Genomic DNA, 922,746 nt, shown 5'->3' on the forward strand with positions numbered 1-922,746 from the left:
TTGCCGAGCATATTCTCAAATAAATGCGGGTTATCGCTGAGTAGCGAAATGGGAAATGCATTGCCCAGCAGGCTGCGGAAATAGGCCACCCGGTTGGCGGTTTGCGCGGCGGCCTGATTGCGCATGGAACGGGCCATATCGCCGTACAGATACAATCCCACGCTGCTTATCACCAGGGCGGCCAACACGGCGAACAGCAGGGCCGAACGGGCGGTAAGGGAGAGAGAAGGGAAACGCGGCATCATCATCAACGTACTTCGCAGACATAACCGATACCGCGCACGGTATGGATAAGTTTAACCTCGAAAGGGCGATCCATTTTGGCGCGCAGGCGCTTGACCGCCACATCCACCACATTGGTATCGCTGTCAAAATTCATGTCCCAGACCTGGGAGGCGATAAGGGTCCGCGACAGCACTTCCCCCTGGCGCCGCACCAGCAGCGACAACAGGGCGAACTCTTTGTTGGTCAGGATAATCGCGGTATCCAGACGGGTGACTTTGCGCCGCAGCATATCGATATGCAAGTCCGCCAGATGAAAATCGTTCTCCTCGCGAATGACGCCGCGGCGCAGCAGGGTGCGGATGCGCAGCACCAATTCGGTGAACGAAAAGGGCTTGATCAGATAATCGTCCGCCCCGAGCTCCAGGCCGTGAATCCGATCCTGCACCTGATCCCGGGCGGTAAGAAACAGCACCGGAACATCGCTTTTTTTACGGATTATGTCCATAAGCTGCCAGCCGTCCAATCCCGGCAGCATCACATCCAGTATGATGACATCGTAAATGTTCTCCAGGGCCAGAAACAGGCCGTCCGGACCGGTGCGGGCCAGATCGACGCTATAGCCGGCTTCTCCCAGGCCTTTTCGCAAATATTCCCCAGTACTGAGATCATCTTCTACTATCAGTATACGCATCCAGATATGTCCTCCCGGCCACATTCCCAGTTTAACAGTTTGTTTGACGCCGGTTGATGACAATATTGTCATCGAACGGTCATCCGGCGGACCGGGTTGGTTTGCCAAGCTGACAGGGAAACAGGCCTCCGGGGCGAGAGGTACCGGATGCACAGATGACCGGCGCGGCATCGGCCGGACCGAATATTCAAAGGAGAATCACATGGCCAAACTCAGATTATTGACAGGACTACTGGCGGGAGCATTGACCTTAGGCAGCGTAGCGGTACAGGCGGCGGATGCGCCGGCCAAGCCCATGATGGCGATTCGCGGCACCATCACGCAAATCAGCGGCGATCAACTGCAGATAACCGATCGCCGGGGTCAGGAGCACACAGCCACCCTGAATGACAAAACCACCGTATCGGCGGTATCGCAAGGTAAGATAAGCGATATCAAACCCAACAGCTTTATCGGCACCGCCGCGGCGCCGCAGCCGGACGGTACGCTTAAAGCGCTGGAAGTGCATGTGTTCGACCCGTCGCTGCGGGGATCCGGTGAAGGCTTCCGGCCATGGCAGGGGGCCGACGGTAAAACCGGCACCATGACCAACGGCACCGTCGGCACCCTGGTGAATGCCAACGGCCACACCATGACGGTAAAATACCAGAACGGCGAGAAAAAGGTTATTGTGCCGGATGATGTGCCAGTTGTGACGTTGTCACCAGGTAATCGTTCGCAGCTGGTCCAGGGCGCGCACGTTATTTTGTGGCCGGCGCCGGGCAGCGCCACGCCAGTGGTGGCGGCCCGTATCGTTGCCGGCGTCAACGGCACCATACCGCCGATGTAACAGTGAAACGGCCGGGCGGCGGTGCTTTGCGCCGGTCTCCGGCCGGTTGTGCCGGGCTTAAGGAGAGTGCCTGTGAAAAGTGTTCCCACAGCGGTGAAAATCCCTATGCACCGGTTGCCGGTGCGTATTACCCATTGGCTGAACGTGCTGATTATGTGCGGCATGTTTATGAGCGGATGGGGTATTTATAACGCCTCGCCGATATTCCCCTTTACCTTTCCCGCCGCGCTGACCCTGGGAGGCTGGCTCGGCGGCTCCATTGCCTGGCATCTGGCGGTGATGTGGGCCCTGGCGGCCAACGGACTGCTCTACCTGTCATGGGGCTTGGCCAGCGGCCACTTCCGCCGGGATTTCCTGCCGGTGACGCCTGCCTCGCTGTGGCGGGATCTGCGGGCGGCCCTCATGTTCCGGCTTATCCACCGGCCCGGCGAATATAATGCCGTGCAAAAAGCATTTTATCTGTTTGTCCTGCTGTGCGGCCTGGTGCTGGTGCTGTCGGGACTGTCCATTTGGAAACCGGTGCAGCTGAGTTGGCTGGTGGCGGTGTTCGGCGGCTTCGACCGGGCGCGCTATGTCCATTTTTTCGCCATGAGCGCCATCGGCGTTTTTGTGGTGGTCCATCTGGCCATGGTGCTGATGGTGCCCAGCACTTTTTTGCCGATGATTACCGGTTACCTGCGCCGTAAACCACGGAAAACACGCAATGAATAACCCTAAAAAGAGCGGGCTGGTATTGGAGCCGGCCCAAAAGAAAGAGCTGTACCGATTGCAGCGCCGTTTGCTGCTGCGCTCCGGCCTGACCCTGGGGGCGCTGACGATGCTTACCGGCTGCAATATGCAGGACGGCGATGATGTGGATAAGGTGCTATGGGCCATGTCGCGCTGGAATGACCGGGTGCAGGCCTGGCTGTTCAGCGACCGGCGGCCGGCGCAAACCTATCGCCCCGACCAGATAACCACGCCTTTTCGCTTTAATGCTTTTTATCCCGAAGATAACGTGCCGGAGGTGGATATCGCCACCTGGCAATTGGACGTCTCCGGCCTGGTAACGGATAAGCGTCCCTGGACCATGCAAAAATTGCGGGCATTGCCGCAGCAAAGCCAGATTACCCGCCTGATTTGCATTGAAGGCTGGAGCGCTATCGGTCAATGGAGCGGTGTGCCGCTGCGCACCTTTTTACAGCATGTGGGGGCGGATATGCGGGCCGGTTTTGTCGGCTTCCGCTGTGCCGATCGTTATTACTCCAGCATCGACATGGCCACCGCGCTACATCCCCAAACCACGCTGGCGCTGGATTTTGTCGGCAAAGAGCTGCCGGATGAGTTTGGCTATCCGCTGCGATTACGCGTGCCCACCAAACTGGGTTTCAAAAATGCCAAGCATATCGTGGCGATTTCTGTCAGCAATAGCAATCCCGGCGGCTACTGGGAGGACCAGGGGTATAACTGGTTCAGCGGGATATGACAGACATTATCGCCGGCGCCGGGCGGGATGCCGCGCCGCCCGGCCCGTCAGGCTTCGCAAATCCGGTTCCTGCCCAGCCGCTTGGCCTCATACAGCGCCGCATCCACCCTGACCACCAGTTTGGACGGCGTATCTACATCGCTGATGGGCAATCCGACATAAATGCCGATGCTTGCGCTGATACTGCCCACCGGGCTGCCCCGATGCTGGATTTCAAGTTGCCCGATCTTGTCCTGAATCCGTCTGGCCACCGCCAGGACGCCGGTTTTGTCGGTTTCCGGCAGCAGGACGATAAATTCCTCGCCGCCGTAGCGGGCCGCCAGATCGCGCTGGCGCAGGGCAGCGCGCGCAGGGTATTGCCAATGAGCCGCAGGCACTCGTCCCCGGCCACATGGCCGTAAATATCGTTATATTGCTTGAAAAAATCGATATCCAGCAAAATCAGCCCCAGCGGCCGGCGAAGTTCTATAGCACGGTTGAATTCATTTTTGAATACCAAATCGAAGTGGCGCCGGTTATACAAGCCGGTCAGCCCGTCGGAGCGCGCCAGCTTTTCCAGGGACCGGTTTAATTTACGCAGCTCCTGCTGCGCATGGATCAACTCCAGTTCAATCCGCATTCTGGCCCGTACCTGCCGCATTAGCAGCAGGCAGACAAGGGAAATCATCAGGACAAAAATCAGCGTCATGACGGCATGGCTGATGGCATCATGCCGCCAGTCGGCCAACGCCTGATCCATGGATACCCCGCTGGTGATAATGACCGGAAACTGTTTGAGATGCTCATAGCTGTAAACCATGGACTGCGGGTCGTTCGCCAGGGCGCTGTTGACGGTGCCGGATTGATTTTGAAGGATATTATCTTTATACAGCGGCGAATCGGCGATGGTGGTGCCGATGACTTTTTCATTGTAAGGATGGCGGTATAGCACGGTGCCGTTATTGAGCAGCATCATTAACGTGGAGTCGTCGCTGATAACGAATTTGGTATAGAAATTCCGGAAATGGCTGATCATCACGCTTTCAAGCAGCACGCCGGCGAAGCTGCCATCGGGATTATCAAGGCGGCGGGAGAGGGGTAATATCAGCTCTTGGGTCATGCGGCTGCGGATTACCTGGCCGATATGTATGGTCAAATCCGGATGATCGCGGTGATATCTAAAATAATCCCGGTCGGAAAAATCATTCACCGACGGTAATTTATCCGCCGCCGTCACCAGCATACGGCCCCGGGCGTCATAGAGGGAAATGGCGTCTATTTGCTGCAAACCTTGGGTTTTTTCCTTGAAAAGCCGATGCAGAACGGGCCATTTGTCCGGGTCCATGCCCTGTTGATGGATTATTTCCGCCAGTTCTTCCAGGATTGCCTCGGCCTGGACAAAGGTATCGCTGGCATGCTGGGTCAGCGCCTGGGTGAGATTGGCGGTATTGGTCTGGGAACGCGCCAGCGCCTGATGATAGGTGCGCCATAGATGCAAGCTGTTCAATACGATAAGCGCCAGGATAAGCAACACGGCGGAAGCGCCGAGCTGGAACAACAGGGTAAATCGCTGGTGACCGTAGACTGCGCTGTTACGGACTCTTTGCCGGGGGGAGCCGAAGGGTCTTGTTTTTCTCATGGGGTATCCACAGCATCTCGGGTCAGGCAGAAGGGCTGCCGCTAATGACATAATTTGACATGTTCATTAAGAGTATTTATGCATTGTCACACTTAGTCAAAGATTCAGCGGGATTTAATAGCGCAGGTCACTCTTTGGCACATGTAAAGAAGGGTGAATATATCAAACTGACGAGTATTGAACGTTTATCCAAACGCCGAAAGCGGGGTAAAACCGATTCCCCCACCGGTATCAGCACCGGATCTGTCGCCGATTTAGGCGTATTGTCCATATTGGATATTATTTCTCTTGTGATGATGATTTCATACAAGTCCTGATTATTTTTTCGCCGATAAGAGAAAAATTTTGTGCGATGTAAATTAAAGGTTTGCCCGTTATGAGCAAAAGTGCCGTTCAGGACGTAAAACCCTTCGCGGCGATTGGTAAAAAACATTTTAGCTTCGGCCGTGTAGCTAAAGCGGCCTTGTGGGGTATTGGCCCTGAACACCATCATGCCTGAACATTGAAACCCCGCGAAAGGATGACGATAATGATACAGATAAAACAGGCCGGAAAAAATTGTGACCAGACAACAGGCCGCCAGAATTCTTTTCATTGTGCGTCCCAGTTATAAAAGTAAAAATTAAGGCAGCTTGCTATATTTCCCTGGGCATCCCGCTCACATTTAGCCATGAAATTACGCTGATTAATGCCGCTTCTTATTGTGGTATTAGTCACAATGTTATGGGAAAACAGGATGAAATGATGCGCTGTGCATTTCTCGATATTGCCCCTCATCACCTGCCGCAACTGTTCGAGCATGGACTCTTTATCCCGGGCCGGCACCGGCCGGAGGGTATAGATATCGCAAGAATCCACCTTATCCAGTAAAAACAGCGGCTGCCTATCCTGCCGGTTGAAATAGACATAGGCCATCAACAGGGTGGCGGCAAAGGCGATACCCAAGACGCCGTTGATAAAGATTTCTTTAGTTGACGAGGATTTTTCGGCGGTGAAAGCGTCGTCCGGCTGCCCGTCTTCTCTATCCTGAGGTTGGGGCAAAGAAGCGGCGGGCGGCTGAGGTGGGTTTTCCTCCTGGGTTATCAGCAAGCGATCGTTAAGCTTCAGCCCGCGTTTGGGTAAGGTCACTATGGCCGTCGCATCCAAATGCAGGGATATGAGCGCTTTTCTCAGCAGGCTGATTTGCTGATTCAAATTGCCGTTTGAGGGCTGCATTCCGTATTTTACCCAGACGCTGTCAAATAACCATTCACGGGTTACCGTATTCCCTTCGCCGTGGGCGGCTATTAACGCTTCCAATACCCGGCCGGCGGTATTGGATAATTTAATTACAGAGGCATTATTATTTAATAAGCCTAATTGATATCCCGCGGTGTCAAATAAAACTGAATGATTAATTAAATACTTCATAACACGCTCCATAATGGACCGCTAAGCCGAACAATACATAGACCTGATTTGAAGACTATATACCCGTCATACTTTACGTTGCTAGGGTATATTGAGAGGCGGCGCCGAAAGTCATCAGTAATAAAATATGTTAATTAAGTAGCGATCCAAGGCGATGGATAAAACGCGTCGGTTTATTTATCGACGATTATAATCGGCGTCGCGGAAAGAAAGAGTTATGTCGCGCCGAAAATCAACAAAAACCGTACGCCATTACAAAAAGCGCTACTGATCGGACTTGTTCAGCGCACACATGTACGCTAGGATAGCATTCCTCAAGTGACTACAATGATTATAGTTACTGAGGATTGCGTGTTAAACCCGCTGATAACCATCAGGAAAGTATGCAAAGAACCCATTTTGACCATATGGCTTGTCCCATAGCACAATCCCTGGAACGGATAGGCGAGTGGTGGAGCATGTTGATCGTGCGGGATGCCTTTCGCGGTTTGACCAAATTCGATGAATTCCAGCATAGCCTGGGGATATCCCCCACCATGCTGACCCGGCGGCTCAATACGCTGGTGCGAAACGATATTATGTTTAAGCAACCCTACCAGACGCGGCCGGTCCGCCATGAATATCTTCTGACCGAACGCGGATTGGCGCTGTTTCCGGTGCTGATTTCACTGCTGGACTGGGGTAACCGCTTGTTAGACGACGATCGGATCGCTATCGTGCCGGTGCATCGCCACAGCGGCAAAGCGGTCACGCCGCAAGTGATTGACAGGCAGAGCGGCGAGCGGCTCACCTATCATAATGTCAATATTATCACCACCGCGCGTTGCGCCGGAACGGGCAACAAGCCGCAGCGTGACGCGCATCGGGAAATTTCCGCTCCTTACCAACATCAACAACCCTATAACAGGACAGGCAATGAATAAGCGTCGAGTAGTGATCACCGGCATGGGTGCCGTATCGCCGTTAGGCTGTGGCGTAGAAACCATCTGGTCGAGGTTGCTGGCCGGGCAATCGGGGATCGGGCCTTTGCCGGAAGAAATGGTCGCGCTGCTGCCGGTGAAAATAGGCGGCCAGGTGCCGACGTCGGAACAGGATCCCGAAGCGGGTTTGTATCCGGATCGGTACGTTCCGCCGAAAGATCAGAAAAAAATGGACCGGTTTATCCTCTTCGCCATGGCGGCGGCGGATGAAGCTCTCCGTCAGGCCGGCTGGACGGCCGATACCGATGAACGTCAGGAGCGTACCGCCACCATTATCGCCACCGGTATCGGCGGATTCCCCGCCATCGCCAATGCGGTGCGCACCTCGGATAACCGCGGGCCAGGGCGGCTCTCTCCCTTTACCGTTCCGTCGTTTCTGGCCAATCTGGCCGCCGGACATGTTTCCATCAAGCACCATTTCCGCGGACCTATCGGCGCGCCGGTCACCGCCTGCGCGGCCGGTGTGCAGGCTATCGGCGACGCGGTTCGCCTGATTGCCAACGATGAGGCGGATATCGCCCTGTGCGGCGGGGCCGAAGCGGCCATCGATACCGTAAGCCTGGGTGGATTCGCCGCCGCCAGGGCGGTCTCCACTCACTTTAACGACGCTCCGGCCGCCGCTTCCCGTCCTTTTGACCGGGATCGCGACGGTTTTGTCATGGGCGAAGGGGCGGGTCTGCTGGTGGTGGAAGCCCTTGACCATGCCCTGGCCCGTGGCGCCACGCCTCTGGCGGAAATAGTGGGTTATGGCACCACCGCGGACGCCTATCATATGACCTCCGGCGCGGAAGACGGCGACGGCGCTTACCGGGCAATGAAAATCGCCCTCAAGCAGGCCGGCGTCTCGCCCCAGCAGGTGAGGCATTTAAATGCCCATGCCACCTCGACCCCGGTGGGGGATTTGGGCGAAATCAACGCCATAAAACATCTGTTCGGTTTGGGTTCGGCACTGGCCGTCACCGCCACCAAATCGGCAACCGGCCATTTGCTCGGCGCCGCCGGCGGCCTTGAGGCCATTTTTACCGTTCTGGCCTTGCGCGATCAAATCGTTCCGGCCACCCTTAACCTGGAGAATCCGGACCCGGCCACCGAAGGTTTGCATCTGGTGCGCAAAGAGGCGGAGCCTTATGAAATGACCTACGCCTTATCCAATGGCTTCGGTTTTGGCGGCGTCAACGCCAGCATCCTGCTGAAAAAATGGTCGTGATATCAGCTTTTCCCAGGGCGCTCCTGGCTTGGCGGCGATAATACCGCCCGCAACCAAGCGTAATCCGAATTGATGTAAATCAGGGGCGGGGGGGATGGCTGTTGTACCCCCCCCCCTATTGTTTTATATTTAGGCCTATATCGTTTAAAAAACCACCCCCCTCTTATGAACACGCCCCGTTTCGCCCGACAATTCTGTCTGCACATCCTGTTGTGTTTTTCGTTTCTTGCCGCCAGTTTCAGCGCCGTGGCGGATCGTGTCCTTACCGATCAGCTCGGACGCCAGGTGACCCTGCCCGATCGGGTGACGCGAGTGGTGGTGCTACAGCATCAAACCCTGAATCTGCTGGTGCAGTTGCACGCCGCCGATGATGTGGTGGGAATATTGTCCAGCTGGAAAAAACAGCTGGGCCCGGACTTCGTGCGTTTTGCTCCAAGGCTGGCCTCTTTGCCTATGCCGGGGGATTTGACGCAGGTGAATATCGAAAGTCTGCTGGCGGAACATCCGCAGGTGGTCTTCGTCGCCAACTATGCGCCGCCGGAAATGATCAAGCAGATTGAATCCGCCGGCATCCCGGTGGTGGCCGTCTCGCTGCGCAAGGATCGTCCCGGCGAACAGGACAAGCTGAATCCCGCCATGGCGGACGTAGAGCAGGCCTATAACGAGGGCCTGAAAGAGGGCATCCGTCTGGTGGCTGCGGTGGTTAACCGGCAGCCGCAGGGGGAGGCGATGATTGACTATGCCTTCCGCGCCCGCGAGGAAGTAGCCGGCCGGCTCAAGGATGTGCCCGCCGATAAGCGGGTGCGGGTGTATATGGCGAATCCGGATCTCACCACCTATGGCTCGGGAAAATACACCGGCCTGATGATGCAGCATGCCGGCGCGCTGAACGTGGCGGCGGCTACGGTAAAGGGTTTCAAACAGGTTTCCATGGAACAGGTATTGGCCTGGAACCCCCAGGTGATTTTTGTGCAGGATCGCTATCCGGAAGTGGTACGGCAAATCAACCGCGATCCGGCCTGGCAGTCTGTAGACGCCGTGAAACAGCACCGGGTATTCCTGATGCCGGAATATGCCAAGGCCTGGGGCTATCCCATGCCGGAAGCGTTGGCCATCGGTGAGCTGTGGATGGCCAAGCAGCTCTATCCGCAACGGTTCGCCGATGTGGATATGAACCGCCGGGCCGACGACTATTATCAGCGCTTTTACCGCATCCGCTGGTCGCCGCGCCAGGTGGACGATGCCGCCCGCTAACGGCCATGGCGCGGGGGTACAACCGGTACTGGCGGCCCTCACGCTCGTCATCGCCTTTCTCTCGCTGGGCATGGGGCAATACGCGCTTTCTCCGCTGCAGGTTCTAAGTGAACTGGCGTCGCCGTTTCATCACCATCAGGTGGCCGGCCAGATCATCTGGATGGTGCGCATGCCGCGTATCCTGACCGCCTGCCTGGCGGGCGGGGCGCTGGCGCTCTGCGGGGCCGCCCTGCAGGGCATTTTCCATAATCCGCTGGTGGATCCGCATATTATCGGCGTCAGCGCCGGCGCCGCGTTCGGCGGGACGCTGGCCATCCTGTTCGGACTGACGCCGCTGGCGTTGCTGGGGTCGGCGTTTGTATTCGGTTTATTGGCGCTGGGATCGGTATATGTGATTGCCGCCACCCTGGGGCGGGATAATCTGCTGATGCTGATTCTGGCGGGGATTATCCTGAGCGGTTTTTTTTCGGCATTGGTCAGTCTGCTGCAATACCTGGCCGACACGGAAGAAAAACTGCCCAGCATCGTGTTCTGGCTGCTGGGGAGCTTCGCCACCGCCGATTGGCATAAGGTGCTGATGCTGGCGGTACCGGTGCTGCCGGCGGGTTTACTGCTGCACCGCCTGCGCTGGCGGGTTAATATTCTGTCCCTGGGGGACAGGGATGCCGCTTCTTTGGGCATGTCTGTTGCCAATCTCCGCCGCGGGGTGCTATTGCTGTGCGCGGTGCTGGTAGCGGCGCAGGTATCGGTGAGCGGCAGCATCGGCTGGATCGGCCTGGTGATTCCCCATCTGGCCCGCCTGCTGGCGGGGGCGGATCATCGCCGTTTGTTGCCTACCGCTTTCTGGCTGGGGGCCGGCTTTATGATCCTGGTGGACGATGCGGCGCGAACCCTGAGCCAGGCTGAAATCCCCCTGGGCATCATCACCGCCCTTATCGGCGCGCCGCTGTTTGCCTGCCTGCTGGTACGGGATAATCGCCGGAGGCATCAATGAGGGAGATTACCCTTGCTACCCGGCAACTGCTGTACGGCCATGGCGAGGCGCTGTGTGATCCGCTTGATTTCGCCTGCGCCGCCGGTGAGGTTTGCGCGGTGCTGGGGGCGAATGGCCGGGGAAAAACCTCTTTGTTACAGACCCTTATCGGCACGCTGCCGGCCCTGGGCGGAACGGTGCATTGCACCGGCGGCATCGGCTTTGTGCCGCAGGAGTTCACCTCGGCCTTCGCCTACCGGGTATTTGATATCGTGCTGATGGGGCGGGCGGCCCAGGTGGGGTTGTTGAGAATGCCGGACCGGCGGGACGATAGCATCGTCCGTGAGGCGCTGGAAGCCCTCCATATCGCTCCCCTGGCCGATCGGCCGTTTCACTCCCTTTCCGGCGGCCAGCGGCAACTGGTGCTGATGGCCCGGGCGCTGGCGACCCAAGGCCGCCTGCTGGTGCTGGATGAACCCGCTTCGGCCCTGGATCTTTTCAATCAGCAGGCGGTGCTGCAACTGATTCGCCGCCTCGCCAGGGAGCAGGGGATAAGCGTTCTGTTCACCACCCATGACCCGTCCCATGCCGCCCTGGCGGCGGATAACACCCTGCTGCTGCTGCCGCAAAGGCAATGGCTGTTCGGCGCCACCGGCGAGGTGCTTGGCGAGGAGAATCTGCAGCAAGCCTACGGCGTGACGGTAAAACAGATCAACGTTACCCACCAGGGCCGGGATTATTCCCTTCTGGCGCCGTTGTTTGATGTGCCCAAGCGGTAGCGGCGTTAACCTCGGGATTCAACTCTGGGATAACAGGCATAAAACCCGCCGCCAGCAGCTGCTTTTGTCCCGCCGGAGAAAGGATATATGCCGCCAGCGGTTCGGCGGCGGCGGTGCCCACCCCCAGGGAATAAAGCGCCCGCACGTTGAATTGCGCCGGGATCTCCACCACCCGCAGCAACGGATCTTGCCCAAGCAGCCGGGCGTAGTGGGCGTAACCGATAAAGATATCCGCTTTGCCTTGATGAATCAGCCAGCCGGCGGCAATGGCGCCTGCCGGCAGCGGGGGAGAATCGGCGCCGCCCACCAGTTGCCTGGCCCGCGCTTTAAGCACCCCGGCGCAGGGCGGCAGCAGCGGGGCGATATTATCGAACAGTTGCCAGGTATAATCTCCCGACGGATCGCAGCCGGGGGTGGACATGCCGATAATCAGAATGGGATTGCCCAGCAGCGCCAGCCAGTCCGCCCCCAGTGTCGCCGGCGTATTGCGCACCGTCAGACACAGCCGGTTGGCGATAAAGGGCTGCACCCGCAATATCCGGCCCGCCGCCAGCAGCCGCGGCGGATGGGGGGTATTGGGGGAAGGGAAGAGATCGCAGGGCGCTCCCGCCTCGATGCGCTGGCGCAGCAGGCCGGCGGGGCCGTATTCCGCCTGTACCCGCTGCCCGGTTAAACGGGTATATTCCGCCAGTAAAGGCGTTAGCGCCGTGCGCAGACTGCCGGCGGCCAAAACGGTTAAACAGGTCAAGACGCGCTCCGGTAACGTTCCTCAAGGGTTAACAAAATATTATCAAATCCGCGCATGCAAGAAAGGTTTCCGGTGACGATCCGCTATCGGAAACGGGTAATTTCTTATAGCCGGACACATTCTTATTCAGACTATGCCTTGCTTCAAAGTTTGACTTTAAGCACAGTTTATACTGTCCGGGCGCAACATCGTTACATTCCTGTACAAGTTCTGCTAAGCCACAAGGAATCCTACAATGGATGAACAACTCAAACAGAGTGCTTTAGATTTTCATCAATTCCCACAACCAGGGAAAATACGGATTACCCCGACTAAACCGTTGGCTACCCAACGCGATCTGGCGCTGGCCTATTCACCGGGCGTTGCCGCCCCTTGCCTTGAAATCGCCGCCGATCCCCTTGCCTCCTATAAATACACCGCCCGGGGCAACCTGGTAGCGGTGATTTCCAACGGCACCGCGGTGCTGGGACTGGGCAACATCGGCGCGCTGGCCGGCAAACCGGTGATGGAAGGCAAAGGCGTCCTGTTTAAAAAATTTTCCGGCATTGATGTGTTCGATATCGAGGTTGATGAATCAGAACCCGATAAACTCATCGATATCATTGCCGCGCTGGAGCCCACCTTCGGCGGTATAAACCTTGAAGATATCAAGGCGCCCGAATGTTTCTACATCGAGAAGAAACTTCGTGAACGCATGAAAATCCCGGTATTCCACGACGATCAGCACGGTACGGCCATTATCTGTACCGCCGCGGTGATGAACGGTTTACGGGTGGTGGAAAAATCCATCAGCGACGTGCGCCTGGTGGTTTCCGGCGCCGGCGCCGCCTCCATCGCCTGTCTCAACCTGCTGGTGGCGCTGGGCCTGAAGCTGCACAATATCATCGTCTGCGATTCCCGCGGCGTGATCTATAAGGGCCGGGAAACGGACATGGCGGAAACCAAAGCCGCCTATGCCATCGAAGACAACGGCATGCGCACCCTGGCGGACGCCATTCACGGCGCCGATATTTTCCTCGGCTGTTCCGGTCCCGGCGTGTTGACCCAGGACATGGTGAAAACCATGGGCACCAAACCCCTGATCCTGGCGCTGGCCAATCCGGAACCGGAAATATTGCCGCCGCTGGCCAAAGCGGTGCGGCCTGATGCCATTATCTGTACCGGCCGCTCCGACTATCCCAACCAGGTCAATAACGTCCTGTGCTTCCCGTTTATCTTCCGCGGCGCGCTGGATGTGGGCGCCACCACCATTAACGAAGAGATGAAGCTCGCCTGCGTGCACGCCATTGCCGACCTGGCGATGGCCGAACAAAGCGACGTGGTGGCCTCGGCCTATGCCGATCAGGATTTGACCTTCGGCCCGGATTACCTTATTCCCACTCCCTTCGATCCCCGGCTGATTATAAAAATCGCCCCGGCGGTAGCGAGGGCGGCGATGGATTCCGGCGTAGCCACCCGGCCCATTGAAGATTTCGATGCCTATGTGGAGAAACTCACGGAGTTTGTCTACAAAACCAACCTGTTTATGCGGCCTATCTTCTCCCAGGCGCGCAAACAGCCGAAACGGGTCGTGATGGCCGAGGGCGAAGACGAACGCGTCCTGCATGCCACGCAGGAACTGGTCACCCTGGGACTGGCCACACCTATTCTTATCGGCCGTCCGAGCGTTATCGAGATGCGGCTGAAAAAACTGGGGCTGCATATTACCGCCGGTAAAGATTTCACCGTGGTCAATAACGAGTCCGATCCGCGCTTCAAAGAGTACTGGGGCGAATATTACCAGATCATGAAACGGCGGGGCGTTTCTCCTGAACAGGCGCAGCGCGCGTTAATCGGCAACCCGTCCCTTATCGCCGCCATCATGGTGAAACGCGGCGAAGCGGATGCCATGATTTGCGGTACCGTCGGCAGCTATCATGAACATTACAACGTGGTGGAATCGGTGTTCGGCTTCCGCGAGGGCGTCCACGTCGCCGCGGCGATGAACGCCTTGCTGCTGCCCAGCGGCAATACTTTCCTCACCGATACCTATGTGAATGACGATCCGACGCCGGAGCAGCTGGCGGAAATCACCCTGATGGCGGCGGAAACGGTGCGGCGTTTCGGTATTGAACCCAAGGTCGCGCTGTTATCCCATTCCAGCTTCGGCAGCTCCAATGCCCCCGCGGCATGCAAGATGCGTAAAACCCTTGAGCTGGTGCGGGAAAGAGCGCCGGAGCTGGAAATAGACGGGGAAATGCACGGCGACGCGGCGCTGGTGGAAAGCATTCGCCATGAGCTGATGCCCGACAGTCCGCTGAAAGGCTCGGCGAATCTCCTCATCATGCCGAATATGGAAGCCGCGCGCATCAGCTACAATCTGCTGCGCGTCTCCTCCTCGGAAGGCGTGACGGTGGGGCCGGTCCTGATGGGCGTGTCAAAACCGGTGCATATCCTTACGCCGGTGGCTTCGGGGCGGCGCATTGTGAATATGGTGGCGCTGGCGGTGGTGGAAGCCCAGACCGAGCTGCTGTAAACCGGCGTCGCCACCGGCGGTCCGGGCGCGTTACCTGCCCGGACCGTCCGGTGCCCGCGCGGGACTCGCGGGTAAAGGCGCTCTGATGAGTTTGTCCTATCTCAAATGCTGCAGTGATAAGCCATCACTGCAGCGCACTTTAATGACAATCCCAATGACCCCGCCGCCGACGCCGGTTTTAGCGCCGCTTTAAACCCTGTTATGACTGGCATCGTTATTTCCAAAACATAGACAAACGCTAATATAAATAAATGGGTCGCAATAGCATGACCTTGATTATCGAATCCAGGCCGAATAGCCAAGCCATATTACTATATATTGAAATTAAATTATTAAAATGACTAAACTATTATGGCAATGGTTTTAAAATAAAAGCGCAGCGTTGCTTATATTATAATATATTCTTACGCATTGTTTTTAAAAGTTTATTAACGTTGAGACGTGACGGCATCTTGCTCTTTCATATATTGCGCACCAGATCGCAAATATGGAATATGGCTAAAGCCGCATATAAAACAATGTGACATAATTCTTCAGACAATAGCGTATTTATTTCCCAGCCGGCCCACCGTCCCGATATAGATATCCTTAAGGATCAACCATGAGCTTAAATAGAAATAGCCACTCTAGCGGGTTGTCCGCCGTTTCGGCATATTGCGGCAATAGAATAAAAGGCCCTTGGTTAATCCTGCTGGGGATACTCTGTTTCTTTTCATATATCGCCTTGGCGGATGAAGGCGATTTCATCATGCCCGGGGAAGCCACGCCGCCGCCGGTCAATCACGAGGTGACCTTATTTCAGAATGTCCGCATCTTTGACGGTAAGAATACCGACCTTTCCGACCCTTCAAACGTGCTGGTGAAGGATGGCGTCATCGCGCGCATCTCCACCGACCCCATTGACGCGGACGGCGCCGACAATGCCCGGGTTATTGCCGGCGACGGACGCGTGCTGATGCCGGGCCTTATCGATGCGCACTGGCATGCGTTCATGGCGGCGACGCCGCAGATGATGCTGATGACCGCCAGTCCGGACTACCTGCAGCTGCGGGCGGCGCGGGAGGCGAGCGATACCTTGATGCGCGGGTTTACCACGGTGCGCGATCTCGGCGGCCCGGTATTCGGCCTCAAGCGCGCCATTGATGAAGGGATGATTGACGGCCCGCGCATCTACCCGTCCGGAGCCTTTATTTCACAAACGTCCGGCCATGGCGACTTTCGGTTCGCGTTTGAATTGCCGCGCCAGCCGGGCGGCCCGCTGAGTTTTTCAGAGCGTGAAGGCATCGCCGCCATTGCCGACAGCGCGGACGAAGTGCGCCTGCGGGCCAGGGAGCAACTGCGGCAGGGCGCCAGCCAGATCAAGCTGATGGGCGGCGGGGGCGTGGCCTCGCAGTATAATCCCCTTGAATCGGTACAATTCTCCGTGCCGGAAATCCGTGCGGCGGTGGAAGCCGCCAACGGCTGGGGCACCTATGTGACGGTACACGCCTATACGCCGGCGGCTATTCGCCAGGCGGTGGAAGCCGGCGCCAAATGCATCGAGCACGGTCAGTTGATGGACGACGCCACCGCCAAAATGCTGGCGGATAAAGGCATCTGGCTGAGCACCCAGCCGTTGCTCGATGACGAGGACGCCTCACCGCTGCCAACCGCCCTGTCCCGGCAAAAGGCCCAGCAGGTCTTTGCCGGCACTGACAACGCCTATATGCTGGCCATCAAATACCATATCAAGACGGCTTTCGGCACCGATTCGCTGTTCGACCCGCGGGTGGCCGGCCGCCAAGGGGCGATACTGGCTAAATTGGTACGCTGGTATACCCCGGCGGGGGTATTGAAGATGGCCACCGGCGACAACGGCGAACTCATGGCATTATCGGGAAATATCAACCCCTATCCCGGCCGGCTCGGCACGGTGGAGCAAGGCTCGCTGGCGGACCTGCTGCTGGTGGACGGCAATCCTCTGGATAATATCAAGCTTATCGAGGACCCCGGCAAAAACTTTGTCGTCATTATGAAGAACGGCCATATCTATAAAGATACGTTGCCGAAATAACAATGCAGGGTTCACCCGCCGGCGTCGCAGCGACAAATCTGCCGGAAGCAGATTTGAACGCCGCTGGCAGCGGTCCCGAAGGGGCGAGGCTCATGGATGAGCCGAGTATTACCAACGCACCGGCAACTTGAAGTATGGCGGGTATATTCATTCGCGGAAATCCCCATGCCCCAGCAGGCGGGAAATATGCTTATAGAGATGCAGCACCGAATAATCCCGCCGGGGGCTGACCCACACCGATGAATTGGTGGCCACGATGCCCAGGATCCCCGGCAGATTCTGCAAATCCAGCACCTTGGCGATGGCGCGGGCATAACCGGCAATGGTCAAAATCAACACGAAATGGGTGTTATGCTCCACGCCCAGCACCATGGAAGACAAAGGATTCTCGATGGCCGGCCTGGCCTGGTGGCGCTGGTCGAGGGTATACACCTTGATGCCCTTGGCGTTGCGTACCTTGGTTACCCCAGGCTTTTCAGTAAACGCGATACGCTGGATTGCCCGATACGGGTGTAGCCGGCCCGGATCATCTCACGGCGGATTTCATCTTGGGACGCGTAATTATTACTGCTGATCAATTGATGGCAGAGGTCAAGTTTTCGCTGTTCTTTCGCAGCTGAATCGGTGGATTTTTTTATCATGGATAGCCAGCCTGCACTGGAGGTTGAATGAGAAATCCATTGTTTAATCAATCTGCTGGGTAAGCAAATCAGCGAACCGATTTGCCTACCGGCTTAACATTTACGTCACGGTTCGGCGCGTCAGGAAACCAGCTGGATTTGCCCCTGGGCAATCATGACCAGGGTGAGGATCGCCAACAGCACCAGCAGCACCGCAATGACGATTTCAAACGGTTTAAACAGCAGCGGCGCGCCAAGGCTGCTTTTATGCCAGGCATACACCGCGATGCCCGGTACGAACAGCAGCGAGGAAAGCATCATTTGACCACCGGCGGCATAACACAGCCAGATGCCGTAAAGCGTACCGATCAAGGCCAGGATGATATCGCCGCCGCGGGATTCCCCGTCCTGGTAGCTCTCTCCCCGCCAGGCCAGCTTCAGTCCATAAGCGGCGCTGAATACATAAGGCGGCAGGATGGCGGCGGTGGCGATGGAAAACAGGGCCTGATAGCCGGCGCTGTAAAACAGGGTCAGCAGCAAAAACAGCTGGATCAGTCCGTTGGTGACCCACAATGCCGTTTCCGGCGAGTTATGGACGCCGGTTTTGCCGAAGAACCGCGGGAACATACCGTCTTTGGCGGCGACGTAGGGCAGTTCAGCGGCAAACAGCGTCCAGGCCAGCAGGGCGCCAGCCACCGACAAAATGACCCCCGCGGCGACAAACTTCGCCCCCCAGGCGCCGACAATATGCTCCAGCACGCCGGCCATGGACGGATTTTTCAGTTGTCCCAGCGCGGCCTGTTCCAGCACCCCCATCGACAGCAGGCTCACCAGCAGATAAATGGCCAGGCAACCCAATAGCCCCAATACCGTTGCCTTGCCGATATCGTTACGCCGCGCCGCGCGGGTGGACACCACGGTGGCCCCTTCGATGCCGATAAATACCCAGGTGGTCACCAGCATGGTGCTTTTCACCTGTTCGAACAGCGCCGGGTGCTGATTGTCCACCTGGATAAGCCGACCCCAGAAATCGCTGCTGAACACATCGAGGCGGAAGGCCACTACCGCTGCGCAGATAAAGACCATCAGCACCAGGACTTTCACCACCGTCAGGATAGTATTGATCAGCGCGGCTTCCTGTACGCCTTTCAGCACCAGGGTATGCACCAGCCACAACATAGCCGAGGCGCCCAGAATGGATTGCCAGTTATTGCCCAGCCCGAACACCGGGAAAAAGAAGCTTAGCGCGCTGAACATCAATACCGCATAGGAGACATTGCCGAGCCAGGCGGAAAACCAGTATCCCCACGCGGCTTGAAATCCGATGAAATCGCCGAAACCGGCGCGGGCGTAGCTGTATATACCGCCCTCCAGATCGGGCCGGCGGCGGTTCAGTAATTGAAAAATAAGCGCCAGGCAAATCATGCCCACCGCCGTAACGCCCCAGCCGATAAGCAGGGCGCCGGTGGAGGCGGAGTAGGCCATATTCTGCGGCAGGCTGAATACCCCGCCGCCGATCATGGAGCCGATAACCAGCGCCACCAGCGCGCTCAGGCCGAGCTTTTTCTCAGATATATTTTCAGCTGCGCTCAGGCCGTGTTTGTTATCAGAAGTATGTTCAGACATATAAACCTCCCGGGACGCCCAAGGTGGCCACCATCACCGCCTTGATGGTGTGCATGCGATTTTCCGCCTCATCGAACACAATGGAATGGCGTGATTCGAACACTTCATCGGAAACTTCCAGCCCTTTGAGCCCGTAGGTCTGCTCAATTTCGCGGCCGATAACCGTCTGCTCGTCATGGAAGGCCGGCAGGCAGTGCATAAATTTCACCTGCGGATTGCCGGTAGCGGCTACAACCGCCATATTCACCTGATAAGGCGTCATCAATGCCACCCGTTCGGCCCAGGTGTTTTTGGGTTCGCCCATGGAAACCCAAACGTCGGTATAGAGAAAATCCACCCCGGCCACGCCCTCGTCGATATGTTCGGTCAGCGTGATGGCCGCACCGGTATCCTTGGCGACGGCGCGGCACTGCGCCACCAGCGCTTCCCGCGGCTGGAAGCTTTTTGGCGATACCAGGCGGATATCCATGCCCATCTTCGCCGCGCCCACCATCAGGGAATTGCCCATGTTGTTGCGGGCATCGCCCAAATAGGCGAATTTGATCTGGTTCAGCGCCTTGCCGCCGGCGTGCTCCTGCATGGTCATCAGGTCCGCCAGGATTTGCGTCGGATGGAACTCATCCGTCAGCCCGTTCCACACCGGTACGCCGGCGTAACGCGCCAGCTCTTCCACAATCTGCTGTCCGTAGCCGCGGTATTCTATGGCGTCATACATCTTTCCCAGGACCCGTGCGGTGTCTTTCATCGATTCCTTGATGCCGATTTGCGAACCGGTGGGCCCGAGGTAGGTGACCTGCGCGCCCTGATCGAAGGCCGCCACTTCAAAGGCGCAGCGGGTACGGGTGGAGGTCTTTTCGAAAATCAGCGCAATGTTTTTGCCCTGGAGATGCCGTGGTTCGTCGCCGGCGTATTTGGCTTTTTTCAGGTTCGCCGCCAGGGTGAGCAGATACCGGATCTCCTCCGGGCTGTAGTCCAGCAGTTTGAGAAAATGCCGATGATATAAATTGACGCACATATTTTTCTTCCTTAAATAAATATCAGGCGGCGCAGCGGCCGCCGGTGGGGATTAATGCAAGGTAATCAGCGTGCCGGTTTCGCCGCGCATAATGGCGACGCCCTGTTCCATGGCGCCGATGCCGGCCGTGCCGCCGGTAGCGGTGACAAACTCGCAAACCGCCTGGATCTTCGGCCCCATGGAGCCCGCGGCAAAATGCATGGCCGACAGCTCCAGGGGCGTGCTGTGGCGCAGCGCGGTCTGGCGTGGCGTGCCCCAGTCGCGGTAAACGGCGTCGGCGTCGGTGAGGATCAGCAGCGCGTCGGCGTTGATCTGGCGCGCCAGCAGCGCCGCCGACAGATCTTTATCAATCACCGCTTCGATGCCCCGCATGCCTTCAGCGCCACGTACCACCGGAATGCCGCCGCCGCCGTTGCATATCACCAGATGCCCCTTGGCCGTCAGGGCGTGAATCGCCTCGCGCTCGATAATCTGTACCGGCCGGGGCGAGGGCACCACGCGGCGCAGGGCATTGCCGTCCGCTTTCATGGCCCAGCCGCGCGCAGCCTGCAGCGCGGCGGCCTGCGAAGCGGTATAAACCGGGCCGATGAACTTGCTGGGATTGAGGAAGGCGGCATCTTGCGGGTCTACCTCCACCTGGGTCAGCAGGGCGCTGATGGGCATATCCGGCAGGGCGTTTTTCAGCGCTTGCAGCAGCATGTAGCCGATCATGCCCTGGGACTCGGCGCCCAGTATGTCCAAAGGGTAGGGCGTCACCTCGGTAAAGGCGCTGTTTTGCAGCGCCAGCAGTCCCACCTGGGGACCGTTGCCGTGAACCAGGATCACCTGCCACTCCCCGGTCAGGGCGGCGAGGGTTTCGGCGGCGGCGGCCACGTTGCGTCGCTGAGTTTGTGCTTCCAGCGGCTCGCCGCGTCTCAACAAGGCATTGCCCCCCAGCGCCACCACCAGGGTCGGTTTAGTCATATTCATCTGTTTTGTCCTTAGGCGATCAAAGTCCGTCACGCTGCAGCGGGCAGCTCATGCAGCGGGCTCCGCCCCGGCCGCGGCCCAGCTCGTCGCCGGGAATAGTCAGCACGGTAATGCCGGCTTTGTCATATTTCTCGTTGGTATAGGTGTTGCGTTCATAACCGATGACCACGCCGGGCCGCACCGTCAATACGTTGTTGGCATCGTTCCACTGCTCGCGCTCCGCTTCGAACGCATCGCCACCGGTAGTGATAAGCTCGATAGGGTCCACCTGCAGTACCTGTTCCAAGGACCGTAAAAATAGCGGCTCTTCGGTCATCTTCAATCCGCCCCGGCCGTCGGGGTAAGGTTCCAATAGCCCTGTTCGGCCTTGATGACTTCGGGATAAACCGAGAATTTATTCATATCCAGGTGAGTCATAACCGTATCCAGGTGCATACATGAGCGGTGTTTGGGTAATTGCAGCGCCATAACCCGGTCGGCCTGATGATGTTTAAATAAGGAACGGGCCAGCAGTTCGACGCCCTGTGGCGTGGTACGTTCGGATAAACCGATTAATACCGCTCCCCGGCCAATGACCAATACATCACCGCCTTCAAGAGTGGCATTATCATAATTAATCCTTTCGTCATCGAAATATCTATAAAAGGATTGCCGGGCAAATAAAGGATGCCAGCGATAAATGGCACGCAAATTATTACTTTCCCGTCTCCTGGCCTCTTTAGCCATAGGGTTGATTGAGACGCCGTTATATATCCAGCAGGATGTGTCTCGAGTAAATAAATGATTCGGTAATGGCTTGATAATAAAATCAGTCGGGCTATGGCTATTTACCACCATATTGGTAAAGCCGGTGGGCACCTCCTGGTAGCTCAATCCGCCGGTAAGAATCCGCGCCAGTTCCCGGTCGGGCAGGGTACGCAGCCAATGCTGTATTTCCAGGGCAAACGACGGTCCCAGGCGGAAATCCGACACCTGAGTGGTCAATAGCCACTCCTTGGCTTCGTCGATAGCCAGCGTTTGAGCCAGCATATCGGTTAATAGTAATACCTCCACGTCTTCCTTTCGCAGGATGTCGGAAAAATATCATGCTCTTTTCCCGCGCGCTCAACAGACAGGACATCGTCAAATAATAATTCCTGGCAGTTGGATGGGGTTAAATGTTTCAGGCTTAAATTTGGTCGGTGCAGCAGAACACGACGGAGTCGTCCTATTTCAGAACCCACATAATGACTTTGCATGGTTAGTACCGCCTCTCACAGAATTAACAGGAGCAAAAGAGCGTAGGGTATCCCGCTCTCAAATAATCAATATTTGAAAGGGAAATAATTAAGCACCGCCTTCTTCATTGCGATGGCGGCCATATTAACCAGGCGGCTTAATTCGAAAGTGATCCGGATCACGCTTAATTTATTATTTGCCGTGCTGTGTTAGTTAGTTGATGGCAATCATTATTTAGGTATTTGGTATTATTCATGAACTGAATTTTTATGTGGTTTTATTGACTGGAGTTCCTTCCTCGCTGGATTTGATATCCATGACAGTCATGGCTGGTTTTATAATACATTGAATGTTATGTATTTATTTGTCTTTCACACAGGGACATTAACATTTTATGCGTAGCGGTGGTTTTATATTTTACCGGGGCAATGTCAGGCTGGAAAACTATGCTGAATGGGGAGATTTTTACCGCGATGATGAATTGTGAACCGAAGCGCAGTTAAATTAATATCCATGCATTAACAAGACATTAGGCGAACCTAAAGGTAACTATAGTTACTGTTTTGGCGTTTTGGGTGCATAAAAATCCAGCCAAGATCGTAACGCTCCGGCAATAACCGGAATAATTAATCACGGGCCGGCAAAGGGTGGCTATAAAGGGGTGTGGCGGCGGTATAGCCGGCGCGGATGGCCGATTTTGCCGTAGCGAATTTCAACGCTGAGGAAATCAATTTCCACGCAGTATTCCAGATAGCGGCGGGCGGTGGTTTTGCTCAGCCCGGTCTGGCTGACGATATCGTCAACGGAGTGCAGGCTGTCTTGCCCGGCGATAAAAATTTGCCGGATCAGATTGAGGGTATTTTCTTCGATACCCTTGCTGCCGGTATCCTGGCTGAATGTTTTGGATTGCAGCTGATAAAGGATATCGACGTTTTGCTGGTCCACCACTTTGAAGGCCCGCTGGGTCCGGGCAAACTGAATAAACCGTTCCAGCGAATGGCTCAGCCGCTTCCAGGAGATGGGTTTAAGAATATAGTCGAACGCACCGCAGCGGATAGCCTGGCTACAGGTATTCATATCGCTGGCGGCGGTAATGAAAATCACCGAACATTCCAGTCCGCGCATAAGTTCGCTGTCGATTAATGAGATCCCCTCACCGTCCGGCAGGTAATTATCCAGCAGGATCAGCCGGGGCCGCTTTTGACGGAGCTGTTCCCGCGCGTCCTTCAAGGTGCGCGCAACGCCCACCAGACGAAGCTGTGCATGGCCGTCGATAAAATCAGCGTGCATTTGCGCCAGTTGGTTTTCATCTTCCACCACCAGCACGTCAAAAATTTCAGGCTGTATCATCAGATTCATCCGGATTAATGAGGTCGGGTAACATTGCACGACTTTCCATCGGAATAAAAATGGAAAAAACCGTACCATAAGGTTGATTGGCGGACACCTCAATGGTTCCGCCGCAATGATTCACATAATTTGCCACCAGGTGCAGGCCAAGCCCATGATCGCCGCTGGGTTTGGTGGTGATGCCCACGTCGAAAATCCGTTCCCGCATCGCCTGGGGGATACCGATGCCCTGATCGGCTATTTCGATCACCACATCACGGGCGCTACCGACAATATAGGCCTCTATGGGATAGCGCTCCCCCTTGCGCAACAGGGTTGCCTCAATGGCGTTATCCAGCAGGTTGCCGATAATCGACATCAGCTCGGTTTCGCGCAGGCCGGATGGCAGCTGCGCCAGGCCGCAGGCCGGATCAAATAACAACTCCACGTTTTTCTCACGCGCCCCGGCATACTTGCCCAGCAATAAGCCGCACAATGCCGGCGAGCAAAAACGCGCCGAGACGAAATCAAGTATTTCCTGGGCGCTTTCCGATTGCGCTTCAATATACCGTATTGCTTCATCATAGCGTTTCATATGCAATAACCCGGCGAGGGCGGCGGTCCAGTTCAACTGCTCATGACGCAAAATACGTAAATTATCCGCATAGCGCTTCACCTGGCTTAATTGAACATTGAGACTGTTTATTTCATGCTGATCGCGAAAACTGATTACCCAGCCCTGCAACTTGTCCTCCAGCAAAATCCGCACGCGGCTGGCGATGACCGTAACCTGATTGAAAAGGCAGATTTCGTCATGGGTATCGCTGGCCAGCATGGTTTTTTCATGCAGGAAAGGGATGGGTTTAATCACCGATGACAGGCGTTTGCCGCGCAGTTCTCTTGAGGACGCATGCAGGGAGAGTATCGATTTGGCCGCTTGATTGATCTCGGCAACGCGGTATTCTTTATCGATGGCAATCACGCCTTCAAAATGGATTCCAACAGCGCTTTTGCTGGCGGACCAATAGGCCTATTTCTCTTGGCTCCAGTGAAAACATCTGTTTCTTCATCGTATTGGCAAACCACCAGGAAAACACAAATAATGCCACCAGCAACATTAACGCCATCACGAGAATATTAATTAATTTCCCGGTGCTGAGCATATCGATACGAGTTTTCAAATAGCCGATAGAAACAATGCCAATAATATGATGTTGCCCATCGAATATGGGCGCCTTACTGCGCAAGGAGATACCTAAACCGCCGCGCCGCACGGAAATGCTGTCTTTACCTTGCAATACCTCTGTATTGTCTCCACCGATCATCGATTTGCCAATGCTGCCGGGATAACCCGAATGATATAAATGCATACCGTGCTCATCGCCGATAACGATATAACTGGCATCGCTGCGCTTTGCCAATTTACCCACCAGGGCGGCAATGGCGTCGGTATCCTTGATTTCAACCGCATCAATCAGCGTGGGGATCATGGCGATTTCCCGCGATTGGACCTGAGCGCGAGCGCCGAGTTCAGCATAAAGCTGCTTATCCAAGTCGTAGTAATAATATATGCCTATCAGCAATAGCAATAATGAAAAGAAAAGGATCAGACTGATAAATAACTTAATATGGAAAGAAACTTTTATACACATAATAAATCATAGCCATTAGGCAAACGCGGTAATCTTATCATGATTAAAATCAGGTGTAAGGGCGCCAAATCTAAAGTGTGATCTCAACCACAACCGTTGGGGATATTACCGCTAAATGTCGACCGAGTGTTAAAAACTCAGTCTACATATCTCCCACCTTTCATTAACAAGCTATTTTTTGAGGAATAAAACCATTAAAACCATAAAACCATTGAAATCATATAACCCATAAAAATTCTATTAAGATAAATTGCGCCACTGCCATGACCATGAAATAATAAAATCCATTAAAATCTTTAAGACCTTTAAAATAGCGGTTTAAATTTGAATTCAATCACATAAATAACGTCAGCCGTTTTTAGTATTCCAGCACTTATTTTACTTACCTAAATAATTCGAGCTGCAGGAAAACCAACGCATCTGCAGCTTTGAGTATGGCGGGTATAAGGGGGGTGATTATGAGCACGACAGAAGACAGTTATATTGCTACAGCTGAACCGGCAACGGTGAAAGAAATTTCTGTCAAGGAAAAATGGTGGCATATCCTTGATAGCTGGAAAATCGGTATTATTCCACTGCCGCTATTTTTATTGGCCGGCATACTCATCGGTATTGATTGCCTGAGCGGGAAATTACCCAACGATATCGTGGTGATGGTAGCGACCCTGGCGTTTTTTGGCTTCGCCTGTGGTGAAATCGGCAAGCGCCTGCCGGTGGTGGGTAAAATGGGCGCGGCGGCTATTTGCGCCACATTTATTCCTTCAGCAATGGTGCATTACGGTTTGTTACCCGAGGTGGTGGTGACGGCCACCACCAGTTTTTATAAATCGACGAACATTCTATATCTCTATATCTGCTGCATTATCGTCGGCAGCATCATGAGCATGGACCGGCGCACCCTGATTCAAGGTTTTTTGCGCATCTTTTTCCCGATGCTGTGCGGCGAGGCGGCCGGCATGCTGGTGGGTATGGCCGTTGGACTGGCCCTTGGCCTGCCGCCGTTTCAGATCTTCTTCTTTCTTATTTTGCCGATTATGGCCGGCGGCGTGGGCGAGGGCGCCATACCGCTCTCCATCGGTTACGCCGCATTGCTGCATATGGAACAGGGCGTGGTGCTGGGACGGATATTGCCGGTGGTGATGCTCGGCGGATTAACCGCCATTATCATTGCCGGCTGCCTGAACCGGCTGGGTAAGCGCTATCCCCATTTGACCGGGGAAGGCAAGCTGATGCCGGCCAATCAGTCGGGCCAGGACCAGCCGGCCGCCGCCCTTACCGGCACGTTTAGCGGTAAAACCGATGTGACCGCGATTGCCGCCGGGGCGCTGCTGGCGGTGCTGCTCTATATGCTGGGCATGCTGGGGTATAAATTGATCGGCCTGCCGGCCCCGGTGGGCATGCTGTTTATCGCGGTGTTGATCAAACTGGCCCACGGCGTTTCTCCCCGCATGCTGGAAGGCTCCCAGGTGGTGTATAAATTTTTCCAGACCTCGGTGACCTACCCGATTCTGTTTGCCGTCGGCGTCGCCATTACCCCCTGGCAGGAGCTGGTGAATGCATTCACCCTCTCCAATTTGCTGGTGATCGTCAGCACCGTCTGCACCCTGGTGGGTACCGGCTATCTGGTGGGCAAAAAAATCGGTATGCATCCCATCGACGTGGCCATCGTGTCCTGTTGCCAAAGCGGCCAGGGCGGCACCGGCGACGTGGCTATCCTCACCGCCGGCAACCGGATGGAGCTTATGCCGTTTGCCCAAATCGCGACCCGCATCGGCGGGGCGATAAACGTCTCGGTCGCCTTGCTGGTATTGGGCAAGTTCTTACTTTGATATCCGGCCACGCTGCGACCCGGCTGCGCATGCCGGACGAGGATGATTTACCGGCTAATACCGGCCGGGCCATCGGGTTGAGAAGAATGTTAATTCAGGAAAATGTATGAAACTCGCAAGTTATGTTTATCAGCGCGGCAAGAGCTACGGCATCGTGGCCGCAGACGGCCTGATTGACTTAGGCCGCCGTCTTGGCCCGCGCTATCCGGATCTTAAAACCCTGCTGGCCGGCAATGCCTTATCCGAGGCGCAGGATCTGTGCCATCAGCCGCCGGATATAGCGGTTGACCAGGTAACATTCCTGCCGGTAATTGAAAATCCGGGCAAAATCTTATGCGTCGGCATGAACTATGCCGAAAAGCGTAAAGAGTTCAATGAGGTGAACCCGGCGCCGACGCTTTTTATTCGCTTCGCCGATTCCCAAACCGGTCACGGTATGCCGATTGTCAAACCTGGCCTTTCGGCGGAATTTGATTACGAAGGCGAACTGGCGGTGATTATCGGCCGGGAGGGGGAGGGTATTCCCGCTTCGCAGGCGTTGTCACATGTCGCCGGGTATAGCTGCTATATGGATGGTTCGGCGCGGGACTGGCAACATAATTGGTTCACGGCGGGCAAGAATTGGCGGCAAACCGGCGCGTTCGGCCCTTTTCTCCCCCCTTCCGATGAAATCCCCAATCCCCATGACCTGAACATCCGTACCTGGTTAAACGGCCGTCTGGTACAAAACGACAATACCGGCAGCATGATTCACGGTATTGCCGCGCTGATTGAATACATCAGTACCTTCACCCGGCTGCACGCCGGCGACGTGATTATCACCGGTTCGCCGGGGGGCGTCGGCAAGAAGCGTACCCCGCCGCTGTTCATGAAAAGCGGCGATTGCATCGAAGTGGAAATCGAAAAAATCGGCCATTTGAGAAATCTGATTGTGGATGCGGTTGATTATTCCATGCCCGGGTCGTCTCATGCCGCCGCGTAGTTTAAAAACCGCCGGGCTCATCGCCGAGGCCCGGGATTCGAGCCATAGGGTAAGCGCTATGTATGATTTGGACGCGTTGGAATTTGCCGTGCTGCCGATCCGATGCACCGTTAACGGCCTGAACGAAGGGCGCGCCCTGCCGGAACGCGGCGGGTTGGACGAGGTGCGCGCCCTGCTGGACACCAGCGGCCTGGGCATGGATGAGGATATCGATTGTTTCGTGGTGGCACATGATGGCCGGCAGTTGGCGGGGTGCGCCGGTATTGCCGGCAATACCATCAAATGCGTCGCGGTGGCGGCGGATTACCGCGGGGATAACTTGAGCGCCCGCCTGGTGGGAGAGGTGGAAAATCTGGCGATACGGCAAGGGCATTTTCACCTGTTTCTTTATACCCGTCCGTCCAATATCGCCCTGTTCAAGGGCTGCGGCTTTTATCCCCTGGCGCAATGGGACCAGGTGGCGGTTCTGATGGAAAACACGCCGGTGGGCATTACGCGCTATTGCCGCGCGCTGGCCCTGCAGCGCCATCCCGGCGCCCGAATCGGCGGGATCGTCATGAATGCCAATCCCTTCACCCTGGGGCACGCCTACCTGGCGGAGCAGGCCGCCGCTGTTTGCGACTGGGTGCATATCTTCGTGGTGCGGGAAGATGTGTCGCTCTTTTCCTATGCCGAGCGTCTTGAAATGGTGCGTCAAGGCGTGGCGCATCTCAGCCATGTCACGGTGCATCCCGGCTCGGATTATCTCATTTCGCGGGCGACGTTCCCCGGCTATTTTTTACGGGATACGCAGCTTATAGGCCAGACCTACAGCGCCATCGATCTGCTGATTTTTCGCCGTTATATCGCGCCGGCCCTCGGTATTACCCATCGTTTTGTCGGCACCGAGCCCTATTGTCCGGTGACTGAACAATACAATCGCGATATGCGGGTGTGGTTGGAAGAGCCCGTGCGTTCAGCTTCACCGCCGGTGTCGGTGGTGGAGATTCCCCGCAAATGCCAATCCTCCGGCTGGGCGATTTCAGCCTCGGAAGTGCGGGCCTTGCTAAAGGATCGGCAGATGTCGCACATCCGGGAAATCGTGCCGCCCTGTACGTTTGCCTTTTTAACGTCACATCACCGGTCGGAATGTGCGTAACCGAATTTTTTTTGTCAGGACAGTCATTATGAAGATAGTTAAAGAATCCTTGGCTGGTACGTTTGAATCCAGCGATCTGCTGGTGAAAATCGCCCCGGCCGACGGCGAGTTGAACATTGTCGTGAACAGCGAGGTGATAAAACAGTTCGGCATACAAATCCGCCAGGTCATTGATCAAACGCTGGCTGCCATGGGCGTTACGGAAGGGTTGATCATTATCGACGATAAAGGGGCGCTGGATTGCGTAATCCGCGCCCGCATTCAGACCGCGGTATTACGGGCCGCCGGCGCGGAAGATATTATATGGGACAGCATGTCATGAAAAAGCTTCGCCGCAGTATGTTGTTTATTCCCGGCGCCAATGCCGCCATGTTGTCCACCGCGTTTATCTACCGTCCCGATTCGATCATGTTCGATTTGGAAGATGCCGTTTCGCTGCGGGAAAAAGACAGCGCCCGGATCTTGGTGTTCCATGCGCTGCAGCACCCCATGTACCGGGACATTGAAACCGTGGTGCGCATCAACCCGCTCAATACGCCGTTCGGCCTGAAGGATCTGGAGGCGGTGGTTCGGGCCGGGGCGGATGTGGTGCGGTTGCCGAAAACCGACAGCCCGGAGGATATACATGAGCTGGAAACCCATATTGAACGCATCGAGCGGACCTGCGGCCGGGAAGTGGGTTCCACCCGAACCATGGCGGCCATTGAATCGGCCATCGGCGTGATTAACGCAGTGGCCATAGCCCGCTGTTCTCCACGGCTTATCGGCATTGCCCTGGCGGCCTTTGATTATGTCATGGATATGCAAACCGAACGGGGCGACGGCACCGAACTTTTCTACGCCCGCTGCGCGGTGCTGCACGCGGCCCGCGCCGCCGGCATCGACGCTTTCGATGTGGTCTATGCCGATATCAACGACGAGGCCGGTTTCCTGCGGGAAGTGGAGCTGGTACGCAAAATGGGTTTCAACGGTAAATCATTGATTAACCCGCGCCAGATTGAACTGCTGCATAACGCCTATGCGCCGACCCAGGAAGCGGTGGACTACGCCCGCCGGGTGATTGCCGCCGCCGAGGACGGAGAGCGTAAAGGCCTGGGGGTTATATCGTTGAACGGGAAAATGATTGACGGCCCGATTATCAACCATGCCCAGGTGGTACTGGACCGTGCCAGGGCTTCCGGCGTGCGCCGGTAGCGGTTTAGGCGAATAAATACAGGAATACCTAATGAGTGATTTTTTAGACAATCTACAGACGCAATATCGGCATCTCGGGCAACTGGCGCAGTTCAGCCATGCGTGCAGTACCACGCCCTGGCTGGCGGATAATCTGGCCAAACACCAGCGCAAGCTTTGCGACAGCCTGGAACAGGCCATTGAACGCAGCGGCCTGCGTGACGGTATGACCATCTCGTTCCATCATGCCTTTCGGGAAGGGGATATGGTCATTAATCGGGTGGTGGAAACCCTTGCCCGCTTAGGGTTTAAAAACCTGACGCTGGCGTCCAGTTCGCTGATGACCTGCAATGATGCCTTGATAGAACCCATCCGGGCGGGCGTTATTAGCCGCATCTATACGTCGGGCATGCGCGGCAAGCTGGCGGACGCTATTTCCCATGGCCTGATGGAAGAACCGGTACAAATCCATTCCCATGGCGGAAGAGTAAAACTGCTGCAGGATGGCGAGCTCAAGATCGACGTGGCGTTTCTCGGCGTGCCGTGCAGCGATGAGTTCGGTAATGCCAACGGCAGCCACGGTCAATCCTGCTGCGGTTCCCTGGGCTATGCCATGGTGGATGCGCGTTTTGCCCGCAAGGTGGTATTGCTCACCGAAGCCTTGCTGCCTTTTCCCAATCTGCCCGCCAGTCTGGTTCAGGATCAGGTTGACTATATCGTCAAGGTGGATCAGGTAGGGGACCCGGCTAAAATCAGCGTGGGCGCGGCGCGGGTCACCAGTAATCCACGGGAGCTGATGATCGCCCGCAGCGCCGCCGAGGTCATTGAGCATTCCGGCTATTTTGTCGACGGGTTCTCCCTGCAAACCGGCTCGGGGGCGTCAAGCACCGCCTGTACCCGTTTTATGGCGGAAAAGATGGAGCGGCGCCATATCAAGGCCCGCTTTGCGCTGGGGGGTATCACCGGCAGCATTGTCGATCTGCATGAGAAAGGCCTGATCGATATCCTGCTCGATACCCAGTCCTTTGACAGTCAGTCGGCGGAGTCGCTGCAACATAACCCGCGCCATATCGAAATTTCCACCAATGTCTATGCCAACCCCGCCGCCAAGGCGGCCTGCTGCGATCAATTGGATATCGTCATCCTCAGCGCGCTGGAAATCGACGTGAATTTCAACGTTAACGTTATTACCGGCTCCGACGGCGTGATGCGCGGCGCTTCGGGTGGTCATTGCGATGTGGCTGCCGCGGCCAATCTGACCATTGTGGTGGCGCCCCTGACGCGCAGCCGTATCCCTACCGTGGTCCGCCAGGTGACGACGCGGGTAACGCCTGGTGAAAGCGTCGACGTTCTGGTGACCGATCAAGGCATCGCCGTCAATCCGGCGCGGCCGGAGGTGCGCCGGCGGCTGGAAGAAGCCGGTCTCGAAGTGCTGGATATCGAACAGCTCTATCAGCGGGCGGTGGCGCTGACCGGTGAACCCAGGCCCATCGAGTTTACTTCGCGGATTGTCGGTGTGGTGCGCTACCGCGATGGCAGCGTGATTGATGTGGTACGCCAGGTAAAAGAGGATGACTAGGTGACTCTGACCGGAGATATCGCCGCGGACGTTACGCTGGATCAACTGCTGGCGGCGAAGGAGCGCCGCGCGGCGCGGCAACGGGAGTGGATCGGCCGTTATGGCCGGCCGCTGATTTCGCTGACGCTGGTAACGCCGGGGCCGGTGAAGGATTCGGCCCCTTATCGGCAATTGATGGCGGAAGCCATCAACGTTTGCGAGGGGATGTTGACGGGCCGCGGCTGGCCGGTGGCGGCGCGACAGGCCTTTTGGCTGTCCACCGGACCGGAAGCGTTTTGGGCGGTGGGGCATGGGGCCGGGGAAATAAAAGCCGCCACGGTGGCGCTGGAGCAGCAGCATCCCCTCGGCCGTCTCTGGGATATGGATGTTATTTCGGTCCACGACGGTATTATCGGCCGCAATTTTCTTAGTCAGGCCGGACGCCGCTGTCTTGTCTGCGACCAACCCGCCCATGCCTGCGGGCGGTCCCGCCGGCATCCGTTGCCTCAGTTGACGGCTAGAATAAAGGATCTGCTGGAGGCGTATTTTGTCCGCGATGAAAGCTGAAGCGCTGCGAAGCGACGCCGGCCCGATAAGCGGTAATCCGCCCATTCCGCTCCATTATCCCGTTGCCGATGCCGAACTTATGGCGGTGGCGCGGTTGGCCGCCGCCGCGCTGCGGGAGGAGGTGTATTTGACGCCCAAACCGGGACTGGTGGATAACTGCAATAACGGTGCGCACCAGGATATGGATTTACCGCTGTTCCTGCGCAGCATCGCGGCCATAGTCCCCTGGTTCAGCCGCTTTACCGCCCTTGGCTATCGTTATGCCGCGCTTCCGGCCGGGGAGGTGCTGGCCCGTATACGTCCGCTGGGGCTGGCCTGCGAGCAGGGGATGTTTGCCGCTACCGGCGGCGTCAATACCCACAAAGGCGGGGTTTTCTCCCTCGGGTTATTATGCACCGCCGCCGGACGGCTGAAAGGGCGCTTACAGCCGTTAACCCGCGGGGGATTGTGCGACGAAGTGGCGGCAATATGCGCCCGTATGGTGATGACAGAGCTGGCGGATCGCCGGCGGGCGGCTACGGCGGGGAGCAGCTGTTTCAGCGCTACGGCATGACCGGTGCGCGCGGGGAAGCGGCGAGCGGATTCGCCACCGTGCGCCGGTATGTTTTACCCGACTGGGATCGCCTCAAGGCCGACGGCGCCGGCGAGCCCATGATTATGCTGCACTGTCTGCTACTGCTCATGGCTTATAATCCCGATACCAACCTGGTCTCGCGCGGCGGCCTGCCGGGCCTGCATTTTGTGCAGCGCTACGCCCGGCGCTTATTGCTTTGCGGCTGGGATATCGCCGAGCTACGGCAAATGGATGCCGCGCTGACAGCGCTTTATCTCAGCCCCGGCGGCAGCGCTGATTTGCTGGCGGTGGCTTATGTCCTGGCGCACCTGCCCTATGAACGGACATGGACCGGCGCGCCTCGGTGGAATTTCCCTCGACGGGGTCTCGTCGCCATATTCCGACGACCCTTCGGCGCGCTGACCGTTCTGCTGGTGCCGGGCATTCAGGATAGCGGGCCGGAACATTGGCAAAGCTGCTGGCGGCAACGGCATCCGCACTGGCTGCGCATCACGCAGCGCAACTGGCAGGATCCGGATCTGGACGGCTGGGTGGCGGCGATCCGGCGCGAGCTGGGGAGCAGCGCTCGCACTTACTGTTGATAGGCCATAGCTTTGGCGCGCTGTCATCATGGTATTTCGCCAGCCAATTCCCCGGCGTGGTGGCCGGCGTAGTGCTGGTGGCGCCTGCCGAACCGGTGCGTTTCGAGCTTGAAGAGCGTATCCTTGCCACCCCGTTACCGGTGCCAAGCCTGCTGTTCGCCAGCCATAACGACCCGCTGCTGGCGTTCAGCCGCGCCCGCTACTGGGCACAGGCCTGGGGTAGTGAGCTGGTGGATGTCGGCGAGGGGGGGCATATCAACGCACAATCGGGTTTCGGCGCCTGGCCCCACGGTTTGCAGCGCATCGGCCAGTTCGCCCGCGAACTGAATCCCGGCCCTGCCCGCGGGCTGTTTTAAAATCTGCTTACAATCCGCCTTGCGCAAATCGGCCATACCGGTATCAATTAATCTTAGGGTTCGCCGCGGGTATGCCATAATCAATGCAGTTTGGGTTATGCGCTGCGCAAGTAACGGAGAAAAATAATGAGTAAAAGCAACGATCATCAGCCGGATCATGATTCGGAACATCCCTACTCGGGCAAAGAGTACGATCAGACCCTGCATTTACTGCAAATCGAGCTAGTCAAGCTGCAGCGGGAAATTATTGCCTCCAACGATCAGATCCTGGTGATTTTTGAAGGGCGCGACGCGGCGGGCAAGGATGGTATCATCAAGACCATTTCCCAGCATCTGAGCCCGCGGGAATTTCGCATTGTCGCCCTGGGCAAGCCGTCAGAGCGGGATCGCGCCGAATGGTACTTCCAGCGTTACGTGGCGGAATTGCCGGCGGCGCAGGAGATGGTGCTGTTTAACCGCAGCTGGTACAACCGCGCCGGCGTTGAGAGGGTGATGGGTTTTTGCAGCGATAAAGAGTACGAACTGTTCATGAATACGGTGACGGATTTTGAACAGCTGCTGGTGGATTCAGGCATTAAAATCATTAAATATTACCTTGATATCAGCAAGCACGAGCAAAAAGAGCGTTTGGAGGCCCGGCTGACCGATCCTCTTAAGCAATGGAAAATCAGCCCCATCGACGAGCAGGCCACCAAACAGTGGAAGCAGTACAGCAATGCACGCAATGAAATGCTGATTCGCTCCCACACCCCCAATACACCGTGGGTCATCGTGCATACCGACGACAAGCATGAAGCAAGGATCAACATTCTGCGCGACCTGCTGGGACGGCTGAATTATAAGGGAAAGGACAAAAAACTGGCCCTGCCGGATCCCGAAGTGGTCTTCGCCTTTGATACCGTCTGCATTGAAAACGGCCGCCTGGCGCCGTAGATCTCTTCATGAATCACCAAGATTTTGTTAGGAAATCTGACGCTCAGGTGCATACTGAGCGCTTTTCCGCGAGGCGTCACGGGTAACGGACGCTTACCGCCTTCCATTCGGATCCTGTAGTTGAATCTATGAGCACAGAACATAAACAGCCGTTGTCTGTGGCAACACTTGCGGCTATCGGCGTGGTGTACGGCGATATCGGCACCAGTCCCCTCTATACCCTGCGAGAATGCTTTTCCGGCAACTATGGTTTCGATGTTCGTCCGGACCAGGTATTCGGCTTCCTTTCCCTGATTTTCTGGCTGCTGATCCTGATTGTTTCGCTGAAATACCTGGTTTATGTCATGCGGGCCGATCATGCCGGCGAGGGCGGCATCATGACGCTGATGTCCCTGGCCGGCCGCAATACCCCGGCGCGTACGGCGACGCTGATTATGGTGCTGGGGCTGATAGGCAGCGGCTTTTTTTATGGCGATGTGGTAATTACTCCGGCCATTTCTGTAATCTCCGCCATTGAGGGGCTGGTGATTGTCGCACCGTCCTATTCCGGCTATATCGTCCCGGCCTCCATTGCCGTCATTACCCTGCTGTTCATGATCCAAAAGCACGGCACCAGCCGCGTCGGCAAGTTTTTCGCGCCGGTGATGCTGGCATGGTTCCTGACCCTGGCGCTGCTGGGCGTACGCAGTATTATGATCTACCCGGCGGTCCTGCAGGCGATAAACCCGGCATGGGCGCTGCATTTTTTCGTTGAATACAAAAAATTGTCCTTCTTTGCCCTCGGAGCGGTGGTGCTGGCCATTACCGGCGTGGAAGCGCTGTATGCCGATATGGGGCATTTCGGCAAACGCCCCATCCAGCTGGCCTGGTTCGTGGTGGTGCTGCCGTCGCTGGTGCTTAACTATTTCGGCCAGGGCGCGTTGCTGTTGCAAGACCCGTCGTCCATCATCAATCCCTTCTTTTTATTGGCCCCCGGCTGGGCGTTGATCCCGTTGCTGATCCTGTCGGCCCTGGCGACGATTATCGCTTCCCAGGCGGTTATTTCCGGCGTCTTTTCCCTGACCCGCCAGGCGGTGCGCCTGGGATATCTGCCGCCGATGCGCATAATCCATACCTCGGCTGAGGAATCCGGGCAAATTTATGTCCCCACCATCAACTGGATGTTGTATGTGGCCGTGGTGCTGGTCATTGCCTTTGCCAAACACTCCAGCAACCTGGCGGCGGCTTACGGTATCGCCGTCACCGGCACCATGCTGTTAACCAGCCTGCTGGTGACCTGGGTGGCGGTAAATACCTGGCGCTGGAACCGGGTCCTGGTAGGGCTGATACTGGCGGCGCTGCTGGTCATAGACGTGCCGATGTTCGCCTCCAATGCCCTTAAACTGTTCTCCGGCGGCTGGTTGCCGCTGCTGCTGGGGCTGGTGATGTTTATCGTCATGACCACCTGGAATACCGAACGTTTCAGTCTGGCGCGCAAGCTGCACTCCCACGGCAACTCCCTGGAGGCGATGATAGCCTCCCTGGAGAAAAATCCGCCGGTGCGCGTCCAGGGTACGGCGGTATTTATGTCCCATATCACCAATGTCATCCCCTTTGCCCTGCTGCATAACCTCAAACATAACAAGATGCTGCATGAGCGGGTGATCCTGCTGACGGTGCGCACGGAGCATGCTCCCTACGTCCATAACGTCCGCCGCGTGGTCATTGAGCAGCTATCCCCCACGTTCTGGCGGGTAGTAGCCCGCTACGGCTGGCTTGAAGCGCCGAATATGCTGGAAATATTCCACCGCTGCGGCCTGGAAGGCTTACCCTGCCAGATCATGGAAACCTCGTTTTTCATGTCGCACGAAGCGTTGATCCTGACCAAGCGGTCCTGGCTCCGGTTCCTGCGGGGCAAGCTGTTTATCACGTTGAGCCGCAATGCCCTGCGGGTGGCGGATGAATATGAAATTCCTCCCAACCGGGTTATCGAGCTGGGCACGCAGGTGGAAATCTAGCGGCTGACTTTCTCCATGGGCGGCATGCAAGGCGCCGTCCGGCGTGTTATTGTCATAAAGTATCCGTTGCCCCGGCCGCGTCTGGCGGAGCGTGATTCATCAGCATATTCAAGAGGATAATTCATGACAGATTCCGTTTACGACATTCCCGTTAAAAATCGACGGCACCGCCGCCAGCCTGGCGGACTATCGCGGCAAAGCGCTGCTGGTGGTTAACGTCGCCTCCAAATGCGGCCTGACCCCGCAATACGAAGCATTGGAAAAGCTTTATCAGGACCGGCATTCCCAGGGGCTGGAAGTGCTGGGTTTTCCCGCCAATAACTTCAAGGGCCAGGAACCGGGCAGCGATGCGGAGATCAAGGATTTTTGCACGCTGACCTACGATGTGCATTTCCCGCTGTTTTCGAAAATTTCGGTGCTGGGGGAGGACCGGCATCCGCTGTACGGGAAATTAACGGCGGCGCAGCCGGACGCCATAGGAGAGGGGCCGTTCCGCGAACGGCTGAAAGGCTACGGCGTCGATCCCGTCAATCGCCAGGATGTATTATGGAATTTTGAAAAATTCCTGATTAACCGGCAGGGCGAGGTGGTGGCGCGTTTTGCGCCGGATGTGACCGCCGACGATCCACGGTTGCTGTCGGCCATTGATAAAGCTCTGGCGTAACGCCTGCAGCCCGCCGGCGTCCGGCGGATCTATTCAGCTGCCGGGCGTCCGGCGCAGCCTGTTTGGCGGCAGTGGAAATAGCCGGCTGCCGGGCGCTTGGTCCAAAGGCATTCGCCGGCCGCGGAAAGCTTTATGGCGCGAAGTCCGGTATGCTAAAATCAGCAGGATCTTTCCCCCGTACGTCCGTTGAACAAGGCTTCATAGATGATTACCATGCAGGATGTTGCAAGAAAAGCGGGCGTTTCCAAGTCCACGGTATCCCGTGTCCTGGCGGGTAATAACTATGTCAAGGAGAGCACCCGCCAGCGGGTGTTTAATGCCATCGAAGAGTCCGGCTACCGTCCCAATCTTGTGGCGCGCAGCCTGGCCACGCAAAATTCCCAAAGCATCGGCCTGATTGTCACCAACTCCATATTCAACGGCCCCTATTTTAGCGAGCTGTTATATCAAACCGCCAAGATGACCGAAAACTATGGCCGGCAGCTGATTCTGGTGGACGGTAAATACAGCGCGGAAAGCGAGCTGGAATCCATACAGTTTTTGCTGGATCGCCGCTGCGATGCGGTGATTATCTACCCGCGTTTTCTGGGGGAGAAAGAGCTGATGGCGATTATTCGCCAGCACGAGATTCCTTTTATCGTCATCAACCGCAACCTGCCGCTGGCGCGGCAGCACTGCGTGTTCGCCACCCATCAGGCCGATGCCCGCCAGGCGGTGGGTTATCTCATAGAGCAGGGGCATCGTGACATTGCCTTTATCAGCGGCGCGCAGGGATCTCCCACCGCCGGCGCCCGTGAACAGGGGTATCGGCAGGCGCTGAGGGAAAAGGGCATTTCATTGAATGAGGCGCTGATGGCGCCGGGACACTGGTCGCTCGGCAGCGGTTATGAAGCCTGCGCCGAACTCCTGCGGCGCCCGGCGGGTTTCAGCGCGCTGGTGTGCTGTAACGACGATATGGCCATCGGCGCCGCCAAGGCGCTGCGGGAACATGGCAAAACCATTCCCGGCGACATCTCCCTGGTGAGTTTCGATGACATTCCCGTGGCATCCTATTTCAATCCTCCCCTGACCACCGTCCATGTGCCGGTGGCGGAGATGATCAAAAGCGCGCTCGATCAGGTGGTTCACGTACTGGACGGCAAGCCGGTGTCGCCGCTAAAACCCTTCAGCGGCGAGCTGGTGATTCGCGATTCGGTGGTGCCCGGCCCTTTCGCCGCCACTTCGCGCCAGAAAAAAACGCCGGTGGGACACCTTTAGCTCCGGCGCATTGCTAATAGCTAATACTCAATATCGGTATCCAGACGCTCCCCGTTGGTAGTAATGACGCGCTGATACCAGTAAAAACTCTTTTTCGGATAGCGGGCCAAATCCTTCAGGTCGTGCTCATCCCGATTGACATAAATAAATCCGTAGCGTTTGCTGATGCCCTGATGGGTACTGACCAGGTCAATGGCTGACCAGGGGCAGTAGCCAAACAGCTCGACGCCGTCGGTAATCGCCAGCTGCAGCTGCCGGATATGGGCGCTGAGGTAGCGAATACGGTAATCGTCATGAATTTTATTATCCTGCGCCAGCCGGTCAAACGCGCCCAGGCCGTTTTCGGTAATGATTAACGGCAGCCGGTAGCGCTCGTATATTTCCCGGCAGGTCACCCGGAAACCCACCGGGTCGATATACCAGCCGAATTCATTGTGTTCCAGGTTGGGATTATCGGCGCCTATATACACCGATTTATCGATGCCGGGCAGTTGCTGATCCTCCACTTCACGGCGCTCCTGCCCGCCGGCGCCGCGGTCTTGTCCGTCGGCAACCGTGGTGGAGGCATAATAATTAAACGCGATAAAGTCGGGACGGCCCCGCTGCAATAGCGCCATTTCCTCTTCGGTTATCTGCGGCAGGTAGCCCTTTTCCCGCATAAAACTCCAGGCCACCGCGTTATACCGCCCAAAACAGGCCAAATCCAGATAGAGCCAGTTGCGAATAGACGAGAAATTGTTGGCGGCAATCACATCTTCCGGCCGGGAACTGGCGGGGTAGACGCAGGAAATGTTCGGCGCCGGGCCGATTTTGGCCTCGGGCAGCATCTCATGGCAGGCAATCATTGCCCTGGCCTGCGCCAGCATCATATGGTGGTTTTGCTGATAGAGGGTTTTTTGCGGATTGGCGGTGCCCGGCGGCAGCGTGCCGATGACATCGCCTTTTAGGATCATCATATTCTGTTCATTGATGGTCAGCCAATACTTGACCTGGCCGCCGTAGAGTTCAAAGGCGGTACGGGCGAACCGCTCAAAGGCGTCGACGGTGCGTGGGTTCGACCAGCCGCCTTGCTGTTGCAACGCCCAGGGTAAATCGAAATGGTACAGCGTCACCAGCGGTTCAATGCCGTGGCGGCGGATCTCATCAATCAGGCGGCGGTAGAATGCCACGCCCTGGAAATTCAATTCGCCTTCGCCGGTGGGAAACAGGCGGCTCCAGGCGATGGAAAACCGGTAGGTTTTGAGACCCATTTCAGCAAACAGGGCGATATCGCCGGCAAAATGATGATAGTGATCGCTGGTGACGGTGAAGTCGCTGAGTTCCGGTGGAAACGAGGCCCGGTCGATGACCGACGGGCCTTTGCCTTCTTCGTTCCAGGCGCCTTCCACCTGATAGGCCGACGTGGAGGCGCCCCAAAGAAATCCCTGTGGGAATGGCGCCGGTGTCTGGTAATGCATAATAATTCCCTCTGATTTTCGATACGGTGAGCCCCGGGCTGATTAAACCCGTTTATTTAAAACCGCTTACTCAATTCCGCTTAAACGGAGCGCCCGAGATCATGGCTTTTGCCCGCAGGCTTCGCCCGGATGCTTTAGGGTGTCGATTTCGCGATACAGGACGATGATTTCTTCAACCAATTCCCGGCACAGCATGGCGTTCATCAGATGATCCTGGGCATGTACCATGATAAGGTTCACCGGAATTTTCCCCACGCCCTCGTCGGCGCCTATTAATTGCGTCTGGATACGGTGCGCCTGGCGGGCGGCGTCGGAGGCGGCGGCCAATAGGGCATCGACCTTCAGCCACTCCCGGTTGCGGGCGGCGCGCAGCGCCTCCATCGATTCGGAACGCGCCTCGCCGGCAAAGATAATCAAAGCCATGATCGTACTTTCCATATCCATCGCCACCGTCTCGCTCATGGTTATGCCTCCTGGGCCTGGGTCTGCGGCAACGGATCTTCCTGCGCCAGCAGCTGCCGTTCGTAGATTTTGAAGAAGGGGTAATAAATCAGCGTGGATACGGCCACCAGGACAACCACCAGGAACGCGGCGCGGATATCCCAGCCGGTGGACCAGGCGGCGCCGATGGGGGCAGGAGTGGTCCAGGGCACCACGGAAATCACCCGGCCCACCATATCGGTACGGGTGGCGATATAGGCCAGAGTACCGTTAACCAGCGGCGCGGTAATAAACGGAATGAAGAGGGTGGGATTCATCACCACCGGAGAGCCGAAAATCACCGGTTCGTTAATGTTGAAAATACAGGGCACCATGCTGAGCTTGCCGATGGAGCGCAAATGGGCGGAACGGCTGCGTAAATACAGCCCCACCAGCCCCATGGTGGAACCCGATCCGCCAATCACGATGAAAAACAGCCAGAACGGTTCGATAAAAATATGGGTTAAGGGTTGTCCGGCGGTGAGTTCCTGCTGGTTGATGCCCAGATTGGTCAGCCAGAAAGCCTGCAACACGCCGCCGACGATGACCGCGCCGTGAATGCCGGCGAACCACAGCAGATGGCAGATCAATACGGAGAGCAAAATGGCCGGCAGGGTATCGGCAGCGGAAACAATCGGCTGGAACAGCGCCATAATGGCCTGGGGCAGCAGCATGCCGAATTGCCATTGGATCAGCAGGCTTAACGGGTAAAGGGTAAAGAATATCGCCAGTACGGGAATCAATAAATCAAAGGACTGTTTTATTTTCGGCGGTACCTGTTCCGGCAGATGGATACCGATATGCCGTACTTCCAGAAAATGTATCAGCTCGGTGGTATAGATTCCCACCAATATCGCGGTGAAAATCCCGGTCCCCCCAAGCGATGATACCGGCAGCATTTTATCCGCGGTTTGCGGAGCCGCCACTACCAGGAATGACATTAATGACAGCAGGGCGGCCATAAAACCGTTCATTTTATAGCTGGTGGCCAGATTATAAGAGATCGCCGCGGCGATAAACACCGACATAATACCCATGGTCATGTTATAGGGCATCAGAATAACGTTTTCATACTGCTGCGCCATCCGCAGCCACCATTGGGCGAAGGACCAAGTGCTGGTGGGGGAGAAGGGCGGATGGGCAAATACCAGCATAAAGGAACCGACAATCAGAAACGGCATTGCGGAAATAAATCCGTCCCGGATGGCCATGACATGCCGTTGACTGGATAATCTCCCTGCTATCGGACTAATGGTATTTTCAATGACGCCGAATACCGATTCGCTAATTCCGGACATATTCATCTCCTAGGCATTAAGCAGCGCCAGAGTATCGTTTAATATTTTTTCGCCGTTCATCATGCCGTAATCCATGCTGTTAATGACGGCTATGGGTTTATGCTGCTCATCGGCGATTATTTTAAAATCTTTCAATTTATATTTGATTTGCGGTCCCAGCAGGCAACAATCGTAATGGGGGAACTCCGCGGCGAACTCTTCCAGACCCACCGCATTGATTTCCACCTCTATTCCTTTTATTTCGGCGGCTTTTTGCATTTTCCTCACCACCATGCTGGTGGACATCCCGGCGGCACAGCATAAGAGTATTTTTTTCATAAGACGAGCCTTGTGATTATTGGTCTGGCAGCAGTATGACGCGAGAAAAAGAATCTCTGCAACCGGTTTCAGAAACCGGTTGCAGTTTTGTGATGGAGGTCAATTCTTGTTTCAGGATAAGTTTTTAGCGGATTTCTGATTAATGGAAATCAAGTCTGTAAGCTGGGTTAAAGAATTCAGGATGAAAGGTGTTCATGATACGGCCAAGCCAATTCATCATCCAACATAGATCTGACTATTTGCCGAGAGGTCAACCGTGTCTCGAACCATTATGCTAATTCCAACCGGTACCCATGTGGGGCTGACCAGCGTCAGTCTCGGCGTGATCCGGGCCATCGAGCGCAAGGGCGTGCGCCTGAGCGTATATAAGCCCATTGCCCAGCAGCGCGACGGCGCGAGTTTGCCGGACCAGACCACCGCCATCATTCGGGCCAATTCAGGGATCCCCGCCGCGCAGCCGCTGGCGATGGACTATGTGGAAACCCTGTTAAGCACCAATCGCCGCGATGTGCTGATGGAGGAGATTGTCGCCCGCTATCATGAAACCCGGCAGGACGCCGAAGTGGTCCTGATTGAGGGGCTGATGCTGACCCGTCGCCATCAGTTCGCCAATGGTCTGAACTACGACATCGCCCGGGCGTTGAACGCTGACATGGTTTTTGTCACCACCCTGGGGGCCGATTCACCGGCGCAGCTGAAGGCGCGGCTGGAGTTGGCCTGCGCCGGGTTCGGCGGCTGCCAAAACAAGAATATCGCCGGGGTTATCATCAATAAATGGCACGCCCCGGTGGATGAACAGGGCCGTACGCGCCCAGACCTGTCCGAACTGTTCGACGCCGCCAACCAACATGATGACGCCGCCGCGGATACCCGCCCCCGGTTTGCCGACAGTCCGCTAAAGGTCTTGGCCTGTATCCCCTGGAACTATGATCTGATAGCCACCCGCGCCGTGGATATGGCCGGGCATCTTCATGCCCACATCGTGAATGCCGGCGATCTGCAGACGCGCCGGGTGCAGTCCGTGACTTTCTGCGCCCGCGGTTTGGCAAATATGGCGCAGCACTTTCGCGCCGGCGCGCTGCTGGTCACCTGCGCGGACCGCCCCGAAGTGCTGGTGGCGGCCTGCCTGGCCGCCATGAACGGGGTGGCCATCGGCGCGGTCCTGCTCACCGGCGGCTATCCCATTCCCCCGGCCATTGCCACGCTGTGCGAGCGGGCGTTTCAGACCGGTTTGCCGGTGATGATGGTCAATACCAATACCTGGCAGACGTCCCTGAGTTTGCAAAGCTTTAATCTGGAAGTGCCGGCGGACGATCGTTTACGGGTGGAGAAAGTACAGGACTACATGGCCGGCTACATCGATAGCGGGTGGATTGATTCACTGAGCGCTGCCTCGGAGCATTCCCGCCGCCTCTCGCCGCCGGCATTCCGTTATGCCCTGACCGAACGGGCACGGCGGGCCGGCAAGCGCATCGTGTTGCCGGAGGGGGGTGAGCCGCGCACCATCCGGGCCGCCGCCATCTGTGCCGACCGGGGCATTGCCCATTGTGTCCTACTGGGCAATCCCGACGACATTCGCCGGGCGGCCGCGGCCCCGGGCGTGATTTTGGGTGACAATGTGGCGCTGCAGGATCCGGCGCCGCTGCGCGAGCGCTACCTGGGGGGCTGATGGAGCTGCGTAAAAGCAAAGGCATGACCGAAGTGGTGGCGCGGGAGCAATTGGAAGACAACGTGATGCTCGGTACCCTGATGCTGGAGGCTGGGGATGTGGACGGATTGGTTTCCGGCGCGGTACATACCACCGCCAATACCCTTCGTCCGGCGTTGCAGCTGATTAAACCGGCCCCGGGCAGTTCGCTGGTTTCATCGGTATTTTTCATGCTGTTGCCGGAGCAGGTGCTGGTATACGGCGACTGCGCCATCAATCCCGATCCGGATGCCGAACAGCTTTCGGAAATCGCCATTCAGTCCGCCGACTCGGCCGCCGCCTTCGGCATCGAGCCGCGGGTAGCGATGATGTCCTACTCCACCGGCACCTCGGGCACCGGCAGCGATGTGGATAAAGTGCGGGAAGCCACCGCGCTGGCGCGGCGCAAACGCCCGGATCTGGTGATTGACGGCCCGCTGCAATACGATGCCGCCATTATGGCCGACGTGGCGCGCACCAAGGCGCCGGACTCGCCGGTGGCCGGCCGGGCCACGGTCTTTATTTTTCCGGATCTGAATACCGGCAATACCACCTACAAGGCGGTACAGCGTTCCGCCGACCTGGTTTCCATCGGTCCGATGCTGCAAGGCCTGCGCAAACCGGTCAATGACCTGTCCCGCGGTGCCCTGGTGGACGATATTGTTTATACGATAGCCCTTACCGCCATCCAGGCCACGCAATAATCGCCGCCAAAAGAGGCGGCGTTTCATCCCGATGCCGGGCAACAATCCCCGGCATCGGGACGCAAATTAATGGCAATAATGATCATTGCATTGATATGCCTTCACCTCCTTTAGTAAACAAATCCCGCATATGAAAATATTCTGTGAAATATTATTTCCTGGCTATACTTTTAGGGTCAGACTGAATATGTGCTCATCCGGTTATATCGTGAACATTATTTAGTACGATATCACGGGAACAGTTCAAAAAAAATTTACAGGAGCTACACACATGGGCATCGGAACAATTGTACTTATCGTATTAATTTTACTTCTCATCGGCGCGCTGCCCAGCTGGCCGCATAGCCGTAGTTGGGGTTATTTTCCCAGCGGTATTCTTGGCGTTGTTGTGGTTATTCTGATTGTTTTGGTTCTGATGGGAAGGATCTGACCCGAAACAAGCTTAATGATGTAATACATAGAGATCTTTAGTGGAAATATACCCCAATCGGGTTTCATAATATCCACCGATATAGGGTTTCACCAGCCTGGCAGCCACATGGTAAAAAATGGGGATGCCGGGTGCGTCTTTTGCTAAAATATCTTCAGCTTCCTGATAATACTCCATTGCTTTTGAAACAGAGCTTGCGTCGGCCGCCTTTGTCAAGGCGCGATCGAAATCCGCGTTGCTGTATTTGGCATAATTGCCGCTATCCTGAGATCGGTAATTATTCAGAAACGTCGCAGGATTGCTGTAGTCGGCGTACCAACCTGTCCTCGACACTTCAAAATTACCGCTGCGCACGCTGCTGAACAGGGTTTTCCACTCCTGATTGCTTAACGTCGCCTCGACGCCCAGATTTTTCTTCCACATGGAGCTTGCCGCGATGGCGAGCCGCCGGTGGGTCTCGGAGGTATTATACAGTAGAGTGAATTTAAGCGGTCGCGTCTCGCCGAAGCCGGCCTGCGCCAAGAGTTTCTTTCCTTCGGCGATGCGCCGCTCCCGGGGCCAATGGGCATAGGCCGGCGGCGCCGGTTTAAAACCGCCGATGTCGGGCGCGCTGAACATATAGGCCGGCGTTTGCCCTTGCCCCATGATGTCAGCGGCGATAATCTCCCTGTCGAGTCCGAGATTCAGAGCCAGACGAACCCGTACGTCGTCAAAGGGCGGTTTGCCGGTGTTGATATCATAAAAATAGGTGCCGAATTGCGGCGAAATGCGTACCTCATCGCCCAATTTTTTTTTCAGCGCGGCAAACTGGATTTCCGGTACGGTTTTAACAATATCGATTTCATCGCTTCTATAGCGGTTCAGCGCGGAATTTTCCGACACGAGGGACAAGAAGGTCACCTTGTCGATTATCGTATGTTCGTTATCCCAATAGCGGCCGTTGCGAACGCCCACGACCTTTTCATTCACCACCCATTCCTGCAGGGTAAAAGGTCCGCTGCCGGCAAATTTCCCCGGCTGGGTCCAGGTATCGCCCCACCGATGAATAAGTTCGCTGTTCACCGGCGCCAATGCCTGATGGGCCAGCATGTCCATAAAATAAGACAGCGGCTGGTCCAGCCGGATCTCAAGCGTAAGGTCGTCCAATGCCTTGATGCCCAGGGCTTCAGGCGGTTTTTTGCCCGCGACGATATCCGCCGCATTCGCTACCTGCATATTGGCGAGATAGCTGGCATAGGGGGAGGCGGTATCAGGTGAGACCAGGCGCCGCCAGCTCGATACCACATCACGGGCGGTGAGGGCGTCGCCGTTGGACCAGGTGAGATGGGGCCGCAAATGGAATATCCACAGGGTAGGCTGTTTTTGCTCCCAGCTTGCCGCCAGCCGGGGCTCGACGGTGCCGTCATCGTTAACCGCCACCAGCCGTTCGAAAAAATCGTTGATAATGGCGAATTCGTTGTCGCTTTCCGCCTTGTGCGGGTCGAGTGACGCCGGTTCGGCGATATTTTGCCGCACGATTTCCTGCCGGGCGGCCAATTCAGCCCCAGGCGGCACAGCGGCGGCGAAGGCGGGGGCTGCGGGCAGCAGCGCCAGGCCGATGCAAAGGGACAAGACATATTGCCCGCCGGAAAACAAAGAACACGCAGTCATAAGAAGCTCTCCTCGATGAAGGTGGAATAGACGTTTTTGATGTTGTTACCCAGTCTACCCACCTGCTTGTCAACCGGGTGTAAATCCCCTGTGTCGGCTATGATTGACTCATGCGCCGCCGGCGCTTTTGTAAAAAACCATCTGCTGTTTTCGACGCTATAGGAGGAAATCTATGGGGCGTATTATCATATTTATGCTATTGGTGTTGTTTGCCGGACCGTTATGGGCCCAGCCCAACCCGGTGGTGCATACCGGTACCCTGATGGGAAGGGACGGTAAAAGTCTGGGTAAGATAACCGTTACCGAGGCGCCAAAAGGGGTGATCTTGCGTATCGAGGCGACGGGCATATCCCCCGGCTGGCACGGCGTGCATTTCCATGAAAAGGGATCGTGCAGCGCCAAGGATAAATTCAACGACGCCGGTTCCCATGTGCACAGCGAGATGCCCGTGGTGCACGGCATCCTGAACGGCAACGCCAACGACGCGGGGGATTTGCCCAATGTGTTTGTCGGCGCCGACGGCAAGCTGACCGTGGAACTCTATTCCACGCTGGTGGCGGTGAGTCCCGGCAACGGACGTCCCGCCTTGCTGGATCAGGACGGTTCTTCCTTGATTATCCACGGCAAACCCGATGATTACGAAAGCCAGCCCATCGGCGGCGCCGGCGAACGTATCGCCTGCGCGGTGATCCAGTAAATCCGCCGCCGGTTGTTACCGGCGGCGTCACCCGTCATCGTTGGTAAGCATCCGGCTGCCGGGGCTGAAGAATTTCTGCGGGATAAAGCGGTCAAAACCTTTCTCTTTGCAAAATGCCTGGAATTGGCTGAGGTTATGCACATCGGCTTTTTGATAAATCTGTTGTAATTTATTCTCTATGGTCCGGTGCGAACGGTTGAGTCGTTTGGCGATATTTTTACTGGGCATGGATTGCAGGGCGAAAAAAATCACGTCCAGTTCTCCTTCAGTAAACAGATTTTCCGGCGGGTAGAAGCGAAAGAATCCCGGCTGCTCGCCGTTGAGATGCTTTAGCAGAGAGAAGTTTTCAAATTGCCGGGCATGAAATATTGTGCCGACACATTGGGCCGTGGAATTGTCAAACAAAGGAAATTTATCAAAATAATAAGGCTTTAATATTTGCTCAGGACCATAGCAATGAATTTCCAGCGAACACAGCCGGTCTTGAACCGCCAGGGTATTACGATCGTGCTCTTTGAAAACCAGGCAAATCTCGCAATGGAGCACGGCAGTTCATCATCATAATATCCTTCAATACTCATTGATGCAGGATTAATATTGATCAGCTCATAATAAGCTTTATTTGCATAAACATACTGCGAATAGATATTTTTAACGCCCCAGGGTTCCCTCGATGTCTCCCATAAAAGAAGAAGCTGCTGCGATATATCGATGGAATACTTTTGAAAGGCTTCAAAGGCTTGACTGATATTGCGATCCATTTATCTATCATCCAATATATTATTATCTGAAATATCAATTGACCTTGCCATCAGTCAATCGGTGAAAAACAGACGTAAACGGCCAATAAAATATTTGAAAAATAATTAAATATTAAATGAATGATGTTTATTTTATTATATTATAGTTGACGATAATGCCTTTTGCGTATTTCATCAGTGTGCGTTTCCTTTTTTTAACAAAAAACTGGCGGTACCACAAATTTTTATGCTTTAATTTGTCTTCTTTTATCAGAATGTTATTTGAACGAAAGAATAATATCATTTTTTATTATTTTTTTTCGTTCCGAGCACGTCTTGATTATTCATGGCGTCCCGGAGCAATACCCGCGGGCGGCTATTTTGAGATCAACCCTATTACCAGTCGGGATCTGTTATGCGCCTATTGGATAAACACGCGATTGAACATATCAGTATCGGCGCCTCGCTTATGGCGAGCGGCGGCGGCGGCGATCCATACATCGGCAAAATCATGGCGCTGAAGGCCATAGAGGAACACGGCCCGCTGGCATTGGTTTCCGTCGGGGAGCTGTCGCCGGATGATTTGCTGCTGTCCACCGGCATGATAGGGTCGCCCACGATCATGATGGAAAAAGTGCCGAACGGTAATGAATCCGTCGCCGCCTGCCGGCTGATGGAAAGGCGGCTGGGCAGGAAAATCGCCGCTATCTATCCCATCGAGGCCGGCGGAATCAACTCCCTGCTGCCGCTGGCCACCGCTTCGCGCCTGGGCCTGCCGGTGGTGGATCTGGACGCCATGGGACGGGCCTTCCCCGAGTTCCAGATGACGACATTTCATCTCGAGGGCGTGGGGGCGTCGCCTTTTGTCGTGGTCAACGAAAAATACGATTCCTGCGTGGTGGAAGCCGACGACAATCATATGGCGGAGAAGTTTGCCCGTGCGGTTTCGGTGAAGATGGGAGGCGCGGCCATTTTTGCCGCTTATCCCGTTTCCCCGGCGCAGGCGGCGAGATCGGGCATTACGGGATCCCTGAGCTTTATGCAGAACGTCGGCCGGATGGTGGAGCAGGCACGCCGCGATAAATCCGGCATGGTATCCATGCTGACGAAGGCGCTGGGGGGCTATGTCTTGTTCCGCGGTAAGGCCGTCAACGTGGATCAGCGCAGTGAAGGAGGCTTTACCCTGGGGGTGGCGGCGTTCGCCGGCGTGGATGACCAAAAGGGCAGGCAGTTCGAGGTTTATTTTCAAAACGAATATCTGCTGGCCCGATGCGGGGCCGCTCCGGTTTGCATGACCCCCGACCTGATTATCCTGTTGGATGAGGATACCGGCCTGCCGATCCTGAGCGAACGATTACGCTACGGCGTGCGGGTGGCGGCATTGGGCGTCCCGGCCAACGAAAGATGGCGCACGCCGCGCGGCATCGAAGTGGCAGGCCCCCGCTATTTCAATTACGACACTGATTTTATCGCGGTTGAAACCTTGGCCGCCGGAAACGGGGAACATGACCATGACCATGACATATAGAATCGGAATCGACGTCGGCGGAACCAACACCGATGCCGCCTTGCTTAACCGGCATAGCATCGTTGTCGCCCGTACCAAGCGGCCCACCACGGCGGATATCATGTCGGGAATCGACGATGCCATAACCGCCTTGCTCGGCGAGGCCGATATCGATAAGTCCGCCATCAGGCGGGCCATGCTCGGTACGACCCACTGCACCAACGCCATTGTTGAACGCAAGGGCCTGAACCCGCTGGCTCATTTCCGGCTGGGGGCGCCGGCTACCCTTGCCATACCGCCGTTAAGCGATATTCCCGACGATTTGCGCCGCCTGTTGTCAGACCGGCTGTTTATCGTGGGCGGCGGTTACGAATATAACGGCGACCCGCTGGCGCACCTTGACGAAGCGCTGATTCGCAGATACCTGCGGGAAGTGAAAGGGCAGGTGGATTCGATTTCCGTCTGCGGCGTCTTTGCGCCGGTGTCGGACGTCCAGGAACGGCGGGTGGCGGTGCTGGCGCGGGAAGAGCTGGGGCCGGAGATTGCTCTTTCCCTGTCAGGAGAAATCGGATCCATCGGTTTACTGGAGCGTGAAAACGCCTGTATTTTAAATGCCGCGCTGCATGGTGCCGTCCGCGATATCACCGAGGGGTTTCGATATGGCGCTGCGCCGGCACGACATCCACGCGGAGATTTATTTCGGGCAGAACGACGGCACCCTGATGACGCTGCGGCAGGCGCGGGCCTTCCCCATACATACCGTCGCCTCCGGTCCCACCAACAGCATCCGCGGGGCATCGTACCTGGCGGACGTGCGTGATGCCCTGGTGGTGGATGTCGGCGGTACCACCACCGATATCGGCATATTGTCGAAAGGGTTCCCGCGGGAATCGAGCCATGCCGCGGAAATAGGCGGAGTGCGAACCAACTTTCGCATGCCGGACATTATTTCCATCGGGCTGGGGGGCGGTTCCATTGTCACGGTGGGCGCCGGCAACAGCATCCGTATCGGCCCTGAAAGCGTGGGATATGAATTAACACGGCGCGCCTTGATTTTCGGCGGCGACACCATAACCGTCACCGATATTTCGGTGGCGAAGGGTCTGATGCATCTGGGAGATAGCCGGCGGATCCGGCATTTATCCGCCGAACTGGTGGAGCGGGCTTATACGCGCTATGTCGGCATGGTGGAGGATGCGATAGACCGGCTGAAAACCCAAGACGATCCCATACCGGTGATTCTGGTGGGGGGCGGGGCCGGGTTGCTGCCCACCCGATTGCGGGGCGCCTCGAAGGTTATCAGGCCGGTGAATGCCGATGTGGCCAATGCCGCCGGGGTGGCCCTCGCCCAGGTCAGCGGCAGCGTCGATACCATTGTGTCCCTGAGACACCGGGATCGGGAGAGCTGGCTGGCGGATGCCGCCCTCATGGCGCGGGCAGCGGCCATCACGGCGGGAGCGATCCCGGGCACCGTCGAAATCATCGATCTTGATACCTTGCCCCTGGCCTATATGCCCGGCAATGCCGTGCGCATACGCGCTAAAGCGGTGGGGAGCCTGAAGTTCTGAAACGACGGAGCCGGGGGGTATTCGTTACTCTATACCCGGATATCTTCGCTTCTTAACATGGAAGAACCTTAACCTGTAATGATGCGCATGTAGTGTGCGGGAGAAGTAGCATGTGTAATTCCGGTTCCTGCTTTTACCAATTCCTGTTCAAAAGCAATCTCGAGTTCAGCCGAAAGTGTGACGGCAGTACGGTGATTTACGGCACCCTGAATTTAACCTCCAGCGGTATTACCCATATACCCCCAAAGCTTGTCGTCATAAATTCAATTATCATAAGATATTCCCAGCTGGAAAGTTTACCCAGCGAGCTGCGGGTCATTGAAGATCTGGACTTGAAAAACTCGCCCATCAAAACATTGCCCGAGGATTTACAAGTGGGCGGCAATGTATTTCTGGAAAATTCCCAAATAAGCGAATTACCGGATAACCTGAGCGTCGAAGGCGGTTTGGATCTGGAAAACACGCCCATTGCTACCTTGCCAAAAAACCTTTTTGTCGGTGATTACCTCAATATCCAGGGGACTAACATCACTGCCTTGCCGGAGGATTTGTATGTCGGCCGGAATCTGCTGCTGGATGCCGATAAAATTGCCCATAACGCCGCTTTTGCACAAATTCTGGCGCAAGGGGTAATCTGGCCGCGCCAAGATTGGGGAGGGGGTAAGCGCGTCACCGCCCGGACTGAGGCCGGGCACAGCGCGGTCTACTGAACAGGCACGGGCAAAGGCGTTCCATCACACCTTGGCGCGCCATCGTTTATGCCGGCAATCGGCGGCGCGTAATGACGCATAAAGCTCTGCCCGTGCAGCTAAATAACTGCGCCTAATAGTAGATCACCGAAGGGAACTCAATCCGGTTTGAGCGATCTGATCAATCGCCAAACATCACAAATCACCAACCGGACTGAGTTATGCCGATCATAGCACCCATACCCAGAAATGAACGACGCCAGATGCAAAAAATTGTCCAGAAAACGGCAGATAAGAATCATGCCAGACGCCTTATCGCCATGTTGATGTTGCACCGGGGTGAATCGCTGACTTGCGTTGCTAAAACCCTATGTGCCGCCCGTTCTTCCGTCGGACGCTGGATTAATTGGTTCACGTTATTTGGTATTGAAGGCCTGAAAAGTCTGCCACCGGGCCGTCAAAAAAAATGGCCTGTCGACGCCATGCTGCGAATGCTCAATTTGCTTGTTCAGCGCTCCCCGCAAGATTTTGGCTATCTGCGCTCACGCTGGAGTACCGAGATGTTAACGATTGAAATTAATAAGTTATTTAACTCTACGTTGCATCCTGGCTCACTTCGCCGTTGGTTGCCAGGAGCCGGCATTGTCTGGCGCAGAGCAGCTCCGACCTTGCATATTCGGGATCCTCACAGGGAAGAAAAGCTGGCTGCAATTGATGAGGCATTGGCAAAGAACAGTGCTGAACATCCCGTGTTTTACGAGGATGAAGTTGATATCGATCTCAACCAAAAATCGGCGCGGACTGGCAGAAAAAGGTCAGCAGAAACGCATCCCTACGCCGGGTAAAATGAAAACATTACCTTGCAGGTGCGCTGCATGCTGGAACGGGCAGAGTGGATTACGTGAGTGGAACACGTAAAACTCAGGCTTGTTCATCGATATGCTATGCCAGCTGAAAAGCACGTATCGCAGCGCCAAAACGATCACCCTTATTGTCGATAATTACATCATTCACAAAAGTAAAAGACATTGAAGTGGTTGAAGAAGAATCCAAAATTTATTCTTATTTATCAGCCGATTTACTCGCCATGGGTGAACAAAATAGAGCTCTTATGGTTAGCATTACACGAAACGGTGACCCGCAATCATCACTGTAAAACAATGTGGGAGTTACTAAAAATGTCAGACAATTTATGAAAACCGCATCACCTTTCCCAGGCAACAAACCTGGACTAACAAAAGTGGAGCGGTAATAGGCGCAGTTATTTAGTCACTCCTCGTCAAAAGCCATCAGCTCCCGGGCGACTGACGCAGGTTGCTCTTCCGCAAGAAAGTGGCCGCAGGACACGATCGTGCCGCCACGCACGTTATCGACAAATGCCTTGAGCGCAGCAGCCATGTCCGCAATAGAACCTTGGTCTGAACCAAGGCCCAGCACCGGCATATTCAGTTTTCCCCGTGCGCTGAGTTCCCGGTTTTGCTGCGCGGACAAATCTACCGCGCGGTAATAGGCGAGACCGGCGCGCAAACCGCCGTCCTTCCTGAAAACGCGCAAATACTCTTCCACGTCACTGTCCGAAAAAGTATCGGGATTAGCGGTCTTTCTGCGCAGGAACCAATTTAGATACTCGCGCTCTTTGCCCGTAATCAACGTCTCCGGCAGGTCGGGCACCGCATGAAACGCGAAGTGCCAGGTGCGCCACGCACGCTGCGGCGCGGTCGGCAGAGCATCCGGCAGGGTTATCCCCGGAATGCCCGCATCAAGCAGTACCAGACGTCTCACTTCGTTGCCAAAAAGTGCCGAATACGAATATGCCACCCACGCGCCTACGTCGTGGCCCGCCATGAAATAGCCGCTGACGCCGAGTTGCTGCAATAAGCCATGAACCGAAAGAGCCAGGCTTTTCGTGTCGTAGCCGGTCAACGGACGGTCGGAATCCCCTTGTCCGGGCAGGTCCAGCGCTATTATCCGATAGCGCCCGGCGAGCAGCGGCATGACCTTGCGCCATGCGTACCAGCTCTGTGGAAAGCCGGCGAGAAGGACAACCGTGTCGCCGTCTGCGCGTCCTCCCGATACGTAATGCAGCCTCACACCGTCGACGGCGGCGAATCGATGCGTGAAACCGTGCAGTCCGGCGGCCGGGCGGGAAGCCGGTTCGGCCTCAATCATTCGAACCGTTGAGGGAGAAACCGGGTTGGATTGCGGCTGTGTCATAAATGCTCCTGGAGAAAGTGATAAATAAGATTTCATGCTGCCGGTATTTGGAAATGATCAATTCCAAATTGGTTAAATTTTTAACTGAGCAGGCGCATGGCCTGTTCGGCCGCCGCCAGCATTTCAGAACGGGCGCGCCCGGCCTTGCCGATCACACGAAACCCCTGCAGCATGCTCAGCAACAGACATGCGGTGGCCTCCGTATCGATTCCCGCGGGAATGGAGCCATCGGACTGGCCGAGCCGGATCAGGCCGCACAGTATTGACTCCACGCGATGCAAGGCGCTTGTCACGAGGTCAGCCATCGCTGAATCAAAGGTAGCGAGCTCGATGGCGCTGGCCGCAACCAGACAGCCGCGCCGGCCTTCTTCGCCGTGTGAGGTCTCGGCGTAGAAGATGAGCATGGCTCTTAGCTTGTCGAATCCCGTGGTCTCGGTTTCCAGGCGCTTTTCCAACTGCGCATGGCGCGTGCTGGTATAGCGGTGAAATGCACGGAGAAAAAGCTCGCGCTTGTCGCCGAAAGCTTTATAAATGCTGCCGGCCGACAGCTGCATCGCCGCACTGATATCGGTGATGGAGGCTGAGCTGAAACCGCGTTCGCGGAACAACGGCACTACCGCATCTATGGCTGCGTCAATGTCGAATTCTCGCGGCCGGCCCGCGCTGCGCGGGGACTTTGGTGATATAGGCGATGTAGGCATGGCAGTATAATAGGAAACGATCGTTTCCTAGTCAAGGGGCATCGTCGCCGGCCGCTCGATAAGCTGAGGGGTTTATGCCGACAGGGGCGATAGACTCCACGTCCAGCTTTTGATACGCCTGCTCCAGCAGGGCGATATCCTGCGGGCGCGCGCTGGCGTGCATGTTGCGCACCGTCGGCACATCAAGAGCTATCGGCCGGCATAAGGTATAATCCCTGACCCGCAGTTCCGGCGGGATAGAGGTAAAGATAGCCGTCGACGGTACGTCAAACCCCGCCGCCGCATGTACCGCCGCCGAATCCGACGAGAGGACGAAGCGGGCATGCTTTATCCAGGACAGGAACTGTGGGGTATCGGTTGCATATCCGGCTATATCAACATAATGGGCAGAGTCCAGCGGACCGAAGCCCAGCACCGGGCAGGCGAAGCGCCGCCATAGGCGCTCCACAAAGGATTTATGCATCATCACCGGGATACTGCGCAGCGGAGTACTGGCGCCGGGGCAAAACAAGACATACTCATTTTCCCGCCAGGGGGCGGGCGGCAGCGGCAGACAGAGGCGCTGCAGCCAGCGGTTAGCCTTGAGGCCCGTCGGCACGGCGGCGGGATCAACCCCCAATGAGCGGAGAAAAAAGTCAATCATCGGCATGGCGGCAAAGGCCGGCCGGAAAAGATGATTGCCCAAATCGATACGGGGCTCTGGACCGCACACTTCCGTCAGCGTCCGGGGCAGCCAGCGCATTTCCCCAATGATGCCGGCCGCCATGTGATAGAGCGACTCCACATAGGCCGGCGCCCGGCCAGGCCGGTAAAGCACCGCATGCAGGGCTGGATTGAAAAAGCGCAGCGCCTCGACGGCGGTGAGGCCGATAATGGAATCACCGAGGGCCACCCCCATGCCGTTGACGATATGCACGGCGGACAGGCGCGCATAATCAAGAGTAAACGCCGCGGCCGCGGCATTAAAAAAGCCGGCCTGGGAATATAAGCTGCGATAGCAGCCGATCTCCCGCTGCTGCTCGATATCGTAAGAGGCCACCACGTGCCCGTCGCCGGTTAACAGGCTGCCGGGATGAAACAGCGCGTCATCGCCGCTTATGATGTCCGTGGCAATACCCTCCCTGGGTTTAACCCCATGGGTAACAGCTTCAGCGTAAACATCTGCCGCCGTCCAGGCCGAGGGTCTGGCCGGTGACATAACGGCTTTTAAACAGATAATTCACCAGATCCACAATTTCCATTTCTCCCGGTTCAATCTTCATCAGGGTTTTATTCAGCACATGCCGGCGATATTCCTCATCGTCCTGCTCATTAAACAGAATCAGGGCCGGGGCGATGGCGTTGACTTTGACATCGGGGGCCAATTTGCGGGCAAAGGACCGGGTCATATTGTCCAGGGCGGCCTTGCTGGCCGCATAGGCGATATGTTTTTTGCTGCCTTTTTCAACGGCGAAGTCGGTGATATGAATGATATCCGCCGCCGCATGCCCCTGGTCCCGCAGGCAGGGTTCGAGGGCCAGGTTTAGCAGATAGGGGGTATAAACGTGAATTTGCAGCATCGCGGCCATGGTGTCTTCCGGCGGCGTTTCCGCGCTTTCCGCCACCCATGCGCTGGCATTATGGATAATCGCCCGCAGCTTGCCGCTATAGGCCTTGACCTGTTCCGCGAAGGCGTAAATACCGCGGTTATCCGAAAAATCAGCCTGTATACAGTGGGCGCCCAGGGATGCCAGCGTATCGAGTGCCGGGTAGTACTGGCGGTAACTGACGATGACCGGAATTCCCTGTCGCAGCAGGGATTCCGCCAACGCCAAACCGATACGGCGCGCACCGCCGGTAATCAGTAACGGCGCGGGGGGGGGTATCTTTGGCAAACACGTCTCCTGAATTCATTGGCTTATACCCGCCATACTTCAGGTTGCAGGTGCTTCGCCTGTCCTGCAACCCGAATTACCGTGGGTATGGTGTCATGGAATTCCGACATTATATCGACAAAAATTTCCCGCGCTCCACTACTCTTTAATCCAGGTCTATAACTCAGGCGGTCAGGCTTTCCCTCACCCTGCTTTTACGGCTGACCAGGGTGCGCAATGCGACATAAAACACCGGGGTCAGGAACAAACCGAACAGGGTGACCCCCAGCATGCCGGCGAATACCGTAATGCCGGTGACGCCGCGCACTTCCGCGCCGGCGCCATGGCCCAGAATCAGCGGCACGGTACCGGCAATGAAGGCGATGGAGGTCATGACAATCGGCCGCAGCCGCAGGCGGCAGGCTTCCAGTGCCGCCTCGACAATGCTTCGGCCCTGCATTTCCAGTTCGCGGGCGAACTCCACAATCAAAATAGCGTTTTTACAGGCCAGACCCATCAATACCACCAGCCCCACCTGGACAAAGACATTATTGTCGCCGCCGGTGAGCCAGACGCCGAACAGCGCGGAGAGCATGGTCATGGGCACAATCAGGATCACCGCCAGCGGCAGCGTCCAGCTCTCATAAAGGGCCGCCAGCACCAGGAACGCCAGCAACACCGCCACCGGGAAGACGATAAGCGCCGTATTGCCCTGGGTGGACTGCTGGTAGCTCAAATCGGTCCATTCGATATTCATGCCGAAGGGCAGCACATGGCTTGCTATCGCGCTTACTTTTTCCATTGCCTGGGCGGAGGAGAGAATACGCGGATTGGCGTCGCCGATAAGGTCCGCCGCCGGGTAACCGTTATAGCGGATCACCGGATCCGGTCCGTATGTGGTGCCCAGGGTCACCATGCTGCCGATGGGCACCATTTCCCCTTTATTGTTGCGGGTGCGCAGATTGGCGATATCGCCGGTACTCTGGCGGAACGGGGCGTCCGCCTAGGCGAAGACCTGCCAGGTGCGCCCGAATCGGTTAAAGTCATTGATATAGGTGGAACCCAGATAGGTTTGCAGCGTAGCGAACAGTTCGGTGAGCGGCACTCCCTGCGCCTTGGCTTTATCCCGGTCGACGCGGGCGTCCAGCTGCGGCACATTGGCCTGATAGGCGCTGATGGGGAATTGCATCCCCGGCGTCTGGGCAATGGTGCCGGACATGGCGTTAACCGCGTTTTGCAGCGCGCCGTAGCCCAGGCCGGCGCGGTCCTGGATATACAGTGAATATCCGGAGCCCTGGCCCAGGCCCAGAATGGGCGGCGGCATGATGGAAAACGCAAAGCCTTCCTGAATCTGGCTGATTTTGGCGTTGATCTCGGCGTTGATCTCAAGGGCGGTGCGATGCCGTTCGCTCAGGGGTTTCAGGGCGAAAAATACCGTGCCGGTATTGGGTGTATTGGTGAATTGCAGAGCGTTAAGACCCGGAAACGATACCGCGTCGCTGACGCCTTCGGTATTCATGCCCATGGCGCTGATTTTGCGAATGACCGCATCGGTACGGGCCAGGGACGATCCTTCAGGCATTTTCACGCCGGCGATGAGGTAGAGTTTATCCTGGGTAGGGATAAATCCGCCCGGCACCGCTTTAAACATCACCCCCGCGCCCACCAGCAACAGGATATAGACCGCGAATACCGCCCCGCGCCGGTTGAGGGTGCGGGCGACGGCGCGCTGATAGCGATGGGAGCCGGAAGCGAAAAAGCGGTTAAAGGGCCGGAACAGCCAGCCGAGCAAATGGTCTATCAGGCGCGTCGGCATGTCTTTCGGCGCGTCGTGGGACTTCAGCAGCAGGGCCGCCAGGGCCGGCGACAGCGTCAGGGAATTGATGGCCGAAATCACCGTGGAAATGGCGATGGTCACCGCGAACTGCTTGTAGAACTGGCCGGTCACGCCGGACAGAAACGCCATGGGGACAAACACCGCGCACAGCACCAGCGCGATGGCGACAATAGGGCCGGACACCTCGCGCATGGCCTGGTGGGCGGCTTCCACCGGGCTGCGTCCCTCGGAGATATTGCGCTCGACGTTCTCCACCACCACGATGGCGTCATCCACCACGATGCCTATGGCCAGCACCAAGCCGAACAGGCTGAGCGTATTAAGGGAAAAGCCCAGCAAATAGAGGATGGAAAAGGTGCCGATGACGGATATGGGCACCGCCAGCAGCGGGATAATCGACGCGCGCCAGGTCTGCAGGAACAGGATGACCACCAATACCACCAGTATCACCGCCTCAAACAGGGTCTGGATCACGGCGTGAATGGAGTCGCGCACGAAAATGGTCGGGTCGTAAGGGGCTTTCCAGGTCATGCCCTGGGGAAAGCGGGTGGCCAGTTCGGCCATTTTTGCCCGTACCGCGTTGGACAGGTCGATGGCGTTGGCGCCGGGGGACTGAAAGATGCCGATGCCGACCGCTTCCTGGTTGTTTAACTGGGAACGCAAGGCATAGCTGCCGGCGCCCATTTCAATGCGGGCCACATCCCGCAGCCGTACCACCTCGCCGTCATCGCCGCTTTTGAGAATGATATTGCCGAACTCTTCCTCGTTTTCCAGCCGGCCCCGGGCATTGATGGATAATAAGAAGTCGCTGGTGGTGGGCATGGGCTCAGCCCCCAGCTGACCGGCGGAAACCTGCACATTCTGTTCGCGGATAGCGGCCACCACGTCCGAGGCGGTCAGTCCGCGCGACGCTACTTTTTGCGGATCGAGCCACACGCGCATGGCGTACTCGCCGGCGCCGAACACCTGGATTTGACCGACGCCGGGCAGGCGGGCCAGTTCGTCCTTGACGTTGAGGGTGGCGTAATTGCGCAAATATAATGAATCATATTTGCCCGACGGGGAGGTCAGATGTACCACCAGGGTCATGGTGGGGGATTGTTTCTGGGTGGTGACGCCCTGGCGAACCACATCGTCGGGCAGCCGGGCCTGAGCCTGCGCCACCCGGTTTTGCACCTGCACCTGGGCCTGATCCGGGTCCGTACCGGGGCGGAAGGTCACGGTGGTCACCAGGACGCCGTCCGAACCGGCGACGGATTTCATGTACATCATGTTTTCCACGCCGTTGATCGCTTCTTCCAGCGGCGTCGCCACCGTTTCGGCGATTTCCTTTGGATTGGCGCCAGGATATTGCGCCCGCACCTGCACGCTGGGAGGCACCACCTCAGGATATTCGCTGATAGGCAACAGCGGGATGGCAATAATGCCGGTGACAAAAATAATGATAGATAAAACGGCGGCAAAATTGGCCGATCGATGAAAAACCGGGAAAAGTCCATGGCAGCGGGTTCCTTGACGGGCCTAGTTAAGCACGGTGGCGGCTGGAGCCGAGGTCATCGGCACGTTTTGGCGTTAACCGGCATGCCGGGCATGAATATTTTTTGCACGCCGTCGATGACCACCCTATCGCCGGGCGCCAGTCCTTCCTGTACCACCAGCATGCCGTCAAATTCGCGGCCGGGGGTGATATCGCGCCGTTGCGCTTTGCCCGTGCTGTCCAGCACGTACACGAACTTGCGGTCCTGGTCGGTTACCACGGCTTTGTCGTCAATCAGCATGGCATTGAAACGTTGACTTGCGGGCAATTGCACGCGGGCGAACAGGCCGGGGGTAAAGCGCCGATCGCGATTGTCCAGCAATGCGCGCATGCGAATGGTGCCGGTGCTGGGGGCTAGCTGATTATCGAGAAAATCGATTTTGCCGGTGTGGGGATAGCCCTCTTCACCCACCAGGGCGATGTGCACTTCCTGCGGGCGATTGCCGCCGTTGGCCCGGGCCAGCCCCTGATAGCGCAGGAAGGTGCTTTCATCCACATCAAAATAGACATACACCGTATCCAGGGAGACCAGGGTCGTGAGCACGCTGGCGCTGTCGCCGGCGGTGACCAGGTTGCCGGCGGTAATCTGCGCGCTGCCTGCGCGGCCGTCGATGGGGGCGGTAACGCGGGTGAAATCCATATTCAACTGGGCGGTATCCACCGCGGCCTGGGCCGACAGCACATTGGCCTGGGCCTGTTCGGCGGCGGAGCGGCGTTGTTCGCCCTGTTCCGCCGAGACGGCGCTGGTGCTCAGCAGTTTTTCCGTGCGTCCCGATTCGCTGCGGGCCAGCTTCGCCTGGGTAACGGCGCCGGCAAGTTCCGCCTTGGCCTGTTGCAGGGCGGCGCGGTAGGTGCGGTCGTCGATGGTGAAGAGCACATCGCCCTTATGGACTTCCTGGCCTTCCTTGAAATTCACCCGGTCGATATAGCCGGATACCCTGGGCCGCAGCTGTACGCTTTGCACCGCTTCGACGCGGCCGTTAAAGGTATCCAGCGGCTCTATTTGCTTGAGCAAAACCGGGGCGACGCTGACGGAGGGCGGCGGCGGGGCGGTCTGCACCGCGCTGCCGGCATCACAGCCGGCCAGTTGCAGCGCCAGCAGCACAGCGGGTAAAACCAGGCTGTACCTGGCATGTTCCAAGGGGTAGCGAAAAACGTTAATGTCTGTCATGGAGGAAGCCCTGATGTTAAGAAGATGCGCTGAATCCAACGGCATCCTCGATGATTTAATTGCAACTATTATAAATACACTTAAAGCGCAAATTGTAGGAAGGCAGTTAATAAAATGCAAGTGTTATTGTTGCTTTTTAAGGCGCTAAAAAGAGGGTCTATAACGAGCCGCTCCGGGCATGGCGGGCTGCTTCGGATCTATTATGTCCAGTACGTTATAGTAAAGTGATGAAATCGTTTTGCCCGAAAGGGCGGTATCTGCCCATCGATGAGGGGGGGATTAATCCGCCGGGGGAAGATTCGCCGATGCCGGCGCGGCGCCGCCGTCCTGCGCCGAAAGGCGGCGATCCTTTTCGTGCAGTTCCCGCAGGGCATCGGCGACGGTACGCCGTGCCAGTACCTCAAGGCAGGCCTGCTCGGCTTCGCCGGCCAGTGTGTCGAAAAACCAGCCGGTATTGGCCGACACCAGGCAACACTGCGGTACGTCGGGACGCTTGCCCCACAGCGGCTTGTCGTCCATGACGGACAGATAAATATCCTGCAGGGAGATTTGGTCCGCCGGCCGGCCGAGATGGATGGAACCCTGGCGGCCGTGGGTGGACATAATGATTCCGTCCCGGGTCAGCGGCACCATCAGTTTACGGACAAAACTCGGGTTCGCCTGTAAACCGGTGGCAAGAATGGCGCTGGTGGCCCTGGTTCCGTTCTGCTGAGCGTCGGCAACGCTCAACACCATTTGCAGAGCGGTGGGAAAGCGTAGATCAATCATGTATTCATTCTCGCGCTGTCCGGAGAATTAGCTTTATTAAAATCCATTTTTAATAGTTACATATCTGCGACGGAGAATCCAGTCCCGGTTTATTATACCGCAGGAGAATATCGGTTGCCGAGGATATTGCCGGCCCAAACCGGCCGCTCGGCTACGGCCGACGATCAGAATCCCACCGCTTGCCCATCCCGACGGGTGTCGCTGGCGGCCACGTAGCCGTGATCGCTGTCGGTTGACAGCCGCCAGATAAACTGGCCAGAGCCGAAATCCATATAGGGATCGTTGACAGTATGGAGCTGGTGCCCCTGCTGCTGCAACTGCGCCATCACCGCCGGGTCAAAGGTGGATTCCAGATCCAGGGTAAAATCACGGTTGACCTTCCAGCGGGGCGCATCGCAGGCCGCCTGAGGCTGCTGATGAAAATCCAGCATCCGCACCAGCGTCTGCACATGGCCCTGCGGCTGCATGTCGCCGCCCATCACGCCGAAACTCATCTGCGCCCGGCCGTCCTTGGTGAGGAACGCCGGGATAATGGTATGGAAAGGCCGCTTGCCCGGCGCCACCACGTTTGCCGAACGCGGGTCGCTGGAAAATCCCGCGCCGCGGTTCTGCAGGCTGACGCCATACTCCGGCACCACCACCCCGGATCCGAAGCCCATATAGTTGGATTGGATAAACGACACCATCATGCCGCTCTCGTCGGCGGTGCTGAGATAGACCGTTCCGCCGGCGGCGGGCCTGCCCGGCTGGGGCAGGGCGGCCTTGCGCGGATCTATCATGGCCGCGCGTTGGTCCAGATACGCATCCGCCAGCATATCGGCGGGAGTGATTTCCATGGCGGCCGGATCCGCCACGTAGCGGTAAACATCGGCAAAGGCCAGCTTCATGGCCTCGATTTGCAGGTGCTGAACCTGGGCGCTGTCCAGCGGCAGTGACGACAGATCGAACCGCTCCAGAATCCCAAGGGCTATCAAGGCGGCGATGCCCTGGCCGTTAGGGGGGATTTCATGCACTTCGTAGCCGCGATAGGTCCGGCTGATGGGGGTGACCCACTCGGGACGGTAAGCCGCCAGATCTTCCAGGGTCATGCCGCCGCCGGTGCCCTTGGCCCAGGCTACGATATTTTCGGCGATTTCTCCTTCATAAAAAGCGCGGCCGCCCTGGTCCGCCAGCAGCCGCAAGCTGCGGGCGGCGCCGGGAAAGACAAATTTTTCCCCGATGGACGGCGCCCGTCCGGCGGGCATAAAGGTTTGCGCATAACCGGGCTGCGCCGCCAGTATCGGCACCGCCGCCTGCCATTTGCGGGCGACTATCGGCGCGATGGTGACGCCGCGCTCCGCCGCTTCGATAGCGGTTTGCATCAGCTGTCCAAAGGAGAGCCGGCCGAAGCGCCGGTGCAATGCCTCCCAGCCCGCCACGGCCCCCGGCACCGTCACCGCGTCCCAGCCCCGTTCCGGCCGCCGCGCCAGCCCATGGTCGTCTTCGCCGTAGCGCTGGCGGAAATAGTCCAGGTTCCAGGCGGCGGGGGCGGGCCCGGAGGCGTTTAGCCCGTGCAGCTGCGTCCCGTCCCACACCAGCGCGAAGGCATCGCTGCCCAATCCGTTGGAGATGGGTTCCACCACCGTTAAGGTGGCGGCGGCGGCAATGGCGGCGTCCACGGCGTTACCGCCCTCCAGCAGGGCGCGATTGCCGGCCTGGGCGGCAATGGGATGGGAGGTCGCCACCACGTTGCGGGCGAATAACGGCGCACGGGTGGTGAGATAGGGGTTATGCCAATCAAAACTCATGGGATGCTCCGTTATTGTTGGTTAATGCGCCGCTCGGCTTCCCGTTGCAATGCCCGGCGATCCACTTTATTGGAACCGGCGAGGGGAAAGCTGTCCACCAGCCAGATATGCCGCGGGTGGAGGTAGGCGGCGCCGTGGCGCAAGGTAAACTGTTTCAGTTCCTCCGTCGTCGCGCTATGTCCCGGCCGCAAAATCACCCAGGCCGTGGGTTTGGTTCCCTTGATGTCGTCCGGCACCGGCACCACGCAGGCCTGCTGTACCGACGGGTGCCGCTCGATGATTTGCTCCACTTCGCCGGGGTAGATGTTTTCCCCGCCGCTGACGAACATATCGTCCACGCGGCCGACAAAGGTATAAAACCCGTTTTCGTCACGGCTGAAAACATCGCCGGTAATATAAAAACCGTCATCGGTAAACGGCGGTTTGATATCGGGACGCTGGTGATATCCCTGCATCAGGCCGGGGCTTTTCATTTCCAGTACGCCGGTGTTATCCGTCAGATTGCCCTCGCCGTCCCGCAGGCGGACCTGAACCTCTGGATGGGGATAGCCTGAGGATTGCAGTGGAGTGGGGATACCCTGGGGATGAGGACCGAACACCACCGGACCGCCCTCGGTGGTGCCGAAGGCATTGATGATGCGGGCGGAGGGCAGCAGTTGCCCGATTTGCGCATAAAGGGTGGCGTTCACCGGGGCCGATCCCATGCGCACCACCCGGACGCTGGACAGGTCGCTGTGCTGCAGCAGGGCTTTTTCCCGTAGCATCATGGCGATCATCGGCGGTACCGCGGTCAGCCAGGTACAGCGATAGCGGGTAATGGCATCGATATAGGCCGCGGCGCTGAACTGGGGCAGCAGCACGGTGGTCACATGGCTGGCCAGGGTCAGCAGCACCAGCGCCAGGGCGTTCATATGGTACAGCGGCGCGGCAATCAGCACCCGCTCGCCGGTGAGTTCCCGGTTGGCCAGCCGGCTGCGCACCACCCACAGATGGCTGGCATGGGTCAGCCGCACCCCTTTGGGCATGCCGGTGGAGCCGGAGGTATAGAGCAGCAGCGCCAGATCTTCCGGTCCGGGGTTAAAGAGGGGCAGCGCGCCGGGGTCTTCAAACGCCTTCAGACCGTCAGCCTGTGAAGAGCGGAATACCACGCGAGGAATGGCGTAGCCGGTGGCGGCCAGGTGATCCGGGTCCCCCATTAGCAGACGCGCGCCGCTGTCGCGTAAAATATTCTCCTGGGTTTCTACCGGGAATTTGAAGTTGACGGGTACCGCCACCAGCCCGGCGCGCAAAATGCCCAGCAGGCTGGCGACATAATCAATGGAGTTGCGGCCGAGAATGGCGATGCGATCGCCGGGGGAAAACCCGCGGGCCAGCAGGGCGCGGCCAATGCCGTCCGCCCGTGCGTCCAGTGCGCCGAAGGTCAGCCGTTCATCGCCGCCGCCGTCCAGCGGAGCGATAAAAGCCAGTTGGCCGCCGTCCAGGGCGGGATCGATCAATGCGCCCAGATTGGTGGTCTTGGGCAGGATTAGCTCTGTCATGGCAAGAACTCGAGTAAGGTCATTAAATCGGGCAGGGCTACCTGCAGCCGTTCTCCCTCCCGGCGCACGGGCATGCCCATGGCCGCCGCATCACGGGCGATGCGCTCGCCGTCGCCGCCGCGCATTCTTATGGCGGCGAACAGGCTGTCCCGCCCGGCGGGCGGCTGGATTAATCCGCCGCAGCGGCGGGCGGATTCGTCGCGATGCATGATAGTCAGCCGGAATCGTTCATCTGTATCGCCCAGCCGGCGGAAATGCTGTTTTTGCTGTTCCGGCTCGTCGGCCACCAGGGTCAGTTCGTCGATGGCGCTGACCCCGTTTTGGTGCGATAGCCATTCGGGGCGCCAGACCCACTCCGGGGTATGGTGTTGACAGAAATAGACCCGTCCGGCGGGGAATTCCCCGGCGGCGAGGCGAACGGTGGTGAAGCGGGCCACTCCCCGTGCGTCTTTGCTCACTACCTCGCGGGAGAAAGATTGCACCGGCTGCAAGGAAAACTCCGCCTGGCTCAGATGCCGGGCGGTGTGGGCGGCGTCGGGGCTTGCGAACACCAATCCGTCGATTCCGGGCGGGCTTTCCAGCAGTTCACGGCGAATTTTGTCTCCCTGGGTCGGCAGGCCCACCAGTTCCAGATAATGTCCGGGGAACATTATCAGGTAATTTAGCGAACCCAGGGAGTGGACGCCGCGGGGCGTGAGGGTGAACCCCAGTCCGCGGAAGATGTCCGCCGTCTTTTCAACGGCGAAGTGGCTGTTTATCACCAGGTGATCAAGGGAGAGGTTCATGTGGTTTCCTCAGGCGGTGGCGGTGGAGTAGAGTCCCCGTCCGCTGGCCACCAGCGCGCCTTCGCTGTCGTAAATCCGGGCTTCGGCGCTGGAGAATTGTTTGCCTATTTTGATGACCTGGCCGACGGCGGTTAAATTTCCCCGTGCCGGGCGATGATAGTCCACCCGTAAATCCAGGGTGGGTACGCCTTTGCCGGTATAGGCCACCAGTGACCAGTCGGCGGTGAGATCCACCAGCGCGGCGAGAATGCCGCCGTGGATGTAACCGCCGGCTACGTTCACTATCCACTCGTCGCGAAAGCGGGCCTGGATCTTGATTTCCCCTTTACCCACAGACAGGACTTCGAGGCCCAGCCATTGGTGGTAGGGGCCTTTTAACAGCCGGGCCTGTACGTCGGCGGCGTCGGGAATCTGAATCTCTGCCATATCTTACTCCTCAAGAATGTTGAAATTTGAAGGCGGTGGGCGGGTGCGTTGTCACGTCCGGTGATAGCGGGCCTACCATGCCATGGGGCGCTCCAGCGGGCGGTAAAACCACGCCCGCGTCGACCCCATCGGCAAGGTCTCCCTTTAACAGGCTCGCTGTCACGTTCGGTGATAGCGGGCCTACCGCGCCATGGGGCGCTCCGGCGGGCGGTAAAACCACGCCGCTTCGACCCCATCGACACGGTCTCCCTTTAACAGGCTCGCTGTCACGTCCGGTGATAGCGGGCCTACCATGCCATGGGGCGCTCCGGCGGGCGGTAAAACCACGCCCGCTTCGACCCCATCGACACGGTCTCCCTTTAACAGGCTCGCTGTCACGTTCGGTGATAGCGGGCCTACCGCGCCATGGGGCGCTCCGGCGGGCGGTAAAACCACGCCGCTTCGACCCCATCGACACGGTCTCCCTTTAACAGGCTCGCTGTCACGTTCGGTGATAGCGGGCCTACCGCGCCATGGGGCGCTCCGGCGGGCGGTAAAACCACGCCGCTTCGACCCCATCGACACGGTCTCCCTTTAACAGGCTCGCTGTCACGTCCGGTGATAGCGGGCCTACCATGCCATGGGCGCCCCCAGCGGGCGGCACACCCCCGCCCGCGTCGCCCCCGTCGCTCCCGTCCCCCGTGAACAGGCTCGCTGGCACGTTCGGTGTTGGCGGGCCTACCGCGCCATGGGGCGCTCCGGCGGGCGGTAAAACTACGCCCGCTTCGACCCCATCGGCACGGTCTCCCTTTAACAAGCTCGCTGTCACGTTCGGTGATAGCGGGCCTACCACGCCATGGGGCGCTCCGGCGGGCGGTAAAACTACGCCCGCGTCGACCCCATCGGCACGGTCTCCCTTTAACAGGCTCGCTGTCACGTCCGGTGATAGCGGGCCTACCATGCCATGGGGCGCTCCAGCGGGCGGTAAAACCACGCCCGCTTCGACCCCATCGGCACGGTCTCCCTTTAACATGTTCGTTGTTACGTTCAGTGTTAGCGGGCCTTCCGCGCCACGGGAGTCCGTGGATCCGGTAATTTGTTACGGTGTCACTATGACCTTGCCCAGCACTTCGCGGTCGCGGATCAGCCGCAGCCCTTCCGCCGCCTGTTCCAGCGGCAATACCCGGTCGATCAGCGGGTCGATGGAGCCGTCGGCAATCATGTCCAGCAGGGCGGAAAGGTCTTCTTGGTAAAAGCTGTTTGAGCCCTTGACGGTGAGTTCAAAACTCCAGATATAGCGCAGGTCTTCTTTCGGGTCGTAGCCGGCGGTGGCGCCGCACACCAGCAGCAGGCCGCCCCGCTTCAGGCATTTTAGCGAGGGGCGCCAGGTTTCGCCGCCGGTGAAGTTGATCACCACGTCTACGCCGCCTTCATAGCTGCGGCGCTGCGGTTTGCCGTAATGTTCGATGGCCCATTTGGAGAAATCCGTTTCGCGGTAATTCACCACATGATCCGCCCCCAGCGCTTTCAATGCCTGGGCCTTTTCTTCGCTGCCGGCGCAGGCGATCACTTCGGCGCCCAGATGTTTGGCCAGGATGGCGCGGGCGGTGCCCACGCCGCCGCTGGCGCCGAGTATCAGTACCCGATCGCCTTTCTTCACGGTGTTATGGGTGACCAGCATGCGATGGGCGGTCCCGTAAGCCACCGGCAGGGCCGCGGCCTGGGGAAAGTCTACTCCCGCCGGCAAGCGGATAAGCTGCTTGGCGTCCACCGCCGCATATTCCGCCATGCCGCCGTCGGTCATTTCACCCATGAGGCCCACGCCGGGCTTCAGCGGATTCACCAGCACGCGATCGCCGATTTTCCAGTCGCTTACATCCGGCGCCACCTCGGTGACGGTACCGGCCAAATCGAGGCCGATAACCACCGGCAGGGGCACCTTGATGCCCGGCATGCCGCGCACGGTGAAAACGTCATGGTAGTTGAAGGAAGATGCTCCCACCCGCACCACCACGTGACCGGCGGCGGCCGATGGGCGGGGTTTATCATCAATCACCCGCAGCTCGTCGAGATCGCCGTGCTGGGTCAGGACTAGGGCTTTCATGGTATCGCTCACAACTCACTCCTATTTGATGGATTTGGCGGCCAGGTAGGGACGATTATCGAACAGGTCGTCTTTTAACTCGCCTTTGATGGCGCCGCTTTGCAGAAATACGCTGTGCTGCCGTTTCAGTGTGTCGATATCGGCCGGTTCAAAGGTGAGACGATTCATGCTGTCCCAGCGGCCCATATAAACACGGGCGTCTTTTTCCGGCAGGTTGGCCTGTTTTTGCAAAATGGCCGCCGCCGCGTCGGGATTGGCGTGGCCCCAGGCCAACGTATCTTTAAGGGCGGCAATCACCCGGGCCACGGCGTCGGGATGTTTGTTCAGATAGTCGCCGCGCACCGCGCCGACGCCGATGTAGGGCACCGCGTCGGTGTGGGTGAGTTTTTTCCATTCGTCGGCGAAGCTGCCGATGGGGGTCACCTTAAGCTCGTCGAGCTGATCGATGGTTAACGAGCGCAGGGCGGCGGCATCGATCTGCTTTTGCGCCAGGAACTGGGCCAGACGGGACTCATTGCCGCCGATCAGGGAAAAACCGTCCGGTTTGATGCCGTAGTTTTCCTGCAATATCGTGGCGGCGATAACCGCCACCGACGAGCCCGCCGGCGACATGCCGACTTTTTTACCCGCCAGCTGCTTGAGGCTGGTGATGGGGGAGCCGGCCGGCACGACAAACTGTACGTCCGCCGGCTGGGTGGCGGCGAAAATCTTGATGGGCACCCCTTCGGCGGCGGTGCTGAACACGCCCGCCAGGGGCGCGCCGAAGGCCAGGTCGATGGAGCCGGAGGCCAAGGCTTTAATTGGCGCGTTAACGTCGGGGAAATGCACAAATTCAGCGTCGATGCCACGTTTGGCCAGGAAATTCTGGCTTTCCAGCACCGCGCCGTAACCCAGGCTGACGCCGCTGGTCCAGTAACCGATGCGTATTTTATCCGCGGCCTGGGAACCTGCCGCCAACAGCAAACCGGCGGCGAGGGCGGCGGCCAATAATACTTTCTTCATGATAATCAATCCCGTGTGCGCTGTTTCCAGCGGAAAAGGTAACGTTCAAGGGGTTTTAGCAGGCCCCCTTCCAGCAGCAGCATCAACGCCACCAGCAGCAGGGTCCAGGCAAATACCTGATCGGTTTGCACCAGGTCCCCGGCCTGGCGCAGGCGATAGCCGATGCCGTCGGAGGACCCCAAGGTTTCCGCCACCAGCGAGACCCTCCAGCCGAAGCCGAAGGCCAGCCGGGCGCCGGAAAAGAAATAGGGCATGATGGTGGGCAGATAAATCTTCCACAGGGTTTGCAGGCGGCCCATGCGAAAACTGCGCGCCAGCTCCACGTAGTGGGCATCCACGGTTTGCGCACCTTGCCAGACATTGGTGAGGATAAGCGGCATGGCGGTCATGAACACCACGAAAATCGTGGTGGCGTCGGAGATGCCGAACCAGATGATGGCAAAGATGGCCCAAATCGCCGAAGAGACGGTATTGAATACCGCCAGCAGCGGCTCGAAAAACTGCGCTAGGGCGCGATTGGCCCCTAGGGCCAGGCCCAGCAGGGTGCCCACCAGGGTGGCCAGTAAAAAACCGGACAGGACCCGGGAAAAGGTGATGCCGATATCGTGGAACAGCCGGTGTCCTTGCCACAGCGCCACCAGCGCCTGCCAGGTCTTGTCCGGGCCGGGCAAGACGAATGACGGCATGCGCCGGGAGGCCAGCCACCAGACGGCGGCGAAAATGGCAATCAGCCCCAGCCGCTGGACCACCAGGGTTAATAGAGGGGAATTCGATTTCATCCTATACCTCAAGCCTTAGCAACCGAGCCTGTTCGGCCACCTCGGGACTGGTGGGCACGCGGGGGTGCGGCAGGGCGATGCGATGGATATGATGAATATGGCCGGGATTGGGCCGCAGGATCACCACCCGGTCAGCCAGCACCACTGCCTCTTCCACATCGTGGGTCACCATAACCACGGTCATGCCGGTCAGCCGCTGGATCCTCAGCAGTTCGTTATGCATGACGCTGCGGGTTTGCGGATCGAGTTTGGAAAAAGGCTCGTCCATCAACAAAATCTCCGGTTCCGCCACCAGGCTGCGCGCCAGCGCCACCCGGCTGCGCATACCCCCTGACAGCTGGTGCGGCCAGGAATGTTCAAAGTCTTGCAGGTTAACCAGGCGCAGCACCTCCTCGACCCTCTTTTGCCGCTCGCTGCGATCGTAGTTGCCGTTTTCCAGCCCGAAATGGATATTTTTGCCCACCGTGCGCCAGGGCAATAAGCGGTCCTCCTGAAACAGGTAGCCGACGGTCTGCCAGCGGTTGAACTGCGCCGCGGGCCGGTCCTGGATAAGGAGCTGGCCCTCGTCCGGCGGCAACAGGCCGGAGAGGATGTTCAGCAGCGTGCTTTTGCCGCAGCCTGAGGCCCCCAGCAGGGCGATGATTTCTCCCGGACGCACCTGGAAGGAGATATTTTCCAATACCCGCAGGGGCCCGAAGCTTTTACCGATGCCCTCGACGCGAATAACCTCCGCCCCGGCTTCCTGTGGTTCCCGTAACGAGACGCTCATTGGAACAGGCTCCTGTCGAGGATGGGCAGCAGCGCACCCTCTTTGCTCAGGGTGGCGTAGACTTTTTCCAGCGTCATGGCCTGGAAGGTTTCGATATGGCGCCGGGCAATCAGCTCCACCCGCCGGGCATCCCCTTCTTCGAACGCCGCAATCATGGCGTTATGATCGTGTTTGATCTCCGGCTTGACCTTTTGCACGTTGAACCCCAGCGCCACCAGCCGGGACATTTCGTCCATCAGGCTGGACAGCGTACGGATAAGGTGATTGTTGCCGGAGGCTTCGACGATGGCCAAATGAAACCGCTTGTTGGCGTTCATAAAGACCGTGATCTGCTCAGGCAGCGGCGCCTTTAGCTCAACGCGACAGGCGGCTTCCAGCTCCTTGAGCAGGCTGATATCCACCCGGCCTACCGCCAGCCGGGCGGCCAGGGGTTCGAGCTGGGCCCGCAGAGTAAAGATCTCCTCCACGTCCTGCACGGTAATGGGGGCGATGCGATAGCCTTTACGCGGGCGGGATTCCACCAGATGCTCATGACACAAGCGCGCCAGCGCCACCCGACAGCTGCTTTTGCCAATCAGGTACATTTCCATTAATCCCGCCTCGGTAATCAGCGAACCCGGTAATAACCGGCAGCGCAGAATATCGTGGCGAATATGCTGATAAGCGCTATCCCCTAAGGACAGCTCTTTTCCTGCCGAAGCAGCGGGCGTCTTGAAATCTACTGACATCTGACCATCTCTTCATTATTTTGTGAGCAGCTCACAGAATATCTCTGAGGTGCTTAACATTGAGGGAGTCTAAAAGGTAAATTATCACCAGCGCCAATAACAAATATGTATTTGCTTAGCTGTAAAAAGACTTTACTGAGCAGCTCAGAGAATTAACCTTGCACTGATAAAGGTTATTATCCGCCGCAGTGAGCTGCTCACGGAATTAACTTTTTAAGTAAAGAGAATTTATGAACTGATGGCTTTTAGAGGGAGTCGGAACGGAGGCTCCCCATATCTCCGGCATAACGACAGCGCTGGCGATTTTAGCGTTAGCCGATTTGGCGATAGGTTTTCCACCATAGCTGGTGCAATTCATTATAGGGGTTATTGTCGTCCTTGCCGTTATTATCCTGCCAGGGTTTGGATAAAATATAATGAAGATTTTTTACCTCGAATATATTCCATAGGGAAGCATGCTGTACGGAAAGCGTTTTTAACGCATTATAAATATAAGGCAACGGCAGCCAGCGGCCGGTAAAATACTCATTTAACAGATCCTGCTCGGGAAATTGATAAGCGGCGAGATCGCTAATGGCGGCAACCTTGTTTTCCAGCTCGGTGGCGGTAGAGTCGTTCGGCGTCAGCAGCATGAATCCGGAATTGAAATAGGGACTAAATCGCCGTGGCAGCGGCGCGCCGTTGTGTTCCGGCAGGTAGCTGTAATAACAGTTGGCCGGTACCCAGTCCCGAGGATAGGTGGCGATGCGATGCGGGTTGCAGCGGCAGGCGTGGCAGGCGGCGATATGTCCGTCAGGCAGCGGAAAATCAAAGACTTCGTCGATGTTTTTCATCGCCAACATATCCGCATCCACAAAGGCCAGCCGCCCGAATTCCGTTATCCGCCAGGCCGCCAATTTTGTCCAGACTTCTGAAAACCGGGGATTGGCGTAATTTCCCGGCACCCCGGCACGGGGGGCGACGGGCTTCACCTGACGCACCAGACAGCCTTCATCCGTTAATAACCGGCGGCTGTGTTCATCGATATTTTCCGTTACCATCACCACCAGGGGATAACGGGTGCGGGTATTTTCCAGGGATTTACGCAGGGTTCTGACGCCCGGCAGATAGGACGGCTGAGTGAATAGTGTTATCCAAGCGGGCATATTTTTCCTCCCGTCAGAGGGCGGCTGTTTAATAGGAAAGTGGACTTATAGCTAAATCGTTAATGAAAAGTTCGGCGATAAAAGCATTGGCGAATTTCCCTCGATCCAGGGCGGATTTTACCCGGCGAAAATGGTCCCATTGCGGATATAGCTCCCGCCAGCGATAGAGATCTTTATCGTAATATTTCCCCCAGTGGGGTCGTCCTCCTTCCTGCGCCAGCAGTTTTTCCGCTTCGTTAATAAAGCGCGCGCCGTCCGGCGATAGCGAACCGTCTTCGGCGTAATACACCACAAAGCCGAAAAAACAGGTGGCTTCGCCATAGGCCGGACTCAGCCAGGCGGCGGAAGGGCCGGTACATCTGAGGATAATGGGGTAATGCATATGGGGGTTGGTGTCTTTATGCCATTGCTTTATCTTATTGATGACCCGGCCGGCACGATGCAGGGGAATACCGATTTCGATATTGATCTGCGGCGTGGCGATGCCCCGGCAAAAAAGCTGGTGGATATCGCCGGTGACATCGGAAAAATCCTTGAAGCGGGTGACGGTTTGGTAGGGTTTGCCTTCTTTCTCTTTTATTTTGGTGTCGTCCTGCATATGGCGCAGGGTACGGTCCACCGTGGCATTCAGGCTGCTGTCGCGGCTGGGGCGAATCACCGGCTGCCGTTTGTTGAGCCGATAGCGCGCTTCTTCATCGGCGGTGGCGTTACGGGCGCACCAGACATGCACCTGATTTTCAGCGGGAAACCACCAGGCTTTATTGAAAGGAAATTGTTCATTCCATTCGTACAGTTTGCTGTGCAGATGCTCAGCGCTGCTGGCGCTTTTCTGGCAGGTATAGAGACGCGCCGCACAGGTGCGCAGGGTAATTTCGGTGATAACTCCCAGGGCGCCGAGGGCCAACTGAACGGCGCCAAAGCGGGGATCATCGGCGGTGAACTCAATGATTTCGCCGTCGCCGCGAATCAGGCGAACCCGCACGACTTCGTCCGCCAGCGAGCTTTGTTCCAATCCTTGGCCGTGGGTGCCGGTGGCGATGGCTCCGGCCAGGGTTTGCAGCGCAATCACCCCCGGCGAGCAGGGCAACATCCGGTCCATTTCCGTCAGCGTCCGGTAAACCTCGTGCAGCGGCGTGGCGGCGCCGAAGGTCGCGGTCTGTGCCGTGGAAGCCATTAATCCGGACAGGGCCGAAGGATCGATAAGCGTATCCCCCGGTCCCTGGATACGCAGCAGTTCGCCGGGAGAAAGCCGGCTGCCCATGACCTTGATTTTCCCCGTGCAGGCGGCGACGATCTTTTGCAGCTGCGCTTCATTTTCCGGACGCTGTACCGCCGTCCGGGCGCCCACCGGATAGTTCCGGGCCCAGTTCCATACCTGCGGATCGCTGTCCGCCATCTGGGGATGTCTTCGAGGATAAAGTTCCGGTTCTTGTGCCATCACACCTGCTCCGTGAGTGAATCCAAAGGGTAATCCGCGCATCGGTCATTATTTCTTATGCCGTTCAATAGTAGCGTAGACCATGTGGCGGCTTTGCAGGTAAAACCGATACTAACCCGGAGGAATTTCTGTACCGATAGCAAGAATAGCGATAACTGTAGTAACATCAGGGCTATGCTTCTCGGTGCGTGTTTGAAAAGAACAGCAAAAACATATCATTAAACCGCGCTGTTCCACAGGTGCTTAGCCGGACGGAAATCCCATGCGTGCAGACTCCTCCACAGCCATTCATTTTCTTCTCGCTTCGCGCCGGTGCGAAGTCAATAACCTGCGCCATCTGCTGAAAAACGGTGAGCTGGTGGGCAAGGTAAGCCAGCTTATCCATACGCTGCAGTGCGAACGCGGGGCATCCAACCTCTATCTTTGCTCCACGGGCCCCGCTTTTGCCGATGAGCTCGCCCGGCGGGTGGAGGAGGCGGATGTCGCCCAGACGCCGGTGCTGGATTCCCTGGCCCGGCTGGAAAAAACCACGGCGGCCCTGCCGCAGTCGTCACGCCTGTTCAGCGGGGTGGCAAGCGTGGTTTACGCCCTCGCCATGCTGCCGGCGCTGCGCCGGCAAATTCGCGATCGCGCCCTGCCGCAGCCGGCGATGACGGCTTTCTATAACGATATCATCCGCCATTTGCTGGCGCTGGTGTCGGAGGTGACGGATACCGCCGCCGAACCGGCCGTGGCGCGCGCGCTGATTGCCATGATCAGCTTTATGCGGGGCAAGGAGTTTGCCGGGCAGGAGCGGGCGGCGGGCGCCGCCGCCTTCACCGCGGGACATTTTGACGATGGCGTCCGGCAGCAGCTGGTGGGTCTTATCCACAGCCAGGAGCAGTGTTTCGAAAGATTCGTCGATTTCGCCGATGAAGAGAGCGCACAGCGCTGGTTGAACCAGAAGGCGGACAGCGGATTTGAACGTCTGCGGCGGATAGCCTGCACCCGCACCGAGGCGGGATCGGCGCCGCAGGAAGAGGGCCTGAGCTGGTATACCCTGGCGAGCCGGCGCCTGGACGGCATGAAGCAAATAGAGGACGGATTGGCGCGGACGCTGATGGCGCGGTGCCAGGGAAGTATTGACGCCGCCGAGCGGGCATGCGATGACCAGCAGGCGGATATTGAGACCCTGATGAGCCGCCGGGGGGAACCGGCGCCGGACTATGCGGTGTTTGTCGCCGGCAGCGAGGGCGGCGGCCTGGCCGAGGGCTGGCTCGGCGGCGATGGCATGCGCCCGCAACTGGGGCGTTCGCTGCTGGGTCTGATCCAGCAGCAGGATCGGCGTTTGCAGTCCCTGGACCAGGAGTTGTCCGCCCTGCGCGTTACCCTCGGGGAGCGCAAGCAAATTGAACGGGCGAAGGGTTTATTGATGCAGCACAGGGGATTGAGCGAGGAAGAGGCCTATACTGCCTTGCGCAGGTTGGCGATGAGCCAGAACAAGAAACTCATCGACATTGCCGCCGCGATGCTGACCATCGCCGATGTTCTGGCGAATCATCCCTAAGGGGGCGGAGAAGTTAAACGCCCGGGGCTGATAACGGGGGATTTCCTTCCGGGGAAATGTCACCGGACGGCGGGCGGCAAAGCGGCAAAACACACATTCAGTTCCGCGGGCCAATGAGGGTTCGCGGGACGCAAAAGGGCAAAGGCGTCCATGGTTATGCGATTAGTCGTATAGCTGTGGACGCCTTTTTTGTTTTCGGGGGCGGCTGAGGGCTGCAAGGACTGATGTCATGAGTAAACCGGTATTAATCGTTATTGGCCACGGCATGGTGGGTCATCATTTCCTGGAACGGCTGGTGGAGCAAGACCTGCACAAGCGCTACAGGATTGTGGTCTTCGGCGAAGAGCGCTACCCGGCCTACGATCGGGTTCATCTGTCGGAGTATTTTGCCGGGCGCAGCGCGGAGTCCCTGTCCCTGGCGGAACCGGGATTTTTTGTCGACAACGGCATCGAACTGCGCAGCGCGCAGGAAATCACCCGCATCCATCGGGGGCGCCGCTGCGTCGTGGATGCACAGGGCAGGGAAATCCCCTACGACAAGCTGGTTATCGCTACCGGATCCTATGCTTTTGTACCGCCCATCACCGGCAGCGAGCGTGAAGGTTGCCTGGTTTACCGTACTCTGGACGATCTGGACGCCATTGCCGTCCGGGCTCGCCGTTCGGAAATCGGGGTGGTGATTGGCGGCGGCCTGCTGGGGCTGGAGGCCGCCAATGCCCTGCGGCAACTGGGGCTTGAGACCCATGTGGTTGAATTTGCGCCCAGGCTGATGGCGGTGCAGCTGGATGACGGCGGCGCGGGCATGCTGCGGCGGAAAATCGAAGCGCTGGGGGTCCTGGTGCATACCGGCAAGGACACGCGGGAAATCACGGTGGGCAACCACGGCCGGCTGCGGCTCTGCTTTGCCGGCGGCGACACGTTGGATACCGACCTGGTGCTGTTCTCCGCCGGCATTCGCCCACGGGATCAGTTGGCCAGGGAGTGCGGCCTGCAAATCGGTCCGCGCGGCGGCATTGTTATCAACGACCAGACCTGCACCTCCGATCCGGATATCTTCGCCATCGGCGAATGTGCGGTCTGGCAGGGGCGGAACTTCGGCCTGGTGGCGCCGGGCTACCAGATGGCGCGCACCGCCGCCGCGGTGCTGGCACAGCAGGACGCGGTTTTCCGGGGCGCGGATATGAGCACCAAGCTAAAGCTGCTGGGGGTGGAAGTGGCCTCGGTGGGGGATTCCCTGGCCGTTACGCCCGGCAGCCAATCCTACCAATGGACCGACGGTCCCAATGAAATCTACAAAAAGATCGTGGTTTCCGCCGACGGCAAGCATTTGCTGGGGGCGGTGCTGGTGGGGACAGCAGTGACTACAACACTTTGCTGCAAATGGCGCTCAATGACATGGCGCTGCCGCCCCATCCGGAAAGCCTGATCCTGCCCGCCGGCGACGGCCAGGCCGCCAAGGCCCTCGGCGTGGCGGCCTTGCCCGACCAGGCGCAGGTTTGTTCCTGCCATAACGTCAGCAAAGGCGATATCTGCGCAGCCGTAAAAGACGGCTGCATTGATCTCAACGCCGTCAAGGCCCGCACCAAAGCCGGCACCGGCTGCGGCGGCTGCGTCCCCCTGGTGAAACAGATCATGGAATACCAGCTTACACAGCTGGGGGTGGAAGTAAAAAAAGACGTCTGCGAACACTTCGCCTATTCGCGGCAGGAGCTCTACCATCTGGTGCGGGTCAATAACATCCGAACCTTCGATGAGCTTATCAGCCGTTATGGCCGGGGCATCGGCTGTGAAATCTGCAAGCCGCTGGCAGGATCAATCCTGGCGTCCTGCTGGAACGACTACCTGTTGCAGCCCGACCATTTGCCGCTGCAGGACACCAACGATCGTTTCTTCGCCAACATCCAAAAAGACGGCACCTATTCGGTGGTTCCCCGCATACCGGCGGGAGAAATCACCCCCCAGGGCCTTATCGCCATCGGCCAGGTGGCGCAGCGCTATCACCTCTACCTTAAAATCACCGGCGCGGAACGGGTGGCCATGTTCGGCGCCCGCCAGGAACAGCTTCCCGCCATCTGGCGTGAACTGGTGGATACCGGCTTCGAAACCGGCCATGCCTACGGAAAATCCCTGCGCACGGTAAAATCCTGCGTCGGATCCACCTGGTGCCGGTTCGGCGTGCAGGATTCCACCGCACTGGCGATCCGTCTGGAGAACCGCTACAAGGGACTGCGCTCGCCGCACAAATTCAAAATGGGCGTCTCCGGCTGTACCCGCGAATGCGCCGAAGCGCAGGGCAAGGATATCGGCGTTATCGCCACCGATAAAGGCTGGAATCTGTACGTCTGCGGCAACGGCGGCATGAAACCCCGCCATGGGGATCTGTTCGCCAGCGTCCTGGACGCCGACCAACTGATACGCACCATCGACCGGGTATTGATGTTTTATATCCGGACCGCCGGCCGGCTGCAACGCACCAGCACCTGGCTGGACAACCTGGAGGGCGGGGTGGATTACCTTAAAGAGGTTATCCTGCAGGACAGCCTGCAGCTGGTGGACGAACTGGACCGGGAAATGCAGCAGGTAGCGGATAGCTATCAGTGCGAATGGCGTACCACTGTGGAAAGTCAGGATCGGTTGCCGCTGTTCCGCGCATTCCTTAACAGCGATAGCTCCGACGAAGCGGTGGTCATGGTGCCCGAACGGGGACAAATCCGCCCGGCCCGCATTGAAGAGAAGCCCGCTGCGGATACCGCGCCGGTCATACCGGCAACGTCTGTGGCCGGCGTCGAACAATGGCAGCAGGTGGGCGAACTGGCGGATATCCCAGCTAACGCCGGCATTGCCGTACGGGTAGCCCAGCGGCAGATTGCCCTGTTTTACCTGCCGCGCAATCCGCAGCAGGTCTACGCCCTCGACAACCTCGAGCCGGGGAGCGGCGCCAACGTCTTGTCCCGGGGCATTATCGGCGATATCGCCGGGGAACCGGTAGTCATCTCTCCGCTGTATAAAAAACGCTTTCGCCTGCGTGACGGCGTCAGCCCCGACGATAGCGGCCTGCGGGTAAACGCCTGGCCGGTGAAAGTGGAACAGGGCCGAATCTGGGTGGGAAGCCAGCCCCTGGCCGCGGCGGACATCCCGGACGAGGAGATTGCCTGCTAACGGCGGCGGGCTGTACATCCGGCCCGCTTTGATGTCCTGAATAATTCGGGGGAAAGATCGCTTGCAGGTTCGCGCCCACACCACCTTTTGTTAGCGAACCCCGCCACCGCGTTGCCTCACGGGATACTATGACGGCGTGGCGGGATCGACGCTGCAAGATTGGCAGAGTGCAGGATGAGTCGCCTGTTTGGTTATTTTTTAGCCATTCTTGAACATAATTGACTTACCTGCAAGCTTGCCCAACCTTTATTTGCCGTAGAAATTGGATGGGAAGGGTAATGGGGTACCGTAGTGTTATCCTCAAAATTCACGTTGTCCATAAAATCGAAATGCAATGATTTCTTAAACTTTATGCTAAGAGGATTCCCGATCAAATTTAATTCCTGCACCTGAATGAGTAACTTCCGGGGTAATTTTTCAATTTTATTATAGCTCAGATCGATTTTAAGCATCTGATCAGGGTAGGGAAGAGGCAATCCGGTTAACTTATTGTGGCTGGCATTAAGAATTTTCACAAATAAAGGTAATATTGGCAGGCAGCTCAGGCCGAGATGAGATAAATCCAGCTCTTCATGCCGATGGTTATAACCATCCATTATTCTGTCAAAAGCGACTTGTCGGTTTCTTTTTTCTTCACCCCAGGCTTCTCTCGCCCAACCTGCCCATTCACCGTGATAATTAGGAACCCAGTCCCAGTTTCTTATCCTGGCATTACCATCTGAAAAATCTTGTTTGGGACAACAGGTGAAATATTCCACTAGTCGCATAATTAATACTCTCCTCACTTATTTAAGGATCTAAACACAACAGTTTATCAGCGCTAAGGTAGACAATCGTATTTTTTGTTATATTTAAGAAGAAATATAATTCCAGATTATCTTTTTACGATAATTCTGTAGTCATCTTTTTAATTATTTCATAGGTAAGACGCGGAGAGAATGAAAGGCATGCTTACCCACTCACGGATATATTACATTATCATGAAAATTAAATTTTATTTTTTTATCGTAGGTTAAAAATAATTTAATACCCTTGTCTGTCATATCATTCGGTTTAACGTAATATGGCCTAATAAAATAATGATCACCCTCTCATTATGGCATATTCTTTTCTAAAATGATTTTCAGAAATAAGGTCTTGTCCATTGCCAATTATGTATTCATTTTTTAAAATCATATAATTCTTTTGTTATTGGATCGCGAAAGCTGATACCAGTGATCAGGGCTTCTTCGAGCTCTGACCCACCGCCGGCAATGGTTATCTCTGCTGTCTTATCTGCCGTCTTTGTTACTGAAGTTCCTTTAATTGCTGTAGCTTCACCCACTGGCCTAAACTTGGCAGGATGTGTATTATAATAAATATGTAATAATTCATGGTAAAGAGCAATGGCGGGATCTCGATTACGCCAGGGCTCCGCCTTGAGGGTTGTGCCGTCGCCGATGATAAAGTTTCCAGGATCAAACGCGATGGCGCCGCCAGCACTGTTTTGGCGTAAAATATACCGTCCTTGACACGCTCTATGGCGCTCATGGTCGGGGATGAATGGTGAAGGCTTTTCTCGCAAAGCCAGTAATATTTTTGTCCCAGCGGGGTCTGTTTGATGCCGTTCAATACATTTGTGACCAAAGAAATAAAAATTCATTGCCCGAGATGGCGATTTTGTCGCGGTTCTTGTCCCCTGCAGGACGAGATTATAGTGTAGAGTTTTGGATTCTCACCATAAAGCGGCATGGGTGTGGTGGATAATTCATCCAAGGCAGACGCGAATTTTCTAAAAATACTTTTGACTCCGATGGGTGAAGATAATTGATGATTTTTACAAAATACCGATGTTTCCACAAACAATTCATGAATATCATCCACATCAGCCTTCGTATTGGTTTTCAACGGCAGGCTGATATTCTCTACCCATGCCTCTTGCATGGCTGTTATCTTTACCGTTGCAAGATTAACCTTTTCATCCCTGAACACACATTTCTTTATAAAATCAATGGCGAGCTGCTTTAACTGGCGTATCGAACCCGCTTCGTATTGCCTGTGTTCCTGGAAAGCTTTATTTATATGGTGAGCGCTTTTCAATATCCGATTGTTCGCTATATCCTGTTTGGCCTTATCAAGTAATTTTTTATCTTAATCTTCTGTTTAAGAAACGTGTTTTGCTGGCCATATTTTACCAGCTCTTGAGGTTGAACGCTTAGCTGTCTAAAGAGCCCATCCTTATAGTGCAAGGACAATACATGCAGGCGATCCTGGGATCTGATTTCGTAACAATTGATATAGTCTTTCGACGGTGAAACGCCTACAAACCTCTCCTTGATGCGCAAATAACTTTTTGGTCTTTAGTCCACTGTAAGCCCCGCTCATCCGGAGCGGATAACATGTGTTCCGTGCAATGAGGGTCAATCATGTCGGATCTGATAGCATCCAACAAGGACGGATCGATTTCTTCCGCGGTAGGCGTTTGCAATCGCCAGCCATCGTCATTGAACGACAGGGCATACTGAATGTCCGGTTTGCTTTCGTCGATCATGGCATACTTTATTCCATGCGCCTTGGTGCTCGTCAGTTTGACGGCGGCCTTTTCGCCGTATATCTCGATATAATGCCGGTAAACCGGTTGCGAAAAGGCGGCGTCTTTGGTCACCAATTCATAAATAGGCGCCTGTCCATAATAGTCAGAATCAACGTACGGCTTTAGTACCCCTTCTTCGTTGGCGGCGAGCTTGATTTTGCATTGGTCAATGATATTTTCTATCGAGCGCGCCGGCGCGTCAGGCCACGCACGGGCGCTCAAACCGGCGCCGGCCTCCGTGAATCGGACGGCCTCTTGGGCATGGCCTGCCGCCGCTCGTGCGACGGGCAGGGGAACGATCACCGCCTCACCACGCGCAGGGCTGTTAAGCGGCGATTGTTCCCTCGCGCCGGCAACAGTTTGTTTGCGGCCGGCTAACGGCACGTGGCTCTCAGGCACCTTTTCCCCAGGTTTGGCTAACGGTGCTTGTCTCTCAGGCAATATCTCGCCGGGAAGCGGGGGAAGGCGCGCCACCGGCTTGGCGGGGTGAGCCGTTTTTATTACCAAAGGTGGCCGCTTATCACTGCCGAGGGACGGTTGCAGCGTCTTAGGCGGGACATTCCCCGGCGACATAACGGGTGCGTCGATACGATTATGACGCATGATTGTCAAGAGGTCGGCGATATCGTTATTGACGGAGAGGGCAGATTTATTAGCTGATGCCGTACGATGAATATCGCGCTCTATAAACGGAGACAAGGCGGCAAAATCATCGTAGCGCGAAGCGCTTTTGACGCCGACATTTTTTACAATGGCGGCGGCACTACCGCCCGCCAACACGATGCCGCCGCCCGCGGCCTTGGCTCCTGCGCGTACCAGCGCGGTGCCTCCAGTGGCCGCGGCGCCCGTTTCTGCGAGCACCGCGCTCCCGCCGGCCGCGGCGCCTGTCCCTGCGAGCACCGCGCTCCCGCCGGCCGCGGCGTCTGTCCCTGCGAACACCGCGCTCCCGCCGGCCGCGGCGCCCGTTTCTGCGAGCACCGCGCTCCCGCCGGCCGCGGCGACTGTTCCTGCGAGCACCGCGCTCCCGCCGGCCGCGGCGCCTGTCCCTGCGAGTACTGCGCTCCCGCCGATCACGGCAAGAATTGGCCTAGGTGCTATGAACTCTTCAGGTAGCGGCCTCTCAGCCACCTTACCGCCGGGATCTTGCCATTGCCCGCTAACCGGCGATTCCAAGGATGCAGGCGCGGGGTGCTCATCAACAGCGGACAGCTGGACGGTATCCTGCTTCGCGGCCCGGCCCGAAGAATCGAGCCCCGGACTCAAGTCTTGCCGTCCTGGCCGCTGTTCAATCGTGGATTCGTCCTGCGCGATAGCGGCGGGGATCTTTTCCGTACCCTCGCTAACCTGTGGCTGGTACCCCGCCGCCTCCGCCCGGGGTTGGGGGAGGGCTTCACCATGGGTGCGTCCGGCGGCAACAGGGCCGGCACCGATAGAGGCTTCTTATAGACGGGCCGGGCGAATAAGAGCGGGGCCGGATAATGGGGATATTCCTCGTGCGGCACGGTAAAAAACTGGAATGAAATCCCATTGTGGTTTTTTTTATTTATAGGCTGTTGGGGTTTTACTTCCGGCGGTAAAAGGGACGGCGCCGCCTGACGATTTTTATAGATTGGCACCGCAAAAAAACGAGTGCCTTTATAAGCTGAATATTCGTTATCAGGCAAATACATTAAATTGAACGAAACCTCAGTATTATTTCTCTTCGACAAATTCGGCTGGGGATCGATATTTCCGTGCTGATGGTTGGAAGACGTCCCGGCGGTGATATCGGCCGGAGGATAGGCTAAAGCAGGATTATCTGCCCCACGGCCGCTGACACGGCCGGCCCGCGAATTATCCACAGCCGGCGGGGCCAGCGCTTGCGTCGCATAAAGCCCGACCATCGCTGCCTGGGTCACGCTTTGAATACGCATTTTCGCCGCAGGCGAATTTTCATAAGGAGGAATGGTTGGGTTATTTATCTCTTGCGCCAGTTGATAAAGCGCCCGGCCCCCGGCTCGGTATTCTTCTTCCGGTGCCCTGTCCTCCGCCTGGGGGAGGTTGCGTGCCCGGGCGATTGGCAACATGAACAAGGACAACACCGGTGAATAAATAAATACATCTATCATTAATTCTTGAATATATAAATTGAGCTTTGTCACAGTGACGGACCCCGGTAAAATTTAATCTATATTGATATTGTAAATTGAATGGAGTAATTCGCTTTGTCGATACGTATTTAATTGCTTATAATTAATGTGGCTTTATATAGGGCTTTATAACGGACTAATAAAAATCAGCAGGATCAGGCAAGACAATAACAGAACATTTTCCTTCCCGGAAGGGAAAACTATTCTTATATTAATCCCATTTAGGGAAGCCAGACCGTTAAACGCGGTATGATTCCGCGAGTGCTTTATTCTGATTTTGCCACGAATCAGCTAAAGCATTCTGTTCTGCAATGCCCACACCGCCGCCTCGACCCGGGACTTGAGACTCATTTTCTTCAGCAGATGCTTCACATGGACTTTCACCGTGCTTTCGGTAATATCAAGCTTGCGGGCAATCAGCTTGTTCGATAGTCCATGGGCCAGCAGCTTAAGGATATCCCGCTCCCGCGGGGTCAATGACTGGATATCCCGCTCCGCGCCGGGGCGGTTTTCACGTAGTCCCGCCGCCAGCACCGGCATCAGCGCCGCGCTCAGCACCATCTTTCCCGCCGCGGCCTGCCGCAGCGACTCCAGCAAATCCTCCGGCTCCATGTCCTTAAGCAAATAACCGTCGGCGCCGCGTTTTATGGCGGTGATCACATCGTCTTCGTGGTCGGACACGCTAAACACCACGATCCGCCCGGAAAGGGGAATGCGGCGCATTTTATCCAGCGTATCCAGCCCGTTCAGCCCCGGCATATTTAAATCCAGCAGAATCAAATCCGGATCCCACTCCGCCGCCAGCCGTACGCCTTCTTCACCATTGGTGGCTTCCGCCACGACTTTCAGACTGCCGTCCAGACTGATTAACTGCTTGACCCCGCTGCGCAGCATCGGATGATCGTCGATCAGTAAAATGGTGGCGGGATCTTGCGTGCTCATGCCGGGCTCCTGTATTCCCGCTCCGGGGACGATGTCTGCGGATAAATCACCACCCGGACTTCGGTGCCGCCGGCGGCGCGCCGTAGCACCCGGCAGTGTCCGGGCAGTCCGGCGGCGCGATCCCGCATGATCATCAGACCGTAATGATGGGGCCGCTGCTGTACGTCCGGCAGGCCGCGGCCGTTATCGCAAATGCTCAGCACAATCTCATCGCCCTCTTTGGCCGCCGTCACGCTGACCCGGCTGGCCCGTGCGTGTTTAAGCACGTTATTCAGCGCTTCGCGGCTGATATGAATCAAATGAATCACCTGGTGCGGCGTAAAGGTGCCGGCGGGTAATTGATAATCGAAATCTATTTGGAACCCCAGCTTGGCCGAAAATTCATCTACCGCCGTCTTCAGCGCCGCACGCAGGCCCGGCTCGGTCATACTCAGACGGAACGTGGTCAGCAGTTCCCGCAGCTGCCGGTAGGCGGTATTCATTTCCTCGCGCATCTGCTGCATCAGCAGCTTGTTTTCCGGCGCGCTGTCCTGGCTTTGCATTTGCAGGCAGCCGATTTGCAATTTCAGACAGGACAAAGACTGGGCAATACTGTCATGCAATTCCGCGGCGATGGCGGTCCGTTCCGCCATCAGCAGCATCTGCTGGCGATGCTCGGCCTGCCGCTCCAGCGCCAGGGTACTGGTTAATTGTTCAATCAGCGTGGCCATCAGACGCTGCTGGGCATCGTTCAACGGACGCTCCGCCGGATTGCGCGCCAGCACCAGGCCATAGTTGCCCAATTTATCCCGCAGGCTCCAGCTCAGCGGCTGCAAATCCTCATCGTTCGCCGGGCCGGCGGAATAGCGGATATGCGTCACCGGCGTGGGGCCTTCTTCGGAGAGTCCGGCGGCCAGGGAAGCGTCGTCGAACTGAGCCTCGCCGTTGCTTTCGTAGAGCCTGATCTGGATTTCCCGCAGCGGCGTGAAGGACTGCAACTCCTCCAGCACCGGCAACAGACGCTGGCTTAGCGGCTGGTTATTGTGCAATTGACGGCTGGTGCGATAGAGATAATCCAGCACCCGGTTTTTTTGCTGTAAATCGTCGGTTTTCTGCGCTACCCGTTGCTCAAGTTCAGCATACATTTGCGATAGGGAGTGTGACATAGTGTTCAATGTCAGACCAAGCAGGTCCATTTCATGATGGCCCCGGCTGCCGGAACCGGCGGGCAGCGGATAACGCTGGCTAAAATCCCCGGCGGCCACGGCGTTGGCCTGGCGCAGCAGCCGACGCCAGGGCTGCAGCAGGCGGCGGCGCAAATAGAGTATCGTCCCCAGCAGCACCAGCAGGGAAAGGGCTATCTCCGTTTTTTGCACCTGCGCCACCAGCGTCAGCCGGCGTTCGGTTTTCCGGTCGATGGCGGAAACCAGCCCATCGATCTGGCGGACAAACTCCGCCACTTCGGCGGCGGCCTCCTCGGGACGGCGAGCCTGCTGCAGCCGAGGTTTCAGCCGCGTCCGCCAAAAATCGCGCAGGGCGGCATATTGACTCGTCAGCCGTTCCCGCCGTACCGGCTGCTGCAAGTCATCGCTTGACTGATCCTGTTCCAATTCCGCCATCAGCGGGGCGCTGTCGCTCCCCAGGGCACCCGCGACAGCAAACGGTAGCTTTGCATCCGCAACGAGCCGGCCTTGTTAATGGCATGAGCGTTGCCCTGCATGCCGTGGGCCATCCACAGCGAGAGGCCCATACCGCCGATACCGAGCACGCTCAGCGTCAGCATAAGCAGCGTCACCTGGCGAACAATGGAAAGCGGAGCGGAAACCTGTTTCATAAGCGGGTGTTCCTTATTCAGCGACGCACATTGTTTCCCATTGTTGGAAATTACCCTATACCCCTTATGGAGTCCCCCAAAATTGCCGGTAGTGGAAAAACAATACCCCAGTTCTGCATGTGGTTTTTACCATGCTAAAATATAGACGATTTTTAGGGTAATACCACATACTTACTAAGGAAAGGAGGCCCCACAGGGGGTTTTTAATGGAACCCCGCCGGCTTGATTTGCATCAATTCCCGCCGGTGAAAGGTTGCCTAGGGTAGCGAGAAATAACACGACTCTTCTTACCCTGAGCGAGGCTTTTCATGAATCCTCTTACCCGACCCGTCAGCGCACCACGGGGCGCCGTTATCGAACAGTGGCAGCCGGAGCAGCCTGAATTCTGGCGTACTTACGGACAGCCCGTCGCCCGTCGCAATCTCTGGATTTCCATTTATTGCCTGCTGCTGGCGTTCTGCGTCTGGATGCTGTTCAGCGCGGTGGCGGTCAACCTGAACAAGGTTGGTTTCCATTTTACCACCGACCAGCTGTTTTTGCTTACCGCGCTGCCCGCGGTGTCGGGCGCCATCCTGCGGGTGCCGTACTCTTTTATGGTGCCGCTGATGGGCGGGCGCCGCTGGACCGCCATCAGCACCCTGTTCATGGTGATTCCCTGCCTGTGGCTTGGCGCCGCGGTGCAGGATCCCCGTACGCCGTTCGGCGTCTTCGTCGCTATCGCCCTGCTGTGCGGCTTCGCCGGCGCCAACTTCGCCTCGAGCATGGCCAATATCAGCTTTTTCTTCCCGAAGGCCAGACAGGGCAGCGCGCTGGGGCTCAACGGCGGCATGGGTAATCTGGGCGTCAGCGTCATGCAGCTGGTGGCCCCGCTGGCCATCTCCTTCTCGATGTTTTCTTTTTTCGGCGGCGCCGGCCAACTGCAGGCGGACGGCAGCCGGTTATGGCTGGAAAACGCGGCTTGGATCTGGGTGCCGCTGCTGCTTATCGCCACCGTTTTGGCCTGGTTCGGCATGAACGATCTCGCCACCGCCCGTGCGTCCCTCAGCCGTCAGCTCTTGGTGCTTAAACGCGGGCATATGTGGGTTCTCAGCCTGCTTTACCTGGCGACCTTCGGTTCCTTTATCGGCTTTTCGGCCGGGTTCGCCATGTTGGCGAAAACGCAGTTCCCCGCCATGCAAATCCTGCATTACGCCTTTTTCGGCCCGTTTGTCGGCGCGCTGGCGCGTTCCGCCGGCGGCGCCTTGTCGGACCGGCTCGGCGGTATCCGGGTAACGCTCGTGAATTTCATCCTGATGGCGGTATTTGTCGCGCTGCTGTTCCTTACGCTGCCCAGCCACGGTCAGGGCGGCTCTTTCGCCGCGTTTCTCGGCGTGTTCCTTTTGCTGTTCCTTACCGCCGGACTGGGCAGCGGTTCCACTTTCCAAATGATCACGGTGATCCTGCGGCGGCTGGCGGTATCGCGGGTACTGGCCCAGGGCGGCAGCAATGAGGAAGCGCAGCGGGAAGCCGCCACCGAATCCGCCGCCGCGCTGGGGTTTATTTCCGCCATCGGCGCGGCGGGGGGCTTTTTCATCCCCCAGGCGTTCGGCATGTCCCTGGCGCTCACCGGCTCGCCGGCCGGGGCAATGAAGCTGTTTCTGGTGTTTTACGTGGTATGCGTCTTGATCACCTGGTTTGTCTACGGCCGCAATATCAATAACGGCCTGGCCACCAGAAAACCGCGTTGATCGTAGTTCCAGACAGCTGACAGATATGCTCGGAATCAATAAGGAGGGACAGGATGCCGGAAGAGTAAACCGTCCGCGCCATGGACCAATACGCCGGGAGCGTATTGGAACAACGCCGTCAGGCGTTGGCCCGCAGGGCGGCTACCAAGGAAGGTAGCCGTAATCGCGCGGATCGAGCCTCCATGGATGGATTCACGGCAGGACTTACCGTATTGATACGATCCGGCATCCTGTCCCGACCGGGCACTATGTCATTGAGCTCAAACTGCATGGGCAGCCTTTCATCATCAACCTGGAGACACCCGGATGAGCAAATTTCTCGACAGGTTCCGCTATTTCAGCCAGTTGGACAAGCCCTTCGCCGACGGCCACGGCCAGACGCTGAATACCAACCGCGATTGGGAAGACGGCTACCGCAGCCGCTGGCAGCACGACAAAATCGTGCGGTCCACCCATGGCGTGAACTGTACCGGCTCATGCAGCTGGAAAATCTATGTCAAAAACGGTCTGGTGACCTGGGAAACCCAACAAACCGATTACCCCCGCACCCGGCCGGATATGCCGAACCACGAACCGCGGGGGTGCCCGCGCGGCGCCAGCTACTCCTGGTATCTTTACAGCGCCAACCGGCTGAAATATCCCCAGATGCGCAAGCTGCTGCTCTCTTTATGGCGCGAGGCCCGTGGGGCGCATGAAGATCCGGTGGATGCCTGGGCGGCCATCATGGACAACCCCGCCGCCGTCCGGCGCTACAAACAGGCGCGCGGACGCGGCGGATTTGTCCGCACCACCTGGGAGGAAGCCAATGAGCTGATTGCCGCCGCCAATGTCTATACCGCGAAAACCTACGGCCCGGATCGCATCATCGGCTTTTCCCCCATCCCGGCGATGTCGATGGTGTCCTACGCCGCCGGCACCCGTTATCTGTCCCTTATCGGCGGCGTTTGCCTGAGTTTTTATGATTGGTATTGCGATTTGCCCCCCGCCTCGCCCATGACCTGGGGCGAACAGACCGATGTGCCGGAAGCGGCGGACTGGTACAACTCCTCCTATATCATCGCCTGGGGCTCCAACGTACCCCAGACCCGGACGCCGGACGCCCACTTTTTCACCGAGGTCCGCTACAAGGGCACCAAAACCGTCGCCGTGACGCCCGACTATTCCGAGGTGGCCAAGCTGTGCGACCTGTGGCTGCATCCCAAGCAGGGCACGGACAGCGCGCTGGCATTGGCGCTGGGCCATGTGATTCTGCAGGAGTTTTATATCAACCGGCAGAGCGCATATTTCCTGGATTATGTCCGCCGTTACACCGATATGCCCATGCTGGTGCTGCTGGAGCAGCGGGACGGCTATTATGCCGCCGGCCGGTTGCTGCGGGCCGCCGATCTGGTTGAAGGCCTGGGGCAGAGCAATAACCCGCAGTGGAAAACCGTGGCCATTGATGCCGGCGGCGGCGAACTGACGGTGCCGCTGGGTTCCATCGGTTTCCGCTGGGGCGAAAAGGGCAAATGGAATCTGCAGCAGCTGGACGGCGATGGCCGGGAAACCACGCTGCAACTGAGCCTGCTGGACCGCCATGACCGGGTGGTGGAGGTGGGGTTTCCCTACTTCGGCGGTACCGAACGGGAACATTTCAATTCGGTGCCGCTGGATAATATCCTGCGGCACCGTTTACCGGTGAAATCCCTCACTCTGGCGGATGGCAGCGAAGCGCTGGTCACCAGCGTCTACGACCTGACCCTGGCCAATTACGGCATTGATCGCGGATTGGGGGATGAAAACTGTGCCGGCGGTTACGATGACATCAAGGCCTACAGCCCGGCCTGGGGCGAAAAGGTCAGCGGCGTTTCCCGGGCGAATATCATCCGCGTGGCGCGGGAATTCGCCGATAATGCCGATAAAACCCATGGGCGCTCCATGATTATCCTCGGCGCCGGCATTAACCACTGGTACCACATGGATATGAGCTACCGGGGCCTGATCAACATGCTGGTTTTCTGCGGCTGTATCGGGCAAAGCGGCGGCGGCTGGGCGCACTATGTCGGCCAGGAAAAGCTGCGGCCGCAAACCGGCTGGCTGCCGCTGGCCTTCGGCCTGGACTGGCAGCGCCCGCCCCGGCAAATGAACAGCACCTCGTTTTTCTACAACCACTCCAGCCAGTGGCGTTATGAGACCCTGTCGCCCCAGGAACTGCTGTCCCCCCTGGCGGATAAGTCCCGCTTCACCGGCAGCCTGATCGATTTCAACATCCGCGCCGAACGCATGGGCTGGCTGCCTTCCGCGCCGCAGCTCAATACCAATCCGCTCTCCATTGCCCACAGCGCCAAAGCCGCCGGACTCACGCCGCAGGAGTACAGCGTGAAGGGGCTGCAGGATGGCTCGCTGCGCTTTGCCGCCGAGCAGCCGGATGACCCGCAAAACTTTCCCCGCAACCTGTTTGTCTGGCGCTCCAATTTGCTCGGATCCTCCGGCAAAGGCCATGAGTACATGCTGAAATACCTGCTGGGCACCGAGCACGGCATCCAGGGCCAGGATCTCGGCCGGCAGGGGGGCGTGATGCCGGAAGAGGCGGAGTGGCGGGAGCAGGGGGGCGAAGGCAAGCTCGATTTGGTGGTGACGCTGGATTTCCGCATGTCCAGCACCTGCCTTTATTCCGATATCGTGCTGCCCACTGCCACCTGGTATGAAAAGGACGATTTGAATACCTCCGATATGCATCCCTTTATCCACCCCTTTTCGGCCGCGGTGGACCCGGCCTGGGAATCAAAAAGCGATTGGGAAATCTATAAAGGCATCGCCAAGGCGTTTTCACAGGTTTGCCGGGGGCATCTGGGGGTGGAAACGGATGTGGTGACCCTGCCCATCCAGCACGATTCCAATGCCGAACTGGCGCAGCCCTATGGCGTGACGGACTGGAAAAAGGGCGAATGCCCGCTGATTCCGGGTAAAACCGCGCCTCATCTCATGGTGGTGGAACGAGACTACCCTAATACCTATGAACGCTTCACCTCTCTGGGTCCGCTGATGGATAAGCTCGGCAACGGCGGCAAAGGCATCAACTGGGATACCCTGACGGAAGTGGATTTCCTGCGCAAGCTGAACCGCGCCAAGCTCGACGGCGCCGCCGCCGGCCGTCCCAATATCGATACCGCCGTTGATGCCGCGGAAGTGATTCTGTCGCTGGCGCCGGAAACCAACGGCCAGGTGGCGGTAAAGGCCTGGACGTCGCTAGGGGTCGCCACCGGCCTTGACCACCGCCATCTGGCCCTCAATAAAAAAGACGAAAAAATCCGTTTCCGAGATTTGCAGGCGCAGCCGCGTAAAATCATCTCCAGCCCCATCTGGTCCGGACTGGAGGATGAACATGTCTCCTACACCGCCGGCTATACCAATGTGCATGAACTCATTCCCTGGCGCACCTTGTCGGGCCGGCAGCAGCTCTATCAGGACCATGAGTGGATGCGCGCGTTTGGCGAAAGCCTGCCGGTCTATCGCCCCCCCATCGATACCCGCGCCGCCGTGTCGCAGCTGAATCTTAAACCCAACGGCAATCCGGAGAAGGCGCTGAACTTTTTGACGCCGCATCAGAAATGGGGCATTCACTCCACCTACAGCGACAACCTGCTGATGCTGACCCTCTCCAGGGGGGGACCGATCCTCTGGTTAAGCGAGGATGACGCGCGGGAACTGGGCATTGCCGATAACGACTGGGTGGAAGCGTTCAACGCCAACGGCGCCCTCAGCGCCAGGGCGGTGGTGAGCCAACGCATTCCCGCCGGCATGATCATGATGTATCACGCCCAGGAGCGGATCATGAATCTCCCCGGTTCGGAAATCACCGGCCAGCGCGGCGGTATACATAATTCCGTGACCCGGGTCTGCCCGAAACCCACACATATGATCGGCGGTTATGCCCAGTTGGCCTACGGCTTCAACTATTACGGCACCGTCGGCTCCAATCGCGATGAATATGTGGTGATCCGCAGAATGGACCGTATCGACTGGCTGGACGGCGAAGGCAATGACGACGCCCAGGGCAACGCGGCGGCGGGAACCTCACACTATACGGCGAGGGTAAAATGAACATTCGCTCCCAAGTAGGCATGGTGCTCAATCTTGATAAATGCATCGGCTGCCACACCTGTTCGGTGACCTGTAAAAATGTCTGGACCAGCCGGGAAGGCATGGAATACGCCTGGTTCAACAACGTCGAGAGCAAGCCTGGCATCGGTTATCCCAATGCCTGGGAAGACCAGGAAAAGTGGCAGGGGGGCTGGATCCGCACCATCAAGGGCCGGCTGCAGACGCGCATGGGCAGCCGCGTCGGGCTGCTGTCGAATATCTTCGCCAACCCCCATATGCCGGAAATCGATGACTATTACGAGCCGTTCGATTACGACTACCAAAACCTGCATACCGCGCCGGCGGGTAAACACCAGCCGGTGGCGCGTCCCCGATCGCTGCTGTCCGGCCGGCGAATGAAAAAGATTGTCGGCAGCGCGAACTGGGAAGATATCCTCGGCGGCGAGTTTGAACAGCGCGCCCGGGACCGCAACTTCGATAATATGCAAAAAGCCATGTACGGCGAGTATGAAAACCCCTTTATGATGTATTTGCCCCGCCTGTGCGAGCACTGCCTTAATCCGGCCTGCGTGGCGACCTGCCCGAGCGGCGCTATTTACAAGCGCGGCGAAGACGGCATCGTGCTTATCGATCAGGACAAATGCCGCGGCTGGCGCATGTGCCTTACCGGCTGCCCCTACAAAAAGATTTACTTCAACTGGAAAAGCGGCAAGTCGGAGAAATGCATTTTCTGCTATCCGCGTATCGAAGCGGGGCAGCCCACCGTCTGCTCAGAAACCTGCGTCGGGCGCATCCGCTATCTGGGGGTTCTGCTCTATGACGCCGACCGCATCGAACAGGCGGCGCTGGCGGAAGATGAGCAGCATCTCTACCAAAGCCAGCTGGATATTTTTCTCGATCCCAACGATCCGCAGGTTATCGCCCAGGCGCTGCGGGACGGCATACCCCAAGGGGTAATCGACGCGGCCCAACAGTCCCCGGTCTATAAGCTGGCGGTGGACTGGAAGCTGGCGCTGCCGCTGCATCCGGAATACCGCACGCTGCCGATGGTCTGGTATGTCCCGCCGCTGTCCCCCATCCAGTCCGCCGCCGACGGCGGAAATTTGCCCCTGAGCGGCGTGCTGCCGGATGTGGAAAGCCTGCGCATACCGGTGCAGTACCTGGCCAATATGCTCACTGCCGGCGATACCGCGCCGGTGCTGCTGGCGTTGAAACGTCTGTTGGCCATGCGTCATTACAAACGCGCCGAAACCGTGGAGGGGATATCGGATATCAGCGCCTTGGACGAGGTGGGACTCACCGAGGCGCAGGCCCGGGAAATGTACCGCTACCTGGCCATCGCCAACTATGAGGATCGTTTCGTGGTGCCCTCCAGCCATCGGGAGCTGGCGCGGGAAGCCTTCCCGGAGACCAGGGGCTGTGGTTTCAGCTTTGGCGACGGCTGCCGCGGCAGCGACAGCCGTTTCAATCTGTTCGATACCCGCCGTATCGACGCCATCGATATCAGCGGTAACACCGCCCGTGGGGGTTCCCATGATTAGCCTGAAGATTATCGGCATGTTGCTGGATTATCCGCAGCAGGATGTCCGGGATAACCGGGCAGAGCTTAACTCGGCGGTCCGGGCCGCCGCTGAGCTTACCGCCGCCCAAAGCGCGCCGCTGACGGATTTTATCCGGCAGTACTGCGACGGAACGCTGCTGGACGCCCAGGAAGCCTATTGCGGACTGTTCGACAGAGGCCGCGCCATGTCGCTGCTGCTGTTCGAACATGTCCACGGCGAATCACGCGATCGCGGCCAGGCGATGGTGGATTTACTGCAGCAGTATCGCGATGCCGGTCTGCGGCTAGACAGCCGCGAGCTGCCGGACTTTTTGCCGCTGTATCTGGAATACCTCTCCCTGTGCCCGCCGGATGACGCCCAGGAAGGGCTGCGGGATATCGCGCCCATCCTGGCTCTGCTGGGGGCGCGGCTGCGGCAGCGCGAGAGCCGCTATGCCGAACTGTTCGATCTCCTGCTGAGCCTGTGCGACAGCGAACTGCGCAGCACGACCCTGCGGGAACAGATCGCCGGCGAAGCGCGGGACGACACCCCGGCGGCGCTGGACGCGGTGTGGGAAGAGGAGCAGGTCACGTTCCTGGGCGGGGAGGGCTGTGACACGGCGGAGCAGACCCGGCACCAACGTCGTTTTGCCGGCGCGGTGGCGCCGCAATATCTGGATATCGGACAAGCCCCGGCGCGGCCGGCCGCCGACAGCAAAGGACAATAATCATGGCATTTCTCAATGCATTCTTTTTCGATATCTATCCCTATATCGCCGGCGCGGTATTCCTCATCGGCAGCTGGATTCGCTATGACTACGGGCAATATAGCTGGCGGGCCGGATCGAGCCAGATACTGGACAAAAAGGGGATGCGCCTGGCGTCCAACCTGTTTCATATCGGTATCCTCGGCATCTTCTTCGGCCATTTGTTCGGCCTGCTGACGCCCCACTGGGTCTATGAGCTCTTTTTGTCCGTGGCGCTGAAACAAAAGCTGGCCATGGGGGCCGGGGGGATTTGCGGGCTGCTGACCCTGGCGGGGGGCGGGCTGCTGTTAAAACGCCGATTGTTGAATCCGCGCGTGCGGGCCAATTCCAGCTTTGGGGATATCATGATCCTCACCCTGCTGGTGGTACAGGTCTGCCTCGGCCTGCTGACCATTCCGTTTTCCGCCCGGCACCCGGACGGCAGCGAAATGATGAAGCTGGTGGGCTGGGCCCAGGCGGTGGTGACTTTCCATACCGGCGCCTCGGCGCACCTTGCCGGCGTCGCGTTTATCTATCGCCTGCATCTGGTGCTGGGCATGACGCTATTTCTCATGTTTCCGTTCTGCCGGCTGGTGCATATCTGGAGCGCGCCGGTGGAGTACCTGACCCGGCGTTACCAACTGGTGCGCAACCGGCACTAAGAAAAGCGTGTTTCGTTGAGGATGCCTACAATGACAGGAAAGCGGATTTTGCGAGAGAAGCTCACCCTTTACAAAATGATTGCGCTCTATGCGCGCCGCAGCCCGGAAGCCTTGCCCGATCCCTTTCATTATCAGGCACTGTATGAATACGCCGCTAAACGCCTCGATTGCTGTGTCTTCGGCGAAGAAAAACCGGCCTGTAAACACTGTCCCGTTCACTGCTATCCCTTCGCCAAGCGGGAAGAAATAAAGCAAATCATGCGCTGGGCCGGTCCCCGGATGTTATGGCGTCATCCGCTATTGGCCTTGCGACATTTGCTGGATGGCAAACGTCCTGTTCCGCCATTGCCGGAAAAATACCGGAGTAAAAAATGACCATATCATGCAAACGGGTCTACGATCGCGTTGAAAAAGACGATGGTTATCGGGTGCTGGTCGATCGCATGTGGCCGCGGGGATTAAAAAAAACCGACCTGGCCTATGACGAATGGTGCCGGGATGTGGCGCCGTCCAGCGACTTAAGAACAGCCTTTCATAGCTCATCGTTAAATTTTGATGAATTTGGCAAAGCCTACCGCCGGGAGCTTGGGGCGAACATCCCGGCCTGGAAGGCGTTACTCGATCGCGCCGGGCAAGGGAACGTCACGCTGCTGTATGCCTCCCGCGACAGGGAGCGTAACCATGCGCGGGTGCTGCCGGCGTTTCTTATTGAGCATTATAAGAAAGAAAATGAATAAAATTTAATGACTCGTGCGTACTATGATCTCCCCTTGATATAATGCTAGAGAGTTTGCGCGAGTGCCGGGGCTTAGCGCTGAAAGAGAGACTTAAATAAGGGGTTACCCCCCTAGTTCATTGCCGTCATTTTTTTGTCGAGAGTTTAACGGTCGCTTCGCTTGGCCAACTTAGGTTCATCACAACACATTGTTCCGTGTGGTGAGGTGGCTTTGGCGGGTTTTCCTCAAATTTCACATGGGTCATCGTCGGGTAATGCAATGTCTTCCTAAATTTTTTGTTCAGAGGATTCCCAGTAAGAATTAACTCTTCCGCCTCATAAAGTAAATCTGAAGGGACTTGTTCAATATCATTGTTACTAAGGTCAACCTGAATGAGCTTTGTTGGATATGGATAAGGTAAGCCGGTTAACTTATTGTGGCTGGCATTGAGGATGTTCACCTGGCGGGGTAATATCGGCAAGCAGCGCAATCCGAGATGGGATAAATCAAGTTCTTCCTGCCGATGTAGGTAACATTCTTTTAATCTGTGCCAGGCTATTTGCCTATTTTCCTTTTCTTCAAACCAAGCTTCTTTGGCCCAACATTCCCAATTCCCTTGATAAGCGGGAGCCCAATCACCATTTCTTAACTGAGCGTTACCATCTGAAAAATCTTGCTTCGGGAAACAGGTAAAATATTCCGCGATTCACATAATTAATATTTCTCCTAAATTATTATAGGGATCAATGGGACTGCGTACCAACGCGACTATAGACAATTGGCTCCGGATGTCATACTGATTAAAAACAGGTATCACCGCTTTTAAGTTGTTTTCATAATCATTTGTTTAAAATGTGTTGTTAACCATCAACAAAAATAGGCGCTTCTCCCACCATTGATTGTCTTGCATTATCTTAAAAATCAAGGTCCATTTTTTAGTTGTAGGTTAAACGGAACTTAATTTGTTTGGGTGTCAGCTTGTCCGGTTTAACGTAATAAGGCCGTCTAAAATAGATATCATGGCCCCTTATGAGGGCATTGGTTTTCTAAATTGATTTTCGGAAATAATTTCCTGTCCATTTTCTTTTATATAATCATCTTTTATAAAATCATATTTTTTGAGTCTCAGGATGTTTATAGCTGACGCCGGTGATCATTGCCTCTTCGAGTTCGGTCCAACCGCCGTAAATAAATTCGGCTGTGTCTGCACCTACCGGTTTAAACTCGGCAGGATAGTGATTATAATAAATATGCAATAATTCATGGTAAAGGCCAATGGCGGGATCACGATAACGCCAAAGCTCCGTCTTTATTGTTGACCCGTCGCCAACATAAAATTTCCGGGGTCGAACGCGATGGCCCCGCCGGCGCTGTTTTGGCGTAAAACCGACCGTCAGCATAACGGTCTATGGCACTCATGGTCGGGGGTTGAATGGTGAAGGCTTTCTCATGCAAGGCCCGCAGAATTTTTTGCCCCATCGGGACCTGCTTGATGTCGTTTAATACTTTCGTGACTGATGCAATAAACAAATCATTGCCCTGGATGGCGATTTTTGTCGTTATCCTCGTTTTATCCAAAACTAAATTATACTGTCCGGTTCTAAATAACTGCGCCTATTACCGCTCCACTTTTGTTAGTCCAGGTTTGTTGCCTGGGAAAGGTGATGCGGTTTTCATAAATTGTCTGACATTTTTTAGTAACTCCCACATTGTTTTACAGTGATGATTGCGGGTCACCGTTTCGTGTAATGCTAACCATAAGAGCTCTATTTTGTTCACCCATGGCGAGTAAATCGGCTGATAAATAAGAATAAATTTTGGATTCTTCTTCAACCACTTCAATGTCTTTTTACTTTTGTGAATGATGTAATTATCGACAATAAGGGTGATCGTTTTGGCGCTGCGATACGTGCTTCTCAGCTGGCATAGCATATCGATGAACAAGCCTGAGTTTTTACGTGTTCCACTCACGTAATCCACTCTGCCCGTTCCAGCATGCAGCGCACCTGCAAGGTAATGTTTTTCATTTTTACCCGGCGTAGGGATGCGTTTCTGCTGACCTTTTTTCTGCCAGTCCGCGCCGATTTTTGGGTTGAGATCGATATCAACTTCATCCTCGTAAAACACGGGATGTTCAGCACTGTTCTTTGCCAATGCCTCATCAATTGCAGCCAGCTTTTCTTCCCTGTGAGGATCCCGAATATGCAAGGTCGGAGCCGCTCTGCGCCAGACAATGCCGGCTCCTGGCAACCAACGGCGAAGTGAGCCAGGATGCAACGTAGAGTTAAATAACTTATTAATTTCAATCGTTAACATCTCGGTACTCCAGCGTGAGCGCAGATAGCCAAAATCTTGCGGGGAGCGCTGAACAAGCAAATTGAGCATTCGCAGCATGGCGTCGACAGGCCATTTTTTTTGACGGCCCGGTGGCAGACTTTTCAGACCTTCAATACCAAATAACGTGAACCAATTAATCCAGCGTCCGACGGAAGAACGGGCGGCACATAGGGTTTTAGCAACGCAAGTCAGCGATTCACCCCGGTGCAACATCAACATGGCAATAAGGCGTCTGGCATGATTCTTATCTGCCGTTTTCTGGACAATTTTTTGCATCTGGCGTCGTTCATTTCTGGGTATGGGTGCTATGATCGGCATAACTCAGTCCGGTTGGTGATTTGTGATGTTTGGCGATTGATCAGATCGCTCAAACCGGATTGAGTTCCCTTCGGTGATCTACTATTAGGCGCAGTTATTTAGGGTTAGCCCTATAAAGCGCCATGGGGGTGGTCGATAATTCATTTAATGCTAACGCGAAATTTTCTAAAATCTGTTTTGACCCCGGTTTTTGAAGATTGCGCGCCCCAATAATAGGCAACAGGTACAAGGACAATACCGGAGAATAAATACGTCAGTTATAATTTCTTTGATGGATGATATGATTTTTCCATGAGCTGGTATCCTGGTGAATTTAATTTTTTGAATAAAAAAGTTAAATTAAATAAATATTATTTATTGGTTATTTTTATTTATTTTTTATCTTATGTGTAATGCTAAAACGGGTTATTTAATTTAGTATTTACAAAAAATAATAACAGGCCATCTTCCTGCTGGAAAGGAAATTTAATCTTAGCCTCCCATGAATGAAGATCACTATTATTCTACATGGTTGAAACTGACTCGCATGTGAATTAGCACAATCATTTTGCCAAACGGCAATAAAAATGTCCGCTGTCAAGCCTTTTTGATGTTGGGCGCAATGCAAAAACCTATATAAAGTAAGAGATTAGTGTGTTTACTGGGGACTTCAACTCACTGTAAATTTGTCGGATGGGGCCACATAGGAGCCTTGCGGTTGCGGGTCTTGGCGTGCCAGAGCGGGCAACACGAATGAAGGCATCGGCCGCTTACTCCGTAATCATATGCGAGCAATACAAAGGGCTAATTCCCAAAATGCGAACGCGCAGTTCGGAGACTGCGCGTTCAAGGATGCTTTGACACTGTGACTTTGCCTATGGAGGTGTTACTTCTCGCTGGAGCGGCTTCTGCGACGCTGGCTTTGCCGCGTCCTTTTCTTGAATCCCCGGTCTCCAGCCATGAACGCTTCCAGCATGTGCGGAATCAACGTCACCGCGTCCACTGTCTCACCGTAGGCCTGGGCATGCAACGCCGCATAGAGGTCGAGGTCAGCCTTCGAGCTGGCCAGGCATGTGAAGGTCAGCTTGCTGCTGGTACTGGATGGCAGCGGCCCGAGTCTCAGCTTCTTTGTCGGCGTGCTCATCGCAATCCCCCACGCACTGCTTCAAACAGCTGGGCGAGCGCGTCGTGGCCAGGAGCTTCAAGCATCAGGTGGTCCGGTGCTCGATGACCGACTGTGAGTGATGGAGCAATCGCCAAGTAAAACGGAGCTCGTGTGTTGAAAATCGCAATAGTGTATTAATATTGTTAAATCTAGCCAATCACATTTGGATCGGTCGTCACCCGCCATGCCTTTCTATCGTCCCGAGGAAAACTACCACGATGTCGCCAAGGGTGTTGATTTCGAGACCCAGAATGTGCCCCGCGCCATCGTCGCCGTCGGCGGCACCATGGTCACCCAGGGCATGGAGTTGCCCATTCACGCGCATCGGAAGGCGGAGCTTATTCTGACCTTGCGAGGCATCGTCAGGTGCGAAGCCGAGCAAGGCGTCTGGATCGTGCCACCGCGCTGTGCGGTGTGGATTCCTGACGATGTTCCCCACAGCGTGACCTTCGCCGGAAATGTCGAGGTCTATGTTCTGTTCGTCGAGCCGGATGCGGCGCCGGCACTGCCTCGACAATGCAGCACGCTGTCGATCTCACCGCTGCTGGAACGTCTGCTGCTGCACGCCACCCAGATGCCGGTCCTGTACGACATTGACGGTGCCGATGGCAGGATCGCCACGGTACTGCTCGACCAACTGTCTGTGGCACCCGTCGAAAAGTTGAACTTCCCGATGCCGGTCGATGCCAAGTTGCGCAAGATCGCCACCGCGATGATGGCCGACCCTGGCGACCGCGCGACGATAGACGACTGGGGGCGGCGCATGGCCGTCGCCCCACGGACCTTGACCCGGGCCCTGACACGCGAGACCGGCATGAGCTTCGGCCGCTGGCGCCAGCAGCTTCACATCCTCATTGCGCTACAGCGTCTCGACCAAGGGGCATCGGTTCTGACCGTGGCGCTCGATCTCGGCTACGCGGATGCCAGCGCCTTCGTCACCATGTTCCGCAAGGCCCTGGGCAAGCCGCCCGCCCGGTATTTAGCGGAGCGCCGCACCGCTGCGTGATCTCTGTTCGCCTGCGGACAAATACCCTCGTGGGCTATGACCAAAAATCGCAATAAATTGTCCTATTTGCGGAATGTAGTCATGCCGCAGATTTCGTATCCTGACTCTGACATTGAAACCGAAGTGCGCCGTCGGCCACTGGTTGCACTCATAAAGAGTCGGAAAAATGAAAATCGAAAAGAAGATACTGATCTGTGGCGGCGGCATTGCCGGCCCCGCATGCGCCTATTGGTTGCACAAGTACGGCTACTCCGTCGTCATCGTCGAAAAGGCAAAATCCTTCAGGGATGGTGGTCAGAATGTTGACATCAAGGGAGCGGGGCAGCAGGTCATCAAAATGATGGGGCTTGCCGAAGAGATCGAAGCCAAAAACACACTGGAGCAAGGCCAGAAATATCTGGATGCCGCCGGCAAGGTGGTCGCGACGTTTCCGAAGGGCGCGCTTGGAACCCTGACCGCAGATTTTGAGATTCTGCGAGGCGATTTCGCCCGCGTCCTCTTCGATGCAACGAAAGACGATTGCGACTATCGCATGGGGAGATTCGTCACCCATCTCGAAAACAATGGCGCGGGCATGTCGGTCACATTCGATAACGGCGAGACCGAGGATTTCGAGTTGGTGATCTGCGCCGAGGGCATCAGCTCCTCAACCCGGAGCATGGTCTTGGCAGAGCAAACCCATTTGCGCTACCTGGGTGCCTACATGGCGTTCTTCAAGATTCCACGACGCCCCGAAGATGACAACTGGGCCTATACGGTCAACGGCATCGGGGGGACGTTTATCACCCTGAGACCGGGGAACGAGAAAGAGACCACCGTCCTGATCACCTTCCTCAGAAAGGACCACGACATCGAAGGGGAAAAACCTGCGGCCCGACGAGAATTGCTGCTCCAGGCGTTGAAAGGTCGAGGCACCGTCGCCGATCGCATCAGCGCGGACCTGGACACGGTCAAAGACTTCTATTTCGGACCGATGAGCCAGGTTCAAGCCTCGACCTGGTCGAACGGCCGGTTCGTTTTGCTGGGAGACGCCGCGCACTGTCCGACGGCGTTCACCGGGGAAGGTACGGCATTGGCTTTAGTTGGCTCTTATGTACTCGCTGGCGAAATTAAGCGGAGCGTAGATTACGCTGAGGCTTTCCATGCGTATGAAAAGCTTTTGCGACCCTATGTTGAAGCGTCGCAGAAGCGGATAAGTCCTCGCTTCATCCGGCTGGTCCATGTGAACACGCGGCTCGGGATATCCCTCATTCGTCTTGCTCAAAGATTCTTCGCGAGCAAGATCGTACAAAATCTGCTTAAGCCGAGCGCCACTAAGCGCGAAAAAGATGTCGCGGAAGACTTCGTATTTCCGAGTTATTCTTGATCGTCACCATGTTCCGCAAGGTTCAGCGCATCGTCGAATTCGGTTCCTCAATGGGGATTTCAGCCACCTTCGCGCATGGCGATGGTCCCGGCAGCCGATGGGTAAGCGGCCTGCGCGAAGGTAATACCTGCCAGTTCTTTGGTCCGCGCCGCTCGCTCGATCTATCCGGCCTTGAATCGCCGGTGGTCCTGTTCGGCGATGAAACCTCGTTCGGCCTAGCAGCGACACTCCGCGATGGCCGGCGAGCTGACGCTGAAATCCGTGTGTTCGAGGTCTCGAATGTCGGCGAGATGCGCTGCGCGTCGCGCATAGTCGCCAGCTCCTGCGCGATCATCGTGTCCGGCTTCTTGGACAAAGCCGTGCGTTCGTACAGCATCGAGTCGATGCGCTCGCGCAGTGTCCGAACGCTCCAGCGTTCGACGCCGGCCATCTGCGCGTAGTAGTCCCGCTGCATCGGCTCCTTGAGCGCCAGCAGCAGGACGAAATGCGACCAGCTCAATTGTCGCGACAATTGGTTCGTCTGGGAACGTGGCGGCGAACTTGACCATCCGACGCAGGTTCTTCTCTCCGAAACCCCGCCCGTAGTCACGGGCAAGTTGCTCGGCCAGCGTCGGCAGAATTTCCTCGCCGTACCCGGCCCGCTGCCCGGCCAGCACTTCCGTATGGATGCGCTGACTGATGCGCCAGAACAGCAAGGTCAGCTCGGCATTGACCGCCGAGGCGGCGCGCTGGTGCGACGCCTCGATCAGTACCCGGATGTCGCCCAGCAGCGCCACCGGCGCTGCTGGCGCTGCTGGCGACGCGACATACGCCTTGCGCCGGGTCATGCCGCCACCGCCTTAGCTCGTTGCATCCCGGTGATCGTCTTGCGACGATTCGCCACCAGTTCGGCCGCGTCTCGCACCGGCTTGTCCTCGGTGTGGACGTAGCGCATGAACATCACGACGGTCTTGTGCACCGTTAGCGCCATGCCGACCTTGACCGGGATACCTGAATTGGCAATGTCAGTCGCCGAACGGTGGCGGATGCCGTGCGTGCCCACGTGCATCGCGCCAGCCGCTTTGAGCGCGCGGCTCCAGCCGCCGTAGTACTCGCCCGTGGTCAGATGCTTGCCAGCGTGGCTCGGAGAAGGCAGCACGTAGCGGCTGCCCTCCTGCCGGGGTGCCGTCGAGAGTAGTTGATAGGCTTCCTCGCTCATGGGCTTGGACATGCCGCCGGTCTTGCTGTCAGGCCAGACGACGCGCCGGTTCTGCAAGTCAACCCAGTTTCATTCCAGCGCGATGATTTCCGAGCGCCGGCCAGCAAACTCGAATTGCAGACGGATGCCCAAAGGGATGACGTAGTTCTCCAGCCCCTCCGACTCGATCTTGTCGAGCCGCCGGAACAAGTCGCCCATCTCTTCGTCGCTGATGAGGTGGGTGGATTTGCCGGCAGGGAACATCGGGACATGACGGCACGGGTTGGTGCCGTCGGGCCGATAGCCCCATACCTCGGCCATGTTGAACATCTTGCGCAAGACGCTGAAGACCTTGTTCGCCTCGGTCTGCTTGTACGAGAGCTTTTCCATCAGGCCCGCGATGTCAGGCCGCTTCACGTCCTGAACCTTCTTGCGGCCCAGCAGCGGGATGATGTTGCGATTGATGACGGCCTGATAGCCGGCCTGGGTGCTGAGCTTGTTGCGCTTCTTGGAGTAGTCCTCCATGAACTTCGTGCATAGCTCCTTGACCGTGGGGGCCTGGCGCGCCTCCGCTTTCTCTGCGGCGGGATCGCCGCCCCTGCGGACCTGGGCCAGCCATTCCTGCGCCAGCGACCGCGCCCGTTCGACGGTTAGCTCCCCGTACAGCCCTAGCGAGGGCTTGCGGCGCTCGCCGGCGTTCGTCCGGTACTGGAGCATGAACACCTTGCGACCCGCCGGAGTAATCTTGCACAGGAAGCCGGGCACCAGCGTGTCCCGGATTTCGACGGCCTCTGCCTGGGGTTGCGCCGCATCGACAGCGGACTTAATGAGTTTGATCTTAGCCATGATGACTCCTTGGAAAGACCCGGATTCCAAGGGCCGGATAGGAGTCTGGCGGTCGGAAGTCAGGTCAGGTTTCGGAAAGCACCGGCATATGTTGAACTCGCCTAATCTATTGATAAAAATGCTGTATCTGGCTGGGGCGTAGTCCAGCGAATTTCGGTGCTGGAGTCATCGTGAAATAAAAAAAGGGGGGCACCGACAATCGCCATTCCCCCCGCCGCCAGGCTCTATCGCCAATGCGATCTGGACTTGTCCTTATTGGTGCGATGAGACGAAAATGCACTGGCTTAGTGCGGTGAAGGCCCGCTTATCGTGCAGGGTACCGTCCGGGTTACATGGATTTTTCACCGCCGATCTGTCAGCGAAAAAATTAAATTCAGTCAAATTTGAATCAAATGAATCACCCCATTTAACCTCCTGGCTCATTATTTCTCCTGATGTTACTCCTGGTCGTCCGCCCTTCGGCCGCGTCGCTAATGAATCAATTGAATCATAATGAATCATTATTGGCATATCCGTTGCAATTATGATTGGGACGAATCAAAAAACGGATAACCCTATGGATCAGCTTGCTCTGTGTCAGGCCATTAAAGCGCAATACGAATCCTTGCCGAAACAGGTGCGGCAGGCGGCCAGTTTTGTCCTTGATCATCCGCAGGAAGTGGCGGTGATGTCCATGCGCGAGCAGGCCCGTCTGGCGGGTATCCCTCCGTCCACCATGACCCGGCTGGCGAAACGCATCGGTTTGTCGGGTTATGACGATATCCGGGACATTTTTATCAACGCCGTGCGTACCAAAGGTCATGAATATGGTTCTCGGGTGCCGGCGCTGGTGGAAATGAAACAAAAGGTGGGAGAAAGCTCCCTGCTGCTGGATCTGGCCAACACCACCACCGGCCATATCCAGCAGCTGTGCCGGCCCGATAACCTGGCGGCCATCGTGCGGGCCGCCAAAACGCTGTCGTCGGCGCGGGATATCTACTGTCTGGGGCTGCGATCATCGTTCCCGGTGGCGTTTCATTTCTGCCATGTGGCCGCCTATTTCCAGCATAACGTCCATTTGGTGGAAGGGGCGGGGGAGAGCGGCATCATGTCCCTGATGAGCAATATGGGTCCCAGGGACGCTCTGCTGGTGTGCAGCCTGTCGCCTTATGCGCGCCGCTCCGTGGCCCTGACCCGCTATCTGTCCCAGCAGAAAGTCAAAATCGTCGCCATCAGCGACAACGCCAGCTCGCCGGTGGCGCGGCTGGCCGGCGAGACGATCCTGGTGAAAAAACAGACCACCTCCTTTTTCGATACGCTGACACCGGCTTTCCTGGTGAGCGAACTGCTGGTGGCCCTGATGGCCGCCACCGCGAAGGTGGATGTGCGCGCCTCGGTGAGCGATACCGAGGAAAAATTATGGGCTATGGGCGAGTGGTGGAGCACCGAGTGATACCTCCTTGACCGGCCCAACCCCCAGCGTGATGAAATTTTTATAGGAAAACAACATGAGTGAATACAAACCGGAACTGACCACCGCGCCAAAGCACGGCCACAAGAGCCTGCTGTACTCCGAGGTCGTCAGTGATTTAAACAGCCTCGACTCGGTGGATATCGCGGTTCTGGGCATACCTTACGGTTCGCCTTATTCCATTGACGACGTCACCTGCGATCAGACCAATGCCCCCACCGCGGTGCGCCAGGCCTCCGATCGCGCGGTGCGCAGCATAGAACGCTACGATTTTGATATCGGCGGCCCGCTGATGGACAACCAGCCGATCCGCATGGTGGATTGCGGCGATATCGTCGGCGATGCGCGCGCATTGGGCGGGCATTATGCCGCCGCCGAAGCGGTGATACGCAAAATCCTCTCCCTCGGCGGTTTGCCTCTGGTGATCGGCGGCGACCACGGCGTGCCGATTCCGGTGCTGCGGGCCATGGACAGCATGGGTCCCATTACCCTGATTCAAATCGATGCCCATCTGGATTGGCGGCAGGAAGTCAACGGCGTGACCGACGGCCTGTCCAGCCCTATCCGCCGGGCGTCGGAAATGGAACATATCGGCGAGATTTTCCAAATCGGCCTGCGGGCCAATGGTTCGGCCCGCCAGGAGGAAGTGGACGCCGCGCTGGCTTACGGTTCGCACCTGATTACCGCCGATGAACTGCATGATGTCGGGGCCGAGGCCATTTTAAGCCGCATCCCCGACGGCGGTAACTACTACCTGACCCTGGATGCCGACGGCATCGATCCCACCATTATGCCCGCCGTCGCCGGCCCGGCGCTGGGGGGCGTCACCTATTCCGAGGCGCGTAAAATCATTCAGGGCCTGGTGAAAAAAGGCCGGGTGGTCGGCATGGATATCGTCGAAATCACCCCGAAAAAAGATCTTAACGGCATTACCGCTATCACCGCCTGCCGGTTTTTTGTCAACCTGATCGGTACCGCGGTTCGGGCCGGATACTTTAAAAAATAGCGCGGCGCGTCCTGCGCCGGGACAGGCCGGGACAGCTGCGGAAACAGTGTTATGCCTTGCGCCGGTCCGGCAAGGGGGTCTTCAGGCCGCCCTGCCTTCCACACCCTATCTTAACCTTTGACTATTCAGGATTTGCATAATGAAAAGACGTTTTGCGATATCAATACTGGTGGGCACGCTGGCCGCTTTTTCCATGATGACGGCCAACGCCGCCAATCTGCTCGATACCATCGTCAGCCAGAAAACCCTGCGGGTGGCGGTGCCGGTGGATTATCCGCCCTATGGTTATGTGGGCGGCGACATGGTGCCGCAGGGGCTGGATATCGATGTGGCCAACCTGTTAGGCGAGAAGCTCGGGGCAAAGGTGACCCTGGTGCCGGTGACCGCGCCGAACCGGGTGCCCTATCTGCAAACCGGTAAAGCGGACATGACCATTTCGTCGCTGGGCAAAACCGCCGAACGCGCCAAGGTCATTGATTACAGTATCGCCTACGCGCCGTTTTTTGATGCGGTCTTCGGCGGCGCCAAGACTCCCGCCAAGAGCTATGCCGAACTGGCGGGTAAAACCGTTTCCGTGACCCGCGGATCGATGCAGGACGAAGAGCTGACCCGTCTGGCGCCCAATGCCGAGGTGAAGCGGTTCGAGGATAACAACAGCACCATCTCGGCGTTTCTCTCCGGCCAAACCCAGCTGACGGCCATCGGTACCACGGTAGCCGCCGCCATGCAGCAAAAACACCCGGGGCTGGATTTGCAGCTGAAAGTGATTTTGTCCAATTCCCCCTGCTATGTGGGTATGCCCAAAGGCCAGCCGGAACTGGTGAATAAAGTCAACGAGATCCTGCGCGCCGCCAAGGCGGACGGGACACTGGACAAGATTTCCCAGAAATGGCTGGGCGCGCCGGCCGGCGACCTGCCGGAATAAATGACAGGACCTGATGAGATGACGACGACAAGCGGTACCCTAACCCTGGCGCACTGGCTGACGGCGCTGACGCCCGCGGATGTGCCGGGCGCGGTAGGCTGGGTGGCCACCCGCTGCCTGATGGATACGCTGGGGGTCATGCTGGCGGGTTCGGCCACCGCCGTCGCCGGGCGGGCTCGCCGGGTCATCGCGGTGAATGCCGCCGCGGGCAGCGCCGCGGTGGCGGGGACTCTCTGCTGGTGAGCGCGCCGGCGGCGCTTTTGCCAACGGCGTGGCCGCCCACGCCCTGGATTTTGACGATAACTGCTACGCCGGGTTTGTTCATGGTTCGGCGGTGATCGTGCCTGCGGCGTTAGCCGTCGCGCAGACACGCCGCGCCGGCGGCCCGGCAATGCTCACCGCCCTGGCGGCGGGAGCGGAATGCCAGTATCGGGTCGGTATGGCGTTGGGCCGCCCCCTTTACGATCGCGGCTGGTGGACCACCGGCGTGCCGGGGGGGATTGGCGCCTGCGCCGCGGCCGCAAAACTCATGGCGCTGGACGCTGAAACCACCGCCCGCGCCCTGGGGCTGGCCATTGCCGGCACCGGCGGCATGAAAAGCGTGTTCGGCAGCGATGCCAAGCCGCTGCTGGCGGGCCGGGCCGCCGAGGCCGGCGTGACGGCGGCGCTGCTGGCGGAGCAGGGCGCGGGGGGGCCCCTCGATGTCCTGGAGAATGCCTACGGCCTGGCGGCGCTGTGTAACGACGGGCGGCTTGACGGCGGCTGGCTCACTCCGCCGGGGGACGACTGGTGTTTGTTATCGCCGGGTGTGGACGTCAAGCGCATCCCGGTATGCCTGTCGTCCCATGCGGCGGTGGACGGGGTGCTGAAGCTGGCGGCGGACCACGGCATAGCATGGCCGCAGTTAGCCGGCATCGTCTGTGATGTGCCGCCGGTGGTGGCGGCCAATCTTATTTATTCCCATCCCCGCAGCGGACAGCAGGGGCAGTTCAGTTTGCCTTTTGCCGTGGCGGCTTCCCTGCTGTACGGCGAACTGACACTCGAGCATCTGGACGATGCGCTGATGGCGGATAAGACGCTGTCGGCCTTAATGGAACGGGTAAGCATGATAACCGGCCCGCGCTGGGACGATCCCGCCCTGCTCACCGTCGCGCCGGAAGGGGCCGAGGTTACGCTCAGACTGCATGACGGCAAGACCTTCAGCTGTTTTATTCCCAAGGCCACCGGCAGCGCCGATTACCCATTGAGCGATAAGGCGCTGGAAAACAAATTCCTGCGCTGTGCGGGCAGGGTTATGGAACCGGCGGCGGCAAATCGGCTGGCCGGGACGCTGTGGGGGCTGCCGGCATTAGACGATGTGACTGCCCTTTCGGGAATGATACAAATACCCAAGGAGCCCGGGCGATGATATTTGATTTTTCCTCGGTACTGCAGCAGTGGCCGCTGCTGCTCAAGGGCACCCTGATCACCCTGGCGATGACGCTGGTGTCCACGGTGCTCGGCCTGATTCTCGGCATCGCCTGCGGCTGGGCGAGGGCCCACGGCAGTGCCTGGCTGCGCCATCTGACGGGATGTTACATCGAGCTGGTGCGAAATACGCCTTATATCGTGCAGCTCTTTTTATCTACTTCGGCTTGCCGGCGCTGGGCCTGCATTTATCCGCCATCACCGCCAGCATTTTGTCGCTGATCCTCAACCTGGCGGCCTATGCGGGGAGATCACCCGCGCCGGTATCGACGCCACGCCCCGCAGTCAGGTGGAAGCGGCGCAGAGTCTGGCGATGAACCGTTGGCAGATATTCTCCCGGGTGGTGCTGCCGCCGTCGCTGTCCAGGGTCTGGCCGGCACTGATAAGCCAGGTGATTATCATTATGCTCGGGTCAGCGGTATGCAGCCAGATTTCCACCGAGGAGCTGTCGTTCAGCGCCAATCTCATCGCCAGCCGCTCATTCCGCAATTTTGAATCATTTATTATCGCGGCGGTGATTTATCTGGCGATGGCGGTGTTTGTACGCCAGTTCCTCGGCTGGATAGGGCCGCGGTTTATTTTCGGACCGGCAGCGAGGAAACGGCCATGAGCGATTTCACCCTATGGGATATTTTTCGCAATCTGCTGCTGGCGCTGCGCTGGACCGTGGGATTGTCCGCCATTGCATTTGTGGGCGGCGGTATCGTCGGCGCCCTCTTGCTGATTATGCGCCTGTCGCACCGAAGATGGCTGCAATGGCTGGTGATCCTGTCTGTAAATCTGTTCCAGGGCACGCCGCTGCTGATGCCGTTGTTTCTCACCTATTTCGGCCTGGCGCTGTCCGGCATCAATACCACACCGCTGTTTGCCGCCAGCATTTGCCTGACGCTCTATGCCAGCGCGTACCTGACGGATATCTGGCGCGGCAGCGTGGAGAGCATACCCCGCCAGCAGTGGGAAGCCTCCGCCAGTCTCGCGCTCTCTTTCGGCGAGCAGCTGCGCTATGTCATTTTGCCCCAGTCGTTCCGGCTGGCCCTGGCGCCCACGGTGGGTTTCCTGGTGCAGGCCATCAAAGCCACCGCCCTGGCGTCGGTTATCGGCTTCGTGGAGCTGACGCGCTCGGGGCAAATCATTTCCAATGCCACGTTTTCACCTTTCCTGGTCTACGGCAGCGTGGCGCTGCTCTATTTTGTGCTGTGCTTCCCCCTCTCCTGGTGGAGCCGGCATTTGGAAAAACAGTTAACCCGTGGAGCCAACCGGCATGAGTGAACTTTCGACGGATAAACCTTTCGCGGTGGTGGATATCCAGGGCCTGCACAAGCGCTTTGGCGATAACGAAGTGCTCAAGGGCATTGATTTGCAGATTAAACGCCAGGAGGTGGTATGCATCCTGGGCAAAAGCGGCTCGGGGAAAAGCACGCTGCTGCGCTGCATTAACGGCCTGGAAAGTTTTGAAGAAGGGACGCTGACCGTGGACGGGCAGGCCATCAAACAGCATGACCCGGCCGCCATGCGTGATTTGCGCCAGAACGTCGGCATGATTTTTCAAAGCTTTAATCTTTTCCCGCATCTGACGGTGGGCAGAAATATCATGCTGGCCCCGTCGCTGGTGAAAAAAATGCCGAAGGAAGTGGCGGAGCGCGCGGCCCGGACGTTATTGAAACGCGTCGGACTGGAGGAAAAATTCGACACCTGGCCGGATAATCTCTCAGGGGGCCAGCAGCAGCGCGTGGCTATCGCCCGGGCCCTGGCCATGACGCCGGAGGTGCTGCTGTGCGATGAAATCACCTCCGCCCTGGACCCGGAACTGGTGGGGGAGGTCCTGCAGGTTATCGAGGCCCTGGCGACGGAGGGCATGACCATCATCGTGGTGACCCATGAGATGAATTTCGCCCGCAAGGTCAGCGACCGCATCGTATTTATGCACCAGGGCAAAGTCCATGAAACGGGCACGCCGGAGGAGATTTTCGACAACCCGCAAACCCCGGAGCTGAAGCAATTTCTGGCCTGATGGCCCCATTGCCGACAAACGTACTCGGAGTCAATAAGGCGGGACAGGATGTACGATCCAGCATTCTGTCCCAAGCGGGCACTGTGCCAACACTCCCGCCATCCAGGCTGCAACTTCTGCCGGGACAAGGCCGGCAATAAGATTCCGCCGCGGCGCGCGCCCCGGCGATAAACCGTACTAACATGATATTTGGAGAAATAAACATGGTCCATACCCGTATTCGCCCGTTCAATACCAAACAAACCTATCCGGAACAGAAGCTGGATAACGATTTATGCCAGGCCGTGGTGGCGGGAATATGATTTTCCTGCGCGGCCAGATAGGCCAGGACCTCGATACCCGCGAATCGGTGGGCATCGGCGACGTGGCGGCGCAAACCGAACAGGCGATGTACAACATCAATATGCTGCTGGAAGAAGCGGGCAGCAAGCTGGAAGACATCTGCAAAATCACCGTGTATCTCACCGATGTACGCTATCGTGAAACGGTATACAACATCATGGGACGTTGGTTAAAGGGCGTTTTTCCGGTCTCCACCGGGTTGATGATTAGCCACCTGGCCCGCCCGGAGTGGTGGGTGGAAATCGACGTGATCGCCGTTAAACCTTAAGGAGCATGCCAATGGGCACCGCGATTGATCTGTTATCGGCGCTGGTGGCTTTCCCGACGCTGAGCCGCCGGTCGAATCTTGAGCTAATTGATTTCGTAGAATCCTACCTGGCGGATTACGGTATCGGCGCCCGCAGAGTCTACAGCGAAGACGGCAGCCGGGCCAACCTTTACGCTACCATCGGACCCGCAGATCGGGGCGGCATCTGCCTGTCGGGACATTCAGACGTGGTGCCTGCGGACGGCCAGCCGTGGAGCAGCGATCCCTTTACGCTGCTGCGGCGCGGCGATCGGCTGTACGGCCGGGGCAGCGCCGATATGAAAGGTTATCTGGCGTGCGTATTGGCCATGGTGCCCCGTTTTATCGAGGCCACCCGCGCCGCCGACGCTCGTCCGGTGCATATCGCCATCAGCTATGATGAAGAGATCGGCTGCGTCGGGGTGCGGGGGCTGCTGGATGAGCTGGCCCTGGACGGGGCCCGTCCCACCGGCTGCATTATCGGCGAACCGACCCTGATGCGGGTAGCCACCGCCCATAAAGGTAAAAGCGCCTGGTTTTGCCGGGTGCAGGGGCAGGCGGCCCACTCCTCGCAAAATCATCTTGGCGTGAATGCCATCGAATATGCGGCGGAACTGGTGCTGTTTTTACGCAGCCAAGGCCGCGGCTGGCGGCAGGGAATCCAGGACAGCCGCTACGATCCCCCCTGGTCGACGGTGCAGGTGGGCACCATAAGCGGCGGCAGCGCGGTGAATATCGTGCCGGATAACTGTGAATTCGAGTTTGAAATCCGCCCGCTGCCCGGTACCCCTCATCACCTGATGGCACAGGAGTTGGGGGATTATGCCAAACGACTGCTGCCGGAAATGCGCGCGGTGTCGGCGGCGGCGGATATTCTGCTGGAGCGGCGGGCGGAGTATCCCGGATTGCTGGACGACGGCTCCCTTGATGTACTTAAGCACCGTTGCGCCGGCGTGCTGGGACAGGAAGTCTTTGATTCGCTAAGCTTCGGCACAGAGGCCGGACTGTTCCAGCAGGCGGGCATTCCCACCGTGGTGTGCGGCCCCGGCTCCATCAACCAGGCTCATAAAGCGGATGAGTATGTGGATATCGCGCAGTTGGAGCAGTGCCAGCGGTTTTTGGGGAAAATCGTTGCTTGTTGAGCAGGGATAAGAGAAGTAAATCGCCGCTTTCCTCTATCATTAAGTCGGACCCGTATCTTAATAGGGGACTGACTTTTCGTGACGGCATAAGGCTAATCATATAAATGATAGGATTAAAAACTGCAATTTTTTATAAGAAAAATGGGGCAAAATATTAACATGTTTATCTTATGAATTCTTATAAATATTGACGTTTTATTCAGCCAGGAAAATAAAGTGAAAATGATTTCTTTTACCGCCAGCGCTCTCGCTAGGGAGCAGACGATGCAATCACCAGAATGCCATAATTCTGAGTGGCCGTCATGGTTATTAGGATTACTGCAAGTTGCTAATACATCATTAAATAGACAAAACCAAGTCAGCCACGATAATGGCTTTTTTAATCCGCCATACGAGTCAATGCTCTCTCGCTGTTTGGCTGGTGCGGGGGCAGCCAACCCTGAAACTCAGTATTTTCCCGTGGCAATCTTTGGTACGTCTGACGAAGCAAATAAACTGTGGGACTTATGTGAAACCGTACTCCAAATGAAAAGGATAGCTTGTGTTAGTGATTATAATAAGGCAGTCGGTATAGAATATTCAGGCTGCTTTCAAAATGACCAGGACGATTACGAAGAAACAGCGTTTATGTTTTTTCTGAAAAATATTCTTATAGTTAATGAATTTGGTAAAGATCCTAAAATTACCGGCCAGGTTCCATTCGTCCATGCTGCAAAAGTCGGTTCTTCATCTTTTGATATTGACAAGGAACATGTACTTTGGAAAAGGTACCTCTATGATAACAAGCAAAAACTTGATCCTTTGCTGCGCGTCCAAAAATTATTGGCAATAAATCCCACCGAAAAACACGCAGACCTTCTCAAACAATTTATTGTTAAAAACACATTTTCAGACGCCGACGTTGAAAAGCTTGCTGACAATTTGCTCGCCTTGATCAATCGCTTCAATTGCACAACCAGCAGCGAGATTAAACATGCTTTGAGTGATTATAAAGAGTCGAAGGGTGAACCTTTTTTGAGTGGGCCCGATTATGTAGACCTTGCTAACTTCTATCAGAATCATTTTTTCAGAAATACCAGCAAACTGGGCCTGGCGTTTTTTGCCGGCCGTGGATATGATATTAATTTTGCGTGGAATGTGGGTGATAATACCTTGGTTGATCTGAAGGTAGTTCAGGATAAGCCTTGGAAAAGAGGGGAGCGTCGATTAGATGAAGAGCCAGAATGGATTACTGCATCGGAGATGCGTTCCGTCTTGAAAAATATAAACGGCCTTTTCAACGATAAAGTTTTCAAAACTGGGTTTTTCAAAAATTCGATGATGATTTCCAAATCCTTGACATCCAATGCGTGGCAAGGTTTTTTTTATGATGACAAAGTGAGTAATCAAAAGCGTCCGCCATCAGAGGTTGAAAACTAAGGAAATAAAAAGAATCTGAAAACAATATACCTATCAGCCAATGGATCCCGGCCCTGTTGGATTGCGCGGTTAAATGCCTTCCTTGACAAGGGTGCCGTCCATGATTGCTTGGAGAGGATGTAAACATTCAAAATTAAACTACCACTTCGCATTCTGATATCAGAATCTGGCGGCAATATGCTTTGCTTGATTTAAAAATAGATGTAAAACTAGGCAGAGCTGATACAGAAACTGCATAACAACATGACATGTTTATTGTTGGGTAAAACCGGTTGTCTGCATCTGCTTATGCTTTACATGAAGCATGTTTAAAAACACCAGTAAACTGGTTTTGTGTTTTGGGTCAGCGGAAAAAATTCGAAGCACGGTGAGCGGCGTTAAAATTTTATGAATTTTTTAGTATCAATGTATTACTCGATATCATATTGTGATTTTACCTTTTAAGGGGACAACGTTAATTTGTGCAGATAAAAACTAATCGCAATGCATGTACATAATGTTATTGATTAATCTGGTTCAATATAGCTAAAAAAACTAAAGGGAATTAAATGAATACATATCCTATAAGCATCCACGGTCCCACTGTCGACCGGTCAACGGGATCATTGGAAAGCAATTGGCCCGGAGGGGGCATCTCTTCCAAGTTTGCTAAGCGTTTCCAACACGCCCTTAGACGTATTAGCAAGTAAAGAAAGACATACCGATCAAGGTCTTGTCAGTATACCGTCGGCTAAGTCGGTGCTCTCAAGCCTGGCCATAGGCCGGAAGAATGTTACTGTAAAACAGCAAAATTGTCCCGTGGTAACGTACGGTATTTGTGACGAAATACGAGTTTTAGACAAAATTTCAAAAGACCTGTTGAAGATCAATTGGTCGACGGCTGTCTGTCAATATAACGAAGCAATAGGTTTGCATTATGAGTTGTCCGATCAAAACTGCACTGACTATAGCAGCGAAGCATTTTTAATCTATTTCTGAATAATCTCATGAAGATAGAGGAATATGGCACAAACTCCGCCATTATCGGCCTGCCTTCGCTCGCTGACATACCCTTGCGGATAGGTCAACTTTTGTTGATAGTTACGAACTTGATCTCTGGAAAAATATTTATTTGAACACAAAGAAAAACTTGATCCGGTACTTCGCTTAAAAGACTCATGACAATGAATGCTACCATAGAACGCGAAGTAATCTTGAATCAGTTCATTATGAAAAATACTATGGCAAACATAGATAACGAAAAACTGGCTTGTGTTTTAAGGATTTCATTGATCGCTTCAATTGCACAACTCACTTAGAAATAAAGCATGCATTAAACGATTATAAAAAGTTGAATGGCGTGTCTTTTTTCAGAGTCTGATTATGTGGGGCTTGCTGAATTGTTTGGGAATCATTTTGCCAGAAATACCAGCAAGCTGGGTCTGGGATTTTTGCCCTTCGTGGCTTTGATATTAATTTTTCATGGAATGTGAACAAGGATACCTTGGTTGATCTTAATGTTATTCAGGATAAGCCTTGGAAACGAGGGAGCGTAGTTTTGATGGGGACAAGAATGGATTACAGCATCGGAAATACGTTGCGTCCTGCGAAATACAAGCGGTATTTTCAACGGTAAAGTTTTCAAGACCGGGGTTTTCAAAGATGCGATTATAATTTCCAAGTCCCTGACATCTAATGCGTGGCAAGGTTTTTTATTATGACAGCGTGATCAAATGAGCCCGCCAACTTGATTCCTTAATAAAGGCGCGCTCGTGCCGATATTTACCGGCTGCGGTTACTCTCATCCATTACCGGCGTTGATGCATAAACGTATCATGACAGATCGGACAGCTTTTGCGCCGAGACGATCAGTTCCCGTAGCAGCATTTGCCGCCGCGGCTCATCCGTGTCGCGGCTCACCATAAAACAAAAGGCCGCAATGGCATGGCCGCCACGCGAGAGGACCGGCGCCGCCATGCAGCAGGTAAAGCTGTCCGATAACCCTTCGGTCATGGAATAACCCAGCTGCGCGGCGCGCCGCACATCCTCAAGAAACTGCCCGCTGTCGATGGTGCGTCCGTCCGCCAGGATAAAATCCTCCTCCGGGATCAGATCGAGAATGTCCCGGGCCGAGAGGTGTCCCAGCAGCAACCGTCCTGAGGCGGTCCAGGGGATAGGCACCTTGACGCCGATATCCGAGGTGATTTTAAACGGGCGGGAGCTGCTCTCCGACAGCACCACCGTATATTTATTGCCTTCCAGTATGCAGAGCTGAACGGTTTCACCCAAACGGTTGATAAGCTCCAGCATCAACTGATGGGCGCGGCGCAGCAAATCGTTTTGCATGGCATAGTCCGCACCGTAATAGTGCATTTCCCGACCGAAAAACACACTGCCGTCCGGCAGGGTTTCCAGCCAGTCCGCTTCCGTCAGCAGGCTCACCAGCTCGTAAATACTTGACCGAGGCGCATCGGTGGATGCGATCAGTTCCCGCATGGTCATGGGTTTTCTGGCGATATGCAACTGCCGGAATAATTCAATGATCCGGTCTACTCCCCTGGCCCGAGGCGGGTTGGCTGAGGGCATGGCTGTTCTCCGTGGTATCGCCGGCCGGCGTAAAAGTGATGATGTCGGGACCTAAAGGTCAAGGGTTGCACACCGAACCGGCCGCTGGCTAATGCGTGGGGTTATCATACACGGAATTATCAATATCCACAGCGTCGGTTCATTTTTGCTTAATGATATTCCATGCACTTTTTTGGGGCCCTGTTATTTTGCATGAATCATAAGGCTTATTCCAGCTGGTGAAACGGTACTGAAAAGAGTAAACGGATTAACGTGTAGACGCAGCGGGAAATAACGGCTTAATCGTGACAGTTCTGAATACGGGCATATAAATTTTGATTGGTTATTGCAAATTTAATTCTTTTATGACAGTCTGAAATTGTCCGGTATCCCGTAAATAAATCTGGTATATCGGACAATATGCAATAACAATTACTTAAAATAATTTGAACAAACAGGGCGGACAAAACCAGGTTTTGTGGCGCGGGAGACATTTTTATGGCGATAAAACGATACGGTACCGAAGGCGGCGTGGGTACCGGTGGGCAGAAACTACCCTTTGCCCGTGCGGTTGAGGCGGACGGCTGGCTGTACATCTCCGGCCAGACGCCGATGACCGACGGCGAGATAGTGGAAGGCAGTATTATTGAACAAACCCGACTGGCATTTGATAACTGCCTGCGCATTGCCCAAGAGGCGGGTTATGAAGCCGGCGACGTGGTGCATGTTACCGCCGTGCTGACCGATGCCCGTTATTTCGGATCATTTAATAAAGTCTTCGCCGAATATTTCTCGGCATTTCCTCCGGCGCGTATTTGCAGCGTTCAGGATTTGGTGGTGGATTGTAAGGTGGAAGTAGATATGAAATGTTACCGAGCCGATAAGAAATAAAGATTTGTGCCGGCGAGTTCGTTTTAATCCAGCAATATCTGAAAACAGATAATAATCAATTATTCGGGGGAATAAAAAATGAATTGTCTTAATTATAAGACGCATGCAGCCTGTCTTATTACCGCCGCCGCCGGCATGCTGTCCGTTATCGGCTGCACGCCGACCGATAACGGCAAGGCGAAAGACGCCGCGCCGGCCTCCACACTGCAAACCGTACTGCAGCGGGGCACGCTGCGGGTGGGGGACTGCTTGTCCTTTGCGCCGTTCGGCTTTAACAATAAAGACGGCCAGCCGGATGGCTACGATGTGGATTTGGCCAAGGCGCTGGCCAAGGAGATGGGGGTGAAGCTTGAAGTGGTGGACACCACCAGCGCCAACCGTATTCCCAATTTGCAGACCAACAAAGTGGACGTGGTATTCTGTAATTTCACCCGCAATCTGGAACGGGCCAAGGAAATCGGCTTTACCGCGCCTTATGTGGTGGCCAGCGAAGCGATGCTGGTGCGTAAGAACAGCGGTATCCAGTCCGCCAAGGATATGGGCGGCAAAACCATCGCCACGGTTAAGGGCTCTACTAACGGTGATGAAGTCCGCTCCATGGGCATCCCGGTGAAGATCCAGGAGTATGACAGCTCCCAGGCCGCCATACTTGCCGTCAAGCAGGGACAGGCCGACGCCATGATTGAGGATAACAACTTCCTGGCGTACCAGGCCAAGCTCGATCCTACCCTGGTGGTCACCAACGAGGCGCTGGTACCGCTGGAATATAACGCCTTCGGCGTAAAAGCCGGCGATCAGCAGTGGATCAATTATCTCAATGAATTCCTGTTTGAAATCAACGCGTCCAAACAGAACGCCGCGCTTTATCAAAAATGGTTCGGTACGGCGCCCCGTTATCCGCTGAATCCTCAGTATTGATGACCGGCGAGGGGATTATCCGCCGACGGAGGCAGACATGAGCTATCAATGGTTAACCCTCATCAGCTATTTTGATGTGTTTCTCACCGCCGCATGGGTGACGCTGCAGGTGACGGTGCTGGCATTTATCCTGGCGATGGCGTTGGGTTTGCTGACTGCTCTGGCCCGATCCTGCCGTTTTTCCGTTCTGCGGTTTATTGCCGCCGCCTACGTTGAAATCATCCGCAACACGCCGGTGCTGCTGCAGATATTTATCGTGTTTTTCGGCCTGCCGTCCCTGGGATTGACCATGGGCGCCTGGACCGCCGGCATTATCGCTCTTGGCGTGAATGTGGGCGCGTACCTGGCGGAAGTCTTCCGCGCCGGCATTCAGTCGGTGCCCCGAGGCCAGCAGGAAGCGGCCATGATCCTCGGCATCGGACGGCGGGATATCTTTCTTCAGGTGGTATTGCCGCAGGCGGCGCGGGCGGTCTATCCGGCTATTATCAACAATCTGATCCAACTGCTGCTGGGCACATCGCTGCTCTCGGCCATTGCCCTGCCGGAACTCACCGGTACGGCAACGGTGATTAACGCCCGGACGCTGCTGTATATCCAGACCTTCACCGTGACGCTGGCGGCTTATTTGATTCTGAGCAATGCCCTGGTGTGGATTGGCGGTTTTTTGGGACGGCATCTTTTCACCCCGCCGGTAACCGCCATAAAAAAATCCGGTCCGTGGTTTTGCCGGAATAAAGTCCAAAGCGGGGGGACGGCATGGACGAGGTATTAATCACCCGCGCGCCGCTGCTGCTCAAGGGGCTGGGAGTGACGCTGCTGCTGTCGGCGGCCTCCATTATCGGCGGCACCCTGCTGGGACTGCTGGCGGCCGTGCTGCGCAGCAGCCGCAACGCGCCGGCTATCGTCGTCGCCCGGCTGTATACCGAGCTGTTTCGCGGATCGCCGGTGCTGATTACGCTGATGTTCATCTATTTCGGCGTAGCCTATTTTGGCTATGACATCAATATCTTCGCCGCCGGCGTCATCGGCCTGAGCGTTTATCAGGGCGCCTATATCGGTGAAGTGTTTCGCGCCGGTATCGAGGCGGTGCCGAAAGGGCAGTGGGAAGTGGCGCAGATCCTCGGCATGAATAAGCGGCACACCTTTTTGTCGGTCATCCTGCCGCAAACCCGGCGAATCGTCCTGCCCCCGCTTATCGGCCAATATCTGTCGCTGATAAAAGATACCTCCATTATCAGCATGATCGGCATGTCCGAACTGCTGCGTCAGGGGCAATCCATCGTCGATCGCGTCGGCCAGCCGGTGGCGGTGTACGGCCTGGTGGCCGCCCTTTATTTCATTATCTGTTTTCCCATCTCCCGCTGGGTGCAGCATCAGGAAAGCAACAGGAGTCTCTTATCATGACGGCTATTGTCAGCCCCAAACCCGCCATCGCCTTAAGCGGCGTATCGAAATCCTTCGGCAGCACCCAGGTGCTCAAGGGCATTGATCTGGCGGTGAGCCCCGGCGAGGTGCTGGTACTTATCGGCGCCTCCGGCTCCGGGAAAAGCACCGTGCTGCGCATTATGAGCGGCCTGGAAATCGCCGACGCCGGCGAAATCTGGGTCAACGACGTGCCGCTGCATGACAGCCGCCGGGCCAAGGAGATTCGCGGACATGTGGGCATGGTCTTCCAGCAGTTCAATCTGTTTCCCCATAAAACCGCCCTGGGCAATGTCACATTGGCCCTGATCAAGGCGCGCAAAATGTCGAAAGCCGACGCCGAGCGCACCGCCATGGCGGCCTTGAACCGGGTGGGCCTGGCGGACCGGGCCGGCCATTACCCTTCGCAGCTGTCGGGAGGACAGCAGCAGCGGGTGGCTATCGCCCGCGCCCTGGCGGTGGAGCCGAAGATCATGTTTTTCGACGAAGCCACCTCGGCGCTGGATCCCGAACTGGTGGGGGAGGTGACCGAAGTCATGCGCGAACTGGCCCGGGAAGGCATGACCATGGTGGTGGTCACCCATGAAATGGGCTTTGCCCGTAAAACCGCCGACCGGGTGGTGTTTATGGATAAAGGGGTAATTGCCGAGCAGGGGGCGCCGGAGCAGATTTTTGTCCATCCGCAAAATGCCCGCACCCAGCAGTTTTTAAGCCGGGTGCTTGAACACTGAGACAACCGATAGCCATCAGGACCGCCAAGCGGTCCGATATCAAGGGAAATCCATTATGTCCGATGCCACAGATTTTTATACCGCCGACGGCAGCTTGAATCCAATGACGCCGGGACCGCTGTACAAATCCGCCGGGGGAGACGGCCGCTCGGTATTGGCCGCCGGCACCCCGCTGTTTGCGGACGACGCGGTCTTTTCTCCTGTCATGATCCTCAAGCAGGCCGCCTACGAACAGAATATCGCCGCCATGGCCGACTATTGCCGCCAGCAGGGAGTGCTCCATGCGCCCCACGGCAAAACCTCCCTGGCGCCGGAACTACTGCGGGGGGCGATACGCCAGGGGGCCTGGGGACTGAGCGCCGCCACCCCCGCCCAGGTGCGCGCCTTTCGCTCCTTCGGCATCAAAAACGTCTTTCTGGCCAATGAACTGGTGGATCCGGCGGGCATCCGCTGGATAGGCCGCTATCAGCACGACCACCCGGAACAGCGGTTTATCTGTTATGTGGATTCCCTGGCCGGGGTAAGGATACTGGAACAGGCCCTGGCGGATATTGATGTCCGCCTGACGGTATTGCTGGAAGTGTCGGTGGCCGGCGGCCGTACCGGTTGCCGCTCCCTGGCGGAGGCGCTGGATATCGCACGTTTGGTGCGGGACAGCCATAAGCTGCAGCTTATCGGCCTGGCGGGTTATGAAGGCGCGATAGCCGGCGATCGCAGCGCCGAATCCCTCGCCAAGGTACGGGACTATTGCCGCTGGATGATGACCGTGGCCGGCGCCGTGGACGGCGAGGGGCTGTTTGAGGCGGAGCACATATTACTGAGCGCCGGGGGCGGAACCTTTTTTGATATCGTGGTGGAAATGTTCAAGGCGGTGTCCCTGTCCCGTCCCGCCCTGGTAATGATCCGCTCAGGGGCCTATATGGCCCATGACGACGGTCTTTATGCCCGCATCGCCCCGTTTGCCCAGCAAGGTTCGGCGTTTCATCTCCGGCCGGCGCTGGAAATCTGGGGCCGGGTGCTGTCGCGTCCGGAACCGGAGCTGGCCATCCTGGATTTCGGCCGCCGTGATGTGCCGTTCGACCAGGATTTGCCGATGCCCCACAGCTTCCGGGAGGCTAACGGCGGTGAGGTTCGGGACGCCCGCGGGGCATCGGTGACGGCGGTCAACGATCAGCATGCCTATTTGCGCGTGGCGGCGGACGACCCCCTGCAGGTGGGTGACTGGGTGGGCTGCGGTATTTCCCATCCCTGCACCGCCTTTGACAAATGGCGCTACCTGCCGCTGGTGGATGATAACTACGTCTGCGTCGGACAGGTGACTACCTGCTTTTAATGACTTTTTATCTGCGCTGGTCGTCGGTGATAGCCCATCATCGAAGGCTTAAGCGCAGGAAAACGTATGTTGCAAAAAAGCTGTAATCCTGTCCTAACCTGGAATGTCTGATACCGCACTTTGCGGGAATATTTCATAAATTCAACGAGTGATTTGTATCTAAAACAATCACTGTTCGTTAACAAACCAAATTTGCAAGTTCCAATGCTTGAACTCCTTTAAAGTAAGAATTAATGGATGCGTGATATCAACTACCCATTCTCTGATCTACTTTAATGATTGTCATTCTGTCCGTTAATGCCTTTGAATTGACTTAACATTTGCTTAAACGAATAAATTAAGGAAGAATAAAGAATGATGAATTCCAGCCCTCATTTCGTAATGGGTTCAACGTTTTGTCCGGTATCTACTGAAGAAAACCTTGATGATAAAGGGTTGGCGATGATTGCTAAAACCATCAATGTAAGCAATACCCCTTCAGCGATGCCGCAGCCGACTTATTCTCAGAGCGCCAAAGATAATGTTAAGCCAAAGTACACCCTATCTTATTTTCATGCCGCATACTCTGGGAAAAATAATTTTACTTTAAAACATAAATATCATCCTGTGGCTGTATTTGGCTTAAGGAAAAACAAGATGATCTTAAGTTTCTTTTGGAAGAAGGTTTAGGATTAAAAAGTAACAACAATTAATATACTGAATATGCGTATAGGACTAAATGAACCGCCCCGACACTGGGAAAAACTTAGTTATCCCACAAAAGAACTTTTTGATCGTGCTATTAAAAATATTTCAAAAATCAGTGTCCGCGCGCCATTGCAAACTTCAGAAAAATCCCACAGAGGGTTAATGTTTCGTTGGAGCAATCACTTATATGCTAACAAGGAAAAGCTTGATCCCATCATCCGAATCAGAACTCTTCTTATGCAAACTGCGGCTAATGACAATAAAGATAATCTGGAACAATTTATTCTTAAAAACACTGAAGCAGATTGTAATATAGAGGAGCTGTGCAAACATCTTAAATACCTTATCCTTAAGCTTGGTTGTAAAAACAGTGCTGAGTTGGAACAGGCCTTGGCGTCTTACAAAACAGAAAAAGGGGTATCACTACTGTCATCGGAAAACTACAAGGATTTATATCATCTCTATAACTTTCATTTTTTTAGAAATACCAGCAAGCTGGGTTTGGAGTTTTTTGCCGAGGAGCGCTTTGATATTGCGTACGCATGGAATACGGAGGAAAACGCTGAAATTAACCTCGACGAGGCAAACTATAAACCGTGGAAAAATGGAAAGAGACGTGACGACATACATTTAAATCGACCCGTGCATGAATGGATTACATATTCAGAAATTCGATCAATTCTACGTGAAAAAAATCCCGTATTTTCTTCCAATAAACCCTTTAAGTTTTTCTTTGCGTTCGATCATCGCATGAAGAGATTTAATGTTGAAATGGCGTCGTCGTTACGTTCTGATCATTGGGTTAAGCTCTAACAAGTTGTAAAGGTACATTCATAGCGAGGTGCCCCGCCATCGGCTGCGTCAGCTATCCTTATTGTTCAGGAAACATCTTATGACGGGGGGATTTCATGGCAAAGCTGACCAGCGATTTTTTTGTTGAGCGCCTGCGGGCCTGGGGCGTGACCCGGATATTCGGCTACCCCGGCGACGGTATTAACGGCGTGCTCGGCGCGCTGCAGCGGGCTGAAAAGCGAGGGCAGGGCATCGAGTTTATCCAGGTGCGCCATGAAGAGATGGCGGCTTTTATGGCCAGCGCCCATGCCAAGTTTACCGGCCGGCTCGGGGTATGTCTGTCCACCGGCGGCCCCGGCGCCACCCATCTGCTCACCGGCCTGTACGATGCCAAAATGGATCATGTGCCGGTTCTGGCCATTGCCGGCCAGGCGGAGGCCACCGCCCGCGGTTCCAATTATCAGCAGGAGCTTAATCTCGATCGGATATTCGCCGATGTGGGCAGTTTTGTCCAGGAGGCCGCTTCTCCCGCCCAACTGCGCCATCTGACGGATCGCGGCGTGCGCATCGCCGTGGCCCAGAACGGCGTCACGGTGCTGGTGTTGCCCAAGGACGTGCAGGATGAACCTTGGCAGGAGCCGCAGCAGGCTCATGGTTTTACCCGCTCGGGTCCCGGATATCAGCGGCCGAAAGTGGTGCCTTACGAACAGGATCTGCAGCGGGCGGCTGATGTGTTGAACGCCGGTAAAAAAGTGGCGATTTTGATTGGCGCCGGCGCGCGCGGGGCGGCGGTGGAAGTGGTGCAGGCCGCCAACCTCCTGGGAGCCGGCGTGGCCAAGGCTTTGCTGGGCAAAGATGTGCTGCCGGACGATGCGCCTTTCGTCACCGGCTCCATCGGCCTGCTGGGCACCGAACCCTCGTCGGATATGATGAAGGAGTGCGACACGCTGCTGATGATCGGCACCGGTTTCCCCTGGGCGGAATTCCTGCCGGCGGACGGACAGGCGCGGGCGGTGCAGATTGATATCGATCCGTCGATGCTGGGACTGCGTTATCCGGTGGAGGTGAATCTGCACGGGGATGCGGGCGAAACGCTGCGGGCGCTGCTGCCGCTGCTGCGCCATAAAGACGATCGTCGCTGGCAGGAAAACATCGCGTTGGGCGTCAAAGCCTGGTGGCTGAAGCTGGAAGATCGGGCCATGGCAGAGGCGCATCCCGTCAATCCGCAGCGGGTGGTGTGGGAAATGTCCCCGCTGTTGCCCGAAAACGCCATCGTCACCTCCGACTCCGGCTCCTGCGCCAACTGGTTCGCCCGGGATTACCGGGTGAAACAGGGCCAGCGGGCGTCGCTGTCGGGAGGGCTGGCCTGCATGGGGGCGGCGGTGCCTTACGCCATCGCCGCCAAATTCGCCCATCCTTCGTCGCCGGTGGTGGCGCTGGTGGGGGACGGCGCCATGCAAATGAATAACATGGCCGAACTTATCACCATCAAGAAATATTGGCAGCGCTGGCAGGATCCGCGGCTGATTGTCTGCGTGTTCAACAACGAGGATTTAAATCAGGTCACCTGGTAACAGCGGGTGATAGAGGGCAATCCCCGCTACCCGGCCACCCAATCGGTGCCGGACGTGGGCTATGCCCGCTTTGCGGAATCACTCGGCCTGAAGGGCATCTTCGTCGACGATCCCGCCAGACTGCATGGCGCCTGGGTGGAAGCCCTGTCCGCCGACCGGCCGGTGGTGCTGGAGGTCAAAACCGATCCCGAGGTGGCGCCCCTGCCGCCGCACATTACCCTGGAGCAGGCAAAAGCCTTTATGTCTTCCATGGCGAAAGGTGATCGCGGCGCCGGGAAGGTGATAGCCGATACCGCCCATCAGATTTTGCACGGGATAATGCCGGTCAAGTCTTAATGGTGCATAAATATTTGTAGCGCACCATTAAAACTCTTTATTTCCCTTATGGGACGTATTCCCTATGCTGGATCCATACGCACCGCAACCCAGCAATAGAGGATCGATGATGTCAGCACCCAAGCGTACCTTTGTTCGCCATGCGCTCCCGGCGCTTTTATTGACAGTCTGCGCCGCCGGCCTGTGGCATCCGTCGCCGGCGCAGGCCGCCGAAACCCTGCGCCTGGCCCATGCCTCCAGCAGCGACAGCCTGATCAACCAGGCGATGGTGCGCTTTGCCGCCGAGGTGAAAGAGAAAACCAATGACCGGCTGGAAATCCAGATCTTCCCGGACGGCCAACTGGGGGATGAAGGCGCCATTGCCGATTCAGCCGGCTCCGGCGCCATCGCCATGGGGCTGGGCGGGGTGGTGGACGCCATCGATCCGCGCCTGAACGCGGTGTCGCTGCCCTTTCTCTTCAAGGATGCCGACGCGGTGCATCATTTCCTGGACAGCGCGGCGGGCAAAAAATTCCTCTCAATGGGTGAGGACCGCGGCTATGTGATGCTCTCCGCCCTGGACTCCGGCTTTCGCCAGTTCGCCAACAGCAAGAAAGCCATTGTCGAACCCGCCGACCTCGCCGGTTTGAAAATCCGCACGCCCCCCAATCCGGTGATCCTCTCCACCATCAAGCAGTTGGGCGGGTTGCCCCAATCCATTCCCTTCGGCGAGGTGTACACCTCTTTGCAATCCGGCGTAGTGGACGGTATTGAGCCCGAACTGCGGGATTTCAGCGATCAGCGCTGGTACGAAGTGGTTAAGCACGTCTCCATGGCCAACTATATCTGGTCGGCGAATTTCTGGTATATGAATAAAACCGCCTACGACGGCCTGGCGGCGGCCGACCGCCAGGCGCTGCAACAGTCCGTGGCCGATACCACCGCCTGGTACCGTGACCAGTTGTCCCAGGTCTACGCCAAGCTCACCGAGCAGTTGAAAAGCAAACAGGTGGTGTTTAACGATGTCGACCGGGCGGCGTTCCTGGCCAAGTCCGGTCCGGTGTACGACCAGTTCTCCAAGACCTGGGGCGCGGACTTTATCAAACAGCTGCGCGCCGACGCCGCGGCCGAGTAACGCATCATGACGACGCTCCATTATGCCCGGTCCAGCGGACCGGCCTGGCTCCGGCAGTTGCTGATGTGGGCGGGCTGCCTGCTTTTTTTGCTGACCCTCGGCTCGACGCTGCTGGGTATCGTCGCCCGCTATTTCGGCTGGAACGGCGTAGAGTGGACCTTCGAGACCGCCGAGATAAGCTTTATCTGGGTCACTTTTATCGGCGCGACGCTGGCGGAACTGCGCGGGGAAAACGTGCGTTTCACCAGCCTGGTGACGCTCCTTCCCGTTGCGGTTCAACGCGCGCTGGATCTGTTCGCCACGCTGGTGCTGCTGGGATTGAGCGGCTGGCTGCTGCAAAGCGCCATTCGCGTATTGGACGGCTCGGGCCGGGTGCCGACGCCGGTCATGCGCCTGCCCAGCGGTATTATCACCTTATCGCTGGTGAGTTTCTCCGCCATGCTGATGTTCGTTTCCCTTTGGCGCATCTGGCACTTTTTCCGTAAGGGAGCGGCTGAATGACCGTTATTATCCTTATCGCGGCGTTCTTGATTTTATTATGCGCCGGCGTCCCCATCGCCTGGTCCATCGCCGGCGGCAGCCTGGCCGCCCTGGCGCTGGGGGATTTCCCCATGCCGCCTACCTGGCTGGCGCAGCAGACCATCCGCGGCGCCGACACCGCGTCGCTGATTGCCATTCCGCTGTTTTTGTTCGCCGGCGAACTGATGAACCGCGGCGGGCTGACCCATCGCATTATGCGGGTGGCGGAGCATCTGTTTGGTCATTTCCGCGGCGGGCTGGGGTTGGTGAACGTGGCCACCGCCTTTGTCTACGGCGGGCTTACCGGCTCCGCCACCGCCGACACCAGCACGGTGGCCAAGGTAATGATCCCCATCATGGAGAAGATGGGGTATCCGCGCGACTTTGCCGCGGCGGTCACCGCCGCCTCAGGTACCCTGGGTATCGTGGTGCCACCCAGCGTCATCCTGCTGCTGTATGGGGTCCTCACCAATACCTCCATCGGCGGCCTGTTCGTGGCGGGTATCGTGCCCGGCTGCCTGCTGGCGCTGGTGTTTATGTTTACCGCCTGGGTCATCGGCGTGCGTGAAAACTTTCCCCGGCTGGAAGGCCGCATCGATTTTCCGCAGTTTTGGCGCGATCTGTGGCGGGCCTTGCCGGCCATGTGCATGCCGGTCTTCGTGCTCGGCGCCATCGTCGTCGGATTTGTGACCGCCACCGAAGCGGCCGGATTATCGGTGGTTTATGCGCTGCTGGCGGGCGGGGTATTTTACCGCGAGCTTTCCTGGCGCGATATTATCCCGGCCATCGTCGAATCGGTGGCCATCACCGGTTCGGTGATGATTATCATGGCGGTGGCGGTTCCCTTCGGCTGGCTGTTGACGGTGACCCAGGTGCCCCATATGGCGGCCGCATGGATCACCTCATTGCACTGTGGTCCGCTGGTGACCGTGCTGCTGGTGATTTTGCTGCTGAAAGTGGTGGGCTTCTGGCTTGACCTGGGGCCGGCCATGATCATCCTGGCGCCGATCCTGGTGCCTATCGCCAAACAGGCCGGTCTGGCGCCGTACCAGATCGGGCTGATTTTCACCCTGACCCTGGGCTGGGGGCTGTTTACGCCGCCGGTGGGCAGCAATATCTTCGTGGTGTGCAACGTGGCGAAAATCGATATCGGCCCGGTATCCCGCCGGCTGATCCCTTTCTGGATAGCCACCGCTTTCGCCATCGCGCTGCTGGTGCTGTTTCCTTCCTTAACCGAGTGGTTGCCCGCATTGCTGGGTTACTGACGCGCTATTTGATACGAGAACCGACATGACACATTTAGTGGGTGGAATATCCAGCGCCGGTCGCGCTTTGCCTGAAATCGACGGCCGACCGCTATTGATTGAAAAAGCCGCTGGTCCCTGGCTCTGGGCTCGCGACGGTCAACGTTATATCGACACCGCCCTGGGCTTCGGCGCCACGCTGCTGGGGCATAACCCGCCGGAAGTCCTGGACGCCCTGCGGCAAACCCAGGAAAAGATGCTGATGCCCGCTTATTCCCATGGGCTGGAGGAAGAGGCGGCGACGCTGTTAAGCTCGTTTACCGAAGAATTGGACCAGGTTATTTTCGTCAATTCCGGCAGCGAGGCGGTTCATCTGGCCGCCCGCGCCGCCCGCGCCGCCACCGGCCGCCATAAGGTGGTGAAATTCGCCGCCGGTTATGACGGCTGGTTCGACAGCGTGGCGTTCGGCAACGCCGGCACGCCGGACGCGGCGATGTCGCAGCCGGCGCGTCCCGAAAAAGAGGGCATGCTGCTGCTGCGCTACAATGATTTCACCGATGTGGATCGGTTATTCGCCGACCACGGCGATATCGCCGCGCTGATTGTGGAGCCGGTCATGGCCAATGCCGGCTGCATCGAACCGGCGCCCGGCTATTTGCAGTATCTGGCCGACAGCGCCCATCGCCACGGCGCCCTGGTGATTCTGGATGAAGTGCTGATGGGGTTTCGTCTGCATGCGGGGCTGACCGGACATTTGTTGGGTATTGACGCCGATTTCGCCACCGTGGGCAAAGCCATCGGCAGCGGCACGGTAGTGGCGGCGCTGTTGGGAAAATCGGCTTATATGTCGGTATTTGAACGCGGACTGGCGACGCGGGCCGGCACTTACAGCGGCAATCCGCCGGTGTGCGCGGCGGTGATAGCCACCCTGACAACGCTTAAAAACCGGGATTACCGGCAACTGCTGCGTCAGGGGGATGGGCTGCGCCAAAAAATCATCGACGGCTGCCGGGCCCGAGGCACGGCGCTATGCTCCACCGGCTACGGTTCGGTGTTCACGTTCTGGCGTTCAAATGTGCCGCCGCTGGATTACCGGCAAGCGGCGGCAACGGCGGACAAAGCCTGGAGCCTCAAGCTGCATTTCGCCCTGCGCCGCCGCGGTATTTTGGTGATGCCCTTTGCCTTCGGCCGCTTTTACCTTTCATTCAGCCACGATGAAGCGGTGCTGGAAACCCTGGCCGCCGCCTGCATTGAGTCGATTTCTGAATTATCTGAATAGGTCGCCGCATCACTGTCCCTATCGCGGCGAATACCGGGCAGCCTGGATGGACCGCGGCGTGAAGCCCGCTTTGCGGCGATCACCTGACAATCTGAATAGGCCGCGGTATCTCCGCCGCGGGCTGGGAGATAAGCTCGCGGATAAACTGCGCCAGCCGCCGGGTGCCCACATGGGCATCGGCGGGCAGCAGCAGCGCCAGATCTAGGGGGTTCAGCGCCGGCAGGCGGTCATTTTGTCCTAAGATGCGCCAGTCCGGTGAAATCACCGAGGCCGGCAACACCGTCAGCGCCGCCCCCACGCGCACCGCGGTTTCCACTCCGGTCAGGTGGGAAGAGGTGCAAACGATGCGCCAGCGCAGCCCGGCCTGGTCCAACGCCGCCAGCACCTGCGGCCGCGACCGGCAGCCATCGGGGAACAGCACAATCGGCAGCACCGATTGCCGCTCCGGATAGCAATGTGGGGCCGTGCACCAGAGCTGGGCTTCATGGCGCAGGAACTCCCCTGTTCCTGGCCCGGCTGGCGGGTGACTATCGCCAGATCCAGATGGCCTTCCTCCAGGGATTTTTGCAGCTTGAAGGAGAAGTCGCTGACGATTTCCACCTGAAGCTGCGGATTGCGCTGGGAGAAGTTCTCAATCAGCGCCGCGCCCACGGTGCCCAGGTAATCATCGGGCATGCCGATACGGATGCGCGTCCTGGCGTCATAACAGCCCAGGGCGGACAGCGCCTCCTCTTCCAGCATCCGCATCTGGCGGGCGTACCCGATGAGTTTTTCACCGGCGGGCGTGAGGGTGATGCCCTGGCGGGAACGCTCCAGCAGCCGCTGGCCGAGATGTTTCTCCAGCCGGCTGAGCATGATACTCACCGCCGCCTGGGTTTTTCCCAATTGCTCGGCGGCGGCGGTAAAACTGCCGTGATCGTACACGGCGACAAAGGCGGCAAGGGTATCATTATCGAGATGGCGCATAGTGCTTTCCGGTGGAGAAACAGGCAGTGGAGCAATGCAAGATTTATTCCAAATTCCTCCAGGTAACTCGCCATCCATTCCGGCATGGATGGCGGTGCTCACACCGGTGCCGCAAGCGTTTCATGGGCTCTGCGCGCAAAGGCCTCTCCGCCGGCGTCGAACAGGTGCGCATGGCGCGCCGGGATAAACAGGCCCACCTCATCGTCCAGGCTAAGCTGCCGCTGCTCGCCGTGGCGCACCACCAGCGTCTCGAAGCCCGGCACGGCGATATAATAATAGGCCGCTTCCCCCAGATGCTCGATATGCTGGATCCTGCCAGACAACTGCGCCTCCCGCGGAGGGCATAGCTGCAGATGCTCAGGGCGTATGCCGACTTTCACCTCATCCCGCGCGGCGGCGGCGGGGGCGGCCACATGCACCCTAACCACCTGCGTTCCCGCCAGCATAACCTGCACGCCTTCCCCGTCGCTGCCGATAAACCGGGCGGGCAGGAAATTCATCTTCGGCGAACCGATAAACCCCGCCACGAATTCATTCACCGGATGATGGTAAAGCGTCAGCGGATGTCCCACCTGGGCAATGGAACCCTTGTTCAGCATCGCCGCGCCGCTGTTAAGCAGTACTATCTTATCCGCCAGCGTCATGGCTTCCACCTGATCGTGGGTCACATAAATCATGCTGTTGCCTAACTGATGGTGCAGCTTGGCTATTTCCACCCGGGTGGCTACCCGCAGCGAGGCATCCAGGTTCGACAGCGGCTCGTCGAACAAAAACACCTCGGGATCCCGCACGATGGCTCGGCCGATAGCCACCCGCTGGCGCTGGCCGCCGGACAGCGCTTTGGGCAGCCGCGCCAATAACGGCTCCAATTGCAGAATCTTAGCGGCGTTCAGCACCCGGCGCTGGATTTCTCCTTTGTTTACCTTGGCCAGCTTCAGGTTAAAGGCCATATTGTCGAAAATGGTCATGTGGGGATAAAGCGCATAGCTTTGAAACACCATGGCCACCCCGCGTTCCGAGGGCGGCAGTTTGTTCACCAGCCGATCGCCGATATAGATTTCCCCCTCGGTAATGGTTTCCAGGCCGGCAATCATACGCAGCAACGTGGATTTGCCGCAGCCGGAAGGGCCGATAAAGACATAAAATTCCCCATGCTTGATTTCAAGGGAGACGTTATTAATCACCGGCGTGTCGTGAAAGCGCTTATTGACATTATTCAGGCGTATGGTGGACATGGTCCGGTTCTCCTCGTTTTATTTCACGCCGCCCATGGTTAAGCCGCGGACCAGATGTTTTTGTACCAGCAGACCCAACACCAGCATCGGCAGCATCACCAGCGTGCCGGCGGCGGTAAGCGGCCCCCATTCCGTGCCCTGGAAGGTCAGGAATGAGGTTATCGCCACCGGCAGCGTCTGGGTGGCATCGCCGGACAGGGTGAGCACAATCTGAAACTCGTTCCAGATGAAAAACAGCGTCAGCACGCCGGAGGCCGCCAGGCCGGTGCGGGCCAGGGGCAGCATGACGCGCAGGAACACCGTCCACTCCGAGGCGCCATCCACCAGCGCCGCTTCCCGCAGCTCCGGCGGAATATCCTCGAAAAAAGTGGTGATCATCAGAATGGTGAAGGGCACGTTCGCCACGGTATAGACAACGATCAATACCCAGTAGCTGTCGGTGAGCCCCAGGGTGGTAATCAGGTAATAAACCGGGATCACCAGCATGATCACCGGCGCGAAGCGCAGGCTCATGACGAACTGTTTAGCCCGTCCCTTGCGCTCGATAAAAAACACTAATCCGTAGGCAAACAGCGCGCCGGTAAACAGGCACAGCAGGGTGGCGCTCAGGGAAATCAGCACGCTGTTGCCGAAGGCGCGGATAAAATCGCCGTTGCCCAGCACCTCGCGGTAGTTATCGAGGATCGGGTGGAACCACAGCTTCGGCGGCATGGCGAAGGCATCGATGCCGTTTTTCAGCGACATGGTCACCAGCCAATAAATCGGCAGCAGGAAAAACAGCAGAATCACCGCCAGCACCAGGTAAAACAGCGTGCGGCGCCCCAGATACTTTATCCGTTCAAACATCTTTCATTATCCGTTTACTGGCCAGGGAGAGGACTGCTATCACCAGCAGCGTATTGATGATGGCAATCACCACCGCCTCGCTGATGCGGAAGTCCTGAAAACCGGTGAGATAGGCGAACATATTGGTGGTTTCCGTCGCCAGCGCCGGCCCGCCGCGGGTCATGACATAAATCAGATCAAAGGACTTGAAGGCGTCTATCATGCGCAGAAACAGGGCTATCAAGATGATGGGCTTGATCATGGGCAGCTTGATAAACGCCAGCAGCCGCCAGCCGTGGGCGCCGTCCAGTTCGGCGGCCTCCAGCGGCTCCTGGGGCAGGGCGTCCAGGCCGGCGGATACCAGCAGTATGATAAACGGCGTCCACTGCCAGACGTCCGCCAGGATGAGAGAAGCCATGGCGATGTCAGGATCCCCCAGCCAATCCACCGGCGCTATCCCCAATAGGCCGAGCAGATAGTTGAACAGCCCGGCACCGGGATCGTAAAAAATGCGCCAGATAAGTCCGCCGACGATGGGCGTGACAATCATCGGCAGCAGCAACAGCGCCCGCACCAGACGGCGGCCGAAAAAATCGCCGCTGATAAACAGCGCCACGGCGCAGCCCAGCACCAGTTCGATAAGCGTCGAACCGGCCACATATACCAGGGTATGCCACAAGGAGTACCACAGCCGCGGCTGTTGCAGCACATCGATGAAGTTGGCCAGGCCGCTGAAAACAAAAGGCGGCGCCGACATCAGGTCAATATTGTACACCGCCAGGTAAATGGAATATCCCAGGGTATAAAACGAGACCAGCAATAGCGCGATGAGCAGCGGCCAGGTAAACGCCAGGCGCGTGAGTTTGGCTCTCATGGCTTAGCGCGACAAGGCTTTGTCATTGTTGCTGTTGGCCTGCTGCAGCGCGCTTTCCACCGATTGCGTGCCCGCCAGCGCCTGCGACAGCGCAATGCCGGTATTATTGATAATCTGCGTGGACTGCGGCACCGCCGGCAGATAATTGGCATTGCCGTTTTTCAGCGCCGCCAGCATACCGTCCTTAAAGGCGCCGTAGCGCTTGGCGAACGCCGCGCTGTTGATGGCGCTAAGGGAACTCACGCCAGCATTGGGGTTGAGCTCGACGGATTTCATCTGCGTCTCTTTGTCGGTGGCCCAACTGATAAACTTCCAGGCCGCATCCTGATGTTTGCTTGCGCTGGCCAGATAGAGCCCGTGCACCTGCAGCGCGCCGCTGTTGCCCGGATGATCCCCCGGCTGGGCCGGAACCGGGGCGTAACCCACTTTACCCACCACGCTGGATTCCTTCGGATCTTCGTTAAAGCCGCCGTTTACCGTGGAGTCGATGGTCATGGCCGCTTTGCCCTGCTGGAACACCAGCCGGTTTTCCTGCCAGCCGAAATTCGCCGCGCCGATAGGCCCATAGTTCTTCAACAGGCTGACATAGGCCTTGGTGGCTTCAATGGCCTGGGGCGAGGCGATGGCGGATTTCCCGCCGTCAATCCACTGCCCGCCGTAGCCCCACAGGAACGCCGCCCAGGCAAAGGTGTTCTGGATGCCCTGCGCGCCGCGCAGGGTGATGCCGGCAATCTTGCCGCCGCTCTTCTCTTTGATGGTTTTGGCCGCCGCCGCCAGATCGTCAAAGGTTTTCGGCACCGGGATGCCGTATTGATTGAACAGGTCCTTGCGGTACATCAGGAAGGTGCTTTCGCCATACACTGGCAGCCCGTAAAAGTGATTTTGGTAACGCAGGGTATCGGCATAGCCTTTGACAAAATCATTGGCGTCGTAAAAGGCGGTATCCCCTGACATCCACTTGTCCAGCGGCAGGATATAGCCGGCGGAGGCGTAACCCACGGCATGGACCCAGTCGTCCATCACCACGTCGTAACGGCCGCTTTTGGAGGAAAACGCCAGCAGCGCCTTGGAAGTCAGGTCGCTGTAGGGCACGATTTCCGCCTGCACCTTGATGCCGGTCTGTTTTTCAAACTCCGGCAACAGGGCCTTGATAGAGTCGCTGGTGCTGTGCCCTTCCAGCAGGACGCGGAGGGTTTCCTGGGCGCCGGCGTGACCGGAGAAGAACAACAGGGTGCTGACGGCCGCGCCGAGGCGAAGGATCTTCATGCTCATGATATGACCTTTTCTGGTAGTAGGATTTCAGACGTGAACAATTTCGCCGCTGCGGGCGGAGTCCATAATGGCAAGAGTGATACGCAACGCCTCGCCGGCCTCTTCGCCGGTGGCCACGCTGGTGCCGCCGCTGCGCAGATCGCTGATGAACGCCATCAGTTCTTCCCGCAGATCCCCCTTGATTTCCCCCTGGCTCAGCGGCCAGTGCTGTGTATCGATATAGCGATTCATCTCTTCGCTGGCGTAATAGAGGCCGGATTCGCCGCACTCCACCTCGAACAGGCCGCCGGTGGTCAGGATCGACATCTTGGCGTCCAGCAGGGTGCGCGAACCCGCCGGCAGGGCCCATGAACTTTCCAGGTTCACCACGGCGCCGTCGGCAAAACGGATAATGGCGAACACCGCGTCTTCCGTGCCCAAATGACCCAAACGTTTATTGGTGGTCTGCGCATACACCGTCACCGGGCGGGTATGCTTGAGCAGCCACAGCACCATATCCACATCGTGCACCGTGACATGCAGCGGCAGCGGCAGGCTGCCGCCATAGCGGGCCGGTCCCTCGATGGCCGGGCTATTGCGCCGCGCCGCGATATGGCTGATTTCCCCCGCCTCGCCGGAGGCGATAATCTCCCGGGCGCGGGAATAACGGGGATCGAAGCGCAGCAAAAAACCGATGCCCAGCCTGACTCCGGCGTCGCGGGCGGCGTCGACGATCGCCCGGCCGTCCTCAAGCGTGGCGGCGATGGGTTTTTCCAGGAAAATATGCTTGCCGGCTTTAGCCGCCGCCAGGGCCGGCGCCAGATGAAAGTCATCCTTGGTGCAGATGCTCACCATATCCAGGTCCGGCAGCGCCAGCATTTCCTGGTAATCGCTAAAGCATTGCACCGCCGGGATCCACTGTTTCAACGCTTCGCAGCGGGCCACATCCGGGTCGGCGATGCCGATAACCTCCACGCCGTACAACTGCTGATATACCCGGGCATGCATGGCACCCATAAATCCGGCACCAATCACGCCGACCTTGATAATGCGGTCTTTCATTCTGCATTCCTTCTTTTCATGGTTTCAGGAGTCCCTCGGGATGATGCCAAAAAGGGGGGGCCGGTAGGGTGATGATGATACAAATATCATGCCAGTATAATACCAGATGAATAATACTATTTAATTACATATATTTGTACTCATTCATGGCATTTTATTCGAGATAGAAGCTGGTAATTAGAGCGATAATGGCAGATTTTTAAGCACTATTTCAGTGCGCATTGTCACAAAACATGCGCAATTGTGGTGCCTTTGTTTTATTTTAAAATACCAGTTTACATATCTGGTATTAATATGCTTATCTGATCATCCACGCTGAACTAGCAAGAAGGACTGGGTAGGTTATGAACCTGAGCGGGCTCGAACATCAACTGGTTGTCTCCTGCCAACCCGTTTCCCTGGGGCCGATGGACCACCCGGATATCGTGGTGGCGATGGCGAAAAGCGCCGAACTGGCCGGCGCCGGGGCGGTGCGCATTGAGGGCATTAACAACATACGGCAGGTGGCGAGGAATTTGCATATTCCCATTATCGGCATCGTTAAGCGGGATCTGCCGGATTCACCGGTGCGCATTTCCCCTTTTCTGCAGGATATAATCGATCTGGCCGCCGCGGGGGCAAGTATCGTGGCTTTTGATGCCACCCATCGGGTTCGGCCGGTGCCGGTGGAGGCGCTCTACCGGCGGGCAAGGGAGTTGAAATTGACTATCATGGCGGACTGCGCCACCCTGGCGGAGGGTATCGCCGCGGCGGAGCTGGGCTGCGATCTTATCGGCACCACGCTGTCCGGTTATACCGAGGAAACCGCCGGGCAGCCCATGCACCGGCCGGATCTGGAATTGATTGCAGCCCTGGCGGCCCGCGGCTACCGGGTCATGGCGGAAGGCCGTATCCGTGAACCGGCGCAGGCGGCGGCGGCCTTGGAAGCCGGCGCTTTTGCCGTCACCGTCGGCTCGGCCATCACCCGGGTGGAACATATTACCGAATGGTATCTCAGCGCGCTGGCGGGCGCGATAACACGGAGCAAGGGCGCATGATTCTGGCCTTGGATATCGGCGGCAGCAAAATCTCCGCTGCACGCATAGAAGACGGCGGCATTGTCGAGCGGCATCAGGTGCCGATGCGTTATAACGAAGCGGCGTTTTTGGCAGCCGTCCGGGAAGTGGCCGATTTCGGCCGTCCGCCGGAGATGGTGGCGGTGGCGGCCACCGGCTTTTTGCATGACGGCAAGGTATTTTCAGTGAATATCAATACCATTCCCTTTTGGAAAGGTTTTCCGCTGGAAGCCGTGCTGCGCCGCCAATTCGCTTGTCCGGTGGTGATGCTTAACGATGCCCAGGCGGCCGCCTGGGGCGAATATCTGCCGCGGCGGGACAGGGTAAACAATCTGCTGTTTATCACCCTCTCAACCGGGGTCGGCGGCGGCGTGATCTGCGACGGACAGCTGCGCACCGGCCCCCACGGGCTGGCGGGACATATCGGCCATGCCTCCGTCAGCATCCCGCCGCTGGACGCGCCGGTCCCCCCTTGCGGCTGCGGCCGCCCGGATTGCCTGGAGCACGTGGCCTCCGGCACCGCCCTGGCGCGTCAGGCACTGGCATTGCTGGGGGAACCCATGGACAGTCGCGAACTGTTCAGCCGCATCCCCCAGGATGAACGCGCGGCGGCCATTGTGGATAATGCCGCCCGGGCGGTGGCCCAGGCCATCGCCAACTGCCTGATGCTGATGGATATCGAAGAAGCGGTGATCGGCGGAAGCGTCGGGCTGGCGGCGGACATGATCGAACGTATCCGGCGGGAACTCGATGGGCTGCCGGCGCTGTTCCGCCTGCCGGTAAGCCGCGCCATCGCCGGCGCCGATGCCGGTTTGCTGGGAGCGGCCGATTGGGCGATGCGGGCGGCGAGCTGAAGACAGGATTTACGTTTACACCGGCTTTGCTCCCCGCCTAAGCCTTACTGCTTATTGTTTCCTTCCCGCTGCAATTCCACCAAAAAATCATAGCTGTCGCCGCGATACCAGGTATGGGTGTATTCAATGGGCCGCCCGTCCTCAAGATAGCAGTGGCGCTCCACGTGCAGCGCCGGGCTGTGGGGCGGCAAATCCAGCAGTTGGCTGTAGGCCTTCGATAGCGGCTCGGCGCGGATGCGCTGCAGCGCCCGGGTCGGCATGGTGCCTCCCTGCTGAAACACCCGATACAACGAATCCCCCATGGCCCCGAGTGACGGGATAAACGCCTGAGGCACCACGGCGATTTCCACCGCCATCGGCCTGTCGTCCACGGTGCGCAAACGTTTCAGCCGGTAAACCAGCGCGCCGGGGCTGAGATTCAGCGCGATGGTCTCCGACGGCGTGGCCTGGATCAACTCCTTCTCCAGCCAGCGGGTGCCGGGCTGGTAACCGCGGGACAGCATATCCTCGCTGAAGCTGGTAAGGGATGAGAGGGGTTTTTCCACCCGGCCGGCCACGGTACTGCGCGCGCCGCGGCGCTGGACTATCACCTGCGCCTGCGCCAGCTCGCTCAGCGCCCGCCGCACGGTGACCCTTGACAGGCCAAGCCCTTCGGAGAGCTCCCGTTCGCTGGGAATGGCATAGCCGGCTTTAATCACGCCGCTGTCCACCATTTCCCGAAAACCCTGCTCAAGGCGCTGATACAAAGGCCCCGCGCCGGGATTGGCGGCATCGCAATGTTTTTTCAGCATATCCATCAATTTCAGGTTCATAGGTAGGCTACTGGGTTTGCCGGCCGGGGAAGATACCCTCATTTTAATAGATTATGCCGGCAAAAATCTGTATTTGTTGACAAAGATTTGCTGCGGGACATAGGCCGGCAGCAATTTAACCCCGGTCAGGTCAAGTTGAAGCTCGTGCTTATCGCAACCTCGCTGTTATTGATAGGTAACGTTACCAAGGAGAAACGCCGGCATTAAGAAATCAATGATTTTAGGTTGTCTAACAGCAATATTAATGAAGTGGTATTAAGTAAATTGTCATCAAACGGAATACGTTTCGTTTAACTTACCGATATGGTAATAACCTGTTTTTCTCCCGTAAGATATTAGCATGACATTCTAAAAAACATGCACCTCTTAACAATAGCCCTCGATGGGGAACGTTACTGTATTCACGATGAACAAAGGTATGTGTTTGTCAGATTACGCGTGGATGTCGCGGGTTTGAATGACCATTAAATTCAAGGAGGATTATGGCAAGAGCACTGGTATGCCTGGGGGACAAAACCAGCTTTGGGAAAGTGGTGTCCGCAACCGCCACATGGCATGAAGGAAATAAGCCCATCGCGCAAAGCGGGGATAAGGCTTCGTGCAGCAAGTGCAACGGAAACTTTCAGATAATCGCCTCGGCGGTTGACTGGGGTGAGAAACAGCCCTATGCCGCTACCGGCGACCGGGTGGCCTGCGATTGCTCAGACCACTATGTGTTTGGATCCGCCACACAATACACCAGCACCGGTACGCATTCTGCGCTAACCCTTACTACGCAGGCATTGTCAGTACAGACTGAGACAAGCGACTCACGGCATCACGTTCGCTACCATTGTGCCAATCTCAATGGCCAAGCGCTGAGCTGCCGCCGGTATCTTCTTATCTTCCTGACGGGGATGAAGAAGCAGGCATAACCGATAACCAGGGGCATACAGAGTGGCACTTCGCCGATACAACCGAGAATATCTGCCTGCGTATTTTAAAGGATTAAATGATGCCAGTGTATATGATTAACACTAAAATAAGCTCCAATGTCCCACCAAGCTATTTATTGTACGATTTATGTATTTACCGAATGGATTCGAAACGCAATAAACATTCAATCATTGATGTGAAACAGCAGGCGCTACAAAGCAATTACGAGACGCAAAGACATCCCACCAAGGACATTAATGATGCGCTTTCCGTCCTCTATATCATGGAAGTCGTTCTATTCCGGAAAACCCTTCTGAAAACGATTCGTGATTCCGAGACGCCATTCAGCCGATTGTATACGCTACAGGAATTGACCACAGGAAAAGCATTCTCTGCTATTGATTCTGAAAACCCTTGCTATTTTGAAACCACCGGTCAAACCCGTCCGGTCAGTGAAGGAGAAAACACCAAGATTGTTAGAATCTTCGTTCCGGAAAGGCCGTTTATTGCGAAGGAATATCCTCTAGGCAGCCCGTTTGATCCATTCGAAAAGAAGAAAATTGAAGGGCAGATTTTTCTCGATTTCATCACATGGATTATCCTGATCAGGGGAAACCAGTTTATGCGGTCCCGCGGCATTTTTATTGCCTGCAAATGGACCGACCGGATATCTATGCGCAGGCGGCGCGGGAGCTATGGCGCTACGGCAGGACAAAAATAGGTGAATTGTATATAACACCCAGTGAAGGCTGCCGGCATCCTAAAGGTTCTTTTACGATAGCAGGGTTCTTCACGGGTTTCCGGGCTGGACTGGATGATGCTGGCTGGGCTAAGGGACTCGGGAAATGCCATGATGCGTTATGATAATGTCGATGATAAAGTGGCCGGCATTACCTTGTGGGGCAAGCTGACGGAATGGTTCGAAAAGGCCGGATATGAAAAAGTGTTTGGCAATGTGGGATTTTCGCACATCAATCAGCAGGGTGTGGAAATATTAAATGAATATGCCGGTAAAGGATATAGGGTCGTTACATTAATATCTGATGGAATGTTGGCAACATATCCTTCAATTTTGCCGATAAAAACCATTGGGTTGTGTGGAGTGACCAAGTGAGGGTAACAGGTGGATTACCTGTGGTACGTAATACCGATAGCAATGACAAGGTTGATTTAAGGGTGTTTTCATGGGGAGATGCAGGTGTGAAGCTAAAAATAATTATACCATTAGGGATTATTGTGAAAGGACTTTCGGAGGATTGGTTTTAAACCGATATCATAAAGATGAAATACAGATTTGTTGCTATATCGATAATTTTTTGTGACGGCATGTACTTCTACCAAGGTGAGTTTCAAACCTGCAGAAGATTATTTGCCAAATGCGCAACTTAATCAATATTATTCCGGTGTAATATTAGCAAATTTTAATAGTAATGGTGAGCTATTGCCTTTTCTAAGAGAAATTCGAGTGTAAAGATAACTCCAGTAGATTCCGGTCTATATTCTGAACCGGATTTTGAAAACTGCTCTAATGCTGATAAATCCAATAAATGTGGATATCATGATTATATTTTAATCAAAGGGATGCCACGCAAACGTGGAGAGGTACAAGTAGAGGTTACAGTACGTACACCACCAAATATGTATACAAAAGCTGGATATTTTAATAAATATTATTCCATAAAAATAGAATGATAAGACAAACATTCATTTTATACGCTTCAATAAGTGATTTTTATGCATGGACAGGTGGGGTATATAACGCCTAGTGAGGGCTGTCGGCATCCTAAAGGTTCTTTTACAATAATATCGGTTCGTGTTGACGGGGCCACGTCAGGAACTATGTACCCTGGGAAAATGTTTGATAAAACCTATTTTATTAAGGTAATAAATAATGAATGACTATGAGCGAGTCCGTTTATAAAAGGAAGTTATCGAATAATCCTGATGGTATTTTTATAAGAAACCTGTTCAGACTTCCAGAGAGTGCAATCTCAAGTCTTGCGAAAAAAAGCAACCCATGTGATCTGCTTGCCGGAGTGCATGGTTAAGTTAATAATTATGGATTTGATATGTAATATTCTTATAAATACAATGAATTCAACTTAGTGCCTCGTTTACCTATGAGAAATTTATCAGCGAACTTGCTAACAAGATAGACACAAGCAACCGTGGAAAAAATTGAAAATAGCCTTATCAGCCAGGTATCAAAATGAAAAATGCAAAACAGAGACAGCCAGAAAATCGCACTGCCCAAGAGCCCACCTAGTATATCCAGGACATTGCCTAATGCCTTTCTACCGATGAAATTCACTCGCTTTAGTATCAACTATTTTCAGGAGTCTGTTAACACCTGTCATCCCCTACCTTCACTTCACAGCTCAGGCATCAACGTAATTTATCAATAAAGCCGGCAGGCTTCATGACCTGCCGGTGAAACAAGGTTTAATGCAATATATTGCTTTCAGGAGTATCATCAATACAACTATGCACAATCAATTCCATGGCTTCGATTCCCCACTCCGTTAGCTGTGGCGGTTCAGTAAGGAAATCAGGGTCAACCATGTCACGTAAAAATTCGTAGGCATATTCAGGACCCTGTTCCAATCCGTATTCAATGATATGATCCGCTTCGACTTGCCAAGCAATTTTAATTTCGAGGGCATCCAATGCCAAGGTTTGTTTAACACCATTGGACAAGCAGAAGTTTTGATAAGCCAGTGCGGCAACGCGGCGATAGAGGGCGATGCGAAGTTCAGTGGTAAGAATGGCGGTATTCATAGGACGATTTCCTTAGAGTAAAAATCTTACTGCCACCGGAGCTGCAAATCTCTTGGGTGGCAGCCCAGACAGGGTTTGCAGTACCGGCCTCTAAGGATACCGGCCAACCCGAAGGTCGCCTTGCCTGGACTACCATTGTTGCCATGGACAATAACAAATTTGTATCAGCAATAACAGATAGACCAAAGCCTCGACATAAAAAATCACGCTGGGCGCGTGAAGTGTCGCCTTAAAGATTCTCGGGCTGCAAATCCCGGCTGACGATTTATCGGCAGCAAAAGAATTATATTAAATTACGGATAAAAAAAGAAGTTATCCAGAAGGAGAATTGATTTCGTTTAAAAAATGTTTATTGCATAAACAAATTACTCATTAAATTAATATTGCTCAAAGTATGTAAAATATTTTCTTATTGGACTAACTGTAATCATCCTGTTTGAACATGTTCTTAAGTCTATCCATCACTTTTAGGCGCTTCGGTTGAATAATCGGCTTGCCGGTCGAGAAAGTACTATAATTTAATAGATTACGCCGGAAAAAATCTGTTTTTTTGACAATAAGTTGCAGCAGTGCGCATGGAAAGTGTGAACACATCCGCCGGATGACAATTTTGTCATCCGGCGGTCATGGAGCGGGGCGGGTTGATTTGGCAAGCTGATGTCATATCATGAAAAGGAGATCATATGATTTTAATAATCCTGGCCTATCTGGGCGGCGTGTTGACCATCGCCAGCCCTTGTATACTACCGGTTCTGCCGTTTGTTTTCGCCCGGTCGGATCAATCCTTTGTGCGCTCCGGACTGCCGCTGCTGGCGGGCATGGCGCTCACCTTTAGCCTGGTGGCCACCCTGGCGGCGGTGGGAGGCGGATGGGTGGCGTCGGCCAATCAATATGGCCGCTGGCTTGCGCTGGCCCTGATGGCGCTGTTCAGCGTGACGCTGCTGATGCCGCACCTGGCGGATCGGGTAATGCAGCCCCTGGTGTCGGCGGGCAACCGCATGAACGACCGCCTTTCTTCCGGCAATAAACAGGCGCCCATCGGCGTATCCCTGCTGCTGGGCGTGGCCACCGGTTTGCTGTGGGCGCCCTGCGCCGGCCCGATTCTCGGTCTGTTGCTCACCGGCGCCGCCCTGCAGGGGGCCAGCATCGGCACCACGCTGTTATTGCTGGCCTATGCCGCCGGCGCGGCCACCTCATTGACCCTGGCGCTGCTGATCGGCGGCAAGGTGTTCAGCATGATGAAGCGTTCGCTCGGGGCCGGCGAATGGATCCGGCGCGGCATCGGCGGCGCCATGCTGGTGGGAGTGGTGGCTATTGCCTTTGGCCTGGATACCGGAGTACTGGCGCAGATTTCAACCGCCTCCACCGGCGGTATCGAACAAAAGCTGCTGGACCGCTTCACGCCGAGCGACAATCATGGCGCTGCCCCGGCACTGGCACAAACGTCGGCGGCCGGCGCCACGCCGCAAACCGTGGCGGATATCTCGCCTATGCTTACCGATGACGGCCCCATGCCGTCCCTGGACGGCGCGGTGCAGTGGCTGAATTCTCCGCCGCTCACCGCCGCGCAGCTGCGTGGCAAAGTGGTGGTGGTGGATTTCTGGACCTACTCTTGCATCAATTGCCTGCGCGCTTTGCCTTATGTAAAAGCCTGGGCCGCCAAGTATCACGATCAGGGACTGGTGGTGATCGGCGTCCATGCGCCGGAATTTGCCTTCGAACGGGATATCAATAACGTGACGCGGCAGGCCAATAAGTTGGGAGTGACTTACCCTATCGCCATTGACAATAACTACCGCATTTGGCGCGCGTTCAATAACCAGTATTGGCCGGCCCATTATTTTATCGACGCCAAAGGCGAAATTCGCTATGAGCATTTCGGCGAAGGGGAATATGCGCAGTCGGAACAGGTGATTCAGCAGCTGTTGCGGGAGGCGGGGGCGCGTAACGTCACTACCGCCATCAGCCAGGTGCAGGGGCAGGGGGTGGAGCAGGCCGCCGGCGGTCTGCAGGACGTATCGCCCGAGACTTATCTGGGCTATATGCGGGCGGAGAATTTCGCCTCGGGACAGGCAGTCAACGATGCGCCGGCGGATTACAGCCTGCCCGGGACGCTGTCCTTGAACGATTGGGGGCTCGGTGGGCGCTGGACGGTGGGCCCGGAAAGCGTGACGCTGAACGGCGACGGCGGACATATCGTCTACCGCTTCCACGGCCGGGATCTGCATTTGGTGCTGGGCCCGACCAAAGACGGCAAACCGGTACGCTTTCACGTTACGCTGGACGGCAAGGCGCCGGCGGGCGCCCACGGTACCGATGTGTCCCCTGAGGGGGATGGCGCGGTTACCGAGCAGCGCCTGTATCAATTAATTCGCCAGCAGAACAGCACGGGCGAGCATACCTTCGACATTGAGTTTCTGGATGCCGGTGTTTCAGCTTACGCCTTTACCTTTGGTTAACGGCCGTGGGGACTATCATGACTAAACGCTTTTTCTTTCTCGCTTTCCGGGGCCGCCGCGGTGTTTTGGCGGCGGCAGTTGCCATTACCGCGCTGCTGTGGCAGTGCATGGCCTGGTCGTCGGGCGGCGCTGAAGACGCGGTAAAGATACCGCCCCCGGCCCGCGATGAGGCCGCCGCCACGGTGCATGCGGAGACCGCCGTGCTGGCGGGGGGCTGCTTTTGGGGCATGCAGGGGGTATTCCAGCATGTTAATGGCGTGACCGGCGTGGTGGCGGGCTATACCGGCGGATCGGCGCAAAATGCCAACTATAACGCCGTCAGCGGCGGCGACACTGGCCATGCGGAATCGGTGGAGGTGGTGTTCGATCCGACCAAGGTGTCCTACGGCACCCTGCTGCAGATCTATTTTTCCGTGGCCCACAACCCGACGGAGCTTAACCGGCAGGGGCCGGACAGCGGCACGCAGTACCGCTCGGCGATTTTTCCGCGCTCCGCCGCGCAGCAGCAGGTGGCGCAGGCGTATATCGCCCAGCTGAATGCCGCCCATGTGTTTGCCGCGCCGCTGGCGACCCGCCTCGAAAAAGGGGATTTTTACCCGGCCGAGGCCTATCACCAGAATTACCTGACCAATAATCCCGAGGCGCCGTATATCGTGATTAACGATTTGCCGAAGGTAGCGGCGCTCAAGCAGATTTTCCCGGCCCTGTATCGCGATGATCCTGTGCTGGTAAAAGTGCAGGAATCCTCTTATCGGCTGCCGCCGATATAAAGAGTGTCGCGCCTGGTTCCGGTCTTCCTTTGACAGGGTCGTTGCACCATCGGCGATGGCGGGCCTACCCTGGCATGGGGCGCTTCGCGGCCGACGATGGCCGCTCCGGCCCCATTGCCACGGTCTCCCGCTATTTGGTTGTTGCAGACGTATTCGACGGCTGAAAATTCACTCGAGGCTGGTAAGGAGGGGCAGGATGATAGAAGAGTAAACCATCCGCGCCAGGACGGCGCGGATCGAGCCTACATGGATGTATTTACGGCGTATTTACGATCTATCATCCTGACCCGACCGGACACGTCTTTAATCAGGCGTATTGCCTGTAATGGCATCCCTGGTATATTCGCCGTTCACCAGCCGCAGCAGGTTCAGCGGGTTGGCATCCTGCAGCGGCGGCGGCAAGAGTTCCGCCGGCCAGTTTTGCAGGCATACCGGCCGCTGAAAACGGCTGATGGCCAGGGTGCCGACGGAAGTGCCGCGGGCGTCGGAGGTGGCGGGCCAGGGGCCGCCGTGCACCATGGCGTCGCTCACTTCAACTCCGGTGGGGTAGCCGTTGAACAATACCCGTCCGGCCTTGTGCAGCAGGCGCCGGCACAGCGGGCTGGTCAGCGGTAAATCCGCCGGCTCCGCCAGGATCGTGGCGGTGAGCTGTCCCTGCAAATGATCAAGGACCACCAGCAGTTCCTCAAGATTAGCGACCGCCGCCACCACCGCCAGCGGACCGAAGACCTCCTCCTGCAATACCGGGTCTATCGCGGACAGCAGCAGATCTTTATCTCCCTGATAGAGACGGGACGCCGCCTGGTTATCCGCCGATTTGCCTTCTGCCAGCCGCCGCAGCGCCGGATGCCGGTCCCAGCGCGCCACGCCCTGCCGGTAATTTTCCAGGATGCCCGCATGCAGCATAAACTGCGGCGGGGCGGCATTGACCCACCGGGTCAATTGGCCGATAAACCGGTCAAAATCCTCTCCGGCCACGCCGATAATCAGACCCGGCTTGGTGCAGAACTGGCCCGCCCCCAGGGTAAAAGAGCCCACCAGGTCCTTGGCAATCTGTTCGCCCCGTGCCTTTAAGGCGTTGGGCAGCAGCAGCAGCGGGTTGACGCTGGACATCTCGGCAAACACCGGGATGGGCTGCGGCCTCCGGGCCGCCAGATCAAACAGCGCCCGTCCGCCTTTCAGGGAGCCGGTAAAGCCCACCGCCTGAATTTCCGGCGCCTGCACCAGTTCGGCGCCGATAAAGTCGCCATAAATCATGTTAAACACCCCGCCGGCAGGTTTTGCGCCAGCCGGGCCCGCTCAATGGCCAGGGCAATGCCTTCGGCGGTGGCCGGATGGCCGCTGTGGGCCTTGAACACTACCGTGCAGCCGGCCGCCAGGGCCGAGGCGGTATCGCCGCCGGCGGTGGAGAACGCCAGCGGAAATTGCTGGCGCCGAATACCGCCGCCGGGCCGAGGGGCAGTTGATACTGGCGCAGATCCGGCCGGGGCAGCGGCTTGCGGCCCGGCAGCGCCGTATCGATACGAACATTTTCCGTATCCCCGCGGGCCAGCAATCGGGCAAACAGGCGCAGCTGACCGCTGGTGCGGGCTTTTTCTCCCTGCAGACGGGGCAGGGGCAGAGCAGTTTCCAGATGTGCCAGCTGCAGGAAGCTGTCATCCAGGGCATCGATTTCGTCGGCGATGGCATTTAAAAACCGTGCGCGCTGGGCGCTGTCGGTCTGGCTGTAGGCCGGGAAGGCGGCAGCCGCGGCCTGCGCTGATAAGCGGGCTTCCTCGGGGGTGGCCTGTGCATAGTCATGGCCGGTGGGTTCGCCGGTGGCGGCGCACAGGCTGTGAATGATATCCCGGCCCGCGGCCACCCGTTCACCGGCGATAAACTGTCCGCCGGCGGCGGCGGTGTGTGAAACAGACATGGTGCTCCTCCCGATGGCAGGCGCGCATGAGGATGCCTGCCCTGTTGACGCATAGGGTTACCTTGACGGTTATTACCGGCGGCGGCTTGAGGATTTTCGACGTGCCTGCCGGCGAAATCGGCATAGCGGACGGCGTAGCACGGCATAATCGGCTTTCGCTAACGCGTGCGGCCGGATAAAGGTTTTATACCCGCAGGCTGGCGCGAAAATCGCTGGGGGTGGTGCCGGTCATGGCCTTGAACTGGCGGCTGAAGGCGCTGTGATCGGTATAACCGCACTGCAGGGCGATATCGGTGATGGGCAGGGCGCCGCTTAACAGCTCGGTGGCCTTCTCCAGCCGGATCTTGTGGATTATCTGGCGCGGGGTGAGCTGAAAAATACGTTTGCAGTAGCGTTCGATTTGCGCCACGGACAGGCCGGTAATCCGGGTCAGCTCTTCCATGGCCACCGGGCGATGGAAATTAAGCCGGATATGGTTCTCCATGGCGAGCAGGCTCTGGTAAGACGGGTGATTGGCGCGGGTCTCCTGGAGATCGTGGGAGATGCCCGCCATGCCGATTAGCCTGCCCTGGCGATCGTAGAGAGCCAGTTTTTGCGTCAGGCACCAGCCGGTTTTGCGGCCGCTGTAGAAATGCAGCTCCAGTTGATCCTCGATAGGCACGCCGGTGCGCATCACCTGGAAATCCTGCTCGATATAACCCACGCCCAGCCTGGAGGGAAATACCTGTGCCGAGGTTTTCCCCAGCAGCGCGTCGACGTTCTTGAATCCGCAGCGGGTCGCCAGGGTCTGGTTGGCCATCAGATAGCGCGCTTCGCCGTCCTTGATAAAAAATACCACGCCGGAAATGGCGTCCAGCAACGGCAGCAGCAGCGCGACGGCGTCCAGCAGGCTGTCCATGTCTTCGGGCCGACGCTGCGTCAGACCGGCACGGAGCGATGAAAACGTCCGGCGCGCGGACTGCGCATCGGCCGGGTTATCGCTGTCCTCGCCGCCGGCGGGTAGCCGTGAGGACGGAATATCAACTGGCGCTGACCACATAAGGACCGTCTCTTATCGCTGGATCAACAGGAAACTGGTGCAACAGGAATGAGGTAAGCATGCCTGTGCCGCCGGGTGGAGTAAAGCGTCCGGGCGATAGGATTTGATTATATAGGGTAAAATTCAAGTTGCCGGAAGGCTGCTACGTGAAGTATGGCGTGTATAAACCAGCGGCGGGGCTATGCCGTTTTCTCCATATGTGCTGTGGAAAGGCATCAAGCGCCGGCGGGGGCAATGGGTCCACTCTGCTTTAACACTCGCAAGAACCACCGGGGGCAGCTGTGACATTATCTTCTCGTTATACCGCGGCACGCGCCATCGATTCCCATACCGCCGGCGAACCGACCCGCCTTATCATCGAGGGATTTCCCGATCTAGGTCAGGGTAGCATGGCGGAACGCAAAGCGCGTCTGGCCGGGGAGTTCGACCCATGGCGAAAAGCCGTTATTCTCGAGCCGCGCGGCAACGATGTGCTGGTGGGGGCGCTGCTGTGTACCCCCTGTTCGTCCCGGGCCGCCGCCGGCGTGATCTTTTTCAATAACAGCGGCTACCTGGGTATGTGCGGCCACGGCACTATCGGTCTGGTGGCTTCGCTGGCCTATCTGGGACGGATTTCCGTGGGCGAGCACCTGATTGAAACGCCGGTGGGGATGTGCGGGCCACCCTGCACGACGACGGCAGCGTGACGGTGGAGAATGTGCCCGCCCGCCGTGCCGGACGGCAGGTGGCGCTGGAAGTACCGGGTTATGGCCGGGTCTGCGGCGATATCGCCTGGGGCGGCAACTGGTTTTCCTGATAAGCGGACACGGGCTGGCGGTGGATACCGGCAATCTGGAGGCGCTGACCGCTTACGGCTGGGCGGTGCGCCAGGCGCTGGAGCAGCATAATATTACTGGCGATGACGGCGGGCTTATCGATCATATCGAGCTTTTTTCCGACGATGCCCATGCGGACAGCCGCAGCTTCGTGCTCTGTCCGGGCAAGGCGTATGACCGTTCCCCTTGCGGCACCGGCACCAGCGCCAAGCTGGCCTGTCTGGCGGCGGACGGCAAATTGCAGCCCGGCGAGCAATGGCGGCAGGCCAGCGTTATCGGCAGTGAGTTTACCGCTTCGTACCGGCGTCTTGATGAGAATCAGATTATACCCTCCATTCGCGGCTCGGCGTTTGTCTGCGGCGACAACACCCTGCTGCTGGATAACCGGGACCCCTTTGTCTGGGGTATCGGCTGATGGGGCAAAGCCAGGAGGCCGATGCCATCGTTATCGGCGCGGGCATTATCGGCGCCGCCTGCGCCCGTCGCCTGGCGGCGGACGGCATGGACGTACTGCTGGTGGATAACCAGGGGAGCGGCGCCACCCAGGCGGGCATGGGGCATCTGGTGTGCATTGACGATAATCCGGCGGAACTGCGGCTTAGCAGCTACAGCCTTGGGCTGTGGCGGGAACTGGTGTCCGACTTGCCGGATGACTGTGCCTGGCGGGGATGCGGCACCCTGTGGCTGGCGGAAACCGACGAAGAAATGGACGTGGCGGCGGAAAAACAGCGGCGGCTGTCGCACTGCGGCGTTCACAGCGAAATGCTGACTCCGTCCCAGGTGGCGCAAATGGAACCCGCCCTGCGCTCCGGCCTGGCGGGGGGATTGCGGGTGGCGGGGGATGGCATTTTGTATGCCCGGCCGCCGGCCGCTGGCTGGCATCACATCCGGGCATCACCCGGTTGGCGGGGGAAGCGGCGGCCATTGAGGGAGACGTGGTGATATTGGCAAGCGGAGAGCGTCTAACGGCGCCGGCCATCGTCGTCGCCAACGGCCTGGGCGCCGATGCGCTGCTGGGCAGCCGTTTTCTGCGGGCTAAAAAAGGCCATTTGGCCATTACCGATCGCTATACCCCCATGGTGCGGCATCAACTGGTGGAACTGGGCTACGGCGCCAGCGCCCACGCCGCCAGCGGCACCTCGGTGGCGTTCAATCTGCAGCCCCGTCCTACCGGACAGCTGTTTATCGGTTCGTCGCGCCAGTTTGACTCTCTCGATCCGGCCGTGGACGGCGAGGTGCTGGCCGCCATGCTGGCGCGGGCGCGGTCATGGATGCCGGCGCTGGCGGAAATGAACATTATCCGTTGCTGGACCGGGTTTCGCGCCGCCGCCGCCGACGGCTTGCCGCTGCTGGGTCCTCACCCTGATTATCCCGGCCTGTGGCTGGCGCTGGGACATGAGGGGCTGGGGGTGACCACCGCCCTGGGCAGCGCCGCCATTATCGCCGCGCAAATCCGCCGACAGCGTCCGGAAATCGACGATACGCCCTATCTGCCGTCCCGGCTGTTCTCTGCGGATTTCACTCATCATCCGGTAGAGGAGGCGCAGTGACGCTGCTGATAACCATTTTGGTGGACGGGCAGGCTTTCACCGTGCCCGACGGGATAACCGTGGCGGCCGCCCTGGCCTATACCGATAAGCAGACCACCCGACGCTCGGTGTCCGGGCAGTGGCGAACGCCGTTTTGCGGCATGGGTATCTGCCAGGAGTGCCGGGTGACCATCAACGGGCTGCGCCGCCCGGCGTGCCAAACGATTTGCCGGGAAAACATGCATATCGAGAGGATTCAATAACCATGCCTGACCTGGATTTACGCCTGTCGAGAGGATTCAATGACCATGCCTGATCTGGATTTATATCTGTCGAGAGGTTTCAATCGGCTTGACCGGGATTTCAACTGTGAGCTGCTTATCGTCGGGGCCGGTCCGGCCGGCATGGCGGCGGCCTGCGCCGCGGCGAAAAGCGGCATAAGCATCATGATTCTGGATGACAATCCCTCTCCCGGCGGTCAAATCTGGCGCGATGGCCCGGCGGTAAGCCTGCCGGAGGAGGCCCGGCATTACCGGCGACAGCTTGAGCAACTGCCTAACGTCTCCTTGCTCTGCGGCGCCAAGCTTATCGCTACGGTGGGGGACAAAAAGTGGCTGTATGAGCAGGAAACCGCCAGCGGCATTATCCGCTATGAGCGGCTGATTCTTTGCAGCGGGGCGCGGGAACTGCTGCTGCCGTTCCCCGGCTGGACCCTGGCGGGGGTCAGCGGCGCGGGGGCGCTCCAAGCCTTTATCAAGAGCGGGCTGCCGGTGAAAGACCAAAGAATCGCCCTGGCAGGCAGCGGACCTTTGCTGCTGGCGGCGGCGCAGGCGGTCAAAAAAGCCGGCGGCCAGGTGGTTTTACTGGCGGAGCAGGCGCCTGCGTCGCGCCTGGCGCGGCTTTTTCTGAGCCTATGGCGCTGGCCGGACAAGCTGCAGCAGTCTTTTTCGCTGACCGATCCTCATTATCGGTTCAACAGCCATGTGCTGGCGGCGGAAGGCGAGGGCAAGGTAGAACGGGTGATTGTCCGCCAGGGACGGCGGCGCATCATCGTAGCGTGCGACCGGCTGGCTTGCGGTTTCGGCCTGCTGTCCAATATTGAACCGGCTCTGGTGCTGGGATGTGCCATTGACGGGCAGGCGATACGGGTAGATGAGTGGCAGCAAACCAGCCGGGCGGATATCTATGCCGCCGGCGAGTGCGCTGGGGTCGGCGGCAGCGAACTGGCGCTGGTGACCGGAAGCATCGCCGGCTATGCCGCCAGCGGCAATCGGGAAGCAGCCGCCAGGCTATGGCGGGAGCGCCGTCGCTGGCGGCGATTCGCCAATGCGATGGAGCGCGCCTTCCGTCTGGACAAAAGATTAAAGCAATTGCCGCGGCCGGACACCCTGGTGTGCCGCTGCGAAGATGTCGCCCTGCAGCAGATTTCCGGCGCGGCGGACTGGCGGCAGGCCAAAATCCACAGCCGTTGCGGCATGGGCGCCTGCCAGGGAAAAGTGTGCGGCGCCGCGACGCGCTTTTTGCTGGACTGGCCGCTGGCGACGCCCCGTGTGCCGCTGGCGCCCGCCAGGTTGAGCACCCTTATCAAGGCGTGGAGAGCGGAGGGAAAAGAGACCTGACCGGATATCGATAAGGAAATTGATATTCCCGGTGGTCATGACTTTCGACGTAAATCTTCAAAAGTGGCGGTTGAGTTTTGGTTAGCTAAACTATCCTCATTGTTTTTATGTGCATTGCCCTCTTGCTAACTTATGGTTACCATTAAATAGAAATGACCTTTTTTTGAAAGTCACCAGGCCAATTTTCATGCAAAATATGAATTGTTATTTTTAATTGAGATAAAATTATTATGCCGATTAATAATTATTTAATGAATTTAATTGATATGTCATTTAAAAACCCAGCTTCGGTTTATCAATGTGGACTGAACGAAATAGGAGTAACTTCAGGGGACACGGGCTCTCTGTGGAAAATAGTCCGCTGTCTCGTTCATCTACTATAGAAAAATCAATTCATTCAAAAGCTTAAAAATTTATCGTCGGAAACTCCTTGTTTACATAAAATTTTAATAAAGAACCCTTTTGAGGTTAAAATATCAGTCCATTTAAAAGAAGCAATGCCCTCTGTCTACGAAAAATTATTAGCTTCCGAAGGTTCAATAAATTTTGGTGATGATATTACCGGTTTTATGACAAGGAATATCATGTCATACGATTTTATTGTGGTGAATCCTATCACGTGGTTAATCTTTGGTTAAATCAAGATAATGTTGTCAGCAAAATCAGTGACACTCATGGCTGGCTGTCAATGTTGGGAAGCAAGGGGTGCTATCACCTGGATTTTTGGAAAAGTTGGGATTTCTTCTGATGATATCAAACAAGCAAGTCAAGAGCTGATTAAGTTAGAGCAAGAGCATAACTTAACTTTCCAAAGTTACCTGCAATGTGCATTGACTAATAGCTCTCTGATAGCACCAGGAAATCTTAAGGGTCTTATTCTAAATAAAGACTATGTTCTTTTGCAGCATTCCGCATCTGGTGGCTTGAAAAATATACTCAAAGAAGGGATTAGATCATTGGAGGGCATGTACTCTCAAGAAAATGCTTCCGATGAGGTAAAAACGTTATGAATTGAGGAAAGAGATATGCAGTAAGGGAATATCGAACGATCCTGGATTGATCTATTTTAGGCCAGTGAGTCAAAAAGGCCTATATTCAATGATGGTATAGTTATTGCGATAAAACCACAAAATGCTTTTGTTTATGAACAAGAGAATCGAGCCGATGGCACTTATAGTTCTTACATTAATTCAAAATACCTATAATAGATTATATAAACTTAGAGAACAGCGAAGGTCCAAATTATTCTGGTCATCATGTAAATACTTATATCCCAGAAGTGTGCATACGTGTAAACCATATCAAACCCGAATTTTTCTCACGCTTATAAATGATTCATCACATCAATGATTTTCAATCGGGCTGAAGCAGCGCGTACGTGATGCGCTGCTTCTTTGAATTTAAATAGCATGTTATCGGTTTGCCATGGCGATAACCGATAGGTCCTAAAGGGGCCTTTTCACGGAACTGCGACAGTAGACGAATACAGGGTCAATCAGAAACATGGAGTTTTTATCCCTTGACTTGTTCCGGGCCCGGAAGCATGTCAGGATACCGTTTCGTATACCATATCGCTTATTCCGTTTACTGAGGTCATGATGTCCCTTTCCTTGCTGAATCCACCGAATCTGGGTGCTGCGCCCTCGGCGTCGGAGGTGATCACCAAACATTTGCGTGAGGCGATTATCGCCGGCCATTTCGCCGACGATGAGCCGATCCGGCAGGATGATATCGCCCGTCTGTTCAACGTCAGCAAGATCCCGGTGCGCGAAGCGCTGAAGCGGCTGGAAGCCGAAGGGCTGGTGCAATTCTTCCGCCACCGCGGCGCGATGGTGGTACGTATCTCCGAGCAGGAGCTGGCGCAAATCTTTGAAGTGCGCATCCTGCTGGAAGTCCAGGCCATACGGCTGGCGCTGCCTAATCTCACCGCCGATCATCTGGCCCGGGCGCAGGCCATCTGCGATCAGTTTATCGCTGACGACGACGTGGGCCGCTGGGCGGAGCTGAACTGGGCTTTTCACTACTGTCTGTATGAAGCGGCGCAGCGCCCGTTTCTGGTGAACCTTATCCGTTCCATCCATGACAAGATTGAGCGTTTTTTGCGTATGCAGATGAGCCTGTCCCCGGACGGCAAGATGCGGGCCGACCGTGAACACCGGGCGATCCTCGCCGCCTGCGGGCAGGGAAACGAGGAACAGGTGACGCAGCTTATTGAACAGCACATCATCGGCGTGTGCCAGACGCTGCTCACCTATTTGCCCAAACCCCATGACCGCCGGTCCTAAAACGCGTAAAACCTCAGCGCAGCCGCTCAAACGACGCGGCGCCTTAAGCCGCTAAAGCCTGGTAGCGGCATGGACCTGCTGCGGAGCCGGCCAAACTCTTGTTGTCTTGATGGTCGCATATGCTCTTTCCATTGTTCCTCAGGGCGCCGGTTTGCACCATTAAAGCGCGCCAGCATGGCGCATGTCGCCTTTCCCATCCTGTCCCATTGACTGCCGCAGTTCCTCTCCAATCCGCCATAAATTTATTATTAACAATAGGTTAATAGATATCACCATTTTTTTTAACTGTGACCGCTATCGCGGCATGCTGATTGCATAATAGATATCGTATACGAAATTATGGCAGTCGCGTTTTCTCCCACTCCTTCCCAACCGTTAAGAGGTAGCCATGAAACGTCAGTCTCTCGCCGCAATCATTGCCAGCCTGATCTGTGCCTTTACCATTGCCCAGGCCCAGGCCGATAAACTCGATGACATCATCAACTCCGGTAAGCTGCGCTGCGCCGTTACCCTGGATTTCCCGCCCATGGGATCCCGGGACGCCGGTAATAATCCGGTGGGCTTTGATGTGGACTACTGTAACGATTTGGCGAAAACACTGGGCGTTACCGCCGAAGTAGTTGAAACGCCGTTCCCCGATCGTATCCCGGCGCTGATGTCCAATTGGGCCGACGTTATCGTCGCGTCCACATCCGATACGCTGGAGCGCGCCAAAACCATCGCCATGAGCATTCCCTATTTCGCCTTCCAGCAGGTGGTGCTGACCCGCGACGGCACCGGCATCAATACCTATAACGATATGAAAGGGCATCCGGTGGGCAATACCGCCGGCACCTTTGAGGGACTGGCGCTGGAAGCGGATGTGAAAAAATGGGGCGGCGGCAGCTTTAGAGCCTACCAGACCGAGAACGACACCATTCTGGCGCTGAGCCAGGGGCATATCGACGGTACGGTGGTCACCTTACCGTGGCCGCCGCGTCTATCAAAACCGGCAAATACAAAGGGCTGAAAGTGGTGGGCAATGCCCCTATGTCATTGATTACGTCTCCTGGGCGTGGCCCGCAATGAACTGGGCCTGCTGCATTACCTCAACCTGTTCGTTAACCATCAGGTGCGCTCCGGCCGCTATCAGGAACTGTATGCCAAATGGGTGGGCGGCACAGCGCCTAATCTGACCGTTCCCGGCGTCTATTACTGATCCGCGAGGCAGGCATGATAACAACGATGACGGCACGGGGGCGCTTTCTGATTACCGGCAGCGCCCGGGGCGAAGTGTTATTCAGCCATACCGGCCTGAGCTTCTGGGGCGGCGTTGACGGCGCCAGCGGCGACATCATCGATCATCATCATCCGCTCCACGGCCGCTCCCTGGCGGGCAAAGCGCTGGCGATACCCAGCGGACGCGGGTCCTGCACCGGCAGCAGCGTGCTGCTGGAGCTTATCCTCAACGGCCACGGGCCGGCGGCGCTGCTGCTGTCGCAAGCGGATGATATCCTGGCGCTGGGGGTACTGGTGGCGCGCCAGCTGTTTGCCCGCGACCTGCCGGTTATCGCCCTTGATCAGGACACCTTCGGGAAACTAGCGGAGTGCCTGCGGGTGGACATCGGCGATGACCGGCTGCGGGCCTTCTGCCAGGACGGGCTGTGTTGCCTGGATGTTCCGCTGACCCGGCCCGAGACCGGACTGTTCGTCTTAAGCGGCGAAGATTGCGCCATGCTGGCGGGAGACCAGGGCGAATCGGTGCGGCAGGCTATGGAAATCGTGGTGTATATGGCGCGGCTGCAGCAGGCGGCGGGACTGATTTCCGTGAGCCAGGTGCATATCGACGGCTGTATCTATACCGGCAGCGCCAGCCTGGCCTTTGCCCGGCAATGGCTGGACTGGGGCGCCAGAGTGCGGGTGCCCACCACCCTTAACGCGGTGTCGGTGGATTGCCGCCGCTGGCGGGAGCTGGACATCGATCCTGCGGAAGGGGAGCCGGCAAGCCAACTGGCGCAAGCCTATCTGCAATTGGGGGCGACGGGCAGCTTTACCTGCGCCCCCTATCTGCTCTCCAGCGCGCCAAGGGCCGGCGAACATATCGCCTGGTCAGAGTCCAACGCCGTGGCCTTTGCCAACAGCGTGCTGGCGGCGCGAACCCAGAAATACCCTGATTTTCTCGATTTGTGCATCGCCCTTACCGGCCGGGCGCCTCTCTGGGGTCCGCATCTTGACGCGTCGCGCCGCGCCGAGGTGCAAATCGACGTTCCGCTGCCCGCGGAGGCGGACGATTCCCTCTATCCGCTGCTGGGGCATATGGCAGGGGAGCTGTCCCCCAACCATATCCCGGTGATCTGCGGCCTGGAACACAGCGGGATGAGCCGGGATGATTTGAAAGCCTTCAGCGCCGCCTTCGCCACCACCTCGGCGGCGCCGATGTTTCACATCGCCGGCGTTACACCCGAAGCAACCGTTCCGGCGGACGCGCTTGGCGGCCGGCCCCCCCTGCGGCATTACCGCTTGACCATGGCGGACCTGTTGTCGGCCTGGCAGGCGCTCAATACCGCTATTGATAGTGGGGTACAGCTGGTGGCCTTGGGCAATCCCCATCTGTCCCTGACGGAATATGCCCGGCTGGCGCAGCTGTGCCGGGACGGGGAACGGCACCCGGATGTGGCGCTGGTGCTCACCAGCGGCCGGGAGGTGCATCGCCAGGCCGAACAGGCCGGCTATGTGGCGACCCTTGAGGCCTTCGGCGCCCGATGCATCAACGATACCTGCTGGTGCATGCTGCGCCGTCCGGTGGTGCCGGCGCATGCCGACACGTTAATGACCAACTCCGGCAAATATGCCCACTACGCCCCGGGGCTGGTGGATTGCCGCGTTCATTTTGCCTCGCTGGCGGACTGTATCGCGGCGGCCCGCCAAGGCTACGCCGAAATTTCGCCGCCCCGCTGGCTGATGCCGCCCGCCGACGCTTTGGGCCACAGGGCCGACGACAGGGTCCACGGCGCAGCCAACGGTACGGCCAAGGTTTCAACCGATGGCGCGATCACGGGTACAACGATCACGGGTACAACGGGAGGCTCGCAAACGGATGCTTAATTACAGTTTTCACTGGAATGCCGCGTTCCGCGCCTTGCCGGAGATGCTGGCGGGCAGTTGGATCACCTTTTACACCGCCGTGCTGTCCATGGTGCTGGGGGTGATCATCGCCCTGCTGCTGACCATGATGCGCGTCGGTCCCTGGCGTATTCTGCGGATGTTTGCCGAGGCCTGGGTGTCGCTGGCCCGCAATACCCCCGCGCTGTTCCAGGTTTACATTCTGTACTTCGGCCTCGGCGCCTTTGGTTTTTATGTGAGTTCCTGGATTGCGCTGCTGCTGGGTATTACGTTCAACAACGCCGGTTATCTGGCGGAAAACTTTCGCGGCGGCCTGCGGGCGGTACCGGAAACCCAGATGCGGGCCGCGCGTTCCCTCGGCATGACGTCTTTCCAGGCCTGGCGGCTGATTGTGATGCCGCAGTTATTGCGGGTGGTGTTCTACCCGATGACCAACCAGATGGTGTGGGCGGTGCTGATGACTTCCCTGGGGGTAGTGGTGGGGCTGGACAACGATCTCACCGGCGTAACCCAGGCCTGGAACGTCAAGACCTACCGGACGTTTGAGTTTTTCGCCATTGCCGCCGCGCTCTACTACCTGATTGCCAAAGCCGTGATGCTGGTGGGCCGGCTGATGGCCTGGAGACTGTTCCGTTACTGAGGGCAACATTATGTTTAGCACCAGCCTTACCGGTACCGATTTGCTCTACCTGCTGCAAGGGGCGGGGGTAACCCTGGAACTGACGCTGTGCGCCATGCTGGCGGGCACCGTGGTCGGCGTGGTTATCGGCATTCTCTATACCCTGCTGCCCCGGCTCTCCATCCCGTTGGCCTGGTTTATGGATATTTTCCGCAGCGTGCCGCTACTGATCCAGTTCGTGCTGTTCAACGCCTTCAAAAGCATTATCGGCCTTAACTGGAGCGCCTTTGCCGTCGCCTGCGTGGTGCTGGGCATCTATACAGCCTCCTTTTGCGGGGAAATCGTCCGCGGCAGCGTGTTATCGGTACCGGATAATCTGCAACGGGCCGGGCGCTCCCTGGGTATGAGCCGGGGCCAGTCCCTGCGCCATATCGTGCTGCCGCTGGCGCTGCGGGTGGCTTTTCCCAGCTGGCTGAGCCTGTCGTTATCCGTGATGAAGGACACTGCGCTGGTGATGTGGATCGGCATCATCGAATTGCTGCGGGCCTCGCAAAACATTATTACCCGCATTCAGGAACCGCTGCTGGTGCTGTGCATCGCCGGGGCCATGTATTACCTGATGAGCCTGGTTATCGCGCGTATCGGCGTCCGGCTGGAAAAGAGGTGGCAGGAAAATGATTGAAATAAAAGAATTGCACAAGTCCTACGGCAACCTTGAAGTGGTGAAGGGTGTTGACCTGACGGTGAACAAAGGCGAAGTGCTGTCGATTATCGGCGGTTCCGGCTCGGGAAAATCCACCCTGCTGATGTGCATTAACGGTCTCGAACCCATTCAAAAAGGCCGGATACTGGTGGACGGCGTTGAGGTTCACGACCGCCGCACCGATTTGAACAAGCTCCGCTGCAAGATAGGTATCGTATTTCAGCAGTGGAACGCCTTTCCCCACTTGACGGTGCTGGAGAACGTTATGCTGGCGCCGCGAAAGGTGCTGGGAAAAAGCAAACAGGAAGCGGAAGAGATGGCGGTGCGCCAACTGACGCACGTCGGCCTGGCGAACAAGCTGTCGGTTTATCCCAGCCGCCTTTCCGGCGGACAGCAGCAGCGCATGGCTATTGCCCGGGCGCTGGCGATGTCGCCGGATTATATGCTGTTCGACGAGGCCACATCCGCTCTCGATCCCCAACTGGTGGGGGAAGTCCTGGATACCATGCGGCTTCTGGCGGAAGAAGGCATGACCATGATCCTGGTAACCCATGAAATTCGCTTCGCCCGCGACGTCTCCGACCGGGTGGCGTTTTTCCATTACGGACGGGTCCATGAAATCGGCACGCCGGATCAGGTTATAGGCCAGCCTCAGCGTCCTGAAACGGCGGAATTTCTAAAATCGGTGAGATAGGGGAGTCTATGCGTTCAGCCAAAATCATTCATGTCGTCAGCTGTCATGCGGAAGGGGAAGTGGGGGATGTGATCGTCGGCGGCGTGGCGCCGCCGCCGGGGGAGACCCTTTGGCAGCAGTCCCGCTGGATAGCCCGTGACGAAACCCTGCGCAATTTCGTCCTGAACGAGCCGCGCGGCGGGGTCTTCCGCCATGTCAACCTGCTGGTGCCGCCGAAAGATCCCAGGGCGCAGATGGCCTGGATTATTATGGAACCGGCGGATACGCCGCCCATGTCCGGATCGAATTCCCTGTGTGTCGCCACCGTATTGCTCGACAGCGGCATCCTGGAGATGCATGAACCGGAAACCCGGCTGGTGCTGGAAGCACCCGGCGGTTTAATCGAGGTGCTGGCACACTGCCGCAACGGCAAGACCGAATCGGTAGAGGTGCGCAACGTGCCTTCTTTTGCGGACAAACTGGATGCCGCGCTGGAGGTTCCCGGCATCGGCACCTTGCAGGTGGATACCGCTTACGGCGGCGACAGCTTTGTGATTGTCGACGCCCAAAAGCTGGGATTCGCCCTGACCGCCGATGAAGCCGCCGATCTGGTGGCCACTGGCATAAAGATTACCCGTGCCGCTAATGAACAGCTGGGGTTTGTCCATCCGCTTAATCCGGACTGGGATCATATCTCCTTTTGCCAGTTAGCCTCGGCGGTTAAGCGCGATCAACAGGGGCTGAGCGCCACCAACGCGGTGGTGATTCGTCCGGGTAAAATCGACCGCTCCCCCTGCGGCACCGGCTGCTCGGCGCGCATGGCGGTCCTGCACGCCAAGGGCATGCTGCAGGTGAATGAGCCGTTTGTCAGCCATTCCATTATCGGTTCCACGTTTCACTGCCGCATTGACGGCCTGACCGACGTGGCCGGCAGAGTGGCCATTCTGCCACGCATTGCCGGCCGGGCGTGGATTACCGGCACCCACCAACTGCTGTTGGATCCGGCTGACCCCTGGCCGCAGGGCTATCGCCTGTCCGACACCTGGCCGGTGGGAATCACGAATTCTTAAAGGACACAGCGGATGCTATCCGTTGAGTGTTTAACATTTATACCCGATAGATTTCGAGTCGCAGCCAACACCGCTGCGGCTCGAAAGATAAAGGGTATAGTATACGAAATACCATTTGATTGAGAGGTGATATAGCATGGCGCAACAGGTTAGCTGGAGTGGGGTATTCCCTGCCGTTACCACCCAATTCAACGAAGATTTTTCCGTGAATCTGGAGGCCACCCATCAGGTGATCAATGGGCTTATCCGAGACGGGGTGTCCGGCCTGGTGATTTGCGGCACGGTGGGTGAGAACACGTCGCTGAGCATGGCGGAGAAGGTCAGCATCGTGGAAATGGCCAAAGACGCCGCCAAGGGACGGGTACCGGTGATTTCCGGCATCGCCGAGTTTACCAGCGCCAACGCCCTGACGATGGCCAAAGAGGTGCAGCGTATCGGCGCGGACGGCATTATGCTGATGCCGGCGCTGGTTTACTCGTCCAAGCCCTTTGAAACCGCGGCCCATTACCGCACCGTGGCCAGCGGTATTGATTTGCCGGTGATGGTGTATAACAATCCGCCGGTGTATAAAAACGACGTGACGCCGGATATTCTGATTTCCCTGGCGGATTGCGACAACATCGTTTGTTTTAAAGATTCCTCCGGCGATACCCGCCGTTTTATCGACGTGCGCAATGAGGTGGGGGATCGGTTTATCCTATTCGCCGGGCTGGACGATGTCGTGCTGGAGAGCATCGCCGTCGGGGCGGTGGGCTGGGTATCGGGGATGTCCAATGCGTTCCCGAAAGAGGGTGAAACCCTGTTCCGGCTGGCGAAAGCCGGGCGCTTTGCCGAAGCGATACCGTTATATGAGTGGTTTATGCCGCTGCTGCATTTGGATGCCCGGCCTGATTTGGTGCAGTGCATCAAGCTGTGCGAAGCCATCATGCAGCGGGGTTCGGCCCTGACCCGCCCGCCGCGGTTGGCGTTGCAGGATGAGGAGCAGCGATATATCGAAAAAATCATGCAGCACGCTCTGGCCCATCGCCCGCAGTTGCCGGATGTCGGTTTATAAGCAAACCGTCCGGGCCGGGTCTGGGCAACTCTGTCCGGGCCCTTTAAAACGCGCCGCGGCGTGATACTCTGCTCGGGCCCACCGGGTCTCTCTGTCGTGATTGGCTGCGGATTCACATGACCCCGGCGCCACTGTTGCAGTTGCGGGATAACGCCGGGGCCTTCTTTTAGTCCAGCAGCGCCAGCAAATCCCGATAAAGCGCATCCGGCAGGGTGATTCCTTGTGCCAGACTGCGCTGCCGGGCTTCATAGCGCCGCTGAGAAGGCAGGCGGCCGTTTTGCGCCATGGCGGCGAACAGCGGTTCGGCGCGGGCCAGGTGTTCCTCTGCCTGGGCGCCGAGAAAACGCCTGGGGTCGAGGATGATAATCAGCTCGCCGTGATAGGGCAGCGCGCCGGCGCCATTGTCCCAGGCACGGGATTCGGCGCTGGTGAAATCGCCGATCAGGGGGCCGGCAATCAGTTCGATCATGGCGGACAGCGCCGATCCTTTATGGCCGCCGAAGGTTAGCATGGCGCCGGCCAGGATGGCGGCGGCATCGGTGGTGGGTTGGCCCTTATCGTCAATGCCCCAGCCGGGGGGAACCGGTTTTCCTTCCCGACGGTGCAGCTCGATTTCACCCCGGGCGATGGCGCTGGTGGCGAAATCGAACACGAACGGCAACTGTCCGGTTCGGGGCCAGCCGAAAGCGAAAGGGTTGGTGCCGAACAGGGGTTTGCTGCCGCCCGCCGGCGCCACCCAGGCGTGGCTGGGGGTGCAGGCCAGCGCCACCATGCCGGCGGCGGTGATTTCCTCGATTTCCACCCAGAGGGCGGAAAAATGTACGCAGTGATTGATGGCAAAGGCCGCTAAGCCGTTTTGCCGGGCTTTTTCCAGCGCCGGAGACAGGCCGCGGCGAAAAGCCAGCGGGGAGAAGCCGCCTTTGGCATCCACCTTCAGCAGCGCGGGGGCGATGTCGTGGGTTTCCGGCTGTGCGTCCGCCACCGCTTTGCCGGCCTTGAGCGTGGCGATGCAGCCCAGCAGGCGGTATAAGCCATGGGAAGCGCATTCGTCCCGTTGGCCGGCCGCCATGGTGTCGGCGATGGCGTCCGCGTGGTCTTCACTGAAGCCATGATGGCGCAAGATAGTGTGCGCCAGGGCGCGTGCGTCGTCTAATGAGAGCTGTGCCATGAAAGTCCTCGATTTCCGGTCTGTTGAACGACTTTCCCATGATTGACCCCGCCATGCTTGTGAGTATTCATCATCAAGATTGTCGATTCCGGCATAATCGACGCTGATTACCAGAGGCGCGGTTTCCCTTTAACACGCTCGCTGCACGTCCGGTGATCGCGGGCCTACCGTGCCATGAGGCGCTCCGGCGGGCGGGAAAACCACGCCCGCTTCGACCTTATTGGCGCGGTCTCCCTTTTACACGAACAGTTGCACGCTTCAGTGGTTGCGGGTCTCCCGCGCCCGCGTGTGGGCCTACACCATCCTGGCCAGTACCGATGCGCCAACCAGTCCGCCCTGGGTGAGGAATTTGCCGGGCGTCACCAGGGGCCGGTCGTAACGATGCAGTACCCCAGCGCGTGCCTGTTTGTCCAGTGCGGCAATCAGCGGTGCGGAGGAGGCCAGGCCGCCGCCGGCGACGATTTTCGACGGTCCGAGAATATTCACCAGCAGCGCCAGCGGTTCGGCCACCAACTGAAGCCAGGCGTTCACCGTCAGCGTGCTGTCCGGCTGTTGATTAAGCCAGCCATCGACGATCTCCATGCTGGAGCGGTCCCGCTGGTGGAAATGGCGGTGCAGCCGCTCCATGCCGCGGGCGCCGCCGAGGGTGTCGAGACAGCCGATTTGTCCGCAGGGGCAAGACAGACGGGGAATGGGATAGGTTTTTCCGTTAAGCGCCAGCTCAGTGCGGGTAATGGCGCCGTGGCCCCATTCACCGGTGACGCCGCCGTGGCCGCGCACCAGTTGGCCGTTAATCACCAGTCCGCCGCCGACGCCGGTGCCGAGGATTATCCCCGCCACTACCGTACAACCTTGTGCTTCACCGGCATGGGCTTCGGCCAGGACAAAACAGTCCGCATCGTTGGCGGCGCTGACCGGACGGTTTAAGGCCGCGCTGAGTGCCGCCGCCAGTGGCCGGCCGGTAAATGCCGGGATGTTTACCGACAGCAGTTCGCCGGTTTGCGATGAAATCAATCCGGCGGTGGACAGCGCCAGCGGGGTGTGCGGCGGTAAACCCGCGCCATAGTGTGTTATCAGGGATTGCATGGTCGTGACCACATCGGCCCATGATGCGGTGGGGTGGGTACTTTTGTGGTTTCCTCGACGTCGCCGACGCGGCGGGAGACGCCGAATTTGATAAAGGAACCGCCGATATCGGCGCAAAACCGCTGAATCCTCGGCGATGATGGCAGATGAGCTCATAAGCCTGTTTCCGGTAAGTCCTGGACCGTTTCTAAATAATCCGCCATCGGCCAAAGAAGCGTTGTTGCCGTGGGAGGGATCGGAGAAAAGCAACCGTATGCTGACCTGATTAGCTGCCACGCATTATGTCACACCATTGATATTGCCTACTACCCTCATTAATCCAGAAGCATTTATCTTATCTACTTAGATCAATGTCGCTGATAATTAGATAAAGAGCAGCCGCGTTGCATTAGATTGCGAAACTCCCCGAAATTTTTTTACGTGCCCGCCATGGTACGAACGGTATTTATATTCGGTATATAGGGGCGGCGCTACATTGCGTTGATGAACACGTTCCCCACACCTCATGATTCTTTATTCAGAAAATTTTTCAGCGATGCCAGCGTCGTCGAGGATTTTCTGCAAATACATTTGCCGTCGGCGCTGCGGGAAATGTGCGACCTCGGCACGCTGGCGGTCACCTCCGGCTCCTTTGTCGAGGATGACATGCGCGCCCAGTACTCGGATATGCTTTACATGTTGCAGACCTCGGAAGGAGTAGGATATGTCTACTGCCTCATCGAGCATCAGTCCAGCGCGGACGAGATGATGGCATTTCGCCTGCTGCGCTACAGCATAGCGGCCATGCACCGCCATCTTGAGCAGGGCCACAAAAAACTGCCGTTGGTCATACCCTTGCTGTTTTATCACGGACGCCAAAGCCCCTATCCGCACAGCCTTCGCTGGCTGGACTGTTTCCACAATCCGGCATTGGCGCAGGCGCTGTACGTTGAGGCATTTCCCCTGGTGGATGTCACGGTGATTCCTGACGATGAAATCAAAACCCATCGGAAGGTTGCCTTGCTGGAGTATGTGCAAAAGCATATCCGGGCAAGGGATATCAACACCCGATATGTGGATATCGTCTTTTTGATCAAGCTGGCGCAGCCCAGTAAAGATCAGGTTAAATCGCTGCTTAACTATCTGGCGAAAGAGGCAGATCCCCTTGACTTGAATGCCTTTATACGTATTCTTATCGAAAATACACCACGTTACAGGGAAGAAATGATGACTGTTGCAGAACAACTAAAACAGATTGGACGCGAGATTGGACTGCAACAAGGGCTACGATTAGGACATAATGAAGGTCGCATTGAAGGACGTACTGAAGGTCGTATTGAAGGACGTAACGAACAGGCAAGAAAAATTGCTCTTAACATGCTGGCTTTAGGTATGGATCGCGTTACGATTGAGCGCGTTACTGGTTTTAGCAGGCAAGATCTTGCTGACCTGGCGGATTCTGATTTACCTGCCGGTCACTGAGCCGGGGTCTTGGCTAAGACGGTCAACATGTTCAACGTGGGGGCGATTGAGATGCGCCCGGTTTATGCGTTAACTCAGGTACGATCGGCATTGGGTGTTAGTCTATTTCGATTTGTTTAACCTGCAGTTGGTCGCCGCTTTCCACCCGCAGGGCATGGCTGCCGCACTGGGGGCAACCGCTGTCATAACCTTGGACGGATACCCGCGTGCCGCACTGCCAACACCAGGCTTGTGCCGGGGCATAGCTCACGTGCAGCCGGCAACCTTCCGCCTGGCTATGGCGGCAGGCGGAGTCAAAGCAAAAACGCAATGCCTCTTCTTCAATACAGGAAAGGGCGCCGATTTCCAGCCATACGCCGGTTATCCGGTTGCCGCCATGACGCCGTGCTTGATCTTCAATCAGCTCCAGCGCGCTCAGGCAAAGAGATATCTCATGCATTGCGCTGTCCCAAAACGTGGGTGAATAAGCCGCGCAGGCGCGCATCGGCCGGGACGTCGGCATTCTTTACCGGCAGCGCCAGCACCATGCGCACGCACTGCTGTGCCAGCATGACGGCCGGTTCGGCGGCCAGAGCCGCCGGCAGCGGAGACATCAGCGAACAGCTGAGATATTGACCGCCACCGTCGCTTTCGCCCAGCGAATCACCGTCGCTTTCGCCCAGCGAACTACCGTTGATGTCGCCCAGCGAATCACCGTCGCTTTCGCCCAGCGAACTACCGTTGATGTCGCCCAGCGAATCACCGTCGCTTTCGCCCAGCGAATCACCGTCGCTTTCGCTCAGCGAACTACCGTTGATGTCGCCCAGCGAATCACCGTCGCTTTCGCTCAGCGAACTACCGTCGATGTCGCCCAGCGGTTGACCGTCGATTTCTCCCAGGGTAAAGGTGATATTGCCGCAGGGCAGGGCCAATGCCAGACGCGAGCCCTCCGGACGGCGGGGCCATAGCTGTCCTGGCCCGGGGAGCACCAGGAGGCTCAGCATCCAGGGTGTCAGCAGGGCGCCGATCCATTGCCGTTCATACCGTTGAAACCCGCAGGCGCGGATAGGGATTTGCGGGCGATAAAACGGCAGGGTGCGCATTTCACCCGCGGCAATGCGGCTGAACAGGCGCTCCAGCAGCGGCTGCGGATTTTGCTCAAACCCAGGAATATATTCAAGCATGCCGTTTGTTCCTCGATCTCGCGTTATGTTCGGACATACCGGTTCTCCTTCAATCATGATGGGGCCAAGCACGCCGGTTTACTCTCGTTATCATCACTCATTCCGTTGTCCCGGCTCCGCTTTATGACAGCCGTAATGGGGTAATAATGTCCGCCGGCCGTTTCACCGCCCTGGCGGCATATTATCGCCGGCCGGTCCGTTGGCGGTTCGCTGACCGGCGTCGCGGGGTACCGCGTTCACCCCCGCCTGGGCCAGCAGCGCCAGGACATGGTTCAGCGCCGGTTCAATGGCGGCGCTTACCGTCGGCGTCAGGCCGATGCCCGGCGCCAGCGACTCGGGTTCTATGCCTACCAGCGTAAGCCGGCGCGGGAACTCATCCGTCAGGCGCAAAGCCGTCAAGACATCTGACAACCCCAGTTGATGGGGAGAAATTTTGCGGCTGAACAGCGCAGGCACTTCCGCGTCCCGTAGTACCGTCACGCTGCCCGGCGGGGCGCCGGTCAGTACCGCGTCGGCGACAATCAGGCTATCGCGGCCGGACATGATCTCCATCAGCGCCATGCCGGAGGTGCCGCCGTCCAGTATCTCCACCGGCGGCGACAGGATAAAACGCCGCTCCAGCGCCTCCACGACCCGTACGCCTACGCCTTCGTCCCCCAGCAGCAGATTGCCGATACCCAGAATCAGGATATTCATCACGCCGTCCGCACGGCGGTGACTTCCGCTCCGGTCGCATCCACGATATGCACCGCGCAGGCCATGCAGGGATCGAAAGAGTGTATGGTGCGCACCACTTCCAGCGGTTTGGCCGGGTCCGCCACCGGGGTTCCAATCAGCGAGCGCTCGTAAGGGCCGGGCTCGTCCTGGTTGCTGCGCGGGCTGGCGTTCCAGGTAGAAGGGACCACCGCCTGGTAGTTGGCGATTTTACCATCCTTGATCACCACCCAGTGGGAAAGCATGCCGCGCGGCGCTTCCACAAAACCCACCCCGCGAATCTCGCCGCTTTGGGGAATATCATGCTGGATAAAGGTCTCATGGTCGCCGTTGCCGATATTGGTCACCAGCGCCTGCCATTGCTGCGCCAGGGTTTCCCTCAGCACGCAGCAGTGCACGGCGCGGCCGACGATGCGGCCGGCTGTGGACGGTAATTGCTCGGGACCCAGCTCCAGGCCGCTGAGCCGCCGGAAGTCGGCGCCGATAAACGCCAGGTGCCTCTCGGTGGGTTCATGGCCGGCCGCCAGGCTGCACATCAGCCATGCCAGGGGACCCATTTCCACGGTTTTGCCATAAAAAGTGGGCGCCTTGACCCAGGAGTATTTGCCGTCGTCCTGCCAGCCGGTATAGTGGGGCCGGGTTAACCCCTCCCACGGCGCCAGCGGCTGGTCGTCCTGATACCAGGCATGCCGGGCGCTCTCCTCAATGCCTTTCATCAAATAAGGATCCCGGTGGCTGGCGATCGGGCGGAACGCGCCGTTCTCCAGGTAGCCCCCCGGCAGCAGGAATGTCTCCCCGCCGCCGTCAACCGGCAGTTCCGGGGCGCACAGGTAGTTGTCGGCGCCCTTGCCCAGGCTCAGCCACTGCGGATAATGGGCCAGGATCACCGCCGTATCCACCCGGTACACCTGCTCGATAAAGTCCCCCAGCCGGTCGATAAAGGTCTTGAGGTACATCAGGCGTTCCATGTTCAGCACGTTCGGCGCATCCAGGTTGATGGGATTGGCCACGCCGCCCACTGCCAGGTTCTGGATATGCGGCGTTTTACCTCCCAGCATCGCGACGATGCGGGTGGCGTCGCGCTGGCACTCCAATGCCTGCAGATAGTGCGCCACCGCGATGAGGTTCACCTCCGGCGGCAGCGCCATGGCCGGGTGGCCGCCGTAGCCGTTGGCGAAAATGCCCAGTTGGCCGCTGGCCGCCAAATCACGGATTTTCCCCTGTACGCGGGCGAACTCCGCCGCGCTGTTCAGCGGCCAGTCCGACAGCCCCCGCAACAGGTCTTCTGCTTTTTGCGGGTCGGCCTTCAAGGCTGAAACGATATCCACCCAGTCCAGGGCCGACAGTTGATAGAAATGCACGATATGATCGTGCAGGGTATGGGCCGCCAGAATGATATTGCGGATGTATTGCGCATTCGCCGGCACCGCCATGCCGAGGGTGTTTTCCACCGCCCGTACCGAGGCGATGGCATGTATGGTGGTGCAGACGCCGCAGATGCGCTGCACGATTATCCAGGCATCGCGGGGGTCCTTGCCCTGAAGGATTTGCTCCATGCCGCGCCACATGGTGCCGGAAGACCAGGCCTTAACCACCTTGCCTTGTTCGATTTCGCAGTCGATGCGCAAATGCCCTTCGATGCGGGTGACGGGATCAATGGTGATGCGCTGACTCATTATCAACCTCTGTCTGGTGATGATTATGTACCACAATATGGGCCGGCAGCACCGGCAATAGCCGAATCAATAAAATGTAGGCACACACCTCCATGGCCAGGAATCCGACGCTTATCAGGATTTCGCTGGCGGTGGGGAAATAGTGGTAACCGTTGCCGGGATCGAACGCCAGCAGCGAGTAGTCCATACGCCATAGCACCGCGCCGAGGATCATGCACAGCGCGCCGGTGAACAGCAGCCGCGCGTCGTGGCGGCTGACTTTAAGGTTAAAAATGATCAGAGGCAGCAACATCAACAGGATCTCGCACCAAAAGGAGAGGGCGTAGCGATCCAGATGCCAGAGATAGGCGGTTTTATGCCGGAACAGCAGTTCGCCGAACCTCAGCGCAATGAACAGGATAAGGAAAATATTGATAATCCGCGTCAGCCGGTAAAACAGCGAGGTCTCGCTGCCGCCGGCGCCCCGCAGGCCGGCCTGCACCAGGGAGCCTTCGAACACCACCATGGAAAAGCCCATGATAAAGGCGGTGAGCAGGGAGAACAGCGGCAGCATTTCATAGCTTTGCCACAGCGGATGCACCTTGTTGCCGGCGACGATCATCAGCGACCCCATGGAGGATTGGTGCATCATGGGCAGCAGCGCTCCCAGGCCGATGATAAAAAACATGATGCTGTTCAGCCGCTTGAGAGACACATGCCAGCCCAGGCGTTCCAGCGTCGCCGGCGCGAATTCCAGCGTCATGACGCCGATATAGACAGTCATGCAGACGGCGGTTTCAAACAGCACCGAGGAGGTGTTGAACTGCCCCGGCAACAGGATATAGGGCAGGTTCCAGTAACGGCCGAGATCGATGGTGATGGACAGCCCCCCCAAGGCGTAACCGAACAGGCTGGCCAGCAGCGCGGGCCGTACCAGGGGATGATACTCGCCGCGGTTAAAGACATAGACCGTCCAGGCCAGCGCCCAACCGCCGCAGGCCAGGCCGGTACCCACCAGCAGATCGAAGGCAATCCACAGGCCCCAGGGATAACCGCCGTTCAAATCGCTCACCGCGCCGATTCCCATGATCAGGCGTTTGACGATCATCAGGCCGCATAGCGCTACAAAGGGCGCCAGCAGCAGCACCGGCCAGGTCAGCAGCCGGCCTCCCAGCGGTTTTGCCTCATGCGTCGTTTTGATGGTCATTCTCCTTGTCCGGCGGGTCTTTTTTCATGTTGCGGTGTACCAGGGTGGTGATCCCCGCCAGCAGCGCCAGCGGGATCACCATGCCCTGATACAGGGTATGCTGCAGATGCTCGGAGCGTTCGCCGGTGGACAGGGGCGCCAGGGGCGGCAGATCCAGTCCGGCGAAGGGCACGCCCGCCAGCACCAGCACCTGGGTTCCGCCGCCCTCTGTCTCGCCGTAAATATGTGGGTTATAGCGGGCCGCCTGCCGTTCATAGGTATCATTGTCCGATAGCCGCTGCCGGGGATAGCGGTAGGTATCGCCGGCTTTCATTCCCAGGCGCCGTTTCGCTTCCGCCAGTAAATCCCGTCGCGTGCCGAAAATTACCGCGCCGGTGGGGCACACCTCCACGCAGCCGGGCAATTCGCCGCGATCCAGCCGCCCCAGGCCTGGCTGGTTGCACAGCTCACATTTATGGATCTTGCCCACCGGACTGTCGTAATCATATTTGGGCACGTCGAACGGACAGGCCACCATGCAATAACGGCAGCCGATGCACACCGACGGGTCATAATGCACCACGCCGGTGACCGGATGTTTTTGCAGCGCGGTGACCGGACACACGGAAACACAGTTCGGATCAACGCAATGCATACACTGTTTTTTGATGTAGGCGTAGCCGTTTTCCGTCTGGTCTTTGTGTTGGCCGCTGCCGCTGCTCCACACCTGAATAATATTGTTGGTGTAGGGACTGAGCTTATCGTTATTCGACCAGTTGGCCTCGCCGCCGGCATAGGGTCCGCCGTGGGGACGCCCATCGCTGTGATTTACCTGCTGGCACTTGCTGACGCAGGCCTGGCACCCGATACACAGAGTTGAATCGTACAGCATGCCCAAGGCGCTTGGGATCGGCGCTTTGTTTTGCGCCGCTCCCTGGCCGGTTGCCGGGATGGCGGCCATCAGGACTCCCCCTGAGGCCAGTTTGAAGAAGTGACGTCTGTTCACGGCTTATTTCCCCCGCGGCGTACGGTCGTCATCTTCGCGATGCTGTTTCTGCTGTCGCCCCAGCTCCCGCACCGTCATCAGGCTGACTCCCGCCACCACTCCCACCACGCCGCCAATCAGTCCCATGGCGGTGAGGGAAATCTTTCCACCTTCGGTTTTGTGTACCGCGGGTTTATCCACCCGCGGGGTGGGATTGGCGACGTCGGCCAATTGGGAAATGCCCTTGGTGAAGCCTACCCCCTTCTCGTTGCAGCCGTAGCAGGGATGGCCGATGCCCACCGGCCAAATTCCTCCCCCCACATCGCAAAATTGCAGGGTGGAACAGTTGCCGTAGGTTTCCGGTCCTTTGCAGCCGAGATGGTAGAGACACCAGCCCTGCCGGTGGCCCTCGTCGCCGAACCGCCGGGCAAAGCGGCCGGCGTCGAAATGCGGGCGGCGTTCGCAGTTTTCATGGATCAGCCGGCTGTAGGCGAAGGCGGGCCGATTCAGGCTATCCAGAGCCGGAGGACGCTGCCAGGTAATGATATGGGCCACCGTCGCCAGGAAATTATGGGGATTGGGCGGACAACCCGGGATATTGATCACCGTTTTGCCGGGCAGGGCCTCCTGCAGGCTGGCGGCGCCGGTGGGATTGTCCCCTGAGGAGGGCACGCCGCCCCAGGCGGAGCAGGAGCCGATGGCGATAATCGCCGCCGCGTTTTGTGCCGCGGCGCGGATGTGTTCCACCACCGGTTTACCGGCCACCATGCAGTAAATCCCGCCGTCCTTGAGGGGGATGGAGCCGTCCACCACCAGAATATATTTTCCCCGATATTGCGCCATGGTCTGCTGTTTATTCTGCTCGGCCTGTTCGCCGAAGGCGGAGGAAAGCACCTCGTGATAATCCATCGAGATAACGTTCAACAGCAGATTTTCCAGGGTCGGGTGTGTGGCGGCCAGCAGCGCTTCCGTACAGCCGGTACACTCCTGGGCGCCGATCCAGATAACCGGCGGCCGGTGGGGGGAACTTACCGAGAGCGCCATTTCGGCGGCGGCCTTGGTGCTGAGCCCCATGGTGGCGGCCAGAGCCCCACAGAGTTTCATAAAATCACGGCGGTTGATACTCTTCTGGGAAAGCAGCTGATTTTCCCCGGCCATGTTTATCATCCTTATTGTTCTAGTTTTTCCGCGCCTGTGGCGATGGCTTTATGAGCGAGCTGCCAATTTAATACCCGGGAATCCTTCACACGTTAATCTGCATCAAATAAAATGAGGTTTTCCTATATTAATTTCATTTAATCTAGTGGGTGACAAAGGAAATGATTTTTGTTGAGTGATAAAAGCAATTTTAAAATATTTTCTGAGTGCTAAATCGTGCCAGCTAATTTTTAATGCCATTTATCAAAGAGAACCTCGACTGAGGGCATAGCTCTGTCGGAAAAGCCGCTTAAGAGGCTTATTAACTTAAAAACAACATGATACTATTAATATGAGAGTTTTATCATCTGCAACTCAAATTATTTAGGATAAGGCGCCTGGGAATAGCCTATCGCGCTTCATTAATGCATGGCCTTTGAATGAACAAAAGACCGGGGAATGGCATTTTATCGCTCATCGTTCAGCGGAAAGGGTGGGTGGATTTCTTAATTGAATAAGTCCAGACGATGGGCAGACCCTAAATTAAAGCTATTTGATCTCTATAATACGGAATAATTTACATTAGTGATAATTTACCTGCGGACGGCTACACCCTAGTCGTTTATGACCGTTTTCGCCAAAATGTTACAGCATGTTCCTGCCAGGGGCTCAATGACATATTTCGGTTTTTTCGTCCATGACAATGGCTTACCATAACACACACTTCAACTTGCCTGGTCTATGGATACCCGATGCGTTACCTGGCTGCATTAGTGCCTTTGTTCGCTTTACTCTCCGCCTGTAGCAGTAAACCGGTGCCACCCGCCCAAGCGCCGCTGAGCACCGCTTCGCCGGGCGGTTTTCTACTCCAGCCTGATCACAGCGGCCTGCTGGCAAACGGCGATTTCGCCGCCGACCCGGCGGTGGACCGCTTTGTGGATAAAATGGTGGCCGAACACGGCTTCGAAAGGCAACAGCTCCATGACGTTTTGGCTCAGACCAAACGATTGGATTATGTCCTTCGGCTGATGGATCAGCAGGCGCCGTCAGGGCCGCCGTCAACCATCCCCAACGGCGCCTGGCTTCGCTACCGCGGCAAGTTCATTACCCCCGACAACGTGCAAAACGGGGTGGCTTTCTGGAATCAATATGAAGATGCACTGCAGCGGGCCTATCAGGTTTACGGCGTACCGCCGGAGATCATTGTCGGCATCATCGGCGTGGAAACCCGCTGGGGCAGGGTGATGGGCAAGACCCGCACCATTGATGCCCTGGCCACGCTGGCTTTCGCCTATCCGCGGCGCGCCGACTATTTTGCCGGTGAACTTGAAACCTTCCTGCTGATGGCGCGCAGCGAAGGGGATGATCCGCTCTCCCTGCGCGGTTCCTATGCCGGCGCCATGGGCTACGGCCAGTTTATGCCGTCATCCTTCAAGAGTTATGCGGTGGATTTCGACGGCGACGGCCATATCAACCTGTGGGACCCGGTGGATGCCATCGGCAGCGTTGCCAATTACTTCCAGGCGCACGGCTGGACGCGCGGCGGCACGGTGGCGATACCGGCCGTCGGCCAGGCCCCGGGATATGGTCAGGGTTACGATACCCGCTACTCTGTCTCCACCCTTGCTGCGGCCGGACTCAGTCCGCAGGGTTCGCTGCAGAATTATCAGGAGGCCAGCCTGCTGCGGCTGGATCTCGGCAACCGCTATCAATATTGGTACGGCCTGCCGAATTTCTATGCCATTACCCGCTATAACCACAGCACCCATTACGCCATGGCGGTATGGCAACTGGGCGAGGCGGTAAACCAGGCGCGCCAGGGCAATATGCTGGCGTCGAACTAATCGCCTTAGCGGACAAACCGGGGCGGATTGCCCTGGTTTTTATCGCTTGGGACAGGATGATGTAGAGAAGTTTTACAAGGACGCGCCGGGGAAAAGTTGAAAGTGATATTAAAGGATATATGCTGGAAGGATATTATTGTTAATGCAGTGACTCTCCGTTTAAATTAAAATTCACAGAGATGCTTAAAATTATAGCTTAATAAGTAAAGTATGCAGCGAGCAGCCGGTTATTTAGGATATATCCTAAATCCTCTTATTTTATTATTCACAAATAAAGGGCAAAAAAAGACCCTGCCTTTTAAAGCATAAGCCCTATCACCAGATGAACAGGGCTACGGCCTTGCGGCCTTAGCCCCACTATTCAATTATTTCTTTCTTTTATCAGAGGCTTGAGTTGCTTCTGCTGCTGCTTTTCGTTAGCGGCCGGTTTTGGTTCTTCTGCTGATCGTTACCCTTAGCAGAACCTGATTTAGCATTTTGTCATTCTTGGACATTCTATATACCTTGCATAGTAAGGTCGTTCCGACATTGGAACTTTCCTCTGGGCATATCATGTGCCTTTGAAAAATTATTTCAAGCGCTATGAGAGGGAGAAATGAAATTATTTTATTGTGGAAAAATTCGGCGGTCACTATTAAATTGCCGGTTTTGCCAATAAGACGGTAATGTTATAAAACCTGTGGAATTTTTAATGATGGTAATAATTTTAAGCTAACAGTGAATTGGACGGATCCTGAAAACAATCGAAGTCAACCGTATTATTGTGCTTAAAACACAGCAAGTTGAAAAACTCTTTCTATACTTTAGCCGTATTGATGCGTTTTCAACGCCGTAGAGACACGGCGTCTGGGTGGCTTTCCTCGGTCCTGGCGACATTGAGAAGCGTAAATGAAGTTTTAACTCTCATCATTGAATGACTCCATTGAAGACAAAGACGGCTTTTTTATTAACCCCGATGTTTCTGTTACAGCCTGTAACCCTCTGTTTTGCGCAATCCGCCCCGCTTGCCGCCGGGCCCGGCGACAAAGCATCGCAATCCACTACCATCATGGTTATCCAGCGGCCCGGCGGGCTGTCGGAACTCTACACACCGGCGTCGGTCAGCGTGGTGAACGGCGAGGACCTGCGCGGCGACCGGCCAAGGGTGAACCTGTCGGAAGGCTTGGGCAGCGTGCCGGGCCTGCAAATTCAGAACCGGCAAAACTATGCGCAGGATCTCCAGCTGTCGGTGCGCGGTTTCGGCAGCCGATCCACGTACGGCGTGAGCGGTGTGCGCATCTATGTTGACGGCATCCCGGCCACCATGCCTGACGGACAGGGGCAGACGTCGAATATTGATCTTAATTCGGTGGATAAAATCGAGGTGCTGCGCGGTCCCTATTCCGCGTTGTACGGCAATGCCTCCGGCGGCGTGGTGAACGTGGAGAGCCAGTCCGGATCCCAGCCTGATACCCTTGAGGCCGGCACCTATTACGGCAGCTACGGCACCTGGCGCAATAGCGTCAAGGCTACCGGAGCCACCGGCGACGGCACCCGTGCCGGTGACGTGAATTACGCGGTATCCGCCTCGCGTTTTACCACCCAGGGTTACCGCGACCACAGCGGAGCGCAGAAAAACCTGGGCAACGCCAAGCTCGGAGTCCGTTTGGATGACGCCAGCACGCTGACGCTGATGTTCAATAGCCTGTCCGTGGATGCCAACGATCCGGGCGGACTGACGGAAGACGAGTGGCATGACAATCCCCGGCAGTCGCCGCGGGGGGAGCAGTACGATACCCGCAAATCCATCGTTCAGACCCAGGCCGGCCTGCGTTATCAGCGCCAGATAAGCGATAACGATGAACTCTCGGTGATGGCTTATCACGGTGAGCGGCATACCACCCAGTATCAATCCATCCCCATGGCGACGCAGCTCAGTCCCACCCAGTCCGGCGGCGTGATCGTGCTTGAACGGAAATACCAGGGCATCGATACCCGCTGGAAACATGAAGGCAGCATGGGGCCGGTACCGGTGACCTTCACCGGCGGACTGGATTATGAAACCATGACCGAACGGCGCCAGGGCTTTGAAAATTTTATTGAGCAGGACGGCGCCCCGGATTACGGCGAGAAGGGCGACCAGCGGCGGAACGAGAAAAACCGCATGTGGAACCTGGACCCCTATCTGCAGACCACCTGGAAACTCGCCCCGCGCTGGACGCTGGATGCCGGGCTGCGCTACAGCACGGTGAATTTTGATTCCCATGATTACTACATCACCGCGGGCAACGGCAATGACAGCGGCAGCGCCCGTTATCACAAGCTTTTGCCCATGGGCTCGCTGAATTATGCCCTCAGTCCCGGTTGGAATCTTTACTTCTCCGCCGGCCGCGGCTTTGAAACGCCTACTATCGACGAACTCTCCTATCGGCCCGACAGCCTGCCGGGACTCAATACCGGCCTGAAGCCCACCACCAGCGACACCTTCGAGCGGGGCACTAAAAAACGCATCGGCAACGGGCTGGTGACCGCCGCCCTGTTTCAGACCAATACCGACAATGAACTGGTGGTGGCACAGAGCCTCGGCGGGCGTACCAGCTATACCAACGCCGGAAAAACCCGCCGTCGCGGCGTCGAGCTGTCGCTGGATCAGCAGTTCGCGCTCAACTGGCAGCTTAAAATGGCCTGGACCCTGCTGGATGCCACCTACCGTAACGACACCTGCGGTTCGGGCCAGTGCAGCGCGGATGAGGTGGTTCCCGCGGGCAACCGACTGCCGGGGATCGCCCGCAACATGGGCTACGCCTCGCTGCAGTGGCTACCGGAACAGGGCTGGCATGCCGGCGCCGAGATTCGCTATATGAGCGATATCCAGGCCAACGATGCCAATACCGCGCAGGCGCCGGCCTATACCGTAACCAGTCTGGATACCGGTTATCGTTTTATCTGGGACCGGTGGTCGCTAGACCTGTTCAGCCGGGTGGATAACCTGTTCGACCGGCGTTATGTGGGCTCGGTCATCGTCAATGAAGGCAACGGCCGCTATTTTGAACCGTCGCCCGGCCGCAACTGGGGCGGCGGACTGAATCTGGCCTACCGTTTTGAGTAACGCAGGACCCGGCGGACCGGGATAAAGTCTGAAAACCGCCCTGTTATTCACGGCGGCCGGGGCCAATCGGCAGTGCCCAAAGGAATAATTAGCTATCAAATGAGTTTTTTTGGCAATTTGTCTTACGCTTAACATCGATGAAGTTAAATCTTAGTAAGGTTACTATTATGGAAGAGAAGGGATGGGGTTCACGGCTGCTGATTATCATAACGGTATTGTTTGCCGCGCTCAGCGGCCTGTATCTGTTGATTGGCGGCATTTGGCTGCTCACACTGCACGGCTCTGGGTATTATATTATCGCCGGCCTGGTGATGCTGCTCACCGCCTGGCTTCTGTACCGGCGCCGGACGTCGGCCCTGCTGCTCTATGCGGTTTTCCTGCTCGGCACCACGTTTTGGGGCCTGTGGGAAGTCGGTTCTGATTTCTGGGCGCTGACGCCGCGTCTGGATGTGGTCTTTTTCTTCGGCCTGTGGTTAACGCTACCCTTTATTTATCACGCGCTGGTGGTGAGAGGCGGCGGAGCGCGGGTCGCCCTGTTGGCTTCGCTGCTGGTGACCGTGGTGGTGCTGGTGTATTCGGTTTTCAACGATCCCCAGGAGATCAACGGTACCCTGAGCGCCGATCAGACCGCCGCCGCCGCGAAAGCGGCTTCTGCTATTCCTGACGGCGACTGGCCGGCGTACGGTCGTACCCAGGAAGGGACGCGCTACTCCCCGCTGACGCAAATCAATGACAAAAACGTCGGCCAGCTAAAGGAAGCCTGGACATTCCGCACCGGTGATTTGAAAACCGCCAGCGATCCGCTGGAGTTCACCAGCGAGGTTACGCCGATCAAGATCCGCGATACGCTCTATCTGTGTACGTCGCACCAGAAGCTGTTCGCACTGGACGCGGCCACCGGCAAAGAAAAATGGACTTTCGATCCCAAACTCAAGAGCGATCCTTCCTTCCAGCATGTGACCTGCCGCGGCGTGTCTTATCATGAAACCCCGGCAGCGGCGCAGTCTAACGCCCAGGCCGCGGCTCCGGCCCTGTGTTCCCGGCGTATCCTGCTGCCGGTGAACGACGGCAATCTGTATGCCCTGGATGCACAGACCGGCGCGCTTTGCCCCGGTTTCGGCGATAACGGCAAATTGAACCTGCAAAATAATATGCCGAACGCCAAGGCCGGCGCCTATGAACCTACCTCGCCGCCCGTGGTGACTGATAAAGTCATCGTGGTGGCCGGTGCGGTCACGGATAACTACTCCACCCGTGAGCCCTCCGGCGTCATACGCGGTTTTGACGTGGACAGCGGCAAGCTGTTGTGGGCATTCGACCCCGGCAGCAAGGACCCCAATCTGCTGCCGGAAGGGCCGCAGCTGTATACGGCGAATTCTCCCAACTCCTGGGCTCCGGCCGCCTATGACGCGCAGCTGGATTTGGTCTATTTGCCCATCGGCGTGGAAACCCCCGACATCTGGGGCGGCAACCGCACCCCGGATATGGAACGGTACGCCAGCGGCATGCTGGCGCTGAACGCCACCACCGGCAAACTGGCCTGGTTCTATCAGACAGTCCACCACGATCTGTGGGACATGGACGTGCCGGCGCAGCCGACCCTGGCGGACATTAACGATGAGAACGGCAACAAAGTCCCGGTGATTTATGTGCCGGCGAAAACCGGCAATATTTTCGTCCTCGATCGCCGCAACGGCCAACTGGTGGTTCCCGCGCCGGAAACGGCGGTACCGCAAGGGGCGGCTAAAGGCGATCACGTCGCGTCCACCCAGCCGTACTCCGATCTGACTTTCCGGCCCAAACAGAACATGACCGACAAGGATATGTGGGGCGCCACCATGTACGATCAACTGGTGTGCCGCGTGATATTCCACCGTCTGCGTTACGAGGGACCGTTTACGCCGCCCTCCGAGCAGGGCACCCTGGTCTTCCCGGGCAATCTGGGCATGTTCGAATGGGGTGGTATTTCGGTTGATACCGACCGGCAGGTGGCGGTGATGAATCCCATGGCGCTGCCGTTTGTCTCCAAGCTTATCCCGCGCGGGCCGGGCAATCCCATTGAACCCGACGCCAATGCCAAGGGAAGCGGCACCGAAACCGGCGTGCAGCCGCAATACGGTATTCCTTACGGCGTGACGCTGAACCCGTTCCTGTCGCCCCTGGGTTTACCCTGCAAGCAGCCGGCCTGGGGTTATATGGCGGCTCTTGACCTGAAGACCAACGAGGTTGTGTGGAAAAAACGCATCGGTACGGTACGGGACAGCTCGCCGCTGCCGCTGCCGTTCAAGATGGGTATGCCGATGCTGGGGGGACCGATTTCCACCGCCGGCAACGTGGCCTTTATCGCGGCCACCGCCGATAATTATCTGCGCGCCTACAATGTCGCCAATGGGGATATGCTGTGGCAACAACGCCTGCCGGCGGGCGGCCAGGCGACGCCCATGACCTATGAAGCAAACGGTAAGCAATATGTGGTGATTTCAGCCGGCGGCCACGGCTCTTTCGGCACCAAGCTGGGGGATTATATTATCGCCTACGCCCTGCCGGACGCTAAATAACCCTGATGAAAAGTACACCCCCGTATAAAAACGGGGGTGTTTCTGCTGCAAAAAAATGGACGGGATGGAAGGATTCGAACCCCCGTTCGTGGAATCAAGATCCACTGCCTTAACCCCTCGGCTACATCCCGCCGCTTCGGCATTGCGGTAAATGACAGGCCGTCATCGTCCGTTGAGACCCCGTATCCTGCATTGCCCATAGCATGCCAAACAGCAAAACCGATGGTAATAGGATAACGCTTGTCTTCGGTTTTTGCAGCGGCATTCTGCCAGAGCGTGATCCGCCTCCTGCGAAGGGAGGCGGATCACGCTCTGCATCCCTCCGGATAATTCCATCCGCAACGCCTGGCGGGCAATCATCGTCCATTGAAGCGAGTATCCAAACGTTGGCCAATGGAAATCATGGGGGGCGACATCAGGGGCGGCAACCCAGGCCCCGGTTACGGGGGAAATGCTTCCGATTCCGGTGAAGGATTAATAATAGCCCAGCAGCTTCCACCAGAACAACCCGACGATAAAGGTCAAAACGACATTGAACGTGACGATGCAAAAGTTGATTTTATAAAAGCGCGGCCGTTCGAAGTAACCTTGGGCGAAATAAATGGGGCCGGGTCCGCCGCCATATTCGGTATTACCCCACATCAGATTACTGAAAATGCCGAAACAGATGGCCACCATCATCGGCGGCGCGCCGGCGGCAATGGCCGTTGCGGCAAAAGGCGCGTACAGCGCGGCAACATGTCCGGTGGCGGTGGCGAATAAATAATGCACATAGATGTAAATGACGCCCAAAATGACAAAGGTGCCCATAGCGCCCAAGCCATGGATGACACTGCCCAGATGAGCCGTTATCCATTTGATGAAACCCAGATCCGATAACCCCGTAGCCAGGCTGATGATCACGCCGAACCAGATTACCGTATCCCAGGCGGCGTAGTCTTTCAGCAGGTCCTTCCAGTCAACCGCGCGGGTGGCGAACAGATAGGCCGCCAGCCCAAGACCTATCGTGGTCGCCGACAGGCCGGTCAACAGGCTGGTGCCCCAACCGACAAGCGCCAGAATAAATCCGAACGCCACTTTTTTCTCCGCCAGCACCATCGGGCCTAATTCGGCAAGGGCGCGGCGGCCCATCTGTTTTGCCTCCGGGGTGCGTTTCAGTTCCGGATTCAGCATTTTGTACACCAGCAGCGGCATCAGGCAGAAACAGACCATGGCGGGCACTACCGCGGCGATAAACCAGCCTCCCCAGGTGATATTGATACCCAGGGATGTTTTCGCCAGGCTGCCGGCCAGTGGATTTGCCGCCATGCCGGTGAGAAAAATGGCCCCGGTGATCGGCGTAAACTGAAAGCAGACCATGGTAAGAAAATCGCCGATTTTTTTACCGGTCGCACCGGGCGCCGATCCCAGTACGCTATTAATGGAACGGGCGATTGGAAATATGATGCCGCCTGAACGCGCGGTCACCGAAGGCATGGCGGGGGACATGATAAGATCGGAAATGCCCAGGGAATAGGCGATGCCCAGACTGCTGCCGCCGAACAGCGACAGCATCTTATAAGCAATCCGCTTGCCCAAGCCCGAGGTAACAAACCCCAACGACAGGATATAGGCGCAAAAAATCAGCCATACGGTGCCGTTGGCGAAGCCTGACAACGCCTGTGCTTCCGTTAGCGTTCCGGTAAAGATCGCCACGCAGACGGCAACCATCATCACCGCACCGGACGGTAGCGGCTGGGTCAGGATAGCGGCAATGGTGGCGGCAAAAATGGCCAGCATGTGCCATGCCTTCGGTGTCAGCCCCATAGGAATGGGGAGCAACCATATAACCACGCCAATTAAAATAGGAATCGTAACAGCAATAAGCGATTTCTTTTTAGATGATTCATATGACATATTATCTCCTTATTCATGCACACGAATGTCTATATCAGGAATGTCGCTTGGCGGAACTCTCCAATACCCGATCGACCATTTGTGCGGCCATGCCCAGGTAATTGGCGGGGTTGGTCAGCTGTTCAATAAGATTGGGATCAAGACGGTTTGAAACGGCGGGCATGGCATTAAGTACATCGGCGAGGCGGCCGCCTTTTTCATTCACGACGCGGCAGGCGTCATAAACGATATCGTGGGCGTCCTGACGACCGATAAAAGGCGCCAAACCCATCATCACCGCTTCCGCCACGATAAGCCCGTTGGTCATATCGAGGTTTTTCGCCATGGCTTTTTCATCCACGATAAGGCCGCCGAGCATGAATTTAGCCTGATGTAACGCACCCGCCGCGAGAATGAAGCTATCCGGAATGGCGATCCATTCCGCATGCCAGGGTCCGGTTGCCCGTTCCAAATCCTGAACCATGGCGTCAAGCATCAAGCCCGCCTGCTGGCGAACGCCTTTGGCACAGGCCAACATCAATTCACTTGAGATGGGATTACGTTTCTGCGGCATGGTGCTGCTGGCGCCGCGGCCTGTGACAAAAGGTTCATACAGCTCGCCAAACTCATTGGCCGCCAGCAGCATGACGTCAAAGGCTATTTTTCCCAATGAGCCGGTGATGATACCCAGCAGGTTCACCGCCTCCGCAAAGCCGTCCCGCGCCACGTGCCAAGTGGAGACCGGTATGCCAAGGCCAAGCTCTTCCATCATGGCTTTTTGCACCGCCAGTCCTTTATCGCCCAAGGAGGCCAGGGTGCCCGCCGCACCGGCGAATTCCCCCACCAGCACGCGGGGACGGGCCTGCGCCAGGCGTTCCCCATGGCGATCGAACATATCGAGCCAAATGGCGGCTTTGTATCCGAAGGTTATCGGCAGCGCCTGCTGTAAATGCGTGCGGCCCGCCATCGGCGTATCGCGATAGCGTTTCGCCAGTCCGGCAAGGATTTTGCGTAACGCTCCGATATCCGATGCAATCAAATCAAACGCATCGCGCAGCTGTAAAACAACGGCGGTATCCATAATGTCCTGCGTCGTGGCGCCCCAATGCACATAACCGCCATGCTTTTCGGCCTGTTTGGCAATCTGATGTACCAAGGGCAAAATGGGATAACCGACGATTTCCGTTTCATTGCGTAATAGATCAAAATCAAGGGTATCCGCGTTGCACTCAGCCGCGATTTCGTCCGCGGCCTCCTGGGAATCACCCACACTGCGCTTCGGCCTTCGCCAGGGCGATTTCCACTTCAACATATTTGCGAATCAGCTCGCGATCGTCGAAAATGGCCCGCATTTCGGGGGTACCGAAAGAATCGCGAAAAAGAATAGAATCAATAACATTCGATGCCATAATGTTTCCTATATAAAATGATTAGAGCAGCGAGAAGGGAATCAAGGGTGATCTTAACCCAAAGATCCCGTATCGGGTTTATTGTGACCGCTATCGCCGCATGTTATGTTTAACAAACAGTTAATATCATTATAAGTACGTACATGTTTAAATGTACGTACTTATAAAAAGTACGTATACGTTAAGATGTACGGACATTTGATGAAAGTGTTTTGTGATTATTGTTTGACCAGGATCAATAACAATGAAGACAAGTGACCTATGAAAGAATCTCTCTATCAGCGTGTCGCCCGGGAACTGGTACAGAATATTGCTTCCGGCAAGTATTTACCGGGTTCGCTACTGCCGTCCGAACTGGAGCTATGCGAACAATTCAACGTCAGCCGGCACACCATACGGGAGGCTCTGCGCGAGCTGACGGCGCTTGAATTGGTGTCGCGCCGGAAAGGCGTCGGCACGCTGGTTGTGCCGAAGGGCGATGAAAACGGCCATAGCCATTCATTGGCGTCTTTGGAAGATTTATTGACGCTGGCGAAAACCAATCTGCGCGTCGTCAAAAAAATAGATGAAATCGTCGCCGATGACGAGCTGGCGCAGACCATTGGCTGCCGGCCAGGTTCGCGCTGGCTGCATATTGCCAGTATCCGCGAAGACAGTAAGAAGAAAGACGCGCCGATTTGCTGGACCGACAGCTACGCCAGCCCCGATTATGCCAAAGTGCGCCAACTGGTCCGCAGCGATCCGTTTTCATTGATCAGCGACCTGATTGAAAAGCACTACGGCATCAAAAGCGAAGAAGTCAGGCAGACCATTACCGCTATCGGCGTACTGCCGAAAATGGCGAAAGCCCTGGGCGTCGAGCCTGGTTCACCGGCCATGAGGATCGTCCGCCGCTATATCGATATTTCAGGTAATACCTTTGAAACCACGGTGTCTGTCCATCCGGCGGAAAGATATACCTGTTCGATTGTGCTGAAACGGCAAAAAAAATGACGGGGCGGTTTGACGGGACGCGGCGTGCCATAGCGGATCGGTTGAAGCCGTGAGGCGACCGGGTGATGGATCGGGTATTCCTTTGTTACATTCAGCCCCTGAGTCGGGGCCGAATGTTGATAACGCAGGTTAATCCGGACTTAAGGTTTTTTTCGTGAAGAACTGCGTCCGGTCATTAAAATCTTTGCTTTCCGGCAGGATCTGCCCCCCGTCAACCACAATCGTGGTGCCGGTGATATAAGACGCTCCGGAAGAAGCCAGGAAGACCGCGGCGGCGGCCACGTCTTCCGGACTGCCTAAACGTCCCAGGGGAATGGATTCTTCCATATTGCTGATAAAACTTTGGCTACGGCCCGCGGTTAACCCTTCGGTGATGATATTGCCTGGTTCGATACCGTTCACCGTAATGCCGTAGGGCGCGAATTCCAGCGCGGCGGAGCGAATCAGGCCATTGATGCCCGCCTTGCTCGCCCCATAGGCCCCCACGCCCGGATTGGCCACCCGCGGCCCGGTGATGGACGAGGTGAAAATCATGCGGCCGCCTCCCTGCGCCCGCATAACCGGCAGGCAGGCCTGCATGGCCAGGAAGGTCCCGGTCAGATTTACCGTCAAGACATGCTGCCACTGCTCGAGGGATAGCTCTTCCAGCAGACAGGAGGGATAAATGCCGGCGTTTTGCAGCAGAATATCCACCTTGCCAAAGCGGCGGACCGCCAAGGCCGCCAACTGGTCCATATCGTTTTTGCTGGCGACGTCGGCATACTGGAATACCGCTTTGTCTTCGCCCAGTTCACGGGCCAACTGCCGGCCGCGCTCACTGTCGATATCCCCCAACACAACACAACAGCCCTCGCGGGAAAAACTGCGGGCCATCGCCAGGCCAATTCCCTTGGCCGCTCCCACAATAATGGCTACGCGATCTGCTAAATCACTTTCCATTAAGAATCCACCTTAATAACAAATTTACGCTGTCCATTTTAATCGCTCGATATTGATAAATTCATCGATTAAAACCTGCGGCTGGTTTAACAAACTCGCTGTAACTGACGTGAGGCATCAAGACTTGCAACTGGTCTGGTAAAAATATTGACGCACCGCCGGATCATTGATGTTTTTCTGCGTGGCAATCACAAAAGGCAACAGGTTATCATGGGGCACCTGCGCTTTATTGATTTGCTTACGGGCAAGTTCCGCGGCTAATTTCACGGACTGATATCCCATCTGGTAGGGCTGTTGAATAATCAGCGCATCGTAAATGCCGTCTTTCAAATCACGGATCTCCTGCGGATCCCCATCAAAGGAAATGAGTTTAACCGTACCGCGTTTACCCGCTTCCATAATGGCCGAGGAGGCGCCGGTGGCGGCGGCGGAATGGGTCACATAGACCCCTTTGAGATCGGGATTGGCCTGCAGGGCCGCCGCCACTTGCTGCGCCGCTTTGGTGGAACTGGTTTCGGGATAGATAACCGGCAGGAGTTTTGCCTGCGGATACTCTTTCTTGAAGGTATCTGTAAAACCCTTCACCCGCGCATCGATATCCGGTAATCCGGGACGCATCCCCACCGCCAAAAATGTTCCGCTGACGCCCGCCACTTCCGCCATGGCCTTGGCCGCGGCGACCCCGCCCAGATAGTGGTTGGACTGGATGCTTTGCGTCTCCACCGGCTTATTCAGCGGCGCATCCACCGTAATGACCGGCGTGCCTTGCTTTTCCAGCTCCGCAACCTGGGTAATCAGGGCGTTGCCGTCGGTGGGGGCCAGGACAACCGCCGCCGGGTGCAGCTGTAAGGCCGCATCGATAAAGGGCTGTTGCAGCGCAATATCCCAATCCGGCGGGCCGTTCCAGCTCAGCGCCACGTTAAATTCCTTGGCGGCCTTTTGCGCGCCGCACTGCATGGTTGAATAAAAAGGTATCCCCACCTGACCGGGCAGGAAGGCAATATTCACCGGTTTTTCCGCCAGCGCGGACCCTGAAGCCAATAAGGCGGCAATACATATTCCCAGGCGTAAATTCATGGCACTTTCCTTTACATGTTGAGAGGGGGTTTAAACGCTGCGTTGACGGTTACGCTGATCGATATACACGGCCACAATCACAATCAGTCCAACAACGATGAGTTGGTAAAAGGAATCCAGTCCCATAATGACCAGTCCGGTACTGAGTACTACCGGTATCAGGGTACCGATAACGGTGCCCGACATTGAGGCGATGCCGCCGAACAGGCTGGTGCCGCCGATGACCGCCGCCGCCACCGCCTGCAGATTATCGGTTTGATGGCCGCCGATATTGGTGGTGGCGAAGCGGGAGATATCCAGTACGGCGGCAACGCCGCATAACAATCCCATCAGGCCAAAGAGATACAGAGAATGGGAATTGATATCTATCCCCGCGCGCCTGGCAGCGTTAGGGGAAGAGCCCAGCGCCAGCGTATGGGTGCCGAACCGGGTTTTGGATAAGATGTACCAGAGCAGGCAAACGATAATCAGCGACACCGCCACCGGCAGGGGAATCACGCCGAAAATCTTGTTGGTGGCAAATGAAATCTGCAATACGCGCGGAATGTCGGGAACATTGGCGCCGTGCGTGATAACCAGGGCGATACCCAGACCCACGGTGGTGGTGGCGAGCGTCACCAGAAACGAGCTGATTTTCAGCCGCGTCACCACCAGACCGTTAATCAGCCCGAACAGGGTTCCGGTCAGCAGCGCAACGGCCACGCCGGCGATGATGGCCACCGTCAAATTGGGATAATCCCCCATGGCGACTTGATCGGGGCTACCGGCAAGTCCGGTAATGGTTTTTGCCGCCAGGATCGAAGACAACACCACGTTGGCCCCCACCGACAGGTCAAATTCCCGTGAACCCAGCAAGAAGGTCATACCGGCGGCAAGCAGCACCAACTGGGAGGCATTGAGGGCAATGGTAAAAAAATTGCTGACGCTGAAAAAAGCATGATTGGGGGAAATCAGCGAAAAGATAAATACCAGGCCCAGCAATATCAACAGCATCCAGAACGCGGTATGTTCACATAACCTGGAGAACCAGGTGGAACGGTCGGTACTGGCCAATGGGGACAGATTTTCTTCATGGGTCGGTGCGCTCATTGTGTTACCTCTTTTGCGCCAAGCATGACATCCACCACATCGCGCACGGTGACGTCGCAGGGGAGCAGATTCGCAATGGCCCTGCCTTGGCGCATGACGATAATGCGATCGGCGATTTCCAGCACCTGCGGTAAATCATGGAAATCAACAGCACCGCCAGATTGCGCTTGGCCGCCGCACGAATGGCCCGATAAACCATTTCCCGCTGCAATGTGCCCAGTGCCGCCGTGGGTTCATCCAGCATGATTGCGTGACGCGCCCACTTGATGGCCCGGGCAATGGCCACCCCTTGACGCTGGCCGCCGGAAAGACTTTTGGTGGTGGTACGGTAGGTTTTCAACGTCACCCCCAGCTCGCGCAGGGTTTCCGCGGTACTGGCCTGCATGGCGGCCCGGTCCAGCATGCCGAGCGTGCCGCGCCAGCCGGCTGCCGGCAGCTCGCGGCCCAGATAGACGTTCTCCCCCACCGACAAATCAGGGGCGAGGGCCAAATCCTGATAGACCGTTTCGATACCATATCGTTGGGCGTCCTGGGTCAAACGCAGCCGCACTTCCTTGCCGTTAACGCAGAGCTGGCCGCCGTCAGGAATATGCTCCCCGCATAGCACTTTCATAAAAGTGGATTTCCCCGCCCCGTTATCTCCGACGATGGCGGTAATTTCACCGCGGAACAGCGAAACCGATACTCCACGCAAGACATTGAGAGAACCGAAATTCTTCACAATATCGATGGCCTGCAGCGCCGCCTCGTGATGAAGAAGCGTTGGCGGAGGTGAGGCTCCCGCAGTACCGGACTGCGTCGGTAACGACCCTGATTGTGAAAACGTCATATTCAAGTTCCTACTCAGAAAGTAAGCAGTGAGTAAAAAAATCCCTGTTTAGGGTGTTGAGTAATCGATTACGTTAATCGATTACGTTATAATTAGGGGCGGGTCATAAAAGTGTCAAGAATTATTTGAAAATGCCCGGCTATTTACTTTTCGCATCGCTTGTGCGATGCAGTAGGGATCGAGGAAAAGGGGGATGGTGTGAAAGGGCGGAAGAAACCAACAATGCAGGATGTCGCTTTCGAAGCGGGCGTTTCATCGGCGACGGTCTCACGGGTGCTGGCCGGCTTGAAAGCCGGTACCTCGGAGGCCACCGCGCTACATGTGCTGCAGACCGCCAGACAACTGGGTTATGTCGTCAATTCAGTGGCCGCCAGTTTGCGCAAGGAAAAAACCTATTCCGTCGGCCTGATTTTAGCGGATATCGCCAACCCCTTTTTTGCCGGACTGGCCCGTGGAGTGGAAGACATTCTGCGGCCGGAGGGATTTAGCATATTGCTGGCCAATACCGACAACAAGGTAGAGGAAGAGACGCGGCTGCTCAGGCTGATGATGGAAAAACAGGTGGACGCCGTGATCATGTCCAGTTCAGCCAGTACCAACGATCATATTTTAAGCGCCATGGCACATGGTCTGAAAGTTATCCTGGTTGACAGCGAGATTAAAGACACGGCGGTGGATACCATTGTGGTGGATAACCGGCAAGGGGCGCAAAACGCCATCGATTATCTTATCCGGCAGGGTCATGAAAATATCGCCATCGTCACGGGCTCCCTGCAGGCCTCGTTTGACCAGGAACGGCTGGCTGGTTATTACGACGCGTTCAGCGCCCAGGGTCTTACCGTGCCGGAGCATCTGATTTTTTCCAGTGATTCCACCTATGAGGGCTGGCGCCGGGCGGTGAAATCCCTATTGCAAAATAACCGGGATATCAGCGCGTTTTTTATTACCAATAATCTGATGACCATGGGCACCATCACCGAACTGGTTGAACAGGGATTTATCATTCCCGATGATTTTTCCCTGGTGGGTTTCGATGATATGGAATGGTATTCGATTTTCAAACCGGCGATTACCGCCATCAGGCAGCCCATTTACCAATTAGGCCGAATAGCGGCGGAGCGTTTATTGAAAACCTTGTCCGCCGATATTCCGCCTTCCCCTGAACGGATTGTGCTTAATACGGAATTATTACTGCGCAATAGCGTTGCGTCCCGGCCTGTTCATCCCGATATCTCACTGCAGGAGAAAAAGTAATGCCTGGTTTCCCCTTGATAGACGCCCACGTGCATTTTTACGACCAGCGGCAGTTGGACTATCCTTGGCTGAACGATGTGCCGCAGATTCAGGGACGGTACATGCCGGATGATTATTCCCTGGCCTGCGGCGGCGTCGAGGTCGAAAAAATGATTTTCATCGAGGTGGATGTCGCCCAGCATCAAAAGCTGGATGAAGTCCGGTTCGTGGAGCAACTGAGGGGGGAGGATCCCCGCATCGCCGCCATTGTCGCTTGCGCCGCGCTGGAAAAAGGGGCCGCGGTGGAAGAGGAGCTTGAGCGGCTGGCTGAAATCGGGGCGGTGCGCGGCATCCGCCGGCTGCTCCAGTATCATGAGGAACCGGACTACTGCCTGCGGCCCAATTTTATCGAAGGGGTACAGCGGCTGGCAAAGTTCGATTTCAGCTTTGATATCTGCATCCGCCATCACCAGTTGGCCAGCGCCACCGAACTGGTGCGCCGCTGCCCGAACGTCAGGTTCGTGCTCGATCATATCGCCAAACCGGATATCGCCGCCGGGCTCTATACGCCCTGGGATAAACAAATAGCGGCCATCGCCGAATTACCCAACGTGGTGTGCAAAATCACCGGCGTCACCACCGAAGCCGATCGCAGGAACTGGACCCTGGCGCAAATCCGGCCCTATATCGAGCACGTTATCGAACAATTCGGTTTTTCGCGGATACTGTTCGCCAGCGATTGGCCGGTGCTTAATCTTGGCGCCGACTATCCCCGCTGGGTGGCGGTGATGGATGAGATTTTGACCGGATGTTCAGACCAGGAACGGCGGCGGTTTTATCGCGAAAATGCCGCATCCGCCTATAAGCTGAGTTGAAAAAGGCTTATTTCAATAAAGCATAGTTTGAATCAAAAGAGTGGACGAAGCGTCGCTTTTTTAAAATAACCTTCGCCGGTGCGGCTTATTTTTCGCTGCGATAAGCCGCACGCAGCGCCATTAAAATTTTGCCCAGCCGGTTTTCTCCCTGGCCCTGATATTCTCCCCAAAAGCGGGCTACCTCGCCGTCAATGGGGGAACACTCCGCTAATTTACGATCCCCGGTGGCTAATAAACACTGCTTTAAATCCTCCGCGCCGTCGAATTTAGCCCTAACGATGGAGGACATCACCTCGACACAAATGTTTGCCCAGTCCGGCACCGTTTCTTCTTCGGACAGGGCATCGCCGGCCACCGCCGCCAGCTCAGGCGTTGGCGCCTGTTTTAGCCAGTTTTTCATCCGAGGGGACAGCGCTTTTTCGACCTGGAAAGCATGCTCCGGTGTGTCATATTCCGTGCCGGCAAACACCAGCGGGCGAGGGTGCAGGTTGCTGAGAAAGCAAAATTCTCCCCGCCGCGGATCGTAAAAATAAATGGTGTCCATATATTTCGTTTACCTGAAAAAAAGGTTTTTGGGCGTCTCAGTTATAAAAACAATATCTTCATCCGTCAAGCCCAGCCCAGGTTAAAATAAAATGGCAAAAACCTTGAAATACGTTCAGCATCCGTGTTAATAATTTAACGTAATCGATTACTCAACTTTTCATCGGTGGTTAAATGTTTGCACTTTCTGATATCCAAGCCGCGGCGGAACGCATTGCGCCTTTCATTCGCCGCACGCCGCTGATTAAAGCCGAGGCCCTGTTTGAAAATATCACCGAAGCCGAGCTTTGGCTTAAATTGGAATGCCTGCAGCCAACGGGATCATTCAAAGTGCGCGGCGCCACCAACCGGCTGTTGGTCACGCCGGAATCGCAGTTAACCCATGGAATCGTGACCGCGTCGGGGGGCAATCATGGATTGGCGGTGGCACGGGCGGCGGCGATGGCGAAGGTGCCGGCCAATATCTTCGTTCCCGCCACCACCGGCCGGGAAAAGCTGGACAAACTGGCGGCTTGGGGCGCGATTGTGCATGTCGTGGGCAACCTCTGGGACGAGGCCAATGTCAATGCGCTGGCCTACGCCAAGGAGCATCAGTGCGCCTATTTTCATCCTTTCGCCGATCCGGCGGTGATTGCCGGTCAGGGTACCCTGGGCCTTGAAATTCTGGAACAGCTGCCGGAGCTGGATGTGATTTTGGTGGCGATAGGCGGCGGCGGGTTGATATCCGGCATCTCGGCGGCGTTGAAAAGCCTGAAACCCTCGGTGCGTATTATCGGTATTGAACCGGAGGGTTCGCCCACCCTCTATGCCAGCCTGCAGGCGGGTGATGTCGTCAGCTTACCGGCGGTGACCACAAAAGTGGCCACCATGGCCTGCGGCCGTACCGATGCGCGAGTGTTTGAACAGGTCCGCCAAGCGGTAGATGAGGTAGTGCTGGTCTCCGATGAGGAGATGCTGGCGGCTGCGCGCTGGTTATGGTTTGAGTTCGGCCTGGCGGCGGATCTCAGCGGCGCTGCGGCGGCGGCGGCGCTGCGTTCAGGCAGGGTTCGTCTCGCCGCCGGCGCCAAGGCCTGCGCCCTGGTGTGCGGCGCGGGCAAAGACGCGCTGGTTTAGCCGGTAACGGCCCGGTTGTGGCACCGGCCGCCGGCGGCCAAAAAGGTCCGGAAACGCTCCACTCCCAGCTCGAGCCTATCCAGCGAGCTGGCAAAGCACCAGCGAATACAGCCTTCGCCGGCGGGACCGAAAGCGCTGCCCGGCGCCAGCCCCAAACCGGCCTCGGCCACCAGCGCCTTACACAGCGCGAGGCTGTCCTTGAGACCTTCCACCCGGAAAAACAGGTACATGGCGCCTTCCGGCAGGGGCGTTTCGATCCCCGGCAGTTCCCGCAGTTTACCATACAGAAAATCCCGTGACGCCTGGAAGCGCGCCACTGTATCACGCAGTGCGCTTTCCCCCTGGTTGACCGCCACTACCCCCGCCTTCTGAATAAATCCCGGTGCGCAACTGCTGTTATATTCAATCAATTTCCCCAGTTCATGAATCAGCGCGTCCGGGGCCACTATCCATCCCAGCCGCCAGCCGGTCATCATCCAGCTTTTGGAGAAGCTGTTAATGACCACCAGCCGGTCTTCGGCATCGGCGATGTCCAGAAAAGAGGGCGCGCACCGGTCCGGCAAACCGTTAAACAGAATGCGGCCGTATACCTCGTCGGACACTATCCAAATGCCGTATTTCCGGCAATGCGCAAGCACGATTTTTTGCTGGGAGGCGGGCATCACCCAGCCGCTGGGATTATTCGGCGAGTTGATCACCAGCGCTCGACAGTCCGGCGTCAGAGCCGTCAGCAGGATATCGGTATCAAGGTGCCAGCGGGAAATGCCGTCCGCGTCATGGCATAGCGCCAGCGGCACTTCTTCCACCCGCGCGCCGAGAATTTTCGGGATCTCCACCAGGTTCGGCCATACCGGCGTCACCACCACTACCCGATCACCGGGATTATACAGCGACTGTGCCGCCAGCATCAGCGCTGAAACGCCGGAAGAGGTGACGGCTATTCGGCTGTCGGCCACCGGCCGGTGCCAGGAGGAAAGGTAGCGCGACAGCGCTTCCCGCAGCGCCGGCTCACCCAGATTCGGGGTATAGAAGGTATCTCCCGCCGCCAGGGACGCCTGTGCGGCGGCGCAGATAAAGTCCGGCGTCGGGCGGTCCGGCTCGCCGAACCAGAACGGCAGAATATCGCTTCTGCCGATACCGGCATTGGCCACCTCGCGAATGGAGGAGAAGCGCAAATCCCGTACGCTGTCCCTGGCCTGCGGAGCGCTGCGGGCATCACGGGACGGCAGAATGTCTTTTTGCCTGGACATAAATTTGCCTTGTACATGGGAAAACAGCGGAGAGTGATCGGTGTCACGGGTTAAAGCAGATTATCAATGATTAGCTTAAAAATCACTATGACAGTAAGCTTCAGCGCCCCTTTTGAACTCGATGACCTGTACATCAATTATGAGCAGTAGATCACAGATTTACCGTTGGGAGGCAAGATAGCATTAGGGTAATCGATTACCAAAACTCATCATCATGAAAAAACCTACGGCAATACGCGACGTGGCCCTGGCGGCGGGGGTCTCTACCGCCACCATATCCCGTTATATGAACGGCAAATTCCATAAGATGGGCGCCGATACCCGGCTGAGAATTGAAAAGACCATTAAATCAATGGGCTATATGCCGAACGATGTGGCGCGCAGCCTGAGAAGCACCAAAAGCAATACTATCGCGGTCATCCTGTCGGATATCCTCAATCCGTATTCCATTGCGATTTTGCAGGGTATTGAAGAAACCTGCGCCGAGTTTGGCTATACCATTTTTGTTTGTAATTCCAATGAGTCGTCCGCGAAAGAAAAGGAATTTATAGAAATGATGATGGCGAAACGGGTTGATGGATTCGTCATCAATACCAGCGGCGGCAATGATGAACTGATTGCCGGTCTCGCGCACGAAATGCCGGTTGTTCTGGTGGGACGAAAGATAAGCACAGGAATGATAAATTCCGTTGCGGTGAATAATGTCCAAGGGGTTTCCCTGGCCGTCGGGCATTTATTGGCGCGGGGCTGTTCCGCCCTGGCGCTGCTGAGCCCGCGGATTGACCATGTCAGCCCCAGAATTGAACGCGTGGAGGCCTTTCGCGCCCTGGCATCGCAGGAAGAGATGCAGGGTATAGCCAGCGGGATTCATATTATCGATAAGATCGCCGTTGAACCCGTTACGGAGTTGCTTGGCAACCTTATTCGCCAAAACCGGTCCCCGGCAAGAATGGGCCTTATTGCCGCCAACGGCATGCTGTCCCTGGCGGTACTGAAGGCCGCAAAATCCCTGGATTATGAAATTCCGCGGGATTTTCTCTTTATAGGTTTCGATGATACCGAATGGGCTTCGGTGGCTAATCCCAGCCTGACGGTCATCGCGCAGCCGACCTATGAAATCGGCGCCACCGCGGCGAAGCGGCTGCTGGCCGGTTTAGGGCAAGACGCGGAGCATTCCCAAGGGGAATCCCTCGAGCTTCCCGTTAAATTGATAATGCGAAATTCGACGTTGATTTAATCCCTTTTTTTTCTATGTTTTGGTAATCGATTACCCGCAATGCAGGAGAAATCTATATGCGTATCAAAGAGATTAAAACGCACGTTATCGTGCAGAAATTGGAAACCCAGTTCGGCATGTCTCAATGGCTATGGGATACGCGCGGCAGTTGCCTGGTGGAAATCATCACCGACGACGGTGTGATCGGCTGGGGGGAGTGTTTCGGTCCGGCGAAGGCCAATGCCGCATTGATCCATGAGCTGTATGCGCCGCTGGTAATCGGCCAGGATCCGTTGCTGCGGGCCTCTATTTGGGAAGATTTATATAATCACACCCGGGAATTCGGCCGCAAAGGCATTGCGATTTCCGCCATATCCGGCATCGATATCGCCTTATGGGATATCTTCGGCAAGGTGATGGGGCAGCCTATCGCGAGATTGCTGGGGGGGAATACCGCGGTCCCCATCAAGGCCTACGCATCTTCTTTTTATTATGCCGCCGGCGATCGCGACACGTTGGAAAAAGACGCCGAGGCCTCTGTGGCCCAGGGCTTTGAGGCGTTCAAAATGAAGGTAGGGGGCATGACCCTACAACAGGATGCGGCGAGAGTCGCCAAAGTGCGCAGCCTTATCGGCCCAGGCGCTGGTCTGGCGGTGGACGCCAACCGTGCCTACACCGTCCGTGAGGCCATCCGATTCGGCAAAATGATTGAAGAATACGATATTTCATGGTTTGAAGAGCCGGTGCTGCCGGACGATTTCCAGGGCTATCGGGAAGTCAGGACCGCGCTGGACATGCGCATCGCCGGCGGCGAGTCGGAATTTGCCCGCTTTGGCTTCCGGCCCTTTTTGCAGCAGGGCTGCGTGGATATTGTCCAACCGGATGTCGCTGCCTGCGGCGGTCTGGGGGAGGCGCTGAATATCGCCATGATGGCGACGGCCTTTGGCGTCGACTGTTTTCCCCATCTCTGGGGGTCGGCGATTTCTCTGGCGGCGACGCTGCACCTGATTTCCGCCATCCCGGTGGCGGTACCTTCCCTGGTGAGGGAACGTCCGCTGCTTGAGCTCGATCGGGCGCCGAATATCATTCGTGAACAATTATCCGATTTGGTGATTGGCCCGTTGTTCCCGGTGCCGGATAAACCCGGGCTGGGAATTGATATCGATACGGATCTCATACGGCATTTAGAAATGAAATAAGGCTGATGCCGCTTACCCTACTGCGGTACAAACCCTACAAAGAATGGAATATGACATGAGTAATTCAAAATGGTACCGTATCGGCGTGACGCTGATGATAGGTTTATTTATCGCCTATCTTGATCGATCGAATCTCTCCATCGGACTGCCGGGCATGGAGCGGGATCTGGGCTTTTCCGGTGCGGGCACCAAAAGCCTGGCATTGACCGGCTTTCTTATCGGTTACGCCCTATCCAACTTTTTCGGCGGGTTTCTTACCTATAAGCTCAATCCCAAAACAACGATTATCAGCATGGTATTAATCTGGTCGCTGGCCCAGGTATTTACCGCCTGGGTCACCACGCCGACCCTGCTGATTATCTATCGGATTATTTTGGGCATAGCTGAAGGTATTTATTGGCCACAGCAGTTTCGTTTTGCCCGAGCCTGGTTTACCAAAGATGAAATTACCCGAGGCACCAATCTCATTCAATTCTATGGCCAATTTCTGGCACTGGCCATCGGCTTTCTGGTCCTCACGCCCATTTACGATCTCTTGGGCTGGCAATGGCTATTTTATATCACCGGCGGCCTGGGTATTTTATCGTGGTGCCTTTATTTTGATTTTTCTTAAAACGTCTCCGGACGGCGCCGGCAATACCGCCACGGAGGAAGTGCGGCCCGCGGAAAAGCTCACCTTTGCGTCTTTAGGCGGTTATCCTTTCCTGTTGCTGGTATTTAGCTATTTTGCCAACGGCATGCTTTTTGGGTATTACGCTGTTTATCCCCATGCTGGTGACGTCGCTGGGGTTCACCGGATTATGGCAGGGATTCGCCAGTTCTTTGCCTTATATGCTGGCGATTATATTGGCTATCCCGATGTCCTATATCAGCGATCGCAGCCAGAAGCGGGGCCTCATAGCGGCATCGGGCCTGGTGGTGGCCGGGGTGTTGCTGGGGCTGCTGCCGATCATCGCTAATCCGGTGATGAAAATGGCGTTAATCACCTTGGCCATCGGCTATTTTACCAGCAGCTATACCACCAACATCTGGTCTATCATCACCTCCAGCGTCAAGCCGGCGGCGGTGGGACCGGCGGCCGGCGTGGTGAACGGTATCGGCGCGGGCGGCGGCGGCACGGTAGCAGGTTTCGTCGTGGCCTATCTGTTTAAAGGCACCGGCTCATATCTGCCGGGATTCAGCATCATCGGCGCCATGGCGATATTGGGCGGGGTGGCGGTCTATGCTTACAGCCGAATCATCGCACGCCAAAGCCGCTGACAAACGGCAATAAGCCCGGTTACCTCCGGGCCGCATTTAGACACGCAGTGCCGGTCATGATTGGCCGGCCGAAAGGCCAGCCGTCATGGCGTAATATATCGGATTGACGGCGTTAAAACCCGATTCACCTAGCAGCTTTCATATAAATAACCCGTTCTCCGGGCATGGTGAGATGGAATTTACTGCCGGGATAGCGTTGCAGCATATAATCGACAAAATGAGCGGGATTATCCGTATTATTGGGAAACATATCGTAATGTATCGGCAATAAATAGTCGCTGCCGACACTGTTATATAAATCCGCCGCCTCTCGAAAAGTCATATTGGGTACGATGCCTCGTTTGAGCCTTGAATAATCACCGCCGTTTATCGGCAAGGCCATCACGTCTGGTTTAAGCTGAATCAGCTCTTTTTCCAGCTCAGCGGTCACCAAGGTATCGCCGCTGTGATAAAACGAGAGACCGTCGGTTTCGATAAAATAGCCGATGAAACGATGGTGGCCTTGAGCGTTTTTTTCATATTCGCTGTGGGCGGAGGCAAGAGGCGTTATGGAGAAATCGCCGATATGCAGCGTTTCATGGGTGACCGCCGGGGAAATAGCCTGCCGTAAAGAGGCGTATTTTGCAGCCACATCCCCCGCGTCGACGGAAGGGATATAAATCGGTAGGCCAGGCCGATTATTTGCCGCCCGGCATAAGGTTTCCATGTCCATGTGATCGTCATGGAAATGCGTGACCAATAGGGCGTCCGCCTCCTGGATATCTTCCGGCTCAAGCACCGGGGGGAACTGTCGAATGAATTCCGTGCCGGGATGGTTTTTTTCAATGGCGCTGCTGAGATAGGGATCAATGACTATCACATCGCCATGATGATTTTTAATGACCATGCCTGACTGGCCAAGGCTCCACAAGGCAAGGGTATTTTCGGGGAGATGAGTCCGTTCTATTTCTTGTTTGATTATTAAGCGGTCTCTTATGTTAAATGCCATGATAACCTCTGTCTTATTGGCTATGGGCCGCCATTGCCATTTCCGCGCCGTTTTCCTGGCGCACGTATAAACCAGCGGATGATTTATGGCGGCGCCTCAATTTAACATTGTAGTACAATGAAAATCACACTTTAGACAAATTATCTCCCCTGATGCTTTCTCATAAACTGCAACACACTTATCTGCCGCGCCGCTGCCTGACAAGCGTATGCTATGCCCCCATCGGAGGATAGCGGCAACATGAGCAAGAAAATCTTTTTACCGCTGGCGGTAGCGCTGGCGCTGGCGCTGGCGGGATGCGCGGGGCATCAGCGGGAAGCGGACAACGGGGTCAATGCCGACAGCACTACCCGGTATCGGATTGAACGGCTTATGGCCGGTCAAGGGACAAACGCCGCCGCAATGGATGAAGGGGAGGCGATCAAGGCCATTTCCGCCGAGTTCCTGGGCACGCCCTACACCGCCGGCACCCTTGTCGGGTCGGATACCGTGCCGGAGCGGCTGGTCATCAATTTTAACGGCGTAGATTGTTTTACCTATCTCGATTATGTCTATGCCCTCAGCAAATCCGCCGACGCGGCGCAGTTTAGCGAGCATCTGCGGCAGACCCGCTATGTCGACGGCGACGTCAGCTACGGGCACCGGAAACAGTTTTTCACCGATTGGGCCCATTTGACGCCCCTGAACGCCACGGATGTGACCCGCGAGGTCAGTCCCAATGCGGTTACCGTCACCAAACATCTCAATCAAGCCGCCGGCGGGGGCAAATATTTCCCGTCCCTTGACGTGACGACGCGGGATATTGCCTATATACCGGCCAGGGCGGTAAATGCCGCCGTCATCCGTCGCCTGAAAAACGGGGATTTTATCGGCATCTATACGCCTAAAGCCGGCATGGACGTCACCCATACCGGAATTTTTGTCATGACCGATGGCGGTCCTATGCTGCGCAACGCTTCTTCGCGCGCGGCCAACAGAAAAGTGGTGGATTCGCCTTTCCTGGCCTACGTCAAAAGAACGCCGGGTATTGTGGTGCTCAGGGGAATTTAGGCTAAGAGACCGTGCCCGGCGCGGTACCCTGGGGCCGGGCATTCATCAGCCTGAGGTTGATAAAATCAGGCAAACATCCCGCAATAAGATGCATTCCATAATCCGCGGCTTCCTCCTATACCTTAATAACTTGCCCTGCCAATAGCGGAATAGAGGGTTTCGCGGGGTATCAGCGGCATGGGTGCGCTTGGGAGGCAATAACGTGACGTCGCCGGGAATCCTCATTGCCGCCGCGGGCTTGGGAAGCCGATATCTCGCCGCCGGCGGGCAGGGCCTTAAACTCGATCAGCCGGTAAGCGACGGCATTTCCGTCTTTCAGCAGACGCTGAAAAATGCCTGTGATTCAGGGTTGCCGGTGCATGTCGTGACCCGCTCTTCCTCTGCGTCCATCCAGGCCCATTGCCGCTTTTCAGGCGTCCCCTATATCTGCCGGGATACCCGCTGCCTCGGCGAGACCATCGCGGAAGGCGTCAGGCATAACGCCGGCTGGGACGGCTGGCTCATCCAGTTGGCCGATATGCCCTTCGTGCCGGTGGGAATATACCGGCTGGTGGCGGATGCGCTGGAACAGCATGTTTCCGCCCGGCCTTTTTACCAGCGGCTGCCGGGGCATCCGGTGGGGTTTGCCCGACAGGCGAAAGCGGACCTGCTGCGGTTGCGTTATGCCGAAGGCGCTTCATCTGTGCTCATGCGCTATCCGCCTTATAAAATCCCCGTGATGGACCGGGGAGTGATTCAAGACATCGATTTGCCGTTGCCACCTATCCGGAATAATGACTGATGCAGAATCTGGACCAACAGGTTATCGCCCAATCCCTGGACTGGGTGGCCGGGGAGCCGGTCTGGCTGTGCACCGTACTCTCCACCTATGGTTCATCGCCGCGGGCGCCGGGGGCGATGATGGTGATCAATGCCGCCGGATTGTACTGCGGTTCGCTGTCCGGCGGCTGTGTGGAAGAGGATTTTATCAGCCGTATCCGGGCCGGGGAATTCAGGCAAGGCAGCCAAATCGTGCGCTACGGCGACGGTGGCCTACCCCCCCATCGGGCGCTGCCCTGCGGCGGCAAACTGGATATTCTTATCGAGATGCTGCCGGCCGGGCCGGGGAGCGCCGGTTATCTCTCCCGCCTGGGACAGGCGCTCTCAGGCTATCTCTCCCTGCGCAAAGAAGTCATTTTGCCCCATGCCTGCCGTTATCTGGAGGCGTGCGCCTACAGCGGCGCCACCCTGGCCGGCTATGAGGGGAATCGGGTCAGTTTGACCGTTGCCGCCGCTCCCCGGCTGATTATTGCCGGTTTATCCACGGTAGCCCTGTACTGCGCCGAATTTTCCATTGCCCTGGGTTTCGAGACCATCGTCTGTGACAACCGGCCCGACGCCCTGCAAAATTTTGCCCCGCAGCTGCATAAGGACGTTATCGTCAAAGGGACGTTCCCGGCCCGGTATCTTGAACAAGCGGGGTGTCACGGCAATACCGCCGTCGTGGCGCTGACCCACGATCCCCGCGTTGACGATTTAACCATGATGGAGGCGGTGAATACCGACTCTTTTTACCTGGGGGTGATGGGTTCCGTGCGCAACAGCCGGCAGCGTTTGCAGCGCCTGGAAACTATCGGCGGACTCAGCACCGCTCAATTGGCGCGTATCCATGCGCCGGTGGGCATGGATCTTGGCAGCAAAACGCCGGCTGAAATCGCGCTGGCGGTCATGGCGGATATCGTACGCCACAAAAACCGGCATTAACGGGGGCAATCTTGGCCCCGGTGGCATCGGCCTGCCGTTAAATCAGTTTATCCATGGTGATGGGCAAATCCCGGACCCGTTTGCCGGTGGCATGATAGACGGCATTGCCGATGGCCGCCGCCACGCCGACGATACCCAATTCGCCCACCGCCTTGCCCCCCAGCGCCGTGGCCCGGTAATCGGGCTCTCCTACATCAATGGTAATGATGTCCGGCACGTCGGCGTTAATCGCCACCAGGTAATCCGCCAGGTTGTTATTGATGACCCGGCCATGGCGCGGATCGATAACGCCTTCCTCAAGCAGGGCCTGCCCCAATCCCATTACCATGCCGCCAATCCACTGGCTGCGCGCCAGCTTCGGGTTGTAGAGCCGGCCGCTGTCCATCGCCGCCACCATGCGTTTGACCCGGACGGTGCCGAAATCCTCATCCACCCGCACCTCCACAAACTGCGCGCTCCAGCTGTGGGCGGAGACGCCGGGGACGACGGAATGCGTCGATTGTCCCAGCGAGCTGACGATAGCCTCGCGCTCTTGCGCCGACGTTCCCTCTTTAAAGGTATCCGCCATCACCTCCATGCTGTCCATATGGGCCGACCGCAGTAATTCCCCCAGGGCAATCCCCCGTCCTGGGCGCATGGCCGGACGGACCTCGCCGTCCGCCACCGTCAGGTGGTTTTTGTCCATTTGATGCAGCGGCGAGGCCGGCTGCTCCACCGCCAGGGTAATTAACCGTTCACGCATCATATTGGCGGCTTTGCTTACCGCGCCCATCAGATTGCCCGCCAGCTGTGAGCCGCCCGCCACTCCCGCCAGGGGTAGCTGCGTATCCCCAAGCTGTACGATGATGGTCTCGGACGGCATCTGCAGCACCTCCGCCGCCGCCTGGGCCAGTATGGTATAGGTGCCGGTACCGATATCCGCGCCGGCGCTTTGCACAATCAGCTGCCCGTCCTGGCGCAGGATAAGCTTCGCCTCCGCCGGTATACGGTTCACCGGATAGGTGCCAGACGCCATCCCCCAGCCGATAAGCTCATGTCCGTCACGCATGGATCGCGGGGCAGGGGTGCGTTTTTCCCAGCCGAAGGCTTTTGCTCCCGCCAGCCAGGCGTCGCGCAGATGATGGGTGCTCCAGGGAAGATTCGACTTGAAGTCGTGATCGGGCCAGTTGCGCAACCGCAGTTCCAGCGGATCGATACTCAGGGCATAGGCCATTTCGTCCATCGCCGTCTCCAGGCCGAAGGCGCTGGGATTCTCCCCCGGCGCGCGCATCCAGCCTGGCGTCACGGTATTCAGTGGCACGACCCGGTGGCGGGAATGGACATTGGGTATGGCGTACATCAGCGCGGTGACCCTGTTGCAGGCCTCGATGTGCACATCGTGCAGCGAGGTTTCATTGAAGCTGTCGTGGATGACAGACAGGATTTTACCGTCCCGGGTCGCGCCCATTTCCAGGGTTTGCGACGTGGCCGGCCGTCCGCCCAGACCGGTAAATACCTGCGGCCGGGTGAGGGAGACCTTGATGGGTCGCTTAAGCTCGCGGGCCGCCGCGCAGGCGAGGGCAACGTGGGTATAGGGCACCGGTTTGGAGCCGAAACCGCCCCCCACATAGGGCGAAATGATATGGACATCAGCCTTGTCCATACCCATCCACTGGGCGATTTCGGTTTTGCCCCGGCCACCCACTGGCTGGGTTCCCACACGGTGAGGCGCTCTCCCTGCCACTGTACCACGCAGGCATGGGGTTCCATGGGCATATTGTATTCACGGGGAGTGGTATAGGTGCCGCGGATGCGTACCGCCGCGCTGTCCATGGCCTGCCGGGCATTGCCCACATCGATATTCAGCGGGTCGAGATTCTTCGGTGCGGCGCGGGCATCGTCGGCAAACACAATGGCCGGGGTCTCCTCATAGTCGATCTCCACCAGCGACGCCGCATAGGTGGCCTGCTCAAAGGTCTGCGCCACCACGATGCCGATATTTTGTCCGTTGTGGATGATGATATCATCCTGAATGGGCGTGTAGGTGGATTGGGCCGCGCCGCCTTTGGCAATGGGCGTCGGCTTGTTGATTTTCAATCCGCTTTGGTGGGTGTAAACCGCCAGCACACCCGTGGACCGCCGCGCATTATCCGCATTCATGCGGGTAATGCGCCCGCTGGCGATAGTGGACTGAATCACCACCCCGTACACGACGTCCTCGGGCTGGTGCTCAACGGCATAGGTGGCCTCGCCGCATATCTTAAGCCGGCCGTCGCCCCGGGAACGGGCAACGCCAACGCCTTGGTACTTTTGTTCGGCGGCGCTGTCGGTTGCCGAAGCCTGCTCCGCCCCCTGTGCGCTGCCAAGCCGCAGGCCTATGCCGCCGGCGGCGGATATTACCGCGGTGGCCTTCAGCAGATGACGGCGCATGGGGTTTGTGGGCTGTTGGCTCATGACTTTTCTCCCGTGCTGGGCTGGCCTGCGGTTAACAGGGCGCGGGTAATGACGCGCGGGGCCAGGACGATTTTAAAACGGTTATGTTCCAGCGGCCGGGCATCGGCGGTAATCAGCGCCGCCGCCCGTCTTATTTCATCTTCATTAAAGGGTTTGCCCCGTAATGCCGCCTCCACGGCGTGCGCGCGCCAGGGTTTGGTGGCGACGCCTCCCATGGCGATATGGATATCGCGAATCACCGTTCCGTCCAGATCCAGACCCACCGCCGCGCTGGCGGCGGCAAATTCGTAGGAGGTGCGATCGCGCACTTTCAGATAATGGGAGCGCCGCAGCGCCGGCACGATGGGCACTTCAACGGCGATAATCATCTCGTCGGCGGCGATATCGTGCTCTTTATCCGGCGTATTGCCCGGCAGCAGATAAAAACTGTCGATGGGAATGCGCCGTTCCTGCCCCGCGGCATTGCGCAAAATCACCCGTGCGTCAAACGCCGTCAGCGCCACGGCAAGATCGCCGGGGTAGAGAGCGACACAGCTCTCGCTCACCCCCAGGACAGCATAATTGCGGTTGATGCCGTGCAGCGCCGAACAGCCGGATCCGGGGCGGCGTTTATTACAGGCGCTGAAGGCGCCGGGGTCACGGAAATAGACGCAGCGGGTGCGTTGGCGCAAATTGCCGCCGATGGTAGCCATGTTGCGTATCTGCGGCGAGGCCGCCTGCCACAGGCTCTCATAAATCACCGGCGCCTGGCTGCGGCAGCGGGCATCGGCCGCCACCTCGCTCATATGCGCCAGTGCGCCGATGCGCAGGGTATCGGCGCTGAAGGTAATGTCATTCAGTCCGGAAAGATGTTTGATATCAATGAGATTTTCCGGGGCTTCCACACCGCACTTCATCAGATCGAGCTGCGTGGTGCCGCCGGCGATGAATCGGCTGTTGACGCCGCCCGCCTGTGCGATGGCATCATCAATATTCAGCGCCCGATGATAATTGAATTCATTCATACCGACTCCCGCTTGATGTCCTCTGCCGCCTCTTTAACGGCATCGACGATATGGGGATATGCCCCGCAGCGGCAAATATTGCCGCTCATGTATTCGCGGATTTCCCCATCGGAACCGGTGTGGCCCTCTTTGATGCAGGCAATGGCCGACATGATTTGTCCGGGGGTGCAGTATCCGCACTGGAAGGCATCGTGTTTCAAAAAGCTGGCCTGAACCGGATGCAGCGTGCCGTCGCTCTTGGCCACGCCTTCGATGGTGGTGACCCGCCGGTTATGCGCCTGCGCCGCCAGGGTAAGGCAGCTTAATACCCGCTCCCCGTCAAGATGCACCGTACAGGCTCCGCATTGCCCTTGATCGCAGCCTTTCTTGGTGCCCGTCAGCGCCAGATGCTCTCTCAGTACGTCAAGCAGCGTCACGCGGGGATCCAGCGTGACGTCAAAATCTCTATTATTTACATTGAGATGCAACGGGATGTTTTTAGCCATGATGGTCTTCCAGTCAGGATAAACTTGAATGATTGCCGCAATGCTTAAAACGAAGGGAAACAACGGATGGTGACAAGTAACGCCGTGCTGAGATCCTAAGTGTATATGCAGAATTCACCGGCCGGGTTGCCTGTTCTTGCAATTGTCTTGCCTGATTTTTGTTTTTTTGCTTCCCCGGCGCGGCAGGCCTCGCCCCACGCCGGGCCCACAGCCTGTCCGTGCCGCGGGTGTGAAATGCGCTTCGTATCAACTATAATGACTTATCAAAAGGGAAAAATATATTAAGGAAATATGAATGAAAATAATGATGTGTTAGCTCGGTATACCCGGATGACGGGTATATTCATTTAATCTGAAAGTGAGTGCAGACATGTCGGAATTAATGAGCGTCATTGATAAACGAAATAAAAAAATGATAGGCATTATTAATCGGCTGATTTCCGGGGACGGCGTATTCACCACCCGAATGCCTGAAATTAATTTTATACGCTCCTCAAAGCATATTCCGCGCAGCGCGGTAATGTATGAGCCATCCATTGTTATCATTCTGCAGGGAAAAAAGATCGGCACCATGGGTGAACGGCTTTTTATTTATGACAAAATGAATATCTTACCCTAACCATTCCAATGCCGTTTGAATGCGAGACGATAGGCTCGCCGGATGAGCCGCTGATTGGCATCCATATCAAGGTGACCCCACGCTCATTACGGAAATATTATTACAGATGGATAATCCTTCCTTAAGCGGCGAGGATATCGAATTCATTTCAACCCAATCCCTAACCATGCATCAGTCAGGCATACTGGTAAGATTGGTGGAAAGCCTTGAACATAATGAACCGGCCAGAATACTGTCGCAAAATATCCTGCGGGAGTTTCTGTATAACATTCTAATGGAAAAAGCGGCGATAATCTCAAATTTTGGCCCTGAATAAAGGAAGGCATGGCCAGATAGCCAAGGTATTAAGCCAGATGCACGCCCATTACGCGAATAATTTCGATATGGCCGACCTGGCTAAAGAGAGCGGAATGAGCGTGTCGGCTTTTCATTCCCATTTCAAGGCCATTACCCATTCCACGCCGCTGCAATATCTTAAGGAGATCCGCCTGCATAAAGCGCGCCTGATGATGCTGCATGATAATATGACCGCCTCCCGGGCCGCCAGCATCGTCGGTTACAGCAGCAATTCCCAGTTCAGCCGGGAATTCAAACGGCTGTTTGGCGATGCGCCCACCATCGATTCCGCCAAAACGAAAAGAATCTGGCTCAAGGAGAAAAGCGGATGAATGCAGGCTGACCGGAACAGGGCGGCACCGGGTTAACATCCGGTTTTATTTGAGCATGTCCGCAAGTTCATCCGCGCCTTTGTCAATGCCCACCTTCGCGGCGCTCAGTGAACCGACGCTGGCGCCGACGTTGAGGGCATTGGGATACTGTTTGGCGACATAGGCGTTAAGCAGGCGGCGGGTTGAAGCATCCGAAATTTCCACGGCGTAGTTCACGGAGCCGTTCATCAACCCCTCCTTGCCGCGGATGGACTGAACGATGTTATAGGGGCCGCCGGCCAAATCGAACTTGGTAAAGGTACCGATCACCGGCGTGGTGGTCTTGGCGCCGGTCAGCGTCAGTTTTACCCGCAGGGTATCCAAAGAGGGGATGGTGACTTCCCTGAAACGGGCCCGCAGTTTTTCACTGAACTGATTTTGCATGTAGTGGACCAGCGCTTGCCGGTCTGACTGGTCCATATCGCCAAACTGGTTGTCCGGACCCTGATAGAGGGCAACGGGTTCAATAATGATGCTGGTGTATTTTTTCCAGTCCACCGGCTCCGCGTAACGGTAGGGAATGCGATCCGATGCCTCATCGGTGTTGGGTCTTAACCGGGAAGATGAGTCAAGATTTTGATAGCGGGCGGGGGGCGTTGATGAACACGCCGCCAAGGCGATGAACAGAATAAGAAGCGCGGGTCGAGATTTCCTGAAGGTTGTTTGCATTTGAACGGCCCTATTATGAAAGAAGACAATGATGGATATTTTTTATTAATGAACCAAACTGTACGGTTTAGTTTTGCATTGATATGGATTTGTTTGACAAGAAAGTGTGCGCTTGAGTTTATTAGTGTCGCAAGAGAAACCAAGAGGGTTCAACCACGGGCCCGCCGCGAGTCCATTGTTGAGGCTGCCGCCCGGCTCTTTCAGGAAATGGGCTATGAACGCGCGTCGATGAATGAATTGTCCAAACGCCTGGGCGGCTCCAAAGCCACCCTGTACAGCTATTTTTCGTCCAAAGAGGAGCTGTTCACTGCCGTTATCCATGCCTACGCCACTCAGCACCTGACCGAGGCGGCGGAAGAGTTGACGGCTTACGACGATAAGACGGAAACGCTGGAAGACAAATTGATGCGTTTCGGAAAGCGGATGTTGAAGGTATTGGTAAACGACAACAGTGCGTTATCCGTTTATCGCATGGTAGTGGGAGAGGCTGGGCATTCCGATATCGGGACGCTGTTTTATGAGTCCGGTCCCAGGGCAAGCATTGAAAAATTATCGGCATTGCTGGCCGGCGCCATGGATCGTGAGGAGCTGCGGGTGGGCGATCCCTACATCCGGGCATTGCAGTTTCTGGCGCTGTTGACCGCCGAGACCGAAGTCCGCATCTATCAGCGTCAGTCCCAGCCGGTCAGCCTTGCCAGAATCCATGAGATGACCCGCTGCGCGGTGAATCTATTTCTGTATGGCGCAGCACCGCCGGCGCGCCCGGCGTCGGCAAACCTGAAATAACCCAGAGCGATAATCAGCCGCTGGCGTGTTAAGGAGAATAACCGGCATCATGGCGATGCCGCGATTATTCCTCAAAGGTGTTGAAATACCTTTGCGGCGTTTCCCCCAGGGTTCGCCTGAACATGGCGATAAAGGCGCTGCCGTTGAAATAGCCCAGCCGCTGGGCTATCTCCTCGATGGTGCGGCCCTGCGCCATCAGACTGATGGACTCCATGATTTTGAGCTGTTGCCGCCATTGGGAAAACGTCAGGCCGGTATCATGGCGAAATAGCCGGGACAGCGTGCGCGGCGTAGCGCCGACCCCGGCGCTTAGCTGGTCCAGCGTATCCTCGTTACCCAGGTCCGCCGTTAATATCCGGGTAACGGCGCACAAACGGCGCTCGCGGGGAAAGGGGAGGAAACCCGCCGTGGCCGGCGCGGCGGCGCTGAGTTCATGAAACAGCAGCGGCAGCATCAGCCGGTGGCGCTGATAATTGATTTCCCCCGGTTCGTCGGGGGGCGTCAGCGCCTCAATGAGATAGTGCACCATCTTCGAGATGAGAATGACGCAATAATCGTCCACCTGCTTGTGGCCGGGATTTTCCGGTAAATAGAGATTGTGGGTTACGGCATCGCCCAGCGCATGGATCTGGTGCGGCAATTCCGAGGGGATCCACAGCCCCCGATAGGGAGGCAGCGTCCATATGCCGGTGGCGGTGTGAATTTTGATCGAGCCCCGGCTGGCGTAAGTGAGCTGGGCCGTTTTATGGGAATGCCATACTTCGGATTGCAAATGCGCGTAGCGATAGGATATAAACGAAACGCACTCCCCGGCGGAGGCCGCGGGGACGGACAGGCGAACAGCGGGTAACCCCGCCTCTGCAAGGCTCGCGTTGTTCTTCATGATCGGGGATATTTATCCTTAACGGTATTTTGCTGCTGATTCATCACATCCTCTCCGGTACCGGCCGGCGGCGGGGTTGTTTCACACCGCCGCCCCGGCGCCGGAAAGCCCCTTCAAGAGCGCTCCTGGAATAATCCGCTGAATAATGCCTGAAATTTTTGTCCGGCGGCGCAGGTTTTAGGACAACTTTCGTCCTGAAAAAAGGGTGGCGCCGGAACACACCTTACAACGGACAACCTTCACCTTTCAATAAGAAGAAAAATCATTATCATTCGCCTTCAAGTCTAGGCTGTGACAACGGGCCGCAGAGTCTGTACGCCGGTGAGCATTCTTTTCTTAAACAGGCAGGAATCAGGCAGGGTTGAAGGCATGAGTAAGTTAACATCAAGGCAATCCGGGGTGTTCCGGCCCCGGCGGCAATGGACGGTAGGATTTAAATTAAGCGCACTGGCCCTGGTGCTGGCCGGCGCACCGGCATTCGGCGCCGACCAGACCGGCGGCGACGGCAATACAACCAGCGTGATGGTCGTGACCGGTAAACCTGACGGTACGTCAATACCGGTGGCGAAATCGGCGACAGGCGCCACCAAGACCGATACTCCCCTCCTTGAAATCCCGCAATCCGTCTCGGTGGTGAACAAGGAACAGATGACGGCGCAAAACGCCCAGACCGTCGCCCAGGCGCTGCGTTATACCGCGGGGGTGCGATCCGAAATCCGCGGGGATTCCACCGCCGGCGCGCCTTACCTGTTTAGCCGGGGCTTTTATCTGGAACAATTCCTCGATGGTTCGAGAATGCCCAGCGACACCAGTTTCGGCTATGCCATTGCCAATTTTGATCCCTACGGGCTGGAACGTATCGAAATCCTGCACGGACCGGCTTCCGTTCTTTACGGACAGGTGAATCCCGGCGGCGTGGCGAATCTGGTGAGCAAGCGTCCCACCGCAACGCCGGTACATGAGGTTTTTACCACCATCGGCAGCCACAATCGCTACCAGGCCGGTTTTGATCTGGGGGGAAAACTCACCGATGACGGCAGGCTGCTTTATCGGCTCACCGGCACGGGACTGGACAGCGATACCCAGGTGAAGGATCCCCGTCAAAAACGGCTGTATATCGCCCCCGCCGTGACCTGGCGGCCCAATGACGATACGTCTCTGACGATACTGGCCAAATACCAGCGCGATCCCGACGTCGGCTATTATAATTTCGTCCCGGCGGCGGGCAGTCTGTTCAACGCCGCCGACGGCAAGATATCACCCCATACCAATATGGGCGCGCCGGGCTTCGATAATCACTCCAGAACGCAATATTCGGTAGGCTACGAATTTGAACACCGCCTGAATAATGTTTTCACCCTGCGGCAGAATACCCACTACAGCTATGTCAAAGATGATTTGGATAACGTATTCAGCAACGGCTTTGCGGCGGGATCCGACGATACGGTGAATCGCTATGCGTTTTTCAATGATGAGCATGCCAAGGTTTTCACCATCGACAATCAGGTATTGGCGGATTTCGATACCGGTCCGGTATCCCATACCCTGCTTACCGGCGTGGATTTCCAGCGCATTTTATACCGGGAAACCGTAGGGTTGGGGGCCGCGCCGACGCTGAATGTCTTCTCGCCGGATTATGGCGATATCGCCGCCCCGGCCACGTCATCGGACGATTTTATCCGGCAAAAACAGCTCGGGGCCTATAGCCAGGATCGGATGAGCTTCGGCAACTGGCGCTACCTGTTGGGCGGGCGTGAAGATTGGGCGGACGCCGACGATGTCAATCCCGTCGCCGCCTCCTCCACCCCGCAGTCTTCCCGTGCCTTCACCTGGCGCACCGGACTGGTTTACCTGTTTGACAACGGTATTGCGCCTTATGCCAGTTTCGCCAAGTCCTTTACTCCTCAGGTGGGCGAGCTTTATGGCGGCGGTATGGCGAAACCCACCACCGCCAATCAGTATGAAGTGGGGGTCAAATACCAGCCGGCGGGCTCCGAGAGTTTTACCACGGCTTCGCTTTTTGATCTTACCGAGGAAAATGTCCTGACCGCTGACGCCGAACATACGGGTTTTTCCACCCAGGCCGGCAAGGTGAGATCCAAAGGACTGGAGCTGGAGGAACATGCCCGACTCACCGACAACCTGCAGCTGATAGCGTCTTACACCTATCTTCATGCCGTGACGGTCGACTCCAACGATTCTGCCACCACCCTCGACGGCGATAGCACGCCGCTGGCCGGGAAACGAATATGGGGCATGCCGCGCAATACGGTATCCACCTGGCTGGATTACAGCTTCCATAACGGTATTCTGCAGGGCTTCGGCACCAGCGCCGGGGTACGCTACCTCAGCGCGAGCTATGACACCTCGAACACCATCCGCGTGCCCTCGGTGACCCTGTTCGACGCAGGCGTGCACTATGACACGGGACAACACTGGCTGTTATCGCTGAACGCCATGAATCTGTTCGACCGCCATTACGTCGCTTCCTGCTATAGCGCCAATACCTGTACCTACGGCGACGGCGCGGAAGTGCTGGCCACGGCCCGCTACCGGTGGTAAGGGCGATGCTCCCCCGCGGCGGCGCGCGCCGCCTGCAGCCGTCGGCGGGCTGAGACCATGCTGCGGCGCGGATTCATCAAGACGCTGGCCCTGTGGCTGCTGACGCTGCCGGCCATTCCACGGCGGGCCTGGGGCGGGGTGCAGGCGGCGGGCGACGTCACGTCGCCGGCGCCTCGGTTGGCGGTATTGGACTGGGGCCTGGCGGAAACGGTGCTGGCGCTGGGCATAACGCCGGTGGGCGTGGCTGAGATCGATGGCTACCGCGATAACGTGGTAATCCCCGCCATACCCGCAGGAGTAGCGGATGTGGGGCTGCGCCTCGCGCCCTCCCTCGAGTGGCTGCAACAGCTCGCGCCGGACTTCATCTTGATCAATTCAAGCCAGGAGGCGCAGCGGGCCATGCTGGAGCGCATCTGCCTGGTGCGCGCCTTTGCGGTTTATACCGACCAGGGCGCGCCATTGTCCCATGCGCAGCGGATTACCCTTGAACTGGGACGATTATGCCGGCGGGAAGCGGCGGCCGGCGAACTGATTGCCCAGACCCGCCAAACCCTTGCCCGCGCCGGCGCCGAGCTGGATTCGTCTCGACGGCGCCTGGCGTCGGAGCCCATTTACCTGATTCGATTTTTCGATGCTCTGCATATCGGCATTTACGGCGAGCGCAGCCTTTTTCAGGACGTCATGGATGCGCTGGGCGTCAAGAACGCCTGGCGCGGCCCGACGGACTATTGGGGCATCGGCGTCGCCGGACTGGAGGCCTTGGCGGCGCGGCAGGAAGCGGCCATTGTCTATTTCACCCCGTTGCCGGCGCCGGTGGCGGCGGGTTTGCAAGGCAACCGGCTTTGGCAGGCGCTGCCGGCGGTAAAACAGCGGCGGGGTTATGGGGTGGCGCCGGTTTTGGGGTTTGGCATGCTGCCTTCCGCCGACCGTTTCGCCCGGGGGCTGGGGGCGGCGCTAAAAGCGCAGGGAATGATAACAGCCCGGGTGCCGTGGGAGAAACCGCGAAATGAGCGGCGTTTTCCGTGCCGGTACCCTCCGGATATCCAGGCCGTGGCCGCTGTTGCTGATGGTTTTGGCCTTCGCCGCCGGCGCGGTTCTCAGCCTGGAAAACCTGTCGTTGATTCTACCTGTTTCGCGCTGGTGGCAGACCTTTCTTTCAACGCCGGGGCAGGATATCAGACATATCATGGTTTTTGACGGCTGGCTGCCGCGGCTGGCTATCAGCGTCTTGTGCGGCGCGGTGCTGGGATTGGCGGGCACGCTTTTCCAGCAGGTGCTGAAAAACCCGCTGGCGGAACCCATGACCCTTGGGGTGAGCGCAGGGGCGCAGCTGGCGCTCACCCTGTTTACCCTGTGGGCGCCGGCGGTCATGCTCTATCATCCGCAATGGGCGGCCCTGGGCGGCGCCCTGGCGGCGGCTTTTATCGTTCTGGCGCTATCCCGGCCACGGCAGTATGAACCCTCGGCGGTATCGGTGGCGGGACTGGTGGTCACCCTGTTTTGCGGCTCCGTCATCATGGCCCTGCAACTGCTGTATACGCCCTACCTACACAGCCTGTTTATCTGGGGCGGCGGATCGCTGCTGCAGCAGGATTGGCGCAATGTCGCCGTGCTGGGCCTGCAGTTTCTGGCCGGAATGTGCTTCGCCTTTCTGCTGTTGCGGCCGCTGACGGTATTGGCGCTGGGGGACGGCCACTCCGGCAGCCTGGGACTGGGATCGGGAACCATAAGGATCGCCGGCTTTACCCTGGCGGTGGCGCTCAGCGCCGGCGTGGTGAGCGCGGTGGGCGTTATCGGCTTCGTCGGGCTGTCCGCGCCGGCCCTTGCCCGGCTGGCGGGCGCGCGGCGGCTCAGGCAGCGCCTGATTGCCGCGCCGCTGTGCGGCGCGCTGGTGCTCTGGCTGACCGACCAGACGGTGCAGCGGTTTTCAGCCATGACGGGAGATATTCCCACCGGCGCCGCCACCGCCTTGTTCGGCGCCCCTCTTATGCTGCTGTTGCTGGCGCGTTTGCAGCCGGCGGCGTCCGGCGTGGAACCCCCTTATGTCGGCGCCTCTCTTCAGCGGCCTGGGGATCCGGGTATTTATCGCCGCTTTGCGGCGCTGGTGTTATTGCTGGCGCTGGCGATGGCGCTCTCCCTTGATTTTGGCCGCACGCCGGGCGGATGGCATTTCACCGCCTTGCACGCGCTGCCGCAGGTGTCCCTCTGGCGCGTACCGCGCGCGGTGGCCGCCATGGCCTCAGGCACGATGCTGGCCGTGGCGGGGGTCTTAATCCAGCGGCTGACGGGCAACGCGCTGGCCAGTCCGGAATTGCTGGGGGTCAGCGCGGGAGCGGCCCTCGGACTGGTGGCCCTGTTGCTGTATCAAGGGGACGCATTGCCTATCCTGCGCCTGTCGGTCTCCACCCTCGGCGCCCTGGCGGCGCTGCTGGCCATTCTCTCTTTCGCGCGACGGACGCGGTTCTCACCCCAGCGCATCCTGCTGGCGGGCATTGCCGTCAGCGCGTTGCTGCAGGCCGTTGTCGCGGTGGTGGTGGCGGGGGGGGGAGATCGCGCCGCCGCGCTTATCGCCTGGCTTGCCGGTTCCACCTATTCCATCGGCCCCGCCGAGGCGCGGAATGCGCTGCTGCTCTGCCTGCTGCTGTGCCTGGCGACGCCGTGCTGCCATCGCTGGCTGACCATTTTACCCCTTGGCGAAATGACATCCACCGCGCTGGGCGTAGCGACGCCCAAGGCCAGATTGGCGGTGTTGGGATTGATTGCCCTGCTGACGGCGGCGGCGACGCTGGTTGTCGGCCCCGTGTCGTTTATCGGCCTCACCGCGCCGCATTTTGCCCGGCTGATGGGAGCGCGGCGGCCGACACACCAACTGCTGCTGGCGCCGCCGCTGGGGGCTCTGATGCTGGTGGCGGCCGACTGGCTGGGACGCACCCTGCTGGTGCCCAGGGAACTGCCGGCGGGCCTGGTGGCGACGCTGCTGGGCGCGCCCTATTTGATGTGGCTATTGATGCGGCGGCGCTGACGGGGAACGGGCTCACCCGGCTGCAGCTTGGCATGCGGGGCGTCATTAAGAGATTGCCTTGGCTGAAATCGTCACATTACCGAGAATCTACCAGGAGCTGAAAATGAAGGAAGCCGATACCGGCGCTCCGCCATCAAATATGATGGCGGAGGTATTACGATTGCTTAAACCCTTCTGGCCGGTGGTGGCCACGGCGACCCTGCTGGGCATTGTGGGCGGGCTGACCGCCACCGGCCTGTTGGGACGCATTAACCAGACGCTGCAGCGGGGCGAACTGACGCCGGGCTTCTGGCTGGACTTCGCCGGACTGCTGTCCGTCAGCGTGGCGGGCACCTCCGTCGCCGGCGTCCTGAACAGCCTGGTTGGCCAGAAAATCATTGCCTCGCTGCGCAAGGACATTTCGTCGCGCATCCTGCGCGCGCCGCTGGATGCCATCGAGCGTTACCGCTCCCACCGGCTGTTGGCCACGCTGAATAATGACATCGATACCGTCAGCGCCTTCACCTTTAATTTCTCGACCTATGCCATTGCGCTGGCGATGGCGCTGGGAGGACTGGTCTATCTGTTATGGCTGTCCCGGACGCTGTTTGTTTTCTCCGTGGCCTTTCTTGCCGCCGGGATGCTGTTGACCGCGTTTTCGCGCCACGGATGGATGAAGGATTATGAAGGGGTGCGGGATGCCCAGGATGATTTGCAAAAGCAGTACCGCGCCATCATCGAAGGCGCAAAAGAGCTACGCATCAACCAGGACCGCCGGGCGCGGGTATTCGGCATCAAGCTTGGCGGCGCCGTGGACACCATCGCCCGGCTGAAAAGCCATGCCATGGGCCGGTACTGGCTGATGAGCGGCGCCAGTACCGCCTTGCTGTTTATCTTTATCGGCATCATGCTGACCGCGCGCCGGCAATTGGGAATTGATTCCGCCGATGTCAGCGCCGCGGTCATCGTCCTGTTGTTTATAAAAGGCCCGATGGAGCAGTTGGCCGGCGCTCTGCCGGTCATGGGGCAGGCCTTCGTCTCGATGAAAAAACTGGCGGCGCTGTCCGCGGCATTCAGTAATCCCGAGCCGGATATCTCCCTGGCGCCGCAGGCGGTGGGGGAGCCTGTGTTATCGATGAACAGCCTTGCTCTCGAACAGGTGGGTTATACCTTCTTGCCGGACGGCGGGACGGGTTTCTCCCTCGGACCGGTGAGCCTGGATATCCGCGCCGGCGAGATTCTGTTTATCGTCGGTAAAAACGGCTCCGGCAAGACCACCCTCATTAAGCTTCTGCTGGGGCTGTACGCCCCGGACCGGGGTCGGATCCTGTATAACGGACAGCCGGTAACCGCGGCCGGCCGGGATGCGTATCGCCGGCTGTTTACCACCGTGTTCGCCGATTATTATCTTTTTGACGAAATCCTGGTGGACCCCGTTCGGGCACGGGAGAGCCAGCGTTATCTGGAACGATTGGATCTTGCCCGCAAGGTCCGGATTCAAAACGGGCGTTTTTCCACCACGGATCTCTCCACCGGCCAGCGCAAGCGGCTGGCCCTGCTGCAGGCCTATCTCGAGGATCGCCCGGTTATCGTGTTCGATGAATGGGCGGCGGACCAGGATCCGGTGTTTCGGCAGGTGTTTTACACTGAACTGCTGCCCGATCTCAAACGGAGGGGAAAAACGCTTATCGTCATTTCTCATGACGATCGGTATTTCTCTGCCGCTGACCGGATTATTTATATGGCAGACGGCAGAATAGCAAAATAACCCCCGCGCAATCAGCCTTAAAAATACGTACTGCAAAAGCATATCCGGGAACTGGATATCAATACCAGGCTGCCAAAAATTGTCTCGTTGATGAAATTGGAGCCACCCGGTAAAGGACAGGTGAAATCGCTGCTGCGTTATCTGGCCCAAGAGGGGAATGCCCTTGACGATAACGTCTTTTTCAGTATTCTGACAAAAAATACGCCATGTTACAGGGAGGAACTGATGACTATTGCAGATCAATTGGAACAGAAGGGACGCAGAGAGCGGGACAAAGAAATCGCCCGTAACTTGCTGGCTATGGGTGTGGATCGCGCTACGGTGGAACGTGCCACCGGCTTAAGTCATACCGAACTCTGCCTACTTACAAATCTCGAAGCATAAAAATGAGTCAACTGTGGCGCTGCCCTTGGCTGACATGAATATCTTTTAAGCCGACTGACCCGGGGGTAGCGGGCTTAGCCGGCTTTGATGCGCGCGGGTAATTGTCTTAATCGACGTATTTAAGCCCGGCCTGTTGCAGCATTTCCCGCATCTGATACATATCCAGGCCTAGCTCCCCTTTGGCGAAGCGCTCCCGCTTTCCCTGTTCGTTATCTTCGCGTTTTTGCGCCGCATCGGCGGTCTGGGCGGCGATTTCCCTCGGCACCACCACCACGCCGTCGTCGTCGGCCACTACCACATCGCCGGGGTTCACCAGCGCGCCGGCGCAGATAACCGGCACGTTAACCGATCCCAGGGTCGCCCTGGCGGTGCCCTTGGCGCTGATGGCGCGGGAAAATACCGGAAAGCCCATTTCACGCAATGCGGCCACATCGCGGACACCGGCTTCGCTCACCAGTCCGCCGGCGCCATGGGCGCGGTAAGAGGTGGCCAGCAGCTCGCCGAACATGCCGTCTCCATTCTCCACCGTACAGGCCACCACCACGATATCCCCTTGCCGGATCTGTTCCGCCGCCACGTGCAGCATCAGATTATCGCCGGGCTGGGCCAGCACCGTTACCGCGTTGCCGCATAAGCGGGCACCGGCATAAGCGGGGCGGATATGGGATCGCATCAGCCCGGTCCGCCCCATGGCCTCGTGCAGGGTGGCCACGCCAAAATGACTTAGCCGTTCAACTACCGCAGGATCCGTACGTTCAATAGTGCGTTTAACGATGCCCAAGGCATTCACACGGGTTTGCATAGTCTTTCCTTATCGGCCCTGGGCCGACAGTAATGAGTCCAGCCGGGGATAGACCCGGCGCGCATTGCTTTCGAAGATGAGTTTTTTTTCAGCGTCGGTGAGCGCCGCCGAGTCGATATAGCGCCGGGTGTCGTCAAAGGCAAAACCGGTAAGGGGATCGATGCCCCGCACCGCGCCGATCATTTCCGAGGCGAACAGTACATTTTCCACCGGGATCACCCGGGTCAACAAATCGATGCCAGGCTGATGATAGACGCAGGTGTCGAAGAAAATATTCTTCAGCAGCTTGCTGTGGATATCATCGATGTGCATGGCCTGCGCCAGCCCGCGAAAGCGGCCCCAGTGGTAGGGCACCGCGCCGCCGCCGTGGGGAATGATAAAGCGCAGCGTGGGAAAATCCGTGAACAGATCCGAGGTCAGGCACTGCATGAACGCCGTGGTATCGGCGTTCAGATAATGCGCGCCGGTGGTGTGAAACGCCGGGTTGCAGCTGGTGCTGACGTGGATCATGGCCGGCACGTCATATTCCACCATTTTTTCATAAATCGGGTACCAGTAGCGATCGGACAAGGGCGGCGCCGTCCAATGGCCGCCGGAGGGATCCGGGCTGAGATTCACCGCCACGAAACCGTAATCCCTGATGCAGCGCTCCATTTCCTTAAGGCAGGTGCGGGTATCGGCGCCGGGGGACTGCGGCAGCATGGCGGCGCCGGCGAAATGCACCGGATAAAGCTGCGTGACACGGTAACATAATTCGTTACAGACCGAGGCCCAGGCGGCGCTGGTGGCGGCATTGCCGATATGATGGGCCATAAAGCTGGCCCGAGGCGAAAAAATGGTCAAATCAATACCCCGTTCACGCATTTTGAGCAGTTGGTTGCTCTCGATGGTATTGATGATTTCGTCGTCGGAAATCCGTACATCCGCGGTATCGATGGTGATGGCCGGGTCGGTGAGGGCGGCAATTTGCCGTTTGCGCCATGTCTCCAGTCCCTCCGGCGCGGTGGTATAGTGTCCGTGGATATCGATAATCATTGAATACGTTCCATAGCAGTAGGTTTATCACTCTCCATCACGATATTGCTCAGGTCGCGTCCGCGGGTTTCCGGCAGCAGCATGGCGGCGATCACGACAATCACATAAGATGCGCAGGCGCAGATACCCATGGCCGGCCCAAGATCCATCTTGATGCTCAGCAGCCCCACCAGGGTAGGCATGACCGCACCCAGCGCGCGGCCGGCGTTGCCGCATAAACCCTGGGCCGAACCGCGGACGCGGGTGGGGAAAAGCTCGGCGATGAACGCGCCGGTGCCGGCCGCGGTACCCGATTGCAGGGTCCCCAGCACGAATCCCAGCAGCAGGGTGATGGTGAGATTGATGGGCGCCATGGTATACACGCCCACCGCGATGGCCTGCAGACAGGCGATGATAATAAAGGTTTTGCGCCGCCCAAGGGCGTCGGCCATCCAGCCGTTCAGGAAGGCGCCGGCGAATGACCCGAGAATATTAATGGCCAGATAACCGCCGACGTTGTTGATGGACAGATGTAAAACCAGCTTCAAATAGGCCGGCAGCCAGGTGATCATGACGTAATTACCGCCATAGATCCCGAAGGTCAAGAGGATGGCTTTGAAGGTCGTTCCGCGGAAAGAGGGGGCGAATACCTCCCAGATATTTCGGGATTGGCCTTTTTCGGCGGCCTGCTCTTTTTTGTAAATCGGCGCTTCTTCGATATTGCGCCGAATCCACAGTACCAGCAGCGCGGGAAGAATGCCCAGAGCAAACAGGATGCGCCAAACGATAGCCGCGGGAAAGTAGTCAAACAGCAGCGTGGCGAGGATCACGGTGATACCGTAGCCGAGGGCCCATCCCGCCTGCAACGCCCCCACCACCCGGCCCCGTACCTGCGGGTTGATGGTTTCGCTTATCAACACCGCCCCCACCGCCCATTCGCCGCCGAACCCTAGTCCTTGCAGGCTGCGCGTCAGCAGCAACTGCCAGAACGAGTCGGTAAAGGCCGAAAGGAAGGTGAACAGTGAAAACCAGGCGATGGTTACCTGCAGTATTCTGACCCGGCCGTAGCGATCGGACAGAATGCCGGCAACCCACCCCCCCAGCGCCGCCATGATCAACACGGTGGTGCCCAGTATGCCGGCCTGGCCTTTGGTCATGCCCCATAAGGCAATGAGCGTCGGGATGGACAGGGCATACATCTGCGTGTCCATGGCATCAAGCCCCCAGCCGCTGAAGCAGGCCCAGAAGGTGCGTTTTTCCACTTTATTAAGGGATGTGAACCATTGAAACATCATTATTCCCGCCTTATTGCCTCAAGAGCCGTGCCAGAGTCAGGCATCGCTTCACCGCTATCGAGGGCAATTTTCCAAGGTTATGTCGTTTTACTTAACAACGGCGTGGATACCGCTTCGCTCTGTATCGAACTCCCACCGCCTAAGCACGTTTCAACAAGGGATATTTATCGCGGCCAGCATGGGCGAGCCGTCGCCCCCTAGCCGTTCGGTGGCACGGGCCGCGATATCAAGCAGCGCCGGGCGATATTGCGTCATCAGCGCCATATCCAAACGGCTCACCGGCGCGACAATGCCTACCGCGCCGATGAGCTTTTGATCCGAACCGAACACCGGGGCCGATATGCCGGAGGTCTCTTCATCCCTTTCCCCCACCGAGGCGTAGGTATAAACGTTGCGAACACGGTCGTAGAGTTCGCCGGGTTCGCCGGAAAACGCCAGCAGCACGCGCCCGCCGGCCCCGCGATCCAATGCCTGTATGTCGCCTTGCTGGACATTGACCCGCACGGAAAACTGAGAATTGATGCGGAACAGGCACAGGCGATGATCTCCTTCGCGGATGTGAAAAGAGACGGTTTCACCGAGCTGTTCATTTAATTCGCGCATCAGGGGCAGCAGGACATCGCTGAGATTGAGGTTGGCGAGGTAGTGGGTGCCCAGGGAGAAGGTGGCCGATCCCAGGCTGAAGCGGCCGTCTTCGAGGCGGATCATCAAGCGATGATGGCAGAGTGCGGCGGTGAGCCTGAGGACCGTACTTTTGTACAGGCCGGTGCGTTTGGAGAGTTCGGTGAGGGTTAACGAGCTGTCCTGCTTTTAAAGGCAAAAAGCAGCGCTACGGCCCGATCGATTACGTCTACGCCGCTGGGGTTACGCCTATGAGCTGCGGGGTATTTTCCGCTTTTTCGGCCATTGTGAGACTCCATTTGTTCTGTCTGGTAGAACTCAATATCATCTGATAGAACAATTATAGTGGAGCTCACGGAACATTCTGTGGTTCGCTTCACAAGAAGAGGTATTGGCACGGTCTCCCTTTAGCAGGTTCGTTGCACGATGGGAGATAGCGGGCCGGCCTGTCGAGGCTCAGCGCTGTAAGAAGATCTGCGGTCTTTGGTTTTCCTGATTGAGCTGTACGCTGACATCGGCTTGATACCAGCGGCGTAGCTGCGGTTCCGTCAACACGTCTTGGGGAGTGCCGGCGGCAACCAGGCGGCCTTCGTGCAGCAGCAGGATCCGGTCGGACCATAGCGAGGCCAGATTCAAGTCGTGCAGTACGCAGCACACCGCCAGCCTGCCGTCCTCGGTCAGACGTTTGAGCAAACGCAGTACATGCTGCTGGTGATAGAGATCCAGCGCGGAGGTGGGTTCATCCAGAAACAGCCAGCCGCGCGGGCCGTCTTGTTGCCAAAGCTGCGCCAAAGCCCGCGCCAGCCGGACCCGTTGCTGCTCGCCGCCGGAGAGTTGGCGAAATTCCCTTTGCGCCAGCGGCCGGCAGCCGGTGAGGGCCATTACGTCGTCAATAATATCGGCATCGGCGGCGGCGGACCAGGGCGCACGGCCCATGGACACCACCTCGGCGACGGTGAAAGGAAATGTGAGGGCGCCTTGCTGGCGCATAACCGCCCGCCGGCGGGCCAGCTGCGCCGAAGGCCACTGGTGGAGCGGGGTGTTATTGAGCAGGCAGGTGCCTTCGCTGGGGGGAATATAACCGGTCAAGACCCGCAGCAGGGGGGATTTTCCCGCGCCGTTGGGGCCAATCAGCGCGACGAATTCGCCGGGGGCCAGCGTCAGCGACACCTGGCTTAACAGCGTGCGCCGGGCGATATGATAGCCGACCCCCTCGGCCTTGAGCAGAGGACGGTCTGTGTCGCAACCGCCAGATATGTCAATGGCTGGGAGGCTATCGGCGCGGCCAAGGGCTGGCCTGTCCGTGGAAAGGGTCGGCGACTTAGGCATGGCGAAGGGGTTTTTCCTTGAGGATCAGCCAAAAAAACCAGGGGCTGCCGAGCAGGCTGGTGAGCAAACCCACCGGCATTTCCGCCGGCAGTACCAGCGTGCGCGCGGCGGTGTCCGCCGCCAGCAAGAGCAGGGCGCCGGCCAGAGCCGACCCCGGCAATAGCCAGCGATGATCGGCGCCAAGCCACATCCTGACGAGATGGGGAACCACCAGTCCGACAAAACCGATAATGCCGCTCACCGCCACGGCGGCGCCCACCAGCAGCGCGCTGGACAGCAGCAGCAGGCGCTGGGTGCGCCGCACGTCGACGCCGAGATAATGGGCTTCTTCTTCTCCCAGTTGCAAAAGATTCAGGCGGCGGGCCTGTTTTGGATAACCAGCATGGCGGGCGCCAGCAGCGTGGCCAGGACAGCCAGTGAGGTCCATTGTCCCTGGCCGAGGCTGCCCATGCCCCATAGGGATAACTGCCGCAGTTGCCGATCGCTGCTGAGCCAGGAGAGGACGCCGGTGGCCGAGCCGCACAGCGCATTGATGGCGATACCCGCCAGCAGGAAACGTGACAGCGGCGCGCCGCCGGCGCGGCTGAGGGAAAATATCACCAGCGTGACGAGCAGGCTGCCGCAGAAGGCGGCGGGGGTTGAAGAATACAAGGCCCCCAGCGGCGGCAGGGAGAGGGCAATACCACCGAGCAGGCCACCGCCAGCGCCGCGCCGCTGCTAATGCCCAATAAACCGGGATCCGCCAGGGGATTGCGGAACAATCCCTGCATCACGCCGCCGGCCATCGCCAGCGCCGCCCCGATCAGCACCGCCAGCAGTACGCGCGGTAAACGGATGTTCAGCCAGATGTGCCACGCGGCATCGTTAAACGAAGTGCGCCACAATAACGGCAGGGAGATGGGTACCGCCCCCAGATTTGCCGCCGCCGCCATCAGCAAAATCAGCATAAACAGCAGCAGCAACAGACGGCGGAGCGTCATCGTATGGCTTCCGCGCTGCGGCGAAGCCGGGCGATGGCGGCCGGCGTTGACGGGCCGAAGCCCAGCAGCGCCATGTCATCCACCGCCAGCAGCCGATGCTGTTTACCGGCGGGGGTCATCGCCAGTCCGGGCAATTGCCAGAGCTGCGCCTCGCCGCCGAGGGCGTCGATGCCGTCGCGGCTTATGACCACCAGATCCGGCGCGCTGGCGATAACCCCTTCCTGGGACAGGGTTTGATAATGAACAAATCCCTGCATGGCGTTTTGCAGACCGGCGGCGTGAATGGCCGCATCGGCCGCGGTCTGTTGGCCGGCCGCCATGGCCGTCATCCCGCTGTGGCTGAGAATAAACAGCACTTTCACCGGCAGCGGCGACGCAGGAATGGCGGCCAGTTGCCCCTGCACCTGTTGTTGCAGCGCCTTGCCCTGCTCAGGACGGTTCAACGCATCGGCCACCACCGCAATCTTGTGGGCAATGGCCGAGGCAAAAGCGTCTCCCGGCACTGTGACCACTTTCACGCCGTTGTCCGCCAATTGTTCCAGCACCAGGGAGGGCTTGGCCTGCTCGCTCACCAGCACCAGCGTCGGCCGCATGGCCAGGATCCCTTCGGCGTTCAGCTGCCGCAAATAGCCGATATCGGGTAAAGTCTTCACCTTTTCCGGCTGCAGGCTGGTGCTGTCCCGCGCCACGACTTCGTCGCCGGCGCCGAGATCAAACACGATTTCGGTGACATCGCCGCCGATGGTGACGATACGCGGCGCCGCCAGCAGGGAGCAGGGCAACGCCAGTAGGACCAGCAGCCAGCCTTTCATGCCGCCGCTCCCCGGGCGGTCAATAACCCGATTTGCGACCGCCACCGCGTTTGCTCCGGCTGTCCTTCGCTGCGCTGGCCGAAAAGCTGTGCTATCTGCGTGCCGTCGGCGGCAAACAGTTCCCGGCTGGGGACCACGCCGCCGCCGGGGGGGTTGCGGGGGACCCAGCTTTCCGCGATCCGGTCTTCCATCAGGGGCAGGGGAAACTCGGTGTTAAAGACGTTGATCCAGTTCTGCCAGGGGGTCACTTTCTCTATCACGCCGGTAAAGATCTGCACGCAGCCCCGGTTGCCGACAAAAATCATGATTTCGTTGCCGTCCTGCCGCGCCGCCTCAAGAATTTCCCTCAGCGCCTGGTTGTCCACCCGGCAGGCCAGATCTTCGGATACGGCGCGGAACGCCTGCTGGCGCGTCAGGTTATGCCGCTTGAGCAGGTTGAAAAACTGATGGACGTCGGTCATCTCCCGCCACTCCCGCTCCAGCTGCGGCGGGGCCTCGGCCTGTTCATTGGCGGCGGCCGGGGGAGCGAGGACCAGCGGCGGGTTGTCCGCCGAGGAGAACCGGCCGATGCATCGATCCCAGTCCGCCATCCGGGGCTGCGCGGTGGCATAGACTTTCAGCACCGCGTCGCCGTGACCATCGTAAAACTGAATGCTTTGACGCTCACCCCGCGCCGTTTGCTCGTTGACAAAAAATGCGCTGGCCCACTGCGCGGGAAACAGTCGCAGATCCAACCCCCGCGGATTGAGCACCAGCCCGCCGTGCTCACCTATCCGCCAGTGCTGATAACGGCCAATCTGTTCATGTACCGCGTACTCATTGCGGGTAATGGACTTGGTCTCATCCACGGCCTCCAGGGCCGCCAGCATCGCGGGCACATCAAGGCGAAGCCGTCTGGCTTCGGCGCCGACGCGGGCATGGGTCAGCTCGGCCTCGCTGATATTCATCAACCGCGCCACATCGCGGGCGTATTTATGCGGATGCAGCGCTTTGAGTTGCAGATAGGTCTGATAGCGATGGTTCATGACAACGTCCTTTATTCATAGGGACCGTCGCAACGGACGGTAAATGGCTCAATGAATATCATTAACCGGCAGCCTCTGAGGGCAACCCGGCAGTAAAAAGGCAAATGTTATGGGAATGTTTCAAGATAATAATTTTAATGATAATGATTACAATTATCATTGTCAATCTCGGCCATCGTAAGAAATCAGTGGGGATATCGACAGGAGAGTGTAGTGATAACGCTAAAAACCGTAACATGCGCTTTAGCTAAGCTCTTAGATTATCAGTCTATTCTTGTCATGGAGCGCGCAAGGCTCCGTCGCGGCGTGAAAAGTATCTCAGATCAATAAAGGGCTTTTAGCGCCCGGTTAAAGGAGAATCCTCTTGCAATCAGAGACATTAATAATAATGATTATCATTCAATTTTCATAAAATATGATCGGATAACAAGATGTCGATGGATTTAACCCCTTTCTTTGCCCGAGAAGGCCAACAGCCGTTCGATAACCGGGTGATGGCGATGCCCTGGCGCAATCAACGCCCTCTGGACGGCGACAGTATCAGCCAGGGATGGCGGCAATTACAGCAACGCACGCTGCCGGCGCGTAAGCGTCTGCTTTATATCCATATTCCGTTCTGTGCCACCCATTGCTCGTTTTGCGGGTTTTATCAAAACCCGTTGAAATCGGACAGTACCGCCGTCTATACCGAGTGTTTACTGAGTGAACTGCAGCTGGAAGCGGACAGCCCGTTGCACCAATCCGCACCCATCCACGGGGTCTATCTGGGGGGCGGTACGCCCACCGCGCTCACCGCCGCCGAGTTGAACAGGGTGATTCGCCGCATTCGCCACAGTCTGCCCCTGGCGCCGGATTGCGAAATTACCGTCGAAGGCCGTGTCCTCAATGTTGATGATGAACGCCTGGATGCCTGTCTGGATGCGGGCGTCAACCGATTCTCCATCGGCATCCAGACATTCGACACCCGCATCCGCCGCCGGATGGGGCGCATCTCCGATGGCGAGACGGCCATCGCGTTCCTTGAACGGCTGTGCCGGCGCGATCGGGCGGCGGTGGTGTGCGATCTTCTGTTCGGGCTGCCGGGGCAAACATTGTCGGGCTGGCGGGATGACCTGAAGATTATCAGTGAATTACCCTTGGATGGCGTGGATTTGTATGCCCTAAATGTACTGGCCGGCACGCCGCTGTATAAAGCGGTGGAAAATGGACGGACCACCCTGCCGGATGTGACGGAGCGATTGGCCTTTTACCGTGCCGGCGCCGATGTGCTGGCCGGGCAGGCGTGGCATCAGCTAAGCAACAGCCACTGGGCGAAGACCAGTCGTGAACGTAATTTGTACAACCTGCTGATCAAGCAGGGCGCGGATTATCTGGCGTTGGGCAGCGGCGCCGGCGGCAGCCTGGACGGACAGGCCTATATGCTGGAACGTAATCTGGAACGCTACTATCAGCGGGTCCGGCTAGGAGAAAAACCCATCGCCATGATGACGGCTCCCCATGCGCCTGAACCCTGGCAGCACCAGCTTCAGGGCGGCATCGAAACCGGCCGGGTGGCGCTATCCGCTTTGACCGACCACAGCGATGCCTTGCGCCCGCTGCTGAGCCAGTGGCAGCGGGCGGGGCTTATCGTGGACGACTCTTCCTGTATGCGCCTGACGGTGGACGGCCGTTTTTGGGCCAATAATCTATTACAGGCATTGCGGCTGCTGATACCGCGGCTGGCAGCCGAAGCGGATAGGTAGGCCTCTGCCAGCGATAGGGCACCAGCGCCAGATACATCACAAATGATGTCTGAATGTAACCATTGTTGCTTTATCGATAAGTAACGGCAAGAGAACGGTAAGCGTAAAAAAATCGTCTTTGAGATTGATATTGAAAATCATTATCATTACTATCTTTCATCTCAGACACGTCATTTATAAAATAGATCTTGCCGGCCATCACCGGACGTAGAGAAATATTGCCATTATCCTTTTAATAATTGTGGCAATAACAAAATAACCTTTATCTTGATAAGAGATTTTAATTTTTTGGGAATGGTAATTTTAATACTGATAGCAATGGCTGAGCACCCTATAATCACTATAGATTGTGAGAGAATTATATGCTTCCGCCAAGTAAAAAGGATGCGCGTCAATTTCAATAAATTCTTTCTGACGAGCGTATTAACCGGTGCCATTGTAAGTGTATTATCAACGGAAAGTTATGCCGACAATAATGACGCCCTTATTCTTAATACACAGGACGCTACGGCCAAAGAGAACAATAAACCGGCCGCGCCGGAACAATCGGCTATTAAACAGCAAAATCATGAAACGCTTACCGTCACCGCGCCGCGTATCAAAAATAAGGCCGGGTCCCAGACAACCCTGAGCGCCGCCGAGCTGCAAAAAAACGGCGGTACTGATTTCGGCACTATCATGCGCTATCAGCCGCTTATCAGCGCCACGGGGGCGAGCGGCGGATCCGGCGCCGGAAAAAGCGGCTTCGATCGCGGCGGTTACACCGGCTATAATATCCGCGGGCTTGAGAGCAACCGTGTCGGCATCGATGTGGACGGTATTCCGCAGCCGGATGCAACCAGTCGCGGTTACGTCGGCCGCGCAGGATTAAATACGTTCGGTATCGGCCGCGATTATATCGACCCCTATATGTATGGCAATGTGGATATTCAGTCCGGCGCGACCTCCATTGATAACCCCAATATTTATATTGGCGGGGCCGTCTCTTTTAACCCAAAGTCTGCTGATTATTATCTTTCCCCCACCAGGCAAACCTATTTTGGCTACCAGAGCGATTATGATTCTTCCAATCGCAGCTGGCATAACGGCATTACCGCCGCCGGCGGCGACGAAACGTTACGCGGGATCTTTGTTTACAGCCGCCGGGATGGTCAGCAGACCCGCAATAACAGCGGTACCGTGGATGCCTATCCGGCCAACTGGCATTCCGATGCCTTTATGACGTCCGGTATCTGGCAGCCCAACGATCAGCATAAACTGACCGGGACTTTCGATTATTATAATAAGACCAACCACACCCATTATGATGGCTGGAATTCAGCGGGAAGCGCCATTATCGGCACCACGGATCAGACCAGCCAGACCCGCCGCTACGGCGTCAGCCTGAAAGACGACTGGACGCCGTTTAACGACATTATCGACAGCATGTCTTCGAAGCTCTATTACCAGCATACTGAGGCCCATGACTGGACTTATATGCCTGAAAGCACCACCAGCATGGAAACGGTCTTATCCAATTACGATACGGATACCGTAGGTTTTAATAATGCGCTGGCCAAAACCCTGGGGCGTCATGACCTGAGCGCCGGGGTGAACGCCAGCCTGACAACCACGAAACGGCCCTTCACCCAGGTGCCCGCCCAGAGTGTTTATAACATCATTATGCAACCCCAGGCGGACAGCAAAACCACTGCGCTGGGGGCCTTTGCCCAAGATCAAATCAACTTTGATCTTGGCGGTAAGCATTTTGCCATTATTCCCGGCGTACGGGTGGCTCATCAGTCCACCAAACCGCAGAATCTTTCCAGCCTGGCCAGCGGCAGCACGGCCTTGGACGAGTCTGAACTGGCGTCGCTGTATGGCAAGAGTAATTCTGACACTCAGGTATTGCCGTCACTGGTTTTTCAATATGATCTTACGCCGCGCCTGATGACCTATTTGCAGTATAAACGAGGCGCACAGTTCCCGAATCCCAGCCAGCTGTACAGTTCCTGGAATCTGGGGTCGAGTTATGCCGGCACGTCACAATATGCCCTGATCGGGAATCCCGACCTGAAAACCGAAACCAGCAACAACCTGGAGTGGGGAGTAAAGGAGAGGTGGCTGACGGGGTGACGATGCATACCTCCGTTTTCTACAATACCTATAAAATTTCATCGCCTATAACCGCTACACCCGTTCCGGCAATCCGGAAGCCTTTACCAACGTTCCGTCGAATATCTACATCACCTATGAGGCTGAAAACCGTGATAAGGCATACATCTACGGTGGGGAAACCAGCGTCAAGGTCAATTTCGGCACCTGGTTCGAAGAGGTTAATGGTTTGAGCGCAACCCTAGCCTTTGGCTATAACGAAGGTAAATCCAAATCCAGCTATCTCGGCGATAAATATGTGGATATCGACAGCGTAGCGCCGATGAAGGCTATCGTCGGGGTAGCCTGGGATGATCCGGCGAAACGCTACGGTACCGCGCTGACCGCTACCTTTGTGCACGGTAAACGCGCTACCGATACCAACCGGGAAACCTACAGCAACAGCGGTACGGCCATCACCGATGCCACCACTGAATATATGAACGTGCCGGGCTATGGCCTGCTGGACTGGACCGGGTATTGGCAAGTGGCGAAGAACGTGAAGCTGAGCGGCGGCGTATACAATATTACCGACCGCAAATACTGGGATTACCTCAGCAGCAGGGATCTTACCGAAAGCAGCAATCAGGATGCCTATGATAAAGCGCTTGCGGTGATGCCGGGCCGGAGTTTCCAGGTGGGGATGAATATCGATTTCTGATTTGCCCCGGTCTCCCATTGACAGGCCCGCTGTACGTCGGAGGTAGCGGGCCTACCGTGGCATGGGGCGCTTCGCGGCCGACTATGGCCGCTCCGGCCCCATTGCCGCGGTTTCCCTTTAACACGCGTTACGCCGGAACTGGGTTTTTCAAGCGATATAGGTTGCCCACAAAAAGGAGAACGGCATGATAAGAAACAGCCCTGGCAGCATATTGGCCACCGGGAACAGCTTGATACCGCATATCCGCAGGCCGGTGGCCAGCATGATAAGGCCGCCGGCGGCGGAAAAATCCAACATCATATCAGGGGTGGTCATGGGCAGGATAAATGCGGCCAGCGTAGCCAGCGCGAGCTGGATAGCCAACTGCGGGATGGCGATGACCACTACCGCATAGCCCAATATCGTCGCGAAAATGGCCGAGGTGAACAGATCCAATACGGTCTTGATGTACAGGATAGAGGGATCGCCGGTCATGCCTTCATGCATGGCGCCGAAGATACCGGTTCCGCTGGCGCAGAACAGCACCACGATGGCCACGAATTTATCCATGAATTCCTGATGGGTCAAACCCTGGGCCGGCGGCAGGAATTTATCCACAATGCCACGTGTATAACCCGCCGCTTTGCCGATGCCTTTTTCCACGAAGAACAGCTCTCCCAGCATGGCGCCGATAACCATGGCCAGCACCACCGCGGGCATATATTTCACTTTGACGATCAGCATGATGCCCAGGCCCATGGAGCACAGGCCGAAGGTCAGCGGCAAGGCCGAACGGATGCGCTCGGGCAAACGCGTGCCGAGAAAAGCGCCCACCAGGCCGCCGATCACCACCGCCGTCCCGTTAACATAGGGTCCAATTAACATTTATATTCCTTAAAATGAATCATCCGCCGGTTCGTCGTGCGGTGTTTTTATGGTGTCGCCATCGCCCCAGCGAGGCAGATTCTTGATTTCGATCCCCAGCAAATCGAGGGCGCGTCCGACGCTGTGGGTAATGATATCGTCCGGGGTTTGCGGCCGGTGATAAAGCGCCGGTACGGGAGGGAATATAATCCCGCCCATTTCCGTGACTTGCTGCATATTCCGCAAATGCCCCAGATTCAGCGGGGTTTCCCGCGCCATCAACACCAGACGGCGTCTCTCCTTCAACACAACGTCGGCGGCGCGGGTCAGCAGATTGTCCGTCAGGCAGTGGGCTATGGCGGCTAAAGTGCGCATGGAACAGGGCGCAACCAGCATACCGAGGGTGTGGAAGGAGCCGCTGGCGATAGAGACGCCGAGATCCTCGATGGGGTGAACCTTATCCGCCAGTGAAATAACTTCGTCCATCCGATAATCGGTTTCCAGTCGGCAAGTCTTCTCCGCCCCCCGGGAGACCACCAGATGGACCTCCAGATCCAGACCCTTCAGCAGTTCCAGGGCTTTGACGCCATACTGGAAACCGGAAGCGCCGCTGATGCCGATGATAATGCGCCGTGAAATCATGCTATCCCTTACTCAAAATCCGGCAGGAAGCGTTTAACATCCACTTCTTTAAAGCGCGAACGTTCAAACTGCGACTTCATGCTGAAGGGAACCGTGCAGTCAAAAATGGTCTTGCAGGACATGCCTTCCTGCAAAATGCTGGGGCTGTAGGCCGGGACCTGCGACGGATCGAGGGGGTGGCAGCGTACGCCGGGAATAAAGACCGTGTCCACATCGCCTTGATAGCGGGTCTGCATGGCCCACATCACGTCGTCGCTGTCAAAAATGGCCACATCTTCATCCCCAGGATCACATGCTTCAATTCCGGGAAGGCGGCAAAGGCCAGCAGGCCGGCCTGGCGCTGGCGCCCTTCGTCCACCGCGGCGGATTTTTTGAACTGCATGACGGCCAGCAGTTTGCCGCCGCCCGCGGAGTGCGCGAAGACGTTAAGCAATTTGCCCGGCATGGCGCGGTTAACCAAATCGAGGATACTGGCTTCCGTGGGGATACCCGCCATATTCACGTGTTCTTCCCCAGGGCCGATGGTGGTGCGCCAGATGGGGTGCAGGCGATGGGTGACCGCTTTCACCTTGATAACCGGCAGGGCCGCTTTCGCGCCGCCGGTGTAGCCGGGAAATTCAGGCATCGCTTTGCCGGTATCGGTGTTTTGGTCTTCACGAAGCCGCACGTTCGGCAATAATTCGCCTTCAATAACAATCTCGGCATGGGCAATGCAGCGTTCATTGATGGTTTTGCACTGGACCATTTCCACCGCGCGGCCGCGGAGCGAGCCCGCGATGCTCAGTTCATTAAAACCCAGCGGCGTTGTCGGCGGCTCGAAGCAGGCGGCGATTTCAATAGCGGGGTCCACGCCGATACTGATGGAAATCGCCAGCGGTTTCCCCGCGGCTTCCGCTTTTTGCCGGAAGGCATCGATATGGCGGCCGGGCGTCAGCCACATGGAAAGTTCGTCGCGGCTTTGCACGCAAAGACGGTGGATGGTGATATCCGATTCGCCGGTGTCGGGGTCGGAGGCGTAACACAGGCCCATGGTGACATAGGGACCGGCATCCTCTTCCGTATTGGTGGGCGCCGGCAGCAGCGTGCGCAAATCGAAACCGGCGTCCGTGGCTAAATGCACCACTTCCTGGCACGGGGCGCCCTTGGCATCGATAGTGACGGGCGCAATAGGCGTATGGACCGAATCGCGCAATAAAAAGCCGAGCTTATCGGGCGCGCAGCCTAAAAATTGCCCCACGCGCTTGCGGGAGCCCACCAGGCCGATGGCGACGCTGATATCGTCAAAGCCCTTGATCTTGTTGAATACCATGGCCGGCCCGTTTTTGCGGGTCGGACGCATACAGGTGCCGCCGGCGCCCACATAACGATAGACCCCCGACAGCTCGGCGTTGGGATCGACTTCCACATCGGTGGTGACCAGTTCATTGGGCAGGGTTTTCAAAAGCGCAAGGGCGGAACGCAGATCGTGCACCGGATTAACATCGGCATGATTTTTTTGAGTAGACATATATGTTCCCTACAGAGTATATGGAATTTTGTAGGGAAAATACGCCTATTATAAAAAATCGGCGAATACCATTTTGATACTATATCTCATACCAAAACGGTTTTTTTCTTTGACTAAAAAATGATATGCGTCACTATTCTGAGGCAGGCTTAATTTTAACCTGAACAAGGAGGGTTTTATGGATCTTAAAAGGTTGAAATATTTTTGCGTTGTCTTTGAGCAGGGGACCATCAGTCAGGCGGCCCGTATTTTGAATATGGCGCAACCGCCGCTGAGTAAACGTATACAGGAATTGGAAGAAGAACTCAATGTTCCGTTATTTTTGCGTAACGGCAGAAGGCTTGAGCCTACCGAGTCAGGCTATCATCTTTATAAAAATGCCTGCGCCATTTTACGCGACGTGGAGGATACCAAACGGGAAATCATCCTGATCAAAACCGGGAGAGCCGGCTACTGCGTATTGGTCTTACCCACTTATTCCAGTCCTATTTCAAGCCACTAATCCTGAAATTGCACCGGCTTAATCCAAATGTAGAAATCAGCGTTTCTGTTTCCGATTCCAGTAATCTGGAATCATTGCTGCAAAATGGCCTGGTTGATATTGCCCTGATTCAAAAGCCTTCTCACAGCGAGGGATATGATTGTATTTCTTTTGCCCCCATAAACCTGGTGGCGGTAATCAATAAAAAGCTCTCGGCGGAATTTCCCGCCAATCCCATACCGTTTTTATCCCTGGGGAAATTCCCGCTGGTGTTATTGCGCCGATCCAGGGATGCGGGAACCTACGAATTAATTACCGATCATTTTCGCAAGGGGGGCGTTAATCCAAAAATTATTATGAATATTTCCCAGCCCGGCGTCATCCTTGACTGGCTGCAATCCGGCCTTGAAGCCGCGGCGTTGCTCCCGGCCTCTGAAGTGGATCCCGCAAAGCTCGATAATTGCCATGTTGTTGATATTCTCTCGGCGCCACAGATTTTTCCCGGCGGTGGTAAAATGTCGGTGGCATCCTATATGAAAGAGCTGATGGATATCGTGCAGACAGGCTATCCTTTTCCGGATGTCGATACGGGAAATTAGGCAATTGGTTTTAAACGGAGCCAATCTTTACCGGAAACCCTTGGCAACGTAGTTGCTTGTCATAAAAGTGTATCAGACAGCCGCCGCAGCGCTGTTCCCAATCCCCAGGCGGAAGGCAACAGGCTCTCGCCATTGCTGGGCCGAGGGAAATCATCCGCGATCATCCGCCAAAAGGCCGGCGTTTCATCAAACTGGTGCTCCAACAGCTCGATGGTCTGCCCGGCGGCGCAGGCCGCAAGGCTGGCGGCATGGCAAATCGGCCCGCTGGGATTGTGCGGCGCGCAGCCGATGCCGTATGAGGCGGCCAGGGCCGCCACCTCCAGCACGCCGCTGATGCCCCGCGCATATTTGACGTCCGGCATCACCACGTCATAGGCGCCGCCAGCCAGCCAGGGCATGAACAGCGCCGGGCCGGTAAGCTCCTCCAGGCCGGCAAGCCGCATGCCCAGCACGTTGGCCTGGCCGCGCAGCCTTTTCAGGGCGGGAATGTTTTCCGGCGTTTCCGGCAACGGGCACTCAAACCAGCTCACCCCCAGGGCCGATAGCTCTTTCATCACCGCCGCGGCGGAGCGCGCATCGAATCGCCAGTGGCAGTCAACATACAAATCAGCGGCGGCGCCGATGCCCGATCGGGCGGCGGCCACCCGTACCAGTCCCTGATCCAGTAATGCCTTCCCCAGGGGGGAGGAGCCGTTTTCCGGCGTCAGGCCGTCAAACGGCGCGATTTTTATGCGGTTAAAACCGGCGGCGACGGCCTTTTGCCCAGCAAGCCTAAATCCCGTATCTGAACGGTCGGTAATGCTGCGGTTAACGTTGGCGTAAAGGGGAATGCGCCCGCGATGCGCTGCGCCCGCCAGCGCCCAGGAGGGACAGCCGCGCCGTTTGCCGCGAATATCCCACATCGCCTGGTCAAGAGCGCTGTGGATTGCCGCCTGCGGCAGCGTGCCGGCGTCTGCGGACAGGTACTTTTTCAAGCCGTTCCAATCCTGTCCCAGCAGCCGCTCCCCGGCGAGGGCGTGAAAGGCGTCGAGGGCCGCCGGATTGCGCACCCAGCTGGCTTCCCCCCATCCCGTCACCCCGTCGGACATATGCAGTTTGATAAACGACCAGGTGGTTTTTTCCGTCACCGGACAGTGCAGCAGTTCCAGCGCCTCAATGCGGTCATTATTGCGGCCATTATCGTGAAACATCGTCATGCTGCTCCCCGGCAGGTTGTGGGTGGGAGGAAAGGGCGGCTTTACGCATTCTGTTAAGCAACACCAGCTTGGCCCGCGCGGTATGGGCGGCGGTCACCGCCGCCGCCGATTCGCTGTCGCCGGCGGTGAAGGCCGCCAGCAACAGGCGGTGGTCCGCCACCACGCCGGCAAAACGATCGGATTCATAGCCGTAGCGGCGCCACAGCGCGCTTATCAGCCGCCAGTGCCGCTCCAGAATAAGATTGGCATCGCGGTTATCGGCGATGTGATGGATGGCGGCATGAAATTCCCGGTTTGCCAGCAAAGCCAGGGGGGCATCTCCCTGGGCCACCGCGTCCTCATGCCGCGCCCGCAGGGTTTCCAGATGGGATAAATCCTGCGCCGTCATGCGTTCGGCGGCGCGGCGGGCCAGATAGCTTTCAATGACAATGCGGATATCCAGCATTTGGCCGACAAAAATCTCATCCACCGCCACCACCCGTGCGCCCTTGTTCGGCTGGGCGACAATCAGTCCTTCGCTCTCCAGCCGGTGCAGCGCCGCGCGTATGGGCATATGGGAAACACCGAAACGCGTCGCCAGAGCATCGATACGCAGGGGCGCGCCGGCATCGAATTCCTGACGATTGATAATGGCGTCCCGGAGCCGGTCGGTGATCTCGGTTTCGCCGGCTTTACTTTCTATATCTAATTTCCGCATAACCATATTTGATCAAAATATATGACTTGTGGGCTTATTTTCTTTTATATATCGCCACTATTCAATAGTATTCGAACTAACAGATAGAATATTTGATCAAATATCGTGATTGACGTTCATAACACCATAAAGCGCCATGAGGGAATGTATGAGAGTGAAGCCGTTCAGCCGCTGGGCCCTAGCCGTTGTGTTTATCCTGCCGTTGCTGATAAGTCTGGGGCCGGGGAGTCTGAAGGTCTGCGCCGCCCAGCGCGATACGCTGGTCATCGGGCAAAGCGCCGATATCACGTCGTTTGATCCCACCGAACTGCGCATGGGCACCTTTGTCCTGAACCGCCTGCTCTATAATACGCTCATCGCGCTGGATGCCGACGGTAAGCCCCACGCCGAACTGGCCCAATCCTGGACGCGTTCGGACGACGGCAAGACCATGACCTTCACGCTTCGCAAAGGCGTCACCTTCCATAACGGCAAGCCGCTGACCGCCCAGGATGTGGCCTTCAGCCTGAACTATGCCAAAGATCCCGCCAACGGCGCCAATATCCTGCCTCTGGCGAAGATGATTAAAAGCATCGACACCCCGGCTGAGGATACGGTTATCCTGCATTTTGACGGCGCATCCGATGCGGTATTCGATTTGCTGGATTTGGCCTTTATCATCGACGGCAGCCAGCCTAAAAAGGTCAAAACCGGCGGCAACGGCACCGGCCCGTTCAAGCTCGCCGGCTACGAGCCGGGGCAGGACGCGGTTTTCGTCCGCAACGATGGGTATTGGGGCGGTAAGCCGGCGCTTAAAAAGGTCATCATCAAAATCATCCCTGACCAGCAGTCCGGCGTGATGCAAATGAGCGCCGGCGCGGTGGATTTTCTCCCCTCCATCGATCGCGAGGCCGCGGGCCAACTCGCCGGGGCGGGCTTTGCCACCGGCGCCGCCACCGCCGAAGGGCGGGTGCTGGATCTCACCTTTAATACCAAGGTCCCGCCCCTGGATAAACCCGACGTGCGGCAGGCCATTGGCCTGGCGCTGGATCGCGTGCGTATCGCCCATGATATCGCCGGTCCCTCCTCGCTGGTGAAATGCCTGCCCTGGCCGCGGTACAGCCAGCGGGAAGCCGCCGGCCATGAGAAGGATTGCGCCTACGATCCGGCCCGGGCCAAAGCCCTGATTGCCCGGGCGGGCGCCGCCGGCGCCGAGATTACCATTATGTCCCGCAGCCAGTCGGAGCCGCAAATCGGCGCCATGGCGCAGGTGGTGCAAGGGGCGCTGCAGGATATCGGCCTGAAGGCCACTATCGTTGAGATGTCCGAGGCCGCCTATATTTCCCGTTTCCGTAAAGGCGATTTCCAACTGGCGGCCCATGTCTATGGCCGTGCCGGTCGCGGCCCGTCCACCATCCTGCTGTCGGCGGTAATCTTCCGCACCAGTGATAACCCGGCGCAAATTTCCTCGCAACAGTACAGCGACGACATCGCCCTGGTCACCAGCCGGCCGTCCGGGCCGGATACCGACCAGGCATGGCAGCGCATCGACAGCTTTATGCTCAAGGAGAACTGGGTGCTGCCGGTGGCGACGCTGCCGGTGTTATGGGCCTCCGCCAAGGGTCTCGCCGGCCTGCGATTCAACCTTGACGGCATGCCCATCCTGACGGAAGCGAAACTTGATAAATAACGTCCCTTAACCCGGAGGGCGCTTTGATGACAGCCTATCTGATCAACCGAATCCTCCAGTGGATTCCGGTATTGCTGATTTCAAGCATTATCGTGTTTGCGGTAGTGCGCGCCATGCCGGGAGACCCGGCGGATATCATAGCCGGACCGGACGCCACCCAGGCGGACGTGCAGCGCATCCGGGCGGAATACGGCCTGGACCGTTCACTGCCGGTACAGTATATGGCCTGGCTCAGGCATATGGGCCGGGGCGATTTCGGCGTGTCCTACATTTATCACCGGGATAACAGCGAGCTGATCTTCAGCCGCCTGCCGTTTTCGCTGCTGATCGCCGCCACGTCGCTGTTGACCGCCCTGATCGTCGGCGTGCCTTTCGGTCTGGCCGCCGGCCTTGGCGAGGGTAAAATCATCGATTGGGGAGCGTCGCTCTTTTCCTCCCTGGCGGTGGCGACCCCCGGCTTCTGGCTCGGCATGCTGGGAATCATGCTGTTCGCGGTGAAGCTCGGCTGGCTGCCGCCCGGCGGGCTGACCAGCACCGATGAGTCGGTCTTTGGTTTTTTGTGCTCGCTGGTGCTGCCCACCTTGACTCTGGGGCTGCACGGCGCGGCGGTGCTGATGCGCTCCACTCGCAATGCGGTCATAGAGACCTTGGGGGAGAGCTACATCCGTACCGCCCGCGCCAAGGGACTGCGTCACCGGACCCTTGTCTACCACCATGTTTTGCGTAATTCCATGCTGCCTATCGTGACCATGACCGGCGTACTGCTTGGCCGCATGCTCGGCGGCGCCGTGGTGATAGAATCGGTATTCGCCTGGCCGGGCATCGGCCGGCTGCTGGTGCAGTCCATTATCAACCGCGATTACGGCATGGTGCAGGGAATATTGATTATCCTGGTGCTGTTTTTCCTGGCGCTGAACCTGGTGGTGGATCTGCTGTACGGCGCCATCGATCCGCGCATCCGCCTGACAGGGAGCCATCGCTGATGAGTGTGGCATCCCTGGAGCGCGACGACATCCGTGCGCCGCGCCGTCGCTTCAGGCTGATAAAGGCCGTGATGGCAAGGCCGTCCGGCCTGTTCGGTTTCACCGTGGTGGCGTTGATTACCCTGGCGGCGGTGCTGGCGCCCTGGCTGGCCCCCTGCGATCCCGCTACCCAGTTCGCCGGGCTGCGGCTGGCGGCGGCCGGTACGGCCGGCCATCCCCTGGGTACTGACGAACTGTCTCGTGATCTGCTTAGCCGCGTGCTGTTCGGCGCGCGCATTTCACTGCTGGTGGGGTTTGTCAGCGTCGCCGCCGGCGCCGGCCTCGGCATTATCGTCGGACTGATTTCCGGCATGGGGGGACGGTTTGTGGATACCCTGCTGATGCGCGCCTGCGATATTCTGCTCGCCTATCCCGGCATCCTGCTGGGGGTGATTGCCGTGGCCATCCTGGGCCCCGGGCTGATACAGATATGCATCGCGGTAGCTTTTGTCAATCTTCCTCTGTTTGCCCGTCTGATGCGCGCCTCGGTCCTGCGGGAACGGGAACTCGACTATGTCAAGGCGGCCGTGGCGCAGGGTACCGGCCTGTGGCGCATCATGCTGCGCCACGTCATGCCCAACGGTATCGGCGTGGTGATTTCGCAGCTGGCCTCGGCGGCCGGCCACGGGGTGTTGCTGGAGGCGTCTCTCTCTTTTATCGGCCTGGGCATCAGGCCGCCGTCCGCCTCCTGGGGCACCATGCTCAGCGGCAGCCGGGATTATCTCACCGTTGCGCCGCTCTATGCCGTGGTGCCGGGTTTGCTGTTAATGCTACTGGTGCTGGGCCTGAACCTGCTTGGGGACGCCATGCAAAAATCGCTGGATTCGGCGGGGGATGAATAATGATGCCTGATCATGATATTTCACCGCCGCTGCTGGAGGGGAAAGGGCTCAACGTGATGATCGCCGTCAAAGGCGGCGGGCGGCGGGCCGTCACCGATGTGTCTTTCACCGTGGCGCGCGGGGAAACCCTGTGTATCGTGGGCGAATCGGGATCCGGCAAGACCCTGACGGCGCTGTCGCTGATGTCGCTGCTGCCGCCCCGGATTTCCGTGGCCGGCGGCGGGATAATGTACAATGGCCGCGACCTGCTGACCCTGGACGCCGAGAGCCGCGAGCGGCTTAACGGCGACGAAATCGCCATGGTTTTCCAGGATCCCATGTCATCCCTCAATCCGGTGCTGACCGTCGGCCGGCAGATTGCCGAAAGCATTTCCCGCCACCAGCCGTCTTTGACCCGCGCCCAGCGTGAGAACCGGGCGGAACAGGCGCTGGCGCTGGCGGGCATCAGCCGGGGCGCGGACATTATGCGACGCCATCCCCACCAGCTGTCGGGAGGCCTGTGCCAGCGGGTATTGATAGCCATCGCGCTGGCGAATCATCCTCGGCTTATCATTGCCGACGAACCCACCACCGCACTGGATGTCACCGTGCAGGCCCAGGTGATGAGCAGCATGCGCGACGCCTGTGAGCAAACCGGCGCGGCGCTGCTGCTCATTACCCATGATATGAAGCTGGTGGCGCGATATGCCCATCGGGTGGCGGTCATGTATGCCGGACGCATTGTGGAGCAGGGCGACGTTCAGGACGTCTTCCGCTCGCCGCGGCATCCTTATACCCGCGCCTTGCTCGGCAGTATTCCCGGTCTGGATACCGACGTCCACCGGGAGCTTGAGGCCATTGCCGGCGAACCGCCGGATTTTGCCAGGCTGCCCTCGGGGTGCGCCTTCCGCCCGCGCTGCACGCTGTGCCGTAACCGTACCCCCTGCGCCACCGAGGTGCCGCTACCGCGGGCGGATCGGCAGGCGTCAGGGCACGTGAGCGCCTGCCATTTCGCCGATGAGCTCTCCTTGCCGGCCGGCGCGGGGAGGATATCCGTATGCCGATGATCGCCGGTCCGATGCGGCGCGGGCATCAGCATGCCGCCCATCACCAGGGCGGCGCGGGGGAGGAATCAGCATGACGGTAAACGCGGAACCCGCCAAGGAGATAAGCGCCTCGACGCCGCTGCTGCGGGTGGAGGGACTCGGGAAATGCTACCCCGGCGCCACCGGCTGGTTAGGCCGCTCCGGCGGCGGCGTCAATGCGGTGGATGGGGTGAGCTTTACGCTGGGCGCCGGCGAAACATTAGGGCTGGTGGGGGAGTCGGGCTGCGGAAAATCCACCCTCAGCCTGATGCTGATGGGGCTCGCGTCGCCTTCCGCCGGGCGGATATGGTTCGATGGCGAGGATATTACCGCCCTGAAGCGTCGCCGCCATCCCCGGCTGTGCCGCGATTTGCAGATCGTGTTCCAAAACCCCATGGCCTCCCTTAACCGGCGCATGACGGTATTTGATATTATCGCCGAGCCGCTGATTGTGCATCGGGTCCATAACGGGGCCGGGCGGCAAGAGCGCATTCATGAGCTGATGGGCCTGGTAGGGCTTAATCCGGGCCTGGCTCACCGTTATCCGTCGGAGCTGTCCGGCGGCCAGCGCCAGCGCGTCGGCATTGCGCGTGCGCTGGCCCTTAGCCCGCGCCTGCTTATCCTGGACGAGCCTGTATCGGCCCTGGATGTGTCGATACAGGCGCAGATCCTCAATTTATTGCGCAGGCTGCAGCGGGAATACGGGCTGGCTTATCTGTTTATTTCCCATGATTTGCGCGTCGTGCGTTATATGGCGCCGCGCATTGCCGTGATGTACCGAGGGCGCCTGGTGGAAACCGGCAGCCGGGAGCAGATTTTTACCGCCCCGGCGCATCCCTACACGCAAACGCTGCTCGCGGCCCTGCCCGAAAGGGATAGCGGCGTAGCGGCGGGGGAGGCATCTAAAACCCCGCGTTGATAGTCATGTACGGCAATATCATCCCGGCGGCAGTGGCCGATAGTCACCGCATTGCCGGCTTTAACAAATCACCGCCGGCCCCGATGTTTTCTATTCCCGCTTCCGCCACGTTATCTGGCGGCCCGTCGCCCGCCCAAACCGAAGCTTCCGCCACGTCACCTGTCGGCCCGTCGCCCGCACGGGCCGATCGGCCTTCGCCAGTGTATTTCTGCGAGAGACTAGCCTGAAAGTACCCCATGTCGTAAGATGCTCACAGTGAGATGCTCATTATAAATTAAAGACCTGGCAATTTTTTATTATAAAGGCTAACGAGAACCAATATGATTGAGCGTGTCCATACGTTCTTGACCAAAAGTGAACTGGCATACCAAACGCTGCTGAGTGCCATTCAATCAGGTGAACTGAAGCCAGGACAGAAAGTCACCTTGAATGAGCTTGCGGCTCGCCTGGGAATGAGTTTGACGCCGGTACGGGATGCCTTCACCCTGCTTGCGGAGCAGGGGCTTATCGAACGCACGCCCCACCATGCGGCGGTGATCGCCAAAAAAAAGCCCAGCCGCTCTGAAGAGGTTTCGCTGCTGCGGGCCATCCTCGAGCCGGAAGCCGTCAGGCTGGCCGCCATGTATGCGAACCCGGCCCAGATCGATGAAATCGCCGAGGCCTACCAAGCGTCCCTCGACGCGGCAAAAAATCAGAATGCCCGGGAATTAAGCAAATATAACGAACTCTTCCATCTGAAAATCGCCGAAGCCAGCGGTTCATCCTTTCTCATTGAGTTCATTTCGTCGTTATGGAAAGCCCTGCCCGCGCAGGGGATGAAACTCTATGACAACGCTCCCGCCATTCTTAAATCCCATGCGGATATCCTGACGGCGATCCGGGACGGCAAGCCCGATGAAGCCTCCGCGCTGATGGCGGGGCATGTAGGGCACGCCGCCGATCGGGCGCGGGAATATTTCGACCGCCTGCGCCAAAGCGATTCTGAACCGGAAAAAGATGCCTGACCAGACTGCTGACAAACGTGCTGTCCCACCGGGCACGTTGTCAACCAACGCCGATGGGGTTTTTATTCCGCCGTTTGAGTGAACATCGGCGGCGTGGCAAACCGGTGGTGGACCTGCTCCACTATATCCGCCAGGGCGATACAGGCCCTGTCAGCGCCGAATCGGCCGATAATCTGCGCGCCGATGGGTAGCCCGGACGGGGAAAGGGCAATGGGGAGGGTGGTGGCGGGAAGATAGGCCGCCGATGAGAGGCCCAGCCAGAAATAATCATTGGCCGAAGGCTGCCGCCGTCCGTTGACCTCCAGGTAGCGCGCCTCTTTGGGAACGTTGTCGAACAGGGTAAATGCCGTCGTGGAGGCCGCTGGACAAAGCAGAAAATCAAAACGCGCGAAATAGGCGCGCCACGCCTCGATAAGACCATAACGCCGCTGCTGATACCCCAGCCAATCCCGGTGCGTAAGCACATTGCCGCGCAGGGACAACGCCCGATAGCTTTTATCATCGGCGGCCAGCTGCGCCGCCGCGGCCCGGTTGGCGGCAAACTCCTTGTCGTTTTGCCGTGCGCTGGTGGCGCCGCGTAATAAATGAACATAGACCTCGTAGCATTCACCGCTGGTAAAATCGGGGCGGGCCAAGGGCTCCACCTCGACGCCGGCGCGTCGCAGCGACTCTGCCGCCTCCAGTATCGCGGCGCTGATTTCATTGTCCACCGGAAAGCGGCTGTCATTCGCCCACACGCCGACGCGGAAATGTTTCCCCATCCGGGGAGCCGGGCTGTCCAACTCTACCCGCCAGGCCGGCCAGGCTTGCGTATCGGGTTGCGCCAGCAGGCCCAATGCCAGATCCAGATCGGCGGCGCTGCGGCTTAACGGTCCGTAGACGGTGATATCCGCCGGCGCGGATTTGCCGGGCTGTCCATGACCGCGCCCGGGCACCAGACCATAGCTGGGCTTATGGCCGTAGACGCCGCAATAATGCGCCGGCATACGTATTGACCCGCCGATATCGCTGCCGATCTCCAGGGCGGAAAACCCGGACGCCAGCGCGGCCGCCGAACCGCCTGACGAACCGCCGGGTGTGCGCGCCAAATCCCAGGGATTGCGGGTGGTGCCATAGTCCGGATGGATGGTTTGCCAATCCCCCAAATGCGGCGGAACGTTGGTTTTTCCCACCAGTATCGCGCCGGCCGCTTTCAGGCGGCTGACCGCAAGCGCATCTTCTCCGGCAATATTGTCCCGCAGCGATACCAGCCCGAAAGTGGAGGGCAACCCTTTGACATCCCATGATTCCTTAACGGTTAAAGGCACGCCGTGCAGAGGGCCCCATACTTCGCCGCCGGCCAGGGCCTTATCCGCGGAATGCGCACGGGCCAATGCCTGTTCCGCCAGCAGGATGACCACGGCGTTCACCACCCCGTTATGTTTTTCTATCTGCTCCAGACAGGCCGTGACCAGTTCAAGGGAAGTGATTTCTCCCTCCCTGATGCGTTTTGCCAGCAGGGTGGCGGGGGCAAAAACGTCGACGGGTTTCTTAAGCATGAAATTAACTTTCCTTATAAGAAATTTGTATGTTGATGCGGCCTATTCAGAGTTGTTTAACTATGCACTTTCTGAGCAAAATACAAAATATATTTTATAAAACTTTCGAGGCGGTTTGGGATGGGTGTTTTGACGAAATGCAGAGGCCACATTGTAACGTTTTTCCTGATGTTTTCACTATCATTCGCCGTATCCGCCCAAACGGCGGTCAGGCTGGCCGCCGCCCAGAACTCCCTGGGTTCGCTGCCGCTGGTCATTGCCCAGCAGAAGGGCTTCTTTGCCGATGAAAACATCGCCATCGAAACCATTTCCTTCAAAGGGGGCGCCCCGGCGGTCCAGGCCCTGGCCGGCGGCAGCGTGGAAGCCTGTATTTGCGCCGCCGATCATGCGGTGCGGCTGTCCAGCCGTCATCTGGGCGGGCGTGTATTAGTGGCGCTAACGGAACATCACGGTTATGGTTTGGTGGCCCTTGCCTCATCGCCGGTCAACACGCTAGACGATCTCCGCGGCAAATACGTGGGCATCACCTCGCCGGGCAGCCTGACGGATAATACCCTGCGCTACTTCATTGCTGAAAAGGGCCTGAACGCCGATCAGGACTATAAACTGGTGGGCATCGGCACCGGCGGAGCCATGCGCGCGGCCCTGGAAACCGGCTCCGTGGCCGCCGGCATGTTAACCACCCCCGATGTGCAGGCGGCCCTGGCGGATAACCAGCGTTTTAAACTGGTGCAGGATTTTCGCAATCTGCAATACCCGGCCCTTGACCTGGTGGTCATCGACCGCTGGCTGAACAAAAATCCCGATATCGCCCATAAGCTTATCAAGGCCGTGGTCAGGGCCGAACGGCTCATCCAGACCGATCCCGCAGCGGTGCAGGCGGGTATTGATCAAATGTACCCCAATCTCAGCCCCGATCTGCGCAAGGTCCTGGTCGCCGAGGCACCCAAGCTGCTGTCTACCGACGGCACGATGTCTGCGGCCGGTTATGGATTGATGGTGAAAATGCTCAAGGTAACCGACCCGACGCTGGTTGCCCCTGATTACAACAGTATCGTTGTGCACTAACTCATTAATGACCATGGCGAAAAATAACGTGACGAATCTTATTTTGCAGACCGCCAAGAGAAAGAAACGGCTGGCTTCCCATCTGGCCGGTCCGCTTTCCCGCGCGTCCTCGCGGGTCTTTATCCAGCAGTTTGCCTTTATCTGCGTACTGCTGCTGTTATGGGAAGCGGCGGGGACCTGGCTTATCGATCCCTTCTGGAGCAGCCGGCCCAGCGATATCTGCCGCCGTCTTTGGCAGATGGCGGGCAACGGCGATTTACTGCGCCATGTGGACGCAACGGTGTCCGAAGCCGGCCTGGGGCTGATACTCGGCGCGGTGGTGGGCATTTCACTTGGGCTGGCGATGTCGCGTTTTACCCGCACCGCACGGGTGGTGGAACCGCTGTTTATGGGACTGTACAGCCTGCCGCGCGTGGCGCTGGCGCCGCTGTTCGTGCTCTGGTTCGGCATTGGCCTCTCGGCCAAGGTCATGATGGCGTTTTCCATGGTGCTGTTCGTGTTTATGCTGAATGTCCTGGAGGGTATTCGTTCGCTGGAGAGCGATCATATCGATCTGTTGAGAACCATGCGCGCCAGTCGCGCCTATATCCTGCGCAGGGTACTGCTGCCCGCCATCGTTCCGTGGATTGCGGCGGCGATGCGTATCGCCGTCGGTCTGGCCATGGTGGGCGCCGTGGTGGGGGAACTTATCGGATCCAACCGCGGCGTGGGATGGTATATCGAAAACGCGGCGGGACAGCTGGATTCCACCGGGGTGTTCACCGGCATCATCATTTTATTGATATTGGCCATGGTGGCGAATCTGATCGTGACGCGGATTTTCCATCGTTTAACGGAATGGCGGCAATGAGCGAATCAACCGAGTCAAAGATAACCATTAACCATCTGTCGGTGCGGTTTGCCGGCGCGGCCGGGCAAATTACCGCCGTTGACGATGTATCGCTGAATATCGCCGCCGGCGAGTTTGTCGCCATCGTCGGTCCGTCCGGCTGTGGAAAATCCACTCTGCTGCGCGTTATCGCCGGATTGATGAAGGCGGCACAAGGCAGCGTCGCCATCGATGGCCGGACGGTGACGGAACCCCCTCCAGGACTCGGCTTTATGTTCCAGCGGGACACCCTGCTGCCCTGGGCGACGGTGGCGGAAAATATCGCGGTGGGCTGCGAGCTGTCCGGACTTGACCGCAAACTGCACGGGCAGCGCATCGCCGAACTTATCGATCTTATCAAGCTCAATGGATTCGCGTCCCATTACCCGAAAGCCCTTTCCGGCGGCATGCGGCAGCGCGTCTCTCTGGCGCGGTTAATGGCCTATGAACCCGACGTGTATCTCATGGATGAACCGTTCGGCGCCCTGGATTACCAAACCAAAATTTCCATGGGCCGCGAACTGTTGCGCATATGGGAAACCCGGCGCCGCAGCATCGTGTTTGTAACCCATGATATTGAAGAAGCGGTGTCGCTGGCTGACCGGGTGATTGTGATGAGCCCCCGGCCTGGGCGGATTACCGCTGAATATCCGGTAGATCTGCCGCGCCCCAGAGATCCCCGGCTGCTGCGCGGCGATGCGCACTTCGCCGCCCTGTGCGGCGCTATCTGGGCCGATCTCGAAGAGACGGAAGGCACCTGATAGCGCCGTCAGGCACCGGTCTGTAACGGTTATTGGCTTTACGAATAAGGATTTGAAGCATGAAAATCAGTATCGGCGCCCATCCTTCCAATTTGACGTTGACCGCGCTGACGCATTATCAACCGTTACAGCAGCCCCTTAGGGATGCCGGGCTGTCGCCAGAATTTTATTGGTATCCCGAAGGGCGCATGATGCATGCGCTGGCGGTGGCGGGGAAAGTGAACGTCATCGGCACCGGCACCACCCGCGCCATCACCGCGCAGGCGGATGGTGTCGATCTGGCCTATATCGGCGCCTCCAAACCCCGGCTGAGCTGGTCCTCCATCGTAGTGCCGGCGCGGTCGGACATAGTGGCCGCAGGGGACCTCGACGGCAAGCGCATCGGGTTTATCGAGGGCTCCTTCCAGACCTATTTTCTGCTGGCGGCCCTGGATCGGGTGGGTCTGAATTATACTTCCATTCACGGGATAAATTTGAAGCCCGGTGAATCATTAGCGGCATTGCGGGCCGGGCGAATCGATGCCTGGGTGGCGATGGATCCTTATCTGAGCGATGCCCTGGAAGGCGGCGAAATCCGAAAAATCCAGGATTGCGGCGATCTGATTGCCAACCGTTCGGTGTTCTGGGTCCTGTCCGAGGTGGTCGCCGCGGGACCAAAGGTGATCCAAACGCTGTTTAACACCCTGGTGGCGACGGATGCCTGGATTGGCGGCCACCTCGGGCAGGCGGGGGAACTATTCTCCAGGGGTATCGCCAATGGCTTATACGCCGCCAGCTGGACGCAGGGTTTGAAAAGCCGGGATTGGGGCATCTTGCCTCCCGACCGGCAGTTTTTTACCGAACAGCAGGCCGAGGCCGATTTATTGTTTAAACACGGACTGTTAAAACAGCCTGTGGATATTTCGCAATCAATGCTTCCGTTTCAACTGGATGGGTTGGCGACGCATACCAGGGGATACAGTAATGGGCGAACGTAAAACCGCAGAGTTTTTTTGGCGAATTCCCACCCAGGGCGACGGTCGATCGGTCTCTTCCTCGTCCTGGAATCGCGGGGATTGGCAGCCGGCCGCGCCTGGTGTGATAGCGCCGGGAGCGCCTGACGGCCGGCCGGATGGCTACGGTTATATTGATTATATGGCCCAGGTGGCCAAAGCCTGTGAACTGGCGGGATTTGACGGCGTGCTGGTGCCTACCGCCTTTGTCAGCGAAGAACCCCTGATGATCGCCGCCGCGCTGGCGCGGGAAACCCGCACGCTGCGATTTATAACGGCCTTTCAGCCGGCATTCATCACTCCGGCCTACGCGGCCAAAATGGGCGCCACCCTCCAGCGCATCAGCCACGATCGGCTGGAATGGAACATTATTACCGGCGGCAGCGCCCCTGCCCAGCGTGCTTACGGCGATAGCTTACCCCATGATGACCGATACGCCCGCACCCTGGAGTGGCTGGACGTGGCGGCGGGTTACTGGCGGGGCGCCCCTTTTAACCATAAGGGGGCGCTATATGATATCCACGACGGCGGTTTGGCGGCGCCTTTGGTCTATACCCGCAAGCCCGGTATCTATTTTTCCGGCTCGTCCGACGTGGCGTTGAGCGTGGCCGCCAAACATGCGGATCATTACCTGATGTGGCTTGAGCCCCTGGCGGACATGCAGGCCGTCATGCTCAGGCTGAACCGGATGGCTGAATGCCATGGTCGCCGGCCGGGCTATGGACTGCGCGTCGATATATTCGCCCGTGAAACCGAAGCGCAGGCGTGGGATGAAGCCCGCCGTTTATGGGAGACGGTTGAGGTAAATCAGTCCCGGCAGGCAAAATCCATGACCAGCTCCGGCGGTGAAGACTCCGTCGGCGCGCGGCGGCAGGCGGCGATACGCGAGAATGCATCCGGTCGTTTTGAAGACCATTGCATCGGACCGAATCTATGGTCGGGGCTGGGCCTTTTCCGCCCCGGCCCCACCATCGGTATTTTCGGCAGCTATGATCAGGTAGCGGATCGCCTGCTGGAGTATATCGAAGCGGGGTTCGGCACATTTATCCTGGCCGCCAATCCCCATCTGGAGGAGGCGCTGCGTTTTGGCGAGCACGTTCTGCCCCGGGTGCGAGGCCGGCTGTCGGCGTTGGCATAGCCCTTGAAATAACAGATTGTCCGTCGGCATACGATCGACACGGACCATGCTCTATTAACTTTTGCCAGGTGGAGAAAATATTATGCGATAGCTAACGCTTTGCCGGTTAATTCAATAATGAGTTATACCCTAAATAATTCGAGTTGCAGGAAAGCCAACGTATCTGCAATTTGAAGTATGACGGGTATAGATGAATATTGTTCTCTTAAGAACAATAGGAAAGCTTTTGTTTATTGAACCCCGGAGATTAACCGAATTACAAAATACATTTTATGCAGAATAAGATGGGCATCGTATCGTTCATCGGCCTCACCGTACCTGCTTATTATGGCAATGCTCAAATCATTCCATAACGGCAAATTTATTATCAGAGGTTCCAGTGAGCATCCCAGACTAATACATTTATTTCGTCCTGGATATGGCTTTCACTGGTAATGATTGTTTTTTTTAAATTTTGCAGAGGGAACAATGAAAAAATTGGCACCTTTCGCTGCGGTCGTGATCACAGCGATGCCCCTGGTGAGTCATGCCGCCGTGAGTAATATAAAGTCATCCTGTTCGTATGGCGACGGCGGAGTGGATAATGTCGCGGATTTTTTACAATGCGGCACGGTGAGCGGCAGCTTACGCACCCTGTATTATTCTTCGCACAATACCTTATTCGTCACGGGAAAAAGTCAGGATACGGTAAGTTATGGCGGCAACGTAAAATATGAAACCGCGCCCCTGTATGGCTTTCGCGCCGCCCTGGGCGGGGTTTTCCTGCGGGGTATCGACCATCCGGACCCGTCGCGCACCGTCGGCGCCCTTGCCAACAATCAAACCAATTTCGGCGAAGCGTATCTCAGCTGGCAGCATGAGAATTTCAAGATCACCGCCGGCGACCAGAGAATCAATCTTCCTTTTGCCTCTGATTATGATTTCCGCGTGACGCCTATTCTGTTCCGCGGAATCGATACCAATTATGGTGATAAAATTAATTTCCTGCACGCAACCAAAGTCTGGCGCTACAAACCCTGGGCCACGGATCAGTTTATCGCCACCACCCCTTATCCCAACGTGACTGAACCCACCAACGGCATGTGGGCGGTGGGGGCGGGACGTGGCGTGGAGCTGGGAGCGGAGAAACTCCAGGGCCAGGTTTGGTATGAAAGCTATGATGATTATACCAATATTTTCTACAGCGAAGGCCATTTACGATTCCCCGCCATGCCCCATGCGCCGGAAATCGGGGCGCAGTTTATCCGGGGGACCAGCGAGGGCCGGGCCCTTGCCGGCAAAGTCGACAATACTTCCTATGGTTTGCAATTTGGCCTGGCGATAATTCCCAGACTGGAGTGGAAACTTAATTACGATCACATCGCCGCCAGCCCTAACTCCTGGAAGAATGGCGCACTGGTGGCGCCTTATGCCCATTCCGCTTCCTCGGGGTCCTATTTTGCCCAGCCCTTTTTTACCAGCACCGAGGATTTAGGCAGCGGTAACGCCTATTCCACCAACCTCAGCTATAGAGCCAGCGAAGAGCTGCTGGTGGGGACGCGTTATTCCTTTATGGATCTCAAACCCTCGGCCAAGGCCGCCAGCATCAATCAGTCAGAATATTTGGTGTATTTCACCTGGAAATTAACACGGCTTTTAAAAGGCCTCAGTCTGACCGATTCCGCCGGTGTTCAGACATCCTCCAGCTATGATAAGAATTTTTGGCAGAACCGGCTGGCGGTGCAATACGATTTTTAATGCATTTAACCTAGAGAATTACTTATGGCATATGCTCCGCGCCGGTGTATTGGCAAGAAGAAGATGCCGGGACGTTTAAATAAATGACCTATTCAGGAGTGGATTTATGAGTGAATTATTCCGGAATTTTTTGGATGAATTAAGGGCCGCGGATGAATTGGTGGATATCAGGCAACCGGTGGACATCCGCCATATCAGCACCCTGGTGGATCAAAGCGACAAGGCTTTGCTGTTTCACGATGTTATCGGCTATGACATGCCGCTGCTGTCCGGCATTATCCGTACCCGGCAGCGGACTATCATGGGCATGGGCTGTACCGAGTATTCGCAAATCGAGAAAAAGCTGCAGCGGGGAATAGACAACCCCATCCCGCCGAAATATGTAGAGACGTCCCCCACCAAAGAAGTCATCTTGACCGGTGAGGATATCGATCTGTTTCGCATACCCATTCCCCTGTCGTCTATTTATGACGGAGGGCCGATGATTACCGCCGGCATCGTAATGGCGAAAGATCCGGAATACGGCATTAATTCCGGCATATACCGATTCATGGTGAAAGAAAAGGGCCTGACCGGCATCGATTTGGTGACGCCGAATAATATGCGCTTATTCGCCCAGCGGGCCCTGGAGCGGGGAGAACCTTTGCCCATTTCCATTTCCATCGGCAATCATCCCATCGAAATCATGGGGGCCGGTTATCGCGCCCCCATCGGCGTCGACGAAATGGCCATTGCCGGCGGAATCCTGGGCGCGCCGGTGGAATTGGCCATGTGCGAAACGGTGGACCTGCCGTATCTTGCCGATTCCGAACTGGTGATCGAAGCGGAAATCCTGCCGGTGGGCTGGACCGAACCCGAAGGCCGCTTTGGCGAGTTTACCGCGCTCATGGGCGGCCTGCATTGGAATCCCAACGTGCGAATCAAGGCCATCATGCACCGGCGCGACGCCATGTACTACGCGCTGCACATGCCCTGGGAGAATACCTGGCTTGCGGCCCCCACCCGCTACCAGGCCATTCGCCGCGCCTTGCTTACCGCCGGCGTGCAGGTCAAGGATATCAATATGACACTGGGGGGACGGGCCTTCTGGCATGCGGTGGTCTCCATCAAAAAACAGGCGGGAGAGGGCAAGAATGCGCTGCTTGCGGCGCTTTCGGTCATGGATATCAAACACGTGGTGGTGGTGGACGATGACATCGACGTCTTCAACGGTGAAGAAGTGGAATGGGCCATTGCCACCCGGGTGCAGGGCGACAGGGATGTGATGATAATTCCCGGGGCGCGCGCCAAACCCCTCGATCCCAGCCTGCAAATTACCGCGCCGGGGCAGGTGCCCACCGGGGCGAAGGTCGGTATCGACGCCACCATTCCTGAAGGGATCCCCCATGAACGCTACCAACGCATCTCTTATGCTTATGCCGACACGGCAAAGATAGACGATTACCTGGCGGGAAAACAGGACCCCGCGGTGGCGACGGATCCGGCCAAGGTGAAAGAAGCCGCGGCGGCCATTCATGCCCTTATTGAAAAAACCCCCTTGTATTACCAGGAGGTGGCGGGCCGGTTCTCTCAGTACAGCTTTGTCACCATTGCCCGCGCCCTGGGGGTCATGCACGAATCCAAACAGCTGTGGAAAACCGGCGAAGGCAAGTTATGCATTCGCGGATCCAAATTTGATGCGGTACAGCGGACGCGTTGACGCGGAAGATCACCCCTCGTTAGGGGCTATGGGTATGGGGCATGTTTACGCCGCCGCCCCATGCTCGGGCACCTATGTACGCTGCCGGACCGCAATGCCGCTTTGCCGGGGCCGGCGCTTGGCGCAACTTTGCCGGGCCGGGCGCCGGCATGCGCCCGGAGAGTTCGCCGATTGCTCAATTCTTGCGGGAGTGGTTTCCACCGGCATTTTTATCCGCATGTCCTAATGCGCGTTCAGGGAAACAGCGGTCACGTAAACGCTGTTTCAACTGCGCCGCGTCGGGAAAACCGCCGTCGGTTTTCCTGTCCCACAGCACTTCCCCCTCCACCGTGATTTCATAGATGCCCCCCGTGCCGGGAACGAGCGTGACGGAGGCAAGATCGGTATTGAAGGTTTGCAATAATTCCTGCGCCATCCATGCGGCGCGCAACAGCCAATTGCATTGTGAACAGTAGCGAATGGTGACGGCCGGAAGCGTTGTCATAGGCGGACTCGAGCAGGGAGATGTATGTTTATGGTCTGGTAAAGCGCGAACCTTGTCAAGAATCGGAACGGGCAGTCCTGTCTAAAAAAGTAGCAAAAAAGGATTGTTTCGTCGTAAGAATGGTACATAGGAATTTTCCTAGCTCATTATTATACTAACGCATAAAGGAAATATTATTTTCGGCTGGATGGCTGAAAACCGTTATTTTATTATCATTGGAAATAAATTAATAACATTATTTTTACAAACTATCGGTTAATGGGAGGTTATGATGAAGTAACATCGCGGTGTCTTTTAATGACAATTCCAATTCGAATGTTCATATAAATAAGATGCGCTAAAGGGGTGGCACTATGTGAAAACAGGCCGGCCATAAAGCGCGGTGTAAAATATCAGGTAGCGTGGTCTTTATAAAATGAATTTAATTATTTCGTATCTATTTCTTAACATGTTGATGGTTTATAGTTTTATCGGCATATAAAATTCATAAATAGCCGGACATTGCCAAAACCGTTCATTCACATAGAAGAACGCACTATCGCCATGGCAAGTTATTAACATCGGTTATGCCGCCGCATTCGGTTGGGAATAACGCCGGCAATCCTGTTTCATCCATTCATCAAGGAGGAAGGATCAGCAAAGCGGCCTGATGGAATTATCGTATATCAAAGAGAAAAAGCACTGTCTGATTCTATCAACTTGTTGATATAAAAGACTTAAATTATGGCGGTCATTTCAAATATGACGGCTGGCGGAGACTATTATGCGCTGAACAGGCCGGTTATCAAGCCATTGTTCTGCTGTTGAAATAATAACATGAGCGGAATCCAGGCGTACTTGTAAATAAATAAGTACTTCTGCGATATCTATTTCCTGAATAACACATTGGGAAATAAGGCATAGAGGTAATAGCTGCTGTCACGCTATTCATTAATATCCGTGAAACTTCAAGTGTCAGGTGCGTTGGCTTTCCTGCAACTCGAATTATTTAGGGTAAAACATTTATTTTACAAGTAGGCAAAAATGAAAAAGTTGATGTTAATATCGACGCTGGCTCTCTGTGGCTGCAGCGGGGTGGGCCATTATAATGTGGATAAAACCGCAAGCGCCAAGGCGGATTTTCATTTCATTGGTATTCCGGTATTGGCGGGGGCGGTGGGCTCCAGTTTTCCCCTTACGGAGCATTACAGCCTGACCGCCGGGCATGTTGCCAAGATAATGATGGTGAAAGTGAAAGCCTATAATCCATTATGCGATGTTGCCATTATCTATCATAATAATAAAGGCGCTGTATTACCCAAGGTGGAATCCGCCATAAAGGGGGAGCATGTAAATCTTTATGGATATAACGCCTATACGGCGTTACCCACCTCATCATCGGGCACATTAAAGGAATTCGGCTGGTGGGATAAACCCAACACCAGCTGCCTGGTGGGGCTCACCGACGCCGGCGGCATACAGGGCATGAGCGGCGGGCCGGTTTACGGTGTGGATGGCGCCGTTATCGGCGTATTTACCGCAACCCACCCGAAAAGGGACCAAAGCATTTTTGTTCCCTATCAGAATATCGCGGGCTGGATTAACCAGGAGTTGCAGGGAGAGGATTTAGCGCAAATCAGGCAAGCGGAAAACCTGCGCCTGGTTAAGCGCACGGCCGCTTCCTTGCCGCTGGCGCGGGCCGACCTCCCGGTACGCTAAGGCGTGGATAAGGCATAACGCGCCCGCAACCAGGCCGGGGAGCAAGACGAAACGGCGCTACTCCTGTTTGCTGTGCTGCTCACGGTAGGCCAGGGGCTTATGCCCAGATTACGCTGGAATACGCGCCGGAAAACGTCCGCGCTGGTAAAGCCGCATTTCATCGCGATCTTGTCCAGGTTCATCGAGGTCATCTGCAGAAATCGCTGCGCCGCTTCCAGGCGGATATTTTCAATGTATTTTGCCGGCGTGGTGTTCAGCTCATGTTTGAAAATCCGTATCAGCGTGCTGCGGCTCATGGCCAACCGGTCCGCCAGTACATCCACCGACAGTTCCTGGGAGAGATGTTCATGAATCCAGGGCTGAAGCGCTTTAATGCTCCGCTGGCCGGAGTACTGGGCCAGCAGCGAATAACTCAGCTGGGCCTGATCGGCGGGGCGCCGTAAAAAAAGCACCAGTTCCTTGGTCCCCTCTCCCGCCAATGCCTCGCCGTGATCGTCGGCAATCAGGTTCAGAGCCAGATCGATCCCGGCGGACATTCCGGCGGAGGAGTAGATTTTCCCGTCCTTGACCCATATCGGCCGTTCTTCCACATGTACGCCCGGATGGAGTTTGCTGAACTCCTCCATCACGCGCCAATGGGTGGCCACGCGTTTGCCTTCCAGCATGCCCGTTTGCGCCAGCGCGAAAATGCCTGACGATACGGTACAGATGCGGCGAACCCGGCTTGCCTGGGTGCGCATCCACTCAATGGCCATCGCCGGATACAAACCGAAAGAAGCGATATTGGTCGTCACGATCAGCGTATCGATATTGGGAGTGCGCCATTTTTATCCGCCAGCACGGATTGTCCCAGTACGCTGATACCCGATTCGCTTTTGATCTCCTTATCCGGGCCAGGGAGACCAGTTCCACCTGATAAGGATAATATTTATCCGCAAGGGTGTTGGCGATTCGAAATGCCTCCGTCGGGCCGGCGATATTTAACAAATCGACAGGAGGTATACCAAGAATGACTATATTTTTAGTTAACGGACGATTCGGCATCATTAATCCTCTTTCGCCATTAAATAAAACAGCAATAAATTATATTAACTTTTGACACAAATTGTCGGGAACTTGGAATTTTACTGTGCCTGGAATTAAATACAGTCATCATTCGCGGCTATAACTTCATATAAATTATCCTTGAAAAGATAGTAATGTAAAGTTGTGTACCTGTGCAAGGTTATGAAATAATTAGATACATTTTAATATTAAAGGATTAATGGCTGTATTTATTTACAGAATCATTGTACAAGCAAGAATGTCATTGCTGGTATTTTTATACAATATTTTCCTTCAGGAACCATTTTTATGATCAGTGGACATGGCTTGATAAGCATGAATTTAACCTGTTGAAATTAAATATCATTTATCGAAATGCTGCGTGGATTTACATCCTGACTAGGATTTTACTGAAAAACATTTTTACCTGTCCTGTGGTTAACGATTGATATAAGCTATGAAATCGAGAACGTTAACGTTTTTACGCGGTAATGTGCTTAAGTAATATATCATCACGCAAACCTGTTAAATCTGAAATACATTGACATATTTAGAAATTAGCGCGACGTGAGTAAAACCCTCCACCGGCGGGGCGCCCACATCCTCGTTATTATGCCCTTATCCGCCGCAATAAGGGACATAGTGCAGATAAACAGAGATTGTCAGTTATTGTATGGGTAACCGCTCGTTAGAACTGGTATTGCACGCCGGCGGAGGCAGTATAATGCCTGTTTTTCATACCGGCAGAGTTATTCCCGCTATAGTTTTTTCCACGCTACTGGTACTTGTCTTTGTAAGATATCCAATTTTTGTTCATATTTATTAAAACTCAGTTCAACAAATATCTTTGCGTTAGGGGTAACGTAGTATCCCGCATCCACGGCAGCGGAGTAATAGTGGGAGTTGTTCGCCTTATGGCGGAATGTGGCTTGCCGCAAATAGTGTTCATCATTATCCTTGGCCGAAACCCAGGGCTGAATTTCAGCAACGCGTTGAATTCCGCCTTTTGATAACGATACATGCCGGCCATGCCGAGGTAGGGCATGGCGAATTTCTGTCGGTAGCCGATGGTGCGCCCGCCCGGGGAAATTCGCCAACGTCATTTCCATTGTTATAGTTATAATTCCCGCCAAAACTTGTCCAACTGAATCGCGTCTGCTGGTAGCCAAGCACTGTCCCCAGACGATACTCCGGTGTGTTAAGCATCCACCCTTTGACATTCACATCGAATTCATTGGCATGCTTGAGCCGGGTATTCGGATGCGTGGACCAGTCTGTCCAGTGGGACTGACCAGGATTTTCCAGTCGTAGTCATCCATTCCTGCCCCGCTGGAAGCCAGGGTGGTCCATCCCTGACGTTCAGCGTCAGAGAATCAGAGGCATCCCAGGCAATATCCCTCTGAAGATGGCGGCGTTTTTGATTTGCCAGATTAATTCACTGATTTTACGGCCATCATAGGAATTATAAGAATACTCATTCGATTCCCCGCTCAGCCAGCCCATGGCTGCGCTGGCTTTTATGCTGTCAGCATCGAAGCGAACCTTGTGCGCCAATGCGGATGGAACGGTGGCCAGAACAGCAATCATGACTGCAACGTTTTTTTTAAGCATTAAAATTATTTCCGTAAACTAATTGATAAGAGGTTAACTAATATGCATGTGGTAAATAGTTTCAGATAAGAACCAGCCTCATAAAAAGAACACGCAAAATGCAAATAAAAAGGTGGTAAGTAATTAATCATAAAAAAACTCAAAAAATCTTAAACGAAACAAAAAAATATCATCAATTGATAACTAATTAATGAGGTGAGCATATAATTAGGAATGAAATATTCAATCTAGGTTGGGTGGCGGGATGGTAGGTACTATTATTATCGATTCATTTCGATGTAAATGATTATCAGCAACCCGGCATGCTCGAGCGGAACCCGAGCATGGCTTATTTGTTTATATAATAATTTGGTTAAGTTTTAGTATATCAATCTTTACATTATTACTCATTTTTGAAGTATCCAGATTATTTAGGATTTGCATTATTTCAATGAATATATCTTTATGTTCGCTTAGCTCCTCACCATTTATCGTCGCTAAGGCTGCTATAAGCTCGCCGCCATAATTCTCACCTACCAGTGGATCTTCCTTCATTAAGGCAAGAGCTCTTGGCATCAGCTGATCAATGCAAATTTTCTGACGGATAGCACGGCAAATATCGTCCACGGTTAAAGCATCAATTGGCACATCCAGGACGCTCTCGTATCCTCTCTGGAGGGGAGGATTTTCTTCCTTTTTGCTGGGATTCAAGCTGGTCCCTCCCGTAATCTTAAAAAGGTCGATTGGCGTGCATACTAAATCGCAGGAATATTGCTTGCTGTAATAAGTGCCAAATTAATATGGTTTAAAAACGATTACCGAATTTTTGAAAATTTCGTGGGTTTCATTGTCCGGCGGCGCCGGTATATCCGCATCCTGAATGGCTTTAACAGCCGCTGCACAAAGCGGTTTATAACCTTCAGTCTTGAAGTCGCCATGCGTGGCGCCTTTTTTGGATATATTAAAGCTTACGGTACATTGCTTTCCGTTAAACTCTTTCTCAAGATGGAATTTTATTTGAACGGCTGATTTGATGTCGTTGGCATATTGCATTTTCTTGTCATCCAACGGCGCAAAAACTTGAGAGGGTAGAGGGCTTGGCAAGGGGGTTGCGTGAGTGCTGAACGCAGAGGAAAATACCAAGCTTAGCAGGCAATAAGGGAATACTCTTCGCATTATGTAAATCCAGTTATGAGTGGAGTGGTGATTGTCTTCATCAGTTAATAAGTTTTTTTGTATCAAGGGTGCACGAAAAATTCAACGATTATATTGATATCGTTTAACAACGGATGACAAAGGATGATATTACGGCAGTACGTTTAATTTACGATGGGAAATGCGGTTGATATGCGCTGTTTAAATGCTTATTCAACGATACGTATTGTTTAGCTTATCTGCCGCCGAGACAATATAGCAGATAAGCAGCCGATGGCAGGTATTGCCCACCGGCCGCCGTCTCTCCTCAGTTCAGCCTGACCTTGGAAAAATCGCTGCCGTTGAGGCTGACGCTATAGCCGCTGACGTTACTGCGGGTGGCATAAAAGGTTTTGCCGTTGGCCAGGGGTATCCAGGGGGCCTGCCGATGGAACACCTGCTGGGCCTGTTTATATAGGGCGGCGCGCTGGGCCGGGTCGCTGATGATTCTGGCCTGCTGAATGAGCGAGTCATACTGTTTATCGCACCAGAACGCGGCATTGGAACCGCTTTTGACGCTGTCGCAGCCCAGCAGGGTATTGGCGAAATTATCCGGATCGCCGTTATCCGACATCCAGCCGAACAGCGCGGTGGCGTGTTCGCCTTTGCGAATGCCGGCCAGGTATTCGCCCCATTCATAGCTCACGATTTTCGCCGTGACGCCGACTTTGGCCCAATCGCTCTGGATCATCTCCGCAATGCGGCGTGAGTTCGGGTTATAGGGGCGCTGTACCGGCATTGACCATAAATCGGTGGTAAAGCCTTGTTCAAAACCCGCCTGTTTCAGCAATGCCTTGGCCTTGGCCGGATCATAAGGGTAGTCCGCCAGATCTTTATCAAAGCCGAGCATATTGGGGGGAATGGGGGATTTCGCCACCGATCCGGAGCCGAGGAATACCGCATCGACGATGGCTTTTTTATCCACCGCATAATTCAACGCCTGACGCACCAGGGCATTGTCGAACGGTTTTTTGACGGTATTAAACGCCAGGTAACCCACATTCATGCCGTCCACGCTGTGAAGGGCCAGCGCTTTGTTATTTTTGATCTCGTCAAAATTAACCGGACTCGGCGCGGGAATAATCTGGCACTCATTTTTTTCAAGCTTGGCCAGGCGCGTGCTGACGTTGGGGGTAATCGAAAAGATAAGTCGCTTGGTGGGCACCTCTCCCTGCCAATAATGGGGATTGGCCTGATAGCGGATAATGGAGTCCACTTTATATTCCTGCAGGTTATAGGGGCCGGTGCCGATGGGATCGGTATCCACCCGTTCCGGCGTGCCGGCTTTTAACATCGCGTCGGCGTATTCCGCGGAGAGAATGGAGGCAAAATCCATGCCCCAATCCGCCAGGAAGGTGGCATCAGGTTTTGTCAGGGTAAACCGGACGTGATAGTCATCGATTTTTTTCACGTCCTGAATAAGCGAACCGAGGCCGACGTCATTGAAGTACTCATAGGTGGCCTGGGACACCTTATGGTAGGGGTGATTAGCGTCTTTCTGCCGCAAAACGGAGAAAATCACATCGTCGGCATTAAAATCACGGCTGGGAGTGAAATATTTATTGCTGTTGAATTTGACGCCCTGGCGCAGGGTAAAGGTATAGGTTTTGCCGTCCGGACTGATTTCCCACGCGGTGGCAAGGGAGGGTATCGGCAGATTATCGCTTTCCCGGAAGGCCACCAGCCGGTTATAGAGCACCTGGGAACTGGCGACAAATGAGGGGCCGGAGCTGGCGATTTGCGGGTTAAACGATTCCGGCGAGGCTTCGGAGCAGTAGACCAGAACGCTGTTGTCGGCGGCCAGGGCCGCGCCGGCCGGCAGCAGGGCGGCCATAAGCACTACGAGAGAGGTTTTCCTGAAATCCATTTTTCTTGCCTTATAAGATGATAATAATCCGATTTTAAACAGTCCATTATAAGCGGCCATAGCGGAAACTGAAAAATCTTATGCTTATTAGAGGCTTCTCGCTGGTTATAAGCGCTGCCTCTTAAGGCATGGGCGCCGGTAAAATCCTCCGCCGGCGCCGCCTTCAGTGGTTGCTTAAAATATTTCTAAGATATATCTTTAAAACGTCAATCTCCTGAGGTTTTCTCACCTGAAATTTTCATCGGGAAGGGTGATGGATAATTTATCTGATAAAAGAATCCTGGTCCGCGCCGTCGCGCTGGATGCTCGCGATCGCACTGCCCTGGCGGCGTTTTTCCATCAGTGGGGTCCGTTTGAGCATGGGATGTCCATGGCGGGGGATGTCATGGGCGGCGGCATCATGCGCGGCTGATGCCGCTGGTATACCTCCTCTGCGCAGACGTCTGCATCACTATGTATGTGTCGAAGAATAAAAAGAAATTGGAGAAAATATGGAGAATAACCCCATGAACAATGTAAATAATAAACGGCCGGTGAGAGTAAAAATGAATTGAAATTCAGGAAATCATTGTCAAACGCTGTGAGGACCTGTTCGGCTGCTTCTAACGCATTATTTTTACCGGAGAAGAGCTCGGCGGGGTTCGTTTCACGGGGGGTTGACGATCATATCAAGGTTTTTTTCCCGTCGGCGCCGGGGAAGTCCGTCACACCGCCTCGCATCACCGAGGAGGGCATAGTATGGCCGGAGGGAGCACGGCCCATTGGCCGCGATTATACGCCGCTGTCTTTCAACGCGGAAAAAAATGAACTGACGCTGGATTTTTATTTGCATGACGGCGGCGTGGCAAGCGAGTGGGCCGCCAAGGCGAAGCCGGGGGATATGCTCGCCATGGGGGGCCCGCGGGGATCGCTTTTGATACCGACGGATTATGCCAGGCAACTCTATCTCTGCGATGAAACGGGCTTGCCGGCCATCAAGCGGCGCTGCGGGGAGCTTAACGCCGCCGGCACGGCCGGGAACGCGGTGATTTTGGCGAGTGCCCGGGATGCCCGATGCCGGGAGTATCTCGCCGACCATAATGATATGCATATCCAGTGGGTTATTGCCGGAGCCCCGGGCCGCCGGCCGGACAATGACGCTGTGCTGGCAAGCGTGAAAGCATTGCCCCTTTCCGGTAAGGATTGCTTCATTTGGGCCACCGGCGAAGGCGGGCTGGTGAAAGCCATCGGGGATTTTTTCACCGTACAATGCGGCGTTGAGCCGGATTTTGTCAGGGCTGTCGCCTATTGGCATGATAAATAATGTGCTGTACGGCGTGCTATAAAGCGATATATTTGAAAAATCCTATAATGAACCCCCTACGATGATTTCGATGAAAAAAACGCCGCCCTACAGGCAGCAGGAACCGTTAGATAGCGATAAACAGCGCCCCGCGGCGATAGGGGGAAAAGAACATTGTCTCGGGGGACGCAAGCATCGCCGCGAACGCATGTTCGACAGCGCGGACATCAGGTTGTTGATCATGCATTTTTTAGCGCAGGGGCCCGCCCATGGCTATGAATTGATCAAAGCGATACAGGAGTTGTCCAAAGGCGAATACACGCCGAGCGCCAGCATCGTTTATCCCAACCTGACCTTTTTGGAGGAGCAGGGGATGGCGTCCCCAGTCTATGACGGGGCGGGGAAGAAACAGTACCGGCTGACGGAGGAGGGCCAATCGCTGCTCGATGTCCAGCGTGGCAACCTGAACGGGATTATCGACCGTTTATATTCCATGGCGATACTCTCCAATAATCGAAGCATTCCTGAAATGCAAAGAGCGATTAATAATATCCGGACGGCTTTGAATCTGCGCCTCGCCAAAGGGAAAATATCCCAACAGGCGCTTTATAACATTATCGATGCGCTGGATAACGCCGCCAAAGAAATCGAACGGAGCTAAAAGATATTCATCCAATACCCTTCAAAGGACGATTCCATGCCTATTCTTAGCCCCCTCTATTGCGGCAGGCTGTTATTTGCCGCTCTGCTGATATTTTCCGCCCAGGCGCTCGCGGCGCCAGGGGCCGGGCGGGGCGAATTCCCGGGCATTGGGCTAATGCCGCGAAACGCCGAGTCGGGTAAACCGGCCGTATTGGCGGTGGTTAAACCGGCCATCGCCTGTTCCGCACTGATGCAGGTGGATTTAGCTGTTATCGGCGGCCAAGGCAGCCGGGTGGTGTCGGCGAAAGAGGTGTCTGCCGGCGGCACGGCATTTTGCGCCGTGGAAGGGGTGCTGGCGCCGGAAATCAACTTTACGCTTATGCTGCCCACGGCCAGTTGGAACCAGCGCTATATGCAGCTGGGCTGCGGAGGATTATGCGGCCAGGTCAATCTTCAGGTGGGAGCGGCGGCCGGCTGCGCCGTGCTGAATGCCGGCGGGTTTGCCCTGGCCGCCACCGATATGGGGCATCCCTTGTCGGAGCAGGATTTCGGCAACGATCCGCAAAAGCGCCGGGATTTCGCCTATCGTTCGGTGCACCTGACCGCGCTGGCGTCCAAGGCGCTGGTGGCGGCGTTTTATCAGCGCCCCGCGGCCAGGTCCTATTTTAACGGCTGCTCTGACGGCGGTCGCGAAGCCTTGATGGAGGCGCAGCGGTACCCGAAGGATTTCGACGGGATTATCGCCGGCGCGGCGGCGATGAATTTCCAGGCGCAGAATGCCCTTTATCACAGTTGGCAGGCCGTCAGCAATACCGGCCCGGATGGCAAGGCCATCATCACCGCGGCCGAGCTTCCGTTGATTCATCGGGCGGTATTGGCGCAGTGTGATGGGATTGACGGACAGAAAGACGGCCTGATCTCCGATCCCCAGGCCTGCCATTTCAATATGCGCGTATTAAAATGCAATGGGGTGAAGGCGGGCAGCGGCGGGCAATGTCTGACGGATATCCAGCTTACCGCGCTGCGTCGCCTATACGACGGGCCGCGAGACGCCGACACCGGTAAAAAAATGACCGTCGGCGGGCCGCAGTATGGCTCGGAACTGGCCTGGGCCGGCGTCTTTGTGCCGAAAACCGCCGATGGTCCGATTTTCAGCCGGCTTATCGCACTGTCCTCCTTGAGGCATCTGAATTTTACCACCAACCCGCCGGGGACCTTCAGTCTGAAAGACCTGAAGTTCAACGGGGCAACGTTCCAGGCGTTGCAGAAACTTCATCCGCTTTATGATGCCACCAATCCCGATCTGAGCGCGTTTGCGGCGGCGGGAGGCAAACTGATTATTTGGCATGGCTGGGCGGACCCGCATATTTCCCCGCTGAATTCCATCGCCTACCACAATGCCCTGGCGCAATACATGGGCACGGCCAGGCGGGACAGATTCGAGCGGTTATATCTGCTGCCGGGCGTTTATCATTGCGCCGGCGGGGAGGGGCCAAGCCTGGTTGATTTTCTGACGCCGCTGATGGCCTGGGTGGAAAAAGGCGTCCCGCCGGACGGTGTCGCCACCTGGCAGGCGCCGGATACCGAAAAAAGCGGTTTTGGCCAGCCGGTTGCGAACGAAAACCCGACGCCGCCGGTTCTGAGAACGCAGACCATCCCTGGGAAGGCGGCGTCACGGCCGGTGTTCCCGTATCCCTATTATGCGGCGTACGGCCTCGCTAAGGGCGAACGGGCCGAAACGCCGGCCTATAGTCCCAGGCCGCTGCTGGAGACCCATGCCTATTATCAATGGCTCGGCGAAGGCTTCTATCGGCCCTATAAATTCTTGGACTGATATTGTGCCCGGCCGGGGCGGCGCGTAGGTGCGTCCCCGGCCCGCTAGATGCCGTTGCCGGGGCTTTGCAGGATAACATCATACTGCCGGCGGCTGACGGGACTGAAGCCCTTGATAAGCACGGCGCGGCAAACCTCGCGGTGTTCCGGCGCGCTCACCAGCCCCAGCAGCGCCGTCCGTAAGGCCGCCAGCGTCGCGGGGGAGGTGTGCCGTTGCGTAATCAAGGGCAGGCCGGGAGCCAGCGGGGTGCGTCCGATGGTTTTCAGGCCGCGGATGCGTTCGGGACGATGGCGTTGCAGCAGGGCATAGGTGACGCAGTCGACGGCGGCGATATCCGCCTCTTCCCGCTGCAGGGCTATCAGGGATTGTTCATGGCCGCCGCTGAAAATGATCTGGCTGAAAAAATGACCTCCCGCGGCCATCGGCGCCGTCATGGCCCGTAATGCATGGTAACCGGAATAGGAGTCGGCGCTGTTGCAGACCGCCCGCCGCTGCCTGAAATCCCGGAGCTCAGCCCCTGTCTCCCGCTGACGGACGAGCAGGAAGCTACGGTAGCCGATGCCTTCACAGCCAGGGGCATCATAATGGAAACAGCCCACCGGCTGGACGTCCGGCAGCATGGTCATGAACGGATAGCCGCAGGTCTGGCTGAGCAGCAACTGGGGATCTTGCCAATGGGCCGCCAGATCCTCCGGCCAGCTAAGGGCGAGACCGGCGGCGGCTACGCCCTGTCCGGCCAGCAGCCGGCGCAGGCGTTGCCACTGGGCGTCGACGTCGGCCCGGTTAATGGCATACATGGGAAGGGAGACGCTATCAGCCGGGGCCATCAGGTTTTTTTTCACCGGTGAACGACGCCGGATGAACATTGACATCCACAGGTCTTAACAGGAAACGGCTTAACCATTCGAAATACCCTCGCACGACAAATCCCCGGTTTTGCAGCTGGTAGCTGTGCCGATAGGTCAGATAAATATAGCGCAGAGCATACCAGGGGACACCCGGCAAATCATGGTGTACCGAATGATAGTTCAAATTCAGAAACAGCAGGCGCCAGGGCAGGGCGGCTTCATTGATCACCGAGCGCTCCTTGGGATCGTCCGCCGCCTGATGTTCCATAAAGGAGCGGATTTTGGTCAAGCCCAGGGCCGGGTAGCTGACCGCCAGCAGAAAATAGAGTACCGGGAAGCCGCAATAGCGCATCCAGGCGATAACCAGCATCAACAACACGCCGTGCGCCAGCCACATCCCCATGGCCCGGCGGTCGCGGCGGTGAAATGCGGCAATCAGGCAAACCATGGCCTGGGCGATATCCAGCGCCGGCCCCAGCAGCACCCGGCCCGGCAGTGTATTGTGCAGCCGTATCAGGCCCCGCTGCCGGCGGCTCAATCGTTCCCAGCGCTCTGCTGAGAAATAATAGGTTTCCGGATCTTCGCCGGGCAGCGTCAGCTCTTCTTCCCGATGGTGCCGCAGATGCAAGTCGCGGTATAGGCCGTAGGGATACCAGATGGCCAACGGCAGCAGTCCCAGCAGCTGATTGACGCGGGGATTGCGGGTGGGGTGGCCGTGGATCAGTTCATGCTGCAACGACATATACCAGGCGGTGAACCAGGTAAGGACAAGAGTGGCGGGAACCCATCCAAGGATTCGCCAATAGGCCAGGGCGGCGAACCAGCCGCTGTAAATGGTCACAATCAGGATCCAGGTGGGCAGTTCGCTGCGCCACAGCCATGATTGGGATAATCCGTGAATAAAATCCCGCTGCTGTCCGTGCAGGTAGGACGCACCCTTTTTAACCGTTGCCATCAGCCTTATTCCAATGAATAACTACCCATTGGAAAATAAAATGGAATGCACGGCACTAAATAACAACGTATTTAAACGGTAATAGATGAACGGGAAATAGCTATAGGGTAACGGCGGTGATGTAGCCATTATGTTACACAGTTTTTATATATAGTATGCTGAAATTGTTATTTAAAAAATGTCGGTGTCCCGTGTTCTAATTTTTTACCCGCATTGAATGCCGGCTTGTATGAGAAAACATCACCCGCCTGAACTTTCAATGGCCGAATTAACGCTATCGCGCTTTTTTTTAGGAAAAACCATGACATTGACCACCTCATTATCCCTCGCCGGAAGGGTAAGCTTCGCTTTATTGCTCAGCGCCGCATTTTCCCTATCCGCATCGGCCCAAAGCCTGCTGGATAAGGCAAAGAGCCAGGAACCGCTGGTGGCCGGCATCGCCAATGAACAGCCTTACGGCTATATCGGGCCCGACGGGAAAGCCACCGGCGCCAATATCGAGGTGCTGCGGGCGGTGCTCAAGCCTCTGGGCATCACCAAAATCGATACGCCCATCGTGGACTTCGGCGCGCTGGTGCCGGGTCTGGCGGCCAAACGGTTTGATGTCATCGGCGCCGGGCTTTTTATCAATCACTCGCGCTGCCAGGTCATTGGCTTCTCCAATCCGGTCACCCGCTCCGGCGGGGCCTTTATCGTCAAAAAAGGCAATCCGCTTAATCTGCACAGCTTAAAAGATGTGGCGGCCAATAAACGGGCTCGTCTGGGAACCCAAAACGGCACCAACCAGATTCAGGAAGCCAAAGACAGCGGCATAGACGCCGGCAGCGGAGTGGTATTCGATAAAGATACCGAGGCGCTGGCGGCATTAAAGGCAAATCGTATTGATGCCGTGTATTTTCCGGATGCGGAAATCATCAGCCTGCTGAAAAAAGAGCCGGATCCGTCGGTGGAACGCGCTTTGCCTTTCCAACAGATTCCCGATGCCCAGGGCAATCCGAGCTATAACTACCATGCGTTCGGTTTGCCCCGTAACGACCCGGAGTTTATCAGCGCGTTTAATGTCCAGCTGGCGAAGCTGCGCGCCTCCGGTGATCTATTAAAAATATTGCAAAAATATGGTTATACCGCCAATGAACTGCCGCCGGAAAATATCCAGGCCAGCCAGATTTGTGCAACCCATAGCTGATTCATTGCGACAGGCATTATCATGATTAAACACACCAACGGGCAGCGGGGCAATTTGCAATGGGGATTTTTGTCGTTCAGCCATCCGCTGCTTACCGAGCTGCAACTGCCCTGGTTTGATATTACCGCTGCCGAACCCGGACCAAAGCTTGCCATTATCGCCGGCATGCATCCGAACGAAGTTGCGGCGATGGAGGCCGCCCTGCGGTTAAAAGAGTATTTTGCCGCCAATCTGCGGCGGGGCTCGGTGGCTATACTGCCGATATTAAATATGCCCGGGCTGTATAGCCATGCGGAATTTGTTTGTCCGGTGGATGATAAAAATATCAATTTCCTTTCCCCCGGCAATCCCCAGGGCAGTTTTAGCGAAGCGCTCATCGACGCGGTGCTGAACGTCTGGGCAAAAGATGCCGCGGTGTTTATTGACCTGCACGGCGGCGACCTGCGCGAGGAGGTCGCCAAGTTCGTGATGTGCCAGCTCATCGGCGACGGGGATTTTGACGGCCGCACCCGGGCACTGGCGCATCAGTTCGACGCGGACGCCATCGTCGAATTCGACGTGGATCAGCGCAATAATCGCGGCCGGGCCACCAATGAGCTGCCATGGCTGGGGCGCCACGCCGTAATGGCCGAAGGCGGCGCCAACGGCATTCTGGACGAGGAAAATACGCTGTTTCACTTTACCGGCGTGGCCAATATCGCCCGCTACCTCGGCCTTACCGCCGACGCCTTTGCGCCGCGTGTCCGCCGTAATCGGGTGGTGAGCAATTTTTACAAAGTGGAGGCCCCCCGCAGCGGCCGTCTCTACCTGGACGTGGCGGTAGGCCAAACCGTCAGCCGCGGGCAGCGCCTCGGCATCGTTCACGATCTTTTCGGTGATTGGCTGGCGGATATTATCGCCCCGTTTTCCGGGCTTATCCTGATGATTGTGAACCATAATATCACCTCGGAAGGGGAGTGGCTTATCAGCCTGGCCCCGGCCGGGGAATGCGCTTGCGGGTCATAAAGGCGGGCCGGTGAGGCTTATGGATACCGAACAGCTGGAGTTTATCGCGCGGCAGCTGCTGAAAGGCATCGGCGTTACGCTGCAAATCACCTTGTTGGCCGCGCTGCTGGCGCTGGCGCTGGCGTTTATCGTCGCCTTGCTGCGGCTGTCGCCGTTTCGCCCGCTCAGCGTCGGCGCCCGGGTCTATATCGAGTTTTTCCGCGGGACCTCGGCGCTGGTGCAGCTGTTTTATCTGTTTTTTATTTTGCCGCTGTTGGGGATTACCTTAAGCCCCATGACCACCGCCGTTATCGGACTGGGACTTAACTTTTCCTCTTTCGGCGCCGAGATCGTTCGCTCGGCGCTGGTTAACGTCGGCCAGGGCCAGCGCGACGCGCTGCGGGCCCTTGATTTTCCGGCCGCCGCCGGGCTGCGGCGTATTATTTTGCCGCAGGCGCTGCCCTTTATGCTGCCGCCGCTGGGTAGCCTGCTGGTGGAATTGCTGAAATCCACTTCTCTGGTGTCGATGATAACCCTGAGCGATTTGACCTTCTCCGGTTCAACGCTGATTACCAGCCTGGGCCACCAAACGCTGATATGGAGCTTTGTGCTGGTGTGTTATTTCTTTTTGTCATGGCCGCTTGTCTGGCTGGTGCGTCGATATGAGCGCCGCCATACCCGCCATCGCGGGTCACGGGGGGCTCGATGACCTTTGATTTGGCCTTCGCCTGGTCGATTTTGCCTGATTTGCTGGCCGGTCTGGGGGTGACGCTGGAAGTCGTGGTAGCGGGATTTTGCGGCGCGGTAGCTATTGGGGGCGCCATGGCGCTGCTGCGGCAATGCTCCGTCGGCGCCCTGCGCGTCCTGAGTAAAGCCTATATTGCGTTTTTTCGCCAGACGCCGTTACTGGTCCAGCTCTACTTCCTGTTTTTCGCCCTGCCGCTAAGCGGCCTCACCCTGCCGGCCATCGCAACGGGGGTGCTGGGGCTGGGGTTGTACTACGGCGCCTATATCGCCGAGGCGTTTCGCGGGGCCATTAACGACGTGCCCGCCGGCCAATGGGAGGCGGCGCGGGCGCTGGACTTCGGGCCGCTGGCGCTCTGGCGGCGCATTATTTTGCCCCAGGCCATGAAGCCGATGGTGCCGGTGCTGGGCAACTACCTGATCGGCATGTTCAAAGAAACGCCGCTGCTGGCGGTGATAACCATTCCCGAGCTTTTCCAGGCGGCAAAACAGATAGCCGGCGTGACCTATCGCTACAACGAGCCTTATACCCTGATGGCGTTGCTGTTCCTGGCTATCAGTTTACCCACTTCATTTATATTCAACTATCTCGAAAAAAAGAACCGCCATGGCTGATTGGAAAAAAAGCACGTACCAGGTTGAATCCCTGCAGTCGTCCCTGACGACGCCGCTGATTTCCCTGGCGCAGGTGGTCAAGGATTATGGTGATACCAGGGTGCTGGATCACCTCAACCTTGCCATACCCGAAGGACAGAAAGTGGCGCTCATCGGCCCCAGCGGATCCGGCAAATCCACCGTTCTTCGGCTGATCAAAGGGTTGGAAACGGTGTCGAACGGTACGGTGACCATGGATGGCGCGGCGGTAGGGAGCGGCCGCCGTCAGCATCGCTGGTTCTCGCGGGGACCGGTTCGCCATCAGGTGGGTATGGTATTCCAGCATTTTAATTTATTCCCCCATTTGACCGTAGAGCAAAATATCATGGAAGCGCCGTTAAGGGTGCTTAAGCTTGACGTGGCGCAAGCACGGGAGCGGGCGCATTATTATCTGCAGATAGTGGGATTGGCGCATAAAGCGCCGGCCTGGCCCGCCACCCTGTCCGGCGGCCAGCAGCAGCGCGTGGCCATTGCCCGGGCGCTGGCGATGCAGCCCCGCGTAATGCTGTTTGATGAAGTGACCTCGGCGCTGGATCCGGAATCGGTGGGGGAGGTACTCAAGGTGATCCGGGATGTCGCCCATGGGCAAAACATGACCATGCTGCTGGTGACCCATGAGATGTCCTTTGCCCGGGACGTGGCCGATCGGGTACTGTTTATGGAAAAAGGGAAAATCATCGATGACGGCACGCCGGAACAGGTGCTGGTAAACCCCCTCAATCCGCGAACCCGGCAGTTCCTCAATATCCTGACCGAGCGCTAGCCGCCGGGCCGATAACGCAGCGCGTCGACAAACAGGGCAAAGGCGGTGGTATGCTGTTTGCGGCTCGGATAATAGAGATAATAGCCGGGGAAGGGTTCGCACCACTCCTGCAGCACACGCACCAGGCGGCCTTGGCTGATGTCATCCGCCACCGAATCATCAGGTATAAAAGCCAGGCCGAAACCATTTACCGCGGCGTCTATCCGCTGTTTGAGGGTATTGAAGGTGAGTTGCCCCTCCACGCGGACTTTTATCTGCTGGCCGTTTTTTTCAAACTCCCAGGCATACAATCCGCCCATGGTGGGCAGCCGCATATTGATGCAGGCGTGATGCTGCAGATCCTGCGGCGTGCCGGGGACGCCGCAGCGGGCAAAATAGGCCGGCGCCCCCACCACGGCCATGCTCATATCCGGCGCGATGCGCACCGCAATCATATCCTTCGCCACCTGTTCACCCAGGCGAATCCCGGCGTCAAAACGGCCGCTGACGATATCGGTCAAGGCATTATCCACCGTGATTTCCACATGGATATCCGGATATCGGGCGAGGAACGATTTCAGCACCGGCCAGAGAACGTAATCCACCGCGTGTTCGCCGGCGGTCAGGCGAATATTACCCGCGGGTCGTTCACGCATTTCGCTTAGTGCTTCCAGCTCGCCTTCTATTTCGGCAAAGCGCGGCTCCAGGCTGGCAATCAGCTTTTCGCCGGCTTCCGTGGGGGCGACGCTGCGGGTGGTGCGGGTGAGCAGCCGGAGCGCCAGCCGCTCTTCCAGCCCGCGGATAGCATGGCTTAAGGCGGATTGCGACACGCCGAGCTTGGCCGCCGCTTTGGTAAGGCTGCGCTCCCGCGCCACGGCAAGAAAGGAAATCAAATCGTTAAAATTTTCTTTTAGCATTTCATTAGGGATGTTTTTAGCATTGACCGGGCATAGATTAGCACTAATCAACGGTAATACGGCGCTATTTATGAATTGATCTCATAGACTTATGCACATTATCCACTCTAATATTTATGACCGTTCTTTGCTACCTTTCACATCAAGCGTTATATCCGGCGATCGGTATCCCGACGCGCTGGAAAAACTCACCGGACCGTAAATCGGAGCAAATATAATATGAAGATAACACCCAGCGGTTCCCAGCCGTCCAAAGCCGGCCCTGAAAGTTATTTTACCGGCAGGGTCCGCATCGATGCGCCTTTCCAGGCAACGGCGCCGGCCCGTGTGGGTGGCGCCACCGTGACGTTCGAACCCGGCGCCCGTACCGCCTGGCATACCCATCCCCTGGGCCAGACGCTTATCATCATCCAGGGCCGTGGCTGGCTGCAGGAATGGGGCGGCGAAATCAAAGAGATGAATCAAGGGGATATCGTCTGGATCCCTGACGGGGTGAAACATTGGCACGGCGCGACGCCTGACACCGCCATGACGCATCTCGCCATAGCGGAATCGCTGAACGGCAGTCCGGTTGAATGGCTGGAAAAAGTCAGCGACGAACAGTATCGGAAATAATTTCGGAGGAATTATGGCACAAGGTATTGAAAATAAAGTGGTGGTTATCGCCGGGGCCAGCAGCGGCCTGGGTGAGGCGCTGGCGCGCCGTTTGGCCAAGGACGGGGCAAAACTCATGCTGGGCGCCCGCCGCCTGGACCGGCTGGAAACGCTGGCCGGGGAGCTATCCCTGGATAAAGAGGCGGTGCTCAGAACCGATGTGACCCGGCCGGAACAGGTGCAGGCCCTGGTGGACAAAGCCGTGGCGCTGTATGGCCGCGTTGATGTGATGGTCAACAACGCCGGACTGATGCCGCATTCGCTGCTGGAACGCCGTAAAATCGACGACTGGAACCAGATGATTGACGTTAATCTCAAAGGGGTACTGTACGGCATTGCCGCGGCGCTGCCGTATATGAAAGAACAGAAGGGCGGGCATATCATTAACACCTCTTCCGTGGCGGGCCATAAGGTACGGCCGGGCAGCGCCGTGTATGCCGCCACCAAAACCGCGGTGCGGGTAATTTCCGAAGGGCTCCGGCAGGAAGTGAAACCCTACAATATCCGTACGACGATTATTTCGCCCGGGGCGGTAACCAGCGAACTGGCGGACAGTATTACCGAGGCCGACGTGGCGGCGAATATCAAGCAATTCTATGCTGAAACCGCCATCTCCGCCGACTCGTTCGCCGCCGTGGTGGCCTTTGCCATCAGTCAGCCGGAGGAGGTGGATATCAATGAAATCCTGTTCCGCCCCACGAAACAAGATCTCTGATTAGCCGGATGCCGGCGCCCGGTTACGGGGCGCCTTTCAGCCTAATGACGCATAGATCACCTGGAACGGCTGGTGGTCTAGCGCCGGCATCATTTCCGGCCGATGGCGACAGTCAGTGACGATATCCGTCAGCGAGGGCAAAGGGCAAACGCGAAACAGCGACCATGAGCCGTATTTGCTGCTGTCGGCCAACAGCACCCGGCGTTGGGCATTGGCCAGCAGATCCTGCTTGAGGCCGGCTTTCTCTTCGGTCGGCGTGGTAATGCCTTTCTCCAGGCTCCAGGAGTTACAGCTGACAAAGGCAAGTTGCGGATTAATGCTGCGCAATAGCTTGCGGCCATGTTCACCGATGCAGGATTGACTGCTGTCGTCGATGCGTCCGCCGATTATGGTAACCTCGATTTGCTTAAAGCCGCTGAGAAACAGCGCGATATGCAAATCGGTGGTAATCACCCGTAGCGGCAAATGGCTTAATTGGCGGGCCAGCTCGTACATGGTGGTGCCGGCATCCAGCACCACGGTATCACCGGCGGTGACGAAGCCGGCGGCCTCAAAGGCAATGGCCTGCTTCTCCGCCAGATTGCGCTGATTTTTTTCGTAGGTGGTGGGCTGGGAGGGAATGAACCGGTTAAGGGTTACGCCGCCGTGCATGCGGCAAATGACGCCTTCCCGATCCAGTTTGATGAGATCCCGGCGCACGGTGGCGGGCGATGCGCTCAGCACCGTCACCAATTGATCCACTGTCACCAGATTATGGTTTTTCAGGTAACCCAAAATCTGGTCAAGGCGAGGTTGTGCCGTCATCGCGTCCGTCCGCTTATGCCAATTGCATTGCCAGCGCGATTGCAACAGCCATGCTCTTAGCTTTGGCTTGTCCGCGCCAGGCGATATCAAACGCGGTGCCATGATCCGCGGAAGTCCGGATAAACGGTAGGCCGGCAGTGATATTCACCCCATCGTAGAAGCCCAGCAGCTTTAAGGGGATATGACCTTGGTCGTGATACATCGCGACGACCATATCATATTGTCCCTCATAGGATTGCAGGAAAACCGTATCCGGCGGACAGGGGCCGTAAACATTGATGCCTTTTGCCGTCATCGCCGCAATGGCCGGGCCGACAATGGCTATCTCCTCATCACCGAACAGACCGTGTTCTCCCGCATGGGGATTGACGCCGGCCACCGCGATGCGGGGGGCGTCGAAACCGACGCGTTTGAGAAAGGTATCCGCCATGGCGATAACGGTTTCTACCCGCGCCCGGCTCAGGGTATCCAGGAATTTGCGCAGGGCGATATGCGTGCTGACATGAATCACCTTCAGCTTTTCGGTATAGAGCACCATGGCGTAATCCCGGCTGTGGGTTAATGTCGCCAGCAATTCAGTATGCCCTGGATAAATATGGCCGGCGCTGTGCAATGCTTCCTTATTTAACGGCGCCGTGGCCATGGCATGAACCTTTCCCGCCATGGCCAGTTCGGTCGCCCGCTTTATGCAGCGGTAGGCCAGATCCCCCGCGGCCGATTGCACCTTGCCCGGCTGCAACGCCAGAGGGTCGGCCAGCGGTTCATCGATAACGTTCAATATGCCGGGAGCGAAATGCGCATCGGCGGCGTTTTTAATAATCCGCAGCTCCGCCGCCGGCGTGATATTCAGAGATAAAACCCGCCGGAGCGTACCGGCGCAGCCCACCACCACCGCCGGCGCACCGGATAAGGGGCCGTCGATGAGTGATTTGATGATGATTTCCGGACCGATGCCCGCCGGGTCGCCCATGGTGACTGCAATAATTTTAATCACTCCGCTTCTCCTGATTGAAACACAATATGATTATATTGAATCATAGTTGATTATATGTGAGCACGATCAAAAAAGACCAACGTTAAATATTCTATAAAATAGGGGCGGCGGGCATGAGCTGTGATGTTAAATGATGAAATATAATCACCGACGTTCCCTGAGCGGGGAATGAAGACACAAGGCAAGGTCAATGAATATAAACAGCACCCTTATCAGTGGTTATCAGGCGCTTAACGACCTGGGTTACCTGTTGCAGGATAAGCGAGCGGCATTACTGGTAACGGATAAAAACATCGCCGTTATTCCCGCCGTACAAAGCGTGATTGAGCAGGTGTGCGGCAAGGTCGCCAGCCTTAAGATGATTGATAATGTCCCCCCGGAGCCCAGGGCGCAGGATGTGGAGGCTATCGTCGCCGCGCTGGGGGGAAAGTCGTTTGATCTGGTGATAGGTATCGGCGGCGGCAGCGTGCTGGACGTGGCGAAACTGCTTTCAGTGCTGTGTATCGGGGGCGCGCCGGATTTAACCGCCCTGCTGGCGGGAGAAAAGCCGCAAAAGCGCATCACCTCGCTGCTTATCCCCACCACGGCCGGAACCGGCTCGGAAGCTACGCCCAATGCCATTTTAGCCATCCCAGAACGGGAAACCAAAGTCGGGATCATTTCGCCGGTGATGCTGCCGGACTATGTGGCATTGGTGCCGGAGTTGACCGTCAGCATGCCGGCGTCTATCGCCTCGTCAACCGGTATCGACGCGCTCTGTCATCTGATTGAATGTTTTACGTCCGTGGCGGCCAACCCGGTCAGCGACAACTATGCCCTGATGGGGCTGAAAAAACTGTTCGCGAATCTGGAAATCGCCGTGGCCCGGCCGGATAACCTGGCCGCCCGATTGGAAATGCTGTGGGCGTCTTATTACGGCGGCGCCGCCATTACCCATGCCGGGACGCATCTGGTTCATGCCATGTCTTATCCCCTGGGAGGCAAATACCATATCCCCCACGGGGTGGCGAACGCCATTTTGCTGGCCCCCTGTATGCGCTTTATCCGTCCGGCGGCGGTGGCCAAATTTGCGCAGGCCTATGATTTAGTGCCTGATGCCATCACCTCTCTAAGCGACGAAGAAAAATCCCACGCGCTGGTGGAGTATTTTTCCGCCTTGGTGCAGCGCCTAAAGCTGCCGGCGAGTCTCGAGGCGCTGGGGATCGGCGGGGAGCATTTGCCTTATCTGGTGGAGGCGGCGCTGGATGTGCAGCGGCTCATGAAAAACGTTCCGACGCAAGTAGGCGCCGACGATGTCCGCCGCCTCTATTTGACGCTGTTCCAAACACAGGATTGTTGATTAATTACGAGGGTATTATGAGCAAAAAAATCAGCGGCGTACTGACGGCTATCGTCACCACCTTCGACAAAACGGCGATTTCAGCCCGAGCGCCATGCGTTTGCAGGTTCAGCGCCAGTTGGGTTACGGCAACGGCATATTCTGCGGGGGCACCAACGGCGAGTTTTTTGTGCTGAACGAGAAGGAAAAGCTGGCATTAATTGAGACCTGCACCGATGAGGTGGCGGGCAAGGCGGCGGTGGTTGGGCATATCGGCGAGATATCCACCCGCGAAACCATCCGGCTCGGTAAGCAGGCGGCGGGTTTGGGCGTCGATGCGGTTTCCGTGATCACGCCCTATTTTGTGCCGCTAAAACAGGAGGAACTGGCGTGGCATTACCGGGCCATCGCCGATGCCTTGCCGGTGCCGATCTTTCTCTACAATATTCCGGCGCGCACCGGCAATACGCTGCAACCGGAAACCGTCCGGCAATTGGCGTCCCATCCAAATATTATCGGCATCAAAGACAGTGCCGGCAGCTATGAAAGCCTGAGCGGCTTTCTCAACGCCGTGAAGGATCTCGAGGGTTTCAGCGTGCTTAACGGTCCCGACTCGCTCATTCATCAGGGCTTTGTCGATGGCTGCTCCGCCTGCATCTCCGGTTTGGCCAACGTCGCGCCAAAAGAGATTAACGCTATATGGTCCCGTTTCCATGCCGGCGATGTGGAAGGCTCCCGTGCGGCGCAGGAACAGGTGACCTGACTGCGAACCGATCTGTATAACGTGGCGTTTTCTCCGGCGGCGGTGAAAAAAGCGGTGTCGCTGATGGGTTATGACGTAGGGGAAAGCCGTTATCCCATCCGGTTCAGCGCGGCGGATGAGGAAAAAATCCTCCAGATCATCAATAAATATACCAAGTGATTTTTGCTGCGTGCGTTTATACGCGCCGCGGAATCACGACCGTGGGCCGGTGGGATAATAACGGAATCTCAACATGAAAATACTCTGTACTTCGCCCTCTTTTGCTAAATATGATGATAGTCCGGTCATGGCGCTTAAACAGCATGGCCTGGAAATAGTAATGTTGCCGGCGGATATCAGTCTGTCCGAACTGCGTCCGCATCTAGCCGATACCCTGGCGATGATTGTGGCGTTTACCGAGGTGACTCCGGCACTGCTGGAGATGGCGCCGCAGCTCAAGATTGTCTGCAAGCATGGCGTCGGCGTGGACAATATTGACCTGAAGGCCACCGCTGAACGGGGTATTTATGTCACCAATGTTCCCGATGCCAATAAGCATGCGGTCGCCGATTTTGCTTTTTCCTTGATCCTGGCCGGCGCCCGCCAGCTGACGCAATCCGTTATCCAGACGCGGGAAGGCCGCTGGCCGCGGATCTTTGCCACCGATGTCTATGGCAAAACGCTAGGCATTGTGGGACTGGGGAATATAGGCAAACAGGTGGTCTTGCGCGCCGCCGGATTTAACATGCGCGTGCTGGCCTATGATTTTTATCAGGACGAAGCCTTTGCCCGCGACCATAACGTTGAGTTTGTTACGTTGGATTCACTGGTGCGACAGAGCGATTTCATTACGCTTCATACGCCGTTGACCACCGAGACCCGCAACCTGTTCGATGAAGCGCGGCTGAAACGTATGAAAAAAAGCGCCTTCCTGATTAATGTTTCCCGTGGCGGCGTGGTGGACGAAAACGCGCTGTATGATGCGTTGGTTGATCACGTCATCGCCGGTGCCGCGGCGGATGTGTTTGAACAGGAACCGTTAAAGACCCATCCATTATTTAGCTTAGATAATTTTATACCAACATCACATATCGCGGGGTATACCGACGGCGCCATCAGCGCCATCGGTGCCCGTTGTGTGGAACAGATTATTCAGTGCGTGGTACACCAGCAAAGACCTGTAAATATCATGAATTCACTTTGATGGTATTTAATAATGGGGAGAATGGCTATTTTCTCCCCGGGTATAGTACTCGATATGGTGCTCATTTATTCAAATAAGCGCCACTCTATATTGGGCCAATCATCATGAACGATGCCGCAACGAAATCTCGTATCCGCTGGTGGGTCGCCGGCTTAATGTGGCTTGCCATTGCCATTAATTATGTTGACCGCACGGTGCTCTCCGCTTCCGCGCCGCAATTGATTAAAGAGCTCAGTTTAAATCCTGAGACCATGGGCCTGGTGATGGCCGCATTTTTTTGGTCTTATTCGTTATTGCAAATTCCCGGCGGTTGGTTTGCCGATCGTTTCGGCCAGAAAAAAGGGCTGGGATTGGCGCTGGGCTGGTGGTCCGTCGCCACCGCGGCCATGGGACTGGCCACAGGATTCAAATCCCTGCTGGCGCTGCGATTGGCCTTGGGAGTGGGCGAGGCCGCCGCTTATCCGAGCAATGCCGGCATCACCGCCCGCTGGTTCCCGGACAAGGAGCGCGCCACGGTGTCAGGCCTGTTCGACAGCGCCTCGAAGTTCGGCAGCGCCGTGGCCATGCCGCTCATCGTTTGGCTTATCTATATGTTTGACTGGCGCATGACGTTCGTGATAACCGGTGCGGTCGGCCTGGTATGGCTGATTGCCTGGTATATTATCTATGCCGAAAACCCGGAAGACCATAAACATATCAGTTCGCAGGAAGTCCGCTATATTCGCGACGGGCAGTTACAAAAACACGGCGATAAATCGGTCCTGCCGATAAAATGGTATAAGCTGCTGCGTTATCGCAATATCTGGGCGATGTGCATCGGGTTTTTCACCATTAACTATACCTCCTATTTTTTCATTACCTGGCTGCCGACCTATTTGGTAAAAGACAAAGGAATGGACTTTATCAATATGGGGATGGTGGCCGCGCTGCCGCTGCTGTGCGGCATGATCATGGAGGTGGCGGCGGGCTGGGCCTCGGATGTCGTCGCCCACAAAAAAATCCTCTCCCTCACCGCCACCCGCAAGCTGTTTCTGACCATCGGTCTGCTGCTGGCGCTGTGTATCGGTTTCGCCCCGTTTACCCAATCCGTGTTCATGACCGTATTGCTGCTGTGCGTGGCAAAATCGGGCACGACCATTGCGGCGTCGCAAGTGTGGGCCCTGCCGGGGGACGTGGCGCCGAAAAACAGCGTCTCTATGGTGGCCGGTTTGCAAAACACCGTCTCGAATTTCGGCGGGGCCATCGGACCGGTTGTTACCGGCTTTATTGTGGCGACAACCGGCTCCTTTACCTATGCTTTGGTGTTTTCCGCCGCGCTGGTGGTGGTGGGGATTCTGAATTACCTGTTTTTGCTCGGTAGGGTTGAACCCATCGAGCCTGAAATTTCCGGTCCCGCGCCGCAAGCGTCCGTGGACCATATTTAAATATTCAGTTGGTTGTCGTTAGTTTTAATAATCGCATTATCCAAAGGTAATGCGATTATCGATTTACTCTGCGTCCTACATAATGATTTTCCGCAGGAGACGATAATGTCGCTTAATCCGGAACCACAAAAGTATATGACAGGCCACAATGCAGTGGAGAATATAAAATCGGCTAAAGGCAAGATGCGATTTATTATATTGACCGTGTTGTCAGTGGGTATTGCCATTAATTATATCGACCGTGCCACGATGAGCGTTGCCATTCCCTTTATGTCAACGGAATTGCATTTATCCAGCACCGACAGCGGATTTTTATTATCGGCGTTCTTTTGGAGCTACGTCTTGTTCCAACTGCCGGGGGGCTGGCTGGTGGACAGGTTCGGTCCACGTATCACCTTTGCCTTCAGTAGCCTCTGTTGGGGGCTGGCCACCGCGGCCTGCGGACTGGCGAACGGTATCACCGCGTTACTGGGCTTTCGGTTTGTGCTCGGCGCGGTGGAAGCGCCCAGCTATCCCGCCAGCTCATCAACGGTCACCCGCTGGTTCCCGCGCCAGGAGCGCAGCTTTGCCGCGGCCACTTTTAATAACGGCAGCAAGATAGGCGGCACCCTGGCCATTCCCATCGTCTCTTTCCTGATTGCCCTGGTGGGTTGGCGCATGACGTTTGTCATCTCCGGCCTGGCGGCGGTGATTTGGGCCGCGGCATGGTATGTCTGGTATCGTGATCCCCGCCAGCATCCCACCGTGTCGCAGGAAGAAGTGGAATTTATCGAGGCCAATCAGGAGCATATAACCGGCGAGGCCATGAGTATTGCGCAACTGCTGGCGCAGCGCACGGTGCAGGCCATGATGGCGGGCTTTTTTTGCGTGAATTTCGTCTCCTATTTTTTCTTCACCTGGTTTCCCACCTATCTGGTGGAAACCTTTCATCTGTGTGCGCCGGGCATGGCGCGTAGCGCCTTGACGGGCGCTGTCCCTGGACCGTGGTGGTCAAGGGGCGACTTGGAGGTGAAAGTCCTTTGCACACCCGGCAAGGGGAAGTGCTAGCCGAACGGCAAGGGTGCCCACCGCGAGGCGGGATCTGAAGGAAGCCGAAGGCAAAATGCTGGCCTGACGAACAGGAAGCGACTTAGGCGTGACAGCGGGGTAAGGCGGCACATATCGTCAAAGCCCGATACTTGCACGGAACGCTGTTACGTAGAGTCGACAGGTATAAGCATGAAGGTCGCGCGAATTACCCCGGGAGGTCTGTACGTCTGCCTTGGTGCTACCGGGCGTCGAGAGGCGACGGGATGAATGTACAGAAGTCAGCCGAGGCCATAGTAGCGGTGCAAAACCGGTATCGTGAAGGGCCGAACATTTACAACCGTGATTAGGACAGGTTATCTCGATGGGTATTGATGAGGCACAAGCGCAGGACACTGCGGCCCGGACAGGAGGAAGCGAACAGTATTCGCAAGGGCCTGACACGGGTGCTGAAATACCCACGGCGAAAGCTGAGCAAACGAAAGCGGAACAACCGTTGTCAATCGAGGCGGTGATAACACGCGGCAACCTGATGCTGGCCTATCAGCGGGTTCTTGAGAATAAAGGCGCAGCAGGGGTCGATAATCTGGGCGTCGGCGAACTTAAAGACTGGCTGAAATGGCACTGGCCGACGGTGAAAGCGGCCCTGCTGGACGGAAGCTACCTGCCGCAGGCGATACGCCGGGTCGAACTGCCCAAGCCTAACGGCGGAGTCAGGGTCCTGGGTATCCCCACGGTGGTGGACCGGCTTATCCAGCAGGCCATCCAGCAACACCTTACCCCCTATTATGAACCTGAGTTCTCCGAATCCAGCTACGGCTTCAGACCGGGCCGCAATGCGTGGCAGGCGGTGCGACAAGCACAAGCCTACGTGCAAGGCGGCCGGCGCTGGGTGGTGGACATGGATCTGGAGAAGTTCTTTGACCGGTTAACCACGACATCATGATGTCGAGGCTAAGCCGCAAAATCAAAGACGTCAGACTGCTCAGGCTCATCAGGCGTTATCTGGAAGCGGACATGGTCAGCGGCAAAGTGGTGACAAAACGGCGGGAAGGGATGCCGCAAGGCAGCCCGTTATCGCCGTTGCTCTCCAACCTGCTGCTGACCGACCTTGACCGTGAACTGGAGCGCAGGGCCACCGGTTCTGCCGTTATGCGGATGACTGTAATATCTACGTGAGCAGCCGCAAGGCGGGAGAACAGGCGATGAACTCGATAAGCCGGTATCTGGAAAAGCACCTGCGGTTGACGGTGAACCGAGATAAAAGCGCGGTGGCCAGGCCCTGGGAGCGCAAGTTCCTGGGATATAGCCTGACGTGGCACAAGCAGGCAAAACTGAAGATAGCGGCGAGCAGCGTGTCCAGGCTGAAGGAGAAAATCCGCAGCCTGACGACGGGAAACAGTTCAAAAGCGCTGAAAGCGGTTATCGACGGGCTTGCTCCGGTGCTGCGAGGTTGGATAAGTTACTTCCGGCTGACCGAAGTCAAAGGGATACTGGAAGAACTGGACGGCTGGGTCCGCCGTAAGCTGCGTTGTCTGCTGTGGCGGCATTGGAAAAGGCCATACAAACGGGCAAGGATGCTGATGAAAGGCGGCCTGAGCGAAGAAAGGGCGTGGATATCGGCGACGAACCAGCGCGGACCCTGGTGGAACGCGGGGGCAAGTCATATGAACCAAGCGCTGCCGAAGAAACTCTTCGATCGTGCAGGTCAGTTATCGCTGCTGGAGTTGCACAGGCAGTTCCAGTGTTGTAAATGAACCGCCGTATACGGAACCGTACGTACGGTGGTGTGAGAGGACGGCGGGAGTAATCCCGCCTCCTACTCGATCCCTGATGAAATTCGGCCTGCTCGGCATGCTGCCGGGCATCGCGGCGATTGTTGGCGGATGGTGCGGCGGCCTGTTGTCCGACAGTCTGGTGCGGCGGGGCTATTCTCTGCCCATCGCCCGTAAAATCCCGCTGGTGGGGGGGATGCTGGGCAGTTCGGTCATCGGTATAGCGGCTTATTCTCCCCCGGTTACCCTGCCCTGGCCGCGTTGTGTTTCGCCAATTTTGCCGCGACTTTCGCTTCCGCCGCATTATGGGCGCTGCCCTCCGACGTAACGCCCAACCGCGCCAACGTGGCGACCATCGGCGGTATCCAGAATATGGCCGCGAATCTGGCGGGGATTATTTCGCCGATTTTTATCGGCGTGGTGATGCAATTTACCCATTCCTTTGTTATTCCTTTGGTTCTTGCCGGCGTTGTGGGTTTGGCGGGCGCGGTGGTCTACGGTATCTGGTTGCCGGAAGTGCAGCCAATGGCGCTGAAAATCAATTCCGGGAGGAGAAGAGCATGAACCGGCAGACCCGCTGGAAACAGCGTCCAGACGATGCAACATGGGGTGATTTCGGTCCTGACGATCAGCTGGGCCGGCTTAATTTACTGACGCCGGAAAAAGTGCTGGAAGGGGTGGCGGAGGTCAAGTCCGGCCGCACCTTCTGCCTGAGTTTGCCGCTGGATCTGCCCGGCGGAACCGTGATGAATCCCAGACGGCCGCCGCCGCGCATCCAGGCGACCCGGCGGGGGGATTATCCCAATATGACCTATCCCCTATCGCGGGACAATGCCCGCCTGACCGATGTCATTTGCGACGACATGGTTACCCTGGCTTTGCAGTATTCAACCCAGTGGGACAGTTTGGCGCATATGGGGCAATGGTTCGATGTGGCCGGTAACGGGGTGCCGGAAATGGTGTTTTATAACGGCTATCGCGCCGGAGTGGACATCGTGGGGGAACAGGATTACCGCCCCGGCGCAGGCTGCCAGCACGGCAGCCACCTCGGCGCAACGGCGCTGGGCATTGAGCATATGGCGCAGCACGGCATACAGGGCCGGGCGGTCATGGTGGATATTAAAAAACATTTCGGTATCGAGCGGCTGGCCTTCGGCTATGAGCATCTGCTGCATATTTTACGGGCGGACAATATCATCGTTCGTCCGGGGGATATGGTCTGTTTCAGAACCGGCATGGATGAAGCCATCATCGCCATGGCGGGGCGCCCGACGGCGATTACCTCGGCCGGCATTTCGCCGGTCTGGACGGCAGCGACGGACGGCTGCGCCGTTGGATTGTGGACAACGGTATCGTGGCGCTGATTGCGGATAATCCGGCGGTGGAGATTCTGCCGGCCCATCCCATGAACGAGCATGTTTATCCCTCTCATCCCCTGCATGAGCTTTGCCTGTTTCGGCTCGGCACCTATCTGGGCGAACTGTGGCATCTGAGCGAGTTGGCCGATGGGCTGGCGGCGGAGCGGCGGCACGCTTTCCTGCTTACCGCGCCGCCGCTCCGATTACCCGGTGCCGTGGGGTCCCCGGTAACGCCGGTGGCGACAATATAGTGAAAATACCGGGCGGCAAGCGCGCATGCGACGAGCCGCCCCATAACGTATCACGCCCGATAATGCTGTATACCTAGCGCGACTCTTCTTTCCTCCGACCCCGCCTTGCCCATGTGGCTCCTTGCAGTGGTAATTATTATTTACATTAATAATGCTAATGCGTATGATTCTCGTTTTCTTTTCTGTCTTATTTAATCTTTTTAAGTGACAATGTAACATTAAGTTATTTCAGGCTAAACAACCTATAAATCAATAAGACCCATGAGTATGTGAGCAAAAATATAACCGGTTTCATGGAGAATAGTGATGTTGCTGTTTGTTTCGAAGAGTAAGGCTAGCGAAGCGATGGGAAGGTTTAATCATTCAGGTTCGAGATATTTATTGCCCGTTGCCGCCGCCCTGATCTCTTCTTGGTATCACATGGCCGCCGCGGACGAGCCGGGCGGGGCGAAAAACGCCGATGACACCCTGGTGGTCACCGGCAGGCCAAGCGGCAATACCAGCGGCGGCCAGCAAGATTACAGCGTGCCGGTGACCACCGCCGGCACCAAAATGCTGCTGGCGCCGCGGGATATTCCCCAGTCAGTGAGCATCATCACCCAGCAGCGCATGCAGGATCAGGATCTGCAAACCCTTAATGATGTGCTGAGCAATACCATCGGTATCTCACCGGAAATCATCGATTCCGATCGCGTCAGCTATTATTCCCGCGGTTTTCCCATCACCCGATATTTGTTTGACGGTATTCCCACTACCGTTGATCAGCTGTGGAACTTCGGCGATGCGGGTTCGGATACCGCCATCTATGACCGTATAGAAGTGGTGCGGGGCGCCACCGGCCTGCTCACCGGGTCGGGGGATCCCTCCGCCTCCGTCAATATGGTGCGTAAACATGCCGACAGCCGCGAATTCCAGGGTTCCGTCACCGGCAGCTACGGCAGCTGGGACAAACAACGAATGGTGCTGGACCTTTCCGGCCCGCTCTCGGCGTCCGGCAACGTGCGCGGCCGGGTTATCGCCGGCTATCAGGATAATGACAGCTTCCTTGACCGCTACCATTACCGTAAAAAGTTTCTTTACGGCGTGGTGGACGCCGATCTGACCGATGCCACCACCTTATCCCTGGGTTACGATTTCCAGGAAAACCATGCGTCGGACCCCACCTGGGGAGGCTTGCCCACCTGGTATAGCGACGGCAGCCGTACGCACTTCCATCGCAGCTTTAACCCGGCGCCGGACTGGAGCTATAACAACCAGCTGTCGAGAAAGGTATTTGCCAATCTTGCCCATCATTTTGACAATGGCTGGGAGGCGCGCGTTAACGGCACCCATGCTGAAACCGATTTTGATTCCAAGCTGATGTATGCCGCCGGTTTTCCCGACAAGGAGAGCGGTACCGGGGTGACGGCCTACGGTGGATGGAATACCGGCGTACGCAAGGTGGATTCCGTCGATACCTATGCCAGCGGACCCTTTGACCTGTTTGGCCGCCGGCACAAGCTGATCGTCGGCGCCAGCTACAGCAGGCAAAATAACCGCTACTACAACTCCCAGGCCACCCTGAGCGAGTCCGATATCGGTGATTACAACAATTGGAACGGCGACGTGGCGGACCCGGTCTGGAGCCCCTGGGTGGATTATTCCAGTGATACGATACGGCAAAAATCGTTCTATACCGCCGCTCGCTTCTCCCTGGCGGATCCCCTGGCCCTGATTGTGGGCGCCCGTTACACCGATTGGCGCGCCGAGGGCACCACCGCCGATGCCGATAAAAGCGACGTCACGCCTTATGCCGGCCTGATTTATGATATTAACGACACCTGGTCCGCTTATGCCAGCTACACCTCCATCTTCCAGCCGCAGACCTACAGGGACCTGAATAAAAACTATCTGGACCCTACGGTGGGGAAAAACTATGAAACCGGCCTGAAAGGCGACTGGAATGACGGTCGCCTGACGGCGTCTGCCGCGGTGTTCCGCACGGAACAGAACCATGTGGCGGTGGATGAAAATACCTATATCCCGGGTACTACCGAAGAGGCCTATCGCGCGGTTAACAATACCGTCAGCAAAGGGGTTGAATTTGAGGTGAACGGCGCGGTAACCGACCGTCTGCAACTGACGTTCGGCGGTTCCCGCTATGTCGCCAAAGACGGTGACGGTAATGCCGTCAACTCTTTCCTGCCCCGCACGTCGCTGAAATTCTTTACCCGCTATCAGCTGCCGGTATTGCCGGATCTCACCGTGGGCGGCGGCGTGAACTGGCAGAATCATACCTGGCAAAGTGACTACGGCCCGTTGGGGATGACGCGGGTGGAGCAGGGCAGCTATGCGCTGGTTAACCTGTTCGGGCGCTACCAGGTCAGCCGCCAGCTTTCGGTACAGGCCAATATCAACAACCTGTTTGATAAGGAGTATTACGACTATCTCGCTTCTTACGCCGTCTACGGCACGCCTCGCAGCGTCTCGGTGACGCTGAACTATACCTTCTGACGGCGCGGGATAATGTCCGGATGGGAGGCCTTTGGCTAAAACGTGACAACGTCACTTGGTGTAGCGCACTATACTCGTTCAGTGGCGTGGCAGAAGGCATCATATCCGGACAAAGGCAACCTTGATGCCCGCCGCGTTGACATCCCAAAGGTTAATTGCTCTGGTCATCGGCGGTATCAACCAAATATTGCACTGCCTTTAAGACATTATATCTTACATTTATTTTAAATATTCCCTGAATTGCCGACTAATCTTAATCGGTAAATTTATTGATTCCCCTCATCCTTTTATCAGCCGCGGCGGCTCCTGCCGGCGGCTGGTTCCACATGGCTTTAATTAAGAAGAATGAATAATGGCGATAACGGTAGGTAGTCGTAAAGTGGGCCTGGTTCCGGTAACCCTGATGGTTTCCGGCAATATCATGGGGTCCGGGGTGTTCCTGTTGCCGGCGAATCTCGCCGCCACGGGGGGGATAGCCATTTATGGCTGGATAGTCACCATCATCGGCGCGCTGGCGCTGTCCATAGTGTATGCGAAAATGTCTTCCATCGATGACAGCGCCGGCGGCTCTTATGCCTACGCCAGGCGCGCCTTCGGCCCCTTTATCGGCTATCAGACCAATCTGCTGTATTGGCTGGCCTGCTGGATCGGGAATATCGCCATGGTGGTCATCGGCGTCGGTTACCTCAGCTACTTCTTCCCTGTCCTTAAAGAGCCGATGGTGCTGACAATAACCTGCATCGCCGTATTATGGCTGTTTGTCATCCTGAACATCATCGGGCCGAAAATGATCACCCGCGTGCAGGGCGTCGCCACCGTATTGGCGTTGATCCCCATTCTGGCCATCGCCATCTTCGGCTGGTTCTGGTTCAAGGGCGATACCTATATGGCGGCCTGGAACGTCAGCGGCAAGGGGACCTTCGGCGCCATCCAAAGCACCCTGAGCATCACGCTGTGGTCATTCATCGGCGTGGAAAGCGCATCGGTGGCGGCGGCGGTAGTGGAAAACCCTAAGCGCAACGTCCCGATTGCCACCATCGGCGGCGTGTTGATTGCCGCCGTTTGCTACGTCCTCTCCACCACCGCCATCATGGGCATGATTCCGAACGCCGCGCTCAGGCTGTCCACTTCGCCGTTCGGCGACGCCGCCCGCATGGCGCTGGGTAATACCGCCGGCGCCATCGTGACCGCCTGCGCCGCCATCGGCTGCCTGGGCTCGCTGGGGGGCTGGACGTTACTGGCCAGCCAAACCGCCAAGGCCGCGGCGGATGACGGCCTGTTTCCCGCCATTTTCGGCAAGGTCAATAAAAACGGCGTGCCGGCCGCCGGGCTGCTGATACTTGGGGTACTGATGACGCTGTTTCAAATCACCACCATCTCCCCGAACGCCACCGCGCAGTTCGCTCTGGTCTCTTCCGTTTCAGTGATCTTTACCCTGGTGCCCTATCTTTATACCTGCGCCGCATTGCTGCTGGTGGGACACGGGCATTTGGGCAGCCAGCTGAAAATGTACAGCGCCATTACCCTGATCGCGTTTGTGTACTGCATCTGGGCCGTGGTGGGCTCGGGAGCGCAAGAGGTCATGTGGTCATTCGTCGCCCTGATGGTGATTACCGCCATGTACACCCTCAACTATAACCGCCGCCATCAAAACCCTTTCCCTGGATCAACCGCTTAAACAGGATTAACCCGGTTTCGGATAAAGGATTCTCATGTTGATTAAAACGAAAAGGAACCGGATATGATTGAGTTAACCCGCCAAAAAAAACGTAAGGTCCTGGTGGTGGACAGTAATCTCCCCGACGGCGGCACCGCCAACGGACGCGCCGTCAATGAGCTGGTGGTGGCGCTGGAAGATAATAATCTGCAGGCGATCCGCGCCGCCACCTTCGAGGACGGCGAGGCCACCATCGGCTCGGATGCCTCCATTTGCTGCGTATTTGTCGATTGGACCTCCGGCGGCAATGACGACGCGTCCCATAGCCAGGCGTCGGCTTTATTGACCGCCATACGCGCGCGCAATAAAAACCTGCCGGTGATGCTGATGGCCGAACACTCCTGCATTGATACCCTTACCCTTGAAACCATGCAAATGGTGAACGAGTTTGTCTGGATGCATGAGGATACCGCGGAATTTATCGCCGCCCGCGCCGTATCGCTTATCAGGAAATACTACGATCAGCTGCTGCCGCCGTTTACCCGCGCGCTGTTCGATTACACCCGCAACTCGCCGGAGTATTCCTGGGCCGCTCCGGGACACCAGGGCGGCGTCGCTTTTACCAAAACCGCGGTGGGACGTGAGTTCCTCGATTTTTTCGGCGAGAACCTCTTTCGTACCGATACCGGCATCGAGCGCGGTTCCCTGGGCTCCCTGCTGGATCACAGCGGCCCCATCAAAGACTCCGAAGCCTATGCGGCGAGGATTTTCGGTGCGCACCGCAGTTACTCCGTGCTTAACGGCACCTCCGGCTCCAATCGCGCGGTGATGGCGGCGGCTATCGGCGACCGTCAAATCGCGCTGTGCGATCGCAACTGCCATAAATCCATTGAGCAGGGCCTGGTAATGACCGGGGCGCTACCGGTCTTTTTTATCCCGACCCGTAATCGCTACGGCATTATCGGCCCGATTCCGAAAACGCAGCTCACCGCCAGGGCCATCAAGGATAAAATAGCCCGGCATCCCCTTAAGGCGCTGGCCGAGAGCCTAAAGCCCACCTACGCGGTGATCACCAACTGTACCTACGACGGTATGTGCTACAACGCCGCCCAGGCTCAGACGCTGCTGGCGAAAAGCGTTGATCAGATTCATTTTGATGAAGCCTGGTATGCCTACGCCCGGTTTAACCCCCTTTACCGCGACCGGTTCGCCATGCGCGGCGATCCGGCGGCCCACGACCCGGATGGCCCGACGGTTTTCGCTACCCAGTCCACCCATAAGCTGCTGGCGGCCCTGTCGCAGGCGTCTTATATCCATATCCGCAATGGCAAAATCCCGGTGGAGCACTCGCGTTTTAACGAATCCTATATGCTGCAGGCCACCACCTCGCCGCTTTACGCCATTATTGCCGCCAATGAAGTGGGTGCCGCGATGATGGACGGCCCGCAGGGGGAATCGCTGACCCAGGAAGTGATCAACGAGGCGGTGGATTTCCGGCTCGCCTTGGCCAAAGCCCACGCCGAACTACAGGGGAAAGGGGAATGGTTCTTTTCCCCCTGGAACGCGCCGGAGGTAACAGACCGCGTTACCGGCAAAAAAATTCCGTTTATGAACGCCTCAAAACGGCAGTTGACCACCGACCCGGATTGCTGGGTATTAAAACCCGGCGAAGCCTGGCATGGTTTTGGGCAGATCGACGATGGCTGGTGCATGCTGGATCCCATCAAGGCCGGCATTCTGTCGCCGGGCATGGGGGATAACGGCGAGATGCTTGACAACGGCATCCCCGCGGCGATGGTCACCGCTTTTCTCGGGCAAAACGGTATTGTCCCCTCCCGCACCACGGATTTTATGGTGCTTTGCCTGTTCTCGGTGGGCGTAACCAAAGGCAAATGGGGGACCTTGATCAACGTCCTGCTGGAATTTAAACAGCACTATGATAACAACAGTCCGCTGACGCTGTGCCTGCCGGACCTGGCCGCCGCCAACGCCGCGCGCTATGCGGGCCGGGGACTGAAGGATCTCTGCGACGAGATGTTTGCTTACATGAAAACCAGCCAGATGGATAAATTGCAGTCCGCGGCCTTCGGCAAACTGCCGGTGCCGGTAAAGCTGCCACGGGCGGCGTTCCAGGATCATATGGCCGGGCGCTGTGAACATCTGACGCTGGATAAACTGGCCGGACGGGTCTCGGCGGTAGGCGTAATTCCTTATCCGCCGGGCATCCCGATAGTGATGCCCGGCGAAAGTTTCGGCGCAGAGGATGAGCCGTGGCTAGGTTACATCCACAGCATCGCCGACTGGGGTAAAAAATTCCCTGGTTTCGAAAAAGAGCTGGAGGGGGCGCAGTATGACGACGGCGAATACCGCATCTGGGTATTGAAAGACGAAATCATCCGGTGAATACCCGACGAAAACTGTAGGTTATGATCACATCAATCGTCACAAAACCATACTATTTTACAAGATAAGCCTCTGGCTTCTGGTGATTATGGAGTGCCGCAGTACTAACGAATTGATAAAGCGACCCTTGCCGGCGATATCGCGGCCGGGGTGTTCTTTCCCATCAACGATAGGGCATATTCATGGATCATATTGTGTATGTTGTTGACGACGATAATTCGGTAAGACATTCCATTGTCAGGTTGCTACAGTCGGAAGGCTTCCATGTAGCTGATTTTGCTTCAGTGCAGGCGTTTCTTAAGCAGCATTTCAGTCATATTCCCTGTTGCGTTATTGTTGATATGAACGTGCCGGTGTCGGATGGGTTTGACGTGATGGAGGCGCTGGGAAAAACCGGCCGGGCGTTTCCGGTGATTTTTATCACCGGCTATGGCACCATCCCGTTGTCGGTAAAAGCGATGAAGGCCGGCGCCTATGAGTTTTTAACCAAGCCCATCGATCCCGGGCAATTGCTGAGCGCGGTCCGGGAGGGCTGCTGACGGCCGAGAAAAACCTCTCCTTTTACCATGAGCTATCAAGCCTTGCCGAGCGCCATCAAACCCTGACGCCCCGGGAACGCGAAGTGCTTGGCTTGGCCATAGGCGGATTGCTTAATAAGCAGATAGCCACGGCGCTGGGGGTCAGTGAAATCACCGCCAAGGTGCATAAACGGCGGGTGATGGAGAAAATGCAAACCCGATGCCTGGCTGATTTGGTCAGGGCGGCGGAGCGCCTGCATATCGTCAAGTCCCAGAGCCGCTAACGGCGGCGCCTGGACGGGCGTCCCCCCGGCGTTGCCGCCGGGGCGAACCCGCCATGCCGTTGCTCAAACCTGTAGGTGATTTTCGAGGAACAAGACCCATGAACACCCAAGAGATGTCCGATCCCCGCGCCGCCCTCAAAAAATTGTCCGGCGCGCTGCGCAAATTGCACAAGACGCTGGTTGATCTGGAAACCGGGCGCTTTGGCCCGGTGGGCAGTCCCTTTGAGCATCTGCAACTGCTCACCGGCCACCCGCAGTTCGCCTGGCTGAGGCGGATTTCGGAGATCGTAGTGGAATTGGATGAACGGCTGGATGACAAGGAGGATATCGATACGGCGGCTATCGTTGCCTATAAAACCGTGGTCGAGCGCCTGTTGTCGCCGCCGGAAAGCGACGATGATTTTTATCGCAAATATGTGAAGGCTCTGCAGGAATCAACCGAGGCGGCAATTTCCCACGGCGAACTGCGTCAGGTGCTGTCCTTGCTTGCCGCTCCGTCGGATCCGGCATCCGGCCGCCAGGCCTAGGGGATTCGTCTGATGGCGCACAACCGGTAATGGCTCATTGAACCGGTATTCAGCCGTCCCCGCTGGCATCCTTTCCCATGGCGCGCATGCGCTGCCAATTGCCCGGCGGCGTACCTATAACGGATTTGAATACCCGGGAAAAATGGCTTTGATCGGTAAAGCCGCACTCCAGGGCGATTTGCGTCAGGCTTTGCTCATGGCGGCCAAGCAGTTCCTGGGCCTTTTGAATGCGCATCTTTTGCAGCCAGGCATAGGCTGAGTTGCCGGTGCTGTTTTTGAAATAGCGGGCAAAGTGCGCCCGCGATAGCCGGCACTCTTGGGCTATCTGCTCCAGAGATACCCCTTTGGCCATATTCAGCAGCATATACTCTTTCGCCCGTTGCTCCTGCCACGGCGCCAATCGGCCTTTTCGCCGGCTCCATTCCGGCGGCGCGTTGCCGTAAGCCGCCGTGAGGTGCGCCAGCAGCGCCAGGGAAAGATGCTCAATAAGAAAATCCGATGCGCCGTCGGGCATATCCATCAAGGGTATCAGCGCCTGCGCCAGGTGGAACATCACCGGGTCGGTGGTGCCGGGCGGACAATCGAAGCGGGCAACGCGTTTTTGCCCGCTGTCATAGGTGAATTCGTCCAGGGCCTGGCGGGGGATAACCAAACGGACATTATCAAAAGGGCTCAGATGCTGGCAGCGCCAGTCCTCGGTAAGATCGGTAATGGCAACCGCCTGTTTCACATGGCCGCCGGTATGGATAAGCCGGCCATCGTGCCACAGCTTGTGCAGCCTGAAATCCGCAAGCTGGACAATCACCGCAAAAGCCTCGCCGCAAGGTATGGTAATAACAGGCGCATTTTCAAGGGGCAGGGTGTCCGCGTGCCGGCTGGCATAAAAGCGAACGGAGCCGGCGTGAAGCGACATGCGGTTGGATAAGATCATGGAAGTTCCAATCCTTACCTGCAGGCAGGCCAAGAAAATATATACCGTAACATTAGGCATCATTTTGTTAACAGTAAACTATAAATTTCCTGACAAATCTGCACAGGGTTGCAAAAACCGGCGTGAAGGGCGGTTTACCCGCATTTGGGGCGGGAGGGCAGGCGGGCGAATCAGAATTTGACTATCAATATACCCGTCATCGAATTATTTAGGGTATAACTCATCCGGCGGCGGTTTTTCTCCTCCCGCCGGCGGCGTGCCGCTGATCTTCGGCACGCACTCATGGCGAAACCACGCCAGGGTCAGCGGTTGCCGGTTAATCAGCCGCTTGCAAACCGGGACAAGCTGCTCACCCACCAGCATGCCCAGCAGCCCCAGCAGCGCAGGCACCGGCGGCGCGGGTGAATGCACCTGCAATAAAGAATAAATGATACCGGCCAATATGCCGGTTACCAGGGAAACCAGGTAGGGTTTCATCACTTTCCTCATATTACCGCTGCGGCTGCGCGCCGACAGAGTGGCTGCCGGGCGGGGCCGCCGCCGCGTGCCGCGCCACCTGGCTGATAAGCTGCTCCCCTGCCAGCATGCCCAGCAGACCGATAAGGGCGATGGCGGGCGGCGCGGGGGAACGCACCTTGAGCAGGGCGTAAACCAGGCCTATGAGTACGCCTGTGCCCATGGAAATAAGATAGACTTTCATGGTCGTTTCCCTTAGCGTCGTCCGCGTAAGCCGGAACGTAAGACCTCTGAGGCCGGCCAGTACCCTTGTCGCCCGGACGCAATATCGCTCCGCCACCGGAGGGATATGCCGCCTGGCCGGCAGACTACTGCGCGGCTTAAGGGTAAGTTATCTGGCCGGTACCGGCGCCAGCGTACGGTGTTCGCCGTGGATGCGTTCAGGGGCGTTATGGACCATGGTATAGGCATAGTCCACTCCCATGCCGTAGGCGCCGGAATGCTCCTTGACGATGGACATTACGGCGTCGTAGGTCTCTTTGCGCGCCCAATCCCGCTGCCACTCCAGCATGACCTGCTGCCAGGTCACCGGAATCACGCCGGCCTGGATCATCCGCTGCATGGCATAATCATGTGCTTCCTTTGATGTTCCCCCCGAGGCATCGGCCACCATATAGATTTCATATTGTCCTTCGGCCATGGCGCATAAAGCGAAACTGTTATTGCACACTTCGGTCCATAAACCGGAAACCACCACCTTTTTCTTACCGTTGGCCGCCAGGGCATCGCGTACTTTCTGATCGTCCCAGGAATTCATGGAAGAACGCTCGAGAATGTCATGGGTGGGAAAGACGTCCAGCAGTTCGGGGTAGGTATGGCCGGAAAAACTCAATGTTTCCACCGTGGTGATGGTGGTGGGAATGCCGAATGTCTTGGCGGCTTTCGCCAATGCCACCACGTTGTTCTTTAACGCCTGCCGATCCATGGACTGCACGCCGAACGCCATTTGCGGCTGTTGGTCGATGAAGATCATTTGACAGTTCGTGGGGTCAGTACATCAAGTTTAGAGTCAATCATAATGATATCCATTGAGGTTTGAGTAATGGAATCGCCGGAGTATCCGCGGCGCGTCGATAAAGCCGATAGCGGCCAGGACGGCTTTTCGCTATTAAACGGCATGGTAGGGCGTCTGGGCGGGAGAGACTATTATCTCTATGTATAACCCAGGCGGCGCCATTATCTCTTTGTATAACTAGACGCTGCTCCGGCATGCCGACCATAATCCGGTCATTGCCCATGCCGCGCGGGCCCTCACTGCTTCGGAGGTTTTATGGTTTCGCCTGATAAAGCTGAGTTAATCCTTACCAACGGGAAATTTCATACCCTCGATCGGCAAAAGCCCCTGGCCGATGCGGTCGCCGTCAGCAACGGTAAATTTCTGGCAGTGGGGACCCGCGCCGAGGTGATGCGCCACGGCGGCGATCAAACCAAGGTGATTGACCTGGGCGGACGGACGGTTATCCCCGGTTTAAACGATTCCCACCTGCATCTTATCCGCGGCGGACTGAACTATAACCTCGAATTGCGCTGGGAAGGGGTGCCGTCGCTGTCCGATGCTCTGGCCATGCTGAAAAAGCAGGCGGATCGCACGCCACAGCCGCAATGGGTAAGGGTGGTGGGAGGCTGGACCGAATTCCAGTTTGCGGAACGGCGCATGCCGACCCTGGATGAACTGAACGCGGCGGCGCCGGATACGCCGGTGTTTGTGCTGCATCTTTACGATCGCGCCTTGCTTAACCGGGCGGCGCTGCGGGTGGTGGGCTATACCAAGGACACTCCCAATCCCCCCGGCGGCGAAATCCAGCGCGACCAGGCGGGCAACCCCACCGGTATGCTGATTGCCAGGCCCAATGCCATGATTCTTTACGCTACCCTGGCCAAAGGGCCGGTCCTGCCGTTGGAATACCAGGTGAATTCTACCCGGCAGTTCATGCGCGAGCTTAACCGTCTGGGCCTCACCAGCGTTATCGACGCCGGCGGCGGCTTTCAGAACTATCCCGATGATTACAAAGTGGTGGATCAATTGGCGAAGGAGGGACAACTGACCCTGCGCATCGCCTATAACCTGTTTACCCAGCGCAAGGGCGGCGAGCTGGAGGATTTCACGCGCTGGACCGATATGGTGACGCCCGGACAGGGGGATGATTTTTACCGGCAGAACGGCGCCGGGGAGATGCTGGTGTTTTCCGCCGCCGATTTTGAGGACTTCCTCGAACCCCGGCCCGATCTGCCCCCCGCCATGGAGAACGAGCTGGAGGCGGTGGTCAGGCATCTGGTGAGCCAGCGCTGGCCGTTCCGGCTGCATGCCACCTATAACGAATCCATCAGCCGGATGCTGGACGTTTTCGAAAAGGTGAACAAGGATATTCCGTTTGACGGCCTGCACTGGTTTTTCGATCATGCCGAGACTATTACCGCCAAAAATATCGAGCGGGTGCGGGCCTTGGGAGGCGGTATCGCCATCCAGCATCGGATGGCGTTCCAGGGAGAATATTTTGCCGAGCGCTACGGCGCGGAAGCTGCCGCCCAGACGCCGCCGGTGGCGCGCATGCTGGAGATGGGCATTCCGGTGGGGGCCGGTACCGATGCCACCCGGGTGGCCAGCTATAATCCCTGGACCGCGCTGTACTGGCTGGTCTCCGGCCGTACGGTGGGCGGCATGAAGCTGTTCGACAGCCTGAACCGGCTGTCCCGCGATACCGCGTTGGAGTTATATACCGCGGGCAGCGCCTGGTTTTCCACCGAACAGGGCAAAAAAGGACATATCGAGGCCGGCCAACTGGCGGATCTGGCGGTGCTGACGGCGGATTTTTTCGCTATTCCGGAAGAGGATATCAAAGCCATTGAATCGCTGATGACCGTGGTGGGCGGCAAGGTGGTCTATGCCGCCGGTGAATTATCTTCCCATGGCCCGGCGGCGATCCCGGTATTGCCGGAGTGGTCTCCCGTTACTCTGGTGCCGGGGCATTATCGGCAGCTCCCCGCCGCCGGCGCCTGCCTGTTGCCCCATAGCTGCATCGGCGCCTGCGGCGTTCATGGCCACGCCCATGACAGTGCCCGGCGTTCGGCGGTACCGGTATCGGATCACTCCGGGTTCTGGGGCGCGCTGGGCTGCAGCTGCTTTGCGTTTTAACAGCATGAAAATCTTAGCGACGGCGGCTCCGGCTCCGCCCATCGATCTGGGTTTGCTGTTCCTGCGGCTCGCCGGCTGCTTCATGCTGCTGTATGTGCATGGCATACCCAAGGTGCTGCATTTTAATGAACAGCTGGCGCACATCGAAGATCCGTTTGGCCTGGGGCCTTATATGAACCTGCTGCCGGCCATTTTCGCCGAGGTGGTGTGCCCGATTTTCATCATATTGGGGGTGGCCGCGCGGCTGGCCTGCCTGCCCATTATCGCGGTGCTGCTGGTGGCCATGCTGGCGGTCCATCCCGAATGGACGGTGGAACAGGGGCAGTTCGGCTGGCTGCTGCTGATCATTTTCATCACGCTGGCGCTGTGCGGTCCGGGACGGTGGCGCATCCGGTCGGGCTACAGAGAGGAAATCCATGACAGACGCCCAGGATAGCGGGTCCGGCGCCACCCCCGCCACGCCGGCCACCGGTGGTTTTTCCCCCTGGAGTCCGCTGCGGCAGCCGGTCTTTCGTATGCTGTGGATTGCCACTGTGGTGTCCAATATCGGTTCATGGATGAGCGATGTGGGCACCAGCTGGATGATGCTGCTGCTGAATTCCGACCCGCTGTGGGTGGCGATGGTGCAGGCCGCCGGCAGTCTGCCGATGTTTCTGTTCGCATTGCCTTCCGGGGTCATGGCCGATATCGTCGACCGCCGCCGCTATCTGCTGTTCTCGCAGCTTTGGGTGTTTATCGCCGCCGCCGGCCTGGGCCTGCTGGCGCTCACCGGCCATGTGACGCCCATCGGCCTGCTGGCGGCGGCATTTTTGCTCAGCACCGGGGCGGCCATGAGTTCGCCGCCGTTTCAGGCCATTGTGCCGGATTTGGTAATAAAAACCGAGCTGCCGGCGGCCATTGCCCTCAACTCCCTGGGGATCAATATCAGCCGCGCCATCGGACCGGCCCTGGGGGGGCTGATATTGTCCTTTGCCGGGCCGGGGGTGGTATTTTTGCTCAATGCGCTGTCGGTGTTGGGGGTGGGTTTTGTCCTCTATCGCTGGAAGGCCGAACCCACCATCCAGCGGCTGCCTCCCGAGCATTTTTTTTCCGCCGTGCGGGTGGGGCTGCGCTATGTACATTCCGCGCCGGTTTTGAGGAACGTACTGGTGCGCGCCCTGGCGTTTTTCCTGTTCGGCAGCGCCGGCTGGGCCCTGCTGCCGCTGGTGGCGCGGCGCGAACTGGGGCTGGGGCCGGGGGGCTACGGCATTCTGCTGGCGTCCATCGGCATCGGCGCGGTGTGCGGCGCCATACTGCTGCCGGGTCTGCGGAAAAAACTCTCCCCGGACCGCCTGACGGTGACGGCCAGCCTGCTGTTTGCCCTGACCATGCTGGCCCTGGCTTTTATCCGATATTTCTGGGTTTTAACCGCTATTGAGTTTTTTACCGGCTTCGCCTGGATTACTATCCTATCAACCCTCAACGTCGGCGCGCAGCGCAGCGCGGCCCGCTGGGTCAAGGCTCGCGCCCTGGCGGTTTATCTTACCGTGTTCTTCGGTTCCATGACGCTGGGCAGCGCCATTTGGGGACAGCTGGCGTCTAAAACCGGTATCCGGACCGCCCTCTGCGCGGCGGCGGTCGGCATGATCCTCGCCTCCGCCGCCGCACTGCGCTGGCGCTTGGATAAAGATCCCGATTTGAACCTGGACGCCAGTGAACATCCCCTGGCCCCGGCGCCGGACATCCGGCAGGAAAGGGGGCCGGTGATGGTCAGCATCGAATATGAGATAGACCCGGCCCAGGCAAGGGCGTTTATGCTGGCCGTCCAGGAAATGCGCCGGGTGCGGCGGCGCGGGGGCGCTATGACCTGGGCGGTTTACGAAGATGTCCAACTGCCGGGCACCTTCGTGGAAGTGTTCGTGGTGGGCTCCTGGCTTGAGCATCTGCGGCAGCATGAACGCCATACCGTGAACGACCGGCTTATCCAAAGCCGGGTGCAGGCCTTTCACCGCGGGAGCGTTCCGCCGGTGGTACGCCACATGGTGGCCCCCGGTTAACCGGGGCGGGCCTGACGCGAAAGTCTTTATCCAAACTGGTTACCAATGCCAGACATAGTGACATGTCATCATTTCAATTACTCACCTGTGGAGAAAATCATGAGTACTATCACTACCAATGACGGCACCAGCATTGCTTATAAAGATTGGGGCAGCGGCCAGCCCATTGTATTCTCCCACGGCTGGCCCCTGGCGGGTGATGCCTGGGAGGCGCAGATGCTCTTTTTCGGCCAGAAAGGCTTTCGGGTGATAGCCCACGATCGCCGGGGGCACGGTGCCTCCGATCAACCCTGGCAGGGCAACAATATGGATCAGTATGCCGACGATCTGGCTGAGCTGATTGATGAGCTTGATTTGCAGGATGTGATCCTGGTGGGGCACTCCACCGGCGGCGGAGAAGTGGCCCACTATATCGGCCGTCACGGCACATCCCGCGTCGCCCGCGTCGTGCTGGTGGGCGCCGTTCCGCCGCTGATGCTGAAGACGCCGGAGAATCCGGAAGGCACGCCGCTGGAGGTCTTTGACGGCATCCGTAAGGGCACGGCTCTGGATCGCTCGCAGTTCTTTCTCGATCTGGCCCTGCCGTTTTATGGCTTCAACCGCGAGGGCGTTAAATTGAATCAAGGCTTGCAGGAGTCGTTCTGGCGTATGGGCATGCAGGGGGGGATTAAAGGGGAGTACGATTGCGTGCATGAGTTTTCCGAGGTGGATTACACCGCCGACCTGCTGAAAATCGATAAACCCACGCTGATTATTCACGGTGATGACGATCAAATCGTACCTATTGCCGCGGCGGGCCTGAAGAGCGCCAAACTGGTCAAAGGCGCCCAGCTGAAAGTTTACCCCGGCGGCTGTCACGGTTTGGCGCAGCTGCATGCCGAACAATTCAACGCGGATCTGCTGGCGTTTATCAAAGGCTAGTGCGCCGCCGTGCATCTTCTCCTTTGAGGGCGTTGTTAAAAAGTAACGTGCTACCGTGCCCGCGCCGGTGATAAAACCGGGGCGGTGCATTCCGGAGCCAAGGGCGTTCGGCTCCGCTTTCAAATCCTCCCGCGGCATAAAGGCGCATTTGCCGTTGAATAATGCTTTTTAAGGCGGCGAAAAGCCCTGGTTTGCCCCGCGGCGCTGGATTATGCTGAGGTTTTAGCGCACACGGGAGATAACATGACCGTCAGCCTGATGATCGCCAACCGGCAAACCTGGTTCGGCACCGGCAGTATCAACCAACTGGTTCCCCTATTGCAGTCCGATGCGCGGCCCACGCTGCTGTTCAGCTGCCGATCCTTCCTCGGGGGCGCGGTTTATGCGGGCTTGGCGGATACGCTGGTGCCGCTGCTGGCCAGTACCGAGATAGTGAGTCATGAGGCGTCGCCGCAGGATATTGACCGCTGGGTGGCCCGCTGGCGCGGCAAGGTGCTGCGGGTGGTGGCTATCGGCGGCGGCAGCGTGCTGGATGCCGCCAAGGCGTTTGCCGCCCTGGCGGAGCATCCGCTGCCGGCCTTGCGCTATATGGAAAAGGTCGGGGACAGCAAGGTGAGCGGCGCGACCCTGCCGCTTATCGCCATTCCCACCACCGCCGGTACCGGCAGCGAAGTGACGCAGAATGCCGTTATCACCGACACTCTGGTCCATAAGGTGAAGGCGTCGCTGCGCCACAACAACTTTGTGCCGCAGGCGGCGATCCTGGATCCGCAACTGCTGGCGGGGACGCCGGACCGGGTGCTGGCCTATTGCGCCATTGATGCCTTTACTCACCTTTTTGAATCCTACCTGTCCAAAACCGCCGGCAGCCTGTCTCGCGAGATGTCCCTCACCGGTATCCGCCTCTTTCTGCAGGCGTGGCCGGCATTAAACCGCAGTGATGCCGCCCGTGAAGCCATTATGCAGGCATCCTATCTGGGGGGACTGACGCTGAGCATGGCGGGACTGGGGGTTATACACGGCATCGCCGGCGAGGTCGGCGCGCTGCGCGGCTATCATCATGGCCAGGTGTGCGGCCGGCTGCTGTTGCCGTTTCTGGATCTGCTGGCGGCAAGCGAACAGCCGCAACAGCGGGCGCTGATGGCGGAACTGGCCATGCGTCTGTTTCCCGATGAACAGGGCAGTCCGGAACGCTATTTGCGGGCATTCATTACCCGCAACGCCGTTGCCCCGTTTTGGCGGGAGGATTTGCCCCTGAGCCCCCAGGAGCTGGCGGTGAGCCTGGAAAAATCCAACAGCAAGAATTCACTGCTTGAGTATTCATCGGCGCAGCGCCGGGAAATGATAGAAGGGGCCTTTCGCATCGAGGAGTGAAGTGAGGTTTCTTGCCGGCATCCCGTTCCGATCGCGTCCTTTAACACGTTTGTTGTACGATCGGTGATAGCGGGCCTAGCGTGCCATGAGGCGCTCGGTCGGGCGGGAAAACCACGCCCGATTCGACCTCATTGGCGCGCTCTCCCTTTAACACGTTTGTTGCACGATCGGTGATTGCGGGCCTAGCGTGCCATGAGGCGCTCGGTCGGGCGGACAACAACGCCCGATTCGACCTCATTGGCGCGCTCTCCCTTTAACACGTTTGTTGCACGATCGGTGATGGCGGGCCTAGCGTGCCATGAGGCGCTCGGTCGGGCGGGAAAACTACGCCCGATTCGACCTCATTGGCACGCTCTCCCTTTAACACGTTTGTTGCACGATCGGTGATGGCGGGCCTAGCGTGCCATGAGGCGCTCGGTCGGGCGGGAAAACCACGCCCGATTCGACCTCATTGGCGCGCTCTCCCTTTAACACGTTTGTTGTACGATCGGTGATTGCGGGCCTGGCGTGCCATGAGGCGCTCGGTCGGGCGGGAAAACCACGCCCGATTCGACCTCATTGGCGCGCTCTCCCTTTAACACGTTTGTTGTACGATCGGTGATAGCGGGCCTGGCGTGCCATGAGGCGCTCGGTCGGGCGGGAAAACCACGCCCGATTCGACCTCATTGGCGCGCTCTCCCTTTAACACGTTTGTTGCACGATCGGTGATGGCGGGCCTAGCGTGCCATGAGGCGCTCGGTCGGGCGGGAAAACCACGCCCGATTCGACCTCATTGGCGCGCTCTCCCTTTAACACGTTTGTTGCACGATCGGTGATGGCGGGCCTAGCGTGCCATGAGGCGCTCGGTCGGGCGGGAAAACCACGCCCGATTCGACCTCATTGGCGCGCTCTCCCTTTAACACGTTTGTTGCACGATCGGTGATGGCGGGCCTAGCGTGCCATGAGGCGCTCGGTCGGGCGGGAAAACCACGCCCGATTCGACCTCATTGGCGCGCTCTCCCTTTAACACGTTTGTTGCACGATCGGTGATGGCGGGCCTGGCGTGCCATGAGGCGCTCGGTCGGGCGGGAAAACCACGCCCGATTCGACCTCATTGGCGCGCTCTCCCTTTAACACGCACTTACTTTGACATGCTCGGTTCCCCTCAGGATAAACTATGGCCCATTCATTGAATGGGCCATATGCCTCAGTCCTTCTGTTCCTCATGCTCTTCCCACGAGCGGGCGCGCGCCACGGCCTTTTGCCAGCCGCGGTAGCGCACATTGCGCTCCACGGTTTCAATGCCGGGATGGAATTCCCGCTCGATAACCGATTTGCTCCTCACCTCGTCCAGATCGTTCCAGAAGCCCACCGCCAGTCCGGCCAGGTAGGCCGCCCCCAGCGCGGTCACTTCCCGCACCGCAGGCCGCTCCACCCGGGTGCCCAGGATATCCGACTGGAATTGCATCAGGAAGTTATTGGCCACCGCGCCGCCGTCCACCCGCAGCGACTTCAGCCGGGCGCCGGAATCCCCCTGCATGGCATCCAGCAAATCCCGGGTCTGGAACGCGATGGACTCAAGCGTCGCGCGGATAATATGGTTGGCGTTGACGCCGCGGGTGATGCCGAAGATGGCCCCGCGCGCATAGGGGTCCCAGTAGGGGGCCCCCAGGCCGGTAAAGGCCGGCACCACGTAGACGCCGTTGGTGTCTTTTACCTTGCAGGCAAAATAATCGCTGTCGGCGGCGTCGCTGATAAGCTTCATTTCATCGCGCAGCCACTGGATGGCCGCGCCGGCGACGAACACCGCCCCTTCCAGCGCATAGTTCACCTCGCCGCGCGGGCCGCAGGCGATGGTGGTCAGCAGGCCGTGTTTCGACCGTACCGCTTCGGTGCCGGTATTCATCAGCAGGAAGCAGCCGGTGCCGTAGGTATTCTTGGCCATGCCCTTCTCGACGCACAGCTGGCCGTACAGCGCGGCCTGTTGGTCGCCGGCGATGCCGGCGATGGGAATACGGATTCCCCCTTTACCGCCGATATTGGTCTGGCCGTAGACCTCCGAAGAGGAGCGCACCGTCGGCAGCATGGAGCGTGGGATATCCAGCACATCCAGCATTTTTTCATCCCAGTCAAGAGCATGGATATTGAACAGCATGGTGCGGGAAGCGTTGGTATAGTCGGTCACATGCACCCGGCCCTGGGTCATGCGCCAAATCAGCCAGGTATCAATGGTGCCGAACAGCAGCTCGCCGCGCCTGGCCCGTTCCCTGGCGCCCTCGACGTTATCCAGGATCCATTTGACCTTGGTGCCGGAGAAATAGGGGTCGATAACCAGCCCGGTGGTTTCACGGACATACTCTTCCAGCCCGTCGTTTTTCAGTTTTTCGCAGATATCGGCGGTGCGGCGGCATTGCCAGACAATGGCGTTGTACACCGGTTTCCCGGTTTCTTTGTCCCATACCACCGCGGTTTCACGCTGGTTGGTGATGCCGATGCCGGCAATCTGGTCGGAGCTGATATCGGCCTTGGCCAGGACCTCCACCAGGGTTGAACTTTGCGACGCCCAGATTTCCATCGGGTCATGCTCCACCCAGCCGGGCTTGGGATAGATTTGAGCGAATTCGCGCTGCGAAACGCTGACGATATTAGCCTCGTGGTCGAGAACAATCGCCCGGGAACTGGTGGTGCCCTGGTCGAGGGCTACAATGTATTTTTTTTCAGATGGCATGATGTTTACCTGCAAAAGTTATCGTTCTTATAAGGGATATTACGCTTTATGCTCGCTGCCGGCGCGGTGCGTCTCTTCCAGTCCGTCTTCGTTTACGGCGCAAGGCAGATAGGGGCCGATAAGCGCACGGTAGCCGAACGCCCCCAGGCAGGCGCCCACCACCGGCGCAATCAGCGGAACCAGGAAGTAGGGAATATCGCGTCCGCCGGTAAAGGCCACTTTGCCCCAGCCGGCCAGATAGGCAAATACCTTGGGTCCGAAATCACGGGCCGGATTGAGGGCGAAGCCGGTCAGCGGTCCCATGGATGCGCCAAGCAGCGCAATGAGCAGGCCGATGAGCAGCGGCGCCAGCGGGCCGCGGGGGATGCCGTTGCCGTCATCGGTCAGCGCCAGGATCAGGCACAGCAGAATGGCGGCGATAACCGTTTCCACAAAGAATGCCTGTATCACGGTGATGTGCGCATTGGGATAGGTGGAAAAAATGCCGGCGAGCTGCAGGCTTTCCACGCTTCCCCGCACCATATGGTTGGCCTGTTCGAAATCAAAAAACAGGTTGTAATAAAGGAAATAGACCACCGCCGCGCCGATAAAGGCACCGAGCATTTGCGCGATAATGTAGGGCAGCAATTTACGGCCTTCGAAATTGCCGAATAGACACAGGGCGATGGAAACCGCCGGATTCAGGTGGGCGCCGGACACCGCGGCGGTGAGATATACCGCCATGGCGACGCCGATGCCCCAGATGATGCTGATTTCCCATTGTCCGAAGCTGGCTCCCGCCACTTTAAGCGCGGCGACGCAGCCGACGCCGAAGAAGATTAACAGAGCTGTCCCAAGAAATTCAGCTATGCACTGGCCTTTTAGCGTGGGCGTTTTTAATTGGCTCATAGACTTTTCCTGCTGGCATATAGGTGGATCAAGGCAGAGTAGGTTCTGCATACCAAAACAGTTGTAACCTAAAGGCATAAGTAGGTATGGAGCGAGTTTATCGTTAACGAGCAAAAACGAGAAATATCGAAATCTAAATGTGTGCAATGCGTCATGAAATGATCGAAAACGACTAATTTTGAGAGATTTCCGCTCATGAGCGAAAATTTTATTTTCGAAACATGAGGCTACGAACCGCGCCCGGCAGGGAGCGGATAAGGAAATGGCCGCGCAAGGAACGCCGGCCTATCTACGGCGGCGCCTTGCGCCTTAAGATAAGGTATTAAACCACAAATCCATCGCCCGGCTTTCCGGGGACAGTCCTTTCGTCACTGAGACGGTTATGACTCCAGCGCCTGCGCCAGCAGGGTGATGGGATGTTCGCAGCGCTTGCCGGTGGACATCTCAATCTGCCATTTGCAGGTCTCGCAGTCCGTCACCACCAGGTCAACGCCGCTCTCTTCAATCTGGCGAAACAGCGGGGCGCCGATGGACTGGGAGCTGGCGTAATTTTCCGACTTGAACCCGTATGTCCCCGCAATGCCGCAGCATTGTGAGTCCAACACCGTCAGCTCCAGACCCGGAATGCGGCGCAACAGTTCAATCGTATAGGCGCCCCAGCCCATTTTTTCCATATGGCAGGGGGTGTGGTACGCCACCCGCAAAGGTGTATGTTTCAGGGGCAGGGTTTTGCCCCCGTCCAGCAGGCGGTAGAGATAACGGGTCGCCAGCTCCACTCGTTCCCGCACCGCCGAGGTATCCACATCCAGCAGATGGGGATATTCATCGCGCAGGGCATAAATACAGCTCGATGAGGTGCCCACCACCGCTATGCCCTGCGTCAGCACCGACTCCCGCAGCGATTCATTATTAACTCTGGCCTGTTTTTGCGCCTGTTGGATAAAGCCGTTGGCAATCAGCGGCACACCGCAGCATTTCTCGCGCTTTAGCAACTGCACGCCGGTACCCACGGCGTTGAAGACCCGGATCAGGTCCTTGCCCAGCTGCGGATGGTTATAATTAACGAAACAGCCGTGAAAAAACGCCACCTGATCCTGATACCGCCGCTGGCTTGCGGCCTGTTGGCGATACCAGCGGCGAAAGGTGCCGAAGGAGTATTTCGGCAGCGTACGGCGATGATCTATCTTCAAGGCGCTGTCCAGCAGACGGCGGACCGGCGCCAGGCCGGTGGCGATATTCACCACGGGAGCAAACGGCGTCGACAGTCGGCCCATGATATCGGTATGGCTGAGGAGAGCATCGCGCAGGCTGGGCTTGTGCTGAGAATAGCTCGCCTTCGCCCGCTGGATAATATCGCCGATGCGCACCTCTGACGGACAGGCCACCTCACAGCGTTTGCAGTTGGTGCAGTAAATCAGCGCCTCGTCGAACAACGCCGGGTCCTTCAACCGCAGCCGTTCTCCGTCCGGCCCGGCCTGCTTAGGCCCCGGATATAATGGATTCACCTTGGCCACCGGGCAGTAGGTGGTGCAGACCGTACATTTGATACAGCTTTCGAAGCTTAAGTCTTTTGGCAGGTTCATGCTGTTTCCTTAAGCGACAGGGCAATCCGCTGTGCGGCGTGCAGGGCGCTGATAAGGGAAACGCCAGCGCCGCAGCCCTGCTGCAACGGATCGTACCCCCCCAGCACCGCCCCGACGGCATAGAGATTTTCCACCGGCTCATTATTGAGCAGCGCGCGCAGGCGGTGGTCGGTTTTCACGCCGAACTGCAGATAGGGTTGGGGCTCGAAAAAACCCGCCCGGCCCCATTCGCCGCGATCGGCGTGACCCCAGACATCGGCGCCGAACACCGGTTCGTAAATCCGGTCGCGGTCGGCCATCAGTCCGTTGCTGAAAAAGCTGCCGCCGGCCAGCACCACCTGCTGCGCCCGCAGCATAATATCCGTATGGCTGCGGGTATAGACCCCCGCGATACGCCGTCCGTCAAACTCAGCCTTCAGTACGCGGTCTCCCGGCATAAAAACGCCGCCGAGCCGGCAAAAGCGCTGGCGCAGCGCCTGAAATATACGCAGCCCCAGCAGCGAGGGCGGCAGGGTCGGCAATAAACGCACCGGCCGGCCTACCGCGGCGCGCAGCTGCTCAAGGGGGCCGGGGCCGTCCAAACCGATACAGGCCGGCAGAATGATGCACTGGGCATCCCCCGCCAGGCGATTAAGCTCTTCCGCCAGGGCCTGGGTATTTTTCGCGATATCCAGCACCCGGGCAATATTCACCGCGCGGAACTCGCTGGGATTATTACGCAGCGGATCCAGCGCCGGCAGATGGACATAAGCCGCGTCGGCTTCTATGCCCTGTTCCGTCGCCAGTGAACCGGCCACCAGATGCGGCTCGAAATCCAGGAATCCTTCGATGCCCGCCACCAATACCTTTTCCCAGGGCAATGTTTGCCCGAGTTCGGTGACCGGGATATCCTCCGGGCTGAGCCAGGTTGCGCGCCGGGTGCCCAGGGGAGTTATGCGATAATGGTTCTGCGCCCCGCGGCCGAACAGGGGGATGCCGCATCGGGCCAGCAGCGCCTGGGATTCACGGGCCAGGGCCGCCACGGTGTCGGCCCCAAGGATACTGTAGGGATGGTGGGGCGCCTGCCGGGCCAATTCACCCAGCGCCTCCAGGGGAGCGGTTACCGGGGTGCCGTCCGGCAGGCGGGACAATAAATCCAGCGATCCGGAAGAAAAAAACAGCGCCCCCTGGCCGGCGCTGACCACGCCACAGCGTTTGCCCTGTTCCGCCAGGCGGATAGCGCAGCTTAAACCGGCCAGGCCGCCGCCAATCACCACGACATCAAATTCCATGTTCCGCCTCCGGTTTGTCATTGTCTTCACGGCCGTCAAGACCGCACAGTCCCTGGTAGACCCAACTGGTAAATTCGCTTTCCCGCAGCGCGTTTCCCCAGGCGATGGGCCGGATGCCTTTCCATCGTTCGTCAAGAAACTGCGAGAGCTGCCGGATGGACTGCTGCGGCGTGGCGACGTTAAATCGCGTCAACAGCCCGGCGGCGCGGCAGGCGCAGAGTTCGCCCTGGCAGGTGCCCATGCCCACCCGCGTCCGCCGCCTGAGGTCGGTAAGATTGTTGACCGTCAGGGAATCCACCGCATAGCGCACCTCGCCGGCGGTGACCGCCTCGCATTCGCAGACCAGGCTATTATCCAGCCGATTGCCCCAGGGCACCCGGCTGACTCGGTCGCCGTGACGATAGCGCGCCGACCCGGCAATGCTGGCGGGCAGCGGCAGCATGCCGACGGCGGTCTCCTTCGCCGGGGCGTGAGAACCGGGCAAAACCTCCCGTGCGGTGGTGCAGGATGCGTTGACGCCCAATTTTTCGCACACCTTGTCGGTGGCCCATTCCGCCATCAGGCGATAGGTCATCAGTTTGCCGCCGGTGATGGTGATGAATCCTTCCATACCGTCGCGGCTGGCGTGGTCGAGCAAAACAATGCCGCGGCTGACGTTGCGTCCGGAGGGATCGTCGTCGCTGGCCACCAGGGGCCGTACTCCGGCGTAGGCGCGCAGCAGGCGGGTAGCGGCCAGGGCCGGGGCCAGCAGCGCCCCTTCGCGAATCAGCAGATCCACTTCCTGCGCCGTGACCTGCAACCGGTCGATGTCGGCATAATCCACGTGGGTGGAGGTGGTGCCGATAAGGGAGATGGTGTCTCCCGGCACCAGGATATCGGCATCCGCCGGAGCGCGGCAGCGGTTAATCACCATATTGTTGATGCGGTGGCCCAATATCAACAGCGCGCCTTTGGCCGGGAACATCCGGATGCGCAGGTCGGCATATTCGGCGATCTTCTGGCCCCAAATCCCGGCGGCGTTGACCACCACCTGGCCACGGATCTCATGACGCAGGCCGGTCTGGTGGTCGAAAACGCGCACACCGCTGACGCGGTCGCCCTGGCGGATAAGACCGGTCACTTCGTGATAGGTTAAAAAGCATGCGCCCTGTTCGCGGGCGTCGAGCATATTGGCGACGGTGAGCCGAAACGGATCGACGGTGCCGTCCGGCACGCGTACTGCGCCGGTAAGGGAGGGATTGACCGAAGGTTCCAGCCGCAGGGCCTCGGCGGGATCGATGGCTCGCGCGTCAATGCCGGCATCGTTGCAGGAGCGGATAAAACGCTGCTGATACGCCAGGGAATCCTGCGGCAAGGTGATAAAAAGCCCGTCGGTGGGCTCGATGCAGTGCCGGGCGATATGCTTGAGAATGCGATTTTCCGCGATGCATTCCCGTGCGGACTCGCCGTCGGTCACCGCATAGCGCGCGCCGCTGTGCAGCAGGCCATGGTTATGCCCGGTGGCTCCGCTGGCGATGTCGTACCGCTCAAGCAGCAGGCAGCGCAGCCCCCGGCGGGCGCAATCCCGCGCAATGCCCGCCCCGGTGGCGCCGCCGCCGATGATGATGACATCCGTATCCGCGTAAGGAGAACGGCCTTTTATTACCTTGTCCGTAACGACGTCCATAACCTAACCCTGTATCTGGCGGAACCTTAGGAGGACAGTAAGGCACAGATAAATGTAAAAATGTTTGATTAAGAGCAAAAACGAACATTAAACGAAAATAAAAGGCGCGATAAAATCCATTTATGTGATTGCCGTCATACCTTATACGTGACTTCAGAAATGATTGAAAATCCAGTACAGCCCCGCTGAAAGCAGGATTGAGGCCGGCAGCGTCAGGACCCAGGCCATCAGCAGGTTGCGCAGCGTGGACATTTGCAGGCCGGATTTATTGGCCGCCATGGTGCCGGCGACGCCGGAAGAGAGCACATGGGTAGTGGAGACCGGCAGGCCGAACACATCCGCCGCGCCGATGGTTACCATCGCCACGACCTCGGCGCTGGCGCCTTGGGCATAGGTAAGATGTGTTTTGCCGATTTTCTCGCCCACGGTGACCACGATGCGCCGCCAGCCCACCATGGTACCCAGGCCCAGAGCGATGGCCACCACCACTTTGACCCAGAGCGGGATAAAGCGGGTCGCGCTGTCAAGCCCGCTTTTCAGCGCATCCAGATTATGCAGCGTGCCGGCCGGCAGCGTAAGGGACTTCTCCGCCTTCACGCGCTTGATGGTCTCGGAGGCCAGATACATATCATTGCGGGTATTGGAGACCGAGCGCGCCGGGATTTTGTCCATCGAACCGTACCGGCTGAGCTCATTGCCGATGGTGCCGATCAGCTGCGCCAGGGCGGGTATCACCTCCGGCGTCAGCTTGCTGGTGTCGACATAACCCGTCAGTACCGTACGGGCGGGCGTATTGCCGGTGGCGGGAAACTGCTGCAGCAAATCGTTTTTGACGGTAGTCGCCAGGGCGGCCACCTGCGGGGCTTGCTCCGGCGGCAGGGCACGGTTCAGAGCATAGGCGATAGGCATGGTGCCCACCAGGATCAGCATGATAAGCCCCATGCCTTTCTGTCCGTCGTTGGAACCGTGGGCGAAAGAAACCCCGGTGCAGGTCAGGATAAGCAGGCTGCGGATCCACAGCGGCGGCGGACTGTCGCCCTTGGGGGCGGCGTAGAGCTGGCGGTTTTTGATAAAGACCTTCATCACCAGCAACAGCAGCGCCGAGAAGACAAAACCCACCACCGGCGACAACAGCAGGGAATAGCCGATGCTGATTGCCTGGCCCCAGTCGACGCCGCTGGCGCCGGTGCGGCCGTGAATCAGCGCGTTGGCGACGCCGACGCCGATAATGGACCCGATAAGCGTATGGGACGAAGACGCCGGCAGACCGAGCCACCAGGTGCCGAGATTCCATATAATGGCGGAAAACAGCAGAGCATAGACCATGGCGAAGCCATTGCCGGTGCCGGCCTGCAGAATAAGCTCTACCGGCAGCAGGGAAATAATGCCGAACGCCACGATGCCGCTGGAGAGCACGACCCCGAGGAAATTAAAGAAGCCGGACCATACCACCGCCACCATCGGCGACAGTGAATGGGTATAGATGACGGTAGCCACCGCGTTGGCGGTATCGTGGAACCCGTTGACAAATTCGAAGCCAAGGGCAATCAGCAGGGCCAGACCCAATAACAGGAAGGGAACATAGCTGGTATATTCCTCGCCGGCGTTGGTCACGTCGTTAAAAAGATTCACTCCGGCGAACGCGATGCCGAGTACCAGAAGCAAAACAAAAAAAAGAACAGATGTCCGGCTGTTCTTTTTATATATTTTCGGCAACCCCGGCGCGGCTTGCGCGCCCTGCCGAATGGCGCTGTTTTCGCTCATAGAAGACCTTTATCCAGTTATACCCGTCATCTTCCAAGCCGCTGGTTCGTTAGCGCTTTCCTGCAGCTCAAACTATTCAGGGTATAGATGCCATATAAGATGCCTTGAAAAAATATCGTCATAGACCCGTGGCGTGCCTGTTAATTATTCGCAATCAATGTGACTTATTTATGAAGTAAAGGTTAAAGGTTTGGCATCTTGTGAGAGAGGGGGGCTTTCGACGGAGCGATGCCGGATTTCACCGCCAGGTCGGCCCGGATGTGGGCATTGACGCGAACGGTAAAGAAAAACGACGGCAAGATTTCTTAAAACGTGATCGATATTGTACTACAATGAAAAAATATGGTGCTACAATAATCACCGGTTTGCGGCTAAACGGCTCAAAATTGTGCGGCGGTTCAGCGTCATAAAGCCATAAAATGATAAAGTGACGTTATTTTTCACCTCTTGGAATTTTTATGGACCGTCAGACATTAAGCAAAACCGATCGCATTATTCATGAAATGGGCCAGCAGATCGTCAGCGGCAAGTATATACCCGGTACCGGATTACCGTCTGAAGCGGAGCTTTGCGAGGAGTTCCAAACCTCGCGCAACATTATCCGCGAAGTGCTGCGCGCGCTGATGGCCAAGAATCTGATAGAAATCATTCGCTACCGCGGCGCTTTTGTCAGCGTGCGCAACAAGTGGAACTATCTGGATACCGATGTTCTGCAATGGGTGCTGGCCATGGATTACGATCCCAGGCTGATAGCCTCGCTGACGGAAGTACGCCATTTGGTGGAGCCCACCATCGCAAGATGGGCGGCGGAGCGGGCAACGTCCAGCGAGCTGGCGGTTATCGAGACGGCGCTGAACGACATGATTGCCAACAGCCACGATCGCGACGCGTTCAACGAAGCGGACATCCGCTATCACCAGGCGGTGCTAAGCGCGGTGCATAATCCGGTATTGCAGCAACTGGGAGTAGCCATCAGCTCGCTGCAGCGCGCGGTGTTTGAACGCACCTATATGGCGGATGAAAGCAATATGCCCAGGACGCTGAAAGAACATCAGAATCTCTACGACGCCATCAGGCATCAGGACAGCGTGGCGGCGGAACAAGCGGCGGTTACCATGATCGCCAGCTCGACCCAGAGATTGAAGGACATTACATGAGCAGTTGAAGGAAATGACATGAGCAAAAGTTATATCGCTATTGATTGGGGATCAACGAATTTACGCGCCTGGCTCTATCTTGACGGCGTACTGGCGGATACCCGGCAGTCGGAAGCCGGCGTGACCAGGCTGAACGGCCGTACGCCGCAGCAGGTATTTCAAGAGGTGACGGCGCCGTGGCGCCGGCACGGGGTGCCGGTGATCATGGCCGGTATGGTAGGCAGCAACGCCGGCTGGATTTCGGTACCTTATTTACCCTGTCCCACGGACCTCGCCTCACTGGCGGGCCGCCTCACCCGCGTTGAACAGGCGGCCCCGCAGTCGGCCTGGATTATTCCCGGCATCAGTATTGTCAGCGATAGCAACTGCAATGTCATGCGCGGAGAAGAGACCCAACTGCTGGGGGCCTACCGCACCCAGCCTTCGTCCCTGTACCTGATGCCCGGCACCCACTCCAAATGGGTACGCCTGGAAAACGGCGTTATCAACGATTTTCGCACAGTGATGACCGGCGAATTGCACCACCTTCTCATCAAGCAGTCGCTCATCGGCGTCGGGTTATCTGAACAGCAGCCGAATCCGGCGGTTTTCCGGCAGGGGATGGAGCAGGGCTTTAACCAAAGCAATATCCTGCGCTGCCTGTTTGAAATCCGCGCCGCCCACGTGCTGGGCCAACTGGATAAAAGCGCGGTGAGCGAATGGCTCTCCGGACTGCTCATCGGCAATGAAGTGGCGCAAATGCGGCGGGACTGGGGTATCGCCAAAGGCGAAACGGTGACGGTTATCGGCAATCCGCAGCTTGCCGCCCGCTATCAGCAGGCATTGGAGTATGCCGATCTTCATCACAGGTTGCTGGACGGCGACGAGACCTTTCAAGCTGGAATAAGGAGCATATTAAATGAGCTGGACCAATAGATTACCCTTGATTGCCATTTTGCGCGGCATCACTCCGGAGGAAGTGCTGGAGCACGTTGAGGTATTGCTGGATGCGGGTTTTGAGGCGGTGGAAATCCCGCTGAATTCCCCGGACTGGCAAGAAAGCATAGGCAAGACGGTAAAAGCCTACGGCCAGCGGGCATTAATCGGCGCCGGCACGGTGCTTAAACCGGGGCAGGTGGATATCCTGGCGGCATTGGGCTGCAAGCTGCTGGTGACGCCTAATATCAATGCTGAAATTATTCACCGGGCCGTAGGCTACGGCATGGAAGTCTGCCCCGGCTGCGCCACCGCCACGGAGGCGTTCACCGCGCTGGACGCAGGCGCCCAGGCGTTGAAAATATTCCCCTCGGTAGCGTTCGGGCCGGATTATATCAAGGCCCTCAAGGCGGTATTGCCTCCGGATGTTCCGGTATTCGCCGTAGGCGGCGTATCGCCGGAAAATCTCCATCTCTATCTCAAGGCCGGCTGCATCGGCGCCGGTTTGGGCAGCGATTTGTACCGCGCCGGCCAGCCGGTCAGCCGAACCGCCCAGCAGGCAAAAGCCTTTGTCCGCGCCTATAAAGAGGCGCTGGCGCAACACTAACGGGCAACGAACGTGTTAAAGGGAGAGCGCGCCAATGAGGTCGAATCGGGCGTGGTTTTCCCGCCCGACCGAGCGCCTCATGGCACGCTAGGCCCGCAATCACCGATCGTGCAACAAACGTGTTAAAGGGAGAGCGCGCCAATGAGGTCGAATCGGGCGTGGTTTTCCCGCCCGACCGAGCGCCTCATGGCACGCTAGGCCCGCAATCACCGATCGTGCAACAAACGTGTTAAAGGGAGAGCGCGCCAATGAGGTCGAATCGGGCGTGGTTTTCCCGCCCGACCGAGCGCCTCATGGCACGCTAGGCCCGCAATCACCGATCGTGCAACAAACGTGTTAAAGGGAGAGCGCGCCAATGAGGTCGAATCGGGCGTGGTTTTCCCGCCCGACCGAGCGCCTCATGGCACGCTAGGCCCGCCATCACCGGACGTGCAACGAGCAATCCCCGTCTCCTCAGCCACACACTGATTATTTCGAATAGCAGCGTTCACCCGCCGGTGGATTCCTCAAAGTGTGATCCAGATTGTAGTACAATATTAAATCTTGATGCTACAATCCAAAACATAATAGTGCGACAGCAAACGCATGCCGTTATTGACCAAGAAGGACGTGAAAATGAAAGTGACAAAGCTGACCACCTACCGTCTACCGCCGCGCTGGATGTTTCTCAAAGTGGAAACCGACGAAGGGATCACCGGCTGGGGCGAGCCGGTGATCGAAGGCCGCGCGCGCACGGTGGAAGCAGCGGTACATGAACTTTCCGAATACGTAATCGGCCAGGATCCCGCGCGCATCAATGATATCTGGTCAACCCTCTATCGCGGCGGTTTTTATCGTGGCGGCCCAATCCTGATGAGCGCCATCGCCGGTATCGATCAGGCGCTGTGGGATATCAAAGGCAAAGCGCTGGGGGTACCGGTGTACCAACTGCCGGGCGGGCTGGGGCGGGATAAGATCAAAGCATACAGCTGGGTAGGGGGAGACCGCCCCGCCGATGTTATCGCCGGCATGAAAAAACTCACCGAGATCGGCTTTGATACCTTTAAGCTCAACGGCTGCGAAGAGATGGGCCTCATCGATAATTCACGCAAAATCGACGCCGCGGTAGCGGTGGCGGCCCAGGTGCGTGAAGCCATGGGCAACGCCATCGAGTTCGGGCTGGATTTCCACGGCCGGGTAAATGCGCCCATGGCAAAGCTGCTGATTAAGGAGCTGGAACCCTATCGTCCGCTGTTTATCGAAGAACCGGTACTGGCGGAGCAGGCGGAATACTACCCGCGCCTGGCGGCGCAAACCGCCATCCCCATCGCCGCCGGCGAACGCATGTTCTCCCGTTACGAATTCAAACGCGTTCTGGCCAACGGCGGCCTGGCCATTGCCCAGCCGGATCTCTCCCACGCCGGCGGCATTACCGAATGCCTGAAAATCGCCTCCATGGCAGAAGCCTATGACGTAGCTCTGGCGCCACACTGCCCGCTGGGTCCCATTGCGCTGGCGTCCTGCCTGCACGTTGACTTTGTTTCCTATAACGCGGTATTGCAGGAACAAAGCATGGGCATTCATTATAACCAGGGGGCAGAGCTGCTGGATTACGTTATTAACAAAGACGATTTTAAAATGACGGACGGTTATTTTTATCCGTTAACCAAACCCGGACTGGGTGTGGAAATCAATGAAGAACTCGTTATTGAGCGCAGCAAAAATGCCGGCGACTGGCGTAACCCGGTATGGCGCTATCCTGACGGCGCGGTGGCGGAATGGTAACCGGCGCCGGACGGTACTAACCCTAATGATACCCGTTATACTTCAACGTGAATTATTGCGGGTATAACCGGGTTGGAAATACGTTACCTCTAGGAAACGGACAGACTGCTTATAAAGTTTACCAGCGGTTGGCCGTGACATTATAAGCCCTACAATAACTCGCCATGACCGATCAAGGGCTTCCTTTGCCTGCCATTCGGCCGTCGCTAAAAGGTGATGATATGACTATCGATTTGGGCACCTCGACCATCAGTAAGCTTAATTTAAAAATAATCCCGTTTATTATTCTCTGTTATTTTATTTCCAATCTCGATAAGACCAATATATCGGTGGCCGCATTACAAATGAATGCCGATCTCGGCTTGACCACCAGTATGTATGGATTAGGGGTAGGGATGTTTTATATTTCCTATATCCTGTTTGAAGTGCCCAGCAATATTATTATGACCCGGGTCGGCGCCAAACTCTGGATCGCCCGCATCATGATCACCTGGGGCCTGGTGAGCACCGGTATGGGGTTTGTCCATACCCCGACCCAGCTCTATATCATGCGTTTCCTGCTGGGCATGGCCGAAGCGGGCTTTGCGCCGGGCATTATCTATTATATTTCCTGCTGGTTCCCGAAAAGCAGCCGGGCACGGGCCATGTCATTCTTTATATGGGCTCGGTACTGGCTTCCATTATCGGCCTGCCCATTTCCGGCAGCATACTCGGCATGCACGGCCTGGCCGATATCGCGGGCTGGCGCTGGCTGTTCTTTATCGAGGGCACGCCGGCGGTGATCATGGGCATTCTGGTACTGTTCTACCTGTCTGACACTCCCGAGAAAGCCCATTGGCTGAGCGCTGAACAAAAAGGCTGGCTAAAGAACAAGCTGGAGCAGGATAACGCCGGCGCGGTGGTGGATAAAAACCACTCATGGGGCAGCGCCTTCAAGAATAAAGTGGTGTGGCTGCTGAGCCTGGTGTGGTTCCTGCAGGCGTTTTGTTCCATCGGGATCACGCTGTTTTTACCGCTGATACTCAAAAGCATGGCGGCGGACAAGAGCAACTTTGTTATCAGCCTGCTCGCAGCGGTGCCCTTTGTGTTTGCCTGCCTGTTTATGTACCTCAACGGCCGCCATTCCGATACCACCAAAGAGCGCTCTTTGCATCTGGGGGTACCGCTGATTATCTCCGGTGTGCTGCTGGCCATCTCGATTTACTGCGCCAATCTGTGGCTAGCCTACATATTACTGGTCCTGACCGTCGGCTTTAACTTTGCCCTGACGCCGATTTTCTGGGCGGTTACCACCGAAAAATTGACCGGCGTGGCGGCCGCGGCCTCCATTGCCTTTATCAATGCCATCGCCAACTTCGCCGGACTGGGGTTGCCGCCGCTACTGGGAAAAATCAAAGACGTCACCAACAGCTACCACTACGGACTGCTGATTATCGCCGTCGCGCTGATTATCGGCGGCATCGTCGGTATTTTTGTCGCCAGAACCCGTGCGCCCGCTGTGGAAGGGAATCCTCTCCCAAGCGTTGACGAACGCGCCCGGAGCTAATAAGGCGGCGCAGGATGGCAGAGGCGTAAAGCCTCTGCGGACTGTGCCGACAGACCCGGCATGTAAAATAAATGACATTAATTATCAGGTAAATATCATGACATATTTCGTAATGAAAGCCGCCATGCTGCCCGACGCGCTGACCCGCCGGCTGGCGGAGAGTTTCCAGATGGCGGACTATGCGCTGCTCTCGGAACGGGAGCGGCAGGTCTTGTCGCCGCAGACCCGCGTGCTGGTGGTGAATGGCGAATCGACGGTGACCGAGGACTTTATCGCCGAATTCCCCGCCCTGGAGCTGATTGCGGTATTCGGCGTCGGTTATGACGGCGTGGATGTGGCGGCGGCGCAACGCCGCGGTATCCGCGTTTCCAACACCCCTGATGTATTAACGGACGATGTGGCGGATATGGCGATGGGATTGATGCTGGCCACCTCCCGGCAAATCGTCGGCGCGCAGCGGTTTATCGAACGGGGCGGCTGGAACGAAGGCGGTTATCCCTGGACCAAAAATAACGATTACCGCCCCCAGCCGGATAGCCGGTGGCAATATTACGCCCATATCGCGGACCTGGCCGCCGCCAGCGACTATTTGATGGTGTGCGTGAACGGCGGCGAGAAAACCCGCTCGCTTATCAACGCGCCCATCATGGCCGCGCTGGGGCGGGAAGGCATCCTGATTAATATCGCCCGGGGCACTGTGGTGGACGAAGCGGATCTGATCCAGGCTCTGGACAGCGGCGCCATCGGCGGCGCCGGACTGGACGTCTTTTCCGACGAACCCCATGTGCCCGCGGCGCTGTACAACCGCGCCAATGTGGTTATAACTCCCCATATGTCCAGCGCAACCCACGCCACCCGCAAAGCGATGTCGGATTTGGTGTTTGACAATGTTGCCGCTTATTTTGCCGGCCGGCCGCTGCTCTCGCCGGTGGCGCCTTATTGATACGGCAGCGGGATAGCTAAACTGTGATCGGCATTGTAGTACAATAAGTAAATATAGCGCTACAATCCTTACTGCCATACTCTCCGCTCTTTATGGGCGGCAAGGTTATTCGTACCGATAATATCGATCTCGAATAACCGTAATATATACAGGGTGATCCTGATGTAATAATGATGCGTAACAGACGCAGAGGATGCTTTGCCCTGAGAAAGTTGGCGGTGTATTTACCGCCGTTACCCTACCTTTTTCAGTTGTATAAACAGGACGCAAAAGATGGATATTTCAGTTTCCGCGGCGCCGACAAAAAGACGCTATCTGACGCTGCTGATGATCTTTATCACGGTGGTTATCTGTTATGTCGACCGGGCAAATCTGGCGGTGGCATCGGTGCATATCCAACAGGAATTCGGCATTGATAAAGCCCGCATGGGATATATATTTTCAGCCTTTGCCTGGACCTATACCATTTTCCAAATACCCGGCGGCTGGTTTCTCGACCGGGTCGGCTCAAAGATGACCTACTTTATCGCCATCTTCGGCTGGTCGCTGGCCACCCTGGGGCAGGGGTTCGCCAATGGTTTAACCACCCTGCTCGGGCTGCGCGCCATTACCGGTATGTTTGAAGCCCCGGCTTTCCCCACCAATAACCGTATGGTCACCAGCTGGTTTCCGGAGCAGGAGCGGGCTTCCGCCGTCGGCTTTTTCACTTCGGGGCAGTTCGTCGGCCTGGCGTTTCTGACGCCGCTGCTGATTTGGATCCAGGAAATGCTCAGTTGGCATTGGGTCTTTATCATTACCGGCGCCATCGGTCTTATCTGGTCGATTATCTGGCACTTTGTGTACCAGTCGCCAAGAAAGAGCAAAGGCATCAACGCCGCGGAACTGGATTATATCGCCGCCGGCGGCGGCATGATTGACGGCGACGCGCCCGTTGAAAAGAAAATGCGCGTAGCCCTGTCCGCCGCTGACTGGAAGCTGGTATTCAACCGCAAGCTGGTGGGGGTCTATCTCGGACAGTTCGCCGTGACCTCCACGCTGTGGTTCTTTTTAACCTGGTTTCCCAACTATCTGACGCAGGAAAAGCATATCGGGGCTCTTACCGCCGGTTTCATGACCACCGTGCCCTTTCTGGCGGCTTTTTTCGGCGTGCTGCTGTCGGGTATCTTCGCCGATCGCATGGTAAAGAGCGGAAAATCCATCGGTTTTGCCCGTAAAACGCCGATTATCTGCGGACTGCTGCTCTCTACCTGTATTATGGGGGCCAACTATACCAACGATCCCGTCTGGATTATGGTGCTGATGGCGCTGGCCTTCTTCGGCAACGGCTTCGCCTCCATCACCTGGTCGCTGGTGTCGTCGCTGGCGCCGCTGCGGCTAATCGGCCTTACCGGCGGCGTGTTCAATTTTGTCGGCGGGCTGGGGGGCATCACCGTACCCCTGGTGGTGGGATACCTGGCGCAGGATTATGGCTTTTCGCCGGCGCTGATCTATATCGCCGTGGTGGCCCTGCTGGGGGCGCTGTCCTATATTTGCCTGGTGGGCGAAGTAAAACGCGTGGGGTGATAACCATTTCGGACTATGCGCCATGGAATGGCGAACGTGGGCCAGCGATGCTTCGGGCGGTAAATCAGCCCCATCGGACCCATTACTACAGTGAGACGTCCCGATGATGTATTCCTATGGCTGCGTCCGTAACAAAACGTTATCTTATATGCCGTTGTTTAAATTTTTTGCCGATACGGTCAATCAGGATTTATGATGGCAATATTAATGGGATTGCTTTCAGCACTGTGCTGGGGTGGTACGGATTTTTTGGCGGGCTCCGCCGCTCGAAAAATAGGTGTTTATAAATCGCTTTTTTTCAGTCAGATTTTTGGTCTGCTGCTGCTTTCCATCATTGTGCTGTGTTCGTATAAGCCGGTTAGCGCCAGCGTAGCAAGTCTGTCAATATGTATCGCCGCATCCCTTTGTAATCTTGCCGCCATGGTCTTTCTCCTGAAGGCCCTATCTATTGGTAAAGCCGCTGTTGTTGCTCCAATAGCGTCGCTCTATGGCGCCATAACCACGCTGCTTTCCCTATTTTCCGGAAATTCCTTTCTTCCTTGACGCTGTTCAGCCTGATTTTATGCGTGCTGGGGCCTGCCTGACCAGCATCCCGAAATCTGGGGATGGCAAGCGTGAAACGCCGGCATCCATTATTTTTGCATTTCTTTCCGCAGTACTGTTTGGCGCGGGATTTTGGCTACAGGGCGAGTTTGCGGTGCATGCTTTTGGCGTGATAAACGCCTTATGGATTTATTATTGTACTGCGGTGATCCTGTTATTCATTTATTTATCCGTGAAAGAGACTTCGCCGCACCGCCTGTGTCTCTGTTGTCTTTACTTTTCTCAATCAGCTTTTTAGCTTGGTAGGGTTCTTCTCTTTGGCCTATGGCGCAAAATCAGGGCATGTGGCAATAGTGACTGTTTTAAGCTCCCTGGCCAGTGGAGTGACTGCGCTATTAGGTTTTTATACGAGGGAGCGCCTTAGCCGATTGCAGGGAGTAGGGTTGGTGGTGATCATTACCGGCGTTATGCTGCTAAAAGTGTAGCAATGATCGCTGTTTCCCTTTGTTAAAGGCCAGTGGAGCGGCGTGAGTCGTTTGCGGATAACTATTGCTGTTTATAAGGGACCGGCATTGGATTATCATGCTGCCGATTCCCGTTCTCCTGTTCCGGCTCATTTTGGCCGATGGCGTTTCAGTTGGCGTATTTGATTGCTCGGAAATAATGATAAAAATAATATTATTTGCATCGATGTTTTGCGGCGCTTTATTGCTCTCTGCCTGCGGTACCTTATCCCGCATGCCTGTGGATACCTCCAGCGCCGCCGGCCGGGATTTCGCCGCCAACGGAAACCTGCCGGCACAGGTGGACAGCCTGGCCCGGCCTTTACTGGCCGCAAAACAGATGCCGGGGCTGGTGGTGGGGGTGCTGCAGGGGGACGGCACAAAAACGACTTTTAGTTACGGTGTCACTGACGCGGAACACGGTTATCCTATCACCGGCGACACGCTGTTTGCCGTCGGTTCGGTCAGCAAGGGTTTTATTGCCGAAATCACGGAGATCCTGGTGCGCAAAGGCGTGTTTCGCTGGGATGAGACGTTGCAGACCCTGCTGCCTTCCACCGTCCGCCTCAGCGCCGATGCGCGCAAGATTACCCTGCTGCAGCTGGCGACCCATACTTCCGGCCTGCCGAGGCAAATGCCCTCGATGGCAATATTAACCGCCTTTATTGACTATCTGTTTACCGGTGAAAATTTCTACCATTCCTTGGATAATGACAGCATGCTGGATTATCTGGCGGATTTCCACAAGCCGGGGAAAGCTGAACCGCGCTATTCCAATCTGGGATATGCTTTGTTGGATTATATCCTGCAAAAACGTACCGGTAAAAATGTCAATCAGCTACTGGCGGAGAATATTACCGGGCCGCTGGGGTTGACCCATACCGGCTACGACCCGCGGCTACTGCCGGGGTATTCCCGGCGCGCCATCGGCCATGCCGGCGACCAGCCCAAATTTATCCGCCGCGGACAGCCGGTGCCCGATTGGTGCTTTTCCTCCTCCATGGTGGGCGCCGCGGGCCTTTACACCAATGCGAACGACCTGCTGTCCTATGCCCAGGCGCATATGCGGGCCACGGGCAATCCGGCGCTGGATGCGGCGTTGCGGGATTCGCTGAATGTGCGTTTCCATCGCAGCCAACAAGCGGCGGCCATTGCCTGGGTTGTCGATAACGTGGGCCGGCAGCGCATTACTTACCAGGTGGGATTTATCGGCGGCTACTCCAGCTATATCGGCCTTGATACCCGGCATAAGACCGCGGTGGTGGTGCTGCAAAATAGCTTTAACTGGACAAATACCATCGGCCATCGCTTGTTGCAGCGAATGGGGGACGCCGCCGATGCAAAGGCGGCATCGGATCAACTCAGCGTTTCGCCAGGTCATGCGCCGTATCGTTAAGGGCATCGGCCGACCAGCCGCCCCCCATATCCCCTATCAGTGACACCGAATCCAGCAGACGCTGTTCCTGTACGCTCAGCGCGTTTTGCTCTGCGCTCAGTTGCGTCACCTGGGCGGTGGCGGCGGTGGTGTAATCCACCGTGCCCACCTGATACTCATTGAAGGCGATCTGGGCGCCGCGGGTGGCGTCGGTAACTGCGCTGTCCAGCACCGCCGCCTGCTGGGCGAGAATATGCAAACCGGACAGATCGTCTTCCACGCTCTGGAACGCCGTCAGCACGGTGCCGCGGTAATTGGCCACCGCGCCGTCATAAGCGGCCTTGGCGGCGGCGACCTGGCCTTCACGGGCGCCAAAATCGAACACCGTATCATCCACCTCGGCGCCCAGAGACCAGATATGGTTGGCGGCATGCAGCAGGCCGCTGAGCGGCGTTTGGGAAAACCCATCGGCAGCGGACAGGGAGAGCGTGGGATAATAAGCCGCCTCGGCAACCCCCACCGCGGCGTTTTGCGCCGCCATCTCGCGTTCGGCCACGGCGATGTCCGGCCGCCGCTGCAGCAAGGTTGAGGGCACCACCAGCGGAACGGTGGGCAGCGTAGGCATGGGGGCGGGTTCGATGGTCAGGTCTTCCGGGTTCTTGCCCACCAATACCGCAATGGCGTGGGCGTATTGGGCGCGCGCCACGCCGAGGGCGATGAGACTGGACTGGGCGTTCTCCAACTGGGTTTTCGCGGTGATGACATCGGACGGCTTCGCGGTGCCGAGGGCGCCCTGATTGGTCAACACCCGCAGGTACTCTTGATAGGCCGCCACCGTTTTTTGCAGCAGGGCAATATTGGCATCGCTGGTGCGCAGTTCAATGATGGCGCTGGCCAGGGCGGTCTGCTCGGACAGGGTGGCATTGGCCAGGGTGGCTTCGCTGGCCTGGGCGGTGGCCTTGTTCTCTTCGATGGTGCGGCGAACCTTGCCCCAGAGATCGATTGACCAACTGGCGCTCCCTTCCAGCGCGCCCGAATTGCTCACGGCGCCGGAGCCGCCCAGGCTGCTGGCGCCGGCGGTGCGCTGCCGGGTTGAGGAACCGGTGACGCCTATCGTGGGAAACAGGCTGCTGCGGGCGGTTTCCACGTCGGCCAGGGCTTCCCGGTAGTTGGCGTAATCCTGGCGCACGGTCTGGTTGGAGACCGACACCGCCGGTTCCAGCCGGTTTATCAGCGGGTCGTTAAACACCGTCCACCAGTCGCCCTTGGGGGCCTCGGCGGAGGGCGCCGCCACGGTCCAGCCGGGCAGCGGTTTGAATCGGGCCGGTACCGGCACCTGCGTGCGATGGTAGTCGGGGCCCACCATACAGCCGCCGAGCAACAGCGCTAGGGAGGTCATCAGGGCGATGTGGGAGATTTTCATATTCATAGGCTCGCGTTCGTTTTATTCCACGGCAGGCTGGCCGACCACTTGGCGAGTCTGGCGCGCAAACGGTCGAGATAGAGATAAATCACCGGTGTTGTATACAGCGTAAAGACCTGGCTGAAAATCAGGCCGCCCATCACGGTAATGCCCAGGGGCTGTCGCAGCGATGCCCCCTGGCCGATGCCGATGGCCAGCGGCACCGCCCCCAGCACGGCGGCGGCGGTAGTCATCATAATAGGCCGCAAGCGCATCACCGCCGCCCCGTGAATGGCTTCCCTCGGGGTATAGCCCTGATCCCGCTGCAATGTAATGGCAACGTCAATCATCATAATGGCATTCTTTTTTACGATGCCAATCAGCAAAATAATGCCGATAAGGGCGATAACCGAGAACGGCGTACCGAACAGCAGCAGCGCCAGCGTAGCCCCGATGCCGGCGGACGGCAGGGTGGAAAGTATAGTGACGGGATGTATCGTATTCTCATACAGTATGCCCAGCACGATATAGACCGCCGCCAGCGCCGCCAGGATCAGCAGCGGCATGGTGGACATGGATTGGCCGAATGCCTGCGCGGCGCCGGCGAAACCGCCGTGAATGGAGGCCGGCACCTTGAGTTCCCGCATGGTCTGATCGATGGCCGCGCCGGCGGCGCTCAGCGAGCCGTCGGGGGGCAAATTGAAGGAAATGGTGGCGGCCACCAGGCCGTCCTGATGGTTAACCTGGGTGGCGGTATGGTTTTGCGTATAAGAGGCCAGCGCCGGGAAGGGCACCAGGCTCTCGGCGGAGGTGCTGTCGGCGCTGCCGCTGGAGCTGCCGCCCCGGGAGTTGGAAATGGCGTTTGTCAACTGGTTGGCTTCGGCATCGGCATTCAAGGCGTTGGTGGAGGTAGACGAACCCTGCGCGGAGGTTTGCGTGGCGCCGCTCACCAGGCTTGACGACATCTGGGTTTGATCGGTGCCGCTGGCATTTCCCGCCGCCGGGCTGAAACGGATGCGATTGAGCATTTGCGGATACTGCCAATACTGCGGCGCCACTTCCATCACCACATAATACTGATTGAGGCCATTGTAGATGGTGGAAACCGCACGCTGGCCAAACGCATCATAGAGCACGCTGTCCAGCTGATTGGGGGCGAAGTTATAGCGGGCGGCGGTAGCGCGGTCGAAATGAACATAGGCCTGCAGGCCGTTTTGCTGCAAATTCGAGTTCACGTCCAGCAAGCTGCCGCGGTGTTTAGCCAGCGCGGTCACCAGCCGCGGTACCCAGGTATAGAGCGCCTGGGCGTCGTCGCTGGTCAGGGTATACTGGTACTCCGCCGCGGATTGGCGTCCGCCGATGCGCAGATCCTGCGCCGCCTGCAGGAACAGCCGCGCGCCGGATACGCCGTTGAGTTTTGGCCGCAGCCTTTCCGCCACCCCGGCGGCGGATATTTTACGCTCCGCCAGCGGTTTGAGCTCGATAAACACATTGGCGGTGTTAAGGGCGCGGCCGCCGGTGAACCCGGATACCGAGGCCACCGCCGGATCCCGTTGCACAATGGCCTCCAGCCGCGTGAGCTTTTCCTTCATGGCCTGGAACGAAATGCTCTGGTCGGCGACTATCTGGCCAATCATCACGCCATTGTCCTGCTCCGGGAAAAAGGTCGAGGGCACCAGCCTGATGAGAAAAACATTAAGCACGATAAGCCCCACCAGCGTCAATCCCACCAGCAGCGCATGATCCAGCACCACCGTCAGCGAACGGGCGTAGGCATGCTTGAAACGCTCAAACTGATGTTCGCACCACAGCGACCAGCGCGCCTTGCCCTTGGCGCCCGCGGCCTGTTTGCGCCTGAGCACGCAGGCGGCCAGGGTCGGGGTAATGGTGAGGGAGATGAGCAGCGAGAACAGAATGGCGATGGAGAGCGTCATGGCGAATTCGTGAAACAGCCGTCCGACGATGCCGGGCATCAGCAGGATCGGCAGGAATACCGCGATAAGCGACAGGCTCATGGAGATCACGGTGAAGCTCACCTCGGCGCTGCCGCGCAGCGAGGCCTCGCGGACGCTCATGCCCGATTCAACATGGCGGACGATATTCTCCAGCACCACCACCGCGTCGTCCACCACAAATCCGGTGCTGATGGTCAGCGCCATCAGCGAAAGATTGTCCAGGTTATAGCCCAGCAGATACATCGGCCCAAAGGTGCCGATAATGGAGAGCGGCAGCGCCACCGTGGGCACCAATACCGCCCGGGGCGACTGCAGGAACACGAACACCACGCCGATAACCAGCAGCACGGCGATAAACAGGGTCCGTCCCGTATCGCCGACCGCGGCTTTAACCGATTGCGACAGATCGATGGCGATATTGAGATGGATATTGCCCGGCAGGGTCGCCTGGATCGACGGCAGTACCTTGCGGATCTGCGCGACGGTATTCACCACATTGCCGCCGGGCAGCGGGTAAACGATGACCAGCACCGATGACTTGCCGTTGTATAGCCCGGCGTTGCGAAGGTTTTCCGCCGAATCCTGAACGCTGGCCACATCCCCCAGCATGACCGGCGCGTTATTGCGATAGGCAATCACCAGGTTGCGGTAGGGTTCCGCTTTGCTGAGCCGATCATTGGACATGACTTCGTAACGCTGGCCGTTCTGGTCGATATGTCCTTTGGCGCTGTCGGCGTTGGCGGCGCTGATGGCGGCGCGCACGTCTTCCAGGCCGATGCCGTAACTGTTCAATTGATCCGGCTGCAGCTCAACGCGCACCGCGGGCAGGGCGCTGCCGCCAAGGGTAATTTCACCCACGCCGCTCACCTGCGACAACTGCTGTAAAATCACCGAATCCGCCGAGTCATAGAGCTGGGCGCGGGTCAGGGTGTCGGAGGTGAGCGCCAGGACCATCAGCGGCGTACTGGCCGGATTGTACTCGCGATAAATCGGGTTGTTGCGCAGCGTGGTGGGCAAGTCGGCGCGCGCCGCCTGGATGGCGGCCTGCACATCACGGGCGGCGCCGTTGATATCGCGATTCAGCCCGAACTGAATGACGATCATGGCGGAACCCACATAGCTGGTGGAGGTCATTTCCGTCACGTCGGCAATGGTGCCCAGCCGCTTTTCAAGGGGCTCCGCCACGGTGGAGGCCATAATGTCCGGACTGGCCCCCGCCATGTTCGCCTGCACCACGATAACCGGAAACGCGACATTGGGCAGCGACGACACCGGCAGGTGAAAAAACGCCAGCGTTCCCGACAGCAGGATGGCCAGGGCCAGCAGCGCGGTGGCCACCGGCCGGCGGATAAACAGGGCGGAAATATTCACCGGGTCTCACCCTGGCCGCCGTCGGCTAACTGCGCGGGTTGGCGGCGAAAGCGTTTTGCCAGGCGATCGAAGCACAAATAAATCACCGGCGTGGTAAACAGGGTCAATAGCTGGCTTAAGCTCAGCCCGCCGATGATGGCCAGACCCAGCGGACGGCGCAGCTCCGAACCGGTGCCGGACCCCAGCAGCATGGGCAGGGCGCCGAGCATGGCGGCCAGCGTGGTCATCAGTATCGGCCGAAAGCGCAGCAGCGAAGCCTCCACTATGGCCTCCGCCGGCGATTTGCCGTGCTCCCGCTCCGCCTCCAGCGCGAAGTCCACGATCATGATGGCGTTTTTCTTCACGATGCCTATCAGCAGCACGATGCCGATAATGCCGATAACGTCCAGATCCCCTCCCACCAGCATCAGCGACAGCAACGCGCCGATGCCGGCGGAGGGCAGGGTGGACAGAATGGTCACCGGATGGATAAAGCTCTCGTAAAGCACGCCGAGCACGATATAGACCGCCACCAGCGCCGCTATCAGCAGATAGACTTCACTGGACAGGGAATCTTTGAACGCCTGTGCCGCCCCCTGGAACGAGGACGTGATGGAAGGGGGCAGATTCACCGCCTTTTCGGCCTGGTTGATTTGATCCACCGCCTTGCTCAGGGAGGCTCCCTGCGCCAGATTGAACGAGATGGTCACCGAAGGGAATTGCGACAGGTGGCTTATTACCAGCGGCGACCTGGTGATGTTGATTTTGGCAATGGCGCTCAGCGGCACCTGGCCGGTGCTGCTGGTTTGACTGGGCAGGTAGAGTTCACCCAGGGATTGCAGGGTCGGCAGCTTTTCCGGTTTGGCCACCAGGATCACCCGGTACTGGCTGGACTGATCGAAAATGGTTGAGACAATGCGCTGCCCCAGCGCGTCGTAAAGGGCATTATCGATAGTGGCCGCGGTGATACCGAAGCGCGCCGCCAGCGGCCGGTTCACCTCGACATTCACGCTCAGGCCGTCATTATTCAGGTCGCTGGTCACGTCGCGGATGGACGCGATCGCCTTCATGCGATCGATAAGCGCCGGTACGTACTGCTGGAACGCCTGCTGGCTGGGCCCGCGCAGCACAAACTGATACTGGTTCGGCGACACGGTGGTATCCAGGGTCAAATCCTGTTCCGGCTGCAGGTAGAGCTTGATGCCCGGCACGTTGCCCGCCTCGGTCTGAATCCGGCGGGCGATGGCTTCCGCGCTCTGGGAGCGCTGGGCGTTGGGCTTGAGGTTAATCAGGAACCGGCCGTTATTGAGCGTGGTATTGGTGCCGTCGATGCCGACATATGAGGTGAGATTATCCACGTCGGCGTCCTTGAGAATCGCCTGGGCCAGCGCCGCCTGCCGGTCAACCATGGTGCCGTAGGAAACGGAATTGTCGGCGGTGCTGATGGCCTGGATAACCCCGACATCCTGCACCGGGAACAGTCCCTTGGGGATGGTGATATAAAGGGCCACGGTAATGACCAGGGTAACGGCGAAAACAATCATGGTGAGGGTCTGGTGGCCCATCACTACCCGTAATCCGCGCTCGTAGGCCGCGAGGATTTTGTTGAACATCCCCTCGCTGACGCGTTCGAAACGGCTCGGGCGGCGATCGGCCCGGGCGCGCAGAAGGCGGGCGCACAGCATCGGCACCAGGGTCAGCGAAACCACCCCCGACAGCACGATGGTAATGGCCAGCGTCACGGCGAATTCGCTGAACAAACGGCCGATAACGCCGCCCATGAACAGCAACGGGATCAGCACCGCTATCAGGGAGACCGTCAGCGACAGGATGGTAAATCCGATCTGCCCGGCGCCGTGCAGGGCGGCGTTGAGGGGCGACTCACCCTCCTCCAGGTAGCGTACGATATTCTCGATCATCACAATGGAATCATCCACCACAAAGCCGGTGGCAATGATTAACGCCATCAAGGAGAGATTATCGATGGAGTAGTTCAGCTCATACATGATGGCCAGCGTGCCGATAAGGGACACCGGCACCGAAATACTGGGAATGATGGTCGCCGGCAGATTGCGCAAAAACACAAATATCACCAGCACCACCAGTATCACCGACAGGATAAGCTCGAAGGCGGCATCGGTTACCGAAGCGCGGATCACCCCGGTGGAATCGGACACGATCCGGACATTGACCCCCGCCGGCAGGGTGGATTCCAGCTGCGGCAGTTCCTGTTTGATGCGCGCCACCGTGGCGATGACGTTGGCCCCCGGCTGGCGCTGCACATTCAGCACAATGGCCGGGGTATGATTGTACCAGGCGCCCTGCTCGTTATCCTGGGCGGCCAGGGTCACACGGGCAACGTCGCGCAAATAGACCGGCGCGCCGTTTTTATAGGAAACCACCGTATTAAGGTAATCGTTGGGATCCTGGATCTGGTCGTTGCCGTTAATGGTGTAGTCAAGCTTGGGCCCGTCGAAATTGCCTTTGGGCTGGCTGACATTCACCTGTGCGATAAGCGATCGGAGATTGTCGATGGAGAGCCCATAGGCCGCCAGCTTCTGCGGATCGGCCTCGATCCTCACCGCCGGAACATTGCCCCCCGCCGGCGTCACCAGACCGACACCGGGGACCTCCGAAATTTTGGTTCCCAACCGGTTGTTGGCCACGTCTTGTAATTGAGGCAGCGACATGGAGCGGGAAGTGATGGCCAGCGTCATAATGGGCTGGTCCGCCGGGTTGACTTTCGCGTAGGTCGGCGGCGAGGGCAGGCCGCTTGGCAACAGGCTGTTGGCGGCGTTGATGGCTTCCTGCACATCCTGCTCGGCCACATCCAGATTCAAGGAAAGATCAAATTGCAGCGTAATAATTGAAGCGCCGGCGGAGCTGTTGGAGGTCATCTGCTGCAGCCCCGGGATTTCACCCAGCTGCACTTCCAGCGGCGCGGTCACCGTGGTGTTCATCACATCCGGACTGGCGCCGGGATAAAAGGTTTTGACCTGAATCGTGGGATAATCCACGCTGGGCAGGGACGAGACCGGCAAAAAGCGCACCGCTACCAGACCTAACAGCACCAGAGCGATCATGATGAGCGACGTGGCCACCGGCCTCATAATGAACAGGCGGGAAATATTCATGGCAAAGGCACCTGTCCGTTATGATTGCGCGTGAGAAGAGCCATGGCCCCGTTTCCCGCCATGGCGCTGCGTCGTTGCGGCGGCGGGAGCCTGCGCGCTTCCCGCCGCGTCAGGCTGCGCTACTTTGATCCTGGCGCCGTCGCTCAGGCGGTCCATGCCGTCCATCACCACGGTTTGACCCGCCTGGAGGCCGGAAAGAATGACGGTATTCCGGCCGTCGCTCGGCCCGGGCGTGACCTTATGCACCGAGACGGTATTATCGGCATTCACCAAATAGACAAAATCGCCCGGCGCCCCGGTCTGTATCGCCGGCGTCGGCACCAGGACCGCGTTTTGCAGCGTATCCACCAGCAACTGCACATTCACGAACTCGTTTGGATACAGTTGCTCGTCGTCATTGGGAAAAGTAGCGCGCAGCGTCACCGTGCCGGTGCTGGTAGCCATCTGGTTGCCGATGGCATACAGCGCGCCGACGGCCAGCTGTTTGCTGTTATCGCTGTTGTACACCGTTACCGGCAGTTTTGCGCCGGCGCCGAACTGTTCCAACACCTTACCCAAGGCATTTTGCGGTACGGTGAATTGCACGGTGGTGGGTTTCATGCTGGTGATCACCACAATACCCGTGGAGCTGGATTCGGTGACATAATTGCCCACGTCCACCAGCCGTAGGCCGACGCGTCCGTCAATGGGCGCGGTAATACGGCAATAGGCCAAATCGAGGTCGTACTGGGCGATACTGGCCTCATCGGCCTTTACCGCCGCCGCGTCCTGTTCAACGGTGAATTTCTGATCGATAAAGGTCTGTTCGGCGATGGACTTTTGGGCATGCAGCTGAGTATAAAGCGCCATGTCGGCACGCGCCTGGTCAAGACTGGCCTGATCCTTGGCTAACTGCGCCTGGGATTGCTGCTTGTCTATCTGGTATTGCCGGGGATCGATTTGCGCAAGGAATTGCCCTTTTTTGACATCCTGGCCTTCCTTATAGCCCACCTCGGTAAGATAGCCGCTTAGCTGGGGCAGCACGGTTACCGTGGAAACCGGCGTCACGGTGCCCAGTTCGTTGAGGATTTCCGGCATGCTGCCCAATGTCGCGGCGGTGGCGCTCACCACCTGCGGCGGCAGACCGGTTCTTTGTTTCTTGCCGTTAAGGTGATGGTACAAAATGACGATGACCAGCACGACAATGACAACCACGGCTATTATCATGCCGCGCCTTTTGTGACCCTGTTTGCCTACTGTCGGGCCGTTGGTACTCATATATCCTCTCCCGGGAAATGATAAAAAACGCCGCGCTGTTCCTCTCTTCGGCCACCGCCGGAACGGCTCTCAAACTATCCGTATGCATTGAGGCGGTCAAATTATTAAAATGCTTATTTATGTCATGCCTTTACTATTTTCTTTGCCGCCAGATCGTCCGCTGCCCGTATTTATCGCCGGGAACGCCGGCTTCTCTCCTTACGGACTTAAAACAAATTTCCAGGCGGCACAAGGCTGTAATACCCGGCAATCCGCTGGAAGAGGCGCTATCGGATGACCTGCCTGACCCGGTAAAACGGCCCGCGGCGTTTACAAGCAAAAGTCATTAATGTTTACATTTGCAATATCGAATGCGCTTCCCATTAAGAGCCTATGCTGGGATGGTATAATCTGGAGAAAACATAACGGCAGCCTGGTTTATGATCCGACTAAAACAACACAGCAGGAGGCAGATAATGGACTCGGCCTCAAAAGAGCCGGCGGGGCTGTTTGATCCTGCAAACGCACGTGCCGATGCTTCGCGCATCCACCGGGTGACATTGACCAAGAGGAGTCGCGGCATATGACAATGCGGCGGGCAACGGCGCAGGATGTACCGGCCATCCTGGCATTGACGTGCGCCGCTTATGCGAAGTGGATTCCGGTGATTGGCCGCAAGCCCAAACCCATGGTGGCCGACTACGCCGCCGCCGTCAGCGAACATTTTATCGATTTGTTCTATACAGGCGCCACCCTGGCCGCGTTGATTGAAACGATACCGGCGTCTGATCATCTGCTCATTGAAAACGTCGCCGTAGCGCCGGAGCAGCAGGGTAAAGGGTATGGACGCCAGCTTATGGGCCATGCGGAAAAATTAGCACTCTCCCTCGGGGTAAAGGAGATCAGGCTATACACAAACCAGCTCTTCAGGGAAAATGTACGATTCTATTTGCGGTTAGGCTACCGACTGGACCGTGAAGAGCCTTTCAGCGGCGGCGTTGTGGTTTATATGAAAAAATCGCTCTGTTAACACCGGCTATTGCGGCGTTATTTTTTTTACGATGACGTAATTTCTGGTATAGGGCTATATTTCATATTATAATTTTCATCGTAAAAAGACCAATTAATTACGTGAATAATTACTAAATAAATAAATTGAATGCAAAGCATTGTTTCAAAAATGGATATCTATGTAATAATAATATTCTCAAACTCACTTAATAGATGTGAATAATATGGATAGCATCGGTAATGCAAAAAACCATTACGCCTATATTTGGCTTATTAATGAAAAATGAGAAAACGGGAAACTTTCTGTAATAACGGAAAATATTCGGCTAGCAAAGACTCAAATGGAATGGCAATGATATTAAGGAGCGTTGATGAATTCATTGAATATGCCGGTTTGGAAAAAATATTCGGAAATTGAACAACAGCTGTTATCCAATGATATGTCGCCACAAGAGCAGCGGGAAACGGAGCTATTGTTCGGCGTACTGCGGCATGCGCGCAATGAGCCCCGGCGGCGAATCGCGTCCTCGGCCCGTGATACCGCCGTCAGTGGCAAGGGCATCTTTATGGGCTTGCTTTATGCCGGCGGCCTGCTGGGACGGATGGGCCGGGTTTCCGGGGCATGGCCATCCATTGCCGGAAAAGAAAACGGTTCGGGCGGGTTAATGAACCCGACGACGGAGCCGATGGCGGAACATGGCCCCTATAACGCCTGGAGCGGCCTGCACAAGGACATTGATGGTCCCGGCCCGGTAATAGCGGCTCCTGCAGCCGCCGCGGCGTACCGGGAGCGTCGCGAAACGGCGCGAGGGCATCGCGATCCCGCGCCGGATGTGACGCGGCAGAATAATCATATCGCCCGATTACTGAATTTGACGACGGCAGCCGGCCACGGCGAGGCACAGAATCGTTCCGAGCCGGACATTCCTTATATACTGGTGAAACGCGCGGCGGGATCTCTTGCGGGCAGACCTGAAGGGTTGGCCAAAATGGCCTTTACCTTATTACAGGGGTCCGGTCTATATGGCGCTTCTCCCGGCGAAAAAATGACGCAAAACGTCATGCATAAAATCGTTAATGATTGGAGCATGAATAATTTGTTCGGCTCCTCCCTTGAAACATTTGTGGTGCGGCAAATGGCGGATGTCATTGCCGCACAAGTTAACGGCCACCGGCAAACCATCATCGCTTTTGATATCAAAACCTGCCGTGACGCGGTATTTAAAAAGCTCTTGCCGTTACAGGACGTTGGAACAGAGGAGGATGGCAAGAGCAATCCGGCTTATCAATATGTGCTCGACAAGATTATTGCCCCGTCGCTGCCCACGCTGTTTTTGCCGGAGGCGATAGCATGGAAATGGGCACTCTGGACTGGTGCTATCTGCATATCGGACTCGCTTTTGCCGCCAAAAACGCGGTAGACATCGGCGATATGGCCCTGCGGGACGTCATTGAAATCGGCTGTTCAATATCGGCCATGCTAATGATGGGTTCATTGCCGGCCGGAGTGATAGAACTTTTTGGCTTCCCGGCGGTGCTGCATTATCTCAAATCAGGTCTTGATAAAGATAAAATCGCCGACCTGCTTATTGATTGGCGAGATGAAGACATTAAGCAGATAGTGCTGCAGCACTTTTTTTCCGCGGGGGAAACCAGGGAATATGCGGTTAATCCATTCAGGCAATTCGGCAAAGCTATCAGCGGCTATAAATCGCGCACGGAACTGGCCAAGGAGATATTGACAAAGCTCTGTGGCGAGCTGAAGCCGGAGGAATTTACGACCTTGGTGGAAAATTATAAAACCAACGCGAAAGATTATCATTGTCCCTCCGCGCTACACCACAACGGGCACCACCCCTCAATTTGTCTGCCGGATCTCAATCAGGCCTTTGATCAACAAAATGAAGTTATTACCGCGAAATTTGCCGTTATCGATCGGCTAATGATGTTGGATGTCATGGCGCAACTCTCCGAGGATGAGAAGCAATTTCTTATCATGTCGACGATCAGGACGGCAGGAGCGGATTTCTCACGGCTGAATTATCTGACCGGCTTGCCGGAGGAATATTTTATCAACGGAGCGAAACCGGCGGTACAGCTTTTGCCGGGCATCGACCTCTTTTTGGCCTTCACGGCGAAAGCGGAGCATATCTTTGCCCTCGGTCGCGATGAGTCGGGCTATTGGCTCAAACGCATCGATCGGCGGCTGGAAAACTATTTTCCGCTGATGGAGAAGAATGTGGCGCAAGAGTATCAATCCTATCGACTTAACATTTATTCCAGCGAGGGAACAGCGGGTGTTTATAAGACCGCGGGTAAAGACGTGGATGCTCTCTGTGAAGCCCTTGTTGCGCTGCACGGTAAAAAGCTGTCAACGCAGCTTTATATCCGGGGTTATGAAGAGACCACACGTGAAGCCTTCAATCATTTCATGCTGTCATTTATTCCTTTTTATCACTGTGCCGCCTGGGACCCCCACAGGCGGGAACAGGCGTTGATATCGTGCGTAACGGACAGCCTCAATCTGGTGCCGCTGGCCGGCCAGGTCGCGGGCCAGTCCATGCGCATTCTACTGAAAGCGGGGCTGGGCGGCGGGGCTTCCCTGCGCGCGGGAGCGGCGAGTTTAAAGGCCGGTTCTACATTGGGTGGCGCCTTAAGCACCGCCACGCGGACGTTTGTCGAGCTTGCCCTGGTTTCGGCGTCGGAAGAGCTGGACCGCAGGATGCTGACTGATTTGCTGCTGGTGCTGGCCCGGGCCTTCGATCCCGGCATCGAGGCGGCAGGCATGCTGGGCCAGGCTGCGTTCCGCCAGACGCAACAAGCTATCAGGCTATTGCGTAACCATAGCCCGTCCATGGAAAAGTTTTTTTTGAAAATGGGCCATGCCGCACCGGCTGATAAGCTGCCTGTCGGCCCGGAGGGGTATACAACCGCTCGTCTGGCGGGCTTAAATGATGATATTCCCATCGTGATGCTGGGGGGTGACCGGTATCTTGGCCAGCCTGTGTACGCCAGGATAAGTCCCCATACCGGCGACGTTATCGGCAGAAAGTATACTTTATCCGCAGATAATCAATTGGCGGCCATCCCCATGCCGGCGGCAGTGCGCTTGAGGAATATTTTATCTCATGGATTAAGCGGGCGGGGCGCCTCGGCGGCGGCCAGGGTTTGGCAACAGCAGCAAAGCATAGACACCCTGTCCCAGGTGCATCTGAACGGTGTGGAATGCATAGCGCATATATCGCGGTACGGCGAGCCGGGGGGCGAACATTTGCTGTTTCCCGAGCAGGGCATTCCGTTGGCTCAGGAATCGCTGGATATAGACGCTTATGTGCGAATGGTGAAGGCATTGCCTGCGAGGGAGAGGATGGCATTGCGTTTTTGGACATGGCACAACGAAGACAGTATTAGTTATATTGAGGGTTCAATGACGATTGAACTGACGGGGAATATGCCCTCCAAGAAAAGGATAAATGAAAATCTCTGGCACGACATCCCAGTAAACGATTGGCAATTTTCCGACAAACACAGTTATTTATCTATGGTTGACTTAATTAAACGTTCGCTCCCCGGCAATCAGGAAATTATCTGGGTATGGGGCAATATCCTTTAGGGTTTACTATTCCATGGGGCGAAAGTATTGGTCCTGGTGATATCGTCACCAATTACCCTACCTTTTAACCGTTCACGCGCGAGATCTTTATGCAAAAATTTACCGCCCTAACCGATGGTGAAGGACTATCGGGTAAGAAACACAGGCAGGCTTTGCTCTATTTTAAAATCGAGAATGGACGGCAATGTATTCCCCTGCTGAGCGATACCGTTACCGCCGACGGCGAATTGACCCTCAATGGCTACGATATCAACCTTAGGGAATATTTATATCCGCCCAATACATTTTTCCGCGTCAAAAGTATTGCTACCGCTTATATGATTGAAGGAGAAATGCACCCAGCGCAGCGTATCGGCGTGGTGCTGGAAGAACTTACCGGTCCGGTAAACGAGGCGAAAATATTCATACCGGCGAAAGTGTGCCGGTGACCAGCGAGGATTGGACAAACATGGTGAAACGATACCATTTGTCGCTCCTATAGGCAGCAGATGTGGTCATTCTCTGCCAAGGTCGGCAGGATGCTAAGTTGACTTAGATTAAGGCTTGTCGGGCTGAAATTACACCAGCCCTCAATAACTGATATCACAACACTCTGGATGATGTCCGGAAGAACGTTTTATAGAATCACTGTGGACGGCAATCTACAGTTTCAGCTATTTAATGGATGGTAATTTTGATCATATCAGACGTGAAATCGACAAAATCCGTATACAGTACGGAAATCAATGAAAATAGACAGCAGGATAATTGCTTTTCAGCGTTATTATGGGTTAATGCCACGGATGTCCGTTTCCATCCAACCAAGGCAACATACTCAAGCACTCCAGGATTAGGCGAAACAGAATGGTTTTCCATGAGAGCGGGGCAAGTATGGTGAATCTTGCCCTAAGGCAATTTCATGTTAAACACCTTTGTAAAAATTCACGCCCAGTACCGCGTCATTTATGATCTCGTATGAAAAACTCGCGCCCGCCGTTTATCGAGGTTTATGGCAGAGGCAGAATGATGCCCTACGCTGAAAGAGAAATTATCGTGCTGAATACCGAAGCGATGGGTATCACCTTTTGGGCAGGGGTATCTATAAAATGCGAAACGTCACCGGCATTGAGCTTTTGGCGTAGAGTGCGAGACGTTCCGCTTTTCAGAACAAAGCTGTCCGGGCCATGCCCTGGTCAACCGTGGGTTGAATCCGACGGCCTTGACGTTACCGTCCGCCAATGGCGGCAACCGTGATTTGCGCTTCAGAGGGTGGGCTTTATTATCGGGACAACAGTGCTTAACCGGTATGTTGCGCCGGACTGGCGGTTTTAGGTGGGGCCGGGTTTTGCAGGAGGGGCTCCTACATTAATAAAACAAAGATAATAAAGGGCTTTATTTCCTTAAGAAAAACGGGTTTTTTTTGTTTTGGCATTTGGCTCCTTTTCCCCCATCCCGTACCCGCCCCCCCCCCCACGCGCTGCTGCCATCCCTTTTACTTTCCGTGGCCGCGGGGGAGTTGGGGGGGGACGGGCCCTATTCCCGGGTGCATCACTTCGCCCGCCAGCTCAGTTCCCCCTTTGCCCTGCTGGCGGCGGTGGGCGCCCGAACCAGCCGCATCGAGATTGGCACCGGCGTTATCGATATGCGCTATGAAAATCCCCATTACATGGCCGAAGACGCCGGCGCGGCCGATCTTATCTCCGGCGGACGCCTTCAGTTGGGCATCAGCCGCGGCTCCCCGGAACAGATCATAGACGGCTGGCGCCATTTTGGCTATCAGCCCGCCGAAGGCGAGTCGGACGCCGACATGGGACGACGCCATACCGAGGTCTTGCTTGACCTTCTGCGAGGGGAGGGTTTCGCCAAGCCCAACCCGCAGCCGATGTTCCCGAACCCGCCGGGCTTATTGCGCCTCGAGCCCTTTTCCGCCGGCCTGCGGGACCGGATTTGGTGGGGCGCCGGCTCCAATGCCACCGCGGTCTGGGCAGCTAAATTAGGTATGAATCTGCAAAGTTCAACGCTTAAGGACGACGAAACCGGGGAACCTTTCCACATTCAGCAGGCCAAGCAAATTCGGGCCTACCGTGCCGCGTGGCGGGAAGCCGGTCACGCGCGCGAACCCAGGGTGTCGGTGAGCCGCAGTATCTTCGCCCTGATGGATGAGCGGGATCGCGCCTATTTCGGCAATAGCAGCCGCGATGGCGACCAAATCGGTTTTCTTGATGAGAAGACCCGCGCTATTTTTGGCCGCGGCTACGCCGCCGAACCGGATGTCCTGATCGCGGAGCTAAAACAGGATGAAGCCATAGCCGAAGCCGACACCTTGCTGTTGACCGTGCCTAACCAATTGGGGGTCGACTATAACGTTCACGTCATCGAGTCAATCCTGACCCATGTGGCGCCCGGCCTGGGATGGCGCTGAACGATAAAAAACGCGGCCAACAGATCTCTGTCAGCCGCGAAAGCGTTGCCTGGCGTCAGGCCTGGTCTAAATAGCTTTTCATATTAGCGCTACACTTGCGGGAGATGACATCCCGCCAGCGCTGGCCCTGCACGATGAGAAGTGAAGCATTAATGCGCAAAGCTATTTAGCGTCTTTCGATAACGACGGGGTGATGTCTTTTAATCGGGTGTTTTACCACATGATGGCGATGCTTATGGACCACAACGACCTTTTCATGCCTGACGGGAGCTGCCCAGCTTATGGTGGTTATCGGCAGCGTAAAAACGGCTAAAGCCAAGCAAAGTGCAATTTTCTTCATGGTGTTCTCTGTTGAAGATAGTTAAGAGAATTGATTATAGATGGTAATGCGTTTTTGTATGCCGGACTATTCCTTATTTTAATTCAGGTTCCATAAAATTTACCGCCGCCAGTGCCGCCAGTGCCGCCAGTGCCGCCAGCGGCGATCTCGGTATTTTTATCTTAACGCCGCCATAATTTCTTGCTGGCGATCTCCGCCCCGGCCCGCAGTGCCCTGAACTTCTCCCGGACGATAGTGGGATGCACCTCGGTTTTATAGGTTGCCTGTGAAGAGAAGCCACAATCAGCCCCTGCCAGCACATTGTCTCTTCCAACGCGCTCAGCGAAACGAATCAAGCGTTCAGCGATGAGCTCAGGGTGTTCGACGGTATTACTGGCGTGGCAGATAACCCCCGGGATGAGGCGTTTCCCTTCCGGCAGTTTCACCTGTTCCCATATATGGTATTCATGTTCATGGCGGACATTCCCGGCTTCAAAGGAGTAATCCGAGACGTTAAGATCCAGCATATAGCGTACAAATTCGATAAAAGGCACGTCATGGATACGCGGCCCCTCATTGATGCTATAGCAGGTATGATAGCGTATTTTTTCCTGGGGAATTCCGCGCAGCGCATGATTCAGAATGGTGACATAATCAGTGGCTTTCTGACGGATCTGGGCGCTGGTGAGATGCCGATCGGCAAAAAGATCGGGTAAAAAGGGATCGTCAATCTGCAGGGTAAATCCGGCATCGATAATGGCTTTATATTCGACTCGCAGGGCTTCGGCAATAGCTGACAGATAGTCCCCCTCATTTTCATAAAAAGCGTTGCTGCCGACGCCTGTGGGCGCCACCGAAGGAACAAAGGCGGAATGAGCGGGAGTGATTTTCAGCGCATCCGCCAGATTGCCCAGATCGCGCTTGAGCTGCGCGACGCCATGATAGGACACCGGCCCGGTACAGACGACCGGAACAAAAGGCACCAGGTTTCCTCCCAGCATTGCTTTGCCGAAATACTCGCTGTAATACTCGGGAAACGCTTCGACTTCAGCTTCAAAAGCGGCATAACCCGCTCCCGGCCGGGGCTCGAAACCGGAGATACGATCGCGGACGTAGGCGAAAAAACCCACTTTGGACATTTCGCCGTCCGTGACAATATCAATGCCATCAGCCAATTGCTGCTGAACTGACTCGATTACCGATTCCCGGATGCAATTTTCAAGTTCGGCCCGATTGCCCGTGCCTTCGATATTGGCCTTCATAAGATCCAGCAATCGAGTCGGGCGCGGCAGGCTGCCGACATGGGTGGTTAAAATGCGAGGTTCTTGTTGCGACACGTGCAGACTCCTCTGAGATAATTTTTTCTATTATGAGTGGATGAAACCACCGCGGTTATTCTAGGGGAGGAAGGGTGAATTGCCGACCGCCAATAATACCGGGACATCGTCACGGTGATGTTAATAAAAGAGCTTCACGGAACGAATTCAATCGCATTTAATCATGACGGATAATTAATCGTAGCCGGCCATTTATTGCGAAGGAGGGTAGGGGAAATAATCTTTCCCTTAAATAAGACGTTGACAGCTGCAACAATGGGCGATGAAAGTCCACCCATCAAAATGAATTATTGATAAGTTACTTGATCAAGATCAATAAAAAATTAATGCGTCATTTTAGTTTTGTTGCCGGCAAACAGGAGGATATGTTCTGCTCTTTCAATAAGTTTATATTGTAATAAATTATTAAAGAATTAATGAATAAATTAAAAATAATGCTTTCTAATTAATGAATAATTGTCATATTCAAGGTTTATCCTGTCTTATAATGGTAAATATCCGCAATACAGGCGCCGTTCTAAGGGAATAGACTGAAATCCTAACGTTAAACAAAGGGATCGTCCGTTGAAAATCAAAACATCCTATGGTCTGAGCTGGCTGTCGCTGGCCGTCATTGTCGTGGCCGGCCTGGCGCTGTGGCGGGTTGTGCCCCCCACCGGACTCAGTGTCCACGCCTGGCATTCAGCGGTGATATTTGTGGCCACCATTATCGCCATTGTGGCTAACGTCCTGCCCATCGGCGCCATAGGCATTATCAGCATCACCCTTTTTGCGCTGACTTATGCCGCCGGCGACAAGAGCGCCGAAGGCGCCATCGTTACGGCGCTAAGCGAACTTAACAGTTCTCTGATTTGGCTTATCGTCGTGGCCTTTATGATTGCGCGCGGGTTTATCAAAACCGGCCTCGGGCGACGGCTGGCGCTGATGCTGATTCGGCTGCTGGGAAAACGTACCCTCGGCCTGGCTTACGGGCTGGCGTTCGCCGACCTGCTGCTGGCGCCGGCAATGCCCAGCAATACCGCGCGCTGCGGCGGGGTAATTTATCCCATCGCCGATTCGCTGGCGCGCAGCTTTGATTCTCATCCCGATAACGCATCGCGCAGTAAAATCGGCACGTTCCTGATCGTTTGCATCGGCAATGTCAACGATATCACCTCCGCGCTGTTTATGACCGCGTATACCGGCAATCTGCTGGCGGTGAAGCTGGCAGCCGACGCCGGCGTGTCTATCTCTTGGTTCGAATGGTTTCTCGCCGCCGTGGTGCCCTGCGCGGTGTCGCTCGTCATTGTGCCGCCATGCGTTTATTTCCTGGTGCGCCCGGAGATTAAAAAGACGCCGGATGCGCCTAAGTTCGCCGCCGCCGAGCTGGAAAAAATGGGCCCGCTGGGCCGTTCGGAGTGGCTGATGGTCGTCACGGTATTACTGCTGCTGATACTGTGGATTTTTGGCTCAACCCTCGGGGTGGATCCCACCACCGGTTCGTTTGTCGGCCTGTCGTTTCTATTGCTGACCGGCGTGTTGACCTGGGAAGATATCAAAAGCGAAAAGGGCGCCTGGGACACCCTGGTATGGTTCGCCGCATTGCTGATGATGGCCAACAAGCTGAAGGATCTGGGATTCACTACCTGGTTCGGCAATGTGGTAGGCTCGAATATCGGCCATCTGATGTCCGGCACGCATTGGGTGTGGGTGTTGCTGCTGTTAAATGCCGCCTATATGTACCCCCATTACTTCTTTGCCAGCGGCAACGCGCAGATCGCCGCGCTGTATGCGGTGTTTCTGGCCGTCGGCATAGAGCTTGGCATTCCGGCGCTGCCAATGGCCTTTATGCTGGCATTTACCAGCAGCCTGTATTGCTCCCTGACCCAATATACCCATGCGCGCGGTCCCATCCTGTTTGGCGCCGGCTATGTGCCCACCAATGTCTGGTGGCGCACCGGTTTTATCATCAGCATAATCAACCAGGTGATATTCATGGCGGTGGGACTGGCCTGGTGGCGGATTCTAGGACTGTTTTGAACGGCGATAGATCATTGATGTCCGCCCGCCGGCAGCGAATAGTCCATCCGCTTCAGATCGTCCAGCAGCCCCGGGCCGGTCGGCTCCCAGCCGAGCTGTTCGCGGGTCCATGCGCCGGAAGCCCGCAGGTCCATGCCCGCGAACATGGCGAACCAGCCGAAATGCTGCGGCACCTGTTCGGGCGATAGGGACACCACCGGCACACCGAGCCCTGCTCCTACCACCTCCGTTATGATGCGCGCGCAAACGCCCTCCTCGGCAACGGCATGATACCTGTCCCCCCGGCGCCCCTGGTCCAGGACCAGCGCATAGAGCTTCGCCACATCCAGCACATGGGCCGCCGGCCAGCGGTTGGCTCCCTCGCCGACATAGGCCGCCACGCCTTTCTCCCGGCAGATCGCGATGAAGGGCGAGATAAGCCCCTGCTTGAACGTATCGTGGACCTGCGGAAGCCGCACCACGCGTACGTCGACGCCGGCCGCCAGCAGTGCATTGCCCTCCAGCTCGGAGGCCACGCGCGGATTGGGGTTGTTGGCGTTGAAAACGTCTTCCGTCGCCGGCCGGCCCAGTCCGGCATCGCCCATGCCGGTTCCGGATGTTATGATGAGGGGCCGGGCGGAGCCTTTGAGGGCGGAACCCAAGGCGTTAATGACCCGCCTGTCCTTTTCGCAATTGGCCACAAAGTGCGAAAAGTCATGATCGAATGCGGTATGAATAACCGCATCGGCCTTGGCCGCGCCGTCGCGAAGGCTGTCCAGATCCTCCAGATCGCCGCGATGCGCTTGCGCGCCGGCGGCCTCCAGGGACCGGGCGCCGGCATCCGATCTCGCCAGACCGAGGACTTGATGCCCGGCGGCAAGCAGTTCGGGTACGATGCGTGATCCGATGAAACCGGTCGCACCAGTAAGAAATACGCGCATAGAATACCTCCAGTGTTGTGTGAAGGAAGTGTTGCCTGAAAGCGGCCGCTATAAAAGTAGTGAGTTTATCGTAGTATAAATAGCAACAGGATCGCGTCGCCGGAGGGATTGCCGCGTGGCGGGCCATCAACGTAAAAACGCCCGGAATCCGGCGATTTTCAGGGCGTTAGCCCATCGGCTCCCACCCTGGCAGCGGTAACCGTCTTGATTGACACCGAATACACTACGCGGATATTGCCCAGTAACAATAAATAGTGTGGCATAATGAAGGCAGTCTGGCATATGCGAGATAACAGATAAAGCGACTCATCAGTGCTACAAGATAGATCCTTCGCGGCAAATATAGTGCGCAGGTCATTCCCTCATGCGCTGAAATAAGGTACAAGGCTGCATGAAAATACCAAATAGAATCCAACCGCTGGTGGCTGACGGTCTGATAGACGATGTGGTCCGTCGATTGAAAAGCGGCAAAGAAGCCGACGTGTACACTGTGTTATGCGGTGAAGAGCACAGTTGCGCCAAAGTCTCCAAAGAAGCCTGATGGCGTAGCTTCAAGCAGGCCGTGCAGTATCAGGAAGGCCGCAAAGTCCGTAACAGCCGCAACGCGCGGGCTATGCAAAAAGGCACAAAGTTCGGCCGCAAGCAGCAGGAAGAGTCCTGGCAGACGGCGGAAGTCAATGCGCTATTCCTGCTGGCGGATGCCGGGGTGCGAGTACCGCAGCCCTATATCTGTCTGGACGGAGTGCTGCTGATGGAGCTTATCACCGACGCCGACGGCGTGGTCGCGCCGCGTCTGAGCGAAGTGATTCTGACGGAAGATGAAGCGGTAGCCGATTTCGACACCATGATCCGCAATATCGTGCGAATGCTGTGCGCCGGTATCGTGCACGGGGATTTATCAGAATTCAACGTGCTGATGGACGCCAAAGGGCCGGTCATTATCGACCTGCCCCAGGCGGTGGATGCCGCGGCGAACAACCACGCCGAATCCATGTTCGAACGGGATGTCAACAACATGACCGAATACTACGGCCGGTTCGCGCCGCGGCTGCTGGAAACCCGTTATGCGAAAGAAATCTGGGCGCTGTATGAAGACGGGAAGCTGACACCGGAAACCATTCTCACCGGGCAGTTCGCCGAAAATACCCAGAAAGCCGATGTGGATTCATTGCTCGATGAAATCATTTCCGCTGAATATGAATACTACGATCGCCAGCGGGCACAGAAGGAGCGCGACCTTTAAAGCCCGCCGGGATGCCGCCTTGTTTATAGGTTCAGGTTTCCAAACGCACCACTCCAATCATGCTCGAATTTATCGATGGCGGCGTCCACCGCCGGAGAACTGATTAATTGTTGCGCCACGTCCAAAGGCAGGGTAATGGCCTCACAGCCTGCCAACAGGCAATCCAGCGCCTGGCGCGGGGTTTTGAAACTGGCGGCCAGCACTTTACAGCGCGGCGCGTGCAGGTCGAGCAGCGCCTGCAATTCCTGTACGGTTTTGATCCCGTCGCCGCCTTGCGCATCTACCCGGTTGACATAAGGGGCAACATATTCCGCGCCGGCCAGTGCGGCCAGCAGTCCCTGCGCCGGGCTGTAAACCGCTGTGCCCAGGGTTGTAATCCCGCCGGTGGTTAATAGCTTGATGGCGGCGAGTCCTTCTGAGGTCACCGGGACTTTTACCACAATCCCCGGAATGCGCTCCACCAATTGCTTCGCCTGAGCAACCATTGTTGCCGCGTCGCGGCCCAATACCTGAGCAAACAAACGGCCATCTTTTCCCACGGCTTCCCGCAGGCGCGGCAAGACTTCCCATAACGGGACCTTACTGGCGGCAACAATGCTTGGATTGGTGGTAACGCCGGCAAGGGGAATATACGCGCCAGTCGTTCTACTTCCGCGACATTCGCGGTATCCAGATAGAGTTCCATCGGTTTTCCTTTCATTCAATCGTCATAGTCACTTTCACGTTCGCGCTGATGCCAGATTAAAAAACATGGCGCTATTAAGCTATGCGTCAAAAGTGTCAAACACTGGATAAATGTATTCAACGCAATAAAATGTGCTTCAAGTCACAACTTCGCATTGGATTTGACTTGAGTCCTTATGGGCAAGAGAGTTGAGCAAGCTCGCATTTTTATTTTAACAATACAAAAGTCCAGTAAATGCCCTTTTTCTCGTCTGTCATCTTCCGTGGCGTATGCCTATTGTTTAAAGCGCCGGCTACCTTGAAAAAGCGGCCTGCCCGGTGGGTGTTTTCATGCCATTCTTTTAATGAGGGGTCTTCATGACGAATCGAGTCCAACAGCTGAAAAGCGCAATGCTGGCCCATCCCCGCGAAATTTCGCTGGAGAGGGCATTGCTCTATACCGCCAGCCATCGACAAACGGCAGGTGAGCCGGTGTTAATGCGTCGCGCCAAGGCAACCGCCTATATTCTTGATAATGTTGATATTGAAATTCGTGATGGCGAATTGATTGCCGGCAACCGCACCGTAAAACCGCGGTCCGGAATTATCTCTCCGGAAATGGATCCTTATTGGCTGCTTAACGAGCTGGATCAATTTTCCTCTCGCCCTCAGGATCGTTTTGACATCAGTGACGAAGATAAACAGATTTATCGCGAGCAGCTTTATCCTTATTGGGTAACGCGATCGATGAAAGACTTTATTAATGGTCAGATGAGCGACGAGGTTAACGCTGCCGTCAGTACGCAGATTTTCAGCATAAACCAGACCGATAAAGGCCAGGGCCATATTATTATTGATTATCCGCACCTGTTGAATAACGGCCTGGCGAAGCTTATTGCCGAGATGAAAAGCCGCTGCGCCGAGCATCAGGATAACGTCTTCTTTCAGGCCGGCTTGCTATTGCTGGAAGCATCACAGCGACGTATTTGGCGTTATGCCGCGTTGGCCGCCAAATTGGCGAAAGGGTCCACAAACGATAGCCGCCGTAAGGAATTGCGGTCGATTGCGGATATTTCCCGTCATAATGCCCAGTATCGCCCGGAAGATTTCCGGCAGGCCTGTCAGTTGTTTTGGTACATGAACGTAATATTGCAATATGAATCTAACGCCAGCTCTTTATCACTGGGGCGTTTTGACCAATACATGCTGCCATTTTACCAGTCCTCTTTGAGCCGTGGCCACAGTCCGGCGTTGCTAAAAGAGTTGCTGGAATCACTGTGGGTAAAATGTAATGACGTAGTATTGTTGCGTTCAGCCGGCAGCGCCCGCTATTTTGCCGGGTTCCCAACGGGTTATACCGTGATATTAGGCGGCTTGACGGAAAATGGCCGCAGCGCGGTGAATATGCTCTCTTTCCTGTGTCTTGACGCCTATCAAACCGTTCAGCTTCCTCAGCCGAATATCGGCGTACGGGTAAATGAATTAATCGATCGTCCGTTCTTGCTGAAAACGGCGGAAACCATCCGGCTGGGAACCGGCATTCCGCAGATCTTTAATGATGAAGTGGTGGTGCCCGCGTTCCTGAATCGGGGCGTCTCACTAGAGGATGCTCGCGATTATGCGGTGGTAGGCTGCGTCGAGCTTTCTATTCCCGGCAGAACCTACGGTTTGCATGATATTGCCATGTTCAATCTGCTTAAAGTCATGGAGATTGTCTTGCTGGAAAATGAGGGCAGCGCGGTTATCACCTGGGACAGCCTGCTAAGGCAGATACGCGATAAGATTCGCCACTATATCAAGCTGATGGTGGAAGGCAGCAATATTTGCGATATCGGCCACCGCGACCGGGCGCCGGTGCCGCTGCTTTCTTCGTTTATCAGCGATTGCATGGCGAAGGGCAAGGATATAACCGAAGGCGGCGCGCGCTATAATTTCTCGGGTGTCCAGGGCATTGGCATCGCTAATCTCAGCGATTCGTTACACGCCTTGAAAGGTATGGTATTTGATCAACAGCGTCTGAGCTTTGATGAGCTTCTGGCGGTGCTGAAAGCGAATTTTGCCACTGCGGACGGGAAAAATATCCGGGCCCGGCTGATTAACCGCTTTGAGAAATACGGCAATGATATTGACGAGGTGGATAATATCAGCGCTGATTTACTGCGCTTCTATTGCAAAGAAGTCGAAACCTGGACCAACCCCCGCGGCGGGCATTTCTCGCCGGGGTCTTATACCGTATCCGCCCATATACCCTTGGGTGCGGTGGTCGGGGCAACGCCGGACGGACGTCTTGCGGGTGAACAGCTGGCCGACGGCGGGCTATCGCCGATGCTGGGGCAGGACAGCAATGGACCTACGGCAGTATTAAAATCAGTCAGTAAACTGGACAACTATTTGCTGTCGAACGGTACGCTGTTAAATGTGAAATTTACCCCGGCTACGCTTGCGGGCGACGGCGGGCTTAATAAACTCAGCGACTTTTTGCACGCCTTTACCAAACTGAAACTGCAGCATATCCAGTTTAACGTGGTGAATGCCCAAACGTTGCGGGAAGCACAGCAGCGTCCGCAGGATTTTGCCGGCCTGGTGGTTCGCGTTGCCGGTTATAGCGCCTTCTTTGTGGAGTTGTCGAGGGAGATTCAGGATGACATTATCCGCCGCACGGCGCATCAATTGTAAATGCATTGACTATCCGGCCGATGAAACGGCCCGCATTTTCAATATCCAGCGCTACTCCCTTAACGATGGACAAGGGATCCGTACGGTGATTTTTTTCAAGGGATGCCCGCATCGCTGTCCATGGTGCGCCAACCCTGAATCCATTTCCGGCAGTATTGAAACAGTGCGCCGTGAAAAAAAATGCCTCCATCGCGCTGTCTGTCTCAATGATGCGGATGAATGTCCCTCCGGCGCATTGGCGCGTATCGGCCGCGACGTGACGCTGGATGGTTTGGAAAAAGAGGCACTGAAGGATGATATCTTCTTTCGTTCATCGTCCGGCGGAGTGACGCTTTCGGGGGGAGAAGTATTAATGCAGGCTGAATTTGCCACGCGTTTTCTTGCCAGGTTGCGGCGATTGGGAATCAATACCGCGATTGAAACAGCCGGCGATGCGCCTGCCGCTCGTTTACTGCCCCTTGCGCGTCAATGTGATGATGTGTTATTTGATCTGAAAATCATGGATGAAAAACAGTCAAAAGAAGTGCTTCATATCAATTTGCCGCGGGTGCTGAAAAATATGCGCTTACTGGTGGCTAACGGTATCCACGTTATTCCGCGCATTCCTTTGATTCCGGGATATACAATGACGCGGGAGAATATGTGCCGGGTACTGGATGTGTTGGCGCCTTTGGCAATAGATGAATTACATATATTGCCTTTCCACCCCTACGGAGAGCCCAAGTATTCTCTGTTAGACCGGCCATGGCAGATGAAAGGCGTGCCTGCGCCGGATGAAAGCGACATCGCTCCGTTGCGATTAATGGCTGAATCCGCCGGCTATCGTATTAAGGTCGGCGGCTAGTCCGCTAAGAGGATAGGAAGGTGACAGAATGACGCGTTATCTTGTTGCGGTAACTGCCTGTATAAGCGGCGTCGCCCATACGTATATGGCGGCGGAACGTTTCGAAAAATTATGCCAGCAGGAAAAATGGTCCGTGAAGGTTGAAACGCAAGGCGCATTAGGCACGGAAAATGCCATAACGGCGGAAGATATAGCGAGGGCAAATGTGGCGGTGCTTATCACTGATATTGTCATTGACGGCGCGGAACGGTTTGCAACGTGCAGAAGCGTTCAGACAACCACCCGCATTTTTGTTAGAGCCCCATAAAGTGATGTCAGTAGTTGAACAAGCGTTTAATTTACCCAATGGCACACATCTTAAAGTGAGCTGAAGAATAGGTAACGTAAAGGGATGTGATAGGGATCGCGGTATTCATACCCTTCATCTGGTAGATAAGTCGTTACTCTCTTTATTGTCACATTGGCTTCGCCACTGGCTTCTGTATTCGGTTGGGGATCGGGCCGTACTTTTACGAAAAATACGACAAAAATAATTACTGTCGATGAAACCACAGCTGCTCGCGATTTCTTTAACCTTCATATCATAACCTTTAAGTAATAACTTAGCGCGTTCCAGACGAACGTGGTTAAGGTATTCGTTGAAACCAATGCTGCCGGTTTTCTAAAAGATGTGAAAGATAATTGGGAGAAATATGAAAACGTTTAGCAACATCATCGCGGGTGAGTTGAAACGAGGCGTTATCGTCAATATATTCCTGAATGACCTCAAATAACGCCCGGCTGGGGTTAATTTCTGCGCCTGGTTGATGAGTTGGTCTGAGCAGTGGCTCAGCAAGCCGGCGAGAACCAATCGCGCGGTTTGCTGATCGTCCAGGTTGGAAACAATCTCATTCATCGCTTGCAGCAGAAAAGAACCGACCCGCGGGCCGAGGCGGGCGACGTTTTGTTTATCAACGTAGATGAGTTTATCACCATCCCAGTGCTGAATGCTAAAGCCTAATTTATTTTTGCTAAATAGAATGCTTAATAATGTTGCAGGACGGGTCCAGCTTATCAAATTCCATTTGCCCGCGGGTATATAAAGCGCATTGTATTTTTTTAGAATTCCTTGGGCTTCCGGCAGACTTTTATCTTGAACTTCTCCTTCTATCACAATTTCGAGACGAGGAAAGCTTACTACGCTAGCCAAAGGCGGGGCAGGGAGCGAGTTATTCGGGAATTTTAAAGTCATTGCATGATGACGGGAAATCAACCGAGCAATGATGTCTATAACGTCTTGCTGCATAGCCAGATCTCTTTTAAACGATAACGGGGATCTTAAAAGGTTTCATGAGGTCTTTCAAGCGAGACAGGATGGGTCATTTTATGATTAAGAGCCTGAAGAAAACCTTCAGGCCCATGTGCAATGAAACCGAACATTCAGCTTTGGTGCCGCAGCCATTGTTAAAAATAGGCTTAGGTCATAACACGGCGGCCATCCGTCTGTTTTTCATAAAACGTCAAGGAGCCACTTTTGCGCCGGCGTCAGACGGGAGGCGGTTTCCGGCTTCAGCCATTTGCGTTGATCCTGCTGCTGCGCATCCTCGCGATCGCAATATAAGCCATGTAAAACTCTGCGCCGGGTACCCACGGTATTGGTGGTCCCGCCATGCCAGGCATGGGCGTTATAAATCATCACGCTGCCCGCCGGCGCCGCAAAAATGGCTTCATCAGGATGCGGTAAGGCCGGGTCGGGCAAGATATCTTCGGGCAATTCCGGCCGATGGTGGGTACCGGGAATAATGCGCGGCGCGCCGTTGGCCGCGCTCAAGTCATCTATAGCCCAGATTGCGTTGACCAGATGGACCTTTGGAAAATCGGGACGGGGTTTTTTCCAGTCCGCATGCAGGGGCTGATGACCGCCGTGGTGGAGCGCTTCCCTGCCATTCAGGCTGGAGATTTTAAATGGCCGCTGGAAAATATGGCGGCATACCGACAGAACGATGGGATGAGCCCAGACTTTCTCCCATACCGTGCCTTTGTTTATCATATTGGCGATTCGGGTGGCGGTCTCTTCCTGATGGTGTTCTGCCGCGAGATTATCCCCTTCCTTTTTTATCAGCCCGTCAAACGCCGCACGCATATCTTCAAGCCAGTCCGGGTCAATAACATCGCGGATAACGACGTAGCCCTTGGTCTCCAACTGGTCAATCATATCGCGGGATAAATCAGCAGTGGCGCCAAGAGCCTCAAGATAGCTTTCAGATTGGGTTTTCATATTAGCTCCTTCATTTTCACGTTTTTGTAACGTATTAAAAAATACGCGATCATGAGCAATAAAGAAGCAGGCTAATGCAACGAAAATCTGGACATATGTGGCATGGCGGCAAAAGTGTGATTTATATTGGAAATCCACTCATGGGACAGTGCGGCAACATCCGCAGAACACCGCGGCTAAAACGCCAGTCCTTTGCGCTTCGCCATATCAATAAACGCGCGTAGCTTAGGCTGCGCCTGAGTCCCGGCCGGAAAGTACAGGTGCGCCCCGACGGTCGGCAGGATGTAGTCCCGCAACACCGACTCAAGACGGCCCTCGGCCAGGTCCCCGGCTACTTCAAGGTCGGCGACATAGGCGAGGCCCAGGCCCTGACGGGCGAACGACAACAGCGACGCACGTTCATTGACCACGATTCGTCCGGGCATATCTACCAGGAAGTCATGGCCCCGTCGGTTGAATTCCCACCGGTGTCGTTGTCCCGACGTGACAAATCGGTAGATGACGCCTTCATGCAGCGTCAGCTCTTCGGGCTTTTGCGGCCGCCCGGCCCTGGCAAAATAAGCAGGAGAGCCGACCACAGACCAGCGTAGTTCGGGCGTCAGCCTCACCGCCACCATATCTTTTTCCACTGTCTCTCCTAGCCGGATACCCGCGTCATAAGGCCCGCTCGCGAGATCGACCGTTCCCTCATTTATCGACAATTCCAGCGTGACGTCGGGATAAGCGCGGTAAAACTCGGGTACAAAGGGTTCAACGAGCAGCGTCATTGCGAAACGCGTCATGGTGAGACGTAGGGTGCCCGTCGGACGCGCCTGGTAGCTCGAAAGATGCGCCAACGCATCGCCGATGTCGGCGGCGGCCGGCTGTAAACGTTCGAACAGCACGGCGCCGGGCTCCGTCAAGACGACGCTACGCGTTGTTCGCTGGAACAGGACCACGCCGTACCGCTGTTCAAACTTCTGGATGGCCTTGCTCACAGCCGTCGACGATATGTTCAGCACCAGCGCCGCCCGCGTAAAACTTAAGTGATTCGCGACGGCAAGAAACGTAATGACCCCGTCGAGTTGATCTTTTTCCATTAGACGATTACAAACCTCAGGTTGATAACCCATCCCATTTCCAGCAGTTTATCAGCCCAAGGGCATGAAGTAACCTGTCAGTCATTTCACGGCCACAACTGCTCTCCACCGTAAGGCTTCCGCGCTGATAAATGAGGAACTTCACCATGAATATGATTGATAAAGGACGACGTAACGCACTGTACTTCGGGGGGGCCGCGACGTTATCCGCGCTGTTTGCCGCGCCGCTGGCCTTAGCCCAAAGCGGTACGGATGCCACTGCTTCCAACAAACGGAAAGTCGAGGAGGGGCTTACAGCCTGGAGCCGTGGAACGGGCAGTGTCCTAAGCGTTCTTTCCGACGATATCAAGTGGACGATTCCCGGCAATTCACTTATCGCGGGCACGACGGTCGGCAAGAATGAGTTGAACCAAAAAATCAACATTCCCTTTGGCGCGCGCTTTGCACAATCTACTGATAAGTTCCGTCCCATCGCCATCAACGGCATCTATGGCGATGCAGACATGGTGATCGCGCATTTCCAGGGACGAGGCATTGCCAATGACGGCAAGCCCTACGTCAACAACTATGCCTGGTTTCTCAAAATGAGGGACGGCCTGGCTGTCGAGGGAACCGCATTTTTCGATAGCGTCGCGTTCAACGATCTCTGGACGCGCGTGCCGGTCGGCAATGTGCGGCGCGAATAACGACACGGCGCTTTCAACTGGATGGAGAAAAAGACATGCTTGGATACGTACAGGATTTGAATGGTACCGGCGGCGTTTCGCAGCCGCTTAACACAATCACCTGAAAAATATCTAAGCCGATGTCATTAAGCCAAAAATGGCGTGATATGTTGCGTGAGAAAAAATTTGTCAGTAGCGGAATCGAAAAAACCGCCGCAGTCGTCGTGTTTAATACACTGAGCGCATACCGGCGGATAGGTATTTTTGAAATCGCTGATGCTTTTGGCGCAGATGTCATGTACATCGCTGTTGACCACGCAGAGCGGCAAATTAAAAATGCGGGCCTCTATGCCATAGAGCTGGAGAGTATCCACCGCTGCCGACAGAGTATCCTTGTAATCCCAAGGGTCGATTGAAAGGGCTGACCAATTAAGTTTGGCATAGCCCATATTCTCCATACCCATCAGCGCCACATGTTTGACAAAAATAAATTCTTCGCAATAAATTCCGCTAAATCCGGAAGATATTCAATCGTCTTTGATGCAATACGATACGCAATTCGATGGAAATGCCCTGCTTATAGCAGTTAAGCAATCCCGTTAGGGTTTGGTCGAAAGCTCCACTGCTTTGCACAATATAATCATGAATGTCTGAAACATGTGCAAAAGCGGGATGCCGACCAGCAGATTGCCGCGAGCCGCCGCCGCAAGATGGGCGACATAGCTCGTAATAAAAAGCGCCCGTTAGTCAAAAGGTGGATCAAGGTCAATGGGGAGCGCTGTGCAATCTTACCGACGATGCGTATTAAGCCTTCGTTTAACATCGTTGGCTCGCCGCCGGTAATACATAGCGTCTCGGGCAAATGGTCATCATCCAGCAGATCTATCGTGGCCGCAACGCTTGCTTCCAACTGAAAGGATCCGCAATCCGTGCCGGTTTGGGCGGTTGCGGGCACATTATGCATAGGTTATTGCAGACTTCAGTAACCAGAAAAGCATTGTTGTGTGATGCGGTACGATAATGGCGGTGAATTCTGCCTTTGACGCTAATACTGATAATGTCTCCGTACGAGAAGACAATATTCGGTTTAACCAGAAGCACGGGAAACCGACCATTTTCCAACAGTGCAGACGCCCGGCAGTCGTCGGCCGTGCAAATCAGCGCGGCCGGGCATTTGTCCGGGAACGAAGGGAGGATGGCGTCAGCAGCCAAATAGACAATATCGCGGTTGGTCATCGGGTAGGACCCCGTGACTACTTTGCCGAATAGTTCTCGAATCAAGCCATAGGTCGATTCTGCCTGCGTAAACAAAAAACAGGTGTCAAGAGGGATGGACCGCTTCATTGCAACCCCCATTGCAGCAATATATGCCGGGTCTGAACGTCACCGGAGGTCAATTTATTAATAATCATTTTGATGATGTTCTGGTTTTTATAACAAAAATCGTCCTTGCCCGGCCGCCCATAAGGCGAACCAGTGACTTGGTAGCGGCGGACAGGATCGGCGCCGCAATAGGGCGCATAAGCACAGTCCGAGCAGACGGGCAAGCTATCGTTAACTCCCGCCATCGCCAATTCTTGCATTACCGGCCCCAAAACAATTCCGCCCGGGTATTCTCCTGCACATTCCCCATCTTAAAATGCCGATCTCCGGTTTCAGCCATCATGCGGCTTTCATCGCTGGGATAAATATTGCCATCGTAGTTATATAAAGTGACGCCGAAACCGGCGCCACAGGGTGATTGTAAATCGACAAAACCTGTCGCCCAGGGCGTGACAAGTTTCTTTACAATCAGACTGGCATAGGATTCGCGAAACGGCTGGCCGTCTTTATTTAACTGTATGATATAGTCCAGGCATTTTTCATAGAAAGCCAAAAGGCTTCGGTCGTATAACCAATTTTGCTGAAATATTTTTGTGCAAAGCCGTAAGGATTCAATTCGCGTATAAAGATACTGCTAAACCCATGTCGGATATATTCATCGATGATTTCTTTGTGCAGGCCGAGACTTGGGCGTGTGGTCGTCATCAGCGCGCTAACATTACCGAAGGCGTTTTTTTGTCTGATGCGATCCAGGGTAGCGATAAGCGCCTCCCAAGCGCCGGCCTGGCTAAATTTCCGATTAGCATTATGCAATGACTGCGGGCCGTCTAACGAGGTGCTAATGGAAATATTATGCTCGATCAAAAAGTTGAGATCGCCGTCATTCACTTCACATAGGTTGGTGCACAGCACGAATTGGATCTCTTTACCCGTACTTTTTTGTTGCACCAGCTTCACAGCCCGTCGGACCAATGGCATTGTCAACGTCGATTCTCCACCCTGAAACTCCAGCGTGAGCTTGGAGGAGGGCATGGACAAGGCCATATCAATACTGCCGTCGAGCACGGCTTCGCTCATATCAAAGCGAGCGGAGTCGGACTGACAGGATTTTCTCGATGCCTGGCAGTAAACGCAGGAGTTGTTGCAGCGTACGGTCAGCACAAAAATATGCAATTGAGCAAAGTTTTCGAGAAAGGCTTTTTTGGTCTTATATTTGGACGCCAAGAGGGGGATCGGATCTAAGGCATCGTCATCGATAATGATGTGCTTCGATCTCAATTCATAATAAAGTTTTTTATCGGTGATTTCTTTTTTAGAAACCAAGACGCTAAGCTGTTCGTCAGTTAAACAAATCCATTCGCCGTAATCAGTTGAAATAAAATACCGTTTAGCATCCAATTTGCTGAATCTGAAGGGTAACAACTTATAATGAGGTTGGTAAAAAGCCTCAGCGTTTGCGAATTTAACGCTCATGATTGAATTTTTCTTGTATGCTGAGTATCAGCGCATTATTGAGAAAAGTATTGATGATTACCGCGCTCTCAAGGTCGTGTGCCTTTGTGACGCTGAAATCCAGCAGCATACCTCCTCCGTTTCGGGCGGATACTGATAAATAATCCGCAAATAAAGACGCCATTTCTTCAATGGCATGCTGGGTATAAAATCAGGATCCAGGTTAATCTGCATTGGCATCATACCTGGGAAGTCAGTATATGAAGAATATCGTCGGAAACCGCGTCGCGCACCAGCGTGGCCGCCGGCGAAAAGGCTTTTCTAACGATTTCGGCATGTATTTCTTTTGTTTCGCCGAGCACAATCTGACGCATCTGGTTTTCATGCAGCAGATCAAGAAAGTCCTGGACCGCCCGGTTGATATCGCTGGCTGGTGCTGCGGAATTTTTATTATAAAAATTAATCGATAATTGTTTATCCGCTACTTTAGTGACGTGAATATAAAACCGGTCTGTCAATGAATAACATGTTTTCATTATTGCATTGGTCGCATAGATTTCTTTGTCTACGATGACGAAAAAATAATCGCCGAACGCATTCACACCTTTACCAATGGGCGGCATGGTTTACTTACTCTATATATAGCCAGCATTGCTGCTGGCTAGGACCCATTAGCAGGTTTTACCCGGCGTGCAAGAGTAGTGGCTCGCATGGCTCGCGTGGCTGGAATGGCTATAGTGGGCGGCGAATGCTTGCCCATCTAACGCCGGCCGATCCAGGATAACGGCTACGCCGGTCTGCGGGTTGGTTCGGTTAGTGATGCTTTCCTGAACCCCATTGTTCACCGGCCTGGTGTCCGTTGATGCCATGGCGTTCATGCTGCCGCCTGCTAACATCCCAACAACAATCCCAGCGAGAATCGGTTTTATCTTTTGCTATTTTCAACCTCGTCTAGCGAGATTTTAGGTACGGTAGGTAATTCTTTCATTATAAATCCTTACCAATTTAGAAACATAAGGAAATTATCAATCAATATAATAATATTCCTATGCATTATTTTTTCCTTTGATTTTACTGCAAAAATTGACATAGAACAATATTTATTCAATGCAAAAGAAGCCGTGATCTCTAGGTTTTACTTCGTCATTAGGTGGAATATATTGAAGAATCATTACTTGAGTAACCCCGCAGCGAGTAACGGAATCATTATCATTATCATTAGCCAATCACTGAATTTATCCCATGGTAAGAATAGCGCTGGGCAAACACGGCGATATCCTGGCGGCGGTAATAAAATAACTATCATTCGAGAGTGAGATAGTTATTATATGTTAAAAGCTCATTCATCTTGAATGCATCGTAATACCCCATATTTTTGTAATCTGCTGATTCTCGAGATGTAGCACCCAGCAATAGCTCATATTAAAATCTGCACCGTTTTTCCCTTTCCACCTGTAGCATGGAATTGCAGGCAGGCAAGGTTGCCATCGACGATCATCGTATCGATTATTGGGACAGGCCATGATTCCAGCTTGTCATCAAGTCGTTTAATAAGTTGACTACAGTAAGCCTCTTTCCCTTGGTAGGTCCCGGATACGGGCGAAGTTCCCATTGCATTGAACTCCAGGTCTTCATGCAGTGCAGACATAAAGTTATCTCCCCATCCCCGGCTTGCAATCGTCTGGAAAAGGGATGTCAGAAACCGGCGATTTTTTTCGCTCATCATTTTCCTCGTAACTGTAGATGATAATTAGCGTGCGGCTTTGAGAATATCTGAGAGGCCGCGTGTTAATAACTGGCGTGGCGCATCAGTCCCATCGACCGGAAGAAGGGTTCTGCTGCGTATTTTCCAGCGCCCCGCATGGCGTTCGAGCTCCCAACGGTTAACGACAACCCGGTGGATACGGTACCCGGTTGACGAGCCATGATTAGCCATCTCGCGCATTTCACCCTGTTTATCCAGCTGTAAAAGTTGCAAGTAGGAGGTGACAATAGCCTTATCGCCGCGTAGTTCGATTAACGGTAACCCGGCAAAGTGTGCCAGTCCGCCTTTGATTGCCTCCTCATGGGCCTGCCTGAGAATAAATGCCGCGATAGCCTCCACGCTTTTGCTCCATCCAACCCTCTCCGCGATTAAAACTCCATCCTCCATATAGACAGCAGCGGTATATTCGGCGAGGCCGGTATCAGCGCTGGGAGGGTGAGAAGCGATAAGTTCATAAATAGCTAATTTATCCTCTATCATCTGCAGCCGCTGCTCTACGGTGGGTTGATTTTCATCGGTCATTGGTTATCTCTCCTGTTTTTACAAGCTTGCCTGAAGCGGAAGCGACATTATAATTATTCTTTAAAATTACATAATCCCGCATAAACTAAGTGCAGTGATTATCCATGCTTAACAATAAGGGCGATTGATGATTGAAGGTTCGGATTTTTGGCGCTAAAACATTTATTTTGGTCGCGGAGAAATTGAACTTCAGGGCTGTCGCTGCCATGTTGGGCATTTCCGCGTCTGCCGTTAGCCAGCAGATTAATGGGCTTGAGGGACGCTTGGGACAGCGGCTTTTCAACCGCACAACGCGCTCCGTGGGCCTCACTGAGGATGGAAAATCACTTTATCTGCAAACCGCGCCGTTACTGGAGAATCTGGCAGGGGCGCTCGCACAGGCGCGCGCCAGAAGTCATATCATAAGGGGAAATATTCGCATACATGCCTTTCGTTCGGCAGCGATGATGTTCCTGGATCATAAGGTACCCGGTTTTCTTAGCTCTTTTCCCGATGTACATATTGATATCACCATTAACGATTCACCTACTGACCTTATCGCGGGAGGGTATGATCTTTCCCTACGGCTGGGCGATGTGCTTGATCCCGGATTAATTGCGGTACCCGTTGGCGGCCGGTTGCATCAGATAGTGGTGGCCGCGCCGTCTTATCTTGAAACTCATGAAGATATCAAACACCCCGAAGATGTAAGGCAGCACAATTGCATTGGCTGGCGCTGGCCGGGAACGGTAACGCCGGAGCCATGGCAGTTTTTTTATGACGGCCAGATCAAAAACATTCCGGTAACGGGGAATCTGGTGGTGGACGATCGCGAGCGACAATATCAAGCCGCCATCGCGGGAATCGGTATTGCCCAGGTGACCGCGGAAAGAATGAGCGCGCATCTTTTATCCGGCGCGCTACATCCTATTCTCAATGAATGGGATGTGGAGTTTGCCGGCTATCATCTTTGCTGGACTGCCGGCAAATCCATGTCTCCGGCGATGAGAGCCTTTATTGACTGGTTACGTCAGGATTAACGTAGAGCAGTTGCGCATGGATCCGATACAACTACTTAATCCGTAACAATTTTAATTGAAACCAGCCCTATCCCTAATAGCCTTTTATCCCCGGACTCTCCGGATTCTTTTGGACTCTTCGGATAAGGTGGAATAATCTCAATATCCTTTGCCTTATTGACGTTGACGAAATGAAGTGTCGCTAAGCTTGGCTGTCCGTTGACGCTTATGCTTTGTTGCTGGTTACCTACAATAACGGTTATCGGCTTGCCAATGTTCGGGCCATAGGCCCGTGCAGTGATTTCAATCGTAAAGCTGCTTGGGAGCGTCTTATCAAACGACAACCGTACTACCGGTGCTAGATTGGCATCGCTCCAACGCCCCCAGGACTCTGGGGGCGATAATCCGGAAATGCTATCAAGGAAGTCTGGCACACCTTTCTGATTAAAAGCATAGCCCTGAGCGGGGATAAGTGCTGACCCTTTCTGCGCAGGCTTCGCTAACTTCGGCAGCATGTACGTGGTAAAGTCTGGCAATAGCGTCATGCTGCCGTACGCACTCAAGTGATCGCCATCGAAAAACATAGAGTGCCCCTCCCTCCAGACGCTGCATTCCGTACCAGGGCAAAGCACCGGGAAAGGATCCCAGACGCTGACCGACGGAAGAGCATTGATCACCTGGCTGTAGCTGTTAAGAACTGGAGCTCGGTATTTTTGCAGCAGATCGCGTTTCATTGACATGCCGTGGGCGCACATAGGGTTATTCATATTAAACCAATCGGTACAGCGGTAAGGTGGCGACTGGAAGATAGGTTTAGGCGCTTCAAAAACAACATGCACACCCTGCTCGCTGAATTCACGCAGTGTCTCGATCGCATAGGTAACTGAAAGCTGTCGATTAGCCTGCGCTTTGGCGCTAAAAAAACTTTGTTGATGAGATTCTGGTCCAAAATAGGCCCACTGATCGCCGAACCGTGGTAAGCGTAAAGATGCCAGAAAGAGTACATCGCCGGGTTTGACCCGATTGTGCAGCGCGCGCAAAGAGGCCTCAGCATTTGGGCGGCACTGGACATTATCGAGATCGCGTTCAGTTTGGAAACTGATAAACGGGCAGCCCCATTGAGGTAAACATCCACCTCCAAATTATTTCTGATGGAGAACTGCTTATATAATGTCGCATAGGCTAGGGCATGGGAGTCACCGATCACATGTAATACCCTATACCTTGACGATTTCTCTTGCAGGCAGCCCTCAGGTTTGTAAACCAAAATGCTGACGCCATTATCTTCTAGCATTTTAGGCCCGGCCCGGCAGCCAGGGTCTTCAGGAGTCGCAGGCCCTCTTTCAGGGTACCAGTCTTCGGCATCCGCAGTCACCTTGCTAAGAGATTTTATCCGACCATGCATTGAGCTCCGATGCTCCCCAATAGGCAACAGCAATAATGCATAGCCCAATGGCAATAACGACAGAATTCGATGCCTTTTGACTACCTTGTGCTGCCGCATGGGTGTTTCAATCAGGTAGTAGGATAACGACGCCAGCAACAAGGTGACCGCTAACGCTGACAACATTGTCACAGGGAGTCTAAACCGCAGGTCCATCTGAACAGTACAAATGTCGGCCAATGCCATAGATAGAGAGAGTATGATCTTTTCCAAGGAAAAGAATATAGCGGTTACTCAGCAAGGTTTTCAGCCATGGCAAACATCTTTGTTTGTACAGGCTGGATATAATACCCAACGTAGATATTACGGCAAGTATAGCGCCGGGCATCGGGAAATTAACCGGTCTCGAAATAACAAAAGAAAGCAGTAAACTAAAAATGCCGTAATACCGATAATGCCGGAGAATCTATTCTCAGTACGTTCTCCTTCCCCGTAGGACAGAGTGATTATCTGATACAGCAATACGCCGGAAGCCAATTCCCAGAAGCGTCCAGGGCTTAAAAATAGGAATTTGTTGGTTGAGTTTGTGATTGCCAAGCAGAGAAAATAACTGATACCAATAGCCCAATTGAAAACAAAACGACGGAAGAACGCTTACCACGCTGTCTGTTTAGCCAGGCAAAAACAAGATTGGGAAAATAAGGTAGAATTGCTCCTCTACCCTAGAGACCAGGAATGAGCGAACGGGTTAAATTCGGTTGTTGGTGCAAAGTAATCCCGACCATTCGCAGCCAAAATGAAGTTACTTAACCCCATAAAGGCAAACAATCCGGTTTTCTGATTACCGTTACTTAACCATGAACCGGGGATGAACAATGCAGAAACATAACCTGTTACCAGCAAGCATACGATAAGTGCTGGGAAAATACGTTTGATCCTTCTTGCATAAAAAATGCCACGAAGCTTCTTATCCCTGCTCCTTTGAAATGGGTGATGGAGGCACTGACGACAAAGCCTGATATCACAAAAACACATCTACGCCGACAAAACCGCCAGGCAACCAGGATGAGTGCAAATGATAGATAATAACAGAAACGACAGCCAAAGCGCGGAGCCCATCAATGAATGGAAAGTACTGCGACTGCTTTAGTTTTACATTGTCCAACCGCATCATAATGCCACTTTTGTAATTGGAGCTTACCAATGGAAAATTCTCTACTTAAAAAGGAAGGTAGTATTTCACTAACTATCTAAAATGCTAGTAAACAGGCGGATGTTTGTAAGCGAGCGGGGAACTCACCTTACCCTCCGATATTAACCGGTCAATATTTTTCTTGTTTGCAACAAAACGGATCGGATTTAGCAACATTTGTAACTGTAGTCCCCTGAATTTAGTCTTACCGCTTGATGGAGTTCTCTGGTTAAAATGCAACCAACCGACAGCTCCCGTTTGGGGCGTCATCTTCTCGGCGGATGTTGTGTTGATTCTTATGAGAAATAAATAAGTTGTTTAGCTTATATTTCATATATTTATTTTGTGCTTCGATTACAGAATCGGGACAAATTAAAAGTTATTTCCAAACGAAAAGATTGTGATTCCATAAATAAATATTTTCGTTAGCTGTGTTGGTATCTTTCCAAATTGAAGATGGAAACATATCACTTATATAATTGTTTTTGATGAATATACATTTGGTTCACTTTCAATTATTCCAATATTTTTAAAGCACCTCTAACGGCTATACTTGAGAAATTAGGAAGCAATAGCATAACAACAAAAAATACTAAAGCCGTTGTGATGAAAACTATGTTTTTATCTTTAATTTTATTTGAAATCATCTTCAGAAAAAATAGCATGGCTGGTGAAATGAAGTGTTAACAAACTAAAAATAATTATGAGCATGCTGATTCCAATATTGCTGTCCGCAGTACTAAGATTAAATATGAATAACAAAGGAGTTGTTATGGCTAATCCAGAAATCAAAGAGAAAAAGAAATGACAATTTTTCTTTGAGAAAATTTTCCTTCTTACCTCTTTGCTTTTCATGCAATAAATATGAATCTTTTCTCATTTCTTTGAAAAGATATGCGCCGCAACGAAAGTAATAGGCGAGAATAAAAGCAAGGTTATTGCAAAATATAATATTTTATATGATGATGACAGGCCGATTATACACAGTGACAGAGGCGGACATTACCGCTAGCCTGGCTTAGCCTGGCTGGCTTGAACGCATCCAGGCAGCAGGACTGGTCCGCTCAATGTCACGTAAGGGATGTTCTCCCCATAATGCCGCCTGCGAGGGCTTCTTCGGACGGCTTAAGAATGAAATGTACTATGGTCGTGACTGAGGAGTTAACAGGCATGCTTGCCGTCTTGTTCGCCCGTTCCATTGGGGAATATATATCCGCCATTGCGAACCAGCGCCTTTACCTCTTCGCTCACTTGCACGGGATGCTGACTGATTCTCGCAATGAACTCCTTTTGTCCCCGCACGTACGACTTCGCATCGTGCTGCGCGCTCCACAGGACAATGCTCAGCATGATGGGAATGAGGTCCAGGCCTTTTCGGTCAGCGTGTAGAAGTCCTTGCGCCCGTCATCGGGGCTGGGCACCCTCGAGAGAATGCCTTGCGCCTCAAGAAAGGCAAGGCGGGAAGCAAGGACATTGGTCGCGATTCCCTCTTCTGATTTCAGGAACTCGCCATAGGTCTTCTTACCGGCGAAAACGATGTCGCGAATGATCAAGAGCGACCACCGGTCGCCAAAGATCTCCACGCCGTAGTTCACCGCGCAGTGTGACCTGATTTCTTTACCTGTCGTTTTCATGGCGAAATCTTAACATTGCTTGCATATCGCAAGCAAATGCCGTGATTACTTTCTTTTTACAAGTAATGTTACTTGCTTATTGCAAGCAATATGTCTAGCATGGTTTGTATGTTGAGCGCGGTCGCTGGATCGCCGCCGGCAAGCCATGATTGATTAGCCTCCTATCACTAAGGAAACTGCACATGAGCACTATCAGCATCATCGGCTCAGGCGGCATGGCCGCAGCGATCGGCGGCCTGGCCGCCAAGGCCGGACACGCCGTCGAGGTGATGAGCCGCGACGCCGCCAAGGCGCGGGCGCTGGCCGAGCAGGCCGGGGCCCGCGCGACGACAGGCACGTTCGGTGCCGTTCCGGCCGGGGATATTGTCATCCTGGCGGTTCCGTACTCCGCCGTTCTGAACGTCGTGAAGCAATACGGTGACAAGCTTGCAGGCAAGCTACTGGTCGACATCACCAACCCCGTCGCCGCCGACCTCACGAGCTTTGTGACACCTGGCGACAGCTCCGGCGCGCAGGAGATAGCGCGGGCCGCTCCCGCCGACGCGGTGATCGTCAAGGCATTCAACACCCTGTTCTCCCACGTCCTGGCTGCCGGCTCATTCCAGGGGCGCTCGCTAGACGTCTTTATCGCGGGCGACGACGCGCGGGCGAAGGGCATGTCGCGGTATTCATTGAGAGCCTCGGACTGCGCCCGATGGATATCGGACTGCTGCCCATGGCGCGGACGCTGGAACACGTCTGCTTGCTGTCGCTGGGCCTGCTCGCACACGCCATCAAGCACACCAACTTTTCAATCGGGGTCAGCCTTCCCGGCTGAGCTCACCCGTAGCACTATTTTTTCATCTCACTTACAAGGAACAGCAGCATGCGCGTTTTAGTTACTGGAGGAACCGGCCATATCGGTTCGTACATCATCCCTGAACTGGTCGCGGCCGGACACGAAGTTACCGGCCTGGCCCGCTCGGACAAGGCCGCAGAGGCGGTGGCCGCACTTGGCGCCAAGGCGCGGCGCGGGGATATTTCCGACCTTGAGGGGCTCAAGGCGGCGGCGGCGGACGCCGACGGCGTCATTCACGTCGCCCACAGGCAAGACCTGCTTCCCTCCGGTGGGATCGACGCCGTGGCCGCCGCGGAACTCCAGATCATGCTCGCGTACGGCGAGGCGCTGGCTGGAAGCGGCAAGCCGCTGGTCGTGTCGGGGAGCATCGGCGCGCCCGGGTGGGAAAAACTGGGCCGGCCGGCCACCGAGGAAGACCCGTCACTTCCCGGCGGCGATGCGTACAAGGGGACCCTGCGGGTGCGTAACGTCGTCGATCTCGCCGTCATCGGCCTCGCCGAGCGGGGCGTGCGGTCGTCGATCGTGCGGATCCCTACCATCGCGCACAGCACGACCGACGTCGCCTTCCTGCCATTGTTGATCGGGCTGGCGAAGGAAAAGGGCGTCATCGGTTATCCGGGAGAAGGCGCGAACCTGTGGCCGGCCGTACACGCCCGTGACCTCGCCATCTTGTTCCGCCTGGCGCTGGAGAAGGGTGGGGCAGGCAAATATTGGCATGGGGTCGAGAGTGAGGGCATCCCGTTCCGCGCCATCGCCGAGGCCATTGGCAGCCGCCTGAACGTGCCGGCCGTGAGCATTCCCGCAGACGTGCTGATGCTGCCAGGCTACTTTGGATTCCTGGCAAACCTGGTCACGCTCGATCTCCCAGCATCGAACCTTATCACCCGGCAGGCCCTGGGCTGGGAACCCACTCAGCCCGACCTGTTCGCCGATATGGACAACGGCCACTATTTTCCGGCTGCCTGACGCGCGCTGGATTGCCGGGGCGATGTTCCGGTAATACATGACGAGCAACCTGTTAACTGACGAGGAAACGATATGAGCACTCCCATCAGCACCATCAGCACCATCAGTATCATCGGCGCCGGCGGCATGGCCACGGCAATCGCGGGCCGTAGCGTCAAGGCTGGACACGTAGTCGAGGTGATCGGCCGCGACCAGTCCAAGGCGCAGGCGTTTGCCGATAAGCTTGGCGCTGGCGCGACCACCGGCACGTACGGCGCCGAACCAAAGGGGGACATCGTCATCCTCGCCGTGCCATACGGCAGTGCGGCGTCGGTGGTGGCCGATTTCGGGGCGGCGCTGGGCGGCAAGGTGATCATCGATATCACCAACCCGATAGCACCCGACCTCTCGGGTCTTGTGTCCCCCAATGGCAGTTCCGGTGCGCAGGAGACTGCCAAAGGTCTCCCCGCCGGTGCGCATGTCGTGAAAGCGTTCAACACTCTCTTCGGCCCTGTGCTTGCCAAGGGTGGCCGGCTCGACGCGTTCATCGCAGGCGACGATGGAGAAGCCAAGGCCCGCGTTGCGACTTTCCTCGGGAGCCTCGGCCTGCGGCCTTTGGATATTGGTGCCCTGCACATGGCCCAGACGCTCGAATCGCTTGGCCTCTTGATGATCGGCTTGGCAAAAAACGGCGCCGGCACGTTCGATATTGCCATGCACGTCGATATTGGATTGGCGCGATGAGCACGCAAGGGAACGCGCAGATCGTGAAGGCACTATTTGCAGCACTGGGCCGCGGCGGCCTGGCTTAAATCTCACAAACAAGGAGTACTGATGGCTTATGCAATTATCGGCTTCGGCAAACTTGGCGAGGCGCTGGCCAAAGCCTTCGCCCGCAGCGGCATCGACGTATCGGTTGCTACCACGCGCGACCCGGAAAGTTTTGCTGCCGATGCTGCCGCAATCGGACCCACGGTCATTCCCACGACATTGGCGCAAGCCATCAAGGCGGACATCATCTTTTTGGCCGTCCGTTACGAATCGCACCCGGATGTCGCAAAGGCGTTGCCGACCTGGCAGGGAAAGACCATCGTCGATGTGACCAATGCCTACGGCGCGCTAGCTGAGGAACTGAAAGGACAGGCTTCAGCCGCGGTCGTCGCGCAGGCCTTCACGGGTGGAAAGGTAGTCAAGGGTTTCAACCATCTGGGCGCTCCCGTTCTTGGCCAGGATCCGGCCGTCCATGGCGGCAAGAGGGTCGTGTTCCTCGCGAGCGACGACGACGGCGCAGCAGCAGAGATAGCGGCGCTGGCGGAGAAGCTCGGTTTTGCTCCGATCTCACTTGGCGCTCTTGCGAAAGGTGGCTTGCTGGTGCAGGCGCGGGAAAAAGGCTGGGGTCAACTGATCTTAAAGGACCTGGTCAAGTTCGACTGATGAAGCGGGATCGCACATGTCGATGCGATTCTGCTTCGTTAACAAAACGGTGCCGCGGTAATCCCCCCGAAAAACCGGGGTTGTGGATTCAGACAGTTTGAAAGGTTTTGCTAGAGGTTTAATGCTGCGGATTTTCGTGTCGTTAAGAGACATATGGGGGTCACTCCATAATCGAACCAACCTGACCCCAAATCTGACCACCAATTTTTCCCGATGCCGAGGGAAAACTGAAAACGCATCGGGAAGATTTTTCACGCTAACTTATTGTATCTGAATCACATAGAGATTCGTAAAGAGGCATGAAAACAAGAAATTGGCTCCTCTGACTGGACTCGAACCAGTGACATACGGATTAACAGTCCGCCGTTCTACCGACTGAACTACAGAGGAATTGTCGGAACGCCGCGAATACTAATGATGCCGGCCGGATTTGTCAAAGCGCATTTTCTTTTAGGGGCACGTTTGACCAAATCCTCGCCAGGATGCTGATTTTACAAGCAAAACCCCATTATCTCAAGGTTCATAGGCAGTTAACATGGCCTATCTCCTTTCCGGACGTTTGCCCAGGCCGGGTTGGGTCGGGCTCGCGACTGATTGTCCAGCCATCGTCACGCCATTGTCCATTGTGTCCACAATGTCCATTTTCCCGCCCCGTTAGGCACATCTTGTGTCCGGTTCCCGACAAATGGTTTGTTGTTTGTTCATAACCCGGTCCTAAAATAATAACCGTTTTAAAATAAATATATAAAAATCAATTAATTGTACATGACGTGCTTTTGGTACATTCCCTGCTTGATAGAAAAGGTCAATCCACTCACAGGAGAATGTTCATGGCTATCCGTCAATGCGCCATTTATGGCAAAGGTGGCATAGGTAAATCCACTACGACCCAAAACCTCGTGGCCGCCCTGGCCGAGATAGGCAAGAAGGTCATGATCATCGGTTGCGATCCGAAAGCGGACTCAACCCGGCTGATCCTTCATGCCAAAGCACAGAATACCATTATGGAACTGGCCGCCGAAGTCGGCTCGGTTGAAGATCTGGAACTGGAAGATGTCTTGCAGGTGGGCTATGCGGGCATCCGCTGCGCGGAGTCAGGCGGCCCGGAGCCGGGCGTGGGCTGTGCCGGCCGCGGCGTCATTACCGCCATTAACTTCCTGGAGGAAGAGGGCGCCTATGAGGACTCCCTGGACTTTGTTTTCTATGACGTACTGGGGGATGTGGTGTGCGGCGGGTTCGCCATGCCCATTCGTGAAAACAAGGCGCAGGAAATCTATATCGTCTGTTCCGGCGAGATGATGGCCATGTATGCCGCCAATAATATCTGTAAAGGCATCGTGAAATACGCCAAATCCGGCAAGGTGCGTTTAGGCGGACTGATTTGCAATTCCCGCCAGACTGACCGCGAAGATGAACTGATTATCGCCCTGGCGGAAAAACTGGGCACGCAAATGATTCATTTCGTACCCCGGCACAATATCGTGCAGCGGGCGGAAATCCGCCGCATGACCGTGATCGAATACGATCCTACCTGCGATCAGGCTAATGAATACCGCACCCTGGCGAAAAAAATCGTTGATAACAAACTGATGGTAATCCCGACGCCGGTGACTATGGACGAATTGGAGGCGCTGCTGATGGAATTCGGCATTTTGGATGTGGAAGACGAAAACATCATCGGCAAAACCGCCGCGGAAGAAGCGCAGTCCGTCTGATATCAACCTGCGTCAGTCCCTGAGCCGGCTACGGCTGGCTTAGGACATCAAGCCCACTATTTCTCGTAAAGGATATCGCCATGACCGATATTACCGGCGAACAAACCCTGGCGCTGATTCAGGAAGTGCTGGAAGTTTTCCCTGAAAAAGCCCGTAAAGAACGTGCCAAGCATTATATGCTGAGCTCCCCGGAAATGGAGAGCGTCGGTAAATGCATCACCTCCAACCGGAAATCGCAGCCTGGCGTCATGACGGTGCGCGGCTGCGCCTATGCCGGCTCGAAGGGGGTGGTGTTCGGACCTATCAAAGACATGGCCCATATTTCCCATGGCCCTATCGGCTGCGGTCAATATTCCCGCGCCGGACGCCGTAACTATTATACCGGCTACAGCGGCGTAAATGCGTTCGGTACGCTGAATTTCACCTCTGATTTTCAGGAAAAGGACATTGTGTTCGGCGGCGATAAAAAGCTGGCCAAGCTGATAGAAGAGATGGAAACGCTGTTTCCGTTAACCAAGGGGATTTCCGTTCAATCGGAATGCCCGGTGGGCCTTATCGGCGACGATATCGAAGCGGTGGCGCGGGAAGCGCAGAAAAAACTCGACAAACCGGTGGTGCCGGTGCGTTGCGAGGGGTTCCGCGGCGTGTCCCAGTCTCTGGGCCACCATATCGCCAACGATGTGGTGCGTGACTGGATCCTGTCCAATCGTGACGAAAAAGAGTTCGAAACCACCCCTTATGACGTCGCCATTATCGGCGATTACAATATCGGCGGCGATGCCTGGGCTTCCCGGATCCTGCTACAGGAAATCGGCCTGCGCGTAGCGGCGCAGTGGTCCGGCGACGGCACCCTGGTGGAAATGGAGAATACGCCGAAGGTGAAATTGAACCTGGTGCACTGCTACCGCTCAATGAACTATATCTCCCGTCATATGGAAGAAAAATACGGCATTCCCTGGATGGAATACAACTTCTTCGGCCCGACCAAAATAGCCGAATCCCTGCGCAAAATCGCCGCGCTGTTCGATGAGCATATACAAGCCCAAACCGAACAGGTCATTGCCCGCTACCAGGGGCAAACCGAGGCCGTGATTGCCAAGTACCGTCCGCGTCTGGAAGGCAAGCGGGTGCTGTTGTATCTCGGCGGCCTGCGTCCCCGTCATGTTATCGGCGCTTATGAGGATCTGGGAATGGAAATCGTCGGCAGCGGCTATGAATTTGCCCATAACGACGACTATGACCGCACCTTGCCGGATCTGCATAAGAGTACTTTATTGTTTGACGATGCCAGCAGCTTTGAGCTGGAAGAGATCATCAAAATCCTCAAACCCGACCTGATAGGTTCCGGCATCAAAGAGAAATACATCTTCCAGAAGATGGGCTTCCCTTTCCGGCAGATGCACTCCTGGGACTATTCCGGTCCTTATCACGGCTACGACGGTTTTGCCGTTTTCGCCCGGGATATGGACATGACGTTGAACAATCCGAGCTGGACCCAAATGACTGCGCCGTGGCTGAAAACCGCCTGAGATTGCCTGCTTGCTAAACCCGTCGGTTCACAGATTTGTGGCGCGGGAGGAGAGAATCATGAGTCAGAGTGTTGAAAAAACCAAAGCCTGTTACCCGCTGTTTGAAGAGGCGGAATATCAGGCGCTGTTCACCAGCAAACGCGACCTGGAAGAAGCTCACGGCGAAGCCCGGGTGAAAGAGGTCTTTGCGTGGACCACCACGCCGGAATACCAGGAGCTGAACTTTAAACGGGAAGCCCTGACCATCGATCCGGCCAAAGCCTGTCAGCCGCTGGGGGCGGTGCTCTGTTCCCTGGGGTTTGCCAAGACGCTGCCGTATGTGCACGGTTCCCAAGGCTGCGTGGCGTATTTCCGCACCTATTTCAACCGGCATTTCAAGGAGCCGGTGGCCTGTGTTTCCGATTCCATGACCGAGGACGCGGCGGTGTTCGGCGGCAACAAGAATATGAATGATGGCCTGCAGAACGCTTCCGCGCTCTACAAACCGGAGGTTATCGCCGTCTCCACTACCTGTATGGCGGAAGTCATAGGCGACGATATCAGCGCCTTTATCGCCAACGCCAAAAAAGACGGTTTTGTGGACAGCAAGATAGCGGTGCCCTTTGCCCATACCCCGAGCTTTATCGGCAGCCACATTACCGGCTGGGATAATATGTTCGAAGGATTCGCCCGGGAATTCACCGACAAGAGCGCGGGCCGGGATTACCAGCCGGGCCGCAACGGCAAGATCAATCTGGTGACCGGCTTTGAAACCTACCTGGGTAATTACCGGGTTATCAAGCGCATGATGGAACAGATGGGGATCGGCTACAGCCTGCTGTCCGATCCCTCCGAGGTACTGGATACCCCGGCGGACGGAGAATACCGCATGTACGCCGGCGGCACCACGCAGGAAGAGATGCGCGACGCCCCCAACGCCATCGATACCTTGCTGCTGCAGCCCTGGCATCTGCTGAAAACCAAAAAAGTGGTGCAGGAAGAGTGGCAGCAGCCGGCGACCCCGGTCAGCATCCCCATGGGATTGAACGCCACCGACCGGTTTTTGATGACCGTCAGCGAACTCACCGGCAAACCCATTCCCGCTGCCCTTACGCTGGAGCGGGGGCGGCTGGTGGATATGATGCTCGATTCCCATACCTGGCTGCACGGCAAAGCTATGGCCTGTACGGCGATCCGGATTTTGTCATGGGCATGACCCAAATGCTGCTTGAACTGGGGTGTGAACCGACGGTTATCCTGTGCCATAACGCCAACAAGCGCTGGCAGAAAGCCATGAAAAAAATCCTGGCGGATTCCCCTTACGGCCAGGAGAGCGAAGTCTACATCAACTGCGACCTGTGGCACTTCCGTTCACTGATGTTTACCCGTAAACCGGATTTCATGATCGGCAACTCCTACGGCAAATTTATTCAGCGCGATACGCTGGCGAAGGGTGAGCAGTTTGAGGTCCCGCTGATTCGCATCGGCTTCCCGATCTTTGACCGCCACCATTTGCACCGCCTTTCCACCTGGGGCTATGAAGGCGCCATGACGGTATTGACCACCTTGGTGAACGCTTCGCTGGAAAAACTGGATCGCGACACCATGAAACTGGGCAAAACCGATTACAGCTACGATCTGATTCGCTAAGCCCTCCGCCCCGGACCTGTGCCGGGGCGGCTTTTGCTGGAGAACTGTGATGCCGAGTGTATTGTTCAGTGAAAAAAAAGATGGCTTGTATTGCTATATTGCCAAACAAGACCTGGAAGCGCGGGTCTTGCACATTGAGTTTGACGACGCGTCGTGCTGGGGCGGCAATGTCGAACTGGAGGGCGGCAAGTCTTATTATATTTATCCGCAACCGGGAAAACCGTCTCTTCCGGTGCGTCTGCGCGCCAGCAAAAGCGGCGGGGATGCTTCGGGAACAGGAGTATAAAAATGAATGTGCCAACAGACGATCCCTTATTCTGGCGCTTATTCGCCCTTGCGCAATTACTGCCGCAGTTTGCGCCGCAGGCCTTGATCCTCTGGCTGGAGCGGGAATGCCGGCAGCCCTTGTCGCCGGTCCTGCTTGCGCGGCTCGATCCCGCCGCGCTGGCACGGGACTTTCCCGCCGATGTCCCGCCGCCGTCGGCGGCGCAATGGCAGCAGGCGGCGGCCTGCCTGAAAGGTGATTTGCCAAGCCATCTCATTACGGACCCTGAGCGCGGGCAACCTTTGCAGCTGCGCGCCGCCTTTGCCTCCAGCAACGGTCTGATGGTGGACGGCCACTTTGGCCAAAGTACGTTGTTCTTTGTCTATGCCTTTGACGGACTCGAGCCTTTCCTGTATCAGGTACGCCGCTATCGCGATTTGCCTGACGGGCCGGAAGAGGGCAATGAAGCGCGGGCCAGGCTGTTAAGCGATTGCCATTTGCTGTTTTGCGAGGCCATCGGCGGCCCGGCCGCGGCCAGGGTCATCAGAAATAATATTCATCCGATTAAAATTAAGCCGCCCATGGATATCAGCCAACAGCTGCAAGCGCTGCAAACCATGCTCGGCGGCAGGATTCCGCCCTGGCTGGCGAAGCGGCTGGGTAAGGCATCCCCTTATATCCAACATGACTTTTCTTTGTAAGCGAATTGATTTAGAGGACTTGGAATCATTTGCCAGCCGGTATCCGCGGGCTGGCTTTAACATAGTTTCGTTTTGTTATAAGCAATTTTTTGATATTTTCATTCCCTTGGTTTATTGCTAACTCCAATGGCGTCAAATTATCACCATCCTTGATATCCATATTGATATGACGATTTTCCAAAAGTGCCTCGACAATATCTTCACTGCCCATGGCGACGGCGATATGCAATGCTGTGCTGCCCGCCGTATTGCACCGGTTGATATCAAGATTGGGAAAAGGCAGTAACAGTTTAACGATACTCAATCGATTTTCTGTTACTGCTTTTATCAAGGGGTAGTACGAGGGTTATCACCGTTAATGTTTATGGACTTATGGTTTATGATTTTTTCGTGATGGAAAAATCTTTCGTCAAAGATAAAAACAGGGCCGAGTGCCCATCATTGTTGATGATGTTGATGTCAGTGCGTTTGTCATCTATAAGTTGCCTGATGATGATTTTTTGCCACTGAATATGGCATAAATTAAAGCGGTATTCCCTTTGCAATCTTGAATATTGATATTGATATCACCATGTTTGAGTAATTTATTGCTTATCGCAAATATTCCCGTTTGTATCGCCATCATCAAGGGTGTTTTTCCTTTGTTGTCTTGAGGGTTGACGTCAATTTTTATATTGAAGCAAGTCAAGAATTATTTCCCTTGAGTCTAACTTCACGGCCAAAGCCAACGCTGTTAATCCACTATTATCTTTGACGTTGATGTCGAGATCTGAACGAGTAAGAATGTAATCTATTAATATCCTATTTCTAAAATAATTGCCGCCATCAATAGCGTGGTGCCATTTTGTAAGTATTATTTATAGGAAGTCTATTCTCTGTAAAGAAATGCGTGGCGGCTATAAAAATCGCAGGATGTTCTATTTCATAAAAGACATTTTCTGGATTATCAAGCCATTCTACATTTAAATTATTTGTGATTTGATTAATATCAGAATTGATAATAGAAAATTTAAGTAAATCTTCATCGAGAACGCCGCTTATTTTTCTCTTTTCAGAATATTCAAAGTAAGAGGAAATTGGATATAGTTTGACTTGTTCTCAATCCAATAAAACCTTCAATGTATCTGATTCTTATTTTTATTGTCTCCATTGCCAACTGAATCTGGAAATAACGCTGGCTGATATCATGTTTCGCTAAAGCAGTAGCAATAGCGCTATAAATCATTTCAGGATATTCCAAAACAAACTCATTGACGCCTTTGTCAAATTTAACACAATCCGTAAAACATAAAAAGGATAGTTTTTCCGCAAGTAATTATTTATATTGCTTGTTTTTCTGAAGCCAGGACTTTTCTTTTGCTTTACAGTGGCGTTTTTCTAAGATAGTCAAAACGCCGTTATAAACTTCATTCCCTAGGGAACTGATGATTTTCCCAAGGGAAATATCCCTGGTCAAATTCTGCATTAAATCACAAAGTGTGTTATCTGTCTCGGCGATTTTTTCAAAATCAATGGTTTTATCGCCAATCACATAATCAATGCCCCAAGGGTGTCTCTTAACTGATACTTATATGCATTGATATATTCATCGTTTCGGGATAATCCATGCATTTTATGGCATATTCAAAACTTTTTTCGATGAGTTGTTTTTGATTATCCAGATTTTTCGTAGATTTCGTTAGCGACAATACTGTTTATTTTTCAAAAATGCAGGGATGATATTCAATGCTATTCCAAGACCTTTTCAATATAAATGTACATCCTTCTCAGGTCATCTTGAATCTCAGGAGTGTTTTTTGCCACCAGCAGCATGATGCCATGCAAATATCGCCAGGAATCATGATAAAGGTTCAGTTTTAAGGGTTCGGGAATGCAGTCCGTGCACGAAAGTTCTTCAATAAAATGATTGATTATTTTGTCAACATTACCTGCTGCATTCCCTTGGCGTGAAATTTCATGCAACAAAATTTCAATCTGGGATAAATAGAATTGATACGGTTTATCTGGATTGTCTTCGGAAATATTATCATTGCGCTGAAGAATGTGATACATCTGCGCATCAGGGAATCAGCATGAGAGAAGGATGTTCTTGTTAAAGAAGAGACTGGAGTCTGTTGTAAATTGAATGGCACAGTTATATTGCCATTTATATTGTTTTCTATTGGCATAGTTGCTCGCTGCAATAATATTTTATAGTAAGAGTAGAACGTTGTTTATGACCGTGGCCGGAGCTTAATGTATTAACATTTAATCATAAGTCAATCTTCCCAGCTTCCAATTTACTTTTCTAAAAGAGATTTGTCCATTGGCGGCGCGCTGCCTGCCGATACCCGTATCTTCGGCAATCTGTTTTATCCATTGTCTGGTTTGTCGTATTCGTGACAATAAAAATATCTTACAAATCAGCAGGTAAAGGCTGGCCTCTGAATTGCATTGGATGTGCAATGGGTAAAATAACGCCGCTTGGCAGAGAGTTCATGATGAATAATAACGACATTGCCGCCCTGTTTGTGGAACCCGCCTGTGAACACAATGGCAAACACAAAACCGGTTGTAAACCGCCCAAGCCCGGCTCCACCGCCGGCGGCTGCGCTTTCGACGGCGCGCAGATCACCCTGCTGCCGGTGGCGGATGTGGCCCATCTGGTGCACGGTCCCATCGGCTGCGCGGGGAGTTCCTGGGACAATCGCGGCAGCCGCAGCTCGGGACCGGAGTTGAACCGGCTGGGTTTCACTACCGATCTCAGCGAGCAGGATGTCATCATGGGGCGGGGAGAGCGCCGACTGTTTCATGCGGTCCGCCACATTGCCGAACGCTACCGGCCGGCGGCAATCTTTATTTACAATACCTGCGTACCCGCCATGGAAGGGGATGATATCGAGTCAGTGTGCCGCTCGGCATCCGCCGCCGCCGGCATTCCGGTGATTGCGGTGGATGCCGCCGGTTTTTACGGCAGTAAAAACCTCGGTAACCGTATTGCCGGCGACGTCATGCTGCGTCAAGTCGTGGGGCAGCACGAACCGGCGCCCTGGCCCAGCGATTATCCGGTAGCGGAAAGCCTGGGGCATAGTATCGGCCTTATCGGCGAATACAACATTGCCGGTGAGTTCTGGCAGGTGCTGCCGCTGTTGGATGAATTGGGAGTGAGGGTGTTGTGCACCCTTTCCGGCGATGCGCGCTTTGCCGAAATCCAAACCCTGCATCGTTCCGAAGCCAATATGCTGGTATGTTCCCGCGCCTTGATCAATGTGGCCCGCCAGTTGAAAGAACAGTACGGCACTCCCTGGTTCGAGGGAAGTTTTTATGGTCTGCGCGAAATGTCTTCCTCCTTGCGCCAACTGGCGGGATTGCTGGGGGATGAGGATTTAATCGCCCGTACCGAGACCCTTATCGCCCGCGAAGAAGCCTTCGTCCAATCGAAATTGGCGCCCTGGCGCGATCGGCTGCGGGGGAAACGGGTTCTGCTCTATACCGGCGGGGTTAAATCCTGGTCGGTAGTGTCGGCGCTGCAGGATCTGGGGATGGACGTGGTGGCCACCGGCACCCGCAAATCAACCGAAGAGGATAAGGCCCGCATCCGCGCGCTGATGGGCGAGGACGCCCTGATGATGGATGAGGGCAATCCCCGCCTGCTGCTGGACACCGCCTATCGCTACGGCGCCGATATGATGATTGCCGGCGGCAGGAACATGTATACCGCTTATAAGGCCCGGCTGCCGTTTCTTGATATCAACCAGGAGCGCGAAGAGGCCTTCGCCGGTTACCAAGGCATGGTAAATCTGGCGGCGGCGGTATGCCGTACATTGGAAAGTCCGGTCTGGCCGCAGGTCAACCGTCCCGCGCCCTGGCACTGAAAGGCTGAGGAGAAGAAAATGACACAGGTCGTCCGTTCCGTTAAACCGCTAGCCGCCAGTCCGATCAAAAGCGGACAGCCCCTTGGGGCCATCCTGGCCGCTATGGGGCTGGAAAATTGCATCCCGCTGGTTCATGGCGCGCAGGGGTGCAGCGCTTTCGCCAAAGTATTTTTTATCCAGCATTTCCATGAGCCCATCCCCCTGCAATCCACCGCCATGGAGCCGATTACCACCATTATGGGGGCTGACAATAATATTTCCGCCGCGCTGCAAACCTTATGCGAACGTAACGCGCCGCGCATTATCGTGCTGTTAAGCACCGGCCTGTCGGAAGCCCAGGGCAGCGATTTAAGCCGGGCGGTGGCATTATTCCGCGAAAGCCATCCCAAGCACCGGCAGGTGGGGATATTAACCGTCAGTACGCCGGATTTTTACGGTTCGATGGAAAACGGTTATGCCGCGCTGCTGGAAAGCTTGGTACAGCAATGGATACCCGCCGCACCTCCGGCGGGTATCCGCAATAAACGGGTGAATGTGTTTCTCAGCCATATGATGACCCCCGGCGATCAGGAGCTGATTCGCAGCTATGTGGAAGCGTTCGGTTTGCAGCCCGTCATGGTGCCGGATTTGACCCAATCCCTGGACGGCTATCTGGCCTGCGGGGATTACCACTCTCTGACTCAGGGAGGAACGCCGTTTCGTCTGATGGAGCAGTTGGGACAAAGCGCCGCGAGTTTCATTATCGGCGTCTCGCTGCAGCGGGTGGCCGCGCTGCTGGAGCCCCGTAGCCGGGGAGAATGCTTTCGTCTGCCGCATTTGATGACGTTACAACAGATGGATGAATTTATCCTGCAATTGCACCGTATTTCCGGGCGGGAGGTGCCGGCCTGGATCGAGCGCCAGCGCGGGCAATTGTTGGATGCCATGATTGATTGTCACGGCGCGCTGCAAGGCAGCCGGCTGGCGATGGCCGCCGAGGCGGATCTGCTGCGGGCATGGGTGGATTTCGCCCGGAGTCAGGGAATGGATGTGGGCAGCGTGGTGGCGCCGGTGAACCAGCCGGGCCTGGCGGCGCTGCCGGTGGAAACCGTCGTCCTGGGGGATTTGGAGGATTTGTCGGATTTGCTGGCGGCTAACCCGGCGGATATGATTTTTGCCAACTCCCATGCCGCCGGCCTGGCGGAGCGGCTGGATATTCCGCTTATCCGCACCGGCTTTCCCATTTATGATCGGCTGGGGGAATTTCGCCGTACCCGCCAGGGATATGCCGGTATGCGCGATACGCTGTTCGAATTGGGCAATGTCATGGAACATCGCCGGCATCACCAGCCGGTTTATCACTCTCCCCTTAAGCAGGATTTTTCCCGGATTCCCGCCGAACAGGACAGCGGATTATGATTAACTTCCAGCGCAATTTGCGGGTGACCACCGATTCGGACTCGGATTATACCCTGCGCGTCGCCTTCGCCAGCTCCGATTTACATCATGTCAATCAGCATTTCGGTTCGACGCCCCGGCTGGCGATTTACGGCGTGAAGCCGGATCGGGTCAATCTGTTGCAAGTAACGGATTTCATGATTCAGCCGGGACACGATTTGGATAAATTGGCCGGCCGCATCGCTGCGCTGGACGGCTGTCTGTCGCTGTATTGCGTGGCGGTGGGAGAGAGCGTATTCCGGCAACTGCTGCGGGTGGGCGTCAGGGCGGTAAGCGTCCCCGCCGCCACGTCCATCGCCCTCCTGCTGACGGAGATACAGGAAAACTGGAACGCCCCCTGTCTGCAACGCCATCAGGCCAAACGGGATCCGCACCGTTTCGAGCATTATCAACAGGAAACCCATTGGGAAGAGGACGAGTATTAATTGTGTCATTTCTCTGACAAAACCGACAACCCACCCCGACATGTTCGGGGTTTTTTATCGGCAGGGTGCGGCTATCTTATTGAAAAATCGCTAAAGATGTGACTGGCATCACATTTGCTCCTTATCTATGACCCTCTTGCGGAGCGACAACATGATTCAGATCGAAGCGGAAGCCTTGCAACAGCTCCTGGCCTTACAGCGGCAACTCACCGAACCCTGCGCCGGTTTACGCATCAGGCTGGAAGGCGACGGTTGCCAGAGCGGGCAGGTGACACTGGAGTGGACGCGACGGCTACGGGAAGAGGATTACCCCGTCAGCTATCAGGGGCTGGTCTTGATAGCCGCCATCACGCACTGGCCCTATCTGCACCGGGCGGTGATCCAGGCGGGCGCCCAGGGGCAGGAGCCGGGGATATGGATTGAACTACAACTGCAGGGGACAGCCTGTCACTGCGACAATCAGGTATGCGCAACACCACAGACAATGCTGTGAGTAGGAGAAAAATTTATGTGGAATTATTCAGAAAAAGTTAAAGATCATTTTTTTCATCCGCGTAATGCCAAAGTCGTCGAACAGGCGAACGCTATCGGGGATGTCGGCTCCATCAGCTGCGGCGATGCGCTCCGGCTGATGCTGCGTGTGGATCCGGCCACCGAAATCATCGAAGAGGCAGGATTCCAGACCTTTGGCTGCGGCAGCGCCATCGCGTCGTCGTCCGCCCTGACCGAACTGATTATCGGCCGCACCCTCACCGAAGCCTCGCAGCTGACCAATAAACAGATAGCCGACTATCTCGACGGTTTGCCGCCGGAAAAAATGCATTGTTCGGTGATGGGTCAGGAAGCGCTGCGGGCCGCTATCGCGCAATTCCGCGGCGAAGCGCCGGAAGCGGATCATGAGGAAGGGGCGCTGATCTGTAAATGCTTCGGCGTTGACGAAGGCCATATCCGCCGGGCGGTGTTGCAAAACAACCTCACGACGCTTGAGGATGTGATTAATTACACCAAGGCCGGCGGCGGCTGCACCTCCTGCCATGAAAAAATCGAACAAACCCTGGGCGAAATCCTGAGCCAACAGCCGGTGGTGGCCAAGGCGGCGGAAAAACCCCGCGACGAGAACTGGCTGGCGGTGGAGGAGGTGATTGCCGGGCTGCGTCCGCATATCCAGGCCGACGGCGGCGATATGCGGCTGCTGGATGTCACTGAAAAGCAGGTGACGGTATCCCTCTCCGGCAGTTGCAGCGGCTGCATGATGACCGATATGACCCTGGCCTGGCTACAGCAGAAATTAATCGAACGCCTGGGCCGTTTTATGCATGTGGTGTCGGATACAGCCACCACTTCCACCAGCGCAGTGTGAGGCAAAGCGATGAAACCTGTTTATCTGGATAATAACGCCACCACCCGTATCGATCCCATGGTGCTGGAAGCGATGATGCCGTTCCTGAGCGAACATTACGGTAATCCTTCGTCCATCCATGATTTCGGCCGGCCCGCCGGCATCGCACTGGAGCGGGCGCGGGAGCAGGTAGCCAGCCTGCTGGGCGCCCGCCACGACAGTGAAATCATTTTTACCTCGTGCGCCACCGAGGCCACCTCCACGGCTATCTTGTCGGCGGCGGAAGCCTACCCGGAACGCCGGGAAATCATCACCACCGTCGTAGAGCATCCCGCGACGCTGCAGGTGTGCGAACGTTTGGAGCGCCAGGGCTACGTTATTCACCGCGTGCCGGTAAACGGCGAAGGGGCGCTGGACTTAGGCATTTACCGGGCGGCCTTGAGCGATAAAGTGGCGCTGGCCACCGTGATGTGGGCCAATAACGAAACCGGGGTCATCAATCCGGTACGGGAGATGGCGGAGCTGGCCCATCAGGCGGGCGTCCTGTTCCATTGCGATGGGGTGCAGGCGGTGGGGAAGATTCCGGTCTCGCTGGCGGATACTGAAATCGATATGCTGTCCTGTTCCGGTCATAAGTTTCACGGCCCCAAGGGCGTCGGCGCGCTCTATGTCAGGCGCGGCACCCGCTTTAGGCCCCTATTGCGCGGCGGGCATCAGGAACGGGGCCGGCGCGCGGGTACCGAAAATATCGCCGGCATCGTCGGCATGGGGGCGGCGGCCGAGCTGGCGGATATTCATCTGCCGCTGATGGCGGCCCAGATTGCCGTCCTGCGGGACCGACTGCAGCACAGCATCACCAGCGCCATTCCTTATACCCTGGTAATGGGCGGCACCCAGCCGAGAACGCCGAATACGGTGAATATCGCCTTTGAATATATCGAGGGGGAGGCGATTTTGCTGTTGCTCAATCACTGCCGGATCGCCGCCTCCAGCGGCAGCGCCTGTACGTCCGGTTCGCTGGAACCTTCCCACGTCATGCGCGCCATGGGCATTCCTTATACCGCCGCCCACGGCACCATCCGTTTCTCCTTATCCCGCTATACCCGCGAAAAAGAGATCGAGTATGTCATTGAGCAACTGCCGCCGATGATTGCACGCCTGCGGGCGCTTTCACCCTACTGGCAGGGAGATCACCCCATGATGGCGGCGGATGCCGGCGGTTTTGTCCCCCCTTACGGGTAAGCACAGGAACAGACCAATGACCGCTATCGTGATTAACGACACCACGCTGCGCGATGGGGAACAAAGCCCCGGCGTGGCCTTCAGCGCCGTGGAAAAGCTGGCCATCGCCGTCGCGCTGACCGACATCGGGGTGGGCGAGCTGGAGGTGGGGACGCCGGCAATGGGTGATGAGGAGTGCCGGCGCATCGCCCAGGTGAGGCAGGCGTTGCCGGGCCAGACGCTGATGGCCTGGTGTCGCCTCAATCGCAAGGAGATCGGGCTGGCGGCGGATCTGGGACTGGATTGGGTGGATGTATCGCTGCCGGCCTCGGCCCAGATGCGCGATTATAAATTGCGCTTGAACTGGCCGCAAATGGCGCGGGAACTGGCAAGCCATATTCTTTACGCCCGCCGGTGCGGGCTGCGGGTGAGCGTGGGCTGTGAAGACGCCTCCCGCGCCAGCGACGAAGAGTTGGGACAGATAGCGCGAGTGGCCGGCGATGCCGGCGCGCTGCGGCTGCGTTTTGCCGATACCCTGGGAGTACTGGATCCTTTCGCCACCTACGATCGCATTAAGGCGTTACGTTGTCACTGGGATGGCGACATCGAAATGCACGCCCATAACGACCTGGGCCTGGCCACCGCCAATACCCTGGCGGCGGTGCGGGCCGGCGCCACCCACGTCAATACCACGGTAAACGGCCTGGGCGAAAGGGCCGGAAACGCGTCGCTGGAAAGCGTGGCCATGGCGCTGGAGACCTGTCTGCATAGGGACACCGGCATCCGTTTCGAACACTTGCCCGGCCTTTGCCGTCAGGTGTCCGCGGCGGCCCGCCGCCCCATCGACCCGCAGCAGCCCCTGGTGGGGGAACAGGTGTTTACACATGAATCGGGTATTCATGTCGCCGGTTTGTTGAAGAATGCCGCCTGCTACCAGAGCATCGACCCGGCCCGTTTCGGCCGCCATCATACCCTGGTGCTGGGCAAGCATTCCGGGCGTCACGCCGTGACGCGCATTTTTGCCGATTTAGGCTATACGCTGGCGGCGAGCCAGGCAGAGCAGCTGCTGCTGGTGCTGCGAAGCCGCGCCGAGGTGTGGAAACACAGCCCGTCGGAGGCGCAGTTGCAGCAATTATATAACGAATTATTCGGCGTACCGGGACCGGACATGGGGCTGGCGCTCTGCTCAGGGGGGTGATATGGAATGGTTTAACGCAATACCGGGCATTGATGAGATTGATACCGCCGAGGGCTTTTTCGACTTTTTTGACTTGCCCTACGATCCGTCGGTTATCGTCGCCAAGCGCATGCATATCATGGGGGATTTTCACCAGCGGCTGGCCGCCATCATCACCGTGCCGCTGCGGGATATACCGGAGGGGGAAGCCGGGGCGGCGGTGCGTAACAAGGCGTACTGGTCCCTGGCCCGGCATCTGCTGGGGTTGAGTTACGACCACTTTTTGCAGGGCACGCTGGCCGCACAGTCCGGTCTGGCGGTGTACCAGCGCAATAACAACAAGCGCTATTTCATACCGTTGAACGCCTTGAGCGAGGTGCGGCCATGAAACCCAGCTATGATTTCGGCTCCAGGGTCAGGGTTATCCGTTCGTTGCGCAATGACGGCACTTTCCCGGGCAAACCCCGCGGGGCGCTGCTGGTGCGTAAGGGCAGCATTGGTTATGTGCGGGAATGGGGCAGCTTTCTCCAGGATAATCTGATCTACCAGGTCCATTTTGTGGAAGATGACTGTATCGTCGGTTGCCGGGAGCAGGAGCTGATTTCCGGCAGCGCGCCCTGGATTGCCGGCGAATTCCAGTACGGCGATTGGGTCAGCGCCGCGCTGCCCCTGGCCATTGCCGGCCAGCCGGTGGTGGTGGCGGGGCAGGTGGGGCAGATCATGGATGAAATCCGCGATCGGCAGCCCATGTCCTATGTGGTGCTGTTCGACGGCCGGTTGTTCCAGGTGCCTGAAGCGGCGCTGGCGCCACAAGTATGCGAAAGCTAAGGGGAGGCGGACCGCAATGCAGCAATGGCAGGTTTATACCCGTTTGACATTATCACTGTCTCTATACCGCAATCCGCCGTGGTTATTGAGCGCGGAGCAGTCCGACGAATTCGAGCGGCAATATCACCGCCAGGTCAGCCTCGAAAGTCGGATAGAGGAACAGGCCGCGGCATGGGACATGTTCGCTTCTGAAGGTGAGGTTCAGGCCGCCCTGGACGCATTGAATCTGCGGGTGGCCGCTCAGGAGGAGTGGCCGGCGCAGCTGGCGCGCAGCGGTTTGGATCGCAACGGCCTCTATCGGGCCATGGCTCATCAGGTCCTGCTGGAAAAAGTCCTGGCACAGGTAGCCGAACAGGCCCCAGGGCCGGACGAGCAGCGTGTGGTTGAGTGGTACAAAGCGCACCAGGGGCAGTTTATCCGGCCTGAGCAGCGCCAGTGCAGCCATATCCTGTTGACGGTGGACGAAGATCAGCCGGATTGCCAGCCTCGCGAGGTGCGCCAACGCATAGACGAGATACATGCTCGCCTGGCGGAGGACTTCGGACAGTTTCCCCTGCTGGCCCAGCGCCACTCCCAATGTCCCACCGCCCTGGACGGCGGCAATCTGGGCTGGGTCAGCCGCGGCTTGCTGTTTGAATCCCTGGATAAAACGTTATTCGGAATGACGGCGCCGGGCATCAGCGAGGTGGTGGATAGCCCCATCGGGCTGCATATCCTCCATTACCGCGACATCCGCCCCGCCTCCACGCTGCCCCCTGACGAGGCCATAGCGTCCATTCGCCGGCAGTTCCGGGAAAAACTGCAAAAGCAGCACCAGCGGGTATGGCTGAAGGGGCTTCGCCCCTGATAGCGCTGCTAATGATATCAAGCGCGGCAGTCTAAAATGTTAATTAACCGGAAGCGGCGCATCGGTTAATAAACGATAATCCATAATGTCCCACCAGTCCTGTTGTTCAATATAGCGGTTGCTCCATTCCGGGCCTTCACACAGCTCCACTACCGATTTGCAATATTCTCCCAAGGCTTCGCTATCGGCGAACGAGACATAATGTTCCAGACAATAATCATCTTCACCCACGGTCCTTATATACCAGCGTTTGTTTTGTGCCATGGACAGTCGCCCATAGAACCATTTATCACGATCTGAAACCCATTGCCAAAGGCCGTAAGATCCCGGCGGGCACGCAAGGTAGGTTTATAAAGATACATAAGGTGCAACATAACGTTATCTCCTCGCCATCAAGATGTATTTATTTTATCTACCTTTCTAATGACATGCCCGGTTAGTGCACCAATGATAAAAGGTATCTCTGGATGTTTTTAATCGGCACGGCCGGAGACAAAGGTCACTTTTTATACGAAAATTATCTAAGTATTTTATCGATTAAAATTTGATAATGATCACGTTGTGAGATGCCTAAGAGCGAATGTTAAAAAGAGTATGCGACGGGGCTGGAAAGGACATAGGAAGGCGTGTCAATCACTCTTTTAATACTCAAGCGTGAACCCATGAATAGACTGGTTTTGAGAAATTATATAATAAACCTATGAAGTAGATTTTATTCATTGTCGTTTGATTCTTCCCAGGAGTACTACTATTTTAAAGAAAATGAAAAGACATCATATTATGAGCAGACGTTTTCGGTCCTCTCTGGTTATATGATCTTTTTGCTAGCCTGTAGACCGATAAAAGGCAAGAATGCGTAATGTCCCCTAAGCTTTTTCGTATTTATTCATCGACCTTCCACGGACGGAGTAATCCCATGATGCGTCTACAACTTGGCCAGCTCTATGATATTGAATATTCTTTAAATCCGATGAATCTTTTTTCGGCGAAGTTCTGCTGCCGTTGGAGAGGCTGAATCCAGCCTATGCCGAAGAGGCGGTACGGCATCTGGTGGCTACATTCGAAATGCTGAGGGCCTGTTTCATTTTTAACGGTATCGACAGCCGGACAAATATCCTTTCCGCCGATGATTCCTGCTTCAACCAAGCGTTCGAATGCCGTCCATCATCCGTCTCCGCGGATACGCGACAGGCAGATCTTACGGAGTATGTGAATGAAACTAGAAAGAGAATGTCCGTCGGGATACCGCCTTTGTTCCGGTATTGTCTTTTCACCAGCCATAACCCCCAACATCAGCGCGTGATATTTATCATCAGCCATTTGATATGTGACGGCATTTCCAGCAGGATCCTCTGGCGAGAATTTTCACGGGCCTACCGGTGCGCGGCAAAAGGGGGCGTCATTCCGCGGCAGTGCAACCGGCATTACCGCCGACTTGGGCAGGAGTTGATTAACCGGCACTGTTCGCTGATGGGACAGGAACGCATTTTTTTAACGCCCACGGCGGGTAAAAGAATCGATATAATGGCGAGCGCGCTATCGAGGGATCGCCCGGTCTGCTTAATGAAGAACCGGCGTACCGAAACCCGGCGCTTTCATGGCGAATCCCTTGCGCAGCTGCATTTTGCGGCTCGGGGGCAAGGATTGAGTTTATCGGAGTTTTTTCTGATGCTTCTGCTGCGAGCGCTTGCCTCAGTCTATGGCGAAGGTTTCGTCGCCGTCACGCTCTGGTTTGCGCCGCATTTTATCGGTGAGTGGCGAACGCCGGTATATGACCTGGTGGGCTCGGCGGCATTTCCAATGTCCGCATGGTTCTCAACGCAAGTTCATCAGGAGACAGCGGACGCCACCGTTGCCCTGAAACAGGGGTTATATGCCGCCATGGCGTGCGCCGCAGATTATGCCGCCTGGTTTTACGCGCCGGTCGCCATGGTACAAAGACCGACAATGCCGTCCATCAGCTTTAATTTCGTCGGCGATCCCCGGTTTTCGCCGGATATTCTTGCTTACCGTCTGGCCCCTGAAGAGGTGCGCATCGGCCGGGCCGATAATGAACTTGCCGAGTCCCTCTCAGTTGTGAAATTGAGACCTATGGCGATATGCTTGAACTCACTTTGGCGGCGTATCCCGATGGAGGTCTGGCCTCTCTCCCTTCCTTGCTTTTATTCAATATAGAAAAGGAATTATTTCCGCTGCTGGCCACTAAAAGTAAAAAGCGATTATAAGCTTGTGATTGTTGGAAATTTCATATTACCCGTAATTAACTTAACCGTTTTCTTCTTTTGGTGAAGTTATGAGTGCCATTACCAGACTTTATGCTATATATATATTATAAAAATAGTGAGGCTCAACGACATCAATAATGCCAATAATGAGTGTGATTATATAATGTGGCAACTCGAAATTTTAGTGAAACTTTTTTGATAAAAGTGAATAAAACAAGGGATTTTAAAATCTATATAGGGTATTAATATATATTAGGATGATTTGCTGCTTGTCTAAATCGGTTAATTTTATCAAAACCGGATTGCTATCTTTCTGCGATAATGGTATTTCTTGGATACCATTAAATTTTAGCATGAAAACCATCCTCTTTCATAGGATGGCAAACTTATATTAAATATACAATATTAAACTGATGGGACTATTAAGCAAAGGGAATGTTGCATGAATATACAGTCTGGCTTCATCCATATACAAAATATTATTCTTCAAGAACTGGATCCGGGCTGTACTGACTATATTTCCCCGCACGACCGCATGGGAACGCGGATAACGGATTCCGTTGCCGCTGCCGCTTTTATCGGCCGCCTGTCACGACGGCTTGATCGAGCAGTACCGCTCAGGGTGTTTTGGGACTATCCCACTGCCGCTGAACTGGCCGGATATCTTGCCGAACCCTCTCCGGCGCCGGCGAGTTTCCCCCCGGATGGAATCAAGAGCGCGCGAGCGACCTCCCTTGAACCCATTGCCGTTGTCGGGTTGGCCTGCCGCATGCCGGGCGCCGGCGACGCGGCGGCGTTTCGGCGCTTGCTCAGGGCGGGTCGTTGCGCAGTGGGACCGATACCCGAGGGCCGTTTCATTGCCGGCGCGTTGCAGCAGCGGTGGAGCAATCCATCATACAGAGGAGGCTTTTTGCCTGATGTGGCGGCCTTTGATCGGCGGATTTTCGGCATCTCCCGTCATGAGTCTTCCAAGATGGATCCGCAACAGAAATTGGTGCTTGAGGCGGGCTGGTCCGCTATCGAAGACGCAGGACTTGATCCGGTTGGCCTCAAAGGGGCGCGAGGCGGAGTATTTATCGGCGCCATGTGGAATGATTTTGCCCATTATGCCATTTCGGGAGAGATGTCCGCACACTCCGCCACCGGAATGGATCCCAGTATCATTTCGGCTCGCCTATCGTTTCTGCTCGGGTTATCGGGGCCCTCCCTGACGATAAATACGGCATGTTCTTCATCGTTGGCGGCCGTCCATTTGGCCTGCCAAAGTCTGCGGGCGGGAGAGTGCGAATTCGCCTTGGCGGGTGGGGTGAATGTGATCCTGTCCGAGCACAGCAACGCGGCCATGCACGCGCTCGGCGTGTTATCGCCGACGGGCGCCTGTCATGCCTTCGCGGCACCGGCCGACGGTTACGCCCGTGCCGAAGGCTGCGGTATCCTGCTGTTGAAGCCCCTGTACGCGGCTCTCGGGGATGGCAACCCAATCTATGGAACGGTATGTGCCAGCGGGGTCAATAACAACGGTTACAGTACTTCCCTGACCGCTCCATCGGCGCGGGCTCAGGCGGCCCTGATGCGGGAAGTCTGCCGTCAGGGGGAAATTACGCCCGGTGATGTGGACTACCTCGAGGCTCATGGCACGGGAACATTGCTGGGGGATCCCATTGAGGCAGCAGCGGCCGCCGAGGTGTATTGCCGGGGGCAAAACAGGACCCGACCCTTGATTGTCGGCTCGGTGAAGGCCAATATCGGTCATTGCGAGGCCGCGTCCGGCGTGGCCGGCTTGATTAAGATTTTGCTCGCCATGCATGACGGCGAGATACCGCCGCAGGCTAATTTTCAGCATCCCAGCCCCCATATCGACCTATCGGCATTAGGCATAACCCTTCCCCGGCAACCGGTTCCCTGGCCAGCGGGCAACGGCAGGCGCCTGGCGGCGCTGAGTTCTTTTGGGTTCGGCGGGACCAAAGCCCATGCCCTTATTGCCGATATCTGGCAGAGTCAATGCCGTTTTAGCCGGCCCGCGCGGAAGACCGGCGATGCCAAGGACGACCGCCGCAGCATGAGCGAGAAAACAGGCGCGCCGGTCAAGGAGACAATGGCATCGAACATCGCCCTTGTGCTGGACAAGGATACGATGGCATCGAACAAAGGCGGTGCGGCGGGCATTCACTCCAGTGTTGATATGGTTGCCGATAATAGCCGTGGCGCGACGCTGTTATTCTCCGGGCAGGGATCGCATTGGACCGGCATGGGGTTAGCGCTGGCCGCCGTCGATCCGGTTTTTCGGTACAGGATAAAAATCTGTGATGGCGTGGTACGTCAAATTGCCGGTTGGTCCCCGGCCCAACGGCTGTACTCGCCCAATGAGGGCTTTACCGACATCCGTATCGCCTGGCCGTGCCATCTCGCCATTCAATTGGCTATTGCCGATGTCTGGCGCAGCCGGGGAGTGTCGGTGACCGCCGTGGCGGGGCACAGCATCGGCGAACTGGCCGCGGCTCATTGGGCGGGCATGCTGTCTCTCGAAGAGGCCTTCGCCATCTCTTTGGCCCAGGCGAAGTGGGCCGCCGGCCAATCTGGCGTAATGGCGTTAATCGGCCTGGATTGGACGCGGACCGGCGCATTGTTAAAACAAATCGGCTTGCCAATCCATCGCGCGATTCAGCACCAAGAGAACGCCACCGTGGTGTCGGGCAATGTGGAAACAATGGCCTTTCTCAAATCGGCTTGTATCGCCCATCGTATTGATTTCACTCCGGTAAATACGGCGGCCGCGGGACATCGGCCGGTGACGGATGCTGATCTCGAAGGGCTGGAGGCGGTACTGCCAAAAATAACCGCCGCGCCGCCGGCAATGAGGTTTTTTTCAGCCCTGGCCGGGGAGGCAGCGGCGACAGACGGTCTGCCATGGACGCATTGGCGCGATCTGCTGATAAAGCCGCTTTATTGGCGTGATCATTTGAACATCGTCATGGCCGAAGATCGCTCGGTATTTATCGAAATTTCACCTCATCCTGTGGTGCTGTCGACGCTGCCGCCGGAGAGTGACGGGAAAAGGGTTGCAGTCGCCAGCGCCCGCAAAGATCAATTCGCCCCACAGATTATGGATGAGGCGATGGCCATGCTGATACGTCACGGTGTTGAGCTTTCTCAACCCATGACCTACGGCGCTTCCGCCGGCGACGGCCCGAAGCGGCGAGCCCTTCAGAGGGAACATGCCCTTAGGCTGCTGCCGGTGTCGGCGCGCTCCCCGGATGTTCTTGGCGCGCGATGTTGCCAACTGGCGGCATTGCTCGAGGATCCGGCCGTGTCGTTATCCGATCTCAGCTTCACCCTGGCGACCCGACCGGTACATTATGCCCATAGGGCGGCGGTTGTCGTTGCCGATAAGAAGGATGCCATTCGGGAATTGACGGCTTTCGCCGGTAACACGGCAAGGCCCGCATTAGCCAAATTGGAACACACGGCTATCAAACGGGTCGCATTGCTGTGCTCCGCCCGCCACTGGATGTCGTCCGGGGATGTGGCGGCATTGATTGAGCAGCCGGCTTTTCGTTTGACCTATCATCGCGGCAGGCAGGCTCTGCAAACGCTTTCGGTATCTGACAAAAGCGGTATCGGCGCCGCTTTCCTTCAGCAAATTTCCCTGGCTGCGCTGCTATCTTGGTATGGCGTCGAACGGGCTGAATTTATCGGCCTCGACGAGGGTGGGGTGATCGCCGCCCATTTGAATGGGCACCTGACGTTTTCCGACGCCGTGGCGCAATTGCGCCAAAGCGCGGAACCACCGGTGCAGCCGTCGTCATATGACCGTCCGGCCGATGGGGGGGCAATAAACCTGGCGCCGGCGCCAGGAGACCCGGATGAACAAGGGGAAACACTGCCGGCGGCGCCGGAAAATCATTTCCAGGCAGTAATACCCCTGACGCTTTGCGTGGATAACAACGTGTCGCCTGAGAGGGGGGACGCGCTTACCGCAGGTTATGGCGCACAAGGTTTCCAACCCGTATCCGGCGCAGCCCATGAACGTTTATTGAGGCTGTTGGGCACGTTATATTCGCTGGGTTCGATAGAAGATCCGCGCCGGCTGGGCGGACAGGGCTCTAACATCATATTGCCGGAACAGCCCTGGAGGCATGATAAGTCAGACTATCCGGACAGCGCGGCAGCCGATGATGTCAACGGCCCGCCCGCTAAGAAGCCGATAAAGCTGTATGAGCCGCAATGGATTGCAACGCCGCACGCTTGCGCTTTACCTGACCGGAGCCGTGCCTGCGACGATAAGGACGAAGACAACGGGGACGGCATCCCAGGTTCTGCCGGGGCGGGGATGGTGATTTTTGCCGAGCCCGACCTTGAAAAGCAGCTAAAGGCCCGGGTTTTGGCAGGCAGGCGTTTTGGGTGGCGTGCGGCGACCGCTACCACGTCCATCGGCATAACGTGACGGTTGATCCCGCCGATCCAGACCACTTTTCCAGAGTGCTTGCTGCCTGTCCCGCCGCCAAAATCCTCTATCTCCTTGGACTGTCCCCGCCCGCCGGTCAAGACGTGGCGACGCGTTACCTGCTGGAGCCTCTCCTCACCCTCGTCCGCGCCATTGCGACAAAAAAAACCGGTAATACCGAACTTTATCTCATCACGACCGGCTGTCAGCCGGTGGGGAACATGCCCGTAAACCGGCCGGAACAGGCATTATTATGGGGAGTGGCCCGCACGCTGCGGCTGGAACACCCTGAGATGAATTGCCGCATTATCGATATCGATCCGGGCGATGGACACACCCCGCTGTCCGGGCTTGCCTTTACCGCTCTTATGCGGGGTATCGGCGAACAATGCCTCCATGAAAGCGCCTGGCGCGGTAATCAATGCTATGTGCCGGCGCTCTCCGTTTGCCCGGTGTTTCCCCTTGAGGGGCGGCAATCAACCTGTGCCGGCAATGTTACGGGATTCTATCTGATCAGCGGCGGACTGGGGGCATTCGGCCTGCGTCTGGCGCATTGGCTCATCGATCGCGGTATGACAAACATTGCCCTCATGGGCCGCGGGGGCGCCGGGGAGACGACGCGACAGGCCATCGCCGGGCTTGAACAACGCGGTGCCAGAATAAGCGTCTATGCCGCCGATGTGGCGGATCTCACGGCGTTGGAAAATGCCGTCTCCCACGCTGAAGACGCTTTCGGCCCGTTAATCGGCATTATCCACGGGGCGGGGATTTTACGCGGCGGCTTTCTGCAGCAGGATAGCGCCGCTACCCACTACCAGGTCATGCGTCCTAAAGTGGAGGGCGCCATGAATCTTCACCATATTACCCAACGGCGGCAAGTCGCGGAATTCATCCTTATCTCGTCCGCATCGTCGGTGTTGGGGTTGTCACGCTACGCCGGTTACGCCGCCGCCAACGCCTATCTGGATGCATTAGCCTGGAGGCGCCGCGGCTCGGGACTGCCCGCTCTCAGCATCGGCTTCGGACCTTTCTCCGACGCGGGCCTGGCGTTATCAGAGCCGGCGCTGATGCACTCATCCCGCTTACCGGCGTTAACCATGTCCCAAGGCATCCACTGGTTGTCCCGCGCGCTGTGCTCAGGGTCGGCTCATGTGATTGCCATGGCGTATGACGCCCCGGATCCGGCCCATGGGATTGACAAGGCCCACGGGGCCATGGACCCGTCCCATACCGTCACCAAGGCTGTGGGAGCGACGGACCGAGCCACCCTGGACATGGCCGGCCCCCACCTCGCGGCAAAGGTTGCCCGGTCACCCGCGTCATTATCTTCTTCCACTCCCGGCCAGCGGGCCGCTCAAATCGTGCAATATATCCGGCGCCAGGTCGCCGGGCTGGCGGGCGGTGACGGCGAGGACTTCTCCGACCGGCGGCCCTTACGTGACGTGGGTATCGATTCATTGACCGGGGTAGAGCTGCGCAATCGGCTACAACGGAAATTCGGCATCCCGCTGCCGGTGACGCTGCTATGGGATTATCCGACCCTGGCTGAATTAACGGCGCTTATCCTTAACCGCGTCCAGATGACTCTTTCTCAAGGGGAAAACCACCATGAATAAACTTTCCGCCCCCAGGCCCTCATCGTCATTGAAAAAAGCGGTTTTTACCCTGTGCTCCCAGAGCGCGGCGCGGGCGGACCGCCGCGCTGAACCCATAGCGGTCATCGGGTTGGCCTGCCGGGTGCCCGGCGCCGATACCGCCGACGGGTTCTGGCAACTGCTGGCGGCGCAACGGGATGCCGTGGAAGAAATTCCTTCAGACCGATGGGATAACGCCGCTTGGTATCATCCCGATCCGCAGATGCCCGGAAAGCTTGCCACCCGCTGGGGCGGCGTGATTGCCGCCGAGGCATTCGACCATGATTTTTTCGGTATATCCCTGGAAGAAGCGCGGCAGATGGACCCGCAACAGCGAATATTTCTGGAGGTGGCCTGGGAAGCGCTGGAAGATGCCGGTCTGACCCAACAGGATTTGGCGGGGAGCCAGACCGGGGTCTTCGTCGGCGCTGTGAATTATAATGGCGATTACGCGCGGCGCGTCTTTTCGGATATCCATCGAATCAACGCCTTTAGCGGACCGGGGGTGGCGAACAGCGTCCTGTCCGGCAGGCTGGCCTATTTGTACGACCTGAAAGGGCCGAATATTACCATCGATACAGCCTGCTCATCTTCGCTGGTGGCGCTGCACCTGGCCTGCCAAAGCCTGCGGCAGCGGGAGTGCGACCGGGCGATCGCCGGCGGCGTTAATGTGATTACCGCGCCAGAATTCACCCTGGCCACCTCGCGCATGAATCTTATGGCGGCCGACGGACGTTGCAAACCCTTTGACGCCGCCGCCGACGGTATCGTCAGGAGCGACGGCTGCGGCGCGGTGGTGCTGAAACGGCTGTCCGACGCGCAACGGGAGGAGGATCGCATACTGGCGGTCATTCGTGGTTCGGCGGTTAACCAGGACGGCAGGACCAACGGGCTCACCGCGCCCAGCGGCCATGCCCAGACCGCGCTGATAAAACAGGCCTTGTCCCGGGCGCAGACGGCGCCGGAGGATATCGGTTATATCGAAGCGCACGGTACCGGGACGCGGCTGGGGGATCCCATTGAAATTGCCGCCATCTCCGACGCGCTGGGTGAGCAAGCCGAACGGTATCCTTGTTATGTCGGCTCGCTCAAGGGCAATGTGGGCCATTGCGAGGCGGCGGCGGGGATCCTGTCTTTCATCAAAGTGGCGCTCTCCCTGCAACACGGCGCTATCCCGCCGCAGGTACACCTGAAAGACGTTAACCCGCATATTGATTTGTCCCGGCGGCGGGTAATTTTTCCGACAACATTGACCCCCTGGCCGGTGGCGAACGGTTTACCACAATGCGCGGGGGTCAGTTCATTCGGTTGGTCCGGCACCAATGCCCATGTCATCGTCGCACCGGCCCCAGCGTGCATTGCCGAAGAAAAACCGCGGCCAACGGCCCTCATCCTGCCGCTGTCCGCCGCCAGCGCACCGGCACTGCAACAGCAGGCCCGGCGGTTTGCCGATTTACTGGCCCAACAAGACTCAACGCAGACAAGGGCATCCGCCGATCTCTGTTTCACCGCGGCTACCGGTCGAACTCATCATCCCCATCGTCGGGCGTTTGTCGCCGACAACGCGGCCGGGCTCGCCTGTGCCATCACCCGCTGGCTTGAGACCGGGCAGCCATTGGCGAAGGGTGCTTCCGGCGGGCTCGCCGTGATTTTTAGCGGGCAGGGAGAACAATGGCCCGGCATGGTGGATGAATTGATGGCCTGTGAAGGGGTTTTTCGCGAGGGGATGCTGCGCTGTGATGATGAAGTCCGTCGATTGGCCGGATGGTCGGTGCTGGAGGCGATTCGGGCGGGGAGCAGCGTTGATTTAAGCGCCACCGCCATCGCACAACCCTGCATTGTGTCCATTCAAACCTCGCTTTTTTCACTGCTCGCCGGCTGGGGCATCCAGCCGGCGGCGGTAGCCGGCCACAGCGTGGGCGAATTCTCAGCCGCCTGCTGTGGAGGGGTTCTTACCCTGGAGCAAACGCTGGCGGCGGTGATCGCCCGTGGCCGGATTATGGAGGCCATCCGTTCGGACGGCCAAATGATCGCGGTCGCGGCGACCGAAGAGCAGCTCCTTTCGCTGTTAAAAGAGTGCGCGGGAGTCACGGTGGCAGCTCAGAACAGCCCGAAGTCGACGGTACTGTCGCTGGATGCGGCACAGGCAGACAAAATAAAAACGCTGCTGGACGGCGCCGGATTGGCGGTTTTTCCCGTCAATCCCCATTACGCTTTCCATGGCCCGCAGATTGAACCGCTCAGCGACCCGCTGTTGGCGGCGTTCAAGTATTTGCAACCCGCCGATAGCCCTATGATCGTGGCCTCCTCGTCCAGGGAGAGATCATCGAGGGTAGCCGCATGGATGCCCATTATTGGGTCGCCAATGCCCGGCGGCCGGTACGATTCGCGACGGCAATCGCCTGCCTGCTCGACGCCGGTATGGATGATTTTTGGAAATCGGGCCCGGCGCTACGCTGACGCCGCATATCAATCATTGTGTCATAAAGCCGGACGTACGGCCCGGGCCGCGGGTTTGTTGCCACGGGGCAGAACGCAGTATCCGGCGCTGCTTGATTGCGCCGCGCGGCTCTATTCCTCCGGCCATGAACTCCACTGGCGGGGCCTGATGAAAGGGCGCGGCAAGCTTGTCTCCCTTCCGCCGCCGCCCTGGCGACACACCCCATGCTGGCTGCCGTTGACGACGGTAGCCGGTCCGGCCGCTTCACTGGCGGGGGAGGCGCAAGCGCCGGCGCTGGAACATCTCTCTTTTCGGGCCGGATGGGGGGGGGAGGGGCAGCCGCCGCTGGGGGGGCCCCGCATGTTCGGCAACCTGGTGGTGCCGGGGGCGGTTCATATCGCGGTCATTGCCACACATCTTAACCGCTATCTGCAAACCTATGATTTTACCCTTGCCAACCTGGTGTTCATCCGGCCGCTTATCCTGAAATCCGATGACAGCGCCATGGCCACTCTGGCCTTTGGGCCGCGCCATAAAAACGTCGACGCGGTGGATTTCACCCTTGATGCCGCCGATCGGCGCGGGCAAGGGCGATTGCCTCTCTCCCGGGGGACGATAAATCTGCGGGCTGACGGCGACAATCCGGACTCGCCGCCACAGCGGCTCAGCGAACGCGTCATATTACTTGAGCGTCAAAACGTTAACGCCTTTTATCAACGGGCACATGCCGCCGGGCTAGAACTGGGGCCGTCGTTCCGTTGGTTGAACGAACTCTGGTGCGATGCCGTCGCGGGCCGCGCCTGTTTCACCCTGGGCAATGAAGGGGACGACCCAGCCGGCCCTCCTCTGGCACTCTCTCCCGGATTGATGGACGCCTGCTTCCAGGCCATGTTCGCGGCGTTCTGGCGACTCTTCCCCAGAGCGACCTTTTATTCCCCTGAGCGTGGACCATCTGCGCGTCAAGCAACAGCTGACCGCCCCCCTGTGGGGAGAAGCCATCCTCACCTCATCTCTTAAGGCCGATGTGGAAACTCTGTGCGGTGACATCTGGTTGTATAGCGACGACGGCGCTTGCGTCGCGTGTTTCCAGCGAGTCACCCTGAAACGGGTGAGGGCGGCGTCATTGACGCCGCTGTCTACCGGCCCGTCCAGCGCCCTTTACCGTTTTGAATGGGATGGGCTTCCCCTCCCGCCGCCGGCCGCGGCGCCGCGGCTGACAAACTGTACGGTAATTGCCCGCGACGGCGATGATGCCCAGGCGTTTGCGCAAGCCATGACGGCGGCGGGGGTCAGCTCGGCCATTATCACTCCTAAGGAGGATGAACTGTCGGCCGCCCATTTTACCGACCTGGCGGGGACGGTGATTTATCTTGCCGGTTGTGGGGATGAGTGCGAGACCTTCACGGCACGGGAGTGGCTAGACCACCAGATACAGGCTTTCGGCGACCTGAAACGGATAGCCGATATCAGCGCCCAAACCGCGACCCATCGCCAACTGCGAGTATGGGCCGTCACGCTGACGCGGTCCGAAGATCACTGTTGTGACTTGGGAGGCGCCGTTGTGTGGGGCCTTGGGCGAACCATAGCCAAAGAGTACCCGTCTATTTGGGGCGGTCTGCTGGCGTTGCCGGTCCGGGCGCTGGCGGACGAGGGGGGAATTGAGCCGTTACCGGCATTGCTGGCCTCGGTGGCTCGCGTGCCGGAGTACCGGCTGCGGGCCGGCCAAGTCTATGGCCGCAGGATGATCCCCCTGAAGCAGGATCCGGCGCCACTGCCGCTGCGCCGTGACGGCAGCTATCTTATTACCGGCGGCTGCGGCGAAACCGGACGTATGCTGGCCGAGCGGCTGTTTTCCCAAGGCGCGGGCGGCGTTATGCTGCTGGGCCGATCCGCCCTGACGCCGGAATTGATAAGGCTGGCGCGGGACTATAAGCAGCGGGCCCTTCATTTGCGCCTGTTCCAGGGGGATGTCGCCCGTCCAGAAGATATCGACGCCGCGTTGCGCGCGATGGATCGTTTTATGCCGCCGCTGGTCGGCGTTTTCCATCTGGCCGGCGTGTTGGCCGACGCCCCGCTGGCGAAGACGACCGAGGAAAAGGTCCGGCGGGTTTTTCGGCCAAAGATCTGCGGCGCATGGAATCTGCATCGCGCCACGATTAACAGAAAGCTGGAAATCTTCACGCTCTTCTCCTCTGTGTCGTCGATTATCGGCATCCCTGGACAGGGCGCTTATGCCGCGGCCAATGCTTTTATGGAGGCGTTGGCCCGCTATAGGATTGTCAAAGGACTGCCGGCGACGGCCATTTCCTGGGGACCCTGGGGGGGCGGAATGACCGCACGACTTGATCCGGCGCAGCAGCGGAGGTTCACCGAGGCCGGCCTGGGTTTGCTTGACCCCGGCGAGGTCATGGCCTGGAGCGGTCGGTGCCAGCCACAGACAGTGGTTCATCCTATTGTGGCTGATATTAATGCGCCTGATTTGGAAAAATGGCTTGGCCGCGGCACGACTTTCCATGAGTTCCCCTGCGGGGATGCACGCCAGGCGCCGGACACGCCGGATATCGTCAGCAGTGTGACCGCGCTCCCCTCATCCGAAGCGCGACAGGCCGCCGTCCTGCAATATTTGCTGAGGGAGATCGGCAAGATGGTCAACTTGGGGCCCCTGCGGGGGGATATGCCGTTGCATTCTCTGAGGCTGGATTCCCTGACCGCCGTCGCCATTGTGCAAAATATTCGCGGCCAAACCGGCTTGCCCATTCCCATCGCCCTGCTCTTCGACAGTGATGATTTGCATGAGGCCGCCGTAAAGCTTGGCTGCATTTTATGCCCGGACGTTGAGTGAACAGGCTTAAATCCGTCATGGTTCCGGTTGCAGGTGCAGTTGCTGGGCTTTCCCGCCCCTGGATCTATTTGGATATAGCACAAAGGATTGAGCAAACTTATGACAGAACGCTTCTTTAATCAAAAACAGCCGGGGCCGCTTGACGCAAAATGTCGCCGTGAACGCCCGTTAAGTGAACAACAGGCCGCGTTATGGTTCCTTTCCCGCCTCGCGCCGGATGACGCCGCCTACAATATCGCTTGCGCCTGCCGCGCGACCGGGAAGCTGGATTTTCCCGCCCTGCGCGACGCCATGCATCGCCTGGCGGGCCGGCATGATGTCCTGCGCAGCGTCTTTACCGATGAGCAGGGGTTGCCGAAGGCGGTAAGCAGGGACGATCTCCCACCGCAGGTAAATTTCTTCGATCTGCGTGGCCAAACGGCTGATGAGCGGGATGCCGCCGTGCACGATTATCATCAACAACCTTTTGATCTGGCGCGGGGGCCCTGCATCAGGTTGGGACTGTTCCAATGCGGCGAGCGTGAATATCTTTGGCTGCTGGGCATACATCACATTATCGCCGACTTCTCCACTCTGGCTCTGGTCATGGATGAACTGGAGGTCTTGTATATCGCCGAAATCGGGGGTGACGCCGATACCGCTGTTACGAAGAAGCGTACCTTTGATCACTTTATCGCCGAGGAACGACGTTTCCTTAACGGCGGCGGCGCATTGTGCGCGCAAAATTACTGGTCGGCGCTTTTGGCTTCGCCGCCGCCGCCGCTTCACTGGCGCGGGGTTGAAGAGGGCGGAGCGCGTGGCGGAGAATCGGTGTTTTTCACTCTCCCCGATGAACTTGGCCGGCGGCTCGGATTGTGTTCTCAAGAGTACGGCGTATCGCTATTTGCCCTGATGCTGACGGCATGGGCCGTTTTTGTCGGGGATCGCACCCATTCCACGGACATCATTATCGGCGTACCGATTTCACGGCGCGACGGTGATTTCGATGATGCCCTCGGCTGTTTCTTCAATATGCTGCCGCTGCGTCTGTCCATGGCGGCCACGACCTTCAGGACGCTAACCGTCCGGGTACGCAAGTCATTGGGCGCGGCGCTGGAGCATCGTCATTATCCGTTTGGCAATATCATCAAAGACCTGCGCATCCCGCGCTCCGCGGCGCGGAACCCGCTATTGCAGACGACGGTCAATATGCCCGGCTCGCCGCGGATGTCCAAGAGCGGAGGATTGATGCTGGGGGATGAGGCGCTGAGCCTCTCCTGGGGGAATATGACGTTACGGCCCTATCGTTTACGCCAACAGGAAGGGCAGATGGATTTGGCGCTGGAATTCGCCGAAGGGCCCTCGGGACTGACCGGCGTTATCAAAGGACGAAGCGCGCTGTTTTCCCGGTCGGATATTGAGCGGGCTTGCGAAGATTACCTGGCTACGGTTCAACGGCTTATCGCCGCCCCGGATGAAAATGTGGCGGCGGAGGACCGCAAGCTGGGAAACCCAGGGGTTTTTGCGACTATCAACACAAGGCGCCTGGTCGCCTGCGCCGACGACGACATTGTCAGTCGCGTCGGTCGCTGGGCGCGGGATGCGGGGGATACCGTCGCGGTAACCGATGCGTCAGGGGCGACCACCTATGAGCAATTGTGGCGAGCCTCTATTGCCATTGCGCGGCGGCTTGTCCGCGCAGGCGTCGGCCCGGGCTACCGCGTCGGGCTGGGCATGGCCCCCGGCGCCGATGCTCTGGCCGCTATGCTGGCCATTATGCGCACCGGCGCCGCTTATCTGCCCCTGGAGCCGATGAATCCGCCGGCGAGACTGCAAAAAATGGCGCTGAACGCCGGTGTGCGGGTCATAGTGATCGCCGGTCAACGGCACCGGGCGGTATTCGGCGGTCTGGGCTGTGAAGTGCTGGACATCCATGAGAAGACTGACGCGTCGGACGGCTGCCCGGGGCCGACCCATGGCCCGGACCCTGCCAGAGGGAGCGATGAAGCGTCGAATCACGCCGCCCCGTGCTTGACGGCCTATACCCTGTTTACGTCGGGGTCCACCGGCTGTCCCAAGGGAATAGACGTGCTCCACCGTAACGTCACCGCCTTTCTCGATGCCATGGCGGAGGAAATTGTTTTGCCCGCCGGGCAAAAATGGACCTGGTGTCATGCCGCCAGCTTCGACCTGTCGGTGTGGGAAATCTGGGGCTGTCTGTGTTCCGGCGGCGAGCTTTTGGTCATCCCGGCTGAACTGCGATCCCGTCCCGATGCGTTATTGACCTTTCTTCAACGGTCAAAAGCGCAGGTGGTGTCTCAAACGCCATCGGGACTGAAGGGGTTATTGCCCGAGCTGCTTCGACGGCAAATCGTGCTGCCGGTACGTCATTTTATGATTTCCGGCGAAGCGCTGCCCGGCCGGATTGCGGCTCCTTTCCTAACCGGCGAGACAAAAATGTGGAACCTTTACGGCCCCTCTGAGACCACGGTATTCGCCATGATTGAACGGGTTACCGCTGATTTGACCCGGCGCGAAACCGTGCCTCTTGGCCGCCCCCTGCGTTTTGCAACGGTGGCGGTGTTGGATGAACGGCTCCGGCCGGTGCCGGTAGGTGAGGCCGGAGAGATCTGCATCGGCGGTCTGGGCGTTAGCCCGGGGTATGTCGGACTGCCCGAACTGACCGCTGAACGTTTTGTCCCCGATCCTTTTGCCGAAGGCCGCGCCAGAATGTACCGCAGCGGCGATCGTGGTCTGTGGGACGGGCAACGGCTTCATTATCTGGGCCGCATGGACCAGCAGATCAAACTCAATGGCTATCGTATTGAACTCGGCGAGGTTGAACATGCTATCGGCGGCTATCCGGCGGTGACCGAGGCGGCGGTGCTGCTGGAACAGGCTGCCGGCGGCGGCCAACTGACCGCCGTCATGGTGCTTGATTCACCCTTCACCGAGGCTATGGAGGAGGATTTGCGCCGATTCCTTGCCGGCCGGCTGCCGTTCTATATGTTGCCGGGGCGACTTCTGCGGGCTCAAGCGCTGCCCCGCAACGGCCATAATAAACTCGACCGAAATAAACTGCGTGAGGAGGTGGACCAAGGCCGTTTTAATGCCTCGACGGCGGACGCCGCCGGGACAGGGAGAGACGCGATGCCGCTGCTCTCCGCGCTACAGGATATCTGGTGCGCGGTATTGGGCCGGAGGGAAGTGGGCCTTGACGATGTTTTTTTCGACGTCGGCGGTAATTCGCTGACATTGATGCAGGTCTTTTCACGGTTGCTGACCCTGCCGGGATGCGGCGCCCTGACCCCAGCGGATCTTTTTCGCTTTCCCACCATCAGATCGCTGGCGGCGCAACGGGCCACGGCGTCCGTGGCGGATCGCGGCGCCGGCCGGGACGCAGACTGCGGCGGACCCACGTCGTTGGATGCCATGGCGGCCTTGCGCAAACGGGCACGACACAACCCAATATAAAGGACGACATATCATGGATGATCACGCCATCGCCATCATCGGCATGACCTTTCGGCTGCCCGGGGCGGACAGCCTGCCCGTGCTTTGGTCAAATCTTGTCAACGGACGGGTCGCTATCCGGCATTTTCAGCGGGAGCACTGTGTCGCGCAGGGCATAGACAGCCCGTTATTTGAAGATCCCCGCTACGTTTTTGCCGACGCCGCACTACCGGGTATCGACCTGTTCGACGCGGATTTTTTTGCCTTCAGCCAGCGAGAGGCGGCGTTACTCGATCCCCAGCAGCGGATTTTGCTGGAGTGCGCCTGGGAGCTGTTGGAAACCGCCGGTTATGGTAATCCGCTGCGGCGTCCGCGCATTGGCGTCTATGCCGGCGCGTCCATGAACACTTACCTGCCGAATGTCATCAGGTCTCGCTGTGATTTGATGTCTCTGGCGGGTACGGAATTAATGCTCACCAACGATAAAGATTATCTGTGCGGCAGGATTTCCTACAAACTCGGTCTCACGGGTCCCAGCGTGTCCGTTCAAACCGGCTGTTCCACGGCGTTGAGCAGCATGCATTGTGCGGTGCAAAGCCTCCTGGGCAGTGAGTGCGATATGGCCATAGCCGGCGGCGTCTCGATTCAGGCCGTCTTGCGGCCGGGTTATCTGTACGAGCCTAACCTGATGTTCTCGCCGGACGGCATGTGCCGACCCTTTGATCACGCCGCTTCGGGTACCGTTTTCGGCGATGGCGCCGGCCTGGTGGCGTTGCGCCCCTTACGCGACGCGAAGGCGGCCGGCGACACTATTCTGGCGGTGATCCTGGGCTCGGCGATGAACAATGAAGGCGACGGCAGGCTTGGTTTCACGGCTCCAGGGGTTGAAGGTCAATGCCGGTTAATTGCTGAAGCCCAAGGGGTGGCGGGAGTTGCCCCGGATGAAATCGGCATGATAGAAGCCCATGGCACCGGTACGGCGTTAGGCGATCCGGTGGAGTTTGCCGCGCTGCGTGAAGTTTTTCGCCCCATCGGGCATCGAACGGAACGCTGCGCGCTGGGTTCGATTAAAGCGAATGTCGGGCATTTGGCGGCGGCGGCGGGCATAGCGGGACTTGCCCGGGCGGTCCTGGCGCTGAAACACGGCATTGTCCCGCCGCACCCCACCTTCAGCCAGGCAAATCCCGCCCTCGCACTGGAGGAGAGTCCGTTTATCATCAACCGGACGGCCGTGCCATGGCCCCTGAGCGGGACACGGCGCGCCGGCGTCAGCTCTTTCGGCGCCGGTGGCACCAATGTTCATATGGTCCTCGCTGAAGGGCCGTCCGCCGTAGCAAAACGCGGCAGCATCGGGCTGCACGCCATTCCGCTCAGCGGGCGGGATCCCGTCAGGCTCAAAGAGCTCGCCGCCGGCATGGCGGAACATCTCGGCGCCCAGCCGGATATCAATCTTGACGACATTGCCGTTACCCTGTCACAGGGACGGCGGATTGAGCCCTGTAAAGCATTGCTGTATGCCCATGACCGGCACGAATTGATGGCGCAGCTCAACGAGGGCGCCTTTGATATCGCTACGGGCGATGCGGCCCCGCATCTGATCCTTATCATCGGCGGCGGCCTGTCTTACGCCGCCGCGGCCAATCATCCGATTTTCAACCGGGAATTAACCGCCCTGCTGGCGTGGCTAAATGAACATCATCCGGCGCTTATTACCCGGCAAGACGTGTTGGGCACGTGCAACACCGAGGGGGAGGTATGGGGCCTGGCGCAAACTGTGGGTTACCTGTCTTATCTGCTGATGTGGCGGTATGTCATTAACACGCCGTTGCTTATCCTGACGCCGGAGGAGATTAACGTAAGGGTGGAGGGGTTTTTCCCCGCCCCCGTGGTCGCCCCCCCCCTGCCCGGCCGGCGGGGGGGACCGGACCCCCAAACACCCCCCCCTGAACCGCCAATGGCCAAGGTGTACTCCTTAATGGGCGATTATCTGGCGCAGTCGGCCCCCGCGAACCACAGCGGAATACCCCCCGCGGCCGGTTATTTTTCGGCGCGGTCAATCAATCCCGGCGATCGGGTATTCATACCGGCGCACCGGGGAGGTTTTGATCGCCTGGCCCGCCAGACCTGCCGGGATCGGGGGGTGGAGGCCGTGCTCGGCCCCAAGGCCGATGATATGCCGGCCTTGCTACGCTGTGCGGGCGCGCTGTGGTGCCGGGGAGTAAATATTGATTGGCAATACCTTTGCCCTTATCCCAATGCCGGGCGTATACCATTGCCGGTCCAGCCGCTGCGGCGTCGCAGATGCTGGTATCAACCGGAATCGGTGGAAGAAAGCGGTCTTACATCGCCCGCGATGCCTGCTGCCGATGGGCGTTCCCCGGTGGACGAAAAGGACCGGCCGCAACTGTATGTTGAAAGATGGCGCCGCGCCGGGCGTGGCGCCGTGGAGACCGGTATGACCGGCTCGTGCCGAAGGCTGGTGATAGCCGAACCGACCTGCCGTTATGCCCCGTCGCTTAAGAACGCGCTGAAAAAGCGGAGCGGGCATATCACCACTGCGATTCTGGGTTCCGCCAGGGTTGCGGGTGCCGGCGGATATTGCCTGGACCCACATGATCCCCTGGCCGCCGACCGGCTCGCCGACACTTTGCGCAATGACCATCTGATGCCCGATCACCTGATGCTGCTGTTTGGCGACGTGCGAGAGGCGGTGTTGACCGTAGCGACGTTTGATGTCGTTTTCATCATATTGGAACTGGCCAAAGCCCTTTCATTACACCGTCGGGCGCCGCTGTTCATCGATGTCATCGGACCGGGTTTTGTCGATGGGCCGGGCAGCGGAACCCTTTTCCCTCAACGTGCCGCCGCCTGGGCGGCATGCCAGTCCCTGATGCAAGAAATCCCCTTTGTTTCATGCCGCTGCGTGGATGTCGACGAACAAGACCCCCTTGCCGCCCATGACGTCATGGCGGAGTTAACCGGCACACATCGCCCCTCCCTCGTCGCCTTGCGTAGCGGCTGGCGATGGGAACGTTATTTCGAGACGCTCAAAAGCGCCGCCGCGCCGCCGGACTGGGGAAATCCCACCTGCCTGGTGACAGGCGGCCTGGGGCAGGTGGGGTATCCACTGGCGCGGTTTATGGCGACTCACCTTCACGCCAAGCTGGTTATCCTGACCCGTACGCCTTTACACACCTTACCGCAGAACGATCGGCGCAGGGAACGGCTTCAGGCGCTGCGGGCCGTGGCGGTGGAGGTGGAGGTCGTGCATGCTGATATTGCCGATCTCGGGCAGGTCACGGAGGCCGTCGAACGAGCGGAACGGCGGATCGGCGAGATCACCTGCTTTATCCATGCCGCCGGCGTTTCCGGCCCGGGGACGCTGCATTGGGTGCAAAAGTCCACCCGCGAGCAGTGGCAAAGGCTCATGGGACCGGGCTTTATCGGTGCATCGGTACTCCATGCCCTATTGGGCCGCCGATCGCTCAGATTCGGCTGTTTTACTTCATCGCTGGCGGCCTACGTCGGCGGATTGGGACTGTCGGCCTATGCGGCGGCTAACGAAGCCTGCGCATCTTTCGCCCTGCGTCACGGACGCCGTCACCCCTACCTGTGCATTGATTGGGCCGGTTGGCAGGGATGGGATAGCGGCGGCAGCTTCAAATACAGCGCGAACCGCGCCCGTCCGTTAACCGACCGCGAAGCTTCCGCCGCCTTCGGCATTGCCCTGAATAATCTGCATCAGGGCCGATTGGCGGTGTCCATCGGATCGCCGGACGGGATTTTCAATAACATTATCTCCGCGCCGGCGCGACGGCATATCCCCGCGGACGACAGCGGTTCTTATCCCATCGGTTTGGAGGCTGTCGTCAGCGCGGCCCCCGCCGCATTGGCGGACGCCACCGGATCGTCTTCCATCGACCCGGCTGACGTTAGCGAAGCCCTGATGGTGATTTGGCGCAACCTGCTGCACTGCGAGGTGGATAAGCGCGCGAACTTTTTTGATTTGGGCGGCGACTCACTGGTGGGCGCCGAGCTGGTGCGCCGGATTAACGCCCATTTCAACATCATGCTGACCATGGTCGATCTGTTTGAGGCCTCCGCGGTGGAGACTCTTGCGCAGAAAGTGGCCCGTACTTTATCGGCGCCGGCGCGGGGCATCGGGTCGAGCGAAAGCGGCAGAGGAGCAGGGGGATGACAAGGGTCAACGATCACGCTTTCGCCCAGCGCGATATCGCCATCACCGCCGTCGCCGGCCGTTTTCCCGGCGCGCCGTCTCCCCAGGCGTTTTGGCGGTCATTATTGGATGGCCGGGAGCTTATTCGCGATTATCCGGCCCACCGGTTGCCCGGCGGCGTCACGTTTTCCCCTGTCGCCGGGGCGTGTTATGTGCCGCGCGGCGCGTTCCTTGACGATACCGATGCGTTTGATTACGGATTTTTCCATATCACCCCCAGGGAAGCGGTGCGGATGGATCCGCAGCAGCGGATTTTTCTTGAAGTGTGTCATGAGGCGCTGGAATCCGGCGGTTATGGCCGTGGCAGCGACGCGGGTATCGCCTCGGTGTTTGCCGGCACCCGTAAAAGCGGTTGGGAACCCTATATGCCCGCCGCCGCCGATGCCACCGATGCCATGCTGGCGTTGGGAGGAAATAGCCCGGATGCATTGGCTTCGCGCACTGCCTACAAGTTAAACTGCACCGGTCCGGCGGTGAGCGTGGCGACGTACTGTTCCGGGTCGCTGGTGTCGGTTCATTTGGCCTGTCAAAGTCTGCTGGCGGGAGAAAGCGATCTCGCCATTGCCGGCGGCGCCTGTGTCCGTTTTCCCGCCCACCAGGGGTATTTTTGTCATCGCGGCGGCATTTTATCCGCCACCGGTCGGGTGCGCGCTTTTGATCAAACCGCCGACGGCCCGCTGTGCGCCGAGGGCGTGGCCGCCGTGCTGGTGCGCCGGTGGGAGGGCCCCCGCCCCGCGGGGGAGCCGATACTGGCGGTGATTAAAGGCTCGGCGGTGAATAATGACGGCGCACGGCGGGCCGGGTACAGCGCGCCGGCGGCGGACGGGCAAGCAGCGGTCATCCAGCGTGCGTGGGATCGCGCGGGGGTTGCCCCGGACAGGGTCGGCATGATTGAAGCCCATGGCACCGGCACATCCATTGGCGATGCTATCGAGCTCAGCTCGCTGCTTCGGGTTTTCGCTCTCGCGCAACCCCGCGCCTGCGCGCTCGGTTCCCTTAAAACCAACCTCGGACACGCTGATTGCGCCTCCGGCATAACCGGATTGATCAAGACCATTCTGGCGGTTCAACAGGGTATTATCCCGCCGACGCTGTATTGCTCCCGACCAATGAATGCGTTGACCGCTCCGCACACGCCTTTTTACCTGCCTCATGCCGCGCAGCAATGGGAAACCGCCGGTTCGCCCCGTCTTGCCGGCGTCAGCTCCTTCGGCATCGGCGGCACCAACGCCCATGTGGTGGTGGCCCAGCCCCCGCCCTATGCGCCGGACAACACCGGCCATGAATCCGTGCATCTCATCCCCCTCAGCGCCCGCAGTCCCGAGACATTACGGCAGATAACCGAAAACCTGCGAGCCTACCTTCTCGCCCATCCCGATACCTCCGCGGACGATGTGGCCTATACCCTCCAGCGGGGAAGATATCCTCTCCCGGTGCGGCGCATTGTCCTCGCTCGGGATGTTCCGGGGATACTTTACGGACTCTCGCAGGAGCGCGGGGTGGCTGTCGCATGCGATGGCCTCTTGGATGAACAGCGTCTGGCGATGGCCACCGCCTGGCAGCAGGGAGGGGAGGCGGACTGGTTGCGTTTTTACGCCCTTGAACAGCGTCGCAGGCTGCCCCTTCCCACCTATCCGTTTGTTCGCAGCCGCCTCGGTAACGACATGGACGAGCCGGCTGCATAAGTCTTTACCCGCTAAACATAAGGAGCCTCTATGGCAAGCGCAATTTCAATTGAACGGGAACTGGTCACACTATTCGCCGCCGCGTTCGGCCTGACCGAAAATGAAATGAATATCGCCACGCCGCTGGTGGAAATGGGCGCGGATTCCCTGCTGCTGTTTGACGTTGCCGACGCATTGCGGCGGCGTTACGGCGTAAGGCTGACGGTCCGGCAATTCTTTGCCGATATCCCCACCATCGGCAAGGTGGCGGAGTATCTTTCACGTTCCGGCGTCGAATCTGGCCGCGACACCCCCGAAGAGCCCGTGGGGATGAATGCCGGCACAGATGCGGAGCCAGCCCCTGAATCCGGCGCGTGCTCCATTCATCATGCCGCTTTATCGCCTGACGTAACGAAACATTCTGCAGATGAGGGAATTTTGCCGGTGGGGGAGCGGGCTGATGCGTCGCGCAAGCTTTCATCGGCGCCAGCTCCTGTCGCCGTTCCCGTCCCTTTTCGCTGGCTGTCGCGCAGCGCGTTGCCGGACGAGACCACGGCCCGGCATGACTATCTGGCGCGTTTTATTCCGCGCTATGCCGGAAAAACGTCCCGATCCAAACAGCACGCCGCCGATGTTCGCCGGATCATTGCCGATAGCCGTTCGGGTATTGGATTCAAACCCTCGGTCAAAGAGCTGCTTTATCCGCTGGTATGCGATACCTTCAGCGGCGCGGAGGTAGGGGATATCGACGGTAATGGCTACGTCGACATGACCATGGGCTTTGGCTCGCACCTGTTCGGCCATCAGCCGGACTTTATCATCGGCGCCCTGCGAGAAAGCCTAGCGCGCAGCTTCGGATTGGGTACCCGTAGCGAAGCGGCGCTTACCGTCGCCGGACTGATTACCGAACTCACCGGTATGGATCGGGTAGCGTTTGTCAACAGCGGCACCGAAGCCGTAATGAACGCCGTACGCGCCGCCAGGGCTTATACCCGACGGGATCATGTAGTGATCTTCGCCACCAGTTATCACGGTCATTGGGATGCCGTGCTGGCGACCCCGGGCGATTTTCCGGGCGCCTACGGCGCGCGCGCGCTCTCGGTGGGAATACCCCAAAATATGGTGGCCGATGTGTCGGTATTGGCGTTTGGCAGCGAAGCCGCGCTTGAATTTATTGAAAAACATCGCCACCGCATCGCCGCGGTGATGGTGGAGCCGGTGCCGACCCGCGATCCCAGGCTGGCATTGCCTGACTATTTGCGCCAGTTGCGAACGTTAACGGCCAATCACGGAATCATGCTGATTTTCGATGAGATCGTGACGGGATTCCGGGTTCATCCCGCCGGCATTCAAGGACTCTACGGCATAAAGGCAGATATCGTCACCTACGGCAAAACCATCGGCGGGGAATGCCGCTCGGCGTCATTGCCGGCCGGGGTAATACCCTGGATGCCATTGACGGCGGCGGCTGGTCGTTTGGCGACCACAGCTACCCGGCGACGGAAGCGACCTTCTTCGGCGGCACCTATTTTCAGCATCCCCTCTCCATGGCGGCCGCGCAAGCCACCTTAACCGAGATCAAGGGTCAGGGCGTTGCATTATCTCAGGCGCTGGCGAAAAAAACCGACGAACTGGTGGCAAGGTTGAATCAATTATTCCATGAACGCCGAGTGCCTATAACGGCGTGTTCATTCAGTTCTTTCTTTCGATTAATCCATCGTGAGAACTTCGACCTGCTTTATTATAATCTTTTATTCCGAGGCGTTTATATTTGGGAGTGGCGCTGCTGGTTTCTCTGTGCCGCCCATGAGCAAACCCATCTTGATCGGGTCGTTAAGGCTTTTAGCGACAGTCTGGATGAGCTGGCGGAACACCGACTGTTGCCGCAAATGGCCGGCCGTTGATTGTTATGGAGTTCTCAGTCCAGCTATTCTAAGACTAATTAGGGAGGTATATATTTCATGGCATATAAAGGCATTTAGTATATGACTTATTTGCCATCTGATTTATTTAATAGATATTGCTTTGCAGGATTGATGCATATTATTCTCTTCTTTTTTCATTGAGCCGGCATAAAGCGATGTCGAATGCGCCGGCAATAATCTTGCGAACGCAATAACTGTATCTATTACTTTAGGTGAATTTAATGCAATTTTCCAAACGGTGGCTGGTATTGTCGGTTGTTTCAGTCGCCTTGGTGCTTGTTACGGTAGACATGACGGTTCTTTATATCGCGCTGCCGCAGCTGACCCGCGACCTTGCCGCCTCCGCGTCCGCCAAACTCTGGATAGTGAATATCTACCCGCTGATAGTTTCCGGTCTGCTGCTGGGCGCCGGTACGCTGGGGGACCGACTCGGCCACAAAAAGCTCTTTTTGCTGGGACTGACGGTATTTGGCCTGGCTTCTTTGCTGGCGGCCTATTCCGGCTCGCCTCAGCGGCTTATTGCCGCCAGGGCGCTGCTGGGGGTGGGGGCGGCCATGATGATGCCCGCCACCCTGGCCATTATCAGACTGACCTTTCCCGATGAGAAGGAACGGGCGATGGCCATAGGCATCTGGTCCGCGGTGGCCTCCGGCGGGGCGGCGGCGGGTCCGCTGGTGGGCGGGGCGCTGCTGGAGTATTTCTGGTGGGGATCGGTCTTCCTGATCAATATTCCTATCGTGGTGCTGGCGCTGCTCCTGACATGCTGGGGTGTTCCCGCCGACTCGGCGGACCGGAGCCGGCCATGGGATCTGCCGGGATCATTGCAGGTGACGACGGCATTGGTTTCACTGGCTTACGCCATTAAAGAATTTGCCAAACCCGCGCCTTCCTACGGATATCTCCTGGCGGCGCTGACGACGGGCATCGGTTTGCTGGCCATTTTCATTCTCCGGCAGCGGCGCAGCCGGCATCCCCTTATCGATTTCGCCATTTTCAGCACACCGCTCTTCACTGCGGCCATCATAGCGGCGATGATTTCATCCGCCTGTTTGATGGGTATCGATCTGGCCCTTAGTCAACGGCTGCAGCTGGTGATGGGATTGACCCCGCTGCAAACGGGGCTCTTCTTCCTGCCGCTTTCATCAGCGGCGATTGTCGGCAGCCTGCTGGCCGGATGGTTGTTGACCCGAATGAAGCGGCCATTACGATTGCTGGTGGCGGCGCTGTTGCTATATAGCCTCGGGGCGGCCGGTTTTCTTTTCTGCTACGACGCACCCATGGCAAGCCAGCTGTTATGCCTGCTGCTGCTGGGTGCGGCGGTGGGGGCGACCACCACCAGCGTGTCGAATTTCATTATGCTGAACGCGCCGCCCCATCGCGCCGGCATGGCGGCCTCGCTGGAAGAAACATCCTATGAGCTGGGCGCGGCATTGGGGATCACGGTAATGGGCAGTATCATGTCGGCGGTCTACAGCGATACGGTGGGGCCGTCCCATGGGGCGGATATTCGGGACAGCCTGGATCAGGCGCTGATGGTGGCCGAAAGCCTGCCGCTGGAAACGGCGGCGGCAGTCGAATTGCTGGCCAGGTCCGCCTTCGACCAGTCATTTTCAGCCGTCATGGCCACGGCGATGGCCGTCTTGCTGATGACGGCCGTGCTGATCTGGCTCAGTGCCCGCGTCCGGTCGACCCGCCGCCCGCTTGTGGCGCAAAGCCCCTATGATGCCGAAAGCCATTGAGCGGAAGGCGAAAAGGCTTCCATAGGAGCAATGGCTTAAGGGACAGAAATTGTCGCCATGGCCCTAAGTGCGTTATTTATCGTTTTGACGGCGTTCAACCAGGGCAATCATTTGCTCCGTCACCAGATCAAAAAGCTGCTTGCCCAACGTCGCCGATGAACCGGAGGTCCGCGACAATACGCCCCGTGTGGACGCCGAGTCGCCATCAAGCGGCAGCCGATAAATTCCCGCCATGGGGGGCGACGGGTGATCCGGTCGTTCCGACCTGACCAGGTCGGGATGCAAATGCAGCATCAAACTGGTTTCGGTGATACCGGCATGTTCGGCGTGCCAGCCGGGGAAGTCAGGCAGGTTGGCCGCTATCCAGGCATCGGGCACCAAACTCCACCAACTGAATGCGGTTACCGCTCTTTCGCCAAAGGCGCCGTTCCCGCTGAGTTCGTCTATCGCCTCGAAAATAAACGCTTCGTTTTCGTAATGCCCGTTGATAATCACCAACTGCTTGAACGGCAGACGGCACAGGCTGGCTAGGGTGCGTTGCAGGTAACGGGTAAACGTGCCGCCGTCGATATATATCGTGCCGGGAAAGATCAGACCGCCGCCGCTTTGCGGCAATGAACGCACGGAGAGGGGCTGTACCGGCAGATAAAACCCATCAATTATTGCTGCCAGGCGGTGGGATAACGCCTTGGGAATGAGGCTATCGACATTTAAGGGCAAATGAGGACCGTGTTGTTCAATTCCGCCGATAGGCCAGATCAGGGTCTTACCCGCCACCGCCCGTTCGATTTCTGCGCTGGTCAGTTCCGCCAACGCTTTCGCCGCTAAGGATTCCATATCAAATTTCCTTCTTTTGACCAGGGGCCGCCGGCATGATGCCGGCGATCCCCTGATATTCATCAATGATGCGTTTCAGCGTCTTGCCGCATTTATAATGCAACGCGGTATAAACCTGGACGGCATCGGCGCCCGCGAGCAGATAGTCCCGCACATCGCGGCCGCTTTGTACGCCGCCGGAGCCGATAATAGGTAATGTGATCCCCTTTTTTCGCAGATGGTATATCGCCGCCAAGACCAACGGTTTGATGCCCGCTCCGGAATAACCGCAGGGACCGCCCAAGGCCGGCAGCTCGGTGACGGGATCAAAGGCCAGGCCAGAAATGGTATCGCTCAGGGTAAGGGCCTGTGCGCCGCCGGACACTGCGGCCTCTACCCGATTTACCAACTCATCCCCGAGCGCAAGTTTTACCGAAAAGGGCGCATCGGTGTGGCGGCGGACAGCATCTGTATATCGGTAAACCCGATCGGGGGTGTCTTCGCCGGCGGTAAGATCATGGGGACAGGAGATACCCAGTTCCAACGGGGCATCGGTAACCGTGGCGATTTGTCCGGCCATCGCCGCCAGCCCCTCCGGGGTATTGGCATGTACTGAAACGATAATGGGTAATTGTTCCTCGGCAAATAACTTCAGCATGAGCAGCCATTGCTGAATAGGGCGTTTTGAATAGGTGGTATTATTCAGCATGCCGGACTCCAGAGGATAAATATTCTCATCTTGACTATCGATGTGAGAGGGATAAAGGGTTTTGGTGACAACCGCCCCGGCGCCGATGTCGGCAAACTGCCGAATAAGCTTTACACGATCCGTCAGCAGGCCTGAGCCCACGATCACAGGATTACTCAAGCGTAGATTCAACAGGGATCTCGTTGTTGACTGCTCCATGTTTTATTCGCTCCTTAGGTGATGAAAAAATTTAATTCAATAGCGAATGAGACCTTAGCGTTTAAAAAATGTATTTGCGCGAATGTGTTTTTTACTCACGGCGAGGGTGCATATCACCCTTGCCAAATGAAATAAGCTCAAGGAGATGGTTGAAAAAACCGGGGTCGGGATTTTCAATAAAAAAATGGTCTCCCGGCACGGTGGCCAGACGAAAAATGCCGGTCGTCAACGTTTGCCATTGCTGCATAGAGGCTTCCAGGGCGATATTATCCCGTTGACCGCGAAAACCATAAATAGGAATAGGCAGTTTGTATGACTCGTCCGGCATCCAGTTCAGGCATAATTCGAAATCTGCCCGGAGGATCGGCAAAAACAGCGACGCCAGTTCCGGGTGTTGTAATATATTCCGTGACGCTGGGTTAAACGTAGCCATGACCGCCAGGGTTTGCGCATCGCTCAAGCCCGTGAGGCGCGGGATAAGGGCGCGGTCCGCCGGACAGGCCGCTGAACAGACAAATAATGATGCCGGATGCCGTCCGGAGGCAAGGCACAGTTTCTGGGCCAGCCGAAAGGCAATCCAACCGCCCATACTGGTGCCGAGCAGAGCAAAGCGGCTATGAAACAGACCGCTCAGCTGAGACAGGATAAGGTCGGTTAATCTCTCCATATCGTCAATCGGCGGGAGGCCTATGTCTCTGCCTCGTCCCGGCAGCCGCACCGGATGCAGCTTGACGCCGGGTAAAGCGGTTTGCCATCGTCGATAAAAATCCGCGCTTGCGCCGGCATACGGCAAGCAGATGAGATTAAGCTTCGCGGGATCGGTGGGGTCATGGAACATCACGGCTACCTCCCGGTTCCGGCAAACAGCGGGGTCCCCCGGCGGCCATCACCCCACCCACATCCAGGGCAATCATCTGAACGGGCCTGGCTTTGCGGTTAAGGTCCCGTCCGGAGACGCCCGTTATCATGCCGGCCTCCATCAGGTTAACGATGTGGCTGCGGGAAAGATTGAGCTTTTTCGCTAAAATAGTCACCAAACGTACCGGGATAGGGTACTGGAGCTTTATATCGACGCTAAGCTGCGGCGTGCCGGCAAAAGCGGTGAGATCATCGCCGTCCACATCAAAATCCGGTGGCGGTCCCAGGACATTGTTTGCACGCAGCAAGGCGTTGTAATCAAATGCCCGGCGGCATATCTCCTCTTGATCGTTAGACAGGAAACGTTCATATAATGCTTGATCTATTCTGCTAATATTTACCCTGGAAACAATATCAATATTCCATGTATATTCACATATTTCGCATTTATAAATACTCCATATATCCAGGATTTTCTTTTGCGCATTCACGCGAAACGTACCACCGGGGAAAAAAAGACGTTTTAGGGCACATCTCGGACAACGTCTGATGAGTGCCTGAAATCCAATAGGCCGTACCAGCCACTGGACACATCCTTGTGTCGGAATCAACCCGCACCTCGATAATAAATTAAATTAACAAAATCGATGTTACACAACCGAATCGGCAAATACAATAAAATTACTTTTAAGACGGGAATAGGTAGATTAAATGTATTATTTATAGATGTTTCGATAACGGGTTAAGCTATTAATCATAAGGCCGAGATAATTTGAATAACGTTTATATTTATGTCGTTGTTCAATGACAATATATCATTAACGAAAATGAAAGCGAAAATAAACGCTAATGGAATTATGTCATGAATTTACGGGAATGTGCGCCACAGCGCGGTAGGCCCGCGATCACTAAGCGTGCAACGAACCTGTTAAAGGGAGAGCGCAGCAATGGGGTCGAATCGGGCGTGGTTTTACCGCCCGACGGAGCGCCCCATGGTGCGGTAAACCCGCGATCACTAAGCGTGCAATGAACGTGTTAAAGGGAGAGCGCAGCAATGGGGTCGAATCGGGCGTGGTTTTACCGCCCGACGGAGCGCCCCATGGTGCGGTAAACCCGCGATCACCAAGCGTAAAATGAACGTGTTAAAGGGAGAGCGCAGCAATGGGGTCGAATCGGGCGTGGTTTTACCGCCCGACGGAGCGCCCCATGGTGCGGTAAACCCGCGATCACCAAGCGAGCAACGAACCTGTTAAAGGGAGATCACCCACAGCAGCCCAGGCCCGCCGGCCCGGGCAACGCCCTAATTTATAGCGCTTTTAAGCTGCTTAACCCAGCTTTCCACCCGCCCGGCGCTCAGATCCGACTGATTGTCCTGATCCAACGCCAGCCCGACAAACACGTCATCCTCCAGCGCGGCGGAGGCGGTAAAAACATAGCCGTCACGGGGCCATTCACCGATAACCGTCGCGCCGGCATCCGCCACGATATCGTACAGCTCGCCCATGGCGCTGACGAAATTATCCGGATACGCCTCCTGATCCCCCAGACCGAACAGCGCCACGGTTTTGCCGCTTAAATCCGCCTGCGCCAGGGTATCGGCGAACTCCGCCCAGGACTCGCTCTGGCACTCCGCCTCCAGACCGGGCAGTTGCCCTTCGCCCAAGGTGGGCGTCCCCAGAATAAGTATCTCATAGGCCAGCAAGTCATCAATTGTCGCCCGGTTGATATTAACCGGTTCCGCCGCCTCGCCGTCAAAATGCTGGTGAATCAGCTTGGCAATCTTGCGGGTTTTACCGGTGTCGGTGCCGAAAAAAATGCCGATTTTAGCCATGATACGCTCCATAAAGTTCGCTAATCGCTACAGGGTAATACCCTTCATCTTTCGAGCCGCAACTCGAGATCTATCGGGTATAATTTCAAATTACGTTTGGTGGGTTCAGACGGCGTTACTCCCCATCGTCGTCGTCCTCGCTGCCTTTCCTGGCGGCCGGCAGATAAATTTCCACCCGATCCCCTTCGTTTACCGGCGTATCGGGCGAACATAAACGGCCGTATATTCCGGTACGGTGGCTATCGAGGTCCAGATAAGGAAACAGTTGCGGCAGCTGCGAGGCCAGAATGGCTTCCCGCACCGTTACCGGTCCGTCCAGCTTCATCTGTATGCAGCGGCCCTGGTCGCCGTTAACATGGGCTACGGAGAATTTCATCAATGACATCCCCCGGCGCTTTCACGGGCCAGCTCAACCGCGCTGGCGCGCAGGGTCAAACGTTTCACCAGCCGGATGCCGCTGAGCAGCATGCCCATTACCACAAATCCCCCCGGCGGCAGCAGCATCAATAAAAAGCCGCGATACCCAGGCAGCAGGTGCATTTCGAGAAAGCGAAAATGACTGCCCAGCAACAGAGACGCGCCGCTGAATAACGTCCCGCTGCCGATAATTTCCCGCACCGCGCCGACGCTGGTGAGGCCCAGGGTAAAGCCCAGACCGGTGGAGAGCCCGTCCAGCGCCGCCGGAATAGCCTTGTTGTGGGCGGCAAAAGCCTCGGCCCGACCCAGCAGGGCGCAGTTGGCGACGATAAGGGGAATAAACAGCCCCATGACCTTATGCAGATCGTGCATCCAGGCGTTCATGGTCAAATCAAGAATCGTCACCAGCGAGGCGATGATGGAGATATAGACCGGAATGCGAATCTGGCTGGGGGTGATTTTGCGCAGCGCCGACACGATAAAATTCGAACAGGCCAGCACCATTGCGGTCATCAGTCCCAACCCCAGTCCGTTGGTGGCGGTGGTGGTGATGGCCATCAGCGGACACAGGCCGAGAATCTGCACGAAGGTGACGTTATTGGTAAAAACGCCGCTGAGCATAATGTCCCGCAATAGCGGCTCAGTGCTTACGCTTATGTCCGGCGACGGCGGCCGGCCATTTTCATCACTCATGTCACTCAGGTTCTTTTCACTCATGGCTTTTTCACTCATTGCCCCGGCTCCTGTTTACCCAGAAATTGCGCCCGGTACTGGCGATATTGCAGCAGATTCTCATGCACCCCTTTGACCACCGCCCTTGGCGTAATGGTGGCGCCGGTGAAGGCATCGAACTGACCGCCGTCTTTTTTCACATGCCATTGCTGTTCGGTGAGATTGGCCAGGGATTTGCCGTTAAAGCTTAAAATCCACGGGCTGCGGCCCAGTTCGATGGCATCCCCCAGCCCCGGTGTCTCTTTATGGCTGATGACCCGCACGCCGGTGATGGTCCCGTCGGCGGCGATGCCGGTAAGCAGCTCTATCGGCCCGCCATAGCCCTGGGTGACGCTGGTGAGAATGATTCCGCTGGGCCGGCCTTGCAGGCTGGCGCGGTAAAAATGAACCGATTGGCCGCCCATAATCAGGGACTGTTCCGCATCCGCCAGCGCATTGTCGTAGCCGGCGGCGGGGAAGACTTGCGACAGCATGCTCTGGGTGTCCTCTTTTTCACGCTGGATAATCTGCCCGTGGGTCAGCCACCAGCAGCCGGCCACCAGCAAACAGACAATCAGGGTAAACGCACCCAGTAAAAAGGCCTGGGTAAGGGGACTTTCCCGTTTCGGTAGCAATAACGTTAACCCGCGGCTTACCATGGCGGCGGCATTCATAATGATTTCTCCTTGCTGCTCACGTGGCCGTAGGCTTTTGGCTGGGTATAGTTGTCAATCAGCGGGGTCACCGCGTTCACCAGCAGCACGGCGAAGGCCATCCCCTCAGGGAAATTGCCGAAGGCGCGGATGCAATAGGTAATAAAGCCCGCCAGCGCGCCGAAAATCAGCCGGCCGCGCACGCTGCCGGGGCCGGTAACCGGATCGGTGAGGATATAGAACGCCCCAGTATCAGTCCGCCGCTGGTGAGCTGGGCCAATGGCGGGACGATGCCGGCGGGGAGATAAGCCAATGCAGGGTGCCGGGCACCAGGCAGCCGAGCAGCGTCGCCACCGGGATGTGCCAGCTGAACACCCGCTGCCACATCAGCCACAGGCCGCCGGCCAGCAGCAGCAAAGGAGCTTTCCCCAGGCTGCCGTTGCGGTTGCCCAGCAGGTTGGCCAAGAGGTCGAGGTGCTGACGGCCGCTCTCCTGAAGCCGCCCAACAGGGTGGCGCCGGTGACGCCGTCCACCCCAGGCGGTAAAGGCGCCGTCGTAAAGGCGGCGGATCTACCCAGCGGGTCATTTCCACCGGAAAGGCAATCAATAACACCACCCGTGCCAGCATCGCCGGATTAAACAGGTTCTGTCCCAGTCCGCCATAGATATGTTTGCCGAACGCAATGGCGATGAAGCTGCCCAGGGCGCCCAGCCATAAAGGAGCATGGGGCGGCAGGCTTAGGGCCAGGATCAGGGCGGTTAATATCGCCGCGCCGTCCAGCGTATGGCCCTGGGCGTTGGGATTGAGCTTCAGGCACAGGGCTTCACAAACAAGCGCCGTCAGCAGGCAGCAAAAAATCAACAGCACCGACTGTGGACCATACTGCAAAAACGCCAGTATCACTGCCGGCAACAGGGAGAGATTCACCCGGTACATCAGCGTATCGACGCTGAGACCCTGATGGGCGTGCGGAGCGGTCAGCATGAGGGATCCTCTGGTGTCGTGGCGGCCCGGCGGGAGCGCCGTGCCGGTTTGGCGGCCAGCGCCGCCGCTTTCGCGGCCGCTTCTTTTGCCAGCCGCGCCTGCCGGTTGGCGCTGTTTTGCCGGGTACGTTCCATTTTGTCTTCTTGGCGTTTCAACAGCCGCAGCTGCTGCTGTCCCCAATCAAAGAACTGGGTCAAGGGCAGCGCCGCCGGACAGACGTAGGCACAAGATCCGCACAGCAGGCAGGCATTCAATCCCTGCTGTTGCGCCTTGGCGAAACCGTCGTTTTTCAGTTCCGCGAAGAGAGACAGGGGTGCGAGGCTCATGGGACAGGCATCCAGACAACGGCCGCAGCGCAGGCAGGCGCTGGGCTTGGTTTGCGGTAGTTCGTCCCCGGTCAGCAGCAGCAGCCCGCTGGTGCCTTTATTGATGGGAACATCCAGGTCGTCCACGGCGCGGCCCATCATCGGTCCACCCAGCACCATGCGGGCCGGCTGGGTTTTCAGACCGCCGCATTGGCCGATAATTTCCTTGATCGGCGTGCCGATGGGCACCAGGAGATTGCCCGGCTGCTCAATGGCCCGGCCGCTGACGGTAATCACCCGGTGGGTCACCGGCTTGCCGAAGCGTATGGCATGGAAAATCGCGATACAGGTGCCGACGTTTTGCACCAGAACGCCCATTTCCGTGGAGCGGCGATTTTGCGGGATTTGCCGGCCGGTCACCGCCTCAATCATCTGTTTGGCCGAGCCGATGGGATAGAGGGAGGGCAGTATCACCACCTCGATGTGATCCTCCTGCCGGCAGAGCTCGTCAAGCCTGGCGATGGCTTCGGTTTTGTTATCTTCGATGCCGATATAGACCTGCTTGGCCTGGGTAATGGTCTGCAGATAGCGGATACCGCCGATGATAAACTCCCCTGCTCGCGCATCAGCCGGTCGTCGGTGGTGAGATAGGGCTCGCACTCTCCGCCGTTAACGATGAGGGTTTCAATGGGATAACGCAGGCTCATCCTGATTTTATCGGCGGCGGGGAACATGGCGCCGCCCATGCCGACTATGCCCGCCTGTTCAATAAACGACAGCATGGTTTGTGTCTCGCTGAGTCCCTCGGCGGCGGTTAACCGGGGCGCCGGCGATTGCTGGTCGGAGACCTTGATGGTGATACAGCCCTGATCGCCGGTGGTCACCGAGGTCACGACGCCGGACAGGGCGCTGTGAACCGGCGCCGACATACGCTCGCGCGCTTCGGCTATCAATTGTCCGGCGGCTACGCTCTCCCCCTCCGCCACGATGGGCACCGCGGCGGGGCCGGTATGCTGGCGTAAGGGAATAATCAGCCGGCGCGGCGTCGCCAGCGGACGAATGGCGATTTCGCGGGTCAAGGATTTATGGCTGTAAGGACGAATACCGCCATGGGGTTTCATTCTGGCGTTAAACATACGAAGCCTCGCGGATAGGAAGGCGGGGTTTGGTCGCCGTAGGCGTCAGCAGGGGATCGGCCCTCAGCTGTATCGCTTGTTGCGGACAAACGCTGAGGCAGGCGGCGCAGCCGGTGCAATCCTCGGCTAAAATACCGTGCCGCTGGCGGGGGGCGCCGATAATGGCATCGAAATTACACTTCTTCTGGCAACGGCCGCAGCCGTCGCACATCTCGGCGCTGATAAGGGCCACCATCGGCCCGTCGTCATCGCCGCCATCCAGAGGCACATCCAGCAAAACGGCGATGCGTTTCGCCAGGGCCGCGCCCCCCGGCGTGCAGGCGCTCACCGGCGCCTCGCCGCGCACCATGGCCGCCGCCGCCTGTACGCAGCCGGGGAATCCGCACTGTCCGCACTGGCCGTTGGGCAGCAGCGCCGCCACCGATTCGATGCGCGGGTCTTTATCCACCTTGAAATAGAGGGCGGCGAAACCCAGCAAATAACCGATGACCATGCCAATGGCGGGAACCGCCAGAACCGGTAATATCCCATTCATCATTATCTCCTTATCCCGCCAGCCCGGCGAAACCGGTAAAGGCCAGCGCCAGGATGCCCGCGGTGATAAAATTTATCGGCGCGCCGCGAAACAGCAGCGGGGAGGAGGCGTTGCTTTGCCGCTCCCGCAGACCGGAAAAAATCACCATTACCAGGGAGTAACCCAGGGAGGAACTGAAGCCGAACACCACGCTGTGCAAAAAGCTCAGATTGTCGTCCAATACCAGCAGCGCCACGCCGAGCACCGCGCAGTTGGTGGTGATAAGCGGCAGGAAAATTCCCAGGGTGCGGTACAGGGCCGGACTCTGTTTGGCCAGAAACAGCTCCAATAGCTGCACCAGAGACGCTATCACCATAATCAGCGAGAGCAGGCGCAGATATTCCATACCCAGCGGCACCAGGATCCAGTGATAAATCATCCAGCCCAGTCCGGCGGACAGGGTGATGACAAAGGTGGTTGCCATGGACATCCCCAGCGCCGAATCCACTTTGTTGGTCACGCCCATAAATGAGCACAGGCCAAGAAAGCGCGACAGAACGATGTTATTCACCAGGCCGTTGGCCAAAACAATCAGCAAAATTTCTTTCATACCTTCCCCGACAGCCTTTGACGTCTTTCCGGGAGAGTATTGCGAAAGCTGTGCCATATCGCATAGAGCAAAAAATGTTCAATGATAGTGCAGGAACGTGCTTCACGCTGGCGCGCGGCGGGCGCAGGCCGGGGGCATAAGACGCGCGGGACGGGTGCGAAAGGCGGTTTTTGGGCTAAAAACCCGTGTCCAGATCAATGTTTATCGCGGTTTTTGGTCGGTAGGTATCAAACTTGCACAATTTACATTGTTAATTGTGCTTCATGTCATCCTGTCGCGATACCTGACAAATTGTCGTGAAACGCACAGTACGTTTTTGAGCCAGATCAGGCAGGAGTTTTTATGCGTCTACCTTTATTTGATGAGACATCGCTGCTGGAAAAAACCGCCCACGCACCGGCGTTGTCGGCACTGCGTCCGGGTTTGTTTTATACGGCGGTGGAGCAATCATCGGTGGCTATCTCTATTACCGACCCCAGGCGAACATTGTCTACACCAACCTGGCTTTCCGTCAGTTGACCGGTTACAGCGAAGCAGAGCTGACCGGGATAAATCATAACCTGCTGGCCAGCCGCCAGACGCCGAAAAGAAACTATAGGGAAATGTGGAATTCCATCACCCAGGGCCTGTCCTGGGTCGGGCAACTGATCAATAAACGCAAGGACGGCAGCCTTTATCTGGCTGAGGTCAGCATCTCCCCCATCTTCAGTCCGGACGGCCAGATCGAGCATTACCTCGGCATGCACAAAGATATCAGCGACAGCTATGCCCTGATGCAGCGTTTGCGCAATCAGATGACCCTTATCGCGGCGGTGCTGAACAATGTGCCGGCGCCGGTTATCGTGCTGGATGAGCATGACAACATCGTGATGGATAATCTGGCCTATAAAACCCTGTGCGCAGATTGCGGCGGCGGGGAGCTGCTGGCGGAGCTCGGCTATCCCGCCAACAAAACGCAGCTGGCGGAAGGGGAGCGCGTTTCGCTGAATCATTGCGGAGTCACCCGCACGTTCGGCATGAGCATCTGGCCGCTGTCGGAAGTGAACGAAGAAGTCAGCCGCTTTTTTACCAATGTCGCGCCGCCCCGTACCCTGATAACCCTTATCGATGACAGCGAGCGACAGCGACAGCGCGCGCAGCAGCGGCTGGAGCAGCTTAAACACCGCCTGGCGTCCGGGAAACTGCTGGCGGCGATCCGCGAATCGCTGGATGCGGCCATGGTCCAGCTAAGCGGTCCGCTGAATATGCTGGCCGCCGCCCGGCGTTTAAATCCCAATGGCGATACGCATCCCGGACTCGATGCAGCCTGGCAGGAGGGACAACAGGCGCTGGCCCGGCTGCAGGCTTGCCGTCCGTCGCTGGAACAGGAAGAGCATGATTTCTGGTCAGTGGGGGACGTTTTGCAGGATCTGTCGGATCTTTATCAGCCGCGCATCCGCGGGCTGGGCAAGCTTAACTGGCATTGCCGTCCGGAAATCCTGCTGGGCTGGGGACAGCGCCACCAGGTGCTGGCATCCCTGAGCCTGTGGCTGGACCGCTGCCTGACACTGGCGGGAGAGCATCCCTCCACGCCGCTTAATATTGCCATCAGCGCTTACGCCCAGGACAATGCGTTCTTTTTCACCCTGCAGGATAACCTGTCGATGCATCCGGTGCAGACCGCGGCCCAGCCGCAAACCTTCACCACGCCGGGGCACGGCATGGAGCTGCGGTTGATACAAACCCTGATCGGTAATCATCAGGGCATGATTGATATCCATACCCAGGCGGAGGGCGGTACGCATTTGACCCTTCGTCTGCCTTTGCCTGCCAAGTTGTTCAGGCATCCGGTCATAGCAGGAGAATCCTAATGAATCATCTCCCCACCTCCGAGCACGTTTCGCGGCGTTTTGATCTTTCTCAGCAGTTTACCGCGCTACATAAAATCAGCGTGGCCTTGAGCCGTTCATTGGATATGGGGCAAACGCTCCAGTCGATGATCCAGGCTTTGTATGAACACGCCTTTATGCAGTACGGCATGGTCTGCCTGTTTGACAAAACCCGCAGCGCTTTATTTATCGAAGCGATCTACGGCGCCGATAGTGAAGTGGTGAAGGGATTCAAAAATGTGCGCTACCGTATCGGCGAGGGCATTCTGGGAACGGTCATGAGCCAGCAGCGTTCGCTGGTTTTGCCACGGGTTTCGGACGATCCTCGCTTTCTCGACCGGCTTAATCTTTATGATTACAACCTGCCGTTTATCTGTGTGCCGATTCCCGGTCCCGACGGCATCCCCCTCGGGGTGTTGGCGGCGCAGCCGATGGAGCTACACGAAGACAGGCTGCCGGCCAGCACCCGGTTTCTGGAAATGGTGGCCAATCTGATTTGCCAAACCGTCAGGATGGTGGGGCACATGAGTATCGAAACCGAAGCCCTACGCCAGGAACGGGATACCCTGCGCCGTAAGGTCAAGCATCAGTACGGCTTTGACAATATGGTGGGTAAAAGCCAGTCCATGCGGCAAATTTTCGATGTCATCCGTCAGGTGGCGAAATGGGATACCACGGTATTGGTGCGCGGCGAGAGCGGCACCGGTAAAGAGCTCATCGCCAACGCGATCCATTATAACTCGCCGCGTACCCTTGAGCCGTTCGTGAAATTCAACTGCGCGGCGCTGCCGGATACCCTGTTGGAAAGCGAATTGTTCGGCCACGAGAAAGGTGCGTTTACCGGTGCGGTGCGCCAGCGTAAAGGACGTTTTGAACTGGCCGACGGCGGCACGCTGTTTCTCGATGAAATCGGTGAAAGCAGCGCTTCTTTCCAGGCGAAATTGCTGCGTATTCTGCAAGAGGGGGAGATGGAACGCGTCGGCGGCGATACCACCCTTAAAGTCAACGTGCGGATTATCGCCGCCACCAACCGCAACCTGGAAGAGGAGGTGCGCGCCGGTAATTTTCGCGAGGATCTCTATTATCGCCTGAACGTGATGCCCATCAGCCTGCCGCCGCTGCGGGAACGGCAGGAGGATATTGTCGAACTGGCGCAATTCCTGATCGCCAAACTCTCGGCCAAGCAGGGACGTGAGCTGCGAATCAGCGACGGCGCGCTGCGTCTGCTGATGAGCTACAGCTGGCCCGGCAACGTGCGTGAGCTGGAGAACTGTCTGGAACGGGCGTCGGTGATGTCGGAGGAGGGCCTGATCGACCGCGATATCATTTTATTCAACCACAGTGAATCCCCCGCCATGTCCCCGCCGGCGGCGCTCCACGGTCTGTCTCAGTCTTCGCCCCATTCGCAGTCCCAGGGGGACGGCGATATGGACGACCGGCAACGGCTTATCGCCGCGCTGGAAAAATCCGGCTGGGTGCAGGCCAAGGCCGCCCGCCTGCTGGGCATGACGCCGCGTCAGGTCGCCTACCGCATCCAAATCCTCAATATCAATATGCATCGATTGTAGATAAAAAGCGTTTTCCCGCTTTCGGTTTGGGCCGGGAGCGGGGGAAATGCTATTTTACACTTATTGCGTTCTGTGGTTTATTCCGTCCCTCCAGGTTTGCTATTCGCCGGCATAGCTCGATACGGATAAAATAAAGTGTGAATATATTATCTTATATCCTGCAAAATTATATTAATTAAGTTAAGATTAATTTATATTAATTGTATTTTTCATTCGGTTATTTTTTTAAAAATACCCGGTCAAAAGTGTCTGACGGCGATAAATGCTGTTATTCTTCCTTAAATAAAAATTTCTCCAGACACCCCGAAAGATAAAGGATCAGGTCTATTTTTTATAATTAGATAAGGCGACACCCTAAATAATTCGAGTTGCCGCCTTCCTGCAACGTGAAGCATGACGGGTATAGGCTATTAAAATTGAACCAGGTAACTAATAAGTTGAAATATGCATTCAATAGATTACTGCTGCCGAAAAATAAGCTGAACCGTTATGATTCTGCCACCGACCAGCCCGGCGAAGGTTTGTTTACTCCCATGGCCGCCCTGCTGGCGGCGCTGCCCATACTGAACCGGCACGGCCGGCAGGGGCCTAAAGCGCAGAAATCCGAGGCGCGCAACGCGGATATACAGAGATACGGGGCGCTGCGGGCACCAAAGGCGCAAAACCCCAAGCGGAACGAGACAGACCGGCATCTCAGGATAATGCACGGAGTCATCAATGCCCTCTGCGCGGCGCTGTTGGCGCTTATCCTTATTACCTGGTTCCAGCTGAGCCGGTATGGAGAACCCCGCCTCCTGCGGCTGCTGTGGCCAAAGGTAACCGGGGTGTTTCCCCATGTCCTTCACGCTGCAGACTTCCTGGTTGATGCAGGGGGCGGCGGCGGGATTGATTGTTCTCTGGTGGCAGGTTATCCGCGCCGGCAACGGGAACCGGGTGCTGATGTCCTGGTCCGCCGGGCTGGCAATGCTGTGGGGAACCGCGTTTTTACTGCTGATGCCGTGGTTTGATGCGGCACGCAGCTATCGCGACACCTTTCACTCCCTAAACCCCCTGGTTAGCCAGGAGCATTGTCTGGCCACCGACGGACTCGGCGAATCGGAACTGGGGCTGTTGCATTACGTCACCGGAAGGGCCGGGACGCGGATCTACGCCGGCTGGTCCGGTGAAGGTGACGGTGTCACATTGAACGGGGCCTCGTTGCGCTGCAACCTGCGGCTGGTACAGGATTCATTGAAAAATCCAGGTAAAAAGCACTCCGCTGACTGGTATGAAATCTGGCGCGGGCACCGCCCGGCCGACGGCAACGGCTTTATTCTCTACCGTCGCAACGGCTCTGACGACTAACCGCGGGCCGGGGCGACATTGCATGTTTAACAGGGGACGCGTTCTCCTTGGCATGGCAACGGGCTGACGTTTAATCGCAGAATGAGCGAGACATACGGGGCCGAATGGTTTTGTCGTATTCAAGACAATGTCGGCAAAGCGGATTGTACAACACAGGGCCTCCAACGGGCAGCGTGATCCAACTATAAGAAATATAAGCTATTAAACGCCAGAATTTCCAGGCATGGCATTTGCACCATGACAGCCATATGTCGTAATGCATAAGGCGGTTTACATGGCATCCTGTCACTCCTCAGCTAATCCGGGCTGCGGCGCTTCCGGCGGAGCGGAATTAACCCCGCTCCAGGCGGATAAAATAGCGCAGCACCCCTGTTACTCCCGTTCCGCCCATCATCGCTACGCACGCATGCATCTGGCGGTGGCCCCGGCCTGTAATCTGCAATGCCACTACTGCAACCGTAAATACGATTGCAGCAATGAATCCCGGCCGGGGGTGGTATCGGAAGTCCTGTCCCCCGCACAGGCGATTGCCAAAGCCCGCCATGTGGCCGCCGCACTGCCGCAGCTGGCGGTTATCGGCATCGCCGGCCCGGGCGATCCGCTGGCGAATATCGCCCGCACCTTCAACACCCTGGAAGGGCTGCGCTCGGCTCTGCCGGATATCAAACTCTGCCTGTCCACCAATGGCCTCGCTCTGCCGGAGGTGGTGGACCGGCTGGCGGATGTCGGGGTGGATCATGTGACTGTCACGGTCAACGCACTGGACGTTGACATCGCGGCGCAAATCTACCCCTGGCTGTGGTTCGACGGCGAGCGCCTGGAAGGACTGGAAGCAGCGGCGCTGCTGCTGGCGCGTCAGGAGGAGGGGATACGTAAACTGACCGCCCGTGGCATCATGGTAAAAATCAATTCGGTGCTGATTCCGGGTATCAACGATCGCCACTTGCCGGCGGTTAGCGAGAAAGCGCGGGAATGGGGCGCCATGTTGCACAACGTCATGCCCCTTATCTCCCGGCCGGAGCATGGCACCGTCTTCGGTTTGCAAGGACAGCGGGAACCGAGCGCGCGGGAAGTCGCCGAGGTACGCGCCAACTGCGGAATGTCCATGCCGCAAATGGCCCATTGCCACCAGTGCCGGGCGGATGCCATCGGTATGCTGGGTGAAGATCGCAGCCAGAGTTTCCCCCTGTCGGCGATACCCCAAACCGCCGAACCCTATCTCCCGGTCATGTACCGGCGCGCGCAAATCCAGGCCGGCATCGCCACCGCCGGAGAATCCGAGTCCGCGGACGCCTGCCTGGTGGCTGTGGCCACGCGGGAAGGGGTGCTGATTGACGAACATTTCGGCCACGTACAGCGGTTCCAGATTTACAGCGCGTCCGCGGCCGGCGTAACACTCATCGGAGAGCGGTTCACCCCGCCTTTTTGCACCGATAAGTCCGAATGCGATGATGAAGTCAGCCGGCATGAACAGCGGCTTGACGCGGTGGTGGCGCTGCTGGCGGATGTCTCGGCGGTTTTTTGCGCCCGCATCGGCTTAAGCCCCTGGCAGCGTCTGGAACAGGCCGGCATCGAGCCTTGCGTCTCCGGGGCCTGGCAATCGGTCACCGAAGTGATCGCGCTATGGTGGCAACAACACCGGCTGGTGCCGTCGGCCGGAAAAAATCGCGGGGGGGCGGCCTGATGGTTACCGGGCCCACCGATAATCTGCTGCCCGCCCGGGCGGAAATCTGGCTGCGGCGGTTAATGCTAACCCATTTGCAAGGCGGGGCGCGATTCCCTGCGGATATGGGGCTGTCGCCCGCCGCTTACCGCCAACTGGCGCAGCGGGTACTGCTCGCTCCCGACTCCCGGCCGCATAACCTGCGCCAGCAGGACGAGTTGATCGCCATGCTGCAACGCTCCCGCCGACAGGAACGCCAGGGACTGGCGGAGTGGCTGCAGCAATATATGGTACCCCGCGGCGCGCCGTTAAATCAGCTCATCGCCCGCGGCTCCCTGGGTTTTAGCCATCTCTGGCAAGACCTGGGGCTATCCTCGCGAGAGGAGCTGCGGGAATTGATGACCGACTGCTTCCCGGAGCTGGTGCGAATGAACCATCGCAACATGCGGTGGAAAAAATTTTTCTACCGCCAGCTGTGCCTGGCCGACTCAGGGGAAATCAACTGCCGCTCGCCAAGCTGCGAACAATGCATCGAACAGGAAAGCTGCTTCGCCCCGGAAGACTGAGCGCCGGCTATCCCAGCGATCGCCGATCGTGCAACGAACGTGTTAAAGGGAAACCGTGCTGATGGGGTCGAATAGGGCGTGGTTTTCCCGCCCGACCGAGCGCCCCACAGCGCGGTAAGCCCGCGTTCGCCGATCGTGCCAACGAGCGTGTTAAAGGGCGCCAGCGCCGACGAGCCACGAAAGCGGCCGGCCCGCCGCAACGGGCCAAACTGCTATCCTTGCGTTTTACCCCACGCAACCATCATGGTCAACAGCGCCTTAAGCACCGGCTGCAACGACTCCGCCCGCTCCGGCAGATAATCAAAAGGGATCTCCTCTTGCATATAATTACACTGCGCCAATTCCAACTGCACCGCATGCTGCCGAGCATGGGGCTGGCCATAGGCCCGCGTGATATATCCCCCCTTGAAACGCTCGTTGATAACATAGCTAAAAGGCTGCCCCTGGCAAAACGCGCTCAATTTTTCTCCCAGGGACGGGGCGCAGCTCGCACCCTGATTGGTGCCCAGATTCAAATCCGGCAATGTGCCGTCAAACAGACGTGGGATCACCGAAGCAATGGAATGCGCATCAAAAAGCAGCGCATAGTCATGGCGCGCCTTGATTTCACTCAAACAGTCCTGGATTTTTTGATGATAAGGATGCCAGATTTCATCCAGATAACGTTTGCGTTCCTGCGCCGAAGGGACTTTACCCTCCACAAAGGTCGGGGTACCGTCAAACAGCGTATCGGGATACAGGCCGGTGGTGGCGGTTGCGTAAAGTGGCTTGTCGTCCGGCGGCCGGTTCAGATCGATAACCATCCGCGAATAATTCCCCACCAGAATATGGGCGCCCATCTCGCGGGCGAAATCATACAGCCGGGGATATGCCAATCCGTATCGGATAGCGGCCGGGCCGCCTCGCTAAGACCCGCTTCAACCGCCGGCGTCAGTTTGGTGCCGGCATGGGGTATGCTCACCAGCAACGGTATTGTCCCGGGTTCATAACTGAAAGCATCTTGAATTTGCATTCCTCAACTCCTCCTGATTAAGACGTTACCATCGAGTAAGGTTATTATCGGCGACGTTCGCCCCGATACACTACTGTTACCGGCATTTGCCCCCCCAGCCAGTAGGCCAGTTCCGCCGGATGCTTCACCGGCCAATGCACGAAATCAGCCAATTTCCCCGCTTCCAGCGAGCCCAGGGTATCCCCCAGCCCCAGCGCGCGGGCGGCATTGAGGGTCACGCCCGCCAGGGCTTCTTCCGGCGTCAGGCGAAACAGCGTACAGCCCATATTGATCATCAAACGCAACGAGCAGGCGGGGGAGGTGCCGGGATTGATATCGCTGGCCAGGGCCATCGGTACGCCGTGCCGCCGAAAAAGCGCCACCGGCGGCAGCTGCGTTTCGCGCAACATATAACAGGCCCCCGGCAGCAGCACCGCCACCGTCCCGGATGATGCCATAGCGCGGGCATCATCCTCGGTGGCGTACTCCAGATGATCCGCCGACAGCGCCTGCCAGCGGGCCGCCAGCGCGCTGCCTCCCAGAGACGATAGCTGCTCGGCATGGAGTTTCACCGGCAATCCCGCCTGGCGGGCGGCGGCAAACACCCGGGCGATTTGCGCCGGCGAAAACGCCAGATGCTCGCAAAAGCCATCCACCGCGTCCGCCAGACCCAGGGCCGCCACCTCAGGAATCCAGCGTTCGCATACCACATCGATATACTCATCCGCCCGGCCCCGGTATTCCGGCGGCAGCGCGTGGGCGGCCAGAAAGGTGGTACGAACCTGGATGGGATATTTTTGTCCGATTCGCCGGGCCACCCGCAGCATTTTTATTTCGTCATCCAGGGTCAGCCCATAACCGGATTTGATTTCGATACAGGTCACGCCTTCGGCCATCAGCATGGCCAGCCGGGCTTCCGCCGTCGCCAGCAGTTCCTCCTCCCCGGCCCCGCGGGTGGCGTTCACCGTAGAGAGAATCCCGCCGCCGGCGGCGGCGATATCGGCATAGCTGACGCCCTGGAGCCGCTGTTCAAATTCCAGGCTGCGGTTACCGCCGAACACCAGATGGGTATGGCAATCGATAAAACCGGGGGTAATCACCCCCCCGCCGAAATCATGCCGCACCGCGCCGGGGGACGCGGGCAGGTCGGCACGGGGGCCGACCCAGGCAATGCGGCCTTTTGCCACGGCAACGGCGCCGTCTTTTATCATGCCGTACTGGCCTTGGCGTAGCGTCGCCACATCGGCGCCCAGCCAGATACTGTCGAATCTTTGCGTTGCAGGCATTACCGGTTCCCCCTTAAACAGTCCATTCAGTTAAGCAATAAAGCTGCCAAAAAGTTGATATCGCGATCCGGGATAGAGCAGGCGGGCCGACGTCACCACCAATTTGCCGAACCAGGTGCGGCGATGAATAAGCAGACAGGGCTCGTTGTCCGCCAGCTGCAACAGCTCCCGCTCCAGGGCGCTGGCGCAGACCGCCTCCACCCGATGCTCGCCGGCGGTGAGCGGGGCGGCTTGCGTCAGATAAAAATAGGGCGTGATATGGTTAAAATCCTGCTGAAGATAATCGGGAGCGGTGAGGGGATTGACGCAACGGTCCTCCAACTGCACCGCGATATCATTTTCATAATGCACAATCATCGAATGGAACAACCGCTGGCCGGGCTGGATACCCAGCGACAGCGCCTCTTCGCCGGTGGCGGGGCGGGCATTGAGCTCCAACAGCCGGCTGCTGTGGCGATGGCCGCGGGCGGCGATTTCATCGGCGATATTGCGCACTTCCAGCATGGCGGTCTGGGGCTTGAGCTCGGCGACAAAGGGGCCGCCACCCTGCATACGCAGCAAATAGCCTTCGCTGGTGAGCTCCCGCAGGGCCCGGTTGATGGTCATGCGGCTGACGTTCAGCTCCGCCACCAGCTCGCTCTCCGAGGGAATGCGCTGATGGGGCGTCCAGGTGCCGGAGCGAATCTGCTGGATGATGGCTTGTTTGACCCGCTGGTAAATCGGCGCGGGGGTATCGCTCATTATGGCGGACAATTGTGCTGCGGACTGTAATTCAGCCACTTTCCAACCTCGGCTCGCAGGGAACATAATAAAACAGTTTACTGTTAGATTAAGCGTATGTATATGTATAGACAAGTGGATAAGCATTTCGTCTGGATGACCGCAATAACAACCCTTGTTTTCAACCTGAACCGGAAACCGCCATGCCCGTTTTTTTTGCTTCCCGAGCGCTGTTGGCGCAGGGATGGACCCGAAACGTCCGTCTTACCGTCGATCCCCAAGGCATCATAAAAACCGTCGAAGCCGACGCCCCGTCCGCGGACGCTGTCCTGCTTAACGGCCCCGTGCTGCCGTCCATGCCTAACCTGCATTCCCATGCCTTCCAGCGCGCCATGGCCGGATTGACGGAAGTGGCGGGCGATCCCCAGGACAGTTTCTGGACCTGGCGCGACGTGATGTATCGCATGGTGCGGCAACTGACGCCGGAGCAGGTGGGGATCATCGCCCGCCAGCTCTATATCGAAATGCTGAAGGGCGGTTATACCCAGGTGGCGGAATTTCATTATCTTCACCACGATCCCCAGGGACAACCTTATGAAAACCCCGCGGAAATGGCGTTGCATATCAGTCGCGCGGCGACGGAAAGCGGCATCGGCCTGACCCTGCTGCCGGTGCTCTACAGCTATGGCGGCTTCGGCGCCCGGCCGGCCCAGGAAGGGCAGCGGCGGTTTATCCAGCAAACCGAAGGCTATCTGCGCCAGCAGCAGGCGCTGATAAAACATCTGGCGGGCCGCGATAGGCAAAACCTCGGCGTGTGCTTTCATTCGCTGCGCGCGGTGGATGAGCGGCAAATCGCCGAGGTGTTGCAGGCGTCGGGACAGGATTTACCGGTACATATCCATGTGGCTGAGCAGGAAAAAGAGGTTAGCGACTGCCTGAGCTGGTCGGGACAGCGGCCGATCCAGTGGCTGCTGGAGCATTTCCCGGTGGACGATCGCTGGTGCCTGATTCACGCCACCCATATCGACAGGGCGGAATTAACCGCCCTGGCCCAAAGCGGCGCCACGGCGGGATTGTGTCCCACCACCGAAGCAAATCTGGGAGACGGCATTTTTCCCGCCACGGATTATCTCGCTCTGAACGGACGCTGGGGCATCGGCTCCGACAGCCATGTCTCCCTGAATGTGGTGGAGGAGCTTCGCTGGCTGGAGTACGGACAGCGCTTGCGCGATCAACGGCGTAACCGCATCGCCGGCGCGCGGCATAAAGCAGTGGGAGATACGCTTTATCTCGGCGCCCTGCAAGGGGGCGCCAAGGCCTGCGGCGAGCCGTTAGGCCAGTTGGCGCCGGGATATCGCGCCGACTGGCTGGTGCTGGATGACCAGGATCCCTATATCGGCACCGCTGCCGACCCGGCGCTCATCAATCGCTGGCTGTTCGCCGGCGGGCCGGGACAAATCCGGCATGTGTATGTGGGCGGACAGCAGCTGATAAGCGACGGGCATCACCGGCTCGAGCAGGAAAGCGCCCGGGCTTTTGCCGAGGTACTGCGCGACCTGAGCCGGGAGGCGCTATGAGCCGGCCGGTACGCTTCTCTTTCGATAGCCTGCCGGTCAGCCGCTGGCGAAACGGCGGCGGCGAGACCCGCGAAATCGTCAGCTGGCCCGCGGACGAGCTATTGCCCGCCCACAGCGGGCCGCTGCCGGCCCTGGATGATTTTGCCTGGCGCGCCAGTATCGCCACCATCGATCGGGACGGCGGATTTTCATCTTTCCCCGGCGTTGATCGCGTCATCACGTTGCTGGAAGGGAACGGCGTGGTCTTGCACGGCGCAAATGGCGTAGCCCATTCCTTGACCCGGACGGGGGAACCCTATGCCTTCGCCGGCGAAGAGTCCGTGACCGCGGTGCTGGCGGGGGGGGCCAGCCGGGATTTCAATATCATGACCCGGCGCCTCGATTGGCGGGCAAGCGTGGTGCGGATGGACCATGAATTCATTCTGCCCGCCGTTCACAGCGGGGTGTTGTATGTGCTGGCGGGGACGTGGCGCCTGGGGAACGATGATCAGGCGAAAGACGATAAGCCGCTGGCGGCGCGGGACGGCTGTTGGTGGCATCATCTGCCGTCGCCCCTGCGCCTGCGGCCGCTGGCGCCGGAGAGCCTGCTGCTGTGGGCGGATATCAGCGCGTTGTAACGGCTACCGGCGCTAGGTTTGCGGTATCTCATGCCGCCCCTTCACCAATAGATGGCAAAACGCTGCATGATTTCAGTGCGCGGCGCGTCATTATGGTTCAATCCGTTGGTGGCCGTCGGCATCGAGCCATCCATGAAGGCGGGCAAGAAGGCCGGCATTACCCTTGGGTGCTATGGATGGTTAGGCGGCATGGCGGGGCGCTATTCTGGCATAGGCTTTGCTTTGGTTAAAGTACCGGGTCTTGTATAGACAAGTCGATACAGTCGCATGGCCCGGCTTTTAGCCGGCCATCTTGGCCGTCTGTCAACTCAGGAGTGGGATATGAACAGTGTCGGTACCGGAAAATCGTTCTTAGGTCGCGTCAATCTCCTTGCCCTGGCCCTGGGCCTTATCTGTGCCGCCCCGGCCATGGCGGCCGATACCCCGGTGGCCATCGGCGTCTCCGGCTGGACCGGCTTCGCGCCGCTGACCCTGGCGGATAAAGCGGGAATATTCAAGCGCCACGGCCTGGACGTCACGTTGAAAATGATCCCGCAAAAAGACCGGCACCTGGCTATTGCCTCCGGTGACGTTCAATGTGCGGGCACTACCGTGGAAACCTATATCTCCTGGAACGCCAACGGCGTACCCATCACCCAGATTGTCCAGCTGGATAAATCATTCGGCGCCGATGGCCTGGTGGTGCGCAACAATATCAACAGCATCAAGGACCTGAAGGGGAAGACCATCAGCGTCGACGCTCCCGGCACCTCGCCCTATTTTACCTTGGCCTGGATGCTGGATAAAAACGGCATGAGCCTCAAAGACGTCAAGATAACCACCCTGGCCCCTGACGCGGCGGCCCAATCCTTTATCGCCGGCAGCAACGACGCCGCGATGACCTACGAACCTTATCTCTCATCGGTGCGGCAGAACCCGGCCAAAGGAAAAATTCTCGCCACTACCCTGGATTACCCTATGGTGATGGATACCTTGGGCTGTACCCCGCCTTCCTGAAAAGAATCCCCAGGCCGCCAAAGCCCTGGTGGAAAGCTATTTCGATGCGCTGGACATGATCCGCAAAGAACCGGATAAATCCAATGACATCATGGGCGCGGCGGTAAAAGAATCCGGCAAGGCCTTTGCCGAAGAATCCAGCTACCTGCGCTGGCAGGATCGGGAACAAAACAAGGTCTTCTTCAACGGCGAGATTAAAAGCTTTGAAGAAGAGGCGGCCAACCTGCTGCTGCAGATGAAAGTCATTCGCAAAAAACCGGATCTCAACACCCTCTATGATGCCAGCTACGTTAATCAATAAAGGGGTAAGTTATGTCCGTGGATAAGGATGTCGCCGCCCTGGCGGCCAAAGAGCCGGCGCCGTTGCCGACGGCCAGGCAGATTCGCCACAATCCGCTGCTGGTGCCGCTGCGGCCGGTCTCTTCCGGCCAGCGCTGGTTCCTCGGCATCGGCTTTTTTGTGCTTTTTTTCGCCTTTTGGGCCATTGCCACCTTCGGCGGCTGGGTGTCGCCGACCTTTTTGGCCGACCCGCTCACCATGGTGCATGAAGGTTATCTGCTGTTCACGGAATATAATTTTTCCCTGGATATCGGCATGACGGTTATGCGGGTGCTGGGGGGCTTTATCCTGGCGGCGGTGCTGGCGGTGCCCCTGGGCATCATGATGGGCTCCTACAAACTGGTGGAAGCCTTTGTGGAACCCTTTGTCTCCTTTTGCCGCTATCTGCCGGCCTCGGCGTTTATTCCCCTGTTGATCCTGTGGGCCGGCATCGGCGAAACGCAGAAAATATTGGTGATTTTCATCGGCTCGTTTTTCCAGATCGTACTGATGATCGCGGTGACCGTCGGCGGGGCGCGGCGGGATCTGGTGGAGGCGGCCTATACCCTCGGCGCCTCCAGCCGCAGCATTGTGCGCCGGGTGCTGATACCGGGGGCCGCGCCGGGAAATGCCGGGCTGCTGCGTCTGGGGCTGGGCTGGGCCCGGGCCTATGTCATCGTTGCTGAGCTTATCGGGTCATCCAGCGGCATCGGCCATATGATTGTGGACAGCCAGGCATTGCTCAATACCGGGCAGATCATTTTCGGCATCATTACCATCGGCTGTATCGGCCTGCTGTCGGATTATTTATTCAAGGCGCTTAATCGCCGCCTGTTTGCCTGGAGCGTAGCGCCATGAACTACAGTAAGCTAACCGTTCGTCAGGTTTCCAGGACCTTTACCGGGCCGAAGGGCCAGCAGACCCAGGCGTTGCTGCCTATCGATTATCGCGTGGAGGAAAATGATTTCATCACCATTCTCGGCCCCTCCGGCTGCGGTAAATCCACCCTGTTGCGCATCATTGCCGGACTGGATCGGCCCAGCGAAGGGGAAGTGTGGCTGGACGGCGGCCTGATAGACGGGCCCGGCGCCGATCGCGGCATGGTCTTCCAAAGCTATACGCTGTTTCCCTGGCTGACGGTTGAGCAAAACATCTGCTTCGGCCTGCGGGAGCGGGGCCTGGGCAGCGCCCTGCAGCGGGAGCGCTGCGACTATTTTATCGCCAAGGTCGGACTGCGGGGATTTGAGCAGCACTATCCGCGCCAGCTGTCCGGCGGCATGCAGCAGCGCACCGCCATTGCCCGCGCCCTGGCCAACGATCCCAAGGTCCTGCTGATGGACGAGCCCTTCGGCGCCTTGGATAACCAGACCCGGGTGCTGATGCAGGAGCTGTTGCTCAGTATCTGGGAGTCGTCGCGCAAAACGGTGTTATTTGTCACCCATGATATTGATGAAGCGATTTTCATGGCCAATAAAGTGGCGATTTTCAGCGCACGGCCCGGAAGAATCAAAACCGAAGTGCCGGTTAACTTTCCGCATCCGCGGGATTATACCTTGAAGACCACGCCGGAATTTATGGCGTTGAAAGCGCGGGTCACCGAGGAAATCCGCAGTGAAACGCTGCAAAGCATGGCCGGCTGAGCCGGGCTGACCGGGGTGGAAGGCCGTGCCCCGGCGGCCACGATAGACCCCGGTGGTAAACGGCGGCGGCAAAGCGGTATCGATTATTTTTTAAATCGGCTTTACTTGTATAGACAGGAATAGATTATGCAAATTTCGTCGCAGCAACCGTGATGACAAGGGGGCGGATATCAACCGCCGCCAGCCCGGTATTTGTACTTCGTCATTAATATCAAGCCATGAACAATGAAGGAACCCGTAATGAAAAAAGATTTTAGCCAAGCCGTCGCCCGTCCGGTCAGCGCCCCCCGCGGCACTGAACTGACCTGCAAAAACTGGCTTATCGAGGCCCCGTACCGCATGATCCAAAATAACCTGGATCCGGATGTGGCGGAGCGCCCGGACGATCTGGTGGTATACGGCGGTATCGGTAAAGCGGCTCGCAACTGGCCCTGTTTTGAAGCGATTCTCCAGAGCCTGCGGGACCTGAACGAAGACGAAACCCTGCTGGTACAGTCTGGCAAGCCGGTGGGGGTATTTCGCACCCATGTGGACGCGCCGCGGGTAATGATCGCCAACTCCAACCTGGTACCGCACTGGGCGACCTGGGAGCATTTTCATGAACTGGATCGGGCCGGGCTGATGATGTACGGCCAGATGACCGCTGGTTCCTGGATTTATATCGGCGCCCAGGGCATCGTGCAGGGCACCTTCGAAACCTTTGCCGAAGCCGGCCGCCAGCATTATGGCAGCGATTTGTCAGGTAAATGGATCCTCACCGCCGGACTCGGCGGCATGGGCGGGGCGCAGCCTTTGGCCGGCGTGCTGGCGGGGGCCTGCGTACTGGCCATTGAATGCCAGGAATCCCGCATCGATTTCCGCCTGCGCACCCGTTATCTGGATAAAAAAGCCTATGATATCGACGAAGCGCTGAACATGATCGAAACCGCCTGCCGCCAGGGAGATGTTATTTCCGTCGGCCTGCTGGGCAATGCGGCCGAAATTATGCCGGAGCTGGCGAAACGCGCCGCCGCCGGCGGACCCCGTCCCCATATCGTCACCGACCAGACCTCGGCCCACGATCCGTTGAACGGCTATCTGCCGGCGGGCTGGAGCCTGGAGCAGTGGAACGACGCCAAAAAGAGCGCTCCGGAAAAAGTCATCAAAGCCGCGCGCCAATCCATGGCGGTGCACGTTAAGGCCATGCTGGAGTTCCATAAAATGGGCGTGCCGACGGTGGACTACGGTAACAATATCCGCCAGGTGGCCCTGGAGGAGGGCGTGGAAAACGCGTTCGACTTCCCCGGTTTCGTGCCGGCCTATATCCGTCCGCTGTTTTGCGAAGGTAAAGGCCCCTTCCGCTGGGTGGCGCTGTCCGGCGATCCGCAAGACATCTACAAAACCGACGCCAAGCTCAAAGAGCTGTTCCCGGACAACGCGTTATTGCATAACTGGCTGGACATGGCCCGCGATCGCATCGCGTTCCAGGGCTTGCCGGCACGGATCTGCTGGCTGGGCCTGGGCGAACGTCATCTCGCCGGGCTGGCCTTTAACGAAATGGTGCGCACCGGCGAACTGAAAGCCCCCATCGTCATCGGCCGCGATCACCTCGACTGCGGGTCGGTGGCGTCGCCCAACCGGGAAACCGAAGCGATGCGCGACGGCTCCGATGCGGTCTCCGACTGGCCGTTATTGAACGTCATGCTCAGCACCGCCGGCGGCGCGACCTGGGTCAGCCTGCATCATGGCGGCGGCGTCGGTATGGGCTTTTCCCAGCATGCCGGCATGGTTATCGTCTGCGACGGCAGCGAAAAGGCCGATGAACGCCTGGCGCGGGTGCTGTGGAACGATCCCGCCACCGGCGTTATGCGCCACGCGGATGCCGGTTATCCCGAAGCCATTGCCTGCGCTAAAAAGTATGGACTTAAATTGCCGATGATTGGATAGTAAATCCATGGGAACACAGCAAAACAGGAAAGCCACTGTGGATGTTCATCAGCTAAGTTTCCCGGCCCGCGTCGTCCGCGGCGCCGGCGCCATCAATAAACTGGGGGAACTGTGCGCCGGCGTGGGCCGGCGTGCCATGGTCATCGGCGGCCGCCGCGCGCTGGCGTCAATCGAACAGGCGGTGTTCAGCCAGTTGGTCACCGCCGGCGTGACGGCGGCGGCGATGCAGTGGTATGGCGGCGAATGCAGCGAAACCCATATCAACCGCCTGGTCCTGGAAGCGAAGGCAGAGGGGATCGATGTCATCATCGGCGCCGGAGGCGGCAAGGCCATCGATACCGCCAAGGCGGTGGGCGCGTCCCTGGGGGTGCCGGTGGTGACGCTGCCTACCATCGCCGCCACCTGCGCCGCCGTGACGCCCTTGACCATTCGCTATTTCGACGACGGTCATTTCCGGGATCTCTACCCGCTGTCGCAGGCGCCGGCGGCGGTGGTCATCGATACGCAGCTATTGGCTTTATCTCCGTTGCGCTGGCTGGCGGCGGGGCTGGGGACACCCTGGCTAAATGGTATGAATATCGTTCCATCGCCCATCCCGCCGATCTAAACGGGCTGTCGGCGTCAGCCAGCGCCAACAGCCGGATCTGTTATGATCTTATCCTGCAGTACGGCCAGGCGGCCTGCGGCGCATTGACTGAAGGGAAGCCCGCGCCGGCTCTGGAACAGGCGGCGGACGCCATTTTTATCTTCGCCGGACTGACGTCCATCATGGGCAGCGGCGCCCACGCCTCGGCGGCTCATGCCATTTATGAAGGATTTACCGTTAACGACAAAACCCGCCAGTTCGGCCATGGGCTGCTGGTGGGTTACGGTAACCTGTGTTTACTGGCGCTGGAGCAGCGCAGCGATGAAGAGCTGCTGGCGGCCATCCGCCTGGCGAAGGCCTGCGCCGTGCCGACCCGGCTGGAGGAGATTTGCGCTGATTTGACTGCCGCCGAGCTCGGCGCCATTTGCCGCTCTTGTGCCGAGGCGCCGGATATGGCCAATATGCCCCATACCGTCAGCGCCGACGATGTCCGGTCGGCCATGAATCGGGTGGACGCACTGGCGGCCAGAGACTGACGATACTCTTTTTTGACACTGAAGCGGCATAAACCCCGGCTGATATAGCCTGTAAGGAATCAGCCATTTTTCCCTTTACGGGAAAACAGTACCACCGACACAATAATCAACGCGGCGCCGGCGACCATTTTCGCCGTCGGCCGCTCATTGAACAACCACCAGGCGAACAAAATGGCATACACCGGCTCCAGGGCAAAAAACACCGAGGCCGAACGCGCCTTGACGAAACGCAGGCTGGTCACCATTAAACTGTGCGCCGCACCGGTACAAAACACCCCCAGCAAGGCCAGGTAAAACCAATCCATCGCCGCTGCCTGGGGCAGCGCCCGAAAGGCGAACGGCAGCATCAGCAGGGATATTACGACGTTCTGGCACAGCGCGGCCTGTACCGGACGAACGTTGGCGGCGGTGATGCGATTGCACAGGATCAGGCCGGCCAGCAGCGCGCCGGAAAGAATGCCCCAGAAAAAGCCCAGCGTGCTTTGGCTGCTGAAGCTGAACGCCGGGCATACCATGACAAGGCCAAGGCAGATGACGCCGATGAGCAGCGCTTCACGCCGGGTAATGCGTTCGCGGAACGCCAGGCCTTCAAACAGGGTGGTAAAGGCCGGAAAACTGGCGAAACCCAACGTGGCGACGGCCACTCCCGCCGCCTTTACCGAGATAAAAAAGGTCAGCCAATGGCCTGCCAGCACAATGCTGGACCCCAGGATCAGCAGCAGCCCCCGCTGACCGATCCGCTGCCAGCGAAACCCCCTGACGCACAGCATCAGGACCGCCAGCACCAGCCAGGCAAACCACGCCCGGCCGAAGACGATGGCGGCGGGAGACGCATTCACCGCCTTGCCCAGAATGCCGGACAAACCGAAAAAAAACGCGGAAATATTCAGTGCGATATAGGCGTGACGTTTATCCATAGAACTCAGCGGGCCCTGTTATCCATCCCGGCCGCAGCTTACCGGCGGAACTGTGCGGCACGTAGGTTTGCCGACAATGCAAAGGGAAGGTTCCATGCTGCCTGCCAGCGAACTGTTTTAATAGTCTTTTTTCATTAATTTAATAGGCTGCTATGCTTTAATTCAGAAGGTCGCCATCATTGGGCGCTCTGTTTATCCATTGACGGGGAGAGGCGATGTATCAGTATGTTCCTGGCGCGGTGTACCGAAAAATCGATGCGGAGAAATGGCGCCGGATTTTTATCGTAGGGGATCTGCACGGCTGTTTTGATCTGCTTTTGGAAAAATTGGAACGGCAGGGATTCGACACCGAACAGGATCTCCTGGTGTCGGTGGGGGATTTGATTGACCGCGGCCGCCAAAACCTGGAATGTCTGTCGCTGCTCAGGGAAAAATGGTTCTGCGCAGTGCGTGGCAATCACGAGCAGATGGCCATGGATTCGTTGGCGGACAACGATCCCGGACTGTGGCTGGCCAACGGCGGCGACTGGTTTGCCCGTCTTGATTCAGCACGGCAACAGCAGGCGAAAGCGTTGATTGCCGAGTGTGCCGGGCTGCCGCTGGTGATTGATATCCCCATGGACCAACGGCACGTGGTGGTGGCCCATGCGGATTATCCCGCTGATAACTACTATTTTGATCAGCCGGTGGACAGTGAAGAGCTGGTATGGAGCCGGCGCCGTATTCACCGAAATCAGCAGGGGCGGGGCGCCCCCATTACCGGCGCCACGCACTTTTTTTTCGGCCACACGCCGCTTAACCGGGTCAGGCATTTCTTCAATCAGTACTATATTGACACCGGCGCGGTGTACGGCGGGTCGTTGACCTTGGTGGAAATCAATACCCTACCGGTATGATTGACTATAATAAACCAGGTTTCTCGTTTTATCCGACTGTTGGGATAATGTGAACCGAGGCTAAAGGTTTCGGGCTATACTCGCCATACTTCAACTTGCCGTCCTCCGGCAGGTTGAAATAGTGAGGGTATATAACGGCTAGAGGATTAGCCAACGACGAAGGAGGTTAACAATGGGCATTTTATCCTGGATTATTTTTGGTCTTATTGCCGGTATTATCGCCAAATTCATCATGCCGGGCAGAGACGGCGGCGGTTTTATTCTTACCGTGATATTAGGGATTATCGGTGCGGTGGTGGGGGGATATATCAGCACTTTCTTCGGTTACGGCCGGGTAGACGGATTTAACATCGGAAGCTTTGCGGTGGCGGTGGTGGGCGCTATCGTAGTGCTGTTGATCTATCGGCTGGTGGCCCGTAATAATTAATGGTCAGAGGATGTAAATTTTTCTTCTGATCCCCGGCGCCGTTAATGCGAATAATCAATAACGGCGACCGGTTCCTGAATCTCCCTTGCTTATATACTCCCGCCATTTCCAGCCTTATGGGTTAGAGGCGCGTTTGTCATCTGTGTCATACATGTCATGAAAACATCACGCCTGAAATAAATATCATCGCCGAAGAGACAATGATATTTATTTGGACGACCCCGCATATCGCCATACCATGGAATTTCAACGCCTTCAGGCGGCCTGGCTGTTGTCAGGGACATCCGTATCTTTCGTCATCTGCTCAGGCACGGGGCTTAACACCGCATCCAGGGCCCGCAGATGCCGCTCCTGCCAGGACAGCATCACCTCATTGCCGGCGACCCAGCCGGGGTCGACTTCGGCGGCGCTGAGCTTCACCATGAAACCGGGCTGGCCGGCCACTTCGGTTAACATCCGCACATGATCACCCAGATAGATATATTGCTGGATCCGGGCGCTGATTTGCTGGCTGCCGGCGGGAAGCTGGTGTTGCGGCACATTGACCCGCACCCGTTCGGGGCGGATGCACAGCATGATTTTACGCCCCGGCGAACTGGGGCGGACCTTGAGCGCCCGCAGCATGGTGCCGTCATCCAGGGCGGCGCGATAATAGTCGCCTTCGCTGCCGGCCTGGGTGGCCAAAAGGCCGTTGTTTTCGCCGATAAACTGCGCCACGAAGGTATTCTGCGGTTCTTCATACAGCTTGCTGGGCCTGTCGATCTGCTGGATGATGCCGTCGTTGAATACCGCCACCCGGTCCGACATGGTCATGGCTTCGCTTTGATCATGCGTGACATAGACAATGGTCAGCTCCAGCGCCTGGTGCAGCGCCTTGATTTCCATCTGCATATGTTCGCGCAGCTGCTTATCCAGCGCGCCCAAGGGTTCATCCATCAACACCAGCTTGGGTTCGAATACCAGCGCCCGCGCAAGGGCCACCCGCTGCTGCTGCCCCCCGGACATCTGCGCCGGATAGCGGTTGGCAAGATCGGTGAGTTTGACGCGATCCAGCACCCGGTCCACTTTTTCCTTGATATCGCTGCGGTTCAGCCGACGTATGGACAATGGAAATGCCAGGTTCTCCGCCACGGTCATATGGGGAAATAACGCATAGTTCTGGAACACCATGCCGATATCCCGCTGGTGGGGCGGCAGGTGGTGCAGCGGCTGGTCCCGCAGGAAAATTTCCCCCTGGGTCGGGTTTTCAAATCCCGCCAGCATCATCAGGCTGGTGGTTTTTCCAGAACCTGACGGGCCCAACAGCGTGAGAAATTCACCTTCGGCAATATCCAGGTTCAGGTTTTTAACCACCAGCTTGTCGCCGTCGTAGGTTTTTTGGATATTTTTGAAGCTTACATAGCTTTTCATGTCAGAACTCTACCCCTCTTAGCGGTATCCCGACGGGCGGCCTTACTGCATTGAATCGTGCATTGGATAATGCGATAAAAATGCAATAAGGCGGGTTTTCCCGCCATCGTAAATAGATAGACCGTTACGGAAACGACAACCTGTTAATGGGAGTTAAGCAGGGCGATCGGTTTGCCGACGAGGATGTGGCACGGGTTATGCTTAACCCATGAGGGCGGCGGCTTCTCCGCCCGATGCCCCTATCTTTACCACTGCTTTTCAGCGGCGACAAGGAAATTCAGGGGCAAAAACAAAAATTCTTACGGGTTGATGCGAAAGTGCCAACTCTATGATTATTATTGCTTTTATAAAAGCATAAGCCAACGATTTCTATCATCGCGCTCTGGTGGGCGCAAAGCGGCGGGACGATCGCCCGTTCCGGGGCGCCGGGCACCAAAATAAGGCAGGCGGAAGTTAACAGCGCACACCGAAGCTTGCATAAAGGTGTTAAAGGGAGACCGTGCTGATGGGGTCGAAGCGGGCGTGGTTTTCCCGCCCGCCGGAGCGCCCCACAGCGCGGTAGGCCCGCGATCGCCGAACGCGCAACGAGCGGGTGTTAAAGGGAGACCGTGCTGATGGGGTCGAAGCGGGCGTGTTTTTACCGCCCGCCGGAGCGCCCCACAGCGCGATCGCCGAACGCGCAACGAGCGGGTGTTAAAGGGAGACCGTGCTGATGGGGTCGAAGCGGGCGTGGTTTTACCGCCCGCCGGAGCGCCCCACAGCGCGGTAGGCCCGCGATCGCCGAACGCGCAACGAGCGGGTGTTAAAGGGAGACCGTGCTGATGGGGTCGAAGCGGGCGTGGTTTTACCGCCCGCCGGAGCGCCCCACAGCGCGGTAGGCCCGCGATCGCCGAACGCGCAACGAGCGGGTGTTAAAGGGAGACCGTGCTGATGGGGTCGAAGCGGGCGTGTTTTTACCGCCCGCCGGAGCGCCCCACAGCGCGGTAGGCCCGCGATCGCCGAACGCGCAACGAGCGGGTGTTAAAGGGAGACCGTGCTGATGGGGTCGAAGCGGGCGTGTTTTTACCGCCCGCCGGAGCGCCCCACAGCGCGGTAGGCCCGCGATCGCCGAACGCGCAACGAGCGGGTGTTAAAGGGAGACCGTGCTGATGGGGTCGAAGCGGGCGTGTTTTTACCGCCCGCTGGAGCGCCCCACAGCGCGGTAGGCCCGCGATCGCCGAACGCGCAACGAGCGGGTGTTAAAGGGAGACCGTGCTGATGGGGTCGAAGCGGGCGTGTTTTACCGCCCGCCGGAGCGCCCCACAGCGCGGTAGGCCCGCGATCGCCGAACGCGCAACGAGCGGATGTTAAAGGGAGACCGCCGCAGCCAGCCACCGTTTCTACCCGCCTCGAGCCTAAGAAGCACCCGCGCCGGTTTGCTGCGCCAGACAGGCCATCAACACGCTGAACGCCGGTTCGATAGCGGCTTCATCCACACAGGCATAGCCCAGCAACAATCCTTTTTTACGCTGAGACGTCAGATAATAGGTGGAGAGCGGCCGGACGTAAATACCTTGCCGTCCCGCGTCCCGCGCCAGGCGCTCGTCATCCACCTCCTCCGGCAGCGACATCACCAAATGCAGACCGGCGTTGCTGTCGTCCCGCAGCGCATCCTCCCCCAGATGCTGCAGGATCAGACGGCTCAGCACAGTACGCCGTTTACCGTACAGCAGCCGCATACGGCGGATATGGGAGGCATAATGCCCCTCGGCGATAAACTGCGCCAATACCAGCTGGGTGATCCAGTGGCCGCCGCGGTACAGCTCCGCATGGGCCACACGCATCTGCTCGGCCAGCGCCAGGGGCAGCACCATATAGCTGATTCTCAGCCCCGGATAGAGGGTTTTACTGAAGGTGCCGATATAGATCACCGGCGCCTGCGGCGTCAGGCTTTGCAGGGCGGGAATAGGGTTGCCGGAATAGCGGAATTCACTGTCATAATCATCCTCCACCACCCAAGCCCCGCACTCCTGCGCCAGGGCCAGCAGACGCTGGCGCCGGGTAAGGCTCATCACCGCCCCGGTGGGATATTGATGTGACGGTGTCACGCATATCAGCCGAGGCGCATCGCCCTCCGCCGGCACATCCGGCAGGCTGATCCCTTGATTATCCACCGTCACGGGAACCACTTCCACGCTATTGACGGTGAGCACGTTGCGCAGCCCCCAATAGCAGGGTTCCTCAATCCAGGCGCGATCGCCGGGATTGCACAGCATCTTCGCCAGCAAATCAACGGCCTGATGGGTGCCTTCGGTAATAATAATCTGCTGCGCCTCGCAGTTCACCGAGCGTGCCACCCGCAGATAATCCACCAGCGCCTGCTGCAGGTCCGGGCTACCCCCCATGCGCGAATAGGTCAGATAGTCCGGCTTGATACGCCTTATCAGCCGGGAATGAATGCGCCGCCACAGGCCGTGTGGAAAATTGGACACGTCCGGCACCCCAGGCATAAACGCGCCCCACTGGTGCGGCGACGCGCCGGTTTTAGCCAGCAGATGGGCCCCTCTTTGGGAAAATTCGTTTTCCGCCAGCCGCCGGGAGGCCGGCGGCTGCTCGTTAACCGGCGCCATGGCGCCATCGGGCATATGGTCGGTGACAAAGGTTCCGCTGCCGGCGCGGGTAAAGGTATAGCCCTCCGCCAATAATTGTTCATAGGCGGTACTGACGGTATTGCGCGACAGCGACAGCGCCCCCGCCAGATCGCGGGTGGGGGGCAGACGGCTGCCGGCGCCGATGACGCCCTCCAGGATAGCCAGGCGGATACAGTCGTATAAGCGGCGGTGCAACGGGCCCTGGGTATGAGCGGACAAGCGCTGCAGCAGCATATCGGTAAGAAGCGATCTCAATTGGCACCTTCATTTTTTCAGAACTGGCTCTGGATTATAGAGCCACAACGGGGATAAATAGCAATCGGGAGTTAGGCCGGGGTCTGTGTTGGGTATTTTATGCCGCATCATATCGGGAGTCATCGCAGCATGAACAATAGTGAAATGAATCAACGTCGTCTGTCAGCCACGCCGCGCGGCGTTGGGGTAATGTGTGATTTTTATGCCGCCCGGGCGGAAAACGCCACCCTGTGGGACATTGAAGACCGACCCTTCACTGACTTCGCCGCCGGCATCGCGGTACTCAATACCGGTCACCGCCATCCGAAAATCATCGCCGCCATCAAGGCGCAGCTGGATCTCTTCACCCATACCGCCTATCAAATCGTCCCTTACGGCAACTACGTGACCCTGGCGGAAAAGCTTAACGCCATCGTGCCGGTGGCCGGACCGGTAAAAAGCACCCTGTTCAGCACCGGCGCCGAAGCGGTGGAAAATGCGGTGAAGATCGCCCGCGCCTATACCAAACGGCCCGGCATCATTACCTTCGGCGGCGCCTTTCACGGCCGTACGCTGCTGACGCTGGCCCTCACCGGCAAAGTGGCCCCCTATAAATTGGGATTCGGCCCGTTGCCGGGACAAATTTTCCATGCCCGCTATCCCAATGCCCTGCACGGCGTGTCCGTTGAACAGGCCATTGACAGCATTGACTCGCTGTTTCATACCGATATCCCGGCGGATCAGGTGGCGGCCATTCTGTTTGAGCCTATCCAGGGGGAAGGCGGATTCAACGTCGCGCCGCCCGAATTTATCATCGCGTTGCGCAAGCTGTGCGACCAGCACGGCATCTTGCTGATAGCCGACGAAGTGCAAAGCGGTTTTGCCCGCACCGGCAAGATGTTTGCCATGGAGTATTGCCCGCAGGTGAAGGTGGATCTGATCACCATGGCCAAGAGCCTGGGCGGCGGCATTCCCATTTCCGCCGTGGCCGGCCGCGCCGAGGTGATGGATGCGCCCGCGCCGGGCGGACTGGGAGGCACCTATGCCGGTAACCCGCTGGCGGTGGCCTCCGCCCTGGCGGTGCTGGAGGTGATTGAGGAAGAACAGCTTTGCGCCCGCGCCCGGCGCCTGGGGCCCATCTGACGGAAACCCTGAACAAGGCCCGGTCATCCTGCCCGGCAATCTCCGCGGTGCGCGGACAGGATCCATGGTGGCGGTGGAATTCGCCGATCCGGCCACCGGCAAGCCCGATCCGGTCTTTACCAAGAAGATCCAGCGCCAGGCCCTGGAGCAGGGACTGCTGCTGCTGACCTGCGGCGTTCATTACAACGTCATTCGTTTCCTGTACCCGCTCACCATCCCCGATGATCAGTTCACCGCGGCGCTGGACCTGCTGAGCCGGTTGCTTAAATCATAACAAGACCGAGGAAGACCAAGACTATGCAGCTTAATGACCCGACATTGTTTCGCCATCAGGCTCTGATCAACGGCGAATGGCGCGACGGCGACCATGGCGCCGTTGAAGCGGTGACCAATCCGGCCACCGGTGAAGTGCTGGCGAAGGTGGCGCAATTGAGCGCTGCCCAGACCGGCGCCGCTATTGGCGCCTCCGCCGATGCGCTGGTCTCATGGCGCGCGCTGACCGGTAAGCAGCGGGGAGTAGTTCTGCAAAAATGGGCTGCCCTCATTGAGCAACATCAAGAGGATCTGGCGGTTATCCTGACGGCGGAACAGGGCAAATCCCTGGCGGAAGCCCGCGGCGAAATCGCCTATGCCAACAGCTTCATCATCTGGTTTGCCGAAGAGGCCAAACGGGTGGAAGGGACGGTATTACAATCCCCCCAGGCCCATCAGCGGTTGCTGGTGATTAAACAGGCCATCGGCGTCACCGCCGCCATCACGCCGTGGAATTTTCCGGCGGCGATGATCACGCGCAAGGTTGCGCCCGCGCTGGCAGCCGGTTGCACCATGATTGTCAAACCCGCCGAGCAAACGCCCCTCACCGCCCTGGCGCTGGCGGAGCTGGCGCAGCGGGCCGGCATTCCCGCAGGCGTTCTGCAGGTAGTGACCGGGCCGGCGGCGGCGGCGGGCAAAGTGCTGTGCGACAGCCCCGTTGTGCGCAAGCTCAGCTTTACCGGCTCCACGGAAGTGGGCCGTTTGCTGATGGCCCAATGCGCCCCCACCATCAAAAAGCTCTCCCTGGAGCTGGGGGGCAACGCGCCGGTCATTGTGTTCGACGATGCCGATTTGGACAGCGCGGTGGCCGGCATTATGGCGTCGAAATTCCGTAACAGCGGGCAGACCTGCGTGTGCGCCAACCGTATCTACGTGCAGCGGGGTATCTACCCGGCGCTGGCCGCCCGGCTGGTGGCAAGCGTCGAGGCCCTGAGAGTGGGCAACGGCATGGAGCAGGGCGTGACCCAGGGGCCGCTTATCGACGATGACGCCGTCGCCAAGGTGCGCGCTCATATCGACGACGCCCTGAGCCAGGGAGCGACCCTGCTCACCGGCGGGCGGCCGCACGCGTTGGGGGGCACCTTTTTCCAGCCTACCGTTATCGGCGATGTGACGGCCTCCATGCGTTTCGCCCGGGAAGAGACGTTCGGCCCGGTGGCGCCGCTGTTTCCTTTTGACGATGAGGCGCAGGCCGTGGCCATGGCCAACGACACTGAATTCGGCCTGGCGGCCTATGTCTTCACCCGCGACGCGGCTCGTCAATGGCGGGTGCCGGAAGCGTTGGAGTACGGCATGGTGGGCATCAACACCGGTCTGATTTCCAATGAGGTGGCGCCGTTCGGCGGGGTGAAACAATCCGGTCTCGGACGGGAAGGATCCCGCTTCGGCATCGATGAATACCTGGAAATGAAATACCTGTGCCTGGATCTTTCCCCGGCCCGGTGAAACATGGCCCGGCGCGCGGGGTTTCCTCGCGGCGCCCGGCCCGGATCGGGCTGCATCCCAAAGGTGCAACCGCTGCCCGCACTGCACATATTTAACGCACAAATTGTAGGGTTATTCCGCTTTTCCTTCCCGTCAGCCCGCCTCCGTAGCCTTCTGCTGGAATTTGCCAAAGTGGCACGAAAGATGCTTGATGTATGATGCATCATTTAACCTGGCGATAGCGCCCGGCCAATGATGACGAATCATTAAACACATAAACCATTTTGCTCACTTTGTTGGCTGACATTATAGGGGTAGGGTATGTTGAAAAAATTAGCGGTCACCGCACTTCTCGTGGGCTTGGCTTGCCAGGCACAGGCTGAATCCCTGACGGTTATTTCGTTTGGCGGACAGAACAAGGACGCCCAGGACAAGGCGTTCTATCAGCCGTTCAGCGCGGCGGGCAAGGGCACTATCGAGGCGGGGGAATACAACGGCGAAATGGCCAAGATCCGCGCCATGGTGGAAACCGGCCAGGTGGGCTGGGATGTGGTGGAAGTGGAAGGGCCGGAGCTGCGCCGCGGCTGCGACGAAGGTCTGTTCGAACCACTGGACTGGTCCAAGCTGGGGGATAAAAGCGAATACGTTAACGGAGCCGCCAGCGAATGCGGCGCCGGCATTTTTCTCTGGTCCACCGTGCTGACCTATGACGCGCAAAAGCTGAAAAAAGCCCCCACCAGCTGGGCCGACTTCTGGAATGTCAAAGACTTCCCCGGTAAACGCGCCTTGCGCAAAAGCGCCAAATTCACTTTGGAAATCGCCTTGTTGGCTGACGGCGTAAGACGGGAAGACGTCTACTCCCAATTGGCCACCAAGGTCGGGGTGGATCGGGCCTTTAGAAAACTTGATGAAATCAAACCGCAAATCCAGTGGTGGGAATCCGGCGGGCAGCCCCTGCAGTGGCTGGTTTCCGGCGATGTGGTCATGACATCCGCCTATAACGGCCGCGTCGCGGCGGCGGATAAAGAAGGGCATGATTTCCGGATGGTCTGGGACGACAGCCTGTACGATCTCGACAGTTGGGCGGTGGTTAAGGGTTCCAAGCACAAAGCCCTGGCGGAACAATTCATCGCGTTTGCCAACCTGCCGGAAAATCAAAAGGTGTTCGCGGAAAATATCCCTTACGGCCCCACCAATAAAAAGACCATCAGCCTGATTGATCCGGCCATCGCCAAGGGTTTGCCCACCGCGCCGGATAATTTGGTGAACGCCCTGCCGGTGGATACCCAGTTCTGGATCGATCATGGAGAAGAGCTCGAACAGCGGTTCAACGCCTGGGCGGCGCAATAACCGGAATTTCGCCATGCAAACCGGAGAAAAAGCAATGATAGCCACTGACATTGTCGCGGCGGGCCAACTTCCCGCCGGCGCTGAAGGCACCGATACGCTCAAACAGCAGTTGCATCGGTCGCAGCGGATTTACAAGCGGCGCACCTGGTTGCTGGTGGCGCCCTTACTGGCGTTCATCCTCATTATCTTTGTGGTGCCCATTGCCTCGATCCTGATAAACAGCGTGGCGAACCCGGAAATCCGCGACGGCATGCCCAAGGTAACGGCGGCGCTGAAACAATGGGACGGCGCCGGCATACCCAATGAGAATACCTTCCGGGCGGTAGTCGCCGATTTGCGCAAGGCGCGGGCCGAAGGGCAGATAGCGTCCGTGGCCAAACGCATGAGTTATGAGGATCCGGCCTATCGGGGACTGATCATGCGCACCCTGCGGGCGGCGCCGGAAAACGACGCGGCCCCGGACACTCGCGAAGCGCTGGTAGGCGCCCTGCCGCTGTGGGGGGAAAATACCACATGGCGGTCGCTGCAACGGGCCTCGCGGCCCTTTACCAGCTATTATCTGCTCGCGGTATTCGACCGCAAAGTAGACCCTCAAACCGGGAATATCGTTAAATTGCCCGACGGGGACGCGCTGTTCGTCAACGTACTGCTGCGCACGCTGCTAATGGCGGCGGTAGTGACCCTGCTGTGCGTGGGCCTGGGCTATCCGCTGGCGTATTGGCTGGCCAAGCAGCCGGCCGGCCGCGCCAATCTGCTGATGATCATGGTGCTGCTGCCGTTTTGGACCTCCCTGATAGTCCGTACCGCCAGTTGGATTGTCCTGCTGCAATCCGGCGGCCTTATCAACGGCGCTTTATTGCATACCGGCATCATCGATAAACCGCTGGTATTGGTGTTCAACCGTATCGGCGTGTATATCGCCATGACCCATATTCTATTACCGTTCATCGTATTGCCGCTGTACGCGGTGATGAAGGGCATCTCGCCGAATTATCTGCGGGCGGCCATCTCTTTGGGCGCGCATCCCTTTATCGCCTTCTGGCGGGTCTATGTGCCGCAAACCTACGCCGGACTGGCGGCGGGGACTGTTGGTATTCATTATGGCCATCGGCTATTACATTACCCCGGCGCTGCTGGGGGCCGGGGACCAGATGCTGAGCTATTTCGTGGCGTTCTTCACCAATACCACCATGAACTGGGGGATGGCGGCGGCGCTGGGCAGCCAGTTGCTGGTTATCGTATTGCTGCTGTATATCGTCTATATCCGGGTCACCCGGACCCAGGCTGAACTTGCCACCCACTGAATCAGGAGGCCACCATGGTCAGGCAACAGGGCATGCTGTTAATGCGGTTATGGGACGGGCTGTTTAATTTGTACGGCGCGGCGGTGCTGCTTTTTCTGGTGGTGCCGGTGCTGATTATCGTACCGCTGTCATTTAACGGCGGCTCTTTTTTAAGCTATCCGCTGAACGGCTTTTCGCTGCGCTGGTACCAGGCGTTTTTTCACTCCCGCGAATGGCTGGGGGCCTTGGGCAATAGTCTGCTGATTGCGCCGCTGGCCACCTTGCTGGCTACCGTGCTGGGGGTTCTGGCCTCGGTGGGGCTGGTGCGCGGCGAGTTCCGCGGCAAGTCGCTGGTGCTGGCCATCATTATTTCGCCGATGATTGCCCCGGTGGTGATTGTGGCGGTGGGGATGTTTTTTTTTTTTGCCCGTATAAACCTGCTTTACAGTTATCTCGGCCTGGGGCTGGCCCACGCCATGCTGGGCGTTCCGTTTGTGGTGATTACCGTGACGGCAGTGCTGAAAAACTATGATCTTAATCTAACCCGCGCGGCCGCCAGCCTCGGCGCGCCGCCCTGGCAGGCGTTCAGGCGCGTGACTTTGCCGCTGATTGCCCCAGGGGTCTTCTCCGGCGCGCTGTTCGCCTTTGCCGCCTCGTTTGATGAAGTGGTGGTCACGCTGTTCCTGGCCAGCCCCTCTCAGCGGACATTGCCTATTCAGATGTTCGCCGGTATCCGGGAAAACCTCGATCCCACCATTGCCGCCGCCGCGTCATTAATGGTGGGGGCCGCGCTGATACTGCTGCTGGTGATGGAAATGCTGCGCCGCCGGTCGTCCCGTATCCGTGGGAATGCCGGTTAGTGTAAGATCGATGCATCAAGTATCGTGTGGAGGTGAGTAAATGGAGCAGAAAACATTGTTATTGACCGGGGCCAGCCGCGGAATAGGCCACGCCACCGTCAAATATTTCCACGCGGCGGGGTGGCGTATTTTTACCGCATCCCGCCAAAGCTGGGTGGAGGAGTGTCCCTGGGCGGAGAAAATGCTCAATCACATCCACCTGGACCTGGAGGACATCGCCGGCGTCGACGGGGCGATGCCGCTGCTCAAGGAGAAGCTGGAAGGGCGCCTGGACGCGCTGGTGAATAATGCCGGCATTTCTCCCAAGGCGGAAGACGGCGGGCGCCTCGGCGTGCGCGAGACCTCCTACGCCACCTGGCTGCAGGTATTCAACGTGAATCTTTTTTCCACCGCCCTGCTGGCCAACGGACTGTTCGACGAGCTGAAGGCCGCCCGTGGCAGCATTATCAACGTGACCTCCATTGCCGGCACCCGGGTCCATCCGTTCGCCGGCGTGGCCTACGCCACGTCCAAGGCGGCTTTGTCCGCCCTGACCCGTGAGATGGCCTACGATTTCGGCCGGCACGGCATCCGCGTCAACGCCATTGCGCCGGGGGAAATCGATACCTCCATTCTCTCCCCCGGCACGCAGGATATTATTGAACGCCAGGTGCCGCTGCAGCGTCTGGGCAAACCCGATGAAGTGGCTTCCCTTATCTATTTCCTGTGCACGCAGGCCGCCTCGTATGTCAACGGTGCGGAGATACCGGTGAACGGCGGCCAGCATGTCTGAATCCTGTGCATCCGGTGCCGCTGATGTCGATGCAATGAAAAATGGTGGACGGCATGTCTGAACCGGCCGCCGATGCCGGCCTGTTATCCAGCGATGCGCCGGTGGTTAACCTCGGGGATGCGCGCCGGGCGGCGCGGGAGCTGTACGGGCTTGACGCCGTCGCCACGCCGCTGGCGGGGGAGAGGGACGCCAATTTTCTGTTGACGGCGGAAAATCGGCTGCGCTGGATGATGAAGTTTATCAATCCGGCGGAAAGCCCGGCGGAGAGCGATTTCCAGGAAGCCCTACTACGGCATGTGGCCGGTCGCGATCCCCATCTGCAGGTGCCGGGCCTGATAGAGCGCTCCCACGGGGGAAAGGGTCCGTTCTGCTCGGTGAAGGGAAGGCCTCTGCGGGTCCGGCTGGTGACCTGGCTGCCGGGAACGCCGCTGCATCAAGTGACAGCGTCACCTGTGGTGCTGGGTTCCCTTGGCCGGGGTCTGGCCGCTCTCGATCTGGCCTTGGCGGGATTTCATCATCCGGCGGCCAGGCGGACGCTGTTATGGAACAGCAGCGATCCGGGCCGGGTTCGGCCTTATTGGGCGGAAATACAGGAACCGGCGCAACGCCGGCTGCTGGGGGAGATACTGGATCAATTCGAGGAGCGGATGCCCCCACGCCTGGGGATGGTGCGCCATCAGGTCATTCATAATGATTTTAATCCCCACAATGTCCTATTGGACGCCAGCGCATCCGTTCTGGCGGGGATTATCGATTTCGGCGACGCGCTGTATGCGCCCTTGGTCAATGAACTGTCCACGGCCCTGGCCTATCAGGTAAGCGATACGGACGATGTCCTGGCCCGCATGCCGCCGTTTGTCGCCGGTTACCACCAGGTTTTGCCGCTGACCGATGAAGAAATCCAACTGCTGCCGATGCTTATCGCTTCCCGCTTGGCGCTGTCGGTTATCATCACCCAGTGGCGGGCGCGGCGCTATCCCGCAAACCGCGCATATATCCTGCGCCATAGGGCGCGGGCTTGGGACGGTGTGCAAAAATTATGGCTGTTAGGCCCCGATGAGATTGCGGACCGGCTGGGCGCGGCGCGTTTTATTTAGAAAGGTAAAGCGATGCAAAATGATAGTGTGACAACGTCACAAAAACTGCTGGCCCGGCGAAAGAGGGTGCTGGGGGCGGGTTATCGCCTGTTTTATCAGGAGCCGCTGCATGTGGTGCGGGCAGAGGGCGTGTGGCTTTACGACGAACAGGACCGGCCTTATCTGGATGTTTATAATAACGTGGCGTCGGTGGGTCATTGCCATCCGGCGGTGGTGGCGGCTATCGCCGAACAAAGCGCCCGCCTGAATACCCATACCCGCTATCTTAATGACGCCATCGTGGACTTTGCCGAGGATTTTCTGCAGGAGTTTCCCGCGGAGCTGGGGAATATCACCCTGACCTGCAGCGGCAGCGAGGCTAATGACCTGGCCCTGCGCATCGCCCGCTTCGCCACCGGCGGCAGCGGCGTACTGGTGGCCCGCTGGGCTTATCACGGCGTGACCGCCGCGGTGGCGGAAGTCTCTCCGGCGCTGGGGGACGGCGCGATACGCGGCCCGTCGACGGTGCTGTTCGATGCGCCGGACAGCTATCGCCGGGGAATTTCCCTTGCCGAGAGCGTGGCGGGAGCCCTGCGGGATATGCGGCAGCGGGGCATCAAGCCGGCGGCCTTGCTGGCGGACACCATTTTCTCCAGCGACGGGATATTCTGCGCGCCTCCCGGACAGTTGCGCCAGGCGGCGGAGCTGGTGCGCCAGGCCGGCGGCCTGTTTATCGCCGACGAAGTGCAAGCGGGGTTCGGCCGCACCGGTAACGACATGTGGGGCTTTACCCGCCACGGCGTCACGCCGGACATGGTTACCGTGGGCAAGCCGATGGGCAACGGCCACCCGGTGGCGGGGCTGGTGGGACGGCCGGCGCTGTTCGATGTCTTCGGAAGCAGCCAGCGCTATTTTAATACCTTCGGCGGCAATCCGGTCTCCGCCCGCGCCGCTCATGCGGTGCTAAAGATTATTCGAGAGGAAAAGCTGGCGCAAAACGCCGCCCGGGTGGGAGACTATCTGGCGGCGGGACTGCGCCGGCTGGCGGCCCGCTATAGCGCCATCGGCGACATTCGCGCCTACGGATTGTTTATCGGCGTTGAGCTGGTGCTCGACCGGCAGACCAGGGAACCGGCGTCGGAGCTGGCTTTTCAGGTCGTGAACCTATTGCGCGGACGCCGAATTTTGACAAGCACCACCGGTCCCCGGGCCAATATCCTCAAAATCCGGCCGCCGCTGGTGTTTCAAACGGAGCATGCCGATCTGCTCCTTGAACAGTTGGATCGGGTACTGGCGCAGTGCCATGCCTGATGGCCGTTCAGAGCGCGGGACGGTCCCTGGCGATAAACGCCAGCAGGGTATCGTGGCTGTCCATAATATCCTGCCGGATGGCCGACGCCGCGGCGGCGCAGTCATGGCGGCGCAGCGCCGCCAGCAGTTCCTGATGATGCCCCACCGCCATCTGCGGCGAAATCTGCATATAGGCTTGGGCTATCAGCGGACCGATGCGCATCCACAGCCGATCGATAAAGCTGCTCAATAACGGCATCTGGGCGCTGTGGGCCACCAGTAAATGAAATTCGCTGTTCAGACGCAGCGCGTTCGCCAGATCCTCTTCGGTAATGGCGCGGATATTGCGGCGGATATTAACGGTCAGTTGCTGCAAAACGGCGGGAGAGATATGCTGTGCCGCCCGTTGGGCGCCTAATCCCTCCAGGTCCAGCCGCAGGGTGCGAATTTCCAAATATTGCTCCTGGGTCAGGGACGGCACCCGGATATCCTTAGGCGTGCGCATCTCCAGCGCCTGCTCCTTTGCCAACTGCAAAATCGCATCCCGCACCGGCGTGACGCTGGTTCCCACCTGGGACGCCAATTCCCGGATACGCAGACGTTCATCGGGCTTAAGCTGGCCGGTGATCAATGCCTGACGCAACGTGGCATAGACGCTGGAACCCAAATAGGAATGCTCAATAGGACCTGGTTGGTAACTCACCTGCTCACCTGTATCAACGCCGCGGACGGCAAAAGAATTTCAGTGCATCGAATATACAACATGATGCGTCAAAAGACAGCCGGATACCCCTGCGTGCCGCCGGATCCGGCCTGATGATTTTAACTCTTACAGAGCAAGTGCTACTCTGTTACAACCATATTCATTTATCTTCAAAGGGCTTAGGATGCCAATATCAGTCCGCCGCGGTGCCCGAAGGCATTCTGGCAACGGAGCGTTTCATCCCTGCGCCGCGGCGGGTTAAATCACCATAATACGGGGAATTACCATCGATGAAAGCCATTGTTTATACCCAAAAAGGGTTACCGATTGAAGATCCGCACTCCCTGTTCGACACCGACCTGCCGAAGCCCGCGCCGGGTCCGCGGGATTTGCTGGTGGCGGTTAAAGCCATATCCGTCAATCCGGTGGACACCAAGGTCAGGGCCAGGGCAGCGGTGACCGAACCACGGGTGCTGGGCTGGGATGTGGCCGGCGTCGTCACTGAGGTCGGCCCGCAGGTCACCTTGTTCAAACCGGGCGACGAGGTCTTCTATGCCGGCGCCATCACCCGTCCGGGGTGCTACAGCGAATTTCACCTGGTGGACGAACGCATTGCCGGGCATAAACCCGCCAGCCTGGGGTTTGCCGATGCCGCCGCGCTGCCGCTGACCTCCGTCACCGCCGGGGAACTGCTGTTCGACCGCCTGGGCGACAAGGAAAAGGGCGGGGAGAATGATATTCTGCTGATTATCGGCGCCGGCGGCGGGGTAGGCTCCATCCTCACGCAGCTGGCCCGGCAGTTAACCGCCATGACCATCGTCGGTACGGCATCCCGGCCGGAAACCCGCGAATGGGTCTCATCTTTGGGAGCCCATCATGTTATCGATCACAGCCGGAATCTGGTTGAGCAATTACATGCCCTGGGCATAAAAAACGTGACTCATGTCGCCAGCCTGACCCACACCGACAGCTATTACCCACAGCTTATCGAGGCGCTCGCACCCCAGGGACGCCTGGCGCTGATAGACGATCCCGCCACCCTCGACGCCATGCCGCTCAAGGCCAAAAGCCTGTCGCTGCATTGGGAATTGATGTTTACCCGCTCCACGTTCCAGACCGCCGATATGATAGAGCAACACCATTTGCTGGAGCGCATCTCCTCCCTAGTGGATAACGGTACGCTGAAAACCACCCTGGGCCAGCACTTCGGCGTGATTAACGCCGCCAACCTGCGGCGGGCCCATGCGCTGATCGAAAGCGGCAAATCCCGCGGTAAACTGGTGCTGGAAGGTTTTTAACCCGCCGTTCTTGCGCATCATGCCCGAGGGCGTTATGATTGAGTGAATACTCATTTAACAGCTCCGATGCATTATTTCCATGGCCAGACCCAAAAGTGAAGACAAACGCCAGGCCATCCTGGCGTCTGCCATAGCCATTTTCGCCGCCCAAGGGCTGGGGGCGCCCACGGCAAAAATCGCCCGCCGGGCCGGGGTGTCGGAAGGTACGCTGTTCAATTACTTCAGCAATAAAGATGAATTGCTGAATGCGTTATATCTGCTGCTGAAAGCGGAATTAAGCGAGGTCATGCTGCCGGGGTATCCGGATAGTCAGGATCTCAGGAGTAAGGCGCTTCATATCTGGCGGCGTTATATCGGCTGGGGGGTAGACCATCCGGATAAGCGCAAATGCATGGCGCTGCTGACTTTATCCGATCGGGTCGGCGAAAAGACGCGCGAGCGGGCTATGGAGGGATTCGCCGAGATCAACCTGGTGATTCATCACAGCGTGGCCGGGGGATCATTTTGCGGCCGCTCCCCGGATTTCGCCGGGGCCATAATGGCAGCCCTGGCGGAAACCACCATGGATTTTATCCAGCGGGAACGGGATAACGCCGAATTCTACACATCAATGGGCTTTGACGCCTTTTGGCGGGCCATAGCCGGGTGAATTTGAAATTCATTTTTTTTCCATTAATTAATGAGTGATTACATACTCATTAAAAATCGTCCTGAAGGAGAATATCATGAGTCAAGTGTGGTTTATCACCGGAAGCGCCGCCGGTTTGGGCCTTTCCATCACCGAAGCCGCGCTGGCGGCGGGAAACAAGGTTATCGCCAGCGCCAGAAAACCGGAAAGGCTTGCCGATTTGGTGGCAACCTATGGCGATCGGATCCTGCCGGTGGAGCTGGATGTCACGGATTCCGCCGCGGCGCAAAGGGCGGTTGCGGCCGGCATCGCCGCGTTCGGCGGCATTGACGTATTGGTGAATAACGCCGGTTACGGTCATATGGCGCCCTTTGAACAAACCCAAGAACAGGCGTTCCGTACGGAAGTGGAAACCAATTTTTTCGGCGTGGTGAATGTCACCCGCGCGGTGCTGCCGTTTATGCGGGAACGCCGCGCCGGCTATATCTTCCAGGTATCATCGGTGGGAGGACGCATGGGCATGCCGGGCATGAGCGCCTACCAATCCGCCAAATGGGCGGTGGGGGGCTTTAGCGAAGTGCTGGCCAAAGAGGTGAGTCCGCTGGGTATCCGGGTCTGCTGCCTGGAGCCGGGCGGCATGAGCACCAACTGGGGCGAACGCGCCCTGCAGGATGTTCCGCCGATAATGCCTGAATACGAAAGCTCAGTCGGCGCCTTGCTGGGCTTTCTCAAACAGTATATTGACCATGAAAACGGCGATCCGGCCAAAGTGGCCCAGGTCATCCTGGCCCTGGCCGGGCATTCGGTCCTGCCGGAGCATCTGCTGCTGGGCAGCGACGCCGTGCAGTACTGCGCGGCGGCCGAGCTGACGCGGCAACAGGAGGCCGAACGCTGGATCAAGGTGAGCAATTATATCGACAAAGGCCAGGATATTCCCCTGGAACTGCCGTAAACTCAGCAACCGGCCGCATCGGCCGGTTTGCCAATTAGTGAGACCTGTCAAAGAAAGCGCGCTCGGACTCCGGTATCTTAGCCAAGTTATACTTGACCTGAGTCAAGTGTCGTTTGCGTGGTATAAAACGAGCCTGCGATGCACGAGTTCAATTTAGTTTTACTGCTGCTACAGCAGATGTGCGTATATTTGGTCATTGCCTATCTGCTCAGTAAAACGCCGCTGTTCATCCCTCTGATGCAAGTCACCGTCCGTCTGCCCCATAAGCTTTTATGCTATGTCATGTTCTCCATGTTCTGCATTATGGGCACTTACTTCGGCCTGCATATCCAGGATTCCATCGCCAACACCCGCGCCATCGGCGCGGTGCTGGGCGGCCTGCTGGGGGGACCGCTGGTGGGCGTCCTGGTGGGGCTGACCGGCGGTCTGCACCGCTACTCCCTCGGCGGGATGACCGCCGTCAGCTGCATGATATCCACCGTGGTGGAAGGGTTGCTGGGCGGGCTGGCCCATCGGTTGCTCATCCGGCGCGGGCGCATTGACCGCCTGTTTAATCCCGTTACCGCCGCCGGGGTGACCATCACGGCGGAAATCCTGCAAATGCTGATTATCCTGGCGGTTGCCCGTCCTTACGATGAAGCCCTGCGCCTGGTAAAAAGCATCGCCTTGCCGATGATAGTCACCAACAGCGTCGGCGCGGCGATGTTTATGCGCATTCTCCTGGATCGCCGGGCGATGTTCGAAAAATACACCTCGGCGTTTTCCGCCCGCGCGCTGAAAATCGCCATCAGTACCGAAGGCTTCCTGCGCCAGGGCTTTAACCAGGAAAACAGCATGAAGGTGGCCCAGGTCATTTATCAGGAGCTGGATATCGGGGCGGTGGCCATTACCGACCGGGAAAAGCTGCTGGCGTTCATCGGCATCGGCGACGACCACCATCTGCCGGGTACTCCCATCGCCTCGGCCCACTCCCGCCGCGCCATCGATAATAACGAAGTGGTCTATGCCGACGGCAATGAAACCCCCTATCAATGCTCGCTGCAGCGCAACTGCAAGCTGGGATCGACCCTGGTTATCCCGCTGCGGGGCGAAAATGATGAAGTCATCGGCACCATCAAATTGTATGAAGCCAAGAACCGCCTGTTCAGTTCCATCAACCGCACGCTGGGGGAAGGCATCGCCAGCCTGCTGTCGGCTCAGATCCTCGCCGGCCAGTATGAACGGCACAAACTGTTGCTGACGCAATCTGAAATCAAACTGCTTCACGCCCAGGTCAATCCTCATTTTCTGTTTAACGCCCTCAATACCCTGGTGGCGGTGATCCGCCGCGACAGCGATCAGGCCGGGCATCTGGTGCAAAATCTGTCCACTTTCTTTCGCAAAAACCTTAAGCGGTCGGAAGAAGTCGTTACGCTGGCGGATGAAATCGAGCATGTCACGGCATACCTGGAAATCGAAAAAGCCCGTTTCCAGGATCGGCTGCAAATTCGCTTCGAACTGCCGCAGCCTTTGCTAACCCTGCGGTTGCCCGCTTTCTCCCTGCAGCCCATCGTTGAGAACGCCATCAAGCACGGCACTTCCCATCTGCTGGGACCGGGGATCATTACCCTGCGGGCGCAGCAGCGGGAAAATCACCTGGTACTGAGCATTGAGGACAATGCCGGCCTGTACCGGCTGACGCCGGGCAATACCGGACTGGGCATGAATCTGGTGGATAAACGCATTCGCATACGCTACGGCGACGATTACGGCGTCAGCGTGGAATACGAACCGGAACACTTTACCCGTATTATCTTGAACCTGCCGCTGGAGGATAAAGCCTTATGCTGATCCGGGGCCTGCCGCTGAAGGATAACGCCTTATGCTGACCGTGCTGATTGTGGATGACGAACCCCTGGCTCGGGAGAACCTGCGCTGCTTGCTGCAGCAAGACTCCCGGATATCCGTCATCGGCGAATGCGCCAATGCGGTGGAAGCCATTGGCGCGGTACACCGGCTGCATCCCGACGTGGTCTTTCTCGATATTCAGATGCCGCGCATCAGCGGCCTGGAAATGGTGGGCATGATTGATCCCGCCAGCATGCCCTATATCGTATTTCTCACCGCTTACGACGAGTACGCCGTCAGGGCTTTTGAAGAGCATGCCTTCGATTACCTGCTTAAACCCATTGAGGCGCCAAGGCTGGCGAAACCCCTGAACCGCCTGCATGAGGCGCGCCCGGAGCAGAACCTGCAGGCCTTGGGCGGCGAGGAAAACGGCCTGCAATATATCCCTTGCACCGGCCACAGCCGCATCTATCTTTTGAAAACCGACGAGGTGATTTTCGCCAATTCACGGCTGAGCGGCGTCTATGTCACCGGCACGGAAGGGGGCGAATGTTTTACCGAACTGACGCTGAAAACCTTGGAAAACCGCACGCCCATGGTGCGCTGCCATCGCCAGTTCCTGGTGAATATGGCGCATCTGCGGGAAATCCGCCTGGAAGAGAGCGGCCAGGGGGAAATTGCCCTCAGCAACGGCCACTCCGTGCCGGTCAGCCGCCGCTATCTGAAATCCCTCAAACAGATGCTTGGCCTGAAGGGCTGACGGCTCCCGCCGGCCATTCGTACTTTCGGAGAAACAGGCAAACATCAAACAGGATTGCACAGGGAAAATCCCGCCGCGTGCTACATAATTCAAACAGTCGCTTTTTATACGGCAGCGCCATTCTATGGCCCGAAGCGTTTTAAACGTTTCGTCTATCACATGAGGATTCTTCCAATGCGCTACAAAAAATTCGGTAACACCGGTCTGTTTGTTTCGGAACTGTGCCTGGGTACCATGACCTTTGGCGGCGAAGGCGGCATGTGGGGCAAAATCGGCAATCTGCAGCAAGGGGAGGTGGATAAGCTGGTGGGCCACGCCCTGGATAACGGCATCAATTTTCTGGATACCGCCAACGTCTACTCCGAAGGACGTTCGGAAATCATGACCGGCCAGGCCCTGAAAAATCTTAAAGTGCCCCGTGAAAACGTGGTCCTGGCCACCAAGGTTTTCGGCGAAACCGGCACCGGCGGCATCAATTCCCGCGGCTCTTCCCGCTTTCATATCATGGAATCGGTAAAAGCCAGTCTCGGACGGCTGCAGCTTGATCATATCGATCTGTACCAACTGCACGGTTTTGATCCCGCCACCCCCATTGAGGAGACGCTGCGGGCCATGGATGACCTGGTGCGGGAAGGGCATATCCGCTACGTCGGCGTATCCAACTGGGCGGCCTGGCAGATAGTGAAAGCCCTGGGCATCTCCGAACGGCTCGGCCTGGCCCGCTTTGAGTCCCTGCAGGCCTATTACACCGTGGCCGGACGGGATCTGGAACGGGAACTGGTGCCGATGCTGCAAAGCGAAAACGTCGGGTTAATGGTCTGGAGTCCGCTGGCTGGCGGTCTGCTGAGCGGTAAATACGGACGCGATGTGCAGGCGGAAGAGGGCAGCCGGCGCGTCTCCTTTGATTTCCCGCCGGTTAACCAGGAGCGGGCCTATGACTGTATCGACGCGATGCGGGTTATCGCCGACCGACACGGTGTCTCGGTGGCGCAAATCGCCCTGGCCTGGCTGCTGCATCAGCCGGTGGTGTCCAGCGTGATTATCGGCGCCAAACGGCTGGAACAGTTGGAAGATAACCTGGCGGCCACCGGCATTACGCTCGGCGACGAGGAACTGGGCGCCCTTGACCAGGTCAGCGCCCTGCCGGCGGAATATCCCGGCTGGATGCTGGAACGCCAGGGCGGAGCCAGAAGACAACAATTAAGCGACGCAGAATAATACCGCACCCGGCGCGGCCCAATTGCTGGGCCGCGCCGCCGGAAATATTTTTGTCCGCGCTATTTTCGATATATAAAGCCTTCATAAATATCCCTTGAATTGACTTTGTATACCCTTGATTGTCATTCACGGTGGTATTAAAGAATGATATTAAATGATGGGGTTTTCTATGTATCAAATCGATTATAATAGCTATCGCTCTGTAAAGGGTTTTAATCGCCGGGTTCGTTTTCTGGTATTACATTATACTGCAATTGATTTTAAAGCATCCATCAACGCTTTGACAGGTTCTTCGGTCAGCGCTCATTATCTCGTTCCCGATCCTTTGGATAAGACTTATATTGAAGCGGGCTTCAAGGATATGCGTATTTTAATCTGGTGGATGAAAACGAACGTGCATGGCATGCAGGTGTCAGCGTATGGGCCGGACGCGTTAACCTGAATGACACAGCAATTGGGATTGAAACGGTGAATTTAGCGACTGATAATAATGGAGTTTTTAATTTTCCACCTTATAATCCTACGCAGATAGAAGCAATTAAACAATTGACCTCGAATATCCTCCAACGCTACCCAGATATCACGCCATCGAATGTGGTTGGGCACAGTGATATCGCGCCCGGAAGAAAAAGCGATCCGGGAGCTGCTTTCCCGTGGAAAGAGCTTTATGACGCAGGTGTCGGCGCATGGTATGAAGATGCGGCCCGGCAGCGCTACCAGGCACAGTTCAGTGAGACTCCTCCCGCCAAAGCGGACATTGTTGCTAAATTGGGCACATACGGATACGACACCTCGGCCACAGGCACCGAAAGCGGATACAAGAATGTGATTCGGGCATTTCAGCTTCATTTTCGTCCACAAAACTTTGATGGAGTTCCGGATGCTGAAACAGCCGCAATCCTTTATGCATTGGTAGAAAAGTATTTCCCCTCAAAATAACGGCACTACGGCGCAATTATCATTGGAAGGGTCAATCAATACTGGCCACCTGAATGAGGTCTTCTAGACAATTCTCTTCCGACTTCCTGCGCCACCGCCCTGGCGGTGGCCAAAAAATCATCTGGAACATCCGCTTTTCTGTATGCCATCGCCAGTTCATACGGAATTGGCGTCCCGAGGCATCACGGTCAATACGATTACGCCGGGGTTGATTGCGGGGACAGGGTTCTTTGGCTCAGCGGGCATTCCCAGCGAACGCATGGCGGAAATCGTCAGTGAAATTCCCGTTGGACGAGCCGGTCGTCCTGACGATGTTGCCGCGGCGGCTGCATGGCTTGCCGGCACCGAGACGGCATTTGTCACCGGAGCGACTATTCCGGTGAACGGCGGATGGCGAATAAGTTAGCCTAGCAAAACGATGGGTGGCCTTACCGCTGGGTCGGGGCGGGGTGAGCGACTAAAAGAAAGGACAGTGAGGTTTGCTCGGTATTGACAACAAACACACTCTGCCGCATAAATTTCCCCTCTGTTAAGGCTTTTCTACGAGGTCATAAATCATGGCAGTAATCCGGTCCGCCTTACTCTCAGATGCTCCCGCTATTGAAACGTTGCTTTCCGATCTTGGTTATCCCGGCACCGGCGGTTTTATCAAAGAGAGGATTCAGCAGCTTCTGGCTCATTCCGACGAAGAGCTGCTGGTGGCGGAAGAAGAGAATAAGATCCTCGGCGTCATCTCACTGCATTTTATTCCTCAGTTGGCGCTGGCCGGTGATTTTTGCAGAATCAGCTATTTTTGCGTGGACGCGGCTGCCCGCGGCAGAGGGATTGGGAATCTGCTTGAATCCCGTGGGCAAGAATTGGCCCGTGCCCGTCACTGTGACAGAATCGAGGTGCATTGCCATGCCAGACGGATCAATGCCCACCGTTTTATGAACGGCAGGGGTACGTTGAGTCGCCCAAATATTTCTGTAAATCGCTTAATAGCAATAGCTGAGTGCCAATGCCTGGCCTGCTGCAAAAACGCCATATCCTGCTCGGAGAAGGAATTTATTGTGGGCTCATCGGTTATGGATATTTGCCGAGGCGTGGTGGAACCTTCGCCTTGTCCAGATAGGCGCAGATCATATACGTCAGCTGCGATTGCAGGCTGCCGTCCGCTAACAGCTCTGACTGATTCCTTTCAAAAACGGTGCGAACGGTGCCGCAAAGGACATTCGACAGCATCAGGTTCACCCGGGGGAGATCCCTGAACTCCGCGTCCGAGGCGCTGGCAAACATGGCCTCGCTCGCCGCTTCGACACGCCGTAGCATCGCCTCCACTATCTCGGCGACATTCACCTCCGCCGCCGCGCGATAGAGGGCGCTGGTCACATCACGGCGCTCAATCTTGACCTTGATATAGGTGCTCACCAGCGCTTCGCTCATCAGCCCGTAGGGTTTGCCATGATGTGCCAGGCAGGCTGCTTCCACCCGCTCGGCCAGCATGGTCAGATATCTCTCGTTCAGCGCATAGAACAACGCCTGCTTATTGGGAAAATACTGGTAAAGCGAGCCGACGGACACACCCGCTCTTTCGGCCACTAGCGTTGTTGTCAAACGGGAGGGGCCCTCCGCCAGTAAAACCTGAATCGTTGCCTCGAAAATGGCTTCCACGGTTGAGGTGGATCGCGCCTGCCGCGGCGTTTTCCGGGCGCTTTGAGAGAGCGGCTGTCTGGAAATCATATGCGAATTCAAAACCTGAAGGATTCTTCTTATTCTTAATGTGATCGTAATATCCTCACTTTTCAAGGAACTTTACATGACAAATATAACTCAGCGTGTAGCCCTCGTAACGGGCGCCAACAAAGGCATCGGCTACGAAATCGCCAGACAGCTTGCCCAAGCCGGTGTCTCTGTCCTGTTGGGCGCGCGGGACACAGGCCGGGGTGAATCCTCGGCCAATGAACTGGCTTCCCTGGGCCTTGGGGTGTCGTTTATTAAGATTGATATTTGCGACGGGGAGAGCATTGCCGCGGCCGCTGCCAAGATAGATGCCGAGCATGGCCGCCTCGATATTCTGGTGAACAACGCCGGCATCGCCGACTATACCGACGGCGCGCCAGGCGTTGCCGCTCTGGATGCCGTGCGTCGCGAGCTGGAAACCAATTTCATCGGCGCGCTGGCGGTGACGCAAGCCATGCTGCCGCTGCTGCGCAGATCCGATGCCGGGCGTATCGTCAATATGTCCAGCAGCCTTGGTTCTTTGACCCTCAATGGCGACCCGAGCTGGCCGTTCTATGACGTCAAGCTAATCGGCTACAACGCATCAAAGGCCGCGCTGAACATGCTTACCGTCCAGCTCAACGCCGAGCTGAGAGATACCAGGATCACCGCGGTATCCGTCTGCCCGGGATTGGTGAACACCGATCTTAGCGGACATCGCGGCGACCGAACCCCCGCCGAGGCGGCGGCGTTTGTGGCGGGACTGGCCCGGCTTACAGAACACGATGCTCTGGGGGCTTATCAAAGCGAAGAGGGCACCGTTCCCTGGTGATTTACCTGCATCATGGATGATGCTAAAGTTTTCATATAACCTATAATCAGATACCTATGCAAAGAAAAACCGTTTTCAAAGAGCGCACTTTACTTTCCGTTACTGCAAGACGGTTTAAACTCTCTGGGGTCATCCCTTTCCAGACCTGAGAGAGTAAAACTATGGACAGTGATATCGTCACTCACATCAATAATGTTCCTCTTGAAGAAGTATCAGTACATCGAAGCAACGGCTGCTTTCAGTTTGTCACTCGATTTAGAAAAATTCGCCAATCCGATAATAATGTCGCTGACAATACATCATCCCCGGTTTCATATATCGGCATCGGTCGTTTTTTTACTCTTTTCCAGCGGGCACGCCCGAAAGAGTACCATCCAAAAGGGCCAAATCTGCGGAGTGTATACCTTTGCAAAGCAGACATAAGAGGTGAAAACCTGAGGAATGCGAATCTAAAACGAGCAAACCTTTACAAAGCAAACCTCTGCAATGCAATACTGCACAAGGCGGACCTGAGGCATGCAGACCTGCGTAAAGCAAATCTGTACAAGGTAGATCTGCGCAAAGCAGACCTGAGCTATGCGAATCTAGGCAAAGCAAATCTGCAGGGGGTGAAATTTCGTAAGGCGAACCTGACCGGTGCAAATCTCACCGATGCGACGGTAGCCATTGGCCTTAATAATTGGCGAGAGCTCCTTACGATCAAGCCATCGCCGAGACAGTTGGGCAAGGCTAACCTGCGGTTGACGCTGCCTGAAAGCTGGGATGCTAGTTTGATGGAATGGCATTTAAATCACATTAATAATAGCCATGGCGGCAGTTTGCTGACATTAATCGACAGCCTGGCTCATCACGAGCAAAAGGTAAAATTGCTTTTGCAACTCATGGATTCATTGGTCGCGACAGATATGTCAATCGTTGCGTTACCCTTGTTGTCTATCATTGGCAAATCTGCTTATTCAGGCGAACAGCGCCTTTGCGTGTGGCTAAGCAGGATTTGCGCCGATTTTATGTGGGAATATGGCGATAACATTATTCCGCCGCTGCGTGAGCCGGTTATGAATGCTCTGTTTGAGCATTTCCGTCGCGATCAAACATTTGCGCTGCAATTTAATAGCGTATTTATCCAGTTAATCAGCCAAGGTATTGCTGGGGAAGGCTGCCTGCGTAAGGAAGCAATTAATATTTATCAAAGTTACCTAAACCATGAAAAGGTTATTCCCTACAGTTCCCAGCACACCTTTGGCGATTTTAGCGGCAAGCCGGATTGGTCGGATAGACATGCCGCTAATTTAATACTCTTTTCAGGCAGGAGAAATGGTCGTGTCATGCTGCTGTCGCAAAATACCCTTGCCGGTATGTTGACGCCCGACCGGGCCAATCCAGTCTGGAACCAAATGTTTGTCTACCAGGGGCTGGAAAACCTGAGCGCGGGTGAATATCAATTGCCCGCGCTATTTGCAGAGGATTTTCGCCTTTTTCTGGGGCCGTTGATGGAAGCGGAAAGAACCACAGGTTTCAACAAATTTCTCAATGCCATACCGCTTGGTGATTTGCGCACGTCGTTTGAATCTGCAACAAAGCACAAACTCTGTCGGGAAAAGCTGGTCAGCCTGGACAAACAGCTGAAGCTTGCGGAAATATTCGCCCCCTTATTGGAAGAAAATCCGCAGAGGGAGCGTTTCATTTTACATGAAAAGCATTATCAGGATGTCATCGCCGCATTTGGCATTTCTGATGCTGACCGGACCCGCCAGGCCCATACGCTGCTTTGCCTGGCCGCCGTAGTGGCAAACTATACATCGAGCGCTATTTTCGGCACGGAATGTGAATCACCATTAATGTTGAGAAGCTATGCCTGGGCCATGATGGAGAAAGCGTATCAGCGTGACGCGGCTATCTTTGACTCGCAAGAACAGTACACAGACTGGGAAAATCATCTGCTGGGCTTGGCGGGAGAAAGTTCCAGTTGTACCGCTTCTTTATCCGAACAGATGATTACCCACGCAAAAAAACGGTTCCCGGTGATACTGGCGAGCGTAATGCCGCCGGCCTGGTATTGAAGGTGACCGACGACGACCTCATTTTTTACATTGCTGGAAGTTTATAATGAAACTCACCTCTTCACGCGGACGGATTAGCCATGGTCCGGCACCCAAGGCCCTTGCAGTTCCACCTGCGGAAATCCCGCGGTAAGCACGCGAAGCTCGGCGTCGCGCGGCGTGTTATCACCCTGTCCCTGAATGCTGACAATATCCTGCGGACAGGCCGAGAACGCCACATAGCAGTCCATCTCAGCACGCAGGATAATGTAATCCCCCGGATGCGTGACCGTCGGCAGCGTTTTCAGCGTGCGTCCGTCAGGTTGCACCCGGATATTCATAAAGATGTTGAACGAAGCCAGATTGCCATGGGGCAGGGCCACGCCCAGTTCCGCCATGGCTTCAAACAGGTTGTCATGGCAGTTGCGATGCGGTTCGGTACAACCCAGTAGCTCATAGCGCCGGGCATCGCACGCCGCCATAAAAGTGTCATGCACCCCCGGCGAGGTATCCGCCACCAGCGTCAGGATGGGATGGCGCCGGCTGGTGATAAAACTGTCGCCTACCTGCGGATTAAGCCTCTGATTCCATACGCGCGTCGCTTCCATACACATATATTCACTGACATCGCCGGCGTTGTACGCCCAGCAATCCACCACCTGCGTACCGTGCAGGTTCACCACCTGCACCGCTTCACCCTTCGCCAGACGCACTGCTTTGCCGTGGCGCGCGGGAATTAACTGGATATCACGATGATGAGATACAGCCGACATGTTCTTCTCCTGGTTAATGTTGCATGCCGCGACGATAGCGTGTCATGCGATATTCAATATGGCGCGCCAGCCAGTCAATCAGGCTGTTCAGCACCCAGTAACACAGCGCCACGGTAAGATAAATTTCCAATGGCGCGTAAGTATCGGAAATCGCCTGCTTCGCGGCGTACATAAACTCCTGCACCGACACAATCGACAGCAGCGCTGAGTCCTTGATGAGCCCGATCATCAGCCCCACCAGCGGCGACAACATCTGCGGCAGCGTTTGCGGCAGCACGACATCCCGCAGCTGTTCACTGCGGCTCAGACCCAATACGCGGCAGGCTTCCCACTGGCCGTGGGGCAGGGCCCCGATGGCGGAGCGGATCACCTGTGCGATGTACGGCGCGTAATAGAGCGTCAGCGCAAGCACGCCCACCTGCGGCGAGGTAAAGGTGATGTCATATTCCGGCAGCACGAAGTAGAGCAGATAGACAACCACCAGCAGCGGCAATGCCAGCGTCAGGCTGGTGTAGATATGCAGCAACCGCCGCCAAAAAGGCGGCGCGCGTAATAATGCCACCGCCATCAGCGCGCCCCACGACAACGAACAGAACGCCGCTATGGCACAGAGTTGGAGCGTGGCAATCATACCGTCGCCCAGGGACGGTAATGACCTGATGATCGCCTGCCAGTCCATTACGCCGTCCTCCGTTTTGCTTCCAGATGGCGTACCGTGCTAATCAGCGGCAGCGCAATCAGCAAATAACCCGCTGATACCAGCAGCAGCACCTGAGTCGCATCGTAAGTGCGGGCAATCACGATTTGCCCCGCGTAAGTCAGTTCGGTGAGCGCCACTACCGACGCCAGAGGCGTGGTTTTCAGCAGAATGGTGAATTCGTTGACCAGCATGGGCAGAGCGGCGTGCATCACCTGCGGATTGATCACATACCACCACGTCATCACGCGACTTAAACCCAACGTGCGTGCGGCTTCACGCTGACCCCTCGTCACCAGGCTTTGATTCACCCGGAGAATCTCCGCAACATAGGCGCCGCTGTTCATGCCGATTGCCAGCACGGCGGCCAGCATTGGCTGGCCGCCGAGGCCCAGGCGCGGCAAGGTGAAAAACACCACAAACAGCTGTACGATTGCCGGTGTACCGCGCATCAGGCTGACATAAAGCCGCCCAACGGCGCGCCACGGCCAGGCGCGGCGAAGCTGAAGAAAACAGATGAGCTGTCCCAGCACAAGACTGAGCAGCGCCGCCAGCACGGTTAGGATTAGCGTCATCAGCAGGCCGCGTCCTAATTCCGGCAGTGCGGCCAGCACCTGTTCATCCAGTCCCGGCATGGGCTACCCCTCGCCAAAAGCCGACAGGTTTTCCGCCGCCGACAGACGCAGCGGCGCCGGTTTATCATTGCCCTCGATGCCGGTACAGCAGGCCGATACGATGAACAACGTATCCATCACCACGCGGCAGGTGATGCTATCTCCCGGCTGCGTGCGGTTGATTTCCGGCAAGATTTCCCCTTCACGGGTCAGATGGACGTGCATAAACAGGTTGATGGGATCCGGCAGTTTAGGCACCGACATGCCCAGGCGCGCCAAGTCTCCATTCACCGCTTCAATGCAGCCTTGGCCCTGATAACCGCGCTCCGCCAGCCACGGGCGAGTGGAGCCCGGCAACAGCAAGTCATGACGTTTTACGCTGTCTTTGCCAAGCACCATCATCGGACGACGCCGGTTGTTCACCAGCCGCATCCCCGAACCCAGCAGATAGCTGTTGCTGAACACGCGGGTGTGATGCACAGAGAGCCACACGGCGGGATCGGCCAGACTAAAGCCGAATAAAGATGCCACCGCCCCTTCTCCCATAGCGGTAATTCGCAGCAGTTGACCGCGCAGCACGGGGATCGAACCCGCTTCCCCCGCTTTAACGTTGACCGGCGCGGCAAGTGAACGTACTTCATTTTCGGCCCAGGCTTCACGCATTAACAACATGCCGTACCTCCTCGTCATAACCGTTGCCGATTTTTATCTCAATGGGTGTTACCTGCAAACCGTTGCCGGGAATGATGTCCTGCGGGCAGGACGAGACCGCACAAATCAGATCGCAGAGCGCTTCAAATACAATATGGTCACCCGCTTTGCTGTTGGGATCGGTGACTTCCATGCGGCCATCGGCGGTAACCGGCCCGTTCTGGAATAGGTTGAACGGTTCCGGCAGGCTAAAGTAAGTCACGCCATGTGCTTTCATACCTTCGAGCAGGTTATCGACGCAGTTACGATGGCCCTCCACGCCGAAATCGATACTGTAGCGGGTGCGATCGCAGGCGGGCACATTGGCATCGTGAATGCCGATGGTATCGGCGACGATGCGCAACATAGGGCGGGTTTCACTGGACCAAAGCGCATCCCCCGGCTTGAAAAACAGCGCGCGAAGATGCTGGCGCGTATGTACTGGGGAGAGTTTTTCATTAAGGTCATCAGCGTTGACCGCCACAAAATCGGCGGCCTGCTGTCCTTCGGCGTCAATGACGGTTATGAATTGCCCCTTGTTCACACGGAAGGTTTTACCGTGACCCGCGGGCACCGTCAGCGTTGATTGACACATAAGTTACTCCTGAGGAATAAAATTGCTTTCGGGCACGGTAAAGGTGGTGCCGAGATACTGTTTTTGCAGAGCGGCGAGTTCGCCATCTTTCTGCATTGTCAGGATGTGTTCGCTGATGGCTTTGTTCAGGCTGATGTCATCTTTACGCGTTGCCCAAGCCATCCACTGGGATGGACCGGCTTCCCCCACCTGTACCACTTTGTTAGGGTATTTTTTCACGATCGGCGCCAGTACCGAGATATCGTCAAACACAAAGTCGGCGCGTTTGGTCATCAGGGTGCTGACGGTTTGATCCAGCGTATCGACGCTGATGATGGTGATGGGCTTCTTGCCTTCCTTGCTCAGCGTCTCGTTAAAGCCTTTGAGCAACTGCTCCGGCACACTGGCGCTTTTCACCGCGCCCCGCAGGCCTGAAAGATCTTCAGCAGCCACCGTTTTACCGTTGAATGTTTTCGCTTCGCTTTCACGAACCAGTACGCCATTAACGGTTTTGCTGTACGGCGTGGTGAACAGCACTTTCTTGGCACGCTCGGCGGTAACGTTAAGAGACGAACCTTCGGCATTGAACGAGCCGGAAATCAGTCCCGGCAGAATGCCGCTGAAGGCGGTTTTCTGAAACTCCAGTTTCACGCCGAGGTCTTTGGCGAAAGACTCCATGATAGCCACGCTGTAGCCGGTGATCTCGCCTTTATCATTGGTGAACTCATAAGGCGGAAAGGTGGGATCGATGCCGACCGTGATTTTGCCGCTGCTTTTGATATCCGACAGCGTGTCGGCCTGAGCGGTTGTTGCTGCGCCAAGGGTGAGCAATGTGGCGATCAGCAGCGCTGTTTTTTTCATTATGGTGATTCCCTGAGATGGGTGAATGGTCATGAACGACCGAGCAGTTTTCATGCCAGCTTTACTCTGGGCATAGAGATGAATTGAGCTTAGAAACCGCTTTTTCTCAAGGAATCAATAAGAAATATAAGTTTCAATTATTGTAATTTATATTTCTATGGTTTCACAGAGATGGACAACAAAGCGGCGTCGGATCCTGCCGCTGCACTTGTTTGGTGAGAAAATGATTATATCGTGCACCAATGGATACATCATTCCAGTTCGTCGAGGCTCTGATGCAGAGCTTCAATGGCGGCGAGATGGTCGTTGCTGACTTTGCCCATGCTGCGTGCCACCAGTGAACAGAGCAGATTGCAAACGGCGGACAGCGACACGGTGCTGTCGAAAATCAAGCTGCCGTCGGTATGGCAGCGCAATACCCAGCGCGCATGCTTCGCCGGCTTGCCGGCCAGCACGTCGGAGATATAGAGCATGGGCACGCCAAGTTCCTGAAGGGTATTCATTGCGGCTTCCAGCGCGGGCATACGCCGCCGCAGGCCGACGCAAATGACCATATCCTGCGGACCGAGCGCGGCCATATGCTCAGCCAGTGAATCGCCGGCACGGGGCAGCAAGCGTACGTCTGGATGAACGTGAACCAGATCGCGATAGATCAGCATCGCAATGGTTTGACTATGGCGCCAGCCCATCACCACCACGCGACGCGCTTTTGCAATTGCATCAACACAGGCCTCCAACTGGTGGCTTTCCAGCGAACGGAAGGTGTTAACCAGGTTGGTAACCTCTTTCTCCAGATGGCTTTGCATCAAACTGTCGAGGGGCGAAGAGTTAGGCGCGGCCTGCAGATAAAGGGGAGAGCCGCTGTTCTGCATATCCCGCGCCTGACGGCGTGCGGCATCGTAGCTTTCATAGCCGAGGTGCCGGAAGAAACGCGTCGCGGTGGCTTTGGATACGCCCGCGCTTTGCGCCAGTTCGGTTGCGGTGTTCATCGCCAACTGGCCGGGCGCCGCCAATAAGACATCGGCTAAACGCTGTTCGTGCAACGAGAGCTGATCCCAGTGTTGCCGGATACGGCCTTCCAGCGATGCCGTTTTTACGCTCATGAATGATCCCTGATATGGAAAAGTCTCATCCTGCACAGAACATGCCGTGTTGTCATCTGGAATCTGCTTCTCACAACCGGTCGAACAGCTCGGTTTCGCGCCGATTGCGCTAGGGCCGCTCAAGGAAGGCGGTTTGCTCGTCCAAGCCAGGGGGCAATCCCTGGGGTAGACTGATCTTTAAGGATCTCGTCAAGTTCAAATAGCGGCCTGTGACGACAAAGTCACAGGCCGCTAAACGATCATAAGGACCGAAAAAATCGTTAGACATTGAACAGGAAGTTCATCACATCGCCGTCTTTGACGATATATTCCTTGCCTTCGGAGCGCATCTTGCCGGCTTCTTTAGCCCCTTGCTCGCCTTTGTAATTGATAAAGTCGTCAAAGGCGATGGTCTGGGCGCGGATAAAGCCCTTTTCAAAATCGGTATGAATCTTACCCGCCGCCTGCGGGGCGGTGGCGCCCACCGGAATGGTCCAGGCGCGCACTTCTTTGACCCCGGCGGTAAAATAGGTTTGCAGATTGAGCAGCTCATAGCCGGCGCGGATCACGCGGTTCAGCCCCGGCTCTTCCAGGCCCAGCTCAGCCATGAATTCGGCTCGTTCGTCTTCTTCCAATTCGGCGATATCGGATTCCACCGCCGCGCAGACCGGCACCACCACCGAGCCCTCGGCTTCGGCAATCTTGCGCACCGTATCCAGGTATGGATTGTTGTCGTAGCCGTCTTCATTGACGTTGGCGATATACATGGTGGGTTTCAGCGTAAGGAAACTCAGGTAGCGGATGGCCGCTTTTTCTTCATCGGTGAGGTTCAGCGTGCGCAGCATGCCGGCCTCGCTCAGGTGGGGCAGGCATTTTTCCAGCGCGGCCAGCTCGATTTTGGCGTCTTTATCGCCGCCTTTGGCGCGCTTTTGCACCCGGAACAGCGCCCGTTCGCAGGCTTCCAGATCCGATAGCGCCAGCTCGGTGTTAATGACGTCGATATCCTCCGCCGGGTCGACCTTGCCCGCCACGTGGATGATATTATCGTTTTCAAAGCAGCGTACAACGTGACCGATGGCCTCGGTCTCGCGAATGTTGGTCAGGAATTGGTTGCCCAGTCCTTCGCCTTTCGACGCCCCTTTTACCAGTCCGGCGATATCCACGAATTCCATGGTGGTGGGAACGATACGCTGCGGTTTAACGATAGCGGACAGCTGGTCCAGGCGGACATCGGGCATCGGCACCACGCCGGTATTCGGCTCAATGGTGCAGAATGGGAAATTTGCCGCCTCGATTCCCGCTTTGGTCAACGCATTAAACAGCGTGGACTTGCCCACGTTCGGCAGACCCACAATTCCGCATTTGAAACCCATGGTTAACTCACCTTAAATAGCTTTATTATCAATTGGTTAATATTGGCCGCATCATAAACCACAGCCCAAGGCATTATTATACACACAAACCGTCTATAACTCGATTGCCCGCAAGACGCCGGGCTGCTGGGCGGGTCATTCGGCTTTGAAGGTGTGCAGACGGTTCATGGCTTTGACCGCGCCGTCGGCGATTAATATCGGCGTGCATTTCACCGCCTCGTCAATAGCCTTATCTATCAGGCCCTGTTCGCTTAACGGCGGTCTGCCCAGGACAAAACCCACCACTTTATTTTTATCGCCGGGATGGCCGATACCGATGCGCAGGCGGTGGAATTGCTGGGTATTGCCCAGGCAGCTGATGATGCTTTTCAAGCCGTTATGGCCGCCGGCCCCCAAGCTTAAGGCGGGCGTTGCCCGGCGGCAAATCCAGCTCGTCATGGGCCACCAGGATCTCTTCGGGTAAAATGCGGTAAAAGTCGCCATTGCCGCCACCGCTTTGCCGCTCAGGTTCATGAACGTGGTGGGCACCAGTAAGCGGATATCCTGGCCGGCGATAAGCAGGCGGGCGGTGTAGCCGTAAAATTTGCTCTCTTCCTTAAGGTCGAGGCGGGAGTTCCGGGCCAGCGCATCCACATACCAGGCACCGGCATTGTGCCGGGTCGCGGCGTATTCCGCACCGGGATTGGCCAGACCCACAATTAATTTGATAGACATGACATTTACATTCTCACTATGTACAGCTTTTTGACGGATTAAAGGCGTGGCGCTATGCCTGATATCGCTGCTACCTGGCGATTTACAAGAAAATCCGGCGCTTATAATAGCAGATTTCAACGCCGGTATTTCACGGCTGCGGCGGGACCTTCACGAACCCTGGCAGACGTCCCCGGATCGCAATAAAAGTGCAATAAGACAGGTCCTATTGTGTATAATAAAAATTACCCCTCGGCAGAGCTAACACCACCTTCAGTGAGTGCCGGAGATAAGCGCCGGAGAGGGGGCCCCTTTTAAGCCTCGGCCTTGTGCCGGGGCTTTTTTTATCAGGCGATTGCGCCTCACTCCCAGGCGGCCAGTGAATCTGGTTAATCGATGCATCCGTTACCTTTTGATACACTCTATAATTTGATATGTCTTAGCTGACATAATTTTATTTCTGTTGCCTTGGCGAGGACAGGGCCGTTCTGTGCCCGGGCCTTTTAATGACTGCCATTTCGCCGTATGGCATGGACTGAATTGAAAACTGAAAAGTGTTTAATTGTATGACCAAATCTTGACATTGTGATCGGAGGCACGATGTTCATCACCCCTTGCTGACTATACTTTAACCAGTAGGACTCAATGAGATACAAGATTGCCGATTTCATTGATGAACCCGGAGGTGGACGATGAAACGTAAATCAGCATTAATGATGGGTAATGGTTTAATGGGCGTCGGGATGGTCATGATGATAGCCGGGCTCGCCTGTTCAGTCATGAATCAATTACCACAATTACATATGAATCCGCTGCTGGCCAACGGCGCTATAATGGGCATATTTATCGGAGCGCTGCTGTGGTTGACCGGTGCCCGTGTGGGCGGTCATGAACGCGTCACCGACCGTTACTGGTGGCTGCGCAGGTTTGACGAACGCTGCCGCCGCGCCGGCCATCATTTACCCAAATAACCAACCCCTGCATCGTTGCTGCCATAGGGTTGCGCAATCATCATGACTTGCGCCCGAAAAGCGTAAGAGCTTGTCCCCTTGTCCCGAACTTGTCTCGCAGGTTCGGGCTGATTTTTTTACGGGCGGGTCCAGAGCGCCCGCCTAGCGCAAATTTTTAACGTTTAAAACCCTGCTGCATCAATGCTCAAACATGGCGGAAATTGATTCTTCATTGCTGATACGGCGTATGGCTTCAGCCAGCATGCCTGACAATGTCAAGGTACGGACATTGGGCAAGGCTTTAATAGCGGGCGACAAGGGAATCGTATCGCAAACAATCACTTCATCAATAACCGAGCTTCTGATATTGTCAATGGCATTGCCGGAAAAGATAGGATGGGTGGCATAGGCGAAAACACGCTTGGCGCCACGATCCTTCAGCGCTTCAGCCGCCTTGCACAAGGTGCCGCCGGTATCGATCATGTCGTCAACCAAAACACAGTCACGGTTCGCCACGTCGCCGATGATATGCATCACCTGCGAAACATTGGCGCGGGGACGGCGTTTATCGATGATGGCCATATCGGTATCATTGAGCAATTTGGCAATAGCGCGGGCACGAACCACGCCGCCGATATCCGGTGAAACGACGATGGGGTTTTCCAATTCCTGCTGCAACATGTCTTCCAGCAGGATCGGGCTACCGAACACGTTATCCACCGGCACATCGAAAAAGCCCTGAATCTGTTCGGCGTGCAGGTCAACCGTCAGAACACGATCGACCCCCACGCTTGACAAAAAGTCGGCCACGACTTTTGCGGTGATGGGTACACGGGCGGAACGTACGCGACGATCCTGGCGGGCATAGCCAAAGTAAGGGATAACGGCGGTGATGCGTCCGGCGGAGGCCCGGCGCAACGCATCGACCATGACCACCAGTTCCATCAGGTTATCGTTGGTTGGCGCACAGGTGGATTGGATAATGAAAATATCCCCACCGCGCACGTTCTCATTGATTTGCACGCTGACTTCGCCGTCGCTGAAGCGACCCACAGCGGCGTCCCCTAGGCTGGTGTATAAACGGTTGGCAATACGTTGTGCTAGTTCCGGGGTGGCGTTACCAGCAAAAAGCTTCATATCAGGCACGAGAAGAACCTCAGGCTTGCGTCCAGAGAAGGTATTGCACAGGATAACACTCGGGACTGGAGCGCCATACGGGGCAATGCCACACGGGTAAAATCTCAATTCGCCCCGGCCAACGTGTCATGTAATGGAGAAACGTTGACGCCACGAGTTACAAAACCATGCATCCATGCCGGGGCTTGCTCAAGCACCTGGCGGGCATCGGTCTCGGTATCGAATTCAGCGAATACACAAGCGCCGGTGCCAGTCAGTCGCGACGGCGCGTATTCTAACAGCCATGAAAGATGCTGTTCAACCTCGTAAAAATGTTTTCTTGCGATTGGTTCACAAACATTCTGAAACGGCTCACGTAATAAGGTCTCCAGAGAGCGTGCCGGCGAGTCTCTTTTCAACGCCGGATCGGCAAAGATAACCGGGGTGGAAACGGACACCGGCGGCATCGCCACCAGATACCATTTCTCCGGCGGCGAGGCAGGAGTCAATATTTCCCCGATACCCTCGGCAAACGCCGCGCGGCCCCGCACGAACACCGGCACGTCGGCGCCCAGGGATAACCCGAGACGGGCCAATTCCATGTTATCCAGCCCACATTGCCACAAATTATTGAGGGCTACCAGCACCGTTGCCGCGTTGGATGAGCCGCCCCCCAATCCGCCCCCCATCGGCAGCCGTTTCTCCAACCATATATCGGCGCCGGGCCGGGAAAATTTATTTTTTGCCGCAAGAGGATGGCGCCGCAATAATTCCGCGGCCCGCACGATGAGATTATCCTCTGCCGCCACGCCGGGAAGCGGAGTAAGCAGCCGAACGACGCCGGTGTTCACCGGCTCGATGGTAAGCTGGTCGCCGTAGTCGAGAAACTGAAACAGCGTTTGCAGCAGATGGTAGCCGTCGGCCCGGCGACCGGTGATATAGAGAAATAAATTGAGTTTGCCCGGTGACGGCCAGCGATGAATCATTTCAGGTCCCAGCTATCCATTCTGAGCTTGATCCGCTGATCGCCCTGGCGAAGCTCCATATTGGCCGGCATCGCCGGCTGCGTGCCGTCGCGATAGTCCTGGTAGGTCACCGTCCAGGACTGCCCGTTCCGGCTGTAGTTAACCTGCTTGAGCAATCCCCTGTCATCCAGGGTGAAGTCCTGCGCGTCCCCCGGCAGCCCGAGCATCCACTTGCGAAGATTATCCAAAGGGATGTCCATCCCGGTCAGCTTATGGATCATCAGCTGGGCATCGTCGCTGACATATTTTTTGCCCTCGCTGTTAATCACCTGGGCCACGCCTGGCTGAACGCTGAGATCCATTTCGGTGCTGCCCAGGGGACTGGTGAGCAGCAGCCGATAGCGGTCGGGACCGGTTTGCTGCCAGTTGAACCGGGCATAGACCTTTTGCCGGGTGGAAATATAGGCAAAGGAACCGCGCGTTTGATAATGCGTTAATTGTGATACCGCTTGTTCATGTTGCCGCCATTCCGGCGAGGTTTGGCTCTTTGCCGGACCGGTGGGCGTATGAACGCTACACGCCGCCAGGAGCAGGGCGGCCAGCGGGAGGACCCGGAAACAGGCTGAAATACGCTTCGGCATGGGGAACAGCTTCCTTAATTATTTGTTGGTTTTATGGTTTTCATCACGCTAACGGACCGCTAGGATAGCGTCAATTTCTTTGATAGGTGGTATTTTAATCCCACACAATATATATAGTTTAACAAGCTAAACAGTCTAATGGTGCGAAAATGCGGTGCGACTTTTATTGAAAGCCGGCATCAAGTAGAATGCACCTAAACCATAACCATACAATTACTCGTATTATTTATTAGCCGTATTCTATGACTTTGCTGGCCTTAGGCATCAACCATAAAACAGCGCCGATCGCACTTCGCGAGCGGGTGGCATTTGCACCCGATACCCTTGATCAGGCCCTGGCAAGCTTGCTTCAGCAGCCGCTGGTGCAGGGTGGTGTCGTGCTGTCCACGTGTAACCGCACCGAATTATACCTCAGTGTGGACCAGCAAGAGAATCATCCGCAAGCGAATCCCCAGGAAACCGTTCTCCAGGAAAAATTGATACGATGGCTGTGTGATTATCACCAACTTTCCCCCGAAGACCTGCGCCAAAGCCTGTACTGGCGCTTAGGCGATGAGGCGGTCAGCCATCTGATGCGGGTGGCCAGCGGGCTGGATTCGCTGGTGCTGGGTGAACCGCAGATCCTCGGGCAGGTGAAAAAAGCCTTTGCCGATTCCCAGCGCGGCCATGTCCAAGCGGGCGAACTGGAACGCATGTTCCAGAAAGCCTTTTCCGTGGCCAAGCGGGTACGCACCGAAACCGAGATAGGCTCCAACGCCGTGTCGGTGGCCTTTGCCGCCTGTACCCTGGCCCGGCAGATATTCGAATCCCTTGCCGAGGTGACGGTGCTCCTGGTGGGCGCGGGTGAGACCATCGAACTGGTGGCGCGGCATCTGCGCGAGCATAAGGTCAAATCCCTGATTATCGCCAATCGCACCCTGGAGCGGGCCCGGCGCCTGGCGGATCGGGTGGGGGCCGAGGTTATCGGCCTGGAGGATATCGACGATATGCTTGCCAAAGCCGATATCATCATCAGCTCCACTGCCGGCACCCTCCCTATCATCGGCAAGGCCATGGCCGAGAGGGCCATGAAGCTGCGCCGAAATCAGCCGATGCTGCTGGTGGATATCGCGGTTCCGCGGGATATTGAGCCGGACGTGGGCAAGATTCCCAACGCCTATCTTTATACGGTGGACGACCTGCAGGCCATCATCGAAAAAAACATGGCTCAGCGGCAATCCGCCGCCGTCAAGGCGGAAGCCATCGTTGAGCAGGAATGTCTTGATTTCATGGGCTGGCTGCGCGGGCAGAACGCGGTGGAAACCATTCGCGATTACCGCAGCCAGGCCGATACCCTGCGAGCCGATATCGAGGCGCGCGCCCTGGCCGCCCTTAGTCTCGGCGCCGACCCGCAAGACGTGATCCGGGAAATGAGTCATCGCTTGACCAACCGCCTTATCCACGCTCCAACCAAATCGCTGCAACAGGCCGCCCGCGACGGTGACGTCCAGCGGCTGCAAATCCTGCGGGACAGTCTGGGACTGGACTAGCTCATTATACTTACAAGGTAAAACCACCATCCATGAAGCCTTCTATTGTTGCCAAACTGGAAGCGTTACAAGAGCGCCAGGAAGAAGTCGAGGTTCTCCTCGGCGATCCCGGCGTCATTACCGATCAGGAGCGTTTTCGCGCGCTGTCCCGGGAGTATGCGCAACTGACCGATGTTACGGCGTCCTTTCAGCGCTGGCGGCATGTGCAAGACGATATCGACACGGCGGAAACGCTGCTGGACGATCCGGAAATGCGCGATATGGCGCAAGATGAGCTGAAACAGGCCAAAGCGCTGCAGGAAGAGCTGGAGCGTGAGCTGCAACTGCTTTTGCTGCCCAAGGATCCTGATGACGAACGAGGCTGCTTTCTGGAAGTCCGTGCGGGCACCGGCGGTGACGAAGCCGCCATCTTTGCCGGCGATCTCTTTCGCATGTACAGCCGTTACGCCGAAGCGCGCCGCTGGCGTATCGAAATCATCAGCGCCAGCGACGGCGAGCAGGGCGGTTACAAAGAGGTCATCGCCAAAATCGAGAACGACGGCGCCTACGGCCAGCTTAAATTCGAATCCGGCGGCCACCGGGTACAGCGGGTGCCGGAAACCGAATCCCAGGGCCGCATTCATACCTCCGCCTGCACGGTAGCGGTGATGCCGGCCATTCCTGAAGAAGAGTTGCCGGTAATCAACCCCGGCGATTTGCGCATTGACACCTTCCGTTCCTCCGGCGCCGGCGGACAGCATGTCAATACCACTGATTCCGCCATCCGCATTACCCACTTGCCCACCGGGCTGGTGGTGGAATGCCAGGATGAGCGCTCACAGCACAAGAACAAAGCCAAAGCGCTGGCGGTGCTGGGCGCCCGCCTGCGTGCCGCTGAAATACACCGGCGCCAGTTGGAAGAGGCGTCGACCCGCCGCAATTTGCTGGGCAGCGGCGACCGGTCCGATCGCATCCGCACCTATAATTTCCCGCAGGGGCGGGTGACGGATCATCGTATCGGCCTGACGCTGTATCGGCTGGATGAAGTTATCGAAGGCAAGCTTGATATGCTTATCCAGCCGATTATGCAGGAGTATCAGGCCGATCAGCTGGCGGCGCTGGCGGATCAGTCCTGATGGAGATACGCGAGTGGCTCAACGTCGCCACCCGGCGACTGGCGGCTGGGGAAAGCCCCAAACGGGACGCCGAGATTTTGCTCGGTTTCGTGATTGGTCGCCCGCGTACCTGGCTGCTGGCCTTTGACGAAACGCCGCTGACGCCGCCGCAGGTTTCCCTGCTGACGGACCTGCTGGCGCGGCGCGAGGCCGGCGAGCCCATCGCTTATCTTACCGGCGAGCGGGAATTCTGGTCACTCAGGCTCAAAGTCTCGCCGGTGACGCTGATACCGCGACCCGATACCGAATGCCTGGTTGAGCAGGCCCTGGCGCTGGTACAAGAGCCGCAGGCGGATGTGCTCGATTTGGGCACCGGCACCGGCGCCATTGCGCTGGCGCTGGCGAGCGAACGTCCGGGCTGGCGGCTCACCGGCATCGACGTGCAGGCCGGGGCAGTGGCCCTGGCGCGGGAGAACGCGCGCTGCCTCGGTTTGACCAATGCCGCATTCGCAACGGGAAGTTGGTTTAAATCATTGCAGGGACAGCGCTATACCCTTATTGTGAGTAACCCCCCCTATATTGATGCCGAAGACCCGCATTTAGGCCGTGGCGATGTTCGTTTCGAGCCGCGCGGCGCACTGGTGGCGGCGTCCTCGGGGCTGGCGGACCTGGCGAGCATTATCAACGGCGCCGGCGGTCATTTGCACCCTGGGGGCTGGCTGGCGCTGGAGCATGGCTGGCAACAGGGCGAGGCTGTGCGCGGCCTGTTGTCCCGGGCCGGTTTTGATCGGGTAGGCAGCCGGAACGACTATGGCGGCAATGAACGTGTTTCAATGGGACAATGGCCGGTGTAAGACGCCGATCATGACGATGATGATGGAGCAATGATGAGTGCTTACATGGCAATCAAGTACTTTCATTTAACGACGGTATGGACCTTCCTTTCATTTTTTTCCCCGCGCCTTTACCGGCGCTGGCCCGTTTTTATATTTATTACCGTCTGGCAACCAGCAAACAGTCTTTGCTGACAGGATTACTATGAGTAATATTGCGGATTTTGAATACAACCTCTCACCGCTTAGCGAGGGTGTCATGCGTATCTCTCTTGCCATCCGCCAGGACTTCCCCGCCGAGAGCGTCCGCCAGCAGCTGGCAAAGCTGACAGGAGAGGCGCGGGAATATATCCCCGAGGATATGCGGCCGGACCAACAGCTCGATTTATTGCTGAATCTATTTTACCGAATCTGGGGCTTTGGCGGAGTGGGGGGCGTTTACCGTCTCTCTGACGCGCTATGGCTGGATCGGGTGCTGGAGCGCCGCCAGGGGCTGCCCACCTCCCTGGGTATCATTCTGCTGCATATCGCCCAGGGCCTGGGAATTCCCCTGTTGCCGGTAATATTCCCCACCCAGATGATCCTGCGCGCCGGTTGGCTGGACGGCGAAATGTGGCTTATTAATCCCATCAACGGAGATACCCTGGATGAACATACCCTGGACATCTGGCTGCGCGGCAATATCGGCACCGGTATAGAGCTGGTGGACGAAGATCTGGAGGAAGCGGACAACGGCACGGTGGTGCGAAAACTGCTGGATACCCTGAAATCCGCGCTGATGGATGAAAAACAGATGGAGCTGGCACTGGGCGCCAGCGAGGCCATGCTGGAATTCGATCCCGACGATCCTTATGAAATACGCGATCGCGGTTTGATTTATGCGCAGCTGGAATGCGATCATGTTGCATTATCCGATCTCAATTATTTCGTTGAGCAGTGTCCTGAAGACCCCATAAGCGAAATGATCAAAGTACAGATCCATTCAATTGAGCAGAAATCGGTGACGCTGCATTAATATCTATTACGCTATACCCTGGATAATTCGAGTTGCGGCAAAGCCCGCGTACCCGCAACTTGGAGTATGACGGCTATATAGCGCCGCGGTTCGATTTATGATAATAAGGCCCTGATATGAAGCAAAAAACAGTTAATATTGGCGAAATTCCCGTAGCAAACGATCGCCCCTTTGTCCTGTTCGGCGGCATGAATGTGCTCGAGTCCCGCGAACTGGCCATGCGTATCTGCGAACACTACGTTACCGTCACGCAAAAACTCGCCATACCTTACGTGTTCAAGGCATCATTTGACAAAGCCAACCGCTCCTCTATCCACTCCTATCGCGGTCCGGGGCTGGAGGAGGGTATGAAAATCTTCCAGGAGCTCAAAGCGCAGTTCGGCGTCAAAATCATTACCGACGTGCACGAAGCGGCGCAGGCGCAAACGGTGTCCGAGGTGGTGGATGTGATTCAGCTGCCGGCGTTTTTAGCCCGCCAGACCGATTTGGTGGAGGCCATGGCCCGCACCGGCGCGGTGATCAACGTGTAGAAGTCGCAGTTTATCAGCCCTTCCCAGGTGGGAAATATCGTCGATAAATTTCACGAAGCCGGTAATGACCAGGTTATCCTGTGCGACCGCGGCAGTAATTTCGGCTACGACAACCTGGTGGTGGATATCCTGGGTTTTAACGTGATGAACCGCGTTTCCGGCGGCTGTCCGGTGATTTTTGACGTTACCCATGCCCTGCAAACCCGCGACCCGTTCGGCGCCGCTTCAGGCGGTCGCCGCGCACAGGTGGCGGAACTGGCCCGCGCCGGCATGGAGGTGGGCATCGCCGGCCTGTTTATCGAAGCGCATCCGGCTCCGGAGCATGCCAAATGCGACGGCCCCTCGGCTCTGCCGCTGGATAAGCTTGAGCCTTTCCTGGTGCAGATGAAAGCCATTGATGAGCTGGTGAAAAGCTTCCCGGCGCTGGATACCAGCCGGTAAGATAAGCGGGGGATACCTAGGCCGGCGATCGTCGATCGCGCAATGAAGTGTTAAAGGGAAACCGTGCTGATGGGGTCGAAGCGGGCGTGGTTTTACCGCCCGCCGGAGCGCCCCACAGCGCGGTAAGCCCGCCATCACCGTACGTGCACCAACCCCGTTAAAGAGAGCTCTACCGTGGCGCGCTGCGGATCGGAATACCGCCCATCAGGCGACGGCGGGCTTTGTTTCCGCCAGTTCCTGCAATGCCTGGGTCAGCGTCGGATAAAACGCCAGCCGGCCCTCGATGGGATGGATATTGGCTCGGGCCAGGGTTTTCAGCGGCCCAAAAGGAATATCGGTGACGATAAGCTGTTTATCCGCCGCCAGGTGTTCACTGAAACGCACAAACGCCTGCAGACCGCCGGCATCCAATACCGGAACCGCATCCCACTGCAGGACAATAAGCCGATCGTCGCGGGTCAACACCGCCAGTTCATCAAAAATGCGCTCGGCGGCGGCAAAAAACAGCGGCCCGTTAATCCGGAACACCCGATATTGCCCGGCGGCGCTTTGCGGCAGCTCGCTGATGCGGGTCATACTGGCGATACGGCGCATAAACAGCAGCGAAGCCAGGACAATACCCACGGTGATGGCGATGACCATATCGAAAAGCACCGTCAGGGACATACACAACAGCATGACCGCGATATCGTCCTTCGGCGCCCGCCGCAGCAGGTAAATAACCTTGCGCGCCTCGCTCATGTTCCAGGCCACCAGCAGCAGCAGGGCCGCCATGGCCGACATCGGCAGATAGGACAAGGCGGGAGCCAGTATCAGCAGCGCCAGCAGCACCAAACCCGAATGGACCAGCGAAGAGACCGGCGACGTCGCGCCGGCCCTGACATTGGCCGCCGAACGCGCGATGGCGGCGGTGGCGGTAATGCCGCCGAAAAAGGGTGCGACGATATTTCCCAGGCCCTGGCCAATCAGCTCGTTATTGGACTGATGTTTAATGCCGGTCATCCCGTCGAGCACCACGGCGCATAATAACGATTCAATAGCCCCCAGCATCGCCATGGAAAACGCCGCCGGTAAAAGAGCCGAAATGGTGTGCCAGTCAAACGCCATTGGCTGGCCGTGGGCATCCGGCAGGTTCCAGGGCAATATCCACTGCGGCAAAATGGGCGGGATGCCCTGACCGTGGGCACCGTTTGCCAGCACATAACCGAACCGGGTACCGATAGTGGCCACCGGCAAATGAAATGCCCATAGCACCACCATGACGCCGGAGCCAATCAATAGCGCCGGCAGGTGCGCCGGGAGACGAATACCCAGGCGCGGCCAGTAGACCAGTACCGCCATGGTGGCCACCCCCACCAAGGTGTCGCCGAGGTTGAAGGTGGGTAATGCTCCTACCAGCGCCGCCAGCTTGCCGAGATACTCCGCCGGTATCGTGTTGAGCTGAAGACCGAAAAAATCCTTTATCTGCATGGTGCCGATGGTGATGCCTATGCCGGAGGTAAAACCCAGCGTCACCGGCAGGGGAATAAATTCGATAAGCTTACCCAGCCGGGCGAACCCCATAAACATCAGGATCAGTCCGGAGAGCAGGGTGGCAATGAGCAATCCCGCCAGGCCGAACTGTTGCGACACCGGATAAAGGATCACCACAAAAGCGGCGGTGGGGCCGGAGACGCTGAAGCGCGATCCGCCGAACAGGGCGATAATGATACCGGCAACGGCGGAAGTATACAGACCGTATTGCGGCGCGACGCCGCTGCCGATGGCCAAAGCCATGGAAAGGGGGATGGCGATAATGCCGACCGTGACCCCGGCGATAGTATCTTTGATAAGGCGCTGTAAACTATAGGGCTCTTTCCAGCAGGCTTCAATAAGGGCACTGAACGGGCGGATACCGGTAAATATATGACTTTTCATTGGAACGACGAACCAAAACGTAACTGAGGCGGGCCGTGGGTCCGTCTTGAAGGAGTATTAAAATAACAGTTTTTACAAGGGTAAAACCAGTGAAAACTTTATCGCGCCTGAAAAAAGAGCCTTCTCCCGGCCCGACGGCCGGGGATGTTAACGGAATATCAAGAGTTGGGGCCCGCCAAGGCCACGCCGGAAGAGGGGGTCACAGCATCAGCGTCATCAGGTAGGCGCCGAATAACGCTAAATGAGCGGTGCCGTTCAGCACGTTGGTGCGCCCGGTGGAAAATGAGATTTGGCACAGAATCAGGGCGGTGGACAGTACCACGATTTGCGACAGATCCAGACCGAAGGCCAAGGGATGGTCGGTGAGGATGGAGATCACCGTCACCGTCGGCACGGTAAGGGAGATGGTGGCCAGTACCGAGCCGAAAAACAGATTCATTGCCCGCTGCACCTGGTTTTTCAGCACAGCCTTGATGGCACCCAATCCTTCCGGCGAGAGGATAAGCAAGGCCACCAGAAAGCCGGTGAACTGCGGCGGGGCATTCAGATCGCCAAGCAATTGTTCCAGCGGCCCGGCGTTGAACTTGGTAACCGATACCACCGCCAGCAAATGAACGATTAACCAGCCGGCATGCCATGTGGAGCTGTGGGCGGAAGGCTTACCGTGGGCGTCGTCGTCGCCGTCTTCATGCTCATACACGAACCATTTCTGGTGCGTTTTGGTTTGGATGACCAGGAACACGCCATACATGGCCGCGGAAATCGCGGCGGCGAACAGGGCCTGGGCCGTGCTGAAATTACCTTTCGGCAAGGCGGCGGGCAGCACCAACACGATAATCGCCAGCGGCACAATGGCCATCAGGTATTGCTTGATACCCGCCAGATTAACGAACTGGGTGGCGAACTTGCGTCCTCCCAGCAATAGAGAGAAACCCACCAGGCCGGTGGTGACAATCATGATGACGGAAAACAAGGTATCACGCATGATGGCAGGCGAAGCGTTGCCGGTGGCCATCAGCGCTGAAATCAGGCTGACCTCGAGTATCACCACCGACAGGCTTAATATCAGCGAGCCGAAGGGCTCGCCCAGCCGGTGGGCCAGCACATCCGCATGGCGCACCACGTTAAAGGCGCTCACCAGGATAGCCGCCAAAGCCAGCAGATTGATAACCAGAGTAGAGTAAAAAGTGGAGGCGGAACCCCAAAATATCAATATTGCCAGCGCGGCGAGGGGAAATAACAGGGTATATTCTTTATGGCGTGTTTTGATCCCTTGTTCGGACGACTTCATAATAGGTAATCTCCTTGCAGGTAAGGCTGGTTACCGGACGGTGAATTAATCGGGTTTCAGCATTTATCGTCTGGAGAATATTAACAGAAAAAAATGCGAAATATGTCAAGATATGTATAAAATGAACGTTAAAAAAAAATAATGGGGGAAACCGGTAAAAAAACCTCTTTTTCATCGCAATTTAATAGAATAAACACACCTTTGATATATTAAAAATATTTAATTATTTCCTATTAAACGGCATGTTAAGCCAAAAAGTCGCTGAATCTGCCTGTCAAATACAATTCCCAATCTGCCGGCTTAAAAAGCCGCTTCTTATAATACGCTGCCGCCTGCCGTTTGGCTTACGTCGGCATTTGCCGCTACACTTTAATGAGATTGAGCCAGGAGGACCCTATGCCTTACAAATCTAATAATTCATTACCTGACAGCGTCAGTCACGTTTTGCCAAAACACGCCCAGGATATTTATCGCGAGGCGTTTAATCATGCCTGGGATCAATATGAGGAAAAGGCCGAACGCCGTGGAGACGAATCCCGCGAAGAGACCGCTCATAAAGTGGCTTGGGCTGCGGTAAAACACAAATACCAGAAAGGTGACGACGATCGTTGGCACCCTAAATCATAACCCGCGCCCGCAGTGATATCCATACTAACCCTTTTCAAGCCCTGGCCGTTGTCCGGCATCTGCCCGCAATAGCGTCTATTCCCTGAAACATGCCCCGGCGATAGGGATTATCGCCGCGGTTCAAACCGCCATGCCGTTGGCCTTACCCGCCTTTTAATTCATTTACGTGCTGATTAGCACGGCATAAACATAGTGTGACACAGATCAAGCTTGATAATAGGGTAAGAAACTTATATGGTCATTTTAATAGTGTTTTATTAATGAGCTATTACATGATAAGGAATTCAAATATTCAACTGGCGGCTTTACCCTGACGGGCGGCGGATGTGGTTAGGAGAATATCATCAGTGTTAACGCGTGATTTCCTGCAAAAAGCTGATTGTAAAACTGCCTTCGGCATCATTGAAGAGGCATTGTTGTTAACACCAGAGCAGCGTCGCGCTTCCTTGCAAAGCACGCTGGAGCGTCGGCCGGATAATAGCCCGGTGTGGATTTTCGGTTACGGTTCCCTGATGTGGAATCCCATATTCGAGGCGGAGGAGGTCCGTCCTGCAACGTTGTCGGGCTGGCACCGCGCTTTTTGCCTGCGTTTGATCGCCGGGCGCGGCACCGTTGCCCAGCCCGGGCGGATGCTGGCGCTGAAAGAGGGCGGGCAAACCACCGGCCTGGCCTTTAGGCTGCCTGAAGATCGTTTGCATGAAGAACTGGAACTGCTGTGGAAACGGGAGATGCTTACCGGTTGCTACCTGCCGACCTGGAGCGAACTGACGCTGGAAAACGATGAAAAGGTCACTGCGCTGGCATTTGTCATGGATTCCCAGCACCCTTTCTTCGAGGCGGATACCCGTTCCCAGATTATCGCGCCGTTAATCGCCTGCGCCAGCGGTCCGCTGGGCACCAACGCACAATATCTGTTCGCATTGGAGCAGGAGCTGAATAACTACGGCATGCATGATGAATGCATGGTTGAACTGGTGCATCAGGTCCGGCAACTGCTGCGTGGCAAATCCGCCATCAATCAGAATCTGTTTGACGGTCCGCCGTTTTAACGTTCACCAATCAAAACCTGTTCGCAGGTTCTCCGTTGAAGCCTTGGCACGCTTAGAGGCCCGGCCGCTGTAGCCGGGCCTCTAAACCGATTGCGTTACGACCCTTAGGAATTTGAGGTTCCGGCCCTGCTCAGTCGGGGCATCGGCGGGCTTTTTTCCAGAAAACGCGTCACCAGGCTTTTGCGCATGCGGGTCACGAACTGCTCCTGGAAAACCACGCATACCATGATGGTCAGCACCCGATAAAGAGCATAACCGCTCAGGGACAGCTGCACGTTGCCGCCGCGGCGATGCTTCCCTCCCAATCACTGAAACAGGCCGCGGGGTTGCCGCGGAAAAATTGTTCCAGTGTACGAAAGAGATTAAACAAAGGAACATGCAGGGCGAACATCGACAGTGAGGCGGCGCCGAGCCGGGGCGACCAGCGCTGCAGCCAGGCGCTTTGCGGCGTGCGGGCCAGGGCGCAAAGATAGATCAGGGCTATTTGGGACGGCAGCAGCAGGCCGTTATGCAGCAGGAAATACCAGAATTTCGCCCCGTGGGTGAACAGTACCGTGGCGGCCAGGAAACAGCAGACGATAAAAATCACCAGGGCCCGGCGTTGCCATATCGACATGAACTGTTGCCGGAGCCGGGCCCGGCGGAATAGCGCATAGCCCAAAATACCGCCGAAGAATTCCGGTATACGGAAAAGAGGCACCCGTTGCAGCATGCCGGTGTAAGGTACGCCGTAGAGATGTTTCCAAATGACCCAGACCGGCGGCAGCAGGTAAAGGATCCAGATAATGGCCAGCCACGTCCAGGTCCGCCGGGCGTTCATCAGGCGCGGGGCAAAATAGGGAAAGAGAATATAAAAGAAAAACAGCGTCGATAGCGACCACAGGGGCGCATTGAACGTCAGGAAGTAGGGATTCCAGGCCTGCAGCAGGAAAAGCTGCAGTAAACTGTTAAAGGCCAACTGGATATTATCCATGTAATGCTGGAACAGCTCCGGGTGGGTTCGTCCCAGGATTTCATTAGTGTCGTATACCACAAACCGCACGCTGCTGCCGGGCCCATCCGGCGGAATGGCCAGCCACTGCATCAGGGCTATCACCAGAACCGACGACACTAGGGCCACGATATGAATGGGATAAAGATTGAATAAGCGCTTGGCCCAAAAACGCGGGGCCGGGTCGCGCAGGGTATTACCCCGCACATAGACGTGGGCAAGCAGGAAACCGGATAATACAAAAAAACTGCTGGTGGCGAAAAAACCCATACTGGTCAATTCACTCAGACCGAAAATTCCTTGGAACTGCGGATAGTTATGGGAAGTATGGTAAAGCATGACATAACAGCCGAGTAGAAAGCGCAGCCATTCAAGGCCGATAAAACGTTCTTTTTCTAATGGTTTCATAAAAATCTCTCCGGGCTGAGGCCTTGTCTGGCCAATCAGTGGCGGGCAGGTGTCAGTAACTACCTAGCAGAATAATAATTCTAGTTTAAAAATATTAACTGTCTTATGGATGGCCCGGCTGAACGCTTGTTATCCATTTATTTCAACGTCCTGGCCACCGCGGCGATGTTGAGTCCGACACTTTCTCTGCAGCGGGAGAGGGCAGCGATTCCCGTTTCCTCTCGCCATATCATCGGACCACGGTCCACTATCCCAGCACAAGATGACAGTTTGGTTACGGTAACGGCCGCTTTTATTACCAAACTTGTCAGGCACAAACACAAATGCGGTGCGTTCTGCTCATGGCTTCGCTCCAAACGGATTATCCACAGCGACGGTCCGCAAGGCTATGGGACATTTCCTGAACCCGGCGCAAACATCCCGTCATGGGCCGTCTGTAGTTGATCTTGTCTGAACGAGAATATCAGGCCGTGCATAATTTTTCGGATTCAAAACGAAGAAGGGGCTTTATGCATTATATTCATTTTTATGCAATAAAAGTGAATAATATGGTGAAGTAAGCTATTGTTTTAAAAGAACCAGAGTTTTTTTATTCATTGGTATTACGTTGCTGGCATGTTTTGTGCGGATTATACTCATCCTAAGCGATGGGCGAATTTCCGCGTCTTGAGGACTCTTATCATGATGACGATCCGTCCGGTGGAAGCCGGCGATTTAATGGATATAATGAGTCTGGCGGATAAAACCGGCGCCGGGCTTACTTCCCTCCCCACCCACCGGGACGTGCTGGCCGCCCGTATTGATCGTTCCTTGCGCACTTGGCAAGGCGCGGCGGAACGCGCCGAGCAGGGCTACCTGTTTGTGCTGGAGGACAGCGAGCGCCGCAAAGTGGTGGGCGTAAGCGCCATTGAAGCCGCCGTGGGCCTGAATGAACCCTGGTACAATTTTCGCGTCGGCACCCTGGTCCATGCTTCTAAAAGCCTGAATGTCTATAAAGCGGTACCGACGCTCTATCTGAGCAACGATCATACCGGCCAGAGCGAGCTCTGCACATTGTTTCTCGATCCGGATTACCGTCACGGCACCAACGGCCAGTTGCTGATGAAAGCGCGCCTGCTGTTTATGGCGGCGTTCCGGCAGCATTTTGCCCAGCGGGTGATAGCGGAGCTGCGCGGCTATTGCGATGAGCAGGGACATTCTCCTTTCTGGGCCAATCTGGGCCAGCATTTTTTCTCCATCGATTTTGCCCGGGCGGATTACCTGAGCGGTACCGGCAGCAAGGCTTTTATCGCCGAACTCATGCCTAAGCATCCTTTATATGTGGATTTCCTGGCGCCGGAGGCCCGTGCGGTGATTGGCAAGGTACACCCGCACACCGAGCCGGCGCGGGCGGTGCTGGAGTCTGAGGGACTGCGTTATCAGGGGTATATTGATATTTTCGACGGTGGCCCTGTTCTTGAAGCTGAAATCGATAATATCCGCACGGTGCGGGAAAGCCGGCTTTGGGTAACTGCGTTATCGGAAGACGCCGGACCGGACCGGGACGCGCCATGGTATCTGCTGGCGAATGACGACTACCCCGCTTACCGGGTGGTAGCGGCACAGCCGAGACCGGAACGGGACCGGCTGATGATCAGCGCTGAAATCCATGCCTTCCTGCGCCTTTCTCCCGGACGGCGGGTGAGGGCGGTGCCCGTCAGGCTGCCGTCCGGGACGGCACAGACACAAGGGTTATTATGAAGCGAAGCATGGAAGTCAATTTTGACGGGCTGGTGGGACCGACCCATCATTACGCCGGGCTGTCGTTCGGGAATGAGGCATCCACCCGTCACCGCAATCATGACGCCAATCCGCGCCTGGCGGCTCAACAGGGTCTGTTGAAAATGAAATCCCTGTCTGACGCCGGCTTCCCGCAGGCCGTGCTGCCGCCCCACGAGCGGCCGCACTTGCCCGCCTTGCGGCAGTTGGGTTTTAGCGGCACCGACGGGCAGATATTGGCCGCCGCGGCCCGATATCCGCAGTTGCTGTCGGCGGTCAGTTCTGCCTCCGCCATGTGGGTCGCCAACGCCGCCACCGTCAGTCCGTCGGCGGACAGCGCAGACGGCCGGGTGCATTTTACCGTCGCCAACCTGAACAATAAGTTTCATCGGGCGCTGGAAGCCAAGACCACCGGTGCCGTTCTTGCGGCGATATTCGCCGATGGCCGCTATTTCCAGCATCATCCCCCCTTGCCATCCGTGGCGCTGCTTGGCGACGAAGGCGCGGCCAACCACAGCCGTCTGGGACGTTATGATGAGCCGGGCATCCAGCTGTTTGTCTATGGGAAAGACGGCTACGGCGGCGGCGCGGAGCCCGGCCGTTATCCCGCCAGACAGACCCGCGAGGCCAGCGAAGCCATCATCCGCTTGCATCAACTGGCGCCGGAGCGAACTTTGCTGGTGCAGCAAAATCCGGCGGTAATCGATGAAGGGGTTTTTCATAACGATGTGATTGCGGTGAGTAACGAACAGGTCTTGTTTTACCATCAGCATGCGTTTATGGACGGCGTCTCGGTACGCGATCGGCTCCGGCGCCGCCTGGCCTTGCTGCAACAGGACTTCCTGCCTGTGGAGGTGCCCGCGGATCGTGTTTCCGTGGCCGATGCGGTGCAAACCTATTTGTTTAACAGCCAGCTATTAAGCCGGCAAGACGGGCATATGACGCTGGTGGTGCCTGAAGAGGCCCGCCGCAACCCTGGCGTTTGGCGTTATCTGGCAGAGCTGGCGGCGGAAAACGGCGTTATTGATGATATCCGCGTAGTGGACCTGCGGGAGAGTATGCGTAACGGCGGCGGGCCGGCATGCCTGAGATTAAGGATCATTTTGACGCAGGATGAGTACCGGGCGGTGAATCCGCGGGTACTCATGACTGAATATCTGTTTTTGCAATTGAGTCAATGGGTGGACAGGCATTACCGCGACCGCCTGAATCAGCAGGATTTGGCCGATCCGGCTTTATTGAATGAAGTTCGTACCGCGCTGGATGAATTGACCCAATTGCTTGATTTGGGGTCCGTCTATCCTTTCCAGCAATAGGCCGGTATATATTTCAGCGACAGCCTTGACTTGTATGAGTAAAGGTAACATCCATTTCCGACGGCAAGAAAATTGTAATAACGGATGTCGTCAGGGCTCCCCAATGGTATTTTCCCTGGTAGGAATATGATTTAATCGTTATGATATAAATCAATGCAATAGATATTATTTTGACGGATTTCATTACGAATATCCGACACAATCTTCATGATTTCTCCACGATCGCGTTAAAAGTGAATCACAGGCTTTAAGTTATTTACGCATAATGTCATTACTTTAAGTTATCTAGAGTAGACTTGTTTCTGTAGCGCACACTGTCGCTAAGAAAAGTTCCCGACAGAATATAAGCAGACATTGAGGAAATTATGCGTAAATTAACCGCTTTATTCATGGCCACTACCCTGGTATTAGGTTCAGCTCAATTAGCCTCCGCCGCCGATACCACCACCACATCCACGACGACTACCGATGCGCCGGCTAAAGGCGAAATGATGATGCACCATAAGGGTAATCATCATGGACCAATGATGGACATGATGTTCAAGGGCTTGAAATTGACCGAACAGCAGCATCAGCAGATGCGCGATATTTTCAAGGAAACCCGCAAAGAAGTGAATATGCCTTCTGCGGCTGAACGTCAGCAAATGCACGAGATCATCGCCTCGGACAGCTTTGACTCCGCCAAAGCCCAGGCATTTGTCACTGCCCAGTCTCAGGAACAAAACCAGCGTATGCTGGCCCGCCTTGAAATGCAGAACAAAATGTACAATGTCCTGACCCCGGAGCAAAAAGGAATTTAATGCCAAATACCAGCAGCATGCGGAAAAATGGCGCAAAAGGATGCTGCCAAATAACAGCCCGGTTTTGAGTAAAACGTTTAATGGCAATCGCGGCTTCCGGCCGCGATTTTTTGTGTAAACAAAAACGCTGTCGACCGCTGCAAATCATAAGTCAACTTAAAGAAAAATCGGAAAAACACATTACCGTTGCGCTTGAATTTGTAAAAAGCCTTTTGCCATCTAGACTTATCGGTACATACAACAAAAGAGGTGACATTATGAATAAGAAGATCGTTTTAGCTTTTACCACCGCTACCGCATTAACCCTGCTTTCCGGCTGTACCGTGTTTGACAGAGCCGACAGTTATATGAAAAAACCCGTGGTTAGCGACGTTAAAAAGGGTATGACCAAACAACAAGCCCGCGCCATCGGCGGTGTGCCGTCAACGTCAGCCACCATGATTAATGCTCGCGGCACCTGTGACAGCTATGTTTTAGGTACTCGCGACGGTAAACCCATCAATTACTTTGTCAGCTATGATGATACCAACCACGTCCTGAACAAAGGGTTCCAGAGCTGCCAGGAATACGATACCAACCCGCAGCAATAACGGCCACGAAGCAAACCCGGCGCTGTTGGGGTGAGTGATGGGCGATAAGTGAAATATTCACTTATCGCCCATTTCTTTTCTAGTCAATCAGGCGGGTACGCCGGCAATCTTGCCGATACGGGACCAGACGCGATGCAATTTCAACTGGTCAATAAAATCCTGCATCAAGCCTCCCTGGGCGGCGGTTCCTTCGCATAAGCCTTCTTCCGCTTTGTCGTCCACCAGCCCAAGCTGTTGTTTAAAACGCTTGGCATCGCCGCTTAAGGCGATAACCTTTAGATGCTTGTAGGCTTCGAGGATATAATGACTCGCTTCCCCGTCCAGCAGCAACGCGTCCATATTGCCGTCCGGTACGATGACGCCGTCGACGCTTATCGAAGGAGATGCCTCGAACGTGGCATCCACGGGCAGCGTTGATCCATCATTGGCGACGACGTTACCCCCATGGGCGGCCAGCAGTTTGGCATGGACTCCTGCGGCTTTCAGCCCTTGCAGCGCATCCAGTACATCGGCGGCATTTACCCCGTCGCTGAGCAGCAACGCTACCTGACGCCCCTTAACGCTGCCGCTGCCGCTGGCATACAGGCTAAGGGTAGGATCCTGGCTAATACCGTTCACCGGCTTGGGCGGTGCGGTTTTTAACGCGTCCGCCGAGAGCGCTAAGCCGAGCTTGGCGGCTACCCGCTTTGCGAGCTGCACATCTACCCGGGTCAGCAGATCGACGACCCGTTCACGAATATAGGGCCGTGCGACCTTGCCCAGTTCGAAACTGAAGGCATCGACGATATGCTGCTGTTCCGCCGGGGTCTGGCTGAGCCAAAACAAACGCGGGTGGGAATAATACTCAAGGAAAGAGTCGCTGCGCTCTCGGATTTTATGGCCGTCAATGCGTTCCTGGTAGGTTTCAAACCCGCCATTCTGCGCCGCCGGTGCGGTTTCGCGCGGCCAGTTGTCGTTAATGGAATTGGGCTCGTGGGCCGCGGGATTGGTATCGATATCCTGCCGGTGCATGCCGTCGCGCTGGAAATTGTGGTAAGGACATACCGGCCGGTTGATGGGAATTTCATGGAAATTCGGCCCGCCGAGACGGCTGATCTGGGTGTCGGTATAAGAGAATAACCGGCCCTGCAGCAACGGGTCGTTGGTAAAGTCGATCCCCGGAACGATATGGCCCGGATGGAAAGCTACCTGCTCGGTTTCAGCGAAAAAGTTATCCGGGTTGCGATTGAGCGTCATCTTGCCGACGATTTCCACCGGCACCAGCGCCTCGGGGATAAGTTTAGTCGGATCGAGCAAATCAAAATCGAATTTATGCTCATCCTCTTCCGGTATGAGCTGCAGCCCCAGCTCATATTCCGGATAGTCGCCGGCCTCAATGGCCTCCCAAAGATCGCGTCGATGGAAATCAGCATCCTTACCCGCCAGTTTCTGCGCTTCATCCCATACCAGCGAGGCTTTGCCGGCCAGCGGTTCCAATGGAAACGCACAAAGGTCGCTTTGCCTTCGCCGTTAACCAGACGGAAGGTATGAATGCCGAATCCTTCCATGGTGCGATAGCTGCGGGGGATGCCACGATCAGACATGGCCCAGAACACGTTATGCAGGGTTTCCGGCTGCAGCGACACATAATCCCAGAAGGTATCATGAGCGGAGCCGCCCTGTGGTATTTCATTATGCGGTTCGGGTTTTACCGCATGGACAAAATCGGGGAATTTCAGCGCATCCTGAATAAAGAAAATCGGGGTATTGTTGCCTACGATATCGAAATTGCCTTCCTGGGTATAAAACTTGGTGGCAAAGCCGCGGATATCCCTTACGGTATCCGCCGATCCCCTCGAGCCCTGCACAGTGGAAAACCGGACATACACCGGCGTTTTTACCGAAGGATCCTTTAAGAATGCCGCTTTGGTGATATCGCTCAGGGAACGGTATACCTCAAAACACCGTGTGCGGCTGAACCGCGGGCATGGACGATGCGTTCGGGAATACGTTCATGATCAAAATGGGTAATCTTTTCCCGCAGGATAAAATCTTCCAATAATGTCGGCCCGCGCGTCGCCCCGCGCAGTGAATTTTGATCGTCGGCGATTTTAAGCCCCTGATTGGTGGTCAGCGGCTGGTCTTTGCCTGACTTGCGGTAGGGTTCCAGCGCATCGAGTTTGGCATTGCCGTTTTGCGGACTCTTGACCGATCCGGGGGCGGTGGGCTGTTTACCCGGCTCCGAGACGCCGGGCTTGGGCAAGTGGCTGTTATCGTCGGGGGCCAGATGTCCCAATCCCGGTTGGGCCGAACTGGCGCCGGGGGCGGGAGCGGGGTGGGAAAGAGGTATTTTGTCATGGGAGGGATCTGTGGGTTTAGACATTAACATTGCTCCTCTTATCGAGTTGAAATGATAGATAATGGCCGTCCGTGGCTTATATATATGGGGCGGTAGATCAACTATAGAACAGATTCCGATGCCGACAGCCGTTAAAGCCTTATTTTCCTCAAGGGTATGATCGTCGGCGCAAAATAGGCCCACCGGCATGACAAGCGGTCCTTGCAATAACAATATTTAAATAAGAGGAAATAACGTGCCGCGGACTTTGTGCCAGAGGACGTAGACTGAATCGGGCACCGGGATATTACCGCTCAGGGGCATCCCTTGCGGGTGCTGTACGGCAAAGACTAATATCGCCGCGCATAATATCCGTTCCCATTGATTGCCCTTTTGCGAGGTGATAATAGGCAAACGGAAACGCCATCGGCAGGGCCATAATAAAGGCACTCCGGCGGGGGTCAGCATATCGGCGACAATGTGGCTGAGATAGCCGATAATCATGCCGTGAAAAGCATCCAGGGGGATGAGCATATCCGGCGCGAGCTTGAGGGTGAACAGTAGGATCCCGGCGATTATGGCCAGCAGACTGTGGGTAAAGCCGCGATGGCCGAACACCCTGGCGATGGGCAGGGATAGCCATTTCAGCCGCTGACCTAAGAAGGATTGGGGATGATCGATATCCGGCAGCAAACAGGTCAGTAATCCGCCCGCGATTATATGCCACCAGTCGCCATGGGCAAGCGCAGGGGATAGCTCCATTTTTTTCGCTAAAATGGTGCTGGCCAATGCAAATATGAGATGCCCCTCGGCGGTCATGGCTATGTGGAATCTTTATGGCTGGTCATTTGTCCAGTATAAAGCAATCCGCCCGGTTCGGAAATGGGTTACCTTGTAACTTTTACATCTCAATTTATGTCTATGGGAGACCGGCGCTCACCCTTTACAGGTTAGTTGCACGTCTGGTGATAGCGGGCTTACCGCGCCATGGGGCGCTCTGCGGGCGGGAAAACCACGCCCGCTACGACCCCATTGGCACGGTCTCCCTTTAACACGCTCTTCCTTTAACACGCTCGATTTAGCTTCGGGGATGCATCCTTACCGCGCCAGCCAGCCGCCGTCTACGGCGATGGTGTAGCCGTTGATGTAATCCGATGCGGAGGAGGCGAGGAATACCGCCGGGCCTTTCAGGTCGGCGGGCAAACCCCAGCGGCCGGCGGGGATGCGTTCCAGGATTTCTTTGCTGCGGTCTTCATCGGCGCGCAGTTGCTGGGTATTGTTGGTGGCCATATAGCCCGGCGCCAGTGCGTTGACATTGATATTATGCTTAGCCCATTCATTGGCCAGCAGCCGGGTAACGCCCATTACCGCGCTTTTCGAGGCGGTATAGGAAGGGACACGAATACCGCCCTGGAAGGAGAGCATGGAAGCGATATTGATGATTTTGCCGCCTTTACCCTGCTTGATGAACTGGCGGGCCACGGCCTGGGACATAAAGAACACGGTTTTGATGTTGATATTCATCACATCGTCCCAGTTCTTTTCACTGAATTCAATGGCGTCTTCGCGGCGGATGATACCGGCGTTATTCACCAGGATATCTAAATGACCGTACTCCGCCACCGCTTTTTCCACAATAGCGGGTATGCCGTCGGTTTTCATCAAATCGGCGGTCAGGCTCAGAAAACGACGGCCTAAAGCGGTCACTTTGGCGATGGTTTCTTCCGGATCGACGATATTGACGCCGACGATATCGCAGCCCGCTTCAGCCAGACCGATAGCCATACCTTGGCCTAAACCGGTGTCGCAGCCGGTGATCAACGCTACTTTTCCTTTAAGATCAAACGTGTCTAAAATCATACCTTTCCTCATTGATGGCGGCCAAATCCAGACGCCAATGCATATCGTAAATAACGCCGGAACGGGCCGGCACGAAGAGCGGTATCAGCGAATTTCGCTGACTTTGACATGATCCATATCGTCAAATACCTGATTTTCTCCGACCATACCCCAGATAAAGGTGTAATTCTTGGTGCCGACGCCGGCATGAATAGACCAGCTTGGCGAGATAACCGCCTGCTCGTTATGCACCAACAGATGGCGGGTTTGCTGCGGCTGGCCCATCATATGGAATACCGCGGTTTCTTCATCCATATCGAAGTAGAAGTAGACTTCCATACGCCGTTCATGAGTATGGCAAGGCATGGTATTCCAAAGATTGCCTTCCGCCAGTTTGGTCAGACCCATGGTCAACTGGCAGGTCGGCAGGACATCGGGCACAATAAATTTATTGATGGTGCGCAGATTGCTGGTGGCGTTGTCGCCGATAGTTTGCGGCGAAGCCTCCGCCAGGGTGATTTTCCGGCTCGGATATGTGGTATGCGCCGGGGCGCTGTTATAGTAGAACTTAGCCGGTTTTGCGGCGTCCACGCTTGAGAACTGAACGTCCTTGGCGCCCATGCCGACATACAGCGCTTCCTGGTGGCCGATTTCATAGGTCTTGCCGTCCACCACGATAACCCCCGGGCCGCCGATATTGATAACGCCCAATTCACGGCGTTCCAGGAAATAGCTCACGCCCAATTGCTTTCCCACTTCGCTGCCGATACTCACCGTTTTCGCCACCGGTTTAATCCCGCCGACAATGATGCGGTCGATGTGGCTATAGGTCATGGTGTACGCATCGGCTTCAAAAATCTTTTCAATCAGAAATTGGCTGCGCAGCCCTTCCGTGTCCAGTTGCTTCGCGTGGTCACTGTGAATGCTTTGGCGGACTTGCATAATGGTAATGCCTCTCTATCAGAACATGTTCGGGAAGAGGGTGTTCTCTCTATTGATGCTGGAATCATAGAGCGAGAGGGATATGAATTCAATAAAAATGAAATAATGTTTTATTTATTTTTTGAGAGAAGTCATGATTTTGGTGTTTTCAGGTTTTCTTACCGCCGCTATCCGTTACAATCGTATTATAAGGCCGTAATTTTTCTTGATTTGTTGCCTATGGGCTAACGGGAGCAGTATGAAAACCTTTTTTATTGATGATGAAACCCCTTGGGAAGTTGTCGGCGACGGCGTTAAACGCAAGGTAATGACCTGGAGCGATGAGTTGATGATGGTGTGCGTCCATTTTGCCAAGGGCGCAGTGGGCACTGCCCATCGCCATGAGATCCACGACCAGATTGCCTATGTGGCCGCCGGCAGTTTCGAGGTGGAAATCGAAGGAGAAAAACGGCTGCTGAAAGCCGGGGATGCCTATCGGGCGGTGAAACACCAAATGCACGGCGTGGTCGCCCTGGAAGACAATAGCGTCCTGATTGATACCTTCACACCGAAACGGGCCGATTTTCTATCATAATATCCCGCCCGGGCGGTAGCGGTTCAGAGAATATGTTCAGTGGTCAGATTCAGCAGCGAGTCTAGCTTGATATCGGCGACTACCCAGCGCGGGTCGGCGCGGTAAGCGGGGTCGGGCACCACGATGGAACGCATGCGCGCCGCCTTGGTGGCAATCATGCCGTTAAACGAATCCTCCAGGGTGGAGCAGCGTTCCGGCAGCGCATCAAGTTTGGCCGCCGCCTGGAGATAGACTTCAGGGTGCGGCTTGCTATAGGGAAGATGTTCCGCTGAGGCAATTTCGGCAAAATAGTGGCGCAAGGAGAAAATCTCAAGCACGTTTTCCAGCATAAACAGCGGCGATGCCGAGGCCAGGCCGATCTTCAGCCCGCAGTCACGGGCGGTTTCCAGCGCATATTGCACGCCGGGCAGCAGCGGCCGCTGCTGTTCTATCAGCGTAACGGCGCGCCGGATTATCCGCAGGGTGACGTCGTCCAGTGTGACGCCTTGCCAGGGGCTGACCTGATACCATAGTTTCACCACCTGGTCGATACGCAATCCCAAGGTATCCGGCAAATTTTCCCCTTTGGCGGTATCCACTCCCATCGCCGCGAACACATCCAGCTCCGCTTGGTGCCATAGGGGTTCTGAGTCAATAATCAAGCCATCCATATCAAAAATAAGGGCTTCCTGCGGGATTGATGCGGGCATTCGACATGCTCCTGTTCGGTGAAAAAAAAGAGGGGAATAGAGTACCATTCTTCTTTGCATAAGGGGATGGCAAGCCGCTGTAACAGATTCATGAAAAACAACGCAGCAAAAAAGGTAAATTATAGATAAACTTAAGCGTTCTGGTTGGCGTCGATTAACAAGGGGAGCACATGACGTATCAACAAGCTGGTCGCCTGGCCGTAATAAAACGGTTAGCGGGATGGATAATATTTATACCGGCTTTACTTTCCACACTGATTTCTTTACTGAAATTCCTTTACCAGCACAGTGAGCAAAATAAAGGCATCAATGCGGTAATGGCCGATTTTTTTCACGTTATCATCGATATGATGCGATTTAACACTTCTTTTCTGAATGTGTTTTGGTTCAACTCCCCGCAGCCGGCGTTTGAGAATGGTTATTTCGTCGGCAATATTGGTTTCTGGATTATTTATTTACTGATCTTTGTCGGTCTGGCATTACAGGCTTCAGGCGCCAGGATGTCGCGTCAGGTCAGGTTTATCCGTGAAGGGATCGAAAATCAGATGGTGCTGGAACACGCGAAGGGAACCGAAGGCTACAGCCGTTCGCAACTGGAGGAAAAAATTGTCATGCCGCGCCATACCATTCTGCTGCAGGTTTTTCCCCTCTATATCCTGCCCATTATTATTGCGGTAGCCGGTTATTTCATTCTGAAACTGCTCGGCATGCTGTAAAACGGCGCCACGCTGTCCGGGGGCATTATTCCCCGGGCCATTCTCGCTACTCTTGCGGTTTCTGGCTTAATACCCGATCCAACGCCTGACCGGCCAGGTTGATATGCTGGTCGCCGAACAGATTGGCGCGGTTAAGCAAGTAATAAAGCTGGTAAACAGGCTGCCGGCGGATAAAACCTTTATCCAGCGGCCAGACGCTTTGGTAGCCGTCATAAATTTGCGGCAGCAGCTCCGGATATAAAGGCAACATCGCCAAATCACATTCCCGATCGCCCCAATAACAGGCCGGATCGTATAAAAAATTGCCGCCGGCGCTATTGGCGCAGTTGTCGGGCCACAAATCACCGTGCAGAAGAGAGGGTTGCGGTTGATGCTCATGAAGCATCTCCTCTATTCGGGTAATTATCCCGTCGATATCGCCATAAACCAGTCCCTTTTCCGCCGCCAGCTGTAACTGCCAGCCGATACGCTGTTCCGCGAAAAATGTCGACCAGCGCCGCTGCCAGGCATTGGGCTGGGTGAGGGTGGAAAGATCGTTATCAAAATCCAGGCCGAACTGCGGCTGCTCGCTCCATTGATGCAAGCGCGCCAATTGTTGCCCCAGGCAATAAGCCCCATGGGCGTCAAAAGGACGTTCCGGAATATATTCCATGACCAGAAAACTGCTGTCCCGTTCGCTGCCGACGCCATAGACTTTCGGTACGCGCACGGTTTTACTGCGCCCGAGCATATCCAGTTGATCGGCCTCGTTAGTGAATTTTTGCAAAGCTCGCGGCTATCGCTTTTACGAAAATTTCCGCGGAGCCGTAGCGGAGATACCAGGCGCGATGTAATTCTCCCCGGTAATTCGCGGCGCTCACGTATTTCATCACGGGTAAAAGTCTCGGCCAGCATATTGTCAATGGCGTGCCACATCGTCGTTTCCCCTAAGGTTGCCTTACCGATTAATGTCCGAATCGCTTTACTGACCATGGTCGGATCGGCCCACCCGCCAATAAAGGGGCGGCGATAGCCGATTGAACAAAACCGGTAACGCCTCGGCCGTTAATACCAGCTCGAACCGGGTTCAAAAGAGAAGGGCGCGCCAGGGAAACCCAATGTACTCCGCGTAAGGGATTCTCACTGGTGGCGCTAGAAATGAGTGTTGAGTCTAAGCCCCACAATGTCAATACTTTATTAAAGGGCTTTGTTCGTTTTTTGACCGAGAAGGCCGACTAAAGTGAATATGGCCAATCCCCGGCCTCTCCTCCGTTTGTCTCTACTCAGGCGGTAAGATCTTGGCACAGATAATCGTAAATACGCCGCGTGTCTTCCAAGGCGCATAACCGGGTGCCTTTGTGCAGGGTGGCCGCGCTGCCCGCCGCCACACCGTATCGCGCCATATCCAGCAAATCCGCGCCCTCGGCCAGCTTCAGCGTCATTGCGCCCACCATACTGTCCCCGGCGCCCACGGTGCTCATCTTTTTAACCGGTGGCGGCACGACCTGGAATACCCGATCCTTATCCGCCGCCAATGCCCCCTGAGGACCGAGGGATACCACCACGCGCTCGGTTTTGCCCTGGGCAATAATTTCCAGGGCCGCTTGCCTTACCGCATCGGGATCGTCCAGATTACGTTTCACCAGTTCCGCCAGCTCTTTTTGGTTAGGTTTGACCAGCGCCAGATTGCCGATATCCAGACATGCTTTCAGCGCCGGACCCGAACTGTCCACAACGCAGCGTAAACCACAGCGCTGGGCCTCTTGCAGCAAATGCTGCAGATTCTCCACGCTAATGCCCGGCGGCAGGCTACCGCTGATAACAAACAGGGAATTTTTAGGGAGGCCGGGCAGCCGCTGTTCAAACAGAGCAAATTCTTCGCCGGTCAGATGCGCTCCGGGCATAACGAAACGATACTGCTCGCCGGTGCTTTCTACGTGTACATGGAGATTCTGCCGGGTCCAGTCCTTGGTTTCGATGGCATCGGTGGTTATTCCTTCCGCCCTGAGCAGTTCGGTCAGATGGCGGCCTGTAGGGCCGCCAATAGGAAACAGCGCGGTGGCGTCCCCCCCTAAATGCACAATCGCCCGCGCCACATTGATGCCGCCGCCGCCCGGTTCAAACAGCGGGGCGGTGCAGCGCAGCTTGCCTTCGGCGTAAAGCCGATCGGTGGTCGTGGCGCTGTCCAGGGACGGCGCCAGGGTCAGGGTCGTTATCGGTATCATCATTCTCTCCTTGCAACCAATGTAACCGCCAGCATAGCACTCTTTGCAGACCGTCTCGTTAGGGTAAAAAGGGTTTTGCTCTTTTTTAAAAATAAAGGCTAAAGATTTTTAAGCGGCGTCCGATATACCCGTATACAACAAAACGGGGGATACCATGAGTGCAAAAAGTGAACAACGTTGGAAGTGGATTAGTCTACTTTTGCTGGCAGTGCTGGTGGGATTGACTGGCGTGTTATTCAAAACCACCCCGCCGATGTGAAATGGAAAGATAAGCGCCATACAGGGCTGTTTGCTGCGGCGAATCCTAGGTGGGATGTGATCCAGCACATGCATTTTATGAAAAAAAGGGTCTAAAAAATGATCCCGCTCCTATTTTTTGCACCGGGAAAGGTGTAGGATTTTTCTTAAAAGATGTCAGGTAAATGTGAGGTTGTTATGGATTATTTCTATCGTTTAACGCTGCCAAGCATAGTATTGATATGTATGGCGTTTTGGATCGCTGTCGTTACTGCGTTGGTGTAAAACCCCATAATGACCAGTTGATTCTCGCAAACCCGCTACGGCGGGTTTGCTGCATTATGGTGCAATCAATTATATTTCACTTGACACCACTCCTGACATGATAAAGAGCTGTTGAGCATGATTTAAAGGATGTTAATCCTTTTGTGAAATCGCTACAGCCCTGAGCGTCTCATTAACATCTCTTATCGCTAATTCGTCATCGGCCTTTTATAGAGCGTTTTTCCCGGCAATACGCCAAGGATATGCTTACCCGTTTCAAGCAGCCGGGGATAGCGGGCTAGGGCTTCGTTTATCTCGGCGCCGCTGAGCCCGACGAGGTTATTTTTTTTTAGGCAAATGGCGAACCGGATCGTTACAAATATTAATCCATATTTTTCCAGCAATGGCGCATTAGCGGCCTGCTCATCGGCCACTTTAAGTAAAATAGCAAAGTTTTCACGATTCAGCTCGGTTTTATATATAGGTATGGAGAGAAGGGATGTATCCTCTTGAAAGCGAGTTAACATAACGCTGCTTCCGCCGGCAAATAGTCGCTTTAGTGCATCGTTTTTTGCCATTACCTCCTTTTTCCACTTAAGCAGCGCTGTGGCTATCGGGTTATTTCCCACTAGGTTAAGGGGAAGAAGGGTGCCGTCATAGTAGTCTACATAATGAACAATTCCGGCGTGGGAATTCTGTCGGGGAATGAGGCAACCCAGCGCAATAGTGCCCAGAGGAAAAGGGACATAAGGTTTTTGTTCACTTTGAGTTAATTCAACGATAACAGTTTTTTTTAAGCTGTCGGACAGTTCTTTTGTTGCAGCTGCAATGCTATGCGCAATTGCCTTTCATGGGGACGCAAAGCGTCGAGAGGAAGATTTTTGCTGGTGTACCCGATAAATTTCCTGTAGCGGACGTAGGGAAGTTCCTTTACCGCGGCGACAAAATTGGAATAATCAGGCTCTCTCAGGTATGAGGCTATGGCCTCGGTGATAGCCGGTATGCGATGGAAAATATCTTCAGGACTGTTTTAACCGCGATAACACCCCGATGCGGTTCTGCCCCGTGCCTGATGAAATTGATGATTGCTGAATATTATTTTCGTGATTATTGGTTACTGGTAATGCTGATATTATTGCGTTCATTATTGGTATCTTTCTTTGGAGAAAAATTATATATACAATATCGGCCGGCAACGTCTTTAAAAGATTTTATCGCCGGGCACGTTACCGCTGCCATGGGGCACTCATCAAGCCATTGCTTGGCGGCCGCCCGTGGATGGGAGCTCATCCTTTATGCTGGTGGCTGTATGAACCCGATACGGGGCGGACTTTGGTGTTTAAAAAGCATGAGTGATTATAATTCTGACACTATTTTTACAATTTTGATGAAAATGCGTAACTGCTTCTTATGTAGCATATTTAAACGTTAGCCAAGCTTATGATAAAATAAAATATCTGTATTTATTCGGCTGTCTTTTATGTCTTATCTTTCTGATTTGTTGAATAGAATCAATGCAATACAAATGGATTATCAATGTCCTGATTGTAAGATGACCTCAAAACAGAATTTACGAGATATTAGAGAAGGGCGGGTTATAATTTGCCCTCATTGCAAGGCATCATCATTATCTACAACAAATTTCAAAAAATAACTTATCTCTTTTCCTAGGTATCACCCGCGTCCTTGGAACACTTCTATTATCACCCAGACTATAAACCGACTCACGTGTAAACAAGATGCGGCCTACGGCCGCTAGACAAAACTACACCAATGTTCCGCCGCCTGCACAGGTACAAAGCCCCCCGCCCTGGAAAATTGCCCCCGTTACAGGACAGCGAAGATAACCAGGACCCGTTCTGCTGGGCGTTATGACTTAGGTGCTTAACGACAAGAGAACCGGCGAGTTTGAGGATCGTCCGGCGATGTGGGGAGGTTATGATAAATCAGCTTTGATATGCCACAAGAAATGTTAATATGCTCGTTCAAATCGCACAGCCAAAATGATGACTTTGCCATTTGTGTATCGAATTGTGTACCAATTTAACGATTGTCGGTTAAATGGTTATTCAATCTATTAAAAAACCAAAGTAAATTTAATTGTATGTGATCTTGCGTGTGGATCACCACTGCAAATAAAGGAACCGCCCATGCCAGTGATTCCCCTCCCCGACGGAAGCCAGCGTCAGTCCGACCCCCCCGTCCCCCCCCTTGATGTGGCCCGCGACACCGGCCCCGGCCTGGCGAAACCCTGCATCGCCGGACGGGTGAACGGTGAATTGACGGATGCCGTCGATATGATTACCGAAGATGCCCAGCTTGCCATCATTACCGCCAAAGATGAGGCCGGATTGGAAATCATCCGCCACTCCTGCGCGCATTTACTGGAGCATGCCATTAAACAGCTGTGGCCCGATACCAAAATGGCTATCGGCCCGGTAATCGATAAAGGCTTTTATTACGACGTCGATCTGGATCGGACGCTGACCCAGGAAGATATCGACCTGCTGGAAAAGCGCATGCACGAGCTGGCCGATAAGGATTACGACGTCATCAAGGAAAAAGTGAGCTGGCAACAGGCCCGGGATGTGTTTGTCGCCCGCGGCGAACAGTATAAGGTGGCGATACTGGACGAGAATATCAGCCATGACGATCGTCCCGGCTTGTATCACCATGAAGAGTATGTCGATATGTGCCGCGGGCCGCATGTGCCGAATATGCGTTTCTGCCATTATTTCAAGCTGCAAAAGACCTCCGGCGCTTACTGGCGCGGTGATAGCAACAACAAGATGCTGCAGCGCATCTACGGCACCGCCTGGGGCGATAAAAAGCAGCTCAGCACTTACTTGCAGCATCTGGAAGAGGCAGCCAAGCGCGATCACCGTAAAATCGGCAAGCAGCTTGATCTTTACCATATGCAGGAAGAAGCCCCCGGCATGGTGTTCTGGCACAATGACGGCTGGATTATCTTTCGCGAGCTGGAAGCCTTCGTGCGCACCAAGCTGCGGGAATACAAATATCAGGAAGTGAAAGGTCCATTTATGATGGACCGCGTCCTGTGGGAAAAAACCGGTCACTGGGAAAACTATGCGGAGCATATGTTCACCACGTCATCGGAAAACCGTGAATATTGCATCAAACCGATGAATTGTCCCGGCCACGTGCAGATATTCAACCAGGGATTGAAATCCTACCGCGATCTGCCGCTGCGCATGGCTGAATTCGGCAGTTGCCATCGTAATGAGCCTTCCGGATCGTTGCACGGTTTAATGCGCGTGCGCGGATTTACCCAGGATGATGCCCATATTTTCTGTACCGAAGAGCAGGTGCGGGATGAAGTAAACAATTGCATCAAAATGGTGTATGATATTTACAGCACGTTTGGCTTCGAGAATATTCTGGTTAAACTTTCTACCCGTCCCGAGAAACGCATCGGTAGCGATGATGTGTGGGACAGGTCGGAGAAAGACCTGGCGGCCGCTTTAACCGAAAACGGCATCGCATTCGAATTTCAGCCGGGCGAAGGCGCATTTTACGGTCCTAAAATCGAATTCACTCTTCTGGATTGCCTGGATCGCATGTGGCAATGCGGCACGGTACAGTTGGACTTTTCATTACCCGGTCGTTTAAACGCTTCATATATTGGCGAAAACAACGAGCGCCTGGTGCCGGTAATGATACACCGTGCCATCCTGGGGTCGATGGAACGTTTTATCGGCATACTGACGGAAGAGTACGCTGGTTTTTACCCGACCTGGCTGGCGCCGACACAAGTTGTGGTGATGAATATCACTGATAATCAATCGGAATACGTCGCAAAAGTGACAGAAAGATTGTCCGCAGCCGGCATTCGTGTAAAAGCAGACTTGAGAAATGAGAAAATAGGCTTTAAAATCCGCGAACATACTTTGCGTCGGGTGCCCTATATGCTGGTCTGCGGAGATAAAGAAGTGGAAGCGGGCAAGGTTGCCGTGCGTACACGCCGTGGTACAGACCTGGGCAGTATCGACGTTACCGAGATTATCGAAAAGCTGCAGCAAGAGATACGCAGCCGTAATCTTCATCAACTGGAGGAATAAAGTATTAAAGGCGGAAAACGAGTTCAACCGGCGCGTCCTAATCGCATTAACCGAGAAATCCGCGCCGCAGAGGTTCGTCTGACGGGTATCGATGGCGAGCAAATTGGTATAGTCAGCCTCAATGAAGCGCTTGAAAAAGCCGAGGAAGCGGGCGTAGATTTAGTTGAAATCAGTCCCAACGCCGAGCCGCCGGTTTGCCGAATTATGGATTACGGCAAGTTCCTCTATGAGAAGAGCAAGTCCACCAAAGAGCAGAAAAAGAAACAAAAGTTATTCAGGTTAAGGAAATCAAGTTCCGGCCTGGTACGGATGAAGGCGACTATCAGGTAAAACTACGCAACCTGATTCGTTTTCTGGAAGACGGCGATAAAGCCAAAATCACCCTGCGTTTTCGCGGACGTGAAATGGCGCACCAGCAAATCGGTATCGAAGTGCTTAACCGCGTTCGCGACGATTTGACAGAACTGGCGGTAGTTGAATCCTTCCCGAGTAAAATCGAAGGACGCCAGATGATTATGGTGCTCGCACCCAAGAAGAAACAATAAGGCCTGCAAGTAAGACGGCGTGTCGTGCGGTTTATCGGTGCGTTGTCTTCGCCTCATTGGTTCATATTATCAACAATGCGCAGTAGAGAATATATTCATGCCAAAAATCAAGACAGTGCGTGGTGCTGCCAAGCGCTTCAAGAAAACCGCCTCCGGCGGCTTTAAGCGTAAGCATGCTAACCTGCGTCATATTCTGACCAAAAAAGCCACTAAGCGTAAACGCCACCTGCGTCCTAAATCCATGGTCTCCAAAGGCGATCTGGGTTTGGTCATCAGGTGTTTGCCGTACGCATAAGCGTCACTTTCAACGGTTTTCGAATAAGACTTAGGAGAGCATATGGCTCGCGTAAAACGTGGTGTGACAGCTCGTGCACGTCACAAAAAGATTTTGAAAAAAGCGAAAGGCTACTACGGTGCCCGTTCGCGTGTTTATCGTGTCGCCTTCCAGGCGGTCATCAAAGCAGGTCAATATGCTTATCGTGACCGTCGTCAGAAGAAACGCCAGTTCCGTCAACTGTGGATCGCGCGTATCAACGCCGCGGCCCGCCAGAACGGCATATCTTACAGCCGCTTCATTAATGGCCTGAAAAAAGCCTCTATTGAAATCGACCGTAAGATCCTGGCTGACATCGCCGTATTCGACAAAGCGGCTTTCGCTGCCTTGGCGGAAAAAGCGAAAGGTTCGCTGGCATAAACTTTATGAAAGAGGGGGCTTGTCCCCCTTTTTTTTAAATGATTGGCCGATAGGGTTTGTTATATCGTTATTTAATTCATTCAGACAATATCAATCACAAGGTAATGCAAGCATGAATGCTGCTATTTTCCGTTTCTTTTTTTACTTTAGCGCCTGAATAACGGGGGCTTGCGCGTAAGGAAAGAAACGAAAAATAGCGCTAAAGCCTCCCGGTGTGGAGGCTTTTTTTTGCTCGTCGCCAGCCTGGATGACCAGCCTGGGTCGCAGTACAGATCAATCAGTCCATTTACGATTAAGCCATAGAGGCCGGAAAAAGAGGAACGCAATGCCACATCTCGCAGATTTGGTTGTGCAAGCCAAAGCAGCCATAGAAAAAGCTCAGGATATAGGCGCGCTGGATAGCGTGCGCGTCGAATATCTCGGCAAAAAAGGTCATTTTACCCAGCAGATGACAACCCTTCGCGATTTGCCGGCAGAGGAGCGTCCCGCCGCGGGAGCGGTGATTAACCAGGCGAAGCTTGCGGTGCAGCAGGCGCTGAACGAGCGCAAAGAGTATTTGGACTCCTCGGCGCTCAACGCGCGGCTGGCGGAAGAGACGCTGGACGTGTCTCTTCCCGGCCGACGCAAGGAAAACGGCGGCCTTCATCCGGTAACGCGGACGATTTCGCGCATTGAAACCTTTTTTGGCGAGTTGGGCTTTTCCGTGGCCACCGGGCCGGAAATCGAAGACGATTATCATAACTTCGATGCATTGAATATTCCCGCCCATCATCCGGCTCGCGCGGATCATGATACCTTCTGGTTTGATGCCACCCGGCTGCTACGCACCCAGACGTCGGGGGTGCAAATCCGCACCATGAAAAACCAACAGCCGCCAATCCGCATTATCGCACCGGGCCGGGTCTATCGTAATGACTACGATCAGACCCATACGCCGATGTTTCATCAGATGGAGGGGCTGATTATCGACACCAATATCAGCTTCACCAACCTGAAGGGCACTCTGCATGACTTCCTGCGCAACTTCTTTGAAGAGGATTTGCAGGTGCGATTCCGTCCCTCCTATTTTCCCTTTACCGAGCCATCGGCGGAAGTTGACGTGATGGGTAAAAACGGTAAATGGCTGGAAGTACTGGGCTGTGGCATGGTCCATCCGAATGTGTTGCGCAATGTCGGCATCGACCCGGAGGTTTACTCCGGCTTTGCGTTTGGCATGGGCATGGAGCGGCTGACGATGCTTCGTTACGGTGTCACGGATCTACGGGCATTCTTCGAAAATGATCTGCGTTTTCTTAAACAATTCAAATAAAGGCGGGATGACACATGAAATTCAGTGAACTTTGGCTGCGTGAATGGGTGAATCCCGCTATCAGCAGTGACGCGCTGGCGGAACAAATCACTATGGCCGGACTGGAAGTGGACGGCGTGGAGAAGGTGTCCGGCGAATTTTCCGGCGTGGTGGTGGGACGGGTCATTGCCTGTCAGCAGCACCCCAACGCCGACAAGCTGCGGGTCACTAAGGTGGACGTGGGTGGTGATGCGCCGCTGGATATTGTGTGCGGCGCGCCCAATTGCCGCGAAGGCCTTACGGTGGCGGTGGCCACCATCGGCGCCGTGCTGCCGGGGGATTTCAAAATAAAGGCCGCCAAGCTGCGCGGCGAACCTTCCGAAGGCATGCTGTGTTCGTTCCGTGAACTGGGCATGTCGGAGGATCACAGCGGAATCATCGAACTGCCCGCTGACGCCGCGGTAGGGACCGACATTCGCGATTATCTCAAGCTTGACGATACTATCATCGATATCAGCGTCACGCCGAACCGGGCCGACTGTCTGGGCCTGCTGGGTATTGCCCGTGACGTGGCTGCGGTGAATCGCCTGACGCTGAATCAGCCGGCAATCGACCCCGTGGCGCCGGTGGCGGCGGACGTCATCGACATCCGTGTGGAAGCGCCGCAGGCCTGTCCCCGCTATCTGGGACGGGTTGTAAAGGATATCGACGTCACGGCGCCGACCCCGCTGTGGATGAAGGAAAAATTACGCCGCTGCGGTCTGCGTTCGGTGGATGCGGTGGTGGACGTCACCAACTATGTCCTGCTGGAACTGGGCCAGCCGATGCACGCCTTTGACCGGCAGAGCATTGAAGGCGGGATTGTGGTACGCCTGGCCCGTGAAGGTGAATCCCTGACGCTGCTTGACGGTACCGAAGCGGCCTTGAATCCGGATACGCTGGTGATAGCCGATCGCCAAAAAGTTCTGGCGATGGGCGGCATTTTCGGCGGTAAATATTCCGGCATCAATAGCGCCACCCGGGATGTGGTGCTGGAATGCGCATTTTTTAATCCGTTGTCCATCACCGGGCGTGCCCGTCGCTACGGTTTGCATACCGATGCCTCGCACCGTTATGAACGCGGCGTCGATCCGGCCTTGCAATACCGCGCCATGGAGCGCGCCACCGGTTTGCTGCTGGCTATCTGCGGCGGCCAGCCCGGGCCGGTGATTGATGTTACCGATTCCGCCGCTTTACCTCAATGCGCCGCCATTACCCTGCGGCGTGAAAAACTGGATCGCCTGATAGGCCATGGCGTGCCGGATGAGGATGTGACGGATATACTTACCCGCCTTGGCTGCGAGGTTAGGGTCGGCAAGGGGCAGTGGCAGGCGGTTGCCCCCAGTTGGCGTTTCGATATGAGCATCGAAGAGGACCTGGTGGAAGAAGTGGCCAGGCTGTTCGGCTATAACACTATTCCCAATGTCCCGATTCGCGCGAATCTGCAAATGACCCGTCATCGTGAAGCGGCGCTGCCTTTAAACCGGGTGAAAACCATGCTGGTGGATCTGGGCTACCAGGAAGCCATAACCTACAGTTTTGTCGATCCGGCGATTCAAAGTCTGCTCCATCCCGGCCAGACGGCGCTGACGCTGCCCAGCCCCATTTCAACGGAAATGTCCGCCATGCGTTTATCGCTGTGGAGCGGATTATTGGGGGCGGTAATTTACAATCAGAACCGTCAGCAAAATCGTATACGTTTATTCGAAAGCGGTTTGCGCTTTGTTCCTGATAATGAAGCGGACCTTGGCATTAGGCAGGATCTTATGCTGGCGGGAGTCATTACCGGCTCACGTTATGATGAACATTGGGATCTGGCGCGTCAGCCGGTGGACTTCTATGATTTAAAGGGCGATCTTGAATCAATACTTGAACTTACCGGTAAACTTGCCGATATTGAATTTCGCAGCGAACAGAATCCGGCTTTACACCCCGGACAGAGTGCGGCATTGTATCTGGCAGGGGAACACATTGGATTTATTGGCGTTATCCACCCAGAATTGGAATCTAAGCTGGATTTAAATGGCCGAACCGTTGTCTTTGAACTACTCTGGGATAAGGTTGCCACGCGTAAAGTGCCTGAAGCCAGTGACATTTCCCGCTTCCCGGCGAACCGTCGCGATATCGCAATAGTAGTCGCGGAAGACGTCCCAGCAGCAGAAATTATGGCAGAGTGTAAGAAAGTTGGCGCAAATCAGGTAGTTGGCGTAAACTTGTTTGATGTGTACCGGGGGAAGGGCGTAGCGGAAGGATTTAAGAGTCTGGCTATCAGCCTGATATTACAGGATACCGCTCGTACACTGGAAGAAGAGGCTATTGCCGCCACCGTTGCCAAATGTGTGGCGGCACTAAAACAGCGATTCCAAGCATCCTTGAGGGATTGAACCTATGGCGCTTACTAAAGCTGAAATGTCAGAATACCTGTTTGAAAAGCTTGGGCTGAGCAAACGGGATGCCAAAGAGATAGTGGAACTATTTTTTGAGGAAGTCCGGCGTGCGCTGGAAAATGGCGAGCAGGTGAAATTATCGGGATTTGGTAATTTTGACTTGCGCGACAAAAATCAACGTCCGGGCCGTAACCCCAAGACTGGCGAAGACATTCCCATCACCGCCCGACGGGTAGTGACTTTTCGTCCGGGACAGAAGTTAAAAAGCCGCGTTGAGAATGCTTCACCTAAAGAGTGACGTATTTCCGCTAAAGGCCGCGTAATGCGGCCTTTTTTTTAATAAGACCACGCCGGGTTTTTTTCCCGTGGATTAACTTTTTTGGCCCTTAGGGCTTTCTGTCGTCATAAATGTAAAGATTCCATTAAGTTTCCCCTCGGAAACCGTAAACCATCTTTATCTGATAGTGGCGCATTTTGCCGGCTGATATAACGACAGCACGAGATGGCTGCCAAACAGGTCATATGATGAAAAAGAACAGCGTATTGCTTGCTATAGCTCTGGTTTTGCCCTGGGGCGTGATGGCGGACGATTTCTCCGCCGGTGCGCCGGGTGTGATAGTCCAAATCGGGGCCCAGGATCAGCAAGGGTATTTCTGGGACGGTGATACCTGGCGCTCTCCGCAGTGGTGGTACGACCATCAGGATAGTCATATTGGCGAGCGCAACGATCGCGGCTGGTATTGGGATGGTTTCCAGTGGCGCACCGAGCAGTGGTGGGATGACCACCAGGACAATGATTTTGGTGAACGGAACCTTAGCGGCTGGTATTGGGACGGTTATGAGTGGCGTTCACCGCAATGGTGGGAAAGCCATCAGGAAAATTATTATGGCGAGCGTAACGAATTCGGCTGGTACTGGGACGGCTGGCAATGGTTACCCTATCTGCCGCAGGGATTCAGGGATAATCGGGGCCGATACTGGGATCACGGCAATTGGTCGCCGAGACGTCCCAGTGATTATGATCGCCATTTTCAACAACCCGGCCGCGGCGAAGGCCATCCCGGTTACCAGCATCCCGGACGGCCACAGCATAACGGCGGCCGGCCGTTCCAGGGCGGGGGCCAACAGCACAACGGCGGGCAGCCGTTCCAGGGCGGGGGCCAGCAGCACAACGGCGGGCAGCCTTCCCAGGGCGGGGGCCAGCAGCACAACGGCGGGCAGCCTTCCCAGGGCGGGGGCCAGCAGCACAACGGCGGGCAGCCGTTCCAGGGAGGGGGCCAACAGCACAACGGCGGGCAGCCGTTCCAGGGCGGCGGCCAACAGCACAACGGCGGGAAGCCGTTCCAGGGCGGCGGCCAGCAGCACAACGGCGGGCAGCCGTTCCAGGGAGGGGGCCAGCAGCACAACGGCGGGCAGCCTTCCAGGGCGGGGCCAGCAGCACAACGGCGGGCAGCCGTTCCAGGGCGGCGGTCAGCAGCATAGCGGCGGCGGCCAGGTATTCAAACCGGCGGCCAGCGGCAGGAGCCTAATGGCGGTCAGCGGGAGCATAACGGTGGTCAGGTATTCCAAACCGGAGGCCAGCGGCAGGAGCCTAATGGCGGTCAGCGGGAGCACAATGGCGGCCAACAGCAGCACAGCGGTGGGCAGCCGCTCCAGGGCGGCGGGCAGCGCGAACATAACGGCGGCCAGCAGCGTCAAGGCGGCCAACAGGAGCATAACGGCGGCCAGCAGCGTCAAGGCGGCCAGCAGGAGCATAATGGCGGCCAGCAGCTCCAAGGCGGCCAACAGGAGCATAACGGCGGCCAGCAGCATCAGGGCGGCGGCCAACGTGAAATCATCAAGCCCCCGCATAACTGACATCTCATAAACCTGCCATCCATGCGGTGCCGCCGGCACGTCTTCCGGGCACCGCATTTCTTGTCCGGCTGTAATGCCGGCAAACCGCCAAGCGGTGTTACCGCGCTACCCCTTTACTCTCAATACCGGTAGGATAAGAGCAGTTTACCGGTCCGGGCGGAACAAGAAATATGTCTGTAAACAGTCCGATTTTCAGCGCATTGAAGCAGCGGCAACAGCGTCGGGATGCTATCCGTGTCCGCTGGCTGTTCCTGTTCCTGGCGATAGCCGCTGTGATAAGCCTTTGTGCGGGCGATGTCTGGTTTTGGCCGACACAGTGGTTTAGCGATGCCGCGGAGGTTTTTATCTGGCAACTCAGATTGCCGCGCACGCTGGCGGTTATCGCCGTCGGCGCCTCACTGGCGCTGGCCGGGGCGGCAATGCAGAATATTTTCGAAAATCCTCTGGCCGAACCCGGGCTGCTCGGCGTGGCGAACGGGGCCGGCGTCGCCTTGACGCTGGCGGTATTTTTAGGCCGGGGGCTGGTGCCGGTATGGGGGCTGGGAGTGTGCGCCGTAGGCGGCGCGCTGGCCATTACCGCGCTGTTGTTATGGTTTGCGCGCCATAACGCTTCGAATGCCCGGCTGCTGCTGATTGGCGTAGCCTTGGGCATTTTATGCAGCGCGGTAATGACCTGGGCGGTCTATTTTAGCTCCAGTCTCGATCTGCGCCAGCTGCTCTATTGGATGATGGGAGGATTCGGCGGCGTGGACTGGCGTGACAAATGGCTGGTGCTGACCTTGCTACCGTTCATTCTTTGGGTTTTATGCCAGGGAAGGGTCATGAACCTGTTGGCGCTGGGGGAACAGCAGGCTATGCAGTTGGGATTGTCGGTCTTCCTCTGGCGCAATCTGTTTGTCCTCGCCTTTGGCTGCATGGTGGGAATAAGCGTGGCGCTGGCGGGCGCGATCGGCTTTATCGGATTGATTATTCCCCATATATTGCGCCTGGCGGGCTTGACCGATCACCGGTGGCTGCTTCCGGGCTGCGCCCTGGCCGGCGCCGGGGTGCTGCTCTTGGCGGATGTCGTCGCCCGGGTAGCCCTTTACTCTGCTGAATTGCCTATCGGCGTGGTTACCGCCACCCTGGGTTCGCCAATATTTATCTGGCTATTAATCAGGATAAGAGGCTAAGCTAGATCTATCAATTCAAGTTAACCTGCTGATTTCCAGCAACACCTGGAGGGCACACCGATGAGTGATAAACTGTATTCTCTGCCGCTTAAGACCATTACCGGGGAAACCACCACCCTGGAGAATTTTAAAGGTTCGGTACTGCTGATAGTGAATGTCGCCTCGAAATGCGGATTGACGGATCAATACGAGGCGTTGGAAAGCCTTTATAAGGAAAAGCACCAGCATGGTTTTGAGGTGCTGGGCTTTCCCTCAAATGAATTCGCCGGTCAGGAACCGGGCAGCGATGATGAAATACTGGCGTTTTGCCGCGGGACATTCGGCGTTGAATTTCCGATGTTCAGTAAAATCGAGGTCAACGGCGAGCATCGTCATCCCTTGTACCAAGCCTTGATCGCCGCGCAGCCTAAAGCCATTACGCCACAAGGCAGCGGATTCTTTGAACGGCTTGCCGGCAAGGGGCGCACCCCTAAGCATCCGCAGGATATCCTGTGGAACTTTGAAAAATTTCTCGTCAGCCGCGACGGCCAGGTTCTGCAACGCTTTGCCCCGGACATGAAACCTGACGATCCGATTATCCTTGAGGCGATAAACGGGGCGCTGGCAAAATAAAATGCCGGTTTTTCCTGGGCGCTCGCGCGCGCCGCGACCGGGCGGCAGCCGCCGGTGACGACATCCCTGGTCCTCGACCTGCGGCAGGTTGCGGTGCGGCAAAGACTGCGGCCGCTATCGCTGCAGGTCCCTGCCGGCAGCCTGATTCATCTTATCGGTCCTAACGGCGCAGGCAAAAGCACGCTGCTGTCCGCCATCGGCGGTCTGACAAGCTGCGAAGGGGAAATCCGTCTGCTGGACCGGCCGCTGCGGCAGTGGGGCAGCGCAGAGCTGGCACTGCATCGGGGCTATCTTTGCCAGCAAGCCTTGCCCTATGCCCTGATGCCGGTATTCCAATACCTGACATTACATCAGCCTCGCAATGCCGCCGAGCGGGACATCGATGGCGCGGTAGGGTATCTTGCCGAAGCGCTCTCTCTGGCGGATAAGCTCAATCGCCCCCTAAACCGGCTCTCCGGCGGCGAATGGCAGCGGGTGCGCCTGGCGGCGGTACTGCTGCAGGTGTGGCCGGCGATTAATCCGCGCGCCTCGCTGCTGCTGCTGGATGAACCAGCGGCGAGTCTGGATATCGCCCAGCGAGTGGCTCTGGACTCCTTGCTATCGGAGCTCACCGCCGCAGGCCTGGGCATCTTGGTCTGCGCCCACGATCTTAACCATAGCCTGCGCCATGCCGGGGAAATCTGGCTGCTGTCCGCCGGGGCGCTGGCAGCGCGGGGCCATCCCCGGGATGTGATGCAGCCGGCGATACTGTCGCCGGTATTCGGCGTGAAATTCGAACTGTTGCCCGCCGGCGGTACGCCCTGGCTGGTGGCATCCGGCCTGGCGCCGCAAGCCGCGACAGCGGTATGATACCTTGACCTGTCCAGCGGTTGGACAGCGTTATGCTGATGGGCAAAAAATGAGACGGATATCTTTTTGTTGGCTGTTCCTGTTTAGCTTAATTCTTACCGGCTGCAGTCATCACGCGCCGCCGCCGGATCCCCGGCTGGCAAATTCCAGGGTGGTGAGAGCGCAGCTTAACGATCAGTTACGGCATTGGTACGGCGTTCCTTACCGATATGGCGGGTTGGATCAAAACGGCGTGGATTGCTCGGGGTTCGTGTATCGCACTTTCCGCGATCGGTTCGGTATTGTGCTGCCGCGTTCCACCCAAGACCAGACCAAGGTCGGTACCCGCATATCCCGCGACGATCTGTTGCCGGGGGATTTGGTGTTTTTCAAAACCGGCAGCGGCGGTAACGGCTTGCATGTGGGTATCTTCGATACCGGTGATAAATTTATCCATGCCTCCACCAGTCGCGGGGTGATCCGTTCATCGCTGGATAATGTCTATTGGAGCAAAGCTTATTGGCAGGCCAGGCGAATCTGATACTGACGCCTCTATACAGTCAGCCCGGATGCCGCCTGACGAGCTACAATAAAAACAGGAGGCACCATGGCCAATACCCCTATCTTCAATAACAGTTATCACCGGCAACTTCCCGGGTTCTATACCGAACTGATGCCGGCTCCCCTGCGCGGCGCGCGTCTGCTCTACCATAATAGCGAACTGGCGCGAGAGCTGGCGCTGGATGACGACCTTTTTGCCGAGCCTCATTCCGCCATCTGGAGCGGGGAGCGGTTGTTGCCGGGAATGCAGCCCTTGGCGCAGGTTTATAGCGGCCATCAATTCGGCGTCTGGGCCGGGCAACTGGGGGACGGGCGCGGGATCCTGCTTGGGGAGCAGCAATTGGCGGATGGCCGTTCGGTGGACTGGCATCTGAAAGGCGCCGGTAAAACGCCTTATTCGCGCATGGGGGACGGACGGGCGGTGTTGTGCTCAGTGGTGCGTGAATTCCTGGCATCCGAGGCGCTGCATCATTTGGGCATCGGTACCACCAGGGCGCTGACCATCGTCACCAGCGACGAGCCGGTGTGGCGTGAAAAGCCGGAACCGGGGGCCATGCTGCTGCGGGTGGCGGATAGCCATGTGCGGTTCGGGCATTTTGAACACTTCTTTTATCGCCGCGAGACGGAGAAGGTCAGGCAACTGGCGGACTATGTCATCGGCCGTGATTGGCCGCAGCTGGCGGGTCAGGCGGACGCCTATCGTTTATGGCTGACCGACGTGGTGGAACGCACGGCGCGCACCATAGCCCAATGGCAGGCGGTGGGGTTTGCCCATGGCGTAATGAATACCGACAATATGTCCATACTGGGCATCACCATTGACTATGGCCCCTATGGTTTTCTCGATGCCTATCGTCCGGGCTATGTTTGCAACCATACCGATTATCAAGGGCGTTATGCTTTTGATAATCAGCCGGCGGTGGCGTTGTGGAATCTGCATCGCCTGGGGCAGGCGCTGTCCGGACTGATGCCGGTAAGCGACCTGGAACAGGCGCTGAACTGTTATGAACCGGCGTTGATGCATGCCTATGGCGACGAGATGCGGGCCAAGCTAGGCTTCGCTACGCGCGATAAACGGGATAACGATATTCTCACCGGCCTGCTGAGCCTGATGGACCGGGAAGGCAGCGATTATACCCGGGTGTTTCGCCTGTTAAGCGACAGCGAGGCGGCGAATTCCCGCTCGCCGCTGCGCGATGAGATGAAGGATCTGGCGGGGTTTGATCGGTGGTTTCAGGTATACCGGCAGCGAGTTCGGGAAGAAGACAGGGACGACGAAAGGCGACGGCAGGCCATGCGGGCCAAAATCCCAACTTTATCCTGCGCAACTATCTGGCCCAGCAGGCTATTGACGGCGCCGAACAGAACGACACCGCTTTTTACACCGGCTCCTCCAGGCATTGCGCCATCCCTATGATGACGATCCGGCTCTGGACGACCTGGCGGCGCTGCCGCCGGAGTGGGCAGGCAGCTGGAGATTTCCTGCTCCAGCTGATAAGCGCGAGCCTGAATTTTTATGGGGTAGGGATCGGTGTTAATGATTCTTCATGATATTCGGTGTCTAGATTGAACCAGTCAGATAAATATTTGAATTCCTTTATGGAAAGCAATATATCCAAAAAAGCCTGTTGGGCAAAAATGCTTTCTTGATCATCTCCAAGGTTGTAGTCAGCGACTATTTGCTCCAAAACCTGCAATGAGGTAGGGCTTAGCTGGATATCACCCACGGCATGGGGAAGGTCGGGACGTTTGTTATACAGCAGCTGAAATATATCAAAATAGATGAGGGGCGCTTGCCAGGCTTCGGATGCCGCGGCAAGAGGAAGCGAAGTATTAAAAGAATCGCTTTCCGCTTTTTTGGATAGTCCGTCGCGTCTCTCACGGCTAAGGGAGAATTTTTGGTTCATCCTCAGCACGAAATCGATCAGATCATGCAGCCGACGATGTATGTTCTGCGTTCGCTTATACTCCTTGACATTGATGTTCGGCACGTTTGAGCGGCCAGAGCCGCTAGTTGGCCCCCAAAAACGCTCATCAGGAGTGAACCAGCGAAACCACTGCGGCCTTCTTTCTTCCATTCGCCCGCCGTCGGTGACTTTATAGGGATAAGCCTTGATTTTTATCCCTAGCTCATCGGCAAGGATTTGCGCCGTGGAATAGCGGTAGCCAAAACCGCCATAACAGGAGTAAAGATCAATACTTTCCAATTGGTGCAATATAAACGGTGCATCTTCAAGAAATTGCAATCCCTTTATGATATCTGAAAATTCAATTGCATCCATATGATTAACGTTGAAAGGCGCTCCGTGCAGTTTTATACGTAAGCGCGTTTTAACGTCATTAAGCAACTCAATATGGCAATCCTTTCCTAACAAGAGCTTTTTCGCGGTATGGCTTGTTCCCGGTAACCATTTTTCTGCCATCGCTTGAATAAGTGGTGATTTTTCATGGGGAATATCACTAAATACAGAGGTAGACACACTTGACCCGTGCGCCTCACCCACGATGACAAAAATTCTGCTCTTTGTGGTGTAATCGTAAAAAACCGCCGTGAAATGTGCCCAATTGTTCGGCAATAACGATAGATGCTCTTTCCGGCAAAGCGGGATCGAAGAAAGAGTTGCGCATGCCGATAAATCGTCCGTGTTTTATGCTTAGCAACAGATGCTCAAGACAGCCGGAAGTGTTATATATTCCCAGCAGTATCCCGTCATTGACTTTTAACAGGCTCTCTGTTGAAGACAGTCGCTCTTTATTGATGAAGAAGGCTTGGCTATGCAGATTTGATTTTTAGCATTCATCACCATCCTGAGCAATTGTTTGGCACTCTCTTCATCGATTTTGTTACATTTCAATAAAACATCTAAAGGAAATTGTTCAGGTAATGAAAAATGTCGGGAATCCCTACGCAAAGCCCTTGCCGCGTATCGGATGTCATTCACCCCGTCATGCACAAGTGTATATGTTTTTGCTTATGAGAGCGGTTGTTTGACAATAAAGAGGGCTTATACCAGGCGGGTTCCTTCAAGAGAAAGCCATTTTAATGATAACGCTCGGGGAGGTGGCTTCACGATAGCTGAAATATTCAGCATCCTCCATAAAATCAAAGTCTTTATATTTTATTAACTCAAATGCCTGCGGGGAACGTTTATACATCATAAGCCACTCGTTTTCCGTGAACACATCCCTATTGTCCCGGGTCATGATGGCCTTACGTATCTCTTTAATGTCAATAATGAATTTATTTTACCTATGTCTATTCTCAGTGCGAAATAACCTTCCGGCGAAGCGTCAAATTGGTTACGCCAGGCGCTAACGGCACGAAAGCGCATTATTCCTTCTTGTCTTTCATCAAGCGCCCTGGAGGCGGAAACGATAAAACTCTCATCGCGGCTATAGCCGTTGGTTTTAATGGCAGCAATGATCTCGTTGCGAAACAAGAAGGTGCGGTTGAATCGCATCAAAAAATGTTCACGATGGGCCTTATTTAAAAGAAGATCATGCACAAATTTATTATTATAAAGATAAAATCGCAGGATGCGTTTGTGGAAGTTGATTGTGCCTTTATCAATGGCGTCCGGCTCCGCCAAAACGCACATCGGCTCTGGTTTTATCAGGCCGAGTTCCGTTATCTTGCGACCTGAAGGGTGATATCTATCAAAAGAGGGGCAAGGGGCCGGCAACTTGCTTATGCTGGTAATCCACTCCCCGGAGGGGCTTCTTGCTACCGGGACGGCAAAAGCTCTTTCATTGGGCATGTGGTGGTTGGCGATACGCCACACATCGCTGTCGCTTTCTCTAAAGACGGGAAAATAGTCGTGATCGTTAACGACATAGTAATTTGTCCTCTCGGATGTTTTATCGGCATAAATTCCTATTGCCTGGGTTTCAAGCGTATGGGTATCGACATTCACCTTCCAGCTTTGCCTGAGAAGTTTTTTTCGCAATCTTTCGGCTCGAATGGCAACGTTGGCAACCAAAATAGATTCCTGTACTTTGTGATGGAGTTTTTCGGTAATTGAGATAACCGAGGAGCTTGACGGTTGAAGCGGGCATAAGAAAGAAAAGAATTCTTTGGCGGCGACCCTGGACATATCCATTCCGGCTTGAGAAGATTGGGCTATTAACTCCCGGATAATAAATTGTTTTAGCGCGGCCCTTTTGATGTCGTTTTGCAAGGCATTGTGCAAAGCATGCTTGAGCGTATTTTCAGAAATTTTTTTGAAATTGCCGCCTAGCTGGACTATAAGCAACATCAGGTCAAAGAGGTCAAACATAATGTCTTTGAAACGAATTGTATGATCTTTATCATACCAATTTCGGCAAAGGGCTTCAAAAAAGGGAATAGTGGAAGAGATGAAATCGACCCATGAATAATAACGCAATACTTCCTTGAGACGATCGGAAAGCGTTATCAGCGTGGCTTGGGTCAGGAAGTCGATATTTTTGATAAAAGGCGCATCAAGATGAAGCGCCTGCTGTCTGTCATCCAGACTAAAAGATAAGGTTTGACGACCTTCATAATATCCTGCCCTTTAACTGCCACCAGGGTGTAAGGAGGTCGGGGCAGGGTGGCGGAGTCTTCCTCCGGCGATTTCAGCACTATGTCCAGCAGGGTCGTCAGTTGTGCGCTGTTAGCATCGATGGGGGAATAGATGCGCCATTACGGTTTCGTTGACGCTGTAAGCCGGTCTGCTTAAAACATCAATATTCTCATTACTCTGCAACCAGAAATCCTTTAATTCCAGTAAATGGGGATCATTTTCTAACCTTTTGATATCGCTAATGAAAACAAACCCGGCTAAGGTCGATAATAAAATAAGCTTTCCACTATACAATCTTGCAATGGTGAGAAAACCTGGATTTTTCAGGCATCGAGTAATGATTGAAGGGGAGAGGCTATTGGATATATAGTTTCTTGAGAATACCATGAATGCAAAAATTTCCTTCGGTGGATAAATAGCATCGATATAATCTACCGTTGAACTGGCGAGCGCTTGCATAGCCATATACCGGGCTTCATGGAAAGAATACTGATGTTTATAATCATAAAATTGATTATAATAATCTTCCAACGACTCTTTTTATTGGATGCCTGAAGTTCAAAGACGCTTGTGAAATCATGAGGAAGACGGGATTTATATTTAATAAATAGATATTGCTGTGCGTTGATGAATTTTTGTAAAACATAAAAATATTAAAGGAGCTGAGATGTTCATCATCATGGCGTGAAAAACGGAAAAAACCAAAAACCGCGGCCCTAATCATTAAATCATAGTCTCCGGATTCCAGACGCCTCTCATACTCCTCAAGTAATCCATACGCGTTAATTTTTTATCAGCAAAATCCGCATCTAGCTTCATGGCCTCGACCTTTGCTGCGGCAATGAACTGTTCTTCGGAATCAGCCTGTAAGATAATATCTTGATCAAAATAATAACGAATCATCTGAACAAATTCTTGTTGAGCATTGATACAAAATGTCATTAAGACAAATACGGTTTTATCATGGCGTATTAGTGTTCTGAAATCCTCGCGCCATAAAGTATGATGAGTGAATTTCTCTTTCTCATACGTATTATTCTCAATTAATTCTTTAACGATCTGCAACGTTTTTGCCAAGGAAAAGGTTTTTTAACCACGCTTGATCGGCGTCGTGCTGTTTCTCATTCAATCGGAATACTTCAACCAAATTCATAATGAGATCCAGATAGGGATGATTATCATCCTTGCGATAAATATAGTTGTGCAACTCAGTGGAAAATACTTGCTTCATGGTTGAAAAGTCAATTTCATGCTCATCTTCTGAAAATAAACACCAATGGTCCGTCATCTCTCCAGGTAAAAGAAAATTATGGCTATGAATACTGATTCCATTAACGCGTGTATATTCTAAAATATGATAAAATTTCAATTTTATTAGCGCGTCAATCAAAAGTCCCGATCCCTGTCATCAAGGCGAAATAAATATCTAGAGTGTTAACATGGCTCATTTTATCGAAGGGTGATATTTCATCTAATACCAACTGTTTACTATATTCTTCATGAGATTCCTTTAATAAATACAAATTGCGCAAGATATTATGCAAATGCGCGTGTTCATTAAAACTGGCGTTGTGCAATTTCTCTATAATAGTAGTTTCAGCTAAGGCGAAATTTTTATTTTGAGAGAAGATATCGTTTCCACAATGACATCTATATTAACATGTTCGTAGGCGTCAGCGATTTTTTATTGATGTCTGGTATATGATCGGTTATTGCACTGTATGAATTCAAATGGGAAGAAATTTTGATTTGAGGTTCAAGTTTGTCATATAATAAATCATTAAACTTTGTGATAATATTTTCTGTATAAGATTTAAGGATGATCATATTTAAAGAGTAAGACTTGTCTTTAAATAATAAGCCATTATAGATAATCTCCGCCGTTTTTCCGGCGATAAGCATGTCCAGCTTCAGCAAATACGATAGCTCATCCTGCGGAGTGTTTTCCAGGGACAATGTCGAGTCAAGCTGTGCCAGCAGCGCGGCGGCAATTTTATTCGCAGGGTTCAATTCAAGTTGATGTCCGCCGATGTCGAACATAATTCTACCACGACCCGGCAAGATCTCGGCGATATCCTTTGCCGGCGCCAGGGGGTTGGTTATGGCTGAAACATGAAGGTGAGGGGAGATGATGCCTGCTTCAGGCTCTGTGATATTTATTACCTTCAATTGCGCCTGGAATTCCGTTGCTGACCTATAGAGTATATTCTGAAGAGGCCGAATGCCCGCCGTCGCCGTCATCTGTCCTTCCGCGCCGGGAAACATCAGCGGATCGCGCAGGCCGGCAAACCATGCGAACAGCCTGTCCATCCAAGCCGGTTGATTTGGGGTTGAACATTCCCATTGATGACCTCCGATAAAATGGGCCAGTAAATTTCCCATTGAACCCAGGAAGGTGATATTAGGTCGTATCATGGCCTCAATATGATAAATTTCGCCATGGCTCACAATGAGCCTGTCATCTAAAAATCCAGCATAAATGGCGTTGCCGCTGGGTAGCTGCACTCGTACGGTGGATATATGTCGGCATCGCTGATATAAGGTCGTAATTCATCGGAAAAGTTGTCCACTCCACCCAACATGGTCTTTCTTTAAGGTTCCGACACCGAAAGAGGAAGCGCCATGTTAAGCAGAGAGGACCACCTAATGATAAAACAAATGCGCATTCATGGCGCTTATATTATCGACATTGCCCGTCAGATTGGCTGCTCAGAACGCACGGTCAGGCGGCACCTGTCCGAGCCTGAACGTCCTCGCCGGACGTCTTCACGACGGCGTATGAGCAAACTTGAACCTTACATGGCTTTTATCGATATGCGCCTGAGTGAACATGTCTGGAACGCGCAAGTGATTTTCCAGGAAATCAAGGCGCAAGGCTATGGTGGCGGGACCACCGTGCTGCGGGAATATATCCAGCCCAAACGCCGACTCCGGCATGGTCGTGAAACCGTCCGCTTCGAAACGCAGCCCGGTTATCAGTTGCAGCACGACTGGGGTGAAGTGGAAGCAGAAGTGGCGGGCCTGCCATGTAAAATCAACTTCGCCGTCAATACGCTGGGCTACTCGCGCCGCTTTCATGTCTTCGCCGCGCCCTGCCAGGATGCGGAGCACACTTACGAATCGCTGGTGCAGGCGTTCGGTTACTTCGGCGGCTGCGTGAAAACCGTGCTGGTTGATAACCAGAAGGCGGCGGTGCTCAAACACGATAATACCGGCGAGGTTATCTTCAACGCCGGCTTCCAGTCGCTGGCGAAGCACTACGGCTTTATCCCCCGCGCCTGCCGGCCTCACCGGCCCAGGACCAAAGGGAAAGTGGAGCGCATGGTGGGTTATGTGAAACACAACTTCTTCGTTCACTATCGCCGGTTCGACAGTTTTGCGCACGTCAATCAGCTCCTGACCCAGTGGCTGGCGCAAGAGGCCGATCAACGCGACCTGCGCCAGTTCCATCAGACACCGGCAGAACGGTTCGAGGCGGAAAAAACCGCCCTGCAACCGTTGCCCGCCGGTCCGTTCGATACGAGTTATCACGATATCCGCCAAGCGGCCTGGGATGGCTACATCGACGTGCGGGGCAACCGCTACAGCCTGCCCGAAGCCTGGTGCGGGCGCCAGGTTACGGTACGCATTACCCTGGACGACGAGTTACGCGTCTACGGCAATGACGAGCTTATCGCCCGCCATCCGTTGTCACCGGCCACCGCCGGATGGCAGACGGTGCCGGAACATCACCAGGCGCTGTGGCAGCGGACCTGCCAGGTAGAGCAACGACCGCTGGATGCCTATGAGGGACTACAGTGATGAACGAACTGGAAAACCTACTGACCCGGCTGAAAATGGACCATCTGAGCGGCGCGGTGGAAAACCTGCTGGAGCAGGCCACGAAAGAAGAACTGAACTACCGGGAGTTCTTGATCCGCGCCTTGTCACAGGAATGGAACGGGCGCCGTAGCCGGGGCCTGGAATCACGGCTCAAGCAGGCCCGGTTACCCTGGATAAAACGCTGGAGCAGTTCGACTTCACCTTCCAGCCGGGAATAGATCGCAAAGTGATCCGCGAGTTGGCGGGACTGGCGTTCGTGGAGCGCAATGAAAATGTTATCTTGCTGGGTCCGCCGGGGTGGGAAAACCCATCTGGCGGTGGCCCTGGGCGTCAAAGCAGCGGATGGCGGTCACCGGGTGCTGTTCACGCCGCTGGATAAACTGATGGCAACGCTGCTCAAGGCCAAACAAGAAAACCGCCTGGAGAGGCAGATCCAACTGTTAAGCTATAGCCGGGTGTTGATCCTGGATGAAATCGGCTATCTGCCGATGACGCGGGAAGAGGCGAGCCTGTTCTTCCGGCTACTGAATCGGCGTTATGAAAAGCGAGCATCATACTGACCTCGAATAAAAGCTTCGTGGACTGGGGAGAAGTGTTCGGCGATAACGTGCTGGCATCGGCGATCCTGGACCGCTTACTGCACCACTCAACCACGGTCAATATAAAGGGCAAAGTTACCGGCTGAAAGATAAACGCAAGGCAGGAATGTTATCGGCAAAGAGTGCGTCAGATGACGCGATAATGAGCGGACGTTAAAACGATAAACAGTGGACAACGGAAACGTTGAAAAGGGCCACCACTTCACGATGTTGACATATAATATAGGTTTCTTCAGCTATGTGTATGCGGGTGAATTTCGTATCTTTAGTCTGGAGTAAACAATCAGGATTGTTCTTGAGTTCACTGACGCATTGGAATAGATAATCAGCTTGTTCTTTTTCCTCCGCTGTTTCATTTTCTGCGCTCCAATCAGTTGTTGCCTGAAAAAAGCTTCTCCCTCCCTGCAGGGAAGTGTTTACACACATTATCTGCACGTCTAAGCCCCAATAGGTAACTGTTTAATGAAGATATAATCTCAATATAACCTGAATGTTTTGCTGTATGTAAATTTAAATTATTGGTGAAGGATATAGCTTCATTTAACATTGTTATGTCCCTATTAATCCGTTAACTGCCGAGGGTGGCGATATTGTCAACAAAGAGAGCGATTATTGCTTAGCTTACATATGATGAAATCGCTCGGATAAATATTTAAATTCATCAATGGATAAAATAATATCCAGCAGAGCCTGTTCAATAAATTCGATATCCTCAGACCCGTCAATGTCATAATCCTCCAGTATTTGATCGAGTATCGACAAGGACTCCTTCTTTAAAAGGATATCGGCCACTACGCGAGGGTGATACGGATTTTGTGGATAGATTAGCTGCAAAATGTCAATGTAAATGAAAGGAATATGACGTTCAACCGGGCTCAAATGGATATTTTGTGATTATTTTTCTGCGCATGCTGGATAAAAATTGTATAACGTTACGGACAGATGTCATGATATCCCGTAGCTCCTGCTGCATGTTCAGGGTACTGACAAGCTGCGGGGACTCCGTTTTACCGGCTCTTGACAACCATTATCAATGAGAGGAATCCGCCTGCCGCAGGCCGATACTGGCGAAACCACTCAGGTCTTCTTTGACGGATCCCGCCCTCAATTTTATGAGGAAAAGTATGGACCGCAAGCCCCAGCTCATCAGACAGGATCTGAGCGGTGGAATAATCGGAACCATAGCCGCTGTAACAGGAGTGCAACTCAATACTCTCGATGTCTTCTAATGTGAATGTCGGGTCTTTAACGTAAGCCAGGCCCCGGATGATATCCGCCAGTTCGACGGCATCCATATTGTTGATAAGAAACGGCTCGCCATAGTGTTTGATGCGAATACGCGGTTTTCTTCACTGCTCCAAGGCACTACAGAAATATAACAATCTTTGCCGAAAAGGACCTCCTCGCGGGGTATAAAATGGCGTCGATAACCCGTAATGCGACCATCGATATGAAACTCGGGCCTCATCTCGCTCGGGAGTTCATACGCCAGAATTGGCGTATTATCCGTTGCGCCGAATGCGCTGCCGGCCATCACAATGAAGTTTTATCGCCACGGTGCAAGGTTAACAAATTTTGGTTAAATGTTCCCAATTGTTCGGCAATGACCAACGAAACTCGCTGCTGTGGGGTAAAACCATATAAGTTATTATTTAGGCCAATGAATCTTCCCTGACCGATGCATAACATCAGATGCTCCAGTCGATTCGAGTAATCATAGAGCGCCAAAGCTTACCTTGATTTATTCTTAATAAATCAGATGTTGTCGATATCTTATATTCATCAACAAGTATGGCATGGCTATTTATAAAATCGTTTTTGCTTGTTTTATCATTTCCAATAAATGATTTGCACTTTTAGGGACAGTAATCCACAGTGTAACAATATATAAAGAGGAAGCTCTTCTTTCAATTCAAATGATAACGCTTCGTGGCGAATCGACCTTGCCACAAGATGGGGCATATGCTGATCAATCTCGCTTATAAAAGCCTTAGATTTTATTAGATAACTATTATGTTTAAGCAATAGCGGCCTATACCAGGCCGGCTCTTTAATCAGGAAGCCATCTTTAATGAAAACATAGGGCGCCGTAGCTTCACGATAGCTAAAAACCTGGCATCTTGCATATCATCAAAATCTTTGTATTTAATTAATTCGAAGTAAGTCGGTTGCTGGCTAAACATCATCAGCCACTCGTTTTCCGTAAAATATCCCTATTATCGTTAATACCAAAAGACAAGCGATTATTGGCAAAGTCAATAATATAACTTTGATTGGCTATGTTAACAGTGATGGCAAAATAGGTTTCCGCGGCCCAGTGAAGAACGTCGCTCCAAGCGCTTACGGCACGAAAGCGGATCCTAACGTCATCCTTGCTTTCTAACGCATGTATTGCGAGAACCGCGGACGTTTTATCATATACAAATTTATTATTAAATTGCATGGCTAAGATGTCTTTTTCAAAGAAAAGTTTCGATGAAAATCATTAAATATTGAAATGACGCGGTCTCCCGCTTCTGTAAATATAGTTTCCCTCTGGTGACGTTCAAGTGAGAAGCGCAGTATGGTTTTGTGAAAATTCACCAAATCGCAATCAGAAAATTGATCAATGCCCGATACGCGTAGGGGTTCAATCTCAATCAATTTTGTGTCCTGAGCATTGTTAGGATGGAAATGATTGACTGGGAGGGGCGAAATCCTTATGTCAACGACTTGCCGTGCGCTGGCGACCCAACCTCCGGAGTGGCTTTGTACAATGGGAATGGCAAAATCTTTGTCGTTGCCGCCTCTCAAGTTGATGATTCTCCATTCACCATGATATTTATCCCAAAAACGGGGAAATAGTCATTGTCGTTAACAATATAGTATGACTCTGCAGAACCCGAATTTTTACTAAAATGCCACTGGGCAAGGTTTCGAGTTGATTTTCATCCACTTCTGCTTTCCAGTATTGCCGCAGGTTTTTCTTCCTCGAACTAAACAATCTAATGGCGACGTTGGCTTTTGCTAGCACATCCTGTATTTTATATTGTAGCGTATCATCTAAGATTGTTAACACTTTGCCTGACGGATGTATGATGTTATAAAATGAAGATATTTCATCAGAAAAGACTTGGCCATTTTGTATCCAATGTTCGGTGTTGAGCCTATAAGTTCATGAAAAACAAAATTCCTTATCATATGATGTTGTACCTTTTCTTTGTAGCTTTGTAAAGAGCATGCTTAAATGTGTTTTCGGATATTTTTAAACTGTCCTGAAAGAGCTACAACTGTAGTAACAAGATCATAGAGATCAAAATGATATCTGCAAACTTGATTTCATGTTCTTCATCATACCATAGCTGGCAGAGTGTGGTAAAAAGGAATAAATGAAGCCGTGTATTCCAGCCAGGTATAATGACGCAATGTTTCTTTGGAATTTTGAGCTATTGCAACCAACGTAGCCTGATTGATATTATCGATAGCGTTGATAAATGGGATCTTAATACTTATAGGCTCAGATGTTTCATCCTTATTGAAGACATAGGATTTTATGATGGAATATAAGTCTGAATCTTTAACCGCAGCAAGAGAATATGCCGATGCAGGAACATCAAAATTTCTTCTTCAGGAACGTGAAGTAAAATGTCTATCATAGAGGTTAATGACTCGCTATTCGCATCGATTTCAGGAAAAAGTGATGCTAAGGCAGTTTCATTAATATGGAAATGAGGACGATGTCTCATATCGAGGCCAGTGGAACAGTTTTCCCAATATTCTTTGATCAGCGCTAAAGTATCGCCATTTTTGAGTACATTGAAATCAGTGATGATCACGAAGCCGTTAAAAGTACTTAATAATACGGTCTTATCATTATGCAGCGTAGCAATAATGAGATATCCTGTATTATCCTTCGGCAGGAGACGAAGGTGAATGGGGTTAAATCATTCTTAACGTAATTTCGTGAAAAACTTTAAAGCATAAAATTTTCTTAGCAGGATATACGATATCTACATAATGCAAACTAGATTTTTCTAATGCTTGCATCGTAAGATTTCTCGCCTCAATAAATGAATGATGCTTTTATAGTCGACGAATTGATTATAATATTCTTCTAACGATTTCTTTTCGAAAGAAGATTCCAACTTATAAACACTTTTGTAGGGTTGCTGTCTACGGGAGGTATAGTCCATGAAGATCTGCTGCTGTGACATTATAAATTGTTTTAGAACATAAAGTACGTTTAATGAAGATAAAAACCTTCATTAAGCGTTTTTTCTGAGAAATGAACCATATTGATGCAGCCTTGATAAAACATGTAAATCTCCTTTCTTTTCCAAATCGATATATTTTTAAACATCTCTAGATTGTTTTGATTAAAATCAGGGCTTGCTTGGTCTCGAACGGCTTCGATTTTAGACGCCACAATACGTTGCTCCTGGTTACTTGCGATAAGTTTAGTATTATGTTCTATAAAATCTGCAATACAATTTATAAATATATTTTGCATATTGATAAAATAGCTTAATAAAACAAAAGAATTTTATCGTTCTTGATGATACCTGTTAGTTCATTATGCCATGCATAGTGATTAGTAAATTTACTCTTTTCTTCATGATTATTATCAATCATGTCAGACAATATATTATGTGTCTGTTCTAACGGAGCAATATTCCTTTGCTGCCAAGATGAAAGAGAACTATTGCTTGAGCCGTCTGCCCTAAATAGCTCCGCTATATCCAGAAGACGTTCAAAATAAAAGTTTGCTGAAGGGCGCTGGTAGATGTAATTTATCAACTCCTGATAAAAAGAGTATCCATATTTTCATTGGTGAGCATCTGTTCGTCAGCGGTAAAAATATCTCCTATATCAGTGATCTCACCCGGCATGATAAAATTTAAACTGTATATGCTGATAGCATTCGTTCTGGTGTAATCAAATATTGAATAGAATTTTGATTTTATCAGGCAGTCTATCAGATGTCTTTTATCGTGATTAATTAGTGCGTGATAAATTTGTTGTGCGTTTATATAGGTTACACGCGACAGGGGAGAATGATCACCCGGGTATAAATGTAAGCGATATTCATTATATGCTTGTTGACATAAATTAAGAACGTGCATCATTTTTGATAATAGGATTTCCGTCCAAGGGTTTTTCTCTGACTTTGTGCGTGACTTCCGACTTTGCCATATCGAAGGTTTTATTTTTGATAATTAAAATGGCGTCCTTGATTATTTCAGTATTGATGCGGCTTGAAGCTTCTTTCAATTGCTTAACAATATTGCTAATAAAATTTTCGACCATGAAATTTTCAGCGACATGACGTTTTAGTCTTTTCAGTTGAGCTGTATTCTCTTGTGTTAACTCTTTAAGGGACGAAATGATGTCCTCAAACTGGACTTTGGAAATAATGATATTTAGCGAGGTGAATTTATCTTTAAGATAAAGGCCGCCATGAAAGATTTTGACATTTTTGCCAATAAATTTATCGAACTCCAGCAGGTTACTCAATGGATCGGATAATGGTGGGTCACTGGCCCTGACAAAGTCTTGAAACATATTAAGAAGCAGAGTTTGAGCCTCCCCATTGGCGAGAGAAATCTGGAATTCGAGGCCATCAATACTGAATAATAATCGGCTGTTGGCGTCAATTTCTCCGCTGCTATACTCTGCTTGCGGCGGCAGCGTCTCGCTTAGCGCGGATGCGGTGGGGAATTTACGGCCTGGTTAAGGTCTTCATCAGATTCGTGGTCTTTACCGTTCTTAGCCGCGCTGAAAATTCCGCCTCTGCCGTATGTATGATTGTGCCGGGATAAAAACCGAAGATGTTGTGGGCTGCCCCTCCGACTGAGGGAATATCAGCGGGTCACGTAAGCCGCTGAACCACTTGGCGGTGCTTCCCACCCAATCAGGCCAATTATATACGCCGAGCCATCCCCGCCTTGAACAAGCTGGCTTAATAAAAGGGTAAGCGATCCATAGAAGGGTAGCGGTTTGTGGTAATCTTGCTGAATATGGTAATTATTGCCATCTGAAACCACCAGTGATTTGTTAAAATAGCCGGCAAAATCAGGTTACCGCTCGGTAGCATTATTTTTTGTCGCAACGCTGATTTTTTGTCGTGCAATTCAATCTGTATATATTTTGTATGACCCGAAGTTAACAAACAATCCATATTATTTGTAAGTTCATTTACGCAGCTGAATAAATAATCAACTCTTTCTTCCTCACTATTTTTTCACAATTATTTATGTCGTGAGATTCATCTGCTTTATTATCAATAGATGAAAAGGAATCTTTAATTTGAATATTGTTTATTTTTTATGGAATAAGTGTAATAATGTAATGCATTAGTCTTTTGAGAATGTTTAATTTGATAATCAATATGATATATTTTATTATTTTCTAATAAACAAGTTTCTTTTGTCATGGCAAGATCCTTATATATGGATAGGGTTATCTCAATATAAAATGGAATTGTTTTCGTGATGAGTGAAATAAATTAGCGGTCTACTTTTTAAATTTGATGAAATAATTTTCTCTAGAAGATAATCGATTTTCACTGACCCATAAAACATATCATCAAACATTCGCATGTGGAATTAAAGAGTAAAAATTAAGGGTTTTATCGCTTCTCAGACGAAGAAAATAATTAGGCCGCCTGTCGGCGGCCCAATGGGTAAATAGGAGGGTAGCGAAAAGGGTTTAGAAACGACTATCAACGGCGCCCGCCAGCATGGCCAGCAGCCTTTCGCTGTCTTCCCAGCCAAGGCAGCCATCTGTGATGGATTGACCATAGGTCAACGCTTGGCCGGGTATCAGCGCCTGGCTGCCTTCAACCAGAAAACTCTCGGCCATGATGCCTGCTACCCGCCGGCTACCGTCGCTTATCTGCCTGCATACGGATTCCGCCACGTCCAGCTGGCGGCGATACTGCTTCTGGCTGTTGCCATGGCTGAAATCCACCAGCAGATGCGGCGGCAACCCATGCTCCTGTAGATGCCCGCAGGCCTGCTGGACATCGGCGCTATGATAGTTGGGCGTGCGGCCGCCGCGCATAATGATATGGCCATAGGGATTTCCCGCCGTTTGGTAAATGGTCATCTGGCCCTGTTTATCCGGGGACAAGAACATATGAGACGCGCGGGCGGCGCGTATGGCGTCGATGGCAATCTGCGTATTGCCGTCGGTGCCGTTCTTGAATCCAACCGGGCAGGAGAGGGCTGACGCCATCTCACGGTGGATCTGGCTCTCGGTGGTGCGGGCGCCGATGGCGCCCCAGCTGATTAAATCGGCAATATACTGGCCCATCACCATATCCAGGAACTCGGTGGCGGTGGGCAATCCTATCTCATTGACCGTGAGCAGCAAGCGCCGCGCCAGTTCGAGCCCGTCATTGACCCGATAACTGCCGTCAAGACCCGGATCGGAAATCATGCCCTTCCAGCCCACCACCGTGCGGGGTTTCTCAAAATAGGTGCGCATGACGATTTCCAGCCGATCCCGGTAGCGAACGCGCAGGGTATTCAACTGCCGGGCATAGTCGATGGCGGCGTCGGTATCGTGGATGGAACAGGGGCCAATCACCACCAGCAGGCGGGGATCACGGCCGTGCAGAATCCCTTCGATACGGTGGCGCGCGGCGGTAACGCTTTCCGCTACTATGGCGCTAAGAGGCAGTTTGTCGGCTAACGTTGCCGGCTCAATAAGACGACCAATGCGCCTGGTGCGCAATTCATCTGTGTTAAACATGAACAATCTCTAAAATGGCTTCTTCTCAACGGTGAAATACCGGGAAGTGATGGCGATCACAATAAACCAAAACCAGATGAATTCAACAATAATAATGACCAGGCGGATTAGTACATACGACGGCTCAGGCCAAGTAAATCCATTATTTTGGTGGCTATCTCCTCTACGGAGTGATTGGTGGAGTTCAGGTAGCGGATTTGGTTATTCCGGAACAAGAGCTCAACCTCGCTGACCTCGAAACGGCACTGGCGCAATGAAGCGTACTGACTGTTGTTCAGTCGTTCATCCCGAATGGCGGCCAGACGCTCCGCATCGATGGTCAATCCGAATAATTTATCATGAAATGGTTTCAACGCCGCGGGCAAACGCAAATTATCCATATCATCGGCGATAAACGGATAATTGGCGGCGCGGATGCCGTATTGCATGGCCAGATAAAGGCTGGTAGGGGTTTTTCCGCAGCGGGAAACGCCCAGTAAAATGATTTGCGCCTGGTCGAGATTGCGCAGCGAAATCCCGTCGTCGTGGGCGAGGGTATAATCAATGGCCGCGATGCGTGCATCGTATCTGTTCAGATTGGTGGCGGTCAGCCCATGGGTGCGGTGCGCCACCGGATCCGGCGATAACCCCAGCTCCTGTTGCAGGGGCGCCACCAGGGCTTGCACCACATCCTGGCAAAAGCCGTCGCTGGCTTCCACGATGGTGCGGACAACCGGCGAAACGATGGAATAAAAAACCAGGGGCCGAATGCCGCTTTGCTTATAAATCGCATTTATCTGTTCGCTTACGGCAATAGCGCGGGATTCCGTTTCAACAAAAGGCAACGTATAACTGTTGGTGGTTACCGGGAATTGCGACAGCACCGCATGGCCGACCACTTCGGCGGTAATGGCGGTGCCGTCCGAGATAAAAAATACGCTTCTTTCCATATGTAGCTCCCGCGGTTTGTTGGGCTAAACTCTGAATTTTAGCGCTGGCTCGATTCATCCCGGGCCCGCGTATTAGGGTTTATGCTACGCTCACTGAATAACGCATTTCCCACCAGACTTTTTCATTATAAGTAAAAGGAAGACGCAGATGTCTATAACTGACAATGATACTGATAATATACTCTGGTATAACCAACTCGGGATGCATGATGTTGACCGGGTAGGGGGTAAAAACGCCTCCCTGGGAGAAATGATAACCCATTTATCCGGGCTGGGAGTCTCGGTGCCCAACGGTTTCGCTACGACCGCCGACGCATTTAATGACTTTCTTGACCAGAGCGGCATCAACCAGCGTATATATGACCTGCTGGACCGCCTTGATGCCGATGATATCGGCGAGCTTTCGGCGGCCGGCAATCAGATCAGGCAGTGGATAATCGACACTCCGTTTCAGCCTGCCTTGCAGGCGGCCATTACGTCGGCCTACCGGACATTGTCCGCTGACGACAGCGAGGCGTCTTTTGCCGTGCGCTCGTCAGCCACCGCGGAAGATATGCCTGACGCGTCATTCGCCGGCCAGCAGGAAACCTTTCTGAATGTTCAGGGTATCGATGCGGTAATGACCGCCATCAAGCATGTCTACGCTTCCCTGTTCAACGATCGCGCCATCTCCTACCGGGTACATCAGGGCTACGATCACCGCGGCGTGGCGCTCTCCGCCGGCGTGCAGCGCATGGTGCGTTCCGACCTGGCGGCATCCGGGGTAATGTTTACCATTGATACGGAATCCGGTTTCGATCAGGTGGTATTCATTACCGCCGCCTACGGGCTGGGCGAAATGGTGGTGCAAGGCGCGGTGAATCCGGATGAATTCTACGTGCATAAACCTACGCTGCAGGCCGGGAAACCGGCCATAGTGCGACGGAATATCGGTTCCAAAAAAATCCGTATGGTCTATGCCGACAGCCAGGAACATGGAAAGCAGGTCCGCATTGAAGATGTGCCTGAAGCAGAACGGCATCGTTTTGCCCTTACCGATGATGAAGTCCAGGAGTTGGCCCGCCAGGCATTGCAAATAGAACAGCATTATCAGCGCCCGATGGATATTGAGTGGGCCAAGGACGGCCATACCGGTCAATTATTCATTGTCCAGGCCCGGCCGGAAACGGTGCGGTCACGGGGGCAGGTCATGGAGCGCTACCAGCTCAAATCCCGCGGCGAGGTGCTGATCGAGGGGAGGGCCATCGGCCATCGCATCGGCGCCGGTCCGGTCAAGGTCATCCATGACATCAGCGAAATGAACCGGGTTGAAGCCGGCGACGTGCTGGTCACCGACATGACCGATCCGGACTGGGAACCCATTATGAAAAAGGCCGCCGCCATCGTCACTAACCGCGGCGGACGCACCTGTCACGCGGCCATTATCGCCCGCGAATTGGGCATCCCGGCGGTGGTGGGCTGCGGCGACGCCACCGAGCGCGTCACGGAAGGCCAGAATGTCACGGTATCCTGTGCGGAGGGAGACACCGGTTATGTTTATCATGAACTGCTGGATTTTGACGTCAATAGCGCCAAAATTGAACAAATGCCGGCGCTGCCGCTGAAAATCATGATGAATGTCGGCAATCCCGACCGGGCATTCGACTTTGCCTGCCTGCCCAATGACGGCGTGGGCCTGGCGCGGCTGGAGTTTATCATTAACCGTATGATTGGCGTTCATCCCCGTGCATTACTGGAATTCGACCAGCAAACGCCGCAGTTGCGCGAAGAGATCGGGCGGATGATTCAAGGTTACGCCGGTCCGAAAGAGTATTATATCGCCCGCTTGACTGAGGGCGTGTCTACCCTGGCCGCGGCGTTCTGGCCGAAACGGGTCATCGTGCGTCTTTCCGATTTCAAAACCAACGAATATGCCAACCTGGTGGGCGGCGATAAATATGAACCCTCGGAAGAGAACCCGATGCTGGGCTTTCGCGGCGCGGGCCGGTATATCGCCGACAGCTTCAAGGCCTGTTTTGCCTTGGAATGCGATGCCATCAAGCGGGTACGCAACGAGATGGGGCTGACCAATGTGGAGATCATGATTCCGTTTGTCCGCACCGTCGCCCAGGCCGAGGCGGTGGTGGAAGAACTGGCGCGGCAGGGATTAAAGCGCGGTGAGCAGGGACTTAAAATCATCATGATGTGCGAGATCCCCTCCAATGCCCTGCTGGCGGAGCGATTCCTTGAGCACTTTGACGGTTTCTCCATTGGTTCCAATGATATGACCCAGCTGGCGCTGGGACTGGACCGGGATTCAGGTCTGGTATCGGCCCTGTTCGACGAACGGGATGAGGCAGTGAAAGCGCTATTGTCCATGGCGATTGTCGCGGCTAAAAAACAGGGGAAATATGTCGGGATTTGCGGTCAGGGGCCGTCGGATCATGAGGATTTTGCCGCCTGGCTCATGGAACAGGGCATCGACAGCCTGTCGCTGAATCCGGATACGGTAGTCAAAACCTGGCTTAGCCTGGCGGAGATTAAATAACCTTATTATTAATCCGGATTAATATCGGGAAAAACAGCCGGGCATGCCCCGGCTGTTTTGTATTAGGCGGTGTATTAGGTTGTGTATTAGCTTAAAAAAAATTGAACAGAATAAATTAATTTAAGTAAGAACGTTATTTGGTGGAATAAAAAAAAGCCCATCCTATGAGACGGGCAAAGACTACACACAGCAATTCATTTAACTCAGGGGAAACCGTGATGTAAAATCAGAGAGTTGAGTTAATTGATGCCCCAATGATATGAATTGCAGGGCATTGAGTCATTAAGAATCATCCTAATCATTGAATACTAATTAATTATTATCAATATAATAAGAAATATGTCTGATGCCCAGAACAATCGCGGCCATTATATCTTCTGACCGGAAATAGAGACAGTGCAGGAATAATAAGGCTGATAGAGGAATTAATCCGGAAAATCCAAAGGAGCTTTCTGATATGGAACCCGGCGTCGATATCGCCGACGCCGGGCGTGGATGGGTACTTAGCCGGCCTTGCCCGCTACGAGCCGCCGGCGGTTGCGGTCATAACCGCAACCGTGCCTTAAGGGATATCCCGCAGGTGTTTACCCGGATCGTGTATTTCACCGGGCTCCGGCGCTTCGTGAACCCAGGCAAAGCACAGGCGATAGGATACCGCCAGCACCACGGGACCAATAAACAGCCCGATCATGCCGAAGGCGAGCAATCCGCCGATAACGCCGCACAGCACCAGGAGAATAGGTAAATCCGCCCCCATGCGGATAAAGACCGGCCGCAGGAAATTATCCAGCGTGGCTACTACGCAGCTCCATATCAGCAGCAGGGTGCCCCAGGTGGTCTCACCGCTCCAATAGAGCCAGATCATGGCGGGAATCAAGACCAGCAAAGGGCCAAGCTGGGCGATGCACAGAATAAACATCACGATGGTCAGGATGGTGGCAAAGGGGATGCCGGCCACCGCCAGGCCTATTCCTCCCAGCACCGCCTGGACAATGGCGGTTAACACCACCCCCAGCGCCCCCGCGCGGATGGCCTGCGCCGCCAGCAGCACAGAGGCGTCTCCCCGTTCGGCTCCCAAACGGATGGCGAAATGGCGCACCGCCAGTCCCACCCGCTCACCGCGGATATACAGCAGGACGCTGAACAGGATCATCAGGCCGCAATGAATGAGAAAGCTGCCCACCTGCGCCACCTGCGCCAGCAGCCAGGTGGCCGATTGGCCGATATAGGGGTGCACTTTGCTCGTGAGCAGGCTGCCGCCGCCGGAGATCATGGCCTGCCAGCCGGAATAAAGCTTGTGGCCCACCAGGGGGATATCGTGCAGCCAATGCAGTGTCGGCAAGGTTAATCGATTCGGCTGGGTGGCCCAGGCAAGCAGTGGAGCGCTGTTGTCAATCAGGCTGCTCACCAAAAAGGATACCGGCAGTACAAAAAGCAGCAGCAGCAAAATGGTCATCGCCAGGACCGCCAGTGAGCGTCGTCCCCAAAACAGGTTTTGTAATCTTATCAGCAGCGGCCAGGTGGCAATCACCACCATGCTGGCCCAGGCGAATCCCAGGATAAAAGGCTGTACCACCCAAAAGCAGGCCAGGCTCATCAGCGCGATAAACGCAACGCCGAACAGCATTCTGGGCAGATCGATCAGTTGACGCGGGTAATCCATGTAAGCGTTTTCACCTCAGTTAACAGGCAGGTCAAGAGATATACTAGGTCCTTCGGCTACAGCCTTAATGATGCGTTATTTCACGCTTTTTGACAGCTTGCGCTAAAAACTTTAACGCCGATATTACAGTGATTCCCTGTATGCCGATGTGAACGGGCTCCGCAGGAGAAGATTTTTCCTCACAGCGCGCAAGGTAAAAAGAAATATGATAAAACAACCCTACCATGCCGATACCACTCACTTTCGAAAAAACAGGCTCACCGTTAATGATTCCTCAGATTTCCCAGGCCCCTGGGCTTGCCAAACCGGTAATTGATTTTCTCCATGAACTGAAATTCAACGGCTTTGCCGGCGACAGCGCCACCAGTTATGCCGACCGGCTCACCATGGCCACCGATAACAGCGTTTATCAATTATTGCCCGACGCGGTGGTTTTTCCCCGCAGCACAGATGATGTGGCGCTTATCGGCAAGCTGGCGGCAGACCCGCGGTTCGCCTCGATCACTTTCACCCCCCGCGGCGGTGGAACCGGCACCAACGGCCAGTCTCTCAATACAGGTATCGTAGTGGATATGTCCCGTTATATGAATCGCATCCTGGACGTGAATACCGAGCAAGGCTGGGTCAAAGTGGAAGCGGGGGTCATCAAGGATCAGCTGAATCTGTTTTTAAAGCCGCTGGGGTATTTTTTCGCTCCCGAATTATCCACCAGTAATCGCGCCACCCTTGGCGGCATGGTGAATACCGATGCCTCCGGGCAGGGGTCGCTGGTGTATGGCAAGACTTCGGATCATGTTCTGGGCCTGCGTGCGGTGCTGTTGGGCGGCGAGCAGATTGAGACCCGCGCCATGAGCATTGCCGACGCCGAGGAGCTTGCCGCCGGGGAGGGAGCTGCGGGGCGTATTTACCGCACGGTGCTGGACAGCTGCCGGGCGCGGCGGTCGCTGATTCTGGAAAAATTCCCCAAGCTTAACCGGTTTCTCACCGGTTATGATTTGCGCCACGTCTTCAGCGACGATATGCAGACCTTCGATCTGGGCCGGATTCTCACCGGATCGGAAGGGACGCTGGCCTTTATCACCGAAGCCCGGCTGGATATCACGCCGCTGCCGAAAGTCCGGCGGCTGGTGAATATCAAATACGACTCTTTCAATTCCGCGCTGCGCAGCGCGCCTTTCATGCTGGAAGCCCATGCATTGTCGGTGGAAACCGTCGACTCCAAGGTGCTAGACCTGGCGCGGGAAGACATCATCTGGCATTCGGTGAAAGAGCTGATACAGGACGTACCGGGGCGGGAGGTATTGGGACTGAATATCGTCGAGTTCGCCGATGACGATCTTTCCCTTATCAACCAGCAGTTGGCCGCCCTGTGCCAAAGATTGGACGGGCTGATGGCCGCGCGGCAGGAAGGGGTTATCGGTTACCAGATCTGCGATCGGCCGGCGGATATCGAGCGTATCTACGCCATGCGTAAAAAAGCGGTGGGGTTGCTGGGCAACAGCAAAGGGCCCGCCAAGCCTATCCCGTTCGCCGAGGACACCTGCGTACCGCCGCAGCATCTGGCCGACTATATTGTCGAGTTCCGGCAATTGCTCGACAGCCATCATCTGCAATACGGCATGTTCGGCCACGTGGATGCCGGGGTGCTGCACGTCAGGCCGGCGCTGGATATGTGCGATCCGGCGCAGGAAGTATTGATGAAAACGCTGTCGGATCGGGTGGTCGCCCTCACCGCCAAGTACGGCGGGCTGCTATGGGGCGAGCACGGCAAGGGTTTTCGCGCCGAGTACAGTCCGGCATTTTTCGGCGAAACGCTTTATGAAGAATTGAGAAGAATAAAATCGGCGTTTGATCCCTATAACCGCCTCAACCCCGGTAAAATCTGCTCTCCGCTGGAGAGCAGCGCGCCGATGAAAACCGTCGACGGGGTGAAACGGGGCGCTTATGACCGGCAAATCCCCATTGCGGTCCGGAACTCTTTTCGCGGCGCGATGGAGTGCAACGGCAACGGGCTTTGTTTCAATTTCGATGCCCGCAGTCCCATGTGTCCGTCGATGAAAATTACCGGTGACCGCATCCATTCGCCCAAAGGGCGGGCGACGCTGGTACGGGAGTGGCTGCGGCTGCTGGCGGAGCAGGGGGTGGACCCGCTGGAGCTGGAAAAGAATCTGCCCGCCGGGATGGCGAGCCTGCGCGATTTGGTGGCGCGGGCGCGCAACAGCCGGCGGGCCGATCGCGGCGAATATGATTTTTCCCATGAGGTCAAAGCGGCCATGTCCGGCTGTCTGGCCTGCAAGGCCTGTTCTACCCAATGTCCTATCAAGATTGATGTGCCGGGATTTCGGTCGCGTTTTCTCCAGCTTTATCACAGCCGCTATCTGCGCCCCTTGCGCGATCACCTGGTGGCCGGCGTGGAAAGCTATGCGCCTTTGATGGCGCGAGCGCCGTCATTTTTCAATTTTTTTCTAAAACAGCCCTGGTTGAATGAATTGAGCCGCAAACGCATCGGCATGGTGGATTTGCCACTGCTGTCGGCCCCTTCGCTGCGCGCGCAGCTGGCGGGGCATCGCGCCGCCGATACCACGCTGGAACAGCTGGAAGCCATGAGCGCCGAACAGCGGCAAGGACATGTGCTGGTGGTGCAGGATCCCTTTACCAGCTATTACGATGCCGGCGTGGTGACGGATTTTATCCGGCTGGTGGAAAAGCTGGGCTTTAAACCGGTGCTGCTGCCTTTTCGCCGAACGGTAAAGCCCAGCACATCAAAGGTTTTTTGCAGCGCTTTGCCAAAACCGCCGCCAAAACCGCCGATTTTCTTAACCGTACCGCGCTGCTGGGCTTGCCCATGGTGGGTGTGGACCCGGCTCTGGTCCTTTGCTATCGCGATGAATACCGGGAGGCGCTGGGTGACGGGTTGGGAAATTTCAAGGTTATGCTGGTACATGAATGGTTGATGGGCCTGCCGCAGACCCTGTCCCCGGCGCCGTCAGCGGAAAATACCTGGTATCTTTTCGGCCACTGCACCGAATCCACCGAACTTCCCGCCAGCGGCCAGCAATGGGCGTCCATCTTTTCCCGCTTCGGCGCCCGGCTGGAGAACGTCAGCGTCGGCTGCTGCGGCATGGCCGGCACCTATGGCCATGAAAGCGCCAATGTGGAAAATTCTTTGGGTATTTATGCCCTCTCCTGGCAGCAGCCCCTGCAGCGTTTGCCGCGGACGCGTTGTCTGGCCACCGGCTACTCCTGCCGCAGCCAGGTGAAACGCATCGAAGGTGAGGGCATTCGCCATCCTTTACAGGCTTTACTGGAGATCATGTGATGATTTGGAAACGACCGGCCTCCCTTGAGGGTCTTAATCAACATAGCCGGAATACCCTGGTCGCCCATCTGGGCATTGTCTATACCCGTATCGGCGACGACGAACTGGAAGGGGTGATGCCGGTGGACGACCGGACCCGTCAACCGTTCGGCTTGCTGCACGGCGGCGCTTCGGCGGTGCTGGCGGAATCCCTGGGCTCGGTGGCGGGTTATCTTTGTACCGAAGGCGGGCAGCGGGTGGTGGGGCTTGAAATCAACGCCAATCACCTGCGCGGCGTTACGGAGGGCAGCGTACGCGGCGTCTGCCGCCCCCTACACGTCGGGCGCACCCACCAGGTCTGGGATATCCGCATTCATGACGACCAACAAAGATTGACCTGTATCGCCCGCCTCACCACGGCGGTGCTGGAACCACGCTAAGCTGACCCTGGCGGAGCCGTTGGCCGCTTAACCCTGCTGACGGGCGTGCGCGCCGGCGCGGAACTTCAGTCGCACCATCAGCAACGCGGCGAGGGCGGCCATCATTGCCGCGCACAGGTAAAGATAGGACATGCCCAAATGGGACATGACAAAGCCCGCGGCCGGGCCCGCCAGGCTCAGTCCGAGATCGAGGAAAGCGGAATAGGTGCCCAGGGCGGTGCCCTGGTTTTGCGGCGGGACCTGTTTAACCGCTTCCACCCCAGCGCCGGAAATACCAGGAAAATCCCGCACCGGTGAGCAGTGCGCCCAAATCCGCCACCATGGCGTCGGGCGCCGCCCAAATCAGTAATAATCCCCGCATCCCGCAAAAAAACGACAGGAGCGAGACGGTCAGTCCACCGTAAATGTTAATAACATTGCCGGAAATCAACCTTACGCCGACAAAGGCACAGCTCATTAGCGTCAGGGAAAACGCCGCTCCGCTCCAGCCGAGATCGGCGAAATAGAGCGTGATAAAACTGACAATCACCCCAAAGCCCATGGTACCCAGACCCAATCCGAGGCCATAGGGCCAGATTTTGCCCACCACGGTGGTGAATGCGATGCGCTTTCCGGTAACGATGGAGACTGCCGGTTTGCGCAGCGCCACCGCCCAGGCGCCAAGGCCAATGAAAAGCACAAACACGCCCACCGCCCCGATCCCGCCGAGCGAGTTGAGCCAAACGCCGAGGGGGGCGCCGATGGCGATGGCGCCATAGGTGGCTACGCCGTTCCAGGATATGACTCGGGCGGTATGGAACTGGCCGACCCGGGCGATGCCCCAGAGCGTGGAGCCGGTGCTGGCAAAGCTCTCGCCGATGCCCAGCACCAGCCTGCCGATGAACAGCAGCCCGAGGCTGCTCCAGGGTGTTGCCGTCATCCAGGCGGCCAAAAGATACATCAGTCCGCTGAGACCACAGCAGCTCAATCCGATCAAGACCACTTTTTTGGGTCCCAGCATGTCGGCATAGCGCCCCGCATGGGGGCGGCTGAGCAGCGTGGCGATATATTGTATACTGATTGCGAAGCCGGCGATGACGGTGTTAAAGCCCAGCCGGTTATGGGTAAAACCGGGAATAATGGCCAGCGGCAGGCCGATGGACAGGTAGCAGATAAAGGTAAAAAAGACGATGGGTATGATAAGTTTGTTGAGCTGAGGCGTGGTTAAGACGGGCTTGGGAACCGCTGACGAAGGCATAAGCGTGAGAGATCCGGCAATTGACTGTTTTCAATAGCATAACGCGTGCGGGCCGGACTATCTCCTTAAAAAATGCTAATAATTGTATTATTATTGCCGGCCGCCGGTCTGCCACATGGGCTAAATGGCGGAAATGTGATATAATTGTATTATAATTGTAACGAAAGAAAAGACGGTTTAGCAGGGCGGCGCCTCCCCGGCCATGAGCGGGCCGGGAGTAAACGTTCCGGGGCTTATGGCACGGATTGCTTGTTAAAAACCCTGCGCGCGGGGGTAATGTAAAGTAGTGTGGCGGGACCGGGTCTTTTTTTTGTCTATTTGTTTTTGTTTCATAAACCGAAAGGGGAAATAAAGATGGGAATTATTATTAATTAAAGCCCTGGTGCTTTATTCTGCAATACCCCTATATTTAGCGCCTGATGATGGTTCCTTGTAAAAAAATGTACAAAACCGCCACCTTCTGTTCCCCTTTCATAAAAATAATTTTTTTCGATTAATTTTTTTTTCCTGCAAAAAAAAAAGATCTGATAATTATTTTGTGGTTTTTATTTTTATCAAACTACTTTAAAATCAATATGGTATAAATATTTAGTTCATATATTATAACAACTTAAATCGTTAAAACATCGCCGCCAATCCGAATAGACCGGCATTTACCGCCGCTTTTGTCTATTCCCTGCTAAGGGCAAGGTTGCAGTGTTAATTGATATCACTAACATAGAGAGATTGCGGTTTATCAATCTTGTCATATTGAGAGGTCAGTTTTATGCAAACGGACACCGTTGAAACTTTTTCACTCGAGGATAATACCTGGCAAGGCCTGACCCTGAGCGAAGCAGCAGCCAAACAGATACGTCGCCTGGCGGAGCAGAATGCCGAAATGCGGGGGTTGCGCCTGGGTGTGAAACAATCGGGTTGCGCCGGCTTCGGCTATGTGGTGGAGATGGCTACCCGTCAAGAGGATAGCGAACTGGTTTATGAACGTGATGGGGCCCACCTCTATGTACCGCTTAAAGCCATGCCTTTTATTGACGGCACGGAAGTGGATTATGTGCAGGAAGGCCTGAATCACGTATTTAAATTCAATAATCCCAAAGCTCAGCATGCCTGCGGGTGTGGCGAAAGCTTTGGTCTTTGAGCGGATGAACCATTATGGCACGAAGCAATATTGAAACTCCCGAGCCCATCAATGCCGCGCCGGAGCCCTGGGTAAAAAGCGCTAACTATAAAGAAGGCTTTTTTACCCAACTGGTCACTGACGAGCTGGCCCATGGCATCAGCGAAGAGGTGGTGCGGGCTATTTCGGCGAAACGCAACGAACCGGAATGGATGCTGGAGTTTCGCCTTAATGCCTATCGCGCCTGGCTGAATATGGAAGAACCGCACTGGTTGAAAGCGTACTATAAGCCGCTGGACTATAACGAATACAGCTATTATTCCGCGCCTTCCTGCGGCAGTTGCGATGATAACTGCGGCTCCCAGCCGGGGGCGATGCAACAGCCCGGCGTCGACGCGGCGAACAGCTATCTCACCACCGAGGTGGAAGCGGCGTTCAACCAGCTGGGCGTACCGGTACGGGAAGGCTCGGAAGTCGCCGTGGACGCTATTTTCGACTCGGTGTCGGTATCCACCACCTATCGCGATAAGCTGGCGAAAGAGGGCATTATTTTCTGCTCCTTCGGCGAGGCCATTCACGAACATCCGGATCTGGTTCGTCAGTATCTGGGCAGCGTAGTGCCTCCCAACGATAACTTTTTCGCCGCGCTGAATTCCGCTGTGGCCTCGGACGGCACCTTTGTCTACATCCCGAAAGGGTGCGTTGTCCCATGGAGCTTTCCACCTATTTTCGCATCAATGCGGCGAAAACCGGCCAGTTCGAACGGACAATCCTGATTGCCGATGAAGACAGCTACGTCAGCTATATCGAAGGATGTTCGGCGCCGGTGCGCGACAGCTATCAGCTGCATGCCGCGGTGGTGGAGGTCATCGTCCACAAGAATGCCGAAGTAAAATATTCTACGGTGCAGAATTGGTTCGCGGGCAGCGAAACCGAGGGGCATCTTGAACTTTGTCACCAAGCGGGCACTGTGCGAAGGGAAAATTCCAAGATGTCCTGGACCCAGTCGGAAACCGGCTCGGCCATCACCTGGAAGTATCCTAGCTGTATCTTGCGCGGCGACAATTCGGTAGGGGAATTTTTCTCTGTAGCCCTGACCAACGGCAACCAGCAGGCCGATACCGGCACCAAGATGATTCACATCGGTAAAAATACCCGCTCCACCATTATCTCCAAGGGTATTTCCGCGGGTAAAAGCGAGAATACCTACCGCGGCCTGGTGAAGATTATGCCCACCGCCACCAATGCCCGTAATTACACCCAGTGTGATTCGATGCTTATCGGCAGCGAAAGCGGCGCGCACACCTTTCCTTATGTGGAAGTGCGCAACAGCACCGCCCAGTTGGAGCACGAGGCCACCACCTCGCGCATCGGCGAGGATCAACTGTTTTATTGCCGCCAGCGCGGCATCAGCGAAGACGACGCCATTTCGATGATTGTCAACGGCTTCTGCAAGGACGTGTTCTCTGAATTGCCGTTGGAATTCGCCGTGGAGGCGCAGAAACTTTTAGCCATCAGTCTTGAACATAGTGTGGGTTAAGCCATTGACCACACAGTAAGTATTCTGCCTGATTGCTGGTCTGGATAGTCGGGTAAAGGAAAAAAAATGTTAACAGTTCGTAATTTGAACGTGAGTGTGGAAGATAACAGCATCCTCAAGGGCCTGAACCTTGAAGTTAAACCCGGTGAGGTGCACGCCATCATGGGGCCGAACGGTTCCGGGAAAAGCACCTTGTCCGCCACGCTGGCGGGACGGGAAGATTACCGGGTCACCGAGGGGGAAGTGCTGTTCAAGGGCAGGGATTTGCTGACGCTGGATCCTGAGGAGCGCGCCGGTGAAGGGATTTTCATGGCCTTCCAATATCCGGTTGAAATCCCGGGCGTCAGCAACCAGTTCTTTTTACAGACGGCGGTGAACGCGGTACGCAAATATCGTGGTCAGGAACCGCTGGATCGTTTTGATTTTGCCGATTTCATCGAAGAAAAAATCGCCTTGCTGAAAATGCCGGCGGATCTCTTGACCCGGTCGGTAAACGTCGGTTTTTCCGGCGGTGAAAAAAAACGCAATGACATTCTGCAAATGGCGGCCCTTGAGCCTTCCCTCTGCATCCTGGATGAAACCGACTCCGGTCTGGATATCGATGCGCTGAAAATCGTGGCGCACGGGGTCAATACCCTGCGTAACCAAAATCGCTCATTTATTATCGTCACCCATTACCAGCGTATCCTGGATTATATCAAACCGGATCAGGTCCATGTGCTTTATCAGGGCCGCATCGTGAAATCCGGCGATTTCGCCCTGGTGAAACAGCTGGAGGAGCAAGGCTATGGCTGGCTTACCGAACAAGAATAATGCCCGGACACTGCAGCAGTGGCATCATTTATTCGAAGGCCAGAGCGTTTCCCGCTCAGCGCAATCCTACGCCCATTGGCAAAACGTGGAACGGCTGGGTTTGCCTACGCGCAAGCACGAGCAGTGGAAATACACCCCTCTGGAAGGATTGCTGTCCCATCGTTTCTCCCAGGCGCAGGCACAGTCCGTTACCCCGGAGCAGCGCGACCGGCTGAGTCTGCCGCTGGATGCCGTGCGGCTGGTGTTTATTGACGGACGGTTCGAGCCGGGCCTGAGCGACAGCGCTACCGGTTCCTGGCTTATCGACATTGAGCGCGGCGCGGCGCGCACGACCCTGCCCGAGCCTATCCAGCCGGAAATATTTTTGCATCTGACCGAGAGCCTCAGCCGCGAAACCACCCGTATCCGGCTGCCCGCCGGCAAAACGGCGGAAAAACCGCTCTACCTTCTGCATATCAGCAGCGGCGTTGACGATGCCGAAGAGCTGAATACCCTGCATTACCGACACCATGTTGATGTGGAACGCGGGGCGCAGGCCGAGGTTATCGAACATTTTGCCAGCCTGGACGGGCAGGTGCATTTTACCGGCGCCCGCCTTACCATGACGGTGGGGGATAACGCGCGGTTAAGCCATATCAAGCTGGCGTTTGAAAATCGCGCCAGTTACCACTTTGCCCATGATGATATCGTTATCGGCCGCGACGCCTTCGTACGCAGCAACAGCTTTTTGCTCGGCGCCGGTCTGACCCGTCATCAGGTAAGCGCCCGGCTTGACGGCGAGGGATCCGACCTGGCCATTAACAGCCTGCTGCTGCCGTCGGAAAATGACGTGACCGACACCCGGACGTATCTGGAGCATAACAAAGGATATTGCCTGAGCCGCCAGCTGCACAAAATCATTGCCCGCGATCGGGGCAAAGGCGTATTCAACGGTCTTATCAAGGTGGCCAAATACGCGGTGAAAACCGACGGACGGATGACCAACAATAATCTGCTGTTGGACCGGCTGTCCGAGGTGGACACCAAACCACAGCTGGAAATTTACGCTGACGACGTCAAATGCAGCCATGGGGCTACCGTGGGCCGGATAGATGATGAGCAGATGTTCTATTTACGCTCACGGGGCATTCACCGCCAGGAAGCGCAGGAGATGATTATCCATGCGTTTGCCGCCGAAATCACCGAGGCGATGGACAACCAGGTCGTGCGGAAAACCGTATTGGCCCGTATCGCCGATGCTTTGCAAGGAGGGAGTCATGTCCTATCCCATTGAACGGGTGCGTGGGGATTTTCCCATTCTGGCACGAGACGTTAACGGACAACCGCTCACCTATCTTGATAGCGCGGCCAGTGCGCAGAAACCCAATATCGTTATTGATACCGAACGGGATTATTACCGCCAGGGCTATGCCGCCGTGCATCGCGGCATCCATACCCTGAGCGCGGAAGCCACTACCCGGATGGAAGATGTCCGAGCCCAGGCGGCGCGCTTTATCAACGCGGCATCGGATGAGGAAATCATCTTTGTCAAAGGCACCACCGAGGGTATCAACCTGGTGGCCAACAGCTACGGGCGTCAATTTTTCCAGCCTGGGGATAATCTGATCCTGACGGAAATGGAACATCACTCCAATATCGTTCCCTGGCAGCTTATCGCCGCGGAACGGCAGGTGGAAGTCAGGGTATTGCCGTTGCTGGCGGACGGTACGCTGGATGAGGAAAAGCTATCCTCGCTTATTGACGATCGTACGCGGTTGCTGGCCATCACCCAGGTTTCCAATGTGCTGGGCACCGTAAACCCGTTGAAGAGGCTGATCGCACAGGCTCGCGCTGCCGCCGATCTGGTGGTGTTGGTGGACGGAGCCCAGGGCATCATGCATGGCAAAGTGGATGTGCAGGCGCTGGATTGCGATTTCTATGCCTTCTCCGGCCATAAGATTTATGGTCCGTCCGGTATCGGTATCCTGTATGGTAAAAAAGCGCTGCTGGACCGGATGCCGCCATGGGAGGGGGGCGGGTCGATGATCCAATCCGTCAGCCTGACGGAAGGCACCACCTTTCTCGAGCCGCCCTGGCGTTTCGAAGCGGGTTCTCCGAATACCGCGGGCATGATGGGCTTGGGGGCGGCGCTGAGCTATGTGGAAAGCCTGGGCCTGGATAATATCCGGCAGTACGAGGGCGAGCTGATGCACTATGCCTTGGAGTCATTGCAGCAGGTGCCGGATTTGATCCTGTATGGTCCCGCGGATCGGGCTGGGGTTATTGCGTTCAACCTGGGCAAACACCATGCCTATGATGTGGGTAGCTTCCTCGATCAGTACGGTATTGCCATTCGTACCGGCCATCATTGCGCGATGCCGCTGATGGCTTATTATCAGGTGCCGAGTATGTGTCGCGCCTCCCTGGCCCTGTATACCACCCGTGAGGACATTGATCGGCTGGTGGCCGGTCTGGTACGCGTCCGGCGTTTGCTGGGCTGAATCCGTCGCCCGTGGAGAACAAGAGTCATGGCGAATCTGCCGGATAAGAATAAACTACTGCGTAACTTTTCCCGCTGCAGTAATTGGGAAGAGAAGTATATGTATATCATTGAATTGGGCGCTCAATTGGATCCGCTGCCCTCGGGAACCCGTATTGCCGGCAATTTGATTTCCGGTTGCCAGAGCCAGGTGTGGATCGTTATGAACCGTGATCCCCAGACGGGGGAAGTGAGGTTTTTCGGCGACAGCGACGCGGCCATTGTGAAGGGACTGATTGCCACGGTATTCGTTTTTTATCACGGCCTGGCGCCTTCGGAGATTGTCGCAGAGGATGTGCGGCCCTTTTTCAGCGAACTGGCCTTGAGCCAGCATCTCACTCCGTCCCGCTCCCAGGGGTTGGAGGCCATGGTGCGCGGCATTCGGAAAAAGCCGCCGCATTTCATTAAAAGGCTACGCCTCAGTCCTCAAAATGCCCCACCGGCAGGATCCTCCTTCAACAGGTTCGTTGCACGATCGGTGATAGCGGGCCTACCATGCCATGGGCGCTCCGGCCGCCACTAGACGGCGGCTTCGACCCCATCGGCATGTTCTCCCTTTAACAGGCTCGCTGCACGATCGGTGTTGGTGGGATTGCCGCCTATTCGTATCACGTCATTTTTTTCAAATCGGCGAATTCTTATTGCAGAGATCGAACGGCTGCTGCTATTGGTGATAAACCGCGCGGCCCGTTTGAGGCTATTACGCCAGGGACACGGGATTTGAAAATAAAAAACTGCTGGGAAGACACGATGAAACGAACCTTGACATTAATAGGTTTTGCCATGGCCGCCTGCCTGGCGGGAGCTATCGGCAGCGCCGCGGCCACCGAATATCCGTTGCCGCCGCCTGACAGTCGCCTTATCGGTGAGAATACCATAGCCACGGTGGCCAATAACGGCGGTTCGCTGGAGGCGGTCGCGGCGCAATATAAAATTGGCTTATTGGCGATGCTGGAGGCCAATCCCGGCACCGATCCCTATTTGCCGACACCGGGTACCGAGCTCACCATTCCCGCGCAGATGCTGTTGCCCGATGCTCCGCGAAAAGGCATTGTCATCAATCTTGCCGAACTGAGGCTATTTTATTATCCCCCGGGGGGCAACAGCGTCATCGTTTACCCCATCGGCATCGGCCAACTGGGTCGTAATACGCCGGTCATGGTTACCTCCATCGTCAAGAAGATCACCAACCCTACCTGGACGCCGACCCCAAATATCCGCAAGCATTATCTGGCTGAGCAGGGTATTACGCTGCCGGCGGTGGTTCCGGCCGGCCCGGACAATCCCATGGGATTGTTCGCCCTGCGTCTGTCGGCGGGCGGCGGGACCTATCTTATCCACGGAACCAATGCCAATTTCGGCATCGGCATGCGGGTCAGCTCCGGGTGTATCCGGTTACGTCCCGATGATATCCAGGCATTGTTCGAGCAGGTGCCTGTCGGCACCCGGGTGCAGGTGGTGAATGAACCCATTAAGGTGGCCGTTGAACCCGACGGCAAGCGATATATGGAAGTACATCAGCCTTTGTCCCGCAACGATAAGGACGATCCGCAGACTATGCACATCGCCCTTACGCCAAAGGTGAAAAAATTCATCGGCGACAAAGCCTCGGATAAAACGGTCGCCGATGAAGCGATAGTCCGCCGCGCCGGTATGCCGATCCTGATTTCCTCCGGTATTGCCGAAGACAGTCTGCCGCCGGCCGATATGTCCGCGCCGGTACCCCAATCATCTCCCGCGGCGACCGTTAGTCGGGTTGCTGAAAGCGATGGCGCGCTCTAGCGTGTAAAGGCTGCCAAACGGCAATCCTGGCCATTGTGGGTCATTGGTCGTGTGGTGGTGTCAGTCAGAGGATAAAACAGCGCTATGAGGGGATTTGGGGCTTGCAGCGCAGCGGCAGAAAGGGTTCCTAAGGATAAACGAGAAGGCAAACCCGGCACAAAAAAAATGGCGCACAATGTGCGCCATTTTCTAAACAAGGCAGCTCTTATTTACGATAAGAGTGAGCTTGGTTATCCAAACGTTGGTTAGCACGGGCAGCGTCTTCTTTAGCAGCCTGTACGTCGGAACGAATAGCGTTCACATCGTTGCTGAGCTGGTCAACTTTCGCGTTCAGAGTTTGAACGTCAGAGGACAGCTGATCGATTTTAGCGTTGCTTGAACAGCCAGCAAGCAGAGCAGAACATAAAATTACCGCGCCCAGTACCAGTTTAGTACGATTCATTATTAATACCCTCTAGATTGAGTTAATCTCCATGTAGCATTACAAGTATTACACAAAGTATTTTCGAAAGAGAAATAATTTTACTAGTAAAACGATTAATTTCGACCGAATGCTCAAAGAAACGTCTTGTTTTACAGAGACGTTAAAAAAGAGGCTTAACTTCCAGGTGCCATAAGATAACTCTGATTAAAGGGGAGATAAAAGTATCGTTTATTTTGTGCTGTGCGGGTTGATTTTATTGGCGGGACTGGTGCGAATCGCGAGAATTAACATATTTAAGACGGTGAGCAAACAGTTGTGCAAATCTATGGCGTATACCTGTTGCTATAACAAGGCGGAGCTGGGATGAAAGCCCGTGCTTAAACCTCGAGGGTACGAACAGTCGGCAAAAACCCCAACAAGGCGGGGGCTCGGTTTAAACAGGGTGACTTACAGCTGATGGACGGAAGCGGTATTGGTGGTGCCGCTCGGCACCAGGGCTCCGGAAACCATCACTATGATGTCGCCTTTTTGCGCCAGGCCGCATTCCAGGGCCATCGCCTTGCCGATACGGTAGAAATCATCGGTTGAAGCGATCTTGTCCACCAATTGACAGGTTACGCCTTTGGTCAGCAACAGCTGGCGGGCGGTTATTTCGTTGGTGGTGAGCGCCAGGATTTCGGCTTTAGGGAAATATTTACGCACTGCTTTGGCGGATTTGCCGCCTTCGGTCGCCACGACAATCAGCGGGGCTTCCAATTTTTCAGCAGTTTCCACCGCACCGCGGCAAACCGCCTCGGTAATGCGAAGTCTGCGGCTGTCGTTGATGCTTTCGATACGGCTGGGCATAACGCGGTCGGTACGATCGCAAATGGTGGCCATGATGCTGACGGCTTCATGGGGGTATTTGCCCTTGGCGCTCTCACCGGACAGCATAACCGCATCGGTGCCGTCGATAATGGCGTTCGCCACATCACCGGCTTCAGCGCGGGTAGGGCGGGGGTTTTTGATCATGGAGTCGAGCATCTGGGTCGCGGTAATCACGACTTTACGAGAGCGATTACATTTTTCGATCATCATCTTCTGGGCGAAGATAACTTCTTCCACCGGAATTTCCACGCCCAGGTCGCCGCGAGCCACCATGATGCCGTCGGATGCTTCCAGAATTTCGTCGAAATTGTTCAGGCCTTCCTGATTTTCAATTTTCGATATGATCTGGATATGTTCGCCGCCATGCTGTTTGAGATGTTCACGGATTTCCAGAACATCAGAGCGTTTGCGGATAAATGACGCCGCGATGAAATCGACGCCTTGTTCGCAGCCGAAAATCAGGTCGCGTTTGTCTTTTTCCGCCAGGGCCGGCAGGGCAATGGAAACGCCCGGCAGGTTAACCCCTTTGTTTTCACCCAGGTCGCCGTTATTCAGGACCTTACACACCACGGTGGTATCGGTCTTTTCAGTAACGACCATGCCCAGTAAACCGTCATCCACCAAAACGGTGTTGCCGATGGAAAGATCCTGCGGGAAGCCGGTGTAGGTCACCGCAACGCGTTCCTTGTTGCCGATAACGCTTTGATCGGTGGTAAAGGTAAAGCTCTGGCCGGCCAACAGCGAAACGTCGCTGCCGTTTTCCAATTTCATGGTGCGAATTTCCGGGCCTTTGGTATCCAGGAGGATAGCCGCTTTTTTGCCCGTGTTTGCCAGGATGGATCGCAGATTCTTGATACGTTGACCATGTTCTTCATAGTCGCCGTGGGAAAAATTCAGACGCATAACGTTCATGCCGGCGTCCAGCAGTTTGGTCAGCATCTCTACGGATTCAGATTTCGGGCCTATGGTACAAACAATTTTGTCTTTTCATAACAATGGTATCTGCAAGTTGTGATGGATGATGAATCTGGTGTATCGCCGGTGAGTATCGACGATGAAAATATGCAGCTCGGCGAGCCTGTTCCCTACGTTCAAGGATAGGTGACAAAAGTGAGAAAGAGATGAAAAAATGTAAACAAGTCGCCCGGTAAAGCGGGGACGTTTAACAGGCAAGACTATTTTAATTAGTATGGGGCTAATCAATCGGCTGAAACCATTCAATTGAAATAACGTTTCGTATTATAGTTATTGAGGCGGCGGACACAAGATAAAAACAGCGCAAATAATGCTTTAGGCGTCAAAAGCGACTTTTTGGCATATACGCAAAATTTTGTTTTCAACTATTGTACATATGTACTACGGAATTAACTCATGTCCAACCGTCCCATGTTACAAATATATTAAAGCATCGGCGCAAACGGCCTGATGATGGGGTGAGATGGAAGTTTAAACGGAAAAAGGGGTTAAATCAGAAAAGAAAGGAAACAATGGATATGGTGCGTCCGAGTGGACTCGAACCACCGACCCCCACCATGTCAAGGTGGTGCTCTAACCAGCTGAGCTACGGACGCACTAAGGATGGTGCGTTCTAATGGACTCGAACCATCGACCCCACCATGTCAAGGTGGTGCTCTAACCAACTGAGCTAAGAACGCATACCGGACAACACTGCCAGTCTGACAGCGGGACGAATATTAACGGGCATTATCAACCCTTGCAAGGGGAAAAACCGTTTTTTCCCCGCCAGGTCATCCAACTGCCGACGTAATGTGCAGGAAGCCGTTTTTTTGTCCACGCCGGGACGCGTTGCCAGCGATGGTTTCAGCGCGCCGCGCGGTGGAGAATCTGCAGCGGCGGCTGACGTTGCAGCCAGCGTATGCGCATTGACATCATGATTGCCGCCGAGGTCAGGCCGATAATAAAACCTATCCAGAAACCGCTGGGGCCCATGGCGGGGACCGCATAGTCCGTCAGCGCCAGAACATAGCCGCAGGGCAGGCCCAGCAGCCAGTAAGCGGTAAAAGTGATAAAAAATATCGACCGGGTGTCTTTGTAACCGCGCAGGATGCCGTTGCCAATGACCTGGATTGAGTCGGAAATCTGATAAAGCGCCGCCAGGGACATCAAATGCGATGCCATGCTCACTACCGCCGGGGTGGCATTATACCAGCTGGCGATATGCACCCGGAACCGGTAGGTGAGTATCGCCGTCACGCAGGCCAGCATCACGCCGGCGGCCAGGCTGGTCCAGGCGGCGACCCGCGCTTCGTCCACCTTGTTTTCACCCAGGCGGAAGCCCACGCGGATCGTGGCCGCCACCCCGATTGACAAGGGCAGTACGAACATCAGCGCGCTGAAGTTCAGGGCGATTTGATGACCGGCAACGGACACAATGCCCAGCGGCGTCACCAGCAGCGCCACCACGGCAAACAGCGTCACCTCGAAAAAGAGCGAGGATGCCACCGGCAATCCCAGCGAGCACAAACGCCGCAGGGTCGGCCAGTGCGGCAGCACGATAGCGACGGCGGTACGGAAATCCGCAAAGGTGCCGGCCCGGAGCACATACAGCCACATTACCCCAAACATAATCCAATACACCGACGCCGTGGCGATGCCACAGCCCACACCGCCCAGGGCCGGCATACCCAGCTTGCCGTAGATAAACACATAATTGATCGGGATATTTGCCGCCAGGCCGAGGAAACCGATGACCATGCCTGGCTTGGTTTTGGAAAGACCTTCGCATTGGCCGCGCAGCACCTGGAAAAACAGATACCCCGGCGCCCCGAGCAGCAGAAAATGCAGATAGGCGACGGCTTTTTGCGCCAGGGCGGGATCGACACGATGCATCCTGCCGATGACAAACCTGGAATGATACAAAAGGAACATAATCAGCAGCGAGACGGACAAGGCCAGCCAAAACCCTTGGCGCACTTGAAAGGCGATGCGATCGCGCCGGCCGGAACCGTTTAGTTGGGCAATGACCGGCGTTAGCGCCATGATAAGACCGTGGCCGAATAAAATAGCGGGCAGCCAGATGGAAGTACCGACGGCGACGGCGGCCATGTCGGTGGCGCTTACGGAGCCGGACATCACGGTATCCACCACGCCCATGGCGGTTTGAGCGATTTGCGCAAGGATAACCGGTAAGGCCAGCGACAATAATGTACGCGCCTCGAGGAAATACTTCTGCACGCAGGCACCTATGAAGTTATGGATTAAAAATAATACAAGCTGCAGATAAATTAATGATTATGGGTGAATTTAAGCGGTAATTTATGCGGCGTTTCTGAGGCATAGTGTAATGGATTCCCTGCTTTATACCAGTGCAATAATGCACATTTTCCGTGCATAGCGTTTCGCCGCGGGAGGGTATTTGGTTTTCACCTGAAATTGGGGCAATATAATACCCATCTTTTTAAGGTGTCATTAAAAGAGGTCAAGGCCATGTTTACGGGTATTGTTCAGGGCACCGCGTCGGTGGTGGAAATTGATGAAAAAACCAACTTCCGCACGCATTACATTAAACTGCCGCCGGCGCTGCTGGACGGGCTTGAGACCGGGGCATCGGTGGCCCACAACGGCTGCTGACTGACGGTGAGCGCCATCAAGGGAGATGTGGCGAGCTTCGACTTGATGAAAGAAACGCTGCGCATTACCAACCTCGGGGAATTACAGGTGGGGGATGAGGTGAACGTGGAGCGTGCCGCTACGTTCAACGCCGAGATTGGCGGCCATGTCATGTCCGGCCATATCATGTGCAGCGCGGAAATCGTTAAAATCGCCACCTCGGAAAACAACCGGCAGATTTGGTTTAAAATGCCGGACAAGGAGTTGATGAAATATGTGCTGTACAAAGGCTATATCGGTATCGACGGCATCAGCCTGACCATCGGAGAGGTTGCCGCGGATAAATTTTGCGTCCATTTGATTCCCGAAACCCTCACCAGGACAACACTTGGCAAGAAACGCCTGGGAAACCGGGTGAATATTGAAATCGATCCGCAAACCCAGGCGGTTGTGGACACCGTTGAACGGGTCTTGGCGCAGCGGGAGGCCGCACTGGCCGTCGCTGCCGGACACGAAGTGAAAATGAGGTAAAACGCTATATCCCGACAGTGGGGATAGGGACGCTTTATTGCCCGTCCAGGGCAATAAAGCGTTGGAGCGGAAAGTCCAAAAGAACGTACCGCAATGAACGCTTAGCGGGGCACACGAATCCCGCCTTCAACCCCTTGCGGGCTGAACAATACCTGCCATAAATGGATGTTACGGGCGCGAAAAGCGCCGGCACAGGCATTCAGGTAGTAGCAGAACATCCGAAAGAACCGATCCGAATAATTTCCTGATAACGTCGGCCAGGCGGCGAGAAAACGTTCATACCAGGCCATCAGCGTTTTGTCATAATCGGCACCGAAATTATGCCAGTCCTCCATAACAAAATGCTTCTCGCTGGCCCGTGCGATGTGCTGCACGGAAGGGAGGCAGCCATTGGGGAAGATGTACTTGTCGATCCAGGGGTCCACGTTCATATCGGTCTGGTTGGAGCCGATGGTATGGAGCAGGAAAAGGCCGTCGCGTTTCAGGTTGCGATCAATTACGTCGAAATAGGTGGCGTAATTTTTCGGACCTACGTGCTCAAACATGCCTACCGAAACGATACGGTCGAATTGCACGTTGAGGTCGCGGTAATCCTGCAGAGAGATAGTGACGTCCAAACCTTCGCAGCGATCCTGCGCCAGTTTCTGCTGTTCAGCGGAGATAGTCACCCCCTGAACCGAAACACCGTAGTTCTTGGCCGCATAAGCGGCAAGCCCGCCCCAGCCGCAGCCCACATCCAGCAGCGTCATGCCCGGTCTCAACTGCAGCTTTTCGCAGATCATCCTAAGCTTGTCCTGCTGCGCTTCCTCCAGGGTGGTGGCCTTGTTCCAATAGCCGCACGAATACTGCATATAGGGATCCAGCATCAGGCTGAACAGATCATTACCGAGGTCATAATGCTCTTTGCCGACAATCCAAGCCCGTTTTTTAGACTGAAGATTCATGAGCCGCGCGGCGGCAACGCGCATAACATCCTTGAAATGCCGGGGAAGCTTATTTTCCAAACCGGCTCTTAAAACGCGCTGAAAAAAGATATCCAGTCGCTCGCATTCCCACCAGCCGTCCATGTAACTTTCACCCAACCCCAATGACCCGTCCTCTAGCACGCGTTTAAAAATTCCGGGTTCTTGACATGAATATCAAACGGCCTTGCTCCGTTGATCTTTACACCTGCCTCAGCAAGCATTTCATGGATGATTCGATACCAAGCATTATCATGAAAGCTCAGGTCTTCAACACACGAGGAACTCATAGCTTCTCCATCACCTTTCTTCTGTTATAACCCCGTCAGGAAAAGCGTAGCCGATACCTGCGGGCTTTTATAATCATCCACGGGTATCCGTGGTGTCGGATGTACCACAATAAACAGAGGAATATAAAAACACCAATAGACTGTTTGTCAGACGGGCGCTTCATAAATAGGATGACGCCATGTAAAAACACGACATTCTTTTAAAGCAAAATTATTAGACAACTCGTTATATTTGTTAACGATATTGAGTATAAGCCTGCATTCCGGTTTAGACAATAGCTGACAGAATAATGTATTTCACAGATAAGTTAATGATTTCCTATCGGAACAATAACTCATCAGGCACATTCGGCGGTATGAAATATATTATTACATTCGGGAGCGAATCACCTTTGATAAGGGGCTCAGGAGGCCGTGTGCCGCCCTTCAGGAGCGAAACGGGCCGTCGGCCACCGAACGGCGTACAATCAGGGCGGGATGCACTTCGATAATCCTGGCGTTTTCCCGTTTGCTGGTGATACGGTCCAGCAGCATGGTCAGCGCGGCCTCGCCCAGCTCTTCTTTGGGCTGATGAATGGTAGTCAATGACGGGGTAAAAAAGCACGAATTGCGCACATTATCATAACCGATAATTGAGATGTCATCGGGAACCTTCATGCCCATTTCATCAATGGCGCACATTGCACCCATGGCCATGATATCACCGCCGCAAAATACCGCCGTGGGCCTTTGCGGCCTGGACAGAATGAGTTTCATGGCCTGATAGCCGGATTCCGGTTCGAAATCCCCCTGCACAATCCATTGATGGGGAATGGCGATGCCGGCTTCCTCCAGGGCCCGCAGGTAGCCGCGATGACGTCCGCCCCCGGTATTACGCGCCAGTTGGCCGGGTATGGCGCCGATATCGCGATGCCCCCGGGAAAGCAGATAGCGGGTCGCCATGTAACCTCCGGCGAAGGCATTGTCGATAATGGTATCGGTGAAATCCCGGCGAGCTTCGCCCCAATCCATGACCACCATGGGGATATGGCGATACTCTTCCAGCATATTCAGCAACGGTTCGGGATATTCGGCGCACATCACCAGCAACCCGTCCACCCGTTTTTGCGCCAGCATCGCCAGATAGGCGCCCTGTTTGTTCAGATCGTTATGGGAGTTGCACAGCACAAGGGTATATCCCCGCACAAAACAGTGGTGCTCAATCGACTCGATAATTTCCGCGAAGTAGGGCGCTTCGCTTGAGCTGGCCAGCAGGCCGATGGATTTTGTGCGGTTGATCTTAAGGCTGCGCGCCACGTCGCTGGGGGAATAGTGCAGCTGCCCGATGGCCTCCAAAACGGCGATCTTGGTCTCTTGCGCCACAAATCGCGTCTTATTGATGACATGTGACACCGTGGTGGTGGATACCCCGGCGCGTTTCGCCACGTCTTTAATGGTTGCCATGCGTGTAGAACTCCTGTACGCCGAAATAAATAAACCGCCAATTTTCCTTGATTCGGCACTAAAGTGAAAGCGATAAAGATAAATATGCTCGGGAGTTGCTGCCCGGCAAGCTTTTTTAATCGGGTTATGCGACACTGCTTACAACCTACGGGTGTAAAGATATCCCGTTCAGCGACAGGTGTAGTGATAAGGAGAAGTGATGAGCAGCGATTTCAAATTGTCATTAATGACCACGGTATTTTCCTTGCTGGTGATCATTGCGTTCAGCTTTACCGCGGTAATGAATTAAGGCGCCCAGGCGCCTTTTTTTCCTTTCAGCGAATGGTTTTCGGCGTCACGACCCGGCGGGCGCCGACATAGTGATCCGCCCAATAATCTTCATTCAGATAGCTGATGCGGATATCGCGGCCGGTGCGGGGGGATTCGATAAACCGTCCGTTGCCCAAATAAACGCCCACATGATCCGCCGCGCCGCGGTTGGTGATATGGAAGAAAACCAAATCGCCGCTTTCCAGATCGTCTTTCTTCACCGGCGCCGCATCGCGTAAATGGAACATTTCATTGGCGGTACGGGGCATATGAATCCGTACCACGTCCTTATAAGCATAATAGATCAGGCCGCTGCAATCGAACCCGGTATTGGGTGACATGCCGCCCCAGCGATAAGGCTTGCCCATCTGGGACATCAGCTTGTTCATCGCCGTCAATTTGGCATGTTGATAGCGTTTTTTGTGGCTGTCGCTCATGATGATGGGTTGGTCGTTGGCAATGAGATCGAGCGTGGCGCTTTCTTTCATCCGATGCCTGCCGTAACCCTTTTTGTAGCCTTTTTTCGGCGGGGTAAAATTGGCTATTTTTTTTTCGGGGGGGATTGGGTGCAATTTTTTAACGTGGTTTTTTTCGACGGCCGGCTCTTTCGCTTTGGCGACGGGTATGGAATGTAATTTTTTATTGCTGCTTTTTTCAGCAACGAGCTCTTTTGGTTTGTCTGTGCTATGACGGGTGATTTTCTGCTCGGTCACCGGTTTGCTTTTTTTGGTTATCTTCAACACCTCTTTAAGAGGTTTTCGTTTGCGTCGGTCACCTGTTTTAGCCGTACTGGACTGTGATTTTCGCTGGTCGGCATTGATACCGGCATTGGGCGCGGCATGCGCCAAATTGAAAAATAACTGAGTAAAAGCAACACAAAAGCGTAAAGCATAAACGCATGATTAACGCTATCCTCTGTGGCCCCAAAGAGGGGTTATAAATGCCTCAAAGGAATTTAAGCTATTTACCCCTACTTTGCATCATGAATTATCATCATATTGTGAATAAACGTGAACGACTGCATATTTGTTGCATTCATCGGCATAATTTGGCGCAAAATTCAACAGTTTTCAATTGTTAAAAAGAGTTTGGCATCCATGCCCCGGCGCCGGGTAAAAGGCCGCCTTTGGTGTTATCCTTTATTAAGGTGCTGCGCATCTTTGTCCGTGCGGGCTATGGCGGGCAAAAAAACGTTTATCTATTTATACGGTAATCGTTAGAATAGTGATTCTGAGCATAATCCCGCCCAGAGCAGATAAGGCCAGCTTATGGCTTGAGGAAGCGAGACAATGACGACGATTGAAAAAATTCAGCAGCAAATTGCTGAAAACCCGATTCTTCTTTATATGAAGGGCTCTCCGAAATTGCCTGGTTGCGGTTTTTCCGCGCAAGCGGTACAGGCGCTTTCCGCCTGCGGCGAGCGTTTCGCTTATGTGGATGTCCTGCAGAATCCGGATATTCGGGCCGAACTGCCGAAATTCGCCAATTGGCCGACCTTCCCGCAATTATGGGTGGATGGTGAATTGATTGGCGGTTGCGATATCATTCTTGAAATGTATCAGCACGGCGAGCTACAGCCGCTTATCAAAGAAACCGCGGTGAAATACGGTTCTCAGGAAGATCAGCCGTCCAATTGAGTCAGTGAGGGCTTCTAGCCTGAGCGTTCAGAAAAGATAAAAGCCAATCCTATCGCTGGGATTGGCTTTGATTTTATGGTCAAAACAAACATGCTCTCCCGCTTTTCGGCCATCTCCGTGATTTGATTTAATCAGTTTCGCCGCTGCTATCGTCGCCGAGCGGCGGTACCGGCCAACCCCCGAGACGCTTCCAGCGATTCACCAGTTCGCAAAACAGCTCGGCGGTCCGCTCGGTATCGTACAGGGCCGAATGGGCCTGGCGGCTGTCGAATTCAATTCCTCCGGCGGCGCAGGCTTTCGCCAATACGGTCTGCCCAAGCACCAGTCCGCTCAGCGCCGCGGTGTCGAAGGTGGCAAAAGGATGAAACGGGTTGCGTTTGAGATTGGCGCGTTCCGCCGCCGCCATCAGGAAACCATGATCAAAACCTGCGTTATGGGCCACGATTACCGCACGGTTGCAGCCTTGATCCTTTATGCCTTTGCGCACCATCTTGAAGATTTCATGCAGCGCATCGTATTCGCTTACCGCACCGCGTAAAGGATTGGACGGATCGATGCCGTTAAACGCCAGCGCCTCCGGCTGTAACAGGGATCCGGGGAAAGGTTCGACATGAAAATGCAACGTTTGGTCCGGCACGAGCCAGCCTTCTACATCCATGTTCAATGTCACGGCGGCAATTTCGAGCAAGGCGTCGGTAGCGGCGTTAAAGCCTGCGGATTCTACATCAATGACAACCGGATAAAAGCCGCGGAAACGGCCGCGAAGGGAATTTACATCGTCTATTTCAGCCATGCCTGTTCTTACTATTTAGAAATACAGCCCGCATTATGGCAAATTTTGTTCCGGTATGCATGGCGAATCCATTTTCATTGGCTGCCCGCAATGGAATAGTGCGGTGATTAAACGGAAAATGGAAAGATAATCCTGAATAGGGACCCCTGTCTTGGGTCCCGTCCGTTACGATGTAACTTTAAGCATTCGCGGATTTATGATGTGCGGCGCATTACCGACCGCCACCGCCCGGCCGTGGCCAATATGTCAGTGCCCGAGGCCCAGGCCGGCGTGACGCTGCTCGATCAATTCTATTTTATAACCGTCGGGATCTTCGATAAAGGCGATGATGGTCGTGCCGCCTTTCACCGGTCCGGCTTCACGGGTAACCGTGCCCCCGGCCTGGCGGATGCGTTCGCAGGTAGCGGCGACATTATCTACGCCCAGGGCGATATGGCCATAGGCGCTGCCGAGATCGTAGCTGTCGACTCCCCAGTTATAGGTTAATTCAATAACTGCGCCTTCGGTTTCTTCGGTATAGCCGACAAACGCCAGCGTGTATTTATATTCAGTGTTCTCACTGGTGCGCAATAGGCGCATTTCGAGTATTTTAGTATAGAAATCAATAGATCTTTGTAAATTTCCAACTCGTAGCATGGTATGTAGCAGGCGCATAATATCCTCTTGGGATCATGACGGTGTAATGTCCGCCGCAGAAAAGGTAGTCGCCAGTATAGACCGTGGGACGGCGGTTTTACAGTATGTCGGACGGGCGGGCGAGGGCAAAAAATCTTGCCAGTTGGGTAAATAACGTCTTCAATGAAAGTAAATAAGGAGGGCCTGTGCCGGAACAGCTTGAGTTTTTCACCATACCCAGTCCCTGTCGCGGTATCTGCCAGTCGGACGCCCGCGGCTACTGTATTGGCTGTTTCCGTTCCCGGCAAGAGCGCTTTGACTGGATGGGGATGAATGACAACCAGAAAAAGGAGGTACTGCGTTTATGCCGCCAGCGTTATTTGCGCCTGGCGCGGGCCGCTAAAACGGCGGAGTCTCTTGGGGACGACCCGGATCAACCCAGCCTGTTTTGACGCTGAGGTGAGTATTGATGAGATATTAGTGGTACTGATTAATATTATTTTACGAACTAATTAGTAGCTACTTATATATTAAAATTACATTATTACCCTGAATACATGAAATATTGATATTTGTTATGTCTTCATTTAACTTAAATTAACAATAAATCACGCTCAATGACAATAATAGTGTTACAGTTATGAATAATCCGCTTGGCATATGATCTGCCTCAATATGAAAGGGTTAAGGTAGTCGCAAAGAGGAACGGATTATTGAACGTTTCCAGAGATTACCCTACACCAGGTGGGAAAATGCGAAGGAAGGAGAGTGAATTCATCCGATTCACCGGATGTTTCGAAAACATATGCGCTCTTCGGTAACATCCATTTTATCAAAGGAATAACATGCATATTACATCCATCTCAACTTAAGTTTCGCCATATTTATATATATATTTGTATTTTGCCATTCCACCCATTAGAATGGATGGGAATCCAGGGAACAAGCTTAATCAGCTTAATTATAAGGAGAGAGAATTGGAATCGCCATTAGGATCTGATTTGGCGCGACTTGTTCGTGTTTGGCGCGCACTGATTGACCATCGCTTAAAACCTTTAGAGCTTACACAAACGCATTGGATCACGCTGCATAATATTTGCCAATTGCCCCCTGAGCAGTCGCAAATTCAATTGGCGAAAGCCATCGGCATCGAGCAGCCCTCCTTGGTCCGGACGCTTGATCAGCTCGAAGAGAAGAAACTCATCACCAGGCATACCTGCGCCAATGACAGGCGGGCGAAACGTATAAAATTGACGGAGTCCGCCGAGCCAATCATCAAAGAAGTTAATCATGTTATAAATAGTACCAGAGATGAAATCCTGGCGGGGATCTCAGAAAAAAAAATTAAATTTTTGAGTAATATGATCGCCAGGCCAGAGAAGAATTTCCATGGAATTTATAAATAAATCCTGATCAGGTTGGGTGTGTTGCATATGTTCCATATAAAAAACCGGCATATTTTGCCGGTTCTTTATATAGACAGATGTGAATGATGTCGTACCATTGATTTTCACCCACAGCCTTAACAGTAGGGGAGAAATCAAGACATGCCGCTGTGTCAGCGGGGCGAAACGGTCACGCCGCGTCCGTTGCCGGCCATGGCGACGCGTTGGCCCACGCTGAAGCGGGTCGGCCCCTGTTTTTGTACGACGATGATGGTTCTGCCGTCATCTTCGCGAATGGTCAGCTCCACACCCTGGGTACGGTTCATGGCGCTGCCGACGTTCTGTCCGGCGACGCCGCCCACTACCGCGCCGGCGGCGGTAGCGACACCTCTGCCGCCGCCGCCGCCGATGGTATTGCCCACCAAACCACCCAATACCGCACCACCGATGGTGCCGATAATGTTTGAATCTTCCCCACCCTGGATCTGCACCGGACGGACCCCAACCAGGGTACCGTAAGTCACGCTTTGAACTTCTTTGGCTTCGGAGGCAGAATAGACATCACCGGATAAGCCGTTGTTATTGGCACATCCTACCAATGTCAAACCAGCCAGGGTGACCACGAGCAAACGTTTCATCATTGAAAACTCCTATTGTACGACGTTCGTCCAAGGCAAACCCAGACGGAACTCATGCTAATATAGCTGCGCTGATGGGTGATGCTACATCAGACAAGGCTAGTTTAGTTACTGTAGTTGATAATATTGAAAAAATCATAAACTGCGAATAAACGGACGCCAATTTGTGACTTTCGCAATGATTTTACGGCTAACCTTTTTCTTATTTCGTCATGATTTTGTAACAAGTTTAATTATTTGCCTGCTTTTGATGGTCTCATTCGATAAAAATGTTAACGTTATTACAGTATGATAACCAAAACCCTCTTTATAAGGAACAAGGCCGGCTCAATGAAAACAGGTCGCTATGTGGGAGTCATGTCAGGAACCAGCCTCGACGGCATCGATGTGGTGCTCGCCGCCATAGATGAGCATACCGTCGCGCAGCAGGCCAGTTACACGCATCCGATTCCGCTGGACATAAAACAGCAGATACTCTCCATGTGCCAGGGGCAGGCGGTGACTTTATCCCAATTAGGGGAATTGGACACCCGGTTGGGCAGGTTGTTCGGCGAGGCGGTGATAAAAATGTTGCGCAACGCGGGGGTCAATGCGAGAGAGGTCACCGCCATCGGCTGTCACGGCCAGACGGTATGGCATCAGCCCGGCGGCGATTTTCCCTGCACCCTGCAAATCGGCGATAACAACCTGGTTGCCGCCATGACCGGGATTACCACCGTGGGGGATTTTCGCCGCCGCGATATGGCCTACGGCGGACAGGGGGCGCCGTTGGTGCCGGGTTTCCATCACGCTCTGCTGGCCCATCCCACGGAACGGCGCATGGTGCTCAATATCGGCGGTATCGCCAATTTATCGCTGTTGCTGCCGGGCCAGCCGATTCGCGGTTACGATACCGGCCCGGGCAATATGCTGATGGACGCCTGGATTTGGCGCCAGAAAGGTAAGCCTTATGACCTGGACGCGATCTGGGCCGCAGGCGGGAAAATTCATTCGGAGCTGTTGCGCCGGATGCTGGCCGACCGCTACTTTTCCCTGCCGGCGCCGAAAAGCACCGGACGGGAACACTTTAACCTGGGCTGGTTGAACCAGCAACTGGGCCAGTTTATGCCGATACCGCCGAGGGATGTTCAGGCGACCCTGGCTGAGCTCACCGCCCGGAGTATCTCCCAGCAGGTCATGTTATCCGGCGGCTGTGAGCATTTGCTGGTTTGCGGCGGCGGCGTCCGCAATCCGCTGGTGATGGCCAGGCTGTCGGCGCTGCTGCCGGGAATTGAGGTAAGTCCTACTGACAAATACGGCGTCAGCGGCGACGATATGGAGGCCTTGGCATTCGCCTGGCTTGCCTGCCGCACGCTGTCGGGTTTGCCGGGGAACTTGCCTTCGGTGACCGGCGCCAGCCGGGAAACCTTGCTCGGAGCGATTTATCCGGTCTGAACAGGGACATCGTTTATCCACATGTTCAACCGGGAGCAAAATAATGAAAAGAGTGATTTTCTGCCTGACCGTGCTAAGCGTGCTCGCCACCGGCGCCTGTTCCCGTCTGCACCGCGGCCCCGACGTGCAGGCGCTTCATTATCAATGCGGCACCACGCCGTTGACGGTACGGCAAAATAACCGGCTGTCGCAGGTCAGCCTGATACTTGACGGCAAACAGTTAACCTTGCCGCAGGTGGCTTCCGCTTCGGGCGTTCGCTACGATAACGGCCACTATAGCTTCTGGTCGAAAGGGAATCGGGCATTTATCGAGCGCGATGGACGCGTCATCATTGATGATTGCATCCTGAACGGGGAGAGCGGTAAATGATTGAGATTTTTAACCACGCGGCGCACAATAAAGCCACGGTTTCACGCTATATACCATTATGACTGAACAGAAAATTGATATCGCCGACCTGCGTCGGGAATATACCCGCGGCGGCTTGCGGCGGGCGGATTTAACGGCGGAACCGATGGATTTGTTCGAGCTTTGGCTCAGGCAGGCCTGCGAGGCGCAGCTCGCCGATCCCACCGCCATGTGCGTGGCGACCGTGGACGAGTCCGGACAACCCTATCAGCGCATGGTTCTGCTCAAGCACTTCGACGCCGCCGGCATGGTATTCTATACCAACCTGGGCAGTCGCAAGGCAACGCAGCTGGCGCACAACAACCGCATCAGCCTCCATTTTCCCTGGCATAGCCTGGAGCGCCAGGTTATGGTGCTGGGCCGCGCGGAACGCTTGTCGGTGTTTGAGGTCTTGAAATATTTTCACAGCCGGCCCAAGGACAGCCAAATCGGCGCCTGGGTCTCGCAACAGTCCAGCCGCATCTCCACCCGCGGGGTGCTGGAGAGCAAATTCCTCGAGCTGAAACAGAAATTCCAGCAGGGCGAAGTGCCGCTGCCCAGTTTTTGGGGCGGTTATCGCGTGGTTATCGATACCATGGAGTTTTGGCAGGGAGGTGAACACCGGCTGCACGATCGGTTTATCTATCAGCGCCAGGACGCGGGCTGGCGCATCGACCGCCTGGCCCCTTAATCCCTTTCTTCATTATGCTATTCGCAGCACTTTATCACTCAATTTGTATATTACGGAGTTTTTTTGATGGCAAGCAGCAACCTGATACGACAATTGCAAGAGCGGGGCTTGATAGCCCAGGTAACGGATGAGGCCGCGCTTTCCGAGCGGCTGGCTCAGGGGCCGCTCTCGTTGTATTGCGGTTTCGACCCGACCGCCGACAGCTTGCATTTGGGACATTTGGTGCCGCTGCTGTGTTTAAAGCGTTTCCAATTGGCCGGACACCGTCCGGTGGCGCTGGTGGGCGGGGCTACCGGCTTGATTGGCGATCCCAGCTTCAAGGCCGTTGAGCGCAAATTGAATACCGCCGAAACGGTGCAGGAGTGGGTGGATAAAATCCGCCGGCAGGTATCGCCGTTCCTGGATTTTGACTGCGGCGAGAACAGCGCGGTAGCGGCAAATAACTACGACTGGTTCGGTAGCATGAATGTCCTGACCTTCCTGCGGGACATCGGCAAGCATTTTTCCGTCAACCAAATGATCAATAAAGAAGCGGTGAAGCAGCGCCTCAACCGTGACGATGTGGGAATTTCCTTTACCGAGTTTTCCTACAACTTGCTGCAGGGCTATGATTTTGCCTGTTTGAACAAGCAATATGGCGTTGAGCTGCAGATCGGCGGGTCCGATCAGTGGGGGAATATCACTTCCGGCATCGATTTGACGCGGCGCATGCATCAAAAGACGGTGTACGGTTTGACCGTGCCGCTCATCACCAAAGCGGACGGCACCAAGTTCGGTAAAACGGAAGGCGGCGCGGTATGGCTGGACCCGCTGAAAACCAGTCCCTACAAGTTTTACCAGTTTTGGATCAACACCGCCGACGCCGACGTTTACCGGTTTTTAAAATTCTTCACCTTTATGCCCATTGAAGAGATCAATGCCCTGGAAGCGGAAGATAGCAACAGCGGGACCGCACCCAGGGCGCAATATGTGCTGGCGGAGCAAGTGACGCGCCTGGTGCACGGAGACGCAGGGCTGGCGGCGGCGGTGCGTATTACCCAGAGCCTGTTTTCCGGCTCATTGCAGGATCTTACCGCCAACGACCTGCAACAGCTGGCCCAGGACGGTATGCCGGTGATTACGCTGCAAAACGGCGCGGATCTGCAACAGGCGCTGGTGGATGCGCAACTGGTGCCATCCCGCGGTCAGGCCCGTTCGCTGATTTCTTCCAACGCTATTGCCGTGAACGGTGAAAAACAGTCCTCGGCGGAATATGTCTTTACGGACGCCGACCGCCTGTTTGAGCGTTATACCCTGTTGCGGCGCGGCAAGAAAAATTACTGTTTGATCAGTTGGAATTAAAAGTATCGGCAGGGGACCGAAACCGGCCCCTGCGATTTTGTCGCTGGTGTTAATCAACCGCCTGGGATTCCGCCCGTTCGGCATGCAGCGCCGCAACCACGGACGGGCGAAGTTTTATCCGCTGGTAAAAATGCCCCACCGTCGGGGTGGCGTAGAGATCAAATCCCAACCGATCGGCCCAGGTCAGCATGGTAAACAGATAGGCATCCGCTACGCTGAACCTGCTGCCGAGCAAATAATCCTGACCGGCCATTTCCCGGTCGAGATAGAGCAATTTACTCTCCATTTGCTGGTGTACCTGCTCTTTGTAGTCCGGCGGCAGGTGGGTATCGAATAACGGGCTCAGGCCTTTATGCAGCTCGCTGGCGACATAATTGAGCCATTCCATGGCCTGATAGCGTGACAGGGTGCCCGCCGGCGGGATCAATTGACGGTCCGGCACCAAATCCGCCAGGTACTGCACTATGGCCACGACTTCGGTCAGCACGGTGCCGTCGTTCAACAACAGCGCCGGTACTTTGCCCTTCGGATTTATCGTCAGATAATCTTCGCCGTGCTCGGTTTTTTTAGTGCGAAAATCCACTTTTTCAATCGTGAAATCCAGTCCGGCCTCGCGCAGGGTAATGTGAGCGGTCAGCGAGCTTGCACCAGGCATATAGAAAAGCTTCATAAACGACCCCCCACGATGATGCGTTCTCATAGAATACGTCCAACTTAGGTGGCAGGATAGCGATGGTTGCATCGCTGTCATAGTTTTTCATTCTGAAAGGCAAACAACGGCTGTTTTGCGGTAGCGCAACAGGGCAAGTCAGGCATAGACTTTTTCCCTGAACTCGCAGAGATCCTCAATCAGGCAAGAGCCGCAGCGCGGCTTGCGGGCGATACAGGTGTAACGTCCATGGAGAATCAGCCAGTGATGGCAATCAACCCGGAATTCAGCCGGCACGACCTTGATAAGCTTTTGCTCCACTGCCGCCACGTCCTTGCCCGGCGCGAACTCAGTGCGATTACAGACCCGGAAGATATGGGTATCAACGGCAATGGTAGGCCAGCCGAAGGCGGTATTCAATACCACGTTGGCGGTTTTCCTGCCCACGCCGGGCAGCGCTTCAAGCGCGGCGCGGTCTTCAGGTACCCGGCCCTGGTGCTGCTCCAGCAAAATCCGGCAGGTTTTGATGATATTTTCCGCCTTGCTGTTAAAAAGCCCGATGGACTTGATATGGCTTTTTATCCCTTCTGAGCCCAGAGCCAGCATGGCGGACGGGGTGCCGGCCACCGGAAACAGCGTGGCGGTGGCCTTGTTGACGCTGACGTCGGTGGCCTGGGCCGACAGCAATACGGCAATCAATAATTCAAACGGCGATCCGTAGCGCAGTTCGGTGGTGGGATGGGGATTGGCCTCCCGCAAGCGGCTTAAAATGGCTATACGTTTAGCCTGATTCATGATCCTGCCTGTTCCTGTTCCGTCGTTTGTCTTACCGCCGCCTGACGCTGCCGGGCTTTAAGCCGGTGGTCGATGACATGTTTTCCCGCCAGCATAAATCCCAGCCCGATAAAGGCGCCGGGGGGCAGCATGGCTATCAGGAACGGGGTTTGCAGATGCAAAATGTCTATTCGCAGCGCTTTGGCCCACGGCCCCAGCAGCCGATCGGCGCCGTCGAACAGGGTACCGTTCCCCAGCAGTTCGCGGATGCCGCCGAGCACCACCAGGGCGCCGGTGGACCCCAGCCCCATAGCCAGTCCGTCCAGGGCCGACAGCGCCACCGGATTTTGCGAAGCGTAGGCTTCAGCCCGTCCCATGACTATACAGTTGGTGACGATAAGGGGAATGAAGATGCCCAGCGACTGATAAAGGCCGTAGGCATAGGCATTGATAAGCATCTGCACCGTGGAGACCACCGAGGCGATGATCATCACATAAATAGGAATACGAATCTCGGCGGGCACGAAGCGTCGCAGCGCCGAGACAGCGCCATTGGTGCAGGTCATTACCAGCGTGGTGGCTAAACCCAGGCCGAGGGCGTTGGTCACGGTATTGGATACCGCCAGCAAGGGGCACAGGCCCAATAGCTGCACCAGCGAAGAGTTATTTTCCCATAGGCCCTGGCGCAAAAGTCGTCTGGCTTCACTCATTTTCTCTCCTCCCGCATGTGGCAACGCCCTGCATATCTTCCGGCAGGGTCTCCAGATAAAGCGCCGTGCGTTTCACCGCGTTCACCACCGCGCGAGGCGTGATGGTGGCGCCGGTAAACTGATCGAAGCCGCCGCCGTCTTTTTTGACCGCCCAGAAGCCATCTTCCGCCGAATCAACCCTTTTACCGCTGAAATAGGTTATCCAATCCGAGACGCGCAGTTCAATCTTGTCTCCCAGCCCCGGCGTTTCATGATGTTCGGTAACCCGTGCGCCCAATACGTTGCCGTGAAAGTCCGCGCCCACCAGTAGCTGGATGGAGCCGGAGTAGCCGTCCGGCGCCGTGGACTCTATGGCCGCCGCCACGGCTTTACCCTGTTTGCGGGCCAGGTAGAGCCGGTGGGGGTTCGCATTGCCCAGTGCGCTGTCCGTCACCAGATAGCACTCCGCCAGCATATCATTATCATGCAGCCCCGGCGGCACCACTTCATCGAGCAATTGCCGCTGCTGATTGACGGCCTGTTGCCGGATGGCGGGTTCGGTGAGGGCGTGCACCAGGGCGGTAAGCGCGGTGAACAGGGCGGCAAAGGCCGCCAGGGTAATGCCGTGCTTGCGCATAATGCTCAACATCCGGCGCTCCTCATGGATGTCCGTAGGCACGGGGCTGGGTATAATGATCGATAAGCGGCACGCAGATATTCGCCAGCAATACGGCAAAAGCCACCCCTTCGGGGTAGCCGCCGTAGGTGCGAATAAGCCAGACCAGACCGCCGGTCAGCGCGCCGAATATCAGCCGCCCGCGATGGGTGGTGGAGGCGGTTACCGGATCGGTGGCGATAAAAAACGCCCCCAGCATGGTGGCGCCGGAAAACAGGTGCAGCATCGGCGGCGGCGCGGCCTGGGGCATCAACAGCCAGGCCAGGACGGCGCAAAACCCAGGCTCGCCAGAAAGGCGATGGGGATATGCCAACTGATGATGTTGCGCAGCAGCAGATACAAGCCGCCCGCCAGGAAACCAAGATTGACCCATTGCCAGCCCAGCCCCCCCAGCCAGCCGTTATAAAGCGGCTGTTGCAAAAGCCGGGCCGCATCGCGGCCGGCATGCAGGCCGGTTTTGTAATTATCCAGCGGGGTGGCCTGGGTAATCCCGTCAAACCCCTGGCGCACCTGCTGTAAATCCAGACCCAGGGACGTATGGCCGGAAAAAATAAGCCCCAGGGTATCCGCCAGTCCGGCGGGGTGCAGCCGCATGCTCTCTTCCGGCAGCCAACTGGTCATTTGTACCGGAAAAGAGATAAGCACTATGACATACCCCACCATGGCCGGATTGAAGGGATTATGCCCCAGGCCGCCGTAAAGCTGCTTGGCAATGATAATGGCGCACAGCGTCGCCAGGACAATGACCCACCAGGGACCCAAGGGCGGCAGGCTTAACCCCAGCAGGACAGCCGTCAGCAGCGCGGAGTAGTCGGTGAGTTTTGCCGGTACGGATTGTTTGCGCAGCGCCGCCGCCGCCGCCTCGGCCAGCAATGCGGTGATGCAGGCCAACACCACCTGAATCAACGTGCCGTAACCGAAGAAATAGCTCAGGGCGAGGAAGCCCGGCAGGCATGCCGCAATCACCTGCGACATGATCTGGCCGGTGGTTAACCGGTTATGGGTAAATGGTGAACTCGCTATTCTGAAAGCCATTTATTCCTCTTGAGGCTGTTTTGCAGCGGCGGCTTTACGGGCTTTTACCCGGGCAATGGCGGCGGCGACGGCATCCTGCTGCTGATGATGCAGGTCAGAAGTGACGCCGTCACCGTCAGCAGCAGGCCGCTGCGGCGCGCCGGACGCCATGGACACGACTTTTGTCGCGCTGGAGGGGGCGGTATCACCAAGGGATACTTTTGCCGGCATCCGCGGGACGATTTCGTCCAGCTTCACCGCCGCCTGCCGGTGGCGCAGTTCTCTGGCTGTTTTTTCCCGTTCGCGCCGGGCAAGCTTGGCCTCATAACGCGCCCTGGCGGTGGCTGATTTTTCCGCTTCCCCATCGAGGGCCCGGATCTCCGCTTTTTCCCGACGGTAATAGTGCACCAGCGGGATATTGCTCGGGCAAACATAGGCGCAGGCTCCGCATTCTATGCAATCGAACAGATGATGGCGCCGGGCCTTGTCGTGCTCCTGGCCGCGGCTGAACCAATAAAGCTGCTGGGGCAGCAGTCCGGCCGGGCAGGCATCGGCGCACAGGCTGCAGCGAATGCAGGCTTGCTCGGGCTGCGCTTTGGCCAGCTCCCCGGCGGCGGGGGCCATGATACAATTACTGATCTTGACGATGGGGACATCGAGAGACGGCAGGGTAAATCCCATCAATGGCCCGCCCATGATAATCAACTGCTCCCCTTCGGCAACAAAGCCCGCATGGCGCAGCAGATGCCCCACCGGGGTGCCGATGCGCCCCCAGACATTGCCCGGCTGTTTCAAGGCGCCGCCGGACAGCGTCACCACCCGTTCGGTAAGAGGCTCCCCGTCTATTACCGCCCGCTTGATGGCGAAAACCGTGCCCACATTCAGCATCAACACGCCGATGGAGGCCGAATGTTGACCGAAGGGTACTTCCCGCCCGGTAAGGATTTTCGTCAGCTGCTTGGCGCCGCCGGAAGGATATTTGGTCGGCACCACCCGCAGCAGGTAATTCGGCCGCTGCGCCAATGCCTGCTCCAGGGCGGATGCGGCGGCCGGTTTGTTATCCTCGATGCCGATGAGTACGCGCCCGGGGGCGACGGCATGGGCCACCACATCAATGCCCGCGACAATTTCATGGGCCCGTTCCCGCATCAGCCGGTCGTCGGCGGTAATATAAGGCTCGCATTCCGCGGCGTTGATAATCAGGGTCTCAACGCTGCCGCCGCCGGTGATTTTGGCGGCGGTGGGGAAACCCGCGCCGCCCAAACCGGCGATGCCGGCCTGATGTATCCGATTCAGCACCCACTGGGCGCTATACCGGCGGAAATCGGCCGCCGGCTGCAACGGGCACCAGCTGTCCAAGCCGTCGGCGCGCAGGATGATACAAAGCTCAGCCAGCGCCGACGGATGAGCGGTGATATGGGAAGTAATAGACTCAATCACCCCGGAGGTGGGAGCATGGACCGGCAAGGTGCGCCCCAGGCCGCGGGTCAGGGGCTGTCCGCGCAGCACCCGGTCGCCGGCGGCGACGCACAGTTCACCCTCCGGTCCAAGATGCTGCTTGAGAGGGATAATGAGCTGGTCCGGCAACGGCACCGCGCGCAGCGGCGTACCGCTGGACTGCTCCTTCATTTCCGGAGGATAAATGCCGCCGTCAAATTCCCAGATGCGGTCTTTGCGCAGTTCGGCGAATAAATTAAACATGGTGCTCCAGGGAAATGACCTGAACCGGGATGCGGGAAAGATCCCACTTCCAATTTAGCACGGTGTCCGCCAGCGGCCGCATTTCAATGCAGTCGGTCGGGCAGGGCGCGACGCATAAATCACAGCCGGTGCAGAGCTCGCTCACCACCGTATGCACCGCACGGGTGGTGCCGATAATGGCATCCACCGGACACGCCTGGATACATTTGGTGCAGCCGATGCAGTTGGCCTCATCGATCCAGGCCACGGTGGCCACGGGGCGGGACGCCTCGCCGCCGCCGTCCAGCGGCTGCGGTTCCACGTTCATCAAACCGGCGATTTTCAGCATCACCGGTTCTCCGCCGGGGGCGCACTTGTTGATTTTTTCGCCATGGACCGCCACCGCTTCGGCATAAGGCTTGCAGCCGGGATAACCGCACTGCGCGCACTGGCTTTGGGGCAGCAAGGCATCGATCTGTCCGGCGACCGGATCCTCTTCTACGGTAAAGCGGCGGGCGGCAAACCCCAGCAGGGCCCCGCATAGCAAAGCCAGCAGGCTGAGCGCGCCGACGGCATAGACCAAGACCATCAGAATTTCACCAGCCCGCTAAAGCCCATAAAGGCCAGCGACATCAGCCCGGCGGTCACCAGGGCGATGGACGAACCTTGAAGGGCGCCGGTACGTCGGCCACCGCCAGGCGTTCCCGGATGGCGGAGAACAGGATCATCACCAGTGAGAAGCCCGCCGCGGCGCTGAAACCATACACCGCGGACTGCAGGAAGTTATGGGCAAGATTGATATTGAGCAGCGCCACGCCGAGTACCGCGCAGTTGGTGGTGATAAGCGGCAGGAAAATGCCCAGCAGACGGTAGAGGGAGGGGCTGGTCTTTCGCACCACCAGTTCGGTGAACTGCACCACCACCGCGATAATAAAAATAAAGGAAAGGGTACGTAAATAGGCCAGATCCAGGGGTTGCAGGATAAAGTCATTTATCAGCCAGGCGCAGATGGACGCCAGCGTCATGACGAAGGTAGTGGCCATGCCCATACCCATTGCCGTTTCCAGCTTTTTGGATACGCCCATAAACGGGCATAAGCCGAGAAATTTGACCAGGACGAAATTATTTACCAGCACCGTGCCGATAAACAGTAGCAGGTAACCATTCATTGCCGTACCCATTTAAAAAGACGCGGGCTATTATCCGGCATAGGTTCCCTTTCGACAACACAGTTTCCGTAGGGTTATTATCCGCCGGCGGCCGGTATGCCCTATGCCGATAGCGGATTTCCGCCTTCCGGTGGCCATGGCTAATATCATGGCTGGATAAAGGTATGCTTAACCCGCTGCGAGCGTTTTATGTAAGGCACGCCGAGAGCCGCCGCCAGCAGCGGCCAGTATAGCTGGTGCAGCGCCAACTGGTCGGTGATAGGGGAAAAGGCAAAAGCCTTCAGGGCCAATAAAACCCCCGCCAGCAGCCAGAGGATAAATATCTTGGGAAAGCGCAGGGAGCGTCGGAGCATCAGCCGCAGCGTCCAGAAGGTAAAACACCACATGGCGGCGGCGGTGAGCAGCGAGGCCAGCCATTGCAGACCGAACATGGAGTGTTGCGCGGACTGTGAAAGCGCGTCCCAGTGGTTCACCAGCGCCAGCAGGAAGATAATGATGAAAGGGCTGGCGCTGAAAAGCCCCCCCCAAGGGGAGGCCGTCGCGACCCACACCCAGCCGCCGATACGCGGCGGGGAGCCCGCCGGAGCGTGGCCGGCGTTCAAATCACGAACCGCCATACGGATTTAGGCACCTGGCCGAGATCGAACAGACGGCCGCCGGAGGCCAGTTCCGCCCTGCGGTGATCCGCCGCCCGGTACATATTGATGATTTCACCGCTGTCCACCAGGGAGTAATTCAGATGATCGAACAGCTTTTCCAGGCTCTCGGGGGTGTTTACCTTACGGAATTTTAATAAGTAATCTTGCGCAGTCATTGTTGAGCGTTCAGGGAAGGAAATATAAGCAAAGTAGTATATTCAGTGCGGCTCCGGTGTCCATATATTCCGCGATAAAAAGCTAAAAAAGCGCGGGGCGTTCAGGCCGGGAACGGATTGTACCCGGCCTTATAAACAAAACGTCTTATTTCGCCGCTAGCTTATAATAGAGTTCATTCCAGCGCAGGGCCTGCTTGAAGTCGGGAATGCGGGTGTCATTATCGATAACCAGCAGTTCGATACCGTTCATTTCCGCATAAAGCCGGATATGATCCAGGTTCAGGGCCTGGCTGAATACGGTATGATGCGCACCTCCGCCCAGGACCCAGGCTTCCGCCGCCACTTCAAGGGATGGCTGGGCCTTCCAGATGGCGCGGGCCACCGGCAGCTTCGGCAGGGGATGGGGCTGCTCAATGGTATCCACCACGTTCACCAGCATACGGAACCGGTCGCCCATATCGATAACCGAGGCGTTAACCGCCGGGCCGGCCGGGGTGGAGAACAGTAGCCGCGCCGGGTCCGCCTTGCCGCCGATACCGAGGAATTGCACGTCCACGGTGGGTTTTTCTTCTTTGGCGATACTCGGACACACTTCAAGCATATGTGAGCCAAGGGCGAGGTTATTCTCCGGCTGGAAGTTATAGGTATAATCTTCCATAAACGAGGTGCCCCCGGGCAGACCGGCGGCCATGACCTTAAGGATGCGCAGCAGGGCCGCGGTTTTCCAGTCCCCTTCGCCGGCGAAGCCATAGCCTTGCTGCATCAGGCGCTGCACCGCCAGCCCCGGCAACTGCTTGAGTCCGTACAGATTTTCAAAGTTGGTGGTGAAGGCTTTACAGCCCGCCTGCTCCAGGAAGCGTTTCATGCCCAGTTCGATACGGGCCGCATCCAGCAGGTTCTGGCGTTTTTCGCCATTGTGCTTGATTTTGTCGGTGAGGATGTAGGAAGCTTCATACTCTTCCACCAGCGCGTCGATATCGCCGTGCGAAACTTCATCCACCACGCTCACCAGATCCCCCAGGCCGTAAGCGGTAACCGAGTAGCCGAACTGGATTTGCGCGCCAACCTTATTGCCTTCGGTCACCGCCACTTCACGCATGTTGTCGCCGAACCGGGCCACCACCAGATGCTGGCTCTCTTCGCGGGCCACCGCGGCACGCATCCATTTGGCGATGCCTGCATGGGCCTGCGGGTCTTGCCAGTGTCCCACCACGACCTGATGATTCAAATGCATCCGCGCGCCGATGAAACCGAATTCACGGCCGCCGTGGGCGGTCTGGTTCAGGTTCATAAAATCCATGTCCATGGTTTCCCACGGGATTTGCGCATTGAATTGGGTATGGAACTGAAGCAGGGGTTTATTCAGGATGCTCAGGCCGCCTATCCACATCTTGGCCGGAGAAAAAGTGTGCAGCCAGGTGAGCAAGCCGATGCAGCGGGTATCGTAATTGGCCTCGCGGCACAATGCCAGGATTTGATCCGGCGAGGTGACCAGGGGTTTCAAAACCAGCTTGACCGGCAGGCCTGCCTCATCATTCAGGCCCTTGACCACGGTCTGCGCATGTTCGGTGACTTGCCGCAGCGTTTCCGGGCCGTAAAGATGTTGGCTGCCTATCACAAACCAGACTTCGTGCTGTCGAAAATTTTCCATAATGACTCCTGTGCGTCTCCGTCAAAGGGAGGTTTCGGGCGGCGGTCTTTCCCGCGGCCCGGTTTTTGTTGGTTAATGCCCGATGGCAGCCGTTACGGCATAGGCGGGTTCAGCGATTTCGCTCCAGTGCCGGTAGCGTTCATACAGGACCTGGAATGAGGAGACTTTGTCAGGGTCCGGCTGTAGGACGCGTTCGATTTTACTGGCCATATGCTGCTGGGCCGTGGCGATATCCCCGTAGGTTCCCGCCGCCACCGCGCCGAAAATCGCCGCTCCCAGGGCACAGCATTGGTCGGAGGCCACCAGCTGCAGCGGACGATTCATGACATCCGCCAGCACCTGCATGATGATCGGTGATTTGCGGGCAATGCCCCCCAGCACCAGCACGTTCTCCACCGGAATGCCCTGATCAACGAAGCACTCCATGATGGCGCGCGCGCCGAAGGCGGTGGCGGCAATCAACCCGCCGAACAGCGCCGGCGCGTCGGTGCCCAGGTTAAGTCCGGTGATAACCCCTTTCAGGCGCTGGTTGGCATAAGGAGTGCGGCGGCCATTGAACCAGTCCAGCACCACCGGCAGATGTTCCAGCGACGGTTCCTCAGCCCAGGCTTCGGCCAGCGCCGACAGCATGTCGGTTTCTATGGCCTCGAGCGCCGGCTGTAGGGAAGGATTTTGCCGTGCGGCCCGGCGCAGGGGCCAGCCCAGCACCTTGCCGTACCAGGCATAAATATCGCCAAAAGCCGACTGTCCCGCCTCCAGGCCGATAAAGCCGGGAATGACGCTGCCGTCCACCTGGCCGCAGATACCGGCAATGGAGCGATCGCCGACTTTTTGTTCATCGGCTATCAGGATATCGCAGGTGGACGTGCCGATGACCTTTACCAGGGTATAGGGCTGAGCGCCGGCCCCCACGGCGCCGATATGGCAGTCAAAGGCTCCGCCGGCAATGGTTACGGTAGCCGGCACGCCGAGCTTTTGCGCCCATTCGGCGCTGATGCGGCCCACCGGCAGGTCGGCGGTATAGGTGTCGGTAAAGAGCGGGTATTGCAGATTTTCCGTCAATACCGGATCAAGGGCATGGAGAAACGCTTTTGGCGGTACGCCGCCCCATACCGGATGCCAGAGGGATTTATGTCCGGCGGAGCAGCGGCCGCGCCTGATTTCCTCAGGACGTGTGGTGGCGGACAATACCGCCGGGATCCAGTCGCACAGCTCAATCCAGGAGACCGCTTCCTGGCGGACCTGGCGGTCCTGGCGGGTGATATGGAGGGTTTTTGCCCAGAACCACTCCGATGAATAGACACCGCCGATATAGCGGGAATAGTCGGGGAATTCACCGCTGCGGCACAGTTGGTTGATGGCTTCAGCTTCTTCTATGGAGGTATGGTCCTTCCACAAAATAAACATGGCGTTGGGATTGTCGGCGAATTCCGGCCGCAGCGCCAGAATCCGGCCTTCTGCGTCAATGGGGGCCGGCGTCGAGCCGGTGGTGTCCACGCCGATGCCGACGATGCTTTCCCGCTGGGCCGGCGTCAAATGACCCACTACGGCCCGGATCGCCTGCTCCATTGACTCCAGGTAATCCGACGGATGATGGCGAAACTGGTTATCCGCGGGTTTGCAATACCGGCCCTCGCGCCATCGCGGGTACCAGACAACTTCGGTGGCCAGTTCTTTACCGCTGCCACAGGCAACCGCCAGGGCGCGCACTGAATCGCTGCCGAAATCAAGCCCGAGGCTAATGGCCTCTTCAGTCATGCTCGTATCTCCTGTTAACCCGAAACCTGATGATGTCGATAACCATAAGGGGTTTTAACCGGGCAGTGAGGAGACGTTAGCTGGAAGTATGCACATTCCTGCCGCCAATGACTGAAATGTGATGTTCCTCATAAAGTCACGGGCAGATGAATTTTGCTGTATCTATGCACAAATCTGCTGTTATTGAGAACTGTGATAACGCTCTACATTTTGGTAACACGTAAACGTTAAAACTACATCCGTCTAAAGGGCCTGGTCGTAGAGATGGCGATATATACGCCCTCTGGCTGTACCGCCGGGTAAAATCTTACCGACTGATAACGCTTACACGCTTCAGCATTTTGAAGCAGAGCGATAATAATTACCGGAGAGTTCCATGCATAAATTCACTAAGGCACTGGCGGCCATTGCAGTTGCCGCTGTTATGTCTCATTCGGCTATGGCGGAGAACATGAAGTTGGGTTTTTTGGTGAAACAACCTGAAGAACCCTGGTTTCAGACCGAATGGCGTTTTGCCGACAAAGCCGGCAAAGATATGGGCTTTGATGTGATTAAAATTGCCGTACCCGATGGTGAAAAAACCCTTAACGCGATCGATAGCCTGGCGGCCAGCGGTGCCAAAGGGTTTGTTATCTGTACCCCCGATCCCAAACTTGGCTCGGCGATTGTCGCCAAAGCACGCAGCTACGATATGAAAGTCATGGCGGTGGGTGAACAGATCGTCGACGCCAAAGGCAAACCCATGGTTAACGTCCCCATCGTGATGATGGCCGCCACCCAGCTGGGCCAGCGCGCCGGTCAGGAAGAATTCAAGGAAATGACCAAACGCGGCTGGAAAGTGGCCGACACCGGCGTCATGGCCATCACCGCCAATGAGCTCGATACCGCCCGTCGCCGTACCTCCGGCGCGATGGATGCGTTAAAAGCCGCCGGCATACCGGATAAACAAATCTACCAGGTCCCCACCAAATCCAACGATATCCCCGGAGCGTTTGACGCAGGCAACTCCCTGCTGGTTCAACATCCCGGCGTGAAACACTGGCTGATTGTCGGCATGAACGACAATACCGTGCTGGGCGGCGTGCGCGCCACCGAAGGGCAGGGATTCAAGGCGCCGGACGTTATCGGTGTCGGCATCAACGGCGTGGATGCGGTGAATGAGCTGTCCAAAAACGAATCCACCGGCTTCTACGGTTCTTTACTGCCAAGCCCCGACGTCCATGGTTACAAGAGCATCCAGATGATGCATGACTGGGTAACCAAAGGCGTTGAGCCGCCGAAATTCACCGAAGTCACCGACGTGGTACTGATTACCCGCGATAACTTCAAAGAAGAATTGAAGAAAAAAGGCCTGTAATTTTTTACCGGACGTTTTTATCGGACATTTTTTATCAAAACACGTGTTTGCCGGGATGGTCGAGGCCGTCCCGGTCCATGACGAAGTCATTCATCAAGAGGATGTGTCCGTGTCAGTCAAAACCCCTGATAGTTACCGTAGCGGGATTGCCGGCGCACTGTCCGGATCTGTTAACGCGAGGATGTGTTCATGACAATTCAGACACCTTATCTATCGTTTCGCGGTATTGGTAAAACCTTTCCCGGCGTAAAAGCGCTGGACGATATCAGCTTCGATTGTTATTCGGGCCAAATCCATGCCCTTATGGGTGAAAACGGCGCCGGGAAATCGACCTTGCTGAAAATTCTCAGCGGCAGCTATACGCCGACGCAAGGGGAAATCTGATCAAAGGACAGCCGGTTCATTTCAATAACACTACCGATGCGCTAAATGCCGGGGTGGCGATTATTTATCAGGAGCTGCATTTGGTGCCTGAAATGACGGTGGCGGAAAACATTTTCCCTGGGCAGCTACCTAACAAACACGGGTTTGTTAACCGCGGCATACTGAAATATGAAACCCAACTGCAGCTGGAGGATTTAGGGCTGGGTATCCCGCCGGGAACACCGCTTAAATATCTGTCCCTTGCCCAGTGGCCAATGGTTGAAATCGCCAAGGCATTAACCCGTAATGCCAAAATTATCGCTTTTGACGAGCCCACCAGTTCATTATCGGCGCGGGAAATAGAACAATTATTCCGCGTCATACGCGAACTGCGCGCCGAGGGCCGGGTCATTCTTTACGTTTCCCACCGCATGGAAGAAATCTTTACCCTGGGGGACGCCATCACGGTATTCAAAGACGGTAAATATGTGCGCACCTTTGACGACATGACCGCCGTGGACCACGACATCCTGGTGCAGGCCATGGTGGGACGCAATTTAGGGGATATTTATGATTACGCCCCCCGTCCTCACGGCGACGTCAGGCTGGAACTGGATAAAATCGAGGCGGTGGGGGTCAAGACGCCCATCTCATTATCCGTACGCGCCGGTGAAATCGTCGGTCTGTTCGGTCTGGTGGGCGCCGGGCGCAGCGAGCTGATGAAGGGACTTTTCGGCGGAACGCTGATTACCGGAGGCCAATTGCTGCTGGACGGCAAACCCATTTCCATCCGTTCCCCCATCGATGCCATCAGCGCCGGACTGATGCTCTGCCCGGAAGACCGCAAGGCCGACGGCCTGATTCCGGTACATTCAGTGCGGGAAAATATCAATATCAGCGCCCGGCGCAATACCGTTAAAGCCGGCTTTTTGATAAACGATCAATGGGAAAAATCCAATGCCCTGGAGCATATTCGTGCGTTGAACATCAAAACGCCTTCAGCCGAACAGTTGATCATGAACCTCTCAGGCGGCAATCAGCAAAAGGCTATCCTCGGCCGCTGGCTGTCGGAGGACATGAAAGTGATCATGCTCGATGAACCGACGCGCGGCATCGATGTCGGCGCCAAGCATGAAATCTATCACGTGATTTACGAATTGGCGAAACGGGGAATTGCCGTATTGTTCGCATCCAGCGATTTGCCGGAAGTATTAGGCCTGGCGGACCGTATTGTGGTGATGCGCGAAGGGACGATATCCGGCGAGCTCACCCACTCGGAAGCCAGTGAACAAAAAGCCCTGAGCCTGGCAATGTTACATACAACCCATACCAGCCCCGCGGATGCGGTTGCCTGATTGTGAAGGAGTCAAAGATGTCAACGGTCACTACATCTTCGCCAAAGGCGAATAAATCGTTAAGTTTGTCTCGGGTTTGGGATAACTACGGCATGTTGGTGGTTTTTGTCGTACTGTTTATCGCCTGTACCATTTTCGTTCCCAACTTTTCAAGCTTTATCAATATGAAAGGCCTGGGCCTGGCGGTTTCCATGTCCGGCATCGTCGCCTGCGGCATGCTGTTCTGCCTGGCATCCGGTGATTTCGATTTGTCGGTGGCATCGGTTATCGCCTGCGCCGGCGTCACCACGGCGGTGGTCATCAACGCCGCCGACAGCCTGTGGATCGGCGTGCTGGCGGGGCTGGTGCTGGGTGTTATATGCGGCCTTGTAAACGGTTTCGTCATTGCCAAGCTGAAAATCAACGCCTTGATAACAACCCTGGCCACCATGCAGATTGTCCGCGGCCTGGCTTATATCATTTCCGACGGCAAGGCGGTGGGCATCGAAGACGAACGCTTCTTTATATTGGGTAACTCCAACTGGCTGGGCTTGCCGGCGCCGATTTGGATCATGGTGCTCTGCATGATCATTTTCGGCTTTCTGTTGAACAAGACCACCTTCGGCCGCAATACGCTGGCTATCGGCGGCAATGAAGAAGCCGCTCGCCTGGCCGGGGTGCCGGTGGTGCGCACCAAGATCATTATCTTTATTCTTTCCGGTCTGGTTTCCGCGGTGGCGGGGATTATCCTGGCCTCGCGCATGACCAGCGGCCAGCCGATGACTTCACTGGGGTATGAATTGATCGTTATCTCCGCCTGCGTGCTGGGCGGGGTATCGATGAAAGGCGGTATCGGTAAAATCTCTTACGTGGTGGCGGGGGTGCTGATTCTCGGCACGGTGGAAAATGCGATGAACTTGCTGAATATTTCACCGTTTTCCCAATATGTGGTGCGCGGCGTGATCCTGCTTGCGGCGGTGATATTTGACCGCTACAAACAAAAGGCTAAACGTACGGTGTAAGGTTTGCGGGTCGGCGCGGCTTAAAGCGCCGGCCCGCTCACAGTTCGATCACCGTTACAGGCTATTCCGCGCTCTTCAGGATATTCTCTATCAGACGACAAGCTGTCCGGAGGTGAGATGTATCATAGAATGACTCACGAGACGCAATCAAATCCCTTATTGCCTGGCTATATGTTCAATGCCTATTTGGTTGCCGGCTTAACGCCGATCATTGCCGGAGGCCCGCTGGATTTCTTCATCGATCGTCCCGACGGCATGAAAGGATTTATTCTTAATCTGACCATCAAGGGTCAGGGCAGAATATTCGAGGGCGATAGGTCTTTTGTCTGCAATCCCGGCGATCTATTGCTGTTCCCGCCGAAATCCGCGCATTATTACGGCCGTTCCCCGGACAGCGACTGCTGGTATCATCGCTGGGTCTATTTCCGCCCCCGGGCCTATTGGGCCGATTGGCTGGAATGGCACAGCAAAATCCATGACGTGGGCCGCCTGTCCCTGGGCAACGACAATTTACTCACCGAATTCGACCGCCTGCTGGCCAATATTGAACAGACCCAGCGCTCCGGCCGGCGTTTCTCCGAAGAGCTGGGCATGAACCTGCTGGAACGTTTGTTGTTGCGCGCCATGGAGGAAGATCCGCAAAGCCCGAGCAAAATCATGGACCCGCGCATCATCGAAGCCTGTCAGTTTATCACCGGCAATCTTTCCGGCGAGTTGCGCATCGATGAAGTGGCCCGGCACGTCTGTTTATCCCCTTCGCGCCTGGCGCATTTATTCCGTGAACAGGTGGGGATTAATATCCTGCGCTGGCGGGAAGACCAGCGGGTTATCCGCGCCAAACTGCTGTTGCAGACCACGCAGGAATCCATCGCCACCATCGGCCGGGTGGTGGGCTATGACGATCAGCTTTACTTTTCGCGGGTATTTCGCAAGCGCGTCGGGGTCAGCCCGAGCGATTTCAGGCGGCGCAGCAGCGAGATTAATTATCCCGGCCGCAGCATCCAGGCCGCCAATAACTGGCAGTTGCAAAGCGAAAAGGCTATCGGAGGATAATATTTTATTGATATGGTTGGTCCGGTAAAGATGAATTAGCCGTTTTCCTGTAGCGGGGACGGCCCCATCGAATGCAAGCCGAAAAAGAGGAAAAACGATGGCTGAAAATATCGGAATCGGACTGATTGGCTACGGTTTTGCCAGTAAAACCTTCCATGCTCCTTTAATCCAAGGCACCGACGGCCTGCGGCTGGCGGCGGTATCTTCCAGCGATGCGGATAAAGTGCGGGCGGATTTGCCCGGCGTCAAGGTGGCGGCGGATCCCGCCGCGGTCATTAACGATCCGGCGGTGCAACTGGTGGTGATTCCCACCCCGAATGAAACCCATTTCCCGTTGGCCAAACAGGCGTTGCTGGCGGGCAAGCACGTTATCGTGGATAAACCCTTCACCGTGACGTTGTCACAAGCACAGGAATTAAAGCAGCTGGCTGAAAATCGCCAGGTAGTGCTGTCGGTATTCCATAACCGACGCTGGGACAGTGATTTTCTCACCGCGCAGCAGCTCATCCGCGACGGTATCCTTGGCGACGTGCTGTATTTCGAGTCCCATTACGACCGGTTCCGCCTTGAAGTGAAGGATCGGTGGCGGGAACGGCCCGGTGCCGGCAGCGGTATCTGGTACGATTTGGGCCCGCATCTGATTGACCAGATACTGGTGCTGTTCGGCATGCCGGTGGCGATAAACGTTGATTTGGCGTTGCTGCGCCCCGGGGCTCGCACCGACGATTATTTTCACGCCACGCTGACCTATCCGCAACGGCGGGTAGTGCTGCACGGCTCCATGTCGGCGGCGGCGCAAACTCCCCGTTACACCATTCAGGGTACCAAAGGCAGCTATGTGAAGTTTGGTCTCGATACCCAGGAAGCGCGATTGAAAAACGGCGAATTTCCGCCGCGGCCAGACTGGGGTATCGATAGCCAAGACGGCGTGTTGACCCTGCCGAAAGACGGCATCATGACCGAACATATTGTCCGTACCCAGCCGGGTAATTATCCTGCTTACTACGGCGCTATTCGGGATGCTATTCTGGAAAAAGGCGATAATCCGGTGACTCCGTCCGCGGCCATCCGCGTAATGGAGTTGATTGAGCTGGGCATTTCTTCGTCGGAACAGAAAAAAACATTAGCGGTAAAGCACGGTTAATGACATGGTAGGGCTTTCGGGCGATCCGCCGATCGCCCTGGTTTCGTATGATGGTAAGGGTAGTTGTCATGTCGTGGTTGCAACGTTTACGTATTGATAAGTTTCTGTTGGTGTTGGTTTCGGTGGTTATCCTGGCTTCTCTCTTTCCCTGCCGCGGCGTTTTTAAAACCCTCTTTGAATACCTCACCACCGCCGCCATCGCTTTACTGTTTTTTATGCACGGCGCCAAGCTGTCGCGGGACGCCATCATCGGCGGCATGAGCCACTGGCGTTTGCATCTGGTGGTTTTCCTCAGCACGTTTGCCCTGTTCCCGCTGCTCGGTCTTGCCATGAAGGTCTTTGAGCCTTCGTTATTGTCCACGCCGGTTTACCTGGGCTTTCTTTATCTGTGCGCGCTGCCCGCTACCGTACAGTCCGCCATCGCTTTTACCTCGGTGGCCGGCGGCAACGTGGCGGCGGCTATCTGCAGCGCCTCCGCCTCGAGTATCCTGGGGGTATTTTTATCGCCGGTGCTGGTGGGCCTGCTGATGAAAACCCAGGAGGGGGGCGGATCGAACAATACCCTGCATGCCATCGGCTCAATCATCCTGCAACTGATGGTGCCTTTTGTGGTGGGCCATCTGGCGCGGCCGCTGATTGGCGGCTGGGTGAACCGGCATAAAAAGCTGATTAATATCACAGACCGGTCATCAATATTGCTGGTGGTCTATACCGCCTTCAGCGAAGCGGTGGTGGGGGGGATATGGCATCAAATCACCGGCTGGTCGCTGGTGTCGATTCTGGTGTATTCGCTGATCATGCTGGCCATTGTTCTGGTGATCAATACCTGGACCGCCCGTTTGCTCGGGTTCAGCACCGCCGATGAGATAACCATAGTCTTCTGCGGCTCCAAAAAGAGCCTGGCCAATGGTATCCCCATGGCTAACGTGCTGTTCCCGGCGGCGGCGGTAGGCACCATGGTGTTGCCGCTGATGATTTTCCACCAGGTGCAGTTGATGGTGTGCGCGGTGCTGGCGCAGCGCTACGCCCGCAAGCAGGCGGCGGCGCGGGAGAAAAGCGCGCTGAGCGTCACGCCCGGCGAGTAAACAGTTTTGGATAAATTCGACAAGTGATTGACCGTAAAATCAACAAGCGGACTGAAGCCGTGGCGGCTGATTCAGTCCGCTTTTTTCAATAACCATGTTCACTGAGATGTTTACAGTTATGCTAGTTGCTTATCCGAATTATTGTCTATGAATTACCTGATTCGAGAAATGTTTCCCGTTGAGATAGATGCATAAATTCTAAAAAACCTTTTACCGCTTATTTATATAGCAACACTATTTATAAATTTTTTATGCCAGCATCCGCTTGAGCGTGACTCTTCATTCGTCGGGTCGAATATAGTATATAAATCATTTTCGCTCGAACATAATTGACCGTGCTTTTGTGGAACCGGTCATGCAGGCCTGGTAGAAGGGGAGGTGCAGACGAATTTATTTGAAATCTTCTCTTCCGTATGTTTATATCCATTTGCCGCTTTGCTTAATGGAGGTCCTCATCTCCATCGCGGCGATCCAGAGAAGATTTTTACATTCGTTTACGGCAGCTTAATCCGAGGTTTATATATAATGAAGGGGTTAAATTAGTTCAAGAATGGTTTATATTAATTTGAACGACTAACATTATAATATTTTGCATTTTAAGTAAATTGGAATTAATCAATTGGAGATGATTATTAATGATTTCTTCAGCGGTCAAAAATAACAATTTCGCTGTCTATGATCCCCAGCAAAATGTCAACATGGTTCCTTTGACCATCAAAGAAATTTTGAAGATGACCAGCCTGAGGCGTGGAGATACTTTAAATCATCGTTACATGAAGCATTTCTCTTGGGTGGAGAATGAACATTCATCCCTCAATGGCCGAATCGAATACATCAATAAGACCATTGCGTACATCATGAAGTCCATACCGCTAAGGGAGAGTCCCGTTACGCTCGTATCTCTGGGTTCGGGAGGGCTCTTGACTGAATGGTTTATACATCAGCAACTCCATAAAGCGGGCTATCGGCAGCTTGACTGGCGCGTTATCGACCTGGACTATCAGAATGGCGGCTACGAGCTGTGCCGGAAGGATTTCAAGGTTGAGGCGGGAAACGATAATGTTAAGGCATTCACAACTGAACAGACCTATTTAAGCAAATCAATCGGCCATGGTTTATTGGCGGATATTGACAAAAATCAAGGACCGGTTGTTGTATTAAATATCTCCCCACCGCGAGCGATAGCAGATTCTTCTTCCGCGGCGGTTTATGATCCTGATTGCATGCTTATTCGAGGAAGGCCAGTAGAAAAGGCTGAAAAGGCGAATGGTATCTATCTGTTAATGGCATCGCCTGAGTTTAAAAGGATCTGCTTAACATGAAAAGGCATTATCCGAAGGAGACTCAATCGTTCATCTGGATTGCGCCTTGAATTGCTCGGTGAATAACGCCGGAGATGTCGTGGTGATACATAGTCCCTCCAAAACTGGGCGCGCTCTGGATGAGGGAATTAGGCCTTATTTGAAAAACTCGAAGAGATAGCCAAATCAGTTGGCCGGAAAATCGAACTCGAAAACCTGAATAAATCGCTGGAAAGATTTGTTGATGGCATTAATCGCAGCGGCGCGTTCGGCATGAAATTTCTTGTTTCTGACTATGATACTGGTTTAGCGAGATTGCGCGAACAATTTCTCAACGGTAATAATCCGGTGATTTTGCGACTTTGATAATAATGAGTGCTCTTTGTATAAAATGCAAAGGAAAAACGCCGGGTCGCTTATATTTCATGTAAACGGATAAGCGATTCATGAAAGATTACACTCGCCCTTCTGTTATAATGATATTAATAATAAAATTCCGAAGAGGTAAATAATCATGTTAGACCTTGGAAATGTAAATCAGTCTGTCGTCATTTCTCAGTCTTTGTTGCAAAATAGGGAAACTTGTCACATGGTATGGCAAGTCGTATAATGCGTGTAACGCAATTCAATGATTTGCCGATAGAAATCGTTCAAAAATTGCAGATAATTTGAACGCAGTTGAATATAGCTTCCTTAGGGAAACTTGTTCGCAGCTTCATAACGAACTGATGTCTATCAGTGATATGGAAAAGTCATTAATGGCGGAATGCAAGGGCGTCTTAAACAACGCTTTGAACGAATGGTTGATGAAAAAAGATTTCTTCACTATTGCATCAGTCTTCGCCAAACGTTTTGGAGGCCTTAAATAATATTTCGGAGTGGAGGGTAGGCGACGGTGATGAGCAGCATTTGAGAGTCTTCATCGCAGCAATAAACGACGAGCAGCCTTCTGCCATAAGTGAACTCGTCAGCCCAATTAAACAAAAATTGTATGACTTACCTCTATTCGAGCAATTTTTTGTGCTTCGCCGGTTGATTCTTTTCAATATTACAGTGATCCGAGATTTTTCGTTTACAAGCTGGAGCCGTATAACATAGACGAAGGTCAAATTGCAGAGATATTTCATTATATAAATAACTTTTATGATAAATGTTCTGGCCCTGATAAACTCTTTGCCGCTTATATAGCGACATTATCTAAAAATTTTTGTACCAAATATTTTTTCTACTGACGGTACATTCACCAAGGAATTGAATGATGCGACCGCAGCGTATCCAAGATTATTTTCAGCGGGCGATCGTCTTCTCAAAGACTTTCCCTACAAAGATACCATGGGAATAAAAGGAAAACCGGATAAGCCATTACCGGGCCTTGAATGATCCTATGCTGAATGTGGTTTAAATTGCCTCTCATTCAGTAAATTTTCATGTACCCATAAAATCGAGATTTTACAACATGTCGCTTGGCCACGTTTAAACACGTTATGTCGTTTTTTATCTGCTCACGGCGTCCATGCTTGTTATTGATGTTACTGTTAACCGTAGTAATTGAGAAAGAAATTTGTTTACATTACCTTATATGAACCGAGTACCTACCCCATATCAAATGGTCTTATCGATGGTAGAAAGTGTATCTGGGAATACAAAGAGGCGACCTGGACTGGAAAATCTGCCCGTAGAACTTGTTCAAAACATTGCATTGAAATTATCCCATAAAGATTATAACAATATGCGACTATGCAACAAACATATTGCAAGGTCGCTCAAATCAGTCAATTCCATATTTGATTCACTCAAAGGGGATGTTTCGGCCGTTTGAAAACAGCTTATAAAGATATAGCGATTGATGGGATGACTAAGCATTTTGCGGAAAAATTATCGCCAGAACTTCAGTTGATACTGGGTTCTTTAAGGATAATGCCACCGAGTGGATTGTCAGCAGATATGGATTTGATCCTTTACTTTAAAGATGAGTTAACCGGGAATACTTCACATAAGAATATCGAAAAGGCGTTTTGTGATGGGTCTGAAAATGTCATTTTCAGACGCGACTCTTTGATAAAAATTATGTCCGATTTACTTTAAATACAATACATCTGACCAAGGATTCTCTCAATTCACTCTTTTCTCAAGCGAACAAATTGTTTCATGAGTGCCAGGATGCAGAAAAACTTGTCATTGCAGCCATGGTGACAGCATTAAAAATTGCCTATGTCAGCATGTACCTGCCGGTCAATTGCTTACTGATGACGATATAAATTCTCTAGTTCCACCTTTTGAAATATTATTTTCTCTGGGCGAGAAAATTTTCAGTATGAATTTTGTTGTCGATTTACATAAACAATATGACCAAAGAGATGTCCAAGGTCACATTAATAATCGTTTGTTTGAGCGTTCTATTAAAGAAGAACGCTAAAATCCTCGAAGTTGCCAGCAAACTTTGATTGCCGTTGGTAGAAAATTCCGGATGCGCTGTTATCCTGCCGTGCCTGTTCATTCATTGCCCCGGTTAATGTCTGTCAAACAAGTGGTTAATGGCGCCCTCGGGCATGTGCCTTGTCAAGCAACGTCTGCTTTTCCGCTTCACTAATGAACGCGATAGTCAAGCCGTTTTGCTGGGCCGTGCGGATTTGCTGTGTGTTCAAACCTGCCCGGGGCGCGGCCACCCGATACTCATAGTCCAGATCGATGCCCTGAACCGCCGGATCGTCTGAATTGATAGTAGCCAGTATGCCGTGGTCTAAAAAACGTTTCAGCGGATGCTGCTCAAGGGATAGCACGGTGCTGGTTTGTACATTGGACGTAAGACAGCTTTCAATGCCGATACGGTGCAGCGCCAGGAAATCCATCAGACGGGGATCTTCAATGGCTTTTACCCCGTGCCCGATGCGCTGGGCCCCCAGCTCATTAATGGCCTGCCAGATGCTCTCCGGCCCGGCGGCTTCGCCGGCATGAACGGTAATATGCAGCCCCGCATCCCGGGCGCGGGTAAAATGATTTAAAAACAGGCTGCCTGGAAAACCCAGTTCGTCACCGGCCAAATCCAGGGCGACAATGCCGTCGCCGCCGGACAGGATGGCATCCAGCTCCTGCGTGCAGGCATCTTCGCCGAAGGTTCTGCTTAATATGCCTATCAGTCGCACCACAACGTCAAAATCGTCACAGCCGGCGCGCACGCCGTCTATCACCGCTTCAACCACGCCCGGCAGCACCAGCTGATGCTTCATGGCCATATAGTAGGGTGAGAAGCGCAATTCGGTATAATCCAGTCCCAGCGCCGCGGCATCGGCCACGTTCTCATAGGCGATGCGCCGGCAGGCATCCAGGGATCCCAATACCGCCACGCCCCAATCCAGCTTTTGCAAAAAACTCACCAGGTCAGGCTCGGTGCGGGTGACCTGGACAAACGCGAGCAGTTCCTCAAGATTGTCGGCCGGCAAAGGCAATCCGAATTGCCGACCCAGTTCCAGTATGGTTTGCGGGCGGATATTACCGTCCAGATGACGATGGATGTCGGTTAACGGCAGGGATGAATCAATCATGGGAACGGTTCTCCGAACGTGGCGGGGGATGATCGGCATGAGCCGGGTTATCGGCGCCGCGAGTCTAAAATGAGGTTATCGGGCCCCCCATCAGGCGATGGGGGGCTTGGTTTTACCGTTGAGGCTGCGGCACGGCCTGGGGCTGTACCGGCTGCGTCGGGCTGTCCGGTACGCCGGACAATCCGAATAACCCTAAAAAGTTTTGCAATGACATCTTCTGGCCGTTCAGGTTTACCTGATTGTCGGCATAGTGAAAACTGCTGCTGAGAACGTTATCGTCCACGGTGGTCAACTTGAACATCTGCCCCATGGCCGCCAGTCCCTGCACCTGCTGCTTAGCCAATTTTTGCGCTTCGTCGGCGTTGTAGCCCTGGATTTTGGCGAATTGAGTGGTTAATTCTGTGGCCATATCCAGCGGAATGGTCAGTTTGGCATCCAGCTTATTGACGAACCTCGCCAGTTGCAGCTCCGGCGTCGCCGCCGGCGCGCCCGGCGGCAGCTGGGAGGGGTCGTTTACATTCAACGTCAGGTTGAACGCGCTTTCGCCCTTGCTGTTTTTCCAGCTCAGGGGCGAAATGGATAAATAGGGGTTGCCCTTAAGCGCCACCGGCAGATTATTGATCAACGCCTGGGTAATCTGCTCCTGCTGCGCAGCCGGATCGGCGGCGCCGGTCTGCTGCATGATTTGCTGCACCTGATTATGATACTGGTCGCTGAATTGGGCGATGGCCTTGGCGTCAAGATTGGACAGCTTGATGATCAATTTGCCGGAACCGAACTCCTGTCCCTGCACATGCAGCATATCCAGGCTGTAGGCGACCTGCACATTGAGCTTATCGCCATCTTCGTTGGCGGTGGTCACCTGGGACAGATTGTCGGTATTGAGCATGTCTTTGCCGTCAAGGTTGTAAATCAGCGATTTTACCTTGAGGGTATTGTCGCCGATGCTGTAACCCTGCTTGCCCTTGTGGGTATCGCTGTCGATGCTCACATCATGCAGCGTCACCTGCTCACGCTGCTGGAATTGACTTTCTCCCGCCACCACCAGGCTGGAAAGGGCGCCGGTGAGAATGACCTTGTTCAGATCGTGATCGATGGCGGCGTTCAAGCTGCCGCCGCTGGAGCGGATCAGCGAATCGGCATCTTTATAATCGAGGGGGGCGAAATCGATGACCGATACCGTATCGCCGTTATAGCCGACGCGGGTAACGGCGGATACCGGTGATTTACCCTGGCTGGCTTCTATAAGCGGCTTGACGAACGGGGTCTCGGCCAACCGGCTCTGGACCGACGCCATGCTGGGGATAAACACGCCTTTTTTCAGCTGGGCGAACGGAAAAGGACCGTGGTCGACAATTTCATTGAGGATCAGTTGATCACCAGGTTTTAACGGTTTATTGTCGCCGGTGCTGCCGTCCGACAGCAAAACCACATCCAGCCGGCGGGAGAACAGCGCCGGGTGGTAATCTTGAACCGCCAGTGTCACCCCGGCTTCGGGGAAAGCGGTTTTAATGCGGGCGTTGGCTTCATCCAGCAGGGCGGGCAGCCGCTGTTCAAACTGTTTGCCGGTATACCATGCCGCGCCGGTCCATGCCGCGCCCAATATGACAATAACGCCGACCGCTATAAGTGATTTTCTCATTGTCGATGCATCCTTATTATTATTTCCCATTCCAAGTTGTTGTAACGCGCCAATAAACAAACTCCGCCTTAAACTTTCATCTATCGAGGGGCAGAAAGCTATTGGACATACCTGCAATCAATAATAGCAGGATTAGAGGGCGTTCCTGGCGGAACAGCCGTCAAAGTTCGTTAAAAACCCGTGCCAATCTGCCGGTGCCGCTGGCGTTAACCGGCGATTCCGACGCGCTGATAAAGGCCGATTCACCGGCGTTAAGCCGCAGGGAATGACCGTCTTTTTCCAGCACCGCCTGGCCTTCGACACAAAACAGAATGGCCGCGCTGTCCTGCGCCAGCGCCTGGGGGCGCGGGGACAGGTTATGCAGTGAAAAAGCGAAATCCTCCACTGGAATGGGGAAGCGCAGGGCGGCGCCGCCGCCGTTCGGCTGGGTCAGCAATTCCTCCCGGGGTTTGGCGATAAACTTCACATTTGCCAATAATTCAGGCACATCGATGTATTTCGGCGTCAGGCCTGCCCGCAGCACGTTATCCGAATTGGCCATGACTTCCAGCGCCACGCCGTGTAGATAGGCGTGTGGCGTTTCGGCATAGAGGAACATGGCCTGGCCGGGTTGCAGGGTAATCACGTTGAGCAGCAAAGGGGAGAACAAACCGCTGTCATCCGGATAATCATCGGCAATCATGCGAATGGTGTCCCACGGCTCGCCGTGCTGATGGGCCAGGGCATTTTTCAGGATATCCAGGGCCAGTGATTTTTCCTCTCCGGCCATACTCAGCAAATCGCCGAACAGCCCCGCCAGATGTAAAGCGTCAGGGTGCTGCAAAAACGCGGCGATGGAAGGATGGGCGCCGGCCACCGGCTGCAACAGGGAAACCATTGATGACAGCTCGCGAAAACCGTTCATGGCCTGAAAGGGCGTCAGGGCAAAAACCAATTCGGGCTTATGGTTGGGATCCTTGTAATTGCGATTGGCGGCATCAAGTGGGATAGCCCGTCGGTTTTCCAGCTCGAAACCCCGCTCAGCGGCGGATTTGCTCGGATGAACCTGAATGGACAAGGGTTCCTGGGCGCACAGCACCTTGAACAAAAACGGCAGCTCGCCGAAACGTTCGGCCACCGCCTTGCCCAGCAGCGCCGCCGGCTGCCGGGCTATGTAATCCCGCAGGCTGATGTCATGGCCCTGTTCATCGCTTATTACGGAGCTGCTTTTGGGGTGCGCGCCCATCCAGAGCTCCGCCATCGGCTGGTTGTCCGGATTGGCGATGCCGTACAGTCTGGACAAGGCATCCTTACTGCCCCAGGCGTAATGCTGAACAGAGTTGAACATTTTTTTCATTGTTAACTGCCCTTACTGGATCCTAAATGTATTATCGCGAGCCGGTCGCATAATGGTAAGCTTTTCTGCGGCACTATACTATCAATGTCCGGCGTAGGCTTGGAACCGTTGCCGGGCAGGATATTGATCAATAGGAAGAATACCAGGAGGCATCAATGACAGCTACCCGCGTCGAAAAAGATTCCATGGGACCGATCGAAGTACCGGCCGAACGTTTGTGGGGGGCGCAAACCCAGCGCTCCCTCGAGCACTTCCGTATATCCAGTGAAAAGATGCCGCCGGCCCTGATTGCCGCGCTGGCCCAAACCAAACGCGCGGCCGCGCAGGTCAACAAAGATTTGGGCCTGTTGCCCGCCGATCGCGCCGACGCCATTATCCGCGCGGCGGACGAAGTGCTGGCCCATAAGCACCCGGACGAATTTCCGCTGGCTATCTGGCAAACCGGTTCCGGCACTCAAAGCAATATGAACATGAATGAAGTTCTGGCCAATCGCGCCAGTGAACTTTTGGGCGGTCGGCGCGGCGGCGAGGGACGCCTGGTCCATCCCAATGACGACGTCAATAAAAGCCAGAGTTCGAACGACGTCTTTCCAACCGCCATGCATGTGGCGGCGGTGATCGCCGTACGCGAACACCTGCTCCCCAAGATCAATGCGTTAAGAGAGGTTTTAGGGCAAAAATCCGCCGCTTTTAACGATATCGTCAAGATTGGCCGCACCCATTTACAGGATGCCACTCCCTTGACCCTGGGGCAGGAAATCTCAGGCTGGGTGTCGATGCTGGATCACAGCCTCACTCATATCGAGCAGAGCATACCCCATTTATGCGAGCTGGCCCTGGGGGGGACCGCGGTGGGCACCGGCCTGAACACTCATCCGGAGTACGCGGTACGGGTGGCGAAAGCCTTGGCTGAGCTCACCGGACATCCTTTTGTCACCGCCCCCAATAAGTTCGAGGCGCTAGGCACCTGCGACGCGTTGGTTCACGGCCACGGCTCGCTGAAAGGGCTGGCGGCATCGATGATGAAAATCGCCAACGATGTGCGCTGGCTGGCTTCCGGCCCCCGTTGCGGTATCGGCGAAATCAGCATCCCCGAGAACGAGCCGGGCAGCTCGATTATGCCGGGCAAGGTTAATCCTACCCAGTGCGAAGCCATGACCATGCTGTGTTGCCAGGTTATCGGCAATGACACGGCGGTGAACATCGGCGGCGCCTCGGGTAATTTTGAATTGAACGTCTATCGGCCGATGATCATTCATAATTTCCTGCAATCGGTACGGCTGCTGGCGGACGGCATTGACAGCTTTACCCGCCACTGCGCCGTGGGCATCGAGCCTAACCGGCCTCGCATCGATCAGTTGTTGAATGAATCCCTGATGCTGGTGACCGCCCTCAATACCCATATCGGTTATGACAAATCGGCGGAAATTGCCAAAAAAGCCCACAAAGAGGGGCTGACCTTAAAGGCATCCGCATTGAAGCTGGGGTATCTGACCGAAGAGGAGTTCGATCAATGGGTCCGGCCGGAAGATATGGTGGGCAGTCTTAAAAACTAGCCGGTCCCGGCAAAACAGGATAATTCATCAACGTTTCGGGACATATCACGATGCGTCTGAAGCTTTAGGGATCAGTCTTCAACGACGTACAGATGCAATCGCTCGATAATGATATGCGCCGGCCGTGAGGCCGGTTTGTATTTATGCCGTATGCCGTCGCGATGATAGTCGGTTAACTCACCCAACTGCGGCACCGGCGCCCCGGCATACCGTCGGCACAAAACGATCAGCGGGGAAGGGCAGGCGTACTGAATTTGCCGCTGCTGTTCCTGATACCACACCCGGGCGATGGGCTGCACCTTCACCGGGCGCTTTATTTTCAATGGGATATCCGGCGGCAGTTTGCCGATAATATCCATCTCCTGCCTGATTTTTTCGCTCCACTGTTCTTTACTGTAAGGCGGCACCGCACGGCCGGCCTCCAGGCTTTTTTTCAGCATAACCAGCACTTCCGCCCGGGTCAGGTTTTTTATGATCTGCTTATTGGCCCAACCAAAGCGCACGCTCGAGGGATCGACAATAACCTGCAATGCCCGATAGACGCTCAGGGTTTTTAACCCGCGCAAATGCGTATGGACAAACTCGAAACGCTGTTCGGGGGGTAATGCCGATTCCACGGTAATCATATGGGACAAATCGGCCTTCAGGTCGTTAATTTGCGCCGTCAGCGCCAGTACGGCCGTTAGCATCACATCATCGACGTCAAAACACAGAGCGCCGGGCAGGCGTATGGCGGCCTTGGCGCTGCTGTTCTGATTTTGATGGTAGATAAACATCCGCTGGAAATGGTTTAATCCCCGGTTGAGGGCCAGCGGCCCCAGATGCTGAATAACCGGAATGTCCGTGACGGGGTCATGCTCCCGGCCTTTCTCCACTTCCGGTAATTCAAATACCCGCCCGGTCAGCCAGTGTGCGTCAGTGAGCAGGGATTGTAAATCCATCAGGCGTTCTTGCAGCTGGGTGAAATTTTCATTTAGCCGGGCTATCAGGTCAAGTGGGCGCATAAGAGGGATTTCCTTAGTTACAACATACATATCTATCATGCCTCCAATCGGCTTCAGCCACCAGAATTATCTTCTTCTAGCAGCGAGACTTTAGTGACTTTTACAAATTTTACAAAGAAGTGGCGTGCAACACTGGTAAGTTACGCAAACGGCGGGCGACAAACAGAGCTATCAGCAACAGGCAAGACAGGAAGAGCACCACGCCGGTCCAGGCGAAACTGTGCCAGAAAAATCCTCCCAGCGTACCGGCAGTGCTAGAGCCGACATAATAGCAGAACAGATAGAGGGAGGATGCCTGCCCTTTGGCACGACGCGCGCGACGGCCAATCCAGCCGCTGGCGGTGGAGTGGGCGGCGAAAAAGCCGGCGGTGAACAGCATCATGCCGATAAGGATGATAATCAGGGAATCAAACCAAGTTACCAGCAGGCCCGCCAGCATAATCATAATCGACACCATCAATACCGGGCCGCGGCCGTAGCGGGCGGTCAGGGCGCCGGCTTTGGGTGAGCTGTAAGTGCCGGTGAGATAGACGACTGAAAGCAGGCCCACCACCGCCTGGCTGAGAAACCAGGGCGCGGCCAGCAGGCGATAACCGATGTAATTAAACAGCGTAACAAAGGCGCCCATCAACAAAAAGCCTTCGGCGAACAGCATCGGCAGACCGGCATCACGAAACTGCAGCCGGAAATTAATAGCCAGCGTATGGGGTTTTAGGGAAGACGGGCGAAAATGACGCGATGCCGGCAGGATCCGCCAAAACATCACGGCGCTGGCCAGCGCCAGCAGGCCGATAACCCCGATGGCGATACGCCAGGAAAAAAAGTCGGTCAGAACCCCGCTTAACAACCGGCCGCTCATGCCGCCGATGGAGTTACCGCTGATATAGAGCCCCATGGAGAAGGCCACCACGCTTGGGTGGATCTCTTCGCTCAGGTAGGTCATCGCCACCGCCGCCACACCGCTTAAGGATAACCCGACCAACGCGCGGATTATCAGGATTCCCTGCCAACTGGTCATAAACGCGCTCATTAGGGTAAACAGCGCCGCCAGCAAAAGCGCCACTACCATCACCGATTTGCGTCCGACGGCATCGGACAGCGGACCGGTTATCAGCAGTCCCAACGCCATCAGGCCGGTGGACACCGAAAGCGACAAACTGCTGGTGGCCGGCGATACGCCGAAATCCTGTGACAAGACCGGCAAAATAGGCTGAACGCAGTAGAGCAGGGCGAACGTGGCCAAACCGGCGGAAAAAAGCGCTAACGTCAACCGCATAAACTGCGGCGTACCACGTTCAATGAAGGCGAGTTTAACCGGAAGATGATGAATGGCGGCTGACGTTTGATGAGGCGTCGCAGGCTCATGCGCGGTGTTACGCGATGGGGTGTTCACACTATATCCTTTGGAAGTATTTGAGGGAAATCATAGGAATATTTGTCTTTGTTGTCTAATATATTAATAATCTCAATTGATATGTTTAAAGTATGAATACTGAGTTGCGTCATATTGAACTGCGCCATTTACGCTATTTCATCGCCGTCGCTGAAACGCTGCATTTCGGCCGCGCCGCTGAAAAGCTGCATATTTCTCAACCCCCGTTAAGCCAGCAGATCCAGATACTGGAACAACAGGTGGGCGCCCAGCTTTTGGAACGCAATAATCGCAATGTGCGCCTGACCCCGGCGGGAAAACTATTTTTGCAGCAGGCGTGGCTGATTATCGAGCAGGTCAATCAGGCGGCGGACCGCGCCGCCCGGATCCACCGTGGTGAGCTGGGAAAGATTACCGGTGGGGTTACCTCATCCACCCCCTTTATCAGAAGCATCTCCGCCAGCCTGCTGGCCTTTCGGCAGCAGCATCCCGATATCCATATTCAAATGGTGGAAACCAACACGAAGCAGCAGATTGAACCCTTGCTTAACGGTAAATTCGATATCGGGTTGATGCGTAATGCCACTCTGCCTGATGGACTGGATCATCAATTATTGCTCCGCGAACCGCTGATGGCCTTGGTACACCAGGATCATCCGCTGGCCAAGGAGCCGGATAGCGTGATTTCACTTCGGCAATTGGCCCGTGAGCCGTTTGTCTTTTTCGACCGCAAGGTTGGAACGGGCCTGTATGACGATACACTGCTGTTGCTAAAACGGTTCGATATCCAGCCCTATATCACTCAGGAAGTAGGCGAAGCAATGACGATTATCGGCCTGGTTTCCGCCGGACTGGGGGTATCCATACTGCCGGCTTCCTTCGCGCGTATCAGGGTGGACAGCGTGCGTTATCTTACTTTAAAGGAGCCCGAAGCCAAGACGGAGGTCTGGCTGGTCACCCACCGACAGCGCACACTTTCCGCCGCGGCCAAGATGTTGATCAATTTAATGTTAAAAGAATAATGGTAGACTTGGTATCAAGGAAAGACCTATAGCGGGCGCGAGCGTCACGAATGTCCTTTTCCGCCATGGCTGCTACGGTAAAAGACGCCGAACACAGCTGATAATGTGCGTTAAATCACATAACTAATCAAATATTTGACGGTTAAATCTAAAAGTCTCACCATAGCCGGAATCAATTATTTTATAGCGTGAAAATATCAGGAGCAGGGTGAGTGATTGGCCATGGTCAACCGGGGCATATCGATCAAATCAAACAGACCAATGCGGGTGTTGTCTATCGTCTGATTGATTCTTTTGGTCCGATTTCGCGTATCGCCTTATCGAAAGAAGCCCGGCTCGCCCCGGCCAGCATCACCAAGATTGTCCGTGAACTGGTGGAAGCCCATCTGGTGGCGGAAACCGAATATCAGGAAAACGGGCTGCGCGGCCGGCCGGCCATCGGCCTGGTGGTGGAAACCCAAGCCTGGCATTTTCTTTCAGTGCGTATCGGACACGGCACTATTACCTTGGCCCTGCGTGAACTCAGCAGCCATCTTATCGTTGAAGATACGGTCCCTTTGGCGGCACAGGCGCCTGAGCCATTACTGGTACGCCTGATACAGACCATCGACCAGTTTTTTATCCGCCATCAAAGCCTGTTGGAACGGCTGACGGCTATCGCCGTGACCCTGCCGGGCATTATCGACGCCTCGGCGGGCATGGTACACCGCATGCCCTGGTACAATGTGGATAACCTGTCCCTGGGGCCCGCCCTGAGCGAGCATATCGGCGTACCGGTCTACCTGCAGCATGATATCTGCGCCTGGACCATGGCCGAGGCGCTGTATGGCGCGGCGCGGGGTTGCAACGACGTCATCCAGATCGTCATCGATCACAATGTCGGCGCCGGCGTAATTACCGGCGGAACCCTGCTGCATGGCGGTAGCCGAAGCCTGGTGGAAATCGGCCACACCCAGGTGGAGCCTTATGGCAAACGCTGCTACTGCGGCAATCGGGGCTGCCTGGAAACCGTGGCCGGTATCGAAAGTATCCTTGAGCTTACCCGCCAGCGCTTGGCCCTTAATATGGATTCCGCCCTGAACGACACCGGCGTCAGCGTGGAGTCACTCTGCGCCGCGGCCAACGCCGGGGATACCCTGGCCCGCGACATTATCGTCGGCATCGGCAACAGCGTGGGGCGGATACTGGCCATTATGGTCAATTTGTTCAATCCGGAAAAGATTCTGGTGGGTTCGCCGCTCAACCCGGCTTCAGACATTCTCTTTCCGGTGATCCTGTCCAATATCCGTCAGCAATCGTTGCCGGATTACAGTAAAAACATCACAGTACAGGCGACGCGCTTTATGAACCAGGGCACCATGCCCGGCGCCGCCTTGGTAAAGATGCGCTTTACGACGGCTCGCTGCTGTTGAAACTGCTGCAGGGTTAATATCGTCAATACCAGATAATCCTATATATCTCCCTTTATACATCAGCTATCATTTTAAGATATCACACTTTATTTAAAGAAGGTTTATTGGAAATCGTCTTCTGTTGTTATTAAATAGAGTTGTCCTAAGAAAAGCTTTTCATAAATCATCTGTTGTTAAAAGGTTAACACATGAATAATTCAACTACCGCTATATCGTCGTTTGTATTCCCCAGGAGCGTCCTGGCAATGTGACTTCACATAGCAATATACAAATCACAAGTAACTCGAAAATTTCTCAGCATATTAAAATGTGCATTCGGAGTTTGGCGGAGTCTTTTAGGCTCTGACAACCCCAAAGAGCCTTATTTTGTCACTGGGAAAATCCATGCGCACAAAAATATCGAAATACGCAATGCTGTCATTATCGATGCTGACATTGAATCAAAATTTGGCAATGTTAATCTTGATGGGTGCTTGATTGGTGCAAATGTCAAAGCTCACAACGAACTTACGATAAAAATTGTGACCAAGCATCAGAAAAATATTTGACATCAGAATTCTCCAATGTGAATCTCATTAACTCTAATGTTGGTCATGTCAAAGCTCATAAAGATATCAGCATAGACTACATATCAACTTACCAATCAACTCACTCAAATTATGGCACGGTATTCGATCAAGGTACCGGCTGGCAATATCCCACACGGGTTTCTAACCCTGATTTAAATGGCTTTTCTAACGTGAATGACCTTATTGCAATAATATCAAACTATTACCCTCCTACACAGCAACTCCCTACCAGACCCGCTTTAACCAATGGGAATACCCGTGGGAATGAATTAGTCAGGGTTAATACTCCGTTTTCCCAACAGACTTCCTGGCGTGCGATAGCCAATCCTCAAGGGAATGAATTAGTACCAGCAAATACTCAATTTCCCGAGCAGCTATCCAGACCAGCAATAACGAATGGAAATGAGCCAACCAGAGACCCCCGTGAGCATTTGAGGAATGCTATGCAACAGTTCTTATCCAGGAGATGAGATGCAATGTCCGTAGCAGCTAACAAATCAATGCATGCGCGGGGGAGAGTTTGCCTTTCCTTATGCATGCTTGAACCAACCCTTATGTATACGGCGGCGGCATAGCGACACACACTTTCCGGCCTGAATTCGTATCATAAGTGCATCTTCCGATAAAATATTGAGCTAACGCAAGCCGTGCCGGGAGAATATCACGTACATTTCTCTTATCCGATCATTTAAACATGTCCAATGGATTAACGACAGGCTGGAGTTGTCATGTTGAAGCGTATTTTTGTTGCCGGTACTGATACCGCTGTCGGCAAGACCATTGTCTCGCGCGCGCTGTTGCAAAACCTGGCGGCCCGTAAGCTGACCGCGGTAGGGTATAAGCCCATCGCCCGGGGCAGCGAGGAAACGTCCGAAGGTTTACGCAATAAGGACGCGGTGATCCTCGGTGCCTCTTCTTCCATTAAGCTGCCTTATGCTGAGATAAATCCTATTACTCTGCGGGAAGAGGAAATCAGCGCCTATACCGGCGGTGAAATCAATTACGGCCTGATGTCCCAAGGGCTGCAGCATTTGAGCGAATTAGCCGACACGGTGGTGGTGGAAGGCAGCGGCGGATGGCGGACGATCATGAGTGACTACCGCCCTTATTCAGATTGGGTGATCCAGGAGCAATTGCCGGTAATATTAGTGATCGGTATTAAACTTGGCTGCATTAATCACGCTTTATTAACCGCGCAGGCCATCATTCATGATGGCTTACCATTATTAGGCTGGGTGGCCAATCGTATCAATCCCGGATTAGCCCATTATGCGGAAATTATGGATGTTCTGAGAACCAAAATACCCGCACCTCAATTAGGTGAATTGCCTTATTTACCTCGGCCGGAACAGCGCGATCTCTCCGGTTATATTGAATTAGGCAGCATCATGGATCAAAAGATATAGCGTTCGCTTGATCTTGAAGTTGATTTGCTTGCTTAACAAATTATGCAAAGCGTAATGAGTTTTGTGCTGTCGGCATAGTATATCTATGCGTGATAGCCAGGGCGAGGGAGCCGCCCTGATGTCATATCGTTTGTGCTAGGGCTGGGGCGCTGTTGGTATCGGCGCCGGTACGCAGATAAACTATTTTCTGCGTATCATTGTCGCAATGGCCCACAACCTGTCCGCCGGCCTGGTCAGCCTGATCGCTGGGAACTATATCCAAATGGAAGCTGGATTCCTCCACGCCGTTGGCGACAATCTTCTGGGTGATATCCGCTTTAACGCTTTCACAGGAGGCCTGCGCCGCTACAGGTATCAACAGGGCCAGCAGCGTCCCTAACATGCTTAACTTATTCATCTTATCGTCCTTATCAGAAAATGTAACCTTGAAATGTGACCTTAGAAGAATTACCGATTTAAGGATAGCAGCCCCACTGGAATTGGGTAATTCATCAGGTTAAGGCATCATTACCGGGCGACCGGTACCGCGGTCCAGGCAGCGGCCGTTATTGGGCTCCCAATAGGCGTTAAGATTATCACTGTTCACGCATTGGTCCCGCAGGTCCGCCGTCCGGTCATATTTATCAAAATCCTTTTCCGCCCGGCTGTTTATCTTATTGCGCAGACTGCGCGTCGCATCCCATTGCTCCCGGTTTTCCCTGGCCTCTTCTCGGGTCATGGCATTATCGCCTGAGTCGATAATAATGTGTTGGCTGCGGCTTGCCGCGCCGGTGGCGGCGGAAAAGACCAGCAAAGCGACCGGCAGCATCCCGCGGAACAGTCGTTGATGTGAAGTGGTTTTCATACTATCTTCCCTTTCGTCTATGAGTAGGTACAACTAGGTAAATACAGCTGCCGGCGCCTGTGGCTCAACTATTTATTGCCATAATAACATTGCCTTACCCTATATGACATCTTTGTTGTACACATTTTGTTACCTATAGTGGAGAAAAACTGTCAATGCTGAAAACCACCCTGTTGTTTTTCGCCACCGCCGTCGCAGAGATTCTTGGCTGCTATCTTCCCCATCTCTGGGTACAAAAGGGCGGCAGTATTTTATTGCTGATCCCCGCCGCAGCCAGTCTTACGGTCTTCGTCAGCTTGCTGATGCTGCATCCGGCCGCCAGCGGACGCATTTATGCCTCTTATGGCGGGGGATATATTCTGACGGCGGTTTTTTTGCTTAGGTTTTTTGACGGGGTGAGATTGACGCCGCAGGATTGGCTGGGAGCGGCGGTGATCTTTTCCGGCGTATTGATCATTGTTTTCGGTTGGGCAAAAAGCGTCTAAACGCCACTGATCAGGCTAATGGAAGCAGGGGGTGGGGGGATAAAAGGGAGGAAACCACAGATAAATCCCGAGGGGGACGAAATTTCGGCGGACCGGCAATATAAGCGGCCCGCCGCAGGATTAATCCCGATGAACGCTCAGTCCGGCAAAGGACTGGTTGACCGGCATCATTTCAAGCACGTTGATATTGACATGGGCCGGTAGCGTCGTGACCCAATACACCGCCTCGGCAATGTCTTCCGGCATGAGCGGGTCGGCATTTTTATAGGTATTGGCGACTTTGTCGTTATCCCCTTTGAACCGCACCGCCGAGAACTCAGTACCGCCCACCAAACCCGGCTCAATATCCGTCACGCGCACTTTCGTGCCAACTAAATCGGTGCGCAAATTCAAACTGAACTGGCGGACAAACGCCTTGGTGGCGCCGTAAACGTTACCGCCGGCATAAGGCCAGCGGCCGGCGGTGGAACCAAGATTGACTATATGCCCGCGGCGGCGCTCCACCATACCGGGCAGCAGGGCGCGGGTCATATAGACCAGTCCCTTGTTATTGGTGTCGATCATGCTTTCCCAATCATCGAGACTGGCTTTGTGCGCCGGCTCCATGCCCAACGCCAGGCCGGCATTATTCACCAGCACATCCACTTCACGCCACTGGGCGGGCAGGGAGTCCACCGCCTTCTGAACCCCTTCACGATCGCGTACATCAAGCTTTAGGGTGAACAGCGCTTCCCCCAGCTCGGATTTCAATTCATCAAGGCGTTCCTGACGGCGGCCGGTAGCGATAACCTTATGGCCCTGCTGAATAAACCGGCGGGTTATGGTTTCACCAAACCCAGCGGTTGCGCCGGTAACGAAAATAATCATCTAGCGGTTCCTCGTAACGTACGGTAAAGCGACTCGTTTTAAATCGGCTCGCAATGTTTTGCGAACTACGGCTTGCGTAAATAAGGCGCAATCAAAGAGAGATCCGCCGCCGATAATCTGTCGGAAGCGGTTTGCGCCTGATGCCAATAAGGATAGATCAACGGCGGGCGGCTGACATCGGAGAGGCGATTGATTTCATCGCTGTTAAGTACCAGATCCGCCGCCAGCAGATTATCCTTTTGTTGATCTTCGGTACGCGCGCCGATAATGACCGAGGTCACCGAAGAACGGCTAATCAGCCAGGCCAGGGCCACCTGCGCCGCTGAAACACCCCTGGCGTCGGCAATATCCACCAAAACGTCGATGATGTCATACAGCGCGTCCTGATTGTAAATCGGCGGCTCATTCCACTCCTCCAGATGGCGGGTGCTGCCTTCCGGCTGGCGATCGCGGCGGTATTTCCCCGATAACAGGCCGCCGGCCAGCGGACTCCATACCAGTACGCCCAAACCCTGATCCTGCGTAATGGGCAGCAGTTCATATTCAGCTTCACGGGATTGCAGGGAATAGTGGATCTGCTGGCTGACCGGCCGAATCAGCTTCAGCCGTTCCGACACGCCCAGGGTTTTCATCAAATGCCAGCCGGAAAAATTCGATACGCCCACGTAACGCACCTTGCCGCTGTCCACCAAATGCTCCAGGGCATAAAGGGTTTCTTCCAGGGCGTCACCCCATCCCATTCATGCAATTGATACAAATCGATATAATCGGTCTTCAGCCTCTTAAGGCTGGCTTCACAGGCGCGAATCAGATGATGCCGGGACGAACCGCGATCGTTCGGACCGGTGCCCATAGAAACGGGCCTTGGAAGCAACCAGAACACTGGTGCGTTTTCCTTCAGGACCTCACCCAGGATCTCTTCCGATACTCCTGGGAATAAACATCGGCGGTGTCGAATAGATTTATACCCGCCTCGACACACAGGGCGAGCTGGCGGCGGGCTTCAGCCACGCCGGTATCGCCGACTTTGGCAAATTTGCCTTTACCGCCGAAGGTCATGGTGCCGAGACTCAATACCGATACTTTCAGGCCGGAACGGCCAAGTTGACGATATTCCATATGAATTCTCCTAGCAAGGGTACTTTAAGGGCTGATTGATATCGCAATGCGTCATTTTAGTGCGCGGGTTTTATCATCGTGCGTTTTGTTAACATAGCCAAGCTATATAGTGGCTGATTATTGCCTAATTATGCAGCGCTTTAGAAATATGAATCGTCATACAAAGTACAATGAAAATGAAATGAACGCGAGGAATGGATTACAACAAAAGCAACCGTTTGCTTAGCATCGATTCAAGGCCGGCCGTTTCTGTTTATCCGCAACTTGCCATACATTTGGTGGTAATGCACTGATAATTAAATTCTTTATCATGAATTCCGCTGTAGCGACAATGGCATGGAATTTGCCATGTTTACCAAGAGCATAATGCTGCAAATGATAAAGGCCGATGCCATGAGTGATATCAAAGCCGTCCGCGGCCGCTTTTTTGACTTTACCCAACCGGTTTCCCATGCCGGTGAGCTGGCGCAATCCGCACGGATTATGGATGACGGCCTGCTGCTGATGGAGCAGGGCAGAATCCTTTCTTTACGCCCCTGGTCCACTGCCGCGCCGGATATTTCCCCTGGTATGGAGATATGCCATTTCCCAGGGAAAATCATCGTGCCGGGCTTTATCGACAGCCACCTGCATTATCCCCAGACGGAAATCATCGGATCGTACGGCAACCAACTGCTGGAATGGCTGAACACCTATACTTTTCCCGTCGAGGAGCAGTACCACTGTCCGGAACACGCGGGGGAAATGGCGTCGTTTTTTCTCGACCAGTTGCTGCGCAACGGCACCACCACCGCGATGATTTTCGGCACCGTGCATGCCCAATCCGTCGATTCATTGTTTGCCGCCGCATTGGAACGCAATATGCGCATTATCGCCGGAAAGGTCATGATGGATCGCAATGCGCCGCCGGAATTGCTGGAAACCCCGGAACACAGCGAAGCGGAAACACGCGCCCTCATTAACCGCTGGCATCATAAAGGACGTTTAAGCTATGCGTTAACGCCCCGGTTCGCCCCTACGTCATCGCCGGATCTGCTGGCTATGGTCGGCGGATTGCGCCGGGAATTCCCGGACCTGTATTTGCAAACGCACCTCAGTGAAAACCGCCATGAAATCGCCTGGGTAAAATCCTTGTTTCCCGACCATGCCGGTTATCTGGACGTGTATCACCACTATGGCCTCACCGGCCGCAAAAGCGTTTTTGCCCACTGTCTGCATCTGGACGCCGAAGAGTGGCGCACCTTGGAACGCTCCCACTCCTCCATCGCTTTTTGCCCCACCTCAAATCTTTTTCTCGGCAGTGGATTATTCAATCTGCAAAAATGCTGGGATCACCACATCCCGCTGGGCATCGGCACGGATGTCGGCGCCGGCACCACCTTTAATCTGTTACAAACCCTGGCGGAAGCCTATAAGGTCGGCCAGCTGCAGGGCTATTGCCTGTCGGTGTACGAGGCGTTTTATCACGCCACGCTGGGGGCGGCGCAGGCGCTTGCCCTGGATGGCGTATTGGGTAATTTCATGCCCGGCAAAGAGGCGGATTTTGTGGTGCTTGATCCGGCCGCGACCCCGCTGCAACGGCTGCGGCAGCAAAAAAGCACCGATTTTGCCGAACGGATGTTCGCGCTGATGATGCTCGGCGATGATCGCAATATCTATCAAACCTGGATCCAGGGTCAGCCCGCCTATTGCCGGGACAGTACGGTTAAAAGCGGGCTTTAATACCCAAGGTGCCGACGGTATTACTGAAACCGCCGGTCCCGGCCTGGTACCCCAGGCTACCCCAAACGGCAACGCGGCGGTTCGCTTGTCCTTCATGGCCGATTTTCACCTCGGCGAGGTTTCTTCCGCCTTCCTGCCACAACCGATCGCCGTTTATCGACACGCCAAATGCCCGGGTATTATGGACCCAGCTGGTTTCGATTTAGGGTTTAAATATATGCTGGCGGCCATTGAGTCCCTGGACACGTTTTTCAATGTAGACTCGGTTGCCTAAACGGGACTGTATGTTACCGCTGCCAAGCAGGACAAACCTGTCACCGTTTATTTCAGTATGCGCGGCCCGTACACCCATCCAGGTCAATTGCAACCGGGGCTGCAGATAGGCATTAACCCGCGAGCCTTCATGGAATTTCCTGTGATAGCCGGCTTCAACGCTTCCTGCCAGGCCCTTGGAGCGGTAGCGCTCCTCCGCCAGCGATTCGCCTTTGACCCGGTTATTGAACCAGCCATAGTTCAGCGAGACGTCCAGGTACGGCCCTTTCTGCCCGCAATCGTCTTGATGCCAGGTACCGTAAAGGCCCACGGCGTAACCTTCGATTCCCCCGGCTGCCTGATAACCGGTAACGGCGGCGCGGCTCCGGCTGCGGCTTTGTCCGCCACCGGCCATCAGCCCTATATGCGTGCCTTGGGACCCGTTGCCGCCGATATGCAGAATTTCTCCGCCAAGCTGGACCAGCTGACTATCCGTTCGCGTCGCTATCTGTCCGTTCGCCATGGATGCCTTATTGCGTCCGCCGACCATCCTTATCCATAGGGCGGGATAAACCGATTCCTCAAGGGAAGCCAAGGCGCCGGGGTAGGCGGGTTCGCCTATACGGTCGTGCATGCCGGTGATAAAAAGCGTATTTGCCGCGGCCAGATTGGCGGCATAGATGCCCGGTTCCGGCCGCAGCGGCGCTTGCCCGGCCATTACCGACACGACGGGAAGAGGGTGGTAATCACTTTCATCAGCCGTTGCCGGCGGGTCAATCTCTCTTGCCATCGGCTTTACCGCCGTTATGTCCGTTTCAGCCGCTGGCGCCATCAACGTGAAAGGAACCTCATCCATTGTTAAACAGGCAACATCCGGGTGTTTCGTTTCAGCTAAGGTATCCGCTGCGGTAATGCCCTGGTCATGGCGTGTGAATGCAGTAACAAGGACTTGATTCGTTTCAGCCGTCGCCGATTCATCTAAGTGATTGAAGGTACGCGGGGTTTTGGCGGAGGCGGGGATTTTGCGCTTCCAGGTCCTCTTCCGGCGCCTTATGGGAAATACTACGCGGGGTTTTGGCGGAGGCAGGATCCTTGCGTTTGTTCGGATGCGGATGTTGTCGTTCCAACGGTAGGGGAGACGGATTGTCCCGGCAAATCGGTGCTGAGCAGCCAACGATTGCCTTCCTGTTTAAGAAAATAATCATATGCACCCGCCACAACCCGGTGACTCAGGCTGAAGGTGTCCGGCGGCGGGTTATTACCGGCTGCGCCTCGATGATGAGAATGCCTTTATCCGTCCTGGCGCCGGCGCCGCCAAAATTATTGATTTGCACCAGGCTATGGCCGGTAATTTTACCTCGGATGACCAGCCGGTCGGTCAGGGAATCGTCCCCTCCAGCCGAGTATTGAAGCGGATAAGGAGTCCTGCTCGCCGTGATAATCGCCCTCGATGATCAGGGACTGAAAGGGGCGATAGGCTGCATTTTACCCATATAAAGCGTCCCGGCATTTTTCACGTTGCCTCTGATGGTCCCGCTGCCGCCTAAAAAAGCAGCCGGGCCATTGTACACTTCACCGGCGGATAATATCGCCGTTTTGGCCAGGGTCAAGCTCCCTTGCTTTACGGCAACCTGTTCCAGACCGCCGGCGGCAACATTATTATTATTCAGCGTCCAGTTTCCCTCGCCCATTTTATCAAGCGCGGAAAATCCCTGCCGATTATTGGCTATACCGATAATGCTTAGGTCAAAGCTATTTTCATCCTGATTAGCGCTTTTTAAATTCAGCCGATTGTTTATTCCGTCCGCTGCGATCTTACCCTGTAGATCAAAACCATTACGTAACGTCAAGGTATTATTATCTCCGCTGAATAAAACGGCATAACGTCCTCCTTTTACCGTTCCGCTTAATTCCACGCTGCTGCCGTGACGGGTGTGAATACCGATGCCGCCATTCTTGCCCCCATCAATTTTACTGGTATTATCCACGCGGATAAGAGTGGGGCCAGTTACCCCGATACCCGCGGCGCCATGGCTTTTAACCAGGCTTTTAACCACAGTGACAGAACCACCGCCGGCGTTAACGGCGTCCCCCCCACGGCCATTGTTACCGCTGAGGACAGCGGCGTTGTTGAGCAAAATATCAGATCTTCCCATCACCGCAAGGCCATTGCCGACTGAGTCAAAAAGATTACCGGATCCGGATGCCGCGCCGCCGGTAACCGTACTGTTATTAATCGTGATATCAACGGTCTGAAGGGGCGGGGCTTGACAAAATATTCCGGCCCCGCCGACAAAAACAGGGCTTTTTAAGTCTTTCGGCAAGAGATTTTTTTTTTTTTAACCCGCGCCGCCGGTTAGGGTGCTGCCGCCCATATTCATTTTTTTTCCCCCCCCATGGGGGGCGACGCCAGGGCCGCCGTTATTCCCGGCCCCACCCGCCGAGATGACGCTTTTCAGCGAGGCATGGCCTAATAAGGGTTTGATTAACAATCCATCGCCGCCGTGAATATTATTATTTGTCTTTTGCGCGTTTTTTCCCTGAAAACGCTGATTTGAAATGACATCCGCTGAAGTTTTCCCTCCCGGGGGCGCTTTATTGGATGACTTTATCGTTTTTATTCCCGAGGGGACCGTATCATCGCCATACAGGGGCATCATACTTCCCATAAAGGTAAGCATGCCCATCAGGGCTTTATTTATTTTTCATGTTGGCCTGTTGCAAAAAATGGAATGATCAAGAAAGTGAACATTATGTATAATTAAATTATTAGTTCATATATCTAAATATATCGTTATACCGGCGTATTTTAACCAGAACACATTAAAATCAGCTGAAACGGATTTATTGTTTATCCGCCATTAACCTAGAGTTTTAATATCGATAATACGTGCTGTTTTCAGCTCTATCGGCGATTTTGCAGGATCAGGCAATGATGAAACAATATCAGTCTACCCTGGCGCCGCCGTTGTCAGGCAAAGTGGAAGGCCTGTTAGACAGAGTGACGGAGCTGTGCCGTCAACTTTTCAACCAACCAATCGGGAGTTCGCTGTATGTCTAAAGCAAAAGGTTATGCCGCGCTGGCTGCCAAAGCCCCTCTGACACCCTACTATTTTGAACGCCGCGCCCCGAACAAAGATGATGTGGTGATAAAAATCGCCTATTGCGGTATTTGTCATTCCGATATTCACCAGGCCAGGGATGAGTGGGGCGGCGCGATTTTCCCCATGGTGCCGGGGCATGAAATCGTCGGGGAAGTGGTGGCCAAGGGTGACGCCGTAACAAAATTCAATATCGGCGATCGCGTCGGGGTCGGCTGTTTTGTCGACTCCTGTACCCATTCCGCCGAACGGGATGTGGATCTGGAACAGTACCGCGAAGGGCTGGTCTTAACCTATAACAGCCTGGAGCGCGACGGCAAGACTCCCACCATGGGCGGTTATTCCGATCATATCGTGGTAAAGGAGGGCTATGTCCTTTCCATTCCCGACAACCTGCCGCTGGATGCCGCCGCGCCGTTGCTTTGCGCCGGCATAACGCTCTATTCTCCGCTGCGGCACTGGCAGGCCGGGCCTGGTAAAAAAGTGGCGATTGTCGGTCTCGGCGGCCTGGGCCATATGGGGGTCAAAATTGGTCACGCCATGGGCGCCGAAATCACCGTACTCAGCCAGAGCCTATCGAAAAAAGAGGACGGTCTGCGCCTGGGCGCCGATCATTATTACGCCACACAGGATCCGGCCACCTTCGAAAAGCTGAAAAATACTTTCGACCTTATTGTCTGCACGGTAGCGGCGGAAATTGACTGGGGAGCCTATCTTTCCCTGTTGAAAATCGACGGCTCGATGGTACTGGTGGGCATTCCGGAGAATAAGGTTCCCCTGGCGGCCGGTGCGTTGATTCATGGACGGCGCAGCCTGGCGGGATCAGGCATCGGCTCCATCAAGGAAACCCAGGAGATGCTGGATTTCTGCGGTGAACATGACATTGTCTCCGATATCGAGATGATTGGCGTCCAGCAAATCAATCACGCCTACGAACGGGTAGTGAAAAGCGATGTTCGCTATCGGTTCGTTATTGATATGGCATCCCTGGAAAACGCCTAAGAGGGCATAAGCGCCATCGGCCTATCCATGCCCGATATGCTTGGGGTAAACTGACGTAAATACCGCGCTTGTCGCCATGCCGATAATGGTGATACGGCGCGGTAACCCTTTATACGTGCAGGAGCCGAGCATGACGCAACAACCGCGCTACCAGAACCCGTTTTTTCAGGCCAGCACCTTGCCATATCAAGCGCCGCCGTTTAATCTGATCTCGGAAGAGGATTATAATCCGGCAATAGAAGAGGGGATCCGGGCCTATCTGGCTGAAGTCGATGCAATAGCAAATCAGATTGCGCCCCCCACTTTTGAAAATACCTATGCCGCGCTGGAACAGTCCGGATTACTACTAAAACGGGTAATGAGTATCTTCGGGGCGATGGCCTCCGCCAATACCAGCGACACGCTGCGAGGGATTGATGAACATCAATCGCCTAAACTGGCGGCCATGAACGATGCCATCAAGCTTAACAGCGCATTGTTCAACCGTTTGCAGACGGTATATGAAGGCCGCAACGAGCTGTCCCTCTCCGCGGAATCCCGACGGCTTATCGACATCACCTACCAAAATTTCCTGCTGTCAGGCGCGAAATTGTCCCCCGCGGACAAACAGCAGCTGTCGCTGCTCAATCAGGAAGCGGCGACATTAAGCACTCGCTTTACCCATCTGTTGCTGGATGCCGCCGGTCAAGGCGCGCTGGCGATAACGGACCCGGCAATGCTCGAAGGGTTGACCGCCGCCGAGCTTGCCGCCGCGCGGCGCGCGGCCGATGAACACCATTTGCAAAATCAATGGCTGCTCGTATTACAAAACACCACCCAGCAGCCATTGTTGCAGTCATTAAGCCGTCGCGATACCCGAGAGGCGCTTTTTAAAGCGTCCATCAGCCGGGCGGAAAAAGGCGATGAGCATGATACGCGGCACATCATCCTCAGGCTGGCCCAAATACGGGCTGCGCAGGCCAGACTGCTGGGCTTTGCCGATTACGCCAGCTGGGCGCTGCAAGATCAAATGGCCAAAACGCCGGCGGCGGCGCTGGACTTTATGCGCAAGATTGTCCCGGCAGCCACGGCAAGGGCTCGCCGGGAGGCGGCTGATATTCAGGCTTTAATCGACGGGCAGGGGGGCGGTTTTGAGCTGGCCGCCTGGGATTGGCAATTTTATGCCGATCGGGTACGTAAAAATAAATACGATCTCAATGATGCCGAAATAAAACCCTATTTTCCGCTTAACCAGGTGCTGGAACAGGGCGTATTCCACGCCGCAAGCCTGTTGTACGGTATCAGTTTTACGCCACGCGCCGATATTCCGGTTTACCATCCGGATGTCAAGGTCTATGAGATCCTTGATGAAGACGGCTCCCCGCTGGCATTGTTTTATACTGATTATTTTCAGCGCGATAATAAAGGCGGCGGGGCATGGATGGGCAATTTTGCCGATCAGTCCACCCGGCTCGGCACCCGACCGGTTATCTACAACGTGGCCAATTTCAGTAAACCCGCGGACGGCGGGCCGGCGCTATTGTCCTGGGATGATGTCGTTACCCTGTTCCATGAATTCGGCCATACCCTGCACGGTCTGTTCGCTGACCAGGAGTTCCCCAGCCTGTCAGGCACCGCCACGCCACGGGACTTCGTGGAATTTCCCTCTCAGTTCAATGAACACTGGGCCGATGAACCGAGTATCTTTGCCCATTACGCCCGGCATTATCAAACCGGAGATTCCATGCCCGATGTCCTGGTGAAAAAGATTGAAAAAGCGTCTCGATTCAATAAGGGCTATGACATGACTGAACTCTTGGCGGCCGCTCTGCTGGATATGCATTGGCATACTCTGGAAGAAACCCGGCCGGATATGGATGTTGCCGCCTTTGAAGCCGCCTCGCTGGATCGGGATAACGTTAATTTGCCTTATGTGCCGCCGCGCTATCGTTCCAGCTATTTTCAGCATATTTGGGGCGGCGGCTATGCCGCGGGATATTACGCCTACTTGTGGACACAAATGCTGGCGGATGATGCATTCGACGCGTTTAAGGAGCGGGGAGGGCTGACGGAGGAAAATGGCCGGGATTTTCGCCATAGGATTTTATCCCGAGGCAATAGCCAGGATTTGGAACAGCTCTATGTGAACTGGCGTGGAAAAATTCCCGCTATCGAACCGATGCTTAATTATCGCGGTTTGAAAGACGACTAAAAGAATCGTCCGCAATGAAACGAGTTAAATCATTTCTCACCTTAGACCAGCGCCCCGGGGCGTTGGCCTGCTTTTCAAGACATATCCGTACCGAGAAATTCAGCGGCGACCACGAGTATGCATATTGGAAGTCCATTCATAAGTTGCTGAGATATCAGGCTTAAGTTTTTTCTTTTTATGTTCGGCCCTGGCCTTTTTGGCGATCGTTTCCCGTTCCGCCATGAGTTTGTCGATATAATCATCTTTGATATGATTCGTTTCAGAGTTTGTCAGCGGACGACCCTGTGCTATACGGGCCTTATCAAGTAAAGTCTTCAGTTGGCGTTGCTCGCTTTCCGTCATGTCTTGCTGCGTCAGCTTTGGAATGGGCATAAATATTTACCTGAGGATGGCAAGGACAATCATTGTAAAGGAAAGTGAGCTCAGGCTCAGTAAAAAAAAAGCATAAACATAATTTAAGCTCTCTTTAGGAAGAAAAAATTGGAAATTCGCACCCAAAAACCGCGGAAATTTAAACAAGTCGACGTATTTAGCGCCAAACCGTTAAAGGGTAACCCTCTGGCGGTGATCCTGGATGGGGAAGGGTTGACCGACGCCGAGATGTCGTCTATTGCGCGCTGGACCAATCTTTCCGAAACCGCCTTTGTGCTTAAGCCCGTGGATCCTGCGGCGGATTACCGGGTGAGAATCTTTACCACCGATAAAGAGTTGCCCTTTGCCGGGCATCCGACCCTGGGCACGGCCCATGCTTTGCTGGAAGCGGGCTTGAAACCCAAACGGCCTGGATTTTTATTGCAGGAGTGCGGGGTCGGACTGGTGCGGGTAAAATTGCAAGGCGATGACGGACTGGCATTCGCCGCACCGCCCGTTACACTCCAGCCAATATCCGACGAGCAACAGGCGCTGCTAAAAAAAGCCTTGCCGGGCGGTACGATCCTACCCGGCGACGTGCCGACGATCGCCGACATGGGAGTAAGCTGGCTGATGGTGCGCATGGCCGATGCACAATCCTGTCTGGATATCGCCGCGGATTTGGCGGCAATTGAATTGTTACAGTCGGTACTCAATGTGAATGGCGTCGCGGTGTATGGTTTGCATGAGGCGAACGGTCCGGCGGATTATGAGGTTCGGGCTTTTATGGTTGAGCATCATACCCTGGTGGAAGATCCGGTTACCGGCAGCGCCAATGCCTGTTTGGCGCGCATCCTGAAAAGCGCCGGTTTTCCCGATGGCGGCAACACAGCGGTAAAATATCTTGCCCGGCAGGGTACCGCATTGGAGCGTGACGGACGGATTTCGGTACGCTTCGTTGATGACGAGGTCTGGATAGGCGGCGAGGTGCGCACGTTGATTAACGGAACGCTCCGTCTTTAAATTAAGCCTTTATCGCCATTGCAGACGAAGCGTATAAACCTGCCTGAGCGCGGGTTTATTTTATTTCATAAATCGGTATATTCAGGTTTTTTAACTGCTGGTTTTATTGCCTCAGGATTTGCGAATGAGTAGGGTAGCGAGCGACCTGCCGCCATTATATAAGTATCGGGATCCACTATTCAATATTAAGATTTTTAACCTGATTAATATTCTTTATATAAGGAATGCGGCTATTTTGCAAAACAGAATTATATCAGGCTCTCATATCGTCGCGGAAAATACGGCGTCTTGTCGTCAGATAATCTATTTATATCAGTACGCTTCAACATATTAAAGAAAAAATATTATAACTGTAAAAAGAGATTGAAGAAGGGGGATGTTCCAATTTTTTAGAATTGGTGATGATGAGATGCTGATCAAGATCCACATGAAAGATGTATGCTACAAAATATATCCAATCCACCGAATTATCTGCCAGCCTATTTTAGTCAACTTGAGTACAAAGTTGTTACGGTTATGCCATTCAGTCAAATTATCTGCCAATCCGATAAACTATGGAGGATTTAATGACGACCACCCTTGATATTCTCAATAGTGCTAAAGACCTAGATCCGGCTGAGTATCGCGCGTTTTTCTTCAAAGCAAGGCGCCCATATTTTACGATCTGCGATTTCTTATCGCGACTGAGCAGTCACCCTTGTTAAACGTCATTAAAATCTTCTATTTGCTTGCGCGAGACGAGGGAAGGCTGGTTGCTCTGGTCCCGATTTATCTTCAAGAATTTCGGTCCGTTGATCCGTTAAGGTTATTGGTTTCCTCCGCTAAGCTCTCGATAGAATCTGAAGAGCGCGGACTATTTAGTCATTTTATACATTGTACGGACACCACAATACCGATGTTGGGCGATACCCTAGTCTGTATGCCCAAATATTCGATGCTCTTACGGGTATCGCACAGGCTGAGCAGGCGCGTTATTTCTGTTTTCTCAATGTACAGGATGGTGTGCTCTTGCGTGAGGCTCAACGTTATGGGCTAGAGATAAACTACATGGTGGATAAATTTTCAATCGAACTGGATGCTTTTCCGGATTTTGACAGTTTTGTGCAGTCTTTGCCCAAGTACGGGCGTTACGAAATGGTACGCCAGCTTCGTATCTTTAACCGCAGCGATGCGAGAGTTCGAATACTTGCTCCTCCCTTTGATAATGAAATTGAGAAACTGGCCCTGTTGTGTTATCCGACCGCCAAACGGCTGGGAACGCCCCATTATTGGCCAGAATCACAATTGGCCGTTTTTTGCCGTCTTTGCGGCGATCTGGTTCGCCTTAGCGTCGTAGAACAGAACGGGCAAATTGTCAGCGGCTTTATCTGCTTCGAGGAAGATGGCGCTCTCCATATCTGGTCGGCAGGCATGGATTATGAGAGTTCCGATTTCAGCCCTTACACCCTGGGCGCGTCTGCCGTGTATCGCTATGCATTCGAAAGAGGAATTAATCTTATCGAGTGCGGCCGCTTGAATTCCCGCATCAAGACTCACTTGGGGTTTAAACCGAAACGACTCTATTCCATCATCAGTCAGGATCTGGGAATATCCGCCGCTACGCAGACTTCTCTGTCTCGACTGAAGCTGGCTTCGCAACTGGATGGCGAGGTTCGTCTTGCTTCGCATCCCGCCTTTGATGAGTGGTATCTCACCAGTGCCTGGAAAAGTCGAGGTCCAACACGTAGACCTGCGGTAATAGTACGCGCCGCGACTGAGGCCGATGTGATTCGCGCGATTGTATTTGCCCAGGAGCGAGGCATGGAAGTGAGCGTACGTGGCAGTGGGCACAACTATTCCGGTTGTTTTCTTCGCTTTGATACGCTGATGTTGGACATTTCCGGCTTGAAGGGACTTGATATCGATAGCCGGCGCAAGCGCGCCATCGTTGAACCTGGGGTCAGTAGCGGTCAATTGAGTCATGCACTGGCTTTGCACGGTTTGGCTTTTCCCACAGGGCATGTAAAAGATGTGGGTATCAGCGGATTCCTGTTGGGGGGAGGGCTCGGAATCAACTGTAGCCAATGGGGAGGGATGAGCGTATTCAACGTACAAGCCCTGGACATTGTCACCGCGGACGGTCGTCTACGGCATGTTTCCGAAACCCAGGAGCCAGACTTGTTCTGGGCCGCCCGTGGCGCTGGACCCTGTTCGTTTTTTGTTGTGACCCGTTTTTACCTCAGCTGCTACTCACTGCCTCGGGTAATAACCAACAGCTTATACACGCTACCTTTCACGCATTTGCACGATTTATTGGCGAGGTTTGAAGACGCATCTCCTCCTACAAATCTTCAGGCGATGGTGTCTGTCAGCCCCCCGACATCGGGTGGCACACCAGCAGCGCTGTTAAATATCTTGGCGTTTGCCGATAGCCCACAACAAGCGCAAGCGCTACGCGAATCTTTTGAAACCAGCCTGGAGCTGCCACTTACAGCCTTGGCCATCGATCAGCCCTCAAACTTCGAGGCCATTTACGAGCAGTTCAACAACATGGTGGCATCAAAAAGGTTTTGTGCCGACAATATCCTTACAGATAACACGCAGGAATTGGTTTCCATCCTATCCCGGTATTTTTCAGACGCGCCTTCCCAGCGTACCCTTGCAGTGATTCTCTGGCGGGGTGTGACCACCTATCCGCAAGCAGCATTTTCGGCATACGGCAAGTTTTTTGTAACGACCTATGCCCAATGGAACGATGCGAAAGATGACAGTATGAATCGAAATTGGTTAAAACGGATGTATGACGAGCTTCAGGAGATTGCCCGCAGCAGTTATATCAATGAGTACGATCTTGAGACCAGGGCCGGCGAGACCAGCAGGTGCTTCGCCGCTGAGAACTGGGAGCAACTGCAAAGGCTCCGGCTGGAATACGACCCTGACGGCGTATTTGTTGACGTGCAGCAGTTGGAGGAGCATGGCGATCAGCCAGGAACAAACAACTAAATGGAATGTCAGCGCCTTGGTTCGCCGCGCCAGTCGCTGCAATGACGTGGCTGATAAATACGGGGCTAGCGGCGGACATGTGGGATCCAGAGTCCGCCCGCGGTCATATCCGGTGACCTTGAACCAGCTTAAAAGCAGCATAACAAATTTGCCTCTGCTTTATTGATTGGTGCGTATAATGTATATTATGTTAAATTGAATCTATGGTTTGAAGAACTGATAAAAGCCCGTGCGAATCAGTCAAAACACCCTCCTCTTATGATGACGATACGTGAAATCTGAAACTAACTGGCTACCATTTCCTTGCAGATTTCACGTAGCGCACCGTTAAATTGATCTTTTCCACTCTGTTTCTTTTCGTTCACAGCGGGCCTGAATTCAGCGCACCTGGGTCTTTAAAGCAGAACCGTTATGCAGCTCCGGTGACCGCTGGCGACAAACGCTTAGCACCAACTGCCGGAGCCAGCGATGAGCCGGATCAACTTCTGAACGCGGATGCCACATCTGCGATACCGTAATCCATTTGGTTTTCACAGGAAGCTCGAAGGCATAGAGCGTGCCGGAAGCTACGCCATCATTGTCAATACATTGATTTTTAAGAAAAGATTTCGGCACAAGCGCCACCAAATCTGACGCCATGGCCACAGCCAGCGCGGCGGAAAAGCTCGGCACCACGGCAGCAATCTTCCGTTCCAACCCTAATTCGGCCAGTGCCTCATCTACCGGTCCGCTTATCCGTCCGCGGCGGGAAGCGACAACATGCCCGAAAGAAACATATTGCCCGGCTGTCACCTCAGGCAGCAGAGTCAACGGATGGCCCTTTCTTACAATTCCCACGAACCGGTCCTTGAACAGCATTTGTAAACGTATTTCCGGCCCCATTTCCCCCAAGACGCCTATCTCAAGATCAACCAGTCCTTCGCGTAAAGGCAATGAAGTTTTCTCTGGCTTTGGCGCAAAACGCAGACGCACCGAAGGCGCTATTAACGCCGCCTGGGTGATAAGCAAAGGACCGAAAACCTCCACAAAACCCTCGTTGGTACGCAGGGTAAAGGTTCGCGCAAGCGTTGGTAAATCCAGTTCTGCCGTGGAGGGACTCAGTATGGCGCGAGCCTCCGCCACGGCATGCTGAGCGCGTTCGCGTAGCGCTTCGGCATGAGGCGTTAACACCATGTGACGCCCTGCCCTGACCAGTAACGGATCCCCGGCTACGGTGCGAAGACGGCCGAGGGTTCGGCTCATTGCCGAGGCGCTTAATCCAAGACGGCGCGCAGCGCCGGCCACGCTTCCCTCGGCAAGAAGCACATCAAGGGCAATGAGTAAATTGAGGTCTGGTTCAGTCATACCGCATTGTATCCTGGCCTGAAAAAGGATCAAAGGCGTCTGATGCATGTTAACAGTGCGGATGCTGCGCCTTCCGCCTGGTATTAAGCATGGTAAAATCCGATGAAATCACCAGCCAAAGATGGCCTTGATTCCGGAGTCATCGCCACCAGGCGCAAACCATGAGGAAATGATTGATGACAACACATTCTACGCAGAAGACGGCTCTTCTCATCGGCGCATCCCGTGGCCTGGGTTTTGCTATGGCTGTGGAGTATCTGCAGCGCGGCTGGCAGGTGGTCGCAACCGGGCGTGATTCTTCGAAAGACCGGCTTAACCAGATTGCTGAACAGTTTCCCAGCCTGCTGGAAGTTGAGACGGTGGATATTACGGACCCCCGCCAGGTCAATGAATTACACGCACGACTGGCACATCGCCGTTTTGATCTGCTGTTTGTGAACGCCGGCGTCAAAAATAACGATGGCGAAACCATAGCGGACGTCTCCACCGATGAGTTTATCAGGGTGATGGTAACGAACTCTCTGAGCCCGATGCGGGCGATCGAGACGTTGCAGGGTCTTGTTGCGCCCACCGGGACCATTGGCGTGATGTCTTCAGGACAAGGTAGCATCACCAATAATACAAACGGTAATTACGAGGTGTATCGGGGCAGCAAAGCAGCGCTGAACATGTTTATGCGCAGCTTTGCCGCGCGGCACAGCGGAGATTCCCGGACATTGCTGCTTATGGCGCCCGGGTGGGTACGTACGGACATGGGGGGACCGGAAGCACGTTTGAGCATACAAGAAAGCATTCCGGCACTGATAGGCACCATCGAGGCGCACGAGGGGCGCTCCGGGTTGCATTATCTTGATTATCTTGGAAAAACCGTACCCTGGTGAGCAATCGGGTATGTAAAAACGTATCGTCGTTGTTGCTGACGGCGTCATGGTTGTTGACGGTGATGCCATCATTGGCGCACGTCACGGCAAATCCTTATCTACGGTTTTGATACCTGCGCGATAATATTTGACAGCGGCGCATACCGGGGATGCGCCGCAGAAGATCATGACAATGGAAAAGAGACCTGACGGCAATCTTTTATCACTGTGATGCCGGCGTCGTGGTGGCCGCCGGCGTCGTGGTGGCCGCCGGCGTTGTGGTGGTTGCCGGTGTTGTGGTGGCCGCCGGTGTTGTGGTGGTTGCCGGTGTTGTGGTGGCCGCCGGTGTTGTGGTGGTTGCCGGTGTTGTGGTGGCCGCCGGTGTCGTGGTGGCCGCCGGTGTCGTGGTGGCCGCCGGTGTCGTGGTGGCCGCCGGTGTCGTGGTGGCCGCCGGTGTCGTGGTGGCCGCCGGTGTCGTGGTGGCCGCCGGCGTTGTGGTGGCCGCCGGTGTCGTGGTGGCCGCCGGTGTCGTGGTGGCCGCCGGTGTCGTGGTGGCCGCCGGCGTCGTGGTGGCCGCCGGCGTTGTGGTGGCTGCCGGCGTTGCGGTAGTTGCCGGTGTCGGGGTGGGTGCAGGTGTTGCCGCAGCTGTCTTCTTCTTTGATTTCGCGGCGTCATCCCGTTCGGCAAATACCGGTTTGCCGTTCACTAACGTATAAACGACATGCTTCTCGCTGTCGGGTGTGGTAGTGACCTGAACCGAAGGGATGGTGACATGGCCGACCAGCGACCGGGCATAGCCGCCGATCTGATGCTTGCCTGCAGGTACATGCAGCGATACGCTTTCTCCACCTATCAGTGCCGCTGCGTCGTTACCGTCAACGGTGACGTATACGGTCGAGCCATCGGAGGCCGTTGTGGGGACATCAGTAATAGTGACCAGGGTTTCACCGGCGGAAAAATCAGAAGCGGATTTATTGGCCGCTTGATTTGCACAGCCTGTCAGCGCAAAGGCAGCCGCAATAGCGGCCAGGGCGAATCGGTTAATCATTGAGCGGTATCGTCCTATAAGGTATTTAGTGATCTGGACGTCAATATAACAGAAATCCATATTGAGATGAATGCACCAAAGGGGGAACTAAGAGAATTCTGCTGTTAGCCGGAAGGATGCTCACGCAATCCGCCGGCGCGATTTACCAGGACAGTATGTATGTTAAACAGCCGATAATGGTATCAAAACATTTCGATCAAAAGCCATATACCATAAGAGCAATGCTTTTACTGAAACTCATTTTTTTGTTACCGTAAACCCCCTATTTTATAAAGGGATTAATAACAAATCAACTTTGCATAATGGATGCTATAGAAATATGAATTTAAATATCTACCAAAGAGCATCAATAATGTTTAAGCGGTTTTTTATCACCTGCCAATATAGCAAAAAATCATGTGATGCAATAAACAACCAATTGATACCATTCTATACAGAAGTGTCAGGATATTAAATCTGATGCGCCGCTTTTCGGTTCATCAAGCGGGGGCCGAAAACATTAATCAGCAGCCCCAGCATAATGACGGCAACGCCGATAAATTGCAGGCCATTGAGCATTTCACCCAAAATCAACGCGGCGCTGGTGAGTCCCACAACCGGCACAAGCAGCGCAAACGGCGTCACGCGCCAGGTCTCATGGCGGGACAATAGGTTACCCCATAAGCCGTAACCGATAATGGTGGGAATAAAGGCCAGGTAAATCAGTGAAAATACCGTGGGCGCCTTGATATTGACGATACTGTCAACGATGGCTTTAGGCCCTTCAAATATCCAGGAACACAATAAAAAGGGAATAACCGGTATCAGTGCGCTCCAGACGACCAGAGAAAGAATCGGCGTCTTGGGCGAGTTGATCATAATGATTTTATTGCTGATATTACCAAACGCCCAGAATAGCCCGGCGGTGAGTGTCAATAACAACCCGAGCGGCGGAATGGCGGACAGCGTATTGGTCATGCCGCCCTCAACCAGTACCCCTATACCCGCCGCCGCGATAAGCGTACCCACAATCTGCATGGCCTTGATTTTTTCCGACAGGAAAAACGTGCCCAGAATAATGGTGAAGAAAACCTGGGATTGAAGAATCAATGAGGCGATGCCGGTGGGCATGCCGATATTGATGGCGCCAAACAGGAAAGCAAACTGCAGGAAGCTGATGGTTAACGCATAAAGCGCCAGCCATTTAAGGGGAATTTTCGGGGCCGGTATAAAAAAGACGGCCGGAATCGCAACCAGCAGGAACCGCAAACCGCCCAGTAAAAAAGGCGGCATGCCGTGCAGGCCAACCTTGATAATCACAAAATTAACGCCCCAGATGACCACCACCAACAGCGCCAACAGCGTATCTTTTACCGACATCCCCGGTTCCTTTCACAATAACGACATTAATATTGCCCTATACAGGACTTTCGGTCAGCAGGACCATGCGCTGCCGCGGATCAAACGCGTCGCGTTTCTCACGCCATGAATAAAAATACAGGGAAACGACTTCTTTTCTATAGACAGTTACCATCGAAAAAGCAGTACAGTATGATGGTCAAGACAAAACTCCGCATCTCAGTCGGAACCGGCTCTTAGGTGTAAAGATTTACCGTACCCATTAATCTAGTCCAGCAGATAAACAACGCATTTTCCCAGACTGCACAATCTCTTTGGCAACAGATTTGAATGCGTTATGGTAGATAGATACCAGCTTCATTAACCCATTTCGGTATTGTTTGGATTATTTCCTGACCGCACAACTCTTCGGCTTTGGGGTTATATGTACGCTCGGCTATGCTATGGCATCGTGCAAGACTGGTATCTATCATACGAACTATTTCATCCTCTGTGTAGTAAGCACTATGAATGCCTAATTTTAATGCCAATGCCCTTGATAATTGCCCTCTTTCGAGTATAAAACATCCTCATTGAACGGTAATTTATTTAATTGATTTTGTATGGCTTTTTCTATTTTATTAGTGGGATGTATCTCTATTCTAACTCTAGTATTTTTCATTATGTATTGTTCATTCGGATCAACAACATTAGCTTTTTGGTCAAATATATTCATATATATTTGACCAAACGTATCTTTATTTTCTGCCGCATAAGACAAGTTATTTTAAATATTTTTCGCTCACTGTGATTAGCCCCATTTTTGACGATCCGCGAATAATCATTATATATTCTATCGACCTCACCCGGCTTAGCTAGCGTATTTAAAAAATATCCATCACTTCTACCCAAGGTCCAATTCTATGGATATCATTTGGATACGTTTTTCATTGATTATTTTATTTAAAAGATCATGGGAGCTCTGATGATAAAAGGTATATGCCCACATACTATTACCTGGCGTTGCTGTGACTATTTTAAGATAGTCCTGATCCTCATTTCCAGTGGTTTTGACATTCGCCCATTCGAACAATGCATAATCACCTGCCGCAGGTGCGACATCATGATCCAGTTTCATCATCGCCATAAGCCCTTCCATTGCTCATTACTTTTGTAGGATTCGTCTTTTCAAGATGCAGAGTTATCGCTAGAGCAGTGATATTTGGCCCAGTAGGTTGATTGCCTCGATATGCACATCCGCTCAAAGAGCAGGCAATGACAGTGGTAATTGCAAAATTCCCTAATTGAAATGATCGCACTACACGCTCCTTTTTAATTGCTGTGTTTTAATCGAACTAAGGATCATCAGTCTATGACAGCCTGAGTAGCAACCCTTGCTGCCCTGATATGAACACCTCAAGCCGAGTATACCGGCGGGACTTATAGGCAATAATCACGATGCCCCAATAACGGGGACGGGGCCAATATTAACTTAATCGGAATTTATCGAAATAAAATTAGCGAATTTTTTTTGTTTTAGGCGTGCGGCGAGGAAAAAGCATTTTTTGAAAAATTTTGGCAGGAACAACCATGAATGGCTATATCAGTTTACCTTTGAAGCACTCAAAGAAATCACAACACTCTCTGCTTGACCGTCCGACATTTATTAGGGGGATACCTGCTGGTATCCCCTTCTGTTCTTTCGCATTAAACAGTACGGATGACGTGCTAAAGAGTCAATCCTTGCAATAACTCACCGGCTCATGCTGGCGCCGCCGCCCTTTTTCATCACTGAGCGTATTTCAGATTCCTGCACCAGATTTAAATCGCCGCTGACGGTCAATTTTAATACGCTGGCGGCAATGGCAAAATCAATGTCTTCCTGAGCGCCAAAACCGTGCAGCAATCCATGCATTAAACCGGCGCCAAACGCGTCACCGGCGGCAACGCCTTCCATGACGTGCAAATTGTAGCGGGTGGTTTCGTAAAACTCGCCGTCTTTAAGCAATAATCCCATCCATTGGCTTTCTTCCACGGAATGGATATTTCTGAGGACGCTGGCCACCGTTTTACAGCCAGGGTACTTTTTGGTGACGGCAAGCATACCGGCTTTAAATGAATCTTTTTGCTCTATGCCGTGGGACATATCGCCATCGAAGGCTTTAATGCCCAGCGTCGCTTCGAAATCTTCATCATTGGCGATACAAATGGTGACATAATTCATCAGCTTGGACATGACCACCTGGGCTTTTTCGGGGGACCACATCTTGCCGCGGTAATTCATATCACACACAACCGGAATGTTATGCGCTTTGCAATACACGCAGGCGTCAGTAACAACCTGCTCTAATTCAGATGAAATAGCCGGGGTAATGCCCGAAAAATAGAAATAATCAACGCCCCTGAGCAGTTCTTCCCACTGGAACTCATTACGGGCAGCTTCGGCGAAGGAGCTGCCTGCCCGATCGTACACCACATTGCTGGAACGTACGCTGGCGCCTTTTTCAAAGAAGTAAATGCCCAGACGGTTGCCGCCGCGTAAAATTTTTGTGGTATCCACGCCGTATTTACGCAACGCGGACAATGCGGTTTCTCCCAGCAGATTGCCCGGCAGCTTGGTCAAATAGGCAGCGTCATTGCCCAGGAGGGCTAAAGATACGGCGACATTCGCTTCTGCACCACCATAGGTTGCTTCTAAAACATCCGACTGAATGATGCGATTGTTGCCTAGCGGTTTCAATCTAAGCATCATTTCACCAAAAGTTAACACTTTCATTTCGTTACTCTATGTTCAATTTAAGGAAGTGATTGTATCACTTAAATAATGCCGATGAACAATAACCAAATTACCCGCGGTGCATCGATTGATTAAAGAATTTGATAATGTTTCGCCGGAACCTTATTTTTAACGGGGCTTGCCGGGCAGCATTCGTTCCAGGGTATTGTCCCGCATTATATAATGATGAAACAGCGCCGCCGCCGCGTGCAGGCCGATAATAAAATAGCCGGTGTTGGCAATCAGCTCATGGATATCGCGCAACCGGGACTGCATATCGGCGTCCGGGATATCCCGCACCGGCATGGCATAACCGAAAAAGACCCACTCCCTGCCGCCAAAATAGAGCGTCAGCAGCCCGAGCAGCGGCAAGCAGACAAACATCAGGTACATCACGCCGTGTACCAGGTGTGCCAGAATCATCTGCCAGCGCGGCGGTTGCGGAACAATGGCCGGCGTTTGAGCGGCAAGACGCACCAGGATGCGCAGTACCATCAGGATCAGTACGCTGACGCCGGCGGTATAATGCAAGGTCGTTATCCCTTTTCGCAGGGCGCTGTCATAGGGGGCGAATCCTCTGAGCTCCATGGCGGCGTAGGCGGTGGCGATCAAAATGAAGATAATCCAGTGGAAACCCATCTGCAGCGATGAATATTTTTTTCCCATAGCGCTTTTCCCCTAAGAAGATCAGACTGCATTTCCTATCATAACGGGTTCCAGGACCGTTATATGCCTCGCTCTCCACGCTTTGGAATTATTGCCTGTTTTTTGCCGCTTTGACGCCCGCGGCTTGGCTAACGCTCCTGGATTAGCGGATACCCTCTTGCACCAGTTGGCTAACGGTTTTCTCCGCACCCTGCTGCTGCAACAGCAAGTAGGCTCGGGTCACACTCTGGACAAAATGTATTTCTCCCGCCAGGTCTGTACCGAAAATATGCTCGAGAGACAACAAGGCTTTTACCCGTTCAGCTCCGTCGGCGCCGGCGTCGCAGGCCACGCGGATATCGTTCAGCAGCGGATCGCGAATGTCGATGGGTTGGCCGCTGTCATCCGCACCGCTCACATAGCGCATCCACCCCGCCACGCCAAGCGCCAGGAAATCAAAACGGCCGCCGCGGCGCAGGTGCCAGCGAATAGGATCCAGCATGCGCTGCGGTAGTTTCTGGCTGCCGTCCATGGCGATTTGCCAGGTCCGGTGGCGCAGCGACGGGTTGGTGAACCGCTCAGCCAACTGATCCGCATAGGCGGCTAAATCCACGCCGGTGATACTCAGCGTCGGCGCCTGTTCATTCATCATCAGCGCGCGGATAGCCCGGCGATAGGTATCGCTGCCCATAGCGGCGTCAATATATTGGTAGCCGGCCAGGTAACCCAAATAGGCCAGGAACGAGTGACTGCCGTTCAGCATCCGCAGCTTCATCTCTTCATAAGGCAAGACTTCCTTTACCAGCTCGGCGCCGACCTTTTCCCACGCCGGACGGCCGGCGACGAAATTGTCTTCCACCACCCATTGGATAAAGGGTTCGCAGGCGATACCGCAGGGATCCCGGACCCCCAGCACCCGTGCGATGTCATTTAGCGTATCCTGCGTCGCGGCGGGCACGATACGATCCACCATGGTATTGGGAAAAGTGACCGAGGATGCTATCCACTGCGCCAGGCCGGCGTCCTGCGCCTGGGCCAGTTCAAGCACCGCATGACGGACCACATGGCCGTTTTCCGGAATATTGTCGCACGACAGCACGGTAAACGCCCCCAGGCCTCTTTCCCGGCGGCGGCGCAGCGCCTCAACGATAACGCCCGGAGCGGATGAGGGATTTTGCGGCGCGGCTAAATCGGCGGCTATCATGGGATTGTTTAAATCGAGATGACGGCCGCCCGCGAGCATGCAATAGCCCTTTTCGGTTACGGTCAGCGAGACGATGGCCACCTGGGGTTCGGCCAGTTTATCCAGTACCGCTTCCATGCCGTCGAAAGCGGGATGCATTGATTCATGTACGGACCCGATAACATGTCCATGACTCGCTTCGGCGCCCTTTTCCAGCACCGTATACAGATGGTCCTGCTGGCGCAAAGCGCTAATCAGCTCCTCGCCGCCCACCAGATTGATTTCACAGATGCCCCAATCCCCACCCTCGAGCGATAAAACCCTGTGGGTCAATAAAGCCTGGTGGGCCCGGTGAAAGGCGCCGAATCCCAGATGGACGATACGGCTGCGCAGCATGCCGCGATCGTAGGCAGGCTGTGAAATGGCGGCGGGAAGTTCGGCGGTGGCTATGTTGGTGTCCATGTGTTCTCCATGACAGAAAGGGCAATAAAGAGAGCCATCGGGATCATGTCGGATCCCGTGGTGCCTATGATGTGATCGCGATAGATATCATACCAATTTTGGTAAAAATACCACATTGGTCTGTTTAATTTATTAGATTTGTGAACTTGATCAACCAATTCAGCCGGAACTTTTGACTTTGCTGTCCGGAGCCAGCATCCTGTCTGGCAATGACCGCTAAATTGGATAACCAATTTAGACTACGGGCGACTATCGAGCCCGCGATGAGATTATCAGCGGTTAAATGAAAGAAATTGCCGCATCGGCGCGATCCAGTAAATCAAAGGAAGAGTTAAGCAATGGCGGAACCGAAACGGTTGTATCAAAAGGTCGGTGCGCAGTTGAAAACACTGCTGGCATCAGGTCAGTATGCGGTGGGTTCCAGATTGCCCCCCGAGCGGGATATCGCCGAGCTGTTGGGCGTCAGCCGGGTGGTGATTCGCGAAGCGCTGGTAATGCTGGAGGTGGAAGATATTCTCGAGGTCCGCCGCGGCTCCGGCGTCTATGTGCTGCGCTTGCCGTCACAAGACAGCAGCCGGCAGAGTGATTACCAACCCTTCGGCGATGATGTCGGCCCTTTCGAAATGCTGCAGGCGCGCCAGCTGCTGGAAAGCCAGGTGGCGGCTTTCGCCGCGACGCAGGTGAATAAATCCGATATCGCCGAGATGCGGCAGGCGCTGGCCCACGAACGTCAATCGCTGGAAGCGGGCCTGACCGATTATGACGGCGATGAAAAATTCCATTTGCTGATTGCCCGCGCCACGCAAAACGCCCTGCTGGAGGAGATGGTCTATACCCTGTGGCTGCGCCGGCAAAGCAGTCCCATGTGGCAAAAATTACACACCCATATTGTCGGGCAGGATTACCGCCTGAAGTGGCTTGAGGATCATCATGGCATACTGATGGCTTTACAGCAGCGGGACCCGAAAAAGGCCCGGCAGGCGATGTGGCAGCATCTGGAAAACGTCAAACAGACTTTATTGACCTTATCCGACAGCGAGGACCCGGGGTTCGACGGCTATCTTTTTACCTCCATCCCCGCTGTTATAAACGAGTAGCCGACTGTTTTGCTGAAAAACCGCCGGTTGACTGGCCGGCGGTTGCGGCTTAATTACCTGTATGATGAGGATTGAACTATGGAACAAACATGGCGTTGGTACGGACCAGGCGATCCGGTTTCCCTTGACGATATCCGCCAGGCCGGCGCAACCGGCGTGGTGACCGCCCTGCACCATATTCCCAACGGCGAAGTCTGGTCGGTAGAGGAAATCGAAAAGCGCAAAGCGGAACTGGCGGCCAAGAATCTGGTTTGGTCGGTAGTGGAAAGCGTGCCGGTGCACGAGGAAATCAAAACCCAAACCGGCAACTATAGGCAGCACATTGCCAACTATCAGCAAACACTGCGCAATCTCGGCCGATGCGGTATCGATACCGTCTGCTATAACTTTATGCCGGTGCTGGACTGGACGCGTACCGACCTGGGCTACGAATTGCCGGAGGGCTCCAAGGCGCTGCGTTTCGACCATATCGCTTTTGCGGCGTTCGAGCTGCACATCCTGCGGCGGTCCGGTGCTGAGGCGGATTACAGCGATGATGAGAAAAAACAGGCAAAAGCCTATTTTGATCATATGAGCCAGCAGGATATTACCCAACTGACCAATAACATCATCGCCGGCCTGCCGGGGGCCGAAGAGGGTTATACTCTCGAGCAGTTCAGGGCGCGCCTGGCGGAATATGCCCATATCGATAAAGCGGCCCTGCGCGAACATATGGCCTATTTCCTACGGGAAATCGTGCCGGTGGCCGAAGCGTCAGGTATCCGTCTGGCGGTACACCCGGACGATCCGCCGCGTCCGATCCTGGGCTTACCGCGCATCGTCTCCACCATTGAGGATATGCAGTGGCTGAAAGAGGCCGTCCCCGCCCCCACCAACGGCTTCACCTTCTGTACCGGTTCTTACGGCGTGCGGGCGGATAACGACCTGGTTAAAATGGCGGAAACCTTCAGCGATCGCATTTGGTTTACCCATTTGCGCTCTACCGTCCGCGAAGAGAATCCCAAAAGCTTCCATGAAGCGGCGCATTTGCAGGGCGACGTGGATATGGTGGGAGTTGTTACCGCCATTTTACGGGAAGAACAGCGCCGGCAGGATATGGGCGACCAGCGCCCTATTCCCATGCGCCCGGACCATGGACACCAAATGCTGGATGATTTGCATAAGAAAACCAACCCCGGCTATTCCGCCATCGGTCGGTTAAAAGGCCTGGCCGAAGTCAGGGGTGTGGAACTGGCGGTGCGTCGCCTGTGTTTTCCTAATCTGAAGTAGCAGCCGGCCTTTATTTTAACCCAGGATAACGGCGTTATTCTCCCCTTTCCGGACAGCAGCCGGTCAGGGGACCTTATAGGGCGCCGCCGGTCCTGGCGAAAAGTGTGGTTTATCAAATGTAGCTAATGTAAGAATTATAATTATATATAAATGGATGTTGTAACTAAATTAGCTATCCTCCCTCATACAGCACCCCCTTCATGGGATTAATCTGCTTTGTGGGCTATGCCGCCTGTCTTGATGCTCCGTTTATGCTTTACACCGTATCGTGGCCACGCTGAATTCCGTTTAATCATAAGATGAACTTTCCCCCTGATGAAAAAAAATCCGTTCTCTATCACTTTGGTCGCCGGTCTGATCCTGTTCGCCCTTACCCTTACCCTTGCCCCTGCCGACGCCGTGCGATTGCAGCAGGGATCCGCGCTGTTTGATATTGATCCGGCCACGCTGCAAATCAGCGCCGGCGACAGGCTGGTGAATAGTCCTAAGATACCCCATGAAGTGAGTTCATTACGGCAATCTATGGCGTCGGCCCACTGGGAGTGGCCGGAATGCGGCATGCAAATTACCGCCGTGCTGGAAGGCAACGATTTGCGCCTGAGTTTCAGCAGCGGACAGCCGCAGGTATTGGATTGGTTCACCCTGCCGCCACAGGCCTCCGCGCTGCTGCTGCCCATGGGAGAAGGCAGCCGGATACCGCTGGATAATCCTCTCTGGCAGGAGTATATGGTCAGTGAACAGTCGCCGATGGACACCAACGGGAACCTTAACCTCCCCTTATGGCCCCAGGAACAGGGGGGAAAGTTTTAAAGCTGGCTGCTGCCCCCCCCGTTTAGCAATGAGATCACTTTCAGTGTTGCCGACGCCCGCCTGCAGATGCATAGCCTTCACCGATTCAATCGCTTTAACCGACAGCACGCCTTCGAGGTCTTGCTGCATGTCGGCGACACGCCGCTTTCAGGCGCGATACGCTATCGTGAATACCTCCGGCAAAGCGGACAATTCAGCTCGCTGTGGGATAAAATCAAGATTGCGCCGGAAGGCGAAAAGCTCATTGGCGCCACCCATCTCTATCTGTGGGGCGGCATGCTGCTGGACCAGGCAGATGTAAAAAAATGGCCGGAACTGATGGATTACCTGCAATCTCCGGCCGGCGCCGGACTGTGGGAAAAGATGGAAACGGAAGCACGGGACGCCATAAAACGGCTGAAAGGCCGCGCCCCCGCTTCCTGGCAGCAACCGGCCCTGGTAGAAGCCCTCAATCAGGCCCTGCTGGCGCAGGTGCCGCAGGATCGAGATTTTTCACTGCCGGCGCAGCAGCGGCACGCCGCCGGAGTACGCCATCTGGCGCTACGCCAGCTGGGGGCCTATCTCTCGCCCGCCGAAAGCTGGGGCCAGGGATTGTCCACGCCGCTTCTCGAATCATTGCATCAGGCCGGATTGCCCAGGCTATGGTTAGGCACAGACAACTGGACCGCTGAATTTCTGCACCCGCAGGCGGTAGCCGCCGCTAAAACATCAGGCTACCTGATAGCCAGCTACGACTCCTATGATACCGCGATTCCTCGCGGCGTTAACGATAGCTGGCTTACCGCGCAAGTACCTTCGGCGCTGCGGGAAAAATGCGCCATCGTGGAGTCCGACGGCAGCAAAAAACCCGGTTTCGGCGGCGAGGGGTACTATCTCAATCCCCACTGCATGCTGTCCTTTTCACGGCAACGCATGGCCGAGCTGGTAAAACTGGCCGGACTCAACAGCCTGTTTCTGGATGTCGACGGTACGGGCATGGTGTCTGACGATTATCATCCGGAACACCCCACGGGAGCGGCGGATATGGCGCAGGCACGCAACGCGCGGCTTGCCTGGTTCAGCAATACCGTTAAATTGCCGTTGGGCTCCGAAGACGGCAATGCGGTGAACGCGCGCCATCTCATGTTTGCCCACGGCATGGAAACCTGGGGTTTCGGCTGGGGGGATAAGGATATGCATCAGAATAAACAATCTCCTTTTTATCTCGGCGGCTGGTGGCCCAACGCGCAGCCGGATCTCTTCTTTCGCCCGGCAAAGGTGAAGCAGCCTTATCTCACCGTCCAGTTTGACCCGCGCTACCGTCTGCCGCTGTATCAGGCGGTTTATCATGATGCGGTGATAAGCAGCCACCACTGGAACTATGACAACCTCAAATTCAGCGATGTCAAAACCGTCCGTGCATTGCTCAGCCAGCTCTATAACACCCCGCCGTTGTTCAACCTCAGCCGCGGCACCCTGCGGGACCGGCTGCCTGAAATCAAAAAAGCGGATGCGGCCTTCCGGCCGCTGCACCAGGCGCTGTGGGATAAGGCGCTGACCGGTTTTTGCTGGCTGGACCAGGCCGGCTGGGTGCAACAGACATCATTCAGCGACGGATCGCAGCTGACAGCCAATTTTGGCGACCGGCCTTTTGGCGATGTGGCTGCCCACAGCCTGCGAGCCCGATTGTCTGACGGCCGTATCCTGGATGTCAGTTACGGCGACCCGCAATGATAAAGGCATCAACCTGCGTTTGCCCGGCCTGTTATACCGCGCCGTATCGCACATGCAGTAACACCGGCCATGACAAAAAAGGCTTTAATGAATCTTGCATCAGAAATATAACAGCTTTTCATTACCAGTATGATTAATCGACGGCTAACCCAGCCTGTTTTTCCATGGAGAACATATATGCCTTCTTTATATGAGCCCGTTAAAATCGGCGCCCTTGAACTGAGCAATCGCATCGTCATGGCCCCATTGACCCGCATGCGGGCCGTCAATGAACGCAGTCCGGGGCCGGTGACCAAAGAGTATTACGTTCAGCGTGCCGGCGCCGGCCTCATCCTCACCGAGGCCACGTCGGTATCGCCGCAGGGAGTGGGTTATCCCAATACGCCGGGGATCTGGTCGGAACAGCAGGTTGCCGCCTGGCGCGAGGTTACCGAGGCCGTGCACCAGGCCGGCGGCAAAATAGTCATTCAGCTATGGCATGTGGGACGGATTTCCGATCCGGCGTATTTAAACGGCGAATTGCCGGTGGCTCCCAGCGCCATCGCGCCGGCAGGGCATGTCAGCACGCTGCGGCCGCAGAAACCCTATGAAGTGCCCCGTGCGCTGGAAACGGAAGAAATTCCCGGTATCGTGGAGGATTTTCGCCGCGGGGCCGAAAATGCCAAACGCGCCGGTTTTGACGGTATTGAAATCCACGCGGCCAACGGCTATCTGTTCGATCAATTCCTCCATGACGGCTCGAACAAACGCACCGATCGTTATGGCGGCTCCATCGCCAACCGGGCGCGTTTCCTGCTGGAAACCGTTGATGCGCTGTTAACCGTCTGGCCGGCGGACCGGTTCGGCGTGCATCTGAACCTGATGTCCAGCTCCTATTCCATGCATGACTCTAATCCCCGCGCCATGTTCGGCTACGTGGTGGAAGAACTGAATAAGCGCCGGCTGGCCTTTATCTTTGCCCGCGAATCGCTGGATTTTCCCGATCGTATCGGGCCGCAGGTGAGAAAAACCTTCTCCGGCGCCTGGATTGCCAACGAAGGATTAACCAAAGCTTCCGCCGAGGCGTTGATAAGCCAGGGGGCGGCTGACGCGGCGGCATTCGGCAATCTCTATATCGCCAATCCCGATTTGGTGCAGCGGTTTAAACAGGACGCGCCGCTTAATCCCCTTAACAAAGGAACGATTTACGCTGAAGGCGGCATCGGCTATACCGATTACCCGACCCTGTCCTGAAAAAAGGCGATGGCTCAAATATTCAGACGTTTTACCGCTTATTCGGCCGTTTGATTTACCCGTAATCGCACTAGAGTATCCATTGTTGCAGATAGCGCATTATTTTCTGCTTTAGATATTTCTCACAATGGGTCTCTTTTGCGTGGCGAAATCATTTTTACGCAGTGCATTCTTACGCAGTGCATTCTTACGCAGTGGAAGTTTGGACGGTCTCCTCGCGCTGGGGGAAGACGGGCTGCCGGTTTATGCATCGGCGGTACAGCTGCGGGAAACCTTGCGCCTGCGGGGGCAGCAGCAGCTTCTTGATTGCCTGGCCATTCCCCAGCCCCATGAGCAGGGTGAAAGGCTTGACTGGTATGCACCCATTGAAGGAAAGGTCACGACATGGGCCGCCGCCGACGATAGCCAGCGCGCATCGGCCCTGCGTCAGCTGGAGCAGTGCCAGGCCACGGTAGCCGATATCAGCCGCCGGGCGCAAAGGGCGGAAAAAGCCGCGCAAAAACTGTTCGGTATGCTGTTGGCTAAAGCTATTCAGTTTCCCGATCAGAACCATGTTTACCTGGTGGGCGAAAAAGCGGTGCTCACCTTCTGGGGCTTCGTTAAACTCGATGAAAAACCCCGCGCCGATCCCCTCGATTGCCTGCGCCCGCCCCCGCCGGCTCCCGAACCGGTAATGATCCCGGTCCGGCACGATCCTATTGATATTCCCCCGACCGTTGCCCGGCAATCGTCCCCCCGGCTCATCGGACAACCTGATATTCCCGAACCCGCCAGCGTGTCGAGCATGGAATCCGGCATGGCCGAAACCGTCCAACGGGCGCAACCGGAAACTACCACGGCGTTGCCAAAAACCAAAGGCCGGCGGCTCAGGCGCCGCCTGTGGTGGATTTTGCCGGCCCTGGCGCTGGCGGCGATTCTGGTCTTTCAGCTGTACGGCTATCTGGCGAACAGTCCGGAATGGCCTCCGGTATCGGCCCCGGTGGTGGTGCCGCAAGTCGTGGCGCCCACTACGCCCATGAGCGCCACGCCCGCCGGTCAAACCAACCATCAGACGGACTCCGTCCCTGCGGCTACCGGCAGGAACCGGCCCACCACGGCCATTAGTCCGGCCCCGGCTGCCGACGGCCGCGGTGTCCCGGTGGGGGGGTCCGCCGCCGCCAGCAACGATGTTTTATCAGGGACGGCCCATGCCGCCGGTAATGCCGCTGAGGGTAAGATGAATGCCGGACCGGCCTATGCCACCGCTAATGAAGCCCGTGCTTCAGCCGATGGCAAAGCCGTCGCCGGCGCTGAAAACACCGCCTCAACCCAAGGCAATCGCAGCGCAGCGGCGAATGATGAAAGTGCCGCGGGCGCGGGCGCGACCCATTCCGCCATTGTGCCGACAGAGCAAGTTACGGCGTCACAAATGGGTGCACCCTTATCCCCCTCGCAGATGAAAAACGCCCTGCGGCTGCCTGCCGAGGCGGTGAGGGCGGGCTCCATCACATTTTTCAATGGCCGCTGGCAGGTCAGCGTCGACAGCAAGAATCCGGTGACCGGCGGCAAGGCGGTGAGTTTCGAGTATCAGGTTAAAAACGGCGGCGGCGTGGCGAAGATACGGTATGGAGACGGCACCATCTGCCGGGCGGATGTGCACGCCGGCCTGATGAAATCGGGCAATCTGGTGATCAAAAGCCGGCAAAATGCCCGCTGCAGCGACGGTTCCACCTACCGCATGCCGCAAATTGTCTGTAAACAAAGCCTGACCGGGATAGCGGACTGCCAGAGTCGTTATGACAATGGCCAGGCCTTTCCCACCCAGATAAAGCGTGAGAATGTAAAATAATATGCTGGCTTCCATCACAGACTACAAACAGAAAATTGCGCTTATTCAGAACAGCGGTATTCAGTTTCTGGATTTTGCACTGAAACCGGCCGTTGACCGCGACAGTCCGGCCAAGTTCGTACGGCAAAGCGTCAACGGTCCGTTACTGCGTCTAACCTATAACGAACAGACCGGCAAATACCTGCTGCCCGGACCGGCGGGCACGGCGCCGGAGGTGGTAAAACCCGAATTCAGCTTTTTGCTGCAACAGTCATTAACGCTGTTGGATAAACTTTGGCTGCCGCTGCCCTTTTTCCGCTTCAACCCGCCGCGCACTTTTCTGGGGGGACCGGATAACTGGGCGCGGGTGCAAATCATCGCGTTGGACGCACCGGATCAACACGGCAATACCCACCGGGTCAGTATGGCCTTCGATACCAAAGTCTATGCCGAGGACCAGGGCAACGAAGGGCTGGCCCCTAATGAAAGCGATGGCAAGACCGGACTCGGTTTCGCCCTGGCCTACCGCAATAATGAATTGGGCGAATTTCTCGATCAAACCTGGGTGGACGGCTGGCTGCGGGAGGTTTTCAGCCAGCGGGCGGGGTCGCTGGAACAGCGCAGCAGCGGTGAGATAGGCCTGGCCCTGCGGACCTTCGAGTACCAGGCGCATTACCTGAACATACTGCATATGCTGGGCAGTCAATTAACCGTGCCGGAAATAAAGCTCAGCGCCGAAACGCTGCAGGAACCGGCCGTCAGCGTAGATCTGATCCTGGATGTGGGCAACTCCCATACCTGCGGCATCCTGGTGGAGGATCATCCCGAGGAAGTGGACGGTTTAAAAAACGTCTATGAACTGCACCTACGCGATTTAAGCCGGCCGCATTGTCTCTATAATGAACTGTTCGAAAGCCGGGTGGAGTTCGCCCAGGCCGTCTTCGGCAAGCAAAATTATTCTGTGGAGAGCGGGCGGCACGACGCATTTGTCTGGCCGTCCATCACCCGGGTAGGCCGGGAAGCCGCCCGTATGGCCGTCATGCGCCGGGGCACCGACGGCGCCACCGGACTATCCAGCCCCCGCCGCTACTTATGGGATGAGGAGAGCTATGCCCCGGGATGGCGCTTTGGCGGCGGGCTGCCTAACGCCCCCCTTGAGCCGCCCGCCGTCGCCATGCCGCTGACGGTGCTGGTGAATGATGAAGGTCAGCCGCTGTACGGCCTGCCCCCCGATGAACGTCTGCCGGTTTTCTCCCCCCATTATAGCCGCAGTTCGTTAATGACCTTTATGCTCACCGAACTGCTGGCTCAGGCGCTGATGCAAATCAACAGCGCGGCGCAGCGGCTCAAAATGCCGCATTCCGCCGCGCCGCGCCGGCTGCGAACCATTATTTTGACCCTGCCCTCGGCGCTGCCGAAACCGGAGCGGGAAATTTTCCGTCGCCGGATGAATGAGGCTATCGGTTTGGTATGGAAAGCCATGGGCTGGCATCCGGCGGACGATGATTTCTCCATCCCCGGCCAGCGACAGCAAAGCCGGATGCCGGTGCCTGACGTCCAGATGGAGTGGGATGAGGCCACCTGCGGACAGATGGTATATCTCTATAACGAGGCCCGGGTGAACTTCGCCGGCCGCACCGAGGCGTTTTTCTCCGGCATGGCGAGGCCGGACAAAGCGCCGTCCGAAGGCGTGCCTGCGGGTAAAACCCTGCGTATCGCGTCAATAGACATCGGCGGCGGCACCACTGATTTGGCCATCACCGATTACCGGCTGCTGGAGAAAGGCCGCGGCAATGCCAAAATCAGTCCGCAGCTGCTGTTTAGGGAAGGGTTTAAAGTGGCCGGCGACGATATCCTGCTGGATGTGCTGCGGCTTTATGTGCTGCCTGCGCTGCAAAGCGCCCTGAAGCAGGCCGGCGCGGCCGATCCGGAGTCTCTTATGGCCCGGTTGTTCGGCGACCAGGGGCGAAACGACGGCCACTCCGCGCTGCGCCAGCAGGCGACATTGCAAATTTTCATGCCGGTGGGGCGTTCTATCCTGGCAGCCTATGAGGGTTTCGACCCGCTGGACGGCAGCGCCGAAATCGAGACAACCTTCGGCGAACAGCTGGCACAGCGGCCCACGTCCGGCGTTCTGGATTACATTCATAATGAAATCAGGGGAGAGCTGCGTGCCGGGAACGGCTCATTCGATATATTGCGCGCGCCCTCTGGTGGTCAGTCTGCAAAAGCTGCACGGGGACTTTTTATCCAACCGGCTGTCCATAACCCGGCATCTGCGTTCGCTGACGGAAGTGGTGTCGCTGTATTCCTGCGATATATTGCTGCTTACCGGACGTCCGTCCCGTTTTCCCGGCATCCAGGCCCTGTTCAGGCACCTGCAGCCGCTGCCCATCAACCGCATCCTCCCACTGGACGGTTATCACACCAGCGATTGGTATCCGTTTAACACCGACGGTCATATCGACAATCCGAAATCCACTGCCGCGGTAGGCGCGATGCTCTGTCTGCTGGCGCTCAATCTGCGCCTGCCGGGTTTTTATTTTAACGCCGGGGATTTCCAGCCCTATTCCACGCTGCGTTATCTGGGTACGCTGGACGGCAATCGTGCCCTGGCGGACGAAAACGTGCATTACCGCGATATCGATCTTGATGCCCCTGACTTTGCACTGGATCCCAAAGCCGGATTTACCCTGCGGGGCGCTGTGTGCCTGGGTTTCCGTCAGCTTGACAACGACCGCTGGCCGGCTTCGCCCCTGTATACACTGTCCATTGCCGACCCCGATCTGGCGCGGCGGGTAGCCGGCGGCAATGCGCTGCACGTCAGGCTGGAGGGTACCGGGGGCGGGAACGCCGTCCGGCCCGGAGCGTTTCGCCATCGGGGAAGCGATACTGGACGACGGACATCGTGTTCCCGCCCATCATTTGCGCCTTACCCTCAATACCCTGGCCGGCAATGGTTCAGGCACCACTTCTTATTGGATCGACAGCGGGAGCGTATTTAAGCTATGAATCCATCCCTTCTCCACATTCTGCCGGACCCCATTGATACCACGCTGCAAAGCATCGACGGGCTGTGCGATTGGCTGCAGCAGGCCCGCCGGAACGCGCCCAGGCTGGATATGGAGGCGGATCGTCTACTGATTCAACTGCGCCGCGCCCACAACCAGGCCGAGGGCTGGCGGGACGGCTATTCCCACCGACCCGCCATCGGCTTTTTCGGCCGTTCCCAGGCGGGAAAAACGCTGCTCATCTCGGCGCTGGCCGCCGGCGGAAACCACCGGCTGGAAACGACCCTGGCGGGGGAAACCCTGGATTTCGCCGCCCACATCAATCCGGATCATCAGTCCGCCGGGCCGGCTATTCGTTTCAGCCTGCGCCCGGCGCCGCTGGATGAGGCATTTCCAGTACAGCTTCAGCTGTTTGATGAAGTGGATATTCTCAAAATCTTGACACTGGCCTTCCTGCTTGACTCGCGCCCCGGTCTCTCCCGACCCGTGCCGGAGGATGGGGAGATAGCCGATCGTTTGCAGGTTCTCTCTTTGCATCGCCAGGCTGAGCCGGCGGCGGGCATTAGCGGCGACGGGGTCATCGCGCTGTGGGATTTTCTATCCCGCCACGACCGTCGCCGCCAACAGCGATTAGCGTCCCGTTTCTGGCCGGCGGCGGTAGAATTGTGTCCATATCTGGCGGTTGACGATCGCGCCCGGCTGTTTTCGGTAATATGGGACGACATTCCCGAACTGACTGAGGCCTACCGCCGCCTGGCCCATGCACTGGCCCCCCTGGCCGGCGCCGTAAGGGTCCTGGCGCCGCGTTCGGTGCTGGTGGACGATACCCGCCTGCCGGCGGATGCTCTCCTTGACGCCATGGCGTTTACCGGCCTGGGCACGCCGGAGGATGCGGCGATTCCGGTCCGCCCGGTTTCCGGGTCCGGCGCAGCCAAGCCGGTGGAATTGTCGTTGGCGGAATTGAGCTTCTTAACCGCCGAGCTGCTGATACCGCTGCAAGCATCCCCCCGTGAAGGCGTGTTCGATGAGGTAGATATGGTGGATTTCCCCGGCTATGGCGGCAGCCTGGACGCCGGCACGGCGCGGGATCGCCTGCTGTCGCCGGGAACGTTGCTGGCACCGTTTGCCGATGCCATTGTCCGCGCCAAAAGCCTTTGTCTGCTTGAACGCTATGCCGATCGCCAGCAAAACCATCTGCTGCTGGTTTGTACCGCGGCGGGCGACCGGCGAGATGCCAAGATTGTCGGCAGGACGCTGGAGTACTGGGTCAAGCAGACCCAGGGAGAAAATGCGCGTCTGCGCGGCCGCCATAAGCCGGGGCTTGTCTGGGCATTAAGCGAATTCGACCAGCGGGTGACCCAGGGGCAAAACTGCGACGAGGCGGTACAGCGCTATGTGGGCAACCCCGGCGACAGCTGGGGCACGGTGCTGGCGATGGACGAACGGGGCATAAAGCGAATGGCGGCCCACCTGGCGGCGGAGCTGAACAGGGATATCAGACAAGAACGCATTGCCGAAGGCTTGCGGGAACTGCAGCGGGATCTGCGACATAATCTGCTGGCCGGCTGGTATCGTCCCGAAGGGGCCGAGCACCCGGCGGACAAGGAGCGGGTGGCCGATATGCTGCTGAAAACGCTGCAAACCCGCGCCGGCATGCATGGTGAATTGCTGGAACAGCTACTGCCCCCACGGCAGGCGTTGTACCGATTTTATTCACAGCAGTCTCGCCAGCGTGACAACGTCACTCTGGCGGCCCACGGCGAAATAAACGCCTCAGCGGACAGCGCCGCGCCTTACGGCATCGGTTTTGAAATCGATCTGTTCAGCGAGGGTCCGGTGGCGGACGCGGGGGCGTCTGTTGCCGACGACGCGTTGACCGGCTATCCGGCCGCCACCGCGAATGATGAACGGGAATACGCCCGCGGCGTGTACCGTTATTGGGTCAACCACCTGCGGGGCCTGTCGGAAAACAATAGATTGACGTCCCTGCTGGGCGTCGATAAAGTCACGCTGGAGCGACTGGCGGAGGAATTCATTATCGCCAGCGTCCGGCTGGATATTCCCGGACTGCTATATGCCCGCTTGAACGAAGCCGATTCGGCGGACCTGCCGCCGGAAAGCCGGGCCGACCGCCAGGTGACCAAAGCACTCACAGTGCTGGGAGATTTTGTCGCCTGGCTGGGGTTCCCGCAAACTGACGAAGCGCTGCGCCCCGAAAGCCGCGTTAACCGCGGCCACAAGATTTTCGCCCGGCCGGAAAAACAGGCGGTAAGCTGGGATGCCTCCCGTCGTCTGACCAAACTGGCCAACACCCCTGCCAATATCACCGCTTTTTATATTTACGACTGGCTGGTGGGATTAAAGGAAATGATTATCCAAAACGCGGGATTTTCCAGCGGCGCCGAATTAACCGCTGAACAGCGGACCCAACTGGCCAGAATACTGGACGGCATGGCCGGTTAGCCCGCAGGACGCCGGATTAAAGGAATTTCGTTCGTAAATAGAATATACCGGGTCAACTCATAAATCTGAATATACTAGGGTACGCCTTCGTCGCTATAGCGGAATACCGATAGCGAGATAAATTAAACGTCCCCGTAACCCTTCAATCGTTATTTATTCTTAAATTATGTTTTTGCAAATTTTTCAATGTCAGCGTGATAATGTTTGTCTTTATCCTGGCGATAGGTGATATACTCAACATCGTGTTCGAAAACGGTAGAGCCGTATGATTGAAACTCAAAAAGTTAAGGAAATGAAGCTTCTCCTTCTTTCCTAGAAGGAAATCAAGCTGATCTATTTTAGCATAAGTAATCAATGGATACAAATTTCCTTCAATAGCAATAGTTTTTGGATTTCCTTATGATTGTATTTATAAGCAGTGCTTAAGGCACCAGAATCGCAAGAAGTAAAAGTCATATTTCCTTTTGTTTTCTCCCGCAAATATAAAGCTACAGATCCATAACAGGCTGCCCCTCCACCTTTGCTTTCAAAAGCCAAGGAGCCGTACTTGGGCCTGCTGCCCACCTCGGGACAAGAAAAGTAATTTTATCCAAACCGATCGGGGTCCATTAAAACCGTAACAAGCTGCTTCAAACTCTTCTCTATTTTCATGTGATGGATAACTTCCGCGTGTGAGTTCTCTGCGATTTCTCAATCTATCATCTTCTAAAAATGAAAAACGAAGGCGCTTTTATATTGACAGAAGGTTGGGAAGAAGCAATCTTCTCTACTATCCTCTGTAATGTTTCGCCTAAGGTTTGTCCATCAATATTATAAGCCTTGGCCAATCTATCCAAAGCTTTTTCTTCATCCATACTTTTCTAGAACGAATGTTTGGTTCAATTCTCTTTGAAAGTATTCACGGGCAAATCCTTCACCTGCTGCACTATTCCATACTGTGGCAACTTGTGTGCCAAGTGTCGAATGTTCGGTAGATATGGCGCGTTGTTGGGCGGTATTTCCCGTCACCTCCAAATCTGATGTAGGAAGAAATATATCATTTTGTTTTGATGGTGATATAAGCATAAATAACCTTAATAATAAGCCATCGATAAGAAAGCCTGAATCTACTATAAAACGAAAAAATACTTTTTCAAAATTCGCTTATTACTGATGGCAATATTTTCTTACCGGTCATTATCTGATAATTTTTTCGTTTGAAAAAATGAAAAAACGGACCGTTATCCCAAAAATAGGGTCTGACAAAAATATTAAAGGAAAGGAGCAGCGTTGCGCGCCGCCCCCTTTATGCTATAAATCAGCCCAGCGTTTTTATATTACCATTGAACGCTATCAATGAGCTTAGGATTACCAGGCCGGCTGCGGTTCCCGACTGCCAATCTTGTTCTTGGCCTTCTTGTCCGCATACCTGCCGACGGCATATTCACCATAGGGATAGCTGTGGTAAGCCATCTGCGACCGGTAGGCGCCGGGGGTCTGGCTGAACTGACGCTTAAAGGCCCGGCTGAAGGACTGCTGGGAATCAAAGCCGCTTTGCAATGCGATATCCAGGATGCTCTGATCCTGCCGGCCAAGCTCGGTCGCCGCCCGTGAAAGGCGTCGGGTGCGGATATAGGAGCCCAAAGCATTGCCGGTAACGCTGCGGAACATCCGCTGCAAATGCCATTTTGAGTAACCCGATCTTGCGGCGACTTCATCCAGCGATAAGGACTTATCCAGATTATTTTCCAGCCAGTCCTGTAAGTCTCGAATTATGACGTCCTGATTCATCGCGATTTCTCCGCAAAGATAATGATGTACTAACAATATGACCGGTCGTATTGATAGTCAACTTCTTTATTAACGAACGATAATATTTTCACTTCTGCTGAACAAAAGCATTCTCCGGACGCGCTAATCCGAGGTGATCCCGCAGGGTCGTGCCGGTATAATGCCGGCGGAAAATACCGCGCCGCTGCAGTTCCGGCACCACTTGCTCCGTTGTCCAAGTATCATTGCTGTCCCTGTCATGCCATGTTTTCGAGTTAAAAATGTGAATCAGAAAATTTGTATGGAGATGCTTTCCTTTCGCCACCCACGCCACGGTTGTTTACCATGGGATATGCACTGACTAGCCATAATCAGCAAATTTACAAAAGCAACAAATGTGGATAAAACATTTTTGCTTTCTTATAAGATAATGACCTATGAAACGAGTTATTTTTTTATGCAAGCATTCAACGTTGGAAAGAATGGGGAAATCACTTCTTATCCGTTTATCCAAGCGTGTAATACGTGCATCATGTGACCAAATCATATGGATCGAAACAATATCATAATTATAATATTTATCATGGATAAACTGTAAAAGTGTATTGTCAGGATACTCAGCAATTAAATGATTCAATACTACTGAATCCTCATCGTCTTCATCGTCATCGTCATCGTCATCGAAATAAACGTCATCGTGGTCCTCAAAATCGACATCACTCTGCTGAAACTGATTCCATAAAATTTCCAGCACCCTGACAAGGGTTCTGTAATCATCTTTTTCTAACTCATGCAGATTAAATTTTTCTATAAGCGCCGTATGCCACAGCCAACCAGTGGATTTACCCATGTTAGTTTTTGAGAAGCCACTGCACACCGCCTCACACCATAACTCAAGAGTGATGTTTTTACAGAGATCATCAAGGGCCTCATTCCAATCATTCTCAAGAATATTCAATGGACATGGCGGTGGGCCGTTAATTATTTGAACGCAATTTGGCCGAACACGTAATGTAGGTGATAAAAATATAGGTGAAAAATACGACTCACCCCATGAGGCTACAGGACAATATTGATTAATAGATAAACCATTCATGAAATAAGACATCCTTATCTTAATTAAATTACAATACAATTGTTTGACTATGCGTTTATTAACTATTCATCATGGAGAATCACCTTGCACCGAAAACATGCAAGCTCCGATCACAATACGAAAAAAAGAAGGGCGAGACAAGTCAGTCCCCCCCTTCTCTGATATCGATTAACCTATGATTTCCAGATTATCTAAGCGCCTATGGTTACCACACCGGCTGCGGTTCCCGACTGCCAATCTTGTTCTTGGCCTTCTTGTCCGCATATCTGCCGTCGACATATTCACCATAGGGATAGCTAGGGTAAGCCATCTGCGACCGGTAGGCGCCGGGGTCTGGCTGAACTGCCGCTTAAAGGCCCGGCTGAAGGACTGCTGGGAATCAAAGCCGCTTTGCAATGCGATATCCAGGATGCTCTGATCCTGCCGGCCAAGCTCGGTCGCCGCCCGTGAAAGGCGTCGGGTGCGGATATAGGAGCCCAAAGCATTGCCGGTAACGCTGCGGAACATCCGCTGCAAATGCCATTTTGAATAACCCGATCTTGCGGCGACTTCATCCAATGATAAGGACTTATCCAGATTATTTTCCAGCCAGTCCTGTAAGTCTCGAATTATGACGTCCTGATTCATCGCGATTTTCTCCGCAAAAGATAATGATGTACTAACAATATGACCGGTCGTATTAATAGTCAACTTCTTTTTATTAACGAACGATAATATTTTCACTTCTGCTGAAAAAACGCGTTTTCCGGACGCGCTAATCCGAGGTGATCCCGCAGGGTCGTGCCGGTATAATCCCGGCGGAAAATACCGCGCCTCTGCAGTTCCGGCACCACTTGCTCCACCATGTCCTCCAACCCTCCCGGCAAGTAGGGGAACATAACGTTAAAGCCGTCTGACCCCGCCTCCGTCAGCCATTGCTCCATCTCATCGGCAATGGTCTGCGGGGTGCCGACAAATGCCAGCCCGGCATAGCTGCCGGCTTTTTGCGCCAGCTGGCGAATAGTCAGGTGTTCTGCGCGGGCGAGATCGAGGATGCGCTGCTGCTGGCTCTTGCTGGTATTGGTGGCAGGAATGTCCGGCAGCGGGCCGTCCGGATCATAGCCGGAGACATCATAATCCAGCATACCGTTCAGCGAGCCGATACCGCTGTCGTAATGCACCAGGCTGTCCAAATGGGCGCGTTTTGCCTGGGCATCGGCCACCGTATCCCCCACCACCACAAAGGCGGCCGGGAGGATTTTTAGCGAGCGGGGATCGCGGCCGAGCGCCGCCATCCGCTGATGGATATCGGCATAGAATGCCTTGCCGCCGGTTAATGACGCTTCGGCGCCGAATATCACCTCAGCGGTTTGGGCCGCCAGCCGGCGACCGGCTTCGGACGCGCCGGCCTGGACGATAACCGGCCAGCCCTGTACCGGCCGGGCGATATTCAGCGGGCCGCGCACCGAAAAAGACTCGCCTTTGTGATTTAACACGTGCATGCGCCGGGGATCAAAAACAATACCCTGCTCTACGTCCCATAAAAAGGCATCGTCGGCGAAACTGTCCCATAACCCGGTTACCACATCGTAAAATTCCCGGGCGCGCTCATAGCGCGCGTCGTGATCCATCTGGCTTTCATAGCCGAAGTTCAACGCGGCGTCGGGATTGGCGGTGGTGACGATATTCCAGCCCGCCCGGCCACCGCTGAGATGATCCAGGGAAGCGAAACGGCGCGCGATATGGAAAGGCTCGTCAAAGGTGGTGGAGGCCGTGGCCACCAGGCCGATTTTTTCCGTGGCTCCAGCCAGTGCGGACAGCAGGGTAAAAGGTTCAAACGAGGTGACGGTATGGCTGCGTTTCAAGGCGTCCGGCGGCATGTTCAGCACCGCGAGATGATCGGCCATGAAAAAGGCGTCGAATTTGGCCGCTTCCAATCGCAGGGCGAAGTCCCGCAGGTGGCGGAAATTGAAATTGGCGTCCGGATACGCGCCGGGATAACGCCACGCGCCGGTATGAATACTCACCGGGCGCATGAAGGCGCCCAGATGTAATTGACGGGATGAATCCATAACATCACCTCTGTTCACGGGCCTTAGTTAACAATTGTCAGCGATAAACCCTGGGGTTAGCTGACCGTCTGTCCGAACCGTCAGGCCAGCGCCCGCGTCCGGGCGCCGAGCAGCACGGAAAAAACGCCGAACAGACTGACCAGCAAAATAACGACGGCGCCCGCGTCAATGGCCGTGGCCAGGTTCCAATGGACGGCCACCGAACCCAGCGTCAGCGCGAAACCGCCCTGCACCAAATACGCCACCAGATAAAGGGCCGAAAGCGTTCCGCCGCGATGATGGGTGGGCGCGTACATATTGATAAGACCCAGCCCGCCCATGAACATAAGACAGTACGCCATACCCGCCATCATCAGGAAAGCCATAAATATCGCCAGGGAGTGTTCCGCCACGGACCAGGCCAGCAGGCCCATACCGCTGGCGGAAGCCACCACGCCCAGAGTAATGGCCGGGCGGGACGCCAGGCCTTTGGCCACCAGCCCGGTTGCGCCGGAAGAGAAGGCGAATACAGCGAGGGTGGCGCCGTTCAACAGGACATTGCCGGAGCCTATCAGGTCGCGGGCAATCTGCGCCCCCAGGGACAAGCCCAGGGCGCCGATGGCATAAGCGCTGGACACCGCCGCCGCCGATGAGATAAACACCGGCAGCAGTTCGCGGGGGATGGCGGGGGTTTTCGGCCGCCAACGTCCCTTCGCCTCAGCGCTGGTGTGCCGGGGTAAAAACCAGGCGGCGCCGAAAATCAGGGCGATAATCACCAGTAACAGCCAGAAATTCAGCCGGGTGGGCAACGGAGCGTATTCGATGAGCGCCCCGCCGATAAGGGTGGCCAGGGCCAGTCCGGCGGACTGCGCTACCGTGGTGATGGCGCTGGCTTTTTTGGCCTGGCCGGCCGCGCTGAATTCAATCATGGCCGCCGTGGCCGGTCCGGCCGAGAGGCCGACGCCGATGCCCATAAACCCACGGCCAATGTAAATCCATAACAAATCCGGGGCGACGGCAAACAGCATAACCCCCAGGAATGATGCGGCCAAGCCGAGCAGCATGGTGGTACGGCGCCCGATATAATCGGATATATCGCCGAAACAGATGAGCATGCCCACCACGACGATGGGATAAATGGCGAAAATGGCGGCGGTCTGGGTGGTATTCAGCCCCCACTCGACGGCATACAGCGGATATGTCATCGCCGGGGCCGCACTGGTCCATATGGTATGCGCCACTACCGCCGCCGCGACCCAAAAACTGGCCCGTTGTCCAAGCATCATTATCCTTCCCGTCATGCCAAGATTTCCGGCAGGGTTAAAATATGTGAATAAGGATAATCAGTATGGATGTGCGTATTATTATCGTCAATAAAAATATGACCGACCGTATTATTTTTCATGATCGGGAATAGCGAGGATATTTAAGGTAGGGTTATCACGATCTTGCCCGTGACATGCCCCGCGGCGCTAAGTGTGTACGCCTCTGCGGCCTGTGTGAGCGGGAACGTTTTTTCCAGGGCCACGCGGAAAGCCCCTGCCGAATAAAGCCGCCCTGCCTCGGCCAAGACCCGCTCAGGATTTTTCTGGGCCGCGAAAGATCCCTGTGCGCCGTATTGCGGCGCGGTAAAATCGGCGATGGAGAGGACGCGGGAAGGGTCTCCCACCAGGGCGATAAGCGTCGGTATAACGCCCGATCCCGCGAGATCAAGGGCGGCATTGACGCCGGTGGGCGCAAGTTTCCCCACCCGTTCAACGAGACCCGGCCCATAGGTGGTCGGGATGGCGCCGAGCCCGCGCAGGTAATCATGCTTAGGGGCGCTCGCAGTCCCTATCACGGTGATGCCGTGGTAACGCGCGAGCTGGATCGTTGCGGAGCCAACGCCGCCGGCCGCGCCGTTCACCAGAAGCGTCTCGCCGGGCATTATTCCAACCTGGGCGAGAATGCGCGTCGCCGTTTCGACGATCACCGGGAACCCCGCCGCCGCGTCGAACGGCAGGCAGTCGGGCTTGCGGGCCCAGTGTGTCAGCACCGCGTATTGCGCCATCGTGTTGATACCGTAGCCGAAGACGGCGTCGCCAATGGCAACGTCTATGACGCCCGCGCCCACTTCATCCACTATGCCTGCCCCCTCAACCCCGACACCGGAAGGAAGCGGAATCGGCCTGTCCCGCCAGCGGCCGGCCCGAATCTTCAACCCGTCCGAAGGATTGACCCCGGCAGCCCGGACGGCAATCCGCACCTGTCCGGGAGCCGCATGGGGCTCAACCGCGTCCACCACCCGCAGAACCTCGGGACCGCCATATTCACTAAATTGGACTGCTTTCATGAAAAACTCCTAAGTTGCCTGCTCAGGCGTAGGGCGTGCCTGACATTGCCGCTTTCACGCCGGCGGTGCCCTGATCAATAATGGCGAGAAAGACGGCTGTAGCTTGCGCTGTATCCCGCTCCCGTCGAAAGGTCCGATGAGCCTGGATAAAGGCCACGGTCCACGTCGCCAAGAGCAGGCCGGCCGCCAACCGGGCGTCGGAGTCGGTAGATTCCCGCCCTGCGCATCCGGATAGCGCCGCCGTTACCTCTTGCGCGAGCTCGTCACGTATCGCCCTGGCCCGGCCCTTAAGGATTTCGCTGCCCTCGATGGTTTCGATGAAACCTAGACCTGCGGCAGTAAACCTGACCAAAGGGCTCTGTTCCGCGACCAGCCGATGCGCGAGCAGTCGTAACGTCTCGATGGGAGTGACGCTAAGATCGCGCTGGCGCAGCGCTTCGCGCAGGATTTCGCGGCCCTCTTCGTCGCGATCAAAGAACATGTCTTCCTTGCGGGGAAAGTGATTGAATACCGTCATTCTTCCGACGTCGGCGGCTGCCGCGATTTCGTCTACCGTCACATGATCAAAGCCCCGCTCAAGGAAAAGACGCGTGGCGACAATGGAGATACCCTGTCGTGTGGCGAGGCGCTTGCGGGATCGACGGTCGGATGGCATTGACATGGTGCTCCTGATGGCATATTTTTATACTCAGTACATACTGGTATCAAGTATATTAAAAAACCTATAGGAGAACAAGTTGATATTGCTGTCAGGGGGCTTCCCAGCGGCGCCACATGCTCCCATCGATCCAGGATCGCTATGAACAAACCGCTTATCGTTATCTTCACGACCATTGTCTTGGATGCCGTCGGCATCGGCCTTATCTTTCCGATTTTGCCTTCGCTGCTGCAGAGCGTGACTCACGCTGAAAACGTGGCGCTCTACATTGGCATAATGACGGCCCTTTATGCGGTGATGCAGTTCATTTTCGCACCGGTGCTCGGTTCGCTCAGCGACCGGCTCGGCCGTCGCCCGGTGCTTCTGATCTCGCTGGCCGGCGCGGCCGTCAACTATCTGGTACTGGCCTTTGCGCCCCATCTCTGGATGCTGCTGCTTGGCCGCGCCATTGCCGGCCTGACGAGTGCCAACATCTCTGTGGCGACCGCTTACATCACCGATATTTCCTCCGAGGATAAGCGCGCGCGCCGCTTTGGCCTTTTCAACGCTATGTTCGGCATAGGCTTCATCATCGGTCCGGTCCTCGGCGGCGTCCTCGGCGACTATTGGCTGCGGCTACCCTTTATAGCGGCGGCGGCGGTGAACGCCTGTAATCTCCTGCTGGCAATATTCATGCTGCCGGAATCGCGCACGCCTACCAGGGAGAAAATCAATCTGGCGGCGCTGAACCCTCTGCGGCCGCTGCGTTGGGTGTTCTCGGAAAAAAGCCTGTTGCCCGTCGCCATCATCTTTTTCATGTTCAGCGCCACCGGCGAAGTCTACGGTACCTGCTGGGCTCTATGGGGGAGCGACACCTTTCAGTGGAACGGACGTTGGATCGGCCTTTCCCTCGGCGCCTTCGGTGTCTGCCAGACGCTTGCCCAGGCGTTCCTACCCGGCCCTGCGGTGAAGCTGCTGGGGGAACGCGCGGCCATTTTGACCGGCGTCGCCAGCACGTGCATTGCCCTGATAGTCATGGCCTTCGCCACCGAGAGCTGGATAATTTTCGCTATCATGCCGCTATTCGCCCTCGGCGGCATTGGCGCGCCGGCCCTGCAATCCCTGGCGACCCGACAGGTTGATGAGAGCCGGCAAGGCCAGTTTCAGGGCGTGCTGGCATCGGCCATGAGCCTGGCCTCGATCCTGTGCCCACTGGCGTTCGCAAGCATCTATTTTACCGTCAGGGAACAATGGCCCGGCGCGATCTGGCTATCGGTCGTCGTCGTTTACGCTGTCATTGTGCCCCTCGTGCTCGGCTTGCGCTTTAAGAAGCCGGCAGAGGTCCCAACGATATAACGCGTGGTATTAGGATGCCGCCGGCCGGGTCAGCAGCAGCGGAAAGGCCACGGCGAAGAAATCTTCCAGCGGCTGCCGGCAGCGGACGATTTTCATGCGCACCACCGCCCCTTCCCAGCTGTTGATGAGAAACCGGGCCATTTTTTCCGCATCGAGAGTAGGAACGATACTGCCGTCCAGTTGCCCTTCATGCAGGGTAGCGGCCACTTGCGCGGTCCATTTTTCCAATGACTGGCCGATGGCCTGGCGTAATAGCGGGGTATTATCGGACATTTCGGCGGCGAGATTGGCGATTAAGCACCCTTTTTCATAGCCGAACTCGGCGTAATGGGCGGCCATAAATTCGAAATGGCCGCGTAATCGATCGATGGGGGGCAAAGCGGTGTCGGAAAGTATCTGTCGATTGCAATCCTTGCCGTAGATGCTGAGAACCTCAAGGGCCAGCAACTCTTTGGCTTTAAAATAATTATAAAACGAACCTTTCGGCACCCCGGCGGTATCCACGATATCCTGCACGCTGCATGCGCTGAAGCCGAGGGTGTGGAACCGGTCCAGTGCGGCGTCGACAATCTTGTCGCGTACGCTTGGTTTTGCCATGGGTTAACGTCTCTTGCAAACAAATACGGCCCGATTATAAGTACGGCCGGCCGGATTAAGCAAGAGCAGGCAGCCCGTTCTGCCACATCCGGCCGGGTAGACAGCCCGTTCGGTCACAACCGGCCGGTCTTATGTGGCAGGGACGCCGACGATAACGCCACGGCAGCTTTATCCGGTACCCGCGGCCGCCATAGACGTTATCAGTGCGCAGCGGAGGACGGCGCGGCGGGTTTGCCGATTTTATGCATCAGCGGCACCATGGCGGTGGCAATCATAAAGCAGATCATGATGGCCATAAACGTGTCGCCGAAGGTCAAGGTGCGCGCTTCGCGGTAGGTCAGTGACCAGAGCTGCTGCAGCGCGGCGGTGGCGGCGGATGACGTATCATAGCCGAGTCCGATAAACCGTGCGGACAGGGTGTCCAGCAGCGTGTTCATCCCTTCGTTGGGCATGGTAAGGTGTTCAGCCAGCCGGAAAAAATGCAGGTTGGTGCGATCGTTCAATAAGGTGGCGCACCAGGCGATACCGATGGCTCCCCCCAGATTGCGCATCAGGTTGAATAATCCCGAGGCCATTTTCAGCCGCTCCGGAGCCAGGCTGCCGAGAGTGAGCGTCACCACCGGGGCGACGGAAAACTGCTGCGCCATGCCGCGAAAAGCCTGGGGGATCAACAGTTCCCTCGCTCCCCAGTCATGGGTGATGGGCATGAAATTCCACATGGAAAAGGCGAAACAGGCCAGACCGAACATCAGCAGCCAGCGCAGATCCACGCGGTTGGCGAAATAGGAGTACACCGGAATGGACAAAATCTGGAAAATGCCGGTGGAAAATATCGCCAGGCCGATTTGCAGGGCGCTGTATCCCCTGACCTGGCTGAGAAAGAGCGGTGTCAGGTAGATGGTGGCGAAGATGCCCAGGCCGGCGATAAAGGAAAAAAAGCAGCCGAGGGCGAAATTTCGTTCTTTCAGCGCCCGTAAATCCACAATCGGCCGGGCAAAGGCCAGTGAACGCCAGATAAACAGTATCCCCGCTACGGCGGAAATCCAGGCGGTGGCGGTAATGGTGCCGTCGCTGAACCAATCCCAGCGTGGCCCTTCTTCCATAGTGTATTCTAAACAGCCCAGGCTGACGGCCATCAATACCATGCCCGGATAATCGGCGCCCCGCAGCAGGGAGAGATTGGGCCGGTCGATTCTGACCATCAGCGGAACCGCCACCGCGACAAAGGCTCCCGGCAGCAGATTGATAAAAACAGCCAGTGCCAGGAATAGTTGTCGGTTATCCAGCCCCTACCGTAGGCCCCAGGGTCGGGGCCAGCGACGCAATGCCGCCGACGGTGGCGGCGGCGAAAACACGCTGCTTGCCGGAGAAAAAGATAAAGGCGGTGGTGAAAACCAGCGGAATCATCGAGCCGCCGAGAAATCCTTGCATGGCACGGAACAGGATCATGCTCTGGATATTCCAGGCCCAGCCGCACAGCAGGCTGGAGAGGGTAAATCCGATGGCGGAGACGCTGAACAGCCAGCGGGTGGACATGACGTGCGCCAGCCAGCCGGAAAGGGGGATCACGATAATCTCGGCAATCAGGTAGGCGGTCTGCACCCAGACGGTTTCATCAGTGCCGGCGGATAATCCGCCGCCGATATCCTTCAGGGAGGCGGAGACGATTTGAATATCCAGCAGGGCGATAAACATACCGACGCACATGGTGGAGAAGGCGAATATCCTGCCCGGCAGCGTCATGCCTGCCGGCAGCGCCGCGACGGCGGACGACAGGGCGGCGTCGCTCATGGACGCTCTGTGCCGCGGCTGTCGATAGCGGCGGTCACCGACAGGCCGGGCCGCAAGAGTCCCAGCGTGCCGTCGTCTTTATCCAGCGTGATGCGTACCGGCACCCGCTGGACGATTTTGGTGAAATTGCCGGTGGCGTTTTCCGTCGGCAGGACGCTGAACTGAGCGCCGGTGGCCGGCGCCAGGCTGGCTACCGTACCGTGAACCAGCCGCCCCGGCTGGATATCGGCCCGCACGGTGGCGCGCTGCCCCGGCCGCATCTCCCCGAGCTGATCTTCTTTGAAATTGGCGTCTACCCACAGCCCCCGCGCCGGATGATTTCCAGCAATTGGCTGCCGGCCCCGGCCCAAGCCCCAGTCTGGCCCGGCGGTTACCCACCACGCCGTTGATGGGGAACGGATCTGGGTGTATTCCAGATTCAGCCTGGCCAGATCGCGGCCGGCCGTGGCTTGATCCAAGGCGGCCAGTATCTGTCCTTTCTGGCTGTCGATAACCGACAGCTGGCGCTGGGCCGCCAGTAAAACCGCCTGTGCCTGCTGCCCGTCCGCTACCGCTTGCCGAAAATCGGCTTCGGCTTTTTGCAGGCTTTGTACCGAGACGGCCTCGCCCTTTTGCAATGTTTTATACCGCGCCAGATCGTCGCGGGTACGCTGGATCTGCGCGTTGTCGCCGGCGATGGTGGCCCGTGCCTGCTCAACCAGCGCTTCCTTCAGGCTGCGGGTAGAGGCAAGATTCACCAGGGCCGCCTGCTGGGCGGCTATTTCCCCTTCCGCCTTGGCCAGTTCCGCCCGGTAGTCACGGTCGTCCAGTTGGAGCAGCAGTTCGCCGGCCCGCACCGCCTGATTATCGGTGACGGCAATATTGGCAACATACCCCGCCACCTTGGCGCTGATGGTAGTGATATCGCCGCCGACATAAGCGTCGTCGGTGCTTTCCACGAAGCGGCTCTGGGTCCACCAATAATAGCCGTAACCCAAAAGAATTACCGCGCCGGCCACCGTCAATCCCACAGTCAGCCTGTGGCGCTTTTTGGGGCGGCGTTCCTGTTCGTCCGGTTGGTTTTGGGGAGTGGTCATGAATAATCCTTAAGCATCGGCTTTAGCGGGCGGGTTGAAACGCAGGTTTTCATTGCCGGCTTCCTGCTTTAAGCGCAGGAAATCCATGCGGTAGCGCATTTGTTCGCTGGCTGCCGGCCCCGGCCCTACCCGATAGTTTTCGGAGGTGATTTTTTCGCCGGTATTCGCATCGATAAGAACCGGCTGCGCCGGCACGCCGGTATGGCGGTTAACCAGTACCGACGCCGCTCCTTCCGGTGAAAAATGCGCGTTGCCCCAGGCCACCAGCGCCCAGATAACCGGCCGGAAATCTTTGCCGGCGTCCGTCAGGTGGTACTCGAAGCGGGTCGGCGTCTCGCTGCAGGGTTTGCGCTCCAGCAGGCCGTTTTCCACCAGATCATTGAGCCGGCGGGTCAGCATGTTGGGGGCGATGTTCAGGCTGGTTTCGAATTCGGAAAAGCGCGTAAGGCCGTAGAAAGCATCACGCAGGATTAAGATGCTCCACCACTCCCCGACTCTGGCCAAACTTTTGGCAACGGGGCAAGGCATATCGCTGAAATCGGTTTTGTTCATGAGCCGCGGCTCCGGTCGTCAATCACTATCAAGTTGATAGTAATGTAGGCGAAGTTACTATCAAGATGCAAGTCATATTTAGCAAGTCATATTTAAATTGGCGAGAAATTTATCAGGGATGGGGGGTGAAATGAGGTTTGTGAGGGCACGGTCTCCCGTTAACAGGCTCGTTGCACGATGGAAGATAGCGGGCCTACCCTGGCATGGGGCGCTTCGCGGCCGACTATGGCCGCTCCGGCCCCATTGCCACGGTCTCCCTTTAACAGGTTCGTTGCACGATCGGCGATGGCGGGCTTACCGCGCCATGGGGGACTCCGGCCGCCGCTGGACGGCGGCTTCGACCCCATTGCCACGGTCTCCCTTTAACAGGCTCGTTGCACGAGCGGCGATGGCGGGCTTACCGTGCCATGGGGTACTCCGGCCGCCGCTGGACGGCGGCTTCGACCCATTGCCACGGTCTCCCTTTAACAGGCTCGTTGCACGATCGGCGATGGCGGGCTTACCGTGCCATGGGGTACTCCGGCCGCCGCTGGACGGCGGCTTCGACCCCATTGCCACGGTCTCCCTTTAACAGGCTCGTTGCACGATCGGCGATGGCGGGCTTACCGTGCCATGGTACTCCGGCCGCCGCTGGACGGCGGCTTCGACCCATTGCCACGGTCTCCCTTTAACAGGCTCGTTGCACGAGCGATGCACGCGGGCCTGGGCCGCCATGGGCGTTATTTGGCCGGCAATTCGATCTCGCTGGCCGATAGGGTGCCCATGTTGTGGTACATGGCGCAGGCGGCATCCACCAGGTTCATGGCCAGGGCTGCGCCGCTGCCTTCACCCAGGCGCATCTCAAGATCAAGATAGGGGCGGAGATCCAGCTGCGCCAGGGCGATTTTCGCCCCCTTTTCGGCGGACAGGTGGGAAGGAATCAGATAGGCGCGCGCCAGAGGCGCGATGCGGCAGGCCACCAGCGCGGCGGCATAGGACAAGAATCCGTCCAGGATAACCGGTAGCCCTTCGGCGGCGGCCCCCAGCATAACGCCGGCCATGCCGCCGAGGTCATATCCGCCTACCTTCGCCAGTGTGTCGACGCCGTCCCGGGGGTCGGGACGATTGACGGCGATGGCCCGTTCCACCACGTCGATTTTGTGTTGCAGCAGCGCTACGGGCAGATTGGCGCCGCGCCCCACCACATCACCCGCCGGGACGCCGGCCAGAACGCTGACCAGCGCCGCGGCCGGCGTGGTATTGGCCATGCCCAGCTCGCCGACGCCGAACAGGCTTACGCCCCGAGACGCATGCTCTGACACCAGCGCCGCCCCGATCTCCAGGACCTTTTCCGCTTCATCGCGGCTCATGGCCGGGCCGGCGGCGATATTGCCGCTGCCTCGGCCCATGCGCCGGTCAATCAACCCGGGCAGCGGAAGATCGCTGTCGATACCTAAATCCACCGCCGTGACCTGCGCGCCGGCATTGGCCGCCAGCACACACACTCCGGTAATGCCTTTCACCATATTCACCGCCTGGATAGCGGTGACGATACGCGGCGAAATGGCGACGCCCTCTTCATAGACGCCGTGATCGGCAATCATCACCATGATCTGTTTGCGGTCAAACTGCAGCGGACGGTCGCCCATGATTCCCGCCAGCTGCACGGCCAGCTGCTCCAGGCGGCCGAGGCTGCCGGGAGGTTTCAGCAAACCGTCCAGCCGTTGCTGCGCCGCCGCCATTGCGCCGGTATCCAGCGGCCTGATGGCATCGATAACCTGTTGCAGTGTGTTCATGATATCTCCTGAAAAAACGGTTAAGGGGCGGTTTTCCGGCCGCTGTCGTTTAAGCATGTCAATACGCAAAATCCGTCCGTCAGGGTGACCTGGCTAAAGGCGTTCTGACGAAAGCGAAAGTGCCACATGGCGTCGGGGGGAAGTCCAAGCAAGGTGGCCAGCAGAATACTCAACACGCCCTGGTGCGCTACCAGCAGAATATTGCCGGCCTGTTCGCCGGTAAGACGCGCGGTGGCGTCAACAACCCGGCGGGAGAACTCCTGAAAACCTTCCCCGCCGGGGGGAACGGTATGCCGCCAGTCATCGCACCAGGCGCGATAACGCTCCGGGTCTTCCCGGCGCAAATCGTGGTGGTGGCGCAATTCCCACTCGCCAAAGGCCATTTCATTCCACTCCGGGGAACATTGCGGCTCCAGATGCGGGCGCAGGATGTTCGCCGTTTCCCTGGCGCGTCTCAGGGCGCTGGCGGCTATCTTCTCGAACGGCACCTCGGCGAGCTGCCAGGCCACATGCTGCGCTTGCCAGCGCCCGTTCTGCGTCAGGGAAAGATCGCTTAGGCCGCAGTAGACCCCGTCGTAATTGGCCTGGGTCTCGCCGTGCCGTACCAGATAGAGATTCATGCCGCTCTTCCCCCGTTCATGCCATGACCCCCAGCGCGGCCAGTAAAAACAGCCATTCAAACAGCTCGACGCCGCAGCCGAGGGTGTCGCCGGTCTGGCCCCCCAGGGTACGGTTGATTTTGGCGCGATAGATAAAAGACAGCGCCGCCGCGATAAGCGCCGCCAGGGCGCCGGTGAGACCGGCGATAAGCAGGGTCAGCAGCATGCCGATGAGCAGGGTCAGGGCGAAGGATTCACCGCTGATTTTACCGATATAGACATTGCCGAGGCCGTTCTCGCGGGCATAACGCTGGCGATACATCAGAACGGTGATCAAGGCCCGGCTGATAACCGGGGCGGCAATAATAAAGGGCAGAGCGCCGAGGGGATGCCCGGCCAGGGAGGCCAGGGCCACGGTGCGCAGTCCGACGGAAAAAATCAGCGCCAGGGCGCCGTTGGTGCCGATGCGGCTGTCGCGCATGATCTCCAGCATCTGCTCGCGTTTGCGCGCCGAGAAAATGCCGTCGCAGGTATCCGCCAGTCCGTCGAGATGAAAGGCGCCGGTCACCATGGCGTTGGCCATAACCGTCAGGAACGCCGCCACCGGCGCGCCGAACAGGCGCTGGGCCAGGATGAAGACCAGTGCGCACAGGGTCCCCACCATCAGCCCCACCACCGGTAGCCACATGACGCCGCGGGCATAGGAACTGAGCGGCAGGTCCGCCGTCCAGCGCGCCGGCACCGGCAGGCGCGTCAGAAACTGCATGGCGGCAAAAAGCTGTTTCATTGCACCGCCCCCGGTATGTCTATGTTTTTGCATAATTGTTCCATTACACCGCTCCCTGAATGCCGGCGCCCTTGATATGGACCGGAATGCCGGAAATCACCAGCCAGACGTCCTCGGCGGCGGCGGCCAGCCGCTGGTTGACCCGTCCGGCGATATCCCGGAACCGGCGGGCCAGCAGATTTTCCGGTACGATACCCATGCCCAGTTCGTTGGTGACCAGGATAACCCGGCATGTCGCCTCGGCGCAGGCGGCCAGCAACTGGTCGATCTGGCCGGCGATATGCCGTTCGATGGCGTCGAAATCCATGGCTTCCGGCGGGGGTTCCCCCGCCTCATCAAATAACAGGTTGGTGATAAGGGTAGTGACGCACGCCAGCAGCACCGCGGTGACCTGCGGGTCATGGTCGCGGATAACCTGACGGAGATTCCGGTGCCCTTCCCAGGTCAGCCAGTGGGCGGGCCTATGGCGCCGGTGCTGCTCTACCCGCGCCGCCATTTCCCCATCGGTGACACGGGAGGTGGCGATATACAGCACCGGCCCGTTTTGCCTTTGCGCCAGGATTTCCGCCAGACCGCTTTTGCCGCTGCGGGCGCCGCCGGTAATAAGAATCATATGTCCGCCATAATGCGATAAATACGGGGTATATCGATATGGGCGCGCATCTGCGCCGCCAGGGCGTCGAACGAGCGCTGCTTGCGCTCCTGCCAGCCCATCACCGGCATATTCAGCGGACTGAGCCCCCGCCGCTCCCGCAGGGCGTCCAGCAGTGCCCGGGTGAACGGCGGCGTATCGAACAGGCCGTGGATGTAGCTGCCGGCCACATCGCCCCGTTCATTGATGGCGCCGTCGTCCTGGCGTAACGCCGGCCGTTTTGCCGGGTGAGGCGGGCGAAGGGCCCCCCCCCGCCCCCCGGGTGGGCCCGCCCCTTGTGGTTTTAATACCCGCCGAGGGTAAGCCCGCCGCCGGCGGCGAACACCCCACAGGGCAACGCCAGCCCCTCGGCCTCCACCTGGGTGGTCACCTTGCGCGGTTCGAAATGGGTTTCGCAGTTCAGCAGCCCGAGCCCTTCCGTTTCTTCCAAACCGGATTCGATACCGTCGGTGACCCGCCGGCCCAGCATCTGGAAGCCGCCGCAGATGCCCAGGATCGGCACGCACCGGTCGTGGGCGCCGCGGATCTCTTCATCGATGCCGTTGGCCCGCAAATAGAGCAAATCCCCGAGGGTATTTTTACTGCCGGGAATAATCAGCAGGTCCGGCACGCCAAGAGGGGTACCGCGCTTAACATAGCGCAGCCGCACATCGGGCTGCGCCGCCAGGGCGTTAAAATCGGAAAAGTTGGCGATGTGGGGCAGTTGCAGCACGGCGATATCCAAATCACGCCCCAGGTCCCGGCGGTATTTATCCCCCTGCAGGGCGACGCCGTCCTCGTCTTCCAGCGGTTCGTCAAACCAGGGCATCACCCCCACCACCGGCACGCCGGTGAGGGCTTCTATCTGGGTGATGCCCGGCTGCAGCAGCGCCGGGTCGCCGCGGAACTTATTGATGATCACGCCTTTTACCCGCGTTTTTTCTTCTGGACGCAGCAACGCCAGCGTGCCGTAGATTGCGGCGAACACGCCGCCTTTGTCAATATCCGCCACCAGCAGCACCGGTGCGCCGGCCTGTTCCGCCATGCCCATATTGACGATATCGCGATCCCGCAGATTGATTTCCGCCGGACTGCCCGCGCCTTCCAATACGATAATATCGTTTTCCGCCGCCAGGCTGCGGTAAACTTCCCCTACCCGCTGACGCAGCTGCGGTTTGTATTGGTGGTAATCCATGGCGTCCATATGGCAAAGCGCCTCCCCCATGACGATCACCTGGGATTTCCGATCGCTGGTGGGTTTAAGCAGCCCGGGATTCACCCGCCCGTCCGGTTCGATACCCGCCGCTTCGGCCTGGAATACCTGCGCCCGGCCCATTTCGGCCCCGTCGCGGGTGATCCAGGAATTGAGCGCCATATTCTGCGCCTTGAACGGCGCGGTGCGATGGCCGTCCTGGGCAAAAATCCGGCACAATCCCGCCGCCAGCACGCTTTTACCCACATCGGACGCGGTCCCTTGCAACATGATTGAGAGTGTCATAAAGAATCCTTGGGAAAATGCCGAACCGTCCGGCGACTGCGCGCCTTGGCAAGACGTCTCATGCGCTTTGCGCCGGCCAGCGCTTGTTCACCAGCACGGTGGAGAAATAGGGTAGCACCCGATCCGCCGCCATGTCGCCGAGGGCGCGGAAACACTGCTCCTGCGGCAGCGAGGCATCCGCCATCAGCAGGGCGTGATCCAGCAAATCCAGCCGCCGCAGCAATGCCTGGATACGGGCAAAGCGGCCGTAGACCTTCATCAGCACCACGCAATCATGGGTGAGCAGCGCCTGCTCCAGCGCCTCGTCGTTATCTGTGCAGGCCATGACCGCCAATGACTGGTTTTCCATCGCCAAGGGCACCTGGGCGCGTGCGGCAATACAGGCAAAAGAGGTGACGCCGGGAATAATCTCGATGGCGACGCGGTGCTGCAGGCGCGCCAGCAGGAAGACCCAGGTGCTATAAAGCATGGCGTCGCCGAGGGTGATAAACCCTACCCGTTTCCCGCTCGCCGCGTCGGCGGCCATCTCCTCCGCCACCGTATCCCACGCCGCGTTTTTTTCCGCCTCATTCAGGCTCATGGGAAAATGACGGGATTTAATCTCCACCCGGTGGGAAAGATATTCGCTCACAATACTCAGAGACAGGCTGTCGCCGCCCTTACGCCCCGCCGGCGCATAGAGAATATCCAGGATGCCAAGGGTGCGCGCGCCGCGCACGGTGATGAGATCAGCGGCGCCAGGTCCGGTGCCGATGGCGTAAAGAGTGCCGCTCATAAGGCCGTCTCCTCGGGGATACGATCCAACAGGTGATCGACGAACATCTGCTGGATCAGGGGATTTTCCCCCAGCCCCTGCAGGTGGCAGCGGCAATGATAGCCGGCCTGTTCCAGCCGGCTTTTCCACGAGCCAGGCTCATCGGAAGCCATGTCGTTGACCGCGTGATCGCCGGCCACCAGCATCAGGGGCATCAGATGGACAGTGCGCACCCGCTGTCTTTTCAGGCGGGCAATGACCAAATCCAGGTCGGGATAACTCTCCACCGCCCCCACCAGCGCCGGGATCCCCTCGGCGTCCAGCATATGATCCAGGCAGGCATAAGCGGAGAAAGCCGGATGCCCGGTGCCATGCCCCATGAATACCACCCGTTCATCATCGGCCAGGGACGGCATCTGGGCCCGCAGCGCCCCTATCAGCCGGCCATAATCCCGCTGATGATTGAGCAGCGGCGCGCCGATAAACAGGGCCTCGAAGCGGCCGTCCCAGCCTGAGGCATGGCGGACCAGCTTTTCATATTCATCGCCGTGGATAATATGCAGGGATTGTATCGCCACATCCTTGTAGCCCTGCTGCCAGAGTCTCTCCAGCGCCTGGGCCGGCGTATCGATGATAAGCCCGTCACGCTGCGCGAGTTTGCGCAGCACCATACCGGAGGTAAAGGCGCGAAAAGGGGTCCGGTCGGGAAAGGCCCCGGCGAGGCGCTGCTCGCAGGCGTCGATATTCCGGACGCGCGCGTCGCGGTAGGTGGTGCCGAAACTCACGGTTAATAGCGCTTTTTTCATTGCTTATTCCTTCAGGCTGGCGTCTTCGGCGCAAAGCCACCGATCCAGACGCCGTTCAAATTCGTCCGGCGTGGAAATCACATCCTGCCAGTGCATGACCGGCCGGCGGAGGACCACACAGGGGATATTCTCTTCCAGGCAGGGCCGCACCTTGTCGATATAGCCTCCCTCCCGGCCCGACTCTTTGGTAATCATGACGTCCGGCCGGTAGCGGCGGTATAAGGCCAGGTTCAGCTCGGCGCTGAACGGGCCGGTCATGGCGAGTATCTGATTGACTCCCAGTCCCAGCGCTTCGCACTGTGCGAGGATGTCGGACAAAGGCAGTACGCGGGCGATAAGGGTTTTGCCCGGCAGCAGCCGCACGTAGTCCGCCAATTGCTTGCTGCCGGTGGTCAGCAGCACCCGCGGCCCGAATTGCCCGGCCCGTCCGCAGGCCTGTTCGATGCTGTCCACCGGGAACAGGCTGGGATGGACAATGGCGTCGATGTCGCTGGGCCTTTCATAGCGGGTCAGCGGCACCCCCCGCTGCCGGCAGGCCTCGGCCAGGGTGCGGGATGCCTGTTCCGCATAGGGATGGGAGGCATCGATAACCCGGTGGGCGCAGCGCAGCCACTCCGCCATACCGTCGATATCAAGCCGTCCCACCTGCCGCCCACCCCCCACGTCCTCCGCCAGCGCCTCGCCGGTGGCGGTGGCCACCGACAGGCTGTAGGGCACGCCCCGGCGCGTTAATATCCGGCATAGGGCCAGCGCGTCCGAGGTGCCGCCGAGAATATGGATATTGATACTCACTCTCCTTCCCTCGACCCCGTTTAGTCCGCCGGCTCGAATTGATAGCCGCGGGGGGTAATCATCAGGCCGTCCCGGCAATAGGTGGAGCGGTTGCCGACAATCACCAGGCAGGTCATGTCCACCGGCTCAAAGTCCATGTCGCCGAGGGTGGTGATCCATTTTTCCTGTTTTTTCCGCCCGGCGGCGCGCACCACGCCCACCGGCGTCTCGGCGGGCTTGTAGCGGCGCAGCGCCGCAAAGGCATTGGCCAGATGATCCTTTCGGCCGTTGCTGCGGGGGTTATAAAAACAGATGACGAAATCCGCCTGCGCGGCGCACAGGATGCGTTTTTCAATCACCGGCCAGGGCGTCATCAGGTCGCTGAGGCTGATATGGCAATAATCGTGCATCAGCGGCGCCCCCAGCAGCGAGGCGGCGGCGGTGCTGGAGGTGACGCCGGGTATCAGTTTTATCTGCACGTCCAGCCGCTGCTGGGTGGTCAATTCGAGAATCAGCCCGGCCATACCGTAAATACCGGCGTCGCCGCTGCTGATCAACGCCACTTTGTTGCCCGCGGCGGCCAAATCCAGCGCCGCCTGGCACCGTTCGATCTCTTTGCACATGCCGGTTTTTATCACCTGCTTATCGCCGGTGAGGTGTTTTACCAGGTGGGTGTAGGTTTTATAGCCGACAATGATGTCGGCATCCTGAATGGCGTCAAGGGCCTCCAGGGTCATGGCGCCCTGGTTGCCCGGACCGATACCGATAACATAAAGCATCAGCAGGCTACTCCTAAAGTGATGGTGACGCCTTGGGTGCGCAGCGTGTCGCCCACCAGGCGACCGTTGCTCATCAACCAGGCCACAGGCTGGGACACGCTGCCGATACCGGTAACGCGGCGAACGAATTCGGATACCGGGAAACGCGCCGCCACCGGTTTGAGCACCTCGATGGAGTAGATTTCAAAGGGTACGCAGCATTGGTTGGCGAGATGGCGCAGCGCCGGCTCATCCTGTTTAATGGACACGCTGCCGATGGCGGACAGCGCCAGGGGATCGATATGCTGGCTGGCCAACTGCTGATTAAGCAGGCGCGACACCGTAGACGGCGGGGTATCCCGTCGGCAGCCGATACCGGCCACCACGCAGCGGGGGATCAGTTTATATATCGGCACCGGCAGCGCCGGCACCGTATCCCGCAGGCTGACGTACAGCAATGCGTCCAGCTCCGGCAAGTCGTCCAGATCGGTCACCAGAATCAGGCCGCGAGTATCGCAATACTCCTCGGGCCAGTGCATCTTGACGGCGGCCAGGGAGGTCCGATCCCAAAACAGGCCGACCTTGCCGCCGCTCACCAGCAGCTGATTGAGCTTTTTGCTGTTCTCGCGAAAATCCGTCATGGTGGCGTTCAGCTGCTGCGCCAGCATATCCACCGCCGCCAGCTGATTAACATCGGTGGCGGTGGTAATGACGGGCGCGGCGCCGATAAGACCGGCGATATAGCGGGTCAGCGCGTTGGCGCCCCCCATATGGCCGGACAGCAGGCTGATGGCATGGTGTCCCTGGTCGTCAAGCACCACCACCGCCGGATCGCTGAATTTATCTTTGATAACCGGCGCGATGACCCGCACCGTCAGCCCGGTGGCGCAAATGAAGATCAATGCCGAATACTGGTGGAAGATCTCGGCGACGGTTTGCGACAGGGTGCCGCGAAACGGTTCGAAACCGGGCTCCAGCAGGTTTTGGCTGGTAAAACAGGTCATGGGCAGCCGGGCGGACAATCTTTTGGCCAGCCGTATTCCCCCCGGCGTCAGGCAAAACAGGGCGACCGACTCAGGCTTGACGATATTCATGAGAGAATCCGGCATGATAAAGTTTGGAATAATGGTATTCGTCGCCCATAAAGGCACCGACCAATATCAACGCGGTTTTGCCGATATCCGCCGCCCGGGCCAGGCCGGCGATATCGCTTAAAGTCCCGCGCACGGTTTTCTCTTCCGGCCAGGTGGCCTTGAAAATCACCGCCGCCGGCGTGTCGGCGGGATAGCCCCCGTCCATCAGCCGCCGCGCTACCCGTTCGATGGCCTGCACCGACAGAAAAATCGCCATGGAGGTGCGATGGGCGGCAAAAGACTCCAGAGATTCCAGCGGCGGCGTCGGCGTGCGCCCTTCCATGCGCGTAATAATCAGGCTTTGGGACACTTCGGGCACGGTATATTCCACCCCCATTTGCGCCGCCGCGCCGAGAAACGCGCTGACGCCGGGCACGGTGCTAAAACCGATTCCCAGTTTGGCCAGTTCTTCAATCTGCTCGCGGATAGAGCCGTACAGCGACAAATCGCCGGTTTGCAGCCGCGCCACCAGCCGCCCTTCGGCTATCCCTTTATGCATCCGCCGGATAATGTCTTCCAGGGTCATGCCGGCGCTGTCATAACACTCCGCCTCCGGCTTGCAGTATTCCAGCAGAGCGGGGTTGATCAGGGAACCGGCATAGATAACCACATCCGCCCGGCACAGCAGCCGGTACCCTTTAAGGGTGATAAGCTCCCGGTCCCCCGGTCCGGCGCCGACAAACCACACCAACCGTCGATCAAATGACTCTGTCATACCTTCTCCTTCTGACAGGAAAGAATAAAAGCGGGATTGTTCGGCTTGAAATAGTGACCATTACCCAGACGGACCAGAGACGATACCTGGATTTGGATACAATCGGGCCGGCTAAAACCCCGTAGGGTTAAACTTTTCAGCGCCTCATTGAGGTTTTCCAGCAGGATGAGGTTAATCACCAGCCGTCCCCCCGGCGCCAGCAGATCGCCGGCCCAGAGGATAATCTGTTGAAGATTGCCGCCGCTGCCGCCGACAAAAACGGCGTCGGTCTGACCGGCAAAAGGAAGCGGCAACGGCAGCGGCGCCACGCCCTCGACTACCTGCACCCGGCCAAGGCGGAATTTGTCGCAATTGCGGCGGATCAGGTCCAGGGCCTCGGCGTTGCGCTCTATGGCCGCGACCTTCAGCGCCGGGTAGCGGCAGGCGGCTTCAACGGCCACGCTGCCGGTGCCGGCCCCCACGTCCACCATCACCTGCGCTTGCGCCAGATCCAGCCGCTCCAGCGCTATCTGCCGCACTTCGCGTTTGGTCATCGGCACGGCGCCGCGAATAAAGTCTTCATCTTTCATCAGGGAAACCCGTCCATTTGTCCGCTCCGCTCCGCAACGCGCCATGGCCGGCGGTAAGGTAGTGTTCATCGAGGATCGCCACCACATTCATGTCATATTCCCGCGCCACGCGATCGGGAGACAGAATATGGATACGCTCGTCGGCATAGGAGAGATTTTCTCCCACCGCCAGGGTACGGCGCAGGCCGCGCGACAGGATCTGGCGGGCGATTTCATAGGGTCCGATATGCCGGTCGGTCATCATGGCCACTTTGCCGTGCCGCAGTATAAAATCGAAGTCCGGTTCGCGGCCGTGGCTGCTGGTGAGATAAATATCGTTCATGGACAGCCCCAGGCGCGAGAACAGGTATTGCACCGCGCTGATGCCGGGCACCACCAGCAGCGGCCCGTCCGCATGGCGGCTCAGGTAATCGCCGATGCCGTATAACATCGGGTCGCCGGACGCCAGCACCACCACCCGTTGCTCCCGGTGTGCGGCCAGCCAGGCGGCCAGGGCCGGGAGGGAGGCGTCCAGCAACCGCTTCTCCTGGCGTATTTCCGGGAAGCAGGCCAACTGGCGCGGGCTGCCGATAAGCACGTCGCAGCGTTCAATCAGCTCTCTGGCCCGGGGCGTAAGATAACCCACATCCCCAGGCCCCAGTCCCACCACGCTCAGGCGGCCATCGTTCATCGAAACGCCTCCGTTAATTCCGCCACCGGCCGGCTGCTGCCCAGCACCTGCTGATCGAAAGAGAACAGCAGCGCATCGCAGCGCGGCGGCCGGGGGGAGAAACGCAGCAGCTCGGTCATACGCTCCGCCACCCGCCGGGCAATGGCTGGATAGACCCGCTGCCAGCCGGCATCGTTTATCAGCGCCATCGCCTCCTCGGTGGTAAGGCAGGCCCGCCCCCCGGTGCATCAGTTCAGGGGGGGCGTCGCACAGGGCCAGCCGGGCTACCAGGGTTTCCATCCGCCCGTCGGCGATATGGCTGGGCGTATGGAAAATTCCCGCCGCCACTTTTATAAGTTTACCGAAATGCCCCACCATCAATACCTGCCGGAAGCCCAGCCGCTCGGTCTCTTTGAGCATATAACCGACAAAATTGCTCATGGTGACAACGTCACCTGGATCCAGTCCCAATTGCTCGCGCACAAAACGCTCGCCGTGATTGCCCGGTACCAGGATCACCCGTTCGCGCCCTTCGGCCCGCTTCATGCCCAGCTCCAGCGACAGCGAACTTTTCCAGCTCTCCTCGGACATCGGCGTGACGATGCCGGTGGTGCCGATAATGGAAATCCCCCCCAGGATGCCCAGCCGGCCGTTGTAGGTTTTTCGCGCCCGCTCTTCCCCTTCGGGGGCGAAAATTTCCACGTCGGCGCCGCGCCCGGGACCTATCACCTCGCGCACCGCCGCCTCGATGGTTTGCCGCGGGGTTTTATTGATGGCGGCCTGGCCGATGTCCAGCCCGATACCGTTGCGGGTGACCCGGCCGACGCCGGCGCCGCCGTCAATGACGATAGCCGGGTCGCCGCGCAGGCTGACCCGGGCGAAAATCAGCATGCCGTCGGTGGCGTCCACGTCATCGCCGCCGTCCTTGCGAATGGCCGCGGTGGCCTGTGCCGGGCTTATCAGCGGCCGCTCCACGTTCAGGTGCAGCGTGGCGCCGGACGGAGTGACGATGGAGACGTTGTCGATGATTTGCTGGCGCAGCAGCATCAGCGCGGCCACCTTCGCCGCGGCGGTGGCGCAGGAACCGGTGGTATAGCCCTTGCGATAGGCCTTGCCGTTATGCCAAATCACCTCGTCCATCAGGCCTCCCGCAGCTGATACAAAATGGCGTTGACGATGGCGGCGGCGATATTGCTGCCGCCTTTGCGTCCCAGGGCGGCGATACAGGTGAGGCCGCTTTCCGCCAGCGCCTGTTTGGACTCGGCGGCGCCGACAAAGCCCACCGGCACGCCGATCACCGCTTCCGGCCGGGCGCCGGTGCCCGCGGCCTGGTGCTCCAGCAAACGAAACAGCGCCGTCGGCGCGTTGCCGAACACAAACAGGCTTTTGCCCGGTTCGCTGACGGCCCGGTCCACCGCCGCCATGGAACGGGTAATGCCCTGCCGGCGCGCCTGTGCCGCCACCAGCTCGTCGCCGATAAAACAGTGGATTCGGCAGCCCAGGCGGGTCAGTTCATGCTTATTGATGCCAGACAGCGCCATGGTGGTATCGGTATACAGCGTACATCCGGCCGCCAGGGCGCTGGCGATGCCAGCGGGTGCATCGGCGGAAAAATGCAGGATATCCAGCCAGTCGAAATCCGCGCTGGTATGAATGGCGCGCAGGATGATCTTCTCTTGCCATGGGTCGGAGAAATGAAATCCAGGCCGCTCGCGGGCAATAATGTCCCGGATAATATCGAAACTGGTCTGTTCGATTTGCTGCGGTTGCTTGATATAAGGCATTCTTTTCATCGCTCCGGGCGTTGTTACAGATTCAGTTGCAGATAATGTACCGCGACAATACGCAGCAGGCACAGCAAGACCAGCGTTATGGCGGAAGCCAGGTACATCAGGCGAATGGCGGCGGTAATATCTTCCAGATCGATTTCACGGGTTTCCTCGCCGATCCAGGGTTTTTCCACCCATTCATTGAAATAGCGGTTGGGTCCGCCCAAACGCACCCCCAGCGCCCCCGCCACCGTGGCTTCCGACCAGGCGCAGTTGGGGCTTTTCCAGGCCCGGCGCCCGTCCAGGCGCAGCGCCCCCGCCGACAGCGCCAGCGCTATCCAGCCCAGCCGCGCCGGCAGCCAGTTGGCCAGGTCGTCCAGTTTTGCCGAGACATAACCGATGGCCCGGTATTTCGGCGTGCGGTAACCCACCATGGAATCCAGGGTATTTACCGCCTTATAGGCCATGGCCAGCGGCACGCCGCCGATAAACAGCCAAAACAGCGGCGCGATAACGCCGTCGACGCTGTTTTCCGCCACGGTTTCCACCACCGCCCGCATGATTTGCGGCCGGGATAAATGCTGCGTATCGCGCCCGACGATATAGGAGAGCTGCCGGCGGCTCTCTTCCAGGGTATCCGCCCGCAGGGCGTGATACACCGCCATGGCGGCATCGCGCAGACAGCGGGTGGCCAGCAGGGTATAGGTTAACCAGACCTCCGCCAGCCACTGCAGCCAGGGATTGAACGACAGTAACCGCAACACCAGGTCCGCTATCAGCCAGGTTCCCCCCACCACCGTCAGCCACAGTATGCCGCCGCCCGCATAGAGCATGGATTCGCCGGGGCAACAGCGGCGGATCAGCCGCTGCATTCCGCTGATGGCGTTGCCCATCCAGCGTACCGGATGGGGCCAATGGGGAGGGTCCCCCAGCCACAGATCGAGAAAGTAACCGACAATATAGGCGCTGAGCGTCAACATGCCGCGTCTCCCCGCGCCAAAAGCATACCGGCATCGCTCATGGATATGACCGCCTGTTGAACAGGCAATATCGCAGCAGTCGTCATAATTGCGCGCATCCCAGATCAAGCCAGCGTTTCACCATGGCGGGCCGCTGGTAGAAGTGCACATGCAGATAGCTGGCGAAAATGTTGCCGCCGCCGTACCCGCCCGCCCACTGGTGGACGTCCCCGTTGGCGGCGGTTTTGCTCATGCGAAACAGCGGCGTTTCATCGGTGATGTATTCGGAGTGGTGGAACTCGTGCCCGCGCAGGGTTTCACCCCGGCCCGCCAGCAGATTGTCGCTTAACGACCGGCCTTCACAATAACCGAAGCGTTTAAGCCCCTGGGTCATGCGGCTAAAGCCCTGCAGCAGTCCCACCATGGGATAGCTGGTGCCGTCCTGTACTATCAGCGCCGCCCCCAGATACATCAGGCCGCCGCATTCGGCATAGATGGCGGCGCCGTTCTGTCCGGCGCGCAGCAGCGCCTGGCGCATGGGCCGATTATCCGCCAGCTGGGTCGGGAACATTTCCGGGAAACCGCCGCCGAGGTAGATCATTTGGCAGGGAGGTAACACCCGATCGTGCAGCGGACTGAAACGGATAATTCGTACGCCGATATCCTGCAGCATCCGCAGGTTGTCGGGATAATAAAAATTAAACGCCTCGTCGTCCGCCAGGGCCAGGGTCAGCCTGGAATAACGCTCATGGCCCGGCAGCGCGGGCAGCCGGCCTCCATCGGGGCGGCACTCGGCCAATGCCAGCAATCTATCCAGATCGATATGTTGCTCAACGCCGTCAGCCAACTGCTCCCATTGGGTTTGCCCGCGTTCGGACTCCCGCGCCGGAATCAGCCCCAGATGGCGGGAGGGTAAATTCCAGTCAGGCAATGGCGGCAGGTAACCCAATACCGGCACATTGCAGTAGCGGAGGATGGCGGTTTTGATGAGGTTGAAATGATTTTCCGAGGAAACGCGATTGATAATGACGCCGGCGATATTTACCGCCGGGTCGAACTGCTTGAACCCCAAGACGACTGCGGCCGCCGAGGTGGAAACCGCTTTGCCGTCGATAACCAGTATCACCGGCACACGCAGCTGCTTGGCCAGGGATGCGCTGCTGCAGAGATCCCCATCGCTGCCCAGCCCGTCGTAAAGACCCATCACACCTTCAATGATACCGATATCGGCATCGGCCATATGACGGTTGAACAGACCGTTCAGCGTTGACGATTCAAGCATATAGGCATCGAGATTGTGCGAGGGAATACCGCTTACCGCCTGATGCCAGCCGGTGTCGATATAATCCGGTCCGCATTTGAAGGGCTGCACCCGCAAACCTCGCCGCGCCAGGGCGCGCAGCAGTCCCAGGGTGAGCAAGGTCTTGCCTGTCCCGCTTTGCGCGCCGCCGATGAGTATCGCTTTCATCTTCATCCCGTTACTCCCCAGAGGCGCCGCTGGGGATTGTCGCAAACAAAGGCTGCGGGAGACTCACTGTCCCGACGGCATTGTTGGGACAACCCGCTTCCCGCCGAAGGAGTTGTTACCGAGCCTATCAAGGCTATGGGCAATCAGGCAGGTTTTCTGGCTTGGCGTCATCCTTCTCCGAACCTTCCCAATCGGCTGAGATCAGTGGTTATCACGGAGTCGTCGGCATCACAGCAGCGGGGGCTGCGGAGGATTTTCACCTCCTTCCCTAACGGCCTTGCGGCACGTTTCACCTGAATGCAAAATGTACTTTTCCACAGCGGCCGGCGGCCCTTGTGAAGCCGGGCAATCGACCGTTGATGACTAATGTAAAGTATTCAAAGGGGAATATACCCCCTTTCGGATCAAAAAAAATGTTCGCGGCGGCGGATTTATTTGGAATTTATCGGACGGCGATAACATTTTTTTGTTACGTCAATTTAAAGAGATAAAATTAATTAAATAAAGCAACGATATCTTTATTTTCCGGCGGCGAAAAGCGCTGTTCACGATAGGCCTGAGGAGTAATACGGTAGGTTTGGCGAAATAACTTGCAAAAGTAGCTTGCCTGAGAAAATCCGAGATTACGGGCAATAGTGGCGATGGGCCAATCGCTTTGTTCAAGCATCTGCCGGGCGCTTTGCATACGCAATTGATTAACATAAGCGTTGAAGCCGATCCCCTGGTATTTCTTGAACAGTTTGCTGAAATAATAGGGACTGAGGTAGACCATCGCCGCCACGTCTTCCAGCCGCAGATCCTCGAAGTAATGATTGTCGATGCAGCGCAACGCTTTTTTCATCTTGCTCTCGTGCTGGCTGGGAACCGCCGTCCGGCGTTCTATCGGCCCGTCGCCGTGCTCCTTGAATACCACCACTTCCAACTGCTGTTTCAGGTAGTTATCCACAATCATTTTCAGCAAATCAGCGGAGGAGATGAGGCGATCGAAATCCACCACCGGAATTTTTTCATAGCTTTCAGTTAATTGATAATCTTTTTGCCAAGCCCTGCTGGTACAGTCCTGCACCGAAGGCAGGGTTACGGTGTCATGCACCCGGACCTGTCCGCATAAGACAAACCCAACCAAATGTCCGCTGATAAGCAGCGGAATGGAGAAGTCGGTCAGGCCGGAGTGGCAGCGGTAAATGCAGGGCTGATTGGATTTTGACGCTTCCAGTCCGCCGCACCTGTCGCTCATACGGCAGCGCCGGCTCATCTCCGGATCCTGGCGCATTAATTGACAAAAAGGGGTGAAGTGATATAAATCCGAGACTTCCTCGCCGTGAATATTCACCACCACAACCGCCAGATTGGTGGCATTAGCGAAATCCTGCGCGATTTTATTTATCAAATCTGAATCCATGAAACTGCCGGAATTCATATTCCCCCCTTTCTTCTTCAAAGCTACCTTAGATTCAATCATTTTTTACCCATTTGATAATGTGCTCCGGTACACAATTATCAAAACGGGGGTTCGATAGCACATAAGGCTAAACGCCGTTTCCCGCCGCGCCGGGAGAACGCCGCAGCTAATAAATAGTAAAACCATAATCAATTTTAAGCGCCCATCGGACTACAGATACCGTCAATGCTGGGTTTGTCGTTTTAAATCAGATAACACTTTTTCGTTATTATTCATTTTCTGTGGAATGAACATTATCAGCTCAGATCATAACTTTTCTTACTTTTCAAGTCGGTTAACTGAATACTGAAACTTCAATTACGGATATTTGCTATGGCTGTTCATTTCCCCCTGACCGGTCACAGCTCGCTTTATTAAATAATCAAACCTAATTTTTGCTATAGCCGCGCCAATCATTTTCGCTATTTATAATGCAGGACGGCCATTAATTTTCACGGCGTTTGGGTATATTTCCAGCCGGACACCCAAAGCATATCAACGATTGGTCGAGGTAACAAAATGCAACAAGAAGCCCTGGGTATGGTTGAAACCAAAGGTCTCACCGCCGCCATCGAAGCGGCCGATACGATGGTGAAGTCGGCCAATGTCGTGTTGGTCGGTTATGAAAAAATCGGCTCCGGTCTGGTTACGGTGATTGTACGCGGCGACGTAGGGGCAGTGAAAGCCGCCACCGACGCCGGCGCCATGGCCGCGGCCAACGTCGGCGAAGTGGTGGCGACCCATGTTATTCCGCGCCCCCACGGGGATGTGGAGAAGTTTTTGCCGAAAGGAATACGTGAATGAACACCGATAAAGCCATTGAGGAGATTTTGGCTAAGGTGATGGAAAAAATCGGTGAAGGCGCCACGGCGTCTCCTTCTCACACACCCTTGGATAAAGGTCCGGATATGTCGGAGAAAACCTGTAACCTGACTGAATTTGTGGGTACGGCCATCGGCGATACCATTGGCCTGGTGATTGCCAATGTCGACAGCGAGGTGCTGTCGGCGATGAAGCAGGAAAAACATTACCGCTCCATCGGCATTCTTGGCGCACGTACCGGCGCCGGTCCGCAGATCATGGCGGCGGATGAGGCAGTGAAAGCCACCAACACCGAAGTGGTCAGCATTGAGCTGGCGCGCGATACCAAAGGCGGCGCCGGCCACGGCTCTTTGATTATCTTTGGCGGTGAAGATGTCTCCGATGTCAAGCGGGCGGTGGAAGTGGCGCTCAAGGAACTGGATCGGACGTTTGGCGACGTTTACGCCAATGACGCCGGCCATATCGAACTGCAATACAGCGCCCGCGCCAGCTATGCGCTGGAAAAGGCCTTCGGCGCGCCCCTGGGCAAAGCCTGCGGCGTGATTGTCGGCGCGCCCGCCGCCATCGGCGTGGTGATGGCCGATACGGCGGTGAAATCCGCCAATGTGGATGTGGTGGCCTACAGTTCCCCCGCCAAGGGCACCAGTTTTAGCAACGAAGTCATTCTGGTGGTATCCGGCGATTCCGGCGCGGTCCGTCAGGCGGTGATCTCCGCCCGTGAAATCGGCAAAACGCTGCTCGGTACGCTGGGCGCCGCGCCGCAAAACGATCGCCCGTCTTATATCTGATTCCTTAGGGGGGATGGCATGAAATCCAAGCGATTTGAAGCATTGGCGAAACGGCCGGTTAACCAGGACGGATTCGTCAAAGAGTGGGTGGAAGAAGGCTTTATAGCCATGGAAAGCCCCAACGATCCCAAGCCGTCCATCAAGATAGTCAACGGCAAAATCACCGAACTGGACGGTAAGCCTCGCGAGCAGTTTGATCTGATTGATCATTTTATCGCCAACTACGGCATCAACCTGCCCCGCGCCGAAGAAGTCATGGCGATGGACTCGGTGAAACTGGCCAAGATGCTGTGCGATCCGAATATATCGCGTGGGGATATCATTCCGCTCACCACCGCCATGACGCCGGCAAAAATCGTCGAAGTGATGTCGCAAATGAACGTGGTGGAAATGATGATGTCGATGCAGAAAATGCGTGCTCGCCGTACTCCGTCGCAACAAGCCCACGTGACCAATATTCAGGATAACCCGGTACAAATCGCCGCTGACGCCGCTGAAGGCGCGTTCCGCGGTTTCGATGAACAGGAAACCACCGTGGCGGTGGCGCGCTACGCGCCGTTTAACGCCATCGCGCTGCTGGTAGGCTCGCAAGTGGGCCGTCCCGGCGTATTGACGCAATGCTCGCTGGAGGAAGCCACCGAACTGAAGCTGGGCATGCTGGGCCATACCTGTTATGCGGAAACCATTTCCGTCTACGGTACCGAACCGGTATTCACCGACGGCGACGACACGCCGTGGTCAAAAGGCTTCCTGGCCTCTTCTTATGCCTCCCGCGGTTTGAAAATGCGCTTTACCTCCGGCTCCGGCTCGGAAGTGCAAATGGGCTACGCCGAGGGCAAATCCATGCTGTATCTGGAGGCGCGCTGTATTTTCATCACCCGCGCCGCCGGCGTGCAGGGGCTGCAAAACGGTTCGGTCAGCTGTATCGGTATTCCGTCCGCGGTGCCCTCGGGCATAAGGGCGGTGTTGGCGGAGAACCTGATTTGTTCTTCTCTTGATTTGGAATGCGCGTCCAGCAACGACCAGACCTTTACCCACTCCGACATGCGCCGTACCGCCCGTCTGCTGATGCAGTTCCTGCCGGGAACCGACTTTATCTCCTCCGGTTATTCCGCCGTGCCGAACTACGACAATATGTTCGCCGGTTCCAATGAAGACGCGGAGGATTTCGATGACTACAACATCCTCCAGCGGGACTTGAAGGTGGACGGCGGCCTGCGGCCGGTGCGGGAAGACGAGACGGTGGCCATCCGCAATAAAGCGGCGCGGGCGCTGCAGGCGGTATTTGCCGGCATGGGCCTGCCGCCCATTACCGATGAGGAAGTCACCGCCGCCACCTATGCCCACGGCTCAAAAGATATGCCGCCGCGCAATAAGGTGGAAGACATCAAGTTCGCCCAGGAAATCATCGAAAAGAACCGCACCAGCCTGGAAGTGGTGAAAGCCCTGGCGGAGAACGGTTTCCCCGATGTGGCGCAAAGCGTGCTGGATATGCAAAAGGCCAAGATCGCCGGCGACTATTTACACACCTCGGCCATCATCATCGGCAAGGGCCAGGTGCGGTCGGCGGTGAACGATATCAACGATTATGCGGGTCCGGCCACCGGATACCGTTTGGAAGGCGCGCGGTGGGAAGAGATCAAAAACATTCCCAATGCGCTCGATCCCAACGAATTGGGCTAAAAGGCGGCCATAATGGAAATTAACGAAACGCTGTTGCGGCAGATCATCGGCGACGTATTAAACCAGATGCAGACCGGGGACAACCCTATCTCCTTTGCGCCCTCGCCCGCCGCCGGAAACGGCCCTGCCGCCGGCGCCTCCAGAGGCGCCGCAGGCAACAGTATCACCGCTAACGGCATTCCCGGCGACAACATTCCCGGCGATAAACAGCCCAACGGCTTTTTAACCGTCATCGGCGACGCCAAACCCGGCGCCCGCAAGGATGAAGTGGTCATCGCCGTCGGACCGGCGTTCGGCCTGTCGCAAACCACCAATATCACCGGCGTGCCGCACCAGCGGATTCTGCGGGAGCTGATTGCCGGCATTGAGGAAGAAGGGATCCGCGCCCGGATCATCCGCTGCTTTAAATCCTCCGACGTGGCCTTTGTGGCGGTGGAAGGCAATCGGCTCAGCGGCTCCGGTATCTCGGTGGGCATTCAGTCCAAAGGCACCACGGTTATCCATCAGCGCGGCCTGCCGCCGCTGTCGAATCTGGAGCTGTTTCCCCAGGCGCCGCTGCTGACGCTGGAAACCTATCGCCTGATCGGTAAAAACGCCGCCCGCTATGCCAAAGGCGAATCGCCTGATCCGGTGCCGACCCTCAACGATCAGATGGCCCGGCCCAAATACCAGGCCAAGTCGGCGGTGCTGCATATCAAAGAAACCAAATATGTAGTGACGGGTAAACAGCCGCAGGAACTGCGCGTCGCGCTCTGAACGCCGCCATGTCACCTGTCTCAACGTGGACCGCTCCCGGCGGGAGCGAATAAAGGTAACGACGATGAATGCACAAGCAATTGAAACCCTGGTGCGCGACGTGCTGGCGCGCATGAACAGCCAGGATACGGCGCCCGAGGCGGCGGTCCCCACCACGGCGGGCCGCGTTCGCGCCGGCGGGGCGGACTATCCGCTGGCGAATAAACATCCGGAGTGGGTAAAAACCGCCAGCGGCAAAACCCTGGACGATTTGACCCTTGAAGGCGTGCTGAGCGGGAAGGTCACGGCCCAGGACGTGCGCATTACGCCGGAAATACTCCGCATCCAGGCGGATATCGCCCGCGCCGCCGGCCGTGGTTTGCTGGCAATGAACTTTGAACGCGCCGCCGAGCTTACCGCGGTGCCGGATGAGCTGGTGCTGGAAATCTACAATGCTTTGCGCCCTTTCCGTTCCAGTAAAGAAGAACTGCTGGCTATCGCCGATGAGCTGGAGAGCCGCTATAACGCCGCCATCTGCGCCGGTTTCGTGCGTGAAGCCGCCGAACTTTATGTCCAGCGCAAAAGCTGAAAGGCGACGATTAACCACAGATCACCAACGACAGATCTTCAACTACAGATTTTTAACGACAGGATGACCGGCGGGCGGAGCGACTCATGGTTTATATCGTAGGTGTGGATATCGGCAACTCGTCCACCGAGGCGGCGCTGGCTAAAGTCTCCCCGGCGGGAGCCCCGCTTTATCGCCAGTTCATTGACCCAGACCACCGGGATCAAAGGCACCAAACGCAACCTGTCGGGCATTTTGCAAGCGCTGAACAGCGTGGTGGCGCAGGCCGGCATAGCCCTGGGGGATGTGAGCACCATCAGGCTGAACGAAGCGACGCCGGTAATCGGCGATGTGGCGATGGAAACCATCACCGAAACCGTGATAACCGAATCCACCATGATAGGCCATAACCCGAAAACCCCCGGCGGGCTGGGCCTCGGCGCCGGCATTACCATTGGCTTCGGCGAACTGCTGTCCCGTACCCCGGACCAGCCCTATATCGTTGTCGCACCGGCCGAGCTGGATTTCGCCGATATCGCCGCCATGATCAACGCGGCGGTAAAGGCCGGTTTCCGGATTACCGCGGCGATACTGCAACGGGATGACGGCGTACTGGTGAGCAACCGGCTGGATAAACCCCTGCCCATCGTGGACGAAGTGCTGCATATCGACAGGGTCCCGCTGGGCATGCCGGCGGCGGTGGAAGTGGCGGCCCAGGGCAAGGTGATTACCCAGCTTTCCAATCCTTATGGCATCGCTACCGTCTTTAATCTCACCGCCGACGAAACCCGCGCCATCGTACCGGTAGCCCGCTCGTTAATCGGCACCCGCTCGGCGGTGGTGGTGAAAACCCCCAAGGGCGATGTCAAGGCGCGCACCATTCCGGCCGGGCACCTGGAGCTGTATGCCGGTAACCGCATAATCCGCATCGACGTTCACCAGGGGGCGGAAAAAATCATGAGCGCGGTGTCCGCCCTCGGCAGGCTCGACAATGCCGGCGGCGAATCCGGCACCCATATCGGCGGCATGCTGGAGCAGGTGCGCCAGACCATGGCGGAACTGACCAATAAAGAGCCGGCGGCGATAGCTATCCAGGACCTGCTGGCGGTGGATACCTTTGTGCCGGTGAACGTCAAGGGCGGTCTGGCGGGGGAGTTTTTTATGGAACAGGCGGTGGGCATCGCCGCGATGGTGAAATCGGATCGCCTGCAAATGGAGGATATCGCCCGTGCGCTGCAAGGCCAAACCGGAGTACGCGTCGCCCGCGGCGGCGCGGAGGCGGAAGCGGCCATCCTCGGCGCGCTGACCACCCCGGGCACCCGGCCGCCCCTGGCTATTCTTGATTTAGGCGCCGGCTCTACCGATGCCTCGATTATCAATGGCGACCGCCGCATCGTCGCTACCCATCTGGCGGGGGCCGGAGACATGGTAACGCTGCTAATCGATTCGGAGCTGGGGCTGGAACAGCGCCAACTGGCGGAGGACATCAAAAAATCCCCCCTGGCCAAAGTGGAGAGCCTGTTTCATATCCGCCATGAGGACGGCAGCGTGCAGTTCTTCGATACCGCCCTGCCCCCGGCGGTGTTCGCCCGGGTGGTGGTGGTCAAGGAGGACGGGTTGGTGCCCCTGCCCGGTGATATGGCGCTGGAAAAGGTCCGGCTGGTGCGCCGCGCCGCCAAGGAGCGGGTGTTTGTCACCAATGCCCTGCGGGCGCTGGCCCAGGTCAGCCCCACCGGTAATATCCGCGATATTCCCTTTGTGGTGCTGGTGGGCGGGTCGTCGCTGGATTTCGAGATCCCGCAGTTGATAACCGACGCGCTGGCCCGCTACGCCCTGGTGGCGGGTCGCGGCAATGTTCGCGGCACGGAAGGACCGCGCAATGCCGTCGCCACCGGTTTGGTACTGTCCTGGAACCGGGAAGGCGCGTCATGAGCCTGACTGAAATGACCCGGCCGGCCATTTTGCTGCTGGCCGATACGGCGGCAAAACGGCCGGGGTGGCGGCAACTGCTGCTGGGCATGGAGGAAGAAGGTATTCCTTTCGTCATCAACGACATGGACCAGCAGGCTATGCCGCTGGCGGATCGGGCCCATCTGGCCGCATCGGTTTCACCGCTGTCGGTGGGCATCGCAGTGGGCACGGAAGATATCGCGGTGCACGATCCCCATTTGCCCGCCCACCAGCCGCTGTTTGTGCTGACGCGGTATCCAAGCCGCCCGGCGGAGGAAATCCGCCGGCTGGGCTGCAATGCGGCGCGGCTGGTGAAAGGTCTACCGTTCAAATAATACCGGGCAACACGCCTTTTTTGCGTCGCCCTAAACAGGAGAGAAGTGATGAATAACGCGTTGGGACTAATCGAAACCAAAGGTCTGGTGGGCGCCATTGTGGCGGCGGATGCCATGGTCAAATCGGCCAATGTTCAACTGGTGGGCTATGAGAAGATCGGATCGGGCCTGGTCACGGTCATGGTGCGCGGCGATGTCGGCGCGGTCAAGGCGGCGGTGGATGCGGGCGCGGCGGCGGCGGAGGGCGTGGGCAACGTTATTTCCACCCACGTTATTCCCCGGCCCCATTCGGACGTGGAGGGTTTCCTGCCGAAATCCGCTCCGGTATCGGGTGAATAAGCCGGAGGCGGCGGTATGAAAACCTCCCTGGGTTTACTTGAAGTCGCCGGCCTGGCGCTGGCGGTCAAGGCGGCGGACCGCATGGTCAAAGCGGCCGACGTCAAGATAACCGGCATCGAGAGAACCAACGGCTCCGGCTGGATGCTGGTGAGCGTGACCGGCGACGTGGCCTCGGTCAAGGCGGCCATTACGGACGGCGCGGCGCTGGCCCGCCTTGAGCACGGCTGGGGGGCGGACCGGGTGATTGCCCGCCCCGCCGCCGCTCTGGCGAGCTGGATAGCGCCCAAGGGCGCATCCGCGGTTTCGGAACAGGAGACCGGCGATACCGAACCGTCGCCGCCAGGGCCGGCGCCGGCCCACAGCGAGTCGGCGGCCATTCCCGCGCCGGCGGCCGGCTGTAATCTATGTCATGACCCGGCGTGTACGCGGCGTAAAGGCGAACCCCGCGGGGCATGTCTTCACTATGCGCTTCACCATGCGCAAAGAGGCGACCTGTGATGGAAACCCTGGAACTGCGGTCTCTGGTGGAAAACGTACTGCTCGATATGCAACGGCGGCCCATACCGCTGGGCATCTCGAACCGGCATTTGCATTTATCCCTTGAGGATTACGAGCATTTATTTCCAGGCCGTCCCCTGATTTTCAAAAAGGATTTGTATCAGCCGGGCCAGTTCGCCTCCGAACAGGTGGTTGACCTGGTGGGCCCCAAAGGCCAGCTAAAAAATGTGCGTATTCTCGGCCCGCTGCGCGGCAGGTCGCAGGTGGAAATTTCCCGCACCGATGCCCGTTTGCTGGGCCTTGACGCTCTGCTGCGGTTGTCCGGCGACTTACAGGATACCCCGGCATCCGGCTGGTGAGCGCCAGCGGCGAAATGGCATTGCCCCATGGCGTCATCGTGGCGCAACGGCATATCCATATGTCGCCCCTGGATGCGCTGCTGTTCGGCGTCAAACAAGGTGATCAGGTGCGGGTTGCGCTGCGTGGAACCGGCCGCGGGCTGATATTCGACGACGTGGCGATTCGGGTGGGCGAGCATATGCGCTTGAAATGCATATCGACACCGACGAGGCGAACGCGGCGGATGCCGGTGCCGCCGGCGCATCGGCGGTGCTGGTGGAGCGCTGAGCATGGCCGCCGAACTGATGCAGCGGCAGGATGCTACGCCGGGCACGGATGCCGGGCCGGCGCGGGAGCAATGGATAGCGGAGTGCGTGGCGCGGGTGATAGCCCGTTTGCAGTTGCGTCGGCACGCCGAACTGGTGCTCACCTTGGCGTCGCTGGCGCGGGAGTGGTCGGATGACGCCCCCCTGGGCCATGCCCGTCTGCGCGTCACGCACACCACAGCGGCTTTTTTGCGCCGGCTGGCCGCCGGCACGGAAGAGGACGCGGCCATGGACGTGCTGCGCCAGGCCTGGCGTTGCGGTTTAATCGTAACCCTGGAGCTCGATCCGGCAGAATTCGGCCGGCTGCCGGTAAGCGGATTGGCGCGCCTGCCGCTGCGTTATTGCACCGCTGACGGCATGGCGGTGCATTTACTGGCCCGCCGGGTGGCCGGCTACGCCGATATCGCAGCCCTGTCGCCGGGTTATCTGGTGCTGGCCCGCGCCGTGCTGCTTACCGCGCTGGCCAGGGACGAGGCAGCTAAACGAGGTCTTCAACTTTACAGGCAGGAGTAAACATGCAATTGGCGCGCGTTATCGGCTCGGTGGTCTCGACCCAGAAATCCCCTTCGCTGCTGGGCAAGAAATTGATGGTGATCGAACCGGTCAACGCAGACGGTTCCTCTCCCGCCGGCATCTACCAACAGGAAGTGGCGGTGGATTCCGTCGGCGCCGGGGAAGGCGAGATCGTGCTGGTGGCGCGCGGCGCCTCGGCGCGGTGGGTTTTTGCCGAACCGAACCAGGCCATCGATTTGGCCATTGTCGGCATCATCGACAGTTTTGTTCCTTAACGAGGTATAAGGAGCTGGCATGAGCATTTATACCAAAACCGGCGATAACGGCACCACATCCCTTATCGGCGGGCAGCGGCTGAAAAAGTATCACCCGCGGGTTGAGGCCTACGGCACGGTGGACGAGCTTAACGCCTGCCTGAGCGTGGCCGCCCGGCAGATGGAGGATCCGCTCAACCGGCAACGGGTGCTGGAGATACAACATCAGCTGTTCTGGCTGGGGGCCGAACTGGCGGACGCCCAGCCGGAGCAACGGAACGCCGTGGTGCAGCGTATCGGCGCCGAGCACATCGAGCGGCTGGAACACACTATCGATCGCTGCATGACGGCGCTGCCGCCGGTGAGCGGTTTTGTCTTGCCCGGCGATACGCCGGCGGGCAGCCAGCTTCATTTGGCCCGCACCGTGGCGCGGCGGGCGGAGCGGCTGGTGGCGCGGTTGGCGGACGAGGCGACGATCCGCCCTGAAGTGCTGCGCTACCTTAACCGGCTGTCGGATTGCCTCTACGCCCTGGCGCGCAGCGAAGATCAAAACGGAAAAAACGAGGCGGTCATCGGCGAAGTGATGCGGCGCTATCTGGCGGCGGCCGGCGTTGAACAAACCATTGCCGATGGAGAAAGTTCATGGCGTCGCGACAAACCGGGGACCTTTCTGGAAAGTGACGTTATCGCCTGGCCGAATGCCCGGCATCACGACACATCGCAATCCGGCACGAAAAGCCGCTATCTCATTGAGCAAAGCAGTCCGCTGCCGCCGTCTGCTCCTCTGAGCACATCGGATGGTCCTGATTTCGCCCTGGTGCACGGTCTGATGCGGGCGGTCCTGGACGCGGCGCGGGAGCTGGCGGTGGCGGTGGTGATATCCATCGTCGATCCCCACGGCAATCAGGTTATGACCTATCGTATGCCCGATGCGCTGCTGGCCTCGCTGGAGCTGGCGCCGAAAAAGGCCTTTAGCGCCGTGGCGCTGAAAACCGCCACCCACAATCTCGCTCCGGCGGTACAGCCGGGGGCCGCGCTTTATCAACTGGAAGCCTCGATGGGCGGCAAGATTGTCACCTTCGGCGGCGGCTATCCGCTCTATCGCGCCGGCCGGCTGGTGGGCGGGCTGGGCATCAGCGGCGGAACCGTCGACCAGGACCGGCAAATCGCCCAACGGGCCATCACGCAATGTCATGTGGGGAAAGAGTAATGAATAGCAATGAACTGGAAACGCTGATCCGGACCATCCTGAGCGAAAAGCTCGAACCCGCCCGGCGGGATAATACTACCTCGGCGCTGTTCGATGATGTGGATCAGGCGGTAGGCGCCGCCCGTGCCGCTTTTCTCACCTATCAGCAATGTCCGCTGAAAACCCGCAGCGCGGTGATAGCCGCCCTGCGCCGCGAACTGGCGCCCCATCTGCAAGCGCTGGCGGAACGCGGCGCCGAGGAGACCGGCATGGGCAAGGTGGAGGATAAGCTGCTGAAAAACCGCGCAGCGCTGGAAAACACCCCTGGCGTTGAGGACCTGGTGACCACCGCGTTTACCGGCGATGAAGGCATGGTGCTGTTCGAATATTCGCCGTTCGGCGTCATTGGCGCGGTAGCCCCCAGCACCAACCCCACCGAAACCATCATCAATAACTGTATCAGCATGCTGGCGGCCGGCAACACCGTTTTTTTCAGCCCGCACCCCGGCGCCAAAAATGTATCGTTGTGGCTCATTGAACAAATTGAAGCCATTATGTTCACTGCCTGCGGTATTCATAACCTGGTGACCTGCCTGCGCGAACCGGGCTTCGAGTCGACGCAGCAAATGATGAAACACCCCGACATCGCCCTGCTGGCCGTTACCGGCGGTCCCGGCATCGTCAATATGGCGCTGCACAGCGGCAAAAAGACTATCGGCGCCGGCGCCGGCAATCCGCCGAGCCTGGTGGACGAAACCGCGGTTATCGATAAAGCCGCCCAGGATATCGTCAGCGGCGCGTCGTTTGATTACAATCTGCCCTGCACCGCCGAAAAAAGCCTGATTGTGGTGGAAAGCGTGGCCAATGCGCTGCTGGCGGAAATGCAAAAATGCGGCGCCATGCTGATAACCGGCGGCGAAAACATCGATAAGCTGCGCCGGCTGGCCATCATCGACGATCACGCCAATAAAGCGGCGGTGGGAAAAAGCCCCGCGGCATTATTGAAAATGGCCGGGCTGCCGGTGCCGGATAAAGCGCCGCGCCTGCTGCTGGCGGAAGTGCCCGCCGATGACCCGCTGGTAATGGTGGAGCAACTGATGCCGATCCTGCCGATGGTTCGGGTACGGGATTTCGACGCCGGACTGCAATTGGCGCTGAAGGTTGAAGGCGGCCTGCACCATACCGCCACCATGCATTCGCAAAACGTCTCGCGCCTGAATAAAGCGGCACGGCTGCTGCAAACCTCGATATTTGTCAAAAACGGTCCCTCCTATGCCGGGATCGGCGTCGGCGCCGAAGGTTTCACTACCTTCACCATCGCCACGCCTACCGGCGAAGGCACCACGTCGGCGCGCAATTTCGCCCGCCACCGCCGCTGCGTCCTCACCAACGCGTTTTCAATCCGTTGAGGGCCATACGTTGAGCAAAAAAGGTAAAGCCATGAAACGTTTTTGGATCCCAACGCGGGTCTACAGCGGCACCGACAGCCTGGACCAGTTGGAGCGGTATCGCGGCAAGGACGTCTGGGTGGTGTGCGACGCGTTCCTGGCCCGGAGCGACGCCATAACGCGCCTGACGGCGCATCTGGACGCCGATCGGGTCAGCCTGTTCAGCGATATCATGCCCGATCCCCCCATCACCACGGTGGTGGCGGGAATCAGCCTGCTGCAGGCCATCAAACCGCAGGTGGTGATAGGTTTCGGCGGCGGCTCCGCCATTGACGCCGCCAAAGCCATGGTCTTTTTCGGCCGCAAGCTGGGCATCACCATTGAAACTTTTATCGCGATTCCCACCACCAGCGGCACCGGCTCTGACGTTAGCAGCGCCAGCGTGATAAGCGATCCGGCGCTGGGGGTAAAATATCCGCTGTTCGACGAGGGGATTTATCCCGATATCGCCCTGCTGGACCCCCAATTGACGGTATCGGTGCCTCAGTCAGTGACCGCCAATACCGGCATGGACGTCCTGACCCACGCCATCGAAGCCTATGTCTCCACCGGCGCCAGCGATTTCAGCGATGCGCTGGCGGAAAAGGCCGCCCAACTGGTGTTCCATTTTTTGCCCGCCGCCTGCCGCAAGGGAGATTGCCTGCCATCACGGGAAAGGATGCACAACGCCGCTACGTTGGCCGGCATGGCGTTCAGCCAGGCCGGGCTGGGCATGACCCATGCCATCGCCCACCAGTTCGGCGGCCAGCTGCACGTGGCGCACGGCTTGGCCAATGCATTGCTGTTAACCGAGGTGATCCGCTTTAACAGCCGGGATACCCGGGCGACGAAAAAATATGCCCGCCTGTCCCGGTTATGCGCGCTGGCGCCCTGGCAAAGCGACGACCGGGCCGCCTTGCAGCAGTTACTCAATCACATCGCCCAGATGAAACGCGAAATCGGCATTGCCCCGTCGTTAAGCGCCTTATCACTGGGGAGTGAAAAAATACGCCTCGCCAGGCCGGCGATGGTAAGCGCGGCATTACATGACGCTACCCTTGCCACCAATCCGCGTCCGGTAGCGGACAGGGATATCGAGGCGATAATAGACGCCGTTGTTTAGCTCAAAAGCAGGCCAACATGAATACCGATGGTAAAACCGAACGCGTGATTCAGGAATATGTCCCCGGCAAACAAATCACGCTGGCGCATTTAATCGCCAATCCCAATAAAGATATTTATAAAAAGCTCGGCCTGAATGAAGATGACGATGCCATCGGTATTCTTACCATCACACCCAGCGAAGGGTCGATTATTGCCAGCGATATCGCCACCAAGTCCGGCGCGGTAAAAATCGGCTTTATCGATAGGTTTACCGGCGCGGTGATTATTTGCGGCGACGTCTCGTCAGTGGAGTATGCCCTAAAGCAGGTGATATATACCCTGGGGGACGTAATGAAATTCACGCCCTGCCCACTGACCCGGACCTGAGGAATGAAACGTTTGCTGCTGCTGGGACCGAGCCGGTCGGGGAAAACCACCTTATTGCAGTGTTTACGCGGCGAGCCGCTGGTGTACCGGAAAACCCAGTCAATGGTCTATTTGGACGACGCCATCGACAGCCCCGGAGAATATATCGAGCACCGCCATTTCTATAATGCGCTGCTCTCCAGCGCCTATGAAGCCGACGTGGTGGGGCTGGTGCAAAACCTTGACAGTGAAAATGGTTATTTCTCACCCATGTTTGCCACCCTGTTTAATAAACCGGTTATCGGCATCATCACCAAGATGGATATTCCGGTAAGTGAAAAACAGCGGGAATTTATTATTTATCAATTAAAGCAGGCCGGCGCAGATCCGCTTTTCTGCGTATCGGCCACGGGGCGGAAAGGTTTAACGCCGCTGCTGACGTATCTGAAATAATATTTCGGAGCAACAGATGACACACCTTATTTTGGCGGTTAATTCCGGCAGTTCCTCGCTTAAATTTGAATTATTTTCCATGCCGGATGAAATCACCCTGGCTAAAGGGCTGTTTGAACGGTTGGGCACCGGCAGCGCGTTATTTACCCTGCAAGCCGACGGCAATAAATACCGGGTCACCCTGCCCATCAGCAATCATCAGCAGGCGGCGGATTATCTGCTGGATGCGCTGGTGAAGCACGGCATCGTCACCTCTCTGGCAACCATCGGCGGCGTCGGCCACCGCGTCGCCCACGGCGGCGAATATTTCAAGGATTCAGCGCTGATCGACCCGTCGTCGCTGGCGGAAATTGAAAAACTCGGTGATTTGGCTCCCAGCCATAATCCCATCAATGCCCGCGGCATCAGAGCATTTTCCCGACGGCTGCCGCAGGCGGTAACGGTGGGGGTGTTCGACACCTCGTTTCATCAGACCCTTGGCGAAGCCGGCTATCTCTACCCGCTCCCCTACCGCTATTATGCGGATTACGGTATCCGCCGCTACGGTTTTCACGGCACCAGTCATAAATACGTCGGCGAAACCTGCGCCCGCCTGATGGGCCGGGACAGCCGGCAGTTACGGATGATTTCCTGCCACCTGGGCAACGGCGCCAGTCTGTGCGCTATTCAAAACGGGCTTTCGGTGGCCACCACCATGGGATTTACGCCCCTGGCCGGGCTGATGATGGGCACCCGCTGCGGCGATATCGATCCATCGATTTTGCCGTTTATCGCCGAACGGGAAAATAAATCTGCACAACAATTGCTTGAGATCATGAATAACCAGTCCGGATTGCTTGGGATATCGGGAATTTCAAATGACTGTCGTGATATTGTAAACGCCGTTACGGCCGGTCATCACCGCGCCGAACTGGCGCTAACCATGTTTACCGATCGGATCCGCAGCGCTATGGGCGGGTATGCCGCGCACATGGGCGGACTTGACGCGGTCATTTTCACCGCCGGGATTGGCGAAAATTCCGCCGAGATTCGCCGGCGGGTATGCCGTAATCTCGGATTCTTCGGCATCCGGTTGAACGAGGATAAAAATCAGCGCCATGAGACGTTTATTCAGCAGGACGGGGCGCCGGTAACCGTAGCGGTAATCCCCACCCATGAAGAGTTGATGATCGCCCGCGACGTTCTGCGGGTCGGTCTTTGTTAATAATCAGTGCAATAATAGACGGTGCAAATCAAGAGGTGCGGCATGTCGGGTAAGGTTTGGCTGGTGGGCGCCGGTCCGGGCGATCCGGGACTGATGACGGTGATGGGGATGCAGTGTCTGCGCCAGGCGGACGCGGTGGTATACGATCGCCTGGTGAACCCCGTGCTGCTTAAGGAGACCGCCCCTCACTGCGTGTTGATAGACGTGGGCAAGCGAGCCGATCACCACCCGATCCCCCAGGAACAGATTAATGCCATTTTGATAGAACAGGCCGGACTGGGTCGCAAGGTGGTGCGCCTGAAAGGCGGCGACCCCTTTGTTTTCGGGCGCGGCGGCGAAGAAGCCGAAGCCTTGGCCCGCGCCGGCATTGCCTGCGACGTGGTGCCGGGCATTACCTCGGCCATCGGCGGCCTGGCCCGGGCCGGTATCCCGGTTACCCACCGTGATTTCGCCTCGTCTTTCCATGTGATAACCGGCCATCTGCGCGATGGAAAAGATCCCCATAACTGGCGGCTGCTGGCGCAGCTGGAGGGCACGCTGGTTATTTTGATGGGCATGTCGCGACTGGCGGATATTTGCCGGCAGTTGATGGATCACGGACGGGCAGCCGACACCCCGGCGGCGGTGGTGATGAACGCCAGCCATCCCGAACAGCGCATGGTGCTGGCCACCCTGGCGACGCTCCCGGAGCAATCCCGCCTGGCCGGATTGGGGGCGCCGTCGCTGATCGTTATCGGCGAGGTGGCCTCGCTGGCGCTGCTGCAAATGATGTAAGGAGTGTTCTACTATGGCGGATCCCGGTCAGCACGGCGGAAACGTGCTGGAAACGGCGTTAAAACTGGGCATCGATGCAAATTCTCTCACCGATTTCAGCGCCAATATCAATCCCCTCGGTATGCCGGCGCGCCTGCGCGAGGCCTTGGCGGCACAGCTGGCGCTGGCGGAGCGCTACCCAGACCCTTTATACCGCCGCTTGCACCAGCGGCTCGCACGGCATCATGGCTGTCCCGAATCCTGGATACTGGCGGGCAACGGCGCCACGGAGCTTATCTTTGATCTCGCTTGCCTGCTGCGACAGAAAACCGTACTGCTGCTGACGCCGGGCTTTGCCGAATACCGCCGCGCCCTGCAGTGGATGGAATGCCGCATCGTGGACTATCCGCTGGCGGAGCAAGACGATTTTCGCCCCGATCACCGTTTACTGTCGGCCCTGCGGCCGGGTATTCACGCCCTGTTCCTGTGCACGCCCAATAATCCCACCGGCCAGTTAATCGAACCCGATCTGCTGCTGGCAATCGCCCGGCGCTGTCAGGAACAGAATATTTTGCTGGTAATTGATGAAGCGTTTATGGATTTTATTCCCGACGCTGTCGGCATGATCCCGGAACTGGGTCATTGGCCCAATATCTTCGTATTGCGCTCCCTTACCAAATTTTACGCCATTCCAGGCCTGCGGCTCGGTTATCTGGTGAGCGGCAATAGCCAAGCGATGCAACAATTACGCAGCCGCCGCCCGCCGTGGACCATCAATGCTTTTGCCGCCCTGGCGGGAGAGATGGTGCTGGACGATCGGGAGTATCAGCAGCGCACCCGGCAATGGCTGCGGGAAGAGCAGTCCTACCTGCAGGCGGGACTGCAATCGCTGCCCGAGATAAAAATCTGGCGGCCGGCCGCAAACTATATCTTCCTGCGCTGTCTGCGTCAGGGGTTTGATCTGCAGACCGCCCTGCTGGACTATCGTCTGCTGATACGCAGCTGTGGCAATTATCCCGGACTCACCGCCGACTATTATCGGCTGGCTGTCCGCGGCCATGAGGAAAACCGCCGCCTGCTGGACGCCATGACACGGATTTTCTCCCATGGCTGATAACCATTACCCGCCCGTCCGCGGAGAAATTTCTCATGGCTGACGCCCCTTATCCGCCCGTCCGCGGGGAAATTTCTCGTGGCTGACGCCCCTTATCCGCCCGTCCGCGAGGGAATTCCCCATGGCTGACGCCCGCTGTCCGGCCTCATGCGGCGAGCTTATCCAGGGCTGGATCGCCGGCGGCGAGAAGCTGATTTCCTGCCCCATCGATTGGTACAGCGAAGTGGAGGTCAGCGAAGGAGAGCCGGCGGCGGACGAACGCCCCCTGAGCCGGCGTATGCTGCAGCAGGTCATCGACTATTTCGGCTATCAAATAGGCGATATCCCTCCATTGCGTATAGACTGCCGCTCCACCATCCCCATCGCCAAGGGGCTGGCCAGCAGTACGGCGGATATTGCCGCCACCGCCATCGCCACCGCCCGCTTTTTGCACCGATCGCTGGATGAATGCCAACTGGCGGATCTCTGCCTGCGTCTGGAGCCCACCGACAGTACGGTATTCCGGGCGCTGACGCTATTCGATCATCGCCATGGCACCTGCCATATTGCCCACCCATGGTTGCCCGTACTGGACATAGTGATTCTGGAAAGCGCCGATACCCTCACCACCGCCGCCTTCCATCGCCACATCGGCACGGATCCGGTACGCCAACAGGCCGAAATATTGGACCGCGCCTGGCAGCTATTCCAAACCGCCTGCCGCAGCGGATCCCGCCGAAAACTAGGGGAAGCAACTACCCTGAGCGCCGTTGCCAGCGAACTGTTCCTGCCCAAACCGGCGTTTGACGCCCTGCTGCGCGCGGTGGAGCGTCATGACCTGTTCGGCCTGAACGTTGCCCACAGCGGCACGGTGGTGGGACTGCTGCTGGATCCCCAGCGGCATGACCCGGGCCGGCTAATAGCCGAATTGGCGCAAAGCGGCGTTTTGCGGCATTATCCACGCCAGCATGTCACCCGTATGGTGCCGGGCGGGGTACGCTAGGGCTGATAAAAATCGCTTATCAAATTATGCAATTGGCAATTATAGGTTAAGTGCATGCTATATTATGCACTTGATGATCCTGATGAAAATTATAATACTAGGAATATTCATTATTCTATTATGGCAAGTAGATATGAATATTCACGAAAATTCATGACAGTGATTATTTTTATTATACACACCAACGGAATATTTTATAATCGAACACGTTTTCACGTAGATGACCTCACGAGAGGAATTTTTATGCGATATTACCCCTATGCATATAACAATCCTATCGGCAATAATTGGAAAATAACATGGCACTCTAAGTGTCTGACAAGAAAAGATGATTTATCTGCTATTTTAAGCAATTGACGGCTTATGGGAAAATGATATCTTTCTAATATGCCATATAGGCCAATTAATACTATACCAGCGGTGTAATATGTTAACCGTAAAAACGATATAGATTCTGGATGGATGAAATACTAAAAATATTTTTTAATTTTATAATGACAAATAAAGATTACCCCTGTAATGGTCGGCCATTCGCAAACCCGCCGGCTAAGCCAGAAAATTTTCGTATTATTGAACGTGGTCAAAATTTCGTGCAGGTACAGTGGACAGCCGGTCAGTATGGCGCGCCCGTTTACAGTTATTCAGTCTTTGTATCGGCTCCGGCAGGCGCCGGTTACCCTCGCATTGTCACAGCCGCCTATCAGAATGCAACCTATGCCAATGTATCGGGTTTATTGCCGAATGTGACCTATTATTTCTATGTTGTCGCCACTGGCTACGATGGCCTATTTAGCCCCCTGTCGGACCCTCTTCAGGTTGTGGCAACATTACCTATCCCTTCTCAACCACCCTATTGCTGGCCCCACCCCCACCCCCAGCCGCGGCCGCGGCCGCCCTATAATCCGCCGAATCCAGGATGCTGTCCGCCCCCGCGGCCGCCCTACAATCCGCCGAATCCCGGAGGCTATCCGCCTCCGCGGCCGCCCTATAATCCGCCGAATCCAGGATGCTGTCCGCCCCCGCGGCCGCCTTATAATCCGCCGAATCCAGGATGCTATCCGCCTCCGCGGCCGCCCTATAATCCGCCGAATCCCGGATGCTGTCCGCCTCCGCGGCCGCCCTATAATCCGCCGAATCCCGGATGTTGTGATCATGATGGCCGAGGCTACTAAGAAACTGTAAGTGGGTAAAAGACGTTATTTTGATCCCGGCTATTATCGCTGCCCCGTAACGGGGCAGCAAATCAGACGCCTAAAAGCGAGGGCGTATTTTGAAAAATACGGATTACTTGAGCGTTCGCGAGGAGACGATGCGGTCAATTTTGCTGATTTTTTTACCATCCCAGATAAATTCATAGTGAGCGCTTTGCTGAACGCTTTTTACCCCCTTCGGGGTGAACAGTCCCCAGCACACCGCGCCCGGCCGTCTGACCGAGCGATAGCGCAGCGTCCTGCAGCCTTGGCTTTTCAAAGACCGCCCCAACGCCCTTGCGGCGCTATAGCTATGGGCATCGTAAACCGGATGGGAAAGCGGTAGCGCCAGCGCATCAATCGCCGGCTCCGGATCGAAGATAAACAGCAGGCTGCGCATCACCATGCGATCATATTTCAAACCATCGATTAATTGCCAGTAATGTTCCTGATGATAAGTCACCTCCGTCAAGGCGGTAGCCATCTCATCGGCAATATACAACATGCCGTACGAGCCATCGGAAAAGCGGCTACCCAAGGGATTGACATGGGTAAATGGCGCTACCGCATAGGAGCAGCCGGTTATGCCGAAGGGAATATCACCGGCAGGCAAAAAACCCGGCGACCCGGCGCTGTTTCGCAAACGTGGATTCGTCAGCGCCTGCAACTCATAGAGGGTTTCAAACTCCTCCTCATCAGCGACGTCGTCAAACAGCGCGATCGGCGGATATTTTGAATTGATTAAGCGATAACCCCGCTGGCGCTGAATGCTCAGGGAGGGAAGATCCAGCGGTTGTTCTGTCACCATATGCCGCCACGCAAGGCATCGATATGCTTATAGACTTCGTACAGGGTACCGAAATGGCCTGTGCCAATCAGTTCCAGCGGCGCTTGCCCGTTAAAATAAGGGGTGTGATTTTTCATGGCCATAAAACCGTAGACGTTTTCCGGATTTTCAAACAGCGTACGCAGCGCGCCATGAATATTGAGCAGATAACTTATGCGCTCAAACTGATCGTGGCTTAGTTGCGCCGCCGCCGGGTCCTTCCTCAATTTGTAAAAGGACGCTTTAGACATTTGAAGTATGGCCTGCATCTGTTCAGGAGTGCTGCCCCATTTTTCCAAAATGGACATCGCCGTCTTCAAACCGACGGCGGCGGCCCTTTTTTTATCTTGATAGCGCTCTAATTTCTGCGGTATCGCCATGCCATGCCCCCTTTCGTTTTGGTCTTAGAATAGACTATATTCCTATTAAAGTCTATATAGAGACAAACATTGGAAGATTAGCGACGCTACCTGTAAAACAGATCCGGCATTATTTTGGCGGACGAGATAAATTTATAGGGGAACAACTCACCTTCGCGGTATTCAAAATTGATAGTGGAAAGGGATTTGGAATAGACCAACTCGTTTTTGCGGGCAATATGCAGGATGGTAAATGGCAGAGTACTGACCTCGTAAGTAATGGCGTTTTGCCTGACCAGGGCGATGTTGTCCAACTGATAACAGGGGCTTTTGCCTGATTTATCCACCGTCAGAAATTCATTGAGATCCTCAAGCCATCTTAGCTCGCCCTCTGTAATCCGCCCCGTCTCGCTATTTCGATTCACGGAATCACATATCCGGCCAAACACATCACTTAACAGATCGCGGGAATGCTTTTGCAAGCGGTAAGTGGCGATCACCATGACAGCGGATCGCTTTCCATTACTTTTCCGATCGCTTCGCGCCGAATATTCCTCCATCGCCTTGATGAAATCAGACGCCGTGCGCGCAGAGCCGGCGGCGGTATTATCATTGGAAACGATCTTTCGGGACTCGTGCTCCAAATATTCTCGCAGGGTGACTTTCAGGATCCGGTTAATCTGCGGCCGAACGATGCTTTTAGCCTTATGGGCAGACCTCGACGCCTGCGACCGAAGGTTTTTAGCGTCTAACAGTAAATTTTCATTGAAGTCCCCCGGTGAAATGATAAAGCTGCCGAGACTTTCTCCGGGTTTTATAGATTGATAGCCATGTTCATCGGAGCTTGCCCGTTGCAATGCCAGTTTGATGCTTTCAATCAACGCTGCCACATTGCCGTCGGCGCCAGTGACGATGAGAGGAAAATCCGAGCGATCCGGGCCGCTGATTTGCGCCCCGGAGAAGTTGCAGTCTTCAACGGGTGTATTTGTTGTATTTCTTTCCAAAACGCCCAGAGGGAGAATTTCCGATGCAGCGACTTGTCATCTAAATGAAAATATCTGGAAATTTTATTATGACTCAAAGGTAATCGTTGATTCGATTCCTCAAACAGCGGCAGCGGATAACACATGATTTGCTTTCCGGGCGCATCCGAACCAGTCATGGCGATAGGCATGATCTTTCTTTCATGGAACGCATTCAACGATGAACTCAGGTAAGTGGTTTTGGCAGATTTTTCTTTTAGAAGAACATTTGTATCTCCCAAACCGCTTATGGTGACGCTTTCCTTTTGGCATAATCGCAAAATTCATGGTGGCGGCGACGCCCTGTGCGGTACGAGGCAGCACAAGATAGGTATTAGCGTTTGCCATAAAACCGATCTGGCCCCGAAGTTCACTTTTGGCCTCCAATGACAGAGTGATGTTTTTGTCCCTGGTTTTTCAGCGTTGCATCGGTTATCCACTTCTCTACCTGTCCATTCATAGTGTTGGGGCTAAACAGTATTCCCAAAACAAGTCGATATGGCTCCATTCGATTTTAAAACTGAAATTATGCTCGTTTTCCGCATTCCCTGCCGCGATGAAATTGGCCTCCACCGGGAGAACGGTGATGAGATCAATACCCCTGCCGAGAGAAGCTTGCCTTTCTCTTCCAGACCCTGGCCGGTACCGGCCAATGCCACGAGTGAGCGGGCTTTGTTTCTGATGAAGCTAAAGAGATCTTGCCGCTTTCGCTTTTGGTAAGGGTAAGGCTATCCTGTTTACCCCAACGCGCCAATGTCCCGGCAAACCATCCTGGAATAGGCAATCCAGCTGCCGCGACACCTATAAAAACGCAGTACTTTTGCTTATATTCAGAGAAATAGATTCATTTTCCTCTAATGAACTCAACGAAAGCTTTAGCATTTGTTCTAAGGACTCCGCCGGTCCAATGTAATCGGTGGCGGAAGAAAACACCTTCCTGAGCCTCTTATCCTGAACAAAATCGGTAAGCGGCAGAACCTCCTGAATGACCTCGTGGCGCGGAGTTAAACCTGAGGGTATTTTTTGGCCAGACAACCTCCCTCGCCGTTTCAAACATGCATTGCAGACCGGGATCAAAGGCTTTTGCCATAAAGCGTCCAGTTCGGTATTTGTCACCGGCAAAATGGGCGTTTTGGCTTTTGAAATTCCCGCGAAAATTATCAATCACAGAAGAAAACAAGGGAATATTTTTGCTACTGAAATTACCCAGCCGTTGTCTGTCAAATGGCAGACCGGAGTGGACTTTTCATAAGGATCCGCGCCGGTTCCCGAATAAAAATTTTGCACTGGCTTATGGCTTAAATGCTTGACATGGCAGGTTTGCATATTGACATGATGGGGTGAGAAATACATGATACTGGTTCCTCCATCCTGCTCAATGCATAATTTAACTTGATTAGCCACTTTTGTTGCCGATAAAATTTTCGCTCTGGAGGGCAGAGGCATAGTAAGCCGATGCTTCATAAAATCATAATTATATCGATATTTATCATTCCAAATCTCATTTAAATATATGGATCCATTTGTAAAAAAAATTCGATCGAATTTCTTTCATCCAGGCTAAATTGCAATAATAAAGATTTATGGAAAGGTTCAGACAATTTTATTATCTGTAATCCAATATATGAAGCGGTATCCAATGGTCTATCTACATATATTTCTTTTGTTATACCTTCCATAGTGAAGTTAATTTCATATTGCACATTTTCGTTTTTCCCCAGGCAATCAGCTTCCCTTCCTGGTTGATATTTAACCGAGAAAATTGTATTTTACGCTCTTCCCACAGATCAATTTTAGCAATATAAAACTTTGTGTTCTGGGTAGCCTTCACCCAGCACCTTTTAAAAAATCACTACTTTTCCCTTTAATTAACAATAAATTACCCTGTTCATCCAAGGTAAGCCCTTGATGTAACGGCGGTCCGCCATACAGGATCCAAGATAAACATAATCGATGGCGTTTAATCGTCTGCTATCATTTATACATTCATAAGCGAGTTTCACTTTGACGCTGACACAATGTATGTTCGCCATTTTTCCGAGCGACGCAGCGGACGTTCGGTTGAACCGGGAATAGACACATCATACAAATTGCAGGCATTAAGGAGTCCGGCATTGAAAGAAATCTTTGCAAAAGGACTTTTCGCAGTTATATACCTTTTCCAGTTTCCGATATAGACAGGCATTAGCCTTCACCTTAAAATGATCTACATTACTCAATGTTTCCCGTCTACCATATTCATTACCGCTGTAACCAGGATTAATATCTTCTATTACTTTCATACCCTCCCTTAGTTGCATTATAATTATCGTCTTACTTTATTTGTTAAGCAAGGAAACACTATATTGACTATACAATAGGTACATAATAAAAATTTAGATATTTCGACTATAATGGAATTGCATTGCAATGTTATTCATCTTCGGTTCAATCTTCATGGCGCGCGGCGGTAAGATATGACATTATTTTTGCTGGTTAAGCATATATTTAACTTAGATAAGTATACGTTTTTGATGTGTGTTTATGGCAAGCGCGGTTCAAACGGCTATTTATAGTACTGGAAGTGATATATAACATTAATGAAGGGATTCACTATTTTAGCAAACGCCGGGTAGGTGGGAAAAATACCACGGGCACGGGATGGCGCTCTTACCTGAGAGCCATCGCCACCGATTGGTTTAGGCATCGGTTTAATAAGTGTCCTTACCGATTTATCGGCTCTTGCGGGCGACGATAAACAGCCGCGGATACGCCAGCAGCACGCTGCCGTCGACACGAGGAGGATAAGCGTCTTCAATGGCTTGCAGATATTTTTTCAGGAATTCCGGCCTTTGCTCATCGGTCAAGGGCTCCAGAAAAGGCCGCAGGCCGGTGGCGCGGACCCATTCCACAACGGCCTGGTGCGAGGGCATGACATGAAAATAGCTGGTCCGCCAGATATCCACCCGCTCGGCATGGGGTGCGAGCAGATCATAATACTCCGCCGCGCTCAGGATCTTGACCCTGACCTGGGCCGCTTCGCCGATGCGATCGCGCCACGGCCCTTCGTCAGCCACCCGGCGCATTTCCCGATGGCTGGGCTCCTGGCGATTATCAGGCATCTGTACCGCCAGGCTGCCGCCGGGCGTCACCATGGAAAACAACCGCGGGAACAGAATCTCGTGATCGGGCACCCATTGCAATGACGCATTGGCATAGACAATATCCTGCGCCGCCGCCGGTTGCCATCGCAAGATATCTTCCCGGCTGAAACGGCACGCCGGCAACCGCTGCCGGGCATGTTCCAGCATGGCCTCCGAGCTGTCTATGCCGGTCACCGTCGCCTGCGGGAATCGCTGGAATAATCCCTCGGTGGAGTTACCGGGACCGCAGCCGAGATCGGTCACCTGGCGGGGATTTTCCGTCTCGATGCGGGCGATGAGTTCCAGCGCGGGCCGGGTTCTTTCTGCTTCAAATTGGCGGTAGAGCTGCGGATTCCAGTCTTGCATGTAACGACCTCGTCTGAAAGAACTGCTTGGGGAATATGTCCCTTGCCACTGCCGGAAAACCCTACCGCCGGCACCCGGAGTTCAGCATTTGCGCCGGGCAAAGCGTTCACGGTTTTCACTGCTGGCGGCGGCGGATTTCTTCAACACCACATAACAGGCGCCGGTGCCGCCATGGGCGGGACGAGCGGCGCAATAGGCCTGCACCTGCTCAAACTGAGTCAGCCAGCGGGCGACCAGACTGCGGACAATATTGGCGTGACTGTTGTCATGGCGTCCTTTGCCATGGATGATAAGCAACGTACGTAACTGCTCCGACTGCATGCGGCGGATAAAGGCGAACAAATGCTGACGGCAGGTTTCCACCGGGGTACGGGTAAGATTCAGGCTGGCCTCAATGGCATAGCGTCCCTCACTCAGTTTATCCAGTACGCCCTGTTGAATGCCGTCCTGTTTATAGCTGAGGGGAACATCAAGGGGTAACGCGTCGATATAACCGGTGACGAGAAAATTTTCCGCGGCATCATCCGGTTCCTGCCGCCGGTCGCGACATGGGGGCTTATGCTGCAAAAAAACCACGTTGGATAAATCCTTTAGCGGTTTGACATCTTCCATGGCCTCTTTGAACAAATCGTTATCATCACCGGTCATCATTCGTCACTCGCGCTTGCTTGGCAGGAGCGGCGATGCAGCGGGCCCGCTCCCAACAGGTTGATACCGTTTTACTATAAACCGGCTATGGCGGGATTTCATCAGATTTGCCGATATTTAAGCAAACACCGGCAGAGGAATTTACCGTTAAACGTGGGAAACGAAACCTTGTATACCCACTAACTGCAACCTGAAGATGACGGGTATCGCGGGAACTATAAAGCAATAGTGCCGAACGCACGGTCTATAACCTTGGCGGAGGCTTCAAATGCCTGCTGCTCCTCTTCGGTTAAGGGCACCGCGACGGATTGTACAATACCGCCGGCGCCGACCACCGCCGGCCGGCCGATATACACCCCTGCCGTTCATCCCAAACGGAGACCGGGAAAACGGTACGCCCATCCGACAGTACCGCGTCCACCAGACGGGCGGCGGCGGTGCCGATACCGAAGCTGGTCCAGCCCTTGCCCTGCAAAATTTGCCAGCCGCCCGCACGCACCTGATCTTTCATCGCCGGCAGATCAAGAGGCTTGCCGGCATCAAACCCGCCGATGGGAACTCCGCCAATCCGTACCGTGCTCCAGGCGACAAACTGGGATTCTCCGTGCTCACCCATAACATACCCGTCCACGCTTTTCGGATCGACGGCAAAAAATTCCCCCACCACCCGCTTCATACGCGCGGTATCCAGCGATGTGCCGGTACCGAACACCCGGGACACCGGCAGCCCGCTGATATGCTGGATCAGGCGGGTGATGACATCGCAGGGGTTGGTGATATTAATGAATACTCCCTGAAAGCCGCCGGCCATAATGCGGGGTACCGCCTGCCCGACCGCCGCGCTGGTTTCCAACAGCTCCTCCATGCGATCTTCCCGCAGCGCAGAGGTGGGTCCTACCGCCATCACCACCACCTGGGCCCGTTTTAACGCGGCGTAATCATTCACCACAATATGCACGCGCGAGGACACCAGCGAGGCCATATCACGCAATTCCAGACCCTGGCTATGCGCTTTGGCTTCATTTTCGTCGATTAATATAATCTGATCGCATAACCCCTGAGTGACCAACGAAAAAGCCGTATCGGCGCCGACATGGCCCGCGCCGATGATTCCCACGATCCGCTGCATATCCTTTCTCCTGATTTTAAACGGGTTAATGGCTGGTTTTCGTTAACACTACTCCTTTAGCCGGTCAAAACCCAGCCGAAATACCCCTGTTGGTACGCTCGCGTTTTGACTAAATGTGCACCTGCGTCGTTGGACACTTTATCAACGACACGAAATGATGTTAAAATTGACCCAAATCAAGTAATGCATGAGCGGCGACATATGATCATCCAGGAAAAGCGTATTATCAGACGAATCCAGTCTGGCGGTTGTGCCATCCATTGTCAGGATTGCAGTATCAGCCAATTATGTATTCCTTTCACGCTTAATGAGCACGAGCTGGACCAGCTCGATAATATCATCGAGCGTAAAAAGCCGATTCAAAAAGGCCAGGCGCTGTTCAAGGCCGGCGATGAACTCAAATCCCTCTATGCTATCCGTTCCGGCACCATTAAAAGCTACACCATTACCGAACAGGGCGACGAACAGATCACCGGTTTTCACCTGGCGGGGGATCTGGTGGGTTTTGACGCCATCGGCGCCGGTCAGCATCCCAGTTTCGCCCAGGCGCTGGAAACCTCGATGGTGTGCGAAATACCGTTCGAGACCCTGGACGATCTCTCCGGCAAAATGCCCAATTTGCGCCAGCAGATGATGCGGCTGATGAGCGGCGAGATCAAAGGCGATCAGGATATGATCCTGTTGCTTTCCAAAAAGAATGCCGAAGAGCGCCTGGCGGCGTTTGTGTACAATCTTTCACGCCGTTTTGCCCAGCGGGGATTTTCTCCGCGTGAATTCCGGCTGACCATGACCCGGGGCGATATCGGCAATTACCTGGGCCTGACGGTGGAAACCATCAGCCGCCTGCTGGGCCGCTTTCAAAAGAGCGGTATCCTGGCGGTAAAAGGCAAATATATTACTATCGAAGACGGCGACGCGCTGTCTGAATTGGCCGGAACGCCGCAAAAAGTCGCCTGACGCCCGGCCGGATACGTAATTTTCTTATTTTATTGATCCGGCTGCGTTTCTCTTCTGTCCTGGTTTGCTTCAATGAGTTACTCTAATTTAACATTCTGTCGAGTTGCAGAAATGAGGAGACTCTCATGGCCAAGTATAACAATCTATTAGTAGCAATCGACCCAAATCAGGATGATCAACCGGCGCTTCGCCGTGCAGTTTATTTAGTGCATAAACTGGGCGGCACCATTAAAGCCTTCCTGCCCATCTATGATTTCTCCTATGAAATGACCACCCTGCTTTCCCCTGACGAACGCACCGCGATGCGTAAAGTTGTGATAAGCCAGCGCACCGCCTGGATTGAGGAGCAGTGCCAGCACTATATTCACAGCGGCGTGCCTATCGATATCAAAGTCATCTGGCATAACCGGCCGTTCGAAGCCATTATCCAGGAAGTCCTGGCCTTCAAACACGATCTGGTGCTGAAAATGGCCCATCAGCACGATCGCTTCGAATCGGTGATATTCACCCCCACCGACTGGCACCTGTTGCGCAAATGTCCCTGCCCGGTATGGATGGTTAAAGACCAGCCCTGGCCGGAAGGAGGCAAAGCCCTGGTGGCGGTGAATCTGTCCGGCGAAGAGCCCTATCACGATCCCCTTAATATCAAGCTGGTAACCGAAACCCTGGCGCTGGCGGAACAGGTTAATCAAACCGAAGTGCATTTGGTGGGCGCTTATCCGGTGACCCCCATCAATATCGCCATCGAGCTGCCGGATTTTGATCCCAGCGTCTATAACGATGCCATTCGCGGACAGCATCTGATCGCCATGAAAAGCCTGCGGCAAAAATTCCAGCTGGATGAAAAATTTACCCATGTGGAAAAAGGCCTGCCGGAAGAAGTTATCCCTGATTTGGCCGAGCATCTCGACGCCGGTGTGGTGGTATTGGGCAGCATCGGCCGCACCGGCTTTTCCGCCGCCTTTATCGGCAACACCACCGAACTGGTGATCGACCATCTGAAATGCGACCTGCTGGCCATCAAGCCGGACGACTACGTCTCGCCGGTCACGCTGGAAGCGGGCGATCAATACGAATAAAAAAGGCCCCGTTCGGGGCCTTGGAGCTTGTTGACAAAGTGCCCGGTCGGAACAGGCTGCCAGATCGTAAACACGCCGTGAATACATCCTTGTAGGCTCGATCCGCGCCTTCCATGGCGCGGACGGTTTACTCTTCTGGCAGCCTGTCCCGCCTTATTGACTCCGAGTGCGTTTGTCAGCAGTCTGAAAGGCCCCGGTAGGGGCCTTGTCAGCTTATAGCGCCCGCAGGATATCCTCGACGCTGGCTTTGGCGTCGCCAAACAGCATCTGGGTATTTTCCTTGAAGAACAGCGGATTCTGCACTCCGGCGTAGCCGGTGTTCATGGAACGCTTGAAGACAATGACGTTCTGCGCTTTCCAGACTTCCAGTACCGGCATGCCGGCGATGGGGCTGTGGGGATCTTCCTGCGCCGCCGGGTTAACGGTATCGTTGGCGCCGATCACCAGTACGGTATCGGTATCGCTGAAATCATCGTTGATTTCGTCCATTTCCAGCACCACGTCATACGGTACTTTGGCTTCGGCCGCAACACGTTCATATGGCCGGGCAAACGACCGGCAACGGGATGGATGCCGAACCGCACCTTCACGCCACGGGCAATCAGCTTATCGGTGATATCGTGCACCGGATATTGCGCCTGCGCCACCGCCATGCCATACCCCGGCGTAATGATAACCGAACTGGAGTTTTTCAGCAGTTCCGCCACTTCTTCCGCCGTGGTTTCCCGATATTCGCCCATTTCGGTGTCTTCGGCGCCGCCGGAACTGTCGGTACCGAAACCGCCGGCAATCACGCTGATAAAGGAGCGATTCATGGCCCGGCACATAATATAAGACAGTATCGCACCCGAGGATCCCACCAGCGCGCCGGTGACGATGAGCAGGTCGTTGCTGAGCATAAAGCCGGCCGCCGCCGCCGCCCACCCCGAATAGGAGTTAAGCATGGAGACCACTACCGGCATATCGGCGCCGCCGATGGAGGCCACCAGATGTACGCCGAATACCAGGGCAATCAGCGTCATCAGCAATAAGGCAATAGACTGCAGGGCCACGCTGTCGGTTCTGACAAACAGGACCAGCAGCAGGAAGGAAACAACCAGCGCCGCCAGGTTCATATGATGGCGAAAGGGCAACATCAGCGGGCGGGAGGAAATTTTCCCGCGCAGCTTTCCAAACGCCACGATGGAACCGGTAAAGGTAACCGCACCGATAAAGATGCCTAAAAAGACTTCGGTGAGATGGATATTGATCATCACCGCGTCCAGGATTTCACCATGATCGAGATAACTGTTATACCCTACCAGTACCGCCGCCAGGCCGACAAAGCTATGCAGTATCGCCACCAGTTCCGGCATTTCGGTCATCTCGACCTTACGCGCCAGATAAACGCCGATGCTGCCGCCGATAACCATGGCGACGATAATCCAGCCGATATTGCCGGCATGAGGCCCGACAATAGTCGCCAGCAAAGCAATCGCCATGCCGCAAACGCCAAACAGATTGCCCTGCTTTGAGGTTTCGTGTTTGGACAATCCCGCCAGGCTGAAAATAAATAAAATAGCGGCAACGATATAGGCCGCCGTCACTAATCCTTCAGACATGGGTTAACCCCTTAATTTTTACGAAACATTTTCAGCATGCGCTGAGTCACGGTGAAGCCACCGAAGATATTGATGCTGGCTATCAGTACGGCGATAAAAGACAGGAAAGAGACCCATCCGCCATGACCGATTTGCAATAACGCACCAACGACAATTATCCCGGATATGGCATTGGTCACCGACATCAGCGGGGTGTGCAACGCATGACTGACATTCCAGACCACGTAATATCCGACGATACAAGCCAGGGCAAACACGGTGAAATGCGACAGGAAGTCGCGGGGGGCAACGCTTGCCAGCCAGCCGAATAAAATAATCGCGATAGCGATCAGGATATATTTTTTCAGCGGCGAACCGGGTTTTTCCACCGGTTTCGCCAGGGGCGCCGCGGCCTTAGCCTGCTGCGGCTGGGCGGAAACCTGAATCGGCGGCGCGGGCCAGGTGAGTTCGCCATTTTTTACCACGGTAACGCCGCGGATCACGGTATCGTCGAAATCCACCACGATTTCGCCGTTTTTCTCTTTACACAGCAGCTTCAACAGATTGAGCAGATTGGTGCCGTAGAGCTGGGAGGATTGGGTCGGCAACCGGCTGGGTAAATCGGTGTAGCCGATGATACGCACGCCGTTTTCGGTCATGGTCACGGTATCGGCTACGGTTAATTCGCAGTTACCGCCGGTCTGTGCCGCCAAATCGACGATGACGCTACCCGGTTTCATGGAAGCGACCATCTCTTTGGTGATGAGTTTGGGCGCCGGTCTGCCGGGGATAAGCGCGGTGGTGACGATAATGTCCACGTCCTGCGCCTGGGCGGCAAACAGGGCCATTTCGGCTTTGATAAAGGCCTCTGACATCACTTTGGCATACCCGTCCCCGCTGCCGGCTTCTTCTTCAAAGTCCAGCTCCAGAAACTCCGCGCCCATACTGTTGACCTGCTCTTTCACTTCAGGACGGGTATCGAAAGCGCGGACAATAGCGCCCATGCTGCCTGCGGCGCCGATAGCGGCAAGTCCGGCCACCACGGCACCGATTATCATGACCTTGGCCGGCGGCACTTTACCCGCCGCCGTAATTTGCCCGGTGAAGAAACGGCCGAATTCATGAGCCGCCTCCACAATGGCGCGGTAGCCGGCGATATTCGCCATGGAGCTCAAGGCATCCATTGACTGCGCGCGGGAGATGCGCGGCACGGCATCCATCGCCATCACGGTGATATTATTGGTGGAGAGCTTCTCAAGCAAAGCCGGATTCTGCGCCGGCCAGATAAAGCTGACCAGGGTACAGCCGTTTTTGATTAAGGGTATTTCATCATCCGCCGGCGCGTTAACCTTCAGGATGATATCGGATTGCCAGACATCGGAGGCGTCTGTGATTGAAGCGCCGGCCGCTACAAAAGCGGCATCTTCAAAGCTGGCAAGTTTGCCTGCGCCGCTTTCAATCGCTACTGTAAATCCCAGTTTGAGCAATTGTTCAACGGTTTTAGGCGTTGCGGCAACGCGGGCCTCGTTGGCCAAGCGTTCTTTCGGTACACCAATACGCATAGCTGTCCCTTTTAACTGTTCTTTCTGAAAATAACCGTCATCCTGACCCAAGTGTCAAATGTGTCATACCGCAGACCCTGGGATCACCCTACAAGAGCCATACAATAACCTACTTAAAATAAAAACAGCGGTCTACAGATTGTGCCGGTTAAGCACTTTTTCAGTAAAAAAACCGGCATAGTTTACCGCTCTTTCGCAATTGTTATTCACACTGACATAAATTGCTGAGACACTTGCTATTATTACATGCCATAATCGGCAGCTAATCTGTTATACATCAACAGTTCAGCATGTTTAGCGTGAAAGCGTACGTCGAAAGGACTTTTTATGAAGCTGAAGATCACATTACTGGCATCTGCGTTATTGACGTTAACCACATTGTCGACGCAGGCCGCCCAAGAGCTGACACCTGAAAAGGCAGCCAGCCTGAAACCTTTTGACCGGGTCTATGTTACCGGTCATTTTAATTCTATCGGCGATGCCGCCGACGCCGTCTCAAGACGGGCCGATGAGGAAGGGGCCGCCTACTTTTACATTCAGGGCTACGGCGATAACAGCAGCAGCAGCGGCAACTGGCGAGTGGCCGCCGATATCTACCGTAAAGACGCGCCGTCTGCCTCCACCGCCACGCAATATCGGTACTATAACGGCGTAAAAGAACTTCCCAAGGACGAGGCCAACCTGCTCGAGCCTTACGATACCGTCACCATCAGGGGCTTGTTTCACAGCCAGCCTGATGTTAACGACGCCATCACCAAGGCCGCCAAAGAGAAAGGCGCCGCCTCATTTTATATTGTGAGGCAAATCGACGCTAACGAAGGCGGTAATCAAAGCATCACCGCCTTCATTTATAAAGCCGATGCGCCGAAACGCGTCCTGCAAAGCCCTGACGCCATTCCGGCTGACTCCGAGGCGGGACGGGCCGCGCTGGCCGCCGGCGGTGCCGCCGCCGCCAAAGTTGAAATACCTGGCGTAGCATCGTCCGGTACCCCCAGCTCCGCGGTGGGTCGCTTCTTTGAAACGCAGTCAACCACCGGTAAGCGTTACAGCGTCACGTTACCTGACGGCACCGTTATTCAGGAAGTCAATAATGTAACCGCCGCGGAAATGGTGCCTTTTGATTCGGTCACCTTTACCGGACACTATAACAGCACCACCGACGTCTCCGAGCAGGTTGCGCGTCTCGCGGCCAAGAAAGGCGCGAAATACTACCATATCACCCGGCAATGGGAACAGAATGCCAGCGGCGGCAACCTGACCGTCTCCGCGGATTTGTTCAAATAGTTATTGATTGATTGTTTGATAAACAGGGCGAGGATAACTCGCCCTGATTTTGTTGACTCAGTGCCCGGTCGGAACAGGCTGCCGGATCGTAAACACGCCGTGAATACATCCCTGTAGGCTCGATCCGCGCCAGCTCAGGCGGCCGGTATTTCCGGGATGGTCGTCAGTTGGATGGACAGCCGTTCGTCGTGCTGTTGCAATGAGAGATGATCGCCGAATTCATGTTGAATGGCGCCGATCTGACCTTTTTCCAACGCATAGGGTAACCGGATTTCAAAGCGGAAAATACCTTGCTGCTCCGCCAGGGCGATAAGGCGGATGATATTGGTTTCGTCGTTGACCTGTGTGGAAAGCACCTGCAGCGCCAAGGCCTTGAGCTGTTCCTGGTGGGTATGGGAATGTACGGGCGGGGTTTTGGTCACGATGCCGAAAATCGGCATGACGCCATAAATGGCATCAATGAAGCTCCAGCGCTTTTGCAGCTGGCGGATAAATAGTGCGTATAATCAAAGCAGAAACTTTCGCCCTGAACGCCAGCATCGAGCTGATATTTTGCCATTTTGCCCCATCCCCCCTCGCTGTCCCGGCGTAATCCCCGCCACACAATGTGCCGATAACTATAGCATAGGGTAATGAATAATAGGTGAATAGGCGGGCGGTTCAAGGGCAACAGAATAGTAATATTTTATTTATTATTTAGAGTATCTACCCTTCAGGACATTTCCTAACGCATATCCGATGGCGCAATAACGCCTCAGGCGGTATGCTCAGTACCATTTGTTTCACCTTATGTACGCAGATTATCGGCACAATGAATAAGATTGTTTTTGTTGAAGATGACACCGAAGTCGGCAACCTCATTGCAGCATGGCTCGGTAAACACGATTTCGAGGTTACTCTCGAACCGCGGGGAGATCGCGCCCAAGAGGTGATTATGCGTGAAAACCCCGATCTGGTGTTGCTGGATATCCTGCTGCCGGGCAAAGACGGTATGACGATATGCCGGGATTTACGCCCGGTCTACAACGGCCCTATCGTTCTGTTGACTTCCCTGGACAGCGATATGAATCATGTTCTGGCGCTGGAAATGGGCGCCAATGATTATATTTTGAAAACCACCCCGCCGGCGGTACTGCTGGCGCGGCTGCGTTTGCATCTGCGGCAGAGCGCCTTTGTTCCCCGCGAGGTATCTCCTGCGGCGGGCAGTACCGGCAGCGTGCTGCATTTCGGGCAGTTAAGTATCGATTTAATTAACCGGGAAGTGATTCTGGGCACAGAAACGGTTTTGCTTTCCACTTCCGACTTTGAACTGCTGTGGGAACTGGCGACCCACGCCGGCCAGATCATGGATCGTGAGGCGTTACTGAAAAATTTACGCGGCGTCAGCTACGACGGCCTTGACCGCAGCATCGACGTCGCCATTTCCCGGCTGCGTAAAAAACTCTATGACAATGCGCTTGAGCCCTTTCGCATCAAGACCGTGCGTAATAAAGGCTATCTGTTCGCGCCGAACGCCTGGGAGAGCGCCCGGCCATGAGGAAGTTGTTTATCCAGTTTTATTTGCTGCTGTTTGTCTGTTTTCTGGTAATGACGCTGCTGGTGGGCTTGGTTTACAAGGTCACCGCCGAACGCGCCGGCAGGAAATCCATGGATGACCTGATGAAGAGCTCCCTTTACCTGATGCGAAATGAGCTGCGCTCCATTCCTCCCCGCGATTGGAACAAGACCATCAATAAGCTGGACATCAATCTCTCCTTCAGTTTGCACATCGAACCGCTGAGAAAATATCAGCTCAACCCCGGTGACGACTTGCGGCTGCGCCGCGGCGAGATTGTCGCGCTGGACGACGAATACACCTTTATCCAGCGCATTCCCCGCAGTAATTACGTGCTGGCCGTGGGGCCGATCCCTTATCTGTTTTTCATTCATGAGATGCGCTTGCTTGACCTGGCGCTGCTGGTTTTTATCGGCCTGTCGCTGGCTCTGCCCGTATTTATCTGGATGCGGCCCCATTGGCAGGATATGCTCAGGCTGGAAACGGCGGCACAAAGGCTCGGCGCAGGCTTCCTGGATGAACGGACCCATTTCGACAGCGCTTCCAGCCTTTATCGGCTTGGGGTGGCTTTCAATCAGATGGCTGACAATATCAATACCCTGATTGCCAGTAAAAAGCAGCTTATTGATAATATCGCCCATGAACTGCGCACGCCGCTGGTGCGATTACGCTACCGGCTGGCCATGAGCGAAGGGCTGTCCACGGAAGAACAGGAACGGCTGAATCATGATGTCAGCCAGCTGGAAGGGCTGATAGACGAGTTGCTGACTTTTGCCCGTCTCGATCGTCCACAGGTGACCCTGAACCTGACGTCGGTGGATCTGCCGGGCTGGCTGGCTGAGAAGCTGGCCGATATCCGATTGGTGCACGGCGAGCGGGTGATTCATGAGGACATTCCCGACCAAGGGAATTTCGGTCAGGTGGATGCCCGGCTTATGGAACGGGTGCTGGATAATCTGGTGAATAATGCCCTGCGCTACAGTCAGCAAATGATCAGCGTGAAATTGGGAGTAGAAGACCAATACGGTTACCTGCAGGTGGATGACGACGGTCCCGGCATCCCCGAAAGCGAGCGCCAGCGGGTATTTGAGCCTTTTGTCCGGCTTGACCCCAGCCGCGATCGCAGCACCGGCGGCTGTGGACTGGGACTGGCCATTGTCCGCTCCATCGCCCAGGCCCATGACGGACAGGTGATCGCCGATACCAGCCCCCTGGGCGGAGCACGGTTGCTTTACCGCTGGCCGGTCAACAGCCATCCCCTCGCTATTCCGGTCATAAAAAGCCCCTTTTGACCTGAGGAGCCAGCTTTGCGTACCGTGCGCCAATGCTCCGCTGGTGAATGAATTCCCTAAAAGTATGTTGTAACTAAAAAGGTTAAATCCTCTATTGTACATTCGGTTACACGCCGATACCAAACACTCACGGACGCCATGGTTTTATTCCCCTATTGTGTGTTCACCGGCCCCGATCCGGGGTTGTAAATAGAAACCGCAATTCTGAGGATTTGACAATGAAAAAAGTACTTGCACTGGTTATTGCTGCTGCCATGGGATTGTCCAGCGCTGCTTTTGCCGCTGATACCACTACCTCTACTACTACCCCGGCGTCTACCACCACCAGCACCACGGTGACCAAGACTCCGGCTAAGACCGTAACTCATAAGAAACATGTTAAAAAAGCCAAGAAAGCACCGGCCCAGACTGCCCAAGCAGCCAAAAAACATGTGAAGAAAGCTCATAAGAAAGCCGCCCCGGCGCAAACTGCCCAGGCTGCTAAAAAACACGTGAAGAAAGCCCATAAGAAAGCCGCTCCGGCCGCTGCTGCAGCCACTACCACTCCGGCATCTTAATAACGGTTTAGCCTTAATCGGCTTACCGGACCGCGTGCGGGTTTAACCATAGAAGTGCGGCGGTAAAAGCTGAAGAAGTTGACATTTTAGCGGATTATCATTAGCTATTCGACACCCGGTTAACCGGGTGTCGGTTTCTTTAGGGTCTCGCCTATGCTGCGCCGCTACTTATATGAAATCATTTTAGGTTGCCTGATTCTTTGTGCGGTCATCAGCGCCTTCTTTTATATTTAATTGCTACATGCCCCCGCAGGTTCGTCGCGTGTTTTTGTGCTGATTAGCTATTTAGCGTCCTGAAACACAACGTAATTCTCTTCATTTGCATCGTTTTCCACTATAGTAAGATAATCATTTTTTAATGGATGATATTCCAACTTATCATAAGGCGAGCTTGTTTATGCGCACCTTCCCGCTGTTGCTGCTGTGCCTGTTATCCGTGAGTATCCATAACGCCGCTTCAGCCAGCCTGACCAAAGAGCAAAAAGTGCTTTTTTTCCGGCCATGACAGCCGCCAGCCCATCACAAAGCCTGATACCAGACCCTGGCAGGCCATAGGTCAGATAGAGACCGCCAGCGGCAATCTTTGCACCGCCACCCTGATTTCCCCTCATCTGGCGTTAACCGCCGGCCACTGCGTTCTGGCGCCGCCGGGGAGTATCGACAAAGCCATCATGATCCGTTTCGTCGCCGTGCACCAAGCCTGGCGTTACCACAGCAACGCCATTGAAACCCTGGTGGACAAGAATCTGGGCAAGCGGCTCAAACCCTCCGGCGACGGCTGGGTCGTCCCGCCCGACGCCGCGCCCTATGATTTTGCGCTTATCCGCTTAGGCAAGCCGTTTCGGAAAATCATTCCGCTGCCGTTATGGCAAGGGGATCGCGCACAGCTCACGGCACAGCTGAAACAGGCCGACCGCCTGGTGACCCAGGCCGGTTATCCCGAAGACCATCTCAATACCCTTTATGTCCATCAGGATTGCCAAATAACCGGCTGGGCGCAAACGGCGGTGTTATCCCATCGCTGCAATACCCTACCGGGAGACAGCGGATCGCCGTTGATGCTCAACACCCTGGCCGGTTGGCAATTGATTGCGATACAAAGCTCGGCGCCGCTGGCCAAAGACCGCTATCGAGCGGATAACCGCGCCCTGGCGGTAACCGGCATCCGCAGCGAACTGCTGGCCCTGGCGGGAGATACGGACGGCGCGGCCAATGCACCGGCCGACAGCCAGCCCAAACTGCAAAAAACCGCGGCAAAATAATCCTGGAATACCCCGCGATCGCCGGACGTATAACGAGCGTGTTAAAGGGAGACCGTGCTGATGGGGCCGAAGCGGGCGTGGTTTTACCGCCCGCCGGAGCGCCCACAGCGCGGTAGGCCCGCGATCGCCGATCGTGCAGCGAACATGTTAAAGGGAGACCGTGCTGATGGGGTCGAAGCGGGCGTGGTTTTACCGCCCGCCGGAGCGCCCCACAGCGCGGTAGGCCCGCGATCGTCGAACGTGCAACGATCGGGTGTTAAAGGGAGACCGTGTTGATGGGGCCGAAGCGGGCGTGGTTTTACCGCCCGCCGGAGCGCCCCACAGCGCGGTAGGCCCGCGATCGTCGAACGTGCAACGATCGGGTGTTAAAGGGAGACCGTGCTGATGGGGCCGAAGCGGGCGTGGTTTTACCGCCCGCCGGAGCGCCCCACAGCGCGGTAGGCCCGCGATCGTCGAACGTACAACGATCGGGTGTTAAAGGGAGACCGTGCTGATGGGGCCGAAGCGGGCGTGGTTTTCCCGCCCGCCGGAGCGCCCCACAGCGCGGTAGGCCCGCGATCATCGAACGTACAACGATCGGGTGTTAAAGGGAGACCGTGCTGATGGGGCCGAAGCGGGCGTGGTTTTACCGCCCGCCGGAGCGCCCCACAGCGCGGTAGGCCCGCGATCGCCGATCGTGCAATGATTCGTGTTAAAGGAAGACCGTGCTGCTGGGGCAGAAGCGGGCGTGGTTTTACCGCCCGCCGGAGCGCCCCACAGCGCGGTAGGCCCGCGATCGCCGAACGTACAACGAACCGGCCAAAGGGAGACCTCGCCATCACCGGACTAAAACGTGCCCGGCGGCACGAGCCGCCCCTACAACTCCACCTGATCCATCGCCTGCAGAATACGTTTTTCTGAAATAGGATACGGCGTACCCAGCTGCTGGGCAAAATAGCTGACCCGCAGCTCCTCGATCATCCAGCGAATCTCCTTCACGTCCTCATCCTCGCGCCGAAGGGGCGGCAGCTTCGCCAGCCACTGCCGCCAGGTCTGCTGAATTTGTTCAATCTTCAGCATCTGCGCCCGATCCGGTAAATATCAACGGACAATTTCTCCAGTCGACGCTCAATGGCCCGCAGATAACGCAAAGTATCCCCAACCGCTTCCAACCGTTGCCGGTAACGAAACCGCGATAAATCAGGCCGCTCATCTGGCTTTTGACATCGGATAACGCCAGGGCAAGGGCGATATCCACCCGGCCCTTCAGACGCTGATTGATAGCAAACACCGCCGTCAGTATCTGCTCCACCTGACTGGCGATAGCCACCACTTCCGCATTGAGATTGGCCCGCACATGCTCCTGCAAGGCGGCGTACTCTTCCTCGCTCCACACCACGCCTCCCGCTCGGCCATCAGTTTATCGATGGCGCAGGAAATGCAGTCGTCTATCAAATCAAGCACCTTGCCGTAAGGATTGAAATAAAGACCCAACTTGGCTTTATTGGGCAATTTTCATGCAGGTATTTGATCGGCGAAGGAATATTAATGAGCAGCAGCCGGCGGATACCCAACCACATGGCGCGGTGCTGGTCATGCTCGGTTTCGAACAGGCGGATGGCGACGCTCTGTTTCTCATCCACCAGGGCCGGGTAGGCTTTCAGCGAATAACCGCCCTTTTTCTGTTCATAGCGCTTGGGTAAAGTACCGAAACTCCATAAATGCAGATCCCGCTGCTCCAGGCCGTCATCGGCTACCGCCGACAGGGTTTGTTGCACATCCGCCTTGAGCTTGAGTTTAAGGGCATCCAGATCCTTGCCTTCAGCCAGGATCTTTTGCCGATCGTCGATTACGCGAAAAGTCATTTTCAGATGATCCGGCACCTGGTCCCACTGCCAGGCATCCCTGTCCACCGTCACGCCGGTCATACGACGCAGCTCACGCTCGAGCGCATCCAGCAGGCCGCCTTCCCCTGGCGTTACCCGCTGCAAAAAAGCCTCGGCATAATTCGGCGCCGGCACGAAGTTACGGCGTAACGTTTTTGGCAGGGATTTGATCAAGGCAATGACCAGCTCGCGGCGAACGCCGGGGATCTGCCAGTCAAATCCCTGTAAAGAGACCTGATTCAACAGCGGCAGCGGAATGTGCACCGTCACGCCGTCGGCGTCGGCTCCCGGTTCAAACTGATAGCTCAGCCGCAGTTTAAGGTTACCCTGTCGCCAGACATTGGGATAATCCAGGGCGCTGATATCATCCGCCCCGTCTTTGATCAGCATATTTTTTTCAAAATTGAGCCGGTCGGGATCCTGCCGGGACACCTCTTTCCACCAGCTGTCGAAATGCTGCGCCGACACGACCTCTTGGCCGATGCGTCCGTCATAGAACGCAAACAGCGTTTCATCGTCCACCAGAATATCCCGGCGCCGGGACTTATGCTCAAGCTCCTCCACTTCACCCAGCAGTTTGCGGTTGGCGTGAAAGAACGGATGGCGGGTGAGCCAGTCCCCCTCCACCAGCGCATGGCGGATGAACAGTTCGCGGCACAGGGCCGGGTCGATCTGGCTGTAAGTGACTTTGCGGCCGGTGACGATAGGCAGGCCCAGCAGGGTCACTTTTTCAACCGCCATCACCGAACCCGCCGCTTTTTCCCAGTGCGGCTCGCTGTAGCTGCGTTTGACCAGGTGCTGGGCCAGCGGCTCAATCCATTCCGGATCGATACGGGCGGCAATGCGGCCCCAGAGGCGGCTGGTTTCCACCAGCTCCGCCACCATGGTCCATTTTGGTGGTTTTTTGAACAGACCGGAGCCGGGATAAATAGCAAAGCGGGCATTACGCGCGCCGGTGTATTCGTGCTTATCAACGTCCTTCTGGCCGATGTGGGATAATAAGCCGGTCAACAGGGCGCAGTGCAGACCGCGATAGTCCGCCGGCTGGGTATTTACCGGCAGGCCGAGGGTTTTCACGGTTTGACGCAGCTGGGTATAGACATCCTGCCACTCCCTGACCCGCAAATAGCTGAGAAAATCGGTGCGGCACAGCCGGCGGAACTGGCTGGAGGGCAGCAATTTCTGCTGCTCCTGCACATAATCCCATAAATTCACGAACGCCATGAAATCCGACTCTTTATCGGCGAAGCGGCGGTGCTTTTCATCGGACGCCTGCTTTTTATCCATAGGCCGCTCGCGGGGATCCTGGATAGACAGGGCGGAGGCAATCACCATGACCTCCCGCACGCAGCCGTTGTTCCTGGCTTCCAACACCATCCGCGCCAGGCGCGGGTCCAGCGGCAATTGCGCCAGCTGTCGTCCGAGGGGGCTCAGGCGATAGCCCCGCGTGGTTTCAGGCCCCAGGGCCCCCAGCTCTTCCAGCAGCCGCACGCCGTCCTGGATCTGGCGCTTATCCGGGGCTTCCACAAAAGGAAACGCTCCGATATCCCCAAGCCCGAGGGAGGTCATCTGCAAGATAACCGACGCCAGGTTGGTGCGCAGAATCTCCGGATCGGTAAATTCCGGACGGGAAAGAAAATCCTCCTCGGAGTACAGCCGGATACAGATACCGGCGGAGACCCGTCCGCACCGGCCTTTGCGCTGGTTGGCGGATGCCTGGGAAATGGGTTCGATAGGCAGACGCTGCACCTTGGTGCGAAAACTGTAGCGGCTGATGCGCGCGGTGCCGGGGTCAATGACATATTTGATCCCCGGTACGGTTAACGAGGTTTCAGCCACATTGGTGGCCAGCACGATACGGCGGCCGCTATGGGACTGGAACACCCGGTTCTGCTCGCTGTTGGATAAACGGGCATAGAGCGGCAGCACCTCGGTATGGGGTAAATCCAGCTTGTTCAGGCCGTCGGCGGTATCGCGGATTTCACGCTCGCCGCTCATGAAAATCAGAATATCCCCCGGCGACTCCCGGCTCAATTCGGCCACCGCGTCAAAGATGGCCTGGGACTGATCGTTATCTCCATCCCCCGCTCCGTCCGCCACCGGCCGGTATCGCACCTCCACCGGATAAGTGCGTCCGGAGACTTCAATTATCGGGGCGTGGTTGAAGTGACGGGAAAAGCGCTCGGGATCGATGGTGGCCGAGGTGATAATGATTTTCAGGTCGGGCCGTTTGGGCAACAGTTGATAGAGATAGCCGAGGATGAAATCGATATTCAGGCTGCGCTCATGGGCTTCATCGATAATCAGCGTGTCGTACTGGAGCAGCAGCCGGTCCTGCTGTATTTCCGCCAGCAGTATGCCGTCGGTCATCAGCTTCACCAGGGTGTTATCGCCCACATGATCGTTGAAACGAACCTTGTAGCCCACCGCATCTCCCAGCGGCGTCGCCAGTTCCTGGGCGATGCGATCGGCAACGGTGCGCGCCGCCAGCCGCCGCGGCTGGGTATGGCCGATAAGGCCGGTGATGCCTCGCCCCAGCTCCAAACAGATTTTCGGGATTTGGGTGGTTTTACCGGAGCCGGTTTCACCGGCGATAATCACCACCTGATGGTCGCGAATGGCCTGCAGGATATCGGCGCGCTTCTGGCTTACCGGTAAATCTTCGGGATAGGAAATATCCGGACGGGCCGCCCGCCGGCTTTCCGCTCGCTGTACGGAAAGCCGGATATCGGCGGCAATGTGTTCGGTTATGGCGGCTTGCGCCTCGGGCTCTCTTTCATGGCGCCCTGCAAACGACGGCGCAAACCGGTTTTATCGCGGAGCATTACCGACTCCAACGAAGCGGACAGCGCCGCCAGCGGTGACTTCACGTTATCTTTCCTCAAAACCTGCGGCCGGACAGTGCTTAATGTGCCGGCCCGGATGCTTTCATTTCGCCAGCTTATCATATCTGCCGGCAGGACTTTAACTCTGCCGCCGGTTTGTTCAGTAAATTCGAACAAACAACTCGAAATATTGCGCTTTCACTGACCGGGGTTTGTGAATAGAGTGTTACTCATTGCCTAAGGGTCAATCCCCATTGAAGAATAAGGAATAAAAGATGAGTAAGGTATTAGTTATTAAATCAAGTATTTTGGCTACGTTTTCACAATCCAACCAATTGGCCGATCATTTCATCGAACAATGGAAGCAAAACCACAGCGGCGATGAGATTACCGTGCGCGACCTTGCCGCACAACCGATACCGGTGCTGGATGGCGAATTGGTGGGCGCCCTGCGGCCGGCGGATGCTACCCTGACGCCCCGCCAGCAGGAGGCCCTAACCCTGTCCGATGAGTTGATTAACGAACTGCAGGCCCATGATGTGATTGTTTTTGCCGTCCCCATGTACAATTTTAATATTTCCACCCAGCTTAAGAACTATTTTGACCTGATTGCCCGTGCGGGCGTGACCTTCCGCTACAGCGAGCAGGGTCCGGAAGGCCTGGTCAAGAATAAACGCGCGTTTGTCCTCACTACCCGCGGCGGCATCCATAAAGATACCCCGAGCGATCTGGTAACCGCCTATCTGCGGTTATTCCTCGGATTTATCGGTATCACCGATGTGCAATTCGCCTTTGCCGAAGGCATCGCCTATGGTCCGGAAGTGGCCGGCAAGGCGCAGGACGAAGCCAAAGAACAAATCAACCAGTTTGCCGCCTGAGTATTCCCTCTCTGCCATGAAGCACTGTTGCGCATCTTCGGATGCGCTTTTTTTATTTGGCCGGCGGGCAGGCGTTGGCGTCGGGACAGACCACCGGCTGCAGCAAGGCGGCGCTGCGCTTGTCCGCCGTGATGTTGATGTCATGTTCAATTCTGACATTCATATTGATGGTAATGGGTTCCTTGGGCATCGCCAGCTCGATACGCGGAACGCATGCGCTCACCGTCAGCGCGGCCAGAATTACCATGAGTTTGATGCCCGATGTCATTGCGCTCCCCTTGTAGTCAGCGCAGGCTGCGCCGCCTGTTTTTCCAGCGTCTGTTCAACCTGGGTGCCGAAGCGCAGGCTTCGCCACAGTTGAAACAGGTTTTCCTGATGGCGGTAATTCAGCCGGACTTCCCGCTGAGCATTGATTTGTGAATTGGTGCCGGTGATGTGCGCCAGCAGCAGCAGATTCCCCGATCGATCCAGGTCTACCTCGGCGCGGGTGCGGGTGATTTCCATATAGCGCAGCCAGTCAATGGCCGCACGGGTCGCCAGATTACTGCTGCCCAACTGGTCGGCGAACTGTTTATCCAATCGCAAGGTCATATTATCGTCGTTGGCCAGCCAGCCGTGGCGAATATAGCCGGCCGGGTCGGCGAAATTCAGCGGCAATTCGCCGCTGACCCGGCCTGAGACGGCAAATTGCCGGGTATTAAGCACGGTGACGAGTTCGCTCATTTCAATGGATTTCAGGCTGAGCACCGCCGCCTCCCGCTGCGGCAGGCGTAGCGGCGACAGGCGGATGCTGCCGCCGAGGGTATCCACCGCCGCCTGGGTCAGCGTCAGGGGCCGCCTTTCGTCGTAAGGATAATAGCCCTGCAGCCCGAGCGCCAGGTGGTCGAGGTTAATTGGCGTTACCACCTTGTCGATATTCAGGGTGACGGGCTGTTTGACCCCCAGCAGCCAGCGCTGGTCCTGCAACCGGTAAGACAGACCGAGGGCAATGCCCTGTAAATGGTTTTCCTGCATCCAGACATCGCCCTCGCTCACCACCGCATGGCCCCCCGCCAGAAAACCTTGCCCGGAAGCGGCTGAAAAGGCGCTCTGGGCGTGGAATTCACCGTCCCGCAGGGTCATTTTCAGCTCCGGCGCCAGCAGGGTCTGAAATACCCGCAGCGGCTGCTGCGGCCACCAGGCCTGGCCGCGCAGGCGCGTTCCGTCCCAGCGTCCGTTTACTCTTACCGGACCGATGGCGCCGGCCTGCAGCTTGCCCCGCCAAAGAAAATCCTGCGGGTCGCGCCCCGACAGTTGCAATACGAGGCGCGGCTGCGGCATGTATCCGCCCCGTTTGATGTCTATGCGCCGGGCGGACAGACTCATCCCGCCGCTAAACGCCGGCTGCGACGCCTTGCGCTGCCAGCGGAACGGGGTTACAAGCTTCAGGCGGGGTTCATCCACATGCACCAGGCCGTATTCCAGCCCATCGAAGCCGCTGTTCATTTCGCTCAGTTCAATCATATCTTCCAGCCAACTGCCCCGTCCGTTGATATCCCAGCGGGCGTGAAACGGCGAGAGATAACCGTTACCCCAATAGCGCCAGCGCCACTGCCCCTGGTCAGGCAAAAAGTTGCTGGCCCGTCCGTCGAGATGCAGGGTTAAATTCCCCATATGAGCGGCATCCGCCAGCAGGATGGCCTGCAAGCGGCCGCTCAGGCCGCGGGAGGAGAGCTGCATGCCCGCCAGCGGTAAACGGGCGCTGGTGATATTCAAAACATTGAACAGCGGCCCCACCACCCTCAGCAGCGCGCCGGGGGACATTACCAAGACAGGATCGCTCAAGGGGCCCCTCAGTTGGCCCGGGATCGAGGCATCCAAAGACAAATCACCCTGATTGGCCAGCCCGGTCAGGCGAAAATCCAGCGCGTTATCCGTCAGGCCGATTTTGCCCGGCCCCAGGTTCAGAACCGCGTTGGCTTTACCCCGCAATCCCTCGGTGAGGACATTCAGCCGGGCGCTGATTTCCAGGCCGACCAGCCCGGCTTGCCAGTTTTTCAGGTTAAGGCTGATATGGCCCGCCAGGGGCTGTGACGCATAGGGCCAATGCCATTCGCCCCCGGAGATGGCAATGGACTCATCGCTCACCTGCCAGGGTAAGCGCGCCAGGGTGAAATCCTTCTGACCGTCGCTGATAGTCAGCTCGCCGTTTTGCTGCCGCCAGTCAAACCTGGCGATGAGCGGCGTACCGTCGGGAGAAGCCATGCCGGCCGTCAATGCGCCCCGCTCCGGCGGCAGCAGTATCTGGGGGGACAGGCCCAGGCTGCCCTGTAAACGTACCCACTGGCGGCCGGCGGCATCATTGAGGGTTAAATCATTCACCGTCAGCTGCCGGTCCAGCATGCGCAGATCCGCCGTCACCTCGCCGCCGCGGTAGTTAAGCCGCGTGTCGTTTCCCCGGTGGACCAGATGCAGTTCGCCGCCATAGGCTTGCCAGGGGACCACCGACAGCCGCTGGATATGCAGCGAGAAGGATGGCAATTCCCCCAGCACCCCTTGCCATGTCAAAGGCGCTCCGCTATCGGCGGCGGACGCGGCGCAGAGGGTATTCGCCGTGACCTGTCGCGCATCAAGGCGCCAGCCGCCGTTGCCGCGGCCAAGAGAGACACCGCTGCCGTCCAGCCAATCGCAATTCCCCCGGACTAACCGGATATCCGGCAACGCCAGCTGACCCTGCCGCCAGGCGGGACGTCCGTCGAGGATTAAACGAACGTCGGCGGGCAGATAGCGCTGCTCCAATAGCGGCAGCCAGGCCGGCGTAAAATACCAGGCAGCGGCCACCAGCACGAAAATAACCATCAGCAGCGACAGCAGAAAACGGTGGGCCTTGAAAAAAAAAGCGCCTTTACGCCCTAAAGTGCCCGATACTGTGGTCATGCCATTCCTTTATTGTCCCGATGTCTGCAAGATATCATACTTGGGTTGAAAATTTTGCTAGCGAGAAGAGTGTATGAAAATCGCCGTCTACAGTACTAAAAATTACGATTTGAAATATTTATCAAAAGTGAATGAAGAGTATGGTTACGATCTGGAATTTTACGAATTTCAGTTAACCCCGCGTACCGCCAAAACCGCCGAAGGATGCGATGCGGTATGTATCTTCGTCAATGACGACGGCGGCCGCGACGTGCTGGAAATACTGGCCGCCCATGGCGTGAAGACGGTGGCGCTGCGCTGCGCCGGTTTTGATAATGTGGATTTGGACGCGGCGAAAAAACTGGGCATTGCGGTGGTGCGCGTACCGGCCTACTCGCCGGAAGCCGTGGCGGAACACGCCATCGGCCTGATGATGTGTTTGAACCGGCGTATCCATCGCGCTTATCAACGTACCCGCGACGCCAATTTTTCGCTGGAAGGGCTGATAGGCTTTAATATGCATAATCGCACCGCGGGCGTTATCGGCACCGGTAAAATCGGCGTGGCCGCCATGCGGATCCTGAAAGGCTTCGGCATGCGGCTGTTGGCCTACGATCCCTATCCGAGCGCGCAGGCGCTGGAACTGGGGGCAGAATACGTAGACCTGCCGACGCTGTTCGCCCAGTCCGACGTCATTACCCTGCACTGCCCTTTGACGCCGGAAAATCACCATCTGCTGGACCGGGAAGCCTTTGCCAAAATGAAAGACGGCGTAATGATCATCAACACCAGCCGCGGCGGGCTCATTGATTCCCAGGCGGCCATAGAGTCGTTGAAGCTTCAGAAAATCGGCGCCCTGGGGATGGACGTGTATGAAAATGAGCGGGATTTGTTCTTTGAGGATAATTCCAACGACGTGATCCAGGACGACGTCTTCCGCCGCCTATCGGCCTGCCATAACGTGCTGTTCACCGGCCACCAGGCATTCTTGACGGAAGAAGCGCTGACCAGCATCGGCGAAATCACCCTGCAAAATCTCAGGCAAATCAGCGGCGGGGAGCACTGCCCGAATCTGCTGAACGGCTGACGGTTTTAAGGCGGCGGCGTAGAGTGATGTGAGATAGCCCGCTGGTTTAGCGGGCAAGAGCTTGTTGACAAAGTGCCCGGTCGGGACAAGATGCTAGATCGTAAACACGCCGTAAATCCATCCCTGGAGGCTCGATCCGCGCCATCCCTGGCGCGGACGGTTTACTCTTCTAGCATCCTGCCCCGCCTCATAGACTCCGAGTACGTTTGTCAGCACTCTGAAGACGCTGGTTTAGCGGGCTATCACTTTTGTCCGGTCTTGACTTTGGCGGTTGAACTTTTTCCCGGATCCCCGCACCTTTCATTACAGCTGTGACTACAGCGCGTTGCGGGCCAGGCTTTCCATGGGTTTGCGCTTGCCGTCCGCCAGCTGGCACATCTCCACCGAGCTGCCGTCCAGCTGCTGCGCGGTGGTGGGACTGCCCCCCGCATTGATACAGCTGGCCTCGATAACCGTCATCGCCCGCTGCTCAGGCGGCAAGTGGGCCGACGTGCCCTGCTGTTCAGGTTCCTGATTGGAATGACTGCTGCAGGCGACCAAAAACAGCGCCGACGTCGCCAATAACCACAGACTCACCTTCATCAATGTGCTCCGGAAAGAGGTATTAGGAACAATCTTAAGGCTGTCAGTGTAGTCGCACAAAATGTATGCGTCGAGACTCAATTGCGTTTTTGATTATAAAATCATCAGACCGGCCAGTCTTTTCACTCGCCGCCCTGCTTTATAAGTGCGCCAGGCTGATTATCGCATCATGGGCAAGCACCGCATCCAAAGAGGTTATCCGGTAGTTCCCCGGTTTTTTGCCTGACGCTTTATCTTCAGCAGCGCCGGGCGCCACAGCCTCCTCATCTAAGGTGGAACCCTCATATTTCTCATCATCAGCGGGAACGTCTTTTAGAATGGCCTGTTTTTTATCCATACAGGCGGAAAATGACTTTATGGTCATTAAGAGCCTCTCATCGTGTATTCCATGCTTCTTGGCAACGCTCTGCCATTTTTCTCCTTTTTTCAGCATCGCTCCCGCTGAACCGTCATGACCGGCCATCAGGGAGGCGGTGTGTATTTTACGCAAGGAATCTTTATTTTTTATACAGTATTTGTCGACGGTAGCTTGGCAGTTGCCGCCATTCAAAACCGCTTCTATGGCGAGTTTTAGACAGCGTTGCGTAACCCCTTGTACTTCAAGCATCACTTTTTCACTGAACTCACTATGACTGGCGCGACGACTGATATTCGGGCTGGCGTTCTCGTTATTCACCGCTGCTACAGGCAGAGCGTTTTTTAAAGGTTTCGTTTGAACCGTGCCCGGCGTAAGCGAACTTCCCGCCGATAATGCAGCTGATTTCAGGCTTGTTATGTTATTCATCGTTATATCCCAATGGGTTAAAGGGAGTGTAATATAGTGAATACTGTTCAAACAATTCCGCAACTGCCCTGGGATAATTCATCCCCGTCGCACAAAAGCAAAAATACCCTGCGCCCGCTACTGTTATACTCATGGCTAATTATGATAACCCGATGATTTTATGGTTATCATCCGTTGAGCAAATAAGGCAGAACATGATCACCACAGACGGTAATAACGCAGTCGCCTCGGTGGCTTACCGTATTAACGAAGTTATCGCGATATATCCCATCACCCCCAGCTCAACCATGGCGGAACTGGCTTCCGCCTGGTCTGAAGCCGGCACCGCCAATATCTGGGGCGACGTGCCGCGGGTGGTTGAGATGCAATCCGAAGGGGGCGCCATCGCCACGGTACACGGCGCCTTGCAGACCGGCGCCTTGTCCACTTCCTTCACCTCATCCCAGGGATTGCTGTTGATGATCCCGACCTTGTACAAACTGGCGGGGCAATTGACGCCGTTTGTACTGCACGTGGCGGCCCGCACGGTGGCCACCCACGCCCTGTCGATTTTCGGCGATCACTCCGATGTCATGGCGGTACGCCAGACCGGCTGCGCCATGCTGTGCGCGAGCAATGTGCAGGAAGCGCAGGATTTTGCGCTGGTCTCCCATATCGCCAGCCTGAACAGCCGGCTGCCGTTTATCCATTTTTTCGACGGTTTCCGCACCTCCCATGAAATCAATAAAATCGCGCCGCTGTCGGACGATACGCTGAAAACCCTGCTGCCGCAGGCGGGCATCGACGCCCACCGGCAGCGGGCACTGACGCCGGATAACCCGGTCATTCGCGGCACCTCCGCCAACCCGGATACCTATTTCCAATCGAGGGAAGCCACCAACCCCTGGTACAACGGCGCGTTTGCCCATGTGGAACAGGCAATGGACGCGTTTGCCGGCGCCACCGGCCGCCGTTACCAACCCTTTGAGTACTACGGCCATCCCCAGGCCGAGCGGGTGATAATCCTGATGGGATCGGCCATCGGCACCTGCGAAGAGGTTATCGACAGCCTGCTGGCGCGGGGTGAAAAGGTGGGCATGGTGAAAGTCCGTCTTTATCGCCCGTTTTCCGCCGAACATCTGCTGGCGGCCATCCCGGACAGCGCGCGTAGCATCGCGGTGCTGGATCGCACCAAAGAGCCGGGAGCGCTGGCGGAGCCGCTTTATCTGGATGTGATGACCTCCCTGGCGGAGGCCTATAGCCAGGGCCGGCGCGACAGCCTGCCCCGCACCATCGGCGGCCGCTACGGCCTGTCGTCGAAAGAGTTCGATCCCGCCTGCGTCCTGGCGATTTTTAATGAGCTGGCATTGCCCCGGCCGCGGCCGCGTTTCACCGTCGGCATCTTTGACGATATTACCCATTTGTCCCTGCCGTTGCCGGAGGCTGATTTACCCCATCGCGCCAAACTGGAAGCCTTGTTCTACGGCTTGGGCAGCGACGGGTCGGTTTCCGCCACCAAGAACAACATCAAAATCATCGGCAACAGCACGCCGCTGTTCGCCCAGGGTTATTTTGTCTATGACTCGAAAAAGGCCGGCGGCCTGACGGTTTCCCACCTGCGGGTCAGCGAACATCCCATCAATTCGGCCTACCTCATCAGCCACGCCGACTTTATCGGCTGCCATCAGTCGCAGTTTATCGACAAGTACCAAATGGTGGAGCGCCTGCGGCCGGGAGGTATCTTCCTGCTGAACACCCCCTATGCCGCCGACGAAATCTGGGCGCGGCTGCCGCAGGAAGTGCAGGCGCTGCTGATCCAGCGCCAGGCTAAGTTTTATATTATCAATGCGGCGCAGATTGCCCGCGAATGCCAGTTGGGAGCGCGCATCAATACGGTGATGCAGATGGCCTTTTTCCAATTTACCGACGTATTGCCCCAGGACAGCGCCCTCGCCGCCCTGCAGTCGGCCATTGCCCGTAGCTACAGCAGCAAGGGGCAGGAACTGGTGGAACGCAACTGGCAGGCCCTGGCGGCTACCCGGGAAGCGCTGCACGCCGTGCCGCTGCGGGCAGTCAATGAACACAGCCCGCTGCGCCCGCCGGTGGTGTCCGACGCGGCGCCGGATTTTGTCAAAACCGTCACCGCGGCGATGCTGGCGGGTCTCGGCGATGCGCTGCCGGTTTCCGCCCTGCCGCCGGACGGCACCTGGCCGGTGGGCACCACCCGCTGGGAAAAACGCAATATCGCCGAACGCATCCCTCTGTGGAAACCGGAGCTGTGTACCCAGTGCAATCACTGCGTGGCGGCCTGCCCCCATTCGGCGATCCGCGCCAAGGTGGTCTCCCCCGAGTCCATGAGCGCGGCCCCGGCCGGACTGGCGTCCCTGGAAGTGAAATCCCGCGATATGCGCGGCCAGAAATACGTTTTGCAGGTGGCGCCGGAAGATTGTACCGGCTGTAACCTGTGCGTGGAGGTCTGCCCGGCCAAAGACCGGCAAAACCCGGACATCAAGGCTATCAATATGGCTTCGCGGCTGGAGCATGTGGAAGAGGAAAAGATCCATTACGACTTCTTCCTGAATCTGCCGGAAATGAAACCCGAGCAGCTGGAACGCATCGACATCCGCACCTCTCAGCTGATTACCCCGCTGTTCGAGTACTCCGGCGCCTGCTCCGGCTGCGGCGAGACGCCGTATATCAAGCTGCTGACCCAACTGTATGGCGAAAGGCTGCTGATAGCCAACGCCACCGGCTGTTCTTCCATCTACGGCGGCAATCTGCCCACCACTCCCTACACCACCAACGCCGAGGGGCGCGGTCCGGCCTGGGCCAATTCGCTGTTTGAGGACAACGCCGAGTTCGGGCTGGGATTCCGGCTGACGGTGGATCAGCACCGCCGCCGTGTCCTGCGTTTGCTGAACCAGCATCGCGATCTGCTGCCGGAGAGCTTGCTGGCCGGATTGCAGGCCGACGGAGTGGCCGTGCCGGAACGCCGCGCACAGATCGAACAGTTAAGAGCCCTGTTGAAACCCCATACCGGCGGCGACAGCAGGCAACTGGCCGCGGACGCCGATTATCTGGTGGATAAATCCATTTGGCTTATCGGCGGCGACGGCTGGGCCTATGATATCGGCTTCGGCGGCCTGGACCATGTGCTGAGCCTGTCGGAAAACGTCAATGTTCTGGTGCTGGATACCCAATGCTATTCCAATACCGGCGGCCAGCAATCCAAAGCCACCCCGCTGGGGGCGGTAACCAAATTCGGCGAACAGGGCAAGCGCAAAGTCCGCAAGGATTTGGGGGTGAGCATGATGATGTACGGCCATGTCTATGTGGCGCAAATCTCCCTCGGCGCCCAGCTCAACCAGACGGTGAAAGCCATTCAGGAAGCCGAGGCTTATCCCGGCCCGTCGCTGATTATTGCCTACAGTCCTTGCGAAGAGCACGGCTATGATTTGGCGTTAAGCCACGACCAGATGCGCCAGCTCACCGCCACCGGCTTCTGGCCGCTGTATCGTTTCGATCCCCGCCGCGGCGATGAAGGCAAGCTCCCCCTGTCGCTGGATTCACGCCCGCCCAGCAGCGAGTTAAGCGCTACCCTGCTTAATGAGCAGCGCTTTAAGCGGCTGAACAGCCAGCAGCCCGAGGTGGCCAGCGCGCTCTATCAGGCGGCGGAAAAGGATTTGAAGGCGAAATATGACTTCCTGGCCCGCATGGCGGGCAAAGGGGAGACGGCGGAATAAGCCGGCTGGATTTATTGACAACCTGTCCGGCCGGGAGCGGCCGGCCGGCGATTCCGGACTTTTCAGCCGGCGGCAGAGGCGCTATTATGCCCGCGGCTGGATTGATACGGATGAAAAATGGATCGCAACTATATTGTCGAAGTGCCCCGGCACGGCAGCTTTTTTCTTTCATGGGTTGCTTATGTCCGCCCCTGGATATTGTTCGCCATGCTGACCGCCATCGGCTTGCTGGTATCCCAGTCCGCCAACGCGGCCAATATCATCCTGGCCGGTTACGTCATTTTGTTTATCGGCATCGTTAAGCTGATTTATGATCTGGCCTGGCGCCGGCGCTTTCGGTTTTTTTATGACCTGGAAGGCGTTTGGCTGGTGCGCGGCCTGCTGCCCGGGCGCCGGGGTAAAAAGGGGCTGTCCTGGCTGGAAATCGACGAGGTCGCCTGTGACAGCGGTCCGTTCAGCTGGCTGACAAAGTCCTACGGCATCACCATCAGCCATCGTTTCAGCGCCACCCGCCAATTGCACATCAGCCAAATCAAACATGGCGATCGGGCGGTGGCGGCCATCAATGAAAGGCTGATGCAGGAATTCACGGACTGAGCGATGTCTGCCCGACCCGCCTCATCCATTCTCCTGCGTTGCCGTTTTATAGAATCGCATTACCGCGCCGCTGTCAGACACAGTCCCTTACATAACACCTTAAGGCATAATTACCGTGGTTGATCAAAAACAGATTTATAACTTCAATAAGCTTCAGAAGCGCTTGCGGCGCAATGTGGGCCAGGCCATCGCCGACTTCAACATGATTGAGGAAGGGGATCGCATCATGGTCTGCCTGTCGGGAGGCAAGGACAGCTACACCATGCTGGACATCCTGCGCAGTCTGCAGCAAAACGCGCCGGTGAACTTTACCTTGATAGCGGTGAATCTGGATCAGAAACAGCCCGGCTTCCCCGGCGATGTATTGCCCGCCTACCTTGAATCGCTGGGTATCGAATATCACATCGTTGAAGAAAATACCTATGCCATCGTTAAGGATAAGATTCCCGAGGGCAAAACCACCTGTTCCCTGTGTTCAAGGCTGCGGCGGGGAATTCTATACCGCACCGCCGGCGAGCTGGGCGCCAATAAGATTGCCCTGGGCCACCATCGCGACGACATGCTGCAAACGCTGTTTCTGAATATGTTCTACGGCGGTAAATTAAAGGCCATGCCGCCCAAACTGATGAGCGACGACGGCAAACATATTGTCATTCGCCCCCTGGCCTACTGCCGGGAAAAGGATATCGAACGTTTTGCCGCCGCGCGGGAATTTCCCATTATCCCCTGTAATTTGTGCGGCTCCCAGCCCAACCTGCAGCGGCAGGTGATCGGGAATATGCTGCGGGACTGGGATAAACAGTATCCGGGACGGATAGAAACCATGTTCCGCGCCATGCAAAACGTGGTGCCCTCCCATTTGGCGGATAGCAATCTCTTTGACTTCAGGCAGTTGAATGCCGGCGACCCGGTAATAGCGGGCGGAGATCTGGCCTTTGACCGGGAAACGCTGCCGGCGGTGCCGGTGGGCTGGCAGGATGAACCGGAGGAGTTATTGCAGCTCTCTGTTCACCAACGTTTGCCGGTGACGGGAATCAAATAAGGTAACGCCGCCCGTGGGCGGCGGCATGATCAAAAAAGATGAGGCGGCGGGTCGTTGATGGGTTTGGGATCGGGATTATAGGGCGGTTCCAGCGGCGGCTCCGGCAGCGGATTGGGGATCGGCGGCGGATCGGTGGGTATGGGCTCATTGGGAATCGGCTCGGTGGGTATACTGAACCGATATTGATTCGCGCGTGCCGTGCCAGAGGGCGTAGTAGTCAACGACATAGTGTCCACCTCGTAGGGAAATATCGAAATAATTGCATAAATTACAGCGGCAAGTCATGGCTATGCCGTCGGATTCAGCCATTGGCGCTGCACTCAAGTCATGTTAATGAAATACTCTTTAAGGATAGCCGGGAGGGGTTAAAGCGCAAAAAAAATGCCAGGTTCTAAAACCCGGCATTATATGAATTAAATATGCTATGCAATAATTCAAAAAAAGGAAGTAAGACAATATGGAGCGCAACGCCCATCGCTTGACGTTGCATTCACCTGCACAATGGATAATGCCTGATTCTAAGCATCGGCTTTTTGATATTGCTCAATATTGATGAGCTTTTTGGATACTTTTTACCGAATATATTTCCATAAAACGCCAATGTTATAGCCATTTACGACGTTTTAACCACCATGCAACCCCCAGAACCAATAAAACCAACAGCAGACAAAACAGGCTAAAACCATAACGCATATTGCCGCCGGGAATGCCGCCCAGGTTAACGCCGAACAGGCCGGTGAGGAAGGTGGTGGGCAGGAATACCATTGCCATCAGGGACATGGTATAACTGCGGCGGTTGATGGCTTCCGCCGTCAGCGAGTTGATTTCATCGGCGATGACCGCCGTGCGCGCGATGCCGCCGTCAATATCCTCTATGCCCCGCCCCAGCCGGTCGGCGATATCCTGCATCCGGCGCCGGTCGTCCTTGTCCATCCAGGCCAGATGCTCGCTGGCCAGACGCGAGAACACGTCGCGCTGGGGCCCCATATAGCGGCGCAGCACAATCAACTGCTTGCGCAGCTGCGCCAGCTGGCCGCGCGGCGGAATGCGCTGTTCAAGCAGGTCGTTTTCCAGGGCGATTATCCGATCGTGCATTTCATCGATGAAATCACTGGTATGATCGGTCAGGATATCGCTCATCTCCACCAGCCAGGTACCGCTGTTGACCGGGCCCTGTTTTCTCTGCAGCCCTTCAAGAATCTCTTCCACCGCCTGTATAGGCTGACGCCGGGTGGTGACAATCAGCTTATCGGTGATATAGATGCGCAGTACGATCAGCTCTTCGGGGTACTCTTCGGTATTAAAATTAATGCTCCGCAATATAATCAGCGCCCCTTCGGGCAGCCGGTTTATCCTGGGCCGGGTGCTGTTGCCCGCCAGCGGCTCACGCAAGGAATCCGGAACCAGCGGCGTATCATTCAGCCATTCCATGCTGGCCTGGTGCTCAATATCCAGATGCAGCCAGCACGGGTGGTCGCAATGGGCAATATCCGCCGCTTCAATGGGCCGGATACCCCCGGCGCCGTCCAACTGGCCGGCATAAACCACACCATTGATATGCAAAGCGTTTTGATCAATAACGTCCAACGTCTTACACCTTTTTTCGACTGACTATAACCAACCTGAACGTTTGAGTTTCCGATGCAGGGCAACACAGCCGGCAAGGGTCACCAGCAAAGTGACCGGATATCCCCAGGGCATTTTTAATTCCGGCATCGAGGCGAAGTTCATGCCGTACAGACTGAAGATAACCGTTGGCACCGCCAGGATAGCGCCCCACCCGGCCAACCGTTTTACCACTTCGTTTTGCCTGACCGATACCATCGCCAAATTCACATGCATCGCATTGGTCAACATTTCGCGCATATCATCGGTAAGCGTGATCACCTGATGAGCATGATCCTGGACGTCGCGGATATAGGCCCTCAGTTCTTTGGGAATAAAGGCTTCATGCAAATGAATCAACTGGTTGCAAATATCGTCGATGGGCACGGCGGCATTGTGCATAGCCAGCAGATCGCGGCGCAGTCGATAAACCTCTTCCACCGCCTGCGGATCGAACTCGGACTTGAACATGGCAGACTCGATGCCGTCAAATTGCGTCTCGTACTGGCCGATGATTTCCCGGTAATTATCCACCACAAAGTCCAGTATAGAATAGAGCGCGAATCCCGGCCCTTTGGCCAGCAGCTTGGGCGTTTCCTCCGCGCGCGCCCGAATGGCGGCGTAGCTGGAGGAGGCGCCGTGACGAACGGTAATCAGAAAATGCGCGCCGACGAAAAAATGTGTCTCGCCATACTGTATTTTATCATCCACCCGCTGGGCGGTTTTCACCACGATAAACAACGAGTCGCCGTAGGTTTCCAATTTTGGCCGCTGATGGGCGGTAAGCGCATCTTCGATGGCTAAGTCATGCAGATGGAATTCTTGCTGTATTTTTCGCATGAATGCATCATCGGGCGCAAACAGGCCTAACCAGACAAACGCGTCGGGCTGTTTTAACACCTCGCTGATGTCGTCGATGGTGACTTCACCTATTCGACGTCCCGCTTGGTAAGCAACGCTGTTTATCACCTTGTCCATTATTTATCCTGTACCATTCACCAGAAACGCCATTTTCAGTGCTTGAGAATATACATGCTTTGGCTGTAAGCCACATCCTCGGGATTATTAATTGGGTAGCCCTGCACCCAGGGCTTGATGAGCCGGCCGTTGGTGTATTGATAAATCGGCGCTATGGGCGCCTGTTCGGCGATAATATCTTCCGCCTTGTTGTAATCCGCCGCCAGCAGTTTGGCATTGGTTTGCCGGCTGGCCTGCTCCAGCAGGCGATCGTATTGGGGGTCGTTGAATTTGGCGATATTGCCGCTGTGCGCCGCGGTGAGCAGCGATAAGAAGGTGGAGGGCTCATTATAATCCCCCACCCAGGACGCGCGCACCACATCGAAATTACCGGTATTGCGGCTGTCGATATAGGACTTCCATTCCTGGTTTACCAGCTTGACATTCACCCCGAGTTTTTTCTTCCACATGGAGGCGACGGCGATAGCGATTTTTTCGTTGCCTTCGGAAGTATTGTACAACAGATTCAGGGTAATAGGTTTATCCGGGCCGTAACCCGCCGCCGTCATCAGTACCTTGGCTTCGGCATCCAACTCCTCCTGGGAGTGCTGCTGCAGATAATTCGGCACGGGCTTATAACCGGCGGTGACGTCGGGGGTCAGGTGAAAGGCGGGTTTTTCGCCGCTGCCCACCACCTTCTCCGCGATAATCCGGCGGTCGATGGCGTAAGACAGCGCTTTGCGCACCCGCACGTCGCTGGTGGGCGCGCGCCGGGTATTAAACGCGTAATAGTAAGTTCCCAACTGGGGAGGGGTATACACCTGGCCGGGAATATCCTTTAGCAGTTGCTGATAGCGGGGTTTCGGAAAGGATTCGGTAATATCAATATCATTGGCGAGATAGCGGTTCAGCGCCGAAGACTCCTGATTGATGGGAATAAACGTTACCTGCGTTAATACCGTATGCCGATGATCCCAGTAGTACGGGTTGGGCGCCAGCACCAGTTTTTCATTGACTACCCGTTGCTGGAGCTGAAACGCGCCGTTGCCCACCAGATTGCCCACTTTGGTCCAGTTATTGCCGTATTTCTCTACCGTGGCGCGGTGAACCGGGAATAAACTGAAGTTAGCCGTCAGGCTGGCAAAATACGGTACCGGTTTATCCAGCTCCACTTTCAGGGTGTAGTCGTCCGGTGCGCTGACCCCAAGCCGCTCGGCCGGCGCTTTGCCGGCGATGATGTCGCCGGCGTTGGCCAGCCCCGCCAGCTGGGTAAACCAGGCAAAGGGAGACAGATTTTTCGGATCCGCCAGCCGCCGCCAGCTGTAGACAAAATCACCGGCGGTGACAGGGTCACCATTAGACCAGCGGGCGTCATGGCGCAGATGAAAAACAAAGGTGCGGTTGTCGTTGGTTTGCCAGCTGACGGCCACGCCCGGAATCAAATGCCCGTCGGCGTCCTGGTTAACCAGCCCCTCGAAGAGATCCCGCGTGACTTCCGCTTCCGTCAGGCCGACGCCTTTGATGGGGTCCAGCGAGGCCGGTTCGTCTTTGATGTGCCGGACGATATGCTGTACCGGGGACAGCTGAACGCCGGGCGGCGGCGTGGCGCCGCGGGCGATGCCGCAGCAGGCAATGATTAAGGAGGCACAGAGTGCTAATTTGGAACCAGGCATAAGCTTTTCCTTGAAGTCATAATCGGCGCATCACCCGGGCGCGGGCCGGATAATGGCGGCCGTGCCGTGCTTTAGCATAAAAAAGTTCGGGACTAAAAGTGTTAAAACTAAAAGTCTGCCGACAAAAGTCGTAAGGCGAAGGTCTTTTGCGATAAAGTATTATCAGTCAATGTAACTCATTAGATTATGGCAGAAAACCCCATGACCGTATTCCATCCCCGCCCGCAGCGGGGCAAGCTTATTTTTCCCGGTACCCCCTTTGGCAAATCGGTACTGGGCGCGCCGATGCTGTTTTTCCGCGCCGCCGACGCCGGTCCGGATACCGGATTAATCATTGCCGGCACCCACGGCGATGAAACCGCGGGGGTGGTGGCGCTGTCCTGCGCACTGCGCACTCTCGGCGCAAAGCCGCCGCGCCATCATCTGGTTTTGGCGGTGAATCCGGACGGCTGTCAGCTGGGATTGCGCGCGAACGCCAACGGGGTCGATCTGAACCGCAATTTCCCGACCGGCAACTGGCGGCCCATGGATACCCTTTACCGCTGGACCAGCGCAAGCGAAGCACGGGACGTGGCGCTCTCCCCCGGCACCGCGCCGGGTTCGGAGCCGGAAACCCGGGCGCTGTGCGGGTTGATAGCGCAATTAAAACCGGCCTGGGTGGTTTCGTTCCATGAGCCCCTGGCCTGTATCGAACAGCAGGCCCGTTCGCCCCTGGCGCTATGGCTGGCGGAGCGGCTTTCGCTGCCGCTGGTGGACAGCGTCGGCTACGCGACCCCAGGTTCCTTCGGCAGCTGGTGCGAGGAGCAATCCCTGCCCTGCATCACCGCCGAACTGCCCGCCGTCTCGGCGGATGCCGCCACCACGGATTATCTGGACGCCCTGGTGGATTTATTGCGTTACAGAGTCTGAAAACCGACCCCGGAACGGATAACGTTATTCCAGCAGGATAGACCCGCAGCCGAACGTCAGATGGGGTTGCGCATCCATGGAGAGCCAGGTCGGCCCGTCCAGGTCAATAAACCGCGCCGCCGGGGCCAGCGGCAAGGCGGCGGCAATGGCCCTGGATGTGCACAGCATGCAGCCGAGCATAATGCCGAACCCCTGCTCTCCCGCCTGCCGGGCCAGCAGCAGCGCTTCGGTCAGGCCGCCGGTTTTGTCCAGTTTGATGTTCACCATCTCATAGTTGTCCTTAAGCGCCGGTAGTTGCTGGCGGGTATGGCAACTTTCATCGGCGCAGATCGGCAGCGGATGGATAAAATGCTGTAACGCGGCATCCTGCTCCGCGGGCAGCGGCTGTTCGAGCATCGCCACCCCCAGATCCGCCAATAATTGGCAGCGGGAGGCTAATCCTTCGGGATGCCAGGCTTCATTGGCATCGACAATGAGGGTCGCCGCCGGAACGGCGGTACGAATAGCCACCATCCGCTCGGTTATCAGCCGATCGTCGAGCTTGATTTTCAGCAGCCTGGCGCCTTTTTGCCAGAATGCCTGCGCGGCTTCGGCCATGGCCTGGGGTTCATCGATGCCCAGGGTCTGCGCCATGGCGATGGTTGCCGGCAGCTGGACGCCGGCGTACTGCGCCAGCGTTTGTCCGCTCAACTGGCGCTCCACATCCCACAGCGCGCAATCCACCGCGTTGCGGGCCGCGCCGGCGGGGAGCAATTGCTGCAGTATTTCCCGCGAAACGCCCTGTTCGATGGGATGCAGCACCGAGGTCAGCTGTTCCAGCACCGATTGTTCGCTCTCTCCGTAACGGGGATAAGGGGTGCATTCGCCGATACCCTTAACACCGTCCTGCTCTATTTCCACCACCACCACTTTTGCTTCCGTACGGCTGCCCCGTGAAATCACAAAGGCGTATGGAGCGGCCATAAAAACGCATTACTCTCATCGTCGGTCCTCGGATTGATGGTTGCCATAGGATCCTCCCGGCCCATAAATCCTGTTAATTTAGAAAGTTATTATTGTAAAAATCCGGCTATCTTCGCTTTTCGTCATCTTTTAGACTGGATTTGATGTTAAGCAGACAAGGAACCCAGTATGGCAGAAACAGTTTATTTTCAGGGTAATCCGGTCAGGGTGGCGGATTCGCTGCCACAGCCCGGTGATACGGCTCCGGACTTTTCACTGGTGGCCAAAGATCTCTTAGACATAACGTTAAACAACCATACCGGCAAACGCAAGTTGCTGAATATCTTCCCAGTATCGACACCGCCATTTGCGCGGCCACGGTGCGCCGTTTCAATCAAATCGCCGCCGATCTGGAAAATACCGTGGTGCTGTGCATTTCCGCCGATTTACCGTTCGCCCAGTCACGTTTTTGCGGTACGGAAGGATTGCATCGCGTCATTACCTTATCCACCCTGCGCGACCGTCAATTCATGCGCCGCTATGGAGTGGAAATCACCGATGGCCCGCTGAAAGGGCTGACCGCGCGGGCGGTCATGGTGCTCGATGAACGCAACAAGGTGCTGTACAGCCAACGGGTGGCGGAAATCACCCATGAGCCGGATTATGACCGGGCGCTGTCTGTCCTGAGGGAAGCGCCGGCCCGCAATTGACCCTGCGGGCCGGGCAATGGAGGAGCAGGCGGGCGCGAACGGCGCGGCGTGGTTTTATGCTTCCTCGTCCTCGCCGGGCTTTTTGCTGCTCAGTCCGTACTCGCGCAGCTTGTTGGCGATGGCGGTGTGCGAGACGCCCAGTCTTTTCGCCAGCTTTCGGGTACTGGGATAGGTGCGATAAAGCCGGGTGAGCACCGAGCGCTCGAACCTTTTACTGATATCGTCCAGGGAGCCGTCCAGCACCTCTTCGGACATCGGCAGCGACAGGGCAAAATCCGGCAGATCGATGTCGTCGACGCCTATCGCCGGGCCATCCAACTGCGCCATGGCGCGATAAAGCACATTTTTCAGCTGCCGGACGTTGCCCGGCCAGGCGTACTGCGCCAGCATGGCCGTTAACTCAGGGGCCAGCCGCGGACGCGGCACGCCCTGCTCGTCGCAGAACCGGGCGATAAAGAGCGACGTAAGGGGCATGATGTCATCCGGCCGCTCCCGCAGCGGCGGCAGATTCAGGGTCAATACGTTCAGGCGGTAATAGAGATCCTCGCGAAACTGCCCTTTATGCACCAGCTCCAGAAGATTTTTCTGGGTCGCGCAGATAACCCGGACATCCACATGCATTTCCTGATCTTCGCCCACCCGGCGAAAGGTCCCGTCGTTGAGGAAACGCAGCAGTTTCGTTTGCATGCGGGGGGACATCTCGCCGATCTCGTCCAATAGCACCGAACCGCCGCCGGCCTGTTCGAAAAAGCCCTTTTTGCTTTCCAGCGCGTTGGGATAAGCGCCGGCGGCGTGGCCGAACAGTTCGCTTTCCGCCACGTCATCCGGCAGCGCGGCGCAGTTAAGGGCCAGGAACGGCTGTTTGCCGCGCGGGCTGCGCAAATGGCAGGCATGGGCCATCAAATCTTTACCGGTGCCGGTCTCGCCGACGATCAGCAGGGGCGCGTCCAGCATGGCCAGTTTGCGCGCATGCTCCACGACCTGGCGCATTTTGACGCTGGCGGCAATGATATGACCGAATTCGCTGTCGTCATTGGGGCCGGTTTCCTGTAACTGCCGTCCCATGCGGACTGCGGACTTCAGCAAGATTACCGCCCCCGCCGCCGCCGGTTTGCCGTCATCGTCCGCCAGCCGGACGGGCGTGATGTCCATTAAAAAATCCTGCCCCGCCAATACCACCCGCCGGCTATCGGCCGCGGGACGCTCATTCTCCAGCCAACGGGTAAAATTGAACCCGCCGATAAAGCCGCCGATGGGCTGGCGGCGCATTTTTTCCGCCGGCAGGTTGAACAGCGCCAAGGCCGCCGGATTGGTCAGTTCCACTTTGCCTTTAAGATCCACGGACAACACCGGTTCGGGCATGGCGGCCAACAATGCTTCCAGGGCGCGATGCTCCCGTTCCGAAGGCATGAAGGCCAGGGTACGGACATCGGTCACGCCCTGGATCCGGCGAATCTCCGCCATTAACCCGGGGAAAGTGTCCCTTTCCACCAGTGCAACATTTAAATAGATCCTGCCGGCGGGATCGATTTCGATGCCGCGTAAATCAATATTGCGCGATGCCAACAGGTCCAGCAGTTCCCGGGCCAGGCCGAGGCGATCTTCACAAAAAACTTCTAAACGCATGCCGCGCCTCTTGACGATTGATGGGCGAATCCTGGGGATATCATACGTTGCACTGCAGCCGGGATGAAGCCGTCTGTCACAAAAAGTTGACAGACGGAAAGAAATTCAGCCATCGGACCGGGAGCGCCCGCCGCCGGTCAGGGAAGGTTTTTCCGCTCAAGGAGAGATTTCAGCTGGCCGATGAGTTCACGGCGGTAATCGCCCAGGCGGGGCTTGTCGCCGTTTAACCAGGGCAGCGGGCGGCAAAGCTCCATCGCTTTGATACCCAGCCGCGCGGTCAGCAGCCCGGCCCCCATGCCCTGCGCGATGCGGGCCGAGAGGCGGGCGGCCAGATCCTGCGACATCCAGTCCATACCCATTTCGCGGACCCATTCGCTGACGCCGGCGAATGCGATATTCAGCAGCACCCGCCGGAACAGACGTATACGGCTGAAATAACCCACCCCGATACCGTATATCGCCGCGATTCGATTGATTAACCGCAGGTTGCGCCAGGCGATAAACCCCATACCCACCACCGCCAGCGGACTGACCGCGATCATCAGGGCGGATTCGGCGGCGGAGCGGCTGATTTCCCGCCGGGCGCGGCGGTCGATAACCGGCTGCACCATGCGGGCATACAATTCCACCACCTCCCGGTCGCTGTGGGTATCCTGCAGCGCGGCCAGCCAATGCACCAGGGCCGGGTGGCCCTGGCGGATACCGGCCCGTCCGGCCAGGCCAAGGCAAAACTCCCGGCTCTGGCCGAGGGCGTGGCTGCGCAGCAGCTCGCCGGCGCGATCGCGCTCTTCGGCCCGCTGCCGCAGACGATAGAGCCGGCGCCATTCAGCCGCCAGCGAACCGGCGCCGGCCAGGATAATCAGGGTGCCCGCCCCCAGCGTACCCAGGGCGAACCAATCCTGTTGCTGCCAGGCCCGGCCAAACCACGATCCCATCTGCGCCAGTGCGCTTATGGCGAACAATCCTGCGCCGGCCGTCACCAGGCGGCGCCAGATGCTCCGTTTGGGCTTTAACGCGTCGTCCAGCCAGCGTTCCGGCCGCCCCGGTTTATTTTCACCGGCATCGGTTTCGTCGGCGTCCCCGAGCGGCTCGAAGACTATTTCCTGCTGCGGATCGAAAACCTGCGCACGCCGCAGCGCGGGCTCTTCGGGGGCAACAACCGGTTGTTCAAAATCAATGCGGGCTTGAATGGCATCCTCACCGGGACGGTGAGCCTCCATGCCGGGTTTAATAGGTTCGGTCATCGCAATTTATCCCCCAACAGAAACTCCATCACCGCATCCAGGCGGATATGGGGCAGCGGCATATCCGGGTCCATCTGCCGCGGCCGGAAATCTTCGAACTGAAAACCCTGCTTATGCCAGAACGCCGCGCCGGGCAGCCGCGGGGGGACGTCGCCGGGATAGAGCGTCAGCGGCTGGCTGTCCCGCAGGCGGAACCCCTTCAGCGCCGGGATGTTTTTCCCCTGCAGGGCCACCGTGCCGCCCTCGGTGGCCCGCACCGAGGCCAGGCCGGCGCACTCCATGGCGATGCCTTCAAAGGCGGCGTTACGCCAGGCATCCTGAATTAACTGCTGCAGCAGCGACACCAGATTGGCCTGCTGATCGGCGGTGATGTGATCCGCTTTACTGGCGGCGAACATCAGCTTGTCGATGCAGGGAGAAAACAGCCGGCGGTAGAGCGTACGTTTGCCGTAGTGGAAACTGCGCATCAGCTGGCTCAGGGCCAGACGCATATCGTTAAAGGCATCGGGGCCGCCGTTCAGCGCTTGCAGGCAGTCCACCAGCACTATCTGGCGATCGAAACCGGTAAAATGATCTTTATAAAACCCTTTTACCACGGTCTGGCAATAATAGTGATAACGCTCCCGCAGCATACCGAGATTGGTGGTTTTCGGCGCCTGGAGCAATTGGCTTTCCGGCAGGGTTCCGCCCGCCGGCCAGGGGAAAAACTGCAGCGCCGGCGCATCCGCCATGTCACCGGGCAACACAAAACGTCCCGGCTGGATAAAATACCGGCCCTGCTGTTTGCAATGCAGCAGATAACGGGTGTATTGCGCGGCAATCTCCGCCAGCGCACGCTCATCCGCCGGCGCCAGCGGATCAAGGGCGGCGCATTTTTTCAGCCAGGGCCCGGCCCATAAAGCGCGATCTCCCTGCAGTAATCCGGCCATTTGACCGGACCAGCCCAGGTAATCCTGCTCCAGCATCGGTAAATCCAGCAGCCACTCCCCCGGATAATCAACGATTTCCAGATAGAGGGTGCCGGTATCCTTGATATGGCGCCACAGCGCATCCCGGGACCGGTAGCGCAGCGCCAGCCGCATTTCGCTGACGCCGCGGGTAGGCAGGGGCCAGGCGGGGGGCGTGCCGTATAACGCGGCGATGCCTTCATCGTAGGCGAAACGGGAAATGCCCAGATGGCGCTGCGGCACCCGCTTGGCCCCCAGCAGGCGGCCGCCGTCCGCCGCTGAAAACATCGGCAGGCGCGCGCCGTTGTTCACCATCAGCAGTTGATTGACAAAAGAGGTTATAAAGGCGGTTTTGCCGCTGCGGCTTAATCCGGTTACCGCCAGGCGCAGATGGCGATCGATGCCGCGATTCAGCCATTGATTCAGAGCGTCCATTCCAGTTTTCCACATGGCAAAAGTTGATTATGTCGTGGATTGCATCCCCAGACAAATCCGGCTCTCCGCCCGTTGCTTCGTCATCAGCCGGCAAACCCGGCGCCACGCGTGTTATAAGTGGCGGAACCGGTTACGCAGGCCAAAGGTTTCGGAGGTGACATAACGCTCGACCCGGCGCAGATGCTGCTCGCTGTCCTTAAGCTGCATCTCCAGCACGTCCAGTTGCCGACCGGGGGGCATGGCGGCGAAATAAAAACCTTCGGCACCCGCCGGCGCGGGTTCCAGCCAATACGCCAGGATGGCGTAAGCGATGATGGTCAGCATAAACAGTCCGAAAAACATCGACAGCACCACGATAATCCGCACCAGCCGCACCGGAATATCAAAATAGTGCGCCAGGCCGGCGCAGACCCCTTTGATCATGCCCTCGTCGGGCCGGCGGAACAGCTGTTTTTTCGTTATTCCATTCATCCTATTGTTGCCTCCAGTCGGGGTATTCCGCATCCAGAATATCCTCCAACGCCCGGATACGCGTCTGCATCCGCTGCGCCTCTTCCTGGAGCTGCGCCAATCGCCGGGCATCCTGCGTCTGAAAAAGCGACCCCTGCCGACGGCGATTGCCATAATGCAACCACAGCCATACCGGCGCCACAAACAGCAAAAACACGGTCAAGGGTATGGCGAGCACAATCAACACTGCAGTCATGATGACTCCTTATCATCGGGAAGGCGGCAACTCGCATTATTTAGGGTAATTGCTCATTGATAAACTGGTTGCCAAAGTGCTCGGCCGGGACGGTTTACTCTTCTGGCAGCCTGTCCCGCCTTATTGACGCCGAGTACGTTTGTCAGCAGCCTTCATTATTCGGTTTTATTCATTTGCGCTTTCAGGGCCGCCAGCTGTTGGCTGATTTCATCATCCGCTTTCAATTCGGCGAACTGCTGGTCCAGCGATTTTTGTTTGCCGAAGCCGACGCTTTCGGCTTCGGCCTCCATGCTGTCGATACGGCGTTCGAACTGTTCAAATCGGGCCATGGCTTCGTCGATTTTACCGCTGTCCAGCTGACGGCGGATATCCCGGGAAGAAGCGGCGGCCTGATGGCGCAGCGCCAGGGTTTTCTGGCGGGCGCGGGTTTCCGCCAGCTTATTCTCAAGCTCGCCTATTTCACGTTTCATGCGATCCAGCGTTTCTTCAATCACCGACACGTCCTGATGCAGGGCGGCGACAATTTTGGTGAGGCGCTGCTTTTCCATCAGCGCGGCGCGCGCCAGGTCTTCTTTGTTTTTGGTCAGGGCCAATTCGGCTTTTGCCTGCCAGTCGGCCTGCTGCGTTTCCCCCTGGCTGATACGCCGCAACAACTGTTTCTTTTCCGCCAGCGCCTGGGCGGAGGTGGTGCGCACCTCGACCAGGGTATCCTCCATTTCCTGAATCATCAGGCGGACCAGTTTTTCCGGATCTTCCGCCTTATCCAGTAAGGCATTGATATTGGCGTTCACGATATCGGTGAAACGAGAAAAAATACCCATTGCAGATCCCCTTTATATCTAGCCGGTTAACGACTGAAAATGTGTTCATAATGAACATGCCCTACAGAGTGGATTACAAATAGCGTGCCAATAATGCAAGGATTTTAATGCATTGATTTTATATATTTTTTATAATTGCTCTTCGTTAGGCTTCCGCTATAGTGATTATATATACCAACTGTTGGCGAAATTCACCATGGCGGATCATCATGAAAACCTGCTGGGGCAATCCAATAATTTCCTGGAAGTGCTGGAACAGGTCTCCCGGCTGGCGCGGCTGAACAAGCCGGTGTTGGTCATCGGCGAACGGGGAACCGGTAAAGAGCTGATAGCCCGGCGGCTCCATTACCTCTCCCCCCGCTGGCAGGGTCCGTTCATCTCCCTTAACTGCGCCGCCTTGAATGAAAACCTGCTGGATTCGGAACTGTTCGGCCACGAGGCAGGGGCCTTTACCGGCGCGCAAAAACGTCACCAGGGACGGTTCGAGAGGGCGGACGGCGGCACCCTGTTTCTGGATGAGCTGGCTACCGCGCCGGTGATGGTGCAGGAAAAATTACTCAGGGTGATTGAATACGGCGAACTGGAACGGGTGGGCGGCAGCCAGCCGCTGCAAGTGGACGTCCGGCTGGTGTGCGCCACCCATGCCGACTTGCCCCGCCTGGCCAAAGCCGGCGATTTCCGCGCCGATTTGCTGGACCGGCTGGCGTTTGACGTGGTGGCGCTGCCGCCGCTGCGGGCAAGGCAGCAGGATATTATGGTCATGGCGGAGCATTTTGCCATCCAGATGTGCCGGGAAATCGATTTGCCGCTGTTTCCCGGCTTTACCCCGGCGGCGAGACAAACGCTGCTGGCGTACCACTGGCCCGGCAATGTCCGGGAGCTGAAAAACGTGGTGGAGCGGTCGATTTATCGTCACGGCAGCAGCGATCGTCCCTTGGACGCAATACTGCTCGATCCCTTCGCGGCGGTGAACGCCGCCGCCGACCCGGACGAGACGCCCGACGGCGCCCCGGCGGCGCTGCCGCTGGATTTGAAAGCCTGGCTTGAACAACAGGAGAAATACTGGATAGAGCGCGCGCTGGCGCAGGCACGGTATAATCAGCGCCAGGCCGCCGATCTGTTGTCATTGAGCTACCACCAGCTTCGGGGGATAATGAAAAAACACGCCGTTAAGGTCAGCGCATAGCCCTGATGACAGGGCGCCTGGTGCCTGCTAATGCTTCTCACTATCATTTGCAAAGCTTTTTGATGATAACCGTTCTCATCCTTTTATTCCGGTGGCGGCGTTTTCAGGCGCAATCCGGCCAATTGGCGCTTTTAGCGCCGATCCCGCCGGATTATTGACGGCATAAATTGGGTGTCGCGCCAGAGTGAGGTAAACTGGAACCATTATCCGGTAGGATCCAAGTGGTTATGGGAATAAAACGTTCTTCTATACTGGCGCTGTTATGGGTAACCGTCATGGCGTCATCGGGGCTGCCCACGATGGCGGCCCAGACGCCCTCTCCGCCTGACATTCGGCAAAGCGGCTTTGTTTATTGCGTGAACGGCTTGCTGAATACGTTCAACCCGCAAATGGCCAGCAGCGGGCTGACGGTGGATACCCTCTCGGCGCAAATCTACGATCGTCTATTGGATGTGGATCCCTATACCTATCGGCTGATCCCCGAACTGGCGCAAAGCTGGGAAGTGCTGGACAACGGCGCGACTTATCGTTTCCATTTGCGGAAAAACGTTCCGTTCCAGCGCACCGCCTGGTTTACGCCCACCCGCAACTTGAACGCGGATGACGTGGTGTTCAGCTTTGCCCGCATGTTTGATATCCACCACCCTTACCACGATGTCAACGGCGGCGACTATCCCTACTTCGACAGTCTGCAGTTTCCCGACTCGGTGCAAAGCGTGCGCAAGCTGGACAACGACACGGTGGAGTTTCGGCTCAACAGCCCGGATGCTTCCTTTCTCTGGCATATCGCCACCCACTACGCGCCGGTGCTGTCGGAGGAGTACGCCGAACAGCTCACCGCCGCCGGCCGGCAGGAACAAATCGATCGCCAGCCGGTGGGCACCGGACCATTCATGCTTAACGAATACCGGGCCGGCCAGTTTATCCGCCTGCTGCGCCATGACGCCTACTGGCGCGGCCGGCCGCGGATGTCGCAGGTGGTCATCGATTTGGGCGCCGGCGGCATCGGCCGCTTGTCCAAGCTGCTGACCGGGGAGTGCGACGTCCTGGCCTATCCCGCCGCCAGCCAGCTTCCGGTGCTGCGCGACGACCCGCGCCTGCGGCTGACCCTGCGGCCCGGAATGAATATCGCCTATCTGGCGTTCAATACCGCCAAACCGCCGCTGGACGATGTGCGGGTGCGCCAGGCCATCGCCCTGTCCATCAACAATCAGCGCCTGATGCAGTCCATCTATTACGGCACCGCCGAGACCGCCGCCTCGATCCTGCCGCGCGCCTCCTGGGCCTATGACAACGAGGCCAAGGTCAGCGAATATAACCCCGACAAGGCGCGGGCGCTCCTGCACGCCATCGGCAAAGACAACATGGAGCTGCGTTTATGGGTGCCCACGGCTTCGCAATCCTATAATCCCAGCCCGCTGAAAACCGCTGAGCTTATCCAGGCGGACCTGGCGCAGGTGGGCATCAAGGTGATTATCGTCCCGGTGGAGGGCCGGTTCCAGGAGGCCCGGCTGATGACCATGAACCACGACCTGACGCTGGCGGGCTGGTCTACCGACAGCAACGATCCGGACAGCTTCTTCCGGCCGCTGCTCAGCTGCGCCGCCATCCGCTCGCAAACCAACTATGCTCACTGGTGCCAGCCCCTGTTCGACCAATTGCTGCGCTCGGCGCTGCTGTCGCAGCAGCTGGCCGGACGCATGGAGACCTACCGGGATGCGCAGCGGATGCTGGAGGAGCAGCTGCCGGTACTGCCGCTGGCATCGTCGCTGCGCCTGCAGGCCTATCGCTACGATATCAAAGGATTAGTGCTCAGCCCCTTCGGCAATGCCTCCTTTGCCGGGGTTTACCGGGATGACTCCCAGGAACCGAAACCATGATTATATTTATCCTGCGCCGGCTGCTGCTGCTGCTGATTACGCTGTTTTTCCTGTCGCTGGTGGGCTTTAGCCTCAGTTATTTCACCCCCAGCGCGCCGTTGAGCGGCGCGGCGCTCGCCGATGCCTATTTCTATTACTTCAACGGCCTGCTGCATCTGGATTTCGGCGTGTCCAGCATCAACGGCCAGTCCATCGGCCAGCAGCTGCGCGAAGTGTTCCCCGCCACCCTGGAGCTCTGCATACTGGCCTTTGTCCTGGCGCTTATCGTCGGCATCCCCCTGGGCATCGTCGCCGGGGTGACGCGCAATAAATGGCAGGATATCGGCATCAGCATCTTCGCCTTGCTGGGCCTGTCAATGCCGGTGTTCTGGCTGGCGCTGCTGCTGACGCTGTTTTTCGCCCTGCATCTGGGCTGGTTTCCGGTCTCCGGGCGTTATGATCTGCTCTATCAGATTAAACCGGTTACCGGCTTCGCCCTGCTGGATGCCTGGCTTTCCGATTCCCCATACCGCCACGAAATGATAACCAGCACCCTGCGGCACATGGTGCTGCCCATCATCGCCCTGGCGGTGGCCCCCACCACCGAGGTGATAAGGCTGATGCGCATCAGTACCGACGAGGTGTTCGCCCAGAATTACATCAAGGCGGCGGCGACCCGCGGCTTGACGCTGACCACCATTATCCGCCGGCATGTTGTGCATAATGCCCTGCCCCCCATTATCCCCAAACTGGGATTGCAGTTTTCCACCATGCTGACGCTGGCCATGATTACCGAGGTGGTCTTCAGCTGGCCCGGCGTGGGCCGCTGGTTGATCAACGCCATACGCCAGCAGGATTACGCCGCCATTTCCGCCGGCGTCATGGCGGTGGGATCGCTGGTGATTGCCGTCAATGTGCTGGCGGATGTGGTGGGCGCGCTGGCCAATCCGCTGCGCCATAAGGAGTGGTATGCTCTCCGATAATATTTATCGCGAAAAACGCATGGCCAGTCCGCTGCGTTATATCTGGCGCATCTTTTACCATGACGCCATGTCGATGATTGGCCTGTACGGTTTTATGCTGCTGATCCTGCTGTGCGTGTTCGGTTCGGTGGTGGCGCCTTATGCCCTGGATCAGCAGTTTCTCGGCTACCAGCTCCTGCCGCCCTCCTGGTCGCGCTACGGCGATGTCTCCTTCTTCCTGGGCACCGACGATCTGGGCCGCGATGTGCTCAGCCGCCTGTTAACCGGCACCGCCCCCACCTTCGGCGCGGCGCTGCTGTTAACCATACTGGCTTGTGCCTTCGGACTGCTGCTGGGAGTGCTGGCGGGCATTAGCCGCGGCCTGCGCTCGGCGGCGCTCAATCATGTGCTGGACACGCTCTTATCCATTCCGTCGCTGCTGCTGGCCATCGTGGTGGTGGCGTTTATCGGCCCCTCCCTCGGGCACGCCATGCTGGCGGTGGGGCTGGCCATTTTACCGCGTATCGTGCGCACGGTTTACGGCGCGGTGCATGACGAACTGGAAAAAGAGTATGTGCTGGCGGTGCGCATCGACGGCGCATCGATGCCGCATATCCTGCGCTATGCGGTACTGCCCAATATCGCCAGCGTCCTGGTGTCCGATTTCACCCGCGCCCTGTCCATGGCCATTCTGGATATCGCCGCCCTCGGCTTTCTCGATCTCGGGGCGCAGTTGCCGTCGCCGGAATGGGGCGCCATGATGGGGGATACGCTGGAACTGGTCTATGCCGCGCCTTGGACCGTGATGCTGCCGGGAGGCGCCATTATGTTAAGCGTGCTGATCGTGAATATACTGGGCGACGGCATTCGCCGCGCCATGATTGCGGAGGTGGAATAATGCCGTTAATGGATATCCGTAATCTCACTATCGAATTCATGACCGCCGAAGGGCCGGTGAAAGCGGTGGATCGGGTCAGTTTCACCCTGGTTGAAGGGGAAGTGCGCGGTCTGGTGGGTGAATCCGGCTCCGGCAAGAGCCTGATAGCCAAAGCCATCTGCGGCGTCACCAAGGATAACTGGCGGGTCACGGCGGACCGGTTTCGCTTCGACGACATCGATTTATTGCAGCTGAGCCCGCGCCAGCGGCGCCGGCTGGTGGGCCATAACGTCTCGATGATTTTCCAGGAGCCGCAATCCTGCCTCGATCCGTCGGAAACCATCGGCCGCCAGCTGATTCAGGTGATCCCGGGCTGGACCTATAAAGGGCTGTGGTGGCAACGGTTCGGCTGGCGCAAACGCCGGGCCATCGAGCTGCTGCACCGGGTGGGCATCAAGGATCATAGCAATATCATGGGCAGCTATCCTTACGAGCTCACCGAGGGGGAGTGCCAGAAGGTGATGATCGCCATCGCCCTGGCCAATCAGCCCCGTCTGCTGATTGCCGACGAGCCCACCAACGCTATGGAACCCACCACCCAGGCGCAGATATTCCGGCTGCTGGCGGGGCTGAACCAGAATAACAACACCACCATCCTGCTGATCAGCCACGATATCCAGATGATGAGCAAATGGGCCAACCGTATCAATGTGCTCTACTGTGGCCAGACTGTGGAGAGCGCTACCTGCGAGGAGCTCATAGCCACCCCCCATCATCCCTACACCCAGGCGCTGATCCGCGCCATTCCGGATTTCGGCCGATCCATGCCGCCGAAAAGCCGCCTGAATACCCTGCCCGGCGGCATTCCCTCCCTGGAGCATTTGCCCATCGGCTGCCGCCTGGGGCCCCGCTGCCCTTACGCGCAGAAAACCTGTATTGAAATGCCGCCACTGGAGCCGATAAAGAACCACTGGTTCGCCTGTCATTTCCCCCTCAATATGGAAGGGCAATAAGCATGGAAACCCTATTGGAAGCCCGCAACCTCACCAAAACCTTCCGTTATCGCAGCGGCTTGTTCCATAAACACCAGGTTGAGGCGGTGAAGCCCCTGAGCTTTATTCTGCGGGAGGGGCAAACCCTGGCGATTATCGGCGAGAACGGTTCGGGCAAATCCACCCTGGCGAAAATGCTGGCGGGCACGGTGGAGCCCACCGGCGGCGAGCTCTTGATCGATGACCATCCGTTGACCTTCGGCGATTACCGCTATCGCAGCCAGCGCATTCGCATGATTTTTCAGGATGTGGGCAATGCCCTGAATCCCCGCCAGCGCATCGGACAGCTGTTGGACGTACCGCTGCGGCTCAACACCGCCATGACTCCGACGGAGCGTGAACAGGCTATTAACCTGACCCTGCGGCAGGTGGGGCTGCGCCCGGATCACGCGTTCTATTACCCCCATATGCTGGCGCCGGGGCAGAAACAGCGCGTGGGCCTGGCCAGGGCGCTTATTCTGCGCCCGAAGGTTATCGTGGCCGACGAAGCGCTGGCCTCCCTTGATATGTCGATGCGCTCGCAAATCATCAACCTGATGCTCGAGCTGCAGGCCAAACAGGGTATAGCCTATATCTATGTCACCCAGCATTTGGGCATGATGAAGCATATCAGCGACCAGATCATGGTAATGCAGGACGGCGAGGTGGTGGAGCGCGGCAATACCGCAGACGTGCTGGCCGCTCCGCTGCACGATCTCACCAAGCGGCTGATAACCAGCCACTTCGGCGAGGCCCTGACGGCGGACGCCTGGCGGCGCGATGCCGCCATGCCATAGCAAACCCGGAGTATATCCGGTGGCGGCGGGATATGGCCCGTTTATCCGCGGCGGATATTCCAGAGAGGCGGGGTATACACTTGTAACGGTTGTTCATGGTACACTCCGCCGGTTTATAAACGTCGAATGTCGCGTCGCTGGCGCTACGATCGCATGTAAAAATGATTACAAGGATTAATGCTATGGGTTTTCTTACCGGTAAGCGCATTCTGGTCACTGGCGTAGCCAGCAATCGCTCCATCGCCTTCGGTATCGCGCAGGCGATGCATCGCGAAGGTGCCGAACTGGCATTTACTTACCAGAACGATAAACTGAAATCACGGGTTGAGGGATTCGCCGGTGAATTGGGTTCCAGCATCGTATTACCCTGCGATGTGGCTGAAGATGCCAGCATCGAAGCGCTGTATGTCGAACTGGCCAAGGTATGGCCGAACTACGACGGTTTCGTGCATGCCATTGCCTTTGCCCCGGGCGAGCAGCTGGACGGCGATTATGTGAACGCCGTGACCCGCGAAGGCTTTGCCATCGCCCACGATATCAGCTCCTACAGCTTTGTCGCCATGGCGAAAGCCGGCCGCCATATGCTGAATCCGAATTCGGCCCTGGTGACGCTGACTTACCTGGGCGCCGAACGCGCCATACCCAACTATAACGTCATGGGACTGGCCAAGGCGTCCCTGGAAGCCAATACCCGCTACATGGCCAACGCCATGGGCCCGCAGGGCATACGCGTCAACGCCATTTCCGCCGGTCCCATCCGGACCCTGGCGGCTTCCGGCATCAAGAACTTCAAGAAAATGCTGTCTTACTGCGAATCGGTGACGCCGCTGCGCCGCGTGGTGACCATCGAGGACGTGGGCAATACCGCCGCGTTTCTGTGCTCCGATCTGGCCTCAGGCATCACCGGGGAAGTCATTCATGTGGACGGCGGCTTTAATATCGCCTCCATGAACGATCTGGAACAGAATTAACCCCCCGCCCGGCCCTGCTTACACCTCCCTGTTTATCCTGTCCGCCAGCCAGACGGCGGCGAAGGCGAACAGGGTTTTCGCCAGCGGCGTTGCCCGGCCGGGCTCGGCAACCACCACGGCGCCCTGTCGTTTCATGGCGGGCAGCCGTATCGGCGCGCTGAGCAAATCCGGTGTCATTCCGGGCAGCAGATGCCCGCGGGGCATGATGCCGCAGCCCAGCCCGACAAAAACCCCCTGCAGCAAATGAAAGATCGAGGCGCTTTCCAGAGCGATATGCGGATGCAATCCCTCGCCCCGGAAATGTTCGTCCAGATAGCGCCGGAAGTAGCGGCTGGGTTCGGCCAGGCACAGGGGAAAGGCGGCCGCCTGCGCCAAAGTCACTGCGGACTGGGGGGAAAGCCCGGTGAAGTGCGCGGGATGGAACACCAGATCCACCCCCCGGTCCGGCAGCGGCGCCACCTGGAAATGCAGTTCCTGCAAGAGGTTCAGCTCAAAGAATCCAACGCCGATATCCACGCTGTGATTAATCAGCGCTTCCAGCAATTGATCGGCGCTGAGCACGTTGACCTGATATTCGAGAGCGGGGTATTCCAGCCGGGCATCGAACAACAGCTGGGCCAGGGGAATGCCGCACTGCGGCACGATGCCGATGCGCAGCGTGCCCGCCAGTCCCTGCTTGAGGGACTCCACTTCCAGCTTCAGCCCCTGGTAGACCGAGACGATTTCCCGCGCCCAGGACAATACCCGTTCCCCTTCGGTGGTAAACCCCTGGAAACTATTGCCACGATGGATCAGCGCCACGCCGAGCTCCCGCTCCAGATTTTTCAGGCGCGCGGAGAGGGTCGGCTGGCTGACGAAGCTCGCTTCCGCGGCGCGGCCGAAATGACGCTCCCGCTCAAGATTGCATAAGTAGATGAGCTGTTTAATATCCATCGGTTCCTTCCGGCCAAAGGCAATAATCGTGGTGATTGCTGACAAGGTGACCGGTCGGGACAGAATGCTAGATCGTAGCAATATAGTAAACCTGCCGTGAATCCGTCCATTGAGGCTCGATCCGCGCGATTACGACTCACATCCCTGTGAGCCAACGCCTGACGGCGTTGTTCCAAAACGCTCCCGGCGTTTTGGTCCATGGCGCGGACGGTTTACTCTTCTATCATCCTATCCCGCCTCATTGACTCCGAGCGAGTTTGTCAGCAGTTTGATCATTATACCATCGGAACCCTTGCGATTACCCTCTTATCAGGTGCTGACCCCGAGGGTAACTTTGACATCCTGGGCGATTTTTTCCACCTGCGGGCCGTAGATCACCTGGACATCGTTGTCGCTGACCCGCTTAACCCCGCTGGCGCCGGTAAGCATCAGGGTCCGGTCGATAACCTGCTTCATATCCTTGACCCGGACCCGCAGGCGGGTAAAACAGCAATCCACATCGGCGATATTCTGCTGGCCGCCGAGGCCGGTGATGATATTTTCCGCCCGCTCGTTGGCGGAGAGAGGTTTGCGCTCGGTGGCCTCCTCTTCCTGGGTCTCGCGGCCGGGGGTTTCCACCCGCAGCCGGGTAATAATCAGCCGGAAGCCGAAGTAATAGACCGGAAAATAAATCAGCCCCAGCAGTACCGCATACCACCAGTGGGTTTTGCTGCCGCCGAGCACGCCGAACACTACCAGGTCAATGGCGCCCCCCTGAACATTGCCAATCATCAGATGGAAAACGTCCATGAGCATAAACGACAGGCCGCACAGCACCGCATGAAAAAGATACAGCACCGGTGAAACGAAAACAAAACAGAACTCCAGCGGTTCGGTGATACCGGTGGTAAAGGACGCCAGGGCGCCGGCCATCATCAGGGCCTTGACCCGCTTTTTATGCTCGGGACGGGCGCAATGGTACATCGCCAGCGCCGCGCCGGGCAGACCGAACATCATTACCGGAATTTTACCCTGCGCCAGGAACCGGGTTGACTCGCGCACCTGCTCGTCGCTCAACAGCCCCGGATGGGTCAGCGTGGTATTGAAAATATTCAGCGCGCCGACGATGGCATGGTTATCCACCGTCACCATGCCGCCTATGGGGGTAAAGCGCACGGTTTCATTAAGGATATGATGCAGGCCGGTGGGAATCAGCAGCCGTTCGAAAAATCCCAATAAGAAGGCACCGTACTGGCCGCTTTGTCCGATCAGGTTACCCACCCAGGCGATGGCCGCGCCGATGGTGGGCCAAATAAGCGACAGGACTACCCCCAGCAACGGCAGCACCACCACCGTGATGATGGGGACGAACCGCCGTCCGCCGAAAAAGCTCACCGCCGTCGGCAATACAATGGTATAGAAACGGTTATGCAGCGCCACCACCGTCAGGCCGGCAATTACCCCGCCCAATACGCTCATATTGAAAGTGAATATCCCCAGCATCGGCGTGAACTGAGCGGAAAGCATCTGTGCCGCGGTGGGCGTCATGCCTTTGGCTATCAATGCCGGCACGGTGGTGGTGGCGGCGGTGAGATTCTGCGCCGCCAGGCTGGCGCTAACCCCCACATGCATGGCGATAAAACCGATGACCGCCGCGAAGGCCGCGGTGGGTTTTTCCGCCTTTGCCAGACCTATGGCGCTGGCCACGGCAAAAAACAGCGGCAGGTTGGCGAACAGCGCGCCGGCCACCTGCCGGATGAACCCGATAACCAATTGGGGATATTTCAGGCTGGCGAACGCGTCTCCGGTTACCGCCGGATTCTGCATGGCCGCCGCCACCCGAGAAAGATCCCGGCGGCGGCAATCACCGAAATCGGCATCATTAACGCTTTGCCGAATCCATGCACCTTACTGCTTAGATCGTTCATCAGCATTGCTCTCTTCCTCATAATTAACCAGGTAAGTATGAGCCAGTATTGGCTGCGCCTGATCCCGCGGCGGCGGCAATGGCTGAAAATATGAACGCTATCACAAAAGCTTAACCTGCCTTGGTGCGGTTTAAAGCATGGAAAACTAAAAGATGAAGGGACTTTAGGCAATAGCCGCCGTCTATCCTGCGATTAGGCTATTCAATTAGACGGTGTTATCAAAACTGCCTAGAATTAACCTCGTTAACCCAAATAGCTAAAAATATTTTAACAAAAATTTATCTTCATTCACCTGCGAAACGAACTTATGAAATTTAAACCTGCGATTAAACCTTATACCGGCGCGGCGGGTGGCTGGGGTTCTTTGGAAGCAACCACCCGTTATGTCAGGGACAGTAAACAGACCTTCAAAAATATCCGTAATTTAATGCGGGTAAACAAATCAAAAGGCTTCGACTGTCCCGGCTGCGCCTGGGGCGATGACAATACCAGCACCTTCAGTTTTGCGAAAACGGCGCCAAGGCGGTGAGCTGGGAAGCCACCCGCAAGGCGTTGGACGCGGATTTTTCGCCCAGAACACCGTCAGCAAACTCTATGAGCAAAGCGATTATTTCCTTGAGTACCAGGGACGTCTGACGGAGCCGCTGCGCTACAACCGGGAAACCGATCGCTATTACCCGGTAAGCTGGCAGGAGGCGTTCGACCTCATCGCCAGCCATGTGCGCGGACTGGACAATCCGAACCAGGCGGAACTTTATACCTCCGGCCGCGCCAGCAATGAATCTTCCTACCTTTATCAATTATTCGGCCGGATGTTCGGCACCAATAATTTCCCCGACTGTTCAAATATGTGCCATGAGGCCAGCGGGAGCGGCCTTAAGCAAAGCATCGGCGTGGGCAAAGGCACCATTCACCTGAATGAATTCGAACAGGCGGACGCGATTTTCGTTTTCGGCCAGAATCCGGGCACCAACCATCCGCGTATGCTGCACAGCCTGCGCCACGCCGCCGATCGCGGCGCGCGCATCGTCACCTTTAACACCTTGCGGGAACGGGGATTGGAGCGTTTTGCCGATCCGCAGAACCCGCTGGAGCTGCTGACGCCAAAATCCGGCCGTATCAGTTCCAGCTATCTGCAGCCCAATCTCGGCGGCGACATGGCGGCGGTACGCGGCATGGTGAAAGCCCTGCTGGAAATCCATCGACGGCAGCTGGCGGAAGGCCGGCCCGGCCTGTTTGACCAAACGTTTATTGACAGCCACACCCAGGGCATGGAGGCTTACCTGGCGGCGGTGGATGCCACCCCGTGGCAGCATATCATCAGGCAGTCGGGCCTGAGCGAACAGCAGCTTCGCGACGCTGCGGACATCTACCGCGGCGCCGAACGGGTCATTTGCACCTGGGCCATGGGTATTACCCAGCACAAGCATTCGGTTCCCACCGTGCGGGAAATCGTCAATCTGCAACTGCTGTTCGGGCAGCTTGGCAAACCGGGAACCGGATTATGTCCGGTGCGCGGCCACAGCAATGTGCAGGGCAATCGCACCATGGGCATCGACGAGAAGCCGCCGGCGGCCTTGCTGGACAGTCTGGCGGCCCATTTCGGCTTTACACCTCCGCGCGCCCCCGGACACAGCACCGTTGAGGCGCTAGAAGCCATGCTGCGCGGCGAGATCAAGGTACTGATTGCCCTGGGAGGCAACCTGGCGGCCGCGGCGCCGGATACCGCCCGCACCGAGCAAGCCTTGCGCCGTTGCGAACTGACGGTACATATCAGCACCAAGCTTAACCGCAGCCATCTGGTTACCGGCGGCGATGCGCTGATCCTGCCGACCCTTGGCCGCACCGAGCTCGATATGCAAACCGCCGGCAGCCAGTATGTCACCGTGGAAGATTCGTTCAGCATGGTACACGCCTCGGAAGGAGTAAATCCGCCGCTCTCCCCTGCAGCGCTCGGAAACCGCCATCGTCGCCGGCATTGCCGCAGCGGTGCTGGGTAACGAAAAATTGACTGGACCGCCCTGGCGGGTGATTACCGTCTCATCCGCGATCATATCGCCGCCACCGTGCCCGGTTTCACCGATTTCAACCTTCGCTGCGAACAGCCGGGGATTTTACCTCGGTAACGCCGCGGCTGAACTGCGCTTCAATACGCCCAGCGGCAAAGCGGAATTCAGCGACGCCCCCCTGCCGGATACCCTGTTTCCGCAAATCGCCGGCCGGACGGTGCCGTTTACCCTGCAAACCCTGCGCTCCCATGACCAGTACAACACCACCATTTACGGACTGGACGATCGTTATCGCGGCGTATATGGCCAGCGGGAAGTGGTGTTTGTCCATCCGGAGGATTTGGCGGCGCTGGGCTTGCACGACGGCGATCGGGTGGACATCGAAACCCTGTGGCACGACGGCATCAGCCGAAAGGTCAGCGGTTTCAAGGTCATTAGCTATGATATTCCCCGCGGCAACCTGGCGGCCTATTATCCGGAAACCAATCCGCTGGTGCCCTTGTCCAGCTTCGGCGACGGCACCCATACCCCGACGTCCAAATCCATCCCGGTGCGTCTGCTGGTGAGCAAAGCAACCGATACGGCGCGAATTTTGTAAACCCGCGCCGCGACGCCATCCGCCCCTTGCCGGACCGGGTGGCTTTTTTATGGCTTTAATGGCGGGTTACACTTGCCGCCAACCGTCGATTCGCGTAAAACTGTCTGCCGTTATTGAAGCCTTTTTTACACTCGCCTGGACATTATGTTTCAAGATAATCCGCTGCTCGCGCAGCTAAAACAGCAACTTCACTCTCAGACGCCCCGTGTCGAAGGCGTGGTCAAAGGTACTGAGAAAGGGTTTGGCTTCCTTGAAGTCGATGCTCAAAAAAGCTATTTCATCCCGCCGCCCTTTATGAAAAAAGTGATGCACGGCGACCGGATCGCCGCCGTGGTGCGCACGGAAAAAGAGCGGGAGATAGCCGAGCCGGAAACCCTTATCGAGCCTTCCTGGCGCGCTTTGTCGGCCGGGTGCAGTTCAAGGATGACCGCCTGTCCATCGTACCCGATCATCCGCTGATCAAAGAAGTGATCCTTGCCGGCCGGTGCGCAGCGTCGAACATGAATTCAAAACCGGAGACTGGGCGGTGGCGGAAATGCGTCGTCATCCGCTAAAGGGCGATCGGCATTTTTATGCTGAAATTACCCATCTGGTCACCACCGGCGATAATCATTTCGCCCCCTGGTGGGTGACGCTGGCCCGCCACAATCTCGAACGCGAAGCGCCGGCCATGGTGGACGGGCTGACCCTGCAGGATGATAACCTGGTGCGCGAGGATTTAACCGCCCTGGATTTCATCACCATCGACAGCGCCAGCACCGAAGATATGGATGACGCCCTGCATGTGGCGGCCGGTGAGGGGGATACGCTGGTGCTGACCATCGCCATCGCCGATCCCACCGCCTATGTTCAGGCCGGCAGCCCGCTGGACGACATAGCCCGGGATCGGGCGTTTACCAATTATCTGCCGGGATTCAATATCCCGATGCTGCCGCGCATTCTCTCCGATGACATTTGTTCGCTGCATGCCCATGAGCGCCGCCCGGCCCTGGTTTGCCGGGTTACGGTCAATGCGGACGGCTCGCTGGCGGACAAACCCAACTTTTTCGCCGCGTGGATTGAGTCAAAAGCCAAACTGGTTTATGACCAGGTCTCCGAGTGGCTGGAAGACGCCGGCGACTGGCAGCCGGAAAACGAGGCAGTGGCCCAGCAGATTCGCCTGTTGCAGCGCCTGAGCCTGGCACGAACCGCTTGGCGCCAGTCCAATGCCCTGGTGTTCAAGGATCGCCCCGACTACCGCTTCGTGCTGGACGATAAAGGCGATGTGCTGGACATCCAGGTAGAGCCGCGCCGTATCGCCAATCGGATGGTGGAAGAAGCCATGATCACGGCGAATATTTGCGCGGCGCGGGTCTTGAGGGACGGCCTGGGTTACGGCGTTTATAACGTGCACCACGGTTTTGATGAAACCCTGGTGGACCAGGCGGTCACCGTACTGGCCAACAATAATATCCAGGCCGACGCCGCCACATTGATGACGCTGGAAGGTTTTTGCGAGCTGCGGCGCCGGCTGGACGCCCTGCCCACCTCTTATCTCGACAGCCGCATCCGCCGTTTCCAGACCTTCGCTGAAATCAGCGTCGAACCGGGCCCGCATTTCGGCCTGGGCCTAGATGCCTATGCCACCTGGACTTCGCCTATCCGCAAGTACGGCGATATGGTTAATCATCGCCTGCTGAAGGGATTACTGGGCCAGGGCATCCCCGCCCGCCCGACGGAAGACGTCATGCTGCGCCTGGCGGAACGCCGCCGCTTGAACCGCATGGCGGAACGGGATGTCGGCGATTGGCTTTATGCCCGTTATCTCAAGGACAAAGCCGGCAACGGCACGCGCTACGCGGCGGAGATCATTGATATCTCCCGCGGCGGCATGCGGGTTCGCCTGTTGGAGAACGGCGCGGTGGCCTTTGTCCCGGCGCCTTTTATCCACAGCGTGCGCGATGAACTGGTTTGCAGCCAGGATACCGGCACCGTGCAGGTGAAAGGCGAAGAGCGCTACCGCCAGGGAGACAGTATCGAGGTCACCCTGGAGGAAGTACGCCAGGAAACACGATCGGTGATTGCGCGGCCGGTGTAAGAATTTTGTAAAAAAAAAAGGGACTGATACGAAAATATCAGTCCCTTTCCTTTCTTAACGCCGCAAGCTTTTGTTACGCCTTGATTAACGCCTTATTGAAACATTTATTGCATTCATACCGCCCTATTAAATTTCAGCCGGGCGACGATTTTCAGGTAAGTCTCTCCATTTAACTTCTGTATCAAACCCGGAGTCCATTCAAAACCGCTACGCTCCCTGCTATACATACCGAAGTTTTGATGCTGTTAAAGATTATTTGACTAAAAGATTTACTGTAGAGGAGTTCATCATCTGACCTGTTTTCATTTCTAATATTTACGGTAATACCCAAATTTTCAATAAGATCAATCGAGTTACTTAATAAGCCTGGCCCCGCAATGTTTAGCGTGAGTTCAAATCTTACCGCAGGAGAGATCTTTTATCCTGCCACATCACATCAACAAATGTTGTTTTTCCTGAGTATTAACAGATAAGTTTCCCATTGTACTATCTGTAACAGTTGTTTTTGGGATTCTTCTGCTAAATTTATGATCGAAGTAGTGTTATTGAGCATGCCGCTGTTTGGGTTATTTTCTTTTTCAAGATACGGATAAATTGCTTCATCAAGCATTTTGCTAATGAAGGCCGAATTTTTCCTCGAAGCTAAAAATCATTGTTAATAAAATTGATAGCTTTTTATCTGTAATTTAATACATAAAGTGATGAAGAAAATCTGCCTTATACTCTTTATCTTCACTTTCCGAAACTATATTCCCCAAAGGTTCTTTTAGTACCACATCCACATCCATATAAAGACCGCCGAACGTTTTTAACAGGTATAAACGCAGTATGTCGGCTGCTGCCGGGAAGTTAGCATAGCGGGTCTCAGTACACTCCTGGCAATGGCTGATTGTATATGATAAGGAGGTTCAGGCTTTAAAAATTTATTTTGAAATAACAGCCGTCGAATAACCGACATTGACTAATTCCTGATAGTTTTGACCGGATGATCTACCCACACTCTTACCTCATAATCAGGATTAAGACCCGCACTATTTATTATGCCGCTGATCGCATAATCAGGTAGTGTTGACTTACCCAGCCAAATATAATGAATGATTTTGGAATGCCAAGCTCAATAGGGTTATTACTGATATCCAGCTTTTGCAGAGAGTGCTCGATGAGCGGGGTTTTCTCGAATTTATTATTCGCCAAATTCAGTTCCTCCACTGTCGACGACACGGAGGGAGATATTCCAGCAGGTTATGGCTAACATCCAACCGTTTCAGACCAAATGGAATGGCAAACAGCGCAGTCAAGGCGTTATTACTTGCGTTCAACTGTTCTATCCAGGCCGGCAACTCCGGAAGTTCAGTCAACCCTAACCCGCTAAGATCCAGGAATAATGCGTTCCGCTTATGGCAATCAAGCAATCTGACCAAGGCTAATTCTCTGCATTCACCCAAGCCGGTAGCGCACTCTGCCCATACTGCCCATTTTGCAAAAGTGCTTGATCAAGGGTATTATCGATAGGATTCCTAGAAAAATCTTATAATGTTGATTATCGAAAGAGTGCACGGCATGCATTTATAACTCCTTTAACTGTAGTCAATTTTTTAAAAATAGCGTTTCAATTTCTAAAAATTAATATTTTGAAAACATAATTTGATGAACAGCCCATTTGAATTTGGCCCAAGCTCAATTCAAAATGTAACTGTATCGAGTCTAATGTTTAGTTAGAAAAATTAATCTGCTTATAGAATTGAATTCTTATTCAATCAGACTTCTGAAGATTCTTTTTAAGTTCATCAATAAATGCCCATCTACCTTCAGCATCAGTGCCCTCGCTCCAGAGATATCCGTGCTTTGTTTTAGTTAACTTACCAAAAATATCGCTATTACTCATCGTTATGGTACTCAAAGGCAGGTTTAAATTAGAAAAATCATTTTATCTGCTCGAATATGATTGCTCAATCCTATTATAATTCTTTTGATTCAAAATATCTATAAAACAGATTGGGGCCTGTCAGCATCTTAGTGAGGTCAAGCCTGAACAGAGAATTATGTTTCTTGAGATGCCATATTAAGTCGTCATAGTTAAAATCTTTACCCAGTACATTATGACCAAATGCTCGTGAGTGGGGGTCTGTTTGTTTTAATCGCAATCCGTACTGCATAATTATGTTGGAAAACTCCACAATCCAATCTGTGCTATTCAAAGAACCTCTTGACAGGCAATTATCTGTTGCCACATAAGGAGATATTGCTTCAAATAATAGTTCACTGGCTGAGGCCGAGTTTTTGACCGCTGCTAACACAGCATTCCCGTAGAATATCAAATATTGTTCATCTATATATTTGTACTCTAATTGCATCAAAGAATCATACATCGACACCCTATCATAAGTTTGAGATTTTATTTCTCCCAGCGGCTCTTTTAAGGCCACATCTACATCTAAATAGAGTCCACCTTCCGCAAACAGAACATACAATCTGAGAATATCCGATGCTGCCGCATAATTTTCAAATTGTGTATGAACAGCTTCCTGTTAATGATCGACTGAATGATATAGGGCAATTTTGGCTCGATAAATTCCACCTTAGAAAATAGTGCGGTGGAATAACCGGCATTTATCAGCTGAGTTCTGATTTCTGCCGAATTTTCCACCCATACTTTCACTTCATAATCTGGATTCTCGGTAGCGCTGTTTATGATATTAGACACAGCGAATGTAGGTAAAGGAGAATTTCCCAACCAAATATAATGAAGGATTTTGGGGATTTTATGGCAAAGCGGATTCTCACTGCAATCCAGCTTACGCAAGGTGGCCGATGAAAGGTAATTCCCTGAACATATTGTTTGTGAGATCCAGCTCTTCCAACGTAGATGGCATTACACAAAGCTGCTCCAGCCGATTATGACTGGCGTCTATTTTTTAACGCCATGGGGATGTCAGGTAGGGTTATCAGCGCATTGCCACTCACATTCAGTTCTTCAATACCGGGCGGTAATACAGGCAGCTCCGTCAGATACAGCCCCTAAGATCTAAAATCTTCCCTTTCTGTATAACACACTCCTTCATTATCTCCACCGCTTGGTCTCTACGCTCACCTATCACGCCTGGTGTTTTTGCCAAACATCCCATATATTGAATATTTTATTAAAATAGAGGGTATCGGTGTTTTATGCATAGGCGGGGTTAAAATGATTTAAACCAGAGATTGAATTATACATAGAGATATCCATTATATTTTAATTGAGTCAATTTTATCAATGCGGATGGCGGCGATTTATTGGCGCAGGTAACAAGTTTATTCGCCTCTCCCGCAGGCAGACACTGACAATTTTCAAATGAAAATTAATATGTTTCAGAGGAGTAGACAACACCTTAGCTCATTTATTCCGCGAGCGAATTCTGTCCCATTTAGAAAGGTCCTGCAATCGCTTTAAGACGGGATCAGCTAAAAATGCAAAAAACCCCGCGGAGGGGTTTTCTGTGGTTCAACTATCTTCGTACTTCTAGCGTTCAATGGCCTGTGATTTTAATTCGGCTTGAGCAAGTGCGGCGATTTCTCCTTTTCTCACCCGCTTGGAATAGAGCGCGGTGATAATCGGCACCAGAATGGAGGTGACGATAACCGACGTGGCCACCAGCGCGGTGGCGGCCGGCGCCATGGGTTTGAACGCCGGGATCATCTCGGCTATCAGCACCGGCGTGGCCACTGCGGCGCCCGCGGAGCTGGAGGCGGCGATACCCGCCGTGCCGTCGCCGCCGCCGATGTATTTATCCGCGAGGATCAGCGGAATGCCGGTAACGATAATCACGCCGATACCCAGCAAAATCCCCAGCAGTCCGGTTTGGGCGATAACGTTAAGATTAATGGTATTGCCCAGCGCGAAGGCGAAGAAAGGAATCAGGGTCTGTACCGCCTTGCTGAAGAAGTCCCGCAGCTCGGGATCCAGGTTGCCCAAGGCAAATCCAATCAGAAACGGCAGTACCGCGCCGACGAACACATGAGGTTCAAACGAGGCGATGCCGGCGGTGCCCAGAATAATCATGGTCATTAGCGGGCCGGATTCCAGCGACATCAAAACAAAGGCGCCGGATTCCTCCTTGGTGCCGTATTGCTGCATGATGGACGCGTAGAGGCCGCCGTTGGTCATATCCATGGAGGCTACCAGCGCCAGGGTGGACAAGCCGGCAAAAAAGCCGATTTCCACGCCATTGGCCGGCAGCAGCCTCGACGCCACCGCGGCCACCACCCAGGCAACGGCGATTTTGGTCACCACCAGGGTACCGGATTTACGCAGCACGGTGCCGGTGGCGCTGAGTTTGATGGAGGCCCCCATACAGAAAAACCAGACCGCCAGGATAGGAACGGTGCCGGAAATCAAACCATTAGTGAAGGAGCCGAAATATTTACCCGAATCGGGTGCAAATGTATGACACAGCGCGCCGATGAAGAGCGGCACCAGCATCATGCCACCGGGGATTTTGTCAATTGCACGTTTGATTTGCATCTGGATTCCACCTAAGTTCGAATTATCATCCATCTTTGGTACGGAGCCGCCCCGTGGACGCGCCCCATGCATTGATAAGATCGGTTAGGCGCTACGTTAGCCATTTACATCTTGTCATACAGTGATCTGCGACATAAAAATGAAACGTTGTTTCTTTTTTATAAACAGATCATTTTAACTAAATGGGCATTGGGTTTTGAAATGAGATCCAAATCACATTCCCAGAACGGTAACAGGGTACGACACCAGTAAAAAGATTGAGGTTTTCAGGATTCAAACATTCATCAGGAAGGGAAAAGAGTGGAATAAAAACCCGCCGGCGCATTCTGTCGCGGTTATGTTGAACGCACGCCTGTAGAGCTTTACATGACGCCGGCATAGCGGCATAACCGGCGCCAAAGAGCCATTATCGTGAGTTTTTGCTATTGTCCGTAATAAGCGTTTTTACCGTGTTTACGTAAATAATGCTTGTCCAGCAATTCCGCTTGCATCGGCGGCAAATCGGGCGTCAATTGGCGGGAGAAGATGCCCATATATGCAAGCTCTTCCAAGACCACCGCGTTGTGGACCGCATTATCGGCATCGCTGCCCCAGGCGAAGGGACCGTGTGAATTTACTAGCACCGCGGGAACCGCCTCGGGATCAATACCGCGGGAGACGAAGGTGTCCACGATAACCTTGCCGGTTTCCCATTCATAGCGGCCCTGTATTTCCGCCGGCGTCATCAGCCGGGTACAGGGAACGGCGCCATAAAAATAGTCGGCATGGGTGGTGCCCCAGGCAGGAACGTCTTGTCCGGCCTGCGCCCAGATAGTGGCATGGCGCGAATGGGTATGGACGATACCGCCGATGCCGGCAAAATCCAGATACAGCACCCGATGGGTATCGGTGTCGGAAGAGGGTTTTTTCTGTCCTTCCACCACCCGCCCGGTTTCCAATTCCACTACCACCATATCTTCCCGTGTCATCTCTTCGTAACTGACGCCGGAAGGTTTAATCACCAGCAATCCCTGTGGGCGATCCACCGCGCTGACATTTCCCCAGGTAAAGGTCACCAGATGATGGCGCGGCAAAGCAAGGTTTGCCGCCAGGACCTGGTCTTTTAATTCATTAAGCATCGTTAAGCCCTCTTGAACGCTAGAGGACATTGTCCCGGCAGCCAGAAGCAACCGCTATGGCCTAATCGGCTAAAGATCCGCCCTACTTCTGCTATTGACCGTTTTTCGCGACCGTGGGCATGCCGAGGCGAGTCAGGAGAGCAGGCAGATATATTATTGTTAATCCGGGCTAAACAAGCGGAACGTACTATAATTATTAACTAGCAATCAATAACAACAGCAATCTATGGAGAAATTGATGATGATGAAATATTCAACCAAACGTATTACCGCGGCCGCCGTGGCGATCGCCCTGGTTGTTACCCTAAGTGCGTGTGAAACGAGACGTGGACGTAACACCGCCATCGGTGCCGGCGTCGGCGCGGTGGGCGGCGCGGTTCTTACCAATGGCAGCGCTTTGGGTACCTTAGGCGGCGCGGCGGTTGGCGGCGTTGTCGGCCATCAGGTGCATTAAGCCGGTCCCGCCGGCGTTAACCTGCACGGTTAACCGCCGGCCAGTTTGACTTTCAGTCCCTTGGCTTCCAGGAGCTGTTTCAACAGTTCCCGTTTATCACCCTGTATTTCAATCACGCCCTCCTTCACCGACCCGCCGCAGCCGCACTTTTTCTTCAGCTCCGCCGCCAGCGCCGCCAGCGCATTATCATCTACATCCAGGCCGCTAATCAGACAAACGCCTTTTCCCTTGCGTCCGCTGGTCTGGCGCTGAATCCGCACCACGCCATCACCCTTGGGACGGGCTACCGGCCGGGACGGCTCGGTTATCCGCCCGCTCTCGGTGGAATAGACCACACGGCTGTTATTGTCCATCGTTTCCTCCCATGTCTCGCAATGACATCAATATGCCTTGCAGCGTTACGGCCGGGTCCTGTGAACGGGTAATAGGACGCCCGATCACCATATAATCCACCCCGGCCCGCAGGGCTTCCACCGGCGTCAGGACCCGACGCTGATCGCCGGCGTCGCTGCCTTCCGGCCGGATACCGGGGGTGACCAGCAGAAATTCAGCGCCGAATCGCTGTTTAAACACCGCGGCTTCCCGCGCGGAACAGACCACGCCGTCCAGCCCGCAGCGCCGGGCCAGGTCCGCCAATCGTCCGGCATACTCAAAAGCCCCGTATGGAATGCCCAGGGCCGTTAAATCTTCATCCGCCATGCTGGTAAGCAGCGTGACGGCGATAAGTTTAGGCGCTTGGGCACCGAACGGGGCAAGGGCCTCTTTCGCCGCCGCCATCATCCGTTCCCCGCCGCCGGCGTGCACATTCACCATCCACACGCCCAGCTCCGCCGCTGCGGACACGGCCTTGGCGACGGTATTGGGAATATCATGAAATTTCAGATCGAGGAAAATATCGAAGCCCAGCCGCTGCAGATCGCGAACGAAATCCGGGCCGAAGCGGGTAAACATCTCTTTTCCGATTTTCAGCCGACACTCATTGGGGGAAACCCTATGGGCAAAGGCCAGAGCCTCGGAACGGGAGGCATAGTCCAACGCCACTATGATGGGTGAGGAAAATCCCGGCGGCACAGACGACTGGAAGTCGCGAGTCATGAGGGTACCTTTTGATGGGAAGGCTGGCGGTGCCGGCGCGGCAGTTGAAATTCGCCGCCGATAAAACAACCTGCGCACAGCGCCAGTTTAATGGATGCGGAGTATTTTACCTGCCGGCAAGAAAAAAGCCCAGCGCCGGCAAACGAGAGCGTTGGAGATGATAACCGTTCTTCGTCTGCAAGATTGCAGCCGGTATTACCCATACCCGTGATGCGGTAAACTCATCTTCACCTTCACGGCTTGCCACGGATTACTGTTCGTCAAGGCCGCGGATGGGTTTGATGGAGGCCCAGGATTTACAGGAGGGACAATGCCAGTACAGGCTGTGGGAGGTGAATCCGCACTTATTGCAGCGGTAACGGGGCTTGGTCCGGATCTGTTCCCCCACCATATCCCGCAGCACCTGCAGGCTCTCTTTGGCCCGTCCGTCTTCCGCTTCGTTCAGATGGAAATCCATCAGACGGTGGAACATCCTCATCGTGGGATGCTGGCGCAGTTGCTGATTGATATAAAGCTGGGCGTTTTCCGTGCCGTCGTTTTGTTCGATAACATCCGCCAGCAGCAGCTCCGCCGCCGCGCCGGTGTTCATTTCAACGCAGCGGGTGAGAAATTCGGCCCAGGCCTCAGGCTTTTCGAGATGCTGATAGCAGGTTTGCAAAATAGGCAAAGTCTCGCTGACCATCTCCTTGTCCTGATCCAGCACCCGCTGCAGGGCGGCCACCGCGGCAGGGTAGTCCTGACGCGCCATAAAAATGCGCCCCATCATGATCGAGACGCGGGAGCAGTTCTTATCGGCTGCCGCGCCCTTTTTCAACTGCGCCATCGCCTTGTCCAGATCGTCGCTGCCCATGGCCTGCAGCGCCAGCTCGCAATAAAAATGGGCAATTTCAATCCGCAGAGGCTCTTTGCCCAGCTTCACCAGCTTTTCCGCTATCTCGATTGCCTTGTTCCAATCGCTGGTATCCTGGTAAATCTGCAGCAACTGCTGCAACGCCCCGGTGCGAAAATCATCTTCGTCCACCAGCTGGCTGAACATTTCCTCGGCGCGATCGTAGAAACCGGCGGCCATATAGTCACGGCCCAATTGCTGGGTGGCCAGCAACCGCTGCTCGAAACTCAGCGCGGTACTCTCCATTAACGCCTGGTGAATACGGATGGCCCGATCCACCTCTCCCCGGGATCGAAACAGATTCCCCAGCGTAAGATGGGCCTCGACGGCGTTGCTGTCCTCCTTGAGCATGTCAAGAAACAGGTCCACCGCTTTGTCCTGCTGATTGGACAGCAAAAAATTCACCCCTGCCACATACTCGCGGGAGAGGCGATTGGCGTCCTGTTGCTTATCCTGCTGCGCGCTTCTGCGCCCCATGTACCAACCGTAAGCGGCAGCCACGGGCAACAACAGAAACAGCAGTTCTAACATAACGCGTTATTCCTTACTGACAGCGGGCGCGGTAGCGACGGGCGCCGCGCTGTTAACCGGCGCCGGCTGCTGTTCCAGCCGTTTGACCCGGCGCTCCGCCCGCATCAGGGCGAAACGGACGCGCAGATAAAACAAACCGCAAACGGCCCAGCCCAGGATAAAACCCAGTGCGAATATCCAGGTCAACAAGGTGGAAACCCGATATTGCCCCTCTGCCAGCAAGTAGTTAAAGGTGACGATTTGATCGTTATGCGCCCCAAAGGTGACGGAAATAATAAAAATCACCAGAACCAGCAAAAATATCAGTACATATTTCACATGATTTCCTGCAACTGCGTTATTTAAATGGATTACACCGATATACCGGTACCCAGAGCCTATAAATTAGCATTTCCCGCGTTACGAAGGAAATCCCGCAGACAACTTAACTGCATTATCTGCTGCCCACCGGGTTGAATCCGGGGCCGATGGTTAAAATCACCGCGTTTTCCCGCCCCCCCATGAAACGGTCATCGCCGCCCTGCAGCCCCTTGTCTCTTGTTATTTATTCAGTTATGCATAAAAATGATGCCACCGTATGGCGAGTCTGGGGACGCCGCATGTCTAAGCAAGACGAACAGCGATTATTGGTCAAAATCGCCACGCTTTATTATACCGAAAATCAAAAACAAGCGGATATCGCCGCCGCGTTGCATTTGTCACAATCTTTCGTTTCCCGGGCCATCACCCGTTGCATCAAAGAAGGGGTGGTTAAAATCAGCGTGGTACAGCCGCCCAATATGTTTATGGGGCTGGAGTCGGCCATCCAGCGGCGTTACGGCATCGACCAGGCCATTGTGGTGGATGTGCCGGATGATGCCGAACCTCAGCAGATCAAACAGGCCATCGGTTCCGCCGCCGCCCATTATATGCAGACCAGCATCCGCCCGAACGATCTGGTGGGTATTTCCTCCTGGAGCAGCACCCTGCGGGAAATGGTGGATAATCTGCATCCGCTGGCGGTCAAGGCCAGCGGCGTCATCCAGCTCCTCGGGGGCGTGGGTCCCAACGGCAATGTCCAGGCCACCCTATTGACCCAACTGCTGGCGGACCAGCTGAACTGCCCGGCCTATCTGCTGCCGGCGCAAAGCATCGAACGCTCGGTTGAGGATCGGCTACGGCTTATCAACAGCAGCGAGGTGGCCGATGTAGTGGCCAAATTCAGCGAAGTGGACGTCGCGCTGGTAGGTATCGGCGCGCTGGAGCCTTCGCAGTTGCTGATGAATTCCGGCAACTATTACCACGAAAAAATGCTCAGGCTGCTGGCGCAGCGCGGCGCCGTGGGGGATATCTGCCTGCATTATTTCAACAGCAAAGGCGAAGCGGTGCTGGCGGACGAAGAAGACCCGGTGATCGGCATGCCGCTGCCCCAGGTGCGTGAATGCGAACGGGTAGTGGCCCTGGCGGGGGGACATGAAAAAGTCGCGGCCATCAAGGGCGCCCTGGAAGGCCGCTATATCGATGTGCTGATCACCGACCGGCTGGTGGGTGAAAAGCTCATCTCGCTCCCCTAGCATCTCACAGCGCGGTAGGCCCGCACCCACCGATCGTGCAGCGAACATGTTAAAGGGAGACCGTGCTGATGGGGTCGAAGCGGGCGTGGTTTTCCCGCCCGCCAGAGCGCCCTATGGTGCGGTAGGCCCGATGACACCGCACGTGCAGCGAGCATGTTAAAGGGAGACCGAGCTGATGGGGTCGAAGCGGGCGTGGTTTTACCGCCCGCCGGAGCGCCCCACAGCGCGGTAGGCCCGCACCCACCGATCGTGCAGCGAGCATGTTAAAGGGAGACCGGGCTGATGGGGTCGAAGCGGGCGTGGTTTTACCGCCCGCCGGAGCGCCCCACAGCGCGGTAGGCCCGCACCCACCGATCGTGCAGCGAGCATGTTAAAGGGAGACCGGGCTGATGGGGTCGAAGCGGGCGTGGTTTTACCGCCCGCCGGAGCGCCCCACAGCGCGGTAGGCCCGCTATCACCGATCGCGCAGCGAAAATGTTAAAGAGAGACCGTGCCAGCCGATCGTACATTACGCCTTGGCATGCCAATAACACTCAATCCCCAAATATTTGGTAAACGCCTCATGCAGCACCGCCGCGGTAGCGGAATGGTTCATAGCCACATGATGCTCAAAGCCCTGCTCGCAAATATACCGCAGCAGCGGCTCCATGGCGGGGATCTGCACCACCGCGCGGCAGCCCACGGTATCCAGCGGGTCGTCCACCACCGTCCCCTCGCCCACATAGGCCCGCACCTTGCCGGTAAAATCGTCCGACGACAGCCGGAAATACGTAAGCGGACCGGCCTTCATCCGGCCGTGCACCGCGCCGCAGGTATTCTCGCACCCCACCGTAGTACCGATAATATCCGCCGTACCCATCACCGGACTTTCCAGGCTTTCAGCGGGGAAATTACCGCAATGGAACAACACGCATTTATCCTGCTCATCGCCGAAATTGTTATTCCAGTCGGCGATGGACGCCGGCGACAGCGAACAGCTGGCCAGCGCATACATGGACAGCGCGCCCATCACATCCACCTCGCAGGCGCTGGGCATCAGCTGACCGGACATCACGCTCATGATAGAACAGACATTAATACCCAGATTTTCCTGCAGCGAGGTCCAGCACTGAATAGCGGTCGTATCAATATCGTTAGCCAGCACCCATTCGCTAATCACCACAAACAGTTTCGCCATGGTATGCAGCTTCTGGGCCGGGATGGCGGCGGTATCGGCGTTATCCTTCAGCAGCGCCAGCTTTTCATCCACCCGCAAATCATTGTCGCTCAACCGGCCGACCCGGGTAAAAATCTCCGATAAATCCAGCGTCTCCACCGACACGCCCATACGCTCCAGCAGCTTTTCGCTGTAACGCACCGTATTAAAGGCGGCGGGCCGGGCGCCGATAGCGCCGATGCGCACGCCTTTCATGGCGTGTACCAGCCGGCAAAGCTGGGTGAACCGCTGCAAATCACGGGCAAAGTGCTCGCCGGCCACCGTGCAGACATGGCGGCTGGTGAGCGTAAAGGGGATACCGCACTGGCGCAGATTATTACACAGGGAAATTTTGCCGCAGAAACTGTCGCGCCGGGTCGCCAGCCCCATTTTATCCAGGCTGTCCTGCTCCGCCTGCACCAACACCGGCACGGTTAATCCCGACAGGCGAACGGCGTCCGCCACCGCTTTTTCATCGCCGAAATTAGGCAGCAGTATCACCACGCCGTTAATCTCGTCGCGGTGGCGGTGAAATAATTCAGCGCAGGCTTTGGCGTCCTGCCAGGTTTCAACTCCGCCCAGCTTGCTCTGGTTTTCATCCAGGATAACCGTCTTGATGCCCAATTGCTCAAACACCTGCGCCGCATCGCGCCGCGCCTCGGTGACCAGATAGCTGGGGAAAAAGCCCCGATTGCCGACGATCACGCCGAAGGTTAATTGTTGTAGAATTTTTCTCGACATTACTTCACTCCCGGTAGGGTTGTTCTACTTGATAACGGGCCCGTGCTACGGCCGTTTGCCAATTTTTATAATTGTCTTGCATCTCCGCAGTCTCGGCCCGGGGTTCGATATACTCCACTTCCCTCGGCAAGACCGCGATATCCTCGTTGGTCCACCAGCCCAGGGTTTTGCCCGCCAGATAAGCGGCGCCCAGGGCCGACACTTCGGCATTGAGATTGCGAATCAGTCGCCGCTGCAGCAAATCGGCCTGAAACTGCATCAGCCAGGCATTCTGCGTGGCGCCGCCGTCCACCCGCAGCGCCGGCAACGGCCGTCCCGCGGCGCGCTCCATGGCAAAAAACACATCGGCAATCTGGTAGGCGATGGACTCAAGACCGGCGCGCGCCAGCACCGCGGGCGTGGCGGCGTCGGTCAACCCGCAGATCAATCCGCGCGCCCGGCTGTCCCAGTAAGGCGCCCCCAGCCCGGACAAGGCCGGGACAAAATAGACGCCTTGATTACCTGCCTGGCTCAACGCCATGGCGGAGAGTTCCGTCAGCGAGGATATGCCCAGCAGGCGCGCCACCCAGGCCAGCCCGGAGCCGGTATGGGTAATATTGCCTTCCAGCGCGTAGCACAGCCGGCCGTCATGCCAGGCCACGGTGGTGCTCAAGCCCGTTGCCGGCGCACCGATGTTCTCCAGCGCCATCATCAGGGATGAGCCGGTGCCGTAGGTGGCTTTCACATCGCCGGCCTGATTGCCGCCCTGGCCGTATAACGCCGCGTGGGAATCGCCGATTAACGACGCCACGGGAATCTCTCCCGCCAGTCCCGGCACCCGGCCGGCCAGGGTATAGCCCTGTACCGCCGCCGAGGGCCGCACCTGTGGCAAGCAGGCGGCGGGCACGGAAAACAGCTGCAGCAGCGCGTCGTCCCAGCGGCCTTCACGGATATTAAACAATTGGGTGCGGGCGGCATTGGCGTAGTCGGTTACAAAGGCTCGTCCGCCGGTGAGCTGCCAGTTAAGCCAGCAATCAAGGGTACCCACGCACAGCTCTCCCCGGCCGGCGCGGGCAAAACCGTCCGGTAGCGCCGCCAACAGGCCACGGATTTTCGCTGCGGGGAATAACGGATCGATGGGCAGCCCGGTAAGATGAGAAATCAACTCCCCACGGCCGTCCTCATGGAGTTGGCGGCAGAAATCCTCGGATCGGCGGCACTGCCAGCTGACGATGGGCGTCAGCGGCCGTCCACCGGCGCGATCCCATACCAATACCGACTCCCGCTGGTTGCTGATGGCCACCGCCGCCACCCGAACGTCGCCGAGGGCGGACAGGCATCCGGCGATAGCCTGGCAAACCCCTTGCCAGACCGCCTCGGGATCCTGCTCCGCCCAGCCCGGCTGCGGATGAACCAGGGCCAACGGTACCGCCGCTTTTGACAGAACCCGGCCTTCGGCATCCACAGCAATGGCCTTGGCATTGGTGGTACCTTCGTCAATCGCCAGAATAATGGGCGTGGACATAGTCAGTTCCCCCGGCAAACGCGCAGCGCGGTATTTACCACGCCCTGGGCATCGAAACCGTGGTGGGCGCGGGTGGCGGCGCGGTCCGCCGCAATGGCGTACTCGCCGTCGCCGATACCCAGCCGCACCAGGGGAATCGCACAGCCCGCTTCCGCCAGCACTTCCGCCACCAGGCTGCCCACGCCGCCGTTAATGTTATGCTCTTCAATGCTAATCACATGTTTGCTCTGGGTTAACAATGAGAGTAGCTGACGAGTATCGCACGGACGAATGGACGATATGTTGATGACCGCGGCAGAAACGCCCTGCTCGGCCAGGATCCGGGCGGCATCCACCGCTTCATGTACCGTTGATCCCATCGCCACCAGGGCCACGTCTTCGCCATGGCGCATCACATCGATTTGACCGGGTTTAAAGCGGTAGGTCTCATCATGCAGGGCGGGCAATGCCTTGCCATCGAGCCGGATATACACCGGCCCGACATAGGCGAGGGCATAATCGATGATTTGGCGGCACTCTTCCGGCGACGACGGCGCAAAAATCTGGATATTGCCGAAACCGCGCATGATGGCGATATCGTCAATACTGTGATGGGTGCTGGCCAGGGGCCCGTAACTGGCGCCGGCGTTCAGGCCAAACAGTTTCACATTGCAATTGTTGTAGCAAACGTCCACTTTTACCTGCTCGTTGGCGCGGGAGATCAAAAACGGCGCCGCATTGCAGGTGACGGCGATTTTGCCGCCGATGGACAGGCCCACCGCCGTACCCACCATGGTTTGTTCCGCAATGCCCACGTTCACGATGCGATCGGGAAAACGGGCGATGAACGGGCCTATTTTGGCGGTGGAGGTGGAGTCGGCCAAGACCGGCACCACATCCAGACCGTTATCCACCGCTTTGATCAGCTGTTCCACCATAACGCTGGCTAAATGTTCTGCATTACTCATCTTTGAGTTCCTCCAATGCCAGGGTGATTTCATCGCCTTTAAATACCCGGTGATGCCATTCGGCCCGCCCCTGGGTAAAGGAGATACCGGCGCCCTTTTCCGTGTTGGCGATCACCACGTTCGGCTTGCCGTTGGACGGCAAGTTTTCCAGCGTGTCCACCACCGATTGCATATCGTTACCGGCGCACTCGGTGACATTCAGGCCGAACGCCCGCCATTTATCCGCCAGGGGATCGGTATTCATAATAGAGCGCGTGGATCCCGCCAGTTGGAGCTTGTTCTTATCGTTGATGATTACCAGGTTATCGAGGCCGTAATGGGCGGATACCAGCGCGGCTTCCCAATTGCTGCCCTCCGCCAGTTCGCCGTCGCCGGTGAGCGCGAAGACCCGGCGCGGACTGTTATCCCGTTTCGCCGCCAGCGCGATACCCACCGCCACCGGCAGCCCGTGACCCAGCGCGCCGGTATTCAATTCGATGCCGGGGGTCTTGTGGCGTACCGGATGGCCCGGTAGATGTGAATTGGCATGTTGGTACGTAGGCAGCCAGTCGAGAGGGAAATAGCCCGCCTCCGCCAGCGTGCAGTAATAGCCGCCGACGCCGTGGCCTTTCGATTGGATATAGATATCCCGCTTGGGATCATCGAGCCGGTCCGGCGCGCAGTTCAGTACGCGGAAATAGAGCGCGGTGAGGATTTCCACCTCGGAGAGATCGGCGCCGGTATGGCCCCCCGCCGGACTGCCGGCATTCATTTGCACTATGCGGCGGCGGATATGCCGCGCCTTGGTCACCAGATCATCGATGGACAATGAATAAGGATTCATCATATTACCTCTTGATTATCAATTTATTGCCCTTATGAATTTTTATCCATATGGGAATATTTATTCATACGCGGTGTAAAAAAACCATCCGCCGACCCCATCCCTTCGGGCAAATCCCCCTCGTCTCGCCGTCCTATCACTGCCTCCCCAGCTCTACGGCATCATCATGAACGGCACCGGAACGGGGTTACTCGGTGGCGGCCTCTTCTTTGACGATCTTTTGCGAGACGATGGCCGCCTTGTGCTGCATCCGGTTCTGCATTTGATCGATAATGACCGCCACGATAATCACCATCCCTTTGATGACCATCTGCCAGAATTCACTGACCCCCATCATTACCAGTCCGTCCGCCAGGATGCCGATAACAAAGGCGCCGATAAGGGTGCCGACAATGGTCCCCCGCCCGCCGGCCAGCGACGTGCCCCCTAATACCACCGCCGCGATGGCGTTCATTTCAAATGAGGTGCCGGTGGCCGGATGGCTGGCCACCAGCTGCGAGGTCACCACAATGCCCGCCACCGCGGCGCACAGGCCGGAAATGGTATAAACCCAGATTTTGACCTGCTTCACCTTGATACCGGACAGCTCCGCCGCCCGTTCGTTATCGCCGATGGCGTAAACATGGCGGCCAAACGGCAGGCGGCGCGCAATATAGGCAATGATCAAGGCCAGCACGAACATCAGCCAGATACAGTAAGGCACCCCCAGCAGCGAACCGGAGCCGATGAAATCAAAACCGGTATTGCCAAGCCGCGGGTTGCCGTCCAGACCGGGGAAGGTTTCGCCGTTGGACAGCAGCATCGCCGCGCCGCGCACGATATACATGGTGCCCAGGGTGCAGATAAAAGGCGCCACATTATAGCGGGTGATGATCCAGCCGTTAACGGCGCCGATCAGGCCGCCGAGCACCAGTACCGCCGGCACGATGACCCAGACGCTGGGGAAGATGGCGATGCCGAACATCGGCAGCACTATGCCGTGGGTGATCATCCAGCCGGCGAACATGCCGCACAGGCCAAGGGTGGCGCCGATGGACAGATCGATGCCGGCGGTGATGATGACAAAGGTGATGCCCAGCGCCAAAAAAGCATTGATGGAAATATGCTTTAACATGATAAGAATGCTTTCCGTGGCCAGGAAACCGGACACGGTAAAGGTGAAAAAGCCTAAAATCAAAAACAGCGCGATAAAGGTGCGAAGCTTGAGCAGGAGCAGCAGTATATTTTCCCGCGACCGGAATGACCGGCTGGCCGTAAGAGGCGCTAACGCGGCGGTATTGATTGCTTTCATATCAGAATCCTTTTGCACTCGCCGTGACCAATGCCGATTCCTGGGCCGACTGACGCTCCACGTTCGCCGTCAATTTCCCGTTCGACATCACCAGAATACGGTCGGAGACCGCCATGATTTCTTTCAAATCCGAGGTGGAAAACAGAATGCCGATCCCCTGTTCCGACAGGGCCACCATCATTTCAAACACATCCGCCTTGGCGCCCACGTCAATCCCGCGGGTGGGTTCGTCCAGCAGCAGCAGCTTCGGATCGGTGAGCAGCGAACGGCCAATCACCACCTTTTGCTGATTGCCGCCGCTCAGGGCCTGGATTTCCACGTCCGGCGAAGAGACCTTGATGGACAGGTTGCCGATGGTGGACGCCACCACCTGCTCTTCATCCCGGCGCATGATGCTGATCCCGTTTTGCAGCCGCCGCCACAGGCTGGAGATGGTCAGATTCACCGCCACCGAGGAGGCGGGGAAAATGCCTGATTTTTTACGATCCTCCGGCACCAGGGTCATGCCGAGCCTGATGCGGTTGGCGGTGGACATGCCGGTGGAGATGGGCAAATCCCCCAGCCAGATTTTGCCCAGGTAATTTTTTTCGGTGCCCAGCAGACACTCGAACAGTTCGGTACGACCGGCCCCCATTAGACCGTAGATGCCGACGATTTCGCCGGCGCGCACGGTAAAGGTCACATCGTTCACCACCGGATGACCGGCATCGTTGACGCAGGTAATATGGTCCGCCTGCAATACCGGCAGGCCGAATTGACGCCCTGGCTTGAGAAAGGTGGTGACAGGGTCACCGCCAAGCATCTCCCGCACGATCCAGGGCACGTCGATTTCCCCCACCACCGCTTCGGCCTGAAAGCGTCCGTCGCGCAGAATCGTGATGTAATCGCCGATGGCCATCAGCTCCTCCAGGCGATGGGAGATATAGATAATGGATACGCCCTGGCGGGTCAGCTCCCGAATTACCCGAAACAGCACGTCCACTTCGTTTTTACTGAGGGCCGAGGTGGGCTCGTCAAGGATCAGGATATCCGCCCGCTCCGCCAGCGCCTTGGCTATCTCTATCATTTGCTGCTGGCCGACCTTGAGATTGGACACCAGCTCACGGGGAGAGATGGGCTGATCCAACCGGGCCATCAGTTCGGCGGCCACCCGCTCCTGTTCAGCCTGGTTAATGGGCCACAGGCCGGTTTGCTGTTCGCGGCCGAGGAAGATGTTTTCCGCCACATTGAGGTTTTCCGACAGGTTCAGTTCCTGATGCACCATGCCGATGCCTTTCGCCGCCGCCTCGCGGGTATTGCCAAAGCTCACCCGCTCGCCATTGAGCAGGATTTCGCCGGCGGTGGGCTGTTGCACGCCCGCCAGCACGTTCATCAGGGTGGATTTACCGGCGCCGTTCTCGCCGATGATCACATTCACTTTGCCGCGATAGACGTTGTAATTTACGTTGTCCAACGCCAGGGTGCCCGGATACATCATGGTGATGCCTTTAGCGCGCAGAACCACTTCAGGTTTATCGCTCATTGACTCGCCCCCCGCTTGATATCCAGCGCCACGCCGTCATCGATACCGCCATGGCTCAGGGTAAACGCCGCCAGCACGTCCACCGGCTGTCCGACCCAGCTCGCATCAAGGGCCGGCAGGCCGCCCAGCGCCTGTTTATTCAACGCCCTGGCCACCTGGGCGTACTGCACCTGGTTTTTAAAATCCTCAAAATGGATAAACCCGGCGGCATCGCGCACCGCGTTGCCCTTTATCACGGGCCCCAGTTGCAACAGCACGGTATCGCCGTTGACGTTCAGGGTCAGTTTGCGTTCCATACCGTCGGCATCCACCGCGCTGACCTTGGCGGAAAATTTACTGTAGACGCTTTTGGTATCGGTACCGGCCAATTTTTCCTGCGCCTGCTTCAGCGCCGGCCAATCCAGCGCCTGGCCGCGGGCGGCGGGCAGTATTTTCGGTCCCCAGAATTCCTGGGCTATCTGCTGCGGCGTCTGGTTGGAATAGTCCGGACCCGCCGTGGGATCCGCCGGAATAATCGGCTTACCGTCGCTGCCCAGCTTGACCACGTCGCAGGCGGACAGCAGTAGCAGGGCCAAAGCCCAGGTGGCCAGTTTTTTGCCTGTGCCCGGATTGCCCAATGTGGCCTGTTTGCCCAATATGCGTAATACGCTGAGTTGCATACCCTCTCCTGTTTTGAAGGGGCCTCACGACCCCTTCGTACGTCAATTAAGGCTGAACGCCGAAATTTTTCAGGTTTTTGGCATTGGTTTCATCAATCAATACGCAATCCATCAGTTGCTTTTCTTCTTTCTGGGCTTTACCGGTTTTCAGGTAGGCATCCGCCTGTTCCACCGCCATTTCCGCTTCACGCCAGCCCGGCTGCAGCACCGTGGCCTTGATATTGCCTTTGGCCAGGATGGAATCCCGCACATAGTCGCTGCCGTCAAAGCCCACCACGATAATGTCTTTACGCCCGGCGGCCTTCAGCGCGGCTTCCGCTCCCAGGGCCATGGTATCGTTGCCGGAAATCACGCCGGTGATATCCGGATGGGCCTGCAGCATGGATTCCATGCGGGAGAAGGCTTCGGTCTGGCTCCAGTTGGCGGTTTGCTGGGCCACCATCTTCAGGCCGGTATAGTCGTCAATCACATCGTGATAGCCCTGTGAGCGCACATGGGCGTTGGTATCGGACTCCTGGCCCAGCAGTTCCACATAATTCCCTTTACCGTTCATCAGTTTGACAAACTTTTCCGCCCCCAGCTGCGCGCCCTGGTAGTTATTGGACACAATCTGCGCCACCGCCACGCCGGTGGCATTGATTTCGCGATCGATAAGAAACGCCGGGATGCCGGCGGCTTTGGCCTTCTTCAACGGCCCGATGGTGGCATCGGCGCCGGCGTTATCCAGCACTATCGCTTTCGCTTTGCGCGCAATAGCGGTTTCAATCAGCTGGTTTTGTTTACTGACGTCGTCGTCATGGGACGCCACCAGCGTGGTATAGCCCAATTGGGTGGCTTTAGCGGTGGCGGCATCCGCTTCCGCTTTAAAGAACGGATTGTCATGGGACGGGGTAATGATGGCGATTAAGCCTTTATCGGCGGCAAAAGACGCCATAGACAACGACAGCAAAACGGCGGCAAGACAAGGTTTGAGTAGGTAGGTGTTCATTGTTGTTCTCCGTTATGAATATATATTCACTTTTGATTTTATATTCATATGGAGTGTGGCAATTCTAATGATGATTGTCCATGGCGAATTTTAGGAATAGCGATAGATATCACAAAAGCAACATTATCGTTACATTCCGGAGGATGGCGAGAGGGTGACATTTTGAGCAGGGCCGCGGCGCGCATCCTTGCGCGGCAGGCAGTATTCCATGGGGGCTACATACGGGATTTGATATCCCGGGCTTCATCGGGTTTGGGCACCAAAGGCCCAATCCAGCGCTGCACCAGCCAGCAGGCCGATGCGATCACCAGCCAGCTCAGCAGGATGCCCATCAGCACATCCCGCGGCCAGTGCATACCCAGCACCATGCGGCTGCTCAACACCGCCACCGACCAGACCATAATCACTATCACCGATTTATAATGCCGCCGAGGCCACAGCAGCCCCCAGGCCAGTAAGGCCCAGCTGGCGGCAAACACCGTGTGGCCGGAGGGAAAAGCGAAGCCGGTTTCATGCTGCCAATGTTTACGCAGCCAGCGGGGAATTTCCTGTTCGTTCTGCAGCTCTTTTTTCACCAGCATCGACCGGGCCTTGCCCGGCAGGGAATAAAAATCCCGGCCGTCCATATCGTGGGTCTGCTCCAGCCATATCACGTAGGGCCTAGGCTCCCGCACCCGGTCCTTGATAGCCGACTTGATACCCTGGCCCGCCAGCAGCGCGACGCCGAGAATGCAGGCCAAAACCAGCGCAGGCCCCAAGCGAAACCGCAAACACCATAAGAACCAGGCAAACAGGACGATGCTGGTGATAAAGCCCCAGGGAGACGTCACGGTTTGGGTCGTCCAAAACAATACCCGCCACCACCACACTTCATTATCCGGATGCCACTGCCAGCCACTGACCCAGGCTAAAATAGGGATTACCATAAGTACTATCGCGCCAAAACCGGTGCGTTTCGCAATATCAAACATGTGTCTTTCCGCTGAAAAGCTTTGCCGAGAAGAATAGAATCCCAAGACCGAAGGGGAGGCTTATAAACTGCCCGTCGTTGTAGGGAATTGTGACAATCAAATGACTATTTTGCCAATAATAAGCATGATCAATCGTCAGATTTTAATGAACTTGTGGCAAAATACCTTATTAACGGATTTTCGCGTATCACTTTGCGCCACGCTGGTCAAACAGCAAGATAATAAGTAGGATGCGCGTCAGTATTTCGGTTTTGGAGAGTAAAATGCAGCTTAAACGTGTGGCAGAGGCCAAACTGCCGACACCCTGGGGCGACTTTCTGATGGTGGGTTTTGAAGAGATAGCCACAGGACACGACCATCTGGCGCTGGTGTTCGGTGATATTACCGGCGTGGAGCCGGTGCTGGCGCGGGTGCACTCGGAGTGCCTGACCGGTGATGCCCTGTTTAGCCTGCGATGCGACTGTGGATTCCAGCTCGAAGCCGCCTTAACGCATATCGCCGAGGAAGGCCGGGGGATTTTACTGTATCACCGCCAGGAAGGCCGGAATATCGGGTTGCTGAATAAAATCCGCGCCTACGCGCTGCAGGATAAAGGGGCCGATACGGTGGAAGCCAATCATCAGCTGGGGTTTGCCGCAGATGAGCGGGATTTCACCCTATGCGCCGATATGTTCAAGCTGCTGGGCGTGGACTCCATCCGTCTGCTCACCAATAATCCGCAGAAGGTGGAGATTCTCACCGAGGCGGGCATTCATATCATCGAACGCGTCCCGCTGATCGTCGGCCGCAATCCGAAGAATGAACGCTATCTCAATACCAAAGCGACCAAAATGGGCCATTTGCTGGATTAGTAATCCTTCATTATGACTTGCCGTACTGCGGCCTGATTGTCTGACGTCAGCCACAATGGGGAATCCCTGTTTTCGGGGATTTCCCATTGGCATCGATGCTAAATATTGCCATTCATGATTTTTCAGGATTTACTAATCCCTTTTATTTTCAATCGTTATGAAGAGCTAAAAATAGCAATTGCTATTGTATTGTAAAACCTTTAGTGTTAATACAAGAATCATTATCGGATTTAACACTAAGACGGTCGTTCACCAGCAAGGATTATTGCATCGTGCCTTATCAATCTTGATATTCAACCGTGACGGCGAGTTGTTGTTGCAACAGCGCTTGGGAAATATTATTCAACGGGTTTATGGACTGATAGCTGTTGTGGGCATCCACATCATAATGAGTTGCCGCTTACATATGGGTAAGCCCATTAGAATTAGCCCATGAGTTTCGAAATAATTATATGCTGGCAATATCCTGGACCTACTGGCAAAACAGGATGCTCCGGCGATCTCTCTTGTTAACAGCGTCCTTCATGACACCTCGTTGGTCCAGGTGCCCAGGAGAAGATAATGAACGATTCAAATAACCTCAAGTTTACCGATATCCAGTTTAACCCGACGACGCCATATCAAGTTATCCGGGGAAAGACTGTCAATAGTTATGAAGAAAAGTGGTTCAAACCTATTGTGAAGATCCGGAGCATTGGCGCAAGGCGATCGGTGATTTATTACTATTCCAGTTTGGCGTTTATGACGATCCCGCCTCGAAGCCGCCGATCTCGCTGGATGAATCCGGTATACGTTATTTCGAGCGTCAGCTATTGCTGGCCGGCTTGGAAGAACGCATTGAACGCCCCGCCATTCGGCGTATTTTGGATATCGGCTGCGGCTGGGGTTACATCCTGAAATACCTGGCGCAACATTTCCCCGAGTGCGCACGGTTGGACGGGATCAATGTCAGCGAACAGCAACTGCGCCATTGCGCTGCCTTTTATAGCAAACAGGGGCTTTCCGATCGTATAAATCTCTATCTCTGCAACGCTCAGGATGTGGATTGTTTGCCTGATCCGCAGGAGACTTACGACCTGGTGATTATCCGCGGCGTGATTTCCCATTTTCCCAATGACCTATACGAACAGGCAATGCGTGCCTTGTTCAAGCGCGTCAGTCCGGGTGGCCGGGTCATCATTTCAGATAATCTCTACAATATCGATCCGGGGGATTATGAGTCCGATACCCCCGATATAATCGATCGTCTCGCCTGCCGGCACCGTAAAACCCCGGCCTATTTCTGCCAGGTGCTTAAAGACAGTGGTTTTTCCGTAAAAGATCTGCGCGTTTTACCGTCCAACATCGATGTCGCTCATTGGCTGATGGATTCCAAAGCCAATATCGAGCGTAATTTCCCCGCGAATGCAGGCGGCGCACTGGAGGAATTAAGGGTATTGGCTGAAAACTGGTCCGTTGCCCTGATGAAAACAAAGTATCCACTTATAGCGTCATTGCCACCCGAGCGTTTTAGTCCATGCTGAAAGCCGACAAGGCGAGCTTTTCACCTGTTTCGGCACACACAATCCCTTGAGAAGAGCGGGGCTCATTTCTCATGTTTCATCGGCGTATTTCATCTTTTTGCGCTGTTTTATTCCGAAATACTTTATACGGAGAAGGTTCATGAAAACAGAAATCATTCCCCTCTATATTGGCCCTTTGCCATTAAAGCCCATGAGCAAATCGAAGAATTCAATGTAAGTTCGGTGGAATTTATGGTTCGTTTTCACCTCTATGACGGTAAGGAACAACGAGAACGACTTAGTCTTGCGCGATGTGGCGGCGGTTTAACCGGTTTATTATATCCATCCGGACCTGCCGAGCTACATCAAATTGCCGGAGATTGGTCTATGTTCGTGTTTGCTTTTGATGATTACTATTGCGATGAGGGTCCCCTTAGAGGTGACCCAGAGGATTGATAACTGCCATAGCCAAAATGCATAGAGCAATTGAAGGATATGAATTCACAGACGATACCTATGATAACTACATACTCGCGTTACGTGATACCAGACTAAGACTGGAACAATGTGCTCCCGGCGAATTGGTTTATCAATGGGTAGATGCACTGAAAAATTGGTTATTTATAGAGGTGTATAAAGCCCAAAATATCGCTAAGGGATTGAAACCCGGTTTAAGCGAAGGTGCGCATATCCGTCTGCAGAGCGGCGGCGGTTTTCCATACATTGCGCTGATACCCATTGTTCGTCAAATACCCATATCTTTACACGATCTCGCCAATCGGCGTATTCGCGCCCTTGCTGAAATGTCCAATATGATTGTCAATTGGGGAAGTGAAATTTATTCATGCCACAAAGAAATAGTGCGATCCAACGACCATCATGACTTGATTGAAATTGTAGGGAATGCTTATGGCTGCAACCGGCAGGATGCGCTGAAAATTTACATTCAAATGTATGAAAAGATAGTCAAACGATTTATCGAATTATACGAAGAAGTTAAATTATCCAGCAACGATCCCGTGATCGGTTGCTACCTGGATGCGTTGATTGATTACGCCGGTGGCGGACTTTATTTTACTCAAAAGTCCCCACGCTATATTTTTACCGATAACGATGAAAGTCAAAGATATTATATCGAGGAGGGATTTAAACGCACCCCGACAGAGACAGCCAGGGACTTTGACTTGATTCCTTCACTGGCCTGGTGGTGGCACGTCGGCAATGAACGAATGTAAGTATCCTCAACACCCGAGTCGCGGACCTCTCCTGCGCCCTATGTCCGAACGGAGACAGAACGTTAAAAGTTCCCTCCGGCATGCGGAGGGAAATGCCAGAAACATTACAGCATCTTGCGGATCACGTAGTTCAAAATGCCGTCATGCTGGTAATAGGTAAGCTCATTGCCGGTATCGATACGGCAGCGGGTCATCACCTGCTCGCTGCGGCCATCGGCATAGTCGATGGTCACCGCCACCGTCTGGCCGGGAGCCAGCTCGCCCAGGCCGCCGATGCTGATACGCTCATCCCCCTTCAGCCGCAGCGATTGCCGGGTCACGCCGGCCGGGAATTCCAGCGGCAGAATCCCCATGCCAATCAAATTCGAACGGTGAATACGTTCGAAGGTTTCGGCAATCACTACCCGGATGCCCAGCAGCCGCGGGCCCTTCGCGGCCCAATCCCGGCTGGAGCCGGAACCGTACTCTTTACCGGCAATAACCGCCAGCGGCACCTGTTCCCGTTGGTAGCGCATGGCAGCATCGTAAATCGGCATCTCATCGCCGGACGGATAGTGACGGGTTATCCCCCCTTCCACACCCGGCACCATTTCGTTCCGGATCCGGATATTGGCAAAGGTGCCGCGCGCCATCACTTCGTAGTTGCCGCGCCGGGATCCGTAGGAATTGAAATTTCCCGCTTCCACGCCGTTTTCCCGCAGATAATGTCCCGCCGGGCTGTCCGCTTTGATATTGCCCGCCGGGGAGATATGGTCGGTGGTTACCGAATCGCCGAGCAACGCCAGAATACGGGCGCCGCGGATATTTTCCACCGGTTCGGGCTGGTGCTGCATAGCGTCAAAGAACGGCGTCAGGCGGATATAGGTGGAGTCTTCCTGCCAGTGGTAAGTGGGGGTGCGGTTGACCTCGATCTCCTGCCAGTCCCGATTGCCGTTGAAAATAGCGCTGTATTCCTTATGGAACATGGCGCTGTTCACCAGGCTCACCGAATCGGCGATTTCCGCCGAACTCGGCCAGATGTCCTTGAGATACACCGGCTGCCCGCCGGCGTCGGTACCCAGCGGATCGGTACTCAGATTCACCAGCATATTACCGGCCAGGGCATAGGCCACCACCAGCGGCGGCGACGCCAGCCAGTTGGTTTTCACCAGCGGATGGATACGCCCTTCAAAGTTACGGTTGCCGGACAGCACCGCTCCCACGGTCAAATCCCCGGACTTGATGGCCGCCTCGATGGGTTCCTTAAGCGGGCCGGAGTTACCGATGCAGGTGGTGCAACCGTAACCCACCAGGTTAAAACCGAGCTGATTCAGATAAGGCGTCAATCCCGCCGCCGCCAGATAATCGGTCACCACTTTGGATCCGGGGGCCAACGAGGTTTTCACCCAAGGCTTGGTCTTCAGCCCCTTTTGCACCGCGTTGCGGGCCAGCAGGCCGGCGGCCATCAGGATATTGGCATTGGAGGTATTGGTGCAGGAGGTAATGGCGGCAATCACCACCGCCCCTTGATGCAGTTGGAAGGATTCCCCCTCCAGCTCCACGTCCTGGAAATCCGGATGATGGGTACGCTTGGTGAAATCCAGCTCATCGCTGGCGCGGAACGCCGCCGCCACACCCGGCAACGGCACCCGGTCCTGCGGCCGTTTCGGCCCCGCCAGGCTTGCCACTACCGTTCCCATATCCAATACCAGCGTACTGGTGAAGCGCGGTTCATCCCCAGCATTGCGCCAGAGGCCCTGTGCTTTGCTATAGGCTTCCACCAGCGCTATCTGCTCTTCGCTGCGGCCGGTCAGGCGCAGATAATCCAGGCTGATGGCATCTACCGGGAAAAAGCCGCAGGTGGCGCCGTATTCCGGCGCCATATTGCCGATGGTGGCGCGATCCGCCAGGGGCAGCACGTCCAGCCCATCGCCATAAAATTCCACGAATTTACCCACCACGCCGTGTTTACGCAGCATTTGCGTTACGGTCAGCACCAGATCGGTGGCGGTGATGCCCTCATTCAGCTTGCCGATAAGCTTAAAACCCACCACGTCCGGAATCAGCATGGATACCGGCTGGCCAAGCATGGCCGCTTCCGCTTCGATACCGCCCACGCCCCAGCCCAGCACGCCGAGGCCGTTGACCATGGTGGTATGGGAATCGGTGCCCACCAGCGTGTCGGGATAGGCTACTTCTTCACCATCCTGCTGCTCGTGCCAAACGGTTTGCGCAAGGTATTCGAGATTGACCTGATGGCAGATACCGTTTCCCGGCGGCACGACCCGGAACCGGCTGAATGCCTGCTGCCCCAGCGCAGGAATTTGTAGCGCTCGAGGTTCCTTTCCATCTCCAGATGATTGTTTTCTTCATAGGCCCCGTCGTTACCATAGCTGTCGACGGTGACGGAATGGTCGATAACCAGGTCAACCGGCGACAGGGGATTGACCTTGTTTACATCGCCGCCCAGGCGCTTTACCGCCTCTCGCATGGCGGCCAGATCCACAACCGCCGGCACGCCGGTGAAATCCTGCATCAGCACCCGGGCCGGGCGATAGGCGATTTCACCCTCGGCATGGGCGTTTTCCAGCCAGCCGGCCACCGCTCTCAGATGCTCTTCGGTGACAATGTCACCGTCTTCGTTGCGCAGCAGGTTTTCCAGCAGCACTTTCATGGATTTGGGCAGCGCGTCAAGATTACCCAGCGTCCGCGCAGCGTGGGGCAGGCTGAAATAGCGGTAGGTTTTATCCCCGACCGCCAGGCGTTCCTTACTGGTTTCTCGAATTGTTGACGACATAACTCCTCCAGACTTTTATTTCATTATAGTCATAACCCCATTGGGTTTGAGGCGATCTGTCATCATTTTACAAGATTAATGTAACGTTTTCATAACAAGTGATGCGGTCACCCTGGCCGGAAAAGGCGTTATGGCTTATTTAACCGGCAGTTTGATATCTTTGAACATGGCCTCTATTTCCTCATTGGAGCGCAGGGCAATGGCCGTATCCACCACGTCGCGGGTTAGATGAGGCGCAAAGCGCTGGATGAAGTCGTACATATAGCTGCGCAAAAAAGTGCTGCGCCGAAAGCCGATTTTGGTGGTGCTCAGGGCAAACATTGCATCAGCATTGATTTTAACCAGGTCCGGATCGGCTTCTTCGCTTACCGCCATATTGGCAATTACCCCAACGCCCAGCCCCATGCGGACATAGGTTTTGATCACATCGGCGTCGGTGGCGGTAAAGACGATGCGCGGCGTAAGCCCGGCGCGGTTGAAGGCGGTATCCAGTTCGGAACGGCCGGTGAAACCAAAGGTATAGGTCACCAGCGGATAGGCCGCCAGCTCATCAATGGTGATGTTGGCCTTATTGGCCAACGGATGATTGGGAAGTACCACGATAGCCCGGTTCCAGTGATAACAGGGCAGCATCACCAGATCTTCATAGAGATGCAGCGCCTCGGTGGCGATGGCGAAGTCCGCCACGCCTTTGGATACCGCCTCGGCGATTTGAGTCGGGGAGCCCTGATGCATATGCAGGGAAACCCGCGGATAGCGTTCGATAAAGCCTTTGATGACTTCAGGCAGAGCGTAGCGGGCCTGGGTGTGGGTAGTGGCTACATACAGCGAGCCTTTATCGGGGTAGGTATGTTCGCCGGCAACGGCTTTTATGGCGTCGACTTTCGACAGGACTTCGCGGGCAATGCGGATGATCTCTTGCCCCGCGGGGGTCACCTGGGTCAGATGTTTGCCGCTGCGGGCAAAAATCTGCACCCCCAGTTCATCTTCCAGCATTCGCACCTGTTTGCTGATGCCGGGCTGCGAGGTATAAAGCCCCTCGGCAGTGGAAGAAACATTCAGATTATGATTTACCACTTCAACAATATATCGAAGCTGCTGCAATTTCATATTTGTCATCCTGGCATAACAGGTGCAAGAATCCGGTGCAAAAGTACCGTTTGGAGTCGCTGTCACCATGAGGCAGCCGGCTTTTGTCAGCATCGGGGGCAAAAGTAATATTTTGCAATAATACTATTTAATCATAAAAAATCGCTATATATAACTTATTTATAAAGCATAAAAAAACCAACCCGGAGGTTGGTTGTGGTAGGCGGCAGGGCGAGATGATCCCTTTAATACGGCTCATGCAAGCTTCAGTGATAGCGGGCCGACTGTGCCGTGGGGCGCTCCGGCGAGCGGTAAAACCATGCCCGCTTATTTTTTGCTGACCTGCCATTTGCCGTCGATGTAAAACGCGCTCCAGCCGGTGGCCTTGCCGTCTTTTTCCGACGAGACATATTGCTGTTTGGTCTTGCGGCTGAAACGAACCATGGTTTTATTCCCTTCATCGTCCTTCACCGGCGCGTCGGCCAAATAACGGAGTTTTTCCGGTAAACGATCCTTGAAACGGGCCAGTTCTTCCACCAGCGGCGCGCGGGTTTCCCGTGATTTCGGGAAGGTATTGGCGGCCAGGAACACTCCCGCGGCACCGTCGCGAAGGACAAAATAGGCGTCTGATTTTTCGCAGGGCAGTTCCGGCAGTGGCACCGGATCCTCTTTCGGCGGCGCGACGTCGCCGTTACGAAGGATTTTGCGGGTGTTCTTGCACTCGTCGTTGGTACAGGCCATGTATTTGCCGAAACGGCCCAGCTTCAAATGCATTTCGGAACCGCATTTTTCGCATTCCACCACCGGGCCGTCATAGCCCTTGATGCGAAATTCCCCCTGCTCTATTTCATATCCGTCGCACAGAGGGTTGTTGCCGCAGACGTGGATTTTGCGATTGTTATCGATAAGATAACTGTCCATGGCCATGCCGCATTTCGGGCAACGTCGGCGGGCGCGCAGCGCATTGGTTTCAGCGTCATCCCCTTCGAGTATGTTCAGGGTCTCGGCTTCGGGGATCAGGTTGATGGTGGTTTTACACCGTTCTTTCGGCGGCAGGGCATAACCTGAGCAGCCGAGGAATACGCCGGTGCTGGCGGTACGGATGCCCATTTTACGTCCGCAGGTGGGGCAATCGATGCTGGTCATCACCATCTGGTTGAGACGCATGCCCCCCTCTTCCGGGTCTTTTTCGGCGATTTCCAGCTGATGGGTGAACTCGGTGAAAAACGAATCCAGCACCGCTTTCCACTCTTCCTTGTTGTTGGCCACCTGATCGAGCTTGTCTTCCATGCGGGCGGTGAAATCATAGTTCATCAGCTCGCGGAAATTCTCTTCCAGCCGGTCGGTGACGATTTCGCCCATTTTTTCCGCGTAAAAGCGTCGGTTTTCCACCTGGACGTAACCGCGATCCTGAATGGTGGAGATGATGGACACATAAGTGGAAGGCCGGCCGATACCGCGTTTTTCCAATTCCTTTACCAGCGAGGCTTCGCTGTAACGGGCGGGCGGCTTGGTAAAATGCTGGCTGGGCAGCAATTTTTCCAGGGCGAGCTCTTGCCCCACTTTCACGGCGGGCAGGGTGCGGTCTTCATCGCCCTTGCGCAGCGCCGGCATGACTTTGGTCCAGCCGTCGAACCGCAGGATACGCCCTTTGGCGCGCAGGGAAAAATCACCGGCTTTTACCGTCAGGGTGGTGGAATCATACAGCGCAGGCATCATCTGGCAGGCAACAAACTGACGCCAGATCAGTTGGTAGAGCTTTTGCGCGTCCGGCTCCATATCACTGAGCTGTTCGGCCTGGTTGCCGACGTCCGAGGGACGAATGGCTTCATGGGCTTCCTGCGAATTTTCCTTGCTGGCATATTCATTGGCCTGTTTGGGCAGATACTTGGCGCCAAACTGGGCGCCGATGTAGTCCCGGGCCATCGTCAGCGCATCCTGGCTCAGATTGGTGGAGTCGGTACGCATATAGGTGATATGCCCGGCCTCATACAGACGCTGGGCCAGCATCATGGTTTTTTTCACCCCATAGCCCAGGCGGGTACTGGCGGCCTGTTGCAGGGGAGAGGTTGTAAAAGGCGCCCCGGCTTTGCTACTGGTGGGTTTATCCTCGCGATCGGCGATGATATAGGTGGCGTTTTCCAGCTGTTTGACCGCGGACTGGGTTTGCTCCTGGTTCACCGGTTTGAAGGGCTTGTCCCCTTCATGGGTGACCTGCATCTGCAGTTGCGCTTTGGCGGACACCTTAAGATCGGCGTGCAGTTCCCAGTACTCTTCCGGTACAAAGGCCTTTATTTCCCGCTCGCGTTCCACCACCAGCCGGACGGCCACCGACTGCACGCGGCCGGCGGACAGCCCTCGGGCCAGCTTTTTCCACAGCAGCGGCGACACCATGTAACCCACTACACGGTCCATAAACCGGCGTGCCTGTTGGGCATTCACCCGATCGATATTTAATTCGCCGGGCTGTTTAAACGCTTGGGTAATGGCATTACGGGTGATCTCGTTGAACACCACCCGGCTGAACCGTTTATCATCGCCGCCAATCACTTCCCGCAGGTGCCAGGCAATGGCTTCCCCCTCGCGGTCAAGGTCGGTCGCGAGATAAATATGGTCGGCATTTTCCGCCAGCGCTTTCAGCTCGGTAACCACTTTTTCTTTGCCGGGCAATATCTCGTAATGGGCCTTCCAGCCGTGATAAGGGTCGATTCCCATGCGATTAACCAGCGCGCTTTGCGCATCGCTTTTTTCTTTTTTCTTTTTAGTTGTGTCTGCGCTTTTCTTACTGGCTGAACCACTGGTGGGCAAATCGCGGATGTGACCGACGCTGGACTTGACCACGTAGTCATTACCTAAATATTTATTAATCGTTTTGGCTTTCGCCGGGGATTCAACGATAACGAGAGCTTTACCCATTTTACCTTTACCTGAATGATTTCTTCTCTGAAAGAAGCTTTTGTGCGCCAGACCCTGGCTGGGCATACCTCTGATTTTATATTGCGGCAGTACCGTCAAAAATCAACCTCTTTCTAGCCGGTCTGTTTTTCACTAACGACATGAGATTAACCTACTGATAAATATAATAAATTTATCAATATTAGCCTATGATATTGATAAATCCATTGCCGGTTTGTACCCATCGGCATCCCCAGAGTCATGAAGGCCCACACTCTACATGATAAAAAGTTGGCGCAACTTATTAGCGATACAAAAAGCGGCTGTTGTAAACCAATTAAGAAAAAAGGCGCCAACGGAATAAACCTTAGTCTGTTTGCAGCCAAACACAACCGGGTATTACAATAGGCTCTGCATTAACCAAGGAGCAAAATTTATGTACGCAAAACCACCCCATTGATCGCAAAACCTGTTGATTGAAGCGAATAGGATCATACGTGAACACGATGAATATATGCACGGTATGGAAGCGACCGAAGTAGAACAAAAAGACGGCGTGCTGGTTTTCCGCGGCGAATTTTTTTTCGATCAGGACGGAATACCCACCCGTAAAACCACAGCGGTGTTTAATATGTTTAAACATCTGGCCGTGGTGCTATCGGAGAAATATCATCTGCAGGATTGAGCGTTGTGGGTAACGGGCCGTATTCCCGGCCCGCCTATATTCATAATAAGGGCTTTTCCCCTTTCTGCCACCAATGCAGCAGCCGCTGTTCGATACTCAAGGCCGCACTGTCGGTAAATCGCGAAAGCAAACGTTTCCGGCGTGCGTATTTGATGTTGATGACCTCGTGATTAGCCATTTCGGCAATCAGCAGTTCATCACTGGTGCCGATGCCGTCCACCAGCCCCTTCTCCCTTGCCTGGCTGCCGTACCAATGCTCGCCGGTAGCCACGGCTTCAATATCCAGCGACGGACGCATCTCATGCACGAATTGTTTAAATAATTGATGTGTTTCATTGAGATCTTGCTGGAATTTCTGACGGCCCTGCTCGGAATTTTCGCCGAACAGCGTCAAGGTTCGTTTATACGCACCGGCGGTATGCAGTTCCACATCTATATCGTTGCGCTTTAACAGGCGGTTGAAATTAGGAATTTGCGCCACCACCCCAATGGAGCCGATAATGGAAAACGGCGCGGCGATTATGCGGTCGGCAACGCAGGCCATCATATAGCCGCCGCTGGCGGCCACTTTATCCACCGCCACGGTGAGGCGAATGCCTTTGTCGCGCAGGCGCTGCAACTGCGAAGCGGCCAACCCGTAGCCATGCACCACCCCGCCTGGGCTTTCCAGCCGCAGCAGAACTTCGTCCTGCGGTTTGGCAACCGCCAGCACCGCGGAAATTTCTTCCCGCAGCGAGGCCACTTCCCCCGCATCCATGCTGCCCTTGAAATCCAGCACATACAGACAGGATTTCAGCGGCGCTTTTTCGCCGCGCTTGGCGCGATTACGCGCCAGTTTGGCATCGTGCTTTTCCTCTTTTTTGTAACGTTTGTGCCAAATGCGCTGTTCCGCCTCTCCCATGCGGGCCAGCTGCATTTCGCGCTGCATTTCGCGGTAATGCTTACCCAAATCGGTGACCTGGAGCTCACCCTTGCGTCTGCGCTGCCGCTGGCGCAGCCCTACCGCCAGCAGCATAACGGCGCCTATAGCCGCCACCACGGTAATGGCTTTCGCCAAAAAAAGTCCGTATAGAGAGAGAAATTCCATTTTGCCACCTTGCTGAAATGTTTTTCGTTGTGGCTTATTCTAGCTAACAGCCGGGGTCCCGTCGTCAGAAAATTCGGAATATTCCGCCCTATAATAGTGATAAATCTTGTTTTCCCGTCGGCCCGCCCTTTTGGGGCAAATCGCGATGCGACATTCGCCGGCATTGGCCGGGCTTACATTGAAATCCCCCACTGTTTCAGGCATAAAAGAGTGATCGTTCCGGCCATCGCCCGGGTAATCAAGCGTCCTGCCCACCAAGCAACTAACTATAAGCGCGGCAAGCAATAGTAAGCAGAGGAGTCCGACGTGTATTACCAGCCCGCAAACAATTTACTGCAGCAGCGTATCATTATGGTTACCGGCGCCGGCGACGGCATCGGACGTGAAGCGGCGCTGACCTATGCCCGTTACGGCGCATCATTGCTGCTGCTGGGCAGAACGGAGGCGAAGCTGGCGGCGGTACGGCAGCAGATCGCCGATGAAGGCGGCGCGGATGCCCGGGTGATCACGCTGGATTTATCACAGGCCGGCGAGCAGGAGTTTCGGCAGTTGGGAGAAGCGTTGCTGCGGGAAATCCCCCGGCTGGACGGCCTGCTGAATAACGCCGGTTTGCTGGGAGAAATCGCGCCCATGGCGCGGCAATCCGCCGACAGCTGGCGTAACGTCATGGAAGTGAACGTCAACGCCACCTTTTTATTGACCCGTGCCATGCTGCCGCTGCTGCTTAAAGCCTACCGGCCATCGCTGGTATTCAGCAGTTCCAGCGTCGGCCGGCAGGGCCGCGCCAACTGGGGCGTTTACGCGGTGTCGAAATTCGCCACCGAGGGCATGATGCAGGTGCTGGCGGATGAATATCCCGCCGCCCGGCTCCGGGTCAACTGCATCAATCCCGGCGGCACCCGGACTGCCATGCGCAAAAATGCGTTTCCCGACGAAGACGCCGAAAAACTCAAAACGCCGGCGGATATCATGCCGATTTATCTGTATCTGATGGGTGACGATAGTCACCGCAAAACCGGCATCAGTTTTGATGCCCAGCCGGACCGTAAACCGGGACCGGCGTGAAAACAGGATGACACCATGAGCGAAGAAAGGCACCAGCAGCGCCAACAGCGATTAAAAGAGAAAGTGGATGCCCGTATCGCCGGGGCGCGAGAGGAGCGGGGAATCGTGATCGTTTTTACCGGCAACGGCAAGGGCAAGACCACCGCTGGCTTCGGCACCGTTACCCGGGCCGTCGGGCACGGTATGCGCGCTGGGGTAATTCAGTTTATCAAAGGTCAATGGCCGAACGGTGAACGCAACCTGCTGGAAGCTCACGGCGTGGAGTTTCAGGTGATGGCCACCGGCTTTACCTGGAATACGCAAAATCGGGTAACCGGTCGCGCCGCCGCGCGGGAGGTCTGGCAGCATGGTTTGCGGATGCTGGCGGATGAAACGCTGGATGTGGTGTTGTTGGAGAAACTGACCTATATGGTGACCTGCGATTATATCGATTTATCCGAGGTGATTGAGGCGCTACAGCGCCGGCCGCCAAACCAGACGGTGATTATTACCGGGCGCGCCTGTCATCGGGAGCTGTTGGATCTGGCGGATACGGTGAGCGAACTGCGGCCGGTTAAACACGCTTTTGATGCCGGGATCAAGGCGCAGCAGGGTATTGATTGGTAGGGACGGTCTCTCTTTATGGCGCGGTATCCCTTTAACATGCTTGTTGCACGTCCGATGAACGCGGGCCTACCGTGCCATGTGGCGCTCGGGCGGGCGGGAAAACCACGCCCGCTTCGACCACATTGGCGCGGTCTCCCTTTAACAGGTTCGGTTTAAGCTTCAGAGAAAGGGATTTCTGCGCCTTATGCGCCGGAATTGCGTTTGCTGCTTTGGCCGCCGCCGCGGCGGGTGGGAGCTACCTGGCTGTGGCGTTTAACCGCCCGGCGGATCTGGTTGGCTTTCATGCGGCGGCGTTCACGCTCCACCGGCATTTTACTGACCGTCTCGGCGGGCAACTGCACCATTTCACGCAGGTAGTTGATTTCCAGCAGGCTGAGTTCGGTCCATCCGCCGCGGGGCAATCCCTTGGGCAGGGGAATATCGCCGTAGCGGGTACGAATCAGGCGGCTGACCTGTACACCCACCGCTTCCCACAGCCGCCGCACTTCGCGGTTGCGTCCTTCGTTCAGGGTGACGTTGTACCATTGGTTCAGACCTTCGCCGCCTTGGAAGCTCAGTGACTTGAACGCGGCGGCGCCGTCTTCCAGCTGAATGCCTTTGGTCAATTGGCGAATTTTCTCATCGTCCACCTGACCGAACACCCGCACGGCGTATTCACGTTCCACCTCGCACCGGGGGTGCATCAGGCGGTTGGCCAATTCGCCGTCGGTGGTGAACAATAACAGGCCGGAGGTGTTGATATCCAGGCGCCCTACCGCCACCCAGCGTGAACCGGAAATTTTCGGCAGGCGATCAAAGACCGTCGGGCGTCCGTCGGGATCGCGGCGGGTACAGAGTTCCCCTTCCGGTTTGTAGTAGGCCAACACCCGGCATACCGATTCCTCGGTGGCGGTAATGCTTACCACATGACCGTCAACGCGGATTTTCATTGAACCGACGACTTCAACCCGATCCCCCAGCGTGGCGATTTTACCGTCGACGCTGACGCGGCCTTGTTCAATCAGGGATTCAATTTCCCGGCGGGAACCCTGCCCGGCGCGGGCCAGGACTTTTTGCAGCTTTTCGCTCATAGAGCAACCTCGGTTGTCGCCTTCACAGGCGTCTAATGTTAATAAACAAGGGATTGAATAGACCTTAACCCATTGCCATGCAATGAAATCCAGCGTTTAAGAGTGTCATAAAGCCTGTTGCGGCCATAGCATTCACACTCCTTTTGCGGTCGGGTATAGTACCCTAACTTAACGCTAAAAGCTTGTACGCTTTTCATCGGCCGGCATTGGACGTTCCCCGATCTCGCGACATGCCGTGACTAAAACGGTATCCATGCGGTAAGGGCCCTGATAGTAGCGAGAACGCCAGGGGCCCCCCTGGAATTCGGTCAAACCAATAATATATGTTGAATATTTCTCATAAAATAGAGTCAAAATTTGAAAGTTTAATTATAGTAAATGAAATATGATTTAATAAATTAAATATGATTGCATTATCAATGCTGTAGCATGATACAGATTAAAGTATATACGCGGCATTGACACAATTTTATACTGACTTGCGCAAAACAAGGAATTTAATAATGCATAATATTTCGGGCCCAGCAAATAGGGGCATACCAGCCAGTGCTAAAGAAACTGTTGAATTTACCTTAGGGAGCAATAAAGGATTACATTTTTCAAATACCCTTAAAAATATTGAAAATACCGCAGATGATCTTGTCGCCGGCGCCCCATACCATAACAAAACAGGGGGTGACTTACTGTTAAGTATTTTTGCCACAGGCATACTTAAGGCTGATTTCGCCAGCAGGATGGGCATACCATCAGATGCGATCTCCGAGGCTTCGTCTATTGACCATGGAGAGATGGGGAAAGCCCTGACAGCGGATGAAACATTAAAAGTGCTTGAAAACGTGTTGAAAACCGTGCGTTTTTTGTATAAAGGGAGCCGTATAAAATCTTCTAATAAAATAAAAACCAATCGCGATATGTATCATATTCAAGAAACGCTTTTTATGAAATAGAGTCGCAGAAACTGTTCGAAACATCTACCCAAAAGCATTGGAATATTGCGTTACGCATGAATTTGGAAACTGCGGTGTAATGGCACGTATCGCCTATGCGTTGTGTCATAAGCTTGGGTTGAAACCAGGATTGGCTTTGTTCAGATCAGACGGAAGTTTCGCGCATGAAGTATGCCGAGTGAAGGTAAACAATGAATTTTATATGGTTGATAGCTGGGCTAATTATATATGTCATGAAAATGATTTTTATCCATGTTAAGAGATAAAATGATCAAATGGAATCTGGCTGGGAAAAGCATTACTAATGGAACACCTTTCTCTTTTAATGGGGAGAGGAATTTGTAATACCGAAGAATGCACTGGCATCTCCTGATGATGCTTTGAAATTAAAGTTAGTAAAATCTCAACCGATTAAGGGAGAGCATAATATTGTAAGCGAAGACTTCTTCATGTTTCTTGGAGATAAGCTGGTCAATAAAATTTCGAGAGTAAAAGCCATTGCCAATGACGGCCAATAGGCTGCTCCAAATCAGCCTTGCCACTATCGTCGGTATTAGTTTGATTTTTAATCGGGCAACTATTTGATTTCATCTCCTTAAACAGAAGCTCTACCGGCAACCGGCAATGTTAGCGCTGCATTACCTCCGCTGCGCTGCTACCCCGAGACTCTTATTACAAGAATCACGCTAACGCCTTGGAGGAGCAAGAGTGATAAGCCGCTAAACCCATCGGCGATAACCGCAGCGGGAAACGCTCGCGGCACATTTACCACCACTCGGGATTTGTCATGTTGAAAGATAAGGCAACCTCAACCAAGCAGTGGAGGAAATCCTTGATCGCATTCAACTAAATAAGTAGCAACGCATAATAAATGCAACGCTTAAAGAAAGTCTAAAATGCAAGATTAATTTTCAATTGTAGCATAGACTTTATCTACTGTGTCATAAGGGTTGGTTCGCAAATTGAGGCGAAAATAAAACCGCCAAAGAGGTTATTTAAAATGCATTCGAATACTTCTTTCTTTAATATGGAATATTCATCATGACTTTTAATTTCGAGCCGTCTTCCCTCGATAATTTCATCCTCGGTAAGCTCCACTCATTTTCATCGAGAAGATGTACTAATGTAACAAACGCATCGGACACTATGTGTGACAGAAAAATTTGTCCGAGCCCTTAGAAAAGGTTGTGAACGCACGTTTCATTAAGTCATTAACCACGGTTAATAAGAGCGTTGAATTCGAGGGTGCCGCGGTTATTTCTATGAAAATATAATAAGATTCGTTTCCGGTTTTCGGATTGGAATGTTGTTAATATTACTTTCGACTCTCAAGGCAAGGTTTCTGAATGCTATGGCAAAATGAAGGATTTAGTAAAATTATCGATGCGGGCATACTCAAGTCTGGCTTTGCAAACAAGATCGGTCTGTCGTTAAAACGAATGTCGGCGCTGGCCTTGCAACGTCGGGAAAAATCTTAACCTCTGATAAAAGATGGCACTGCTTGAGATTTTGTTAAAAAACGCGCCGAATATTCAAAGAAATCTCTTAAAATGTATAACAAACTTACCAAGGTCAAAAGCTACGATAATCATTTTGAAGGGCAAAAGTATCTCGATAAAGCGCGCGAGCTTAAGACCGACTCTTACGAAAAATCACTCAAGTATTGCATTGAGCATGAAGATGGCAATTGCGGTGAACTGGCATACGTTACCTATGCTTTGTGTCATAAGCATGAATTGAATCCTAAATTAGCAACATTCGAGTCCGATGGAAATTTCAACCATGCCGTGGTTCGAATAAAGGTAAACGACAATTTTATATGCTGGATCCTTGGGAAATATTTTATGTGATGAAAAAATTTTTAGGTGCATTAAGCGACAAAATGAATAAATGGCACAACGCTGGAAAGCATATTTTAAAGGGAGAATTTTTTAAGAATGACTATATTAAAGGCACATTACCAGACAGTGTTAAAGCATTTCCTCGCGATGCCTTAGCTTTAAACTTGATAGTTGCAAACCATTGAATGTAAAAATAATATAGTAAGTTATGAATTTTTTATTCAATTGAAAAAAATATCGTCAATATATGAGTCAATAAACTTATCACATCTTAGTTTTACTTCAAGCCAGACTAAGGCTGTCAAATATAAATCATCGACCACTTTTGTCAATGATAATGTATTTATATTTAATAACGGTCACTTTTGACATTTTATGGCCATGTATAGCGGTCATAACGCGTGGGATGAAATCATAACCTGAGGCGGCGCGCCAAATAAGAGAAAATGTAGGGCTGCATGCAAGGTATGGGAATTGAATTGTAGAAAATTTTTCTTCCTATTACAGCATGACGCATTTCCGTTCATTTAATTCCATGATAAACGCTGTATCATTAACAAGCTCAAGGAGATTGAAGTGTTATCAATTTTAATAAATTTGATGCAGGCAATCAAAGTACTCATGATAAATTTACTCAATATGATGCAAAAAACTGGTAGCGCTTTTAAAGAAACGTTAACTGGTATAAAAACACATCAAATGAATTTTGTAAAAGCACGCGTAATGAAGATGATTTTCTTGGCGATCTGATATATAAAAAATTTAACTGAGCCGTTGAGAGAAGTCGTCAACGTTCGTTATATTAGGTTATTGACTACGGATAAAAATTCCTTAAATATGATGGCGGAATCGGATCTTTCGATAAAGAGTATAATGAGATTCGTTTTAGATGTCCTGACTCAGGGTATGTAAATATTGTTTTCGATACCATGGGCAAGATTTCCGAATGCTATGGCATCAAAGAGGACTTATTAAACCTTTTGCTATTGGTATACTTAAGTCTAGTTTTGCGGACAAGATCGGCTTATCTGTAAATGCGTATGTCGGCTCAAAGCGCTTAAGGTTAAGTAGAAATTCGGCATCTGATGAAAAATTAGAAATGCTTAAATTTTTGCTAAAAAAACGCGTTATTTATTCAAAGGAGGATTAAAACGGGTAACAAAATAAAAATAAACCTTACCTATGATAATTTTTGTCAAGCAAATAATAAAATATTATTATTGCGTGAGGTTCATCATGAAAGTGTCGAACGATCCTTTCCTATTGCGTTGAACATGAAGTTGGGAACTGTTGCGAAATGGCGGAAATAGCTTACATATTATGTCATAAACACGGATTGAATCCTGAAATTTCAGTCTTCGAGTCAGATGGAAAATTCAATCATACTGTTTGCCGAATAATGGTGGACGATCGGAAATATATACTGGACCCATGGGCAAATATCCTATGCGATGAGAAAACTATTTAAATACCTTAAAGACTAAATTGGAAAAATGGTACACAAGTGGAAAATTTGTATTTATTGGGGACGATTTTTGATCGATTATTTTGGAAAAATTATACTGCCAGATAATGTAAAGTTATTACCTGAAGATGCATTAAAATTTAAACTTGTATTTTCCCATCCCTTGGAAGAAAAGCATCATAAGATTGGGTCAGAATTTTTTCATTACTTGAAAATAAGCTGCTTATGAAAAATTTTTATGATTTAAACCCTGTAAACGATTCTGTGGCGCGGCACGAGGCTGTTCCTGTGATTGTATCAGCCAGTATGTAGTGATTAGTGTGAAGAAACCTGTTCTCTCACCAGCAGTTCCCTACCCGGCTGTGCGTTGAGAGTAATTTCAATGTGCAAAGCGTCGGGGACAACGTAGCCTGGTAAGGGTCTGATTGACCGGGGCTACCGGGTTCACCTCACGCGTACCAGCGATCTGGTACAACGCTTGCGGATGGCCCGCAAGGAAATGCGCCTGCCAGCGCAAATCACCAAACTGGACCGCTTCGATCTACTGATTTTGGATGATCTGAGCTATGTTCGCCGGGATCAGGCCGAGACTTCCGTGCTGTTCGAATTGATCGTGGCACCTTATGAACGAAAGAGTTTAGCTATCACTGCCAACCAGCCGTTCTCGTGCTGGGATCAGGTGTTCCCGGAGGTGGCTATGACGTTGGCGGCAGTCGATCGGTTGGTGCACCATTCAACCATTTTCGAGCTTAATGGGGAGAGCTATCGTCGACGCACAGCGACCACCAAAAAGCAGGATAAAGAGAATCAAAACTGCCTCGCTTCACAAGCCAAGATAATTGACGCCGAACGGCCAAGATAGTTGACGCGTAACCAAAGAGCCTGTACAAAAATTTGTGTAATTGCCTGATTTTGATATGTTCTATCCAACATCCAAAACAGGTTAACTTATGGACGAAAAACAGTTGCAGGCTCTGGCCAACGAATTGGCCAAAAATCTCAAAACTCCTGACGATCTCAACCAGTTTGATCGCTTACTGAAAAAAATCAGTGTCGAGGCGGCTCTAAACGCTGAAATAACCCACCACCTCGGGTATGAGAAAAACCAGCCCAAGCCGGGAGGGAATACCCGTAACGGCTATTCAACCAAGACCCTAACCACCGGCGATGGGCCGCTGGAACTGCGCACGCCACGCGATCGTGACGGCTCTTTTGAACCGCTGCTGGTGAAAAAAAACCAGACCCGGATCACCGGCATGGATAACCAGATCCTGTCGTTGTACGCCAAAGGGATGACCACTCGCGAGATCGCCTCCGCATTCAAAGAGTTGTATGACGCCGACGTGTCGCCGGCGCTGGTATCGAAGGTGACCGATGCCGTGATGGAGCAGGTGGCCTAATGGCAAAACCGGCCACTGGATGCCGTCTATCCCATTGTTTATCTTGATTGTATCGTTCTCAAAGTTCGGCAAGACAGTCGCGTCGTCAACAAAGCGGTATTCCTGGCGCTGGGTATCAATATTGAGGGCCAGAAAGAGCTGCTGGGCATGTGGCTGGCCGAAAATGAAGGCGCGAAGTTCTGGCTGAACGTGCTTACCGAATTGAAAAACCGCGGACTGAACGACATCCTCATCGCCTGCGTTGATGGTCTGAAAGGCTTCCCGGACGCCATCAATGCGGTCTACCCGCAGGCGCGGATCCAATTGTGTATCGTGCATATGGTGCGCAACAGCCTGCGGTTCGTTTCCTGGAAGGACTACAAAGCCGTCACCCGGGACCTGAAGGCCATCTATCAGGCGCCTACGGAAGAGGCTGGCCTGCAAGCGCTGGAAGCGTTCGCCGGTGCCTGGGATAGCCGCTATCCGCAGATAAGCCGCAGCTGGCAGGTAAACTGGTCGAATCTTGCCACGTTCTTTGCCTACCCACCGGACATCCGCAAGGTGATCTACACGACCAACGCCATCGAGTCGCTGAACAGCGTAATCCGCCACGCCATCAAAAAGCGCAAAGTATTCCCGACAGACGACTCGGTGAAAAAGGTGGTGTGGCTGGCTATTCAGGCGGCATCGCAGAAATGGACGATGCCGCTGAAGGACTGGCGCATGACAATGAGCCGCTTTATTATCGAGTTCGGTGACCGCCTGGACGGTCACTTCTGAGAAAAGGCATTTACACAGAATGGTGTACAGGGTCCATTTACACAGAATGGTGTACAGGATCGGGTCGGCATTTACACAGAATCATGTACAGGGCCCGTACCAAACCATTGATAAATTTCTCTCCGATGTATGGCTACGTCCTCAGGTGAGTTTACACTTTCTCTAACTCGCCAGCCAAACCTCAAAACGCCGCTTATAGACTTATCATACGCTATTCTTAACGCTAACTCATGAAGCTGGTTAACGGCCGTACTATTATTTGATATTCCATGTTCCCGGGCTACGGCCTCGTGGGACTCCCCGTTCCTTACGCGCTCGCTTGCCGGTCCATGCAGCGCAATCATCTCAAGTTCAGGAAAGACCTGACTCTTAATTGATATTCCATGTTCCCGGGCCACGACCTCGCATGATTCGCCGTTGCTTACGCGCTCCCCTGCCGGTCCCTTCACTGCTATCATCTCAAGTTCATGATAAACTGTACTATCATTTGATATCCCATGTTCCCCGGCTACGGCCTCGCAGGACTCACCCTTTAATACGCGCAAGCCTGCCGGTCCAGTCAGTTCTATCATCCGGAGCATGCGATAGGCATTTCCATTTCTAGACATGCCATGTTCCCGGCATATGACCTCGCAGGGTTCACCATTGCTTACTCGCTCGCTCGCCAGTCCGTTCAGGGCTATCTGCTCAAGTTCTCCATAAGTCTTGGAATTAAAAGATATTCCGTGTGTCCAGGCAACGACCTTGCAGGAGTCCCTTTTCTTACGCGCTCGCCTGCCGGTCCTTCCACCGCTATCTTCTCAAGTTTTTATAAGTCTTGGAATTAAAATATATTCCGTGTGTCCTGGCAACGACCTCGCAGGATTCACCGTTCTTTATCCGAGCTGATGCGATATCAAATACAAACTCATGTTTATTACTGTTTATTACATGCTTAGCTATTTCTTTATTTAGGGTGTTATAATTATTCTCAGGTAATGAAAACGGTTTCAAGTCATTTTTGAGTTCGTTTACAGCTGTAAACCATAAGGTCTCATTAGATAAAAGCTTGGGGTCAAATTTTTACAATTATATCAGAAAGCAGAGGAATCTTGTGATTTTCCCGCAGTTGACCAGGTCTGTTTGATATATTTTTCATCAAAGATGCCAACTCTGAAATTATCTCTTGGCGACTGGCCGCTGGTGTTACTGAATTCGGTCGGGCTGAGTAAGTTATAAACATTATGTGTATACCCTTAAGCATAGGAAAAAGGCGATATTAGCCTAGAAGACATTTTATTTATATAAAAAAAGCTCAGCAACAGCCGCCCATTCCCTGGTTCGCCGTTCGAGCCGGATCTGCCATGACCGAAGCCCCTACCTTGCACTGCGCATACAGGAAAATACGCCGCGCGTTTTGCACACATGGCGGAGCAGCCTGCGGGATGACTCCCGCCTTTTTTATGTACCGGCATTGTCGCGATTGTACGAGCAACCCGGTGGGTATGCGATCAGCGAGGAATAACGATTCTGTCACGTGACGGGCACGGAATTCAAACAGATTCTCAATCCCTTTGCCTAAATAACTATACCCAAAATAATTCGAGTTGCAGCAAGGCGGCAAGCCCGTGAACTCCAGGAGCTTACTCAGGTAAGTGACTGGGGTGTGGGGGCGCAGCCAACACAGCTGCAGCTTGAAGTAGGACGGGTATAGAAGCTATACCTCCACCAGCAGGGGGTGACAACAACCTTGACACTGACCGTCACCGCTGCGGCGCTACTACGCTTGAAACCCTTGATTTCAAGCGCGCTATAGCCTTGCAGCAAACGTAGTAAATCGCTTAACCTATCGGCAATAGCCGCAACGGTAAACGCTCGCATTCCGATTGCCGCAACTCTCTAAAATTTGTCATATTGAAAGATAAGACAACCTCAACAAAGCAGTGGATGAAATAGTTGATCACGTTCAACTAAATGAGTTGCAATGCGGATATTTACTATGTTTGCAGAAAGTCTAAAATTGCGATCATAATTCTCAATTGAAGAATAAACTTTATCTATTATGTCATTAGGCTTCATTTTCAAATTAAGGCTCGACAGGAGCCGCTAAAAGGTGATCAAAAATGTTTCCAAATACTTATATTTTTATGAAATCTCCCTCAAGAGGTTTTGAACTTAAGTGGAATAATTTCGGTGATTCCACTTTTCTAAAGGCCCAATTATCGTTGAAAAATTGTACTTATGTAACAAACACACCGGACACTCTATATGTCAACAAAACCTGTCCGAGCTCTTAAAAGGTTGTGAACGCTCGCTTCTCTAAGTCACTAACCGCGGTTGATAAAAGCGTTGAATTAGAAAAGTGCCGTGCTTTTTATGAAAAATAGAATAAAATCCGGTTCCATTTTTCGGATGGGAATTTTGTTTAATACTTTTACCTCCCAGGGCAAGGTTTCAGAATATTACGGCCAAAAGAATAATTTATTGAAAATTTTCAACGCAGAAATACTTAAGTCTGGTGTTGCAGACAAGCTCGGCCTAGCGCTAAATGAGAATACCGGCACTAGACATGCATTAACAGGAAAAGTCTCGACGTCTGATGAAAAGATGGCACTGCTTGACTCTATATTATATAAAACGCGCCAAATTTTCAAAGGAAGCCCTGCAAAACGAGTAACAAATGTACCGCTAACAGAAGCCTATATAATCTTTTGCAAGCGAGTGCTCACATCAATGCGATACGTGAATATACTAGGGAATCTTATGAAAAGGACTTGCTTATTCCGTTGAACATGGAGTTGCCAATTGTGGTGAATTGGCATTCATCGCTTATGCTCTGTGTCATAAGCACGGGTTTAATCCTGAATTAGCTTATTTCGAGTCAGATGGAGAATTCAGCCATGGGGCATGCCGAATAAAGGTAAATAATAATTTTTATATGCTTGACCCGTGGGCGAATATTTTATGTGAAGAAAAAATATTTATCTACGTTAAGAGATAAAATGGAGGAATGGAGCAAAGCAGGAAAGTATGTTTTGTGCGGCGACTCACTTTCTATAATAGGTTATGTAACAGGGCAACTACCCGACGGTGTGAAGGTATTGCCTACCGAGGCCTTAAAATTAAAGTTAGTGAGTTCCAACCCATTAGCGGGAAAGAATAATATAGTAAGTTCGGAATTTTTGATTTAATTGAAAATAAGTTGGCGAAGAAAAACTCGTTAATAAAGGAGCAATAAATTTATTACCTTCAGTTTTACTTGAAGCGAGGCTAAGGCTGTCAAATATATATATCAGCGACCGCAATTTGATATTGATAACATATTCATATGCAAAAACAGTCCCTTTAGCTTTTAAGGCTACGCATATCGGCCATGGCACTTGGGATGAAATCTTAGCCTAAAGTGGCGCGCCAAATAAGGAAATGTAGAGCTGCATGCAGAGCATGGGAATTGGATAATTCGTTATCATTGGGAGTGATTTTTAATCGACGATTTTGAAAATGGCTTGTTGCCAGATAATGTAAAGGCATTGCCTGAAGATGCGTTATAATTAAGGCTGGTAATTTCCCAGCCTTTGAAAGAAGAGCATCATATTCTTAGCTCGAATTATTTTGCTTTACTTGCAAATAAGCTACTAATGAAAATTTTTATGTTTAAAACCATGTAAACAATCCAGGGCAGCTTAATTACCTTAGTTGACCCCAGAGAACCCCATCTCCTCTCATCAAAGAGTGAGGCATTTCACATTAACCGCATCATAATTATTTCCTATCGATCTTTACATTAGCGTTTTTTGGGTTAACAGAAGGATCAATGTCCTTTTTTAACTGGCTGTTTCTTTTCCATAAAACCTTGAATGTCCTGCCGCCATAACGCTTGAACCGTATGATTTTCATGGTTATTTCTCTCAATTGCCTTTATTGACAACAATGTCATGACATTCAATTATCATGACATTAAGGTTAACAAGGCGTTAATTATGGATTGGTATCAGCACGGGTTGCTCTCCGGCCCGCAGCCTCTTTGGTGGCAGATAGCCGAGCGATTGCGGCGGGAAATCGAGTTCGGCGGATTTTAGCCCGGCGATACCCTGCCCTCGGAAGCGGCGCTGAACAAAACCTTCGGCGTCAGCCGCACCACCGCCCGCACCGCGCTGGACAAGCTGGAGCAGGAGGGATTGATTACGCGCCGCGCGGGCAAAGGCTCAATGGTGCTCCCCCCCCATGTGGTACAGCCGTTGAATCAAATGTCCAGTTTTGCCGAGGATATGCGGCGGCGGGGATTTACCGCCGGTTATACCACCCTTGCCGCCCGAATGGCCGCTATGCCGCCGGAAGCGGCTGCCGCCCTGGGCATGGCGGAAAACGTCAAAACCTTTATGGTGTCGCGCCTGTTAAGCGCCGACGGGCTGGCCATGGCGGTATCCCACTCCTGGTTTTCGCCGTCGCTTTTCAGCCGGAATCCCCTTCCCACTGTCGCCGAACTCAATTCCGGCTCGCTCTACGCCTGGCTGGAGCTGCACTGCGGCTGCCGCATTCTCGGCGCGCGGGAAACCATCAGCGCCGGCATCGCCGACGGAGAACTGTCGCGGCTACTTACCATCGCCCGCGGTACGGCGGTGCTGATTGCCCGTCGGTTGAGTCATGACAACCTGGGGCAGCCGGTGGAATTTGCCACGGTGAGCTACCGCGCCGATCGCTACAGCTTCACCATCGATCTGGTGCGGTCGTGACCGCGGCCGGTAAAGCGTTATTTGTCGGGGATATCAGCCTGGATACTACCCTGCTGATGGACAAAATGCCCCAGCCCGACGAAAAGCTGCTGGTGAGCATCACTAATGAAATGCCCGGTGGCGTGGTGACCAACGCGGCGCTGGCCTGCCGGCTGGCCGGCGCCCCGGTCGGCCTTGCGGTGGAAACCGGCGATGATTTATTTGCCGAGGGCTTGTTGACGCCGCTGCGGGCGGCGGGAATCGAGGTTACCGGCGGACGCAGACCCGGCCGTACCTGCCGCGCCATCGTTTTGCTGGACGCTCTGGGAGAAAAACGGCTGCTGCTGGAACCGGGCGTATCCATGTACCCCGGCGCCGATCTGTTGAGCGGTCTCGATTGGCGAGGGGTGGGCTGGTTGCATACCGCCGTTTACGGCGCCGCCGCCGAAGGCGTCATCGAACATTGCAGGCACGCGGGCATCCCTTGGTCTATTGATTTGGAACCGGCCACGTTTATGGCCGGCCTGGCGCCCCTGCGCGCCGTGCTGAACGGCGCCGAAACGGTGTTTTGCAACCAGCGGGCCCTGGCGCAAATCGGCACCGGGCCGGTAGCGCAATTACTGGCGCTGGGGGCCAAATCGGTAATTTGTCCCCTTGGGCCGCAGGGCGCGCGTTATGTCTGTGCCGGCGCCAGCCATGACGCCCGTTTTATCGGTACGCCCGCCGTGGTGGATACCACCGGCGCCGGCGACTGCCTGGCGGGCTGGTTTATCGCCCGGCGCCTGGAGGGTTTATCTGTTCCCTTGGCGCTGCGTGAGGCGGTTTACGCCGCCACCTACAGCTGCGGCGGGATGGGGGCGCCGTCTTCCTACCCCCCCCGCGAACAATTGATCCGATTCGAGAACGCCCCGGCCGGCTATACCGCCGGGACAAATGAATAATGACCAAGAGAGAGATTATGGCCGCACCCATCGTACTGCCCGAGAAACCCGATATGCTGGCAGCGCTTTTCCCGGTGAAAAAACCGGTGATAGGCGTTATCCATCTTAATGCGCTGCCCGGCGCGCCCCGTTACCAAGGGGAAACCATGAAGTCCATCGCCGCCGCCGCGGTGAGGGATGCCCTGACCCTGTCAAAGGGGGGCATCGACGGCATTATCGTGGAAAACGCCAGCGATCTGCCCTTCTCGCGGCCGGAACATATCGGCCCGGAGACCGTGGCGGCGTTAACCGCCGTCTGCATGGAGGTCCGTGGCGCGGTGGACACTCCCATCGGCATCACCTGCGTGGCCAACGGCGCCATTCCGGCGCTGGCTATCGCCAAAGCGGTGGGCGCGCGCTGGGTACGGGTTAATCAATGGGTCAATGCCTATGTCGCCAATGAGGGTTTCATCAACGGCCCGGCGCCGGAAGCCATGCGCTATCGCGCCATGATTGACGCCCGCGACGTGGCCATCTTCGCCGATGTCCACGTCAAGTTCGGCGCCCACGCCATCACGGCGGACCGCAGCATTCCCGAACAGGCCACCGATGCGGAATGGTTCGACGCTGATGTGCTTATCGCCACCGGCACCCGCACCGGCTCCCCCACCGAATCCCGCGAAGTCAACGAAGTACGCGGCGGCACCAACCTGCCGGTCATTGTGGGATCAGGGCTGTCGCCGAGCCAGGTGCCGACCCTGTTCGCCGCCGCCGACGGCGCCATTATCGGCCAGTGGCTGAAACAGGATGGCCGCTGGTGGCTGCCGGTGGATGCCAAACGGGTGGAGGAATTGATGAAGGCGGTTATGACTGTCCGGGAGGCGCTATGACCCTGCTTACCGGCGAAACCGAAGTATTCAGTTCAGAGCCGTCCTCCTCTTCCGGCTGTGTGGTGGCATTTTTGGCCAAACGGCAGACGGACGGCGGACCGGCTATTTACCGCGACGAGGACTATCGGCGGCTGATGGCGCTGCTCGAACAATTGCGCGACGAGGGATGGATGATGTCATTCCGGGCCATGTTCGACCCGCAGGGCGAGGCGAGGCCCATGGCCCTTGACAGCGGCTTCGCCCATCCCTGGGATCTGGCCGGCGCCTTTGAAGCACCGGGATTGAGCGCGGCGCTGGCGGGCACTGTGCGCCTGGAACAGGCGGGCTGGGGCCGGCTGTTCACCACCGAATGGCTGATAGGCCCGCGTGAGTTCGCCACCGTCCGGGGTTCAGGGCCGGCCTTGGAGCGCAACTGGGGATTTATGGCCCTCTGGGAATGGAACGATGCCTGGTGCGAGGCGACGGCACAACAGCGGCGCGACTATGACGCGGAATGCGATGTCGCCTTTAAAGGGGATTTGGCGCTCAACATCAATATCGCCGGTCGCCACCGGCTGGACTGGGCCCATAGCTGGCACCACCTGGGCATTTGGGAAACGGACCGGCCCGAAACCGTCGATAAAGCCATCAGCGGCCATGAAGACGCCGCCGATTTTATGTTTACCACCTCTCGGCACGTAGTGGGCAAAGTCCGCCCGCTGGCCGAACTGCTGCTGCCTGAACGCGCATAAGGAAAACACATGTCAAACAGTCTCTGGATTCATTATGCCCGCCCGCGGCCCCATTGGTACCGCCTGTCCGAAACGGAGCGGCGGGAAAAACAGGCCGGCTGGGACCAACTGGCGAAACAGGCAACCCAGACCGGCGCGGCGCGCATCGGGGTATATCATATTCGCGGCCAACATGATTTCCAAACCGTGGAGCTTTGGCATTTTCCCGACGCGGAAGCCGCCTTTGCCCATTGGGCCAATTTGACCGCCGCGGCCTACAACGAATGGTTCGCGTTTTCCAATAATATTGGCTTGCCGCTGGAGAATTCCGCTTATGAGCACGCCGGTTCTTGAAGCCCGCGGCATCAGCCGTCATTTCGGCCATGTCAAGGCGCTGGAAGGAGTGAATTTCCGCGTCTATCCGGGCGAGATCTGCGCCTTGATCGGCGATAACGGCGCCGGTAAATCGACGCTGGTGAAAATCCTTTCCGGCGCCGACCGACCCGACGGCGGCACGATCCTTATAGACGGTCAGCCGGTGAGCCTGGCCTCCCCCTCTGTGGCCCAGCAGCTGGGTATCTCCACCGTTTACCAGGACTTGGCGCTGGCGCCGGAGTTAACGCCGGTGGACAACCTGTTTTTAGGCCGCGAGGAGCTTTTGCCCGGTCTGCTGGGAAAACTCGGCTGTCTGGACCGGGCCTCGATGCGGCGCAAGGCGGTGGGCCAGTTCGCCCGGCTGGGCGTGTCGCTACGTTCGCTGAAAGTGCCCATATCCACCCTGTCCGGAGGCCAGCGGCAGTCGGTGGCCATCGCCCGCGCCGCCATGTGGGCGGACCGGGTCATCTTCCTGGATGAACCCACCGCCGCCCTGGGGGTAGTACAGACCGAACGGGTGCTGGAATTGATAAAACAGGTACGCGCTTCAGGCATCGCGGTGGTGCTGATCAGCCACAATATGCCGCAGGTGCTGGAAATCGCCGACCGGGTGGAAGTGCTGCGCCTGGGACGCAGCGTCGGCCAGCTCTCCACCGCCGGCGCGCGGGTGGAAGATTTGGTCACCGCCATGACCAGCGGCACCGCCGCCGAGGAGTCTCGATGAAAAATACGCTCTCTGGGTCCGATTCAGACCCGGTACAGTTGGCCGGTGAACCGTCCCAGGGACCGGGCAGCCGTCACGGGGCGGCGTATTCCGCCGGTGATCCGCCCCAGGCGTCGGGCAGCCATCGCGGGACGGCGGACAACGGTCATCACGGAGAACAGCAGCGTCCGTCAACGGACGGTCCGTCACCCGCCGGCCTGCGGGAATTCCTGGCGAAACTGCTGGGGGGCGGCTGGATCTGCCTGCTGCTGATTGCCCTGATTGCGCTGTTCTGGCTGCTGCGTCCGGCGCAGTTCGGCTCAGCCTACAATCTGTCGCAAATCGCCATCAATGCCGCCATCCTGCTGGTGCTCTCGGTAGGCCAGACTTTCGTCATCATTGCGGCGGGCATTGATTTATCGGTGGGGGCGGGGCTGGGCTTTTCCTCGGTCATCTCTGCCCAGACCATGCTCTATCTCACCGGAGGCGCAGGCACTACCTTCGGCACCACCGACGCGGGCTGGGGCATTATCGCCCTCGGCACGCTGGTATCGCTGCTGGCCGGCGCCCTGTGGGGCGCGCTGAACGGCTTTCTGATCGCGGTGGCCCGCATTCCGGCCCTGATTGTCACCCTCGGCACTTTCGGCATGGCATTAGGCCTGGCGCAAATCATCAGCGGCGGCGTGGATGTCCGGGCCATTCCCGAACGGCTGGTGGACGTTATCGGCAGCGGCGATATCGCCGGCATACCGATGCTGGTGGTCATCGCCGTCCTGGTGACCTTAGCGGCGGCGGCGGTACTGCATCTTACCCGCTTCGGACTGCATGTCTTCGCCACCGGATCCAATATGGAGGCGGTCCGCCGCGCCGGGGTCAATGTGCGCAGGCGGCTCGTCGGGATTTACATGATTTCCGGCGCGCTGGCGGGCATGGCCGCCGTCATGTCCAATGCCCGCTTTTCCACCACCACCATCGGCGGCCACGCCATGGACAATCTCTCTACCATATCGGCGGTGGTATTGGGGAACCAGTCTGTTCGGCGGCATCGGCAGCGTGGCCGGCACGGTAATCGGCGTGTTTATCCCGATTATTCTCCTGAACGGTTTTGTCATTCTCGGCATACCGCCCTTTTGGCAAACCGTCGCCATGGGCGCGGTATTGATTCTGGCTGTGTGGATCGACCAACTGAAACGTCGGGCGAGAGAACGCGGTTAACTTTTGACCTTAACGGAGTATATATGATGCGTAAAACAGTTCTGTCGACTCTGATCTGCACCCTGGCCATGGGACTCGCCCTGCCGGCCGCCGCCAAGCCCGCGGGCAGCGTCGCGCTGGTATTGGGGGTAAAGGGCAGCCCCTTTTACCAGGCGCTGCAATGCGGCGCCCAGGAAAAGGCCAAACAGGCCGGCCTCTCGTTAACCGTCTTCGCGCCGGATCAATTCGCCGCCGACAGCCAAATCCCGGTGGTTAACGCCGTCACCGCCACACAGCCGGCGGTAGCGGCCATCGTACCCACCGATATGCAGGCGCTGGCGGCGCCCATGAAGCAGTTGGCCGCTCGGGGCGCCAAGGTGCTCACCGTCGATCAGACCCTGCACGATACCTCGTTCCTGGCGACCCAGATTATCACCGATAATGAACAAGGCGGCAAAATGGCGGCGCAAGCCATGAACCGTCTGCTGAACGGCGAAGGCAAAGTCCTGGTGATTACCCAGCCCCCCGGTTCGGCGGCGCAGGATGCCCGTGAACGGGGCTTCGCCGAACAGATCAAGGCCTATCCCGGCATAACCTATCTCGGCCCGCAGTACCAAAGCGACGACCCGCAGAAAGCGGCGGAAATCGTCACCTCCGCCCTGTCGGCCCATCCGGATTTGGCCGGGGTTTTCTCCACCAACGATCAGGGGGCCATCGGCGCCATCACCGGCCTGCGCCAGGCCGGCGCGGTGAAACGCGTCAGGCTGGTGGCCTATGATGCCGCCACGGCGGAGGTGAATGCCCTGAAAAACGGCACTATCGACGTGCTGATCGCGCAAAACCCGAAACAGGAAGGGGAAGCGGTGGTGGATATCGCCCTCCAGCTGCTGGCGGGCAAGACGGTGGCGAAAACGACATTGACCGATATTGTCGCCATCGCCGCTAACGAGCCGGAGAAAGCGGATCGCTACGAATACAAGGCGGATTGTCTTTAAGCCGGAGCGCCACATGGCCCGGTAACCCGCGATCACCGGCGCCATAACCGGGCGTGTTATAGGGAGAGCGCGCCGATGTGGTCGAAGCGGGCGTGGTTTTCCCGCCCGCCGGAGCGCCACATGGCACGCTAGGCCCGCGATCATCGGAGCATGAACCACGCGTGTTAAAGGGAGACCCCGCTCAGAGAAAAGGCGAAATATCCCCGACGCCTTCCCGCACCACGCGCGGCGTATCATCGGTAAGATCGATAACGGTGGTGGGCTGCTGACCTAAAAAGCCGCCGTGAATCACCACATCCACCTGTTTGGACAAATGATCCTTGATGCGCTCCGGATCGGATTCCGCAAAATCGTTACCCGGTAACATCAGGGTGGTGGACATCAAAGGCTCATTCATGTTTTCCAGCAGGGCCAGGGCAATGGGATTGGACGGCACCCGCAAACCGATGGTTTTACGCTTCTCGTTCATCAACCGCCGCGGGACTTCCTTGGTGGCCTTCAAAATAAAGGTATATTTGCCCGGAGTATTGTTTTTCATTAATCGGAACGCCTGGTTATCCACATGGGCGTAGGTTGAGAGCTCGGACAGATCGCGACACATCAGGGTAAAATTATGATCGCTGTCCAGCTTGCGGATCCGGCAAATACGCTCCATGGCATTTTTGTCCTCCAGACGGCAGCCCAGGGCATACCCCGAATCGGTGGGATAAACGATAACCGCGCCCTTACGCAGCTGATCCACGGTTTGGTTAATCAATCGCGGCTGTGGATTCTCTGGATGAATGGTAAAAACTGGCTCATTAACACTCCTTAGCTCGTCTAGCGGGGATAATCCCCGGCAAACCCTGTTTATCCTTTTAAAATAACGACGGCTGGATGGCACTCTGCGTCGGCCAGTCCCGCCATATCGGCTCGACTCCCCCCGGGAGCCAGAGCTTACGCCCCAATTCAATCCAGGCACAGGGCATATGGAAATCCGACCCCTGAGAACCCAGCAACTGCCGTTCACGGGCGTACCCGGCCAGTAATATCCTTTCCTGCGGAGACTGTTGGCAAGAAGCAACCTCCATACCGTCGCCGCCCGCGGCCACAAAATGATCCAGCAAACGCTTGAGCCATTTGGCGGAAAGCTGATACCGGCCAGGGTGAGCCACCACCGTCTGCCCTCCCGCCTGCCGAACGGCGTCCACGGCCTCCTCGATAGTACACCACCGCGACGGCGTATAGCCGGGATTCCCTTTCGACAGGTATTTTTTGAACACCGCGGCCAGATTATCGGCCTTGCCGATACTCACCAGATAACGGGCAAAGTGTCCGCGGGTAATCACCCCCTCGCCGGCAAACGCCCGGGCCCCCTCCCAGGCGCCGGAAATTCCGGCGTGCTCCAGGCGCTGGGCAATGATCATGGCCCGCTCCAGGCGTTTTTCCCGCTGGGCCGCCAACAGCGCGGTCATGGCCGGATGGGCGGCGTCCACGCCCAGTCCGACGATATGGATTTCATGGTTTTGCCACAGAGTGGAAATTTCCACTCCCGATATCAGCGTCAGCGGCAGGGATTGCCGGATAATAGCCTGACCCGCAGCCGCCACGCCTGCCAGGGTATCGTGATCGGTAATCGCCAGCACATCCACTCCCATGGCAACCGCACGCTCCACCAGCGCCTCCGGCGCGAGCATACCGTCCGAGGCGGTAGTATGGCTGTGCAGGTCATACAGAGTGAGCAACGATGATTTTGCACCCAACGGTTTATCAATCAAAAAATTACCTTCAAAATAGAGATCCTATAGCTTTAAAATTGCAGCCAACACAGCCGCAAGACAAAAGATGACGGGTATAACGACCATTGCATGTTCCTATCATAGCGTTTATCGCCCATGAATCGAACAGGTAAGATTATTTACCGATTTTAAGCAACGGTTGTTGACATTTCATTGCTGAACTAGTTTACTAGTACATATTCAATCTAAGCGAGAATCTGATGATGATGTCTAATATGTTTATGCTTCGCTGGTGGCGCACCTCCCTGTAGCGGGCGGTGTAATCATGCGTAGCTGTCATCAGACAGAGCAAGATCCCGAAAGCCCGCCCAGAAGCGGGCTTTTTTATGGGCGAAAAACAGGAAAACGAACAATGCAAACCATGCGACCACCATTGGAACTCTTACAGGCAACGGCCGCCTACCGGGATGATCCCACCGCGATGTTCAACCATCTTTGCGGCGCGCGTCCCGCCACCTTACTGCTCGAATCGGCCGAAATCGACAGCAAGCGCAATCTCAAAAGCCTGATGGTACTGGACAGCGCCATGCGCATCTCCGCCCTGGGCCGGCAGGTGACCATCCAGGCGCTCACCGCCAACGGGGCGGCGCTGCTGCCGCTGCTGGATGCCGCATTGCCCGCCGAGGTCCTGGTTCGCGCGCATCCCAACGGCCGCGAACTGACATTCCCGGCGGCGGAAAACCACATGGACGAAGACGCCCGCTTGCGCGCCCTGTCGGTGTTTGATTGCCTGCGCCTGCTGCTGACGCTGGTGCAGGTTCCCGAGGATCGGCCGGAAGCCCTGTTTCTCGGCGGCCTGTTCGCCTACGACCTGGTGGCGGGTTTTGAATCCCTCCCTGAGGTGCGCCAGGATCAGCGCTGTCCGGATTTCTGTTTTTACCTGGCGGAAACCTTACTTATTCTCGATCACCAGCGCCAGTCCTGCCAAATCCAGGCCAGCCTGTTTTGTCCCTCCGCCGGCGAGAAACAGCGTCTGCAGGCCCGACTTGAGCAACTGCAGCACCAGCTCCAACAGGTGCCGGGCCCCATCCCCCATCAAACCATCGACAGCATGACGCTGGAATGCAACCAGAGCGATGAGGAATTTTGCCGGGTGGTGGAGAAAATGCAGCAGGCGATCCGCGAAGGGGAAATTTTCCAGGTGGTGCCCTCCCGTCGGTTCTCGCTGCCCTGCCCGTCGCCGCTGGCGGCCTACCACACACTAAAAGAGCACAATCCCAGTCCTTATATGTTCTTTATGCAGGACGATGAATTCACCGTGTTCGGCGCATCGCCGGAAAGCTCTTTGAAATACGACGCAGCGAACCGGCAAATTGAAATCTATCCCATCGCCGGTACCCGCCCCCGCGGCCGGAAACCGGACGGTCAGCTTGATGCCGATCTCGACAGCCGCATCGAACTGGAGATGCGGTCCGATCATAAAGAGCTGGCGGAACACCTGATGCTGGTGGATCTGGCGCGCAACGACCTGGCGCGGATTTGCGAAGCCGGCAGCCGCTATGTCGCCGATTTGACCAAAGTGGATCGCTATTCGTTTGTTATGCATCTGGTGTCCCGGGTGGTGGGAACCCTGCGGGGAGACCTGGATGCGCTGCACGCCTACCGCGCCTGCATGAATATGGGCACCCTGAGCGGCGCGCCGAAGGTGCGCGCCATGCAGCTTATCGCCGAAGCCGAAGGCACCCGCCGCGGCAGCTACGGCGGCGCTATCGGCTATTTCACCGGCCAGGGGGTACTGGATACCTGCATCGTTATCCGCTCCGCCTACGTTGAGGACGGCATAGCCACCGTCCAGGCGGGCGCCGGCGTGGTGCTGGATTCCGTCCCCCAGGCCGAAGCCGACGAAAGCCGCAATAAAGCCCGCGCCGTGCTGCGCGCCATTGCTACCGCACATCATGCCCGGGAGGTGTTCTGATGGCCGATATCCTGCTGCTCGATAATATCGATTCCTTCACCTACAATCTGGTGGATCAACTGCGCGCCGCCGGTCACCGGGTCATGGTTTACCGCAACCAGCTGCCGGCGCAAACCATCATCGAACGGCTGCAACTGATGGAAAATCCTATCCTGGTGCTTTCTCCCGGCCCCGGCGCGCCGGCCAATGCCGGCTGCATGCCGCAGTTGCTCAAGCAGCTGCGCGGCCAGTTACCCATTATCGGTATCTGCCTCGGCCATCAGGCTATCGTCGAAACCTATGGCGGACACGTGGGACAAGCGGGAGAGATCCTGCACGGCAAAGCGTCCCTTATCGAACATGATGGCCTGGGCATGTTCGCCGGCATGCCGAACCCGCTGCCGGTGGCCCGCTATCATTCGCTGGTGGGCAGCGAAATCCCGGCCGGGCTGACGGTCAACGCCCATTTCAACCAAATGGTGATGGCGGTACGCCACGACGCCGATCGCGTCTGCGGATTCCAGTTCCATCCCGAATCCATTTTAACCACCCAGGGTGCGCGTTTGCTGAACCAGACGCTGGACTGGGCGTTGGCTTAATTGTAAGGAAACCGCCATGCAACAGATTTTTGATAAACTCTTTCGGGCCGAGCGCATCAGCCGTGATGAAAGCCAACGGCTTTTCAGCGCGATTATCCAGGGACAGCTGGAACCCGCACAGCTGGCGGCGGCGCTGATCAGCATGAAAATACGCGGCGAACATCCCGATGAAATCGCCGGCGCCGCCGGCGCTTTACTGGCGGACGCCATGGCATTTCCCCGGCCTGACTATCCGTTTGCCGATATCGTCGGCACCGGCGGCGATGGCTCCAACAGCATCAATATCTCCACCGCCAGCGCCTTTGTCGCCGCCGCCTGCGGCGCCAGGGTGGCCAAACACGGCAATCGCAGCGTCTCCAGCCGCTCGGGTTCGTCGGATTTGCTGGCGGCGTTCGGTATCCGTCTGGATATGCCGGCGGAGCAATCCCGCCAGGCTCTGGATGAGCTGGGGGTCTGCTTTTTATACGCGCCGCAATACCACACCGGTTTCCGTTACGCCATGCCGGTCCGCCAGCAACTGAAAACCCGCACGCTGTTCAACGTGCTGGGGCCGCTCATCAATCCAGCCCGTCCGCCGCTGGCGCTGATCGGCGTTTACAGCCCCGAACTGGTGCTGCCCATTGCCGAAACCCTGCGGGTGCTCGGCTATGAACGCGCGGCGGTAGTACACGGCGGCGGTATGGATGAGGTGGCGCTGCACGCACCGACCCAGGTGGCGGAACTGAACCATGGCGAGATTAGCCGCTATGAACTGACGCCGGAGGATTTCGGCTTGCAAAGCCAGCCGGTGGAAGCGCTGCTGGGCGGCTCGCCGGAAGAAAACCGTGACATTCTGGCACGGTTGTTACAAGGTAAAGGCGAGCCGGCCCATGAAGCCGCCGTCGCCGCCAATGTGGCCCTGCTGCTAAAATTATTCGGACGGGAGGATCTTCGCGAGAATACCCGGCAGGCATTGACGGCGATCCGCAGCGGCGTCGCCTACGAATTGGTAACCGCTTTGGCGGCTAGAGGATAAAACATGCAGGATACGGTACTGGCGAAAATCGTCGCCGATAAAAAAATCTGGATCGCAGACCGTAAGCAGCAACAGCCATTATCCGCGTTCCGCGATGAGGTTAAGCCCAGCAGCCGCAGCTTTTACCATGCTCTGCAAGGCTCGCGGACGGTCTTTATACTGGAATGCAAAAAAGCGTCGCCGTCCAAGGGACTTATCCGGGCCGATTTCGATCCGGCAGCCATCGCCGGCATCTATAAGCATTACGCGTCGGCTATCTCGGTCCTTACCGACGAGAAGTATTTTCAGGGCAGTTTTGATTTTCTGCGCCAGATAAGCGACGTGGTGACGCAGCCGGTGTTATGCAAGGATTTTATCATCGATCCTTACCAGATCTACCTGGCCCGCTACCACCAGGCGGATGCTATTTTGCTGATGCTGTCGGTTCTCGATGACGACAGCTACCGCCAGCTGGCCGCGGTGGCCCACAGCCTGGAGATGGGCGTGCTCACCGAAGCCATCAGCGAAGAGGAGTGCCGCCGCGCCGTGGCCCTCGGCGCCAAGGTGGTGGGAATCAATAACCGCGACCTGCGGGATTTATCCATCGACCTGAACCGCACCCGCACCCTGGCGCCGAAACTTCCCGGCGGCATCACGGTTATCAGCGAATCAGGCATTACCTCCTATCGGCATGTCCGGGAGTTGAGCCATTTCGCCAACGGCTTTCTTATCGGCAGCGCATTGATGTCCGAACCGGATCTGGACAGCGCCGTGCGCCGGGTGCTGCTGGGTGAAAACAAGGTTTGCGGACTGACCCGGCCCCAGGATGCCCGGGCGGCCCTGGATGCCGGCGCCCTGTACGGCGGACTGATTTTCGTGGACGCCTCCCCGCGCCGGGTGGATATGGAACGCGCCCGTACCGTGATCGCCGGCGCGCCGCTGCGGTATGTGGGAGTCTTTCGCGACGCCGATATCGGCGAAGTGGCACAAACCGCTGCCGCGCTGGGACTTTACGCCGTGCAGCTGCACGGCAGCGAAGACCAGGATTATATCACCGCCCTGCGCGGCCGCTTGCCCGCCGCCTGCCGGATTTGGAAAGCGCTGGACATGCGGGAGCACTCGCCCGCCAGGGACTTTACCGGCGTCGATCGCTACCTGCTGGACAATGGCGGCGGCAGCGGCCAGCGGTTCGACTGGTCGTTGCTGGCGGGGCAAACCCTGGACAACGTCATGCTGGCGGGAGGACTGGCGGCGGATAACTGTGTGGCCGCCGCGCAGCTGGGCTGTGTGGGACTGGATTTCAACTCCGGCGTCGAAAGCGCGCCCGGGCTAAAGGATCATCATAAACTGGCTACGGTATTTCAGACGCTTCGCGCCTATTAATTCCCGGTCCGTATCATTAAGAGACATGAAAGCATGACACTACTTAACCCCTATTTTGGCGAATTCGGCGGCATGTACGTACCGCAAATCCTGGTACCGGCCCTCTTGCAGCTGGAAGAAGCCTTTGTCAGCGCCCAAAGCGACCCGGTATTCCAGGCTGAATTCAACGACCTGCTGACCAATTACGCCGGCCGGCCGACGCCGTTGACCCTGTGCCGCAATCTCACCGCCGGCACCAAAACCAAGCTCTATCTCAAGCGGGAAGATCTGCTTCACGGCGGCGCCCATAAAACCAACCAGGTGCTGGGCCAGGCGTTGCTGGCCAAACGCATGGGCAAAACCGAAATCATCGCCGAAACCGGCGCCGGCCAGCATGGGGTGGCCTCCGCCCTGGCATCGGCGCTGCTGGGCCTGAAATGCCGGGTTTACATGGGCGCCAAGGATATCGAGCGTCAGTCGCCGAACGTGTTCCGCATGAGGCTGATGGGCGCGGAAGTGATCCCGGTACACAGCGGCTCCTCCACCCTCAAGGATGCCTGTAACGAGGCCCTGCGCGACTGGTCCGGCAGCTATGAAAAAGCGCATTATATGCTGGGGACCGCCGCCGGCCCGCATCCTTATCCCACCATCGTGCGTGAATTCCAGCGCATGATAGGCGAAGAGACCAAGCAGCAAATGCGCGAGCGGGAAAGCTGCCTGCCGGATGCGGTGCTGGCCTGCGTCGGCGGCGGTTCCAACGCCATCGGCATGTTCGCCGACTTTATTGACGAACCCTCGGTACGCCTAATCGGCGTTGAACCCGGCGGCCTGGGTATCGAAACCGGACAGCACGGCGCCTCCCTCAAGCACGGCCGGCTGGGCATCTACTTCGGCATGAAATCGCCGATGATGCAGTCGTCCGATGGGCAAATCGAAGAGTCCTACTCCATATCCGCCGGCCTGGATTTCCCCTCGGTGGGGCCGCAGCACGCCTACCTCAACAGCATCGGCCGGGCGGAATATGTCTCCGTCACCGATGATGAAGCGCTGGAAGCGTTCAAAGAGTTGTCACGCCATGAAGGGATTATTCCGGCGCTGGAATCGTCCCATGCCCTGGCCCATGCTCTAAAGATGATCAGGGCGGAACCGGAGAAAGAGCAAATTCTGGTGGTGAACCTTTCCGGGCGCGGCGATAAGGATATTTTTACCGTTCACGATATTTTGAAAGCGCGAGGAGAGATCTAATGGAACGCTATGAGCAGTTATTCACCGCGCTGCAAAGCCGCAAAGAGGGCGCTTTTGTGCCGTTCGTCACCCTTGGCGATCCTCCCCGCCAGTCGCTCAGCATTATCGACACGCTGATTGAGGCGGGCGCCGACGCGCTTGAGCTGGGCATCCCTTCTCCGACCCGCTGGCGGACGGTCCCACTATCCAGAACGCCAATCTGCGGGCATTTAGCGCCGGCGTCACGCCGGACCAGTGTTTCGACATGCTGGCGGCCATCCGTCGCAAATACGCCGATATTCCCATCGGACTGCTGATGTATGCCAATCTGGTGTTCAATAAAGGCATCGATACCTTTTATGCCCGTTGCGAACAGGTGGGCGTCGATTCGGTGCTGGTGGCGGACGTCCCGTTGGAAGAGAGCCTGCCGTTTCGCACCGCCGCCCTGCGGCACGGCGTGGCGCCGATTTTTATCTGTCCGCCGAACGCCGATGCGGGCCTGCTGCGTGAAATCGCCTCTCACGGCCGCGCTTATACCTACCTGCTGTCCCGCGCCGGCGTCACCGGCAGCGAAAACCGCGGCCATGTTCCCCTTGAACATCTGGTAAATACCCTCAAAGAGTATCACGGGGCGCCGGCGCTGCAGGGCTTTGGCATCGCCGAACCCGCGCAGGTGCGGGAAGCGCTGGCGGCGGGGGCCGCGGGGGCTATCTCCGGCTCGGCCATCGTAAAAATCATCGAGCGCAATACCGGCGATCCGACGGCTATGCTTGATGAACTCAGCACCTTTGTACGGGAAATGAAAGCGGCGACGCGCGGCTGAGGTTGAAAATACTCATTTTATCGGTAACACTCTGATGGCCGCGTAGAGATACCGGCCTTAACACCGGCAATAAACGGATAAAAATACCGAGGAGCTAAAATGAGAACCTTCAAAATGCTTTCCGCCTTTGCCCTTAGCGCCGTATTGGCGACATCGGTCATTAGCTGCGCCCCTACCCCGAAATCCGAAAGCACCGGCGGCTATATCGACGACACCGTGATAACCACCAAGGTGAAATCGGAACTGCTGCGGGATGACGAAGTCGCGTCCCGCAATATCCACGTGGATACCTATAAAGGACGGGTGCAGTTAAGCGGTTTCGCCGGTTCATCGCGAGAGGCCAGCCGCGCCGTCTCCATTGCCCGCGGCGTGCCGGGGGTAAGGGAAGTGGAAAACCACATCAGTATAAAATAGGCTTAAGGGTCGCGGCTGAGCGCCATGTCATGGCAAGCCCGACGCACGTCGGGCTGAAACCCGTGCCCGGTCGGAACAGGATGCTAGATCGTAAACACACCGTGAATCCATCCATGGAGGCTCGATCCGCGCTGTCCTGGCGCGGACGGTTTACTCTTCTAGCATCCTGCCCCGCCCCAGAAACTCCGAGCAAGTTTGCAAAAAACCTGACCAGCGGAATAGCACGCCACGCTAAAACCGATACCCCACCGCGAACATAAATACCCACGGATTGATATCGGTATGAATCGACTGCTGCTCTTCGCCGGCCTTGAACCGCACTTTCGTATCGATATCCATATACCACACCGACATATTGATCAGCCAATTGTCATTCAGGTTGTAATCCAGCCCTGCCTGGCCGGCTATCCCCAGGAATCCTTAAGGCTAAGATCGCTTAATCCCGCATCACGTCCGGTTTGATTGAATTTTCATCGAAAACGTAGTGTAATTCAGACCTACGCCGATATAGGGCCGTAATTTATCCTGCGCCTCGCCAAAATAGTATTGCGCCATCAAGCTGGGAGGCAGCTGTCTCACCGAGGCGATATCACCGGTGCTGTTCAGGCCCACCTTATGGCGAAACGGCGTCGCCGCCAGCAGTTCCACCCCGATATTATCGGTGGCCATATAGGTAAATGTCAGTCCGAGCTGGGTATTATTATCAATATTGAATCCCCCCAGTCCCAACACGTTATCGGAACTCTCCGTCGGCCGCACCGTAGCGGAACCCGCCCGGACGATGAAATCCCCCGCCTGCTGAGCCGACACCGCCGTTGAAAACAGAACGCCCGCCAATGCCGCGCCAATAACTGTTCTTTTCATGCCCCTCTCCTTATTGATATTTTGCTTTTAGGTCGCAAAATTGATCCACATGACAATAAACACTATGCCACGGCAGCGGGTCCGTTTGCGTTGAAGTGTATTTAACTACTTTTATATCAATTCGTTAATGTATCTTGGATTGATCCATATCAATTCAAAGTGATTGATTATAAAAAAAGCGACATTAGAGAAATCCCATTGATTTCCCGGCGTACGATGGGTAGTTTCAGTTCAGGCTTGTAACGGCGGGAGCGGGGGCATTAAACACCATGCGCGAAAGTGACAATCCTTGTATGAATTGCGGCGCCTGCTGCGCCTGGTTCCGTGTGTCCTTTTATTGGGCGGAGGGGGACGACGGCGGCGGCATCGTTCCCCATGAGCTCACCGAACCCCTCACGCCGTTCCTGCGCTGCATGGCGGGCACCAACGACAAAAAACCGCGCTGCCGCGCATTGGCCGGCGAAGTAGGCTCCTCGGTGCATTGCTCCGTTTATGCCGCAAGACCTTCCCCCTGCCGGGAATTTATCAGGACCGGCGAACAAGGTCAGGCCAACGACGCCTGCGATCGCGCCAGAGCCGCCTACGGCTTGCCGCCCCTGCCGTTAAACGCACCGGGCCGGCCGCTGAAAAACGAAACTCGCACGGATATGGCCGCGGGGTGCCAACGGTCGGATTAACGGGTAGAATACCGACCTAATCAGAATGTTTTGCCAAGGAGTCGTCATGCCAATTATGGCAAGTACCTTATACCGTGATATGTTGAATTTCACCCGCAATCAATTCGTCAGTATTGTGCTATTGGCACTGCTGACGGCGCTGATAAGCGTCTCGTTGGGTCACGCCTTATCACCAAATACCGATCAATTGCTGGTTCTCAACGGGGAAGGTACGGCAGCTACGGATACGGCCAATATGAGTTTGCAGGAGTTGGTGCAGCAAATGACGCCGGAACAGCAACGGGTATTGCTCAGGGCTTCCGCCGCCGGCACCTTTGCCGGCCTGGTGGGCAACGTCATACTGGCCGGGGCGTTATTAACCATGATTCGGCTGGTATCCAACCGGCAGCCCACCAGCGTGCTTCGGGCGGTGGGCCTTTCCGTGCCGATTCTTCCCCGTCTGTTATTATTAATCTTTATCACCACGCTGTTGGTGCAATTGGGACTATTGTTAATAGTGATACCCGGCATCCTGCTGGCTATTGCCTTCAGCCTGGCGCCTGTCATTGCCGCCAGCGAGAATCTGGGGGTATTTAAGTCCATGCGACTGAGTAGTAAACTGGCGTTTGCCAATCTTCGCCTGATTACGCCGGCGGTGCTGGTTTGGCTGCTGGCCAAAGCCGCGGTATTGGTTCTGGCGGCGCAATTTACCCAGGTATCATCTCTGGTTGCGGCGGTACTGCTTAATGGATTAAGTAATATTATCTCCGCCTTGTTGCTCATTTATTTGTATCGTCTGTATATGCTGCTGCGTCAGGCATAACGCGCGGCCAGACCCATTTAATCAACCACGGATTTGTCTATGAAGCAGTTTCTCGATTTTCTGCCGTTAGTGGTTTTTTTCGTCGTTTATAAACTGTACGACATTTATATCGCTTCCGGGGCGCTGATTGCCGCCTCTGCCCTGGTATTGGCTTTTACCTGGATCAGATATCGCAAAGTTGAAAAAGTGACGTTGCTAACCTTCATTCTGGTGGCTATTTTCGGCTCCCTGACCATGTATTATCACAATGCCGAATTTATAAAATGGAAGGTGACGGTCATTTACAGCCTGTTCGCCATCGCGCTGCTGGTGAGCCAGTTCGTTATGGGAAAACCGCTGATACAGCGCATGCTGGGCAAGGAGATGACGCTGCCGCCCCAGGTATGGAATAACCTGAATGTGGCATGGGCGCTGTTTTTTATCGCCTGCGGCGCGCTGAATATCTATATCGCCTTCTGGCTGCCGCAAAATGTCTGGGTTAATTTCAAGGTATTCGGCCTGACCGGTCTGACGCTGCTGTTTACCCTGCTGAGCGGCGTTTATGTCTATCGTCATATGACGGAAGATCAAAAAGATCCCCATTAATGCCTTAAAGTCGGTCTGCATACTGTGGGCCGCTTTTTTTAATAGCGGAAAGCACGATGAGCGAAAAACCGGTTTTACCCAGCGGCGAGCTGGTGCTGCGAACCTTGGCGATGCCTGCCGATACGAATGCCAACGGTGATATTTTCGGCGGCTGGCTTATGTCGCAGATGGATATGGGCGGGGCCATCCTGGCGAAAGAAATCGCCGAGGGCCGCGTGGTGACGGTAAAGGTGGACGGCATGACCTTCCTGAAACCGGTGGCGGTGGGGGATGTTATTTGCTGTTATGCCCGCTGTACGCGTACCGGCACCAGTTCGCTGAATATCAATGTGGAAGTGTGGGTGAAAAAAGTCTCGTCCGAACCCATCGGCCAGCGATATCGCGCCACCGAGGCGGCATTTACCTACGTGGCGGTGGACCCGGAAGGCGAAGCCCGCCCCCTGCCCGACGGCAAACGCCATTATCTGCCGGATGAAACCTGATTAGATTGGGCCGCCACCGGCGGCCTGTACTTATCGGCTGCGACCTCAGTTATCGCCGCTTTCGATGCCCGACAGTTTAAACACAATGGTCATATTGACATTTTTACCCGGTCTTCCGCTTTGATAACGCCATCTGCGCGTCACTTCCTTGATGCCTCTTTCGAACATATTGGGGGGCGATGCTGAAATAATGCGCAGATTTTCCACCTGTCCGTCTGAATTGACATCAAATTGAATCTGCACCCGCCCTTCAATCCCCAATGCCCTGGCGCGATCGGGATAGTCGGGATCTTGCCGGTTCAAGGCAACCGGCCCGGTATCGGCCTTGGACTCGGAGCGCGCCGGCGCGGCGGCCGGGGGAGTTGCCGACCTCACCGGCGTCTCGCTGGCGGCTACCGGCGAAGGCGACTCTTTTTGCAAAACCGGGTCCTTGTGAATACGTGGCTTTGCTTCCTTTTTGATAACCGGCCTGGGCTTAGGCTTGGGTTTCGGCAACTGCACCGGCGCCGGCGGTTCCGCAACGGGTTCGGGCTTTGGTTCGGGTTCAGGTTCAGGGGCCGGCTTCGGAGGCTCCACCGGCTGGGGCTGGGGCGGCTCAGGCACAGGCGGGGCCGGCGCGACAACCGGCTGCGGGGCCGGGGCCACCAGCGTGACGCTCATCGGCTGTTCAACGGCGATGGACGGAGAGATCCGATTGATGGAAGCGCAGAGTAAAACCGCCACCAGAGAGGTATGCAGCCCCACGGAAACGACATACGGCCACATAAATCGACGAGTGGTTTTCAAAATAGTTAACGCCATCTCAACTAAAGTTATCCTATAGAGCGAAGTTTAAATGCAAATGACAATCATATTCAATAACTCATATCAACGTCTTGGCTGATTAACGTCAATAAATATCTTTTAGCCCGTTCTGGCGGTGGATTTTCCCCGGGAGAAATTTTTCATTGCGCTCATGACCCCTTTGTCATAACGTGAATCACTTTGTAAAAGCCTATTCGATGGGAGTATTAATCGTGCTCTATGTTATTTATGCTGAAGATGTCGCCGATTCCCTGGAAAAACGTCTGTCCGTCCGACCCACCCACGTGGCGCGTTTACAAATATTGCGCGACCAGGGCCGTTTACTCACCGCGGGCGCGCTGCCGACGATAGACAGTAACGATCCGGGCGCCGCCGGTTTCAGCGGTTCCGTCATAATAGCCGAATTCGACTCGCTGGAGATGGCCCAAGCCTGGGCTGATGCCGATCCTTATGTTGCCGCCGGCGTCTATAATAACGTGTCGGTAAAACCTTACCGTAAAACCTTCTGAAAACAGCCCGGTTACACTCTTATGTCACCTGCGGGAGCGGGATTAAAACACCCTCCCGGGGGTGTGAAAGCATCTTAAATAAACCAGCGGCTAAAAGCATTATTAAAACTTAACTATTTCGCGAGAAAATCTTCTTTATCGTAGGAATATTTATCGCTTTTCATCTTTCAAAAGAGAGACTGCCGGCTTATATGGCTAATACCTCCATATTATCAGCAACTTGCTGAATAGAAAGAATATTCCCGCAGAGTAAAACGCCGATTAATGAACAAACGACTGCTTTTAAAATGGTTTAATTGATATTAATAATTTGCTGAACATTTCACTAATATGACACTTGAATATTTTCTTGTTCCCACCCGAAAATAAGAAATGCCTCCGTTAGGAAAAATGGCTAGGATATTCATTTAGGAATTATCTTAGTACAAAAATAAACAACCACGAATCAGTGCGTTGACCCCGCTTTTAGCATGATCGACTGAAAACCATATACCATAGCGGCTTACGATTTGTCTGCGACGCGAATATCTAATACCTTGTAATGGCTGTACTCCCTTTGAGTTTCTAACCATAGGAGGTAATTATGTCCAGGAAAATCTTAGTGGCACTACTCGTGTTGTATGCCGCCGGCACCACCACAGCGATGGCGGCGGGTGCAGCGGGAACGGCCGATGCGGCGACGCAAAGCGCATCCGGTCCCGCGACCACCGCCGACGCCGGGTTTGTTTCCGGATCGGTAGCCGCGGTAGCATCGGCCAGCGATCCGGAAGGAGGAACCGGTACATCAACATCGACATCCACCTCCACCACCACTTCAACCAGGTAATTCGCCTGGAAATGTTATGGAGGACCTGGCGAGAAGATGAAAGGATCTCAGCTAGCGCAAACCGGCCTAAAGCCGGTTTTTGTCCACCTGCACCGCAGGTTATAGTCCGCTGGTCATTGAAAAGAGCAACGAGCGGCGCTGCTTCTTAAGCTGGAGATGCCCCAAACGGGTCAGATGACGATAAGTGCGGGACTGTGCTTCCACCCACTGGCTCCGACGACGCTGCGCTTGCCTTAACATACGCCAACGGCTGACTTCATTTCTGCTTCTTTTCATGCACGAACCGGCTCTACCGACCTCTACCGACAATGATTAAGAGCCGCTATTATAGCCTTTTCTGTGGGTTAGCCAAGCCGCCCGACCCCCTGCTGCGGGAGAGAAGAGGCAGCGCCCGGTTTAAAAGAATTTCCTCTTTTCGTCCCTTATGCGTACACTCAGGTTTCAAGCATTGCGAACAGGATTTTTCGCCCTTATGGCAACTCTTTATAATGTAATCAATTGGCTACTGGTGTTCGGCTACTGGTTACTAGTAGCGGGTGTCACCCTGCGGGTATTAATGAAACGCCGGGCGGTTCCGTCCGCAATGGCCTGGCTGCTGGTGATTTACATTCTTCCCCTGGTGGGAATAATCGCCTATTTACTGTTCGGCGAACTGAATCTCGGCAAACGCCGCGCCGAACGCGCCAAGGCCATGTGGCCCTCCACGGCTAAATGGATGCAAGACCTCAAACAATGCAAACGGATTTTTGCCACCGAAAACAGCGAAGTGGCGCGGTCGCTGTTTCAGCTGTGCGAACTTCGCCAGGGCATGGGCGGTCTTAAAGGCAATCAATTGCAACTGCTGACCGGCACCGACGATACGTTGAAAGCCTTGATCAAGGATATCGGGCTGGCGCAAAACAATATCGAGATGATGTTTTACATCTGGCAAGCCGGCGGCCTGGTGGATCAGGTGGCGGAGGCCTTGATGGCGGCCGCGCGGCGAGGGGTCAGCTGCCGGGTGATGCTGGACTCCGCCGGCAGCGTGAAATTTTTCCGCAGCCCTTATCCGGCCATGATGCGCCAGGCGGGGGTGGAGGTGGTGGAAACCCTGCACGTCAGCATACTGCGGGTGTTCCTGCGCCGTATGGATTTGCGCCAGCACCGCAAAATGATACTTATCGACAATTATATTTCCTATACCGGCAGCATGAACATGGTGGATCCCCGTTTTTTCAAGCAGGACGCGGGGGTTGGACAGTGGATAGACCTGATGGCCCGGATGGAGGGACCGGTCACCACCGCCATGGGCATCATTTTTTCCTGTGACTGGGAAATAGAAACCGGAAAACGCATCCTGCCACCGCCGCCGGATGTGAATATAATGCCGTTTGAGCAGGCCACCGGGCATACCATTCAGGTTATCGCTTCCGGTCCCGGTTTTCCCGACGGGGTTATTCACCAGGCGCTGCTGACCTCCATCTATGCCTCGCGCCAGCAGCTCATCATGACCACGCCCTATCTGGTGCCCAGCGACGATCTGCTCCACGCCATATGCACCGCCGCGCAGCGGGGCGTCGATGTGCATATCGTAGTGCCCCGTTATAACGACTCGATGCTGGTGGGCTGGGCCAGCCGTGCCTTCTTTGCCGAGCTGCTTGAGGCGGGAGTGAATATTCATCAATTCGAAGGCGGACTGTTGCATACTAAAAGCGTGCTGGTAGATGGGCAGTTAAGCCTGGTGGGCACGGTGAACCTGGACATGCGCAGCTTATGGCTGAATTTTGAAATCACTCTGGTGATTGATGATGACGACTTCGGCAGCGACCTGGCGCGAGTGCAGGAGGATTATATCGCCCGCTCCCGGTTGATAGATCCGGCGAAATGGGCTCAGCGGCCCTACTGGCAGCGGATTATCGAGCGTCTGTTCTACTTTTTCAGTCCGCTGCTGTATTGTGACCGGCGGCGGCGAAACACTAAGGGACACAGCATGGATTTGGATAATCGCCTGACGGATGACGAGGTCAATGAACAGGCATACGATATTTTTCTCGAGCTGGCGACGGACAATCTAGACCCGGCGGACGTACTGTTGTTCAACCTGCAGTTTGAACAGCGCGGGGCGGCGGAATTATTCGACCCTTCCGAACAGTGGCACGAGCAGGTGGATTTCGACCTGAATCCGGACTTTTTCGCCGAGGTGGTCATCGGACTGGCGGAGCAGGACGGCATGCCGGTTAACGATATCTTCGCCCGCATGCTGCTGTGCCGCGATCGTTCGGAAAAGATTTGCCATATTATATGGAAGGAGTAGCGGGCCGATAGCCCGCTGAACAGCCCCTCGGTTCAAAGTTCGGTGTTGGCGGGCCTAGCGCTCGGTCAGGCAGGAAAATCATGCCCGATTCGACCCCATCAGCACGCTCTCCCTTTAACACGGCTCACTTTGGCAAGCTAGGTTCAAGGTTCGGTGTTGGCGGGCCTAGCGTGCTGTGGGGCGCTCGGTCAGGCAGGAAAACCATGCCCGATTCGACCCCATCAGCACGCTCTCCCTTTAACACGGCTCACTTTGGCAAGCTAGGTTCAAGGTTCGGTGTTGGCGGGCCTAGCGTGCTGTGGGGCGCTCGGTCGGGCAGGAAAACCATGCCCGATTCGACCCCATCAGCACGCTCTCCCTTTAACACGGCTCACTTTGGCAAGCTAGGTTCAAGGTTCGGCGTTGGCGGGCCTAGCGTGCTGTGGGGCGCTCGGTCGGGCAGGAAAACCATGCCCGATTCGACCCCATCAGCGCGCTCTCCCTTTAACACGCTCTCCCTTCAGCGCTCTCAAATTTTTACACGCCCGCTGTGCGTTTCGGTGATAACGCACCCTACTCCGCCAACTGGCTGATATCCACCTTGATGCAGGAGCAGGCGTGGCGAAAACTCCCCTGCAGTATCGGCCGGGTGACGGCGCACTCCTCGCTGGCGATGGGACAGCGGGTGCGGAACACACAGCCCGAAGGCGGGTTGATGGGGGACGGCAAATCTCCTTCCAGCAGCTGAATCTTTTTGTTGCGTTCCTTATCGGGATCCGGAATCGGCACCGCCGACATCAGCGCTTTGGTGTAGGGATGCTGCGGATTATTGTAAACCTGGTCATAGGTGCCCAACTCCACCGCATGTCCTAGGTACATCACCAGCACCCGATCGGAAATATGCTTCACCACCGCCAGATCGTGAGCGATAAAAATCAGCGACAGCCCCATTTCCCGCTGCAGCTGCTGCAATAAATTCACTACCTGCGCCTGGATGGATACATCCAGCGCCGAGACCGGCTCATCGCAAATCACCAGCTTCGGTTCGAGTATCAATGCCCGCGCGATGCCGATACGCTGGCATTGTCCGCCGGAAAATTCATGGGGGTAACGGTTGATGAGATTGGGCAGCAAACCCACTTTCATCATCATGCTCCAGACCTTCTCCTTCACTTCCAGCCGCGGCATCTTGGGATGATAGGTATGCAAAGGCTCGGCGATTATCTCGCCGATGGTCATTCGCGGATTGAGCGAAGCCAGGGGATCTTGAAAAATCATCTGTATATTGCTGCGGGTATCGCGCCATTCGGCGTTGGTCAGGTCCTGCAATTCTTTACCGAGCCAGGCGATGCGGCCGCTGGTGGATTTAACCAGCCCGATCAGCGCCCGGGCAAAAGTGGATTTACCGCAGCCGGATTCCCCCACCACCCCGAGGGTTTCCCCTTCGTACAGGCGCAGGGAAACCCCATCCACCGCCTTTAGGTGTTTAACCGGCTGCCAAAACCACTGCTTATCCCCCTTCACATCGAAATACACTTTCAGGTTATCGACGTCGAGGATCACTTTTCTGTTTTCGTCCAGGGCATTCATGCCAGTTCCTCCGCAGGCTTGTAACAGGCACGGATACGGTCATCGCCAAAAGGTTCGAGGGCGGGCATGGTTGAGCAGATATCCATGGCAAAAGGGCAACGCGGCTGAAAGGGGCACCCTTTAGGCAACCGCAGCAGATTGGGAGGATTACCGGGTATGGTTACCATCATTGAGGAACCATCGGCATCCAGGCGCGGCACCGCCGCCAGCAGTCCGATGGAATAGGGATGGCTCGGCCGGTAAAAAATATCCGCGGACCGGCCATACTCCATAGTGCGGCCGGCATACATCACCAGCACCCGATCGCAAATACCGGCCACCACGCCCAAATCGTGGGTAATCATGATAATGGCGGTGTTGAATTCACGCTTGAGATCGTTAAGCAGCGTCATTATCTGCGCCTGCACAGTCACATCCAGAGCAGTGGTGGGCTCATCGGCAATCAGCAGCTTGGGACGGCACATGAGGGCCATGGCGATCATTACCCGCTGGCGCATCCCGCCGGAAAATTCATGGGGGTACATGCGCATCCGTTTGCGGGCCTCGGGCATTTTCACGGCGTCCAGCATGCGCACCGATTCTTCGAACGCTTCATGTTTACCCATCTTTTTATGCAGCATCAGGACTTCCATCAGCTGCTCGCCCACCCGCATATAAGGGTTCAGCGACGTCATGGGGTCCTGGAAAATCATGGAAATTTCTTCGGCGCGCAGCTTATTGAGCTGTTTCTCCGGCAGGTTGAGAATTTCACGCCCGTTGAAAGCGGCAGAGCCGCCGATACGGCCGTTTGCGGCCAGCAACCCCATCAGGGCAAAGGCGGTTTGGGATTTGCCCGAGCCGGACTCCCCCACAATGCCTAAGGTTTCCCCGGCGCGCAGGGTAAAATTCAGGTCGTTGACCGCGGTAACATCTCCGTCGGAGGTGGCGAAGGTCACCCTTAAGTCCCGCACATCCAGCAATACCGGCTCTTTTGCTCCCGCCGCGGGCCCACGGGCCGGCGTGGAATTATCAATCATGCTCATCACGGCGCTCCTTAACGATCTTTCGGGTCGAGGGCATCACGCAGACCGTCGCCGATAAAATTAAAACAAAACAGGGTAATCACCAGGAACAGCGCGGGAAACAGCAGCAGCCACGGCGAAACTTCCATTGAATTGGCGCCGTCGCTAAGCAACGCCCCCCAGCTGCTTAAGGGTTCCTGCGTGCCCAGCCCGAGGAAACTGAGAAACGACTCGAACAGAATCATGCTGGGCACCAGCAACGAGGCGTAAACCACCACGACCCCGAGCACATTGGGGACGATGTGACGCAAAATGATATTGCGGGAAGAGACGCCGCTGACCACCGCCGCCTCGATGAATTCCTTGCGCTTGAGGCTCAGGGTCTGTCCGCGCACGATACGCGCCATGTCCAGCCAGGACACCATGCCGATGGCGATAAAGATCAGGAAGATATTCTGGCCGAAAAACGTCACCAGCAGGATCACGAAAAACATAAACGGGAAGGAATTGAGTATTTCCAGCAGACGCATCATCACCGAATCGATTTTACCGCCAAGATACCCTGACATGGCGCCGTAAAGCGTCCCCAGCACCACCGCCACCAACGCGGCCGCAATACCCACCATCAGTGAAATCCGTCCGCCGATGGCGACCCGCACCAATAAATCCCGTCCCGATGAATCAGTACCGAAATAGTGGGCGGACTCCATGCTCGGCGCGCTCGACATCATGCCCCAGTCGGTATCGTCATAGGCAAACTGCGACAAAGACGGCGCCAGGGCGACAAATAAAATAATGAACAGCAAAACGATGAGACTGGTTAATGCCGCTTTATTATGTATAAAGCGCCGGCGGGCGTCCTGCCAAAGGCTGCGCCCCTCGACTTCCAGTGCTTCGCTGAATTTCTCCAGAGCCTCGCTGTTTTTATTATTTACCATCATAAGCGTGCTCCAGCATCAATAGCGTATTTTAGGATCGATGACCGCGTACAATACATCGACAATGGCGTTAAAAAGAATGGTCAGGGTCCCCACCAGAATGGTGAGACTCAGCACCAGTGAATAGTCGCGATTCAGCGCGCCGTTGACGAACAGTTGGCCGATGCCCGGCAGGCCATAAATGGTTTCAATGACCATAGAGCCGGTGATGATACCGACAAACGCCGGTCCCATATAAGAAATCACCGGCAGCAGGGCCGGCTTCAAGGCATGGCTGAGGATAATCCGCCGCATGGGCAGGCCTTTGGCCCGGGCGGTGCGGATAAAGTTGGAATGCAATACTTCGATCATCGAACCGCGGGTAATACGCGCTATGCTGGCAATATAGGCCAGGGACAACGCAATCATCGGTAACAGTATAAATTTGGGTCCGCCGCCGTTCCAGCCGCCCGCCGGCAGCCATTTCAGCGTAATGGCGAAAATCAGCACCAATAGCGGAGCCACCACAAAACTGGGAATAACCACCCCGGTCATGGCGAAACCCATGGCCAGATAGTCCCATTTGGTATTTTGCCGCAGCGCCGCCATCACCCCGGCAAACACGCCCAGCACCATGGCCATGATGAAGGCCGCCAGCCCCAGCTTGGCCGAAACCGGAAACGAATTTGCCACCAGGTCGTTGACGGAATAATCCTTATATTTGAACGAAGGGCCGAAATCGCCATGGGCCAGTTGCAGTAAATAGTCGCCATACTGCTTCATTATGGGATCGTTAAGATGGTATCTGGCTTCTATATTGGCCATGACTTCCGGCGGCAGGCTGCGTTCGCCGGTAAACGGACTGCCGGGCGCCAACCGCATCATAAAAAACGAAATGGTGATCAAAATAAACAGCGTCGGGATCGCTTCCAGAAACCGGCGAATAATAAACTTTAACATTACTAATACCTATGACATACATTTAATGCCGTTCGGACTGAACAGGAAAAACAGGGCAAGGCTTATACGGCCCTGCCCTGTTTACGTCCCAAAATTTTCCTTAATGCTTGATAATATACAGATCTTTCACGTACACATTATCCAGCGGATCTTTACCGGTATAACCGCCGACATAAGGTTTCACCAAACGGGCGTTCACATAATAATATACCGGGACAATAGCAGAATCTTTGTCCAGTTGCTGTTCGGCCTGCTGATAAATTTCGCTGCGCTCGTTTTCCGACTTCGCCGTTATCGCGCTGGCAATCAGCTTATCGAAAGCCGGATTTGAATAATGCGCGGTATTACTGGAACCGTTGGTCAACATAATGTTCAGGAAGCTGGTGGGCTCGTTATAGTCAGCGCACCATCCGGCACGGGAGACATCAAACGTTCCCTGATGACGAGTCTCCAGGAAGGTTTTCCATTCCTGGTTTTCCAATTTGACATCAACGCCAATGTTTTTCTTCCAGATGGAGGCAACGGCAATGGCCAGCTTCTTGTGCAAATCGGAAGTATTGTATAACAGATCGAATGTCAGCGGCTTGTCTTTGGTGTAACCGGCTTCCGCTAACAGTTTACGTGCTTCTGCGTTGCGTTTTTCCTGCGACCAGCCAAACCACTCCGGCTTCGTCAATTTGGCGCCGTCGGTATAAGGCGGGGTAAAACCAAATGCCGGCAGGTCGCCTTGGGCCTTGACCTTATTAACAATGATATCGCGATCCAGGCCCAATTTCAGCGCGGTACGAACACGCACATCAGTGAACGGCGCTTTTTGGTTATTGATTTCATAATAATAAGTGCAGAGATAGGGATCCACATGCACTTCTTTAGGAATATCGTGTTTCAGTTTCTGGAACAGTTCGATAGGCAGATTGTTATACGACATGTCGGATTCGCCGGAGCGATAACGGTTGACGTCGGTCACTTCCGAGGAAATCGGCAGATAGGTCATCTGATTAATAACCGTTTTGCTGTTGTCCCAGTATTGCGGATTTCGTTCCAGCACGATATGTTCATTGACGACCCAGTCCTTTAATTTATAGGCGCCGTTGCCCACCCAGTTAGCCGGCTGGGTCCATTTATCACCGAATTTTTCCACCACTTTTTGCGGTACAGGCGACATGGACGGGTGGGTCAGCAATTTGGGGAAATAAGGCACGGGCTCGCTGAGATCGACTTCCAGCGTATTGGCGTCAATAGCTTTCACACCCAAGGTATCGGGTTGCATTTTGCCGGTGATGATATCGTCAATATTAACGATATGGGCATACTGGGGATAACTTTCATACGGGGACGCCGTTTTCGGGTCCGCCAAACGCCGCCAGCTATAGACAAAATCCTGCGCCGTCACCGGCGAGCCGTCGGACCATTTTGCGTCTTTGCGCAAATGGAATATCCAGACCTTGGAATCCTTGGTTTCCCAGCTTTCCGCCACACCCGGCTGCGGATGGCCTTGCAGGTCGCTAATGACCAATCCTTCCAGCAAATCGCGATTGACATTGGCTTCCGGCACCCCTTCAATCTTATGGGGATCCAGTGATTGCAGTTCGGCGCCGTTTCCACGTACCAATTCCTGTTTGTCACTCAAGGTGACGCCGGCGGGTACCACCGCCGCGAAAGAAGTACCTACGGACACCACTCCCAGGGCGGCGATAATACCTGCTGCCAATAGAGTTCTTTTCGTGATGTTGGTCATTATTAATGCACTCCAGTTTTTTATTATTGCATGACGCATTTTCAGCTGTCTGCAGATTCCCGATGAACGGGTATGGGCACTCCTCGGCCAATTACGGCGAACGAAACCGCAAGGTAAAGAAGCGATATTCCTTATTCATTGAATCTATATGGGAAACAAGCCGGCGTAAGGCTGGCAAAAAAATTGATACGGCGGAACGCAGATTCGGAAAGAAGTTATTTGCTATCATAATCAAATCAAGAAATGTCGACCTTGCTTCAAAAAACATAATCAAATTATTGATTGTTACAATAAAACACATCAGGGCAATAAATGACCTGGAAAGAGAATAAATCCCTAATGATTCATGAATTAACACTAATAACATCTGTACCGCATCGTGACAAGTGGCTTTGTGAGATAGTCTAAAAAAATCGCCACGGGTTTTAGCCTGCATTGCATCCCGCTGAATATTCGAAGTTTTCACTTAATTTATCCGGCTAATAGACTAATTGAGCATTTAATAATCTATGCCGCTTTTGGGTGCGATTTATCAGCATTGGAGCAACATTTGCTCTATGGCGAGGCGTCCGAAAAATACAGCGCGTGCTCCAGCGCTGTTACTCATCATCATTTATCTGTACAGTAGTGGTCTTGGCCGCGCCATGGGAGCATATGGATTGTTGAGCTGCCGCTTCTGCCTCGGCGCCGTTCCTTCACCTTTAATTTTACCGCTATACTTTTGACATTATTCATATTGTGCCGTTGCTTTATAACCCGTAACCTAAGCAGCAAGTAAATTTTTGCTGTTATTTGCAAATAAAATGTTAATGGAATGCAGATTACATTGGCACGGCATTTCATCCCTTAACGAGACTGTAGTGAAATTGTAACCTTTGCTTCAAATTGTCGTTGCTGAAAGGAGTCAGCATGAATAAAATGTGATTTAAATCACAATTACTGGCCTCAATACTCTTTACTATTTCTCTATACAGTTAATCGATAATCCCATGGACATAGGGAGCTTGGAAAAAATCGCCTGGAAATGAAGATCGCTAACTGATTGAACAAACTCGTTAAGTAAATAGCCCTTTGTGCCACTGCCTATCTGTCTTTGTGCAGATAAACTAACCTTAATCTCCGCGTCTTTCACAACGACAGGGAATGGCTTTTACTTAAAGAGTTTAACAATTTAACCGAAATTTTAACATTTATTAGGAGAGCACTATGGCTGTTACTAATGTCGCTGAACTGAACACCTTGATGGAAAAGGTTAAAAAGCCCAGCGCGAATATGCCAATTTTAGCCAGGAGCAGGTGGACAAGATTTTCCGCGCCGCCGCCCTTGCCGCTGCCGATGCCCGCATTCCTCTCGCCAAAATGGCCGTTGAAGAATCCGGCATGGGTATCGTGGAAGACAAAGTGATCAAGAACCATTTCGCTTCCGAATATATCTATAATGCCTATAAAGATGAAAAAACCTGCGGCATCCTGGCCCGGGACGATACGTTCGGCACCATCACCATTGCCGAACCCATCGGTATCATCTGCGGCATCGTGCCGACGACCAACCCCACTTCCACGGCCATTTTCAAAGCGTTGATATGCTTGAAAACCCGTAACGGCATTGTTTTCTCGCCGCATCCCCGTGCGAAGAAAGCCACCAACAAGGCTGCTGAAATTGTCCTGAAAGCCGCTATCGCCGCCGGCGCGCCGAAAGATATCATCGGCTGGATTGACGAACCTACCGTTGAACTCTCCAACCAGCTTATGCACCATCCGCTGGTTAACCTGATCCTCGCCACCGGCGGGCGGGCATGGTAAAGCCGCTTACAGTTCCGGTAAGCCCGCCATCGGCGTCGGCGCCGGCAATACTCCGGTGGTTGTGGATGAAACCGCCGATATCAAACGGGTGGTAGCCTCCATCCTGATGTCCAAAACCTTCGATAACGGCGTCATCTGCGCCTCCGAACAATCGGTTATCGTGGTGGACGAAGTCTATGACGCGGTGCGTGAACGCTTTGCCAGCCACGGCGGCTACATGCTGCGCGGCGAAGAGCTGAAAGCGGTTCAGGGCATCATTCTGAAAAACGGCGCGCTGAACGCCGGTATCGTCGGCCAGCCGGCGGTGAAAATCGCCGCCATGGCCGGATTGACCGTACCGGGCTCCACCAAGGTGCTGATTGGCGAAGTCACCGTTGTGGACGAAACCGAACCCTTCGCCCATGAAAAGCTCTCGCCGATGCTGGCTATGTATCGCGCCAAGAACTTTGAAGACGCGGTGGTCAAAGCGGAAAAACTGGTGGAAATGGGCGGCATCGGCCATACCTCCTGTCTCTATACCGATCAGGACAATCAGACGGACCGCGTGAATTTCTTCGGCGAAACCATGAAGACCGCGCGTATTCTGATCAACACGCCTGCTTCCCAGGGCGGTATCGGTGACCTGTACAACTTCAAACTTGCACCGTCGCTGACGCTGGGCTGCGGCTCCTGGGGCGGTAACTCCATTTCCGAAAACGTCGGCCCGAAACACCTTATCAATACCAAAACCGTGGCCAAGCGAGCTGAAAATATGATGTGGCATAAGCTTCCCAAATCCATCTATTTCCGTCGCGGTTCATTGCCGATTGCCCTGGATGAAGTGGCCAGCGACGGCGCCAAACGCGCCTTTATCGTGACGGACCGTTATCTGTTTAACAACGGCTATGCCGATCAGATCACCTCCGTACTGAAGGGCCACGGTATTGAAACCGAAGTCTTCTTCGAAGTGGAAGCGGATCCGACCCTGAGCATCGTTCGCAAGGGCGCAGAGCAGATCATGTCCTTCAAACCGGACGTCATTATTGCCCTGGGCGGCGGTTCGCCGATGGATGCCGCCAAGATCATGTGGGTAATGTACGAACACCCGGGCACCCCGTTCGAAGAGCTGGCGCTGCGGTTTATGGATATCCGTAAACGTATATACAAGTTCCCGAAAATGGGTGTTAAAGCCCAGATGATCGCCATCACCACCACCTCCGGTACCGGTTCTGAAGTCACGCCGTTCGCCGTGGTGACCGATGATGCCACCGGCCAGAAATATCCGCTGGCGGATTATGCCCTGGTGCCGAGCATGGCGATTGTGGATGCCAATCTGGTGATGAACATGCCGAAATCCCTCTGCGCCTTCGGCGGTCTGGATGCGGTAACCCATGCCTTGGAAGCCTATGTGTCCATCATGGCCACCGAGTTTTCCGACGGCCAGGCGCTGCAGGCCATCAAGCTGCTTAAAGAGTATCTGCCTGCCAGCTATCACGAAGGGGCGAAAAACCCGGTGGCCCGTGAACGCGTTCATAACGCCGCCACTATTGCCGGCATCGCGTTTGCCAACGCCTTCCTGGGCGTCTGCCACTCCATGGCCCATAAACTGGGTTCGGAATTCCATATTCCCCATGGCCTGGCCAACGCCATGCTGATTTCCAACGTGATCCGCTACAACGCCAACGACAACCCCACCAAACAGGCGGCGTTCAGTCAGTATGACCGTCCGCAGGCCCGTCGTCGTTATGCCGAAGTGGCCGACCATCTTGGCCTGAGCCAACCGGGCGACCGTACCGCGCAGAAGATTGAAAACCTGCTGGCCTGGCTGGATGGAATCAAAGCCGATTTGGGTATCCCGACCTCTATCCGTGAAGCCGGCGTGCAGGAAGCGGATTTCCTGGCGAAGGTGGACAAGCTGTCCGAGGATGCGTTCGATGACCAGTGTACCGGCGCCAACCCGCGCTATCCGCTGATTGCCGAACTGAAACAAATCCTGCTGGATACCTACTACGGACGTAAATACGTCGAGCCTTTCGCAGATGCCGCCGCAGTGGCCCATGCTCCGGCTCTCCCGGCTGACGCGGTGAAAGCCGCGGCTCCGGAAGCGAAAACCGAGAAAAAAGGCAAAAAAGTGACCAGCTGATCGCGGCGATAACCATCCCGCGTTGAGAACGGTCACCGATACAACCCCCGGTAAGTCAGCCGGGGGACACAGCACAGGCCCCTTTTGGGGCCTGTGCTGTAAGTTTGTTGACAAAGTGTCCGGTCGGGGCAGGCTGCCAGATCGTAAAGAAGCCGTGAACCCGTCCCTGGGGGCTCGATCCGCGCGATTATGACTCTCATCCCCGAGAGCCACCCTAATTAACGCCGAGTACGTTTGTCAGCAAGCCCCATATACGGCCTAAACGCCGCGCTACGGACCTGAATCGCCGTTAAGCCGCCATTCCCTTTACTGAACGAAAAAAACGCGCCACGCAATCCCCTGCCGGCTAATCTGAATTGAAGCGGCCATGCCGTAAACCGCCGAACGCTTCCGTCTCACGGAATATTACCAAAACCGCATATCCGGCCCCACAGGGCTCTTTTGACCGCAACCGGTGCAATCACCCCGGTGTAAGCCGGAAATCGCTCCTGTGCCCTTTATGGCGGTTATATAGCGGCAGAAGCAGATGGCCGCGCTGATGGCGCCGGCGTCAAAATACACAACCGCCGCCGGATAACAAAGACCTACGGCTGACGCGGTTCGGACGCGGCCATGGAGATATAGCCGGGCACCTGGCTATCCTCCGCCATGGCCTGTTTGTAATGCTTGCGGCATACCGAGACATACCGTTCTTCGCCGCCGATAACCACCTGTTGGCCGTCATGCACGGGTTTACCGTCCTCACCCAGGCGAATGACCCGGTTTGCCTTGCGGCCGCAATAACAAATGGTTTTAAGCTCGATAAGCTTATCAGCCCATGCCAACAGATAATGGCTACCGGGAAACAGCTCGCCGCGAAAGTCAGTGCGCAACCCATAACACAATACCGGAATATTCAGAAAATCCACTACGTCCGATAACCCGGCAACTTGTTCACGGGTTAAAAACTGACTTTCATCCACTAATATGCAGTGCAGCGCCTGCTGCTCATGGGCCTGACGAATAACCGCCAGCAAATCGGTATCCGGGCGGTAGAGCTCGGCCGGCGAGGAAAGGCCGATACGGGAACTGACCTGGCCGCGAGCAAAACGATTATCTATTTCAGCGGTAAATACCAGGGTGCGCATGCCACGCTCCTGATAATTATACGAGGACTGCAGGAGCGCAGTGGATTTACCCGCATTCATCGCAGAATAATAAAAATAAAGTTGAGCCATCAGCCCCTCACTTCGGAAAAAATCAATGACATAATAAATAAGGTGCCCAGTGTATCATAAACTTTAAGCCATCTGCTGTGCCCCGCCGCCCTGATTTTAACATCGCCGGGCCCCGTCGGCGATGCAGCCGGCAGGTAATTAGCCCCGGCGGGTGTTACTTTAAATTAGGCCTCTGCTTTAATGAATCATAACCAAAGTGACTGCGCTACATCACCTAACATTTGCTTCGGGCACGACGCCGGATGCGAACGCTATACGCACAATAGCGCCCTGGTTTTAAACATTGGTTATAAAACGCAAATTTTTCTACGATATAAACGTGGCTTATAATGAAACGCGCTGTGCAATATGCACTCCATTAACGGGTGAAGTGGGAAAACGCAACATAGTGAATCAATTTGTCATTACCATGCAAAGGGCATATATTTAGCGCTGTCGGGCTCTGCGGTAAAAAAAGATTATTTTTACCTTACTTACAAACTAGCTATTGCAGAAAAGAAACTACCGCTCTATTATTACTCCGACGCCCCATTTATATTATTCGAGATTAGGACAATGAGCGAAGCACTTAAAATTCTTAACAACATCCGAACTCTGCGTGCACAAGCCAGAGAATGTACTCTTGAAACTCTGGAAGAAATGCTGGAGAAACTTGAGGTAGTCGTCAATGAGCGCCGCGAGGAAGACAGCCAGGCACAGGCTGAAATCGAAGAACGTACGCGCAAATTACAGCAATATCGTGAAATGCTGATTGCCGACGGTATCGATCCGAATGAATTGCTGCAAACCATGAGCGCATCAAAAGCTACTGGTAAAACCAAGCGCGCAGCTCGTCCGGCTAAATATCAATATACCGATGAGAACGGTGAAAGCAAAACCTGGACCGGCCAAGGCCGTACACCTGCTGTCATCAAAAAGTCTATTGAAGATGAAGGCAAAACGCTGGACGATTTCCTGCTGTAATCCGTTATATCCTTTATTATAAAATGCCCGTTTGAATACTCAGCGGGCGTTTTTCTATCTCCCTGCCGGATGAATTTTAACCATCCGATGAATTTCCGCCAACGGCATGTCTGCACTCTTTCCTCTGTGGCAGTAATGGTTTCGTCCCTGTGCATTAGCGCGTAAAAATCAATAAGCGTATAATTTGTGAGCAGGACAATGATGCATTTTGCCGATGTTTGTGCGGAAATGCTGTTCCCTCAGACGTTAAAAGCGGCCTTCTGGCCGCTTTTAACGTCTGAATGGCTCACATTGTCACAATTAGTTATTGGTGGTAATAATTCCGATACCATTGGACAAAGCGCCCTATTCCCTCGTCTATCCCGGTTTGTGGTTTAAAACCGATAGCGTTATACAAAGCCTCGGTATCGGCGCTGGTTTCCAGCACATCTCCTGGTTGCATCGGCATTAAATTTTTCACTGCCGTAATGCCGAGCGCTTTTTCCAACGCCTGTATGTATTCCATCAATTTAACCGGCTGGCTATTGCCGATATTATATACACGATAGGGTGCGGAACTTGTGGCGGGGGATCCCTGCTCAACCGTCCAAGACGTATCCGCTACCGGTGGAAGATTTTTAAAAGAAATATGGCCTTGACGATATCGTCTATATAAGTAAAATCGCGGCGCATTTCACCATGGTTATAGACATCAATGCTATGTCCGGCGAGCATTGCCTCGGTAAATTTGAATAATGCCATATCAGGTCGTCCCCATGGACCATAGACGGTAAAAAACCGCAATCCGGTGGTCGGAAGCTGATACAAATGTGAATAAGTGTGTGACATTAATTCATTAGACTTTTTCGTAGCCGCATATAACGACACCGGATGATCCACGGAATCGTCGGTTGAAAATGGTATTTTACGATTCAGGCCATAAACTGAGCTTGACGAGGCATAAAGTAAATGCCCTACCTGGGTATGACGACACCCTTCCAGGATATTCAAATGGCCGATAAGATTGGAATCCGCGTAAGCAAGGGGGTTCTCCAAAGAATAACGGACTCCCGCCTGAGCGCCCAGATGAATCACTCGTTGAAACCGCTGTTGATCAAAAAGATCGGCCATTCCCTGCCGATCGGCTAAATCCAGTTTAAAAAAACTAAAGGATTGCTTATCTTTTAATCTCTCAAGACGAGATTGCTTGAGGCGCACGTCATAATAATTATTAAGATTATCGATACCAATGACCTGATGGCCGTCAGCGAGCAGACGCTCGCTGACATGGAAACCAATAAAGCCCGCGGCACCGGTTACCAGAAATTTCATGTAACCTCTACTTGTAGGAAGTCAGCGAAGCTCCCGGCCTATGCCGTAATAAACAATGCCCCGATGAGCCAAACGTTCGGGATCATATAGGTTACGGCCGTCAAAATCACCGGCTGAGTTAACATGGACTTGATCATATCGAAATCCGGCGCACGGAAATTCTGCCACTCGGTACAAATAACCAAGGCATCGGCCCCTGCAACGCGGATTCTTTGGTGCCCATTAATTTTAAATCACTGCGATGCCCGTAAATACGCTGGGTTTCATTCATTGCTTCCGGATCGAATGCCTGCACTTGCGCGCCGGCCTGCCATAAAGTTTCCATTAAAACCCGGCTGGAAGCCTCACGCATATCATCGGTATTGGGTTTAAAGGAGAGTCCCCACAAGGCAAACGTCTTACCCTGCAGATTTTCACCGAAATGACGCTTGATAAACTGCGGCAGTTTGCTCTTTTGCTGATAATTTACATCTTCCACAGCCTGCAATAATTTCGGTTGATAACCAATTTGCTGGGAAGTCCGAATCAGCGCTTGCACATCTTTGGGGAAGCAGGAGCCGCCGTAACCGCAGCCAGGATAAATAAAGTGATAGCCGATACGGGAATCGGAACCGATGCCCTGCCGCACTTTCTCAATATCCGCCCCAAGCAATTCAGCCAGATTGGAAATTTCGTTCATAAAGCTGATTTTAGTGGCCAGCATGCAGTTAGCCGCGTATTTGGTCAGCTCGGCGCTGCGGATATCCATCAAAATCATCCGGTCGTGATTGCGGTTAAAGGGTTCGTACAGTTCCCGCAGTAACTCCACCACCTGTTCATTGTCGGTACCCACGACAATACGTTCCGGACGCATACAGTCGGCGACCGCCGCGCCCTCTTTCAGGAATTCAGGGTTTGATACAACATCGAATGTCAGCGTGCTCTTGCGGGCATGCAGGGTCTCTTGCATAACGGCGCGAACTTTATCTGCGGTCCCCACCGGCACGGTGGATTTATCCAGCACGACTTTATGATCGTCCATATATTGGGCAATCGTCCGCCCCACCGCCGTGACATATTTCAGATCCGCCGAACCGTCTTCGTCGGGGGGAGTGCCCACCGCGATAAACTGCATTACGCCGTGCCTGACGCCGGCTTCGGCATCAGTGGTGAACTTCAGTCGACCGGACTCATAATTCTGCTGCACCAAAGGTGTCAAACCAGGCTCAAAAATCGGGATATTCCCTTTTTTCAGGTTTTCCACTTTTTGTTCGTCGATATCCACACAAAGAACATCATGACCGACTTCCGCCAAAACAGCCGCTTGCACCAAACCAACATAGCCGATACCAAAAACAGTCACTTTCATGTTGAATATCCTTGTTGAAATTTAACCCTGAAAATTTTTAAGTGTATTAATCTACAATGGTTTCTTTGAGCCATTGTGAAAATTCTTTTCCGAGAGTTTCATGACGGATACCATATTCAACGAAAGCTTCCATATAGCCCAATTTATTACCGCAATCATGGCTAATGCCTTTAAGGTGGTAAGCTTCAACTGTTTCTTTTTCCATCAGCAAAGCGATGGCGTCAGTGAGCTGAATTTCATTGCCCGCTCCCGGAGGCGTTTTTTCCAACAGGGTCCAAATATCGGCGGACAAGACATAACGACCCACTACGGCTAAATTGGACGGAGCTTCATCGGCGGTAGGGTTTTTCAACACAATGACCATAAGGGCGCTTTTACCCCGGTTTCGTTCTTTTCCCTGGCAGTCCACTACGCCGTAATTGGTCACATCGACAACCGGCTCAACCATAATCTGGCTGCGTCCTGTTTCTTCGAAGCGGGACAGCATTTCGGTTAAATTGTCAGTTTTCAGATTGGATTCAAATTCGTCGATAATCACATCCGGCAAAATTACCGCCACCGGTTCGTCGCCCACTAACGGGTGCGCGCATAGAACCGCATGGCCCAGGCCTTTGGCCAAACCTTGCCGAACTTGCATGATAGTCACATGGGGCGGACAAATCGCCTGTATTTCAGCCAATAATTGCCGTTTAACACGTTTTTCAAGCATCGCTTCAAGTTCAAAGCTGGTATCGAAATGGTTCTCAATGGAATTCTTGGATGAATGGGTCACGAGGATGATTTCATTAATGCCCGCAGCGATACACTCATTCACTACATATTGAATCAGTGGCTTATCAACCAGCGGTAACATCTCTTTCGGGATGGCTTTGGTCGCAGGCAGCATTCGTGTTCCTAATCCCGCCACCGGGATTACCGCTTTTGTTACTTTGAAATTTGTATTAATAGCAGACATCAACCACCTCTCTCATTTCGCCAAGATAATAAAATTTCATTTATCTAATTTTAAACCCGATAAGTATACCAGTTTAGACTGTTGGCGGGCGGCGTAAGGCGGCATATGACAAAAAATTAGGACAATTACCCATTTTTATAAGATATTGAAAAAAGAATAGATTGGATAGAACTTAGCCCCATTACCGGCATCAGCATTCAGCCGCCGGAATTTAATCGGTAGATAACATTAACCTTAAACGTCCCCCGGCGCCCCAGACCTGGCATTGCCATTCGGTGCAATGTTCACTCACCTGGTTGAGATAGGCATTGTTCATTGTGCCCAGAGGGACGCCGCTATTGAGTTCGATTTGATGATCATTGGCGGTAAGCGTAGCGTTCAGGCCAGCCGACACTAAAATCAACTTATTGAGTCCGCGGTGATAATACCCCACCAGCAATGGGAACTGTCCGTCCAGATTGGCCTTGCGCAACAGCTGATTTACCTGTCTTAGCAAGGTGGAGAGTTCCGGCAACCGGTGCGAACGGTTGGCAATATGCGCCTGCAACAATCCGTTAAATAAGGCCCGTAGCAGTAGGGCCGCCAATACGCCTTTTTCTTCCGCCCGGGTGACATCCAGGCAATAAAAGGCTAAATCATGCTCGGACAATGCGGCGATATCCAGTACCAGCCCCGGCTGTTCAGCCATGGTCAACTGGCGATAATTTACCCGGCAACGGGCAATATTCTGCTGTACCGGCGGCTGTAGCTGTTTCAGTAGTTTGGCAGCGGCGCCAGGATGTTGGCTCAGTGCATCCCAATCCTGGAATAATTGTTCTTCTTCATCCACTTGCGAAGTAAACATGTCGGGATAAAGACAGCCAAGCACGGTTTCCCGTAAGCGGCCAAAATCGTCAAGGGGCTTGAGCAAAACGTCTTGCACGCCCAGGCGCAGTACCTTGGCAATATCGGTCATCTGATCGGTACCGGATACAACCAGCACCGGAGTGGCGGCATCAAACGCACGAAAACGCTCTACAAAAGTCAGCCCGTTCATTTCAGGCATTTCCAGGTCGCAAATCACCAGATCGGGACGCGTGGAGGGCAGCATATCCAACGCTTCCCTGCCATGAGACGCTTCATGGACTTCGGCACCCATCGATTGCAGAAATTGAGCCAGCACGGATCTGAATACCGCCTCGTCCTCAATCACTAATATTTGTTTGTTTTGTAATGGCTTTACCATCAAAGACCCTTATTTCAATCAGCTTAATAGTGGCTCAGTCTCACCACTTTTACTTATAAGAAATGTCAGGGGCTGATTAGTCTGTCACTCATTATTCAATCAATCACTTGTCAACCGTACACAGGGTCCTTTTCTGTCCTGATACCCTTACTCTCAACCGGTCGGATAACCCTAACCTTAGCAAAAACGTTCTTGCCTAAGTAAGGAGCGTAGTAGCCATTAGGTAAAATGCATCTTATCCGGGCAAAATGATGTCCGTTCCCGCCCCCATTGACAAGGACAATCTACCATTCCTTTGAAATAGTTGGAGTTTGGAAAAACAACGGCATCGTATTTTGCAATGATCAAAATCAACATTTATGCTCGTTGGCACGGGATGGCCGATGACTGGGATACAAGCATAGGGTAAAGTCTATTATCCTCTAATTTCTATCGTTATCACCAGGAGTTTTGTGGAAGATTTATGTCACTGCGGCAGCGGTTTACTTTTCGATGAATGCTGCAAGCCGTTCATCAACGGTCACCGCTTTCCGCTTAAGCCGGTGCAGTTAATGCGTTCCCGTTATACCGCTTATGTATTACACAATCTTGATTATTTAATCTCAACCTGGCATCCCGATTGCCGCGCTGAACAATGGCGAGACGATATCGCGGCGAATTTTCCCCTCACAGAGTGGAAGGGATTAACCATTAAAGATGAACGTGCCGGTAAAAACGGCCATGAATCCTATGTGGAATTTATCGCCCTTTTTTATGACCGGCACAACCGGCGGCCCGGTTTTATTCATGAACGGTCACGCTTTGTTCAATTGAACGAACGCTGGTATTATATTGACGGCATACATCAGCAGCCCCTGAGGAATGCCCCTTGCCCTTGCGGCTCGGGTAAAAAATACAAAAAGTGTTGCGGGCAATAACCCGGTGGGATTTTATCCGACCGCTTGTTAAAACGGATTCCATGAGTTTGTATAGGATTGGCACGTCAATGCAGTCGCAAATAATCCAGAGAAAAATATTACGCACCATTTGCCCGGATGCCAAGGGCCTGATAGCTCAAATCACCAGCATTTGCTTTAATCATCAATTGAATATCGTGCAAAACGACGAGTACGTTGATCATCGCAGCGAACGCTTTTTCATGCGCACCGAATTGGAAGGCCGGTTTGACGATGAGCGCTTGCTGAACGATTTGGACCGGGTCTTGCCGGAAGGCACAATACGGGAACTCAATCCCGCCGGACGTCGCAGGATAGTCGTTCTGGTCACCAAGGAAGCGCATTGCCTGGGTGATTTGCTGATGAAAAGCGCCTACGGCGGACTGGACATGGACATCGCCGCGGTTATCGGCAATCACGATACCCTGCGCACGCTGGTTGAACGTTTCGATATTCCGTTCCATCTGGTGAGCCACGACGGTTTTAACCGCGAAGAGCATGACGCGCGCATGATGGCGCAAATCGACGCCTACGCGCCGGATTATGTCGTGCTGGCAAAATACATGCGTGTTCTGACACCGCATTTCGTGCGTCATTACCCTAATCGGGTAATCAATATCCACCATTCATTCTTACCGGCTTTTATCGGCGCACGCCCCTATCAGCAGGCTTATGAGCGGGGCGTTAAAATCATCGGCGCCACGGCCCATTACGTGAATGATAATCTCGACGAAGGCCCGATTATCTGCCAGGACGTGATCAATGTCGATCATACCTACACCGCGGAAGATATGATGCGCGCCGGGCGGGATGTGGAAAAAAATGTCTTGAGCCGCGCGTTATACCGCGTATTGGCGCAGAGGGTCTTTGTCTACGGCAATCGCACCATTATTTTTTAAATGAATTGACGGTCCGGCCGCCCCCTTTACGGCCGGTTTGCCGTTAAAAAAACGGCTTAACAGGGAATTTCTCCGGTTCGTGTCGAAAAAATCGGCAAGTGAATAATTTCCCGGTTATTTTTTCTTTACAGCGGCGTTTCATTTGATATGATGCGCCCCGCTTGATGCGTTATTTGTTTCAAGGCCTGGTGGGGTTCCCGAGCGGCCAAAGGGAGCAGACTGTAAATCTGCCGTCACTGACTTCGAAGGTTCGAATCCTTCCCCCACCACCATCTAAAGAATGTCTCCGATAAACCCGTCTACTCCGAACACAGCATCTTCCCCATTGGGGGATGGATGAGAACCTTCGACCAAGGTTCGAGCCGAGCAACGCGAGACAACGTCGCGCCAGCGCGACGGCCCGAAGGGCGAGGAACGAAGTGACGAGTAATCCTTCCCCCACCACCATCTAAAGAATGTCTCCGATAAACCCGTCTACTCCGAACACAGCATATTCCCCATTGGGGGATGGATGAGAACCTTCGACCAAGGTTCGAGCCGAGCAACGCGAGACAACGTCGCGCCGGCGCGACGGCCCGAAGGACGAGGAACGAAGTGACGAGTAATCCTTCCCCCACCACCATCTAAAGAATGTCTCCGATAAACCCGTCTACTCCGAACACAGCATATTCCCCATTGGGGGATGGATGAGAACCTTCGACCAAGGTTCGAGCCGAGCAACGCGAGACAACGTCGCGCCGGCGCCGGCCGTTTGAATGGCGCCGCTTTTCTGCTACCATCATTGAAATCCCCCGATATGGCGCAAAAAATGAAGTTTGTCTCCTTTAATATCAATGGACTGCGTGCCAGACCCCATCAGTTAAGCGCGATCATTGAGCAGCATCGGCCTGATGTGATCGGCCTGCAGGAAACCAAGGTCCATGACGATATGTTTCCTCTGGAAGAGGTGGCGCAACATGGCTATCACGTGTTCTACCATGGACAAAAAGGCCATTATGGCGTGGCACTGTTATGCCGGGAGCAGCCGCTGGCCATTCGCCGGGGTTTTGCCGGTGATGATGCCGACGCGCAGCGGCGCATTATCATGGCCGACTTCGTGACCGAAAAAGGCATACTCACCGTGGTGAATGGCTACTTTCCACAAGGGGAAAGCCGCGATCATCCGGTCAAATTCCCGGCCAAAGCCCGTTTTTACCAGGATTTGCAGGACTATATCCAGCAGAATCACCATGGGGATTCACTGCTTCTGGTGATGGGGGATATGAACATCAGCCCCACCGACCTGGATATCGGCATCGGCGAAGAGAGCCGCAAGCGCTGGCTGCGCACCGGCAAATGCTCTTTCCTGCCGGAAGAGCGGGAGTGGATGGCGCGGCTGCTGGACTGGGGCCTGGTGGATACCTTCCGCAGCCGCAACCCGGACTGTCGCGATCGCTTCTCCTGGTTCGACTATCGCTCCCGTGGTTTTGATGAAAACCGCGGTCTGCGCATCGACCTGCTGCTGGCTTCGATACCGCTGGCGCAAACCTGCCTCGCCACCGGCATTGATTACGATATACGCGCCATGGAAAAACCCTCGGATCATGCGCCTGTCTGGGTGGATTTTGCCCTGTGACAGGACCAAATCAGCGGGTGCTGAACGTGGTGGCCGCGATAATTGAGCACGAGGGCAGGATTTTGCCGGCCAGGCGTGATGACCGGCGGGATAAGCCGGGTCTGTAGGGATTTCCCGGCATATTGACGTTACACTGTCACAGTGAGTTTCACTGGATTGACCCCATGGACGATGACTTATATGCCTTGGCAAAGGCCGATACTTCACTTACTCCGCTGCTCCCTTACCGGATTTTCGCGTCCGCCGCCTGGGCTTGGCGTCCTTGCCGGCCGGCGAGGCTGCCGGTAACCCGAGCAGCGACGGGGGCGGCGGCTGTTGCCGCACCTGATGGATCAATCCGCGCAGCGTCTCTGTCAGCGGCACCATAAAATCCTGATAGCGGCACTGTTTCTCACTGATCTTGGTTAAGGTCGACTCCCATTGCGCAGTCATATCCGGACTGGCCGCGCTCTCCGGCAAGGCATGAATCAAACCGCGGCCGCTTTCGCTGGACAAGATGTTACGGCCCTTTTTATATAAAAACCCCCGCTTGAACAATAATTCGATGATACCGGCCCGGGTGGCTTCGGTACCCAGCCCATCGGTGGCCCGCAGGATTTTTTTCAACTCCTTATCCTGCACGAACCGGGCGATACCGGTCATAGCGGACAATAAAGTCGCGTCATTAAAGGGCCTGGGCGGCTGCGTTTCCCTGGACACCACCTCTCCCGACTCGCATAACAATTCATCGCCTTTTTTCACCACCGGCAGCGGCGTACCGTCGTTCTCCTCATCGCGCTCTTTTGCCCCGAGCAGGGTACGCCAACCGGCATCCGCCAGAAAACGGGATTTAGCCACAAACTTGCCGCCGGCGATGTCCAGATTAATGATACAGCGTCGAAATACCGCATCGGCGCAAAACTGCATAAGGTATTGACGGCAGACCAGTGCGTAGATTTTTTTCTCATCGTCGCTCAGAGCGATTTTGCCACTGCGCGCGGTGGGGATGATGCCATGGTGCGCATCCACCTTTTTATCATCCCAACAGCGATTTTTTTGCGTCGTATCCAATGTCGCCTGGGCCATCAGCTCCGGCATATGCGCATTGATAGCGTTCAGCACCCCCTGCCGGCCGGAAAAATGCTCTTCCGGCAGATAGCGGCAATCGGAGCGGGGATAGGTAATCAATTTGTGGGTTTCATAGAGCCGCTGGCACATATCCAATACCTGCTGTGCGCTCATGCCGTGGCGTTTTGCCGCTTCGATTTGCAACACAGACAGGGAAAACGGCAGCGGGGGCGTTTCTGACTCCCGTTTATCCTGAAAGAGCGTAACGACGGCCGGTTGTCCGGCAATGCGGGATACCACATGATCCGCCAGCGGCCGGTGGAGCAGCCGCCCCTCCTCATCCTGATAGGATTCGCAGGCTTCACTCGGCACCCAGAGCGCGATGAACCGTTCCTGTGACGGTGTCACAATATGTGCTTTGACTTCAAAAAATGTCTTCGGCACAAAATTTTCGATTTCCTCATCGCGGCGGACCACCAGCCCCAGTACCGGCGTTTGTACCCGTCCGACGGACAGCACTCCCTGGTAGCCGGCGTTGCGGCCCAGCAGAGTATAGGCGCGGGTCATATTGATACCGTACAACCAGTCGGCCCTGGCGCGCGCCAGGGCCGATACGCATAACGGCACAAATTCCCGGTTTTCCCGCAGGCGGCTTACCGCTTTGCTTACCGCCGCCGGATTCAGATCGTTCACCAGGCAACGTTTGGCGTTACGGCGCTTTTCATCGTCCAGCGCCAGATAATCCAGCACCTCATCCACCAGCAATTGCCCTTCGCGATCGGGGTCGCCGGCATGAATGACTTCCGACGCCCCGGCCAGCAGCCGTTTGACCACATTCAACTGTTTCAATACCGAGGGACGGGGCTGTAGCTGCCATTTGTCCGGCACAATGGGCAAATCCGCCAGGGACCAGCGGGCATAGCGTCCGTCATAGGCGTCGGGCTGGGCCTGTTCCAGCAAATGTCCGATACACCAGGTCACCATATGATCCTGGCCGCAGGCGATGAACCCGTCGCCCCGGCGATGGGGCTGCGGCAGCACGTCGGCGATGGCCCGCGCCAAACTTGGTTTTTCAGCGATAAAAAGCTGCATTTCTCACCCTGGAAAGAAATTGTTACTGAAAATTTTACGCTCTCCGGGTCAGAAATGACGGACAAAAGGCTCGGTTTCAGGAGGTAATATGGTGGTGGATGCCTTCAGCTGCGGCGTGCCTAGATAAAGAAATCCGACGATTTCATCCTGCTCGCGACAGCCGAAAGCCGCTTTAACATCCGGCTGGGTCGCCCATAGGCCGGTGCGCCAGATACCGTTGAAGCCCTGGGCCAATGCCGCCATCTGCATCGCTTGCACCGCGCAGCCGGCGGAGACTACCTGTTCCCAGCGGGGGACCTTGGTTTGGGTATCGCACCAGGCCAAAACCGCTATAATCAGCGGAGCCCTGAAAGGCGCTTGCCTGGCTTTTTCGACGCCCTTTTCATCCATTTTCGCGCCTAGGGCGGACTGGTACAGCAGTTCGCTCAGCCGCGTGCGGCCTTCGCCTTCGATAATGACAAAACGCCAGGGCTGCAATGTGCCATGATCCGGCGCACGCATACCGGCACGGATGATATTATCCAGTACGGTGCCTGCGGGGCAGGTTCAGCCAGCCGAGATGCGGAACGGCGATTTAGCAAAAGTTCTAATGCATCCATTACTTACTCCCGATGTTATTCATGCTTATAACGTTAACATACGGCCGCCGACGGTAACAGCATGACGCTTTTAAACCGAATTTTTATCTTTTTTCATGCTGACATTTAGCGGGCGGATCTTTAGGATACCTGACAATGAACTGATATCGCCATTATGAGCGAATAATGACCCGTTCACGCGTTGATCGCCGGCGCCATGGTTAAATTTTACAATACGAATCCTGCACTAGGTTGTTTTATGGAGAGCACATGCGCACATTGTGGCGAATAATATCCAGCCCGTTTCGTTGGGCCTGGCGTTTGTTGAATTTTATCCGCGAATTTATCCTTAACCTTTTTCTGATTTTTATCATCGTCATCTGTGTCGGTATCTACCTGCAGGTGCACCGATCCGCGCCGGAACCGGGCAAAGGCGCGCTGCTGGTGGATCTTACCGGCGTGGTGGTTGAAAAACCTTCGATGAACAATAAATTCCGCCAGATTGGCCGTGAACTATTAGGCGCTTCCAGTAACCGTTTGCAAGAGAATTCCCTGTTTGATCTGGTGAATCTGCTGCGGGCGGCCAAAGAAGATCAGAACATTACCGGCCTGGTGCTTTCCTTGAAGGATTTCGCCGGGGCGGACCCCACTTCGCTGCAATATATCGGCAAGGCGCTGCTTGAGTTCCGCGACAGCGGCAAGCCCATTTTTGCCGTGGGGGACAGCTACAATCAGTCACAATACTTTTTGGCCAGTTTCGCCAATAAAATCTATCTGACGCCGCAGGGCGCGGTGGATCTACACGGCCTGGCCACCAATAATCTCTACTACAAAAGCCTGCTGGATAAATTGAAGGTTAACACGCATATTTTCCGCGTGGGCACCTATAAATCAGCGGTGGAACCTTTCCTGCGCGACGACATGTCGCCGGCGGCCCGAGATGCGGATAGCCGTTGGCTGGGCCAGATATGGGCGCATTATCTCGATACCGTCGCCGCCAACCGGCAGATTACGCCACAGCAGCTGTTCCCCGGCGCGCCGGCGATGCTGGCGGATCTGAAAGCCGTCGACGGGGATACCGCCCAGTTTGCCCTGCACAATAAATGGGTGGATACCGTGGCGTCCCGTTATGCCATCGAAACCGAGCTAACTAAGACCTTCGGATGGAACAAGCAGAAAAAGGCCATAAATGCCGTCAGCATGTATGATTATCAGATGCAGAAGCCATCGGAAAAAGGCGAACAGATCGCGGTTATTTTTGCCGACGGCGCCATTATCGACGGACCGGAAACCCCCGGGTCGGTAGGCGGCGATACCACCGCCGGTCAGATTCGCGATGCCCGGCTCGATCCACACATCAAGGCTATTGTATTTCGCATCAACAGTCCCGGCGGCAGCGTCAGCGCTTCGGAACTGATACGTTCGGAACTGGAAGCGGCCCGTGAATCCGGCAAGCCGGTTGTGGTGTCCATGGGCGGCATGGCCGCTTCGGGGGGGTATTGGATTTCCACCCCGGCCAATTACATCATTGCCGCCCCCAGCACGCTTACCGGCTCCATTGGTATTTTCGGCGTCATCAATACCTTCGAAGATACGCTGGGCAGCATCGGCGTGCATACCGACGGGGTGTCCACCTCGCCGTTGGCGGATTTGTCAGTTACCAAAGCCCTTCCGCCGGAGTTCTCACAAATGATGCAGTTGAACATCGAGAACGGTTATAGAAACTTTATCACCCTGGTGGGTAAAGCCCGCAACAAGACGCCGGAAGAGGTGGACAAAATCGCCCAAGGGCATGTCTGGATCGGTAGCGATGCCAAAACCAACGGACTGGTGGATCAACTGGGGGATTTCGACGATGCCGTGGCGAAAGCCGCCGAATTGGCCAAATTGAAGCAATATCACCTCAATTGGTATATCGAAGAGCCCAGCCTTATTGATCTGGTTTTATCGCAAACCAGCGCTTCGATTTACGCCCGTCTCCCGGCGACCATCCAGGCCTGGCTGCCCGCGCCGTCCGGCCAGATAGCCGCACTATTTTCCGCCCAGCCGGGTTTGCTGACCAACCTGAACGATCCGCAAAACCGTTATGCCTATTGCCTGTCTTGCGGCGACATTCAATAAGCGGCCATCGCCGGCGGCCGTCAATGCCGCCGGCACCCTAGGCCATGGGGCTGGTGTTATTGCTCCGTGGCCGTATAATTGAGGCTATACACTAAATAATTCACCTTGCAGGTAAGCCAAAGCACCTGCAAGGTGAAAGATGACGGGTATATCGCCCCGTGAGAGGCCGTGCCTTTCCCCATGCAAAAAAAATCCATTTATGTCGCCTATACCGGCGGTACCATCGGCATGCAGCGCTCTGATAACGGCTATATACCGGTATCGGGCCATTTGCAGCGCCAGTTGGCGTTGATGCCGGAATTCTATCGCCCGGAAATGCCCGATTTTACCGTTCATGAATACGCCCCGCTGATTGATTCCTCCGATATGACGCCAAACGACTGGCAGCATATCGCCCAGGACGTGGCGGAACACTATGAGAACTATGACGGTTTTGTCATCCTGCACGGCACCGACACCATGGCCTTCACCGCCTCGGCGCTGTCGTTTATGCTGGAAAACCTGGCCAAGCCGGTCATTGTCACCGGATCCCAGATCCCCCTGGAGGCGCTGCGCTCAGACGGCCAGACCAATTTGCTCAACGCGCTATACCTGGCGGCCCATTATCCGGTAAACGAGGTCAGCCTGTTTTTCAACAACAAGCTGTTTCGCGGCAACCGTACCACCAAAGCCCATGCGGATGGTTTTGACGCCTTCGCCTCCCCCAACCTGCCGCCGCTGTTGGAAGCGGGTATCCATATTCGTCCCGTGGCGCCGCCGCTGCCCCACCGCCCCGGCGCCGAACTGATTCTTCATCCCATCACCCCCCAGCCGGTGGGTGTGGTGACGCTCTATCCGGGCATTTCCGCCGATGTAGTGGGCAATTTCCTGCGACAGCCGGTAAAAGCATTGATTCTGCGATCCTATGGCGTCGGCAACGCGCCACAGCATCCGGCGTTGCTGGATGAGCTGCGGCAGGCGGTAGCGCGCGGCAGCGTCGTGGTGAATCTCACCCAGTGCTTCTCCGGCCGGGTGAATATGGGCGGCTATGCCACCGGCAACGCTCTGGCGCGATCGGGCGTTATCAGCGGCTTCGATATGACGGTTGAAGCGGCGCTGACCAAACTGCACTATTTGCTCAGCCAATCGCTCCCGGCCGATGAGATCCGGCACATCATGCAACAGGATTTGCGCGGCGAGCTGACCGGCGATGATATAAGCGGAGAAACAGCATGAAACAGGCTTTGCTGCTGATTGATTTGCAAAATGACTTTTGCCCGGGCGGCGCTCTGGCGGTTCCCGAAGGCGATAAAGTCATTGCGGTGGCGAATCGAGCCATAGCGTTCTGTCGCCGGGAAGACATACCGGTCGTGGCATCACTGGACTGGCATCCGTCAAATCACGGCAGCTTTGCCGTGAACTCCGGCGGACGGGTGGGTGAAATCGGGCTGCTGGATGGTCTGTCCCAGGTATGGTGGCCGGTGCATTGCGTACAGGATACCACCGGGGCGCAGTTGCATCCCGAACTGGATGCAGAAGGCATCCGCCGCCGCATCTATAAAGGCCGTCAGGCCGGCATCGACAGCTACAGCGCTTTTTACGATAACGGTCATCGAGCCCAAACCGAGCTGCACGCCTATCTGCAGGCCCAAGGAATCCATAGCCTCTCCATCATGGGCCTGGCGACGGATTATTGCGTGAATTATACCGTGCTGGACGCCCTCTCGCTGGGCTACGCCGTGGATGTTATCTTAGACGGCTGCAGGGGCGTGGACCTTCATCCCGGCGACAGCGCCAGGGTATTGGAAGAGATGCAGCGCCTCGGAGCGGGACTTATCACCCTGGCAGAGTTCACCGCCGGATGCTGAAGGCCGGGTGGTAGACATCTGCGGTGCCGGATCGCCGCGATACCCGTCCCTGCCCGCGCCACGCCGAATCGCTACCTATGCAGGCATGCCCTAACCGCGTTTATCCGGCTTGAACCGATACAAAAGCAGAACCGCGCCTCATTAATCCGGCTTGGCTCGAAAAATCTCCGGCGGCTCGCCGGTGAATTCCGCCAGCAGTTCCCGCTTGCTTTTCATTACAATGCTGCCGTCGGTACCGATGCTCATATGCTCCGGCCGGTGATTGTTTCTGGCCTGCCAAAGCATGACTATTTGCAGGCAAAGCTCTTTTTGTTCTTCGGTAAGGCGAACGCCGTCAGGCCATTTTCCCAACTCCACCGCCGTCAACAGCCTCTGGTAGATTTCCGGGGTCAGGGTTGCCATTAGCGCGTCGACATCCATGAATTTCTCCTTAGGGGAATATCTGCAACATGAATAATTAGCTGAATCGTTAAAGCGATAAACTTGACAGAGTGTCAGCCGCTGATCTCTTCGCCATTGTCCTGGTCTTTGAAACGCAGGGAGGCGGAATTCACGCAAAAGCGGGCACCGGTAGGCTGCGGTCCGTCAGGGAAAACATGTCCCAAATGGGCATCGCAGGCGCCGCAACGGATCTCTACCCGGTGCATGCCGTGGGAGTCGTCATCCAGATAGCGGATGGCGGTATCGCTTACCGGCTCATAAAAACTCGGCCAGCCGCAGCCGGAGTCATATTTGCTTGCAGAATAAAACAGCGGCGCATTGCACACCAGGCAATGGTACTGCCCGGTCCGCTTGTTCTCCAGTAATTTACCGCTGTAGGGCGGCTCGGTGCCCCGCTGCTGCGTGACATACCGCTGCATTTCGGTCAATGAGTCCGTAGGCGGTCGTATCGATTCGTCGTTAGCCATAAGTGCGATTCCCGGACGGTTAATGGAATAAAGCGGGTCAAAACCGGCTCATTATAACAAATAATTAACAACATCGGAGACATTTTTAGCTTAAACTAGGGAACGAGAAACAACGTGAGCGGCAAGTGTGATGAACATCACATTTAACTGACAGGTGCAGTTTTAATTGAGGTCGAACGACCTCATATTATTCGTAGCTGAGCAGGCAGCGGAACGAACGATTAACGTTCGAATGGTATTGTCGGGTTTGATTTGTAGCAACTATTGACACGATTCCGCTTGACGCTGCGTGAGGTTTTTGTAAATTTACAAGCAACCTTTTATTCACTAACAAATAGCTGGTGGAATATATGACTATCAAAGTAGGTATCAACGGTTTTGGCCGTATCGGCCGCATTGTTTTCCGTGCTGCGCAGGAACGTGACGATGTGGAAATCGTCGGAATCAACGACCTGTTAGATGCTGACTACATGGCTTACATGCTGAAGTATGATTCAACCCACGGCCGTTTCAACGGCACCGTGGAAGTCCAGAATGGCCATCTGGTTGTTAACGGTAAAACTATCCGTGTTACCGCAGAGAAAGATCCGGCTAACCTGAAATGGGGCGAAATCGGCGTCGATGTAGTCGCAGAAGCCACCGGTATCTTCCTCACCGACGAAACCGCTCGTAAGCATATCACCGCCGGCGCAAAGAAAGTGGTGTTGACCGGTCCTTCCAAGGACAATACCCCGATGTTCGTCATGGGCGTCAACCACAAGTCCTATGACGGCCAGGATATCGTTTCCAACGCCTCATGTACTACCAACTGCCTGGCCCCGCTGGCTAAAGTGCTGAACGACAAATTCGGCATCGTCGAAGCCCTGATGACTACGGTCCATGCCACCACCGCTACCCAGAAAACCGTTGACGGCCCGTCCCACAAAGACTGGCGCGGCGGCCGCGGCGCATCCCAGAACATTATTCCGTCCTCTACCGGCGCGGCTAAAGCGGTGGGTAAAGTTATCCCTGAGCTGAACGGTAAACTGACCGGTATGTCATTCCGTGTTCCGACGCCGAACGTGTCCGTAGTGGATTTGACCGCTCGCATCGAAAAAAGCGCAACTTATGAAGAAATCTGCGCCGCGATGAAAGAAGCGTCCGAAGGCGAACTGAAAGGCATCCTGGGCTATACTACCGATGATGTCGTCTCTACCGATTTCAACGGTGCAAAACTGACTTCCGTATTTGATGCCAAAGCCGGTATTGCTTTGAACAAGACCTTTGTCAAACTGATATCCTGGTACGATAACGAAACCGGTTACTCCAATAAAGTGCTGGATCTGATTTCCCATATCGCCAAGAAATAATTGCCGATAGCAAATATGTATGGGGCGACAGCGATGTCGCCCTTTTTATTTGATCCGTTTCCTCATTTCAATAGGGCCCGAAAATGTACGACACTCTTTTTGCGTTACCCGTTAAAGAACAGCTTTCTTCATCGGTCAGCCTGCGCCAATTGGATCAACTGCCGGTCATCGTTATCGATCATCCCTGGTTCGGGCGGCGGTCACGTTACAGGGCGCACATCTTATCGCCTGGCAACCCGCCGGCGAGGAAGCGGTTTTATGGCTGAGCGAAGCCAGTGCGTTCAAAGACGGCGTGGCCATTCGCGGCGGCATCCCTATCTGCTGGCCCTGGTTTGGCAAAGTAGCCAGCCCGAATCACGGCTTTGCGCGTATTTTGCCCTGGCAGCTAAGCGAACATCACGAAGACGAGGGTCAGGTCAGGTTAACCCTGACGCTGCATGACAGCACCGCCACCGAACAGTATTGGCCGAAACCCTTTACCCTGACGGCAAAATATGTCCTTGGCAAGACCTGTAGCGTCGAACTTGAGGCTCAGGGGGATTTCCAAAACACCACTGCCCTGCACAGCTATTTCAATATCGGCGACATTACCCAGGTCAAAATCAGCGGCTTAGGCGATAGCTATATTGATAAAGTCAAAGACGGCATCACCGCGCAGCAAAAAGGCGAGCTGGGGTTCAGCGGGGAAGAAGTGGACCGGGTTTATACCCATCCTGAATCGGTTAGCCAGATCCACGATCCGCTGCTTAAACGGATTATTGAGATTCACCACCACAATCACAGCGACGTGGTGGCCTGGAATCCCGGTGCCGCGTTAGCGAAGCAAATAGGCGATATTACCGATGAAGGTTATAAAACCTATGTCTGCGTCGAGACCGCGCGCGTCAACGACCCGCTGGCGGCCACCGCCTCCGCCCCGGCCCGTTTGTCCACGGTGATCAGCCTGCGCAAGGCATAATGGCAGGACGGCATGGCGTTGGAAAGCGTAGCGCAGGATCTGTCGTCACGCTGCCGCCAATCTGAATAAGGCACTGGTTGCAGTGGGAAATAGTCATTGCAACCAGGCTGCGCTTCATGGCTGAATTACCCCGCCGCCCGCGCCAACAATAGGTGTCCCCGTTTTGTCAGGTTCCCGTTTTTGTCTACATAATGCCGCCAGCGACAAAGGGTCAGGCCTCGTGTTTTGACATACCCTTTCTGTCCGCCGGAGGCCCAGCGCAGCTCTTCGGACATTCCCACCCAGGCACGCACGTTCGACGCCAGCAGTTTTTCATCCATTGGGGCGGCGGCCTGCGCCATCAGCCTGTTGCCACGATTCGTCAGCCGTCCGGTTGCCCCGATGTACCGACGCAGCTCCCGGTAAGCCACTCCTTCTTCTTTGGCGAAGCGGGCCATTTCACCCCGTGGCAAAGCACCCTTTCCCGTTAGGGCGCTCCAGCGCAGGACTATGTTTGTTATGTCCTTTTTACCGAAATGCTCGTTCGCATACAATTTAGTCGAGAACGTGACCTCCGGCGGAGTTTCAACACTGGCAGCGGGGGGGATACAATGCGAGAGCACCAGCAATGGCATATAACGCATCAGAGAGGGAAAGGGCCATGCCGTTTCCCGCATGATCAGGTTAGTATATTCCGCCGCGCCGGCCCAGCACTCAGCCTCGTTGGCGTTGAAATTTTGCAGAAGCGCCCAGACCATTTGAGACAGCAGAATCTGCAGCGCATTGGATACATCGTGCCCTTTAACCGGATAACATGTTTGCTGGCGTCCGCTACCACCCCGCATAAAGACGAACTCCGCCTTTGGCAGGCCCTGAAATGAGGGCGTAATGCCTTCTTGAAGCAATACTTGCCAGCGCTCGGGGGCGCCCCCCTTCTCCAGAACAACTTTCCAATGATTAAAAAGCCGCCGAAACGTCCGGCTGAGCCGGTATATTTCCATTAACGGCTCTTTCACCAAGGTTTCAATTACCGGCTCAGCAGGTAAAAAAAATTTATCATAGAGGGCGAGAGAAGCGATGATCCGCTCTTCTCCCCGTGCAATGAGATCCAATTGACGCCGCAGGTCCGAGGGATTGCGCGCCTGCAGATCAAGTACTTCATCTTTTGGATAGCGCCTTGCCATCGCTCTTGCGTACGCTTCGGTATCCCAAGAAGGAATACCCGATGGAAGCTGGACGGTACGGGGGCTGTAAGAGGACAGACCGTTCAAAATTGAAAGCATATCTCACCGTTTTTCATCCTTGTTCGGCACCTAGTTCTTATCCTGTTACCTTAACGTTTAATGCTATAAGTTGCGTTTGATTTTCCGTTAATTAAATATTTCATCAAAGGGCAGGAATAAAGCGTCAGCGCCGCGCGGGACCGCGCGGCGGATTGAGGTCGATGGTGACGCCCGCGGCGCGAAGGAGCGGGCGCGACAGAGGATCAAACGATATCGAGATGTGTTTTTCGCTTGGGTGCCGGAAAAGCTTCATCCAGCGCCTGTAGCTGGCGGGGGCTTAATTCTATGCCCAGCGCCCCGGCATTTTCCTGAACGTGGGCCTCGCTGCCGGCTTTGGGTATGGCAATCACTCCGGGTTGACGTATCACCCATGCCAGCAATACCTGTGCAACCGTTACCTCCAGTTCCTGGGCAACGGACAATACCGCCGGGCTATCCATTAGACCGTTACGCAGTTTCCCGGCCTGCGCCAGGGGGCAATAGGCCATTACCGGCAGTGACTTTTGCTGACACCAGGGCAGCAGGTCATATTCGATGCCCCGGGAAGCGAGGTGGTATAAAACCTGATCGGTCATGCAGGCGGTTCCGCCGGGCAACGACCACAGTTCCCGCATATCCGACAAATCCAGGTTGGAGACACCCCAGCGTTTGATTTTTCCCGCCTGCTGTAAATGTTCCATGGCGGTTATGGTATCGGCCAGGGTATATTCCCTCGCCAGTGCAATAAATAAAGATCGATAACATCGGTTTGCAGGCGGCGCAGGCTGTTTTCACAGGCGGTGACGGCTTTCTGCCCCCGGCGTTCTGCGGGTAGACCTTGGACACCAGAAAGACCTCGTCCCGCCTGCCGCGAATGGCTTGGGCCACTACTCTCCGCCCCGCCGTCGGCATACATCTCGGCGGTATCAATTAATGTCAGTCCATGATCGAGACCAAATTGTATCGCGCGCGCTTCCTGCGCCATATTGCCGGACCGTTCCCCATATACCACGTGCCTTGGCCAATGGCGGGCACGGAATATCCGTCGGGAAAAATCACCTGTTTCATGGTTATAGGCCCTCCTGTTCTCATGAATCACGGTAATCGCACTCTTTGATGCAATAAACTTTAAACGCTTTATAATGGGGCAATGTCTGCACTATATTAGAAGCGATAGGTCAATCCGACCCCCACTGTGGTTGTGGAATTGGCGTTTACCATCGGACTATCTTTAACTTCACCATTCAAGCGGGCATACCGGGCCACCAGCGAGGCGCGCCAGCTATCAGTCAAGGCGTAGACAGCGGTCATTTCCAGGTAAGGGGACCAGCCGTCATCGGCCTGGTATTCGTTTAAGCCGCTGCGCCGGGACTCATGCGGGCTGACGCCGAAGTAATAATCGTTTTGCTTGCCGCTGGCCCAGGCTGCCCCAATACCCGGCAAGAGCGTCAGCCTGTCAAAGGTAAATGGGTAGAGATAGGCTAAATCAGCGGTAAAGCCATTGCTTTCATTAAGGATATCACCGAGGTATTCGGTGCGGATAATTCCCCAACTGGCGTTGAATCGGTAGCGTAATCCGGCCATAGCGGTGGAACGGCGTTTATCCAGCTGTTTCATATAGCCGTAATCGTCATCGCCTGGCTTGAAACGGAAGGGGGAATAGGCTACGGCTAATGATAATTGATTTTGTTGATCTTTCCACAGGTAATAACCGGCGCTGAGCCCTTGCAGATAGACACTGTCGCCGTCGTAATTGATAAGAGGAAAAGGAAAGATCTTTCCATCTTCCCTTTATACGGAGAGGTAGAATAGAGCGCCGAAGCGCCCAAAGACCACGTGCCGGCTAAGGCAGTCGGCACATAGAGCGCCACCGCAGCGGCTATAGCCCTATTTTAAACGTGTTACTTTTCACGATGTAAGTTTCCCTTAATGTAAAAAGCACAACGGCTACAACCAATCTAAATTAGAAGTGTAAAGTAAAGCCTTGGTCATTGTCGGTTATTTACAGAAACGAACAATTAACATCTAAATTATATCCTAATTTTCTATAAACTATAACGGAATCTGTTGACAGCCTCACAGACCGCGCCACAATGGGATCTGATAGATATTTCGGCAACTGAGTCATTGATATATCTTAAAAAGCGTTAACACTTAAATGACATTTCCAAGATGCCAACTAAACTTTATCTTAGAGAAAGATTTTACCTGAGAGCGGTTACGGCAAAGCGGCTACAAGTTGGCATAGTGGTTGCTGTACTCAGAAGGGATTTTTTTCAGGAGCCGCAAAATACCAATTTAGCTCCTTTTTAACCTGTGCTAATAACGAAGGACGGGCATCGCCATGAACATATTTGACCAGTATCGTCAGCGCTACGAAGCTGCCAAGGACGAAGAGTTCACCTTGCAGGAATTCCTGGCTATCTGCCGCCAGGATCGCAGCGCGTTCGCCAATGCGGCTGAGAGGCTTTTAATGGCAATCGGTGAGCCAGTTATGGTTGACACCGCTCAGGAACCGCCTCTCTCCCGGCTATTTTCCAACCGCGTTATCGCACGCTACCCTGCCTTCGAAGAATTTTACGGCATGGAGGAAGCCATTGAGCAAATTGTCTCGTATCTGAAACATGCCGCTCAAGGGCTGGAAGAAAAGAAACAGATTCTGTACCTCCTCGGCCCGGTGGGGGGCGGTAAATCCTCCCTGGCGGAACGCTTGAAGTCATTGATGCAGCGTGTGCCTATTTATATACTGAGCGCCAACGGCGAACGCAGCCCGGTGAATGATCATCCGCTCTGCCTGTTCAACCCGCTGGAAGACGCCAATATCCTGGAAAAGGATTATGGCATCCCCCACCGTTATCTCGGCACCATCATGTCGCCTTGGGCGGCCAAGCGCCTGCACGATTTCGGCGGCGATATCACCCGCTTCAGGGTAGTAAAGGTATGGCCGTCTATCCTTGAGCAGATCGCCATCGCCAAAACCGAACCCGGCGATGAAAACAACCAGGACATTTCCGCTCTGGTGGGCAAGGTGGATATCCGCAAACTGGAAGACCATGCCCAGAACGATCCCGACGCCTACGGTTATTCCGGCGCACTGTGCCGGGCCAACCAGGGCATCATGGAATTCGTGGAAATGTTCAAGGCCCCCATCAAGGTGCTGCATCCGTTGCTGACCGCCACCCAGGAAGGCAACTATAACGGCACCGAGGGCATTGCCGCCCTGCCGTTCAACGGTATCATCCTGGCGCATTCCAATGAATCGGAATGGGTACAGTTCCGCAATAATAAGAACAATGAGGCCTTCCTCGACCGTGTTTATATCGTCAAGGTGCCTTATTGCCTGCGGGTATCGCAGGAAATCAAGATTTATGAAAAACTTATCAGCAACAGTGAACTTGCGGAATCACCCTGCGCGCCCGGCACGCTTGAGACATTAGCGCGTTTTTCGATTCTGTCGCGCTTGAAGGAACCGGAAAACTCCAGCATTTATTCCAAAATGCGGATATATGACGGCGAAAGCCTGAAGGATACCGACCCGAAAGCAAAATCCTACCAGGAATACCGCGACTACGCGGGTGTGGATGAAGGCATGAACGGCTTATCAACGCGTTTCGCCTTTAAAATCCTCTCCAGGGTATTCAATTTTGATCACGGCGAAGTTGCCGCTAACCCGGTACACTTATTCTATATTCTTGAACAGCAAATTGAGCGTGAACAGTTCCCCCAAGATATTGCTGAAAAATATCTCGAACATTTAAAAGGGTACCTTATCCCCAAATATGCCGAATTCATCGGCAAGGAGATACAAACCGCTTATCTGGAATCTTATTCCGAGTACGGACAGAATATATTTGATCGCTACGTTTCTTATGCGGACTTCTGGATTCAGGATCAAGAATACCGCGATCCCGATACTGGCCAATTATTCGATAGGGAAGCATTGAATGCCGAACTGGAAAAAATTGAAAAGCCCGCCGGGATTAGCAACCCTAAAGATTTCCGTAATGAAATCGTTAACTTTGTCCTTCGCGCCCGCGCCAACAATAGCGGACGGAATCCGAATTGGACCAGTTATGAAAAGCTCCGTACCGTGATTGAGAAAAAAATGTTCTCAAACACCGAAGAGTTGTTGCCTGTTATTTCATTTAATGCGAAAACATCTACAGATGAGCAGAAAAAACACGACGACTTTGTGGATCGCATGATGGAGAAAGGCTACACCCGCAAACAGGTGCGCCTGTTGTGCGAATGGTATCTGCGGGTAAGGAAATCGTCTTAAACGCGGCGCTAAGACGCTGTCGTCCGGAGGAGATATATGGCCTACTTTATTGACCGACGACTTAACGGCAAAAACAAAAGCATGGTTAACCGCCAACGCTTTTTGCGCCGCTATAAGTCACAAATCAAACAGTCGATTGCCGGGGCCATCAACAAGCGTTCGGTTACCGATGTAGAGAGTGGGGAATCGGTATCGATTCCCAACACTGACATCAATGAGCCTTTTTTCCATCAGGGACGAGGGGGCATGCGTCACCGCGTGCATCCCGGCAATGATCACTTTGTCCAGAATGACCGTATAGAGCGCCCGCCAGGAGGCGGGGGTGGCGGCAGCGGACAGGGGAACGCCAGCCAGGACGGCGAGGGGCAGGATGAATTCGTCTTTCAGATCTCGAAAGACGAATACCTTGACCTGCTGTTCGAAGATTTGGCGCTGCCCAATCTGCAGAAAAATCAGCACAAGCAGCTTAATGAGTTCAAAACCCACCGCTCCGGCTATACCTCTACCGGGGTTCCGGCCAATATCAGCGTGGTGAGGTCGCTGCAAAATTCCCTGGTACGGCGTACCGCCATGACAGCGGGTAAACGGCGCGCTATCCGGGCCCTGGAAGAAGAGCTGGCGCTGCTGGCCAACAGCGAACCTGTGCAGCTGTTGGAAGAGGAGCGTATCCATAAGGAGATTGCGGAACTCAGGCAAAAAATCGCCAGGGTGCCTTTCATTGATACGTTTGATTTGCGCTATAAAAATTTTGAACGCCGGGCCGAGCCTTCCAGTCAGGCGGTGATGTTCTGTTTGATGGACGTTTCGGGTTCCATGGACCAGGCCACCAAGGACATGGCCAAACGCTTTTATATTCTGCTGTATCTGTTTCTCAGCCGGACCTATAAAAACGTGGATGTGGTCTATATTCGCCACCACACCCAAGCCAAGGAAGTGGATGAACATGAATTCTTTTATTCCCAGGAAACCGGCGGCACCATCGTTTCCAGCGCGTTGAAATTAATGGAGGAGGTGGTTAAAGATCGTTACAACCCGGCACAATGGAATATTTATGCCGCACAGGCGTCTGACGGCGATAACTGGGCGGATGACTCCCCGTTGTGTCATGAACTGCTGGCTAACAGGCTGTTGCCAATGGTGCGTTATTATAGCTATATCGAAATAACCCGGCGGGCGCATCAAACCTTGTGGCGCGAATATGAAGACCTGCAAGCCAAGTACAGTAACTTTGCCATGCAGCATATTCGCGATCAGGAAGATATTTATCCGGTGTTCCGTGAATTGTTTCACAAACAGGTAAACGAAAGATAACCGCACACTCATAAATCAGCCAGACAGCAGGCGGTTTCTGGCTGATTTCGGATACGGCGTCCCTTCCCCCGTCAAGCTCCATGGCCGGCTGCCATCGGCCCCTCCCACTTGGTTTCCTGGCGCACCTCTCGAATGGAAACACTGTCATCCTTTAGGATGATAAGTTTCCGCACGGTTGCGGCCGTTTTGCTTGGCCTCATACAGTGCGCTGTCGGCTCTGCGGATCAGGCGTTCATAATCCGGATGCCCGTCGAATACGCTCAGGCCCACGCTGACCGTCAGGTCGATTTTTTCGCCGGCGGTGGGATACGTCGGCCGACCGGCGATTTTTGCGCGAATCGAGTCGATAATCAGATTGGCCTGGTTTTCGGCTATCTCCACAAAAACCAGCATAAATTCCTCCCCGCCGTAGCGAAAGACATAATCGCTGCTGCGTACGCTTTCATAGAGGATCGCGGCGATATTTTTCAATGCCGCATCGCCGGCATCATGCCCGTATTTATCGTTGATTTTCTTGAAATAATCTATATCCAGCATGGCCACGACAAAGGACGTATTGGTACGCATGGCCAAGGCTATTTCCCGCCGAAGGATAGTGGGGATAAAACGCCGGTTCAGCAGGTTCGTGAGGATCTTTGCCATTTTCGAATTTCGCCAGCTCTTCAAATAACGAGGACAGGAGAGATGTCAATTTCATGATCCGATTACGCACGGTTCGTAACAACACATAGCGTTGTTCCGCTATGGCAATCATGTCGGGGTAAAGGTCTTGATAAATTCATCCGTACTGCCCAATAGCGCGGTAATTTCCGATACTTCATCCACCTGGGCAAAACATGCCTGCCTTTATGCTGGAACCATAATCCGAATTCCGATTCCTTCAGTTCCTGAATTTCGACGGCGGGGAGCCGGTGGCGACATTATAGATAAAGCGGTTTTCCCAATTCAGCAACGCGGCGAGTTGCCGTTCGCGCTCAACGTTAACGTTATCCAAGATCGAAAATAACCGATAATTTTCCTGATCCTGGTGGTGCTTTCATGGGTTCGGGAATAGGCGGTAGTCATGACTTCGATGGCGGTATCCATGGCAAGGAGCAAAACGCATGGCGTCATAACATAATGCCGGATCCATCTTTTCCCGCCGCAGCCGGCTGTAAAGGCTTTGTTTGACCCTGCGGGCGCCGCGGGCCACCAAATCAATAGGAATACCGATGCGGGCGTGGATATTCCCCACTTTACGCTGTTCGGCAATCAGTTCCGCCAGATCGGCGGTGGAACTGTTTAAAACCTGTCTAATCCAATTCAATAGCGTGGCATGCAAACGATCTTTCACCAGCTGGTTGGAAAGAAACAATCGAGCGTCGTCGTCATCCAGCATGTACGCATAAAAATCATCCACCAGCAGACTAATATCGTCGTCGGAAAGCGACTTTAATAACGAGTGGGCGGCAGCACCGGTGATGTCAATCAAGTCATGCCACTCGCTCATAATCAGCGCATCGTAATATTGCCCGTTTATTTTCATTGGCAGTCAATTTTAAGACTAATAATTTTCGTTGTTCTATAATAGCATAATTGAAGAACGGCTAAAGCCGTTAATGATGAGGACCGCTCGCACTTCCGGCGGTTTACAGCGACAAAAACATAATTTACAGCACAACAGGTTATGGTTTTCAGGGGTTACACGGCCGGAAATCCGCTAAATGGCCAAAAGCAGCCCTTTCATCCTCAACGACTTTTGTGTTAACGTTAAAAAGAGCCGGTTTTCTAGCCGGCATTGAAAGCGGCTTGACGCAGGTTTACTCCCTCCACAACTATGGCACGTCGACGCGGGAAAGCAGATTCAACGGGAAAATGGGCAATATCCCTCTCATTTTGCCACTGATGGCTAAAAACAGGGTTTCGTGTCAGTGTTGGCGGATCTGCCTGCTATTCTCTTTAGAAGAAGAGGGTTCGATAATTATTATAAAGACTGACTATTATAAAAAAAGGAGAGCGACGATTGGATAGCGGCACCATAATCAATTTATTTATTATCGGCTCTCTGCTGGTGGGCGGCAGTATATTGCTGAGTTCGTTCTCCTCGCGTCTGGGTATACCCATCTTGGTCATATTTCTCGCCATTGGCATGCTGGCGGGGGTGGACGGCATCGGCGGCATCGGCTTCGACAAGTCCCCGGTGGCCTATTTGATAAGTAGCCTGGCGCTGGCGGTGATTGTATTGGACGGGGGCATGCGCACACGCGCCACGTCTTTTCGCGTGGCTCTGTGGCCCGCCCTGTCGTTGGCCACGGTGGGGGTCATCATCACCGCCGGCTTGACCGGCATGGTCGCCGCCTGGCTGTTCAAGCTCAATCTTATCGAAGGGCTATTGATAGGGGCCATCGTCGGTTCGACGGATGCGGCGGCGGTGTTTTCGCTGCTGGGCAATAAAGGCCTCAATGAACGCGTCAGCTCAACCCTTGAGATTGAATCCGGCAGCAATGACCCGATGGCGGTCTTTCTTACCATTACCCTGATTGCGATGATTCAGCAGGGGCAAACTCATCTGAGCTGGATGTTCGTACTGCACCTCATCCAGCAATTTGGCCTGGGAGTATTGTTCGGTCTCGGCGGCGGCTGGCTGCTGCTGCAAACCATCAACCGCATTTCCCTGGCGGGAGGGCTTTATCCCCTGCTGGCGGTGAGCGGCGGCATCATGATCTTTGCCCTCACCACCGCCCTGGAGGGCAGCGGCATCCTGGCCGTCTATCTGTGCGGTTTTTTGTTGGGAAACCGGCCGATACGCAGCCGTCACGGTATTTTGCAAACCTTTGACGGCATGGCTTGGCTTAGCCAGATATGTATGTTCCTCGTGCTGGGACTGCTGGTGACCCCAAGTGATTTATGGGTTATCGCCATTCCGGCGTTACTGCTGTCGCTGTGGCTGATGCTGGTGGCCCGGCCGCTATCCATCCTGGTGGGTCTGTTGCCGTTTCGCAATTTCACGACCCGGGAACGGGTCTTTTTGTCCTGGGTCGGCCTGCGTGGCGCGGTTCCCATCATCCTGGCGGTCTTCCCCATGATGGCGGGCCTGGACAACGCCAAACTGTTCTTTAACGTCGCGTTCTTTATCGTGTTGATTTCGCTGCTGCTGCAGGGTACGTCCTTGGGCTATGCCGCCAAACTGGCCAAGGTAGTGGTGCCCCCCACCGCCTCCCCCATCAATCGCGTCGGGATGGATATCCATCCCGAAAACCCCTGGGAGCAGTTTATTTATAAGTTAGGCAGTGAAAACTGGTGCGTCGGCGCGGCATTGCGGGATATGAAAATGCCGAAAAACACCCGTATCGCAGCGCTTTTTCGCGATAATGTGCTGCTGCATCCCACCGGCAATACCCGTCTTAAAGAAGGAGATGTGCTGTGTGTCATCGGCCGCGAACGGGATTTGCCCGCGCTGGGCCGGCTGTTCAGCCAGTCGCCGCCGGTGGCGCTGGATCAGCGGTTTTTTGGGGATTTCATTCTGGAAGCCGATGCAAAACTCACCGATGTGGCGGCCATATACGGCTTGGACTTTGATGAAAAATATGAACAGGATCTCACCCTCGGCGAGTTTGTTCTGGACCTGCTTGGCGGCGGCGAACCGGTAGTGGGGGATAATGCCGTTTCTGAAGGGCTGGTGTGGACCATCGCGGAGAAAGAGGACCAGCGGGTCAATAAAATCGGTATCAAGATAATCGAGGAACAATAATCTCAGGAAAGGGACTCCGTTGCGGCGTAGACTTCAGCCAGCACGCGCATCGCCACCTGCAAATCCGACTCCGCCACCTTGTCCAGGATCTCTTCCCCCAGCGCATCCGCTTCGCTGCGGACCTTTTCATATAACGCCCTGCCGTCCGCCGTCACCACCAGTAATTTTTTTCGCCGGTCGGCGAGCGTAGGCACGCGTTGTACCAGGCCGGTTTTCACCAGCCGGTCCACCATGGTAACAATAGTAGCCCCCTCCACGCCAAGAAATTGCGCCAGTTCGCTTTGAGATAAGGGCGTTTGCGCGCCGGCGATGGCGGCCACCGCCACCCAGCTCGCCTGGCTTAAGCCGAGATATTTCAGGCGGCGATCAATGGCCATCCGCAGCGCACGGGAGGTAAGATGTAATAACCTTGAGAAATTTTTGTATTCAGTATTCATCAGCAGAAAATAAATTTAGTCATAATATGACAAAAATTAACACATTTTCACCGGCATGACCATTGGCCAGTGGGTACATACCATACAGAGCCCCCCGGTCCGCAACGACTCAAGCCATGGTAGGCTCGACGCCGGGCCGGAAACCTTCGATGTAACGCGCGACGGAGAGATCGTCGAAGGGAATATCGGGCGTCCGGCCACTGATGATATCCGCCAGCAAACGCCCCGAACCGCAGGCCATGGTCCAGCCGAGAGTGCCGTGGCCGGTGTTCAGGTAAAGATTAGCGAACGGGGTTTTGCCGACAATCGGCGTTCCGTCGGGGGTCATCGGCCGCAATCCGGTCCAAAAGGTCGCCTGCTGTATATGTCCGCCGCCGGGGAACAAATCCCGCACCACCATTTCCAGCGTATCCCGCCGCGCCTTGGCCAACTCGGTGTTGAACCCGACTATCTCCGCCATGCCTCCCACCCGGATCCGCTTATCGAAACGGGTAATGGCGATTTTATAGCTCTCATCCAAGACCGTAGACACCGGAGCGGCCCGTTCATCCGCCAGGGGAATGGTCAGGGAATAGCCTTTCAGGGGATAAACGGGAATAGACAGGATATGGCGCAGCATGGCGGTGGAGTATGAACCCAGCGCCATGACATAGGCATCCCCCTGCATTACCTCGCTGCCGCACTTGACGCCGGTTATCCTGCCGCCGGAGCTAAGCAGGCCGGTAATATCGCAGCCGTAGCGGAATTCCACACCCAGATCCGCCGCCATTTTTGCCAGGCGCTGCGTGAACAACTGACAATCGCCGGTTTCATCATTGGGCAGCCGCAGGCCGCCGGTCAGCTTATGCGCTACGCCGGCCAAGGCGGGTTCAACGGCGGCCAACTGCCGGGATTCCAACAATTCGAACGGTACCCCTTCGTCGCGCAGCACCGCGATATCCTTGGCAGCACTGGCAAATTGCTGTTCGGTACGAAAAATTTGCAGCGTTCCGCCCTGGCGGCCTTCGTATTGGATGCCGGTGTCGGTGCGCAGGGCTTTCAGGCAATCGCGGCTGTATTCCGCCAAGCGCACCATCCGGCTTTTATTAATATAATAATGGCGGCTATCGCAGTTGCGCAGCATTTGCCACATCCAGTGGAGCTGATGATTGGTGCCGTTAAGGCGGATGGCCAGGGGAGCATGGCGCTGGAACATCCATTTTATCGCCTTCAACGGTACACCGGGCGCGGCCCAGGGCGCGGCATAACCGGGAGAAATCTGGCCGGCGTTGCCGGCGCTGGTTTCCAGCGCCGAACCGGGCTGTCTTTCAAGCACCATAACGTCATGCCCCGCACGGGCAAGATACCAGGCGCTGGCGACGCCGATCACACCGCTTCCTAAAATGATAACCCGCATTGTCAAGTGTCCCTTTTCGAATTCAACAGCAGAAGAGTCGCAATAGAAAGATAAGCCCCGGTCCAGGCCGCGTCCCGCAGGCCGTCAAAACCATGCGCTGGTTCACAATTCATTAGATACTCAGCGGCAATGCCATTTCAAGGACTAAATCGGGATATTCAATACCGTCCGGTTGTGCTCTGAAATGCATACAAAAAAATCGCAATTATTTTCATGCTAATACTGTGTCGGGCGCCGCGTAAATTTCATCTTGCACTAGGATTAATAATAAGCCAGCATGATGATGTACTGTCTGTAACGATGAGGTGCGCTGATGACGATTTCCATTGATGAACGTTTAAAGGATTCCACTTGTCTTAGCGATGGACCCGACTGGACATTTGAGCTATTACAGGAGTATTTGGACGAGATTGACCGGGTGGCTAAACTCTATCGGCTGGATACGTATCCACATCAGATAGAAGTCATTACCTCGGAACAAATGATGGATGCTTACTCCAGTGTCGGTATGCCGATTAATTATACCCATTGGTCATTCGGCAAGAAATTTATCGAAACGGAACAACGTTACAAACAGGGTCAGCAAGGGCTGGCATATGAAATTGTCATTAATTCCAACCCCTGCATCGCCTATTTGATGGAAGAAAATACCATGACCATGCAGGCGCTGGTGATTGCCCATGCCTGTTACGGCCATAATTCCTTCTTTAAAAATAATTATTTGTTTCGCAGCTGGACCGACGCCAGTTCCATTGTGGATTACCTGATTTTCGCCCGTAATTACATCACTAAATGTGAAGAGCGATACGGCGTCGAACAGGTGGAACAGCTGCTGGATTCCTGCCATGCCTTAATGAACCACGGCGTGGATCGTTACAAACGGCCGCAGAAAATTTCCCTGGAGGAAGAGAAATCCCGGCAGAAAAGCCGAGAAGCCTATTTGCAAAGCCAGGTCAACGATCTTTGGCGTACCCTGCCCCGCCGGGATAAAGAGGAATCTCCCGCCGAAGCCAGCCGCTATCCCCATGAGCCGCAGGAAAACCTGCTGTATTTCATGGAGAAAAACGCCCCCTTGCTGGAACCTTGGCAGCGGGAAATTTTGCGTATCGTCCGTAAAGTCAGCCAATACTTTTATCCGCAAAAACAGACCCAGGTCATGAATGAGGGTTGGGCCACATTCTGGCACTACACCATTCTCAACCATCTCTACGATGAGAAAAAGGTGACCGACCGGTTCATGTTGGAATTCCTTCACAGCCACACCAACGTGGTGTATCAACCGCCGTACAACAGTCCCTATTACAGCGGCATCAACCCGTACGCACTGGGATTTGCCATGTTCCAGGACATCAAGCGTATCTGCCAGTCGCCGACGGAAGAAGATCGCCATTGGTTCCCGGATATCGCCGGCAGCGACTGGCTGGAAACCCTGCATTTCGCCATGCATAACTTCAAGGATGAAAGTTTTATCAGCCAATTCCTGTCGCCGAAAATCATGCGGGATTTCCGTCTGTTTACCGTGTTGGACGACGATCATAACAATTACCTGGAAATTGCCGCCATCCACAATGAAGACGGCTACCGGGCGGTACGGCAGGAACTCTCTTCCCAGTACAATTTAAGCAATCTCGAACCGGATATTCAGGTCTGGAATGTGGATTTGCGCGGCGACCGCTCGCTGACTCTGCGCTATACGCCGCAAAATCGCGCGCCGTTAGCAAAAAACCGTCGCGAAGTGATGAAGCATATTCATCGGCTGTGGAGTTTTGATGTGTATATGGAACAGCTTAATGAAGACGGAAATGTGGAATTGATTGAGCGTTGTCCCGCGCGCAACTTACCCTTGTGATATCTTATCCCCTACAGAAACCCGGTGAAGGTCGGTCACGGCCTTCACACCCTTCTTCGGAATGATGCCGGCTCAGCGTCCGGCTTCGGCGATATCATGGGGTATGGAGGACTGCATGCTGTTCCAGATGGCCCCGCTCTCATTGCCGTAATGACGCACCAGATCAATAACCTGATCATATAATCCTTCCCGGCACAGGGCGGAAAGACGGGTGTAAAAATTGCGAGCCAGCTCGCGGGCCTGGGGATTGGAAAAATAATAGCGCCCTACCCGCAGGTATAACCCCCTCAGTCCGTTGAAAATCAGGCCGTATATAGGATTGCCGGAGGCAAAAGCCAATTCATGAAAAATGCGGTAATCCATTTCGGTGAAGGCATCGGCCTGATCTTCCAGATTTGCCGCCTGCGCCAGAACAAGCTGCGCTTTATCGGGATAAAACCGTATCGCCATGCGAATGAATATCGAGGCGATATTGGTGCGTACCGACAATAAATTATCAATGAGCTGCGGAACGCTGTCATGATCGAGGCGGGCCAGCGTCTCGAGAATATTCAGGCCCGAGGTTTCCCAGACGTTGTTTACCCGGGTCGGTTTACCATGCTGAATGGTCAGCCAACCGTCCCGGGCCAGCCGTTGCAGCACTTCCCGCAAAGTGGTCCGCGTAACGCCAATCACATCTGAAAGTTCTCGTTCCGCGGGCAGGATGGATCCCGGCGGGAAACGATTATTCCATATGCTTTCAATAAGATACTCTTCCGCGAAACCGGCGGGACTTTGCGCCTTGATAACCATAATAGTATGTTCCGTGCAGCATGCGTAAGTAAGCTAAAACGGGCTAATCATAGCAGATAGCGTCAAGCTGATATAGGGAGATGAAGGGACTTAAGGTAAAACCTTGTCGGTGATGGCAATAACGAGGCATATTTGTCACCTTATGATTAATTTTGATAATGTTTTCTTTAAACATAATACCTGTATCAGCTTCAGATTACGTTAAGAGACCTCGCAAAATATCACTTAAGATGAATTCTTAATGACAAGAGTTTCAATGAAAACGAAACAAGCTGGAGAACGAATCGTACTTTACTTAAAAAAGAGGCTGGCATCTGTCATTAATTGATTTAAACTGCGTGTTTACAAGCAACTGGCCTGGATAATAATATATGTTGCAATTTCTCAACCGCTGCTCGCGAGGTCGTGGCGCCTGGATATTGATGGTGCTTACTGCCCTGGCGTTGGAGCTGGTGGCGCTTTATTTTCAGCATGTGATGTTATTAAAACCCTGTGTGTTATGCATTTATCAAAGGGTTGCTCTTTATGGCGTCATGGGGGCGGGGATCATCGGCGCCATAGCGCCGGCCACGCCGTTACGCTACGGTGCATTGATTATCTGGTTGTACAGCGCTTGGGAAGGCTTGAAACTGGCTATGAAGCATACTGATATCCAGTTGAACCCCTCACCGTTCGTCACCTGCGATTTTTTTGTCAGTTTTCCCTCGTGGCTGCCCCTGGACAAATGGCTGCCGTCGATTTTCAGCGCCACGGGCGATTGCGCCGTCCGCCAATGGCATTTCATGTCGCTGGAAATGCCGCAATGGATGATCGTGATCTTCGGCGCCTATTTGCTGGTAGGCATCCTGGTGCTGATTGCTCAATTTTTCCGCCCGAAAAAACGCGACCTGTTCAACCGTTAAAGGCTAAAGGACCCGCAGGGGCCCTTTCTCCCGAGGCCGCGTAAAGCTTTTCCGGGTTATCGAGCCGGCATGTGGCCTGTAATACCCGTAATAAATGAAAAGTGAAATCGCCGTTAAAACCCCGATTTCACTTTGATCCCCCCTCCTCTTCCCGCTACCCTCCGTTTTAAGTTCGCTCAACATCACCGTCGACGGGGAGTTTTGCATGCCTGCCTCTGCCAAAAAAATCCAATGGATTAATTCTCTGAAAGGCGTCTGCATTTTGTTGGTGGTATTAAACCATATCATTACCACCAGCTATATCCCGTCGCTATCGGTGATCAACCAGCACCAGTTCATTACCAAAGTCTGGGTAGGGATTAACCATTATCTGGTACCTCTGCGCATGCCGGCCTTTTCTTTATTTCCGGTCTGCTGGCCGCGGACGGCGTTCTCGTACGCTCCTGGAATGAGGTATTGACAAAAAAAGCGGTTAACCTGTTTTATCTCTATCTGTTGTGGCGTCTTGTACAGTGGCTGTGCGTGAGTTTAATCAACCGCGACCTGGCCTTTGACGACTGGCGGCTGATGGCGCACAACGCCGCCTATGCAAGTTCCGCGGGCCAATTCATACTGTACGTAGCGGCAGCCATGTCCAGTCCCTGGTATCTGTATGCCTTGGCGCTCTATTTTGTCATCTGCAAACTGTGGCGGAATCACTGGGTCTTACTGCTTGGGCTGGGGGCAGTGCTGAATTACGCCTGCGTTTTGGGCCTGGTTCCCTGGTGGGGTCCGGCAAGCGTGGCGCAAAACGGCATATTCTTCTTTACCGGCTGTTTTCTGGGTTCGCGTATCGTGGCCTTGCTGGCGGACAGGCGATCCCGCCTGACGCTGCTGGCGGCGCTTACCGGATTGGCGCTTTTCCATTGGATGCTGACGATGGATAAGAGCCTGTTTACCAGCGCGCTGGCGGTCTGCGTCGCCATATTATGCTGTCAGTGGGTGAACCGCCATTGGCTGTGGCACAGCGGACCGTTGCAGGCCCTTAACTGGATAGGTAAAAATACGCTGCAGATTTATGTACTGCATAAATTGCTCACCGAACTGATGGCCGTGCCGGCGCTGGGAGCGCTGGTGCGCTATCACGCCTTCGATAATAAGCTGTTCTCCCAGCTGTGGCTGGCATTTTACCCATTGGCGGTCACGGCCTTATGCGCGGCGGGAGCAATTGCAATCTGGTGGGCCCTGAATCGCGGCGTCGGCCGCGTCCTGTTCCAGTACCCGTCGCTGGTTCGCACTGAAAAGGCGCTGGTTTGAGAGGCTTTTTCAATCATTCACCCCGGGATGATTGATTTGTTTTGCCGGAACCTTCCCCACCATGAAACCGCCCGAACAACCGTGCGGATATGATCGCCATCAATAACGCTCCGAGGCCGGCCGTGCCGGCGTCCCCCGTAACGCGTAGATCGAAATCGCCAACCCGATAGATGAGAAGGTAACCCAGCGCGATGTTGACTGCTCCCCACAGCACATTCACGGTTGATGAAGACAGCCCTTGGCCCGGCGGCGAGGCAAACGGACTTTGGAAAGACCGCCCCATCATGCCGCTGACAAGGTGTGGAATGGCATTGGAAACAAACATGCCGCCAAAAAAATAGGAAAAATATTGATGCCAGGGCATGAGCAATTCTCCAATGATACGACAATGGATGACGCAACAAGCGGCCAAGTGTATGGTCTGGCTGCCCATCGCGCGACCGCCTATCCGCCACGACTGAAAGCGGCAAGCATAAGTGTCGAGGTTGTCACTAACCCGCTAAACTTGCAAGTTAAACTTACAAGTTTAGCTGCTCATATAGGCCATCTGTTATTAAAGAATTGCTTGATATTCTCCACTGCCGGATCTTAAACATGCTGTGATAGCGCTTTGATTAGATAGCCAATAAATAATCCAATTCTAAAATTCCATTTCAATCCGTAATACTTTTAAATTTACTCACTGCCGATAAGTTATCATTTATTCGCCCATTCTGTTTAACCTTTTTTTAGGCTCCCTGTGGTTAATTACTTATTGTATTTTATTTTTTTGAGCATAATCCTGATATTAATATTAATTATTATCTCAAGAATAAATAACATAAACGCCATTTAATTTTTATTAATTAATCTAAGGAAAGACTATGAATAATAATTTTACAGGCGGGTCAATAAATCATGGCAACGGCTGGACCACCACTCATGATCCGAGAGGAGATATCCGGCATTATACCGGCGAACAGCGTAGCCCCGCCCCTACACCCTCCATATCGCACAATTTCCAAGGCGGCCATAACACTTCTTATACCGGCAGACACAGGAGCGGCACCGGCGGCACAAACCGCTATGAGATGCAGCAAAGGCGGCGCGAGCAGCGGGAAAGAGCCGAGGCGGAAGAGGCGCGCCGCAGGCATGAAGCCGAAGAAGCACAGCGCAGGCATGACGAGGAGGCGCGAATACGGCAGGAGCAAGAGGCGCGTCGCCGGCATGAAGAAGCCATCCGCCAAAAAGAGCATGAGGAATGGATGGCGAAACATCCCCTTGAGGCCGCTGAAAAAGGGGTGCGTGATGCTAATGAAAATCTCAGGCATAAAGAGCACGAAAGGAGTCATGCCGAGCATCAATTACGGGAAAGCGAGCAAAGCCTAAATAACTGCGCCTATTACCGCTCCACTTTTGTTAGTCCAGGTTTGTTGCCTGGGAAAGGTGATGCGGTTTTCATAAATTGTCTGACATTTTTTAGTAACTCCCACATTGTTTTACAGTGATGATTGCGGGTCACCGTTTCGTGTAATGCTAACCATAAGAGCTCTATTTTGTTCACCCATGGCGAGTAAATCGGCTGATAAATAAGAATAAATTTTGGATTCTTCTTCAACCACTTCAATGTCTTTTTACTTTTGTGAATGATGTAATTATCGACAATAAGGGTGATCGTTTTGGCGCTGCGATACGTGCTTTTCAGCTGGCATAGCATATCGATGAACAAGCCTGAGTTTTTACGTGTTCCACTCACGTAATCCACTCTGCCCGTTCCAGCATGCAGCGCACCTGCAAGGTAATGTTTTTCATTTTTACCCGGCGTAGGGATGCGTTTCTGCTGACCTTTTTTCTGCCAGTCCGCGCCGATTTTTGGGTTGAGATCGATATCAACTTCATCCTCGTAAAACACGGGATGTTCAGCACTGTTCTTTGCCAATGCCTCATCAATTGCAGCCAGCTTTTCTTCCCTGTGAGGATCCCGAATATGCAAGGTCGGAGCTGCTCTGCGCCAGACAATGCCGGCTCCTGGCAACCAACGGCGAAGTGAGCCAGGATGCAACGTAGAGTTAAATAACTTATTAATTTCAATCGTTAACATCTCGGTACTCCAGCGTGAGCGCAGATAGCCAAAATCTTGCGGGGAGCGCTGAACAAGCAAATTGAGCATTCGCAGCATGGCGTCGACAGGCCATTTTTTTTGACGGCCCGGTGGCAGACTTTTCAGGCCTTCAATACCAAATAACGTGAACCAATTAATCCAGCGTCCGACGGAAGAACGGGCGGCACATAGGGTTTTAGCAACGCAAGTCAGCGATTCACCCCGGTGCAACATCAACATGGCGATAAGGCGTCTGGCATGATTCTTATCTGCCGTTTTCTGGACAATTTTTTGCATCTGGCGTCGTTCATTTCTGGGTATGGGTGCTATGATCGGCATAACTCAGTCCGGTTGGTGATTTGTGATGTTTGGCGATTGATCAGATCGCTCAAACCGGATTGAGTTCCCTTCGGTGATCTACTATTAGGCGCAGTTATTTAGCACATCAGCATAACAGATATAACCAAACAAGAGATGATTATGAACAAAAGATTGCATACGAAAGACAAAATTGCTTTTTTGGCCCAGTCGCCGGTCCTGATTACTTCCTTAAAATTAAGCGCGATAAAGCATTATCTGACATACAGCTTAAAATTAATAGATTACAAGATGAAGTCACCCATCGGAGAGGTCATTTAAATCATTGTAATCAACAGCTCCATGAAGCTCATAAAAATAGACCCCAGGCCGATAATCACCTTACTCATATAAGAGAAAACATTCGCCGTGACCAAGAAGCCCATGCCGCCCATTTACGGCAGCAGGAAGCAGCCAGATTGCACGAACAGCGGGAAGCTCAACAAAAAGCCAATGAGGCGGCCGAAGCGCAACGCCGGCTAGCCGAAGCCACAAGGCTTAAAGAACAGCTGGAAGCACAAACAAAAGCCGACGACGCCAGGGCAAAAGAGCAAGAGATGGCTCGCCAAAAAGCTGAAGAAACGACGCATATTGTCAAAGACCTGATTGCCACCAGAAGCGTTGAAAATAACTATTTTGATACCGTCGACAGGCAATTTAGCGCTCTCGATATTTCATCCCAGACGGCGCAACCTGCCGATCAGGATGGCGCAGGCAAAGCGGGTCAGCCCTCGGTCAAACCGGCAGCCAGTGCTACAACCCCCGGAATTAAAAATAGCGCTTTCAGCTCGAAACAGGTTGAAGACCTGCACAAAGAGCTTGAGGCCGCAAAAAAAACCGGTGAAGATACCAAGGGGATTTACGAAAAATATGCCGCAAGCAGCCAGCAGAACCGTGAACAGGTAATTGCTGAGGAATGCGCCAAAAAACCGTTTTGGACGATTGGCGCCCTTGCGGAAATGGATGGCGGTAATGATATCGCCAAAACCATCAATCGGTTTCCCTTTGTATCCAGCTTAAACAGCGCAGAGCGGTCCCAGCTTTATAACTTCGTATCGGCTGAGAATGAAGCCACCGCCGCCGCCATTTACCAGGCGATGCCCACTGCGGTGAAAGCGGCGCTGGGCGCCAAGGAAGTGCTGGATGGCTTAGGCCATGGCGTGCCGGCGGGGGGCAAAGGATCCCCCGCGCTGGGGGTGTTGGATAAGAACAAAAAAACCCACCAACCCAATCAAGGCGCGGTCGGCAATATGGGTGAGTTCTTTAAACAAAACGGGTTTGGGGAGAACGCTAAGACGCATTCGCAAAAAACAGGTAAAATCTATCAGGGACAGACGGTTTATAAGGCCACAACGAATATCAATGAAAACATCAAGAAAGGAGACCAATTTTATTTGGATGGCAAGCATAAAGACCATATTGAGGTATTCGATGAAGGCAATAAGATTCGCACCGTCTTGAACTTAGACGGCAGCGTTAATTATGAGAAGTGGAACAGGGCCAAAAAAGAAGGCAGGACGTTACCGAAATGAATAAATCCCTATTTATGAATGAATTGAAAGATACTTCTATCAAAATTTTGCAAGATTTTTTTGCCAAAAATGATAGGGTTGTATCCATGGATATTCAACTTGACCTTGATCAAGATTTTGAAGAGCAAATTAATTGTCTGCGAGATGCTGTTTCCCTTTTGAAAAAAGCCAGGGAGGCAGATGATAAGATTGCGACTCAAGCTGCTCTGTTACATATCAGTTCATATGCCATGGGACTTTCAAGTTTTTTTGGGAACATTGATTCTGATGCGACTAAACTGCTCAGGGCACCGCAATGGCCTGCCATACCGGAAAATTATAAGATCCCCGAACATTATCATTTTCCCCATAAATGATCCTAGGCGCCCGGTCTCGGCCGGGACCTACACATTTCCGGATAAGTATCGGTACGGAGTAATAATGGCGGTTACCTCGCCCATTCCGGTTTATTTAAAATATGATCCTCCCAGTCCTCCACCTCCCTTTCCGGCACCGCGATATATCGCACCGAAATACGCTCGCCGTGCATAGCGGCCTTGGAACCGGTAATCAACGGATGCCACGGCGGCAGGGGCTTGCCCTCCTCTCGCAATCGATAGGCGCAGGTGGGCGGCAACCAATCGAAGGTCACCAGATTTTCCCGCGTCAGCTTGATGCAATCCGGTTCATATTCAAACCGCGTCTCGTAGTGGCGGCACTGGCAGGTTTTGATATTAAGCTGGTTGCAGGCAACATTGGTGAAGTACACCTCTTCGGTATCTTCATCAATAAGCTTATGCAGACAGCAGCGGCCGCAACCGTCGCATAAAGACTCCCATTCCTGATCGGTCATCTCCGCCAGCGTTTTTCCTGCCAAAGGGGCGTGTCGTCATCATTACGTCCGGTGAGAGAGCCTAGTGGCTTTATATAAAGCTTTCTGGTAGAGGTTGCAAATTTTTGCCGATCCGCTGATCGCCGGCGCCAAGATTAATGCACCCGCTATTCTGCCGGCTGCGCCTTAGGCACAACAAATTTTACCTTTTATTCAAAGAGCTTGCAGGTACCGCAATATGCCGCACGGAAATGCGCTCAGCGTGCATGGCCGCTTTGGAACCGGTAATCAACGGATGCCAGCTCGGCAGGGTTTGCCCTGCGCCAAGAGCCGATAGGCGCAGGTGGGCGGCAGCCAATCCAGCGTGGTGATATTTTCCTGGTCAGCTTAATACAACCACCCTTCATGCGCTCCAAACGCTTCTCATAATGGCTGCACTGGCAGGTTTTGATATTAAGCAGTTTGCAGGCGACATTAGGGGATTGGGGCGTTTTGGTTTCGCTATCAATGTATTTATACAGACAGCATCGACCGCAGCCGTCACACAAAGATTCCCATTCCTTGTCGGTCATTTCATCCAGAGATTTTTCTTGCCAAAAAGGAATGGTGGCCATCGTTACCTCCGGTAAAAACAGGACGACTTTATATCAATAATGATGATACTTTGCCGCCCCGGTATTACAAGAGGCATACACCGGAATGCTAAATTATGCGGGTTGTCAGGGTATGATCGTTGACGGAGACCGTTAAGCTGTCGCCGGGCGATAACTTTGCCACACCCTGTGGAGTGCCGGTCAAAATAATATCGCCGGGACGCAGCGTGAAATAGCGGCTCATATAGGCAATCAGCGGCAGGATTTTCGTGATCATATCCCGGGTATTCCCCTGTTGCCGGATTTCATTATTCACTTTCAGCGTCAGATCGGCCTGTTGGGCATCACCGAATTCCGCCACCGGGATAAAACCGGATATCGGGCAGGCGCCGTCAAAGCCCTTGGCTTTTTCCCACGGCTGGCCGGCTTTTTTGAACTTGGCCTGCTGCTCCCGCAGCGTCAGATCCAGCGCCACGCCATAACCGGCGATGGCCCGCGCAACATGATCCTCATCGGACTGTTTCAGAGGCATGCCGATAAGGACGGCAAGCTCCACTTCGTGATGGACTTCACCCTGATCGCCGGGGATGACAATTGGCTGACGGATATCGCACAGCGCGGTTTCAGGTTTGATAAACAGCACTGGTTCGGTGGGCGTAGCGCTGCCCATTTCCTTTATATGATCGGAATAATTGCTGCCGACGCAAACCACTTTACTGACCGGAAAATCCAATAACGCCCCTTGCCAATCTCTGTGTTGATACATGTCGTGTCGCTCCTGCCTGCCGGCTGAAATTTTTTTTGTTAACGAGTAGTAAACATCATCCTACATCGGCCGCAAAAAAGGAACAATGGGATGTCACTGCGCCAGCGCATCCGCCAGGGTACCGATGCTGATGGCAAAGTAATAGGAACGGTTCCAGCGCATTAGGGTACGGAAGTTATCGTAAACGAGATAGCCGCGGTTAGGGGTATCGTCCGGGATAATCACCCAGGCCCGCTGTGGGAAGCCTGCAGCGGGCTGCCATCGGGCAAGGCGATGCCCTGGCGGCTCCAGTCGCTTACCGTTTGCCCTGCGGATCCTTCAGGCCGGCTTTATCGGCGGAAATCCCGCCGGCAGCCGAACCGCCCTGCCCCAGCCCTGATCGCCGTTCCAGCCTTCAGTGGCCAGATAATTGGCGGTGGAGGCAAAGACATCCGCGACGTTATTCCAGATATCAATCTTACCGTCATTATCGCCGTCGGCGCCATAACGCAGATAGGAACTGGGCATAAACTGGCTTTGTCCCATCGCGCCGGCCCAGGAGCCCTTCAGTTGGTCAAGGGTAATATTATTTTGTCCGAGAATGCGCAGCGCCGCGAACAGTTCGTTTTTGAAAAAGGCCTCGCGTCGCCCTTCAAATGCCAGGGTCGACAAGGCTGAGATCACATCTTCGTGTCCTTGAATTTTGCCAAAGCCGCTTTCCATACCCCACAGGGCCACGATATAACGGGCCGGTACGCCATAACGGGCGCTGACGGGGGCGAGCTGAGGCTGATAGAGACGATACATCTCCCGCGCGCGGGCAATTTTCCAGGCCGGCAATGTCCGCTGCAAATAGTCGTCCAGCGATACTTTTTGTTCCGGTTGGTTGCGATCGGCGCTTATCACCCGGTCGACAAAATGCGCTTGGGCAAATGCCTGCTGAGCGATGCCGGCGTCGATGCCCTTGGCCAATGCCTCGGTTTTCAACTGCGCCAGATAGGTCGGAAACAGGGCCGGGTCGCGCCCTTGCTGCGACAGCGGGATTTTACTGCTTTCGGCAGCGGAGGGGGCGAGGGAAGCCGGGGCGCTTGGTACCGCGCCTTGCTGCACACTATTTTCATGCCGACTGCATCGCGTCAGAAATATAACGGCCGCCAAAATAGCAATGGTGGATAATTTCACGTAGCGGTTCCTTACCGAATTGGACATGAGTCGTGGATTTTGTGGGCGCCATTGCGCCCTTGAGAAAAAATATTCACACGGCTTAACGCCTTGGCGGAAAAACAGTGGATTAATGATCAGTTATTTTTAGCGGAATTCAGGTGAATTGCCATTAAATTTTCAATAGGCGGCGGCAATTGCAGATAGTAACCCTGTTCTTTCAAATCCTGTTTTACTTTATCGATATCCGCAGCGACCAGTTTTTGCTACCATTTAACGGGAATAGCATTGAAAGCACCGGTTTACCGAAACGAGCCATTAACTCCGGCGGAACCCTGGAAAAGTCATCTCTGTTTTCCACATAAAGGTAAGTTTGTTCTTGTTTGCTACTTCGGTAGATCACACAAAACATATTTTCGCTCGGTTTACTTGGTTTAGTGACTTGCCTGAATATAGTAGTAACTATAACATGCATGCTGTGCTTCGAATATCGCTTACCGGTAGCTTACCGGGTAAATACATGTGTTAAGACTGAGTCAGGATAGATGTCACAGACACCCATTGAGTTGAAAGGCAGTAGCTTTACCTTATCGGTAATTCATGTTCATGACGCCCAACCTGAGGATATTCGTCAGGCTTTGCAAAAGAAAATCGAACAAGCACCCGATTTTCTGAAAGAAGCACCGGTGGTTGTCAATGTGTCGGCCTTACCTCATGACGTCAATTGGCCACAGCTTCGGCGGATATTTTCCGCCACCGGCCTGTATGTCGTCGGCGTCAGCGGGTGCCGGGACGAGCAGCTTAAACGCGCTATCGTACGCAGCGGTTTGCCGCTGTTGAACGAGGGCAAACCGCAAAAACGCGCGGCTGCCGCTTCTATCGCCCCGGTGGTGGCGCAGAAGACCAAACGCATCGATGTACCGGTGCGTTCCGGGCAGCAAATTTATGCGCGCAACTGCGATCTCATCGTCACCAGCAGCGTCAGCGCGGGGGCGGAACTTATCGCCGACGGCAATATCCATATTTACGGTATGATGAGAGGCAGAGCATTGGCAGGAGCGTCGGGGGATGCGTTATGCCAGATATTTTGCACGCATCTTTCTCCCGAACTCGTTTCCATCGCCGGTCAATATTGGTTGAGCGATCAAATCCCGGCGGAATTTGCCGGAAAAGCCGCTCGGCTCAGCTTGCAAGACAATACGCTTACCATTCAACCTTTAAATTAAGCCCTTGACAAGGAATCCATTTATGGCACGCATTATAGTTGTTACTTCGGGTAAAGGGGGCGTTGGCAAAACCACATCGAGCGCGGCTATTGCTACCGGCCTGGCCCGGAAAGGCAAAAAAACCGTCGTGATCGATTTTGATATCGGCTTGCGCAACCTTGACCTTATCATGGGATGCGAGCGCCGGGTGGTATATGACTTTGTCAACGTCATCCAGGGTGACGCCACGCTGAACCAGGCGTTGATTAAAGATAAGCGCACCGACAACCTTTACATCCTGCCGGCCTCGCAGACGCGGGATAAAGATGCCCTGACCCGCGAAGGCGTGGAAACGGTGCTGAACGGCCTAAACGAGATGGATTTTGATTTTGTGGTCTGCGATTCGCCGGCGGGTATCGAAACCGGCGCGCTGATGGCGCTCTATTTCGCCGATGAGGCTATTATTACCACCAATCCGGAAGTCTCTTCCGTGCGTGACTCGGATCGCATTTTGGGGATATTGTCGTCTAAATCCCGCCGCGCCGAAAACGGACAGGATCCGATAAAAGAACATTTGCTGCTAACCCGTTATAACCCGGGGCGCGTAAGTCGCGGCGATATGCTCAGTATGGAAGACGTCATTGAAATTCTCAGAATTCCCCTGCTGGGTGTAATTCCCGAGGATCAGTCGGTCCTGCGCGCGTCCAATCAGGGTGAACCGGTCATCCTCGATGCGGAGTCTGATGCGGGTAAAGCGTATTCAGACACGGTTGATCGCCTGTTAGGAGAAGAACGTCCCTTCCGCTTCATCGAAGAAGAGAAGAAGGGTTTCTTAAAACGCCTGTTTGGGGGATAAACCATGGCATTACTCGATTTTTTTCTCTCCCGCAAAAAAACGACAGCCAATATAGCCAAGGAACGGCTGCAAATCATCGTTGCGGAACGCAGACGGGGCGATAGCGAACCTCATTATCTGCCGCAGTTGAAACGGGATATCCTTGAGGTTATTTGTAAATACGTGCAAATCGACCCAGAAATGGTCTCGGTGCAGCTTGAACAACGGGAAGGGGATATTTCCATTCTCGAGCTTAACGTCACGCTGCCGGAAGCGGAAGAAAGCCCGAAATGATACTTAGCCAATGATTCCCCTGCATTGGGCAGGGGATCGTGCCGCACGAAACCGCTGAATCCTGCGGTACTCCCACCCGTCCTGAATTCCCGGCACCGGCTTGTCGCTTACCCTTACGCTACGTTACAGTACAGAGCTTGTCGCGTCTGTTTCACCGTCTCTCGCGAGTAGTTCCCGCAGCGCAACGCCAAAGAGCTGTTCACGCCAGCCGCTCAACAGTTCCGGCGATTTTTGATCGGGAATCAGATGCCAATGCCAACTGAGCAATTGATTGATTTGCCGCCTGGACGCCAATAATTCCACGCTGAGCCCCGATTGCTGACTGACCTGCAGAATGAACTCCTTGATCCTCTTGAACAGGGCTCGATAGCCCGGCTGGTCGATAATGTTTACCAGCGGCGCCGGCCACTGCTCCTCCGGCAGCGCCGCCGTTTGCTGCACCAGGCTCAGCAGCATTTTGCCATGGTAACGGATTTCCGGCCCGCTTAAACCCAACTGATCCAGTTCACCCAGGGAACCCGGCATATAACGCGCCACCTGCCACAGGTTTTCTTCCCGCACCACAAAATTCACCGCCATGTCCCGCTCGCGCGCCTTGCGCAAGCGCCAGGAGGCCAGTTTTTGCAAGCACGCCAGCTGGCGGGTACGTAATTGCCAGGCATTACCGATATCGCGATAAGCCAGTTCGGGATCGACAATCTCCTGGCGCCGCCGGCATAGGGCTTCGCACTCATGCCGGGCCGCTTCGCTCCAGCCTGCCTCGGCGGTTTCCTCAATCAGGCGCGCGGCCATCGGCAGCAGCCAATACACATCCGCGGCGGCATATTCGCACTGCTTCTCGCTCAGCGGACGCGCCAGCCAGTCGGTACGGGACTCGCTTTTATCCAGCACGACCTGCTGATACTCCGCCACCAGGGCGGCGAAACCACAGGAAAGAGGCCGGCCGTTAAAGGCGGCCAGAACCTGGGTATCGACCATCGGCGTCGGCAATTGGGAAAACGCATGCAGGAACACTTCAAGATCTTCGCTGCAGGCATGAAGAATCTTAACCACTTCCCTATCTGCCAGTAAATCGACAAAAGGCTGCCATTGTCCTATCGCCAGCGGATCGATAAGGGATAAATTCTGGCCGTCGTAGAGCTGGATCAAGCCTAACTGCGGATAGTAGGTTCGGGTACGGACAAATTCGGTATCGAGCGCAACCCGCTCGTGGCGCCGGGCAAGTTCGCAGATTTGCTGTAAATCGATATCGGTGGTGATCAATCGGTAATTTAACACTGCTCTCTCTTACTTAAGTTCTAATAACAAAAAAACGCCGACGGTATCATTCGATACCGCCCACGTTAAATAGAATTTATCCCGGCGGCCTTCCGCCGCCAAGAACGGTTACCGCTCATCGGTCTTGTTCATCGCGTAACTGTTTGCGCAGTATTTTACCGACGGCGGATTTGGGTAGTTCAGTGCGAAATTCCACCCGTTTCGGCACCTTATAGCCGGTGAGGAACAGTCGGCAGTGGTCCAGAACATCCTTACCGGTGAGGGTAGGATCTTTTTTCACAACATAGAGTTTTACCGCCTCGCCCGTGTCATCGTTGGGAACACCTATGACCGCCGCTTCCTTGACCTTGGGATGGCGGCTCACCACGTCTTCGATTTCATTGGGAAAAACATTAAAACCTGACACCAGAATCATGTCTTTTTTACGGTCCACGATACGGATAAAACCCTGTTCATCCACTGTAACGATATCCCCGGTAGAAAGCCAGCCGTCTTTAAGCACCTCGGCTGTGGCCTGCGGCTGGCGCCAGTAACCCGCCATCACCTGGGGTCCCTTGATCAATAACTCGCCCCATTGCCCGGCCGCCACATCATTTCCTCCCTCATCCACCAGACGAATATCGGTGGACGGCACCGGCAGGCCGCTGCTGCCGCTAAATTGCCGCAAATCATAGGGGTTGCCCGCCACCAGCGGCGAACACTCCGTCAGGCCATATCCCTCGATGATGGCGTCACCGGTCAGGGCCTGCCAATTCTCGGCCACCGTCTTTTGCAGCGCCATGCCGCCCCCCACCGATAGGTGCAGAGCGGAAAAATCCAGCCGGCGAAAGTCCTGATTATGCAGCAGGGCATTAAACAGGGTATTGACTCCGGTGATGGCCGTGAAACGATAGCGCCTCATCTGCTTTATCGCGGCGGGCAAATCCGGGATTGGTAATCAAGAGATTACAGCCGCCCACCGCCATGAACAGCAGGCAATTGATCATCAGAGCGAAAATATGGTAGAGCGGCAGCATGGTCACCATAAGCTCGCTGCCGGCGCGCAATATCGGTCCATAGGCCGCCTGGGTCTGCGCCAGGTTGGCCAGGATATTGCGATGGGTGAGTATGGCGCCTTTCGATAGGCCGGTGGTGCCGCCGGTATATTGCAAAAAAGCCAGATCCCCGCCGGTAATGGCCGGCGGAACAAACGGCATGTCCGCTCCACGGCGCAATGCCCGTCGCAGGGGGATGGCATTGGGCAACCGGTACGCGGGCACCCCGCCTTTCAGGTATTTCACGGCAATATTTACCAGTGCGCCCTTAAGCGGCGGCAATAAATCGCCGACCCGGGTCAAGAGCACGTGCCTGATCGGCGTATCCATCAACACCTGTTCGAAGGTATGGGCAAAATTGGCCAAAATCACAATGGCGACGGCGCCGCTGTCGGTTAACTGATGGCGCAGCTCTGGAGGGGTATAGAGGGGATTAACGTTTACCGCCACCATCCCTGCCCGCAGTATGCCCAGCAGTGCAATGGGATATTGCAGCAGGTTGGGCATCATCAGCGCCACCCGATCCCCCGGCTGCAAACGTAATCCCTGCTGCAGATAGGCGGCGAAAGCCCGGCTTTGCCGCTCCAGGTCGGAAAAAGTCAGCTGCTCGCCAAGGTGTATATAGGCCGGCAAGTGCGCGAAACGCGCTGCTGAATGCTCAAAAAGCGCCGGCAGCGTCTCGTAAAATCCCGGATCAATTTCAGCCGGAACATCCGCCGGATAACGGGTTAGCCACACTCGGTCCAGGGCTCGCCCGGAGGGATTGCTGGTGGTGTTCATCGCAGGCTCATCGTACTTTATGCCATAATCCTAATGATAACCCAGCGGTAGCAATTATGTTAACGGGATGCCTATATTGAGCGCCCTGTCACTTTCAACCTCCAGCCCTGAGGGGTTTATTCGGTGAGTATGGTTTCGACCCGTGCATCGCCGCCGTAATATCCTCCCCAGCCCATACCACCGTAGCCCCAGCCGCGATCGTATGGACCGCCCCAGCCCCAGGGCGTCAGCGGCGGTCCCATGGGCGCAACGACCTGCTGCGCCAGCTGCCAGCGTTTGTAGCCCCCGGCCTGTATCACCACATAATCATACGCGGCCTGGTCGATGGTTCCTTTCTCGGTACCGGTAATCGGCCCCACTACCGTTACCCGCTGGCGGTTGAAATCCGTCGGTTCGAGAAAGCCCGGAATATACGCGACGATGCGGCCGATGGAAGGCTGATGAATCATGGGTCGTGCGCCGTCATCCAGCGGCACGGTGGCGATTTCCAGGCGGGTGCGTCCGCTCAGGTTGTCTACTTTGACAACCTTGCCGCCAAAACGCGACTCCTGGCCGACATACAATGCCGGGGCGTTCATGACCCGCACCAGATCCTGCTGCGGATTGGCCGAGTTGCCCCGGATGGATTCCGGCACGGTCACACAGCCCGTCAGAACGAGGACCGACGCCGCCGATAACAATACCGCCAGGCGCAACAAATATTTCACTACCGGTGCAACAGACATACGACAACCCTTTTGCAATGCTTAACCTTTATGACATGCGGCTGGGACATAAGTTGCCGCCTAATCCCGGCCCGGAAGTTTTTTCCACGCCACTTCGTTACGTAGATACGTGGGTTGCGTGAGTTCAACCGGCAACGCCTCGCCGTACCGCAGGCTTTGCGCCGCCAGAGGCAGCATATCGGCGGCATGAGGTAAGCTTATATTGCCGTTCAGGATTTGCAATTGCGCGGACTCCACTAACGCGGGATAGGTTTCCCAACCGGTGCCGGCGCTGGCCCACAGCCCGCGAAGCCCTGCCACTGACACAGCCAGCTGCTCGGGTTTGATCACGACCTCGCTTTCTTCGCCCTGCCAGCGGCCGTCGCTATCGCGCCGATACGCCGCCCAGTAGACTTCCCCCATGCGCGCGTCAATGGCGGCGAATACATTTTCGATACCGGTTTGCCGCCAGGCGCCCTGCGCCAGCGCCGCCAGGGTAGAGATGCCCAGCATCGGCAAATCGGCCCCCAGCGCCAGACCCTGAGCGATCCCTATCCCGATCCGCACGCCGGTAAAACTGCCCGGCCCGCGGCCGTATGCCACCGCGTCAAGCTGCGGCAACGCGATACCGGCCTCCGCCAGCAAACTGTCCACCATGGGCAAAATGCGGCGGGTATGTTCCCGTGGACAAATTTCAAAACGCGCGGTGATTTCGCCGTCCAGCCAAAGAGCGGCGGAACAGGCTTCGGTTGCGGTATCAAGGGCTAAAATTCGCGTAGACATGCCAAACCTCAGGCGGGAAAAAAAACGTTATACCCATCATATTTCGCGGGTATATGACCTAAAACGGGTCTGCATAATAGCATAATCCCGCGGGACCTATCGTGAAAACGCACAGGCCGCTAGCGGTTTTGCAGAAAATCGATGGCCCGCTGCAGTGAACGGGTACGGGGGGCCGGCGGCAGGCTTTTAAGAAAGATCTCCCCATAGGGCCGGGTCACCAGACGCTGATCGCAGATAATCAGCACCCCCCTGTCATCACTGTCACGAATCAACCGGCCCACACCCTGTTTAAGGGCTATCACCGCTTCCGGCACCTGCACCTCGATAAAAGGATCGCCGCCGCGCAGCTGGCAATCCTCCACCCGTGCCTTCAATAAGGGATCATCGGGGGACGTAAAAGGCAGTTTATCGATAATAACGCAGGATAGCGCCTCTCCACGCACGTCCACTCCTTCCCAAAAGCTGTTGGTGGCCACCAGCAAGGCGTTACCGGCGGTCACGAACTGCTCCAACAGCTGGCGCTTGCCGGTTTCGCCCTGCAGCAGCACCGGCAACGTCAGCGCGGCGCGGAACTCCGCCGCCAGGTCCCGCATCATCTGATGGGAAGTACAGAGGAAAAAACATCGCCCGCGGTTGGCCACGATGACCGGTATCAGCATGCGCGCCAATTGCACCGCCGCGCCGCGCTGATTGGGTTCGGGTAAAAAACGCGGAACGCACAGCAACGACTGGGAGGCATAGTCAAAAGGACTTGCCAGCAGGAGGGTCCTGGCATCTTCCAGTCCTATACGCCGGGTAAAGTGATCTAATCGGTCGTTTACCGATAGGGTGGCGGAGGTGAAAATCCAGGTTCCCGCCTTCTCGCCCATAACCTCGCGAAAGCGATCCGAGACCGATAGCGGCGTCAGGGCGAGGATAAAATGCCGGGCGTTGCATTCGTACCAATAGCTGAAGCCCGGCTCCTGAATGTTTTTCAAGCGATTGAGACGAGTACGATACAGCGCGGCGCGCTCGAAAGCGGCATCCAGTAAAGCCGACCGCCCAAGAGCCAATTTGGCCACGTCGTGGCATAATTCCAAGGCATCATCCAGCAGCAGCAGAGCGCGCTGCAGGGAGGGTTGCGCCAGCACATCGCGCAGATTGCCGCGAAAGCCCGGCTCACCCAAAGCCAGCCGGAAATCCTGGGTGCGAAACGTCAATTGATCGGCGCTCTTTTGCAACTGAGCCATATCCCGCAGGTCGGTACGGTAGGCCAGGGTCATATCCCGCGCCAAATCCGTCAGTTGCCGGCTGGTGAGCTGCTGACCGAAATACTGGCTGGCGATATCCGGCAGCTGATGCGCTTCATCGAATATCATGACGTCGCCCTGGGGAATCAGTTCACCAAAGCCCCCTTCTTTCACCACCATGTCCGCCAGGAACAAATGATGGTTCACCACGATGACATCGGCATCCATGGCGTTACGACGCGCTTTCACCACAAAACACTCTTTGTAGAGCGGGCAGTCGCTTCCCAGGCAGTTATCATTGGTGCTGGTGACCAAAGGCCACACCGGACTGTCCTCCGGAATGCCGCTGCAGGTAGCGATATCGCCGTCGGTGGTTCGGGACGCCCAACCGCGGACTTCCGCCAGCTCCCCCAGGGTCTCCGGCGCCACGTTGCCTCCCGCCAGGGTTTGCTGCTCCATCCGTTCCAGGCAGAGATAATTAGACCGCCCTTTCAGCAAAGCGGTAACGCCCAGATATTTCAGCGCCGCGGCGACCTTCGGCAGATCGCGGGCATACAGCTGATCCTGTAATGCCTTCGACCCGGTGGAAATAATCACTTTGCGTTTAGCACGCAGCGCCGGCACCAGATAAGCGTAGGTTTTACCGGTGCCGGTGCCGGCTTCCACTACCAACGGCTGGTGGTTTTCAATGGCTTCTTCAATCGCTTCGGCCATCAGGCGCTGCGACTCGCGGGGTTTAAAACCGGTGATGGCCGCGGCCAACGCGCCTTCCGGCGCAAAATCATCTGTCACACTGACTCTCTGTGGTTCGGTTGCTGGCGGATTATGCCAAGTAAGGGGGCTGGAAACCACTATCTACATTCAATTATGGCTGTGGTCAAATAAGCACTACGGCGGGAGCCGCCCCCCTTTGCGGGAGCTCGAGACAATTTAAGCAGGCTGTTTCAGCGCCATATATCCCTTATCGCCAGCCGGACCATGTAAAGCCGATCATAGCATTTATCACTGATGAAAACGACAGATGATTGGAAGGATGAATACGCCTTTAGCAAACGAGTTATCGATGCAAATTCAATAGCGCAGACAAAAACAAAAATTTTAAATCCTTCAAACATGATTTTCAAATATGCAAGTCTATTATCATTACGGTTCCACAAGGATCATGTATAAAAATTATTAAAATAGCACAGGTAATATTTAATTCATGATAAAGCCCAGATCCTATATTCTGATTACATCCGTTTGATACGCAGCTTCCAAGGGCGTAGCACTATGCTATGCTCTGCCGACTCTTTACTGCCAAAAGGCGAGCAGCTGTGAATATTCAACGAATAGATCCCGGCCCCAGGATGTCGGAAGCGGTCATCCATAACCAGACGCTGTATTATACCTGCGTACCGGAAAATCTGGCCGGCGATGCGGGCGAACAGACCGCCGACGCGCTGGCGGTTATCGACAGAATGCTTAAACAGGCGGGGTTCCCATAAGACCCGCCCGCTGGACGTGACGATTTTTTTGGCCGATGGCGATGATTTTGCCGCGATGGATGCGGCATGGAACGCCTGGGTCGTGCCGGGCTGCGCACCGGTGCGCTGTACCGTCGAGGCCAGGCTGATGAACCCGCTTTATAAGGTTGAAATCAAGGTCATCGCGGCTATTTGAACCACGATTGACAAGCAAGAATCGGCGTTAAACCAAACCGTGCCGGGCGGATGGCGCCGGTACCCGGACTCAGAACTCCTCCTTCTCGTCCACGTCCCAGCTGTTGTCGGGCTGGGCCGCGTTGTCAGCCTCGTCGTCGGCCGGTTCGTCATCTTCGTCGTCATCCCAGCGTATCGATACCCGTTCACCGGTATGATTGGCGCGAATTTCGGTGGACACCTGCCGGATGGCTTCGCCGCTGCTCATACCTTCAGCCATTAATTCCTGGATGCGTTCAACCGCCTGCTGCTGCTGTTCATGGGTTAACGCGGGCATATCGGTGAGCATGGTGTTTCTCCAGAGAGGGATCCGGACGTTATTGTCTCACGTTGGCAACCGACGCGCCAATCAATGCGCCTGCGCCGAACAATGCGCTTTATGTTAGGCCCGTGAACCGCTATCATTCCCTTCGCTTCGTCCGGCGCGCTCAGCCGGCAAATTGGTTGGAGCCTATGACGACACCGCAATTGATTGATTTACCCTACCACCCCGATGCTTTGGTGACGCTTTTCGCCCCTTACTCCTCACGGCCGTGGTCGACCCTGCTTCATTCCGGTCACGCCGACCATCCTGACAGCCGTTTCGATATCATGTCGGCGGATCCTGTCGCCACTCTGGTCACCCGCGGAGACAGCACGGAAATATCCCGCGCCGGGAGGACCTACAGCAGCGCCGCCGATCCTTTCGCTTTGGTGCGACAGGAGCTGGACGCCGCCGGTATCCATACCGCCCCCCTGGACAATCTGCCGTTCCTCGGGGGCGCCCTGGGCCTGTTCGGCTATGATCTGGCGCGCAGGCTCGAGTCGCTGCCCCAGCGGGCGCAGCAGGATATCCGGCTGCCGGATATGGCGGTGGGCATTTATGACTGGGCGTTGATAGCGGATCATCATCTTCGCCGCCTGACGTTGGTTTGCTACAGAGATGCCCCCCGGCGGCTGGCTGAGCTTATGTCCTCCGTGAGCGGACCAGCGGCACCGTTCAGGCTGACGACGGCCTGGCGGGCCAATATGACCCGTGAACAGTATGGCGAAAAATTCCGCCGGGTTCAGCAGCATTTGCTTGCCGGCGATTGTTACCAGGTATGCCTGGCGCAACGTTTTAGCGCCGCTTACAGCGGGGACGAATGGCAGGCGTTTTGCCATTTGCTGTCATTTAACCGCGCGCCGTTCTCCGCATTTATGCGCCTGTCCGGCCATGGGGTGCTCAGCCTGTCGCCGGAACGCTTTTTGCAGCTGCGCCACCGGAAGATCCAGACCCGGCCGATAAAAGGCACCCTGCCCCGTCTGGCGGACCCGGAGTCGGATCGTCTTCAGGGTGAAATCCTGGCGGCATCGCCGAAAGACCGGGCGGAAAATTTGATGATTGTGGATTTACTGCGCAACGATATCGGCCGCATTGCGGTACCTGGTAGCGTACGGGTGCCGGAACTGTTTAAGATTGAAGCTTTCCCGGCGGTACACCATATGGTCAGCACCATCACCGCCGAACTGCCCGCCGGTTGCCATCCCTGTTCCCTGCTGCGCGCCTGTTTCCCCGGCGGATCCATTACCGGCGCGCCCAAGGTGAGCGCAATGAATATCATCGACGCCCTGGAGCCGCAACGGCGCAACGCATGGTGCGGCAGCATCGGTTACGTGAGCTTTTGCGGTTCCCTTGACAGCAATATCGCCATTCGCACGCTGCTCACCGAGGAGCAACACATTTTTTGCTGGGCCGGCGGCGGCATTGTGGCCGACAGCGACGAAGAGGCGGAATATCAGGAAACATTATCGAAATTGGCCACTATCTTACCGCGACTGGAGACGTTGAATGCCGTTGAATGACACTGGACAAGTTTTGACATTGGCCGATTTCATTACCCGTTTTCAACTGCAGTTGCCCCGCTACAGCGAACCTGCGCGCAATGTCCGCCAGGCGGCGGTGCTGGTGCCGATTATCTGCCGGCCGACCCCCACCATGCTGCTGACGCGGCGGTCGGCGGCGCTGCGTAAACATGCCGGCCAGGTGGCTTTCCCGGGGGGTTCCGCTGACCGGGAGGATGAAAACCTGATTGCCACCGCACTGCGGGAAGCCTGGGAAGAAGTTTCCATTCCCCCCCGGTCGGTGCATATATTGGGACAACTGCCGCCGGTGGACAGCAGCAGCGGTTTCCAGGTCACGCCGGTAGTGGGGTTGCTCCCCGCGGATACCTGCTTTAACGCCAGCCTGGACGAAGTAGAAGAGATGTTTGAAATGCCGTTGAACCAGGCGTTATCGCTGGCCAGCTATACTCCGCTGCAGATTTTGCGGCGCACCCGGCAGTTACAGGTCTATTTTTCCTGGTACCGCAGCCATATGGTGTGGGGAATGACCGCACAAATCCTTTACCGCCTGGGGCAGCATATACAGCCCTGAAACGGCGCCGCGATCCCCGTCACGCCCCACTGAAAAACCGCTTCCCAAATATTTTTTTCACGTTAAAATCCTCTGCGTAATCCATTTAATACAGAATATAAACCCATTTATATTTTATTATTTGGTTATTTATATTACTTATTCATGTTTTTTTTCTCTTGGAGTTGTCGCTAAGATGCCGGGACCAAACCCAGGAAAGTCAAACGGATGAATGTGAACATTGTAAGAAAGACGCTGAAGTTAGGGCGCGTTCACATTAGCCACGTTCGGTCTCAATTCCCTAAAGGAGTGGCTAGAAACGCAGCTTCAGCGCTGGTAGACCGAGATAAATGATACCTAGTCCATTAGATTTTATCATGTGAAAGTACGAGCCTGTTTCGGCTTGAGTCATTACAATTAAGGCATTGCCGCCAGACGTGTATATCGCAGGTCATGGGTTCGCAGACATAGCGATGGCGGAGGCCGTGGAGAGCGACGCTGTGAAGGCAGGCGTTGTGAGGAGAGCAGCATGATAAGCGTTTTCGACATGTTCAAAATCGGCATCGGGCCGTCCAGTTCCCATACCGTGGGGCCAATGAAGGCCGGTAAACAATTCGCTGACGATCTGGCTGCGAAACAGCTTCTGGGGAGTGTCACCCGGGTGGCTGTTGAAGTCTATGGCTCGCTTTCGCTGACGGGTAAAGGCCACCATACGGACAGCGCCATCATTCTCGGCCTGGCGGGCAACCGGCCGGATACGGTGGATATCGACGCGGCGCCGGCGTTCATTCGCGATGTTGAGCAGCGTCAGCGCCTGCTGTTGGGCGGCACTCATGAAGTGGATTTCCCGCGCCGGGGCGGCATGATTTTTCACAACGACTGTATGCCGCTCCATGAAAACGCCCTGCGGATTCTCGCTTATGCCGGCGAGGAATGTATTTACAGCCAGACCTACTACTCGGTTGGCGGGGGATTTATCGTTGACGAGGCCCACTTCGGCCAGCCGGTGCTTGATATCATCAGCGTGCCCCATCCGTTCGATAGCGCCCAACTGCTGCTGGAACAGTGCAAAAGCACCGGCCTCTCCTTATCCGGTCTGGTCATGCAAAACGAGTTGGCGCTGCACAGCCGCGAGGAAATCGGTGATTATTTTGCCGCTGTCTGGCAAACCATGCGCGCCTGTATCGACCGCGGACTGAATACCGAAGGGGTGCTGCCCGGTCCGCTGCGGGTACCGCGCCGGGCCGCGGCCTTACGACGCATGCTGGTGTCGTCGGATAAACATTCCAACGACCCCATGGTGATAATTGACTGGGTGAATATGTTCGCCCTGGCGGTGAACGAAGAGAATGCCGCCGGCGGCCGGGTCGTTACCGCCCCCACCAACGGTGCCTGCGGCATTGTGCCGGCGGTTCTGGCCTATTACGATCATTTTATCGAGCCGGTGACGCCGGAAATACACCAGCGCTATTTTATGGCCTGCGGCGCGATCGGTATTCTCTATAAGCTGAACGCCTCGATTTCCGGCGCCGAAGTCGGCTGCCAGGGAGAAGTGGGCGTGGCCTGCTCCATGGCGGCGGCCGGCCTGACCGAATTGATGGGCGGCAGCCCGGAGCAGGTATGCGTGGCGGCGGAAATCGGCATGGAGCATAACCTGGGGTTGACCTGCGATCCCGTGGCCGGGCAGGTTCAGGTGCCATGCATCGAACGCAACGCCATCGCCTCGGTGAAGGCCATCAATGCGTCGCGCATGGCCTTGCGGCGTACCAGCGCTCCCCGTGTATCGCTGGATAAAGTCATTGAAACCATGTATGAAACCGGCAAGGATATGAACGCCAAATACCGGGAAACCTCCCGCGGCGGTTTGGCAATCAAGGTCCAGTGCGACTGAGTGCGTCGAGAAGAAGACCCAATGGGTCTGGGTCTATTCTTCTTCCGAACCGGGCAATGGCGCGATACGTTCAATCTTCACCAGTTCAATGCGGTATTCCAGCATCTGTATGATGGTAAAGCGCCATGGTCCTATAATGATTACTTCCCCAACGGTGGGCATCTGATCCCGCTCGTGCAGCAGCATGCCCGCCAGTGACGCCATAGTATGATGCGTAACCAAGTCATCGCCGAGAGCCTGCTGCAGGGCATGCAAATCGGTGCCGCCTTTTACCAGCCAGCCATCTTCCTCCGCCACGATATCCGGCGTTTCATCTTCGTCGGGAAACTCGCCGGCAATGGCTTCCAACACATCCAGCGGCGTCACCAGCCCCTGAATCACGCCGAACTCATTGGTCACCACCACCAGGCTGCCTTTAGCCCGGCGGAGCACCCCCAGCAGATTGAGCACATCCAGGGTTTCCGGCACCACGATAGCCGGGTTTTGCGCGGCGTAGGCGCTGATATCCTCGCCGTTATCCAGCGCCACCAACAGATCCTTGGCGCGGACTACTCCCAGAAGCTGGTTAAGTTCCCCGTCGCATACCGGGAACATGCTATGGGGGGTGGACAGCAATGTGGCCCGTAATTCCTCCACCGAGCGCCGGCAATCCACCCAGGATATTTCATTACGGGGCGTCATCACGCTGCGCAAGGAGCGGGAAGAGAGCGACAGAACGCCGGTTATCATATAGCGCTCCTCGTCCACAAAGGGTTTAGGACTATCTGCTGTTTCCTCTGAGTTCTCGCGCCGGGTCCGGTCGCCACCCATCAGTCTGAAAATCGCCTCGGCGGTACGTTCCCGTATCGGCAACCGAGACTGATTTTTCATAAAATTATGCCGGGCAATCTGATTGAACATCTCGATAAGCACCGAGAAACCAATGGCGGCATACAGATATCCTTTCGGAATATGAAAGCCGAACCCTTCCGCAATCAGGCTTAACCCTATCATCAGCAGAAAACTTAAGCACAGCACCACGACAGTGGGATGGGCGTTCACAAACCGGGTCAGGGCTTTGGAAGCCAGCAGCATAATGCCCATGGCAACAACCACGGCGGTCATCATTACCGGCAGGTTGTTGACCATCCCCACCGCGGTAATAACCGCATCCAGGGAGAATACCGCGTCCAGAATCACAATCTGCGCTACTACCGACCAAAACCCGGCATAATTCCGGTTGGCGCTGCCGTGTTCCTGATTTTCCAGCCGCTCGTGCAGTTCCACCGTGGCCTTGAACAGCAAAAAAAGGCCGCCTGTCAACAAAATCAGATCCCGGCCGGAAAATTCAAACATTGCCACCGAAATCAACGGACGGGTCAAGGTCACCATCCACGAGATAAGCGACAGCAATGCCAAACGCATCAGCAGCGCCAGTCCCAGGCCAATCAACCGCGCTTTGTCACGCCTTTTCGGCGGCAATTTTTCGGCCAATATGGCGATGAACACCAGATTATCGATGCCGAGCACGATTTCCAGTAGAATAAGGGTCAGCAAACCGACCCAGAGAGTGGGATCCATCAGCAAGTCCATGGTGAACTCCGCAACGATAGCCGGGTTACGGGAAGCGCCGGGAGCAGAAACGGCAAACCGGCGCGCCGGGAGAGGAACAGCACGCATTCGCCCGATGCCGGGGAAATAGAGAGAAACGGGTGGGGATACGATTCGGCAAGGCCGATAAATCAACATCAACGTTAAACGTTTTTCGGTGACAGTCCATAGGGGGGGCTGCGGCCCTTCGCTCCTAACAAATATGTAAATTTTACTTTAACAGGGATGTTGGAAAAGGCATAAAACTTTTTGTCTAAAAGATGTCATCACCCTCGTCTACACTGCTTTGTGCGATGATTCGTTTTCTCATGCACAAATAACTGAGCGCCGTCACAATTTTTATTTTTTTACACACTAAAATAAATCGCGTTTAACCGCTATTGAATCGGTTATCTACCTGAATCAATTCATTCTAAATGGCGGACATCAAACAGGGTGGCTTGGTACCCTGGCTAAGAAGTATAACCACCGACAAATTTGCTTTTCATCACAGCGGGTGGCTTTACTGCTTAACCCAATTTGTTAACAGAGGAGGTATCCAGTGAGTATTGCTATCGTAATTGGCACTCACGGGTCAGCGGCCGAACAACTACTTAAAACGGCTGAAATGATATTGGGCGAACAGAGCAACGTCGCCTGGATTGATTTTGTTCCCGGGAAAACGCTGAGACATTGATTGAAAATATACGGCAAAGTTAGCACATCTAGATACCAAGGAAGGAGTCCTGTTTCTGGTGGATACCTGGGGAGGCAGTCCGTTCAATGCCGCCAGCCGTATCGTCGTAGATAAAGAAAACTACGAAGTTATTACCGGCGTCAATATCCCCATGCTCGCCGAAACCTTTATGGCGCGTGATGATAACCCTGCCTTTGGGGAATTGGTAAAGATTGCGTTGGAAACCGGACGTGCCGGCGTGAAGGCTTTGAAAGCGCCGGAACTGAACGTTGAAACACCGTTGGCATCCCCTGCCCCGAGACAGGCCGCAGCGGCGCCGGTTCATCCGTCCGCCGGCGGACATATGACCATCGCCCTGGCGCGTATCGATGATCGGCTGATTCACGGTCAAGTCGCCACTCGCTGGACGAAGGAGACCAATGTCAAACGTATCATCGTTATCAGCGACGAGGTTGCCGCCGATACCGTGCGCAGGACCTTGTTAACCCAGGTGGCGCCTCCAGGGGTAACCGCCCATGTGGTTGATGTGGCAAAGGCTATTCGTGTTTATGAAAACCCGAACTATGCAAAAGACCGCGTGATGCTCTTGTTCACCAATCCCACCGATGTGCTGCGTGTGGTTGAAGGCGGGGTAAAAATCACGTCGGTCAATATCGGCGGTATGGCCTTCCGTCAAGGCAAAACCCAGGTCAACGGCGCGATTTCCGTGAGCGATGAAGATATTGCCGCGTTCCACAAGCTGAATGATTTAGGGATCGAACTGGAAGCCCGTAAGGTTTCATCAGATAACCCATTAAAAGTTATGGATTTAATCACCAAACTCGGTAAATAAATTTTCGCCGTGAAAAACTAACAATCAAGAGCGTATGTATTTCAAAGAAATAATTTACCGCTCTCTTACGTTTGTCTGAGGAGAAGTACAATGGAGATCACCACGCTTCAAATTGTGCTGATTTTTATCATAGCTTGTATAGCTGGTATGGAGTCGGTGCTGGATGAGTTTCAGTTTCACCGGCCATTGGTGGCCTGTACCCTAATCGGTCTGGTACTGGGAGATATGAAAACCGGTATCATCATCGGCGGTACGTTGGAAATGATTGCGCTGGGCTGGATGAATATCGGGGCTGCCCTGGCGCCGGACGCCGCCTTGGCGTCCATCATCTCCACCATTCTGGTGGTGGCCGGTAACCAAAGCGTCGGCGCAGGTATTGCCCTGGCGATACCGCTGGCCGCAGCCGGACAGGTGCTGACCATTATCGTTCGTACCTTGACCGTGGCATTCCAGCACGCCGCCGACAGCGCCGCCGAACGCGGCAATCTCAGCGCGCTGAGCTGGCTGCATGTACTGGCCCTGCTGCTGCAGGCAATGCGGGTTGCTATTCCGGCGCTTATCGTCGCCGTCTCCGTGGGTACCGATGCCGTACACGCCGTGCTGAGTTCGATCCCGGCGGTGGTGACCAACGGTTTGAGTATCGCCGGCGGCATGATCGTGGTGGTAGGTTACGCAATGGTGGTGAATATGATGCGTGCCGGCTATCTGATGCCTTTCTTCTTCCTGGGTTTTGTTACCGCGGCCTTCACCAACTTTAACCTGGTCGCCCTTGGCGTCATCGGTGTGGTTATGGCCATTTTCTATATCCAGTTGAGCCCGAAGTACAGTCATCCCCAGGGTGGACAGGGTACGCCGGCACAGGGCGTTAACGATCTTGATAATGAACTTGATTAAAAGGTGAGAGAAATGGTCGATACAACTGGTCAAAAGAAATTGACTCCCGGGGATATACGCGGGGTATTTTACCGCTCGAACCTTTTCCAGGGATCGTGGAACTTTGAACGTATGCAGGCCCTGGGCTTCTGCTTCGCGATGGTTCCGGTAATACGGCGTCTTTATCCGGAAAACAACGCAGACAGAAAACAGGCAATCCGGCGTCGTTTGGAATTTTTCAACACCCATCCTTATGTGGCGGCACCCGTACTGGGCGTTACCCTGGCGATGGAAGAGCAGCGGGCCAACGGCGCGCCTATCGACGACGCGGCCATCAACGGCCTGAAAGTCGGCCTGATGGGACCGCTGGCCGGGGTGGGCGACCCGATTTTCTGGGGTACCGTCCGTCCGGTATTCGCGGCCTTGGGCGCGGGTATCGCCATGAGCGGCAGCCTGTTGGGGCCGTTGCTGTTCTTTGTGCTGTTCAACTTTGTCCGTCTGCTGGTGCGCTACTACGGTGTCGCCTACGGCTATCGTAAAGGCGTGGATATCGTTAACGACATGGGCGGCGGCTTCCTGCAAAAACTGACGGAGGGGGCGTCCATTCTCGGGCTGTTTGTCATGGGGGCCTTGGTAAATAAATGGACCCATGTCAATATACCCTTTGTCGTGTCGCGTATTACCAACCAGAACGGTCAAACGACGGTTACCACAATACAAACCATTCTGGATCAGTTAATGCCCGGTCTGGTGCCGCTATTGCTGACCTTCGGGTGTATGTGGCTGTTGCGCCGCAAGGTTAATGCCTTGTGGATTATCATCGGCTTCTTCGCTATCGGCATTTTCGGTTATTGGATTGGCCTGTTGGGCCTGTAATCCGCATTATCTAAAACCGGGGTTTGACCCCGGTTTTTTTATGGCAATTTTGGAGGAAAGATGTCTGTCACCGATATCGGCTTAATGGTAATAATCGCCTTGGCGCTGCTGTTTGCTATTTACGATGAATTTATTGTTGACTACTTTCTTAAAGGCAAAACCCGGCTGAAAATCGGTTTACATCGTCTAAACCGCGTTGATGCCCTGATTTTCATCGGCCTGGTGTGTATTCTGATCTATCAAAATATCACCTCGAACGGTACGGTTTTCACCACAACCCTGCTATTAGTCCTAGTACTCATGGCCTGTTATCTGGCCTATATCCGCCGGCCAAAAATAATTTTTAAGGCGGACGGTTTTTTTTACGCAAATTTTTTTATTAGATATGACCGTATAAAAAACATGAACTTATCGGAAGATGGTTTTTTGGTGATCGGCCTGGAAAAACGCCGTCTGCTGATAAAGGTAAAACAGTTGGATGACCTGGAAACCATATACAATTTCTTTCTGACGAACAATTAACAAAAAATTAACATAAAACATGCGGAAAAATTATTTCTAATAAATAAATCATAGTAATTTTGTATTTTGATTATAAAAGAACCTTAGGTATACTGGCTTAGTGAATATCCTTCAATTCCCTAATTTTAGTGAAAATAATTATCGATTACATTCCATAATCCCCCTCTTTTTTTGTAGTTGTTTTGTCGTTAATTATTATGTTAAGGTTGGCCCGTCATTAGGGAGTAGCCGGTTTCCGTCGTCAGTGCGGGAATGTCCGTATCAACATACTCGTTTGTTTTAAACGTGGTGCGGACGACCAGGATGGTTGGCGAGACTATAGACACGACGAACCATCGTAAGGTTGGGAGATGGGGAAGCGTGGATATTGGCTCCCAGCCGAGGTTATGGTATGAACCTTTCCGCAACATTGATTCTTGCTTTCGGCATGTCCATGGATGCCTTCGCCGCGTCCATTGGTAAAGGCGCTACCCTTCATAAACCCCCCTTGCGCGAAGCGCTGCGAACCGGCTTTATTTTCGGCACCATTGAAGCCATTACCCCGTTAATCGGCTGGTCGCTGGGTTTACTCGCCAGCCATTATATTATGGAGTGGGATCACTGGGTCGCCTTCGTCCTGCTGGCCTGTCTGGGCGTTCGTATGATGATGAGCGGTTTCGGTAAACAAGCGGAGGCAAAACCCCCTATTGGCCATCACAGCCTCAAGGTGCTGGTGTTCACCGCCATCGCCACCAGCCTGGATGCGCTGGCGATTGGCGTCGGTCTGGCCTTCCTGGAAGTCAATATTCTCCATACGGCGATGATCATTGGCCTGGCTACCATGCTCATGGCCACGCTGGGTATGCTGCTGGGCCGCTTTATCGGGCCGATTCTGGGCAAAAAAGCGGAAATCATCGGCGGCGTCATTCTGATAGGCATCGGCTGTAATATCCTTTACGCCCATATCGGCCCGGCGCTCATGGCCCGCTTTTAATCACTCTTCCCGCCGCCAGGCGCGGAGAATAAAATCCGTTTCACAGGTAAATTCTTCCAGGGCGGTTAATGCCGCCACCACATCCGGCGCCGCCCGCCAGGCAAACGGCGTCATTTGCAACAGCGCGGCCGCCGCTTCACCGGGTAAAGCCAGTTCAAAACGCAGCCGCTCTTCGGCCAGCGGAGCAAAGCCGGGAAAATGCTCGTCTTTCAGCGGATGCAGCATGACCTCGGAATAGATTCGCGCCTTGAGCTGCAGGAGGTGTCTTGGTCCAGGCGCCACCGTTACCACGATGCCGCCCGGTTTCAGTACGCGATACATCTCGGCGGGATTACAAGGCGCATAAATGCGAAGAATGCCGTCGAGGGAAGCGTCGAGAAAAGGCAAGCGCTGGCTGGACGCGACGCAAAACCGTACCTCGGGATAGCGCTTTGCCGCGGCGCGCACCGCGTTCTTGGCAATATCCAGTCCGTAGACCCGGCCCGTACGGGCCGCCACGGCCGCTGCCAGCGCCGAGGTGTAATAGCCCTCCCCGCAGCCGATATCCAGCCAGCGGACGTACCGGTCCGGCTGCAGGCGGTTTATCAATGCGATGACGCCATCGCGCATCCGCCGGTAATGGCCTGCATCGAGAAAGGCCCGGCGGGCCTGCATCATCCCCCGGTCATCGCCGGGCTCCCGGCTGCGTTTGAATTGCACCGGCAGCAGATTTACATACCCTTCCCGCGCGCGGTCAAAACGGTGCCGTCCTTCGCAGGCCCAATAACCCTCGGCGGGCAACAGCGGCAGATGACACAGCGGGCATTGGTAAATAGACATAGGGCATTCCGTAGGGGACGACAATAAGGCAAGCATATTACCTTAAAACCTGGCCGGGATGGTCATTTTACCGGTCCCGGCCAGGCGCGGCCGGCCGGCACTAAGCCGGCGCACGGGGTTGCGCGCGACTCAGCGGCGGTAAGACCGGTCATGAGGGATGATTATCGGTCTTCGAGGCCACCACGATGCGATTATTGTCTTCAGGCAGAGCATCAGGTTCTACGTTCATGGTACGCAAGACCTCGGACATAATGGTACTGAATACCGGCGCGGAGACCGCGCCGCCATAATATTTCCCCCCCTGAGGGTTATTGATAACCACCACCAGGGCAAATCTCGGACGGCTGGCCGGCGCGATACCGGCGGTATAGGCAATATATTTATCAATATACTGTCCGTCAGGCCCGATTTTTTTGGCGGTACCGGTTTTAACCGCCACCCGGTAACCGCGCACCGCCGCCTTGATGCCGCCGCCGCCGGGCAACGCGACGCTTTCCATCATATGTTTAACCTCATGCACCAGCCCCTCCTCCATCACGCGCTGTCCCACGACCGGCGGATCGATGCGGGTAATGGATAGCGGCCGGTAGATGCCGTCGCTGGCGATGGTGGCATACACACGGGCAAGCTGCACCGGCGTCACCATTAAGCCGTAGCCAAAGGAGAAGGTGGCCCGGTCCAGCTCGCTCCAGCGCTGCCGGTGCGGCATCAAGCCGCTGCTTTCCCCGGTTAGGCCCAGATCGGTGGGTTGTCCGAGGCCGAACGCCAGATAGGTCTTCAACAGGGCGGTGATGGGCATGGCCAAGGCCATACGGGATACGCCGACGTCGCTGGACTTTTGCAATATGCCGGTGAGGGTCAATTGGGGATAGAACGCCACGTCGCGGATCAGATGGCCGCTAAGCGTGTAGGGATGGGTATCCAGCAGGCTGTCCGGTTTAACAATGCCCTGTTTTAAGGCGGTCATGACCACCATGGGTTTTACCGTCGAACCGGGTTCAAAAATATCGCTGATGGCTCGATTACGAAAATCATCTTCCTGGGCGCCGGTTCGGTTGTTGGGATTAAAGGTAGGATAATTGGCCAGGGCCAGGATTTCGCCGGTATTCACATCCACCAGCACCGAGGCGCCGGAATCCGCCTTGTTGAATGCCACGGCGTTGCTTAAGGCTTCCTCCGTGATACGCTGCAAGCGCAGGTCGATGCTTAGCGCCACATTATGCGCCGGGGAACTGTCGGTGGAGGAAAGCGTCTCTACCACCCGGCCGAAACGATCCTTACGTACCACCCGCTGCCCCGCCACGCCCGTCAACAGGCGATTAAAGCTTTTTTCGACCCCTTCGATACCCTGATCGTCGATATTGGTAAAGCCAACCAGGTTAGCCGCCGTCTCTCCCGCCGGATAAAACCGGCGGGATTCATCCTTGCAATAAATCCCCGGCAGTTTTAATTGTTTGACGTAATCCGCCACGTTGGGTTCTATTTGGCGACCCAGATAGATAAAGCGCATATGGGGATCGTGGTTAATGCGCTCCGCCAGTTCGTTGAACGGCATATTCACGGTTTGCGCCAGGGCCTGCCAGCGGGATGAGTTCTCCACGCCGCCTTTTTGCGCCACTTCATAGGGATCGGCCCAGACCGCGTCCACCGGTACGCTTACCGCCAGCGGCTGCCCGTTGCGATCGGTTATCATGCCGCGGGGAATAGGCGTTTGCTCAACCCGCAACGATCGCATGTTCTCCTGGGCCACCAGATTATCCGGTTTAATTACCTGCAGCCAGGCTATGCGCATTAACAGCACCGCCAGGATGAGCGTGATGCCGACACACATTAAGCCAAAACGCCACTGGATAAAATTCTGCTTGCCCTGCCCCGAATTATTTTTCACATTGTTCTCGCGTCGCCATCCCATTGACTGAAAGCATTAAACCCTAACTTTCGGAGCTATATCGTCAAAACAATGCTACAAGACATGCTTTTTGCAACAAAGCGCGAATATTATCTTAATGCCGGCCTGGATGCTTTTTGTCACTGGCCGGCGCGTTGAAAAAAGCTAAAATGGTCTCATCCTTTTCAATCCAAGAGCCTTTCTTAACATTATGACAGTTTACTCCCGCCTGATACAGAACGTTGCGGGCGTACGTCACGGCTTTGGTGACGCCGCCACGCTATTGCCGGTCCCATTGCAGCCCTGGCTGGACACCGCTCCGGTTAAAAAACAGGTACACGGTATCGATATTCGCCGGGTCTACCGGCCGGCGGAGCCGTGCGGAGAGGCGGACGGATTGATCACATCCACCCCAGGCATACTGCTGCATGTGCTGACCGCCGATTGTCTGCCTATTCTTTTTTGCCGCCGCGACGGTAAAAGTATCGGCGTGGTGCATGCCGGCTGGCGTGGATTGCTGGCAGGGATCGTGGAAGCCTTTGCCGCGCAGCTGGCTTATCCCGACGGTCCGGCTAACTGGGTTGCGGCCATTGGCCCGGCGGCCGGGCCTTGTTGTTATGAAGTCAGTGAAAGCCTGGTGGAGGATTTCCTGCAGCAATTAGCCATACCGGCGAATATTGTTCGGCCCAGGCCGCTGCATCTGGATTTGGCCGCCATTGCGCGCCATAAATTACAGGCTCTGGGCTTTCAGGGGGTAGACGTGCTGCGCCAGTGCACTATCTGCGGCACCGCCGCCGGAGGCCACCGCTACACCAGCTACCGGCGATTTTGCCGCCAGCGGGCAATAGATCCCGCTTACCCTTCCATCAGCGGACGCAATCAGCATTCAGGACTGGTGATTACCGGATAATAACATCTGCGAAGGCCGGACACGCAAGCATTTGGCGAATAGGGGCAGGCAATAACAGGATAGAATTTTGGAAATGGAACACCCTGCCAGTTCAGTACTGGCAGGGGGGATTACATGTTATCCATCAATCAAATGATTGACCGTCACCGAAGCAACGCGGATTACAGGGCAGTTACGTTAACTGCTGAAGGGCCTTTGGCCATCCTGGATTTCGAATTCTACGTTCTGGCCTTCGGCCAGAGTTTTGAAGCCGTTACCCTGAATAGCGGAGAAGTGTACAAACACATCTTTGCTGCCATCGGCCGGAGTGATGAAACCAAAACCTTTAGACTCGTTGAACCACTTCACTTGACCCTTTGATCTTTGCCATCTTGCATATTTCCTTTGAGTGTTTAAATCGCCCTGAGGCGAGACAGAGACAAACTGGAGTCGTTACTGCTTGAGGCACTAAGATTAGGATCGGCAGAGAAGCGGTATGCAACGATATCGTCTTTACGCAAAACTTCTTTACTGAAAATGCCATTCATATACAGAACTGTACCTCGTTTTACCCAAATGCGTTATCACATACTCTGTAATCAATGGCAAGCCATTTTTGATCAGGGCCGGATATGTCGCACATAATTAAATCGTTCAGTTGCATCCGGTTGCCCACCCGCATCAAAGAGTTGAAAAACGACCCTTGTGTGCCGAGTGAAACCACCATCATGATATCTGTACCATTTATCGTTAACCTTAGCGCAAACCTTTGTCAACGTCCAATGCATTATTCAAGAATAACTATTCATTTCCCAATTAAAGAAAACAAGGGGCCAGCTCACATTTTTCCAGTTTTCTTATACCGGATTCGACTATCGTAGTAATAGAAATTAGCAGTGCCGCTTAACATAAGCAACGGTTAATTATCCGCCATTGCCCTGGGCCCGCCACAGGCTCCCCGCCAGCCGGGCGATCAGACCGGCCCCAACGCCCGGCACCGCGCCCTAAAGACCGTGACGGGCTAATAAATTATGCGCTATTTGTGATCACCAATATTGTGCAACGGCAAGTTCTCCCGCGGCCGTAAGCGGGATTAATAATGTCATCCCCATTGAGCAGGCAACTTTATCGCTTATGCCTGATTGTCATTATACTGCAATATATACTTCTGAAGATAATGCTAATAAAATAACCTTTGGATTGTTTGGCTGACTAAATAGTGTCTTGGTGTCTATCCGGTATTAATCTGAAATATAAAATCATCATTGCGCATTTCTATTTTTTTTGTATAAATCCACCCGGTAGCCCTAGGGCGCGGTCTGAGGCGATGATCGAGCCGCTATTGAGAGGCTATAAAGCTATATGTCTATTTTGGCGCCGATTTTCAACGGTATAAAGCGATGATCGGCAATGCCGGCGTTTAATAAGGCCTGCGCCAGCTCCGCGGCGGCTCATCCAGGGATTCGTCCGCCAGTTCGAATACCCCCCAATGAATCGGAATAACCAGCGGACAGTTCAGCTCCTGGTAAAACTTTACCGCACTGGCGGGACTCATGTGGCTTTCTGCCATGAACCATTCTGGTGCATAGGCTCCGATGGGCAAGGCGGCAATGTCAAAAGGTCCCAGGCGCTGTCCGATCTCTGCCAGGCCGGGGGTATAACCGCTGTCGCCGGAAAAGTAAAAACGCCAGCGCTGGCTTTCCACGACCCAGCCGCACCACAGACTGCGGTTCCGGTCTTTGAAAGTACGCATGCTCCAATGGCGCGCAGGAACGCAGTGAAGGCGAAGATCGTGAAAGGTGATGCTCTCCCACCAATCACATTGGGAAACAGTGTTGACGCCCCGTTTTTCAAGCCATTCCCCCATGCCCAGCGGGGCCATCACCTGTAGATCGGGAAAACGCTTCAGTAACCGGCGTAGAGTACTTCTATCCAAATGATCATAGTGATTATGAGAATAAATCACCGCATCAATGGGAGGCAGCTCATCAATCCCCACCGCCAGGGGCGTTCTGCGTTTGGGGCCGACAAAGGGTATTGGCGAGGCGCGCTCGCCCAGGGCGGGGTCGAGCAGTAGATATCGCCCGGAGACGCGGATAAGCAGGCAGGCATGGCCCAGCCACCAAATGGCATCCTCACTGCCGCTGAAATCAGCGGGTTGCCACCAGTCCCGGATGAATTGAGCATAGCCCCCCTGCGGAGGCCGGGGAAAGCCTTGTTTTTTGCGCTCTCGATGCCATTTTTTAAACGCATCGGGGGTTCTTACTGAAGGTTCAAGATTGCGAAAGCCTAACGGCGTATGGTGTGGTTTGGACTCATCGTACCAAGGATTGTTTTTCGCCATTGTCTCTTCGACTCTCCTGTTTACTCGCTTTATCCCCTGATAATGCAAGATCCGGCAGTAGAATAATATAGAATGTTGACTAAATGTGAACACAAAACCTTGACCCGGTAAATATTTTCCTTTGCAAGGGCGAGCCTGTACATGCACAAGGAGGACCGGATCAGGATTGGGTATCGCAGCAGGCAGCAAGGGAGACGGGCCCGACGAAGTTTAACGCTCGGCGATAAAGTCTTTGAACATGATAGGTTCGCCGGCGGCAGGGACCTTGGCGTCGTTTTGCGGGGAATTCATCTGACCTAACCGCATCAATAATTCGGTTTGTTTTTTCTGCTGTTCGAGTAACTCATTAAGCAACATGATTTGTTCATTGGCCCTGACGCTGGCGCGGTTGAGGAAAAACCAGACCACGAGACCGATAATAAAACAAGTAAAACAGCCCCATTGAGGCGATATTGAGGGTATTAAATCCTAAATCGTTCATAACATGACCTAATCACTGATAAAACCAAACGCTATCTTAACACCCTCTGCTCAGCAATGTATCCTGAAACGACTCTTTGGCCCTGCTCTCCATTCAAGATAGTTTCATGCATTAAACACCTATGGACAAAAGCATGACGGCAATCGCCCATGGCATCCGTCACCATGGCATCCATTTCGTGACAAAACACATACCGTTGAAAAATCACCGCCCTGATCACAAAAGCTATTCAATGCCGACAGCCATAACATCAAGCACAGCAGTAAAATGCCCAGTATTGATAGTGCCGTGTTTTTCAAAACCCAAGTCCTGTACTTCCTCGATGAATATATTTTATCTAGGATAACTTAAACAAAGACTAACCATGGTCCATTTTATTACCAGAATAATGATTTAAAGGACGATGATATGTGTTACAGATTATAAAAAATCTATGCGAGAAAATATATATGATTAAAATCAATTGGTTGTCGCCTGATCAAATTTGAGATCGATTAGCGTTATGGCTTTTCGATAGCGCGGCGGGTGATAGGATCCCGCGCCTCGGGATGGCTGGTTACATCGATGCTTTTTAGCTGTTGCGACATTTTATCGCGAACATGGGCAGGAGCTATCACATCGATAACGTCGAGGATTTGCTTGATAACCAGCTGACAGGCCACGAGATCGGAGATCAACTCCTGGTCGTGGGTGAAGGATTCCGACATGGTAATGTCTCCGGTCTTCCCTTAAAAAGGATATTCGCGATAGCCGATTTGGCGGGAAATATTGCGTTTCTTTTTGCAGCGAAACGGATGGTGGGAAAAGAGATGCTAAGGCCGGCAATCACCACGCCGAAACGGTCAAATATCGGCACCGCGACGCAGCGCAAGCCATCCTCCTGCTCTTCGTTATCTTCGCCGAAGCCTTGCTGGCGCACTTTAATCAATTCCGGCATCAACGACGCAGCATCGGCGACGGTGCGGCGGGTGCTGCGATTAAAAACCACCCCTGAAAGGATACGCTGCGCTTCATCCGCCTCGCGCCAGGCCAGCAATACCTTGCCGATTGCCGTGCTATAAAGGGGATTCCGGCGGCCTACGCGGGAATACATGCGCAGATTGTACATTGAATCGATTTTATGGATGTAAACGATGCTGTCTTCATCCAGCGAGCCAAGATGGATGGTTTCACGGGTTAAATTGGACAGTACCCGCATTTGAACATCGGCGATGCGAATCAGATCGATATTCTGTAAAGCCTTGGCACCCAATTCGAATAGCTTCAGCGTCAGGGAGTATTTCTCCGATTCGCCTTCCTGGGAGACGTAACCGAGGGATTTCATGGTTTGGAGAAAGCGATACACGGTGCTTTTGACATCAACACCCGCTGGGCCAGCTCGGTAATGCCGATTTCCCGCTCTTCCCCCAGCGCCTGGAGAATACCAAAAACCTTCAATACTGACGATACGGAATCGGGTTGTCTGTCTAAATCTGCAATCGTCATTTTTATGGAAATCCTGATAAGCGTTTTGTTTTAAAAAAACTAGAACATAATTTCCATTATAAAGGTATGACTCCAAATTTCGCAATGGCTGTGCTCAATAAAGCCGGCTTTAATGTCCAGTCAGTAATTATTACATTTCTTCGGCGGCCTGCTGATCCGTTACAGCAGGATTTAATGCTAGGATAAGGGTTTTGACGGTTGTTAAACATTCATGATTGATAAAATTGCTGATGGCGTTCCTACGCCTCAGCGCTATGGTGCGATCATCACCGTAGCACTCAGCATCACCGTCGCCGTGCTGGACAGCGCCATCGCCAATGTAGCCCTTCCTACTATCGCGCGCGAACTTCACGCCAGTCCGGCCGCCTCAATCTGGGTGGTCAATGCCTATCAGCTCGCCATCATTATGACCCTGCTCTCCTTCGCCACCTTGGGGGATATTTACGGTTTCCGACGGGTATATCAATGCGGTCTGGTGGTGTTCAGCCTGATGTCCCTGTCATGCGCCTTATCCCAAAACCTTTGGATGCTGATTGGCGCCCGCGTACTGCAAGGGTTTGGCGCCGCGGCCATCATGAGCATCAATACGGCGCTGATCCGCATTATTTATCCCACTCGCCTGCTGGGGAAAGGGATGGCTATCAACACCCTGATAGTGGCGGTATCCACCGCGGCGGGGCCCACCGTGGCCGCCGGCGTGTTATCCATCGCCACCTGGCAGTGGCTGTTTGCCATCAACGTGCCCATCGGCCTGCTGGCCTTTTATCTTGGTCATCGATTCCTGCCGGCAAATCCAATAAAAAACACCGGACAACGGTTCAATTTCGCCAGCGCCGGCATGAACGCCCTGACCTTCGGCCTGTTATTGTCAGCCCTGGGGGGCTTTGCCCAACGCCTGAACGGATATATGATTTTGACCGAGCTTGCCGGCGCGGTGATAGTCGGCACCATTTTTATCCGGCACCAGCTTCGTCAACCCTGGCCGCTGCTGCCGGTTGATTTGCTGCGTATCCCGCTCTTCTCTCTTTCCCTTTGCACGTCCATCTGTTCTTTCTGCGCCCAGATGCTGGCCATGGTTTCCCTGCCGTTTTTTTTGCAAAGCATACTGGGCCGCGACGAAGTGGCTACCGGGTTATTGCTGACGCCCTGGCCGCTGGCGACAATGCTGTTCGCCATGCTGGCGGGCAGGCTGATAGGCCGTGTCCATGCCGGTTTGCTGGGGGCTGTGGGGTTGGGTATCTTTGCCGCCGGGCTTTTCTCCCTGGCCTGGCTACCGGGATCGCCGGCCAATGCCGACATCGTCTGGCGGATGATGCTGTGCGGCGCCGGGTTCGGCTTATTCCAGTCCCCCAACAACCATACCATTATCACGTCCGCGCCACGCAACCGCAGTGGCGGCGCCAGCGGGATGCTGGGGACCGCGCGCCTGGTGGGACAAACCTCCGGCGCCGCCCTGGTGGCGCTGATGTTTAATTTATTGGGCACCGGCGGCACCCATGCCTCTTTGCTGCTGGCCGGCGGCTTTGCAACGGCGGCAGCCATGGTGAGCGCACTGCGTATAAGCCAACCCAATCCGCAGCGCCAAAGCACCGCCGGCAGGTAGCCGGTTATTTTAAATAGGCGCCGGACCGCAGGGCCTCGATACGTTTATCCAACGGCGGATGCGACATGAACAGCTCGCTGAAGGATTTTGATTTACCGTTGATGCAAAACGCCAGCATGCCGCCCTCTTCCTGGGGTTCGTAGCTGGTTTTCAGGCGCTGCAGCGCGGCAATCATCTTATCGCGCCCCACCAGCCGCGCCGAACCGGCATCGGCATGGAATTCGCGATGTCGTGAGAACCATAGCGTAATCAGGCTTGCCAGCACTCCGAACACCAGCTCCAGCACCATGGACACGGCAAAATAGATCATCGGATTGCCGCCGTTGCTTTCCCCTTCATCACGGTTCGATGACAAAAAGCCGGCGGCCAGCTGCGCCAGGATCCGAGAGACAAAAATCACGAAGGTGTTCACCACGCCCTGTATCAGGGTCATGGTGACCATATCGCCGTTGGAGACGTGGCTGATTTCATGGGCGATGACCGCTTCGGCCTCGTCGCGGCTCATATTTTGCAGCAGGCCGGTACTGACCGCCACCAGAGAGGCGTCGCGCCGGGCGCCGGTAGCGAAGGCGTTGATATCCGGCGCCGGGTAGACCGCCACCTGGGGCATGACAATGCCCGCCTGCTGCGATTGGCGCTGCACGGTAGCCAGCAGCCAGCGTTCGGTTTCATTGCGCGGGCGCTCGATGACTTCCCCACCCACCGAACGCAGCGCCATGGACTTCGACAGCCACAGCGAAACAAAGGCGCCGCCAAAACCAAACAGGCCGGCCATGATCATCAATCCGGCGGCGCTGGAAGATTGTATCCCCGTCAGGCTCAGCACCAGACCGAATACCAGCATAACCGCCAGGTTGGTAAGCAGAAAGAGAGCGATGCGCATCATATAGAATGTGGTCCCCTGATAAAAATCACGCCGATTGCGTTAAAGGGATCGTATGGGCTTTCAGAGGGTTTTCAAGCGTAACTTGCCAATAAGTGCTTAAAAAGACATAACTTTACATTTTGTAAAAAAATAAAGGCGCCGGTGAGGCGCCTGAGCTTGTTGACAAAGTGCCCGGTCGGAACAGGCTGCCAGATCGTAAACACGCCGTGAATACATCCTTGTAGGCTCGATCCGCGCCATCCATGGCGCGGACGGTTTACTCTTCTGGCAGCCTGTCCCGCCTTATTGACTCCGAGTGCGTTTGTCAGCAGTCTGAGGCGCCGGTGAGGCGCCTCGGTTTTTATTTTACCGCCGCCGGCTGCAGCGGCTGCTGGCCGCTTTGCGCCTTGGCGAGGTCCAATGCAATATGCACGGTTTCGTCCAGGTAGGGATCGGGTTCGTGGTAATCTTTCGGTATGTCGTCCAGGGATTTCACCGGTTTTTTGCCTTCCCGCTGCAAGCGGTCATTGATACGCTGCAAACGAATGGCGTCATCCTCGTGATTTTCCTTCTCGCGCTGAGCCAGATTCAGGGACGCGATATTGCGTTTATCCTTCATGGCATTGAGGCGGGCAATATCCTGAGCGATATATTGGAACTCGGGGTCCGCCACGATCCGCGCCTGGTGCGCCTTCAGCAGTTCAGCGGCAAAGGGCTTCAAATCACCGCTCTTGGTGTAGGTAGCCGCATTGATGCTGTCCCAGGGCAAGGCGTTATCTTCAAATTTCTCCCCGGTTTCAATGTCCGTCTCATAGCCGGTAGGCATGATGATATCCGGCACAACCCCTTTACGCTGGGTGCTGCCGCCATTGATCCGGTAGAATTTCTGGATAGTGTACTGGATTGAGCCCAGCGGCGGCCAGTCGGGACGCAGCATCTGATCGTAGATGCGGTTAAGGGAGCGGTACTGCTGCACCGTGCCTTTGCCGAAGGTCGGCTCGCCGACGATCAACGCCCGGCCATAATCCTGCATGGCGGCGGCGAAAATTTCCGATGCCGAGGCGCTGAATCTGTCCACCAGCACCACCAGGGGTCCTTTATAGTACACGATACCGTCGTTATCGCTGTCTTCACGTATCTTGCCGTTATTGTCGCGAACCTGGACTATCGGTCCGCTGGGAATAAACAGCCCGGACAGCGACACGGCTTCGGTCAAAGCGCCGCCGCCGTTGGTGCGCAAATCGATAATCACGCTGCTGACGTTTTGTTTTTCCAGTTTTTGCAGCTGGACCTTGACGTCATCGGTCAGGCCCACGTAAAAGCCGGGGATATCCAGCACCGCAACCTTTTGCTGACCCACCTGTTTGATGGTCATCTTCACCGCTCGATCCTCAAGACGGATACGCTCGCGGGTCACGGTGACGATACGCGTCTTGGTTCCCTTGCCCGCCGGCAGAATTTCCAAACGGACCTTGCTGCCCTTCGGGCCTTTGATAAGCGATACCACATCGTCCAGGCGCCAGCCGATGACGTCGACCATGGGCTTGCCGGTCTGGCCGACGCCCACCACGCGATCCCCGACCATAATGGTTTTGCTTTTCGCCGCCGGCCCGCCGGGCACCAGCGAATTGATGACGGTATAGTCGTCATCCATTTGCAACACCGCGCCAATCCCTTCCAGCGACAGGCTCATTTCAGTATTGAACTGCTCGGTATTGCGCGGGGAAAGGTAATTGGTATGCGGATCGATTTCATGGGCGAAGGCATTCATCACCATTTGAAATACGTCTTCACTGTTGCTTTGCGCCAGCCGGCGAATTGCGAACTGATAGCGCTTGGTCAGTATGTCACGTATTTCATCGTCTTTTTGCCGGTAAGCTTGAGGCTTAACTCATCGTATTTGACCTTGGCGTCCCAAAGCTTGTTGAGTTCGGCTTCGCTTTGCGGCCAGGGCGCTTTGCTGCGGTCGAGATCAATGGTGTCGCTACCGGTAAAATCCATGGGTTTGGCCAATTGGGCCAATGCATATTCATAACGCTCGAAGCGCCGTTGCTGCGCCAGATTATAAAGCGCAAAGGGGACATCCAGTTTTCCGTTTTTCAGTTCGTCGTCAAGCTGATCTTTCTTATCCGAAAATCGGGCAATGTCCGATGCCAGCAGCACATTGTGGCTGTAATCCAGCATATTGAGATAACGAGCGAAAATTTTCTCCGAGAAGGCATCGTCCAAATCAAACTGACGATAATGGGAACGGGTAAAACCGCGCCGTGACACGTTCACTGACCGTTTCTTGCTGTGCTTCTTCGTGAAGCTGGGGAATCTGATCGGCACGGGTTATCTTCACCTCTGCCGCCACCACCGATCCCGCCAGTAACAACCCTGCAAGTGCAGTTACTCTGACAAATTTGTTCATGCCCTGGTTGGCCTCCGTATCAGAACTGCAGGTGTTCTGCGCGCACTATCAAAGCCATCCCGGAAGAAAGCTGCACACGTACCCCTTCTTTGGCAATTTCCATCACGGTTGCTTCCATGGGATCTTTGCCTACCTTGATTTTGATGGCCTGACCGATTTGCAGTTTGGAAATATCGGTAACCTGCACCTGACGGGCGGGCGCGGGTTTTTTAACCTCTTGAGAGGGACGTTCATTTCTTGGCCGGGAGGCGGGACGCGGCCTGCGAGGCGTATTCGCTCCATCGGGGCCTTTGCGTTCAGCAGCGGCCGGATTGGCGGGCGCGGCACGCCGCGGAGCAGGCGCTTCGCCGTTTTCACGTTTTTTGGCCTGCTGCGCGGCGCGTTGCTGCTGCACGCGGGCTTTGGCTTCCTCGAGCTGCTTGCGGGCATGCTCCACATGCTGCGCTTCCAATTCTCCACAGGGATTGCCGTCGAGATCCACGCGCTGAGCGCCGAGTTTTATGCCGTACAGATAGCGCCAGCTTGAGGTATAGAGCCGCAATGCGGAGCGCAGCTGCGTTTTGCTCAGGTTATCTTCTTCCTGGATGCGGGCGACCAGATCCGCAAAAATGCCTATTTTTAATGGCCTCGCCTCGCCCTCGGCGGTAAAGCAGAGCGGGAAACGCTCAGCCAGAAAGGCTATCACTTCTTTATTACTGTTCAACTTGGGTTGATTTTCCATGAAATTTCCTGATTACAACGGGTTTGCCAACCAGCGCAGGCATGAACAGGCGTCATTATAATGACGCCATCGGCAAATGCCACGTTATCCGTATATCAATATAAGGTATTATTGATAAATCTTCGCAGATCAGTTTGATTTAATTGCTGGCAAAGCCGCTCCACCAAAGCTTTCAGGCCTTCTTCGTCCTCATGATCGAAGCGATGATAAATCGTGCTATCGATATCGAGTACGCCAACCACCCGGCCGTCCAGGGTAATAGGCAGGACGATTTCAGCAAGACTTGCAGCGTCGCAAGCGATATGCCCGGGAAATTCGTGGACATCGTCCACCCGCAAAATTCTGTTTTCCGCCACCGCCGTACCGCAGACTCCCTTGCCTACCGGAATGCGCACACAGGCGATTTTACCTTGGAACGGTCCCAGCACCAGTGTATCACCGTCCAGCAGATAAAAACCGGCCCAATTAACGTCTTCGAGGTGTTCAAAAAGCAAGGCGCTGACGTTCGCCATCGCCGCGATAAAATGGGTTTCGCCGTCAATCAGCGCCGACATACTTTGTAGTAATTCACTATAGAATTGTTGTTTTTTCATATGTAAACCAATAAATGAGCTAATCTGTCTGATATCAGCCGGAATGCCAGCCTCTATAAAATAAGCAATAAATGCCCAAGGCCACAAGATTAATCCTTTATTGCTTCACAAAGCCAGCCTCGGCAGGTATGTTTGCGCAACGTCGCCGGCATTATATTCCCGCTGTGACTCGCCTCACCGGAGTTTACAAGGCAGGTATAGAGGCATGTGAACGAGTTCAGCGTCGGTAGAATATGAAAATAAAGCACATCCATTATGCCTTGCCCCAAGGCCGCTACCAGCGTTGCGCTCAATGCGATACCTTGTTCATTTTGCCGACGTTGCATCAGAATCAGGACGCTTTTTGTCCGCGCTGCCGGGCCAAGGTTGCCCACGGCCATGAATGGACGATAAATCAGCTGGCGATCCTGGCACTCACCATGGTGGTACTGATGCCCTTCGCCTATGGGGAACCGTTAATCAGCATCCGCCTGCTGGGTACCTCCATCAATGCCACGCTGGTGCACGGTATCTGGCAAATGGCCATCCAAGGCCAGCCTATTACCGCCAGCATGGTGGCATTTTGTACCGTCGGCGCTCCCTGTACGCTGGTTATAGCCATACTCTACCTGAATGTCGGTGAGCGGTTGGGAATGAATCTGCGGCCGGTTTTGCTGATGCTTACCCGCCTGAAAGAATGGGTCATGCTGGATATCTATCTGATCGGCATGGCGGTGGCGGCCATCAAAGTCAAGGATTACGCCGATGTGGATACCGGCCTGGCCTTGCCGGCATTCATCGCGCTGGCGCTGCTCAGCGTGGTGACCATGACCCACCTGAATATCGGCCAGCTCTGGGAACATTTCTACCCGGAGCCCGCCCCCCCTTTTCGCACGAATACCGCCGGTCTGAAAGTTTGCCTGGGCTGCAATTTCACCGGTTATGCCGATGAACGGGGCCGCTGTCCGCGCTGTCATACCCCCCTGCGGCTTCGCCGCCGGCAAAGCCTGCAGAAATCCTGGGCGGCGTTAATCGCCTCGGTGGTATTGCTTATCCCGGCGAATCTCTTGCCGATTTCGATTATCTATATCAACGGCAGCCGTAATGAAAGTACCATACTTTCCGCCATCGGTTCGTTGGCGAACGATAACATACCGGTGGCGGCGGTGGTTTTCATCGCCAGCATTCTGGTGCCGTTTATCAAGGTCATCGTCCTGCTTACCTTATTACTGAGCATTCATTTTAAAGTGCGGCAAGGATTGAAAACCCGCATCCGCCTGTTACGCTTTGTCAGTTGGATCGGCCGTTGGTCAATGCTGGACTTGTTTGTTATTTCCATCACGATGGCGCTGGTGGATCGCGACCAGCTATTGGCTTTTACTATGGGACCGGCGGCGTTTTATTTCGGCTCCGCCGTTATTTTGACAATACTTGCTGTCGAGTGGTTAGACAGCCGTCTGATATGGGATGCACATGCCGCAAACGCCGACTACACCGATTAACGCGGAGGTCAGAAACAAGCGCCGTATTTCGCCTTTTTGGCTGTTGCCGTTTATTGCCTTATTGATTGCCGGCTGGCTGGTATACAGCACGGTCCAGGAGAAAGGCGCCACGGTGACCATTGATTTTATCTCCGCCGACGGCATTGTGGCCGGGCGGACCCCGGTGCGTTACCAGGGGGTGGAAGTCGGCACGGTGCAAAACATCAAGTTAAGCGACGATTTGCGCACCATCAAAGTAGAGGTCGGCATCAAGCGCGATATGCGCGATGCCCTGCGCCAGGGTACCCAGTTCTGGCTGGTGACGCCCAAGGCGTCCCTGGCGGGGATTTCAGGGCTTGATGCCCTGGTGGGCGGCAACTATATCGGCATGATGCCCGGTAAAGGCGACCCGCAAACCCATTTCACCGCCCTGGACACCCAGCCGAAATACCGGGTCAATACCGGCGAATTGCTGATCCACATGCATGCGCAAAACCTGGGGGCGCTGAACACCGGCTCTTTGGTGTACTACCGGAAATTACCGGTGGGCAAAGTGTATGACTATGATATTTCCAGGGAAAAGGGCGACGTCAATATCGATGTTTTGATCGACCGGCGCTTTACCGATTTGGTGAAAAAAGACAGCCGCTTCTGGAATGTTTCGGGTATCAAGGCCAGTGTGGATTTCCACGGTGCCCAGGTGGATATGGAGAGCATGGCGGCCTTGGTGAACGGCGCCATCGCCTTTGATTCGCCGCAAAATAGCGAACAGGCCCGCACCGACGACACCTTTACCCTTTATCCCGATCTCGCCCACAGCCAGCGGGGGGTGATAATCACGGTGGACCTGCCCAACGGGGATAACCTCAGCGAAGGCCATACCCCCCTGCTCTATCAGGGACTGGAAGTGGGTACACTCACCAAGCTGAATCTGGGCGGCGATAATAAGGTAACCGGGGAGCTGGCCATCAATCCGTCCATAAAGGATTTGATGCGCAGCGGCACCCGCATTGAAATGGAAACGCCGCAGCCTTCCCTCAATAACCTCAACCTGAGTAATCTGCTCACCGGCACCACGCTTAATCTGATTCCCGGCGGCGGGGCGCTTCAGGAGCATTTCACCGTGCTTGACAGCAACCATCGCCTGTTGCAGGAACCGGGAGTGAAAACCTTCACCCTCTCGGCGCCGGAAAGCTACGGTATCGACGGCGGCCAACCCCTGACGCTGTATGGCGTTGCGGTGGGCAAAGTCATCAGCCGCAAACTGGACGGTAACGGCGTGCTGTTCGAGGCGGCTATTGAGCCGGAATACGCCGGACTGTTGCATAAAAATACCAAATTCGTCGTTAACAGCCGGGTAGACGTGAAGTTCGGCCTGGACGGCGTTCGGGTGCTGGGCACCAGCGCGCAGGAGTGGCTGGACGGCGGCATCGTGATGATCCCCGGCACCCAGGGCGCGCCCCAGGATCATTATCCCCTCTATGGCAACCGTGAACTGGCCGAACAGGGCATACAGGGGGAAAAACCCGCTGCGACGCTGACGCTCACCGCCGACAGCCTGCCGGATATACAATCCGGTTCCATCGTGATGTACCGTAAATTCCAGGTGGGGGAAATTACTGATGTCCGCCCCACCGCGAAAAGTTTTGATGTGGATGTCTATATCCGCCCGCAATACCGCAAGCTGCTCACCGACCACAGCATCTTCTGGGCGGAAGGCGGCGCCAGAGTGCAGATTAACGGCAGCGGCATTAGCGTACAGGCATCCCCTCTCGATCGCGCGCTGAAAGGCGCTATCAGCTTTGATAATCTGGACGGCGCGGTACAGGTCAAAGGCCAGCTGCGCAGGCTCTATGCCTCGGAAAACGCAGCGCGGGCGGTGGGCAGCCAGATTGTGCTGCAAACCTTCGACGCCAGCAAGCTCTCGCCGGGCATGCCCATTCGCTATCTGGGCATCGATGTCGGACAGGTGGAAACCCTTAAGCTTTCGTCTGAAAACAGCGAAGTGCTGGCGCAGGCCGTGCTTTATCCGGAGTATGTCCAGGCATTCGCCCGGGTCGGCACGCAGTTCTCAGTGGTGACGCCGGAAATCTCCGCCGCCGGGGTCACCCATTTGGAAACCCTGTTCCAACCCTATATCAACGTTGAGCCGGGCAAAGGACAAACGACGCGCAACTTCACCTTGCAGCAGGCCACCATCAGCGATTCCCGCTATCTTGACGGTCTGAACATCGTGGTGGATACTCCGGAAGCGGGTGCGCTGCAGGTGGGTACTCCGGTGCTGTTCCGCGGCATTGAAGTCGGCACCGTTACCGGCATGTCGCTGGGGCCGATGGCGGATCGGGTCTATGTGTCGCTGCGCATCAGCAAGCAGTACCAGCATCTGGTGCGGGACAATTCCGTGTTCTGGCTGGCGTCGGGATATGATCTGAAGTTCGGCTTGACCGGCGGTTCGGGTAAAAGCGGCACCTTCCAGCCGGTTATCCGCGGCGGCATTGCGTTTGCCACCCCCCCCCCCCCCCCGCCGGCGCCTTAAACCCACGCCGGCAAACATTTCCCGCCCCACAGCGAAGAGCAGAAAGAGTGGCATGACCGGGGCACCGCCGTACCGCAGGGGGGAATGGCAGCCAGACCGCCGGCTTGCCCTGGGGCAGCCGGCTTTAAGCAATTCGTGTGTTCTTGACTATGCTTAAAACGTGAGAAGCCAAGGGAATTTGCTCCGGGCAAGAAACGATAAAGGGCATAGCCATGACCAAGACCACAGTCAAAATAGGCAGTTTTAAAGTTGACGATGCGGAGTTAACGAGCGGAACAAATCATAGCGTCGAGAATATCCTGAGTATCCCCTGCAAATCGGATCCCGATCTTTGCAAGCAACTGGACGGCTGGGATGAACAAACCAGCATTCCCGCTTTCCTTGACGGTAAAGAGCACGTTCTTTACCGGCAGCATTATGACCATGACAACGACGCCTGGATCATGCGGCTGGAATAGCCCTCAACGCCTTGCCACCGGGCCGGCTCGATGAGCCCAAGGCCCTGCTGATACTCTTTCCCCGGCGCGCCACCCCGCGACGGCGGCTTAACCCTGGTCGTGAAACGAAAAAATATGCTGACGTTTAATAAAAAAAAATCAGCCCGAAGGCTGATGACTGAAGGCAAGTCGGAAATGGCTCGTACCGAGGGTAATGAAACTATTATAGAACCTGACGCGAGCATAGCGACCTATCACTCCGATAGCCGGGATGCGTATAACGTAAAAGTTCCAAGGGGAGACCGCGTCATTCAAACCTTGGAGGAATTGGAACAGGTACGCCGGGAGTGCCGCAAAATGGTGACCCGGCGTGCCGGTTTATCCGCCGGCGCGGCGATTATTCCGATACCCGGCCTGGATATCGGCACCGACGTTTCGTTACTGATGACCTTACTGCCGGCCATAAATGAAAAGTTCGGTCTAACGCCGCGGCAAATCGATGCACTGCATCCGAACCGCAAAAAATACACCATGATCGCCATCACCGGCATCGGCATCGGCAGCCGCGTTATCGGCAGCACAATTACCCGTAAAATCGTATCCCTGCTGCTCAAACGGGTCGGCTTCAAAATCACCGCCAAAACAGCGCTGCGCTATGTGCCGATAGTCGGCCAGGCCGCTGCGGCCGGTTTGAGCTTCAGCGCAATGAAGGTCCTGGGAATGCTCATATCGAAGATTGCTACCGGGTAATAAAGAGGTGCTGGCGAAACTTTAATCATGATCTCTGACAAAGTTGCCGCGAAAAAATGTTTTACGATTTTCCTGAGTTTTCTCTTCCAGCGGAGGAACAGCACGTGGAACGTCAGCGAGTAGTATCTGAAGAGATCCAGTCCGTAGGATATGATGTTGCCCATCGCATGCTTGAAATAAAATTTCAAACCATCGGCGTATATCAATATCCGGGGTTTCTTTGAGCGTTTATCACTCCTTGATGGAAGCCCCATCAAAACCGAGTGTTTTAAAAACCTGATCAAACATAGGTACCTTTGCCGAAAAGTCGGTTGATTCCACCCTTAAGCGGAGGTTCAAGCTCGGCGTTGTTGGTAAACCGAATGTCTTCTCTCCAATTTTATTTCTTTGAAGTCATTGGGCCTCACCCTGGCCCATTTTTTATCTATTCGAAAAGCGCCGCAGCCCTATTCATCAGGCAATGGTAATGGTTTTGTCCAGATAAACATCCTGCACTGCATTAATCAGGGCCACACCATCTTTCATAGACCGTTTGAATGCTTTACGTCCCATAATCATACCCATGCCGCCGGCCCGCTTATTGATGACCGCCGTCCGAACGGATTCCGCCATATCGGTCGCGCCTGCCGACGCGCCGCCGGAGTTAATCAGGCCGGCGCGGCCCATATAGCAGTTAGCTAATTGATAACGCACCAGGTCGATGGGATTATCCGATGTCAGCGTACTATAAACCCGTTCATCGGTATAACCGAAGTTGATGGCTTTATACCCGCCGTTGTTCTCGGCCATCTTCTGCTTAACGATATCGGCGCCAAGGGTGGCGGCAAGATGATTGGCCTGACCGGTCAAATCGGCGCTGGTATGATAATCCACCCCGTCTTTTTTAAAGGCTGAGTTGCGCAAATAGGCCCACAATACTGTAACCAGGCCCAATTCATGAGCGCGGGCAAACGCGGCGGAGACTTCTTCTATCTGCCGGCGGGACTCCTCCGAGCCAAAATAGATGGTGGCGCCTACCGCTACCGCCCCCAAATCAAATGCCTGAACGACGCTGGCATAAAGGGTTTGGTCGTATTGAGTGGGATAGCTGAGGGTTTCGTTATGATTAATTTTGACCAAAAACGGGATACGGTGAGCATAACGGCGTGAGACCGCCGCCAGCACGCCGTAGGTTGAGGCGACGCAGTTACAGCCGGCTTCCAACGCCAGTTCAACGATGTTCTTCGGATCAAAATACAGCGGATTAGCGGCAAACGACGCACCGGCGGAATGTTCGACTCCCTGATCCACCGGCAGGATGGAGAGATAGCCGGTACCCGCCAGGCGGCCGGTATTGAACATCGTTTGCATATTGCGCAGGACCACGGGCGAACGGACATTGTCCATCATTACCCTGTCGACATAATCGCTGCCCGGCAGGCACAGATGTTCGGCGGGGATAGTGGTACAGCGGTGTTCCAGCAGCGTTGCGGCGTCTTTACCCAAAAGTGATGAAATATCGGTCATGTGATAGCCTCCTTTGATTGATACTAAAGTACGGCATAAAACTGTCGAAGAGTCATAACGGGGAAAACGTTCGCAACGGGAAATTTTCCCTGCTAAGCAGAGCAATCCTAGTTCCGATTGCCGCCGGTTGCCATAAATAGTTCGTAAGCGCCGATGTCTCGGCAGCGGCATTTAAGGGCCGGCCTCGGTCCCGACCTATGACTGCAAGTTAGCCGGCAGGTGCATTTTTAGCGGTAATTCCTCTTGCCATGAATTAAAATTTCATTCATAAACAATATTTTATAACAAGGTTTTTTATACCAGCCCACCCTCTGAGGGTTTGACCGCGCGGGCAAAAAAGCACAGGGAATAACGACATAAATATAAATACAAATGCCATGGATGAGGCCGTTCTGGCACTGCTCTATCTTACGCTCCATGACTATGACCGGGCCTGGAAGGGCCATGACTGGGATGCAATGGACCGCCTCTACGAGCGAGGTTTTATCTGCAATCCCGCCAATAAGACAAAATCCGTTGTGTTTACCGAAGAGGGCTTGCGTGAATCCAAGCGTCTTTTCGAACGCTATTTCGTGATTGCCGATAATAAAGGCGAATAAACGGAATTTTTCGTTCAGGCCTGCGCCGCGTCCCGCCAGAGTTTGCCCGTGAGAAGAAATGACGCGGGGAAGAATGTCGTTCCCACTCGGGATAGCTGAAGAATAAGCATTCAGCGCATGGCAGTAACATGCTCACCGCGACCGTATGGGGGAGCCAGTCAGGGGCGAGAAAAAAAAGGTCTCACCCCTATAGAGGATAAGTGATAAAGGCATCATTATCCCGCCGACGAAACGTTAACCGCCGAATGCGCCGCAATGCCCTGAATATGCCTTTTTTCAAAGCTTATCCGTTCCTCTGGGTGAAAGAAATCACCCGGTCGTTCATGATCGTCGGCATTTTCGACCGATGTAATAAAACCTTGATAAATGCCGTCGTGTATGGAAGAAATTCTAACGCTGATCCTGTATCTTTTCGTGGTTCTCCTACAGGTTTTGATAGCAAAATCACATGGTCGTTGCGTCTGAAAACGCTGCCAATCGGCAGAGGTGCTTCCTGAAAGTTTTCACCCATGATTTCATTCTCCTGTTTCCCCAAAGTCCAGAAACAATATCATGAGCCATCACCTCGCAGACCTGCCGTAAATCGCAAAAGTCAGAATTGCCATGGACATAGCTTTGCTGATATTTGCCCCACCCCGCTATAACCAGCCGTCAGCCATTTCACGACAAAAATCCCGATAGCGCCGGGGAGAGTGGCCGAGCAATCGGGCAAAACGCTGGACGGTCATTGCGTCGGCAACAGCGCCATCCTGCTGATAGCGCTGCAACATAAGGCGCATATCATAAGCCAGCCAACCGGGCTGCCCGGCCTGCAGCATCTGCTGCTCAAAGAGATCGAGATTGTTGCCGGCGTAATGAATGTCTTTATTGAGCACCTGACTCCACAATTCCGCCACCCCCTGTCCCGTCAGCGCATCGGGGCCGACGCACTCATATATTTCATTCGGTGCCGGCTGTTGCTCGCCATGCCTGCTTATCAGCGCTTTGGCGGCGGCTTCGCCGATATCACGCACATCAACCATCGACAGGCCTTTTTCACCCACCGGCATGGCATATAATCCCTTATCCAGCAGGACTGTTCGCTGGCGCTTATCATTCTGCATAAAATAGCCGGGCCGCAAAATGGTGGCGGGGATACCCGAGTGTTCTATCATCCGCTCCACCGTATACTTACTGGTAAAGTGCGGAACATCAACAAACTTGTCCGACCGTATGACGGAAAAATAAACCAGACCCTTGACGCCTTTTTCCCGGGCAACATTTACCGCCTGTATCGCCTGGGTCAGCTCATCAGGCGCATTGGACACCAGCAAGAACAGCGTATCCACACCGTCCATGGCGGCGCGCATGCTCTGTGGATCGGTGAGATCGCCTTTGACAGGGTCTATCCCCGCAGGAAAAGAAGCACGTTCCGGAGTACGCGTCAGAGCCCGGATGTTGATCTGCTGTCCCGCCAGATTGTCCATAACCTGCCGACCTATGATGCCGGTACTGCCCGTTATCAATATCGTCATGTCGTTTCCCCCGCTACCGTTATTGGCATATGGATATCCCATAACTGTAGACGTTCACTCCCGGAGGCGGTGACAATCTCAATCAATAGGCTTTACGGGCGGGTCAGATTGAAGAAGAAGATTTTCGATGTCATACCCTGCTTTTGATTTCAATATCGCGAGAAGATACGTCTTGCCGTTGTAGACGAACCTTTCAACCTTGTAATATTTCCCGGCTTTTTGCTTAATTTTTCAGCAATAGAAGGGGCAATAAACTCTATGAGCGGCTGTATCTGTGCTTTAATAAAACTTCATTTTCTTCCTGTAGCTCTACATACCTTTCGCCGTGACGTTTTCCGCCAATCACCAGATAATCCACCCAAAGTTTCCCATTCATGACTGATTCCTTTTTCATTTATTTATCCCAGTATATTTTAATCATAAGTTAACCATAGCGGTGGTTTGATTCGCACTTTCTCTGTCACAATTTGCGCAACTGCCATGAGCAGAGAATGGCACAGCGCCTTGTTTGTCAAAATCCCCTCCGGCGACCAAAGCAAATGCGCGCCTCCCTCAGCTTACATCATGAAATCCTTAAAAAGTTGTAGCAAAAACTTTAACAGCATCTGAGAAACATGAGCTGGCGCGCTATGCCGTGACGGAACATCAGGCTAGCGAACGGCGCGGATGACGAATTGTAGGTATCAGCCGAAGCCTGTTGCCTGACTGCCCGAACAAGGGATGGGCTGCCCCGGACCGTGAACATATCAGTCAGAATCTGAACTGTAGGCTCATGATAACAATACCAGGAAGAAGAAGACCTGACCTTACACTGATATAGCTATTCAAATCATATTTAACGCCATGATAAATATAGGGGCAAAACCTATACCGGTCGCCCTTTTAACATCTTGGTAGAATCCATCATCTCCGCAATGCTCAAAGGGTTTAAATACAAATTCGCCTGCGTACGCGTACAACCCTTCAAAGCTCCAATTGTTGTACCTTACCCAATTTTTCCCCATACCCAACAATACGCATCGGTTGCTTTCACTGTTGACGAAAGTACCAGCCAAATAAAAATAATCTGAATTGTTATGCACTTTTTTCAATGGCAAACAGTTGGTTTTAAAGTATTGATTGTCCCCTCCTTCGGGGCATAAACGTGATACGCAAAGGATGCAGTATCTAATGAATAGAGATCCAAATCGTTCGCAAATGTTTGTGAAAAGTAAGACAACAGGGACATTAAACATAGGAACTTTATCCATTGGGATTTACCAGACACTTTTACCCCTATTCCAGAGACTGGTCTATGGCCTTTTCTTTAATAAACAAAACTGCATTGTTACCCTTTTTAGTTCATGTCACGAAGAGAACCGCGCCCTTGAGGCTGCAATGCCGATCGGGTAAAAATATTAATATCAACATGTTACAAAATTTAGGTCAAACATGAAGGATCTCATCAATGTCTTAGTGCTTAACAATACTTTACAATATGATGTATTTAGATGTTTTAATGAAAAATCAAGCCATCTGGATGCTGAGATAAAAATAAGCGTTACTTTAGTGACAGGGAAAGCGGACAGCAGAACTTCAGCCATCATGGGTCGGCTTAGCAATAGATCTTCCAGGGTTATTGGTATAAGCACAATTGTCAACATCGTGAAGTGGTGGCCCCTTTTCAACGTTTCCGTTGTCCACTGTTTATCGTTTTAACGTCCGCTCATTATCGCGTCATCTGACGCACTCTTTGCCGATAACATTCCTGCCTTGCGTTTATCTTTCAGCCGGTAACTTTGCCCCTTTATATTGACCGTGGTTGAGTGGTGCAGTAAGCGGTCCAGGATCGCCGATGCCAGCACGTTATCGCCGAACACTTCTCCCCAGTCCACGAGGCTTTTATTCGAGATCAGTATGATGCTCGCTTTTCCATAACGCCGATTCAGTAGCCGGAAAAACAGGCTCGCCTCTTCCCGCGTCATCGGCAGATAGCCGATTTCATCCAGGATCAACCCCCGGCTATAGCTTAACAGTTGGATCTGCCTCTCCAGGCGGTTTTCTTGTTTGGCCTTGAGCAGCTTTGCCATCAGTTTATCCAGCGGCGTGAACAGCACCCGGTGACCGCCATCCGCTGCTTTGACGCCCAGGGCCACCGCCAGATGGGTTTTCCCACCCCGGCGGACCCAGCAAGATAACATTTTCATTGCGCTCCACGAACGCCAGTCCCGCCAACTCGCGGATCACTTTGCGATCTATTCCCGGCTGGAAGGTGAAGTCGAACTGCTCCAGCGTTTTTATCCAGGGTAACCGGGCCTGCTTGAGCCGTGATTCCAGGCCCCGGCTACGGCGCCCGTTCCATTCCTGTGACAAGGCGCGGATCAAGAACTCCCGGTAGTTCAGTTCTTCTTTCGTGGCCTGCTCCAGCAGGTTTTCCACCGCGCCGCTCAGATGGTCCATTTTCAGCCGGGTCAGTAGGTTTTCCAGTTCGTTCATCACTGTAGTCCCTCATAGGCATCCAGCGGTCGTTGCTCTACCTGGCAGGTCCGCTGCCACAGCGCCTGGTGATGTTCCGGCACCGTCTGCCATCCGGCGGTGGCCGGTGACAACGGATGGCGGGCGATAAGCTCGTCATTGCCGTAGACGCGTAACTCGTCGTCCAGGGTAATGCGTACCGTAACCTGGCGCCCGCACCAGGCTTCGGGCAGGCTGTAGCGGTTGCCCCGCACGTCGATGTAGCCATCCCAGGCCGCTTGGCGGATATCGTGATAACTCGTATCGAACGGACCGGCGGGCAACGGTTGCAGGGCGGTTTTTTCCGCCTCGAACCGTTCTGCCGGTGTCTGATGGAACTGGCGCAGGTCGCGTTGATCGGCCTCTTGCGCCAGCCACTGGGTCAGGAGCTGATTGACGTGCGCAAAACTGTCGAACCGGCGATAGTGAACGAAGAAGTTGTGTTTCACATAACCCACCATGCGCTCCACTTTCCCTTTGGTCCTGGGCCGGTGAGGCCGGCAGGCGCGGGGGATAAAGCCGTAGTGCTTCGCCAGCGACTGGAAGCCGGCGTTGAAGATAACCTCGCCGGTATTATCGTGTTTGAGCACCGCCGCCTTCTGGTTATCAACCAGCACGGTTTTCACGCAGCCGCCGAAGTAACCGAACGCCTGCACCAGCGATTCGTAAGTGTGCTCCGCATCCTGGCAGGGCGCGGCGAAGACATGAAAGCGGCGCGAGTAGCCCAGCGTATTGACGGCGAAGTTGATTTTACATGGCAGGCCCGCCACTTCTGCTTCCACTTCACCCCAGTCGTGCTGCAACTGATAACCGGGCTGCGTTTCGAAGCGGACGGTTTCACGACCATGCCGGAGTCGGCGTTT

General features: G+C 55.7%; 742 protein-coding genes, 5 tRNA genes, 4 other RNA genes, 121 pseudogenes, 1 riboswitch and 2 other annotated features (2 of these 875 running past the window's edge). Of the genes and pseudogenes, 461 read left to right on the top strand and 411 right to left on the bottom strand.

Annotated features, from left to right (window positions below; all coding sequences use genetic code 11):
• Both GTU79_RS11815 and GTU79_RS11820 read right to left on the bottom strand, forming a co-directional pair.
• A protein-coding gene (locus tag GTU79_RS11815; protein ID WP_253073559.1) for a heavy metal sensor histidine kinase crosses the window boundary here: on the bottom strand, positions 1–248 show its 5' portion. The gene continues 1,180 nt to the left of window position 1, outside the view; the window shows 248 of its 1,428 coding nt (coding positions 1–248); its start codon is at positions 246–248; the stop codon falls past the left edge of the window.
• On the bottom strand, positions 248–916 hold the full coding sequence (locus tag GTU79_RS11820; protein ID WP_132921992.1) for a heavy metal response regulator transcription factor: 669 nt from the start codon (positions 914–916) through the stop codon (positions 248–250). The genes GTU79_RS11815 and GTU79_RS11820 overlap by 1 nt, the downstream gene beginning before the upstream one ends.
• A 202-nt stretch (positions 917–1,118) precedes the next feature.
• Between GTU79_RS11820 and GTU79_RS11825 the strand changes: the two genes are divergently transcribed.
• The 3 genes from GTU79_RS11825 (at position 1,119) to GTU79_RS11835 (ending at position 3,210) form a co-directional block, all read left to right on the top strand.
• A complete protein-coding gene (locus GTU79_RS11825; protein ID WP_132921991.1) occupies positions 1,119–1,745 on the top strand; it encodes a hypothetical protein in 627 nt (208 codons plus the stop codon).
• Positions 1,746–1,850: 105 nt separating this feature from the next.
• Positions 1,851–2,456, top strand: a complete 606-nt coding sequence (locus GTU79_RS11830; RefSeq protein WP_132927773.1) for a cytochrome b/b6 domain-containing protein — start codon at positions 1,851–1,853, stop codon at positions 2,454–2,456.
• Positions 2,449–3,210, top strand: a complete 762-nt coding sequence (locus tag GTU79_RS11835; protein ID WP_203521782.1) for a molybdopterin-dependent oxidoreductase — start codon at positions 2,449–2,451, stop codon at positions 3,208–3,210. The genes GTU79_RS11830 and GTU79_RS11835 overlap by 8 nt, the downstream gene beginning before the upstream one ends.
• A gap of 47 nt (positions 3,211–3,257) precedes the next feature.
• Here GTU79_RS11835 and GTU79_RS31360 read toward each other — a convergent pair whose 3' ends face one another.
• The 4 genes and pseudogenes from GTU79_RS31360 to GTU79_RS11850 form a co-directional block, all read right to left on the bottom strand.
• Positions 3,258–3,587: a GGDEF domain-containing protein gene (locus GTU79_RS31360; protein WP_420854162.1), complete on the bottom strand. Its 330-nt coding sequence runs from the start codon at positions 3,585–3,587 to the stop codon at positions 3,258–3,260.
• Positions 3,588–3,613: 26 nt separating this feature from the next.
• Positions 3,614–4,879 (bottom strand): annotated as a pseudogene (locus GTU79_RS11840) (sensor domain-containing diguanylate cyclase); the annotation flags it as partial.
• Positions 4,880–4,955: 76 nt separating this feature from the next.
• On the bottom strand, positions 4,956–5,423 hold the full coding sequence (locus GTU79_RS11845; RefSeq protein ID WP_214513961.1) for a FidL-like protein: 468 nt from the start codon (positions 5,421–5,423) through the stop codon (positions 4,956–4,958).
• Positions 5,420–6,238 carry a winged helix-turn-helix domain-containing protein gene (locus GTU79_RS11850; RefSeq protein WP_203521779.1) on the bottom strand — a complete coding sequence of 273 codons (819 nt, stop codon included), beginning with the start codon at positions 6,236–6,238 and terminating at the stop codon, positions 5,420–5,422. Before GTU79_RS11850 ends, GTU79_RS11845 begins: the two co-directional genes overlap by 4 nt.
• Before the next feature lie 383 nt (positions 6,239–6,621).
• On the opposite strand from GTU79_RS11850, the gene GTU79_RS11855 reads away from it, so the two are divergent.
• The 5 genes from GTU79_RS11855 (at position 6,622) to GTU79_RS11875 (ending at position 11,431) form a co-directional block, all read left to right on the top strand.
• The gene (locus GTU79_RS11855; protein WP_203521778.1) at positions 6,622–7,161 is read left to right on the top strand and encodes a winged helix-turn-helix transcriptional regulator; all 540 of its coding nucleotides are present in this window, start codon (positions 6,622–6,624) and stop codon (positions 7,159–7,161) included.
• Positions 7,154–8,425 (top strand): beta-ketoacyl-ACP synthase II, encoded by a 1,272-nt coding sequence (gene fabF, locus GTU79_RS11860; protein ID WP_132921985.1) that lies wholly within the window; start codon positions 7,154–7,156, stop codon positions 8,423–8,425. The genes GTU79_RS11855 and fabF overlap by 8 nt, the downstream gene beginning before the upstream one ends.
• A 165-nt stretch (positions 8,426–8,590) precedes the next feature.
• Positions 8,591–9,679, top strand: a complete 1,089-nt coding sequence (locus GTU79_RS11865) for an ABC transporter substrate-binding protein (RefSeq protein WP_203521777.1) — start codon at positions 8,591–8,593, stop codon at positions 9,677–9,679.
• Complete coding sequence (locus GTU79_RS11870; RefSeq protein ID WP_132921983.1) at positions 9,666–10,673, top strand: FecCD family ABC transporter permease; 1,008 nt, start codon at positions 9,666–9,668, stop codon at positions 10,671–10,673. The genes GTU79_RS11865 and GTU79_RS11870 overlap by 14 nt, the downstream gene beginning before the upstream one ends.
• Entirely contained in the window at positions 10,670–11,431 is a 762-nt protein-coding gene (locus GTU79_RS11875; protein WP_203521776.1) for an ABC transporter ATP-binding protein, read from the top strand. The genes GTU79_RS11870 and GTU79_RS11875 overlap by 4 nt, the downstream gene beginning before the upstream one ends.
• Here GTU79_RS11875 and GTU79_RS11880 read toward each other — a convergent pair.
• On the bottom strand, positions 11,370–12,179 hold the full coding sequence (locus tag GTU79_RS11880; RefSeq protein ID WP_214513962.1) for a substrate-binding domain-containing protein: 810 nt from the start codon (positions 12,177–12,179) through the stop codon (positions 11,370–11,372). The two genes, GTU79_RS11875 and GTU79_RS11880, sit on opposite strands and share 62 nt — an antisense overlap.
• 235 nt (positions 12,180–12,414) lie before the next feature.
• On the opposite strand from GTU79_RS11880, the gene maeB reads away from it, so the two are divergent.
• Both maeB and GTU79_RS11890 read left to right on the top strand, forming a co-directional pair.
• Positions 12,415–14,694 carry an NADP-dependent malic enzyme gene (gene maeB / locus GTU79_RS11885; RefSeq protein WP_214513963.1) on the top strand — a complete coding sequence of 760 codons (2,280 nt, stop codon included), beginning with the start codon at positions 12,415–12,417 and terminating at the stop codon, positions 14,692–14,694.
• Positions 14,695–15,295: 601 nt separating this feature from the next.
• A complete protein-coding gene (locus GTU79_RS11890) occupies positions 15,296–16,747 on the top strand; it encodes a metal-dependent hydrolase family protein (RefSeq protein WP_203521773.1) in 1,452 nt (483 codons plus the stop codon).
• 147 nt (positions 16,748–16,894) lie between these two features.
• Here the strand turns inward: GTU79_RS11890 and GTU79_RS31110 are convergent, their stop codons facing one another.
• From GTU79_RS31110 to GTU79_RS11925, 8 genes and pseudogenes are all read right to left on the bottom strand, one after another.
• On the bottom strand, positions 16,895–17,179 hold the full coding sequence (locus tag GTU79_RS31110) for an arginine repressor (protein ID WP_338091475.1): 285 nt from the start codon (positions 17,177–17,179) through the stop codon (positions 16,895–16,897).
• A gap of 29 nt (positions 17,180–17,208) precedes the next feature.
• On the bottom strand, positions 17,209–17,388 hold the full coding sequence (locus GTU79_RS31115; RefSeq protein ID WP_338091476.1) for an arginine repressor: 180 nt from the start codon (positions 17,386–17,388) through the stop codon (positions 17,209–17,211).
• 120 nt (positions 17,389–17,508) lie between these two features.
• Positions 17,509–18,993, bottom strand: a complete 1,485-nt coding sequence (locus GTU79_RS11900; protein ID WP_203521772.1) for a basic amino acid/polyamine antiporter — start codon at positions 18,991–18,993, stop codon at positions 17,509–17,511.
• Positions 18,986–20,008 (bottom strand): ornithine carbamoyltransferase, encoded by a 1,023-nt coding sequence (gene argF, locus GTU79_RS11905; RefSeq protein ID WP_203521771.1) that lies wholly within the window; start codon positions 20,006–20,008, stop codon positions 18,986–18,988. Before argF ends, GTU79_RS11900 begins: the two co-directional genes overlap by 8 nt.
• Before the next feature lie 51 nt (positions 20,009–20,059).
• The gene (locus GTU79_RS11910) at positions 20,060–20,971 is read right to left on the bottom strand and encodes a carbamate kinase (RefSeq protein ID WP_203523090.1); all 912 of its coding nucleotides are present in this window, start codon (positions 20,969–20,971) and stop codon (positions 20,060–20,062) included.
• A 25-nt stretch (positions 20,972–20,996) separates the two neighbouring features.
• Positions 20,997–22,215 (bottom strand): annotated as a pseudogene (gene arcA, locus GTU79_RS11915) (arginine deiminase).
• Between the two features lie 631 nt (positions 22,216–22,846).
• Positions 22,847–23,545, bottom strand: a complete 699-nt coding sequence (locus tag GTU79_RS11920) for a response regulator (RefSeq protein WP_214513964.1) — start codon at positions 23,543–23,545, stop codon at positions 22,847–22,849.
• Positions 23,532–25,176, bottom strand: a pseudogene (locus tag GTU79_RS11925) (ATP-binding protein). Before GTU79_RS11925 ends, GTU79_RS11920 begins: the two are co-directional and overlap by 14 nt.
• A 458-nt stretch (positions 25,177–25,634) precedes the next feature.
• Here GTU79_RS11925 and GTU79_RS11930 point away from each other — a divergent pair.
• The 13 genes and pseudogenes from GTU79_RS11930 to GTU79_RS11990 all read left to right on the top strand — a co-directional run bounded on the left by GTU79_RS11930 (position 25,635) and on the right by GTU79_RS11990 (position 38,785).
• Positions 25,635–27,005, top strand: coding sequence for a 2-hydroxycarboxylate transporter family protein (locus GTU79_RS11930; protein WP_214513965.1), 1,371 nt, complete (start codon positions 25,635–25,637; stop codon positions 27,003–27,005).
• 106 nt (positions 27,006–27,111) lie between these two features.
• Positions 27,112–27,987: a fumarylacetoacetate hydrolase family protein gene (locus tag GTU79_RS11935; protein WP_214513966.1), complete on the top strand. Its 876-nt coding sequence runs from the start codon at positions 27,112–27,114 to the stop codon at positions 27,985–27,987.
• 58 nt (positions 27,988–28,045) lie between these two features.
• Entirely contained in the window at positions 28,046–29,125 is a 1,080-nt protein-coding gene (citC, locus tag GTU79_RS11940) for a [citrate (pro-3S)-lyase] ligase (RefSeq protein WP_203521765.1), read from the top strand.
• Positions 29,126–29,153: 28 nt separating this feature from the next.
• Positions 29,154–29,447: a citrate lyase acyl carrier protein gene (citD, locus tag GTU79_RS11945; RefSeq protein WP_203521764.1), complete on the top strand. Its 294-nt coding sequence runs from the start codon at positions 29,154–29,156 to the stop codon at positions 29,445–29,447.
• On the top strand, positions 29,444–30,319 hold the full coding sequence (citE, locus tag GTU79_RS11950; protein WP_203523089.1) for a citrate (pro-3S)-lyase subunit beta: 876 nt from the start codon (positions 29,444–29,446) through the stop codon (positions 30,317–30,319). The genes citD and citE overlap by 4 nt, the downstream gene beginning before the upstream one ends.
• A 31-nt stretch (positions 30,320–30,350) precedes the next feature.
• The gene (citF, locus tag GTU79_RS11955; RefSeq protein WP_203521763.1) at positions 30,351–31,877 is read left to right on the top strand and encodes a citrate lyase subunit alpha; all 1,527 of its coding nucleotides are present in this window, start codon (positions 30,351–30,353) and stop codon (positions 31,875–31,877) included.
• Positions 31,878–32,423 carry a citrate lyase holo-[acyl-carrier protein] synthase gene (gene citX, locus GTU79_RS11960; RefSeq protein ID WP_203521762.1) on the top strand — a complete coding sequence of 182 codons (546 nt, stop codon included), beginning with the start codon at positions 31,878–31,880 and terminating at the stop codon, positions 32,421–32,423.
• A 79-nt stretch (positions 32,424–32,502) separates the two neighbouring features.
• Positions 32,503–33,239, top strand: a pseudogene (locus GTU79_RS30270) (triphosphoribosyl-dephospho-CoA synthase); the annotation flags it as partial.
• 132 nt (positions 33,240–33,371) lie between these two features.
• A pseudogene (locus GTU79_RS11970) lies at positions 33,372–33,934 on the top strand (RBBP9/YdeN family alpha/beta hydrolase).
• Between the two features lie 126 nt (positions 33,935–34,060).
• Positions 34,061–34,867: a polyphosphate kinase 2 gene (gene ppk2, locus GTU79_RS11975; RefSeq protein WP_132921967.1), complete on the top strand. Its 807-nt coding sequence runs from the start codon at positions 34,061–34,063 to the stop codon at positions 34,865–34,867.
• Positions 34,868–34,995: 128 nt separating this feature from the next.
• The gene (gene kup / locus GTU79_RS11980; RefSeq protein WP_203521760.1) at positions 34,996–36,864 is read left to right on the top strand and encodes a low affinity potassium transporter Kup; all 1,869 of its coding nucleotides are present in this window, start codon (positions 34,996–34,998) and stop codon (positions 36,862–36,864) included.
• Positions 36,865–36,994: 130 nt separating this feature from the next.
• On the top strand, positions 36,995–37,528 hold the full coding sequence (locus tag GTU79_RS11985; protein WP_214514138.1) for a glutathione peroxidase: 534 nt from the start codon (positions 36,995–36,997) through the stop codon (positions 37,526–37,528).
• Positions 37,529–37,732: 204 nt separating this feature from the next.
• Complete coding sequence (locus tag GTU79_RS11990; RefSeq protein ID WP_203521759.1) at positions 37,733–38,785, top strand: LacI family DNA-binding transcriptional regulator; 1,053 nt, start codon at positions 37,733–37,735, stop codon at positions 38,783–38,785.
• A 20-nt stretch (positions 38,786–38,805) separates the two neighbouring features.
• Here the strand turns inward: GTU79_RS11990 and GTU79_RS11995 are convergent, their stop codons facing one another.
• From GTU79_RS11995 to GTU79_RS12010, 4 genes are all read right to left on the bottom strand, one after another.
• On the bottom strand, positions 38,806–40,242 hold the full coding sequence (locus GTU79_RS11995) for a glycoside hydrolase family 1 protein (RefSeq protein ID WP_203521758.1): 1,437 nt from the start codon (positions 40,240–40,242) through the stop codon (positions 38,806–38,808).
• Positions 40,243–40,341: 99 nt separating this feature from the next.
• Complete coding sequence (locus GTU79_RS12000; protein ID WP_214514139.1) at positions 40,342–40,686, bottom strand: PTS lactose/cellobiose transporter subunit IIA; 345 nt, start codon at positions 40,684–40,686, stop codon at positions 40,342–40,344.
• A gap of 20 nt (positions 40,687–40,706) precedes the next feature.
• A complete protein-coding gene (locus GTU79_RS12005) occupies positions 40,707–42,020 on the bottom strand; it encodes a PTS sugar transporter subunit IIC (RefSeq protein ID WP_132921962.1) in 1,314 nt (437 codons plus the stop codon).
• 9 nt (positions 42,021–42,029) lie between these two features.
• Positions 42,030–42,338: a PTS sugar transporter subunit IIB gene (locus GTU79_RS12010; RefSeq protein ID WP_132921961.1), complete on the bottom strand. Its 309-nt coding sequence runs from the start codon at positions 42,336–42,338 to the stop codon at positions 42,030–42,032.
• A 271-nt stretch (positions 42,339–42,609) separates the two neighbouring features.
• On the opposite strand from GTU79_RS12010, the pseudogene pta reads away from it, so the two are divergent.
• Both pta and GTU79_RS12020 read left to right on the top strand, forming a co-directional pair.
• Positions 42,610–44,729: pseudogene (gene pta / locus GTU79_RS12015) on the top strand (phosphate acetyltransferase).
• 271 nt (positions 44,730–45,000) lie between these two features.
• Positions 45,001–45,159: a DUF3309 family protein gene (locus GTU79_RS12020; protein ID WP_132921959.1), complete on the top strand. Its 159-nt coding sequence runs from the start codon at positions 45,001–45,003 to the stop codon at positions 45,157–45,159.
• 12 nt (positions 45,160–45,171) lie between these two features.
• Here the strand turns inward: GTU79_RS12020 and GTU79_RS12025 are convergent, their stop codons facing one another.
• Positions 45,172–46,809, bottom strand: coding sequence for an ABC transporter substrate-binding protein (locus GTU79_RS12025; protein WP_203521756.1), 1,638 nt, complete (start codon positions 46,807–46,809; stop codon positions 45,172–45,174).
• Positions 46,810–46,981: 172 nt separating this feature from the next.
• Here GTU79_RS12025 and sodC point away from each other — a divergent pair, with 172 nt between their 5' ends.
• A complete protein-coding gene (gene sodC, locus GTU79_RS12030) occupies positions 46,982–47,506 on the top strand; it encodes a superoxide dismutase[Cu-Zn] (RefSeq protein WP_203521755.1) in 525 nt (174 codons plus the stop codon).
• Positions 47,507–47,533: 27 nt separating this feature from the next.
• On the opposite strand, the gene GTU79_RS30275 is transcribed toward sodC, so the two are convergent.
• Together GTU79_RS30275 and GTU79_RS30280 are read right to left on the bottom strand one after the other, a co-directional pair.
• On the bottom strand, positions 47,534–47,911 hold the full coding sequence (locus GTU79_RS30275) for a helix-turn-helix transcriptional regulator (RefSeq protein ID WP_253073560.1): 378 nt from the start codon (positions 47,909–47,911) through the stop codon (positions 47,534–47,536).
• A 26-nt stretch (positions 47,912–47,937) separates the two neighbouring features.
• Positions 47,938–48,267 (bottom strand): hypothetical protein, encoded by a 330-nt coding sequence (locus GTU79_RS30280; protein ID WP_253073561.1) that lies wholly within the window; start codon positions 48,265–48,267, stop codon positions 47,938–47,940.
• 394 nt (positions 48,268–48,661) lie between these two features.
• Here GTU79_RS30280 and GTU79_RS12040 point away from each other — a divergent pair, with 394 nt between their 5' ends.
• The 5 genes and pseudogenes from GTU79_RS12040 (at position 48,662) to GTU79_RS12055 (ending at position 53,262) form a co-directional block, all read left to right on the top strand.
• Positions 48,662–49,774 carry a DUF917 domain-containing protein gene (locus tag GTU79_RS12040; protein WP_203521753.1) on the top strand — a complete coding sequence of 371 codons (1,113 nt, stop codon included), beginning with the start codon at positions 48,662–48,664 and terminating at the stop codon, positions 49,772–49,774.
• Positions 49,764–50,222 (top strand): annotated as a pseudogene (locus GTU79_RS30285) (hydantoinase/oxoprolinase N-terminal domain-containing protein); the annotation flags it as partial. The gene GTU79_RS12040 and the pseudogene GTU79_RS30285, both read left to right, overlap by 11 nt.
• A 190-nt stretch (positions 50,223–50,412) precedes the next feature.
• A complete protein-coding gene (locus tag GTU79_RS30290) occupies positions 50,413–51,321 on the top strand; it encodes a hydantoinase/oxoprolinase family protein (protein ID WP_253073562.1) in 909 nt (302 codons plus the stop codon).
• Between the two features lie 110 nt (positions 51,322–51,431).
• Positions 51,432–52,031, top strand: a complete 600-nt coding sequence (locus GTU79_RS12050) for a hypothetical protein (RefSeq protein WP_203521751.1) — start codon at positions 51,432–51,434, stop codon at positions 52,029–52,031.
• 200 nt (positions 52,032–52,231) lie between these two features.
• A pseudogene (locus tag GTU79_RS12055) lies at positions 52,232–53,262 on the top strand (IS630 family transposase).
• Between the two features lie 17 nt (positions 53,263–53,279).
• Here the strand turns inward: GTU79_RS12055 and GTU79_RS12060 are convergent.
• From GTU79_RS12060 to GTU79_RS12150, 19 genes and pseudogenes are all read right to left on the bottom strand, one after another.
• Entirely contained in the window at positions 53,280–54,224 is a 945-nt protein-coding gene (locus GTU79_RS12060) for an alpha/beta fold hydrolase (protein ID WP_214513967.1), read from the bottom strand.
• Positions 54,225–54,304: 80 nt separating this feature from the next.
• Positions 54,305–54,838, bottom strand: a complete 534-nt coding sequence (locus GTU79_RS12065; protein WP_338091477.1) for a TetR/AcrR family transcriptional regulator — start codon at positions 54,836–54,838, stop codon at positions 54,305–54,307.
• 118 nt (positions 54,839–54,956) lie between these two features.
• Positions 54,957–56,123: a glycosyltransferase family 9 protein gene (locus GTU79_RS12070; protein WP_203521747.1), complete on the bottom strand. Its 1,167-nt coding sequence runs from the start codon at positions 56,121–56,123 to the stop codon at positions 54,957–54,959.
• Positions 56,074–56,790, bottom strand: coding sequence for a dihydromonapterin reductase (gene folM, locus GTU79_RS12075; protein ID WP_214514140.1), 717 nt, complete (start codon positions 56,788–56,790; stop codon positions 56,074–56,076). Before folM ends, GTU79_RS12070 begins: the two co-directional genes overlap by 50 nt.
• A gap of 172 nt (positions 56,791–56,962) precedes the next feature.
• A pseudogene (locus GTU79_RS12080) lies at positions 56,963–60,114 on the bottom strand (efflux RND transporter permease subunit).
• A 54-nt stretch (positions 60,115–60,168) separates the two neighbouring features.
• The gene (locus tag GTU79_RS12085) at positions 60,169–61,323 is read right to left on the bottom strand and encodes an efflux RND transporter periplasmic adaptor subunit (protein ID WP_214513968.1); all 1,155 of its coding nucleotides are present in this window, start codon (positions 61,321–61,323) and stop codon (positions 60,169–60,171) included.
• 279 nt (positions 61,324–61,602) lie between these two features.
• Positions 61,603–62,091: an RrF2 family transcriptional regulator gene (locus GTU79_RS12090; protein ID WP_203521744.1), complete on the bottom strand. Its 489-nt coding sequence runs from the start codon at positions 62,089–62,091 to the stop codon at positions 61,603–61,605.
• Positions 62,092–62,255: 164 nt separating this feature from the next.
• Positions 62,256–63,878, bottom strand: coding sequence for a gamma-glutamyltransferase family protein (locus GTU79_RS12095; RefSeq protein WP_203521743.1), 1,623 nt, complete (start codon positions 63,876–63,878; stop codon positions 62,256–62,258).
• Positions 63,879–63,889: 11 nt separating this feature from the next.
• Complete coding sequence (locus tag GTU79_RS12100) at positions 63,890–65,416, bottom strand: class I adenylate-forming enzyme family protein (RefSeq protein WP_203521742.1); 1,527 nt, start codon at positions 65,414–65,416, stop codon at positions 63,890–63,892.
• Positions 65,413–66,201, bottom strand: coding sequence for a VOC family protein (locus tag GTU79_RS12105; RefSeq protein WP_214513969.1), 789 nt, complete (start codon positions 66,199–66,201; stop codon positions 65,413–65,415). The genes GTU79_RS12100 and GTU79_RS12105 overlap by 4 nt, the downstream gene beginning before the upstream one ends.
• A gap of 9 nt (positions 66,202–66,210) precedes the next feature.
• The gene (locus GTU79_RS12110; protein ID WP_132921943.1) at positions 66,211–66,627 is read right to left on the bottom strand and encodes a PaaI family thioesterase; all 417 of its coding nucleotides are present in this window, start codon (positions 66,625–66,627) and stop codon (positions 66,211–66,213) included.
• 180 nt (positions 66,628–66,807) lie between these two features.
• Entirely contained in the window at positions 66,808–67,062 is a 255-nt protein-coding gene (locus GTU79_RS12115) for a hypothetical protein (RefSeq protein ID WP_214513970.1), read from the bottom strand.
• Between the two features lie 643 nt (positions 67,063–67,705).
• A complete protein-coding gene (locus GTU79_RS12120; protein WP_214513971.1) occupies positions 67,706–68,722 on the bottom strand; it encodes a quinone oxidoreductase family protein in 1,017 nt (338 codons plus the stop codon).
• Between the two features lie 9 nt (positions 68,723–68,731).
• Positions 68,732–69,712: an ABC transporter substrate-binding protein gene (locus GTU79_RS12125; RefSeq protein ID WP_132921940.1), complete on the bottom strand. Its 981-nt coding sequence runs from the start codon at positions 69,710–69,712 to the stop codon at positions 68,732–68,734.
• Between the two features lie 5 nt (positions 69,713–69,717).
• Positions 69,718–70,491, bottom strand: a complete 774-nt coding sequence (locus GTU79_RS12130; RefSeq protein WP_214513972.1) for an ABC transporter permease — start codon at positions 70,489–70,491, stop codon at positions 69,718–69,720.
• A gap of 1 nt (position 70,492) precedes the next feature.
• Positions 70,493–71,260 carry an ABC transporter ATP-binding protein gene (locus GTU79_RS12135; RefSeq protein WP_214513973.1) on the bottom strand — a complete coding sequence of 256 codons (768 nt, stop codon included), beginning with the start codon at positions 71,258–71,260 and terminating at the stop codon, positions 70,493–70,495.
• Positions 71,257–71,988, bottom strand: a complete 732-nt coding sequence (locus tag GTU79_RS12140; RefSeq protein WP_132921937.1) for a GntR family transcriptional regulator — start codon at positions 71,986–71,988, stop codon at positions 71,257–71,259. Before GTU79_RS12140 ends, GTU79_RS12135 begins: the two co-directional genes overlap by 4 nt.
• Before the next feature lie 311 nt (positions 71,989–72,299).
• Positions 72,300–73,133 (bottom strand): glycosyltransferase family 8 protein, encoded by an 834-nt coding sequence (locus GTU79_RS12145; RefSeq protein WP_203521736.1) that lies wholly within the window; start codon positions 73,131–73,133, stop codon positions 72,300–72,302.
• A gap of 28 nt (positions 73,134–73,161) precedes the next feature.
• Positions 73,162–74,571 carry a D-arabinono-1,4-lactone oxidase gene (locus tag GTU79_RS12150; protein WP_214513974.1) on the bottom strand — a complete coding sequence of 470 codons (1,410 nt, stop codon included), beginning with the start codon at positions 74,569–74,571 and terminating at the stop codon, positions 73,162–73,164.
• A 262-nt stretch (positions 74,572–74,833) separates the two neighbouring features.
• Between GTU79_RS12150 and GTU79_RS12155 the strand changes: the two genes are divergently transcribed.
• Together GTU79_RS12155 and nirB are read left to right on the top strand one after the other, a co-directional pair.
• Positions 74,834–76,117: a nitrate regulatory protein gene (locus tag GTU79_RS12155; protein ID WP_203521734.1), complete on the top strand. Its 1,284-nt coding sequence runs from the start codon at positions 74,834–74,836 to the stop codon at positions 76,115–76,117.
• Between the two features lie 268 nt (positions 76,118–76,385).
• Positions 76,386–79,276, top strand: a pseudogene (nirB, locus tag GTU79_RS12160) (nitrite reductase large subunit NirB).
• A 191-nt stretch (positions 79,277–79,467) separates the two neighbouring features.
• Here the strand turns inward: nirB and GTU79_RS12165 are convergent.
• The 7 genes and pseudogenes from GTU79_RS12165 to narX form a co-directional block, all read right to left on the bottom strand.
• Positions 79,468–80,043, bottom strand: coding sequence for a hypothetical protein (locus GTU79_RS12165; RefSeq protein ID WP_203521732.1), 576 nt, complete (start codon positions 80,041–80,043; stop codon positions 79,468–79,470).
• A 392-nt stretch (positions 80,044–80,435) separates the two neighbouring features.
• Complete coding sequence (locus GTU79_RS12170) at positions 80,436–80,918, bottom strand: hypothetical protein (RefSeq protein WP_214513975.1); 483 nt, start codon at positions 80,916–80,918, stop codon at positions 80,436–80,438.
• Positions 80,915–81,355: a hypothetical protein gene (locus tag GTU79_RS12175; RefSeq protein WP_214513976.1), complete on the bottom strand. Its 441-nt coding sequence runs from the start codon at positions 81,353–81,355 to the stop codon at positions 80,915–80,917. The genes GTU79_RS12170 and GTU79_RS12175 overlap by 4 nt, the downstream gene beginning before the upstream one ends.
• A gap of 220 nt (positions 81,356–81,575) precedes the next feature.
• Positions 81,576–82,709, bottom strand: a complete 1,134-nt coding sequence (locus GTU79_RS12180) for a hypothetical protein (RefSeq protein ID WP_214513977.1) — start codon at positions 82,707–82,709, stop codon at positions 81,576–81,578.
• Positions 82,710–83,107: 398 nt separating this feature from the next.
• On the bottom strand, positions 83,108–83,989 hold the full coding sequence (locus GTU79_RS12185) for a hypothetical protein (protein ID WP_214513978.1): 882 nt from the start codon (positions 83,987–83,989) through the stop codon (positions 83,108–83,110).
• Positions 83,990–84,268: 279 nt separating this feature from the next.
• A complete protein-coding gene (gene narL / locus GTU79_RS12190) occupies positions 84,269–84,919 on the bottom strand; it encodes a two-component system response regulator NarL (protein ID WP_132921931.1) in 651 nt (216 codons plus the stop codon).
• Positions 84,916–86,732 (bottom strand): annotated as a pseudogene (narX, locus tag GTU79_RS12195) (nitrate/nitrite two-component system sensor histidine kinase NarX). The gene narL and the pseudogene narX overlap by 4 nt, the downstream one beginning before the upstream one ends.
• Positions 86,733–87,040: 308 nt before the next feature.
• Between narX and GTU79_RS12200 the strand changes: the two are divergent.
• The 7 genes from GTU79_RS12200 to GTU79_RS12230 all read left to right on the top strand — a co-directional run bounded on the left by GTU79_RS12200 (position 87,041) and on the right by GTU79_RS12230 (position 96,227).
• Positions 87,041–88,459, top strand: a complete 1,419-nt coding sequence (locus GTU79_RS12200; RefSeq protein ID WP_132921929.1) for a NarK family nitrate/nitrite MFS transporter — start codon at positions 87,041–87,043, stop codon at positions 88,457–88,459.
• 306 nt (positions 88,460–88,765) lie between these two features.
• Positions 88,766–92,542 carry a nitrate reductase subunit alpha gene (locus GTU79_RS12205; RefSeq protein ID WP_203521726.1) on the top strand — a complete coding sequence of 1,259 codons (3,777 nt, stop codon included), beginning with the start codon at positions 88,766–88,768 and terminating at the stop codon, positions 92,540–92,542.
• Positions 92,539–94,083, top strand: a complete 1,545-nt coding sequence (narH, locus tag GTU79_RS12210) for a nitrate reductase subunit beta (protein ID WP_214513979.1) — start codon at positions 92,539–92,541, stop codon at positions 94,081–94,083. Before GTU79_RS12205 ends, narH begins: the two co-directional genes overlap by 4 nt.
• A complete protein-coding gene (gene narJ, locus GTU79_RS12215) occupies positions 94,076–94,810 on the top strand; it encodes a nitrate reductase molybdenum cofactor assembly chaperone (RefSeq protein WP_203521724.1) in 735 nt (244 codons plus the stop codon). Before narH ends, narJ begins: the two co-directional genes overlap by 8 nt.
• A gap of 2 nt (positions 94,811–94,812) precedes the next feature.
• Positions 94,813–95,490 (top strand): respiratory nitrate reductase subunit gamma, encoded by a 678-nt coding sequence (gene narI / locus GTU79_RS12220; protein WP_203521723.1) that lies wholly within the window; start codon positions 94,813–94,815, stop codon positions 95,488–95,490.
• 30 nt (positions 95,491–95,520) lie between these two features.
• Positions 95,521–95,865, top strand: coding sequence for a nitrous oxide-stimulated promoter family protein (locus tag GTU79_RS12225; protein ID WP_203521722.1), 345 nt, complete (start codon positions 95,521–95,523; stop codon positions 95,863–95,865).
• Positions 95,862–96,227 carry a DUF488 domain-containing protein gene (locus GTU79_RS12230; protein WP_214513980.1) on the top strand — a complete coding sequence of 122 codons (366 nt, stop codon included), beginning with the start codon at positions 95,862–95,864 and terminating at the stop codon, positions 96,225–96,227. The genes GTU79_RS12225 and GTU79_RS12230 overlap by 4 nt, the downstream gene beginning before the upstream one ends.
• 124 nt (positions 96,228–96,351) lie before the next feature.
• Here the strand turns inward: GTU79_RS12230 and GTU79_RS12235 are convergent, their stop codons facing one another.
• The 4 genes from GTU79_RS12235 to GTU79_RS12250 all read right to left on the bottom strand — a co-directional run bounded on the left by GTU79_RS12235 (position 96,352) and on the right by GTU79_RS12250 (position 99,984).
• Positions 96,352–96,687: a hypothetical protein gene (locus tag GTU79_RS12235; protein WP_203521720.1), complete on the bottom strand. Its 336-nt coding sequence runs from the start codon at positions 96,685–96,687 to the stop codon at positions 96,352–96,354.
• 628 nt (positions 96,688–97,315) lie between these two features.
• Entirely contained in the window at positions 97,316–97,606 is a 291-nt protein-coding gene (locus GTU79_RS12240; RefSeq protein ID WP_214513981.1) for a hypothetical protein, read from the bottom strand.
• 217 nt (positions 97,607–97,823) lie between these two features.
• Entirely contained in the window at positions 97,824–98,861 is a 1,038-nt protein-coding gene (locus GTU79_RS12245) for an IS630 family transposase (protein WP_203520777.1), read from the bottom strand.
• 865 nt (positions 98,862–99,726) lie between these two features.
• Positions 99,727–99,984 (bottom strand): DUF2274 domain-containing protein, encoded by a 258-nt coding sequence (locus GTU79_RS12250; RefSeq protein WP_214513982.1) that lies wholly within the window; start codon positions 99,982–99,984, stop codon positions 99,727–99,729.
• Positions 99,985–100,189: 205 nt separating this feature from the next.
• On the opposite strand from GTU79_RS12250, the gene GTU79_RS12255 reads away from it, so the two are divergent.
• The gene (locus tag GTU79_RS12255; RefSeq protein WP_203521717.1) at positions 100,190–101,011 is read left to right on the top strand and encodes an AraC family transcriptional regulator; all 822 of its coding nucleotides are present in this window, start codon (positions 100,190–100,192) and stop codon (positions 101,009–101,011) included.
• A gap of 166 nt (positions 101,012–101,177) precedes the next feature.
• Positions 101,178–102,377 (top strand): FAD-dependent monooxygenase, encoded by a 1,200-nt coding sequence (locus tag GTU79_RS12260; RefSeq protein WP_214513983.1) that lies wholly within the window; start codon positions 101,178–101,180, stop codon positions 102,375–102,377.
• 22 nt (positions 102,378–102,399) lie between these two features.
• Here the strand turns inward: GTU79_RS12260 and GTU79_RS12265 are convergent.
• The 3 genes and pseudogenes from GTU79_RS12265 to GTU79_RS31815 form a co-directional block, all read right to left on the bottom strand.
• A pseudogene (locus GTU79_RS12265) lies at positions 102,400–103,204 on the bottom strand (DUF1016 N-terminal domain-containing protein).
• Positions 103,201–103,587, bottom strand: a complete 387-nt coding sequence (locus GTU79_RS31810) for a tyrosine-type recombinase/integrase (RefSeq protein WP_476749680.1) — start codon at positions 103,585–103,587, stop codon at positions 103,201–103,203. The pseudogene GTU79_RS12265 and the gene GTU79_RS31810 overlap by 4 nt, the downstream one beginning before the upstream one ends.
• A gap of 57 nt (positions 103,588–103,644) precedes the next feature.
• Positions 103,645–104,400: an integrase arm-type DNA-binding domain-containing protein gene (locus GTU79_RS31815; RefSeq protein ID WP_476749681.1), complete on the bottom strand. Its 756-nt coding sequence runs from the start codon at positions 104,398–104,400 to the stop codon at positions 103,645–103,647.
• Between the two features lie 556 nt (positions 104,401–104,956).
• On the opposite strand from GTU79_RS31815, the gene GTU79_RS12275 reads away from it, so the two are divergent.
• The 11 genes and pseudogenes from GTU79_RS12275 to GTU79_RS12325 all read left to right on the top strand — a co-directional run bounded on the left by GTU79_RS12275 (position 104,957) and on the right by GTU79_RS12325 (position 114,448).
• Complete coding sequence (locus GTU79_RS12275; protein WP_132921920.1) at positions 104,957–105,832, top strand: MurR/RpiR family transcriptional regulator; 876 nt, start codon at positions 104,957–104,959, stop codon at positions 105,830–105,832.
• Positions 105,833–105,887: 55 nt separating this feature from the next.
• The gene (locus GTU79_RS12280) at positions 105,888–106,856 is read left to right on the top strand and encodes an agmatinase (RefSeq protein ID WP_203521715.1); all 969 of its coding nucleotides are present in this window, start codon (positions 105,888–105,890) and stop codon (positions 106,854–106,856) included.
• Positions 106,857–106,995: 139 nt separating this feature from the next.
• Complete coding sequence (locus GTU79_RS12285; protein WP_203521714.1) at positions 106,996–107,781, top strand: transporter substrate-binding domain-containing protein; 786 nt, start codon at positions 106,996–106,998, stop codon at positions 107,779–107,781.
• Between the two features lie 18 nt (positions 107,782–107,799).
• Positions 107,800–108,024, top strand: a complete 225-nt coding sequence (locus GTU79_RS12290) for a hypothetical protein (protein ID WP_214513984.1) — start codon at positions 107,800–107,802, stop codon at positions 108,022–108,024.
• Complete coding sequence (locus GTU79_RS12295) at positions 107,978–109,189, top strand: MmgE/PrpD family protein (protein WP_214513985.1); 1,212 nt, start codon at positions 107,978–107,980, stop codon at positions 109,187–109,189. Before GTU79_RS12290 ends, GTU79_RS12295 begins: the two co-directional genes overlap by 47 nt.
• A pseudogene (locus GTU79_RS12300) lies at positions 109,186–109,858 on the top strand (amino acid ABC transporter permease). Before GTU79_RS12295 ends, GTU79_RS12300 begins: the two are co-directional and overlap by 4 nt.
• Positions 109,855–110,517 (top strand): amino acid ABC transporter permease, encoded by a 663-nt coding sequence (locus GTU79_RS12305; RefSeq protein ID WP_214513986.1) that lies wholly within the window; start codon positions 109,855–109,857, stop codon positions 110,515–110,517. Before GTU79_RS12300 ends, GTU79_RS12305 begins: the two are co-directional and overlap by 4 nt.
• Positions 110,510–111,259 carry an amino acid ABC transporter ATP-binding protein gene (locus tag GTU79_RS12310; protein ID WP_253073564.1) on the top strand — a complete coding sequence of 250 codons (750 nt, stop codon included), beginning with the start codon at positions 110,510–110,512 and terminating at the stop codon, positions 111,257–111,259. The genes GTU79_RS12305 and GTU79_RS12310 overlap by 8 nt, the downstream gene beginning before the upstream one ends.
• Before the next feature lie 203 nt (positions 111,260–111,462).
• Positions 111,463–111,869: pseudogene (locus GTU79_RS12315) on the top strand (RidA family protein).
• Positions 111,870–111,880: 11 nt separating this feature from the next.
• Complete coding sequence (gene argE / locus GTU79_RS12320; RefSeq protein ID WP_203521711.1) at positions 111,881–113,029, top strand: acetylornithine deacetylase; 1,149 nt, start codon at positions 111,881–111,883, stop codon at positions 113,027–113,029.
• Positions 113,030–113,245: 216 nt separating this feature from the next.
• The gene (locus tag GTU79_RS12325) at positions 113,246–114,448 is read left to right on the top strand and encodes a hypothetical protein (protein WP_203521710.1); all 1,203 of its coding nucleotides are present in this window, start codon (positions 113,246–113,248) and stop codon (positions 114,446–114,448) included.
• A 1,812-nt stretch (positions 114,449–116,260) separates the two neighbouring features.
• Here GTU79_RS12325 and GTU79_RS12330 read toward each other — a convergent pair.
• Positions 116,261–117,013, bottom strand: coding sequence for an IclR family transcriptional regulator (locus tag GTU79_RS12330; protein ID WP_203521708.1), 753 nt, complete (start codon positions 117,011–117,013; stop codon positions 116,261–116,263).
• 477 nt (positions 117,014–117,490) lie between these two features.
• On the opposite strand from GTU79_RS12330, the gene GTU79_RS12335 reads away from it, so the two are divergent.
• The 13 genes and pseudogenes from GTU79_RS12335 to GTU79_RS12395 all read left to right on the top strand — a co-directional run bounded on the left by GTU79_RS12335 (position 117,491) and on the right by GTU79_RS12395 (position 129,832).
• Positions 117,491–117,883, top strand: a complete 393-nt coding sequence (locus GTU79_RS12335) for a RidA family protein (RefSeq protein WP_203521707.1) — start codon at positions 117,491–117,493, stop codon at positions 117,881–117,883.
• Positions 117,884–118,018: 135 nt separating this feature from the next.
• Positions 118,019–118,801 carry an ABC transporter substrate-binding protein gene (locus GTU79_RS12340; RefSeq protein WP_420854176.1) on the top strand — a complete coding sequence of 261 codons (783 nt, stop codon included), beginning with the start codon at positions 118,019–118,021 and terminating at the stop codon, positions 118,799–118,801.
• Positions 118,802–118,838: 37 nt separating this feature from the next.
• Complete coding sequence (locus tag GTU79_RS12345) at positions 118,839–119,573, top strand: amino acid ABC transporter permease (protein ID WP_214513987.1); 735 nt, start codon at positions 118,839–118,841, stop codon at positions 119,571–119,573.
• Positions 119,558–120,205, top strand: a complete 648-nt coding sequence (locus GTU79_RS12350) for an amino acid ABC transporter permease (RefSeq protein WP_214513988.1) — start codon at positions 119,558–119,560, stop codon at positions 120,203–120,205. The genes GTU79_RS12345 and GTU79_RS12350 overlap by 16 nt, the downstream gene beginning before the upstream one ends.
• Complete coding sequence (locus tag GTU79_RS12355; RefSeq protein WP_132921907.1) at positions 120,202–120,954, top strand: amino acid ABC transporter ATP-binding protein; 753 nt, start codon at positions 120,202–120,204, stop codon at positions 120,952–120,954. Before GTU79_RS12350 ends, GTU79_RS12355 begins: the two co-directional genes overlap by 4 nt.
• Before the next feature lie 55 nt (positions 120,955–121,009).
• Positions 121,010–122,287, top strand: a complete 1,278-nt coding sequence (locus GTU79_RS12360) for an alanine racemase (RefSeq protein ID WP_203521703.1) — start codon at positions 121,010–121,012, stop codon at positions 122,285–122,287.
• A gap of 354 nt (positions 122,288–122,641) precedes the next feature.
• Positions 122,642–122,956, top strand: coding sequence for a hypothetical protein (locus GTU79_RS12365; RefSeq protein ID WP_214513989.1), 315 nt, complete (start codon positions 122,642–122,644; stop codon positions 122,954–122,956).
• Positions 122,957–122,989: 33 nt separating this feature from the next.
• Positions 122,990–123,787: a hypothetical protein gene (locus GTU79_RS12370; protein ID WP_214513990.1), complete on the top strand. Its 798-nt coding sequence runs from the start codon at positions 122,990–122,992 to the stop codon at positions 123,785–123,787.
• Between the two features lie 95 nt (positions 123,788–123,882).
• Positions 123,883–125,676 (top strand): annotated as a pseudogene (locus tag GTU79_RS12375) (thiamine pyrophosphate-requiring protein).
• Positions 125,677–125,782: 106 nt separating this feature from the next.
• Positions 125,783–126,790: a TRAP transporter substrate-binding protein gene (locus tag GTU79_RS12380; RefSeq protein WP_214513991.1), complete on the top strand. Its 1,008-nt coding sequence runs from the start codon at positions 125,783–125,785 to the stop codon at positions 126,788–126,790.
• 6 nt (positions 126,791–126,796) lie between these two features.
• Positions 126,797–127,291, top strand: a complete 495-nt coding sequence (locus tag GTU79_RS12385) for a TRAP transporter small permease (RefSeq protein WP_203521699.1) — start codon at positions 126,797–126,799, stop codon at positions 127,289–127,291.
• Entirely contained in the window at positions 127,288–128,574 is a 1,287-nt protein-coding gene (locus tag GTU79_RS12390; protein WP_203521698.1) for a TRAP transporter large permease, read from the top strand. The genes GTU79_RS12385 and GTU79_RS12390 overlap by 4 nt, the downstream gene beginning before the upstream one ends.
• A gap of 25 nt (positions 128,575–128,599) precedes the next feature.
• On the top strand, positions 128,600–129,832 hold the full coding sequence (locus tag GTU79_RS12395) for an aspartate aminotransferase family protein (protein ID WP_203521697.1): 1,233 nt from the start codon (positions 128,600–128,602) through the stop codon (positions 129,830–129,832).
• 79 nt (positions 129,833–129,911) lie between these two features.
• Here GTU79_RS12395 and GTU79_RS12400 read toward each other — a convergent pair whose 3' ends face one another.
• The 7 genes and pseudogenes from GTU79_RS12400 to GTU79_RS12430 all read right to left on the bottom strand — a co-directional run bounded on the left by GTU79_RS12400 (position 129,912) and on the right by GTU79_RS12430 (position 136,045).
• Positions 129,912–130,394: a LysR substrate-binding domain-containing protein gene (locus GTU79_RS12400; protein WP_420854177.1), complete on the bottom strand. Its 483-nt coding sequence runs from the start codon at positions 130,392–130,394 to the stop codon at positions 129,912–129,914.
• Positions 130,395–130,399: 5 nt separating this feature from the next.
• Positions 130,400–130,876, bottom strand: a pseudogene (locus tag GTU79_RS31365) (LysR family transcriptional regulator); the annotation flags it as partial.
• Positions 130,877–130,896: 20 nt separating this feature from the next.
• Positions 130,897–132,033: an ABC transporter ATP-binding protein gene (locus GTU79_RS12410; RefSeq protein WP_214513994.1), complete on the bottom strand. Its 1,137-nt coding sequence runs from the start codon at positions 132,031–132,033 to the stop codon at positions 130,897–130,899.
• A gap of 18 nt (positions 132,034–132,051) precedes the next feature.
• Positions 132,052–132,879, bottom strand: coding sequence for a carbohydrate ABC transporter permease (locus GTU79_RS12415; protein ID WP_203521694.1), 828 nt, complete (start codon positions 132,877–132,879; stop codon positions 132,052–132,054).
• Positions 132,872–133,732, bottom strand: a complete 861-nt coding sequence (locus GTU79_RS12420) for a carbohydrate ABC transporter permease (RefSeq protein WP_203521693.1) — start codon at positions 133,730–133,732, stop codon at positions 132,872–132,874. The genes GTU79_RS12415 and GTU79_RS12420 overlap by 8 nt, the downstream gene beginning before the upstream one ends.
• Before the next feature lie 3 nt (positions 133,733–133,735).
• Positions 133,736–135,004 (bottom strand): ABC transporter substrate-binding protein, encoded by a 1,269-nt coding sequence (locus GTU79_RS12425; RefSeq protein WP_132921896.1) that lies wholly within the window; start codon positions 135,002–135,004, stop codon positions 133,736–133,738.
• Positions 135,005–135,031: 27 nt separating this feature from the next.
• Positions 135,032–136,045: a Gfo/Idh/MocA family protein gene (locus GTU79_RS12430; RefSeq protein WP_203521692.1), complete on the bottom strand. Its 1,014-nt coding sequence runs from the start codon at positions 136,043–136,045 to the stop codon at positions 135,032–135,034.
• A 344-nt stretch (positions 136,046–136,389) separates the two neighbouring features.
• On the opposite strand from GTU79_RS12430, the gene GTU79_RS12435 reads away from it, so the two are divergent.
• The gene (locus GTU79_RS12435) at positions 136,390–137,082 is read left to right on the top strand and encodes an N-acetylmannosamine-6-phosphate 2-epimerase (protein ID WP_203521691.1); all 693 of its coding nucleotides are present in this window, start codon (positions 136,390–136,392) and stop codon (positions 137,080–137,082) included.
• Entirely contained in the window at positions 137,079–137,954 is an 876-nt protein-coding gene (locus GTU79_RS12440; protein ID WP_203521690.1) for an ROK family protein, read from the top strand. Before GTU79_RS12435 ends, GTU79_RS12440 begins: the two co-directional genes overlap by 4 nt.
• 44 nt (positions 137,955–137,998) lie before the next feature.
• Here the strand turns inward: GTU79_RS12440 and GTU79_RS12445 are convergent, their stop codons facing one another.
• On the bottom strand, positions 137,999–138,766 hold the full coding sequence (locus tag GTU79_RS12445) for a GntR family transcriptional regulator (RefSeq protein WP_203521689.1): 768 nt from the start codon (positions 138,764–138,766) through the stop codon (positions 137,999–138,001).
• Positions 138,767–139,248: 482 nt separating this feature from the next.
• On the opposite strand from GTU79_RS12445, the gene GTU79_RS12450 reads away from it, so the two are divergent.
• The 3 genes from GTU79_RS12450 (at position 139,249) to GTU79_RS12460 (ending at position 140,795) form a co-directional block, all read left to right on the top strand.
• The gene (locus tag GTU79_RS12450) at positions 139,249–139,680 is read left to right on the top strand and encodes a PAAR domain-containing protein (protein WP_253073566.1); all 432 of its coding nucleotides are present in this window, start codon (positions 139,249–139,251) and stop codon (positions 139,678–139,680) included.
• A gap of 161 nt (positions 139,681–139,841) precedes the next feature.
• Complete coding sequence (locus tag GTU79_RS12455) at positions 139,842–140,402, top strand: hypothetical protein (protein WP_214513995.1); 561 nt, start codon at positions 139,842–139,844, stop codon at positions 140,400–140,402.
• Between the two features lie 129 nt (positions 140,403–140,531).
• Positions 140,532–140,795 carry a hypothetical protein gene (locus GTU79_RS12460; RefSeq protein WP_253073567.1) on the top strand — a complete coding sequence of 88 codons (264 nt, stop codon included), beginning with the start codon at positions 140,532–140,534 and terminating at the stop codon, positions 140,793–140,795.
• 1,328 nt (positions 140,796–142,123) lie between these two features.
• Here GTU79_RS12460 and GTU79_RS12465 read toward each other — a convergent pair.
• Entirely contained in the window at positions 142,124–142,459 is a 336-nt protein-coding gene (locus GTU79_RS12465; protein ID WP_214513997.1) for a DUF5375 family protein, read from the bottom strand.
• Positions 142,434–142,604: an ash family protein gene (locus GTU79_RS12470; protein WP_338091480.1), complete on the bottom strand. Its 171-nt coding sequence runs from the start codon at positions 142,602–142,604 to the stop codon at positions 142,434–142,436. The genes GTU79_RS12465 and GTU79_RS12470 overlap by 26 nt, the downstream gene beginning before the upstream one ends.
• 538 nt (positions 142,605–143,142) lie before the next feature.
• Here GTU79_RS12470 and GTU79_RS12480 point away from each other — a divergent pair.
• Both GTU79_RS12480 and msrA read left to right on the top strand, forming a co-directional pair.
• Positions 143,143–144,918 (top strand): cytochrome c biogenesis protein DipZ, encoded by a 1,776-nt coding sequence (locus GTU79_RS12480; protein WP_203521686.1) that lies wholly within the window; start codon positions 143,143–143,145, stop codon positions 144,916–144,918.
• A gap of 17 nt (positions 144,919–144,935) precedes the next feature.
• Entirely contained in the window at positions 144,936–145,688 is a 753-nt protein-coding gene (gene msrA, locus GTU79_RS12485; RefSeq protein ID WP_132921884.1) for a peptide-methionine (S)-S-oxide reductase MsrA, read from the top strand.
• Positions 145,689–145,991: 303 nt separating this feature from the next.
• Here the strand turns inward: msrA and GTU79_RS12490 are convergent.
• Both GTU79_RS12490 and GTU79_RS12495 read right to left on the bottom strand, forming a co-directional pair.
• A pseudogene (locus GTU79_RS12490) lies at positions 145,992–147,603 on the bottom strand (aldehyde dehydrogenase (NADP(+))).
• A 184-nt stretch (positions 147,604–147,787) separates the two neighbouring features.
• Positions 147,788–148,642 (bottom strand): AraC family transcriptional regulator, encoded by an 855-nt coding sequence (locus GTU79_RS12495; protein WP_203521684.1) that lies wholly within the window; start codon positions 148,640–148,642, stop codon positions 147,788–147,790.
• A gap of 281 nt (positions 148,643–148,923) precedes the next feature.
• Here GTU79_RS12495 and GTU79_RS12500 point away from each other — a divergent pair.
• From GTU79_RS12500 to GTU79_RS12565, 14 genes and pseudogenes are all read left to right on the top strand, one after another.
• Positions 148,924–149,872: pseudogene (locus GTU79_RS12500) on the top strand (4-hydroxyproline epimerase).
• Positions 149,872–151,007 (top strand): annotated as a pseudogene (locus GTU79_RS12505) (NAD(P)/FAD-dependent oxidoreductase). Before GTU79_RS12500 ends, GTU79_RS12505 begins: the two co-directional pseudogenes overlap by 1 nt.
• The gene (locus GTU79_RS12510; protein ID WP_203521682.1) at positions 151,004–151,249 is read left to right on the top strand and encodes a (2Fe-2S)-binding protein; all 246 of its coding nucleotides are present in this window, start codon (positions 151,004–151,006) and stop codon (positions 151,247–151,249) included. Before GTU79_RS12505 ends, GTU79_RS12510 begins: the two are co-directional and overlap by 4 nt.
• Before the next feature lie 45 nt (positions 151,250–151,294).
• The gene (locus tag GTU79_RS12515) at positions 151,295–152,605 is read left to right on the top strand and encodes an NAD(P)/FAD-dependent oxidoreductase (protein ID WP_214513998.1); all 1,311 of its coding nucleotides are present in this window, start codon (positions 151,295–151,297) and stop codon (positions 152,603–152,605) included.
• Positions 152,606–153,252: 647 nt separating this feature from the next.
• On the top strand, positions 153,253–153,615 hold the full coding sequence (locus GTU79_RS12520) for a hypothetical protein (RefSeq protein ID WP_214513999.1): 363 nt from the start codon (positions 153,253–153,255) through the stop codon (positions 153,613–153,615).
• Between the two features lie 585 nt (positions 153,616–154,200).
• A complete protein-coding gene (locus tag GTU79_RS12525) occupies positions 154,201–154,890 on the top strand; it encodes a GntR family transcriptional regulator (RefSeq protein WP_253073568.1) in 690 nt (229 codons plus the stop codon).
• Positions 154,891–155,278: 388 nt separating this feature from the next.
• Complete coding sequence (locus tag GTU79_RS12530; protein ID WP_214514000.1) at positions 155,279–155,899, top strand: transporter substrate-binding domain-containing protein; 621 nt, start codon at positions 155,279–155,281, stop codon at positions 155,897–155,899.
• A gap of 45 nt (positions 155,900–155,944) precedes the next feature.
• Positions 155,945–156,088, top strand: coding sequence for a hypothetical protein (locus GTU79_RS12535; protein ID WP_214514001.1), 144 nt, complete (start codon positions 155,945–155,947; stop codon positions 156,086–156,088).
• A 14-nt stretch (positions 156,089–156,102) separates the two neighbouring features.
• Positions 156,103–157,974 carry a cis-3-hydroxy-L-proline dehydratase gene (lhpI, locus tag GTU79_RS12540; protein WP_203521678.1) on the top strand — a complete coding sequence of 624 codons (1,872 nt, stop codon included), beginning with the start codon at positions 156,103–156,105 and terminating at the stop codon, positions 157,972–157,974.
• Positions 157,967–158,632 carry an amino acid ABC transporter permease gene (locus GTU79_RS12545; protein ID WP_203521677.1) on the top strand — a complete coding sequence of 222 codons (666 nt, stop codon included), beginning with the start codon at positions 157,967–157,969 and terminating at the stop codon, positions 158,630–158,632. Before lhpI ends, GTU79_RS12545 begins: the two co-directional genes overlap by 8 nt.
• A 10-nt stretch (positions 158,633–158,642) precedes the next feature.
• Positions 158,643–159,293 carry an amino acid ABC transporter permease gene (locus GTU79_RS12550; RefSeq protein ID WP_203521676.1) on the top strand — a complete coding sequence of 217 codons (651 nt, stop codon included), beginning with the start codon at positions 158,643–158,645 and terminating at the stop codon, positions 159,291–159,293.
• Positions 159,286–160,008 carry an amino acid ABC transporter ATP-binding protein gene (locus tag GTU79_RS12555; protein WP_132921873.1) on the top strand — a complete coding sequence of 241 codons (723 nt, stop codon included), beginning with the start codon at positions 159,286–159,288 and terminating at the stop codon, positions 160,006–160,008. Before GTU79_RS12550 ends, GTU79_RS12555 begins: the two co-directional genes overlap by 8 nt.
• Positions 160,009–160,016: 8 nt before the next feature.
• The gene (locus GTU79_RS12560; protein ID WP_203521675.1) at positions 160,017–161,057 is read left to right on the top strand and encodes a trans-3-hydroxy-L-proline dehydratase; all 1,041 of its coding nucleotides are present in this window, start codon (positions 160,017–160,019) and stop codon (positions 161,055–161,057) included.
• 136 nt (positions 161,058–161,193) lie between these two features.
• Entirely contained in the window at positions 161,194–162,111 is a 918-nt protein-coding gene (locus tag GTU79_RS12565; RefSeq protein WP_132921871.1) for a dihydrodipicolinate synthase family protein, read from the top strand.
• A gap of 166 nt (positions 162,112–162,277) precedes the next feature.
• Here GTU79_RS12565 and GTU79_RS12570 read toward each other — a convergent pair whose 3' ends face one another.
• Both GTU79_RS12570 and GTU79_RS12575 read right to left on the bottom strand, forming a co-directional pair.
• Positions 162,278–163,279 (bottom strand): Ldh family oxidoreductase, encoded by a 1,002-nt coding sequence (locus GTU79_RS12570; RefSeq protein ID WP_203521674.1) that lies wholly within the window; start codon positions 163,277–163,279, stop codon positions 162,278–162,280.
• Positions 163,280–163,573: 294 nt separating this feature from the next.
• Positions 163,574–164,365, bottom strand: coding sequence for an ROK family protein (locus GTU79_RS12575; protein ID WP_253073569.1), 792 nt, complete (start codon positions 164,363–164,365; stop codon positions 163,574–163,576).
• 483 nt (positions 164,366–164,848) lie between these two features.
• Between GTU79_RS12575 and GTU79_RS12580 the strand changes: the two genes are divergently transcribed.
• Positions 164,849–165,826 carry an Rpn family recombination-promoting nuclease/putative transposase gene (locus GTU79_RS12580; RefSeq protein WP_420854178.1) on the top strand — a complete coding sequence of 326 codons (978 nt, stop codon included), beginning with the start codon at positions 164,849–164,851 and terminating at the stop codon, positions 165,824–165,826.
• 97 nt (positions 165,827–165,923) lie between these two features.
• On the opposite strand, the gene hypA is transcribed toward GTU79_RS12580, so the two are convergent.
• The 8 genes and pseudogenes from hypA to hybO all read right to left on the bottom strand — a co-directional run bounded on the left by hypA (position 165,924) and on the right by hybO (position 172,687).
• The gene (hypA, locus tag GTU79_RS12585) at positions 165,924–166,265 is read right to left on the bottom strand and encodes a hydrogenase maturation nickel metallochaperone HypA (protein WP_203521672.1); all 342 of its coding nucleotides are present in this window, start codon (positions 166,263–166,265) and stop codon (positions 165,924–165,926) included.
• Positions 166,258–166,419 (bottom strand): hypothetical protein, encoded by a 162-nt coding sequence (locus GTU79_RS12590; RefSeq protein WP_203523079.1) that lies wholly within the window; start codon positions 166,417–166,419, stop codon positions 166,258–166,260. Before GTU79_RS12590 ends, hypA begins: the two co-directional genes overlap by 8 nt.
• A gap of 270 nt (positions 166,420–166,689) precedes the next feature.
• Positions 166,690–166,989 (bottom strand): annotated as a pseudogene (hybE, locus tag GTU79_RS12595) ([NiFe]-hydrogenase assembly chaperone HybE); the annotation flags it as partial.
• Positions 166,990–167,151: 162 nt separating this feature from the next.
• Positions 167,152–167,685 (bottom strand): HyaD/HybD family hydrogenase maturation endopeptidase, encoded by a 534-nt coding sequence (locus GTU79_RS12600; protein WP_203521671.1) that lies wholly within the window; start codon positions 167,683–167,685, stop codon positions 167,152–167,154.
• Positions 167,685–169,379 (bottom strand): hydrogenase 2 large subunit, encoded by a 1,695-nt coding sequence (gene hybC / locus GTU79_RS12605; RefSeq protein WP_214514002.1) that lies wholly within the window; start codon positions 169,377–169,379, stop codon positions 167,685–167,687. The genes GTU79_RS12600 and hybC overlap by 1 nt, the downstream gene beginning before the upstream one ends.
• Complete coding sequence (gene hybB, locus GTU79_RS12610) at positions 169,357–170,565, bottom strand: Ni/Fe-hydrogenase cytochrome b subunit (protein WP_203521669.1); 1,209 nt, start codon at positions 170,563–170,565, stop codon at positions 169,357–169,359. The genes hybC and hybB overlap by 23 nt, the downstream gene beginning before the upstream one ends.
• Positions 170,543–171,550, bottom strand: a complete 1,008-nt coding sequence (gene hybA, locus GTU79_RS12615) for a hydrogenase 2 operon protein HybA (RefSeq protein ID WP_203521668.1) — start codon at positions 171,548–171,550, stop codon at positions 170,543–170,545. The genes hybB and hybA overlap by 23 nt, the downstream gene beginning before the upstream one ends.
• 3 nt (positions 171,551–171,553) lie before the next feature.
• On the bottom strand, positions 171,554–172,687 hold the full coding sequence (gene hybO / locus GTU79_RS12620) for a hydrogenase 2 small subunit (RefSeq protein ID WP_203521667.1): 1,134 nt from the start codon (positions 172,685–172,687) through the stop codon (positions 171,554–171,556).
• Positions 172,688–173,418: 731 nt separating this feature from the next.
• Here hybO and mltB point away from each other — a divergent pair.
• The 3 genes from mltB to GTU79_RS12635 all read left to right on the top strand — a co-directional run bounded on the left by mltB (position 173,419) and on the right by GTU79_RS12635 (position 180,156).
• Positions 173,419–174,510: a lytic murein transglycosylase B gene (gene mltB, locus GTU79_RS12625; RefSeq protein ID WP_203521666.1), complete on the top strand. Its 1,092-nt coding sequence runs from the start codon at positions 173,419–173,421 to the stop codon at positions 174,508–174,510.
• Between the two features lie 913 nt (positions 174,511–175,423).
• A complete protein-coding gene (gene pqqU / locus GTU79_RS12630; protein ID WP_214514003.1) occupies positions 175,424–177,598 on the top strand; it encodes a TonB-dependent receptor PqqU in 2,175 nt (724 codons plus the stop codon).
• 167 nt (positions 177,599–177,765) lie between these two features.
• A complete protein-coding gene (locus GTU79_RS12635) occupies positions 177,766–180,156 on the top strand; it encodes a glucose/quinate/shikimate family membrane-bound PQQ-dependent dehydrogenase (protein ID WP_203521664.1) in 2,391 nt (796 codons plus the stop codon).
• A gap of 56 nt (positions 180,157–180,212) precedes the next feature.
• Here the strand turns inward: GTU79_RS12635 and GTU79_RS12640 are convergent.
• From GTU79_RS12640 to GTU79_RS12650, 3 genes and pseudogenes are all read right to left on the bottom strand, one after another.
• Positions 180,213–180,287, bottom strand: a tRNA-Gln gene (locus GTU79_RS12640).
• 343 nt (positions 180,288–180,630) lie between these two features.
• Positions 180,631–182,052, bottom strand: coding sequence for a DASS family sodium-coupled anion symporter (locus GTU79_RS12645; protein ID WP_203521663.1), 1,422 nt, complete (start codon positions 182,050–182,052; stop codon positions 180,631–180,633).
• Positions 182,053–182,086: 34 nt separating this feature from the next.
• Positions 182,087–183,440: pseudogene (locus GTU79_RS12650) on the bottom strand (class-II fumarase/aspartase family protein).
• Between the two features lie 261 nt (positions 183,441–183,701).
• On the opposite strand from GTU79_RS12650, the gene GTU79_RS12655 reads away from it, so the two are divergent.
• Complete coding sequence (locus tag GTU79_RS12655; RefSeq protein WP_203521661.1) at positions 183,702–184,433, top strand: GntR family transcriptional regulator; 732 nt, start codon at positions 183,702–183,704, stop codon at positions 184,431–184,433.
• 129 nt (positions 184,434–184,562) lie between these two features.
• On the opposite strand, the gene GTU79_RS12660 is transcribed toward GTU79_RS12655, so the two are convergent.
• The 4 genes from GTU79_RS12660 to GTU79_RS12675 form a co-directional block, all read right to left on the bottom strand.
• Complete coding sequence (locus tag GTU79_RS12660; protein WP_203521660.1) at positions 184,563–185,372, bottom strand: SDR family NAD(P)-dependent oxidoreductase; 810 nt, start codon at positions 185,370–185,372, stop codon at positions 184,563–184,565.
• Between the two features lie 117 nt (positions 185,373–185,489).
• On the bottom strand, positions 185,490–186,449 hold the full coding sequence (locus GTU79_RS12665) for an ABC transporter substrate-binding protein (protein ID WP_203521659.1): 960 nt from the start codon (positions 186,447–186,449) through the stop codon (positions 185,490–185,492).
• A gap of 30 nt (positions 186,450–186,479) precedes the next feature.
• Entirely contained in the window at positions 186,480–187,538 is a 1,059-nt protein-coding gene (locus tag GTU79_RS12670; protein ID WP_203521658.1) for an ABC transporter permease, read from the bottom strand.
• Positions 187,539–187,542: 4 nt separating this feature from the next.
• Entirely contained in the window at positions 187,543–188,367 is an 825-nt protein-coding gene (locus tag GTU79_RS12675; RefSeq protein WP_214514004.1) for an ATP-binding cassette domain-containing protein, read from the bottom strand.
• A 222-nt stretch (positions 188,368–188,589) separates the two neighbouring features.
• Between GTU79_RS12675 and GTU79_RS12680 the strand changes: the two genes are divergently transcribed.
• Complete coding sequence (locus GTU79_RS12680; RefSeq protein WP_214514005.1) at positions 188,590–189,621, top strand: LacI family DNA-binding transcriptional regulator; 1,032 nt, start codon at positions 188,590–188,592, stop codon at positions 189,619–189,621.
• Complete coding sequence (locus GTU79_RS12685) at positions 189,621–190,475, top strand: amidohydrolase family protein (protein WP_203521656.1); 855 nt, start codon at positions 189,621–189,623, stop codon at positions 190,473–190,475. Before GTU79_RS12680 ends, GTU79_RS12685 begins: the two co-directional genes overlap by 1 nt.
• Before the next feature lie 85 nt (positions 190,476–190,560).
• Here GTU79_RS12685 and GTU79_RS12690 read toward each other — a convergent pair whose 3' ends face one another.
• Positions 190,561–191,019, bottom strand: a complete 459-nt coding sequence (locus GTU79_RS12690; protein ID WP_203521655.1) for an NADAR family protein — start codon at positions 191,017–191,019, stop codon at positions 190,561–190,563.
• Positions 191,020–191,192: 173 nt separating this feature from the next.
• Between GTU79_RS12690 and GTU79_RS12695 the strand changes: the two genes are divergently transcribed.
• A complete protein-coding gene (locus tag GTU79_RS12695; protein WP_203521654.1) occupies positions 191,193–192,131 on the top strand; it encodes a threonine ammonia-lyase in 939 nt (312 codons plus the stop codon).
• On the opposite strand, the gene GTU79_RS12700 is transcribed toward GTU79_RS12695, so the two are convergent.
• The gene (locus tag GTU79_RS12700) at positions 192,128–193,381 is read right to left on the bottom strand and encodes a pyridoxal phosphate-dependent aminotransferase (protein WP_203521653.1); all 1,254 of its coding nucleotides are present in this window, start codon (positions 193,379–193,381) and stop codon (positions 192,128–192,130) included. The genes GTU79_RS12695 and GTU79_RS12700 overlap by 4 nt on opposite strands.
• 214 nt (positions 193,382–193,595) lie before the next feature.
• Between GTU79_RS12700 and GTU79_RS12705 the strand changes: the two genes are divergently transcribed.
• The 3 genes and pseudogenes from GTU79_RS12705 (at position 193,596) to GTU79_RS12715 (ending at position 197,056) form a co-directional block, all read left to right on the top strand.
• Positions 193,596–194,618, top strand: coding sequence for a LacI family DNA-binding transcriptional regulator (locus GTU79_RS12705; protein ID WP_203521652.1), 1,023 nt, complete (start codon positions 193,596–193,598; stop codon positions 194,616–194,618).
• 56 nt (positions 194,619–194,674) lie between these two features.
• On the top strand, positions 194,675–195,796 hold the full coding sequence (locus GTU79_RS12710) for a mandelate racemase/muconate lactonizing enzyme family protein (protein ID WP_203521651.1): 1,122 nt from the start codon (positions 194,675–194,677) through the stop codon (positions 195,794–195,796).
• A 55-nt stretch (positions 195,797–195,851) separates the two neighbouring features.
• Positions 195,852–197,056, top strand: a pseudogene (locus GTU79_RS12715) (MFS transporter).
• A gap of 124 nt (positions 197,057–197,180) precedes the next feature.
• On the opposite strand, the gene GTU79_RS12720 reads toward GTU79_RS12715, so the two are convergent.
• The gene (locus tag GTU79_RS12720) at positions 197,181–198,044 is read right to left on the bottom strand and encodes an MBL fold metallo-hydrolase (protein WP_203521649.1); all 864 of its coding nucleotides are present in this window, start codon (positions 198,042–198,044) and stop codon (positions 197,181–197,183) included.
• Between the two features lie 240 nt (positions 198,045–198,284).
• Here GTU79_RS12720 and GTU79_RS12725 point away from each other — a divergent pair, with 240 nt between their 5' ends.
• The 3 genes from GTU79_RS12725 (at position 198,285) to GTU79_RS12735 (ending at position 200,837) form a co-directional block, all read left to right on the top strand.
• Positions 198,285–199,094: a DUF1460 domain-containing protein gene (locus GTU79_RS12725; RefSeq protein WP_203521648.1), complete on the top strand. Its 810-nt coding sequence runs from the start codon at positions 198,285–198,287 to the stop codon at positions 199,092–199,094.
• Between the two features lie 202 nt (positions 199,095–199,296).
• Complete coding sequence (locus tag GTU79_RS12730; protein WP_203521647.1) at positions 199,297–199,875, top strand: nucleotidyltransferase family protein; 579 nt, start codon at positions 199,297–199,299, stop codon at positions 199,873–199,875.
• Positions 199,875–200,837, top strand: coding sequence for an XdhC family protein (locus GTU79_RS12735; protein WP_214514006.1), 963 nt, complete (start codon positions 199,875–199,877; stop codon positions 200,835–200,837). The genes GTU79_RS12730 and GTU79_RS12735 overlap by 1 nt, the downstream gene beginning before the upstream one ends.
• A gap of 37 nt (positions 200,838–200,874) precedes the next feature.
• On the opposite strand, the gene GTU79_RS12740 is transcribed toward GTU79_RS12735, so the two are convergent.
• From GTU79_RS12740 to GTU79_RS12750, 4 genes and pseudogenes are all read right to left on the bottom strand, one after another.
• A complete protein-coding gene (locus GTU79_RS12740) occupies positions 200,875–202,479 on the bottom strand; it encodes a xanthine dehydrogenase family protein molybdopterin-binding subunit (protein ID WP_253073571.1) in 1,605 nt (534 codons plus the stop codon).
• Positions 202,480–202,571: 92 nt separating this feature from the next.
• Positions 202,572–203,270: pseudogene (locus GTU79_RS30295) on the bottom strand (xanthine dehydrogenase family protein molybdopterin-binding subunit); the annotation flags it as partial.
• Complete coding sequence (locus tag GTU79_RS12745; protein ID WP_203521645.1) at positions 203,267–204,274, bottom strand: FAD binding domain-containing protein; 1,008 nt, start codon at positions 204,272–204,274, stop codon at positions 203,267–203,269. The pseudogene GTU79_RS30295 and the gene GTU79_RS12745, both read right to left, overlap by 4 nt.
• A complete protein-coding gene (locus tag GTU79_RS12750) occupies positions 204,271–204,759 on the bottom strand; it encodes a (2Fe-2S)-binding protein (protein ID WP_203521644.1) in 489 nt (162 codons plus the stop codon). The genes GTU79_RS12745 and GTU79_RS12750 overlap by 4 nt, the downstream gene beginning before the upstream one ends.
• 466 nt (positions 204,760–205,225) lie before the next feature.
• Between GTU79_RS12750 and GTU79_RS31370 the strand changes: the two genes are divergently transcribed.
• The 3 genes from GTU79_RS31370 (at position 205,226) to GTU79_RS12765 (ending at position 206,046) form a co-directional block, all read left to right on the top strand.
• Positions 205,226–205,378, top strand: coding sequence for an AraC family transcriptional regulator N-terminal domain-containing protein (locus GTU79_RS31370; RefSeq protein ID WP_420854179.1), 153 nt, complete (start codon positions 205,226–205,228; stop codon positions 205,376–205,378).
• Positions 205,379–205,484: 106 nt separating this feature from the next.
• Positions 205,485–205,694 (top strand): AraC family transcriptional regulator N-terminal domain-containing protein, encoded by a 210-nt coding sequence (locus GTU79_RS12760; protein ID WP_214514008.1) that lies wholly within the window; start codon positions 205,485–205,487, stop codon positions 205,692–205,694.
• A gap of 37 nt (positions 205,695–205,731) precedes the next feature.
• The gene (locus GTU79_RS12765; protein ID WP_214514009.1) at positions 205,732–206,046 is read left to right on the top strand and encodes a helix-turn-helix transcriptional regulator; all 315 of its coding nucleotides are present in this window, start codon (positions 205,732–205,734) and stop codon (positions 206,044–206,046) included.
• Positions 206,047–206,091: 45 nt separating this feature from the next.
• Here GTU79_RS12765 and GTU79_RS12770 read toward each other — a convergent pair whose 3' ends face one another.
• Positions 206,092–206,754 carry a DUF3313 domain-containing protein gene (locus tag GTU79_RS12770; protein ID WP_203521642.1) on the bottom strand — a complete coding sequence of 221 codons (663 nt, stop codon included), beginning with the start codon at positions 206,752–206,754 and terminating at the stop codon, positions 206,092–206,094.
• A gap of 207 nt (positions 206,755–206,961) precedes the next feature.
• On the opposite strand from GTU79_RS12770, the gene GTU79_RS12775 reads away from it, so the two are divergent.
• A complete protein-coding gene (locus tag GTU79_RS12775; protein WP_275956930.1) occupies positions 206,962–207,540 on the top strand; it encodes a TetR/AcrR family transcriptional regulator in 579 nt (192 codons plus the stop codon).
• 64 nt (positions 207,541–207,604) lie between these two features.
• Here the strand turns inward: GTU79_RS12775 and GTU79_RS12780 are convergent, their stop codons facing one another.
• Complete coding sequence (locus GTU79_RS12780) at positions 207,605–208,423, bottom strand: AraC family transcriptional regulator (RefSeq protein WP_203521640.1); 819 nt, start codon at positions 208,421–208,423, stop codon at positions 207,605–207,607.
• 369 nt (positions 208,424–208,792) lie between these two features.
• On the opposite strand from GTU79_RS12780, the gene GTU79_RS12785 reads away from it, so the two are divergent.
• From GTU79_RS12785 to GTU79_RS12805, 5 genes are all read left to right on the top strand, one after another.
• Positions 208,793–210,985 (top strand): TonB-dependent siderophore receptor, encoded by a 2,193-nt coding sequence (locus GTU79_RS12785; RefSeq protein ID WP_253073572.1) that lies wholly within the window; start codon positions 208,793–208,795, stop codon positions 210,983–210,985.
• 57 nt (positions 210,986–211,042) lie between these two features.
• Complete coding sequence (locus tag GTU79_RS12790; protein ID WP_253073573.1) at positions 211,043–212,182, top strand: ABC transporter substrate-binding protein; 1,140 nt, start codon at positions 211,043–211,045, stop codon at positions 212,180–212,182.
• Entirely contained in the window at positions 212,088–214,007 is a 1,920-nt protein-coding gene (gene fhuB, locus GTU79_RS12795; RefSeq protein ID WP_253073653.1) for a Fe(3+)-hydroxamate ABC transporter permease FhuB, read from the top strand. The genes GTU79_RS12790 and fhuB overlap by 95 nt, the downstream gene beginning before the upstream one ends.
• Before the next feature lie 103 nt (positions 214,008–214,110).
• A complete protein-coding gene (locus tag GTU79_RS12800; RefSeq protein WP_203521637.1) occupies positions 214,111–215,754 on the top strand; it encodes a cyclic peptide export ABC transporter in 1,644 nt (547 codons plus the stop codon).
• A gap of 120 nt (positions 215,755–215,874) precedes the next feature.
• Entirely contained in the window at positions 215,875–216,138 is a 264-nt protein-coding gene (locus GTU79_RS12805) for a hypothetical protein (protein ID WP_203521636.1), read from the top strand.
• A 106-nt stretch (positions 216,139–216,244) separates the two neighbouring features.
• Here the strand turns inward: GTU79_RS12805 and GTU79_RS12810 are convergent, their stop codons facing one another.
• The 8 genes and pseudogenes from GTU79_RS12810 to GTU79_RS12850 all read right to left on the bottom strand — a co-directional run bounded on the left by GTU79_RS12810 (position 216,245) and on the right by GTU79_RS12850 (position 224,016).
• Positions 216,245–216,940, bottom strand: coding sequence for a 4-carboxy-4-hydroxy-2-oxoadipate aldolase/oxaloacetate decarboxylase (locus GTU79_RS12810; protein WP_203521635.1), 696 nt, complete (start codon positions 216,938–216,940; stop codon positions 216,245–216,247).
• A 9-nt stretch (positions 216,941–216,949) separates the two neighbouring features.
• The gene (locus tag GTU79_RS12815) at positions 216,950–217,975 is read right to left on the bottom strand and encodes an amidohydrolase family protein (protein WP_203521634.1); all 1,026 of its coding nucleotides are present in this window, start codon (positions 217,973–217,975) and stop codon (positions 216,950–216,952) included.
• Positions 217,972–219,249 (bottom strand): MFS transporter, encoded by a 1,278-nt coding sequence (locus GTU79_RS12820; RefSeq protein WP_203521633.1) that lies wholly within the window; start codon positions 219,247–219,249, stop codon positions 217,972–217,974. Before GTU79_RS12820 ends, GTU79_RS12815 begins: the two co-directional genes overlap by 4 nt.
• Before the next feature lie 150 nt (positions 219,250–219,399).
• Complete coding sequence (locus tag GTU79_RS12825; protein ID WP_214514011.1) at positions 219,400–219,957, bottom strand: IclR family transcriptional regulator; 558 nt, start codon at positions 219,955–219,957, stop codon at positions 219,400–219,402.
• Between the two features lie 369 nt (positions 219,958–220,326).
• The gene (locus GTU79_RS12835; RefSeq protein ID WP_214514012.1) at positions 220,327–221,199 is read right to left on the bottom strand and encodes a heme ABC transporter ATP-binding protein; all 873 of its coding nucleotides are present in this window, start codon (positions 221,197–221,199) and stop codon (positions 220,327–220,329) included.
• Positions 221,192–222,179: pseudogene (locus tag GTU79_RS12840) on the bottom strand (FecCD family ABC transporter permease). Before GTU79_RS12840 ends, GTU79_RS12835 begins: the two are co-directional and overlap by 8 nt.
• On the bottom strand, positions 222,176–222,991 hold the full coding sequence (locus tag GTU79_RS12845; protein ID WP_132921826.1) for a heme/hemin ABC transporter substrate-binding protein: 816 nt from the start codon (positions 222,989–222,991) through the stop codon (positions 222,176–222,178). The pseudogene GTU79_RS12840 and the gene GTU79_RS12845 overlap by 4 nt, the downstream one beginning before the upstream one ends.
• Positions 222,988–224,016, bottom strand: a complete 1,029-nt coding sequence (locus tag GTU79_RS12850; RefSeq protein WP_214514013.1) for a hemin-degrading factor — start codon at positions 224,014–224,016, stop codon at positions 222,988–222,990. The genes GTU79_RS12845 and GTU79_RS12850 overlap by 4 nt, the downstream gene beginning before the upstream one ends.
• A gap of 431 nt (positions 224,017–224,447) precedes the next feature.
• Here GTU79_RS12850 and hutW point away from each other — a divergent pair, with 431 nt between their 5' ends.
• Both hutW and GTU79_RS12860 read left to right on the top strand, forming a co-directional pair.
• Entirely contained in the window at positions 224,448–225,758 is a 1,311-nt protein-coding gene (gene hutW / locus GTU79_RS12855) for a heme anaerobic degradation radical SAM methyltransferase ChuW/HutW (protein WP_203521628.1), read from the top strand.
• Positions 225,759–226,142: 384 nt separating this feature from the next.
• A pseudogene (locus GTU79_RS12860) lies at positions 226,143–228,552 on the top strand (TonB-dependent receptor domain-containing protein).
• 147 nt (positions 228,553–228,699) lie between these two features.
• Here GTU79_RS12860 and GTU79_RS12865 read toward each other — a convergent pair.
• The 3 genes and pseudogenes from GTU79_RS12865 to GTU79_RS12875 form a co-directional block, all read right to left on the bottom strand.
• The gene (locus GTU79_RS12865) at positions 228,700–229,416 is read right to left on the bottom strand and encodes a DUF554 domain-containing protein (protein ID WP_132921823.1); all 717 of its coding nucleotides are present in this window, start codon (positions 229,414–229,416) and stop codon (positions 228,700–228,702) included.
• 9 nt (positions 229,417–229,425) lie between these two features.
• Positions 229,426–230,037 carry a UbiX family flavin prenyltransferase gene (locus tag GTU79_RS12870; protein WP_203521626.1) on the bottom strand — a complete coding sequence of 204 codons (612 nt, stop codon included), beginning with the start codon at positions 230,035–230,037 and terminating at the stop codon, positions 229,426–229,428.
• An 8-nt stretch (positions 230,038–230,045) separates the two neighbouring features.
• Positions 230,046–231,544, bottom strand: a pseudogene (locus GTU79_RS12875) (UbiD family decarboxylase).
• 178 nt (positions 231,545–231,722) lie between these two features.
• Here GTU79_RS12875 and GTU79_RS12880 point away from each other — a divergent pair.
• Positions 231,723–232,624: pseudogene (locus tag GTU79_RS12880) on the top strand (LysR family transcriptional regulator).
• A 59-nt stretch (positions 232,625–232,683) separates the two neighbouring features.
• Here the strand turns inward: GTU79_RS12880 and GTU79_RS12885 are convergent.
• A complete protein-coding gene (locus GTU79_RS12885) occupies positions 232,684–233,820 on the bottom strand; it encodes a mandelate racemase/muconate lactonizing enzyme family protein (RefSeq protein ID WP_203521625.1) in 1,137 nt (378 codons plus the stop codon).
• Positions 233,801–234,517: a GntR family transcriptional regulator gene (locus GTU79_RS12890; RefSeq protein ID WP_203521624.1), complete on the bottom strand. Its 717-nt coding sequence runs from the start codon at positions 234,515–234,517 to the stop codon at positions 233,801–233,803. Before GTU79_RS12890 ends, GTU79_RS12885 begins: the two co-directional genes overlap by 20 nt.
• Before the next feature lie 148 nt (positions 234,518–234,665).
• On the opposite strand from GTU79_RS12890, the gene GTU79_RS12895 reads away from it, so the two are divergent.
• From GTU79_RS12895 to GTU79_RS12920, 6 genes are all read left to right on the top strand, one after another.
• Complete coding sequence (locus GTU79_RS12895) at positions 234,666–236,186, top strand: ABC transporter substrate-binding protein (protein WP_203521623.1); 1,521 nt, start codon at positions 234,666–234,668, stop codon at positions 236,184–236,186.
• Between the two features lie 26 nt (positions 236,187–236,212).
• Positions 236,213–237,169, top strand: a complete 957-nt coding sequence (locus tag GTU79_RS12900) for an ABC transporter permease (protein ID WP_203521622.1) — start codon at positions 236,213–236,215, stop codon at positions 237,167–237,169.
• Positions 237,169–238,050: an ABC transporter permease gene (locus tag GTU79_RS12905; RefSeq protein WP_203521621.1), complete on the top strand. Its 882-nt coding sequence runs from the start codon at positions 237,169–237,171 to the stop codon at positions 238,048–238,050. Before GTU79_RS12900 ends, GTU79_RS12905 begins: the two co-directional genes overlap by 1 nt.
• Positions 238,050–239,096 (top strand): ABC transporter ATP-binding protein, encoded by a 1,047-nt coding sequence (locus GTU79_RS12910; RefSeq protein ID WP_214514014.1) that lies wholly within the window; start codon positions 238,050–238,052, stop codon positions 239,094–239,096. Before GTU79_RS12905 ends, GTU79_RS12910 begins: the two co-directional genes overlap by 1 nt.
• A 70-nt stretch (positions 239,097–239,166) precedes the next feature.
• Positions 239,167–240,033, top strand: a complete 867-nt coding sequence (locus GTU79_RS12915; protein ID WP_203521619.1) for an ABC transporter ATP-binding protein — start codon at positions 239,167–239,169, stop codon at positions 240,031–240,033.
• A 320-nt stretch (positions 240,034–240,353) separates the two neighbouring features.
• Complete coding sequence (locus GTU79_RS12920) at positions 240,354–241,037, top strand: GntR family transcriptional regulator (RefSeq protein WP_132921812.1); 684 nt, start codon at positions 240,354–240,356, stop codon at positions 241,035–241,037.
• Between the two features lie 62 nt (positions 241,038–241,099).
• Here GTU79_RS12920 and GTU79_RS12925 read toward each other — a convergent pair whose 3' ends face one another.
• Positions 241,100–242,575 carry an amidase gene (locus GTU79_RS12925; protein WP_203521618.1) on the bottom strand — a complete coding sequence of 492 codons (1,476 nt, stop codon included), beginning with the start codon at positions 242,573–242,575 and terminating at the stop codon, positions 241,100–241,102.
• Positions 242,576–242,743: 168 nt separating this feature from the next.
• Between GTU79_RS12925 and GTU79_RS12930 the strand changes: the two genes are divergently transcribed.
• The 7 genes from GTU79_RS12930 to GTU79_RS12960 all read left to right on the top strand — a co-directional run bounded on the left by GTU79_RS12930 (position 242,744) and on the right by GTU79_RS12960 (position 250,838).
• The gene (locus GTU79_RS12930; RefSeq protein ID WP_203521617.1) at positions 242,744–243,643 is read left to right on the top strand and encodes an ABC transporter substrate-binding protein; all 900 of its coding nucleotides are present in this window, start codon (positions 242,744–242,746) and stop codon (positions 243,641–243,643) included.
• A gap of 28 nt (positions 243,644–243,671) precedes the next feature.
• Positions 243,672–244,493, top strand: coding sequence for an ABC transporter permease (locus GTU79_RS12935; protein ID WP_253073574.1), 822 nt, complete (start codon positions 243,672–243,674; stop codon positions 244,491–244,493).
• The gene (locus tag GTU79_RS12940; RefSeq protein WP_243701413.1) at positions 244,490–245,272 is read left to right on the top strand and encodes an ABC transporter ATP-binding protein; all 783 of its coding nucleotides are present in this window, start codon (positions 244,490–244,492) and stop codon (positions 245,270–245,272) included. Before GTU79_RS12935 ends, GTU79_RS12940 begins: the two co-directional genes overlap by 4 nt.
• 59 nt (positions 245,273–245,331) lie before the next feature.
• Entirely contained in the window at positions 245,332–246,249 is a 918-nt protein-coding gene (locus GTU79_RS12945) for an ABC transporter substrate-binding protein (RefSeq protein ID WP_214514015.1), read from the top strand.
• Positions 246,236–247,402: an LLM class flavin-dependent oxidoreductase gene (locus tag GTU79_RS12950; protein ID WP_203521614.1), complete on the top strand. Its 1,167-nt coding sequence runs from the start codon at positions 246,236–246,238 to the stop codon at positions 247,400–247,402. The genes GTU79_RS12945 and GTU79_RS12950 overlap by 14 nt, the downstream gene beginning before the upstream one ends.
• A 468-nt stretch (positions 247,403–247,870) precedes the next feature.
• Entirely contained in the window at positions 247,871–249,139 is a 1,269-nt protein-coding gene (locus GTU79_RS12955; protein WP_214514016.1) for a TonB-dependent receptor, read from the top strand.
• Between the two features lie 106 nt (positions 249,140–249,245).
• The gene (locus tag GTU79_RS12960; RefSeq protein WP_132921804.1) at positions 249,246–250,838 is read left to right on the top strand and encodes a UbiD family decarboxylase; all 1,593 of its coding nucleotides are present in this window, start codon (positions 249,246–249,248) and stop codon (positions 250,836–250,838) included.
• A 175-nt stretch (positions 250,839–251,013) separates the two neighbouring features.
• On the opposite strand, the gene GTU79_RS12965 is transcribed toward GTU79_RS12960, so the two are convergent.
• Positions 251,014–251,322, bottom strand: a complete 309-nt coding sequence (locus GTU79_RS12965; RefSeq protein ID WP_203521612.1) for an Rdx family protein — start codon at positions 251,320–251,322, stop codon at positions 251,014–251,016.
• A 1,023-nt stretch (positions 251,323–252,345) separates the two neighbouring features.
• Here GTU79_RS12965 and GTU79_RS12970 point away from each other — a divergent pair.
• Positions 252,346–253,020, top strand: coding sequence for a trypsin-like peptidase domain-containing protein (locus GTU79_RS12970; protein WP_203521611.1), 675 nt, complete (start codon positions 252,346–252,348; stop codon positions 253,018–253,020).
• Here the strand turns inward: GTU79_RS12970 and GTU79_RS12975 are convergent.
• From GTU79_RS12975 to GTU79_RS12995, 6 genes and pseudogenes are all read right to left on the bottom strand, one after another.
• Positions 253,017–253,814 carry a GlxA family transcriptional regulator gene (locus GTU79_RS12975; protein WP_214514017.1) on the bottom strand — a complete coding sequence of 266 codons (798 nt, stop codon included), beginning with the start codon at positions 253,812–253,814 and terminating at the stop codon, positions 253,017–253,019. The genes GTU79_RS12970 and GTU79_RS12975 overlap by 4 nt on opposite strands.
• 1,008 nt (positions 253,815–254,822) lie before the next feature.
• Positions 254,823–255,173 (bottom strand): omptin family outer membrane protease, encoded by a 351-nt coding sequence (locus GTU79_RS31820; RefSeq protein ID WP_253073575.1) that lies wholly within the window; start codon positions 255,171–255,173, stop codon positions 254,823–254,825.
• A gap of 28 nt (positions 255,174–255,201) precedes the next feature.
• A pseudogene (locus GTU79_RS31825) lies at positions 255,202–255,675 on the bottom strand (omptin family outer membrane protease); the annotation flags it as partial.
• Between the two features lie 336 nt (positions 255,676–256,011).
• Positions 256,012–256,365 (bottom strand): contact-dependent growth inhibition system immunity protein, encoded by a 354-nt coding sequence (locus GTU79_RS12985; protein ID WP_253073576.1) that lies wholly within the window; start codon positions 256,363–256,365, stop codon positions 256,012–256,014.
• 84 nt (positions 256,366–256,449) lie between these two features.
• Positions 256,450–256,830, bottom strand: coding sequence for a cell envelope integrity TolA C-terminal domain-containing protein (locus tag GTU79_RS12990; RefSeq protein WP_203521609.1), 381 nt, complete (start codon positions 256,828–256,830; stop codon positions 256,450–256,452).
• Positions 256,831–257,116: 286 nt separating this feature from the next.
• The gene (locus tag GTU79_RS12995) at positions 257,117–258,715 is read right to left on the bottom strand and encodes an ABC transporter substrate-binding protein (RefSeq protein WP_203521608.1); all 1,599 of its coding nucleotides are present in this window, start codon (positions 258,713–258,715) and stop codon (positions 257,117–257,119) included.
• 253 nt (positions 258,716–258,968) lie between these two features.
• Here GTU79_RS12995 and GTU79_RS13000 point away from each other — a divergent pair, with 253 nt between their 5' ends.
• From GTU79_RS13000 to GTU79_RS13015, 4 genes are all read left to right on the top strand, one after another.
• Entirely contained in the window at positions 258,969–259,127 is a 159-nt protein-coding gene (locus GTU79_RS13000; protein ID WP_203521607.1) for a hypothetical protein, read from the top strand.
• A gap of 168 nt (positions 259,128–259,295) precedes the next feature.
• The gene (locus GTU79_RS13005) at positions 259,296–260,018 is read left to right on the top strand and encodes a siderophore-interacting protein (protein WP_420854180.1); all 723 of its coding nucleotides are present in this window, start codon (positions 259,296–259,298) and stop codon (positions 260,016–260,018) included.
• 70 nt (positions 260,019–260,088) lie between these two features.
• Positions 260,089–260,658: a PadR family transcriptional regulator gene (locus GTU79_RS13010; RefSeq protein WP_203523075.1), complete on the top strand. Its 570-nt coding sequence runs from the start codon at positions 260,089–260,091 to the stop codon at positions 260,656–260,658.
• Between the two features lie 36 nt (positions 260,659–260,694).
• Positions 260,695–262,473 (top strand): tannase/feruloyl esterase family alpha/beta hydrolase, encoded by a 1,779-nt coding sequence (locus GTU79_RS13015; protein WP_214514018.1) that lies wholly within the window; start codon positions 260,695–260,697, stop codon positions 262,471–262,473.
• A gap of 44 nt (positions 262,474–262,517) precedes the next feature.
• On the opposite strand, the gene GTU79_RS13020 is transcribed toward GTU79_RS13015, so the two are convergent.
• The gene (locus GTU79_RS13020; protein ID WP_203523074.1) at positions 262,518–263,300 is read right to left on the bottom strand and encodes a phosphate/phosphite/phosphonate ABC transporter substrate-binding protein; all 783 of its coding nucleotides are present in this window, start codon (positions 263,298–263,300) and stop codon (positions 262,518–262,520) included.
• Positions 263,287–264,276 carry a fatty acid desaturase gene (locus tag GTU79_RS13025; protein ID WP_203521604.1) on the bottom strand — a complete coding sequence of 330 codons (990 nt, stop codon included), beginning with the start codon at positions 264,274–264,276 and terminating at the stop codon, positions 263,287–263,289. Before GTU79_RS13025 ends, GTU79_RS13020 begins: the two co-directional genes overlap by 14 nt.
• A 301-nt stretch (positions 264,277–264,577) precedes the next feature.
• Between GTU79_RS13025 and ehuB the strand changes: the two genes are divergently transcribed.
• From ehuB to GTU79_RS13050, 5 genes are read left to right on the top strand one after another with little or no spacing between them, the layout of a single operon-like run.
• Entirely contained in the window at positions 264,578–265,462 is an 885-nt protein-coding gene (gene ehuB / locus GTU79_RS13030) for an ectoine/hydroxyectoine ABC transporter substrate-binding protein EhuB (protein ID WP_214514019.1), read from the top strand.
• A 21-nt stretch (positions 265,463–265,483) separates the two neighbouring features.
• The gene (locus GTU79_RS13035) at positions 265,484–266,467 is read left to right on the top strand and encodes a succinylglutamate desuccinylase/aspartoacylase family protein (protein ID WP_203521602.1); all 984 of its coding nucleotides are present in this window, start codon (positions 265,484–265,486) and stop codon (positions 266,465–266,467) included.
• Between the two features lie 19 nt (positions 266,468–266,486).
• Complete coding sequence (ehuC, locus tag GTU79_RS13040; protein ID WP_132921792.1) at positions 266,487–267,155, top strand: ectoine/hydroxyectoine ABC transporter permease subunit EhuC; 669 nt, start codon at positions 266,487–266,489, stop codon at positions 267,153–267,155.
• Complete coding sequence (ehuD, locus tag GTU79_RS13045; RefSeq protein ID WP_203521601.1) at positions 267,152–267,805, top strand: ectoine/hydroxyectoine ABC transporter permease subunit EhuD; 654 nt, start codon at positions 267,152–267,154, stop codon at positions 267,803–267,805. Before ehuC ends, ehuD begins: the two co-directional genes overlap by 4 nt.
• Positions 267,806–267,860: 55 nt before the next feature.
• Positions 267,861–268,607, top strand: a complete 747-nt coding sequence (locus GTU79_RS13050) for an amino acid ABC transporter ATP-binding protein (RefSeq protein ID WP_253073655.1) — start codon at positions 267,861–267,863, stop codon at positions 268,605–268,607.
• On the opposite strand, the gene GTU79_RS13055 is transcribed toward GTU79_RS13050, so the two are convergent.
• A complete protein-coding gene (locus tag GTU79_RS13055) occupies positions 268,604–269,503 on the bottom strand; it encodes a LysR family transcriptional regulator (protein WP_203521599.1) in 900 nt (299 codons plus the stop codon). The two genes, GTU79_RS13050 and GTU79_RS13055, sit on opposite strands and share 4 nt — an antisense overlap.
• Before the next feature lie 219 nt (positions 269,504–269,722).
• Here GTU79_RS13055 and GTU79_RS13060 point away from each other — a divergent pair, with 219 nt between their 5' ends.
• Both GTU79_RS13060 and GTU79_RS13065 read left to right on the top strand, forming a co-directional pair.
• Complete coding sequence (locus GTU79_RS13060) at positions 269,723–270,118, top strand: (R)-mandelonitrile lyase (protein ID WP_203521598.1); 396 nt, start codon at positions 269,723–269,725, stop codon at positions 270,116–270,118.
• 13 nt (positions 270,119–270,131) lie between these two features.
• On the top strand, positions 270,132–270,872 hold the full coding sequence (locus tag GTU79_RS13065) for an SDR family oxidoreductase (RefSeq protein ID WP_132921787.1): 741 nt from the start codon (positions 270,132–270,134) through the stop codon (positions 270,870–270,872).
• 36 nt (positions 270,873–270,908) lie between these two features.
• Here the strand turns inward: GTU79_RS13065 and GTU79_RS13070 are convergent, their stop codons facing one another.
• Together GTU79_RS13070 and GTU79_RS13075 are read right to left on the bottom strand one after the other, a co-directional pair.
• On the bottom strand, positions 270,909–271,676 hold the full coding sequence (locus tag GTU79_RS13070) for a DeoR/GlpR family DNA-binding transcription regulator (protein WP_203521597.1): 768 nt from the start codon (positions 271,674–271,676) through the stop codon (positions 270,909–270,911).
• 13 nt (positions 271,677–271,689) lie between these two features.
• Complete coding sequence (locus tag GTU79_RS13075) at positions 271,690–272,670, bottom strand: D-threonate 4-phosphate dehydrogenase (protein ID WP_203521596.1); 981 nt, start codon at positions 272,668–272,670, stop codon at positions 271,690–271,692.
• A gap of 190 nt (positions 272,671–272,860) precedes the next feature.
• Between GTU79_RS13075 and GTU79_RS13080 the strand changes: the two genes are divergently transcribed.
• The 16 genes and pseudogenes from GTU79_RS13080 to GTU79_RS13145 all read left to right on the top strand — a co-directional run bounded on the left by GTU79_RS13080 (position 272,861) and on the right by GTU79_RS13145 (position 289,650).
• Entirely contained in the window at positions 272,861–274,009 is a 1,149-nt protein-coding gene (locus tag GTU79_RS13080) for an iron-containing alcohol dehydrogenase (protein WP_203521595.1), read from the top strand.
• A 17-nt stretch (positions 274,010–274,026) separates the two neighbouring features.
• A pseudogene (locus GTU79_RS13085) lies at positions 274,027–274,910 on the top strand (dihydrodipicolinate synthase family protein).
• Positions 274,911–274,983: 73 nt separating this feature from the next.
• Positions 274,984–275,934 (top strand): phosphoglycerate dehydrogenase, encoded by a 951-nt coding sequence (locus GTU79_RS13090; protein ID WP_203521594.1) that lies wholly within the window; start codon positions 274,984–274,986, stop codon positions 275,932–275,934.
• A gap of 104 nt (positions 275,935–276,038) precedes the next feature.
• On the top strand, positions 276,039–277,358 hold the full coding sequence (locus tag GTU79_RS13095) for an MFS transporter (protein WP_203521593.1): 1,320 nt from the start codon (positions 276,039–276,041) through the stop codon (positions 277,356–277,358).
• 135 nt (positions 277,359–277,493) lie between these two features.
• Positions 277,494–278,339, top strand: a pseudogene (locus GTU79_RS13100) (MFS transporter); the annotation flags it as partial.
• 409 nt (positions 278,340–278,748) lie between these two features.
• Positions 278,749–279,330 carry a reverse transcriptase domain-containing protein gene (locus GTU79_RS13105; protein WP_253073579.1) on the top strand — a complete coding sequence of 194 codons (582 nt, stop codon included), beginning with the start codon at positions 278,749–278,751 and terminating at the stop codon, positions 279,328–279,330.
• Positions 279,330–279,634 (top strand): annotated as a pseudogene (locus GTU79_RS30310) (reverse transcriptase domain-containing protein); the annotation flags it as partial. The gene GTU79_RS13105 and the pseudogene GTU79_RS30310, both read left to right, overlap by 1 nt.
• A 105-nt stretch (positions 279,635–279,739) precedes the next feature.
• Positions 279,740–280,141: a group II intron maturase-specific domain-containing protein gene (locus tag GTU79_RS30315; protein WP_253073656.1), complete on the top strand. Its 402-nt coding sequence runs from the start codon at positions 279,740–279,742 to the stop codon at positions 280,139–280,141.
• 70 nt (positions 280,142–280,211) lie between these two features.
• A pseudogene (locus GTU79_RS31380) lies at positions 280,212–280,723 on the top strand (MFS transporter); the annotation flags it as partial.
• Positions 280,720–281,523: a cyclase family protein gene (locus GTU79_RS13120; RefSeq protein WP_253073582.1), complete on the top strand. Its 804-nt coding sequence runs from the start codon at positions 280,720–280,722 to the stop codon at positions 281,521–281,523. The pseudogene GTU79_RS31380 and the gene GTU79_RS13120, both read left to right, overlap by 4 nt.
• A complete protein-coding gene (locus tag GTU79_RS30330; RefSeq protein ID WP_253073583.1) occupies positions 281,499–281,768 on the top strand; it encodes a cyclase family protein in 270 nt (89 codons plus the stop codon). The genes GTU79_RS13120 and GTU79_RS30330 overlap by 25 nt, the downstream gene beginning before the upstream one ends.
• 345 nt (positions 281,769–282,113) lie before the next feature.
• Positions 282,114–284,261, top strand: a complete 2,148-nt coding sequence (gene fhuE, locus GTU79_RS13125) for a ferric-rhodotorulic acid/ferric-coprogen receptor FhuE (protein WP_420854181.1) — start codon at positions 282,114–282,116, stop codon at positions 284,259–284,261.
• Between the two features lie 352 nt (positions 284,262–284,613).
• Positions 284,614–285,949: pseudogene (gene adiC, locus GTU79_RS13130) on the top strand (arginine/agmatine antiporter).
• A gap of 53 nt (positions 285,950–286,002) precedes the next feature.
• On the top strand, positions 286,003–288,321 hold the full coding sequence (locus tag GTU79_RS13135; protein WP_132921778.1) for an Orn/Lys/Arg family decarboxylase: 2,319 nt from the start codon (positions 286,003–286,005) through the stop codon (positions 288,319–288,321).
• Positions 288,322–288,503: 182 nt separating this feature from the next.
• Positions 288,504–289,123 (top strand): annotated as a pseudogene (locus GTU79_RS13140) (response regulator transcription factor).
• Positions 289,124–289,221: 98 nt separating this feature from the next.
• Positions 289,222–289,650, top strand: coding sequence for a hypothetical protein (locus GTU79_RS13145; protein WP_203521588.1), 429 nt, complete (start codon positions 289,222–289,224; stop codon positions 289,648–289,650).
• Between the two features lie 49 nt (positions 289,651–289,699).
• On the opposite strand, the gene GTU79_RS13150 is transcribed toward GTU79_RS13145, so the two are convergent.
• From GTU79_RS13150 to GTU79_RS13165, 4 genes and pseudogenes are all read right to left on the bottom strand, one after another.
• Positions 289,700–290,581, bottom strand: coding sequence for a helix-turn-helix domain-containing protein (locus tag GTU79_RS13150; RefSeq protein WP_165934108.1), 882 nt, complete (start codon positions 290,579–290,581; stop codon positions 289,700–289,702).
• 204 nt (positions 290,582–290,785) lie between these two features.
• Entirely contained in the window at positions 290,786–291,058 is a 273-nt protein-coding gene (locus GTU79_RS13155; RefSeq protein WP_132921774.1) for a DUF1427 family protein, read from the bottom strand.
• A 13-nt stretch (positions 291,059–291,071) separates the two neighbouring features.
• The gene (locus GTU79_RS13160) at positions 291,072–291,281 is read right to left on the bottom strand and encodes a DUF1427 family protein (RefSeq protein ID WP_203521587.1); all 210 of its coding nucleotides are present in this window, start codon (positions 291,279–291,281) and stop codon (positions 291,072–291,074) included.
• 147 nt (positions 291,282–291,428) lie between these two features.
• A pseudogene (locus GTU79_RS13165) lies at positions 291,429–292,114 on the bottom strand (hydrolase).
• Between the two features lie 253 nt (positions 292,115–292,367).
• Here GTU79_RS13165 and GTU79_RS13170 point away from each other — a divergent pair.
• The 5 genes from GTU79_RS13170 (at position 292,368) to GTU79_RS13190 (ending at position 298,561) form a co-directional block, all read left to right on the top strand.
• Entirely contained in the window at positions 292,368–294,230 is a 1,863-nt protein-coding gene (locus GTU79_RS13170; protein WP_203521585.1) for an amidohydrolase, read from the top strand.
• A 4-nt stretch (positions 294,231–294,234) separates the two neighbouring features.
• Complete coding sequence (locus GTU79_RS13175; protein WP_203521584.1) at positions 294,235–294,666, top strand: DoxX family protein; 432 nt, start codon at positions 294,235–294,237, stop codon at positions 294,664–294,666.
• The gene (locus tag GTU79_RS13180; RefSeq protein WP_203521583.1) at positions 294,647–296,266 is read left to right on the top strand and encodes an MFS transporter; all 1,620 of its coding nucleotides are present in this window, start codon (positions 294,647–294,649) and stop codon (positions 296,264–296,266) included. Before GTU79_RS13175 ends, GTU79_RS13180 begins: the two co-directional genes overlap by 20 nt.
• Positions 296,267–296,365: 99 nt before the next feature.
• Positions 296,366–297,187 carry an alpha/beta fold hydrolase gene (locus GTU79_RS13185; protein ID WP_203521582.1) on the top strand — a complete coding sequence of 274 codons (822 nt, stop codon included), beginning with the start codon at positions 296,366–296,368 and terminating at the stop codon, positions 297,185–297,187.
• Between the two features lie 243 nt (positions 297,188–297,430).
• Positions 297,431–298,561 (top strand): iron-containing alcohol dehydrogenase, encoded by a 1,131-nt coding sequence (locus tag GTU79_RS13190; RefSeq protein ID WP_203521581.1) that lies wholly within the window; start codon positions 297,431–297,433, stop codon positions 298,559–298,561.
• Between the two features lie 1,186 nt (positions 298,562–299,747).
• Here GTU79_RS13190 and glpK read toward each other — a convergent pair.
• From glpK to GTU79_RS13220, 6 genes are all read right to left on the bottom strand, one after another.
• Positions 299,748–301,268 (bottom strand): glycerol kinase GlpK, encoded by a 1,521-nt coding sequence (glpK, locus tag GTU79_RS13195; protein WP_132921767.1) that lies wholly within the window; start codon positions 301,266–301,268, stop codon positions 299,748–299,750.
• A 39-nt stretch (positions 301,269–301,307) separates the two neighbouring features.
• The gene (locus GTU79_RS13200; RefSeq protein WP_203521579.1) at positions 301,308–302,156 is read right to left on the bottom strand and encodes an MIP/aquaporin family protein; all 849 of its coding nucleotides are present in this window, start codon (positions 302,154–302,156) and stop codon (positions 301,308–301,310) included.
• 380 nt (positions 302,157–302,536) lie between these two features.
• Positions 302,537–303,739, bottom strand: a complete 1,203-nt coding sequence (gene glpC / locus GTU79_RS13205) for an anaerobic glycerol-3-phosphate dehydrogenase subunit GlpC (RefSeq protein ID WP_203521578.1) — start codon at positions 303,737–303,739, stop codon at positions 302,537–302,539.
• The gene (gene glpB / locus GTU79_RS13210; protein ID WP_203521577.1) at positions 303,736–305,010 is read right to left on the bottom strand and encodes a glycerol-3-phosphate dehydrogenase subunit GlpB; all 1,275 of its coding nucleotides are present in this window, start codon (positions 305,008–305,010) and stop codon (positions 303,736–303,738) included. The genes glpC and glpB overlap by 4 nt, the downstream gene beginning before the upstream one ends.
• Positions 305,000–306,676, bottom strand: coding sequence for an anaerobic glycerol-3-phosphate dehydrogenase subunit A (gene glpA, locus GTU79_RS13215; RefSeq protein ID WP_420854163.1), 1,677 nt, complete (start codon positions 306,674–306,676; stop codon positions 305,000–305,002). The genes glpB and glpA overlap by 11 nt, the downstream gene beginning before the upstream one ends.
• Before the next feature lie 153 nt (positions 306,677–306,829).
• Positions 306,830–308,440, bottom strand: a complete 1,611-nt coding sequence (locus GTU79_RS13220) for an inorganic phosphate transporter (protein ID WP_203521576.1) — start codon at positions 308,438–308,440, stop codon at positions 306,830–306,832.
• A 458-nt stretch (positions 308,441–308,898) separates the two neighbouring features.
• Here GTU79_RS13220 and GTU79_RS13225 point away from each other — a divergent pair, with 458 nt between their 5' ends.
• The 10 genes and pseudogenes from GTU79_RS13225 to GTU79_RS13265 all read left to right on the top strand — a co-directional run bounded on the left by GTU79_RS13225 (position 308,899) and on the right by GTU79_RS13265 (position 319,377).
• On the top strand, positions 308,899–309,597 hold the full coding sequence (locus GTU79_RS13225) for a FadR/GntR family transcriptional regulator (RefSeq protein ID WP_132921762.1): 699 nt from the start codon (positions 308,899–308,901) through the stop codon (positions 309,595–309,597).
• Positions 309,598–309,615: 18 nt separating this feature from the next.
• Positions 309,616–310,512, top strand: a complete 897-nt coding sequence (locus GTU79_RS13230) for a 2-dehydro-3-deoxygalactonokinase (protein WP_132921761.1) — start codon at positions 309,616–309,618, stop codon at positions 310,510–310,512.
• Positions 310,496–311,119 (top strand): 2-dehydro-3-deoxy-6-phosphogalactonate aldolase, encoded by a 624-nt coding sequence (locus GTU79_RS13235; RefSeq protein WP_132921760.1) that lies wholly within the window; start codon positions 310,496–310,498, stop codon positions 311,117–311,119. Before GTU79_RS13230 ends, GTU79_RS13235 begins: the two co-directional genes overlap by 17 nt.
• 615 nt (positions 311,120–311,734) lie before the next feature.
• A complete protein-coding gene (gene dgoD, locus GTU79_RS13240; protein WP_214514021.1) occupies positions 311,735–312,883 on the top strand; it encodes a galactonate dehydratase in 1,149 nt (382 codons plus the stop codon).
• Between the two features lie 344 nt (positions 312,884–313,227).
• A pseudogene (locus GTU79_RS13245) lies at positions 313,228–314,429 on the top strand (MFS transporter).
• 97 nt (positions 314,430–314,526) lie between these two features.
• The gene (locus GTU79_RS13250; RefSeq protein WP_214514022.1) at positions 314,527–315,372 is read left to right on the top strand and encodes a 2-hydroxyacid dehydrogenase; all 846 of its coding nucleotides are present in this window, start codon (positions 314,527–314,529) and stop codon (positions 315,370–315,372) included.
• 273 nt (positions 315,373–315,645) lie between these two features.
• Positions 315,646–316,935: an MFS transporter gene (locus tag GTU79_RS13255; RefSeq protein ID WP_203521573.1), complete on the top strand. Its 1,290-nt coding sequence runs from the start codon at positions 315,646–315,648 to the stop codon at positions 316,933–316,935.
• Between the two features lie 192 nt (positions 316,936–317,127).
• Complete coding sequence (locus GTU79_RS30335) at positions 317,128–317,478, top strand: EamA family transporter (protein WP_253073584.1); 351 nt, start codon at positions 317,128–317,130, stop codon at positions 317,476–317,478.
• 317 nt (positions 317,479–317,795) lie between these two features.
• Positions 317,796–317,963: an EamA family transporter gene (locus GTU79_RS30340; RefSeq protein ID WP_253073585.1), complete on the top strand. Its 168-nt coding sequence runs from the start codon at positions 317,796–317,798 to the stop codon at positions 317,961–317,963.
• 178 nt (positions 317,964–318,141) lie between these two features.
• Entirely contained in the window at positions 318,142–319,377 is a 1,236-nt protein-coding gene (locus GTU79_RS13265) for a serine hydrolase domain-containing protein (RefSeq protein ID WP_253073586.1), read from the top strand.
• On the opposite strand, the gene GTU79_RS13270 is transcribed toward GTU79_RS13265, so the two are convergent.
• The 4 genes from GTU79_RS13270 to GTU79_RS13285 are packed head-to-tail and all read right to left on the bottom strand — an operon-like array spanning position 319,343 to position 328,454.
• Positions 319,343–320,785, bottom strand: coding sequence for an efflux transporter outer membrane subunit (locus GTU79_RS13270; RefSeq protein WP_203521571.1), 1,443 nt, complete (start codon positions 320,783–320,785; stop codon positions 319,343–319,345). The two genes, GTU79_RS13265 and GTU79_RS13270, sit on opposite strands and share 35 nt — an antisense overlap.
• Positions 320,782–324,084, bottom strand: coding sequence for an efflux RND transporter permease subunit (locus tag GTU79_RS30345; protein WP_253073587.1), 3,303 nt, complete (start codon positions 324,082–324,084; stop codon positions 320,782–320,784). The genes GTU79_RS13270 and GTU79_RS30345 overlap by 4 nt, the downstream gene beginning before the upstream one ends.
• On the bottom strand, positions 324,081–327,197 hold the full coding sequence (locus GTU79_RS13280) for an efflux RND transporter permease subunit (RefSeq protein WP_203521570.1): 3,117 nt from the start codon (positions 327,195–327,197) through the stop codon (positions 324,081–324,083). Before GTU79_RS13280 ends, GTU79_RS30345 begins: the two co-directional genes overlap by 4 nt.
• Positions 327,198–327,215: 18 nt before the next feature.
• Positions 327,216–328,454: an efflux RND transporter periplasmic adaptor subunit gene (locus GTU79_RS13285; protein ID WP_203521569.1), complete on the bottom strand. Its 1,239-nt coding sequence runs from the start codon at positions 328,452–328,454 to the stop codon at positions 327,216–327,218.
• Positions 328,455–328,471: 17 nt separating this feature from the next.
• Here GTU79_RS13285 and GTU79_RS13290 point away from each other — a divergent pair, with 17 nt between their 5' ends.
• The 6 genes from GTU79_RS13290 to GTU79_RS13315 all read left to right on the top strand — a co-directional run bounded on the left by GTU79_RS13290 (position 328,472) and on the right by GTU79_RS13315 (position 335,458).
• Positions 328,472–328,783 (top strand): hypothetical protein, encoded by a 312-nt coding sequence (locus GTU79_RS13290; RefSeq protein WP_214514023.1) that lies wholly within the window; start codon positions 328,472–328,474, stop codon positions 328,781–328,783.
• Between the two features lie 233 nt (positions 328,784–329,016).
• Entirely contained in the window at positions 329,017–329,463 is a 447-nt protein-coding gene (locus GTU79_RS13295; protein ID WP_203521568.1) for a GNAT family N-acetyltransferase, read from the top strand.
• Between the two features lie 352 nt (positions 329,464–329,815).
• Positions 329,816–330,865, top strand: a complete 1,050-nt coding sequence (locus GTU79_RS13300; protein WP_214514024.1) for a hypothetical protein — start codon at positions 329,816–329,818, stop codon at positions 330,863–330,865.
• Positions 330,796–333,057 (top strand): hypothetical protein, encoded by a 2,262-nt coding sequence (locus GTU79_RS13305; RefSeq protein ID WP_214514025.1) that lies wholly within the window; start codon positions 330,796–330,798, stop codon positions 333,055–333,057. Before GTU79_RS13300 ends, GTU79_RS13305 begins: the two co-directional genes overlap by 70 nt.
• An 89-nt stretch (positions 333,058–333,146) precedes the next feature.
• Positions 333,147–333,485: a hypothetical protein gene (locus GTU79_RS13310; RefSeq protein WP_214514026.1), complete on the top strand. Its 339-nt coding sequence runs from the start codon at positions 333,147–333,149 to the stop codon at positions 333,483–333,485.
• Between the two features lie 971 nt (positions 333,486–334,456).
• The gene (locus GTU79_RS13315; RefSeq protein ID WP_214514027.1) at positions 334,457–335,458 is read left to right on the top strand and encodes an LLM class flavin-dependent oxidoreductase; all 1,002 of its coding nucleotides are present in this window, start codon (positions 334,457–334,459) and stop codon (positions 335,456–335,458) included.
• 501 nt (positions 335,459–335,959) lie between these two features.
• Here GTU79_RS13315 and GTU79_RS13320 read toward each other — a convergent pair.
• On the bottom strand, positions 335,960–337,114 hold the full coding sequence (locus tag GTU79_RS13320; RefSeq protein ID WP_203521563.1) for a cobalamin-independent methionine synthase II family protein: 1,155 nt from the start codon (positions 337,112–337,114) through the stop codon (positions 335,960–335,962).
• A 564-nt stretch (positions 337,115–337,678) separates the two neighbouring features.
• Between GTU79_RS13320 and GTU79_RS13325 the strand changes: the two genes are divergently transcribed.
• Positions 337,679–339,133 (top strand): DASS family sodium-coupled anion symporter, encoded by a 1,455-nt coding sequence (locus tag GTU79_RS13325; RefSeq protein ID WP_214514028.1) that lies wholly within the window; start codon positions 337,679–337,681, stop codon positions 339,131–339,133.
• Between the two features lie 11 nt (positions 339,134–339,144).
• On the opposite strand, the gene GTU79_RS13330 is transcribed toward GTU79_RS13325, so the two are convergent.
• A complete protein-coding gene (locus tag GTU79_RS13330) occupies positions 339,145–340,053 on the bottom strand; it encodes an SDR family oxidoreductase (protein ID WP_203521561.1) in 909 nt (302 codons plus the stop codon).
• Positions 340,054–340,444: 391 nt separating this feature from the next.
• On the opposite strand from GTU79_RS13330, the pseudogene GTU79_RS13335 reads away from it, so the two are divergent.
• Positions 340,445–341,296 (top strand): annotated as a pseudogene (locus GTU79_RS13335) (PA4780 family RIO1-like protein kinase).
• 23 nt (positions 341,297–341,319) lie between these two features.
• On the opposite strand, the pseudogene fsa reads toward GTU79_RS13335, so the two are convergent.
• Positions 341,320–341,981 (bottom strand): annotated as a pseudogene (fsa, locus tag GTU79_RS13340) (fructose-6-phosphate aldolase).
• Positions 341,982–342,337: 356 nt separating this feature from the next.
• On the opposite strand from fsa, the gene GTU79_RS13345 reads away from it, so the two are divergent.
• The 3 genes and pseudogenes from GTU79_RS13345 (at position 342,338) to GTU79_RS13355 (ending at position 345,850) form a co-directional block, all read left to right on the top strand.
• Positions 342,338–344,635: a formate C-acetyltransferase gene (locus GTU79_RS13345; RefSeq protein WP_214514029.1), complete on the top strand. Its 2,298-nt coding sequence runs from the start codon at positions 342,338–342,340 to the stop codon at positions 344,633–344,635.
• Positions 344,601–345,479, top strand: coding sequence for a [formate-C-acetyltransferase]-activating enzyme (locus GTU79_RS13350; protein WP_214514030.1), 879 nt, complete (start codon positions 344,601–344,603; stop codon positions 345,477–345,479). Before GTU79_RS13345 ends, GTU79_RS13350 begins: the two co-directional genes overlap by 35 nt.
• Before the next feature lie 28 nt (positions 345,480–345,507).
• A pseudogene (locus tag GTU79_RS13355) lies at positions 345,508–345,850 on the top strand (PTS fructose-like transporter subunit IIB).
• 50 nt (positions 345,851–345,900) lie between these two features.
• On the opposite strand, the pseudogene GTU79_RS13360 reads toward GTU79_RS13355, so the two are convergent.
• From GTU79_RS13360 to GTU79_RS13370, 3 genes and pseudogenes are all read right to left on the bottom strand, one after another.
• A pseudogene (locus GTU79_RS13360) lies at positions 345,901–346,764 on the bottom strand (helix-turn-helix transcriptional regulator).
• A gap of 204 nt (positions 346,765–346,968) precedes the next feature.
• The gene (locus GTU79_RS13365; RefSeq protein WP_203521555.1) at positions 346,969–347,736 is read right to left on the bottom strand and encodes a phytanoyl-CoA dioxygenase family protein; all 768 of its coding nucleotides are present in this window, start codon (positions 347,734–347,736) and stop codon (positions 346,969–346,971) included.
• A 176-nt stretch (positions 347,737–347,912) separates the two neighbouring features.
• Entirely contained in the window at positions 347,913–348,848 is a 936-nt protein-coding gene (locus tag GTU79_RS13370) for a LysR family transcriptional regulator (RefSeq protein ID WP_203521554.1), read from the bottom strand.
• A gap of 113 nt (positions 348,849–348,961) precedes the next feature.
• Between GTU79_RS13370 and GTU79_RS13375 the strand changes: the two genes are divergently transcribed.
• Positions 348,962–349,501 carry a nuclear transport factor 2 family protein gene (locus GTU79_RS13375; RefSeq protein WP_214514031.1) on the top strand — a complete coding sequence of 180 codons (540 nt, stop codon included), beginning with the start codon at positions 348,962–348,964 and terminating at the stop codon, positions 349,499–349,501.
• Positions 349,502–349,626: 125 nt separating this feature from the next.
• Here the strand turns inward: GTU79_RS13375 and GTU79_RS13380 are convergent, their stop codons facing one another.
• From GTU79_RS13380 to GTU79_RS13415, 9 genes are all read right to left on the bottom strand, one after another.
• Positions 349,627–349,944 carry a hypothetical protein gene (locus GTU79_RS13380; RefSeq protein ID WP_203521552.1) on the bottom strand — a complete coding sequence of 106 codons (318 nt, stop codon included), beginning with the start codon at positions 349,942–349,944 and terminating at the stop codon, positions 349,627–349,629.
• Positions 349,945–350,362: 418 nt separating this feature from the next.
• Positions 350,363–350,824 carry a hypothetical protein gene (locus GTU79_RS13390; RefSeq protein WP_214514208.1) on the bottom strand — a complete coding sequence of 154 codons (462 nt, stop codon included), beginning with the start codon at positions 350,822–350,824 and terminating at the stop codon, positions 350,363–350,365.
• Complete coding sequence (locus tag GTU79_RS30350) at positions 350,821–351,063, bottom strand: hypothetical protein (protein ID WP_253073588.1); 243 nt, start codon at positions 351,061–351,063, stop codon at positions 350,821–350,823. The genes GTU79_RS13390 and GTU79_RS30350 overlap by 4 nt, the downstream gene beginning before the upstream one ends.
• Positions 351,063–351,356: a hypothetical protein gene (locus tag GTU79_RS30355; RefSeq protein ID WP_253073589.1), complete on the bottom strand. Its 294-nt coding sequence runs from the start codon at positions 351,354–351,356 to the stop codon at positions 351,063–351,065. Before GTU79_RS30355 ends, GTU79_RS30350 begins: the two co-directional genes overlap by 1 nt.
• Entirely contained in the window at positions 351,314–352,276 is a 963-nt protein-coding gene (locus tag GTU79_RS13395; RefSeq protein ID WP_253073590.1) for a radical SAM protein, read from the bottom strand. Before GTU79_RS13395 ends, GTU79_RS30355 begins: the two co-directional genes overlap by 43 nt.
• Positions 352,277–352,494: 218 nt before the next feature.
• Positions 352,495–352,878 (bottom strand): His-Xaa-Ser system protein HxsD, encoded by a 384-nt coding sequence (hxsD, locus tag GTU79_RS31385; RefSeq protein WP_203521548.1) that lies wholly within the window; start codon positions 352,876–352,878, stop codon positions 352,495–352,497.
• Positions 352,879–352,926: 48 nt separating this feature from the next.
• Entirely contained in the window at positions 352,927–353,124 is a 198-nt protein-coding gene (locus tag GTU79_RS13405) for a hypothetical protein (RefSeq protein WP_203521547.1), read from the bottom strand.
• Between the two features lie 548 nt (positions 353,125–353,672).
• The gene (locus tag GTU79_RS13410; protein ID WP_214514033.1) at positions 353,673–353,981 is read right to left on the bottom strand and encodes a nuclear transport factor 2 family protein; all 309 of its coding nucleotides are present in this window, start codon (positions 353,979–353,981) and stop codon (positions 353,673–353,675) included.
• Positions 353,982–354,005: 24 nt separating this feature from the next.
• Positions 354,006–354,542 carry a nuclear transport factor 2 family protein gene (locus GTU79_RS13415; protein ID WP_214514034.1) on the bottom strand — a complete coding sequence of 179 codons (537 nt, stop codon included), beginning with the start codon at positions 354,540–354,542 and terminating at the stop codon, positions 354,006–354,008.
• Between the two features lie 167 nt (positions 354,543–354,709).
• On the opposite strand from GTU79_RS13415, the gene GTU79_RS13420 reads away from it, so the two are divergent.
• The gene (locus tag GTU79_RS13420) at positions 354,710–355,561 is read left to right on the top strand and encodes a LysR family transcriptional regulator (protein WP_275956939.1); all 852 of its coding nucleotides are present in this window, start codon (positions 354,710–354,712) and stop codon (positions 355,559–355,561) included.
• Between the two features lie 35 nt (positions 355,562–355,596).
• Here the strand turns inward: GTU79_RS13420 and GTU79_RS13425 are convergent, their stop codons facing one another.
• Positions 355,597–356,643 carry a DUF7024 domain-containing protein gene (locus tag GTU79_RS13425; protein ID WP_253073657.1) on the bottom strand — a complete coding sequence of 349 codons (1,047 nt, stop codon included), beginning with the start codon at positions 356,641–356,643 and terminating at the stop codon, positions 355,597–355,599.
• Between the two features lie 2,437 nt (positions 356,644–359,080).
• Between GTU79_RS13425 and GTU79_RS13430 the strand changes: the two are divergent.
• A pseudogene (locus tag GTU79_RS13430) lies at positions 359,081–359,270 on the top strand (IS3 family transposase); the annotation flags it as partial.
• Between the two features lie 189 nt (positions 359,271–359,459).
• Here the strand turns inward: GTU79_RS13430 and GTU79_RS30365 are convergent.
• On the bottom strand, positions 359,460–359,750 hold the full coding sequence (locus GTU79_RS30365) for a winged helix-turn-helix transcriptional regulator (RefSeq protein ID WP_253073593.1): 291 nt from the start codon (positions 359,748–359,750) through the stop codon (positions 359,460–359,462).
• 182 nt (positions 359,751–359,932) lie between these two features.
• Between GTU79_RS30365 and GTU79_RS13440 the strand changes: the two genes are divergently transcribed.
• From GTU79_RS13440 to GTU79_RS13455, 4 genes are all read left to right on the top strand, one after another.
• Positions 359,933–360,628 carry an NADPH-dependent F420 reductase gene (locus GTU79_RS13440; protein WP_253073594.1) on the top strand — a complete coding sequence of 232 codons (696 nt, stop codon included), beginning with the start codon at positions 359,933–359,935 and terminating at the stop codon, positions 360,626–360,628.
• Positions 360,616–361,554: an SDR family oxidoreductase gene (locus tag GTU79_RS13445; RefSeq protein ID WP_203521540.1), complete on the top strand. Its 939-nt coding sequence runs from the start codon at positions 360,616–360,618 to the stop codon at positions 361,552–361,554. The genes GTU79_RS13440 and GTU79_RS13445 overlap by 13 nt, the downstream gene beginning before the upstream one ends.
• Positions 361,555–361,626: 72 nt before the next feature.
• Positions 361,627–362,277, top strand: coding sequence for an NADPH-dependent F420 reductase (locus GTU79_RS13450; RefSeq protein ID WP_253073595.1), 651 nt, complete (start codon positions 361,627–361,629; stop codon positions 362,275–362,277).
• 90 nt (positions 362,278–362,367) lie between these two features.
• Entirely contained in the window at positions 362,368–362,967 is a 600-nt protein-coding gene (locus GTU79_RS13455; RefSeq protein WP_203521539.1) for an NADPH-dependent F420 reductase, read from the top strand.
• Positions 362,968–363,281: 314 nt separating this feature from the next.
• Here the strand turns inward: GTU79_RS13455 and GTU79_RS13460 are convergent.
• Positions 363,282–363,357, bottom strand: a tRNA-Asn gene (locus GTU79_RS13460).
• Positions 363,358–363,797: 440 nt separating this feature from the next.
• Between GTU79_RS13460 and nifH the strand changes: the two genes are divergently transcribed.
• The 5 genes and pseudogenes from nifH to GTU79_RS13485 all read left to right on the top strand — a co-directional run bounded on the left by nifH (position 363,798) and on the right by GTU79_RS13485 (position 368,806).
• Positions 363,798–364,682, top strand: coding sequence for a nitrogenase iron protein (gene nifH, locus GTU79_RS13465; protein ID WP_132921731.1), 885 nt, complete (start codon positions 363,798–363,800; stop codon positions 364,680–364,682).
• A gap of 80 nt (positions 364,683–364,762) precedes the next feature.
• Positions 364,763–366,211: a nitrogenase molybdenum-iron protein alpha chain gene (gene nifD / locus GTU79_RS13470; RefSeq protein ID WP_214514036.1), complete on the top strand. Its 1,449-nt coding sequence runs from the start codon at positions 364,763–364,765 to the stop codon at positions 366,209–366,211.
• 58 nt (positions 366,212–366,269) lie between these two features.
• Positions 366,270–367,840 (top strand): annotated as a pseudogene (gene nifK / locus GTU79_RS13475) (nitrogenase molybdenum-iron protein subunit beta).
• Positions 367,841–367,889: 49 nt separating this feature from the next.
• On the top strand, positions 367,890–368,126 hold the full coding sequence (nifT, locus tag GTU79_RS13480) for a putative nitrogen fixation protein NifT (protein WP_132921728.1): 237 nt from the start codon (positions 367,890–367,892) through the stop codon (positions 368,124–368,126).
• A 2-nt stretch (positions 368,127–368,128) separates the two neighbouring features.
• Complete coding sequence (locus GTU79_RS13485; protein ID WP_338091484.1) at positions 368,129–368,806, top strand: NifB/NifX family molybdenum-iron cluster-binding protein; 678 nt, start codon at positions 368,129–368,131, stop codon at positions 368,804–368,806.
• Positions 368,807–368,831: 25 nt separating this feature from the next.
• Here the strand turns inward: GTU79_RS13485 and GTU79_RS13490 are convergent, their stop codons facing one another.
• From GTU79_RS13490 to GTU79_RS13505, 4 genes are all read right to left on the bottom strand, one after another.
• On the bottom strand, positions 368,832–369,110 hold the full coding sequence (locus GTU79_RS13490) for an ankyrin repeat domain-containing protein (protein WP_214514037.1): 279 nt from the start codon (positions 369,108–369,110) through the stop codon (positions 368,832–368,834).
• A gap of 171 nt (positions 369,111–369,281) precedes the next feature.
• The gene (locus tag GTU79_RS31390; RefSeq protein ID WP_420854164.1) at positions 369,282–369,431 is read right to left on the bottom strand and encodes a hypothetical protein; all 150 of its coding nucleotides are present in this window, start codon (positions 369,429–369,431) and stop codon (positions 369,282–369,284) included.
• 690 nt (positions 369,432–370,121) lie between these two features.
• Positions 370,122–370,337 (bottom strand): hypothetical protein, encoded by a 216-nt coding sequence (locus GTU79_RS13500; protein ID WP_214514039.1) that lies wholly within the window; start codon positions 370,335–370,337, stop codon positions 370,122–370,124.
• 197 nt (positions 370,338–370,534) lie between these two features.
• Positions 370,535–370,858 (bottom strand): hypothetical protein, encoded by a 324-nt coding sequence (locus GTU79_RS13505; protein ID WP_214514040.1) that lies wholly within the window; start codon positions 370,856–370,858, stop codon positions 370,535–370,537.
• 428 nt (positions 370,859–371,286) lie between these two features.
• Here GTU79_RS13505 and nifE point away from each other — a divergent pair, with 428 nt between their 5' ends.
• The 10 genes from nifE to nifM all read left to right on the top strand — a co-directional run bounded on the left by nifE (position 371,287) and on the right by nifM (position 379,934).
• Positions 371,287–372,660 carry a nitrogenase iron-molybdenum cofactor biosynthesis protein NifE gene (gene nifE, locus GTU79_RS13510; RefSeq protein ID WP_203523069.1) on the top strand — a complete coding sequence of 458 codons (1,374 nt, stop codon included), beginning with the start codon at positions 371,287–371,289 and terminating at the stop codon, positions 372,658–372,660.
• Between the two features lie 18 nt (positions 372,661–372,678).
• The gene (gene nifN / locus GTU79_RS13515) at positions 372,679–374,058 is read left to right on the top strand and encodes a nitrogenase iron-molybdenum cofactor biosynthesis protein NifN (protein ID WP_203521535.1); all 1,380 of its coding nucleotides are present in this window, start codon (positions 372,679–372,681) and stop codon (positions 374,056–374,058) included.
• Positions 374,055–374,522 carry a NifB/NifX family molybdenum-iron cluster-binding protein gene (locus GTU79_RS13520; protein ID WP_132921725.1) on the top strand — a complete coding sequence of 156 codons (468 nt, stop codon included), beginning with the start codon at positions 374,055–374,057 and terminating at the stop codon, positions 374,520–374,522. The genes nifN and GTU79_RS13520 overlap by 4 nt, the downstream gene beginning before the upstream one ends.
• 151 nt (positions 374,523–374,673) lie before the next feature.
• Positions 374,674–375,015 carry a hypothetical protein gene (locus tag GTU79_RS13525; protein ID WP_203521534.1) on the top strand — a complete coding sequence of 114 codons (342 nt, stop codon included), beginning with the start codon at positions 374,674–374,676 and terminating at the stop codon, positions 375,013–375,015.
• A 15-nt stretch (positions 375,016–375,030) separates the two neighbouring features.
• The gene (nifU, locus tag GTU79_RS13530) at positions 375,031–375,882 is read left to right on the top strand and encodes a Fe-S cluster assembly protein NifU (RefSeq protein WP_203521533.1); all 852 of its coding nucleotides are present in this window, start codon (positions 375,031–375,033) and stop codon (positions 375,880–375,882) included.
• Positions 375,883–375,891: 9 nt separating this feature from the next.
• On the top strand, positions 375,892–377,103 hold the full coding sequence (gene nifS / locus GTU79_RS13535; RefSeq protein ID WP_214514041.1) for a cysteine desulfurase NifS: 1,212 nt from the start codon (positions 375,892–375,894) through the stop codon (positions 377,101–377,103).
• A gap of 16 nt (positions 377,104–377,119) precedes the next feature.
• Entirely contained in the window at positions 377,120–378,280 is a 1,161-nt protein-coding gene (nifV, locus tag GTU79_RS13540; RefSeq protein WP_203521531.1) for a homocitrate synthase, read from the top strand.
• Between the two features lies 1 nt (position 378,281).
• Positions 378,282–378,647, top strand: coding sequence for a nitrogenase-stabilizing/protective protein NifW (locus tag GTU79_RS13545; protein ID WP_203521530.1), 366 nt, complete (start codon positions 378,282–378,284; stop codon positions 378,645–378,647).
• Positions 378,644–379,087, top strand: a complete 444-nt coding sequence (locus GTU79_RS13550) for a nitrogen fixation protein NifZ (protein WP_132921719.1) — start codon at positions 378,644–378,646, stop codon at positions 379,085–379,087. The genes GTU79_RS13545 and GTU79_RS13550 overlap by 4 nt, the downstream gene beginning before the upstream one ends.
• 16 nt (positions 379,088–379,103) lie before the next feature.
• Positions 379,104–379,934, top strand: a complete 831-nt coding sequence (gene nifM / locus GTU79_RS13555; protein ID WP_203521529.1) for a nitrogen fixation protein NifM — start codon at positions 379,104–379,106, stop codon at positions 379,932–379,934.
• Positions 379,935–379,973: 39 nt separating this feature from the next.
• Here the strand turns inward: nifM and GTU79_RS13560 are convergent, their stop codons facing one another.
• Positions 379,974–380,198 carry a hypothetical protein gene (locus tag GTU79_RS13560; RefSeq protein WP_253073596.1) on the bottom strand — a complete coding sequence of 75 codons (225 nt, stop codon included), beginning with the start codon at positions 380,196–380,198 and terminating at the stop codon, positions 379,974–379,976.
• Between the two features lie 738 nt (positions 380,199–380,936).
• Between GTU79_RS13560 and GTU79_RS13565 the strand changes: the two genes are divergently transcribed.
• The 11 genes from GTU79_RS13565 (at position 380,937) to GTU79_RS13615 (ending at position 406,516) form a co-directional block, all read left to right on the top strand.
• Positions 380,937–382,109, top strand: coding sequence for a condensation domain-containing protein (locus GTU79_RS13565; RefSeq protein WP_214514042.1), 1,173 nt, complete (start codon positions 380,937–380,939; stop codon positions 382,107–382,109).
• A gap of 492 nt (positions 382,110–382,601) precedes the next feature.
• Positions 382,602–386,603, top strand: a complete 4,002-nt coding sequence (locus tag GTU79_RS13570; RefSeq protein WP_214514043.1) for a type I polyketide synthase — start codon at positions 382,602–382,604, stop codon at positions 386,601–386,603.
• Positions 386,561–388,219 carry a beta-ketoacyl reductase gene (locus GTU79_RS13575; protein WP_214514044.1) on the top strand — a complete coding sequence of 553 codons (1,659 nt, stop codon included), beginning with the start codon at positions 386,561–386,563 and terminating at the stop codon, positions 388,217–388,219. Before GTU79_RS13570 ends, GTU79_RS13575 begins: the two co-directional genes overlap by 43 nt.
• Entirely contained in the window at positions 388,212–391,694 is a 3,483-nt protein-coding gene (locus tag GTU79_RS13580; protein WP_214514045.1) for a type I polyketide synthase, read from the top strand. Before GTU79_RS13575 ends, GTU79_RS13580 begins: the two co-directional genes overlap by 8 nt.
• A complete protein-coding gene (locus GTU79_RS13585; RefSeq protein ID WP_214514046.1) occupies positions 391,621–393,519 on the top strand; it encodes a beta-ketoacyl reductase in 1,899 nt (632 codons plus the stop codon). The genes GTU79_RS13580 and GTU79_RS13585 overlap by 74 nt, the downstream gene beginning before the upstream one ends.
• A 99-nt stretch (positions 393,520–393,618) precedes the next feature.
• On the top strand, positions 393,619–396,972 hold the full coding sequence (locus GTU79_RS13590) for a non-ribosomal peptide synthetase (protein WP_203521525.1): 3,354 nt from the start codon (positions 393,619–393,621) through the stop codon (positions 396,970–396,972).
• 13 nt (positions 396,973–396,985) lie between these two features.
• Positions 396,986–401,149, top strand: coding sequence for an SDR family NAD(P)-dependent oxidoreductase (locus GTU79_RS13595; RefSeq protein WP_214514047.1), 4,164 nt, complete (start codon positions 396,986–396,988; stop codon positions 401,147–401,149).
• Positions 401,146–402,873, top strand: a complete 1,728-nt coding sequence (locus tag GTU79_RS13600) for a beta-ketoacyl synthase N-terminal-like domain-containing protein (RefSeq protein WP_214514048.1) — start codon at positions 401,146–401,148, stop codon at positions 402,871–402,873. Before GTU79_RS13595 ends, GTU79_RS13600 begins: the two co-directional genes overlap by 4 nt.
• Positions 402,874–402,903: 30 nt before the next feature.
• Positions 402,904–404,424, top strand: coding sequence for an aminotransferase class III-fold pyridoxal phosphate-dependent enzyme (locus tag GTU79_RS13610; protein WP_253073597.1), 1,521 nt, complete (start codon positions 402,904–402,906; stop codon positions 404,422–404,424).
• On the top strand, positions 404,400–404,756 hold the full coding sequence (locus GTU79_RS30370) for a hypothetical protein (RefSeq protein ID WP_253073598.1): 357 nt from the start codon (positions 404,400–404,402) through the stop codon (positions 404,754–404,756). The genes GTU79_RS13610 and GTU79_RS30370 overlap by 25 nt, the downstream gene beginning before the upstream one ends.
• Before the next feature lie 242 nt (positions 404,757–404,998).
• Positions 404,999–406,516, top strand: a complete 1,518-nt coding sequence (locus tag GTU79_RS13615; protein WP_203521521.1) for an MFS transporter — start codon at positions 404,999–405,001, stop codon at positions 406,514–406,516.
• Between the two features lie 72 nt (positions 406,517–406,588).
• On the opposite strand, the gene GTU79_RS13620 is transcribed toward GTU79_RS13615, so the two are convergent.
• From GTU79_RS13620 to rsxA (GTU79_RS13680), 14 genes are all read right to left on the bottom strand, one after another.
• On the bottom strand, positions 406,589–407,353 hold the full coding sequence (locus tag GTU79_RS13620; RefSeq protein WP_132921709.1) for a creatininase family protein: 765 nt from the start codon (positions 407,351–407,353) through the stop codon (positions 406,589–406,591).
• A 1-nt stretch (position 407,354) separates the two neighbouring features.
• Entirely contained in the window at positions 407,355–408,239 is an 885-nt protein-coding gene (locus GTU79_RS13625) for a beta/alpha barrel domain-containing protein (RefSeq protein ID WP_203521520.1), read from the bottom strand.
• A 91-nt stretch (positions 408,240–408,330) separates the two neighbouring features.
• Positions 408,331–409,077, bottom strand: coding sequence for a thioesterase II family protein (locus GTU79_RS13630; RefSeq protein ID WP_253073658.1), 747 nt, complete (start codon positions 409,075–409,077; stop codon positions 408,331–408,333).
• Positions 409,067–409,588, bottom strand: coding sequence for a DUF1062 domain-containing protein (locus tag GTU79_RS13635; RefSeq protein ID WP_253073599.1), 522 nt, complete (start codon positions 409,586–409,588; stop codon positions 409,067–409,069). The genes GTU79_RS13630 and GTU79_RS13635 overlap by 11 nt, the downstream gene beginning before the upstream one ends.
• 809 nt (positions 409,589–410,397) lie before the next feature.
• Positions 410,398–410,928: a flavodoxin gene (locus tag GTU79_RS13640; protein ID WP_132921706.1), complete on the bottom strand. Its 531-nt coding sequence runs from the start codon at positions 410,926–410,928 to the stop codon at positions 410,398–410,400.
• Between the two features lie 115 nt (positions 410,929–411,043).
• Complete coding sequence (locus GTU79_RS13645) at positions 411,044–411,304, bottom strand: RnfH family protein (protein ID WP_203521518.1); 261 nt, start codon at positions 411,302–411,304, stop codon at positions 411,044–411,046.
• On the bottom strand, positions 411,304–412,077 hold the full coding sequence (locus GTU79_RS13650) for an electron transport complex subunit E (RefSeq protein ID WP_253073600.1): 774 nt from the start codon (positions 412,075–412,077) through the stop codon (positions 411,304–411,306). The genes GTU79_RS13645 and GTU79_RS13650 overlap by 1 nt, the downstream gene beginning before the upstream one ends.
• Positions 412,074–412,730, bottom strand: coding sequence for an electron transport complex subunit RsxG (gene rsxG, locus GTU79_RS13655; RefSeq protein WP_243701405.1), 657 nt, complete (start codon positions 412,728–412,730; stop codon positions 412,074–412,076). The genes GTU79_RS13650 and rsxG (GTU79_RS13655) overlap by 4 nt, the downstream gene beginning before the upstream one ends.
• Positions 412,727–412,912, bottom strand: coding sequence for an RnfABCDGE type electron transport complex subunit D (locus GTU79_RS13660; RefSeq protein ID WP_253073601.1), 186 nt, complete (start codon positions 412,910–412,912; stop codon positions 412,727–412,729). The genes rsxG (GTU79_RS13655) and GTU79_RS13660 overlap by 4 nt, the downstream gene beginning before the upstream one ends.
• Entirely contained in the window at positions 412,897–413,694 is a 798-nt protein-coding gene (locus tag GTU79_RS31830; RefSeq protein WP_214514049.1) for an RnfABCDGE type electron transport complex subunit D, read from the bottom strand. Before GTU79_RS31830 ends, GTU79_RS13660 begins: the two co-directional genes overlap by 16 nt.
• Positions 413,688–414,584: an RnfABCDGE type electron transport complex subunit C gene (locus GTU79_RS30375; protein ID WP_253073659.1), complete on the bottom strand. Its 897-nt coding sequence runs from the start codon at positions 414,582–414,584 to the stop codon at positions 413,688–413,690. Before GTU79_RS30375 ends, GTU79_RS31830 begins: the two co-directional genes overlap by 7 nt.
• Positions 414,470–415,135: a hypothetical protein gene (locus GTU79_RS30380; protein WP_253073602.1), complete on the bottom strand. Its 666-nt coding sequence runs from the start codon at positions 415,133–415,135 to the stop codon at positions 414,470–414,472. Before GTU79_RS30380 ends, GTU79_RS30375 begins: the two co-directional genes overlap by 115 nt.
• Positions 415,128–415,673, bottom strand: a complete 546-nt coding sequence (locus GTU79_RS13675) for an RnfABCDGE type electron transport complex subunit B (RefSeq protein ID WP_203521515.1) — start codon at positions 415,671–415,673, stop codon at positions 415,128–415,130. Before GTU79_RS13675 ends, GTU79_RS30380 begins: the two co-directional genes overlap by 8 nt.
• A gap of 7 nt (positions 415,674–415,680) precedes the next feature.
• On the bottom strand, positions 415,681–416,259 hold the full coding sequence (gene rsxA / locus GTU79_RS13680) for an electron transport complex subunit RsxA (protein ID WP_132921701.1): 579 nt from the start codon (positions 416,257–416,259) through the stop codon (positions 415,681–415,683).
• A gap of 342 nt (positions 416,260–416,601) precedes the next feature.
• Between rsxA (GTU79_RS13680) and GTU79_RS30385 the strand changes: the two genes are divergently transcribed.
• The 6 genes from GTU79_RS30385 (at position 416,602) to GTU79_RS13705 (ending at position 423,268) form a co-directional block, all read left to right on the top strand.
• Positions 416,602–416,778, top strand: coding sequence for a hypothetical protein (locus tag GTU79_RS30385; protein WP_253073603.1), 177 nt, complete (start codon positions 416,602–416,604; stop codon positions 416,776–416,778).
• The gene (locus GTU79_RS13685; RefSeq protein ID WP_253073660.1) at positions 416,760–418,109 is read left to right on the top strand and encodes a PAS domain S-box protein; all 1,350 of its coding nucleotides are present in this window, start codon (positions 416,760–416,762) and stop codon (positions 418,107–418,109) included. Before GTU79_RS30385 ends, GTU79_RS13685 begins: the two co-directional genes overlap by 19 nt.
• Positions 418,109–419,695 (top strand): nif-specific transcriptional activator NifA, encoded by a 1,587-nt coding sequence (nifA, locus tag GTU79_RS13690; RefSeq protein ID WP_203521513.1) that lies wholly within the window; start codon positions 418,109–418,111, stop codon positions 419,693–419,695. The genes GTU79_RS13685 and nifA overlap by 1 nt, the downstream gene beginning before the upstream one ends.
• An 834-nt stretch (positions 419,696–420,529) precedes the next feature.
• A complete protein-coding gene (locus tag GTU79_RS13695; protein ID WP_203521512.1) occupies positions 420,530–421,039 on the top strand; it encodes a hypothetical protein in 510 nt (169 codons plus the stop codon).
• Between the two features lie 274 nt (positions 421,040–421,313).
• A complete protein-coding gene (gene nifB / locus GTU79_RS13700; RefSeq protein WP_214514050.1) occupies positions 421,314–422,723 on the top strand; it encodes a nitrogenase cofactor biosynthesis protein NifB in 1,410 nt (469 codons plus the stop codon).
• Positions 422,723–423,268: a nitrogen fixation protein NifQ gene (locus tag GTU79_RS13705; RefSeq protein WP_214514051.1), complete on the top strand. Its 546-nt coding sequence runs from the start codon at positions 422,723–422,725 to the stop codon at positions 423,266–423,268. Before nifB ends, GTU79_RS13705 begins: the two co-directional genes overlap by 1 nt.
• Before the next feature lie 212 nt (positions 423,269–423,480).
• Here GTU79_RS13705 and hutG read toward each other — a convergent pair.
• The 3 genes and pseudogenes from hutG to hutC form a co-directional block, all read right to left on the bottom strand.
• Positions 423,481–424,280: pseudogene (gene hutG / locus GTU79_RS13710) on the bottom strand (N-formylglutamate deformylase).
• Positions 424,281–424,324: 44 nt separating this feature from the next.
• Entirely contained in the window at positions 424,325–425,545 is a 1,221-nt protein-coding gene (gene hutI, locus GTU79_RS13715; RefSeq protein WP_203521508.1) for an imidazolonepropionase, read from the bottom strand.
• Between the two features lie 30 nt (positions 425,546–425,575).
• Complete coding sequence (gene hutC, locus GTU79_RS13720; protein WP_214514052.1) at positions 425,576–426,325, bottom strand: histidine utilization repressor; 750 nt, start codon at positions 426,323–426,325, stop codon at positions 425,576–425,578.
• 143 nt (positions 426,326–426,468) lie between these two features.
• On the opposite strand from hutC, the gene GTU79_RS13725 reads away from it, so the two are divergent.
• The 8 genes and pseudogenes from GTU79_RS13725 (at position 426,469) to GTU79_RS13760 (ending at position 434,461) form a co-directional block, all read left to right on the top strand.
• Complete coding sequence (locus tag GTU79_RS13725) at positions 426,469–427,842, top strand: formimidoylglutamate deiminase (protein WP_203521507.1); 1,374 nt, start codon at positions 426,469–426,471, stop codon at positions 427,840–427,842.
• A complete protein-coding gene (locus GTU79_RS13730) occupies positions 427,839–428,459 on the top strand; it encodes a HutD/Ves family protein (protein WP_203521506.1) in 621 nt (206 codons plus the stop codon). Before GTU79_RS13725 ends, GTU79_RS13730 begins: the two co-directional genes overlap by 4 nt.
• Positions 428,460–428,525: 66 nt before the next feature.
• The gene (locus GTU79_RS13735; RefSeq protein ID WP_203521505.1) at positions 428,526–428,708 is read left to right on the top strand and encodes a hypothetical protein; all 183 of its coding nucleotides are present in this window, start codon (positions 428,526–428,528) and stop codon (positions 428,706–428,708) included.
• Between the two features lie 159 nt (positions 428,709–428,867).
• Positions 428,868–429,756 (top strand): annotated as a pseudogene (locus GTU79_RS13740) (ABC transporter substrate-binding protein).
• A gap of 11 nt (positions 429,757–429,767) precedes the next feature.
• Complete coding sequence (locus GTU79_RS13745) at positions 429,768–430,631, top strand: ABC transporter permease (protein ID WP_214514053.1); 864 nt, start codon at positions 429,768–429,770, stop codon at positions 430,629–430,631.
• Entirely contained in the window at positions 430,628–431,413 is a 786-nt protein-coding gene (locus GTU79_RS13750; RefSeq protein WP_203521503.1) for an ABC transporter ATP-binding protein, read from the top strand. The genes GTU79_RS13745 and GTU79_RS13750 overlap by 4 nt, the downstream gene beginning before the upstream one ends.
• A 240-nt stretch (positions 431,414–431,653) precedes the next feature.
• Positions 431,654–433,339 (top strand): urocanate hydratase, encoded by a 1,686-nt coding sequence (gene hutU, locus GTU79_RS13755; protein WP_203521502.1) that lies wholly within the window; start codon positions 431,654–431,656, stop codon positions 433,337–433,339.
• 37 nt (positions 433,340–433,376) lie between these two features.
• Positions 433,377–434,461: pseudogene (locus GTU79_RS13760) on the top strand (iron-containing alcohol dehydrogenase family protein).
• A 59-nt stretch (positions 434,462–434,520) separates the two neighbouring features.
• Here GTU79_RS13760 and GTU79_RS13765 read toward each other — a convergent pair.
• Entirely contained in the window at positions 434,521–435,378 is an 858-nt protein-coding gene (locus GTU79_RS13765; protein ID WP_203521500.1) for a DMT family transporter, read from the bottom strand.
• Positions 435,379–435,593: 215 nt separating this feature from the next.
• Between GTU79_RS13765 and GTU79_RS13770 the strand changes: the two genes are divergently transcribed.
• Positions 435,594–436,274, top strand: a complete 681-nt coding sequence (locus GTU79_RS13770) for a metallophosphoesterase (protein WP_253073604.1) — start codon at positions 435,594–435,596, stop codon at positions 436,272–436,274.
• Between the two features lie 172 nt (positions 436,275–436,446).
• On the top strand, positions 436,447–436,701 hold the full coding sequence (locus tag GTU79_RS13775; protein ID WP_132921685.1) for a GlsB/YeaQ/YmgE family stress response membrane protein: 255 nt from the start codon (positions 436,447–436,449) through the stop codon (positions 436,699–436,701).
• A gap of 255 nt (positions 436,702–436,956) precedes the next feature.
• On the opposite strand, the gene GTU79_RS13780 is transcribed toward GTU79_RS13775, so the two are convergent.
• A complete protein-coding gene (locus tag GTU79_RS13780; RefSeq protein ID WP_203521499.1) occupies positions 436,957–438,111 on the bottom strand; it encodes an ABC transporter ATP-binding protein in 1,155 nt (384 codons plus the stop codon).
• A gap of 1,394 nt (positions 438,112–439,505) precedes the next feature.
• Complete coding sequence (gene pdxR / locus GTU79_RS13785) at positions 439,506–440,996, bottom strand: MocR-like pyridoxine biosynthesis transcription factor PdxR (RefSeq protein WP_203521498.1); 1,491 nt, start codon at positions 440,994–440,996, stop codon at positions 439,506–439,508.
• Positions 440,997–441,125: 129 nt separating this feature from the next.
• Between pdxR and GTU79_RS13790 the strand changes: the two are divergent.
• From GTU79_RS13790 to GTU79_RS13825, 8 genes and pseudogenes are all read left to right on the top strand, one after another.
• Positions 441,126–442,392 (top strand): annotated as a pseudogene (locus tag GTU79_RS13790) (4-aminobutyrate--2-oxoglutarate transaminase).
• A 23-nt stretch (positions 442,393–442,415) separates the two neighbouring features.
• On the top strand, positions 442,416–443,876 hold the full coding sequence (locus GTU79_RS13795; RefSeq protein WP_203521496.1) for an NAD-dependent succinate-semialdehyde dehydrogenase: 1,461 nt from the start codon (positions 442,416–442,418) through the stop codon (positions 443,874–443,876).
• Between the two features lie 300 nt (positions 443,877–444,176).
• Complete coding sequence (locus tag GTU79_RS13800; RefSeq protein WP_214514054.1) at positions 444,177–445,205, top strand: ABC transporter substrate-binding protein; 1,029 nt, start codon at positions 444,177–444,179, stop codon at positions 445,203–445,205.
• Between the two features lie 34 nt (positions 445,206–445,239).
• A pseudogene (locus GTU79_RS13805) lies at positions 445,240–446,509 on the top strand (ABC transporter permease).
• Between the two features lie 14 nt (positions 446,510–446,523).
• Entirely contained in the window at positions 446,524–447,348 is an 825-nt protein-coding gene (locus tag GTU79_RS13810) for an ABC transporter permease (RefSeq protein ID WP_214514055.1), read from the top strand.
• 40 nt (positions 447,349–447,388) lie between these two features.
• On the top strand, positions 447,389–448,120 hold the full coding sequence (locus tag GTU79_RS13815; protein WP_203521494.1) for an SDR family NAD(P)-dependent oxidoreductase: 732 nt from the start codon (positions 447,389–447,391) through the stop codon (positions 448,118–448,120).
• Positions 448,121–448,173: 53 nt separating this feature from the next.
• The gene (locus GTU79_RS13820) at positions 448,174–449,217 is read left to right on the top strand and encodes a phosphotransferase (RefSeq protein ID WP_214514056.1); all 1,044 of its coding nucleotides are present in this window, start codon (positions 448,174–448,176) and stop codon (positions 449,215–449,217) included.
• A 12-nt stretch (positions 449,218–449,229) separates the two neighbouring features.
• Positions 449,230–450,507 carry an aspartate aminotransferase family protein gene (locus GTU79_RS13825; RefSeq protein WP_203521492.1) on the top strand — a complete coding sequence of 426 codons (1,278 nt, stop codon included), beginning with the start codon at positions 449,230–449,232 and terminating at the stop codon, positions 450,505–450,507.
• Positions 450,508–450,514: 7 nt separating this feature from the next.
• Here the strand turns inward: GTU79_RS13825 and GTU79_RS13830 are convergent, their stop codons facing one another.
• Complete coding sequence (locus GTU79_RS13830) at positions 450,515–451,189, bottom strand: GntR family transcriptional regulator (RefSeq protein WP_203521491.1); 675 nt, start codon at positions 451,187–451,189, stop codon at positions 450,515–450,517.
• Between the two features lie 290 nt (positions 451,190–451,479).
• On the opposite strand from GTU79_RS13830, the gene GTU79_RS13835 reads away from it, so the two are divergent.
• From GTU79_RS13835 to GTU79_RS13875, 9 genes and pseudogenes are all read left to right on the top strand, one after another.
• Positions 451,480–452,487, top strand: a complete 1,008-nt coding sequence (locus GTU79_RS13835; protein WP_214514057.1) for a zinc-binding alcohol dehydrogenase family protein — start codon at positions 451,480–451,482, stop codon at positions 452,485–452,487.
• A 79-nt stretch (positions 452,488–452,566) separates the two neighbouring features.
• On the top strand, positions 452,567–453,136 hold the full coding sequence (locus GTU79_RS13840; RefSeq protein WP_132921674.1) for a TetR/AcrR family transcriptional regulator: 570 nt from the start codon (positions 452,567–452,569) through the stop codon (positions 453,134–453,136).
• A gap of 76 nt (positions 453,137–453,212) precedes the next feature.
• Positions 453,213–454,067, top strand: a complete 855-nt coding sequence (locus tag GTU79_RS13845; protein WP_203521489.1) for an SDR family NAD(P)-dependent oxidoreductase — start codon at positions 453,213–453,215, stop codon at positions 454,065–454,067.
• 138 nt (positions 454,068–454,205) lie between these two features.
• On the top strand, positions 454,206–455,897 hold the full coding sequence (locus tag GTU79_RS13850) for a sensor histidine kinase (RefSeq protein WP_132921672.1): 1,692 nt from the start codon (positions 454,206–454,208) through the stop codon (positions 455,895–455,897).
• A gap of 31 nt (positions 455,898–455,928) precedes the next feature.
• Entirely contained in the window at positions 455,929–456,654 is a 726-nt protein-coding gene (btsR, locus tag GTU79_RS13855; RefSeq protein WP_203521488.1) for a two-component system response regulator BtsR, read from the top strand.
• A gap of 174 nt (positions 456,655–456,828) precedes the next feature.
• Positions 456,829–457,872 carry an aldo/keto reductase gene (locus tag GTU79_RS13860; RefSeq protein WP_203521487.1) on the top strand — a complete coding sequence of 348 codons (1,044 nt, stop codon included), beginning with the start codon at positions 456,829–456,831 and terminating at the stop codon, positions 457,870–457,872.
• Between the two features lie 169 nt (positions 457,873–458,041).
• Positions 458,042–458,811, top strand: a pseudogene (locus GTU79_RS13865) (N-acetylmuramoyl-L-alanine amidase).
• Positions 458,812–458,953: 142 nt separating this feature from the next.
• On the top strand, positions 458,954–459,217 hold the full coding sequence (locus tag GTU79_RS13870) for an SDR family oxidoreductase (protein WP_203521485.1): 264 nt from the start codon (positions 458,954–458,956) through the stop codon (positions 459,215–459,217).
• A 151-nt stretch (positions 459,218–459,368) separates the two neighbouring features.
• A pseudogene (locus tag GTU79_RS13875) lies at positions 459,369–459,805 on the top strand (GNAT family N-acetyltransferase).
• A 71-nt stretch (positions 459,806–459,876) separates the two neighbouring features.
• Here the strand turns inward: GTU79_RS13875 and GTU79_RS13880 are convergent.
• Positions 459,877–460,533 carry a TetR/AcrR family transcriptional regulator gene (locus tag GTU79_RS13880; protein WP_203521483.1) on the bottom strand — a complete coding sequence of 219 codons (657 nt, stop codon included), beginning with the start codon at positions 460,531–460,533 and terminating at the stop codon, positions 459,877–459,879.
• A gap of 76 nt (positions 460,534–460,609) precedes the next feature.
• On the opposite strand from GTU79_RS13880, the gene GTU79_RS13885 reads away from it, so the two are divergent.
• Positions 460,610–461,344, top strand: coding sequence for an SDR family oxidoreductase (locus tag GTU79_RS13885; RefSeq protein WP_203521482.1), 735 nt, complete (start codon positions 460,610–460,612; stop codon positions 461,342–461,344).
• A gap of 161 nt (positions 461,345–461,505) precedes the next feature.
• Positions 461,506–463,404, top strand: coding sequence for a pentapeptide repeat-containing protein (locus tag GTU79_RS13890; protein WP_203521481.1), 1,899 nt, complete (start codon positions 461,506–461,508; stop codon positions 463,402–463,404).
• A gap of 74 nt (positions 463,405–463,478) precedes the next feature.
• Here the strand turns inward: GTU79_RS13890 and GTU79_RS13895 are convergent, their stop codons facing one another.
• From GTU79_RS13895 to pth, 9 genes are all read right to left on the bottom strand, one after another.
• Positions 463,479–464,156 (bottom strand): DUF1989 domain-containing protein, encoded by a 678-nt coding sequence (locus tag GTU79_RS13895; RefSeq protein WP_203521480.1) that lies wholly within the window; start codon positions 464,154–464,156, stop codon positions 463,479–463,481.
• A 13-nt stretch (positions 464,157–464,169) separates the two neighbouring features.
• Positions 464,170–464,835, bottom strand: coding sequence for an amino acid ABC transporter permease (locus GTU79_RS13900; RefSeq protein WP_203521479.1), 666 nt, complete (start codon positions 464,833–464,835; stop codon positions 464,170–464,172).
• Entirely contained in the window at positions 464,835–465,488 is a 654-nt protein-coding gene (locus GTU79_RS13905; RefSeq protein WP_203521478.1) for an amino acid ABC transporter permease, read from the bottom strand. Before GTU79_RS13905 ends, GTU79_RS13900 begins: the two co-directional genes overlap by 1 nt.
• Positions 465,489–465,491: 3 nt before the next feature.
• Complete coding sequence (locus tag GTU79_RS13910; protein ID WP_214514058.1) at positions 465,492–466,139, bottom strand: urea carboxylase-associated family protein; 648 nt, start codon at positions 466,137–466,139, stop codon at positions 465,492–465,494.
• Positions 466,123–466,752, bottom strand: a complete 630-nt coding sequence (locus tag GTU79_RS13915; RefSeq protein ID WP_214514059.1) for a DUF1989 domain-containing protein — start codon at positions 466,750–466,752, stop codon at positions 466,123–466,125. Before GTU79_RS13915 ends, GTU79_RS13910 begins: the two co-directional genes overlap by 17 nt.
• A 3-nt stretch (positions 466,753–466,755) precedes the next feature.
• Entirely contained in the window at positions 466,756–467,592 is an 837-nt protein-coding gene (locus tag GTU79_RS13920) for a transporter substrate-binding domain-containing protein (RefSeq protein WP_203521475.1), read from the bottom strand.
• Between the two features lie 251 nt (positions 467,593–467,843).
• Positions 467,844–468,695 carry a MurR/RpiR family transcriptional regulator gene (locus GTU79_RS13925; RefSeq protein ID WP_203521474.1) on the bottom strand — a complete coding sequence of 284 codons (852 nt, stop codon included), beginning with the start codon at positions 468,693–468,695 and terminating at the stop codon, positions 467,844–467,846.
• A gap of 260 nt (positions 468,696–468,955) precedes the next feature.
• Complete coding sequence (gene ychF / locus GTU79_RS13930; RefSeq protein ID WP_132921658.1) at positions 468,956–470,047, bottom strand: redox-regulated ATPase YchF; 1,092 nt, start codon at positions 470,045–470,047, stop codon at positions 468,956–468,958.
• Between the two features lie 135 nt (positions 470,048–470,182).
• Complete coding sequence (pth, locus tag GTU79_RS13935; RefSeq protein WP_253073605.1) at positions 470,183–470,761, bottom strand: aminoacyl-tRNA hydrolase; 579 nt, start codon at positions 470,759–470,761, stop codon at positions 470,183–470,185.
• A gap of 671 nt (positions 470,762–471,432) precedes the next feature.
• Here pth and ychH point away from each other — a divergent pair.
• Positions 471,433–471,711 carry a stress-induced protein YchH gene (ychH, locus tag GTU79_RS13940; RefSeq protein WP_132921656.1) on the top strand — a complete coding sequence of 93 codons (279 nt, stop codon included), beginning with the start codon at positions 471,433–471,435 and terminating at the stop codon, positions 471,709–471,711.
• 177 nt (positions 471,712–471,888) lie between these two features.
• Here the strand turns inward: ychH and prs are convergent, their stop codons facing one another.
• From prs to lolB, 3 genes are all read right to left on the bottom strand, one after another.
• Positions 471,889–472,836, bottom strand: coding sequence for a ribose-phosphate diphosphokinase (gene prs, locus GTU79_RS13945; protein ID WP_132921655.1), 948 nt, complete (start codon positions 472,834–472,836; stop codon positions 471,889–471,891).
• 95 nt (positions 472,837–472,931) lie between these two features.
• Positions 472,932–473,792, bottom strand: a complete 861-nt coding sequence (gene ispE, locus GTU79_RS13950; protein WP_132921654.1) for a 4-(cytidine 5'-diphospho)-2-C-methyl-D-erythritol kinase — start codon at positions 473,790–473,792, stop codon at positions 472,932–472,934.
• A complete protein-coding gene (lolB, locus tag GTU79_RS13955) occupies positions 473,789–474,412 on the bottom strand; it encodes a lipoprotein insertase outer membrane protein LolB (protein ID WP_203521472.1) in 624 nt (207 codons plus the stop codon). The genes ispE and lolB overlap by 4 nt, the downstream gene beginning before the upstream one ends.
• Before the next feature lie 242 nt (positions 474,413–474,654).
• Between lolB and hemA the strand changes: the two genes are divergently transcribed.
• The 5 genes and pseudogenes from hemA (at position 474,655) to kdsA (ending at position 479,854) form a co-directional block, all read left to right on the top strand.
• On the top strand, positions 474,655–475,941 hold the full coding sequence (hemA, locus tag GTU79_RS13960; RefSeq protein WP_132921652.1) for a glutamyl-tRNA reductase: 1,287 nt from the start codon (positions 474,655–474,657) through the stop codon (positions 475,939–475,941).
• A 32-nt stretch (positions 475,942–475,973) separates the two neighbouring features.
• Positions 475,974–477,056, top strand: coding sequence for a peptide chain release factor 1 (gene prfA, locus GTU79_RS13965; protein WP_203521471.1), 1,083 nt, complete (start codon positions 475,974–475,976; stop codon positions 477,054–477,056).
• Positions 477,056–477,889, top strand: coding sequence for a peptide chain release factor N(5)-glutamine methyltransferase (gene prmC, locus GTU79_RS13970; RefSeq protein ID WP_203521470.1), 834 nt, complete (start codon positions 477,056–477,058; stop codon positions 477,887–477,889). Before prfA ends, prmC begins: the two co-directional genes overlap by 1 nt.
• A gap of 184 nt (positions 477,890–478,073) precedes the next feature.
• Positions 478,074–478,883, top strand: a complete 810-nt coding sequence (gene sirB1, locus GTU79_RS13975; protein WP_203521469.1) for an invasion regulator SirB1 — start codon at positions 478,074–478,076, stop codon at positions 478,881–478,883.
• A gap of 116 nt (positions 478,884–478,999) precedes the next feature.
• A pseudogene (gene kdsA / locus GTU79_RS13980) lies at positions 479,000–479,854 on the top strand (3-deoxy-8-phosphooctulonate synthase).
• Between the two features lie 204 nt (positions 479,855–480,058).
• Here the strand turns inward: kdsA and dauA are convergent.
• Positions 480,059–481,771: a C4-dicarboxylic acid transporter DauA gene (gene dauA, locus GTU79_RS13985; RefSeq protein WP_203521467.1), complete on the bottom strand. Its 1,713-nt coding sequence runs from the start codon at positions 481,769–481,771 to the stop codon at positions 480,059–480,061.
• A 199-nt stretch (positions 481,772–481,970) separates the two neighbouring features.
• Complete coding sequence (gene chaA / locus GTU79_RS13990; RefSeq protein WP_203521466.1) at positions 481,971–483,062, bottom strand: sodium-potassium/proton antiporter ChaA; 1,092 nt, start codon at positions 483,060–483,062, stop codon at positions 481,971–481,973.
• Between the two features lie 396 nt (positions 483,063–483,458).
• On the opposite strand from chaA, the gene chaB reads away from it, so the two are divergent.
• Positions 483,459–483,689 (top strand): putative cation transport regulator ChaB, encoded by a 231-nt coding sequence (chaB, locus tag GTU79_RS13995; RefSeq protein ID WP_132921645.1) that lies wholly within the window; start codon positions 483,459–483,461, stop codon positions 483,687–483,689.
• A gap of 347 nt (positions 483,690–484,036) precedes the next feature.
• Positions 484,037–484,738 carry a gamma-glutamylcyclotransferase gene (locus GTU79_RS14000; protein ID WP_132921644.1) on the top strand — a complete coding sequence of 234 codons (702 nt, stop codon included), beginning with the start codon at positions 484,037–484,039 and terminating at the stop codon, positions 484,736–484,738.
• A 104-nt stretch (positions 484,739–484,842) separates the two neighbouring features.
• Here the strand turns inward: GTU79_RS14000 and GTU79_RS14005 are convergent.
• Positions 484,843–486,137 (bottom strand): annotated as a pseudogene (locus GTU79_RS14005) (acyltransferase family protein).
• Positions 486,138–486,818: 681 nt separating this feature from the next.
• Here GTU79_RS14005 and astA point away from each other — a divergent pair.
• The 4 genes and pseudogenes from astA to osmE all read left to right on the top strand — a co-directional run bounded on the left by astA (position 486,819) and on the right by osmE (position 490,601).
• Entirely contained in the window at positions 486,819–487,877 is a 1,059-nt protein-coding gene (gene astA, locus GTU79_RS14010; protein ID WP_203521465.1) for an arginine N-succinyltransferase, read from the top strand.
• 8 nt (positions 487,878–487,885) lie between these two features.
• A complete protein-coding gene (gene astB / locus GTU79_RS14015) occupies positions 487,886–489,211 on the top strand; it encodes an N-succinylarginine dihydrolase (protein ID WP_203521464.1) in 1,326 nt (441 codons plus the stop codon).
• 365 nt (positions 489,212–489,576) lie between these two features.
• Positions 489,577–490,129 (top strand): annotated as a pseudogene (gene spy / locus GTU79_RS14020) (ATP-independent periplasmic protein-refolding chaperone Spy).
• Between the two features lie 139 nt (positions 490,130–490,268).
• Entirely contained in the window at positions 490,269–490,601 is a 333-nt protein-coding gene (gene osmE / locus GTU79_RS14025) for an osmotically-inducible lipoprotein OsmE (protein WP_132921639.1), read from the top strand.
• A gap of 87 nt (positions 490,602–490,688) precedes the next feature.
• Here osmE and katE read toward each other — a convergent pair.
• The 4 genes and pseudogenes from katE to kduI form a co-directional block, all read right to left on the bottom strand.
• A pseudogene (gene katE, locus GTU79_RS14030) lies at positions 490,689–492,963 on the bottom strand (catalase HPII).
• 192 nt (positions 492,964–493,155) lie between these two features.
• Positions 493,156–493,737: a metal-dependent hydrolase gene (locus GTU79_RS14035; protein ID WP_132921637.1), complete on the bottom strand. Its 582-nt coding sequence runs from the start codon at positions 493,735–493,737 to the stop codon at positions 493,156–493,158.
• 279 nt (positions 493,738–494,016) lie between these two features.
• The gene (kduD, locus tag GTU79_RS14040) at positions 494,017–494,778 is read right to left on the bottom strand and encodes a 2-dehydro-3-deoxy-D-gluconate 5-dehydrogenase KduD (protein ID WP_132921636.1); all 762 of its coding nucleotides are present in this window, start codon (positions 494,776–494,778) and stop codon (positions 494,017–494,019) included.
• 84 nt (positions 494,779–494,862) lie between these two features.
• Complete coding sequence (gene kduI / locus GTU79_RS14045; protein ID WP_132921635.1) at positions 494,863–495,699, bottom strand: 5-dehydro-4-deoxy-D-glucuronate isomerase; 837 nt, start codon at positions 495,697–495,699, stop codon at positions 494,863–494,865.
• Positions 495,700–495,937: 238 nt separating this feature from the next.
• Here kduI and GTU79_RS14050 point away from each other — a divergent pair, with 238 nt between their 5' ends.
• The gene (locus GTU79_RS14050; RefSeq protein WP_132921634.1) at positions 495,938–496,273 is read left to right on the top strand and encodes a cupin domain-containing protein; all 336 of its coding nucleotides are present in this window, start codon (positions 495,938–495,940) and stop codon (positions 496,271–496,273) included.
• Between the two features lie 23 nt (positions 496,274–496,296).
• On the opposite strand, the gene hxpB is transcribed toward GTU79_RS14050, so the two are convergent.
• On the bottom strand, positions 496,297–496,962 hold the full coding sequence (gene hxpB, locus GTU79_RS14055) for a hexitol phosphatase HxpB (RefSeq protein ID WP_203521462.1): 666 nt from the start codon (positions 496,960–496,962) through the stop codon (positions 496,297–496,299).
• Between the two features lie 170 nt (positions 496,963–497,132).
• On the opposite strand from hxpB, the gene GTU79_RS14060 reads away from it, so the two are divergent.
• Positions 497,133–497,678: a YniB family protein gene (locus GTU79_RS14060; RefSeq protein ID WP_132921632.1), complete on the top strand. Its 546-nt coding sequence runs from the start codon at positions 497,133–497,135 to the stop codon at positions 497,676–497,678.
• 46 nt (positions 497,679–497,724) lie between these two features.
• Here the strand turns inward: GTU79_RS14060 and GTU79_RS14065 are convergent.
• The 3 genes and pseudogenes from GTU79_RS14065 to GTU79_RS14075 all read right to left on the bottom strand — a co-directional run bounded on the left by GTU79_RS14065 (position 497,725) and on the right by GTU79_RS14075 (position 500,961).
• Positions 497,725–498,593, bottom strand: a pseudogene (locus GTU79_RS14065) (fructosamine kinase family protein).
• 347 nt (positions 498,594–498,940) lie between these two features.
• Positions 498,941–499,882, bottom strand: coding sequence for a 6-phosphofructokinase II (gene pfkB, locus GTU79_RS14070; protein ID WP_132927743.1), 942 nt, complete (start codon positions 499,880–499,882; stop codon positions 498,941–498,943).
• A gap of 710 nt (positions 499,883–500,592) precedes the next feature.
• Positions 500,593–500,961 carry a hypothetical protein gene (locus GTU79_RS14075; protein ID WP_214514060.1) on the bottom strand — a complete coding sequence of 123 codons (369 nt, stop codon included), beginning with the start codon at positions 500,959–500,961 and terminating at the stop codon, positions 500,593–500,595.
• A 428-nt stretch (positions 500,962–501,389) separates the two neighbouring features.
• On the opposite strand from GTU79_RS14075, the gene GTU79_RS14080 reads away from it, so the two are divergent.
• The 11 genes and pseudogenes from GTU79_RS14080 (at position 501,390) to GTU79_RS14130 (ending at position 510,897) form a co-directional block, all read left to right on the top strand.
• Positions 501,390–501,815, top strand: coding sequence for a hypothetical protein (locus GTU79_RS14080; RefSeq protein ID WP_214514061.1), 426 nt, complete (start codon positions 501,390–501,392; stop codon positions 501,813–501,815).
• Between the two features lie 93 nt (positions 501,816–501,908).
• On the top strand, positions 501,909–502,037 hold the full coding sequence (locus GTU79_RS31405; protein WP_420854183.1) for a YnfU family zinc-binding protein: 129 nt from the start codon (positions 501,909–501,911) through the stop codon (positions 502,035–502,037).
• A 496-nt stretch (positions 502,038–502,533) separates the two neighbouring features.
• Positions 502,534–504,462, top strand: coding sequence for a threonine--tRNA ligase (gene thrS / locus GTU79_RS14090; RefSeq protein WP_214514063.1), 1,929 nt, complete (start codon positions 502,534–502,536; stop codon positions 504,460–504,462).
• A gap of 87 nt (positions 504,463–504,549) precedes the next feature.
• A pseudogene (gene infC / locus GTU79_RS14095) lies at positions 504,550–505,007 on the top strand (translation initiation factor IF-3).
• 97 nt (positions 505,008–505,104) lie between these two features.
• Positions 505,105–505,302 carry a 50S ribosomal protein L35 gene (gene rpmI / locus GTU79_RS14100; protein ID WP_132921626.1) on the top strand — a complete coding sequence of 66 codons (198 nt, stop codon included), beginning with the start codon at positions 505,105–505,107 and terminating at the stop codon, positions 505,300–505,302.
• 42 nt (positions 505,303–505,344) lie between these two features.
• A complete protein-coding gene (rplT, locus tag GTU79_RS14105) occupies positions 505,345–505,701 on the top strand; it encodes a 50S ribosomal protein L20 (RefSeq protein WP_132921625.1) in 357 nt (118 codons plus the stop codon).
• A gap of 107 nt (positions 505,702–505,808) precedes the next feature.
• Positions 505,809–505,932 (top strand) — a sequence feature (Phe leader region).
• Positions 505,814–505,858, top strand: a complete 45-nt coding sequence (gene pheM, locus GTU79_RS14110) for a pheST operon leader peptide PheM (protein WP_106120997.1) — start codon at positions 505,814–505,816, stop codon at positions 505,856–505,858. (Overlaps the previous feature by 45 nt.)
• A 94-nt stretch (positions 505,933–506,026) precedes the next feature.
• Positions 506,027–507,010, top strand: a complete 984-nt coding sequence (gene pheS, locus GTU79_RS14115) for a phenylalanine--tRNA ligase subunit alpha (RefSeq protein WP_132921623.1) — start codon at positions 506,027–506,029, stop codon at positions 507,008–507,010.
• 14 nt (positions 507,011–507,024) lie between these two features.
• Positions 507,025–509,412 (top strand): phenylalanine--tRNA ligase subunit beta, encoded by a 2,388-nt coding sequence (gene pheT, locus GTU79_RS14120; protein WP_203521457.1) that lies wholly within the window; start codon positions 507,025–507,027, stop codon positions 509,410–509,412.
• A gap of 4 nt (positions 509,413–509,416) precedes the next feature.
• The gene (gene ihfA / locus GTU79_RS14125; RefSeq protein ID WP_011411244.1) at positions 509,417–509,713 is read left to right on the top strand and encodes an integration host factor subunit alpha; all 297 of its coding nucleotides are present in this window, start codon (positions 509,417–509,419) and stop codon (positions 509,711–509,713) included.
• 224 nt (positions 509,714–509,937) lie between these two features.
• Complete coding sequence (locus tag GTU79_RS14130) at positions 509,938–510,897, top strand: DUF2502 domain-containing protein (protein ID WP_253073607.1); 960 nt, start codon at positions 509,938–509,940, stop codon at positions 510,895–510,897.
• Here the strand turns inward: GTU79_RS14130 and GTU79_RS14135 are convergent.
• Positions 510,886–511,275 carry a hypothetical protein gene (locus tag GTU79_RS14135; RefSeq protein WP_214514064.1) on the bottom strand — a complete coding sequence of 130 codons (390 nt, stop codon included), beginning with the start codon at positions 511,273–511,275 and terminating at the stop codon, positions 510,886–510,888. The genes GTU79_RS14130 and GTU79_RS14135 overlap by 12 nt on opposite strands.
• 167 nt (positions 511,276–511,442) lie before the next feature.
• Here GTU79_RS14135 and btuC point away from each other — a divergent pair, with 167 nt between their 5' ends.
• The 5 genes and pseudogenes from btuC to GTU79_RS14160 all read left to right on the top strand — a co-directional run bounded on the left by btuC (position 511,443) and on the right by GTU79_RS14160 (position 515,940).
• Positions 511,443–512,444: a vitamin B12 ABC transporter permease BtuC gene (gene btuC / locus GTU79_RS14140; RefSeq protein WP_132921621.1), complete on the top strand. Its 1,002-nt coding sequence runs from the start codon at positions 511,443–511,445 to the stop codon at positions 512,442–512,444.
• 60 nt (positions 512,445–512,504) lie between these two features.
• Positions 512,505–513,056, top strand: a complete 552-nt coding sequence (locus GTU79_RS14145) for a glutathione peroxidase (RefSeq protein ID WP_203521456.1) — start codon at positions 512,505–512,507, stop codon at positions 513,054–513,056.
• A 54-nt stretch (positions 513,057–513,110) separates the two neighbouring features.
• Positions 513,111–513,905 carry a vitamin B12 ABC transporter ATP-binding protein BtuD gene (btuD, locus tag GTU79_RS14150; protein ID WP_203521455.1) on the top strand — a complete coding sequence of 265 codons (795 nt, stop codon included), beginning with the start codon at positions 513,111–513,113 and terminating at the stop codon, positions 513,903–513,905.
• 49 nt (positions 513,906–513,954) lie between these two features.
• A complete protein-coding gene (locus GTU79_RS14155; protein ID WP_132921618.1) occupies positions 513,955–514,425 on the top strand; it encodes an NlpC/P60 family protein in 471 nt (156 codons plus the stop codon).
• A 66-nt stretch (positions 514,426–514,491) separates the two neighbouring features.
• Positions 514,492–515,940: pseudogene (locus GTU79_RS14160) on the top strand (protein adenylyltransferase SelO).
• 19 nt (positions 515,941–515,959) lie between these two features.
• Here GTU79_RS14160 and GTU79_RS14165 read toward each other — a convergent pair.
• The 6 genes from GTU79_RS14165 to GTU79_RS14190 all read right to left on the bottom strand — a co-directional run bounded on the left by GTU79_RS14165 (position 515,960) and on the right by GTU79_RS14190 (position 521,494).
• Positions 515,960–516,925, bottom strand: a complete 966-nt coding sequence (locus tag GTU79_RS14165) for a hypothetical protein (protein ID WP_214514065.1) — start codon at positions 516,923–516,925, stop codon at positions 515,960–515,962.
• Positions 516,926–517,645: 720 nt separating this feature from the next.
• Positions 517,646–518,830, bottom strand: coding sequence for a hypothetical protein (locus tag GTU79_RS14170; protein ID WP_214514066.1), 1,185 nt, complete (start codon positions 518,828–518,830; stop codon positions 517,646–517,648).
• A gap of 249 nt (positions 518,831–519,079) precedes the next feature.
• Positions 519,080–519,454, bottom strand: a complete 375-nt coding sequence (locus GTU79_RS14175) for a hypothetical protein (protein ID WP_214514067.1) — start codon at positions 519,452–519,454, stop codon at positions 519,080–519,082.
• Between the two features lie 258 nt (positions 519,455–519,712).
• Entirely contained in the window at positions 519,713–520,066 is a 354-nt protein-coding gene (locus GTU79_RS14180) for a hypothetical protein (RefSeq protein ID WP_214514068.1), read from the bottom strand.
• A complete protein-coding gene (locus tag GTU79_RS14185; RefSeq protein ID WP_214514069.1) occupies positions 520,041–520,379 on the bottom strand; it encodes a hypothetical protein in 339 nt (112 codons plus the stop codon). The genes GTU79_RS14180 and GTU79_RS14185 overlap by 26 nt, the downstream gene beginning before the upstream one ends.
• Before the next feature lie 260 nt (positions 520,380–520,639).
• Positions 520,640–521,494, bottom strand: a complete 855-nt coding sequence (locus GTU79_RS14190; RefSeq protein WP_214514070.1) for a hypothetical protein — start codon at positions 521,492–521,494, stop codon at positions 520,640–520,642.
• 117 nt (positions 521,495–521,611) lie between these two features.
• On the opposite strand from GTU79_RS14190, the gene istA (GTU79_RS14195) reads away from it, so the two are divergent.
• Together istA (GTU79_RS14195) and istB (GTU79_RS14200) are read left to right on the top strand one after the other, a co-directional pair.
• The gene (istA, locus tag GTU79_RS14195; protein ID WP_203524015.1) at positions 521,612–522,790 is read left to right on the top strand and encodes an IS21 family transposase; all 1,179 of its coding nucleotides are present in this window, start codon (positions 521,612–521,614) and stop codon (positions 522,788–522,790) included.
• Positions 522,790–523,567, top strand: a pseudogene (istB, locus tag GTU79_RS14200) (IS21-like element helper ATPase IstB). The gene istA (GTU79_RS14195) and the pseudogene istB (GTU79_RS14200) overlap by 1 nt, the downstream one beginning before the upstream one ends.
• Positions 523,568–524,031: 464 nt before the next feature.
• Here istB (GTU79_RS14200) and GTU79_RS14205 read toward each other — a convergent pair.
• The 8 genes from GTU79_RS14205 to ppsR all read right to left on the bottom strand — a co-directional run bounded on the left by GTU79_RS14205 (position 524,032) and on the right by ppsR (position 532,073).
• Positions 524,032–524,172: a hypothetical protein gene (locus tag GTU79_RS14205; RefSeq protein ID WP_214514071.1), complete on the bottom strand. Its 141-nt coding sequence runs from the start codon at positions 524,170–524,172 to the stop codon at positions 524,032–524,034.
• Between the two features lie 245 nt (positions 524,173–524,417).
• Positions 524,418–524,705, bottom strand: coding sequence for a hypothetical protein (locus GTU79_RS14210; protein ID WP_214514072.1), 288 nt, complete (start codon positions 524,703–524,705; stop codon positions 524,418–524,420).
• Between the two features lie 1,150 nt (positions 524,706–525,855).
• Complete coding sequence (locus GTU79_RS14215; RefSeq protein WP_214514073.1) at positions 525,856–526,203, bottom strand: hypothetical protein; 348 nt, start codon at positions 526,201–526,203, stop codon at positions 525,856–525,858.
• A gap of 737 nt (positions 526,204–526,940) precedes the next feature.
• Positions 526,941–527,225, bottom strand: a complete 285-nt coding sequence (locus tag GTU79_RS14220; protein WP_214514074.1) for a hypothetical protein — start codon at positions 527,223–527,225, stop codon at positions 526,941–526,943.
• A 407-nt stretch (positions 527,226–527,632) separates the two neighbouring features.
• On the bottom strand, positions 527,633–527,815 hold the full coding sequence (locus GTU79_RS14225) for a hypothetical protein (protein ID WP_214514075.1): 183 nt from the start codon (positions 527,813–527,815) through the stop codon (positions 527,633–527,635).
• Between the two features lie 683 nt (positions 527,816–528,498).
• Positions 528,499–528,951: a hypothetical protein gene (locus tag GTU79_RS14230; protein WP_214514076.1), complete on the bottom strand. Its 453-nt coding sequence runs from the start codon at positions 528,949–528,951 to the stop codon at positions 528,499–528,501.
• Between the two features lie 1,146 nt (positions 528,952–530,097).
• The gene (locus tag GTU79_RS14235) at positions 530,098–531,144 is read right to left on the bottom strand and encodes a 3-deoxy-7-phosphoheptulonate synthase (RefSeq protein WP_203521439.1); all 1,047 of its coding nucleotides are present in this window, start codon (positions 531,142–531,144) and stop codon (positions 530,098–530,100) included.
• Between the two features lie 107 nt (positions 531,145–531,251).
• Positions 531,252–532,073 (bottom strand): posphoenolpyruvate synthetase regulatory kinase/phosphorylase PpsR, encoded by an 822-nt coding sequence (gene ppsR / locus GTU79_RS14240; protein ID WP_132921612.1) that lies wholly within the window; start codon positions 532,071–532,073, stop codon positions 531,252–531,254.
• Between the two features lie 148 nt (positions 532,074–532,221).
• Between ppsR and ppsA the strand changes: the two genes are divergently transcribed.
• The gene (gene ppsA, locus GTU79_RS14245) at positions 532,222–534,600 is read left to right on the top strand and encodes a phosphoenolpyruvate synthase (RefSeq protein WP_203521438.1); all 2,379 of its coding nucleotides are present in this window, start codon (positions 532,222–532,224) and stop codon (positions 534,598–534,600) included.
• Between the two features lie 145 nt (positions 534,601–534,745).
• On the opposite strand, the gene rprA is transcribed toward ppsA, so the two are convergent.
• Both rprA and ydiK read right to left on the bottom strand, forming a co-directional pair.
• Positions 534,746–534,850, bottom strand: an RNA gene (gene rprA / locus GTU79_RS14250) — antisense sRNA RprA.
• A 312-nt stretch (positions 534,851–535,162) separates the two neighbouring features.
• On the bottom strand, positions 535,163–536,263 hold the full coding sequence (gene ydiK / locus GTU79_RS14255) for an AI-2E family transporter YdiK (protein ID WP_214514077.1): 1,101 nt from the start codon (positions 536,261–536,263) through the stop codon (positions 535,163–535,165).
• A gap of 266 nt (positions 536,264–536,529) precedes the next feature.
• On the opposite strand from ydiK, the pseudogene ydiJ reads away from it, so the two are divergent.
• Both ydiJ and GTU79_RS14265 read left to right on the top strand, forming a co-directional pair.
• Positions 536,530–539,582 (top strand): annotated as a pseudogene (gene ydiJ / locus GTU79_RS14260) (D-2-hydroxyglutarate dehydrogenase YdiJ).
• Positions 539,582–540,001 carry a hotdog fold thioesterase gene (locus tag GTU79_RS14265; protein WP_132921608.1) on the top strand — a complete coding sequence of 140 codons (420 nt, stop codon included), beginning with the start codon at positions 539,582–539,584 and terminating at the stop codon, positions 539,999–540,001. Before ydiJ ends, GTU79_RS14265 begins: the two are co-directional and overlap by 1 nt.
• Positions 540,002–540,028: 27 nt before the next feature.
• Here GTU79_RS14265 and GTU79_RS14270 read toward each other — a convergent pair.
• A pseudogene (locus GTU79_RS14270) lies at positions 540,029–541,238 on the bottom strand (MFS transporter).
• Between the two features lie 766 nt (positions 541,239–542,004).
• On the opposite strand from GTU79_RS14270, the gene sufA reads away from it, so the two are divergent.
• From sufA to GTU79_RS14310, 8 genes and pseudogenes are all read left to right on the top strand, one after another.
• The gene (gene sufA / locus GTU79_RS14275) at positions 542,005–542,376 is read left to right on the top strand and encodes a Fe-S cluster assembly scaffold SufA (protein ID WP_132921606.1); all 372 of its coding nucleotides are present in this window, start codon (positions 542,005–542,007) and stop codon (positions 542,374–542,376) included.
• A gap of 14 nt (positions 542,377–542,390) precedes the next feature.
• Entirely contained in the window at positions 542,391–543,131 is a 741-nt protein-coding gene (locus GTU79_RS30995) for a SufB/SufD family protein (RefSeq protein ID WP_214514209.1), read from the top strand.
• Positions 543,065–543,895: a Fe-S cluster assembly protein SufB gene (sufB, locus tag GTU79_RS14285; protein WP_214514078.1), complete on the top strand. Its 831-nt coding sequence runs from the start codon at positions 543,065–543,067 to the stop codon at positions 543,893–543,895. The genes GTU79_RS30995 and sufB overlap by 67 nt, the downstream gene beginning before the upstream one ends.
• 66 nt (positions 543,896–543,961) lie before the next feature.
• Positions 543,962–544,708, top strand: coding sequence for a Fe-S cluster assembly ATPase SufC (gene sufC / locus GTU79_RS14290; RefSeq protein WP_132921604.1), 747 nt, complete (start codon positions 543,962–543,964; stop codon positions 544,706–544,708).
• On the top strand, positions 544,683–545,981 hold the full coding sequence (gene sufD, locus GTU79_RS14295; protein ID WP_214514079.1) for a Fe-S cluster assembly protein SufD: 1,299 nt from the start codon (positions 544,683–544,685) through the stop codon (positions 545,979–545,981). The genes sufC and sufD overlap by 26 nt, the downstream gene beginning before the upstream one ends.
• Positions 545,965–547,188: a cysteine desulfurase SufS gene (gene sufS, locus GTU79_RS14300; RefSeq protein WP_203521435.1), complete on the top strand. Its 1,224-nt coding sequence runs from the start codon at positions 545,965–545,967 to the stop codon at positions 547,186–547,188. The genes sufD and sufS overlap by 17 nt, the downstream gene beginning before the upstream one ends.
• A 27-nt stretch (positions 547,189–547,215) precedes the next feature.
• Positions 547,216–547,617, top strand: a pseudogene (gene sufE / locus GTU79_RS14305) (cysteine desulfuration protein SufE); the annotation flags it as partial.
• Between the two features lie 359 nt (positions 547,618–547,976).
• The gene (locus GTU79_RS14310; protein ID WP_203521433.1) at positions 547,977–549,008 is read left to right on the top strand and encodes a L,D-transpeptidase family protein; all 1,032 of its coding nucleotides are present in this window, start codon (positions 547,977–547,979) and stop codon (positions 549,006–549,008) included.
• A 205-nt stretch (positions 549,009–549,213) separates the two neighbouring features.
• Here the strand turns inward: GTU79_RS14310 and GTU79_RS14315 are convergent, their stop codons facing one another.
• The 5 genes from GTU79_RS14315 to GTU79_RS14335 form a co-directional block, all read right to left on the bottom strand.
• Positions 549,214–549,450 carry a major outer membrane lipoprotein gene (locus GTU79_RS14315; RefSeq protein WP_203521432.1) on the bottom strand — a complete coding sequence of 79 codons (237 nt, stop codon included), beginning with the start codon at positions 549,448–549,450 and terminating at the stop codon, positions 549,214–549,216.
• Between the two features lie 429 nt (positions 549,451–549,879).
• A complete protein-coding gene (gene pykF, locus GTU79_RS14320; protein ID WP_214514081.1) occupies positions 549,880–551,238 on the bottom strand; it encodes a pyruvate kinase PykF in 1,359 nt (452 codons plus the stop codon).
• Positions 551,239–551,793: 555 nt separating this feature from the next.
• Positions 551,794–551,870 (bottom strand) — tRNA-Val (locus GTU79_RS14325).
• 8 nt (positions 551,871–551,878) lie between these two features.
• A tRNA-Val gene (locus GTU79_RS14330) sits at positions 551,879–551,954 on the bottom strand.
• Between the two features lie 166 nt (positions 551,955–552,120).
• Positions 552,121–553,494, bottom strand: coding sequence for an MATE family efflux transporter (locus GTU79_RS14335; RefSeq protein ID WP_214514082.1), 1,374 nt, complete (start codon positions 553,492–553,494; stop codon positions 552,121–552,123).
• A gap of 252 nt (positions 553,495–553,746) precedes the next feature.
• On the opposite strand from GTU79_RS14335, the pseudogene GTU79_RS14340 reads away from it, so the two are divergent.
• A pseudogene (locus tag GTU79_RS14340) lies at positions 553,747–554,400 on the top strand (riboflavin synthase subunit alpha).
• A 101-nt stretch (positions 554,401–554,501) separates the two neighbouring features.
• Here the strand turns inward: GTU79_RS14340 and cfa are convergent.
• A pseudogene (cfa, locus tag GTU79_RS14345) lies at positions 554,502–555,652 on the bottom strand (cyclopropane fatty acyl phospholipid synthase).
• Between the two features lie 426 nt (positions 555,653–556,078).
• Positions 556,079–557,095, bottom strand: a complete 1,017-nt coding sequence (gene purR, locus GTU79_RS14350) for an HTH-type transcriptional repressor PurR (protein WP_132921596.1) — start codon at positions 557,093–557,095, stop codon at positions 556,079–556,081.
• A 199-nt stretch (positions 557,096–557,294) separates the two neighbouring features.
• On the opposite strand from purR, the gene cydH reads away from it, so the two are divergent.
• Positions 557,295–557,384 carry a cytochrome bd-I oxidase subunit CydH gene (cydH, locus tag GTU79_RS14355; protein ID WP_132921595.1) on the top strand — a complete coding sequence of 30 codons (90 nt, stop codon included), beginning with the start codon at positions 557,295–557,297 and terminating at the stop codon, positions 557,382–557,384.
• A 25-nt stretch (positions 557,385–557,409) separates the two neighbouring features.
• Here cydH and GTU79_RS30395 read toward each other — a convergent pair whose 3' ends face one another.
• Positions 557,410–558,252, bottom strand: coding sequence for a C40 family peptidase (locus GTU79_RS30395; RefSeq protein WP_253073608.1), 843 nt, complete (start codon positions 558,250–558,252; stop codon positions 557,410–557,412).
• Positions 558,253–558,693: 441 nt separating this feature from the next.
• Between GTU79_RS30395 and GTU79_RS14365 the strand changes: the two genes are divergently transcribed.
• Positions 558,694–559,041, top strand: a complete 348-nt coding sequence (locus tag GTU79_RS14365; RefSeq protein WP_132921592.1) for a Grx4 family monothiol glutaredoxin — start codon at positions 558,694–558,696, stop codon at positions 559,039–559,041.
• A gap of 127 nt (positions 559,042–559,168) precedes the next feature.
• Here GTU79_RS14365 and rnt read toward each other — a convergent pair whose 3' ends face one another.
• Together rnt and gloA are read right to left on the bottom strand one after the other, a co-directional pair.
• The gene (gene rnt, locus GTU79_RS14370) at positions 559,169–559,834 is read right to left on the bottom strand and encodes a ribonuclease T (RefSeq protein WP_132921591.1); all 666 of its coding nucleotides are present in this window, start codon (positions 559,832–559,834) and stop codon (positions 559,169–559,171) included.
• A 246-nt stretch (positions 559,835–560,080) separates the two neighbouring features.
• Positions 560,081–560,488 carry a lactoylglutathione lyase gene (gloA, locus tag GTU79_RS14375; RefSeq protein WP_203521428.1) on the bottom strand — a complete coding sequence of 136 codons (408 nt, stop codon included), beginning with the start codon at positions 560,486–560,488 and terminating at the stop codon, positions 560,081–560,083.
• A gap of 167 nt (positions 560,489–560,655) precedes the next feature.
• On the opposite strand from gloA, the gene GTU79_RS14380 reads away from it, so the two are divergent.
• Together GTU79_RS14380 and slyA are read left to right on the top strand one after the other, a co-directional pair.
• Positions 560,656–560,901, top strand: coding sequence for a DUF1289 domain-containing protein (locus tag GTU79_RS14380; protein ID WP_214514083.1), 246 nt, complete (start codon positions 560,656–560,658; stop codon positions 560,899–560,901).
• A 525-nt stretch (positions 560,902–561,426) separates the two neighbouring features.
• A complete protein-coding gene (gene slyA / locus GTU79_RS14385; RefSeq protein WP_214514084.1) occupies positions 561,427–561,855 on the top strand; it encodes a transcriptional regulator SlyA in 429 nt (142 codons plus the stop codon).
• Positions 561,856–562,007: 152 nt separating this feature from the next.
• Here the strand turns inward: slyA and GTU79_RS14390 are convergent, their stop codons facing one another.
• The gene (locus tag GTU79_RS14390; protein WP_203521426.1) at positions 562,008–562,475 is read right to left on the bottom strand and encodes an outer membrane lipoprotein; all 468 of its coding nucleotides are present in this window, start codon (positions 562,473–562,475) and stop codon (positions 562,008–562,010) included.
• A gap of 327 nt (positions 562,476–562,802) precedes the next feature.
• Between GTU79_RS14390 and anmK the strand changes: the two genes are divergently transcribed.
• The 4 genes from anmK (at position 562,803) to tyrS (ending at position 566,326) form a co-directional block, all read left to right on the top strand.
• Positions 562,803–563,906, top strand: a complete 1,104-nt coding sequence (gene anmK / locus GTU79_RS14395; protein WP_203521425.1) for an anhydro-N-acetylmuramic acid kinase — start codon at positions 562,803–562,805, stop codon at positions 563,904–563,906.
• A gap of 43 nt (positions 563,907–563,949) precedes the next feature.
• Positions 563,950–564,276: an MliC family protein gene (locus GTU79_RS14400; RefSeq protein WP_203521424.1), complete on the top strand. Its 327-nt coding sequence runs from the start codon at positions 563,950–563,952 to the stop codon at positions 564,274–564,276.
• Positions 564,277–564,334: 58 nt separating this feature from the next.
• Complete coding sequence (gene pdxH, locus GTU79_RS14405) at positions 564,335–564,985, top strand: pyridoxamine 5'-phosphate oxidase (RefSeq protein WP_203521423.1); 651 nt, start codon at positions 564,335–564,337, stop codon at positions 564,983–564,985.
• Between the two features lie 66 nt (positions 564,986–565,051).
• Positions 565,052–566,326, top strand: a complete 1,275-nt coding sequence (gene tyrS / locus GTU79_RS14410; protein WP_203521422.1) for a tyrosine--tRNA ligase — start codon at positions 565,052–565,054, stop codon at positions 566,324–566,326.
• 49 nt (positions 566,327–566,375) lie between these two features.
• Here the strand turns inward: tyrS and gstA are convergent, their stop codons facing one another.
• The 12 genes and pseudogenes from gstA to GTU79_RS14470 form a co-directional block, all read right to left on the bottom strand.
• Positions 566,376–566,996: a glutathione transferase GstA gene (gene gstA / locus GTU79_RS14415; protein WP_132921582.1), complete on the bottom strand. Its 621-nt coding sequence runs from the start codon at positions 566,994–566,996 to the stop codon at positions 566,376–566,378.
• Positions 566,997–567,134: 138 nt separating this feature from the next.
• Positions 567,135–567,770: an endonuclease III gene (nth, locus tag GTU79_RS14420; protein ID WP_203521421.1), complete on the bottom strand. Its 636-nt coding sequence runs from the start codon at positions 567,768–567,770 to the stop codon at positions 567,135–567,137.
• Positions 567,767–568,459 carry an electron transport complex subunit E gene (locus tag GTU79_RS14425; protein ID WP_132921580.1) on the bottom strand — a complete coding sequence of 231 codons (693 nt, stop codon included), beginning with the start codon at positions 568,457–568,459 and terminating at the stop codon, positions 567,767–567,769. Before GTU79_RS14425 ends, nth begins: the two co-directional genes overlap by 4 nt.
• A complete protein-coding gene (gene rsxG, locus GTU79_RS14430) occupies positions 568,452–569,087 on the bottom strand; it encodes an electron transport complex subunit RsxG (RefSeq protein WP_203521420.1) in 636 nt (211 codons plus the stop codon). The genes GTU79_RS14425 and rsxG (GTU79_RS14430) overlap by 8 nt, the downstream gene beginning before the upstream one ends.
• A 10-nt stretch (positions 569,088–569,097) precedes the next feature.
• Positions 569,098–570,149 (bottom strand): annotated as a pseudogene (rsxD, locus tag GTU79_RS14435) (electron transport complex subunit RsxD).
• 27 nt (positions 570,150–570,176) lie between these two features.
• Positions 570,177–571,829: pseudogene (gene rsxC / locus GTU79_RS14440) on the bottom strand (electron transport complex subunit RsxC); the annotation flags it as partial.
• Positions 571,822–572,397 carry an electron transport complex subunit RsxB gene (gene rsxB / locus GTU79_RS14445; protein WP_203521417.1) on the bottom strand — a complete coding sequence of 192 codons (576 nt, stop codon included), beginning with the start codon at positions 572,395–572,397 and terminating at the stop codon, positions 571,822–571,824. The pseudogene rsxC and the gene rsxB, both read right to left, overlap by 8 nt.
• Positions 572,397–572,977, bottom strand: a pseudogene (gene rsxA / locus GTU79_RS14450) (electron transport complex subunit RsxA). The gene rsxB and the pseudogene rsxA (GTU79_RS14450) overlap by 1 nt, the downstream one beginning before the upstream one ends.
• Positions 572,978–573,123: 146 nt before the next feature.
• The gene (locus GTU79_RS14455; RefSeq protein WP_214514085.1) at positions 573,124–573,594 is read right to left on the bottom strand and encodes a DUF2569 domain-containing protein; all 471 of its coding nucleotides are present in this window, start codon (positions 573,592–573,594) and stop codon (positions 573,124–573,126) included.
• Positions 573,576–573,791: a transcription modulator YdgT gene (gene ydgT, locus GTU79_RS14460; RefSeq protein WP_203521415.1), complete on the bottom strand. Its 216-nt coding sequence runs from the start codon at positions 573,789–573,791 to the stop codon at positions 573,576–573,578. Before ydgT ends, GTU79_RS14455 begins: the two co-directional genes overlap by 19 nt.
• A gap of 145 nt (positions 573,792–573,936) precedes the next feature.
• Positions 573,937–575,442, bottom strand: coding sequence for an L-arabinose isomerase (gene araA, locus GTU79_RS14465; RefSeq protein WP_214514086.1), 1,506 nt, complete (start codon positions 575,440–575,442; stop codon positions 573,937–573,939).
• A 72-nt stretch (positions 575,443–575,514) separates the two neighbouring features.
• On the bottom strand, positions 575,515–577,200 hold the full coding sequence (locus GTU79_RS14470) for a ribulokinase (RefSeq protein ID WP_214514087.1): 1,686 nt from the start codon (positions 577,198–577,200) through the stop codon (positions 575,515–575,517).
• A 376-nt stretch (positions 577,201–577,576) separates the two neighbouring features.
• Between GTU79_RS14470 and GTU79_RS14475 the strand changes: the two genes are divergently transcribed.
• The 8 genes and pseudogenes from GTU79_RS14475 to GTU79_RS14510 all read left to right on the top strand — a co-directional run bounded on the left by GTU79_RS14475 (position 577,577) and on the right by GTU79_RS14510 (position 587,944).
• Complete coding sequence (locus GTU79_RS14475) at positions 577,577–578,557, top strand: arabinose ABC transporter substrate-binding protein (RefSeq protein ID WP_214514088.1); 981 nt, start codon at positions 577,577–577,579, stop codon at positions 578,555–578,557.
• Positions 578,558–578,746: 189 nt separating this feature from the next.
• Positions 578,747–580,275, top strand: a pseudogene (gene araG, locus GTU79_RS14480) (L-arabinose ABC transporter ATP-binding protein AraG).
• 17 nt (positions 580,276–580,292) lie between these two features.
• Positions 580,293–581,276, top strand: coding sequence for an L-arabinose ABC transporter permease AraH (gene araH, locus GTU79_RS14485; RefSeq protein ID WP_203521411.1), 984 nt, complete (start codon positions 580,293–580,295; stop codon positions 581,274–581,276).
• A gap of 117 nt (positions 581,277–581,393) precedes the next feature.
• On the top strand, positions 581,394–582,329 hold the full coding sequence (araC, locus tag GTU79_RS14490; protein ID WP_203521410.1) for an arabinose operon transcriptional regulator AraC: 936 nt from the start codon (positions 581,394–581,396) through the stop codon (positions 582,327–582,329).
• Between the two features lie 97 nt (positions 582,330–582,426).
• On the top strand, positions 582,427–583,473 hold the full coding sequence (locus GTU79_RS14495; RefSeq protein WP_203521409.1) for an oxidoreductase: 1,047 nt from the start codon (positions 582,427–582,429) through the stop codon (positions 583,471–583,473).
• A gap of 68 nt (positions 583,474–583,541) precedes the next feature.
• Positions 583,542–584,558, top strand: coding sequence for a bile acid:sodium symporter family protein (locus GTU79_RS14500; protein WP_203521408.1), 1,017 nt, complete (start codon positions 583,542–583,544; stop codon positions 584,556–584,558).
• Between the two features lie 635 nt (positions 584,559–585,193).
• Positions 585,194–585,880: a hypothetical protein gene (locus GTU79_RS14505; RefSeq protein ID WP_203521407.1), complete on the top strand. Its 687-nt coding sequence runs from the start codon at positions 585,194–585,196 to the stop codon at positions 585,878–585,880.
• Positions 585,881–587,674: 1,794 nt separating this feature from the next.
• Positions 587,675–587,944: a hypothetical protein gene (locus GTU79_RS14510; RefSeq protein WP_203521405.1), complete on the top strand. Its 270-nt coding sequence runs from the start codon at positions 587,675–587,677 to the stop codon at positions 587,942–587,944.
• A 446-nt stretch (positions 587,945–588,390) separates the two neighbouring features.
• Here the strand turns inward: GTU79_RS14510 and add are convergent, their stop codons facing one another.
• The 3 genes from add to manA all read right to left on the bottom strand — a co-directional run bounded on the left by add (position 588,391) and on the right by manA (position 592,379).
• Positions 588,391–589,401: an adenosine deaminase gene (gene add / locus GTU79_RS14515; protein ID WP_203521403.1), complete on the bottom strand. Its 1,011-nt coding sequence runs from the start codon at positions 589,399–589,401 to the stop codon at positions 588,391–588,393.
• Positions 589,402–589,513: 112 nt separating this feature from the next.
• Positions 589,514–591,043: a YdgA family protein gene (locus GTU79_RS14520; RefSeq protein ID WP_214514089.1), complete on the bottom strand. Its 1,530-nt coding sequence runs from the start codon at positions 591,041–591,043 to the stop codon at positions 589,514–589,516.
• Between the two features lie 160 nt (positions 591,044–591,203).
• Positions 591,204–592,379: a mannose-6-phosphate isomerase gene (gene manA, locus GTU79_RS14525; RefSeq protein ID WP_203521401.1), complete on the bottom strand. Its 1,176-nt coding sequence runs from the start codon at positions 592,377–592,379 to the stop codon at positions 591,204–591,206.
• Between the two features lie 155 nt (positions 592,380–592,534).
• On the opposite strand from manA, the gene fumC reads away from it, so the two are divergent.
• Complete coding sequence (fumC, locus tag GTU79_RS14530; RefSeq protein ID WP_203521400.1) at positions 592,535–593,935, top strand: class II fumarate hydratase; 1,401 nt, start codon at positions 592,535–592,537, stop codon at positions 593,933–593,935.
• Positions 593,936–594,006: 71 nt separating this feature from the next.
• On the opposite strand, the gene tus is transcribed toward fumC, so the two are convergent.
• Both tus and GTU79_RS14540 read right to left on the bottom strand, forming a co-directional pair.
• Entirely contained in the window at positions 594,007–594,939 is a 933-nt protein-coding gene (gene tus / locus GTU79_RS14535) for a DNA replication terminus site-binding protein (protein WP_203521399.1), read from the bottom strand.
• 109 nt (positions 594,940–595,048) lie between these two features.
• Complete coding sequence (locus GTU79_RS14540) at positions 595,049–596,269, bottom strand: MFS transporter (RefSeq protein WP_253073662.1); 1,221 nt, start codon at positions 596,267–596,269, stop codon at positions 595,049–595,051.
• Between the two features lie 155 nt (positions 596,270–596,424).
• On the opposite strand from GTU79_RS14540, the gene GTU79_RS14545 reads away from it, so the two are divergent.
• The 3 genes and pseudogenes from GTU79_RS14545 (at position 596,425) to bioD (ending at position 600,720) form a co-directional block, all read left to right on the top strand.
• On the top strand, positions 596,425–597,333 hold the full coding sequence (locus GTU79_RS14545) for a LysR family transcriptional regulator (protein WP_214514090.1): 909 nt from the start codon (positions 596,425–596,427) through the stop codon (positions 597,331–597,333).
• 212 nt (positions 597,334–597,545) lie between these two features.
• Positions 597,546–598,762 (top strand): annotated as a pseudogene (mlc, locus tag GTU79_RS14550) (sugar metabolism global transcriptional regulator Mlc).
• Between the two features lie 1,280 nt (positions 598,763–600,042).
• Complete coding sequence (gene bioD, locus GTU79_RS14555; RefSeq protein ID WP_214514091.1) at positions 600,043–600,720, top strand: dethiobiotin synthase; 678 nt, start codon at positions 600,043–600,045, stop codon at positions 600,718–600,720.
• Positions 600,721–600,841: 121 nt separating this feature from the next.
• On the opposite strand, the gene GTU79_RS14560 is transcribed toward bioD, so the two are convergent.
• Both GTU79_RS14560 and GTU79_RS14565 read right to left on the bottom strand, forming a co-directional pair.
• Complete coding sequence (locus GTU79_RS14560; protein ID WP_214514092.1) at positions 600,842–601,117, bottom strand: DUF1161 domain-containing protein; 276 nt, start codon at positions 601,115–601,117, stop codon at positions 600,842–600,844.
• A 99-nt stretch (positions 601,118–601,216) separates the two neighbouring features.
• Complete coding sequence (locus tag GTU79_RS14565; protein WP_203521396.1) at positions 601,217–601,564, bottom strand: DUF1283 family protein; 348 nt, start codon at positions 601,562–601,564, stop codon at positions 601,217–601,219.
• Between the two features lie 155 nt (positions 601,565–601,719).
• Here GTU79_RS14565 and GTU79_RS14570 point away from each other — a divergent pair, with 155 nt between their 5' ends.
• Positions 601,720–602,049, top strand: a complete 330-nt coding sequence (locus GTU79_RS14570) for a YnfA family protein (RefSeq protein ID WP_214514093.1) — start codon at positions 601,720–601,722, stop codon at positions 602,047–602,049.
• A 120-nt stretch (positions 602,050–602,169) separates the two neighbouring features.
• Here GTU79_RS14570 and ydfG read toward each other — a convergent pair whose 3' ends face one another.
• Together ydfG and GTU79_RS14580 are read right to left on the bottom strand one after the other, a co-directional pair.
• Positions 602,170–602,916 carry a bifunctional NADP-dependent 3-hydroxy acid dehydrogenase/3-hydroxypropionate dehydrogenase YdfG gene (gene ydfG / locus GTU79_RS14575; protein WP_132921552.1) on the bottom strand — a complete coding sequence of 249 codons (747 nt, stop codon included), beginning with the start codon at positions 602,914–602,916 and terminating at the stop codon, positions 602,170–602,172.
• A gap of 65 nt (positions 602,917–602,981) precedes the next feature.
• A pseudogene (locus GTU79_RS14580) lies at positions 602,982–604,035 on the bottom strand (aldo/keto reductase).
• A gap of 393 nt (positions 604,036–604,428) precedes the next feature.
• Between GTU79_RS14580 and guaD the strand changes: the two are divergent.
• Positions 604,429–605,757 (top strand): guanine deaminase, encoded by a 1,329-nt coding sequence (gene guaD / locus GTU79_RS14585; RefSeq protein WP_203523062.1) that lies wholly within the window; start codon positions 604,429–604,431, stop codon positions 605,755–605,757.
• Here guaD and GTU79_RS14595 read toward each other — a convergent pair.
• The 4 genes and pseudogenes from GTU79_RS14595 to GTU79_RS14610 form a co-directional block, all read right to left on the bottom strand.
• Positions 605,741–606,865 (bottom strand): annotated as a pseudogene (locus tag GTU79_RS14595) (autotransporter outer membrane beta-barrel domain-containing protein). The gene guaD and the pseudogene GTU79_RS14595 overlap by 17 nt on opposite strands.
• A gap of 206 nt (positions 606,866–607,071) precedes the next feature.
• Positions 607,072–607,227, bottom strand: coding sequence for a hypothetical protein (locus GTU79_RS31410; protein ID WP_214514096.1), 156 nt, complete (start codon positions 607,225–607,227; stop codon positions 607,072–607,074).
• 11 nt (positions 607,228–607,238) lie between these two features.
• A complete protein-coding gene (locus GTU79_RS31125) occupies positions 607,239–607,451 on the bottom strand; it encodes an autotransporter outer membrane beta-barrel domain-containing protein (protein ID WP_214514147.1) in 213 nt (70 codons plus the stop codon).
• A 12-nt stretch (positions 607,452–607,463) separates the two neighbouring features.
• Positions 607,464–607,925, bottom strand: coding sequence for a hypothetical protein (locus GTU79_RS14610; RefSeq protein WP_214514097.1), 462 nt, complete (start codon positions 607,923–607,925; stop codon positions 607,464–607,466).
• Positions 607,926–607,934: 9 nt separating this feature from the next.
• Between GTU79_RS14610 and GTU79_RS14615 the strand changes: the two genes are divergently transcribed.
• A complete protein-coding gene (locus GTU79_RS14615; protein WP_214514098.1) occupies positions 607,935–608,189 on the top strand; it encodes a hypothetical protein in 255 nt (84 codons plus the stop codon).
• 159 nt (positions 608,190–608,348) lie between these two features.
• On the opposite strand, the gene GTU79_RS14620 is transcribed toward GTU79_RS14615, so the two are convergent.
• On the bottom strand, positions 608,349–608,501 hold the full coding sequence (locus GTU79_RS14620) for a hypothetical protein (RefSeq protein WP_214514099.1): 153 nt from the start codon (positions 608,499–608,501) through the stop codon (positions 608,349–608,351).
• Positions 608,502–608,941: 440 nt separating this feature from the next.
• On the opposite strand from GTU79_RS14620, the gene GTU79_RS31000 reads away from it, so the two are divergent.
• The 3 genes from GTU79_RS31000 to dcp all read left to right on the top strand — a co-directional run bounded on the left by GTU79_RS31000 (position 608,942) and on the right by dcp (position 612,303).
• Positions 608,942–609,070 (top strand): hypothetical protein, encoded by a 129-nt coding sequence (locus GTU79_RS31000; RefSeq protein ID WP_275956931.1) that lies wholly within the window; start codon positions 608,942–608,944, stop codon positions 609,068–609,070.
• Positions 609,063–610,112: an NAD(P)-dependent alcohol dehydrogenase gene (locus GTU79_RS14625; protein ID WP_203521392.1), complete on the top strand. Its 1,050-nt coding sequence runs from the start codon at positions 609,063–609,065 to the stop codon at positions 610,110–610,112. Before GTU79_RS31000 ends, GTU79_RS14625 begins: the two co-directional genes overlap by 8 nt.
• A 130-nt stretch (positions 610,113–610,242) precedes the next feature.
• Entirely contained in the window at positions 610,243–612,303 is a 2,061-nt protein-coding gene (dcp, locus tag GTU79_RS14630) for a peptidyl-dipeptidase Dcp (RefSeq protein WP_253073611.1), read from the top strand.
• Between the two features lie 99 nt (positions 612,304–612,402).
• On the opposite strand, the gene GTU79_RS14635 is transcribed toward dcp, so the two are convergent.
• Entirely contained in the window at positions 612,403–612,675 is a 273-nt protein-coding gene (locus tag GTU79_RS14635; RefSeq protein ID WP_203521390.1) for a YjbD family protein, read from the bottom strand.
• A 108-nt stretch (positions 612,676–612,783) separates the two neighbouring features.
• Here GTU79_RS14635 and GTU79_RS14640 point away from each other — a divergent pair, with 108 nt between their 5' ends.
• Together GTU79_RS14640 and GTU79_RS14645 are read left to right on the top strand one after the other, a co-directional pair.
• Positions 612,784–613,677, top strand: a complete 894-nt coding sequence (locus tag GTU79_RS14640; RefSeq protein WP_253073612.1) for a PhzF family phenazine biosynthesis protein — start codon at positions 612,784–612,786, stop codon at positions 613,675–613,677.
• A 566-nt stretch (positions 613,678–614,243) separates the two neighbouring features.
• Positions 614,244–616,659, top strand: a pseudogene (locus tag GTU79_RS14645) (GNAT family N-acetyltransferase).
• 378 nt (positions 616,660–617,037) lie between these two features.
• On the opposite strand, the gene GTU79_RS14650 reads toward GTU79_RS14645, so the two are convergent.
• Positions 617,038–618,003, bottom strand: coding sequence for a LysR family transcriptional regulator (locus GTU79_RS14650; RefSeq protein ID WP_203521389.1), 966 nt, complete (start codon positions 618,001–618,003; stop codon positions 617,038–617,040).
• A gap of 176 nt (positions 618,004–618,179) precedes the next feature.
• On the opposite strand from GTU79_RS14650, the gene GTU79_RS14655 reads away from it, so the two are divergent.
• The 3 genes from GTU79_RS14655 to GTU79_RS14665 all read left to right on the top strand — a co-directional run bounded on the left by GTU79_RS14655 (position 618,180) and on the right by GTU79_RS14665 (position 619,914).
• On the top strand, positions 618,180–618,884 hold the full coding sequence (locus GTU79_RS14655; protein ID WP_203521388.1) for an SDR family NAD(P)-dependent oxidoreductase: 705 nt from the start codon (positions 618,180–618,182) through the stop codon (positions 618,882–618,884).
• 224 nt (positions 618,885–619,108) lie between these two features.
• Positions 619,109–619,579: a hypothetical protein gene (locus GTU79_RS14660; RefSeq protein ID WP_214514100.1), complete on the top strand. Its 471-nt coding sequence runs from the start codon at positions 619,109–619,111 to the stop codon at positions 619,577–619,579.
• 56 nt (positions 619,580–619,635) lie between these two features.
• A complete protein-coding gene (locus tag GTU79_RS14665; RefSeq protein WP_214514101.1) occupies positions 619,636–619,914 on the top strand; it encodes a hypothetical protein in 279 nt (92 codons plus the stop codon).
• A 447-nt stretch (positions 619,915–620,361) separates the two neighbouring features.
• On the opposite strand, the gene GTU79_RS14670 is transcribed toward GTU79_RS14665, so the two are convergent.
• The 6 genes from GTU79_RS14670 to GTU79_RS14695 all read right to left on the bottom strand — a co-directional run bounded on the left by GTU79_RS14670 (position 620,362) and on the right by GTU79_RS14695 (position 626,294).
• Positions 620,362–621,270 (bottom strand): EamA family transporter, encoded by a 909-nt coding sequence (locus tag GTU79_RS14670; protein ID WP_214514102.1) that lies wholly within the window; start codon positions 621,268–621,270, stop codon positions 620,362–620,364.
• Positions 621,271–621,769: 499 nt separating this feature from the next.
• Positions 621,770–621,964: a hypothetical protein gene (locus tag GTU79_RS14675; protein ID WP_214514103.1), complete on the bottom strand. Its 195-nt coding sequence runs from the start codon at positions 621,962–621,964 to the stop codon at positions 621,770–621,772.
• Between the two features lie 168 nt (positions 621,965–622,132).
• On the bottom strand, positions 622,133–622,375 hold the full coding sequence (locus tag GTU79_RS14680; RefSeq protein WP_214514104.1) for a hypothetical protein: 243 nt from the start codon (positions 622,373–622,375) through the stop codon (positions 622,133–622,135).
• 606 nt (positions 622,376–622,981) lie between these two features.
• The gene (locus GTU79_RS14685) at positions 622,982–624,004 is read right to left on the bottom strand and encodes a sugar kinase (protein ID WP_203521383.1); all 1,023 of its coding nucleotides are present in this window, start codon (positions 624,002–624,004) and stop codon (positions 622,982–622,984) included.
• Between the two features lie 129 nt (positions 624,005–624,133).
• The gene (cybB, locus tag GTU79_RS14690; RefSeq protein WP_203521382.1) at positions 624,134–624,670 is read right to left on the bottom strand and encodes a cytochrome b561; all 537 of its coding nucleotides are present in this window, start codon (positions 624,668–624,670) and stop codon (positions 624,134–624,136) included.
• Between the two features lie 142 nt (positions 624,671–624,812).
• Positions 624,813–626,294 carry a mannitol dehydrogenase family protein gene (locus GTU79_RS14695; protein WP_203521381.1) on the bottom strand — a complete coding sequence of 494 codons (1,482 nt, stop codon included), beginning with the start codon at positions 626,292–626,294 and terminating at the stop codon, positions 624,813–624,815.
• A gap of 338 nt (positions 626,295–626,632) precedes the next feature.
• Between GTU79_RS14695 and GTU79_RS14700 the strand changes: the two genes are divergently transcribed.
• From GTU79_RS14700 to GTU79_RS14730, 8 genes and pseudogenes are all read left to right on the top strand, one after another.
• On the top strand, positions 626,633–627,391 hold the full coding sequence (locus GTU79_RS14700; RefSeq protein ID WP_132921540.1) for an FCD domain-containing protein: 759 nt from the start codon (positions 626,633–626,635) through the stop codon (positions 627,389–627,391).
• A gap of 78 nt (positions 627,392–627,469) precedes the next feature.
• The gene (gene uxuA / locus GTU79_RS14705; protein ID WP_203521380.1) at positions 627,470–628,660 is read left to right on the top strand and encodes a mannonate dehydratase; all 1,191 of its coding nucleotides are present in this window, start codon (positions 627,470–627,472) and stop codon (positions 628,658–628,660) included.
• A gap of 315 nt (positions 628,661–628,975) precedes the next feature.
• Positions 628,976–629,470, top strand: coding sequence for a hypothetical protein (locus tag GTU79_RS30410; protein ID WP_253073613.1), 495 nt, complete (start codon positions 628,976–628,978; stop codon positions 629,468–629,470).
• Positions 629,471–629,536: 66 nt separating this feature from the next.
• Positions 629,537–631,183 (top strand): glycoside hydrolase, encoded by a 1,647-nt coding sequence (locus GTU79_RS14710; RefSeq protein WP_253073614.1) that lies wholly within the window; start codon positions 629,537–629,539, stop codon positions 631,181–631,183.
• 177 nt (positions 631,184–631,360) lie between these two features.
• Positions 631,361–632,416, top strand: a complete 1,056-nt coding sequence (locus tag GTU79_RS14715) for an alkene reductase (RefSeq protein ID WP_132921537.1) — start codon at positions 631,361–631,363, stop codon at positions 632,414–632,416.
• 202 nt (positions 632,417–632,618) lie between these two features.
• The gene (locus tag GTU79_RS14720) at positions 632,619–634,244 is read left to right on the top strand and encodes an SrfA family protein (protein ID WP_253073615.1); all 1,626 of its coding nucleotides are present in this window, start codon (positions 632,619–632,621) and stop codon (positions 634,242–634,244) included.
• 1 nt (position 634,245) lies between these two features.
• Positions 634,246–637,235: pseudogene (locus GTU79_RS14725) on the top strand (virulence factor SrfB).
• Positions 637,232–639,697 carry a virulence factor SrfC family protein gene (locus GTU79_RS14730; RefSeq protein WP_203521376.1) on the top strand — a complete coding sequence of 822 codons (2,466 nt, stop codon included), beginning with the start codon at positions 637,232–637,234 and terminating at the stop codon, positions 639,695–639,697. The pseudogene GTU79_RS14725 and the gene GTU79_RS14730 overlap by 4 nt, the downstream one beginning before the upstream one ends.
• Positions 639,698–640,395: 698 nt before the next feature.
• Here GTU79_RS14730 and GTU79_RS14740 read toward each other — a convergent pair.
• The 9 genes and pseudogenes from GTU79_RS14740 to GTU79_RS14780 form a co-directional block, all read right to left on the bottom strand.
• The gene (locus GTU79_RS14740) at positions 640,396–640,551 is read right to left on the bottom strand and encodes a hypothetical protein (RefSeq protein ID WP_214514107.1); all 156 of its coding nucleotides are present in this window, start codon (positions 640,549–640,551) and stop codon (positions 640,396–640,398) included.
• Positions 640,544–640,762: a hypothetical protein gene (locus GTU79_RS14745; RefSeq protein ID WP_214514108.1), complete on the bottom strand. Its 219-nt coding sequence runs from the start codon at positions 640,760–640,762 to the stop codon at positions 640,544–640,546. The genes GTU79_RS14740 and GTU79_RS14745 overlap by 8 nt, the downstream gene beginning before the upstream one ends.
• A 372-nt stretch (positions 640,763–641,134) precedes the next feature.
• Positions 641,135–641,467, bottom strand: a pseudogene (locus GTU79_RS14750) (helix-turn-helix domain-containing protein); the annotation flags it as partial.
• Positions 641,468–641,807: 340 nt separating this feature from the next.
• The gene (locus GTU79_RS14755; protein WP_214514110.1) at positions 641,808–642,542 is read right to left on the bottom strand and encodes a hypothetical protein; all 735 of its coding nucleotides are present in this window, start codon (positions 642,540–642,542) and stop codon (positions 641,808–641,810) included.
• 324 nt (positions 642,543–642,866) lie between these two features.
• A pseudogene (locus GTU79_RS14760) lies at positions 642,867–643,169 on the bottom strand (helix-turn-helix domain-containing protein); the annotation flags it as partial.
• A 92-nt stretch (positions 643,170–643,261) separates the two neighbouring features.
• Complete coding sequence (locus tag GTU79_RS14765; RefSeq protein WP_203521372.1) at positions 643,262–644,593, bottom strand: LLM class flavin-dependent oxidoreductase; 1,332 nt, start codon at positions 644,591–644,593, stop codon at positions 643,262–643,264.
• Positions 644,594–644,673: 80 nt separating this feature from the next.
• Positions 644,674–645,858, bottom strand: a complete 1,185-nt coding sequence (locus GTU79_RS14770; RefSeq protein WP_203521371.1) for an MFS transporter — start codon at positions 645,856–645,858, stop codon at positions 644,674–644,676.
• Positions 645,859–645,998: 140 nt separating this feature from the next.
• Positions 645,999–646,904 (bottom strand): NADP-dependent oxidoreductase, encoded by a 906-nt coding sequence (locus GTU79_RS14775; protein ID WP_203521370.1) that lies wholly within the window; start codon positions 646,902–646,904, stop codon positions 645,999–646,001.
• Positions 646,905–646,926: 22 nt separating this feature from the next.
• A complete protein-coding gene (locus GTU79_RS14780) occupies positions 646,927–647,565 on the bottom strand; it encodes a TetR/AcrR family transcriptional regulator (protein WP_203521369.1) in 639 nt (212 codons plus the stop codon).
• A gap of 138 nt (positions 647,566–647,703) precedes the next feature.
• Between GTU79_RS14780 and GTU79_RS14785 the strand changes: the two genes are divergently transcribed.
• A complete protein-coding gene (locus GTU79_RS14785; RefSeq protein ID WP_203521368.1) occupies positions 647,704–648,897 on the top strand; it encodes a TCR/Tet family MFS transporter in 1,194 nt (397 codons plus the stop codon).
• Between the two features lie 9 nt (positions 648,898–648,906).
• Here GTU79_RS14785 and GTU79_RS14790 read toward each other — a convergent pair whose 3' ends face one another.
• The 23 genes and pseudogenes from GTU79_RS14790 to pocR all read right to left on the bottom strand — a co-directional run bounded on the left by GTU79_RS14790 (position 648,907) and on the right by pocR (position 669,974).
• Complete coding sequence (locus GTU79_RS14790; protein ID WP_132921524.1) at positions 648,907–649,494, bottom strand: TetR/AcrR family transcriptional regulator; 588 nt, start codon at positions 649,492–649,494, stop codon at positions 648,907–648,909.
• Between the two features lie 200 nt (positions 649,495–649,694).
• A pseudogene (locus GTU79_RS14795) lies at positions 649,695–651,237 on the bottom strand (DHA2 family efflux MFS transporter permease subunit).
• 44 nt (positions 651,238–651,281) lie between these two features.
• Positions 651,282–652,361: pseudogene (locus tag GTU79_RS14800) on the bottom strand (HlyD family secretion protein).
• Positions 652,362–652,370: 9 nt separating this feature from the next.
• On the bottom strand, positions 652,371–652,913 hold the full coding sequence (locus tag GTU79_RS14805) for a winged helix-turn-helix transcriptional regulator (protein ID WP_132921521.1): 543 nt from the start codon (positions 652,911–652,913) through the stop codon (positions 652,371–652,373).
• 294 nt (positions 652,914–653,207) lie between these two features.
• Positions 653,208–653,465 carry a hypothetical protein gene (locus GTU79_RS14810; protein ID WP_214514111.1) on the bottom strand — a complete coding sequence of 86 codons (258 nt, stop codon included), beginning with the start codon at positions 653,463–653,465 and terminating at the stop codon, positions 653,208–653,210.
• Between the two features lie 167 nt (positions 653,466–653,632).
• Positions 653,633–654,688: a nicotinate-nucleotide--dimethylbenzimidazole phosphoribosyltransferase gene (gene cobT, locus GTU79_RS14815; RefSeq protein ID WP_132921519.1), complete on the bottom strand. Its 1,056-nt coding sequence runs from the start codon at positions 654,686–654,688 to the stop codon at positions 653,633–653,635.
• Positions 654,689–654,708: 20 nt separating this feature from the next.
• The gene (locus tag GTU79_RS14820; protein WP_203521364.1) at positions 654,709–655,308 is read right to left on the bottom strand and encodes an adenosylcobalamin/alpha-ribazole phosphatase; all 600 of its coding nucleotides are present in this window, start codon (positions 655,306–655,308) and stop codon (positions 654,709–654,711) included.
• Positions 655,309–655,324: 16 nt separating this feature from the next.
• Positions 655,325–656,074, bottom strand: coding sequence for an adenosylcobinamide-GDP ribazoletransferase (gene cobS, locus GTU79_RS14825; protein ID WP_132927740.1), 750 nt, complete (start codon positions 656,072–656,074; stop codon positions 655,325–655,327).
• 43 nt (positions 656,075–656,117) lie between these two features.
• Positions 656,118–656,687, bottom strand: coding sequence for a bifunctional adenosylcobinamide kinase/adenosylcobinamide-phosphate guanylyltransferase (gene cobU / locus GTU79_RS14830; RefSeq protein ID WP_214514112.1), 570 nt, complete (start codon positions 656,685–656,687; stop codon positions 656,118–656,120).
• Positions 656,684–658,203, bottom strand: a pseudogene (locus GTU79_RS14835) (cobyric acid synthase). The gene cobU and the pseudogene GTU79_RS14835 overlap by 4 nt, the downstream one beginning before the upstream one ends.
• Positions 658,204–658,261: 58 nt before the next feature.
• On the bottom strand, positions 658,262–658,978 hold the full coding sequence (locus GTU79_RS14840) for a cobalt-factor II C(20)-methyltransferase (protein ID WP_203521361.1): 717 nt from the start codon (positions 658,976–658,978) through the stop codon (positions 658,262–658,264).
• Entirely contained in the window at positions 658,975–659,763 is a 789-nt protein-coding gene (cbiK, locus tag GTU79_RS14845) for a sirohydrochlorin cobaltochelatase (RefSeq protein ID WP_203521360.1), read from the bottom strand. Before cbiK ends, GTU79_RS14840 begins: the two co-directional genes overlap by 4 nt.
• Before the next feature lie 3 nt (positions 659,764–659,766).
• A complete protein-coding gene (cobK, locus tag GTU79_RS14850) occupies positions 659,767–660,555 on the bottom strand; it encodes a precorrin-6A reductase (protein ID WP_203521359.1) in 789 nt (262 codons plus the stop codon).
• A gap of 20 nt (positions 660,556–660,575) precedes the next feature.
• The gene (locus tag GTU79_RS14855; protein ID WP_203521358.1) at positions 660,576–661,313 is read right to left on the bottom strand and encodes a precorrin-3B C(17)-methyltransferase; all 738 of its coding nucleotides are present in this window, start codon (positions 661,311–661,313) and stop codon (positions 660,576–660,578) included.
• On the bottom strand, positions 661,313–662,386 hold the full coding sequence (gene cbiG, locus GTU79_RS14860; RefSeq protein WP_203521357.1) for a cobalt-precorrin 5A hydrolase: 1,074 nt from the start codon (positions 662,384–662,386) through the stop codon (positions 661,313–661,315). The genes GTU79_RS14855 and cbiG overlap by 1 nt, the downstream gene beginning before the upstream one ends.
• A complete protein-coding gene (locus tag GTU79_RS14865; RefSeq protein WP_132921511.1) occupies positions 662,367–663,140 on the bottom strand; it encodes a cobalt-precorrin-4 methyltransferase in 774 nt (257 codons plus the stop codon). Before GTU79_RS14865 ends, cbiG begins: the two co-directional genes overlap by 20 nt.
• On the bottom strand, positions 663,137–663,709 hold the full coding sequence (locus GTU79_RS14870; RefSeq protein WP_203521356.1) for a decarboxylating cobalt-precorrin-6B (C(15))-methyltransferase: 573 nt from the start codon (positions 663,707–663,709) through the stop codon (positions 663,137–663,139). The genes GTU79_RS14865 and GTU79_RS14870 overlap by 4 nt, the downstream gene beginning before the upstream one ends.
• A 64-nt stretch (positions 663,710–663,773) precedes the next feature.
• Positions 663,774–664,379 (bottom strand): annotated as a pseudogene (locus GTU79_RS14875) (cobalt-precorrin-7 (C(5))-methyltransferase); the annotation flags it as partial.
• Positions 664,376–665,498 (bottom strand): annotated as a pseudogene (cbiD, locus tag GTU79_RS14880) (cobalt-precorrin-5B (C(1))-methyltransferase CbiD). The pseudogenes cbiD and GTU79_RS14875, both read right to left, overlap by 4 nt.
• Positions 665,498–666,142: a cobalt-precorrin-8 methylmutase gene (locus GTU79_RS14885; RefSeq protein WP_203521354.1), complete on the bottom strand. Its 645-nt coding sequence runs from the start codon at positions 666,140–666,142 to the stop codon at positions 665,498–665,500. The pseudogene cbiD and the gene GTU79_RS14885 overlap by 1 nt, the downstream one beginning before the upstream one ends.
• Before the next feature lie 23 nt (positions 666,143–666,165).
• Positions 666,166–667,104, bottom strand: a complete 939-nt coding sequence (cbiB, locus tag GTU79_RS14890) for an adenosylcobinamide-phosphate synthase CbiB (RefSeq protein WP_214514149.1) — start codon at positions 667,102–667,104, stop codon at positions 666,166–666,168.
• Between the two features lie 85 nt (positions 667,105–667,189).
• The gene (locus GTU79_RS14895; RefSeq protein WP_203523059.1) at positions 667,190–668,554 is read right to left on the bottom strand and encodes a cobyrinic acid a,c-diamide synthase CobB; all 1,365 of its coding nucleotides are present in this window, start codon (positions 668,552–668,554) and stop codon (positions 667,190–667,192) included.
• Positions 668,555–668,683: 129 nt separating this feature from the next.
• Positions 668,684–668,866: riboswitch (cobalamin riboswitch) on the bottom strand.
• 181 nt (positions 668,867–669,047) lie between these two features.
• Positions 669,048–669,974, bottom strand: a complete 927-nt coding sequence (gene pocR / locus GTU79_RS14900; RefSeq protein WP_214514113.1) for a transcriptional regulator PocR — start codon at positions 669,972–669,974, stop codon at positions 669,048–669,050.
• A gap of 540 nt (positions 669,975–670,514) precedes the next feature.
• Between pocR and pduA (GTU79_RS14905) the strand changes: the two genes are divergently transcribed.
• The 22 genes and pseudogenes from pduA (GTU79_RS14905) to GTU79_RS31415 all read left to right on the top strand — a co-directional run bounded on the left by pduA (GTU79_RS14905) (position 670,515) and on the right by GTU79_RS31415 (position 688,909).
• Positions 670,515–670,799 (top strand): propanediol utilization microcompartment protein PduA, encoded by a 285-nt coding sequence (pduA, locus tag GTU79_RS14905; RefSeq protein WP_132921504.1) that lies wholly within the window; start codon positions 670,515–670,517, stop codon positions 670,797–670,799.
• The gene (pduB, locus tag GTU79_RS14910) at positions 670,796–671,605 is read left to right on the top strand and encodes a propanediol utilization microcompartment protein PduB (protein ID WP_132921503.1); all 810 of its coding nucleotides are present in this window, start codon (positions 670,796–670,798) and stop codon (positions 671,603–671,605) included. Before pduA (GTU79_RS14905) ends, pduB begins: the two co-directional genes overlap by 4 nt.
• A gap of 18 nt (positions 671,606–671,623) precedes the next feature.
• The gene (pduC, locus tag GTU79_RS14915; protein WP_132921502.1) at positions 671,624–673,288 is read left to right on the top strand and encodes a propanediol dehydratase large subunit PduC; all 1,665 of its coding nucleotides are present in this window, start codon (positions 671,624–671,626) and stop codon (positions 673,286–673,288) included.
• Positions 673,289–673,300: 12 nt separating this feature from the next.
• Positions 673,301–674,044 (top strand): propanediol/glycerol family dehydratase medium subunit, encoded by a 744-nt coding sequence (locus tag GTU79_RS14920; RefSeq protein WP_203521352.1) that lies wholly within the window; start codon positions 673,301–673,303, stop codon positions 674,042–674,044.
• A 64-nt stretch (positions 674,045–674,108) separates the two neighbouring features.
• Positions 674,109–674,626: pseudogene (gene pduE / locus GTU79_RS14925) on the top strand (propanediol dehydratase small subunit PduE).
• Between the two features lie 72 nt (positions 674,627–674,698).
• Positions 674,699–676,523 (top strand): annotated as a pseudogene (locus GTU79_RS14930) (diol dehydratase reactivase subunit alpha).
• Positions 676,520–676,876 (top strand): glycerol dehydratase reactivase beta/small subunit family protein, encoded by a 357-nt coding sequence (locus tag GTU79_RS14935; RefSeq protein ID WP_203521350.1) that lies wholly within the window; start codon positions 676,520–676,522, stop codon positions 676,874–676,876. Before GTU79_RS14930 ends, GTU79_RS14935 begins: the two are co-directional and overlap by 4 nt.
• Positions 676,877–676,924: 48 nt before the next feature.
• The gene (gene pduA / locus GTU79_RS14940; protein WP_132921497.1) at positions 676,925–677,215 is read left to right on the top strand and encodes a propanediol utilization microcompartment protein PduA; all 291 of its coding nucleotides are present in this window, start codon (positions 676,925–676,927) and stop codon (positions 677,213–677,215) included.
• Positions 677,216–677,230: 15 nt separating this feature from the next.
• Positions 677,231–677,713, top strand: a complete 483-nt coding sequence (locus GTU79_RS14945; RefSeq protein ID WP_214514115.1) for a BMC domain-containing protein — start codon at positions 677,231–677,233, stop codon at positions 677,711–677,713.
• A pseudogene (gene pduL, locus GTU79_RS14950) lies at positions 677,713–678,340 on the top strand (phosphate propanoyltransferase). The gene GTU79_RS14945 and the pseudogene pduL overlap by 1 nt, the downstream one beginning before the upstream one ends.
• Positions 678,341–678,342: 2 nt before the next feature.
• Complete coding sequence (gene pduM, locus GTU79_RS14955; RefSeq protein WP_132921494.1) at positions 678,343–678,891, top strand: PduM family microcompartment protein; 549 nt, start codon at positions 678,343–678,345, stop codon at positions 678,889–678,891.
• A gap of 2 nt (positions 678,892–678,893) precedes the next feature.
• Entirely contained in the window at positions 678,894–679,166 is a 273-nt protein-coding gene (locus GTU79_RS14960; protein ID WP_132921493.1) for a EutN/CcmL family microcompartment protein, read from the top strand.
• A 19-nt stretch (positions 679,167–679,185) separates the two neighbouring features.
• The gene (locus GTU79_RS31130) at positions 679,186–680,355 is read left to right on the top strand and encodes a cob(I)yrinic acid a,c-diamide adenosyltransferase (RefSeq protein ID WP_203521348.1); all 1,170 of its coding nucleotides are present in this window, start codon (positions 679,186–679,188) and stop codon (positions 680,353–680,355) included.
• Positions 680,355–681,743, top strand: coding sequence for an aldehyde dehydrogenase family protein (locus GTU79_RS14970; protein ID WP_203521347.1), 1,389 nt, complete (start codon positions 680,355–680,357; stop codon positions 681,741–681,743). The genes GTU79_RS31130 and GTU79_RS14970 overlap by 1 nt, the downstream gene beginning before the upstream one ends.
• 31 nt (positions 681,744–681,774) lie before the next feature.
• Complete coding sequence (locus tag GTU79_RS14975; RefSeq protein WP_203521346.1) at positions 681,775–682,884, top strand: 1-propanol dehydrogenase PduQ; 1,110 nt, start codon at positions 681,775–681,777, stop codon at positions 682,882–682,884.
• Positions 682,885–682,901: 17 nt separating this feature from the next.
• The gene (gene eutS, locus GTU79_RS14980; protein WP_132921489.1) at positions 682,902–683,252 is read left to right on the top strand and encodes an ethanolamine utilization microcompartment protein EutS; all 351 of its coding nucleotides are present in this window, start codon (positions 682,902–682,904) and stop codon (positions 683,250–683,252) included.
• Positions 683,253–683,255: 3 nt separating this feature from the next.
• Positions 683,256–683,684, top strand: a complete 429-nt coding sequence (locus GTU79_RS14985; RefSeq protein ID WP_132921488.1) for a EutP/PduV family microcompartment system protein — start codon at positions 683,256–683,258, stop codon at positions 683,682–683,684.
• A 16-nt stretch (positions 683,685–683,700) separates the two neighbouring features.
• The gene (locus GTU79_RS14990; RefSeq protein ID WP_203521345.1) at positions 683,701–684,888 is read left to right on the top strand and encodes an acetate/propionate family kinase; all 1,188 of its coding nucleotides are present in this window, start codon (positions 683,701–683,703) and stop codon (positions 684,886–684,888) included.
• Positions 684,889–684,930: 42 nt separating this feature from the next.
• The gene (gene cobA, locus GTU79_RS14995) at positions 684,931–685,662 is read left to right on the top strand and encodes a uroporphyrinogen-III C-methyltransferase (protein ID WP_132921486.1); all 732 of its coding nucleotides are present in this window, start codon (positions 684,931–684,933) and stop codon (positions 685,660–685,662) included.
• Between the two features lie 13 nt (positions 685,663–685,675).
• Positions 685,676–686,755: a threonine-phosphate decarboxylase CobD gene (cobD, locus tag GTU79_RS15000; protein ID WP_203521344.1), complete on the top strand. Its 1,080-nt coding sequence runs from the start codon at positions 685,676–685,678 to the stop codon at positions 686,753–686,755.
• A gap of 121 nt (positions 686,756–686,876) precedes the next feature.
• On the top strand, positions 686,877–687,737 hold the full coding sequence (locus GTU79_RS15005) for a GHMP family kinase ATP-binding protein (protein WP_203521343.1): 861 nt from the start codon (positions 686,877–686,879) through the stop codon (positions 687,735–687,737).
• A gap of 494 nt (positions 687,738–688,231) precedes the next feature.
• On the top strand, positions 688,232–688,909 hold the full coding sequence (locus GTU79_RS31415; RefSeq protein WP_203521342.1) for a fibronectin type III domain-containing protein: 678 nt from the start codon (positions 688,232–688,234) through the stop codon (positions 688,907–688,909).
• Positions 688,910–689,021: 112 nt separating this feature from the next.
• Here GTU79_RS31415 and GTU79_RS15015 read toward each other — a convergent pair whose 3' ends face one another.
• The 4 genes from GTU79_RS15015 to GTU79_RS15030 all read right to left on the bottom strand — a co-directional run bounded on the left by GTU79_RS15015 (position 689,022) and on the right by GTU79_RS15030 (position 691,286).
• Entirely contained in the window at positions 689,022–689,735 is a 714-nt protein-coding gene (locus tag GTU79_RS15015; RefSeq protein ID WP_203521341.1) for an RES family NAD+ phosphorylase, read from the bottom strand.
• Entirely contained in the window at positions 689,729–690,133 is a 405-nt protein-coding gene (locus GTU79_RS15020; RefSeq protein ID WP_132921481.1) for an MbcA/ParS/Xre antitoxin family protein, read from the bottom strand. The genes GTU79_RS15015 and GTU79_RS15020 overlap by 7 nt, the downstream gene beginning before the upstream one ends.
• A gap of 86 nt (positions 690,134–690,219) precedes the next feature.
• Entirely contained in the window at positions 690,220–691,002 is a 783-nt protein-coding gene (locus GTU79_RS15025; protein WP_214513096.1) for a hypothetical protein, read from the bottom strand.
• Complete coding sequence (locus GTU79_RS15030; protein WP_214513097.1) at positions 690,990–691,286, bottom strand: hypothetical protein; 297 nt, start codon at positions 691,284–691,286, stop codon at positions 690,990–690,992. Before GTU79_RS15030 ends, GTU79_RS15025 begins: the two co-directional genes overlap by 13 nt.
• Positions 691,287–692,119: 833 nt before the next feature.
• On the opposite strand from GTU79_RS15030, the gene GTU79_RS15035 reads away from it, so the two are divergent.
• Positions 692,120–692,386, top strand: a complete 267-nt coding sequence (locus tag GTU79_RS15035; protein ID WP_214513098.1) for a hypothetical protein — start codon at positions 692,120–692,122, stop codon at positions 692,384–692,386.
• A gap of 1,459 nt (positions 692,387–693,845) precedes the next feature.
• Here the strand turns inward: GTU79_RS15035 and tam are convergent.
• The 3 genes from tam to GTU79_RS15050 form a co-directional block, all read right to left on the bottom strand.
• Complete coding sequence (tam, locus tag GTU79_RS15040) at positions 693,846–694,622, bottom strand: trans-aconitate 2-methyltransferase (protein ID WP_203521339.1); 777 nt, start codon at positions 694,620–694,622, stop codon at positions 693,846–693,848.
• A gap of 81 nt (positions 694,623–694,703) precedes the next feature.
• The gene (gene smrA / locus GTU79_RS15045; protein WP_203523058.1) at positions 694,704–695,270 is read right to left on the bottom strand and encodes a DNA endonuclease SmrA; all 567 of its coding nucleotides are present in this window, start codon (positions 695,268–695,270) and stop codon (positions 694,704–694,706) included.
• A gap of 289 nt (positions 695,271–695,559) precedes the next feature.
• Positions 695,560–696,399, bottom strand: coding sequence for a lactate/malate family dehydrogenase (locus GTU79_RS15050; RefSeq protein WP_253073299.1), 840 nt, complete (start codon positions 696,397–696,399; stop codon positions 695,560–695,562).
• 204 nt (positions 696,400–696,603) lie between these two features.
• Between GTU79_RS15050 and fnr the strand changes: the two genes are divergently transcribed.
• Both fnr and uspE read left to right on the top strand, forming a co-directional pair.
• Entirely contained in the window at positions 696,604–697,356 is a 753-nt protein-coding gene (gene fnr, locus GTU79_RS15055; protein ID WP_132927736.1) for a fumarate/nitrate reduction transcriptional regulator Fnr, read from the top strand.
• Positions 697,357–697,481: 125 nt separating this feature from the next.
• Complete coding sequence (gene uspE, locus GTU79_RS15060; protein WP_214513099.1) at positions 697,482–698,435, top strand: universal stress protein UspE; 954 nt, start codon at positions 697,482–697,484, stop codon at positions 698,433–698,435.
• 213 nt (positions 698,436–698,648) lie between these two features.
• Here the strand turns inward: uspE and pntB are convergent.
• Together pntB and pntA are read right to left on the bottom strand one after the other, a co-directional pair.
• Positions 698,649–700,036: pseudogene (gene pntB / locus GTU79_RS15065) on the bottom strand (Re/Si-specific NAD(P)(+) transhydrogenase subunit beta).
• 11 nt (positions 700,037–700,047) lie between these two features.
• Positions 700,048–701,577, bottom strand: coding sequence for a Re/Si-specific NAD(P)(+) transhydrogenase subunit alpha (gene pntA / locus GTU79_RS15070; RefSeq protein WP_214513100.1), 1,530 nt, complete (start codon positions 701,575–701,577; stop codon positions 700,048–700,050).
• 327 nt (positions 701,578–701,904) lie between these two features.
• Here pntA and ydgH point away from each other — a divergent pair, with 327 nt between their 5' ends.
• Positions 701,905–702,861, top strand: a complete 957-nt coding sequence (gene ydgH, locus GTU79_RS15075) for a DUF1471 family protein YdgH (protein ID WP_203521335.1) — start codon at positions 701,905–701,907, stop codon at positions 702,859–702,861.
• Positions 702,862–702,995: 134 nt separating this feature from the next.
• Here ydgH and GTU79_RS15080 read toward each other — a convergent pair.
• Positions 702,996–703,420 (bottom strand): annotated as a pseudogene (locus GTU79_RS15080) (hypothetical protein).
• A 252-nt stretch (positions 703,421–703,672) separates the two neighbouring features.
• On the opposite strand from GTU79_RS15080, the gene rstA reads away from it, so the two are divergent.
• From rstA to GTU79_RS15100, 5 genes and pseudogenes are all read left to right on the top strand, one after another.
• The gene (gene rstA / locus GTU79_RS15085) at positions 703,673–704,398 is read left to right on the top strand and encodes a two-component system response regulator RstA (RefSeq protein ID WP_203521333.1); all 726 of its coding nucleotides are present in this window, start codon (positions 703,673–703,675) and stop codon (positions 704,396–704,398) included.
• Positions 704,395–705,708, top strand: coding sequence for a two-component system sensor histidine kinase RstB (gene rstB / locus GTU79_RS15090; protein WP_203521332.1), 1,314 nt, complete (start codon positions 704,395–704,397; stop codon positions 705,706–705,708). Before rstA ends, rstB begins: the two co-directional genes overlap by 4 nt.
• 218 nt (positions 705,709–705,926) lie before the next feature.
• Positions 705,927–706,265 carry an acid resistance repetitive basic protein Asr gene (gene asr / locus GTU79_RS15095; RefSeq protein ID WP_132921471.1) on the top strand — a complete coding sequence of 113 codons (339 nt, stop codon included), beginning with the start codon at positions 705,927–705,929 and terminating at the stop codon, positions 706,263–706,265.
• Between the two features lie 153 nt (positions 706,266–706,418).
• Entirely contained in the window at positions 706,419–706,499 is an 81-nt protein-coding gene (gene ydgU / locus GTU79_RS31835; protein WP_476749682.1) for a small membrane protein YdgU, read from the top strand.
• A gap of 163 nt (positions 706,500–706,662) precedes the next feature.
• Positions 706,663–707,455, top strand: a pseudogene (locus GTU79_RS15100) (trypsin-like serine peptidase); the annotation flags it as partial.
• 927 nt (positions 707,456–708,382) lie between these two features.
• Here GTU79_RS15100 and hrpA read toward each other — a convergent pair.
• A pseudogene (gene hrpA / locus GTU79_RS15105) lies at positions 708,383–712,217 on the bottom strand (ATP-dependent RNA helicase HrpA).
• Positions 712,218–712,492: 275 nt separating this feature from the next.
• On the opposite strand from hrpA, the gene GTU79_RS15110 reads away from it, so the two are divergent.
• Entirely contained in the window at positions 712,493–713,095 is a 603-nt protein-coding gene (locus GTU79_RS15110; RefSeq protein WP_132921468.1) for an FMN-dependent NADH-azoreductase, read from the top strand.
• Positions 713,096–713,147: 52 nt separating this feature from the next.
• Here GTU79_RS15110 and GTU79_RS15115 read toward each other — a convergent pair whose 3' ends face one another.
• Entirely contained in the window at positions 713,148–713,363 is a 216-nt protein-coding gene (locus GTU79_RS15115) for a YnbE family lipoprotein (protein WP_132921467.1), read from the bottom strand.
• Entirely contained in the window at positions 713,360–716,011 is a 2,652-nt protein-coding gene (locus GTU79_RS15120; protein WP_214513101.1) for a YdbH family protein, read from the bottom strand. The genes GTU79_RS15115 and GTU79_RS15120 overlap by 4 nt, the downstream gene beginning before the upstream one ends.
• Before the next feature lie 73 nt (positions 716,012–716,084).
• On the opposite strand from GTU79_RS15120, the gene GTU79_RS15125 reads away from it, so the two are divergent.
• Positions 716,085–717,077, top strand: a complete 993-nt coding sequence (locus tag GTU79_RS15125) for a 2-hydroxyacid dehydrogenase (protein WP_132921465.1) — start codon at positions 716,085–716,087, stop codon at positions 717,075–717,077.
• 315 nt (positions 717,078–717,392) lie between these two features.
• Here GTU79_RS15125 and GTU79_RS15130 read toward each other — a convergent pair whose 3' ends face one another.
• Together GTU79_RS15130 and GTU79_RS15135 are read right to left on the bottom strand one after the other, a co-directional pair.
• Positions 717,393–717,659, bottom strand: a complete 267-nt coding sequence (locus GTU79_RS15130) for a DUF333 domain-containing protein (protein ID WP_132921464.1) — start codon at positions 717,657–717,659, stop codon at positions 717,393–717,395.
• A 139-nt stretch (positions 717,660–717,798) separates the two neighbouring features.
• Positions 717,799–718,443 (bottom strand): hypothetical protein, encoded by a 645-nt coding sequence (locus GTU79_RS15135; RefSeq protein WP_203521328.1) that lies wholly within the window; start codon positions 718,441–718,443, stop codon positions 717,799–717,801.
• Between the two features lie 194 nt (positions 718,444–718,637).
• Between GTU79_RS15135 and nifJ the strand changes: the two genes are divergently transcribed.
• The 3 genes from nifJ to ttcA all read left to right on the top strand — a co-directional run bounded on the left by nifJ (position 718,638) and on the right by ttcA (position 723,804).
• Positions 718,638–722,165: a pyruvate:ferredoxin (flavodoxin) oxidoreductase gene (gene nifJ, locus GTU79_RS15140; protein ID WP_214513102.1), complete on the top strand. Its 3,528-nt coding sequence runs from the start codon at positions 718,638–718,640 to the stop codon at positions 722,163–722,165.
• A gap of 117 nt (positions 722,166–722,282) precedes the next feature.
• On the top strand, positions 722,283–722,762 hold the full coding sequence (locus tag GTU79_RS15145) for a hypothetical protein (RefSeq protein ID WP_203521326.1): 480 nt from the start codon (positions 722,283–722,285) through the stop codon (positions 722,760–722,762).
• Positions 722,763–722,868: 106 nt separating this feature from the next.
• Positions 722,869–723,804, top strand: a complete 936-nt coding sequence (ttcA, locus tag GTU79_RS15150) for a tRNA 2-thiocytidine(32) synthetase TtcA (protein WP_214514150.1) — start codon at positions 722,869–722,871, stop codon at positions 723,802–723,804.
• A gap of 29 nt (positions 723,805–723,833) precedes the next feature.
• On the opposite strand, the gene GTU79_RS15155 is transcribed toward ttcA, so the two are convergent.
• The 4 genes from GTU79_RS15155 to GTU79_RS15170 form a co-directional block, all read right to left on the bottom strand.
• On the bottom strand, positions 723,834–724,031 hold the full coding sequence (locus GTU79_RS15155) for a hypothetical protein (protein WP_203523182.1): 198 nt from the start codon (positions 724,029–724,031) through the stop codon (positions 723,834–723,836).
• A gap of 376 nt (positions 724,032–724,407) precedes the next feature.
• Entirely contained in the window at positions 724,408–725,391 is a 984-nt protein-coding gene (gene zntB, locus GTU79_RS15160; RefSeq protein ID WP_203521325.1) for a zinc transporter ZntB, read from the bottom strand.
• Between the two features lie 24 nt (positions 725,392–725,415).
• Positions 725,416–726,387 (bottom strand): magnesium/cobalt transporter CorA, encoded by a 972-nt coding sequence (corA, locus tag GTU79_RS15165; protein ID WP_203521324.1) that lies wholly within the window; start codon positions 726,385–726,387, stop codon positions 725,416–725,418.
• 35 nt (positions 726,388–726,422) lie between these two features.
• Entirely contained in the window at positions 726,423–728,039 is a 1,617-nt protein-coding gene (locus GTU79_RS15170) for a peptide ABC transporter substrate-binding protein (protein ID WP_203521323.1), read from the bottom strand.
• Between the two features lie 201 nt (positions 728,040–728,240).
• Between GTU79_RS15170 and mpaA the strand changes: the two genes are divergently transcribed.
• A complete protein-coding gene (gene mpaA, locus GTU79_RS15175) occupies positions 728,241–728,948 on the top strand; it encodes a murein tripeptide amidase MpaA (RefSeq protein ID WP_203523057.1) in 708 nt (235 codons plus the stop codon).
• Between the two features lie 24 nt (positions 728,949–728,972).
• Here the strand turns inward: mpaA and ycjG are convergent.
• Positions 728,973–729,958 (bottom strand): annotated as a pseudogene (gene ycjG, locus GTU79_RS15180) (L-Ala-D/L-Glu epimerase).
• A gap of 121 nt (positions 729,959–730,079) precedes the next feature.
• Here ycjG and tpx point away from each other — a divergent pair.
• A pseudogene (tpx, locus tag GTU79_RS15185) lies at positions 730,080–730,600 on the top strand (thiol peroxidase).
• 54 nt (positions 730,601–730,654) lie between these two features.
• On the opposite strand, the gene tyrR reads toward tpx, so the two are convergent.
• From tyrR to pspA, 6 genes are all read right to left on the bottom strand, one after another.
• The gene (gene tyrR, locus GTU79_RS15190) at positions 730,655–732,226 is read right to left on the bottom strand and encodes a transcriptional regulator TyrR (protein WP_203521321.1); all 1,572 of its coding nucleotides are present in this window, start codon (positions 732,224–732,226) and stop codon (positions 730,655–730,657) included.
• A 137-nt stretch (positions 732,227–732,363) separates the two neighbouring features.
• Complete coding sequence (locus tag GTU79_RS15195; RefSeq protein WP_420854108.1) at positions 732,364–733,470, bottom strand: YcjF family protein; 1,107 nt, start codon at positions 733,468–733,470, stop codon at positions 732,364–732,366.
• Positions 733,467–734,852 carry a YcjX family GTP-binding protein gene (locus tag GTU79_RS15200; RefSeq protein ID WP_203521320.1) on the bottom strand — a complete coding sequence of 462 codons (1,386 nt, stop codon included), beginning with the start codon at positions 734,850–734,852 and terminating at the stop codon, positions 733,467–733,469. The genes GTU79_RS15195 and GTU79_RS15200 overlap by 4 nt, the downstream gene beginning before the upstream one ends.
• A 111-nt stretch (positions 734,853–734,963) precedes the next feature.
• Positions 734,964–735,323, bottom strand: a complete 360-nt coding sequence (gene pspC, locus GTU79_RS15205; protein WP_214513103.1) for an envelope stress response membrane protein PspC — start codon at positions 735,321–735,323, stop codon at positions 734,964–734,966.
• A gap of 1 nt (position 735,324) precedes the next feature.
• Complete coding sequence (pspB, locus tag GTU79_RS15210) at positions 735,325–735,558, bottom strand: envelope stress response membrane protein PspB (protein ID WP_132921449.1); 234 nt, start codon at positions 735,556–735,558, stop codon at positions 735,325–735,327.
• A 155-nt stretch (positions 735,559–735,713) separates the two neighbouring features.
• The gene (gene pspA, locus GTU79_RS15215) at positions 735,714–736,379 is read right to left on the bottom strand and encodes a phage shock protein PspA (protein WP_132921448.1); all 666 of its coding nucleotides are present in this window, start codon (positions 736,377–736,379) and stop codon (positions 735,714–735,716) included.
• Between the two features lie 196 nt (positions 736,380–736,575).
• Here pspA and pspF point away from each other — a divergent pair, with 196 nt between their 5' ends.
• From pspF to fabI, 7 genes are all read left to right on the top strand, one after another.
• Positions 736,576–737,565 (top strand): phage shock protein operon transcriptional activator, encoded by a 990-nt coding sequence (gene pspF / locus GTU79_RS15220; protein ID WP_203521318.1) that lies wholly within the window; start codon positions 736,576–736,578, stop codon positions 737,563–737,565.
• A 275-nt stretch (positions 737,566–737,840) separates the two neighbouring features.
• Positions 737,841–739,445: an ABC transporter substrate-binding protein SapA gene (sapA, locus tag GTU79_RS15225; protein ID WP_253073664.1), complete on the top strand. Its 1,605-nt coding sequence runs from the start codon at positions 737,841–737,843 to the stop codon at positions 739,443–739,445.
• Complete coding sequence (sapB, locus tag GTU79_RS15230) at positions 739,442–740,407, top strand: putrescine export ABC transporter permease SapB (protein ID WP_203521316.1); 966 nt, start codon at positions 739,442–739,444, stop codon at positions 740,405–740,407. The genes sapA and sapB overlap by 4 nt, the downstream gene beginning before the upstream one ends.
• A complete protein-coding gene (gene sapC / locus GTU79_RS15235) occupies positions 740,394–741,284 on the top strand; it encodes a putrescine export ABC transporter permease SapC (protein WP_132921444.1) in 891 nt (296 codons plus the stop codon). Before sapB ends, sapC begins: the two co-directional genes overlap by 14 nt.
• Positions 741,284–742,276 carry a putrescine export ABC transporter ATP-binding protein SapD gene (gene sapD / locus GTU79_RS15240; RefSeq protein WP_132921443.1) on the top strand — a complete coding sequence of 331 codons (993 nt, stop codon included), beginning with the start codon at positions 741,284–741,286 and terminating at the stop codon, positions 742,274–742,276. The genes sapC and sapD overlap by 1 nt, the downstream gene beginning before the upstream one ends.
• Positions 742,277–742,278: 2 nt before the next feature.
• Positions 742,279–743,091 carry a putrescine export ABC transporter ATP-binding protein SapF gene (gene sapF / locus GTU79_RS15245; RefSeq protein ID WP_132921442.1) on the top strand — a complete coding sequence of 271 codons (813 nt, stop codon included), beginning with the start codon at positions 742,279–742,281 and terminating at the stop codon, positions 743,089–743,091.
• Positions 743,092–743,273: 182 nt separating this feature from the next.
• Positions 743,274–744,062 (top strand): enoyl-ACP reductase FabI, encoded by a 789-nt coding sequence (gene fabI / locus GTU79_RS15250; protein WP_132921441.1) that lies wholly within the window; start codon positions 743,274–743,276, stop codon positions 744,060–744,062.
• Between the two features lie 18 nt (positions 744,063–744,080).
• On the opposite strand, the gene GTU79_RS15255 is transcribed toward fabI, so the two are convergent.
• Positions 744,081–744,995 (bottom strand): LysR family transcriptional regulator, encoded by a 915-nt coding sequence (locus tag GTU79_RS15255; RefSeq protein ID WP_203521315.1) that lies wholly within the window; start codon positions 744,993–744,995, stop codon positions 744,081–744,083.
• A gap of 309 nt (positions 744,996–745,304) precedes the next feature.
• Positions 745,305–746,902, bottom strand: a pseudogene (locus GTU79_RS15260) (PTS transporter subunit EIIC).
• 307 nt (positions 746,903–747,209) lie between these two features.
• Here GTU79_RS15260 and GTU79_RS15265 point away from each other — a divergent pair.
• Both GTU79_RS15265 and GTU79_RS15270 read left to right on the top strand, forming a co-directional pair.
• Positions 747,210–749,509, top strand: a pseudogene (locus GTU79_RS15265) (FdhF/YdeP family oxidoreductase).
• Between the two features lie 144 nt (positions 749,510–749,653).
• Positions 749,654–751,586: pseudogene (locus GTU79_RS15270) on the top strand (exoribonuclease II).
• A gap of 686 nt (positions 751,587–752,272) precedes the next feature.
• Here the strand turns inward: GTU79_RS15270 and GTU79_RS31420 are convergent.
• The 5 genes from GTU79_RS31420 to araD all read right to left on the bottom strand — a co-directional run bounded on the left by GTU79_RS31420 (position 752,273) and on the right by araD (position 757,205).
• Entirely contained in the window at positions 752,273–752,476 is a 204-nt protein-coding gene (locus GTU79_RS31420; protein WP_214514152.1) for a glycosyltransferase, read from the bottom strand.
• Positions 752,477–752,624: 148 nt separating this feature from the next.
• On the bottom strand, positions 752,625–752,807 hold the full coding sequence (locus GTU79_RS31425; protein WP_420854109.1) for a hypothetical protein: 183 nt from the start codon (positions 752,805–752,807) through the stop codon (positions 752,625–752,627).
• 737 nt (positions 752,808–753,544) lie between these two features.
• Positions 753,545–754,057: a glycosyltransferase family 32 protein gene (locus GTU79_RS15285; protein ID WP_214513105.1), complete on the bottom strand. Its 513-nt coding sequence runs from the start codon at positions 754,055–754,057 to the stop codon at positions 753,545–753,547.
• Positions 754,058–755,085: 1,028 nt separating this feature from the next.
• A complete protein-coding gene (gene kdgT, locus GTU79_RS15290) occupies positions 755,086–756,087 on the bottom strand; it encodes a 2-keto-3-deoxygluconate transporter (protein ID WP_132921436.1) in 1,002 nt (333 codons plus the stop codon).
• Between the two features lie 422 nt (positions 756,088–756,509).
• Entirely contained in the window at positions 756,510–757,205 is a 696-nt protein-coding gene (gene araD / locus GTU79_RS15295; RefSeq protein ID WP_214513106.1) for an L-ribulose-5-phosphate 4-epimerase, read from the bottom strand.
• A 244-nt stretch (positions 757,206–757,449) separates the two neighbouring features.
• Here araD and GTU79_RS15300 point away from each other — a divergent pair, with 244 nt between their 5' ends.
• On the top strand, positions 757,450–757,659 hold the full coding sequence (locus tag GTU79_RS15300) for a glycine zipper 2TM domain-containing protein (protein ID WP_132927732.1): 210 nt from the start codon (positions 757,450–757,452) through the stop codon (positions 757,657–757,659).
• Positions 757,660–757,688: 29 nt separating this feature from the next.
• Here the strand turns inward: GTU79_RS15300 and yciH are convergent, their stop codons facing one another.
• The 4 genes from yciH to GTU79_RS15320 form a co-directional block, all read right to left on the bottom strand.
• Positions 757,689–758,012: a stress response translation initiation inhibitor YciH gene (gene yciH / locus GTU79_RS15305; protein WP_132921434.1), complete on the bottom strand. Its 324-nt coding sequence runs from the start codon at positions 758,010–758,012 to the stop codon at positions 757,689–757,691.
• Positions 758,002–758,754: an orotidine-5'-phosphate decarboxylase gene (gene pyrF / locus GTU79_RS15310; RefSeq protein ID WP_203521307.1), complete on the bottom strand. Its 753-nt coding sequence runs from the start codon at positions 758,752–758,754 to the stop codon at positions 758,002–758,004. Before pyrF ends, yciH begins: the two co-directional genes overlap by 11 nt.
• Positions 758,755–759,004: 250 nt before the next feature.
• On the bottom strand, positions 759,005–760,174 hold the full coding sequence (gene lapB, locus GTU79_RS15315) for a lipopolysaccharide assembly protein LapB (RefSeq protein ID WP_203521306.1): 1,170 nt from the start codon (positions 760,172–760,174) through the stop codon (positions 759,005–759,007).
• Positions 760,175–760,180: 6 nt separating this feature from the next.
• On the bottom strand, positions 760,181–760,492 hold the full coding sequence (locus tag GTU79_RS15320) for a LapA family protein (protein ID WP_132921431.1): 312 nt from the start codon (positions 760,490–760,492) through the stop codon (positions 760,181–760,183).
• A gap of 281 nt (positions 760,493–760,773) precedes the next feature.
• Here GTU79_RS15320 and GTU79_RS15325 point away from each other — a divergent pair, with 281 nt between their 5' ends.
• The gene (locus GTU79_RS15325; protein ID WP_203521305.1) at positions 760,774–761,727 is read left to right on the top strand and encodes a sugar-binding transcriptional regulator; all 954 of its coding nucleotides are present in this window, start codon (positions 760,774–760,776) and stop codon (positions 761,725–761,727) included.
• A 508-nt stretch (positions 761,728–762,235) separates the two neighbouring features.
• Here GTU79_RS15325 and GTU79_RS15330 read toward each other — a convergent pair.
• The 9 genes from GTU79_RS15330 to pgpB form a co-directional block, all read right to left on the bottom strand.
• Positions 762,236–763,663, bottom strand: coding sequence for an L-fucose/L-arabinose isomerase family protein (locus tag GTU79_RS15330; protein WP_203521304.1), 1,428 nt, complete (start codon positions 763,661–763,663; stop codon positions 762,236–762,238).
• A 4-nt stretch (positions 763,664–763,667) separates the two neighbouring features.
• The gene (locus GTU79_RS15335; RefSeq protein ID WP_203521303.1) at positions 763,668–765,167 is read right to left on the bottom strand and encodes an FGGY family carbohydrate kinase; all 1,500 of its coding nucleotides are present in this window, start codon (positions 765,165–765,167) and stop codon (positions 763,668–763,670) included.
• 2 nt (positions 765,168–765,169) lie between these two features.
• On the bottom strand, positions 765,170–766,114 hold the full coding sequence (locus GTU79_RS15340; protein WP_203521302.1) for a transketolase family protein: 945 nt from the start codon (positions 766,112–766,114) through the stop codon (positions 765,170–765,172).
• Positions 766,107–766,937 carry a transketolase gene (locus tag GTU79_RS15345; RefSeq protein ID WP_203523054.1) on the bottom strand — a complete coding sequence of 277 codons (831 nt, stop codon included), beginning with the start codon at positions 766,935–766,937 and terminating at the stop codon, positions 766,107–766,109. The genes GTU79_RS15340 and GTU79_RS15345 overlap by 8 nt, the downstream gene beginning before the upstream one ends.
• A gap of 187 nt (positions 766,938–767,124) precedes the next feature.
• A complete protein-coding gene (locus tag GTU79_RS15350) occupies positions 767,125–768,228 on the bottom strand; it encodes an ABC transporter permease (RefSeq protein ID WP_132921426.1) in 1,104 nt (367 codons plus the stop codon).
• 1 nt (position 768,229) lies between these two features.
• Positions 768,230–769,750 carry a sugar ABC transporter ATP-binding protein gene (locus GTU79_RS15355; protein WP_203521301.1) on the bottom strand — a complete coding sequence of 507 codons (1,521 nt, stop codon included), beginning with the start codon at positions 769,748–769,750 and terminating at the stop codon, positions 768,230–768,232.
• Entirely contained in the window at positions 769,747–770,409 is a 663-nt protein-coding gene (locus GTU79_RS15360) for a DUF2291 family protein (RefSeq protein WP_203521300.1), read from the bottom strand. The genes GTU79_RS15355 and GTU79_RS15360 overlap by 4 nt, the downstream gene beginning before the upstream one ends.
• Before the next feature lie 46 nt (positions 770,410–770,455).
• Entirely contained in the window at positions 770,456–771,397 is a 942-nt protein-coding gene (locus GTU79_RS15365; RefSeq protein WP_132921423.1) for a D-ribose ABC transporter substrate-binding protein, read from the bottom strand.
• A 215-nt stretch (positions 771,398–771,612) separates the two neighbouring features.
• Positions 771,613–772,368 carry a phosphatidylglycerophosphatase B gene (gene pgpB, locus GTU79_RS15370; RefSeq protein WP_203521299.1) on the bottom strand — a complete coding sequence of 252 codons (756 nt, stop codon included), beginning with the start codon at positions 772,366–772,368 and terminating at the stop codon, positions 771,613–771,615.
• Between the two features lie 263 nt (positions 772,369–772,631).
• Here pgpB and ribA point away from each other — a divergent pair, with 263 nt between their 5' ends.
• The 4 genes and pseudogenes from ribA to GTU79_RS15385 all read left to right on the top strand — a co-directional run bounded on the left by ribA (position 772,632) and on the right by GTU79_RS15385 (position 775,956).
• The gene (gene ribA / locus GTU79_RS15375) at positions 772,632–773,219 is read left to right on the top strand and encodes a GTP cyclohydrolase II (protein ID WP_203521298.1); all 588 of its coding nucleotides are present in this window, start codon (positions 772,632–772,634) and stop codon (positions 773,217–773,219) included.
• A gap of 184 nt (positions 773,220–773,403) precedes the next feature.
• Positions 773,404–773,621: pseudogene (locus GTU79_RS30425) on the top strand (NUDIX domain-containing protein); the annotation flags it as partial.
• A gap of 260 nt (positions 773,622–773,881) precedes the next feature.
• Positions 773,882–774,742: an SAM-dependent methyltransferase gene (locus GTU79_RS15380; protein WP_253073301.1), complete on the top strand. Its 861-nt coding sequence runs from the start codon at positions 773,882–773,884 to the stop codon at positions 774,740–774,742.
• 431 nt (positions 774,743–775,173) lie between these two features.
• Positions 775,174–775,956 (top strand): terpene synthase family protein, encoded by a 783-nt coding sequence (locus GTU79_RS15385; protein ID WP_214513107.1) that lies wholly within the window; start codon positions 775,174–775,176, stop codon positions 775,954–775,956.
• A gap of 104 nt (positions 775,957–776,060) precedes the next feature.
• Here GTU79_RS15385 and acnA read toward each other — a convergent pair.
• The 3 genes and pseudogenes from acnA to topA all read right to left on the bottom strand — a co-directional run bounded on the left by acnA (position 776,061) and on the right by topA (position 782,737).
• Positions 776,061–778,732: pseudogene (gene acnA / locus GTU79_RS15390) on the bottom strand (aconitate hydratase AcnA).
• Positions 778,733–778,867: 135 nt separating this feature from the next.
• On the bottom strand, positions 778,868–779,842 hold the full coding sequence (gene cysB / locus GTU79_RS15395) for an HTH-type transcriptional regulator CysB (RefSeq protein ID WP_132921418.1): 975 nt from the start codon (positions 779,840–779,842) through the stop codon (positions 778,868–778,870).
• A 306-nt stretch (positions 779,843–780,148) separates the two neighbouring features.
• The gene (gene topA, locus GTU79_RS15400) at positions 780,149–782,737 is read right to left on the bottom strand and encodes a type I DNA topoisomerase (RefSeq protein WP_214513108.1); all 2,589 of its coding nucleotides are present in this window, start codon (positions 782,735–782,737) and stop codon (positions 780,149–780,151) included.
• Between the two features lie 448 nt (positions 782,738–783,185).
• Between topA and GTU79_RS15405 the strand changes: the two genes are divergently transcribed.
• Positions 783,186–783,401 (top strand): DUF2498 family protein, encoded by a 216-nt coding sequence (locus GTU79_RS15405; RefSeq protein WP_214514153.1) that lies wholly within the window; start codon positions 783,186–783,188, stop codon positions 783,399–783,401.
• Positions 783,402–783,441: 40 nt separating this feature from the next.
• On the opposite strand, the gene sohB is transcribed toward GTU79_RS15405, so the two are convergent.
• A complete protein-coding gene (gene sohB / locus GTU79_RS15410; RefSeq protein ID WP_203521294.1) occupies positions 783,442–784,488 on the bottom strand; it encodes a protease SohB in 1,047 nt (348 codons plus the stop codon).
• Positions 784,489–784,794: 306 nt separating this feature from the next.
• Here sohB and GTU79_RS15415 point away from each other — a divergent pair, with 306 nt between their 5' ends.
• The gene (locus GTU79_RS15415) at positions 784,795–785,553 is read left to right on the top strand and encodes a YciK family oxidoreductase (RefSeq protein ID WP_203521293.1); all 759 of its coding nucleotides are present in this window, start codon (positions 784,795–784,797) and stop codon (positions 785,551–785,553) included.
• Positions 785,554–785,568: 15 nt separating this feature from the next.
• Positions 785,569–786,159 (top strand): cob(I)yrinic acid a,c-diamide adenosyltransferase, encoded by a 591-nt coding sequence (cobO, locus tag GTU79_RS15420; protein ID WP_214513109.1) that lies wholly within the window; start codon positions 785,569–785,571, stop codon positions 786,157–786,159.
• 182 nt (positions 786,160–786,341) lie between these two features.
• Here cobO and rluB read toward each other — a convergent pair whose 3' ends face one another.
• Complete coding sequence (gene rluB / locus GTU79_RS15425; protein WP_203521291.1) at positions 786,342–787,229, bottom strand: 23S rRNA pseudouridine(2605) synthase RluB; 888 nt, start codon at positions 787,227–787,229, stop codon at positions 786,342–786,344.
• 503 nt (positions 787,230–787,732) lie between these two features.
• Between rluB and GTU79_RS15430 the strand changes: the two genes are divergently transcribed.
• The 6 genes and pseudogenes from GTU79_RS15430 (at position 787,733) to GTU79_RS15455 (ending at position 793,641) form a co-directional block, all read left to right on the top strand.
• Positions 787,733–788,176 (top strand): hypothetical protein, encoded by a 444-nt coding sequence (locus GTU79_RS15430; RefSeq protein ID WP_214513110.1) that lies wholly within the window; start codon positions 787,733–787,735, stop codon positions 788,174–788,176.
• A gap of 1,346 nt (positions 788,177–789,522) precedes the next feature.
• Positions 789,523–789,654, top strand: a complete 132-nt coding sequence (locus GTU79_RS31005; protein ID WP_275956894.1) for a hypothetical protein — start codon at positions 789,523–789,525, stop codon at positions 789,652–789,654.
• A gap of 341 nt (positions 789,655–789,995) precedes the next feature.
• A complete protein-coding gene (locus tag GTU79_RS15440; RefSeq protein WP_214514200.1) occupies positions 789,996–790,202 on the top strand; it encodes a hypothetical protein in 207 nt (68 codons plus the stop codon).
• Between the two features lie 391 nt (positions 790,203–790,593).
• Positions 790,594–790,767 (top strand): hypothetical protein, encoded by a 174-nt coding sequence (locus GTU79_RS15445; RefSeq protein WP_214513112.1) that lies wholly within the window; start codon positions 790,594–790,596, stop codon positions 790,765–790,767.
• A gap of 1,199 nt (positions 790,768–791,966) precedes the next feature.
• On the top strand, positions 791,967–792,344 hold the full coding sequence (locus GTU79_RS15450; protein WP_275956896.1) for an ATP-binding protein: 378 nt from the start codon (positions 791,967–791,969) through the stop codon (positions 792,342–792,344).
• A gap of 88 nt (positions 792,345–792,432) precedes the next feature.
• Positions 792,433–793,641: pseudogene (locus GTU79_RS15455) on the top strand (IS256 family transposase).
• A 71-nt stretch (positions 793,642–793,712) separates the two neighbouring features.
• Here the strand turns inward: GTU79_RS15455 and GTU79_RS15460 are convergent.
• Positions 793,713–794,249: a hypothetical protein gene (locus tag GTU79_RS15460; RefSeq protein ID WP_214513113.1), complete on the bottom strand. Its 537-nt coding sequence runs from the start codon at positions 794,247–794,249 to the stop codon at positions 793,713–793,715.
• Positions 794,250–797,729: 3,480 nt separating this feature from the next.
• Between GTU79_RS15460 and GTU79_RS31430 the strand changes: the two are divergent.
• The 8 genes and pseudogenes from GTU79_RS31430 to GTU79_RS15495 all read left to right on the top strand — a co-directional run.
• A pseudogene (locus tag GTU79_RS31430) lies at positions 797,730–797,774 on the top strand (hypothetical protein); the annotation flags it as partial.
• A 24-nt stretch (positions 797,775–797,798) separates the two neighbouring features.
• Positions 797,799–798,353, top strand: coding sequence for a GntR family transcriptional regulator (locus GTU79_RS15465; RefSeq protein WP_214513114.1), 555 nt, complete (start codon positions 797,799–797,801; stop codon positions 798,351–798,353).
• Positions 798,350–799,273: a carbohydrate kinase family protein gene (locus tag GTU79_RS15470; protein WP_214513115.1), complete on the top strand. Its 924-nt coding sequence runs from the start codon at positions 798,350–798,352 to the stop codon at positions 799,271–799,273. Before GTU79_RS15465 ends, GTU79_RS15470 begins: the two co-directional genes overlap by 4 nt.
• On the top strand, positions 799,273–800,142 hold the full coding sequence (locus tag GTU79_RS15475; RefSeq protein WP_253073302.1) for a BtpA family protein: 870 nt from the start codon (positions 799,273–799,275) through the stop codon (positions 800,140–800,142). The genes GTU79_RS15470 and GTU79_RS15475 overlap by 1 nt, the downstream gene beginning before the upstream one ends.
• The gene (locus tag GTU79_RS15480; protein ID WP_203521280.1) at positions 800,139–800,873 is read left to right on the top strand and encodes a hypothetical protein; all 735 of its coding nucleotides are present in this window, start codon (positions 800,139–800,141) and stop codon (positions 800,871–800,873) included. Before GTU79_RS15475 ends, GTU79_RS15480 begins: the two co-directional genes overlap by 4 nt.
• A gap of 9 nt (positions 800,874–800,882) precedes the next feature.
• On the top strand, positions 800,883–801,206 hold the full coding sequence (locus tag GTU79_RS15485; protein WP_203521279.1) for a hypothetical protein: 324 nt from the start codon (positions 800,883–800,885) through the stop codon (positions 801,204–801,206).
• Entirely contained in the window at positions 801,187–801,951 is a 765-nt protein-coding gene (locus GTU79_RS15490; RefSeq protein WP_203521278.1) for an ATP-binding cassette domain-containing protein, read from the top strand. The genes GTU79_RS15485 and GTU79_RS15490 overlap by 20 nt, the downstream gene beginning before the upstream one ends.
• Entirely contained in the window at positions 801,948–804,119 is a 2,172-nt protein-coding gene (locus GTU79_RS15495) for a substrate-binding domain-containing protein (protein ID WP_214513116.1), read from the top strand. Before GTU79_RS15490 ends, GTU79_RS15495 begins: the two co-directional genes overlap by 4 nt.
• Before the next feature lie 181 nt (positions 804,120–804,300).
• Here GTU79_RS15495 and GTU79_RS15500 read toward each other — a convergent pair whose 3' ends face one another.
• Positions 804,301–804,903, bottom strand: coding sequence for an L-threonylcarbamoyladenylate synthase (locus tag GTU79_RS15500; protein ID WP_214514154.1), 603 nt, complete (start codon positions 804,901–804,903; stop codon positions 804,301–804,303).
• Positions 804,904–804,976: 73 nt separating this feature from the next.
• Positions 804,977–805,876: an RNase RNM gene (rnm, locus tag GTU79_RS15505; protein ID WP_275956897.1), complete on the bottom strand. Its 900-nt coding sequence runs from the start codon at positions 805,874–805,876 to the stop codon at positions 804,977–804,979.
• 245 nt (positions 805,877–806,121) lie between these two features.
• Positions 806,122–806,225, top strand: a sequence feature (Trp leader region).
• A 24-nt stretch (positions 806,226–806,249) separates the two neighbouring features.
• Between rnm and GTU79_RS15510 the strand changes: the two genes are divergently transcribed.
• The 6 genes and pseudogenes from GTU79_RS15510 (at position 806,250) to GTU79_RS15540 (ending at position 813,207) form a co-directional block, all read left to right on the top strand.
• Complete coding sequence (locus tag GTU79_RS15510) at positions 806,250–807,812, top strand: anthranilate synthase component 1 (protein WP_132921401.1); 1,563 nt, start codon at positions 806,250–806,252, stop codon at positions 807,810–807,812.
• Positions 807,812–809,405 (top strand): annotated as a pseudogene (gene trpD / locus GTU79_RS30430) (bifunctional anthranilate synthase glutamate amidotransferase component TrpG/anthranilate phosphoribosyltransferase TrpD). The gene GTU79_RS15510 and the pseudogene trpD overlap by 1 nt, the downstream one beginning before the upstream one ends.
• 3 nt (positions 809,406–809,408) lie before the next feature.
• Positions 809,409–810,767 carry a bifunctional indole-3-glycerol-phosphate synthase TrpC/phosphoribosylanthranilate isomerase TrpF gene (trpCF, locus tag GTU79_RS15525; protein WP_203521274.1) on the top strand — a complete coding sequence of 453 codons (1,359 nt, stop codon included), beginning with the start codon at positions 809,409–809,411 and terminating at the stop codon, positions 810,765–810,767.
• Between the two features lie 33 nt (positions 810,768–810,800).
• On the top strand, positions 810,801–811,991 hold the full coding sequence (trpB, locus tag GTU79_RS15530) for a tryptophan synthase subunit beta (protein ID WP_203521273.1): 1,191 nt from the start codon (positions 810,801–810,803) through the stop codon (positions 811,989–811,991).
• Positions 811,991–812,793 (top strand): annotated as a pseudogene (trpA, locus tag GTU79_RS15535) (tryptophan synthase subunit alpha). Before trpB ends, trpA begins: the two are co-directional and overlap by 1 nt.
• Before the next feature lie 99 nt (positions 812,794–812,892).
• On the top strand, positions 812,893–813,207 hold the full coding sequence (locus GTU79_RS15540) for a BON domain-containing protein (RefSeq protein WP_132921395.1): 315 nt from the start codon (positions 812,893–812,895) through the stop codon (positions 813,205–813,207).
• 231 nt (positions 813,208–813,438) lie between these two features.
• On the opposite strand, the pseudogene ompW reads toward GTU79_RS15540, so the two are convergent.
• Positions 813,439–814,071: pseudogene (gene ompW / locus GTU79_RS15545) on the bottom strand (outer membrane protein OmpW).
• Between the two features lie 269 nt (positions 814,072–814,340).
• Here ompW and GTU79_RS15550 point away from each other — a divergent pair.
• From GTU79_RS15550 to yciA, 4 genes are read left to right on the top strand one after another with little or no spacing between them, the layout of a single operon-like run.
• Positions 814,341–814,748, top strand: a complete 408-nt coding sequence (locus tag GTU79_RS15550; RefSeq protein WP_203521271.1) for a YkgJ family cysteine cluster protein — start codon at positions 814,341–814,343, stop codon at positions 814,746–814,748.
• Positions 814,749–814,794: 46 nt separating this feature from the next.
• The gene (locus tag GTU79_RS15555) at positions 814,795–815,550 is read left to right on the top strand and encodes a YciC family protein (protein WP_132921392.1); all 756 of its coding nucleotides are present in this window, start codon (positions 814,795–814,797) and stop codon (positions 815,548–815,550) included.
• Positions 815,551–815,589: 39 nt separating this feature from the next.
• Positions 815,590–816,135, top strand: coding sequence for a septation protein A (locus GTU79_RS15560; protein ID WP_203521270.1), 546 nt, complete (start codon positions 815,590–815,592; stop codon positions 816,133–816,135).
• 56 nt (positions 816,136–816,191) lie between these two features.
• The gene (gene yciA / locus GTU79_RS15565; protein WP_203521269.1) at positions 816,192–816,617 is read left to right on the top strand and encodes an acyl-CoA thioester hydrolase YciA; all 426 of its coding nucleotides are present in this window, start codon (positions 816,192–816,194) and stop codon (positions 816,615–816,617) included.
• Between the two features lie 45 nt (positions 816,618–816,662).
• Here the strand turns inward: yciA and GTU79_RS15570 are convergent, their stop codons facing one another.
• Positions 816,663–817,403, bottom strand: coding sequence for a TonB family protein (locus tag GTU79_RS15570; protein ID WP_253073303.1), 741 nt, complete (start codon positions 817,401–817,403; stop codon positions 816,663–816,665).
• Positions 817,404–817,633: 230 nt separating this feature from the next.
• Between GTU79_RS15570 and GTU79_RS15575 the strand changes: the two genes are divergently transcribed.
• A complete protein-coding gene (locus GTU79_RS15575) occupies positions 817,634–817,930 on the top strand; it encodes a YciI family protein (RefSeq protein ID WP_132927729.1) in 297 nt (98 codons plus the stop codon).
• A gap of 601 nt (positions 817,931–818,531) precedes the next feature.
• Positions 818,532–818,756: a hypothetical protein gene (locus GTU79_RS15580; RefSeq protein ID WP_203521268.1), complete on the top strand. Its 225-nt coding sequence runs from the start codon at positions 818,532–818,534 to the stop codon at positions 818,754–818,756.
• 99 nt (positions 818,757–818,855) lie between these two features.
• On the opposite strand, the gene GTU79_RS15585 is transcribed toward GTU79_RS15580, so the two are convergent.
• A complete protein-coding gene (locus GTU79_RS15585; protein ID WP_132921387.1) occupies positions 818,856–819,032 on the bottom strand; it encodes a YciY family protein in 177 nt (58 codons plus the stop codon).
• Between the two features lie 196 nt (positions 819,033–819,228).
• Between GTU79_RS15585 and cls the strand changes: the two are divergent.
• Together cls and GTU79_RS15595 are read left to right on the top strand one after the other, a co-directional pair.
• Positions 819,229–820,686 (top strand): annotated as a pseudogene (gene cls / locus GTU79_RS15590) (cardiolipin synthase); the annotation flags it as partial.
• Between the two features lie 39 nt (positions 820,687–820,725).
• The gene (locus GTU79_RS15595) at positions 820,726–821,049 is read left to right on the top strand and encodes an HI1450 family dsDNA-mimic protein (RefSeq protein WP_214514155.1); all 324 of its coding nucleotides are present in this window, start codon (positions 820,726–820,728) and stop codon (positions 821,047–821,049) included.
• A 552-nt stretch (positions 821,050–821,601) separates the two neighbouring features.
• On the opposite strand, the gene oppF is transcribed toward GTU79_RS15595, so the two are convergent.
• The 6 genes from oppF to GTU79_RS15625 form a co-directional block, all read right to left on the bottom strand.
• Positions 821,602–822,618, bottom strand: a complete 1,017-nt coding sequence (gene oppF, locus GTU79_RS15600; RefSeq protein ID WP_203521267.1) for a murein tripeptide/oligopeptide ABC transporter ATP binding protein OppF — start codon at positions 822,616–822,618, stop codon at positions 821,602–821,604.
• Positions 822,615–823,634 carry an ABC transporter ATP-binding protein gene (gene oppD / locus GTU79_RS15605; protein ID WP_413743071.1) on the bottom strand — a complete coding sequence of 340 codons (1,020 nt, stop codon included), beginning with the start codon at positions 823,632–823,634 and terminating at the stop codon, positions 822,615–822,617. The genes oppF and oppD overlap by 4 nt, the downstream gene beginning before the upstream one ends.
• A gap of 17 nt (positions 823,635–823,651) precedes the next feature.
• Positions 823,652–824,560: an oligopeptide ABC transporter permease OppC gene (gene oppC / locus GTU79_RS15610; RefSeq protein ID WP_203521265.1), complete on the bottom strand. Its 909-nt coding sequence runs from the start codon at positions 824,558–824,560 to the stop codon at positions 823,652–823,654.
• A gap of 15 nt (positions 824,561–824,575) precedes the next feature.
• Complete coding sequence (gene oppB / locus GTU79_RS15615; protein ID WP_132921380.1) at positions 824,576–825,496, bottom strand: oligopeptide ABC transporter permease OppB; 921 nt, start codon at positions 825,494–825,496, stop codon at positions 824,576–824,578.
• Positions 825,497–825,596: 100 nt separating this feature from the next.
• The gene (gene oppA / locus GTU79_RS15620; RefSeq protein ID WP_214513118.1) at positions 825,597–827,234 is read right to left on the bottom strand and encodes an oligopeptide ABC transporter substrate-binding protein OppA; all 1,638 of its coding nucleotides are present in this window, start codon (positions 827,232–827,234) and stop codon (positions 825,597–825,599) included.
• A 91-nt stretch (positions 827,235–827,325) separates the two neighbouring features.
• Positions 827,326–827,700, bottom strand: a complete 375-nt coding sequence (locus tag GTU79_RS15625; RefSeq protein ID WP_214513119.1) for a hypothetical protein — start codon at positions 827,698–827,700, stop codon at positions 827,326–827,328.
• A gap of 740 nt (positions 827,701–828,440) precedes the next feature.
• On the opposite strand from GTU79_RS15625, the pseudogene adhE reads away from it, so the two are divergent.
• Positions 828,441–831,158: pseudogene (gene adhE / locus GTU79_RS15630) on the top strand (bifunctional acetaldehyde-CoA/alcohol dehydrogenase).
• A gap of 584 nt (positions 831,159–831,742) precedes the next feature.
• Here adhE and GTU79_RS15635 read toward each other — a convergent pair.
• The gene (locus tag GTU79_RS15635; RefSeq protein WP_203521262.1) at positions 831,743–832,375 is read right to left on the bottom strand and encodes a thymidine kinase; all 633 of its coding nucleotides are present in this window, start codon (positions 832,373–832,375) and stop codon (positions 831,743–831,745) included.
• Positions 832,376–832,930: 555 nt separating this feature from the next.
• On the opposite strand from GTU79_RS15635, the gene hns reads away from it, so the two are divergent.
• A complete protein-coding gene (gene hns, locus GTU79_RS15640; protein ID WP_132921376.1) occupies positions 832,931–833,338 on the top strand; it encodes a histone-like nucleoid-structuring protein H-NS in 408 nt (135 codons plus the stop codon).
• A gap of 304 nt (positions 833,339–833,642) precedes the next feature.
• Here the strand turns inward: hns and GTU79_RS15645 are convergent.
• From GTU79_RS15645 to rssB, 4 genes and pseudogenes are all read right to left on the bottom strand, one after another.
• Positions 833,643–834,649, bottom strand: a pseudogene (locus tag GTU79_RS15645) (NAD-dependent epimerase).
• A 21-nt stretch (positions 834,650–834,670) separates the two neighbouring features.
• A pseudogene (locus GTU79_RS15650) lies at positions 834,671–835,997 on the bottom strand (UDP-glucose dehydrogenase family protein).
• A gap of 46 nt (positions 835,998–836,043) precedes the next feature.
• On the bottom strand, positions 836,044–836,952 hold the full coding sequence (gene galU, locus GTU79_RS15655) for a UTP--glucose-1-phosphate uridylyltransferase GalU (RefSeq protein WP_203521259.1): 909 nt from the start codon (positions 836,950–836,952) through the stop codon (positions 836,044–836,046).
• 211 nt (positions 836,953–837,163) lie between these two features.
• Complete coding sequence (rssB, locus tag GTU79_RS15660) at positions 837,164–838,177, bottom strand: two-component system response regulator RssB (RefSeq protein ID WP_132921373.1); 1,014 nt, start codon at positions 838,175–838,177, stop codon at positions 837,164–837,166.
• Between the two features lie 452 nt (positions 838,178–838,629).
• Between rssB and GTU79_RS15665 the strand changes: the two genes are divergently transcribed.
• The 7 genes from GTU79_RS15665 (at position 838,630) to xthA (ending at position 841,626) form a co-directional block, all read left to right on the top strand.
• Entirely contained in the window at positions 838,630–839,094 is a 465-nt protein-coding gene (locus GTU79_RS15665; RefSeq protein ID WP_203521258.1) for a YchJ family protein, read from the top strand.
• A 68-nt stretch (positions 839,095–839,162) separates the two neighbouring features.
• The gene (gene purU / locus GTU79_RS15670; RefSeq protein ID WP_132921371.1) at positions 839,163–840,011 is read left to right on the top strand and encodes a formyltetrahydrofolate deformylase; all 849 of its coding nucleotides are present in this window, start codon (positions 839,163–839,165) and stop codon (positions 840,009–840,011) included.
• Positions 840,012–840,198: 187 nt separating this feature from the next.
• Positions 840,199–840,283 (top strand) — tRNA-Tyr (locus GTU79_RS15675).
• 43 nt (positions 840,284–840,326) lie between these two features.
• Positions 840,327–840,458: non-coding RNA, RtT sRNA (locus GTU79_RS15680), on the top strand.
• A gap of 43 nt (positions 840,459–840,501) precedes the next feature.
• A non-coding RNA gene (locus GTU79_RS15685) (RtT sRNA) lies at positions 840,502–840,633 on the top strand.
• Positions 840,634–840,676: 43 nt separating this feature from the next.
• Positions 840,677–840,792, top strand: a non-coding RNA gene (locus GTU79_RS15690) — RtT sRNA.
• A gap of 27 nt (positions 840,793–840,819) precedes the next feature.
• On the top strand, positions 840,820–841,626 hold the full coding sequence (xthA, locus tag GTU79_RS15695; protein ID WP_203521257.1) for an exodeoxyribonuclease III: 807 nt from the start codon (positions 840,820–840,822) through the stop codon (positions 841,624–841,626).
• Between the two features lie 207 nt (positions 841,627–841,833).
• Here xthA and GTU79_RS15700 read toward each other — a convergent pair whose 3' ends face one another.
• Both GTU79_RS15700 and GTU79_RS15705 read right to left on the bottom strand, forming a co-directional pair.
• Positions 841,834–843,765 carry a DNA topoisomerase III gene (locus GTU79_RS15700; RefSeq protein ID WP_203521256.1) on the bottom strand — a complete coding sequence of 644 codons (1,932 nt, stop codon included), beginning with the start codon at positions 843,763–843,765 and terminating at the stop codon, positions 841,834–841,836.
• Positions 843,766–843,813: 48 nt separating this feature from the next.
• Positions 843,814–844,364: pseudogene (locus GTU79_RS15705) on the bottom strand (NAD(P)H nitroreductase).
• 249 nt (positions 844,365–844,613) lie between these two features.
• Between GTU79_RS15705 and sppA the strand changes: the two are divergent.
• The 3 genes from sppA (at position 844,614) to pncA (ending at position 848,311) form a co-directional block, all read left to right on the top strand.
• A complete protein-coding gene (gene sppA / locus GTU79_RS15710; RefSeq protein ID WP_203521255.1) occupies positions 844,614–846,464 on the top strand; it encodes a signal peptide peptidase SppA in 1,851 nt (616 codons plus the stop codon).
• Positions 846,465–846,644: 180 nt separating this feature from the next.
• A complete protein-coding gene (gene ansA / locus GTU79_RS15715; protein WP_203521254.1) occupies positions 846,645–847,679 on the top strand; it encodes an asparaginase in 1,035 nt (344 codons plus the stop codon).
• Positions 847,676–848,311 carry a bifunctional nicotinamidase/pyrazinamidase gene (gene pncA, locus GTU79_RS15720; protein WP_203521253.1) on the top strand — a complete coding sequence of 212 codons (636 nt, stop codon included), beginning with the start codon at positions 847,676–847,678 and terminating at the stop codon, positions 848,309–848,311. The genes ansA and pncA overlap by 4 nt, the downstream gene beginning before the upstream one ends.
• A 141-nt stretch (positions 848,312–848,452) precedes the next feature.
• On the opposite strand, the gene GTU79_RS15725 is transcribed toward pncA, so the two are convergent.
• Positions 848,453–848,731: a YeaC family protein gene (locus GTU79_RS15725; protein ID WP_203521252.1), complete on the bottom strand. Its 279-nt coding sequence runs from the start codon at positions 848,729–848,731 to the stop codon at positions 848,453–848,455.
• Between the two features lie 74 nt (positions 848,732–848,805).
• Positions 848,806–849,219, bottom strand: coding sequence for a peptide-methionine (R)-S-oxide reductase MsrB (gene msrB / locus GTU79_RS15730; RefSeq protein ID WP_203521251.1), 414 nt, complete (start codon positions 849,217–849,219; stop codon positions 848,806–848,808).
• 350 nt (positions 849,220–849,569) lie between these two features.
• On the opposite strand from msrB, the gene gapA reads away from it, so the two are divergent.
• The gene (gene gapA, locus GTU79_RS15735) at positions 849,570–850,568 is read left to right on the top strand and encodes a glyceraldehyde-3-phosphate dehydrogenase (RefSeq protein WP_214513120.1); all 999 of its coding nucleotides are present in this window, start codon (positions 849,570–849,572) and stop codon (positions 850,566–850,568) included.
• 83 nt (positions 850,569–850,651) lie between these two features.
• Positions 850,652–851,526: pseudogene (locus GTU79_RS15740) on the top strand (D-hexose-6-phosphate mutarotase).
• Between the two features lie 125 nt (positions 851,527–851,651).
• Here GTU79_RS15740 and GTU79_RS15745 read toward each other — a convergent pair.
• The 4 genes and pseudogenes from GTU79_RS15745 to GTU79_RS15755 all read right to left on the bottom strand — a co-directional run bounded on the left by GTU79_RS15745 (position 851,652) and on the right by GTU79_RS15755 (position 854,650).
• The gene (locus tag GTU79_RS15745; RefSeq protein ID WP_214513121.1) at positions 851,652–852,788 is read right to left on the bottom strand and encodes a DUF4765 family protein; all 1,137 of its coding nucleotides are present in this window, start codon (positions 852,786–852,788) and stop codon (positions 851,652–851,654) included.
• Positions 852,789–852,991: 203 nt separating this feature from the next.
• A complete protein-coding gene (locus tag GTU79_RS30435) occupies positions 852,992–853,468 on the bottom strand; it encodes an aldo/keto reductase (protein WP_253073304.1) in 477 nt (158 codons plus the stop codon).
• Positions 853,469–853,473: 5 nt separating this feature from the next.
• On the bottom strand, positions 853,474–853,752 hold the full coding sequence (locus GTU79_RS30440) for an aldo/keto reductase (protein WP_253073305.1): 279 nt from the start codon (positions 853,750–853,752) through the stop codon (positions 853,474–853,476).
• 179 nt (positions 853,753–853,931) lie between these two features.
• Positions 853,932–854,650, bottom strand: a pseudogene (locus tag GTU79_RS15755) (MipA/OmpV family protein).
• A gap of 461 nt (positions 854,651–855,111) precedes the next feature.
• Here GTU79_RS15755 and yeaG point away from each other — a divergent pair.
• Positions 855,112–857,046 (top strand): protein kinase YeaG, encoded by a 1,935-nt coding sequence (yeaG, locus tag GTU79_RS15760; RefSeq protein WP_132921358.1) that lies wholly within the window; start codon positions 855,112–855,114, stop codon positions 857,044–857,046.
• A gap of 36 nt (positions 857,047–857,082) precedes the next feature.
• The gene (locus tag GTU79_RS15765) at positions 857,083–858,357 is read left to right on the top strand and encodes a YeaH/YhbH family protein (protein WP_132921357.1); all 1,275 of its coding nucleotides are present in this window, start codon (positions 857,083–857,085) and stop codon (positions 858,355–858,357) included.
• Positions 858,358–858,501: 144 nt separating this feature from the next.
• On the opposite strand, the gene GTU79_RS30445 is transcribed toward GTU79_RS15765, so the two are convergent.
• The 3 genes and pseudogenes from GTU79_RS30445 to GTU79_RS30450 form a co-directional block, all read right to left on the bottom strand.
• Positions 858,502–858,999 carry a GGDEF domain-containing protein gene (locus GTU79_RS30445; RefSeq protein ID WP_253073306.1) on the bottom strand — a complete coding sequence of 166 codons (498 nt, stop codon included), beginning with the start codon at positions 858,997–858,999 and terminating at the stop codon, positions 858,502–858,504.
• A gap of 62 nt (positions 859,000–859,061) precedes the next feature.
• Positions 859,062–859,351 (bottom strand): annotated as a pseudogene (locus GTU79_RS31435) (hypothetical protein).
• A gap of 42 nt (positions 859,352–859,393) precedes the next feature.
• Positions 859,394–859,882, bottom strand: coding sequence for a protoglobin domain-containing protein (locus tag GTU79_RS30450; protein ID WP_253073307.1), 489 nt, complete (start codon positions 859,880–859,882; stop codon positions 859,394–859,396).
• A gap of 477 nt (positions 859,883–860,359) precedes the next feature.
• Here GTU79_RS30450 and GTU79_RS15775 point away from each other — a divergent pair, with 477 nt between their 5' ends.
• Positions 860,360–862,087, top strand: coding sequence for a potassium/proton antiporter (locus GTU79_RS15775; protein ID WP_214513122.1), 1,728 nt, complete (start codon positions 860,360–860,362; stop codon positions 862,085–862,087).
• A gap of 2 nt (positions 862,088–862,089) precedes the next feature.
• Here the strand turns inward: GTU79_RS15775 and GTU79_RS15780 are convergent, their stop codons facing one another.
• Together GTU79_RS15780 and GTU79_RS15785 are read right to left on the bottom strand one after the other, a co-directional pair.
• Entirely contained in the window at positions 862,090–862,524 is a 435-nt protein-coding gene (locus GTU79_RS15780; RefSeq protein ID WP_203521246.1) for a MarR family winged helix-turn-helix transcriptional regulator, read from the bottom strand.
• Between the two features lie 109 nt (positions 862,525–862,633).
• The gene (locus tag GTU79_RS15785) at positions 862,634–863,920 is read right to left on the bottom strand and encodes a D-amino acid dehydrogenase (protein WP_203521245.1); all 1,287 of its coding nucleotides are present in this window, start codon (positions 863,918–863,920) and stop codon (positions 862,634–862,636) included.
• A gap of 313 nt (positions 863,921–864,233) precedes the next feature.
• Between GTU79_RS15785 and GTU79_RS15790 the strand changes: the two genes are divergently transcribed.
• Positions 864,234–865,769 (top strand): SpoVR family protein, encoded by a 1,536-nt coding sequence (locus tag GTU79_RS15790; RefSeq protein ID WP_214513123.1) that lies wholly within the window; start codon positions 864,234–864,236, stop codon positions 865,767–865,769.
• Positions 865,770–865,841: 72 nt separating this feature from the next.
• Here the strand turns inward: GTU79_RS15790 and fadR are convergent, their stop codons facing one another.
• Positions 865,842–866,561 (bottom strand): fatty acid metabolism transcriptional regulator FadR, encoded by a 720-nt coding sequence (fadR, locus tag GTU79_RS15795; protein ID WP_132921351.1) that lies wholly within the window; start codon positions 866,559–866,561, stop codon positions 865,842–865,844.
• Positions 866,562–866,932: 371 nt separating this feature from the next.
• Between fadR and dsbB the strand changes: the two genes are divergently transcribed.
• From dsbB to GTU79_RS15810, 3 genes are all read left to right on the top strand, one after another.
• Positions 866,933–867,463 (top strand): disulfide bond formation protein DsbB, encoded by a 531-nt coding sequence (dsbB, locus tag GTU79_RS15800; protein WP_132921350.1) that lies wholly within the window; start codon positions 866,933–866,935, stop codon positions 867,461–867,463.
• A gap of 205 nt (positions 867,464–867,668) precedes the next feature.
• Positions 867,669–867,923, top strand: coding sequence for a hypothetical protein (locus GTU79_RS15805; protein ID WP_214513124.1), 255 nt, complete (start codon positions 867,669–867,671; stop codon positions 867,921–867,923).
• Positions 867,878–868,759, top strand: a complete 882-nt coding sequence (locus tag GTU79_RS15810; RefSeq protein WP_338091495.1) for an acyltransferase family protein — start codon at positions 867,878–867,880, stop codon at positions 868,757–868,759. The genes GTU79_RS15805 and GTU79_RS15810 overlap by 46 nt, the downstream gene beginning before the upstream one ends.
• Before the next feature lie 13 nt (positions 868,760–868,772).
• Here GTU79_RS15810 and GTU79_RS15815 read toward each other — a convergent pair whose 3' ends face one another.
• Positions 868,773–869,123 carry a hypothetical protein gene (locus GTU79_RS15815; RefSeq protein ID WP_203521241.1) on the bottom strand — a complete coding sequence of 117 codons (351 nt, stop codon included), beginning with the start codon at positions 869,121–869,123 and terminating at the stop codon, positions 868,773–868,775.
• 499 nt (positions 869,124–869,622) lie between these two features.
• On the opposite strand from GTU79_RS15815, the gene GTU79_RS15820 reads away from it, so the two are divergent.
• Positions 869,623–870,246: a hypothetical protein gene (locus GTU79_RS15820; protein ID WP_203521240.1), complete on the top strand. Its 624-nt coding sequence runs from the start codon at positions 869,623–869,625 to the stop codon at positions 870,244–870,246.
• Here the strand turns inward: GTU79_RS15820 and GTU79_RS15825 are convergent.
• Positions 870,141–871,178 (bottom strand): IS630 family transposase, encoded by a 1,038-nt coding sequence (locus GTU79_RS15825; RefSeq protein WP_203521750.1) that lies wholly within the window; start codon positions 871,176–871,178, stop codon positions 870,141–870,143. The two genes, GTU79_RS15820 and GTU79_RS15825, sit on opposite strands and share 106 nt — an antisense overlap.
• 437 nt (positions 871,179–871,615) lie before the next feature.
• On the opposite strand from GTU79_RS15825, the gene GTU79_RS30455 reads away from it, so the two are divergent.
• Positions 871,616–872,728, top strand: a complete 1,113-nt coding sequence (locus GTU79_RS30455; protein WP_253073308.1) for a hypothetical protein — start codon at positions 871,616–871,618, stop codon at positions 872,726–872,728.
• Complete coding sequence (locus tag GTU79_RS15835) at positions 872,725–873,084, top strand: hypothetical protein (RefSeq protein WP_203521238.1); 360 nt, start codon at positions 872,725–872,727, stop codon at positions 873,082–873,084. The genes GTU79_RS30455 and GTU79_RS15835 overlap by 4 nt, the downstream gene beginning before the upstream one ends.
• A gap of 71 nt (positions 873,085–873,155) precedes the next feature.
• Here GTU79_RS15835 and GTU79_RS15840 read toward each other — a convergent pair.
• The 5 genes and pseudogenes from GTU79_RS15840 to GTU79_RS15860 all read right to left on the bottom strand — a co-directional run bounded on the left by GTU79_RS15840 (position 873,156) and on the right by GTU79_RS15860 (position 876,450).
• Positions 873,156–873,634: pseudogene (locus tag GTU79_RS15840) on the bottom strand (YcgN family cysteine cluster protein).
• 107 nt (positions 873,635–873,741) lie between these two features.
• A pseudogene (locus GTU79_RS15845) lies at positions 873,742–874,153 on the bottom strand (YcgN family cysteine cluster protein).
• Positions 874,154–874,241: 88 nt separating this feature from the next.
• On the bottom strand, positions 874,242–874,898 hold the full coding sequence (locus GTU79_RS15850; RefSeq protein ID WP_203521236.1) for a fumarylacetoacetate hydrolase family protein: 657 nt from the start codon (positions 874,896–874,898) through the stop codon (positions 874,242–874,244).
• Positions 874,899–874,991: 93 nt separating this feature from the next.
• A pseudogene (locus GTU79_RS15855) lies at positions 874,992–876,086 on the bottom strand (lytic murein transglycosylase).
• 89 nt (positions 876,087–876,175) lie between these two features.
• Positions 876,176–876,450, bottom strand: a pseudogene (locus GTU79_RS15860) (YcgL domain-containing protein).
• A gap of 133 nt (positions 876,451–876,583) precedes the next feature.
• On the opposite strand from GTU79_RS15860, the gene minC reads away from it, so the two are divergent.
• Genes minC through minE form a run of 3 tightly spaced genes read left to right on the top strand, consistent with a single transcriptional unit; the run spans position 876,584 to position 878,372 of the window.
• Positions 876,584–877,264 carry a septum site-determining protein MinC gene (minC, locus tag GTU79_RS15865; RefSeq protein ID WP_132921343.1) on the top strand — a complete coding sequence of 227 codons (681 nt, stop codon included), beginning with the start codon at positions 876,584–876,586 and terminating at the stop codon, positions 877,262–877,264.
• A 22-nt stretch (positions 877,265–877,286) separates the two neighbouring features.
• On the top strand, positions 877,287–878,099 hold the full coding sequence (gene minD / locus GTU79_RS15870) for a septum site-determining protein MinD (protein WP_132921342.1): 813 nt from the start codon (positions 877,287–877,289) through the stop codon (positions 878,097–878,099).
• A 3-nt stretch (positions 878,100–878,102) separates the two neighbouring features.
• Complete coding sequence (gene minE, locus GTU79_RS15875) at positions 878,103–878,372, top strand: cell division topological specificity factor MinE (RefSeq protein WP_132921341.1); 270 nt, start codon at positions 878,103–878,105, stop codon at positions 878,370–878,372.
• Between the two features lie 123 nt (positions 878,373–878,495).
• On the opposite strand, the gene rnd is transcribed toward minE, so the two are convergent.
• The 5 genes and pseudogenes from rnd to GTU79_RS15900 form a co-directional block, all read right to left on the bottom strand.
• Positions 878,496–879,650, bottom strand: a complete 1,155-nt coding sequence (gene rnd / locus GTU79_RS15880; protein WP_203521234.1) for a ribonuclease D — start codon at positions 879,648–879,650, stop codon at positions 878,496–878,498.
• Positions 879,651–879,765: 115 nt separating this feature from the next.
• A pseudogene (fadD, locus tag GTU79_RS15885) lies at positions 879,766–881,431 on the bottom strand (long-chain-fatty-acid--CoA ligase FadD).
• 149 nt (positions 881,432–881,580) lie between these two features.
• Positions 881,581–882,189, bottom strand: a complete 609-nt coding sequence (locus tag GTU79_RS15890; RefSeq protein WP_214513126.1) for a Slp family lipoprotein — start codon at positions 882,187–882,189, stop codon at positions 881,581–881,583.
• A gap of 60 nt (positions 882,190–882,249) precedes the next feature.
• On the bottom strand, positions 882,250–882,951 hold the full coding sequence (gene tsaB, locus GTU79_RS15895; RefSeq protein WP_203521233.1) for a tRNA (adenosine(37)-N6)-threonylcarbamoyltransferase complex dimerization subunit type 1 TsaB: 702 nt from the start codon (positions 882,949–882,951) through the stop codon (positions 882,250–882,252).
• A 119-nt stretch (positions 882,952–883,070) separates the two neighbouring features.
• Positions 883,071–884,972, bottom strand: coding sequence for a DNA repair helicase YoaA (locus tag GTU79_RS15900; RefSeq protein WP_203521232.1), 1,902 nt, complete (start codon positions 884,970–884,972; stop codon positions 883,071–883,073).
• A 524-nt stretch (positions 884,973–885,496) separates the two neighbouring features.
• Here GTU79_RS15900 and GTU79_RS15905 point away from each other — a divergent pair.
• A pseudogene (locus GTU79_RS15905) lies at positions 885,497–885,842 on the top strand (RidA family protein).
• A 69-nt stretch (positions 885,843–885,911) separates the two neighbouring features.
• Here GTU79_RS15905 and GTU79_RS15910 read toward each other — a convergent pair.
• Complete coding sequence (locus tag GTU79_RS15910) at positions 885,912–886,169, bottom strand: YoaH family protein (protein WP_203521231.1); 258 nt, start codon at positions 886,167–886,169, stop codon at positions 885,912–885,914.
• Positions 886,170–886,333: 164 nt separating this feature from the next.
• On the opposite strand from GTU79_RS15910, the gene pabB reads away from it, so the two are divergent.
• The 3 genes from pabB to GTU79_RS15925 all read left to right on the top strand — a co-directional run bounded on the left by pabB (position 886,334) and on the right by GTU79_RS15925 (position 890,145).
• Complete coding sequence (pabB, locus tag GTU79_RS15915) at positions 886,334–887,704, top strand: aminodeoxychorismate synthase component 1 (RefSeq protein ID WP_203521230.1); 1,371 nt, start codon at positions 886,334–886,336, stop codon at positions 887,702–887,704.
• 13 nt (positions 887,705–887,717) lie between these two features.
• Positions 887,718–888,275: a CoA pyrophosphatase gene (locus tag GTU79_RS15920; protein WP_253073309.1), complete on the top strand. Its 558-nt coding sequence runs from the start codon at positions 887,718–887,720 to the stop codon at positions 888,273–888,275.
• Between the two features lie 508 nt (positions 888,276–888,783).
• Positions 888,784–890,145, top strand: a complete 1,362-nt coding sequence (locus GTU79_RS15925; protein ID WP_203521229.1) for an L-serine ammonia-lyase — start codon at positions 888,784–888,786, stop codon at positions 890,143–890,145.
• A 33-nt stretch (positions 890,146–890,178) separates the two neighbouring features.
• Here GTU79_RS15925 and GTU79_RS15930 read toward each other — a convergent pair whose 3' ends face one another.
• On the bottom strand, positions 890,179–891,717 hold the full coding sequence (locus GTU79_RS15930; RefSeq protein WP_203523049.1) for a TerC family protein: 1,539 nt from the start codon (positions 891,715–891,717) through the stop codon (positions 890,179–890,181).
• Between the two features lie 559 nt (positions 891,718–892,276).
• On the opposite strand from GTU79_RS15930, the pseudogene manX reads away from it, so the two are divergent.
• The 5 genes and pseudogenes from manX (at position 892,277) to mntP (ending at position 896,487) form a co-directional block, all read left to right on the top strand.
• Positions 892,277–893,243: pseudogene (gene manX / locus GTU79_RS15935) on the top strand (PTS mannose transporter subunit IIAB).
• A gap of 90 nt (positions 893,244–893,333) precedes the next feature.
• Entirely contained in the window at positions 893,334–894,137 is an 804-nt protein-coding gene (locus GTU79_RS15940) for a PTS mannose/fructose/sorbose transporter subunit IIC (RefSeq protein WP_203521227.1), read from the top strand.
• Between the two features lie 12 nt (positions 894,138–894,149).
• Positions 894,150–894,992, top strand: coding sequence for a PTS mannose transporter subunit IID (locus GTU79_RS15945; RefSeq protein WP_214513127.1), 843 nt, complete (start codon positions 894,150–894,152; stop codon positions 894,990–894,992).
• 60 nt (positions 894,993–895,052) lie between these two features.
• Positions 895,053–895,514, top strand: coding sequence for a DUF986 family protein (locus GTU79_RS15950; RefSeq protein WP_203523048.1), 462 nt, complete (start codon positions 895,053–895,055; stop codon positions 895,512–895,514).
• Between the two features lie 391 nt (positions 895,515–895,905).
• The gene (gene mntP, locus GTU79_RS15955; protein WP_203521225.1) at positions 895,906–896,487 is read left to right on the top strand and encodes a manganese efflux pump MntP; all 582 of its coding nucleotides are present in this window, start codon (positions 895,906–895,908) and stop codon (positions 896,485–896,487) included.
• Here mntP and rlmA read toward each other — a convergent pair whose 3' ends face one another.
• The gene (rlmA, locus tag GTU79_RS15960; protein WP_203521224.1) at positions 896,488–897,306 is read right to left on the bottom strand and encodes a 23S rRNA (guanine(745)-N(1))-methyltransferase; all 819 of its coding nucleotides are present in this window, start codon (positions 897,304–897,306) and stop codon (positions 896,488–896,490) included. It lies immediately after the preceding gene.
• 148 nt (positions 897,307–897,454) lie between these two features.
• The gene (gene ftsI, locus GTU79_RS15965; RefSeq protein WP_132921325.1) at positions 897,455–899,218 is read right to left on the bottom strand and encodes a peptidoglycan glycosyltransferase FtsI; all 1,764 of its coding nucleotides are present in this window, start codon (positions 899,216–899,218) and stop codon (positions 897,455–897,457) included.
• Positions 899,219–899,405: 187 nt separating this feature from the next.
• On the opposite strand from ftsI, the gene pgeF reads away from it, so the two are divergent.
• Positions 899,406–900,104 (top strand): peptidoglycan editing factor PgeF, encoded by a 699-nt coding sequence (gene pgeF, locus GTU79_RS15970; protein ID WP_203521223.1) that lies wholly within the window; start codon positions 899,406–899,408, stop codon positions 900,102–900,104.
• A gap of 161 nt (positions 900,105–900,265) precedes the next feature.
• On the opposite strand, the pseudogene cspE reads toward pgeF, so the two are convergent.
• The 7 genes and pseudogenes from cspE to kdgR form a co-directional block, all read right to left on the bottom strand.
• Positions 900,266–900,452 (bottom strand): annotated as a pseudogene (cspE, locus tag GTU79_RS15975) (transcription antiterminator/RNA stability regulator CspE).
• Positions 900,453–900,496: 44 nt separating this feature from the next.
• Positions 900,497–900,631: a DUF2627 domain-containing protein gene (locus tag GTU79_RS15980; RefSeq protein WP_132921323.1), complete on the bottom strand. Its 135-nt coding sequence runs from the start codon at positions 900,629–900,631 to the stop codon at positions 900,497–900,499.
• 810 nt (positions 900,632–901,441) lie between these two features.
• Positions 901,442–902,427: pseudogene (locus GTU79_RS15985) on the bottom strand (MBL fold metallo-hydrolase).
• Positions 902,428–902,637: 210 nt separating this feature from the next.
• Positions 902,638–902,835 (bottom strand): YebO family protein, encoded by a 198-nt coding sequence (locus tag GTU79_RS15990; RefSeq protein ID WP_253073310.1) that lies wholly within the window; start codon positions 902,833–902,835, stop codon positions 902,638–902,640.
• Positions 902,836–903,067: 232 nt separating this feature from the next.
• Positions 903,068–903,207, bottom strand: a pseudogene (mgrB, locus tag GTU79_RS31440) (PhoP/PhoQ regulatory lipoprotein MgrB).
• A 160-nt stretch (positions 903,208–903,367) separates the two neighbouring features.
• Positions 903,368–903,615 (bottom strand): annotated as a pseudogene (locus tag GTU79_RS16000) (DUF2766 family protein).
• A 21-nt stretch (positions 903,616–903,636) separates the two neighbouring features.
• Positions 903,637–904,393 (bottom strand): annotated as a pseudogene (gene kdgR, locus GTU79_RS16005) (DNA-binding transcriptional regulator KdgR).
• A gap of 211 nt (positions 904,394–904,604) precedes the next feature.
• On the opposite strand from kdgR, the gene GTU79_RS16010 reads away from it, so the two are divergent.
• Entirely contained in the window at positions 904,605–905,996 is a 1,392-nt protein-coding gene (locus tag GTU79_RS16010; protein ID WP_132921318.1) for an MFS transporter, read from the top strand.
• A 4-nt stretch (positions 905,997–906,000) separates the two neighbouring features.
• Here the strand turns inward: GTU79_RS16010 and htpX are convergent, their stop codons facing one another.
• The 4 genes and pseudogenes from htpX to GTU79_RS16030 all read right to left on the bottom strand — a co-directional run bounded on the left by htpX (position 906,001) and on the right by GTU79_RS16030 (position 910,588).
• Entirely contained in the window at positions 906,001–906,882 is an 882-nt protein-coding gene (gene htpX / locus GTU79_RS16015) for a protease HtpX (RefSeq protein ID WP_203521221.1), read from the bottom strand.
• Between the two features lie 340 nt (positions 906,883–907,222).
• Positions 907,223–909,274 (bottom strand): annotated as a pseudogene (gene prc / locus GTU79_RS16020) (carboxy terminal-processing peptidase).
• A 19-nt stretch (positions 909,275–909,293) separates the two neighbouring features.
• Positions 909,294–909,995, bottom strand: coding sequence for an RNA chaperone ProQ (gene proQ, locus GTU79_RS16025; RefSeq protein WP_132921315.1), 702 nt, complete (start codon positions 909,993–909,995; stop codon positions 909,294–909,296).
• A gap of 95 nt (positions 909,996–910,090) precedes the next feature.
• On the bottom strand, positions 910,091–910,588 hold the full coding sequence (locus GTU79_RS16030; RefSeq protein ID WP_132927722.1) for a GAF domain-containing protein: 498 nt from the start codon (positions 910,586–910,588) through the stop codon (positions 910,091–910,093).
• 233 nt (positions 910,589–910,821) lie between these two features.
• Here GTU79_RS16030 and yebS point away from each other — a divergent pair, with 233 nt between their 5' ends.
• From yebS to GTU79_RS31445, 5 genes and pseudogenes are all read left to right on the top strand, one after another.
• Positions 910,822–912,069 carry a paraquat-inducible protein A gene (yebS, locus tag GTU79_RS16035; protein WP_203521219.1) on the top strand — a complete coding sequence of 416 codons (1,248 nt, stop codon included), beginning with the start codon at positions 910,822–910,824 and terminating at the stop codon, positions 912,067–912,069.
• Positions 912,041–914,731 (top strand): annotated as a pseudogene (locus GTU79_RS16040) (MlaD family protein). Before yebS ends, GTU79_RS16040 begins: the two are co-directional and overlap by 29 nt.
• Positions 914,732–914,796: 65 nt before the next feature.
• A complete protein-coding gene (locus tag GTU79_RS16045; RefSeq protein WP_132921312.1) occupies positions 914,797–915,042 on the top strand; it encodes a DUF1480 family protein in 246 nt (81 codons plus the stop codon).
• Positions 915,043–915,216: 174 nt separating this feature from the next.
• The gene (locus GTU79_RS16050) at positions 915,217–915,771 is read left to right on the top strand and encodes a hypothetical protein (RefSeq protein WP_214513129.1); all 555 of its coding nucleotides are present in this window, start codon (positions 915,217–915,219) and stop codon (positions 915,769–915,771) included.
• Positions 915,772–915,938: 167 nt separating this feature from the next.
• Positions 915,939–915,995 carry a hypothetical protein gene (locus GTU79_RS31445; protein WP_420854185.1) on the top strand — a complete coding sequence of 19 codons (57 nt, stop codon included), beginning with the start codon at positions 915,939–915,941 and terminating at the stop codon, positions 915,993–915,995.
• A gap of 229 nt (positions 915,996–916,224) precedes the next feature.
• Here the strand turns inward: GTU79_RS31445 and fbaB are convergent, their stop codons facing one another.
• On the bottom strand, positions 916,225–917,277 hold the full coding sequence (fbaB, locus tag GTU79_RS16060) for a class I fructose-bisphosphate aldolase (protein ID WP_214513131.1): 1,053 nt from the start codon (positions 917,275–917,277) through the stop codon (positions 916,225–916,227).
• A 377-nt stretch (positions 917,278–917,654) separates the two neighbouring features.
• On the opposite strand from fbaB, the gene GTU79_RS16065 reads away from it, so the two are divergent.
• Complete coding sequence (locus GTU79_RS16065; protein ID WP_214513132.1) at positions 917,655–917,876, top strand: DUF6429 family protein; 222 nt, start codon at positions 917,655–917,657, stop codon at positions 917,874–917,876.
• A gap of 283 nt (positions 917,877–918,159) precedes the next feature.
• Here GTU79_RS16065 and GTU79_RS16070 read toward each other — a convergent pair whose 3' ends face one another.
• Both GTU79_RS16070 and GTU79_RS16075 read right to left on the bottom strand, forming a co-directional pair.
• Positions 918,160–918,387: a hypothetical protein gene (locus GTU79_RS16070; protein ID WP_214513133.1), complete on the bottom strand. Its 228-nt coding sequence runs from the start codon at positions 918,385–918,387 to the stop codon at positions 918,160–918,162.
• A 127-nt stretch (positions 918,388–918,514) separates the two neighbouring features.
• Positions 918,515–919,390, bottom strand: coding sequence for an SDR family oxidoreductase (locus GTU79_RS16075; protein WP_203521214.1), 876 nt, complete (start codon positions 919,388–919,390; stop codon positions 918,515–918,517).
• A gap of 524 nt (positions 919,391–919,914) precedes the next feature.
• Here GTU79_RS16075 and GTU79_RS16080 point away from each other — a divergent pair.
• Positions 919,915–920,057 (top strand): annotated as a pseudogene (locus tag GTU79_RS16080) (IS3 family transposase); the annotation flags it as partial.
• Positions 920,058–921,084: 1,027 nt separating this feature from the next.
• On the opposite strand, the pseudogene istB (GTU79_RS16085) reads toward GTU79_RS16080, so the two are convergent.
• Both istB (GTU79_RS16085) and istA (GTU79_RS16090) read right to left on the bottom strand, forming a co-directional pair.
• A pseudogene (gene istB, locus GTU79_RS16085) lies at positions 921,085–921,865 on the bottom strand (IS21-like element helper ATPase IstB).
• Positions 921,865–922,746, bottom strand: partial view of an IS21 family transposase gene (gene istA, locus GTU79_RS16090; protein ID WP_203524015.1) — the 3' portion only. It continues 297 nt past the right edge of the window; only the last 882 of its 1,179 coding nucleotides appear in the window; its start codon lies beyond the right edge, outside the window; it ends in the stop codon at positions 921,865–921,867. Before istA (GTU79_RS16090) ends, istB (GTU79_RS16085) begins: the two are co-directional and overlap by 1 nt.

The organism is Sodalis ligni (genome assembly GCF_016865525.2).
Lineage (GTDB): Bacteria > Pseudomonadota > Gammaproteobacteria > Enterobacterales > Enterobacteriaceae > Acerihabitans > Acerihabitans ligni.

Bases quoted from the DNA above. Each gene is read 5' to 3' on its own strand.
- GTU79_RS13580 (WP_214514045.1), top strand. From the start codon at position 388,212: ATGAATAAACTTTCCGCCCCCAGGCCCTCATCGTCATTGAAAAAAGCG.
- GTU79_RS13415 (WP_214514034.1), bottom strand. From the start codon at position 354,542: ATGACCGATGAAAATCAACCCACCGTAGAGCAGCGGCTGCAGATGATA.
- ispE (WP_132921654.1), bottom strand. From the start codon at position 473,792: ATGATTCATCGCTGGCCGTCACCGGGCAAACTCAATTTATTTCTCTAT.
- minC (WP_132921343.1), top strand. From the start codon at position 876,584: ATGTCACAGACACCCATTGAGTTGAAAGGCAGTAGCTTTACCTTATCG.
- GTU79_RS15820 (WP_203521240.1), top strand. From the start codon at position 869,623: ATGAATAATAATTTTACAGGCGGGTCAATAAATCATGGCAACGGCTGG.
- GTU79_RS13365 (WP_203521555.1), bottom strand. From the start codon at position 347,736: ATGAAAACCCAATCTGAAAGCTATCTTGAGGCTCTTGGCGCCACTGCT.
- pspA (WP_132921448.1), bottom strand. From the start codon at position 736,379: ATGGGTATTTTTTCTCGTTTCACCGATATCGTGAACGCCAATATCAAT.
- GTU79_RS15490 (WP_203521278.1), top strand. From the start codon at position 801,187: ATGAGCACGCCGGTTCTTGAAGCCCGCGGCATCAGCCGTCATTTCGGC.
- GTU79_RS13705 (WP_214514051.1), top strand. From the start codon at position 422,723: ATGGTTACCGGGCCCACCGATAATCTGCTGCCCGCCCGGGCGGAAATC.
- GTU79_RS30445 (WP_253073306.1), bottom strand. From the start codon at position 858,999: ATGGCAAAGATCCTCACGAACCTGCTGAACCGGCGTTTTATCCCCACT.
- glpK (WP_132921767.1), bottom strand. From the start codon at position 301,268: ATGCCATCTGAAAAAAAATACATTGTAGCCCTCGACCAGGGCACCACC.
- GTU79_RS12785 (WP_253073572.1), top strand. From the start codon at position 208,793: ATGAGTAAGTTAACATCAAGGCAATCCGGGGTGTTCCGGCCCCGGCGG.
- fhuE (WP_420854181.1), top strand. From the start codon at position 282,114: ATGGGAAGGTTTAATCATTCAGGTTCGAGATATTTATTGCCCGTTGCC.
- GTU79_RS12105 (WP_214513969.1), bottom strand. From the start codon at position 66,201: ATGAACCTCTCCCTTGATCACCTGGTGATAAACAGCCACTTCGCCGTT.
- GTU79_RS13920 (WP_203521475.1), bottom strand. From the start codon at position 467,592: ATGAAAAAAACAGCGCTGCTGATCGCCACATTGCTCACCCTTGGCGCA.
- GTU79_RS13255 (WP_203521573.1), top strand. From the start codon at position 315,646: ATGGATATTTCAGTTTCCGCGGCGCCGACAAAAAGACGCTATCTGACG.
- GTU79_RS12780 (WP_203521640.1), bottom strand. From the start codon at position 208,423: ATGAAGAACAACGCGAGCCTTGCAGAGGCGGGGTTACCCGCTGTTCGC.
- GTU79_RS31415 (WP_203521342.1), top strand. From the start codon at position 688,232: ATGACAAATAAAGATTACCCCTGTAATGGTCGGCCATTCGCAAACCCG.
- hutI (WP_203521508.1), bottom strand. From the start codon at position 425,545: ATGCCTGCAACGCAAAGATTCGACAGTATCTGGCTGGGCGCCGATGTG.
- GTU79_RS13890 (WP_203521481.1), top strand. From the start codon at position 461,506: ATGGACAGTGATATCGTCACTCACATCAATAATGTTCCTCTTGAAGAA.
- GTU79_RS13600 (WP_214514048.1), top strand. From the start codon at position 401,146: ATGACAAGGGTCAACGATCACGCTTTCGCCCAGCGCGATATCGCCATC.
- istA (WP_203524015.1), top strand. From the start codon at position 521,612: ATGTTAAGCAGAGAGGACCACCTAATGATAAAACAAATGCGCATTCAT.
- GTU79_RS15335 (WP_203521303.1), bottom strand. From the start codon at position 765,167: ATGTCCACGCCCATTATTCTGGCGATTGACGAAGGTACCACCAATGCC.
- GTU79_RS12060 (WP_214513967.1), bottom strand. From the start codon at position 54,224: ATGACACAGCCGCAATCCAACCCGGTTTCTCCCTCAACGGTTCGAATG.
- GTU79_RS13505 (WP_214514040.1), bottom strand. From the start codon at position 370,858: ATGTATCACATTCTTCAGCGCAATGATAATATTTCCGAAGACAATCCA.
- GTU79_RS14680 (WP_214514104.1), bottom strand. From the start codon at position 622,375: ATGGCGATGATGAAACTGGATCATGATGTCGCACCTGCGGCAGGTGAT.
- GTU79_RS12110 (WP_132921943.1), bottom strand. From the start codon at position 66,627: ATGGCAGAGATTCAGATTCCCGACGCCGCCGACGTACAGGCCCGGCTG.
- GTU79_RS13080 (WP_203521595.1), top strand. From the start codon at position 272,861: ATGAATATAAACAGCACCCTTATCAGTGGTTATCAGGCGCTTAACGAC.
- GTU79_RS14625 (WP_203521392.1), top strand. From the start codon at position 609,063: ATGTCTAAAGCAAAAGGTTATGCCGCGCTGGCTGCCAAAGCCCCTCTG.
- sufS (WP_203521435.1), top strand. From the start codon at position 545,965: ATGTCCTATCCCATTGAACGGGTGCGTGGGGATTTTCCCATTCTGGCA.
- GTU79_RS12530 (WP_214514000.1), top strand. From the start codon at position 155,279: ATGAAACGTCAGTCTCTCGCCGCAATCATTGCCAGCCTGATCTGTGCC.
- cybB (WP_203521382.1), bottom strand. From the start codon at position 624,670: ATGGGAAAAAAATATTCATCGCTGCAGATGGGTTTCCACTGGATTATC.
- tyrS (WP_203521422.1), top strand. From the start codon at position 565,052: ATGGCAAGCAGCAACCTGATACGACAATTGCAAGAGCGGGGCTTGATA.
- GTU79_RS14175 (WP_214514067.1), bottom strand. From the start codon at position 519,454: ATGGCTATGCAAGCGCTCGCCAGTTCAACGGTAGATTATATCGATGCT.
- GTU79_RS12865 (WP_132921823.1), bottom strand. From the start codon at position 229,416: ATGTTAATTGGACCCTATGTTAACGGGACGGCGGTGGTGATCGGCGGC.
- trpB (WP_203521273.1), top strand. From the start codon at position 810,801: ATGACACTACTTAACCCCTATTTTGGCGAATTCGGCGGCATGTACGTA.
- uxuA (WP_203521380.1), top strand. From the start codon at position 627,470: ATGGAACAAACATGGCGTTGGTACGGACCAGGCGATCCGGTTTCCCTT.
- GTU79_RS31000 (WP_275956931.1), top strand. From the start codon at position 608,942: ATGATGAAACAATATCAGTCTACCCTGGCGCCGCCGTTGTCAGGCAAA.
- GTU79_RS12555 (WP_132921873.1), top strand. From the start codon at position 159,286: ATGATTGAAATAAAAGAATTGCACAAGTCCTACGGCAACCTTGAAGTG.
- rsxG (WP_203521420.1), bottom strand. From the start codon at position 569,087: ATGTTGAGCATTATGCGCAAGCACGGCATTACCCTGGCGGCCTTTGCC.
- GTU79_RS12090 (WP_203521744.1), bottom strand. From the start codon at position 62,091: ATGATTGATCTACGCTTTCCCACCGCTCTGCAAATGGTGTTGAGCGTT.
- ydiK (WP_214514077.1), bottom strand. From the start codon at position 536,263: ATGGATTACCCGCGTCAACTGATCGATCTGCCCAGAATGCTGTTCGGC.
- GTU79_RS12955 (WP_214514016.1), top strand. From the start codon at position 247,871: ATGAAAAAATTGGCACCTTTCGCTGCGGTCGTGATCACAGCGATGCCC.
- GTU79_RS15485 (WP_203521279.1), top strand. From the start codon at position 800,883: ATGTCAAACAGTCTCTGGATTCATTATGCCCGCCCGCGGCCCCATTGG.
- GTU79_RS30440 (WP_253073305.1), bottom strand. From the start codon at position 853,752: ATGGCGCAGGAAGCGCGCGCGATACAATTTGGTCTCGATCATGGACTG.
- pspB (WP_132921449.1), bottom strand. From the start codon at position 735,558: ATGACTGCAGTGTTGATTGTGCTCGCCATACCCTTGACCGTGTTTTTG.
- GTU79_RS15510 (WP_132921401.1), top strand. From the start codon at position 806,250: ATGCAAACCATGCGACCACCATTGGAACTCTTACAGGCAACGGCCGCC.
- GTU79_RS13860 (WP_203521487.1), top strand. From the start codon at position 456,829: ATGCGCTACAAAAAATTCGGTAACACCGGTCTGTTTGTTTCGGAACTG.
- GTU79_RS15560 (WP_203521270.1), top strand. From the start codon at position 815,590: ATGAAGCAGTTTCTCGATTTTCTGCCGTTAGTGGTTTTTTTCGTCGTT.
- GTU79_RS12145 (WP_203521736.1), bottom strand. From the start codon at position 73,133: ATGCCCGCTTGGATAACACTATTCACTCAGCCGTCCTATCTGCCGGGC.
- osmE (WP_132921639.1), top strand. From the start codon at position 490,269: ATGAATAAGAAGATCGTTTTAGCTTTTACCACCGCTACCGCATTAACC.
- GTU79_RS12465 (WP_214513997.1), bottom strand. From the start codon at position 142,459: ATGAATACCGCCATTCTTACCACTGAACTTCGCATCGCCCTCTATCGC.
- GTU79_RS12645 (WP_203521663.1), bottom strand. From the start codon at position 182,052: ATGTCATATGAATCATCTAAAAAGAAATCGCTTATTGCTGTTACGATT.
- minE (WP_132921341.1), top strand. From the start codon at position 878,103: ATGGCATTACTCGATTTTTTTCTCTCCCGCAAAAAAACGACAGCCAAT.
- GTU79_RS12915 (WP_203521619.1), top strand. From the start codon at position 239,167: ATGACGGTAAACGCGGAACCCGCCAAGGAGATAAGCGCCTCGACGCCG.
- GTU79_RS14390 (WP_203521426.1), bottom strand. From the start codon at position 562,475: ATGATGAAACGTTTGCTCGTGGTCACCCTGGCTGGTTTGACATTGGTA.
- pduA (WP_132921497.1), top strand. From the start codon at position 676,925: ATGAATAACGCGTTGGGACTAATCGAAACCAAAGGTCTGGTGGGCGCC.
- rlmA (WP_203521224.1), bottom strand. From the start codon at position 897,306: ATGTCTATTTACCAATGCCCGCTGTGTCATCTGCCGCTGTTGCCCGCC.
- araH (WP_203521411.1), top strand. From the start codon at position 580,293: ATGTCAACGGTCACTACATCTTCGCCAAAGGCGAATAAATCGTTAAGT.
- GTU79_RS13440 (WP_253073594.1), top strand. From the start codon at position 359,933: ATGAGCACTATCAGCATCATCGGCTCAGGCGGCATGGCCGCAGCGATC.
- hypA (WP_203521672.1), bottom strand. From the start codon at position 166,265: ATGCATGAGATATCTCTTTGCCTGAGCGCGCTGGAGCTGATTGAAGAT.
- GTU79_RS13645 (WP_203521518.1), bottom strand. From the start codon at position 411,304: ATGAAATTCTCCGTAGCCCATGTTAACGGCGACCAGGGCCGCTGCATA.
- GTU79_RS12350 (WP_214513988.1), top strand. From the start codon at position 119,558: ATGGACGAGGTATTAATCACCCGCGCGCCGCTGCTGCTCAAGGGGCTG.
- GTU79_RS12910 (WP_214514014.1), top strand. From the start codon at position 238,050: ATGATGCCTGATCATGATATTTCACCGCCGCTGCTGGAGGGGAAAGGG.
- GTU79_RS15595 (WP_214514155.1), top strand. From the start codon at position 820,726: ATGGATTTGGATAATCGCCTGACGGATGACGAGGTCAATGAACAGGCA.
- hutW (WP_203521628.1), top strand. From the start codon at position 224,448: ATGTCGATGGATTTAACCCCTTTCTTTGCCCGAGAAGGCCAACAGCCG.
- GTU79_RS12680 (WP_214514005.1), top strand. From the start codon at position 188,590: ATGCAGGATGTCGCTTTCGAAGCGGGCGTTTCATCGGCGACGGTCTCA.
- GTU79_RS12255 (WP_203521717.1), top strand. From the start codon at position 100,190: ATGCCTTTCTATCGTCCCGAGGAAAACTACCACGATGTCGCCAAGGGT.
- GTU79_RS11890 (WP_203521773.1), top strand. From the start codon at position 15,296: ATGAGCTTAAATAGAAATAGCCACTCTAGCGGGTTGTCCGCCGTTTCG.
- GTU79_RS13230 (WP_132921761.1), top strand. From the start codon at position 309,616: ATGAGCAAAAGTTATATCGCTATTGATTGGGGATCAACGAATTTACGC.
- GTU79_RS15825 (WP_203521750.1), bottom strand. From the start codon at position 871,178: ATGCCGATCATAGCACCCATACCCAGAAATGAACGACGCCAGATGCAA.
- GTU79_RS31130 (WP_203521348.1), top strand. From the start codon at position 679,186: ATGAGCATTTATACCAAAACCGGCGATAACGGCACCACATCCCTTATC.
- GTU79_RS13390 (WP_214514208.1), bottom strand. From the start codon at position 350,824: ATGAAGCGGTCCATCCCTCTTGACACCTGTTTTTTGTTTACGCAGGCA.
- GTU79_RS16045 (WP_132921312.1), top strand. From the start codon at position 914,797: ATGACCAAGACCACAGTCAAAATAGGCAGTTTTAAAGTTGACGATGCG.
- GTU79_RS12925 (WP_203521618.1), bottom strand. From the start codon at position 242,575: ATGCTTAAGAAACCCGTCGACGTTTTTGCCCCCGCCACCCTGCTGGCA.
- GTU79_RS12735 (WP_214514006.1), top strand. From the start codon at position 199,875: ATGCAGAATCTGGACCAACAGGTTATCGCCCAATCCCTGGACTGGGTG.
- GTU79_RS12240 (WP_214513981.1), bottom strand. From the start codon at position 97,606: ATGCTGACGGTCGGTTTTACGCCAAAACAGCGCCGGCGGGGCCATCGC.
- nifT (WP_132921728.1), top strand. From the start codon at position 367,890: ATGCCGAGTGTATTGTTCAGTGAAAAAAAAGATGGCTTGTATTGCTAT.
- GTU79_RS12940 (WP_243701413.1), top strand. From the start codon at position 244,490: ATGAGCGAATCAACCGAGTCAAAGATAACCATTAACCATCTGTCGGTG.
- GTU79_RS14790 (WP_132921524.1), bottom strand. From the start codon at position 649,494: ATGGCAAAACCAAGCGTACGCGACAAGATTGTCGACGCCGCACTGGAC.
- corA (WP_203521324.1), bottom strand. From the start codon at position 726,387: ATGGACAAGGTGATAAACAGCGTTGCTTACCAAGCGGGACGTCGAATA.
- GTU79_RS12550 (WP_203521676.1), top strand. From the start codon at position 158,643: ATGTTTAGCACCAGCCTTACCGGTACCGATTTGCTCTACCTGCTGCAA.
- GTU79_RS31115 (WP_338091476.1), bottom strand. From the start codon at position 17,388: ATGATAAAAAAATCCACCGATTCAGCTGCGAAAGAACAGCGAAAACTT.
- GTU79_RS14810 (WP_214514111.1), bottom strand. From the start codon at position 653,465: ATGGGGTCGAAGCCGCCGTCCAGCGGCGGCCGGAGTACCCCATGGCAC.
- GTU79_RS12560 (WP_203521675.1), top strand. From the start codon at position 160,017: ATGCGTTCAGCCAAAATCATTCATGTCGTCAGCTGTCATGCGGAAGGG.
- GTU79_RS11995 (WP_203521758.1), bottom strand. From the start codon at position 40,242: ATGCATTACCAGACACCGGCGCCATTCCCACAGGGATTTCTTTGGGGC.
- GTU79_RS13900 (WP_203521479.1), bottom strand. From the start codon at position 464,835: ATGGACTGGCAGGCGATCATCAGGTCATTACCGTCCCTGGGCGACGGT.
- GTU79_RS15945 (WP_214513127.1), top strand. From the start codon at position 894,150: ATGGTCGATACAACTGGTCAAAAGAAATTGACTCCCGGGGATATACGC.
- GTU79_RS14700 (WP_132921540.1), top strand. From the start codon at position 626,633: ATGGCGGAACCGAAACGGTTGTATCAAAAGGTCGGTGCGCAGTTGAAA.
- GTU79_RS15365 (WP_132921423.1), bottom strand. From the start codon at position 771,397: ATGAACACCTACCTACTCAAACCTTGTCTTGCCGCCGTTTTGCTGTCG.
- GTU79_RS15815 (WP_203521241.1), bottom strand. From the start codon at position 869,123: ATGCCCTGGCATCAATATTTTTCCTATTTTTTTGGCGGCATGTTTGTT.
- ydgU (WP_476749682.1), top strand. From the start codon at position 706,419: ATGCTGCGCCGCTACTTATATGAAATCATTTTAGGTTGCCTGATTCTT.
- fabI (WP_132921441.1), top strand. From the start codon at position 743,274: ATGGGTTTTCTTACCGGTAAGCGCATTCTGGTCACTGGCGTAGCCAGC.
- GTU79_RS12920 (WP_132921812.1), top strand. From the start codon at position 240,354: ATGATTGAGCGTGTCCATACGTTCTTGACCAAAAGTGAACTGGCATAC.
- GTU79_RS15635 (WP_203521262.1), bottom strand. From the start codon at position 832,375: ATGGCTCAACTTTATTTTTATTATTCTGCGATGAATGCGGGTAAATCC.
- GTU79_RS12700 (WP_203521653.1), bottom strand. From the start codon at position 193,381: ATGTCCAGGCAAAAAGACATTCTGCCGTCCCGTGATGCCCGCAGCGCT.
- GTU79_RS12845 (WP_132921826.1), bottom strand. From the start codon at position 222,991: ATGAAAGGCTGGCTGCTGGTCCTACTGGCGTTGCCCTGCTCCCTGCTG.
- GTU79_RS13150 (WP_165934108.1), bottom strand. From the start codon at position 290,581: ATGATCTTATCCAACCGCATGTCGCTTCACGCCGGCTCCGTTCGCTTT.
- GTU79_RS13135 (WP_132921778.1), top strand. From the start codon at position 286,003: ATGATTGAGTTAACCCGCCAAAAAAAACGTAAGGTCCTGGTGGTGGAC.
- GTU79_RS12070 (WP_203521747.1), bottom strand. From the start codon at position 56,123: ATGTCACCGGCCAGACCCTCGGCCTGGACGGCGGCAGATGTTTACGCT.
- nifE (WP_203523069.1), top strand. From the start codon at position 371,287: ATGAATAATAACGACATTGCCGCCCTGTTTGTGGAACCCGCCTGTGAA.
- kdgT (WP_132921436.1), bottom strand. From the start codon at position 756,087: ATGCAAATCAAACGTGCAATTGACAAAATCCCCGGTGGCATGATGCTG.
- sodC (WP_203521755.1), top strand. From the start codon at position 46,982: ATGGGGCGTATTATCATATTTATGCTATTGGTGTTGTTTGCCGGACCG.
- ehuC (WP_132921792.1), top strand. From the start codon at position 266,487: ATGGATACCGAACAGCTGGAGTTTATCGCGCGGCAGCTGCTGAAAGGC.
- GTU79_RS15835 (WP_203521238.1), top strand. From the start codon at position 872,725: ATGAATAAATCCCTATTTATGAATGAATTGAAAGATACTTCTATCAAA.
- hemA (WP_132921652.1), top strand. From the start codon at position 474,655: ATGACTTTGCTGGCCTTAGGCATCAACCATAAAACAGCGCCGATCGCA.
- nifB (WP_214514050.1), top strand. From the start codon at position 421,314: ATGGCATCCTGTCACTCCTCAGCTAATCCGGGCTGCGGCGCTTCCGGC.
- GTU79_RS12575 (WP_253073569.1), bottom strand. From the start codon at position 164,365: ATGCAATCCCTGATAACACACTATGGCGCGGGTTTACCGCCGCACACC.
- GTU79_RS13145 (WP_203521588.1), top strand. From the start codon at position 289,222: ATGAACACCCAAGAGATGTCCGATCCCCGCGCCGCCCTCAAAAAATTG.
- GTU79_RS13630 (WP_253073658.1), bottom strand. From the start codon at position 409,077: ATGTTCCATGACCCCACCGATCCCGCGAAGCTTAATCTCATCTGCTTG.
- GTU79_RS15700 (WP_203521256.1), bottom strand. From the start codon at position 843,765: ATGCAGCTTTTTATCGCTGAAAAACCAAGTTTGGCGCGGGCCATCGCC.
- GTU79_RS14230 (WP_214514076.1), bottom strand. From the start codon at position 528,951: ATGTTTCAAGACTTTGTCAGGGCCAGTGACCCACCATTATCCGATCCA.
- GTU79_RS12660 (WP_203521660.1), bottom strand. From the start codon at position 185,372: ATGGAAAGTGATTTAGCAGATCGCGTAGCCATTATTGTGGGAGCGGCC.
- GTU79_RS30290 (WP_253073562.1), top strand. From the start codon at position 50,413: ATGGCGCTGCGCCGGCACGACATCCACGCGGAGATTTATTTCGGGCAG.
- pheS (WP_132921623.1), top strand. From the start codon at position 506,027: ATGCCACATCTCGCAGATTTGGTTGTGCAAGCCAAAGCAGCCATAGAA.
- GTU79_RS13300 (WP_214514024.1), top strand. From the start codon at position 329,816: ATGAATTCATTGAATATGCCGGTTTGGAAAAAATATTCGGAAATTGAA.
- GTU79_RS14675 (WP_214514103.1), bottom strand. From the start codon at position 621,964: ATGAATATATTTGACCAAAAAGCTAATGTTGTTGATCCGAATGAACAA.
- GTU79_RS15255 (WP_203521315.1), bottom strand. From the start codon at position 744,995: ATGGATATTAAACAGCTCATCTACTTATGCAATCTTGAGCGGGAGCGT.
- GTU79_RS12260 (WP_214513983.1), top strand. From the start codon at position 101,178: ATGAAAATCGAAAAGAAGATACTGATCTGTGGCGGCGGCATTGCCGGC.
- GTU79_RS30380 (WP_253073602.1), bottom strand. From the start codon at position 415,135: ATGTTTAACGCCAGAATGAAACCCCATGGCGGTATTCGTCCTTACAGC.
- pocR (WP_214514113.1), bottom strand. From the start codon at position 669,974: ATGAATTCCGGCAGTTTCATGGATTCAGATTTGATAAATAAAATCGCG.
- prmC (WP_203521470.1), top strand. From the start codon at position 477,056: ATGGAGATACGCGAGTGGCTCAACGTCGCCACCCGGCGACTGGCGGCT.
- GTU79_RS11835 (WP_203521782.1), top strand. From the start codon at position 2,449: ATGAATAACCCTAAAAAGAGCGGGCTGGTATTGGAGCCGGCCCAAAAG.
- tam (WP_203521339.1), bottom strand. From the start codon at position 694,622: ATGCAAGACTGGAATCCGCAGCTCTACCGCCAATTTGAAGCAGAAAGA.
- GTU79_RS15325 (WP_203521305.1), top strand. From the start codon at position 760,774: ATGTCTAAGCAAGACGAACAGCGATTATTGGTCAAAATCGCCACGCTT.
- gloA (WP_203521428.1), bottom strand. From the start codon at position 560,488: ATGCGCCTGCTACATACCATGCTACGAGTTGGAAATTTACAAAGATCT.
- pspF (WP_203521318.1), top strand. From the start codon at position 736,576: ATGGCGGATCATCATGAAAACCTGCTGGGGCAATCCAATAATTTCCTG.
- nifA (WP_203521513.1), top strand. From the start codon at position 418,109: ATGAATCATCTCCCCACCTCCGAGCACGTTTCGCGGCGTTTTGATCTT.
- cobT (WP_132921519.1), bottom strand. From the start codon at position 654,688: ATGAACACACTGCAACAGGTTATCGATGCCATCAGGCCGCTGGATACC.
- GTU79_RS12720 (WP_203521649.1), bottom strand. From the start codon at position 198,044: ATGGCATTTAACATAAGAGACCGCTTAATAATCAAACAAGAAATAGAA.
- GTU79_RS13625 (WP_203521520.1), bottom strand. From the start codon at position 408,239: ATGGAGCAGTCAACAACGAGATCCCTGTTGAATCTACGCTTGAGTAAT.
- GTU79_RS13780 (WP_203521499.1), bottom strand. From the start codon at position 438,111: ATGAAAAGCTATGTAAGCTTCAAAAATATCCAAAAAACCTACGACGGC.
- GTU79_RS13835 (WP_214514057.1), top strand. From the start codon at position 451,480: ATGAAAGCCATTGTTTATACCCAAAAAGGGTTACCGATTGAAGATCCG.
- GTU79_RS15030 (WP_214513097.1), bottom strand. From the start codon at position 691,286: ATGCCTATCGCCATGACTGGTTCGGATGCGCCCGGAAAGCAAATCATG.
- GTU79_RS12765 (WP_214514009.1), top strand. From the start codon at position 205,732: ATGCACGCCCATTACGCGAATAATTTCGATATGGCCGACCTGGCTAAA.
- GTU79_RS14885 (WP_203521354.1), bottom strand. From the start codon at position 666,142: ATGCCTTATATCAAGCAACCGCAGCAAATCGAACAGACCAGTTTCGAT.
- GTU79_RS12950 (WP_203521614.1), top strand. From the start codon at position 246,236: ATGGGCGAACGTAAAACCGCAGAGTTTTTTTGGCGAATTCCCACCCAG.
- GTU79_RS13905 (WP_203521478.1), bottom strand. From the start codon at position 465,488: ATGCCGGGACTGGATGAACAGGTGCTGGCCGCACTGCCGGAATTAGGA.
- GTU79_RS13820 (WP_214514056.1), top strand. From the start codon at position 448,174: ATGTCTGAACCGGCCGCCGATGCCGGCCTGTTATCCAGCGATGCGCCG.
- GTU79_RS12285 (WP_203521714.1), top strand. From the start codon at position 106,996: ATGAAAAGACGTTTTGCGATATCAATACTGGTGGGCACGCTGGCCGCT.
- GTU79_RS12570 (WP_203521674.1), bottom strand. From the start codon at position 163,279: ATGGCACAGCTCTCATTAGACGACGCACGCGCCCTGGCGCACACTATC.
- GTU79_RS11855 (WP_203521778.1), top strand. From the start codon at position 6,622: ATGCAAAGAACCCATTTTGACCATATGGCTTGTCCCATAGCACAATCC.
- nth (WP_203521421.1), bottom strand. From the start codon at position 567,770: ATGAATCAGGCTAAACGTATAGCCATTTTAAGCCGCTTGCGGGAGGCC.
- GTU79_RS13270 (WP_203521571.1), bottom strand. From the start codon at position 320,785: ATGAATATGAAAATCTCCCACATCGCCCTGATGACCTCCCTAGCGCTG.
- GTU79_RS12545 (WP_203521677.1), top strand. From the start codon at position 157,967: ATGCTTAATTACAGTTTTCACTGGAATGCCGCGTTCCGCGCCTTGCCG.
- GTU79_RS13170 (WP_203521585.1), top strand. From the start codon at position 292,368: ATGGTTTCGCCTGATAAAGCTGAGTTAATCCTTACCAACGGGAAATTT.
- lolB (WP_203521472.1), bottom strand. From the start codon at position 474,412: ATGCCGAAGCGTATTTCAGCCTGTTTCCGGGTCCTCCCGCTGGCCGCC.
- prfA (WP_203521471.1), top strand. From the start codon at position 475,974: ATGAAGCCTTCTATTGTTGCCAAACTGGAAGCGTTACAAGAGCGCCAG.
- GTU79_RS12010 (WP_132921961.1), bottom strand. From the start codon at position 42,338: ATGAAAAAAATACTCTTATGCTGTGCCGCCGGGATGTCCACCAGCATG.
- GTU79_RS12425 (WP_132921896.1), bottom strand. From the start codon at position 135,004: ATGAGCATGAAGATCCTTCGCCTCGGCGCGGCCGTCAGCACCCTGTTG.
- yciH (WP_132921434.1), bottom strand. From the start codon at position 758,012: ATGGACAATAACAGCCGTGTGGTCTATTCCACCGAGAGCGGGCGGATA.
- GTU79_RS12815 (WP_203521634.1), bottom strand. From the start codon at position 217,975: ATGATTATCGATATCCACGGACACTATACCACCGCGCCGGAGGGACTG.
- GTU79_RS12420 (WP_203521693.1), bottom strand. From the start codon at position 133,732: ATGAGAGCCAAACTCACGCGCCTGGCGTTTACCTGGCCGCTGCTCATC.
- GTU79_RS13745 (WP_214514053.1), top strand. From the start codon at position 429,768: ATGTCCGTGGATAAGGATGTCGCCGCCCTGGCGGCCAAAGAGCCGGCG.
- GTU79_RS12580 (WP_420854178.1), top strand. From the start codon at position 164,849: ATGAACACGTTCCCCACACCTCATGATTCTTTATTCAGAAAATTTTTC.
- GTU79_RS13310 (WP_214514026.1), top strand. From the start codon at position 333,147: ATGCAAAAATTTACCGCCCTAACCGATGGTGAAGGACTATCGGGTAAG.
- GTU79_RS15950 (WP_203523048.1), top strand. From the start codon at position 895,053: ATGTCTGTCACCGATATCGGCTTAATGGTAATAATCGCCTTGGCGCTG.
- GTU79_RS12335 (WP_203521707.1), top strand. From the start codon at position 117,491: ATGGCGATAAAACGATACGGTACCGAAGGCGGCGTGGGTACCGGTGGG.
- GTU79_RS11820 (WP_132921992.1), bottom strand. From the start codon at position 916: ATGCGTATACTGATAGTAGAAGATGATCTCAGTACTGGGGAATATTTG.
- ydgH (WP_203521335.1), top strand. From the start codon at position 701,905: ATGAAGCTGAAGATCACATTACTGGCATCTGCGTTATTGACGTTAACC.
- GTU79_RS12850 (WP_214514013.1), bottom strand. From the start codon at position 224,016: ATGAACCATCGCTATCAGACCTATCTGCAACTCAAAGCGCTGCATCCG.
- GTU79_RS14840 (WP_203521361.1), bottom strand. From the start codon at position 658,978: ATGAGCGGCACTCTTTACGCCATCGGCACCGGACCTGGCGCCGCTGAT.
- GTU79_RS14455 (WP_214514085.1), bottom strand. From the start codon at position 573,594: ATGGCGGTTCGTGATTTGAACGCCGGCCACGCTCCGGCGGGCTCCCCG.
- galU (WP_203521259.1), bottom strand. From the start codon at position 836,952: ATGTCTGCTATTAATACAAATTTCAAAGTAACAAAAGCGGTAATCCCG.
- GTU79_RS15355 (WP_203521301.1), bottom strand. From the start codon at position 769,750: ATGAGCGATAAACCTGAAGTGGTTCTGCGCGCTAAAGGCATCACCATG.
- GTU79_RS15765 (WP_132921357.1), top strand. From the start codon at position 857,083: ATGGCCTACTTTATTGACCGACGACTTAACGGCAAAAACAAAAGCATG.
- GTU79_RS12435 (WP_203521691.1), top strand. From the start codon at position 136,390: ATGAACCTGAGCGGGCTCGAACATCAACTGGTTGTCTCCTGCCAACCC.
- hutU (WP_203521502.1), top strand. From the start codon at position 431,654: ATGAAAAAAGATTTTAGCCAAGCCGTCGCCCGTCCGGTCAGCGCCCCC.
- GTU79_RS15005 (WP_203521343.1), top strand. From the start codon at position 686,877: ATGGCTGACGCCCGCTGTCCGGCCTCATGCGGCGAGCTTATCCAGGGC.
- pncA (WP_203521253.1), top strand. From the start codon at position 847,676: ATGAAACAGGCTTTGCTGCTGATTGATTTGCAAAATGACTTTTGCCCG.
- GTU79_RS13560 (WP_253073596.1), bottom strand. From the start codon at position 380,198: ATGGCACAAAACAAACGCTGGTATATAAGGACCGTGGGTGAAGATGAT.
- GTU79_RS11870 (WP_132921983.1), top strand. From the start codon at position 9,666: ATGCCGCCCGCTAACGGCCATGGCGCGGGGGTACAACCGGTACTGGCG.
- GTU79_RS15450 (WP_275956896.1), top strand. From the start codon at position 791,967: ATGGCCCGCAAGGAAATGCGCCTGCCAGCGCAAATCACCAAACTGGAC.
- ansA (WP_203521254.1), top strand. From the start codon at position 846,645: ATGCAAAAAAAATCCATTTATGTCGCCTATACCGGCGGTACCATCGGC.
- GTU79_RS30995 (WP_214514209.1), top strand. From the start codon at position 542,391: ATGGCACGAAGCAATATTGAAACTCCCGAGCCCATCAATGCCGCGCCG.
- GTU79_RS31005 (WP_275956894.1), top strand. From the start codon at position 789,523: ATGCTATGGCAAAATGAAGGATTTAGTAAAATTATCGATGCGGGCATA.
- gapA (WP_214513120.1), top strand. From the start codon at position 849,570: ATGACTATCAAAGTAGGTATCAACGGTTTTGGCCGTATCGGCCGCATT.
- nifS (WP_214514041.1), top strand. From the start codon at position 375,892: ATGAAACCTGTTTATCTGGATAATAACGCCACCACCCGTATCGATCCC.
- gstA (WP_132921582.1), bottom strand. From the start codon at position 566,996: ATGAAGCTTTTCTATATGCCTGGTGCAAGCTCGCTGACCGCTCACATT.
- GTU79_RS15555 (WP_132921392.1), top strand. From the start codon at position 814,795: ATGCCAATTATGGCAAGTACCTTATACCGTGATATGTTGAATTTCACC.
- GTU79_RS12710 (WP_203521651.1), top strand. From the start codon at position 194,675: ATGCGTATCAAAGAGATTAAAACGCACGTTATCGTGCAGAAATTGGAA.
- GTU79_RS12310 (WP_253073564.1), top strand. From the start codon at position 110,510: ATGAGTGAACTTTCGACGGATAAACCTTTCGCGGTGGTGGATATCCAG.
- argF (WP_203521771.1), bottom strand. From the start codon at position 20,008: ATGTGCGTCAATTTATATCATCGGCATTTTCTCAAACTGCTGGACTAC.
- GTU79_RS15170 (WP_203521323.1), bottom strand. From the start codon at position 728,039: ATGCCTGGTTCCAAATTAGCACTCTGTGCCTCCTTAATCATTGCCTGC.
- GTU79_RS12205 (WP_203521726.1), top strand. From the start codon at position 88,766: ATGAGCAAATTTCTCGACAGGTTCCGCTATTTCAGCCAGTTGGACAAG.
- dauA (WP_203521467.1), bottom strand. From the start codon at position 481,771: ATGAAAAGTCATATATTTACCGGTATCCGCCCGTTCAGTGCCCTTATT.
- cbiG (WP_203521357.1), bottom strand. From the start codon at position 662,386: ATGAATATCGTCAAGCCTGAGTCGGTCGCCCTGTTTTGCCTGACGCCG.
- fbaB (WP_214513131.1), bottom strand. From the start codon at position 917,277: ATGACCGATATTTCATCACTTTTGGGTAAAGACGCCGCAACGCTGCTG.
- astB (WP_203521464.1), top strand. From the start codon at position 487,886: ATGGAAGTCAATTTTGACGGGCTGGTGGGACCGACCCATCATTACGCC.
- nifV (WP_203521531.1), top strand. From the start codon at position 377,120: ATGACCGCTATCGTGATTAACGACACCACGCTGCGCGATGGGGAACAA.
- ychF (WP_132921658.1), bottom strand. From the start codon at position 470,047: ATGGGTTTCAAATGCGGAATTGTGGGTCTGCCGAACGTGGGCAAGTCC.
- GTU79_RS14855 (WP_203521358.1), bottom strand. From the start codon at position 661,313: ATGCTTTATGTTATCGGTATCGGTCCGGGCAACCAGGGCGCCATGACC.
- GTU79_RS12820 (WP_203521633.1), bottom strand. From the start codon at position 219,249: ATGATGTTTCAATGGTTCACATCCCTTAATAAAGTGGAAAAACGCACC.
- GTU79_RS12835 (WP_214514012.1), bottom strand. From the start codon at position 221,199: ATGCCTAAGTCGCCGACCCTTTCCACGGACAGGCCAGCCCTTGGCCGC.
- GTU79_RS12340 (WP_420854176.1), top strand. From the start codon at position 118,019: ATGCTGTCCGTTATCGGCTGCACGCCGACCGATAACGGCAAGGCGAAA.
- rssB (WP_132921373.1), bottom strand. From the start codon at position 838,177: ATGGTAAAGCCATTACAAAACAAACAAATATTAGTGATTGAGGACGAG.
- pyrF (WP_203521307.1), bottom strand. From the start codon at position 758,754: ATGACTCGCGACTTCCAGTCGTCTGTGCCGCCGGGATTTTCCTCACCC.
- GTU79_RS13055 (WP_203521599.1), bottom strand. From the start codon at position 269,503: ATGCTAAAAGAAAATTTTAACGATTTGATTTCCTTTCTTGCCGTGGCG.
- pabB (WP_203521230.1), top strand. From the start codon at position 886,334: ATGACGACACCGCAATTGATTGATTTACCCTACCACCCCGATGCTTTG.
- tsaB (WP_203521233.1), bottom strand. From the start codon at position 882,951: ATGTCTACGCGAATTTTAGCCCTTGATACCGCAACCGAAGCCTGTTCC.
- narL (WP_132921931.1), bottom strand. From the start codon at position 84,919: ATGAGCACGCAAGATCCCGCCACCATTTTACTGATCGACGATCATCCG.
- pduB (WP_132921503.1), top strand. From the start codon at position 670,796: ATGAACACCGATAAAGCCATTGAGGAGATTTTGGCTAAGGTGATGGAA.
- GTU79_RS14365 (WP_132921592.1), top strand. From the start codon at position 558,694: ATGACGACGATTGAAAAAATTCAGCAGCAAATTGCTGAAAACCCGATT.
- GTU79_RS12480 (WP_203521686.1), top strand. From the start codon at position 143,143: ATGATTTTAATAATCCTGGCCTATCTGGGCGGCGTGTTGACCATCGCC.
- GTU79_RS13155 (WP_132921774.1), bottom strand. From the start codon at position 291,058: ATGAAACCCTACCTGGTTTCCCTGGTAACCGGCATATTGGCCGGTATC.
- GTU79_RS12685 (WP_203521656.1), top strand. From the start codon at position 189,621: ATGCCTGGTTTCCCCTTGATAGACGCCCACGTGCATTTTTACGACCAG.
- GTU79_RS14805 (WP_132921521.1), bottom strand. From the start codon at position 652,913: ATGAACAAAACCGATTTCAGCGATATGCCTTGCCCCGTTGCCAAAAGT.
- GTU79_RS14060 (WP_132921632.1), top strand. From the start codon at position 497,133: ATGACGTATCAACAAGCTGGTCGCCTGGCCGTAATAAAACGGTTAGCG.
- purU (WP_132921371.1), top strand. From the start codon at position 839,163: ATGCAGTCGCAAATAATCCAGAGAAAAATATTACGCACCATTTGCCCG.
- pduC (WP_132921502.1), top strand. From the start codon at position 671,624: ATGAAATCCAAGCGATTTGAAGCATTGGCGAAACGGCCGGTTAACCAG.
- GTU79_RS12385 (WP_203521699.1), top strand. From the start codon at position 126,797: ATGACGACGCTCCATTATGCCCGGTCCAGCGGACCGGCCTGGCTCCGG.
- hxpB (WP_203521462.1), bottom strand. From the start codon at position 496,962: ATGCCCGCATCAATCCCGCAGGAAGCCCTTATTTTTGATATGGATGGC.
- narI (WP_203521723.1), top strand. From the start codon at position 94,813: ATGGCATTTCTCAATGCATTCTTTTTCGATATCTATCCCTATATCGCC.
- GTU79_RS12770 (WP_203521642.1), bottom strand. From the start codon at position 206,754: ATGCAAACAACCTTCAGGAAATCTCGACCCGCGCTTCTTATTCTGTTC.
- GTU79_RS15360 (WP_203521300.1), bottom strand. From the start codon at position 770,409: ATGCAACTCAGCGTATTACGCATATTGGGCAAACAGGCCACATTGGGC.
- GTU79_RS15930 (WP_203523049.1), bottom strand. From the start codon at position 891,717: ATGGACTTGCTGATGGATCCCACTCTCTGGGTCGGTTTGCTGACCCTT.
- GTU79_RS13345 (WP_214514029.1), top strand. From the start codon at position 342,338: ATGACGAATCGAGTCCAACAGCTGAAAAGCGCAATGCTGGCCCATCCC.
- oppA (WP_214513118.1), bottom strand. From the start codon at position 827,234: ATGACCAACATCACGAAAAGAACTCTATTGGCAGCAGGTATTATCGCC.
- GTU79_RS15780 (WP_203521246.1), bottom strand. From the start codon at position 862,524: ATGAATACTGAATACAAAAATTTCTCAAGGTTATTACATCTTACCTCC.
- nifJ (WP_214513102.1), top strand. From the start codon at position 718,638: ATGATCACCACAGACGGTAATAACGCAGTCGCCTCGGTGGCTTACCGT.
- GTU79_RS12040 (WP_203521753.1), top strand. From the start codon at position 48,662: ATGCGCCTATTGGATAAACACGCGATTGAACATATCAGTATCGGCGCC.
- GTU79_RS12000 (WP_214514139.1), bottom strand. From the start codon at position 40,686: ATGGATATGGAAAGTACGATCATGGCTTTGATTATCTTTGCCGGCGAG.
- GTU79_RS13380 (WP_203521552.1), bottom strand. From the start codon at position 349,944: ATGGGTATGGAGAATATGGGCTATGCCAAACTTAATTGGTCAGCCCTT.
- GTU79_RS15145 (WP_203521326.1), top strand. From the start codon at position 722,283: ATGGATCGCAACTATATTGTCGAAGTGCCCCGGCACGGCAGCTTTTTT.
- GTU79_RS13750 (WP_203521503.1), top strand. From the start codon at position 430,628: ATGAACTACAGTAAGCTAACCGTTCGTCAGGTTTCCAGGACCTTTACC.
- GTU79_RS12900 (WP_203521622.1), top strand. From the start codon at position 236,213: ATGACAGCCTATCTGATCAACCGAATCCTCCAGTGGATTCCGGTATTG.
- GTU79_RS12275 (WP_132921920.1), top strand. From the start codon at position 104,957: ATGGATCAGCTTGCTCTGTGTCAGGCCATTAAAGCGCAATACGAATCC.
- GTU79_RS15430 (WP_214513110.1), top strand. From the start codon at position 787,733: ATGCATAATATTTCGGGCCCAGCAAATAGGGGCATACCAGCCAGTGCT.
- GTU79_RS13730 (WP_203521506.1), top strand. From the start codon at position 427,839: ATGAGCCGGCCGGTACGCTTCTCTTTCGATAGCCTGCCGGTCAGCCGC.
- GTU79_RS14265 (WP_132921608.1), top strand. From the start codon at position 539,582: ATGATTTGGAAACGACCGGCCTCCCTTGAGGGTCTTAATCAACATAGC.
- glpC (WP_203521578.1), bottom strand. From the start codon at position 303,739: ATGAACCTGCCAAAAGACTTAAGCTTCGAAAGCTGTATCAAATGTACG.
- GTU79_RS15015 (WP_203521341.1), bottom strand. From the start codon at position 689,735: ATGGTGACAGAACAACCGCTGGATCTTCCCTCCCTGAGCATTCAGCGC.
- lapB (WP_203521306.1), bottom strand. From the start codon at position 760,174: ATGTTAGAACTGCTGTTTCTGTTGTTGCCCGTGGCTGCCGCTTACGGT.
- GTU79_RS13395 (WP_253073590.1), bottom strand. From the start codon at position 352,276: ATGAGCGTTAAATTCGCAAACGCTGAGGCTTTTTACCAACCTCATTAT.
- GTU79_RS14035 (WP_132921637.1), bottom strand. From the start codon at position 493,737: ATGACCGCCGAGGGGCATCTCATATTTGCATTGGCCAGCACCATTTTA.
- GTU79_RS12945 (WP_214514015.1), top strand. From the start codon at position 245,332: ATGAAAATCAGTATCGGCGCCCATCCTTCCAATTTGACGTTGACCGCG.
- GTU79_RS30365 (WP_253073593.1), bottom strand. From the start codon at position 359,750: ATGAAAACGACAGGTAAAGAAATCAGGTCACACTGCGCGGTGAACTAC.
- GTU79_RS13070 (WP_203521597.1), bottom strand. From the start codon at position 271,676: ATGACGGCACAACCTCGCCTTGACCAGATTTTGGGTTACCTGAAAAAC.
- GTU79_RS12810 (WP_203521635.1), bottom strand. From the start codon at position 216,940: ATGCAAACCCGTGTGAATGCCTTGGGCATCGTTAAACGCACTATTGAA.
- GTU79_RS14500 (WP_203521408.1), top strand. From the start codon at position 583,542: ATGTCGTGGTTGCAACGTTTACGTATTGATAAGTTTCTGTTGGTGTTG.
- GTU79_RS12370 (WP_214513990.1), top strand. From the start codon at position 122,990: ATGCGTATAGGACTAAATGAACCGCCCCGACACTGGGAAAAACTTAGT.
- maeB (WP_214513963.1), top strand. From the start codon at position 12,415: ATGGATGAACAACTCAAACAGAGTGCTTTAGATTTTCATCAATTCCCA.
- GTU79_RS11930 (WP_214513965.1), top strand. From the start codon at position 25,635: ATGAGCACGACAGAAGACAGTTATATTGCTACAGCTGAACCGGCAACG.
- pgeF (WP_203521223.1), top strand. From the start codon at position 899,406: ATGACAGTTTACTCCCGCCTGATACAGAACGTTGCGGGCGTACGTCAC.
- GTU79_RS13280 (WP_203521570.1), bottom strand. From the start codon at position 327,197: ATGAATATTTCCCGCCTGTTCATTATGAGGCCGGTGGCCACGTCGCTC.
- trpCF (WP_203521274.1), top strand. From the start codon at position 809,409: ATGCAGGATACGGTACTGGCGAAAATCGTCGCCGATAAAAAAATCTGG.
- sufD (WP_214514079.1), top strand. From the start codon at position 544,683: ATGGCTGGCTTACCGAACAAGAATAATGCCCGGACACTGCAGCAGTGG.
- GTU79_RS12125 (WP_132921940.1), bottom strand. From the start codon at position 69,712: ATGAAGAAAGTATTATTGGCCGCCGCCCTCGCCGCCGGTTTGCTGTTG.
- GTU79_RS14520 (WP_214514089.1), bottom strand. From the start codon at position 591,043: ATGAGAAAATCACTTATAGCGGTCGGCGTTATTGTCATATTGGGCGCG.
- GTU79_RS16075 (WP_203521214.1), bottom strand. From the start codon at position 919,390: ATGACGATATTGATAACGGGCAGTACCGGCATCATAGGTCGGCAGGTT.
- tyrR (WP_203521321.1), bottom strand. From the start codon at position 732,226: ATGCGTTTAGAAGTTTTTTGTGAAGATCGCCTCGGCCTGGCCCGGGAA.
- GTU79_RS15940 (WP_203521227.1), top strand. From the start codon at position 893,334: ATGGAGATCACCACGCTTCAAATTGTGCTGATTTTTATCATAGCTTGT.
- fumC (WP_203521400.1), top strand. From the start codon at position 592,535: ATGACAGCTACCCGCGTCGAAAAAGATTCCATGGGACCGATCGAAGTA.
- GTU79_RS12460 (WP_253073567.1), top strand. From the start codon at position 140,532: ATGATGCGTTATGATAATGTCGATGATAAAGTGGCCGGCATTACCTTG.
- nifU (WP_203521533.1), top strand. From the start codon at position 375,031: ATGTGGAATTATTCAGAAAAAGTTAAAGATCATTTTTTTCATCCGCGT.
- GTU79_RS13640 (WP_132921706.1), bottom strand. From the start codon at position 410,928: ATGGCTAAAATCGGCATTTTTTTCGGCACCGACACCGGTAAAACCCGC.
- fadR (WP_132921351.1), bottom strand. From the start codon at position 866,561: ATGGTTATCAAGGCGCAAAGTCCCGCCGGTTTCGCGGAAGAGTATCTT.
- sapD (WP_132921443.1), top strand. From the start codon at position 741,284: ATGCCGTTAATGGATATCCGTAATCTCACTATCGAATTCATGACCGCC.
- GTU79_RS13810 (WP_214514055.1), top strand. From the start codon at position 446,524: ATGGTCAGGCAACAGGGCATGCTGTTAATGCGGTTATGGGACGGGCTG.
- GTU79_RS14710 (WP_253073614.1), top strand. From the start codon at position 629,537: ATGCATAGCCTTCACCGATTCAATCGCTTTAACCGACAGCACGCCTTC.
- msrB (WP_203521251.1), bottom strand. From the start codon at position 849,219: ATGGCTAACGACGAATCGATACGACCGCCTACGGACTCATTGACCGAA.
- GTU79_RS12290 (WP_214513984.1), top strand. From the start codon at position 107,800: ATGACGACGACAAGCGGTACCCTAACCCTGGCGCACTGGCTGACGGCG.
- rsxG (WP_243701405.1), bottom strand. From the start codon at position 412,730: ATGAATGCCGCCGCCATGGTAAGCCGCGGGTTAACGTTATTGCTACCG.
- GTU79_RS15725 (WP_203521252.1), bottom strand. From the start codon at position 848,731: ATGGATGTCGACGCGCTAATGGCAACCCTGACCCCGGAAATCTACCAG.
- chaA (WP_203521466.1), bottom strand. From the start codon at position 483,062: ATGAAGTCGTCCGAACAAGGGATCAAAACACGCCATAAAGAATATACC.
- rplT (WP_132921625.1), top strand. From the start codon at position 505,345: ATGGCTCGCGTAAAACGTGGTGTGACAGCTCGTGCACGTCACAAAAAG.
- GTU79_RS12790 (WP_253073573.1), top strand. From the start codon at position 211,043: ATGCTGCGGCGCGGATTCATCAAGACGCTGGCCCTGTGGCTGCTGACG.
- proQ (WP_132921315.1), bottom strand. From the start codon at position 909,995: ATGGAAAATCAACCCAAGTTGAACAGTAATAAAGAAGTGATAGCCTTT.
- GTU79_RS31405 (WP_420854183.1), top strand. From the start codon at position 501,909: ATGGATTATCAATGTCCTGATTGTAAGATGACCTCAAAACAGAATTTA.
- kduI (WP_132921635.1), bottom strand. From the start codon at position 495,699: ATGCAAGTCCGCCAAAGCATTCACAGTGACCACGCGAAGCAACTGGAC.
- GTU79_RS13185 (WP_203521582.1), top strand. From the start codon at position 296,366: ATGAGTACTATCACTACCAATGACGGCACCAGCATTGCTTATAAAGAT.
- GTU79_RS13545 (WP_203521530.1), top strand. From the start codon at position 378,282: ATGGAATGGTTTAACGCAATACCGGGCATTGATGAGATTGATACCGCC.
- pntA (WP_214513100.1), bottom strand. From the start codon at position 701,577: ATGCGTATTGGTGTACCGAAAGAACGCTTGGCCAACGAGGCCCGCGTT.
- kup (WP_203521760.1), top strand. From the start codon at position 34,996: ATGAGCACAGAACATAAACAGCCGTTGTCTGTGGCAACACTTGCGGCT.
- GTU79_RS14670 (WP_214514102.1), bottom strand. From the start codon at position 621,270: ATGTCGGTAAAAGATACGCTGTTGGCGCTGTTGGTGGTGGTCATCTGG.
- GTU79_RS12590 (WP_203523079.1), bottom strand. From the start codon at position 166,419: ATGTCTCCGCTGCCGGCGGCTCTGGCCGCCGAACCGGCCGTCATGCTG.
- GTU79_RS15910 (WP_203521231.1), bottom strand. From the start codon at position 886,169: ATGCTCACCGATATGCCCGCGTTAACCCATGAACAGCAGCAGCAGGCG.
- GTU79_RS14775 (WP_203521370.1), bottom strand. From the start codon at position 646,904: ATGAAAGCAGTCCAATTTAGTGAATATGGCGGTCCCGAGGTTCTGCGG.
- GTU79_RS15440 (WP_214514200.1), top strand. From the start codon at position 789,996: ATGCTGGATCCTTGGGAAATATTTTATGTGATGAAAAAATTTTTAGGT.
- GTU79_RS12745 (WP_203521645.1), bottom strand. From the start codon at position 204,274: ATGAATGAATTCAATTATCATCGGGCGCTGAATATTGATGATGCCATC.
- GTU79_RS11935 (WP_214513966.1), top strand. From the start codon at position 27,112: ATGAAACTCGCAAGTTATGTTTATCAGCGCGGCAAGAGCTACGGCATC.
- GTU79_RS13850 (WP_132921672.1), top strand. From the start codon at position 454,206: ATGCACGAGTTCAATTTAGTTTTACTGCTGCTACAGCAGATGTGCGTA.
- GTU79_RS15110 (WP_132921468.1), top strand. From the start codon at position 712,493: ATGAGTAAGGTATTAGTTATTAAATCAAGTATTTTGGCTACGTTTTCA.
- GTU79_RS12655 (WP_203521661.1), top strand. From the start codon at position 183,702: ATGAAAGAATCTCTCTATCAGCGTGTCGCCCGGGAACTGGTACAGAAT.
- GTU79_RS12005 (WP_132921962.1), bottom strand. From the start codon at position 42,020: ATGTCCGGAATTAGCGAATCGGTATTCGGCGTCATTGAAAATACCATT.
- GTU79_RS15980 (WP_132921323.1), bottom strand. From the start codon at position 900,631: ATGAATGGCATTTTCAGTAAAGAAGTTTTGCGTAAAGACGATATCGTT.
- dgoD (WP_214514021.1), top strand. From the start codon at position 311,735: ATGAAAGTGACAAAGCTGACCACCTACCGTCTACCGCCGCGCTGGATG.
- GTU79_RS12020 (WP_132921959.1), top strand. From the start codon at position 45,001: ATGGGCATCGGAACAATTGTACTTATCGTATTAATTTTACTTCTCATC.
- GTU79_RS12440 (WP_203521690.1), top strand. From the start codon at position 137,079: ATGATTCTGGCCTTGGATATCGGCGGCAGCAAAATCTCCGCTGCACGC.
- sufC (WP_132921604.1), top strand. From the start codon at position 543,962: ATGTTAACAGTTCGTAATTTGAACGTGAGTGTGGAAGATAACAGCATC.
- GTU79_RS13105 (WP_253073579.1), top strand. From the start codon at position 278,749: ATGGGTATTGATGAGGCACAAGCGCAGGACACTGCGGCCCGGACAGGA.
- rluB (WP_203521291.1), bottom strand. From the start codon at position 787,229: ATGAGCGAAAAGCTGCAAAAAGTCCTGGCCCGCGCCGGGCAGGGTTCC.
- GTU79_RS15120 (WP_214513101.1), bottom strand. From the start codon at position 716,011: ATGACCACAGTATCGGGCACTTTAGGGCGTAAAGGCGCTTTTTTTTTC.
- GTU79_RS13775 (WP_132921685.1), top strand. From the start codon at position 436,447: ATGGGCATTTTATCCTGGATTATTTTTGGTCTTATTGCCGGTATTATC.
- cydH (WP_132921595.1), top strand. From the start codon at position 557,295: ATGAGCAGCGATTTCAAATTGTCATTAATGACCACGGTATTTTCCTTG.
- GTU79_RS14870 (WP_203521356.1), bottom strand. From the start codon at position 663,709: ATGAAAGATGAAGACTTTATTCGCGGCGCCGTGCCGATGACCAAACGC.
- dcp (WP_253073611.1), top strand. From the start codon at position 610,243: ATGACGCAACAACCGCGCTACCAGAACCCGTTTTTTCAGGCCAGCACC.
- GTU79_RS11825 (WP_132921991.1), top strand. From the start codon at position 1,119: ATGGCCAAACTCAGATTATTGACAGGACTACTGGCGGGAGCATTGACC.
- pheT (WP_203521457.1), top strand. From the start codon at position 507,025: ATGAAATTCAGTGAACTTTGGCTGCGTGAATGGGTGAATCCCGCTATC.
- citD (WP_203521764.1), top strand. From the start codon at position 29,154: ATGAAGATAGTTAAAGAATCCTTGGCTGGTACGTTTGAATCCAGCGAT.
- sapA (WP_253073664.1), top strand. From the start codon at position 737,841: ATGGCGTCATCGGGGCTGCCCACGATGGCGGCCCAGACGCCCTCTCCG.
- GTU79_RS13160 (WP_203521587.1), bottom strand. From the start codon at position 291,281: ATGAAAGTCTATCTTATTTCCATGGGCACAGGCGTACTCATAGGCCTG.
- GTU79_RS13895 (WP_203521480.1), bottom strand. From the start codon at position 464,156: ATGTCGGCTGTATCTCATCATCGTGATATCCAGTTAATTCCCGCGCGC.
- GTU79_RS13595 (WP_214514047.1), top strand. From the start codon at position 396,986: ATGGATGATCACGCCATCGCCATCATCGGCATGACCTTTCGGCTGCCC.
- GTU79_RS12885 (WP_203521625.1), bottom strand. From the start codon at position 233,820: ATGACGATGTTTCACGATAATGGCCGCAATAATGACCGCATTGAGGCG.
- pdxH (WP_203521423.1), top strand. From the start codon at position 564,335: ATGACTGAACAGAAAATTGATATCGCCGACCTGCGTCGGGAATATACC.
- GTU79_RS11900 (WP_203521772.1), bottom strand. From the start codon at position 18,993: ATGTCTGAACATACTTCTGATAACAAACACGGCCTGAGCGCAGCTGAA.
- GTU79_RS13025 (WP_203521604.1), bottom strand. From the start codon at position 264,276: ATGGCAACGGTTAAAAAGGGTGCGTCCTACCTGCACGGACAGCAGCGG.
- GTU79_RS13880 (WP_203521483.1), bottom strand. From the start codon at position 460,533: ATGATTTCCAGACAGCCGCTCTCTCAAAGCGCCCGGAAAACGCCGCGG.
- GTU79_RS12670 (WP_203521658.1), bottom strand. From the start codon at position 187,538: ATGAGCGCACCGACCCATGAAGAAAATCTGTCCCCATTGGCCAGTACC.
- GTU79_RS15890 (WP_214513126.1), bottom strand. From the start codon at position 882,189: ATGTCTGTTGCACCGGTAGTGAAATATTTGTTGCGCCTGGCGGTATTG.
- GTU79_RS12675 (WP_214514004.1), bottom strand. From the start codon at position 188,367: ATGACGTTTTCACAATCAGGGTCGTTACCGACGCAGTCCGGTACTGCG.
- GTU79_RS14935 (WP_203521350.1), top strand. From the start codon at position 676,520: ATGAGCCTGACTGAAATGACCCGGCCGGCCATTTTGCTGCTGGCCGAT.
- GTU79_RS13410 (WP_214514033.1), bottom strand. From the start codon at position 353,981: ATGATGAGCGAAAAAAATCGCCGGTTTCTGACATCCCTTTTCCAGACG.
- GTU79_RS12515 (WP_214513998.1), top strand. From the start codon at position 151,295: ATGCCTGATCTGGATTTATATCTGTCGAGAGGTTTCAATCGGCTTGAC.
- GTU79_RS13695 (WP_203521512.1), top strand. From the start codon at position 420,530: ATGTCCTTCACGCTGCAGACTTCCTGGTTGATGCAGGGGGCGGCGGCG.
- GTU79_RS12230 (WP_214513980.1), top strand. From the start codon at position 95,862: ATGACCATATCATGCAAACGGGTCTACGATCGCGTTGAAAAAGACGAT.
- GTU79_RS12360 (WP_203521703.1), top strand. From the start codon at position 121,010: ATGTCCGATGCCACAGATTTTTATACCGCCGACGGCAGCTTGAATCCA.
- GTU79_RS12635 (WP_203521664.1), top strand. From the start codon at position 177,766: ATGGAAGAGAAGGGATGGGGTTCACGGCTGCTGATTATCATAACGGTA.
- GTU79_RS12825 (WP_214514011.1), bottom strand. From the start codon at position 219,957: ATGATCCGCCTCGAAGACGGCCGCTTCAGCCTGGGATCGGCCACCTTC.
- GTU79_RS15475 (WP_253073302.1), top strand. From the start codon at position 799,273: ATGACCAAGAGAGAGATTATGGCCGCACCCATCGTACTGCCCGAGAAA.
- GTU79_RS12930 (WP_203521617.1), top strand. From the start codon at position 242,744: ATGTTTTCACTATCATTCGCCGTATCCGCCCAAACGGCGGTCAGGCTG.
- narH (WP_214513979.1), top strand. From the start codon at position 92,539: ATGAACATTCGCTCCCAAGTAGGCATGGTGCTCAATCTTGATAAATGC.
- GTU79_RS14475 (WP_214514088.1), top strand. From the start codon at position 577,577: ATGCATAAATTCACTAAGGCACTGGCGGCCATTGCAGTTGCCGCTGTT.
- pqqU (WP_214514003.1), top strand. From the start codon at position 175,424: ATGACTCCATTGAAGACAAAGACGGCTTTTTTATTAACCCCGATGTTT.
- GTU79_RS13520 (WP_132921725.1), top strand. From the start codon at position 374,055: ATGATTAACTTCCAGCGCAATTTGCGGGTGACCACCGATTCGGACTCG.
- GTU79_RS13370 (WP_203521554.1), bottom strand. From the start codon at position 348,848: ATGGGTTATCAACCTGAGGTTTGTAATCGTCTAATGGAAAAAGATCAA.
- sufA (WP_132921606.1), top strand. From the start codon at position 542,005: ATGCAAACGGACACCGTTGAAACTTTTTCACTCGAGGATAATACCTGG.
- fabF (WP_132921985.1), top strand. From the start codon at position 7,154: ATGAATAAGCGTCGAGTAGTGATCACCGGCATGGGTGCCGTATCGCCG.
- GTU79_RS12445 (WP_203521689.1), bottom strand. From the start codon at position 138,766: ATGAACCTGAAATTGATGGATATGCTGAAAAAACATTGCGATGCCGCC.
- GTU79_RS11910 (WP_203523090.1), bottom strand. From the start codon at position 20,971: ATGACTAAACCGACCCTGGTGGTGGCGCTGGGGGGCAATGCCTTGTTG.
- cobD (WP_203521344.1), top strand. From the start codon at position 685,676: ATGGCGGATCCCGGTCAGCACGGCGGAAACGTGCTGGAAACGGCGTTA.
- GTU79_RS11830 (WP_132927773.1), top strand. From the start codon at position 1,851: ATGCACCGGTTGCCGGTGCGTATTACCCATTGGCTGAACGTGCTGATT.
- GTU79_RS12890 (WP_203521624.1), bottom strand. From the start codon at position 234,517: ATGCGGAAATTAGATATAGAAAGTAAAGCCGGCGAAACCGAGATCACC.
- GTU79_RS15805 (WP_214513124.1), top strand. From the start codon at position 867,669: ATGCCTGCCTCTGCCAAAAAAATCCAATGGATTAATTCTCTGAAAGGC.
- GTU79_RS13825 (WP_203521492.1), top strand. From the start codon at position 449,230: ATGCAAAATGATAGTGTGACAACGTCACAAAAACTGCTGGCCCGGCGA.
- topA (WP_214513108.1), bottom strand. From the start codon at position 782,737: ATGGGTAAAGCTCTCGTTATCGTTGAATCCCCGGCGAAAGCCAAAACG.
- GTU79_RS13770 (WP_253073604.1), top strand. From the start codon at position 435,594: ATGTATCAGTATGTTCCTGGCGCGGTGTACCGAAAAATCGATGCGGAG.
- GTU79_RS14495 (WP_203521409.1), top strand. From the start codon at position 582,427: ATGGCTGAAAATATCGGAATCGGACTGATTGGCTACGGTTTTGCCAGT.
- GTU79_RS16070 (WP_214513133.1), bottom strand. From the start codon at position 918,387: ATGGGTGAAAACTTTCAGGAAGCACCTCTGCCGATTGGCAGCGTTTTC.
- nifM (WP_203521529.1), top strand. From the start codon at position 379,104: ATGCAGCAATGGCAGGTTTATACCCGTTTGACATTATCACTGTCTCTA.
- GTU79_RS13000 (WP_203521607.1), top strand. From the start codon at position 258,969: ATGGATAATTTATCTGATAAAAGAATCCTGGTCCGCGCCGTCGCGCTG.
- lhpI (WP_203521678.1), top strand. From the start codon at position 156,103: ATGATAACAACGATGACGGCACGGGGGCGCTTTCTGATTACCGGCAGC.
- bioD (WP_214514091.1), top strand. From the start codon at position 600,043: ATGTTGAAGCGTATTTTTGTTGCCGGTACTGATACCGCTGTCGGCAAG.
- GTU79_RS12365 (WP_214513989.1), top strand. From the start codon at position 122,642: ATGATGAATTCCAGCCCTCATTTCGTAATGGGTTCAACGTTTTGTCCG.
- mltB (WP_203521666.1), top strand. From the start codon at position 173,419: ATGCGTTACCTGGCTGCATTAGTGCCTTTGTTCGCTTTACTCTCCGCC.
- eutS (WP_132921489.1), top strand. From the start codon at position 682,902: ATGAATACCGATGGTAAAACCGAACGCGTGATTCAGGAATATGTCCCC.
- GTU79_RS12095 (WP_203521743.1), bottom strand. From the start codon at position 63,878: ATGAGTTTTGATTGGCATAACCCCTATCTCACCACCCGTGCGCCGTTA.
- GTU79_RS13020 (WP_203523074.1), bottom strand. From the start codon at position 263,300: ATGGCCCCGGCTGATAGCGTCTCCCTTCCCATGTATGCCATTAACCGG.
- citC (WP_203521765.1), top strand. From the start codon at position 28,046: ATGTATGATTTGGACGCGTTGGAATTTGCCGTGCTGCCGATCCGATGC.
- mpaA (WP_203523057.1), top strand. From the start codon at position 728,241: ATGACCGTATTCCATCCCCGCCCGCAGCGGGGCAAGCTTATTTTTCCC.
- GTU79_RS11865 (WP_203521777.1), top strand. From the start codon at position 8,591: ATGAACACGCCCCGTTTCGCCCGACAATTCTGTCTGCACATCCTGTTG.
- anmK (WP_203521425.1), top strand. From the start codon at position 562,803: ATGAAAACAGGTCGCTATGTGGGAGTCATGTCAGGAACCAGCCTCGAC.
- GTU79_RS14945 (WP_214514115.1), top strand. From the start codon at position 677,231: ATGAAAACCTCCCTGGGTTTACTTGAAGTCGCCGGCCTGGCGCTGGCG.
- GTU79_RS12390 (WP_203521698.1), top strand. From the start codon at position 127,288: ATGACCGTTATTATCCTTATCGCGGCGTTCTTGATTTTATTATGCGCC.
- GTU79_RS14075 (WP_214514060.1), bottom strand. From the start codon at position 500,961: ATGGCAAAAAACGATGCACTAAAGCGACTATTTGCCGGCGGAAGCAGC.
- cobS (WP_132927740.1), bottom strand. From the start codon at position 656,074: ATGAAACAGCTTTTTGCCGCCATGCAGTTTCTGACGCGCCTGCCGGTG.
- rsxB (WP_203521417.1), bottom strand. From the start codon at position 572,397: ATGGTCTTGGTCTATGCCGTCGGCGCGCTCAGCCTGCTGGCTTTGCTA.
- ydgT (WP_203521415.1), bottom strand. From the start codon at position 573,791: ATGACTGCGCAAGATTACTTATTAAAATTCCGTAAGGTAAACACCCCC.
- citF (WP_203521763.1), top strand. From the start codon at position 30,351: ATGAGTGATTTTTTAGACAATCTACAGACGCAATATCGGCATCTCGGG.
- oppD (WP_413743071.1), bottom strand. From the start codon at position 823,634: ATGATTGATAATTCCACGCCGGCCCGTGGGCCCGCGGCGGGAGCAAAA.
- GTU79_RS13010 (WP_203523075.1), top strand. From the start codon at position 260,089: ATGAAAAAAACGCCGCCCTACAGGCAGCAGGAACCGTTAGATAGCGAT.
- GTU79_RS13265 (WP_253073586.1), top strand. From the start codon at position 318,142: ATGATAAAAATAATATTATTTGCATCGATGTTTTGCGGCGCTTTATTG.
- GTU79_RS13375 (WP_214514031.1), top strand. From the start codon at position 348,962: ATGAATATGATTGATAAAGGACGACGTAACGCACTGTACTTCGGGGGG.
- GTU79_RS13250 (WP_214514022.1), top strand. From the start codon at position 314,527: ATGACATATTTCGTAATGAAAGCCGCCATGCTGCCCGACGCGCTGACC.
- GTU79_RS14470 (WP_214514087.1), bottom strand. From the start codon at position 577,200: ATGACTGAAGAGGCCATTAGCCTCGGGCTTGATTTCGGCAGCGATTCA.
- GTU79_RS12140 (WP_132921937.1), bottom strand. From the start codon at position 71,988: ATGTCAGTAGATTTCAAGACGCCCGCTGCTTCGGCAGGAAAAGAGCTG.
- pfkB (WP_132927743.1), bottom strand. From the start codon at position 499,882: ATGATACCGATAACGACCCTGACCCTGGCGCCGTCCCTGGACAGCGCC.
- rstA (WP_203521333.1), top strand. From the start codon at position 703,673: ATGAATAAGATTGTTTTTGTTGAAGATGACACCGAAGTCGGCAACCTC.
- GTU79_RS14785 (WP_203521368.1), top strand. From the start codon at position 647,704: ATGAACAAACCGCTTATCGTTATCTTCACGACCATTGTCTTGGATGCC.
- hns (WP_132921376.1), top strand. From the start codon at position 832,931: ATGAGCGAAGCACTTAAAATTCTTAACAACATCCGAACTCTGCGTGCA.
- ydfG (WP_132921552.1), bottom strand. From the start codon at position 602,916: ATGATTATTTTCGTTACCGGCGCAACCGCTGGGTTTGGTGAAACCATA.
- ehuD (WP_203521601.1), top strand. From the start codon at position 267,152: ATGACCTTTGATTTGGCCTTCGCCTGGTCGATTTTGCCTGATTTGCTG.
- btsR (WP_203521488.1), top strand. From the start codon at position 455,929: ATGCTGACCGTGCTGATTGTGGATGACGAACCCCTGGCTCGGGAGAAC.
- GTU79_RS12695 (WP_203521654.1), top strand. From the start codon at position 191,193: ATGTTTGCACTTTCTGATATCCAAGCCGCGGCGGAACGCATTGCGCCT.
- GTU79_RS14130 (WP_253073607.1), top strand. From the start codon at position 509,938: ATGATGAAAAAGAACAGCGTATTGCTTGCTATAGCTCTGGTTTTGCCC.
- GTU79_RS14145 (WP_203521456.1), top strand. From the start codon at position 512,505: ATGAGTGATAAACTGTATTCTCTGCCGCTTAAGACCATTACCGGGGAA.
- GTU79_RS13190 (WP_203521581.1), top strand. From the start codon at position 297,431: ATGACCGTCAGCCTGATGATCGCCAACCGGCAAACCTGGTTCGGCACC.
- GTU79_RS30435 (WP_253073304.1), bottom strand. From the start codon at position 853,468: ATGGAACATTTACAGCAGGCGGGAAAAATCAAACGCTGGGGTGTCTCC.
- GTU79_RS12200 (WP_132921929.1), top strand. From the start codon at position 87,041: ATGAATCCTCTTACCCGACCCGTCAGCGCACCACGGGGCGCCGTTATC.
- GTU79_RS13065 (WP_132921787.1), top strand. From the start codon at position 270,132: ATGGCACAAGGTATTGAAAATAAAGTGGTGGTTATCGCCGGGGCCAGC.
- GTU79_RS12250 (WP_214513982.1), bottom strand. From the start codon at position 99,984: ATGAGCACGCCGACAAAGAAGCTGAGACTCGGGCCGCTGCCATCCAGT.
- GTU79_RS13225 (WP_132921762.1), top strand. From the start codon at position 308,899: ATGGACCGTCAGACATTAAGCAAAACCGATCGCATTATTCATGAAATG.
- GTU79_RS11875 (WP_203521776.1), top strand. From the start codon at position 10,670: ATGAGGGAGATTACCCTTGCTACCCGGCAACTGCTGTACGGCCATGGC.
- oppC (WP_203521265.1), bottom strand. From the start codon at position 824,560: ATGATGGTAAATAATAAAAACAGCGAGGCTCTGGAGAAATTCAGCGAA.
- sapF (WP_132921442.1), top strand. From the start codon at position 742,279: ATGGAAACCCTATTGGAAGCCCGCAACCTCACCAAAACCTTCCGTTAT.
- GTU79_RS12345 (WP_214513987.1), top strand. From the start codon at position 118,839: ATGAGCTATCAATGGTTAACCCTCATCAGCTATTTTGATGTGTTTCTC.
- btuC (WP_132921621.1), top strand. From the start codon at position 511,443: ATGTCTGTAAACAGTCCGATTTTCAGCGCATTGAAGCAGCGGCAACAG.
- GTU79_RS31810 (WP_476749680.1), bottom strand. From the start codon at position 103,587: ATGTCCAAGCCCATGAGCGAGGAAGCCTATCAACTACTCTCGACGGCA.
- GTU79_RS15115 (WP_132921467.1), bottom strand. From the start codon at position 713,363: ATGACATCGGGCATCAAACTCATGGTAATTCTGGCCGCGCTGACGGTG.
- GTU79_RS12965 (WP_203521612.1), bottom strand. From the start codon at position 251,322: ATGACAACGCTTCCGGCCGTCACCATTCGCTACTGTTCACAATGCAAT.
- GTU79_RS15790 (WP_214513123.1), top strand. From the start codon at position 864,234: ATGACGATTTCCATTGATGAACGTTTAAAGGATTCCACTTGTCTTAGC.
- GTU79_RS13550 (WP_132921719.1), top strand. From the start codon at position 378,644: ATGAAACCCAGCTATGATTTCGGCTCCAGGGTCAGGGTTATCCGTTCG.
- GTU79_RS13800 (WP_214514054.1), top strand. From the start codon at position 444,177: ATGTTGAAAAAATTAGCGGTCACCGCACTTCTCGTGGGCTTGGCTTGC.
- GTU79_RS15135 (WP_203521328.1), bottom strand. From the start codon at position 718,443: ATGAATAACATAACAAGCCTGAAATCAGCTGCATTATCGGCGGGAAGT.
- pduM (WP_132921494.1), top strand. From the start codon at position 678,343: ATGGCCGCCGAACTGATGCAGCGGCAGGATGCTACGCCGGGCACGGAT.
- GTU79_RS14820 (WP_203521364.1), bottom strand. From the start codon at position 655,308: ATGAATCTCTATCTGGTACGGCACGGCGAGACCCAGGCCAATTACGAC.
- GTU79_RS14960 (WP_132921493.1), top strand. From the start codon at position 678,894: ATGCAATTGGCGCGCGTTATCGGCTCGGTGGTCTCGACCCAGAAATCC.
- GTU79_RS15745 (WP_214513121.1), bottom strand. From the start codon at position 852,788: ATGCTTTCAATTTTGAACGGTCTGTCCTCTTACAGCCCCCGTACCGTC.
- GTU79_RS13910 (WP_214514058.1), bottom strand. From the start codon at position 466,139: ATGTTGTTAATGCGTGAAGCCTGGGCCGAAAATGAAGTACGTTCACTT.
- GTU79_RS13450 (WP_253073595.1), top strand. From the start codon at position 361,627: ATGAGCACTCCCATCAGCACCATCAGCACCATCAGTATCATCGGCGCC.
- GTU79_RS13925 (WP_203521474.1), bottom strand. From the start codon at position 468,695: ATGAGCGTAAAAACGGCATCGCTGGAAGGCCGTATCCGGCAACACTGG.
- GTU79_RS13885 (WP_203521482.1), top strand. From the start codon at position 460,610: ATGACAAATATAACTCAGCGTGTAGCCCTCGTAACGGGCGCCAACAAA.
- GTU79_RS15195 (WP_420854108.1), bottom strand. From the start codon at position 733,470: ATGACCGAACCTATTAAACCCGGCATGGAGGCTCACCGTCCCGGTGAG.
- cbiK (WP_203521360.1), bottom strand. From the start codon at position 659,763: ATGAAAAAAGCGCTATTAACCGTGAGTTTCGGCACCACCTACCGCGAC.
- GTU79_RS16065 (WP_214513132.1), top strand. From the start codon at position 917,655: ATGGATGAGGCCGTTCTGGCACTGCTCTATCTTACGCTCCATGACTAT.
- GTU79_RS12470 (WP_338091480.1), bottom strand. From the start codon at position 142,604: ATGGCAACAATGGTAGTCCAGGCAAGGCGACCTTCGGGTTGGCCGGTA.
- dsbB (WP_132921350.1), top strand. From the start codon at position 866,933: ATGTTGCAATTTCTCAACCGCTGCTCGCGAGGTCGTGGCGCCTGGATA.
- GTU79_RS15340 (WP_203521302.1), bottom strand. From the start codon at position 766,114: ATGAGTAATGCAGAACATTTAGCCAGCGTTATGGTGGAACAGCTGATC.
- GTU79_RS12495 (WP_203521684.1), bottom strand. From the start codon at position 148,642: ATGTGGTCAGCGCCAGTTGATATTCCGTCCTCACGGCTACCCGCCGGC.
- manA (WP_203521401.1), bottom strand. From the start codon at position 592,379: ATGAAAAAAATGTTCAACTCTGTTCAGCATTACGCCTGGGGCAGTAAG.
- GTU79_RS14655 (WP_203521388.1), top strand. From the start codon at position 618,180: ATGACAACACATTCTACGCAGAAGACGGCTCTTCTCATCGGCGCATCC.
- GTU79_RS14310 (WP_203521433.1), top strand. From the start codon at position 547,977: ATGAAACGAACCTTGACATTAATAGGTTTTGCCATGGCCGCCTGCCTG.
- GTU79_RS14685 (WP_203521383.1), bottom strand. From the start codon at position 624,004: ATGAAAGTGTTAACTTTTGGTGAAATGATGCTTAGATTGAAACCGCTA.
- nifN (WP_203521535.1), top strand. From the start codon at position 372,679: ATGACACAGGTCGTCCGTTCCGTTAAACCGCTAGCCGCCAGTCCGATC.
- hybC (WP_214514002.1), bottom strand. From the start codon at position 169,379: ATGAGTCAGCGCATCACCATTGATCCCGTCACCCGCATCGAAGGGCAT.
- GTU79_RS15125 (WP_132921465.1), top strand. From the start codon at position 716,085: ATGAAAATCGCCGTCTACAGTACTAAAAATTACGATTTGAAATATTTA.
- uspE (WP_214513099.1), top strand. From the start codon at position 697,482: ATGGCCAAGTATAACAATCTATTAGTAGCAATCGACCCAAATCAGGAT.
- GTU79_RS13095 (WP_203521593.1), top strand. From the start codon at position 276,039: ATGAACGATGCCGCAACGAAATCTCGTATCCGCTGGTGGGTCGCCGGC.
- GTU79_RS12565 (WP_132921871.1), top strand. From the start codon at position 161,194: ATGGCGCAACAGGTTAGCTGGAGTGGGGTATTCCCTGCCGTTACCACC.
- GTU79_RS15495 (WP_214513116.1), top strand. From the start codon at position 801,948: ATGAAAAATACGCTCTCTGGGTCCGATTCAGACCCGGTACAGTTGGCC.
- GTU79_RS12740 (WP_253073571.1), bottom strand. From the start codon at position 202,479: ATGGACAAGGCTGATGTCCATATCATTTCGCCCTATGTGGGGGGCGGT.
- GTU79_RS14080 (WP_214514061.1), top strand. From the start codon at position 501,390: ATGGAAAATATCTTCAGGACTGTTTTAACCGCGATAACACCCCGATGC.
- yciA (WP_203521269.1), top strand. From the start codon at position 816,192: ATGAGCGAAAAACCGGTTTTACCCAGCGGCGAGCTGGTGCTGCGAACC.
- GTU79_RS13840 (WP_132921674.1), top strand. From the start codon at position 452,567: ATGGCCAGACCCAAAAGTGAAGACAAACGCCAGGCCATCCTGGCGTCT.
- add (WP_203521403.1), bottom strand. From the start codon at position 589,401: ATGATTGATTCATCCCTGCCGTTAACCGACATCCATCGTCATCTGGAC.
- GTU79_RS12025 (WP_203521756.1), bottom strand. From the start codon at position 46,809: ATGACTGCGTGTTCTTTGTTTTCCGGCGGGCAATATGTCTTGTCCCTT.
- GTU79_RS13675 (WP_203521515.1), bottom strand. From the start codon at position 415,673: ATGATGAATGGGATATTACCGGTTCTGGCGGTTCCCGCCATTGGCATG.
- GTU79_RS14545 (WP_214514090.1), top strand. From the start codon at position 596,425: ATGAATACTGAGTTGCGTCATATTGAACTGCGCCATTTACGCTATTTC.
- pspC (WP_214513103.1), bottom strand. From the start codon at position 735,323: ATGAATGGAATAACGAAAAAACAGCTGTTCCGCCGGCCCGACGAGGGC.
- GTU79_RS13120 (WP_253073582.1), top strand. From the start codon at position 280,720: ATGAACCGGCAGACCCGCTGGAAACAGCGTCCAGACGATGCAACATGG.
- GTU79_RS14570 (WP_214514093.1), top strand. From the start codon at position 601,720: ATGCTGAAAACCACCCTGTTGTTTTTCGCCACCGCCGTCGCAGAGATT.
- GTU79_RS14050 (WP_132921634.1), top strand. From the start codon at position 495,938: ATGAAAACCTTTTTTATTGATGATGAAACCCCTTGGGAAGTTGTCGGC.
- GTU79_RS12330 (WP_203521708.1), bottom strand. From the start codon at position 117,013: ATGCCCTCAGCCAACCCGCCTCGGGCCAGGGGAGTAGACCGGATCATT.
- GTU79_RS12295 (WP_214513985.1), top strand. From the start codon at position 107,978: ATGCCGCCGCGGGCAGCGCCGCGGTGGCGGGGACTCTCTGCTGGTGAG.
- glpA (WP_420854163.1), bottom strand. From the start codon at position 306,676: ATGGACGTCGTTACGGACAAGGTAATAAAAGGCCGTTCTCCTTACGCG.
- GTU79_RS12150 (WP_214513974.1), bottom strand. From the start codon at position 74,571: ATGGCACAAGAACCGGAACTTTATCCTCGAAGACATCCCCAGATGGCG.
- xthA (WP_203521257.1), top strand. From the start codon at position 840,820: ATGAAGTTTGTCTCCTTTAATATCAATGGACTGCGTGCCAGACCCCAT.
- GTU79_RS14650 (WP_203521389.1), bottom strand. From the start codon at position 618,003: ATGACTGAACCAGACCTCAATTTACTCATTGCCCTTGATGTGCTTCTT.
- GTU79_RS14210 (WP_214514072.1), bottom strand. From the start codon at position 524,705: ATGGATGCCGTCGAACTGGCGGATATCATCCGGGGCCTGGCTTACGTT.
- GTU79_RS16010 (WP_132921318.1), top strand. From the start codon at position 904,605: ATGATTGATAAAATTGCTGATGGCGTTCCTACGCCTCAGCGCTATGGT.
- GTU79_RS12750 (WP_203521644.1), bottom strand. From the start codon at position 204,759: ATGGCTAAAAACATCCCGTTGCATCTCAATGTAAATAATAGAGATTTT.
- GTU79_RS30410 (WP_253073613.1), top strand. From the start codon at position 628,976: ATGAAAAAAAATCCGTTCTCTATCACTTTGGTCGCCGGTCTGATCCTG.
- GTU79_RS13870 (WP_203521485.1), top strand. From the start codon at position 458,954: ATGCCATCGCCAGTTCATACGGAATTGGCGTCCCGAGGCATCACGGTC.
- citE (WP_203523089.1), top strand. From the start codon at position 29,444: ATGAAAAAGCTTCGCCGCAGTATGTTGTTTATTCCCGGCGCCAATGCC.
- GTU79_RS15130 (WP_132921464.1), bottom strand. From the start codon at position 717,659: ATGAAGGTGAGTCTGTGGTTATTGGCGACGTCGGCGCTGTTTTTGGTC.
- GTU79_RS14765 (WP_203521372.1), bottom strand. From the start codon at position 644,593: ATGGATTCATCCCGTCAATTACATCTGGGCGCCTTCATGCGCCCGGTG.
- GTU79_RS12960 (WP_132921804.1), top strand. From the start codon at position 249,246: ATGAGTGAATTATTCCGGAATTTTTTGGATGAATTAAGGGCCGCGGAT.
- GTU79_RS13175 (WP_203521584.1), top strand. From the start codon at position 294,235: ATGAAAATCTTAGCGACGGCGGCTCCGGCTCCGCCCATCGATCTGGGT.
- GTU79_RS13915 (WP_214514059.1), bottom strand. From the start codon at position 466,752: ATGTGTCAATCAACGCTGACGGTGCCCGCGGGTCACGGTAAAACCTTC.
- GTU79_RS12800 (WP_203521637.1), top strand. From the start codon at position 214,111: ATGAAGGAAGCCGATACCGGCGCTCCGCCATCAAATATGATGGCGGAG.
- GTU79_RS13725 (WP_203521507.1), top strand. From the start codon at position 426,469: ATGCCCGTTTTTTTTGCTTCCCGAGCGCTGTTGGCGCAGGGATGGACC.
- sppA (WP_203521255.1), top strand. From the start codon at position 844,614: ATGCGCACATTGTGGCGAATAATATCCAGCCCGTTTCGTTGGGCCTGG.
- GTU79_RS13845 (WP_203521489.1), top strand. From the start codon at position 453,213: ATGAGTCAAGTGTGGTTTATCACCGGAAGCGCCGCCGGTTTGGGCCTT.
- GTU79_RS12155 (WP_203521734.1), top strand. From the start codon at position 74,834: ATGCGTGCAGACTCCTCCACAGCCATTCATTTTCTTCTCGCTTCGCGC.
- GTU79_RS15850 (WP_203521236.1), bottom strand. From the start codon at position 874,898: ATGTATCAACACAGAGATTGGCAAGGGGCGTTATTGGATTTTCCGGTC.
- GTU79_RS12225 (WP_203521722.1), top strand. From the start codon at position 95,521: ATGACAGGAAAGCGGATTTTGCGAGAGAAGCTCACCCTTTACAAAATG.
- GTU79_RS31820 (WP_253073575.1), bottom strand. From the start codon at position 255,173: ATGGAAATGACGTTGGCGAATTTCCCCGGGCGGGCGCACCATCGGCTA.
- GTU79_RS13485 (WP_338091484.1), top strand. From the start codon at position 368,129: ATGAATGTGCCAACAGACGATCCCTTATTCTGGCGCTTATTCGCCCTT.
- GTU79_RS12725 (WP_203521648.1), top strand. From the start codon at position 198,285: ATGAGCAAGAAAATCTTTTTACCGCTGGCGGTAGCGCTGGCGCTGGCG.
- GTU79_RS13455 (WP_203521539.1), top strand. From the start codon at position 362,368: ATGGCTTATGCAATTATCGGCTTCGGCAAACTTGGCGAGGCGCTGGCC.
- GTU79_RS14315 (WP_203521432.1), bottom strand. From the start codon at position 549,450: ATGAATCGTACTAAACTGGTACTGGGCGCGGTAATTTTATGTTCTGCT.
- oppB (WP_132921380.1), bottom strand. From the start codon at position 825,496: ATGTTAAAGTTTATTATTCGCCGGTTTCTGGAAGCGATCCCGACGCTG.
- GTU79_RS12100 (WP_203521742.1), bottom strand. From the start codon at position 65,416: ATGACAGAGCTAATCCTGCCCAAGACCACCAATCTGGGCGCATTGATC.
- GTU79_RS13610 (WP_253073597.1), top strand. From the start codon at position 402,904: ATGGCAAGCGCAATTTCAATTGAACGGGAACTGGTCACACTATTCGCC.
- GTU79_RS15050 (WP_253073299.1), bottom strand. From the start codon at position 696,399: ATGCAGCGGATCGTGGGAATCATCGGCGCGGGCCATGTCGGCGCCGAT.
- GTU79_RS12600 (WP_203521671.1), bottom strand. From the start codon at position 167,685: ATGAATATCCTGATTCTGGGTATCGGCAATCTGCTGCTGGGGGACGAA.
- htpX (WP_203521221.1), bottom strand. From the start codon at position 906,882: ATGATGCGCATCGCTCTCTTTCTGCTTACCAACCTGGCGGTTATGCTG.
- GTU79_RS15155 (WP_203523182.1), bottom strand. From the start codon at position 724,031: ATGTCGTTGACTACTACGCCCTCTGGCACGGCACGCGCGAATCAATAT.
- GTU79_RS13180 (WP_203521583.1), top strand. From the start codon at position 294,647: ATGACAGACGCCCAGGATAGCGGGTCCGGCGCCACCCCCGCCACGCCG.
- GTU79_RS12990 (WP_203521609.1), bottom strand. From the start codon at position 256,830: ATGCGAAGAGTATTCCCTTATTGCCTGCTAAGCTTGGTATTTTCCTCT.
- GTU79_RS12970 (WP_203521611.1), top strand. From the start codon at position 252,346: ATGAAAAAGTTGATGTTAATATCGACGCTGGCTCTCTGTGGCTGCAGC.
- mntP (WP_203521225.1), top strand. From the start codon at position 895,906: ATGAACCTTTCCGCAACATTGATTCTTGCTTTCGGCATGTCCATGGAT.
- GTU79_RS12355 (WP_132921907.1), top strand. From the start codon at position 120,202: ATGACGGCTATTGTCAGCCCCAAACCCGCCATCGCCTTAAGCGGCGTA.
- GTU79_RS12130 (WP_214513972.1), bottom strand. From the start codon at position 70,491: ATGAAATCGAATTCCCCTCTATTAACCCTGGTGGTCCAGCGGCTGGGG.
- GTU79_RS13235 (WP_132921760.1), top strand. From the start codon at position 310,496: ATGAGCTGGACCAATAGATTACCCTTGATTGCCATTTTGCGCGGCATC.
- GTU79_RS12525 (WP_253073568.1), top strand. From the start codon at position 154,201: ATGATGTCCCTTTCCTTGCTGAATCCACCGAATCTGGGTGCTGCGCCC.
- GTU79_RS15925 (WP_203521229.1), top strand. From the start codon at position 888,784: ATGATAAGCGTTTTCGACATGTTCAAAATCGGCATCGGGCCGTCCAGT.
- GTU79_RS13615 (WP_203521521.1), top strand. From the start codon at position 404,999: ATGCAATTTTCCAAACGGTGGCTGGTATTGTCGGTTGTTTCAGTCGCC.
- cysB (WP_132921418.1), bottom strand. From the start codon at position 779,842: ATGAAATTGCAGCAGCTTCGATATATTGTTGAAGTGGTAAATCATAAT.
- hybB (WP_203521669.1), bottom strand. From the start codon at position 170,565: ATGACCATCAAAACGACGCATGAGGCAAAACCGCTGGGAGGCCGGCTG.
- GTU79_RS31390 (WP_420854164.1), bottom strand. From the start codon at position 369,431: ATGATGGCGATACAAACGGGAATATTTGCGATAAGCAATAAATTACTC.
- ychH (WP_132921656.1), top strand. From the start codon at position 471,433: ATGAAACGTAAATCAGCATTAATGATGGGTAATGGTTTAATGGGCGTC.
- GTU79_RS13060 (WP_203521598.1), top strand. From the start codon at position 269,723: ATGAAGATAACACCCAGCGGTTCCCAGCCGTCCAAAGCCGGCCCTGAA.
- GTU79_RS14975 (WP_203521346.1), top strand. From the start codon at position 681,775: ATGAAACGTTTTTGGATCCCAACGCGGGTCTACAGCGGCACCGACAGC.
- cobU (WP_214514112.1), bottom strand. From the start codon at position 656,687: ATGATTCTTATTACCGGCGGCGCCCGCAGCGGCAAAAGCGGTCTGGCG.
- GTU79_RS12165 (WP_203521732.1), bottom strand. From the start codon at position 80,043: ATGCGACTAGTGGAATATTTCACCTGTTGTCCCAAACAAGATTTTTCA.
- narJ (WP_203521724.1), top strand. From the start codon at position 94,076: ATGATTAGCCTGAAGATTATCGGCATGTTGCTGGATTATCCGCAGCAG.
- GTU79_RS13570 (WP_214514043.1), top strand. From the start codon at position 382,602: ATGAATATACAGTCTGGCTTCATCCATATACAAAATATTATTCTTCAA.
- GTU79_RS14755 (WP_214514110.1), bottom strand. From the start codon at position 642,542: ATGAATGGTTTATCTATTAATCAATATTGTCCTGTAGCCTCATGGGGT.
- GTU79_RS13650 (WP_253073600.1), bottom strand. From the start codon at position 412,077: ATGAGTGAAAAAGCCATGAGTGAAAAGAACCTGAGTGACATGAGTGAT.
- pth (WP_253073605.1), bottom strand. From the start codon at position 470,761: ATGTCTATCAAATTAATTGTGGGTCTGGCCAATCCCGGTGCGGAATAC.
- GTU79_RS31815 (WP_476749681.1), bottom strand. From the start codon at position 104,400: ATGGCTAAGATCAAACTCATTAAGTCCGCTGTCGATGCGGCGCAACCC.
- GTU79_RS14895 (WP_203523059.1), bottom strand. From the start codon at position 668,554: ATGAAAGCGATACTCATCGGCGGCGCGCAAAGCGGGACAGGCAAGACC.
- GTU79_RS15330 (WP_203521304.1), bottom strand. From the start codon at position 763,663: ATGTCGAGAAAAATTCTACAACAATTAACCTTCGGCGTGATCGTCGGC.
- sufB (WP_214514078.1), top strand. From the start codon at position 543,065: ATGGAGCTTTCCACCTATTTTCGCATCAATGCGGCGAAAACCGGCCAG.
- nifH (WP_132921731.1), top strand. From the start codon at position 363,798: ATGGCTATCCGTCAATGCGCCATTTATGGCAAAGGTGGCATAGGTAAA.
- GTU79_RS15460 (WP_214513113.1), bottom strand. From the start codon at position 794,249: ATGTCTAGAAATGGAAATGCCTATCGCATGCTCCGGATGATAGAACTG.
- GTU79_RS13220 (WP_203521576.1), bottom strand. From the start codon at position 308,440: ATGAGCGAAAACAGCGCCATTCGGCAGGGCGCGCAAGCCGCGCCGGGG.
- yebS (WP_203521219.1), top strand. From the start codon at position 910,822: ATGAAAATAAAGCACATCCATTATGCCTTGCCCCAAGGCCGCTACCAG.
- GTU79_RS14740 (WP_214514107.1), bottom strand. From the start codon at position 640,551: ATGGATGAAGAAAAAGCTTTGGATAGATTGGCCAAGGCTTATAATATT.
- msrA (WP_132921884.1), top strand. From the start codon at position 144,936: ATGACTAAACGCTTTTTCTTTCTCGCTTTCCGGGGCCGCCGCGGTGTT.
- GTU79_RS14985 (WP_132921488.1), top strand. From the start codon at position 683,256: ATGAAACGTTTGCTGCTGCTGGGACCGAGCCGGTCGGGGAAAACCACC.
- GTU79_RS13525 (WP_203521534.1), top strand. From the start codon at position 374,674: ATGATTCAGATCGAAGCGGAAGCCTTGCAACAGCTCCTGGCCTTACAG.
- pduA (WP_132921504.1), top strand. From the start codon at position 670,515: ATGCAACAAGAAGCCCTGGGTATGGTTGAAACCAAAGGTCTCACCGCC.
- GTU79_RS15480 (WP_203521280.1), top strand. From the start codon at position 800,139: ATGACCCTGCTTACCGGCGAAACCGAAGTATTCAGTTCAGAGCCGTCC.
- GTU79_RS13795 (WP_203521496.1), top strand. From the start codon at position 442,416: ATGCAGCTTAATGACCCGACATTGTTTCGCCATCAGGCTCTGATCAAC.
- GTU79_RS11845 (WP_214513961.1), bottom strand. From the start codon at position 5,423: ATGAAAAGAATTCTGGCGGCCTGTTGTCTGGTCACAATTTTTTCCGGC.
- ppsA (WP_203521438.1), top strand. From the start codon at position 532,222: ATGTCTATAACTGACAATGATACTGATAATATACTCTGGTATAACCAA.
- araA (WP_214514086.1), bottom strand. From the start codon at position 575,442: ATGGAAAATTTTCGACAGCACGAAGTCTGGTTTGTGATAGGCAGCCAA.
- GTU79_RS14745 (WP_214514108.1), bottom strand. From the start codon at position 640,762: ATGCTTATATCACCATCAAAACAAAATGATATATTTCTTCCTACATCA.
- GTU79_RS15785 (WP_203521245.1), bottom strand. From the start codon at position 863,920: ATGCGGGTTATCATTTTAGGAAGCGGTGTGATCGGCGTCGCCAGCGCC.
- GTU79_RS13735 (WP_203521505.1), top strand. From the start codon at position 428,526: ATGATTTCAGTGCGCGGCGCGTCATTATGGTTCAATCCGTTGGTGGCC.
- GTU79_RS30280 (WP_253073561.1), bottom strand. From the start codon at position 48,267: ATGGATCGCAATATCAGTCAAGCCTTTGAAGCCTTTCAAAAGTATTCC.
- ftsI (WP_132921325.1), bottom strand. From the start codon at position 899,218: ATGGGATGGCGACGCGAGAACAATGTGAAAAATAATTCGGGGCAGGGC.
- GTU79_RS13330 (WP_203521561.1), bottom strand. From the start codon at position 340,053: ATGCGCGTATTTCTTACTGGTGCGACCGGTTTCATCGGATCACGCATC.
- GTU79_RS12665 (WP_203521659.1), bottom strand. From the start codon at position 186,449: ATGAATTTACGCCTGGGAATATGTATTGCCGCCTTATTGGCTTCAGGG.
- nifD (WP_214514036.1), top strand. From the start codon at position 364,763: ATGACCGATATTACCGGCGAACAAACCCTGGCGCTGATTCAGGAAGTG.
- GTU79_RS13285 (WP_203521569.1), bottom strand. From the start codon at position 328,454: ATGAGTACCAACGGCCCGACAGTAGGCAAACAGGGTCACAAAAGGCGC.
- GTU79_RS12905 (WP_203521621.1), top strand. From the start codon at position 237,169: ATGAGTGTGGCATCCCTGGAGCGCGACGACATCCGTGCGCCGCGCCGT.
- GTU79_RS14865 (WP_132921511.1), bottom strand. From the start codon at position 663,140: ATGACAGAGTCATTTGATCGACGGTTGGTGTGGTTTGTCGGCGCCGGA.
- rsxA (WP_132921701.1), bottom strand. From the start codon at position 416,259: ATGAAAGAAATTTTGCTGATTGTTTTGGCCAACGGCCTGGTGAATAAC.
- GTU79_RS31370 (WP_420854179.1), top strand. From the start codon at position 205,226: ATGCCTGAAATTAATTTTATACGCTCCTCAAAGCATATTCCGCGCAGC.
- GTU79_RS12870 (WP_203521626.1), bottom strand. From the start codon at position 230,037: ATGATTTCACGGCGCATTATCATCGGCATCAGCGGCGCTTCCGGTTTC.
- pykF (WP_214514081.1), bottom strand. From the start codon at position 551,238: ATGCTGACCAAACTGCTGGACGCCGGCATGAACGTTATGCGTCTGAAT.
- GTU79_RS14560 (WP_214514092.1), bottom strand. From the start codon at position 601,117: ATGAATAAGTTAAGCATGTTAGGGACGCTGCTGGCCCTGTTGATACCT.
- GTU79_RS13590 (WP_203521525.1), top strand. From the start codon at position 393,619: ATGACAGAACGCTTCTTTAATCAAAAACAGCCGGGGCCGCTTGACGCA.
- GTU79_RS15300 (WP_132927732.1), top strand. From the start codon at position 757,450: ATGAAATATTCAACCAAACGTATTACCGCGGCCGCCGTGGCGATCGCC.
- cobA (WP_132921486.1), top strand. From the start codon at position 684,931: ATGTCGGGTAAGGTTTGGCTGGTGGGCGCCGGTCCGGGCGATCCGGGA.
- GTU79_RS30385 (WP_253073603.1), top strand. From the start codon at position 416,602: ATGCGTCTACCTTTATTTGATGAGACATCGCTGCTGGAAAAAACCGCC.
- araD (WP_214513106.1), bottom strand. From the start codon at position 757,205: ATGCTTAATGAATTAAAAGACCAGGTCCTGGCGGCAAACCTTGCTTTG.
- chaB (WP_132921645.1), top strand. From the start codon at position 483,459: ATGCCTTACAAATCTAATAATTCATTACCTGACAGCGTCAGTCACGTT.
- ribA (WP_203521298.1), top strand. From the start codon at position 772,632: ATGCAGCTTAAACGTGTGGCAGAGGCCAAACTGCCGACACCCTGGGGC.
- GTU79_RS14730 (WP_203521376.1), top strand. From the start codon at position 637,232: ATGAATCCATCCCTTCTCCACATTCTGCCGGACCCCATTGATACCACG.
- GTU79_RS12245 (WP_203520777.1), bottom strand. From the start codon at position 98,861: ATGCCGATCATAGCACCCATACCCAGAAATGAACGACGCCAGATGCAA.
- GTU79_RS14780 (WP_203521369.1), bottom strand. From the start codon at position 647,565: ATGTCAATGCCATCCGACCGTCGATCCCGCAAGCGCCTCGCCACACGA.
- GTU79_RS13295 (WP_203521568.1), top strand. From the start codon at position 329,017: ATGACAATGCGGCGGGCAACGGCGCAGGATGTACCGGCCATCCTGGCA.
- GTU79_RS13290 (WP_214514023.1), top strand. From the start codon at position 328,472: ATGATAAAAAACGCCGCGCTGTTCCTCTCTTCGGCCACCGCCGGAACG.
- GTU79_RS12410 (WP_214513994.1), bottom strand. From the start codon at position 132,033: ATGTCCACCATACGCCTGAATAATGTCAATAAGCGCTTTCACGACACG.
- GTU79_RS13090 (WP_203521594.1), top strand. From the start codon at position 274,984: ATGAAAATACTCTGTACTTCGCCCTCTTTTGCTAAATATGATGATAGT.
- GTU79_RS14770 (WP_203521371.1), bottom strand. From the start codon at position 645,858: ATGATGCTTGGACAACGGGCCAGTTTTTGGGTCGCGGCGGCGGTAGTG.
- GTU79_RS30450 (WP_253073307.1), bottom strand. From the start codon at position 859,882: ATGAAAATAAACGGGCAATATTACGATGCGCTGATTATGAGCGAGTGG.
- ihfA (WP_011411244.1), top strand. From the start codon at position 509,417: ATGGCGCTTACTAAAGCTGAAATGTCAGAATACCTGTTTGAAAAGCTT.
- GTU79_RS12135 (WP_214513973.1), bottom strand. From the start codon at position 71,260: ATGAGCGTCTCGTTACGGGAACCACAGGAAGCCGGGGCGGAGGTTATT.
- thrS (WP_214514063.1), top strand. From the start codon at position 502,534: ATGCCAGTGATTCCCCTCCCCGACGGAAGCCAGCGTCAGTCCGACCCC.
- GTU79_RS30350 (WP_253073588.1), bottom strand. From the start codon at position 351,063: ATGCAAGAATTGGCGATGGCGGGAGTTAACGATAGCTTGCCCGTCTGC.
- GTU79_RS13405 (WP_203521547.1), bottom strand. From the start codon at position 353,124: ATGGCATCAACGGACACCAGGCCGGTGAACAATGGGGTTCAGGAAAGC.
- GTU79_RS11990 (WP_203521759.1), top strand. From the start codon at position 37,733: ATGATTACCATGCAGGATGTTGCAAGAAAAGCGGGCGTTTCCAAGTCC.
- GTU79_RS12430 (WP_203521692.1), bottom strand. From the start codon at position 136,045: ATGAAAGACCGCATTATCAAGGTCGGCGTGATTGGTGCCGGATTTATG.
- GTU79_RS15540 (WP_132921395.1), top strand. From the start codon at position 812,893: ATGAGAACCTTCAAAATGCTTTCCGCCTTTGCCCTTAGCGCCGTATTG.
- GTU79_RS15585 (WP_132921387.1), bottom strand. From the start codon at position 819,032: ATGAAAAGAAGCAGAAATGAAGTCAGCCGTTGGCGTATGTTAAGGCAA.
- rstB (WP_203521332.1), top strand. From the start codon at position 704,395: ATGAGGAAGTTGTTTATCCAGTTTTATTTGCTGCTGTTTGTCTGTTTT.
- GTU79_RS13350 (WP_214514030.1), top strand. From the start codon at position 344,601: ATGACATTATCCGCCGCACGGCGCATCAATTGTAAATGCATTGACTAT.
- GTU79_RS12050 (WP_203521751.1), top strand. From the start codon at position 51,432: ATGTGTAATTCCGGTTCCTGCTTTTACCAATTCCTGTTCAAAAGCAAT.
- GTU79_RS13305 (WP_214514025.1), top strand. From the start codon at position 330,796: ATGGAAATGGGCACTCTGGACTGGTGCTATCTGCATATCGGACTCGCT.
- GTU79_RS15345 (WP_203523054.1), bottom strand. From the start codon at position 766,937: ATGAATCCTTATTCATTGTCCATCGATGATCTGGTGACCAAGGCGCGG.
- pgpB (WP_203521299.1), bottom strand. From the start codon at position 772,368: ATGTTTGATATTGCGAAACGCACCGGTTTTGGCGCGATAGTACTTATG.
- oppF (WP_203521267.1), bottom strand. From the start codon at position 822,618: ATGAATGCCCTGGACGAAAACAGAAAAGTGATCCTCGACGTCGATAAC.
- smrA (WP_203523058.1), bottom strand. From the start codon at position 695,270: ATGACCGGTGATGATAACGATTTGTTCAAAGAGGCCATGGAAGATGTC.
- sapB (WP_203521316.1), top strand. From the start codon at position 739,442: ATGATTATATTTATCCTGCGCCGGCTGCTGCTGCTGCTGATTACGCTG.
- GTU79_RS14665 (WP_214514101.1), top strand. From the start codon at position 619,636: ATGGCCGACCAGCGACCGGGCATAGCCGCCGATCTGATGCTTGCCTGC.
- yeaG (WP_132921358.1), top strand. From the start codon at position 855,112: ATGAACATATTTGACCAGTATCGTCAGCGCTACGAAGCTGCCAAGGAC.
- GTU79_RS12395 (WP_203521697.1), top strand. From the start codon at position 128,600: ATGACACATTTAGTGGGTGGAATATCCAGCGCCGGTCGCGCTTTGCCT.
- GTU79_RS11920 (WP_214513964.1), bottom strand. From the start codon at position 23,545: ATGATACAGCCTGAAATTTTTGACGTGCTGGTGGTGGAAGATGAAAAC.
- GTU79_RS13445 (WP_203521540.1), top strand. From the start codon at position 360,616: ATGCGCGTTTTAGTTACTGGAGGAACCGGCCATATCGGTTCGTACATC.
- GTU79_RS14400 (WP_203521424.1), top strand. From the start codon at position 563,950: ATGAAAAGAGTGATTTTCTGCCTGACCGTGCTAAGCGTGCTCGCCACC.
- GTU79_RS15350 (WP_132921426.1), bottom strand. From the start codon at position 768,228: ATGAAAGCAATCAATACCGCCGCGTTAGCGCCTCTTACGGCCAGCCGG.
- tus (WP_203521399.1), bottom strand. From the start codon at position 594,939: ATGCGCCCACTTGACCTGATAGCCCGGCTAAATGAAAATTTCACCCAG.
- GTU79_RS12380 (WP_214513991.1), top strand. From the start codon at position 125,783: ATGATGTCAGCACCCAAGCGTACCTTTGTTCGCCATGCGCTCCCGGCG.
- GTU79_RS30335 (WP_253073584.1), top strand. From the start codon at position 317,128: ATGATGGCAATATTAATGGGATTGCTTTCAGCACTGTGCTGGGGTGGT.
- GTU79_RS13200 (WP_203521579.1), bottom strand. From the start codon at position 302,156: ATGAGCCAATTAAAAACGCCCACGCTAAAAGGCCAGTGCATAGCTGAA.
- glpB (WP_203521577.1), bottom strand. From the start codon at position 305,010: ATGGAATTTGATGTCGTGGTGATTGGCGGCGGCCTGGCCGGTTTAAGC.
- sohB (WP_203521294.1), bottom strand. From the start codon at position 784,488: ATGGAATTTCTCTCTCTATACGGACTTTTTTTGGCGAAAGCCATTACC.
- araC (WP_203521410.1), top strand. From the start codon at position 581,394: ATGTATCATAGAATGACTCACGAGACGCAATCAAATCCCTTATTGCCT.
- GTU79_RS31830 (WP_214514049.1), bottom strand. From the start codon at position 413,694: ATGCTGACCGCTCCGCACGCCCATCAGGGTCTCAGCGTCGATACGCTG.
- GTU79_RS12775 (WP_275956930.1), top strand. From the start codon at position 206,962: ATGGGCTATGAACGCGCGTCGATGAATGAATTGTCCAAACGCCTGGGC.
- GTU79_RS13815 (WP_203521494.1), top strand. From the start codon at position 447,389: ATGGAGCAGAAAACATTGTTATTGACCGGGGCCAGCCGCGGAATAGGC.
- GTU79_RS15550 (WP_203521271.1), top strand. From the start codon at position 814,341: ATGCGCGAAAGTGACAATCCTTGTATGAATTGCGGCGCCTGCTGCGCC.
- GTU79_RS14155 (WP_132921618.1), top strand. From the start codon at position 513,955: ATGAGACGGATATCTTTTTGTTGGCTGTTCCTGTTTAGCTTAATTCTT.
- GTU79_RS14920 (WP_203521352.1), top strand. From the start codon at position 673,301: ATGGAAATTAACGAAACGCTGTTGCGGCAGATCATCGGCGACGTATTA.
- GTU79_RS11850 (WP_203521779.1), bottom strand. From the start codon at position 6,238: ATGAAGTATTTAATTAATCATTCAGTTTTATTTGACACCGCGGGATAT.
- hxsD (WP_203521548.1), bottom strand. From the start codon at position 352,878: ATGCCGCCCATTGGTAAAGGTGTGAATGCGTTCGGCGATTATTTTTTC.
- GTU79_RS12705 (WP_203521652.1), top strand. From the start codon at position 193,596: ATGAAAAAACCTACGGCAATACGCGACGTGGCCCTGGCGGCGGGGGTC.
- cobO (WP_214513109.1), top strand. From the start codon at position 785,569: ATGAGCGAAGAAAGGCACCAGCAGCGCCAACAGCGATTAAAAGAGAAA.
- GTU79_RS13015 (WP_214514018.1), top strand. From the start codon at position 260,695: ATGCCTATTCTTAGCCCCCTCTATTGCGGCAGGCTGTTATTTGCCGCT.
- GTU79_RS12520 (WP_214513999.1), top strand. From the start codon at position 153,253: ATGTTGTCAGCAAAATCAGTGACACTCATGGCTGGCTGTCAATGTTGG.
- GTU79_RS12450 (WP_253073566.1), top strand. From the start codon at position 139,249: ATGGCAAGAGCACTGGTATGCCTGGGGGACAAAACCAGCTTTGGGAAA.
- GTU79_RS30370 (WP_253073598.1), top strand. From the start codon at position 404,400: ATGGCGGCCGCGCAAGCCACCTTAACCGAGATCAAGGGTCAGGGCGTT.
- GTU79_RS13620 (WP_132921709.1), bottom strand. From the start codon at position 407,353: ATGGAATCCTTAGCGGCGAAAGCGTTGGCGGAACTGACCAGCGCAGAA.
- GTU79_RS13035 (WP_203521602.1), top strand. From the start codon at position 265,484: ATGATTAAACACACCAACGGGCAGCGGGGCAATTTGCAATGGGGATTT.
- GTU79_RS14235 (WP_203521439.1), bottom strand. From the start codon at position 531,144: ATGTTTAACACAGATGAATTGCGCACCAGGCGCATTGGTCGTCTTATT.
- GTU79_RS12280 (WP_203521715.1), top strand. From the start codon at position 105,888: ATGAGTGAATACAAACCGGAACTGACCACCGCGCCAAAGCACGGCCAC.
- GTU79_RS12455 (WP_214513995.1), top strand. From the start codon at position 139,842: ATGGATTCGAAACGCAATAAACATTCAATCATTGATGTGAAACAGCAG.
- GTU79_RS14565 (WP_203521396.1), bottom strand. From the start codon at position 601,564: ATGAAAACCACTTCACATCAACGACTGTTCCGCGGGATGCTGCCGGTC.
- ppsR (WP_132921612.1), bottom strand. From the start codon at position 532,073: ATGGAAAGAAGCGTATTTTTTATCTCGGACGGCACCGCCATTACCGCC.
- ehuB (WP_214514019.1), top strand. From the start codon at position 264,578: ATGACATTGACCACCTCATTATCCCTCGCCGGAAGGGTAAGCTTCGCT.
- sirB1 (WP_203521469.1), top strand. From the start codon at position 478,074: ATGAGTAATATTGCGGATTTTGAATACAACCTCTCACCGCTTAGCGAG.
- GTU79_RS14505 (WP_203521407.1), top strand. From the start codon at position 585,194: ATGATTTCTTCAGCGGTCAAAAATAACAATTTCGCTGTCTATGATCCC.
- GTU79_RS12995 (WP_203521608.1), bottom strand. From the start codon at position 258,715: ATGGATTTCAGGAAAACCTCTCTCGTAGTGCTTATGGCCGCCCTGCTG.
- minD (WP_132921342.1), top strand. From the start codon at position 877,287: ATGGCACGCATTATAGTTGTTACTTCGGGTAAAGGGGGCGTTGGCAAA.
- ppk2 (WP_132921967.1), top strand. From the start codon at position 34,061: ATGAGTAAAAGCAACGATCATCAGCCGGATCATGATTCGGAACATCCC.
- astA (WP_203521465.1), top strand. From the start codon at position 486,819: ATGATGACGATCCGTCCGGTGGAAGCCGGCGATTTAATGGATATAATG.
- GTU79_RS14135 (WP_214514064.1), bottom strand. From the start codon at position 511,275: ATGTCAGTTATGCGGGGGCTTGATGATTTCACGTTGGCCGCCGCCCTG.
- GTU79_RS13765 (WP_203521500.1), bottom strand. From the start codon at position 435,378: ATGGATAAACGTCACGCCTATATCGCACTGAATATTTCCGCGTTTTTT.
- rnt (WP_132921591.1), bottom strand. From the start codon at position 559,834: ATGGCTGAAATAGACGATGTAAATTCCCTTCGCGGCCGTTTCCGCGGC.
- argE (WP_203521711.1), top strand. From the start codon at position 111,881: ATGGGCACCGCGATTGATCTGTTATCGGCGCTGGTGGCTTTCCCGACG.
- sapC (WP_132921444.1), top strand. From the start codon at position 740,394: ATGCTCTCCGATAATATTTATCGCGAAAAACGCATGGCCAGTCCGCTG.
- GTU79_RS12305 (WP_214513986.1), top strand. From the start codon at position 109,855: ATGAGCGATTTCACCCTATGGGATATTTTTCGCAATCTGCTGCTGGCG.
- GTU79_RS12170 (WP_214513975.1), bottom strand. From the start codon at position 80,918: ATGAATTTTTATTTCTTTGGTCACAAATGTATTGAACGGCATCAAACA.
- GTU79_RS14635 (WP_203521390.1), bottom strand. From the start codon at position 612,675: ATGCCCATTCCAAAGCTGACGCAGCAAGACATGACGGAAAGCGAGCAA.
- GTU79_RS16050 (WP_214513129.1), top strand. From the start codon at position 915,217: ATGGCTCGTACCGAGGGTAATGAAACTATTATAGAACCTGACGCGAGC.
- GTU79_RS12085 (WP_214513968.1), bottom strand. From the start codon at position 61,323: ATGACAGACATTAACGTTTTTCGCTACCCCTTGGAACATGCCAGGTAC.
- hybO (WP_203521667.1), bottom strand. From the start codon at position 172,687: ATGGCCGGGGAAAATCAGCTGCTTTCCCAGAAGAGTATCAACCGCCGT.
- GTU79_RS14695 (WP_203521381.1), bottom strand. From the start codon at position 626,294: ATGGACACCAACATAGCCACCGCCGAACTTCCCGCCGCCATTTCACAG.
- GTU79_RS14715 (WP_132921537.1), top strand. From the start codon at position 631,361: ATGCCTTCTTTATATGAGCCCGTTAAAATCGGCGCCCTTGAACTGAGC.
- GTU79_RS12690 (WP_203521655.1), bottom strand. From the start codon at position 191,019: ATGGACACCATTTATTTTTACGATCCGCGGCGGGGAGAATTTTGCTTT.
- kduD (WP_132921636.1), bottom strand. From the start codon at position 494,778: ATGATTTTAGACACGTTTGATCTTAAAGGAAAAGTAGCGTTGATCACC.
- purR (WP_132921596.1), bottom strand. From the start codon at position 557,095: ATGGCAACCATTAAAGACGTGGCGAAACGCGCCGGGGTATCCACCACC.
- GTU79_RS14970 (WP_203521347.1), top strand. From the start codon at position 680,355: ATGAATAGCAATGAACTGGAAACGCTGATCCGGACCATCCTGAGCGAA.
- GTU79_RS12760 (WP_214514008.1), top strand. From the start codon at position 205,485: ATGGATAATCCTTCCTTAAGCGGCGAGGATATCGAATTCATTTCAACC.
- GTU79_RS15020 (WP_132921481.1), bottom strand. From the start codon at position 690,133: ATGGCGATACCGCAGAAATTAGAGCGCTATCAAGATAAAAAAAGGGCC.
- asr (WP_132921471.1), top strand. From the start codon at position 705,927: ATGAAAAAAGTACTTGCACTGGTTATTGCTGCTGCCATGGGATTGTCC.
- GTU79_RS15035 (WP_214513098.1), top strand. From the start codon at position 692,120: ATGACCTCGTGGCGCGGAGTTAAACCTGAGGGTATTTTTTGGCCAGAC.
- rpmI (WP_132921626.1), top strand. From the start codon at position 505,105: ATGCCAAAAATCAAGACAGTGCGTGGTGCTGCCAAGCGCTTCAAGAAA.
- GTU79_RS12895 (WP_203521623.1), top strand. From the start codon at position 234,666: ATGAGAGTGAAGCCGTTCAGCCGCTGGGCCCTAGCCGTTGTGTTTATC.
- GTU79_RS12415 (WP_203521694.1), bottom strand. From the start codon at position 132,879: ATGTTTGAACGGATAAAGTATCTGGGGCGCCGCACGCTGTTTTACCTG.
- GTU79_RS14990 (WP_203521345.1), top strand. From the start codon at position 683,701: ATGACACACCTTATTTTGGCGGTTAATTCCGGCAGTTCCTCGCTTAAA.
- GTU79_RS15200 (WP_203521320.1), bottom strand. From the start codon at position 734,852: ATGGACGCTCTGAATCAATGGCTGAATCGCGGCATCGATCGCCATCTG.
- GTU79_RS14425 (WP_132921580.1), bottom strand. From the start codon at position 568,459: ATGAGTGAAGCCAGACGACTTTTGCGCCAGGGCCTATGGGAAAATAAC.
- GTU79_RS16030 (WP_132927722.1), bottom strand. From the start codon at position 910,588: ATGAAAAAACAACAATTCTATAGTGAATTACTACAAAGTATGTCGGCG.
- guaD (WP_203523062.1), top strand. From the start codon at position 604,429: ATGAGTGATATCAAAGCCGTCCGCGGCCGCTTTTTTGACTTTACCCAA.